This is a genomic window from Variovorax sp. TLI9-5A (assembly GCF_056867935.1).
The window spans coordinates 6,252,768-7,133,974 of sequence record NZ_CP200310.1; the positions used below are offsets into that span (position 1 = coordinate 6,252,768).

At 67.6% G+C, this 881,207-nt stretch carries 807 protein-coding genes, 5 tRNA genes, 1 other RNA gene, 6 pseudogenes and 2 riboswitches (1 of these 821 only partly in view); of the genes and pseudogenes, 352 read left to right on the plus strand and 467 right to left on the minus strand.

All coding sequences use genetic code 11. The features are described from left to right. Positions 1–430, plus strand: the 3' end of a protein-coding gene (locus AC1VNX_RS29695; RefSeq protein WP_483161129.1) for a YdgA family protein. 1,088 nt of this gene lie to the left of the window's left edge; the window shows 430 of its 1,518 coding nt (coding positions 1,089–1,518); its start codon lies beyond the left edge, outside the window; the stop codon is at positions 428–430. Positions 431–520: 90 nt separating this feature from the next. Here AC1VNX_RS29695 and AC1VNX_RS29700 read toward each other — a convergent pair whose 3' ends face one another. The 13 genes from AC1VNX_RS29700 to AC1VNX_RS29760 all read right to left on the minus strand — a co-directional run bounded on the left by AC1VNX_RS29700 (position 521) and on the right by AC1VNX_RS29760 (position 12,681). Next, entirely contained in the window at positions 521–1,576 is a 1,056-nt protein-coding gene (locus AC1VNX_RS29700; protein ID WP_081271346.1) for a CobW family GTP-binding protein, read from the minus strand. Between the two features lie 109 nt (positions 1,577–1,685). Next, on the minus strand, positions 1,686–2,900 hold the full coding sequence (locus tag AC1VNX_RS29705) for a class I SAM-dependent rRNA methyltransferase (RefSeq protein WP_483161130.1): 1,215 nt from the start codon (positions 2,898–2,900) through the stop codon (positions 1,686–1,688). Positions 2,901–2,913: 13 nt separating this feature from the next. Continuing rightward, positions 2,914–3,867 carry a tyrosine recombinase XerC gene (locus AC1VNX_RS29710; RefSeq protein WP_483161131.1) on the minus strand — a complete coding sequence of 318 codons (954 nt, stop codon included), beginning with the start codon at positions 3,865–3,867 and terminating at the stop codon, positions 2,914–2,916. Positions 3,868–3,986: 119 nt separating this feature from the next. Next, entirely contained in the window at positions 3,987–4,622 is a 636-nt protein-coding gene (locus AC1VNX_RS29715; protein WP_483161132.1) for a YdcF family protein, read from the minus strand. Further along, complete coding sequence (locus AC1VNX_RS29720; RefSeq protein ID WP_483161133.1) at positions 4,619–5,323, minus strand: DUF484 family protein; 705 nt, start codon at positions 5,321–5,323, stop codon at positions 4,619–4,621. The genes AC1VNX_RS29715 and AC1VNX_RS29720 overlap by 4 nt, the downstream gene beginning before the upstream one ends. Beyond that, positions 5,320–6,195 carry a diaminopimelate epimerase gene (gene dapF, locus AC1VNX_RS29725; protein WP_483161134.1) on the minus strand — a complete coding sequence of 292 codons (876 nt, stop codon included), beginning with the start codon at positions 6,193–6,195 and terminating at the stop codon, positions 5,320–5,322. The genes AC1VNX_RS29720 and dapF overlap by 4 nt, the downstream gene beginning before the upstream one ends. Positions 6,196–6,292: 97 nt before the next feature. Continuing rightward, entirely contained in the window at positions 6,293–6,607 is a 315-nt protein-coding gene (locus tag AC1VNX_RS29730; protein ID WP_483161135.1) for a GNAT family N-acetyltransferase, read from the minus strand. An 80-nt stretch (positions 6,608–6,687) separates the two neighbouring features. Beyond that, complete coding sequence (locus tag AC1VNX_RS29735; protein WP_483161136.1) at positions 6,688–7,509, minus strand: alpha/beta fold hydrolase; 822 nt, start codon at positions 7,507–7,509, stop codon at positions 6,688–6,690. Between the two features lie 59 nt (positions 7,510–7,568). Further along, positions 7,569–9,170: an MFS transporter gene (locus AC1VNX_RS29740; protein WP_483161137.1), complete on the minus strand. Its 1,602-nt coding sequence runs from the start codon at positions 9,168–9,170 to the stop codon at positions 7,569–7,571. After that, positions 9,163–9,561 (minus strand): DoxX family protein, encoded by a 399-nt coding sequence (locus tag AC1VNX_RS29745; protein ID WP_483155629.1) that lies wholly within the window; start codon positions 9,559–9,561, stop codon positions 9,163–9,165. The genes AC1VNX_RS29740 and AC1VNX_RS29745 overlap by 8 nt, the downstream gene beginning before the upstream one ends. Positions 9,562–9,572: 11 nt before the next feature. Then, the gene (locus AC1VNX_RS29750) at positions 9,573–11,468 is read right to left on the minus strand and encodes an amidohydrolase (protein ID WP_483155628.1); all 1,896 of its coding nucleotides are present in this window, start codon (positions 11,466–11,468) and stop codon (positions 9,573–9,575) included. Between the two features lie 104 nt (positions 11,469–11,572). Further along, positions 11,573–11,866 (minus strand): DUF1427 family protein, encoded by a 294-nt coding sequence (locus AC1VNX_RS29755; protein ID WP_483155627.1) that lies wholly within the window; start codon positions 11,864–11,866, stop codon positions 11,573–11,575. A 161-nt stretch (positions 11,867–12,027) separates the two neighbouring features. After that, on the minus strand, positions 12,028–12,681 hold the full coding sequence (locus AC1VNX_RS29760; protein WP_483155626.1) for a hydrolase: 654 nt from the start codon (positions 12,679–12,681) through the stop codon (positions 12,028–12,030). 199 nt (positions 12,682–12,880) lie between these two features. Between AC1VNX_RS29760 and AC1VNX_RS29765 the strand changes: the two genes are divergently transcribed. Further along, a complete protein-coding gene (locus tag AC1VNX_RS29765; protein ID WP_483161138.1) occupies positions 12,881–13,798 on the plus strand; it encodes a LysR family transcriptional regulator in 918 nt (305 codons plus the stop codon). Between the two features lie 15 nt (positions 13,799–13,813). On the opposite strand, the gene AC1VNX_RS29770 is transcribed toward AC1VNX_RS29765, so the two are convergent. Next, complete coding sequence (locus AC1VNX_RS29770) at positions 13,814–14,443, minus strand: DsbA family protein (protein WP_483161139.1); 630 nt, start codon at positions 14,441–14,443, stop codon at positions 13,814–13,816. Positions 14,444–14,547: 104 nt separating this feature from the next. Between AC1VNX_RS29770 and AC1VNX_RS29775 the strand changes: the two genes are divergently transcribed. Next, positions 14,548–15,735 (plus strand): MFS transporter, encoded by a 1,188-nt coding sequence (locus AC1VNX_RS29775; RefSeq protein ID WP_483161140.1) that lies wholly within the window; start codon positions 14,548–14,550, stop codon positions 15,733–15,735. Here AC1VNX_RS29775 and AC1VNX_RS29780 read toward each other — a convergent pair. From AC1VNX_RS29780 to AC1VNX_RS29790, 3 genes are all read right to left on the minus strand, one after another. Further along, complete coding sequence (locus AC1VNX_RS29780) at positions 15,722–16,462, minus strand: anti-sigma factor (RefSeq protein ID WP_483161141.1); 741 nt, start codon at positions 16,460–16,462, stop codon at positions 15,722–15,724. The two genes, AC1VNX_RS29775 and AC1VNX_RS29780, sit on opposite strands and share 14 nt — an antisense overlap. Beyond that, positions 16,459–16,983 carry a sigma-70 family RNA polymerase sigma factor gene (locus AC1VNX_RS29785; RefSeq protein ID WP_483162035.1) on the minus strand — a complete coding sequence of 175 codons (525 nt, stop codon included), beginning with the start codon at positions 16,981–16,983 and terminating at the stop codon, positions 16,459–16,461. Before AC1VNX_RS29785 ends, AC1VNX_RS29780 begins: the two co-directional genes overlap by 4 nt. Positions 16,984–17,080: 97 nt before the next feature. Next, positions 17,081–17,650: a DUF3455 domain-containing protein gene (locus tag AC1VNX_RS29790; protein WP_483161142.1), complete on the minus strand. Its 570-nt coding sequence runs from the start codon at positions 17,648–17,650 to the stop codon at positions 17,081–17,083. Between the two features lie 783 nt (positions 17,651–18,433). On the opposite strand from AC1VNX_RS29790, the gene AC1VNX_RS29795 reads away from it, so the two are divergent. Further along, positions 18,434–18,979 (plus strand): hypothetical protein, encoded by a 546-nt coding sequence (locus tag AC1VNX_RS29795; RefSeq protein WP_483161143.1) that lies wholly within the window; start codon positions 18,434–18,436, stop codon positions 18,977–18,979. 45 nt (positions 18,980–19,024) lie between these two features. Here the strand turns inward: AC1VNX_RS29795 and AC1VNX_RS29800 are convergent, their stop codons facing one another. Further along, positions 19,025–19,492, minus strand: a complete 468-nt coding sequence (locus AC1VNX_RS29800) for a lysozyme inhibitor LprI family protein (protein WP_483161144.1) — start codon at positions 19,490–19,492, stop codon at positions 19,025–19,027. 177 nt (positions 19,493–19,669) lie between these two features. Between AC1VNX_RS29800 and AC1VNX_RS29805 the strand changes: the two genes are divergently transcribed. The 4 genes from AC1VNX_RS29805 to AC1VNX_RS29820 all read left to right on the plus strand — a co-directional run bounded on the left by AC1VNX_RS29805 (position 19,670) and on the right by AC1VNX_RS29820 (position 22,102). Beyond that, a complete protein-coding gene (locus AC1VNX_RS29805) occupies positions 19,670–20,701 on the plus strand; it encodes a M35 family metalloendopeptidase (protein ID WP_483161145.1) in 1,032 nt (343 codons plus the stop codon). A 101-nt stretch (positions 20,702–20,802) separates the two neighbouring features. Further along, positions 20,803–21,177, plus strand: coding sequence for a hypothetical protein (locus AC1VNX_RS29810; protein WP_483161146.1), 375 nt, complete (start codon positions 20,803–20,805; stop codon positions 21,175–21,177). Beyond that, complete coding sequence (locus AC1VNX_RS29815; RefSeq protein WP_483161147.1) at positions 21,174–21,677, plus strand: hypothetical protein; 504 nt, start codon at positions 21,174–21,176, stop codon at positions 21,675–21,677. The genes AC1VNX_RS29810 and AC1VNX_RS29815 overlap by 4 nt, the downstream gene beginning before the upstream one ends. A gap of 116 nt (positions 21,678–21,793) precedes the next feature. Further along, entirely contained in the window at positions 21,794–22,102 is a 309-nt protein-coding gene (locus AC1VNX_RS29820) for a hypothetical protein (protein WP_483161148.1), read from the plus strand. A 143-nt stretch (positions 22,103–22,245) separates the two neighbouring features. Here the strand turns inward: AC1VNX_RS29820 and AC1VNX_RS29825 are convergent, their stop codons facing one another. Beyond that, a complete protein-coding gene (locus AC1VNX_RS29825; protein WP_483161149.1) occupies positions 22,246–22,557 on the minus strand; it encodes a hypothetical protein in 312 nt (103 codons plus the stop codon). A 328-nt stretch (positions 22,558–22,885) separates the two neighbouring features. On the opposite strand from AC1VNX_RS29825, the gene AC1VNX_RS29830 reads away from it, so the two are divergent. From AC1VNX_RS29830 to dkgB, 3 genes are all read left to right on the plus strand, one after another. Continuing rightward, entirely contained in the window at positions 22,886–23,866 is a 981-nt protein-coding gene (locus AC1VNX_RS29830; protein ID WP_483161150.1) for an HNH endonuclease, read from the plus strand. 120 nt (positions 23,867–23,986) lie between these two features. Then, positions 23,987–25,189, plus strand: coding sequence for an MFS transporter (locus AC1VNX_RS29835; RefSeq protein ID WP_483161151.1), 1,203 nt, complete (start codon positions 23,987–23,989; stop codon positions 25,187–25,189). Between the two features lie 41 nt (positions 25,190–25,230). Further along, a complete protein-coding gene (dkgB, locus tag AC1VNX_RS29840) occupies positions 25,231–26,049 on the plus strand; it encodes a 2,5-didehydrogluconate reductase DkgB (protein WP_483161152.1) in 819 nt (272 codons plus the stop codon). Between the two features lie 23 nt (positions 26,050–26,072). Here dkgB and AC1VNX_RS29845 read toward each other — a convergent pair whose 3' ends face one another. The 3 genes from AC1VNX_RS29845 to AC1VNX_RS29855 all read right to left on the minus strand — a co-directional run bounded on the left by AC1VNX_RS29845 (position 26,073) and on the right by AC1VNX_RS29855 (position 28,116). After that, complete coding sequence (locus AC1VNX_RS29845; RefSeq protein ID WP_483161153.1) at positions 26,073–26,627, minus strand: RICIN domain-containing protein; 555 nt, start codon at positions 26,625–26,627, stop codon at positions 26,073–26,075. Between the two features lie 55 nt (positions 26,628–26,682). Beyond that, positions 26,683–27,672: a patatin-like phospholipase family protein gene (locus AC1VNX_RS29850; RefSeq protein WP_483161155.1), complete on the minus strand. Its 990-nt coding sequence runs from the start codon at positions 27,670–27,672 to the stop codon at positions 26,683–26,685. Positions 27,673–27,861: 189 nt separating this feature from the next. Next, positions 27,862–28,116 (minus strand): hypothetical protein, encoded by a 255-nt coding sequence (locus AC1VNX_RS29855; RefSeq protein ID WP_483161156.1) that lies wholly within the window; start codon positions 28,114–28,116, stop codon positions 27,862–27,864. Positions 28,117–28,302: 186 nt separating this feature from the next. Between AC1VNX_RS29855 and AC1VNX_RS29860 the strand changes: the two genes are divergently transcribed. Continuing rightward, positions 28,303–29,628, plus strand: coding sequence for a serine hydrolase domain-containing protein (locus tag AC1VNX_RS29860; RefSeq protein ID WP_483161157.1), 1,326 nt, complete (start codon positions 28,303–28,305; stop codon positions 29,626–29,628). Positions 29,629–29,642: 14 nt separating this feature from the next. On the opposite strand, the gene AC1VNX_RS29865 is transcribed toward AC1VNX_RS29860, so the two are convergent. From AC1VNX_RS29865 to AC1VNX_RS29885, 5 genes are read right to left on the minus strand one after another with little or no spacing between them, the layout of a single operon-like run. Further along, positions 29,643–30,137, minus strand: coding sequence for a nucleoside deaminase (locus tag AC1VNX_RS29865; protein WP_483161158.1), 495 nt, complete (start codon positions 30,135–30,137; stop codon positions 29,643–29,645). A 5-nt stretch (positions 30,138–30,142) separates the two neighbouring features. Further along, the gene (locus AC1VNX_RS29870; RefSeq protein ID WP_483161159.1) at positions 30,143–31,423 is read right to left on the minus strand and encodes a cyanate transporter; all 1,281 of its coding nucleotides are present in this window, start codon (positions 31,421–31,423) and stop codon (positions 30,143–30,145) included. Then, entirely contained in the window at positions 31,420–32,622 is a 1,203-nt protein-coding gene (locus AC1VNX_RS29875) for an amidohydrolase family protein (RefSeq protein ID WP_483161160.1), read from the minus strand. Before AC1VNX_RS29875 ends, AC1VNX_RS29870 begins: the two co-directional genes overlap by 4 nt. 35 nt (positions 32,623–32,657) lie before the next feature. Further along, positions 32,658–34,133 carry a sodium:solute symporter family protein gene (locus tag AC1VNX_RS29880; RefSeq protein ID WP_483161161.1) on the minus strand — a complete coding sequence of 492 codons (1,476 nt, stop codon included), beginning with the start codon at positions 34,131–34,133 and terminating at the stop codon, positions 32,658–32,660. After that, the gene (locus AC1VNX_RS29885; RefSeq protein ID WP_483161162.1) at positions 34,130–34,345 is read right to left on the minus strand and encodes a DUF3311 domain-containing protein; all 216 of its coding nucleotides are present in this window, start codon (positions 34,343–34,345) and stop codon (positions 34,130–34,132) included. The genes AC1VNX_RS29880 and AC1VNX_RS29885 overlap by 4 nt, the downstream gene beginning before the upstream one ends. Positions 34,346–34,510: 165 nt before the next feature. On the opposite strand from AC1VNX_RS29885, the gene AC1VNX_RS29890 reads away from it, so the two are divergent. Both AC1VNX_RS29890 and AC1VNX_RS29895 read left to right on the plus strand, forming a co-directional pair. After that, on the plus strand, positions 34,511–35,281 hold the full coding sequence (locus tag AC1VNX_RS29890; RefSeq protein WP_483161163.1) for a GntR family transcriptional regulator: 771 nt from the start codon (positions 34,511–34,513) through the stop codon (positions 35,279–35,281). Between the two features lie 74 nt (positions 35,282–35,355). Further along, entirely contained in the window at positions 35,356–36,282 is a 927-nt protein-coding gene (locus tag AC1VNX_RS29895; protein WP_483161164.1) for a DMT family transporter, read from the plus strand. On the opposite strand, the gene AC1VNX_RS29900 is transcribed toward AC1VNX_RS29895, so the two are convergent. The 3 genes from AC1VNX_RS29900 to AC1VNX_RS29910 all read right to left on the minus strand — a co-directional run bounded on the left by AC1VNX_RS29900 (position 36,269) and on the right by AC1VNX_RS29910 (position 39,448). Then, positions 36,269–37,276, minus strand: coding sequence for a Bug family tripartite tricarboxylate transporter substrate binding protein (locus AC1VNX_RS29900; protein WP_483161165.1), 1,008 nt, complete (start codon positions 37,274–37,276; stop codon positions 36,269–36,271). The genes AC1VNX_RS29895 and AC1VNX_RS29900 overlap by 14 nt on opposite strands. Positions 37,277–37,315: 39 nt before the next feature. Then, complete coding sequence (gene add / locus AC1VNX_RS29905; protein ID WP_483161166.1) at positions 37,316–38,389, minus strand: adenosine deaminase; 1,074 nt, start codon at positions 38,387–38,389, stop codon at positions 37,316–37,318. A gap of 102 nt (positions 38,390–38,491) precedes the next feature. Beyond that, positions 38,492–39,448 (minus strand): LysR family transcriptional regulator, encoded by a 957-nt coding sequence (locus AC1VNX_RS29910; RefSeq protein ID WP_483161167.1) that lies wholly within the window; start codon positions 39,446–39,448, stop codon positions 38,492–38,494. A gap of 202 nt (positions 39,449–39,650) precedes the next feature. Here AC1VNX_RS29910 and AC1VNX_RS29915 point away from each other — a divergent pair, with 202 nt between their 5' ends. Beyond that, entirely contained in the window at positions 39,651–40,523 is an 873-nt protein-coding gene (locus AC1VNX_RS29915) for a TorF family putative porin (RefSeq protein WP_483161168.1), read from the plus strand. A 157-nt stretch (positions 40,524–40,680) separates the two neighbouring features. Here the strand turns inward: AC1VNX_RS29915 and AC1VNX_RS29920 are convergent, their stop codons facing one another. Then, a complete protein-coding gene (locus AC1VNX_RS29920) occupies positions 40,681–41,691 on the minus strand; it encodes a Bug family tripartite tricarboxylate transporter substrate binding protein (protein WP_483161169.1) in 1,011 nt (336 codons plus the stop codon). A gap of 138 nt (positions 41,692–41,829) precedes the next feature. Between AC1VNX_RS29920 and AC1VNX_RS29925 the strand changes: the two genes are divergently transcribed. The 3 genes from AC1VNX_RS29925 (at position 41,830) to AC1VNX_RS29935 (ending at position 44,896) form a co-directional block, all read left to right on the plus strand. Then, positions 41,830–43,497, plus strand: coding sequence for an MBL fold metallo-hydrolase (locus AC1VNX_RS29925; protein WP_483161170.1), 1,668 nt, complete (start codon positions 41,830–41,832; stop codon positions 43,495–43,497). Then, positions 43,494–44,213: an RNA pseudouridine synthase gene (locus AC1VNX_RS29930; protein WP_483161171.1), complete on the plus strand. Its 720-nt coding sequence runs from the start codon at positions 43,494–43,496 to the stop codon at positions 44,211–44,213. Before AC1VNX_RS29925 ends, AC1VNX_RS29930 begins: the two co-directional genes overlap by 4 nt. Before the next feature lie 140 nt (positions 44,214–44,353). Beyond that, a complete protein-coding gene (locus AC1VNX_RS29935) occupies positions 44,354–44,896 on the plus strand; it encodes a hypothetical protein (protein WP_483161172.1) in 543 nt (180 codons plus the stop codon). Here the strand turns inward: AC1VNX_RS29935 and AC1VNX_RS29940 are convergent. The 7 genes from AC1VNX_RS29940 to rnpB form a co-directional block, all read right to left on the minus strand. Beyond that, entirely contained in the window at positions 44,886–46,124 is a 1,239-nt protein-coding gene (locus AC1VNX_RS29940; protein WP_483161173.1) for a multidrug effflux MFS transporter, read from the minus strand. The two genes, AC1VNX_RS29935 and AC1VNX_RS29940, sit on opposite strands and share 11 nt — an antisense overlap. Continuing rightward, positions 46,121–47,596 carry an efflux transporter outer membrane subunit gene (locus AC1VNX_RS29945; RefSeq protein WP_483161174.1) on the minus strand — a complete coding sequence of 492 codons (1,476 nt, stop codon included), beginning with the start codon at positions 47,594–47,596 and terminating at the stop codon, positions 46,121–46,123. The genes AC1VNX_RS29940 and AC1VNX_RS29945 overlap by 4 nt, the downstream gene beginning before the upstream one ends. Beyond that, positions 47,593–48,534: an efflux RND transporter periplasmic adaptor subunit gene (locus tag AC1VNX_RS29950; protein WP_483161175.1), complete on the minus strand. Its 942-nt coding sequence runs from the start codon at positions 48,532–48,534 to the stop codon at positions 47,593–47,595. Before AC1VNX_RS29950 ends, AC1VNX_RS29945 begins: the two co-directional genes overlap by 4 nt. A gap of 16 nt (positions 48,535–48,550) precedes the next feature. Beyond that, entirely contained in the window at positions 48,551–48,757 is a 207-nt protein-coding gene (locus AC1VNX_RS29955; protein ID WP_019658367.1) for a DUF1656 domain-containing protein, read from the minus strand. Beyond that, on the minus strand, positions 48,754–50,880 hold the full coding sequence (locus AC1VNX_RS29960) for an FUSC family protein (protein ID WP_483161176.1): 2,127 nt from the start codon (positions 50,878–50,880) through the stop codon (positions 48,754–48,756). Before AC1VNX_RS29960 ends, AC1VNX_RS29955 begins: the two co-directional genes overlap by 4 nt. Further along, on the minus strand, positions 50,881–51,348 hold the full coding sequence (locus AC1VNX_RS29965; protein ID WP_483162036.1) for a MarR family winged helix-turn-helix transcriptional regulator: 468 nt from the start codon (positions 51,346–51,348) through the stop codon (positions 50,881–50,883). Between the two features lie 174 nt (positions 51,349–51,522). Continuing rightward, positions 51,523–51,851, minus strand: an RNA gene (gene rnpB / locus AC1VNX_RS29970) — RNase P RNA component class A. A 100-nt stretch (positions 51,852–51,951) separates the two neighbouring features. On the opposite strand from rnpB, the gene cysK reads away from it, so the two are divergent. From cysK to AC1VNX_RS30000, 6 genes are all read left to right on the plus strand, one after another. Next, positions 51,952–52,872: a cysteine synthase A gene (cysK, locus tag AC1VNX_RS29975; protein ID WP_483161177.1), complete on the plus strand. Its 921-nt coding sequence runs from the start codon at positions 51,952–51,954 to the stop codon at positions 52,870–52,872. Between the two features lie 72 nt (positions 52,873–52,944). Continuing rightward, positions 52,945–54,594 (plus strand): NAD(P)/FAD-dependent oxidoreductase, encoded by a 1,650-nt coding sequence (locus AC1VNX_RS29980; RefSeq protein ID WP_483161178.1) that lies wholly within the window; start codon positions 52,945–52,947, stop codon positions 54,592–54,594. Beyond that, positions 54,594–55,157: a VUT family protein gene (locus AC1VNX_RS29985; RefSeq protein WP_483161179.1), complete on the plus strand. Its 564-nt coding sequence runs from the start codon at positions 54,594–54,596 to the stop codon at positions 55,155–55,157. The genes AC1VNX_RS29980 and AC1VNX_RS29985 overlap by 1 nt, the downstream gene beginning before the upstream one ends. Positions 55,158–55,280: 123 nt before the next feature. After that, positions 55,281–56,249, plus strand: a complete 969-nt coding sequence (locus AC1VNX_RS29990) for a ProQ/FINO family protein (RefSeq protein WP_483161180.1) — start codon at positions 55,281–55,283, stop codon at positions 56,247–56,249. 96 nt (positions 56,250–56,345) lie between these two features. Next, the gene (locus AC1VNX_RS29995; protein WP_483161181.1) at positions 56,346–56,789 is read left to right on the plus strand and encodes a hypothetical protein; all 444 of its coding nucleotides are present in this window, start codon (positions 56,346–56,348) and stop codon (positions 56,787–56,789) included. Between the two features lie 92 nt (positions 56,790–56,881). Next, positions 56,882–57,328: a hypothetical protein gene (locus AC1VNX_RS30000; RefSeq protein ID WP_483161182.1), complete on the plus strand. Its 447-nt coding sequence runs from the start codon at positions 56,882–56,884 to the stop codon at positions 57,326–57,328. An 88-nt stretch (positions 57,329–57,416) separates the two neighbouring features. On the opposite strand, the gene htpX is transcribed toward AC1VNX_RS30000, so the two are convergent. From htpX to AC1VNX_RS30030, 6 genes are all read right to left on the minus strand, one after another. Beyond that, entirely contained in the window at positions 57,417–58,292 is an 876-nt protein-coding gene (gene htpX / locus AC1VNX_RS30005) for a protease HtpX (RefSeq protein ID WP_483161183.1), read from the minus strand. Between the two features lie 173 nt (positions 58,293–58,465). Continuing rightward, complete coding sequence (locus AC1VNX_RS30010; protein WP_483161184.1) at positions 58,466–59,227, minus strand: DUF3025 domain-containing protein; 762 nt, start codon at positions 59,225–59,227, stop codon at positions 58,466–58,468. Then, positions 59,224–60,039, minus strand: coding sequence for an NYN domain-containing protein (locus AC1VNX_RS30015; RefSeq protein ID WP_483161185.1), 816 nt, complete (start codon positions 60,037–60,039; stop codon positions 59,224–59,226). Before AC1VNX_RS30015 ends, AC1VNX_RS30010 begins: the two co-directional genes overlap by 4 nt. Next, positions 60,036–61,067 (minus strand): dihydroorotase, encoded by a 1,032-nt coding sequence (gene pyrC / locus AC1VNX_RS30020; RefSeq protein ID WP_483161186.1) that lies wholly within the window; start codon positions 61,065–61,067, stop codon positions 60,036–60,038. The genes AC1VNX_RS30015 and pyrC overlap by 4 nt, the downstream gene beginning before the upstream one ends. Beyond that, positions 61,064–61,606, minus strand: coding sequence for an RNA polymerase sigma factor (locus tag AC1VNX_RS30025; protein WP_483161187.1), 543 nt, complete (start codon positions 61,604–61,606; stop codon positions 61,064–61,066). Before AC1VNX_RS30025 ends, pyrC begins: the two co-directional genes overlap by 4 nt. 3 nt (positions 61,607–61,609) lie before the next feature. Further along, positions 61,610–61,828 (minus strand): YgaP family membrane protein, encoded by a 219-nt coding sequence (locus AC1VNX_RS30030; RefSeq protein WP_483161188.1) that lies wholly within the window; start codon positions 61,826–61,828, stop codon positions 61,610–61,612. 209 nt (positions 61,829–62,037) lie between these two features. Here AC1VNX_RS30030 and AC1VNX_RS30035 point away from each other — a divergent pair, with 209 nt between their 5' ends. Genes AC1VNX_RS30035 through AC1VNX_RS30060 form a run of 6 tightly spaced genes read left to right on the plus strand, consistent with a single transcriptional unit; the run spans position 62,038 to position 68,907 of the window. Further along, positions 62,038–63,699 carry an ABC transporter substrate-binding protein gene (locus AC1VNX_RS30035; RefSeq protein WP_483161189.1) on the plus strand — a complete coding sequence of 554 codons (1,662 nt, stop codon included), beginning with the start codon at positions 62,038–62,040 and terminating at the stop codon, positions 63,697–63,699. A 10-nt stretch (positions 63,700–63,709) separates the two neighbouring features. After that, entirely contained in the window at positions 63,710–64,663 is a 954-nt protein-coding gene (locus AC1VNX_RS30040) for an ABC transporter permease (RefSeq protein WP_483161190.1), read from the plus strand. A 53-nt stretch (positions 64,664–64,716) separates the two neighbouring features. Then, entirely contained in the window at positions 64,717–65,622 is a 906-nt protein-coding gene (locus AC1VNX_RS30045; RefSeq protein WP_483161191.1) for an ABC transporter permease, read from the plus strand. A 19-nt stretch (positions 65,623–65,641) separates the two neighbouring features. Continuing rightward, a complete protein-coding gene (locus AC1VNX_RS30050; RefSeq protein ID WP_483161192.1) occupies positions 65,642–66,682 on the plus strand; it encodes an ABC transporter ATP-binding protein in 1,041 nt (346 codons plus the stop codon). Between the two features lie 11 nt (positions 66,683–66,693). After that, the gene (locus AC1VNX_RS30055; protein ID WP_483162037.1) at positions 66,694–67,695 is read left to right on the plus strand and encodes an ABC transporter ATP-binding protein; all 1,002 of its coding nucleotides are present in this window, start codon (positions 66,694–66,696) and stop codon (positions 67,693–67,695) included. 33 nt (positions 67,696–67,728) lie between these two features. Then, positions 67,729–68,907 (plus strand): amidase, encoded by a 1,179-nt coding sequence (locus tag AC1VNX_RS30060; RefSeq protein WP_483161193.1) that lies wholly within the window; start codon positions 67,729–67,731, stop codon positions 68,905–68,907. A 10-nt stretch (positions 68,908–68,917) separates the two neighbouring features. On the opposite strand, the gene AC1VNX_RS30065 is transcribed toward AC1VNX_RS30060, so the two are convergent. Next, on the minus strand, positions 68,918–69,445 hold the full coding sequence (locus AC1VNX_RS30065; protein ID WP_483161194.1) for an ureidoglycolate lyase: 528 nt from the start codon (positions 69,443–69,445) through the stop codon (positions 68,918–68,920). Positions 69,446–69,536: 91 nt separating this feature from the next. On the opposite strand from AC1VNX_RS30065, the gene AC1VNX_RS30070 reads away from it, so the two are divergent. The 4 genes from AC1VNX_RS30070 to AC1VNX_RS30085 all read left to right on the plus strand — a co-directional run bounded on the left by AC1VNX_RS30070 (position 69,537) and on the right by AC1VNX_RS30085 (position 72,487). Continuing rightward, complete coding sequence (locus tag AC1VNX_RS30070; RefSeq protein WP_483161195.1) at positions 69,537–69,884, plus strand: Rieske (2Fe-2S) protein; 348 nt, start codon at positions 69,537–69,539, stop codon at positions 69,882–69,884. Positions 69,885–69,937: 53 nt separating this feature from the next. Further along, complete coding sequence (locus tag AC1VNX_RS30075) at positions 69,938–70,540, plus strand: YbhB/YbcL family Raf kinase inhibitor-like protein (RefSeq protein WP_483161196.1); 603 nt, start codon at positions 69,938–69,940, stop codon at positions 70,538–70,540. An 87-nt stretch (positions 70,541–70,627) separates the two neighbouring features. Further along, entirely contained in the window at positions 70,628–72,130 is a 1,503-nt protein-coding gene (locus AC1VNX_RS30080; protein ID WP_483161197.1) for a sensor domain-containing diguanylate cyclase, read from the plus strand. A gap of 45 nt (positions 72,131–72,175) precedes the next feature. Then, positions 72,176–72,487 carry a hypothetical protein gene (locus AC1VNX_RS30085; protein ID WP_483161198.1) on the plus strand — a complete coding sequence of 104 codons (312 nt, stop codon included), beginning with the start codon at positions 72,176–72,178 and terminating at the stop codon, positions 72,485–72,487. Here the strand turns inward: AC1VNX_RS30085 and AC1VNX_RS30090 are convergent. Then, positions 72,463–73,377 (minus strand): LysR family transcriptional regulator, encoded by a 915-nt coding sequence (locus AC1VNX_RS30090; RefSeq protein ID WP_483161199.1) that lies wholly within the window; start codon positions 73,375–73,377, stop codon positions 72,463–72,465. The two genes, AC1VNX_RS30085 and AC1VNX_RS30090, sit on opposite strands and share 25 nt — an antisense overlap. Before the next feature lie 143 nt (positions 73,378–73,520). Between AC1VNX_RS30090 and AC1VNX_RS30095 the strand changes: the two genes are divergently transcribed. From AC1VNX_RS30095 to AC1VNX_RS30150, 12 genes are all read left to right on the plus strand, one after another. Continuing rightward, entirely contained in the window at positions 73,521–75,656 is a 2,136-nt protein-coding gene (locus AC1VNX_RS30095) for a 3-hydroxyacyl-CoA dehydrogenase NAD-binding domain-containing protein (RefSeq protein WP_483161200.1), read from the plus strand. A 30-nt stretch (positions 75,657–75,686) separates the two neighbouring features. After that, the gene (locus AC1VNX_RS30100; RefSeq protein ID WP_483161201.1) at positions 75,687–76,877 is read left to right on the plus strand and encodes an acetyl-CoA C-acyltransferase; all 1,191 of its coding nucleotides are present in this window, start codon (positions 75,687–75,689) and stop codon (positions 76,875–76,877) included. 134 nt (positions 76,878–77,011) lie between these two features. Next, on the plus strand, positions 77,012–78,220 hold the full coding sequence (locus AC1VNX_RS30105; RefSeq protein ID WP_483161202.1) for an acyl-CoA dehydrogenase family protein: 1,209 nt from the start codon (positions 77,012–77,014) through the stop codon (positions 78,218–78,220). A 12-nt stretch (positions 78,221–78,232) separates the two neighbouring features. Next, complete coding sequence (locus AC1VNX_RS30110) at positions 78,233–79,387, plus strand: acyl-CoA dehydrogenase family protein (RefSeq protein WP_483161203.1); 1,155 nt, start codon at positions 78,233–78,235, stop codon at positions 79,385–79,387. Then, a complete protein-coding gene (locus AC1VNX_RS30115; protein WP_483161204.1) occupies positions 79,384–80,205 on the plus strand; it encodes an oxepin-CoA hydrolase, alternative type in 822 nt (273 codons plus the stop codon). The genes AC1VNX_RS30110 and AC1VNX_RS30115 overlap by 4 nt, the downstream gene beginning before the upstream one ends. A 72-nt stretch (positions 80,206–80,277) precedes the next feature. Then, on the plus strand, positions 80,278–81,486 hold the full coding sequence (locus AC1VNX_RS30120; RefSeq protein WP_483161205.1) for a CaiB/BaiF CoA transferase family protein: 1,209 nt from the start codon (positions 80,278–80,280) through the stop codon (positions 81,484–81,486). Between the two features lie 40 nt (positions 81,487–81,526). Then, complete coding sequence (locus AC1VNX_RS30125) at positions 81,527–82,528, plus strand: Bug family tripartite tricarboxylate transporter substrate binding protein (RefSeq protein ID WP_483161207.1); 1,002 nt, start codon at positions 81,527–81,529, stop codon at positions 82,526–82,528. Positions 82,529–82,571: 43 nt separating this feature from the next. After that, positions 82,572–84,524 carry an acyl-CoA synthetase gene (locus AC1VNX_RS30130; RefSeq protein WP_483161208.1) on the plus strand — a complete coding sequence of 651 codons (1,953 nt, stop codon included), beginning with the start codon at positions 82,572–82,574 and terminating at the stop codon, positions 84,522–84,524. Positions 84,525–84,556: 32 nt separating this feature from the next. After that, positions 84,557–85,558 (plus strand): Bug family tripartite tricarboxylate transporter substrate binding protein, encoded by a 1,002-nt coding sequence (locus AC1VNX_RS30135; protein ID WP_483161210.1) that lies wholly within the window; start codon positions 84,557–84,559, stop codon positions 85,556–85,558. Between the two features lie 57 nt (positions 85,559–85,615). Next, on the plus strand, positions 85,616–86,365 hold the full coding sequence (locus AC1VNX_RS30140) for an electron transfer flavoprotein subunit beta/FixA family protein (RefSeq protein ID WP_483161212.1): 750 nt from the start codon (positions 85,616–85,618) through the stop codon (positions 86,363–86,365). A gap of 2 nt (positions 86,366–86,367) precedes the next feature. Continuing rightward, positions 86,368–87,300 (plus strand): electron transfer flavoprotein subunit alpha/FixB family protein, encoded by a 933-nt coding sequence (locus AC1VNX_RS30145; RefSeq protein ID WP_483161213.1) that lies wholly within the window; start codon positions 86,368–86,370, stop codon positions 87,298–87,300. A gap of 16 nt (positions 87,301–87,316) precedes the next feature. Beyond that, positions 87,317–88,288, plus strand: a complete 972-nt coding sequence (locus AC1VNX_RS30150; RefSeq protein WP_483161214.1) for an NAD(P)H-dependent flavin oxidoreductase — start codon at positions 87,317–87,319, stop codon at positions 88,286–88,288. 406 nt (positions 88,289–88,694) lie between these two features. On the opposite strand, the gene AC1VNX_RS30155 is transcribed toward AC1VNX_RS30150, so the two are convergent. Continuing rightward, a complete protein-coding gene (locus AC1VNX_RS30155; protein WP_483161215.1) occupies positions 88,695–89,801 on the minus strand; it encodes an IS110 family RNA-guided transposase in 1,107 nt (368 codons plus the stop codon). Positions 89,802–90,845: 1,044 nt separating this feature from the next. Between AC1VNX_RS30155 and AC1VNX_RS30160 the strand changes: the two genes are divergently transcribed. Then, the gene (locus AC1VNX_RS30160; RefSeq protein WP_483161216.1) at positions 90,846–91,349 is read left to right on the plus strand and encodes a hypothetical protein; all 504 of its coding nucleotides are present in this window, start codon (positions 90,846–90,848) and stop codon (positions 91,347–91,349) included. 239 nt (positions 91,350–91,588) lie between these two features. Next, the gene (locus AC1VNX_RS30165) at positions 91,589–92,206 is read left to right on the plus strand and encodes a hypothetical protein (protein ID WP_483161217.1); all 618 of its coding nucleotides are present in this window, start codon (positions 91,589–91,591) and stop codon (positions 92,204–92,206) included. Here AC1VNX_RS30165 and AC1VNX_RS30170 read toward each other — a convergent pair. Both AC1VNX_RS30170 and AC1VNX_RS30175 read right to left on the minus strand, forming a co-directional pair. Then, positions 92,138–92,917, minus strand: a complete 780-nt coding sequence (locus AC1VNX_RS30170; protein WP_483161218.1) for an SDR family oxidoreductase — start codon at positions 92,915–92,917, stop codon at positions 92,138–92,140. The two genes, AC1VNX_RS30165 and AC1VNX_RS30170, sit on opposite strands and share 69 nt — an antisense overlap. Continuing rightward, on the minus strand, positions 92,914–93,240 hold the full coding sequence (locus AC1VNX_RS30175) for a nuclear transport factor 2 family protein (protein WP_483161219.1): 327 nt from the start codon (positions 93,238–93,240) through the stop codon (positions 92,914–92,916). The genes AC1VNX_RS30170 and AC1VNX_RS30175 overlap by 4 nt, the downstream gene beginning before the upstream one ends. Before the next feature lie 103 nt (positions 93,241–93,343). On the opposite strand from AC1VNX_RS30175, the gene AC1VNX_RS30180 reads away from it, so the two are divergent. The 4 genes from AC1VNX_RS30180 (at position 93,344) to AC1VNX_RS30195 (ending at position 97,466) form a co-directional block, all read left to right on the plus strand. Then, positions 93,344–94,285 (plus strand): LysR family transcriptional regulator, encoded by a 942-nt coding sequence (locus tag AC1VNX_RS30180; protein ID WP_483161220.1) that lies wholly within the window; start codon positions 93,344–93,346, stop codon positions 94,283–94,285. Between the two features lie 218 nt (positions 94,286–94,503). Next, complete coding sequence (locus tag AC1VNX_RS30185) at positions 94,504–95,076, plus strand: TRAP transporter small permease (protein ID WP_483161221.1); 573 nt, start codon at positions 94,504–94,506, stop codon at positions 95,074–95,076. Next, complete coding sequence (locus tag AC1VNX_RS30190; RefSeq protein ID WP_483161222.1) at positions 95,073–96,371, plus strand: TRAP transporter large permease; 1,299 nt, start codon at positions 95,073–95,075, stop codon at positions 96,369–96,371. Before AC1VNX_RS30185 ends, AC1VNX_RS30190 begins: the two co-directional genes overlap by 4 nt. Positions 96,372–96,428: 57 nt before the next feature. After that, positions 96,429–97,466: a DctP family TRAP transporter solute-binding subunit gene (locus AC1VNX_RS30195; RefSeq protein ID WP_483161223.1), complete on the plus strand. Its 1,038-nt coding sequence runs from the start codon at positions 96,429–96,431 to the stop codon at positions 97,464–97,466. Positions 97,467–97,497: 31 nt separating this feature from the next. Here the strand turns inward: AC1VNX_RS30195 and AC1VNX_RS30200 are convergent, their stop codons facing one another. After that, positions 97,498–98,463, minus strand: a complete 966-nt coding sequence (locus tag AC1VNX_RS30200; RefSeq protein ID WP_483161224.1) for a GlxA family transcriptional regulator — start codon at positions 98,461–98,463, stop codon at positions 97,498–97,500. 136 nt (positions 98,464–98,599) lie between these two features. On the opposite strand from AC1VNX_RS30200, the gene AC1VNX_RS30205 reads away from it, so the two are divergent. Further along, a complete protein-coding gene (locus AC1VNX_RS30205) occupies positions 98,600–99,418 on the plus strand; it encodes a dienelactone hydrolase family protein (protein ID WP_483161225.1) in 819 nt (272 codons plus the stop codon). Between the two features lie 283 nt (positions 99,419–99,701). Beyond that, positions 99,702–100,757: a nucleoside hydrolase gene (locus AC1VNX_RS30210; protein ID WP_483162038.1), complete on the plus strand. Its 1,056-nt coding sequence runs from the start codon at positions 99,702–99,704 to the stop codon at positions 100,755–100,757. A gap of 42 nt (positions 100,758–100,799) precedes the next feature. On the opposite strand, the gene AC1VNX_RS30215 is transcribed toward AC1VNX_RS30210, so the two are convergent. The 11 genes and pseudogenes from AC1VNX_RS30215 to AC1VNX_RS30265 all read right to left on the minus strand — a co-directional run bounded on the left by AC1VNX_RS30215 (position 100,800) and on the right by AC1VNX_RS30265 (position 112,106). Beyond that, a complete protein-coding gene (locus AC1VNX_RS30215; protein ID WP_483161226.1) occupies positions 100,800–101,246 on the minus strand; it encodes an SRPBCC family protein in 447 nt (148 codons plus the stop codon). Between the two features lie 159 nt (positions 101,247–101,405). Beyond that, entirely contained in the window at positions 101,406–102,380 is a 975-nt protein-coding gene (locus AC1VNX_RS30220) for a Bug family tripartite tricarboxylate transporter substrate binding protein (protein ID WP_483161227.1), read from the minus strand. A gap of 30 nt (positions 102,381–102,410) precedes the next feature. After that, the gene (gene tcuB, locus AC1VNX_RS30225; protein WP_483161228.1) at positions 102,411–103,595 is read right to left on the minus strand and encodes a tricarballylate utilization 4Fe-4S protein TcuB; all 1,185 of its coding nucleotides are present in this window, start codon (positions 103,593–103,595) and stop codon (positions 102,411–102,413) included. After that, positions 103,582–105,006, minus strand: a complete 1,425-nt coding sequence (tcuA, locus tag AC1VNX_RS30230; protein WP_483161229.1) for an FAD-dependent tricarballylate dehydrogenase TcuA — start codon at positions 105,004–105,006, stop codon at positions 103,582–103,584. The genes tcuB and tcuA overlap by 14 nt, the downstream gene beginning before the upstream one ends. A gap of 76 nt (positions 105,007–105,082) precedes the next feature. Next, complete coding sequence (locus AC1VNX_RS30235) at positions 105,083–106,009, minus strand: LysR substrate-binding domain-containing protein (RefSeq protein ID WP_483161230.1); 927 nt, start codon at positions 106,007–106,009, stop codon at positions 105,083–105,085. A 103-nt stretch (positions 106,010–106,112) separates the two neighbouring features. Beyond that, the gene (locus AC1VNX_RS30240) at positions 106,113–106,850 is read right to left on the minus strand and encodes an amino acid ABC transporter ATP-binding protein (protein ID WP_483162039.1); all 738 of its coding nucleotides are present in this window, start codon (positions 106,848–106,850) and stop codon (positions 106,113–106,115) included. Positions 106,851–106,890: 40 nt separating this feature from the next. Continuing rightward, entirely contained in the window at positions 106,891–107,580 is a 690-nt protein-coding gene (locus AC1VNX_RS30245) for an amino acid ABC transporter permease (protein ID WP_483161231.1), read from the minus strand. Position 107,581: 1 nt separating this feature from the next. Further along, a pseudogene (locus tag AC1VNX_RS30250) lies at positions 107,582–108,309 on the minus strand (amino acid ABC transporter permease). A gap of 98 nt (positions 108,310–108,407) precedes the next feature. Then, positions 108,408–109,307 carry an amino acid ABC transporter substrate-binding protein gene (locus AC1VNX_RS30255; RefSeq protein ID WP_483161232.1) on the minus strand — a complete coding sequence of 300 codons (900 nt, stop codon included), beginning with the start codon at positions 109,305–109,307 and terminating at the stop codon, positions 108,408–108,410. A gap of 168 nt (positions 109,308–109,475) precedes the next feature. Further along, positions 109,476–110,942 carry an aspartate ammonia-lyase gene (locus tag AC1VNX_RS30260; protein ID WP_483161233.1) on the minus strand — a complete coding sequence of 489 codons (1,467 nt, stop codon included), beginning with the start codon at positions 110,940–110,942 and terminating at the stop codon, positions 109,476–109,478. A 174-nt stretch (positions 110,943–111,116) separates the two neighbouring features. Then, a complete protein-coding gene (locus AC1VNX_RS30265) occupies positions 111,117–112,106 on the minus strand; it encodes a LysR substrate-binding domain-containing protein (protein WP_093057305.1) in 990 nt (329 codons plus the stop codon). Between the two features lie 61 nt (positions 112,107–112,167). Here AC1VNX_RS30265 and AC1VNX_RS30270 point away from each other — a divergent pair, with 61 nt between their 5' ends. Further along, a complete protein-coding gene (locus AC1VNX_RS30270; RefSeq protein ID WP_483161234.1) occupies positions 112,168–113,610 on the plus strand; it encodes an amidase in 1,443 nt (480 codons plus the stop codon). A 15-nt stretch (positions 113,611–113,625) separates the two neighbouring features. Here the strand turns inward: AC1VNX_RS30270 and AC1VNX_RS30275 are convergent, their stop codons facing one another. Beyond that, entirely contained in the window at positions 113,626–114,564 is a 939-nt protein-coding gene (locus AC1VNX_RS30275; RefSeq protein ID WP_483161235.1) for a 2-hydroxyacid dehydrogenase, read from the minus strand. Between the two features lie 42 nt (positions 114,565–114,606). Next, a complete protein-coding gene (locus tag AC1VNX_RS30280; protein ID WP_483161236.1) occupies positions 114,607–116,481 on the minus strand; it encodes an ABCB family ABC transporter ATP-binding protein/permease in 1,875 nt (624 codons plus the stop codon). On the opposite strand from AC1VNX_RS30280, the gene AC1VNX_RS30285 reads away from it, so the two are divergent. Then, positions 116,480–116,905, plus strand: coding sequence for an acyl-CoA thioesterase (locus AC1VNX_RS30285; protein ID WP_093057333.1), 426 nt, complete (start codon positions 116,480–116,482; stop codon positions 116,903–116,905). The genes AC1VNX_RS30280 and AC1VNX_RS30285 overlap by 2 nt on opposite strands. A gap of 16 nt (positions 116,906–116,921) precedes the next feature. On the opposite strand, the gene AC1VNX_RS30290 is transcribed toward AC1VNX_RS30285, so the two are convergent. The 13 genes from AC1VNX_RS30290 to AC1VNX_RS30350 all read right to left on the minus strand — a co-directional run bounded on the left by AC1VNX_RS30290 (position 116,922) and on the right by AC1VNX_RS30350 (position 130,328). Beyond that, positions 116,922–118,076 carry an ABC transporter substrate-binding protein gene (locus AC1VNX_RS30290; RefSeq protein WP_483161237.1) on the minus strand — a complete coding sequence of 385 codons (1,155 nt, stop codon included), beginning with the start codon at positions 118,074–118,076 and terminating at the stop codon, positions 116,922–116,924. Positions 118,077–118,228: 152 nt separating this feature from the next. Then, positions 118,229–118,993 carry an enoyl-CoA hydratase gene (locus AC1VNX_RS30295; protein ID WP_483161238.1) on the minus strand — a complete coding sequence of 255 codons (765 nt, stop codon included), beginning with the start codon at positions 118,991–118,993 and terminating at the stop codon, positions 118,229–118,231. Between the two features lie 35 nt (positions 118,994–119,028). Next, entirely contained in the window at positions 119,029–119,625 is a 597-nt protein-coding gene (locus tag AC1VNX_RS30300) for a DsbA family protein (RefSeq protein ID WP_483161239.1), read from the minus strand. Positions 119,626–119,641: 16 nt separating this feature from the next. Further along, positions 119,642–120,391 (minus strand): SDR family oxidoreductase, encoded by a 750-nt coding sequence (locus AC1VNX_RS30305; RefSeq protein WP_483161240.1) that lies wholly within the window; start codon positions 120,389–120,391, stop codon positions 119,642–119,644. Positions 120,392–120,395: 4 nt separating this feature from the next. Continuing rightward, on the minus strand, positions 120,396–121,232 hold the full coding sequence (locus AC1VNX_RS30310) for an acyl-CoA thioesterase (protein ID WP_483161241.1): 837 nt from the start codon (positions 121,230–121,232) through the stop codon (positions 120,396–120,398). 29 nt (positions 121,233–121,261) lie between these two features. After that, positions 121,262–122,164 carry an alpha/beta hydrolase family protein gene (locus AC1VNX_RS30315; protein WP_483161242.1) on the minus strand — a complete coding sequence of 301 codons (903 nt, stop codon included), beginning with the start codon at positions 122,162–122,164 and terminating at the stop codon, positions 121,262–121,264. A gap of 51 nt (positions 122,165–122,215) precedes the next feature. Then, complete coding sequence (locus tag AC1VNX_RS30320; protein ID WP_483161243.1) at positions 122,216–123,412, minus strand: acetyl-CoA C-acyltransferase; 1,197 nt, start codon at positions 123,410–123,412, stop codon at positions 122,216–122,218. Beyond that, positions 123,409–123,828, minus strand: a complete 420-nt coding sequence (locus AC1VNX_RS30325) for an endonuclease domain-containing protein (protein ID WP_483161244.1) — start codon at positions 123,826–123,828, stop codon at positions 123,409–123,411. The genes AC1VNX_RS30320 and AC1VNX_RS30325 overlap by 4 nt, the downstream gene beginning before the upstream one ends. 63 nt (positions 123,829–123,891) lie before the next feature. Continuing rightward, a complete protein-coding gene (locus AC1VNX_RS30330; protein WP_483161245.1) occupies positions 123,892–126,315 on the minus strand; it encodes a 3-hydroxyacyl-CoA dehydrogenase/enoyl-CoA hydratase family protein in 2,424 nt (807 codons plus the stop codon). A 39-nt stretch (positions 126,316–126,354) separates the two neighbouring features. Next, positions 126,355–126,789 (minus strand): DUF2147 domain-containing protein, encoded by a 435-nt coding sequence (locus AC1VNX_RS30335; RefSeq protein WP_483161246.1) that lies wholly within the window; start codon positions 126,787–126,789, stop codon positions 126,355–126,357. 46 nt (positions 126,790–126,835) lie between these two features. Continuing rightward, entirely contained in the window at positions 126,836–128,632 is a 1,797-nt protein-coding gene (locus tag AC1VNX_RS30340; RefSeq protein ID WP_483161247.1) for an acyl-CoA dehydrogenase C-terminal domain-containing protein, read from the minus strand. 75 nt (positions 128,633–128,707) lie between these two features. Then, positions 128,708–129,397: a TetR/AcrR family transcriptional regulator gene (locus AC1VNX_RS30345; RefSeq protein WP_483161248.1), complete on the minus strand. Its 690-nt coding sequence runs from the start codon at positions 129,395–129,397 to the stop codon at positions 128,708–128,710. 172 nt (positions 129,398–129,569) lie between these two features. Further along, complete coding sequence (locus AC1VNX_RS30350) at positions 129,570–130,328, minus strand: SDR family oxidoreductase (RefSeq protein ID WP_483161249.1); 759 nt, start codon at positions 130,326–130,328, stop codon at positions 129,570–129,572. A gap of 121 nt (positions 130,329–130,449) precedes the next feature. Here AC1VNX_RS30350 and AC1VNX_RS30355 point away from each other — a divergent pair, with 121 nt between their 5' ends. Beyond that, a complete protein-coding gene (locus tag AC1VNX_RS30355; RefSeq protein WP_483161250.1) occupies positions 130,450–131,337 on the plus strand; it encodes a LysR family transcriptional regulator in 888 nt (295 codons plus the stop codon). Here AC1VNX_RS30355 and AC1VNX_RS30360 read toward each other — a convergent pair whose 3' ends face one another. The 4 genes from AC1VNX_RS30360 to AC1VNX_RS30375 form a co-directional block, all read right to left on the minus strand. Beyond that, positions 131,338–132,168: a helix-turn-helix domain-containing protein gene (locus tag AC1VNX_RS30360; RefSeq protein ID WP_483161251.1), complete on the minus strand. Its 831-nt coding sequence runs from the start codon at positions 132,166–132,168 to the stop codon at positions 131,338–131,340. It lies immediately after the preceding gene. A gap of 68 nt (positions 132,169–132,236) precedes the next feature. Further along, positions 132,237–133,085, minus strand: coding sequence for a fumarylacetoacetate hydrolase family protein (locus tag AC1VNX_RS30365; RefSeq protein WP_483161252.1), 849 nt, complete (start codon positions 133,083–133,085; stop codon positions 132,237–132,239). Positions 133,086–133,158: 73 nt separating this feature from the next. Further along, entirely contained in the window at positions 133,159–133,920 is a 762-nt protein-coding gene (locus AC1VNX_RS30370) for an SDR family NAD(P)-dependent oxidoreductase (RefSeq protein ID WP_483161253.1), read from the minus strand. Further along, positions 133,917–134,651: an SDR family oxidoreductase gene (locus AC1VNX_RS30375; protein WP_483161254.1), complete on the minus strand. Its 735-nt coding sequence runs from the start codon at positions 134,649–134,651 to the stop codon at positions 133,917–133,919. Before AC1VNX_RS30375 ends, AC1VNX_RS30370 begins: the two co-directional genes overlap by 4 nt. A gap of 129 nt (positions 134,652–134,780) precedes the next feature. On the opposite strand from AC1VNX_RS30375, the gene AC1VNX_RS30380 reads away from it, so the two are divergent. From AC1VNX_RS30380 to AC1VNX_RS30395, 4 genes are read left to right on the plus strand one after another with little or no spacing between them, the layout of a single operon-like run. Next, a complete protein-coding gene (locus AC1VNX_RS30380) occupies positions 134,781–135,497 on the plus strand; it encodes a FadR/GntR family transcriptional regulator (protein WP_483161255.1) in 717 nt (238 codons plus the stop codon). A 20-nt stretch (positions 135,498–135,517) separates the two neighbouring features. After that, a complete protein-coding gene (locus AC1VNX_RS30385; RefSeq protein WP_483161256.1) occupies positions 135,518–137,044 on the plus strand; it encodes a UxaA family hydrolase in 1,527 nt (508 codons plus the stop codon). Positions 137,045–137,068: 24 nt separating this feature from the next. Beyond that, positions 137,069–138,001 carry an SMP-30/gluconolactonase/LRE family protein gene (locus AC1VNX_RS30390; protein ID WP_483161257.1) on the plus strand — a complete coding sequence of 311 codons (933 nt, stop codon included), beginning with the start codon at positions 137,069–137,071 and terminating at the stop codon, positions 137,999–138,001. 3 nt (positions 138,002–138,004) lie between these two features. Next, positions 138,005–139,063 carry a malate/lactate/ureidoglycolate dehydrogenase gene (locus tag AC1VNX_RS30395; protein ID WP_483161258.1) on the plus strand — a complete coding sequence of 353 codons (1,059 nt, stop codon included), beginning with the start codon at positions 138,005–138,007 and terminating at the stop codon, positions 139,061–139,063. Between the two features lie 13 nt (positions 139,064–139,076). Here the strand turns inward: AC1VNX_RS30395 and AC1VNX_RS30400 are convergent, their stop codons facing one another. The 4 genes from AC1VNX_RS30400 to AC1VNX_RS30415 all read right to left on the minus strand — a co-directional run bounded on the left by AC1VNX_RS30400 (position 139,077) and on the right by AC1VNX_RS30415 (position 143,036). Continuing rightward, the gene (locus AC1VNX_RS30400; protein WP_483161259.1) at positions 139,077–139,901 is read right to left on the minus strand and encodes a DMT family transporter; all 825 of its coding nucleotides are present in this window, start codon (positions 139,899–139,901) and stop codon (positions 139,077–139,079) included. A 242-nt stretch (positions 139,902–140,143) separates the two neighbouring features. Then, positions 140,144–140,794, minus strand: coding sequence for a nucleoid occlusion factor SlmA (gene slmA, locus AC1VNX_RS30405; RefSeq protein WP_483161260.1), 651 nt, complete (start codon positions 140,792–140,794; stop codon positions 140,144–140,146). A 68-nt stretch (positions 140,795–140,862) separates the two neighbouring features. Next, positions 140,863–141,756, minus strand: coding sequence for an acetylglutamate kinase (gene argB, locus AC1VNX_RS30410; RefSeq protein WP_019656864.1), 894 nt, complete (start codon positions 141,754–141,756; stop codon positions 140,863–140,865). Positions 141,757–141,938: 182 nt separating this feature from the next. Continuing rightward, positions 141,939–143,036 (minus strand): MraY family glycosyltransferase, encoded by a 1,098-nt coding sequence (locus AC1VNX_RS30415; RefSeq protein WP_483161261.1) that lies wholly within the window; start codon positions 143,034–143,036, stop codon positions 141,939–141,941. Between the two features lie 45 nt (positions 143,037–143,081). On the opposite strand from AC1VNX_RS30415, the gene AC1VNX_RS30420 reads away from it, so the two are divergent. Further along, complete coding sequence (locus AC1VNX_RS30420) at positions 143,082–143,831, plus strand: glycosyltransferase (RefSeq protein ID WP_483161262.1); 750 nt, start codon at positions 143,082–143,084, stop codon at positions 143,829–143,831. Positions 143,832–143,852: 21 nt separating this feature from the next. Here AC1VNX_RS30420 and AC1VNX_RS30425 read toward each other — a convergent pair whose 3' ends face one another. From AC1VNX_RS30425 to AC1VNX_RS30435, 3 genes are all read right to left on the minus strand, one after another. Then, complete coding sequence (locus AC1VNX_RS30425; protein ID WP_483161263.1) at positions 143,853–144,836, minus strand: glycosyltransferase family 2 protein; 984 nt, start codon at positions 144,834–144,836, stop codon at positions 143,853–143,855. 10 nt (positions 144,837–144,846) lie between these two features. Continuing rightward, on the minus strand, positions 144,847–146,622 hold the full coding sequence (locus tag AC1VNX_RS30430; protein WP_483161264.1) for a glycosyltransferase family 2 protein: 1,776 nt from the start codon (positions 146,620–146,622) through the stop codon (positions 144,847–144,849). Between the two features lie 444 nt (positions 146,623–147,066). Beyond that, a complete protein-coding gene (locus AC1VNX_RS30435; protein ID WP_483161265.1) occupies positions 147,067–147,339 on the minus strand; it encodes a hypothetical protein in 273 nt (90 codons plus the stop codon). Between the two features lie 265 nt (positions 147,340–147,604). On the opposite strand from AC1VNX_RS30435, the gene AC1VNX_RS30440 reads away from it, so the two are divergent. After that, positions 147,605–148,408, plus strand: coding sequence for an ABC transporter permease (locus AC1VNX_RS30440; RefSeq protein ID WP_483161266.1), 804 nt, complete (start codon positions 147,605–147,607; stop codon positions 148,406–148,408). Between the two features lie 3 nt (positions 148,409–148,411). Further along, positions 148,412–149,113 (plus strand): ABC transporter ATP-binding protein, encoded by a 702-nt coding sequence (locus tag AC1VNX_RS30445; RefSeq protein WP_483161267.1) that lies wholly within the window; start codon positions 148,412–148,414, stop codon positions 149,111–149,113. Positions 149,114–149,151: 38 nt separating this feature from the next. Here AC1VNX_RS30445 and AC1VNX_RS30450 read toward each other — a convergent pair whose 3' ends face one another. From AC1VNX_RS30450 to rfbB, 16 genes are all read right to left on the minus strand, one after another. Continuing rightward, the gene (locus tag AC1VNX_RS30450) at positions 149,152–150,198 is read right to left on the minus strand and encodes a lysylphosphatidylglycerol synthase transmembrane domain-containing protein (protein ID WP_483161268.1); all 1,047 of its coding nucleotides are present in this window, start codon (positions 150,196–150,198) and stop codon (positions 149,152–149,154) included. Next, positions 150,195–150,590, minus strand: coding sequence for a GtrA family protein (locus AC1VNX_RS30455; protein ID WP_483161269.1), 396 nt, complete (start codon positions 150,588–150,590; stop codon positions 150,195–150,197). Before AC1VNX_RS30455 ends, AC1VNX_RS30450 begins: the two co-directional genes overlap by 4 nt. Beyond that, complete coding sequence (locus AC1VNX_RS30460) at positions 150,584–151,906, minus strand: NAD(P)/FAD-dependent oxidoreductase (protein ID WP_483161270.1); 1,323 nt, start codon at positions 151,904–151,906, stop codon at positions 150,584–150,586. The genes AC1VNX_RS30455 and AC1VNX_RS30460 overlap by 7 nt, the downstream gene beginning before the upstream one ends. A 3-nt stretch (positions 151,907–151,909) precedes the next feature. Then, a complete protein-coding gene (locus tag AC1VNX_RS30465; protein WP_483162040.1) occupies positions 151,910–152,848 on the minus strand; it encodes an NAD-dependent epimerase/dehydratase family protein in 939 nt (312 codons plus the stop codon). Between the two features lie 155 nt (positions 152,849–153,003). Beyond that, a complete protein-coding gene (locus tag AC1VNX_RS30470) occupies positions 153,004–153,750 on the minus strand; it encodes an SDR family oxidoreductase (RefSeq protein WP_483161271.1) in 747 nt (248 codons plus the stop codon). Positions 153,751–153,761: 11 nt separating this feature from the next. Then, positions 153,762–155,078 (minus strand): FAD-binding protein, encoded by a 1,317-nt coding sequence (locus tag AC1VNX_RS30475; protein ID WP_483162041.1) that lies wholly within the window; start codon positions 155,076–155,078, stop codon positions 153,762–153,764. Further along, the gene (locus AC1VNX_RS30480; protein WP_483161272.1) at positions 155,078–156,514 is read right to left on the minus strand and encodes a UbiA family prenyltransferase; all 1,437 of its coding nucleotides are present in this window, start codon (positions 156,512–156,514) and stop codon (positions 155,078–155,080) included. The genes AC1VNX_RS30475 and AC1VNX_RS30480 overlap by 1 nt, the downstream gene beginning before the upstream one ends. Positions 156,515–156,560: 46 nt before the next feature. Continuing rightward, positions 156,561–158,180, minus strand: a complete 1,620-nt coding sequence (locus tag AC1VNX_RS30485; protein WP_483161273.1) for a hypothetical protein — start codon at positions 158,178–158,180, stop codon at positions 156,561–156,563. Positions 158,181–158,194: 14 nt separating this feature from the next. Then, the gene (locus AC1VNX_RS30490; RefSeq protein WP_483161274.1) at positions 158,195–159,169 is read right to left on the minus strand and encodes a CgeB family protein; all 975 of its coding nucleotides are present in this window, start codon (positions 159,167–159,169) and stop codon (positions 158,195–158,197) included. Then, positions 159,166–161,661 carry a glycosyltransferase family protein gene (locus AC1VNX_RS30495; RefSeq protein ID WP_483161275.1) on the minus strand — a complete coding sequence of 832 codons (2,496 nt, stop codon included), beginning with the start codon at positions 161,659–161,661 and terminating at the stop codon, positions 159,166–159,168. The genes AC1VNX_RS30490 and AC1VNX_RS30495 overlap by 4 nt, the downstream gene beginning before the upstream one ends. Then, positions 161,658–162,620: a class I SAM-dependent methyltransferase gene (locus AC1VNX_RS30500; RefSeq protein ID WP_483161276.1), complete on the minus strand. Its 963-nt coding sequence runs from the start codon at positions 162,618–162,620 to the stop codon at positions 161,658–161,660. The genes AC1VNX_RS30495 and AC1VNX_RS30500 overlap by 4 nt, the downstream gene beginning before the upstream one ends. Before the next feature lie 47 nt (positions 162,621–162,667). After that, the gene (locus AC1VNX_RS30505; protein ID WP_483161277.1) at positions 162,668–162,811 is read right to left on the minus strand and encodes a hypothetical protein; all 144 of its coding nucleotides are present in this window, start codon (positions 162,809–162,811) and stop codon (positions 162,668–162,670) included. Between the two features lie 29 nt (positions 162,812–162,840). Then, positions 162,841–163,386, minus strand: a complete 546-nt coding sequence (gene rfbC / locus AC1VNX_RS30510; RefSeq protein WP_483161278.1) for a dTDP-4-dehydrorhamnose 3,5-epimerase — start codon at positions 163,384–163,386, stop codon at positions 162,841–162,843. Continuing rightward, a complete protein-coding gene (gene rfbA, locus AC1VNX_RS30515; protein ID WP_483161279.1) occupies positions 163,383–164,279 on the minus strand; it encodes a glucose-1-phosphate thymidylyltransferase RfbA in 897 nt (298 codons plus the stop codon). Before rfbA ends, rfbC begins: the two co-directional genes overlap by 4 nt. Before the next feature lie 23 nt (positions 164,280–164,302). Further along, complete coding sequence (rfbD, locus tag AC1VNX_RS30520) at positions 164,303–165,193, minus strand: dTDP-4-dehydrorhamnose reductase (protein ID WP_483161280.1); 891 nt, start codon at positions 165,191–165,193, stop codon at positions 164,303–164,305. Further along, positions 165,190–166,266 (minus strand): dTDP-glucose 4,6-dehydratase, encoded by a 1,077-nt coding sequence (gene rfbB / locus AC1VNX_RS30525; protein WP_483161281.1) that lies wholly within the window; start codon positions 166,264–166,266, stop codon positions 165,190–165,192. The genes rfbD and rfbB overlap by 4 nt, the downstream gene beginning before the upstream one ends. 128 nt (positions 166,267–166,394) lie before the next feature. Next, a riboswitch (glycine riboswitch) is annotated at positions 166,395–166,484 on the plus strand. Between the two features lie 33 nt (positions 166,485–166,517). Beyond that, positions 166,518–166,625, plus strand: a riboswitch (glycine riboswitch). 94 nt (positions 166,626–166,719) lie between these two features. Between rfbB and AC1VNX_RS30530 the strand changes: the two genes are divergently transcribed. Further along, on the plus strand, positions 166,720–168,027 hold the full coding sequence (locus AC1VNX_RS30530; RefSeq protein ID WP_483161282.1) for a D-amino acid dehydrogenase: 1,308 nt from the start codon (positions 166,720–166,722) through the stop codon (positions 168,025–168,027). An 18-nt stretch (positions 168,028–168,045) separates the two neighbouring features. Here the strand turns inward: AC1VNX_RS30530 and AC1VNX_RS30535 are convergent, their stop codons facing one another. From AC1VNX_RS30535 to AC1VNX_RS30550, 4 genes are all read right to left on the minus strand, one after another. Beyond that, positions 168,046–169,452, minus strand: coding sequence for an RtcB family protein (locus tag AC1VNX_RS30535; protein WP_483161283.1), 1,407 nt, complete (start codon positions 169,450–169,452; stop codon positions 168,046–168,048). Positions 169,453–169,661: 209 nt separating this feature from the next. Beyond that, positions 169,662–170,942, minus strand: coding sequence for an FIST signal transduction protein (locus AC1VNX_RS30540; protein ID WP_483161284.1), 1,281 nt, complete (start codon positions 170,940–170,942; stop codon positions 169,662–169,664). 50 nt (positions 170,943–170,992) lie between these two features. Then, positions 170,993–171,742, minus strand: a complete 750-nt coding sequence (locus tag AC1VNX_RS30545) for a PhaM family polyhydroxyalkanoate granule multifunctional regulatory protein (RefSeq protein WP_483161285.1) — start codon at positions 171,740–171,742, stop codon at positions 170,993–170,995. Between the two features lie 79 nt (positions 171,743–171,821). Further along, entirely contained in the window at positions 171,822–173,267 is a 1,446-nt protein-coding gene (locus AC1VNX_RS30550) for an aminotransferase-like domain-containing protein (RefSeq protein WP_483161286.1), read from the minus strand. A gap of 122 nt (positions 173,268–173,389) precedes the next feature. On the opposite strand from AC1VNX_RS30550, the gene AC1VNX_RS30555 reads away from it, so the two are divergent. The 10 genes from AC1VNX_RS30555 to AC1VNX_RS30600 all read left to right on the plus strand — a co-directional run bounded on the left by AC1VNX_RS30555 (position 173,390) and on the right by AC1VNX_RS30600 (position 181,232). After that, on the plus strand, positions 173,390–173,989 hold the full coding sequence (locus AC1VNX_RS30555) for a LysE family translocator (RefSeq protein WP_483161287.1): 600 nt from the start codon (positions 173,390–173,392) through the stop codon (positions 173,987–173,989). Then, entirely contained in the window at positions 173,986–174,942 is a 957-nt protein-coding gene (locus AC1VNX_RS30560; protein WP_483161288.1) for a DMT family transporter, read from the plus strand. The genes AC1VNX_RS30555 and AC1VNX_RS30560 overlap by 4 nt, the downstream gene beginning before the upstream one ends. A gap of 2 nt (positions 174,943–174,944) precedes the next feature. Next, the gene (locus tag AC1VNX_RS30565; protein ID WP_483161289.1) at positions 174,945–175,352 is read left to right on the plus strand and encodes a VOC family protein; all 408 of its coding nucleotides are present in this window, start codon (positions 174,945–174,947) and stop codon (positions 175,350–175,352) included. A gap of 62 nt (positions 175,353–175,414) precedes the next feature. Beyond that, positions 175,415–176,617 (plus strand): aminotransferase-like domain-containing protein, encoded by a 1,203-nt coding sequence (locus AC1VNX_RS30570; protein WP_483161290.1) that lies wholly within the window; start codon positions 175,415–175,417, stop codon positions 176,615–176,617. A gap of 22 nt (positions 176,618–176,639) precedes the next feature. Continuing rightward, a complete protein-coding gene (locus AC1VNX_RS30575) occupies positions 176,640–177,278 on the plus strand; it encodes a LysE family translocator (protein WP_483161291.1) in 639 nt (212 codons plus the stop codon). A 44-nt stretch (positions 177,279–177,322) separates the two neighbouring features. After that, on the plus strand, positions 177,323–177,964 hold the full coding sequence (locus AC1VNX_RS30580) for a glutathione S-transferase family protein (protein ID WP_483161292.1): 642 nt from the start codon (positions 177,323–177,325) through the stop codon (positions 177,962–177,964). A gap of 5 nt (positions 177,965–177,969) precedes the next feature. Then, positions 177,970–178,893, plus strand: coding sequence for a PhzF family phenazine biosynthesis protein (locus AC1VNX_RS30585; RefSeq protein WP_483161293.1), 924 nt, complete (start codon positions 177,970–177,972; stop codon positions 178,891–178,893). Positions 178,894–178,920: 27 nt separating this feature from the next. After that, positions 178,921–179,613 (plus strand): VOC family protein, encoded by a 693-nt coding sequence (locus AC1VNX_RS30590; protein WP_483161294.1) that lies wholly within the window; start codon positions 178,921–178,923, stop codon positions 179,611–179,613. Between the two features lies 1 nt (position 179,614). Beyond that, positions 179,615–180,247 (plus strand): LysE family translocator, encoded by a 633-nt coding sequence (locus AC1VNX_RS30595; protein ID WP_301509368.1) that lies wholly within the window; start codon positions 179,615–179,617, stop codon positions 180,245–180,247. Positions 180,248–180,266: 19 nt separating this feature from the next. Next, positions 180,267–181,232, plus strand: a complete 966-nt coding sequence (locus tag AC1VNX_RS30600; protein WP_483161295.1) for a threonine dehydratase — start codon at positions 180,267–180,269, stop codon at positions 181,230–181,232. A 7-nt stretch (positions 181,233–181,239) separates the two neighbouring features. On the opposite strand, the gene AC1VNX_RS30605 is transcribed toward AC1VNX_RS30600, so the two are convergent. Beyond that, positions 181,240–182,076, minus strand: coding sequence for a creatininase family protein (locus AC1VNX_RS30605; protein WP_483161296.1), 837 nt, complete (start codon positions 182,074–182,076; stop codon positions 181,240–181,242). A 309-nt stretch (positions 182,077–182,385) separates the two neighbouring features. On the opposite strand from AC1VNX_RS30605, the gene pgaA reads away from it, so the two are divergent. The 5 genes from pgaA (at position 182,386) to AC1VNX_RS30630 (ending at position 189,818) form a co-directional block, all read left to right on the plus strand. Beyond that, complete coding sequence (gene pgaA, locus AC1VNX_RS30610; RefSeq protein WP_483161297.1) at positions 182,386–185,013, plus strand: poly-beta-1,6 N-acetyl-D-glucosamine export porin PgaA; 2,628 nt, start codon at positions 182,386–182,388, stop codon at positions 185,011–185,013. Further along, entirely contained in the window at positions 185,013–187,082 is a 2,070-nt protein-coding gene (gene pgaB, locus AC1VNX_RS30615) for a poly-beta-1,6-N-acetyl-D-glucosamine N-deacetylase PgaB (RefSeq protein WP_483161298.1), read from the plus strand. The genes pgaA and pgaB overlap by 1 nt, the downstream gene beginning before the upstream one ends. After that, positions 187,079–188,359 (plus strand): poly-beta-1,6-N-acetyl-D-glucosamine synthase, encoded by a 1,281-nt coding sequence (gene pgaC / locus AC1VNX_RS30620; protein ID WP_483161299.1) that lies wholly within the window; start codon positions 187,079–187,081, stop codon positions 188,357–188,359. Before pgaB ends, pgaC begins: the two co-directional genes overlap by 4 nt. Continuing rightward, the gene (gene pgaD / locus AC1VNX_RS30625; protein ID WP_483161300.1) at positions 188,349–188,933 is read left to right on the plus strand and encodes a poly-beta-1,6-N-acetyl-D-glucosamine biosynthesis protein PgaD; all 585 of its coding nucleotides are present in this window, start codon (positions 188,349–188,351) and stop codon (positions 188,931–188,933) included. Before pgaC ends, pgaD begins: the two co-directional genes overlap by 11 nt. 87 nt (positions 188,934–189,020) lie before the next feature. Further along, positions 189,021–189,818, plus strand: coding sequence for an SDR family oxidoreductase (locus AC1VNX_RS30630; protein ID WP_483161301.1), 798 nt, complete (start codon positions 189,021–189,023; stop codon positions 189,816–189,818). A gap of 350 nt (positions 189,819–190,168) precedes the next feature. Here AC1VNX_RS30630 and AC1VNX_RS30635 read toward each other — a convergent pair whose 3' ends face one another. Beyond that, positions 190,169–191,077, minus strand: coding sequence for a LysR family transcriptional regulator (locus AC1VNX_RS30635; RefSeq protein ID WP_483161302.1), 909 nt, complete (start codon positions 191,075–191,077; stop codon positions 190,169–190,171). A 90-nt stretch (positions 191,078–191,167) separates the two neighbouring features. Between AC1VNX_RS30635 and AC1VNX_RS30640 the strand changes: the two genes are divergently transcribed. Then, positions 191,168–192,178 (plus strand): zinc-binding alcohol dehydrogenase family protein, encoded by a 1,011-nt coding sequence (locus AC1VNX_RS30640; RefSeq protein WP_483162042.1) that lies wholly within the window; start codon positions 191,168–191,170, stop codon positions 192,176–192,178. An 18-nt stretch (positions 192,179–192,196) separates the two neighbouring features. Beyond that, positions 192,197–192,751, plus strand: coding sequence for a GNAT family N-acetyltransferase (locus AC1VNX_RS30645; protein WP_483161303.1), 555 nt, complete (start codon positions 192,197–192,199; stop codon positions 192,749–192,751). A 7-nt stretch (positions 192,752–192,758) separates the two neighbouring features. On the opposite strand, the gene AC1VNX_RS30650 is transcribed toward AC1VNX_RS30645, so the two are convergent. Continuing rightward, entirely contained in the window at positions 192,759–194,132 is a 1,374-nt protein-coding gene (locus tag AC1VNX_RS30650; RefSeq protein WP_483161304.1) for a PQQ-dependent sugar dehydrogenase, read from the minus strand. Between the two features lie 155 nt (positions 194,133–194,287). On the opposite strand from AC1VNX_RS30650, the gene AC1VNX_RS30655 reads away from it, so the two are divergent. The 4 genes from AC1VNX_RS30655 to tcuC all read left to right on the plus strand — a co-directional run bounded on the left by AC1VNX_RS30655 (position 194,288) and on the right by tcuC (position 199,603). Further along, a complete protein-coding gene (locus AC1VNX_RS30655) occupies positions 194,288–195,052 on the plus strand; it encodes an alanyl-tRNA editing protein (protein WP_483161305.1) in 765 nt (254 codons plus the stop codon). Between the two features lie 44 nt (positions 195,053–195,096). Next, the gene (locus AC1VNX_RS30660) at positions 195,097–197,337 is read left to right on the plus strand and encodes a protein-disulfide reductase DsbD family protein (protein WP_483162043.1); all 2,241 of its coding nucleotides are present in this window, start codon (positions 195,097–195,099) and stop codon (positions 197,335–197,337) included. Between the two features lie 94 nt (positions 197,338–197,431). Continuing rightward, positions 197,432–198,124 (plus strand): thioredoxin family protein, encoded by a 693-nt coding sequence (locus AC1VNX_RS30665; RefSeq protein ID WP_483161306.1) that lies wholly within the window; start codon positions 197,432–197,434, stop codon positions 198,122–198,124. A 141-nt stretch (positions 198,125–198,265) separates the two neighbouring features. Next, positions 198,266–199,603: a tricarballylate/proton symporter TcuC gene (gene tcuC, locus AC1VNX_RS30670; protein WP_483161307.1), complete on the plus strand. Its 1,338-nt coding sequence runs from the start codon at positions 198,266–198,268 to the stop codon at positions 199,601–199,603. Between the two features lie 7 nt (positions 199,604–199,610). Here the strand turns inward: tcuC and AC1VNX_RS30675 are convergent, their stop codons facing one another. The 4 genes from AC1VNX_RS30675 to AC1VNX_RS30690 form a co-directional block, all read right to left on the minus strand. Then, positions 199,611–201,014: a TPM domain-containing protein gene (locus AC1VNX_RS30675; protein ID WP_483161308.1), complete on the minus strand. Its 1,404-nt coding sequence runs from the start codon at positions 201,012–201,014 to the stop codon at positions 199,611–199,613. Between the two features lie 149 nt (positions 201,015–201,163). Beyond that, positions 201,164–202,591: an aldehyde dehydrogenase family protein gene (locus tag AC1VNX_RS30680; RefSeq protein ID WP_483161309.1), complete on the minus strand. Its 1,428-nt coding sequence runs from the start codon at positions 202,589–202,591 to the stop codon at positions 201,164–201,166. Positions 202,592–202,619: 28 nt separating this feature from the next. Further along, on the minus strand, positions 202,620–203,642 hold the full coding sequence (locus AC1VNX_RS30685; RefSeq protein WP_483161310.1) for an alpha/beta fold hydrolase: 1,023 nt from the start codon (positions 203,640–203,642) through the stop codon (positions 202,620–202,622). Positions 203,643–203,795: 153 nt separating this feature from the next. Further along, positions 203,796–204,518 carry an SDR family oxidoreductase gene (locus AC1VNX_RS30690; protein ID WP_483161311.1) on the minus strand — a complete coding sequence of 241 codons (723 nt, stop codon included), beginning with the start codon at positions 204,516–204,518 and terminating at the stop codon, positions 203,796–203,798. 93 nt (positions 204,519–204,611) lie between these two features. On the opposite strand from AC1VNX_RS30690, the gene AC1VNX_RS30695 reads away from it, so the two are divergent. Then, a complete protein-coding gene (locus AC1VNX_RS30695; protein ID WP_483161312.1) occupies positions 204,612–205,547 on the plus strand; it encodes a LysR family transcriptional regulator in 936 nt (311 codons plus the stop codon). A 199-nt stretch (positions 205,548–205,746) separates the two neighbouring features. Here AC1VNX_RS30695 and AC1VNX_RS30700 read toward each other — a convergent pair whose 3' ends face one another. Then, positions 205,747–206,712, minus strand: coding sequence for a LysR family transcriptional regulator (locus AC1VNX_RS30700; protein WP_483161313.1), 966 nt, complete (start codon positions 206,710–206,712; stop codon positions 205,747–205,749). Positions 206,713–206,814: 102 nt separating this feature from the next. Between AC1VNX_RS30700 and AC1VNX_RS30705 the strand changes: the two genes are divergently transcribed. The 8 genes from AC1VNX_RS30705 (at position 206,815) to AC1VNX_RS30740 (ending at position 214,840) form a co-directional block, all read left to right on the plus strand. Then, positions 206,815–207,744: a ketopantoate reductase family protein gene (locus tag AC1VNX_RS30705; protein WP_483161314.1), complete on the plus strand. Its 930-nt coding sequence runs from the start codon at positions 206,815–206,817 to the stop codon at positions 207,742–207,744. Beyond that, the gene (locus AC1VNX_RS30710) at positions 207,741–208,124 is read left to right on the plus strand and encodes a VOC family protein (protein ID WP_258352915.1); all 384 of its coding nucleotides are present in this window, start codon (positions 207,741–207,743) and stop codon (positions 208,122–208,124) included. Before AC1VNX_RS30705 ends, AC1VNX_RS30710 begins: the two co-directional genes overlap by 4 nt. A 48-nt stretch (positions 208,125–208,172) precedes the next feature. Next, positions 208,173–208,625, plus strand: coding sequence for a MaoC family dehydratase (locus tag AC1VNX_RS30715; protein ID WP_258355227.1), 453 nt, complete (start codon positions 208,173–208,175; stop codon positions 208,623–208,625). Next, positions 208,622–209,851 (plus strand): CaiB/BaiF CoA transferase family protein, encoded by a 1,230-nt coding sequence (locus tag AC1VNX_RS30720; RefSeq protein WP_483161315.1) that lies wholly within the window; start codon positions 208,622–208,624, stop codon positions 209,849–209,851. The genes AC1VNX_RS30715 and AC1VNX_RS30720 overlap by 4 nt, the downstream gene beginning before the upstream one ends. A gap of 10 nt (positions 209,852–209,861) precedes the next feature. Next, positions 209,862–210,683 carry a shikimate dehydrogenase gene (aroE, locus tag AC1VNX_RS30725; RefSeq protein ID WP_483161316.1) on the plus strand — a complete coding sequence of 274 codons (822 nt, stop codon included), beginning with the start codon at positions 209,862–209,864 and terminating at the stop codon, positions 210,681–210,683. A gap of 22 nt (positions 210,684–210,705) precedes the next feature. Beyond that, entirely contained in the window at positions 210,706–211,143 is a 438-nt protein-coding gene (gene aroQ, locus AC1VNX_RS30730; protein WP_483161317.1) for a type II 3-dehydroquinate dehydratase, read from the plus strand. Positions 211,144–211,177: 34 nt separating this feature from the next. Then, positions 211,178–212,287: a uroporphyrinogen decarboxylase gene (hemE, locus tag AC1VNX_RS30735; protein WP_483161318.1), complete on the plus strand. Its 1,110-nt coding sequence runs from the start codon at positions 211,178–211,180 to the stop codon at positions 212,285–212,287. Positions 212,288–212,740: 453 nt separating this feature from the next. After that, positions 212,741–214,840 (plus strand): primosomal protein N', encoded by a 2,100-nt coding sequence (locus AC1VNX_RS30740; RefSeq protein ID WP_483162044.1) that lies wholly within the window; start codon positions 212,741–212,743, stop codon positions 214,838–214,840. Positions 214,841–214,864: 24 nt separating this feature from the next. On the opposite strand, the gene AC1VNX_RS30745 is transcribed toward AC1VNX_RS30740, so the two are convergent. Further along, positions 214,865–215,074: a hypothetical protein gene (locus tag AC1VNX_RS30745; protein WP_483161319.1), complete on the minus strand. Its 210-nt coding sequence runs from the start codon at positions 215,072–215,074 to the stop codon at positions 214,865–214,867. A 238-nt stretch (positions 215,075–215,312) separates the two neighbouring features. On the opposite strand from AC1VNX_RS30745, the gene AC1VNX_RS30750 reads away from it, so the two are divergent. Next, positions 215,313–216,014 carry a hypothetical protein gene (locus tag AC1VNX_RS30750; RefSeq protein ID WP_483161320.1) on the plus strand — a complete coding sequence of 234 codons (702 nt, stop codon included), beginning with the start codon at positions 215,313–215,315 and terminating at the stop codon, positions 216,012–216,014. Here AC1VNX_RS30750 and AC1VNX_RS30755 read toward each other — a convergent pair. Then, on the minus strand, positions 216,003–217,046 hold the full coding sequence (locus tag AC1VNX_RS30755) for an AEC family transporter (RefSeq protein ID WP_483161321.1): 1,044 nt from the start codon (positions 217,044–217,046) through the stop codon (positions 216,003–216,005). The two genes, AC1VNX_RS30750 and AC1VNX_RS30755, sit on opposite strands and share 12 nt — an antisense overlap. A gap of 157 nt (positions 217,047–217,203) precedes the next feature. Between AC1VNX_RS30755 and AC1VNX_RS30760 the strand changes: the two genes are divergently transcribed. From AC1VNX_RS30760 to AC1VNX_RS30800, 9 genes are all read left to right on the plus strand, one after another. Then, a complete protein-coding gene (locus tag AC1VNX_RS30760) occupies positions 217,204–219,312 on the plus strand; it encodes an ATP-dependent helicase (RefSeq protein WP_483161322.1) in 2,109 nt (702 codons plus the stop codon). Further along, complete coding sequence (locus AC1VNX_RS30765) at positions 219,309–219,812, plus strand: hypothetical protein (RefSeq protein ID WP_483161323.1); 504 nt, start codon at positions 219,309–219,311, stop codon at positions 219,810–219,812. The genes AC1VNX_RS30760 and AC1VNX_RS30765 overlap by 4 nt, the downstream gene beginning before the upstream one ends. After that, complete coding sequence (locus tag AC1VNX_RS30770; RefSeq protein WP_483161324.1) at positions 219,809–220,993, plus strand: phospholipase A; 1,185 nt, start codon at positions 219,809–219,811, stop codon at positions 220,991–220,993. Before AC1VNX_RS30765 ends, AC1VNX_RS30770 begins: the two co-directional genes overlap by 4 nt. Positions 220,994–221,018: 25 nt before the next feature. Beyond that, positions 221,019–221,858 carry an ammonia-dependent NAD(+) synthetase gene (gene nadE / locus AC1VNX_RS30775; RefSeq protein ID WP_483161325.1) on the plus strand — a complete coding sequence of 280 codons (840 nt, stop codon included), beginning with the start codon at positions 221,019–221,021 and terminating at the stop codon, positions 221,856–221,858. Positions 221,859–222,119: 261 nt separating this feature from the next. Beyond that, complete coding sequence (locus AC1VNX_RS30780; RefSeq protein ID WP_483161326.1) at positions 222,120–223,319, plus strand: porin; 1,200 nt, start codon at positions 222,120–222,122, stop codon at positions 223,317–223,319. 23 nt (positions 223,320–223,342) lie between these two features. Beyond that, positions 223,343–223,726, plus strand: coding sequence for a c-type cytochrome (locus tag AC1VNX_RS30785; protein ID WP_483161327.1), 384 nt, complete (start codon positions 223,343–223,345; stop codon positions 223,724–223,726). Beyond that, positions 223,723–225,162, plus strand: coding sequence for a D-arabinono-1,4-lactone oxidase (locus AC1VNX_RS30790; RefSeq protein ID WP_483161328.1), 1,440 nt, complete (start codon positions 223,723–223,725; stop codon positions 225,160–225,162). Before AC1VNX_RS30785 ends, AC1VNX_RS30790 begins: the two co-directional genes overlap by 4 nt. Then, positions 225,159–226,454, plus strand: a complete 1,296-nt coding sequence (locus tag AC1VNX_RS30795; protein ID WP_483161329.1) for a DSD1 family PLP-dependent enzyme — start codon at positions 225,159–225,161, stop codon at positions 226,452–226,454. Before AC1VNX_RS30790 ends, AC1VNX_RS30795 begins: the two co-directional genes overlap by 4 nt. A 16-nt stretch (positions 226,455–226,470) precedes the next feature. Then, positions 226,471–227,871, plus strand: coding sequence for a coniferyl aldehyde dehydrogenase (locus AC1VNX_RS30800; RefSeq protein WP_483161330.1), 1,401 nt, complete (start codon positions 226,471–226,473; stop codon positions 227,869–227,871). Between the two features lie 12 nt (positions 227,872–227,883). Here AC1VNX_RS30800 and AC1VNX_RS30805 read toward each other — a convergent pair whose 3' ends face one another. Beyond that, positions 227,884–228,579 (minus strand): TetR/AcrR family transcriptional regulator, encoded by a 696-nt coding sequence (locus AC1VNX_RS30805; protein ID WP_483161331.1) that lies wholly within the window; start codon positions 228,577–228,579, stop codon positions 227,884–227,886. A 439-nt stretch (positions 228,580–229,018) separates the two neighbouring features. On the opposite strand from AC1VNX_RS30805, the gene AC1VNX_RS30810 reads away from it, so the two are divergent. Then, complete coding sequence (locus AC1VNX_RS30810) at positions 229,019–229,663, plus strand: hypothetical protein (RefSeq protein WP_483161332.1); 645 nt, start codon at positions 229,019–229,021, stop codon at positions 229,661–229,663. Between the two features lie 418 nt (positions 229,664–230,081). Continuing rightward, the gene (locus tag AC1VNX_RS30815; protein WP_483161333.1) at positions 230,082–230,975 is read left to right on the plus strand and encodes a hypothetical protein; all 894 of its coding nucleotides are present in this window, start codon (positions 230,082–230,084) and stop codon (positions 230,973–230,975) included. A 141-nt stretch (positions 230,976–231,116) separates the two neighbouring features. On the opposite strand, the gene AC1VNX_RS30820 is transcribed toward AC1VNX_RS30815, so the two are convergent. Next, a complete protein-coding gene (locus AC1VNX_RS30820) occupies positions 231,117–232,265 on the minus strand; it encodes a YagK/YfjJ domain-containing protein (protein WP_483161335.1) in 1,149 nt (382 codons plus the stop codon). An 899-nt stretch (positions 232,266–233,164) separates the two neighbouring features. Here AC1VNX_RS30820 and AC1VNX_RS30825 point away from each other — a divergent pair. Next, the gene (locus tag AC1VNX_RS30825; protein ID WP_483161336.1) at positions 233,165–234,619 is read left to right on the plus strand and encodes a DUF3987 domain-containing protein; all 1,455 of its coding nucleotides are present in this window, start codon (positions 233,165–233,167) and stop codon (positions 234,617–234,619) included. 384 nt (positions 234,620–235,003) lie between these two features. Here the strand turns inward: AC1VNX_RS30825 and AC1VNX_RS30830 are convergent, their stop codons facing one another. From AC1VNX_RS30830 to AC1VNX_RS30850, 5 genes are all read right to left on the minus strand, one after another. Beyond that, positions 235,004–235,195, minus strand: coding sequence for a hypothetical protein (locus tag AC1VNX_RS30830; RefSeq protein WP_483161337.1), 192 nt, complete (start codon positions 235,193–235,195; stop codon positions 235,004–235,006). Between the two features lie 41 nt (positions 235,196–235,236). Further along, entirely contained in the window at positions 235,237–235,983 is a 747-nt protein-coding gene (locus AC1VNX_RS30835; RefSeq protein WP_483161338.1) for a DUF7227 family protein, read from the minus strand. Between the two features lie 180 nt (positions 235,984–236,163). Next, the gene (locus AC1VNX_RS30840) at positions 236,164–236,394 is read right to left on the minus strand and encodes a hypothetical protein (RefSeq protein WP_483161339.1); all 231 of its coding nucleotides are present in this window, start codon (positions 236,392–236,394) and stop codon (positions 236,164–236,166) included. Then, complete coding sequence (locus AC1VNX_RS30845) at positions 236,391–236,948, minus strand: hypothetical protein (protein WP_483161340.1); 558 nt, start codon at positions 236,946–236,948, stop codon at positions 236,391–236,393. Before AC1VNX_RS30845 ends, AC1VNX_RS30840 begins: the two co-directional genes overlap by 4 nt. Positions 236,949–236,981: 33 nt before the next feature. Beyond that, a complete protein-coding gene (locus AC1VNX_RS30850; protein WP_483161341.1) occupies positions 236,982–237,431 on the minus strand; it encodes a hypothetical protein in 450 nt (149 codons plus the stop codon). Between the two features lie 98 nt (positions 237,432–237,529). Here AC1VNX_RS30850 and AC1VNX_RS30855 point away from each other — a divergent pair, with 98 nt between their 5' ends. After that, complete coding sequence (locus AC1VNX_RS30855) at positions 237,530–237,769, plus strand: hypothetical protein (RefSeq protein WP_483161342.1); 240 nt, start codon at positions 237,530–237,532, stop codon at positions 237,767–237,769. 10 nt (positions 237,770–237,779) lie between these two features. Here the strand turns inward: AC1VNX_RS30855 and AC1VNX_RS30860 are convergent, their stop codons facing one another. The 5 genes from AC1VNX_RS30860 to AC1VNX_RS30880 all read right to left on the minus strand — a co-directional run bounded on the left by AC1VNX_RS30860 (position 237,780) and on the right by AC1VNX_RS30880 (position 241,944). Then, positions 237,780–238,442: a YqaJ viral recombinase family nuclease gene (locus tag AC1VNX_RS30860; RefSeq protein ID WP_483161343.1), complete on the minus strand. Its 663-nt coding sequence runs from the start codon at positions 238,440–238,442 to the stop codon at positions 237,780–237,782. A gap of 117 nt (positions 238,443–238,559) precedes the next feature. Next, on the minus strand, positions 238,560–239,582 hold the full coding sequence (locus AC1VNX_RS30865) for a DUF932 domain-containing protein (protein ID WP_483161344.1): 1,023 nt from the start codon (positions 239,580–239,582) through the stop codon (positions 238,560–238,562). An 83-nt stretch (positions 239,583–239,665) separates the two neighbouring features. After that, a complete protein-coding gene (locus tag AC1VNX_RS30870; protein ID WP_483161345.1) occupies positions 239,666–240,115 on the minus strand; it encodes a hypothetical protein in 450 nt (149 codons plus the stop codon). A gap of 340 nt (positions 240,116–240,455) precedes the next feature. Then, entirely contained in the window at positions 240,456–241,499 is a 1,044-nt protein-coding gene (locus AC1VNX_RS30875; protein ID WP_483161346.1) for a toxin-antitoxin system YwqK family antitoxin, read from the minus strand. 37 nt (positions 241,500–241,536) lie between these two features. Continuing rightward, positions 241,537–241,944, minus strand: coding sequence for a hypothetical protein (locus tag AC1VNX_RS30880; protein ID WP_483161347.1), 408 nt, complete (start codon positions 241,942–241,944; stop codon positions 241,537–241,539). Positions 241,945–242,103: 159 nt separating this feature from the next. Here AC1VNX_RS30880 and AC1VNX_RS30885 point away from each other — a divergent pair, with 159 nt between their 5' ends. Then, positions 242,104–242,466, plus strand: a complete 363-nt coding sequence (locus tag AC1VNX_RS30885) for a helix-turn-helix domain-containing protein (RefSeq protein ID WP_483161348.1) — start codon at positions 242,104–242,106, stop codon at positions 242,464–242,466. A 599-nt stretch (positions 242,467–243,065) separates the two neighbouring features. After that, positions 243,066–243,308 (plus strand): helix-turn-helix domain-containing protein, encoded by a 243-nt coding sequence (locus AC1VNX_RS30890; RefSeq protein ID WP_483161349.1) that lies wholly within the window; start codon positions 243,066–243,068, stop codon positions 243,306–243,308. Positions 243,309–243,529: 221 nt separating this feature from the next. Here the strand turns inward: AC1VNX_RS30890 and AC1VNX_RS30895 are convergent, their stop codons facing one another. From AC1VNX_RS30895 to AC1VNX_RS30905, 3 genes are all read right to left on the minus strand, one after another. Next, complete coding sequence (locus tag AC1VNX_RS30895) at positions 243,530–244,900, minus strand: sigma-54-dependent transcriptional regulator (RefSeq protein WP_483161350.1); 1,371 nt, start codon at positions 244,898–244,900, stop codon at positions 243,530–243,532. 7 nt (positions 244,901–244,907) lie between these two features. Next, positions 244,908–246,770 carry a sensor histidine kinase gene (locus AC1VNX_RS30900; protein WP_483161351.1) on the minus strand — a complete coding sequence of 621 codons (1,863 nt, stop codon included), beginning with the start codon at positions 246,768–246,770 and terminating at the stop codon, positions 244,908–244,910. Between the two features lie 86 nt (positions 246,771–246,856). Then, positions 246,857–248,209, minus strand: a complete 1,353-nt coding sequence (locus AC1VNX_RS30905) for a dicarboxylate/amino acid:cation symporter (RefSeq protein ID WP_483162045.1) — start codon at positions 248,207–248,209, stop codon at positions 246,857–246,859. A gap of 261 nt (positions 248,210–248,470) precedes the next feature. Here AC1VNX_RS30905 and AC1VNX_RS30910 point away from each other — a divergent pair, with 261 nt between their 5' ends. From AC1VNX_RS30910 to AC1VNX_RS30920, 3 genes are read left to right on the plus strand one after another with little or no spacing between them, the layout of a single operon-like run. Continuing rightward, positions 248,471–249,889, plus strand: coding sequence for an MFS transporter (locus AC1VNX_RS30910; RefSeq protein ID WP_483161352.1), 1,419 nt, complete (start codon positions 248,471–248,473; stop codon positions 249,887–249,889). Between the two features lie 50 nt (positions 249,890–249,939). Further along, positions 249,940–250,638 carry an aspartate/glutamate racemase family protein gene (locus AC1VNX_RS30915; protein ID WP_483161353.1) on the plus strand — a complete coding sequence of 233 codons (699 nt, stop codon included), beginning with the start codon at positions 249,940–249,942 and terminating at the stop codon, positions 250,636–250,638. A gap of 41 nt (positions 250,639–250,679) precedes the next feature. Then, on the plus strand, positions 250,680–251,081 hold the full coding sequence (locus AC1VNX_RS30920) for a PaaI family thioesterase (protein ID WP_483161354.1): 402 nt from the start codon (positions 250,680–250,682) through the stop codon (positions 251,079–251,081). Positions 251,082–251,120: 39 nt separating this feature from the next. On the opposite strand, the gene AC1VNX_RS30925 is transcribed toward AC1VNX_RS30920, so the two are convergent. Beyond that, positions 251,121–251,477 (minus strand): hypothetical protein, encoded by a 357-nt coding sequence (locus AC1VNX_RS30925; RefSeq protein ID WP_483161355.1) that lies wholly within the window; start codon positions 251,475–251,477, stop codon positions 251,121–251,123. 399 nt (positions 251,478–251,876) lie between these two features. Here AC1VNX_RS30925 and AC1VNX_RS30930 point away from each other — a divergent pair, with 399 nt between their 5' ends. Beyond that, on the plus strand, positions 251,877–252,236 hold the full coding sequence (locus AC1VNX_RS30930) for a hypothetical protein (RefSeq protein WP_483161356.1): 360 nt from the start codon (positions 251,877–251,879) through the stop codon (positions 252,234–252,236). 328 nt (positions 252,237–252,564) lie between these two features. On the opposite strand, the gene AC1VNX_RS30935 is transcribed toward AC1VNX_RS30930, so the two are convergent. Together AC1VNX_RS30935 and AC1VNX_RS30940 are read right to left on the minus strand one after the other, a co-directional pair. Beyond that, the gene (locus AC1VNX_RS30935) at positions 252,565–253,581 is read right to left on the minus strand and encodes a TRAP transporter substrate-binding protein (protein WP_483161357.1); all 1,017 of its coding nucleotides are present in this window, start codon (positions 253,579–253,581) and stop codon (positions 252,565–252,567) included. A 25-nt stretch (positions 253,582–253,606) separates the two neighbouring features. Continuing rightward, complete coding sequence (locus tag AC1VNX_RS30940; protein ID WP_483161358.1) at positions 253,607–254,389, minus strand: IclR family transcriptional regulator; 783 nt, start codon at positions 254,387–254,389, stop codon at positions 253,607–253,609. Between the two features lie 150 nt (positions 254,390–254,539). On the opposite strand from AC1VNX_RS30940, the gene AC1VNX_RS30945 reads away from it, so the two are divergent. The 5 genes from AC1VNX_RS30945 to AC1VNX_RS30965 are packed head-to-tail and all read left to right on the plus strand — an operon-like array spanning position 254,540 to position 259,295. Then, entirely contained in the window at positions 254,540–255,541 is a 1,002-nt protein-coding gene (locus AC1VNX_RS30945; RefSeq protein WP_483161359.1) for a TRAP transporter substrate-binding protein, read from the plus strand. Positions 255,542–255,561: 20 nt separating this feature from the next. Then, positions 255,562–256,017, plus strand: a complete 456-nt coding sequence (locus AC1VNX_RS30950; RefSeq protein ID WP_483162046.1) for a type II 3-dehydroquinate dehydratase — start codon at positions 255,562–255,564, stop codon at positions 256,015–256,017. Beyond that, positions 256,014–256,577 carry a TRAP transporter small permease gene (locus tag AC1VNX_RS30955; protein WP_483161360.1) on the plus strand — a complete coding sequence of 188 codons (564 nt, stop codon included), beginning with the start codon at positions 256,014–256,016 and terminating at the stop codon, positions 256,575–256,577. Before AC1VNX_RS30950 ends, AC1VNX_RS30955 begins: the two co-directional genes overlap by 4 nt. Further along, positions 256,574–257,854, plus strand: a complete 1,281-nt coding sequence (locus tag AC1VNX_RS30960) for a TRAP transporter large permease (RefSeq protein WP_093178834.1) — start codon at positions 256,574–256,576, stop codon at positions 257,852–257,854. Before AC1VNX_RS30955 ends, AC1VNX_RS30960 begins: the two co-directional genes overlap by 4 nt. Positions 257,855–257,864: 10 nt before the next feature. Then, on the plus strand, positions 257,865–259,295 hold the full coding sequence (locus AC1VNX_RS30965) for an ELWxxDGT repeat protein (RefSeq protein ID WP_483161361.1): 1,431 nt from the start codon (positions 257,865–257,867) through the stop codon (positions 259,293–259,295). Here AC1VNX_RS30965 and AC1VNX_RS30970 read toward each other — a convergent pair. The 9 genes and pseudogenes from AC1VNX_RS30970 to AC1VNX_RS31010 form a co-directional block, all read right to left on the minus strand. Beyond that, positions 259,276–260,259, minus strand: a complete 984-nt coding sequence (locus AC1VNX_RS30970) for an alpha/beta fold hydrolase (RefSeq protein ID WP_483161362.1) — start codon at positions 260,257–260,259, stop codon at positions 259,276–259,278. The two genes, AC1VNX_RS30965 and AC1VNX_RS30970, sit on opposite strands and share 20 nt — an antisense overlap. Positions 260,260–260,271: 12 nt before the next feature. Beyond that, entirely contained in the window at positions 260,272–261,450 is a 1,179-nt protein-coding gene (gene pqqE / locus AC1VNX_RS30975) for a pyrroloquinoline quinone biosynthesis protein PqqE (RefSeq protein ID WP_483161363.1), read from the minus strand. Beyond that, positions 261,428–261,697 carry a pyrroloquinoline quinone biosynthesis peptide chaperone PqqD gene (gene pqqD, locus AC1VNX_RS30980; RefSeq protein WP_483161364.1) on the minus strand — a complete coding sequence of 90 codons (270 nt, stop codon included), beginning with the start codon at positions 261,695–261,697 and terminating at the stop codon, positions 261,428–261,430. Before pqqD ends, pqqE begins: the two co-directional genes overlap by 23 nt. Beyond that, positions 261,694–262,422 carry a pyrroloquinoline-quinone synthase PqqC gene (gene pqqC / locus AC1VNX_RS30985; RefSeq protein WP_483162047.1) on the minus strand — a complete coding sequence of 243 codons (729 nt, stop codon included), beginning with the start codon at positions 262,420–262,422 and terminating at the stop codon, positions 261,694–261,696. Before pqqC ends, pqqD begins: the two co-directional genes overlap by 4 nt. Before the next feature lie 24 nt (positions 262,423–262,446). Then, entirely contained in the window at positions 262,447–263,367 is a 921-nt protein-coding gene (gene pqqB, locus AC1VNX_RS30990; protein ID WP_483161365.1) for a pyrroloquinoline quinone biosynthesis protein PqqB, read from the minus strand. Between the two features lie 55 nt (positions 263,368–263,422). After that, on the minus strand, positions 263,423–263,497 hold the full coding sequence (gene pqqA, locus AC1VNX_RS30995; RefSeq protein ID WP_080898329.1) for a pyrroloquinoline quinone precursor peptide PqqA: 75 nt from the start codon (positions 263,495–263,497) through the stop codon (positions 263,423–263,425). Between the two features lie 39 nt (positions 263,498–263,536). Next, on the minus strand, positions 263,537–265,759 hold the full coding sequence (locus AC1VNX_RS31000) for an outer membrane protein assembly factor BamB family protein (protein ID WP_483161366.1): 2,223 nt from the start codon (positions 265,757–265,759) through the stop codon (positions 263,537–263,539). A 102-nt stretch (positions 265,760–265,861) separates the two neighbouring features. After that, positions 265,862–266,815 carry a ThuA domain-containing protein gene (locus tag AC1VNX_RS31005; RefSeq protein WP_483161367.1) on the minus strand — a complete coding sequence of 318 codons (954 nt, stop codon included), beginning with the start codon at positions 266,813–266,815 and terminating at the stop codon, positions 265,862–265,864. A 383-nt stretch (positions 266,816–267,198) separates the two neighbouring features. Next, positions 267,199–267,621 (minus strand): annotated as a pseudogene (locus tag AC1VNX_RS31010) (IS66 family transposase); the annotation flags it as partial. Positions 267,622–267,642: 21 nt separating this feature from the next. On the opposite strand from AC1VNX_RS31010, the gene AC1VNX_RS31015 reads away from it, so the two are divergent. The 3 genes from AC1VNX_RS31015 (at position 267,643) to AC1VNX_RS31025 (ending at position 271,740) form a co-directional block, all read left to right on the plus strand. Beyond that, entirely contained in the window at positions 267,643–267,972 is a 330-nt protein-coding gene (locus tag AC1VNX_RS31015) for a DUF4189 domain-containing protein (RefSeq protein WP_483162048.1), read from the plus strand. Between the two features lie 703 nt (positions 267,973–268,675). Next, entirely contained in the window at positions 268,676–269,635 is a 960-nt protein-coding gene (locus AC1VNX_RS31020) for a hypothetical protein (protein WP_483161368.1), read from the plus strand. A gap of 377 nt (positions 269,636–270,012) precedes the next feature. Continuing rightward, a complete protein-coding gene (locus tag AC1VNX_RS31025; protein WP_483161369.1) occupies positions 270,013–271,740 on the plus strand; it encodes a reverse transcriptase domain-containing protein in 1,728 nt (575 codons plus the stop codon). A 311-nt stretch (positions 271,741–272,051) separates the two neighbouring features. On the opposite strand, the gene AC1VNX_RS31030 is transcribed toward AC1VNX_RS31025, so the two are convergent. The 27 genes from AC1VNX_RS31030 to AC1VNX_RS31160 all read right to left on the minus strand — a co-directional run bounded on the left by AC1VNX_RS31030 (position 272,052) and on the right by AC1VNX_RS31160 (position 298,964). After that, the gene (locus AC1VNX_RS31030) at positions 272,052–272,405 is read right to left on the minus strand and encodes a hypothetical protein (protein WP_483161370.1); all 354 of its coding nucleotides are present in this window, start codon (positions 272,403–272,405) and stop codon (positions 272,052–272,054) included. Beyond that, complete coding sequence (locus tag AC1VNX_RS31035) at positions 272,402–272,986, minus strand: glycoside hydrolase family 19 protein (RefSeq protein WP_483161371.1); 585 nt, start codon at positions 272,984–272,986, stop codon at positions 272,402–272,404. The genes AC1VNX_RS31030 and AC1VNX_RS31035 overlap by 4 nt, the downstream gene beginning before the upstream one ends. Next, positions 272,983–273,375 (minus strand): hypothetical protein, encoded by a 393-nt coding sequence (locus AC1VNX_RS31040; RefSeq protein ID WP_483161372.1) that lies wholly within the window; start codon positions 273,373–273,375, stop codon positions 272,983–272,985. Before AC1VNX_RS31040 ends, AC1VNX_RS31035 begins: the two co-directional genes overlap by 4 nt. Next, positions 273,365–273,733, minus strand: a complete 369-nt coding sequence (locus tag AC1VNX_RS31045; RefSeq protein ID WP_483161373.1) for a hypothetical protein — start codon at positions 273,731–273,733, stop codon at positions 273,365–273,367. Before AC1VNX_RS31045 ends, AC1VNX_RS31040 begins: the two co-directional genes overlap by 11 nt. Positions 273,734–273,754: 21 nt before the next feature. Then, a complete protein-coding gene (locus AC1VNX_RS31050; protein WP_483161374.1) occupies positions 273,755–273,982 on the minus strand; it encodes a hypothetical protein in 228 nt (75 codons plus the stop codon). A gap of 2 nt (positions 273,983–273,984) precedes the next feature. Beyond that, on the minus strand, positions 273,985–275,877 hold the full coding sequence (locus AC1VNX_RS31055) for a hypothetical protein (protein WP_483161375.1): 1,893 nt from the start codon (positions 275,875–275,877) through the stop codon (positions 273,985–273,987). After that, positions 275,870–276,274: a hypothetical protein gene (locus AC1VNX_RS31060; RefSeq protein ID WP_483161376.1), complete on the minus strand. Its 405-nt coding sequence runs from the start codon at positions 276,272–276,274 to the stop codon at positions 275,870–275,872. The genes AC1VNX_RS31055 and AC1VNX_RS31060 overlap by 8 nt, the downstream gene beginning before the upstream one ends. After that, positions 276,271–277,278: a hypothetical protein gene (locus AC1VNX_RS31065; protein WP_483161377.1), complete on the minus strand. Its 1,008-nt coding sequence runs from the start codon at positions 277,276–277,278 to the stop codon at positions 276,271–276,273. The genes AC1VNX_RS31060 and AC1VNX_RS31065 overlap by 4 nt, the downstream gene beginning before the upstream one ends. Further along, entirely contained in the window at positions 277,275–278,486 is a 1,212-nt protein-coding gene (locus AC1VNX_RS31070; protein ID WP_483161378.1) for a hypothetical protein, read from the minus strand. The genes AC1VNX_RS31065 and AC1VNX_RS31070 overlap by 4 nt, the downstream gene beginning before the upstream one ends. A 47-nt stretch (positions 278,487–278,533) precedes the next feature. Further along, positions 278,534–282,115 (minus strand): hypothetical protein, encoded by a 3,582-nt coding sequence (locus AC1VNX_RS31075; protein WP_483161379.1) that lies wholly within the window; start codon positions 282,113–282,115, stop codon positions 278,534–278,536. 3 nt (positions 282,116–282,118) lie between these two features. Then, positions 282,119–282,514 carry a hypothetical protein gene (locus tag AC1VNX_RS31080; RefSeq protein ID WP_483161380.1) on the minus strand — a complete coding sequence of 132 codons (396 nt, stop codon included), beginning with the start codon at positions 282,512–282,514 and terminating at the stop codon, positions 282,119–282,121. A gap of 1 nt (position 282,515) precedes the next feature. Further along, the gene (locus AC1VNX_RS31085; protein WP_483161381.1) at positions 282,516–283,175 is read right to left on the minus strand and encodes a hypothetical protein; all 660 of its coding nucleotides are present in this window, start codon (positions 283,173–283,175) and stop codon (positions 282,516–282,518) included. A gap of 12 nt (positions 283,176–283,187) precedes the next feature. Continuing rightward, on the minus strand, positions 283,188–285,239 hold the full coding sequence (locus tag AC1VNX_RS31090) for a phage tail tape measure protein (RefSeq protein WP_483161382.1): 2,052 nt from the start codon (positions 285,237–285,239) through the stop codon (positions 283,188–283,190). 116 nt (positions 285,240–285,355) lie between these two features. Continuing rightward, positions 285,356–286,144 (minus strand): phage tail tube protein, encoded by a 789-nt coding sequence (locus AC1VNX_RS31095; protein WP_483161383.1) that lies wholly within the window; start codon positions 286,142–286,144, stop codon positions 285,356–285,358. A 20-nt stretch (positions 286,145–286,164) separates the two neighbouring features. Continuing rightward, positions 286,165–286,572, minus strand: a complete 408-nt coding sequence (locus tag AC1VNX_RS31100) for a hypothetical protein (RefSeq protein WP_483161384.1) — start codon at positions 286,570–286,572, stop codon at positions 286,165–286,167. Positions 286,573–286,574: 2 nt separating this feature from the next. Further along, positions 286,575–286,862: a head-tail joining protein gene (locus tag AC1VNX_RS31105; RefSeq protein WP_483161385.1), complete on the minus strand. Its 288-nt coding sequence runs from the start codon at positions 286,860–286,862 to the stop codon at positions 286,575–286,577. 3 nt (positions 286,863–286,865) lie between these two features. Then, the gene (locus tag AC1VNX_RS31110) at positions 286,866–288,632 is read right to left on the minus strand and encodes a phage major capsid protein (protein WP_483161387.1); all 1,767 of its coding nucleotides are present in this window, start codon (positions 288,630–288,632) and stop codon (positions 286,866–286,868) included. A 156-nt stretch (positions 288,633–288,788) separates the two neighbouring features. Next, a complete protein-coding gene (locus AC1VNX_RS31115; protein WP_483161388.1) occupies positions 288,789–290,342 on the minus strand; it encodes a phage portal protein in 1,554 nt (517 codons plus the stop codon). Beyond that, entirely contained in the window at positions 290,339–290,884 is a 546-nt protein-coding gene (locus AC1VNX_RS31120; protein ID WP_483161389.1) for a hypothetical protein, read from the minus strand. Before AC1VNX_RS31120 ends, AC1VNX_RS31115 begins: the two co-directional genes overlap by 4 nt. Positions 290,885–291,032: 148 nt before the next feature. Continuing rightward, positions 291,033–292,826, minus strand: a complete 1,794-nt coding sequence (locus AC1VNX_RS31125) for an ATP-dependent nuclease (protein ID WP_483161390.1) — start codon at positions 292,824–292,826, stop codon at positions 291,033–291,035. A gap of 187 nt (positions 292,827–293,013) precedes the next feature. After that, positions 293,014–293,316, minus strand: a complete 303-nt coding sequence (locus AC1VNX_RS31130) for a Mor transcription activator family protein (protein WP_483161391.1) — start codon at positions 293,314–293,316, stop codon at positions 293,014–293,016. Beyond that, positions 293,310–295,451 (minus strand): phage terminase large subunit family protein, encoded by a 2,142-nt coding sequence (locus AC1VNX_RS31135; RefSeq protein ID WP_483161392.1) that lies wholly within the window; start codon positions 295,449–295,451, stop codon positions 293,310–293,312. Before AC1VNX_RS31135 ends, AC1VNX_RS31130 begins: the two co-directional genes overlap by 7 nt. Next, positions 295,448–295,960, minus strand: coding sequence for a hypothetical protein (locus AC1VNX_RS31140; RefSeq protein ID WP_483161393.1), 513 nt, complete (start codon positions 295,958–295,960; stop codon positions 295,448–295,450). The genes AC1VNX_RS31135 and AC1VNX_RS31140 overlap by 4 nt, the downstream gene beginning before the upstream one ends. A 159-nt stretch (positions 295,961–296,119) precedes the next feature. Next, entirely contained in the window at positions 296,120–296,704 is a 585-nt protein-coding gene (locus tag AC1VNX_RS31145) for a hypothetical protein (protein WP_483161394.1), read from the minus strand. Further along, entirely contained in the window at positions 296,701–297,486 is a 786-nt protein-coding gene (locus AC1VNX_RS31150) for a hypothetical protein (protein WP_483161395.1), read from the minus strand. The genes AC1VNX_RS31145 and AC1VNX_RS31150 overlap by 4 nt, the downstream gene beginning before the upstream one ends. Before the next feature lie 346 nt (positions 297,487–297,832). After that, positions 297,833–298,393 carry a helix-turn-helix domain-containing protein gene (locus tag AC1VNX_RS31155; RefSeq protein WP_483161396.1) on the minus strand — a complete coding sequence of 187 codons (561 nt, stop codon included), beginning with the start codon at positions 298,391–298,393 and terminating at the stop codon, positions 297,833–297,835. A gap of 40 nt (positions 298,394–298,433) precedes the next feature. Beyond that, entirely contained in the window at positions 298,434–298,964 is a 531-nt protein-coding gene (locus AC1VNX_RS31160; protein ID WP_483161397.1) for a phage regulatory CII family protein, read from the minus strand. Between AC1VNX_RS31160 and AC1VNX_RS31165 the strand changes: the two genes are divergently transcribed. Continuing rightward, the gene (locus AC1VNX_RS31165) at positions 298,963–299,256 is read left to right on the plus strand and encodes a hypothetical protein (RefSeq protein WP_483161398.1); all 294 of its coding nucleotides are present in this window, start codon (positions 298,963–298,965) and stop codon (positions 299,254–299,256) included. The genes AC1VNX_RS31160 and AC1VNX_RS31165 overlap by 2 nt on opposite strands. A 35-nt stretch (positions 299,257–299,291) precedes the next feature. On the opposite strand, the gene AC1VNX_RS31170 is transcribed toward AC1VNX_RS31165, so the two are convergent. After that, entirely contained in the window at positions 299,292–299,555 is a 264-nt protein-coding gene (locus AC1VNX_RS31170; protein WP_483161399.1) for a YdaS family helix-turn-helix protein, read from the minus strand. Here AC1VNX_RS31170 and AC1VNX_RS31175 point away from each other — a divergent pair. Next, positions 299,554–300,273, plus strand: coding sequence for a LexA family protein (locus AC1VNX_RS31175; protein ID WP_483161400.1), 720 nt, complete (start codon positions 299,554–299,556; stop codon positions 300,271–300,273). The genes AC1VNX_RS31170 and AC1VNX_RS31175 overlap by 2 nt on opposite strands. 119 nt (positions 300,274–300,392) lie before the next feature. Here the strand turns inward: AC1VNX_RS31175 and AC1VNX_RS31180 are convergent, their stop codons facing one another. Then, the gene (locus tag AC1VNX_RS31180; RefSeq protein WP_483161401.1) at positions 300,393–301,220 is read right to left on the minus strand and encodes a hypothetical protein; all 828 of its coding nucleotides are present in this window, start codon (positions 301,218–301,220) and stop codon (positions 300,393–300,395) included. A 206-nt stretch (positions 301,221–301,426) separates the two neighbouring features. Between AC1VNX_RS31180 and AC1VNX_RS31185 the strand changes: the two genes are divergently transcribed. The 10 genes from AC1VNX_RS31185 to AC1VNX_RS31230 all read left to right on the plus strand — a co-directional run bounded on the left by AC1VNX_RS31185 (position 301,427) and on the right by AC1VNX_RS31230 (position 305,624). Continuing rightward, positions 301,427–301,669 (plus strand): hypothetical protein, encoded by a 243-nt coding sequence (locus AC1VNX_RS31185; protein ID WP_483161402.1) that lies wholly within the window; start codon positions 301,427–301,429, stop codon positions 301,667–301,669. Between the two features lie 4 nt (positions 301,670–301,673). Beyond that, on the plus strand, positions 301,674–302,024 hold the full coding sequence (locus AC1VNX_RS31190; RefSeq protein ID WP_483161403.1) for a hypothetical protein: 351 nt from the start codon (positions 301,674–301,676) through the stop codon (positions 302,022–302,024). After that, positions 302,021–302,512, plus strand: coding sequence for a hypothetical protein (locus tag AC1VNX_RS31195; RefSeq protein ID WP_483161404.1), 492 nt, complete (start codon positions 302,021–302,023; stop codon positions 302,510–302,512). Before AC1VNX_RS31190 ends, AC1VNX_RS31195 begins: the two co-directional genes overlap by 4 nt. Continuing rightward, positions 302,512–302,784 carry a hypothetical protein gene (locus AC1VNX_RS31200; RefSeq protein ID WP_157614383.1) on the plus strand — a complete coding sequence of 91 codons (273 nt, stop codon included), beginning with the start codon at positions 302,512–302,514 and terminating at the stop codon, positions 302,782–302,784. The genes AC1VNX_RS31195 and AC1VNX_RS31200 overlap by 1 nt, the downstream gene beginning before the upstream one ends. A 49-nt stretch (positions 302,785–302,833) precedes the next feature. Next, entirely contained in the window at positions 302,834–302,956 is a 123-nt protein-coding gene (locus AC1VNX_RS31205) for a hypothetical protein (RefSeq protein WP_483161405.1), read from the plus strand. Then, complete coding sequence (locus AC1VNX_RS31210; protein ID WP_483161406.1) at positions 302,953–303,123, plus strand: hypothetical protein; 171 nt, start codon at positions 302,953–302,955, stop codon at positions 303,121–303,123. Before AC1VNX_RS31205 ends, AC1VNX_RS31210 begins: the two co-directional genes overlap by 4 nt. Next, positions 303,120–303,461 carry a hypothetical protein gene (locus AC1VNX_RS31215; RefSeq protein ID WP_483161407.1) on the plus strand — a complete coding sequence of 114 codons (342 nt, stop codon included), beginning with the start codon at positions 303,120–303,122 and terminating at the stop codon, positions 303,459–303,461. Before AC1VNX_RS31210 ends, AC1VNX_RS31215 begins: the two co-directional genes overlap by 4 nt. Before the next feature lie 27 nt (positions 303,462–303,488). After that, complete coding sequence (locus tag AC1VNX_RS31220; RefSeq protein WP_483161408.1) at positions 303,489–303,686, plus strand: hypothetical protein; 198 nt, start codon at positions 303,489–303,491, stop codon at positions 303,684–303,686. Continuing rightward, complete coding sequence (locus AC1VNX_RS31225; RefSeq protein WP_483161409.1) at positions 303,683–304,366, plus strand: HD domain-containing protein; 684 nt, start codon at positions 303,683–303,685, stop codon at positions 304,364–304,366. The genes AC1VNX_RS31220 and AC1VNX_RS31225 overlap by 4 nt, the downstream gene beginning before the upstream one ends. Before the next feature lie 214 nt (positions 304,367–304,580). After that, positions 304,581–305,624, plus strand: a complete 1,044-nt coding sequence (locus AC1VNX_RS31230; RefSeq protein WP_483161410.1) for a tyrosine-type recombinase/integrase — start codon at positions 304,581–304,583, stop codon at positions 305,622–305,624. Here the strand turns inward: AC1VNX_RS31230 and AC1VNX_RS31235 are convergent. From AC1VNX_RS31235 to trpE, 29 genes are all read right to left on the minus strand, one after another. Beyond that, positions 305,621–305,971, minus strand: a complete 351-nt coding sequence (locus AC1VNX_RS31235) for an aspartyl protease family protein (RefSeq protein ID WP_483161411.1) — start codon at positions 305,969–305,971, stop codon at positions 305,621–305,623. The two genes, AC1VNX_RS31230 and AC1VNX_RS31235, sit on opposite strands and share 4 nt — an antisense overlap. A gap of 71 nt (positions 305,972–306,042) precedes the next feature. Beyond that, a complete protein-coding gene (locus AC1VNX_RS31240) occupies positions 306,043–306,285 on the minus strand; it encodes a hypothetical protein (RefSeq protein WP_483161412.1) in 243 nt (80 codons plus the stop codon). Between the two features lie 237 nt (positions 306,286–306,522). After that, a tRNA-Phe gene (locus AC1VNX_RS31245) sits at positions 306,523–306,598 on the minus strand. 21 nt (positions 306,599–306,619) lie between these two features. Then, positions 306,620–307,321 (minus strand): response regulator, encoded by a 702-nt coding sequence (locus AC1VNX_RS31250; protein ID WP_126021684.1) that lies wholly within the window; start codon positions 307,319–307,321, stop codon positions 306,620–306,622. A gap of 90 nt (positions 307,322–307,411) precedes the next feature. Next, positions 307,412–309,745: a sensor histidine kinase gene (locus tag AC1VNX_RS31255; RefSeq protein WP_483161413.1), complete on the minus strand. Its 2,334-nt coding sequence runs from the start codon at positions 309,743–309,745 to the stop codon at positions 307,412–307,414. Continuing rightward, positions 309,742–310,386: a DUF4390 domain-containing protein gene (locus AC1VNX_RS31260; protein WP_483161414.1), complete on the minus strand. Its 645-nt coding sequence runs from the start codon at positions 310,384–310,386 to the stop codon at positions 309,742–309,744. Before AC1VNX_RS31260 ends, AC1VNX_RS31255 begins: the two co-directional genes overlap by 4 nt. Next, complete coding sequence (gene rsmB, locus AC1VNX_RS31265; protein WP_483161415.1) at positions 310,367–311,755, minus strand: 16S rRNA (cytosine(967)-C(5))-methyltransferase RsmB; 1,389 nt, start codon at positions 311,753–311,755, stop codon at positions 310,367–310,369. Before rsmB ends, AC1VNX_RS31260 begins: the two co-directional genes overlap by 20 nt. An 89-nt stretch (positions 311,756–311,844) precedes the next feature. Next, complete coding sequence (locus tag AC1VNX_RS31270; RefSeq protein WP_483161416.1) at positions 311,845–312,453, minus strand: LemA family protein; 609 nt, start codon at positions 312,451–312,453, stop codon at positions 311,845–311,847. Between the two features lie 112 nt (positions 312,454–312,565). Then, positions 312,566–316,804, minus strand: coding sequence for a DNA-directed RNA polymerase subunit beta' (rpoC, locus tag AC1VNX_RS31275; RefSeq protein ID WP_483161417.1), 4,239 nt, complete (start codon positions 316,802–316,804; stop codon positions 312,566–312,568). A 21-nt stretch (positions 316,805–316,825) separates the two neighbouring features. Continuing rightward, the gene (gene rpoB / locus AC1VNX_RS31280; RefSeq protein WP_093207004.1) at positions 316,826–320,950 is read right to left on the minus strand and encodes a DNA-directed RNA polymerase subunit beta; all 4,125 of its coding nucleotides are present in this window, start codon (positions 320,948–320,950) and stop codon (positions 316,826–316,828) included. Between the two features lie 294 nt (positions 320,951–321,244). Beyond that, the gene (gene rplL, locus AC1VNX_RS31285; RefSeq protein ID WP_125952981.1) at positions 321,245–321,622 is read right to left on the minus strand and encodes a 50S ribosomal protein L7/L12; all 378 of its coding nucleotides are present in this window, start codon (positions 321,620–321,622) and stop codon (positions 321,245–321,247) included. A 45-nt stretch (positions 321,623–321,667) separates the two neighbouring features. Then, positions 321,668–322,201 carry a 50S ribosomal protein L10 gene (gene rplJ, locus AC1VNX_RS31290; RefSeq protein WP_483161418.1) on the minus strand — a complete coding sequence of 178 codons (534 nt, stop codon included), beginning with the start codon at positions 322,199–322,201 and terminating at the stop codon, positions 321,668–321,670. 255 nt (positions 322,202–322,456) lie between these two features. Then, positions 322,457–323,155: a 50S ribosomal protein L1 gene (gene rplA / locus AC1VNX_RS31295; RefSeq protein ID WP_483161419.1), complete on the minus strand. Its 699-nt coding sequence runs from the start codon at positions 323,153–323,155 to the stop codon at positions 322,457–322,459. Beyond that, positions 323,156–323,587 carry a 50S ribosomal protein L11 gene (rplK, locus tag AC1VNX_RS31300; RefSeq protein WP_093206996.1) on the minus strand — a complete coding sequence of 144 codons (432 nt, stop codon included), beginning with the start codon at positions 323,585–323,587 and terminating at the stop codon, positions 323,156–323,158. Between the two features lie 137 nt (positions 323,588–323,724). Beyond that, positions 323,725–324,345, minus strand: a complete 621-nt coding sequence (gene nusG, locus AC1VNX_RS31305) for a transcription termination/antitermination protein NusG (protein WP_483161420.1) — start codon at positions 324,343–324,345, stop codon at positions 323,725–323,727. After that, the gene (gene secE, locus AC1VNX_RS31310) at positions 324,346–324,729 is read right to left on the minus strand and encodes a preprotein translocase subunit SecE (protein WP_019658339.1); all 384 of its coding nucleotides are present in this window, start codon (positions 324,727–324,729) and stop codon (positions 324,346–324,348) included. Between the two features lie 103 nt (positions 324,730–324,832). After that, a tRNA-Trp gene (locus AC1VNX_RS31315) sits at positions 324,833–324,908 on the minus strand. Positions 324,909–324,932: 24 nt separating this feature from the next. Continuing rightward, complete coding sequence (tuf, locus tag AC1VNX_RS31320) at positions 324,933–326,126, minus strand: elongation factor Tu (RefSeq protein WP_483155525.1); 1,194 nt, start codon at positions 326,124–326,126, stop codon at positions 324,933–324,935. A gap of 73 nt (positions 326,127–326,199) precedes the next feature. Beyond that, positions 326,200–326,274, minus strand: a tRNA-Thr gene (locus AC1VNX_RS31325). A gap of 41 nt (positions 326,275–326,315) precedes the next feature. Further along, positions 326,316–326,389, minus strand: a tRNA-Gly gene (locus tag AC1VNX_RS31330). A 64-nt stretch (positions 326,390–326,453) separates the two neighbouring features. After that, positions 326,454–326,539 (minus strand) — tRNA-Tyr (locus AC1VNX_RS31335). Between the two features lie 107 nt (positions 326,540–326,646). Next, entirely contained in the window at positions 326,647–327,354 is a 708-nt protein-coding gene (locus tag AC1VNX_RS31340; protein ID WP_483161421.1) for a uracil-DNA glycosylase, read from the minus strand. Then, the gene (trpC, locus tag AC1VNX_RS31345; RefSeq protein WP_483161422.1) at positions 327,351–328,151 is read right to left on the minus strand and encodes an indole-3-glycerol phosphate synthase TrpC; all 801 of its coding nucleotides are present in this window, start codon (positions 328,149–328,151) and stop codon (positions 327,351–327,353) included. Before trpC ends, AC1VNX_RS31340 begins: the two co-directional genes overlap by 4 nt. Before the next feature lie 29 nt (positions 328,152–328,180). Next, positions 328,181–329,203, minus strand: coding sequence for an anthranilate phosphoribosyltransferase (gene trpD / locus AC1VNX_RS31350; protein ID WP_125949144.1), 1,023 nt, complete (start codon positions 329,201–329,203; stop codon positions 328,181–328,183). 21 nt (positions 329,204–329,224) lie between these two features. Continuing rightward, a complete protein-coding gene (locus AC1VNX_RS31355) occupies positions 329,225–329,884 on the minus strand; it encodes a LysE family translocator (RefSeq protein WP_483161423.1) in 660 nt (219 codons plus the stop codon). A gap of 16 nt (positions 329,885–329,900) precedes the next feature. Then, positions 329,901–330,962, minus strand: coding sequence for a low-specificity L-threonine aldolase (gene ltaE, locus AC1VNX_RS31360; RefSeq protein WP_483161424.1), 1,062 nt, complete (start codon positions 330,960–330,962; stop codon positions 329,901–329,903). Positions 330,963–330,970: 8 nt separating this feature from the next. Further along, complete coding sequence (locus tag AC1VNX_RS31365) at positions 330,971–331,555, minus strand: aminodeoxychorismate/anthranilate synthase component II (RefSeq protein WP_093208994.1); 585 nt, start codon at positions 331,553–331,555, stop codon at positions 330,971–330,973. After that, a complete protein-coding gene (locus AC1VNX_RS31370; protein WP_483161425.1) occupies positions 331,552–331,944 on the minus strand; it encodes a GxxExxY protein in 393 nt (130 codons plus the stop codon). Before AC1VNX_RS31370 ends, AC1VNX_RS31365 begins: the two co-directional genes overlap by 4 nt. After that, the gene (gene trpE / locus AC1VNX_RS31375) at positions 331,941–333,443 is read right to left on the minus strand and encodes an anthranilate synthase component I (RefSeq protein WP_483161427.1); all 1,503 of its coding nucleotides are present in this window, start codon (positions 333,441–333,443) and stop codon (positions 331,941–331,943) included. The genes AC1VNX_RS31370 and trpE overlap by 4 nt, the downstream gene beginning before the upstream one ends. Positions 333,444–333,815: 372 nt before the next feature. On the opposite strand from trpE, the gene AC1VNX_RS31380 reads away from it, so the two are divergent. Next, positions 333,816–334,394, plus strand: a complete 579-nt coding sequence (locus AC1VNX_RS31380; RefSeq protein ID WP_483162049.1) for a chalcone isomerase family protein — start codon at positions 333,816–333,818, stop codon at positions 334,392–334,394. Between the two features lie 16 nt (positions 334,395–334,410). Here AC1VNX_RS31380 and AC1VNX_RS31385 read toward each other — a convergent pair whose 3' ends face one another. Then, positions 334,411–335,127 carry a phosphoglycolate phosphatase gene (locus AC1VNX_RS31385; protein WP_483161428.1) on the minus strand — a complete coding sequence of 239 codons (717 nt, stop codon included), beginning with the start codon at positions 335,125–335,127 and terminating at the stop codon, positions 334,411–334,413. Between the two features lie 189 nt (positions 335,128–335,316). Between AC1VNX_RS31385 and AC1VNX_RS31390 the strand changes: the two genes are divergently transcribed. The 10 genes from AC1VNX_RS31390 (at position 335,317) to AC1VNX_RS31435 (ending at position 343,018) form a co-directional block, all read left to right on the plus strand. After that, on the plus strand, positions 335,317–335,862 hold the full coding sequence (locus tag AC1VNX_RS31390; RefSeq protein ID WP_483161429.1) for an Rrf2 family transcriptional regulator: 546 nt from the start codon (positions 335,317–335,319) through the stop codon (positions 335,860–335,862). Positions 335,863–335,891: 29 nt separating this feature from the next. Next, on the plus strand, positions 335,892–336,236 hold the full coding sequence (locus AC1VNX_RS31395; protein ID WP_483161430.1) for a hypothetical protein: 345 nt from the start codon (positions 335,892–335,894) through the stop codon (positions 336,234–336,236). Between the two features lie 168 nt (positions 336,237–336,404). Next, complete coding sequence (locus tag AC1VNX_RS31400; RefSeq protein ID WP_483161431.1) at positions 336,405–336,560, plus strand: hypothetical protein; 156 nt, start codon at positions 336,405–336,407, stop codon at positions 336,558–336,560. 8 nt (positions 336,561–336,568) lie between these two features. Continuing rightward, the gene (locus AC1VNX_RS31405; protein ID WP_483161432.1) at positions 336,569–337,006 is read left to right on the plus strand and encodes a hypothetical protein; all 438 of its coding nucleotides are present in this window, start codon (positions 336,569–336,571) and stop codon (positions 337,004–337,006) included. Positions 337,007–337,105: 99 nt separating this feature from the next. Then, positions 337,106–337,843 carry an SGNH/GDSL hydrolase family protein gene (locus AC1VNX_RS31410; RefSeq protein ID WP_483161433.1) on the plus strand — a complete coding sequence of 246 codons (738 nt, stop codon included), beginning with the start codon at positions 337,106–337,108 and terminating at the stop codon, positions 337,841–337,843. 169 nt (positions 337,844–338,012) lie between these two features. Beyond that, positions 338,013–338,612, plus strand: a complete 600-nt coding sequence (locus tag AC1VNX_RS31415; RefSeq protein ID WP_483161434.1) for a hypothetical protein — start codon at positions 338,013–338,015, stop codon at positions 338,610–338,612. Continuing rightward, positions 338,612–338,821 (plus strand): hypothetical protein, encoded by a 210-nt coding sequence (locus AC1VNX_RS31420; RefSeq protein WP_483161435.1) that lies wholly within the window; start codon positions 338,612–338,614, stop codon positions 338,819–338,821. Before AC1VNX_RS31415 ends, AC1VNX_RS31420 begins: the two co-directional genes overlap by 1 nt. Positions 338,822–338,881: 60 nt before the next feature. Next, on the plus strand, positions 338,882–339,385 hold the full coding sequence (locus tag AC1VNX_RS31425) for a sigma-70 family RNA polymerase sigma factor (RefSeq protein WP_483162050.1): 504 nt from the start codon (positions 338,882–338,884) through the stop codon (positions 339,383–339,385). A 160-nt stretch (positions 339,386–339,545) separates the two neighbouring features. Further along, positions 339,546–340,607, plus strand: a complete 1,062-nt coding sequence (locus AC1VNX_RS31430) for a FecR family protein (protein ID WP_483161437.1) — start codon at positions 339,546–339,548, stop codon at positions 340,605–340,607. Positions 340,608–340,714: 107 nt separating this feature from the next. Further along, the gene (locus AC1VNX_RS31435) at positions 340,715–343,018 is read left to right on the plus strand and encodes a TonB-dependent siderophore receptor (RefSeq protein WP_483161438.1); all 2,304 of its coding nucleotides are present in this window, start codon (positions 340,715–340,717) and stop codon (positions 343,016–343,018) included. 73 nt (positions 343,019–343,091) lie between these two features. Here AC1VNX_RS31435 and AC1VNX_RS31440 read toward each other — a convergent pair whose 3' ends face one another. Then, complete coding sequence (locus AC1VNX_RS31440) at positions 343,092–343,796, minus strand: response regulator (RefSeq protein ID WP_483161439.1); 705 nt, start codon at positions 343,794–343,796, stop codon at positions 343,092–343,094. Positions 343,797–344,039: 243 nt separating this feature from the next. Between AC1VNX_RS31440 and AC1VNX_RS31445 the strand changes: the two are divergent. The 3 genes and pseudogenes from AC1VNX_RS31445 to AC1VNX_RS31455 form a co-directional block, all read left to right on the plus strand. Next, positions 344,040–344,219 (plus strand): annotated as a pseudogene (locus tag AC1VNX_RS31445) (DotU family type IV/VI secretion system protein); the annotation flags it as partial. A gap of 92 nt (positions 344,220–344,311) precedes the next feature. Beyond that, positions 344,312–345,373 (plus strand): DotU family type IV/VI secretion system protein, encoded by a 1,062-nt coding sequence (locus tag AC1VNX_RS31450; RefSeq protein ID WP_483161440.1) that lies wholly within the window; start codon positions 344,312–344,314, stop codon positions 345,371–345,373. Further along, positions 345,370–346,470, plus strand: a complete 1,101-nt coding sequence (locus AC1VNX_RS31455; protein WP_483161441.1) for a type VI secretion system protein — start codon at positions 345,370–345,372, stop codon at positions 346,468–346,470. The genes AC1VNX_RS31450 and AC1VNX_RS31455 overlap by 4 nt, the downstream gene beginning before the upstream one ends. Before the next feature lie 15 nt (positions 346,471–346,485). Here AC1VNX_RS31455 and tssJ (AC1VNX_RS31460) read toward each other — a convergent pair whose 3' ends face one another. Further along, complete coding sequence (gene tssJ, locus AC1VNX_RS31460) at positions 346,486–346,998, minus strand: type VI secretion system lipoprotein TssJ (protein WP_483161442.1); 513 nt, start codon at positions 346,996–346,998, stop codon at positions 346,486–346,488. A gap of 71 nt (positions 346,999–347,069) precedes the next feature. On the opposite strand from tssJ (AC1VNX_RS31460), the gene tssA (AC1VNX_RS31465) reads away from it, so the two are divergent. The 5 genes from tssA (AC1VNX_RS31465) (at position 347,070) to AC1VNX_RS31485 (ending at position 351,520) form a co-directional block, all read left to right on the plus strand. Further along, positions 347,070–348,110 (plus strand): type VI secretion system protein TssA, encoded by a 1,041-nt coding sequence (tssA, locus tag AC1VNX_RS31465; protein ID WP_483161443.1) that lies wholly within the window; start codon positions 347,070–347,072, stop codon positions 348,108–348,110. A gap of 54 nt (positions 348,111–348,164) precedes the next feature. Next, positions 348,165–348,680, plus strand: a complete 516-nt coding sequence (gene tssB, locus AC1VNX_RS31470) for a type VI secretion system contractile sheath small subunit (RefSeq protein ID WP_108142618.1) — start codon at positions 348,165–348,167, stop codon at positions 348,678–348,680. 41 nt (positions 348,681–348,721) lie between these two features. Continuing rightward, the gene (tssC, locus tag AC1VNX_RS31475) at positions 348,722–350,215 is read left to right on the plus strand and encodes a type VI secretion system contractile sheath large subunit (RefSeq protein WP_483161444.1); all 1,494 of its coding nucleotides are present in this window, start codon (positions 348,722–348,724) and stop codon (positions 350,213–350,215) included. A 204-nt stretch (positions 350,216–350,419) separates the two neighbouring features. Next, complete coding sequence (locus AC1VNX_RS31480; protein ID WP_301511503.1) at positions 350,420–350,899, plus strand: Hcp family type VI secretion system effector; 480 nt, start codon at positions 350,420–350,422, stop codon at positions 350,897–350,899. 81 nt (positions 350,900–350,980) lie between these two features. After that, positions 350,981–351,520: a peptidoglycan-binding domain-containing protein gene (locus AC1VNX_RS31485; protein WP_483161446.1), complete on the plus strand. Its 540-nt coding sequence runs from the start codon at positions 350,981–350,983 to the stop codon at positions 351,518–351,520. Positions 351,521–351,621: 101 nt separating this feature from the next. On the opposite strand, the gene AC1VNX_RS31490 is transcribed toward AC1VNX_RS31485, so the two are convergent. The 32 genes from AC1VNX_RS31490 to phnD all read right to left on the minus strand — a co-directional run bounded on the left by AC1VNX_RS31490 (position 351,622) and on the right by phnD (position 396,142). Next, positions 351,622–352,416: a PP2C family protein-serine/threonine phosphatase gene (locus AC1VNX_RS31490; protein WP_483161447.1), complete on the minus strand. Its 795-nt coding sequence runs from the start codon at positions 352,414–352,416 to the stop codon at positions 351,622–351,624. Positions 352,417–352,505: 89 nt separating this feature from the next. Further along, positions 352,506–354,218 (minus strand): type VI secretion system-associated FHA domain protein TagH, encoded by a 1,713-nt coding sequence (gene tagH, locus AC1VNX_RS31495; protein ID WP_483161448.1) that lies wholly within the window; start codon positions 354,216–354,218, stop codon positions 352,506–352,508. 89 nt (positions 354,219–354,307) lie between these two features. Then, the gene (locus AC1VNX_RS31500) at positions 354,308–354,481 is read right to left on the minus strand and encodes a hypothetical protein (RefSeq protein WP_483161449.1); all 174 of its coding nucleotides are present in this window, start codon (positions 354,479–354,481) and stop codon (positions 354,308–354,310) included. 13 nt (positions 354,482–354,494) lie between these two features. Next, the gene (locus tag AC1VNX_RS31505) at positions 354,495–355,799 is read right to left on the minus strand and encodes a TIGR02270 family protein (protein WP_483161450.1); all 1,305 of its coding nucleotides are present in this window, start codon (positions 355,797–355,799) and stop codon (positions 354,495–354,497) included. Between the two features lie 16 nt (positions 355,800–355,815). Next, positions 355,816–356,697 carry a beta propeller repeat protein gene (locus AC1VNX_RS31510; protein WP_483161451.1) on the minus strand — a complete coding sequence of 294 codons (882 nt, stop codon included), beginning with the start codon at positions 356,695–356,697 and terminating at the stop codon, positions 355,816–355,818. Positions 356,698–356,714: 17 nt separating this feature from the next. Further along, positions 356,715–357,851 carry a PAAR-like domain-containing protein gene (locus AC1VNX_RS31515; protein WP_483161452.1) on the minus strand — a complete coding sequence of 379 codons (1,137 nt, stop codon included), beginning with the start codon at positions 357,849–357,851 and terminating at the stop codon, positions 356,715–356,717. 6 nt (positions 357,852–357,857) lie between these two features. Beyond that, positions 357,858–358,889, minus strand: coding sequence for a hypothetical protein (locus AC1VNX_RS31520; RefSeq protein ID WP_483161453.1), 1,032 nt, complete (start codon positions 358,887–358,889; stop codon positions 357,858–357,860). Between the two features lie 2 nt (positions 358,890–358,891). Next, positions 358,892–360,016: a DUF2169 family type VI secretion system accessory protein gene (locus AC1VNX_RS31525; RefSeq protein ID WP_483161454.1), complete on the minus strand. Its 1,125-nt coding sequence runs from the start codon at positions 360,014–360,016 to the stop codon at positions 358,892–358,894. 28 nt (positions 360,017–360,044) lie between these two features. After that, a complete protein-coding gene (locus AC1VNX_RS31530; protein WP_483161455.1) occupies positions 360,045–360,545 on the minus strand; it encodes a DUF6484 domain-containing protein in 501 nt (166 codons plus the stop codon). Between the two features lie 21 nt (positions 360,546–360,566). Continuing rightward, positions 360,567–362,945, minus strand: coding sequence for a type VI secretion system Vgr family protein (locus AC1VNX_RS31535; protein ID WP_483161456.1), 2,379 nt, complete (start codon positions 362,943–362,945; stop codon positions 360,567–360,569). Positions 362,946–363,014: 69 nt separating this feature from the next. Beyond that, on the minus strand, positions 363,015–363,410 hold the full coding sequence (locus tag AC1VNX_RS31540) for a DUF4150 domain-containing protein (RefSeq protein ID WP_093301714.1): 396 nt from the start codon (positions 363,408–363,410) through the stop codon (positions 363,015–363,017). Positions 363,411–363,447: 37 nt separating this feature from the next. Next, positions 363,448–364,092 carry a DUF3540 domain-containing protein gene (locus tag AC1VNX_RS31545; RefSeq protein ID WP_483161457.1) on the minus strand — a complete coding sequence of 215 codons (645 nt, stop codon included), beginning with the start codon at positions 364,090–364,092 and terminating at the stop codon, positions 363,448–363,450. 28 nt (positions 364,093–364,120) lie between these two features. Next, positions 364,121–365,173: a pentapeptide repeat-containing protein gene (locus AC1VNX_RS31550; protein WP_483161458.1), complete on the minus strand. Its 1,053-nt coding sequence runs from the start codon at positions 365,171–365,173 to the stop codon at positions 364,121–364,123. Then, a complete protein-coding gene (locus AC1VNX_RS31555) occupies positions 365,170–367,764 on the minus strand; it encodes a DUF2169 family type VI secretion system accessory protein (protein WP_483161459.1) in 2,595 nt (864 codons plus the stop codon). Before AC1VNX_RS31555 ends, AC1VNX_RS31550 begins: the two co-directional genes overlap by 4 nt. 19 nt (positions 367,765–367,783) lie before the next feature. Then, positions 367,784–370,834 (minus strand): type VI secretion system Vgr family protein, encoded by a 3,051-nt coding sequence (locus AC1VNX_RS31560; protein ID WP_483161460.1) that lies wholly within the window; start codon positions 370,832–370,834, stop codon positions 367,784–367,786. A gap of 22 nt (positions 370,835–370,856) precedes the next feature. Then, a complete protein-coding gene (tssH, locus tag AC1VNX_RS31565) occupies positions 370,857–373,571 on the minus strand; it encodes a type VI secretion system ATPase TssH (protein WP_483161461.1) in 2,715 nt (904 codons plus the stop codon). After that, positions 373,568–374,680, minus strand: a complete 1,113-nt coding sequence (gene tssG, locus AC1VNX_RS31570; RefSeq protein WP_483161462.1) for a type VI secretion system baseplate subunit TssG — start codon at positions 374,678–374,680, stop codon at positions 373,568–373,570. The genes tssH (AC1VNX_RS31565) and tssG (AC1VNX_RS31570) overlap by 4 nt, the downstream gene beginning before the upstream one ends. Further along, complete coding sequence (tssF, locus tag AC1VNX_RS31575; protein WP_483161463.1) at positions 374,677–376,569, minus strand: type VI secretion system baseplate subunit TssF; 1,893 nt, start codon at positions 376,567–376,569, stop codon at positions 374,677–374,679. The genes tssG (AC1VNX_RS31570) and tssF (AC1VNX_RS31575) overlap by 4 nt, the downstream gene beginning before the upstream one ends. A gap of 7 nt (positions 376,570–376,576) precedes the next feature. Continuing rightward, the gene (gene tssE, locus AC1VNX_RS31580) at positions 376,577–377,092 is read right to left on the minus strand and encodes a type VI secretion system baseplate subunit TssE (RefSeq protein WP_483161464.1); all 516 of its coding nucleotides are present in this window, start codon (positions 377,090–377,092) and stop codon (positions 376,577–376,579) included. Beyond that, positions 377,085–377,924, minus strand: a complete 840-nt coding sequence (locus AC1VNX_RS31585) for a type VI secretion system accessory protein TagJ (protein ID WP_483161465.1) — start codon at positions 377,922–377,924, stop codon at positions 377,085–377,087. Before AC1VNX_RS31585 ends, tssE (AC1VNX_RS31580) begins: the two co-directional genes overlap by 8 nt. A gap of 40 nt (positions 377,925–377,964) precedes the next feature. Further along, entirely contained in the window at positions 377,965–378,522 is a 558-nt protein-coding gene (locus tag AC1VNX_RS31590) for a type VI secretion system tube protein Hcp (protein ID WP_301511517.1), read from the minus strand. Between the two features lie 72 nt (positions 378,523–378,594). Continuing rightward, positions 378,595–380,658 (minus strand): caspase family protein, encoded by a 2,064-nt coding sequence (locus tag AC1VNX_RS31595; RefSeq protein ID WP_483161466.1) that lies wholly within the window; start codon positions 380,656–380,658, stop codon positions 378,595–378,597. Next, positions 380,655–381,824: a hypothetical protein gene (locus AC1VNX_RS31600; protein ID WP_483161467.1), complete on the minus strand. Its 1,170-nt coding sequence runs from the start codon at positions 381,822–381,824 to the stop codon at positions 380,655–380,657. Before AC1VNX_RS31600 ends, AC1VNX_RS31595 begins: the two co-directional genes overlap by 4 nt. Before the next feature lie 27 nt (positions 381,825–381,851). After that, positions 381,852–382,601 carry a hypothetical protein gene (locus tag AC1VNX_RS31605; protein ID WP_483161468.1) on the minus strand — a complete coding sequence of 250 codons (750 nt, stop codon included), beginning with the start codon at positions 382,599–382,601 and terminating at the stop codon, positions 381,852–381,854. A 27-nt stretch (positions 382,602–382,628) separates the two neighbouring features. Beyond that, positions 382,629–384,254 carry a murein transglycosylase A gene (gene mltA, locus AC1VNX_RS31610; RefSeq protein WP_483161469.1) on the minus strand — a complete coding sequence of 542 codons (1,626 nt, stop codon included), beginning with the start codon at positions 384,252–384,254 and terminating at the stop codon, positions 382,629–382,631. Positions 384,255–384,311: 57 nt separating this feature from the next. Further along, entirely contained in the window at positions 384,312–386,234 is a 1,923-nt protein-coding gene (locus AC1VNX_RS31615) for a protein kinase domain-containing protein (RefSeq protein WP_483161470.1), read from the minus strand. 682 nt (positions 386,235–386,916) lie between these two features. Further along, positions 386,917–387,570, minus strand: a complete 654-nt coding sequence (gene tagF / locus AC1VNX_RS31620; RefSeq protein ID WP_483161471.1) for a type VI secretion system-associated protein TagF — start codon at positions 387,568–387,570, stop codon at positions 386,917–386,919. Further along, the gene (tssM, locus tag AC1VNX_RS31625; protein WP_483161472.1) at positions 387,567–391,169 is read right to left on the minus strand and encodes a type VI secretion system membrane subunit TssM; all 3,603 of its coding nucleotides are present in this window, start codon (positions 391,167–391,169) and stop codon (positions 387,567–387,569) included. Before tssM (AC1VNX_RS31625) ends, tagF (AC1VNX_RS31620) begins: the two co-directional genes overlap by 4 nt. Beyond that, positions 391,166–392,539, minus strand: a complete 1,374-nt coding sequence (locus tag AC1VNX_RS31630; protein WP_483161473.1) for a DotU family type VI secretion system protein — start codon at positions 392,537–392,539, stop codon at positions 391,166–391,168. Before AC1VNX_RS31630 ends, tssM (AC1VNX_RS31625) begins: the two co-directional genes overlap by 4 nt. A 29-nt stretch (positions 392,540–392,568) precedes the next feature. Next, entirely contained in the window at positions 392,569–393,900 is a 1,332-nt protein-coding gene (gene tssK / locus AC1VNX_RS31635) for a type VI secretion system baseplate subunit TssK (RefSeq protein ID WP_483161474.1), read from the minus strand. A gap of 161 nt (positions 393,901–394,061) precedes the next feature. Beyond that, positions 394,062–395,102 (minus strand): phosphate/phosphite/phosphonate ABC transporter substrate-binding protein, encoded by a 1,041-nt coding sequence (locus AC1VNX_RS31640; protein WP_483162051.1) that lies wholly within the window; start codon positions 395,100–395,102, stop codon positions 394,062–394,064. 2 nt (positions 395,103–395,104) lie between these two features. After that, entirely contained in the window at positions 395,105–396,142 is a 1,038-nt protein-coding gene (gene phnD / locus AC1VNX_RS31645; RefSeq protein ID WP_483161475.1) for a phosphate/phosphite/phosphonate ABC transporter substrate-binding protein, read from the minus strand. A 162-nt stretch (positions 396,143–396,304) separates the two neighbouring features. On the opposite strand from phnD, the gene AC1VNX_RS31650 reads away from it, so the two are divergent. The 3 genes from AC1VNX_RS31650 (at position 396,305) to AC1VNX_RS31660 (ending at position 401,467) form a co-directional block, all read left to right on the plus strand. After that, a complete protein-coding gene (locus AC1VNX_RS31650) occupies positions 396,305–398,194 on the plus strand; it encodes an ATP-binding response regulator (protein WP_483161476.1) in 1,890 nt (629 codons plus the stop codon). A gap of 202 nt (positions 398,195–398,396) precedes the next feature. Next, positions 398,397–399,467, plus strand: coding sequence for an ABC transporter substrate binding protein (locus tag AC1VNX_RS31655; RefSeq protein WP_483161477.1), 1,071 nt, complete (start codon positions 398,397–398,399; stop codon positions 399,465–399,467). After that, positions 399,464–401,467 (plus strand): hybrid sensor histidine kinase/response regulator, encoded by a 2,004-nt coding sequence (locus tag AC1VNX_RS31660; protein ID WP_483161478.1) that lies wholly within the window; start codon positions 399,464–399,466, stop codon positions 401,465–401,467. Before AC1VNX_RS31655 ends, AC1VNX_RS31660 begins: the two co-directional genes overlap by 4 nt. Positions 401,468–401,482: 15 nt before the next feature. Here the strand turns inward: AC1VNX_RS31660 and AC1VNX_RS31665 are convergent, their stop codons facing one another. Further along, the gene (locus AC1VNX_RS31665; protein ID WP_483161479.1) at positions 401,483–402,457 is read right to left on the minus strand and encodes a GlxA family transcriptional regulator; all 975 of its coding nucleotides are present in this window, start codon (positions 402,455–402,457) and stop codon (positions 401,483–401,485) included. A 100-nt stretch (positions 402,458–402,557) separates the two neighbouring features. On the opposite strand from AC1VNX_RS31665, the gene AC1VNX_RS31670 reads away from it, so the two are divergent. Continuing rightward, the gene (locus tag AC1VNX_RS31670; protein WP_483161481.1) at positions 402,558–403,199 is read left to right on the plus strand and encodes a cysteine hydrolase family protein; all 642 of its coding nucleotides are present in this window, start codon (positions 402,558–402,560) and stop codon (positions 403,197–403,199) included. A 15-nt stretch (positions 403,200–403,214) separates the two neighbouring features. Here AC1VNX_RS31670 and AC1VNX_RS31675 read toward each other — a convergent pair whose 3' ends face one another. The 5 genes from AC1VNX_RS31675 to AC1VNX_RS31695 all read right to left on the minus strand — a co-directional run bounded on the left by AC1VNX_RS31675 (position 403,215) and on the right by AC1VNX_RS31695 (position 415,068). After that, positions 403,215–408,620 (minus strand): two-partner secretion domain-containing protein, encoded by a 5,406-nt coding sequence (locus AC1VNX_RS31675; RefSeq protein ID WP_483161482.1) that lies wholly within the window; start codon positions 408,618–408,620, stop codon positions 403,215–403,217. A gap of 2 nt (positions 408,621–408,622) precedes the next feature. Further along, on the minus strand, positions 408,623–410,353 hold the full coding sequence (locus AC1VNX_RS31680; RefSeq protein ID WP_483161483.1) for a ShlB/FhaC/HecB family hemolysin secretion/activation protein: 1,731 nt from the start codon (positions 410,351–410,353) through the stop codon (positions 408,623–408,625). Between the two features lies 1 nt (position 410,354). Then, positions 410,355–412,409: a CHAT domain-containing protein gene (locus AC1VNX_RS31685; RefSeq protein ID WP_483161484.1), complete on the minus strand. Its 2,055-nt coding sequence runs from the start codon at positions 412,407–412,409 to the stop codon at positions 410,355–410,357. A gap of 246 nt (positions 412,410–412,655) precedes the next feature. Then, complete coding sequence (gene katE, locus AC1VNX_RS31690; RefSeq protein WP_483162052.1) at positions 412,656–414,857, minus strand: catalase HPII; 2,202 nt, start codon at positions 414,855–414,857, stop codon at positions 412,656–412,658. Between the two features lie 61 nt (positions 414,858–414,918). After that, positions 414,919–415,068: a hypothetical protein gene (locus tag AC1VNX_RS31695; protein ID WP_483161485.1), complete on the minus strand. Its 150-nt coding sequence runs from the start codon at positions 415,066–415,068 to the stop codon at positions 414,919–414,921. Positions 415,069–415,292: 224 nt separating this feature from the next. On the opposite strand from AC1VNX_RS31695, the gene AC1VNX_RS31700 reads away from it, so the two are divergent. After that, the gene (locus tag AC1VNX_RS31700; RefSeq protein ID WP_483161486.1) at positions 415,293–416,111 is read left to right on the plus strand and encodes a transglutaminase-like domain-containing protein; all 819 of its coding nucleotides are present in this window, start codon (positions 415,293–415,295) and stop codon (positions 416,109–416,111) included. A gap of 19 nt (positions 416,112–416,130) precedes the next feature. Here AC1VNX_RS31700 and ligD read toward each other — a convergent pair whose 3' ends face one another. The 3 genes from ligD to AC1VNX_RS31715 form a co-directional block, all read right to left on the minus strand. Then, the gene (gene ligD / locus AC1VNX_RS31705) at positions 416,131–418,698 is read right to left on the minus strand and encodes a DNA ligase D (protein WP_483161487.1); all 2,568 of its coding nucleotides are present in this window, start codon (positions 418,696–418,698) and stop codon (positions 416,131–416,133) included. 24 nt (positions 418,699–418,722) lie between these two features. After that, positions 418,723–419,685: a non-homologous end joining protein Ku gene (gene ku / locus AC1VNX_RS31710; protein ID WP_483161488.1), complete on the minus strand. Its 963-nt coding sequence runs from the start codon at positions 419,683–419,685 to the stop codon at positions 418,723–418,725. A 75-nt stretch (positions 419,686–419,760) separates the two neighbouring features. Further along, complete coding sequence (locus AC1VNX_RS31715; protein ID WP_483161489.1) at positions 419,761–420,789, minus strand: succinylglutamate desuccinylase/aspartoacylase family protein; 1,029 nt, start codon at positions 420,787–420,789, stop codon at positions 419,761–419,763. Positions 420,790–420,958: 169 nt separating this feature from the next. Here AC1VNX_RS31715 and AC1VNX_RS31720 point away from each other — a divergent pair, with 169 nt between their 5' ends. Beyond that, positions 420,959–421,195 (plus strand): hypothetical protein, encoded by a 237-nt coding sequence (locus AC1VNX_RS31720; protein WP_483161490.1) that lies wholly within the window; start codon positions 420,959–420,961, stop codon positions 421,193–421,195. Here AC1VNX_RS31720 and rpe read toward each other — a convergent pair. Continuing rightward, positions 421,185–421,880: a ribulose-phosphate 3-epimerase gene (gene rpe / locus AC1VNX_RS31725; protein WP_483161491.1), complete on the minus strand. Its 696-nt coding sequence runs from the start codon at positions 421,878–421,880 to the stop codon at positions 421,185–421,187. The genes AC1VNX_RS31720 and rpe overlap by 11 nt on opposite strands. A gap of 60 nt (positions 421,881–421,940) precedes the next feature. Between rpe and apaG the strand changes: the two genes are divergently transcribed. The 5 genes from apaG (at position 421,941) to thiL (ending at position 427,846) form a co-directional block, all read left to right on the plus strand. Continuing rightward, the gene (apaG, locus tag AC1VNX_RS31730; RefSeq protein ID WP_483161492.1) at positions 421,941–422,336 is read left to right on the plus strand and encodes a Co2+/Mg2+ efflux protein ApaG; all 396 of its coding nucleotides are present in this window, start codon (positions 421,941–421,943) and stop codon (positions 422,334–422,336) included. A 64-nt stretch (positions 422,337–422,400) separates the two neighbouring features. Beyond that, the gene (locus tag AC1VNX_RS31735; protein ID WP_483161493.1) at positions 422,401–424,392 is read left to right on the plus strand and encodes a site-specific recombinase; all 1,992 of its coding nucleotides are present in this window, start codon (positions 422,401–422,403) and stop codon (positions 424,390–424,392) included. After that, positions 424,389–425,654 (plus strand): cation:proton antiporter, encoded by a 1,266-nt coding sequence (locus tag AC1VNX_RS31740; protein WP_483161494.1) that lies wholly within the window; start codon positions 424,389–424,391, stop codon positions 425,652–425,654. Before AC1VNX_RS31735 ends, AC1VNX_RS31740 begins: the two co-directional genes overlap by 4 nt. Continuing rightward, entirely contained in the window at positions 425,651–426,859 is a 1,209-nt protein-coding gene (locus AC1VNX_RS31745; protein WP_483161495.1) for a YbdK family carboxylate-amine ligase, read from the plus strand. The genes AC1VNX_RS31740 and AC1VNX_RS31745 overlap by 4 nt, the downstream gene beginning before the upstream one ends. Before the next feature lie 30 nt (positions 426,860–426,889). After that, positions 426,890–427,846 (plus strand): thiamine-phosphate kinase, encoded by a 957-nt coding sequence (gene thiL / locus AC1VNX_RS31750; protein WP_483161496.1) that lies wholly within the window; start codon positions 426,890–426,892, stop codon positions 427,844–427,846. A 24-nt stretch (positions 427,847–427,870) separates the two neighbouring features. Here thiL and AC1VNX_RS31755 read toward each other — a convergent pair whose 3' ends face one another. Both AC1VNX_RS31755 and AC1VNX_RS31760 read right to left on the minus strand, forming a co-directional pair. Further along, positions 427,871–428,581 (minus strand): DUF3053 domain-containing protein, encoded by a 711-nt coding sequence (locus AC1VNX_RS31755; RefSeq protein ID WP_483161497.1) that lies wholly within the window; start codon positions 428,579–428,581, stop codon positions 427,871–427,873. A gap of 31 nt (positions 428,582–428,612) precedes the next feature. Continuing rightward, a complete protein-coding gene (locus AC1VNX_RS31760; RefSeq protein ID WP_483161498.1) occupies positions 428,613–429,509 on the minus strand; it encodes a LysR family transcriptional regulator in 897 nt (298 codons plus the stop codon). A gap of 97 nt (positions 429,510–429,606) precedes the next feature. On the opposite strand from AC1VNX_RS31760, the gene AC1VNX_RS31765 reads away from it, so the two are divergent. Both AC1VNX_RS31765 and AC1VNX_RS31770 read left to right on the plus strand, forming a co-directional pair. Next, positions 429,607–430,647 (plus strand): tripartite tricarboxylate transporter substrate binding protein, encoded by a 1,041-nt coding sequence (locus tag AC1VNX_RS31765; protein ID WP_483161499.1) that lies wholly within the window; start codon positions 429,607–429,609, stop codon positions 430,645–430,647. 29 nt (positions 430,648–430,676) lie between these two features. Next, positions 430,677–432,413, plus strand: a complete 1,737-nt coding sequence (locus AC1VNX_RS31770; RefSeq protein ID WP_483161500.1) for an FAD-dependent oxidoreductase — start codon at positions 430,677–430,679, stop codon at positions 432,411–432,413. 21 nt (positions 432,414–432,434) lie between these two features. Here AC1VNX_RS31770 and AC1VNX_RS31775 read toward each other — a convergent pair whose 3' ends face one another. Continuing rightward, entirely contained in the window at positions 432,435–433,898 is a 1,464-nt protein-coding gene (locus tag AC1VNX_RS31775) for an MFS transporter (RefSeq protein ID WP_483161501.1), read from the minus strand. A 194-nt stretch (positions 433,899–434,092) separates the two neighbouring features. Between AC1VNX_RS31775 and AC1VNX_RS31780 the strand changes: the two genes are divergently transcribed. Both AC1VNX_RS31780 and AC1VNX_RS31785 read left to right on the plus strand, forming a co-directional pair. After that, on the plus strand, positions 434,093–434,620 hold the full coding sequence (locus AC1VNX_RS31780) for a phosphatidylglycerophosphatase A family protein (RefSeq protein WP_483162053.1): 528 nt from the start codon (positions 434,093–434,095) through the stop codon (positions 434,618–434,620). A gap of 37 nt (positions 434,621–434,657) precedes the next feature. Next, the gene (locus AC1VNX_RS31785; protein WP_483161502.1) at positions 434,658–435,170 is read left to right on the plus strand and encodes a CinA family protein; all 513 of its coding nucleotides are present in this window, start codon (positions 434,658–434,660) and stop codon (positions 435,168–435,170) included. Between the two features lie 31 nt (positions 435,171–435,201). Here the strand turns inward: AC1VNX_RS31785 and AC1VNX_RS31790 are convergent, their stop codons facing one another. Further along, positions 435,202–436,386 (minus strand): Acg family FMN-binding oxidoreductase, encoded by a 1,185-nt coding sequence (locus tag AC1VNX_RS31790; RefSeq protein ID WP_483161503.1) that lies wholly within the window; start codon positions 436,384–436,386, stop codon positions 435,202–435,204. An 88-nt stretch (positions 436,387–436,474) separates the two neighbouring features. On the opposite strand from AC1VNX_RS31790, the gene AC1VNX_RS31795 reads away from it, so the two are divergent. Beyond that, positions 436,475–436,972 carry a nuclear transport factor 2 family protein gene (locus AC1VNX_RS31795; protein ID WP_483161504.1) on the plus strand — a complete coding sequence of 166 codons (498 nt, stop codon included), beginning with the start codon at positions 436,475–436,477 and terminating at the stop codon, positions 436,970–436,972. Further along, positions 436,969–437,295, plus strand: a complete 327-nt coding sequence (locus AC1VNX_RS31800) for a GNAT family N-acetyltransferase (RefSeq protein ID WP_483161505.1) — start codon at positions 436,969–436,971, stop codon at positions 437,293–437,295. The genes AC1VNX_RS31795 and AC1VNX_RS31800 overlap by 4 nt, the downstream gene beginning before the upstream one ends. Before the next feature lie 104 nt (positions 437,296–437,399). On the opposite strand, the gene AC1VNX_RS31805 is transcribed toward AC1VNX_RS31800, so the two are convergent. Continuing rightward, positions 437,400–438,584 carry an MFS transporter gene (locus tag AC1VNX_RS31805; RefSeq protein ID WP_483162054.1) on the minus strand — a complete coding sequence of 395 codons (1,185 nt, stop codon included), beginning with the start codon at positions 438,582–438,584 and terminating at the stop codon, positions 437,400–437,402. A gap of 166 nt (positions 438,585–438,750) precedes the next feature. Next, positions 438,751–439,542, minus strand: a complete 792-nt coding sequence (locus AC1VNX_RS31810) for a UPF0149 family protein (protein WP_483161506.1) — start codon at positions 439,540–439,542, stop codon at positions 438,751–438,753. Positions 439,543–439,597: 55 nt separating this feature from the next. Between AC1VNX_RS31810 and AC1VNX_RS31815 the strand changes: the two genes are divergently transcribed. Together AC1VNX_RS31815 and AC1VNX_RS31820 are read left to right on the plus strand one after the other, a co-directional pair. Further along, entirely contained in the window at positions 439,598–441,295 is a 1,698-nt protein-coding gene (locus AC1VNX_RS31815; RefSeq protein ID WP_483161507.1) for an FMN-binding glutamate synthase family protein, read from the plus strand. Then, positions 441,292–442,215 (plus strand): BUD32 family EKC/KEOPS complex subunit, encoded by a 924-nt coding sequence (locus tag AC1VNX_RS31820; RefSeq protein ID WP_483161508.1) that lies wholly within the window; start codon positions 441,292–441,294, stop codon positions 442,213–442,215. Before AC1VNX_RS31815 ends, AC1VNX_RS31820 begins: the two co-directional genes overlap by 4 nt. On the opposite strand, the gene AC1VNX_RS31825 is transcribed toward AC1VNX_RS31820, so the two are convergent. From AC1VNX_RS31825 to AC1VNX_RS31840, 4 genes are all read right to left on the minus strand, one after another. Then, on the minus strand, positions 442,212–442,475 hold the full coding sequence (locus AC1VNX_RS31825; RefSeq protein WP_483161509.1) for a hypothetical protein: 264 nt from the start codon (positions 442,473–442,475) through the stop codon (positions 442,212–442,214). The genes AC1VNX_RS31820 and AC1VNX_RS31825 overlap by 4 nt on opposite strands. Next, entirely contained in the window at positions 442,472–442,717 is a 246-nt protein-coding gene (locus tag AC1VNX_RS31830) for a hypothetical protein (protein WP_483161510.1), read from the minus strand. Before AC1VNX_RS31830 ends, AC1VNX_RS31825 begins: the two co-directional genes overlap by 4 nt. A gap of 11 nt (positions 442,718–442,728) precedes the next feature. Further along, positions 442,729–442,992, minus strand: coding sequence for a hypothetical protein (locus AC1VNX_RS31835; protein WP_483161511.1), 264 nt, complete (start codon positions 442,990–442,992; stop codon positions 442,729–442,731). Between the two features lie 123 nt (positions 442,993–443,115). After that, positions 443,116–443,550, minus strand: coding sequence for a putative toxin-antitoxin system toxin component, PIN family (locus tag AC1VNX_RS31840; RefSeq protein ID WP_483161512.1), 435 nt, complete (start codon positions 443,548–443,550; stop codon positions 443,116–443,118). 123 nt (positions 443,551–443,673) lie between these two features. On the opposite strand from AC1VNX_RS31840, the gene AC1VNX_RS31845 reads away from it, so the two are divergent. Continuing rightward, on the plus strand, positions 443,674–444,156 hold the full coding sequence (locus AC1VNX_RS31845) for a surface-adhesin E family protein (protein WP_483161513.1): 483 nt from the start codon (positions 443,674–443,676) through the stop codon (positions 444,154–444,156). On the opposite strand, the gene AC1VNX_RS31850 is transcribed toward AC1VNX_RS31845, so the two are convergent. Then, positions 444,142–445,383 (minus strand): THUMP domain-containing class I SAM-dependent RNA methyltransferase, encoded by a 1,242-nt coding sequence (locus tag AC1VNX_RS31850; RefSeq protein WP_483161514.1) that lies wholly within the window; start codon positions 445,381–445,383, stop codon positions 444,142–444,144. The genes AC1VNX_RS31845 and AC1VNX_RS31850 overlap by 15 nt on opposite strands. A gap of 83 nt (positions 445,384–445,466) precedes the next feature. Here AC1VNX_RS31850 and AC1VNX_RS31855 point away from each other — a divergent pair, with 83 nt between their 5' ends. From AC1VNX_RS31855 to AC1VNX_RS31875, 5 genes are all read left to right on the plus strand, one after another. Further along, a complete protein-coding gene (locus AC1VNX_RS31855) occupies positions 445,467–447,275 on the plus strand; it encodes a sensor histidine kinase (RefSeq protein WP_483161515.1) in 1,809 nt (602 codons plus the stop codon). Between the two features lie 92 nt (positions 447,276–447,367). Further along, on the plus strand, positions 447,368–447,964 hold the full coding sequence (locus AC1VNX_RS31860) for a cytochrome b (protein WP_483161516.1): 597 nt from the start codon (positions 447,368–447,370) through the stop codon (positions 447,962–447,964). Next, positions 447,961–448,557, plus strand: a complete 597-nt coding sequence (locus AC1VNX_RS31865; protein ID WP_483161517.1) for a YceI family protein — start codon at positions 447,961–447,963, stop codon at positions 448,555–448,557. Before AC1VNX_RS31860 ends, AC1VNX_RS31865 begins: the two co-directional genes overlap by 4 nt. 58 nt (positions 448,558–448,615) lie before the next feature. Beyond that, positions 448,616–449,260 carry a YceI family protein gene (locus AC1VNX_RS31870; RefSeq protein WP_483161518.1) on the plus strand — a complete coding sequence of 215 codons (645 nt, stop codon included), beginning with the start codon at positions 448,616–448,618 and terminating at the stop codon, positions 449,258–449,260. A 16-nt stretch (positions 449,261–449,276) separates the two neighbouring features. Further along, a complete protein-coding gene (locus AC1VNX_RS31875) occupies positions 449,277–449,924 on the plus strand; it encodes a LysE family translocator (protein WP_483161519.1) in 648 nt (215 codons plus the stop codon). A 10-nt stretch (positions 449,925–449,934) separates the two neighbouring features. Here AC1VNX_RS31875 and AC1VNX_RS31880 read toward each other — a convergent pair whose 3' ends face one another. The 7 genes from AC1VNX_RS31880 to argS form a co-directional block, all read right to left on the minus strand. Continuing rightward, on the minus strand, positions 449,935–451,536 hold the full coding sequence (locus AC1VNX_RS31880; protein ID WP_483161520.1) for a phospholipase D family protein: 1,602 nt from the start codon (positions 451,534–451,536) through the stop codon (positions 449,935–449,937). Between the two features lie 10 nt (positions 451,537–451,546). Beyond that, positions 451,547–453,148, minus strand: coding sequence for an RNA polymerase factor sigma-54 (rpoN, locus tag AC1VNX_RS31885; RefSeq protein WP_483161521.1), 1,602 nt, complete (start codon positions 453,146–453,148; stop codon positions 451,547–451,549). Positions 453,149–453,165: 17 nt separating this feature from the next. Continuing rightward, on the minus strand, positions 453,166–453,960 hold the full coding sequence (gene lptB, locus AC1VNX_RS31890) for an LPS export ABC transporter ATP-binding protein (protein ID WP_418124071.1): 795 nt from the start codon (positions 453,958–453,960) through the stop codon (positions 453,166–453,168). Next, positions 453,957–454,673, minus strand: coding sequence for a lipopolysaccharide transport periplasmic protein LptA (gene lptA / locus AC1VNX_RS31895; RefSeq protein WP_483161522.1), 717 nt, complete (start codon positions 454,671–454,673; stop codon positions 453,957–453,959). Before lptA ends, lptB begins: the two co-directional genes overlap by 4 nt. 153 nt (positions 454,674–454,826) lie before the next feature. Beyond that, positions 454,827–455,474, minus strand: a complete 648-nt coding sequence (locus tag AC1VNX_RS31900; protein ID WP_369659843.1) for a thiol:disulfide interchange protein DsbA/DsbL — start codon at positions 455,472–455,474, stop codon at positions 454,827–454,829. 155 nt (positions 455,475–455,629) lie between these two features. Further along, complete coding sequence (locus tag AC1VNX_RS31905) at positions 455,630–456,397, minus strand: SPOR domain-containing protein (RefSeq protein WP_483161523.1); 768 nt, start codon at positions 456,395–456,397, stop codon at positions 455,630–455,632. A gap of 11 nt (positions 456,398–456,408) precedes the next feature. Next, the gene (gene argS / locus AC1VNX_RS31910) at positions 456,409–458,094 is read right to left on the minus strand and encodes an arginine--tRNA ligase (RefSeq protein ID WP_483161524.1); all 1,686 of its coding nucleotides are present in this window, start codon (positions 458,092–458,094) and stop codon (positions 456,409–456,411) included. Between the two features lie 131 nt (positions 458,095–458,225). On the opposite strand from argS, the gene AC1VNX_RS31915 reads away from it, so the two are divergent. After that, positions 458,226–458,570 (plus strand): hypothetical protein, encoded by a 345-nt coding sequence (locus tag AC1VNX_RS31915; RefSeq protein WP_483161525.1) that lies wholly within the window; start codon positions 458,226–458,228, stop codon positions 458,568–458,570. 83 nt (positions 458,571–458,653) lie between these two features. On the opposite strand, the gene AC1VNX_RS31920 is transcribed toward AC1VNX_RS31915, so the two are convergent. The 6 genes from AC1VNX_RS31920 to AC1VNX_RS31945 form a co-directional block, all read right to left on the minus strand. Next, complete coding sequence (locus AC1VNX_RS31920) at positions 458,654–460,696, minus strand: spermidine synthase (protein WP_483161526.1); 2,043 nt, start codon at positions 460,694–460,696, stop codon at positions 458,654–458,656. 7 nt (positions 460,697–460,703) lie between these two features. Then, entirely contained in the window at positions 460,704–461,156 is a 453-nt protein-coding gene (locus AC1VNX_RS31925; protein WP_093203932.1) for a DUF2214 family protein, read from the minus strand. A 195-nt stretch (positions 461,157–461,351) separates the two neighbouring features. After that, entirely contained in the window at positions 461,352–462,278 is a 927-nt protein-coding gene (locus AC1VNX_RS31930) for a LysR family transcriptional regulator (protein ID WP_483161527.1), read from the minus strand. 37 nt (positions 462,279–462,315) lie between these two features. Beyond that, positions 462,316–463,272 carry a Bug family tripartite tricarboxylate transporter substrate binding protein gene (locus tag AC1VNX_RS31935; protein WP_483161528.1) on the minus strand — a complete coding sequence of 319 codons (957 nt, stop codon included), beginning with the start codon at positions 463,270–463,272 and terminating at the stop codon, positions 462,316–462,318. Positions 463,273–463,300: 28 nt separating this feature from the next. Then, complete coding sequence (locus tag AC1VNX_RS31940) at positions 463,301–464,503, minus strand: CaiB/BaiF CoA transferase family protein (protein ID WP_483161529.1); 1,203 nt, start codon at positions 464,501–464,503, stop codon at positions 463,301–463,303. Next, positions 464,496–465,431, minus strand: coding sequence for a hydroxymethylglutaryl-CoA lyase (locus AC1VNX_RS31945; protein ID WP_301503635.1), 936 nt, complete (start codon positions 465,429–465,431; stop codon positions 464,496–464,498). Before AC1VNX_RS31945 ends, AC1VNX_RS31940 begins: the two co-directional genes overlap by 8 nt. 119 nt (positions 465,432–465,550) lie before the next feature. Between AC1VNX_RS31945 and AC1VNX_RS31950 the strand changes: the two genes are divergently transcribed. Further along, complete coding sequence (locus tag AC1VNX_RS31950) at positions 465,551–466,291, plus strand: IclR family transcriptional regulator (protein WP_483161530.1); 741 nt, start codon at positions 465,551–465,553, stop codon at positions 466,289–466,291. A 12-nt stretch (positions 466,292–466,303) separates the two neighbouring features. On the opposite strand, the pseudogene hisC reads toward AC1VNX_RS31950, so the two are convergent. After that, positions 466,304–467,287 (minus strand): annotated as a pseudogene (gene hisC / locus AC1VNX_RS31955) (histidinol-phosphate transaminase); the annotation flags it as partial. A 212-nt stretch (positions 467,288–467,499) separates the two neighbouring features. Here hisC and AC1VNX_RS31960 point away from each other — a divergent pair. Next, positions 467,500–469,674 (plus strand): malate synthase G, encoded by a 2,175-nt coding sequence (locus AC1VNX_RS31960; RefSeq protein ID WP_483161531.1) that lies wholly within the window; start codon positions 467,500–467,502, stop codon positions 469,672–469,674. 61 nt (positions 469,675–469,735) lie between these two features. Here the strand turns inward: AC1VNX_RS31960 and AC1VNX_RS31965 are convergent, their stop codons facing one another. Continuing rightward, on the minus strand, positions 469,736–470,863 hold the full coding sequence (locus tag AC1VNX_RS31965; RefSeq protein WP_483161532.1) for a PDDEXK nuclease domain-containing protein: 1,128 nt from the start codon (positions 470,861–470,863) through the stop codon (positions 469,736–469,738). Positions 470,864–471,090: 227 nt separating this feature from the next. On the opposite strand from AC1VNX_RS31965, the gene AC1VNX_RS31970 reads away from it, so the two are divergent. Then, the gene (locus tag AC1VNX_RS31970) at positions 471,091–472,407 is read left to right on the plus strand and encodes an MFS transporter (RefSeq protein WP_483161533.1); all 1,317 of its coding nucleotides are present in this window, start codon (positions 471,091–471,093) and stop codon (positions 472,405–472,407) included. On the opposite strand, the gene AC1VNX_RS31975 is transcribed toward AC1VNX_RS31970, so the two are convergent. The 3 genes from AC1VNX_RS31975 to AC1VNX_RS31985 are packed head-to-tail and all read right to left on the minus strand — an operon-like array spanning position 472,397 to position 473,891. After that, the gene (locus tag AC1VNX_RS31975; RefSeq protein WP_483161534.1) at positions 472,397–472,834 is read right to left on the minus strand and encodes an EamA family transporter; all 438 of its coding nucleotides are present in this window, start codon (positions 472,832–472,834) and stop codon (positions 472,397–472,399) included. The genes AC1VNX_RS31970 and AC1VNX_RS31975 overlap by 11 nt on opposite strands. Before the next feature lie 60 nt (positions 472,835–472,894). Then, positions 472,895–473,671, minus strand: a complete 777-nt coding sequence (locus tag AC1VNX_RS31980) for a hypothetical protein (RefSeq protein ID WP_483161535.1) — start codon at positions 473,669–473,671, stop codon at positions 472,895–472,897. Beyond that, a complete protein-coding gene (locus AC1VNX_RS31985) occupies positions 473,664–473,891 on the minus strand; it encodes a hypothetical protein (RefSeq protein WP_483161536.1) in 228 nt (75 codons plus the stop codon). Before AC1VNX_RS31985 ends, AC1VNX_RS31980 begins: the two co-directional genes overlap by 8 nt. Positions 473,892–474,295: 404 nt before the next feature. Here AC1VNX_RS31985 and AC1VNX_RS31990 point away from each other — a divergent pair, with 404 nt between their 5' ends. Then, on the plus strand, positions 474,296–474,868 hold the full coding sequence (locus tag AC1VNX_RS31990; protein ID WP_483161537.1) for a fasciclin domain-containing protein: 573 nt from the start codon (positions 474,296–474,298) through the stop codon (positions 474,866–474,868). Between the two features lie 9 nt (positions 474,869–474,877). Here AC1VNX_RS31990 and AC1VNX_RS31995 read toward each other — a convergent pair whose 3' ends face one another. After that, positions 474,878–475,819, minus strand: coding sequence for a LysR substrate-binding domain-containing protein (locus AC1VNX_RS31995; protein ID WP_483161538.1), 942 nt, complete (start codon positions 475,817–475,819; stop codon positions 474,878–474,880). A 78-nt stretch (positions 475,820–475,897) separates the two neighbouring features. On the opposite strand from AC1VNX_RS31995, the gene AC1VNX_RS32000 reads away from it, so the two are divergent. The 4 genes from AC1VNX_RS32000 to AC1VNX_RS32015 are packed head-to-tail and all read left to right on the plus strand — an operon-like array spanning position 475,898 to position 478,673. Next, positions 475,898–476,272 carry a DUF2917 domain-containing protein gene (locus tag AC1VNX_RS32000; protein ID WP_483161539.1) on the plus strand — a complete coding sequence of 125 codons (375 nt, stop codon included), beginning with the start codon at positions 475,898–475,900 and terminating at the stop codon, positions 476,270–476,272. A 32-nt stretch (positions 476,273–476,304) separates the two neighbouring features. Further along, positions 476,305–477,120, plus strand: coding sequence for an enoyl-CoA hydratase-related protein (locus AC1VNX_RS32005; protein WP_483161540.1), 816 nt, complete (start codon positions 476,305–476,307; stop codon positions 477,118–477,120). 57 nt (positions 477,121–477,177) lie between these two features. Continuing rightward, complete coding sequence (locus AC1VNX_RS32010; RefSeq protein WP_483161541.1) at positions 477,178–478,434, plus strand: 6-phosphofructokinase; 1,257 nt, start codon at positions 477,178–477,180, stop codon at positions 478,432–478,434. Further along, positions 478,431–478,673 (plus strand): cysteine-rich CWC family protein, encoded by a 243-nt coding sequence (locus AC1VNX_RS32015; protein WP_483161542.1) that lies wholly within the window; start codon positions 478,431–478,433, stop codon positions 478,671–478,673. Before AC1VNX_RS32010 ends, AC1VNX_RS32015 begins: the two co-directional genes overlap by 4 nt. Here AC1VNX_RS32015 and AC1VNX_RS32020 read toward each other — a convergent pair. Then, entirely contained in the window at positions 478,664–479,980 is a 1,317-nt protein-coding gene (locus AC1VNX_RS32020) for a zinc-binding metallopeptidase family protein (RefSeq protein WP_483161543.1), read from the minus strand. The two genes, AC1VNX_RS32015 and AC1VNX_RS32020, sit on opposite strands and share 10 nt — an antisense overlap. Before the next feature lie 140 nt (positions 479,981–480,120). Here AC1VNX_RS32020 and AC1VNX_RS32025 point away from each other — a divergent pair, with 140 nt between their 5' ends. From AC1VNX_RS32025 to AC1VNX_RS32040, 4 genes are all read left to right on the plus strand, one after another. Continuing rightward, on the plus strand, positions 480,121–481,608 hold the full coding sequence (locus AC1VNX_RS32025) for a DHA2 family efflux MFS transporter permease subunit (RefSeq protein ID WP_483161544.1): 1,488 nt from the start codon (positions 480,121–480,123) through the stop codon (positions 481,606–481,608). Positions 481,609–481,681: 73 nt separating this feature from the next. Beyond that, entirely contained in the window at positions 481,682–482,821 is a 1,140-nt protein-coding gene (locus AC1VNX_RS32030) for an ABC transporter substrate-binding protein (protein ID WP_483161545.1), read from the plus strand. Positions 482,822–482,874: 53 nt separating this feature from the next. Further along, the gene (locus AC1VNX_RS32035) at positions 482,875–483,642 is read left to right on the plus strand and encodes a class II glutamine amidotransferase (RefSeq protein ID WP_483161546.1); all 768 of its coding nucleotides are present in this window, start codon (positions 482,875–482,877) and stop codon (positions 483,640–483,642) included. 113 nt (positions 483,643–483,755) lie between these two features. Then, positions 483,756–485,972, plus strand: a complete 2,217-nt coding sequence (locus AC1VNX_RS32040; RefSeq protein WP_483161547.1) for a TonB-dependent receptor — start codon at positions 483,756–483,758, stop codon at positions 485,970–485,972. Between the two features lie 21 nt (positions 485,973–485,993). Here the strand turns inward: AC1VNX_RS32040 and gshB are convergent, their stop codons facing one another. Further along, the gene (gene gshB / locus AC1VNX_RS32045; protein ID WP_483161548.1) at positions 485,994–486,953 is read right to left on the minus strand and encodes a glutathione synthase; all 960 of its coding nucleotides are present in this window, start codon (positions 486,951–486,953) and stop codon (positions 485,994–485,996) included. Positions 486,954–487,227: 274 nt separating this feature from the next. Here gshB and AC1VNX_RS32050 point away from each other — a divergent pair, with 274 nt between their 5' ends. Beyond that, a complete protein-coding gene (locus AC1VNX_RS32050; RefSeq protein ID WP_483161549.1) occupies positions 487,228–487,656 on the plus strand; it encodes a nuclear transport factor 2 family protein in 429 nt (142 codons plus the stop codon). A gap of 10 nt (positions 487,657–487,666) precedes the next feature. Further along, positions 487,667–488,590: a polysaccharide deacetylase family protein gene (locus AC1VNX_RS32055; protein WP_483161550.1), complete on the plus strand. Its 924-nt coding sequence runs from the start codon at positions 487,667–487,669 to the stop codon at positions 488,588–488,590. Positions 488,591–488,603: 13 nt separating this feature from the next. Here the strand turns inward: AC1VNX_RS32055 and AC1VNX_RS32060 are convergent, their stop codons facing one another. The 6 genes from AC1VNX_RS32060 to leuS all read right to left on the minus strand — a co-directional run bounded on the left by AC1VNX_RS32060 (position 488,604) and on the right by leuS (position 497,727). After that, the gene (locus tag AC1VNX_RS32060) at positions 488,604–490,472 is read right to left on the minus strand and encodes a potassium transporter Kup (protein WP_483161551.1); all 1,869 of its coding nucleotides are present in this window, start codon (positions 490,470–490,472) and stop codon (positions 488,604–488,606) included. A 180-nt stretch (positions 490,473–490,652) separates the two neighbouring features. After that, the gene (gshA, locus tag AC1VNX_RS32065; protein WP_483161552.1) at positions 490,653–491,978 is read right to left on the minus strand and encodes a glutamate--cysteine ligase; all 1,326 of its coding nucleotides are present in this window, start codon (positions 491,976–491,978) and stop codon (positions 490,653–490,655) included. 110 nt (positions 491,979–492,088) lie between these two features. After that, on the minus strand, positions 492,089–493,390 hold the full coding sequence (locus tag AC1VNX_RS32070; RefSeq protein WP_483161553.1) for a glutamate-5-semialdehyde dehydrogenase: 1,302 nt from the start codon (positions 493,388–493,390) through the stop codon (positions 492,089–492,091). An 80-nt stretch (positions 493,391–493,470) separates the two neighbouring features. Next, on the minus strand, positions 493,471–494,544 hold the full coding sequence (gene holA, locus AC1VNX_RS32075) for a DNA polymerase III subunit delta (RefSeq protein WP_483161554.1): 1,074 nt from the start codon (positions 494,542–494,544) through the stop codon (positions 493,471–493,473). Between the two features lie 19 nt (positions 494,545–494,563). Then, positions 494,564–495,085, minus strand: a complete 522-nt coding sequence (locus AC1VNX_RS32080) for an LPS-assembly lipoprotein LptE (protein WP_483161555.1) — start codon at positions 495,083–495,085, stop codon at positions 494,564–494,566. A gap of 11 nt (positions 495,086–495,096) precedes the next feature. Further along, entirely contained in the window at positions 495,097–497,727 is a 2,631-nt protein-coding gene (leuS, locus tag AC1VNX_RS32085) for a leucine--tRNA ligase (RefSeq protein ID WP_483161556.1), read from the minus strand. Positions 497,728–497,888: 161 nt separating this feature from the next. On the opposite strand from leuS, the gene AC1VNX_RS32090 reads away from it, so the two are divergent. Together AC1VNX_RS32090 and AC1VNX_RS32095 are read left to right on the plus strand one after the other, a co-directional pair. Further along, entirely contained in the window at positions 497,889–498,866 is a 978-nt protein-coding gene (locus AC1VNX_RS32090; protein WP_483161557.1) for a Bug family tripartite tricarboxylate transporter substrate binding protein, read from the plus strand. 117 nt (positions 498,867–498,983) lie between these two features. Continuing rightward, positions 498,984–500,063, plus strand: a complete 1,080-nt coding sequence (locus AC1VNX_RS32095) for an NAD/NADP octopine/nopaline dehydrogenase family protein (RefSeq protein ID WP_483161558.1) — start codon at positions 498,984–498,986, stop codon at positions 500,061–500,063. Here the strand turns inward: AC1VNX_RS32095 and AC1VNX_RS32100 are convergent. The 3 genes from AC1VNX_RS32100 to AC1VNX_RS32110 are packed head-to-tail and all read right to left on the minus strand — an operon-like array spanning position 500,058 to position 502,656. Then, positions 500,058–500,663 (minus strand): peroxidase-related enzyme, encoded by a 606-nt coding sequence (locus AC1VNX_RS32100; RefSeq protein ID WP_483161559.1) that lies wholly within the window; start codon positions 500,661–500,663, stop codon positions 500,058–500,060. The genes AC1VNX_RS32095 and AC1VNX_RS32100 overlap by 6 nt on opposite strands. Beyond that, positions 500,660–501,169, minus strand: a complete 510-nt coding sequence (locus AC1VNX_RS32105) for a CMD domain-containing protein (RefSeq protein ID WP_483161560.1) — start codon at positions 501,167–501,169, stop codon at positions 500,660–500,662. Before AC1VNX_RS32105 ends, AC1VNX_RS32100 begins: the two co-directional genes overlap by 4 nt. Before the next feature lie 11 nt (positions 501,170–501,180). Beyond that, complete coding sequence (locus AC1VNX_RS32110; protein WP_483161561.1) at positions 501,181–502,656, minus strand: SidA/IucD/PvdA family monooxygenase; 1,476 nt, start codon at positions 502,654–502,656, stop codon at positions 501,181–501,183. A 141-nt stretch (positions 502,657–502,797) separates the two neighbouring features. Here AC1VNX_RS32110 and AC1VNX_RS32115 point away from each other — a divergent pair, with 141 nt between their 5' ends. From AC1VNX_RS32115 to AC1VNX_RS32140, 6 genes are all read left to right on the plus strand, one after another. After that, positions 502,798–504,480 carry an alpha-amylase family glycosyl hydrolase gene (locus tag AC1VNX_RS32115; protein ID WP_483161562.1) on the plus strand — a complete coding sequence of 561 codons (1,683 nt, stop codon included), beginning with the start codon at positions 502,798–502,800 and terminating at the stop codon, positions 504,478–504,480. Positions 504,481–504,491: 11 nt separating this feature from the next. Continuing rightward, entirely contained in the window at positions 504,492–506,663 is a 2,172-nt protein-coding gene (gene glgB, locus AC1VNX_RS32120; protein ID WP_483161563.1) for a 1,4-alpha-glucan branching protein GlgB, read from the plus strand. A gap of 700 nt (positions 506,664–507,363) precedes the next feature. Next, on the plus strand, positions 507,364–509,445 hold the full coding sequence (glgX, locus tag AC1VNX_RS32125) for a glycogen debranching protein GlgX (RefSeq protein WP_483161564.1): 2,082 nt from the start codon (positions 507,364–507,366) through the stop codon (positions 509,443–509,445). 92 nt (positions 509,446–509,537) lie between these two features. Beyond that, positions 509,538–510,851: a glucose-1-phosphate adenylyltransferase gene (gene glgC / locus AC1VNX_RS32130; RefSeq protein ID WP_483161565.1), complete on the plus strand. Its 1,314-nt coding sequence runs from the start codon at positions 509,538–509,540 to the stop codon at positions 510,849–510,851. Positions 510,852–510,861: 10 nt separating this feature from the next. Further along, positions 510,862–512,331 carry a glycogen synthase GlgA gene (gene glgA / locus AC1VNX_RS32135; RefSeq protein ID WP_483161566.1) on the plus strand — a complete coding sequence of 490 codons (1,470 nt, stop codon included), beginning with the start codon at positions 510,862–510,864 and terminating at the stop codon, positions 512,329–512,331. Between the two features lie 20 nt (positions 512,332–512,351). Then, complete coding sequence (locus tag AC1VNX_RS32140) at positions 512,352–514,835, plus strand: glycogen/starch/alpha-glucan phosphorylase (RefSeq protein WP_483161567.1); 2,484 nt, start codon at positions 512,352–512,354, stop codon at positions 514,833–514,835. A gap of 141 nt (positions 514,836–514,976) precedes the next feature. Here the strand turns inward: AC1VNX_RS32140 and AC1VNX_RS32145 are convergent, their stop codons facing one another. The 4 genes from AC1VNX_RS32145 to AC1VNX_RS32160 all read right to left on the minus strand — a co-directional run bounded on the left by AC1VNX_RS32145 (position 514,977) and on the right by AC1VNX_RS32160 (position 517,728). Beyond that, a complete protein-coding gene (locus tag AC1VNX_RS32145; RefSeq protein ID WP_483161568.1) occupies positions 514,977–515,450 on the minus strand; it encodes an ExbD/TolR family protein in 474 nt (157 codons plus the stop codon). Positions 515,451–515,472: 22 nt separating this feature from the next. Then, entirely contained in the window at positions 515,473–516,168 is a 696-nt protein-coding gene (locus AC1VNX_RS32150; protein WP_483161569.1) for a MotA/TolQ/ExbB proton channel family protein, read from the minus strand. Positions 516,169–516,192: 24 nt separating this feature from the next. Beyond that, complete coding sequence (dapB, locus tag AC1VNX_RS32155) at positions 516,193–517,038, minus strand: 4-hydroxy-tetrahydrodipicolinate reductase (protein ID WP_483161570.1); 846 nt, start codon at positions 517,036–517,038, stop codon at positions 516,193–516,195. 123 nt (positions 517,039–517,161) lie between these two features. Then, entirely contained in the window at positions 517,162–517,728 is a 567-nt protein-coding gene (locus tag AC1VNX_RS32160; RefSeq protein WP_483161571.1) for an outer membrane protein assembly factor BamE, read from the minus strand. Positions 517,729–517,823: 95 nt separating this feature from the next. On the opposite strand from AC1VNX_RS32160, the gene fur reads away from it, so the two are divergent. Beyond that, entirely contained in the window at positions 517,824–518,243 is a 420-nt protein-coding gene (gene fur / locus AC1VNX_RS32165; protein ID WP_019655576.1) for a ferric iron uptake transcriptional regulator, read from the plus strand. Between the two features lie 55 nt (positions 518,244–518,298). Here the strand turns inward: fur and hprK are convergent, their stop codons facing one another. From hprK to AC1VNX_RS32185, 4 genes are all read right to left on the minus strand, one after another. Next, positions 518,299–519,258: an HPr(Ser) kinase/phosphatase gene (hprK, locus tag AC1VNX_RS32170; RefSeq protein WP_126022249.1), complete on the minus strand. Its 960-nt coding sequence runs from the start codon at positions 519,256–519,258 to the stop codon at positions 518,299–518,301. A 98-nt stretch (positions 519,259–519,356) separates the two neighbouring features. Next, on the minus strand, positions 519,357–519,824 hold the full coding sequence (locus tag AC1VNX_RS32175; RefSeq protein ID WP_483161572.1) for a PTS sugar transporter subunit IIA: 468 nt from the start codon (positions 519,822–519,824) through the stop codon (positions 519,357–519,359). A gap of 188 nt (positions 519,825–520,012) precedes the next feature. Continuing rightward, positions 520,013–520,342, minus strand: a complete 330-nt coding sequence (hpf, locus tag AC1VNX_RS32180; RefSeq protein ID WP_125948955.1) for a ribosome hibernation-promoting factor, HPF/YfiA family — start codon at positions 520,340–520,342, stop codon at positions 520,013–520,015. 352 nt (positions 520,343–520,694) lie between these two features. Continuing rightward, positions 520,695–522,815: an ATP-dependent helicase gene (locus AC1VNX_RS32185; RefSeq protein WP_483161573.1), complete on the minus strand. Its 2,121-nt coding sequence runs from the start codon at positions 522,813–522,815 to the stop codon at positions 520,695–520,697. A 238-nt stretch (positions 522,816–523,053) separates the two neighbouring features. On the opposite strand from AC1VNX_RS32185, the gene corA reads away from it, so the two are divergent. Next, the gene (gene corA / locus AC1VNX_RS32190) at positions 523,054–524,040 is read left to right on the plus strand and encodes a magnesium/cobalt transporter CorA (RefSeq protein WP_057593823.1); all 987 of its coding nucleotides are present in this window, start codon (positions 523,054–523,056) and stop codon (positions 524,038–524,040) included. 67 nt (positions 524,041–524,107) lie between these two features. Then, positions 524,108–524,872, plus strand: coding sequence for a YoaK family protein (locus tag AC1VNX_RS32195; protein WP_483161574.1), 765 nt, complete (start codon positions 524,108–524,110; stop codon positions 524,870–524,872). Here AC1VNX_RS32195 and AC1VNX_RS32200 read toward each other — a convergent pair. The 10 genes from AC1VNX_RS32200 to AC1VNX_RS32245 form a co-directional block, all read right to left on the minus strand. Then, complete coding sequence (locus AC1VNX_RS32200) at positions 524,865–525,605, minus strand: 5'-methylthioadenosine/adenosylhomocysteine nucleosidase (protein WP_483162055.1); 741 nt, start codon at positions 525,603–525,605, stop codon at positions 524,865–524,867. The genes AC1VNX_RS32195 and AC1VNX_RS32200 overlap by 8 nt on opposite strands. Positions 525,606–525,755: 150 nt before the next feature. Next, positions 525,756–527,387 carry an ABC transporter substrate-binding protein gene (locus AC1VNX_RS32205; protein ID WP_483161575.1) on the minus strand — a complete coding sequence of 544 codons (1,632 nt, stop codon included), beginning with the start codon at positions 527,385–527,387 and terminating at the stop codon, positions 525,756–525,758. 60 nt (positions 527,388–527,447) lie between these two features. After that, positions 527,448–528,497, minus strand: a complete 1,050-nt coding sequence (locus tag AC1VNX_RS32210) for a dipeptide ABC transporter ATP-binding protein (RefSeq protein ID WP_483161576.1) — start codon at positions 528,495–528,497, stop codon at positions 527,448–527,450. Beyond that, complete coding sequence (locus AC1VNX_RS32215) at positions 528,494–529,519, minus strand: ABC transporter ATP-binding protein (protein ID WP_483161578.1); 1,026 nt, start codon at positions 529,517–529,519, stop codon at positions 528,494–528,496. The genes AC1VNX_RS32210 and AC1VNX_RS32215 overlap by 4 nt, the downstream gene beginning before the upstream one ends. Before the next feature lie 20 nt (positions 529,520–529,539). Further along, entirely contained in the window at positions 529,540–530,454 is a 915-nt protein-coding gene (locus AC1VNX_RS32220) for an ABC transporter permease subunit (protein WP_483161579.1), read from the minus strand. Between the two features lie 8 nt (positions 530,455–530,462). Then, complete coding sequence (locus tag AC1VNX_RS32225) at positions 530,463–531,467, minus strand: ABC transporter permease subunit (protein ID WP_483161580.1); 1,005 nt, start codon at positions 531,465–531,467, stop codon at positions 530,463–530,465. Positions 531,468–531,530: 63 nt separating this feature from the next. Next, positions 531,531–533,210, minus strand: a complete 1,680-nt coding sequence (locus tag AC1VNX_RS32230; RefSeq protein WP_483161581.1) for a long-chain-fatty-acid--CoA ligase — start codon at positions 533,208–533,210, stop codon at positions 531,531–531,533. 100 nt (positions 533,211–533,310) lie between these two features. Next, positions 533,311–534,738 (minus strand): NAD(P)(+) transhydrogenase (Re/Si-specific) subunit beta, encoded by a 1,428-nt coding sequence (locus AC1VNX_RS32235; protein ID WP_483161582.1) that lies wholly within the window; start codon positions 534,736–534,738, stop codon positions 533,311–533,313. Beyond that, positions 534,735–535,064 (minus strand): NAD(P) transhydrogenase subunit alpha part 2, encoded by a 330-nt coding sequence (locus AC1VNX_RS32240; RefSeq protein ID WP_483161583.1) that lies wholly within the window; start codon positions 535,062–535,064, stop codon positions 534,735–534,737. The genes AC1VNX_RS32235 and AC1VNX_RS32240 overlap by 4 nt, the downstream gene beginning before the upstream one ends. A gap of 24 nt (positions 535,065–535,088) precedes the next feature. Beyond that, entirely contained in the window at positions 535,089–536,219 is a 1,131-nt protein-coding gene (locus tag AC1VNX_RS32245) for a Re/Si-specific NAD(P)(+) transhydrogenase subunit alpha (protein WP_483161584.1), read from the minus strand. A 444-nt stretch (positions 536,220–536,663) separates the two neighbouring features. On the opposite strand from AC1VNX_RS32245, the gene AC1VNX_RS32250 reads away from it, so the two are divergent. From AC1VNX_RS32250 to AC1VNX_RS32260, 3 genes are all read left to right on the plus strand, one after another. Next, the gene (locus AC1VNX_RS32250; protein WP_483161585.1) at positions 536,664–537,380 is read left to right on the plus strand and encodes a response regulator transcription factor; all 717 of its coding nucleotides are present in this window, start codon (positions 536,664–536,666) and stop codon (positions 537,378–537,380) included. 78 nt (positions 537,381–537,458) lie between these two features. Beyond that, positions 537,459–537,896 (plus strand): DUF4019 domain-containing protein, encoded by a 438-nt coding sequence (locus AC1VNX_RS32255; RefSeq protein WP_483161586.1) that lies wholly within the window; start codon positions 537,459–537,461, stop codon positions 537,894–537,896. A gap of 12 nt (positions 537,897–537,908) precedes the next feature. Next, positions 537,909–538,397, plus strand: coding sequence for an NUDIX hydrolase (locus AC1VNX_RS32260; RefSeq protein ID WP_483161587.1), 489 nt, complete (start codon positions 537,909–537,911; stop codon positions 538,395–538,397). Between the two features lie 14 nt (positions 538,398–538,411). Here the strand turns inward: AC1VNX_RS32260 and mnmA are convergent, their stop codons facing one another. Continuing rightward, positions 538,412–539,524, minus strand: a complete 1,113-nt coding sequence (gene mnmA, locus AC1VNX_RS32265) for a tRNA 2-thiouridine(34) synthase MnmA (protein ID WP_483161588.1) — start codon at positions 539,522–539,524, stop codon at positions 538,412–538,414. A 188-nt stretch (positions 539,525–539,712) separates the two neighbouring features. Between mnmA and AC1VNX_RS32270 the strand changes: the two genes are divergently transcribed. Then, positions 539,713–541,443: a long-chain-fatty-acid--CoA ligase gene (locus AC1VNX_RS32270; protein WP_483161589.1), complete on the plus strand. Its 1,731-nt coding sequence runs from the start codon at positions 539,713–539,715 to the stop codon at positions 541,441–541,443. Between the two features lie 6 nt (positions 541,444–541,449). Here the strand turns inward: AC1VNX_RS32270 and AC1VNX_RS32275 are convergent, their stop codons facing one another. Genes AC1VNX_RS32275 through AC1VNX_RS32295 form a run of 5 tightly spaced genes read right to left on the minus strand, consistent with a single transcriptional unit; the run spans position 541,450 to position 547,232 of the window. Then, complete coding sequence (locus AC1VNX_RS32275; protein ID WP_483162056.1) at positions 541,450–542,442, minus strand: LLM class flavin-dependent oxidoreductase; 993 nt, start codon at positions 542,440–542,442, stop codon at positions 541,450–541,452. Between the two features lie 45 nt (positions 542,443–542,487). After that, positions 542,488–544,173, minus strand: a complete 1,686-nt coding sequence (locus AC1VNX_RS32280; RefSeq protein WP_483161590.1) for an FxLYD domain-containing protein — start codon at positions 544,171–544,173, stop codon at positions 542,488–542,490. A gap of 54 nt (positions 544,174–544,227) precedes the next feature. Beyond that, positions 544,228–544,824 (minus strand): hypothetical protein, encoded by a 597-nt coding sequence (locus AC1VNX_RS32285; protein WP_483161591.1) that lies wholly within the window; start codon positions 544,822–544,824, stop codon positions 544,228–544,230. 15 nt (positions 544,825–544,839) lie between these two features. Beyond that, positions 544,840–546,630 (minus strand): VanW family protein, encoded by a 1,791-nt coding sequence (locus AC1VNX_RS32290; protein WP_483161592.1) that lies wholly within the window; start codon positions 546,628–546,630, stop codon positions 544,840–544,842. Beyond that, positions 546,627–547,232 carry a DUF6891 domain-containing protein gene (locus AC1VNX_RS32295; RefSeq protein ID WP_483161593.1) on the minus strand — a complete coding sequence of 202 codons (606 nt, stop codon included), beginning with the start codon at positions 547,230–547,232 and terminating at the stop codon, positions 546,627–546,629. Before AC1VNX_RS32295 ends, AC1VNX_RS32290 begins: the two co-directional genes overlap by 4 nt. Before the next feature lie 244 nt (positions 547,233–547,476). On the opposite strand from AC1VNX_RS32295, the gene AC1VNX_RS32300 reads away from it, so the two are divergent. Further along, complete coding sequence (locus AC1VNX_RS32300; protein ID WP_483161594.1) at positions 547,477–548,133, plus strand: hypothetical protein; 657 nt, start codon at positions 547,477–547,479, stop codon at positions 548,131–548,133. A gap of 77 nt (positions 548,134–548,210) precedes the next feature. Here AC1VNX_RS32300 and AC1VNX_RS32305 read toward each other — a convergent pair whose 3' ends face one another. Further along, positions 548,211–548,591 (minus strand): helicase SNF2, encoded by a 381-nt coding sequence (locus tag AC1VNX_RS32305; RefSeq protein ID WP_184640134.1) that lies wholly within the window; start codon positions 548,589–548,591, stop codon positions 548,211–548,213. 187 nt (positions 548,592–548,778) lie between these two features. Between AC1VNX_RS32305 and AC1VNX_RS32310 the strand changes: the two genes are divergently transcribed. Next, a complete protein-coding gene (locus tag AC1VNX_RS32310; protein WP_483161595.1) occupies positions 548,779–549,264 on the plus strand; it encodes a DUF6314 family protein in 486 nt (161 codons plus the stop codon). An 8-nt stretch (positions 549,265–549,272) separates the two neighbouring features. Here the strand turns inward: AC1VNX_RS32310 and AC1VNX_RS32315 are convergent, their stop codons facing one another. From AC1VNX_RS32315 to AC1VNX_RS32330, 4 genes are read right to left on the minus strand one after another with little or no spacing between them, the layout of a single operon-like run. Beyond that, positions 549,273–549,866: a biotin transporter BioY gene (locus AC1VNX_RS32315; RefSeq protein ID WP_126022274.1), complete on the minus strand. Its 594-nt coding sequence runs from the start codon at positions 549,864–549,866 to the stop codon at positions 549,273–549,275. Positions 549,867–549,901: 35 nt separating this feature from the next. Next, on the minus strand, positions 549,902–550,495 hold the full coding sequence (locus AC1VNX_RS32320; protein ID WP_483161596.1) for a CbiQ family ECF transporter T component: 594 nt from the start codon (positions 550,493–550,495) through the stop codon (positions 549,902–549,904). After that, a complete protein-coding gene (locus tag AC1VNX_RS32325; protein WP_483161597.1) occupies positions 550,488–551,237 on the minus strand; it encodes an energy-coupling factor ABC transporter ATP-binding protein in 750 nt (249 codons plus the stop codon). The genes AC1VNX_RS32320 and AC1VNX_RS32325 overlap by 8 nt, the downstream gene beginning before the upstream one ends. A 42-nt stretch (positions 551,238–551,279) precedes the next feature. Then, positions 551,280–552,071 carry an isocitrate lyase/PEP mutase family protein gene (locus AC1VNX_RS32330; RefSeq protein ID WP_483161598.1) on the minus strand — a complete coding sequence of 264 codons (792 nt, stop codon included), beginning with the start codon at positions 552,069–552,071 and terminating at the stop codon, positions 551,280–551,282. A gap of 129 nt (positions 552,072–552,200) precedes the next feature. On the opposite strand from AC1VNX_RS32330, the gene AC1VNX_RS32335 reads away from it, so the two are divergent. After that, positions 552,201–552,497 carry a LysR substrate-binding domain-containing protein gene (locus AC1VNX_RS32335; RefSeq protein WP_483162057.1) on the plus strand — a complete coding sequence of 99 codons (297 nt, stop codon included), beginning with the start codon at positions 552,201–552,203 and terminating at the stop codon, positions 552,495–552,497. Between the two features lie 7 nt (positions 552,498–552,504). Here AC1VNX_RS32335 and AC1VNX_RS32340 read toward each other — a convergent pair whose 3' ends face one another. Continuing rightward, positions 552,505–554,211: a M14 family zinc carboxypeptidase gene (locus tag AC1VNX_RS32340; RefSeq protein ID WP_483161599.1), complete on the minus strand. Its 1,707-nt coding sequence runs from the start codon at positions 554,209–554,211 to the stop codon at positions 552,505–552,507. A 132-nt stretch (positions 554,212–554,343) separates the two neighbouring features. Here AC1VNX_RS32340 and AC1VNX_RS32345 point away from each other — a divergent pair, with 132 nt between their 5' ends. Both AC1VNX_RS32345 and AC1VNX_RS32350 read left to right on the plus strand, forming a co-directional pair. After that, positions 554,344–555,057, plus strand: a complete 714-nt coding sequence (locus tag AC1VNX_RS32345) for a YebC/PmpR family DNA-binding transcriptional regulator (RefSeq protein WP_483161600.1) — start codon at positions 554,344–554,346, stop codon at positions 555,055–555,057. A 14-nt stretch (positions 555,058–555,071) separates the two neighbouring features. Next, positions 555,072–555,470 (plus strand): GFA family protein, encoded by a 399-nt coding sequence (locus tag AC1VNX_RS32350; RefSeq protein WP_483161601.1) that lies wholly within the window; start codon positions 555,072–555,074, stop codon positions 555,468–555,470. A 27-nt stretch (positions 555,471–555,497) separates the two neighbouring features. Here AC1VNX_RS32350 and AC1VNX_RS32355 read toward each other — a convergent pair whose 3' ends face one another. From AC1VNX_RS32355 to AC1VNX_RS32365, 3 genes are read right to left on the minus strand one after another with little or no spacing between them, the layout of a single operon-like run. Next, positions 555,498–556,529: a helix-turn-helix domain-containing protein gene (locus AC1VNX_RS32355; RefSeq protein ID WP_483161602.1), complete on the minus strand. Its 1,032-nt coding sequence runs from the start codon at positions 556,527–556,529 to the stop codon at positions 555,498–555,500. 52 nt (positions 556,530–556,581) lie between these two features. After that, on the minus strand, positions 556,582–558,141 hold the full coding sequence (gene gntK / locus AC1VNX_RS32360) for a gluconokinase (protein ID WP_483161603.1): 1,560 nt from the start codon (positions 558,139–558,141) through the stop codon (positions 556,582–556,584). Positions 558,142–558,152: 11 nt separating this feature from the next. Next, positions 558,153–559,505 (minus strand): GntP family permease, encoded by a 1,353-nt coding sequence (locus AC1VNX_RS32365; RefSeq protein WP_483161604.1) that lies wholly within the window; start codon positions 559,503–559,505, stop codon positions 558,153–558,155. A gap of 218 nt (positions 559,506–559,723) precedes the next feature. Between AC1VNX_RS32365 and gntR the strand changes: the two genes are divergently transcribed. Then, entirely contained in the window at positions 559,724–560,755 is a 1,032-nt protein-coding gene (gene gntR / locus AC1VNX_RS32370; RefSeq protein WP_483161605.1) for an HTH-type transcriptional regulator GntR, read from the plus strand. A 61-nt stretch (positions 560,756–560,816) separates the two neighbouring features. Here gntR and AC1VNX_RS32375 read toward each other — a convergent pair whose 3' ends face one another. The 6 genes from AC1VNX_RS32375 to AC1VNX_RS32400 form a co-directional block, all read right to left on the minus strand. Next, complete coding sequence (locus AC1VNX_RS32375; protein ID WP_483161606.1) at positions 560,817–562,646, minus strand: ATP-binding response regulator; 1,830 nt, start codon at positions 562,644–562,646, stop codon at positions 560,817–560,819. A 61-nt stretch (positions 562,647–562,707) separates the two neighbouring features. Beyond that, entirely contained in the window at positions 562,708–563,415 is a 708-nt protein-coding gene (locus tag AC1VNX_RS32380; protein ID WP_483161607.1) for a response regulator transcription factor, read from the minus strand. A 67-nt stretch (positions 563,416–563,482) separates the two neighbouring features. Continuing rightward, complete coding sequence (locus tag AC1VNX_RS32385; RefSeq protein ID WP_483161608.1) at positions 563,483–564,469, minus strand: Bug family tripartite tricarboxylate transporter substrate binding protein; 987 nt, start codon at positions 564,467–564,469, stop codon at positions 563,483–563,485. A gap of 63 nt (positions 564,470–564,532) precedes the next feature. After that, positions 564,533–565,756 carry an acyl-CoA dehydrogenase family protein gene (locus AC1VNX_RS32390; RefSeq protein WP_483161609.1) on the minus strand — a complete coding sequence of 408 codons (1,224 nt, stop codon included), beginning with the start codon at positions 565,754–565,756 and terminating at the stop codon, positions 564,533–564,535. 1 nt (position 565,757) lies between these two features. Further along, complete coding sequence (locus AC1VNX_RS32395) at positions 565,758–567,305, minus strand: AMP-binding protein (RefSeq protein WP_483161610.1); 1,548 nt, start codon at positions 567,303–567,305, stop codon at positions 565,758–565,760. A gap of 158 nt (positions 567,306–567,463) precedes the next feature. After that, positions 567,464–568,471 (minus strand): LysR family transcriptional regulator, encoded by a 1,008-nt coding sequence (locus AC1VNX_RS32400; RefSeq protein WP_483161611.1) that lies wholly within the window; start codon positions 568,469–568,471, stop codon positions 567,464–567,466. Positions 568,472–568,743: 272 nt separating this feature from the next. Between AC1VNX_RS32400 and AC1VNX_RS32405 the strand changes: the two genes are divergently transcribed. Beyond that, positions 568,744–569,049, plus strand: coding sequence for a phage integrase family protein (locus tag AC1VNX_RS32405; RefSeq protein WP_483161612.1), 306 nt, complete (start codon positions 568,744–568,746; stop codon positions 569,047–569,049). Positions 569,050–569,108: 59 nt separating this feature from the next. Beyond that, positions 569,109–569,759 carry a hypothetical protein gene (locus tag AC1VNX_RS32410; RefSeq protein WP_483161613.1) on the plus strand — a complete coding sequence of 217 codons (651 nt, stop codon included), beginning with the start codon at positions 569,109–569,111 and terminating at the stop codon, positions 569,757–569,759. Positions 569,760–569,819: 60 nt separating this feature from the next. On the opposite strand, the gene ssb is transcribed toward AC1VNX_RS32410, so the two are convergent. Continuing rightward, complete coding sequence (gene ssb / locus AC1VNX_RS32415; RefSeq protein WP_301503724.1) at positions 569,820–570,365, minus strand: single-stranded DNA-binding protein; 546 nt, start codon at positions 570,363–570,365, stop codon at positions 569,820–569,822. A gap of 108 nt (positions 570,366–570,473) precedes the next feature. On the opposite strand from ssb, the gene AC1VNX_RS32420 reads away from it, so the two are divergent. From AC1VNX_RS32420 to AC1VNX_RS32430, 3 genes are all read left to right on the plus strand, one after another. Further along, entirely contained in the window at positions 570,474–571,865 is a 1,392-nt protein-coding gene (locus tag AC1VNX_RS32420) for a chloride channel protein (protein ID WP_483161614.1), read from the plus strand. A gap of 154 nt (positions 571,866–572,019) precedes the next feature. Next, entirely contained in the window at positions 572,020–575,043 is a 3,024-nt protein-coding gene (uvrA, locus tag AC1VNX_RS32425) for an excinuclease ABC subunit UvrA (RefSeq protein WP_483162058.1), read from the plus strand. A 49-nt stretch (positions 575,044–575,092) separates the two neighbouring features. Continuing rightward, positions 575,093–575,983 carry a DMT family transporter gene (locus tag AC1VNX_RS32430; protein WP_483161615.1) on the plus strand — a complete coding sequence of 297 codons (891 nt, stop codon included), beginning with the start codon at positions 575,093–575,095 and terminating at the stop codon, positions 575,981–575,983. A 16-nt stretch (positions 575,984–575,999) separates the two neighbouring features. Here the strand turns inward: AC1VNX_RS32430 and AC1VNX_RS32435 are convergent, their stop codons facing one another. Genes AC1VNX_RS32435 through AC1VNX_RS32445 form a run of 3 tightly spaced genes read right to left on the minus strand, consistent with a single transcriptional unit; the run spans position 576,000 to position 580,005 of the window. Further along, positions 576,000–576,755 carry a GntR family transcriptional regulator gene (locus AC1VNX_RS32435; RefSeq protein WP_126022303.1) on the minus strand — a complete coding sequence of 252 codons (756 nt, stop codon included), beginning with the start codon at positions 576,753–576,755 and terminating at the stop codon, positions 576,000–576,002. Further along, on the minus strand, positions 576,752–578,521 hold the full coding sequence (locus AC1VNX_RS32440) for a glycerol-3-phosphate dehydrogenase/oxidase (protein WP_483161616.1): 1,770 nt from the start codon (positions 578,519–578,521) through the stop codon (positions 576,752–576,754). Before AC1VNX_RS32440 ends, AC1VNX_RS32435 begins: the two co-directional genes overlap by 4 nt. Further along, positions 578,518–580,005, minus strand: coding sequence for an FGGY family carbohydrate kinase (locus tag AC1VNX_RS32445; RefSeq protein ID WP_483161617.1), 1,488 nt, complete (start codon positions 580,003–580,005; stop codon positions 578,518–578,520). The genes AC1VNX_RS32440 and AC1VNX_RS32445 overlap by 4 nt, the downstream gene beginning before the upstream one ends. A 180-nt stretch (positions 580,006–580,185) precedes the next feature. On the opposite strand from AC1VNX_RS32445, the gene AC1VNX_RS32450 reads away from it, so the two are divergent. The 12 genes and pseudogenes from AC1VNX_RS32450 to AC1VNX_RS32505 form a co-directional block, all read left to right on the plus strand. Next, positions 580,186–581,232 (plus strand): substrate-binding domain-containing protein, encoded by a 1,047-nt coding sequence (locus AC1VNX_RS32450; protein WP_483161618.1) that lies wholly within the window; start codon positions 580,186–580,188, stop codon positions 581,230–581,232. After that, positions 581,229–582,752: a sugar ABC transporter ATP-binding protein gene (locus AC1VNX_RS32455; RefSeq protein ID WP_483161619.1), complete on the plus strand. Its 1,524-nt coding sequence runs from the start codon at positions 581,229–581,231 to the stop codon at positions 582,750–582,752. Before AC1VNX_RS32450 ends, AC1VNX_RS32455 begins: the two co-directional genes overlap by 4 nt. After that, the gene (locus tag AC1VNX_RS32460; RefSeq protein WP_301503733.1) at positions 582,749–583,789 is read left to right on the plus strand and encodes an ABC transporter permease; all 1,041 of its coding nucleotides are present in this window, start codon (positions 582,749–582,751) and stop codon (positions 583,787–583,789) included. Before AC1VNX_RS32455 ends, AC1VNX_RS32460 begins: the two co-directional genes overlap by 4 nt. Further along, the gene (locus AC1VNX_RS32465) at positions 583,786–584,799 is read left to right on the plus strand and encodes an aldo/keto reductase (protein WP_483161620.1); all 1,014 of its coding nucleotides are present in this window, start codon (positions 583,786–583,788) and stop codon (positions 584,797–584,799) included. The genes AC1VNX_RS32460 and AC1VNX_RS32465 overlap by 4 nt, the downstream gene beginning before the upstream one ends. 46 nt (positions 584,800–584,845) lie before the next feature. Beyond that, a complete protein-coding gene (locus AC1VNX_RS32470) occupies positions 584,846–585,697 on the plus strand; it encodes a class I fructose-bisphosphate aldolase (RefSeq protein WP_483161621.1) in 852 nt (283 codons plus the stop codon). Between the two features lie 226 nt (positions 585,698–585,923). Further along, positions 585,924–590,630 carry a ricin-type beta-trefoil lectin domain protein gene (locus AC1VNX_RS32475; protein WP_483161622.1) on the plus strand — a complete coding sequence of 1,569 codons (4,707 nt, stop codon included), beginning with the start codon at positions 585,924–585,926 and terminating at the stop codon, positions 590,628–590,630. Between the two features lie 266 nt (positions 590,631–590,896). Then, positions 590,897–591,136 (plus strand): F0F1 ATP synthase subunit C, encoded by a 240-nt coding sequence (atpE, locus tag AC1VNX_RS32480; RefSeq protein ID WP_012745530.1) that lies wholly within the window; start codon positions 590,897–590,899, stop codon positions 591,134–591,136. A 230-nt stretch (positions 591,137–591,366) separates the two neighbouring features. Then, positions 591,367–592,572, plus strand: a complete 1,206-nt coding sequence (locus AC1VNX_RS32485) for an ABC transporter substrate-binding protein (protein WP_483161623.1) — start codon at positions 591,367–591,369, stop codon at positions 592,570–592,572. A 129-nt stretch (positions 592,573–592,701) separates the two neighbouring features. Beyond that, positions 592,702–593,622 carry a branched-chain amino acid ABC transporter permease gene (locus AC1VNX_RS32490; RefSeq protein WP_483161624.1) on the plus strand — a complete coding sequence of 307 codons (921 nt, stop codon included), beginning with the start codon at positions 592,702–592,704 and terminating at the stop codon, positions 593,620–593,622. After that, the gene (locus AC1VNX_RS32495; protein ID WP_483161625.1) at positions 593,619–594,599 is read left to right on the plus strand and encodes a branched-chain amino acid ABC transporter permease; all 981 of its coding nucleotides are present in this window, start codon (positions 593,619–593,621) and stop codon (positions 594,597–594,599) included. The genes AC1VNX_RS32490 and AC1VNX_RS32495 overlap by 4 nt, the downstream gene beginning before the upstream one ends. After that, positions 594,596–595,351 (plus strand): ABC transporter ATP-binding protein, encoded by a 756-nt coding sequence (locus AC1VNX_RS32500; protein ID WP_483161626.1) that lies wholly within the window; start codon positions 594,596–594,598, stop codon positions 595,349–595,351. The genes AC1VNX_RS32495 and AC1VNX_RS32500 overlap by 4 nt, the downstream gene beginning before the upstream one ends. A gap of 210 nt (positions 595,352–595,561) precedes the next feature. Next, a pseudogene (locus AC1VNX_RS32505) lies at positions 595,562–596,200 on the plus strand (ABC transporter ATP-binding protein); the annotation flags it as partial. A 205-nt stretch (positions 596,201–596,405) separates the two neighbouring features. Here the strand turns inward: AC1VNX_RS32505 and AC1VNX_RS32510 are convergent. Next, on the minus strand, positions 596,406–597,626 hold the full coding sequence (locus AC1VNX_RS32510) for a multidrug effflux MFS transporter (protein ID WP_483161627.1): 1,221 nt from the start codon (positions 597,624–597,626) through the stop codon (positions 596,406–596,408). A gap of 79 nt (positions 597,627–597,705) precedes the next feature. On the opposite strand from AC1VNX_RS32510, the gene AC1VNX_RS32515 reads away from it, so the two are divergent. Then, entirely contained in the window at positions 597,706–598,656 is a 951-nt protein-coding gene (locus tag AC1VNX_RS32515) for an AraC family transcriptional regulator (protein WP_483161628.1), read from the plus strand. Here AC1VNX_RS32515 and AC1VNX_RS32520 read toward each other — a convergent pair. From AC1VNX_RS32520 to gtdA, 10 genes are all read right to left on the minus strand, one after another. Further along, complete coding sequence (locus AC1VNX_RS32520) at positions 598,640–599,353, minus strand: SDR family oxidoreductase (RefSeq protein WP_483161629.1); 714 nt, start codon at positions 599,351–599,353, stop codon at positions 598,640–598,642. The two genes, AC1VNX_RS32515 and AC1VNX_RS32520, sit on opposite strands and share 17 nt — an antisense overlap. Positions 599,354–599,488: 135 nt before the next feature. After that, positions 599,489–600,097, minus strand: a complete 609-nt coding sequence (locus tag AC1VNX_RS32525) for a glutathione S-transferase (protein ID WP_483161630.1) — start codon at positions 600,095–600,097, stop codon at positions 599,489–599,491. A 37-nt stretch (positions 600,098–600,134) separates the two neighbouring features. Further along, positions 600,135–601,034: an acyl-CoA thioesterase gene (locus tag AC1VNX_RS32530; RefSeq protein ID WP_483161631.1), complete on the minus strand. Its 900-nt coding sequence runs from the start codon at positions 601,032–601,034 to the stop codon at positions 600,135–600,137. An 82-nt stretch (positions 601,035–601,116) separates the two neighbouring features. After that, positions 601,117–601,779: a hypothetical protein gene (locus AC1VNX_RS32535; protein WP_483161632.1), complete on the minus strand. Its 663-nt coding sequence runs from the start codon at positions 601,777–601,779 to the stop codon at positions 601,117–601,119. Between the two features lie 95 nt (positions 601,780–601,874). Further along, on the minus strand, positions 601,875–603,224 hold the full coding sequence (locus tag AC1VNX_RS32540; protein ID WP_483161633.1) for an FAD-dependent oxidoreductase: 1,350 nt from the start codon (positions 603,222–603,224) through the stop codon (positions 601,875–601,877). After that, positions 603,224–604,201, minus strand: a complete 978-nt coding sequence (locus tag AC1VNX_RS32545) for a Bug family tripartite tricarboxylate transporter substrate binding protein (protein WP_483161634.1) — start codon at positions 604,199–604,201, stop codon at positions 603,224–603,226. The genes AC1VNX_RS32540 and AC1VNX_RS32545 overlap by 1 nt, the downstream gene beginning before the upstream one ends. 96 nt (positions 604,202–604,297) lie before the next feature. Continuing rightward, positions 604,298–605,275: a Bug family tripartite tricarboxylate transporter substrate binding protein gene (locus AC1VNX_RS32550; protein ID WP_483161635.1), complete on the minus strand. Its 978-nt coding sequence runs from the start codon at positions 605,273–605,275 to the stop codon at positions 604,298–604,300. A gap of 65 nt (positions 605,276–605,340) precedes the next feature. Continuing rightward, positions 605,341–606,609 (minus strand): 3-hydroxybenzoate 6-monooxygenase, encoded by a 1,269-nt coding sequence (locus tag AC1VNX_RS32555; protein WP_483161636.1) that lies wholly within the window; start codon positions 606,607–606,609, stop codon positions 605,341–605,343. Positions 606,610–606,638: 29 nt separating this feature from the next. Beyond that, positions 606,639–607,343, minus strand: coding sequence for a fumarylacetoacetate hydrolase family protein (locus tag AC1VNX_RS32560; RefSeq protein ID WP_483161637.1), 705 nt, complete (start codon positions 607,341–607,343; stop codon positions 606,639–606,641). Positions 607,344–607,408: 65 nt separating this feature from the next. Continuing rightward, positions 607,409–608,470: a gentisate 1,2-dioxygenase gene (gene gtdA, locus AC1VNX_RS32565; protein WP_483161638.1), complete on the minus strand. Its 1,062-nt coding sequence runs from the start codon at positions 608,468–608,470 to the stop codon at positions 607,409–607,411. A 122-nt stretch (positions 608,471–608,592) separates the two neighbouring features. On the opposite strand from gtdA, the gene AC1VNX_RS32570 reads away from it, so the two are divergent. The 6 genes from AC1VNX_RS32570 (at position 608,593) to AC1VNX_RS32595 (ending at position 612,668) form a co-directional block, all read left to right on the plus strand. Next, positions 608,593–609,489 carry a LysR family transcriptional regulator gene (locus AC1VNX_RS32570; protein WP_483161639.1) on the plus strand — a complete coding sequence of 299 codons (897 nt, stop codon included), beginning with the start codon at positions 608,593–608,595 and terminating at the stop codon, positions 609,487–609,489. 110 nt (positions 609,490–609,599) lie between these two features. Further along, entirely contained in the window at positions 609,600–610,049 is a 450-nt protein-coding gene (locus AC1VNX_RS32575) for an acyl-CoA thioesterase (protein ID WP_301503748.1), read from the plus strand. A 100-nt stretch (positions 610,050–610,149) separates the two neighbouring features. Beyond that, positions 610,150–610,632: a phasin family protein gene (locus AC1VNX_RS32580; RefSeq protein WP_483161640.1), complete on the plus strand. Its 483-nt coding sequence runs from the start codon at positions 610,150–610,152 to the stop codon at positions 610,630–610,632. A 150-nt stretch (positions 610,633–610,782) separates the two neighbouring features. Then, positions 610,783–611,493, plus strand: coding sequence for a TetR/AcrR family transcriptional regulator (locus tag AC1VNX_RS32585; RefSeq protein WP_483161641.1), 711 nt, complete (start codon positions 610,783–610,785; stop codon positions 611,491–611,493). Positions 611,494–611,496: 3 nt separating this feature from the next. Next, on the plus strand, positions 611,497–612,339 hold the full coding sequence (locus tag AC1VNX_RS32590) for a hypothetical protein (protein ID WP_483161642.1): 843 nt from the start codon (positions 611,497–611,499) through the stop codon (positions 612,337–612,339). A 71-nt stretch (positions 612,340–612,410) separates the two neighbouring features. Continuing rightward, a complete protein-coding gene (locus AC1VNX_RS32595; RefSeq protein ID WP_184640215.1) occupies positions 612,411–612,668 on the plus strand; it encodes an acyl-CoA-binding protein in 258 nt (85 codons plus the stop codon). Between the two features lie 12 nt (positions 612,669–612,680). Here AC1VNX_RS32595 and AC1VNX_RS32600 read toward each other — a convergent pair whose 3' ends face one another. The 4 genes from AC1VNX_RS32600 to AC1VNX_RS32615 form a co-directional block, all read right to left on the minus strand. Beyond that, positions 612,681–613,595, minus strand: a complete 915-nt coding sequence (locus tag AC1VNX_RS32600) for a DNA/RNA non-specific endonuclease (protein WP_483161643.1) — start codon at positions 613,593–613,595, stop codon at positions 612,681–612,683. A gap of 71 nt (positions 613,596–613,666) precedes the next feature. Further along, entirely contained in the window at positions 613,667–613,918 is a 252-nt protein-coding gene (locus tag AC1VNX_RS32605) for a hypothetical protein (protein ID WP_483161644.1), read from the minus strand. Beyond that, a complete protein-coding gene (locus AC1VNX_RS32610) occupies positions 613,915–615,555 on the minus strand; it encodes a S8 family peptidase (RefSeq protein ID WP_483161645.1) in 1,641 nt (546 codons plus the stop codon). The genes AC1VNX_RS32605 and AC1VNX_RS32610 overlap by 4 nt, the downstream gene beginning before the upstream one ends. 57 nt (positions 615,556–615,612) lie before the next feature. Further along, positions 615,613–616,863, minus strand: a complete 1,251-nt coding sequence (locus AC1VNX_RS32615) for a CaiB/BaiF CoA transferase family protein (protein WP_483161646.1) — start codon at positions 616,861–616,863, stop codon at positions 615,613–615,615. 263 nt (positions 616,864–617,126) lie between these two features. Between AC1VNX_RS32615 and AC1VNX_RS32620 the strand changes: the two genes are divergently transcribed. From AC1VNX_RS32620 to AC1VNX_RS32650, 7 genes are all read left to right on the plus strand, one after another. Continuing rightward, the gene (locus AC1VNX_RS32620) at positions 617,127–618,017 is read left to right on the plus strand and encodes a helix-turn-helix domain-containing protein (protein WP_483161647.1); all 891 of its coding nucleotides are present in this window, start codon (positions 617,127–617,129) and stop codon (positions 618,015–618,017) included. A 130-nt stretch (positions 618,018–618,147) separates the two neighbouring features. After that, positions 618,148–619,077: a substrate-binding domain-containing protein gene (locus AC1VNX_RS32625; RefSeq protein WP_483161648.1), complete on the plus strand. Its 930-nt coding sequence runs from the start codon at positions 618,148–618,150 to the stop codon at positions 619,075–619,077. A 25-nt stretch (positions 619,078–619,102) separates the two neighbouring features. After that, the gene (locus tag AC1VNX_RS32630) at positions 619,103–620,611 is read left to right on the plus strand and encodes a sugar ABC transporter ATP-binding protein (protein WP_483161649.1); all 1,509 of its coding nucleotides are present in this window, start codon (positions 619,103–619,105) and stop codon (positions 620,609–620,611) included. Then, positions 620,608–621,591, plus strand: coding sequence for an ABC transporter permease (locus tag AC1VNX_RS32635; RefSeq protein ID WP_483161650.1), 984 nt, complete (start codon positions 620,608–620,610; stop codon positions 621,589–621,591). Before AC1VNX_RS32630 ends, AC1VNX_RS32635 begins: the two co-directional genes overlap by 4 nt. 131 nt (positions 621,592–621,722) lie before the next feature. Then, the gene (locus AC1VNX_RS32640) at positions 621,723–622,853 is read left to right on the plus strand and encodes an alcohol dehydrogenase catalytic domain-containing protein (RefSeq protein WP_483161651.1); all 1,131 of its coding nucleotides are present in this window, start codon (positions 621,723–621,725) and stop codon (positions 622,851–622,853) included. Positions 622,854–622,877: 24 nt separating this feature from the next. Further along, complete coding sequence (locus AC1VNX_RS32645) at positions 622,878–624,404, plus strand: FGGY-family carbohydrate kinase (RefSeq protein WP_483161652.1); 1,527 nt, start codon at positions 622,878–622,880, stop codon at positions 624,402–624,404. After that, positions 624,401–625,138 (plus strand): SDR family oxidoreductase, encoded by a 738-nt coding sequence (locus AC1VNX_RS32650; protein WP_483161653.1) that lies wholly within the window; start codon positions 624,401–624,403, stop codon positions 625,136–625,138. The genes AC1VNX_RS32645 and AC1VNX_RS32650 overlap by 4 nt, the downstream gene beginning before the upstream one ends. 3 nt (positions 625,139–625,141) lie before the next feature. Here AC1VNX_RS32650 and AC1VNX_RS32655 read toward each other — a convergent pair whose 3' ends face one another. Genes AC1VNX_RS32655 through AC1VNX_RS32665 form a run of 3 tightly spaced genes read right to left on the minus strand, consistent with a single transcriptional unit; the run spans position 625,142 to position 628,660 of the window. Further along, positions 625,142–625,459 carry a polyhydroxyalkanoic acid system family protein gene (locus tag AC1VNX_RS32655; protein WP_483161654.1) on the minus strand — a complete coding sequence of 106 codons (318 nt, stop codon included), beginning with the start codon at positions 625,457–625,459 and terminating at the stop codon, positions 625,142–625,144. Next, complete coding sequence (locus AC1VNX_RS32660; protein ID WP_483161655.1) at positions 625,452–626,546, minus strand: aminopeptidase; 1,095 nt, start codon at positions 626,544–626,546, stop codon at positions 625,452–625,454. The genes AC1VNX_RS32655 and AC1VNX_RS32660 overlap by 8 nt, the downstream gene beginning before the upstream one ends. A gap of 50 nt (positions 626,547–626,596) precedes the next feature. Continuing rightward, on the minus strand, positions 626,597–628,660 hold the full coding sequence (locus tag AC1VNX_RS32665; protein ID WP_483161656.1) for a molybdopterin-containing oxidoreductase family protein: 2,064 nt from the start codon (positions 628,658–628,660) through the stop codon (positions 626,597–626,599). A 51-nt stretch (positions 628,661–628,711) separates the two neighbouring features. Here AC1VNX_RS32665 and AC1VNX_RS32670 point away from each other — a divergent pair, with 51 nt between their 5' ends. Next, positions 628,712–629,836 carry an ABC transporter substrate-binding protein gene (locus AC1VNX_RS32670; RefSeq protein WP_483161657.1) on the plus strand — a complete coding sequence of 375 codons (1,125 nt, stop codon included), beginning with the start codon at positions 628,712–628,714 and terminating at the stop codon, positions 629,834–629,836. A 104-nt stretch (positions 629,837–629,940) separates the two neighbouring features. On the opposite strand, the gene AC1VNX_RS32675 is transcribed toward AC1VNX_RS32670, so the two are convergent. From AC1VNX_RS32675 to AC1VNX_RS32690, 4 genes are all read right to left on the minus strand, one after another. Continuing rightward, on the minus strand, positions 629,941–631,035 hold the full coding sequence (locus AC1VNX_RS32675) for a M14 family metallopeptidase (protein WP_483161658.1): 1,095 nt from the start codon (positions 631,033–631,035) through the stop codon (positions 629,941–629,943). Positions 631,036–631,080: 45 nt separating this feature from the next. Next, positions 631,081–632,283: a M20 aminoacylase family protein gene (locus AC1VNX_RS32680; protein WP_483161659.1), complete on the minus strand. Its 1,203-nt coding sequence runs from the start codon at positions 632,281–632,283 to the stop codon at positions 631,081–631,083. Positions 632,284–632,377: 94 nt separating this feature from the next. After that, positions 632,378–632,893, minus strand: coding sequence for a nucleoside deaminase (locus AC1VNX_RS32685; protein ID WP_483161660.1), 516 nt, complete (start codon positions 632,891–632,893; stop codon positions 632,378–632,380). 22 nt (positions 632,894–632,915) lie between these two features. Further along, a complete protein-coding gene (locus AC1VNX_RS32690) occupies positions 632,916–634,115 on the minus strand; it encodes a glycerophosphodiester phosphodiesterase (protein WP_483161661.1) in 1,200 nt (399 codons plus the stop codon). Between the two features lie 138 nt (positions 634,116–634,253). On the opposite strand from AC1VNX_RS32690, the gene argE reads away from it, so the two are divergent. The 11 genes from argE (at position 634,254) to AC1VNX_RS32745 (ending at position 647,568) form a co-directional block, all read left to right on the plus strand. After that, complete coding sequence (argE, locus tag AC1VNX_RS32695) at positions 634,254–635,387, plus strand: acetylornithine deacetylase (RefSeq protein ID WP_483161662.1); 1,134 nt, start codon at positions 634,254–634,256, stop codon at positions 635,385–635,387. After that, positions 635,380–636,642, plus strand: a complete 1,263-nt coding sequence (locus AC1VNX_RS32700; RefSeq protein ID WP_483161663.1) for a DUF445 domain-containing protein — start codon at positions 635,380–635,382, stop codon at positions 636,640–636,642. Before argE ends, AC1VNX_RS32700 begins: the two co-directional genes overlap by 8 nt. 125 nt (positions 636,643–636,767) lie before the next feature. Then, positions 636,768–638,426, plus strand: coding sequence for a Vgb family protein (locus AC1VNX_RS32705; protein WP_483161664.1), 1,659 nt, complete (start codon positions 636,768–636,770; stop codon positions 638,424–638,426). Between the two features lie 136 nt (positions 638,427–638,562). Next, entirely contained in the window at positions 638,563–639,336 is a 774-nt protein-coding gene (locus AC1VNX_RS32710) for an MHYT domain-containing protein (RefSeq protein WP_483161665.1), read from the plus strand. 74 nt (positions 639,337–639,410) lie between these two features. After that, positions 639,411–641,021 carry an acyl-CoA carboxylase subunit beta gene (locus AC1VNX_RS32715; RefSeq protein ID WP_483161666.1) on the plus strand — a complete coding sequence of 537 codons (1,611 nt, stop codon included), beginning with the start codon at positions 639,411–639,413 and terminating at the stop codon, positions 641,019–641,021. Next, complete coding sequence (locus AC1VNX_RS32720; protein ID WP_483161667.1) at positions 641,018–642,985, plus strand: acetyl/propionyl/methylcrotonyl-CoA carboxylase subunit alpha; 1,968 nt, start codon at positions 641,018–641,020, stop codon at positions 642,983–642,985. The genes AC1VNX_RS32715 and AC1VNX_RS32720 overlap by 4 nt, the downstream gene beginning before the upstream one ends. 37 nt (positions 642,986–643,022) lie before the next feature. After that, a complete protein-coding gene (locus AC1VNX_RS32725; protein ID WP_483161668.1) occupies positions 643,023–643,928 on the plus strand; it encodes an SDR family oxidoreductase in 906 nt (301 codons plus the stop codon). 37 nt (positions 643,929–643,965) lie between these two features. After that, the gene (locus AC1VNX_RS32730) at positions 643,966–645,126 is read left to right on the plus strand and encodes an acyl-CoA dehydrogenase family protein (protein ID WP_483161669.1); all 1,161 of its coding nucleotides are present in this window, start codon (positions 643,966–643,968) and stop codon (positions 645,124–645,126) included. Positions 645,127–645,142: 16 nt separating this feature from the next. Continuing rightward, complete coding sequence (locus AC1VNX_RS32735; protein ID WP_483161670.1) at positions 645,143–646,306, plus strand: acyl-CoA dehydrogenase family protein; 1,164 nt, start codon at positions 645,143–645,145, stop codon at positions 646,304–646,306. 96 nt (positions 646,307–646,402) lie between these two features. Continuing rightward, entirely contained in the window at positions 646,403–647,164 is a 762-nt protein-coding gene (locus AC1VNX_RS32740) for a slipin family protein (RefSeq protein ID WP_483161671.1), read from the plus strand. Positions 647,165–647,265: 101 nt separating this feature from the next. Continuing rightward, complete coding sequence (locus AC1VNX_RS32745; protein WP_483161672.1) at positions 647,266–647,568, plus strand: Dabb family protein; 303 nt, start codon at positions 647,266–647,268, stop codon at positions 647,566–647,568. A 10-nt stretch (positions 647,569–647,578) separates the two neighbouring features. Here AC1VNX_RS32745 and AC1VNX_RS32750 read toward each other — a convergent pair whose 3' ends face one another. Beyond that, positions 647,579–648,856 carry a DEAD/DEAH box helicase gene (locus tag AC1VNX_RS32750; protein WP_483161673.1) on the minus strand — a complete coding sequence of 426 codons (1,278 nt, stop codon included), beginning with the start codon at positions 648,854–648,856 and terminating at the stop codon, positions 647,579–647,581. Positions 648,857–648,914: 58 nt separating this feature from the next. On the opposite strand from AC1VNX_RS32750, the gene AC1VNX_RS32755 reads away from it, so the two are divergent. From AC1VNX_RS32755 to AC1VNX_RS32775, 5 genes and pseudogenes are all read left to right on the plus strand, one after another. After that, complete coding sequence (locus AC1VNX_RS32755; RefSeq protein WP_483161674.1) at positions 648,915–649,310, plus strand: translation initiation factor Sui1; 396 nt, start codon at positions 648,915–648,917, stop codon at positions 649,308–649,310. Between the two features lie 7 nt (positions 649,311–649,317). Further along, complete coding sequence (locus tag AC1VNX_RS32760) at positions 649,318–649,554, plus strand: DUF3820 family protein (protein WP_483161675.1); 237 nt, start codon at positions 649,318–649,320, stop codon at positions 649,552–649,554. Between the two features lie 183 nt (positions 649,555–649,737). Then, positions 649,738–650,156 (plus strand): annotated as a pseudogene (locus AC1VNX_RS32765) (RNA recognition motif domain-containing protein). Between the two features lie 210 nt (positions 650,157–650,366). Then, entirely contained in the window at positions 650,367–650,855 is a 489-nt protein-coding gene (locus AC1VNX_RS32770) for a tripartite tricarboxylate transporter TctB family protein (protein ID WP_483161676.1), read from the plus strand. A gap of 13 nt (positions 650,856–650,868) precedes the next feature. After that, on the plus strand, positions 650,869–652,380 hold the full coding sequence (locus tag AC1VNX_RS32775) for a tripartite tricarboxylate transporter permease (RefSeq protein WP_301503778.1): 1,512 nt from the start codon (positions 650,869–650,871) through the stop codon (positions 652,378–652,380). A 103-nt stretch (positions 652,381–652,483) separates the two neighbouring features. On the opposite strand, the gene chrA is transcribed toward AC1VNX_RS32775, so the two are convergent. Together chrA and AC1VNX_RS32785 are read right to left on the minus strand one after the other, a co-directional pair. Continuing rightward, positions 652,484–653,863 (minus strand): chromate efflux transporter, encoded by a 1,380-nt coding sequence (gene chrA, locus AC1VNX_RS32780; RefSeq protein WP_483162059.1) that lies wholly within the window; start codon positions 653,861–653,863, stop codon positions 652,484–652,486. A gap of 4 nt (positions 653,864–653,867) precedes the next feature. Next, on the minus strand, positions 653,868–654,626 hold the full coding sequence (locus AC1VNX_RS32785; protein WP_483161677.1) for a sulfite exporter TauE/SafE family protein: 759 nt from the start codon (positions 654,624–654,626) through the stop codon (positions 653,868–653,870). Positions 654,627–655,000: 374 nt separating this feature from the next. On the opposite strand from AC1VNX_RS32785, the gene AC1VNX_RS32790 reads away from it, so the two are divergent. Beyond that, positions 655,001–656,236, plus strand: a complete 1,236-nt coding sequence (locus AC1VNX_RS32790; RefSeq protein ID WP_483161678.1) for an ammonium transporter — start codon at positions 655,001–655,003, stop codon at positions 656,234–656,236. Between the two features lie 24 nt (positions 656,237–656,260). Next, positions 656,261–656,566, plus strand: coding sequence for a hypothetical protein (locus AC1VNX_RS32795; protein WP_019655447.1), 306 nt, complete (start codon positions 656,261–656,263; stop codon positions 656,564–656,566). Positions 656,567–656,774: 208 nt separating this feature from the next. Here AC1VNX_RS32795 and AC1VNX_RS32800 read toward each other — a convergent pair whose 3' ends face one another. The 6 genes from AC1VNX_RS32800 to AC1VNX_RS32825 all read right to left on the minus strand — a co-directional run bounded on the left by AC1VNX_RS32800 (position 656,775) and on the right by AC1VNX_RS32825 (position 663,919). After that, complete coding sequence (locus AC1VNX_RS32800; RefSeq protein WP_483161679.1) at positions 656,775–658,445, minus strand: thiamine pyrophosphate-binding protein; 1,671 nt, start codon at positions 658,443–658,445, stop codon at positions 656,775–656,777. Between the two features lie 156 nt (positions 658,446–658,601). Then, positions 658,602–659,831, minus strand: coding sequence for a pyridoxal phosphate-dependent aminotransferase (locus AC1VNX_RS32805; RefSeq protein WP_483161680.1), 1,230 nt, complete (start codon positions 659,829–659,831; stop codon positions 658,602–658,604). Further along, positions 659,828–660,727, minus strand: a complete 900-nt coding sequence (locus AC1VNX_RS32810) for an amino acid ABC transporter substrate-binding protein (RefSeq protein WP_483161681.1) — start codon at positions 660,725–660,727, stop codon at positions 659,828–659,830. Before AC1VNX_RS32810 ends, AC1VNX_RS32805 begins: the two co-directional genes overlap by 4 nt. Positions 660,728–660,899: 172 nt before the next feature. Further along, complete coding sequence (gene amaB / locus AC1VNX_RS32815) at positions 660,900–662,438, minus strand: L-piperidine-6-carboxylate dehydrogenase (protein WP_483161682.1); 1,539 nt, start codon at positions 662,436–662,438, stop codon at positions 660,900–660,902. A gap of 156 nt (positions 662,439–662,594) precedes the next feature. Next, positions 662,595–663,014 (minus strand): MAPEG family protein, encoded by a 420-nt coding sequence (locus tag AC1VNX_RS32820; RefSeq protein ID WP_483161683.1) that lies wholly within the window; start codon positions 663,012–663,014, stop codon positions 662,595–662,597. 14 nt (positions 663,015–663,028) lie between these two features. Continuing rightward, positions 663,029–663,919: an IclR family transcriptional regulator gene (locus tag AC1VNX_RS32825; protein WP_483161684.1), complete on the minus strand. Its 891-nt coding sequence runs from the start codon at positions 663,917–663,919 to the stop codon at positions 663,029–663,031. Positions 663,920–664,136: 217 nt separating this feature from the next. On the opposite strand from AC1VNX_RS32825, the gene AC1VNX_RS32830 reads away from it, so the two are divergent. From AC1VNX_RS32830 to AC1VNX_RS32860, 7 genes are read left to right on the plus strand one after another with little or no spacing between them, the layout of a single operon-like run. Further along, positions 664,137–665,210: an ABC transporter ATP-binding protein gene (locus AC1VNX_RS32830; protein WP_483161685.1), complete on the plus strand. Its 1,074-nt coding sequence runs from the start codon at positions 664,137–664,139 to the stop codon at positions 665,208–665,210. Next, a complete protein-coding gene (locus AC1VNX_RS32835) occupies positions 665,207–666,067 on the plus strand; it encodes an ABC transporter permease (protein WP_483161686.1) in 861 nt (286 codons plus the stop codon). The genes AC1VNX_RS32830 and AC1VNX_RS32835 overlap by 4 nt, the downstream gene beginning before the upstream one ends. Before the next feature lie 4 nt (positions 666,068–666,071). Beyond that, on the plus strand, positions 666,072–666,866 hold the full coding sequence (locus AC1VNX_RS32840) for an ABC transporter permease (RefSeq protein ID WP_483161687.1): 795 nt from the start codon (positions 666,072–666,074) through the stop codon (positions 666,864–666,866). Continuing rightward, positions 666,867–667,172, plus strand: coding sequence for a (2Fe-2S)-binding protein (locus AC1VNX_RS32845; protein WP_301503790.1), 306 nt, complete (start codon positions 666,867–666,869; stop codon positions 667,170–667,172). Further along, positions 667,169–668,596, plus strand: coding sequence for an FAD/NAD(P)-dependent oxidoreductase (locus AC1VNX_RS32850; protein WP_483161688.1), 1,428 nt, complete (start codon positions 667,169–667,171; stop codon positions 668,594–668,596). The genes AC1VNX_RS32845 and AC1VNX_RS32850 overlap by 4 nt, the downstream gene beginning before the upstream one ends. Next, positions 668,593–669,753, plus strand: a complete 1,161-nt coding sequence (locus AC1VNX_RS32855; protein WP_483161689.1) for an NAD(P)/FAD-dependent oxidoreductase — start codon at positions 668,593–668,595, stop codon at positions 669,751–669,753. The genes AC1VNX_RS32850 and AC1VNX_RS32855 overlap by 4 nt, the downstream gene beginning before the upstream one ends. Before the next feature lie 21 nt (positions 669,754–669,774). Then, a complete protein-coding gene (locus AC1VNX_RS32860) occupies positions 669,775–670,824 on the plus strand; it encodes an ABC transporter substrate-binding protein (protein ID WP_483161690.1) in 1,050 nt (349 codons plus the stop codon). 10 nt (positions 670,825–670,834) lie between these two features. Here AC1VNX_RS32860 and tet read toward each other — a convergent pair whose 3' ends face one another. Beyond that, positions 670,835–672,061, minus strand: a complete 1,227-nt coding sequence (gene tet / locus AC1VNX_RS32865; protein WP_483161691.1) for a Tet(A)/Tet(B)/Tet(C) family tetracycline efflux MFS transporter — start codon at positions 672,059–672,061, stop codon at positions 670,835–670,837. An 85-nt stretch (positions 672,062–672,146) separates the two neighbouring features. On the opposite strand from tet, the gene tetR reads away from it, so the two are divergent. Continuing rightward, positions 672,147–672,818: a tetracycline resistance transcriptional repressor TetR gene (tetR, locus tag AC1VNX_RS32870; RefSeq protein ID WP_301503795.1), complete on the plus strand. Its 672-nt coding sequence runs from the start codon at positions 672,147–672,149 to the stop codon at positions 672,816–672,818. A gap of 12 nt (positions 672,819–672,830) precedes the next feature. On the opposite strand, the gene AC1VNX_RS32875 is transcribed toward tetR, so the two are convergent. Together AC1VNX_RS32875 and AC1VNX_RS32880 are read right to left on the minus strand one after the other, a co-directional pair. Next, a complete protein-coding gene (locus AC1VNX_RS32875; protein WP_483161692.1) occupies positions 672,831–674,459 on the minus strand; it encodes a GMC family oxidoreductase in 1,629 nt (542 codons plus the stop codon). Positions 674,460–674,541: 82 nt separating this feature from the next. Continuing rightward, the gene (locus AC1VNX_RS32880) at positions 674,542–676,059 is read right to left on the minus strand and encodes a CoA-acylating methylmalonate-semialdehyde dehydrogenase (protein WP_301503797.1); all 1,518 of its coding nucleotides are present in this window, start codon (positions 676,057–676,059) and stop codon (positions 674,542–674,544) included. A 121-nt stretch (positions 676,060–676,180) separates the two neighbouring features. Here AC1VNX_RS32880 and AC1VNX_RS32885 point away from each other — a divergent pair, with 121 nt between their 5' ends. The 6 genes from AC1VNX_RS32885 to AC1VNX_RS32910 all read left to right on the plus strand — a co-directional run bounded on the left by AC1VNX_RS32885 (position 676,181) and on the right by AC1VNX_RS32910 (position 681,214). Further along, complete coding sequence (locus AC1VNX_RS32885; protein ID WP_483161693.1) at positions 676,181–677,110, plus strand: LysR family transcriptional regulator; 930 nt, start codon at positions 676,181–676,183, stop codon at positions 677,108–677,110. A gap of 148 nt (positions 677,111–677,258) precedes the next feature. Further along, entirely contained in the window at positions 677,259–678,425 is a 1,167-nt protein-coding gene (locus AC1VNX_RS32890) for an MlaE family ABC transporter permease (protein ID WP_483161694.1), read from the plus strand. Between the two features lie 4 nt (positions 678,426–678,429). After that, positions 678,430–679,281, plus strand: a complete 852-nt coding sequence (locus AC1VNX_RS32895) for an ABC transporter ATP-binding protein (protein ID WP_483161695.1) — start codon at positions 678,430–678,432, stop codon at positions 679,279–679,281. A gap of 5 nt (positions 679,282–679,286) precedes the next feature. Beyond that, positions 679,287–680,246, plus strand: coding sequence for an MlaD family protein (locus AC1VNX_RS32900; protein WP_483161696.1), 960 nt, complete (start codon positions 679,287–679,289; stop codon positions 680,244–680,246). A gap of 26 nt (positions 680,247–680,272) precedes the next feature. Beyond that, the gene (locus tag AC1VNX_RS32905; protein WP_483161697.1) at positions 680,273–680,965 is read left to right on the plus strand and encodes an ABC-type transport auxiliary lipoprotein family protein; all 693 of its coding nucleotides are present in this window, start codon (positions 680,273–680,275) and stop codon (positions 680,963–680,965) included. A 27-nt stretch (positions 680,966–680,992) separates the two neighbouring features. After that, positions 680,993–681,214: a hypothetical protein gene (locus AC1VNX_RS32910; protein WP_454902289.1), complete on the plus strand. Its 222-nt coding sequence runs from the start codon at positions 680,993–680,995 to the stop codon at positions 681,212–681,214. 3 nt (positions 681,215–681,217) lie between these two features. On the opposite strand, the gene AC1VNX_RS32915 is transcribed toward AC1VNX_RS32910, so the two are convergent. Both AC1VNX_RS32915 and AC1VNX_RS32920 read right to left on the minus strand, forming a co-directional pair. Further along, on the minus strand, positions 681,218–681,988 hold the full coding sequence (locus AC1VNX_RS32915; protein ID WP_483161698.1) for an SIR2 family NAD-dependent protein deacylase: 771 nt from the start codon (positions 681,986–681,988) through the stop codon (positions 681,218–681,220). After that, positions 681,985–682,836 (minus strand): IclR family transcriptional regulator, encoded by an 852-nt coding sequence (locus AC1VNX_RS32920; protein WP_483161699.1) that lies wholly within the window; start codon positions 682,834–682,836, stop codon positions 681,985–681,987. Before AC1VNX_RS32920 ends, AC1VNX_RS32915 begins: the two co-directional genes overlap by 4 nt. A 146-nt stretch (positions 682,837–682,982) precedes the next feature. Between AC1VNX_RS32920 and AC1VNX_RS32925 the strand changes: the two genes are divergently transcribed. The 6 genes from AC1VNX_RS32925 (at position 682,983) to fahA (ending at position 689,654) form a co-directional block, all read left to right on the plus strand. Then, entirely contained in the window at positions 682,983–683,942 is a 960-nt protein-coding gene (locus tag AC1VNX_RS32925; protein ID WP_483161700.1) for an MBL fold metallo-hydrolase, read from the plus strand. 141 nt (positions 683,943–684,083) lie between these two features. Beyond that, positions 684,084–685,721 (plus strand): FAD-dependent oxidoreductase, encoded by a 1,638-nt coding sequence (locus AC1VNX_RS32930; RefSeq protein WP_483161701.1) that lies wholly within the window; start codon positions 684,084–684,086, stop codon positions 685,719–685,721. A gap of 13 nt (positions 685,722–685,734) precedes the next feature. Continuing rightward, on the plus strand, positions 685,735–685,932 hold the full coding sequence (locus tag AC1VNX_RS32935) for a DUF2783 domain-containing protein (protein ID WP_483161702.1): 198 nt from the start codon (positions 685,735–685,737) through the stop codon (positions 685,930–685,932). Positions 685,933–685,962: 30 nt separating this feature from the next. Continuing rightward, a complete protein-coding gene (gene hmgA / locus AC1VNX_RS32940; protein WP_301503807.1) occupies positions 685,963–687,276 on the plus strand; it encodes a homogentisate 1,2-dioxygenase in 1,314 nt (437 codons plus the stop codon). Beyond that, positions 687,273–688,247, plus strand: coding sequence for a Bug family tripartite tricarboxylate transporter substrate binding protein (locus AC1VNX_RS32945; protein ID WP_483161703.1), 975 nt, complete (start codon positions 687,273–687,275; stop codon positions 688,245–688,247). The genes hmgA and AC1VNX_RS32945 overlap by 4 nt, the downstream gene beginning before the upstream one ends. Positions 688,248–688,388: 141 nt before the next feature. After that, entirely contained in the window at positions 688,389–689,654 is a 1,266-nt protein-coding gene (gene fahA / locus AC1VNX_RS32950; protein WP_483161704.1) for a fumarylacetoacetase, read from the plus strand. Between the two features lie 135 nt (positions 689,655–689,789). Here the strand turns inward: fahA and mrdA are convergent, their stop codons facing one another. The 4 genes from mrdA to AC1VNX_RS32970 form a co-directional block, all read right to left on the minus strand. Then, entirely contained in the window at positions 689,790–691,760 is a 1,971-nt protein-coding gene (mrdA, locus tag AC1VNX_RS32955) for a penicillin-binding protein 2 (RefSeq protein ID WP_483161705.1), read from the minus strand. A gap of 54 nt (positions 691,761–691,814) precedes the next feature. After that, positions 691,815–692,336, minus strand: a complete 522-nt coding sequence (gene mreD / locus AC1VNX_RS32960) for a rod shape-determining protein MreD (protein ID WP_295977517.1) — start codon at positions 692,334–692,336, stop codon at positions 691,815–691,817. Next, entirely contained in the window at positions 692,333–693,292 is a 960-nt protein-coding gene (gene mreC / locus AC1VNX_RS32965; protein ID WP_483161706.1) for a rod shape-determining protein MreC, read from the minus strand. The genes mreD and mreC overlap by 4 nt, the downstream gene beginning before the upstream one ends. Positions 693,293–693,461: 169 nt before the next feature. Continuing rightward, the gene (locus AC1VNX_RS32970) at positions 693,462–694,505 is read right to left on the minus strand and encodes a rod shape-determining protein (protein ID WP_007833435.1); all 1,044 of its coding nucleotides are present in this window, start codon (positions 694,503–694,505) and stop codon (positions 693,462–693,464) included. A gap of 215 nt (positions 694,506–694,720) precedes the next feature. Between AC1VNX_RS32970 and gatC the strand changes: the two genes are divergently transcribed. The 3 genes from gatC to gatB are packed head-to-tail and all read left to right on the plus strand — an operon-like array spanning position 694,721 to position 698,026. Next, positions 694,721–695,020 carry an Asp-tRNA(Asn)/Glu-tRNA(Gln) amidotransferase subunit GatC gene (gene gatC, locus AC1VNX_RS32975; protein ID WP_301503813.1) on the plus strand — a complete coding sequence of 100 codons (300 nt, stop codon included), beginning with the start codon at positions 694,721–694,723 and terminating at the stop codon, positions 695,018–695,020. Then, on the plus strand, positions 695,020–696,534 hold the full coding sequence (gene gatA, locus AC1VNX_RS32980; protein ID WP_483162060.1) for an Asp-tRNA(Asn)/Glu-tRNA(Gln) amidotransferase subunit GatA: 1,515 nt from the start codon (positions 695,020–695,022) through the stop codon (positions 696,532–696,534). Before gatC ends, gatA begins: the two co-directional genes overlap by 1 nt. 1 nt (position 696,535) lies before the next feature. Continuing rightward, the gene (gene gatB / locus AC1VNX_RS32985) at positions 696,536–698,026 is read left to right on the plus strand and encodes an Asp-tRNA(Asn)/Glu-tRNA(Gln) amidotransferase subunit GatB (RefSeq protein WP_483161707.1); all 1,491 of its coding nucleotides are present in this window, start codon (positions 696,536–696,538) and stop codon (positions 698,024–698,026) included. Between the two features lie 117 nt (positions 698,027–698,143). Here gatB and AC1VNX_RS32990 read toward each other — a convergent pair whose 3' ends face one another. Together AC1VNX_RS32990 and pyrE are read right to left on the minus strand one after the other, a co-directional pair. Next, entirely contained in the window at positions 698,144–698,839 is a 696-nt protein-coding gene (locus AC1VNX_RS32990) for a DUF4124 domain-containing protein (protein WP_483161708.1), read from the minus strand. Between the two features lie 17 nt (positions 698,840–698,856). Next, on the minus strand, positions 698,857–699,546 hold the full coding sequence (gene pyrE, locus AC1VNX_RS32995; protein WP_483161709.1) for an orotate phosphoribosyltransferase: 690 nt from the start codon (positions 699,544–699,546) through the stop codon (positions 698,857–698,859). A gap of 12 nt (positions 699,547–699,558) precedes the next feature. Here pyrE and AC1VNX_RS33000 point away from each other — a divergent pair, with 12 nt between their 5' ends. From AC1VNX_RS33000 to AC1VNX_RS33015, 4 genes are read left to right on the plus strand one after another with little or no spacing between them, the layout of a single operon-like run. Then, positions 699,559–700,362 carry an exodeoxyribonuclease III gene (locus AC1VNX_RS33000; protein ID WP_301503818.1) on the plus strand — a complete coding sequence of 268 codons (804 nt, stop codon included), beginning with the start codon at positions 699,559–699,561 and terminating at the stop codon, positions 700,360–700,362. Positions 700,363–700,379: 17 nt separating this feature from the next. Beyond that, a complete protein-coding gene (locus AC1VNX_RS33005; protein WP_483161710.1) occupies positions 700,380–701,615 on the plus strand; it encodes a hypothetical protein in 1,236 nt (411 codons plus the stop codon). Then, complete coding sequence (locus AC1VNX_RS33010; RefSeq protein ID WP_483161711.1) at positions 701,609–702,385, plus strand: DUF1266 domain-containing protein; 777 nt, start codon at positions 701,609–701,611, stop codon at positions 702,383–702,385. Before AC1VNX_RS33005 ends, AC1VNX_RS33010 begins: the two co-directional genes overlap by 7 nt. 39 nt (positions 702,386–702,424) lie before the next feature. After that, positions 702,425–704,404: a DUF4034 domain-containing protein gene (locus AC1VNX_RS33015; protein ID WP_483161712.1), complete on the plus strand. Its 1,980-nt coding sequence runs from the start codon at positions 702,425–702,427 to the stop codon at positions 704,402–704,404. A 3-nt stretch (positions 704,405–704,407) separates the two neighbouring features. Here the strand turns inward: AC1VNX_RS33015 and AC1VNX_RS33020 are convergent, their stop codons facing one another. Then, complete coding sequence (locus AC1VNX_RS33020; protein WP_483161713.1) at positions 704,408–705,301, minus strand: LysR family transcriptional regulator; 894 nt, start codon at positions 705,299–705,301, stop codon at positions 704,408–704,410. A 106-nt stretch (positions 705,302–705,407) separates the two neighbouring features. Between AC1VNX_RS33020 and AC1VNX_RS33025 the strand changes: the two genes are divergently transcribed. After that, positions 705,408–706,649, plus strand: a complete 1,242-nt coding sequence (locus AC1VNX_RS33025; protein WP_483161714.1) for a flavin-dependent oxidoreductase — start codon at positions 705,408–705,410, stop codon at positions 706,647–706,649. Positions 706,650–706,693: 44 nt separating this feature from the next. Next, the gene (locus AC1VNX_RS33030) at positions 706,694–707,659 is read left to right on the plus strand and encodes a tripartite tricarboxylate transporter substrate binding protein (protein WP_483161715.1); all 966 of its coding nucleotides are present in this window, start codon (positions 706,694–706,696) and stop codon (positions 707,657–707,659) included. A gap of 130 nt (positions 707,660–707,789) precedes the next feature. On the opposite strand, the gene AC1VNX_RS33035 is transcribed toward AC1VNX_RS33030, so the two are convergent. From AC1VNX_RS33035 to AC1VNX_RS33095, 13 genes are all read right to left on the minus strand, one after another. Next, complete coding sequence (locus AC1VNX_RS33035; protein ID WP_483161716.1) at positions 707,790–708,578, minus strand: GntR family transcriptional regulator; 789 nt, start codon at positions 708,576–708,578, stop codon at positions 707,790–707,792. Further along, the gene (locus tag AC1VNX_RS33040; protein WP_483161717.1) at positions 708,562–709,239 is read right to left on the minus strand and encodes a cysteine hydrolase family protein; all 678 of its coding nucleotides are present in this window, start codon (positions 709,237–709,239) and stop codon (positions 708,562–708,564) included. Before AC1VNX_RS33040 ends, AC1VNX_RS33035 begins: the two co-directional genes overlap by 17 nt. Positions 709,240–709,330: 91 nt before the next feature. Beyond that, the gene (locus AC1VNX_RS33045; protein WP_483161718.1) at positions 709,331–710,920 is read right to left on the minus strand and encodes an ABC transporter ATP-binding protein; all 1,590 of its coding nucleotides are present in this window, start codon (positions 710,918–710,920) and stop codon (positions 709,331–709,333) included. Between the two features lie 5 nt (positions 710,921–710,925). Next, complete coding sequence (biuH, locus tag AC1VNX_RS33050; protein ID WP_483161719.1) at positions 710,926–711,633, minus strand: biuret amidohydrolase; 708 nt, start codon at positions 711,631–711,633, stop codon at positions 710,926–710,928. A gap of 5 nt (positions 711,634–711,638) precedes the next feature. After that, positions 711,639–712,562, minus strand: a complete 924-nt coding sequence (locus AC1VNX_RS33055) for an ABC transporter permease (RefSeq protein ID WP_483161720.1) — start codon at positions 712,560–712,562, stop codon at positions 711,639–711,641. Beyond that, complete coding sequence (locus AC1VNX_RS33060; RefSeq protein WP_483161721.1) at positions 712,559–713,626, minus strand: ABC transporter permease; 1,068 nt, start codon at positions 713,624–713,626, stop codon at positions 712,559–712,561. Before AC1VNX_RS33060 ends, AC1VNX_RS33055 begins: the two co-directional genes overlap by 4 nt. A 19-nt stretch (positions 713,627–713,645) precedes the next feature. After that, entirely contained in the window at positions 713,646–714,770 is a 1,125-nt protein-coding gene (locus tag AC1VNX_RS33065) for a BMP family ABC transporter substrate-binding protein (protein WP_483161722.1), read from the minus strand. 48 nt (positions 714,771–714,818) lie between these two features. Continuing rightward, positions 714,819–715,199 carry an oxalurate catabolism protein HpxZ gene (gene hpxZ / locus AC1VNX_RS33070; protein WP_413312249.1) on the minus strand — a complete coding sequence of 127 codons (381 nt, stop codon included), beginning with the start codon at positions 715,197–715,199 and terminating at the stop codon, positions 714,819–714,821. Further along, complete coding sequence (locus AC1VNX_RS33075; RefSeq protein WP_483161723.1) at positions 715,196–716,029, minus strand: ABC transporter ATP-binding protein; 834 nt, start codon at positions 716,027–716,029, stop codon at positions 715,196–715,198. Before AC1VNX_RS33075 ends, hpxZ begins: the two co-directional genes overlap by 4 nt. Positions 716,030–716,152: 123 nt before the next feature. Next, positions 716,153–716,980, minus strand: coding sequence for an ABC transporter permease (locus tag AC1VNX_RS33080; RefSeq protein WP_483161724.1), 828 nt, complete (start codon positions 716,978–716,980; stop codon positions 716,153–716,155). 5 nt (positions 716,981–716,985) lie between these two features. Beyond that, on the minus strand, positions 716,986–717,990 hold the full coding sequence (locus tag AC1VNX_RS33085) for an ABC transporter substrate-binding protein (RefSeq protein WP_483161725.1): 1,005 nt from the start codon (positions 717,988–717,990) through the stop codon (positions 716,986–716,988). Between the two features lie 21 nt (positions 717,991–718,011). Continuing rightward, positions 718,012–719,742 (minus strand): allophanate hydrolase, encoded by a 1,731-nt coding sequence (gene atzF / locus AC1VNX_RS33090; protein WP_483161726.1) that lies wholly within the window; start codon positions 719,740–719,742, stop codon positions 718,012–718,014. Between the two features lie 254 nt (positions 719,743–719,996). Next, positions 719,997–720,860 carry a M48 family metallopeptidase gene (locus tag AC1VNX_RS33095; protein WP_483161727.1) on the minus strand — a complete coding sequence of 288 codons (864 nt, stop codon included), beginning with the start codon at positions 720,858–720,860 and terminating at the stop codon, positions 719,997–719,999. Positions 720,861–720,919: 59 nt separating this feature from the next. Here AC1VNX_RS33095 and AC1VNX_RS33100 point away from each other — a divergent pair, with 59 nt between their 5' ends. The 6 genes from AC1VNX_RS33100 to AC1VNX_RS33125 all read left to right on the plus strand — a co-directional run bounded on the left by AC1VNX_RS33100 (position 720,920) and on the right by AC1VNX_RS33125 (position 728,179). Beyond that, positions 720,920–722,542 carry an AmpG family muropeptide MFS transporter gene (locus AC1VNX_RS33100; RefSeq protein WP_483161729.1) on the plus strand — a complete coding sequence of 541 codons (1,623 nt, stop codon included), beginning with the start codon at positions 720,920–720,922 and terminating at the stop codon, positions 722,540–722,542. Positions 722,543–722,705: 163 nt separating this feature from the next. Further along, on the plus strand, positions 722,706–723,908 hold the full coding sequence (locus AC1VNX_RS33105; RefSeq protein WP_483161730.1) for a beta-ketoacyl-[acyl-carrier-protein] synthase family protein: 1,203 nt from the start codon (positions 722,706–722,708) through the stop codon (positions 723,906–723,908). Continuing rightward, positions 723,905–724,774, plus strand: a complete 870-nt coding sequence (locus AC1VNX_RS33110) for a beta-ketoacyl synthase chain length factor (protein WP_483161731.1) — start codon at positions 723,905–723,907, stop codon at positions 724,772–724,774. Before AC1VNX_RS33105 ends, AC1VNX_RS33110 begins: the two co-directional genes overlap by 4 nt. Positions 724,775–724,891: 117 nt before the next feature. Then, positions 724,892–725,614 (plus strand): response regulator, encoded by a 723-nt coding sequence (locus AC1VNX_RS33115; protein WP_301503841.1) that lies wholly within the window; start codon positions 724,892–724,894, stop codon positions 725,612–725,614. An 11-nt stretch (positions 725,615–725,625) separates the two neighbouring features. Further along, on the plus strand, positions 725,626–726,825 hold the full coding sequence (locus AC1VNX_RS33120) for an ATP-binding protein (protein ID WP_483161732.1): 1,200 nt from the start codon (positions 725,626–725,628) through the stop codon (positions 726,823–726,825). A gap of 82 nt (positions 726,826–726,907) precedes the next feature. Then, positions 726,908–728,179, plus strand: a complete 1,272-nt coding sequence (locus AC1VNX_RS33125) for an O-antigen ligase family protein (RefSeq protein WP_483161733.1) — start codon at positions 726,908–726,910, stop codon at positions 728,177–728,179. Between the two features lie 50 nt (positions 728,180–728,229). On the opposite strand, the gene AC1VNX_RS33130 is transcribed toward AC1VNX_RS33125, so the two are convergent. Together AC1VNX_RS33130 and AC1VNX_RS33135 are read right to left on the minus strand one after the other, a co-directional pair. Next, a complete protein-coding gene (locus tag AC1VNX_RS33130) occupies positions 728,230–728,439 on the minus strand; it encodes a zinc-finger domain-containing protein (protein WP_013538728.1) in 210 nt (69 codons plus the stop codon). Between the two features lie 8 nt (positions 728,440–728,447). Then, positions 728,448–729,401 carry a branched-chain amino acid transaminase gene (locus tag AC1VNX_RS33135; protein WP_483161734.1) on the minus strand — a complete coding sequence of 318 codons (954 nt, stop codon included), beginning with the start codon at positions 729,399–729,401 and terminating at the stop codon, positions 728,448–728,450. A 134-nt stretch (positions 729,402–729,535) separates the two neighbouring features. On the opposite strand from AC1VNX_RS33135, the gene AC1VNX_RS33140 reads away from it, so the two are divergent. Beyond that, positions 729,536–730,537, plus strand: a complete 1,002-nt coding sequence (locus tag AC1VNX_RS33140; RefSeq protein ID WP_483161735.1) for a recombination-associated protein RdgC — start codon at positions 729,536–729,538, stop codon at positions 730,535–730,537. Positions 730,538–730,549: 12 nt separating this feature from the next. Here AC1VNX_RS33140 and AC1VNX_RS33145 read toward each other — a convergent pair whose 3' ends face one another. Beyond that, positions 730,550–731,761, minus strand: coding sequence for a M20 aminoacylase family protein (locus tag AC1VNX_RS33145; RefSeq protein ID WP_483161736.1), 1,212 nt, complete (start codon positions 731,759–731,761; stop codon positions 730,550–730,552). Between the two features lie 48 nt (positions 731,762–731,809). Next, complete coding sequence (locus tag AC1VNX_RS33150) at positions 731,810–733,129, minus strand: MFS transporter (RefSeq protein WP_483161737.1); 1,320 nt, start codon at positions 733,127–733,129, stop codon at positions 731,810–731,812. A 201-nt stretch (positions 733,130–733,330) separates the two neighbouring features. Here AC1VNX_RS33150 and AC1VNX_RS33155 point away from each other — a divergent pair, with 201 nt between their 5' ends. Then, complete coding sequence (locus tag AC1VNX_RS33155) at positions 733,331–734,275, plus strand: LysR family transcriptional regulator (RefSeq protein ID WP_483161738.1); 945 nt, start codon at positions 733,331–733,333, stop codon at positions 734,273–734,275. Here AC1VNX_RS33155 and AC1VNX_RS33160 read toward each other — a convergent pair. Next, a complete protein-coding gene (locus tag AC1VNX_RS33160; RefSeq protein ID WP_483161739.1) occupies positions 734,272–734,706 on the minus strand; it encodes a glycerate kinase in 435 nt (144 codons plus the stop codon). The two genes, AC1VNX_RS33155 and AC1VNX_RS33160, sit on opposite strands and share 4 nt — an antisense overlap. A 148-nt stretch (positions 734,707–734,854) precedes the next feature. Here AC1VNX_RS33160 and AC1VNX_RS33165 point away from each other — a divergent pair, with 148 nt between their 5' ends. Continuing rightward, a complete protein-coding gene (locus AC1VNX_RS33165) occupies positions 734,855–735,310 on the plus strand; it encodes a hypothetical protein (protein ID WP_369660009.1) in 456 nt (151 codons plus the stop codon). 53 nt (positions 735,311–735,363) lie between these two features. Here the strand turns inward: AC1VNX_RS33165 and radA are convergent, their stop codons facing one another. After that, the gene (gene radA, locus AC1VNX_RS33170; RefSeq protein WP_483161740.1) at positions 735,364–736,755 is read right to left on the minus strand and encodes a DNA repair protein RadA; all 1,392 of its coding nucleotides are present in this window, start codon (positions 736,753–736,755) and stop codon (positions 735,364–735,366) included. A gap of 34 nt (positions 736,756–736,789) precedes the next feature. Further along, the gene (locus AC1VNX_RS33175; RefSeq protein WP_483161741.1) at positions 736,790–737,815 is read right to left on the minus strand and encodes a Bug family tripartite tricarboxylate transporter substrate binding protein; all 1,026 of its coding nucleotides are present in this window, start codon (positions 737,813–737,815) and stop codon (positions 736,790–736,792) included. Between the two features lie 110 nt (positions 737,816–737,925). On the opposite strand from AC1VNX_RS33175, the gene AC1VNX_RS33180 reads away from it, so the two are divergent. The 28 genes from AC1VNX_RS33180 to AC1VNX_RS33315 all read left to right on the plus strand — a co-directional run bounded on the left by AC1VNX_RS33180 (position 737,926) and on the right by AC1VNX_RS33315 (position 765,422). Next, entirely contained in the window at positions 737,926–738,435 is a 510-nt protein-coding gene (locus tag AC1VNX_RS33180) for a MarR family winged helix-turn-helix transcriptional regulator (protein ID WP_483161742.1), read from the plus strand. A gap of 116 nt (positions 738,436–738,551) precedes the next feature. Further along, positions 738,552–738,989 carry a homoprotocatechuate degradation operon regulator HpaR gene (hpaR, locus tag AC1VNX_RS33185; protein WP_483161743.1) on the plus strand — a complete coding sequence of 146 codons (438 nt, stop codon included), beginning with the start codon at positions 738,552–738,554 and terminating at the stop codon, positions 738,987–738,989. Continuing rightward, positions 738,986–739,624 carry a fumarylacetoacetate hydrolase family protein gene (locus AC1VNX_RS33190; RefSeq protein ID WP_483161744.1) on the plus strand — a complete coding sequence of 213 codons (639 nt, stop codon included), beginning with the start codon at positions 738,986–738,988 and terminating at the stop codon, positions 739,622–739,624. Before hpaR ends, AC1VNX_RS33190 begins: the two co-directional genes overlap by 4 nt. Continuing rightward, a complete protein-coding gene (locus AC1VNX_RS33195; RefSeq protein WP_483161745.1) occupies positions 739,621–740,391 on the plus strand; it encodes a fumarylacetoacetate hydrolase family protein in 771 nt (256 codons plus the stop codon). The genes AC1VNX_RS33190 and AC1VNX_RS33195 overlap by 4 nt, the downstream gene beginning before the upstream one ends. Positions 740,392–740,479: 88 nt before the next feature. After that, the gene (locus AC1VNX_RS33200) at positions 740,480–741,460 is read left to right on the plus strand and encodes a Bug family tripartite tricarboxylate transporter substrate binding protein (protein ID WP_483161746.1); all 981 of its coding nucleotides are present in this window, start codon (positions 740,480–740,482) and stop codon (positions 741,458–741,460) included. Positions 741,461–741,490: 30 nt separating this feature from the next. Beyond that, entirely contained in the window at positions 741,491–742,957 is a 1,467-nt protein-coding gene (gene hpaE, locus AC1VNX_RS33205; RefSeq protein WP_483161747.1) for a 5-carboxymethyl-2-hydroxymuconate semialdehyde dehydrogenase, read from the plus strand. Between the two features lie 14 nt (positions 742,958–742,971). Continuing rightward, positions 742,972–743,928 carry a tripartite tricarboxylate transporter substrate binding protein gene (locus AC1VNX_RS33210; protein WP_483162061.1) on the plus strand — a complete coding sequence of 319 codons (957 nt, stop codon included), beginning with the start codon at positions 742,972–742,974 and terminating at the stop codon, positions 743,926–743,928. Between the two features lie 3 nt (positions 743,929–743,931). Beyond that, entirely contained in the window at positions 743,932–744,267 is a 336-nt protein-coding gene (locus tag AC1VNX_RS33215; protein ID WP_483161748.1) for an aromatic ring-opening dioxygenase subunit LigA, read from the plus strand. A gap of 85 nt (positions 744,268–744,352) precedes the next feature. Then, positions 744,353–745,180 (plus strand): DODA-type extradiol aromatic ring-opening family dioxygenase, encoded by an 828-nt coding sequence (locus AC1VNX_RS33220; RefSeq protein ID WP_483161749.1) that lies wholly within the window; start codon positions 744,353–744,355, stop codon positions 745,178–745,180. Positions 745,181–745,196: 16 nt separating this feature from the next. Further along, entirely contained in the window at positions 745,197–745,604 is a 408-nt protein-coding gene (locus AC1VNX_RS33225; RefSeq protein ID WP_483161750.1) for a 5-carboxymethyl-2-hydroxymuconate isomerase, read from the plus strand. A gap of 14 nt (positions 745,605–745,618) precedes the next feature. Further along, entirely contained in the window at positions 745,619–746,422 is an 804-nt protein-coding gene (gene hpaH / locus AC1VNX_RS33230) for a 2-oxo-hept-4-ene-1,7-dioate hydratase (protein ID WP_483161751.1), read from the plus strand. A gap of 12 nt (positions 746,423–746,434) precedes the next feature. Then, positions 746,435–747,256 (plus strand): 4-hydroxy-2-oxoheptanedioate aldolase, encoded by an 822-nt coding sequence (hpaI, locus tag AC1VNX_RS33235; protein WP_483161752.1) that lies wholly within the window; start codon positions 746,435–746,437, stop codon positions 747,254–747,256. Positions 747,257–747,283: 27 nt separating this feature from the next. Further along, positions 747,284–747,754 carry a nuclear transport factor 2 family protein gene (locus AC1VNX_RS33240; RefSeq protein WP_483161753.1) on the plus strand — a complete coding sequence of 157 codons (471 nt, stop codon included), beginning with the start codon at positions 747,284–747,286 and terminating at the stop codon, positions 747,752–747,754. 43 nt (positions 747,755–747,797) lie between these two features. Beyond that, positions 747,798–749,540, plus strand: a complete 1,743-nt coding sequence (ilvD, locus tag AC1VNX_RS33245) for a dihydroxy-acid dehydratase (RefSeq protein ID WP_483161754.1) — start codon at positions 747,798–747,800, stop codon at positions 749,538–749,540. 37 nt (positions 749,541–749,577) lie between these two features. Then, positions 749,578–750,573 carry a Bug family tripartite tricarboxylate transporter substrate binding protein gene (locus tag AC1VNX_RS33250; RefSeq protein WP_483161755.1) on the plus strand — a complete coding sequence of 332 codons (996 nt, stop codon included), beginning with the start codon at positions 749,578–749,580 and terminating at the stop codon, positions 750,571–750,573. A 19-nt stretch (positions 750,574–750,592) separates the two neighbouring features. After that, positions 750,593–751,384, plus strand: a complete 792-nt coding sequence (locus AC1VNX_RS33255) for a class II aldolase/adducin family protein (protein WP_301503866.1) — start codon at positions 750,593–750,595, stop codon at positions 751,382–751,384. Positions 751,385–751,402: 18 nt separating this feature from the next. Continuing rightward, positions 751,403–752,392 (plus strand): 2-dehydropantoate 2-reductase, encoded by a 990-nt coding sequence (locus AC1VNX_RS33260; protein ID WP_483161756.1) that lies wholly within the window; start codon positions 751,403–751,405, stop codon positions 752,390–752,392. Positions 752,393–752,613: 221 nt separating this feature from the next. Continuing rightward, on the plus strand, positions 752,614–752,817 hold the full coding sequence (locus tag AC1VNX_RS33265) for a hypothetical protein (protein ID WP_301503868.1): 204 nt from the start codon (positions 752,614–752,616) through the stop codon (positions 752,815–752,817). Positions 752,818–753,763: 946 nt separating this feature from the next. After that, positions 753,764–754,948, plus strand: a complete 1,185-nt coding sequence (locus AC1VNX_RS33270) for a polysaccharide biosynthesis/export family protein (protein WP_483161757.1) — start codon at positions 753,764–753,766, stop codon at positions 754,946–754,948. Next, on the plus strand, positions 754,945–755,400 hold the full coding sequence (locus tag AC1VNX_RS33275; protein WP_483161758.1) for a low molecular weight protein-tyrosine-phosphatase: 456 nt from the start codon (positions 754,945–754,947) through the stop codon (positions 755,398–755,400). The genes AC1VNX_RS33270 and AC1VNX_RS33275 overlap by 4 nt, the downstream gene beginning before the upstream one ends. After that, a complete protein-coding gene (locus AC1VNX_RS33280) occupies positions 755,397–757,658 on the plus strand; it encodes a polysaccharide biosynthesis tyrosine autokinase (protein ID WP_483161759.1) in 2,262 nt (753 codons plus the stop codon). Before AC1VNX_RS33275 ends, AC1VNX_RS33280 begins: the two co-directional genes overlap by 4 nt. Positions 757,659–758,054: 396 nt before the next feature. Continuing rightward, positions 758,055–758,708 carry a sugar transferase gene (locus tag AC1VNX_RS33285; protein WP_483162062.1) on the plus strand — a complete coding sequence of 218 codons (654 nt, stop codon included), beginning with the start codon at positions 758,055–758,057 and terminating at the stop codon, positions 758,706–758,708. Between the two features lie 131 nt (positions 758,709–758,839). Next, a complete protein-coding gene (locus AC1VNX_RS33290; RefSeq protein ID WP_483161760.1) occupies positions 758,840–759,928 on the plus strand; it encodes a hypothetical protein in 1,089 nt (362 codons plus the stop codon). Beyond that, a complete protein-coding gene (locus tag AC1VNX_RS33295; RefSeq protein ID WP_483161761.1) occupies positions 759,925–761,073 on the plus strand; it encodes a polysaccharide pyruvyl transferase family protein in 1,149 nt (382 codons plus the stop codon). The genes AC1VNX_RS33290 and AC1VNX_RS33295 overlap by 4 nt, the downstream gene beginning before the upstream one ends. 21 nt (positions 761,074–761,094) lie before the next feature. Next, on the plus strand, positions 761,095–762,180 hold the full coding sequence (locus AC1VNX_RS33300; RefSeq protein ID WP_483161762.1) for a glycosyltransferase: 1,086 nt from the start codon (positions 761,095–761,097) through the stop codon (positions 762,178–762,180). Then, entirely contained in the window at positions 762,177–763,442 is a 1,266-nt protein-coding gene (locus AC1VNX_RS33305; protein ID WP_483161763.1) for a glycoside hydrolase 5 family protein, read from the plus strand. The genes AC1VNX_RS33300 and AC1VNX_RS33305 overlap by 4 nt, the downstream gene beginning before the upstream one ends. Positions 763,443–763,446: 4 nt before the next feature. After that, on the plus strand, positions 763,447–764,703 hold the full coding sequence (locus AC1VNX_RS33310; RefSeq protein ID WP_483161764.1) for a lipopolysaccharide biosynthesis protein: 1,257 nt from the start codon (positions 763,447–763,449) through the stop codon (positions 764,701–764,703). A 35-nt stretch (positions 764,704–764,738) separates the two neighbouring features. Continuing rightward, positions 764,739–765,422 carry a phytanoyl-CoA dioxygenase family protein gene (locus AC1VNX_RS33315; RefSeq protein ID WP_483161765.1) on the plus strand — a complete coding sequence of 228 codons (684 nt, stop codon included), beginning with the start codon at positions 764,739–764,741 and terminating at the stop codon, positions 765,420–765,422. Between the two features lie 7 nt (positions 765,423–765,429). On the opposite strand, the gene AC1VNX_RS33320 is transcribed toward AC1VNX_RS33315, so the two are convergent. Together AC1VNX_RS33320 and AC1VNX_RS33325 are read right to left on the minus strand one after the other, a co-directional pair. Continuing rightward, positions 765,430–766,251, minus strand: coding sequence for a hypothetical protein (locus AC1VNX_RS33320; protein ID WP_483161766.1), 822 nt, complete (start codon positions 766,249–766,251; stop codon positions 765,430–765,432). A gap of 38 nt (positions 766,252–766,289) precedes the next feature. After that, positions 766,290–766,991: an alpha/beta hydrolase gene (locus AC1VNX_RS33325; protein ID WP_483161767.1), complete on the minus strand. Its 702-nt coding sequence runs from the start codon at positions 766,989–766,991 to the stop codon at positions 766,290–766,292. A gap of 41 nt (positions 766,992–767,032) precedes the next feature. On the opposite strand from AC1VNX_RS33325, the gene AC1VNX_RS33330 reads away from it, so the two are divergent. Then, positions 767,033–767,521, plus strand: coding sequence for a LysR substrate-binding domain-containing protein (locus tag AC1VNX_RS33330; protein WP_483161768.1), 489 nt, complete (start codon positions 767,033–767,035; stop codon positions 767,519–767,521). On the opposite strand, the gene AC1VNX_RS33335 is transcribed toward AC1VNX_RS33330, so the two are convergent. Continuing rightward, a complete protein-coding gene (locus AC1VNX_RS33335) occupies positions 767,475–768,230 on the minus strand; it encodes a hypothetical protein (protein ID WP_483161769.1) in 756 nt (251 codons plus the stop codon). The genes AC1VNX_RS33330 and AC1VNX_RS33335 overlap by 47 nt on opposite strands. Before the next feature lie 22 nt (positions 768,231–768,252). Further along, positions 768,253–769,356 carry an alanine racemase gene (gene alr / locus AC1VNX_RS33340; protein ID WP_483161770.1) on the minus strand — a complete coding sequence of 368 codons (1,104 nt, stop codon included), beginning with the start codon at positions 769,354–769,356 and terminating at the stop codon, positions 768,253–768,255. 204 nt (positions 769,357–769,560) lie between these two features. Here alr and lplT point away from each other — a divergent pair, with 204 nt between their 5' ends. The 3 genes from lplT to AC1VNX_RS33355 all read left to right on the plus strand — a co-directional run bounded on the left by lplT (position 769,561) and on the right by AC1VNX_RS33355 (position 772,369). Next, positions 769,561–770,865: a lysophospholipid transporter LplT gene (gene lplT / locus AC1VNX_RS33345; protein WP_483161771.1), complete on the plus strand. Its 1,305-nt coding sequence runs from the start codon at positions 769,561–769,563 to the stop codon at positions 770,863–770,865. 112 nt (positions 770,866–770,977) lie between these two features. Then, on the plus strand, positions 770,978–771,868 hold the full coding sequence (locus tag AC1VNX_RS33350; protein ID WP_483161772.1) for a DMT family transporter: 891 nt from the start codon (positions 770,978–770,980) through the stop codon (positions 771,866–771,868). Between the two features lie 12 nt (positions 771,869–771,880). After that, complete coding sequence (locus AC1VNX_RS33355; RefSeq protein ID WP_483161773.1) at positions 771,881–772,369, plus strand: glutathione peroxidase; 489 nt, start codon at positions 771,881–771,883, stop codon at positions 772,367–772,369. Positions 772,370–772,392: 23 nt separating this feature from the next. Here AC1VNX_RS33355 and AC1VNX_RS33360 read toward each other — a convergent pair whose 3' ends face one another. The 9 genes from AC1VNX_RS33360 to AC1VNX_RS33400 all read right to left on the minus strand — a co-directional run bounded on the left by AC1VNX_RS33360 (position 772,393) and on the right by AC1VNX_RS33400 (position 781,747). Next, a complete protein-coding gene (locus AC1VNX_RS33360) occupies positions 772,393–772,839 on the minus strand; it encodes a carboxypeptidase-like regulatory domain-containing protein (protein ID WP_483161774.1) in 447 nt (148 codons plus the stop codon). A 101-nt stretch (positions 772,840–772,940) separates the two neighbouring features. Continuing rightward, entirely contained in the window at positions 772,941–774,176 is a 1,236-nt protein-coding gene (glcF, locus tag AC1VNX_RS33365) for a glycolate oxidase subunit GlcF (protein WP_483161775.1), read from the minus strand. A gap of 23 nt (positions 774,177–774,199) precedes the next feature. Continuing rightward, complete coding sequence (gene glcE / locus AC1VNX_RS33370) at positions 774,200–775,306, minus strand: glycolate oxidase subunit GlcE (RefSeq protein ID WP_483161776.1); 1,107 nt, start codon at positions 775,304–775,306, stop codon at positions 774,200–774,202. Between the two features lie 5 nt (positions 775,307–775,311). After that, positions 775,312–776,814 (minus strand): FAD-linked oxidase C-terminal domain-containing protein, encoded by a 1,503-nt coding sequence (locus AC1VNX_RS33375; RefSeq protein WP_483161777.1) that lies wholly within the window; start codon positions 776,812–776,814, stop codon positions 775,312–775,314. A 136-nt stretch (positions 776,815–776,950) separates the two neighbouring features. Beyond that, positions 776,951–777,835 carry a LysR substrate-binding domain-containing protein gene (locus tag AC1VNX_RS33380; RefSeq protein ID WP_301503889.1) on the minus strand — a complete coding sequence of 295 codons (885 nt, stop codon included), beginning with the start codon at positions 777,833–777,835 and terminating at the stop codon, positions 776,951–776,953. Positions 777,836–777,866: 31 nt separating this feature from the next. After that, positions 777,867–778,799 (minus strand): SMP-30/gluconolactonase/LRE family protein, encoded by a 933-nt coding sequence (locus tag AC1VNX_RS33385; RefSeq protein WP_483161778.1) that lies wholly within the window; start codon positions 778,797–778,799, stop codon positions 777,867–777,869. A 194-nt stretch (positions 778,800–778,993) separates the two neighbouring features. Next, entirely contained in the window at positions 778,994–780,433 is a 1,440-nt protein-coding gene (locus tag AC1VNX_RS33390; protein WP_483161779.1) for an ammonium transporter, read from the minus strand. 29 nt (positions 780,434–780,462) lie between these two features. Continuing rightward, positions 780,463–780,801 (minus strand): P-II family nitrogen regulator, encoded by a 339-nt coding sequence (glnK, locus tag AC1VNX_RS33395; RefSeq protein ID WP_007833403.1) that lies wholly within the window; start codon positions 780,799–780,801, stop codon positions 780,463–780,465. A 67-nt stretch (positions 780,802–780,868) separates the two neighbouring features. Continuing rightward, positions 780,869–781,747, minus strand: a complete 879-nt coding sequence (locus AC1VNX_RS33400; RefSeq protein WP_483161780.1) for a TorF family putative porin — start codon at positions 781,745–781,747, stop codon at positions 780,869–780,871. A 214-nt stretch (positions 781,748–781,961) separates the two neighbouring features. Here AC1VNX_RS33400 and AC1VNX_RS33405 point away from each other — a divergent pair, with 214 nt between their 5' ends. Continuing rightward, positions 781,962–783,506, plus strand: coding sequence for a YifB family Mg chelatase-like AAA ATPase (locus tag AC1VNX_RS33405; protein WP_483161781.1), 1,545 nt, complete (start codon positions 781,962–781,964; stop codon positions 783,504–783,506). 68 nt (positions 783,507–783,574) lie between these two features. Here the strand turns inward: AC1VNX_RS33405 and AC1VNX_RS33410 are convergent, their stop codons facing one another. The 7 genes from AC1VNX_RS33410 to tssJ (AC1VNX_RS33440) form a co-directional block, all read right to left on the minus strand. Next, the gene (locus AC1VNX_RS33410) at positions 783,575–786,184 is read right to left on the minus strand and encodes a hypothetical protein (protein WP_483161782.1); all 2,610 of its coding nucleotides are present in this window, start codon (positions 786,182–786,184) and stop codon (positions 783,575–783,577) included. Between the two features lie 188 nt (positions 786,185–786,372). Continuing rightward, entirely contained in the window at positions 786,373–788,442 is a 2,070-nt protein-coding gene (locus AC1VNX_RS33415; RefSeq protein WP_483161783.1) for a serine/threonine protein kinase, read from the minus strand. An 82-nt stretch (positions 788,443–788,524) separates the two neighbouring features. Next, the gene (gene tagF / locus AC1VNX_RS33420; RefSeq protein ID WP_483161784.1) at positions 788,525–789,238 is read right to left on the minus strand and encodes a type VI secretion system-associated protein TagF; all 714 of its coding nucleotides are present in this window, start codon (positions 789,236–789,238) and stop codon (positions 788,525–788,527) included. 130 nt (positions 789,239–789,368) lie between these two features. Then, the gene (tssM, locus tag AC1VNX_RS33425; protein WP_483161785.1) at positions 789,369–793,031 is read right to left on the minus strand and encodes a type VI secretion system membrane subunit TssM; all 3,663 of its coding nucleotides are present in this window, start codon (positions 793,029–793,031) and stop codon (positions 789,369–789,371) included. Continuing rightward, the gene (locus tag AC1VNX_RS33430; protein ID WP_483161786.1) at positions 793,031–794,437 is read right to left on the minus strand and encodes a DotU family type VI secretion system protein; all 1,407 of its coding nucleotides are present in this window, start codon (positions 794,435–794,437) and stop codon (positions 793,031–793,033) included. The genes tssM (AC1VNX_RS33425) and AC1VNX_RS33430 overlap by 1 nt, the downstream gene beginning before the upstream one ends. Before the next feature lie 8 nt (positions 794,438–794,445). Continuing rightward, entirely contained in the window at positions 794,446–795,741 is a 1,296-nt protein-coding gene (gene tssK, locus AC1VNX_RS33435; RefSeq protein WP_240652263.1) for a type VI secretion system baseplate subunit TssK, read from the minus strand. 256 nt (positions 795,742–795,997) lie between these two features. Further along, entirely contained in the window at positions 795,998–796,516 is a 519-nt protein-coding gene (tssJ, locus tag AC1VNX_RS33440) for a type VI secretion system lipoprotein TssJ (RefSeq protein WP_483161787.1), read from the minus strand. A 248-nt stretch (positions 796,517–796,764) separates the two neighbouring features. Between tssJ (AC1VNX_RS33440) and AC1VNX_RS33445 the strand changes: the two genes are divergently transcribed. Genes AC1VNX_RS33445 through AC1VNX_RS33455 form a run of 3 tightly spaced genes read left to right on the plus strand, consistent with a single transcriptional unit; the run spans position 796,765 to position 799,967 of the window. Next, positions 796,765–797,064, plus strand: coding sequence for a TssQ family T6SS-associated lipoprotein (locus tag AC1VNX_RS33445; RefSeq protein WP_483161788.1), 300 nt, complete (start codon positions 796,765–796,767; stop codon positions 797,062–797,064). Positions 797,065–797,122: 58 nt separating this feature from the next. Then, complete coding sequence (tagH, locus tag AC1VNX_RS33450) at positions 797,123–799,141, plus strand: type VI secretion system-associated FHA domain protein TagH (protein WP_483161789.1); 2,019 nt, start codon at positions 797,123–797,125, stop codon at positions 799,139–799,141. Further along, positions 799,134–799,967, plus strand: coding sequence for a PP2C family protein-serine/threonine phosphatase (locus tag AC1VNX_RS33455; RefSeq protein WP_483161790.1), 834 nt, complete (start codon positions 799,134–799,136; stop codon positions 799,965–799,967). Before tagH (AC1VNX_RS33450) ends, AC1VNX_RS33455 begins: the two co-directional genes overlap by 8 nt. Before the next feature lie 36 nt (positions 799,968–800,003). On the opposite strand, the gene AC1VNX_RS33460 is transcribed toward AC1VNX_RS33455, so the two are convergent. From AC1VNX_RS33460 to AC1VNX_RS33605, 30 genes are all read right to left on the minus strand, one after another. Next, positions 800,004–800,387 carry a DUF4150 domain-containing protein gene (locus AC1VNX_RS33460; protein WP_483161791.1) on the minus strand — a complete coding sequence of 128 codons (384 nt, stop codon included), beginning with the start codon at positions 800,385–800,387 and terminating at the stop codon, positions 800,004–800,006. A 37-nt stretch (positions 800,388–800,424) separates the two neighbouring features. Then, complete coding sequence (locus AC1VNX_RS33465; protein ID WP_483161792.1) at positions 800,425–801,117, minus strand: DUF3540 domain-containing protein; 693 nt, start codon at positions 801,115–801,117, stop codon at positions 800,425–800,427. Positions 801,118–801,137: 20 nt separating this feature from the next. After that, positions 801,138–802,193 (minus strand): pentapeptide repeat-containing protein, encoded by a 1,056-nt coding sequence (locus AC1VNX_RS33470; RefSeq protein WP_483161793.1) that lies wholly within the window; start codon positions 802,191–802,193, stop codon positions 801,138–801,140. Further along, a complete protein-coding gene (locus AC1VNX_RS33475; RefSeq protein ID WP_483161794.1) occupies positions 802,190–804,865 on the minus strand; it encodes a DUF2169 family type VI secretion system accessory protein in 2,676 nt (891 codons plus the stop codon). The genes AC1VNX_RS33470 and AC1VNX_RS33475 overlap by 4 nt, the downstream gene beginning before the upstream one ends. Beyond that, entirely contained in the window at positions 804,862–805,302 is a 441-nt protein-coding gene (locus AC1VNX_RS33480) for a hypothetical protein (protein ID WP_483161795.1), read from the minus strand. The genes AC1VNX_RS33475 and AC1VNX_RS33480 overlap by 4 nt, the downstream gene beginning before the upstream one ends. Positions 805,303–805,332: 30 nt before the next feature. Then, positions 805,333–807,672 (minus strand): type VI secretion system Vgr family protein, encoded by a 2,340-nt coding sequence (locus tag AC1VNX_RS33485; protein ID WP_483161796.1) that lies wholly within the window; start codon positions 807,670–807,672, stop codon positions 805,333–805,335. Positions 807,673–807,703: 31 nt separating this feature from the next. Further along, on the minus strand, positions 807,704–810,034 hold the full coding sequence (locus AC1VNX_RS33490; protein ID WP_483161797.1) for a type VI secretion system Vgr family protein: 2,331 nt from the start codon (positions 810,032–810,034) through the stop codon (positions 807,704–807,706). Positions 810,035–810,063: 29 nt separating this feature from the next. Further along, on the minus strand, positions 810,064–812,403 hold the full coding sequence (locus AC1VNX_RS33495; protein WP_483161798.1) for a type VI secretion system Vgr family protein: 2,340 nt from the start codon (positions 812,401–812,403) through the stop codon (positions 810,064–810,066). 21 nt (positions 812,404–812,424) lie between these two features. Beyond that, the gene (gene tssH / locus AC1VNX_RS33500) at positions 812,425–815,172 is read right to left on the minus strand and encodes a type VI secretion system ATPase TssH (RefSeq protein WP_483161799.1); all 2,748 of its coding nucleotides are present in this window, start codon (positions 815,170–815,172) and stop codon (positions 812,425–812,427) included. After that, the gene (gene tssG, locus AC1VNX_RS33505; RefSeq protein ID WP_483161800.1) at positions 815,169–816,413 is read right to left on the minus strand and encodes a type VI secretion system baseplate subunit TssG; all 1,245 of its coding nucleotides are present in this window, start codon (positions 816,411–816,413) and stop codon (positions 815,169–815,171) included. Before tssG (AC1VNX_RS33505) ends, tssH (AC1VNX_RS33500) begins: the two co-directional genes overlap by 4 nt. Then, positions 816,410–818,281 (minus strand): type VI secretion system baseplate subunit TssF, encoded by a 1,872-nt coding sequence (gene tssF, locus AC1VNX_RS33510; RefSeq protein ID WP_483161801.1) that lies wholly within the window; start codon positions 818,279–818,281, stop codon positions 816,410–816,412. Before tssF (AC1VNX_RS33510) ends, tssG (AC1VNX_RS33505) begins: the two co-directional genes overlap by 4 nt. Beyond that, the gene (tssE, locus tag AC1VNX_RS33515; protein ID WP_483162063.1) at positions 818,281–818,808 is read right to left on the minus strand and encodes a type VI secretion system baseplate subunit TssE; all 528 of its coding nucleotides are present in this window, start codon (positions 818,806–818,808) and stop codon (positions 818,281–818,283) included. The genes tssF (AC1VNX_RS33510) and tssE (AC1VNX_RS33515) overlap by 1 nt, the downstream gene beginning before the upstream one ends. Positions 818,809–818,816: 8 nt before the next feature. Then, positions 818,817–819,680 carry a type VI secretion system accessory protein TagJ gene (locus AC1VNX_RS33520; RefSeq protein ID WP_483161802.1) on the minus strand — a complete coding sequence of 288 codons (864 nt, stop codon included), beginning with the start codon at positions 819,678–819,680 and terminating at the stop codon, positions 818,817–818,819. A 137-nt stretch (positions 819,681–819,817) separates the two neighbouring features. Next, entirely contained in the window at positions 819,818–820,300 is a 483-nt protein-coding gene (locus tag AC1VNX_RS33525; RefSeq protein WP_483161803.1) for an Hcp family type VI secretion system effector, read from the minus strand. A 49-nt stretch (positions 820,301–820,349) separates the two neighbouring features. Continuing rightward, entirely contained in the window at positions 820,350–821,858 is a 1,509-nt protein-coding gene (gene tssC, locus AC1VNX_RS33530) for a type VI secretion system contractile sheath large subunit (protein ID WP_019658415.1), read from the minus strand. A 30-nt stretch (positions 821,859–821,888) separates the two neighbouring features. Continuing rightward, positions 821,889–822,458 (minus strand): type VI secretion system contractile sheath small subunit, encoded by a 570-nt coding sequence (gene tssB, locus AC1VNX_RS33535; RefSeq protein WP_184640478.1) that lies wholly within the window; start codon positions 822,456–822,458, stop codon positions 821,889–821,891. An 84-nt stretch (positions 822,459–822,542) separates the two neighbouring features. After that, a complete protein-coding gene (tssA, locus tag AC1VNX_RS33540) occupies positions 822,543–823,640 on the minus strand; it encodes a type VI secretion system protein TssA (RefSeq protein WP_483161804.1) in 1,098 nt (365 codons plus the stop codon). Between the two features lie 152 nt (positions 823,641–823,792). Continuing rightward, complete coding sequence (locus AC1VNX_RS33545; protein ID WP_483161805.1) at positions 823,793–824,974, minus strand: fumarylacetoacetate hydrolase family protein; 1,182 nt, start codon at positions 824,972–824,974, stop codon at positions 823,793–823,795. A 91-nt stretch (positions 824,975–825,065) separates the two neighbouring features. Next, a complete protein-coding gene (locus tag AC1VNX_RS33550) occupies positions 825,066–828,815 on the minus strand; it encodes a molybdopterin cofactor-binding domain-containing protein (protein ID WP_483161806.1) in 3,750 nt (1,249 codons plus the stop codon). A gap of 139 nt (positions 828,816–828,954) precedes the next feature. Next, entirely contained in the window at positions 828,955–829,455 is a 501-nt protein-coding gene (locus AC1VNX_RS33555) for a (2Fe-2S)-binding protein (protein ID WP_483161807.1), read from the minus strand. Next, positions 829,433–830,593 (minus strand): ABC transporter substrate-binding protein, encoded by a 1,161-nt coding sequence (locus tag AC1VNX_RS33560; RefSeq protein WP_483161808.1) that lies wholly within the window; start codon positions 830,591–830,593, stop codon positions 829,433–829,435. The genes AC1VNX_RS33555 and AC1VNX_RS33560 overlap by 23 nt, the downstream gene beginning before the upstream one ends. Before the next feature lie 55 nt (positions 830,594–830,648). Then, entirely contained in the window at positions 830,649–831,374 is a 726-nt protein-coding gene (gene pncA / locus AC1VNX_RS33565) for a bifunctional nicotinamidase/pyrazinamidase (RefSeq protein ID WP_483161809.1), read from the minus strand. A gap of 34 nt (positions 831,375–831,408) precedes the next feature. Continuing rightward, positions 831,409–832,143 (minus strand): ABC transporter ATP-binding protein, encoded by a 735-nt coding sequence (locus tag AC1VNX_RS33570; protein WP_483161810.1) that lies wholly within the window; start codon positions 832,141–832,143, stop codon positions 831,409–831,411. After that, positions 832,140–832,940, minus strand: coding sequence for an ABC transporter ATP-binding protein (locus AC1VNX_RS33575; protein WP_483161811.1), 801 nt, complete (start codon positions 832,938–832,940; stop codon positions 832,140–832,142). The genes AC1VNX_RS33570 and AC1VNX_RS33575 overlap by 4 nt, the downstream gene beginning before the upstream one ends. Beyond that, a complete protein-coding gene (locus AC1VNX_RS33580) occupies positions 832,937–834,877 on the minus strand; it encodes an ABC transporter permease (RefSeq protein ID WP_483161812.1) in 1,941 nt (646 codons plus the stop codon). The genes AC1VNX_RS33575 and AC1VNX_RS33580 overlap by 4 nt, the downstream gene beginning before the upstream one ends. 81 nt (positions 834,878–834,958) lie before the next feature. Further along, positions 834,959–836,164 carry an ABC transporter substrate-binding protein gene (locus AC1VNX_RS33585; protein ID WP_483161813.1) on the minus strand — a complete coding sequence of 402 codons (1,206 nt, stop codon included), beginning with the start codon at positions 836,162–836,164 and terminating at the stop codon, positions 834,959–834,961. A gap of 79 nt (positions 836,165–836,243) precedes the next feature. After that, complete coding sequence (locus AC1VNX_RS33590; RefSeq protein WP_093206762.1) at positions 836,244–836,828, minus strand: amino acid synthesis family protein; 585 nt, start codon at positions 836,826–836,828, stop codon at positions 836,244–836,246. Between the two features lie 44 nt (positions 836,829–836,872). Continuing rightward, entirely contained in the window at positions 836,873–837,514 is a 642-nt protein-coding gene (locus AC1VNX_RS33595) for an amino acid synthesis family protein (protein ID WP_483161814.1), read from the minus strand. Between the two features lie 21 nt (positions 837,515–837,535). Beyond that, complete coding sequence (locus AC1VNX_RS33600) at positions 837,536–838,453, minus strand: UPF0280 family protein (RefSeq protein WP_483161815.1); 918 nt, start codon at positions 838,451–838,453, stop codon at positions 837,536–837,538. Positions 838,454–838,455: 2 nt separating this feature from the next. Then, entirely contained in the window at positions 838,456–840,069 is a 1,614-nt protein-coding gene (locus tag AC1VNX_RS33605) for a 6-hydroxynicotinate reductase (RefSeq protein ID WP_483161816.1), read from the minus strand. A gap of 323 nt (positions 840,070–840,392) precedes the next feature. Here AC1VNX_RS33605 and AC1VNX_RS33610 point away from each other — a divergent pair, with 323 nt between their 5' ends. The 3 genes from AC1VNX_RS33610 to AC1VNX_RS33620 all read left to right on the plus strand — a co-directional run bounded on the left by AC1VNX_RS33610 (position 840,393) and on the right by AC1VNX_RS33620 (position 843,170). After that, positions 840,393–841,166 carry a ferredoxin--NADP reductase gene (locus tag AC1VNX_RS33610; RefSeq protein ID WP_395318866.1) on the plus strand — a complete coding sequence of 258 codons (774 nt, stop codon included), beginning with the start codon at positions 840,393–840,395 and terminating at the stop codon, positions 841,164–841,166. A gap of 100 nt (positions 841,167–841,266) precedes the next feature. After that, positions 841,267–842,016: a TetR/AcrR family transcriptional regulator gene (locus AC1VNX_RS33615; protein ID WP_483161817.1), complete on the plus strand. Its 750-nt coding sequence runs from the start codon at positions 841,267–841,269 to the stop codon at positions 842,014–842,016. Further along, positions 841,971–843,170 carry an amidohydrolase family protein gene (locus AC1VNX_RS33620; RefSeq protein ID WP_483161818.1) on the plus strand — a complete coding sequence of 400 codons (1,200 nt, stop codon included), beginning with the start codon at positions 841,971–841,973 and terminating at the stop codon, positions 843,168–843,170. Before AC1VNX_RS33615 ends, AC1VNX_RS33620 begins: the two co-directional genes overlap by 46 nt. A 24-nt stretch (positions 843,171–843,194) precedes the next feature. Here AC1VNX_RS33620 and AC1VNX_RS33625 read toward each other — a convergent pair whose 3' ends face one another. The 4 genes from AC1VNX_RS33625 to metH all read right to left on the minus strand — a co-directional run bounded on the left by AC1VNX_RS33625 (position 843,195) and on the right by metH (position 849,199). Further along, positions 843,195–843,596 carry a GtrA family protein gene (locus AC1VNX_RS33625; protein ID WP_483161819.1) on the minus strand — a complete coding sequence of 134 codons (402 nt, stop codon included), beginning with the start codon at positions 843,594–843,596 and terminating at the stop codon, positions 843,195–843,197. Then, a complete protein-coding gene (locus AC1VNX_RS33630) occupies positions 843,593–844,591 on the minus strand; it encodes a glycosyltransferase family 2 protein (RefSeq protein WP_483161820.1) in 999 nt (332 codons plus the stop codon). The genes AC1VNX_RS33625 and AC1VNX_RS33630 overlap by 4 nt, the downstream gene beginning before the upstream one ends. Further along, a complete protein-coding gene (locus AC1VNX_RS33635; RefSeq protein WP_483161821.1) occupies positions 844,588–846,399 on the minus strand; it encodes an ArnT family glycosyltransferase in 1,812 nt (603 codons plus the stop codon). The genes AC1VNX_RS33630 and AC1VNX_RS33635 overlap by 4 nt, the downstream gene beginning before the upstream one ends. Positions 846,400–846,460: 61 nt before the next feature. After that, positions 846,461–849,199 (minus strand): methionine synthase, encoded by a 2,739-nt coding sequence (gene metH, locus AC1VNX_RS33640; RefSeq protein WP_483161822.1) that lies wholly within the window; start codon positions 849,197–849,199, stop codon positions 846,461–846,463. Between the two features lie 283 nt (positions 849,200–849,482). Here metH and AC1VNX_RS33645 point away from each other — a divergent pair, with 283 nt between their 5' ends. Both AC1VNX_RS33645 and AC1VNX_RS33650 read left to right on the plus strand, forming a co-directional pair. Continuing rightward, positions 849,483–850,400 carry an esterase/lipase family protein gene (locus tag AC1VNX_RS33645; RefSeq protein WP_483161823.1) on the plus strand — a complete coding sequence of 306 codons (918 nt, stop codon included), beginning with the start codon at positions 849,483–849,485 and terminating at the stop codon, positions 850,398–850,400. Between the two features lie 7 nt (positions 850,401–850,407). Beyond that, positions 850,408–851,454, plus strand: coding sequence for a lipase secretion chaperone (locus AC1VNX_RS33650; RefSeq protein ID WP_483161824.1), 1,047 nt, complete (start codon positions 850,408–850,410; stop codon positions 851,452–851,454). Here the strand turns inward: AC1VNX_RS33650 and AC1VNX_RS33655 are convergent. Next, positions 851,370–851,810 (minus strand): PACE efflux transporter, encoded by a 441-nt coding sequence (locus AC1VNX_RS33655; protein ID WP_483161825.1) that lies wholly within the window; start codon positions 851,808–851,810, stop codon positions 851,370–851,372. The two genes, AC1VNX_RS33650 and AC1VNX_RS33655, sit on opposite strands and share 85 nt — an antisense overlap. Positions 851,811–851,910: 100 nt before the next feature. Here AC1VNX_RS33655 and AC1VNX_RS33660 point away from each other — a divergent pair, with 100 nt between their 5' ends. The 3 genes from AC1VNX_RS33660 to AC1VNX_RS33670 all read left to right on the plus strand — a co-directional run bounded on the left by AC1VNX_RS33660 (position 851,911) and on the right by AC1VNX_RS33670 (position 854,625). Continuing rightward, the gene (locus AC1VNX_RS33660) at positions 851,911–852,852 is read left to right on the plus strand and encodes a LysR family transcriptional regulator (protein ID WP_483161826.1); all 942 of its coding nucleotides are present in this window, start codon (positions 851,911–851,913) and stop codon (positions 852,850–852,852) included. Between the two features lie 33 nt (positions 852,853–852,885). Beyond that, entirely contained in the window at positions 852,886–853,500 is a 615-nt protein-coding gene (locus AC1VNX_RS33665; RefSeq protein ID WP_483161827.1) for a TetR/AcrR family transcriptional regulator, read from the plus strand. 87 nt (positions 853,501–853,587) lie between these two features. Then, positions 853,588–854,625, plus strand: a complete 1,038-nt coding sequence (locus tag AC1VNX_RS33670; RefSeq protein ID WP_483161828.1) for an NADP-dependent oxidoreductase — start codon at positions 853,588–853,590, stop codon at positions 854,623–854,625. An 18-nt stretch (positions 854,626–854,643) separates the two neighbouring features. Here the strand turns inward: AC1VNX_RS33670 and AC1VNX_RS33675 are convergent, their stop codons facing one another. The 15 genes from AC1VNX_RS33675 to AC1VNX_RS33745 form a co-directional block, all read right to left on the minus strand. Then, positions 854,644–855,348 (minus strand): SH3 domain-containing protein, encoded by a 705-nt coding sequence (locus AC1VNX_RS33675; protein ID WP_483161829.1) that lies wholly within the window; start codon positions 855,346–855,348, stop codon positions 854,644–854,646. Between the two features lie 168 nt (positions 855,349–855,516). Beyond that, entirely contained in the window at positions 855,517–856,569 is a 1,053-nt protein-coding gene (locus tag AC1VNX_RS33680) for a homocysteine S-methyltransferase family protein (protein ID WP_483161830.1), read from the minus strand. Positions 856,570–856,610: 41 nt separating this feature from the next. Next, complete coding sequence (gene hutG, locus AC1VNX_RS33685; protein ID WP_301506533.1) at positions 856,611–857,435, minus strand: N-formylglutamate deformylase; 825 nt, start codon at positions 857,433–857,435, stop codon at positions 856,611–856,613. A gap of 11 nt (positions 857,436–857,446) precedes the next feature. Then, the gene (locus AC1VNX_RS33690) at positions 857,447–858,829 is read right to left on the minus strand and encodes a formimidoylglutamate deiminase (RefSeq protein WP_483161831.1); all 1,383 of its coding nucleotides are present in this window, start codon (positions 858,827–858,829) and stop codon (positions 857,447–857,449) included. Then, entirely contained in the window at positions 858,826–860,052 is a 1,227-nt protein-coding gene (gene hutI / locus AC1VNX_RS33695) for an imidazolonepropionase (protein WP_483161832.1), read from the minus strand. Before hutI ends, AC1VNX_RS33690 begins: the two co-directional genes overlap by 4 nt. A 27-nt stretch (positions 860,053–860,079) precedes the next feature. Further along, positions 860,080–860,655 carry a HutD/Ves family protein gene (locus AC1VNX_RS33700; RefSeq protein ID WP_483161833.1) on the minus strand — a complete coding sequence of 192 codons (576 nt, stop codon included), beginning with the start codon at positions 860,653–860,655 and terminating at the stop codon, positions 860,080–860,082. Further along, positions 860,652–861,320, minus strand: a complete 669-nt coding sequence (locus tag AC1VNX_RS33705; RefSeq protein WP_295984844.1) for an amino acid ABC transporter permease — start codon at positions 861,318–861,320, stop codon at positions 860,652–860,654. The genes AC1VNX_RS33700 and AC1VNX_RS33705 overlap by 4 nt, the downstream gene beginning before the upstream one ends. 7 nt (positions 861,321–861,327) lie before the next feature. Further along, positions 861,328–862,080, minus strand: coding sequence for a transporter substrate-binding domain-containing protein (locus AC1VNX_RS33710; protein ID WP_483161834.1), 753 nt, complete (start codon positions 862,078–862,080; stop codon positions 861,328–861,330). Positions 862,081–862,131: 51 nt separating this feature from the next. Continuing rightward, the gene (locus AC1VNX_RS33715) at positions 862,132–862,863 is read right to left on the minus strand and encodes an IclR family transcriptional regulator (protein ID WP_483161835.1); all 732 of its coding nucleotides are present in this window, start codon (positions 862,861–862,863) and stop codon (positions 862,132–862,134) included. A gap of 148 nt (positions 862,864–863,011) precedes the next feature. Beyond that, on the minus strand, positions 863,012–864,733 hold the full coding sequence (hutU, locus tag AC1VNX_RS33720; RefSeq protein ID WP_483161836.1) for a urocanate hydratase: 1,722 nt from the start codon (positions 864,731–864,733) through the stop codon (positions 863,012–863,014). A gap of 28 nt (positions 864,734–864,761) precedes the next feature. After that, on the minus strand, positions 864,762–866,321 hold the full coding sequence (gene hutH / locus AC1VNX_RS33725) for a histidine ammonia-lyase (RefSeq protein ID WP_483161837.1): 1,560 nt from the start codon (positions 866,319–866,321) through the stop codon (positions 864,762–864,764). A gap of 59 nt (positions 866,322–866,380) precedes the next feature. Next, complete coding sequence (gene hutC / locus AC1VNX_RS33730) at positions 866,381–867,118, minus strand: histidine utilization repressor (RefSeq protein ID WP_301510972.1); 738 nt, start codon at positions 867,116–867,118, stop codon at positions 866,381–866,383. A gap of 9 nt (positions 867,119–867,127) precedes the next feature. Beyond that, positions 867,128–867,928, minus strand: coding sequence for an ABC transporter ATP-binding protein (locus AC1VNX_RS33735; protein WP_301510971.1), 801 nt, complete (start codon positions 867,926–867,928; stop codon positions 867,128–867,130). After that, positions 867,913–868,788, minus strand: coding sequence for an ABC transporter permease (locus tag AC1VNX_RS33740; RefSeq protein ID WP_483161838.1), 876 nt, complete (start codon positions 868,786–868,788; stop codon positions 867,913–867,915). Before AC1VNX_RS33740 ends, AC1VNX_RS33735 begins: the two co-directional genes overlap by 16 nt. Positions 868,789–868,792: 4 nt before the next feature. Further along, positions 868,793–869,764 (minus strand): ABC transporter substrate-binding protein, encoded by a 972-nt coding sequence (locus AC1VNX_RS33745; RefSeq protein ID WP_483161839.1) that lies wholly within the window; start codon positions 869,762–869,764, stop codon positions 868,793–868,795. A gap of 291 nt (positions 869,765–870,055) precedes the next feature. Between AC1VNX_RS33745 and recQ the strand changes: the two genes are divergently transcribed. Next, positions 870,056–871,948, plus strand: coding sequence for a DNA helicase RecQ (gene recQ, locus AC1VNX_RS33750; protein ID WP_483161840.1), 1,893 nt, complete (start codon positions 870,056–870,058; stop codon positions 871,946–871,948). Between the two features lie 24 nt (positions 871,949–871,972). Here the strand turns inward: recQ and AC1VNX_RS33755 are convergent, their stop codons facing one another. The 3 genes from AC1VNX_RS33755 to AC1VNX_RS33765 form a co-directional block, all read right to left on the minus strand. Beyond that, complete coding sequence (locus AC1VNX_RS33755) at positions 871,973–873,181, minus strand: nucleoside hydrolase (protein WP_483161841.1); 1,209 nt, start codon at positions 873,179–873,181, stop codon at positions 871,973–871,975. Positions 873,182–873,375: 194 nt separating this feature from the next. Next, positions 873,376–874,995 carry a S41 family peptidase gene (locus AC1VNX_RS33760; RefSeq protein WP_483161842.1) on the minus strand — a complete coding sequence of 540 codons (1,620 nt, stop codon included), beginning with the start codon at positions 874,993–874,995 and terminating at the stop codon, positions 873,376–873,378. 116 nt (positions 874,996–875,111) lie between these two features. After that, a complete protein-coding gene (locus AC1VNX_RS33765; RefSeq protein ID WP_483161843.1) occupies positions 875,112–877,436 on the minus strand; it encodes an ATP-binding protein in 2,325 nt (774 codons plus the stop codon). A gap of 116 nt (positions 877,437–877,552) precedes the next feature. Between AC1VNX_RS33765 and AC1VNX_RS33770 the strand changes: the two genes are divergently transcribed. The 4 genes from AC1VNX_RS33770 to AC1VNX_RS33785 form a co-directional block, all read left to right on the plus strand. Then, positions 877,553–878,752 carry a threonine ammonia-lyase gene (locus AC1VNX_RS33770; RefSeq protein WP_483161844.1) on the plus strand — a complete coding sequence of 400 codons (1,200 nt, stop codon included), beginning with the start codon at positions 877,553–877,555 and terminating at the stop codon, positions 878,750–878,752. A gap of 119 nt (positions 878,753–878,871) precedes the next feature. Next, positions 878,872–879,024: a hypothetical protein gene (locus AC1VNX_RS33775; protein WP_483161845.1), complete on the plus strand. Its 153-nt coding sequence runs from the start codon at positions 878,872–878,874 to the stop codon at positions 879,022–879,024. Positions 879,025–879,177: 153 nt separating this feature from the next. Further along, a complete protein-coding gene (locus tag AC1VNX_RS33780) occupies positions 879,178–881,043 on the plus strand; it encodes a phosphoenolpyruvate carboxykinase (GTP) (RefSeq protein WP_483161846.1) in 1,866 nt (621 codons plus the stop codon). Then, positions 881,021–881,207, plus strand: a 187-nt coding sequence (locus AC1VNX_RS33785) for a hypothetical protein (RefSeq protein ID WP_483161847.1), incomplete at its 3' end; no start/stop codon positions are given. The genes AC1VNX_RS33780 and AC1VNX_RS33785, both read left to right, overlap by 23 nt.

Below are 881,207 nucleotides of genomic sequence, written 5' to 3' on the forward strand. Positions count from 1 at the left end.
GCTGGCCGAACAGCTCGCGCCCGACCTCAAGGCCATGGCCAAGTACGCGCCCGAGGCCGGCATCGACAAGCTGCTGGTCGAAATCGACGGCAAGCGCGCCGAACTCGGCTACTCGGCCGGCATGGCCGGCGTGACCGACGAAGACCTGCAGCTGCCGGGCACGGCACTGATGATGAAGCGCGGCGTTCTCAAGGCCCACGCGCGGCTGCCCATGAAGTGGCTCGAGAAGCTGGCCGAGACCGGCGCCGAGAGCGGCCAGACGCCCCCGCCCGAAATGGTGGCCGGCCTGGTCGAACAGGGCGAGCAAAGCGGCTTCGTGAAGCGCGACGGCGACGACGTCACCGCCCAGGTGGAGTTCAGCGAAGGCAACCTGAAGGTCAATGGCAAGCCGCTGGGCGCTGCGCCCGGCATGGACGGCTCGGGCAAGTAAGCCGCCCTGCCCCAACGAAAAACGGCGCTGGCCTCGCGGGTCAGCGCCGTTTTTGTTCTTGCTTCAGGAAGCCTTCAGCGGCTCTTCAGGTCAGACCAGGCACTGCTCGAGACCTTGTTCCAGGATCTCGCGCGGCAGCTCGATGCCAATGAACACCATGCGGCTCTGGCGCGCCTCGTCCTTGCCCCATTCCGGGCCCAGGTCGCTGCCCATGAGCTGGTGCACACCCTGGAAGATCACCTTGCGCTCGGTGCCCTTCATGTTCAGCACGCCCTTGTAGCGCAGCATGCGCGGGCCGTAGATGTTGACGATCGCGCCCAGGAAGTCTTCCAGCTTGGCCGGGTCGAAGGCGCGGTCGGCCTTGTAGACGAAGCTCTTGACGTCGTCGTCCGTGTGGTGATGGTGGCCGTGGCCTCCCTCGTGCTTGTGCGAGGGATGGTCGCAGTGCTCGCCATGCGCGTGGTCATGGTCGTGATGATCGTGGTCGTCTTCCTTGAGGAAGTCGGGGTCGATGTCGAGCTTGGCGTTCAGGTTGAAGCCGCGCAGGTCGAAGATGTCCTTCAGCGGCACGTCGCCGAAATGCGCCTTCTGCTGCGGCGCGCGCGGATTCATGTGCTTCAGGCGGTGAATCAGCGCCTCGGTTTCCTCGGCCGACACCAGTTCGCTCTTGCTGATGAAGATCTGATCGGCAAAACCCACCTGGCGGCGCGCTTCCTGGCGGTCGTTGAGCTGCTGCGGCGCATGCTTGGCGTCGACCAGCGTGAGGATCGAGTCGAGCAGGTAGCTCTCGGCGATCTCGTCGTCCATGAAGAAGGTCTGGGCCACGGGGCCGGGGTCGGCCAGGCCGGTGGTCTCGATCACCACGCGGTCGAAATCGAGCAGGCCCTGGCGCTTCTTGGCGGCCAGCAGCTGCAGCGCCTCGCGCAGGTCTTCGCGGATGGTGCAGCAGACGCAGCCGTTGCTCATCTGCACGATCTGCTCCTTCGACTCGGTCACGAGGATGTCGCTGTCGATGTTCTCCTCGCCGAACTCGTTCTCGATGACCGCGATCTTCTGGCCATGGGCCTCGGTCAGGATGCGTTTGAGCAGCGTGGTCTTGCCCGAGCCGAGAAAGCCGGTGAGGATGGTCGCGGGAATGAGGGCCATGGGGAAAGTGCTCCGGAAGCGGAAAACAGGAAATGGGGGCCGTGAAAGGCGCGGCCCGGCAGTTTAGCCAATGCCACTGAGTTGCGTTGGCGGCAGGGTCAAGCCCGCTTCAGGCGGGCTTCCTGACCACCACCAGCCCCTTCAGGTACTCGCCTTCCGGGAACTCGATGGTCATCGGATGGTCTGGCGCCGCGCCAAGCCGCTCGGCGATGTAGCCGTCCACGCCCGCGTCGAGCCCCGCCGAGGCCACGATCTTGTGGAACAGGTCGGCGCTGATGCCGCCGGAGCACGAGAAGGTCAGCAGCACCCCGCCCGGCTCCAGGATCTTGAGCGCAAGGCGGTTGATGTCCTTGTAGGCCCGCGCGGCGCGCTCGGCATGCGCCACCGTGGGAGCGAACTTGGGCGGGTCGAGCACGATGGCGTCGAAGGTGCGGCCCTGGTCGATGAACTCGCGCAGCACGGTGTTGACGTTGGCGTCGAGGAACTCGGTCTCGATGCCCTGCCCCTCGAAGCCGTTGAGCGCCAGGTGCCCGCGCGCCCGCTCCAGCGCCGGCAGCGAGGAATCGACCGACACCAGCTGCGCACCCTCGAGCGCGCCCGCGGCCTTGAGCCCCGCCAGCGCCGCCACCGTGAATCCGCCCGTGTAGCAGAAGCAGTTCAGCACGCGCCTGAAGCGCCGGTGCTGCGCCAGTTCGGCAAAACGCTGGCGGCTGTCGCGCTGGTCGAGGTAGAAGCCGGTCTTGTGGCCGGTGGCGATGTCCAGCGACAGCTTCCAGCCATGCTCGCGGATGACGATCTCGGTCGGTCCTTCGCCGCGCAGCCAGCCCGTGACCGGCTTCAGCCCCTCGCGCTCGCGGCCGCTGGCGTCGGAGCGCTCGTAGAGCTTCGTGAGGCCCGTGGCCTCGAGCAGCGCATCGGCCAGCGCGCCCTTCCAGCGCTCCACGCCGGCCGAGAGGAACTGCGCCACCAGCGTGTCGCCATAGCGGTCGACGATCAGCCCCGGCAGGCCGTCGGCCTCGCCATGGATCAGCCGCACGCCGTCGCTCTGCAGATCGAACAGGCCGCGCGCATTCACGGCACGTGCACACAGCGAAGCGAGGAACGCCGCGTCGATGCGCTGCGTCTCGACGAAGCTCCAGGCCCGCGCGCGGATCTTGGAAGCGGGGCTGAACGCAGCCCACGCGAGGAAGGCGCCATCGTGCGACTCGACGCGCACCGTTTCGCCGGAATCGGCGCCGCCGCGCGCGATGGCGGATTCGAACACCCAGGGATGGCGGCGCTGCAGCGAGCGCTCCTTGCCGGGTTTGAGGCGAAGAGTTTTCATTGTTTCTTGTTGCTTACTTGTCTTTGTCTTCGCGGGCCTTGGCGCGCGGATGCGCCGCGTCGTACACCTTGGCCAGGTGCTGGAAATCCAGCCGCGTGTAGACCTGCGTGGTCGCGATGTTGGCGTGGCCCAGCAGTTCCTGCACCGCGCGCAGGTCGCTGCTGGACTGCAGCACGTGGCTCGCGAAGGAATGGCGCAGCATGTGCGGATGCACAGGCGCCGCAAGGCCTGCCTTGCGGCTGCGCTCGCGCAGCAGCTTCCACACCGCCTGCGACGACATCCGCATGCCCTTGGCGCTGATGAAGAGCGCGGCCGCCGCCTGCGGGTCGCGCAGCCGGGCCGTCGTCAGCCCGGGGCAGTCGCCGCGCACCGCGAGCCAGTCGCGCAGCGCCTCGGCCGCCTTGCTGCCCATAGGAACGATGCGCCGCTTGCTGCCCTTGCCGAGCACGCTGGCCTCCATGGCGTCCAGGTCGACCCAGCCGCGCGCCGTGCCGCTGGCCTGCGCGTCAAGGCCGGTCAGCTCGCTCACGCGCAGGCCGCAGCCGTAGAGCACTTCGACGATGGCGCCGTCGCGCGCCTCGGTCCACGGGTCGGCCTCGGGGTCGTACAGCTCGGCGAGCCGCACCGCGTCGTCCACGCCCAGCGCCTTGGGCAGCGGCCGGCCGGCCTTGGGCGCGTGCACGTCCTGCACCGGGTTGAAGCCGACCAGCCCTTCGTGCCCCAGCCAGCGGTAGAAGCTGCGCCAGCACGACAGCACCAGCGCGATGCCGCGCGGCTCGCGCCCAGCGCTGTGCAGCTGCGCCATCCAGCGGCGGATGTGGGCGGTCTGCACCCGGTCCAGCGGCAGCTTCGCCTCGGCGGCGTGCTCGCGCAGGGACTGCAGGTGGAAAGCATAGAGCTCGACTGTGCGCGCCGCGAGCTGGCGCTCGACGCGCACATGCTCCAGGTATTTCTCGATCCAGTCCATTTGCTCAGCGCAGGGTATGGCTCAGGAATACCGCGGAACCGGCTTTGCCGGGCTGCAGGTATTGCCCCCGGCGAGGGGGTTGGCGAAGCGACACGAAGTGCGCGAAGCCTGGGGGCGCACTAGAACAAGTAGCCATGGGCGGCATTGTTGATGATGGCCGCGGGCTCGCGCAATGCGCCCTTGGAGAAGGGGCCGAGCGCCTGCCAGCACGAGGTCGGCGCCGCCGCGTACTGCACGTCGAAGCTCCGGTCGAAGCCGCTCATCTTCACGAGACGCTCGACGCGCCACAGATGGAAAGGCTCCGACACGATGACCACCCTGCGCACACCGGCCGCCAGCAGCAGCGGGCGCGACAGCGACAGGTTCAGCCGCGTGGAAGTCGACGCGGGCTCCAGCAGCATCGGCCCCGAGAAGCCCGAGGCGAACGCGTGTTCCCCCATCGTGATGGCTTCGATGCGGCTGTCCTCGGAATCCACGCCGCCCGAGAAAGCCAGTTGCCTGACCAGCCCGGCCTTCGCCAGCGCCAGGGCCGTATCGACCCGCCCGGTCAGGCACGGGTGCGGCTTGCCGTCGAGGTAGGCGCGACTGCCGAGCACCAGCGCCGCATCGGCCTGCTGCCGCGGCGGATTCGCGAGCAAGTCTTCGGAATGCCGCCAGATGAACGTGCCGATGGCCGCATAAGCCAGCGCAACAACCACCAGCCCGAAGGCCAGCACGACCTGCCAGGGCCGCCTCAACCAGCGCGGACGTTTCAAGGACGCAGCCGCGAAAGCGCGCCCGAGGCCAGCTCGGCGATGCGCTCCAGGAAGTCGGTGCCCATCTCGGCGTTGAAGCGCTGCGCGTCGGGCGAGGCCAGCACCAGCAGGCCGAAGGCCGGCGACTCCGGGCCGGGGCGCAGCGGAATCAGCGCGATCGACATCGCGGCTTGCGGCTCGGGCAGCCAGCTGGAGGCCTCGAAGCCCGAATTGAGCCCGCAGTAGGGCGAGGTCAGCGAGGTGGCCAGCGCCTTCACGTCGTCGCTCACCCACTGGGCGTAGGCCTCGTTGAGGTATTCGCTGCCGCAGTCCCACACCTTGATGGCCGTCTGCGGCACCAGGAAGAGCGACTGCAGGTCGACCGCGATGCGGTACGGCAGGCTGCGCGGGTCGCGCGTGGTCAGCAGGCCCGTGGTCCAGCGCTGCAGGCGGTCGGCGATCACGACGTTCTCGGTGCCGTGGCGCATCATGTCCATCAGGCGATGCTCCAGCGCCTTGATCTTCTCGCGCAGCATCTCGGCCTGCCGCTCCTGCAGGCTCACGGCGCGGTTGCCGTGCGGGCTGGTGAGCTGCACCTGCGCCAGCAGCTGGGCATGGCGCTCGAAGAAGTCGGGCGTGTTCGCCAGGTAGTTGGCGATGTCGTCTTCGGTGATCGGGTTCATGGCGTTGGCGTCGTTGTTGTTGCTCGTGAAGTTGGTCATGGCAGCTCCGGCACCTCGATGTCTCCCTCGAAGACCGTGACGGCCGGCCCGGTCATCAGCACCGGCTGGCCCTCCCCCTGCCACTCGATCGTGAGAACGCCGCCGTGCGTCTGCACGTCCACGCGGCGCTCCAGCAGCCCGAGGCGGATGCCCGCCACCACCGCCGCGCAGGCGCCGGTGCCGCAGGCCAGCGTTTCGCCGGCGCCGCGCTCGAACACCCGCAGCCTGATGTTGGATCGGTCGACCACCTGCATGAACCCGGCATTCACCCGCTGCGGAAAGCGCGGGTGGTGCTCGATCTGCGGGCCCTGCTCGGCCACCGGGGCGGTGTCGACGTTGTCGACCACCTGCACCGCGTGCGGATTGCCCATCGACAGCACCGCTACCGAAACAATAGCACTGCCGGCGCGGGTGCCGAGGGCCAGGTGCCACTTGTGCCACGCGCCCTCGGGCTGCGGGTCGAGCCCGGCGGGGTCGAAGGGCACGCGGGCGGGTTCGAAGACGGGAGCGCCCATGTCGACCGTCACGCGGCCGTCGGCGCCCATGCGGGGTTCGATGACGCCGGAGAGGGTCTGGACGCGCACCTGCCTCTTCTCGGTCAGGTGGTGTTCGCTGACGAAGCGCATGAAGCAGCGCGCGCCGTTGCCGCACTGCTCCACCTCGCCGCCGTCGGAGTTGTGGATGACGTACTGGAAATCGATGCCTTCACCCGGCGAGGGCCGCACGGTGAGGATCTGGTCGGCGCCGACGCCGAAGTGGCGGTCGGCCAGGAAGCGGTATTGAGCGGCGCTGAGGCCCAGCGTGCCGCGCGTTTCGTCCAGCACGACGAAATCGTTGCCGGCTCCCTGCATCTTGGTAAAGCGGATTCGCATCCGGGGATTATCGCCACGGGCATCGCCCCTGGCGACCGGAGGCCAAAGCCCTGCCCTGCAGCGCCGCGAAGTGGCTCGCCCCCAGGCGCCGCCTGCTTCAGAGACCGAGCAGTGTGCGGCCTTCGTCGGCCAGCAGGTCGTGCGTCTCGGGGTGCGTGCGCATGTAGGCGGCGAACACGGGGCACTGCGGAATGACGCGCAGGCCACGCTCGCGCGCGGACGCCAGGCCAGCGAGCACCAGTTGCCTGGCGACGCCCTGGCCTTGCAGCGCCTCGGGCACCAGGGTGTGCACGAAAGTGATGACGTCGCCCGCAAGGGTGTAGATCGCGACCGCGCGTTCGCCTTGCGATGCGAATTCGAAACGGTGCTTCGATGGATTGTCTTGAACGACGGGTAGCGCAGGCGTGGTCATGAAGATGGTCTCGGGTGGGGCAAGAGGCGTCAGTGCATGCGCCGCAGACGCCATGGACGCCACAGGCGTCCTACGAACGATCAGGCCCGGATGAACGCCAGCAGATCGGCATTCACCTGGTCGGCGTGCGTGGTGCAGGTAGCGTGCGGCGCACCCGCGTAGACCTTGAGCTGGCTGCCCTTGATCATCTCGGCCGCAAGCTTGCCGGTGGCCTCGAAGGGCACGACCTGGTCGTCGTCGCCGTGGATCACGAGCGTGGGCACGTCGATCTTCGCCATGTCGGGGCGGAAGTCGGTTTCCGAGAACGCGGTCACGCAGTCGATGGTGGCCTTGATCGAGGCCTGCAGCGCGATCTGCAGCGTCTGCTTGAAGACGCCCTGCGATACCTTGGCGCCGGGTCGGTTGGTGCCGTAGAAGAGCGTGCTGAAGTCGTCGAGGAACTGCGGGCGGTCGGCGGCCAGTCCGGCACGGATGCCTGCGAACAGCGAGGCGTCGGGGCCCACGGGGTGGTCGGCCGTCTTCATGAACAGCGGCGTCACGGCGCTGATGAGCGCCAGCCTGGCCACGCGCGCGCTGCCCTTGCGCGCGATGTAGCGTGTCACGTCGCCGCCGCCCATAGAGAAGCCAGCGAGGATCACGTCCTTCAGGTCGAGCTTCTCGATCAGCTCCGCGATGTCGTCGGCGAAGGTGTCGTAGTCATAGCCCGTCCACGGCTGGCTCGAGCGGCCGAAGCCGCGGCGGTCGAACGCGATCACGCGGTAGCCGCGTTCCGCGAAGAACAGCATCTGGGCGTCCCACATGTCGGCGCTGAGCGGCCAACCGTGGCTGAAGAGAATGGGCTGGCCCGAGCCCCAGTCCTTGTAGTAGAGCTCGGTGCCGTCGCGCAGTGTGAGAGTGGTCATGGTTTTCCAGTGGAATGAAAGAAAGAAAAAAGAAGGAGGGAAGGAAGGGAAGAAAAAAATCAGATCGCGAGAAAGTGATGCACCTCGGGCTTGCCCGGCCCGATGTGGAAGCGCAGCGCCTCGCTCTGCAGGTCCGCGTCGGCGTGCGATACGCGGTGGTGCTGGCGCAGATGCTCAGCCCACGACTCGACGAGGAACCACTCCATCACCCGCTGCGCGTCGGCCGTGTGCTCGTGCACGCCCCAGGCATAGGCGCCGTCGCGGCGGCGCTCCAGCGACAGGCGCTTCATCACGGCCAGGAACGCGGGGCGGTCTTCCTTGCGGATGCGGTACTCGACCTGGATCATCACCGGCCCGCGGTCGTGCGCCACCGGCTCGGCCAGCAAGGGCTCCGGCCAGTGGTTCGATGCCTGCAGATCGGCCTCGCCGGCCGGCAGCCGCACGCGGTGGAAGACCAGGCCAGCCACCACCAGCCCCACGGCACCGGCCACCAGCGTCATGGGCACGCCGATCTGGTGCGCCACCAGGCCCCAGCCCAGGCTGCCGGCCGCCATCGCGCCGTTGAACACCGTCAGGTACACGGCCAGTCCGCGTCCACGCACCCAGTTCGGCAGGATCGACTGCGCCACGCCGTTGAGCGTGGTCAGCGCCACGATCCAGCCCAGGCCCAGCACCAGCAGCAGCACGATCGCCAGCCACTTCGGCGGGGCGAAGACCAGGCTGCCCATCACGGCAGCCGTGAGCAGCGAGGCCAGCAGCATCATTCCGTCGGCGTCGAGCCGGGCGCGCAGCCTCGGCATCACCAGCGCGCCGCCGATGGCGCCCGCGCCCACCGCGCCGAGCAGCACGCCGTAGAAGCCGGCCGAGCCGCCGAGCATCTGCCGCGCCACCAGCGGCAGCAGCGCCCATACCGAGCTTGCGAACAGGAAGAACACCGCCGCGCGCAGCAGCACCACGTGCAGCTCCTTGCTGGCGCGGGTGTAGCGCAGGCCGGCACGGAAGGCGCCGAGGAAGTTCTCCGTGAGCGCCGTGTCTTCCGCCGGCGGGCGCTTCCACCACAGCAGCGCCGCGATCACGAACACGTAGCTCAGCACGTCGACGCCGTAGGTGGCCGCCGCGCCGAAGCTCGCAAGAATGAGCCCGCCCGCCGCCGGCCCGATGGAACGCGCGATGTTGATGCCCAGCGAGTTCAGCGCCACGGCGCCCTTCAGGTCGGAACGCGGCACCAGCTCGGGCACGATCGATTGCCAGGTCGGCCCCATCAGCGCCGCGCCGATGCCGCCCACGAAGGTCAGCGCGATCAGGTACTCCACCGTGAGCGAGCCGGTGTGCGAGAGCACCAGCAGCGCGCCGCTGACCGCCGCGAGCACCAGCTGCACGAAGATCAGGAAGCGCCGCCGGTCGAGGATGTCCGACAGCACGCCGGCCGGAATCGCCAGCAGGAAGATCGGCAGCGTGGCCGCCGTCTGGATCAGCGCCACCGCCGTCGGGCTGGCCGACAGGTCGGTCACCAGCCACGAGCTGGCCACGTCGCGCATGAAGCTGCCGATGTTGCCGAGCACGGTGGCGGCCCAGAGCACCGCGAAGACCGGCTGGCGCAGCGGCGCGAAGGCGCCGGGTTGCGCCGCAGGCGCGGTCGTGCCTTGCGAGGTTTCAGACATGTGCACGCTCCTTCAGGTCGTGCCAGGCGACGAGCAGGAAGCCGCCGACCAGGCCCAGATGCTCGAAGAAGGAGTTTGCCGCCATGAAGCGCTCCTGCCCCACTGGCATCTGCCAGAAGCGCAGCGCCACGAAAGTCGCCATCAGCGTGAAGCCGCCGAGCGCCAGCGCGCCGAGCCAGCGCAGGCGGCCGGTGAGGATGAGCGCCGAGGCGCCCAGCTCCAGCACGATGACAGCCACGGCCAGCGGGCCGGCGGGCGAAAGGCCGAAGTGGTTCATCTCGGCCAGGGCCGCGTCGAAGTCCATCGCCTTGTTCAGGCCGCCCTGCAGGTAGGCGGCGCACAGCAGCAGCAAGGCGATCCAGCGCAGCAGGGGTGCGGTTGTCCAGCGCATCGTCATCCTCCTCACACCGCCCAGCAGGCGCAGCCGAGAGCGCCCCAGAAGCTCTTCAGGTCGCCAACGGGCAGCTTGCTGCTCCAGGCCGTGGCGTGGCTGTGGCCGTGCACGTTGCAGTTGTTGGCGCAGGCGCAGGACATGGCTGCATTGCGCATGACCTTCTGCAGCGGCGCCCCCTCCTTCTTGTCGGCCCAGCCGGCGTAGCCGCCGAAGGTGCGCGCGGGCGACCAGTCGGGCATGGCCGGGGGCACCGAGCCCTCGTCGTGCGCGGCGAAGGCGCCGGCGCCCCAGACCACCTTGCCGCCCACCATGGTCAGCAGCGCGGTCGTGTCTGCAATGTCCGATTCGGGGCAGGCGAAGAAGTCGCGGTCGGGCACCACCAGGTCGGCGAGCTGGCCGGCCTGGATGCGGCCCTTCTTGCCCTCCTCGTTCGAGAACCAGGTGACGTTCTCGGTCCACATGCGCAGCGCCTGCTCGCGGTCGAGCAGGTTGCGCTGCGGCGTGATCTGCAGGCCGCCCACCGTCTTGCCAGTGACCAGCCACGACAGCGACACCCACGGGTTGTACGAGGCCACGCGGGTCGCATCGGTGCCGGCCGAAACCTTCAGGCCGCGCTCCAGCATGCGCTTGACCGGCGGCGTGGCCTCGGCCGCGGCGGCGCCGTAGCGCTCCACGAAATACTCGCCCTGGTAGGCCATGCGGTGCTGCACCGCCACGCCGCCGCCCAGCGCGGCAATGCGGTCCATCGACTTCTCCGAGATGGTCTCGGCATGGTCGAAGAACCAGTTCAGGCCGGCCAGCGGCGTGTCCTTGTCGACCTTCTCGAACACGTCGAGCGAGCGGCTGATGGTCTCGTCGTAAGTGGCGTGCATGCGCCACGGCCAGCGGTTCTGCGCCAGGATGCGCACCACGCCTTCGAGCTCGCCTTCCATCTCGGGCGCCATCTCGGGGCGCGGCTGGCGGAAGTCCTCGAAGTCGGCGGCCGAGAACACCAGCATCTCGCCCGCGCCGTTGTGGCGGAAGTAGTCGTCGCCCTGCTTGTACCTGGAGTTGGCGGTCCAGTTCAGGAAGTCTTCCTTCTCCTGCTTGGGCTTCTGCGTGAACAGGTTGTAGGCCAGGCGGATGGTGAGCTGGCCGTCGTCGGCGAGCTTGCGGATGACTTCGTAGTCGTCGGGGTAGTTCTGGTTGCCGCCGCCCGCGTCGATGGCGCCGGTCACGCCCAGGCGGTTGAGCTCGCGCATGAAGTGGCGCGTGGAATTGAGCTGGTAGTCGAAGGGCAGCTTCGGGCCCTTGGCCAGCGTGGCGTAGAGGATGGCCGCGTTCGGCTTGGCCAGCAGCAGGCCGGTGGGGTTGCCGGCGCTGTCGCGCACGATCTCGCCGCCGGGCGGCGCGGGCGTGTCCTTGGTGTAGCCCACGGCGCGCAGCGCGGCGCCGTTGAGCAGCGCACGGTCGTACAGGTGCAGGATGAAGACCGGCGTGTCCGGCGCCACCGCGTTCAGTTCCTCGATGGTCGGCAGGCGCTTCTCGGCGAACTGGTGCTCGGTGAAGCCGCCCACCACGCGCACCCACTGCGGCGCGGGCGTGACCGCCACCTGGCGCCTGAGCATGCCCATGGCATCGGCCAGGCTGCGCACGCCGTCCCAGCGCAGCTCCATGTTGTAGTTCAGGCCGCCGCGGATGATGTGCAGGTGGTTGTCTATCAGCCCCGGCAGCACGCGCTTGCCCTGCAGGTCGATCACGCGGGTGGCGCCGCCGGCCAGCGGCAGCACGTCTTCGGCGCGGCCCACGCGGGTGAAGCGGCCATCCTTGATGGCCACTGCATCGGCCACCGGGTTGGCGCGGTCCAGCGTGGTGAAGCGGCCGTTGTGCAGGATCAGGTCTGGGGTTTCGGTGTGGGTGGACATGGTGTCGGAGAAGGAAGCGACCGCAAGGCCGGGAGCTGCGAGGGTGGCGCCGAGCGCTCCGAGAGAGCCAAGGAGGCGCCGGCGGCTGGGGTCTGCGGACGGCTTCATGCGTCGCGCCTGCCGGAAGACCGGGCTTCGGCGGTGTTCACCGCCGTCGGCTGCGCGCACTTCGGCAGTTCGCCGAACACGTGCGGCTTGACCTGGTGGTGCAGCCACGAGGTGGCCACCGCATCGGGCTTGATCACGCTCTTGATGAGCGGCGGGATCTGCTCGCCGAGCAGGATCCCGAGAAGCCCCACCAGGGCGATGACCGGCGGCGCCGGCGAGCGCACCTGGAAGAGTGCGTAGATCACGCCGACCAGCAGGCCGAGCGCGAGGGAAACAACGTAGGTCTTCATGGTCAGCTTGTCCTTGACGAAGTTATCGAAAGCGCGACGCGAGGCGCGAAGAAACCGTAGCGAGCGCTCCGAGGTCGCGCCGAGGACCGCAGCCGTACCCAGGTACGGCGAGGACCGCAGGTGCGAGATCGGGGCGCGCAGTAGGTTTATTCGTGCCTCGATCAGCCTTCGTGGGCGCCGAACATGGTCTTGGCGTAGGTCACGCCCAGGCCGTAGGCGCCGCCCACCTTCTTCGCGATGCCGGTCGTCAGCTCGTAGGTCTCGCCACGGGCCCAGTCGCGCTGCAGCTCCAGCAGGTATTGCAGCGAGGTCATCGGCTGCGCGCCGGCCTGCACCATGCGCTCCATCGCGCGGTTGTGCGCCTCGGTCGACACGTCGCCGCAGGCGTCGGCGATCACGTACACCTCGAAGCCCTGGTCGAGTGCCGAGAGCGCCGGGCCAACGATGCACACGCTGGTCCACAGGCCCGACAGCACGATGCGCGGCTTGCCGATCTGGTTCACGCGCTCGATCACGGCGGCGTCTTCCCAGGTGTTCATCGAGGTGCGGTCCAGCATCTTCTGGCCCGGGAAGGCGTCGGTGATCTCGCTGAACATCGGGCCCGAAAAACTCTTCTCGGCCACAGTCGTGAGGATGGTCGACACGCCGAAGCCGGCCGCCGCCTGCGCCACCAGCGCGGCGTTGTTGCGCAGGTTCACGGCGTCGATCGAATGCGTGGCGAAGGCCATCTGCGACTGGAAGTCGATCATCACCAGCGTGTGATCGGTGGGGGTCAGCAGCTTGGAACCGGCGGTGGGGGTGGCTTTGATGGACATGTGAAAAACTCCTACGGGTTGGTTGAATGTTCGATCTGATTCACAATCGCCTCCGGAGAGAAATCTCCTTGGCACGGAACGAATCATCGAGGCCCCAATGGTCGTCATCGACGAAACTTTTCATCGCCAATGATCGAATTTTTCGAACATTCCTTTTCCACCCCTTCTTCACCTTCTCCACCCTCTTGAGGGCCACCACATGCTCAAGCTCAGCCTGGAAGCCATCGAGATCGTCGACGCCATCGCGCGCCACGGCTCCTTCGCCGCAGCCGCCTCGCATCTCAACAAGGTGCCCTCCACCATCTCCTACGCCGTGGGCAAGCTGGAAGAGCAGTTGGGCATGCTCCTCTTCGAGCGCAACGGCCCGCGCGTGAGCCTCACCGCCGCCGGAGAGGAAATGCTCAAGGAAGGCCGCTGGCTTCTCGGCGCCGCGAGCGATCTCGAATCGCGCATGCGCCAGATCGCCACCGGCTACGAGTCGGAAATCCGGCTGGTGCACGACTCGCTCATTCCCACACAGGCCCTCATCGACGACATCCGTGCTTTCGAAGACCTGCGCTGCGGCACGCGGCTGCGCATCGGCTGCGAGGCGCTCACCGGCAGCTGGGAGGCGCTGCGCGAGGGCCGCGCCGACATCGTCATCGCCGCCGGCGACGGTCCGGCCGGCGGCGGCTACCAGGCCGTGACCGTGGGCAGCCTCGACTTCGCCTTCTGCGTCGCGCCTTCGCACCCGCTCACGCGACTGGGCCGGCCGCTGCAGCGCGGCGACCTGCTGGAGTGCAACGCCATCGTGGTGGGCGACAGCGCACGCACGCTCTCGGAGCGCACCGTCGGCCTGCTGGCCGGACAGCCGCGCATCACCGTGCCCTCGATGCCCGCGAAGATCGCCTGCCAGGTGGCCGGCCTGGGCCACGGCTTCCTGCCGCGCGCCTGCATCGTGAACGAGCTCAAGCGAGGCACGCTGGTCGAGCTGCCGACAGAAGAGCCACGCCCGCCCGAGGCCTTCTGGCTGGCGTGGAAGACCGGCGCGCAGGGGCAGGCGCTGCGCTGGTGGCGCGAGCGGATGAACCGCAAGCTGATACCGGCGCTGCTGCCGCGGTCGTCAGTCGGGCTGTAGCGGCAAAGGTGGGCCTCAGCCCGCCGCGCGCAGCTTGTCCAGCGCCCGGTCGAGGAACGCGAGCCGGTCCTGTCCCCAGAAGCGTTCGCCATTCAGGATGAAAGTCGGCGCGCCGAACACGCCCGCTTCCACCGCTTCGGCACTGTTGGCGCGGTACACCGCCAGCACTTCCGCCGACTGCTCCATCGCCTGCAGCGAGGCGCCGTCGTAGCCGTTCTCATCGGCCACGGCGATGCGCACCTCGGCCTTCGACGTGTCGCGCTCCTCGGCCCACAGCGCGCGCAGCAGCGCGTGCGACAGCGGCTGGGCATCGAGGCCCTTGAGTTGCGCGGCGATCACCATCCAGCCCGGGTACTTGTTCCAGTTGGGGTCGGTCGGCGCGCCCTTCGGGTAGTGCGCGGGCTCCAGGTTCATGGGCATGCCGAGGTAGTCGCTCCAGCGCGCGAGCTCGAGCGCGTGGTACGTGCGGCGCGGCTCGGGCCGGGTCTTCAGCGGAATGCCGCCGGTCTGCGGCACCACGGCCTGGAAGTCGTAGGGTTTGAGCACGAGCCGCACGTGGTGGCGGCGCACGATGTCTTGAAGTTGCGGGCCGCCGAGGTAGGCCCAGGGGGAGGAGAGGCTGTAGTAGCAGTCGAGTGCGATCATGGTTTCGATTATCTTCAGCGCATGCCCGCCAGTGCAGCGTTCCTCGCGCCCCTCACCCTTCTCCCCTCGGGGTCTGCGCAGGCTCGCGCCGTGACTGCGGCGCGATGAAGTTCCCGGCCTTTCTCTTCTCGCTCTTCCTCTCCAGGCTCGCCGACCAGATCCTGCTGTTCCTCGTGCCACTGGTCGTGTTCCAGGTGACGCAGGACGTGGCGTGGTCGGGCTATGCCTTCGCGGCGGAGACGCTGCCGCGGTTTCTCTCGTTTCCCATCTGCGGCGCGCTGTGCGACCGGGTGTCGCCGCTGAAGCTGCTGCGCGGCAGCCAGATTCTTCGCGCGCTGGTCTGCGTGCTCGGCGTGCTGGCCAACGAAGCCATGGGCGGCATCGGCTGGCTGGTGGGCCTCTCGGCGGTGTGCGGCGTGCTCACCACGCAGGGCGTGATGGCGCGCGAGGTGATCCTGCCGCAGATCGCCAACGGCAACCGCTTCGACAAGGTGCTGGCCTACGCCCAGACCGCCGAACAGACCGGCACCGTGCTCGGCCCGCTGGTGGCGGCTGCGCTGTTCGCGCTGTGGCCGTGGCAGGCGGTGGTCGGCGCGGCGGCCGGCTTCTTCCTGCTGGCCGACGTCGCGACCTCGTACTGGCGCCGCGGTAACCCCATGCAGCTGCACGAACCGCAGGGCGAGCCGGGCCACATCCTGCGGCCCATCGCGACCGCGCTCGGCCACGTGCTGAGACTGCCGGGCCTGCTTCGGCTGACCATGCTCACCTCGGGCGTGAACCTGATGCTCGGCACCACCCTCGCCTCATCCGCCGCGATGGTCACCGGGCTGCACCAGCGCTCGGCCACCTACTACGCGACGCTGCAGCCCCTCGGGGCCGTCGCCACCATCGCGATCCTGCTGGCGATCATCCGCGGGTCGATCCCGCTCAGGCGCATGGGCGTCACCGCCTACGCGCTGATCTTCTGCGGCGGCCTGCTCACCGCCGCCAGCGCCAGCCATTGGGGCTACGCGGCCGGCTTCCTGCTCGTGGTCGGGTTCGACAAGATGTTCAGCATCTACATCCGCATCCACAGGCAGCGGATCATTCCGGCGCACGACTACGGCAAGACCACCGGGGTGATCGTGCTGCTGAACAACCTGACGCAGCCGCTGGCGGGGCTGGTCGTGGGGGCGTTTGCGGATTCGGTGCACGCGCGTGGGGTGATCTTTGCGCTGTGCATGGTGGTGGGAAGCATCGGCCTTGCTGCTGCCGTGGCGGCCAGCAGGAAGACCGACGCTACAACACCTTGACCGCGCGCCCGATGAACTGGATCGGCCCGGTCGGCCTGTCGATGGGTGAGCCGTTCTCGGGCTCCAGCGTGAGTTCGAACAGCTGGTTCGGCTCCAGCGGCGGCAGCTTGTCGATCGGAATGCGCAGCGTCTGGCCCTGCTTGACCAGCCCCAGCGACACCGGGCCGCGCCATTGATCGGCCTTGGTCCAGAACTGCAGCGTCTTCTGCGGCGGCACCTCGATCGTGCCCAGCGGCACCAGGCTCAGCTGGCGCGACGACGTGGTCTGGATCACCCAGCCGGGCGACTTGTCCTGCGGGGCGACCAGCACCACCATGTACTGCGGCGTGGGCAACGGCCGGGTGACGAGTACCGCCACCATCAGCGCGGCGGCCGCAAAGCCGCCCGCAGCCAGGCCGCGCCAGAGCTGCAGGTTGTTCCACCAGCTCGCGAAGCCCGATGCACGCGCCGGCTGCCCGGCCTTCGGTGCGGCGGCAGCAGCGCTGCCCAGCGTGCGCTCGATGCGCGACCACAGCGCGGGTGAAGGATCGACCGGCGCCGCGAGCGAAGCCAGCGGCAGCAGCCGTGCCTCCCATGCCTGCACCGCCTCTCGCAGCGCGGGCTCGTCGCGCATGCGGGCTTCGACCGCCGCGCGCGCGTTGGCCGACAGCGTGCCCAGCACGTACTCGCCGGCCAGCGCGTCGATGTCATCGAAGTTGCCGAGGCTGGAGGAAGCGGTGCCGCTCATGCCATGCACTCCCGCAGCGCGCGCATGCCGCGCTGGATCCAGGCCTTGACAGTGCCCAGCGGCGTCTGCAGCCGCTCGGCGATCTCGCCATGCGAGCAGCCCTCCACATACGCATAGAGGATGCAGTCGCGCCGCGCCGGCTCCAGCCCGCCCAGGCAGCCCTCGAGCCTGCCGAGGTCGGCGCGCAGCTCGAACGGATCGGCGGACGAGGCGTAAGCCGCAAGCGCGGTCTGGTCGTCGATGGCCTCCGCCACGTCTTCGCTCACGTCCACCTGGCGTGCGCTGCTGCGCACCATGTTCAGGGCTGCATTGCGCACCACGCTGTAGATCCAGCCCCGGCCCTCGCCGCGCGCCGGGTTGAAGGTTTCCGCGCGCTGCCAGATGCTGATGAAGGCGTCGTGCAGTACGTCTTCGGCCTGCTGGCGCTGGCGAACGATGCGCAGCGCCACGCCCAGCAGGTAGCGGCTCTCGCGCTGGTAGAGCTGCTGCAGGGCCTGACGGTCACCGCGTGCGCAGGCCATGAGAGCAGCGTCGTAGTCGAAGGGCGAAATGGGTGGCGGGTTCTGCACGGCCCGATGGTAGTGGAGCCCGCGGCCCCGCCGCCGAATCGCCCCCCGGTCAGGACGCCTTCCAGAAGATGTAGTCGGCCTGGTACTGCACGATCTGCTTCTGGCCCTTGGTGGCCGGCGTGCAGGCCACCGTCGTGGGCGCCACGCCGCCTTGCAGCGCCACGCGCTGGATGTAGGTGACGCCCGTCATCGCGCCGCTGCCCGTGGCCGGGTTGGCCTTCACCAGCTGGTACGGCAGGCTGGTCGGGCCCGAGGGCGCGACCGCCAGCTGCGTGGCCGTGAGCTTCGAACCGTCGTTCGATTCCCAGGTGGCCGGCGGGCCGTAGTACTTGCCCACCTGCTTGCCGCTGCGGTCCATCAGCTTGGCGTCGGGGCCGACGAACACCCACTCGGTCTGGCCCGGGGCATTGGCCTTGTCGCGGCATTCGTAGGTGATGTCGCCCTTGCCCACGGTTTCCATCGCGACCTTGTTGCCGGCCGGCACCTGGATGGTGGGGGGCAGGCTGGACTGGTTGAAGGCGGGGGTCATCGACATCGAGCCGCAGGCGGTGAGCACCGCAGCGGTGGCGCTGACGGCGCCGAGAACGGCGAGCGAACGGGCGGGACGAGAGGTGTGCATGGAATTTCTCCTGGGTTGTAGAAGGTCAGCAGCTCCTCGCTGCTGAGGGGTCTACACGGCAGGGGCGGGTTTGGATGCAGGGGGTGCGAAATTTTTCTGAGGCGCACGTCTTTCCATCGAATCCGAGCCGGATCGTGAAATACGAGTCGTCGATTGACGATAGACAACAGTGGTTTCGGCCATGCCCACGTACACCTCCGGGGTCATCAACTCAGGGGTATTGAATGGATCGAGAAATTCGCAGCCTGCATCCAAGGCACCGCACGGGAAGGCGCCGGCCAAACGGCTGGCAGACCGCCTGGCAACTGGGTGCAGCCCTCGCAATGTTGGCTCCCACCTTCGCCAGCGCATGCAGTCCGATCAAGGTTGCTTACGTGTACTTCGACCGAAATTCCGCCGCCGTGTCTGCCGCGCAGGTGTCGCGCGTTGCGAACTGGATCGCCGATCTTCGTGTGAGGTATCCGAATCACGGGTCCATCACACTCCATGCGTCTACCGAGCCCGGAGAGCATTCGCCCGACGGCCTGGGCATGGAACGTGCGCACAACATCGCTCGCGTTCTCCGGGACAACCTTGGGCTCGAAGAGGCAAAGGTGCGCCTCCCGGAACGAGCTCATGTACTTGCTCCTTCCTCGGTAACGAATCTGAGAGGAGAGAGGCCGCCAGGCGTTCTTGGCGTGGACATCGAATTCTTGCCTGCATGTCCCCACGAATGCCCTTGTCAAAGAGAGGATCCACTTTACAAACCACCGGCACCGCGGTGACGAAGCTCTTTGGGACCGCATGACTTCCCTCGATCGCGAGCTGACCAGCCGTAGTTCATCGGGAGCATTGCTGCGCGAACTCAGGTCCGGGGTGAAGTTTTCTATCCGAGCCAAGCGGCTTCTCATACTGACCCTGCTCACCGCTTGCGGCCACGTCGCTGCATGCCAGCGAATCATTCAGATCACTTTGACGTTTGCAGATGGTTCTGCCGAGCTCGACCAAGCCCAGATCGAGCGGCTGGCGGATTGGGTCAGTCGTGCCGACGCGATGTTTGCAGTTTATGAAAGCGCCGGCGTAGAAGCAGGCGCGACTGTCAAGTTGCCGGGCAGAACTTCGGAAGACGCGATGCGGCTCGCAAGAATGCGAGCGGACAACACGACGCGTGCGTTGAAGGCACTCTTTCCCGTGCCCATCGAAGTCGAGCAGCGTTCACATAGCGACCAAGAGAGAAAAAGTGCAGACCTTGTAGCCAACGACTTTGCGGCCATACAGCTATATCCGAACTTGAAGACCTCGAAACTACCGGGCTGCAATCCCGGTCGGCCCGATGGTTTGGAGCGTTGATGCGAGGGCTTTAGCCTACCCCTGCGTGAAGGGCCTCAGAAGTACTTAGCGATCGCAGCTGCGCTGGCGCTCGATCTTCATCGCCATCCGCTCGTTCTCGTGCTGAACGCACATGGACATGGCCATCGGCTCGAGCGATCCGCCACCGTAGGTCTTGGCGGCACTGCGTTTGCAGCCTCGATCACGCTCGGTCACCCAACGGGCAATCCTGGCTCCGAGCCAGTCCTTGCAGCCTGGCAACTGCTCTGCCTTGTTGGAGACAGCGTGCTGGAGAGCCAGGTCCGCCGCTACAGCATCGCGGTACGCACAGATGTTCATCGCATACTGGCTGGCATCGCAGTTGGAGAGGCGACCGCGCAGAGCGTCTTCGGTCAACCCGGAGCGATGCGCCAATGCAGCAAGCACCTCATCGGAGCCGGGCTGGTACTTCGCTGGCGAAGAAGACAAGGCCGCGTCCGCAACGGCGGCCGACAAGGCGAAGAACAGGAAAAAGATCGAAATCCCAGATCGCATAGCTCGCTCAAAGCGCGATAGCTTGCACTGCCGTCGGTGTTATCCGGTGCAAGCGACGCATCTTCGGATTCAAAAACTTTATCCAGCGTGAAAAATCTGGAGCCGGTTGACTTTGGTCCACAGTGTCAACACGCGCATCGCTCTACAACTCCCCGACTCAACAAGGGAGGTTTCAGGATGATGCGCAGAGTTGTCTTGGTCGGTGATCCGCCGGCCGCTGGTGGGAGGGTGCTGCCCTACGACGGCCCGATGGTCGATTTCTTCGGGCATCGGCCCGCGCTGATTGGTGGCAGGGCGTACTGCGAAGGATGCAATAGCGTTGGCATCATCGCCAAGGCGGGAGGGCCGCGGCGGCCGCAGTTCATATCGGAGATAGCGCTGGAGGGAGACGTGGTGGTATGCCACTGCCCGATACCGCAACCGCTGCTTTCCGTATCCCAGCAGTCGGCGGAGTGTGACGATGACGACTGGATTGCGGACGGAACCATGCGCAGCTTGGCGGTCATGGCTCCTGCGGAGCGCACCACAGCGGGTTTAGAAATGGCAGCCTTCAAGAAAGTTGTTGATGAGGGTGTCACGCATCCGCCGGAGGCCGAACAGACAGAGAGAATCTGCCCAAACATGACCAACAAGACCTTCGCCACCTTGATGATGAAGTTGCGAGATATGGCGGTCGACTACATCGCGAAGCAACGCCTGCCCGAACTGGAGCGCTGGGACGAGCAAGCCCAAGCCCGCGTGATGACGTGGTTTGGAATCGCCGACCAGAGCACACGCGAACATCTTCACAAAGGCTTGATTGCATGCGTTCGCGTACTTAGAGGATTGGAGCCTAAGAACTTTGTTCGCTTCACGGCAGGCGGCAAGCTACTCACCTGTGTCATGGACAACGGGGTGGGTACCGTGGCCGCGGTATGCAAGCCAGACGTCGCGACTCACACCATTGCGATTGCGCTGCCGTTTTGCGAGTTCGAGAACGACAACCGAATCATTTTCGGCACAGACAAAGTCCGCGATGGCGACTCCCGACTCCTGACCCTGATTCATGAGGTCACGCACTTCGACGACACCTTCAGCTCGAACGACACTTGGTACGGAACCGCCAAATCGAGAGGACAGGTCAACAGCCAGAATCTGCAAGCGCTTCGAGTAAATGCGGACAGCATTGCCGCTTACATACTTGGAGTCGATCCGAAAGCTTCGAAATGAAAAGACGGTGGCAAACCTTTCCGAGATACCTCTTGGCATCTCTTGCTGTTCTGCTTGCGCCAGCCACATGGGCTTGCAGCCCGAGCAGAAGCATCGGCGTCGTGTTCGAGCGGAACTCGGCGACTGTTCCGGCGAAGGAGGTTCTCAAGCTCGCCAATTGGACGGCCATGCTCCGATTGCAGTATCCGAATCGCGAGTCGCTTTTTCTTTCTACGCAAGCGGCATTCGGCGAGCACGACGCAAGCAATCTAGGTGTGAAACGCGCCAGGAATGTCGCAAGGGTGCTCAGGGAAGACTTGCAATTCGACGTGCGCGAAGTCCACTTGCCCACCAAAGGGTATGTCGCCGCCATCCCGGCCCCAGAAGGAAGCGACCTGGTGAAGCGCGTCGATATCGATTTCCTTCCAGCCTGCCCACACGAATGCCCGTGCCAAAAGGGTGACCCTCTCTACAAACCTACGGCCTCGCAAAGATGAAAGAGCAACTCGAGTCCACGCTGCCTCGCGGAAGATGGTTGTGTGCGAGCGTCGCTCTCATCTGCACTATCGCCTTCAAAGGGGCCATCGCATGTTCTTTTGGTGGGCTCGAACGCGAAGTGCAGTTCGCGCCGACCAGCACGCGCCTGGGGTCGGAACAGGTCATCTCTCTGACAAACTGGTTCATCGAGCAGAAGGACACACGCAGAGCGACGCACGGCATATACCGCGCCGACATCCTTGCGTACACGATCAAGGGCGATGCCGATTCGTCGAGAAAAGCACATCTCCGCCTTGCCGAAATCGCCGGTCTTCTGAAAACGCTCAGCGACGGGACTTCTTTTGAAGTGGAAACCCATGTCGATGAACTCGAAAACCCGCCGACAAGACGCCTCGAGCGCCTGGACAAGCTGCAAGCCACGGTTCAACCAGCTTGCGCCAAGACACGCTCATGCTGTAAGTGGATTGAAGGCCCTGCGGCATCGCTCAAGCAGCAGTGAGCGTTGCGCATTTGAAGCAGCCCAGGCTGCGCGCTCTCGATCTCAATGCGTCCGCATCAAGCTCCGAGCCGGGACACACCAGTGCCGGAGCATTTCTTCAAGGGAGGAGCAATTCGATGATCAAGGTCTGGGCACGTCTTCTGCTCAACGTGCTGATATGGTTCCTCGCGATGCCTGCAATGTTCGTGGCTGTGGGGGCGCTGAACGAACGCAAGTTCCATCTACTCTTCGAGAACATCGCTCCGATCACCGCCGCGATCCTGTTTGCCTGGGCGGTCTGGATCTATTGGCGCTTCGTTCCGAGCACCCCTCGAATCTGGCAACGCATCGGCTATCTGGCGGCCTTTCTGCTGGGCATGTATCTGCTTGGAGCCGGCGCGCTGTGGGTGACCTTCTGGATCATGCTGGTGATCCACGGCGCTTAACGGCCGCAGCCTCTGGCGCGGCATCGGGAACGACTTCGATGGGCCCGCGCACATCCGAGCTTCACCGCGCAGTCCGAGCGGGAAGAGGCAGCCGGCCAGACCGGCCGCCCGAATGAACGACGGACTCCTCGCCGCCAGCTACCTCACGCGAGGCCCGGCTTGCGCCCTTGCAGCGCTTCGCGCACCGCGCCGGCCGCGAGGTTGATGGCGTCAATGCGCGCCGTCAGCGCGTCGTTGAGCACACCGAGCAAGGCGCTCAGTTCGGTGCGGCTGGGGGTGAGCTCCTCGCTGTCGTTCAGGGCGCTGGTGTCGACGAGCTTCCTGAGCGCGGCGTAGGCGCGCATCACGTCGTTGAGGTTGTCGGCGTCGTCGCAGGCTTGTAGGGCGAGGTCGTCGAGGTTGGGGGATGTGGGGCAATCGCGAGATTGCGCCGGTGCGGGAGCAGCTTGAGCCATGAGAGGCCTCCAAGAATTTCGGTTTGCTACAACCGCCGCACCCGCTTCCAAACGAGGGCGGCAGCTCGAACGGGTTGGAAGACCGGGAAACTCTTGCAAGAAACCGGCAGGGCTCGCGCCCTCCCGTCCGAGCCGCCAAAAACTGGCGCGCGAACGAAAAAGCCGCAGACCATGTGCGGTGCGGCTTTCGTCGCAGAGTTTCAGCGGGCTTCCAAACCCGGTCGCACTTGTCAGTGCGACTGCGCGCAGTATATCGATGCCAAGCCACACGGGTCCGCGCGAGCGGATGCACAATCGTCAACAAACATTTCTCTCCGAGGAGGTGGAGATGATCTATTTGGAGATGTCTCGCGTCGCAGCTCACGGTGGCGGAGCCTGGGGTTTTCCGAATTGCGTCTGGGCTCCAACCGAAAAAACAAACGGCGGGCGATGGCCGTTTTGGGAGAAGGTGAAAGCAATCCGAGAGGGCGACATCGTTGTTCACCTGCGCGGCACGAGTCCCCAAGCCTTCTTCGTTGGCTACTCAAGAGCGAGTAGTAGCGGCTTTGAAACCACAGAACGCCCACCTGAAGCCGGCGATTGGTCTTACGCCAGCTCGTTCTACCGGGCGGACCTCGCGGACTACACGCGATTTCACAGGCCCATCAACTTGTCCTCGCTTTTTACTGAACGGCGAGAGCAGCTAGAGGCGTACTTCACAGCAAATCGATTACTTGGAAACGCAAAAAAGAAGCATCTTTTCTTCGTGAAGCAATCAGGACGCTTGCAATGCCTCAATGGTGCGTACCTTTCCGAAATTGATTCTCAACTTTTCGAAGCACTCTTCGACAACCCCGCACCGGATCAAATAGTCCAGGAGTCAACTGCAAACATCACTGTTGAGACAGGTTGGCAGTTGTCAGTTATCAAAAGCCGAATCGGCCAAGCGGAGTTCTCCAGACAATTAAAGAAACTCTACGGATATCGCTGTTGCTTTCCAGGGTGCTACGTGTCAGATCAGCGTTTTCTTGTAGCGTCTCACATCGCTCGCTGGTCAGACAATGAGATGCTGCGGGGGCACCTAGGTAATGGACTCTGCCTTTGCTTAATGCACGACAAAGCCTTTGAGCTAGGCATCTTCACCTTAGACAGCAGCCACCGCGTCCACGTCAATCCGAGAGATGTTGATATGCAGTCCGAAATTGCGGCCGAGCTATCGAAGGCAGCTGGGCAAAGCATCAACAAGGGGAATATCACCCCTTTGAGCGAAGCCCTGTTAGAGCACCAGGCTCGAGTGAATTTCAAACTCGCGATCAATGAGCCGCTCTAGGACATAAGGGAAGGGCGAATTCGATCCTTGCTTTCGAAGCAACTATTTTCTGATCTATCTGCTGTTTATCCGCAAAGATAACCGCAAGACACTCCTTCCCATCCCAGAAGGAGTGCCCTCATGCCCATCGCCCTACTGGCGCTAACCCTCAGCGCCTTCGCCATCGGAACGACAGAGTTCGTCATCGTTGGCCTCATCCCCACAGTCGCAGCCGACCTCCACATCGGCCTCCCCTCCGCCGGCCTGCTGGTCAGCCTCTACGCACTGGGCGTCGCCATCGGCGCGCCGGTGCTCACCGCGCTCACAGGCAAGCTGCCGCGCAAGGCGCTGCTGCTCGGACTGATGGCGCTATTCACGGTCGGCAATCTGCTGGCGTGGAAGGCCCCGAGCTATGAGTCGCTGATTGCCGCCCGCGTGCTCACGGGGCTGGCGCACGGGGTGTTCTTCTCCATCGGCTCGACGATTGCCACCGGCCTGGTGCCGAAGGAAAAGGCAGCGAGCGCCATCGCGATCATGTTCACGGGCCTCACGGTGGCGCTGGTCACTGGCGTGCCGCTGGGCACGTTCATCGGGCAGCACTTCGGCTGGCGCGAGACTTTCCTGGCCGTGTCGGCGCTGGGCGTTATCGCCTTCATCGGCAGTTGGGTCTTCGTGCCCTCCAACATCCGCCACACACCGCCGGCCTCGTTGGCGCAGCAGGCCAAGGTGCTGGCCGAGCCGCGCCTGTTGCTGGTGTATGCGAAGACGGCCATCGGCTATGGCGGCTCGTTCATTCCGTTCACGTTTCTCGCGCCGATCCTTACCGACGTGTCTGGCTTCAGCGCCGGCGCTGTGGGCTGGGTGATGCTGGTGTACGGCATCTCGGTGGCGGTGGGCAACATCTGGGGCGGCAAGCTGGCCGACCGCATGGGCCCGATTCCGGCGCTGAAGGTCATCTTCGCGCTGCTGGCCGCGGTGCTGCTGGTGTTCAACTTCGCGGCGCCGCACAAGTGGCTGGCCCTGCTGGCGGTGCTGATGTGGGGCGCGGTGGCTTTCGGCAACGTGCCGGGGCTGCAGGTGTATGTGGTGAAGCAGGCCGAACGCTTCACGCCGCAGGCGGTGGACGTGGCCTCGGGCCTGAACATCGCGGCTTTCAACCTGGGCATTGCCGGCGCGGCATGGGCCGGGGGGCTGATCGTGACGCACCTTGGGCTGATGCACACGCCGTGGATTGGCGCACTGGTGGTGCTTGTCTCTCTGGCCCTCACGCAGTGGAGCGGCACGCTTGATCGGCGTGCAGGCATTCCGGTTCGCGCTTCAGGGCCGGTGCCGGTCGGCCACTGAACCTCCCCTCTTTTTTTCAACGCACAAGGACAACACACATCATGAACACGAACAACAACACCATTCCCGCCTTCGGCCTCGGCACCTTCCGCCTGAAGGGCCAGGTGGTGATCGACTCGGTGAAGAACGGCCTCGACGTGGGCTACCGCGCCATCGACACGGCGCAGATCTACGGCAACGAAGCCGAGGTGGGCCAGGCCATTGCCGAAAGCGGCGTGGCCCGCAGCAGCCTCTTCATCACCACCAAGATCTGGACCGACAACTACGCCAAAGACAAGCTGGTGCCCAGCCTGAAAGACAGCCTCGCCAAGCTGCGCACAGACCATGTCGACCTCACGCTCATCCACTGGCCCTCACCCGGCAACGCAGTGCCAGTAGCCGAGTTCATGGGCGCGCTGGCCGAGGCCAAGGCACAGGGGCTCACGAAGCACATTGGCGTGTCTAACTTCAACATCGCGCTGATGAAGGAAGCCATTGCGGCCGTGGGCGCGGAGCAGATCGCAACCAACCAGATCGAGCTGCACCCGTATCTGCAGAACCGCAAGGTGGCCGAGTTCGCGAAGAGCCAGGGCATTCACATCACGTCTTACATGACGCTGGCTTACGGCAAGGTGCTGAGCGACCCGGTTGTCGAAGCGATTGCCAAGGCGCACGGCGCGACCACGGCGCAGGTGGTACTGGCGTGGGCGATGCAGCTGGGCTACGCGGTGATTCCGTCGTCCACCAAGCGCGCGAACCTCGAGGGCAACCTGAAGGCGCTGCAGCTGAAGCTGTCGGACGCCGAGATGGCGCAGATCGCGGCGCTCGAGCGCAATGAGCGCCTGACAGACCCGGCCGGTCTGTCGCCGGCCTGGGACTGAGCTCCCTTCACGCTTGCTTCCCTTCAGCCCGCGTTGCCCACGGGCCTGAACCCCCAGGCCTGCGCGCGGAACCCGGTGAAGCTGATGGGGCCGGCCACGGCGCTGGATTCCACCTTGTTGTCGGTGAGCCCGATGACCAGCGGCGCGTGCGAGTTGCTCGCCCCGAGCTTGCTCTGGATGTACCAGTAGCCAGGCTCCTCGGTGGAGAGCAGGCTCCAGAGCTGCCTGTCTGCACTGGCCAGGTCGACGGGCATCATCACGACGGGCGTGGGCACAACCGTGGAACCAGGCTGCAGCGTGAGGACGAACCCGGTGCCCATCTGCGTCTGCAGATACCACCAGCCCGGCGCCTGGGGCGAGGGAACGAACAGCCATTGCTGGTTGCCGGCCTGCGGCAGCTTGAGCGTGTAGCCGATGACCCCTGCGCCCTTGGCGGGGCTGTTGCCGTTCACGTCCAGCACGTAGTGGCCATCGGGCAGGTACTGGATGTTGTACGGACCGAGGTCCAGCTTCTCGATGGGAATCGCGGGTGAGGATACGGGTGCTGGCGCTGCAGCACCTGTTGCGGTGATCGACATCGTCGTTTCTCCTTTCCTGGAATGCGTTTTCCTGCTTGCAGGTGGTGCTCAGTGCTCAGCCGAGCGCGTGTTCGACCCAGTACTTCCGCACCAGGGCCTCGGCATACGCGGTGTCCGCGTTGGCGCCCTTGTCCTGCAGCAGCTGCAGGGCCTGCGGGTAGACCGTGTTCTCCGGCACGAAAAAGGGCAGCGTCGGGTTGATGTTGGTGTAGCGATCGCCCAGCAGCATCTTGGCCAGCATCGGCATGAGCTCGGTCGAAGTGCCATTCAGGCTCATGTCGAGCACAGGCGACGACTTCGTCTGGTTCATGAGGAACGGCGGCGAATTGTTGAAGGGGTTCGCCACGCCGTTCATCCACTGGTCGGCGCCCCACTCGTGGGTGTCGCTGGCGATCCAGTCGGGCATGTAGCCGGTGCCGATGGTGATGGCCGCGATGTCTTCAAGCGCATGGCCCGCCTTCACCGCCAGCGCAATCGCCGCGACCGTCGGGTCGTGGTTGAAGAAGCAGCCGTCGACGTTGCCTTCGAACGAGCCCAGCTGCCCCGGCATCGCACCGCTGGATGTGGCCGCCTTGGCGATCTCCACGTCGCCATGGTCGGGGATCATGTTGGTGTACATGACCGGCTGCCAGGGTATGGCCGTCTGCACCGAGTTCTTCACCTCGAGCCCGCCGACGTTGAAGGTGACGAACAGCACTTTCCTCGTGACGATGTCCTGGACCTTCGTGGTGCCATGCAGCGCGACCTGCGAGGCGTAGACCTCGTCGATGGGGTACGCGGGCCGCTTCGGGTCGGTGTTCATCTTTTCGTAGAACCCGATCTCGCCGTTCTGGCTGGTGAAGAGATCGATGAGGTCCTGCGGCGACTTGCCCGCCAACAGCTCGCTCGTGATGATCGAGCCGGTGGAGCACCCCGCGATGAGGTCGCTGTTGGCGATGATCTGCGGGTACTTCTGGTAAATCTTGTTCAGTACCGACACCGACATCAGCCCTCGTATGCCACCGCCTACGAACGAGAGGATGGTGAATTTCTGCGTTTCCGCCATAGCCAACTCCTTTCAAGAGAAATGATTTCCATGAAATGACTTCCCGGCCGGGGAAGCGGAGTCTGGGCGCCTCGGGCGTTTGCCGCTACGAGTGGAATCCCGTTCAATCCAACTCTGTAATTCCGCAAACCGCGCAAGCTTTCGCAATGAAACCTTGCGCGGCAAAACTTGCTGCGAAGGTAGTCGTCTTCACGCCGCGGTCTCGCAAATCGAATCGAGCGCGTACCTTAGTTCGCGCTCTTCTTCCGGGGTCATCGCGAGCGCGAGGTTGCGGAATTCGGACTGGTAGCAAGGCAGCATCAATACGGCGGTAAGTGTGTGAACGCCGCTGCCACACGCGATGTGGTCGTGGCATGCGATGACGCTGCGATAGGTTTCGAGTGCGCGTGCGACGCGGGGTGAGGTTTGGCTTTCGGTGCCTTCTTCGCTTCTCGTGAAGATCATTGCCAGCTCCTTGCTGCGGCGCGCTTCGCGTGGCGCCGTGGGAGCACTCTATTCAGAGGAGCGCACAGCGGGGAGTAACAACATCGTCGTGAATCCTGAAGACCGTGATTTGGCTGCAAGGCGCATGAGTGCGATCATGCGCGGCACACAAACGAGGAGGTTCGCGTGGATCAAGGAGTCCGGAGGGTGTTCGTGCTTGCGCGCCCGGTGCGCGCTGCGTTGTCGGTTCCCCTGCTTGCGGCCGCGGTGCTGCTCGCGGCCTGCGGTGGTGGCGGCGGAGGTGGTGGTGGAGGCGGTGCGGTCCTGCCCATCGTCGTGGCACCTCCTCCTGCCAGTGGCGGCGGCAACCCGGGCAGCGGCAGCGGCTATCCGCATGCGTCCGAGGCCATCGGCACGGTCCGCCAGATCTACGACGGAACCCTGTCTCCAGAACTCGCCGTCAACACATACCGCAACACCGACCGGCTGTTCCCGACACGGACGATCGAGCCCGGCGGCACACCCTTCGCGCTGCCTGCGGCCGCCTCCCAGTTGACCCAGCTGAGCTTCTCGACTGGCGGCGCGACCTACAGCATGGCCGACTTCATGGCCGCCAACCGCGTGGCCGGCTTGCTGATCCTGAAGGACGGCAAGATCGCCAATGAAACCTACCAGTACGGCAACACGCAGAAGACCCGCTGGATGTCCATGTCGGTGGCCAAGTCGATCACGTCGACACTGGTCGGCCTGGCGGTAAAGGACGGCTACATCGCCAGCCTCGACGACCAGGTGGTCAAGTACGTGCCCCGGTTGGCGGGGACCGCCTACGATGGCGTCACGGTACGCAATGTGCTGATGATGGCCTCGGGCGTGAAATGGAACGAGACCTACACCGACCCTGCATCCGATCGCCGTCAGTTGCTGGAGGCACAGCTCAGCCAGAAGCCGGGTTCGGCCATGGACCTCATGAGCAAACTGCCTCGCGTGGCCACACCGGGCTCCGTGTACAACTACAGCACCGGTGAAGCGCGGGTGACCGGCGAGATCGTCTACAACGCGGTCAAGAAGCCGCTGGCGCAGTACCTGTCCGAGAAGGTCTGGTCGAAGTTCGGCATGGAAGCACAGGCCAACTGGTGGCTGGACTCGCCGGACGGCATCGAGTTCGCGGCCGGCGGCATCAGCGCGACCTTGCGCGACTACGGGCGCTTCGGCATGTTCGTCATGAACGACGGCTTTGCCGCCGGGCAGCAACTGCTGCCCACGGGATGGGTCTCGGAAGCGGGCTCTCCCAAGGTGCTGAGCACCGGCACCGCGTCGGACTACGGCTACATGTGGTGGATACCCACCAACAAGAGCAGCCAGTCCGCGGTGGACGGCGCATTCTTCGCGGTCGGGATCATGGGTCAGCAGATCTACATCAACCGCAAGGAAAAGGTCGTGATCGTCGTCTGGGGAGCACAAACCAACCCGACGGCGACCGGCATTCCAGCGGTTCCGTTCTTCGATGCGGTCGTGAACGCGCTCAAGACATAGGCGCCGCAGGTACGTCAGGCAGCCCTGCGCGGCGCGGCCCACGCCGCCAGGATTCGCACGGCTTCGCCATCCATCTTCTGCTCGGCGGGCAGCCGGCGCCGCTCGAACGGCGCGCCTGCCTCGATGCGCAGCGCCTCCACATCGATCGGATGCCGCGCTGCCACGGTCACTCCTTCAAACGCCTCGCCGGACTGCGCGAGCGAAGCCGCGTAGTAAAGCTTCGCAATACCCGCGATGTGCATCGCCGCCACGCACATCGCACAGGGCTCGCACGAGGTGTAGAGCTCGCAGCCCGACAGGTTCACGGTGCCTAGCTTGCGGCAAGCATCGCGGATGGCCTCGACCTCGCCGTGCGAGGTAGGGTCATGGTGCGCGACGGAGTGGTTGAAGCCTTCGCCGACGATCACGCCGTCCTTCACGACGACGGCGCCGAAGGGCTCGGTGCCGGGCTCCTGCAGAGCCTGGGCAGAAAGGGCCAGCGCCCGCTGCATGAAGTGTTCCTGGTACATCCTGTTCAGACCTTTCTGGTGGCCGCGCCGTCCAGCGCGGTGAGAGATGGTGCACCGGAATGCGCGGCGCGCGAATCGAACAGGCCCGCGGTAGCGGCGGCATAGCGACGCGGATCGAAACGCAGCATGAGCGGCAGCAGCGCCACCACCACCGCTGCGAGGTAGGCCCATGCGAGCGTGAAGCCGCCGATGTGCTCGCGCACCCAGCCGGTGACGAAGGGCGCGAGCGCGGCGATCATGAAGCCGACGCCTTGCATGAAGCCCGCAAGCGCGCCGGCCTGCGCCGGGTCGGGCAGGTGATCGAGCGCGAGCACCATGCACAGCGAGAACGCGCCGCCGAGGCCGAAGCCCAGCACGACAGCCACGGCTACGGCTGGCACTGGCAGTTCGAAGCTCAACGCGCAGAAGCCTGCGAGCTGCGCGACCAACATGAGCACCAGCCAGGGGCGCAGATCACGGCCGCGACTGCGGGCGATGGTTGGCATCGCGAGTGCTGAAACCACCTGCGCGGCGGTCATCAGCGCGAGCACCGATCCGCCCTGCTGCGCGGTCCATCCTTGTTGTGCATAGAAGTGCGGCAGCCACGCGACGAGGCTGGTGTAGCCGCCGTTGATGAGGCCGAAGCACGCGGCCAGCAGCCATGCACGGCGGCTGGCGAAGCAGCGCAGCCACGAGAGGCCCTGCCTTGGCGCGTCGGCAGTGAATTCCATGCGCCGCATGTTAAGCCAGTACAGCAGCGCGAAGACGGCGAGCAGCGACCAGATCGACAGGCCCGCATGCCAGTCGGGCTGCGCGCCGCCGAATGCGTGCGCCACCCACGGGCTGGCCATGGCGCCGAGGCCGCCGCCGCCCATGATGGCGGCGGAGTACAGCCCCGTCATCACGCCGATGCGCGCCGGATACGCCTGCTTCACCACGCCGGGCATCAGCGCCTGCACCAGGCCCACGCCGGCGCCGGCGAGCGCGGCGCTCCACAGCAGAGCTGCCGCGCCACCAGCCACGTATCGGCTTGCGCAAGCCAGGGCGATGGCCGCCAGCCCGAGCGCGACGCCGCCGCGGGCGCCGATGCGCTGGCCGACCGCCGCGCCCAAGAGCGAAGTGGCGCCCATCGCGAACATCGGCAGCACGGTGAGCAGCGCCACCGCATGGAAGCCGATGCCGGTCGCGAGGCGGATGGGTTCGAGCAGCGGGCTGCTCGAAGTGAGAAAGGCGCGCAGGTTCAGCGCCACCAGCACGATGACGATCGCGAAGGCGATGCCTCCGTCACGACTGCGCCCAGCCCTCACAGAGACGCCACATCCGCCAGCAGCACGCCGTTGCGCGCCACGATGCAACCGCCTGCCACCACCAGCTTGCGCACGGGGCGCGAGACCACGGCGTGCGCGACGGTCTGCGCGTCGACCAGCACCAGGTCGGCGCGGCAGCCCGCTTCGAGCCCGTAGGCTTCGAAGCCGCAGCCGCGCGCGCCCGAGTGGGTGACGGTGTCGAGCGCCACGGCGATCTCGTCGTCGCGGCGCAGGTTGTAGCGCAGGCCGATGATCATGGCGCGCTCCAGCATGTCGGGGTTGCCGTAGGGCGACCAGGTATCGCGGATGCCGTCGTTGCCGCCGAGCACGGTCACGCCGGCCTGCCTGCAGGCGATGAGCGGCGGCACGGTGCGCGAAGGCGGCGCGCTGGTGACGAGCACCACGCCGAGCTTGGCCATTCGCGCGAGCAGCGTCTCGCGCTCGCGTTCGCTCACGTCGCCGAGGCAGAAGCCATGGCTGATGGCCACCTTGCCCTGCATGCCCAGCGCTTCTGTGCGCTGCAGGATCAGGTCGAGCGAGAAGGCGCCCATGGCGCCAGGCTCGTGCAGGTGGATGTCGATCGGGCGCTGGTGCCTGTGGGCGATGCCGAACAGCACGTCGAGCGACTTGACCGGGTCGCCGTCGATGGCGCAGGGGTCGAGGCCGCCGAGCACGTCGGCGCCCATCGCCAGCGACTGGTCGAGCAGCTCGGCCGTGCCGCGCCGGCCAAGCAGGCCCGACTGCGGGAACGCGACGATCTGGATCTGCTGCAGCTTGCGCAGCGCCTCGCGCGTGCGGATGGTGCCTTCGAGATGGCGCAGGCCGGCCTGGGTGTCGACGTCGACGTGCGTGCGCAGCCGCGTGGTGCCGAGCGCGAGGAATGCCTTGGCCAGCACCAACGACTGCGCGGCCGCGTCGTGCCCGCTGGCGTGGCGGAAGGCGCGCTCGTTCTCGATCTTGTCGATGAGGTTCGTGCCGACTTCGTTGCGGTACCAGTCCATGCCCCACATGGTCTTGTCGAGGTGGGTGTGGCCTTCGACGAGGCCGGGCAGCAGCAAGGCGCCGTGGCCTTCCTCGACGGCCGCGCCGGCCGGAGCGGCAAGCTCCGGGCCGATCGCGGCGATGCGGTCGTCCTGCACCAGCACGTCGACGGGGGAGGCGCCCAAGGGGCGCACGTTGCGGATCAGGAGCGATGGCATGTGGGGCGGTCCGTTTCTCTATCTTTGTCTGGGCATCAAGCCGGTTGGGCGGCGATGGCGCGGCGGGTCGTGTTCGGGGTGAGCAGCGCCACCACGACGAACACCAGCGCATTCGTCGCCAGCGCCACGAGCCCGGTGTTGAGCGACTTGAACACGACCGGCGCGGCCGGGAACAGCGTACCCAGGTTGGAGCCGGTGGTCATCATGAAGCCGAGCACCGCGCCACCCGCCAGGATGCCGGCGAAGGCCGCATGCCTGTTGCCGAAGGGCTTCTTCATGAGGCTGAAAAGCAGCGAGGGCAGCAACTGCGTGAGCAGGCTCGAAGCGAAGATGGCCACCGACACGATGGTGGTGCCGCCGCGCAGCACGAAGTAGACCGCCACCAGCGCGAACACCGGCAGCACGCCGCGCGCCACGCGCGACACCTGCCTGTCGGTGGCGTTGGGCGCGAAGCCTTCCTTGTAGACGTTCTTGCCGATCACGGTGGATGCTGTGAGCAAAATCATCGAGCCCGGCACGAGCGCGGTGAGCACGCCGGTGCCGCCGATCACGCCGACGAACCACGGGTCGAAGGTGTGCTTCACCAGGCCGAAGAGGGCCAGGTCGACGTCGGAGCCCTTGAGCCCCGGCACCTGCAGGATGGCCGCGAAGCCCACGAGGAACAGGAAGGCGATGACCACCTGGTAAAGCGGCATCAGGATGGTGTTGCGGCGCACCGCGCTCGCGCTCTTGGCGGCGTACACCGAGGTGAGGTTGAACGGGTAGAGGTAATAGCCCAGCGCCGTCAGCAGGATGGTCGAGTTGTACCAGGTGAGGTTCAGGCCCTCTTTCGGGAACTCGAAGAAGCTGGGGTTCGCCGCCTGGATGGCGGTGAACATCGGCGTGACGCCGCCGTAGTAGTGCCACGGCAGGTAGATGCCGAGGAACACGGCGAGCGCGAGGATGAGGATGTCCTTCACGATGGCGATGCTGGCCGAGCCGTGGATGCCCGAGAACAGGATGTAGCTGACCATGACCAGCGTGCCGATCCAGATCGCCACCTGCGGCGCGATGGAGCCGTACGAGGCCTCCGACACGATGATGCCGAGCCCGCGCAGCTGGATGGTGAGCAGCGCGACCATGCCCATGAGCGCCACGATGGACACCAGCACGCCCAGCGCGCGGCTGTCGTACTTGTGAGCGAAGAAGTCCGAGAACGACACCAGCTTGTTCGCCGTGGCGTAGCGCCAGATGGCCGGCAGCATCCAGAAGGCCATCAGGTAGGCCAGGCCGCCGTAGGCCAGGATGTAGAAGGCCGGCGTGCCCTTGCTGTAAGACCAGCCGCTCGCGCCCAGGAAGGTGAAGGTGGAGAACGACTCGCCTGCCATCAGCAGGAACACCATGATGGCGCCCAGCCCGCGCCCGCCGAGCGCCCATTGCTCCAGGCTCATGGTGCGGCCGCGCCGCGCGAGCACGGCGAGCGCCAGCGCGCCGACGACGAACAGGGCAATGATGCCGAGTGCCGCGTTCATCGCGCGTCTCCAGTGGAAGAAGAAGGCGCGTCGATGTCGCCTTCGGCGCGGTCGATGACCACCATGATCAGCGAGGTCAGCACCAGCCAGCTGACGTTCCACACCATCAGGAAGGGCATGCCGAGCACGAAGGTGGGGGCGACGGAGGACAGCCATCCTCCGCTGAAGAAGGCGGCGACCGGCAGTGCGGCAAGCCATTTGGCGGATTTCATGGAGGCCTCGATTCTTGTCTCGGGTTGGGATTTTCTGTGATTTTGGTTAACCATAAAAATTAATTTGGTTAACCAAACGGAGGCGGATGGTACGGAGCACACGGGGCCGAGTCAATCCGGGGGCTTTCCCTGAGGGGTGGCACGCAGGCAATAATCCGGCTGCCTATGCCCTCCGCCGCCCGCAAATCCCCAGCGACCGCCCCCTCCCCCGAACTCACGGAAGCCGACGACGCGAACGTGGACGAACGCGTCTACGGCGCCGTCTCCAAGGCCTTGCTCAGCGGCAAGCTGCGCCCCGGCACGCCGCTGCGCGAACGCGCGCTGGCCGAGGCGCTGGGCTGCACGCGCGGCGCGGTGCGCAAGGCGCTGGCGCGGCTGGGCTCGGAAAAGCGGCTGGTGCTGGAACACAACCGTGGCGCCTTCGTGCCCAACCCCTCCATCGACGACATGCGCGGCATCTACCGCGCGCGCCGCATCGTGGAAGCGGGGCTGGTGACCACGCTCTTCGGCAATCTCTCGCGCGAGCAGGTGGCCTCGCTGCGCAAGCACGTGCAGGCGGAGCAGAAGGCCTTCAAGGAAGGCCGGCGCGAGGACGCGGTCCGGCTGGCGGGCGACTTCCACCTGCTGCTTGCGGAGATGGCGCGGAGCGAGGAGCTGCTGTCGTACATCAGGCGGCTGATTTCGAACACCGAGCTCTACAAGGCGCTGTACGACTCCGCCGAGGCAGCGAGCTGCGCACCGCGCGAGCATGAGCAGATCATCGAGGCGCTGGCCACGGGCAAGTCGCTCGACAAGGCATTGGAAGTGGCGCTGGAGCACCTCGACGAGCTGGAGCAGCGCGTGATCGCGGGCGCTGCGGCCGAGCAGGAAGTGGACCTGGCGACGCTGCTGAACGGCGGCACGAGCGGCAGCAAGCCGCACGCGCACGAGCACTGACAGCGCGCTGGGGCATCCACGCTTCGCCCGCGGCCGAAGTGTGGCGGCGCCGGCGGGGGAATGATCGGCGCACCATGCACGCATCCACACCCTCCTGCATCGACAAGCCCCGCGCCAACCCGGCCTTCGAATGGGCGCTGCTCGCGGTGCTCGCCACCTGCTGGGGCGCTTCGTACACCTTCATCAAGATCGGCGTGGCGACGATCCCGCCCGTCACGCTGATCGCGGCGCGCACGCTCATTGCCGGCTTGCTGCTGCTCGCGGTGCTTCGCATGCGCGGCGTGAAGCTGCCGAAGGAGCCCGCGACGTGGGGCCGCTTCGTGCTGCAGGCCTGCCTGAACAGCGTGCTGCCGTTCACGCTCATCGCGTGGGCGGAGCGCAGCGTCGATGCAGGCTTGGCGACCATCCTCAACTCGACATCGCCGATCTTCATCTTCCTGCTGGGGCTGGGCCTCGGCGGCTCCGACAGGCCCACGCTGCGCCGCCTGTTCGGCGTGGGTGCGGGCCTCGCGGGTATCTGCCTGATCGTGGGCTTCGAGGCGCTGAACGGGCTCGGGCATTCGCTGCTCGCGCAACTCGCCCTGGTGGCGGCCTCCGTCTGCTACGGTTGCGCCGCGATGTTCGGCCGCGTGTTCAAGGGCCTGGACCCGATGGTGCCAGCCGCCGGTTCGCTGCTGAGTGGCGCGGCCATGCTGCTGCCCGTGAGCATCCTTGTCGACAGGCCGTGGACGCTTGCGCCATCGGCCGCGTCGATGGCAGCGGTGCTGGCGCTCGCGGTGCTCTCCACGGCGCTGGCCTTCACGATCTACTTCCGGCTCATCAGGACGCTGGGGCCGATGTCGACCGCCGCGCAGGCCTATCTGCGCGTGCCCGTCGGGGTGCTGATCGGCGTGGCGTTCCTGGGCGAGCGGCTGGCGCCCACGGCGTGGGCCGGGCTGGCGTGCGTGGTGGCGGGAGTCGTCGCGATGACGATGCCCGCGCGCCGCCTCATTCGGCCTTGATGCCTCCCTTCGTGACGATCGCGCCGAACTTTGTCTCCTCGGTCTTCAGGAACGCGGCGAATTCCTTCGGGCCGATACCGATGGGGGTGACGCCGCCGTCCTCGAAATTCTTTCGCACGCCGGGGTTCGCCAGAACCTGAACCAGCGCGGCGTTCACCTGCTCGACGATTTGCGGCGGTGTTCCCCTGGGCGCGAAGATGCCCTGCCACACGGACACGTTCGCACCGCGCCATGCCGGCACGCTCGCCAGCGGCAGTGCCTCGGGCATGGCTGCCGAGGGCTTGTCCGACATCACGCCGTACACGCGCAGCTTTCCCGCCCGTGCGTGCTGCATCACCATGGACAGGGGCAGCACGGCAAGATCCAGCTGGTTGCCGCTGAGGTCGCTGATGATCTGCACGCCTGTGCGGTAGGGCACATGCACGACGTCGACGCCACCCTGCTGCTTGAGCAGCTCGCCGCCCAGGTGCAGCGAGGTGCCGACGCCGGAGCTGGCGTAGCTGTACTTGCCGGGCGCCGACTTCAGCTCAGCGTACAGCGCTTCGGTCGTCTTCGGCTGCATCGCCGGCTTGCCCACCAGCGCCAGAGGCTGGGAGCCCAGCAGGGTGACGGGCACCAGGTCAGCCAGGCCGTCGTAGCGCACGGTGGAGGGCGTGACCATCTTCGCGATGACGACGGTGCTCTCGACCGACAGAAGCAGGGTGTAGCCGTCAGGCCTGGCGCGCACCGCCTTCTCGGTGCCGATGACGCCTCCGGCGCCAGAGACGTTTTCGATGATCACCGGCTGGCCGAGGCGCGTGGACAGCTCGGGTCCGATCCACCGTGCCATGACGTCCACATTGCCGCCGGCGCTGTAGGGCACGATGAGGGTGATGGCGTGCGCGGGCCATGCGCCCTCGGCCGTGGCCGGCGGTGCCGAGGCCACGAATGCGGCGAGTGCGAGTGCCGCGAGCAGTCTGCGGCGGCGGGTTCGTTCAGCTGTTGCGGGTCGCATCACGGTTCCTTGCTTTCGGCTTCGATTGATTTCGGGGGCTCATTGCGTTGCGGCCGGCGTGCCTTCGAGCACGGCGATCTCCCGCTCGAACTCGGCGCGCAGCGCCCGCCTGGCCGGTTCGTCGAGCCAGCAGGCGTCCACCCCCGCAAGGCTGAAGGCGCGCGCCTGCTCCCATCCCCAGCCGCAGCCTTCCAGCACGGTGGCGTAGGAGTGCGCGAGGTCGGTGTGGAACATGGCGGGGTCGTCGGTGTTGAGGGTGACGGGCAGGCCGGCATCGACCATGCGCTTCACCCCCTCGATGCGCTGGCGCTGGCGCCGCACCACGCTGGTGACGCCGCAGACGCAGAAGTACACGCCACGCCCGCGGGCGCGCCGCAGGGCGTCGTCGCTGGCCAGAAGGTTGTAGCCATGGTCGAGCCGGTCGCAGCCCAGGAGCTCGATGCATGCGTCCACGTTGGAGGGCGGCGCCTCCTCCAGCGTCTGGTTGTCTTCGCAGACATGGGCTGTGCGCCGCAGGCCGGCGCGGCCGGCACGCTGGAACAGGGCCGCGAACTTCGCCGGAGGACCTTCGCGTTCGGGGCCGTCCAGGCCCACGCCGACGACCGTGTCGGAACGAAGGCCGACGATGTCGTCCATCGCGCGCTCGGCGCTGTCCAGCGGCAGGCCGCGGTCGAGAGAGGCGATCAGCAGGCCGGAGCAGCCGAAGTCGCGCTGCGCCGCCTGCAGCCCGGCGGCCAGGCCCTCGACCTGCACCCGGTACGTCACCCCGGTGGGCATGAAGTACTGCGGGTTGAAAGACATCTCGACATGGCGCGCGTTGCTGCTGCGCGCCGCGTCCTCCACGGCTTCGTAGGCCACGCATTCGAAGTCCTCGCTGGTGCGCACCGCCTGCGCGGCGATGCGCAGCACATCGATGAAGTCGTAGAAGTCGCGGTAGGTGTAGAGCGTCTCGACCGGTCTCGGCAGGGGCAGGTCGTACTTGCTCGCGAGCCGGGCGAGGGTTGCCGGGCGCAGGGTGCCGGCCATGTGGAAGTGCAGGTCGACCTTGGGAAGCCGGGCGACCCGGGCAAGCAGCCCGGGCGAGAGCGGCGCGGAGGAAACGGCGTGGGACATGGGCGGCGCGGTGTCGGTTGGATTGGAATGTGTGCCGCCACCTTATCCACGGCCGCCGGTGCCGCCCAGCGCCGCGATGTGCAGCAGGTTATGACGCCGCTGTCATGACCTGGGGCGCTGGGCCAGTTCGCGGGCGGCTGCAATCAGCTCGCCGCGCATCCACGCCATGGCCCGGTTCTTGTGCGTTCGTTCGTGCCAGACCAGGCGGTAGCGGTGCGGCTTGATCCTGGCGGGGAACGGCACGAGCGCCAGCGGGTACTGCTCCGCAAAGTCTTCGGCCAGCAGCCGCCCGGTCGAGAAGATGAGGTCGGAGCGCGCGAGGATCGCGGGCGCCATGCCGAGAAACTGGGTACGCATCGCCGTGTGCACCGAAACGCCGAGTTCCGCGAGCTGCACATCCACGATGGAGCCCTGTCCCGGGACGTGCTCCAGCGAGGACAGGTGCCGCGCGCGGCGGTAGTCGTCCAGCGTCATCGGCCGGCCCGCCAGCGGATGGTCCCTGCGCATCAGGCACACCATGGGTTCGGTCAGCAGGCTCGCCGCGCGCAGGTGGCCCGGCAGTTCGGGCCAGATGGAGATGACCATGTCGACCTCGCCGTCCGCGAGTTGCCGGTAGTGCTCGAAGTGGGACCCCAGCCCGCGCACGACCACATCGCATTCGGGCGCCTGCCGGCCCACGCGTTCGACGATGTCCGCGAAGAAGCGCCGCGGCAGGAAGTCGTAGGTTGCGATGCGAAAGCTCTGGCGAAGCTCGCGGGGTTCGACGGGCCCGGCCTCCGAAGTGAGCAGCGACATGTCGGCCAGGATGCGCCGGGTGGGCGCGACGAGAGCCTGCGCCCGCTCGGTGAGCACCATGCGGTTGCCCACCCGTATCAACAGTTCGTCGCCCGTCAGCTGGCGCAGCACCTTGAGGTGGCGGCTCAGCGCGGATTGCGCGACGCCCAACTTCGCCGCCGCCTGCGAGACGCTGGCCTCGGCCAGCAGGGCATGGAGCGAACGCAACAGCGGTTCGTCCAGCCGACGGTCATGTTCGCCAGTTTCCAGGGACACGGTGTTCACGCTGAAGAGGTGATTGGAGGGCGCCGGTTCGACGTGCCAGGCGCGGCGCGTCCGATTCTGCCCGCAAGCGGCGGCAACGCCAGGCCACGGCACTTTGCGAATTTTTTGCACCGCACCGTGCGTTCTTTATACGGCCTTGAGATGCTGCCTTCTACGCTCGCGGTCTCCTCAATTCGCGAGCTTCTTTCGAAGCCTCTTCCCGATGAACAGATCGATCCGCGCCGTGTCGACGGCGCTCGCCCTCCCTGCCCTGGCTGCCACCGTCATTGCATCGCCCGGTGCCGCGTTCGCGCAAGCGAGCCCGGACGCAGCGGCGGCACCGGCCCTCACGGGCAACGTCTCGCTCACCACGAACTACAAGTTCCGCGGCCAGGACCAGGACATGATCGGCAAGAACGACTACGCCAAGACCAAGGGCTTCAAGCCGGCCATCCAGGGCGGCCTGGACTACGCCTTCGGCGACAGCGGCTTCTACGTGGGCAACTGGAACTCCAGCGTCAACTGGCTCAAGGGCAACAGCATCGAGATGGACGTGTACGGCGGCTACAAGTTCAAGGCCGGCCCGCTGGACATGGACGTCGGTGCGCTCACCTACATCTATCCGGGCAACTCGTCGGGCAACACCACCGAGCTGTACGTCGGCGCCACCTACGCGAACGACAGCTTCGGCTCCTTCACCGCCAAGTACTCGCACACCGTGTCGAAGGACTACTTCGGCTACGCGGGCAACAAGGCCGGCTCGGGCCTGAAGGGCACGAACACGGGCTACCTGAACCTGTCGTACAGCAAGGAGATCGTGCCCAAGGTCACGCTGAAGGCCGCCGTGGGCTTCACCAACATGTCCAGCGACATCCGCAGCCTGGGCTACAAGAGCTACGTCGACTACAACATCGGCGCGAGCTACGACTTCGGCAACGGCCTGTCGCTGACCGGCTCGGTCCAGGGCGCCAACAAGAAGAACTCGTACCTCGCCGTGAGCAACCCGGGCGTGGACTACGGCTTCGGCACCTTCGGCACGACCTACTACTCGCCGAACAAGGCGCGCTTCATCCTCACGCTGACGAAGACGCTCTGATCGGCAGCGCACTCGTGCCGGCACCGACCCGACAGCGTGCTCCGTGCGCAGGGCGTCGGGTGCTCCCCGCAGCGAAATAAAGGAGGAGGCCGCAGGCCGGGGGACATTCGCGGAGGGGAGTACCCGGCGGCCTGTGCACGCGCCCTGAACGCAACCGTCAATCGATGCTGATGTTCGCCGCCTTCGCAACCTCGGCCCACTTCACACGGTTGTCGTGCACGGTCTTCTTGAACTGTGCCGGCGACTCGATGCGCACGGTGTTGCCCTGGCTCTCGAAGCGCTCGCGGATCTCGGGGGTCTCCAGCACGGCCTTCACGGCGGCGTTGAGCTTGTCGACGATCTGCGGGTCGGTGCCCTTGGGCGCGAAGATGCCGAACCAGATCGAGCTGTCGAAGCCCTTGGTACCGGGCAGGCCGCTCGACGCGATGGTGGGCACCTCCTTCACCGCGGGCACTGCCGCCGCGGTGGTCACGCCCAGCAGGCGCACCTTGCCGGCCTTGTAGTGCGGCAGCACGGTCTGCACCTGGTTCATGATGCAGCAGGTCTCGCCGCGCACCACCGAGGTGATGGCCTCGGGGCCGCCCTTGTACGGCACGTGCACCATCGTCAGGCCCAGGCGCGAGTTGAACTCGGCAAAGGCCATGTGCGTGCCGGCGCCGTTGCCTGTAGACGCATAGTTGTACTTGCCGGGGTTGGCCTTGACCAGCTCGACGAATTCCTTCAAGGTCTTGACGTTGATCACGTCGGGATTGATGGTGAGCACGTTCGACACGTCGAGCACCGGGGCCACCGGCACGAAGTCGGCCTCCACGTCGAAGGGCAGCTTCTTGTAGAGCGCGGCGTTGCTGCCGTGGGTGGCGGCGGTGCCGAACGAGAGTGTGTAGCCGTCGGGCTTCGAATGGGCCACGTAGTCGCTGGCGATGTTGCCGGCAGCGCCCGACTTGTAGTCGATGATCACCGGCTTGCCCAATTGCCTGGCCAGCGGCTCCTGGATGGCGCGGGCCACCACGTCCACGCCCGAGCCGGCCGGGAATCCCATGATCAGCGTGACGGGTTGCTGCGGCCAGTCGTGCGCGGCGTGCTGGGCGAAGGCGGCGGGCGCCGCAAACGAAGCCGCTGCCAGCAGCAACGTGTGGCGAGCGAATCGGGTGAATGGAGAATGAGCCATGGCAGTCTTTCGGTCGTTCAGTCTTTTGTCTTCAATGCAGACGGTGCAGCCGCGCATTGTGGCGCGCGGCTGATGTCCGATTCCATATGAGCTTATGCGCGACATGCAGGTATCGCGCCTGCTCCCGATAATCGACCCATGGTCCGTTCCACCCAACAACTACACGCCCCACGCGAGCCCGCGCCCCTGCGCCCGGCCGCCACGGTGCTGCTGCTGCGCGACAGCGCCGCCGGCATCGAAGTGCTCATGACCCGCCGTTCCGCCACCGCCAGCTTCGCGCCCGGTGCCTACGTGTTTCCCGGCGGCCACATCGACGAAGCCGACGAGGCCGCCAAGCGCATCGCCACGCGCCGCCCCACGCAAAGCCGCGTGCAGCGCACGCAGGCCATCGCCGCCATCCGCGAGGCCTTCGAGGAGCTGGGCATCCTGCTCGCGCACCGCCAGGCCGACGGGCTGCCCGTGAGTGCCGACGAGGTGGCAGCGATGGACCGCCGCGACACCGCCGGCACCGCCTTCGCCGACCAGTGCGCCGCGCGCGGCCTGGTGCTCGACTCCGACCGCGTCTTCACCTTCGCGCACTGGATGACCGACCGCGACCTGCCCCGCCGCTTCGACGTGCCCTTTCTGGTGGCGCGCATGCCCGAGGGACAGGTGCCCACGGCCGACGAGAGCGAGCAGTTCGAGCCCTGCTGGGTGCGCCCCGCCGATGCGCTCGCGCGCCACGAGGCCGGCAGCTTCTTCATGATCTTCCCGACCGTGCGCACGCTGCAGCGCATGGCCACCTATGCCACCGTCGACGCATTGCTCGCCGCCTGCGCCGGCGAGGCGCCGCTGTGGACCAGTTGCCCGCGCGCCGGCCTGCTCAAGGGCGAGGACGCGCGCTACATGGAGCACGAATCGCCGTACGGCGAGCTCGCCCTGGTGTGCCCCGACGGCCAGGTGCTGCACGCGCTCGACTGGCAGAGCGCAACCCCGGTGCCATTGCTGAAGAACGTGATGCGCCTGACAGCGCCCAACGCCAGCATCATGACCGGCCCCGGCACCAACAGCTACATCGTGGGCGATGCGGCCACGGGCTACATCGTGATCGACCCGGGCCCGAACGACTTCGACCACATCGGCCGGCTGTGGCGCGCCACGCATGGCGACATCCGCATGATCGTCTGCACGCACTCGCATGCCGACCACTCGCCGGGCGCGGCACCGCTGCAGGCGCTGTGCAAGAACGGCAGCAAGCCGCCGATCCTCGGGCTGGCATCGAAGCCCACGGCGCGCGCCACCGCCCGCTTCGCGCCCGAGCGTGAGCTGGCCGACGGCGAACGCCTCGTGCTCTCGGGCACCACCGAATCGGGAGAGGCCGTCACGCACACGCTGCGCGTGATCCACACGCCCGGCCATGCGGCCAACCATCTGTGCCTGGTGCTGGAGGAAGACGGCCTGCTGCTTTCCGGCGATCACATCCTCAACGGCAGCACCACCGTGATCGATCCGCCCGATGGCGACATGACGGCCTACCTCGATTCGCTGGACATGCTCGATGCGGCCTGCGAGGCCGGCGGCATCGGGTTCATCCTGCCCGCGCACGGCTACGTGATCGGCTTCGCGCGCACCGCCATCGGCATGCTGAAGGCGCACCGCCTGAAGCGCGAGGCCAAGATCGCCGCCGCGATGCGGAAGCTGCCCGAAGGCACGCCCGACGACTGGCTGCCGCTGGCCTACGACGACGTGCCGGAGCGCATGTGGCCGGTGGCTGCGCGTTCGCTGGCCGCGCACGTGGCGCGTATCCGTCAACTGGCGGCCCGATGAACGCGAGCGCTCCCGCCGAAGACGAAGGCATCCGCCTCGCCAAGCGCGTGGCCGCGCTCGCCGGCGTATCCCGCCGCGAAGCCGAGCTGCTGATAGAGAACGGCGCGGTGCGCGTGGATGGCGTGCCGCAGATGCTGCCCCAGTCGCGCGTGCTGCCGCACCAGCAGGTCGAGATCGAGGCCGGCGCCAGGCCCGAGCCCGTGGTGCCCGTCACACTTCTTCTGTACAAGCCTGCCGGCATGGCTACCGACACCGCGCACCGCCTGCTGATCGCCGGAAACCACCACGAACCCGAGCGCGCCGGACTGCGCTTCCTGCCGGCGCATGCGAAAGGCCAGCGCTGCATGACGCCGCTGGAAACAGGCGCCAGCGGGCTGGTCGCGTTCACGCAGGAATTCCGCATCGAACGCAAGCTGCAGGAAGACGCCGCCATCCTCGAGCACGAAGTGATGGTGGACGTGGCCGGCCCGGTGAGCCCAGAGGTGCTGGCGCGGCTCGAACGCTCGCCGGCGCGCGTGAGCATCGGCCGGCAGACCGACGAGCAGACCGGCCTGCGCTTCGCGCTCAAGGGCGCGCGGCCGGGGCAGATCGCCCACATCTGCGACGGCGTGAACCTGCGCATCCTGGCGATGCGGCGCATCCGCATCGGCCGCGTGCCGCTGGCGGGGCTTCAGCCGGGCCAGTGGCGCTACCTTGCACCCCACGAACGCTTCTGAAAACAACAGCAAGAACGAAGAAGAAGAAAAGCCGTCGAGAAGAGAAGACAGAGGACGACAACGACGATGCACCGCATTCATGCGGCCCGCAATTTTCAGCCCGCGGCCTCCAGGGGCCGCCCTCAGGGAGAGACTGAGTCATGAAGTTCGGAACACCGGGCGCCGCCCTCGCCTGCACCGTGCCGCTGGCACTGGTGACGGGTTGCACCTACCTCACGCCCGCGCCGCCGGCACCACCGCCGGCACCGCCACCGGCCGTGGTGTCGAAGGACGGCCTCGCACCCATCACCGAGGAGCAGGTCGAGCGCATCCGCGAGGCCATCGCCAGCAAGCCGCCGAGCCCGGCCGTGGGCAAGGTGGTGCGCAGCGCGTCGCCTACCATCGAATCCTTCGTGCGCACCGAAGGCTGCATCACCGCGCGCAACGGCGCGGTGCTCAACCCCTTTGCAGCGCCCGGGCGTCTGTTCGACGGCACCGGCTTTCAGGGCGGCCCGATGGCGGAGATGCAGTACCACGACAAGACCGCCTGCGTGACGGTGAAGCGCATCCAGAATTGGAAGATGGTCACGCCCAAGCTGCTGCGCTTCGAGGTGGTCTACGTGGGCGACGACGGCGAGGAGCGCGCCGTCAAGCGCCACGAGCTGGTGCGCCAGCCCAAGGGCGGGTGGCTGTTCACGCGCTGAGGCTTGTTGCAGCAGCTGCAGCAGCAGCCGCGCGCTTCTGCGTGCGCAGCGCGATCGCGAAAGACAGCTGCGCCACGATGCCAGCCCCCGCCAGCACGATGGCCGAGGCCAGCGCCGGGTTGCTGTGCCCCATGCCCGCGAGCGCGGTGCACAGCGCGCCCACGGCCATCTGCGTGAAGCCGTAGAGGCCCGAGGCCGAGCCGATGACCTGCGGGTTGACGCTGATCGCCTGTGTGAGCGCGGGCGGCGAGGCCATGCCCACGCCGACAGTGAAGAGGAACATGCAGGCGACGATCAGCGGCACCGAGAGACGGCCGGCGAGCGCCGCGCCGAGCAGCACGAAGGCCGCGGCCACGCTCAGCGCGTTCGAGCGGATCATGAGCCGGTCGACGCGCACGCGCGAGATCAGGTGGCTGGTGAGGAAGCTGCCGAGCCACACGCCCGACACCAGGATCGCGAGGTAGATGCCCGCCTCGTGCGCCGGCCGGTGCAGCTGGTCGACGAAGATGAAGGGCGCCGAGGCGATGAAGGCGTACATCGACGTGGTGGCGCAGCCGCCGCCGACGGAGAAGCCGAGGAAGGCCGGCGAGGCCAGCAGCTTGCGGTAGTTGCGCCCGAGTTCGCGCGCGTTCACGGCGGCGCCAGGCGCGCCGGTCTCGGGCAGCATGCGCCAGGTGAAGAGGAAGCCCACCACGCCCAGGCCGAAGAGCGCGTAGAAGATGGAGCGCCAGCCCAGTGCCGTGGCAAGCGCACCGCCGATCAGCGGCGCGAGGCTGGGGCCAACGGTGACCATCAGGTTCATCAGCGCGAGGCGGCGCGTGGCCTCCTGCGGCTCGGCCGTGTCGCGCACGATGCTGCGGCCCAGCACGAGCCCCGCGCAGCCGCCCACCGCCTGGAACAGCCGCGCCGCGATGAGCGAATGCACCTCGGGCGCGAGCGCGGCGGCAAGGCCCGCCACGCAGTAGATGCCCAGCCCGCACAGCAGCACGGGCCGCCGCCCGAAGCGGTCGGCCAGCGGGCCGTACACCAGCTGGCCCAGTGCGAGGCCGAGGATGTAGAGGCTCACCGTCATCTGCATCTGCCCGATGCCGGCACCGAGGCTCTTCGCGGCGATGGGTAGCGCGGGCACGAAGATGTGCATGGCCAGCGTGCCGCTGAAAGTGACCAGCGCGAGCAGCCACAGCGGCGCGTGCGGACGGCGTGGTGATTGCGCGGATGTCGGTGTCATTGCCTGATGCTGGCCGGCGTCGAGCCCTGCGCGAGATGGGTTTCGTCAGGCTCCCAGCCGCCGCCGAGCGCCATGAACAGCACCACCTGGTCGTCGGCCAGTTGCGCCTCGCTGGCCGCGAGCGCGGCTTCGCTGGCGGCCAGCGAGCGCTCGGCGTCGAGCGCGTCGAGGTATGCGGTGCGGCCGTTCTGGTAGAGCTGGCGCGCCTGCGCGGCGACCTTGGCGCTCTCGTCGCGCGAGGCCTGCAGCGCGGCGCGGCGGTCGAGCTCGCGTGCGTAGGTGGCGAGCGCGGTCTCGGTCTCGCGCAGCGCGGTGAGCACGGTGCCGTCGAACTTCGCGAGCGCTGCGCGCGTGCCGGCCTCGGCCTGCGCGATGCGGGCCTGCGCGACGCCGGTGTTGGGAATGGTCCAGGAGATCAGCGGGCCCAGGCTCCAGGCGAAGGTGTCCTTGCGGCCGAAGCCGTCGGCATGGCCCACCGACGAGCCAGAGAGCCCCAGCGTGACCTTCGGATAGAGCTCCGCCGTGGCCACGCCGATGCGCGCGGTCGATGCGGCGAGGCTGCGTTCGGCCTGGCGGATGTCGGGGCGGCGGCGCAGCAGCGCGGCACCGTCGCCCACCGGCAGCACGCCGGCCACGCGCGGCGGCACGGTGCAGTCGGCCACCTCGCGCGGAAAGTCCTGCGGCAGCGCGCCCGTGAGCGTGGCGAGGCGGTAGAGCGCGCCCTGGCGCTCGGCCTTCAGCGGCGGCAGCGCCGCGTTGAGCTGCTGCAGCTGCGCGCGTGCGCGGTTCGCGTCGATGGCGCCGGCGCGGCCCGCATGCTGCAGGCGGTCGGTGACGTTGACGGCGTCCTGCTGCAGCGAGACGGACTTCTGCGCGATCTGCAGCCGCAGGCCGGTGGAGCAGGCCTCGGCGTAAGCGCGCGCGGTGCCGGCCGCGACATTCACGCGAACCAGGTCGAGCGCGGCTTCAGCGGACTGCGTGCTGGCCTGCGAGGCCTCGATGGCGCGGCGAATCTGGCCGAACAGGTCGACCTGGTAGGACAGCGATGCACCCGCGCTGTAGTTGAAGGTGCTCGGCGGCTCGTAGCCCTTCTGCAGCAGCGACAGGCCCGAGACGTGGCCGAACGAAGGGCCGCCGTTGACGCCGATGGTGGGGTACTTGGCGCCGGAGGTTTCGTCCTCGATGGCGCGCTCGCGCTCCAGGTTGGCAACGGCCTGGCGCAGGTCGGTGTTGTGGGCCAGCGCCTGCTCGACCAGCTTGTCGAGCAGCGGGTCGTGATACAGGCGCCACCAGTGCGCGGGCAGCGGCGCGGCGTTGGCGGGTGCCTCGGCGAAGGGCTTGCCGGCGGCGGCCTGGCTGGCCAGCGCCTCGGGCGGCTGGTGGTAGTCGGGGCCGACCGCCGAGCAGGCCGCGAGCGCGGCGGCAGCGGCCAGCGAGGCAATGCGGAATGCGAAGCCGGTCATGTGGTTCATCCCTTCTGCGGCGCGGCGGTGGCGGCCGCTGTTTTCTGGGCCGGCTTGTTCTCCAGCACCTGAACCGTGACCGTCTGGCCCGCGACGAGGCGCGCACCCTGCGGCAGCGGGTCGAGCTTCACGCGCACCGGAATGCGCTGTGCCAGCCGCACCCAGTTGAAGGTCGGGTTCACGCTGGGCAGCAGGTTGGCGCTGGTGGAGCGGTCGTGGTCGGCGATGCCGGCGGCCACGCTCTCGACCGAGCCTTCGAGCACCGCGCCGCCGCCCATGGGGGTGACGCGCACGCGGTCGCCGAGGTGGATGCGCGGCAGCTTGGTTTCCTCGAAATAGCCTTCGACGTAGAAGGACTGCGCATCGACCAGCGCAAGCACCGGCCGGCCCGCCGCAGCGTAGCTGCCCTGGCGCAGGTCGAGGTTGGTGACGAGGCCATCGGCCGGCGCGCGCACCTGGGCGCGCTGCAGGTTGAGGCGGGCCGAGTCGAGCGCCACTTCGGCCTGCGCGACCGCCGCCTGCATCTGCTCGACGCGCGAGCGGGCCTGTTCGCGGGACTCCTTCGACACCAGCTCGTCGAGGCCGGTGTTGCGCGCGTTCTCGCGCTGGGCCTGCGCGCTCACGGCGCGCTGCGCGGCGAGCGCGGCCTGGGCCTGGCGCACGGCGAGGTCGTAGCGCGCGCGATCCACTTCGAAGAGCAGCGTGCCGGCCGCCACCGGTTGGTTGTCGTGGATGGGCACGGCGGTGACCAGGCCCGACACGTCGGGCGCGATCTGCACGACGTTGGCGCGCACGCGGCCGTCGCGCGTCCACGGCGCGAGTTCGTAGTGGTCCCACAGGCGCAGGCCGGCCCACACGGCGGCGGCCACCACGGCCAGGGTGATGAGGACGCGGCCCAGGCGCTGGGCCCACGGATTGCTGTCGTCGGGAGTTCGGGCGGCTTTCATTGGAATCTCGTTGTTGTCATTGGAGGTAGGCGCTGGCGCGGCTGAGCGCGTAGAGCAGCAGCAGGTAGAGCGCCATGTCGAAGAGGGCCGGATGCCACACCCAGCGGTAGGCGCCGGTGGCCGCGAGCAGGCGGCGCACGCCCCACAGCACGAGCAGTGCCGCGAGCGCGAGCACCATGATCCAGGGCAGGTACAGGCCGTAGAAGCTGGCTTCGCCGATCATGCGGAAGCTCCTTGTCGGGTGATGGGTGTCGCGCTCGCAAGCATCGGCGGCGCGTCGGGAAAGAGGTTGCGGCGCAGCCCCACCAGCGCGGTGACGGCCGAGCGCGATGCGGCGGAAGAAGCGGTGTCACGCGCGGCGAGCACCGCGTCGAGCGCCTCGTCGATCTGCGGCAGCAGGCCCGGCGGGCGCGGGTTCATGCGGCCCTCCGCGCGCTGACGGAAGAAGCGCGAGATGCCGCCCAGCAGCGCGGCCGAAGTGGCCAGCGGCAGTTGGGCGCGCACGCGCTGCAGCACGGCGATGTCGGCGCCCATGCGCAGGTCGCGCAGCGCGTCGTTGGCGGCCACGCCCTCGACGGTGCCGCCGGCCTGCGCGATGCGCGGCGCGAGCAGGCCGATGCGGTCGAGCATGCGCACGGCGTAGGCGTCGCTCTGCGCGTACTGCGGTTGCGAAGACGCGGCCATGTCGCCCAGCTCGCGCCAGGTGGCGCGCTGGATGCGCCGCGCGCTCCAGTCGGCGCCCACCGAACGCACCAGCCGCGTGACGCGCGCCGCGACGACCACGCCGACGATCTGGCCGACCATGCTGTTGAGAAAGCTCACGAGATCGGCACTGGCGGTGTCGTGCATCGCGAGCGTGCCGGCCACGCCGAAGATCAGCGCCATCGCGGGCATGAAATGCGTGGGGCGCGGCAGGTAAAAGCCCAGCACCAGGAAGAGCGGCGCGCAGATGAGCACCAGCATGCCGAAGTCCTGCACCGTGGGCATGAGCACCAGCACGTAGACAGCCGAGATCGGGATGGACCACAGCGTCCACTTCAGGAAGCCGTGGATCGCCGGCACCGGGTCGTCCATGGTGGCGAAGAAGCAGCAGAAGACGGCGGCCATCATGGTCGCGGCCGAGCCCATGGGCCAGCCGGTGACGATCCAGAACGCGCCGCACAGGCAGATGGCGATGACGGCGGCAAGCGCCGACAGCAGCGCCATGCCGTAGTCGCGGTGCAGCACGCGGCTGCCGAGCGCGGCCGTGCGGCGCAGCGGCGCCCCCTTCAGGCCTTCGTCGATGTCCTGGCGCAACTGGGCGCAGGCGGTCCAGCCGTCGACGAGCTCTTCGAGGCGGCCTGCGAGGCCGATGCGCAGGGCGCGGCCCCAGCGGGTCTGCGGCTCGGCGGTCGGCGGCGTGGCGCTCAATGCGTCGATGGCGCGGCGCAGGTCCTGCAGGCGGCCGCCGCGGGTCGCCGCATTGCCGGAGGCATCGGCTTCTTCGCGCAGCCACTGCGCGGCCTTGGCGAGCACTGCGGCCACGTCGGGAGCGATGGCGCCTTCGGCCTGTTCCAGCGCCAGCAGGCGGTCTTCGACAGCCGAAAGCGCGGGCGTGAGCGCGGCGACGCGGTCCTGCATCGCGCGGATGGCACCGGCGGTCCAGCGCAGGTGCGTGGTGTCGAAGGGCACGTGGGTGGAGAGCAGGCGCAGCTGGGTGATGTCGCCGGCGAGGCGGCGGCGGTCGTCGTCCAGGCGCCTGGGGTCGGCACCGTTACCGCCGCTGCGGCCGGCGGGCTGGAAGAGATCGCCCAGCCACTTGCGCGCGTCCTGCAGCGTGCGGTCGAGCAGGCCCAGCACGGTCGGCGCGAGCCCCGCAGGCAGCACGAGGCTGTGGACCAGCGTGGCGCAGAAGATGCCCAGGCCGATTTCTTCCACGCGGGCCACGGCGGTGTCGAACAGCGCGAGCGGCGTCTGCACCGACGGAAAGCCGATCAGCGCCGCCGTGTAGCCCGCGAGCATGAAGACGTAGGAGCGCGGCGTGCGGTCGAAGAGCGAGATGCACAGGCAAAGCCCCACCCACAGCGCGAGCACCAGCGTGAGCAGCTCGGGCGCGTTGGACAGCGCCGGCACCAGCAGCACGGTGGCGGTGCTGCCGATGAGCGTGCCGAGGAAACGGTAGACCGCCTTGGAACGCACCGCGCCGGCCAGCGGATGGGCGACGATGTAGGTGGTCATGAGCGCCCAGAACGGACGCGGCAGGCCGGCGCGGCTGGCGAGGTACATCGCCAGCATGGCGGCCGCGAAGCTCTTGCCGGAAAAGAGAAGCTCCGCGCGGCTGAAGCGCGGAAGAGAGAACGCGGACATCTACCCCCGCCCTTCCTGTGCCGGCGCGGAAGACGGCGGGGGGCTCTGCATCGAGCGCACGCCCATGCGCTCCTCCAGCACGGCGAACACGCGCAGGCAGGCGGCGACGTCTTCGTCGGAAACGCCCTCGAAGAGCGATGCGCGCATCAGCGTGAGCGCGGCCTCGATGGGTGCGCAGGCAGCCTTGCCGGCTTCGGTGAGATGGAGTGTCTTGGCACGGCGGTCGGCCGGGTCTTCGCGGCGTTCGACAAGGCCGGCTTCCACCAGCTGGTCGACCGAACGCACCAGCGACGGCCCCTCGATGCCCAGTGCCTCGGCCAGCACGCCCTGGCGCACGTCGCCGTTCATGCGCCCGAGCATCACGATCGGGTAGGCCAGCGTCTGCGACACGCCCACATGGGCCACCGCCTTGTCCGCCGAGGCGCGGTAGCCGCGCTGCAGCACCGCCAGCGACGTGCCGAGCCGCATCAGCGCCTGTTCGCGCGTCGGTTGGGGGGTGGTTGGGTTGCTCACGATAGCCTGCTATTAATTAGCATGCTATCAATTATACGGGTAATTACCAATCCCTGCTGGCGGCAAGGCTTGCGCCCGCCCGGGCCGGGGCCGAAGGCGCAAAAACGCGAAAAAGGGGAAGGAAGAAAAGTGTGAAGCTCGCCGATAAGCCGGATTCTGTGCACCGCAGGCCCCTTGCGGAACCTGCGGCGTGACCGCCATTACTCTGGGCCGCCTGTCACCAGACGGCTCGATGCCACCTACCCGCCAGCTCAGCGGAACCACCTCGATACTGGCCTACTTGGTGTTGCTGCGCGCAGAGATTGCCCGTTTCACCCGAACTCAATCGGCTCGTCTCTGTTGCTCTGATCCTCACCTCACGGTGGAGAGTCGTTAACTCCTGCGCTGTCCTGTGCAGTCCGGACGTTCCTCCAGTGCGGCCTTTCGGCACTTGCACCAGCGGCGGTCTGGCGTGCTTCACGGGGTGGATTATCGCCTGTGCCCGGGCGCGCTTTCGGGCTGGTCTCACAATGCGCGCTGTCCGTCCGACAAACGCATCGATCCAAGGAGATTGCATCCATGAAGGCCCAGAACATCCTCCAGACCATCGGCAACACGCCGCACATCCGCATCAACCGCCTGTTCGGCAATGCGAAGCAGCAGGTCTGGATCAAGTCCGAGCGCGCCAACCCCGGCGGCTCGATCAAGGACCGCATCGCGCTCTCGATGGTGGAAGACGCCGAGAAGAGCGGCGCGCTCAAGCCCGGCGGCACCATCGTCGAGCCCACCTCGGGCAACACCGGCATCGGCCTGGCCATGGTGGCGGCCGTCAAGGGCTACAAGCTGATCCTGGTGATGCCCGACAGCATGTCGGTGGAGCGCCGCCGCCTGATGCTGGCCTACGGCGCCACCTTCGACCTCACGCCGCGCGCCAACGGCATGAAGGGCTCCATTGCCCGCGCCGAGGAAATCGTGGCCGGCACGCCCGGCGCGTGGATGCCGCAGCAGTTCAACAACCCCGCAAACGTCGACGTGCACGTGCGCACCACGGCCGAGGAAATCGCGGCCGATTTTCCTGACGGCATCGACGTGCTCATCACCGGCGTGGGCACGGGCGGCCACATCACCGGCGTGGCGAAGGTGCTGAAGAAGAAGTGGCCGAAGCTGCAGGTGTTTGCCGTGGAGCCTGTGGCTTCGCCGGTCATCTCGGGCGGCCAGCCTTCGCCGCACCCGATCCAGGGCATCGGCGCGGGCTTCATCCCGAAGAACCTCGACACCTCGCTGCTCGACGGCGTGCTGCAGGTGGACGCGGAGCCCGCCCGCGAAATGGCGCGCCGCTGCGCTCGCGAGGAAGGCATCCTGGTCGGCATCTCCTCGGGCGCGACGCTCGCGGCCATCGCGCAGAAGCTGCCCTCGCTGGCGCCCGATGCGGTGGTGCTGGGCTTTAACTACGACACGGGGGAGCGCTATCTGTCGGTCGAAGGCTTCCTTCCCGCCTGACCCGCTATCCCTTTCATAGCACCCCTGGCGCTTAAAATCCGTGGTCTGCTTGATAACTACAAGCCCCACGCCATGCTGAGAATCTCCGAACTCAAACTCCCGCTCGACCACGCGCCCGAGGCGCTGGCCGCGCTGATCGCCAGGACGCTCGGCGTCCCGACCGAGGCGATCGCCTCCCACAACGTCTACAAGCGCAGCTTCGACGCCCGCAAGGTCGAGCTGCTCACCGTCTACATCTGCGACGTGCAACTGTCGGACGCGAAGCTCGAAGCCGCCCTGCTCGCGAAGCACGCGGGCCATCCGCACATCCAGAGCGCGCCCGACATGCGCTACACGCCGCCTGCCAGCGCGCCCGAAGGCCTGCCGACGCGGCCCGTGGTGATCGGCTTCGGCCCCTGCGGCATCTTCGCGGCGCTGATGCTCGCGAAGATGGGCTTCAGGCCCATCGTGCTCGAACGCGGCAAGACCGTGCGCCAGCGCACCCGCGACACCTGGGGCCTGTGGCGCAAGAGCGTGCTCAACCCCGAGTCGAACGTGCAGTTCGGCGAAGGCGGCGCCGGCACCTTCTCGGACGGCAAGCTCTACAGCCAGATCAAGGACCCGCGCTTCCTCGGCCGCAAGGTGATGGAAGAGTTCGTGAAGGCCGGCGCGCCGCCAGAAATTCTTTACGTCGCGCATCCGCACATCGGCACCTTCAAGCTGGTGAAGGTGGTGGAGAACATCCGCGAGCAGATCGTGGCGCTGGGCGGCGAGATCCGCTTCGAGCAGCGCGTGACCGACGTGCACATCGAGGACGGCCATCTGCGTGGGCTCACCGTGCTCGACCAGGCCACCGGCCAGAGCAGCGAACTGCGCGCCGACCACGTGGTGATGGCGCTGGGCCACAGCTCGCGCGATACCTTCGAGATGCTGCACAAGCGCGGCGTGCACATCGAGGCCAAGCCCTTCTCCATCGGCTTCCGCGTGGAGCATCCGCAAGGCCTGATCGACCGCGCGCGCTGGGGCCGCCATGCCGGCCACCCGCTGCTGGGCGCGGCCGACTACAAGCTGGTGCATCACGCGAGCAACGGCCGCTCGGTCTACAGCTTCTGCATGTGCCCCGGCGGCACCGTGGTCGCAGCCACCAGCGAACCGGGCCGCGTGGTCACCAACGGCATGAGCCAGTACTCGCGCAACGAGCGCAACGCCAACGCGGGCATCGTGGTGGGCATCGACCCGCGCGACTACCCGGGCGACGCGCTCGCCGGCATCGCCCTGCAGCGAGAGCTCGAAAGCAACGCCTTCGTGCTCGGCGGCGGCGACTACCGCGCGCCCGGCCAGCTGGTGGGCGACTTCATCGCCGGCAAGCCCTCCACCGAGCTCGGCAGCGTGATCCCCTCGTACAAGCCGGGTGTGACGCCGACCGACCTGCACAAGGCCCTGCCCGCCTACGCCATCGAGGCGATGCGCGAGGCCTTCCCCGCCTTCGGCCGCAAGATCAAGGGCTTCGACACGCACGACGCGGTGCTCACCGGCGTCGAGACGCGCACCTCGTCGCCCATCAAGATCACGCGCGGCGACGACTTCCAGAGCCTCAACGTGCGCGGCCTGTACCCCGCCGGTGAAGGCGCGAGCTACGCGGGCGGCATCCTGTCGGCCGGCGTGGACGGCATCAAGGTGGCCGAGGCCGTGGCGCGCAGCGTGCTGGCCGAGTCGGAGCGCGAACGCACCGCGAGCGTCTGATGCAGCAGTCGTCCTTCCGCTTCGAGCGCCCCACGCCCGGCCACCTGATCGCCGCCACGCTGGCGATGGCCGCCGTGGTGCTCGCCTCCAACATCCTCGTGCAGTTCGCCATCAACGACTGGCTGACCTGGGGCGCCTTCACCTATCCGGTGGCCTACCTCGTGAGCGATCTCGTCAACCGGCGCTTCGGCCCCGGCATGGCGCGGCGCGTGGCGTGGGTGGGCTTCGCGGTGGCGGTGGGCGTGTCGCTGCTGTTGGCGCCGGTGCGCATCGCGGCCGCCTCGGGGCTGGCCTTCATCGCATCGCAGCTGCTCGACATCGGCGTCTTCGACCGCCTGCGCCGCGGCCTCTGGTGGCGCGCGCCGCTGGTCGCCACGGTGATCGCCGCGGTGCTCGACAGCATCGTGTTCTGGGGCATCGCCTTCGCGGGCACCGAAGGCCCGTGGTTCACCTGGGCGCTGGGCGACCTCGCGGTGAAGCTGGCCGTGGGCGTACTCATGCTGCTGCCTTTCCGGCTGCTGATCGGCCGCCAGGCCGCACGCGCTTCGGCGGCGGCAGGCTGACGACGACGACGACCACAGAAACGACAATGCGCCCAGCACCCCATTCCGTCCGCCGCGCCGCATGCGCGAGCGCATTTCACTGAATTCCTTCCTGCTTTCGCGCCCTCGCGCCGAATCTCCAGAATGACCGAAGCAACCACCGCCAACCCGAACAACAAGTCGCGCCGCCCCCGTGGCGAGCGCCTCGACATGGCACAACAGCTGCAGGCCCTGCGCGCCGGCACGGACGGCGCGACGACCGCGCCTGACGAAGCTGCCGCCGGCGCCTCCTCCGCTCCCGCGCAGGCAAGGCAGCGCCCGCAGCAACGGCATCAGCAGCAACAGCGCAAGCCGAAGAAGCCGCAGCAGGCGCAGCAGGCGCAGGGCCAGCAGCAACAGTCGACGCAACAGAAGCAGCAACAACCGGCGCGCCCGCAACGCAAGGTGCACCCGGCGCTCGAACGCCTGTTCGAGCTGTACCCGAACCTCTTCGGCGCGCGCTTCCTCCCGCTCAAGCTCGGCGTGTACGAGGAACTGATCGCCCGCCACCCCGACGACTTCAAGGCCGAAGACCTGAAGGTCGCGATGGGCCTGCACGCGCGCTCCACCCGCTATCTCGAAAGCGTGGCCGCCGGCCATCCGCGCCACGACCTCGACGGCAACGTCGCCGAGCCCGTTGCGCCCGAGCACGTGCACCACGCCATCCTCGAACTGCACCGCCGCCGCTCGCAGCGCACCGGCGAAGACCTGCGCCCGCAGCTCGTGGCCCGGCTGGCCCGCGCCGTCGAAGCCTCGGGCCTCGACCGCGAGGCTTACGCCGTGCTGGTGCGCTCGCGCGACGCGAACAACAACGCCGTGCTCGACGAAGCCCTCGCCCTGCTCGCGGAACAGGCCGCCAAACGCGAGGCCCTGCTGCGCGCCTTCGAGGCCAGCGGGCGCAGCGAGAAGGAGTTCGCGGACATGTATGGCATGAACCCTGGCGAAGTGACGCGCACGCTGCAGCGTGCGCGCAGCGAGCAGGCAGCGGCAGCGCAAGCCGCCACCGCCGCACAGGCTACGGCTGCCGACGAAACCGCGGCCCCGACGCCGGACAGCACCAGCGCACAGGACTGATTTCACGGTTCGGCCGCCGGCACCAGCGCTCCCGAAACTTTTTCATACATTTCAGTTACATTCCTCCGGCCCAATTTCGGGCGGAGGAGAAAAAAATTGAAAAGAGTCATCCGGCTGCTGTTCGCAGCCGTGGCCGTTTCGATCTTCGCGAGCGGATGCGCGGTCAATCGCGCAACTGCCACCGTCGATCCCTCGGCAAACCTCGACAAGCTGCGCGTTGTGCAGGTCAAGAAGCTCGGAGGTGAGGACGGCACGGTCCAGGAACTCATCACCGGCAACCTGCGCAAGCGCGGGCTTGAGGTTGTCGACGACAGCAAGCCATCCGAACAGGTCGACGCCGTCGTGACCTACGTCGACAAATGGTGGTGGGACATCACCATGTACCTGATGGAGCTCACCGTCACGGTACGGGATCCGAAGTCCGACTTCCCGCTGGCCACCGGCAATTCGCTCCACACCTCGCTGACCCGCCTTTCGCCACCGGAAATGGTGGACGAAGTGGTCGGCAACATCTTCAAAGCATCGGAAAAGCAGAAATGATCAATCAAGCCTTTCGCCGCGCCGCTGCGCTGGCCACCCTCGCCGTTGTCGTCGTCCTCGCAGGTTGCGCCTCCCCGGCCAATCGCGATGCCATGACGGCTCCCCCCACCGCATCGAGCAAGAAGCTGCCTTATTCGCTCTCGGTCAAGACCGGTGGCGGCAACGAGACGAATCCCATGTGGAGTTCGGACATCGCCGATGACGACCTGCGCGCCGCCATCGAGAAATCGATCACCCAGTCGGCCCTGTTCAAGGAGATCGTCAAAGGCAAGAGCGGGGACTACGAGCTGTCGGTCGCGATCTCCAAGCTGACCAAGCCCTCTTTCGGCGCCGCGTTCACGGTCGACATGGAAGCGGGCTGGACGCTCATCAAGACCTCCGACAAATCGGTGGCGATGCGCCAGGTCATCAAGTCGACCTACACGGGTGGCGCGTTCGATTCGCTCGTGGGCACGACCCGCCTGCGCATGTCGGTGGAAGGTGCCGCGCGCAACAACATCAAGCAAGGCATGGCGGCCATCTCGACACTCAACCTCTGAGCGCACACCACTCACTCGCGTCGTCGAACGAAAAAGGGGCTGGTCAATCGACCAGCCCCTTTTTGTTTTTCAGTGCCTTGCGGACCGTTCAACGCTGCGCGTTCTGCAGCGCCGCAATGCGCTCTTCGATCGGCGGGTGCGTGGCGAACAGCTTGCCGATGCTGCCCGTGATGCCCATGGCTTCCACCGCCTTCGGCAGTTCGCCGGCCGGCAGGCCGCCCAGTCGGGCGAGCGCGTTGATCATCGGCTGCTTCTGGCCCATGAGCGCGGCGGCGCCGGCGTCGGCGCGGAACTCGCGGTGGCGCGAGAACCAGGCCACTACCATCGCGGCGGCGAAGCCGAGCACGATGTCGAGCACGATGGTGCTCACGTAGTAGCCGATGCCGGGCCCCGAGGAACGGTCGTCGCCGCGGCGCAGGAAGCTGTCGACGGCATAGCCGATCACGCGCGACAGGAACACGACGAAGGTGTTCATCACACCCTGGATCAGCGTCATGGTGACCATGTCGCCGTTTGCGATGTGCGCCACCTCGTGGCCGATGACGGCCTCGACCTCTTCGCGCGTCATGTTCTGCAGCAGGCCGGTGGACACCGCCACCAGCGAGGAGTTCTTGAACGCGCCAGTCGCGAAGGCATTGGGCTCGCCTTCGAAGATGCCGACCTCGGGCATGCCGATGCCGGCCTTGTCGGCGAACTTGCGCACGGTGCCGACGATCCAGGCCTCGTCGGGCGACTGGGGGTTGTCGATCATGTGCAGCCCGGTGGTCCACTTTGCCATGGGCTTGCTGATGAGCAGCGAGATGATCGCGCCGCCGAAACCCATCACCAGCGCGAAGCCGAGCAACGCGCCCAGGTTGAGCCCGTTGGCCGTGAGGAAGCGATTGACGCCGAGCAGGCTGGCGACCACGCCGAGCACCGCGACGACCATCACGTTGGTCAGGACAAACAGAAGGATACGTTTCAAGTTGAATTCTCCGTGGGGAAATCTGCCACCCAGATGAGGGCCCCGAGGCCCCCTTCAAGCCGTGTCCAAGCCGTTTTTCAGGCGGTTCGCGGCATGGAAGCCCTGGGTGTTGTGTGTGTTCTGGGAGCTCCGGTCGGCGGCAGCCGGGTGGAGCCATGATAGGAGCAAAAGTTCTAGGCTCCCGGTATTCCCCGACCGGCCAAGGGCCTGAACACCTGCGGATCGTCATAGAACCGCGCTACCTCGTTGTCCGCGCACCAGCCGGGCACGCCGAGCACCGGCAGCGGCACGAAGGGCTTGTGTTGGAGCCGAAGCGGATCGAGCATGCCCGCCACCGAGGCATCGTCGAGCGGCGCAGAGCCGCTTTCGCCGTCCGCCGGCAGCAGAACGTGCGCGGTGATCGGCTTGCGCGGCGTAACCAGCTTTTCGAGCAGCGCATGGCCGAAGAGCACCAGCCGCGCCTCGCTCCATAGCCCGCGCCGGCTGATGAACAGCGCGTGCCAGTCGCGCGCGGCCAGCGCCCGCCACAGCGCCGGCGGCGCGTCGAGCAGTGCACCGTTCTCGTCGAACAGCGTCAGCGCGTCGCGCAGCGCACCACGCGTGGCACCGACACCGTCTCGGGCGATCTCGCCGGCCTGCAGTTCGTTCAGGCGGCGCTTCGCCTGGGGAAAGGCGAGCCAAACCAGGCCGTTGAAGAAGTCGTGCAGGTTGTCACGGGTCGGGACCGTGCGGGTCCGGAAGATGTGGGCCTCGTAGGCCTGCCCGGCGGGCAGCTCGTGCTGCCTCACGAAGTCGGGTGCCGATCCGGACCTGATGCCCCGCAGCGCGGCCGCCACGCAGCCATCGTTGCGCGCAACGGTCTGCGCCGCAGCCTCGCCATCGGCGCGATAGGGCGCGAGCCAGGGCTGCGCCCAGTCGATCGCCGGCAGGGTCAAGGCGCGGGGGCGCCGGTCCAGCGGATGCGGTCCGGGTGCTGCATCAGCGCGAACTCGGCCGGAAGCTTCTCGAAGAGCTTGAGCGAGCTGCTGTTCTTGCCGAGCAGGCCGGCGGTGCGCAGGGCCTTGGCCACGTCGTTGAGCGGCACGTCCTTGCCGCTGCGCAGCGCGGGAGCTGCCTGGAGGATGAACTCGGCTGCCTCCGATGGCTGCGGCTGTTGTCGCAGTTCCTGCGGAGGCTCGGCCTTGCTGGCGGCCTTCGCCGCGGTCTTGCGCGCCGTCTTCGCCGGAGTCTTCTTCGCTGCGGGCGCTGCCTTGGCGCGCGTGGTCTTGGCAGCGGCCGTCTTCTTCGCGGGCACCGTGCGCGCTGCCGGCTTGGCGACCGCGTTGTGCGCGATGTCGGTGAAGGCGTCGTAGATGCCGATGGTTTCCTCGCCCGTCTTGCCCTGCTGGCCGATGCCGCAGACGCGGCAGCCCTTCTCGCGCAGGCGGATCACCAGCGGCGCGAAGTCGGAGTCGGAAGACACCAGCACCGCCACGTCGGGACGCTCGGCGATGGCGAGGTCGATGGCATCGACCGACAGCGCGATGTCGGTGCTGTTCTTGCCGGCCGACAGGTTCACCATCGGCCGCACCGAGAGGCGCTTGAAGAGCGCCTGCCGGTTCACCGCCATCTCGGCGTTGCAGTACGCCCGGCGCACGTGGATGGCGCCGTATTCGTCCATGGTGCGCTGCACCGCCTGCTCGATGACTTCGGCCGACACGTTGTCGGCATCGATCAGCAGCATCACGCGCAGCGTGGGGACCGTCATGCCAGCTTCCAGTTGACGGTCTCGCCGCCGCGCAGCGGCTTGAGCGTGGCGTCGCCGTAGGGCACGGTCTCGGGCACGGTCCAGCTCTCGCGCTTGAGGGTGATGGTGTCGGTGTGGCGCGGCAGATCGTAGAAATCTGGGCCGTGGAAGCTCGCGAAACCTTCGAGCTTGTCGAGCGCGCCAGCGTTGTCGAAGGCCTCTGCGTAGAGCTCGATGGCGGTGAGCGCGGTGTAGCAGCCCGCGCAGCCCAGCGCGTGCTCCTTCAGGTGCGCTGGGTGCGGCGCGCTGTCGGTGCCCAGGAAGAAGCGGTCGCTGCCGCTGGTGGCCGCCTCGACCAGCGCCACGCGGTGCGTCTCGCGCTTGAGCACGGGCAGGCAGTAGTAGTGCGGGCGGATGCCGCCGGTGAAGATGGCGTTGCGGTTGTACAGCAGGTGGTGCGCCGTGATGGTGGCGGCCGTGAAGCGGCCGGCGTCGCGCACGTAGTGGGCGCCTTCCTTCGTGGTCAGGTGCTCGAACACCACCTTGAGCTCGGGGAAGTCGCGGCGCAGCGGGATCATCACGCGGTCGACGAACACGGCCTCGCGGTCGAACAGGTCGATGGCCGGGTCGGTCACCTCGCCGTGCACCAGCAGCAGCAGGCCGTGCTTCTGCATGGCTTCCAGCGTCTTGTAGGTCTTGCGGATGTCGGTCACGCCGGCATCGCTGTTGGTGGTGGCGCCGGCCGGGTAGAGCTTGAGCGCGCGCACGCCGGCAACGGCTGCCAGCGCGATTTCCTCGGCGGGCAGGTTGTCGGTGAGATAGAGCGACATCACCGGCTCGAAGCCGGTGCCTTCGGGGACGGCGGCGCGGATGCGGTCGCGGTAGGCCACGGCCTGCGCGGCGGTGGTCACGGGGGGGCGCAGGTTCGGCATGATCAGTGCGCGGCCGAACTGGCGGGCGCTGTGGGGAACGACGGCTTCGAGGGCGGCGCCATCGCGCACGTGCAGGTGCCAGTCGTCGGGGCGGGTGATCGTGAGGGTGTCTGTCATTGCGGGCCGATTGTCGCATCGGCCCCCAGAAGGTACTCCCGCACCAGCGAACGGGCGCGGTGCAGCCGGCTCTTCACGGCGCTCGCCGGTTCGCCGAGCCGCTCGGCGATTTCCGCGATGGTCAGCTCCTCGAAATCGCGCAGCAGCACCACTTCGAGATAGTGCGCGGGCAGCGATTCCAGCGCGTGGGTCAGGTCCAGCCGCAGCGCGGCATCGCCCCGGCTGGCCAGCTGCCGCTCGGCGACCTCATCGTCGTGCGGGTCGTGGCGGAACATCGCACGCTGCAGCCTCAGGCATTCGCGCCGGATCACGGTGAAGAGCCACGACGAGAACGCCGCCGCGGCCTTCAGCCCCCGGACCTTGCGCACGATGACCAGCAGCGACTCCTGCACCGCGTCGTCGACGTCGCTGGCCTGGCAGTGCCGCCAGGCGTAGCGGCGCGCGTCGGCCTGGCAGACCGCGAGCAGGCTGGCGATGGCGGCCGGGTCGCCGGTCTGCGCGGCGTGGATCAGGCCGGTGCGGTCGGTGCCGGAGGCCATGGTTCAGCGCCCTTTTCCGTCGAGCTTGCGCCCGGCCATGGCGCACATCGGGCAGAAGCCGAACAGGCCGGTCAGCGCGAGCATGGCGCCCATGAGGGCGATGGCCACCGCGAGCCCGAAGCCGGCGGTGCTCCAGCCGATGGCGGCGAAAGCGAGGCCGGCGAGGCCCATGACGATGCGCAGCGCGCGTTCCCAGCCGGGCAGATTCTTTGCGTAGAGCATGGTGGTTCCTTCGATCCTTCTTGAGTGTTGAGGAAGACCCTCGGACATGAAGAGGCATCGAGCCCGCCAAACGGTTCGCGGGAATGCAGGAATTTTTCCATGCGAGGCAAAAGGTGCGCACGAGCGGCTACCCGTGCCGGCTGGCACATGTCGTGCTTGACCGGTTCTCCCGGACGAATCTCTCGTCCATCCATTCACCGGAGTTCCATGTGAAGCGTGCCGCCCCCGCCCTGTTCCTGAAACCCCTGGCCGCCTGCGCGGCGCTCGCCGCCACGATGCTTGCCGCGCCCCACGCGATGGCACAGGAGAAAACGCTGCGCATCGCCATGACGGCGGCCGACATTCCGCGCACGCTGGGCCAGCCCGACCAGGGCTTCGAGGGCAACCGCTTCACCGGCATCCCGATCTACGACTCGCTCACGCAGTGGGACCTGTCGAAGGCCGACGCGCCCAGCGTGCTGATTCCAGGCCTGGCCGTCTCCTGGGCGGTCGATGCCAAGGACAAGACCAAGTGGGTCTTCAAGCTGCGCCCCGGCGTGAAGTTCCACGACGGCTCGGCCTTCAACGCCGATGCGGTCGTCTGGAACGTGCAGAAGGTGCTCGACAAGGAGGCCGTGCAATTCGACCCCAGCCAGGTCGGCGTGACGGCCTCGCGCATGCCCACGCTCAGGTCGGCGCGCAAGGTCGACGACACGACGGTCGAATTCACCACCAGCGAGCCCGACGCCTTCCTGCCGATCAACCTCACGAACCTGTTCATGGCCTCGCCCGCCCACTGGCAGAAGAAGTTCGACGCGGCCGCCGGCGCCACGCCCGCCGACAAGGCCAAGGCCGCCTGGACCGCCTTCGCCGCCGACCCCGCCGGCTCGGGCCCGTTCAAGGTCACGCGCTTCGTGGCGCGCGAACGGCTGGAGCTGGCCGCCAACAAGGCGTACTGGGACGCCAGGCGCGTGCCGAAGATCGACAAGGTCGTGCTGCTGCCCATGCCCGAGGCCAATGCGCGCACCGCTGCGCTGCTGGGCGGCCAGGTCGACTGGATCGAGGCGCCCGCGCCCGACGCCATGGCGCAGATCACGCAGCGCGGCTTCAAGATCTATTCGAACGCGCAGCCCCACGTGTGGCCCTGGCAGCTCTCGTTCGCCGAAGGCTCGCCCTGGCTCGACAAGCGCGTGCGCCAGGCCGCCAACCTGTGCATCGACCGCGGCGGCATGAAGCAGCTGCTGGGCGGCATGATGGCCGAGCCCAAGGGCACGGTGCCGCCGGGCCACCCGTGGTTCGGCAAGCCCACCTTCGACATCAAGTACGACGTGAAGGCCGCGCAGGCGCTGATGACGCAGGCCGGCTACTCGGCCGCCAAGCCGATCAAGGTGAAGGTGCAGATCTCGGCATCGGGCTCGGGCCAGATGCAGCCGCTGCCGATGAACGAGTTCGCGCAGCAGTCGCTCAAGCAGTGCTACTTCGACGTGCAGTTCGACGTGATCGAATGGAACACGCTCTTCACCAACTGGCGCAAGGGCGCGAAGGACCCCTCGGCCAACGGCGCCAACGCGGTCAACATCAGCTTCGCGGCCATGGACCCGTTCTTCGCGATGGTGCGCTTCGTGAGCACCAAGGCCTTCCCGCCGGTGTCGAACAACTGGGGCTACTACGGCAGCCCCGAGGTCGACAAGCTGGTGGCCGACGCGCGCACCAGCTTCGACGAGAAGGCGCGCGATGCCGCGCTGGCGAAGCTGCACGCCCACATCGTGGACGACGCGCCCTTCTTGTGGATCGCGCACGACGTGGGCCCGCGCGCCATCTCCGCCAAGGTGAAGAACGTGGTGCAGCCCAGGAGCTGGTTCATCGACATCGCCACGATGAGCATGGACTGACGAGCCCCCGATGCTCGCCTACCTGCTGCGCCGCGTGCTCTACGCCTTGCCGATCATGATCGGCGTGGCGCTCGTGTGCTTCCTGCTCGTGCACATCGCGCCGGGCGATCCGCTGGTGTCGATACTGCCGCCCGACGCCTCCGCCGAGCTGCAGGCGCAGCTGCGCGAGCTGTACGGCTTCAACCGCTCGCTGCCCGAGCAGTTCGCCATGTGGCTGTGGCGCGCGCTGCACGGCGACCTGGGCGTGTCGATCGCCAGCAACCGCGCGGTGGCCGGCGAGGTGTTCACCGCCGTGGGCAACACGCTGCGGCTCGCGGTGGTGGCCACCTTCATCGGCTTCGTGCTGGGCTGCCTCTTCGGCTTCGTGGCGGGCTACTTCCGCGGCTCCTGGGTCGACCGGGCGGCATCGGTGTTCTCGGTGCTGGGCGTGAGCGTGCCTCACTACTGGCTGGGCATGGTGATGGTGATCGTGTTCTCGTCTCAGCTCATGTGGCTGCCGGCCACGGGAGCAGGGCCCAGCGGCTCGGACGACTGGGCCTGGGACTGGGCGCACCTGCAGTTCCTGCTGCTTCCGGCGCTCACCATGTCGGTGATTCCCATGGGCATCGTCGCGCGAACGGTGCGCGCGCTGGTGGCCGACATCCTCGAGCAGGAATTCATCACGGGCCTGCGCGCCAAGGGACTCACGCACGCCGGCGTGTTCCGCCACGTGGTGAAGAACGCGGCGCCCACGGCGCTGGCGGTGATGGGGCTGCAGCTGGGCTACCTGCTGGGCGGCTCGATCCTGATCGAGACGGTGTTCTCCTGGCCCGGCACCGGCTTCCTGCTGAACTCCGCCATCTTCCAGCGCGACCTGCCGCTGCTGCAAGGCACGATCCTGGTGCTGGCGCTGTTCTTCGTCGTGCTGAACCTGCTGGTCGACGTGCTGCAGACCCTGCTCGATCCGCGCATCGCGCGGGCCTGAAGAGCCACAGGAAAAGAGAAGAAGAGAAGAGAAAAAGAAAAGAGCCCCACACCATGTCCTCCGTGCTTCCCGCCTCTTCCGCCATCGCGGCCGAGCCCCTGCCGGCGCAGCAGCGCTCGCGCGGCTACTGGGCCTCGGTCTGGCTGCGCCTGCGGCGCGACCCCGTGGCCGTCGGTGCCGCCGTCGTCGTGCTGCTGCTGATCGCGCTCGCCATCTTCGGCCCCTGGCTCGCGCCGTCGGACCCTTATCAGTCGTCGATGCTCAAGCGCCTCAAGCCCATCGGCACCGAAGGCCTGCCGCTGGGCAGCGACGAGCTGGGCCGCAACATGCTCTCGCGCCTGATCGTCGGTGCGCGGCTGTCGCTCTTCATCGGCATCACGCCGGTGCTTTGCGCCTTCGTGCTGGGCACGGTGATCGGCATCGTCGCGGGCTACGCGGGCGGCCTGACCAACACGCTCGTCATGCGCACCATCGACGTGTTCTATGCCTTTCCCTCGGTGCTGCTGGCCATCGCGCTGTCGGGCACCCTGGGCGCGGGGGTGGTCAATTCGCTGATCTCGCTGACCATCGTTTTCATTCCGCAGATCGCGCGGGTGGCCGAGAGCGTGACCACGCAGGTGCGCACGCGCGACTACGTGGAGGCGGCGCGGGCCTCGGGCGCCGGGGCCTTCACCATCGTGCGGGTGCACGTGCTGGGCAACGTGCTCGGGCCGATCTTCGTGTACGCCACCAGCCTGATCGCGGTATCGATGATCCTGGCCTCGGGCCTGTCGTTCCTGGGCCTGGGCGTGAAGCCGCCGGAGCCCGAGTGGGGCCTGATGCTCAACACGCTGCGCACTGCCATCTACGTGCAGCCCTGGGTGGCCGCGCTGCCGGGCGTGATGATCTTCGTCACCTCGATCTCCTTCAACCTCCTCTCCGACGGGCTGCGCTCGGCGATGGACAACAAGGGCGGCTAGGGGAAAAAGAATGGGAAGAATGGAAAAACCCATCGACATCGGCGGCCCCGGTCAGCCGCTGCTCACCGTCACCGGCCTGGTCAAGCACTTCCCGCTCAAGAAAGACCCGCTGGGCCGCGGTGGCGGCATGGTGCGCGCCGTGGACGGCGTCGACTTCGAAGTGCTCAAGGGCGAGACGCTGGGCGTGGTCGGCGAATCGGGCTGCGGCAAGTCGACCACCGCGCGCCTGCTGATGCAGCTGATGGAGCCCACGCGCGGCGAGGTGGTGTTCGACGGCCGCGAGGTGGGCGGGCGCGACCTGCCGCTGAAGGAGTTCCGCCGCCAGGTGCAGATGGTCTTCCAGGACAGCTACGCCTCGCTGAACCCGCGCCTCACCGTCGAGGACTCGATCGCCTTCGGGCCCCGCGTGCACGGCGTGCCCCGGCGCGAATCGGTGGAGCGCGCGCGCGACCTGCTCGCGCGCGTCGGGCTGGCGCCGCAGCGCTTTGCCGAGCGCTATCCGCACGAGCTCTCCGGCGGCCAGCGGCAGCGCGTGAACATCGCGCGGGCGCTGGCGCTGCAGCCGCGCATGGTGATCCTCGACGAGGCGGTCTCCGCGCTCGACAAGTCGGTGGAGGCGCAGGTCATCAACCTGCTGCTCGACCTGAAGGCCGAGTTCGGCCTGACCTACGTCTTCATCAGCCACGACCTCAACGTGGTGCGCTACGTGAGCGACCGCGTGATGGTGATGTACCTGGGCCAGGTGGCCGAGATCGGTCCGGCCGACGCGCTCTACGAAGCGCCCGCGCATCCGTACACGCGTGCGCTGCTGTCCTCCATGCCGTCGATGGACCCCGACCATCGCACGGAAGAAGCGGCGCTCGCGGGCGATCCGCCCAACCCCATCGATCCGCCATCGGGTTGCCGCTTTCATCCGCGCTGCGCGCTGGCCGCGCCGGTGTGCGCCAGCGTGGTGCCCGAGCGCATCGCCATCGGCTCGCGGCACGCGGCGAGCTGCCTGGTCCACGAGGCGGGCAGCGGGCATCCGATGGCCATCCAACCCCGGAGGCAGGCAGCATGAGCAACGAACCGATGGTGCGCCTGCGCGACCTCAGCGTCAGCTTCGACGGCGGCCGCAAGCCGGTGCAGGCCGTCAGCGGCGTGAGCCTCGAAGTGCAGCGCGGCGAGGTCGTCGCGCTGATCGGCGAATCGGGCTCGGGCAAGAGCGTGACCCTGCGCACCCTGCTGCGCCTGCACCCCGAGCGCCGCACCCGCATGGGCGGCACGGTGCAGGTGGACGGGCGCGACGTGCTCGCGATGTCGCAGCGCGAGCTGGCGGGCTTTCGCGGCAAGGTCGCGTCGATGATCTTCCAGGAGCCGCTGCTGGCGCTCGACCCGGTGTACCCGGTGGGCGCGCAGATCGCCGAGTCGATCCGCCGGCACGAGCCGGTCACGCAGGCCGAGGCATGGCGGCGCGCCCTGGCGCTCTTCGAGCGCGTGCGCATTCCGAGCCCCGAGCGGCGCCTGCAGGCCTATCCGCACGAGATGTCGGGCGGCATGCGCCAGCGCGCCATGATCGCGCTGGCGCTGGCCTGCAACCCCCAGCTGCTGCTGGCCGACGAGCCCACCACCGCGCTCGACGCCACGGTGCAGATCCAGATCCTGCTGCTGCTGCGCGAACTGCAGCGCGACCTGGGCCTGTCGGTGATCTTCGTCACGCACGACATCGGCGCCGCCGTCGAGGTGGCCGACCGCATCGCCGTGATGTACGCGGGGCGCATCGTCGAGGAAGGCACGGCGCGCGAGTTGATCCGCTCGCCGCGCCATCCGTACACCATCGCGCTGCTCAAGAGCCGCGCGCATGGCGCGCTGGCGCGCGGCACGCGGCTGGAAACCATCGGCGGCGCGCCGCCCGACCTCTCCGCGCTGCCGCCCGGCTGCGCCTTCGCCGAGCGATGCGCGCTGGCCGACGAGGCCTGCCGTGCCGCCCAGCCTCCAGCGGCAGAGCTCGCGCCGGGCCATCGCGTGCGCTGCATCCGCACCGATGCGGCAGCGGCCATGGCCCCCGTGCTCTCGCCGGTGCCCGCCTCCTGACAGCCAGCCTCCTCATCGACATCATTCATCGCCATGCCCCTGCACGACCCCGCCCACGCCTTCGTCCCCTACCCCGACGCCCCCGTACCGCGCGCCGCCACCGGCCCTCTCGCCGACCTGAGCTTCGCCGCGAAGGACCTGTTCGACGTTGCCGGCTATCCCACGGGCGGCGGCAACCCCATCGTGCTGGCGATGTCTGGCATCAAGACGCGCACCGCGCCGACCGTGCAGAAGCTGCTCGATGCCGGCGCGCGCTTTGCCGGCAAGACGGTGACGGACGAGCTCGCGTTCTCGATGAACGGCAACAACGCGCACTTCGGCGCGCCCGTCAACGGCGCCGCACCGCTGCGCATCACGGGCGGCTCGTCTTCGGGCTCGGCCTCTGCCGTGTCGTCCCGCCTGTGCGACTTCGCGCTGGGCACCGACACCGGCGGCTCGGTGCGCGCGCCGGCCAACCACTGCGGCCTGTACGGCCTGCGCCCCACGCACGGCCGCGTGAGCCTCGAAGGCGCGCTCGACCTCGCGCCCAGCTTCGACACCTGCGGCTGGTTCGCGCGCGACATCGGCACCTTCGCGCGCGTGGCCGACGTGCTGCTCGAAGCCGACGCCGCGCCGCTGCCCGAGCGCGTGCGGCTGCTGCGGCCCGACGACGTCTGGGCGCTGGCCGAGCCGGTGGCCGCCGACGCGCTGCAGGCCGCGGCCGACCGCGTGCAGGCCCTCCTCGGCCCCGCCACGGGCACCACGGCGGCGCTGGAATCCTTCGACACGATGTACTGGAACTTCCGCTACCTGCAGTCGCGCGAAGCCTGGCTCACCGACGGCCCGCTCATCGAACGCTACGCACCACCGCTGGGGCCGGGCGTGGCCGAGCGCTTCGCCTGGTCGCGCGAGGTCACCGACGCGCAGGTCGCCACCGCCCGCGTCTTCCGCGCCGCGTTCCGCGAGCACCTGGCCGCGCTGCTCGGCACCGACGGCGTGCTGCTGATGCCGACCATGCCCGACATCGCACCGCTGCGCAGCGACAGCGAGGCCGCGCTGGAGGACTACCGCAACCGCGCGATCCGCATGCTGTGCATCGCGGGGCTGGCGGGCTTTCCGCAGCTGTCGATGCCGCTGGCCTCGCGCGAGGGCGCGCCGCTGGGCGTTTCGCTGCTCGGGCCTGCGGGGTCGGACCGGTCGCTGATCGCGCTGGCGCAGCGGATCGCGGGCTGAAACCGGGGCTTCAGAGCCGCACGCTGCCGGCCTGGCGAAGGTGGCAGATGTCGCAATCGACACCGCTTGCGGCGCGCTCGATGACCACGAAGTCGCCCCCGTCCACCGCCAGCAGCGCGTGATGCCAGGTGCCCGGCGCGAGCACGATGCCCTGGCGCCCGTCGGTGACGAAAGCGGAGAGCTGCTGTGCCGACACAGGCGCTTCCCCCGCGCGGGCGACCACGATCACGAAGCGCCTTTCGCCCAGCGGCACGAAGGTCTGGCTGCCGAGAGCGTGGCGCTCCATCTCCGAGACCTCGTGCGGAAAGTGCCGCGACTGCGCGCGGAACAGCGCCAGCATCGGGCGGCCGCCTTCGGCGTCCAGCCGCATGTCGTCGAGCAGGTCGAAGCGACGCGCGTTGCCTGCGTTGATCGGCCGGCCCTCGCCCGCACTGTCGGCTGCAGGCGCCGCGATCACGGTACCGAAGGGCGCGAAGGCCTCGGGCGTCAGCGGCTGCGCCACGAGTGCCGCGGCGCCGTTCTGGGGAGCATCGTTCATGGGGCGATTGCAGCAGAAAGTGTGCCGTGGGCCTACGCGGGGTCGGGCATGCGGACTGCCCTGCCCCGCCGTGCAGGAGATACTGTCCGGCATGAGCATCACAGAGCAGCAGCAACCCTTGCCCATAGCCCCGGCGCTCGCCGAAGGCGGCCTCGCCGCGCTGTTCACCGCGCCCGATGGCGCCAGGGCCTTCGCCGTGCGGTGGCAAGGCGAGGTGTACGGCTATCTCAACCAGTGCCCCCATGCGGGAGGCCCGCTTGATTTCGAAGGCCAGGTGCTGGAAAGTTCAGGCCGCTTTCTGATGTGCGCGCGGCACGGCGCCATCTTCGAGCCCGACACCGGCAAGTGCGTGGGCGGCCCCTGCCGCGGCGCGCGGCTCGCGCCGGTGGCCGTGCACGCGAAGGCCGACGGCAGCGTGTGGCCTGGCGCGGCCGGTTGAAGACAAGAGAAGAGAACAGAAGACAGACAGGACAACGTTCAGGAGAAAAAGACATGCGCAACTGCAACACCCGATTCCGCACTCTCCCGCATCTGGCCCTGCCCGCCGCGGCGCTCGCGCTGGCCGGCCTCCTGGCGGGCTGCGCGGGCATGTCCTCGCCCGTCGGCAAGGGCTCCACGGGCATGAAGGTCACCTCCAGCGCCTTCGCCGACAACGGCACCATCCCGGCCGAGCACGCGGGCGCGGGCGACTGCGGCGGCAAGAACGTCTCGCCGCCGGTGGCCTGGAGCAACCTGCCGGCCAAGACCAAGTCGGTCGCCGTGCTGGTGTTCGACCCCGACGGCGCGGCCGGCCTGGGCGTGTCGCACTGGGTGGCCTACAACATCGCGGCCGAGCGGGGCGAGCTCAAGGCGGGCGAGGGTCAGGCCGGCTCCAACTTCGACTTCACCATGGGCCCGAACGTGGCCGGCGCCGCCGCCTACCGCGGCATGTGCCCGCCGGTGGGCGACCGCCCGCACCACTACGTCATGACCGTGATCGCCACCGAGCTCGCGCCGGGCAGCCTGCCCGCAGGCCTCGGCCGTGACGCGCTGCTGGCCGCGCTCAAGGGCCGCGCGCTGGGCGGCCAGAGCGTGGTGGGCCTCTACAGCCGCTGAGCCGGGTCGGCTGCGGTTAATAATTAAGAACTCAGTCCGTCGGCGCCCGTCAGCCATGACCGCGCCGCTTCCCTGAAAGCTTCATCGATGGCCCTGCCCGCCGCCACCTCCGGCTCCACGCCGGCATCACCTTCCGCCGCCGGCGACCTCGACGCCATGTTCGACCTGGCGCCGGTCTCCCTCTGGATCGAGGACTACGGCGACCTCAAGCGCAAGCTCGACGGCTGGCGCGCCGAGGGCGTCACCGACCTGGTGGCGCACCTGTCGGCCGATCCGGGCCGGGTGAGCGAATGCATGGCGCTGCTGAAGGTGCTGCGGGTCAACCAGCACACGCTCAAGCTCTTCGGCGCCGACAGCGAACAGACGCTGCTCGGCGCGCTCGACCGCGTGTTTCGCGGCGACATGTCGGCCACCGTGGTGCACGAGCTCGACCAGCTCTGGCGCGGCCAGCTCAGCTTCGAGAGCGAGACCGTCAACTACGCGCTCGACGGCCGCCGGCTCGACGTGCGCGTGCGCGCCCGCGTGCTGCCGGGCTACGAAGACAGCTGGAGCCGCGTGCTGGTGGCGCTGGACGACGTCACCGAGCGCGTGGCCGCGCAGCGCCTGCGCGACGAGAGCGCGACATACGCGCGCAGCCTCTTCGACCGCTCGCCGGTGTCGTTGTGGGTGGAAGACTTCAGCGCCGTGCGCGCGCTGCTGGAGACCATCCGCTCGCGCGGCATCACCGACTTCGCCACCTTCATCAAGGTGCACCCCGACTTCGTGACGCGCTGCATGCAGGAGATCCGCGTCATCGACGTGAACCACGAGACGCTGCGCATGTTCGGCGCGCCCGACCTGCAGACCCTGCTGGGCAACCTCTCGCGCATCTTCCGCGACGAGATGCGCGAGTCCTTCGCCGAGCAGCTGCAGGACCTGTGGAACGGCAAGACCGTGCAGCACCGCGAGGTGCTCAACTACTCGCTGTCGGGCGAGGTGCTCAACATCCACATGCAGTTCGCGGTGCAGGACGACCGCCTCGACACCTGGGACCTCGTGCTGGTGTCGCTGGTCGACATCACTGCGCGCAAGAAGGCGGAGGCCTACCTCGAATACCTCGGCAAGCACGACGTGCTCACGCAGCTGTGCAACCGCACCTACTACACCGAGGAGCTCAACCGCCTCTCGCGCAAGGGCCCGTGGCCGGTGTCGATCGTGGCCATCGACCTCAACGGCCTGAAGCAAGTCAACGACCAGGAAGGCCACGCGGCGGGCGACTCGCTGCTGCGGCGCATGGGCGAGGTGCTGGACAAGGCCGTCGACCTCCCCGCCTGGCCCGCGCGCATCGGAGGCGACGAATTCGCCGTGCTGCTGCCCATGACCGACGAGCGCGGCGCCGAGGCGATGCGCGAGCGCATCCTCACGCTGCTGGAGATGAACAACCAGTTCCACGCCGGCCAGAGCGGCCACGCCCTGAGCCTGGCCATCGGGCTGGCGACCTGCCATGGCGACGAGGCGCTGGAGGCTGCGATGCAGCGGGCGGACCGGGCTATGTATGTGGACAAGGCTCGGTATTACGAGAGCGAGCAGGCCGACCGGCGGCAGCCATAGCCATCTACAAGACCAGCCCAACCACCAGCAGTCCGTAAAGAACCGATGCCCCTTGAAGGTCTTGCCGAAGCTCTGATCCGGCCGGTGGTCGAACTGGTGCTGCAGCCCGTCGCGGAGGCCGCGATGCACCTGATCGGCTACCTCACCGGACTCGTCGTCGTTCCGGTCGCCACGCTGGGGCGCGTGGTCGTCGAGCAGCACGAGGAAGGCGTCGAAGCGATGACAGCCAAGTGGGTGCAGGCGCCCAGCGGACGCATCGTCATCAACGCGGATCTGGGCAGCATCGTGGGCTTCCTCACCTGGCTTCTGATCGGCGTGGCAGCCCTCCTGATCTACTGCGCCTCCGGGCCCTCATAGCCCGGCCCCCTCACGCGCTCCAGCACGAAGTCGATGAACGTCCGGATCGCCCGCGTGTGCTGGCGGTTGGGCATGTAGAGCATGAACATCTGCGTGCCGAAGATGGAGAGGCGCCAGTCGTCGAGCGTGGTCACCACGTCGCCCCGGCGCACGTCTTCCTGTACCACGTAGTCGGGCACGAGGCCGATGCCCAGGCCGGCGAGGATGGCCTGGCGCAGGAACAGGAAGTTCTCGGAGATGAGCGTCGGCTCCAGGATCACCTCGCGTCGCGTCTCCCCCTGGTAGGCCGACACGCGCAGCTGCCGGCCGATGACGGCGGCCGTGACCACCGGCGCGCCCTGCAGCGCGTCGAGCTGCACCGGCAGCGGGTTCTTCGCGGCGTATTCAGTGGAAGCGCAGGCCACGTAGCGCACGGGGCCCATGCCGCGCGCCACCAGGTTCTGCGGCGGCTCGGGAATCACGCGGATGGCGATGTCGACCTCGTCGCGCAGCAGGTCCTCGATGCGGTTCTCGAACACCACGTCGAGCACGATGCCGGGGTACTGGCGCTTGAAGTCGATCAGCCAGTCGGCCATGACCAGCTGCCCGTAGCCGCTGGGCACGCTCAGGCGCACGCGGCCCTGCAGGCCCTGGCCCAGCGTGGTGACCGATTCGCGCGCCGCCAGCAGCTCGGCCTGGATGGCGATGCCGTGCTGGTACAGGCGCAGGCCGATCTCGGTCGGCTCGGCGCGCCGGGTGGTGCGCCGCACCAGTTGGGCGCCCACCGAGCGTTCGAGCTGGTTCAGGTGGTAGCTGACGTTGGCGCGGGTCATCTTGAGCCGGCGCGCCGCCGCGCTCAGGTTGCCGGCATCGAGGATTTCCACCAACAGGGTGAGCGACTGGAGGTCCATGGGCCGATTGTGTCAAAAATCCTTTGACAGTCTGTCAACCGGCTATGCAATTGTCAAAGCAGTGATGCGGACCAAGAATGCGGGGTTCACCCCAGAGCCTCGGACCCGACCGGTCCGCAACGCAAGAGACAAGCGACACGCACATGGCCACCCCAACTCCCAGCCCCTCCACGTCCACCGGTCCCGTCACCTTCGAACGTCTTGGCGACGTGTTCGTGGTGACCATCGACAACCCGCCCGTCAACGCCCTGGGCGTGGACGTGCGCCGCGGCCTCGCGGCCGCCATCGACGCCGCGGAAGCCGACAGCGGCGCGCAGGCCGTGCTGCTCGTCGGCGCAGGCCGCAACTTCATCGCCGGCGCGGACATCCGCAAGTTCGGCAAGACGCCTCAGCCGCCCTCGCTGCCCGAGGTGTGCCTGAAGATCGAGAACTGCACCAAGCCGGTCGTCGCCGCCATCCACGGCGCCGCGCTCGGCGGCGGGCTGGAAGTGGCGCTGTCGGCGCACTACCGCATCGCCTCGCCCACCGCGAAGCTGGGCCTGCCCGAAGTGGCGCTGGGCCTCCTGCCCGGCTCGGGCGGCACGCAGCGCGCGCCGCGCCTGATCGGCGTGAAGCCCGCCATCGAACTCATGCTCAGCGGCCGCCATGCCGGCGCGAAGGAAGCGCTGTCGCTCGGCCTCGTCGACCGCCTGGCCACGGACGCCGACGCGCGCGCCGAAGGCATCTCCTACGCGCAGGAACTGGTCGCCGCCAAGTCCCCGGTGCGCCGCACGCGCGAGGCCGGCGCGCTGGCCGACAAGGAAGCCAGCCGCGCCGCGCTCGAGGCCGCGCGCGCCGACACCGCCAGGAAGAGCCGCGGCCTGTTCTCGCCGATGAAGATCGTGGAGGCCGTCGAAGCCGCGCTCACCCTGCCCTTCGACGAAGGCATGGCGCTGGAGCGCAAGCTGTTCCTGCAGTGCATCGACAGCCCGCAGCGCGCCGGCCTGATCCACGCTTTCTTCGCAGAGCGCGAAGTGCTGAAGGCGCCCGAGACCAAGGCCGCCAGGCCCCGCACGCTCGACTCCGCCGGCATCGTCGGCGGCGGCACCATGGGCGCGGGCATCGCGGTGGCCATGCTCGACGCGGGCCTGCCCGTGACCATGATCGAGCGCGACGACACGCAGCTCGCGCGCGGCCGCGCCAACGTCGAGAAGGTGTACGACGGCCTCATCGCCAAGGGCCGCATGACGGCCGAGGCCAAGGCGGCCGTCATGGCGCGCTTCTCCGGCTCCACGAGCTACGACGCGCTCGCCAAGGTCGACATCGTGGTGGAAGCCGTGTTCGAGGAAATGGGCGTGAAGAAGGCCGTGTTCGCCGAACTCGACCGCGTGTGCAAGCGCGGCGCGGTGATCGCCACCAACACTTCGTACCTCGACATCGACGAGATCGCCGCCAGCATCTCGCGCCCGCAGGACGTGGTGGGCCTGCACTTCTTCTCGCCCGCCAACATCATGAAGCTGCTGGAGATCGTGGTGCCCGCCAAGGTGAGCGCCGACGTGGTCGCCACCGGTTTCGAACTGGCCAAGAAGCTCAAGAAGGTGCCGGTGCGCGCCGGCGTGTGCGACGGCTTCATCGGCAACCGCATCCTGGCCGTGTACCGCCAGGCCGCCGACCACATGATGGAAGACGGCGCGTCTCCGTACCAGATCGACGAGGCGGTGCGCAACTTCGGCTACCCGATGGGCCCCTTCCAGGTGTCGGACCTCGCGGGCGGCGACATCGGCTGGGCCACGCGCAAGCGCAAGGCCGCCACGCGCGATCCGCAGGCGCGCTACGTGCAGGTGGCCGACCGCATCTGCGAGCGCGGCTGGTTCGGCCAGAAGACGCAGCGCGGCTACTACCTGTACCCCGAAGGCGCCCGCACCGGCCAGCCCGACCCCGAAGTGCTGGCCATCATCGACGCCGAGCGCGAGCGCGCCGGCATCAAGCCGCGCACCTTCACGGAAGAGGAAATCATGCGCCGCTACATGGCCGCGATGATCAACGAAGGCGCCAACGTCGTGCTCCAGCGCATCGCGCTGCGCCCGCTCGACGTGGACGTGACCTTCCTCTACGGCTACGGCTTCCCGCGCCATCGCGGCGGCCCGATGAAGTACGCCGACACCGTGGGCCTGCCCAAGGTGCTCGCAGACATCCGCGAATTCGCGAAGGAAGACCCGATCTTCTGGAAGCCCTCGCCGCTGCTGGTGCAGCTGGTGGAGCGCGGCGCCGATTTCGCCAGCCTCAATCAATCCGAGTAATCACAGAGTCAGCCGTCCAGGAGACACCCCATGCGTGAAGCCGTCATCGTTTCCACCGCCCGCACCCCGCTCACCAAGGCGCACCGCGGCGAATTCAACATCACCCCCGGCCCCACGCTGGCTGCCTTCGCCGTAAAGGCGGCGGTGGAGCGCTCCGGGCTCGACCCCGCGCTGATCGAGGACGCGATCCTCGGCTGCGGCTACCCCGAGGGCACCACCGGCCGCAACGTGGCGCGCCAGGCCATCATCCGCGCGGGCCTGCCGATCTCCATCGCCGGCACCACGGTGAACCGCTTCTGCGCCTCCGGCCTGCAGGCGATTGCCATGGCCGCGGGCCGCATCGTGGTGGACGGCGCGCCGGCCATGATCGCGGGCGGCGTCGAAAGCATCTCGCAGATCCGCTCGCGCAGCGCCACCGACTCCGGCGACAGCGGCATGGACCCGTGGATCGTCGAGCACAAGCCCGAGCTGTACATGGCGATGATCGAAACGGCCGACATCGTCGCCAAGCGCTACAACATCAGCCGCGAGGCGCAGGACCGCTTCTCCGCCGAGAGCCAGCGCCGAACCGAAGAAGCGCAGATCGCCGGCCGCTACAAGGACGAGATCGTCTCGTGCACCACCACGATGGCCGTCACCGACAAGGAGACGAAGGAAGTCAGCTACCGCGAAGTGACGGCCACCGAAGACAACTGCAACCGCCGCGGCACCACCTACGAAGCGCTCGCCAAGCTGAAGCCCGTGATGGGCGAAGACAAGTTCATCACCGCCGGCAACGCCTCGCAGCTGTCGGACGGCGCATCGGCCTGCGTGCTGATGGAAGCCAAGGACGCCGAGCGCGCCAACCTCAAGCCGCTGGGCGCCTTCCGTGGCCTCGCGCTGGCCGGCTGCGAGCCCGACGAGATGGGCATCGGCCCGGTCTTCGCCGTGCCCAAGCTGCTCGCGCGCCACGGCCTGAAGGTGCAGGACATCGACCTGTGGGAGCTCAACGAAGCCTTCGCCTCGCAGTCCATCTACTGCCAGGAGCGGCTGGGCATTCCGTCGGAGCGCCTGAACGTGAACGGCGGCGCGATCTCCATCGGCCACCCCTTCGGCATGACCGGCGCGCGCCTCGCGGGCCACGTGCTCATCGAAGGCAAGCGCCGCGGCGCGAAGTACGCGGTGGTCACGATGTGCATCGCCGGCGGCATGGGCGCTGCCGGCCTGTTCGAAATCTACTGAACGACTCTCCCCCAGGCTGCGCGCACTTCGTGTCGCTTCGCCAACCCCCTTCCGGGGGCAACACCTGCGGCCCGGCAAAGCCGGTTCCGCGGTGTTCCCGATGAATACGTCCAAACGAAACCGAGAGATACAACATGGACCTGAACTTCACGACCGAAGAAGAAGCCTTCCGCAGCGAGGTGCGCGCCTTCCTGGCGGCCAAGCTGCCGGTGCGGCTGTCCGAGAAAGTGCGCGGCGGCAAGATCCTCGAAAAGGCCGACATGCAGGAATGGCACGCCATCCTCAACGAGCGCGGCTGGCTCGCCAACCACTGGCCCGAGCAGTACGGCGGCCCGGGCTGGACGGCGGTGGAGAAGTTCATCTTCGAGAACGAATGCGCCCTGGCCTTCGCGCCGCGCATCGTTCCATTCGGCGTGAACATGCTCGGCCCGGTGCTGATCAAGTACGGCAACGAGGCGCAGAAGAAGCACTGGCTGCCGCGCATCCTCAACGGCGCCGACTGGTGGTGCCAGGGCTATTCGGAACCCGGCGCGGGCTCCGACCTCGCCGCCGTGAAGACCACCGCCGTGCGCGGCATCGACGCGCAGGGCGACCACTTCATCGTGAACGGCCAGAAGACCTGGACCACGCTGGGCCAGCACGCCAACATGATCTTCTGCCTGGTGCGCACCAACCGCGAGGCGAAGAAGCAGGAAGGCATCAGCTTCCTGCTGATCGACATGACCTCGCCCGGCGTGGAAGTGCGCCCCATCATCACGCTCGACGGCGAGCATGAAGTCAACGAAGTGTTCTTCTCCGACGTGCGCGTGCCCGCCGAGAACCTCGTGGGCGAGGAGAACAAGGGCTGGACCTGCGCCAAATACCTGCTGACCTACGAGCGCACCAACATCGCGGGCGTGGGCTTCTCGGTGGCAGCCCTGGAGCAGCTCAAGGGCATCGCGGCCACGCAAACGAAGAACGGCAAGCCGCTGGCGGAAGACCCTGCCTTCGCCGCGCGCATGGCGCGTGTCGAGATCGACCTGGAGAACATGAAGACCACCAACCTGCGCGTGATCGCGGCGGTGGCAGGCGGCGGCGTGCCCGGCGCGGAAAGCTCGATGCTGAAGATCCGCGGCACAGAGATCCGCCAGGAGATTTCTTCGCTGGCCCGCCGCGCGATGGGCGTCTATGGCCGCCCCTTCATCGCCGAGGCGCTGAAGGACGGCTACACCGGCGAGACCTTCGGCCCCGACTACGCATCGGCCGCCGCCTCGCGCTACTTCAACAACCGCAAGCTGTCGATCTTCGGTGGCTCGAACGAAATCCAGAAGAACATCATCAGCAAGATGATTCTTGGTCTGTAAAGGAGACATGCCATGAACTTCGAACACACCGAAGACCGGCGCATGCTCGCCGACAGCCTGAACCGCTTCATCAGCGAGCAGTACGCCTTCGATGCGCGCGACCGTATCGCCAAGTCGGAGCACGGTTTCAGCAAGGAAATCTTCCAGCAGTTCGCCGAACTGGGCGTGATCGGCGCGCTGTTCAGCGAGGCCGATGGCGGCTTCGGCGGCGGCGGCTTCGACATCGCCGTGGTCTTCGAGGCACTGGGTCGCGGCCTCGTGGTCGAGCCGCTGCTGGGCGCGGTGATGGTCGGCGAGGCGATCAGCGCCGCCGGCAGCGATGCGCAGAAGGAAAAGCTCGGCGACATCATCAACGGCGTGACCGTGGCGGCCTTCGCGCACGACGAGGCCGACACGCACTACGAACGCACGCGCGTGGCCACCAAGGCAGAACGCTCCGGCGACGGCTGGGTGCTGCACGGCGCCAAGGCCGTGGTGCCGCAGGGCGAGCAGGCCGACCTGTTCCTGGTCTCGGCACGCACCTCGGGCAACGTGGACGACGAGGCCGGCATCTCGCTGTTCCTCGTGCCCGCGAAGACGGCCGGCCTCACGGTGCGCGGCTGCCCCGCCATCGACGGCGGCCGCGTCGCCGAACTCGCATTCGACGGCGTGAAGCTGGGCGCCGACGCGCTGCTCGGCGCCGAAGGCCAGGGCCATGCCACGCTGGAGCGCGCCATCGGCCGCGGCGTGCTCGCGCTGTGCGCCGAGGCACTGGGCGCGATGGAAGCCGCCAAGGCCGCCACGCTGGAATACCTGCGCACCCGCAAGCAGTTCGGCATGCTGATCGGCAGCTTCCAGGCGCTGCAGCACCGCATGGCCGACCTGCTGCTGGAGATCGAACAGGCCCGCTCGGCCGTCATCAACGCGGCGGCCGCCATCGACACCGGCGACCGCCTCACGCGCGAGCGCGCGCTGTCGGCCGCCAAGTTCAGCATCGGCCGCATCGGTGCGCTGGTGGCGGAAGAAAGCATCCAGATGCACGGTGGCATTGGCATGACCTGGGAGCTGCCCCTGCCCCACTACGCCAAGCGCCTGGTGATGATCGACCACCAGCTCGGCGACGAAGACCACCACCTGCAGCGTTACATCGCCCTGGGCAAAGAGTCCGGCAAGGAGGTTGCGGCATGAGCACCGAGAACAGCAAGACGGTACTGATCTCGCAGGAAGGCGCGGTCCGCATCCTGACCAACAGCAACCCCGCCTCGCGCAACGCGATCACGCCGACGCTGTACGCCGAGCTCTCGGCCGCGCTGGCCGACGCGCAGAACGACCCCGAAGTGGGCGCCATCGTCTTCACCGGCGCGGGCGACTTCTTCTGCTCGGGCGGCGACCTCAACCTGCTGGCCAGGCGCCGAGAGCTGCCCGCGTCGGAGCGCCGCGAGAAGCTCGAAGGCCTGCACGGTCTGATCCGCGCCATTCGCGACTGCGGCAAGCCGGTGATCGCGGCCGTCGAGGGCGGCGCTGCCGGCGCGGGCCTGTCGATGGCGCTGGCCTGCGACATGCTGGTGTCGGCGCGCGACGCCTTCTTCACCGTGGCCTACGTCAAGGTCGGCCTCACGCCCGATGGCGGCGCCACCGCCTTCCTCGCGGAGTTCGTCTCGCGCCAGCTGCTGACCGAGCTGTGCCTCACCGGCGACCGCATGACGGCCGAGCGACTGAACGCGCTGGGTGCGGTCAACCGCCTCACCGACAAGGGCGCCGCGCTGGCCGAGGCCATCGCACTCGCTGCGAAGGTGGCGAACGGACCCGAGCGCGCCAGTGCCCGAATCAAGTCGCTGTGCCGCCAGGCGCACCGCGCCACGCTGGAAGAGCAACTCGACGCCGAGGCCGTGTTCATGGTCGAGTCGCAGGCGGACGCCGAAGCCGCCGAAGGCATCGGCGCCTTCCTCGGCAAGCGCAAGGCCGACTTCGCGGCGCTGCGCGGCCGGAAGCAGGACGCATCCTGACGCGGGCTGCCCGACCCGCCTTTGCGCCTCGCACGCCGTGCGGGGCTTTCTCGTTTCCAGGGAGCTGATTTCATGCCTTTGCCCAATTCATCGCTGCCGCTTGCCGGCGTGCGCGTTCTCGATCTGTCCCGCATCCTCGCGGGCCCCTGGTGCGGCATGGTGCTGGCCGACATGGGCGCCGAAGTCATCAAGGTGGAGCACCCGGGCCGTGGCGACGACACGCGCGACTGGGGCCTGCGCGTGGGCAAGACCGAAACCGCCTACTTCAACAGCGTGAACCGCAACAAGCGCTCCGTCACGCTCGACCTGCAGACGCCCGAGGGCCAGCAGCTCGCGCGCGATCTCGCCAAGCAGTGCGACGTGGTGATCCAGAACTTCAAGTACGGCGGCATCGACAAGCTGGGCCTGGGCTACGAGCAGCTCAGCAAGGAACAGCCGGGCCTCATCTACTGCTCGATCTCGGGCTACGACCGCACCGGCCCCGAGGCCGTGCGCCCCGGCTACGACCTCGTGGTGCAGGGCGAGGCCGGCCTGATGGCGCTCAACGGCGAGGCGAACCAGCCGCCGCTGAAGTTCGGTGTGGCCGCCGTCGACCTGTTCACCGGCATGTATTCGGCGCAGGCCATCCTGGCGGCGCTCTACCAGCGCGAAAAGACAGGCAAGGGCCGCCACGTGGAGATGGCGCTCTTCGACTGCGGCCTGATGATCACCGCCTATTACGGCCTCGAAGCGCTGCTCATGGGCGAAGACCCGCCGCGCTACGGCAACTCGCATCCGTCGATCGTGCCCTACGGCGTGTTCGACGCGGCCGACGGCCCGCTGGTCATCACCGTGGGCAACAACTCGCAGTTCGCGCGCTTCTGCACCGAGGTGATCGAGCGGCCCGACCTCGCGGCCGACGAGCGCTTCAAGACCAACATCCTGCGCTCGGCCAACCGCGCCGCGCTGCTGCCCGAGCTGCACGCCGAGCTGGCCAAGCGCCAGCGCGCCGACCTGCTCGCGAAGCTCACCGCAGCGGGCATTCCGTGCGGCGAGGTGCTGGGGCTGCTGGAGGCGCTGCAATCGAAGCGCGCCACCGAAGCCGGCCTGGTGACCACGCAGCCGCACCCGGTGGCCGGCACCGTCAACGTGCTCGCGCCGCCCTACCGCTTCGACGGCGAACGCCTGCCGGTGCGCAGCGCGCCGCCCACGCTGGGCGAAGGCACGCACGACGTGCTGCAGTCCCTGCTCGGCCTGTCGGATGAAAAGCTGGCGGCGCTGAAAACGAGTGGCGTCGTCTGAAGAAGACAGGCGTCCGAATTTCCAAAGTAGACAAGACTCAATGGCATCCCTCTCTCTTCGCAGCTCCCTTCGCAGTCCCGTTCGCCGCGCGCTCCTCGCACTCGCCCTGCCCCTCGTCACCGGCGCAGCCTTCGCCCAGGCCTGGCCCGCCAAGCCGATCACGCTGATCGTGCCCTTCCCGCCCGGCGGCCCCACCGACGTGGCCTCGCGCATCGTGGCGCAGAAGATGTCGGCCTCGCTCGGCCAGAGCATCGTCATCGACAACCGCAGTGGCGCCTCGGGCACCGTGGGCGCGGCCACCGCGGCACGCGCTCCGGCCGACGGCTATACCTTCGTGACGCTGGCCACGCCGACGCTGCTGGCCTCGCACCTGTACGGCCCCACCGGCTACGACATCTTCAAGAACTTCACGCCGGTGGGCAGCATCTACGACCTGCCGATCGTGCTGGTGGTCAACCCGAAGTCGCTGCCCGATGTGACCGGCGTGCAGGGCCTGATCGCCAAGGCCAAGGCCGAGGGCGGCAAGCTCAACTACACCAGCGCGGGCGCCGGCAGCTTCGGCCACCTGACGACCGAGCAGCTCAAGACCATCGGCAAGTTCGACATGCAGCACGTGCCCTATCGCGGCAGCGCGCCGGCCGTGACCGACCTGATCGGCGGCCAGGTGCCCGCGATGTTCTCCGACCTCGTGGGCGTGCTGCCGCACGTCAAGGCCGGCAAGCTGCGCGCCATCGCGGTCGGCTCCGGCCAGCGCGTGAGCCTGCTGCCCGACGTGAAGACGGTGGCCGAGCAGGGCTTTCCCGGCTTCGACGCCACCTCGTGGGGCGGCCTGCTGGCACCGGCCGGCACGCCCAAGGACATCGTCGAGCGCATGAGCGCCGAGCTGAAGAAGGCGCTGGCCGACAAGGCAGTGCAGGAGAAGCTGCAGAGCGTCGGCACCTTCGCGGCCTACCGCACGCCCGAGCAGACGGGCGTGCGCATGCGCGAGGATTTCGAGCGCTGGGGCAAGGTCATTCGCGACAACCACATCACGAACCAGTAGAACAACCGGGCCGGCAGGGCGACAGCATCAAGGAGACAAAGACATGACGCAGAAATACGAAAACAACTACAGCACCCCGGTCGGCGCACCGTTCCACCCCGCCCTTCCCGTTCGCAGCCTCGCCGACATCCACAAGCTCGAAGAGACGCCGCTGGAGCAGGCGCTCACGGCGCGCAGCACCTACGAAATCTTCCGCAACGCGGGCCATGCCTTCGGCGACAAGACCGCGCTGACCTTCCTGCGCACCGGCAACCCGGCCGACGAGCCCATTCGCTGGTCGTACGCCGAACTGCTCGCGCGCCTCCACCAGACCGCGAACATGCTGCACACGCTGGGCGTGGGCCCCGACGACGCGGTGGCGGTGCTGCTGCCTGGCTGCCTGGAGTACCACCTGGCGCTCTGGGGCGGCGAGGCGGCCGGCATCGTGCAGCCGCTGAACCCGCTGCTCACCGACGAGAAGCTGGTCGCGCTCATGACCGCCGGCCGCGCCAAGGTGCTGATCGCCTACGGCTCCGACGCCGAATCGGGCATGTGGTCGAAGGCAATGCGCCTGCGCGGCCAGGTGCCCACGCTCACTACCGTGCTGCGCGTGGCACCGCATGACGAGACGCCGGGTACTGCGGGTGTACTGCCCGAAGGCGTCGCCGAGTTCGACGTGCTGCGCGCCGCGCAACCCGACGACCGCCTCGTGAGCGGCCGCGACATCGCACCCACCGACATCGCCGCCTACTTCCACACCGGCGGCACCACGGGCGCGCCCAAGCTCGCGCGCCACAGCCACGGCGCGCAGGTGTTCACCGCATGGGCCAGCGTGCAGGTGGCGGGCATGAACGAGAACGGCATTTCCATCAACGGCTATCCGCTGTTCCACGTGGCGGGCGTGCTGCCGGCCTCGCTGTCGTCGCTGTCGGCGGGCGTGGAAGTGATCATTCCCACGCCCTCGCTGCTGCGCAACAAGGAGGTGCTGGCCAACTACTGGAAGCTGGTGGCCAAGTACCGCCCGACCTCGCTGTCGGCCGTGCCCACCGTGCTCGCGGCGCTGGCCAACGTGCCGCTGGACGGCGCGGACATTTCCTCCATCACCTACTGCCGCACCGGCGCCGCCGTGCTCGCGCCCGAGCTGGCCGCGCGCTTCGAGCGCCTCTTCGGCCTGCACGTGCACGAGAGCCTGGGCATGACGGAGATGGCCGGCATCTCGACCATCACGCCGCCGGGCGTCGACGGGCCCGCCGGCTGCGTGGGCTTTCGCCTGCCCTACATGCAGATGCGCGTGGTGGCGCTCGACGAGAACGGCAACGCCAGCGACCGCGAGATGCCGCGCGGCGAGCAGGGCATGGTGCTCTTCAAGTCGCCCAACGTGTTCTCGGGCTTCGTCGACCCGGCCGACAACGCCAAGGCCTTCACCGCCGACGGCTGGCTCGCCACCGGCGACCTGGGCTGGATCGACGACCAGGAGCGTCTCAACCTCACCGGCCGCTCGAAGGACCTGATCATCCGCAGCGGCCACAACATCGACCCCAAGACCATCGAAGACGCGCTGGGCGCGCACCCTGCCGTGCAGCTGTGCGCCGCAGTGGGCGCGCCCGACGCCTACGCGGGCGAACTGCCCGTGATCTTCGCGACGCTGGTGCCCGGCGCATCGGCGACCGAAGAAGAGCTGCTGGCCTTCACCTCGGCGCGCGTGGACGAGGCCCCGGCGCGGCCCAAGTGGGTGTCGGTGATCGGCACCATGCCGATGACCAACGTCGGGAAGATCTACAAGCCCGAGCTGCGCGCGATGGCCGCGCTGCACGTGGTGAACGCGGCCGTCGCCGAGGCCTGCGCCGAGCTGGGCGTGCCAGAAGCTGCCCTGCCCGTCGTAAAGACCGAAGGCGAGAGCCTCGTGCGCGTGCAGATCGACAGCGCTGCGGCGGGCGCGCTGGCCGCGCCGCTGCAGGAGCGGCTGCGCAAGGCGCTGGAGCCCCTGCCCTTCAAGACGCGCATCGCCGCGCAGTGACCTTTTTCAGAAACCATAGACAGAGACAAGCCATGACGACCTTCCGCCTTCCGACCCGCCGCGCGCTGCTGCTGCTGTGCGCCACCGCTTCCGTCGCCCTGCTAGGCACGCAGGCGCAGGCACAGGCCAGCTACCCGAACAAGCCCATCCGCATGGTCGTGCCCTTCGCCGCCGGCGGCGCCACCGACGTGCTCGCACGCGTGATCGGCCAGAAGATGTCGGCCGGCATGGGCCAGCCCGTCATCATCGACAACAAGCCCGGCGCGGCCGGCATCATCGGCACCGATGCGGTCGCCAAGGCCGCGCCCGACGGCTACACCATCGTGCTGGGGCTGAGCAATTCGCTCATGACCAACGAGTTCCTCTACGAGAAGCTGCCCTACGACACGGCGCGCGACCTCACGCTGGTCTACCAGATCGCGTCGGCGCCGCTGGTGCTGGTGGTGCACCCCAGCGTGCCGGCGAAGACCGGACCGGAGCTGCTGAAGTACGTCATCGCCAACAAGGGCAAGGTGGCTTATGGCTCCTACGGCGTGGGCGCCTATCCGCACCTGGCCGGCGCGCACATGAGCCTGTCGACGCAGTCGGACATGAGCCACGTCGCCTACAAGGGCGAGGCACCGATGATGCAGGACCTGATCGGCGGCCAGATCCAGATGGCCTACGCCAGCGCGCTGGTGGCCAAGCCGCACATCGATTCCGGAAAGATCCGCGCCATCGGCGTGAGCGGCGAGCGCCGCATGAGCACCCTGCCCAACGTACCCACGCTGGCCGAGCAGGGCCTGAAGGACGAGGCCTACCGCGTGACCGGCTGGCTCGCCATCGCGGCGCCCACAAAGACGCCCAAGCCCATCGTGGACCGCATCGCCGAGGAAGTGCGCAAGGCCACGCAGCAGCCCGACGTGCGCGAGCGCGTGGCGGCCATGGGCTTCGAGATCAAGGAAAGCTCGCCCGAGCTCTTCGCCACCGCCTGGAAGGCCGAGCGCCCGGTGTGGGAGCGCCTGATCAAGCAGTCGGGCGCGAAGCTCGAGTAAGCCCTCCGCTCATCCATTCATTTCTTCTTCTCTTCTTCGTCATTCAAAGGAACAGCCATGAAGGTTCTGGTGCCCGTGAAAAGGGTCGTCGATTACAACGTGAAGGTGCGCGTGAAGAGCGACGGCACCGGAGTGGACATTGCCAACGTCAAGATGAGCATGAACCCCTTCGACGAGATCGCCGTTGAAGAAGCGGTGCGGCTGAAGGAAAAGGGCGTGGTCACCGAAGTGATCGCCGTTTCGTGCGGCGATGCCAAGTGCCAGGAAACCCTGCGCACCGCCATGGCCATCGGCGCCGATCGTGGCATCCTGGTGGAGACCGCTGAAGAACTGCAGCCCCTGGCCGTGGCCAAGCTGCTGAAGGCGCTGGTCGACAAGGAACAGCCGTCTCTCATCATCCTCGGCAAGCAGGCCATCGACGACGATGCCAACCAGACCGGCCAGATGCTGGCTGCCCTGGCTGATCTTCCCCAAGCCACCTTCGCCTCCAAGGTCGAAGTCGCCGGTGACAAAGCAACGGTCACCCGTGAAGTCGACGGCGGCCTGGAAACGGTCTCCCTCACGCTGCCTGCGGTCATCACCACCGACCTGCGCCTGAACGAGCCGCGCTATGTGACGCTGCCGAACATCATGAAGGCCAAGAAGAAGCAGCTGGACACGGTCAAGCCCGAGGACCTGGGCGTGGACGTGAAGCCGCGCCTGAAGACCCTGAAGGTCGCCGAGCCGCCGAAGCGTGGCGCCGGCATCAAGGTGCCCGACGTTGCAACGCTGGTGGACAAACTGAAGAACGAAGCGAAGGTGATCTGAACATGACCGCACTTGTTATTGCCGAACACGACCACGCCAGCATCAAGCCGGCCACCCTCAACACCGTGACCGCAGCGCTGGCCTGCGGCGGCGACGTCCACGTGCTTGTGGCCGGTGCCAATGCTGCCGAAGCAGCCAAGGCAGCCGCCCAGATCGCAGGCGTTTCCAAGGTCATCGCCGCAGACAGCCCGAGCCTCGCTGAAAACCTCGCCGAAAACGTCGCCGCCCAAGTGCTCGCGATTGCAGGCAACTACAGCCACATCCTGTTCCCCTCGACCGCCAACGGCAAGAACGTCGCACCGCGCGTGGCTGCGAAACTGGACGTGGCCCAGATCAGCGACATCACCGCCGTGGTGAGCGCGGACACCTTCGAGCGTCCGATCTACGCGGGCAACGCGATTGCCACCGTGCAGAGCAGTGATGCGACCAAGGTGATCACCGTTCGCACGACCGGCTTCGATGCGGCTGCAGCCACCGGTGGCAGCGCAGCCGTGGAAACGGCTGCAGGCGTGGCTGACAGCGGCAAGAGCAGCTTCGTGGGCCGCGAGGTGACCAAGAGCGAGCGTCCCGAACTGACTGCCGCCAAGATCATCGTCTCGGGCGGCCGTGCACTGGGCAGCGCGGAGAAGTTCACCGAGGTGATGGCACCTCTGGCGGACAAGCTGAACGCGGGCCTCGGCGCCAGCCGTGCAGCCGTCGATGCGGGCTATGCCCCCAACGACTGGCAGGTGGGCCAGACGGGCAAGATCGTTGCGCCGCAGCTCTACATCGCAGCCGGTATCTCGGGCGCGATCCAGCATCTGGCCGGCATGAAGGATTCCAAGGTGATCGTGGCGATCAACAAGGACGAAGAGGCGCCGATCTTCTCGGTGGCCGACTACGGCCTCGTGGCCGACCTGTTCACGGCTGTGCCGGAACTGGTGAAGGCCGTGTAAGGGAGAGGCCGCGACGATGAAGACCCGCATCACCGAACTGCTGGGCATCCGCTACCCGATCATCCAGGGCGGCATGCAATGGGTGGGCCGCGCCGAGCTGGCGTCGGCCGTGTCGAACGCCGGGGGCCTCGGCATTCTTACCGCGCTGACGCAGCCCACGCCCGACGACCTGCGCCGCGAGATCGAGCGCACGCGCACGATGACCGACAAGCCCTTCGGCGTGAACCTCACGATCCTGCCGGCGGTGAAGCCGCCGCCTTATGCGGAGTACGTGCAGGCCATCATCGACAGCGGCGTGAAGATCGTCGAGACCGCGGGCAACAGCCCGAAGGACTTCATCGCGGCGCTGAAGGAGCACGGCGTGAAGATCGTCCACAAGTGCACCTCGGTGCGCCATGCGCTCTCGGCCGAGCGCAATGGCGTCGACGCGGTGTCGGTCGACGGCTTCGAATGCGCGGGCCATCCGGGCGAGGACGACGTGCCCGGCCTCGTGCTGCTGCCGGTGGCGGCGCGCAAGCTGCGCATTCCGATCATCGCCTCGGGCGGCATCGCCGACGGGCGCGGCATGGCCGCCGCGCTGGCGCTGGGCGCCGAGGGCATCAATATGGGCACGCGCTTCTGCGTGACGAAGGAAGCGCCGATTCACGACAACATCAAGCAGGCGCTGGTCGAGGCGACCGAGCGCGACACGAAACTGATGTTCCGCACCCTGCACAACACGGCGCGCGTGTTCCGCAACGCGATCTCCGAAGAGGTCGTGGCGACCGAGAACCGCCCGGGTGGCTGCGAGTTCGAGGACGTGCGCCCGCTGGTGGCCGGTGCGCGTGGGCGTGCTGCGCTGGAGTCGGGCGAGGTGCAGGGCGGCGTGGTCTCGGCCGGGCAGTGCATCGGGCTGATCGACGACATTCCGACTTGCGCGGAACTGCTGGAACGCATGGTGCGCGAGTGCCGGGAGCATCTGGACCGGGCTCGGGCCTGGATGGACTGAGCCTCCCGTTCGTATCCGGGGGGCGCTCAGGCCGACGGGGTACCTTGCTCCGCGAATGTCCCCCGGCCTTCGGCCTCCTCCTTTATTTCTACAGGGACTTCCCGCGACGTCAACAACTGTTCATGGGTTTTTCTGTTCCTGCCAAGCGGTCTTCGTCGTCGTTCAAAGCAGGCGTGCGGTGAGAGAAGAGGTCGCCATGAATGGACAGACTGCACATCTACAGACGGGCTTGTGTCGGCTGATGGCCGAGGCCCCAGATACGAGCCGCTCAGCAGGACTCCATTCGCTGCACGTGGTCAAGTGCCACACGAAATAAAACGAGTTCCCCTGCTGCCGGTCTGACCTGTGGAACATCTTCGAGCGCACGTCCTGGTTGAACAACTGGAAAGAGCGAATGAGTAAATGGCTACAACGCGGGCACCACCACGGCTTTGGCGGGTGCTTGTCGCGCACAGGGCATCTGCGACACATGGTGCGCATCGAACGTGGTGCCGCGCGTGAACATGGCCCACAGGATGCGCGCGTTCTTGTTGGCCAGTGCGACGGCAGCCTTCTGCCAGCCCGAGCGCGCCGTGAGCGCCAGCAACCATCGGCTGATGGGGTCGCTGCGTTTGGCCGCGCTGAACACGGCCGACTTGGCGCCCTGGATCAGCAACGTTCGCAAGTACTCGTCACCGCGTTTGGTGATGCGCCCCAGATTGGCTTTGCCGCCGCTGGAATGCTGACTGGGCGTCAGCCCCAACCAGGCGCCGAACTGGTGCGCGTTGTCGAACTGCTTGAAGTCGACCACGCTGGCCACCAACGCACTGGCAGTGATCGGCCCGATGCCGATCAACGTTGCCGCCTTCTGGGCGTTGTCGTCGTTTTGCACGTGCGCGGCGATACGCTCGTCACACCACTGCAGCTGCTTGTCCAGCGCGATCCAGTGCTCGTGCGCGCGCTGCACAGCCAGGCGCACGACGCCGGGCAGCTCGTTGCTCGCATCCTCCAGGACTTGGGGCAGAACTGCACGCAGCTTCTCGGGGCTTTGCGCAAATACCAAGCCGAACTCGGTGAGCAAGCCACGGATCTGGTTGATGCAGGCGGTGCGCTCCTTCTTGTAGCCTTCACGCAACCGGTGCACCACCAGGTGAGCCTGCTGCTCGGCGCTCTTGACCGCAACGAAGCGCATGTGTGGTCGGCTGGCGGCCTCGCAGATCGCGGCAGCGTCGTTGGCGTCGTTCTTGCCGCTCTTGCCGGCCATGCGGTATGGCGTGACCAGATGGCACGCGATGAGCCGGGCATCCAGCCCCAGCAGTCTCAGCCTGCGGGCCACGTGATGCGCACCGCCGCACGCCTCCATTGCCACCGTGCAGCCCGCAAGCAAGCTGGCGCACCACGCGAAGAAGCGATCTGGCGACATCGCTTTGGCCAGTACTCGCGTGCCCGCTTGATCCACCGCATGCACCTGATAGACACGCTTGGACAGATCAACCCCTACCCGGGTGATCGAGGCTTGTGTAATCTCCGTCATGACTTCCCCTTTCCGTATAGGTTGACGACTTCCGCAACGTCAATCTTGGTGCCTCGACACCGTCTCAGGATTGGGGAAGTCCCTTCGCATTCGCTGCGCAAGGCACCCCATCGGCCTGAGCGGTGAGCGCCGTTGCTGACTGGCACGGCGCGGCTCCCGAGGTCTGCGCTCGGCGCATTGCGGAAGCTGCATTTGTTGGCAGTCTCCGCGACTTCGTGCTGTAGCAGCAGCTACTTTGCCGGGTTCTTCTCTAGAGTGAATGCCCCTGTCACTCGATACCCCGCCAAGGGGAGCAGAAAGGCCCACGCACCAAGCCACCACCGAGATGTTTGAAGGCTGCTTGCCTCGCGGCAGGTTGTCGGTGCGAAAGCAGCGATGCAGATGCGAGGTATCAAAAGGCGACGGCCGAGGTGTAGCGAGCACCCCAGCCGTCTAACCAAGTTCGTGCACACCCCTTGGAGGAACCGCACAAAAATGGCTACCAAGACTATAGCCCGGCCAACTACGCCGGTAGCTTCCGCAGAAACCGCCCAACAAGACCCGGCGGATCTTCTTGAAAACACACTCTCTCAGCTTGAAGCTCTACTGTGGGTCTGTCACGGGGAAGAGATCGACTGGTGCAGTGGGGATGGGCCTCGGCAACTGAACAATCTGCTTTGGCTTGCGGCTGAGATGGCTCGGAAGGCGGGGGAGTTGTTTCAGATGAGTGAGAAGGCGCGGCGTGAGGCGCCTGAGGCTGGCGGGTAGGAGCTGGTCTGCGGGCCGCGTTTCGCGGCCCGCTCTGGGAAACGAGGGCTTTAAGGTTGAACAGCCGAAGCCTTCTCGATGGTGGGATCTCGGCTTGGTTGAGGTTTGTGGGGAGTCGGCCTCGGCGGTTGCCATGTGTTCCATGCTGAGCAAATCGCTCAAGCGCTGCAGCAAAATGCGGTTAATGCTGTCGGTCGCCGTAATCGGCCAAGATTCGACGGATGTAGAAGCCAACCATCTCTGACGCAAGCGGCTTGCTTGCCTACAACATCAAACACAACGCGCAGGAGGAACTTGATGGGTCTGGATATCGAACTGGTCATAGAGTCGTCTGATTCCGACTCGTTCTCTAGTCCGAGCGGGATTGCGTACTTTTCCCCACCACGTGACACCGAGACGTTCATTGCGTTAGCGGGGATGTGGGAGAAACCCTGCTTTATCCCTGCAAGAGGTTTCCCGGACCCGGCTTCATCGATGGCGGTGGCGCACTATGGACGAGTCATTGTGGATACCGTCGAGGAAGCCGACGGTTGGGGCACGGCGACGATTTCACGAGAGCTGGCCACTGAATGCCTAGAGTCAAAGCGAAGCCATGCATTGGATTACACCGGGGAATGGATATCAGCGCCACAGTACGCATATCCTGGCTGGCTTCGGCTCCATGAGTTGAAGAGTGCTCTCGAATTCTCGGGGATTCAAACGTCCCACTTATCCACCGACTTTCAACTTGCAATGGACATGATGAAAAGCATCGAGATGCATGGAAGCTTTTCGCGAATGGTATTTTGGTTTGACTACTGAGCCAGCCATCTAGGCGCTTCAGTTGTCGACGAGCGGCTTGTGAGCTCTGCCTCGGTCGCAGACATGTTTTTCCACGCCGAACTGATCGCAAGCGCAAAGGGAAATGCAGCCAGTGGCGATCTCTCACGACTGATAGTTGCCATCGCATTCAGTGCAGCAACAATAGAGCACAGTGCTTGCGGTCTCTGAGCCAAGGTGGCGAAGTGAAGCCTGGACCTAAGAACAAACGTGAGAACCCGATGTCCTTGTCGTCTTCAATGAAGTACCTCTCCGAACGTGGCGTCGTCGTCACGGAGATATCACCAGATCGGTTCTCGCTCCATGTCGAGGGCAACCACCACTCCACCTTGGCAGAAAGCTCCGAAGGCATTCTCTTTAGTTGCTGGGACTGCGCCCCTGGTCCCGGCAAGGACGACTTTCTCGTCACATTTGGCGAGCTTGATGGCGCGCTGCTGGCCGTGTGGTACTTCTACTTTGGTGAACCTGTCCGGCTGGGCGAATGGCACGTGCCCATTCATCGACATCCGTATTGGTCCTTGGGCAAGCTCGCATATCGCATCGCCAATGCTATCCATGTCACCTCAAGGCAGTTTGAGACAACTGAAGAACAGCGGCGAGGCGACCTGCTTGGGTTCGGATCATCCGCAGGGGGTCGACCTCTGTCGGAGGATAGATATGCGACAGCGCTGCGCTCGCAATTCATTGCTGGTTTGTTAGAAGCCGAGCGGCAGTTGTGCAGCGATCACTCGCCGTTCACGACCGCAAGTCATCTCTTGTCGCGCGACGTATCACGTCGTAGGAATCGTGCCGCCGTCGATCACATGCTCAGTCCCGGTGATGGACGCTGCCCGGTCTGATGCCAGGAAGGCGATCAGGTCGGCCACCTCTTTCGGGTCGGCCGGTCGTCCCAACGGTATCCCGCCAAGCGACTTCATGATGACCTGCACCGCTTCCTCGTAGCCAATGCCGGCCTCCTCGGCGATGCGCTGCGCGAGACCATTGGCAATCGGACTGGCAATCCAGCCGGGTGACACTCGAACCACTCTCACCCCTTTCGGAGAGACCTCCTTGGAGATACTCTTGCTGTAGGTATTGAGCGCGGCCTTGGCTGAAGCGTAGGCCGTGGTCGCCTCCGGTAGCGGCAGGCGGTTCTGGATCGACGTGACGTGGATGACGACGCCGCTGCCCTGAGCGACCATGCCGGGGATCAACGCACGGTCGAGCCTGACCGCCGGAAAGAGATTCAGCCCGAACTCCTTGCCCCATTCCGTGTCATCGAGCGCAGCGAACCCACCCGAGGGTGCGGAAGAGCCGCCTAGAACGTTCACAAGAATGTCGAGCCCACCGAGTTTTTGGTGCACGGCATCGACGACGGCATGAACCCCCTTCTCGGTGGTCAGGTCGGCTTCGACAAATGCGTCACTGGAAAAGTTTGAGGGCTTGGTGCGAGCCGTTGTCAGCACGCGCGCGCCCAATTCCTGGAAGAGCGCCACGGTCGCTGCGCCGGCACCTAACGTACCTCCGGTGATGAGCGCCCGCCGGCCCTGCAGTGTGAGAAACGGGGTCATGCGGACACCTCCAGCGATGTGATCAGACCGCGTGCCAGTTGAAAACGGTAGGACAGAACGACGGGGCTGCCCGGAAAGTTGCCCGTGACGTTGGCGCGCACGACATTGGAGCCGTCCTCTTGCTGGAGGTCGAACGGGACGGTCGTCGCGCCGTATTTGGCGGAAGCCTCGGCCATGAACGTCTTGATGGCGTCGATGCCGGTGTAGGTGTGACCGTCATCTTTCATGACGGCATGCGTCGTGAAGCATTTCGCCAACGCTTCGGGGTTGTGTTCGGCCGCAAAGTACGCGGCAATCGGTTCGGGAAGGTTCAAGGTGTTCATGTGTCCTCATCTCCGGCAGTTGGTGAAGGCCCAAGGATGCGCGGCGTGGCACCTATAGTGAATACCTTAGAATCCAGATTCACTGTGAAGAAAGAAATACATAATGCGTGGCTTCGAGTTCGCCGAGCTAAAAGCCTTCGTTGCAGTTGTCGAGCGGGCGAGCTTTGCCCGGGCAGCAGAGCATCTGGGCTTGTCACCTTCCGCACTCAGCCAGACCATTCGACAACTCGAGGGCCGGATCGGAGCCCGGCTTCTGAATCGCACCACGCGAAGCGTCGCGCCCTCGGCCAGCGGCGAGTTGCTCTACAAGCGCATCGCCCCGTTGTTCCGAGAGATGGATGCCGCAGTCTCCGAAGCCACCGAGGCTGCAGGCCAGACCTCTGGCACGCTTCGAATCAACACGCTGGGAATTGCAGCGAGGACCATCATCGCGCCCAGGCTTTCACGCTTTCATCAGATCTACCCCGACGTGGTGCTCGACATCGTGGTTGATGACGCGCTGGCAGATATCGTCGGTGGCCGCTTCGATGCGGGTATCCGCGTGGGTGGACGGCTCGAGAAAGACATGGTCGCTATTCGCCTCACGCCGGACTTGCACATGGTTGCCGTGGCATCTCCCGAATACCTTGCGCGCCGGGGAATGCCCAAGACGCCTTCTGATCTGCATGAACACGCATGCATCAACTGGCGGCTCCAGATGGACGGCAGGCACTATCGCTGGGAATTCGAGAAAAGGGGTAAGCGACTCGAAGTCGCGGTCGACGGCCCAGTCGTCACCAACCATGCTGACATCGGCGTGGCTGCTGCGGTGAATGGGCTGGGCATTGCCTATCACTTCGAGAGGGATGGCGTGGGCGAGCACCTGGCCCAGGGGCGCCTGGTTCAAGTCCTCGCGGACTGGTCGATTTCACGCCCCGGCCTGTTTATCTACTACCCGAGCAGGCAGCATCGACCGGCACTCCTCGGCGCGTTTATTGACTGTTTGCTCGATCGGGAACCTTCGACAGGTCCAGTTAAAACCATTCGCACAGATCGCGCATTCTGATTTCTCAAGCTAACGACTGCTATGGCGCCAATGCGCACACGCCCCGAAAGCCGCTCCAGGAGCCAGCTCCAAGCCCACCGGCTAAGGAAACCCCCGATACATGAATGGTCATGGACCCCCTAGCATCGGTAACAGTTTCCCTGTCGAGGTGTACGGAACGCGTCCCGGCGTCCGCCCGGTGACATGGCGTTCGTGCGTGCCTCACTGACCATCCTGCGATGACAACTCCACCCGAGTCCGGCCCCACGCTGGACGCCGCCAGCCCCCTTCCCCCCGACATCGAAGCCGCAGACGAACCGACCAAGGTTCCCCTTGCCATCGAGGACTGGCTCACGGTCATCATCATGGGCGCACTAGCGCTCATCACCTTTGCCAACGTCATCGTCCGCTACTTCACCGATTCTTCCTTCGCCTGGACGGAAGAGTTCTCGGTGTTCCTGATGATCATGCTGGCGCTGGTGGCCGGCTCGGCCGCCGTGGCGCGCGACCGGCACATCCGCATCGAGTACTTCTCCGAGAGCGGCTCGATGGCGCGGCGCAAGCGGCTGGCGCAGTTCGGCGCGCTGATGATCGCCGTGCTCTTCACGCTCATCGGCGCGCTCAGCATCCGCATGGTGTGGGACGACTACCGCTTCGAGGAGACGACACCCGGCATTGGCCTGCCTGCCTGGTGGTATTCGATCTGGCTGCCCATCGTGTCCTTCGCCATCGCGCTGCGGGCCGTGGGCCTCATGATCCGGCGCGGGCGCGAGACGAACTACGACTCGGACAGCAAGGGCAACGCATCGTGATAGCCACCCTGCTCTTCGTCGCCTTCGTCGTGATGATGCTGGTGGGCGTGCCCATCGGCGCCGCGCTGGGCCTGGCGGGCGCCGCCTGCATCGCGCTCGCCAACAGCGACGCCCAGTGGTTCGGCCTGCTGGCCGTGCCGCAGAACTTCTATGCGGGCCTTGGCAAATATCCGCTGTTGGCCATTCCGATGTTCGTGCTGGTCGGTTCCATCTTCGACCGCTCGGGCGTGGCGCTGCGCCTGGTCAACTTTGCCATTGCCATCGTGGGGCGCGGCCCCGGCATGCTGCCGCTGGTGGCGATTGCGGTGGCGATGTTCCTCGGCGGCATCTCGGGCTCGGGCCCGGCCAATGCGGCGGCAGTGGGCGCTGTGATGATCGCGGCCATGTCGCGCGCTGGCTACCCGGCCGCGTTCTCCGCGAGCGTGGTGGGTGCTGCGGCGGCCACCGACATCTTGATTCCGCCTTCGGTCGCCTTCATCGTCTACTCGGTGCTGGTGCCCGGCGCCTCGGTGCCGGCGCTGTTCGCGGCCGGCATGGTGCCCGGTGTGCTGGCCGGCCTGGCGCTGATGATTCCGGCCGTGCTGCTGGCACGCAAGCACAAGATGGGCGCACTCGAAGCCACGCTGCCGCGCCCGCCCTTCTGGAAGAGCTTTCGCGAAGCGACCTGGGGGCTGGCGGCGCCGGTGCTCATCCTGGGCGGCATGCGCGCGGGCTGGTTCACGCCCACCGAGGCGGCTGTGGTCGCGGTGTTCTACGGCCTCTTCGTGGGCATGTTCATCCACCGGACCATCAAGGTGCGCGACCTGTTCGTCATCTTGCGCGAGTCGGGCGAGCTCTCGGCGGTGATCTTGCTGGTGGTGTCGCTGGCGGGCATCTTCGCGTATTCGCTGTCGACGCTGGGGGTGATCGATCCGGTGACGCGCGCCATCGTGAACTCGGGGCTGGGCGAGTACGGCATCCTGGCGCTGCTGATCTTGCTGCTCATCACCGTGGGCATGTTCCTCGACGGCGTGTCGATCTTCCTGATCTTCGTGCCGCTGCTGCTGCCCATCGTGCAGTACTACAAGTGGGACCCGGTGTGGTTCGGCGTGATCCTCACGCTGAAGGTGGCGCTGGGCCAGTTCACGCCACCGCTGGCGGTCAACCTCATGGTGTCGTGCCGCATCGCGAAGGTGCGCATGGAGGAGACCGTGCGCTGGGTGGGCTGGATGCTGTTCTCGATGTTCGTGGTGATGGTGCTGGTCATCATCTTCCCCGAACTCGCGCTCTGGCTGCCGCGCAAGCTCGGCTACTGATTTGCTTCTTTGTTTCGTCCGTCCCGTCGCAGAACCATTATTAGGAGAGCCTTGATCATGAAATTCCGCCGCACCCTGCTGGGCCTTGCCGCCGCAGCCACTGCCCTGGGCATGTTCTCGTCCGGCGCCATGGCGCAGGCCGCCTACAAGCCCGAGTACAAGATGTCGCTGGTGCTGGGCCCGCCCACGCCGTGGGGCCAGGCCGGGAAGATCTGGGCCGACCTCGTCAAGGAGCGCACGCAGGGCCGCATCAACATCAAGCTGTACCCGGGCGTGTCGCTCATTCAGGGCGACCAGACGCGCGAGTTCAGCGCGCTGCGCCAGGGCGTGATCGACATGGCCGTGGGCTCGACCATCAACTGGTCGCCGCAGGTCAAGCAGCTCAACCTGTTCTCCATGCCCTTCCTGATGCCCGACTACGCGGCCATCGACGCGCTCACGCAGGGCGAGGTCGGCAAGGACATGTTCAAGACCCTCGACAAGGCCGGCGTGGTGCCGCTGGCCTGGGGCGAGAACGGCTTCCGCGAGATCACCAACTCGAAGAAGCCGATCAAGTCGCCGGCCGACATCAAGGGCATGAAGATCCGCGTGGTGGGCTCGCCCATCTACTCCGACATGTTTACCGCGCTGGGCGCCAACCCCACGCAGATGAGCTGGGCCGACGCGCAGCCCGCGCTGGCCAGCGGCGCGGTCGACGGCCAGGAGAACCCGCTCTTCCTGTTCACGGTGCTCAAGATGCAGACCGTGGGCCAGAAGTTCGTGACCACCTGGGGCTACGTGGCCGACCCGCTGGTGTTCGTGGTCAACAAGGAAATCTGGGCTTCGTGGACGCCGGCCGACCAGGCCATCGTGCGCCAGGCCGCCATCGACGCGGGCAAGGAAGAGATCGTCATCGCGCGCAAGGGCCTGGTGGAAGCCGACAAGCCCGTGCTCAAGGACATCGCCGGCATGGGCGTGACCGTGACCAGCCTCACGCCCGCCGAGCGCGCCGAGTTCGTGAAGGCGACGCGGCCGGTGTACGACAAGTGGAAGTCGACCATCGGCGCGGACCTGGTGGCGAAGGCCGAGCAGGCCATCGCCGCGCGCAAGAAGTAACGACCTCGGCCAGGACTGCCGCGCCTGCTGCTCAGGCGCGGTAGCGGCTGGGGTTCGCGCCAGCCACCTTCTTCATCAGGCGCCGCAATGCCGTGGCGTCTTGATAGCCCACTGCCCCCGCCACTTGCTCGACCGTCATGCGGCTGGATTCGAGCAGCGCGCGGGCACGCCGCAGCCTCACGCTCTGCACCAGCGCCTGCGTGCTCTTGCCGGTGGCCTTGTGGATGTGCCGCGAGAGCGTGCGCTCCGACATGCAGAACTCGCGCGCCAGCTCGCTCACTGCGGGCGCATCGGGCAAGGCTGATTCGACCCGCGCCGCGAGCCGCGCCACCAGATCGTTGCCGCTGGCCAGCACCTCCGCCGCGATGAACGGCGCCTGCGCCTGGCGGCCGTCGATCAGCAGCATGCGCGAGACCAGATCGGTGAGCGCGCTGCCGCAGCGCTCGCGCAGCAGGTGCAGCATCAGGTCGGTCTGCGCGAAGGCGGCGCCTGCGGTGACGACGGGGCCGTCGGAGCACACCATGCGGTCGGCATCGACGGTGCAGCCTGGCGCCATGCGTGCGAGCAGCGGTGCGTACCACCATGAAACCGTCGCGCGGCGGCCCTGGAGCAGGCCGGCGGCGTTCAGCAGGAACACGGCCGAGCACGAGGCCGCGACCTGCCCGCCTGCCTTGGCGTGGCGTGCGAGGCCTGTGATGGCCTTGGCTGCGTCATCGCTCTCGAGGCACTGGCGGATTTCGCCGGGTGTGTTGAGGCCGAGCCCCGGCACCACCCAGGTGGAGCGATCGTCGCGGGGGCGCACGGGCAGGCGCGTGGTGTCCAGGCTCATGCCGGCGCGCAGCTGCACGGGGCCGCCGTGCACCGAGCAAACCCGCCAACGGGGTGGTGCAACACCTGCGCGCGGGGCCATCGCTTCTGCAGCGCCGAGGATGTCCATCGTGACTGCCACGCTGGAATTGAAGGCGCCGGGCAGCACCAGCACGGTGAAGTCATGCATCGGGGTGGTTGGCCGATAAGGCCTCAAAGGAGTCGAATTGGACACTGCCATTCTGGCGAGGCCGAATGTCCAATACAAGCTTCCCGGCTTTCGCACAGCCTGAACGGCAAAGGACCCCATGACCCAGCAACGCTCCATGACTGAAGACGATCCGCTCGACGACTTCGCCCCGCGCCAGATCACGCTCGACGGCATCGAGAAGAAGGTCTACGTCATGGGCACGGGCCCGGCCGTGATCGTGATGACCGAGATGCCCGGCATCAGCCCGCATGTGGCGCGCTTCGCCCGCTGGGTGCGCGATGCGGGTTTCACCGTCTACATGCCCTCGCTCTTCGGTCGAGACGGCGCGGTGCCCGGCGCGGAAGAAGGCATCGCGGTCTTCAAGCGCGCCTGCGTCAGCGCGGAGTTCCGCGCCTTCGCGGCCAACGAGTCGAGCCCTGTCACGCAGTGGCTGCGCGCGCTCGCGCGGCTCGCGCATGCCGAGTGCGGCGGGCCCGGCACGGGCGCCATCGGCATGTGCTTCACCGGCAACTTCGCGCTTTCGATGATGCTGGAGCCCGCGATGCTCGCGCCGGTGATGTGCCAACCTTCGCTGCCGATGGACAAGCCGGACGCGATGAACATGGCGCCCGAGGAGCTGGCCTCTGTGCGCGAGCGGCTGGAGCGCGACGACCTGACTGTGATGGCCTACCGCTTCGAGGGCGACAAGCACTGCAGGGCACAACGCTTCGCGGCCTTCTCGCAGGCACTGGGCGACCGTTTCGTTGCGCGTGTGCTGCCCGACAGCGCGGCCAGCACCGACACGCCGCCCTTCTTCGCGCAGGTGGTGGCGAGCCCGCACAGTGTGGTGACGGCGCACCTGATCGACGAGGCGGGGCAGCCGACGCTGGCGGCGCGCGACGAGATACTGGGCTTCTTCGCGCGGCGGCTGCTACCTGATTCGAACAAGGGCTGAGCAAAGCGGCGTTTTCGCAACACGCGGCGCGCGGCCTCGCGCACGGCGAGTGAAACCTCCACGCCGTGCTTTGCGCACTTTCCGTTTCGGCCATGCGCAGGCGCTAACGCCTTGGTATGCGCGCCGTTGCGGGTGCTCGCGCGGCAGTCGAAAATGCCCTCGCGATCAGGTGTCCGTGCCGCGTGTTGCTCTGGCAGACTGACTTGAAAGGCGCGCTCTTCTTCAGCGCCTTCAAGGAGGTTTCTTCATGCATTCCAGGGCTGCCGCAGCAACACCATCGTCTCTGTCATCGCGCATCGCCGCGACAATCTTCCCGATTCTTCTTCTCGGACTTGTTGCCCTCTTGACTGCCAGCCTCATCACCCCGAAGGCCCACGCCGCCGACGCCACGCCGGCAACGACGCACACGCTCATCATCGACACCGATCCCGGTGCCGACGACGTGATCGCGCTGCTCTTCGCCATGGCCTCGCCCGAGCAGCTGAAGATTCAAGCGCTGACCACCGTGGCCGGCAACGTGCAGCTTGCCAAGACCTCGCGCAACGCGCGGCTGGCGCGCGAGTGGGCCAAGCGGCCCGACATCGCCATCTACGCAGGCGCGCCGCGCCCGCTGCTGCGCACACCGATCTACGCGGCTGACATCCACGGCAGCGAAGGCATCACCGGCGTGAAGGTGCATGAGCCCAGCCAGCCGCTGGCCGATGGCAACGCGGTCGACTACCTCATCCGCACTCTGCGCGCCGCGCCCGAGAAGAGCGTGACACTCGCAATGCTCGGCCCCGAGACCAACCTCGCGCTGGCGCTGACGCAGGCGCCCGACATCACGCGCGGCCTGCGCGAGCTGGTGCTCATGGGCGGTGCGCATTTCAACGGCGGCAACATCACGCCCACGGCGGAGTTCAACGTGTTCGCCGATCCGCACGCGGCCGAGATCGTGCTGAAGAGCGGCGTGCCCATCACCATGCTGCCGCTGGACCTCACGCACAAGGTGCTCACGAGCCCCGAGCGCATCGCTAGGTTGCGCGGCCTGGGCAACCAGGCCGGACGGACCGTGGCCGACATCCTCGACGCCTACGTGCAGCACGACATGCAGTACTACGGCCTGCCGGGCGGCCCGGTGCACGACGCCACCGTCGTTGCGTATCTGCTGCAGCCTTCGCTCTTCAGGGGCCGCAAGGTGAACGTGGAGGTCGACAGCCGCGAAGGGCTCGGCTTCGGGCAGACGGTGGTCGACTGGTATGGCGGGCTGAAGAAGCCTGCGAACGTGAACTGGATCGCGGAGGGCGACGCGCAGGGGTTCTTCGATCTGTTGACGCAGAGGATTTCGCGGTTGCCTTGAGGGCCCCGTTCCAGATCGCCCCTGCTCCGCCGCACGGAGCCTTCAGCCCGGAATGTTCGGCTCCACCAGTTGAGCCAGCGACACGAGCGACTCCTGCCACCCCAGGTAGCACATCTCGGTCGGGATCATTTCGGGAATGCCTTCCTGCACGATCGAGACGTCGGTGCCGCAGGACACTTCGGTCAGGACCACGGTCGTCTTCATCGTGCCCGGAAGGTTCGCGTCGTCGAAGGCCGCGTCGTAGGCGATGCGCTTGCCGGGAACGAGCTCGAGGTATTTGCCGCCGAACGAATGGCCGTTGCCAGTGCCGAAGTTGGTGAAAGACATGCGCCACGCGCCGCCCACCACCGGCTCCATCGCGTGGACCTTGCCGACGAATCCGAACGGCGGCAGCCAGCGCTCGAAGGCGCCGGGCTGGACGAATGCGCGATAGACCTTGTCGGGCGTGGTGCGAAGGACGCGGTGCAGACGGACTGTGTTGGTAGCCATGATTGATTGCTCCTGAAGGAAATCGAGGACGACCCTCGATAGCACGTCGGATGAGCCTGCAGAAAATCGACAGGCTCAAAGATCAGGGAAAACCCGCAATCAGGAGACATCGCCCGGCCGAAAGAAAGAAGCCTGCTTTCAGTGAGCCGGTGCCGGCGTTCAGTTCGCGGTGATCTTGCGGTCCTTCACGATGGCACTCCATTTGGCATCCTCTTTTCTCATGAAGTCGCTGAGCTCGGCACGGGTGGTCGGCTGCGGCGTCAAGCCATGCTTGTTCAGTGCCTCCTTCACACCGGGATCGGCCAACACCTTGACGATGGCATGGTTCCAGCGCTCCAGGAGGGCCGCCGGTGTCTTGCCTGGCGCCACGAAGGCGTACCAATTCAGGGCTTCGAAGCCCGGGTAGCCCGACTCCGCCACCGTCGGGATATTGGGCATGTAGGCCGGACGGGTCAGGCCCGTGCTGGCCAGCGGAATCAGATTGCCGGCCTCGATCTGGGGCAATGCAGTCGGCGGCGCCGAAAAATACGAGGCGATGCGCTGGCCCAGCAAGTCCTGCAGGGCCGGGGCGCCGCCTTTGTAGGGCACATGCACCATGTCGATGCCGGCTCGCTGGTTGAACAATTCTCCGGCCAGATGCGATGCGGAGCCGGCACCGGTGGAGGCGAAGTCGATGCTGCCGGGTTTCTTTTTCGACAGGGCCACGAACTCGGCCAGGGTCTTCGCGCCCACGCCCTTGTGCACCACCAACACGTTGGGGAAGTTGACGCCGCCGGAAACCGCGGCCAGATCCTTGAACGGGTCGTAGCTCACCTTCATCACGTGCGGTGCGATGGTCAGCGGTCCGACGGAACCGAGCAGCAGCATCGATCCGTCGGCTGGCCCGTTGGCAACGTACTGGTGCGCGATGTTGCCGCCGGCGCCCGCCTTGTTGTCGACGATCACCGTCTGGCCGATGTCTTCGCCGAGCTTCCTGGCGATCAAGCGCGCGGCGGCGTCCGCCGCGCCGCCAGGGGCGAAGCCGACCACCAGGGTGACGGGCTTTTTCGGCGGAAAGTCCTGGGCATGCGCATGCCCTGCCAGGAAAAAAGTGGTGGCCAGGGCCGTGGCTTGCAGAAGTTGTCGCTTGTTCATCGGGGTCTCCTTGGGTTTTTGTGTGAGTGATCAGTCCGCGCCGAGGCCGACGGGATTCGGCAGGCGCTTCTCGACGGCATGGCGCAGCAGTGCGGCGCACCGGAAGATGCCGTGGCCGAACTTGCCGTAGGGCATGGTGGCGAACAGCGCCATCACGGCACCCAGGTGCAGGCACAGCAGCAGCGCCAGCGCGGGGGTGCCGCGGCCGAGCCACAGCGCCAGGCCGCTGGCGCTCGTAAGGAACAGCAGCGCGATGAAGCCCAGGTCCATCGGCTTCTGAGCGAGGTCGCCGTGCAGCGGATGCCGCTTGCGGTTCAGGTGCCACAGGCCGGCGGTGCCGAGCATCAGGCTGATGCCGCCGGCCACGCCAAGCAGTTTCGGCAGGCTGGGCAAGGCGTAGGGCGCGGCCCAGCCGAATGCGTAGTGATAGACCGTGGCCACGCCGGTCGCCGCAAAGCACAGCATGAAGCCGTAGAAGGTGAGATGGTGAAAGCGCCGGCGTGCCAGCGTGTAGGCGTCGTCTTCGTTGTGGCAACCGTCGCCATGGCCGCCGTCCAGATACTTGAGGCGCAGCGCGGCGTCGGCGGCTTCCGCCGCGGCGGGCCCGTTCAGGGGGGCGCCGCTGGTGGCGGGCGTGACGTCGCGCCAGAAACGCCGCACGCCCAGGGCCAGCGCGAGCATCGCAAACAGGAACACCGGGGCGAACAGGCCCACCAGCAGGTTGTGCGGAAACACGCTGTAGAAGTTTTCGCCTGGCGCCGATCCCCACAGCCGGCCATTCATCGCCACGGCGAGCACCAGGAACAGCGCCAGCGCGCCGGCCAGGGCCAGCGAAAGCGTGAGCCCGTTGCGCTTGTAGAGCACGCCGAGCGCGGGCGGCCAGGCGTAGTCCAGATAGGTCTGGCCGCGCACCTCCGCCATGGCCTGCGGCACGTTGACCGCAAACTCGTGCGGCGGCGCGTACTGGCAGGCATGCAGGCAGGCACCGCAGTTGTGGCAAAGATTGGCCAGGTAGTGGATGTCGGCCTTGCCGAATTCGAGCCGGCGCGTCATTGCAGGGAACACGGCACAGAAGCCTTCGCAGTAGCGGCAGGCATTGCAGATCTGCATCTGCCGGCCGACCTCCGTCTCGGCGCCCGAAAGAATGGGGATGACGCGGCGCGGACCGTCCGCGAGCGATTCCGCCTCGCGAGCCAAGGCTTCAAGCGTTTGCATGGCGGGACTCCTTCTGCTTCAGGACGGCGGCCGCGGCCCGCGTGCCGGCGATGCGGCCGAAGGCGGTCCCGATGCTCATGCCGACGCCGGCGGTGTAGCCCTTGCCGAGCACGTTGCCGGCCATCATTTCGCCAGCCACGAAGAGATTGGGGCTGGGCTTGTCGCCGAAACGCACGGCGCTGGTGTCGTCCACCTTCAAGCCGAGGTAGGTGAAGGTGATGCCCGGGCGCAGCGGGTAGCCATGGAACGGCGCGGTGTCGATGGGCCGCGCCCAGTGGGTCTTGGCGGGCAACAGTCCTTCGGTGTGGCAGTCGTCGAGAGCCGTGTGGTCGAAGCGGCCGACACGGCAGGCGGCGTTGTAGTCGGCGATGGTGCGCAGAAAGGTCGCCTCGTCCAGGCCCAACCGGCGTGCCAGCTCAGGCAGCGTGTCGGCGACCGTGCCCGGAAACACCGGCGGCATGAAGCGGCCCACCGCCTTCTGGTCGATGATGGAATAGGCCATCTGTCCAGGCTGCTGGGCGACCAGCCGTCCCCAGATGGCATAGCGCTTGGGCCAGAAGTCTTCGCCCTCGTCGTAGAAGCGCCGAGCCTCGCGATTGACGACCACGCCGAGCGACACGCAATCGATGCGCGTGCAGATGCCGCCGTCGTAGAGCGGCGCGCGGGCATCGATGGCCACCATGTGGCCCTGCGAAGGATCGCCGATGGCGTCCGCACCGGCATCGATCAATTGCCTGAGCAGCACGCCCTGGTTGAAACGGGTTCCGCGGATCAGGAAGTTGTCCGCCGGCCATTCGCCGCGTTCGTTTCGGCCCCACGCTTCGCGTAGCCATTCACGGTTCGACTCGAACCCGCCGGCTGCGAGCACGCAGCTTCTTGCGGCAATCCGTTCGCCGCTTTCGGTGCGTACCGCAGCGAAGCGCCGGCCGTCGAGTTCCACCGAGGCCACGGGCGTCTCGTAGCGAATCCGCACGCCAAGGCGCTCGGCACTGCGGTAGTAGGCATTCACCAGCGCCTTGCCGCCGCCCATGAAAAAGGCGTTGGTTCGCGCCACGTGCAACGCGCCCGACAGCGGCGGCTGAAAATGCACGCCGTGGCTGCGCATCCAGTCGCGGCAATTCGACGAAGCACGGATCACCAGCCGGGCCAGGTGTTCGTCGGTCAGGCCGCCGGTCACCTTGAGCAGGTCCTGCCAGTATTCCTCCTCGGGGTAGGCATCCACAAGCACGTCCTGCGGCGCGTCGTGCATGCAGCGCAGGTTGCGCGTGTGCTGCGAATTGCCGCCGCGCCATGCCTTGGGCGCAGCTTCGAGCAGCAGCACGCTGGCGCCGGCCTCGCGCGCCATCAGCGCGGCGCATAGCGCGGCATTGCCGCCGCCTACGACCAGGACATCGACCTGTTCATCGCTCACTTCTTGTCTCCTTGTGGGTCAGGAGACTTTAGGCAGCCGGCCCTTCAGGCGACAGGCCCGATCGGGCAACAGGTGTTCAGTTTTCGAGAAGACTCGCGCCGGCCCAGCGGCCCTCGCGCACCAGCGTGCGCGCGGTGTCGGCCATCACCACCCGGGTCGCGAGCGCGGCCGGCGACAGTTCGTCGTCCGACAGGCTGACCAGCAGGCTTCGCCGGCCCACGTGGTTGTCGGCGATCTGGCTGCTGAGCACATCGTCCGCCGGCTGCCGCGCGATGGCGGCACCGGGCTGGATGGTGGCGCCCAGGCCGGCGCGCACGGCATCCATCAGCAGCGCCAGGCCGTCGATCTCGGCAACCACCGAGGGCACGATGCGTGCACGGGCAAATGCAGCCGTGAGGGTGGCGCGCAGGCCATGGCCGGCGCTGGGCATGATCAGCGGCACACCGGCAAGCTGGGCCAGCCGCACCTTGGGGCCCACGGGGCGCTGCGCCAGGCCGGCGGCGGCGAGGACGAACAGCTTTTCATCGAGCAGCGGCTCGATGCTCCAGCGGCGCGGTGTGGTGGTCTCGAACAGCACGGCCAGATCGAGCTGGCGGGCCTGCAACATGCTGGCCAAGTTGCCCGAAAGCGACTCCACCAGATGCAGTCGCACGTCGGGGTAGCGCGCGCGCATTTCCCGGATCAGCGGCAACCCGAGCACGGAGGCCGTGGTCGGCGCCAGACCCACGCTCACATGGCCGGACAGGCGTGCCTGCTGCGCCGCGCGCACCGCCTCGTCGGCATGGCGCAGCGTCAGCTGCGCCTGCTGCAGGAAGGCCACGCCAGCGTCGGTGGGAATGACGCCGGTGCTGCTGCGCTGAAGCAACCGGGTGCTGAGCTCGCTCTCCAGGCGGCTGATCTGTTGACTCAGCGCCGACGTCACCACGCCGAGCTCGATGGCTGCACGGCCCATGCTGCGCAGCTCGCAGACTTTCACGAAATAGCGGAGTTGGCGAAGTTCCATCGGAAGCAGCCAGCAGTCGAAGGCTGGGAATCGAAAAAGTTATGACGCAATGAAAAAAGCCACGCTGCAAAACAACGTGGCTCTGTCTTTCTTGCACAGAAGTTCAGTGCTGCAGGATCTTGTTCAGGAAGTCCTTGGTGCGCGGCTGGCGGTTTTCCGGATGGCCGAAGAACTCGTCCTTCGGGCAGTCTTCCAGGATGCGGCCGCCCACGTCGATGAAGATCACGCGGCTGGCGACCTTGCGGGCGAAGGCCATTTCGTGCGTGACCACCATCATGGTCATGCCTTCCTTGGCCAGGCTCACCATCACGTCGAGCACTTCGCCGACCATCTCGGGGTCGAGCGCCGAGGTGGGTTCGTCGAACAGCATGACGATGGGGTCCATCGACAGCGCACGGGCGATGGCCACGCGCTGCTGCTGGCCACCGGAGAGCTGGCCCGGGAACTTGTCCTTGTGCGCCATCAGGCCCACGCGGTCGAGCATCTTCAGGCCGCGGGTCTTGGCTTCGTCGGGCGTGCGGCCCAGTACCTTGATCTGGGCGATCGTGAGGTTCTCGGTCACCGACAGGTGCGGGAACAGCTCGAAGTGCTGGAACACCATGCCGACCTTGGAGCGCAGCTTGGGCAGGTTGGTCTTGGGGTCGTGCAGCGGAATGCCGTTGACGGTGATCTCGCCCTTCTGGAAGGGCTCGAGCGCGTTCACGGTCTTGATGAGCGTGGACTTGCCGGAACCCGACGGGCCGCACACCACGACCACGTCACCCTTGGAGATGTTGACGGAGCAGTCGTTGAGCACCTGCACCGGGCCGTACCACTTCGATACGTTCTTGATTTCGATCATTTTTTCGGACATTTCTTTCTCCGGTTAGCCACTCAAACTGTCAGCGGATGATGGCGATTTTCTTGTGCAGGCGTTTCACCAGCCAAGAAAGGGCGTAGCACATGACGAAGTAGACGACGGCCGCGAGCAGGTAGGCCTCGATCGGACGGCCGAAGTTCTTGCCGGCGGTCTCGAAGCCCTTGAGCATGTCGTAGGCGCCGATGGCGTAGACCAGCGAGGTGTCCTGAAACAGGATGATGGTCTGCGTGAGCAGCACGGGCAGCATGTTGCGAAAGGCCTGCGGCAGCACCACCAGGCGCATGTTCTGGCCGTAGGTCATGCCCACGGCCTGGCCGGCGTTGATCTGGCCGCGCGGGATCGACTGGATGCCCGCGCGCATGATCTCGCTGAAGTAGGCGGCCTCGAACGCGACGAAGGTGATCACGGCCGAGATCTCGGAGCGGTAGTTGGAGCCCACCGAGCCGAACAGCGAATAGAACGACGCCGGCACCAGCAGGAAGAACCACAGGATCACCATCACCAGCGGGATGCTTCGCATGCCGTTGACGTACAGGGCTGCGGGCGCATCGAGCCACTTCTTGCCCGACAGGCGCATGAGCGCCAGGATCGTGCCGAAGACCACGCCGCCGATGGTGGCCACCACCGTCAGCGTGACGCTGAAGTAGAAGCCCTTGACGACGAAGTTGCTGATGACGTCCCAGTTGTAGAAGGACAGGTCGAGATTCATCATTTCAGTGTCCTCCGCCACCGCCGGCCGAGACGATGAAGCCCGGCACGCGGGTCTTCTTCTCGATGAACGCCATGAGGCGGTTGATGATGAGGGCCGAGACTACGTAGCACGCCGTCACCGCGAGGTAGACCTCGATGCCGCGCGAGGTTTCTTCCTGCGCCTGCATGGCGAACATGGTGAGTTCGGCGACCGACACGGCGAACGCGACGGACGAGTTCTTGAAGATGTTCATCGTCTCGCTCGTGAGCGGCGGGATGATGATGCGGTAGGCCATGGGCAGGATCACGTAGCGGTAGTACTGCGCAGTGGTGAAGCCCACCGCCATGCCCGCGTAGCGCTGGCCCTTGGGCAGCGCCTGGATGCCCGAGCGCACCTGCTCGGCGATACGCGCCGAGGTGAAGAAGCCCAGCGCGAGCACCACGAGGATGAAGCTCGGCACGCCCTTCATGACGGGGATGAGCGCCGGGATCACGTGGTACCAGAGGAAGATCTGCACCAGCAGCGGGATGTTGCGGAAGAGCTCGACCCATGCATTGCCCAGCCGCACCAGCCACGGGCTGTCGGGCAGCGTGCGGATGATGCCGACCAGCGAGCCCAGCACCAGTGCCACTATCAGCGCCAGCAGCGCGACCGACACGGTCCAGCCCCACGCCGAGAGCATCCATTGCAGGTAGCTCGGATATTCCCCCCGGGGTCCTGCAGGAAAACCTGCCAATCCCAGTTGCCCATTTGTGTTTACTCCTTCTTCACCGTCTCTACGAAAACCAGTCCCTTGAAAAGAAACGCCCACCGCGAAAGGTGGGCGTCATCACGCAGCGACGCGGCGTTTATTCCTTGGTGACGTAGTCTTCGGCGGGCTTGTCGTTCGGGTTGGCCCAGGCGTTCTTGGTGGCTTCACCCAGCGGCAGGCCGATGGTCACGCCAGCCGGGGGAATCGGCTTCAGGAACCACTTGTCGTACAGCTTGGCGAGCTCGCCCGACTTGGCCTGTGCCTTGATGCTGTCGTCCACGGCCTTCTTGAAGGCGGGGTCGTCCTTGCGGATCATGATGGCGATGGGTTCCACGGCCAGCACGTCGGGCAGGATCTTGTAGTCCTTGGGCGACTTCGACTTGGCGGCCAGGGCAGCCAGAATCGAGCCGTCCATCACGAAGGCGTCGGCACGGCCGGTTTCGAGCAGCAGGAAGCTGTCGGAGTGGTCCTTGCCGTAGACCTCCTTGAAGGTCAGGTTCTCGGCGCGCTTCTGCTTGCGCACGGTCTGCAGCGGCGTGGTGCCGGTGGTGGTGGCGACCGTCTTGTCCTTCAGGTCGGCCAGCGAGTTGATGCCCGAGTTGGCCTTGACGACGATCTTGGTTTCTTCGACGTAGGTGGTCACGCCGAAAGCCACGTCCTTCTGGCGGGTGGCGTTGTTGGTGGTGGAGCCGCACTCGATGTCCACGGTGCCGTTCTGCACGAGCGGAATGCGGTTCTGCGAGGTCACGGGCTGGTACTTGACTTCGAGCTTCTTGCCGGCGGCCTTCTCGAGGTCCTTGATGATGTTTGCGCAGACGTCGTAATGGAAGCCCGTGTATTGGCCATTGCCCAGCGTGTACGACAGGCCGGAAGATTCACGCACGCCTTCGGTGATGACGCCGGAAGCCTTGATCTTGGCCAGCGTGTCGTTGGCTTGCGCCATCGCGCCGCCAGCGGCCAGTGCCGCAACCGCCAATGCCAATACTTGTTTTTTCATACGGAAAACTCCTGAGGGTGACTGAAACAGATACAACTAAATTCTAGACATTCGCATTTTGCGTGATACCCGGACCAACCCGGTGCATACACACACACCTTGCACCGGCCATGCGCACAGCGGCGCCAGCATGGTGCGATCCTGCCTCCTGGCATTGTCCGACTTTCACTAAGCAGCCTTTGTGCCCGAAGCTGCGCCGCTCGGCTCGGCAGCCGCCGGCACCGGCGCGGCCGACAGACGCACGGGCTGCGTGAGGTTCTCGGGCACCAGCAGCGCGTCCATCTCGGCGCGGGTCATGATGCCCAGCGACTCGGCCACCAGGTCGATGGGCCCGCCGGTGGCGAGCGCCGTCTTCGCGATGAGCGCGGCCTTCTCATAGCCGATGAGCGGGTTGAGCGCGGTGACCAGCGTGACCGACTCGCGCACCCTCTTCGCCAGGAATTCGCGATTCGCCTCGATGCCCTCGACGCAGTTGTGTTGCAGCGTGGTGCAGGCCCGGCTCAGGTGCTGGATGCTCTTGAAGAGGCTCCAACCCATGATCGGCTCGAAGGCGTTGAGCTGCAGCTGGCCCGCTTCGGATGCCAGCGTGACGGTGATGTCGTTGCCGATGACCTCGAAGGCCACCTGGTTCATGACTTCCGGGATCACCGGGTTGACCTTGCCCGGCATGATCGACGAGCCCGCCTGCCGAGCCGGCAGCCGGATCTCGCCGAAGCCGGCCTGCGGGCCGCTGGACAGCAGGCGCAGGTCGTTGCAGGTCTTGCTGAGCTTGGTCGCCACGCGCTTGAGCACGCCCGACAGCTGCACGAAGGCGCCCGTGTCCTGCGTGGCCTCGATGAGGTTGGCGGCCTGCTTGAGCGGCACGCCGGTCTGCTCTGCGAGGTACTGGCAGGCGAGGTTCGCGTAGCCGTGGGGCGCGTTGATGCCGGTGCCGATGGCGGTGGCGCCGAGATTGATTTCCTCGATGAGCGCGCGCGCCTCGCCCAGGCGGGCTTCGTCTTCCCCGATCATGATCGCGTAGGTCAGGAACTCCTGGCCCAGCGTCATGGGCACCGCGTCCTGCAGCTGGGTGCGGCCGATCTTGAGGATGTCCTTGAATTCGAGCGCCTTGGCCTCGAAGGCGCGGCGCAGCGATGCCATCGATTCGAGCAGCCGGCCGATGGCGAACCACAGCGCCAGGCGCACCGCGGTGGGGTACACGTCGTTGGTGCTCTGCGAAGCGTTGACGTGGTCGTTGGGGTGAAGCACGTCGTAGCGCGCCTTCTCGTGGCCCAGCTTCTCGAGCGCGAGGTTGCAGATGACCTCGTTGGCATTCATGTTGGTCGAGGTGCCCGCGCCGCCCTGGATGACGTCGACCACGAACTCGTCGAGCAGCTTGCCGTCCACGATGTCGTCGCAGGCCAGGATGATGGCCGCCGCGCGATCGCGGTCGATAGCGCCGAGGTCGGCATTGGCGCGGGTTGCGGCCTTCTTCACGTAGGCCAGCGCTCGCACCAGGTCGGGCATGGCCGAGATGCGCGTGCCGGAAATGGGAAAGTTCTCGACCGCGCGCGCCGTGTGCACGCCCCAGTAGGCGGCGGCGGGAATCTGCTTGTCGCCGAGGAAGTCGTGTTCAGTCCTGAAATTGGAGCTCATACAGGTTCCTCGGCTTAAAAAAAAGCACGCGTAGGGCGCGTGCCGGAGATGTTGCTGTGACAGCGACTAAAAGCAGCCGCGACTGTAGAGGCGCCGGGTTCGGGGCGCCAATGCCGTTTGCGGGGAGTCCTATGCGCGGCATTTATAGATTGTGCGGTGCACAAATCTCCGTTGTCAGCGGTGCGGCTGGGTGCCGACCAGGTAAGACCATAGCGCATCGGCGGTGCGTTTGGGTTGCAGGCTGTCAGCGGCCGCGGCCTTGCTGGCGGCACGGCTGGCGCCGGCCTTGACCGGCACCGGCGCACCGGGCCGCTCGCGGTAGGCGCGGATTTCCATGGTCGCTTCCAGGCTGTCGATCTCTGGCGGCAGCGCGCTCACCAGCTTGCGCGCCTTGATCTCCTTGCGCACCGCGCTCTGCGGCAGGAAGGCGATGCCATGGCCTTCGAGCGCCATGACCTTCAGGCCCTCGGCCATGTCGGTCTCGTAGACCCGGTCGAGGTGGATGGCGGTGCCCGATTCCTTCAGCAGCTGGTCGACCACGCGGCCCAGGTAGGCGCCCGGCGCATAGCCCAGGTAGGGCAGCGGCTGGCCGGGCCGGCCCGGCAGGCGGTAGCGCGGCGCGCCCTCGGCATCGGCCTTGACCCAGGGGGCCACGGTTTCCTCGCCGAGGCTGACCATCTCGTACTTGTTGGCGTCGAGCTGCAGCGGCTGCGAAGGGTGGTGGTAGGCGATCAGCAGGTCGCAGCTGCCTTCGACGAGCCGCAGCACCGCGTCATGCACGTTGAGCGCGATCAGCCGGCTCTTGATGGGCCCGAAGTGCTCCCGCAGGCTGGTCACCCACGAGGGAAAGAAGGTGAATGCCAGTGTGTGCGGCACCGCGATCTCGATCACGTCCTGCCCGGCGGCCGAGTGCCCGCGCAGCATGGCCCGGGTGCTCTGCAGTGATTGCAGCATCTCGATGGCCTGGCTGTAGAGCGTCTGGCCCGCGGGCGTGAGCCGCGTGGGGTACGAACTGCGGTCGACCAGGTCGGTGCCGGCCCAGCCTTCGAGCGCCTGGATGCGGCGGGAAAACGCCGGCTGCGTCACATGCCTCAATTGCGCCGAGCGGCTGAAGCTGCGGGTTTCCGCCAAACTGATGAAGTCTTCGAGCCACTTGGTTTCCATACGCGGCGATTATGCGAGCGCCGCGCCATACTGGGCGCCCCCTCCTTTTCCCGCACTCGCCATGCCTTCAGCCGACCTGCTCGAACTCAGCGCCACCGAACTCTCCCGCCGCATCGCCGCGCGCGACGTGTCCTGCCGAGAGCTGATGCAGGCCTCGCTGGCCCGCATCGAGGCACTGAACCCGCGCTTCAATGCCATCGTGTCGCCGCGCGATCCGGCGCAGTCGCTGGCCGAGGCCGACGAGCGCGACGCAGAGCTGGCACGCGGCGAACGGCGCGGCTGGATGCACGGTTTTCCGCTCGCGGTGAAGGACCTGAGCCACGCCGCCGGCCTGCCGACTTCCATGGGCTCCCCGCTGTCGCCGCGCTCGCCGGCCCGCAGCGACAGCCTGCACGTGGCGCGCGCCAGGGCGGCCGGCGCCGTCGTCATCGGCAAGACCAACACGCCCGAGTTCGGCCTCGGCTCGCACACCTACAACACGGTGTTCGGCATCACCCGCAATGCCTACGCCCCCGAGCGCAGCGCGGGCGGCAGCAGCGGCGGCGCCGCGGTGGCGCTGGCCCTGGGCATGCTGCCCGTGGCGGACGGCAGCGACATGATGGGCTCGCTGCGCAACCCGGCCGCCTTCAACAACGTGATCGGCATGCGCCCCTCGCGCGGACGCGTGCCGGGCAACCCCGACGAGGAACTCTTCTTCCAGCAGCTGGGCTGCGAAGGCCCGATGGCGCGCACGGTGGAAGACGCGGCGCGGCTGCTGGCCGTGCAGGCGGGCTTCGACGCACGCGTGCCGCTGTCGTCGCCGCACGCACTGCCCCCGGCCGATGAGCTGAAACTCGAAGGCGACGGCAAGGGACTGCGCATCGGCTGGCTCGGCAGCATCTGGCCCGACCTGCCGCTGGAGCCCGGCATCCGCGAGCTCGGCGAGAAGGCGCTGGGCACCTTCCGCGACATCGGCTGCGAGGTGGAGCCCTGCACGCTCGACGTGCCGCGCGAGCACAACTGGAGCGCGTGGCTGCGCCTGCGGCAGCTGCTGGTGGGCGGCAAGCTGGGCGCCTACCTGAGCGATCCGAAGCTGTTCGCGCAGCTCAAGCCCGAGGCGCAATGGGAGATCGAGCAAAGCCGCCATCTCGACGCGGCCTCGCTGTACCAGGCTTCCGTGTACCGCTCGAACGTGTACCGCGCCTTCCTCAAGCTCTTCGAGCGCTTCGACTTCGTGCTGGCGCCGACCGCGCAGGTCTTTCCCTTCGATGCCGAACTGCACTGGCCGGCCGGCGTGGGCGACGTGAAGAGCGACACCTATCACCGCTGGATGGAGATCGTCACGCCCTTCACGCTGGCGGGTCTGCCGACACTGAACGTGCGTGCGGGCTTCGGCGAAGGCGGGCTGCCGATGGGGCTGCAACTCGCGGGGCCGATCCATTCGGATCTCGACGTGCTGCGGCTGGGGCATGCCTACGACCAGGCATGCGGCTGGGCGGCGCACCGGCCGCCAGCACTGGGCTGACGACGAGCCGAAGCTTCAGATCGGCGTGACCACGCCCCGCCCCGCGAAGTGCCCCTCGGCATTCGCGAGGAAGTGGTCCACCGACTTCTGCGTCGCCTCGGGCGACCAGCCGGCCATGTGCGGCGTCAGCAGTACGTTGTCGAGGCCGATCAGTTGCTCGGGCCGCTTCGGCTCGCTCTCGTACACGTCGAGGCCGGCACCGGCGATGCGGTTCTCCCGCAGCGCGGCCGCCAGAGCCTCGGTATCGACCACGCTGCCGCGCCCGATGCTCACCAGGTAGCCCTGCGGCCCCAGCGCGTCGAGCACTTCGGCATTGACCAGGTGCTTCGTGGCCGGGCCGCCCGGCGCGGCCAGCACGAGAAAGTCGGCCCACGAGGCCAGCGACTTCAGGTCGTCGAAGTAGCGCTGCGTCACGCCCTCCTTCGGCTTGCGGTTGTGATAGCCGACCTCCATGTCGAAGGCCGCGGCGCGCTTCGCGATCTTCTGCCCGATGGTGCCCATCCCGAGGATGCCCAGCTTCTTGCCCGACACGTTCGGCGGCTGCGGAATGGCCTCGCGCCACACGCCTTCGCGGCACAGCCGGTCGAGCTTGCGGAATTCGCGAACAATGCCGATCAGCAGGCCGAAGGCATGGTCGGCCACGCAGTCGTCGTTGGTGCCCGCGCCGTTGGCCGTCGCGATGCCGCGAGCGCGCGTCACTTCGAGCGGCACGCCCTCGTAGCCCGCGCCCATGCAGCAGATCAGCTCCAGCGCCGGCATCGCCGCGATTTCCTCGGGCGTGATGCCGATCACGCCGATGGTCAGCACCGCGCGGAACTTCTTGCCGTGCTCGGCGATGGCGGCCGCGCGCAGGGCGGGGTCGAAGGCGTAGGTCATGTCATAGACCTCGGCAATCTGGGCCTGGTGGGCACTCGAGAGGCCGCTGAGCACCAGCAGGGGAATCTTGGTCGACACGTCTGAACTCCTGAGATCGATAAAAGGGAATGGATGATCGCGCTACATCAATGGAGTTGCTTCGCTCTTCTGCAAAGCCCACATCTGGGCGTAGCGGCCCTGCTTCGCAAGCAGCTGGGCATGCGTGCCGCGCTCGACGATCACGCCCGACTCCAGCACCAGGATCTCGTGCGCATCGACCACCGTCGACAGGCGGTGCGCGATGACCAGCGTGGTCTTGTCCTGCGCGGCGCTCTTGAGCTCCGACTGGATGGCGCGCTCGTTGGCCGAGTCCAGCGCCGAGGTGGCCTCGTCGAAGATCACGATCGGCGGGTTCTTCAGCAGCGTGCGCGCAATGGCCACTCGCTGCTTCTCCCCGCCCGAGAGTTTCAGGCCGCGCTCGCCTACGGTCGTGTCGTAGCCCTTGGGCGTGGCCACGATGAAGTCGTGGATGCGCGCGGCGCGCGCAGCGGCTTCCACCTCTTCGCGCGTGGCGCCGGGGCGGCCGTAGGCGATGTTGTATTCGACCGTGTCGTTGAAGAGCACCGTGTCCTGCGGAACGATGCCGATGGCGTGGCGCACGCTCGATTGCGTCACTTCGCGGATGTCCTCGCCGCCGATGGTGATGCGGCCCTGCTGCACGTCATAGAAGCGGTAGAGCAGCCGCGCGAGCGTCGACTTGCCCGAGCCCGAGGGGCCGACCACGGCCACCGTCTTGCCGGCGGGAATCTCGAAGCTCACGTGCTTCAGGATGGGCCGTGCGGGCTCGTAGGCGAAGCTCACGTCCTCGAAGCGCACGGTGGCGTCGGCGCCGGCCAGCGGCTGCGAGCCGGGTGCATCGCGCACCTCGCGCTCCTTTTCCATCAGCACGAACATCTTGTCGAGGTCGGTCAGGCTCTGCTTGATCTCGCGGTAGATCACGCCCAGGAAATTGAGCGGAATGTAGAGCTGGATCATGAAGGCGTTGACCATCACCAGGTCGCCCAGCGTCATGCGCCCATCGACCACGCCCGAGGTGGCGCGCCACAGCATCAGCACCAGGCTGATGGCGATGAGCGCCTGCTGGCCGGTGTTGAGCATGCTCAGCGTGCGCTGGCTCTTGATGGCGGCCTTGCGGTAGCGGTCGAGGCTGGCGTCGTAGCGGCCGGCCTCGAACTCTTCGTTGTTGAAGTACTTGACGGTCTCGTAGTTCAGCAGCGAATCGACCGCGCGGCTCTGCGCCACCGAATCGAGCTCGTTCATGGTCTTGCGGAACTGCGTGCGCCACTCGGTCACCGTGACAGTGAAGACGATGTACAGCACCAGCGCCGCCGCCGTGATCCAGACGAAGAGCGAATCGAACTTCACGCCCAGGATGGTGAGCACCAGCACCAGCTCGATGATGGTGGGCACGATGCTGTAGAGCGACATCGATATGAGTGAATGCACGCCGCGCGTGCCGCGCTCGATGTCGCGCGTCATGCCGCCGGTCTGGCGCTCCAGGTGGAAGCGCAGGCTCAGCGAATGCAGGTGGCGGAACACCTCCAGCGCGATCTGCCGGGCCGTGCCCTCGGTGGCCTTGGCGAAGATCAGCTCGCGCAGCTCGCCGAAGAGCGAGGTCGAGAAGCGCAGCAGCCCGTAGGCCAGCAGCAGCCCGATGGGCACGATGAGCAGCGCCTGTGCCATGTCGGGCTTGGGCGTCATCGTGTCGACCAGGTTCTTCAGCAGCACCGGCACGCCGACGTTGGCCACCTTGGCGCCCACCATGAAGGCCAGCGCGGCGGCCACCCGCCACTTGTACTGCCAGAGGTAGGGAAGCAGGCGGCGCAGCGTCGCCCAGTCGGAACGGTCGCTGCGCTCCGGCGGGTGGCCGGAGACGGAGTGGGAGGGGGAAGGGCTTCGCCGCTGCGGCGCATGGGAGACAATCGTGGTTGCTTGTTTGTTCCAGATTGTGCCCATGTCAGATACTTCCAGCGCTGCCGCTGCCGCCATCCTCAAGAGCCTGCCCACCGACATGGAGCTGGTGCTCAAGGTCATTCCGATGCCGGCCGACTGCAACGCCAACGGCGACATCTTCGGCGGCTGGGTCATGGCGCAGTGCGACCTGGCCGGCTCGGTGATCCCCGCGCGCTACGCCAAGGGCCGGCAGGCCACGGTGGCGGTCAACGAGTTCATCTTCAAGCAGCCGGTGCGCCTGGGCGACATCCTGTCGTTCTATTCGAAGCTGGTGCGCATCGGGCGTACCTCGGTCACGGTGACCGTCGAAGTGTTTGCCGAGCGCTTCCGGGCGCAGGGCGAGTACATCAAGGTGACGCAGGCCACCTTCACCTACGTGGCCATCGACGACAACGGTCGCCCACGGCCCATCGAACAGCAGCCCTGAGCAACGCCCCCGGGGCTCAGACGCCCGGGTCGCGCACCCGCTCGAAGCGCTCGAACTCGCGGTTGACCCAGCGCCCGTCGCGCCGCTCGACGCGGCGGATGTAAACGGTCTGCACGATGTCGCGGGTGTGGGCGTCGATCTCGATCGGGCCTCGCGGGCTCTCCAGCTTCACCCCCCGGAAGGCATCCACCAGCCGTTCCCCGCTGGGGTTGCCGCGCCCGGAAGACGCAGCCGTCATGGCCGCGTCGATGGCCGCGAGCGCGTCGTGGGCCGCGACCGCGAAGTAGCCCGGCCGCAGGTGGCTGCCGTATTCCGTCTCGAAGATGCCCGTGAACTTGCGGTTGACCGGCGAATCGTGGGCGAACGAATAGTGGTGGCTGGTGACGAGGCCATCGGCCAGTTCGCCGATGCCTTCCAGGTAGTGGTCGTCGGTGGCGTCGCCGGTGGCCAGCAGGCGGATGCCGGTGTCGGCCATGCCCCTGTCGCGCCAGAACTTGAGGAAGGTAGCCGGCATCTGCCCCGAGGGCAGGAAGAAGAACACCGCCTGCGGCTTGAGTTCGCGCAGCCGCAGCATGTAGGCCGAGTAGTCCAGCGTGGCCAGCGGCACCCTCAGCATCGCGCCGATCCGGCCGCCGCCCGCGGTGAAGCCCGAGACGAAGGCGCTTTCGGCATCGACGCCCGAGGCGTAGTCGGCCACCACCGTGCAGACGTCGCGCAGCCCCTGCTGCAGCGCCCATCGCGCCAGCGGCAGCGTGACCTGCCCGATGGTGAAGGACACCCGCACCGCATACGGGCAGCGCGCGGTGATGCCCGACGACGCCGCGTTCATCACCACCAGCGGCAGCCTGGCCTGTGCGGCGACGTTGCCGACGGCGTAGGCGTTGGAGCTGAAGTCCAGGCCCGCGAGCAGGTCGACGCGCTCGCTTTCGACGAGGTCGAGCGCGTGGCGGCGCGCCTGGTCGGGTGCGCTGCCGGGCACGTCGCGCCGCAGGAGCTCGACCGGCCGGCCCGCGACGTGCTGGTTGCGGTCGGCCAGCCAGACGGACATGCCGGCATCGAACTGCCGCCCGCCGCCCGCATAGGGGCCCGACCATGAACCGATGATGCCGATGCGCAGCGGCCTGACGCGCGCCAGCACCAGCGACGGCGCCGCCAGGGCGCCCGCCAGCAAACCGAAAGTACGCCTGCGCGAGATGCCGGATGCTACTTTTTCAGTAGCATCATCCGCCCATTGGCTGGGCGTTGCGAGCGTTCTTGTCCCCGTATCTTGCACGCCCGACAGTGTACGCGCGCAAGCCCCGGAAGACGCCTCACAGACCCTTGTCAGACCTTGGAGAAATCCGGCTTGCGTTTCTCCATGAACGCGCCAAAAGCCTCCTTCGCAGCCGGCTCGCGCAGCATGCGCCCGAAGCTCGCGCCCTCCTCGCCCATGCGTTCGAGCACGGCGGGCATCTGGCCCTTCTTCAGCAGGCGCTTGGTTTCCACCAGCGCGCTCAGCGGCTTGGCCGCGAGCTTGCGCGCCTGCGCCTGAGCGATGGCGTTGGCCTCGGTCGGCGGCACCACGCGGTTGACCAGGCCCACCTCGAGCGCGGCCTCGGCCATGAAGGGCTCGCCCAGCAGCAGCGCCTCGGCCGCGCGGTGGTAGCCCAGCATCTGGGGCACCAGCAGGCTCGAGGCCGCCTCGGGGCACAGGCCCAGGTTCACGAAGGGCATCGAGAAGGCGGCGTTGTCGCCCGCGTAGACCAGGTCGCAGTGGAACAGCATCGTGGTGCCGATGCCCACGGCCGGGCCGCACACCGACGCGACCAGCGGCTTCGGAAAGGTAGCGATGCCGCGCAGGAAGCGGAAAACCGGCGACTCCTGCGTGGCGGGCGGCGCATTGAGGAAGTCGCCGATGTCGTTGCCCGCGCTGAAGATCGTCGGGTCGCCCTGGATCAGCACGCAGCGCACCGCCGCATCGGTCTCGGCCGCAGCCAGCGCGTCGGCCAGCTCGGCATACATGCCGCTGGTGATCGAGTTCTTCTTGTCGACGCGGTTGAAGGTGATGGTCATCACACCGGCTTCGGTGTGGACGAGGATGTCGCTCATAGAAAGATCCTTGAATGAAACGGGTGGTGCCGCCCTCAGGCGGCGTCGAGTGCTTCGCGTACGAAATCGAGCCGGTCCTGGCCCCAGAACATTTCGTCGCCGACGAACATGGTGGGCGCGCCGAACACGCCGCGCTCCACCGCTTCCTGCGTGACGGCCTTGAGCCGGTCCTTGGTTTCCTGCGCACCGGCCAGCGCGAGCAGCGCGGGCGCGTCGAAGCCCGCATTCTGCAAGACGGCGCCGACGGTCGCCGGGTCGTTCATGTTCCGGGGCTCCACCCACATCGCGTGGTAGACCGCGTCGACATATGCGCCGAAGCGGTCGGGCTCCTTCATCTGGATGCCGGTGGCGCCGCGCATCAGCAGCAGCGTGTTGATCGGAAAGTGCGGGTTGTGCGCGAAGGGCACACCGTAGCGCCGTGCAAAGCGCTGGAGGTCCGCCGTCATGTACGGGCCCTTGGGCTTGATCTCGGCCGGCGAGTGGTTGCCCGTGGCCTGAAACACGCCGCCGAGCAGCATGGGCTTCCACACCAGCTGCGCGCCGGTGTCGGCGCACACGTGCGGCAGCTGCGTCGCGGCCAGGTAGGCGGCGGGGCTGCCGAAATCGAAATAGAAGTCGACGGATTTCGTCATGGCGCTTGTCTCCTTCTCAGAATTTCTCGGACCATGGGCGCAAGTCGAGCTCGTGCGTCCAGGCATCGCGAGGCTGCGAGTGAAGCATCCAGTAGGTGTCGGCGATGTGGTCGGGATTCAGGATGCCGTCGCTTTCCTTCAGCGCATAGCGCTCGGGGAAGTTGCTGCGGATGAACTCGGTGTCGATGGCACCGTCGACCACCACGTGCGCCACGTGGATGCCCAGCGGCCCGAGCTCGCGCGCCATCGACTGGGCCAGTGCGCGCAGCGCCATCTTCGCGCCCGAGAAGGCGCCGAAGTTCGCCGCGCCGCGCAGCGAGGCCGTGGCGCCGGTGAAGATGATCGTGCCGCGATGGCCGCCCTCGGGAACCTCGCGCGCCACCATGCGCTTCGCAACTTCACGGCCATTGAGAAAGCCCGAGAAGCAGGCCATCTCCCACACCTTGAAGTACTTGCGCGCGGTTTCGCTGAGGATGCTCTCGGGCACGTTGGCGCCAATGTTGAACACCATCACCCCGATGGGCCCGATGGTCGATTCGATCTGCTCGACGAGCGCGACCACTTCCTCTTCCTTGCGCGCGTCGCATGCGAAGGCATGGGCGCGGCCACCCTCGGCCTCGATCTGCGCCACCAGCGGCTGCAGCTTGTCGAGACTGCGCCGCGTGACGCAGGTGGCGAAGCCTTCGCGCGCAAAGCGGCGGGCGATGGCGCCGCCGGTGGCGTCGCCGGCGCCGACGATGAGAGCGGCTTTCTGCAGGGCGGCCATGGTGCTATTCCTTGTAGTAGACGATCTGGTTCGAGGTGGCCAGCAGCACGCCCTTCTCGCTCCACAGATGCGCCGTCTGGTCGAAGAAGCCGTTGAAGAACTGCTGCCCCGCGGCACGGCCCAGCAGGTAGCCCGTGCCGACCTCGGCGAGTTGCTGCGGTCCGGCGTGGAAGTAGGTGGTGATCGACACCGTGCCAGCGGGCACGTGCTTCGCGCGGCGCAGCCAGACACGCGGGTAGAACATGTCGCTCATCGCCGCGAGCGAAGCGAAGTCCAGCGGCCTGGGCTCGGCGTCGCGCAGCCAGATGCGGGTCTCGCTGTGCTTCAGGCTCTCGTCCCACTTCGCGGGAATGCCGCCGCTGAAGGGGCGCATCTCGTACTGGTTGATCCATGCCACGCCCGAGGGGCCGATGCTCATGCGCTCGACCGTCTCGGGCCTTGGCGACTCGGGCATCGGCATGTCGCTCTCGCCCCAGGTCTCGCGGCGCGCGGCCGTCACCACCGTGGCGGTGGTCGTCATGTTGGGCGCGCCGCCGGCACCGGCCTGCGTGATCTGCACCGTCCAGTGCTGCGTCGAGCGATTGGTGCGCACGGCCGTGGCCTGGATGTCGAACGCGCCGGCTTCGAGCGCCGCCGCGTAGTTGACCGTGATCGCGATCGGCGTGCCCAGCACGTCGGGGTGCTGCATCACCGACTGCAGCGCGAGCGCCGCAGTGGTGCCGCCGAAGGGCCCGACCATGTTCCAGTAGTCGGGGCTGGTGGTGCCCGTGAAGTGCCCCACGCGGATGTCGCTGTGGTGGATCTTCAGGGCCTTGTCGAAGGGGTGCGTGCTCGTCGTCATGATCGGCAGTGTGCCTCCGGTGGCACGCGTCACGCAGTCGTGTGCGGGACGTTGGCGTGCTGCACCGCAGTAAGCGATGCGAGCCGGTGCAGCTTGTCCACTGTGCTCGGCCAGAGGCTCTGGCTGAACTGCTCGCGGAAGAAGCCGAAGTGGCCGATGCGACGCGCCTGCACATCGGCCGGAGCGATGCGCTCGACCGCGCTCGGCGCGCCGGCATAGAGGCTCACGAGGCTCTTCGTGCCTGCGAGCGTCATGAGTTCGTCGTCGGTCATCGACAGCGCGAGCACCGGGAAGCGCACGCGGCTGTAGCTGCGCGCCGCGAGCTCGCCTTCGGCTCCGACGCTGTAGCGAGGATTGAGGCACCAGCGCCGCCATTGCAGGATCACGCCGCGCGGCAGGTCGCCCACCTTCCTGAGCTTGCGGCCCGGGAAGTAGCCGAAAAGCCGCGTGACCAGCGGCACCAGCACGAACCAGAAGTAGAGGATGGTGCGCTTGAGCTTCGGCGCGTTCTCGCGCCAGTAGCCGCTGCCGGCCGCGATACTCACGAGCCCGTCGACCTGCTCGGGCCGCTGCAGGAAGCCCGGCAGCTGCGCGCCGAGGCTGTGGCCCAGCAGGTAGAGCGGCTCGTCGGGCAATGCGGCCTTGGCGGCATCGATCACCGTTTCGTAGTCGCGCGCCCAGTCGAACAGGTCGGCATCGACCTCGCGCAGCGGCACATTGCCGCGCGAGTCGCCCGAGCCCCGGTAGTCGAAGGTCCAGACGCGCAGGCCCTGCTGCGAGAGCCATTGCGCGAAGGGTTCGTAGAAGGACTGGCGCACCCCCATCGCGCCGCCGATCACCACGCTCGCGCGCGGCGTGCCGGCGGATTCATAGCGGCGCACCGCCAGTTGCTGTGCGCCGCCGGCGACCGGAAGCTGCTGCTGCGTCTGCATGAAGCTGTCTCCTTCGTTGTGCCGGCACTCGGGACGGTACCTTGCTGTAGGTCAGACCCTTTCGAAGATCCCTGCGGCGCCCTGGCCCATGCCAACGCACATCGTGACCATGCCGTACTTCAGGTTCTCGCGGCGCAGCGCATGCACCACGGTGGCCGAGCGGATGGCGCCGGTGGCGCCCAGCGGGTGGCCCAGCGCGATCGCGCCGCCCATCGGGTTGACCTTCGACGGATCGAGCCCCAGCGTGTTGATGACGGCCAGCGATTGCGCGGCGAAGGCTTCGTTGAGCTCGAACCAGTCGATGTCCTCGTGCTTCAGGCCGGCATAGCGCAGCGCGGCGGGAATGGCCTCGATCGGGCCGATGCCCATGATGTGCGGGGGCACGCCCTTGCTGGCGAAGCTCACGAAGCGTGCGAGTGGCGTGAGGCCGTACTGCTTCACGGCCTTTTCGCTGGCCAGGATCAGCGCGCCGGCGCCGTCCGAGGTCTGCGAGCTGTTGCCGGCCGTGACCGTGCCGCGCGCGGCGAACACGGTGCGCAGCTTGGCGAGGCCTTCGATGCTGGTGTCGGGGCGCGCGCCTTCGTCGAGGTCGACGGTGCGGGTCTTGGCAATCGACTCGCCGGTCTCCAGGTTCGGCGTGCGATCGGTCACCTCGATGGGCGTGATCTCGTCGGCGAACTTGCCGGCCTTCTGCGCGGCCAGCGCCTTCTGGTGCGAGGCGAGCGCGAACTCGTCCTGCGCCTCGCGGCTCACCTTCCACTGCTGCGCAACCTTCTCGGCCGTGAGGCCCATGCCATAGGCAATGCCCACGTCGCCTTCGCGCTCGAAGATCGAGGGCGACAGCGAGGGCGAGTTGCCCATCATCGGCACCATGCTCATGCTTTCGACACCGGCTGCGATCATCACATCGGCCTCGCCGACGCGGATGCGATCGGCCGCCATCTGCACGGCCGACAGGCCCGAGGCGCAGAAGCGGTTGACGGTGATGCCGCCCACGCTGGTCGGCAGGCCCGCCAGCACCGCGCCGATGCGCGCGACGTTCAGGCCCTGCTGCGACTCGGGAATCGCGCAGCCGCAGATGATGTCTTCGATGGCCTTCGGGTCGAGGCTGGGCACGGCGGCCAGCGCGGCGCGCAGCGTGGTGGCCAGCAGGTCGTCGGGACGGTAGTTGCGGAAGTAGCCGCGGTGCGACTTGCCGATGGGGGTGCGGGTGGCGGAGACGATGTAGGCGTCTTGGACTTGTTTCATGGCTTTGGATTCCTGATGTCTTGTCTTGCTCCCTCTCCCGCTTGCGGGAGAGGGTTGGGGTGAGGGCTGTCTTCCTGCAGCGCCTGCAGGATTCGCTGGCGCACGGCATCGGTCTGGGTCAGCACTTCGTGATTCCAGAAGCGAAGCACGCGATAACCCTGAGCTTCGATGAAGCGTGTGCGCTTCTCGTCGTATGCGACAGCTTCGGCGTGCTGCCCGCCGTCCAACTCGACGATCAGCTTTGCTTCGAGACATGCGAAGTCTGCGAAGTACGGGCCGATCGGACGTTGGCGGCGGAACTTCACTCCCAGTTGCTCGCTGCGCAGGCCGCTCCAGAGCTTGCGCTCGGAATCCGTCATCTCGCGTCGCAGAGCGCGGGCGTTCTGCTGTGATTTGGGAGTAGATTGGTTTTGCATAGGCTGCTTGCCCCCATCCCGGCCTTCCCCAGAGGGGGAAGGAGAAGAGGGGCATCGCTCGCGTCAGTTGCGCACCGGCTTCCCCGTGCTCAGCATTCCCATGATCCGCTCCTGCGTCTTGGGATGCACGATGAGCGAGCAGAACGCCTTGCGTTCCAGCGTCATCAGGTATTCCTCGGTCACGAGCGAACCCGCGTCCACGTCGCCGCCGGTGACCACGTTCGCGATCAGGCTGGCGATGTGGAAGTCGTGCGCGCTGATGAAGCCGCCGTCGCGCATGTTCACCAGCTGGCCCTTGATGGTCGCGGCGCCGCTGCGGCCCGCCACGCGGAAAGTGCGGCGCAGCGGTGGGCGGTAGCCGGCGTCGGCCATGGCCTTGGCCTGCTGCAGCGCCACGTACAGCAGCTCGTCCTTGTTCGGCACGATCACGTCGCTGTCGAGCAGGTAGCCCAGCTTCTTCGAATCGAGCGCACCGGTGCCGACCTTCGCCATCGCCGCAGCAGTGAAGCCTTCGGTGAGGAACGGCAGCAGGTCGCTACCCGTGGAGGCCGCTGCGTTCTCCGCGGCACGACGCGCGATGTAGGTCAGGCCGCCCGCGCCGGGGATCAGGCCCACGCCGACTTCGACAAGGCCGATGTAGCTTTCCATCGCGGCCACGCGCCTGGCCGAGTGGATGGCCAGCTCGCAGCCGCCGCCCAGCGCCATGCCGCGCACGGCCGAGATCACCGGCACGTTGGCGTAGCGGATCTTGAGCATCACGTTCTGCAGCTCTTCCTCGGCACCTTCGACCGCGCCGATACCCGCGACCACGAAGGCCGGCAGCATCGCCTGCAGGTCGGCGCCGACCGAGAACACCTCGTCGGGCGACCAGATCACCAGGCCCTTGTATTCGGCCTCGGCCAGTTCGACCGCCGCACCCAGCGCCTCGGCCACGTCGGGACTGATGGCGTGCATCTTCGAATGGATGCTGGCGATGAGCACTTCGCCATCGAGCGTCCAGACGCGCACGTCGCCTTCGTCGCTGATGGTGGTGCCGGCGGTATTGGCATCGGCCGCGTTGGCGCCGAGCACGCTCTCGGGGAACAGCTGGCGGTCATGCACCGGCAGCCTGCGCTGCGGCACGAACTTGTTCTGCGATGCGCTCCACGAGCCCTCGGGCGTGTGCACGCCGCCGGCCTCGGCCACCGGGCCTTCGAACACCCACTTGGGCAGCGGTGCGCTGCTCAGCGCCTTGCCGGCGTCGATGTCTTCCTGCACCCACTTGGCGACCTGCGCCCAGCCGGCTTCCTGCCACAGCTCGAACGGGCCCTGCTTCATGCCGAAGCCCCAGCGCATGGCGAAGTCGATGTCGCGCGCGCTCTCGGCGATGTCGCCCAGGTGCACGGCGGCGTAGTGGAAGCCGTCGCGCAGGATGGCCCAGAGGAACTGGCCTTGCGGCCCTTCGCTCTCGCGCAGCAGCTTCAGGCGTTCGCCCGCGGGCTTCTTCAGCATGCGGCCATACACCTCGTCGGCCTTGGCGCCGGCGGGCACGTACTCGCCGCTTTTCAGGTCGAAGCGCAGGATGTCGCGGCCGACCTTCTTGAAGAAGCCGGCCTTGGTCTTCTGGCCCAGGTTGCCCAGCTCCAGCAGCTTGGCAAGCACGGGCGGCGTCGCGAAGTTGGCGTAGAACGGATCGGTCTCTGCGTTGAGGTTGTCCTGCAGCGTCTTCACGACGTGGGCCATCGTGTCGAGGCCCACCACGTCGGCGGTGCGGAAGGTGCCCGAGCTTGCGCGGCCCAGCTTCTTGCCGGTGAGGTCGTCCACCACGTCGGGCGTCAAGCCGAACTTCTCGACTTCCTTCAACGTGGCCAGCATGCCGGCGATGCCGACACGGTTGGCGATGAAGTTGGGCGTGTCGTGCGCGCGCACCACACCCTTGCCCAGCGTGCTGGTGACGAAGGCTTCGAGGTCGTCGAGCACCTGCGGCTGCGTGGTGGGCGTGTTGATCAGCTCCACCAGGAACATGTAGCGCGGCGGGTTGAAGAAGTGAATGCCGCAGAAGCGCGGCTTCAGCGCTTCAGGCAGTGCCTCGCTGAGCTTGGTGATCGACAGGCCCGAGGTGTTCGAGGCCAGGATCGAATGCTTGGCAACGTGGGGCGCGATCTTCTTGTAGAGATCGAGCTTCCAGTCCATGCGCTCGGCAATGGCTTCGATGACGAGGTCGCACTCGCCGAGCTTGGCAAGGTCGTCTTCGTAGTTGGCCTGTTCGATCAGGCCGGCATCGGCCACGTCGCCGAGCGGCGCGGGCTTGAGCTTCTTGAGGTTGTCGATGGCGCGCGTGACGATGCCGTTCTTCGCCGCACCTTGAGCGACAGCTCCGGTCGCGTCTTTTGCGGCCAGGTCGAACAGCACGACAGGCACGCGCACGTTGACGAGGTGGGCCGCAATCTGCGCGCCCATCACGCCGGCGCCGAGCACGGCGACCTTCTTCACTTGAAATCGGGACATGTTGCTTGGTATTTCTTGGATTGGTTGCGCGCAGGCTTGTTACTGCACACGGTTCCAGGTTTGAGTGCGCCAGAAGGGGCCCAGGTAGCCGCGCACTTCGAGCTTCTTGCCGCCATCGACGGGCGTGTAGCTCGCGCGGTATTCCTTGCCGTTCTCGGGGTCGAGGATCTTGCCGCCTTCCCAGACTTCCTTGCCTTCGGCCTTCTTGCCGCCGCGGATGATGTCCAGGCCCACCATGGGCTTGCCCTTGCGGTCGTCGCTGCATTCGTCGCAGGTGGCGCCGGGCTTGGCGTCCTTGCCCAGTGCCTTTTCGATGCGGCCGAGCAGCGCGCCGTTCGATTCGTCGATGCGAATCTCCGCTTTGACCTCACCGGTCTTGTCGTCAACGTTGCGCCACAGGCCGACCGGCGTGACCTGGGCCATGGCCGAGACTGCGGTGACGGCGAACAGAACGGCGGCGAATGTTTTCTTCATGCGTGTCTCCCGGCGAAGTGAAGGAAAAGGCAAAGGGCTTGTTGCTTCAGGCCAGTGCCGCGTCGGTGTCCATCAGCACCTTGCTGCCGGCGCGCGCGGTGCGCATCAGCGTCGCGGTCTCGGGGAACAGCTTGGCGAAGTAGAAGCGCGCGGTCTGCAGCTTGGCGACGTAGAACGGGTCGGTGTTGCCGGCGGCGATCTCGCGCAGCGCGACCTGCGCCATGCGGGCGAACAGGTAGCCGAACACGAAGTGGCCGGCCACGCGCAGGTAGTCGACAGCAGCGGCGCCCACTTCGTCGGGGTTCTGGAAGCCCTTGAAGCCGATCTCGGTCGTGAACTTGGTGAGCTGATCGCCCAGGCCCGCGATGGGGTTGATGAACTCGGCCATCTTCTCGTTGACGCCCTCTTCTTCCACCAGCTTCGCAACCAGCTTGCCGAACTTCTTCAGCGAGGCGCCGTTGTTGCCCAGCACCTTACGGCCCAGCAGGTCCAGCGACTGGATGGTGTTGGTGCCTTCATAGATCATGTTGATGCGGTTGTCGCGCACGAACTGCTCCATGCCCCATTCCTTGATGAAGCCGTGGCCGCCGAACACCTGCATGCAGGCGTTGGTGGAAATGTGGCCGTTGTCGGTGATGAAGGCCTTGACGATGGGGGTCAGCAGCGCGACCAACTCACCCGAGTCCTTGCGCACCTTCTCGTCGGGGTGGTTGTGCTCCTTGTCGAGCAGCAGCGTGCAGAAAATTTGCAGCGCGCGGCCGCCTTCGGCATAGGCCTTGGCGGTGAGCAGCATCTTGCGCACGTCGGGGTGCACGATGATGGGGTCGGCTTCCTTGTCCTTGGCCTTCACGCCGGAGAGCGAACGCATCTGGATGCGGTCCTTGGCATAGGCCAGTGCGTTCTGGTAGGCCACTTCGGTCAGGCCCAGCGACTGGTTGCCCACGCCCAGGCGCGCGGCGTTCATCATCACGAACATCGCGGCCAGGCCCTTGTTGGGCTCGCCCACCAGCGTGCCGGTGGCGCCTTCGATCACGATCTGCGCGGTGGCGTTGCCGTGGATGCCCATCTTGTGCTCGAGGCCGGCGCAGAAGATCGGGTTGCGCTCGCCCAGCGATCCGTCGGCCTTGACCTTGAACTTCGGCACCACGAACAGGCTGATGCCCTTGCTGCCCTTGGGCGCGTCCGGCAGGCGGGCCAGCACCAGGTGAATGATGTTGCTGGTCATGTCGTGCTCGCCGGCCGAGATGAAGATCTTGTTGCCGGTGATGCGGTAGGTGCCGTCGGGCTGCGGCTCGGCCTTGGTGCGCAGCAGGCCGAGGTCGGTGCCGCAATGGGGTTCGGTCAGGCACATGGTGCCGGTCCACTCGCCGCTGGTGAGCTTGGGCAGGTAGGTCTTCTTCTGCTCGTCGGTGCCGTGCGCGGCGAGCGCCTCGTAGGCACCGTGCGAGAGGCCGGGGTACATGGTCCAGGCCTGGTTGGCGCTGTTGAGCATCTCGAACAGGCACTGGTTCACCACGAAGGGCAGGCCCTGGCCACCGAAGGCCGGGTCGCAGGACAGCGCGGGCCAGCCGCCTTCGACGTACTTGGCGTAGGCGTCCTTGAAGCCCTTGGGCGTCTTGACTTCATGCGTGGTCTTGTCGAGCGTGCAGCCTTCCTCGTCGCCGCTGATGTTCAGCGGGAAGGTCACTTCGGCGGCGAACTTGCCGGCTTCTTCGATCACCGCGTTGATGGTGTCGGCGTCGGTCTCGGCATGGGCCGGAAGCGCCTTGAGCTCCTCGGCGACGTTGAGCACTTCGTGCAGCACGAACTGCATGTCGCGTACGGGGGGGTTGTAGGTAGGCATCCGGAACTCTCCTGGTCGAAGCTAGATAGAAAAAGAAAAAGGAAAACGAAATTCGGGAACGGGCCGCGCGCCGGGTCAGCGCACGGTCTTGAGTCGGCGGCCCGCCGGCGCGGCGGCCGCTTCGGGCTTGGGCGCGTCGGGCGTGGCGGCGCGCGCGAGGATGTTGTCGAAGCCGACGTTGGCGCGGCCGATGGAGCCGGGCACCTGCAGGAAGCGGGCTTCGTAGTGCAGCGCGAGGATGAGGCCGTGGATCTCGAACGCCACCTGGCGCTCGTCGGCGTCCGCGCGCAGGTGGCCTTCGCTCTGCGACTGCACGATGACGCGCAGCACTGCCGCCTGCCAGATGCTGACCGACTCGACCAGCGCGTCGCGCACCGGGCCCGGGCGGTCGTCGAATTCGGAGGCGCCGCTGATGTAGATGCAGCCCGAGTCGATCTCGGTCGAGGTGCGCTTCATCCAGTTGGCGAACATGGCGCGCAGGCGCGGCAGGCCGCGCGGCGCCTTCAGTGCGGGGAAGAACACCTCCTGCTCGAAGCGGGCGTGGTATTCGCGCACCACCGAGATCTGGAGCTCTTCGCGCGAGCCGAAGTGGGCGAAGACGCCCGACTTGCTCATCTTGGTGATTTCGGCCACGGCGCCGATCGACAGCCCTTCGAGCCCGATCTGCGCGGCCAGGGCCAGCGCGGCGTCGACGATGACGGCCTTGGTCTGCTGCCCCTTCTGGGCGGCGCGCGCGGGCTTGGCGGGAACGGCTGTTGCGGTCATCGTGGAATTTCCATGCAAAAACGAACGGTCGTTCTATTTTGCAGGTCTTTGCACCTTCGTCCGCAAATTGACCTTCAGTTGTTGAAGGTTAATTGAGGCGGAACGGACCGCCATAGGGTCCGTCCCGCATCTGTCTTCTCTTTCCTTCAGGGGCCGGTCTGCGGCCCCGGGCTCAGAACTCCTGCGACACCGGCCGCAGCACGACCTCATTGATGTCCACGTCGGCCGGCTGTTCCACCGCGTAAACGACGGCGCGCGCCACCGAGTCAGCCGGGATCTGGTTGGCCTCGTAGAACGCCTTCACGCCGGCGGCGCTCTCGGCGTCGGTACTGCCGAGCTTGAGTTCCGACTCGACCGCGCCGGGCGACACGATGGTCACTCGCACGCCGCTGTTGCCCACTTCCACGCGCAGGCCCTCGGAGATGGCGCGCACCGCGTGCTTGGTTGCGCTGTAGACGGTGCCGATGGGCGTGAACACCTTCAGCCCGGCGATGGACGCGACATTGACGATGTGCCCGCTGCCCTGCGCCTGCATGCGCGGCAGCACCGCGGCAATGCCGTAGAGCACGCCCTTGATGTTGACGTCGATGGTGCGGTCCCACTCGTCGACCTTGAGCTTGTGCAGCGGCGACAGCGGCATCACGCCCGCGTTGTTGACCAGCACGTCGATGCGGCCGAAGGCCTCGACGGTGGCGGCGGCGAGCTTCTCGAGGTCGGCGCGCTTCGCCACGTCGGTGGCCACGGCGATGGCCTCGCCGCCGGCTTCGCGGATCTCGGCGACGAGCTTGTCGAGCCGGTCGGTGCGGCGTGCCGCCAGCACCACCTTCGCGCCGCGCGCCGCCAGGTGGCGGGCGGTCGATTCGCCGAGGCCGCTGCTCGCGCCGGTGACGATGGCGACCTTGCCCTTGATGTTGTCTTGAACGGATGTCATGAGAGTTCCTTTCGGTTGGCTTGAACGGGAGGTTTGAAGAAGTGCATGCAGTGTGGAAAATCCACGCGTTCCCGTAAATGAAACTCTCGCGACTTCAGAATTCCCAGAAAAGGAATACCCAGTGTCCAACCGCCTCGAAGCCCTGCGCGTGTTCTGCGCCGCCGCCGATGCCGCCAACTTCCGCGATGCGGCCGCGCGGCTGTCGGTGTCGCCGCAGGTGGTGACGCGCGCGGTGCGCGAGCTGGAGGACGAGCTGGGCGAGCCGCTCTTTCACCGCAGCACGCGCGGCGTGCAGCTCACCGACTTCGGCCGGCAGCTGCTGGAGCGGGCCCGCCCCGCGCTGAGCGGCGTCGACGAGCTGTTCCATCGCACCGACCGCCGCGCGCTCTCGCAGCACGAGGGCACGGTGCGCGTCACGGCGCCGGGCATCTTCGGGCGCCAGCTCATTCCGCGCGCGCTGGCACCGATGCTCGCCGCGCACCCGGGCCTCGTGCTGGACCTGCGCGTCTCGGAAGCGCATGCCGACGTGGTCGGCGAGCAGATCGACATCGGCGTGCGCGTGGGGCCGTTGCGCGACGCGCGCTTCATCGCGCGGCCGGTCGGGAAGATGGCGCTGCACGTAGTGGCGGCCCCCTCGCTGATCGCGCGCACCGGCGTGCCGAAGACCATCGACGCGCTCGCCGCGATGCCGCTCACCGCGCTGATCGACCGCAAGTCGGGCCGGCCGTGGTCGATGATCTTCCGCAAGGACCGGCAGCTGGCCGTGACCTCGCCGGCCTTCGTCACCGACGACTTCGACACCGAATGCGCGGCGGTGCTCGCGGGCCTGGGCTTCGCGCAGCTGATCGGCTCGCTGGCCGAGCCCGCCATCGAAAGCGGCGCTCTGGTACCGGTGCTGCAGGCCGAGGCGCCCGAGCCGTGGCCGATCTACGTCTACCGCGCGCAGCGCGCGCCGGTGCCGGCACGTGTGCGGCTGGTGTACGACGAGCTGATCCGCGTACTGCGCTGATCAGCCCCGGCGGCAGGCCCGCTGCCACGCGCCGGGCGTGAAGCCGAAGTGGCGCGCGAAGATGCGGGTCATGTGGCTCTGGTCGGCGAAGCCGCTGGCGACGGCGGCGTCGGCCAGGTTCTCGCCCCGGCGGATCAGGCCACGCGCACGCTCGGCGCGCTGCAGCAGCAGCCAGGCATGCGGCGGCACGCCATAGGTTTTCTCGAAGCGGCGCAGCACCTGGTAGCGGCTGAGACCGGCCATCTCGGCGAGGTTGGAAAGTTTCGGCGCCTCGTGCAGGTTGTCGGCCAGACGTTCGCGCAGGCGGCGCATGTCGCCGCCGGCTGCAGGCCCCGACGACGGCGCTGTCGTGGAATGCGCTTCGAGCAGCAGGCCGCAGACCTCGACCAGCGACTCCTCGCAAGCCAGCGTCTCCACATCGGCAGCATTGGCACGCCATGCATCGAGCCGCGCGAACAGGCGCCGCAGCGTGTGGCGCAGCCGCGCGTCCTTGAGCACGGGCCGCGTGAACTCGACCTCCGGCCCGGCATCGCCCTTGATGCTCGCCATCACGCCCGGGTCCAGGTACACCATGCGCCATTGCCGCGAAGGCCCGCCCAGCGGCTGCCCGTCGTGCACCTCGCCGGGGTTGGTGGTGATGAGGTCGCCCGCGTAGGCGTCGACCTTGCCGCGTCCGCTGGCCGAGCTCTGTGCGCCCTGTTCCAGCAGGCCCAACCCGTAGGTCGCGTGCCAGTGGCGGCCGTAGTGCATCGCGCTGTCGATCGACGTGCCGTACACACCCTCCCACGGGGAGCCGAAGACCTGGCAGCGATGGACGGGAGGCACCTGCATGCGCCGGATGATCGCAGACAGGCGCGGCTCACGCGAATGAGCGCGCCACGGTCTGGAGCCGGCGGGGCTCAGAGCTTGAAGGGGATCACTTCCTGGCGCTGGTCGCCCAGGCCTTCGATGCCCAGCGTCATCACGTCGCCCTTCTTCAGGAAGAGCGGCGGCTTCATGCCCATGCCCACGCCGGGGGGCGTGCCGGTGGTGATGATGTCGCCCGGCATCAGCGTCATGAACTGGCTCACGTAGCTCACGATCTTCGCCACGGTGAAGATCATGGTCTTGGTGCTGCCGGTCTGCACGCGCTGGCCGTTCAGGTCGAGCCACATCGCCAGCTTCTGCGGGTTGGGCACGTCGTCGCGCGTCACCAGCCAGGGGCCGATGGGGCCGAAGGTGTCGCAGCCCTTGCCCTTGTCCCAAGTGCCGCCGCGCTCGATCTGGTATTCGCGCTCGCTGATGTCGTTGATGGTGCAGTAGCCGGCCACGTAGTCGAGCGCGCTCTTCTGCGATACGTAGCGCGCGCGGGTGCCGATGACCACGCCGAGCTCGACTTCCCAGTCGGTCTTGACCGAGCCCTTGGGCAGCATCACCGGGTCGTTCGGGCCCTGCACGCAGCTGTTGGCCTTGGTGAACACCACCGGCTCCTTGGGCACCGGCAGGCCGGATTCGGCCGCGTGATCCGCGTAGTTCAGGCCGATGGCGATGAACTTGCCCACGTTCGCCACCGGGCAGCCGAAGCGCGGCTTGCCCTTGACCAGCGGCAGCTTGTCGACCTTCTGCTTGCGCAGCTTGGCCAGCGCGGCGTCGCCGAGCTGGTCGGGGCCGATGTCCTTGACGATGGCGCTCAGGTCGCGCAGCTGGCCGTTGTCATCGATGAGGCCGGGTTTTTCCTTGCCGGGGTTGCCGTAGCGGACGAGTTTCATGTTTTCCTTTCAGTGCGTTGGAATCCGGAAATCGGTGGGGTGAGATGAGATGAGATGAACCGGTCTTGCCCGGTCAGTAGGTGGAGCGGCCGCCCGACAGGTCGAACACGGCACCGGTGGAGAACGAGCAGTCTTCCGTGCAGAGCCAGCCGACCATCGCGGCCACCTCTTCCACGGTGCCGAAGCGGCCCATGGGAATCTTCGAGAGCATGAAGGCGATGTGCTCGGGCGTCATCTGGTCGAAGATGGCCGTCTTCACCGCCGCGGGCGTCACGCAGTTCACGCGGATGCCGGTGTCGGCCAGTTCCTTGCCGAGCGACTTGGTGATGCCGATGACGGCCGCCTTGCTCGCGCTGTAGGCACTGGCGTTGGGGTTGCCGTCCTTGCCAGCCACCGAGGCGATGTTGACGATGCGGCCGTAGCCCCGGTCGCCCTGCCTGCGCATCTGCGCGACCACCTCGCGGCAGCACAGGAACACGCCGTTGATGTTGACTTCCATCACCTGGCGCCAGTCGTCCACCGGATAGTCCCACAGCTTGGTGTTGGGCCCGGTGATGCCGGCGCTGTTGACCAGCGCGTCGATGCGCGGCGCATGCGCCAGCGTGGCGGCCACGCCCTTGGCGACCGAGGGCTGCTGCGACACGTCGACCTTCAGCGCGAAGGCCTTGCCGCTGCCACCGAGCGACTGGGCGGCCTTCCGGGCGGCTTCCTCGTCGCGGTCCCACAGCGTGACGCTGCCGCCCGAGGCGACCAGCCGCTGCGCGATGCCGAAGCCCAGCCCCGTGGCCCCACCGGTGACGACCGCGTGGCGGCCCTTGAAGTCGAGCTGGTTCATATCGTGATGCCCCCGTCGACGGTGAAGGCCTGGCCTGTGGCGAAGACCGATTCGTCGCTGGCGAGGAACACGACCACCGGCGCGATTTCCCCGGCCTGCGCGAGCCGCCCCATGGGCTGTCGCGCGATGAAGGCGCGGCGCGCGGCCTCGGGGTCGGCATTGGCATTGATGCGGTCGCCGAGCGAGGGCGTGTCGACCGTGCCGGGGCACACCGCATTGCAGCGGATGCCACGGGCCACGTAGTCGGCCGCCACGCTCTTGGTGAGGCCCAGCACCGCCGCCTTGGTGGTGCCGTAGACAAAACGGTTGGGCAGCCCCTTCATGCTGGAGCAGACGCTGGCCATGTTGATGATGCTGCCGCGCCCGGCCTCCAGCATGCCGGGCAGCACGGCCTGGATGGTCCACATCTGGGCACGCACGTTGAGGCTGCAGGCGAAGAGCAGCTCGTCGTCGGTGGCCTGCTCGATGGTGCCGTTGTGCACCACGCCCGCGCAGTTGAAGAGGATGTCGAGCGCCGGCAGCTTCGCCACCAGCGCGCCGATGGCGGCCTTGTCGAGCACGTCGAGCTTCAGCGCGGTGACGTTGGGCACGCCCGCGTAGCGTTCGAGGAGCTTCTCGTTGACGTCGGTGGCCCAGACCCGCGCGCCCTCGGCGGCCATGGCCAGTACGCTGGCGTGGCCTATGCCCTGGCCGGCCGCCGTGACCAGCGCGGTCTTCCCCTTCAGTCTCATCGAGCTCTCCTCGGGTTTGGCCCGATGATGGTGCGGGCGATCTGGCGTATTCTGAATTGGCCTTACCACTTGGCCAATTCAGGACAACCCTTAACTCCTTTCGCCTCCCCTTCTCTCCCCGCCCCTCCCGTGCCGATCCAGACCCTCGAACCCCAGCGCCTCTACCGCCAGATAGCCGAACAGTTGCGCGAGCTCATCGGCAAGGGCGAATTCGCGGTGGGCGCGCGCATTCCCGCCGAGCGCGACCTGGCCCGGCAGCTGGGCGTGAGCCGGCCGTCGGTGCGCGAGGCGCTGATCGCGCTGGAAGTGGAAGGCTGGGTCGAGGTGCGCACGGGCTCGGGCGTTTACGTGCTCGACCGATCGGGCCGCACGCCCCCGCCGCCCAACGGTGCGGCCGGCATCGAATGGGGCCCGCTGGAGATCATCCGCGCGCGCCGCATGGTGGAGGGCGAGACCGCCGCCACCGCGGCCCAGTACGGCAAGCGCAAGGACGTGGACGCCATGCGCCGCGCCATCCGGATGATGCGCGAGCTGGCCGCGCGCAACGAGGTGCCGCACGAGGGCGACCGCGCCTTCCACCTGGCCATCGTCAACGCCTGCGACAACGTGGTGCTGACCGAGACGGTGCAGGGCTTCTGGGAGTCGCGGCACGGGCCGATCTTCGCCCGGATGATCGATTACTTCGAGACCATGGAGTCGTGGCAGGTCGCCATCGGCGAGCACGAGCTGATCCTCGAAGCGATCGCCGCGCGCGACCCCGCCGCCGCGCGCAGCGCCATGCACGAGCACATGGACAAGTTCCATCAGCGGTTCAGCGCGAGCTGGCGCCGCACCAAGGCCTCCTGAACAGATACAGAACGACCACGATGACACCCTACATCCGACTCCATCCCGCCGACGACGTCGTCATCGCGCGCTCCCAATTGCTCGGCGGCACCGCCATCGAAGGCGTGGCCGTGCGCGGCCTGATCCCGCCGGGCCACAAGATCGCGATGCGCGACATCGCGCAGGGCGAGCCGGTGCGCCGCTACAACCAGATCATCGGCTTCGCGAGCAAGCCCATCGCCGCCGGCGAGCACGTGCACACGCAGAACCTCGACATGGGGCCCGACAAGGGAGATTTCGAACGCGACTACGCCTTCGGCGCCGACGTGAAGCCCGCGCCCGCGAAGCGCGAAGCCACCTTCATGGGCATCAAGCGTGCAGACGGCCGCGTGGCAACGCGCAACTACATCGGCGTGCTGACCAGCGTGAACTGCTCGGCCACGGCCGCGCGCGCCATCGCCGACCACTTCTCGCGCAAGACCAATCCGCAGGCGCTGGCGGCATTCCCCAACGTGGACGGCGTGGTCGCGCTCACGCACGGCACCGGCTGCGGCATGGACACGCAGGGCATGGGCATGCAGATCCTGGAGCGCACGCTCACGGGCTACGCCACGCACCCGAACTTCGCGGGCGTGCTGGTGGTCGGCCTGGGCTGCGAGGCGAACCAGATCAACGCCTGGCTCGCGACCGGGCACCTGGCCGAGGGCGAGAACTTCCGCACCTTCAACATCCAGGACACGGGCGGCACGCGCAAGACGGTCGAGAAGGGCGTGGCGCTCATCAACGAGATGCTGCCGCGCGCCAACGCGGTGAAGCGCGAGCCCTGCAGCGCGGCGCACATCACCATCGGGCTGCAGTGCGGTGGCTCCGACGGCTACTCGGGCATCAGCGCCAACCCGGCGCTGGGCGCGGCGGTCGACTTGCTGGTGGCGCATGGCGGCACCGCCATCCTCAGCGAAACGCCCGAGGTGTACGGCGCCGAGCACCTGCTGACGCGCCGCGCGGTGAAGCGCGAAGTGGGCCAGAAGCTGGTGGACCGCATCAAGTGGTGGGAGCACTACACCGCCATCAACGAAGGCGAGATGAACAACAACCCCTCGCCCGGCAACAAGGCGGGCGGCCTCACCACCATCCTCGAGAAGTCGCTGGGCGCGGTCGCCAAGGGCGGCACCAGCAACCTGGAGGCTGTGTACGAGTATGCGGAGCCCGTCACCGCGCGCGGCTTCGTCTACATGGATACGCCGGGCTACGACCCTGTGAGCGCCACGGGCCAGGTGGCCGGCGGCGCCAACCTGATCTGCTTCACCACGGGGCGCGGCTCGGCGTATGGCTGCGCGCCCTCGCCCTCGCTCAAGCTCGCCACCAACTCGGCGCTGTGGCAGCGGCAGGAGGAAGACATGGACATCAACTGCGGCGAGATCGTGGACGGCACGGCGTCGATCCAGGAGATGGGCCAGCGCATCTTCGAACTGGTGCTCGCGACCGCCTCGGGCGCGCACTCGAAGAGCGAGCAGCACGGCTACGGCCAGAACGAGTTCGTGCCGTGGCAGGTCGGCGCGGTGATGTGAACTGAACCATCGACGAGGAACGGCATGGTGACTCTCCCCTTCGGCTTCCTGGAAGGCACAGGCTTCGAGCAGCTGGACCCGCGCTTCAAGGGCTGCATTCCCGGCCCCGAGCGCGTGCAGCGCCTGTGGACCGGCGCGCGCTGGTGCGAGGGCCCCGCCTGGTTCGCGGCGCACCGCACGCTGGTGTGGTCGGACATTCCGAACAACCGCATGCTGCGCTTCGACGAGGTCAACGGCACCGTGGGCACCTTCCGCGAGCCGTCGAACAACACGAACGGCAACACGGTCGACCGCCAGGGCCAGCTGGTGAGCTGCGAGCACCTCACGCGGCGCGTCACGCGCACCGAGCACGACGGCACGACCACCGTGCTGGCGTCGCATTGGAAGGGCAAGCGGCTGAACTCGCCCAACGACGTGGTGGTGCACTCGGACGGTGCCGTGTGGTTCACCGACCCGAGCTACGGCATTCTTTCCGACTACGAGGGCCTGAAGGCCGACAGCGAGATCGGCGCGTGCCATGTCTACCGCGTCGATCCGGCTGGCGGCGAGGTCGAGCTCATGGCGGACGACTTCGTGAAGCCCAACGGGCTTGCGTTCTCGCCCGACGAGTCGCTGCTGTACATCGCCGACACCGGCGCGAGCCACGCGGCGGACGGCCCCAGGCACATCCGCAAGTTCAAGCTCGGAGCCGACGGCCGCACCTTGAGCGGCGGAGAAGTCTTCGCCGAATGCACCAGCGGCCTCTTCGACGGCTTCCGCCTCGACACCGAAGGCCGCATCTGGACCAGCGCGCTCGACGGCGTGCACGCCTACCACCCCGACGGCACGCTGCTGGGCAAGATCCTGCTGCCCGAGCGCGTGGCCAACGTGTGCTTCGGCGGTCCCAAGCGCAACCGCCTCTTCATCTGCGCGACCACGTCGCTCTACGCCATCACGCTGAACGCGAAAGGAGCCTGATCCATGTCCCACACGCTCAAGGCCGACCACCTGCAGGCCACCGTCGCCCGCATCCTCGAAGCCGCTGGAAGCTCGCCCGCCGAGGCGCAGCAGGTGGCCGCCAACCTCGTGCTGGCCAACCTGAGCGGCCACGACTCGCACGGCGTGGGCATGCTGCCCCGATATGTCGACGCCGTGGCCGAGGGCGGCCTGAAGCCGAACGCAGCGGTGCGCGTGAACCTCGACATCGGCACGCTGATGGGCCTGGACGGCCAGCACGGCTACGGCCAGATCGTCGGCGTGCAGGCGATGGAGCTGGGCATCGCGCGGGCGAAGCAGCACGGCAGCTGCATCTTCACGCTGGCGCATGCGCACCACCTGGGGCGCATCGGACACTTCGCGGAGATGGCGACGGCGCAGGGGCTGGTTTCGATGCACTTCGTCAACGTGCTCTCGCGGCCGGTGGTCGCGCCCTGGGGCGGCGGCGACGGGCGCTTCGGCACCAACCCGTGCTGCATCGGCATTCCGCTTTCGGGCGCCGAGCCCTTCGTGCTCGACTACGCGACCAGCCGCGTGGCGCAGGGGAAAATGCGCGTGGCGCACAACAAGGGCGAACGCGTGCCCGACGGCTACCTGATCGACGAGAACGGCGCGCCCACCAACGACCCAGGCGTGGTGGTGGTGCCGCAGGGCAACGGCCTCTTCGGCGCGCTCATGACCTTCGGCGAGCACAAGGGCTACGGCATGGCGGTGGCCTGCGAGCTGCTGGGCGGCGCGCTCACCGGCGGCGGCACCTGGCACCGGCCGGCGGACACGGCACGCACGGTGCTCAACGGCATGCTCACGGTGCTGATCGACCCTGCGCGGCTGGGCACGCAGAAATCCTTCGACGAGGAAGCCCGTGAGTTCGTCGGCTGGCTGCGGCAGAGCCCGCCCGGGCAGGGCTTCGACGAAGTGCAGATCGCGGGTGAGCCGGAGCGCAAGGCGCGCGCGGCGCGGCGCAAGGACGGGATCTGGGTGGACGACGCGACGTGGGGGGAGATCGTCGCGGCGGGAGCCAAGGTCGGCGTGGCCGTCGCGTAGACGCTGACGCCGGCTACCGGCGAGCGCCTGCCCGAGACTTCTGGCTCAGCACGAGCGCGATGCCGCCCAGGATCGCGACGGAGGCCGCGGCAAGGCGCGGCGTTATCGCCTCCGACAGGAACAACACGCCGCCGAAGGCCGCCAGCAGCGGCACCGACAGCTGCACGGTGGCCGCGCGCATGGCGCCAAGACGGCCCAGCGCCGCGTACCAGATCACATAGCCGAACCCCGAGGTCAGTGCGCCGGAAGCGACGGCGAGCGCGAGGCCGGTCGCATCCGCGTGGGCGCTGGCCGCGAACACCAAGCTCAGCGCGAGTGCCAGCGGCACCGCCCGCGTGAAGTTGCGCGCGGTGGCGGCCAGCGGGTCGGCCACGCCGCGGCCGCGCAGCGAATACACGCCCCATGCCACGCCCGCGACGGCCATCAGCACGGCACCCAACGGCGGCGGCGCGGCGATCCCCGGCGACACCAGGTAGACGAGCCCGCCCACCGCCAGGGCAAAGCCGCACCATGCGAGCACCCCGAAGCGCTCGCTGCCTGAACGCAGGCCCACGCCAAGCATCGTCAGCTGGACCGCGCCGAACAGGATCAGCGCGCCAGTGCCCGCAGGCAGGCTGAGGTAGGCGAAGGAAAAGAAGGCGACGTAGCCGAACAGCATGACGGCGGCCAGCCAGTCGGCACGAGCCGGCGAAGCTGGCGGCTGAGCCCTGAATCGCACGATGAGCCCCAGCATGAGCGCACCCGCCACGAGCCTGACGCTGCCGAAGCTCGCCGGGTCGATGCCCTTGTGCTGCAACGCGAGCCGGCACAGCAAGGAGTTGGCGGCGAATGCGAGCATGGCTAGCGCCGTCAGGAGGATGGTCCGCAGGCCGTGGCTGTGCGCCGCGTCAGGCACGTGCGGACACCCGCGGCAAGCGAGGCTCCAGCAGACGATCGACTGCGCCATGGCTCATGCGCCCTCCATGGAGGCAACCGCGCAACATTGGCTTGCCGCCAAGGGGCGGCAGCAAGGGACTGGCAGATGCTACGCCGCTCGAAGGCCCAAGGCGAGCCGGCCGGCCCGCTGCAGGGTACCCCGCGTCAGACGATCAGCGCGATCGTCGCTTCGAGGTGCTCGGAAGGCGCGCGGCGGAAGCCCGAGCGCGCGAAGCGCTGCAGCTGCCCCACCACGAAGGCCGTGAGTGCCGCGGCGCGCACCTGGGCGTCGACGCTGGGCGTGGCCGAGCCGTCGGCCGCGGCGGCACCGCGCAGCACCTGGCGCAGCGTGGCTTCGATCTTGTCGAAGAACTGGTTCATGCGCTGCTGCAGGCGCTCGTTTTCGTAGACCAGCGCATCGCCCACCATGACGCGGGTCATGCCAGGGTTGCGCTCGGCGAACTGCACCAGCAGCGTGAGGATCTTGGCGGCCTGCTGTGCGCCGGTGGCGCCCTCGCGCTCGAGGATCTGGTTGACCAGCGTGAAGACGCTCTGCTCGATGAAGTCGATCAGGCCCTCGAACATCTGGGCCTTGCTCGCGAAATGGCGATACAGCGCGGCTTCGCTCACTTCGAGCCGCGCGGCCAGCGCGGCGGTGGTGACCCGCTCGGCACCCGGCTGCTCCAGCATGGAGGCGAGCGCCTGCAGGATCTGCACGCGCCGCTCACCCGGCTTCGGGCGCTTGCGCGCCGGGGGAGTGGTCGTTTCCGCAGGAGTCTCTACGCCGGAAGCACTGGTCGTCTCTTCGTTCTGCATGGGAGCGCGTGCAAAGATGTAATCAATTGATTCTCGCACAGCGCAGTTAGCACGCGCCCACGCCCGGCTCAACGGGCGCGGATCATCGTGCCGTAGGCCTGGTCCGTCAGAATCTCCAGCAGCATCGCATGCGGCACGCGGCCGTCGATGATGTGCACCGCGTTCACGCCGCTCTTGGCCGCATCGAGCGCGCCTTCGATCTTGGGCAGCATGCCGCCCGAGATGGTGCCGTCGGCGAACAGGTCGTCGATTTCGCGGGCGCTAAGGTTGGTGAGCAGCTTGCCGTCCTTGTCGAGCACGCCGGGCGTGTTGGTCAGGAGCATGAGCTTCTCTGCCTTGAGCACGGTGGCGAGCTTGCCGGCGACGACGTCGGCGTTGATGTTGTAGCTCTCGTTCTCCTCGCCGAAGCCGATGGGGCTGACCACCGGGATGAAGGCGTCGTCCTGCAGCGCCTTCACCACGCTGGGGTCGATGGAGACGATGTCGCCGACCTGGCCGACGTCGTGGTGCACGTTGGGGTCGTTGCGGTCGGCCATCTTGAGCTTCTGCGCGCGGATCAGACCGCCGTCGCGCCCCGTGAGACCCACGGCCTTGCCGCCGGCCTGGTTGATCAGGCCCACGATGTCCTGCTGCACCTCGCCGGCCAGCACCCATTCGACGACTTCCATGGTCTCGGCGTCGGTCACGCGCATGCCCTGGATGAAGCTGCCCTTCTTGCCCAGGCGGTTGAGCGCCGCCTCGATCTGCGGGCCGCCGCCGTGCACCACCACCGGGTTCATGCCCACCAGCTTGAGCAGCACCACGTCTTCGGCGAAGTCGGCCTGCAGCGCCGGGTCGGTCATGGCATTGCCGCCGTACTTGATGACGATGGTCTTGCCATGGAACTTGCGGATGTACGGCAGCGCCTGGGCCAGGATCTCGGCCTTGTCGCGCGGGGGGATGTTGAGGACGGGGTCGGTCATGGGCGGTCAGGCTCCGAAGCGGTGGACGATCAGGTGAAGCTCAAATTCTCGCGCAATCCCGGTGACAGCCGGCTGACTGCGCGGGAGCACCGTGGAACCGGCTTTGCCGGGCCACCGGTGTTGCCCCTGCAAGGGGGTTGGCGCAGCGACACGAAGTGCGCGAAGCCTGGGGGTGTGCCTGTTCACGGCCGCAGCCAGCGCGGGACCTTGAAGCGCACGATCATCAGGTACGCACCCACGTAGGTAGTGACGAACAGCAGGCAGAAGAACATCAGCACGATGGTGTTGTTCCAGAACAGCACCGCCGGCACCACCGACAGGGCGGCGAACATCCACAGGTAGGGCGAGGTGCGGTTGTTTCGCGCCAGGAGCTGCCGGGCCTCGTCGTCCGCGAAGGCCACGCGCACGATGCGGCGGAAGATCAGCTGGTGGAAGTGCAGCGCGTCGGCCGTGCCGGGCGACTGGCCGCGCGCCAGCTTGCGGTAGATGGAGAACAGTGTCTCCCACACCGGGTAGATCAGCAGCAGCATCGGGAACCAGGGCGACACCACGCGGTGCCGCTGCACCAGCGTCACGCAGGCCACGGCGATGACCATGCCCCAGACGTAGGCCCCGCCATCGCCGGCGAAGATCTTGCCGCGCGGGTAGTTCCAAACCAGGAAGCCGAAGGTGGCGCCGACCAGGCAGATCACCATGGCCGCCAGTTGCCGGTCGCCGACCTGCAGCGCCACGTGGGAGATCGCCAGGCAGACCAGCACGGCGACCGTGCCCGCGAGCCCGTTGTAGCCGTCGATGATGTTGAAGGCATGCGGCAGGCCGCCGATGGCCAGGGCCGCGAATATCACGGTGGCAAAGGGAACCATCGCGAGCCAGCCGTCGACCGTCTCGAAGCCGGTGCGCGCCACGCCCAGCCCCAGCAGCCAGCACACCAGCAGCGCCGAGCCGATGGTCAGCCCCAGCCGGTAGCGCACCTTCACGCGCTGGGTGACGTCTTCGACGATGCCGCCCAGCACCGCCGGCAGGATGCACACCAGCGTGAGCATCGAAGTCGTGACGGGCCACGAGACGTTGAACGGATCGGTGCCGGTGATGCCGGCGGCCAGCCAGGCCGCGCCCATGCCCAGCAGGATGCCCGCACCGCCCAGGCGTGGCACATGGCCCTTGTGGAAGCGCTGGGGCATGTCGGCGCCATAGAGGCGGGCGTGCCGCCGCGCACGTCGCATGAACACCTGGACCGAGAAGGCGGCGACGAAGAAACTGATGACGATCAGAGCAATCATGTGTGGGGGTTGGGGAACCCTAGAATTCCCGGGCGAAATTAGACCATGCCCACGCTCCCCTCCCCCCGCCTCCCCATCACCATTTCGATCGTGAGCCACGGCCAGCTCGCGCTGGTGCTGCCGCTGCTCGAGCAGCTGGATGCGCACAGCCGCGCCGTCATCGACAAGGTTTTGCTCACATTGAACATTCCCGAGGCCGACGTGCTTGCCGGCCGCAGCTGGGGCTTCGAGGTGGAGCGGATCGAGAACGCGAGCCCCAAGGGCTTCGGCGCCAATCACAACCAGGCCTTCGAGCGGTGCGACACGGAGTGGTTCCTGGTGCTCAACCCCGACATCCGCTTCGACAACGACGTGCTGTCGCCGCTGCTCGCACAGGCTTCAGCCGACGCCGGCCTGCTCACGCCGCGCATCCTGGAGCCCGGCAAGACCGAGCCGGAACCCCATCGGGCGCTGCTCACGCCGCTGGAAATCGTAGGAAGAAAGAAGCCCGGCTATGTTCGCCCGACGGTGCCGGCGTGGATTCCGGGGCTGTTCATGCTGTTTCGCAGCAAGGCCTACCGGCAGGTCGGCGGCTTCGACGAGAAGTTCTTCATGTACGGCGAGGACTTCGACATCTGCGCCCGCACCCGGCTGGCGGGCTGGAAGCTGCAGGTCGGCGAGAACCTGCTAGCCCGGCACGACGCGCAGCGCGAGAGCCACCGCAGCAGGAAGTACCTGTACTGGCACGTGACCAGCCTGCTGAAGGTGTGGCTGTCGGCCTCGTTCTGGCGATACCTGCGACTGCAGGGCCGCTAGCCGGCCCTTCAGCCGGGACGGTCAGCCGCGCTCGAAAACGTCCTGCACGATGGCCTGCTTGCCACGGCCGAAACGCGCATAGCGGCCGCGTGCCGCCTCGACGAGGATCGGCAGCAGGCGCAGCGGGCGCGCCGCCGGCAGCCCGGCACGGAAACGCTGGTGCGCGACCTTGTCGCGCTGCGCATCCAGGCAGCCCGGCCTCACCTTGTCGCCGAGTTGCTGCAGCCGCCGCAGCAGCGCCTCGGCCCGGCGCAGCCGCGCCACGTGCTTGTCGCCTCGCTCCACGAAGGCCTTGGCGATCTTCTCGGACAGCGTCAGCCGCCGCGCGCCGATCTGGTTGTTGCCGTGCTGGCGGTAGTCGATGGTCGGCTCGGGCAGCACGTCCATGCGGCCGGTGGCCGCGGCCACCGCGGCGAGCCACTCGTCGTGCACCCACTCGGGCGCGAACGGCAGCGCCGCCTCGAGCAAGGTCCTGCGGAACATCGTCGTCGCGCCCGTCACCAGGTTGCGCCTCAGCAGCACGCCGAAGGCCTCGCCGCTCGCGATGGCCTCCAGTTCGGACGGCTGCACCTCAAGCGCATGGAAGAGCGTTGAGCCCAGCGGCTTCAGATCGCCGTCGACCAGGCGCGCGTCGGTATGGAGCAGCAGCAGATCGGGCCGAGCCTCGAACTGCGCGACCATGCGCGCCAGCCGCCCCGGGTGCCAGACGTCGTCCTGGTCGCACAGCGCGATGAGCTCGTGGCTGCAGGCGCGCACCGCCTGCTCGAAATTGCGGGTGACGCCCAGCGGCGGCGAGTTGCTGAACACGCGCAGCGCGATGCGGTCGGCCATGCCGCACTGCGCGAGGGTGTCGCGCACCACGGCCAGCGTGTCGTCGGTGGATGCGTCGTCGGACAGCACGATTTCACGCGGCGGGGGCTCCTGCGCGCAGATGCTGCGGACCTGTTCGGGAAGGTAGCGCGCGCCGTTGCGGGTGCAGAGGGCGACGGAGACTTCGAGCGTCATCAGACCTCGATCAGACCGGCGCCACGCGGGGCGGCCAGGCGTAGCTGAAGTCCTCCCGGGCCAGCATGAGGTTGGGGCTGTAGGCGGGGTCGTTCTGGATCAGGTCGCCCCAGCGCTGGTGCATGTAGGCGGCCTCTTCCTGGAACTGGGCTTGTTTCTGAGGCGAAACGTCCTTGGCGCGGGTGGCGGACTCATGGTGGAACAGCTCTGCGTAAGGCGTCCACACGTTGCGCAGGCCCGCTTCGCGCAGACGCAGGCAGAAGTCGATGTCGTTGAAGGACTCCTTCAGATGCACTTCGTCGAGCCCGCCGACCTCCAGGTAGTGGCTCTTGCGAATCACGAGGCAGGCCGCGGTGACCGCCGAGAGCGTCTGGATCAGCGCCGCGCGGCCGGCATAGCCTTCGCGGCCCATCGGCATGCGGCGGTGCGAATGGGCGGCGATGCCGCCCACGCCGAGGATCACGCCCGCATGCTGCAGCGTCCTGTTCGGGAACCACAGCCGCGCGCCCACCGCTCCCACACCCGGCTGCAGCGCGAGGCTCGCCATCTCGCTGAGCCAGTCTGGCGTGATGACTTCGATGTCGTTGTTGACCAGCGCCACGATCTCGCCGTTGGCCACCGCCACCGCGCCATTGTTCAGCGCCGCGTAGTTGAAGTCGCGGTCGTCGCGCAGCACGCGGACCTTCGGCGTCTCCGCGGCGATGCGCTTGAACCAGGCCAGGGTGTCTGCGTCGTCGGAGCCGTTGTCGACGATGATGATTTCGTAGTTCGGATAACTGGTCTTCTCCAGGATCGACTGGACGCACTGCCGCGTGAGCTGCAAGGCGTTGCGCGTCGGAATGATCACGGAAACCAACGGTAAGACATCGGGCAAGGCGTAATGCACGCGGTAGCCGAAATCGAGATGCTCGGCGGTGGCCCGCACTCCCGTGCGCTCGAAATGCTCGTTCAGCGCCCGCTCGCCCGCGATGGCGGCGTAAGGCTTGGCGTTCATCGATTTGGCAGTGCTTTCGACGTGAACGCGCCAGTGGTACAGCACGCGCGGAATGTGGCGGATCTGGCTGGGCTCGACCCGCTCCATGCAGCGCAGCACCAGGTCCCAGTCCTGCGAGCCCTCCATGCCCACGCGGAAGCCGCCAACCGAGCGCATGAGCTCGGTCGAGAGCACGCCCAGATGGCTGAACATGTTCTGCGAACGGAAGAGATCGACGTTCCAGTCGGACTTGAAATACGGCCCGAAACGGTGGCCGCCCTCGTCGGCCTTGTCTTCGTCCGAATAGATCAGCTTCACGTCAGGATGGGCCGCGATGCAATCGGCCACCCAAAAAAGCGCATGGGCTGGCAGCAGATCGTCGTGATCCATGAGCGCGACCCAGGGACCAGAAACCAGTTCGAGCGCGCTGTTGGAGGCGGCCGAAATATGGCCGTTCTTCGGACGGAACACGACCTTGATGCGCGGGTCGCTCTCGCTGTAAGACTTGAGGATCTCGCGCACCTCTGCCGAAGGGGATGCGTCGTCAGCGATGCAGAGCTCCCAGTTCGGGTAGATCTGGCCGCGCACCGACTCGATGGCTTCGCGCAGCCAGGCCGGGTTGGGGTTGTAGGTGGGCATCACGACCGAGATCAGCGGCCGGTCTTTCATGGCTGCCACCCGTTGAACGATCTTCTCGCGCAACTCGGGCGTCAGGGTGTCGTAGCGCTGCACCCACTTCGTGTAGTCGTTGTAGCCCCCGAAACGCCGGCCCAGCTCCCACCGGATGCCCGGCCAGCCCGACTTCTTGAACATTCGCCATGCCCGCTGCACACGCCCCATCATTCCGGGGCCTTGCCAGAGTCCGGCCAAGCCGAGGAAGAATCGATAGACAGATTTCATAGATTGCGAAGTCGCGAGGCGAATGAAGCGTGGCCTGTTGGGGGATCCCAGGAAAACGTGGCGGCACCGAAGCAATGCGCCGGCAGTCGCGTGGGAGGGGATTATCTTCGCACCCCCCACGAAGATCGACGGCGGTTGTTTCACCAGGCGTCGGGGGTGACCCGAGGGCTGCCCGCAAATTGAGCAATTGGCCTTTCTAAGCCATTCATGAAATTGGTGACTCCCGTTGCTGCAACGGGCCGTCGAACGCGGTCAGGCATGCGGAACCGGCGACCTGATAGTCGTGACCAACAAGGACCACTTGTTCCTGACCCAGGATGTGCTCCAACAGATGGTTGACCCGCCAGGAACAAGCTTTCAGCTTGAGCTCAAAGGACGCAATAGATCAGCAGTATCGGGAACCGCGGCGACACCACACGATGGCGCTGCACCAGCTTGACCTCCGCCACCGCGATGACCATAGGCCCCGCCGTCGCCGGCAAAGGTGTTGCCGTGCGGATGGTTCCACACCAGGAAGCCGAAGGTGGCGCCGATCAGGCACACCAGCACAGCTACCGTGCCCGCGAACCCGTTGCAGCCGTCGATGATGTTGAAGGCATGCGGCAGGCCGCCGATATATGCCCTGTACATGCGGCTCGAAGGAGGAGCGAGGGCTCGGTGCCGTCCAGCGGGCGATCATCTTCGCGCCCCCTTTCAACCTGGTGCGGCGCCTCCCGCAGGTCATCGACACACCCTGTTAACCTCCCCCGGTAAAATCGCACGGTTCACACAAAGGATAGAAAATGAGGCCGCCCTCCGGCGCCCCCGGCAAGACGCTCGTGCTTGTCCAGTGGCAGCCTGGAGTTGTCCGGGCGAAGACGCCGCTGTCCGCCCCCAAGGTCTCGTATCGACGCACATGAGCCAAGTTCATTCCAACCTTCACCGCAGCGCGCTGGCCGACTGGTGGGAAGGCACACGCCGCACGGACATCTGGTGGACCCTCGCATGGTTCGATATCGTCCTGCGTTATCGACGCTCGATGCTGGGGCCGCTGTGGCTTACGCTGAGTATGGGCGTCATGATTGGCGGTATGGGGCCGCTGTATGCCTCGCTCTTCGGCACGCATCTCGACAAGTTCTTCCCCCATCTGGCACTCGGCGTGATCTTCTGGGGCCTGTTCTCCACCATAGTCACTGACGCCTGCAATGCCTTCGTAGGGTCGTCCAACTACCTGAAGCAGGGCTACTTTCCGATCAGCCTCTTCGTGTGGCGGGCTCTTGCCCGCAACCTGATCCAGTTCGCCCATCAGATCGTTCTTTACATCCCCGTGGCACTCTGGGCCGGCATCTCGCTTTCTTGGTCGGTCCTTCTGGTCATTCCCGCTTTCCTCATCCTGGTGGTCAACGCGCACGCACTCGGGCTGTTGCTGGGACTCATCTGCACCCGCTACCGCGACGTGACCCAGATCGTCACCAGCGTCATGCAGATGCTGATGTTCCTGACCCCCGTGTTCTGGCTGCCCGAGAACCTTCCTGGTCGCGCCAAATACGTCCTGTGGAATCCTTTCGCACAGATGCTCGACCTTCTACGCACTCCACTCATGGGTGGCGAAGCCCATCTCCACAGCTGGATCGGCATCGGCTTCTGGACCGTGCTGTGCCTCTCCGTGGCGAGCACGCTGTTCGTCAAATACCGCCGCCGCGTCGTCTACTGGCTCTGATCCATGGCATTCATTTCACTCAAGAACGTTTCGGTCAGCTTCCCGATCTATGGCGCAGGCTCGGCGTCGCTCAAGAAGACGATCGCGGCTTCGGTCACCGGCGGACGCTTCGGCAAGGAAACCGGGGTCACTGTGGTGCAGGCGCTCAGCGGCCTGAACATCGAATTGAAAAGCGGCGACCGGCTCGGCCTGATCGGCCACAACGGTGCCGGCAAGTCCACGCTGCTGCGTACGCTGGCGGGCGTCTATGAACCGTCTTCGGGCGAGCTGACCCGCCAGGGCACGGTGGCCAGCCTGATCGACCCCGCCCTCGGCATCGAAATGGACGCGACCGGCGTCGAGAACATCATGCTTCGCGGTCTCGTGATGGGCATGAGCAAGAAAGAGATCGATCGGCTTACACCCGAGATCTGCGAGTTCAGCGGCCTGGGCGAGTACGTCAACATGCCCGTTCGCACCTACTCGACCGGCATGATGATGCGCCTCGCATTCTCGATCTCGACCAGCGTCGAAGCCGACATCCTGCTGATGGACGAATGGCTCTCCGTGGGTGATGCGGCCTTCACGGAAAAGGCCGAGCAGCGCATGCGGGACGTGGTGTCGAAGTCCGGCATTTTGGTGTTGGCATCTCATTCGCCTGAACTGATTGCGAAGGAATGCAACCGGGTGCTCCATCTCGAGCACGGACGGATCGTAGAGCGCTGAGCGCCCAGCCCCTGCTCCGGCGAATCACAAGACTTCGCTCAAGTCATATGGTTTTGGTCTGGCGCCGTCCGGTCCATCGCCAGTTTTAGGGTCGAAGGAGGATCCTTCGGCCCCGCGCGCAGGCAAACACCCGCGAAGGCGATCAGGCCGATGAAAACGCCGCACCAAAGCGTGACGCATCGGGTTGCTATCGCTATGGCGACCGCATCGGCTTTTTGTATGCCATGACCCATCAATTGCAAAACAAGTGATGCCTCCATGGTGCCAAGCCCTCCCGGCACCATGGTCGCAGCACCGAAGAGTGTGGCATTAACAAAGATCTCCAAGGCGACCGACGGCTGCAACGGCAACCGCAATGAGTTGCTGAGGGCAAAGAACACTGCCGCTTGGATCCCATAGGCCAACGACGCCATAACTGCAAACAATGTTGCGTTGCGGAATGTCCAGATCTGTGCCCAGGATGCAAGCGCCTCTACAGCAGCACGACCAGGCGCAAGCCCCCATCTGCCGGCAATCGCCATTGCGCGGTCAAACAGCGGCGGCGTTCGAACGAGGCAACGAAATGCAAAGCTCCCCGCAAGGACGCCTCCCAAGACGAAGCCAGCAACATTCAGCGTGCCTCGTGCAAGTAAGCCCGCAACAGCCCCAAGCAGGCACACACCAACAACGTCGGACAAGCGATCTGCAAGGAAAGCCCCTAGGCTCTTGGTCACCGGCACACCCAACGGCCGCAGAAACAAGGACCGAATGGTCTCCCCCAGCTTGCCCGGGGACGTGGTGAGAGCCAAACCCGAGAGGTAGATTGCAAAATTGATTCGCCGCGGAACACGATGCCCCAAGCACCGAAGGGCCACGTGCCATCGCAAGAATCGAATCACATATGCAAGGCTGGCAATGACCGCCGTGCCAACCAGCAAGAGAATGCCCAGGCGCGCAAGCGCGTGCGTAACCTCATTCCAGCCGCTCCAGATCATGCCGCCCAGGCTCAAGGTGGCGCCCAGGAGCACAAACAGGATCATCCAACGCAGCAGCCGGGACATCGTCTTGCCCGGCAACGCCTTCGACTCGACGTCCGGTGTGCTCACGTTTTCCTGAATGTCAGCATTCGATGGCCGAAATAGCTGGTCACCACAGGAACGAGGACTCCCGCCAGATGAGCGATGGCCTCGGCATGGGCCACGATGCCGAGGCTCGGCAGCACCCAGCGCGCAAGGACCAGGCTGATGACCAGTGTCTGCACAACCGCCAAAAGGTTGACTGCGACAAACTTGACGACCTGCGGCCCCAATGCGGTGCCCGTGGCGGAGAACACATGCTGGCGCATGAGGACGAACGCCACCCCCATTCCAACCAGATACGCCAGCACGATCGCCGGACCATAGCTCAGCCAGGTGCTGAACAGGAAGCGCGATCCATAGTTCGCAGCGGCGGCAATCCCGCCCGCGACCAGGAATCGGATGAACTGTCTATTCAGCATGCCGGCATGTCGGCCCCGGCGACGGCAGCCTTGGCAAGCTTCCGCCCGAAGCCGATGCTTTCCGAAATGCCGCGGTCTTCGGGGTAATAGTAGGACGTATCCGCGACCCACAGGCCCTTGACCGGCAGCTTCGCAGGGGGCAGGCGATCAAGATAGCCAGGATCGCAAATCGGCTGCGCGTAGCGATAGCGACTGGCCCGCATGTCGACGAAATCCTCCGGCGCGAGGTCCGGATTGATCTTCATGCAGTACTTCCTGACCTTGTCGAGGAAGACTTCATCGGCGTCCTTGAACTTCGGATGCTCTCCAGGCATATAGAACGGCACATACAGCACATGGGGATCGAGCGGCCGAAGGTTGCTGTACTCCACCAGGCCCGGGATGTCCATATCCGGGTCGTTGATGTTGAGCCAGAAGTTTTCGGTGAGCGGCTTTTTCAGCTTTGCGATCACACAAACCACCGCAATGTTCTTGAGCGCGGCAAATGCCTCGGCGGTCGATGCCGGAAGGCCGGGGATCAACCGTGGCACATAAGGCAGGGGAACCGTGCTTACGACCTTGTCGAAGGCTTCGAAGCCCGCCGCGGTTTTGACGCCTTTGACCTCGCCCTGCTCGACGACCACCTCGGACGCCGGGGTCGACAGCCGAAGCTCCCCGCCACGGGTCACGATCGCCGACTTCAGTGCGTCGAGCAAGGTTTGCGACCCTCCCTCCAGATAGCCCAGCTTCTCCTTGAACAAGTTGTAGCGCGAACGTCCGATGCGACGGATGCGGCTCCAGATCCATGCCGCCGACAGGTTGGAGGTGTAGTCGTAGAACTTGTAGTCGAACAACCGCCGCCAAAGCACTTCGTACGCTTCCTTGCCGACCCAGCGCTTGATCCAGCCCGTTGCCTCCACATGATCCAACGGCTTCCAGTCATTCCGCTTCGTCGAGAGGAACGCATGCAATCCGTAGCGGAACTTCGCAATCCATCCGAGCCCCTTGAATGTCAGCAAGGCCATCGGATTGCCCCAAGGCTGCAACCGGTTCTGATACCAGTAGCCCATCTTGGTCGCGACCCAGTTCATTTTTCCGGACAGCCCCAGTTCGTCGAGAACTTGCAGGAACGCACTGTCCGAAATGCAGTGGAAGTGGTAGTAGCGCTCGATCTGCAACCCGCTGAAATCGAAGGCTGCAGTCATCCCGCCCACCCGATCATCGGCTTCGAATATCACCGGGCGATGGCCGTCGAGCACGAGTTGGTAGGCCACTGCCAGCCCCATGGGCCCGGCGCCGAGCACGGCGATACGTTGTGGTTTTTGTGGCTCTGTCATGGCCTAGAAGTCCAGAACGACGTTGCTGTAGACGGGATCGTTGAAGGTTTCATTGATCGCTTCGGCGAACGGCGTGCTTCGCACACCGAACATCCCGGGCCAGTCGATGACCTCGAATTCGTCCTTGGCAACCAGTGCCTGCAACTGCTGCGTCGTGAAAGGAGGATTTCTGTCGAACAAAGCCCAGACCCACAGCAAGCTGTAGAACAGCCCGTAGGGAATCTTGACGATCTTCGCCTTGGCCTTGGTGGCTCGCTTGATCTCGCGAATGATGTCGATGTAGTCGACCTTTTCATGCCCCGAGATATTGAAGATGCCTTGCCGGACGTTGTTCTCGATGCAACTGATGATCACGTTGCAGAAGTCACCGACGTAAAGCGGTTGCCGCATAAAACGCCCGTCGCCCGGCACGGGAAACACCGGTTGCTTGGCCATGAAGCGCGACAGCCAGCCAAGATGCTTGCGGTCGAACCAGCCGAACATCAGCGTAGGCCGAAGGACGGGGCATTCGATACCGCTCGCGAGGACCATTTCTTCCTGCTCTTTTTTCGACCTCGTGTAGAAATCGTCGGCCACCGACTCGACTACAGAGGAACTGATGTGGATCAGTTGAGGGACCTTGTTCTTGCGGACTTCCTCCAGGATGAGGCGAGTGGAAGTCACGTTGTTATCGACGAATTCCTGGTAGTGGATGCCACCGATCTGGGCCTGCAACATCACCACCACCGAGGTATCTTCGAAGTGGCGTTGCCAATCGCCGGGTTTCGACAGGTCTGCAAACTCGACCACAACGTCGGGCTGCACGCTCTTGAGCGTTGCCAGATTCTCTTTGTGCTTGTCCACTACAACGATGTTCGAGTAGCCCTTTGCGCGCAAACGGGCGACAAGATTTTGACCGACCAGGCCAGCGCCGCCAGGTAAAACAATCTTATTCATGGAAATATTTCTATGGAGACGCAAGAAAAAACGGTTCAGCGCAGACCTCGAAGGCATGCGAACTCAAGGCTGGCTGAGTGCGCACAAGCTCTCGACGAAAGCGCCATCCAGTTCTAACGGGCAAATCGTCATGCGTCATGCGTCATGCGTCATCGCCACGGCTACAGGCTCAAGCGCTTGAATATCGCAGTCGGCACGAGCCGGATGATCAGCATGATCAAAGCCCAGAACCACGGTGTGTAGAGAACATTGCGACGCGAGTTGACTGCCTTCTCGATGTCGGCCGCCACGCGATCGGGCGTTGCAGTGAGTGCTGCCGGCAAGTCGAGTTCGGCTGTCATAGGCGTGGCAACGAAACCGGGCTTGATCGTCAACACATGCACGCCCTTCTTGAAGAGTTGCGCGCGCAGACCCGAAGCGAAAGCGTCCACTGCCGCCTTTGCAGCGCCATAGACGTAGTTGCTTTGACGGCCACGATCGCCCGCGACCGAGCCGATAACGGCCAGCACGCCATTGCCTTGCGCCTCGAAATGCCCTGCCACGGCGAGCATACAGGCCACGGCACTTTCGCCGTTGGTGCGAAACTGCTCCACCGCATAGGGCAGATCGCGTTGAGCCCGGGCCTGATCCGGCAAGGTGCCGTGCGCAACGAGTGCGAGGTCAACGGTGCCCAGCGTGCGCCAGGCAAAGCTTGCGATCTCGGGCAACGACGCGGTGTCGTGTCCTTGCCAAACCCTCGTCTGCACTCCGGTCGCGCCGCGTGCGATCAGATCGGCGGCGATGACATCCAGCTTTGCCTGATTGCGCGCAACCAGCACGAAGTTGCTGCCCTGCCCCGCGTAGCGCCGCGCCACCGCTTCGGCAATGCCGGAGCTGGCGCCGATGATAAGTACGTTTTTTTTCTTCATGATCAAGCCATTCAAGAAGTCACACGTCGCCAGAAACGCGACATGAGCATGGGGTCGCGCAGCGATTCCAGCCGGGTCCATGCGGGATACGCCTGCTGAAAATGATGGGCACTCATGTGCGCATCCTTCGCCGGATAAAGCCGCCCCCTCGCCTCGTGCACGAGAGCGTCGAGCCGAGCAAACAAGCGGATGTTGAGCGCGTCATGCTGGGCGAAATCCAGCGCCAGCGAAACGCCTGCCTTGGGAAACGACAGCAAGCCCGGAGACCTAATGTCTGCGCACTGCTTGAGCACCGCGAGAAACGACCCCGCGCCATTGAGCGATGTCTCCCGAAGAATGGCGGCGACCGCATCGCGTCCGGATTCGGGGGGAATCACGCACTGGTACTGCTGGAAACCAGCCTTGCCGTACATCCGATTCCACTGCAGCAGCTTGTCCAACGGATAGAAAAAAGGGTCGTAGTCGACCCGTGTTTCCACGACCTTGCGCACTTGACGCTGGTAGTACAGGGTGTTGAACGCCTTCAAGGTCAAGGTATTGACCAGCGAGAAAGGAGGGTCGACGGGCATGCGCTTGGCCTTGTGGCGCGCCACTTCGAGCTCGCCTTCGGTCGCATGATTTCCGCCGATGTAGTGACCGCGGCCGGCACTCTTGCCGCCGGCCAGGCAATCGACCCACGACACGGTGTACTCGTACTTGGAATCGTGCTGCGCAGACAACGCAAAAAACTCGTCGAGATTGCCGAACTTGATGCATGTCTGCGAGATGTCGCTGGAGCGCACAGCGCGCAGTTGAAGCTCCACCTCAAGGATGATGCCGGTCAAGCCTAACCCACCGACGGTCGCATTGAACAGCTCTGTATTGATCGTGGGAGAGCATTCGCACACACCGGTGTCGGACCGGTACAGAACAATCCGGCGCACATGCCGCCCGAAGGTCCCCATCACATGGTGGTTCTTGCCATGTACGTCGTTCGCCACGGCGCCGCCCAAAGTCACGAACTTGGTCCCGGGCGTGACCGGCAAGAACCAGCCATTCGGCAAGCCGACCTGGATGAGTCCGTCCAGCGTGACCCCGGCTTGCGCCGTCACGACGCCGGACTGCCAGTCGGCGGCGATCAGACGGTCCATTCCCGCCAAGGCAACCACATGATCGGACTGGGCGAGGCAGGAGTCTCCATAGCTGCGCCCGCAACCATAGCCGAGGGTCGACTCGACCCCTTGGCTTCGCAGATGCGAGAGGGCACTTTCGATCTCGAAAGGCCAGGCGACAGGATGTGGGGTCTGGGGGTGGCGAGGATATCGCCCCCATGAGCCAAGCGTCGGCATCAAAGCGCCGAGATTCCGAAAATCGCGATGAAGCAGACGCAGACCCATCGGCTCATGCGGTCGCGCAAGGCAAACACGATGGGGTCATCGTGCATCTCGCCGCGATGGGCAATGATCCAGACGCGGCTCAGCCAGAACAGCAGCAGCGGACACGCGGCCCAAAGCCAGTGCGGGTGTCGATAGAGTATGTGCGACTGGGGATCGTTGATATAGAGCGCCAGCACCAGCACCGACAGGTACCCGGCCGAACCACCCAATGACGCCAGCAATTCAAAGTCCGATGCGACGTAGCCCCTGCCAGGAGCCTTTTGCTGTATGCCCTTTTCGCGAGCCTCGTACAGCTCGGTATAGCGCTTGACCAAGGCCAGGCTGAGAAAAATAAACATGCAGAACGCCAGGATCCAGAAGGTCGGCTTAAGCGACATAGCTACGGTGCCCGCCACCACCCGCGTCGTGTAGAGCATCGCCAGCACGACCACGTCGATCATCACTGCCCGCTTCAGCACCAACGAGTAGGCCAGAGTCAACACGTAGTAGCCCAGCAGCACCAGCGAAAACTTGATTGGCAGCAAGACAAGTGCGGCGCCAAAGGAAATGAAGAGCAGCGCGGGAATCCAGAGCATGGCATGGAACATCGGGAATGTTCCAGCCGCCAACGGACGGTTGCGCTTGGTTCGGTGCTGCCGGTCGTCCTGCAGGTCGAGCATGTCGTTCAGCAGATAAACGCTGGACGCGCATGCGCAAAAGCACAGGAAAGCCACGGCGCACTGGCCCAACAGGCGCAGGTCAAACAAGTGGTGACCGGCAATCAAAGGCACGAAGATCAGCAGATTTTTAGCCCACTGGTGCAGTCGCATGGCCTTGGCCATGCTGCGCGCGTAGGGCTTGCGGTCATCAAAGATTTCGCCGAAATGAGGCAGGGCCTGCACTCGCCGCATTACGCCGATCTCGGGATCCGCCACATGCGCCAGCCGGGCCTGGCGCCACACCGCCATGTCGGCCTTGGAGTTGCCAACATACTCGAAACTGCCCGCGCCGAAGCGTTGGACCAAGGCGTCGCGCTTATGGTCAGAAGCCAAGTTGCGGCCGTCTGTGCCCATCACTACCTCGAAGATGCCCAAGTGGGCAGCGATTTTGTCGGCGATGCGGTGGTCGGAGGCGGTGGCCAGCACCAGCATGGAACCCTCCTCGCGTTGCAGCCGGAGCCAGTGCACCAGGGCTTGGTTGTAGGGCAAGCTGCTGGCATCGGGCAGTACAGCGTCAGCCAAGCGTCGCTTGAATGCAGCCTTGCCGCCGAACAGCCAAGTCAGCATTTCGAAGAGACGCAGCGGATGAGTACGCAGGAACAGGAACACACTCTCCACCAACATGTCCGACCTTACTAAGGTCCCGTCCAAATCCACGGCGATGACCCTGGGGAAAACTTTTTCAGTCATGGCAATGGTGTTGAAATTTGATGGCGAAGCAAAGGCATATATCAGCTCACAGCGCGGGCAGCGAGAGCACGCTTTGGAAGTAGCAGCCCCACATCAGCAGATTGATCAAGATCTGGGCCCACAGCAGCCAGACCGCCCAGCGCAGGCCGGTGCCGCATACAGCATGCACGGCGGCGCACAGCATCAGCGCGGCCAGCGGTTGCGCGCCATGGATGGCGGGCACGGCCGGCATGCTGAAGACCATGGCCAGCATGGCCGAGGCGATGGCGAACACCACCAACATGGAGACCGGCGCCGGCGGGCTACCGGCTGCCGGCCCTGCAGGACGGCTCACGCGGGCCATCAGCCAAGCGGCGACGGCCAGCGTACCCACCGCGCCGGTGACATTGCGGGCGCTTTGAACGAAGCTCTCGGTAAAGAGCGCGCTGGGATTCGTCAGGTGCACAGGCAGCAGCGCATTGGCGATGTTAGACACCCGCATCCAGGCGATGGCGAAGGGATCGGTTTGACCGACCAGCATGTTTTGCGTCACGAGATCCGAGGGCAGGTCAGTGACGACGTAGGTCCACACCCACCAGGGCAACACCACGGCGGCAAAAGCTGCGGCCAGTAAAACCGCAGCCTTGAAGCGCTGGGCGAAACGGCCGGGGCCGCACAACGCCATAGCAGCCACGCCGATCGCCGCGTAGCCGATGGCATAGGGATGCGACAAATAGGCCAGCCCGACCAAGGCGCCGGCCAAGGCCGGCCGCCGGTGCCACCACCAGGCGGTGGCAGCCAGCAAGACAAAAAAGCCCGCTAGGGCCTTGGGCCAGGTGAAGAGCGTCTGGATCAGGAAGTATGGGCTGCTGCAGTAGAGCAGCACGCACAGCCAGCGCGCCTGCGTGCTGGCGCCGCAGGCGCGGCTGACCAAAGCGCCAGCTCCCAGCAGCATCAGTCCGTTGAGTAGTACTAGCACACCCAGGTAGACCGCGAACAGGCGCTCATCGCGCACCAACACGCGGAAATCCGGCCACCGATCGTCCACATAGTCGAAGCGTGGCAGTTCTGGCAGCGCGCGCGTTGGCCGCAAAACCAGTCGTATAGGAAGCGCGACCAGGGCCGCCAGCACCGGACGGTTGGTCACCTGCTGGCCGGGGAGTATCGGCGCGTTGCCGACAAAGGAGATGTTGCGCGCCATGTACTCCATGGCGACAAAGGACACTACGTTGTCAGCCGGCAGGTTGCCGGTAAAGCGCTGGATGCGCACCGAGCTTACGTTTTCTTTGTTCACGTACGCGCCGTCGGGCAACTTGGTGGGCAGGGGCCAGTTGAAGCTGGCGATGCCCAATAGCAGTACGGTGAAGAACAGCACCGCGCGCAAGTAGAAGCCCTGCCCGTCGGCGGCGCTGTGGCTCGCCGGACGCCGGCCAGCGCGCCATGCCGCGATGAAGGGCAAGATCAGGGCCAGCCACGCCACCGTCCGCTTAGCCGGCACCGGCAGCAGCGCGATCACCACGCCGGCCAAACCGAGATAGACGACTGTGACCACGGCCCCATAACACTGCAGCTCGATCAAGCCAGGGGCCGTGCGCAAACGCGGCAGCAACTGGCCGCGCAGCAACGGCATAGCCGCCAGCAACATAAGCGCAGTGAACAGGCCCATGCCCATCAGGCCATAGGCCATATTCCAAAGATTCATCAACCTGCCTGTTCCAGCAATGCCGTATAGAGGGCGCAGATCGTGCTGGCCCGGGAGGCATAGGTGTGGTCGCGCATGGCGCGGGCCTGCGCTGCAGCGGATATGCTTTCGCGGCGGGCCGGCACATCGCGCAACTCTTCGATCAGCAGGCGCAGTTCATCCGGCGTGTCGAACAGCAGGATTTCCTGGCCTGGCACGAAGTAGTCTTCGATCTCCGCCCCCTCGACGAACAGGCACTGGACAGCGCCGGCCATGGCGGCTTCAAAGGTACGCGGGCCGGGCGTGCTGGCGTCGAGCTGGTACTTGGCGTTGGCTAGGTTGAAGCGCCGGCCAACATTCAGGGTGACGAGCGACGCTGCGTAATAGGCGGGCAAGGCCTCATTGGCCAGCCGGCCAGCCTGAGCGAAGGAAAGATCGGCCGGCCAGTCGGGGCCGAACACCTCCACATGCATGCCGCCCAAGGGCGTCTGCAGGTCGCGCAGCAGTTGCACGCGGTTGGGGAAAGCGGCGCCGCAGAAGAACAGGTCGCGCGCGCGCTGCGCGCCCAAGGGGCAGAAATGTGCGAGACGATCGGCCGCCAGCGGCAGGTGCAGGGCATGAGGATGGTCGATATGCGACACGGCCCAGCGGTCATTGGAGAAGACCGCGTCGGCATAGGGCAGGATCTTGTAGTTGAAGTCGAATTCGTAGGGGTCGTCATGCAGCCAGAAGAAAAGGGCCGCGCCGCGCTGATCACAGTAGCGGCGCAAGCGCGTGTAGTCACAGACGCCGGGCATGCATGAACCGAAGACCAGTACAACATCGGGCGAGAATTCGCGTGCTGCGGCTTCCGAACGGTCGAAGGATGACTCGATCACCTGCGACGGACCGAGCACCTCCATGAAGCCGCGCGCCACGTACTGGCGGAGCACAGCGTTGTGGTTGACCCGATCGGGCGAAGCGCTAGCGACCAAGACTTTGGGCGGATGGCTCATAGCTTCCTCCGGATCAAGCGAACCGCGGCACCAATGGCCGAGACGGCGCCTTTGCGCCGGAAATGCTCGACCGCCCGGCGGCCTAGCCCGCGCAGGCGCCGATAGAAAGATGGTGGGGGTGGCGGCGATGGTAGGTCCGGCGCTGGGGGTGCCTCGACGAGCGCCCAAGTACGGTGCAGAAGCGGCTTCACAGGCGGTTGGTAGCCGTCGGCCAGCGGGACAACCGGCTTATCCAGCGCCATCGGTGCCATCGCCAGCATGTCCTGATAGAGCGCGTGGAGTTGCTCCGCGTGAGTGGCCATTCGGGCGATGGGCGCGTTGGCCGCGCCTTGGCGCAGCCGGTGCAGCAAGCCAGGAGTTTCCATCAGTCGGCGGATGGCCTGCACCAGGTCGCCTTCCGAATCGACCGGCACCTTCAGGCCGTTGACGTCATGGGTGACACGTTCGGCCAGCGCACCGATGTCCGACACGATGGGCACCAGACCCAGGTCCCAGGCTTCAGACAGCGTGAGACAGTAGGTCTCGGGCCAGATGGACAAGTGCAAAGACACGTGGCAGTCGCGCGCGGCTTCCGGCAGTTCGCCCGGTTGGTAGCCGCCATGCACATGCACGTAGGGAAAACGTTCACGGTCAAGCATCCACCCGTGCCTTGGTTCGACCCGGCCGAACACATGGAACTCCACGCCGATGTTCTCGAATAGAGGTATCACGCGGGTGATGACGTCGCTGCCCTTGTGGCCGGCGAAGTTGCCGATAACGGCAACCCGGAAAGTGGTGTCTGCCGCGCTGGAGCGCTCAGACGGCGGCGCCGGCTCATCCTCCACCGGCACCGGCACGATGTGCGTGCCGCGGTGCCGCGCGACGGCCGGGAAAATGTCGCCCGCCAGCGCCAGGGCGCCGGCAGTATTGAAGACCAGCATGTCGACCAGGCCGAGCATCCGGTCCCAGAAGGCGCGCCGCACCGACTGGCCGCCGGGCAGCACATGGTGGCCGTTCCAAAGGCAAACGTCGCAATGCTCGGGCGCAATAGTGTCGGGCGCGCAGTAGCGGCCCTTAAAGGACACCAGGGTGAAGTTATGGCAAACGGTGTAGTAATCGTGGAACGTCAGTGCGCTGGGCACGCCCACGGCACGAGCCACCTCGATCATGCTGGGCACATGGCCCAGCAGATGGTGGAAGTGCACGACCTCGATCCGCAAGTTGACCAAGGCCCGCGCGAACGCGGACTCGCGTTCGGGGCAGGACAACATCCAAGCGGTGATGGGCTGGCTGAAGCGGTAATCCTCGATTAGGTTGCCGGCGGCATCGGTAACGACGGCGCCGGGCGGCTCGCCTACCACGCTGGGCAACCAGAAGAGGGCTTCGTAGCGGTCATCGAGTTCGTGGGCGAGCTGGCGCAGGTAGACCTCGACGCCGCCAAAGTTGCCGCGCAAAGTGACGTTGTGAGCCACCAGCAGCATCCGGGGCAGCGTCGCGGGCACCATGGCTGCGGCCACCTCGATGGGCGCGGCGGGGGCCATCTCGGATCGCAACGTGTCGAGCTCTTTCAGGACGGTCGCGACCCGGTTCTCGTAGCGGTGAAGCCGCGCGGCGCGCTGCTGCGCACTCGATGCAACGGAATGGCGATAGTCTGGCTCGGCCTTGAGCCGGTCGATCTGCTCACGCAACTGGACGACATCGTCGAAGTAGAGGAAGTCCTCGCCCAAGGCGAAATACTCGGCGGCTTCGGCGATCTTGGAGTGCACCAGCTGCACGGTCCCAGCCAAGGCGGCCTCGAACAAGCGCGGCGGCGGTGTCTCCGCGAATTCGTTCTCGCCGGAAGATGAGAAGACGCGCGGCAGCACCAGAGTGGCCACGCTCATGTTCGCCATGCGAGCAAAGTCCACAGGCGAGGTGCGCCAATCCATCTGGCTAAGAGGTATGGGCAACTCGAATTTGGGCAGATGCGCATTAGTAGGCAATGCGATCTTGGTTCGGAGCGGCGCGTTCTCGCAGCTGGTCAGCAGGTCGCGCACTAGCTCCACGCGATTGGGCCAAGCCGTGCCGGCGAAGAAGACGTCGTAGCGCATGTCAGCCTCGGCCGGCAGCACATCGCGCCAGTGGAATTCGGTGGAAGCGGCCAAGGGCAGATGCCGACCTTTGGCGCCATAGGCGGCGACGCTGCCGGAGTCGTTGGTGAAGACCAAGTCGAACAGCGCTGCGTTGGCGACGTTGACGACGATCTCGTAGGGATCTTCCGTGACCCAGAGCACCGAGCTACCACACTGGGCGGCGAGGCGGGCGCAGATCAGCGGATCAAGCTCCTCGCCGTCAAAGGCAAAGAACAAGTTACAACGGTTTTCACGCGCCAAGGCGATGGCGTCGCCCGGATCAGCCTTGAAGACCGATTCCACGGACGGTGACTGGCGCAGCGCCTGGGCCAAGCCCAGGCAGATGTAATGGTTGGGATTGCTGCGCTTGGTATCGAGCAAAAGTACGCGATAGCCGCTCACATCTTTCCTCGCGATCTCAGCAGGGAACGGATGCGGCGCAGAGGGCTGGTGATCTTCCAGCTAACGGTCGACCGGATTTGCTGCAGCTCGTGCTGCTGCAGGCGCAGGTCGTGCTGCTGCTGAAGCAGGTCCGCGCGCGCCTGCTGGAGTTCGACCGCCAGCCGGCTGGATTGGTCAAGCGCCTCGGCGTGGGCTCGCCGGGCAGTGTCAAGCTCGCCCTGGATCTGCTGCCTCGACTGGGCGGCGCGCTCTTGCTCGGCGGCATGCTCGCCCATTCGCGTGACGAGCGCGCTACGCAGCTCGGTGATGATGCGTTGGTCTTGGCTGCGTTCGAAAGGATTGATGAACTCCTCCGAGCCGGCGCGTAATCCATTGCTGAAGGCCTTGCTCAGCTCCATCATGCGCCGGGGATACAGCTGCTGATTGGTGGCCGACTTGAGGAAGACGGCCACGAAGTCGTTCCAGCCCTCGCCCTCTTCCGTCGTGCCGGCCATGTCGCCGATGAAGGACTCCAGGAGCATAGGATCGAAGCCGCTGCGTTGGCCCCAAGTGACCAATGCGCGCCCAGAGTCGGGGTAGAAGCGCCAGGCGTCTACCGGGTACCGATGCACGTAACCATTGCTAGGAACGTTAAGGTAGAGCAGCCCGGTGGGCTTGAGGATGCGCAGGATCTCGAGATAGAGCAGCCAGAACATCTCAGAATGCTCGAAGCAGGAACTGCAGACCACTATGTCGACGCTGCCGTCCTCGAACGGTAGGTGATAGGGATCGGTGATGACGATATCAACCCCCTTGGCCGCGACGAAATCCACGCCGCAGTAGTCGAGCTGTGGTGGACATACGTCCTTCAAGCTGCCGTTGACATCCTGGGCACCAATATCAACGACTAGGCCTTGGTCGAGACCAGCGGCGTATACATCGAAGAACAACTTTCCATAACTCAGCGCTGACTTGTGCATTGCAATATCTATTCGGGACGCGCGGGCACGCGCCCGCGCTGGTGTTATCAGAGGCTGTTGCGCTCGATGACCTGCATCGGAAGGCCGGCAAGACCCGCGATGAGCGCGTAGCCCACCCAGCGGCCGATGATTACCTCGCGCTGGACCCAAGCCGCGACCAGCGGCCGCTTACGCCACCCGCCGACGATCATTTGGGGTAGGGAGACGCTGCATTGATCCATCAGAAAGTCTCAGCCTCGCTAAGACAGACGCCGCCCCTGTCCTTGGCGGACAGCTGCGGCGCGAGACCCAAGTCTGGCCAGACGATACCCAGCGCCGGATCGTTCCAGGCGATGCAGCGCTCGTGGGCGGGCGCGTAGAACTCAGTGGTCTTATAAAGAAAGTCTGCCGATTCGCTGGTTACCACGAAGCCATGCGCAAAACCAGGCGGCACCCACAATTGCCTATGGTTGTCCTCGCTAAGCTCCACGCCCACCCATTCCCCGAAGGTCGGCGACGACTTGCGGATGTCCACAGCCACGTCGAACACCGCGCCACGCGCCACGCGCACCAGCTTGCCTTGCGGCTGCTGGATCTGGTAATGCAATCCCCGCAGCACGCCCCTGGTCGAGCGGGAATGGTTGTCCTGAACGAACTCCACATGCCGCCCGACAGCCTCGTCGAAGGCTTTGCCGTTGAAGCTCTCGTAGAAAAAGCCACGTGCGTCGCCGAAGACCTTCGGCTCGATGATCAGCACCTCAGGAATCGCAGTCGGTGTCACTTTCACGAGCGCACCTCCTCAGCCAGCAGGTGATTCAGGTACTTGCCATAGCCGTTCTTCTGCAACGGCGCAGCCAGCTTTGCCAATTGCTCCCGATCGATGAAACCGTTGCGCCACGCGATCTCTTCTGGGCAAGCAATCTTCAAGCCTTGGCGATGTTCCAGGGTTGCAATGAACTGCCCGGCTTCGAGCAAGCTCTCATGCGTCCCGGTATCCAGCCACGCATAGCCGCGCTGCATGATCTGCACATTGAGTTGGCCTAGGTCGAGGTAGGCTTGGTTCACCGCAGTGATCTCCAGCTCGCCACGCGCGCTCGGTTTCACCGACTTGGCAATGTCGACGACCTGGTTGTCGTAGAAGTACAGGCCTGTCACCGCATAGCTGCTCTTGGGCTTCGCCGGTTTTTCCTCGATGCTGCTGGCTTTTCCTGCCGCATCGAATGCGACCACGCCGTAACGCTCCGGGTCATGCACGTGGTAGGCAAAGACGGTCGCGCCGTTCTGCTGCGAATCGGCGCCTGACAGCAGGTGAGCAAGGTCATGGCCGTAGAAGATGTTGTCGCCCAGCACCAGCGCGCTCGACGAATTTCCTACGAATTTGTCCCCGATGATGAACGCCTGCGCGAGCCCGTCCGGACTCGGCTGCACCGCATACTGCAGGTTGATGCCCCACTGGCTGCCGTCGCCAAGCAACTGCTGAAAGCGAGGCGTGTCCTGCGGCGTGCTGATGATCAGGATGTCGCGCATGCCACCCAGCATGAGGGTGCTGAGCGGGTAATAGATCATCGGCTTGTCGTACACGGGCAGGAGCTGCTTGCTCATTGCCAGCGTGGCCGGATGCAGGCGCGTGCCCGAACCACCGGCCAGGATGATGCCCTTGCGTTGCGTCGTCTTGGTCATGCTTTCTCTTCTCGTGGGATTCTTCAAAGGATCTCGCGCAGCATGCGCGCGACGCCTTCCTGCCATGGCGGCAGGCGCAGCCCGAACGTCGTCTGCAGCTTGCTGGTATTAAGGCGCGAGTTGTGCGGGCGCTTCGCAGGCGTCGGGAATGCGCTGGTCGGCACGGGCTCGACGGCGCCGGGCCCAGCCTTGAGTTCGACACCGGCCTGCTGCGCCATTTCGAGCACGAAGCGCGCGTAGCCGTACCACGTCGTCTCGCCACCGGCGATCGCGTGATAGAGGCCGACCTTGGAGGGATCCTGCAGCGTCGCCCTAATGGCGTGCGCCGTCACGTCAGCCAGCAGCTCCGCACCCGTGGGCGCACCGAACTGGTCGTCGATGACAGTCAGCTTCTCGCGCTCCTTCGCCAGCCGGAGCATGGTCTTGGCGAAGTTGCCGCCACGGGCCGCATACACCCAGCTCGTGCGAAAGATCAGGTGCTTCGCGCAGTGCTGCGCCACTAGCTGCTCACCTTCGAGCTTGGTCTGTCCGTACACGCTGAGGGGGCCGGTCGCATCGACTTCCTTCCACGGCGTGGTGCCGCTGCCGTCGAAGACGTAGTCGGTCGAGTAGTGGACCATCAGCGCGCCGATCTTCTGCGCCGCTTCGGCTACGACGCCGGGCGAGGTGGCATTGAGCTTTCGCGCGAACTCGGGCTCGCTCTCGGCCTTGTCGACGGCGGTGTGCGCCGCTGCATTGACGATCACGTCGGGGCGCACCTTGAGCACGGTGTCGGCGAGCTCCTCGGGCCGGCTGAAGTCCGCGTGGAAATCGGTGCTGTCGAAATCGAGCGCGACCAGTTCACCGAGCGGCGCCAGGCTACGCTGCAACTCCCAGCCGACCTGTCCGCCCTTGCCCAGCAGCAGCAGCTTCATTCGGCGGCCTTCGCGTTGCTGTCGTACTGCTTCTCGACCCACTCGCGGTACGCACCGCTTTGCACGTTGCGCACCCACTCGCTGTTCGCGAGATACCACTCGACGGTCTTGCGGATGCCGGTGTCGAAGGTTTCGGCGGGCTTCCAGCCAAGCTCGGCCTCGAGCTTGCGCGCGTCGATGGCGTAGCGGCGGTCGTGGCCGGGGCGGTCGGTGACGTAGGTGATCTGTTCCTTGTACGGCTTGCCGTCGGCGCGGGGGCGCAGTTCGTCGAGCAGGGCGCACACGGTGTTGACGATCTCGATGTTGGGCTTCTCGTTCCAGCCGCCCACGTTGTAGGTCTCGCCGAGCTTGCCGGCCTCGAGCACGCGGCGAAGGGCGCTGCAGTGATCCTTCACGTAGAGCCAGTCGCGCACCTGCATGCCGTCACCGTACACGGGCAGGTTCTTGCCGGCCAGCGCGTTGACGATCATCAGGGGGATGAGCTTCTCGGGGAAGTGGAACGGGCCGTAGTTGTTCGAGCAGTTGGTGGTCAGCACCGGCAGGCCGTAGGTGTGGTGCCAGGCGCGCACAAGGTGGTCGCTGGCGGCCTTGCTGGCCGAGTAGGGGCTGTTGGGCTCGTACTTGTTCTCTTCGGTGAAGGCCGGGTCGGTCTTGGAGAGCGAGCCGTAGACCTCGTCGGTCGAGACGTGCAGGAAGCGGAAGGCCGACTTCTGATCGGCCGGCAGCGCGCTCCAGAAGCCGCGTACCGATTCGAGCAGGCGGAAGGTTCCGAGCACGTTGGTCTGCACGAAATCTTCGGGGCCGTGGATCGAGCGGTCCACGTGCGATTCGGCGGCGAAGTTCACCACGGCGCGCGGCTTGTGCTCAGCCAGGAGGCGGTCGATCAGGGCGCTGTCGCCGATGTCGCCCTGCACGAAGATGTGCTTCGGGTTGCCCTTGAGCGATGCGAGGGTCTCGAGGTTGCCGGCGTAGGTCAGCTTGTCGAGATTGACGACGGGCTCGTCGCTGTTCGCGATCCAGTCGAGTACGAAATTGGCGCCAATGAAGCCAGCGCCGCCGGTAACCAAGATCATGGGATCCCCTGAATGTTAGAAAGTCATCGCCTTCCGGCAATGAACCTTAACCAGTGATTATCCCATTGGGCCAACGAGCAAAGACACAGGACGTTACCGCTAACCCGCCAGCGTGTTTACAATGAGTCTCGATACTGCAGGAGAGCGGGCCACTCTCGGTGGCCCTACCGAAGGCGCAAACTCCCATAAACGCTCAGGTCGGCCCGACGAAGTCTTGGTATTTCGGCAAGGGGTCAGTACTGCATCAGATCAGAACGCCGTCTGGAGAGTCGTCACCAAGCGTGGCGCGCCGAAGGAGCAAATTCGTTGCAAAGGCGCAACGAATGAATCTCTCAGGTACCGAGGACAGGGGGAGCGGCAACTTGGACAGCGGTCGTCCGGCTGCCTACTATTAATCCAATAGTATTCACCCTCGCCCGCCGTTCAAGCGCTGCAACCTCAAAGGTACTTGAAATGCGCGTGATCGTTCTCGGCGCCGGCCTGCTCGGCGTGACTTCGGCTTACTACCTCCAGCAACTCGGCCACGAAGTGACCGTGATCGACCGGCAGGCCACCCCGGCCGCCGAAACCAGCTTCGCCAACGGCGGGCAGATCTCCGTCAGCCACGCAGAACCCTGGGCCAACCCCAGCGCGCCGCTTAAGGTGCTGCAATGGCTGGGCAAGGAAGACGCCCCGCTGCTCTTCCGCATGCGCGCCGACATGCGCCAGTGGCTCTGGGGCCTGCAGTTCCTGCGCGAATGCACGCCGGCGCGTACGCGTCATAACATCGAACAGATCGTTCGTCTGGGCACATACAGCCGCTCGATGTTGCAACAGTTGCGCCGCGACACCGGCCTCAGCTACGACCAGCGCACCCAGGGCATCCTGCACTTCTATACGACGCAAAAAGAGTTCGACGGCGCCCTCGCCCCCGCCGAGCAGATGCGCGCCCTAGGCTGCGAGCGCCAGGTCATCTCGGCCGACGAGGCCGTGAAGATCGAGCCCGCCCTCGCCCACATCCGCCCGAAGCTGGCCGGTGCCACCTACACGGCCGAGGACGAATCCGGCGACGCCAACCGATTCGCGCGCGAACTCGTGGGCTTGGCCGCCGCCGCGGGCGTGAAGTTCCTGATGAGCCATACCGTGACTGCGCTGCGCGAGGCCGGCGGCAGCATCGACCACGTCGAGGCCACCGACAGCGAAGGCCGCTTCCAGCGCATCCGCGGCGACGCCTTCGTGCTGGCCATGGGTTCGCTGAGCCCGCTGTACGCCGCGCCGCTAGGTATCCGCCTGCCGATCTACCCGGCCAAGGGCTACTCGGTGACGCTGCCCGTCAAGGACGCCTCGAAGGCGCACCAGGTCTCGCTGACCGACGACGAGTTCAAGCTCGTGTTCTCGCGCTACACCTCGGCCTCGGGCGACCGCCTGCGCATCGCCGGCACGGCCGAACTCAACGGCTACGACCGTGACCTGAACCGCGTGCGCTGCGAGGCCATCGTGCGCCGCGTCGAGGAGCTCTTCCCGGGCGCCGGCGACACCACGCAAGCCCAGTTCTGGACCGGCCTGCGCCCCGCCACGCCGAGCAACGTGCCGCTGATCGGCAAGACCAAGCTGCCGAATCTGTTCCTCAACACCGGCCACGGCACCCTGGGCTGGACGCACGCCTGCGGCTCGGGCAAGTCGATCGCGCGGATCGTGAGCGGGCTGGCGCCGGAGGTGGATTTCGCGTTCACGGGGATGCCGGCGCCCAAGCCCAGCATCCCGCAGCCTGCACTGGGCTGACGAACCGGCAAACCCCGATCATGCCTTGAACGTGATCCAGGGCCTGAGCCGCACCGCGCAGCGGATCAGCCCCGCACGTTCCTGTGCGTCAATCACCGCGCCGATCGGCTTGTAGGCCTGCGGCGCCTCCTCGATCCGGCGCTCCTCGCGCAAGGTCACGCATTGCCAGCTGGCCTTGTTGTCGGCGGGCGCGGGCCGCATCGCGCGAACCTCCTGCCGGCGCATCCGCCGGCCTGCGCCGTGGCTGCACGACCAGAGCCAGTCTTCATGCCCCAGCCCGGACGCCAGATACGAGTAGTCGCCCATCGAGCCGGGAATCAACGCCAGATCGCCCGCGTTCGCCGGTGTCGCTCCCTTGCGGTGGATGTTCATGCCATGCTCGCGCAGCACCACGTTGTGCGGCACGTCCACCACCAGCCTCGACGACGTGGCGCCGAGCAGTTCCGCGAAGTCCTTGCGCACCAGTTCGGCCAGCACGACCCGGTTGACCCACGCATAGCGGGCCGCGACGCCCATGGCCTCCAGATATTCGTCGGCCAGCGGTCCCGCCAAGCCATACAGGCCGCTCTTCGGATGACGCAGGCCCTTGGGCCATTCGTTGCGGGCACGGTCCATCCAGCGGCCGCCCACATGGAACCCGATGTCGCGCGAGCCGCTGTGGATCATCACGACTACGTCGCCCGCCTTGAGGCCCGCGCGATAGGCCTCATGCCGGTCCAGGACATGGTCGACCACCTGCAGCTCCACGAAATGATTGCCGCTGCCCGGCGTGCCGAGACAGGGATCACGGAAAACCTCGTGGCGGACCCCGGTGTAGGCCTCGGGCGCGTGCCGAGCGCTGCCGCCGAAGGTAGCAAGGCCGATGCAGGCATCGAGCTCGTCCTGCATCCGTTCGCGGTCGCACGAAGACCACAGCCCTCCGTCCCGCACTGCCTCGAGAAAGGCCGACGGCCCCACGTCGAACAGCGCCTTGAACGCCGCCGTGTGCACCGGCACATCGCGCCCGTTGTCGAGCAGGCTGCGCGTGAGCCGCGCGACCAGCCGCGTCTTGTGCGGCGCCATCTGGTCGAGCGTGAGCCCGGTGGTCAGCAGCCGCATGCCGCAGTTGATGTCGGTGCCCACGGCTGCGGGAATGACGAAGTCCGCATCGGTCGCGACAACGCTGCCGACCGGAGCAACGGAGCCCGGATGAAAGTCGGGCGTCGCACAGGCCTTGCACACGCCCTTCTCGCCATCGGGCGAACGCACGCTGGCGAATGCCAGCAATTGATTCACCGCTTTTTCTTCCAGCGGAAGGCTGGGCGGCAGGAGTACCGTCGCCTCGGAGGCTTCGTGGTGCAGGTGATAGACGCCGTCGCGGTAGTCGACGGCAATGCCAGCGCGCGAGAAGGCACGCTGGAGTCTCGAGAAACGAGGATCGCTCATGGCTGCTGTTCCATTTCGGAAACCAGGTCGGTTTCCTGCCTCGTCGCACTTTGCGTGGCGAGGCGAAAAAGATCGACCGCGCTCGCAAACGATGCAATGCGCGGTTGGCTCTTTCTTGCAGCAGCAGAGATTCAAGAAAGCGGGCGGATTCTAGCGACGCATCCTTCCGCCGGAAACTCGCCCGTCGCTTTTTCGCGTCGGGCGCCGAGTCAGTCGGGTGCGGTAAACACCGTCAAAACCCCGGTATAGCCGTACAGGTGATGGCGAGCGATCTCCCCCGCGGCGAAAAAACCCACCAGCGGCACATCGCCCAACGCATGCCGCACGATCTGCAGCTCAGCCCCAGGCGCGCCGAAATGCGGACCGCCGCGACCGGAGCAGCTCACGTACACGGCCCCCGCGATGCGCCGAGCCGGGTGCGGCGCCGCCTCGGCCTCGCCGGCAGCCACCGCGCGCGCGGTGGCCAGCGTCTGCTCCTCGGGCTCCAGCTCCTCGCGAATTTCCGCGCAGATGCGCATCAGGTCGGCGCGCGCGGCCTGGGCGTTGCGGCGGCAGAAGGTCAGGCGCATGCCGGCTTCCGCTGTGTCGGCGATGGCGATGCCGCGGCGCGTGGGGTCGAGCCCGATGATGTGGCGCACGAGCACGTCGGCGCCCAGGTCGCCGGTGCGGCGGATGCCGTCGCTGCCGGCGTCGGCCAGGCCGACCAGCGTGTTGCGCACCGCGTCGATGGCTTCCTGCGGGCGTTCGAGCGACACCTGCAGGTCGGCCAGCAGAACGTCGAGCGCCGGCTCGCCGTCGAGCTTCAGCAGCAGGTTGCCGTCGGCCTCGGTGATCTCGCGTTCGCGGACCGCGCCCGAGCGCAGCGGCTGGCAGCCCTGGGTGACGCGCGACACCAGCCGCACGCCCTCGCCGAACACCACGCCCGAGAGCCCGCCCGAGAACACGCCGCCTGCGGCGCCGTGCCCGCGGATGTTGCCGTTGCCGCCGATGGCGAACTGCAGCGCGCCGCCGCGCCCGGAAGACAGGCCGCCGAACAGGTAGCCGGTGTCGGTGCGCCCGGCCATCTCGCCGATCAGCTCGGCGAGGTCGGGCGTGGCCGGGTCTGCGTGCACCAGCGCCGTGTGCGCCTCGAAACCGCTCATTTCCGAATTGCCCAGCGGCGCGACGCCGGAGAACACGCGGTACTGGTCGCTCGGCAGGGCGCAGAGCATCAGCGTCATGCCGGGCTCGTCGAAGTACTCGGCGTTGTTGGCCGAGACGCCGATGCCGACCGTGCCCGACCAATCGGTCACTTCGGGCAACTCGGCGCTCAGGTGGTCGAGGATGTCCTGCGCGTCGCTCGCGTAGTGATCGGTGATGTAGAGCAGCCCCAGCGTCGGCGCGGAGGCGTAGTCGGGCAGCGCCATCTGCGCCCGCAGCTGGGCGAGCACGAGGCCCGCCGCCATTCGCCATTGCGGATGGGTGGCATGTCCGGAGGGAAACAACTTCATGATGCGTGCCAACCCGTTCTGTTCAACAAATGGATGTGTGTCGTAAGACGTCAGCGCCGGCCGGAGGTTCGCTTCCGGGCGGCGGTGGACGTCTTTTTCTTCGCGGCCGGGGCCGTCGTCTTCTTTGCAGTTGCGGCTGTCTTGCGAGACGCCGCCGGCTTGCCGATGACCGAGCCGACCGCGTCTGCCAGCGGCTGGGCCATGGCCGGCACCTTCAGCTGGGCCGCGTCCTGCAGCGCCGTGCTGGCAATCTGCTGGAACTGTTCGGTGAGCGAGCCCCACCACTGCATCGGGTCGACCACGCCCGCGCCATCGGCCGCCGCGGCTTTCGCTTTGGAGGCGGCCGGCTTGCGGCTTGGTTTCTTCGGCGCCGGAGCTTCTTCAACTTCCTCCTCGAGCGCCTCTTCGTCCTCGATTTCCTCGGGTTCGGGCTCCGGCGCGGCCTGGACAGGCGCGGGAGCCGCCGCCGCGGTCGCCTGCCGGGTGAACGCGCTGGCGATGTCTTCCATGCGCACGTTCATGCCGCGCAGCGTCGACAGCGTCATCTTCTGCACTTCCAGCGCCTGGATGGTGGCCTTGAGGGCATGGCCGTTCTGTTCGAGCCAGTACTGCACCGTCTTGAGTTCCTGGATGCGCTTGTCGACCTCCTCCACGCTCAGCGTGGGCGCCACCCAGCTCGCGAGACTCGGGATGCCCGGCACCGAACCGGCGCCCGACGCCGCGCCGCCGGCGAGGTTCTTCAGGAAGTCGAATCCGGGAACGAACTGGCTGAAGTCGAAGGGCTTGCTGGCGTTGCTCATGCGGGAGGTCTCCTGGGTGCTGGGTATGGGTTTTCTTGTGTTGCCAGCTTACTCCAAGCCTCCGGGCTTTTAGCGTCCGTCAGAGCTCGCTTCTAACCTTGCCGAAGACTTTCCAGAAGGCCGCGTCCTGCGAGGTCGCGAAGTTGATCCGCATCATGGTGCTCGGCGGCCGGCGCGCGTGGAAGAGCGAGCCCGGCGCCAGCAGGTAGCCCTGGTCGAGCATGCGCTGGGTGAGCGCGTCGGTGTCCACGCCGGTGTCGACCCAGCCGAACAGCCCCGCCGGTTCCGAGGCGAAGGTACAGCCGTGCGCCATGGCCAGCTTCACTGCCCGGCCCCGGGCGCCGTCGAGCCGGATGCGCACGCGCTCCGAGTGCCGGCGCAGCTGCCCCTGGTCGATGCACCACGACAAGGCCCGCTCGAACAGCGTGGGCGAGGTGAGCGTGGCCAGCAGCTTGGTTTCGAGCAGCCGCTCCTTCAGGTCGGGCGGCGCGGCCAGGAAGCCGATGCGCCAGTTGGGCGCCAGGATCTTCGCGAAGCCGCTGACGTAGATGGTGCGCTGCAGCCCGTCGAGCGCGCTCAGCCGGGTGGCGTGCTCGGGCGCGAGGTGGCTGTAGGTGTCGTCCTCGACGATGTGGAAGCCGTGCTCGTTGGCCAGCTTGAGCACGCGGTGCGCGCTGCCCGGCGTGAGGCTGTAGCCGGTGGGGTTGTGCAGCACGCTCACGCTGACGAAGAGCTTGGGGCTGTGCAGCTTGCAGTACTGCGCCATCACTTCCAGGTCGGGCCCGTCGGCGCGGCGCGGCACCGGCAGGATGCGCATGCCCAGCGCCTCCAGCCGCGCGAATTCCAGCGCCCAGCCCGGCTCCTCGACCATCACCGGATCGCCCGCGCGCAGCAGGGTGCGGCTCACGATATCCAGCGCGTGGGTGGCGCCGACGGTGGTCACGATCTGCTCCGGCGAGGCCGGCACGTTGATGCCCACCAGCTTCTGCGAGAGGCTGCGCCGCAGGCTCATGTCGCCGGCGGGCTCGCCGTACTGCAGCGACAGCTCCTGCAGCGCGGCTGTATTGGTCATGCGCCGCACGGCCGTGGGCATGAAGGTGGAGGCCATCCAGTCGGGCGGGAACACGCCCATGCCCGGCTGCGGCTTGTCGCTCGGGCGGTGGAACATGCTGCGGATCAGCGAGCTGGCATCGGCCGGCACGCGCGAGGCCATCATCTGCACCGCGATCGCCGCGGGCACGCCCATCGCGCCGTTGGCGTCCGCGCCGTTCGTCGAACGGCCGTCCTGTGCCGGGGCGGAGTCGCGCACATAGAAGCCGCGCTGGCGCCGGGCCTCGACCAGCCCCTGTGCCAGCAGCTGGTCATAGGCCGCGACCACGGTGTACGGGCTCACGCCCTGCTGCCGCGCGCATTCGCGCACCGAGGGCAGCCGCGCGCCGGGCGGCAGCAGCCGGGTGCGAATGCGCTCGGCCAGGCGGTCGGCGAGCTGCCCCGTCAGCGACTGTGTGGAGGTGCGTGTGAGCATGCGTCGTCCGGGCTGTGCCGGATTCCCTGGCTTCTGTGTCGAAGGGGTGACCAATACAGATTGCCTGATTGTTCGATCATCTGTACTGGAACTGTAATGGTCGCAAGTTTAGAGTGTGTGTCATGAACTGGCAAGAATTCACCGCGCTGCTGGTGCTGGCCACGGCGATGAGCTTCTCGCCCGGCCCCAACACCACGCTTTCCACCGCCCTGGCGGCCAACGGCGGCCTGCCGCGCGCCATGCGCTTCGTGGTCGCGGTGCCCGTGGGCTGGACCCTGCTGCTGGCGCTGTGCGCCGCGGGCATCGGCGCGCTGGTGGTGGCAATGCCCTCGCTGAGGCTGGCCATCAAGGCGCTGGGCATCGGCTACCTGCTGTGGCTGGCATGGAAGCTCAGCGGCAGCGCCACGCTCGGCAAGGCCGACGGCAAGAGCCTCTCGGTGGGCTTCGGCCAGGGCGTGATGCTGCAGTTCGTGAACATCAAGGCCTGGCTGCTGGCGCTCACGCTGGTGGCCGGCTGGATCGCCGGGCAGCCCGACGCGCTGCACCGCTTCGCCATCGTGGCGCCCGTGATGCTGGCCTACGCCTTCGCCAGCAACTTCGCCTATGCGCTGGTCGGTGCGTTGCTGCGCGAATGGCTGGCCAAGGGCTCGCGGCTGCTGTGGTTCAACCGCGCAATGGGACTCGTGCTCGTGCTCACCGCCTGGTGGATGGTGGGCGTATGAGGAGCATCAAGGACGAAACGCTCGGCATGTGGCTGGGCGTGCTGGGCGTGGCGATGTTCGCCATCACGCTGCCGATGACGCGCCTGGCCACCGGATCGCAGGATGCGCCGCAGTTGTCGCCGTGGTTCGTCACCGTCGGGCGCGCGGCGCTGGCGGGCGTGCTGTCGGCCGTCTTCCTGCTGGTGACGCGCTCGCCGCGCCCGGCCGCGCACCAATGGAAGCCGCTGGGCATGGCGGTGCTGGGCAACGCCATCGGTTTCCCGCTGCTGCTGGCCTTCGCGCTGCGCGTGGTCACGGCCAGCCATGCGGCGGTGGTGACGGCCCTGCTGCCGCTGGTCACGGCCGCCGTCGCGGCCTGGGTGCTGCACCAGCGCGCGCGGCTGGGCTTCTGGCTCTGCGCCATCGCGGGCAGCCTGCTGGTGGTGGTGTTCTCGGTGCTGCGCGCCAGCCAGAGCGGACACGGCTTCGGCTTCGAATGGGCCGACCTGCTGCTTGTGGGCGCGGTCGTCGCCGCCTCGCTGGGCTACATCTACGGCGCGCAGGTCACGCCCTCGCTGGGCGCCGAGCGCGTGATCTGCTGGGTGTGCGTGATGGCGCTGCCCGTCACCCTGCCGGCCACGCTGATGCTGTGGCCCACGCAGCCGATCGCCACCGCCTCCTGGCTGGGCTTCGTCTACGTCGGCATGTTCTCGATGTGGATCGGCTTCTTCGCCTGGTATCGCGGCCTGGCCCTGGGCGGCGCTCTGCGGGTGAGCCAGACGCAGCTGCTGCAGCCCTTCCTGTCGATCCTCGCGTCGATCCCGATCCTGGGCGAGCCGCTGGACGTGGTCACGCTGGCCTTCGCGGCCGCAGTGGTGGCCACGGTGCTCATCGGCAAGCGGCTGTCGCAACCGGCGGCCGCGCCCGCAGCCGCCCCGCTGCCCGCCGGCGCCGTCGGTCGCGCAAGGAGCTGACGATGTTCAGCCACGTCACCGTCGGCTGCACGGACCTGCCGCGCGCCGCCGCCTTCTACGACGCGCTGCTCGCCCCGCTCGGGCTGAAGCGCCGCCCCGTCACGCCCGACGGCGGCCCCGAAGCGGCCTGCTGGGTCGTGCCCGGCCAGGCGCTGCCGCGCTTCTATGTGTACATCCCGCTGGACGGCGAACCCGCCAGCGTCGGCAACGGCAGCATGGTCGCGTTCCGCGCGGCCTCGGCCGAAGCCGTGAATGCCGCCCACGAGGCGGCCCTGCGCCACGGCGGCCGCGACGAAGGCGCGCCGGGCCCCCGCCCACGCTATGGCCATGGCTATTACGGCGCCTACCTGCGCGACCCGGACGGCAACAAAATCCATGTCGTATACCGTGGCGACATGCAGCCGGACTGAGCCACCGCCCCCCGCTTTACCCTTCAACCGAATCTCACCTCACCGCCTGAAAGAAGAAAGCCATGAACTGGAAACTCGCCGCCCGCGCCGCCAAGATGAATCCCTCGGTGCTGCGTGAAATCCTCAAGGTCACCGAGCGCCCCGGCATCATCAGCCTGGCCGGCGGCCTGCCCTCGCCCAAGACCTTCCCGATCCAGGCCTTCGGCGACGCCTGCGCCGAGGTGCTGCACAACGACGGCCAGGCCGCACTGCAGTACGCGGCCAGCGAAGGCTATGCGCCGCTGCGCCAGGCGGTGGCCGACATGCTGCCGTGGGACGTCGATGCCTCGCAGGTGCTAATCACCACCGGCTCGCAGCAGGGCCTGGACCTCGTGGCCAAGGTGCTGATCGATCCGGGCAGCAAGGTGCTGGTGGAGACGCCCACCTACCTCGGCGCGCTGCAGGCCTTCGGCCCGATGGAGCCGCACCCGGTGGGCGTGGCCAGCGACGACGAGGGCGTGATCGTCGACGATCTCGTGCAGAAGGCGAAAGACGCGCGCTTCATCTACCTGCTGCCCAACTTCCAGAACCCCACCGGCCGCACCATGACGGAAGAGCGCCGCGCCGCCGTGTCGGCCGCCGCTGCCGCCGCCGGCCTGCCCATCGTGGAAGACAACCCCTACGGCGAACTCTGGTTCGACGAAGCCCCGCCGCTGCCGCTGGCCGCGCGCAACCCCGAGGGCGTGATCTACCTGGGCTCGTTCTCGAAGGTGCTGGCGCCCGGCCTGCGCCTGGGCTTCCTGGTGGCGCCCAAGTCCATCTACCCGAAGCTGCTGCAGGCCAAGCAGGCGGTCGACCTGCACACGCCGATCTTCACGCAGCGCATGGTCTCGGCCGTGATGAAGGACAAGTTCCTCGACACCCACGTGCCCACCATCCGCGCCCTCTACAAGCGCCAGCGCGACGCGATGATCGCCGCGCTCAAGCGCGAGATGGCCGGCCTGGACGTGAAGTTCAACGCGCCCAAGGGCGGCATGTTCCTGTGGGCGCGCCTGCCCGAGGGCGTGGACACCGTGAAGCTGCTGCCCAAGGCGGTGGAGCGCAACGTGGCCTTCGTGCCCGGTGCGCCCTTCTACGCCGGCGAAGGCGATCCGCGCACGCTGCGCCTGTCGTTCGTGACGGCCAGCGTGGAAGAGATCGACACCGCCATCGCCGCGCTGGCGCAGACGCTGCGCGAAGAGCTGGTGCTGCTCGGCGACAAGAAGCTGGCCGCCGCACAGGTCTGAAAGCACAAACCAGGAGCCTCCCTTGATCGGCCTTGCAACGCTGTCGCTCTTCCTGCTCGCGGTTCTGGCGCTGTTCCTGTCGCCCGGCCCGAACATGGCTTTCGTGCTCTCGCACGGGGTGGCCCATGGCCCGCGCGGCGGTTTTGCGGCGGCGATCGGAATCTCTGCGGCCGACCTGGTGCACACGCTGTTCGCGGCCACCGGCGTCACCGCGCTGGTGGCGGCGTGGCCGCCCTCGTTCGACGTGCTGCGCTATGCGGGCGCGCTGTACCTGGTGTGGCTCGCGGTGCAGGCGCTGCGCAGCGGCGGCGGCTTTCGAATGGGCGCGCAGGCCAGGCCCGCGGGCTTCGGCCGCATCGTGCGCATGGCGCTGCTGAACAACCTCGTCAACCCGAAGGCGCTGCTGTTCTTCATGGTGTTCCTGCCGCAGTTCGTCGACCCGGCGCGCGGCAGCGTGCCGCTGCAGCTCGTGCAGCTCGGCGTGGTGCTGTCGATGGCCGCGCTGGCATTCAACACGCTGCTGGGCGCGTGCAGCGGCCAGGTCGGGCGCTGGCTGAACAGCCGGCCCGGCGCGGCAAGGTTCCAGAGCGGCCTGCTGGCGGCCGTGATGCTGGGGCTGGCGGTGCGCCTGCTCTTCCTCGACCGCCCGGCGCCGCGCTGAGGCAGGCCGGGGCCAAGAAACGACAAACAAGAAAGAAACCGACCATGCTCAACATCTGGGGCCGCATCAGCTCGATCAACGTCCGCAAGGTCGTGTGGTGCGCGCAGGAGCTCGGGCTCGATTTCCAGCGCACCGAGGCCGGCGGCAAGTTCGGCGTGGTGCAGACGCCCGAATACCTCGCGCTCAATCCGAACGCGATGGTGCCCACCATCGACGACGGCGAGGGCGCCGAGCGCGTCACGCTGTGGGAATCGAACGTGATCGTGCGCTACCTCTGCGCGAAGCATTCGCACGGCAGCCTCTATCCGGCCGAGCTGTCTGCGCGCTTCGACGCCGAGCGCTGGATGGACTGGCAGCAGACCACGCTCAACCGCGCGAGCCGCGACGCCTTCATCCAGTGGGTGCGCACGCCGCCGTCGGAGCGCCAGAGCGCGCTCATCGAGGCGTCCGTCCGCGACAGCGAAGCGCTGTTCTCGATGCTCGACGCGCATCTTGCGAGCCAGCCGTACATGGCCGGCCAGCGCTTCACCATGGCCGACATCCCGGTCGGCTGCGAGGCGCACCGCTGGTTCAACCTGCCGGCTGCCGAATACCGCAGGCCGAACTGGCCGAACGTCGAACGCTGGTATTCAGAGTTGCTTTCCCGCCCGGGCACGCGCGGCGTGCTCGACCTCCCCCTCGAATGAATCCGATGAAATCCCGCCCCTTCAAGCAAGTCGACGTCTTCACAGCCACCGCCTACTACGGCAATCCGCTCGCGGTGGTGATCGACGGCCAGGACCTCGACGACGCCGCCATGCAGCGCTTTGCGCAATGGACCAACCTGTCCGAGACGACCTTCCTGCTGCCGCCCACCGATCCGGCCGCCGACTACCGCGTGCGCATCTTCACGCCCGGCGGCGAGCTGCCCTTTGCCGGCCACCCGACCATCGGCAGTTGCCATGCGTGGCTGCAGGCCGGCGGCAAGCCCAAGGCGGCGGGCATGGTGGTGCAGCAATGCGGCGCGGGCCTGGTGCCGCTGCGCCGTGACGGCAGCCGCCTGGCCTTTGCCGCGCCGCCGCTCAAGCGCAGCTCGCCCAGCCCCGCGCTGCTGGCCAAGGTGGCGGGCGCGCTGGGCCTGAAGGCGCAGCAGGTGATCGCGGCGCAGGTGCTGGACAACGGCCCGGTCTGGTTCGGCCTGCTGGTGAACGACGCCGACGCGGTGCTGGCGCTGCAGCCCGACCACCGCGCGCTGAAGGAGCTGGGCGTGAAGGCCGGCGTGGCGGGCGTGCCCGCGGCGCACGACACCTCGCTGCTCATCGGCCGCTCGAACCGCGAGGCGCGCGCCTTCGGCAACCGGCCCGCGGTTCCGAACGAGGACGGCACCCGCATCGACCTGGAAGTGCGCGCCTTCGCCGAGCCCATCGGCGTGCAGGAAGACCCGGTCACCGGCAGTCTCAACGCGAGCCTGGCCGAGTGGCTGATCGCCGACGGCCACATGCCCGAGCGCTACCTTGCGGCGCAAGGCCAGTGCCTGGGCCGCGCGGGCCGCGTCTACATCGAGCGCGACGCCGAAGGCAGGATCTGGGTCGGCGGCGACGCCGTGACCTGCGTGGACGGCAGCGTCACGCTCTGAGCGACCGAAGAAAAGGAAGCCCCCGCCATGCACGCGCAGCTCGACCACCTGGTGATCGCCGCAGCCTCGCTCGCCGAGGGCGTGGCGTGGTGCGAGGCCACGCTCGGCGTCACGCCCGCGCCCGGCGGCTCGCATCCGCTGATGGGCACGCACAACCGGCTGCTGAACGTTTCGGGCGACGCCTTTCCGGCGGCGTACGCGGAGATCATCGCGATCGAGCCGGGCAAGCATCCCTCTCGGCCCAAGACACGCCGCTGGTTCGACCTGGACGACGCGGCGCTGCAGGCCGGGCTCGAGCGCCACGGCCCGAGGCTGATCCACTTCGCGGCGCGCGTGCCCGACGCGCATGCGGCGACGCGCGCGCTCGCGCGGGAGGAGCACGCGCACATCGACCGCGGCCAGCTTCTCGAAGCCTCGCGCGACACGCCCGCCGGCCGGCTCGAATGGCAGATCACGGTGCGCGACGACGGCCAGCGGCTCTTCTACGGCACGCTGCCCACGCTGATCCAGTGGGGCGCGGTGCATCCCACCGACGCCATGCCGGCATCGGGCCTCGTGCTGCGCTCGCTGCGCGCCGTGCATCCGCGCGCGCCGGCCTTGGCGGCCGCGCTGTCGGCCATCGGCATGACGGGCATGGACATCGATGCCGGCCCGCCCAACCTCATTGCCGTGCTCGACACGCCGCGCGGCAGCGTCACCCTCGAATCCCAAGGACTCTGACATGCTGAGCCTCGCCGAAATCGCCCTCTTCGCCCTCGCCTCGCTGCTGCTGGCGCTCACGCCGGGGCCGAACATGATCTATTGCGTCTCGCGCACGCTGGTGCAGGGCCGGCGCGCCGGGCTGATCTCGCTGGGCGGTGTGCTGCTGGCGTTCCTTGTTCACCTGTTCGCGGCGGCGCTCGGCCTCACCGCGCTGCTGCTGGCGGTGCCGCTGGCCTTCGACGCGATCCGCATCGCGGGCGCGGCCTACCTGCTGTGGCTCGCATGGCAGGCGGTGAAGCCTGGCGGCAGCGCGCCCTTCGAGGCACGCGCGCTGCCGGCCGATCCGCCGGGCAAGCTGTTCCGCATGGGCTTTCTCACGAACCTGCTGAACCCGAAGGTGGCGATGTTCTATCTCTCGTTCTTCCCGCAGTTCATCCACCCCGAGCGCGGCTCGGTGCTGCTGCAGAGCATGCAGCTGGGCATTGCGCAGATGACGGCCAGCGCGGCGGTCAACACCGTGATGATCGTCTGCGCGGCTGGCATCACCGCCGTGCTGTCGCAAAGCGCCGGCTGGCTGCGCGCGCAGCGCTACATCATGGGCAGCGTGCTCGCTGCCCTGGCCGTGCGCGTGGCACTGACCGAGCGCAAATGAAGAGGAGCCAGGAGGCCCGATGAGATTCACCCGCGAAGAGATCGAAACCGCGCAGCGCACCGTGCGCGCGGCCATGCCGCCCACGCCGCAGTACGCCTGGCCGCTGCTCTCGCAGCGCCTGGGCGCCACCGTGTGGGCCAAGCACGAGAACCACACGCCGGCCGGCGCCTTCAAGATCCGCGGCGGGCTGACCTACTTCGAGACCCTGGCGCGCGAGCAGCCGGGCGTGCGCCACGCCATCAGCGCCACGCGCGGCAACCACGGCCAGTCGGTCGGCTTCGCAGCAAGGCGCCACGGGCTGGGCGCGACCATCGTGGTGCCGCACGGCAACTCGACCGAGAAGAACGCCGCGATGCGTGCGCTGGGCGTCACGCTGGTGGAGCATGGCGACGACTTCCAGGCGGCTGCCGAACACGCGGCCGCACTCGCCGAGCGCGACGGCCTGCACCGCGTCCCCTCGTTCCATCGCGAGCTGGTGCGCGGCGTGTCGACGGCGTACGTCGAATTCTTCGAGGCGCTCTCGGCCACGCCGCCCGACGTGCTGTTCGTGCCCATCGGGCTGGGCTCTGGCTTCGCCGGGGCTGCGGCGGCACGCGCGCATTGCGGCGTGTCGACGAAGCTCATCGGCGTGGTCTCGGCGCATGCCACGGCGTACCGCGATTCCTTCCGCGCCGGCAAGCCGGTCGAGTCGCCCGTCACCACGCGGCTGGCCGACGGCATGGCGTGCCGCACGCCGGTGCCCGAATCGGTGGAAGTGATATTGCGCGAGGCCGACGACGTGGTGACGGTCACCGACGACGAGATCGCACAGGCCATGCGCATCCTCTTCAGCGACACGCACAACGTGGCCGAGGGTGCCGGCGCGGCCGCGCTGGCTGCGGCGCTTCAGCAGCAGGAACGCTGGCGCGGCAAGACAGTGGGCGTGTGCCTGAGCGGCGGCAATGTCGATTCGGGCATGTTCGCCGAAGTGCTGGCGGCCGCCTGACCGGCGATCAGGGCAGCGGCCCGGTATTGGCGGTTTCCAGCGGCAGCCGCGATACCTCTTCCAGCAGCAGCGCAAGCTGGCGCGCTGCCTCGTCGACCACCGCCTGGCCATGCGCCGCCGTGGCGGCGGCGGCGTTGCCGGCGGCGCCGTGGGGGTTGTAGTCCTCGATGGCCCACCCGAGCTTGGCGCTCTTGCCGTTGCCGAGGATCGCGTAGTCGGCCGCGCGCTGCCGCGAGGTGGAGTCGAAATCCTGCGCCTCGCCCATGCGCACCAGCTGCGGCGTCAGCGCCAGCATCATCGAAGTCTCGATCTCGCCCGCGTGCACGCCGAAGCGGTGCTCGTGCGCGCTGAACTGCGCACCCGCGTCGCCCAGCGGCAGATTGAACCAGCTCACGCTGTAGACGATGAGGCCGTGCTCGGCGCGCAACTCGCGCGCCACGATGTCCATCGCGCCCACGTGGCCGCCGTGCGCGTTGAAGAGCACCAGCTTCTTCACCCCTGCGCGCGCCACGCCCGCGCCGATTTCCTTCCACATGCGGATCAGCGTTTCGGCCGACAGCGTGAGCGTGCCAGCGAAGCGCGCGTGCTCCGGGCTCAGGCCGATCTGCTGGGTGGGCAGGAACAGCACCGGCAACCAGGCCGGCAGCAGCGGTAGCGACGCAGCCACGATGCCCTCGGCCAGCACCGTGTCCACGCCCAGCGGCAGGTGCGGGCCGTGCTGCTCGGTCGCGCCCAGCGGCAGCACCGCGACGGTGGCCGCCGCGTCGAGCGCGGCGAAGTCGCGCGTGGTGAGCTGCGACCAGAAGCGGGGGAGCGATGGCAAGGGGGCCTGGGGAGCGTTCATCACTCGATCTTAGGCCGGGCCAAGGCCGGACGAGCGCAAACGATTTGGGCGACTGTCCGACAAAAGCGATAGCCGCAGGCGCCCAAAACGCGAATCTGTTCACACATAGAACCGAATACTGAATCTTTCGTTTGCCCTTGTTAACAATGATATCTAAAGTGATTCCAGATTTGATTCTCTGAGCGGGGTTGCCGACCTGTCACATCGGCACCCCGGTCCTTTGTGGCGTCGTCATGGGTCGCCGGGGGGTCTCTTCAGGATTTCCAAGGGAGCAAGGTGTTCATCCAGAAAATAACTGGAGGCACGGGCATGGCCACGCGCACCACGGCGCCGGCCTGCTCGTTGCTTCGTCGATTCGCGCAGTCTGCGCAGAAGAAATTTCCCCCTCTTCCACTGGCGTGCACGCTGGCCTTCGGCGTGCCGGCCGCGCTCGCGCAACAAGCGTCGTCGCCCGCCTTGCCCGCGGCCGTCGACCGGAGTCCCGCATTCCATGGCGCGCCCTATGACGCGCGCCAGCACGACGCGCTGATCGTCGCGCACCGCGAAGGCCGCGTCAGCGGCGCCGAGGCGCTGCGCCAGCTGAAGGCATGGCTGGCCTTGCCCATCGACAGCGACGCGCGCCGCCGCGCGGCCTCCGACGCCATCGCCATCGCTTCCGCCGACGGCCAGTACGAAGAGGCCGTGGCGCTGGGCCGCGAGTTCACGCCATCGATGCTGCAGACCTATGCCCTCGGCCCGCTCGCAGTGGCCGCCAGACGCATCCATGACGCCGGGCTGCAGGGCGAAGCGATCGGCGTCTGGCGCGCGCGGCAGCCCGATGCGCGCGAGCCGCGCATCCACGAGGCCTGGTGGCGCCTCGGCACTGGCGACATCGCCGGCGCGCAGGCGCTGTACCGCGCGCTGTCGCAGCCGATGCCCACGCAGGTCGACGACCGCGTCGCGCTGCTGGAACTGCGCGGCGCGCTGGCGCGCGCGGACAAGAATCTGCTGCAAGCGCTCGGCGCCTACACCGAGGCCGCCGCGTTGCGGCCCGGCCGCCCCGACCTGCGCCGCGAGGCCGACTTCCTGCTCGCGGCCAGCGGCGCCGCATCGAGCGCCTTCGAGGACGCGCAGGCCGCCGAGCGCGCCACGCCCGGCAGCTTCTCGCCGCTGGCGCTCTCCACCCTGCAGCAGGAGGCGCTGGCGCAGCGACTGCGCTGGGCGATCAAGGCGCGCGACCAGCGCCTGGGCGCGGAACGCGTCGTCGAACTCGACCGCGTGCTCGCGGACCAGGAGGCCTCGCTGGCGCGGATCGACGAAGCGGCTCCGAAGGCCGTGGACGCGGGAGATGCCGAGGCATGGCGCAACCTGCGCGTGCACCTGCTGTCCGACCGGCTGCTCGCGCTGGTCGAGCGCGGCCGTCCGGCCGAGGCCATCGCGCTGTACGACGCGATGCGCGCCACGGGCACGCAGCTGCCGTTCCACGGCCTCGCGGCCGCGGCGCGCGCCTTCGCCCAGGAGCGCCGCTCGGCCGAAGCCGTGCCGCTGTACGAAGCGGCGGTGGCGCGCGCCGGTGCCGGCCTGCCGATGCCCGACCCGATCTACATCGGCCTGATCTACGCCTACCAGGACACGGGCCGCTTCGAGGAGGCCGAGGCGCTGCTGCAGCGGCTGGAGCGGCACACGCCCGCGCTGCTGCGCCTTGCTCCCGAGGCCGGCCGCCCCAACGGCGAGTACACCGAGCTGAGCGGCCTGCGCGGGCTGACTCAGCTCTACACCGACCGGCCGGCGCTCGCTCAGCGGAGCTTTTCGGTGCTGACGCGGGAAGCGCCGCTCAACGCCGGCTACGCCCACGGCGCGGCCCTCACCGAACGCCTGCGCGAGCACCCCGAGGCCGCGCTCGCGCGCTTCGAGGCACTGGCGGCCAACTCGCCCTACGACACCGACGGGCGCACCGGACTCGTCGAAGCACTGCTCGACGCCGGCGAATTCGGCGAAGCCCGCCGGCGCGCCGGGTCGCTCGCGGCCGACCTGCCCGACTCGGTGCAGGTGCGCGAGATGGAACGCCGGCGCCGCGCGCAGGTGGGCCCGCGCCTGGAGGTGGACGCCGAGGCCTCCTCCGGCGGCGCGGCCATCGCCAACCGCGAATGGCGCATCGACAGCCGGCTCAGCTCGGGCCTCATCGACGACCGGTGGCGCGTGTTCTACGACCAGACGCTGGGACGTGGCAGCACCGACATCGGCAACGCGAACTGGGCACGCGGCGGCCTCGGCCTGAGCTGGCAGCAAGGGCGCTGGCTGGCCGAAGGCATGCTGCAGCACGCGAACGCCGGCCCCTACCGCAACAGCGCGGCCGGCCGCCTCGACTACCGCGCGGGCGACGCATGGCGGCTGTCGGCCACCTACGACGGCGACAGCAAGGAGCTGCCGTGGAAGGCGCGCGTGGCCGGCATCGGCGCGCACGAGTTCGGCGCGAGCGTGGGCTACGTGGTGGACGAATCGCGCCGCTTCGACCTGAAGTGGCAGCGGCTGGACTTCAGCGACGGCAACCTGCGCGACGGCGTGGACATCGGCTGGCGCGAGCGCTGGATCAGCACGCCGCGCTTCCAGCTCGAGACGCGCCTGGGCGCCGACGCGAGCCACGGCCGCGCCGTCGCCAACGCGCCCTACTTCAATCCCTCGAGCGACAGCAGCGTGCAGCTTTCGGTGCGCGCGCAATGGCTCAACTGGAAGCGCGACGACCGCCAGTTCTTCCAGGCCGTCGAGCTCGCCGGCGGCAGCTACCGCCAGGCCGGCTTCGGCAGCGGCCCGATGTGGACGCTGCGCTACGAGCACCGCTGGAACCTGGGGCCCGCCCTCACGCTGCGCTACGGCCTGAGCATCTCCGGCCACCCCTACGACGGCGTGCGCGAGCGACAGCGCGGCGTCTTCCTCAACCTCTCGACGCCCCTGCCCTGATGCGAAGAACGACGAAGCCTCCATTCACACGCCTGCTGCACGCGGCCCTGTTCTGGCTGACGCTGGCGCTGTCGTGCGCCGCCGCCGCGCAGCCGCTGCCGGCCGCCGATCCCGACGACGGCCTGAGCTTTCGCGTGATCTCCTTCCACGACGTGCGCACCGACGTGCGCGCGAGCTTCGAGACATCGCCCGACGAAACGGCGGTGGACGAGCGCACCTTCGCCGAGTTCTTCGCCTGGCTGCAATACAGCGGCCATCACCCGGTGAGCCTGCAGCAGATCGTCGACGCGCGCGCCGGCGGCAAGCCGCTGCCGCCCAAGCCGGTGCTGCTGACCTTCGACGACGGCTACCGCAGCGCCTACACCAAGGTGTTTCCGCTGCTCAGGCGCTACAACTACCCGGCGGTGATGGCGCTGGTGACGAGCTGGCTCGAAGTGCCCGAGGGCCAGCTGGTGCAGTGGGGCGACAGGCCCGCGCCGCGCGAGAACTTCCTGCTGTGGCGCGAGGCCGCCGAGATGGCGCGCTCCGGCCTCGTCGAATTCGCGAGCCACAGCGACGCGATGCACACCGGCATCCTCGCCAACCCGCAGGGCAACCTGCTGCCGGCCGCGGCCACGCACCGCTACGACCCGAAGACCGGCCGCTACGAGGAGAACGCGGCCTACGTGCAGCGCATCGAGGCCGACCTGCGCCGCAGCCGCGAACTCATCGAGAAACACACCGGCGCCAGGGTGCGCGCCATGGTCTGGCCCTACGGCGCCTACAACGAGGCGGCGCTGAAGGCATCCGCGCGCGCGGGCATGCCCGTCACCCTCACGCTGGACGACGGCTCGAACACGCCCGGGGTACCGCTCGACCGCATCCGCCGCGCGCTCGCGGCCTATGACAACCAGGCGCCCGACTACGCGCAGATGCTGCGCAGCCCCGTGGGCGGCGAGGTGCGCCCGGTCAACCGCGTGATGCACGTGGACCTCGACTACGTGTACGACCCCGACCCAGCGCAGCAGGAGCGCAACCTCTCGGCGCTGATCGACCGCGTGGCCGCCGTGCGCCCGCGCGCGGTGTTCCTGCAGGCTTATGCCGACCCCGACGGCGACGGCGTGGCCGACGCGCTGTACTTTCCCACCCGCCACCTGCCGATGCGCGCCGACCTGTTCGGCCGCGCGGCCTGGCAGCTGCGCAGCCGCGCCGGCGTGAAGGTCTACGCCTGGATGCCGGTCACGGCCTTCCGGCTGCCGGCATCGAACCCGCTCGCCACGCACACCGTCGTGGCGCAGGGCGGCAAGATGCCCGCCGACCGCTACCACCGCCTCACGCCCTTCGACCCTGCGGTGCGCACGCTGGTCGGCGACATCTACGAAGACCTCGGCCGCCACTGCTTCTTCGAGGGCCTGCTGTTCCACGACGACGCGATGCTCTCCGACGACGAGGACGCGAGCCCCGCCGCGCTGGCCACCTATGCGCGATGGGGCCTGCCGGCCGACGTGGCGGCGATCCGCGCCGATCCGCAGCTGATGGCGCGCTGGACCACGGCCAAGACGCGCTACCTGATCGAGTTCACGCAGGAACTCGCCGCGCGCGTGGGCGCCTGGCGCCCGGCGCTGGAGACCGCGCGCAACCTCTACGCCCGGCCAGTGCTCGAGCCGCAGGCCGAGCAGTGGTTTGCGCAGAACTACGAAGCCTCGCTCGCCGCCTACGACTACGTCGCGCTCATGGCCATGCCGCGCATGGAGCGCGAGGCCGATGCGGACGGCTGGCTCGCACGGCTGGCCCGGCGCGCCGCCGACACGCCGCGTGGCCTCGACGGCACGGTGTTCGAGCTGCAGGCGCGCGACTGGCGCACCGGCAAGCCCGTGCCCGACGCGGAACTCACGCGCCAGTGGACGCTGTTGCAGCGCGCCGGCGTGCGCCACCTGGGCTACTACCCCGACGACTTCCTCAACGACCGGCCCGGGCTGGACACCGTGCGCCGCGCGATCTCGGTGCGCACCCTGCTGCCGCGCGCGCTGCGCACGCCGGCCGAGACCGAAACGCCACCGAGCCCGCCGCAAGGAGCAAGGCCGCAATGAGCCCCTCCCTGCAATTCCTCGCGCAGACGCTGCCCTCGCTGTTGTTCGGCTTCGTCTTCTACTACCCGTTCTTCATGGCCTACGTCTGGATGGCGGGCGGCCTCTCGCATGCGTGGGTGTTCGAGCGCAGCCGCGACGTGGACGTCAACCCGCTCGACCTGCTGCCCTCGCGTCCGCTGGTCACGGTGGTGGTGCCCTGCTTCAACGAGGCGCCGCACCTGCGCGAGGTGATCGAGCAGCTGATGCGCACGCGCTACCCGTACTGCGAGGTCATCGCGGTGAACGACGGCAGCACCGACGGCACCGGCGAGCTGCTCGACGAGATGACGAAGGAGTACGGGCGCCTGCGCGTGATCCACAACGCCAGCAACCAGGGCAAGGCCGTCGGCCTGAACACCGCCTGCCAGCTCGCGCGCGGCGAGTACATCCTCGGCATCGACGGCGATGCGCTGATCGACGAGGACGCCATCGCGTGGATGCTGCTGCCGATGCTGGCCTCCGAGCGCATCGGCGCGGTCACCGGCAACCCGCGCATCCGCACCCGCACCACGCTGCTGGGGCGCATGCAGGTGGGCGAGTTCTCCTCGATCATCGGCCTCATCAAGCGCTCGCAGCAGCTGGTGGGCACGCTCTTCACCGTGTCGGGCGTGCTCGCCATGTTCCGCCGCCGCGCGGTGATCGACGTCGGCTTCTGGAGCCCCGACGTGCTCACCGAGGACATCGACATGAGCTGGAAGCTGCAGATCGCCGGCTGGCAGCTGCGCTTCGAGCCGCGCGCGCTGTGCTGGATCTTGATGCCCGAGACCTTGCGCGGTCTCTGGAAGCAACGCCTGCGCTGGGCCATCGGCGGCATCCAGACCATGCTGCGCTGCACCTCGCACATCCTGCGGCCGCGCCACTGGCGCATGTGGCCCGTGTATTTCGAGTACATGACGAGCATCTTCTGGGCCTACGCGATGGCGCTGGTGCTGCTCATCAGCCTGGTGCGGCCCTTCCTGCCGCACGACTCGTCCTGGCATTCGGCGCTGCTGCCTCACTGGCAGGGCACGCTGCTGGCCATGACCTGCATCCTGCAGATGCTGCTGAGCCTGTGGATCGACCGCCGCTATGACCGCGACCTGATGCGCTACTTCGCCGGAACCATCTGGTATCCGATCGCCTTCTGGACCATCACGATGGCGACCACCGTCATCGCGGTTCCCAAAGCCCTGCTACGCCGCCGGGGCAAACGCGCGGTGTGGACCAGCCCCGACCGAGGAGTTTCCGATGTCCCATGAGTCCGTGTTCCCCTCCAGCCATCCGCCCGACACGCACAACGACGCCGCGCCGCCGGACCGTCGCCGCTCCTGGGGCCAGCCCGAGGTGGACGAGCCCATCATCGATGCCGCGCGCATCCCGCTGCGCGCCTTCGGCAGCGGCCGCTCGCCGCAGCGCGCGCTCGCCATGTACCTGTGGCTGCGCCTGCTGCGCCCCGCCATCACCATCGCGATCTGGTTCTGCGCCGTCTGGTACGCGTGGCCCTACGTGCTCGGCGCGCGCTCCCAACCCGAGGTGCTGCACCTGCTGAGCCTGTACGGCCTGATGATCTGCGCCATCCTGGCGTCGATGCTGGTGATGGCGCCATGGCGCCGCCGCCAGCAACGCCGCGAGGCGCCGCCCACGAGGGAGAAGTCATCTCTCTCCGCACTGGCCACCTACATCGAAGTGCCACCCGCGCGCCTGTCGAACTGGCAGCGCACGCGGCAGCTGCTCGTGCACCACGACAACAACGGCCACCTGCGCGACGCCATAGACACCACACCCGGCGCGCTCGAACCCGAACCGCAACAGCACGCGACGAAGAAGCGCTGAGAGCCCGAGGCCCATCCAGCCGGGCGCGTGCAGGGGTTTCGCGGCGGTGATTGAATCGCCACACCCCATCCACCAAGGACCCGCTTCATGGACCTCCAGCTCCAGGACCAGCACGTACTCATCACCGGCGGCAGCAAGGGCATCGGCCTCGCCTGCGCACTGGGCTTCCTGCGCGAAGGCGCCCGCGTCAGCCTCGTCTCGCGCGACCTCGCCAACCTCGAACAGGGCCGCAAGACCCTCGCCGAATCCTTCCCCCAAGCCGAAGCCCGCGTCTCCATCCATGCAGCCGACCTCAAGGCCCCCGCCAGCGCCGTAGCCGCCCTCGACGCCGCCGAAAAAGCCTTCGGCCCCGTCGACGTCCTCGTCAATTCCGCAGGCGCCGCCCGCCGCACCCCGCCCGACGACCTCACCGCTGCGTCGTGGCACGACGCCATGGACGCCAAGTACTTCACCTACATCCACATGATCGACCCGGTGGTCAAGCGCATGGGCCAGCGCGGCCGCGGCGCCATCGTCAACGTCATCGGCCAGGGCGGCAAAGTCGCAAGCCCCGTCCACATGGCCGGCGGAGCAGCCAACGCCGCCCTCATGCTCGTCAGCGCCGGCATGGCCGCCGCCTACGCCGCCAAGGGCGTGCGCGTGAACGCGGTGAACCCCGGCCTCACGCTCACCGAGCGCCTGCAGGAAGGCATGAAAGCCGACGCCAAGCTGCAGGGCATCGGCACCGACGAAGCGCTGGAGCGCGCCAAGGCACGGCTGCCGCTGGGCCGCATCGCGACTCCGGAGGAAGTGGCCAACACGGTGCTGTTCCTCGCGTCGCCGAAGGCGAGTTATGTGACGGGCGCCATCGTGGCGATGGATGGGGCGGTGACGCCGATGATTTGAGGAAGTAGAGGGCGCACGGCGACATCGAGCGCCGCCGCCCTCACCCCAACCCTCTCCCGCAAGCGGGAGAGGGAGCCAATCCGAAGGCCGAGCGAAGCAAAGGCCCGAGTGGGGCCCCCTCCCCTCTGGCTGCGCCGAGGAGCGCAGCGTTTCGCGGATCAGGGCTCGCCCTTGTCTGAGCGAAGCGAGTTTGGGCGAGACCCCGCGAAACGCGAGCACCGCAGGTTGCCCCGTAGCGCAGCGAAGGGGTCGCAGACAGTGGGGTCGCCTTTCTTTTGCCTACTTTTCTTTGGCGAAGCAAAGAAAAGTAGGTCGCCCGCCGGGGCGAGTCCCGGCCCCGGGAAACAACCTCACCCCGAAGCCAGCAAAGCCTCGAATTTGAGAGCAAGAAATTCGACGAAAGCCCGAACCCGAGCCGGCACAAACCTCCCACTCGGCAGCAAAGCATGCAACGGATAAGGCTCAGTCTCCCAATCAACAAGCAACCGCACGAGCCGCCCTTCCCGAATGTCGTCCCGCACATCCAACGCAGACTTCAACGAAATCCCATACCCCGCCACAGTCCACTCCCGAGCCAGCGAAGCATCGTCCACACTGCGATTCCCATTCACCCGCACCTCCGTCCACTGCCCGTTCTGGGCAAACCGCCACACCCGGTGCCTCCGACCCGACCGATTGAAGATCAGGCAGTTGTGATGCACCAGATCCTGCGGCACCCGAGGCGCCGGATGCCTCCGCAGATAGTCAGGTGAAGCAGTGAGCAGCGGATTGGTCAACGCAAACGGCCGAGCCACCAGTCGCGAATCCGCCAGCGCGCCATAACGCAGCGCCACGTCGACCTCGTCGCGCATCACGTCCAGCGGCCGATCCCCCACCGACAGCGACAGCTGCACCCCCGGATGCAGCGCCAGAAACTCGTCGAACCAAGGCAGCAGCGTGCTGCGCGTCAGGTCCGAAGGCGAAGCCACACGAAGGGTGCCGACCAGCTCCCCGCGATCGGCAGTGACCAGCGACTCCCCCTCGTCGAGCAACTCGAAAGCCCGCACCGCGTAGTCGAGCAGCGTCTGCCCTTGAGGAGTAAGCCGCATCGCCCGCGTAGACCGCTCGAACAACCGCGCCCCGAGCTGCGCCTCCAGCCGCTTGAGCGTGGCGCTGGCAGCCGCCGGCGTGATCCCCAGCGCATGCGCCGCCGCGGTGAGCGTGCCCGCCCGCGCCGTATGCACCAGCACCTGCAGATCGGAGATATTTTCAATTTTCATTTGAAACTGTTGCTTATTTCGGCCTACTTATCAAACCAGCCTTGCGATCCTACAGTTCAGTCATCGTTACTGAAAGGTGCATTCGCCATGATGAAAGCCGTCGGCTACTACCAGCCCCTCCCCATCGACAACCCCGAATCGCTGCAGGACCTTGAACTGCCCGCGCCCGTCCCCGGCGCGCGCGACCTGCTGGTGCGCGTGAAGGCGGTGTCGGTCAACCCCGTGGACACCAAGGTCCGCAAGAACGCCGCGCCCGAGGCCGGCCAGGCCAAGGTGCTGGGCTGGGACGCCGTGGGCACGGTCGAGGCCATCGGCGCCGGCGTGAAGAACTTCAAGCCCGGCGACCGCGTGTACTACTCGGGCTCGATCATCCGCCCCGGCACCAACGCCGAACTGCATGCGGTGGACGAGCGCATCGCCGCTGTCGCGCCCAGGAGCCTCGACGATTCGCAGGCCGCCGCGCTGCCGCTGACCACCATCACCGCCTACGAACTGCTGTTCGACCGCCTGCGCGTGCCCAAGGGCGGCGGCGAAGGCCAGACGCTGCTGGTCACCGGCGGTGCCGGCGGCGTGGGCTCCATCCTCATCCAGCTCGCGCGCCAGCTGACCAAGCTGCGCGTGATCGCCACCGCCTCGCGCGCCGAGACGCGTGCCTGGTGCCTGGAGCTGGGCGCGCACGCGGTCATCGACCACTCGAAGCCGCTGGCCGCCGAGCTGACGGCCGCCGGCATCGGCGAGGTCGACATGGTCGCCAGCCTCACGCAGACCGACCAGCACTACGCGCAGATCATCGAAAGCCTGAAGCCCCAGGGCCAACTCGCGGTGATCGACGACATGAAGGTGCTCGACGCGATGCCGCTGAAGACCAAGTGCATCTCGCTGCACTGGGAAATGATGTTCGCGCGCTCGCGCTTCGAGACGCCCGACATCGCCGAGCAGGGCGCGCTGCTGGCCGAGGTGGCCGCGCTGGTCGACGCCGGCCGCATCCGCACCACGGCGAACGCGAGCTTCGGCACCATCAACGCCGCGAACCTGCGCAAGGCCCACGCGCTCATCGAGAGCGGCAAGGCGCAGGGCAAGGTGGTGCTGGCCGGATTCTGAGCCAGCACAATCGGCGGCATGACCGCCGACATCATCGAATTCGACACGCCCCGCCTGCGTCTGCGCCAATGGCGCGACAGCGATCTCGCCCCCTTCTTCGAGCTCGCGGGCGACCCGCTGGTGATGGAGTTTCTGCTGCCGCTGCCCACGCGCGCCGACAGCGACGCGGCGGTCGCGCGCACGCGCTCGCGCATCGCCGGGAACGGCTGGGGCTTCTGGGCCGTGGAGCACAAGGAATCGGGCGAGTTCATGGGCTTCACCGGGCTCAACTCTCCGATGGCCGAGCTGCCCTTCTCGCCCTGCGTGGAGATCGGCTGGCGCTTCGCGCGCAAGTGGTGGGGCCACGGCTACGCGAGCGAGGCGGCGCGCGCCGCGCTGCAGGTGGGCTTCGGACGGCTCGGGCTGAACGAGATCGTCGCCTTCACCGCATGGAACAACACTCGCTCGGCGGCGGTGATGCAGCGCATCGGCATGACGGAAGACTTGGACGGCGCCTTCGACCACCCGCTGGTGCCCGAGGGCCACGCGCTGCGGCGGCACCGGCTCTACCGCATCGCCCGGCCGCGGCGCTGAAGGGAAACTACTTCGCCTTCGACACCCGCCACACGGTGTTGCCCACGTCGTCCGCCACGATCAGCGCGCCGCCCTTGTCGAGCGCCACGCCCACCGGGCGGCCCTGCGCCTTCTCGTCGGCGCTCAGGAAGCCGGTCAGCACGTCGATGGGCGGCCCGCTGGGCTTGCCGCCGATGAAGGGCACGAACACCACCTTGTAGCCCGACTTGGGCTTGCGGTTCCACGAGCCGTGCTCGCCGATGAAGACGCCGCTGGCGAACTGCTCCGGCATGCCGCCGGGGCGCGAGAACACCATGCCCAGCGGCGCGACGTGCGAGCCCAGCGCGTAGTCGGGCGCGATGGCCTTGGCCACCATCTGCGGGTTCTGCGGCGTGACGCGCGCGTCGACCACGCCGCCGTAGTAACTCCAGGGCCAGCCGTAGAAGGCGCCGTCCTTCACCGAAGTGAGGTAGTCGGGCACGAGGTCGCTGCCGATCTCGTCGCGCTCGTTCACCACGGTCCACAGCACCTGGGTGTCGGGCTCCCAGCCCATGCCGTTGGGGTTGCGCAGGCCGCTGGCGAAGAGGCGCTTCTCGCCGGTCTTCGTGTCGACCTCCCAGATGGCGGCGCGGCCCTCCTCGGCCGGCAGGCCGTTCTCGCCGATGTTGCTGTTGGAGCCGACGGTCACGTAGAGCTTGCTGCCGTCGGCGTTGGCGATCACGTTCTTGGTCCAGTGGTGGTTGATGCCGGCGGGCAGCTGCGTCACCAGCGTGGGGCTGGCGTCGATGGAGGTCTGGCCCTCGGTGTAAGGCACCTTCACCAGCGCGTCGGCGTTGGCGACGAAAAGCTCGTTGCCCACCAGCACCATGCCGTAGGGCGAGCGCAGCTTGCTCATGAACACCTGCTTCACATCGGCCTGTCCGTCGCCGTCGGCGTCGCGCAGCAAGGTGATGCGGTCGGCGCTGGGCACGCCCGCGCCGGCGCGGCCCATGACCTTGCCCATGACCCAGTTGCGAATCGCGGCGACGGGGCCGCTGCCGCCGTCGCTGCTGTCGGCGGGCTTGGGCGGCTTGTTGCTCTCGGCCACCAGGATGTCGCCGTTGGGCAGCGTGTAGACCCAGCGCGGGTGGTCGAGGCCGCGCGCCAGCGCCGTCACCTTCAGGCCCTCGGCGGGAACGGGCGTCGCGGTGTCGGTCCAGCCGATGGCGGGGGCGACGTTGACGGTGGGAATCAGGGTCTTGTTCGGCTCGGCCAGCTGCGGGCGCGGGCCGGTCGTCAGCTCGGGCGCGAGCTTGGCAGCCTCGCCGCAGCCGGCGGCGAGCAGCGCGGCGGCCAAGGTCACGGCGGTGACTTTGGGCCAGGAGGGCGCGATGCGGGTGAATGCTTGCTGCTGTCGTTCCATGCGTGTTCCTTCATGCGGCAGTGATGCGGCGCCGTGGAGGCGGCGTGCCGCCTGCGGCACATATCTTCCACAGGCCGGCCCACCGGGGAGTGTCGGCCGTGGGCGCTTTCTGGCGTGGGCGCACCTCATTCGCGCATCGCCGCTACCATCGCCGGATGACCGACGACCTGTTCCGCGCCGACGCCTACCTGCGCAGCTGCGACGCCCGCGTGCTGCGCATCGACGATGCCGGCATCGTGCTCGACCGCACGGTGTTCTACCCGCTGGGCGGCGGACAGGCTGGAGACAGCGGCGTGCTGGCCCTGGCCGACGGCCGCGAAGTCGTCATCGCCGACACCCGCAAGGCCAAGGACGCGGAAGGCCAGCCCACCGACGAGTTCATCCACGTGCCGGCCCCCGGGCAAGAGGAACTTTTGGCCGCGCTGAAGCCCGGCGACGCGCTCACCGCCCGCATCGACTGGGAGCGCCGCCACCGCCTGATGCGCTTCCATACCGCCACCCACCTCCTGTGCCACCTGGTGCCGCAGCCGGTGAACGGCTGCTCCATCACCCCCGAGTACGCACGGCTCGACTTCCACATGACCGAACCGCTGGACAAGGACTCGCTGACCGCCGGCCTCGCCCGGCTGGTCGAGGCGGCCCACCCGCTGACGGTGGGCGCCATCACCGACGAGGAGCTCGACGCCAACCCCGCGCTGGTCAAGAGCATGAGCGTGCAGCCGCCGCGCGGCACGGGCACGGTTCGCACCATCCGCATCGGCGGCACGGGCGAAGGCGAGGCAGCGATCGACTTCCAGCCCTGCGGCGGCACGCATGTTGCAAACACCGCCGAAATCGGGGCTGTGGTGATCACCAAGATAGAGAAGAAGAGCGCGAGCAGCCGGCGCGTGGTGCTGGGCTGGGCCTCCGCAGCCGCCTGAGCCGCCCTGGAACTTCGCCCCCATTGAATGCTCCGACTGACGGCATGATCTTCCCGCGCATCCAATTCGCTACGCTTCTGATAGCAACAGCCGCAGCCAGCATGCCGGCCATGGCGCAATCGACGCCCGAACTGGCATCCAGGCCGGGCGCCGTGGTCACCACCCCCCATGTGCGCGCCGAACTCATCGCCCACGCCCCCGACGGCGTGACGCCCGGCGCCCCGGTGTGGGTCGGCCTGCAGATCGCGCACCAGCCCGAGTGGCACACCTACTGGAAGAACGCCGGCGATTCCGGCCTGCCCACCGAGATGACGTGGACGCTGCCGGCGGGCGTCTCGACCGGCGAAATTGCATGGCCGGCGCCGAAGAAGATCCCGGTCGGCAGCCTCGCCAACTACGGCTACGAGAACATCGTGCTGCTGCCGGTGCCGCTGGAGGTGTCCACGCTCTACAAGCCGCCGGTGGCGCTGGGCGGCACGCCGGCGATGGACATCCAGCTCAAGGCCTCCTGGCTGGTCTGCCGCAAGGAATGCATTCCCGAGGAAGGCACCTTCACGCTGGCCCTGCCGCTGCAGGGCTCGACCGCGCTGCACAAGGCGGAGTTCGACACCGCCCTCGCCGCCCGGCCCCAGCCGCTGGCCAAGCCGGGCGCCGTCGAGGTCGACGGCCACAGCCTGAAGGTGCGGCTGGAGGGCCTGCCCGCCGCCGCACAGGGCAAGACGCTGGAGTTCTTCCCCGAGACCCCCGAGGTGATCCGCACCGCGGCCGTCTCCGGCAAGGACTGGACCCAATCCTGGCAGGGCGACACCTGGACCGCCACCGTGCCGCTGGCCGACCAGCGCAGCGCCAGCCCCACCGTCATGCCGTTGGTGGTGACGCTGCCCGAGGCCGACCGGCAGGCCGGCCAGCCGATGGCGTGGCGCGCCGAGGCGCCGGTGTCGGGCGCCTGGCCCACGGCCGCCGCGCCGCGCGCCGCCGAGGTGTCGCCGGCGCTGCAGGCCGCGCTCGCGGCCAATGCGGCCAACGCCGGTGCCGCCAAGGCGAGCGATCTGCCCGCTCCCTCCACCACCACCTTCCTGGCCGCGCTGCTGGGCGCCCTGCTCGGCGGCCTGCTGCTGAACCTGATGCCCTGCGTGTTCCCGATCCTCGCGATCAAGGTGCTGGGCTTCGCGCGGCAGGCGGGCAACGCCAGCGCGCACCGCAAGGCCGGGCTGGCCTACACGGGCGGCGTGATGCTGTCCTTCCTCGCGCTCGGCGGCGGCATGCTGGCGCTGCGCGCGGCGGGCGCCGGGCTGGGCTGGGGCTTCCAGCTGCAGTCGCCGGGGGTGGTGGCTGCTCTTGCCGCACTTTTCACGCTGATCGGGCTGAACCTCGCGGGAGTGTTCGAGTTCGGCCGCGCCGCGCCCTCTTCGGTGTGCAGCGCGCAGGCCAAGCATCCGCTGGCCAACGACTTCCTCTCGGGCGTGCTCGCCGTGGTGATCGCATCGCCCTGTTCCGCGCCGTTCATGGGCGCCTCGCTGGGCTTCGCCATCGGACTGCCGGCCGCGCAGGCGCTGCTGCTGTTCGCGGCGCTGGGCTTCGGCTTGGCGTTGCCGTATCTTGTGGCCGGCTTCGTGCCCGCCGTAGCCTACCTGCTGCCCAAGCCCGGCCCGTGGATGGGCACGCTGCGCCGCCTGCTGGCCTTCCCGATGTTCGCCACCGTGGCGTGGCTGGTGTGGGTGCTGGGCCAGCAAAGCGGCATCGACGGCGCGGGCACGCTGCTCGCGCTCCTGGTGTGCATGGCCGCCATCGTCTGGGCGTTCACGCTGCGCGGGCGCACGCGGCTCGTGATCGCGAGCGTGCTGATCGCGTTCACCGTGGTGCTCACCGCCGCCATCGGCCACAACGTGCTGCAGGTGGTGGAGCCGGCGAAGCTGGCCTCGGCCGGCACGAAGGACACGACCGGCCAGCGCTGGCAGCCCTGGTCCGCCGAACGCGTGGCGCAGCTGTCGGACGCGGGCCGGCCGGTGTTCATCGATTTCACCGCCGCATGGTGCGTGACCTGCCAGTACAACAAGAAGAGCACCCTGTCCGACGAGCAGGTGCTGGCCGACTTCGACGCCAAGAAGGTCGCGATGCTGCGCGCCGACTGGACCCGGCGCGACCCCGCCATCACCGCCGCGCTCACCGCGCTGGGCCGCAGCGGCGTGCCGGTGTACGTGCTGCAGGCACCGGGCAAGCCGCCGGTCGTGCTGACGGAGATACTGGGCAAGGACGAAGTCCGCGCCGCCATCGCCGCGCTTTGACCACCGGCGTGACATGGGTTGTCACAAGCACTTGAAGAAACCGTTCTAAGCTGCAGTTGTTGTTTGGAATTTTGTTTTGGAGTTCAAGCTGGCCATGTCTCTCTCGCCAACCGCCGACTCGCGTTCCTTCCGCGCCGCGCGCAACGCCCGCGCCGCCCTGAGCCGGGCCTCCCGCCGTGCCGTCGTCGCCGCAGCCGTGGCGCTGGGCGCCACCTTCCTGATGGGCAGCAACGCCGCCGCAGCCCCCATCGTGGGCCAGCAGGCGCCCGATTTCGTCGCCGTCGACACCACCGGCGCCAAGCACAAGCTCTCCGACTTCGCGGGCAAGTTCGTGGTGCTCGAATGGACCAACCCCGGCTGCCCCTTCGTGCGCAAGCACTACGGCAGCGGCAACATGCCCGCCACGCAGAAGGCCGCGACCGACAAGGGCGTGGTGTGGCTGGCCATAAATTCCACCGAGCGCGCCGCCACCGACTACCTGAAGCCCGACGCGCTCGACGCCTGGATGAAGTCGCAGAAGGCCGCGCCCACCGCCGTGCTGATGGACGAGGACGGCCTCATCGGCCAGGTCTACGGCGCGCGCACCACGCCGCACATCTTCATCATCGACCCCAAGGGCACGCTGGTGTACGCGGGCGGCATCGACAGCATCGCCTCGGCGCGGGTGGACGACATCAAGACCGCGACCAACTACGTGAACCAGGCCCTGGGCGAGGCCTTCGGCGGCAGGCCGATCTCGGCGGCCACCACGCGGCCCTACGGCTGCTCGATCAAATACAAGGCCTGAACGAGGCCTGGACGCGCGACCAGACGCGGCCACTGCGGCGGCGAGTGACAGCTACCTGACCGCCGTAGTCAGGTTGCGGTCGGGGAGCCGGTACTACCCTTGGGCGAGCACATCGCCAGTACTGCCCAAGGGGACAACAAGATGAATCCTGCGCCCAGCGCCGCGCAAAAGGGCACCGCTGCCCACGCCTCCACCGCTTCCTCCTCCAAGTTCGCCACCGTCCTGCGCGTGACCGGCGGCAACTTCATGGAGATGTTCGACTTCTTCCTGTTCGGCTTCTACGCCACGCAGATCTCGAAGGCCTTCTTCCCGTCGGGCAACGAGTTCGCATCGCTGATGCTGACCTTCATGACCTTCGGCGCCGGCTTCCTGATGCGGCCGCTGGGAGCGATCTTCCTGGGCGCATACGTCGACCGCGTGGGCCGCCGCCAGGGCCTGATCGTCACGCTCGCGCTGATGGCCGTCGGCACGCTGCTGATCGCCTGCGTGCCTTCGTACGCGACCATCGGCCTCGCGGCGCCGCTGCTGGTGCTCATCGGCCGGCTGCTGCAGGGCTTCTCGGCCGGCGTGGAGCTCGGCGGCGTGTCGGTGTACCTGTCGGAGATGGCAACGCCGGGCCACAAGGGCTTCTACGTGAGCTGGCAGTCGGCCAGCCAGCAGGTGGCCATCGTCGTGGCGGCGGCGCTGGGCTACTGGCTCAACGTGACCTTCACGCCGCAGGAGATCGGCGACTTCTACTGGCGCATTCCCTTCTTCGTGGGCTGCCTGATCGTGCCGGTGCTGTTCATCATCCGCCGCTCGCTGCAGGAGACCGAGGAGTTCATGGCGCGCAAGCACCGCCCCGACGCGCGCGAGATCTTCCGCTCGATGGTCGCCAACTGGGGCCTGGTGATCGCCGGGATGATGCTGGTGTCGATGACCACCGTGTCGTTCTACCTGATCACCGTCTACACGCCCACCTTCGGCAAGGCCGTGCTGCACCTGAGCACCACCGACGCGCTGATCGTCACGCTGTGCGTGGCCATCTCCAACTTCTTCTGGCTGCCGGTCATGGGCGCGCTGTCCGACCGCGTGGGCCGCAAGCCGCTGCTGATCCTGTTCACGGTGCTGACCATCCTCACCGCCTACCCGGCCCTCAAGTGGCTGGTGGGCGCGCCCAGCTTCGCGCGAATGCTCGAAGTGGAGCTGTGGCTGTCCTTCCTCTACGCGAGCTACAACGGCGCGATGGTGGTTGCGCTCACCGAGGTGATGCCGGTCAACGTGCGTACCGCCGGCTTCTCGCTGGCCTACAGCCTGGCCACCGCGATCTTCGGCGGCTTCACGCCGGCCATTGCCACCGGCCTGATCGAGATGACCGGCGACAAGGGCGCGCCGGGCCTGTGGATGACGGGCGCCGCCGTCTGCGGCCTGATCGCCACGCTGGTGCTTTACCGCCGCAACGTGAACCCGGCCGACGCCAGGCGCGTGCCGGTGGTCTGATCGGCCGCTACCAGCTGCCCGAGGCCCCGCCTCCGCTGCTGGAGCCGCCACCGCCGGACGAGGAGCTGTCCGACGACGAACTGCTGCTGCTCGACGAGCCGCTGCTCCAGCCGCTGTCCCCGTCGCCACTTCCCGTGGCGAAGGTCGGGAAGACGAACATGAACAGCAGCGCGAGGACGGTCGCGATCGCGGTCGGAATCCATGTCTCGTCGGGCAACGGGCCGGGCTCGGTGATCACCACCACCGTGCCGACCACCCCCAGCACGACGATCCACCGGATCACGAAGCCGAGCGCGCTGCCGTCCCGCCAGGTGTTGCGGATGCCGAAGACGATGACCGTGACCAGGAGGCCCACGCCGCCGATGCCCAGCGCCCACAGGAAGCCCGGCCAGAACACGTCGCCGCCGACCATGAAGGCGATGCACACCAGCGCCGCGATCACCGCGGCGATGCTGCCGAGCACATAGGCCACTTCCTTCACGCGTCCGCAGAGATACCCCAGGCCGTACAGGAAGAGCGCCGGAATCGCCAGGACCCCCGCCATGAAAGGGTTCAGCAGCATGGCGGCCCCGCCCACCGGACCCGCGCCGACCAGGCCGAGCACGAGCCGCCAGTCGCGCGGCCGGCGGGGCGCTTCAGGCTCGATCTCCTGCAGCGACTCGGCCCAGGGCTCGGGACGCTGGATGCGGCGCCCGCGCTTGCCCGAACGCTTGCCGCGCGAAGGAGGCCGCGCGTTGCGGCGCCGCGTGCCGACGAGGGGCCCCGCGCCGAGACCGTGCCATGCCCCCACGCCGATGCTCCACAGCATGACGCCGAGGAAGGCCTTTCCTTCTGGCGTGAGGCCTCCGCCGCCTGCAGCCGGTTCGCGCGCTGCCTCCTCATCCATCGGCTGCGGCGCGGACGCGGTGTCCGACGCGAGCGTGTCGGGCCATGCCGGCGCCGCCGGCGCGGCGATCAGCTCCGACAGCGCCCGCACCGCGGCTTGCATGCCGCCCGCGTAGTCGCCGCCACGAAAGCGCGGTGCCATCTGCTTGTCGATGATCGCAGCCGCCTGGATGTCGGTGATCGTGCCCTCCAGGCCCTTGCCGACCTCGATGCGCATCTTCCGGTCTTTCAGCGCAACGAGCACCAGCACGCCGTCGTCCTCGTCCTTGCGGCCCAGCTTCCAGCGCGCGAACACGCGCGTGGCGTACTGCTCGATCGCCTCCTGCCCCGTCGTCGGCACGATCAGCACCGCAAGCTGCGCCTGCGTGCTGCTCTCGAGCTCGGCGATTTCCTGGCGCAGCCCGTCGGCATCGCCCACGCTCAACGTGTTGGTGAGATCGATCACGCGCGTCTTCATCGGCGGCACGGGCACCAGACTGGCCTTGGCCTGCGCGAATGCAGGGCATGCGCAGATCGCGATGTACACGAAGAGAACGAAGCCGAGCCACGCCCAGGGCTTCGGCGGCCTCTTGCCAGCGCTCGCCTTTGCTGATCGGGGGAGCGCGGAGGGCACGGAGTCTGTCAGGAGCATGGGGCAGGATAACGCCTGCCCCATCCGCGCCATCGGGCGCGATCTCAGCCGGGCTGCGCCACGGCCACGGTCTTCGGCTCCAGGAAGGCCTCCATGCCGAAGAGCCCGAACTCCCTGCCGATGCCCGACTGCTTCACGCCGCCGAAGGGCGCACTCAGCTCGGGCGTGACGCGGTTGACCAGTACCGTGCCTGCGCGCAGCCTCGAAGCCACGCTCAACGCGCGCTGCTGCTGCGAGGAGAAGACATACGCCTGCAGGCCGTATGGCGAGTCGTTCGCGATCTCCACCGCTTCGTCCTCGCCGTCGTAGCCGATCACCGAGAGCACCGGCCCGAAGATCTCCTCGCGAGCGATGTCCATGTCGTTGCGCACGCCCGCGAACACGGTGGGGCGCACGAACCAGCCCCTGTCGAAGCCTTCCGGGCGCCCCTCGCCGCCAGTCACGAGCGTCGCGCCCTGCTCGATCCCCCGGCGGATGTAGTGCTGCACGCGCTCGAACTGCGCCTTGCTCGCCAGCGGCCCGACCGCGGTGGCGGGGTCGCGCGGATCGCCCACGCGCATGCCAGCCGCCGCCGCGCGCAGGCCCTCGATGGCCCGCGCCATCTGCGCGTTCGGAATCAGCAGGCGCGTGCCCGCCACGCAGGCCTGGCCGTTGTTCATGAAGGCCGCGCCCAGCGCCATGGGCAGCACCGTCGGCAGGTCGGCATCGTCCAGCACCACGGTGGCCGACTTGCCCGACAGCGCGAGACTCACGCGCTTGAGCGTGTCCAGGCCCGCGCGTGCGATGAGCTTGCCGGTGGCCGTGGAGCCGGTGAACGAGATCTTGGCGATGGCCGGATGAGTGGCGATCTCATCGCCCACGTCGCCGCCGCGCCCCAGCAGTACGTTGACCGCGCCCGCCGGCAGGCCAGCCTCGTGCAGCGCCTCGGTCACGACCCGCGCCTGCAGCGGACTGAACTCGCTGGGCTTGATCACCGACGCGCAGCCCGCGGCGATGGCCGAAGCCAGCTTGCTGCAGATGCTCCCGGCCGTGCTGTTCCAGGGCGCAATGAGGCCGGCGACGCCGACCGGCTCCATGCGCACGATGGCGTCGCCCATGCGGCGCTCGAACTCGTAGCCCTCCAGCATCCGCGCCGTGTCGGCAAAACATTGCGAGGCGTAGTTGCTGACCCATCGCGAACGGGCCAGCGGGCCGCCGTACTCCTCGATGGTGGCGTCGCAGATCTGCTCGGTGCGCGCCAGCATGGCGGCCTCGAGGCGCCTGAGCATGTCGATGCGCTGCGCCTTGGTACTGGCCGCCAACACTGGCTGCGCCCGGCTCGCGGCTTCGATGGCGCGCTTCGCGTCGTCTCGGTTCGCCAGCGTCACGGTGCCGATGGGCTGGCCGGTGGCCGGGTTGAGGATTTCCAGCTGCTCGCTGCCCCGCACGGGCACGAAAGCGCCGTCAATGTAGGCCTGATGGATGTTCCACATGGCGATTGCTCCTGAGCTCCAGGCTTCATCAGCCTCGCGCAGCGTCGATCACGGCCTTCGTGAAGGCCTTGGGCGCTTCCTGCGGCAGGTTGTGGCCGATGCCGCCGCTGACCAGCCGATGCTCGTAGCGCCCCGAGAACTTCTTCGCATAGGCGCTGGGCTCCGGATGCGGCGCGCCGTTGGCATCGCCTTCGAGCGTGATGGTGGGCACGGCGATCACCGGCGCCTTGGCGAGCCGGTTCTCGAGCGCCTGGTACTTCGCCTCGCCTTCGACGAGGCCAAGTCGCCAGCGGTAGTTGTGAACCGTGATCGCCACGTGGTCGGGGTTGTCGAGCGCCACCGCGCTGCGGTCGAAGGTGGCCGCGTCGAAGTTCCACCTGGGCGATGCCGTCTGCCAGATCAGCCTGGCGAAGTCGTGGCGGTTCTTCTCGTAGCCCGCACGACCGCGCTCGGTCGCGAAGTAATACTGGTACCACCACTGCAGCTCGGCCTGCGGCGGCAGCGGCACCTTGCCGGCCTCCTGGCTGCCGATGAGGTAGCCGCTCACCGAGACCAGCGCCTTCACGCGCTCCGGCCACAGCGCCGCCATGATGCAGGCCGTGCGCGCGCCCCAGTCGCAGCCGGCGACGGTCGCAACCTGGATCTTCAGCGCATCCATCAGCGCGATGATGTCGACGGCAACCACCGACTGCTGCCCGTTGCGCGGCGTGTCCGCCGACAGGAAGCGCGTAGTGCCGTAGCCGCGCAGGTACGGCACGATGACGCGGAAGCCCGCCGCCGCGAGCGCAGGCGCCACGTCGACGAACATGTGGATGTCGTAGGGCCAGCCATGCAGCAGGATCACCGGCGCGCCATCGGCCGGGCCCGCCTCGTAGTAGCCGATGCCGAGCGTGCCCGCATCGATGCTCTTGAGCGGCTCGAGGCGCCTGGAAGACGAGCCCGTCGCGGCCTGCGCGAAGGCCGGCGTGAGCGCTGCGAGCTGGGCGGCCGCGGCACCGAGGGCCGTTGCGGCGAGGAAGCTTCTGCGGGGCAGTTGGAACGACGTTGACATTGGATTTCCTGAGTGACTGAAGGTGGTGAAAGGGCTGACAGGTCCCAATGTCGCCCCTCGAACCGCCATTCACCCGGTCCTGCGTATCGCTCTGTATCTGCCGCTGTTTTTTCAACAAAACTTTTCGTTGTGCGAGCCGGCGCGCCCGTCACGTCACACCAGCCGCAGCCCCCCATCGCACTCGATGACGGTCCCCGTCGTATAGCCGTTCTCGATCAGGAACTGGATCGCATGCGCCACGTCCTGCGGCCGGCCCACGCGGCCGACGGGCAGCATCTCGACCTGCTGGCGGAACAGGTCGTCCTTCATCGCGGCGGGCACGCGGTTCCACCAGGGCGTGTCGACCAGCCCAGGCGACACGGCATTCACCCGGCTGGGCCTCAGCTCGCGCGCCAGGCTGCCCACCATCGCCTCGATCGCGCCGTTGATCGCCGCCAGCCCCGAAGTGCCGGGCAGCGAGTTGCGCGCGGAGATCGCCGTCACGAAAGTCAGGCTGCCGCCCTTGCGCAGCACGCGCGCGCCGGCCTGGGCCGCTTCGAGCTGCGGCCAGAACTTGGCCTCGAAGCCGCGGCGCAACGATTGAAGATCGAGCTGCGCGAACTCGCCCGCGCCCTCCCCGCCGCTGAGCGTCAGCACCAGGTGATCGACGGGGCCGGTGTTGTCGAAGAAGGCATCGAGCGCGCCGCGGTCGCAGGCGTCGAAGGCTGCGCCGCTCACGTTCGCGCCCATGCCGGCGATCGCTTCCTGCAGCTTGCCGTTGTCCCGGCCGGCCGCGATCACGCGCGCGCCGGTGGCCACCATGCGCCGCACGGTCTCGAGGCCCACGCCCGACGAGCCACCGACCACCACCACTGTCTGCTGCTGTTCCAAGGCCATGACGACTCCTTTGAATGTCCGATGAAAGAAGGAAAGAGAGAAAGAGCCTTCAGGTTAGGAACGCCGGGCCTATCATTCAAATCGTTTGGAACCATGGAATACATCAACGAAAGTGATTTCAGGCGGCTCGACCTGAACCTGCTGCTGGTGTTCCACGCGCTGCTGCACGAACGCAGCGTCACGCGCGCGGCGCAGCGGCTGTTCATCGGCCAGCCGGCACTGAGCGGCGCGCTCAAGCGCCTGCGCACCGCGCTGGGCGACGAGCTGTTCGTGCGCACCTCGCACGGCATGACGCCCACGCCGCGTGCGCTGGAGCTCGCGCGCGTCATCGAGCCGCTGCTGCTGTCGCTGCAGCAGGCGCTGCATGCCCGGCCGGCGTTCGACCCGGCGAAGGCCGAGCGCGTGTTCCGCATCGGCCTGAGCGATGCGCTCGAAGTGGCGCTGATGCCCCGGCTGATGCAGCGGCTTTCCGAAGAGGCACCGGGCGTGCGCCTGGTGGCGCGCGCGGCCGAGCGCACCAACGCGCCGGCGATGCTCGACGCGGCCGAGATCGAACTGGCGGTGGGCGTCTTCACCGACTGCGCCGCGTGGCACCGGCAGCGCGCGCTGTTCGGCTGGCACTTCGTCTGCGTCTACAACCCGGCGCTGGTGAAGGTGCGCGGCAAGCGCATCACGCTGCAGGAGTACCTGCGTCACCCGCACCTGCTGACCTCGTTCAGCGCCGACCTCAGAGGCCTAGTCGACGAACTGCTGCGCGAGCAAGGGCATGCGCGCAAGGTGGTCTTCTCCAGCCGCAACTTCGCGACCAGCCCCTTCATCGTGCGGCAGATGCCCGCCATTACCACCGTGCCCACCTTCGCCGCAGCCACGTGGCGCGACACGCTCGGGCTCGCGGTGAGGCCTCTGCCTTTCGAAACACCGGCCTACGAGGTGTCGCTGCTGTGGGCGGCGGCGCGCGACGGCGATCCAGGCCTGCGGTGGCTGATCGGCCTCATGGCCGAGGTGTTCGGCGAGAAGCCCGTGCGTTGATCCAGCGCGTACCGTGCGTGGACCGGGAGCGCAGCACCCACGGTGTCCCGGGTGGAGACACCGATGATGTCGCGCCCCCGCGTGCCTGTCCTGCGGAAGCGCTTGCGGGCGCCCTCCACGGCTCGAGCGCTGCAGCGAGGCCCCGCGCGTTCCAGCAGCGCGAGGCCAGGGGCGTAACGGCTCAGGCGATGCTTGCGCACTAGGCTCTGCGGCCTTCCTCTTGTTTGCGAACCTTGGACTTCCTGGCAAAGAGCCCCTCGCACAGGCCGCGAAGCCAGCGATTCGCGGGGTCCTGGTTGTAGCGCGCATGCCAGTGCTGCTTGACGGTGAAGGGAGGCACGGGAACAGGGCAGTCGAACACCGCGAGCCCGTTGGTGCGGGCCAGCGTCTCGCCGATCTGGCGGGGCACGGTGGCAATGAGGTCGGTGGTCGAGACGATGGCGGCCAGGCCCAGGAAGCCCGGCAGTTCCAGCAGGATGCGTCGTTCCACACGATGCCGCAGCAGCGCCGCCTCCAGCAACTGCACACCCGTGCCGCCGACGATGCCGATGTGCGCCTCGGCCTTGTAGTCGCGCAGGCCCATGCCCTTCGCGCCGACGCGCGGATGCCGTGCATTCACCAGGCACACCCAATCCTGCGGATACAGCACCTGTTGATAGAAGCCCGATTCGAGCCATGGCACCAGCCCGATCGCGAGGTCGGCCTGGCCGGACTGCAGCGCCTGCCCGGTCTGCTCGTCGATGCGCGCAGCCTCCAGGCGAATGCCGGGGCCCACGGCGCGTACGTGCGCCAGCAGTTGCGGCAGCAGCGTGATGTGGCTGGCATCCGTCATGCAGATGCGAAAGCGCCGTGTGGAGCTCGACGGATCGAACACTTCCGGCGGCGCGGTCACGCGGCGCAACGCTGCGAGCGCCTCACGCGCGGGAACGATCAGCTCTTGCGCGCGCGGTGTCGGCTGCATGCCTGCCGCGGTGCGCACGAACAGCTCGTCGCCCAGGTGCCTGCGCAGCCGGCCCAGCCAGTTGCTCACCGTGGGCTGGCTCTGGCCGAGCTGGTCGGCCGCGCGCGTCACGCTCTGCGTGGTGTAGATCAGGTCGAACAGGCGCAGCAGCTTGAGGCTGAGCAAGCCCGCGCTCGCATCGAGGTTGTCGTCGTCCGCATTCATTTCAAAACGGAATGTAGACCATTCAACCCATGTCATGGACGAAATGTTCCTCGAAACCTATCGTCAGGGCATCCCTTCGAGACAGCCCTTCGAAAGACAGGCATGAAAATCTATTTCCTGGGCGCTGGCGCCCTCGGCTGCGCCATCGGTGGCACGCTCGCCGCCGGCGGGTCGGACGTCACGCTCATCGACCCGTTCCAGGCGCACGTCGACGCCATCAATCGCGACGGCCTCCTGATGAAGGACGGCGACTCGGAGCGCCGCGTCAAGGTGCGCGCATCGACAAGCACCGAGGGCCTGCCGCCAGCCGACCTGATGATCGTGCTGGTCAAGTCGTTCCACACACGCTCGGCCATCGAAGGCGCGCGGTCGATCATCGGACCCGACACCGCGCTGATGTCGCTGCAGAACGGCCTGGGCCACGAAGAGATCCTGGCCGACGTCGCCGGCCGCGCGCATGTGCTGGCCGGCAAGACCTACGTCGGCGGCGTTCTGCTCGGCCCGGGCCACATCATTGCGGGCACACGCGGCAAGCGCACCGTGATCGGCGAGCTCGACGGCAGCGTGAGCGGACGCGCCCGGGCCATCGCAGCCGAGTTCGAGCGTGCCGGTCTGCCTTGCGAGGTCAGCGACAACATCATGGGCGTGATGTGGGACAAGCTGCTCATCAACGTCTCGACCGGCGCGCTGAGCGGCATCACGGGTCAGGTCTACGGCAGCCTCTACGCAGTGCCCGAGATCGAGGCCACGGCCATCGCCGCGGTGGCCGAAGCCATGGCCGTCGCGCAGGCCATCGGCGTGAAGCTGTCGATCAAATCGCCTCGCGATGCATGGGTGATGGCTGCCGAAGGCCTGCCCTACGAATTCAAGACCTCGATGCTGCAAAGCCTGGAGAAAGGCTCCATCACCGAGATCGATTTCATCAACGGCGCGGTGGTGCGCGGCGGTATCGAGCACAACGTGCCGACGCCTGTGAACCGGACGCTGGTTGCGGCCATCAAGGGCATCGAGCGCCGCATGGAGGCGAAATGAGCACGCCGCGCGCCTATGTGGAGCACGTCGCCATCTGGGTGAAGGACATCCACTGGCACATCAGGTTCTTCCACGACGTCTGCGGCATGACGATGCGCGAAGTGCAGGGCACGCTCGAAGAGCCGGTGCAGTACTGGACCCTCGGCGGCATGCAGTTCATGGCCAAGCCCGACTACGCAGGGCCTGAAGGCCGCCTCGGCCATCTCGGCGTGATGTGCGAAGACCTCGAGGCCGCACTCGCCGCCGCGCAGGCCTTCGGCGTGACCGAAATGCCGCAGGGCCGCAACTGGCTGCGCCTGCCGGACGGCCTGGCCGTCGAATTCATCCAGGCCAGCGCCGGCGCCGTGGCACGCGCGCTCGCCATCGATCCCCGCGCCTGAAGAACCGCCAACCCGATACATAGAGAGAGACATCCATCCATGACCGCCTTGACCATCGAAGACAAGTACTGGGACGACGCCGTCGTCGGCCAGGAGTGCATCAGTCCGCCCTATGAAGTGACGGAGGCGCGCGTGATGGCGTATGCCGACCTCACTGGCGACCACACCCCCGTTCACACCGACGAAGCCTATGCGCGCACCACGCCCTTCGGCACCCGCGTGGCGCACGGACTGTTCGGCCTGTCGGTGGCCGACGGGCTCAAGACGAAGAGCGACATGCGCTTCATGCCGGGCATGTCGCTCGGCTGGGAATGGAGCTTCGTGGCCCCCATCAAGCTCGGCGACACGGTGCGCGTGAAGTTCCACGTCGGCAGCAAGCGCGAGTCGAAGAGCAAGCCGGGCTGGGGCATCCTTGTGCTGCCGTCCGAACTCATCAACCAGCGCGACGAGGTCGTGCAAAAGGGCGAGCACCGCGTGATGGTGCCGAGGAAGCCGGCATGAGCGCGTCACCGAAACAGGCGCTGCCGCTGGCTGGCCTGCGCGTCATCGACTACAGCCACTTCCTGGCCGGCCCCTATGTCGGCCGCTGCCTTGCCGCGCTCGGTGCGGAAGTCATCAAGGTCGAGCGCCCCGGCACGGGCGACGCCGGGCGCCAGCACGCGTGGTTCGTCGGCGACCACAGCGGCTATTTCCTGCAGCAGAACATGGGCAAGAAGGGGCTCAGCGTGAACACGAAGGACCCACGCGGCCGGGCCTTGATGAAGAAACTGGTCGACAGCGCCGACGTGTTCGTCGAGAACTACCGCCCCGGCGCCCTAGACAAGCTGGGCCTGGGCTATGCCGAGCTCGCCGAGACCAACCCCGGCCTGGTGTACTGCTCGATCTCGGCCTACGGCCATACCGGCCCCGACTCGCACCGCGCCGGCTTCGGCCTCATCGCGGAAGCGAAGAGCGGCATCATGCAGATGGTCGGCAACCCGGGCGAAGCACCGCCGCTGCTGCGCATCTCGCTGGGCGACATGTACACCGGCATCCACGCGGTCGCCGCAATCAACGCGGCGCTGCTGGGGCGGGTGAAGTCCGGCCGCGGGCAGCACATCGACATGGCGCTGTACGACACGCTGGTGTCCATGCACGAGTACGCGGTGCAGTGCTACACGCTCTCCAATGGCCAGGAAGTGCCGGTGCAGACCGGGCACGACATGCCCAATTCCACGCTCTACGGCGTGTTCCGCGCGCAGGACGGCGACCTTGTGATCGCCGCGCAGGTGGACGACGCCTGGAAGCGCTTTGCCGCGCTGGTCGAGCAGAACGGCGGCCCCGCGGGTTTCGGCAGCGACATGCGGCTGCACGCTTCGGCCGGGCGCAATGCACATCGCGCCGAGATCCTCGAAGTGGTGAAGCCGTGGGTTGCTGCACGGCCGGTCGCGCAGGTGCTGAAGATGCTGGACGGCATCGACGTGCCGGCCGCCAAGGTCCAGCGCATCGACGAAGTGCTGGCCGATCCGCAGATCCGTGCGCGCGGCATGGTGGTCGAGCAGGAACATCCGGTGCTCGGAAAGATCCGCCTGCCGAACCTGCCCTTCCACATGTCGGGCTGCGACACCTCGGTCACGCAGGTGGCGCCCGAACTGGGCGAGCACAACGCGGAAATCGCCGCGAGCCTCGGCTTCGACGCCGCGCAGATCGCCGAGATGCAGGCCGACGGCGTGCTCTACAGCAAGTAAGGAAGCAGCCATGACCGACAAGTACGCCGTGATCGGCAACCCGATAGGACACACCAAGTCGCCGATGATCCATGGCAGCTTCGCGCAGGCGACCGGCCAGGACATCGAGTACAGCGCGATAGAAGGCTCGCTGGAGCGCTTCGCCGACGACGTGCACGCATTCCGCAAGGCGGGCGGACGCGGAATGAACGTCACCGCCCCGTTCAAGCTGCAGGCCTATGCACTGGCCACCGAGCGGCTCGAACGCGCCGAGCTCGCCGGCGCCACCAACGCGCTCAAGTTCGATGGCGAGCGCATCCTTGCCGACAACTTCGACGGCGTGGGCCTGACCAACGACATCCAGCGCAACCTCGGCTTCCCGCTCGAGGGCGCGCGCATGCTGGTGCTCGGCGCGGGCGGTGCGGTACGTGGCGCACTGCAGCCGTTTCTCGCGCAACAACCGGCCGTGGTGGTGCTGGCGAACCGCACGGAGGCCAAGGCCGTCGACCTGGCAAAGCAGTTTGCCGGGCACGGCCACGTGCAAGGCTGCGGCTACGGCGATCTGGCGGGCGAGCAATTCGACATCGTCATCAACGGCACGTCCGCGAGCCTCAGGGCCGAACTGCCGCCCCTGCCCGCGCAGGCGCTGCAGGGTGCGAGGCTGGCCTACGAACTCGCCTACGGCAAGGGCCTGACGCCCTTCCTGCGCCTGGCGCAGAACGCCGGCGTGCCGAAGCTGGCCGACGGCGTCGGCATGCTCGTGGAACAGGCGGCGGAAGCCTTCCTGTGGTGGCGCGGCGTGCGGCCCGACACGCGCAGCCTCATCGACCGCATGACCATCCCCCTGGTCTGACCCGACGACTGGAGACAGCCACATGAAGATCCTCATGCTGCACGGCATCAACCACAACATGTTCGGCAAGCGCGACGCCAAGCAATACGGCACGGTGACGCTGGCCGAGATCGACGCGCAATTGCAGGCACTCGGCAAGGAGCTGGGAGCCGAGGTCGAGAGCTTCCAGACCAACAGCGAGGGCGAGATGTGCGAGCGCATCCATCGCGCCTTCACCGACGGCGTGGACGCGGTGCTGATCAACGCCGGCGCATGGACGCACTACAGCTACGGCATCCGCGACGCGCTGGCGATCCTCACGGTGCCCGTCGTCGAACTGCACATGTCGAACATCCACGCGCGCGAGGCGTTCCGCCATCACTCGGTGTTCGCCGAGATCGTGAAAGGACAGATCTGCGGCTTTGGCGTGGACAGCTACCTGCTCGGCCTGCGCGCGGCGGTGACGGCGGCGCGAGGCTGAACCAGCGAGCCGGGGTGCCTGCGACAATGGGGGAATGCCTTTCGCCCCCCTGCAAAACGACACTTTCCTGCGTGCCTGCTGGCGCCAGGCCACCGACCACACGCCCGTCTGGCTGATGCGCCAGGCCGGCCGCTACCTGCCGGAGTACGTCGCCACCCGCGCCAAGGCGGGCAGCTTCATGGGGCTGGCCACCAACACCGACTACGCCACCGAAGTCACGCTGCAGCCGCTGGAGCGCTATCCGCTGGACGCGGCCATTCTTTTCTCCGACATCCTGACGGTGCCCGACGCGATGGGCCTGGGCCTGTCGTTCGAGGCCGGCGAAGGCCCGCGCTTCGCGCGCCCGGTGCGCGACGAGGCGGCGGTGGCGGCGCTCGAAGTGCCCGACATGGAAAAGCTGCGCTATGTGTTCGACGCCGTGGCATCCATCCGCAAGGCACTGAACGGCCGGGTGCCGCTGATCGGCTTCTCGGGCAGCCCGTGGACGCTGGCCTGCTACATGGTGGAAGGCGCCGGCTCGAGCGACTACCGGCTGGTGAAGAGCATGCTCTACGGCCGCCCCGACCTCATGCACCGCGTGCTGGCGGTGAATGCCGATTCGGTGGCCGCGTACCTCAACGCCCAGATCGACGCCGGCGCGCAGGCCGTGATGGTGTTCGACAGCTGGGGCGGCGTGCTGGCCGACGGAGCGTTCCAGGAATTCAGCCTCGCCTACACGGCCCGCGTGCTGGCCGGCCTCAAGCGCACCGGCGCCGACGGCCAGCCGGTGCCGCGCATCGTGTTCACCAAGGGCGGCGGCCTGTGGCTGGACGACATGCGCGCGCTCGACTGCGAGGTGCTGGGCGTCGACTGGACGGTGAACCTGGGCGCCGCGCGCCGCCGGGTCGCAGAGGGCACGGACGGCAAGGCCAAGGCGCTGCAGGGCAACATCGACCCGAACGTGCTGTTCGCGCCGCCCGCGCAGATCGAGGCCGAGGTGGCCAAGGTGCTGGAAGCCTTCGGCAAGCCGCACGCCGACCGCACGGCCCAGGGCCCGACGCACATCTTCAACCTGGGCCACGGCATCAGCCAGTTCACGCCGCCGGAGCACGTGGCGGCGCTGGTGGCCGCGGTGCACGCGAAGTCGCGGGCGATGCGTGGCTGAAATTGTTATCGGCCAGAACCGGTCGGGGCAGGCACGGCGGCCCTGAGAAGTTGGCCCGCAGCCGTTTGTCAAGCGCAAAAACAGTATATGCATCCGCACTTATGCACAAAACACGTGTTGCAGTGCGCAAGATTTCCGGGTTACCCATCTTCCTTGCTTCCAAAGAGATAGCAAAGCTAAGTCATTGATTTATATAGAGTTTGAACTTTGCTTTTTTTCCGGGCAATCCAGCCGGAGCCTTGATTTTCAAGGCTTGGCAGCGAGTCCAGCCCGCTTGTCAACAAAGTTATCCACAGGAACTCTGGATGAGGGCCAAAGCGCTGAAAAATCAACGACTTAAGCGCCCTTGCTCAAAGACTTTTTAACAACCCGCTCCAAGAAGGATCACCCATCTCCACAGCCGGCCTGCCCCTCGACGAGCCCATCCAGCCGACGAACGGCGCCCCGCCAGCGCTGCCGTGGCGGCTCGACATCGCCGTGCAGACGCCCGCGCACGCCGCGCTCGGCGACCTGCTGAGCTACGCCAGCGCCAAGCCGATGCCGCCCGGCACGCTGGTGCGTGTTCCGCTGGGCAAGCGCGAGGTGCTGGGCGTGGTCTGGAACGAGCCGGTGTCGCTGGTGGGCGCCGAGCCCGACATGGCGCTCAAGCCCGTGGGCGCGGCGCTCGATGCGCTGGCGCCGCTGGACGAAGGCTGGCGCGATCTCGTGGCCTTTGCCGCGCGCTATTACCAGCGCTCGATCGGCGAGATCGCGCTGGCCGCCCTGCCGCCGCAGCTGCGCGACCTGTCGACGACGCAGCTCGCGCGTCGGCTCAAGCGCAAGAGCGCTGCCGGGCCGGTGGCGCAGACGGCCGAGTCGTCGAACCCGGTGGCGCTGAGCGCCGAGCAGACCGCCGTGCTGGCGCGCATCGAGGAGGGAACAGGCACCTTCCTGCTGGCCGGCAGCACCGGCAGCGGCAAGACCGAGGTTTACCTGCGCTGCGTGGCCGACCTGCTCGCGCGCGAGCCCGAGGCGCAAGCGCTGGTGATGGTGCCCGAGATCAACCTCACGCCGCAGCTCGAAGCCCGCTTCAAGGCGCGCTTCGGCGACGAGGCGGTGGTGTCGCTGCACAGCGGCATGACCAACCCGCAGCGCCTGGCGAGCTGGCTGGCGGCGCACAGCGGCGCGGCGCGCATCGTGCTGGGCACGCGCATGGCGGTGTTCGCGTCGATACCGGCGTTGAAGCTGATCGTGGTCGACGAGGAGCACGACCCGAGCTACAAGCAGCAGGAAGGCGCGCGCTATTCGGCACGCGACCTCGCCGTGTGGCGCGGCCAGCGCGAGAAGGCCAAGGTGATCCTGGGCTCTGCCACGCCCTCGCTCGAGAGCTGGCACCAGAGCCGCCCCGCCGAGGGCGAAGACCCTGGCGGGCGCTATGTGCGGCTGGCCATGCCCTCGCGCATCGGCGCGGGCGAGCTGCCGGCGGTGCGGCTGGTCGACATGAACCTGCAGCCGCCGAAGACGGTGATCTCGGGCGCGCTGCTCGACGCCATCGGCCAGCGCATCGCGCGCGGCGAGCAGAGCATGATCTTTCTCAACCGGCGCGGCTATTCGCCGGTGCTGGCCTGCGGCGACTGCGGCTGGAAGAGCGAATGCCCGCACTGCAGCGCGTACCGCGTTTTCCACAAGATCGACCGCACGCTGCGCTGCCACCACTGCGGCTTTACCGAGCGCGTGCCGCGCGCCTGCCCGGCCTGCGGCAACCCCGACATCGCGCCGGTGGGCCGCGGCACCGAGCGGCTCGAGGAGCATCTGGCCGAACTGTTCTCGTCGGTGAAGCACCCCGATGGCAGCGCGGTGCGCATCGCGCGCATCGACGCCGACAGCACGAAGAAGCAGGGCGCGCTCGAATCGCAGCTCGCCGCCGTGCACGCGGGCGAGGTCGACGTGCTGGTGGGCACGCAGATGATCGCCAAGGGCCACGACTTCCGCCGCATCACGCTGGTAGCGGCGGTGAACCCCGATGGCGCGCTGTTCTCCAGCGACTTCCGCGCGCCTGAACGGCTCTTCAGCCTGCTGATGCAGTCGGCCGGCCGCGCGGGCCGCGACGCCGCGTACCTCGCGGCGCAGGGCGCGACGGCGGAGATGTGGATACAGACGCATCACGCGCAACACCCGCTTTTCATGGCGCTGCGCAAGCACGACTACACCGCCTTCGCCGCCCAGCAGCTCGACGAACGCCGCGCCGCCGGCATGCCGCCTTTCGCCTTCCAGGCGCTGCTGCGGGCCGACGCGCGCGAGCAGTCGGTGGCACAGGGCTTCCTGAACACGGCGGCCGACCAGGCCGAGGCGCTGCCGGGCGCCGACCTGGTCACGCGCTATCCGGCGGTGCCGCTGGCGATCCAGCGCGTGGCGAACGTGGAGCGGGCGCAGATGCTGATCGAGAGCCCCTCGCGGGCCGCGCTGCAGAAGCTGCTTGCGGCGTGGCAGCCGCTGCTGCACGAGCTGCGGCGAACGCCGGAGGGCAAGGGCGTGATCCGCTGGCTGATCGACGTCGACCCGCACAGCATCTGACGCCGCAGGCCTGAAACCGCGGTTTCAGTGGTAGCCGGTCGGTTCCTTGCCCATGTCGACATAGCGCAGCTCGTTGTGCCTGCGCCGCGCAACGCTCACGGGCCATGCGAACACCACGAGGCTGAGCGCCGCGAGTGCGATCGCGGTCGCGGTGCCGAACTTGCCGACGTGCCAGAACCAGCCCACGGCTGAAAGCCAGGCCAGCCACAGAAGGATGCGAACCAGAATTGCCATCGCGCGCCCCATTCACATCTTTGACTTGTGAACACTGTAGCAGCGCATCTGCAAACCCAAGCATTCATCTGAAGTGGTAGCCGATAGCTATGTCTTACGACATGCCCGGAACTACCGAAAATTTGTGAAAAATGTGTTGACGGCGCCCCCCGGTGCTGTTCAAGCTGTAAAGACGCGAACCCGCCGTGGAACGCGCACTCCAAACTGCCTCGCTCACTGGTCGCAAAGGTAGGTCGCCGTGAAACCGCCGTCCCGTTCTGGTTGGTCCCTCTCGCTGGCATCGAGCCTGACCGGCCTCGCCCTTGCCTTCGCCGTGCCCTGCGCCCCTGCCGCCGAGCTGGAGCTGCAGGGCAGCCGTCTCGTGGTGTCGGGCATGCTCGATGGCACCATGATCAAGGAGTTCACCGAGCAGCTCGGCAGCGGAGCAGTTCATACCGTGGTCTTCGAGGACTCGTTCGGCGGCACCGCCGAAGCGGCCGGCGCATTTGCCGACGCAATCCGCGCGAGCGGCGTGCAGACCGAGGTGCGCGGCCAGTGCATGGCGGCCTGCGCCTATGCCTTCCTGGCCGGCAAGACCCATCGCTTCGGCTACGGCCTGCAGGTCAACGGCATCTTGCTGCCAGTGGCGCAGCGCCCCACCGCCGCCGAGCTGGCAATACGCTGGCGCGGCGAGGAAACCCACAAGACGCTGGCCGAGTTCACGCCCACGTCGGCCTCTTCCGCCGCCAGGCCCGTGGAGACCAGCGCATTGCCCTCCGCTCCCAAGGACGCCAAGGACAACTGGCAGCCCGACCATGGCGTGCTCTTCACCGCGAGCCCCACGCTCTTCGGCCGCGTCTACAACACCTATTACTGCGACGGCACGCAGGGCCGCGACTTCTCGAAGTGCGAGCGCCTCGCCGATGCCGATCCGTTCAAGCTCGGAGTCCTAACCCCGTAGCGCGCTCACCGCGAGTGGAAAGCTCAGGAAGGCGATCACCGTCGTCCACAGGATGATGCGCGCGATGCGCCCGTTGTCCGCGCCGAAGCGCTCAGCAAGCATCGACACATTGCTCGCGCTCGGCAGCGCGGCGACCAGCACGATCGTGACGAGCGCCGCATGCGAGAGCGGCAACCCCAGCGCGATCGCGCCCAGCCCCAGGCCCCACACCAGCAGCGGGTGCGCGAGCAGCTTCACCGCTACCACCGGCAGCACGTCGCTCCACGGCGCCTTGGGCGCCCTGGACGCAGACATGCGGCCGGTGGCGCCCATGGCCTCGGCCACGGCCGCGCTGGCATCGTGCTCGCGCGCCAGCAGCGCCGAGCGGGCCAGCACCGCGCCGATGGTGAAGAGCGCCACCGGCGAGGCCGCGTCGGCCAGCATGGCGATGGTGCGCTCGACGGGCCCCGGCAGCGGCCAACGCGCGGCCGACAGCAGCACGCCCAGCAGGATCGACCACGGCATCGGGTTCACGAGAATCCCGCGCAGCGCCTTGCGCGCGGCCAGCATCGCGCCATGCCGCGCGGCGACGCCCGGCCCCACCGCGCCGTCGAGCCGCGAGAGCGCGATGCACAGCGACGAGGTCACCACCAGGTCGAAGGCGATCGTGATGATGATCGGCCCTGCCGCCTGAGCGCCAAGAATGGCCACCAGGAGCGGCACGCCCATGAAGCCGGTGTTCGGAAACGCCGCCACCAGCGCGCCGAAGGCCGCGTCGTTCCAGCCCACGCGCACGTTGCGCGTGAATGCCACCACGCCAGCCACCACGGCCAGCGCGCAGATGCCCCAAACCAGTGCAACGCTGCCGTCCAGCAGTTGCCCGATGGGTGTGCCCGCGCCGAAGCGCAGCAGCATGCACGGCAGCGCGAAATACAGCACGAAGGTGTTGAGGCCGGGAATGGCGTCCAGCGGCAGGATGCGGGCGCGCGCCGCGCCGTAGCCGGCCGCGATCAGCGCAAAGAAAGGGAAAGTAACAAGGAATACAGGCAGCACCGCCCCATTGTCGTTGCCCACCGCCGGTGGGCCGGATCGGCGTCCGTGGCCTACAACCCCGGGAAGGCCGGCCCCGTATCATTGGCCGCTTTGCGCCAGCCGTTCCCCACGGCGTTTCTCTTGGCTCTTCCGGTTCCTTCGGTTCTCTTTTTCTCCCATGTCTCACGGTCTCAATCCCGCACAGCTCGAAGCGGTCAACTACATGAGCGGTCCCTGCCTGGTGCTCGCAGGCGCGGGCTCGGGCAAGACGCGGGTCATCACCCACAAGATCGGGAGGCTCATCCAGTCGGGCATCGAGCCGCAGCGCATCGCGGCCATCACCTTCACCAACAAGGCCGCCGCCGAAATGCGCGAGCGCGCGAAGCACCTGATCGGCAAGGACGCGCGCAAGGTGGTGGTGTGCACCTTCCACGCGCTGGGCGTGCGCATGATGCGCGAGGACGGCGCCGTGCTCGGCCTGAAGAAGGCCTTCAGCATCCTCGACAGCGACGACGTCACCAAGATCCTGAAGGACGCAGGCGGCACCACCGACGCGGCCACCGCCCGCATCTGGCAGTGGACCATCAGCAAGTGGAAGAACATGGGCCTGAACGCGGCGCAGGCCGAGGCCCAGGCGGCCGACGACAACGAGCGCATCACCGCGAAGATCATGGCCCGCTACGAAGAGCGGCTGCTGGCCTACCAGAGCGTGGACTTCGACGACCTCATCGGCATGCCGCTGAAGCTGCTCTACGAGTTTCCCGAGGTGCGCGCCAAGTGGCAGGCGATGATGGGCCACATCCTGGTGGACGAATACCAGGACACCAACGCCACCCAGTACGACGTGCTCAAGGCGCTGGCCGGCGAGCGCGGCCACTTCACCGCCGTGGGCGACGATGACCAGTCCATCTACGGCTGGCGCGGCGCCACGCTGGACAACCTGCGCAAGCTGCCGGTCGACTACCCAAAGCTCAAGGTCATCAAGCTGGAGCAGAACTACCGCTCCACAAGCGCCATCCTGCGCGCGGCCAACAACGTGATCGGCCCGAATCCGAAGCTCTTTCCGAAGACGCTGTTCTCCGAGCTCGGCGAAGGCGAGCCGGTGCGCATTGTCGATGCCGACAGCGAGGTGCACGAGGCCGAGCGCGCGGTCGCGCGCATCGTGAGCATCCGCGCGGGAGAGGCCACCACGCAAGGCAAGCAGTACAAGGAGTACCGCGACTTCGCCATCCTCTACCGCGCCAACCACCAGGCGCGCGTGTTCGAGCAGGCGCTGCGCAAGGCGCAGATTCCGTACAAGGTCTCGGGCGGCCAGAGCTTCTTCGACCGCGCCGAGATCAAGGACCTGTGCGGCTGGTTCCGCCTGTGGGTCAACAACGACGACGACCCGGCGTTCCTGCGCGCCATCACCACGCCCAAGCGCGGCATCGGCCACACCACGCTCGCCAGCCTCGGCACCTTCGCAAGCCAGTACAAGCTGAGCCTGTTCGAGGCGCTGTTCAGCCCCTCGCTGCCCAGCGTGATGCCCAAGCGCACGCTCGAGGGCATCCACGAGTTCGGCCGCTACATCAACGACCTCGAATACCGCGCGCGCCGCACCATGGGCGCCGAGGACTCGCGCACCTTCATGCTCGACTGGCTGAAGGAGATCGACTACGAGAAGCACCTCTACGACGGCGAGGACAGCGAGGCCGCCGCGGCATCGCGCTGGACCAACGTGCTGGAGTTCGTCGACTGGATGTCGCAGCGCGCCGGCGGCACGCTCGACGACACCTCGGGCGCCGACAGCGGCGGCATCGAGAGCGAGCGCAAGAGCCTGCTCGAGGTGGCGCAGACCATCTCGCTGCTGTCCACCATCAGCGAGCGCGAGCAGGACCAGGACGTGGTCACGCTCTCCACGCTGCACGCCTCCAAGGGCCTCGAATGGCCGCACGTGATGCTGATCGGCGTGAGCGAGGGCCTGCTGCCCTTCAAGCTCGACGACGACAACGGCCGCCAGCAGCAGGTGAGCGAAGACACACTGCAGCGCCTGCAGGAAGAGCGCCGCCTGATGTACGTGGGCATCACGCGCGCGCAGCGCAGCCTGGCCGTGAGCTGGACCAAGAAGCGCAAGCAGGGCCGCGAGATGGTGCCCTGCGTGCCCAGCCGCTTCATCGCCGAGATGGGCCTGGACAAGACCACCACCAAGGAAGACCCGCGCGAGAAGCTCAAGGCGCTGCGCGCCGAGTTCGCGCGCAAGGCGCAGGACAGCGCGGCCAAGGCCGCTGCCGCCGCCGCGGGGTCATGACGACGACGAAGATGATGATGACGAAGAAGACCACCGCAACCGCCGCGCTGCTGGCCGGCGCGCTCGTCGTGCTGTCGGGCTGCGCCTCGATGCGCGGCGGCAGCGCCGACTGCCCCGCCGACGCGCGCGACCTGCCGCTGGAATCGCTCTACGGCAACTGGGAAGCGCGCTTCGACAACCTGCCCGCAGTGGCCGTCGTGCAGCTGGGCAAGCACCCCGACTACGACGGCGTGCGCGGCACCATCACGCGCAACGGCGCCAACGCCGCGAAGGCCACGGTCGCGCAGCTCGCGGGCGACGTGGACGACGAAGGCGCCCTCTCCATCGACGAGTCGCAGGACGGCCGCGCCATCAGCGGCGTGTGGTCGGGCAAGCTGCAGACCGGATCGTGCGGGCGCGAGTTCAGGGGCACGTGGCGCAATGCGGCCGACGAGAGCACGCACCCGTTCGTGCTCAGCAAGACGGCGCCACCGGCGTCACAGGAAGGAAGGAAGCAATGACGAAGAAGACCACCCTCTCGCGATCTCGCTTCAGATTCAACACGCTCGCGGCCGTGGCCGCATGCCTCGGCGGCGCGGCCGGCATGGCCCATGCGCAGGCCGTGGACAAGCCCGCGAGCCCGCTGGCCGACTCGCAACTCACCTGGCAGCAGTGCGCCGCGCTGGGCGCCAACAACGAGGCGCGCCTGGCCTGCTTCGACCGCTGGGCGCAGCAGCAGACGCTGCCCGCCGCGGCGGTGCCTCCTGCGCCACCGGTGCTCGCGAGCACGCAGCCGCCGGTCGACGGAACTGTTCCCGCCACGCGCGTGGTCTCGGTGGCCACCACCGAGGGCTGCCGCGACCGCCAGTACTCGGCGCTCTCGCGCTTCTGGGAACTGGAGAACGCCACCGACTGCGGCACCTTCGGCTTCCGCGGCTATCGCCCGCTCAACGTGTCGGTCTCGGCCGCCACCAGGAAGCCCGAGACGCCGACCTCGCCCTCGGCCGGCCACACCGCCGACCCGGTGGCCTACCAGGCCAACGAGATGCGCATCGGCCTGTCGGTGCGCACCAAGCTCGCGCAGGGCATGCTCACGCAGAACGACCCGGTCAAGAAAGACTCGCTGTGGTTCGCCTACAGCCAGCAGTCGACCTGGCAGTTGTTCAACGGCGCCATCTCGCGGCCCTTCCGCACCACCGACCACGAACCGGAGCTGATGTACGTCTACCCGACCGACTTCAAGCTGCCCGGCGGGTGGCGCTGGCGCTATTCGGGCCTGGGCATCGTGCACCAGTCGAACGGCCAGAGCCTGCCGCTGTCGCGCAGCTGGAACCGCGTGTACCTGATGGGCGGCGCCGAGCTGGATGACCGCTTCACCGTCACCGGCCGCATCTGGAAGCGCATCTCCGAAAGCGCCGCGAAGGACGACAACCCCGACATCGCCGACTACATCGGCCGCGCCGAGATCACCGGGCGCTGGAACCTCAACCGCGACAACCAGCTCGCCGTGACCGTGCGCAACAACCTGCGCGACAGCGGCCGTGGCTCGATCCGCCTCGAATGGCTCAAGGCCATCGGCGACCCGACCAAGAGCAACCTGCGCTTCCACACGCAGCTGTTCTCGGGCTACGGCGACACGCTGGTGGACTACAACCGCAAGCGCACGGTGCTGAGCATCGGTCTCAGCCTGGTCGATTTCTGATTCACTTCACACGTCCTTCCACACCATGAGTGCAGATCTGTCCCCCGTCGACGACACGCAGCGCGAAATCATCGCGGCGCTGCACGTCGCGCCCGTCTTCGATGCAGCCCGCGAGCTGGAGCGACGCGTCGACTTTCTCGCACGCTACCTGAAGCAGACCGGCCTGAAGACGCTGGTGCTGGGCATCAGCGGCGGCGTGGATTCGCTGACCGCCGGCTGCCTCGCCCAGCGCGCGGTCGAGAAGCTGCGCGCCACCGGTTACGACGCCACCTTCATCGCGATGCGCCTGCCCTATGGCGTGCAGAAGGACGAGGCCGAGGCGCAGGCCTCGCTCGCGGTGATGAAGCCCGACCGCACCATCACGGTGGACATCCGCCCCGCCGCCGACGGCATGCTCGCAGCGCTGAAGGCCGGCGACCTGACGTTCCGCGACGCGGCGCACGAAGACTTCGTGCTGGGCAACATCAAGGCGCGCCAGCGCATGATCGCGCAGTTCGCGGTGGCCGGCGCGCACGACGGCATCGTCATCGGCACCGACCACGCGGCCGAGGCGCTGATGGGCTTCTTCACCAAGTTCGGCGACGGCGCGGCCGACATCACGCCGCTGACCGGCCTCAACAAGCGCCGCGTGCGCGCGGTGGCCCAGCTGCTGGGCGCGCCCGACGCGCTGGTCTACAAGGTGCCCACCGCCGACCTCGAATCGCTGGTGCCCGGCAAGCCCGACGAGGACGCCTTCGGCGTGACCTACGAGCAGATCGACGACTTCCTCGAAGGCAAGCCGGTGTCGGCCGAGGCCCGCCGGATCATCCTCTCCACGCATCGCAAGAGCGCGCACAAGCGCGCGCTGCCGGTCGAGCCGTTCTGACGGCGGCGGCCGAAGCCGCTCTTTCCTTCCTCTTCTGAAAAGCATCGCGCCCCGAATCCGGGGCGCGATGCTTTTGTGCGCCTGCAGCATTCTTCCGCCAGCCCAAGCCACAAGAACGACGGTTCCAAATAAAACATTGGCTTTTTCAAGAACATCGTTCTAATATCCGCTCCGCGCCGGAAACACGGTGCACTTCCGGCGACGAGCCCGCCAACGAGCAGGCCGCGCCCCCACTCGGTCTGGGCAGATGAAGGAGACAACATGAAGAGACGAAGAACAGCCGCCGCGCTGGGCGCGGCGCTGGCCGTGCCGCTGTGCGCGGGCGGCGCATGGGCACAGAGCAGCCTCACGCTCTACGGCACCGTGGACGCGAGCCTGCGCTACGAAACCAACTCCACCGACTACGCACCCGACGGCACGCCGGCCAGCACCCGGTCGAGGCTGCGCATGACCCGCAGCGGCGGTGGCCTCTCGGACAGCTTCTGGGGCGTGAAGGGCGCCGAGGACCTCGGCGGCGGCCTGCAGGCACTGTTCCAGATGGAAAGCCGCTTCGACATCCGCGACGGCAAGCTCACGCCCGACGACACCACCTACTTCCAGATCTCGTACGTCGGCCTGCAGTCGTCCTCGTGGGGGCAGCTCACCTTCGGGCGCCAGTACAACGTGGCCATGGAGGCCGCCTCGCTGGCCTACGGCTCCAACCTCTGGGCCGACTACTTCAACGCCTTCAAGCCCGAGCACACGCTGCTGGCCGCGAGCAAGACCAACAACATGATCCACTACGGCGCGCAGCTCGGCGACGTGGTGCTGCTTGCGCAGTACGCCATCGGCGAGGGCGAGCGCCCCGGCGGCGGCGGACGGCGCGGCAGCCAGTACGGCGTGGGCGCGGCCTATGTACCGGAGAAGGGTCCGGTCAAGCTCAGTGGCGCGTGGATGCGCACCGTCGACGACAACTCGCGCGCGAAGTTCGACATCCACACGGCAGGCGCGCAGTTCGTGATCGGCGACTCGCTCTCGGTGCAGGCCGGCTACATCCAGAACCGGCGCGACAACGACTTCACCTCCTTCGCCAACGGGCCGTTCGGTCCGGTCGACCTCGCGGGCCTGGGCATCATCTCGCCTGCACAGGTGGTGGACCCGAGCATCCCCGGCGGCTTCAGCAAGCGCCGCATGATCCTCGGCGGCGTCACCTACAAGCCGACTCCCCTGCTCACGCTCGCTGCCAACGTGTGGTTCACGCGGCAGCGCGGCTACACCGCCGACTTCGACGGCTCGGCGCGGCAGTTCCAGCTGGTGGCGGGCTATGCGCTGTCGAAGCGCACGATGCTCTATGCGGAAATCGACCGCTCCGTCTATCGCGGCGGACTGGTGGGCGCGCAGCTCGTGGGCATCAATGGGCAGAGCCCCACGGTGGCCCACACGCAGACCGGCACCACCATCGGCATCCGCCACAGCTTCTGAAGAGCGAACAGGGAAACATCCACGTGAGAGTTGCCTTCTTCATCCGCCTCGGCCTCGCGGCCCTGCTGCTCATAGGTATCTCTGCCTGCAAGGAAGAGCAGGCGCGGGCATCCACCGGGTCCGACGCGCAGCGTGCCGAATCGCTGCTGCCGCCAGACCCGGCCCTGCGCGCGATCTACCAGCGCTCCTGCGCGGCCTGCCACACCTCCGTCGACGCCAAGGCGCCGCTGACCGGCTCCGTCGCGCAGTGGAAGCCACGGCTGGACAAGGGCATGGACCAGCTCGTGAAGCATGCGATGGAAGGCTTCAACGCCATGCCGCCGAAGGGCCTGTGCGCGGACTGCAGCACGGGCGACATGCGCGCGCTGATCGGATTCATGAGCCAGGGAAAGGACGAACGCCAATGAACGACGACGCATCCAGCGTGGACAGCGAAGGCCGCCGCACGGTGCTGAAGGCCGGCGCGGGCATCGCGGTGGCCACCGCACTCGCGAGCCACGGCCTGCAAGCCCGCGCGGCAACCGATGCGGCCGCGCCCGCGGCAGCTTCATCTCCCGCATCGCAGCCCATCGCCTGGACGAACTGGTCGGGCATCCAGCGCTGCGTGCCCCGCTCCATCGAGACACCGGGCAACGAAGCCGAGCTCGCCGACGTGCTGCGCAAGGCCGGCCCCGGCGGCGTGCGCTGCGTGGGCGCCGGCCATTCCTTCACGCCGCTGGTGCCCACCGATGCCACGATGGTCTCGCTCGATCGCATGTCGGAGCTGGTGTCGGTCGACGCGCAGGCGCAGACCGTCACGCTGCAGGCCGGTGCGCGCCTTGCGCTGCTGTCGCGCCAGCTCGATGCGCAGGGCTTCGGGCTGCGCAACCTGCCGGACATCGACACGCAGTCCTTCGCCGGCGCCATCGCCACCGCCACGCACGGCACCGGCCGCACGCTGCCCGCTCTGCATGCGGACGTGATCGCGCTGCGCCTGATGACGCCGCAGGGCGAGGTGCTCGAATGCAGCGAGCAGCGCAACCCCGAACTGCTCGCCGCCGCTCGCGTGTCGCTCGGCAGCCTGGGTGTGCTCACGCAGGCCACGGTGCGCGTGCTGCCGGCCTTCAACCTGCATCGCCGCGTGTTCCTGAAACCGCTGCAGGCCATGCTCGACGAGGCACCGGCATTGGCCGAGAAGCATCGCAACTTCGAGTTCTACGTGCTGCCGCACACGGGCTACGCGGCGGGCATCGTGAACGACCTCTACACCGGCGCCGACACCGTGCAGCCGCCTTCAGCCGACGAAGACATGCTGCGCGACCTGCGCCGGCTGCGCGACTGGCTGGGCTCGTTCCCCTCGCTGCGCCGCTGGGTGGCCAACAAGCTGATCGACGGCGAGCAGACCGAGGAAGCGAAGAACCGCTCGTGGAAGCTGCTGTCCACGCAGCGCCCGACGAAGTTCAACGAGACCGAATGCCACGTACCGCGCGAGGACGGCATCGCCTGCGTGCGCGAAGTCATCAGCGCGCTGGAGCGCCGTGACGACGTGTTCTTTCCGCTGGAGTTCCGCTTCGTGAAGGCCGACGACGCGTGGCTGAGCCCTTTCCACGAGCGCGACAGCTGCTCCATCGCCGTGCATGCGGCGCAGGGCGAGCCCTACGACTACCTGCTCTCCGAGATCGGCCCCATCTACCGCAAGTACCGGGGCCGTCCGCACTGGGGCAAGCTCCATGACCTGGGCCCCGCGCAGCTCGCTACCCTGTACCCGCGCTGGAACGACTTCCTGGCGCTGCGCGCGAAGCTCGATCCGCAGGGGCGCATGCTCAACCCCTACCTGCGTCAACTGTTCGGAGTCACGACATGAGCGGCAAGAGAAGAAGAAAGATTTTGCTGGGCACGGTGGGTGTGGCGGCCGTGGGCGCGGCGGGCACGCTGGCGCTGCGTCCACGCGACAACGGCGCGCCGCACGAGGGCTACTTCGCTGCGCTCAACGAGGAGCTGAAGAAGAACGGCCCGATGCGCCCCTGCATGGTCATCGACCTCGACCGCATGGACCGCAACATCGACCTGGTAACGCAGAGCCTGCGCCAGGGCGGCAAGCACTACCGCATCGTCGAGAAGTCGCTGCCATCGCAGGCGCTGATCGACTACGTGGCGAAGCGCTCGGGCACGAAGCGGCTGATGTCCTTCCACCAGCCCTTCTTGAACACCGACGCGCGGATCTTTCCGGACTTCGACATCCTCATGGGCAAGCCGCTGCCGGTGCGCTCTGCAGAGCTGTTCTACGCGCAGCACAAGGGGCCCTTCGACGCGTCGCGCCAGCTGCAGTGGCTGATCGACACGCCGGAGCGGCTGCAGCAGTACCTGGCGCTGGCCACGGGGCTGGGCACGCGGATGCGCATCAACATCGAGATCGACGTGGGCCTGCACCGCGGTGGCGTGGCCGACAACGCCACGCTGGGCCGCATGCTCGACATGATCGCGGCCAACCCGCGCCAGCTAGAGTTCGCCGGCTTCATGGGCTACGACGCGCACGTGGGCTTCGGCGTGCCGAAGGCGCTGGGCACGCCGCAGGAGCTGCTGGCGAAGGCGATGGCGATCTACCAGGGCTTCGTCGACCATGTACGCGGCCAATACCCCGCGCTCTGGAAAGACGGCCTCACGCTCAACACGGGCGGCAGCCCGAGCTACAAGCTGCACGAGGCCGAGAAGCTGAGCACCGAGGTCAGCACCGGCACCGCACTGCTCAAGCCCACGCACTACGACATCGAGACGCTGGCCGAACACGTGCCGGCCGCCTTCATCGCCACGCCGGTGGTCAAGGCCACGGGGCCGGTGGAGATTCCCGCGCTGGACGGCAAGTCGAAAGTCTTCTCGTGGTGGGACGTGAACCAGCGCCAGACTTACTACATCTACGGCGGCTGGTGGCTGGGCGAGTACGAGTCGCCCAGGGGGCTGCAATTCAACGGCATCCTCGGGCACAGTGCCAACCAGGAGAACGTGAACGGCTCGCCGGCCACCAGCCTGAAGGTGGACGACCAGGTGTTCCTGCGACCCGCCATCGCCGAGGGTGTGCTGCTGCAGTTCGGCGACCTGGTCACGCTGCGCGGCGGCAGGGTGCAGGACCACTGGCCGGTGTACCAGCAGGCGGGCTGAGGTTTAAGCAAAGAACATGACACACGAGCACATGCGACAGACCTTCGACACCATGCGCGCAGCGAGCCTGCGCGCGCAGACGCCGCCGTGGAGCGAGCGCGCCGACCGCCTCAAGCGCCTGCGTGCGCTGGTGAAGGACAACCGGCGCGAGATCGCGGCGGCCATCAGCGCCGACTTCCATCACCGCGCATCGCAGGAAACCGAGCTCGCCGAGGTGTTCCCCTCCATCGAGGGCCTGCAGCATGCGCTCGCGCACGGCAAGGGCTGGATGCGCGTACGCCGCCGTTCCACCGGCCTGTGGTTCAAGCCCGCCTCGTCGCGGCTCATGCCTCAGCCGCTGGGCGTGGTGGGCATCGTGGTGCCGTGGAACTATCCGTTGTACCTCGCGGTGGGGCCGATGACCGCGGCGCTGGCGGCCGGCAACCGGCTGATGGTGAAGCAGTCGGAGTTCACGCCCCGCTTCGCAGAGCTGTTCGCCGGACTGGTGCGCAAGGACTTCGCCGAAGACGAGATCGCGGTCGTCAACGGCGACGCCGAAACCGCGCGCGCCTTCTCCAGCCTGCCCTTCGACCACCTGCTGTTCACAGGCTCGACCGCAGTGGGCCACCATGTGATGCGCGCCGCGAGCGAGCACCTCACGCCGGTGACGCTGGAGCTGGGCGGCAAGTCGCCCGCGATCGTCGGGCCCGAGGCGAACTTCGACAAAGCGGTCGAGCGCATCCTGGTCGGCAAGACGCTGAACGCGGGCCAGACCTGCATCGCGCCCGACTACGTGCTGGTGCCCGAAGGCCAGCAGCAGCGCTTTGCCGAGAGCGCACGGCGCGTGTTCGCCTCGATGTATCCGGCGCTGGCCACCAACGTCGACTACACGAGCATCGTGAGCCCGCGCCACTTCGCGCGGCTGCAGGAGCTGGCGGCGCGGGCGCAGCAGTCGGGCGCGGCTGCGGTGCCGCTGTCGGACATGCCCGCCGACCCCGCGACCCGTCGCTTTCCGCCGGTGCTGCTGACCGGCGTGAACGACGGCATGCGCGTGATGCAGGAGGAAATCTTCGGCCCGCTGCTGCCGGTGCTGCCCTATCGCGACATCGACGAGGCCATCGCGTACGTCAACGCGCATCCGCGCCCGCTCGCGCTCTACCTGTTCGAGAAGAATCGGACGACCATCGAGCGGGTGATGCAGAACACGGTGACCGGCGGCGTGTCGATCAACGACACCCTTCTACACGTCGCGCAGGACGACCTGCCCTTCGGCGGCGTCGGCGCCAGCGGCATGGGCGCCTATCACGGGGAGGATGGCTTTCGCACCTTCTCGAAGATGAAGCCAATCTTTCATCAGTCGGCGCTGAACGGCCTGGGCCTGTTCAAGCCGCCCTACGGCAAGACCTTCGAGCGGATGATGAAGCTGCTGGTGCGCTGAAGCGCCTGTCGCTCAGCGCGTGCCCGGAGACGACAGCAACTTGATCGCAGCCGCCGACTTGCTGCCCGGAAAGCGCTGCACGATGCCCAACAGCAGGATGTCCAGCAGCAGGTCGAGGTGCGGCGCGGCGTCCAGCCGCTCGATCCACGGGTCGTCGCCGGTGGACACACGCAGCGAGGTCATGCCGTGCATACCTTCCCAGATGATCTGCGTGGCCACGGCGAGCTGCTTCTCGTCGGCCGCCACGTAGCCCTCTTCCACCAGCTGCGCGATGAGGCCGCAGACGAAGGCGTAGGGGTCATGCTCGGGATCGCCGAAAGTCAGCGTGGAAGTCTCGATGGGCGCGGCCGGACGGCGCTCCATGAACACCAGGAAATACTGGTCGGGATGCTTCAGCCCGTTCTCGACGTAGGCATGGCAGGCCAGGCGGATGCGCTCCAGCGCGGTGGCGGCGGTGGCCACCGCCGCCCGCATCAGCTTGTGCAGGCGGATCAGGTCGTCGTCAATCGCGCTGGTGATCATGGTGGCCTTGTCGCCGAAGAGCGCGTAGACCACGGTGTTGGAGAAGCCCGACTCTTCCGCCACCTTGCGCATGGTGATCTCGCGGGCACCGCTCTTGACGATCATTTTGCGCACCACCTTCAGAATGTCCTTGCGGCGTTGCTCCAGCTCTCGTTGCTTGCGTTCCTGAAGGCTGCTTGTGGCCATGGCGTCTGTGTGGTGCGGCGTCTGTCGTCTCTGTGGGGCGGATCTTAGCCGGGGCCGCCCGCCGGCCGTCCAGTGCACCCTGGCGGCGCGGGGTCGGCGGGCCGGCCCATCGGCTTTCGGCTCAGCGAGTGACGACCTTCCAGCGCCCGTCCCAGATCTCCGTCGCATAGGGCGCGGGAATGCTGGCACAGTAGCCAGTTGCAGGTGTCATGCACGCGATTTCCAAGGTCATCTCTTGCGGTCCATTACGATACTTAAGCTGGGTCAAGCAGGATCGCCAAACGCAGCCTCCTTTGAGATATCACTTCGCAGGAAGCCCGAGTCTGCTCGGCCATCGCAATCCACGAATAAAGCAAGAACATAAAGCCAAGAAATGTCTACTCAGATTTCGGACTATCCAGAGCACTTTCATCGCATTCTGAAGCGATACACATCGCACATGTCCATGCTGGAGGGGGAGTACAAGAAGAGCAAACCGGACGCCGCAGACAACGAGTTCAAAGAGCAGGTGTTCGAACCGGCCAAGAAGTTCTGCATTCAGCACGCGAATCTTCCCTCGCTACTGGACTTTCCCTCGGCGCTGTACGAGATCGTCAACGCCCTTTTCCAGGATCAACAGAAGGTAGAGTCCGACGTCGCGTTCATTCATCTGTCTTGCGTCTACGCAACCGCCGCCATGGCGGCACTGGAAGCGGAAGCCCAGGATCGCGACATGGCATGGGAGTTTCTGTGTCAAGCCAACTTCTATGCCGGCACGGTAGTAATCACTAACCGTAGTGACGAGGCGGTATTCTCAGATTCCATTGTGGCGATGTACAAGACATCGGTTGCGGCTGCAGCTGGTTCCAAGCGCCATACAAAAACCAACCAGCTAAAAGACAGAGCACACGCGATCGTCCGCGCCCAAGCGCCTTGGCCGAGTCAAGCGAGCGCGATACTCGCTGTGGAATCCGACCTCATGAAAGAATTCGGTGCTGACTGTCTCAAAGACGCCGAGAACACCATCAGAGGATGGATCAAGCTGATGCCTGATCGTCTTGAGCTCATCCCGTCCCTCGCAGGGCGGCTCAAGAAGACCAACTGAGCTCGGTATCAATTTTCCCCTAACGGGGTTGCGTGGGGAGTGGTCTACCGGCAGACCAAGGGGTGCGTGCTAGCTCACCCCTGAGAAAAACAGCCCCGTTTCGGAACAGTGCGTCCTGTGTTCAACAACAACCAGCGACGCACTTCATGTCCAATCCGATTCAGTTTTCACCGCGGCTTTTTCCGCACTCCCAGCGTACTCGCGGGCAGCGGGTTTTTCAGAAGAATTCCTTCTTCAAGAGTGTCCTTAACACCAAGCCGACCGCCGGCTTCCGCGATCACGACGCGGCTCCTCCATGCCCTATCTGCCTTCCTGGTAGCTGCATCCCGCACCCGAATGCGGGCAAGACTGCCGCGGATGCAGCACAGCTGCCCGGAACTCATGTTGGCTCGATCGAGGCCGCAAAGGAGGGCAGCAAGTGAAACACCCCAGCTTCGCTTCTTTCATGCCCGTAGCAGCTGTCGAGCAGGAGGTGTCTAGGCGCTACGCCGAGCTTGAACTCCCGCTGACCTATGAGCAACTTCGCGATCACGTCACGGCCAGGCTGGTTGACGCCGACGTGCGCTCGATTGCGACTGCCCTCGCAGGGGCTCCGAGTATTCCCCGCTGCTGCGCACAACGCACTTGGATCTTGGGTTCGCAAATGCGGATGAGCTCGAAGCACCTCACCGCCACGCCGCAAACGTGCGACGGCACCTCGAACGTGCGCCTCAACGCGCTCGGTTCGCCCTGTTCAGGCGAAGCGGCGATCATGAAGCCGAGCTTCTTTGAGCGCCATTTGCAGTGCCTTGCGACGTCCAAGTCGCGGAAGCAAAAAACCGTGGCCAAACGCATGCGCGATCTGACAGGCGTACTGGAACAAGCCGCGATCTATTGCGCCTTGGCAAGCGGCCCCTTCCCCAAGCCCCTCCGGACGATGCTTGAGGAAGCCACGGCGCACTGCCTTCGCTACGATGAGCTCAAGGTCCTGCACCAGCAATGCGATGAGGCATCGAAACTTTCCTGCGCTCGTGGTGGACGTATTCGCCATGCTCGCAACAAGCCCATGCGAATTGTTCGACGCCTGGCCATCATGCTTTTGCGCAGCAAGGCGCCTGCTGGCAAGTGGAAAAGCAGGTCGGAAGCGGCAGATACGATCGCAGTATGCTTGAGTAAGTTCGTGATCAAGCACAAGCTCAAGATCTCGTGTTCGATAGACGCTCGCTCGCAAGATATCCTCAGCCAGATAAAAGTCGATCCGCGAACGAACGAAGCATTTCGCCTCAACTCTTGTGCCAAACGCACTAACCGTTCGAAGCTCTCGAACCACTAGTCCTTCGGGGATGTGACGGCAGCCATCCCTTGCGTCGAAGTTCAAAGACCAAGCATTAAAGATCTGCCTTTCCAGCGGGCAGGTCTTGCCGTTCATCAGCATGAATGGGAGATCTCGCAACCTCTGAGCACTATCCCAAACTCAAAGCAGCTTCCTGAATGAACCCATCCCTTCGGCATCAGCCACACCCTTGCGCGACTCCCGTTTCGCGCCCCCAGGCGAGGGCTGACGGTAGCGCTGGCTGATCACGAATGTCTTGCCTGCAGCGTTGTAGCGCATCCAGAAGTCGGTCTTCGTCAAGTACCAAGCCACATCCTTCACCAGAGCCTCCATCTCGAGGGAATTGCGGGCATGGACCATGCCCAGTCCCGGTTTTCGGTACTCATTTGCATTGCAGTTGAAGTAACGCCCTCCATCCTCGGTGATCACGTTCTGCCAGTGCTCGCCCATCGTCTTGCAGACCCCGACCCCGTCCTGGACCAGGTGACCGTTGAGCAGCACCAGAACATGAAAATGAAAACCAGTCTGCGTGCCGTACTCCAGCGTCCACATGTATCGCACAACAGGGTGACGCTCGCGTAGGTAGCGCTCGAACTTCACCATACACGCGTATGCCTGCGCCTCAGACACCTGCGGCGCGAGGGGATACAGGTCCGTAGTCATATGGAAGTGCAGGTCGACCCGGACCGCCAGGAGCTTGGAGCAATCCTGAAAAGATTCGGTAATCGCCTCTCGCATGGATTTCCAACGCTTGTCCGAGCGGCGACGAGCCGACTCGAGAGTGCGCTTGACCTCCGCGCTCTTCCATCCAGTGCGCAAGTCCTCCACAAGGGCCGTCAACGCCCCGTGAAGCGCTTGTGCTTCACTATCGAACAACGACTTCCAGCTGGTCAAGCAAATCGCATCAGGCACGTGCTTGTCACGGCACTGGTACAGCAACGTGAACAACGGATTGATGCGGTGCTGCGGCAGCGTTGCCTCGATATCTTCAAAAGGCAGCTGCAAGGCACGCAAAAGGCGGCCTCCCTCCATGGAGGGACGAAGCACCACATGCGCCAGGCGCCCTTGCCCCAGAGCGAATACGGCCTTCTCGGACTGAACAACCTCGTGCACGGCGCGCACGGCATCCTTCACATCCTGCGCGTAGTCGTGCTCCTTGCTGAGGACGATCTGCTGCGTGCGTCGACCCTGTGCGTCATGGCCCGTGATGTACGCATAGCGCTTGGACACTGGGCTTTCGTAGATCTTGCTCGGATAAACCTTCTGCTCGGTCTCGTTCTTTTCCATCATCTTTCTCTCCATCTTCGACTCCCCAAAGGGAGCGATCACACCTACTGTCTTCCCGTCAGTCCCACTGCATGGGCTGACATCTTTCCTTCCTCTGCACCAGGACACGATGGCGCTCACACCATCTCCTTGCTTCGGTATTTTTTCTCCTGTCTTTGCTTCTCTCCTCTTTTTTCCTTCCTTACTCTTTGCCTTCTATCTCTCTTCTTTTCGCCTTTCGCAGGCGGCTTCATCTCTGTCTTGTTGATTGGTCTTTGCTTTCATTCAGAGCTACGTCGTAGCTTCATGTGTTCGTCTCTCCAGTTGATGCCTCCAATGCTTCTTGGATAGGTGAACTTTCTCAATAACATACAAACCTGATCTCTACTCCTCGATCAATGGCCGTCTTCCTTGGAAAGAAGACTCACAAGCGAATCGCACACGCGCGGTTTTCTTCGTCATCCTTTCGTTGACTTGGTAACGACACAGCGGCTGGTCGGCCATGCGCGACGACCGGTGCCCGCCTGACGGATCGCATTTTGGGATCGCTAGTCCCGACTTGGAACTGCATCAGCTCTCGCACACACCGTTTTGTGAGCTGATCACTCAAATCAAGGGATCCAGGAAGGGTTCATCGACCTTTGTTTGGAGGGCTGCAGCCTGTCGACTTGGTTCCTGGTGCGGGGGCATTTGACACAAGCCCTGCGCGAACGGCTTCTGACGGAGGCATCCGGCCAGAGTGAAGGCCAGACGCGCTCGCCAGATACGGGATTGGGTGATCAGCTATCGCTGGCTACTTTTTCTGAGCTGAGGGCGTAGGAACATTTTTCTCCAGCCCCTAAATTTCGCAGCCCGACAGCGGTCTCCCGCCTCGGAGCAGTCGCAAGACCGCTTGTTTTTTTACCTCAACCAGGAATTGATTGATGCACCCCTTTCTCCATGATCCCTACCCTGTCGACGTCACAGGCCCATTCATCGCTTCTTCCGCCTTGGAGCACAGCTTGAACACCGGCACGTCGGTCGAACTGACGACGATTGCAGCGCTGACTTGCGCAGCAGCGGTAGTGCAAGATGTCGCCGATGTGCAGCGCCCCGATCTTCCTCCCTCCTCCACCTCCGTGATCTGTGTGGGCGTCGCGGCATCGGGGGAAGGCAAGAGCACTGCAGCCAAGCCATTCCTGCATCCCCTGGAGAAGGTCCAGGAGAAGATGGATCTGGGAACTGAAGAGCAGCACCAATTCGAAGCCAAGACTTTCATCTGGAAGGAGAAATTGGCGCGTGCGCGTTCCCAGTTGCGTCGCCAGCTTGACGAGGGGCAGGAAACTGACGAGGTGGAGGCCGAGATTGCACGCTACCTGCGTGCTCGCCCGAAAGCGCAGCCGCGCATGAAGATGCTTTACGACAACGTCACTCCGACTGCACTGCGCCGCAACCTGGCTGCCTGGCCCTCGGGCTTGCTCGCTTCGATGGACGCCGGGCATATCTTGAACGGCTCGATTGGCCGGGATCTCGATCTGCTGAATTCGCTATGGGATGGCGACACGATGCGCTCGGACACGACGGACGATTCGACGACGGCGTATGGCCCGCGAATGAGTGCCCTGCTTCTGACCCAGCCCGCGCCTACTCTGCGCTATCTGGCCCGCCGTGGCCATGACGCTCAGGGAACGGGTTTCTTTGCGCGCATGGACTGGGCCTACCTGACGCCGGTCAAGGCAACGCATTCCCTCCATACTGGCCCGAAATCGTACGAGGCGATCGCGCGGTATCAGTCCCGCGCGACCGACCTTCTGGAAGAACGCATCCGCTCGAGAAAACAGGGGGACGGCTCACGACGTGCCCTCGGCTTCGCTGCTAGCGGGCAGGCGTTTTTCAATGACCTCTACAGGCGCGTCATTCCGATGGCGACCCCCGGTGGCGCTCTTCATGGCTTGGGAGGTTATGCCGCCAAGATCCCCGAGCGAGTGGCACGCTACGCCTGCATCATCCACATCTTCAACGACCTGCCGGGACTGATTGGCGCCGAGACGCTCTATCATGCGGAACTGATCGTGCAGTGGTACACACGCCAATTCACGAACATGCTCATTCTGACGTCGACGCAAACGCAGGCAATACACGACGGACAGTGGCTCGAACAAGTGATCTGGGAGGCGAACCAGCGCGGCGAGATCGTCCGACCTGCAGACCTGCCGCGGATTTGCCCGACCGATTGGGGACGCCCGCGCCGCCACAGTGCCCTGCAAATGCTCTGTGCGTCGGGACGCGCACGCATTGCGCGTTGGAAGCACGTCCAGTATGTGCAGCTGTCGTCGATGCCCCAACTGCCCATCGACGTTGGCCAGCACGACGCACGGATGCAAAAGAAATACGGATGAGCAAGGTTTGCGGGAAAGTTCGCTTCGACTGTTTCGACGGGGCGGCGATCACACGCTACAGGAACATGTGGTTGCCGCGGCCTGTCCGGGCTGCGACGCAACTCATGCCCTTTGCGGCGCTCGCCTCTGATTCAGGATGCATACCTCAGCAGATCCGCGCGGTGGAAGCGACCTTTTGGCGGGAAGTTATTCCATGAGTCTGTGGGAATCTTTGTGGATAACCCAGGGACAACATCGACGTCAGCCGTCATGCCGCGCCGCATCATCAGTCGCCCCTAACAGACGACTTCTCTCACCTGCTGCGAAGCTGGTAAAAAACAATGGACTGAAATCCTGGGCACTTCTCCAAGGATTCGCTCCTTGGAGAAGTGCCCATACTTGTTCTCAACCCGTTTGATTGCGACCCCGGTCACTCGACCGATCAATTCCGTACGCGTTCGTCAGGCTGGCCAAGCGGCTTTCTTCCTGCACGGCGCGCTCCACATCGTCCAGGCGATAGGGATCGGCTTGCTTTCGAGCGAACATCGCGCGATCCACTCGTTTGAGAAACTCCTCATCGCAAGCGGCCGCGTCCACCTCGGATTGCGCTCCTTCGGTTGGTTCTGCTTCCGCCCTTCTCATGAGGCTCTCCCCTCAAGAAGAATCCTCTCCACGCGCCTGGCCCTCGCCCCGTGCGCCGGAAACCCCACAATCACCGACCGATCGCACTGCTGACAGATCCCGCAGTTCAGACAGTCTGTGTTGCCCACACGGGCCGGGCACACGATGACCGGGCGTCCACCCGGCGTGCGAGTCGGCTTGGTGGCTCCCATGGGCAAGACCACCACCACGGGAGCCACTTCCAGCGCCGCATAACCATCCGCCTGCACCAACGTCTCCGCGCTCAGGTTCACGGTGAAGCCGAGCTCGTTGGCCCGACGAATCGCAGTGCGGTTCGCCCGCGTCGGCGGATAGTGCGTGTAGGTGAATCCACGCCGCCCCCGGTTGGCCATGGCCAATCCAGAAAGCAGGTTCGCGTCGATCACTCCCGGCGCACTGGGCGTCAGGTCGCCCGCCTGGTTGTGCCGCCACAGTGCATGGCGCCGCAGCGTCCGGATCTGCGCCAACAGTTCATCGAAGGTGCCGCCTCGCGCTCCTGCGGAGACAGCCCGCCAATGCAAGGCCAAGGGCCCGTTCTCCGCATAGCAGCCGCTGTGCCGAAGACTGCAGCCCGCAGGGCACGTGTTCGCACTCGTCGTGGTGACGGCCATCGGGCCCGTCTTGGCGTTGCGGCTGACGCGGGTGAAGTGATAGATAAAGGGTCCGGCGGGTGCTGCCGATGAGGCGCGCAGCATCGGCCCACCCCGAAACATCGTGGTGACCAAGGTGTTCTCCTTAGAGGAATGGGGCCGCGATCCCGATCGCGACCTGCCTGAGATGCGCGCGCCCTCCCCCGCCTCCCGTCCTCGTCGGCCCTGTCTCAAGGGCTCAGGAAAGACGGTGGCTCAGGGGGCGCGGGAGTTGGAAATGAATCGGCGTCGCAAGACGAAGGAGTGCCTTGAGGCTCACTCCTGGAGGTGGCGCTTGAGCTTTTGCTGCACCTCGATGGCGCAGCCGTGCCAGGCGTGGCCGTTGACCCAGCGGGTGTCCAGCACTTCGGGATCGGCCGCGGCCACCCGCTGGGCGTAGTAAGCCAGCGCCTGCAGCACGAAGACCTGGATCAACGCCCCGTGGGCGCTGAACTCCATCAGTTCCACCATGAACTCGACGTTGGTCTGAGAGTGTGATCGGCTCATGCGGGCGCCCTCGCCTCCGTCGCTTGACCCGGCTTCGAAGCCACCCCCGGTTCCGGCAACAGCGTCGCCTGCCACAGCTGCCTGGCCTTCATGCGCAGGATCACCCCGTCCTCGCTCAGGACCTCCCAGCCCCGGCGGCCCAGACTGCGGCATAGCTCGTAGACCTGCCCGTCGTACATGACGCGCAGTCCCTGGCGGATGGCTGCACGCCTGGCAGTACGGTTCGCGTGGAACGCCTTGACCTTCTCCCGCCACGGACCCGCATGGGGCCCCACAGGGGCATCGGCACGGTCGATGAAGGCCAAAGGACAGTCGAAGTAGTACGGACCGACGGTCTCGTCCATGCACTTGACGGCCACCTGGCCACGGCGGCTGTCGATCAGGGTCAGGCCAATCCATTTGCGCCCGGCGTGTTCACCGCTGCGCGTCTGCGCCAGGAACCACAGCCGATTGCCGATGGCGCGGTGCGCCAGCACGGTGGACGAAGCACCGACATTGGCCAGTTCGTCGTGCACCGCCTGGTCCCTGGTCGCCCGGTAGACGATGTATCCCATGTCAGGTTCTCCGATGGGTGTGAGCAATGAGGGTCAGGGCCATTCGAAGACCTCGAAGCCCAGTTCGCGCGGCAGCGCGGCATGGTCCGGACACAGCTCGAGCGCCTCGCAGGCCTGACGGCCAGCGAGCACCAGGAGGTCGCGCATGACGCCCCAACCCAGGGTTTGAGCAGCGGCGACATTGCTGTCGGTGACGTCCAGGCGCCAGCAGAACGCGTCGAGCTCGATGCTCGCGAGCGATGCTTCAGGTGCCTGCCCTGGCGTGCCTGGACCAGAAGCGCAAGAAGAAGAAGAAGAAGAAGAAGAAGAAGAAGAAGGAAAAACAGAAAGAGGAGCAATGTCCTGGTGCTGCGCGTGGATCTGGCGCGCCACCACCCAGGGCAGGTGACGGGCGGCGACCCGCAGCGTTCGGCCGATGTGAGGATCGAGGATCGGGGCGGCCTTGCCAGAGGAGGCTCCGATCAGCGAGAAAAGGTGGGTCATGATGAGAGGGATGTGATTCGTTGAAGTGAGGACTTCAGAAAAGGGAGGTCTGAGAGGGAGGACAGGCGGCAACGCGCGAACGCGGCACAATCACCGTCATGACAACAAGACAGATGCAAACGCTGTCGGACGAGGAGCTGGGAGCGCAGGCGCTCGAATGGCGGCGCAAGGCCCTGCAGGGCGAGCGGCATGCGCGCGGCATGGCCCACGAGTTCGAATCGGAGATGCGCCGGCGTGCAGGAGCGCCGGCATCCAACTACGACAACCTCGACCTGCGCCCGCTCGAACTGCGGGCCGCGACCCAACGCCGGTGGTGGAGGTTCTGGCAGGCCAGCTGAACGGGGATGCTTACAGGGCTTGCTGCTTGGCGGCTGGGGCCTGCTCCAGCTCGACACAACGCCAGAACTCGCGCTCGGCCTCGATGAGGCGGGCGATCTCCACCTCGTCGCGCTCGACCCGGTGAATGCGCAAGTCCTCTCCACCGATCAAGGCTGCGACGTCGATGGCCTGGGCACCGGTGACGCCCAGTTGATGCAGCATCTGGATGCGCACGTAGCCGGGAAGGCCCTGCTTCCAGTGATCCGCCTCCGCAAGGCCGACGCACCGGCATTCCAGCAGCTGGACACCCGGATGGCCAACGACCTCACGGCCGAGGTACGCGAGCATCCAGGTGTGTTCCAGATGCCTCAGCAGGCCCCGCATGCGGCGGACCTGATGCCCGCGGCGCAGCGTGTAGTGCGCGGCCACGATGGGTTCGAGCAGGCGGTGCCAGTAAGCGGCACTGTCGGGCTTCACCTGCCAAGACGGCTGCGGCTGCAGCAGATCCTGGCGCCCGGTCTTCTCCATCCAGAGCCGCACGGGGGATTTGAAGGGATCGCAACCCACGGCTGCAGCGGCCTCCAGGGTTGAGATGCCGGCTTCGGGCATGTTGGGCCAACGCTCCGGCGTGGGACTTGGCGCATGGAGGTGCGCTGTCGGGAGGCGTTGTGTGTTGGGGTGTAAAGAATGCATGGTTATCTCCGGTGGAGAGGTGTTCCAAAGCAAAGAGCCCTGCGCCCCACAGAGGTGGGAGGCAGGGCTCGATGCGTTGAGGTTGAGGAGTGAGATCGAGATCGGCTAACGGCTACTTCACCTGGCGAGTTCAAGCGCTTGCTCCAGAGCTCGCTGCTTCAAGGCTGCGCCTTGCCCGAACCAGGCGCTGTCGAGCCGGTACTCCTGGCTGCGGGCACGGCGCTCGTGATCGACGAATTCCGTCATCGCACTCAGCAGGCCCCAGGTCGTGCCCTTGGCTGCGCGCAGCTCGGCGCCGCGGCCCTTGCCCTCGTACAGCTCCAGGACCTTCCTGGCGGCCCAGCCACGTGGGGCAGGAGGCTCGGGAGGTTGATCGGCATGAGGTCCAGCCTGCGCGACAACGCCGTCGACCCGCTCCAGCTCTGCGGGCCCGTAGAGCACGCGCTCGATGTACTGCCGGGCCTCGAAGCTCTTGACCTTGCGCTCGGACAGTTGCTTCATGCGGTACATGAAGTCGTCCCACTGGCCGATGGCGATGTCCAATTGGCGCTTGACGGCATCCGCGTCGAAGCTGGTGCTGTGGGGCACGCGGATGACGTTGCTGGTGCCCTCCAGCGCCAGGGTCAGGGTGTTGCTGCAGACGACCCGCACGGTGGTCGGCGTCACGCTGGTGGCCAGGGTGCCGTCGCAGGAGGTCGCCAGCAGGAGATAGCCGTTGACGGTGTCGTTGCCTTTGAGCACGGCCTGCTGGCCGGTGCGCGCCAGGGCCCAGACCTTGCGCCCACCCTTGAGGACGCCAGCGGTCTCCATCTCGTAGCCACCGATCTCGGTGAGGTCGCGATAGAACTCCAGGACCTCGCGAGGCTGCACGACCTGGTAGCGGCTGGAGACGACCGACAGGGCTACACGGGTGTCGCTGCGGTAGAGCACCTTCTGCTCGGCGAAGGATTCCAGGGTCTGCAGAGACTCTTCGTCCGCTGTGCTCCCGGTCATGTAGCGCACGGGGGCCTCCTGGATGGTCCAGTCCATGCCGGCTTGTTGGGCCCAGACTTCGAGGGGTTGCCGGGAGGGGAGTCGGTGGCCCAGGCGATGCCAGGGGGTGTCGCCGACGTAGGCCATTTGTTCGATGAGGTGTGCCATGGGGAAGAAGACAAGAAGAGAGAGAAAGGAAATGAAGGGAGTGAAGGAAATGAAGGAAATGAAGGAGGAAAGATTCGAAGAAGTCAGTCCAGGTCATCGGGGTCGTCGTAGGGGTCACCCGTCGAGGACGGACCGGCGGGTCTGTACGGCGATGACGACATGGGGGATGAGTCCGGTGGTGACCAGGGACCTTCGGATGCGCCGCGTCGGCCACTGAAGGCATGGCCGCAGGCGGTGCACCGGCAGTTGTTCAGGACCCGGTCGTCGATGACGCGGCCGAAGATGGCGCCGACCTCGGTGCCCAGGGCACCACCGCCGAGGCCGCCGAGGACGACACCGATCACGGTGCCGAGGCTGCCGCCGACAGGACCAGCGGCCATGCCGACCGTGAAGCCGGTACGGGCACCTCGAAGTGCACCGACGATGCCGCCCGCGGCGCCGGTCAGGCCGCCGAGGGTGCCGCCGGTGCGTTGGGCGATGTCGCGGGCTTCGATGCGATCGGAGCCGCAGTTGGGACATTGAAGATAGGACAAGATGAAGAAGCTCCTTTGCGAGTGAGTGAGTGAGTGAGTGAATGAATGGGTGAATGAAGAGGAAGAAATCGACCGCGCGGAGATAGAGACGCAGAGGCAGCGACCAGATGGCAAAAAGCCCGGACGACCTGGAGGTCGTGCCGGGCTTGGTGTTGAGTTCGGGTAATCGAGCTGCGCTACACCTGGATGGACATCCGGCATAGCGCCCGGCCTGTCGGGGCCAGGCAAAGCAGAAGCGGGAATAAAAAAGCCGCTCGATGGCGGCTTAGCTTGAAATGGCTATCACGAGGTGAAACGCATCAACCACGTTTCATCCTCAGATCGCGCAGCAGGACCAAGGTCAGGACTTGATCGCGTGGTGGCACTGCGCCTGCAACTGACCGATTTCAGAATCGGTGATGACCTCCCTGCCCCCTCGGGCCAACTCCTCACGCTGCTCCTTGACGCAGGCTCGGATCTTCTCCTGCCGCGCCTCTTCCGCGATCCGCTCCACGTCGGGGATGTACTCTTCACCTGGACCCGCCGCGTAAACCGCCTTGCCGTTCTCGTAGCGCGCCGCAACGTACGGCTGATTCACCATCCTTTCGGTCTTGGGATCGCGCTTCAGGCGCACCACCTCGCCATGGAGTTGGCCCAGGGCCCAGTGCTGACGGGACTCGAGCAAACCCGTCTCGAATTCGTACCGCTCTTCGACGCCGTTCAACAAGCCCATCTGCACCTGTGCCCGGTAGGCGAGCTGGGTGCCATGCTTGACGTACTCGACGATCTCACCCGTGATGACCCCGTCTTCGACCGGGGTGCGGCGCACCAGCTTGCCGGACCGGTCATCGAAGATTTCTTCAGTCCTGGCGAGCTTGCCCTGCTTGAAGGTCACGTTGAGTACTTCCCGGCCGCTCTCCGGGCCGTAGACGATGGTCCGACCGTCCAGGACGCCGTGGTCGGTGTGCACCACGGCCTTGGGTTTGTTCGTGCCCGGGAAGTAGAACTTGAACTCCCCCGTGAGCACGCCGCGGTCGAACTCCATTTCGTGGGACAGGAATTTCCCGGCGTCCGTGGTGCAGGTCGCAGCACCGTCCGGGATGCCGTCGTCGATGCGGACATCGCAGACTTGGCCCATGGTGTTGTGCGGGAAGCCTGGAGCGGCAATTCCCAGCACGGCGGCAGGCACCTTGGAGACGACCTCGAACTCCTTGCGCACGAGAATCAGGTGGCTCGGGACGTTGGTGATCTTGCCGCTGAAGGGTTTGTTGGCACCGCTGCGATAGAACTTGCCCTGGACGAGCTCCGAGTTTCGGAACTCCAGGGTCGAGGAACCGCAAGCGGCCAGAAACAACGCGGCCAGGGCCATGCACGGCGCAGCAAGCGCCTTGAGTATTTTCTTCATGGTGACTCAGGAAATGGGGGTGAGAAGCGGCCTTTGGTCACTTCCTCAGCGACAGGCCGATGGCGCCGCCGACAAGCACCAGCCCCGCGAAGCCCTGGAAGGCTTCCTCGTCGGAGGCCAGAGCGATCAGGAGCAGCGCGGTCATGATGGTCATGACGACCTTGACGTTCTTGGGGAAGGTTTTGATGGTCGTGCCGACGAGGTAGTAGATCTCCCCGCTCCAGGCGATGACCACGGCAGCGGGTGGGAACACCAGGAACATGCAGACGAGTGCCCAGCGCTGGCGGAACCAGGGGATCGAACCGTAGGGGCCGGGGGCGGTGGCGGCAGCGCTCGGCGTCGCTGACGTGGCTGCCACGGACTGGGGCGCTCCGCATTTGGGGCACGAGGGTGCGGTTTCGTGGATCTGGTGGCCGCAGCCGCGGCAGTGGATGAAGTTGGTCATGCTGATCTCCTTGGTGAATGAATGGGGAAAGTTCGAGTTAAGCCGGGTGTCTGGCGTGCCTTAGGAATCTTCGGATTGCGTCTTATACGACACATACATTTTTACATGTGTCGTATAAGACGTTTCCTTGAGATGCACATTTCTCGACCCTCCTTGAGGATGAGAAATGCTGATCGAGCAAAGAAAGTCCAATCTGCTGCCCCCGTTGCGCCGCTACCGAATCCGATAACCCGCGCTCTCGGGAAAAACCTCAAGCAGCTCAGAGTCGCCGCGAACAAGACCCAAGTGGCGTTGGCTTACGACGCAGAAATCGAGCGGTCGCGAATCTCCAAGCTCGAGGGCGGCCATATCAACCCGTCGTTGATGACACTGGCGACGCTTTGCTACTGCCTTGGGACGACATTGCCAGTGCTCTTCGAAGGGATCACGGTCACGAATCCACCTACGTCGGAGGGCGGCGTCCCGCGACGCAAGAATCAAGCAGTGCTGAACAAGCCAGCAGGGCCGACTCGGAGGCGATAAACAGCTACTCGAGCAGGCAAAGCCAGTGCTCGATTCAGTCATATGTACCTGAAGAATTCTGGATTCGGGCCTGGCAGCCGCAAAGTGCACAGGAATTCCTCCTCGAGTTGAGCGCTGTCGGCTCGTGTCGCACTCTCAGGGCTCCAAGAGAGGGAAACAAGACCGCGCGACCAGGTTTTCGCGCTCCCTACCCTTGTCACATTGCTCTGCGGTGGGAGAGACCACGACTCGGCTCCTGATCACGTTCTCAGCAACGAGCCGATTGCATATAGCTCCTAAGCGCCCAGACTGCGACGTCTCCTGTGCCGCGGCCGCTGGAGACGCCGTATTTGGGGTAGTTGGGGCGGATTCGCAGTTCCGGCGCCCACGGACGAAGTTGGTCATGCTGATCTCTCCTCGGGTTGTTTCTCCAGGGGTGCGGACGCCGGCGGTGCTGAGCCGTCGACGCGCGTACGCCCACCAGCCGGAAGCAGTTGGCCTCTTCCAGGTCACAGAAGTCATATGTGGCTGAAGATTTTTGGAATCGTCCCTGGACAGGTCGAATCCTATCTTGAAAAGTCGATTTACGACTATTCCGAAATGGACTTGACGATGGATGGATGTCCATTTCCCTCTATCACGCTGAATACGAAGCGCTGCGCACCCTGATGCGCGACGTGAGGGAAAAGGCGGGGCTTACTCAGGCCCAATTGGCAGAGATGTTGGGCGTAGGACAGTCATACGTGTCAAAGCTCGAGCGAGGCGAGAACTTCGTTGATGTCCTGTTGTTTGCGCGATGGTGCAGCGCATGTGGCGTCAAGGCAGGAAAGATGCTGGACAGGCTCGTCTCCCCGCCACAATAGATAGCTCAGTGCTGTTATCAGTCTCGGAAGCAGAGCAATTCGTGGACTTTGATGCGTCTGCAGGGTGCGACAACGGAGCTACACCTGGATGCAGCCAGACAAGCACCGCAAGCACGCCTGGTGCATCAAGCAACAAGCCGACGGCAGCGGGCATTTCACTGCCGCTGCACGTCGTGAGGAGCACTAGCTACCAGTTCCGGGCCTGACGCACGCCTCTTCGCCTACTTGAACTCGTCAACCGTCAGGCCCAGCTTGCGCACCTTGTCGTGCAGCGTCTGGCGCGCGATGCCCAGCGCAGCGGCCGTCGCCGGCTGGTCGCCGCGCTGGCGCCGCAGTTCCTCGACGATCACCGCCCGCTCGAAGGATTCCACCTGCTGGGGCAGCCCCTGCGGCAATGCGGGCACGCCCTGCGCCCCGCCGGCGCCGCCGTGCGTCTGCGTCAGGCGCTCGCCCAGCAGCCCCAGCACGAAGCGGTCGGCCACGTTGCGCAGCTCGCGCACGTTGCCGGGCCACGCATAGGCCATCAGGTCGGCGAGCTGCGCGTTGCTCAGCAGCGGCGCGGGACGCTCGTAGCGGCTCGCGGCCTGCAGCGTGAAGTGCTCGAAGAGCAGCGGGATGTCTTCCCGCCGCTCGCGCAGGGGCGGCAGCTCGATGAAGGCCACGCCCAGGCGGTAGTACAGGTCGGCCCTGAACTTCTGCTGGTCGCTCATGGCCTTCAGGTCGTCCTTGCTCGCGGCCACCACGCGGCAATCGAAGGGAATGGTCTTGTTGGAGCCGATGCGCTCGATGCTGCGTTCCTGCAACGCGCGCAGCAGCTTGATCTGCACCGCCATCGGCATGCTTTCGATCTCGTCGAGGAAGAGCGTGCCGCCGCTGGCGTATTCGAACTTGCCCACGCGCATGCGGCTGGCGCCGGTAAAGGCGCCGGCCTCGTGGCCGAACAGCTCGCTCTCGGCCAGCGACTCGGGCAGGCCGCCGCAATTGAGCGGCACGAAATGCTGCCGGCGGCGCGCGCTGTGGTCGTGCAGGCAGCGCGCGACGAGCTCCTTGCCGGTGCCGGTCTCGCCGTACACCAGCACGTCGGCGGAGGTCTCGGCCAGCGTCTTCACCGTCTGGCGCACCTGCTGCATCTGCGCCGAGCGGCCGATCAGCACCGACTGGATGCCCTGCCAGTTCTCCAGCGCGTCGCGCAGCGCGCGCACCTGCAGGCTGAGCTGGCGGCGCTCGATGGCGTGGCGCACGATGGCCACCAGCCGCTCGGAGCTGAAGGGCTTCTCGATGAAGTCGTAGGCGCCCTCGCGCATGGCCTGCACGGCCATCGCGATGTGGCCATGGCCGGTGACCAGGATCACCGGCAGCTCGGGGTCGACGCCGCGCAGTTCGGGCAGCCACTCGGTGCCGCTGAGGCCCGGCAGGCGCACGTCGCTGATGACCACGGCCGGCACGCCGAGGGAGATGTGCGGGCGAGCACGCTCGGCGCTGGGAAAGGATTCGACTTCGAAACCGGCCAGGGTCAGCACCTGGGTGGTGCTGACGCGGACGTCTTCGTCGTCCTCGATCAGCATCACCCGGATGGCAGGGGCTTCGCTCACTTGGGGATCACTCCTGTTGTGCAATGGAAAGGGCGTCGGAAACCGGCGGGTTGCTGCTGCTGTCATGGATCACGGCAATGGCCGCCGGCAGGTCGATGACGAAGCATGCCCCGCCGCCGTCCAGGTTGGCCGCGCGCAGCGTGCCGTCCATGGACCGCACCAATTGTGCCGAGATCACGAGCCCCAGTCCCAGACCCGACCCCGCCGCCTTGCCGGTGACGAAGGGTTCGAACAGGCGCTGCAGGATGTCCGGGCGGATGCCGGGCCCGGTGTCGGTCACCGAAAGCAGCACGCGGCCCTCCTTCGGCCGCGCTTCCATGCGCAGCTTGCGCACCGGCGCGTCCTGCATCGCGTCGATGGCGTTGCGCATCAGGTTGGCGAGCACGCTGCCGAGCGCGGCCTCCTCGGCCATCACGCTCAGCGTGGCGGGCTTCACGTCGACCTCGATGGAAACGCGCTGCTTGCGCGAAGCCTCGGCCACGATCACCTGCGCGTCGGCGATCGCGTGCGACAGCAGCACGGGCGCCAGCGGCAGCTCGCTCTTGTAGGCGAAGGTGCGCAGCTGCGAAGTCAGCCGCGCGAGCCGGTCGACCATGCTTCGGATGCGCTCCAGGTTGCCGCGCACGTCGTCGAGGCGGTTCTTGTCGAGCAGGATGGCTGCGCTTTCCGAGAGCGTGCGCATGGCCGTGAGCGGCTGGTTGAGCTCGTGCACCACGCCGGCCGACATCTGGCCCAGCGCGGCCATCTTGCCGGCATGCACCAGCTCGCCCTGCGCCGCGCGCAGTTGCGCGGTGCGCGCGGCCACGGTCGATTCGAGCGTGTCGTGCGCCGCCTGCAGCGCGGCCTGGTTGGCCAGCTTCTGGCGCACCGCGCGGCGGCGCTGCCACAGCGCCACGGCCACCAGCAGCAGCACCGTCATCGCGAGGCTGGCGGTGATGGCCGCGTTGCGCGCCGCCACATGCAGCGGCGCGAGGTTGTCGAGCACCACCAGCTGCCACGGCGCGCCGCGCAGGGTTCGGGCGGAGGCGAGCTGGTCAACGCCGTCGAGCGAGATCACCTGCACGTCACGGTCCAGCGCCTCCTTCTGCGTCCATTGCAGCGGCTGCAGCGCGGCCTCGCCGTAGGGGCGCGAGCGCAGCACTTCGGCGCGCTGCAGGGCATCAAGCGGCAGCAGCGGCCTGAACTTGATGTCCTCGCGCGTCGAGAGAATGACCACGCCACGCTGGTCGATCAGCGCCACGTCGCCCGGCAGCTTGCGCCAGGCGCGCTCGGCCTCCTCGAGATTGATCTTCACGGCCACCACGCCGCGCGAAGCCTGCCCTCGTCGCAACGCATACGAAAGGTAGTAGCCCGGCTTCTTGCTGGTGATGCCCACGCCATAGAAGCGGCCCCGGCCCTGCCCCAGCGCGTCGATCACGTAGGGCCGGAACGACAGGTCCTGGCCCACGGTGGTGCCGGGCTTGTCCCAGTCGGAAGCGGCCAGCGAGGTGCCGGAGGCGTCGAGCACGTAGAGCATCTCCGCGCCAGCCGCGGCGTTGACGCCTTCGAGATAGCGGTTGACCGAGTCGCGCAGGCGCGTGTCCGTCGCCGTGCCGAGCAGCGCCGGCACCAGGGGCGTCATCTCCAGCAGCGCCGGCAGGTAGTCGAAGCGGGCCAGGTCGGCGTCGAGGCCCGTGGCGAGCATGTCGAGCCGGTGGTCGGCCGCTTCGCGCAGCCGGGTCAGGCCGGCCTGCATGGCGACCTGGTAGCCCGCGAAGGCGGCCACGGCCACCAGGGCCAGCGCGCCGCCCCAGCGGGGCAGGCCGCGCCACCCCCTCGTCGCCTGGTCGGGATGTGGGTCTAGACGCCGGGCCGGCTCCCTTGGATTCATGGGCCCGTTATTGCACAAGGCCGGGCCGCCCGCATTAGTGGCAGCCCGATGGCCCCGGGGCGGGGCCGGAGGGAGCGGAAAAAAGATCAGGAAGCCTGGCGCGCGCTACCGGCCGGCATGTGCGTCTCGGTGGCGTCGAGCACGCGCTCGGGCTCGTCGGCCTCGGCCGTGCTTTCCTGGTTCAGGTGCTGGTTCATGCGCACGGTGTCGAGGTCGCCGGTCCACTTGGCGACCACCAGGGTGGCGACGCCGTTGCCGATCAGGTTGGTGAGCGCGCGGGCTTCCGACATGAAGCGGTCGATGCCAAGAATGAGCGCCAGCCCCGCCACCGGCACATGTCCCACCGCCGACAGCGTGGCCGCCAGCACGATGAAGCCGCTGCCCGTCACGCCGGCCGCGCCCTTCGAGGTCAGCAGCAGCACCGCCAGCAGCGTGAGCTGCTGCGTCAGCGTCATGTCGGTGTTGGTCGCCTGCGCGATGAACACGGCCGCCATCGTCAGGTAGATGGAAGTGCCGTCAAGGTTGAACGAATAGCCGGTCGGAATCACGAGGCCGACCACCGACTTCTTCGCGCCCAGGTTCTCCATCTTGGCCATCATGCGCGGCAGCACCGATTCGCTGGACGACGTGCCCAGCACGATCAGCAGCTCTTCCTTGATGTACTTGATGAACTTCCAGATGCTGAAGCCGTGGAATCGCGCGATGAGCCCCAGCACCACGAAGATGAACAGCAGGCACGTGGCGTAGAAGGTGGCCATCAGCTGGCCGAGCTGCAGCAGCGAGCTCACGCCGTACTTGCCGATGGTGAAGGCCATCGCGCCGAAGGCGCCGATGGGCGCGACCTTCATGATGTAGCCGACGATCACGAAGAGCACGTGCGAGCCCTTCTCGATCACGTCGAACACCAGCGTGCCGCGGCCGCCGAAGCGGTGCAGCGCGAAGCCGAACAGCACCGCGATCAGCAGCACCTGCAGGATCTCGCCCTTGGCGAAGGCGTCGACCACCGTGTTCGGAATGATGTTGAGCAGGAAGTCGGTGGTGCTCTGCATCTTGCCCGGGCCGGTGTAGGCCGCGATGCTCTTGGTGTCGAGCAGGCTCACGTCGACGTTCATGCCCGCGCCGGGCTTGAGCACGTTCACCAGCACCAGGCCCACGATGAGCGCGATGCTGCTGACGATCTCGAAATACAGCAGCGCCATGCCGCCGGTCTTGCCGACCTTCTTCATGTCCTCCATGCCGGCGATGCCGACCACCACCGTGCAGAAGATGATCGGCGCGATGATCATCTTGATCAGCTTGATGAAGCCGTCGCCCAGCGGCTTCATCGAAGCGCCGGTGTCGGGATAGAAGTGGCCCAGGAGCACCCCGAGCACGATGGCCGTGATGACCTGGAAGTACAGGGATTTGTAGAAGGGCTTGGGGGCGGTCTGGTGTTCCATGGGGGTGCTCATTGGTTTGTCTCCAGGTTCGTGACCGGGCCCCACGTCGGGGGCGCGCGGCCGGCCGGTGGTTCAGCAATCAACATGCCACGGCCGGCAGGGGCCGGCGCGCACTCTAAGCCGTTGATTTCATGAGGCTTTTTATGACGGTGCGAAGTGCGGCACGCCGACGATCCGGATGCCGCCGACCGGCCGCGTCCGACCTTCCGGATCGTTAACTCCGGGTAAACCCTAGACGCCAGGCGGTGTCAGACTCGGCGCATGAACGACAACGCCCAGCCGGCCGCGGCCACGGAAAGCGCCTCCAGGCGCATCGCGCTCACCGTGGCGGCCGCCTTCTTCATGGAGACGCTGGACGCCACCGTCATCGTGACGGCGCTGCCGGCCATCGGCGCGGCCTTCGGCATCGGCGCGCTGGACGCGAGCCTGGGCGTGACGGTCTACCTGATCGCAATGGCGGCGCTGGTGCCCGCGGCCGGCTGGTGCGCGGAGCGCTTCGGCGCGCGGCGGGTGTTCGCGCTGGCGGTCGGCACCTTCACCCTCGCCTCGCTCGCCTGCGGGCTCGCGCCGAGCTTCGAATTCTTTGTCGTGGCGCGCGTGGTGCAGGGCGCGGCCGCCGCCTTCATGTCGCCTGTGGGCCGGCTGGTGGTGCTGCGCGAAACGCCGAAGCACCGGCTGATCGAGGCCATCGGCACCATCACCTGGCCAGGGCTCATCGCGCCGGTGATCGGGCCGCCGCTGGGCGGACTCATCGCCACGCATGCGTCGTGGCACTGGATCTTCTTGCTGAACGTGCCGCTGGGCCTCGCGGGCCTGTGGCTGATCATGCGGCTCTTTCCGCGTAGGGCCGACGCGGCGCCGGTGCGCTTCGACGCCACCGGCTTCGTGCTCACCGCCATCGCGCTGGCCGCGCTGGTCGAGGGCCTCACGCGGCTGGGCGGACCGCAGCCAGGCTCGGCCGTCACGCTCGGCCTGCTGGCCGCCGGCGTGGTGGCCACCATTGCCGCCGTGCACCATGCGCGCCGTGTGGCGGCGCCTTTGCTCGACCTGCGCGCGCTGGCGGTGCCGACCTACGCGCTGGCCACTGCGACGGCCGGCTTCATCTCGCGCGTCGCGATCAACGCATCGCCCTTCCTGCTGCCGTTGATGTTCCAGATCGGCTTCGGCATGAGCGCCTTCCAGGCCGGTTCGATGCTGCTGGTGTACATGGCCGGCAACCTCGTGATGAAGAGCGCGACGACGGCGGTGCTGCGGCGCTTCGGCTTTCGCCGCGTGCTGACGGTGAACGGCACGATCTGCGCCGCCACGCTGTTCGGCTGCGGGCTGCTGTCGCCCGGCGACCCGCTGCCGTGGATGTGCGTGCTGCTCTTCGTGGCGGGCATGGCGCGCTCAATGAACTTCACCGCCATCAACACGCTGGCCTTTGCCGACGTACCCGACGAAACCCGGGCTGGCGCCAGCACGCTCGGCACCATGCTGCAGCAGGTGTCGCTCGCGCTCGGCGTTGCGCTGGGCGCGATGGTGCTCGGCGCATCGCAGGCGCTGCGCGGCGCGCCGGCGGTGGAGCTGGTCGATTTCCACCACGCCTGGTACGTGGTCGGCCTGCTGATGGCCATCGCGACGCTGCTGACGCTGCGGCTCGACCGCCATGCGGGCGTGGCGGTGTCGCGCAGGGCGTGAGAACATCGTCCGCGTCGTTTGCTGCCACTTTCCTTCCGGAGACTTCTTCCATGCCACTGCACATCGGCATCGTCGGCTGTTCGGCCGAAGGCGCTGCACTCTGCTATCGCACGCTGTGCGTCGAAGGCGCCAGCCACATGGGCCAGGCTCATGCGCACCCCGAGGTTTCGATGCACACGCACTCGCTCGCCGCGTACGTGGATTGCCTGGACCGCGGCGACCTGGACGGCGTCGCGCAACTGATGCTGTCGTCGGCGGGCAAGCTCGCGGCCGCCGGCGCAGACTTCCTGATCTGCCCAGACAACACCATCCACCAGGCAATGCACCTGGTGCTTGCGCGGTCGCCGCGGCCCTGGCTGCACATTGCCGAGGTCGTTGCGGCAGAGGCCGTGTCACGCGGCTTCCGCAGTGTGGGCGTGCTGGGCACGCACTGGCTGGTGAACAGCGAGGTCTATCCGCAGGCGCTGTCAGCAGCCGGGCTCGAGGCCGTGCGGCCAAGCGCCGAGGAGCGCTCGGAGATGGGCCGCATCATCATGGACGAGCTGGTGCGCGGCGTGATCAGGCCCGAGTCCACCGACGTGCTGCGGCGGATGATCGACGGGCTGAAGGCACGCGGCTGCGATGCCGTGGTGCTGGGCTGCACCGAGCTGCCGCTGGTGCTGAACGACGGCAACTCATCGCTGCCGACGCTGGACTCGACACGTCTGCTGGCGCGCGCGGCGCTGCGGCGCGCGACGGCGGCGGGCTGAGCCGTCATCCCTCAGGACAGGCAGGAAGCAAGGAGACACTCATGCCCGACATCGCCGCGATGCAGAAGCTGCTGGACACCATCTTCCCCGGCCTCATGGGCGTGCGGCTCACCGAACTGGCGCCCGAGCGCGTGGTCGCGCAGATGGCGGTGCGGGCCGACCTGTGCACCGCCGGCGGCATCCTCCACGGCGGCGCCTACATGGCCTTCGCGGACACCCTGGGCGCGGTCGGCACCATCGTCAACCTGCCCGAGGGCAAGCGCACGACGACCACCGATTCGAGCACCAAGTTCATCGCGGGAGCGCGCGTGGGCACCACGGTCACCGGCACCAGCGTGGCGCTGCATCGCGGGCGCACGACCCAGGTGTGGCAGACCTCGATCACCAATGCGGACGGCAAGCTGTGCGCGGTCGTCACGCAGACGCAACTGGTGCTCGACTGAGGCGCATGGCCGCGTCGGCGGCCGCGCGCTCACTCAATCTCAATAGCGGTCTTCGTAGTAGCGGCGGTGCTGCTCGCGCTCCCACTGGCGGCGGCGCCACTCGCGGCGCTCTTCCCAGCGCTGCGCACGCCGTTCTTCCCAGCTGGGTCCGGACTCGTAGTAGACAGGCGCCGGAGCGGAATACACCGGGGCCGGCTGGTAGTAGGTCGGGGCCGGCCGCGAGTACACCGGCGCCGGCTCGTAGTAGACCGGTGCGGGCTCGCTCACGACCACGCCGGGTACGTTGATGCCGACAGACCAGCTCGTGCCCGCGTTGGCGGATGCGGCGGCGAACAAGGCGCCGGCGGCAAGGAAGCCTGCGGCAACCAGCTTGAGCGTGGATTGGGGGAAATTCATTTCTTTCATCTCCTGAAGGACAAGAAGCTGCCCTGATGCCCTTCCAACGCCTGGCTGCACGGTGTGGCGCACATCGCGATCGTGAAGAACGTTCCCAAATGTCACGCTGGGCCGTGATCGGCGGAGGCAAAAGGCCTGCTGGCTATACTGCGCCCGTCACATCACAAGAAGACGTGATCGGGATTGGTCTCCCGTTGAAGCTCTGCGACGAAAGCCGCAGTTTCCCCGCAGGGTCTGCGGCTTTGTCGTTCGTGCCTCCAGTTTTGGCGGCTCGATGGGCGGGCGCGAGCCCGGCCGGTTCTCGCAAGAGCTTCCCGGTAGACCAACCCGTCGAGTCGCCGCCCTCGATTGGTCTCGGGAGCGGCGGTTTTAGCAAACCGAAGCTCTTGGAGGCCATTCATGGCTAGATCCGCTCGCGCATTCACGCGCACATCCTCGCTCCCTCATTCCAACGAGGAACCCGCTGCGCCCTCCGGTGCATCGTCGAAGTCATTCCCTCCTCAAGACGGCCCCGAAGCATTCGCGCTGCAGGCAGGCGACGACATCACCAGCATCCGCGACGTGCACAGCGCATACGCATGCCTCGAGAAGCTCATCGCGCCGCTGCAGGTGAACGACTGCGAAGAGCTCTGCCCGACGCGCTCCGAACTCGGCGCGCTGGTCCGGCTGATCAACGAGGCGCTACATCGGCGCATCGAGGTTGCGGATGGCACGATCAGTTCTCTGCGTGGAGTTCTGCGGGAGAGTTTGGCGAACTAGATATGGACTGGCTGCGCGAGAGCTCCCGAGTCTTGGATATGCTCCCGCAATCACCGCTCTCGTCAGCGGCTTCATGAACGAACCCTGCGACCGCTGATGGACTATCTCGCCCATGCGCCTTCTGCGAAGTTACAAATTTCTCAGGGTACGGATCGGGGTACGGTCGTAGAAAGGCAACAGAAACGGGCGTTGGTTCGAGGATGGAGACTATCAATCAACACGATCGCACTCGTTAGATCGGCTGGGTTCCGCAGAGGGGGATCGCGGTAGGAACGGAGATTGCCCCTGGCAAGGACCAAATACGCACGTTCGCCATCTGTCGCGTCGGCTACTTCCGCACCTTCGCGATTTCCGCCATCAACTCCTGGACGGTGGCCTCGCCCACGGACGCCGAGTACTTGTCGATCACCGGCTTGACCTTGGCGCGCAGCTTTGCCATCTCATCGGGAGGCAATTCCGACACGGTCATTCCTGCTGTCCTCAACGCATCGAGCGCGCTGTCGGCAGCGCCGCGCGAAGCCTGGCGCTGGAACAGCGTCGCCTCGGCCGAGGCTTCGGCGAGGATCTTCTTTTCCTCGGCGCTCATGCCATCCCATGTTTTCTTGCTGACCAGCAGCGCCTGCGGGTTGTAGATGTGCCGGGTCTGGGTGATGTGCTTTTGCACCTCGGCGAACTTGGACGACAGGATGGTGGTGTTCGGGTTCTCCTGGCCGTCGACCGCCTTCTGCTCGAGGGCGGAATACAGCTCCGGGAACGGCAACGGCGTGGCGTTGGCGCCCAGCGCGGCGAACATGTCGATGTAGATCGGCGACTGGATCACGCGAATCTTCAGGCCTGCGATGTCGTCCGCCTTCGTGATCGGCCGCTTGCTGTTGGTGACGTTGCGAAACCCGAGGTCCCAATAGCCCAGCCCGTGCAGTCCCTTGTCCTCCAGCTTGGCCATGAGCTTCTGGCCGAAAGGACCGTCGGTGACCGCATCGGCTTCCTTGCCGCTGTTGAACAGGAACGGGAAATCGTAGGCCGCGAACTCCTTCACCTGCGCCGAGAGGATGCCCGCATTCAGCACCGTGAGCTCGACCGTGCCGCCCTGCAGCGCCGACACGGTCTGCAGGTCGCCGCCGAGCACGCCCCCCGCGAACAGCTTGACGGCGATCTTGCCGCCCGACTTGGCGGCCACCAGATCGGCGAACTTCTGCGCGCCCTGTGCCTGCGGATGGCCGGTCTGGTTCTGGAACGCGAACTTGAGCGTGCGCTCCTTGACCTGTGCGACCGCACCTGGCGCGGCAAGCACAGCCGTGGCGGCCACAGCGGCCAGGAACAGCTTGCGAATCGGATCCTTCTTCATGGCGGTTGTCTCCTCGTTGGGGTTGTCAGGCTCTCTTCTTGAACAGCGCCGATGCGCCACTGGCGCGTGCGACTTCCTCGGCCGTGCCGAGCAGCGCCGGCCCCAGCGCTTCCATCCGCTGCGGAGTCAGCCTGACGGCCGGCCCCGCGATGGTGACCACGCCGATCACCGCGCCGTTGACGGAGAAGACCGGGGCGGCCATGGCGGTCATTCCCGGCGCGAAGACCTCGTTGATCATGCTGAAGCCGCGCTGGCGGGCCGCCTTCACGTAGGCCATCACCGCCTTGAGCGTGGTGGGCGCCTTCGGGCCGAAGTCCTCCGGCTTGCCCAGCCCCTTCTTGGCCACCAGGGCCATCGCATCGTCCTCGCTCATCGTCGAGAGCCAGGCATGCCCCGCGGCGCTGCACGACAGCATCACCGACAGGCCCATGTCCGGGTCGTAGCGCAGCCCATGCGTGGCCCCTTGCGCCTTGGCCACGAAAGTCAGGTCTTCGCCGTCGACCACCGCCAGGCGCACCAGTTCGCCCGAGGCGGCCGCGAGCTGGTCCAGCAGCGGCTGGGCCACATCCACGATGCCCGAATTGCTCAGGAACGACAGGCCGACAGAGACGAGCTTGATGGTCAGCACATAGTGGCCATCGACCAGGTTCTGTCGCACGTAGCCACAACGAATCAGTTCCGTGAGCAGTCGGTGCGATGCGCTCAGGGGAATCTTCAATTCACTGGCCACCGTGGACAGTGCAACACCCTGCGGGTGTTCCGCCAGGTATTCCAACACTTTGAAGCTGCGTCCCAGCATCTCGCTCATTTGATGTCTCCCGGTTCAATCGCGGCCAGCCGCCTGTCTCGACGGCATCACTCTATCAGATCGCGGGAAGGGATTTCCATAATGGAAAGATTTTCCGGAAAACCCAGAATCGCCGCAATCAGTCCTTCTGCCTTCCTCTGGAGACCTTCCGTGAAACTTCTACGTACGCTTGCCGTCGCCGGCCTGTGCATCGGCCTTGTCGCCCCGACCTGGGCCCAACAGGAACGGGTGATCCGCTTCGGCCACCTCAACAATGCCGACCATCCGGTGAGCTTCGGCGTGAAGCGCTTCGCCGAACTGCTCGCGGCCAAGAGCGGCGGCAAGATGAAGGTGCAGGAGTTCCCGGCCTCCCAGCTCGGCAACGAAATGCAGCAGCAGTCCGCCCTGCAAGGCGGCGTCCAGCAGATGTCGGCGCCGGCCACCACGTCGCTCGCGGGCATCGTCAAGGAGTTCGGCCTGGTCGACTTCCCCTTTTCCGTCAGCAGCTTCGCCCAGGCCGACGCCCTGCTCGACGGTCCCCTGGGCCAGGCACTCATCGCCAAGCTGCCCGAGAAAGGCCTCGTGGCCCTCGGCTACTGGGACCTGGGGTTTCGCAACGTCACCAACAGCAAGCGGCCCATCGGCAGGCCCGAGGACCTCGAAGGCCTGAAGATCCGCGTCATTCCCAACCCCGTATTCCTGGAGACCTTCAAGTCCTTCAAGGCCAATCCGGTGCCGATGCCGTTCGCCGAACTCTATGGGGCTCTCGAATCGAAGGCGGTCGATGGCCAGGAGAACCCCTATTCGGTGATCCTGTCGAACAAGTTCTTCGAGGTGCAGAAGTTCGTCAGTGCGACGAATCACGTGTATGCCGCCAACATCGTCCTCGTCAGCAAGAAATTCTGGGACTCGCTCACCCCTGCCGAGCAGAAGATGATGCATGAGGCTGCCGATGAAGCGCGCGGCTACCAGCGCCAGGTCAGCCGCGCGGCGGCCCAGAAGGCCGTCGGCGAGCTGCAGGCCAAGGGCGCCCAGTTCAACGAGGTGAGTGCGGCTGAGCAGGTGCGCATGCGCGAGATCGCCAAGCCCGCGATCGACAAGTTCGCTGCCCAGTACGACCCCGCCATCGTCAAGCTCTACAACGACGAGCTCGCCCGCATCCGCAAACAATGACCGCTGCACGCGCCACCTCCATGAAGATCCTCGTCCTCCACGGCCCCAACCTGAACCTGTTCGGACGCCGCGAACCCCACATCTACGGCAAGACCACGCTCGCCGAGATCAACGCGCGGCTGCAGGCGCTGGCCGGCGAACTCGGCGTGACGCTGGAGACCCTCCAGTCGAACCACGAAGGCGACCTGATCGACTTCCTTCACGCGCACATCGACGACGCGCAGGGCGCGCTGGTCAACCCCGCCGGACTCACGCAGCACGGCGTGCCGCTGCACGATGCGATCAAGGCCATGCCGTTCCCGACCATCGAGGTGCACATGTCCAACATCGCCGCGCGCGAAACCTGGCGCGCCCACTCGATCATCTCGCCGGCGGTCAAGGGCACCATCCAGGGCTTGGGCCCCCAGTCGTACCTGGCCGCCCTGCGCGCGCTGGTGGAGATGCACAGGCAGACCGAAGCGCAGGCCGCCGCATGAGCCGCTGGATCGACCGGTGCTGCCGCGGCATCGAGGCGCTGATCGCGGCCGCGCTCGCGGTGATGGTCGTGCTCGTCTTCGGCAACGTCGTGCTGCGCTACGGCTTCAACTCGGGCATTACCGTGTCCGAAGAAGTGTCTCGCTGGCTCTTCATCTGGATGACCTTCCTGGGCGCCGTGGTCGCCCTGAAGGAGCACGGGCACCTGGGCGTGGACATGGTGGTGCAGAAGTTGCCGCCCCTGGGCAAGAAGGCCTGCCTGGCCGTCGGGCACGTCGTCATGCTCTACATCGTCTGGCTGCTGTTCCAGGGCAGCGTCGCGCAGGCGCGCATCAACTGGGACGTGACCGCGCCCGTCACCGGCGCGTCGATGGCCATCGTCTATGCCTCGGGCGTGGTCTTCTCGGTGCTCGCCGGCCTGATCCTGGCGCTCGACCTGCTGCGCCTGCTCACCGGGCGCATCGCCGAGAGCGACCTCGTGATGATCCAGGAGTCGGAGGAAGCCGTGCAGCTGCAGCAGATCCTCGGTGCGAAGGACGAAGCGCAGGGAGCGCGCCGATGACCATCCTCGTCTTCGTGGGCACCCTGCTGCTGGCCATGGCGATGGGCATTCCCATCGCGTTCTCGCTGCTCGCCAGCGGCGTGGCGCTGATGTGGCATCTCGACCTGTTCGATGCGCAGATCCTTGCGCAGAACGTGATCGGCGGCGCCGACAGCTTCCCATTGCTCGCCGTCCCCTTCTTCATGCTCGCCGGCGAGATCATGAACGTCGGCGGACTGTCCAAGCGCATCGTCGATTTCGCGCTCGCGCTGGTGGGCCATGTGAAGGGGGGCCTGGGCTACGTGACCATCATGGCCGGCTGCCTGCTCTCGGCGCTGTCCGGCTCGGCCGTGGCCGATGCCGCCGCGCTGACCGCGCTGCTGCTGCCGATGATGGTGAGCGCGGGGCACGACAAGGCACGCGCGGGTGGCCTCATCGCGGCCACCGGCGTGATCGGCCCGGTGATCCCCCCGAGCATCGGCCTCGTGATCTTCGGCGTGGCGGCCAACGTGTCGATCTCCAAGTTGTTCCTCGCGGCGATCGTGCCCGGCCTGCTCATCGGCGGTGCCCTGTGGATCACCTGGGCGTGGCTCGTGCGGCGCGAGAAGATCGTTCCGCCGCCGCGCAAGTCCTCGGCCGAGATCGTTTCGGCGTTCCGCAAGGCGCTGTGGGCGCTCATGCTGCCCGTGATCATCCTCGTGGGCCTGCGCATGGGCGTGTTCACGCCGACCGAAGCGGCCGTGGTGGCTGCCGCCTACGCGCTGTTCGTGTCGACGGTGGTGTACCGGGAAATCACGTGGAAGGATCTCTACGGCATCTTCGTGAGCGCGGCCAAGACCAGCGCCATCGTGATGTTCCTGATCGCCGCGGCCATGGTGAGCGCCTGGCTCATCACCGTGGCCGACCTGCCGTCGAAGGTCGTCGGCCTGCTGCAGCCCTTCATGGGCAATCCGGTCCTGCTGATGGCGGCGATCATGGTGCTCGTCATGGTCGTGGGCACGGCGATGGACATGACGCCGACCATCCTGATCCTCACGCCGGTGCTGATGCCGATCGTCAAGGCCGCGGGGATAGATCCCGTGTACTTCGGCGTGCTGTTCATCATCAACAACTCCATCGGACTGGTCACCCCGCCGGTGGGCACGGTGCTGAACGTGGTGGCCGGCGTCGGGAAGATCTCGATGGACGACGTCACGCGCGGCGTGGTGCCCTTCATGATTGCCGAGTTCGCGATCCTGTTCGTGATGGTCGCATTCCCGCAGCTGGTCATCGCACCCGCGCGATGGTTCGGGGGCTGAGGCGGTGGCAATGCCTGGTTCTCCCGGCTCGCTGCGGCATCGGTTCGTTGGTCTCTGGATGCTCGCGTTCCTGACGCAGCTGCCCGCGGCCGCGCAGGACCCCGAGCGCGAGGTGCTGCCCGAGCAGCGCCAGCCGCTGGCTTTCGTTTCGCCCACGGGGCTGACGCCGCTGGGCGGAAAAATGATCTTCAGCGCCTTCCATGCCGAAAGCGGGCAGGAGCTCTGGGTCACGGACGGCAGCCGCGCGGGCACCGCGATGCTCAAGGACCTCCGCCCGGGCTTTCGGGGCGCCTTCCCCGCCGGCCAGACGGCGTTCAAGGGCCATGTCTACACCGCCGCCACCGATGGCGTGCACGGGATCGAGCTCTGGCGCACCGACGGCACCGTCGCGGGCACCGCCCTGGTGATCGACCTCCAGCCGGGCGAAGAAGGCGCGCTGCCGAGCGAGCTGACGGTGTTTCGCGATGCGCTGTACTTCGTGGCCAACGACGGGCGTTCGGGGTTCCAGCTGTGGAAGACGTCGGGCACCGCGCCCACCACGGTGCGCGTGTCCTCGATCGAGGCCGGCCCGCGCGCGCTGGCGCGCCAGCTCACGGTGGCCGGCCAACGCCTGTTCTTCACCGCGACCACGCGCGAGCACGGTCACGAACTCTGGGTCAGCGAAGGCACGCCCGAGAGCACGCGCCTGGTGAAGGACATCCGCCCCGGCCCCGAGGACGCAGGCATCCAGAACCTGATGGCGGTGGGCGACGAACTGTATTTCACCGCCCACGACGGCCTGCACGGGATCGAGCTGTGGAAGAGCGACGGCACGGCACGCGGCACACGCATGGTGAAAGACATCCGGCCCGGTCCCGAGCCCTCCCGCCCGATGCACCTCAGGGCGCTCGGTCGCGCCCTGTACTTCGCCGCCGACGACGGCGTGCACGGCCTCGAGCTCTGGAAGACCGACGGCACCGAGGGCGGGACCACGCTGGTGAAGGACATCCGCCCGGGACCCTCCGGCGCCATTTCCAGCCCGATCACGGCCATGGGCGGCCGGCTCTACTTCGCCGCGACCGACGGCGCCTCGGGCGCGGAACTCTGGCGCAGCGACGGGACGGCCGCAGGGACCGTCCTGGTCAAGGACATCGCGGCGGGTGCGCAGAACGGATCGCCCGCGCGCTTCTCGGTCGTCGGCCCTCGCCTCTGGTTCTCCGCCAACGGCGGCAGCGCCAGCGGCGTCGAACCGTGGACCAGCGACGGCACGCCAGCGGGCACCCGCGCCGTGGCGGACATCGCGTCGGGCGCGCGCCATGCGATGCCGCAGGGTTTCCGCCGGCTGGGCGATTCGGTGCTCTTCGTTGCAGACGATGGCAACGGCAACGAACGGCTGTGGGCGCGGCGCAAGGACGCCCGGGTGGTCCTGATCGGCGATCCGCTCAGCCAGCGCTTGCGCTGACCCGCATGCCGGGCGTAGGGTCTCCCGCGCCGCTGAAGGCCTGCGTGATCGCATAGTCGTGCAACGCCCGCCGCATGGCTGCGGCGATGGCCGGGTTCGTGGGGTCGTGGCCGGCGCCCGCCGCCCACCGCAGGATGGCGCGCCCCTGCAACGCATGCGCCAGCGCCCGGGCGCCCTGCGGCGGGCACAGGCGGTCCTGCGTGCCATGCACGATCAGCGTAGGGACCGTGGGCAACGCGGCGCAGCGCTCGAGGAGCGGGGGCGCGCGCAGCCAGCATCCATGCCTCAGGTAATGAGCCTGCACGCGGTAGCGCGCCACCAGCCGCTGCAGCGTGGCATCGTCGGGCTGCGGCGCGGGCCTTCCCGTGGCCATGCGTTGCTCCCACCCGAACCAGAGCGCGGCGATCCGGTACTGGCGTTCCGGCGTTCCGTGCGCCAGGACCTGCGCGATCACGTCGGTGATTGGACACTGCCGCCGCCACGCCTCGTTCCACAACGCACGCCATTCGGGGTCACCGTGGCGTACCGCCTGCGCGAAGAAACCGTGGATGTCGCCGCCGCGCGCCAGGAACACGTTCCTCAGCAGCAGCCCCGCCACGGCGCCGGGCTGGTCCAGCGCATGGGCCAACGCGAGCGTGGCGCCCCAGGAGCCGCCCACCACGAGCCAGCGCTCGATGCGGAAGTGATCGCGCAGTCGCCGCAGATCGTCAAGCAGATCGGCGAGCGTGTTGGCCGTGATCGCGCCTGCCGGCGTGCTGCGACCCGACCCTCGCTGGTCGGGGCAGATGATGCGGTAGCGCCGCGCATCGAACTCGCGGCGCAACACCGGCGAGCTGCCCGAGCCCGGTCCGCCGTGGAGCACGAGCGCCGGCAGGCCCGCCGGATCGCCATGCTCCTCGACATGCATGACATGTCCGCCGTCCAGCGGCAGCCGGTGAACGATCGGGCGAGAACCCTCCGTCACACGGGGCTCCGCTCAGCCCTGCGCCCGTGCATTGGCGTCCGTGCGAAAGACCAGTTCGCCCGACCGCCTCGCGCCGGGCACGAAACGGATCGGCGTGCCGCCGTTGTCGCCCACGCCCGCCGCGGCCGTGACCATGGCCTCGACCTGCGCGTGGCGCGGACTCTTCGGGCAGACCGGGTCGGTGGCGGCCGCATCGCCGGTCAGGAGAAAGGCCTGGCAGCGGCAGCCGCCATGGTCCATTTCCCGGTCGTCGCAGCTTGCGCAGGTGCTGCTCATCCAGCCAGTGCCGCGGTAGGCGCCGAAGGCCGGACTGTCGTGCCAGATGCTGCGAATGGCGTGCTCGCGAATGTTGGGGAACTCCAGCCCGGGCAGCATCCGCGCGCTGTGGCACGGCAGGGCCACGCCGTCGGGCGCCACCACCAGGAACACGCTGCCCCAGCCGGCCATGCAGGGTTTGGGCTTTCCCTCGGCATAGTCGGGCACCACCCAGAGGATCTTCATGCGTCCCTCCAGACGCGGCCGGTGCGCCTCGACCACCGCTTCGGCGCCCGCCAGCGCCGAGCGGGAAGGCATCAGCATCTCGCGGTTGCGCCATGCCCAGCCGTAGTACTGCACGTTGGCCAGCTCCAGGAAATCCGCCCCCATGGACTCGGCCATCTCGATGATGCGACCGACATGCGGCAGGTTGTAGCGGTGCATCACGCAGTTCAGCACCATCGGATAGCCCAAGTCCTTGATCGTGCGGGCCACGCGCTGCTTCAGGTCGAAGGTGCGCGTGGAACTCAGGAAGTCGTTCAGCTCGCGGGTGGAGTCCTGGAACGACAGCTGGATGTGATCGAGGCCGGCCTTCTTCAGCGCCTCGGCGCGCTGCGGCACAAGGCCCACGCCCGAGGTGATCAGGTTGGTGTAGAAGCCGAGCTGGTGCGCGGCGGCGACGAGCTCCTCGAGGTCCTCGCGCACCAGCGGCTCGCCGCCCGAGAACCCCAGCTGGACGGCCCCCATGGCGCGCGCCTCGCGGAACACGCGAATCCATTCACCCGTGTCGAGTTCGTTGCCATAGCGCGTGTAGTCCACGGGATTCGAACAGAAGGCGCAGTGCAGCGGGCAGCGATAGGTCAGTTCCGCGAGCAGCCACAGCGGCGGTTTCACAGCGGCCGCACGGCCGCGCTCAACGGATCCAGTGGCGTCCACGGGCCTGCTCCAGGAACTCGATCACGTCGGCACGCAGATCGGGTTCGCCGAAGGTGCTTTCCAGGTCGGCCACGAGCGCCGCGATCGAGGTCTTGCCGTCGCAGCGCTTCAGGATCTGCGTCGCCGGCTGGTTCAGCCTGATCATGCCCTCGGGGAACAGCAGCACATGGCACTGCTGCGCCTCTTCCCATTGCATCCTGTACATCGTGCCGAGTGCCGGCTGCGCGCTGTCGGTCCATGCGCTCATGGCTGCTGCTCTTTCGCAAGGTCGTCGGGATAGGCCTTCTCGATGGCGTCGAGCATGGCCCAGAGGATGTCGAGCTTGAAGCCCAGGATCTGCAGGGCACGGGCCTGTCGTTCGCGCGTGGTGCACCACTGCATCGCCACTTCCAGGCCGTGCTCGACATCGCGGTCGGCCAGCGGGATGCGGCTGCGGAAATAGTCCAGGCCCGAGGTGTCGATCCATGGATAGTGCGTGGGCCAGCCCGCGAGCCGGTCCTTGTGGATGCGCGGCGCGAACATCTCCGTCAGCGAGGAGATCACGGCCTCCTGCCAGGGCGCCGTGCGCGCGAAGTTGACGTACGCATCCACGGCGAAGCGCACGCCCGGCAGGACGAGCACGTGCGACTCCAGCACATCGCGCCGAAGGCCGGTCGCGAGGCCCAGGCGTGTCCATATCTCGACGCCGCCGGCGTGGGGGCCTTCGTGGTCGCCGTGCCCGTCGTGGTCGAGCATCCTCACCACCCAGCGCCTGCGCGTTGCGCGGTCGTCGCAATTGGAGAGGATCGCCGCGTCCTTCACGGGAATGCGGCACTGGTAGTAGAACCGGTTCGCCACCCAGCCCCGGACCTGGAAGGGTTGCAGTTCGCCGGCGTTGAGCCGCCGGTTGAACGGATGATGGCTGTGATAGCGCAACTCCATCGCGCGCAGCTGCGACTCGAAGACCTGCGGCGGCCAAGGCTCCTGCTGCATCTGTTGTTGCTGGTGCGTCACGCGTCAGATCTCCAGTTCCATGCCGTCGAAGGCCACCTCGATGCCGCGGCGCACGAGCTCGGCGCGTTCCGGCCCGTCTTCGTCGAGGATCGGGTTGCTGTTGTTGATGTGGATGAGCACTTTCCTGCGCGCGGCGCAGGCGTCCAGCGCGCTCAGCATGCCCGGGCCGTGCGGTCCGTCGCACTGCGGCAGATGGCCCATGTCGGCGGCGTGCTTCTTGCCGAGGCCCGCCGCGACCATCTCGTCCTCGCGCCAGAAGGTGCCGTCGACCAGCACGGTGTCGCAGCCGTCGAGGCACCGGCGCTCGGCCTCGCCGACCCGTGCGAGGCCTGGTGCATAGAACACGCGCCTGCCGCTGGCCGGGTCTTCGATCAGCACGGCCGCGTTGTCGCTTCGCGCCTCGTCCTGCCGGCGCGGCGAGTAAGGGGGCGCCTTGCCGGGAACCGGCACCGCCTGCAGGCGCAGGCCGGCGATCTCGTGCCACGCACCGCCGCCGGGCTCGAGCGGCATCGGGTGCCAGCTCACGCCGCTGTAGCTTTCGAGTGCCTTCAACAATGGCAGGCTGCCGGTGAGGTCTTCATGGGACTCGGGCGTGCAGTAGAGCTGCAGCCGCGATCCCTCGCGCAGGCTCAGAAGCCCCGCGGCATGGTCGATCTGCGAATCCATCAGCACCACGGCCTCGATCGCGGAGTCGCGCAGGCCATGGCGAGGCCACAGCGCCGGCGAGGCGCGCAACTGTGCGCCGATGTCAGGCGACGCGTTCAGCAGCGCCCAGCGTTCGCCGTCGGCCGACACGGCAATCGAACTCTGCGTGCGAGGAAGGGCCCGGACCTGCCCGGTTCGCTGGCCGGCGCACAGGCGGCAGTTGCAATTCCATTGAGGGAAGCCACCGCCCGCTCCCGAGCCAAGAACCAGAATCTTCATGGGGCACAAGAAAAAGACGGCACGGGCGCGAAGCCGGTGCCGTCGGGGGCCGCGCTCAGCGCGCGGAGATGTACATCGTGATCTCGAAGCCGAAACGCAACTCTTCGAACTCAGGCTTGCACCATTTCATCGCATTGCTCCTTCAGTGGTTGGGGGTTAGGAAACGGGATCAGTACACGACGATCTTGCCCGTCGGGCGCGGGCTATGGCAGTCGTTGTAGAAGTATTCGCCCGGCGTGTCGAAGGTGTGGGTCGCGGACTGGCCCGGAGCCAGCCTGAAGTCGAACCTGCCTTCGAAGAACTGCGTGGCGCAGTGCGTGTTCGCATTGGTCCCCGGGTTGGTGAAGGTCACGGTGGTGTTCGCCGGCACGCGCATGAAGGTCGGCGTCATGGCATTCACGGCCGTCGATTCGGTGGTGCCCGGCTCGTTCGCGGCGGTCTGCACGCGCGCCAGGAACACCGTGTTCGGGGTCGGCAATACCGCGCCTTCCACCGCCGAACCCGACACCGGCCGGCGCACGACAGGCGGTACCGGCGTGGGCGCGGGCGCGACGGAGCCGCCGACCTTGAACGCCCACAGACGGTCGCCGCGCGGTGCCGAATCGCCGTACGGAATGCCTGTGCCGCCCGAGAACACCGCGATGTACTGCTCGCCATCGATCTCGTAGGAGACCGGGCTGGCACTGATCGCGGCACCGGTCTGGAAGCGCCACAGTTCGCTGCCGTCATGCGCATCCAGGGCCAGCAGGTTGCCGTCGGGCTGTCCGATGAACAGCAGGTCGGAGGCCGTGCTCAGGATGCCGTTGCCGTGCGCCAGCGAATACGGCATCTGCTTCTTCCACTTCACGAGGTTGGTGCTCGGATCGACCGCCACGACCGCACCGGTCATGTAGGTGCCCGGCGGACGCAGGCCGTTGCTCGATTCGGTGAGCGAGTGCGCCGCCGACACATAGCCCATGCCCGTGTAGACCAGGCCCGTGCGCTGGCTGAAGGACTGGTGGTTCCAGTTGGCACCGCCGCCGTGTCCCGGAATGGAGAGGATCGGCACGTCCCAGTGCGCGTCGTAGAGGCAGCCCTTCACGTAGTTCGGGACCGCGCGGTTGGGGTCGCCGGGGATCGCCGTGCCCAGCGGCTGGTCCACGATGCAGGTCTCGGTCCAGGCACCCTGGCGCGGGAAGGGCTGGGTCGGCCAGCTGGCCTGGCGGGGGTCCTGCTTCACGGGCACTTCATCGATGCCCAGCGGCGCGCTGCCGTCCTTGCGGTCGAGGATGTAGTACATGCCCGTCTTGCTGCCGTAGATCACGACCTTGCGGTCTTTCCCGTCGATCTTCACATCGGCAAGCACGGGGGACATCACGTTGTCCATGTCCCAGATGTCGTGGTGCACGGACTGGAAGTGCCACTTGTATTCGCCGGTCTTGAGGTCCAGCGCAACGATCGAATTGGCGAAGAGATTCAGGCCAGGGCGCGTGGAGCCGTTCTGCGACGAACCGCCGCGCACGTTGCCGAAGGTCCAGTAGACCAGGCCCAGTTCGGGATCCACCGCGGGATGGATCCACGGGGTCGCACCGGTGCGTTCCGATTCGGCAGCGCCGCCCCAGGTGTCGTAGCCGATCTCGCCGGCGCGCGGCACGCCCCAGAACGAGGTCAGCACCTTGCCCGTCAAGGCATCGGCGGAGAACGCGGCGCCGCGGTTGCCGTCGTTGGTGCCGAGGTAGAGCCGCTTGTCGTGATAGACGAGCGCCACCTTCTGCAGCGCGCCCTGGTAGTCGGGGTCGGTGCTGCTGCTCGGGTACTGCTTGATCCAGGCGATGGCGCCGGTGTCCGTTCGCAGCGCTACCAGGCGATTGCCGGTGGCGACGGTGAACACCAGGCCCAGGTCCTTGGCGACGGCCACCCCGCGGCGGGTGATGGCACCGTAGGGCGTGGTCCATTTCCACTTCGTGAGGCCGGTCTTGCCGTCCACCGCGATCACGTTGCCCAGCGCGGACTCGATGTAGATGACGCCGTCGACAGCCACCGTCGTGCTCTGGTTGGTGCCGGTGGTCATGCCGCCCTCGATCTGGTTGACCCAGGCGCCGCCCAGCTGACCGACGAGGCCTTTGTTGATCTTGCGCAGGCTGGAGTAGTTCTGGTTGCCAAGGTTGCCCCCGACCTTGGGAAAGTCCTTGTCGCCGGCCGTGCAGCAGTCCAACAGGTCGGCCGCGGGCGCGGCGGCCACCGGCGGCGACGCAGGTGGCGGCGCGCTCGATGCCGGTGGCGGCGCGGGGGCCGGGCTGATCGGCAGCACCGGCGCATTGCCGCCGCTCGAGCCGCCGCAGGCGCCGATCAACAAGGGGGAGGCGAGCACGCCGCAGGAGACCAGCAGCGTGACCAATGATCTTTGTTTCATGGATGTCTCTACTCTGTGGTTTTCGGGAAAGGACGGAAATGCGCGAGGCGGCAGGCACCGCGCGCAATGCACGCGGTGCGCGAAGCCGGCCTCGGGAGTTCGTTACTCAGTGCAGAAAGGCGTCAGGCCCATGGCCGACTTGACGCCCTGGACCACGAGCTTCTGGAACTCGATGGCACCCACGCCCGAGAGGTCGGCGGTGAACGAGTGGGCGTTGTGCCCCAGGGTCGTGAGCCATGCGCGGCCGCCGTCGTAGTACTGGCACCAGGCGACCGGATGGAAGTCCGCATGGCCCGGATGCGGCGCCGCCGTCAGCGGCTTCAGCGTCGAGGTGTCGACCTTGGCCAGAAACTTCACCTTCGTGGGGAAGGGCATGAGGTTGTACCACTCGTCCTGGAAGGAGAAGCGCTTGGGCACATCCTTCGTCGACGGGTCGTCCGAGACGATTTCGACATCACCGGCGCGGTTCGGCCCGTGGTTGTAGAAGTTCGCGTTGCCGAGCAGGCCTTCGTAGTAGGGCCAGTTGTATTCCGCGCCGAAAGCGTTGTGCAAGCCGACGAAGCCGCCGCCGCGGCGCATGTAGTTGCGCAGCGCGGTGCGTGCGGCGTCCTGGCTCGTGCTGACCGCGCCGTTCCACAGCGTGTCGCGGTTCGAGCTCGCGAAGATGATCGCCTTGTAGTTGTTGATGCGGCTGCCGAGGACCGCGACGTCTTCCGTCCAGTCGACCGTGATGCCCTCGGCCGACAGCATGCGAACCAGGCCCGCCTGCATCACGTTGTCCGGATTCATCACCGGGTTCAAACCCGCAGCCATCGGCGTGCCCAGCACGGCGTGACGCGGCCCCGCGGTGCGCGAATAGACCAGCACCCGGTCCGGCGTCGAAGCAAAGGCGCCCCAGTCGTTGTAGCACTTGGGATTCGTTCCCCTGCAGACGTTGTAGTAGGTGTCGAAGCTGTCGTCGGGGGCTTCGGCGACCGGGTCCGTCGGCTGAACCGGTGTCTCGCCCGCAGGCTGGGGCGGATTGCTCGGTGCCGCCGGCGACAGGGGAAGGGCCATGAGCGGCCCCCCTCCCCGCCTCCGCTTCCTCCGCCGCATGCAGTCACGGCCAGCGTCACGGCCGCCGCCAAGGCGAGCTTGAGAGTCAATGATTTGGCAAGTTCCAAGGGAGTCTCCTCGTTCTGATCGATGGCGCAGAGTGCGAGCGCTCTGCCGATGCTGGCCGGCCGCGTCCGCTGCGGCGGGGCTGACCGGGGGCGATCATAAGAAATTTATGGAAAATATTTCCATAATGGAAATCCCTTCCTATTTCATGAGACTGAATCAGATTCCCGCTTTGAACAATTTGTTGACGGAGCTGAGTCGGTCTCGCGGGTAGTTGGAGTGAACGTAAGCGCGCACGCCCTTGCGCGTGGTGCCGGAACCAATGTGCGCAGGGCGGTCTACAGTCCGCCGAGCTCGATGTTCCAGAGCAGTAGCGCCTCGTAGTCGTCGACGATCTGCGCCAGCGGCAGCTTCTTGAACAAGGCGACGAGGTGCCGATAGGGCTCGACGTTGTTGGCCTTGGCTGTCTCGATCACCGAGTACAGGTTGGCGCTGGCATTGGCACCGCCCACGGTGTCAGCGAACAACCAACTGCGCTTTCCGACAACGAAGGGCCGGATGGCGTTCTCCACCGGGTTGGAGTCCAGTGGCCAGGCTCCGTTGTCCAGGAACCTCACGAGCTTGGGCCACTGCCCGTGCAGGTAGTGCAGCGCTTCGCCCAGCAGGCTCGACGGCGCCACGCTGTGCAGGTGCGTGAGCAGCAGCCGCTCGATCTCACGCACAACGGCGGCGCTGTAGCGCGAGCGCAGCCGCAGCCGGCGCGGGTGAACTCAGCATCCAAGGTGCCTGGCATTGCCTGGGTCTCACGGTGGGGCGCAATCGCTATGAATACGCACGTCACGAAGTTCTCGGCTGCTTCACGCGACAGAGCCAGCAAGAAAGAAGCCGAGGAGGCGGCGATGAAGGGCTGCCTTGAACAGGGTGCAAAACAGTGCGAAATCATCTCCGCCTATGCGAATGGATGCGTCGCTCTGGCCTCAAGCAAGTCGCGATTTGGCGTGGCGGCGCGCAACACAGTGCCCGAAGCCGCAGGCGCGGCGACGGTGCAATGCCACGACGCGACGTGTCAGATCCTCTACAGCGGCTGCAGCCAACCCCGAGTTGTCAGATGACGGCGGGCACAAAAAAGCCCCAAGCTGTTGATTTACTTGGGGCTTTTTAGGTTGCGCCTTCGAGGGACGCAGAAATTTGGTGGCCTGGGGCGGAATCGAACCACCGACACGCGGATTTTCAATCCATGGCACAACGCAACAGCTATGCAGGCTCTCGTGCATCCATGGGAATATCCGGAGCATGCGGGCCTCGGCCCCACGCAGGCTCGCAGAACCCCGTTCCCACGCTCGGCAACCTCAACTGACTACGGACTTCACTGCAAGACGGGATGCCTGGAAAGGCCGTCCGGCCACGTTGCCTGAGGTCATTTGCGAGCCGCGCGACCTCAACACCTTTCGCAACTCCTCGCGCCTTTGATGCCCCGGGCAGGGTTCCGACGCAAAGCCGCATGGCCGCCCTCCTCACGAGCACTAATGACCTATAGGTCAGAAATACGCATGACATATCTGTACATAAGCACACCACTGGATGCATGAACAGCCGATAATCCCAAAGCCCATAAAAAAACCGCCTGCGCTTGCGGAGGCGGTTTATGGGCTTCGGGGTGATCACCGCGAATCTTGGCGGATGAGGTGAGCACCGATCTTGTTGAAGCGCCTGTGATTATATAAACCCCAGGTATCGGGGTCAACGGCTGTTACAAAGCCGCAGGCGCATGTTGAAAGGTCCAATATGCACCCACCGCCTCGCCCTAAAGCAGTCTTGGCAACCGGCCGCCCCCTCGAAGATCAACCTCTTGGTGAAATACGCCCCAAGTCGCCAGTGGCGGACGTTGTCATTCAGTTTGACTCCATTGATGCCTTCCAGCAGCGCCCTCGGTACAAAGCAAACTTAGAAATTAAATCACACGAGTTTGGCCAAATCTTGGGCAAGTATGAATTGCCTGAGTCCAAGCAGACATGGGCCACCTGCGGACTGAACCGATGCACTAGGGAACATCGCTTTGGTTACCTCATCACCAACACCGAGGGCGACGAAACCAACTGCGGGCACATGTGCGGTGAACGTGATTTCGGCGTCAAATTTAAAGAGGTGGTGGCACTACTGGAGCGGCGGTTCGACGAGCAAGCGCGGGAGCGCGTGCTAGTGGACCTACTCGCACAACGCGCAAGTCTCACCGAGCGCGCACAGCGCTTGCTCCCTGTGGTCAAAGAAGCCGCAGCAAGGATGCGCGAGTTCTATCAAGACTTTCAAAGCAAAGATCGCTTCTGGGCGCAGTTGACGGGCGTTGCCAGGCTAGACGGAGACATTCGAACATCCATTGACGCCGAAGCAAAGGGAGGTACTGGACGTGCAGCTGTGACTCTCATGACGATTGGCCGGCTTGAGGGTTCAGCGGTTCTCCTATCCTCGAACGTGCTTGCCCATGAACGACGAATCTTGCATAGCGTTCTGCCTTGGCTGAGAGACGTTTTGGGAGCCCCCGGGGTCGAACTGCAACGACAAGACGCGCTCGAAAGGCTACTGATGGAAGCGGGGCCAATGCGCCAGCATCTCACTGAAGCCGAACAGTTCTTGATCGACTCCGCCAAATTCTTGGCCCCCGCAAACCTCGCACAACTTGAGTTGATCCGAACTCACCTGATGCCCTCCCACGGGGAGCAAAAGGCGCTGAAGCGAGCTGTCAAACGATGGGCTGGGCAAGAAGCCTCCAGGATCTGAACAGGTTCGATTTCTGTTGAGGCGCCAACAAACCGTTGATCTTCAATGGCTTGTTGCTTGCGCGGGACAACGGGCTTCTCGCCACCTCCCAACGCCCAGTTACTAGTCGTCAAGCGAAACAACAATGCGCAGGGTTGTTGTTGAGCTTGCTGAAAGAGCACGCGACGATGATAGCCCGCACCCAAAAAAATTGGCTACGCCTTAGAATCAACTCGTCGCCTCGCTCCGAGACTTAAAGTTGCCAGCGTTAACGACTGGCATTGTGATACGGCAACCCTATATGCTCGCCGTACGTTCTATTAACCTTACGATATCGCTAGGGTATTGGGAAAAGCAGGCGAGGCGACACCTATATCTCTAAATTCTGGAAAGTTTTGATGCCAAAATCAGAAGGGCTTCTTGATTTTGATTTATCTAAAATTCTCCCGGACTCAATGGCTCAGGAGGTTTTCGGAAAATCCTACACAGAGATTCAGGCACTTCTCTATCCGGCCGTTAAATATCAGACATTCCTGATAAACAAAAAGAGTGGCGGACAACGGATTATTAGTGCTCCGAACAAAAAGCTCAAGCATCTTCAGAAAAAGCTACTTGACTACTTAGTCACCAAAGCGCCGGAATTTCGGTCTTGCGTGCATGGATTTGTTGCCGATCGAAGCATCGTAACCAATGCTAAAGAGCACTGCAGCCCTAAAACAACGTTTGTACTAAATATAGATTTAAAGGATTTCTTTCCATCAATCACGTTCAAAAGAGTGCGTGGCATGTGGATGAAATTTCCTTTCAACTATCACTTTTCGGTTGCAACCGTACTGGCTCAAATGACGTGCCTAGAGGGAACGCTTCCCCAGGGCGCTCCTACATCTCCGTTCATTTCCAATCTTATATGCAGAGGCTTGGATCGCCAATTAGTCGACCTGGCCAGACGGAATGGTGCGCGCTACAGCCGCTATTGCGACGACATCACCTTTTCCTTTAAAAAACCATCGCATAGCCGACTCCCTTCTGCCATTTGTGACTTCGATGGCGCAGAGCTTCAGCTTGGCGCCGAATTGAAGGCTGCCATCACAGAGCACGGCTTCACTATTAATGAGGAGAAAGTCCGTATTAGCGGCCCATCGCGTAGAAAAGAGGTCACCGGCCTAACAATCAACCAATTCCCGAACGTTCGGCGAAGGTTCGTTGATGAAATCAGAGGTGCCTTGAATGCTTGGAAAAAATACGGATACTCCGCCGCCGAAGAAGTTTGGAAGACAAAACCTTACCTTCGTCAGAGACGAGATGGGGGGCGCCCACCCCTTTACAACCTCTTGCGAGGAAAGCTTCTATATCTCAAATCGGTCCGCTCCAGTGACGATGTACTCTATAACCGGCTCGCCGAAAAATTCAATGAACTTTTAAAAGAATCTTCAATTCAGCCACCTCACTTTAAAGTTCACCCGCTTCCCGTGGTTTCTGTCGTCCGCACGGCAAAAGATGCCAATTCAGCGGTATTTGTCTTAGACCTCGAAGCAACAGATAAGGCCTCAGGCGAAATGCTTCACAGCAGAGGCACGGCCTTCTCATTTGGTGAATATGGAATAGTTACATGCGACCACGTCTTACGGTATGACGAAACGCTGGCGGCCCCTACCGACGAAGGCCCTTACTATCATTTACTCCCCGGCGCAAAACTCACCTTGAAGCATCCTCCCACAATGGGAGAATGGCCAATGAAAGTATTAGCATTTGACAAATACCGGGACATAGCCCTTCTGGATTTCGTAAAAGAAAAGCCCAAATTCCTCGAAAACTTCTCATCCTTTGGGGCGCAGGCACGAAAGCATGACGACGTCCACTTACTTGGATTTCCAAACTGGCATATTTCGAAACGCGAATATGCCTTCGATGAAGGCAAAGTAATCGGACATCTCAAGAGAAATACTTTTGAGCGCATTGAAATAAATACACTTATAAGGCAAGGCAATAGCGGAGGCCCGCTAGTTGATGACTTATATCGAGTAATCGGAATGGCACAAATGGGAGCGAAGCAGGACTCAGGAAATAATGAGTGTCTGTGCGTGACCGAAATGGAGAAATGGCTTCAAGCTACGATAGGCGAGTAGATGATCCGCGTGCGGCACGCTTGTTTTGTAGTAGAGCTACTTGCGACCGAAAGGGGTCGTGCAATGATTGACGATTGCCGTTAGCTCACCCTCATAACCTTCCCGAAGTTCAATTTCGGCCATTGCTGCGGCTACAAAGCGATCAAGGTCAACGCCGGGCGGCAGCGCTTCCGTGGGCATCGCCGGCCTTGCCGGCGCCTGCGCCCGGCACTCGACCGGGATTGGCACCTTTAGCGATTGCGGTGACGACGATCCGCAGGCTGTGAACACTACGCAAAGCCCTAGGAAGGTCGATAGAAGCACGCGCCGCATCATTGGCTCGCCCTCATCTTCAGCCATCCGTCGATCCGCACCTGCGCGCTCGCACAGGCGTCGCCTGGCACCGCCGCTGGTGTGATCAGGATTGTTTGAGCGCGCTTCTGGCGATCGAGAGCAGCCAGGCGAGCCGCAGCCTGCACGAGCTTTGCATCGGCCGCGAGCTTGTCAGCCAACGCGCGCAAATCGTCGGTCGCATCGCTGCACGCCGTAGCTGCGGCTCGCGCGTCGTCGCGCTGCAGGACCGAGGTAGCCGTTTTCTCGCGCGCACCCACCCACGCCCAGCCGAGCGCGGCATTGCCGGCCACGCTCAGCCCGAGCGCTACCAACAGGGCTTGCATCAGGTTCATTTCGTCAGCACCTTGTACGCGCGCGCGGTGGCCGCCTTGCGTTCGGCCAACTTCAGCCGCTTCGGACCGTTGACGCGCCCGGTGATGTCGTAGACATCGCCACGCTCAGCCGCCGGCAGACAGCCCTTGAACTCGGCAAAGAACCAGCACGCCGACAGCGCCGCATGCTGCGGCTGCAGCAGCAGCTCGGGCTTGCTGCGGTAGTCGAAGCCAAGCGCCCTCCCCGCCGCGACGTAGGCGTCTTCCCATGTGAGCTGAATCAGGCCACGCCCATGGAAGCCCTTGTAGCGCAGCATGCTCAGCCCTCGCGCGTTGCACACGTAGTCCTCCGCCCGATAGCCGCCCTTCACAAACAGGCTCGGGAAGATCTCGCGCAGCCGCGCCGGCGTCGTGTAGTAGAGGTCTTCTTCGACCTTCGCCAGATCGTCGGACTCAATCTGGAGCTGCCCCAGAAAGCCCGCCATAGCATTGACCGAGTGAATGCGAAAGCGGTTCATGCCATCGGCCAGGTGCACCACATAGCGCTCGGCATTGGCGCGCGTGGCTCCGGTGCAGTCGATAAGGGTCTGTATGTCAATCATGGTTTCTTCATTTCCTTTGCCGCAGTCTTCGCGGCCTGGTTGGCGGTCTGTGCGGCGGTCTGCGCAGTGCTGGCGGCTTCACCCGCCGTCTGCGCAGCGCTCGCCGCGGTGCCAGCCGCCTGATTCACGCGGCCAGCGAGGGATGTGAGGCGGTCGCCGAAGGCTTCACGCAGCCTGTCGATTTCCGCGAGGTGGTCTTCGCGCCGGCGCAGCACCTGCGCTTCGGCATTGCGCGTGGCCCAGAAGTAGCCCGAGCCGAAGCCGCCGAGGAACAGGCTGCCGACGACGCCCAAGGTCTCGAAGAGCCGGCGCCACTGGTGCGGCACGCGCACGCGCGGCTGTTCGTCGAGCGGCGCGCGATCTGAATCGGTGTGAAAGTCACTGCGCATTGCGTTGGTCCTTCAGTTGACGGACAAGCTCACGCAGCGAACCCAGCTCAAGGGCCTGCGCTGCGAGCGATTCGCTCATCACCTTGAACTGCCCTTTCATCTCCCACAGCTCCTGCAGCGCTTGATTGCGCTCGGCCGCGAACTTGTCGGCGCGCTCTTCGGCCTTCACGCGCGCGGCGCGCTCGCCTTCGAGAAGCTGCTGCCAGGTCGCGAGCGCGGCAATCTGCCCCTCGCTGTCGGCGCGCTCCTTCGCTTCGGTCGGCTGCTGTGCGCGCCAGACCTTGTATCCACCGGCGGCCGACAGGACCAGAAACGCAAGTTGCGCGATCGGATTGCCGGCGATGTCGCCCACGTCCATGAAATGCCTCTTTCTCTCTCGTTAGATTTCGACTTGAACGAAGGGCATCGAGGGCGCTTGCCCCTCGATGACGCCATCGCGCACAAAGACCTGGTCGCCCACAGCGCCGGTGCCGCGCGCCGTGAGCACGCCGCCGCCAGGCAGCACGAGCCGCGCAACATCGCCATCGATGGCGGTGATGGTTGCAATCTGCAGCGGGTAGCTCGGCAGCAGAGCCAGGAACGCGGCATAGGGATTCGTCGATGCCATGCTCACGCCTCCAGATGCGTTTCGAGGGTGACCGACTGACGCAGCACGGGCCGCTGCCAATCCACCGAGACGCCGCGTACGAGGCCGAGGAACGTCTCGGCGCCTTCTTCGTATTGCACGAGCGCACCGGGCTGGATGACGCCCGTTTCCGGCCGCACCTGAAGACTCAGCGTCACGTCGGCCTGCGCGCCGGTGTTCGAGAGGATCGGAAGTCCGCGCTGCGCCACACCGACGACATCCGTCATGAGTGCATGCGTCACCATGTCGGCCACGCTGTCGCCGGCGGTGCCACTGCGCGTGACCTGCCCGAGCACGCCGGCGCCCGTGGTGCCAGCCACGAAGACCCGGTTGTATTCCGGCTTCGTGAGCGGCTGGATGCCCTCGACGGCCACCGCTGCAGCAGGCAGTACGAAGTCGGGCGCGAGCGTTGACCAGTGCCACGGCGCGGCCGGGTAGCGCGGCAGCACGCGCAGCGTCGTATCGGTCGCATGCGGCTGCACGATGGCACCGGCGGCGCTCGCAATGTCGAGCACGGCGCCGATGTGGCTCCCCTGAAAGGCCCACGTCCCGCCGGGCACAGTCCAATCCACGAGGCCGAAGTCGATCCCCCACCCAATGCCCACGCCGTTGTAAGTCAGCGCCAGGTCGAGCAACTGTGCAATGCTGCGCGGGTCGGCCGCTGCATGGTTGAGGATCTGCGAATAGGGACTGTCGAGCATGGCCGCGCGGCCCTTGCCCGAAACCTGCACCTTGCTATCGGCAAAGCGCCGATCCCGATTGCAGCCGGTCGCGGTCAGCCTGTACGGCACGCCGTTGACGGTCGCGAGAATGTCTACGGGCGCCGTGTGAATGCCGCGCCGGACGACCGGCCACGCCGCGCCCGGCAGCGTCGCGCTCCATTGCCATGTCCACGAATCGGCATCGAGCCTCATCGAAAAAGCCAAAGCCTCAAGCGGCTCGCCGCTGTCGAGGCGCACGAGGCTGATGCTGTTCTGCACGGTGTAGACCTCCAAGACTGGCACCACGACGGTTTCGCCGGTGCCGGGCGGCGGACGGTGCCGCTCGCAAACAAAGATGAGCGTGGTGGCGTGCTGCTGCCGCTCGCGGAAGACGAGGGTTGTCGAGGGCTCGTAGCACGGGGTTTCAGCGGGCGGCACGACGACCGAGCGGCCCGGCTGCGGGTACATGGCCGCTTGCCAGCGCGAGACGAGGCCCACGTCGAGCTGCAGGGCGGCACCGAAGCGCGTGGCATGGCGCCCTTGTGCGCGCTGCGCCGCCTGCCAGCTCGCGCGCACACCACGGCGCATGCGCTCGGCCTCCTGATAGCGGATGCCGACCGGCGCCGGCGCCAGGCGCTGCGCCTCTTGCCAGCGCGCGGAGACCCCCGAGCGGGCGCGCACCGCTTCCTGATGGCGGGCGTCTGCGGCGGCTTCGATCTGGCGAGCTGCCTGATACCTTGCAGCCGCAGCAGCTCGCGCACGAAGCGAGTCCTGCCACACGGTTGCAGTGCTGGCCGAGGCTGGTTCGGCCTTCTGCCAGGTGGACACGCGCCCGACGCGCGCACGCTGGGCGCTTTGATGCCCCGCCACGGCGGTGCCCTCGATCTGCCTCGCGACCTGCCAGCCGCTCGACACCCTGCCCACCAGCGGGCGCGAGACGGCACTCGCGTACTTCGCCACCCCGCCGACCATGAAGACCGGCAGCGGGATGCGGCCGGCGGCCGTCGCACGAGGTGGCATCGTGACCACCACGCCACCGGCCACGAAGAAGCCCGGCAACGGGATGCGCCCGAGCGCATAGGCCGCACCGCCGGTGGGTTCGTCGGGTTCACCGAAGACGAGGATGTTCGGCGGCCCGTCGAGCGGCGCCTTCCGAAAAACGAGGTCGTCAACCACCGATGACCACCTCGCCGATGAAGAAGGTTCCGCCCTGATAAAGCTTCGCTTCGGGGTCGCCCTCGGGCGGGTTCTGCACCACGAGCTTGACCTGCCCAGCACCAGACGGGCCACTCATGCTGAAGTCGGCCACCCATGTGCCATCCGCCAGCTCCAGCCGGCCCCATGTCGCAACACCGGTCGCGACAGCCAGGTCGCCGGCGCTGTCGGCCTGCGCGAGCGCGAGCCGGCCATCCGCCACGGCACCGGCGGGCAGCGCGAGCACGGCCGCAGCCAGTAGCGTGCCGATGGCACCGCCCTCGCCCGGCTGCACACCTCCACACACGAGGAAGCGCGCGCCCGTTCCGAGGTACGCGACCAGCCCGGCCAACATGGCATTGATGGCGAGCACGTTCATGCCATCAGCTCCACCTTGCCATTCGCAAGGGTCAGACCGTCCGAAACGACGGCGCGCTTGCCGTGGTCGAGGTAGTACGCGAGCACCGAATAGCTCTGCAGCTCGTCGACGAACTGGAAGTCATAGCTTCCATCCGCCTTGCTCCACAGTTCGCGCACCAGCAGGCCATCGATGTCTCGCATCAGCCGCACGCGGCAGACATAGGGCTTGTTCTCCGGGTTGGCGTAGTCGAGCGTCTTGCCGCGCACCCGGCCGATGCCCTGCCCGAGCAGCCCGGTCAGGTGATCTTTACGGCCCCGCGCAATCTGCCGTATGGCCGTGCCGCTGTAGGGAGGCGCAGCGCCACTGGTTTCCACAATGGCGGGCGAACGAACCGCCATCTCCAGCGGCGCAGGCTGGATGCTCGACGGCACGAACGTGAACGACTTCACCGAGCCCACGGCCACGTCCTGCGAGTACATCTCCCACTGCGGAAGACCGAGAAACAACTTCACGGGCTGCACCACATCGACCGGTGCGACCACCAGCTCCCAACCCGAGGCATCCACGCGCAGTGCGAAGTCCAGCCGGTTGACCTCTTGCCCGAGGCGCTTGATGCGACCCTTGAAGATCGACGCCGCGCCGGCGCGTTGGAACAGCACGCCGGTGGATTGGCAATCGGCGCCGGGGTGGAATGTCATCAGGGCTTCCGAGCGGGTTCCAAAGCCATACATACGGTCAACACCGGTGAGCGTGTAGAGCGCAGCACTCGTGGTAGTCGGCGTCTTCTTGTAGGGCGCGAAGCCGCCTTCACTGCTGAACATCGCAGTCGTGGAACCTGTCGTGAAAGGCGACGCGCCCAACGTGACCACAAAGGGCGCATCGTCACCATCGAGCGGCTGCAGCGTCGTGGAATCCGAAACGCCCAGAGCCAGCGCCCAGGCCGAATAGCGCTGCGCCGGCGCGGCCGAGTCGGCCACGTCGATGGCGTAGCTGAAGCTCCCGAACGAGACAACCACGCTCACCGCCACGGCCCCGTGATGTCGATCAGGGTCACGCCTGCATTGCCCGTGACCGATGGGTCGGAGCTGTAGGCCGTGCCCACAGACAGCGCCATCAGCTTGCGGCCGGTCAGCTCGCCAGTGGCCGGCACGATGTCGCGGTGGTTGATCTGCCCGGCGACGGTGCTCTGAGGGATCGTGAGAACACCCGGCACCTCGCATCGCGGCTCCTGGAACGACGTATCGAACGACCGGAGATACCTGCGCGAAAGCCTCAGCCTTCCATCGATCCGGCTCGGAAACGAGCTGAACGTGCTGTCCAGTCCCGAGACCGACGTCGCCAATCCGGTGTACGGATAGGAGGCCATCGCATACGCGGAGCCGAGCCCGGAGTAATTCCGGGGCGTATAGAGCTGCGGCGAGGAAGCGTTGTCGAACACGCCCCCCGTGGGATAGCTCACCCAGCTGCCGGGATTCGACGGGTCGCAGTACGCGGAGAGCGCGCAGGCGTAGGGGTCACCGCTGGGCCGCAGTGCAATCATGTCGCCGAAGCCGCGCAGCGCACCCACGGTGAAGCGGTCGAAGCCGCTGACACCGTTGCCCTGATAGGCAGAGACGTGCAGAAAGAAGCTTCTGCCGTCACCGATGAGCAGCCACCCCACGGGATTCGAGTTGGCCACCGCCGACTTGCCCCATGCCCCACCGCCGGGGATCAAGGTGTTGAGCGGGAACGCACCCACGCCAGTGGCGATGTCGCTCATGGACTCGTAGCCGACCACGCGGCAGGTCTGCGTGCCGGTGTCATCCATGCGCAGAAACATGCCGGTGCTGGCCGGATCGGCGCTCTTGTAGGCGCCGAGGTTGGTTCCGCTGAAGGGCCGCAACCATCCGAGCGGCGCCATCTTCATGGTGATCGTGCCCGAGGCGACGCCATCGGGCGCCGCCGTGGCGAACTGCACCGAGCCGGCATTCGGCTTGGCGGTGATCCTCTGTTCACCGTTGAGCGCCGTCAGCGTTCCGGTCACGCCGGAGATCAGCACGACGCTCTCGGGCGTCGCGGAATGCGAGCCCGTATAGGCCGCCGTGGCAATGCCGCCCGATACCGTCAGGGACACGAGCGCCTTCGTGTCGATGCCGGTCACGAGGCACGCATAGACAAGCGCCTCCATCGAGCCCGCGACGCCGTTCAGCACCGGCATCGCCGCGCCCATGAAGCTGCCGAAGTGCTTCACGCTTGTGTCTACTACTGAAACCATGAATGTCCTCTTGCTGTCGTCGGTTAGGGGCGGTCCACGCCAATGAGGACCAGAATTTCGAAGCTGTCATCGAACACCGTCTCGGCGCCCATCTGCACGGTGCGAATCGGTACGAAGGGGAAAGTCGCGGCCACTGTGTTGAAACGGATGAGCTGGCCTGCCGCCCACCCTGCGCCGAAGCCGGCGGCCGGGATCGTCATGTAGGGCACGCCAGAGGGGCCGAGGGGCGCGCAATCGACGGCCATGCTCTGACCGGTCACGATCTGGCCGACGTGCTCGCCGATCAGGTTGTAGGTCGTGCCGCCGGTGTTGATCTGGATGCGCCACCGCTCAGTGACTGCGCCCTTGTTCGTGACCGTGATCGGGAAATCGATGTCGTTGAACGTCGCATCCGCAGGGCTGCCGATGAGGCTGTCGGACCACGCGCCGGACCAGCTTTGCTGATCGAACAGCAGCGACACGCGCGCCTTCACGTCGCCCATCGGGAGCGCGCTGCTCACGTAGCTGTCGCCGGCGGCGTAGTCGTGCGTCACGCGCCCGGCGAAGGTCAGGCGGCCGTCGATGCCTACATCGGAGACGGTCAGCAGGTCTTCGATGCGATGCTCGACAACGACCGGCTGCACGTAGCCCGACACGTCTGTGAAAGTCACCGTGCCCGCATCGAGGTTGCGCGTGTACCCCGTCTCGATGGTCGCGCCGTCCGCACCCACGATGCGCACGCGCGAGAGGCGCACGCGGCCGACATCGAGCGTCTGCCCGTTCGACACCACGGCCGCCGGCATACGCCTGGTGTTGTGAATGACGACGAGCTCACCCTTGCGGAAGATCGGCACGCGGCCATCGGCCGGCAGGCGCACCGGATCGAGGCCGAGCAGCGTCGCATCGACGGGCAACGTCGTGTAGGCCACGGCGTTGTATCGGATGGTGCTGGCGAACACCGGGACCGGCTTCCAGATCTTGCCGTCACTGCCCACGGCATCCGCCGAATACCAGATGGCGCCCTCGTTCCCGGCGGCTGTCACCCAGTCGCCGAAGCGCACCTTGCCCACGCCCGTGGCGTAGTCGTAGGTGCCATGCACGTTCGCGCCGTTGATGAAGCCCGAGGCGTCGGCCGTGACGTTGATCGTGCCGCCCGTGAGCTTCGTCGCCAGGAGCTGGAACGAGCCCGGACTGACCGGCGCCACGGGCGTGCGGAAGACGACGTACTCCACGGGCTGGCCGTCGAGCGTCGTCAGCAGGCTGTTCACGACGACCGAGGTCGAGCCCGACGCCGGCCAGGTCGTGAGCGAGGCGACATTCGTCGCGTAGTCGTAGGAGCCCGCCAGCGAGGCCGCGCCGGTGGCCGGGTCGAGGTCGGTGTAGAGACTGCCGGCGCGGTCGAAGTAGGTCTTGCCACCGAGCGTGAAGTTCACCGAGCCCGGCACGCCCGCTTCGCTGAAGTTGGGCAGCAGCTTGATCGACAGCTTGGGCTGATTGAACACCTGGCTCTTCGTGGTGCCGGCGCTCAGCACCCGGAAATCGACCGTCACGAGCGCCGTCGAGTCGAAGGGCAACGTGGAGGCCAGGCCCACGTACTGATAGCCCGTGAGCGTGTTGCGGTAAGCGCCGGGCAGGTTCGGCGAAAGGACCGTGCCGAGCACGCCGATCTGCGTCACGGCCCAGACTGGCACGGTGACGGTGGAGACGACCTCGGGGAAGAACTTGGCGAGGCCGGTCGCGTAGTCGATGGTCCCGAACTCGATGCCGAGCGCGTCGCGCAGCTTTCCCGCGCCGTCGTCGGTCACGCTCTTGATCGCGGCGAAGTTCTGCGGCACCCACTGCTCGGCAGGCACGCCGTTGGTGGACTGAAGCACGAGGTTCCAGCTCAGCGCGACCGACTTCGGCGCGATGTTGGTCTTGCCGAGGTTGACCGTGACCGAGCCGTCGAGGTCGCGCGCTGGCGCCTGAAAGCTCTTCGTCTCCGGCTCGCCGTGGCTGTAGCCGACCGTGAAGGCCACGGCCGACGCCGGCAGCACGTTGGGCCGGACCTCGATGGTGCTCAGCGCATAGGACACAGGGCCGGTTGCATCGCCCGCGAGCGCGCCGCTGCCGTTGTCGCTCGCATGGCGCGCGGCGCCGTCGTTCCAGTCCACTGACACCGTGCCGGCCTGCGCCGCTTGGTTGTCGAGCGCGAGCATGATCGACACGGCCGCAGCGAGGGTGCCGCTGCGGTCCTTGTAATTGACCTTCGCGGCCCAGGTGAAGATGACTTCACTGCCCACGTCGGGCAACGCGCCCAGCGTCGGCAAGGCCGTGCCCGTCACGAAATCCACCGTGCCGCTGCCGATGCTGGAGCTGGTGCCCGACAGGCGTCCGCCGCCGTCGTCGGCCAGCTCGTACCAGTTGCCGCCGGCACGATAGGCCACGCGCAACGAGCCGGGCGCCGGCGGAGGAAGGATGGTCAGCGGGTAGTTGATGCGGCGGCTCTCGGCCGTCACCACGATGGAGGCCGAATCCGCCAGCTCGATGGGCGCACCCGCCGGGCGGAAGGTGATCGTCTTGTTGCCGGTGATGGCTGGCGCATCGCTCGCGAGGGTCATCGAGCCGCCGGCATAGTTCACGCTGCCGATGGTCAGCGCGGCGAGCTTCAGGCGCCCGCCGTCATCCGTGAGCGTGCCCGCTGTGGTCGCCACGGCCAGCGAGCCGGGATAGACGGGGTTGCCCAAGGTGATGATCGAATTCGGGCCGAAGGCGACGCCCGTGTTCAGCGACACCGTGCCCGAGCCGGAGGCCACGAGCGTGGTCGAAGAGCCGGCGGCTGACATATCCACGAGCGGGATTTCGGTGGTCGCGCTCGGCACGAGCTGCGTGTTGATGGTGTTGACCCTGGCCGACAGGTCGCCCGTGTTCACATTGGCCGCGAGCTTCGCGATGCCGTAGAACTTCGAGGCATCCGCCACGAGCATCTTGTTGACCGCCGCCGCAGTCGCGGTGCGCTCGAAGAGCCGGCTTGCGGGCGAGCCGGTGTAGTCGTTCTTCAGCCCGTCCACCAGCTCGCAGATACAGACCTGCGCGGCGTAGTCCACGAACGCGCCGCCGGTGCCGTAGCTGTAGGTGCGCTGTTCGACCGACACATCGGACACGCGCACGTATTCGGTCTTGCCGCCGCCGCTGATCTGCAGCGTGCCGTTGATGGTCGGCGGCGTGGCGCCAGGGCGCTGGAAGATCTGCAGCGAGCGCTGCCCCTGCACATGGTTCGACAGCAGATAGCCGTTGAACTCTTCGCCGGGCGCCGTGTAGGCCTCGATGCGGTTCTGGATGCTCGCGCGGCGGTCGAAGAAGTCGCCGGTGTAGAACAGCGCCGGGCTCACATTCGGGTCGGCCGGCGGGCGCGAGATGATGACCAGACCGCCAAGGGCGGTATCAGTGTTCAGGGTCTGAATGGTCGCCGCGATCTTCATGATGGACACGTCGCCGCGCGCGCGGTCCACCGCGGAGATGTCTTTGAAGATGGCGTTGCTCTTACCGTCCTCGATGGCCTTCGAGGTCGGTGCACCGCCGCCTTCGGGCACGTCATCCATCACCTGCGTGGTGACGAGCTTGATATCGGATTCGAGAATGGTCATTACTCAAACAGTGATGAGGCGCACGGTGGCGATATAGGGGTAGTCCTCGGCCGGCAGCTCGGGGCGCGCCAGCGGCTTGCCCTCGACGGCGACGCCAGGCGCAAACTGCGCGCGGAAGGCGCGGCCATCGGCCAACACGAGCGCGTGTTCTCCGACCGGGTTCGATTCGTTGAGCGCCTGCAGGGCCTTGAGCGCTCCGCGCTTGATCCACCCGGCCTCGACCTCGCCCTGCAAGGTGATCGGCCGGCCCGCCAGGCGCACGGCGGCATCGATGAGCGCGGCGCCCGTGACGGAATAACCGAGGCTCTTCTCGACGGCGTTCCATGCGAACTCGTCGGACCAGACCATGCCGCGCGGGATCTGCAGGCCTGCAAGGGTGTGAAACTTCGCTACCGCCATGTCAGTTCCCCGGGCGGAGCGACGACGTGCCGCGCGCGGCGCCGAGCTGCGCAAGCAGCCCCTCGATGGCGTCGGCGCCGGCGGCATCGGTGCTCACGCGCCCATAGTCCCGGCCGTTGAGGTTGAGCTGCAGGTTCACCGTGCGATTCGATTCGGGCTTCGGGATCGAGGTCGGCGTGCCGCCGTCGCCGAAGAACGTCACCTTCTCGGCCGCCTTCAGCAGCGCCATGCTCAGTGTGCCGCCGTCGCCGCCGTACTTCTTCTGGCCCGGGTTGTTGAAGAACTGGACATTGCCCTTCTCGTCGGCGAACTCGCGTGCGATGCGCCGTGCGGTGTCGTCATCCTTGACGCCGGCGTTCTTCAGGAACGCAGCGATGCCGGTCAGGGTGCCAAGGTCACTGCCTGCGTTCACCGTCTTGCCGTTCTTGTCGGTCGAGAAGCCAGCCGCGTCGCGCCCAAGCCGCTTGTTCTCGAGTGCGACCTCGCGCTCCTGCAACTGGATGGCCTTCTCGCGCGTCTCGATGTCGCGCTCGCGAGCGTTGGTGACTTCGCGCAGCGCACCGGCCAGGCCGTAGGCGGCTTGCGTGGCGTCGGTCTGTGCGTCCTTGAGCTTCAGTGTGTTGCGCCCGGCGCTGTCGAGCGTCACCTCGAAGCCACGCATTGCGGCCTGCGCCTACACCCAGCCCGGGGCCACGCCGTTGCCGGCGGTGATGGCAGCCTCTGCGGCGCGCTTCCATGCCTCGCCGAGGCCGATGGCGGTCGCTTGCCCGCTGTCTCGGATCAATTCGTAGTCGCGCAGCGCGACCTTCGCCACGGTTTCAAGCTCGGTCTTCGTCTGGACGCCGGCGCGCTGGAAGGCCGCCGCAATTTCGGCCGCCGCATCGGCGTGAGCCTTCTTGTTAGCACCGGCCGCATCGGCTGCCGCGTTGTTGGCCTTCTTCAGCTCGTCAAGCTTCTGCACCGCCAGCTCGAAATTCTTCGTCTCGATAGCCTGCGCGTACTCGGCCCGCAGTCGCTCGACCGTGGCCCGGGCTTCCTCTGCCTTCACCTTCTGCGTTTCGGCGGCGCTGGCGGCCTTCTGGCCGGCTTCCTGCGCGCCGTCGCCGGCGGCCTTCATCTCGGCCGCCATGTTCGTGAAGGCCGCCGCGCCGCTCGCTGCTGCGGTCGTCGTCTTCTCCGCGTCGGCGGTCAGCCCTGCCCAGCCGGCGCGCGCCTGCTCGGCACCCTCGGCCGCGCGGTCGAAGGCTTCGCCCGCCTTCTCGCCGAAGGCATCCGCCACCGCACCGGTGGCCTCGGCCGAGACGCGCACCTCTTCGGCCGCCTGCTTGAACGCAGCCGACAGGTCGCCGAAGGTGATCTTCGCCAGGCCGGAAATGATGGTCGCAATGCCTTGCTGCACCGCGCCGACCACGTTCGCCATGCCCTCGGCAAGCTTGTAGATGGCGGCAAGAACGACATTCGCACCACCGGACATGACGCCCCAGACGGTCTGAACGATGTTGCCCGTGGCCTGCGCCTTCTGCCCGAAGCTGTCGAGGAACGCGCCGGCGCGGTCGGCCAGCGCCTGCGCCTTCGCCACGAGAGCCGGCACGTCCACACTCACGATGAACGCCTGCACCCACTTGATGCCGTTTTGGAAGGCCGTCGCCAGGGCGGTGCCGAAGCGGCCCACCGTGCCATCGGCCACGGCCGAGCGCAGCGCGCCGGACAACTGCTCGACGCCTTGCTTCAGCACCGGCAGGATGGGCGTGGTCAGCGCGTTGACGGTCGAATCCCACGCGGTGCGCAATCCGTTGAGCGCGCCATTGAGATTCGCCTGCATGATGCCGGCCGTCTCGGCGGCGCTGCCCTTGGCGTCCTGCAGCGCCTTGGTCAGCTCGTCGAGCTTGTCCACGCCCTGATTCAGCAGCGCGCGCAGCGCCGGGCCGGCCTCCTGCCCCACCGCCGCGATGGCGCGCTGTCCGGCCGGGCCGGCCGCAGCCAGCTCGTGCAGCATCTTCTCGAAGTTGTTCGTCGTGATGCCAGCGGCGGCCAGTTCCGTCCGGAACTTGCTGGCCGGGTCGGAGAACTGCGCGAGGATGCTGTTCAACGCCGTACCGGCGCGGCTCGCGTCGATGCCGGCGTCGGCGAACTTGCCGATGATCGCAACCGTGGATTCGAGGCTCAGCCCGAGGGTGTTCGCCAGCGGCGCCGCGTAGCTCAGTGCCTGCGCCAGGCCCGACACGCTGGTGTTCGTCGCGTTGGCGCCCTTGGCGAGCACATCGGCCACGCGGCCCGAATCGGCGAAGGACAGACCCAGCCCGTTGACGATCTTTGTCAGGTATTCGGCCGAGGTCGCCAGCTCGACATCGCCGGCACGGGCGAGCTGCATCGCGGCCGGCAGGGTGCCGATGGCATCCTTGACGCTGAGGCCGGCTTTTGCCAGGTTCTCCAACGCACCGGCCGACTCCAGCTCGGTGAAACCATAGCGGGCATCTGCGGCGGCTTCCTGTGCAGCCTTGCGCAGTTGGCGCATCTCGGCTGCGGTGGCGCCGGTGGCGGCCTGCACACGGCTGAGCGCCTGCTCGAAGTCCGCCCCGCCCTTCACCCAGCCCGCAAACGCCTGGATGCCGAAGTAGCCGAGCACGACCGCCGCGAAGGCGGCAAGGCGCGCTTGAATCCGGTCGAACACCTTGGACGCATCGTCCTTGGCGTTGATGACGATCTGAATCGGCTTGAAGCCCAACGGGGAACCTTTAGGGAAGTGGAGAGAAAAGAAGGCCAATGCGGCGACGTGTGGCGCCTCATGCGAAGCGCCAGGCGTCGCCGCCGCCGGGAGGCCGGCGACGGCGAAGGGAGGGGTTAGGCGACCACCGGACGGCCGTCCACGAAGATCGCCACGCCGTTGGGCGGGGTCAGCACCTCGACATCGAATTCCATCGCGGTGTAGGCGTCATCGCTGGTCACGAGCGACAGGTCGCCGGTGGGCGTGAGCGTCACGAGCGGCATGTAGGTGTCGCTCTGCTCGCCTTCGGTGATGTTGGAGATGACGCGCAGCGCACCGCGGCGCAGCGTCTTCTCGCTCGACTTGATCGTCTGCCAGGTCGCGGCGGGCTTCGTGTACGCGACCTTGATCGCGCCCGCCGGGATGCCGCCGTCTGCGAGGATCTGCAGGCGGCCGAGCGCCGCGTCGATGGTGTAGTCGGTGCCCAGCACGAAGGGATCGCCGCCGGCGCCGGGCGTCACGGCGACGGCCGACACGTTGCGCGCGCCGGCCGGGTTCGCGTCGGTGCGCCCGAGCTGATAGAAGCGCCCGGGGATCACAGTCAGCGCTTCCGCCGCCACCGAGCCGGCCTCTTGCGTGGTCGTGGACTTGTCGCCCGAGATGAACATCGCGCGGTTGTCGATGCTCATGTTGTCGCACGTCACCTTGCCCGTGCGGTCGATGCGCACGACGCGATCCGCGTCCTTTACGCCGGGGCCGACCTCGGCGCTGTAGTGGGGGGCCTTCTCGGTCGAGATGCTCAGCGTGACCGTGGGGCAGTTGCCGAAGTGGCGCTCGCCCGTGATCTGGTCGGCGTCGTCGATGGGGTCGAAGAACACGCGACCGCGCGGGATGACGTATTCACTCTTTTCGAATTTGTTTGCCATGGTGGTTCTGTGGGTTGCTTTCACTCTTGGCCGACGTAGCGGCCGGTCGTGGAGAAGAGAAGTTCGATGCCGATGAGCCCGCCGTCTGCGAAGTCCGGCGCAGTGAAGCGCGCGAGCTTCAGCGCGCCCCAGCTCCGGCCGCCGGCCTTGCCGGGCGCCCAGTTGTGCAGGCTCTCGACGACCGTCGAAACGCTGGTGTCGAGCAGCGCCGCCGCAGCGGGGCCACGCTTGACCGAAAGCAGGACACTCCAGCCAGGTGCCAGCGCGACGGCGCCCTCTTTGACATCGGCTATCGCGCCGGCGGCGAACATGACGGACACCAGCGCCCCGGCATCGCGGTTGCCCCTGCCGGTCGAGTAGCCCATCACTTCCCACGCGGGAAGCACCTCGCGCAGGCGGTCGCAGATGTTGATTTCGAGAAGGAACATGCTCAGACGCTGCGAAGGATGAGGTTCGTCACGCCGGTGCCGTCCGCTTCCGCGCGCTCCACCTCGAAGGGCTTGCCATCGACGGTGATCGCGTCATCGCGCTGCAAGCCGGCGAGCGCATCGCTCGCGCCCTGGCACGCAGGCGCATCCGCATCGACCTGCCCTCCGAAAGGCGACGCATAGGGACGGTCGAAGAGGACACGCGCGGTCTTGCGCACGCCTTCGACGGTGAACGAGGCGTCCACCGCGAAGTCGCTGAAGAAAACGGAGAGGTCTTCGGCGAAGCTCATGGCTTAAGCGGTTTCCGCGTCTTCCATGGTGGCGAAGCTCTCGACGTTGCGCACGCCGACATCCACGTCCTGCAGCGCGGTCACGCGCACCGTGCCCGTGGTGCTGTGCGTGTACGGATCGACCATCAGGTCGAGGCCACCCCACATGCCGATCACGAGGTCGGCGAAGTTGCCGAAGATGAGCGCCGAGAGGTTGTCGCCAGTGCCCTTCGTGATGTTGCTCGGCACGGCGTTGGTAACGGCGGCGCGGTAGCCGTTGAGCGGCTCGCTGCCCTTTTGCCACACGCGCTCGCCGGTGCCGGGGCCATCGACGAAGGTCTTCTTGAGCTTGCCGCGCACCTTGGCGTTCGTCAGGTAGGCCAGCGTGCCCACGTCGGCATTCGCGACCGAGACGGCGGTTTCGAGGTCCACGACGTGATCCCAGGTCGGCGCGCCGCCGTTGGCACCGCCAGCGATGCCCGCCGCGATCTTCGCGAGGATGCCGCTCGGCTCGTTCACAACACTGCCGCCCGCAATGGCCGCGCGCTGGATTGCCAGGCCGAGCACCATGGCGAGGTCGGCCGAGACGAAGCTCTCGACATCGATGCTCGACTGCAGCAGCAGCTTGCGGCTGATGTCGGTGAAGGCGCCGACGGTCTTCGGCGACATCGCCACCTGACCGATGGCCGCGCCACTCTCGTCCGGCGGCTGGCCCTCGGCCACCCAGTAGGCACTGCCGGAGCCGGTTTGCTTCGGGATCGCGATGTTTCCGACCAGACCCGACAGGAAGCGCACGCCCAGCGTGTTGAGCACCATTGCATCGCGCAGGATGGTGATGAAGTCGCCCGACATCAGGTCGGTGGCCACGAGGTTGCCACCGGCCGAGGGCGTGCCCACGTTCATGTCGCGCTTTTGCACTTCGAACGGAATCAGGATGCCGCGCGCCGACTTGCCAAGCTTGGCGGCGGTTGCGTTCGAGCATTCGAACTCGAAGGCCGCTGCATTGCGAGCAGCGACATCGCCGGGGTTCGCCAGCGCATGCAGCGCGCGGACCATGCTGAAGCGGCGCGTTTCCTTCGTGGTGAGGCCGATGTCGGCGGTGGGCACGGGCTTGGACGACAGCGACCGGATCGCCTCGGCCTGGAACTGCTCGACCGTGTGACCGGCTTGAATGGAGCGCATTGCCAGCTCGGCGCCGCCGGGCATGGCGGCGGCGATCTTGCTGATTTCGGCGGCGTGGTTGCGCTGCGCAGTGGTGTCGATGGTGGGGGCAGGCGTGGTGGTGCCTGCCGGCTTGACTTCGGGCGTCGTCATGGCGCGGTTCTCCGTGGAGGGTGTGGAAATGGAAGGAAGGGAAGGAACGGGCAGTGGCTCGGCGGCGAGACTGCGGCCGACACCGACAGTCACGTCCGCAGGGACGCTGACCAGAGACAGCTCGAAGGGCTCCCAGTCGGTCACGCGATAGGTGTCGTACCCGTCCTTGGTGCCGTCGAGGATTGCTTCGTGGATGAGATAGCCCACCGAGACGTTGACGCGGATGCCGTCGATCACGTCGCGGAAGACTTCTTCTGCGCGCACGCTTCGACCGAAGCGCACAACGGCACGGGCTACCTTGTCCGAACCGATTTCCACAGACTCGACGACCGCGACGACATCCCGTGTGTCGTGGTCGCAAAGGAGGTTGGCGCCGGCCGTGAGGCGGCCGGTGCGCATTGACTTGCGGCTAAGGTCGAGCACTTCGACGAAATAGCCGCGATCAACCGGTGTCTCGCTCGCGAATGCGAGCTTCACGGTGCGCGCTTCTTCGTCGATGGAAGAGCGGTCTACAACGAAGGCTCTCTTCAGTTGCCCGGTGGGCAGATGCTGGCGAAGTGCTTGAGGAAGACTTGAAGTCATGGCGCCTATTGCAACGGCGCAGCACTGACATTCATAAGGCGCGCGATGTCACTAGGCTGTGACTTCTTCGTCCTCCTCTTCTTCCTGTTCGGCTTCGGCGGGTCGGCTCTTCGGTGCGGACTTCGGCGCCGATGCGACGCTCTTCGCCGCGTAGGCAGGCAGCACGATGCCGAGCTGCTGCGCGAGGTCTTGCGCCTCCTTGATCTTCAGCATGGTGTCGTAGAAGTCGCGGCCCATCTGCGCGCTCAAGTCCTGCGGCGCCACCAGCCCCGCGCCCACGCCGGCAATGCGCGCGTTCATGTCCTTGAGCGGGTCTACCCATTCCCAACGACGGCCGAGCCAGTCATGCGGTGCGAACTTCGCGACCTTCGTCGCCGGCAATGGGCTGCCGTTGGGCATGGTGATCGCATTCGACAGCAGCGACATCACCAGCCATTCGGAGCGCACGCGCTTGAGCAGGATGTCGATGAACCATTGCTGATCCGAAGACCATCGGTCGCGCTCGTCGAGCGTGCCGCTGCGGATGCTGGAGAAGTTGACGCCTTCGAGGTCGTTCGCGAGCGCGTGATACGACACGCGCCAGCCGCTGGCGACGCGCTGCAGCGCGGTCTTCACAAAAGGCCCGAAGACCTCGTTCGGATACTTGCTCTCGTGCGGCTTGAAGTCGTAGCCAGGCGGCAATGTGTCGTAGACACCGGGTTGACTCGTGGTGATGACCTCGCCGCCCTCGCCCTCTTCATGCTGGCCCACAGGCAAGACGCCCGGCGTCGCATCGTTGTTCTGCGTGAAGAAGCCGAAGTGATTCGCGCCGTGCTCGGCCGCCAGCACTGCGGCGAGCATGAATCCGCCGAGGTGGTGCAGGCTCAGCATGCCCGGCGCCATCCACGGGATGCCGCGAACCTGTTCGGCGCGCTCGACCTTGAAGCCGTGAATCACGTCCTCAGCAGGCAGGCGCACACGCCGACGCGAAGTGCGCGGGCCATCGTTCGGGTGCGCCTCGAAGATATGAATCGCCACGGTGCGACGCCAGGCGTTGACCTCCACGCCCATGATGACGGTGTTGCCTGTCGATGGCTCGATGCCATTGAACGTGGTATCGATGCGATCCACGTCGATGAGCTGCAGCGCGAAGTTGAATTCGTTGCCGGCATCGGGCCCGCGCACGAGGCGCACCAGGAACTCGCCATCGCTCGGCAGACCTCCGACAAGGGTCTCGCACATGTCGCGCAGCGACTGGCGCCCGGTCACATCACACACGGCCTGCCAGCGCACGAACGCGGCCTCTATGGCGTCATTGGCGAGCTTGTCGGCCTTGCCGGGCGCGTTCTCGCTGCGCGCCTGCATCACGAAGCCGGCTGGCCCCACCATGTTGGTTTCGACCATTCCGCAGAACTTACGCGCATAGTCGTTGTTGTTGCGCAGCTCGCGACCTCGCGCGCGCAGCCGGTCGAGGTCGCCTCGCAGCTCTTCGTTGATGCTGGAGTAGGTTGCGATCCAGTCGGCCGAAAGCCGGTCGATGCGGGCGGCCTGGAAGCGGCGGACCTGTGTCTTCTTCGCTGCGGACTTGCCACCGAAGACGCGGCGCAGGAAGGCGGGCGTCTTCATTGGCCGAATCTCACCATGATGCGGCCCGACACGCCGCGCGGTCCGCTCTTGCCCTCTTCCGCCGCGACCTCGCGTTGATACTTCGTGCGCAGGGTATGCAACTCGGCGAGCGGGATGTACTTCAGGCGCCGGCCGTTGATTTCGTATTCGGCTGTCGCACTGGTGGCCCTGCCTTCGAGAACCGCCTCAATGGCCTCCAGAGTGCGCCGCGCGTGCGAGCGGATATCGGCCGCCGCGCCAAAGGAAGGTGTGACCGTCAGCCGCCCGGTGGCAACGGTGTAGACCTCATCGGCGTTCGTGACGCGGGCTCGCCAGTCATAGGAGCCCGGCGCATAGGTCTGCGTGGTCTGGGCAGAAACGACGACACGGTGTGCGTTGCCGTCAGCCGTTGCGGCGATTTCGTAGCGGTGCTGAGCGTTGAGCAGTTCGTAGTTCAACGCCCAGCCTTCGGAGGGCGGAAAGCCGGCGAAGGTTCGCGTCCATTTGACGGTATCGCCGGAGATGATGGATATGGGCTCGTTGTTGGATGCATCGATGGGCACGTTCGGACCTTTGGTCAGTGTTACCCGGACTATCGAAGGGGTTAGGTGACATCAGCAAGGCGAGACGTGTCAGGTGTCGGCAATAGCTAATAACAGCATAAGTCGCGAACAGACCTTTGCCGTGGATGAACTTACTCGAATGCCAATGCTATTTAATCCGCTCAGCTGGCGGCTTATCAGCATAGTTTTTAAGACGATCTTCAATTTCAAATACGAGCTTTGAAATACGATCTGCCGAGGCAGGCTGAAGCGCCTTCAAATCAACCGCCCCAGACTCAACGCTTTGCAGAAACTTGAGTGCATCAATTGCTTTTGCTGCTCCGTGCGCTTTAGCCCAGGCGGAATTTTTCTGCCCACTCTTCAGTGTGGCACCGTTGGCAACAAACTCTTTATAGTCGATCGGATCAAATACATCTTCGATACCATCGCAATCGGGGATTTTTAGAATCCGCCTCTTAGCCCAAACACCGTCATCGAGGAACAAATCTCGCTTCAATCGATTGAAAACGCTTCGAGCAGAAGGTTCGTCATCGATTACCACAATGTATTCGAGCCCCCAACCCAAAAACAGATTGCACAACATAGGGACATTCGAAACTCCCGTGGCGGCGAGGAAATTCACCTCGGTTGTGCAACCACTCAGAATCCAAAAAGATCGCAAAAAATACTGAGCACTCAACTCCTCAAGAATAACATTGCTCTTTTGTTTAATTGCTGTTTGTCGTGCAAGCGAAACCCCCATCGCAACATAAATTGGACTCAATGTATCCGTGTTTGCCGCCCCAAGTGCGTGAGCACCAATTAATTTTGTGGGATGCCCCTCTACCGAGGGATCCCGTTCCACTGCAATTATTCGATGCAATCGATCTTGTCGAATAAGATGTGGGCTATGAGTTGAGTACATAACTCCAATTCTTGGGCTAATTTTCTCAATTAGCTCCATCACATCAGACTGCGCGCGCTCATGCAAATTTGCCCCAGGTTCGTCGAGCAAATAGAAGTGATCGAAGCCCTCTTCCTCCGACGCTCGCAGCTGAAGGAAAAAGGAGATAAACCAACGGGTACCTCGGCTTCTTTGCTTCGGGTGCAGCATGTTGTCGCCGTCGCTTATCAGAAACTCCAGAAAGGACTGTCCTTGCTTCTCTTTTCCGGCTTGATATTGATGAATTGCGCAGCTCAATTCAATCCCACTTGTCTCGCCAATATTTTGCTTCCAAAACGCCCGAAAATCGTCAGTAATCTTCTTGTTGGCCCTTTTCAATAAAGCGGTTTGCGCCTTTGTCTCACTGCTCTTAAGCTTACTTAGATCAATGCCTGCAATTATCAAAAAGTTTTCAGCAGCACTTGATCCATCTCCTTTCATTTCGCCATCAAGCGATATGTCGATGCGATTCGGCAATAAACCCGTCTCTTCATCAAAGAGAACAAAAGTCGGCGAATTCGCGTGAATCGAACTCTTGAATTTCGCCAATTCTTTTCGCTGCCTTACTTCAGCATCCGAAGCTGACTCCTCGTCGGTATCTTCAGACTCGAATTCAAAATGATGAAGATCAAGATTTTCAAATATATAGCTTATTTTAGGTATTTTTGAATCATTAAGAAATCCAAAAAAACGCCAGTTCAACTTACCACCTACAGGCTTCAACCTTTTTAAAAGCTGAGCCTTTATGGATTCATCTTTTATTCCGAGAGCGAAGTTCTCCAATTCCCCTGCCTCGGACTGAGTTTCAATATTTATAACGGGAAGACTCTCCCCGTATCTGCAATCTTCATCGGTCAATACTCCTCCGGATGAAAAGGTGCAAGACAGAGCATCGAGTACGGCAGACTTACCAGACTCATTCTGCCCAACAAGTGCGGTCACACCGTCAGACGACAACTCAATTCGTCCTGTATCCACAATCGAACGAAAATTCTGAATTCGGAAGGAAAGTATTTTCATTTGGAGGCCAACAACGGTATGGACTATCCCAATCAGGTTTTAGCACAGCTTACATTCTGTATAAGTTCGGGTTCCGCGCTGGCGATTGGGAGTAACCCGGGGGCCACCTTTCCTCGATTCTTCAAATAGCCATTCGCAGGCTTGTTCCCACTGACACGTAGTACGCCAGGTCTTGCAGCGCTCCTCTCTACCTCGCCGGCGACTTGACGATTCGCAGAACCTGACGCTCTGAAAGCTCGTAGCGGCGCGAAAGCAGCTTCACCCGCTCGCCAGCTAAGTAGTCTCGAAAGATCCGGCTATTGCGATTGCTATGTCCCTCGCCGCAGCGCTTCGCGATGAAAACGCGATCACCGCCCCAGTCCGCCCGAATGTCTGCTTCGACGCCTTTCAAAAGCTCGGGCGTCAGCTCGCCCTTTGCTTCAGAGAGAGCATCTTGCAAGCGCGAGAGGATGTCGAGAACGATGTCGTTTCGGTTCGTGTTGTTCACCATGTTCGTGCGGAATAGGTCTTTCGGGTTGGACGCTGAACGGTTCGGCGCGGTGCCGGCTTCGAAGCATTCGCTGCAGGCGGTGGCGGTGGCGTCGGCGGGGGCAAGGCCATCTCGGGAGACGAGCAAGCTGGCGCAGCGCTCGGCTCTGCGGCAGCCCGCTGCACAAGCTCTGCCTGTCCTTGCGTTTCGCGTGAAACATCCGCCGGTGAAACCTCCTCCGCTTGTTCCACGCGAAACAGATCGCCATTCGGCGGCTGCACGATGGACTCCAACCGCTCCCACATCTTTCCGGTGTAGAGGTGCAGCCCGAGCATGTGCGTGCAGAAGAGTGCGTAGACGGTGCAGTCCAACGCTTCATTGCGCGCGCCTGGCGACTTCATCCACCGGTAGGCTTCGCCACCGGCCACGCGCTGCGGCACGCGCGCCTCAGAGGTGAGCTGCGTATAGAACTCCTGCGGCAAGTCCTTGCTGAAGTGCACGAAGCCGGCACCTCTCTTCTCGACGCACAGGCGCCCGTAGATCAAGTCCTTCGCCGTGTCCGTGCCCACGTACCAGAGCCGCACGCCCTTCTTGATGATCTTGCCGCCCCAATTCACGTCCTGCACTGTGGCCTTGCTCTTGACCATCTTGCTGGGCTGCGGATCGCCGCGCACCGCGAACACCCGTTCCCGCTCGCGCTGGCGGCAGTAGTTGTAGGCCTGGTGCGTGAAGTGGCCGCCGGTGTCCACGGCCATGGCTTCGATGCGCATCGCCTGCCCGCTGTCGTGCTGGAAGATGGTCTTGCGGTAGACATCGAGGTGCGACCAATCGCGCTCATCGGCGGGGTTCGCGTAGATCACGCTGTAATCGACGCACCACATTTCCTCGCCCCGACCGATGGCCCACGTCACCACCTCGAATCGGTTGTCCTGCACGTCCACGCCCGTGACCAGCACGAGGCCGCCGTACGGCACGGTGAAGCGGCGATAGTTCTCGGCGCGGCGCGACAGCGCATGTTCGTCGGCGCGCTCGACCACGGCCTCCCAATACTGCGCAAGCGTTTCGTTCACGAAGCCTTCGAGCGGCGCGGTGTCGCCCGCCTTCGCCTTGGTCTTGGCTTCCAGGAATTCGCGCACGATGTCGGACCATGCGCGCTGCGGGCTGTAGCCGCTCCACATCTCGACGAAGGCCACATGGCGCGGCGCGCGGATGACGACACCCTGCGCGTCAGTCCACACATGCAGATGGTGGTCGTAGCGATACCGGCCGCACTCGCTGACCCACATGGCGGCGCTGTCCCAGATGCGCAGGTAGTCGGCTTGGATAATCGACTCGTGGCAGTGCGGGCACACATGCCGCACCGTGTCATGGTCGTAGCCGTCCCATTTGAAGCCGTGCTGTACCTTCTTGCCACCCCACAGCAGCGGGTGCTCGGCGTCGCAGTGCGGGCAAACGATGTTGTATCGCATACGCGCGTCGGCGTTCTTCTCGCGGTATTCGATGTGGTCGAAGTCCTTGACGCGCACGGTGCTGCCGGCGACGAGCTTCGGGAACGGCGCGCCTTCGAGACGGCCGCGCGCAAGCGTGATCGGGTCCGACGATTTCTCGATCTTCTGATCGAAGGCCGAGGCTTCGTCGAGGATCGCCACGGCCACCGTGATGCGGCGATAGGCGCGCGCGGCCTTGCCGCCGAGCAGATGCAGCACCGATCCGAAGAAGCTCTTGAGCTTCATCGTGTCTTCCTTGCCGGGTACCGTCACCGCCTTGAGGGCGCCCACGTCGCGCAGCATGGGCTCGATCTCGGACTTTACGAAGCTGTCGCGGTCGTCGTCGGTCGGCATCCACAAGGCTTGCTTGCGCCGGCGGTGCGCTGCGTTGTAGGCCATGAAGGCGAGCAGGGTCTTCGTGTAGCCGACGCGCTTCGCCTTGCGGACGGTCACCTCTTCGATGTCGTCGTTGCTGAAGGCGTCCATCCAGCCGCGCTGAAACGGGTATGCCTTCCACTCGCCCTGCGTGTGGCTGGCTTCGGGCGACAGATAGAAGTTCGATTCGGCCCATGCGCTCAGCGGCTGGGGCCGCTCCATCTTGAGCGGCCCGAGGCCGGTCAAGGTCGCCTTGATGACGGCGCGCTGCGTCTCGGTGGGTGCCAGGCTCACTGGGGATCGTCCTCTTCTTCGAGGTCGTCATCGGGCGGCGTCACCGCTTCGGCCACGAGGCGGGCCGTTGCACGCACCCACTGGTTACGCGCATCGGCAATGGCGGTCATGACCTGATCGCGCGCCGCATCGGGCAGTTCGGGGCAGACCTTGCGCAGCAGGCCGGGCAGTTGCTCGAAGCGCTCGGAGACGGATTGGCTCGCGGTCGCCAGCACCTCGGCGAGCAGCGAGATGGGCGCGTACTCGCCGCGGGCGACAGCGTTCTTGATGGCAATGCCGAGTCGCTGCTCGCGCGCCAGGGCGGCGCGCTCCTGGACGAGATCTAGCCCGCCCGTCTCGGACGAGGCGCGGCCGGCGGCGATGTCGCGCATCCGCTCGCAGTACGCAACGAGCCATTCATGGCCGGACTCGCCGCGCTTGAGCACGCCCTCGGCCATGAGCTGACTCACGCGCGCTTCGCTGATGCCGACCCACGCGCCGAACTCGGCCTGCGAAATCGCCTGTCTCATCACTTCGACTGCCTTCACTTAACCCCCTTAGCAACACCGCCGAACAGTCCAAGTTCGCGGTTCGAATTACCCGTAACCAGCGCCTCTGCGGAAGGACCCGCGCCCCTTGCTACCGCACCCCCATGGGGCATGGGGCGCGAGGGTTCGCGGCTCGATGTCTTATGCGGCATGAGGTGCGACCTCGCTTGCTTCTGTCGCGTTGGACGTCCCCGCTTGTCGCAGTTGCATCAAGCGCTCGGCCGCCATGTACGATGCCGACTCCGGGCAATGGAACAGCGTGTCCGTATCCGCAAGCAGGCGCCCGTCTTTCGACCAGTACTGAAGCACGGAGCGCGTGGGGTTCGCAGGCGTACCGTCACCGCGAGACGTGCTGACAAAAATCACTTCCACCATCTCAACGGACGTAGGCGTAGACATGGATATCTCCGAATGGCAGCGGGTTCTCGCTCTATGCGATGAACTCGCCACATTGATGAAGGGGTATGGCCCTGGCGTGAATGCTTCGGGCTTGATGCAGGTGCGCAGCGTGTGTGCACGTATGCGCGGCTCGTCAACTACATCAACGACCGGTTGAACAAGATCGAGAAAGCAGCCGAAGCTCACTTCAGCGCGCGCCAGTGGGCAAGCCACAAGCGAGGACCGGAGGGCTACAAGCACGAGATCGTGCATAGCGGTTTGAGCCGCATTCGGGAAGAGGCACAGTCCCGCATGAAGACACAGCCGTGATGGAGCGTTGAGCTTCATTCGCCTGCCAGCTTTCTGACGCGGTAGCGGATGCGACGCTCGATGTACGGCTGCAGGCCTGCCCTCTCGGCCACGCGCTGACGGCTGATGCGCGACTCGTACGACCCATTGCGCACGAACATCAGCACGGGGCGCACGACGCCGCCCTGCGTGCCTGTCGCCGCCCAGATGCCAGGCGCGAGGTGCTGCGTCGGGCCACTGCGAAGACGGCCGTATGTGACGAAGAAGCGCACGCCCTCCCGGTCTTTGGTGCCCTTGTGCAGACGGGCCTTGCGCCTGTCCGTCATGTTGGCCTTGTAGCCCTGCTCTCCCAGCGCTTGGAAGTAGGACAACAGGCGCACGAGGAAGCCGCCGCGCACGTTGCCACGCCCGTCGTCACTGCCGGGGAACGGTGTCTCAGGGATGGCCGTCTGATAGCCCGCCGGCAAGATGCCGATGCGGCGCAGCGCTGACTCGCTGCGCTTGTCGTTGCGTGGCCCGCCGTACTCCTGCGCCTGCAGAATCCTCTGCGGGTCCACACCCTTGCCGCCGAAGTAGGTCGGTTCAATCTCAACGCTCAGGCGGTCAGGTGTGGCCTTGCGCACGTACACGCTCTTGAGGATGTACGGCGTGGGCCTGTCGAACTGGTCGCGCAATTCGCCCTGCCACTCGCGCCGCGCGCGGAAGCCGCCATCGTTCAGCCCCTCGGCATAGGCTTGCTTGGCCTGCTGGCCCGACAGCTTGGCAAGCTGGCCCTGCACGCTGGCAAGGCCGCGGCCATCGAAGCTCAACGTCATGCGCATGCGACCTCCCTTGCCCCTTGGGCGACGCGCTTCACTCGCGCTGTAAACACGATATAGCTTTCGCCTCGGCCCGTGGAGAAAGCCGCTTCATCCCATGGTTCGAGCCCAAGCGCGCGCGCCTTGGCATCAATGCCGCTGCGCGTCTCGTGCCACGCACTCCCCGCAGCACCTGGCACTTGAGGCTCGTCTCGCCAACGTTCATTGCGAAGCCAATTCGCAAAGTCGAGAACGTAGTGACCATCGTCCTTCGTCCACCTCTTGCTAAGCCTTTGGGCCTCGATGGCCGAGCGCATCGTTTGCTGTAGCGCGGCGCTCGGCGCCATCCGCCGATAGCGACGCTCGGCCTTCAGGCGGTTGGCGTGGTTCGGATAGATCGTCCAAAGCTCTTCAAACCCGTCCGCCCCCCGCCGGGGGGTAGGGGGGTATGGTTCATTGATGGTTCTGAAGATTCGGGTGTCACAGCTATGACACCCCTCTCGCCTCTGGTGACACCCCTCTCGTCCGTGGTGACACCCCTCTCGGGTTCGGGCAGGGGTGTCAGATTGACACCCGTGTGCATAACTTCAGGAGGGAGAGAGTCATCGAGGGGTGTCAAGTTGACACCCGTCGTCGGAATCGGCACCTCGCCGCCCTCGATCCACTCGGGGCAAATGCGGTACTCATTGGTGACGCCTGGCCGACCCGTGGCCGTCTTGACCTGAATCAACCAACCGGTCGCAACCATCCGGCGGATCTGCCGCTGCACGCTACTGCGGCTCTGCATGGTCTTGCGGGCCAGCTCGTCCACTGAGGGCCAAATGCGTCTGCCGTCGTCGCTGGCGTGGTCAGCCATCGCGAGCGCGAGCAATCGCTCCATGCCGCCTGATGGATACCGATCAAAAACCATCGACATGACCTTGATGCTCATTGCGTCGCGCGCCCTCCCCGGCCGACCTGTCCCCCAAGGCTCATACCTTCGGTACCTCCCGCATCAGGCCACGAAGCATCGCCAGCGCGTGCCCCACTGCGGCAACCGTCTCGGCCGCGTGGTATTCCGCCTTGCGCATCTGATTCTTGGAAACGCCGTTCTCACGTCGCGTCAACGCCTCGCCGAGTGCCTGCACGTAGTCGGCGAACTGCATCTGCAGGCGCATCATCGTGTCGATCGGATCGCCCTCGGAATAGGCGGGCGTGGCGAGCGAACAGGTGTGCCCCAGCTCGTCGGCCATCGCGTGCAGGATGGAGAAATTGCGGCTCTGCCACTGCATCTCGACCGCATCGCGCAGCGTGAGGTGATGCGTGGTGTTCTCCATGTTGACCTTGTGCGTCAGCGTGTTGGCGTTTACGCCCATTCGCTTCGCCAGCGCCTGGATGCCACCGTCGTAGCCGTGCGCGGTGTCGTACGCGGCAACAGCAACGTCGTGGCCCTTGGTCTTGTTGGGTACAGGTTCGTCGGCGCCATAGCCGTGCGCCGCGTCGATTGAGATATTTATCCTCATGCAGACCTCAGTGAAAAACAGCCGAAACCTCGCGGATGCGAGCCCTGCCCCGACGCTATCGGAACGGATAGACGCCATCGAGCAATTCCTGCAGCAGCTCGTGCAACTGCTGGAGGTCGAACCAGACCTGAACCGGGAGACGATTGCGGCGTGGATCGAGATAACGACTGCAAGCGCAGGCGCCCAAGGGCTGCAGGCGCTGCGTCAACGCGCCGCGATGGCGCAACTGTGCGAGCGCGTCCTTGCGCCCGCCGTAGACGTGATACGGCCGGCGTCGGGATGGTTTTCGTAGTTCGCGGCAGATTCGAGCCATCGAAGCGGAAGTGCCTAGACGACCACATAAAGCCCCTCTCGAGCAGATGCCGCTGTGCCTCGAAGGACACCCCACGGCACATCACGTCGCAGGCGTTCACACCGCACCCCGGTCTCGCGCTCAATGCCGGGACAATATTCGGCGGGGACACGCTTTCGCTTGCGCCACATGTAAGGGCCACTATCCGACGCCCCCACGCGCTGCGCCAAACGACGCTCACCGCCAGCAATTTCAACAGCCTCATTCAACGCGACGATCCCCTCAGGCAACGGTTCCATGCTCAACCTTCATTGTCACATTCGTGATTATGCGTTTACCACCAATGTGATGCAAGTCGGCGGCTTAATCACAAATGTGAAAACCATCGGCGAACGAATTAAGTGGGCCCGCCAGCAGCGCGGCATGACTCAGCAGCAGCTCGCTGCGGCCGCCGGCGTCTCCACAAGCACTATCGGTAATCTTGAATCAGGCCTGAGAGACAAGCCGCGCGAGCTGAATTCAATGGCGCGGGCGTTGCGCGCCTCCAGCTCTTGGCTCGAAACAGGCAAAGGGTCGTGGGGCAACGACCCAAACGTCGAGGACGGCCCGGAGGTCCGAGGCTTGGTCCCGTTGATTTCATGGGTCCGCGCCGGGTCTTGGGGAGAAGTTAGTGATTTGCTTCAGCCGGGTGATGCCGAGAAATGGCTTGCGTGTCCCTTGCCGCATAGCAGCAGTACCTACGTACTACGCGTCAAAGGGGACAGCATGACTGCCCCCCATGGCAATACTCGAACCTACCCAGAGGGATGCCTGATCTTCGTGGATCCAGAGAAGCGGTCCCCTATGAACGGGGATCGAATCATCGCCAAGCTTGAAGGCGAGAACGAAGCAACTTTCAAGGTTTATAAGAACGAGGATGGCAGGCAATGGCTACAACCACTGAATCCTTCGCACGAACCGATCCGCGAACCATTTCGTACGCTAGGCACAGTGATCGGAAAGTGGGAAGACGGCTGAGCAGCAGGCCTTATTGAACCGACCTGCGTCAAAGCGCCGCTCAGAAAAGGCTGATGCCTGCAAGATAGTTCAGATCCCCTCCAGGCGGCGCACAGTTGCTTCGCAAGCGGACGAGATAGTCAGCCCGTTCGCCTGAAGCGATCACCCAATTCAAGGCCTTTCCCATACTCGATGCCTGCTTCATGAGTTTGGCGTTGACGCTCAGCCCGCATTGCCTTCTCCTCCGCTTCACGCTGCTTCTCGCGCCGCTCATCTTCCGAGTCGATTAGTCCCTTGATAGCGAAAACAGCACCGACAACGCCGACGATCACACCAACAGCCGCACCGACCGGCCCGCCAATCAGCCCTCCTGCAGCCGCTGTGCCGATAATTCGAGCAGCACCAACGACCGCGCTGGTCGCCGCCGCTCCATCGTAGATAGCCTTCGCAGCATCTTTCGCCTCATCCGTCTTTGCATCGTCCACGGCTTTGGCTGCGACCTGCAACGCCTGAAGCTCGCTCACCGCAGTCGGAATCTCGCTCCGCGAAAGCGGAAAACGGATTGTTCGGCTTCCCCAATTGATGCTCACCTCGTAAGCAGGATAGCTGCCTGAAACGTAGCAGGTGATGCCGTTTCTCACCGAGGCACTGAAGTCATCAAGGATCTTTTCGGCGTACCTGAACGGCAACGCGCGCCAATCCGACTGCATTTCAAACAGCGCCCAATGTGGAACACCATCAATCTCATTGAAGAATGATGCCAAGCGTCGAATCTCCTCCAGCCATGCCTCAACGTCGCATTTGTCGAGCACGCTCTCGCCCTCGCGGCGCTTGTTGACGGCATGGTCTAGATCCTGAATCTGGTCATAGGCCAGCGTCACTTCGTGCTCCATTCGAAGGGTGAGCACTAGCAGTGGCACTCCGTTTTCACCCAGGCGGTGGGTGACTCGATATTCAGCACCAGACATTTAGACCTCCTAGGGGCGAAGAATCGCATTCTGCTCCTGACGTGTCGAAGTGAGATGCGCTCGCAGCAGTCAACAGGGCAGCACGCAGATAGATCGAGATCCCACGAACGCGATTCACGCTTCCTTGTGGGGCCCGTATTGTCACGTTCGTGTTGACACGATAAATCACATTCGTGAGAATTCGACCATCTGCTACGGAGATGGATATGGATTTCCCCGAAACTGATCAGCTTCGCCGAGCATTCAAGCAATTAACTCAAGCAACCGCGGCCTTTACAGCGGGCCGCCGCACTTACTCGCCAAGCGCCCCCCTCTGTCAACCAGCTCCGTCAGAAACAGGCGCCCTCCGCTTCGCGCAGTTCCGCATGACGAATGCGGCAGCGGCGTTCGACATTGCCCAGCGTACTGCCGATCAACGGGTGATCGAAGCGACCAGCTTCGAGGGCTGAAGACGTGGCCCGCGTTCAAATCAATCACGCCACCAACAACCGGGCGGCGCTGACCCGCTCCGTCTCCAGTTCCGCGCACGTAGACATCTGGATTCGAACCATTGGCCGACGCCGCCAAGCGTTCTATCGCTGCGGCACATTGGGCGTTTCGACATGGCAGGCCATGGGCGTGCCGCTCGCCGACAAGGCACTGAAGCTAGGCAGCATCAGCCTGCCAGGCATCTCCGACGCGACCGTCGAGGCCTACACCGAGGAAGTGCCTGCACACCCGATGGCCGTCGAATTCGCGGAGCGCGCCCGCGCGCTCAACGGGGAGATTGACGCCCTCAACCTCGGCGCAAGAGGTGCTGCGTGAGTGCGTCGGATAAAGAGATCCGCGCCCTCCTACGGCGAGCTGACGCGCTCAAGGATCAACACGGCATCTCTGAGTCGATGCGGGCGTTTTGGCGCGGCTATGCCAAGGGCCTGCGCGACCTGCAATCGGGCGGCGGAAGGAAGGCGGCCGCGAAAGATTCAGCCGCCAAGCATCCTGCGGGCGCGCTCAGCACTGCATGGACCACTCTGCCCATAGACGGAAAAGGTCTCATCGGTTCTGACGTGAAAGAAGTCTTCGCCGCCGAGAGCCTCCAAGTCACCGGCCACTTGATCGCCGATTTCGAGGTCGATGGAGTCCAGCAGCTCGAAAACGGCAAGTTGGCCGCCTCCGTCCTGAACTGCAAACATCCCGGTGCCGTGGTTGATACCAACGATGGTTCCGTGTGCCATGAGCCCTCCTGTGTTGCTGGCACGAGTATGGAGCAAGGGCCCACGGCAGGCGCTAGCAGCACGGGAGATGACGCGTAATGGCGTTCCTCTTCCGCTGCCCCGAGTGCCGCACTCGGCGCCGCAGCCATGGCTTGTTCACGCAGCATCTGCGCGAAACCGGCCATCGCCTGTGTCGGTGCGGCGGATACCACTACGAGCACCGCCCGGGTTCGCCCTACTGTGAGCGCAACCCAATGAGCGCGGCCCTGCTCGCGAGCCGACACGGTGCCTCCGACGAAGAGGTGTTCGACATCGCGCTCGAGATCGCCCTCACCACTCCAGGCCGCGCCGTCGCGGCCTGCCCCTTCTGAAAGGCCGGCCATGCGCTCGACCTCTCCCCACGAAACCGGCGATGGCCTCATGAGGACATCGCCAGTCGCGCCCAACCCGGGTTTCCTCGCGACCGCTGCAGCGCTGGCGGTCTTCATCGTCCTGCCCATCGTGCTCGCCGCGATGTGCGTCTACGGCTGGAGCACTCCATGATCGTGATTACCTCCCCTCGCCCGCGCCGGCCCAAGCAGCCGCAGCGCACCGGCCCGGTCGGCGGCCTCGCCGATGACCGCTTCCAATACACGCCGGCCGTCGCCACCGACATCCGCAAGACCTTCAAGCGCATTCGCGCCGAGATGCAGCGGGGTGCGCCGCAATGACGACCACCACCACGGGCCTCTTCTTCGTTGGCAAGGACCACCCCACACGACCCGCCGTCAGCGAGCACAAGAACGATGCCGGCACCTTCGTCCTGAAGATGCGCGTCGTAGACAACCAAGGCCCTCGCGCGGTCGAGGTCTACGTGGTGCGCTGGGTCGGCCAGGAGGCCGCCGCATGGCGCGAGAAGCACCGCAACTTAAGGGCAGGCGACGCTCTGCGCCTGGTGCTCGCGAACCCGCGCTCGATGCCAGGCGTGCACGCGCCCGAAATCCACGCCGTCATTAGCTCCTGCGAGCTGCTGCCTGCGCGCGCTCCCGCAACCGCCAGCGTCGCGTAGCACGCAAGGCACCACGCCCTCACCAACATGCCATTCCCCATCACCCCACTCGCGACCATCGAGCGCGAAGCCAAGGCAGCAGCCGAGAAAGGTCTGTCGCCGAACCACGCATGCCGCTTCCCTTTCGACGACCCGGCCGGCGAAGCCTTCGTTCGCACCTACAACGAGCACCGCGAGGCCCTGCAGGCCAGCGCAGCGCAACAGCATGAGGAGGACGCGCAATGACGTGGATGCTCACCGCCAGCGGCGCCGAATACCACCTCGCCAGCCCGACTGCATACGCCCCTTGCGGCCGCCCGGTAGACATCCGCGACGTGGCTCACCACCTCGCCATCGTCAACCAGTTCAACGGCGCCACCTCGCGCCCGTACAGCGTCGCCGAGCACAGCCTCTTGTGCTGCGACATCGCCCAGCGCGCCGGCGCCTCGGTATTTGTGCAGATGGCAGCGCTGCTGCATGACGCACACGAGGCATACACCAATGACCTCATCAGCCCAGCAAAGCAGGCCGTGGACAACTACAGCATGGCCGCCGGCATCGCCGCATGGCAAGCGTTCGAATCCGAGCATGCCAAGGGCGTACGCGAACACTTCAAGCTGCTTTCCGTATTCGGCGGGCATCGCGAACTCCTACGCTCCATCGACCTGCAGGCACTCGCCACCGCGCGCCGCGATCTGACGCCCTACGACTCCTCGCGGCATATGCCGTGGCCGCTGCTCGGCGACAACGCGCTGCAGCCTGTCGCGCCAGCTGACTGGGTTCGGCTGAACACACCGGAGCGCGAGGCTGCGACGTGGAAGGATTGGCGCGAGCAGTTCCACAACCGATTCATTGAGCTGCAGATCGCGCGCAACGGTTCGGAGGCCAGGAGCGGACTTGCGAGAGGGGTCATGACATCCAGATGAGCGCCCTCCCATTTCTTTCTGCGCAGGAGGTTGACGAACTCTGTGCGCCACTCACACAGCGCCACGCGCAGGCGCGCCGACTGTGCGCGCTACTCGGACTCACGTCCGTCCCGAGGCGACCGGACGGGCTACCGCTGATCGGTCGAAAGCTTGTGGAAGAGCGCTTGAACAACACCGGCAGCAGCAACAACAACGCCGGCTTCAACTGGAGTAAATGATGGGAAGAAAAAGAGAGAGGGCCTCAGGCTTCGGCTTGCTGCCTCGGATGGAGGCGCGCCCTCATGCAGGCAGCGACAAGGTGACATACCGGTATCACCCAGTCGGAGGCAGGCCGATCAACCTTGGCCAGGACAAACGAGCGGCCATTCAAAAAGTGCTCGACTTGAACGGCGCAAGCAATGACGCCGGCACGATAGAGGAGTTGTGGCGCACCTACCAAACAATGCCCCAATGGAAGCGGCTCGGCGAGCGCACGAAGGCTGACTACACCGAATACAGCGTCAAGCTACTGGAGGTGATGGGCAAGGCATCGGCTCGCATCGTTCGACCAGCCGACATCGCGCGTTACTTGCGCGTCGAGCGAGCCGATGCACCGGTGCGGGCCAATCGCGAAATCGCGCTGCTGTCCAATCTGATGACGGTCGCGGTAGAGCGCGGCGACATCGACGTGAACCCATGCAAGCAGGTGAAGCGCAACCTTGAACGGCCGCGCACCGAAGCACCAGAGCCGGAGACGTTTGCGGCATTCATCGCCTGGCTCAATGGGCAAGGGCCACAACGCAAGGTGATTGCCCTCATGGCCGAGTTCGCGGCAATGGCTGGATCACGTCGCATCGAGTTTTTGCACCTCACGCTGCCGCAGATCGACAGCGAGGCGAACACCATCCGCCTGATGCGAGCGAAGCAGCACGGCGGCGCGAAACGCATGGAGAGCATCACGATCACCCAAGGTATGGAAGATCTGGTGCAGCGACTGCGCGCTCTGCCGCGGCCAGAAGAGTGCTTTCACGTCTTCACGACGAGGGACGGCAATCCCTATACCGATGACGGCTTCGCATCGACCTGGCAGCGGGCCATGGCAAAGGCGCTGGAGGACAAGATCATTCCGCGCCGCTTCACCTTTCATGATTTGCGGGCGTACTACACGACACAGCACAAAGCCCAGTACGGCGGGCTCCCGGAATTGCATGCAGACGTGAAAACGACCGCAAAGATCTATGACCGCTCTCGTGTATCCGAGCGAAAGGGCCTTCGCTAAAAGTCCAGGCGGAACTGACCGCGCCCCATGGTGAGTTGCAGCCGGTCGAGTACGTCTCGACCAATCAAACCATCAATGGAGACGTTAAAGAAGGGCCGCGCGATGACTTCCAACGCGGGGAAGATCAGCGGATGCTCGCCAGGCGTGCGAATCTCAAACTGGACGTCATGGGTCATGCATGTGGTCGCGGCGATATGAGACGTTGAGCCAAGGATGTCACGAGAGCCGCGCGCAGGGATGTCCAGCCAACGCATCACATCGTCCTTCACCATCGTGGAGTCTGCACCAGTGTCGATAAGAAAAGAGAGCCGCATGGGCTCTCTAACGTCGAGTTTCTTGGCGCGCAACAGGCTTGCTCTCGGGGCGCTCACCCCGATCCATATGTCCAAAATCGCGCCACTTGAACTGTAGGTGCCAGTTAGGTGCGGCACGGTCCAAAGTCACGCATGAAATGAACCACGTCCTGGTCTTCGGCAACCTTCTTCACGAAGAAATGATCTAGACCGAACGTGTCGTATGCCCAGTCCAGCGCCTCCTGATAGGTACGCGAGAAGTGGACGGTGAGCGTGTCTTTAATAACCACATACTCGCCATCGTGCTCGGAGAGCATTGCCGGCAAGTTGTCACGGTAGGTGCGTAGCTCAGTCTGCATTTCAGACATCGCAAAACGCCTGATGAAGATTGGTCATTGGGCTATTCACAGGTTATTCGGGCTTATACACAAACTTATCCACAGCCCGGACTTCAAGACTACCGAATTCGGCTCACCGAATCAATAAGAGTTTTTCTCATCGAAGCGGAGAGCGATTTCAATGTCGCGATTTCGTTGAAATTCCCACGGTGGGAATAAAAAGCAAAAGGCGCTACAACCTTGATAGCTGTAGCGCCTTGCTGAATATGGTGGCCTGGGGCGGAATCGAACCACCGACACGCGGATTTTCAATCCGCTGCTCTACCAACTGAGCTACCGGGCCGTTGCTGTGTGCAGCCTTAAATTATACAGCGCTTCTGCGCCCTCTTGAAAGATCAACGCCAAGTTGTTTGAGCTTTCTGTAAAGATGGGTGCGCTCGAGGCCGGTTTTCTCGGCGACGCGGGTCATGGAGCCGTTCTCCATCGCCAGGTGGAACTCGAAGTACGCCTTCTCGAAGCCGTCGCGCGCATCACGCAGCGGGCGGTCGAGGTCGAAGCTCTGGGTCGACTGCGGGCCGGTGTCGGCCACGGGCACCGAAGCCAGCGAGGCCATCAGCAGGCTGTCGCCCGTGGTCGTGATGGCTGTCGCCTGGCTGCCGGTGATCGGCGCGGGCACCACGCCTGCTGCCGCGCGGCGCGCGCTTTCGCGGGCGAGCCCCTGCTCCACTGCCTTGAGCAGCTTCTGCATGGTGATGGGCTTTTCGAGAAAGGCGAACGCGCCGATGCGCGTGGCGTCGACTGCCGTGTCGATGGTGGCGTGGCCGCTCATCATGATGACGGGCATGCTCAGGAGGCCCGCGGTGGACCACTCCTTGAGCAGCGTGACGCCGTCGGTATCGGGCATCCAGATGTCGAGCAGCACGAGATCGGGGCGTGCGCGCTGGCGTGCAGCGCGGGCTTCGGCCGCGTTCTCCGCGAGTTCCACGTTGTGGCCCTCGTCATTGAGAATTTCGAAGAGCAGGTCCCGGATGCCCAGCTCGTCATCGACCACGAGAATGTTTGCCATGAGTGCTGCTTGTTGTGTGCGCTGGTGTCCGCAATGGTATGTTGAGTCCGCTGGCCCATCCATCGCCTGTGCGACGGACATTCGTGCGGCTCAGGCGGAAGACTTCGACGAATCTTCGGTGGTGTGAGCGACCGCTGCCCGCGGCTCGCTTGCCAGCGCGAATGATAGCGAGACTTGTGCCCCTGCTACAGCCCCGTCGACAACGCGATTCGAAAGCTCGATGCGCGCGCCATGCTCGTCGGCGATCTTCTTGACGACGGCGAGGCCCAAACCAGTACCTTTTGTTTTCGTGGTGACGTAGGGCTCGAAGGCACGCTTCAGAATATTCTCGGCAAAGCCGGGGCCACTGTCCTGCACGGTCAGGCGCACGCGCTGCCCCGAATCGCCGAGCCTCGTGCGGATGGTGACCTCGCCGACCTTGCCCGTTCCACTGGCGGCGGCTTCCGCTGCGTCCTGCGCGTTCTGCAACAGGTTGTGTATGACCTGGCGGATCTGCTGCGCGTCGCCCCTGATGGGCGGGCAGCGCTCGTCGAGCTCGGAGCGCAGCGTGATCGGCAGGTTCTCCGCGCTGTAGAGCTGCAGCACGTCGGTCAGCAGCGCGTTCAGGTCCACCGGCTTGAGGTCGGCCGCGGGCAGGCGCGCGTAGTCGCGGAATTCGTTGACCAGCCGCTTCATCGCGTCGACCTGGTCGACGATGGTCTTCACCGACTTCACGAGCACGGCTTGCTCGGGCGGCTGCACCTTGCCCGAGAGCTTCATCTCGAGCCGCTCGGCCGAAAGCTGGATCGGCGTGAGCGGGTTCTTGATCTCGTGCGCGAGCCGGCGCGCGACCTCGCCCCAGGCCTGCGCGCGCTGGGCCGAGACGATCTCGGAGATGTCGTCGAACACCAGCAGCCGCGCGGCGCCAGGCAGCTCCGCGCCGCGCGCGACGATGTTGATGGCGCCGTCCTGCTGCGGCAGATCGGTGCCGGAGGCATGCAGCTCGAAGGCGTGCTGCCAGTGGTCGAGGCCATGCTGCATGCGCTCGACGAGAAAGTCCTCGAACTGCTGCTGCACCTTTGTACCGAACTCGGCCAGCCCCGGCACCTCGACGAGCGGCCGGCCCTCGTAGGCCGCGAGCGGCGCGCGCAGCACGCGGGTCGCGCCGGGGTTGGTGGACAGCACGATGCCCTTGGCATCCAGCACGATCACGCCCGAGGTCAGGTTGTCGAGGATGGTCTGCAGGTTGGCGCGCGCGGCATCGAGCTGGCCCACGGTCTTCTCGACTGCGCCGCGGGCATCGGCCAGCTGCTGCGTCATGACGGCAAAGGAGCGCGTGAGTCCGCCCAGCTCGTCCTTGCCCTGCAGCACGGCGGTGGGCCGCAGGTCGCCGGCCGCCACCTGCCGCACGCCGTCGGCCAGCACGAGCAGCGGCCGCGCGAGCTGGTTGCCGAACAGCACGGCCAGCAGCACCGCACCGAACACGGCGAGGAACAGGCTCAGCGTGAGCGTGCCGATGTACATGCGGCGCAGGCCTTCGCGCGCGAGGGCCCTCTCCTGGTACTCGCGGTTGGCCTCCTGCACGGCCAGCGCATTGGCGACCACAGCCGGTGGCAGTGGCCGCGTGACCTGCAGATAGCGCGGCGCGGTGTCGAAGTCGAAGCCGGGCCTTTGCACCATGGCGAGCGCACGCACGCTCGCGGCCGGCGGGGTTGCCCCGGGCGCGGTGGTTTCGTCCAGCCCCTCGACGTGCGCGACGGCACGCTCGGGACGCACCTGTCGAAACTGCTGCTGGGTCGGCCGGTCGGGGTTGAGCTGGAAACGCGAGGTGCCGGCGCTGGCCACCAGTTGTCCGGAGCCGGTCCAGAGAATCACGTCGCTGGCTTCGAGCTGGTCGCGGATGCGCTCGAGCACCAGGCCCGCGCTCGCGTCGGGCACCTGCGCCAGTTGCGAGCTGGCGCCGCGCGTCTTGACCGCAAGATCGTCGGACAGCGAATCGAGCGTGGCCCGCCCGAGGTTCAGGCCGGCGTCGAGCGCGCCCTCGACCTTCACGTCGAACCAGCTCTCGATCGAGCGCGCGACGAACTGGTACGACACCACATACACCAGCGCGCCCGGCACCACACCCACCAGTGCGAAGATGGCCGCCAGCTTGATGAGCAGCCGACTGCCGAACTTGCCCTGCCTGAGGCGCCGCAGCAGCCGGAAGGCGACCCAGCCGATCACCAGCACCAGCAGCACCGCCACCACGACGTTGATGCCGAAAAGGCGCACGTAGTAGCGCTCGTACAGCGCGCGGTTGTTGGTGGCCTGCGCCAGCAGGAAGATCAGCACCAGGCCGATGGCGGTGACCAGCGCGGCGCCGACGCCGATGGCCCAGCGCCGGGCCCGCGCGCGGCTCGCGGCCTGCGAGGCCGCCGTGCCGCTGCGCGCCGGAGTGCTCACTTCTGCTTCTCCAGCGGGAGCTTGGCCGTGCGCTCGACGGCGATGTTCCAGTCGGCCTGGCCTACCACGCCGATCTGGAAGGGGCGCGGCAGCTGCGAGGTGTCGAGCCTGAAGCGGAAGGTGACCTGGTGCTGCGGGTCGTCGCCGATCTCGGCCAGGTCGCCCATGCGCAGGCGGCCGACGCGCTTGATGGCGTCGAGCGCGTCGCCGAGGGTGTCGAAATTCTGGTTCAGCGAGATGCCAAGACCCGCCGCGCCGGTCATGGGCGCCGCCGACACGTTGAGCCGCCAGCGCCGCGTGAGCGGCTGGTAAGCCAGCCGCATGTGGCGCGTGACCTGGGCGACCTTGCGGTCGGTCCAGTACCAGCGCTCCTGGAAGAGCTCGGCCTCGGCCACGAAATAGATGGCGATGCCCTTGTCGAGCACCTCCTCGACCAGCGAGGGCAGCTCGAACTGCACGCCGGCGGTGAAGTAGACGCCGTCGTCGGCCTGCTCCAGCCGCATCTGGGTGATCGTGGCGCCGCTGCGCCCCTGGGCGAATGCCGCAGCCGGCAGGAAGGCCATGCACATCGCCCAGATCCAGAGCAGGACGGGCAGCGACAGGACCAGCCAGCGCCGTCGCTCAACGCGGACGCTTTTCAAGCAGGGCGTAGAAAAAGCCGTCGTGGTCACCAGAGGCATTGTCCGGGACGCCACGGGCATTCGACCCGCTTTGGGGCAGCAAATGGCCCGGCGATGGCAGCAATCGTGCGTTGGTGTTGTGTACAAGAAACGCATCAATTTGTTGCGAGCCCTCTTCGCGAAACACGGAGCAAGTGCAGTAAAGAAGTCGTCCGCCGGGCCGCACCAGCGGCCACAAGGCAGCCAGGAGCGCGGCCTGCTGTGCGGCGAGCTGGGCGGTATCGCTCTCGCGGCGCAGCCAGCGCACGTCGGGGTGGCGCCTCACGATGCCCGAGGCCGTGCATGGCGCGTCGAGCAGGATGGCGTCGAAGGGCGTGCCGTCCCACCACTGGTCGGGCCGGCCTGCATCGGCAACGAGCACCTTGGCCTCGAGCCCGAGGCGCGCCAGGGTGTCATCGATGCGGCGGCTGCGGACGGCATCGACTTCCAGCGCGGTGACATCGATGGCGCCGGGGCTCGCCATTTCGAGCAGGTGCGCGGTCTTGCCGCCGGGAGCGGCGCAGGCGTCGAGCACGCGCAGCGGTGCAGCACCGGGGCTTGCCGGCAAGAACCCATCGAGGAGCAGCGGCGCCGCCATCTGCGCAGCCGCGTCCTGCACCGAGCAGGCACCGTCGCCAAAACCGGGCAACTGCTGCACAGGGCGGGCGCGCGCCAGCTGCAGGCCGCTGGGGCCCACGCGCGTCGCGCCCAGGCCCACGGCTTCGAGTTCGGTCAGATAGGAAGCAGCCGTCGTCTTGCGGAGGTTGACCCGCAGCGTCATCGGCGCGTGCGCGTTGTCGGCGGCCAGCACCCGCTGCCACTCGCGCGGATGGTCGCGCTTCAGCCGCTCGATCCACCAGCGCGGATGGTTCCACTGCGCGACGGGTTCGGAGTCGGTCGCGGCCACGAGCTCATCACGTTCGCGCAGAAAGCGCCGCAGGCAGGCGTTGATGAAGCTGGCCTGCGCCCGCGTGGCCGGGTTGCGCTTGGCGGCCTCGACGGCCTGGTCGACCAGCGTGAAAGGCTCGTAGGGCGCGTGCGAGGCGTCCCACGCGAGCGCCAGTGCGGTGCACAGCAGCGCATCAGGCAGGGGCGGCGGCGTGCGCTTGGCCAGATGGCGGCGAAGGGCTTCGGCGCGGCCGAGCCAGCGCAGCACCTGGAAGCCGAGCGACTGCACGCCGGGGCGCAGCGCGGGCTCGACGGCCTCGAAGGCCACGGAGCCCGACGTGCCGGCACGAATCGACGCCAGCGCCGCCGCAGTCAGCTGCAGTTGGCGCCAGAGCGGGGGTTGTTGCAGGGGTGGCGTGTCGCCATGGCCTCTGCGGGAGGGGTCGGAGGGTAGTTCTGACAAGTTGGGGGCGATGGTAACGGGCCGGCCAAAAGCCGGACTTCGCACATGGAAAGAGGAAATTGCCGGAGCAGCGCGCCGGGCGCGCCGCTTCAGAGCAGCGGCGCCGCCGGACGCAGACGCACGGCCCATGCCACCAGCAGCGCCGGAAACTGGGCGATGGCGGCGTTGTATTGCGCCACCGCCTGGTTGAACTGGCTGCGCGCGATCTCCGCCGCGGCGGAGGGTTCGGGCCAGCCGATGGGTTCCGCCGTGCCGGGCACCATGCTTGTCGCCCCAGGCAGCAGCTGCGCGGGCCGCGACAGCGTGCCGTCGGCGTCGAACACGGTCACCTGGTCGGGGTGCTGCCGCTGCCAGGCGCCGATCCAGACCTGCAGCGCGGTCGCCAGCGCCGCCATGCCGCCGACGTCGAGCGGGCGCAGCCGGGTCGCGCCCAGCAGGGTCGCGAGCTGCGCCGTTGCAGCCTGCAGCGGCGCGATGGACGACAGCGATTCGCCAGTCGGCGCCGCCTCGGGCTGCGGGCCGGCCGCGATGCTGGCCTGCACGAAGTCGAGCTGCTTGCCCAGCGCCGCATCGAGCTGGCCATAGGCCTGCAGCACGGCCGCGCGCAGGCGCACCAGCCGGTTGTAGGCACCGACAAACCAGAACAGCAGGACCGCGACCACGATCCAGCCGGCCAGCGATTCGGGCAACACGCTCATCGACGGCAAGGCCTCTTCATCATCATGCGAACACAGGGAACAAGAAAACGCCCCCCAACCGGGGGCGGTCGGGGGGCGTGGTGTACCGGTCATGGCCGGTGATGCTAACCAGTTATTCGGTCGCAGCGCCTTCGCTGGCGTCCACCGTCGTGCTGGCAGCCGCATCGCCTTCGCCGGAACCAGCCAGTTCGGCCGCTTCCGATTCGGCGATGGCGCGACGCTCGGCCTCGTCCATGGCGTCCTTGACCTTGCGTGCCTGGTGGTACGCCATGCCGGTGCCCGCGGGGATCAGGCGGCCGACGATGACGTTTTCCTTCAGGCCGCGCAGCTCGTCGCGCTTGCCCATGATCGCGGCTTCGGTCAGCACGCGCGTCGTTTCCTGGAACGAAGCGGCCGAGATGAACGAGTCGGTCGACAGCGACGCCTTCGTGATACCCAGCAGCAGGTTGGTGAACGTCGCGGGGATCTTGCCTTCGGCGCGCAGGGCGTCGTTGGTGTTGAGCATTTCGCTGCGTTCGACCTGTTCACCGGAGATGTAGCTCGTGTCGCCAGCGTTGTCGACCACGACGCGGCGCAGCATCTGGCGAACGATCACCTCGATGTGCTTGTCGTTGATCTTCACGCCCTGCAGGCGGTAAACGTCCTGCACTTCGTCCACGATGTAGCGCGCCAGCTCTTCCGAACCCAGCAGGCGCAGGATGTCCTGCGGGTCCGCCGGGCCGTCGACCACGGATTCGCCCTTGTTCACCACCTGGCCTTCGTGCACCAGGATGTTCTTTTCCTTCGGCACGAGGTCTTCCCAGACCGTGCCTTCCGGATCGGTGATCTGCAGGCGGATCTTGCCCTTCGTTTCCTTGCCGAACGACACGGTGCCGGTCATTTCGGCCAGCATGCCCTTGTCCTTCGGCGAACGGGCTTCGAACAGCTCGGCAACGCGCGGCAGACCGCCGGTGATGTCGCGGGTCTTCTGGCCTTCGACCGGAATGCGCGCCAGCACTTCGCCGGGGCCCACGTCCTGGCCGTCGCGCACCTGCACCAGCGCGCCGATCGGGAAGCCGATCGTCACCGAGTGGTCGGTGCCCGGGATCTTCACTTCGGCGCCGGAGGCGTCGATGAGCTTCACCTGCGGACGAACGACCTTGGCAGCGCCGCGGCGCTTCGGGTCGATCACGACCAGGGTCGACAGACCGGTCACTTCGTCCACCTGCTTGGCGACCGTGAGGCCTTCCTCGACGTTTTCGAACTGCGTCTTGCCGGCGAATTCCGTGATGATCGGGCGGGTCAGCGGGTCCCAGTTGGCCAGGACGTGGCCAGCCTTGATCTGCTGGTCGGCCTTGACCGTCAGGGTCGCGCCGTACGGCACCTTGTGGCGCTCGCGCTCGCGGCCGTGCTCGTCGTGGATGACGATTTCGCCCGAACGCGAGATCACGACCAGCTCGCCCTTGCTGTTGGTCACGTAGCGCATCGTGGCGTTGAAGCCGATCGAGCCGTTCGACTTGGCTTCCACGCTCGAGGCGATGGCGGCGCGCGAAGCGGCACCACCGATGTGGAAGGTACGCATCGTCAGCTGCGTGCCGGGTTCACCGATGGACTGGGCGGCGATCACACCGACGGCTTCGCCGATGTTGATCAGGCCGCCGCGGCCCAGGTCGCGGCCGTAGCAGGTCGAGCAGATGCCGAAGCGGGTCTCGCAGGTCAGCGCGGTGCGGACCTTGACCTCGTCGACGCCCTGCGCTTCCAGCGCCTCGATGGTGTCCTCGTCGAACATCTCGCCGGCCTTCAGCAGCACCGAGCGGTTTTCCGGGTGCAGCACGTCGTCGGCTGCGGTGCGGCCGAGGATACGGTCGCGCAGCGATTCGATGACTTCACCGCCTTCGACGATGGCGCGCATCAGGTAGCCGCCGTGCGTGCCGCAGTCCTGCTCGGTCACGACCAGGTCTTGCGTCACGTCGACCAGACGACGGGTCAGGTAGCCCGAGTTCGCCGTCTTCAGCGCCGTGTCGGCCAGACCCTTGCGGGCACCGTGGGTGGAGATGAAGTACTCCAGCACGTTCAGACCTTCGCGGAAGTTCGCGGTAATGGGCGTCTCGATGATCGAGCCGTCAGGCTTGGCCATCAGGCCGCGCATGCCGGCCACCTGGCGGATCTGGGCCGCGGAACCGCGGGCGCCGGAGTCGGCCATCATGTAGATCGAGTTGAAGGACTCCTGCTCGACTTCCTTGCCGTTGCGGTCGATGACCTTCTGCTTCGACAGCTTGGCCATCATCACCTTCGACACTTCGTCGCCGGCCTTGCCCCAGATGTCCACCACCTTGTTGTAGCGCTCGCCGGAGGTCACGAGACCGGAGACGTACTGCTGCTCGATCTCCTTCACTTCCTTGGCCGAGCGCTCGATGATGCCGTGCTTCTCCGAAGGCACCAGCATGTCGTCGATGGCGATCGAGATGCCGGCCTTGGTCGCCAGGCGGAAGCCGTTCTGCAGCAGCTTGTCTGCGAAGACGACGGTTTCCTTCAGGCCGCACTTGCGGAACGAGACGTTGATGAGCTTGGAGATCTCCTTCTTCTTCAGCGCCTTGTTGATGTTCGAGAACGGCAGGCCCTTCGGCAGGATCTCGGACAGCAGCGCGCGGCCCACGGTGGTGTCCACGAGCGAGGTCGACGGCACGAATTCGCCGGTTTCCTTGTTCTTGGTGTACTCCGTGATGCGCACAGCCACCTTGGCGGTGAGTTCGACTTCGTTGGCGTCGAGCGCGCGCTGGACTTCACCGATGTCGGAGAAGATCAGGCCTTCGCCCTTGCCGTTGATGCGGTCGCGGGTCGTGTAGTACAGACCCAGCACCACGTCCTGCGAGGGAACGATCGACGGTTCGCCAGAAGCCGGGAACAGCACGTTGTTGGAGGCCAGCATCAGCGTGCGGGCTTCCATCTGCGCTTCCACCGACAGCGGCACGTGGACGGCCATCTGGTCGCCGTCGAAGTCGGCGTTGAATGCCGCGCAGACGAGCGGGTGCAGCTGGATGGCCTTGCCTTCGATCAGGATCGGCTCGAAGGCCTGGATGCCCAGGCGGTGCAGCGTCGGAGCGCGGTTCAGCATGACCGGGTGCTCCTTGATGACCTCTTCCAGGATGTCCCAGACCACCGGCGTGCCCGATTCGACTTCCTTCTTGGCAGCCTTGATCGTGGTCGCGATGCCCATGGCTTCGAGGCGCGAGAAGATGAAGGGCTTGAACAGCTCGAGCGCCATCAGCTTCGGCAGGCCGCACTGGTGCAGCTTGAGCGTCGGGCCCACCACGATGACCGAACGGCCCGAGTAGTCGACGCGCTTGCCCAGCAGGTTCTGGCGGAAGCGGCCGCTCTTGCCCTTGATCATGTCGGCCAGCGACTTTAGCGCGCGCTTGTTGGCGCCCGTCATGGCCTTGCCACGGCGGCCGTTGTCCAGCAGCGAGTCGACGGCCTCCTGCAGCATCCGCTTCTCGTTGCGCGCGATGATTTCCGGAGCCTTCAGCTCCAGCAGGCGGCGCAGACGCGAATTGCGGTTGATGACGCGGCGGTACAGGTCGTTCAGGTCGGAGGTCGCGAAGCGGCCGCCGTCCAGCGGCACCAGCGGACGCAGGTCCGGCGGCAGCACGGGCAGCACGTCGAGCACCATCCACTCGGGCTTGATGCCCGACTTGCGGAAGGCTTCCAGCACCTTCAGGCGCTTGGAGTTCTTCTTGACCTTGACTTCGGAGCCGGTCAGGTCGCCGCGCAGGCGTTCGATCTCGCTGTCGAGTTCGATGCCTTCGAGCAGGTCCTTGATGCCTTCGGCGCCCATCTTGGCGACGAACTCGTCGCCGTATTCCTTGCGCTTCGCGTCATAGTCGTCCTCGGACATGATGCCGAACTTCTTCAGCGGGGTCATGCCGGGGTCGGTGATCACGTAGGCTTCGAAGTACAGCACGCGTTCGATGTCGCGCAGCGTCATGTCGAGCACGAGGCCCAGGCGCGACGGCAGCGACTTCAGGAACCAGATGTGGGCGCAGGGCGCGGCCAGGTCGATGTGACCCATGCGCTCGCGACGCACCTTGGTCTGCGTGACTTCGACGCCGCACTTCTCGCAGATAACACCGCGATGCTTCAGGCGCTTGTACTTGCCGCACAGGCACTCGTAGTCCTTGATGGGGCCGAAGATCTTCGCGCAGAACAGGCCGTCGCGCTCGGGCTTGAACGTGCGGTAGTTGATCGTCTCGGGCTTCTTCACCTCGCCGAAGGACCACGAACGGATCTTTTCGGGCGAAGCCATGCCGATCTTGATGGCATCGAAATGCTCATCGGGCGTGAATTGCTTGAACAGGTCGAGTAGCGATTTCATAAGACTCTTTCCCTTTTCAAATTAGGAACGCTCGAGCTCGATGTCGAGACCCAGCGAACGGATTTCCTTGACCAGCACGTTGAACGATTCCGGCATGCCGGCTTCGATCGAGTGCTCGCCCTTGACGATGCTCTCGTACACCTTGGTACGGCCTTGCACGTCGTCGGACTTCACGGTCAGCATTTCCTGCAGGACGTAGGAAGCGCCATAGGCTTCGAGCGCCCACACTTCCATTTCCCCGAAACGCTGGCCGCCGAACTGCGCCTTGCCGCCCAGAGGCTGCTGCGTGACCAGCGAGTACGGGCCGGTCGAGCGGGCGTGCATCTTGTCGTCCACCAGGTGATGCAGCTTCAGGAAGTGCATGTAGCCGACGGTGACGGGACGCTCGAACTGGTCGCCGGTGCGGCCGTCGAACAGGTAGGCCTGCGTGCGGCTGTCGGTCAGGCCCTTGGCCTTGGCGATGTCGTCCGGATAGGCCAGCTTCAGCATGCCGCGGATTTCCTCTTCCGAGGCACCGTCGAACACCGGCGTCGCGAAGGTCGCGCCGTTCTGCAGATTGCCCGCCATCTCGAGCAGTTCGGTGTCGCTCAGCGAGGCGATGTCTTCCTTGCGGCCCGAGCCGTTGTACAGCTGCTCCATGAACTTGCGCAGCTCGGCCACCTTGGCCTCCTGCTGCAGCAGGTCACCGATGCGCTGGCCCACGCCCTTGCCGGCCCAGCCCAGATGCACTTCGAGAACCTGGCCCACGTTCATCCGCGAGGGCACGCCCAGCGGGTTCAGGCAGATGTCGCACGGCGTGCCGTCGGCCATATGGGGCATGTCTTCGACCGGAACGATCTTCGACACCACACCCTTGTTGCCGTGGCGGCCGGCCATCTTGTCGCCGGGCTGCAGGCGGCGCTTGACGGCCAGGTAGACCTTGACCATCTTGAGCACGCCAGCGGGCAGCTCGTCGCCCTGCGTGAGCTTCTTGCGCTTTTCTTCGAACGCGAGGTCGAAGCTGTGGCGCGTCTGCTCCAGCGAGTTCTTGATCGACTCGAGCTGCGTCGCCACTTCGTCTTCCGCGGGGCGGATGTCGAACCAGTGGAACTTCTCGACCGACGACAGGTAGGCCTTGTCGAGCTTGGTGCCCTTGGCCAGCTTGTTCGGGCCGCCGTTGGCGACCTTGCCGGTCAGCAGCTTCTCGATACGGTCGAACGCGTCGGCTTCGACGATGCGAAGCTGGTCGTTCAGGTCGAGGCGGAAGCGCTTGAGCTCGTCGTCGATGATCTGCTGGGCGCGCTTGTCGCGCTGGATGCCTTCGCGGGTGAACACCTGCACGTCGATCACGGTGCCTTGCGAGCCCTGGTCCACGCGCAGCGAGGTGTCCTTCACGTCGGAAGCCTTCTCGCCGAAGATGGCGCGAAGCAGCTTCTCTTCAGGCGTCAGCGTGGTCTCGCCCTTCGGCGTGACCTTGCCCACCAGCGTGTCGCCCGGCTGCACTTCGGCGCCGACATAGATGATGCCGGACTCGTCGAGGCGGTTGAGCTGCTGCTCGGCCAGGTTCGGGATGTCGCGCGTGATTTCTTCGGCACCGAGCTTGGTGTCGCGAGCCATCACCACCAGTTCCTCGATGTGGATCGAGGTGTAGCGGTCTTCGGCGACGACGCGTTCCGAGATCAGGATCGAGTCTTCGAAGTTGTAGCCGTTCCAGGGCATGAACGCGATCAGCATGTTCTGGCCGAGGGCCAGTTCGCCGAGGTCGGTCGATGCGCCGTCGGCCACCACGTCGCCCTTGGCGATCTTGTCGCCGCGCTTGACGATGGGGCGCTGGTGGATGTTGGTGTTCTGGTTCGAACGCTGATACTTGATCAGGTTGTAGATGTCCACACCGACTTCACCTGCAGCCGCTTCGGCGTCGTTCACGCGCACCACGACACGGGTCGCGTCGACATAGTCGACGATACCGCCGCGGGTGGCCGTGACCACGGTGCCCGAGTCGACCGCGGAGACACGCTCGATACCGGTACCGACCATCGGCTTTTCGGGGCGCAGCACGGGCACGGCCTGACGCTGCATGTTGGCGCCCATCAGCGCGCGGTTCGCGTCGTCGTGCTCGAGGAACGGCACGAGCGATGCGGCCACCGACACGATCTGCGCGGGCGACACGTCCATGTACTGGATGCGTTCGGCACCGACCAGGATCGATTCGCCGGCTTCACGGGCCGAAACCAGGTCGCCGGTCAGCACGCCGTCCTTGTCCAGGGCCGCATTGGCCTGGGCGATGACGTACTTGCCTTCCTCGATGGCCGACAGGTAGTCGATCTCGTTGGTGACCTTGCTGTCGACCACGCGACGGTACGGCGTCTCGATGAAGCCGTATTCGTTCAGGCGGGCGTACAGGGCCAGCGAGTTGATCAGGCCGATGTTCGGGCCTTCAGGCGTTTCGATCGGGCACACGCGGCCGTAATGGGTCACGTGCACGTCGCGCACTTCGAAGCCAGCACGCTCACGCGTCAGACCGCCCGGGCCAAGGGCCGACACGCGGCGCTTGTGGGTGATTTCGGACAGCGGGTTCGTCTGGTCCATGAACTGCGACAGCTGCGAGGCGCCGAAGAATTCCTTCAGCGCGGCCGAGATCGGCTTGCTGTTGATCAGGTCATGCGGCATCAGCGGCTCTTGTTCCGCTTGACCCAGACGTTCCTTCACGGCCTTCTCGATGCGAGCCAGGCCGGTGCGGTACTGGTTCTCGGCCAGTTCGCCGACGCAGCGCACGCGGCGGTTGCCCAGGTGGTCGATGTCGTCGACTTCGCCGTTGCCGTTGCGCAGGTCCACGAGGATCTTGACCACGGCCAGGATGTCTTCGTTGGTCAGCACCATCGGGCCGGTCGATTCGTCGCGGCCGACCTTGGCGTTGAACTTCATGCGGCCGACGCGCGACAGGTCGTACGTGTCCGGGTTGTAGAACAGGCGCTGGAACAGCGCTTGCACGGCGTCTTCCGTCGGCGGCTCGCCGGGGCGCATCATGCGGTAGATGGCCACGCGGGCGGCGAATTCGTCCACGGTTTCGTCGATGCGCAGGGTCTGCGAGATGTACGCGCCCTGGTCGAGTTCGTTCGTGTAGATGACCTGCACGTCCTGCACGCCGGCGGTGCGCAGCTTCTTCAGCAGCGCTTCGGTCAGCTCGTCGTTGGCCTTGGCCAGGATTTCACCGGAGTCGGCGTCGACAATGTTGCGGGCGATCACGCGGCCGATCAGGAAGTCTTCCGGCACGCTGATGTGCGTGGTGCCGCCCTGCTCGAGTTCGCGCGTGTGGCGCGCGGTGACGCGCTTGTCCTTGGCGACCACGACCTTGCCCGACTTGTCGGTGATGTCGAAGCGCGCGACTTCGCCGCGCAGGCGCTCGGAGACGAACTCCATCTGCGCGCCGCTGTCCATCAGGCGGAAGTTGTCGTTCACGAAGAAGTTCGCGAGGATCGATTCCGGGTTCAGGCCGATGGCCTTCAGCAGGATCGTGACCGGCATCTTGCGGCGACGGTCCACGCGGAAGTACAGCATGTCCTTCGGGTCGAACTCGAAGTCGAGCCACGAGCCGCGGTAGGGAATCACGCGGGCCGAGAACAGCAGCTTGCCCGAGCTGTGCGTCTTGCCCTTGTCATGCTCGAAGAACACGCCGGGCGAGCGGTGCAGCTGCGACACGATCACGCGCTCGGTACCGTTGATGATGAACGACCCCTTGTCCGTCATGAGCGGCACTTCGCCCATGTAGACCTCTTGTTCCTTCACTTCCTTGACCACCTTCGACTGCGAGGTCGACGACTCGCGGTCATAGATGATGAGCTGAACCTTGGCGCGCACGGCCGACGCGAAGGTCAGGCCGCGCGTCTGGCATTCGCGCACGTCGAAAGCCGGCTTCGCCAGGTTGTACTCGAGGAACTTCATCTCGACGAAACCGTTGTGCGAGACGATCGGGAAGGCAGCGTCGAACGCGGCCTGCAGGCCTTCGACGGTGCGTTGCTTCGGGGGGATGCCGGCTTGCAGGAACGCGGTGTATGCGTCCTTCTGCATCTGCAGCAGGTAGGGGATTTCGACGACGCTGTCGCGATTGCCGAAACTTTTTCGGATGCGCTTGCGTTCGGTGTAACTGTACGCGGACGATTGGGCCATGAGAGCTCCGGTGCTTGAGATCTTCAGCGACTTGTCAGCAATGCCGAGGCACCACTGCTTGGCGGCTGGCCACTACCAGCCGTTGGCGGACAGCGATGCGTTGCACATCGCCCGAACCAAGGGGTCTTCTGCAGTCGGGGTCAGAAGACACTCAAAAAACGTCTCGTTCTGGCTTTTCCAGAGCCCTTCGGATCTCCGGGAAAGCCGGCAACAGGCCGGCTTTTGAGTGCGCTCTGAAAGCGGCAAAGGCTGGAGGGCCTTTTCAGGCACCTCCAGCCCTCCAGGGGGTCTGAATTACTTCAGTTCCACCTTGGCGCCGGCGTCTTCCAGCTTCTTCTTGGCGGCTTCAGCGTCAGCCTTCGACAGGCCTTCCTTGACAGCCTTGGGAGCGGCTTCCACCAGGTCCTTGGCTTCCTTGAGGCCCAGGCCGGTGATTTCGCGCACTGCCTTGATCGCCGAAACCTTGTTCGCGCCGGCGTCAACCAGCACGACGTTGAATTCGGTCTTCTCTTCGACCGCAGCAGCGGCGCCACCGCCACCACCAGCAGCCGGAGCGGCCATTGCAGCGGCGCTCACGCCGAACTTCTCTTCGATGGCTTTCACCAGGTCGTTGAGTTCCAGGACCGTCATGCTGTCGAGCGCGGTCAGAAATGCGTCTTTATCGAATGCCATTTTTGTTTCCTAACAATTGGGTTGAATGTTTCAAACGCAGGCTGCTCAGGCGGCCTGTGCTTCTGCCGGTGCATCGGCGGGTGCAGCTTCGCCACCACCGCGCTTCTCGGCCAGCGCCGCGAGCACGCGGGCGGTACGAGAGATCGGGGATTGCATCAAGCCCAGCAGTTGCGCCAGCAGCACTTCCTTCGAAGGGATGTTGGCCAGTTGCTTCACGCCCTCGACATCCAGGGCCTTGCCACCGAAGGCGCCGCCGCGAATGACCAGCTTGTCGTTGGTCTTCGCGAAATCGGCCACCACCTTGGCGGCGGCCACAGCGTCTTCGGAGAAGCCGTAGATCAGCGGACCGGTCATCTGGTCGCCGACGATCTCAAACGCGCTGCCAGCGACAGCACGGCGGGCCAGAGTGTTCTTCAGAACATTCAGGCTCACACCCTTGCTGCGCGCTTCGTTGCGCAGTTTGGTCATGTCGGCCACCGTGATGCCACGGTATTCCGCCATCACGAGCGTTTGAGCTTTTGCGGCGAGGCTGGTCACATCATTGATGACCGCTTCTTTCTCACTGCGATTCAGACTCAAGGTCTACTCCTTTAAATGCGATCTTCGGCCGGGGCCTGGGATCGCGCTTCATGCAGCGACCAACTGTCAGGAACAAAAAATCGACTTCCTTGATTCCTTGCAGCGGGATCGCCATCTGCGCTGGCTACCGGGCGGGAAGGCCCGGCGATTAGATGCAGCACCCTGCACACCAGCGGTCTTGGATGGCCCGCGGCAACCGAAGCCGCCGCGACCCACCACATCCGCCCCGCCCTTCCGGGCGAGGCAAATCTCTTCTTAGCTCGCCGAGATGGTTTGCGTGTCCACGCGGACACCCAGACCCATGGTCGACGAGACAGCCACCTTGCGCAGGTACACGCCCTTGCTGGTCGCGGGCTTGGCCTTGACCAGAGCGTCGATCAGCGCGGCGAGGTTGCCTTGCAGCTTGTCGTTGTCGAACGAGCGGCGGCCGATCGTGCCGTGCACGATGCCGGCCTTGTCGACGCGGAACTGGACCTGGCCGGCCTTGGCGTTCTTCACAGCCGTGGCGACGTCCGGGGTCACGGTGCCAACCTTCGGGTTCGGCATCAGGCCGCGCGGGCCGAGGATCTGGCCGAGCGTACCGACGACGCGCATGGCGTCCGGCGCGGCGATCACGACGTCGAAGGGCATGTCGCCAGCCTTGACCATGGCAGCCAGGTCGTCCATGCCGACGATGTCGGCGCCGGCGGCCTTGGCTTCTTCAGCCTTGGCGCCCTGGGCGAACACGGCGACGCGCTTGGTCTTGCCGGTGCCGTTGGGCAGCACGACGGCGCCACGCACGACCTGGTCCGACTTCTTGGCATCGATGCCGAGCTGTACGGCCACGTCGATCGACTCGTCGAACTTGGCGGTGGCGGCTTCCTTGACGATGTTGATCGCGTCAGCCAGCGGGTACAGCTTGGTGCTGTCGACCTTGCCTTCGAGCGACTTCTGCTTCTTGGTGATCTTGGCCATTTACACGCCCTCCACATTCACGCCCATCGAACGGGCCGTACCAGCGATGGTGCGAACCGCGGCGTCCATGTCGGCAGCGGTCAGGTCCTTCATCTTGGTCTTTGCGATCTCTTCGAGCTGTGCGCGCGTGATCTTGCCCACCTTGTCGGTGTGCGGACGTGCGGAGCCCTTCTCGAGCTTGATCGCCTTCTTGATCAGGACGCCAGCGGGCGGCGACTTGATGATGAAGGTGAAGCTCTTGTCGGCGAAAGCGGTGATGACCACCGGCAGCGCCAGGCCCGGCTCGTAGCTCTGCGTCTGCGCGTTGAACGCCTTGCAGAATTCCATGATGTTCAGACCGCGCTGACCGAGTGCGGGACCGATCGGCGGGGACGGGTTGGCCTTACCAGCTGGCACTTGCAGCTTGATGAAGCCGACGATTTTCTTCGCCATGCTTTTTGCTCCTTGCGGGTGATATCGCCTTGACTTGCGGCCGAGGCTCCCCGGGGTTAAACGACTCTTCGATCAAGGCCGCGCGCCGAGTCGGACAACGCGCAGCCGGGAATGGCTCGGACCTCGCGGTCCAGGGCTCAGGTCTTCTCGACCTGGCTGAATTCGAGCTCCACAGGCGTCGCGCGGCCGAAGATCATGACCGACACGCTGACCTTGCTCTTCTCGTAGTTGACTTCCTCGACGGTGCCGTTGAAGTCGGTGAACGGGCCTTCCTTGACGCGCACGAATTCACCCACGGTGAACTCGATCTTGTGACGCGGCTTTTCGGTGCCCTGCTGCATCTGGCTGACGATGTCCTCGACCTCTTTCTGCGAGATCGGAGCCGGGCGGTTCTTGGCGCCGCCCACGAAGCCCGTCACCTTGTTGGTGTGCTTCACGAGGTGCCAGCTCTCGTCGTCCATGATCATTTCGACCAGCACGTAGCCCGGGAAGAAGCGGCGCTCGGTGGTGCGCTTCTGGCCGTTCTTAATCTCGACCACTTCTTCGGTCGGAACCAGGATGCGGCCGAACTTGTCCTGCATGCCGGCGCGGTTGATGCGCTCGGTGATGTTGCGCTCGACGGCTTTTTCCATGCCCGAATAGGCATGCACCACGTACCAACGCAGATCGGGGTTGGCGGCAGGAGCCAGCACGGAAGTGTTTTCTTCCTCCGGTGCGCTCGGCGTGGTTTCAACTGCATTCACTGGATCAGCGGTCATTTACTTTCTCCAGCCCAGAATGAGGTCGAAAAACACCCATTCGAGCGTCTTGTCGGTCAGCCAGAGGAAGACGGACATGATCGCCACAAAGGCGAACACATAGGCCGTCATCTGCATTGCTTCCTTGCGGGTCGGCCAGACGACCTTCCTGACCTCGCGCCACGAATCGCGGCCGAACGCCCACAGCTGGCGACCATTCTCAGAACTGCCGAAGGCAGCCACCGCAGCGGCCAGGCCGACCAGCAGCGCAGCCCATTGCACCAGCGAGCCCTGGCGCGCCAGCAGGTAGAACGCCACGATGGCGCCCACCGCCAACACCACAGCCGCGGCCAGTTTGGCCTTGTCGGCGCCGGTGCTCACGGTTTCGATTTGAGAAGTGGCCATGTTCGGCTGATTTCCTGTGACCCTGAGGCCTTCAATTCAATGCGTCTCTTGAGACGCCGAAGCCCGTCGGGGCACGACGGGCTTTTCGGAGCGCCACCTTAAGTGGCAGGGGCAGTAGGAATCGAACCTACAACCTTCGGTTTTGGAGACCGACGCTCTGCCAATTGAGCTATACCCCTCCGGTACTCTTCGCGCTCGCCGTATTACAGGTCGAGGATCTTCGCCACGACGCCCGAACCCACGGTACGGCCGCCTTCGCGGATGGCGAAGCGCAGGCCTTCTTCCATCGCGATCGGGTTGATCAGCTTCACGGTGATGCTGACGTTGTCGCCGGGCATGACCATTTCCTTGTCCTTGGGCAGCTCGATCGCGCCGGTCACGTCCGTCGTGCGGAAGTAGAACTGCGGACGGTAGTTGTTGAAGAACGGCGTGTGACGGCCACCTTCGTCCTTCGACAGAACATACACCTCGGCGGTGAAGTGCGTGTGCGGCTTGATCGAGCCGGGCTTGCACAGCACCTGGCCGCGCTCGACTTCTTCACGCTTCGTGCCGCGCAGCAGCACGCCGACGTTGTCGCCAGCCTGGCCCTGGTCCAGCAGCTTGCGGAACATTTCCACGCCGGTGCAGGTGGTCTTGACCGTCGGGCGGATGCCCACGATTTCGATTTCTTCACCGACCTTGATCACGCCGCGCTCGACGGCGCCGGTCACCACCGTGCCGCGACCCGAGATCGAGAACACGTCTTCCACGGGCATCAGGAACGTGCCGTCCACGGCGCGCTCGGGCGTCGGGATGTACGTGTCCAGGGCTTCGGCCAGCTTCATGATGGCGCCTTCGCCCAGTTCACCCTTGTCGCCTTCCAGGGCCAGCTTGGCCGAGCCGTGGATGATCGGGGTGTCGTCGCCGGGGAATTCGTACTTGTCGAGGAGTTCGCGGACTTCCATTTCGACCAGCTCGAGCAGTTCCTTGTCGTCGACCATGTCGCACTTGTTCAGGAACACGATGATGTAGCCCACGCCCACCTGACGAGCCAGCAGGATGTGCTCACGGGTCTGGGGCATCGGGCCGTCGGCGGCCGAGCACACCAGGATGGCGCCGTCCATCTGGGCGGCGCCGGTGATCATGTTCTTCACGTAGTCGGCGTGGCCGGGGCAGTCGACGTGTGCGTAGTGGCGGTTGGCCGTTTCGTACTCGACGTGCGCGGTGTTGATCGTGATGCCGCGCGCCTTTTCTTCAGGAGCCGCGTCGATCTGGTCGTAAGCCTTGGCTTCGCCGCCGAACTTCGACGACAGCACCGTGGCGATCGCAGCCGTCAGCGTGGTCTTGCCGTGGTCGACGTGACCGATCGTGCCCACGTTCACGTGCGGCTTGGTGCGGGTGAATTTACCTTTTGCCATTTTTCGACTCCGAAAAAAACGTTTCCAACGTATGCAGATGGGTTGCAAAACGACCGTTGCAACCCCCAAAAACTGGTGCCCTTTGCGGGAATCGGACCCGCGACCTCTCCCTTACCAAGGGAGTGCTCTACCACTGAGCCAAAAGGGCTTTATCTAACCAATTCGCTTTCCGGCGCCGAACCGGGTCTCTGGAGCGGGAGACGGGAATCGAACCCGCGTCATCAGCTTGGAAGGCTGGGGTTCTACCATTGAACTACTCCCGCATCGGGGGCACCCAAGGCACCCAAAGCGCGAAATCCAATCGCTCTTAGAAACCAAATTCATCGCTGGTGGAGAGGGCTGGATTCGAACCAGCGTACTCGTAAGAGGGCAGATTTACAGTCTGCTGCCATTAACCACTCGGCCACCTCTCCGGCGAACCTCGAAATATAGCACGGTTTTGTGACTACCCGGAAACCCAAGCATCAACAAAGATGCTGGAGAACCGCTCGAGGCGTTAGCCCACGATTATCGCCTAAGTTCACCCCGCCGCCCGCTGCGCCTCCCGCCACGCACGCGCTTCGCCGAAATGTCCGCAGCCGATGAACGGCACCGGCGGCCTTTGGGCCGAAAGAGGCGAGGGATGATTCGACATCAGCACCTTATGGCGCTCAACGTCGATCAACGCCCGCTTACTTTGGGCGTGCGAGCCCCACAACATAAAAACAACAGGTTTGACGCCATTTGAAACATGCCGGATGACCGCATCCGTCAGCACTTCCCAGCCACGCCCGGAATGGCTGGCAGGCTGCGCCTCCTCGACCGTCAGGCAGGTGTTGAGCAGCAGCACGCCATGCGTAGCCCACTTCACCAGGCTGCCACCCGGATTCGGAAACGGCGGCGGCGCCGTCCCCAGGTCGCGCTGCAATTCCTTGAAGATGTTGCGCAGCGACGGCGGCAGCGCCACGCCGGGCGCCACGGAAAAGGCGAGCCCCTCGGCCTGGCCGCGCCCGTGGTACGGGTCCTGCCCCAGGATTACCACACGCACGTCTTCCGGTGGAGTGAGTTCCAGCGCCCTCAGCGGCTGCGGCGGAAAGATCACGGCGCCCGCATCGAGCCGCTCGCGCAAAAAACCCTGCAGCTTCTGCCCCACCGCGCTGCCGAAGAATTCGTCGACCAGCGGCTGCCAGCCCGGTGCAACCGGCCAGTCAGCCGGATCGCTGCTCGACAGCTGATCGGGCCGGCTCATTTGAACAATGCGGCGAGGGCTTCGCCGGGTTCCTTGGCGCGCATGAAGGCCTCGCCGACCAGGAAGGCGTTGACGCCCGCAGCGCGCAAGGTGGCCACGTCCTCTCGCGTCCCGATGCCCGACTCCGTCACCGGCAGGCGATCCGCGGGCAGCTTCGGCAGCAGGTCGATGGTCGCCTGGATCGACACCTCGAAGTTGCGCAGATTGCGGTTGTTGACCCCGATCAGCGCCGTCTTCAGCTTGAGCGCGCGATCGAGCTCGGCCGCGTCGTGCACCTCCACCAGCACGGCCATGCCCAGCCCGCGTGCGATGGCTTCGTAGTCCTTCATCTGCGCGTCGTCGAGGCAGGCGGCGATCAGCAGGATCGCGTCGGCGCCCATCGCGCGCGACTCGTACACCTGGTAGGCGTCGACGATGAAATCCTTGCGCAGCACCGGCAGGTCGCACGAGGCACGCGCCTGCTTGAGATAGTCCACGCCGCCCTGGAAGAACTGCTTGTCGGTCAGCACCGAAAGGCAGGCCGCGCTGATCTCACCGTCACCTTCGGCGTAGCTCTGCGCGATGTCGGCCGGAATGAAGTCCGCACGCAGCACGCCCTTGCTCGGACTGGCCTTCTTGACTTCGGCGATCACCGCGGCATGGCCAGCAGCAATCTTGGCGCGCAGCGCGCCTTCGAAGTCGCGCGTCAGCACGCGGCTCTCGGCGTCGAAGCGCACGGCTTCGAGCGGCGCGCGCTTCAGCGCCGCAGCCACCTCCTGGTGCTTGACGGCAACGATCTTGTCGAGGATGTCGGACATGGCTTCTGGGGTTCCTGTTCTCTTGAAGCTCAGACGGTGGCGGAGGCCTTGACCAGCTCGGCCAGCTTGGCCTTCGCCGCGCCCGAGGCGATGGCGGCGCGCGAGCGCTCCACGCCCGCCTGCACCGAGTCGACCACGTTCGCCGCATAGAGCGCCGCGCCGGCGTTCAGCAGCACGATGTCGAGCGCGGGGCCGGCCTGATTGTCTAGCACGCCCAGCAGCATCGCCTTCGACTGCTCGGGCGTCTCCACGCGCAGTGCGCGATTGCTCGACATCTGGAAGCCGAAGTCCTCGGGATGCAGTTCGTACTCGCGGATCTCGCCGTCCTTCAGCTCGCCCACCATGGTGGCGGCACCGAGCGAGATCTCGTCCATGCCGTCGCGCCCGTAGACCACCACCGCGTGCTCGGCACCGAGCCGCTGCAGCGCACGCACCTGGATGCCCACGAGGTCGGGGTGAAAAACGCCCATCAGGATGTTCGGCGCGCCAGCCGGATTGGTCAGCGGCCCGAGGATGTTGAAGATGGTCTTGATGCCCAGCTCCTTGCGCACGGGCGCGACGTTCTTCATCGCCGGATGGTGGTTCGGCGCGAACATGAAGCCGATGCCGCACTCCTCGATGGAGCGCGCGATCTGCTCGGGCTTGAGGTTGATGTTCACGCCCAGCGACTCCAGCACGTCGGCGCTGCCCGACTTGCTCGACACGCTGCGCCCGCCGTGTTTGCTCACCTTGGCGCCCGCTGCGGCCGCCACGAACATCGAGCAGGTCGAGATGTTGAAGGTATGCGAGCCATCGCCACCCGTGCCGACGATGTCCACGAGGTGCGTCGTGTCCGCGACCGGCACCTTGGTAGACACCTCGCGCATCACCTGCGCGGCGGCGGTGATCTCGCCGATGGTCTCCTTCTTCACGCGCAGGCCGGTGATCAGCGCGGCCATCATCACGGGCGAGCACTCACCGCTCATGATGAGGCGCACGATGTGGAGCATCTCGTCGTGGAAGACTTCGCGGTGTTCGATGGTGCGCTGCAGCGCTTCCTGGGGGGTGATCATGGAAAGTCTCCTCGGGGTGAATCAGCGGCCGACGCGAATGGCGGGCGCATCGGTGAACGCGAGCTTGAGGCCGAAGCCGATGAACAGCACGCCGGCGGCGCGGTCGAGCCAGTGCATGCCCTTCTGTACGGCGCCGCGGCGGGCCATCCAGCCCGCTGCGACGGCCCAGCCGACGTTCACGGGAATGGCGTTGACGTTGAAGAGCACGCCCAGCAGCACGAAGTAGAGCGCCGTGTTGCCGGCACCGGGCGCGATGAATTGCGGCACGAAGGCCAGGAAGAACAGCGCGACCTTGGGGTTGAGCACGTTGGTCCAGAAGCCGCCGAGGAAGATCGCCTTCAGACTTCGCTCTGCGCCAGCCGCGGCCTCGGCCCGCAGGTCGGCCGGCGGCTGAGCGCGCGACAGCACCATGCGCACGCCAAGGTACAGCAGGTACGCCGCGCCGATGTACTTCAGCACGGAGAAGGCCGCTGCCGACGTCGCCATCAGCGTGCCGACGCCCACGGCGGCCGCGAAGATGTGAACGAAGCAGCCTGCCGTGATGCCTAGCCCCGCCAGGATGCCGGCGCGCACGCCGGAGCGCAGCGAGTTGGTCACGACGTACAGCACGTCGGGCCCCGGTGTCAGGTTGAGCAGCCAGCCGGCGGCGATGAAGGCGAGCAGATGAGGAAGATCAGGCATCTTGCTCCCCTGGGGCTCAGGCGTTGAAGAATCCGCGGATCGCTGTGACCGCGCGGTCGACGCCGGCGGCATCGACATCGAGGTGTGTCACGAAGCGCAGCCGGTAGAGCCCCGTCGCAAGAATGCCTTGCTGGTTGAGGCTCGCGAGCAGTTCAGCGGAACGCGCCTGCGCGGCACCGGTGAGATCGACAAACACGATGTTGGTGTGCGGCGCCTCGACCTTCAGCCCCTCGATGCCTTCGAGCCCCTGTGCGAGCCGCTGCGCCAGCGCATGGTCGTCGGCCAGGCGGTCGATGTGATGGTCGAGTGCATGCGACGCCGCAGCCGCCAGCAGGCCGGCCTGCCGCATGCCGCCGCCGGCCATCTTGCGAACGCGATGCGCCCGCGCGATGAACTCGCGCGACCCCACCAGCGCCGAGCCGATGGGTGCGCCCAGGCCCTTGCTGAAGCACACCGACACACTGTCGAAGCACTGCGCGATGCGGCGGGCTTCCGCGCGGATGTCGCTGCGCTTGTTCAGCGCGGCCTGCGCGGTCGCGGCATTGAAGAGACGCGCGCCGTCCAGATGCCGCTGCAGCCCCTTGCTCTTCGCCAAGTCGGTCGCAGCCTGCACGTACTCGAAAGGCAGCAGCTTGCCGCCCAGCGTGTTTTCCAGTGCCAGCAGCCGCGTGCGCGCGAAGTGCGCGTCGTCGGGCTTGATGGCCGCCTCGAGCTGAGCGAGCGGCAGCGTGCCGTCGCTCGCGTGATCGAGCGGCTGCGGCTGCACGCTGCCGAACACCGCCGCGCCGCCGCCTTCCCAGCGGTAGCAGTGCGCCTGCTGGCCGACGATGTACTCGTCGCCCCGCCCGCAGTGCGACAGGATCGCGCACAGGTTGCTCTGCGTGCCCGTGGGCACGAACAGCGCCGCCTCGAAACCCAGCATGGCCGCGATCTTGTCCTGCAGCGCGTTCACGCTCGGATCGGTGCCGAAGACGTCGTCGCCCAAGGGCGCAGCCATCATGGCTTCGCGCATCGCGGGCGTGGGTTGGGTGACGGTGTCGCTGCGCAGGTCGACGACGGAAGTGCGATCGATGGTCATGGTGGCGGTCAATCCAGAAAGTTCTTGAGCATGGCGTGACCGTGCTCCGTCAGGATGGACTCCGGATGGAACTGCACGCCCTCGATGCGCACATCGTGCGCGAAGCCCGTGTGCCGCACGCCCATGATCTCGCCGTCGTCGGTCCAGGCGGTGACAGCCAGCGCCTTCGGGCAGCTCTCGCGCTCGATGGAAAGCGAGTGGTAGCGGTTGACGACGAACCTCTGGGGCAGCCCCGCGAACACGCCTTCCTGCGTGGTCGTGATCTCGCTGGTCTTGCCGTGCATGAGCTGCTGCGCGCGCACGATCTTGCCGCCGAAAGCCGCGCCGATCGCCTGATGGCCCAGGCACACGCCAAGAATGGGCAGCTTGCCCGCAAAGGCCTCGATGGCTGCAACGGACACGCCCGCCTCCGCCGGCGAGCAAGGCCCCGGCGACACCACCAGCCGCGTCACGCCCGAGGCGATCAGCTCGCCGATCTGCTCGACCGTGATCTCGTCGTTGCGGTGCACCTGCACGTCCGCACCCAACTCGCCGAAGTACTGGACGATGTTGTAGGTGAAGGAATCGTAGTTGTCGATCATCAGCAGTTTCATGGCTTGCTCACAATCCGGTGCACGCCCTTGACGACGGGGAACACGTTGAAGTTGATCAGAAGGCCCAGCTTGAGGCCCGAAAGACGCAGCGCGGCCAGCACCTGGGCGCGATGCAGGTCGGTCAGCACGTCGACCGCCCTGAGTTCGACGATGACCGACTGCTCGACCACGAAGCCCGCGCGGTACACCTCGCCGAGCGCGCGCCCCTTGTAGCTGGCGGACAGCGCCACGTCGCGCGCGAAGCCGATCTCGCGCTCGGCGAGCTCGATGGCCAGCGCCGCCGCATAGGCCCCTTCGTCGAGCCCCGTGCCGAGCACGCGCTGCACCTCGACGGCCGCACCGATGATCTCGTGCGAGAAGTCGTTCTGAATATCGGGTGCGGCGCTCATTCCAGCCCCTCCTCGACCAGCTCCGCCGCGCGCAGCAGCGCCCGCGCCTTGGCCTCGGTTTCCTTCCATTCCAGCTCGGGCACCGAGTCGGCCACCACGCCGGCCGCGGCCTGCACGTGCAGCATCTGGTCCTTCACGATGCCGGTGCGGATCGCGATGGCCACGTCCATGTCGCCCGCGTAGCTGATGTAGCCGCAGGCGCCGCCGTACAGGCCGCGCTTGGTGGGCTCCAGTTCGTCGATCAGCTCCATCGCGTGCACCTTCGGCGCACCGGTCAGCGTGCCGGCCGGGAAGGTCGCCTTGAGCACGTCGATGGCGGTCATGCCGTCCTTCAGCGTGCCTTCGACGTTGCTCACGATGTGCATCACGTGGCTGTAGCGCTCCACCGCGAAAGCTTCCGTCACCTTCACGGTGCCGGTCTTGGCGATGCGGCCGATGTCATTGCGCGCGAGGTCGATCAGCATCACGTGCTCGGCGCGTTCCTTCGGGTCGTTGATGAGCTCCACCTCGGCCGCCTTGTCGAGCTCCAGCGACGCGCCTCGCGGACGGGTGCCGGCCAGCGGGCGGATGGTGATCTTCTGTTCGCCCTCGCCGGTTTTCTCCTGGCGCACCAGGATCTCGGGCGAAGCACCCACCACATGGAAGTCGCCGAGGTTGTAGTAGTACATGTAGGGCGACGGGTTCAGCGATCGCAGCGCGCGGTACAGCGACAGCGGCGACTCGGTGTAGCGCTTGCTGATGCGCTGGCCCACCTGCACCTGCATGAAGTCGCCGGCGGCGATCATTTCCTTGGCGCGCTCCACGGCCGCGAGATAGTCGGCCTTGGCGAAGCTTCGCTCGGGGGGGTGCGGCTGCGTGGGCTTCACGATGGGCGCGCTCACCGAGTACTTGAGCTTTTCCTTCAGCTCGCGCAGGCGGCGCTTGCCCACAGCGTAGGCCTCAGGCTGCTTCGGGTCGGCATAGACGATGAGGTAAAGCTTGCCCGACAGGTTGTCGATGACGGCCAGCTCCTCGCACTGCAGCAGCAGGATGTCGGGGCAGCCCAGCGCGTCGGGCGGGCAGCTCTTTTCGAGCTTGCGCTCGATGTGGCGCACGGTGTCGTAGCCGAAGTAGCCGGCAAGGCCGCCACAGAAGCGCGGCAGGCCGGGCCGCAGCGCCACCTTGAAGCGCTTCTGGTACTCGGCCACGAAGTCGAGCGGGTTGCCGCGGACGGTCTCGACCACCTGCCCGTCGGTCACCACCTCGGTGACGGCATCGGCGCCGAAGCCGCTGGCACGCAGCAGAGTGCGGGCCGGCAGTCCGATGAAGCTGTAGCGCCCGAAGCGCTCGCCGCCCACCACCGATTCGAGCAGGAAGCTGTGCTTGCCGCCGCCTTGCGAATGGGCCAGCTTGAGGTAAAGGGAAAGGGGGGTCTCGAGGTCTGCAAAGGCCTCGGCCATCAGCGGAATGCGGTTGTAGCCCTGGGCGCTGAGGCTCTTGAATTCAAGTTCGGTGATCACGGATTCGTTCTCCAGTTGCCTGCGGCACTTCTTCGGCCGGGGGCAAGGTCATTCACGGGTGGCCCGGTGTCGGCGAGCGTGCCGGTCCGGAACCGCGGGCGCACGGCGTGCGCCGCGCAATCAAACAGTCAGCGAAGTATGGCGACGCCAGGGCCAGGCTCCCCGGCTGCCTTCACCTGTTTGAATGATGTGATGAACGAACATATGAGCTGCGGAGTTTAGCCCACGAAAACGCCCGGGCGTTCGATCGACCGCATCGGCAGTGCTTTCAGGGTTCCCCCGAGGCCGGGCGAGTAGAACAAAAAGATACATTCGAACGACCGTTCGCAAAAATCCAAGGAGACAGCGTTGACCGCCCTTCCGTTCACGACCATGTTCTCTCGCCTCGCCCTGGCCGCCTGCCTTGCCGCCGCCAGCCTCGGTGCCTCGGCCGCGCAGGTCGACGTAGGCGGCGTCAAGCTCGAAGACCAGATGGATCTGCGCGGCACGCCGCTCGTGCTCAACGGCGCAGGCATCCGCTACAAGGCCATCTTCAAGGTCTACACCGCAGGCCTGTACGTGGGCAAGAAGGTGTCGACCCCAGAAGAAGCGCTGGCCGCGCCCGGCCCCAAGCGCGTGGCCATCACGATGCTGCGCGACATCGACGCGAACGAGCTCGGCAAGCTCTTCACCAAGGGCGTGGAGGACAACTCGCCCAAGAGCGAAATGGTCAACCTCATTCCGGGCCTGCTGCGCATGGGCCAGATGTTCGCCGACCAGAAACAGCTGAAGACCGGCGACACCTTCACCATCGACTGGCTGCCCGGCACCGGCACGCTGATCACGGTGCGCGGCGTGCCCCAGCCCGATCCGATCAAGGAGCAGGCCTTCTTCAACGCGCTACTGCGCATCTGGCTGGGCCCGAACCCGGCCGACTGGAAGCTGAAGGACGCGCTGCTCGGCAAGCAGTAGCCAGTAGCCGCGGCGGCTACCTCGCGGCGGCCGGCACCAGCTCGGCCAGCGAATCGACGAAGCCGTCGGCATCCACGCCGCGCACCGGCTCGCCGTGGTTGTAGCCGTAGGTCACCAGCACCACGGGGCAGGCCGCCGCACGCGCGGCGCGCGCATCGTTGCTCGAGTCACCGATCATCAACGTTCGCGCGGGCGCCGTGCCCATCGCCTCGCAGGTCTTCAGCAACGGCAGCGGATCGGGCTTCTTGCGCTCGAAGGCATCGCCGCCGAACACCAGCTCGAAGAAGCCGTCGAGCCCCTTGTCGGCCAGCAGCGGCTTGGCGAACGAGGTCGGCTTGTTGGTGAGGCACGCCAGCCGCAGGCCCTGCGCACGCAGTGCCTTCAGCCCCTCGGCCACGCCGGGGTACACCGCCGAGTGCCGTCCGTTGATGGCGAGGTAGTGATGCTGGTAGCGCTCCCAGGCGCGGTCGAAAAGCGCACGGGCCTTCGCGCCGGCCTCATTGGCATCGGCAATGGCCGGCGCCATCACATGCACGAGCGCCGAATGGATCAGGTGCTCCGAGCCCTTGCCCACCATGGTCTCGATGGCGGAGGGCGCCACGTGCGGAAGCGAGAGGTCGTCGAGCATGCGGTTGAGCGAAGCGGCGAAGTCGCCCAATGTGTCGACCATGGTGCCGTCGAGGTCGACGATGGCCGCGTCGAAGCGGGTGTGGTCGAGGCGAAAAGAATTCAAGGCAGGCAGACGGGATGGTTGCGGAATCGCCCGACACTTTACAGAGCATCGGCACCCCCGCCCGCCTTGGACACAGGGCGCCCTTTCAAAGTGTTTCAAAACCGTAGTTGCCATGCCCCGGAAACTTTTCGGGGCCTTTCGGACACCTATGCACCATTGTTTGCAAAACCCAACACCGAGGAACACTCCATGCGTCTCACGACGAAGGGCGGCTTCGCCTTGACGGCCATGATCGATGTCGCGATGCGCGAGCAGGACGGCCCCGTGCCACTGGCATCGATCAGCAGGCGCCAGCACATTGCCCGCTCGTCGCTCGAACTGCTGTTCAGCAAGCTGCGCCAGCACGCGCTGATCAAGGCGACACGCGGACCGGGCGGCGGCTACACACTGACGCGCAGGGCGTCCGAAATCACGGTGGCGGACATCCTCGCCTCGGTCGACGGCCAACCGCTGTCCGACGCGGAAGACTCGTCGAAGAAGGGCGAGGCCGGCGGCAAGGGCTGCTATTCCACCGAGGCGCTGTGGGCCTCCGCCAAGCACCACGTGATGGAGTTCCTGGGCTCGGTGACGCTGCAGAGCCTGGTCGAAGACCAACTGGCCAAGGGCGTGCGCGTGGAGCACGAACCCTCGCAGCAGAAGAAGAAGGAAGCTCCGCTGAGCCCCGCCGCATTGCCGCTGCGCGTGAACGCACCCAACTCGGTGTTCGCGTGGAACGGCGTCTTCGCCAAGCGCTGAAGAAAAACAGACACATCCCCTCGCCGACGATGCCCCGCTGGCTCCTCGCTGTGCTGCTCGTGTTCGCACTGGGCTGCCAAAGCTTTGCCGCGCTGGCCAAGCCGCACGACGCGGCGATGGCGCCAGTCATCGCCGGGCTTCATCTGTCGAGCCCCAATTGCGAGGCACCGGCCGGGCCGTTCACCACGCTGGAAGAACGCTCGCCGGCCACCGAGCTAGCGCCGGACCTCTCCGAAATCTGCGGACTGCGCAACGCCACGCTGCGCCATGCCGCGTGGCGTGACGCGCCACCGCCGCAGGACATGCACACGCCGGCATCCCGCGTGCCACGGGTTCCCTTGAAGCCGCCGCGCATGCACGACATCGCCGCCTAGGCGATGGATGGCGCGGGCCAGCTCGCGTCATTCCCTCCTCTTCTTCCCACGATTCCTCGAAATCCGCGACGCGCGGGCCGCTGTGCCCGCACGTCGCGTTCGTCGTCGTCCCGCGCGGCCATGGCCGGCGCGGGGCATCCAACCACATTCACCCGATCGACTCCTGTCATGAACGAACTCACCTGGGCCATCTTCGGCGCCTGCCTTCTGCTGCTTTACCTGGCCTGGCGCGAACGCCTCGTCTCCAACCACCGCGATGCCGGCCTGCTCGCCGGCGTGGCGGCCTGCGCGGGCGTGGCCGGCATCGTCTCGCTGGTGGTGTGAAGGCGCCCGTGGCCACAAGGCGGCGGCGCTGGATCGCCGCCGGGCTCGCCGTCGCGGCGACAGCGGGCGCCTGCACCGACGGCTACCCCACCAAGGACGCGCCCGCCGCCCGTGACATGAGCGCTGCGGAGCACATCCATGCGCTCAACGGCATGCTGGGACACGAGACGCGCAGCGTGGATGCAAGGCTGACGCTCGCGACGCCCTGCATCCTGCGCCTCGCGACCACCGCGCCCGGCGAGCGCGAGGCCACCGCCTCGCTGCGGCTGGAGACGCTTCACATCGCGTTCTCCGTGGACGAGCGCTACCGGGTCAGCCTGGCCCCGGCCGCCAACCTGCCCGCCGCGCGCGACCACCGTTTCGTGGTGGACGGCTGGCAGGACGCGGTCGCCTTCCGCTCGCACCTGCAGCAGCTGCAGATGGCCTGCGTGGCGTCGAAAGACTGAGGCTCAGCTTTTTTCCACCGCGCATTGCGGGTTTCGGCCGCTCGTTCGGCAACCGGATGAACACCTTCGACTTGCCGGAGGTGCCATCCGGAGATTGCCTTGGTTTTTCTTCCCGCACACCACCGCGCGGCCTGCGTCCGCCTTTCAGACATCGCGCTCACGCTGCTCGCCATCCTTGCGATCGGCGCACTGGTTCCCGCCTGCGGGGGCAACAGGGACAGCGTCAGCAGCAAGAGCAACGCCGCCGCCCGGCAGCCGGCACAGGAGGTTCGGGAAGCCTCGCCGCCAGCCAGGCCGGCCCAGCGCGACTGCACCGTCACCTTCGAGGGCGACTCGATCCTCCACGGCGGCTATGCCGCCGACCAGCGCTTCGACGAACCGCCCGCCGCGATGCTCAAGCGCCTGCGCCCCGCCTACACGGTGATCGACAACAGCGAGTCGGGCTCCACTGCCACCCGGCGCGCGCCCGCGTTCTCCACGGCGCCGCTGACCACGCACTTCGTGGTGCTGCAGCACGGCATCAACGACGCGATGTCCGGCCAGCCCTACGAGCCAGCGCTGCGCCGGATGGTCGCGCACGTGCAGGCCGAGGGGCGCACACCGGTCATCACCGGCCTCAGCCGGCAGACGCACACCGCGACGGGCAGGGACGCGGCCGACGCCGTCGCCCGCAAGGTGGCCGCCGAGACCGGCGCGCTCTTCGCCGACTGGGGCGCCGTGTCCTTCAAGCCCGCCGAGATGGCCGACGTGCTGCACCCCGCGCCGGCCTACAGCGAGCGTCTGGTGGCGCGCATCGTGACCATGCTGGACAAGGCCGCGCCCGAGTGCAGGGGCTGACATCCGCTCTTTCTTCGGCTCGCCGTTGCGGGTTTTGCGGCCTCGTTCGGCAAGAAGGTGCATCCCCCCGGAACCGAAAGAGGAACCGCCTCCCCATGCTTCAGATCCAGAACATCCGTCACCGCCTCCACGCACCGTCGCCTGCATCGCGCAGCCGGGAGACCGCCCGATGAGCACCGGCAGCCTGGGCCTCGTGGTGGCCGCTTTCTTCGCGCTCGGCGCAGCATGGCTCACCGGCAAGGCGATCACGACGCGCACCGCGGGCTCGCCGACGGCCCAGCTCGCCGCCCGGCAGGAAGCCGCCGCCGCGCGCGAACGCATCGACCTGCGGCAGCCGCTGCGCGCGCTCGCCACCACCCACGGCACGACGCTGGCGCAGCGCGGCATCGGGCTCGATTTCGCCGTGCCGGACACCCCCTTGACGGTGGCCGCCATCCCCGGCGACCTGCCACGGCTCATGGCGCACATCGCCGACGCGGCCGCCACGGCCCTGCCGCAGGGCGCGACGCTGCATGTGCTGGCGCGCGCGCAGGGGCACCAGGCCGTGGTGAGCCTGCGCGAGGCCGACGCGGCTCCCCGTCTCTCGCAGGCCTTCGAGACCGGCATCGGCCGCCCCGCGTCGCCGCTGGCCCATGCCTGCCAGGCCATCGCCGCGCGCCACGGTGCGCGCATCTACACCGCGCCCTCGCCGCTTGGCGATGGCTGCCTCACGCTGCGGTTTCCGCTTTACGGCGTACGGGCCGCGCGGGCGCCGAAGGGGCTGCTTTGATGGCCACGCGGCGACTCGTCGACGGCTGCTGCCTCGGCGCGGCGGTGGCCGGCCTCGCGCTCTCGGTCGGCTTCGGCCGCTGCGAGCAGGGCCGCGCCGGCACGATGGCCCTGTCCACGCTCGCGCCCATCATGCAGACCCGGGGCCACGGGCTTCCGACCGGATGCCCCGCCAGGGCGGCGTGCCGTTCGCAAGCGCCTACGCAGTGAGATAGATTCATGCCTGCCGCACTCGCCGCGTTCCCGAACGACTTTTCCTCGCCCTCCTCCATGCCGGACGACCGTCCTCCCTCGCGCAGCGTGGAAAGCCTCTACGGCGACCATCACGGCTGGCTGCTCGGCTGGCTGCGCCGCAAGCTGGGCCACCCGGGCGACGCCGCCGACCTGGCGCAGGACACCTTCCTGCGCGTGCTGGGCCGCCCGCGCGAGATCGACGAAGTCCGCGAGCCCCGCGCCTGGCTCACCACCATCGCACACGGCCTTGTGGTCGACCATGTGCGCCGCCGCACGCTGGAGCGCGCCTGCCTGGAGGCGATCGCCGCGCTGCCCGAGCCGCAGGCGCCCTCACCCGAGGCGCAGATGCTGCTGGTCGAATCGCTGGTGCGCATCGACGCGATGCTCGACGGGCTGCCGTCGAAGGCGCGCAGCGCCTTTTTGCTCTCGCGGCTCGACGGCCTCGGCTATGCCGAGATCGCGCAGCGCCTCGATGTGAGCCTGAGCTCCGTAGAAAAATACATGGCCACCGCCATCCGTCACTGCCTGGCGCTGAAATGATGAAACTCCCCCAGGCTTCGCGCACTTCGTGTCGCTTCTCCTCCCCCATCACCGGGGGCAACACCGGCGGCCCGGCAAAGCCGGTTCCGCGGTGTTCCTGGCTTTGGCCGAGGCTATTTCGTGCGACCGGGATCACGGGAAGTGCGCAGAGCCATCCAGAATGAAAGCAGCATTTCCTTCCACCCCGCCAACCGGCGACGGCACGGCCACGGCCGCCGAGCTGCTCGACCAGGCCATCGCCTGGGCCGTGCGGCTGGGCTCCGGCAGCGCCGACGAGAAAACCCATGACGAATGCGGCGCATGGCGCGCCGCCCATCCCTCGCACGAACAGGCCTGGCAGCAGGTGCAGGCCGTGGAAGACACCTTCCGCCAGGTGCCGCGCATGGGCGAGGCCGGCGGTGCGCTGGCGCACGGCGCGCTGCAGGCGGCCACTCGCCTGCGGGCGCAGCAGGGCCGGCGCCGCGCGCTCGGGGTTCTCGGCGTGATGGGGCTGGCCGTCACGGGCGGCATGGTCGGCCTCTTCGTCTGGCGCGAGCAGCCGTGGGAGAGCCGCACCGGCTACGCCACCGCCGTGGGCGAGCGCAAGCGCGTGACGCTGGCCGACGGCACCGAGCTGAACCTCAACACCGGCTCCGAGGTGCAGGTGATCTTCTCGCCGCGCAACCGGCGCATCGTGCTGCGGCGCGGCGAGCTCTTCGTGCGCACCGGCGCGGACGACGGCTCGCTGCTCGGCCACCGCCCCTTCTGGGTCGAGACGCCGCATGCGCGCTTCGAGGCGCTGGGCACTCGCTTCGGCGTGCGCGAGCAGGACGACCAGACGCGGCTGTCGATGGCCGAGGGCCGCGTGGCCATCCACACCGCCGGCGACGCGCAGCAGCCGGTGGTCGCGCAGGCCGGCGAAGGCTACGTCGTGCGCCGCGGCAACGGCGGCACGGCACAACCGCCCCAGCGCATCGTGGACCGCAGCTTCGAGCCCGACGCCTGGACCGACGGCGCGCTGGTGGCCCGGCAGATGAGGCTCGATGCCTTCATCGCCGAGCTGGCGCGCTACCACGCCACACCGCTGCTCTGCGACGCGGATGCGGCATCGCTGCGCGTGTCGGGCGTCTTCCAGCTCAGCGGCCCCGATCCCGTCGGCCGCGCGCTCGAGGCGCTGGTACGCACACTGCCGGTCAGGCTCGACCGCGGCACTGGAGGCACATTGACTGTCGCGCGACGTTGAGACGCCTTTCTCCGGACCGCCATCCCGGGTTCTGGCGGTTCCGGCAGACCAGGCCCACCCTGCTTTCCGCGCTGCTGCTGGGCATCGCGGCGGGATGGGCTGCGCCCATGAATTCCGCGCGCGCGCAGGCGCAGCCGGCGGATGCCCCGACGCGCGCCAGTTTCCACGTTCCGGCCGGCGCGCTCGAGGACGCGCTCAGCAGCTTCGCGCGCCAGGCCGGCATCACGCTCTCCTTCGATCCGGCTCTGGTGCGCGGCAAGAACGTCGCCGCCATCCAGGGCCAGCGCACCGTGGCCGAAGGCCTGGCCGAGCTGCTTTCCCCGCACCGGCTGGAGGCCGTGCCCGGCGCCAGCGGCGCCTACGCGGTGCGACAGGCCGCCGCTGTCACCGGTGCCAATGCCATCCTGCCCATGCTCACCGTCACCGCGCCGGGCGAGCGCGCCGACGGCCAGGTCGACGGCTATGTGGCGCAGCGCAGCGCCACCGCCACGCGCACCGACACGCCGCTGCTGGAAACCCCGCGCGCCGTCACCGTGGTCACGCGCGCGCAGATGGACGACCAGGCCGTGCACACCGTGGAACAGTCGCTGCGCTATTCGGCCGGCGTGCTCACCGAGGTCGCCGGCTACGACACGCGTTTTGCCTCGCTCACGGTGCGCGGCTTCGCGCCGGCCGAGTACCTCGACGGCTTCAAGCTGCCCACCAACAGCTTCGCCACGCGCTGGCTGGTGGAGCCGCAGGCGCTGGAGCGCGTCGAGCTGCTGAAGGGGCCGGGGGCGGTGTACGACCCGTCGGCGCCGGGCGGCGCCATCAACATGGTGTCCAAGCGGCCCTCGGCGGAAGCAGTGCGCGAGGTGAGCGTCTCGGTGGGCAATCGCAACCGCCGCCAGGGCAGCTTCGACATCGGCGGTGCGATGAACGCCGACGGCAGCCTGCTTTTCAGGCTCAACGGCGTGCTGCGCAACAGCGACGGCCAGACCGACTACTCGCGTGACGACCGCAGCTTCATCGCGCCATCGCTGACGTGGATGCCATCCGCGCGCACCAAGGTCACGCTGATGGCGGAGGTCACGCGCGACCGCACCACGCCCAAGAGCATCTGGCCCCAGGGCGCGCTCATCACGCCCAACCCCTGGGGCAGCATTCCGCGCGAGCGCTACATCGGCGAGCCCGGCTACGACCGCTACAACCGCGACGCGTTCTCGCTCACCTACCTGTTCGAACACCAGCTGAGCGACAACTGGACGCTGCGGCAGAACGCGCGCCACGCCAGGCTCGACATCCACTACCGGCAGGTCTACGGCACCGGCTTCCAGAGTGACCAGCGCACGCTCGACCGCATGGTGATGCGGGTCGACGAAAAAAATCGCACCAGCACGCTCGACACCCAGGTGGAAGGCCGCTTCAGCACAGGCTCCGTGTCGCACACGCTGCTGATGGGCATGGAATACCAGCGGCAGGCCAGCTGGCAGCAAGGCGGCATCGGCCCGGCGCCCTCCATCGACGCCTTCGCGCCGGTGTATGGCCAGCCGGTGTCCGGCCCGCCCGTGAACGGGCTGGGCGACAACAGCATCACGCAGCGCGGCTTCTACGTTCAGGACCAGATGCGCAAGGGGCCGTGGTCGCTGGGACTCACGGTGCGGCAGGACCGCGCGCGCAGCAGCGTCAGCCGGCTGGTGACCTCCTCCTTCGGCATCGACACCAACACCAAGACCACCTACAACGCGGGCCTGCTGTACCTGGCGCCGAACGGGCTGGCGCCCTACTTCAGCTACGCGACCTCGTTCACGCCGCTGCCGGGCGCCATCCCCAACGGCACCCCGCTGAAGCCAGAGCTCGGCCGCCAGTTCGAGGCGGGCCTGAAGTACCGGCCACCCGGCATCGACGCGCTCTTCACCGTATCGGTCTTCGACCTGCGCAAGAACAACTCGCCCACCTTCGACCCCTTCGTGATCGGCCCGGTCTCGCAGATCGGAGAGGTGCGCACGCGCGGCCCCGAATTCGAGGCGCGCGCCGCGCTCACGAAACAGCTCAAGCTGGTGGCCAGCTACACGCTGCTCGACGCCAAGGTCACCCAAAGCCTGAACCCGGCGGAGATAGGCAAGCAGCCGCTGAACACGGCGCGCCAGACCGCCTCGCTGTGGCTCGACTACCGCTTCGGCAGCCCCGCGCTGCAGGGCTGGAGCGTGGGCGGCGGCATACGCCACGTCGGCAAGGTGCCGGCCAGCACCGACAACAGCAGCTACAACCCGCCCTACACGCTGGTGGACGCGGCGCTGCGCTACGAGCAGGGCCCCTACAGCTTCGCGCTGAACGCAACCAACCTCACCGACAGGAGCTACGTCGCGGGCAACGGGCAGTACTTCGGCCAGAGGCGCGCGGTGCAGGCGAAGTTCAGCTACCGCTGGTAGCAACGGCCGCGGCTCGCCGCTCCCTTGTTGCGTTCGCAACGCTGAATTGCTTGCGGGAAAGCACAGGCGCCGCTCAGGCCTGCTGCGCCTCGGTCAGCGCCTGGGCGGCCACCACCGCCTCGGTGCGGTTGCGCACGTTGAGCGCACGGAAGATTGCCGCCAGGTGGATCTTCACGGTGCCCTCGCTGATGCCCAGGCTGCGCCCGATCAGCTTGTTGGGCTTGCCCTGCGACAGCAGCTGCAGCACCTCGACCTGCCGCTCGGTGAGCACGCTGCGCAGGTGCTCCAGCGTCTGCGTGCCGCCACTGCCACCGTTGCCGCCGCCGCCGCGCACGAGCGTCTCGGTGCCGGCCTGCTGGGCCATGCCGGCCACGATGCCCGGAGGCACGGCCGTCAGCATCATCGGCGGCACGTACACGCCGCCAGCCAGCACCAGCCGCACGGCCGAGAGCATCACGTCGGGGGAGTAGGCCTTGGGTATGAATCCGAGCACGCCGCGCTCGAGCGCACTGCGCATGATGGCCGGGTCTTCGTAGCCCGACAGCACGATCACCGGCACGGCCGGGTGGCGCTGTCGGATCTTGTCGATGTGGGCCTGACCATCGGCACCGGGCATGTTGAGGTCGATCAGGGCCAGGTCGAGGTCGTCGGTGGCTCCGGCAAGCAATTCGTCGACGCTCATCGCCAGGACGAATTCGATGCCGGGCTCCAGCTCCGACAGCTTGGCTTTGACCGCCTCGATGACGAGCCGGTGGTCGTCGGCGATCAGTATTTTCATGATGTCTTTTCCCCGTATCCCAGCGTGCAAGGCACGGCAGACGCTGAAGATACCGGCGAAATCCCCGCGCAGCAAGGCCGGCGGCCCCACCAACGGCATAGACCCCAAGCGGTATGGCGCCCGTCGCAAGCCCTTTGAAAGAATGGCTGCCTACTCGAAGGAACCGGGGACATGGGCATGTGCCATCGCTGCAGACGCCGGTGCAAGGCATCCTTCGCAACGCATGAATGAGCGGGCCCGCCGATGGCCCGCCTTCTCGACTGTTTCTCCAGCTTCATCTCATCCGGCCTCGCGCTGGATGCGTCCGTCGCGTCCGGCGCGCCCCTGCTGCCGCACGATGCGGCGCAGCAACAGGCCCGCCAGCAGCTGGACGCGGCACGCGCCGCCGCCGAGGCCGCCGGCACGCCCGCCGCACAGATCGAGTCTGCCTCCTTCGCGATGGTGGCCTGGATCGACGAGATCCTCGCGCGCCACCCCGATGCCGCCGGTGCAACAGGCACCGCGTCCCCCTGCAGGTGCAGCTCTTCAACTCCAACAACGCGCACAGCGAGTTCTTCCACCACCTCTCGGCCCTGGGCGCGGGCGACGACGCGGTGCGCGAGGTGTACTGGCACGCGCTGGCGCTCGGCTTCAAGGGCCAGTACTACTTCGAGGAGGGCGACCAGGGCGAACTGGGCAAGCTGAAGGACCTGCACGGCCGCCAGCTGCTGCTGCGCCCGCTGTCGACGGGCAGCCTGCTGCAGGAACACATCACGCCGCAGCCCTACGAGGTGCCCGACCCGCGCGGCCCCAACGACACGCGCCGGCGCGACCGCACCCTGCTGCTGGGCGCCGCCGCCCTGGCCTTCGCCCTGCCGCTGCTGTACATGCTGTGGCTGTGGTCCAGCGGCCCGCCCGCGGCCGCCACCGGCCTGGCCCAGCGCATCGAGCAGCACCTGCAGACCTTCGCCTGCGCCGACCTCACGGCAAGTGTCGACCACGAGGGCCGCACGCGGGTCACCGGCTTCGTCTCGTTGCCCGGCGACCTGCCTCGCGTCGAGCACGAGGTGAGCGCACTGCCCGGCGTGAAGGCGCCGCGCTTCGACATCGGCCTGCGCGTATGGCCTCACTGCGAGGTGTTCGCCATTCTCAAGCCCTATCAGATGCGCAACGCCGAAAAGGCCTACGGGCTGGACGTGAGCGCACCCTCGGCCCGCGACGGCCGGCTGCGCGAGGGCGACAACGTGCGCGTGCAGATCACCGCGCCGCGCCACGACAGCTACATCTGGATCGACTACTACACGGTGGACGGCTCGGTCATGCATCTCAACGCCGGGCAGATGCCCACGCGACTGCACGCAGGCGAGCTCCTGGAGATAGGCCGCGACATCCCTTCGAGCTGGCTGGTGAGCCCGCCCTTCGGCAGCGTGCTGATCACGGTGCTTTCGTCGCCCACGCCCTTCACCGAAACCGCCGACAGGCCGCCCTTCGAGCTCGCCTCCGCCTACCTGCTGCGGCTGCGCGAGTCGCTCGCGGCCAGCAAGAACAGCGACCGGCTGATCGCCGACTTCGTCTTCCTGGAGACTGTCTCGCGATGACCGGCCTGCTGTTGTCGCCCGCCCACCGCTTCTGGCTGCTGCTGACGCTGTGCCTGCTGGGCTTCGGCCTGCTGTGCGCAGTGGTGCGCGACGCGGGCCGGGGCGCGCGACGGCGCGGGCTGCGCAAGCGCCTTGCCGCGCTGGACGAGCCGGCGGCCGGTGCCGGCGCAACCGCATTGGCCGTCGACACGCTGAAGGAAAGCATGGCTCAGGCGCAGCAGGCCATGCGCCGCGCACCATGGGCCAGGCCCTCGGTGCCGGTGCCGTGGTTTCTCTTCTTCGGCGATGCATCGGCCAACCTCGCGGGGCTGCTGGCGACCGCGCATGCCGAACGCGCGGACGCCGCATCCGGCGGCGCATGGTGGCACTGGTGGCTGACCCGCCGGCTGGTGGCCGTCGAGATCGATGCGGGCGCGGTCGGCGACATGGCGAACACGCCGCGGCTGCGCAGCCTGTGGCTGCATTCGCTGCTCGCGCTGGCCGAGCGGCGCGACCGCCTGCCGCTCAACGGCCTTGTAGTGGGCGTGGCGGCCAGCGACCTGCTGGATGCCGACCCCACGGAGCTGAAGTCGCTCGCCGCGCGAACGCGCCGCCTACTCGGTGAAGCCAGCGACGGCCTGCGGCTGCAGATGCCCACCTACCTCGTCGTGACCGGGCTCGAAAAGCTCGCAGGCTATGCCACCCTGCGCGGCGCGCTGCCGCCCGAAGTGCTTGCACAGGCGCTGGGACACAGGCTGACCGACCCTTCCGCCTTCATCGAGACACCGGCGGGCGAGCGGCTGGACGCCGTGTTCGAGCCCATCGCGCAGCAGCTGCACGCGCTGCGCATGTCGCTGCTGCGCGAGCAGCCCGGCCCCACCGGCCGGCTCGCCATTCATGAGTTCGTGGAGGCTGTGCGTGCCCTGCAGCCCGGGCTGCGCCAGTTCGCGCAGGTACTGTTCGAGAACCAGGGCAAGGGTCCGCGCGCGCCGCGCTGGCGCGGCTTCTATCTCACGGCATCCGCGTCGGACGCGGCCGGCGGCGCCTTCGTGCACGACCTGTTCGAGCACTTCCTTCCCGTCGACCAGCCTCTGGTGCGGCCGGGAAGGCCGTCATGAACAAGAGAGCACGGACTACTTGGCGTCCACGCGCATCGCGCGCGCGCCGAAGTTCACGTCCAGCGACTGCGCCTTGCCGGTGACCACCGGGCGCACCTCGCGCCAGCGTGCGCGGTCGAGGTCGCGATAGGCCGCCATCACGCCCATGGACTTCGCATCGGGCGGCAGGTTGAAGTCCAGCTTCTTCGTCTCGCCGGGCCGCAGCAGCACTTCTTCGCGCTGAACGAGCTCGGCGCCGAGCGTGGCCTGGTCCTTCTCGAACAGAGAGAAGAAGTCGGAGCCTTCGAAAGGGCCGGGCGACTTCAGTGCATACACGCGCACCGTGAGCGGAGATGCGCGGCCGCGTGCATCGGGGTTGGCGTCTGCGCCCGCCGTGAGCGTGACGGCCACCGTGGTGACCACCGGCTTCGCCGCGCAGCCCGCAAGCAGAAGACCCGCTCCAGCAAGGCCAAGGATCGCGATGCGGCGCCGCGTTGCCGCGCCGAGGAAGCCTTCATAGGACGAATGGTGTGTACCCAGCGTGCGCATGCTATTCCCTTCGTTGCATTGACCGGTCAAGACGCATCTTTGATTATCACCAGCGAACTCCGATAGGCAACATGCTGAACAACGAACTCGCTGCAACACTGCTCGCGCCCATCGGCGATGCATCGCCGTGCGGCGACGATCTCGAGTACGACGCGGACTTCATGGCGCTGGTCGCGCAAGCGCAGGGCAAGCCCGAGCAGCAGTTCGGCGACACGGTGATCCCCGCGGTCGAGCCCGAGTGGCGCGAGGTGGGCGAGAAGGCCGAGAACATCCTGCGGCGCAGCAAGGACGTGCGCGCCGCCGTGCTGCTGCTGCGCGCCTCCACCCGCCTGCAGGGCGTGGAAGGCTTCGCCGCCGGCCTGCGGCTGCTCAACGGATTGCTCGACACCTTCTGGGACGGCATACATCCAAAGCTGGATGCCGACGACGACAACGACCCGACGATGCGCCTGAACGCGCTCGCGCCGCTGACCGACGAGACCATGGGCCTGCGCGACCTCTACGAGGCGCAGGTCGGCATCGCGCGCGGCGTGGGGCCGATCCGCGTACGCGACATTGCCATCGCGCACAACGCGCTCACCGCCGTGGGCGGCGAAGCCGGCTACTCGATGGCGCAGGTGCAGGGCGGGCTGGAGGCCATCCAGTCCGAGCGGCCCGATGCCATCCAGGCCGCGCTGGGCGTGCCCGCGCTGGTGGAGCAGCTGAAGAAGCTCATCTCCGAGCGCACCGGCCGCGCCGACGCCTTCGACCTCGACCCGCTGCGCGCCATCGCGCGCGTGCTGCAGAAGGCCTGCGCCTCGGCCAGCGGCTCGCCGGCCGATGCGGCCGCCGCGCAGGACTCCGGCGACGCCGCCGACACGCAGGCCAGCGGCGCGGCAGCCGCCCGACCCGCCGCCGCGCGCGGCGAAATACAGAGCCGGCAGGACGCCGTGCAGATGCTCGACCGCGTGATCCGCTATCTGGAGCAGGCCGAGCCGGGCAACCCGGCGCCGCTGCTGATCGAGCGCGCCAAGAAGCTCATCGGCGTGAGCTTTCTCGAAATCATGGCCAACCTCGCGCCGAACGCGATGGACACCATCGAAACGGTCACGGGCCGCCGCCCGTCCGAATAAGCCCCGACCACCACACCGCATCCGTCCCCATTCACACCCGCAAGGAGCATCTCCATGGCCAAGAGCAGTCAGAAATTCATCGCCCGCAACCGGGCGCCCCGGGTCCAGATCGAGTACGACGTAGAGCTCTACGGGGCGGAGAAGAAGGTGCAGCTGCCCTTCGTCATGGGCGTGCTGGCGGACCTCTCCGGCAAGCCGGCCGACCCGCTCGCGCCGGTGGCCGATCGCAAGTTCCTGGAGATCGACGTCGACAACTTCGACTCGCGCATGAAGGCCATGAAGCCGCGCGCGGCCTTCGCGGTGGAGAACTCGCTCACCGGCGAAGGCGACCTGAAGGTGGAGCTCACCTTCGAGAACATGGAAGACTTTTCGCCCGCCGCGGTGGCGCGCAAGGTCGGCGCGCTCAACAAGCTGCTCGAGGCACGCACGCAGCTTTCGAACCTCGTCACCTACATGGACGGCAAGGGCGGCGCGGAAGAACTGCTGGCCAAGGTGCTGGAAGACCCGGCCCTGCTGCAGACGCTGGCCGCGAGCAAGAAACCCGAGGACGGCAGCGCACCCGCCGCCTGAGCCGCCCGACAACCATCCGAGCACACGAGGAGTAGATCACCATGGCCGAAGCACTCGAACAGAGCGCGCTGAAAGATGTCGCGTACGCGGGCAGCGACTTTTCATCGCTGCTGCAGAAGGAATTCAAGCCCCGCAGCGACGAAGCCAAGAGCGCCGTCGAAGCCGCCGTGCTCACGCTGGCGCAGCAGGCGCTGGCCAACAGCACCGTCATCGGCAAGGACGTGACCAAGTCGATCCAGGCCATGATCGCCGCGATCGACGCCAAGCTGACCGACCAGGTCAACAAGATCATCCATCACCCCGACTACCAGAAGCTCGAGAGTGCGTGGCGTGGCCTGCACTACATGGTGAACAACACCGAGACCGACGAGAACCTCAAGATCCGGGTGATGGACATCTCCAAGCAGGAGCTGGCCAAGAACCTGCGCAAGTTCAAGGGCGCGGCGTGGGACCAGAGCCCGATGTTCAAGAAGATCTACGAGCAGGAATACGGCCAGTTCGGCGGCGAGCCCTTCGGCGCGCTGGTGGGCGACTACCACTTCGACCAGAGCCCGCCCGACGTCGAGCTGCTCGGCGAGATGGCCAAGATCGCCGCATCGGCGCACGCGCCCTTCATCACCGGCGCCAGCCCCAACCTGATGCAGATGGAGTCGTGGCAGGAGCTCGCGAACCCGCGCGACCTGACCAAGATCTTCTCCACGCCCGAGTACGCAGGCTGGCGCAGCCTGCGCGAGTCGGACGACTCGAAGTACATCGGCCTGTGCATGCCGCGCTTCCTTGCGCGCACGCCCTACGGCGCCAACACCAACCCGGTGGAGGAGTTCGACTTCGAGGAAGACACCGCCGGTGCCGACCACAACAAGTACGCCTGGGCCAACGCGGCCTACGCGATGGCGACCAACATCAACCGCTCGTACAAGCTCTACGGCTGGGGCTCGCGCATCCGCGGCATCGAGTCGGGCGGCGCGGTGGAGAACCTGCCGCTGCACACCTTCCCGAGCGACGACGGCGGCGTGGACCAGAAGTGCCCCACCGAGATCGCCATCAGCGACCGCCGCGAGGCCGAGCTGTCGAAGGCGGGACTGCTGTCGATGATCCACCGCAAGAACTCCGACTTCGCGGCCTTCATCGGCGCCCAGTCGCTGAACAAGCCCGCCGAGTACGACGACCCCGACGCCACCGCCAACGCCAACCTGGCGGCTCGCCTGCCCTACCTCTTTGCCTGCAACCGCTTCGCGCACTACCTGAAGTGCATCGTGCGGGACAAGATCGGCAGCTTCAAGGAGCGCGAGGACATGCAGCGCTGGCTCAACAAGTGGATCATGAACTACGTGGACGGCGACCCCGCCAACTCCTCGGAGATCACCAAGGCCCAGAAGCCGCTGGCCGCCGCCGAGGTGGTCGTCGAGGAAGTGGAAGGCAACCCGGGCTACTACACCTCCAAGTTCTTCCTGCGCCCGCACTACCAGCTCGAAGGCCTCACGGTCTCGCTGCGCCTGGTGTCGAAGCTGCCTTCGACCAAGGGCGGCGCCTGAGGCGGTAACGCGGAAAGACGCGAAGAAAAAGAAGAAAAGAAAGCACGGGACGGGTCGGTTTTTTCTTGAAATTCCCGATCCCGTTTCGTTCTATCCACAGCTGCCGGGGACCGGCCCCGCCGACAAGCCACCGGCAGCACAGGCATCCATCTCGATCATCAACAGCAACTGCCCGAACGCAATCGGGTTCCAAGGAGTAGGAACATGTCTTCTGACTTTCACATCAAGCTCGACGGCGTCAAGGGCGAGTCTTCCCACAAGGACCACAAGGACGAGATCGAGATCTCGTCGTGGACCTGGAACGTGAGCAATGCCTCGGGCGCGGGCTCCGGCGGCGGCTCGGGCAAGGGCAAGGCCACGCCGGGCGAGTTCCACTTCACGCACGTCTACGACAAGGCCTCCCCGGTGCTGGCCAAGAACTGCGTGAGCGGCAAGCATTTCAAGGACCTGGTCCTGACCTGCCGCAAGTCGGGCGAGGGCCAGCAGGAGTACCTGAAAGTCACGCTCAAGGAAGTCTTCATCTCCATGGTCGGCCCCGGCGGCGCGCAGGGCGGCGACGTGCAGGAACAGGTGTCGTGCTCGTTCAAGGACATCGAGTTCGCCTACAAGGCCCAGGATGACAAGGGCGCGGCCGGCGGCGAAGTCAAGTTCGGCTGGAACGTCGCAACCACCGAGACCCGCTGACGGACGACGGACCCGCGGGGCACGGCATCGGGCGCGCCAGTGCCCGATGCGGTTTCCACGCGTCCTCACCGGAGCAATGCAATGGCATTCAGCACCCCACTCATCGGCACCAGCGGCGCGCTGCTCACCGCCTACAACATCGACTGGTCGGTCGGCCGGATCGGCTCCAACACACGTGAAGACGTGATGCTGGTGCAGGCGCTGTTCAAGATCTTCTACTACGAGCTGATGGGCTTCAACCACGACCTGGACCCGCCCCCGGGCCAGACCGAGGTGATCGTCGTGGACGGCTACTACGGGCCGGTCACGCAGAAGCACATCACGCACTTCCAGACGCAGGCGATCGCGCTGGGACAGAAAGTGCTGCCCGACGGCATCTTCGATCCCTTCCGCGAGCCCGGCGCCTCCAGCACGCTGAGCAAGACGCGCTACGCGCTCGACCTGCTCAACAACGGCTGCGCCAACTGCTGCAAGGAACAGGGCATCGACAACTACACCAACCTGCCCAATCGCAGCGACATGCCGGCGCAGCTGCGCAACGCGCTGAAGAAGGTGAAGAAGACGGCGAACAAGTACACCTACGTCGCGCCGCAGACCGTTCCGACCACGGGCGGAGCCTGAACGGACGGGCTGGTTCGGATCGAACGACAAGGGCCCGGAGCGATCGCTCCGGGCCCTTTCTCTTTCCCTTCTGCGTCTTTCCCTGCCCTGAGACGGGAGACTCAGGAATCCGTCGACGCGACGTTCTCAGGCATCAGCCGCGTCACGTCGTCGCCATCGTCCTCGATCACCCACAGCGTGAGCGCCGTGTAGTTGTCATGGCCCGGCTTGGCGTTGGCCTTGACCTGCAGGTCGATCAGCTCCGTCCACTGGCTGGGCGTGCGCGAGGCGTGCAGCGTGTCGATCAGGCACTCGTCGCCCAGCGGCTCCCACACGCCGTCGCTGCACAGCAGCAGCACGTCGCCCGGCAGCAGGCGCATGCGCTGCGACACCGCGATGTCGGGCGCCTCCTCGATCGAGCCCAGCGCCGACAGCAGCATGTTGCGCTGCGGATGCAGCCGCGCCCCCTCCTCGTCGAGCATGCCGCCGGCCACCATCTGCTGCACCAGGCTGTGATCGGTGGTGCGCGCAACGATGGCGCCGCCACGGAACAGGTAGGCGCGGCTGTCGCCGCTGTGCACCCAGGCGAGCGCCTGGCTTTCGAGGTCGATGGCCGCGAACACGATGGTCGAGCGCATGCCCGCGAGCTTGCCGCCCTCGGCCTGGCGCGCCACCACGTCGAGGTTGGCCTGCTCCACCAGGCTGCGCAGCGTGGTCTCGTCCAGTCCCGGCGCGGCCGAGAAGCCGCCCAGCATGCTGGCCCGCGCGGTGGCCGCCGCCACGTCGCCGCCGCCATGGCCGCCCGCGCCATCGGCCACCAGGCAGGCGACGTAGCGCTCGTCGTGCCAGTGGCCATGCACGTCCTCGTTGTAAGTGCGGCCTCCCTGCCGGGAGAGCGTGACGATTTCGATTTCCAAGCGGGGTGCCTCGCGATGGCTGATGTTGTTGTGGTGGCTTCGACCGAGGTCGTCGTTCTTCCTGTTCTTGCTTTTTTCTATCTACCTACCTACTGCCCGTCGGACTTCAGGCGCGCCATCTGCTCTTCGTAGGCCTCCAGGAAAGCCTTGCCGAAGAGGCTGTGGAAGTCGTCCTCCGCCTCGCTCGCGATGCCGCCGTAGAGCGACACGAACTGGTCCCACAGCTTGGCCTTGCGGTTGGCGCTGAAGAGCGCGTCGAGCGCCGTCTTCGCGCTGATCTTCTTCTCCAGCTCCGCCGGCTCGAAGCGCGCGATGACATGGGCCAGCGCGGCGCGCATGCCCACCATCACGCCGAACTGATGCGCGCGCAGGTCGTTGAAGGCATCGCGCATCGCGGCCTCGGGCGGCATGAAGCCGCGCACACCGGGGCCCAGCAGATGCGCCAGCGCCACCTCCACCGTGGGCGAGAACTTCAGCGGGTTGTTGGCCTGCGCCGCGATCATCGTCACCTCGGCACGCACCTCGCGCTTGAACTCCTGGCGCGTGAGCAGCAGCTGCAGCGTGCCCTCGGTGGCGCTGCGCAGCATCGAGCCGATGCGCTCCATCAGGCCCGGCGTGAGCATCTCGGGCGGCTGGTGCGTGCTCGCGAGGCCGCGCAGGAAGGCGGCGAGCAACTCGTCGTCGCTGGCCATGCGTTCCGGTGCGGATGCGGTAGGACGTGGAGCCGGTGCAGGCGCGGGAGGCCTCAACGGCTCCAGCGGCCTGCCCGGGCCTTCCGGCCCGCTGATGCGGATCGGCTGGCCGGTCATGTCGTCGAACTGCGCCAGTGCCGGCGGCGCGGGCACGGGTGCGGGCGCCGGGGCCATCACCGGCGCCGGCGGAGGCAGCGGTGCCGGCGGCTCGACGGCCTTCGGCGGCGTGAAGCCGAACTGGTCGATCGGCAGATGGTCAGGCCGCGGCGTGGGCGTGGCCGGCGCCGCCTGCTGCAGGGCCGCGAGCGGATCGGCATTCGACGCGGTGTTCGGCTGCAGCAGCGGATCGGCCAGCGGCGACAGCGCAAGCGGGTCTCCGCCGATGCCGCCACCACCACCGCCCATGCCACCGAACAGATCGTCGATGTTCGCCGCCTTGCCATGCGCGGGCGGCGCGCCCAGATCGGAGAAGTCGTCGAGCGCGCCCATGCCGGCCGAAGGCGTCGACGACGGCGAGGGCCCCAGCAGGTTGGCGAAAGGATCGACCTGCGCAGCCTGCACATTCCGCGAGCCGCTTTCCATCGGATCGGGGAAGAGCAGCGAATCGGGCAGCGCGGCCGCTGGCGACTGGACAGCAGGCTTGGGAGCGGCCGCGGGCGCAGGCGGCGGAGCGAGGCCCGCGAGCAGGTCGGCGAAAGGATCGTCGCTCGACGAAGCCGCCGCCGCGGCAGATGCTCCCGCAGGCGCCCCGAGCACCGTGTTGGGAATGGCCAGCGAAGGCGGCGGCGTTGCAGCAGCGGCCGTCACCCGCACCGTGAGCTCGAAGCTGCCCACCACCAGCCGCGCCCCATCGGTCAGCGCGGCCTCCTTGCCCGAGCCCAGCGACACGCCGTTGCACTGCATCGGGTTGCTGCCCCGGTCGATCACGAAGTACTGCCCGTCGCGGCACAGCACCTGCGCATGCACGCGAGAAACCGTGCGGTCGGGATCGTCGAGCACCAGCGTGTTGGTATCGGCCCGCCCGATGGTGCCGCCATTGGGGCCGAAGTCCGCCGCGATGGACTGCCCCGCCGGAGCGCCTTGCCGGGTGATGACAGCGATATGGATCATGAATCGGCCCCCGAAGGCTCTGTGCCTGAATGCGCCCGAACAAACTCGCAAGGAGTATTCATTCCGTGGGGCATGTTGGCAATCTCGCCTTAAGAGGTATGCCATTGCAGCCAGGCTGCGATGGCGGTGAAGATGAGGGCTATGAGGAGCCAGGTGCGGGTGGCGGGGTCCTTCGAGCCGCCGCGCAGATGTCGCACTTGCCGCGCGCCCGCCGCGATCAGAAAGACGACCGCCAGCGCCGCGAGGATGTATTTCGCCGCCATAGGCGTACTCGCCTCATTCCTCGGGCATCTGGGTCAACCACCGCTCCTGCCTCCAGGCAGGGGCACTGGTTGGAAACAGTTGCGTTCCGGGTCGCAGCAGGCAGAGATACGTCGCCGCTGCTGCCCGTTGGCGCTGGCAGCCTCCACGCAATACACGCAGGCAATGCGACCAGGAAGGCGCCGCCCCCATGAAGCTGCGCTCGCCGGCAACGGGATAGCGCGACGCATTGGCCTCCCACCAGCTCAGCAACCCGACAGGATCCGGCCAAGGCAGGCCTTCGTCTTCGTCCATGGCAACGTCGATGGCCTCTGGGTCGTCTGCGTCAGAAGCTTCCGCGCCTTGCATGGGCTTGATCTCCAGGTTGTTCCACGCCAGATCGATTCCGGTGATGGTCGTAAAGGCTTCACCCGCCAGCCGCGCGAGGAGGGGATCGGCCATCTGGGCGATGAGCCACGGCACGGCATGCGCGTCACCGACAACGCCCACAGCGCGGATCGCGTCACGCATGCCTTGCGGCTCCGCAATCAGCGATCGCAGCAACGGCGCTGCGCGTGCCGATCCGACTAGCTTCAACAGCAACGCTAGAGCAGGTGTCCGGTAGTGGCCGCCGGGCACGCGAACCGCGTCGAGCAGCACAGGGATCGACTTGTGGCGCTCCCCAAGCAGCACGGCCGATCGTGCGGCCCAGAACCGGCAAGCCATGTCCTCATCATCCAGCGCGCCCACGCAGTTCGGCAACAGATCGCTACGACCGCAGTCGCCTGCAGCCTGCAACGCCTGTGCCCTCAGCAATACGCTGGGATCGATCATGGCGCTGGCCAGCATGTTGCCGGGGTCGACCCGGTGAAAATCGCAAGCCGCAATGCCGACAGACCTGAGCAATGCTTGTGGCGACGCCAGCAGGTTGCCGACAATGCCGCGCAGCGACTGCGCCGACACCCAGCCGACAGCGAGCGCCACCGCCTCCCGCGCATCTGCGACAGCCTCGGCCAGGGCCAGAAGATGCGCAATGCGCCGGTCGTCGCGATTGTCGAGCGCCAGTGCAAAGGACGTGAACACCTCGCCGGGCCCGAGGTTGGCAAGCGCCTCGTCGGTGGCCCGGCCTCCAGCTTCGCCCGCCACGCCCAGACCGTCGAGATGCGCAGCCAGGCGATCGTCGAGCCTGCGCAGGTGGTGCAGCTTGACGTGGCCCGCGCGCACCATGAAGAAACGCTGCCCGCAGAGCAGCGCCGATTCCTCGGCATGGCGCGTCACGACGAGTGGAACAAGCTCGGGAACGAAGGCGTCGGCAATGGACGGAGAGGCGACCGCACTCATGGCATCGACTCCCGATTCAATCGTAGGTGCGCCAGACGGTGCCGTCGAACGATGCGACGTGGGCGCGCCCTACCGACCAAAGCACGCCTTCGGCCACTGAAAGGCTGTAGCAGGTGGCCGGTCCGCTGTCGCCGAAATCCACCGGCACTAGCGTGTCGCGGTCCAATGTGTAGAGCGCCGACATAGTGGCCACGTAGAGGCGGTCCTGAAACCAGCACAAGTCCCATAGGTCGGCCGTGACTTCGTCCTGCCATTGCACCAGCGACCACACGTCATGGCGACCGCGCAGCATCACCCCGCCTTGTCCCGCCGCATAGACCACGCCATCGCCCGCACAGCACACCGCGGTGAGGATCACGTTGGTGGGGCTCGCGCGCTGCACCCAGGCCGCGGCGTCGTACTGCCAGATCTCGCCACCCCAGCCGACGGCGTAGATCTCGTTCCTGGCGTAGCCGTCGATGGCCTCGAAACCGTACTTCTCGATGTCGTCGGCGCGCGGTGCACTGCGGTCGACCCACTGCCCGTCGAGCCGCTGGAACACCTGCCTCTTCATGCCGCAGGCATACACGCGCCCTGCGATGTCCTTCGCGTTGCGGATCATCACGGGCGGCGGCACGATCGCCTCTTCGCTCGAGTTGCCGCCGGCATATGTGACGACATCGCCGTCCTCTCCGACGAGCACCACGCATTCGTCCGGGCCGCGCGCGATCGCGACCCCACTCGCATCCCAGTCCGTATCGACGGCGTCGCTCCACAGCCCCTGGTCGACCGCCACCAGACTGCTGTGCGCGATCTCCTGGCCCACCAGCACGCGGCTCTTGCTGATGACGTAGACAAGATCGTGGAAGCGCGCCGCACCGCGCACGAATTCACGTGTATCGGAAGCTCGGGTGGTCATGGGAAAACTCCTTGGATTCAGCGAGCGGCTCGGCCGAACTTGGCCAGCGTGGCAGCGATGGTCTTCTTCAGTTCCGCGAATTTCGACATTTCGTTCTTTCCGGTGGGCGAATACTTGACGGCCTTGCGTTGATCGCCCATGCCCTTGTGGCCCTGCTTGAGTTGCGCCTCGATGCATTCCTTGCTGCACTGAGGTGCAACCTCCTTTGCTCCGGCGGCGCAGTGCGCGACCTCGGCGTTGAAAGAGCGGTGGTCGCCGGGCGACACCCCAGGCCCCGCCGTTGTCTTGTGGTGCGCGTGCCGCAGGCCGTGCGTGCCGGAGCAACTGCCGCCCTCGGTGCACATGCAGGGCGCCGTATCGATGTCGTACTTCTCCCAGCCGGGCATCTTCTTTCCGTTGCTCACCGAGCTCACGAAGAAGGAACTCTTCGGCACGATGTGGTCACCGGTCTGCGCAGGGCAACAGCCCGTGATGCCATCCCTTGGCTCCGCGTTGTACGGGGTAAGCCTGCAGCGGCGCGCGGCCGAACAAGGGTTTTCGCTGGCGTTGCGTGCGCGCGTGGTGGTCGCACCCTTGCTGCGCGTGAATGCGCTGCCGATACCCGCTTCCTCGCACACGTCCTTGCCGGGGCCGCCGGCCTTCTTCTTGTACCCCTTGCAGGCGGTCTTTTCCTGCTCGCGGTCCTTGTCGCACAGTGCTTTTATCTCGGCATCGGCCATCGAATCGACAAAGGGCCACGGAATTGATTCATTGGCAATCGGGCTGCCATGGTTGTTGGTGGTCTTGTCGAGGTGACGCACCGCGTTTTCGCCTTCGAACTTGACGTCCATCGACCAGTCGATGAAATACACCTTGCCCTTGTTCTTGCTGGACACCACGCCCTTCTTGGCGGCACAGCCGGCTTCGTCCCCCGTAGAGGTCTTGAAGTACGACTTGTTCTTCAGCATGACCTCCTGCCCCGAAATCTGCACCGTGCGGCTGCCGTCGGTGGTGTCGGAGGCCAGGCCGGTATTCGGATATGGCACGGGAACGCCTGGCGGCGTCGCGGGGTTCTCGGGTGGCGTCATGCAGACGTCCGGTGTGGCACAGATGGTCTTGCCCGCGCCAGCCTTGCAGGCGACCTCGCGGCCATTGGCGAAAACCTGGTTGGCCATGTCTGCTCAGCCTCCGCCCGCATGCCAGGAGAACACCATGGCTGCGCGCCGTCCGTCGTCGTTGCCCAGGTGCAGCAGCACGTTGTCGCCACGCGCATAGGCTTTCTCGCAAGCGACCTTCAGCACAGCGATCATCACTGCGCCGATGGGAGCACCGACCTCGCCGATGCAGTCGGCCGGATGCCAGACATCGAACTCGCTGCGCTTCGTGCGGTCGATGCGGCCAAACGCGAGTGTGGCCTCCTTGAACGCATACTGCCCGCCCGAGGCGTCGATGATCTTGAATTCGAGAATGCTCTCGCCGCAAGCGGCGTCCCGCAGCGACTGACGGATGGCCTCGGCAAGCCCTTCGGCGCGCAACGGCTCCTCGGAGTCGATGTGCGCGTGCTCCAGCGCAAAGCCCAGGCCACGGCACACCAGCTGCGGCCCGGCCTGCACGCCCATGGGCTCCACCAGCAGCGCCGCCGCACCCTCGCCCGGAATGAAGCCATCGGAGTTCTCGCTTGTCAGCAGCCTCTCACGTGCTTCGCAGTCGGCCAGCGTGGCGCCGCTCAGCATGCTGTCGGCCGCGGCTATCAACACTCTAGGGGCGTGTCCCTCGGCGATCATCCGACGGGCCTGCAACAGCGCCACGGCCACGGACACATGCCCCTGCGCAATCAGCGACGAGCGGACATGAAAGCGCAGCCCCAATTCGTCCTCCAGCAATTCGAAGAATCGGGCGTCGTCCGGCACTAGCCGACCTGGGCGGTCGATTTCGGGCAGGCACAGCAACAACGGAATGGCTTCGCAGTCCTCGCGGTCGAAGCCGGCGAGGCACTGCCCGATGGCACGCGCGGCCATCTTCAGCAGCTTCTTCTCGCCACGCCAGGCCAGAGCCAATGGCACCTCGCAGCCCATGATCCACTCGCCACTGGTGTCTCTGAAGCCGGTCTGCTGGAAGTTGTCGATCGCGCCGCGAATGGCCGCGCACGCGGCGGCAGTGTCCAACCCCACCCCGGTGACGAGGCCCGCGCGACCGATGACGATCGGGACCACGCTCACACCTCTTCTTCCGCCGCCTCGCGCCGGGTCCGCACCAGGTCGGCGAGCGACGGATGCCACTCCTTGCCCAGTTCGCGCGCACGCCACCAGCCGCTCGACATGCGGCCGGCAAGGATGTTGGAGATCTCGAAGATGCTCTTCTTCAATGGCAGCGTGGCCCGCCATGCGAGCGTCACGAAGCCCTGATCGGCATCGATTGCGATCGTGTCGAGCGTGGCCTTGATCTCCTCGCAACCTCCCTTGCGCCGGAAGAAAGTCACCGGTACTTCGCGGCGCGGCAGGCGGAAGCGGGTCTGTCCCTCGGGCCTGAGATTCATGAGCACGACCTCTTCGTCGCCCAGCGGAAACCCGATCTGCTGGTCGGCTGGCGCGGCTTGATAGTAGGCCTCGTCGAAGTCGGACGGCAGGAAGGGAAAGGTATGGTCGATCCACGCCTGGTCGTAGGTGCCCGCATGCGGCAAGCGCTCGGCCCAGCCGCGCCCCAACGGACCGAGTGCCATCGGCGCGAAGGTGCCGTCGGGCGCATCGACCGGACGATCGATCCCTTCCGTGTTCGGCAGCGGTGCGCCGTCGAGGTATCGGGCCTGCAGGTGACGGTGCCAGCCACGCCCCACGGGGTTGCGCATGTATGCCCCGTGCTGGTCGGGGTCTTCATGGCGCGCGTCGACGCCACCGAATGCCACGTCATAGGAAATGCGCTTCGTGACGAAGGGCTCCGGTGCCGAGGCATGCGCGCCCGACAGGCCACAGAACCATTGACGGTCACCTGTAACCGCAAAGGCCTTTCGCCAGCTGCCGATCCGAGCCCCGACCAGCACACGCTCGGCCGGCTCGCCATGCGGCGCGTGTGCGCTTCCGGAAACCAGCACATCGCAGCGGTGCTTGCGCGGCGCGAAGTCCACTTCTTCGGCCGGAGCCGAGTAGCCGGGCTCGCCCGTGAAGGTGTCGGCCACGATCAGCGGCCTCTGCACCATATGCGGCTGCAGAACGACTTCACCGTCGCGGGTCGATTCGGGAATGGCGAAGGTGCCTTTCACCACCACGACCAGCAGCTCTCGCCCGGAAGGCTCCACGCCCTGCGTGTAGCCCACCGTCATCCCGGTTGAATTGACGACTTCCATGGCCTGAGTCCCGCTTTCGTTCTCGCGATCAGTTGATCTGCACCGCCGCGCCCTTGACCCGATTGACACCCGTCGACCGGCTCAGCACATAGCTACCCTGAATCAGCACCTTCCCCGCACGCGTCAAGGTGATGCTCGCCTTGCCGCAGCGCAGCACCATCTGTGTCCGCGCGCTGACGAGAAGACGCTCACCGTCGGCATCCACTTCCACCTGCGCAAGCGCGGGCACCTCTGCCTGCGGCCAGCCGGCGGCACCGCGCAGCACGCCCATCACGATGGGCCTGGCCGGGTCGGCCTGCTCGAACATCAGCACCACGGCACGGCCGATGTGCGCGGCGTGCAGATCGACCACGCTGCGCGCGCGCAGTGCCGCCGTGCCGGGCTGCCCCTCGAACACGACAAGGGGCGTGCTTCCTTCATCTGCGATGGCTACCAGCTCGCCGACGACGGTTGCGTGCCACGGCCCCACGATCACCTCCTGGGCGACGTTCGCCGCCAACTGCGCCTCGATCAGGTCTCTGCCACTCATGGTTGCTCTCCTCGCATGAAATCAGTTCTGCAAAATCTTCGAGCCCTTCATCACGATGTCGCTGCTCGCCTTCGCGTTGATCTTTCCGGACGCATCGATCGTGATGTCCTTCCCCTTGATCACGATCGTCCCGTCCTTCTTCATCGTGATGCTTGCGCTGCCCGTGGTGATGGAGATGGAATCGCCCGCGTCGATCACCAGGTTCTTGCCCACGGAAAGAGAGTCGTCCTTGCTCACGCTGGTGGTCCGGCCCGAACTCACGCTGCGCGATTCGTCCGCCCCCACGTTGGTCGAAAGGTTCGCCCCCACGTCCACCGACCGGTTGGCGCCGATCGTGCTCGACTGGTTCGCGCCCACGCTGATCGTCTGGCTCGCGCCCACGGTCACGGCCTGCATCGCCCCCACCGTGATCTCCTGCGCCGCACCGACGGTGATGGTCTCGTTGATGCCCACCGTGTGCGTGCGCTGCAGCGCCACCGTCGCGCTCTCGCTCGCCCCCACCGTGATCGTTCGGTTCTGCCCGATGGAGATCGTCTCGTTCAGGTCCACGGTCTCCGTGCGGTTCTGGTGGATGGTGATGGTCTCGTTCTTGTCCACCGTTTCGGTGCGCTGGCCGTGCACGGTGATGGTTTCGTTGTTGTCGACCGTCTCGGTGCGGTCGTGCTTCACGTGCGTGGTCTCGTCGTGGTCGACGGTCTTGGTGCGGTCGTGGCCCACCCAGTGCGTCTCGTCGTTCTCGACTTCGATGTCCTGGTTCTTCTCGGCGTGCAGGTACACCTGCTCGGAGCCCTTCTTGTCCTCGAAGCGGAACTCGTTGCAGTTCGCCGCGCTGCCCTTTGGCGTGGAGCGTGTGCGAAAGCCGCTCTGCGTATGGGTGCCGAAGGGAATGGGCTGGTCGTCGTTGTAGACGCGCCCCACGATCAGCGGGCGATCGGGGTCGCCGTTGAGAAAGTCGACGATCACCTCCTGGCCGATGCGCGGGCAGAAGTACCCGCCCCAGCCCTTGCCGGCCCAGGGCTGCGACACGCGCACCCAGCAGGTCGACTTCTCGTTGCTCTTGTCATAGCGGTCCCAGTGGAAGTGCACCTTCACGCGGCCGAAGTCGTCGGCATGGATCTCCTCACCCGAGGGCCCGACGACGATGGCCGATTGCGGCCCCGGCATCACCACGCGCGGCGTGAGGCGCGGCGGGCGGAAAGGCATGTCGACCGGAAACACCGTCAGCAGGAAGGCGCTGGTGCCCGGGTGGCCCGCATCGAGCGAAGGCATGCGCGCGGCCATCGCCTCGAAGGCGGGCAGCGTGTCGGCCAGCACTGCATCGTCGGCAAGCGCCTCGCGCAGCAGCTGCGTGGGCGGCACGCGCGGCTCCTCGATGTCCGCGCCTTCATAGCCCGGATGGCTCGCGACGAAGGTGCATGCGGCGATCACGTAGTCGCTGTCGCGCGTGCCGTCGGGGTCGTTCTCGAACTTGAAGCTGCGGCCCGCAGCCACGTCGGGCCAGGGCGTGAGCGCCCAGTGGCGCTGGCGGCGCGCGCCGATCTCCTCGCCGCGCAGCTTTCCCTTGTCGTCGGCGTCGCCGCCGTTGAAGTAGCCGCCCGCGAACTCGAAGGCCTCGAACTCGGCCAGCTCGTGCTTGTCGGGCGTGCCGCCTGCCGCTTCCAGCTTCTTCTTGATCGCCTTGAAGTCGCTGTCGGTCGATGCGTACTTGCCGGTGTCGAACTGCCGCTCGCTGACCCAGCGCGAGATCTCGTTGAAGCGCGCCTCGGCCGCCTCGCTCGACACATAGCGCAGCGTGCCGGTGGCGGGCAGCTTGTCGTGCGCCATGTCGCTGGCGTCCGACATGTGCATGGTGCCGGGCGCGTCGTGCGCGTCGAACCAGTAATAGATACCTTCGTCTTCCAACAGCCGCGATAGAAACTGATAGTCGCTTTCCTGGTGCTGCACGCAGTAGCGGCGCGGCTTGTGGGTGCCGACCACGTTGTCGGTGCGGGTCTTCTTGAAGCGCTTGATCGGGCTGTCCTCGAACACCGCGTCGAGCACGTCGAGCACCGGCTTCTCCTGATGGATGCGCGAGTTGCTGCGCTTGGTGAGCAGCCAGAACCACGAGCGCAGCGTGAAGCGGTACTCGTGATAGCGCCCCGCGTGGCCCGCGCGCACGAAGCGCACCGCATGGCCCTGGCAGTGCCGCTCATGCCTGCCGCCGTCGGCGTCCTCGAAGCCGATGACGATGTCGAAGGCGCGCCCGAGAATGTCCTTGGCGTCGATGGCCTTGTTCTCCGACAGCACCGTGAGTTCGTAGGTCGAGGCGCGCGCCAGTGCCTCGTGACCCACGATGCGCCAGAACATGAGCTCGTCCTTGACGGGCGAGTCGCTCTCGATGCGGAACTCCTTGTCTGCCATGAATGGCTACTCCCCTTGTTCTGTACGAGCGGCGCTCTTTCCGCGCCGCCAGGACGTCGGCCGTGTGCGCTAGGGCGCCAGCAACAACACCAGCGGCTGGCTCGGCACTGTGCGCACACCCGGACAGTTGGTGCTGTTCTGCAGCGACACGCTGGTCAGCCGCGACGCGGGCATGCCCATCAGCAGCACCGTGAAGGCGCCGGTGAGGTGGCGGCTCGGCCCCATCACCGTGCCCGAGGCCACGCCCAGCAGCACGCCGGAGTTGTCGCCGTTGGTCATCGGGATGGTGGTGCCGAGGTTGTGGGCCGGACCGCCCATGATGAGGATCGTGGGGCAGTTCGGAATCGCCATGGGACCCATGGCGATGTTCGGGTACGGCACCGGAATCGGCGACGGCGCGGCGGGCGTGATGCAGACATCGGGAAAGCCCATGTCCGTGCCCATCAGCTGGCAGTTGGCGAACATCTTCTGTTTCTCCCTGCTCGTTCGTTCCTCCGGCGCCTCAGCCGAAGTGGATCTGCGCGCCGCGCGCCTTCACCAGCTCGCGGCCGTTGACCAGCGTGTGCTCGCCTTCGATCCGCATCAGCTGCTTCGCCTCGCACTCCACATGCGTGGCCGCCACGCGGTCGATGCCGTCGGTGGTGCGCAGGTAGTGCCTGCTGAAGTGCTGCACGCGGTCCATCACCGATGAGAGCACCGAGCCCACGAGCTTGAGGCTGGTGCCGACCACGCTGAGCTGGCGGCCGACCACGTCGGCGGTGTCGGTGGCCAGGCGCGTGCGCCGGGTGGCGATGTCGAGCTCTTCGGCTGCCAGTTCGATGCGTCCGCCCTCGGCGGCGATGCGCATGCCGGTGCCGCCCTCGCAGCTCACGACATTGGCCGTGCCCTCTTCCCGCTGCAGCACGGCCATGATCCAGACTTCATCGGGCGCGATGCGAAGGCACGCCACGCTGTCGCCCGCCGCCGGCTCCAGCAGGCAGCTCGCGGCGCGGCGTGCGCGCAGCTTCAGGGCGCCGCTGGCAACGACCTGCCGGCCCTTTGCATCGGTGCCGAGAATGCCCACGCACCATTCGCCGGGAATGGCCTTCGCGGCCTGGCTCTTCCTGCCGGTGCGCGCTTTCGTCAGCGTTGAGGTTTCGTTGTTCATGATGGCGGGTTCCTCCGTGTTCGTCATGTCAGGCGACCAGCGGCTGCCAGCGCTCGGCTTGCGCCAGCTCGGGGTCGGTCTCGAGCGCGCGGGCGCGGTCGCTCATCTGGGCGTTTTCGGTGATGGCGGCATGCAGCACGGTGCGCAGCATGGTGGCGCGGCGCAGGTCGGCCGTGCTGAGGTCGGCGTGGCGGAAGTCGGCGTACGTGAGCTCGGCGCCGCTGAAGTTGGCGCCCTGCACTTTCGCGCCCGCGAAATGGGTCTGGTACAGGTCGCAGCCGGCGAAGCTGGACTGCGGCAGCACGGCACCTGTGAAGAGCGCCTGCCGCAGCCGGGCTCCAGAGAAGTCGACGCCCTTGCCCGTCGCCGCGCAGAAGATCGCCGACGGCGCCACCGCGTTCGCGAACTTCGCGCCATCGAGCGTCGCGCCCTGGAAGTTGCACTGCTGCAGGGTGATGCCGCTGAAATCGGCGCCGCTCAGGTCGGTCGACGAGAACTGGCAGCCATTCAGGTCCAGCCCGGCGAACGACATGCCCTTCAGCGAGGTCTTGAAGAACACGTTGCGCAGCATCCGCGCGCCGGTCCACGTCAGGTGCGAGAGATCGCATTCATTGACGGTGGTGTATTGCCAGCTGGTGTCGTCGGCGCAGACGTCGAGCAGGACCGACTGGGTGATCACCGCGGAGTCGAGCGGCACGCCGCGCAGCACGGCATGGTCCAGCCTGCAGCGAGTGACGGTGGCCATCGTCATCGCCGACTGCGCCATCTGCGCATGCGTCAGGTCGCACTCCGTGAACACGGCGCCGTGCAGGTTGGCCTCGCGCAGGTCCACGTGATCGAGCTTGCAGCGGTTGAAGACGGCCTTGCGGAGATTGGCGCCAGACGCGATGGCGCCACGCAGGTCGCAGCAGTCGAATACGGCTTCGCGCAGATCGGCCCCCCGGAAATCCGCTTCGGCGAAATTGACGCGCGAGAAGATCCCGCCGCCGAGCGCAAGGCCTGCGTAGCGTCCCTTGCGCAGGTCGAGGCCTTCCAGCGCCTCGCCGACGCTGACTGCAATGGCCAGGAGGTTCGGGCTCATGCCGCCGCCTGCTGCTCCGGGGTGAGCCGGGGCCAGGTGCGCGCCCGCTTGAGCAACGCCCCGTCGAAGTTCGTCGAACCGTCGAGCCGCACCCGCCCGAGGTCTGCACCGAAGAGATTGCTGCGCCGCAGGTCGGCCCCCCGCAGATCCGCCGACTGGAAGATCGCGTCGCTGAAGTTCACGCCCGACAGCAGCGCGTTCGAGCAGACGGCCTTGCGCATCAGGGCGCCCTTGGCACTGGCGAGCCGCAAGTCCGCGCCTTCGAGCCGGGCTTCGCAGAGGTTGGCGCCATCGAGCACCGCACGGATCAGCCTGGCGTCCCGCGCATCGGAGGCACCGAAATTGAAGTTGCGCAGGTCGGCCTGGCTCATGTCCGCACCGGCCAGGCTGCTTCCCTTGACCGCCACGGTGCCGGCGCAGCGCGCCGCCATCAGCTTCGCGCCGTCGAGCTTGCTGGTCACGAAGGTCGCGTTCTCGATCTTCGCCGCATGCATGTCGACGCCCGAGAGATCGGACTCGATGAAGTTGCACACGGACAGGTTCGCCTCCGGCCACCTCATGCCCTTGAGGTCCAGCTTGTGGAAGACCTGCCCGCTCAGGTCTGCACCGGCCCAGTCGGCATCGCCCCATGTGGTCTGCAGCAGATTCGCCTTCGCGAAATTCGCGCGCCGCATCTGGGTACCGGCGAACGCGCAGTACATGAGCGTCGCCCCGCTGAAGTCGGCGTCGTCGAAGACACCGCGAGCCAGCCGCGCCTTGCCGAGGTTGGCCCTGGCGAATTTCGCGCCGATGGCGATCGCGCCTTCCAGGTTCGCATGCGCCAGCACTGCGCCCGCCAGGTTGGCGCCGGAGAGATTGGTATTGGAGAGGTTCGCGTTTTCCAGCCACGCGCCTTCCAGGTTCACTTCCCGCAGGTCGAGGCCCGAGAGATCGGCACCGGTGAGATCGATGCCCGCGAAGAACCTGATGCCCGCCGCGCCGGCGCATGCCATCTCGCCGCGCAGCTTCGCGGCATCGCCAGCCGGCATCGGGAAAGCCGGCGGCTGCATGTGCGCGGACTGCAGATAGCCTGCGCGATGCGCGTCCTCGATCTGGCACAGCTTCGGGTAGATCGGCGCCAGGTTGACGGGCCGAGTTCCCATGGCCGCCTGTGCCTGCATTTCCGCCATGTGCCTGTCGGGGTCGTACTTCGGCGGACCACGGTGCTGCAGCCGGGCGAGATCGATCTTCTGCTCCTGCGACATCGCCAGCGCCCGCTCGACGAGCGTGACCGCATCCTCGACCGCCGCCCACTGCTGGGCCTCGGCCTCCTTCATCTTCTTCTCCAGGTAGGGCGGAAGCTCGTCACCGACCGGAACCTTCTCCCGCGGCGGCATGCGGATTCCCAGCGCATCCGGGTCCTTGCCCATGGCAATGGCCTTCTCGCGCGCGAACGCCACATCCATCTCGGCACGACGCCGCTGGGCTTCGCCCTGCAGGCCTTCGGTGCCGAAGGGTGCCTTCGCGGCCTCCACGTCCGGATCGGCGGTGCTCACGCCTTCCGGGAGCAGGTCGCTGTCGACGATGGCATAGATCGGGCCCAGCTTCGGGTCGGCCCGCTTCGCCGCGGCGTCGAGATAGTGGGCGTCGGAGCGGATCTCGCCGATGCGCTCGACCGCGCCCATGAGGCTGACCACGTCCGAGCCGTCGTCGGTACCGACCTCTGCGAGCCCCTGGAAGATCGCGATGCAGCGTTCGGCATGCGGGAAGAACCACACGGTGGTCAGCCGTAGCGGCACCTCGCGCACCTTGGGCTCGCCCACGGCCATCCGGTAGCCGACGAACACCCGCGCCCGCATGCCCGGCAGGCGGCCTTCTATGAGGCGCTTGTGCGGGTGCATGTTCTCGAACGAGAACGGCTCGTCGCCGGCGAGCGCCGCGCCCATCCACTGGTCGGGCGGCGCCAGGTTGAAGTAGCGCCAGTCGGTGTCTGGCGCGAACCCCGGCGCATGCTGCTTCAGGTAGTCAGCGTCGTAGGTGCCGCGGTATTGCGCGCGCTGCGGATGCATCACGTCCAGCGCCCCCATGCCGGCCGGTGCGATGGCCTGGTCGGGGCGCAGCAGGCGGTCATGAGGCAGTTCGATGTTCGGCAGCCATGCCACGCCATCGATCTTCTGCCTGCCCCGCCCGCCGGGGTTGAGGGGAAAGTCCGCGCCGCCGTAGGCCCTGGACCAGTCCAGTGGCATCTCCGGGAAAGGCCGGGCCTTGCTCGGACCGGATCCGTCCCAATACCGGTCGCCGAGCACCAGCAGCGTCTTTTCCTGAGCGCCGAACCGGGCCCGCACGGCGCAACCGTCATTGCGGTCCGGCGGCGGGAATGCCTTGCCGTGCACCAGGAACTCCGGCGTGAGCTTGGCCACGCCCTCGTCGATGAGGGGTTGCGCCATTTCCTTCCCGAGGAAGGACCACATCGACTGCTCCGCCCACAGCGTTCCGCGCTCGCCCTGTGCGAACGGCAGGTGCAGGCAGGCGCTGATGCTGAGCCCGAAGCGCTTGCGGAATTCGATGGGGCGCGTCGACAGGCCGAGCGCCTGGGGTTTGAGGACTTGCATGGTCGCTTGGCGCCGATCCCTATTCCCAGTCGTCGTTCGGCGGCACCCCTCCGTCCAGCGGATCGGATGGCGGCGGCGGCGGCGGTGGCGGCGGCGGCGGCGGCGGCGGTGGCGGCGGCGGCGGCGGCGGCGGTGGTGGCGGTGGTGGCGGCGGTGGTGGCCGCGGCGCAGGGGGCGGCGCTGGGGGCGTCGGGCTCCACTCCTGTGTCGGCTCCGCGGGCGCGCCCACCCCGGGCGCCGGCGGAGGCGCGGGTGGCGCCGGCGGAGGCGGGGGCGGTGCGGCGGAACCGTCCGCATTGACCGATTCGTCGGCCGCCAGGCGTTCGCCGCCTGTACCGACACCGGCGGCGCCCAAGGCGCCGACGATCAGTTCGCCGCCAGCGATGGCGACAGTGCCGATCACCGGAATGCTGCCGATCACACCTTCCATGCGACGGTTGCGCGTGATCGCACCGAGAGAGCGCAAGCGGCCGGCAAGTCCAGGCAGGTGCGCGGCATCGGCTTCATTGGCGGCGTTGTCCAGCGCATTGGCAGCGTCTGCGTATTGCTTCAAGGTCGCCGCGACATCGGCATCCGCGCTGGCGAGGCCCGCAACAGCCCCGAGGAGGCCGGCGACGGCAGCCCCGCCGGCTCCACCGGCCCCGGCGCCCGGGGTGAACGTATGCAGCGCAGCCTGCTCCACATCGACCGGAAAGGCCTGAATCTCAGGCGCGAGGCCCGACGACAGCTTGACGCCCAGCGCGGTATCGATCGCCACGCCCCCGAAGTTGGAAATGGCGATGGCCAGCGCGTTGTCGATGCTCATGCCCATGAAGGTCGAGCGCGCTATACCCAGGTTGGCTTCGCTGTTCGTGCCGATGTAGCCACTGGTGTTCGGCCCGAGGATGGTGGTGTTGGAGCCGACCGAGGTCGCGTCGATGCTGCCCACCGCCATCATCTCGATGCCGGTGTTGCTCATCAGCTTGATCTTGTTGGCCATCAGGTGCAGCGGTCCGGTAGGCACCGTGATGTACTTCGAGCTCGAGCCCGTCACCATCCAGTCGATGTGCCCGGCCTCGAAGCTCATCTTCGCGGCCTTGTACGTGACGTTGCCGCTGACGGTGATGGTCTGGTTGCCGATCACGTTGCGGGTTTCGCCGGCACGCGAAGTGTCGGTGCGCGCGCCGGTCACGTCGCTCAGGCTGGTGCCGGTCACCATGGTCTTGTCGTTGCTGTCGACGAAGGTGGTGCGGTCGCCCACCACCTGGTTGTTCTGCTTGCCCTTGACCGTGTTCTTCTGGTCCACCACCACCATGTTCGTGTCGTTGCGCGTCACCGTGGTCTTGCGGTCGCGGTCCACGTGGTTGGTCTGGTCGCGCTTGACGGTGACGCTCTGGTCGCGGTCGATGGTGGTGGAGTCGTCGCGCTCCACGCTGCGGCTCATGTCCAGCTCGGCGTGGATGTTGATTTTTTCCTCGCCCTTCTTGTCCTCGAACATGATCTCGTTGTAGTTCGAGGAACCGCCGCCGGGGGTGGAGCGGGTCTTGAAGCCGCTCTGCGTGGGCGACTTGTAGGGAATGGGCTGCTCGTCGTTGTAGACGCGGCCCATGATGATGGGCCGGTCGGGGTCGCCGTTGAGAAAGTCGACGATCACCTCCTGGCCGATGCGCGGGATGAAGTAGCCGCCCCAGCCCTTGCCGCCCCATGGCTGCGATACGCGGATCCAGCAGGTGGACTTCTCGTTGCTCTCGTCGTAGCGGTCCCAGTGGAAGTGCACCTTCACGCGGCCGTGGTCGTCCACGTGCAGCTCGTCGCCCTTGGGGCCGACGACGATGGCAGTCTGCGGGCCCGGCATGGTCACGCGCGGCGTGAGGCGCGGCGTGCGGAACAGGCGCTCGACCGGCATCACGGTGAGCAGGAAGATGCTGCTGCCGGTCTGCGCGGCCGAGAGCGCGGGCGTGGCCGCGATGATCTCTTCCAGCACGGGCAGCGTGTCGGCGTTCACCGCGTCGTCGCGCAGCACGTCGGCCAGCGCGGCATGCACGGGCTGCGCGAGGGTGTTGCCGCTCACGCCCTCGTAGCCGCGATGGCTGGCGACGAAGGTGCAGGCGGCGATCACGTAGTCGCCATTGCGCGTGCCGTCGGGGTCGCCCTCGTACTTGAAGCCGCGCCCAGCCGTGACGTCGGGCCAGGGCGTCACGGCCCAGTGGCGGTCGCGGCGCGCGTTGAGTTCGTCGCCGCGCAGCTTGGCGCGGGTCTCGGCGTCGTCGCCGCTGAAGTAGCCGCCGGGGAACTCGAAGAGCTCCAGGCTCGCGAGCTCGTGGTCGTCCGATGCGTCGATGTCGGCGCCCAGCTTCTTCTTGATGGCCTTGAAGTCGCTGTCGCGCGAGGCGTGCTTGCCGGTGTCGAACTGGCGCCCGCTCACCCAGCGCGAGATCTCGTTGAATCGCGGCTCGGCGGCGTTGACGGCCATATGGCGCAGGGTGTCGGCCGCCGGCAGCTTCTCGTGTGCCATGTCGCTGGCGTCCGAAAGATGCATGGTGCCGGGCGCGTCGTGCGCGTCGAACCAGTAGTAGATGCCCTCGTCCTCCAGCAGGCGCGAGAGAAACCTGTAGTCGCTTTCCTGGTGCTGCACGCAATAGCGGCGCGGGTTGTGCGTGCCGACCACGTTGTCGGCCTTGGTCTTCTTGAAGCGCTTGATGGGACTGTCCTCGAACACCGCGTCGAGCACTTCGAGCACCTTCTTCTCCTGAAGGATGCGGGAGTTGGCGCGCTTGGTGAGCAGCCAGAACCACGAGCGCAGCGTGATGCGGTATTCGTAGTGCCGCCCCATGTGGCCGGCTCGCACGAAGCGCACCGCATGGCCCTGGCAGTGGCGCTCGTGCGTGCCGCCGTCGGCGTCCTTGAACCCGATCACCACGTCGAAGGCATGACCGAGGATGTCCTTGGCGTCGATGGCCTTGTTCGTCGAGATCACCGTGAGCTCGTAGGCCGACGGGCGCGCCAGCGCCTCGTGTCCCACGATGCGCCAGAACATCAGGTCGTCCTTGGCGGGGGAATCGCTCTCGATGCGGAACTCGTTGTCGGCCATCTTTTTCTCTTGGGGTGTGGTCTCAATCGAAGGCGTAGGTGAAGTCCGCGTCCTTCACGTCGAGCGCCACGCGGCGAATCTCGCCACCCGAGGCCAGCCGCTGCAGGTACTCGACCGAGATCGTCGGCAGCACGGTGTTGGTGAGGATCGCGTCGATCACGCGCCCGCCCGACTCCGGGTCCTGGCAGCGCGCGACCACCTGGTCGACCACCGCTTCGCTGTACTCGAAGGGCACGCCGTGGTTGGTTTCCACGCGCTTCTTGATGCGGCCCAGCTGCAGCCGCACGATCTTCTTCATCATCTCGGGCGACAGCGGGTAGTAGGGAATGGTGACGATGCGGCCCAGCAGCGCGGGCGGAAACACCTTCATCAGGGGTGCCTTCAGCGCATCGGCCAGGCTGTTGGGCTCGGGCAGCAGCTCGGGGTCGCGGCACATGCTCATGACCAGCTCGCTGCCGGCGTTGGTGGTCAGCAGGATGATCGTGTTCTTGAAGTCGATCATCCGGCCCTCGCCGTCTTCCATCCAGCCCTTGTCGAAGACCTGGAAGAAGATCTCGTGCACGTCCGGGTGCGCCTTCTCCACTTCGTCGAGCAGCACCACGCTGTAGGGACGGCGGCGCACCGCCTCGGTCAGGATGCCGCCCTCGCCGTAGCCCACGTAGCCCGGAGGCGCGCCCTTGAGCGTGGAGACGGTGTGCGCCTCCTGGAACTCGCTCATGTTGATGGTGATGATGTTCTGCTCGCCGCCGTACAGCGCCTCGGCCAGCGCGAGCGCGGTCTCGGTCTTGCCCACGCCCGAAGTGCCGCAGAGCATGAACACGCCGATGGGCTTCTGCGGGTTGTCCAGCCGCGCGCGCGAGGTCTGGATGCGCCGCGCGATCATCTCCAGGCCGTGCTTCTGTCCGATCACGCGCTGGTTGAGCGTGTCGGCGAGCTTGAGCACTGCCTCCACTTCGTTCTTGACCATGCGTCCGACGGGAATGCCGGTCCAGTCGGCGACCACCGAGGCCACGGCCTGCTCGTCGACCGAAGGCAGGATCAGCGGCGACTCACCCTGCACAGCGTGGATCCTGGCCTGCAGCTCGTGCAGTTCGGCCAGCAGCGCGGCGCGGTCGGGTGCGGCTTCGGCGGCGGCAGCGGGTGCGGCCGCATCGGCAGTGGCCGCAGCGGGTGTATCCACCGGCTTGTTGCCCGCGCGCAGCTTGCTGCGCAGCTCCAGCAGCCGGTCGACCAGCCCCTTCTCTTCCTGCCAGCGTGCGTTGAGCGCATCGAGCTGCACTTTCGATTCGGCCAGCAGCGCGGCCACCTGCGCGGCACGCTTGGTCACGTCGATGCCGATGGCCTCTTCGCGGCCGATGATCTCCTGCTCGACCGTCAGCCCCTCGATGCGGCGCATGCAGTCTTCCACCTCGGGCGGCGTCGCGTGCTGCGACACGGCCACGCGCGCGCAGGCGGTATCGAGCAGGCTCACGGCCTTGTCTGGCAACTGGCGCGCGGGAATGTAGCGGTGGCTCAGCTTCACGGCCGCCTCGATGGCCTCGTCGAGCAGCTGCACGCGGTGGTGCTTCTCCAGCACGCTGGCCACGCCGCGCAGCATCAGGATGGCCTTGGTCTCGTCGGGCTCCGGCACCTGCACCACCTGGAAGCGGCGGGTGAGCGCCGGGTCTTTCTCGATGTATTTCTTGTACTCGGCCCAGGTGGTGGCGCCGATGGTGCGCAGGTTGCCGCGCGCCAGCGCAGGCTTGAGCAGGTTGGCCGCGTCGCCGGTGCCGGCCGCACCGCCCGCGCCGACCAGCGTGTGGATCTCGTCGATGAAAAGGATGATGGGCGTGGGCGAGCTCTGCACCTCGTCGATCACCTGGCGCAGGCGCTGCTCGAACTCGCCCTTCATGCTCGCGCCGGCCTGCAGCAGGCCGATGTCCAATGTGAGCAGCTTCACGTCCTTCAGCTGCGGCGGCACGTCGCCGCGCGCCAGGCGCTGCGCGAAGCCCTCGACCACGGCCGTCTTGCCGACGCCGGCCTCGCCGGTGAGCAGAGGGTTGTTCTGGCGGCGGCGCATGAGGATGTCGACGATCTGGCGGATCTCCTCATCGCGGCCCGTCACCGGGTCCATCTCGCCCTTCTTGGCCTTCTCGGTGAGGTCGACCGCGAACTTCTTCAGCGCGTCGCCCTTGCCCATGGCGGGCGGCGCCATCGCGCCGGAGTCTTCGCCGGGCGCGCCGCTGCCCATGCCGGTGCCGTCCTGCGCGCGCATCTGCGATTCGGGCGAGGCGTCGCAGATCTTTGCGAAGTTGTCGGCCAGGTCCTCGACCTTGACCTTCTCGAACTGCTTCGACAGGCCGAACAGCGGGTTGCGCAGGCTCTGCGTCTTCAACATGCCCACCAGCAGGTAGCCGGTGCGCACCTGCGCCTCGCCGAACTGCAGCGTGGCGTAGGTCCATGCGCGCTCGATGGCGTTCTCGATGTGCGGCGAGAAGTCGCTGATGGCGGTGGCGCCGCGCGGCAGGCGGTCGAGCGCGGTGGTCATGTCTTTCGCGATGACCGACACGTCGAGGCCGTAGTGCTGGATCACGCGGTGCAGGTCGGAGTCCTGCGCCTGCAGCAGCTGCGCGAACCAGTGCTCCAGCTCCACATACGGATTGCCCCGCATCTTGCAGAACACGGTGGCGCCTTCGATGGCCTTGTAGGCCAGCGAGTTGAGCTTGCCGAAAAGGGCGGTGCGGCTGATTTCACTCATGAGGGACTCCGTATCTCTTCTGAACGAATGAAGATGGGCTTGTTGAAAGACTGGCTGCCGATGCGCACGTCGGCCGCGTCGCGCGAACGCGTGCGCTGGCCGAGCCACGACACCCAGCCGAGGCGCGGCGCGTTGCCCTTGGCGTCGCCAAGTCGCGTGAGCGGCACCTGCGCCTTCTCGAGCACGAGCTCGGCATCCCACTCGAGCTCGTCGCCGAGCAGCTGCTGCATCCAGCGCTGCAGCACCGGGCGCGCATCGCCGATGGGCAGGAACATGCGGTACTGCGCCAACGTGAGCGGCCCCATGTGCAGGCGCACGCGGTGCTGCCGGTCCCATGCACGGGTGCCGAGCATGGCGCCCATGCCCATGGAGCGCGAGCTCTCGCCCTGCCCCAGCCGCGTGAGTTCACCGGCCGGCAGGCTCATCCAGTGGCCGACCCAGCGCTCCAGCTTCACCGGCACGCCGAAGTAGCTGCACAGCACCGACTCCACGCTCTCCACGTTGTGCACGCGGCGCGCGAGCCAGCCCGAAAAATGCAGCCGCGCGTCGTCGTGGATCTCGTCGCGCTCCACACGACCCGGCGTGCCGATGCCGACCAACGCGCCAATCTGCAGGCGGAAGCGGTCCTCGCCGGGCCGGTCCAGCGCCACGGCCGGGCGCGATTGCGCCCATGCGCGGTAGAAGTGCAGCGAGAAGCGGTGCGAAAAACTGTCGAGGAAAGCCAGCCAGGTCGGGTCGCCGTGGTTCAGGCTGCGCTCGCGGATGAAGTCGCTCAGGTGCACCGGCAGCGGCCCGTTGGGTCCGATGTAGCCGAAGAACTGCTGGCGCAGGCGCGGCGGCGAGTGCGCGGTGGCGGGCTCGAAGCGGCTGAAGCTCGCGGGCGCGAACGAGAGCGAAGGCTCCTGCCCCACGCGCACCGGCTCGGCGCTCGGCAGTAATGCGCGGCCCCAGCGCGGCGTGGTCTTCGCGACCGACTCCAGCCGGCGCATCACCGCGAAGTAGTCGAAGGCCCAGGGCTCGGCGGACCAGCCGCGCAATGCGGCGTCGACGCGGGCCTGCACGGTGCCCGCGCCCTGCCCGGGCGCACGGCCAGCGTTGCTGCCGGTCACAGGATCTGCCGCGTCCCGCACAGCGGCCTCCAGCGCATGGTCTCGCCCTTGCCCGCGATGCGCAGCACGGTCTCGACGAAATGGTTCACCTCCACGTGGCGCGAGAGAAATCGCGCCAGCACGGCACCGAAGAGAAAGCTGCTGTGGCCGTGGAAGGCGTCCTTGTCGACCTCCAGCGTCACCTCCAGCCCGCGGCCGAAGGCGATCGGCCCCTTCAGCGGCAGGCGGCGCGCCACGGGCTTGCACTTCACCGACAGCAGCCCGCGCACCTGGCCCTGGCGCATCTCGTCGGCATGCACTGCGTAGAGCATCAGCGTCTCGCGCAGCGCGGCGGCGCCCTGCTCCGGCGTGCTGTCGGACAGCGACAGGTAGTTGAGCGCGAGATGGTCGACCACGCGCCAGCCCAGCCCCTGGCTCACCACCGGCGACACCGGCCGCGAGGGCCCGCGCACCATGCGCACGCGCTGCACGGGGAAGGAATCGACGCAGTCGAAGTCGTTCTCGCGGCCCAGCGGCATCAACAGCGGCAGGTCGCGGTTGGTGCACAGCGCGGTCACCGCCAGCTGCCGCAGCGTGGCCGCGTACGGCGCCTGCTGCGGATCGACGATCTGCATGTAGACCTCGGAGCCGATGTGGCTGCTGCGGTTGCCCTCGGTGCGCTGGCGCACCGACAGCATGCGCGGCTCGCGCGTAACCGTGAAGTAGGCCGGGTGGCTCATCCGGCTGCCGTGGAAGGCCGAATAGAAGGGCCTGAACGGCTGCTCCGCCGCGGCCGCGTCGGTGCCCGGCGTGCCGTGGCCGATGACCTCGGTGACGGTGTGCACCTCGAAGTCCTGCGGCCGCGTGCGGTCGGGCACCAGGTGGAACTGGCTCACGCCCTCGGTCAGCGGCACGCGGTCGAGCCGCTTGGTGAACAGGTTCACCGCGGGCACGCAGTGCAGCAGCACGTTGTCCGCGCTCACGAGCTTTTCGAGGGCCGCGTCGCCGCGCGAGAACAGCAGCACGATCTCGACCTCGGCAACCGGCATCTGCGCCAGCAGCGCCTTCAGCCCACCGATGCGCACGAACTGGAAGCGCTGGGGAAAAGCGAAGTACTCCTGCAGCAGCCTGAAGCCCGAGAAGCCGGTGGCGGTGACGGGCAGCAGCGCCTCGTCATCCTCGAAGCCTACCGCGCCGATGGCGCTCGGCGGCAGGCTGCGCGGCGTGCCCTGCAGGGCGCCGCCCGGCCCCAGCGGCCGCACCAGCACGCCGATGGGCTGGCCCAGCGCGCATTCGTGCAGTTGCCAGGCCACGTCTTCCGCGCCGCCGAAGTGCAGCACGAGGTCGTCGAGCGCGATCTGGCTGAAGTCCAGCCCGGCCGTGGCACGCAGCACGATGCGCAGGCCGCCGCGGATCGCGCGCGACTGCGGGTGCGTGTTCAGCGGCAGGTCGGGTGCGTAGGTGAAGTACTGCGCGCGCTGCACCTCGATGGGCCAGATGCGCAGGGCGCCGGCCGTGCGGAACTCGCAGTGCGTGTTCTGTCCCACCGCCTGCCGCGCGCGCAGGCCGCTGCCGCGCGGCAGGCTCGGGCCGGTGGCGAGGTTGGCGTCGTCGGGGTCGGGCGCGAACGAGACCACCACCATCGCCGGCGTCGGCGCGAGGAAGTGCGGATAGACGATGTCGAGCAGGTGCCCGGTGAAGCGCGGGTATTCGGCGTCGAGCTTCAGGCCCACGCGCGCCGAAAGGAAGGCGGTGGCCTCGATGAGCCGCTCCACGTACGGATCGGCGACCTCCTGGCCTTCGATGCCGAGCCGATGCGCAATCTTTGGAAACGCGCGCGCGAACTCCGAAGAGCTTTCTCGGAAGTAGCGCAGTTCCTGTTCGTACAGACTCAGCAGCCTGGGGTCCATGGCGGACTCATCTCGGGTTCTGCGCCATGTCCACGATCTCTATGCGGCCCTCTTCCAGGTCTACGCGGCTTCGCATGAGGAACTCGAGTGGCACAGGCTGCGCCCACAGCATGCCGCGGATCTGCAGGCCAATGCTGTTGTGCGAGTCCAGTGCGGGGCCTTCCATGATGAGTTCGACTTCGAGTGTTCGGGACAGGATGCGCGGCTCGAACTGCAGGATTGCGTTCTTCAAAGCCTGTTCCATGCTGACACGCTGCACCGACGAGGTGAACTGGCCAGACAGCATAGGCAATCCGTAGTTGATGACCGAGCGCGCCGCGTTCGGGTACTGCCTGTCGTCCATCGGCAGGCCGTAGCCGGTGGCGTTGAAGAGCCAGCCCAGGTCGCGCAGCACGGCCTGCCGCAGCGCCTGCTTGGTCAGCGTGCGCTTGTCGTCGCTCTCGCGCTTCTCGTCGGGCGCGTTGTCGACGAGGCGGTCGAGCAGCGAAGGCTGCAGCCGCTCTTGCGCGGTGAGCTCAGCCATCGACGGCCCCCTCGGCCGCTGTATCGGGCTCGACATCGCCCGGCGTGAACAGGATCTCGCGCACGTCCATCAGCGCGTGCTCGCTGCCGTCGCTGCTGCTCAGCACGCGCTGGCCATAGCCGGCCCAGACCTCGGGGCGCAGCTCGCGCCATTCGGTCTTGCGCGCCAGGCGCAGCTCGCCGTCTTCCACCTTCTCGGTGCCTTCGTAGCGCGTGGGGATGAGCGCGAGGGTCTCACCGCCGTTCTCGAACTGCAGGTGCGCGGGCATCCACACGCAGTCGCGCAGGTCTTCGGGCGGCTCGATCTTGATGTGAGCGAGGCGTGCGTACGGAATCCAGTAGTACTTCCCGTTGATGAAGGCCTCGAGCACCGGGCCCAGGCGCATGTCGGCGTCGGAGAGCCATTCGAAGGGCTTGCCGTCGATGCTGCCGCCGATGGCGGGCGCGCCGTCGAAGGCACGCTGGCGCAGGTCCTCGGCCAGTTCGCTCTCACCTCGGCCCTGGCGCAGCAGCGACTCGATGAGCAGCGCCAGCCACTCGTCGGGCTGGCCGAAGATCATCGGCGTGCGCGTGCCGGCGAACACTTCGGCGCGCAGGCCCTCGCAGCGCACGGCCTCGCCGTAGACCTGCTTCATGGGCACGGCCAGCGCGTCGAGCTCGGCCGCCACGGTGAGCTGGTTGAGCGCGCGCTCCCACTGCCCCAGCACGCACAGCAGCTGCGCCATGAACACGCGGTGCTTGCTGTCGGAAGGCTTGGCGCGCACGTCGTCGCTCAGGGCCTTGAGGGCGGCGGCGGGGTCGGCGGCCTTGAGGAATTCGGCGGCGGTGGTCATGGTGTGCGGCTCCTTGCGGCTGGACTGGCGGGCGTGCGGATCAGGCGCGGGTGAACTGGCATTCGCGCACCGCGCCGCGCAGGCCGGTGGTCTTCTGCGGCGCCGAGCGCACCTTCACCGTGCGATAGCTGATGGAGATCAGCTCCGAGGGCACGCCCCAGTGGCCGCCCGAACTCAGCACCAGCCGGCAGATGCGCGCGTTCTCCAGCACCAGCTCGAAGGTCGACTGCGCATCGGGCGCGCGCTCGTCGCCGCCGGACTTGAAGGCGCTGATCATCACCTTCAGGTCTTTCTCCTGCGCGCGCAGCAGGCTGGCGATGGTGGCGGTGGCCGCGTCGCTGCGGCGCGCGACGATCAGGTTGTTAGGCACCACCTGGTTCTGGCTGGAAGACTCGGGCACCTGCACCGACCAGTAGTAGCCGCCGATGTTCAGGCGCGCCTTGCCGTCGTCGAAGCTGCGCTCCAGCTCGCCTTCGACCGGCGCGCCCTTGTTCTCGATCAGCATGACCAGGTCGGTCTCGGCCGAGCCTGTGCCGATCAGCTCGTAGAACTGGCGGGCGTCTTCAGGGCTCCAGGAGCCGTCGTCTAGGAATGCCATATCACCTCCGGAAATCGAGAGAAGAAAAAAAAACACGAAAGGAAAGAAGGAGCAGAACGCCGCGCTTCGCCGTCATGGCCGGGTTCCTCCATCCGCCGCGCCGCCGCTCCTGCGCAGCAGTGCCGCGAACACCTGCCGCTCGCCGCTCTCGGCCGGCGGCTGCCCGCCGCGCACGCGCACTTCGGACACATCGGCCTGCGCATAGCCCACGCCGAAAAGGCGCGGCGCGCTGTAGGGCGTGGCAGGCACGGCCATAACCAGCAGGCGCGCGTCGCCCGCCGCGTCGAGCCATGGCAGGTCGAAGCGCTTCACCGAGGGCTGGTCGGGCGTGCCGCGCTTGAAGCGGTTGGTTTCGCCGGACTCGTCGGGATAGACCGGCTGCAGGTTGCCGCGCGCGTCGATGCCGGCGATGACCAGATCGAGAGAACGGCCGCTGGTGTTGCGCACGTTCAGGCGCACGCGCTCGCCGGCGCGCACGGCGGGCAGCGCGTTGGCCGCCTGTGACACGGGCACGCTGCTCAGCATGCGGTCGCCGCTCCACACCTCCAGCGCGGCATCGAAACCGTCGAGCTGCCCATCCTTGCCGTAGCCCTGCAGTCGAGAGAGCCACTTGAGCTGGGCCAGAGCCTGCAGCCGGCGGCGCAGCGCGGCGGTGTCGGGCAGCACCACGCTGGAAACGTTCGCGCCGAAGAGCGGCGCGAGCAATTCGAGGCGCTGGCCCGAGGCACCGAGGTCGGTCCAGCGCACATCGGCCGTGGCCGCGTCGTCCGCCGCGCGGATCGCGGCCGGGTAGTCCAGGCTCAGGCCAATTGGCAACGGCTTGTCGGCGCGCACGCGCAACGCGGTGGCGGCCGGCTCGGCCATGGGCGTGACGCTCCAGAAGGCACTGCCCGGCACGTCCTTCAGCGCTGCCGGCACGGCCAGCCATGCGTTGCCGAGCTTGATCTGCGACACGGCGGCCGGCGCGCCGCGCACGGTGCCGTCGTCCAGCGTCGCGAGTACACGCAGTTCCTGCTGCTGCGCAATGCCGTCGAGCAGGCCCGCCTTGATGGCAAGGCTGTCGCCGCTGCGCTGCGCGCGCCACACGGGGCGCGTGGATGCGGGAGCGCCGCTGTTGGCGAACAGCGGCGCATCGAGGTTGCCTTCGGCCACCGGGGACGGCAGCTCACGAGTCGGAAAACGCTGCGCAAGTTCGTCGATGACCGGCGGGTACAGCGCGAGCACGCCATCGAACAATTCCCGCCAGGTGGCGGGTTTTCGCGAGAGTGCTTCGACCATCGCCCAAGTCAGCAGGCCCTGCGGCCTTGCGTTGCGCGCCTTGCGCGGCAGCCGCAGCTCGGGCGTGATCTGGTGGCTTTCGGACGCGAAGAAGGCGACATAACGTGCGCGCGGCACAGCCTCGGCCGGCGCGGGCGGCACCGGCTGCCGGGCGGGTGGCGCGCCGCCCGTCAGTTGCGTCGCGCGCAGTCCGCGCCAGCGCACCTCGTCGTCGGGCGGGCCCTCGGCGGTGGCGGGCGCGTCTGCCGTGCCGCGCGTCATGGAGTTGGCGGAGCAGGTGTCGAACACCGAGGCCACGAACACGTTCTTCGCGAGGAAGGACTGGATCCACGCATCGAAGTCCACGTCGCGCAGGTCGCCCGCGAGCGCGTTGTCGCTGCCCAGCGTGCCGCGCACGTCGCGAGCGAGGAAGTTCTCGGAGAGGCCGTCGGGCTCCTGGTAGCGCTTGACGATGTCGCGCAGCCGCGTGCCGTGGCCTGAGAAGTACAGCAGCACGAAGTCGCCGCTCCTCGACTGCGCGAGCAGCTTCGTCAGCGCGTCGTGAATGGCCTGCGACTCGGGCAGCGCCGCACCGCTCACGCCGTCGGCGAGCACGGCGATGTCGGGGGCGGCAAAGCCCTGCTTGAGCAGCGCATCGCGCATCAGCATCACGTCGTTGCGCGGCGCCTGCAGCCACAGCGCCTGCGGCTGGTTGACGAGTTCGGAGACACCGACGAGCAACGCGCGCTGCGTGGCGAGGGCGAGGCTGCAGCAGGCCAGCAGCCACAACACCAGCAGCACCTGAAGAAAGCGCAGTTGCGTAAGGCCCCTGCCCTTCGGCCGCAGGTGCGGATACAGGCGGGCGGCATGCGCGGTCATGGCCGCTGCTCCCTGGCCGGCCCGGCCGATTCCACCAGCGGCGAGGCCGCGAGCACTGCCAGCGCCTCGACGGGCTCCGGCACACGCAGTCGCCACGCGCCATCGCCGCCCGGCCCGCCCACCACGTCGGCCGAGATCGACTGCAGCAGCCGGTCGGCCTCGTCCATGCGCACGCCGGACTTCCAGCGCACGACGAGGTCTGCGCGCGTGGGCGCGGGTGCGGTGGGCACGGCGCGGAAACGCACTTCGTCGTCCTCGGCCGCGCCACGGCCGCCGATGAGCCCGACGTTCTGGATCACCACGAACAGCGCCAGCACGGCAAAGGCCGGGCGAGCCCAGCCTTCGGCACCGAACCAGCGGCGGATGCTGCCCCACCAGCCGCCCTCGGGGCCGGACTGCGGCCGTGCGCGCGATGGAGATGAAGAAACAGAAGGAGCAGCCTCGTCGCTCTGCGGCCGCGTCAGCGCGGTGCCGAGTTCCAGACCCACGTCGCGGTACAGATCCTGGTAGTCGGTGCGCGGGTCTTCCGGCCCGAGCGGCGTACCCGACAGCACCGAGAAGACGCCGCCGCCCACGCCGCGCAGCGCGATGCGCCCCGGCTCCGGCACGATGGCCAGCGCGGTGTGCGCGGCCCATTCGTCGTGCACCGCGCGAATGGCCGCGAGCCGCGTGGCGGAGACTTCGCCCAGCACGCGCGCGCAGAGCTGGGGGCTGGGCTCGAGCGTGAGCACGTTCCACGTCTGGACGACGCCGAACATCGGCTCGAAGGGCTCGTCCTCGGGCTCCAGCAGCACGTCGAAGGCGCCAGCCCAGTCGGCCTCGCCGGCGGCCATCCAGCCCTGCCAGAGGTCGTCGTGGATGCAGCGGTCGAGCAGCACGCCGAGCAGCCGCCCCCGGTACAGCACGCTGACGAGGCGGCCCGGCGCCCAGCGGGCCGGGAAGGCTCGCTGGGCGACAGCCTCGCGGCGCCGGGCCAATTCGGTAAGGGGCATCAACAGGTCGGACGCGGCGGCGGGCGCGGCCGGCGCTCCTGGCGGTGATCCGGGCATGGCCACGGTGGCCGTGCCGGGCGCACCTTCGGGCCCGGCGTCCGGCATCGCGGCCGCGCCGGTCGTTTCCAGCGCGTGGCGTATCACGCTGAGCGGGGGCCAGAGGTCGTGGGTCATGGCGTCTGTTCCTGAATGGCTATGTCTTCAGGCGTAAGACGCTTCAGCACCGAGGATTTTGAAAACCTGCAGGATCGCCGCCATGTTGTCGGGCTCGATGGCGATGCCCAGCGTCTGCTGGAGCCAGCCGCCGAGCCGGGTTCTGGCGTAGTCCGCCGTAAGCCCTTCGCGCTTGTGCACCAGGCCCAGCCGGCCCGCGCGGTAGTGGTAGGAGGCGATCGCATGGCGCGAGGCGATGCCCGAGAGCCCGCCCTCGGCCTCCTTGCCGAAGCCCTCGCACAGCAGCAGGCGCTCGGGCTCGGGCAGCCCCGCGATGAACTCGCGCGCGGCCTGCTGCACCGCCTGCATGCTCAGGCCGTGCTCGGCCAGGCAGCCTTCGAGGTCCTCGTCGGCGCCGATCTCGTCCTCCAGTTGCGCCTCGGTGATCTGGTCGCCGATGGACAGCTTGCGGCGGAAGGCGCTGGCGCGCGTGCAGTCGATGAGATAGCGGCGGAAGTAGGCGCACAGCGCGAAGGCGGTGGACGGCGCGCTGTGGCCCGCGCGCTCGTCGGCCTCGTCGGGATCTGCATCGAGCCGCAGCACCTTCACGTAGATGAACTGCGCCACCAGCTCCTGCCGGCCCTCGCCCAGCACCTGCAGCTCGGGCGGATTGCAAGCCACCAGCGCGTCGCCGACGATGCGGTACATGGCGCCCATCTCGCCCGGGGACAGCGTCTGCCTGCCCCGCCAGAGGCGGACAAGCTCACTGCTCTCGGCGGACGACAGCGTTTCCTGCATGAAGGATCAAGGCGCCCGATCGATCGATCAATCGTCGACGCAGCTGTCTTCCGAGGGCACCAGGCACTGCGGCAGGTTCGCGCCCACCGGCCCGCCGCGCGTGCGGATGGCCGAGGACACGGCCGCCTGCGCCACGGCGAGGCCGCGCGGCAGCAATATCCAGAGCTGGCCGCGCTCCTTCATGCGGCGCGCATTGTTCGCGGCCTGCTGGCCGTTGCCGAAGAAATAGTCGGCCCGCACCGCGCCGCGGATGGCGCCGCCGGTGTCCTGCGCGATGGTCAGGCGCTGCATCGGCGCGCCGCTGCCGGGCGTGCGCGTGGAGACGAACACCGGGTAGCCCAGCGGCGTGCTGCGCGGATCGACGGCAATGGAGCGCCCCGCCGACAGCGGCACGCCGAAGGCACCCACCGGCCCGCCCACGGGCGACGGCGATTCCTTGAAGAACACGTAGCTCGGGTCCTTGATGCCCGAGCCCGTCACCGCGCCGGCCGCCGGGCGCCGCCCCGGCACCACCACCGGGCCGCTGGCCACCGGCCGCGCGAGCGTGAAGCCGCGGGTGCGGATGGTGCCGTCGGCCACCGAGCCTATGTCGCTGTCATCGTCGCCGTCGTCCAGCTGCAGCTCGATGGAAGAGCCGCGCACCTTCACCGGGCTGCGCGGCTTGCCGTTGGCGGCCTGCGCCAGCGTCGGGCGGAAGGGCTGGCCGTTCTGCTCGGCGTAGGCCACGCGCACGATGTCGCCGTTGGCCATGCGGATGCGGCCCGAACCCTGGATCTGCATCTCGTACAGCGCGGTGGCGCTGCTCACGAAGGCCAGCACCTTGGCGTTGGGCGCGCCCTTGGTCTCGATTTCTTCGCGCGTGTAGTACGGCAGCAGCTGCTTGCCCTCGATGCGCAGGCGCACCTTGCGGTCGAGCGTGTCGCGCGAGATGGCCGAGAGGTCCAGCGCGTAGAGGCCCGGCGCGCCCATGTCGCGCGTGCTCAGGCCGGTCTGCACCACCACGTTGCGGCCTTCCACGCGGGCCGCCACGGTGCCGGTGCCCGGCGGCAGCTTGCGCGCGTCGGCGAAGAGCATGTCCTCCGGCTGGCCGTACACCGGGTAGATGAAGGGCGCGCCGTACTGGCGCGCGCCCGCGATCTCGGGCTCGAAGTAGCCGGTGACCACGCCGTCGGGCCGGCGGTCGTCGTCGCGGATCTGGTAGGCAGAGAACTCACCCTCGAAGAAGCCCCGGATCGCGTTGGTGTTCTTGCCATCCACCTTCTGCGCGCGGTCGCACACCGACTTCCATTCGGCACCGCGCCCGTTCAGCACCTTGCAGCTGCCGAGGAAGGCGGGCCAGCTCTCGGAGAAGTCGTCGCGCGACCAGCCCGGCACCGAGTCGAAGCTCACCGAGGTGTAGGTGGCGAGCTGGGTCGAGAAGGTGCGGGCCTGGCCGGCCACGCTGGCGCCCGTGGGCGCCGGGCGCGAGGCTGCGGTGCTGCTCGCGCTGGTGTCAGTCCCGGCTGCACTGGTGTCCGTGGCCGCCGGCGGCGGCGTGGTGCAGCCTGCCAGCGCGGCGATGGCGGCGGCGGTTGCGAGAGCGCTCCAGCCCAGCCCCGGCCTTCTTTGTGCCTGGTGGTGATGCTGCCTGTGCGGTTGCGATGTGGTCATCATGAAAGCCTCCTTGTCCGGAAAGTGGTCGCGGCCCGGGGGCCGACGCTCTGCAGACGATTACTTCTCGACGATTTTGAAATTGCCGACGCCGTAGACGTCGTTGCACGGGGTGTTGGGCGCGCACACCGGCTTGCCCAGGAGCGGCGACGGACCGGTGCCGCGCGTGGCCTCCAGCGCGGCCAGCACGGGCAGCGGGAACACCGGAAACACGCCGTCGTTCTGCACGCCGGCGGCGCTGAAGTCGCGCTCGTGCTCGCTCACCAGCACCGCGAACTGGTCGGTGCCCGCCGGCCCGCCCGCGTCCATCGGCCACGAGGCGCGCGGCAGCGACAGCGTGCCGCCTGCGGTGATCTTGTTGTACTTGTCCAGCAGGTTCGGGAACAGCAGGAACATCTCGCCGCCGCTCGACAGCAGGAACACGTAGACGAATCCCTCGCGCTTGCTGCGGACCTCGAAGGCGAGCCGGTCCTTGCCGATGGCGACCTCGGCCTTCTTCGGCGTGGCCGTCACGTCGAAGCCGGGCGCCGCGCCTGTCGCGAGCGACTGCAGCGACTCGGCCGGCGTGCGCGGGGCCGGAGGGGGAGGCGGTGGTGGAGGCGCCGGGGGCGGTGGTGCCTCGGCGACCTTGGTGTCGGACGGCGGAGCCGGCGTGGTGCTGACGACCGGCTTGTCGTCGGCACCGCCTCGCCCCTGGAACCACCACCAGCCGCCGCCGGCCGCCGCCGCGAGCACGGCGATGGAAGCGAGGGCGATGGCGGTCTTGCTGCCGCCGCCCTTGTTGCCTGCAGGCGCGGGGGCGGGCGCAGACGCTTTCTTCGCACCGCCCGCCTTGCCGGCGATGACCGTGGCCGCATCCGCATTCGTGCCTGCCATCGACGTCCGCGCGCCGGACGACGAAGGCGGCTGCGTGCGAGGCACCGGCGCGATGCTGTGCCCCACTTCCAGGTCGAGCGCCGAGCGCAGTTCCGCCATCGACTGCGGCCGCTGCTCGGGCCGCACGCCCAGCCCCGCGTCGATCGCCTCCAGCAGGCGCGGGCTGTAGCGCTTGCGCAGGATCTCGTTGCCCGCGAGCGGCACGTAGCTGTCGGACAGCAGGCGCGCCACCGAAGGCGGCGGCGCGCGGCCGCACACCGCCACGTGCATCACCGCCGCGAGCGCGTACACGTCCGTCCACGCGCCCTGCGACATGTCGGGCATCTCGGCGTACTGCTCGATCGGCGCGTAGCCGGGCTTCAGGATCACCGTGATCGCCTGCGTCTTGTCGGTGATCACGCGGCGCGCGGCGCCGAAGTCCAGCACCACCGGGCGGCCCGATCCTTCGAGCAGGATGATGTTGTCGGGGGCGATGTCGCGGTGATAGCAGTTGGCGTTGTGCATCACCGCGAGTGCCTGGGTCACGCCGTCCATGATGCGGATCAGCCATGCCTCGTCTACGCCCGCCGGAATCGACACCAGGGCTTCACGCAGCGTCTCGCCCCTGTAGAAGGGCATGACCATGTAGGTGGTGCCCTTTTCCTGCCAGAAGCGGTAGACCTTGAGTAGCGACGGATGGTCGAACTGGGCCAGCAGGCGGGCTTCGTTGATGAAGCTGCGCATGCCGAGGTCGAAGGTTTCGCGATGTCTTTCCGACAGGGGGACTACGGTGCCGTCGTTCTGTCTTGTGGAGAGGGAGGTGGGGAGGTATTCCTTGATCGCGACCACGCGTTCGAGGGTGTGGTCCCACGCTTCGTAGACGACTCCGAAGCCGCCTTGGCCTATGACTCTTGTGATTTCGAATTCTGCGAGGCGGCTGCCTACTGGGAGCAGGCCTGCTTCCGTTGTGCCGGTGGCGGGGCTTGTTACCGGAGTTGTGCCGGACATGCTTGTGGGGGGGCCTGCCGTGATGACTGTGGCGGAGGTGTCGCCTGTTGTCGTGGGCTGCGACGGCGGTGTTGATTTGGGGACTACGCGGGTGCGGTCGTCTTCGTTGGAGTCGGTCATTGACTGGCTCCTTGTTTGGTTGTGCGTTGTGTTTGCTTCCCGGGGCCGGGACTCGCCCCGGCGGGCGACCTACTTTTCTTTGCTTCGCCAAAGAAAAGTAGGCAAAAGAAAGGCGACCCCACTGTCTGCGACCCCTTCGCTGCGCTACGGGGCAACCTGCGGTGCTCGCGTTTCGCGGGGTCTCGCCCAAACTCGCTTCGCTCAGACAAGGGCGAGCCCTGATCCGCGAAACGCTGCGCTCCTCGGCGCAGCCAGAGGGGATTGGGGACGTGCGGGCCATCGCTACGCTCGGCCGCAGATGCCCGGCAGGCGCTTCGCGCCTGCCGGGCTTGGGATGAGGGCGCGAGGTCGTTGAAGCCACTGAACCTGGATACGCCGCCGAGCGAAGCGAAGGCCCGCAGCGGCTGTTCAGCCGAGCGAAGCGATGGCACGTGCCGCTCCCTTCTGGCTGCGCCGAGGAGCGCAGGCGCAGGAGGGATCAGGGCCGCAGCTGTTTGAGCGAAGCGAGTTCTGCGGACCCCCTCCTGCGCCGAGCACCGCAGGTTGCCCGTAGCGAAGCGAAGGGACGCAGACAGTAGGGTCGCCTTTCTTTTGCCTACTTTTCTTTGGCGAAGCAAAGAAAAGTAGGTCGGCCGCCGGGCCGAGACCCGGCCCCGGAAAGCAAAACAAGAAGAGGCGTACATCACCCCTCCTCCGCAAACCCAAAAAACAAAGCATCGAACTGCTCATCCCGAGGCAACCCGGTACTCAGCATCCGAATCCCCAACTCAGCAGAGGGATCACTCAACCAAAGCGAAGCCCCCGCCACCGGCAGATCAAGAGACTCAACACCGCCCTCGCGAGCATCGGAGGCAACAACAACACCCCCGACAAACAACCGTTGCAGCACAGCATCAAACCGCACCGCATCCAGATCCCCATCAAGCCCCTCCAACGCAGCCTGCGTAGCATGAGCCCACCACCGCAACACAGCAGCCAGCGCTTCCCCTTGAAGGACCGCGGGAGAAGCCCCATCCAGCTCCACCGCAATGGCAAACGGAAAGTACCGCCCCACTCCATCAACGGAAGGCATCAACACCCCGATCCAGCCCTGCTCCCCAGCCACCTGCCTCCCCAGAGCAAAACACCAGACAGGCGCCTCCAGATACCGCTCGGTCCAATCCGCCCGGTCCCGCAGCCGCGACATCCCCCGCTGCAGCCACTGATCCCACACAGCCCGAAAAGCCTCCGGCAGCCGCCGATGCGCGAAGTCCCCCATGCCCGGCAGCTTCCCGAACCACCCCGGCAGCGCTGTCGATGCAAAAAGAGCAGAAGAAAAGGAGGACTCGACGCTCACAACCCCTCCGGACAGGAGAACTCACGCAGCTCGCGCAAGCGGATCGGGTGCTGCACGCTGTTGGTCGTCACCTCGAAGCGAGTCTTGCGCGCGCCGATCTGGAAGGTGATGAAGAACTTCTCGGGCGCGTCGCCCGCTTCGAGCTGCCCGTCGTCGAGCGCACGGAACAAGGCCCACGGCCCGTCCACGGCCGCGCCGGAGCTGCCGGTGGTCGAGGGCGGGCTGACCTGGATGCGCACCTGGTTGCTGCCCTTGGGGCCGGGCCACTGCACGGCCATGGGCACGACGGGGCCGTGCGCGTACTTCACGAGCTGGCCGTCGACGTCGAGGATGAACTGGGTGATGCCCGCGTCCATTTCCACGGGCTTGAAGTCCAGCCGCATCGACGGGCCCCGGCCGCCGCCGCGGAAGAAGATTTCCTTGATGCGCGCAGCGCGCTCGAACTGGGCGATGGCCTGGGTGGTGATGGCGCCGCGTTCGGCCACGGGCTTGTAGCGCCACGGGCGGGTGCTGGTGTCGACGATGGCGGCCAGGCGCTTCTGGAAGAAGTCGTCCATCAGGCCGCCGGGGCCGAACATCTGGCCGAAGTCCTCGGGCAGCACGTCGCGCTTGCTGCTCTGCACGAAGGGGTAGCGGCCGGCAATGGCGCGGGCACAGAACTCGGTGACGGGGCGCAGGTCCTGGCTGAGGTTGCCGCGTTCGGCCACCTGGGCCTGCGCGGCGCCGGCCTGGCTCAGGTTCTCGATCATGGAGCGCACGGGCTCGGGCAGGCGGCCGGCGTCGGACTTGAGCTTGCCGGCCACGTCGCCGGGCGGCGGCGAGGTGCGGCCCTTCACGGCCGTGTCGACGGCGTTGAGGTACACGTACACCTCGTTGAAAAGCTTCAGCGCGTCGTCGATGGGCGCGGGCTGGTTGGGGCCGCCGGCGGTCACGAGGCGGCGCAGCGACTCGAAGCGGTCGTCGACGATGCTCTCGATGCGCTTGCCCGGCGCCACCTGGCGGCCGGGATCGCTGCCGAACAGGTCTTCCAGGCCCTTGCGGGTGTTGCGCACCGTCTCGGTGGCCTTGCTGACCACGTCCTTGTTGGCGTCGGCGGCGGGGATCAAGGTGGTCTGCTTGACCACGGCGCGCAAAAAGTTGGCGAGCGGCGAATCGACGCCCGAGAGGATGCGCGCGGTCTCGATGTTCTTCTCCAGGCCGTTCACGCGGATCAGGCGCACGTCGGCGAGCAGCGCTTCCCACTGCTTGACGTATTCCTCCAGGTAGAGGCGGCGCACGCGGTCGGTCAGCGCGCCGAGGGCGGCCACGTCGCGCAAACGGTCGGCGGCGTTGCGGTCCTGGCCCAGCACCCACGGGTCTTCGTTGGCGAGCAGGCCGGTGAGCACGGTCACCTCGTTCTGGAAACGCTTGTGATAGCCGTCATAAGTGAACATGCCCGGCACGCCGTCGGACAGCGGCTTGCCGCTGATGCGCTCGAACACCAGCGGGCCCGAGGGGCCGGTGGCTGCCGCCACGCTGAAGGCCGGAATGTCCTTGCTGGCGCGCTGGCGCTTGAGGCGGCTGAACACGCGCTGCTCCAGCGGGTAGCTCGCGAGCACGGCGCGCACGCTGCGTACCAGGTTCTCGTCCATCTTCAGCGGCGAGCGCGGCGGGCCTTGGGCGATGAGCACGTCGAGCTGGTCTTCGAGCTGCTTGCGCTGGTCTTCTGGAATGCCGCGGTCGAGGTTGCGCGACCAGTCGAGCGTGATCCAGGCCTTCAGCGCCTCGGCGTCGAAGTGCTCGGGCTGGTAGAGCATCAGGTAGCTCTTGAGCGCCTCGTACGTGAATTCGAGGTTGTCCTTCTGCGCGGTGCGCAGCTGGTCCTCGATGCGCTTGGCGATCTGCGGCAGGAAGGCGTCGTTCAACGCGCGCTGGTGCGTGAGCATGGCGGCCGCGTCGAGCTTGTCGCCCTGGTAGAGGCCCAGCGTCATCGACAGCGGCTCGTCGCCCAGGCGGTTGTCGGGCGTCTTCCAGATGTCGCGCAGGCTCTGCAGCACGGGCGCCACTTCGACCAGGTTCTGCACGCGCGCGGGCAGCGCCGCGAGGTTCTGCCGGGCGGGCTCCACGCGGGCCTCGACCGACTTCAGGTAGTTCATGTTCTGCAGCGTGCTGTAGCCCCAGGCAGCGAGCAGGCCGACGGTGACGAGCGTCATGGCCGTCACGCCGATCACGCGCAGCGTGTGGCGGCGGCGCTCCAGCTTCACGTCGGCGCCAGCCAGGCGCTGCTCGGGGAACACCACCTCGCGCAGCAGCGAAGTGAGGAAGTAGCTGCGCCCGCTGGACTTCTGCGGCGCGAGCATCGCGCGCTCGATGCCGAAGCTGCGCGCCAGGCTGCCCATCACGCGGTCGATGGGGCTGCCCTCCTGCGTGCCGCTGGTGAAGTACACGCCGCGCACCCACGGCGGCTGCGCGAAGCGCGAGCCGGTGAACACCTGCTCCAGCAGGTCCGACAGCAGCGGGCCGATGGAGCCGAACTGCGCCGGGAAGCCGAAGATCGCCGCGCGGCGGTTGCCGTCGGTCTCGCGCTGCATGCGCGCGATGAGGCCGTCGTTCACGCGGTTGTGCAGCAGCGCGAACTCGCGGTTGAAGGCGGCGGAAAGCCCCTTTTCTTCCACCTGCAGGTTCTCGTCGGCCGGCAGCGTGAAGCCGAAGACCTGCGCGCGTTGCTCCTTGCCGAGGTCGTCGAAGTAGTCGGTGAAGCCATAGAGCAGGTCGCTCTTGGTGACGAGCACGTATACCGGCAGCCGCGTGGTGAGCTTGCCGTCGAGTTCCAGCAGGCGCGCGCGTATCGATGCCGCGAGCTGGGTGCGCGCCTCGGGGCCCTGGCTCAGCAGGTCGGCCACGCTGACGGTGAGGAACACGCCGTTCAGCGGACGGCGCGGGCGCACCTTCTTCAGCAGGCCCAGGAAGCCTTCCCACGCGCTCTTGTCTTCCGACTGGTGGCTGTCCTGCGTGGTGTAGCGCCCGGCGGTGTCGATGAGCACGGCCTCGTCGGTGAACCACCAATCGCAGTTGCGCGTGCCGCCCACGCCGCGAATCGCGCCGGGGCCGAACTTCTCGGCCAGCGGGAAGCTCAGGCCCGAGTTGACCAGCGCGGTGGTCTTGCCCGCGCCCGGTGCGCCGATGAAGACGTACCACGGCAGGTCGTAGAGATAGCTGCCGCCCGAGATGGAAAGCCAGTCGCGCCAGCCCGGCTTCTTGCCGGCGGCGTGCATGCGCATCTGTTTGAGGGTGGCGACGGCTTCGCTGAAGCGGGTGTCGAGGATCTTCTGCTCGCCGTTGACCGGTGCATCGACCTTGGCGGCCGGCGCTTTCATGAGGCCGTCGGTCAGATGCCGGCTCGCGCGGCGGGCGCGCCAGCGGCGGTACAACGCGCGCAGCACCACGATGAGCACGATCACGCCGATGACGATGGCGCGCGTGGTCTCGCTTTCCAGCGGGGCGAGCGAGCCGATCTTCACCAGCGGGCCGATCCACCAGATCAGCAGCGCGACGACGATCAGCGCCAGCAGCGTGAGCAGCAGCGGGCTGAAGAGGAAGCCGAAGATTTTCTTGATCATTTCGTCGCTCCCGTGGCTGGAGCAGGAACGGCGGCAGCGGCCGGTGCGGCGGGAGCGACGCCCGCGACGCCCTCTGGCCCGGTCAGCAGCACCACCTCCACGCGGCGGTTGCGCGCGCGGTTGGCAGGCGTGTCGTTGGGCGCCACCGGCTCGGCGTCAGCCTTGCCGTCGGAGCGCATGCGCGCCGGGTCGACCAGCGTGGAGAGCGCGCCCTTCACCGCGTCTGCGCGCGCGGCCGAGAGATGCCAGTTCGACGGATAGCGCAGCGAGCGGATCGGCTGGTTGTCAGAGTGGCCGGTAATCAGCACCTCGCCCTTCACCTCGGCCAGTGCCTGGCCGATGCGGCGCAGCACCGGCAGCGACTGCGGCATCGGCTCGGCGCTGCCGGAGCCGAAGAAGGAGTCGCCGCGCAGGCGCACCACGCTGCGGTCGGCCTCGTCGGTCACCGTCACCAGGCCCTGCTTAACCTCGGGCTCCAGGAAGCGCGCGAGGCGCGGCGTCTTCGCCGGCAGCGCGGGCGGCGCGATCTGGATGTTGGGCGCGCGCAGGCTGGACACCGCCGCATACGTGGTGTCGGAGCGGTAGTTCAGCGTGAGCCGCAGGCCGAACCATGCGAGCGCGAGCAGCAGCGCGAAGCCGGCCGCGAACACCCACAGCGGCAGCGACTCGCGCAGCCGCACCGTGCCCGCGCCCTGCCCGCGCCAGTGCGGCGAGAGTTCGGCTTCCACCGGCGGGCGATCTTTCGCAATCAGGTCCGCCAGGCGCTGGCGCACCGAATCGAGCTGCGCGCGGCCGTTGTCGATCACGCGATAGCGGCCCTCGAAGCCCAGCGCGAGCACGCTGTAGATCAGCTCCAGCAGCTGGCGGTGCGTGGGAACGTCCTGCGCGAGCTTGGCCAGCAGCTGGAAGACCTTCTCGCCGCCCCATGTCTCGTTGTGGAACTGCACCAGCAGGCTCTGCTTGTTCCAGCCGGCCTGCACGCCCCAGGGCGTGTTGGCGACAGCCTCGTCGAGCGCGGTGCACAGCACGTAGCGCGCGGCCAGCACCGATTCATTGCCGACGCCTGCGCGCCTCGCACTGGCGTCGAACTGGTTCACCGCGTCGGCAGTCGATGCGCGCAAGGCCGGCACATTGGGCGGCTGCGCGAGGTTGCGCAGCTTGCCGATCAGCACCAGCAGCTTGCCGGCGGCCGACACCAACGGATTGAGCAGGCCCAGCTCGCCGACATCGGCGGCCGGCGTCGGATCGGCTCCGCCGAAGAAAGGCGCGGGCGCCGGCGCGCTGGGCGTGCCACCCGGCGTGCGCGGCTTGGGCTTGATGACCGTGCGCTCCGACTCGAAAGCGGCGAAGGGATCGGGAGGTGTGCTCATGATGTGTTCCGTTTCCGTCTTGCGGATGGCTAGGAACGAATGGCCCAGAACTGGAGATCGAGGCCCGGAAAGTCGCCCGCGATGTGCATCGCGATGCCGCCCGACTGCTCGAGCTGCCGCCACAGGTCGCTGTTGCGCGTCTCCAGCTCGAAGTAGCTGGCGCCGGTGTGGAAGGGAATCTGCCTCGGCGCCACGGGCATCGGCGTGAGCGTGACGCCCGGCAGTGCGAGGTTCACGAGATCGCGGATGCGCTCGACCGGACCGATCTTGACCTGCGTGGGAAAGCGCGCGCGCAGCGCCTCGCTGGGCATGCTCGCGCTCACCGCGAGCACGAAGGTGGCCTTGCGCTGCAGCTCCACGTCGGTGACCACCGCCACGCGCACGCCGTGCTTGCGGTCGTGCAGGTCGATGCGGATCGCCGACTGCTCGAACACCATCGAGAGGCTGCGCCGCAGGTCGTCCATGAGCGGGCGGAAGCTCATGGCAAGGTCGTCGTGGACGTAGGGGCCGAAGCGCGACACGCGGCGCGAGTCGCGAAAGCTCGCGAGATCGCCGGCCAGGCCCAGCGCATGTTCGAAGAAATGCTGCGGATGCAGCATCGCGCTCCTGGCGAGGTGCGCGAAGACGGCCTCGTTGCGGTTGACGGCCTGCAGCAGCATGAAGTCGGCGATCTCGGCCACGCCGCCGGTGCCGCCCTGCGTCAGCCGGCCGGCCAGCGCCTCGCCGCGCTGGCGCAGCAGTCCGAGCAGTTCGTCGAGCCAGGCGCGGATGACGGCATGGCCGGCCACGTCGAGCAGCGGCGGCAGCATGGCGCGGTCGAGCTGCACCTGGTTGTCGACGCGGCGCTCGACCACGCGGGCCACGCCGATGGTGGTCCAGGCGTCGGTGGCTTCGCTGGCGCGCATCAGGCGCGTGTGGAGCTGGCCCAGCTGCAGCATCGCGGTGCGCTCGCCGGCGGTATTGGAGTCGGGCACTTCCGACTCGAGCACGCGGTGGCGCACCAGCTCTTCATATTCTTCGGCATCGGCTTCGCGCGCGCCGGCGCGGCGCAGCGGCAGCGCGAGCACCACGGCCTCGTCGCGCATGGTGGATGGAATGTCGACGGGCTCGGGCAGCGGGTCGACCGCCGGCATGTCGAAGACGGTGCCATCGCCGAACACGCCGACTGCGCGCACCAGCGCCAGCTTGCCCAGCGTGAGCGCGGCGGAGTCGATCTCCAGCTCGGCGAAGCCCCAGGCGTAGGGCGTGGTGGAACGCAGCAGCACGTGCCGCGCGTGATCGGCATGACGCTCGCTCTGCTGCAGGTGCTGAGGCTGCAACAGCATCCCCTCGCTCCAGACCACTTTTGTTCGCCAACTCATCCGCACTCCGTCAACGGCAAGGGTTGCCTGAAAGAAACACGAAGTTTCCGGCTCGGGGGGCTGGTGGCAAATCCGCCTTAAGGCCTAGCTAATGGCCTAGGCGAGGGCCTGGAGCTACGGCGAAGGGAGTAGAGATTTGCCCGGCGCGCGGGCTTGCCTGTTCAGCGCGCGGCGCCGCGCAGCGTCTCGACCTGCTCGGCGTAGGTCTTCTCGATGCGCTGCAGGCGCTGCTCGCGCGCGGCCTCGTTGACCCACGACGCGGCCATGGCGCGCTGCCTGCCGAGCTGGTGCTCCAGCCGCGCCTGCGGCAGCAGCGCGCTGTCGTCGGCCGCCGCGTAGCCGTAGGCCGCGCGCAGATTCTTGAGCACTTCGCGCTCGGCGTCGCCGCGCGCGCCCTTGGCCTTGCCGTAGCCGGTCAGGAAGTTCTGCAGCCGCGCCTGGAACTCGGGCGGGAAGTCGCGCCGCACCACCATCGGCGCGCCGGGCGGCGGCTCCGATTCCCACACCACCTGCAGCCGCTCGGCCTCGATGGGGAACTGCTTTCGGAAGCGCTCCAGGTCGGTGGTGTTGTTGGTGGCCACGTCGGCGTCGCCATTCGCCACGGCCAGCGCGGTGGCCTGGTGGGTGCCGACGAACTCGCTGAGAAAGCGCGTCTCCATCTCGATGTTGTGCGGCAGGAAGAGCTGGCTCTGCGGCACGATGAAGCCGGTGACCGAGCGGCTGTCGCCGCGCGCGAGCCGCCACTTCTCGGGCTGCGCGAGCAGGCCTTCGAGCGTGTTGAGCGGGCCGGCCTTGCGCACCAGCAGCACGGCGCGGTGCTCGGGCACGCCGGGCTGCCGCGCGATCTGCGCCACCACCTTCATGCGCCGCTGCATCACGGCGTCGAGCGCCATCTTTCCGGAGAGAAAGGCCATGTCGATCTCGTCGCGGCCAATGGCGCGGTCGAGCTCTTCATAGGTGGGCACCGAATACATGCTGACCGGCATGCCGAGGGCGCGGCCCAGGTCGGTCATGAGCGGGGTCCACAGCGCGCGCGATTCGACGGTGCCTCCCAGCGGCAGCACGCCGAAGCGGATCATGCGGATGGCCGCCGGCGGCGCACCCTTCTCGGCGGGCGAGACCACCGCCGCCTGCTGCGCCATCACTGGCAAGGCGATGAAGGCCAGCAGTGCGGCGGCCGCGCGCCAGAGCCTGGCCCGCATGCTCACGGCGACACGTCCTTCAGCACGCTGACCTGCTCGGCGTAGCTGCTCTCGATGCGCTGCAGGCGGGCTTCACGCGCGGCGTCGTTCACCCATTGCGCGGTCATGGCGTTCTGCTTTGCGAGCTGGTAGGCCAGCCTGGCTGCCGGCTGCAGCGAGCTGTTGTCGGCGGCCACGAAGCCGGCCAGGTCGTGCAGCGACTTCAGCACCAGGCGCTCGGCGTCGCCGCGCGGCCCCTTGGCGCGGCCGTAGCCGGTCAGGAAGGCCTGCACGCGCTTGCGCAGCTCGGGCGTGTATTCGCGGCGCACCACGATCTGCGCGTGCGGGATCAGGTCGGACTCCCACAGCACCTGCAGCCGCTCGGTCTCGGCCGGAAAGCGCGTCTTGAAGCGCTCGAAGTCGGCCGTGTTGTTGGTGGCCACGTCGGCCTCGTTGTTGGCCACGGCCAGCGCGGTGGCCTGGTGGGTGCCGACGATCTCGCTGCGAAAGCGCGTCTCCATCGCGATGTGGTTCGGCAGGAAGAGCTGCAGCTGCGGCACGATGAAGCCCGACACCGATTGCTTCTCGCCGCGCGCCAGCCGCCAGCGCTCGGGCTGCTCCAGCATGTTCTTCAGCGAGTTGAAGGGCGGCGCCTTGCGCGACAGCAGCAGCGCGCGGTAGCCGGGCAGGCCGTCGTGGCGCACCACCTGGGCCACCACCTTCATGCGGCGCTGGGTGACGGCGTCGAGCGCCATCTTTCCGGAGAGGAAGGCCATGTCGACCTCGTCGCGCTGGATGGCCTGCTCCAGCGCCTCGTACGAGTTGACCGACAGCACGCTCACCGGCCGGTTGATGGCGCGGCTGAGCTCGGCCAGCAGCGGGTCCCAGTCGCTGCGCGACTCGAAGGCGCCGCCCAGCGGCAGGATGCCGAAGCGCACCGGGCCCTCCGGCGGATTGCCCTGCGCCGGCGCCGCCAGGGGCAGCGCCGCCAGCAGCGCCAGGGCCGCCGCGCGGAGCCAGGCGGCTGGAAACTGGGCGAATCGGCGCATGGAAGCCTGCATTTCTGGAGCGAAAGACATAGGGCCGGCGCGCATCGGCGGGTCTAACATGGGCAGCGCGGACGCCATTAAATATCAATTGCAAACATTTTTTGTGATGTTTTTCCCAGCTTTCCCGTCCCGGATCGCTCTCATAAGCTCGGCGCCCATGCGTCCGATGCCTCCATGAACTGGAATTTCCGCTTCATCCGGGGCCTGGCCCGCCTGACCTTCGCCCAGCAGCTGATCCTGCTGGCGATGGTGCCGGCGGCCCTGGCCACGCTGGCGGCGATTGCCGTGCTGACGCGGCAGCACCTGGGCAACCTGACCGAGCTGATGCGCGCCAACGCGCAGACGGTGGCGCTGCAGGTGGCCACGGTGGCGCAGGCGCCGCTGGCGCGCATGGACCGCCGCGCGCTGGCGCGCACCGCCCAGTCGGGCACGTACCAGCCCAACGTGCAGCAGGTGCAGATCTGGACCGAGGACGGCGAGATCGTCGCCAACTCCGAGACCATGGACCGCGCCCGCGCCGAGGGCCTGCAGGTGGTGGTGCCCATCGTGAGCGACGACGGCCGCCACAACGGCAAGGTGATGGTCGAGATGAGCCTGGCGGCGGTGCAGAGCGCACGGCGCTCGGTGTGGCTCAACGTGGGGCTGGTGCTGGCGATCAGCCTGGTGGGCGTGGGCCTGGCCGGCTGGTGGGCGGCGCGGCGCATCAGCGAGCCCATCCGCGCGCTGGGCAAGGCGGTCGACCGGCTGGGTGCGGGCGAGGACGCGAGCGTGGCCATCGAGGGCACGGCCGAGGTGCGCCACCTGCAGCAGGGCTTCAACGAGGCCGCGCGCGCGCTCGCCGAGAGCCACAGGCTGCTGCAGAGCCGCATCAACGAGGCCACGGCCGAGCTGGCACGCAAGAACCAGCTGCTCGAAGTGGCCAGCCAGGCCAAGACCCGGCTGCTGGCCGCCGCCAGCCACGACCTGCGCCAGCCGCTGCACGCGCTCACGCTGTTCTCCGACGGGCTGGCCAACGGCGAGAGCGACCCGGTGAAGCTGCAGCGCATCGGCCACATCCGCGAGTGCGTGGATTCGCTGGACCGCCTCTTCTCCGAGCTGCTGAACCTGTCGCAGCTCGACGCGGGCGTGCTGCAGCCGCAGTGGATCGACTTTCCGCTCGACCGGCTCTTCGAGGAGATCAGCCGCAACTTCCGCCCGGTGGCCGAGCAGCAGGGCCTGCGGCTGGTGGTGCGCAAGACCGACGTGTGGGTGCGCTGCGACTACGTGATGCTCTCGCGCATCCTGAACAACCTGGTGTCGAACTCGCTGCGCCACACCATCGAAGGCGGCGTGCTCATCGGCGCCCGGCGGCGCGGCCGAGGCGTGCGCATCGACGTGGTCGACACCGGCGTGGGCATCGCCGCGCAGCACCAGGCGCGGGTGTTCGAGGAGTTCTACCAGGTGGAGCCCGCCGGCCGGCAGGCATCGCGCGGGGCGCGCGGCATGGGGCTGGGCCTGGCCACGGTGCAGCGGCTGGCCGAGCTGCTCAACACGCGCGTGGAGCTGAGCTCGAAGCTGCACAAGGGCACCTGCGTGCGGGTGCTGGTGCGCTCGGCGCCGGCCGCGCTGCCGGCGCCCGCGGCATCGCCCGCCGTCGCAGCCATCGAGGAGGAAGAGAGCCTGGCCGGCGTGCGCATTCTCGTGATCGACGACGAGCGCACCATCCTCGAAGGTCTGACGGTGGTGCTCTCCAACTGGGGCGCCGAGGTGCTGCCCGCGCAGACCCGCGCCGAGGCGCTGGTCATGGCCGACGGCTGGGCGCAGCCGCCCGACGTGGTCATCAGCGACCTGCTGCTGCAGGGCGGCGACAACGGCCTGGACGTGATCGCCGCGCTGGAGCGCCATCCGCGCGGCATCGGCGCCGGCACCGCGCGCCTGCTGGTGACCGGCGAGACCAAACCCGACCGCCTGCGCGAGGTGGCGAGCGCGGGCATCACGGTGCTCTACAAGCCGGTGTCGCCGCGCGTGCTGCGCCAGGCGATACAGGCGCAGCGCGCGGCGGCGGCGCAGGCGATGGGCGCCTGACATAGCCGGCAAGTACTTTCGGCGGTAAGTGCCTGGGTACGCCATCGGACATAGGCCGTGCGGCCATCGCCGCGTGGAATTCGTCACGCGGGCAGGCCACCGCCGGCACTGACATAAGCCCTCCGCCTTATCGCGCGAAGAGGGGGTCGTCCTTACATTGGATCATCGCCCCTCGCTGCGGAAGCAGTCCATGTTTGTTGCCGTGATTTCCGTTCTCCTGCCCTCTTCGAGAAGGCTGTGGCGCGCCGCCCGTACCGCGCTGGCGGCGGGGCTCGCGTGGGCCGCGGCGGGCAGCAGCGTCGCGGCCGCCAGCCTCACGGTGCTGATGGGCGACGACATGGCGGCGTCTTCCGAGTTCGTGCAGCAGTTGCGCGCCGACCAGGAGCCGGGTGGCAAGTTCGAGCTGGTGCGCGTCTCGCCCGGCGCACCCGGCGCAGTTGTCGCGGCACAGCCCGAGGCGGCCGCGCCCCCCGACACCGAGCGCGCCGCCAACGCCGGCGTGCGCACGCGCAGCCTGCGCCCCAGCGCCGCCGACACGCCGCTCACCGTGGCCGTGGGCCCCGCCGCCGCGCGCGCGGCAGTCGAGCGCCCGGGCCAGGAGCCGCTGGTGCTGGCGATGCTCAGCCGCCTCGAATACGAAACCCTGAAGGCCTCCAGCCCGGCGCTGCGGCGCGGCGACCGCCGCGTGGGCGTGCTGCTGCGCGACCCGGCCATGGCCGACCAGCTCGCGCTGGTCAACGCGGTGCTGCCGCAGAAGCACCGCCTTGGCGTGGTCGCCACGCCCGAGTCGGAACCGCTGGTGCGCGAGCTGCAGCGCGCCGCGCAGGGCGCGAACCCGGCGTGGGACCTGCGCGTGGAATACGCGCCCGACGCGCGATCGATAGCCTCCGCCCTGCGCCTGGTGGTGCCCGAGAGCGACGCGCTGATGGTGCTGCCCGACCTGATCGGCGACAACCAGGCGGCCACGCTCTCGGTGCTGCGCGCCGCCGCGACCGCCGGCCTGCCGGTGTTCGGCGCCAGCGAGGGGCTGGTGCGCTCGGGCGGCCTGGCTGCGGCGGTCTCCACGCCCTCGCAGCTCGCCCAGCAGGCGCGGCTGCTCGGCCAGAAGGTCGCGAGCGCCGGCACGGCCAGCGGCAACAGCAACAACAACGCACCGCTGGTGGAAGCTGCGACGCCCGCCACCGTGCGCGTCAACGCGACCGTGGCACGCGGACTCGGCCTGCGCCTGCCGGAGGAACGGGAACTGACCGACCGGCTCGCGGCCCCGCGATGAGCAGCATCCCGCCTTCCCACGGCCCGGCTGAGCCCTCGGGGACGGAGGGCGCGGGCTCACCATCGCAGTCGCCGCCGTCACCGTCTCCGCCGCCCGCCTCCTTCCAGTCGCCCCACACGCTGGTCGTGCGCGGCAACCTGCAGCGCGACCTGTTCCGCCTCGGCGTGGTGCCGTGCGCGGCGGTGGCGCTGGCGCTCACTGGCTGGTTCACCCACAACCGGCTGCAGACCCTCGAAGCCGCCTTCGACGCCGAGGGCCAGGCCGTGGCGCGGCAAGTGGCGGCCATGTCCGACCTGAGTCTCTATGCGGGCGACCTGCCAGCGCTGCAGAACGTGGCCAACGCCGCGCTGCGCGGCGGGCAGGTGACGCGGGTGGAGATCAGCAACAGCGCGGGCATCTACGTGACGGCCGGGCCCAAGACGCCGTCGCTGGCGCAGTTGCGCATGTTCACTTCGCCGGTCACGCTGCGCGAGGCCTCGCGCGCCAGCGCCTTCGCGCCCGCCGGCTCCACCGCGGCGGGCGACACGCCCATCGGCCTGGTGCAGACCTTTCGCGACACCACCGCCTACACGCGCGAGCGCAGCCGCTCGCTCATCGCCGGCATCGGCATCGCGCTGGTCGCGCTGATGGCGGCGTGGGCCTCGGTGCGCCACATGGCGCGCACGGTGGCGCGGCCGCTGCGGCGCGTGTCGCGCACGGTCGCGGCGCTGGAAGCCGGGCATTTCGAGGTGCGCTGCGACGTGGTGGAAGGCGGCACGCGCGGAACGCACGAACTCGCGGTGCTCGCGCATGACATCGACCGCCTCGCCGAGCGCCTGCAACGCAACCGCCAGATCAGCGAAGAGCGCGTGCGCGAGGCCACCGCCGTTGCGCTGCAGCGCATGGCCGAGGCCGAGCAGGCGGCCCTGTCGCGTGCGCGCTTTCTGGCGGCCGCGAGCCACGACCTGCGCCAGCCGCTGCATGCCATGGGCCTTTTCATCGACGGCCTGCTGCCCGGCGCCACGCCCGCGCAGCGCCCGGCCGTGCTGCGGCTGCAGGAAAGCACCGAGTTCATGGGCGTGCTGCTCGACGATCTTCTGGAGATCTCGCGGCTCGACGCGCAGGTGCTCACGCCGGCCATCGCGAAGGTGCCGCTGGCCGAACTGTTCGACCAGCTCGATGCGCAGCACGCCGCGGCCGCCGTCGAGGCCCGCGTGCGGCTGCGCTGGAGCGACCGGGGCCTGGCGGTGCGCACCGACGCGGCGATGCTGCGGCGCATCGTCGGCAACCTCGTCACCAATGCGCTGCGCCACGCGCCCGAGGGCGGCACGGTGCTGGTGGCGGCGCGGCGCAGCGCGCAGGGCGTGCGCATCGAGGTGCGTGACAACGGCGTGGGCATCGCGCCCATCCACCAGGGCCGCATCTTCGAAGAGTTCTATCAGGTGGCGAACACCGAGCGCGACCGGCGCCGCGGCTTCGGTCTGGGGCTGGCGATCTGCGCGCGCATCGCCGCGCTGCTGGGCACGCGCATCACGGTGCGCTCGGCGTTGCAGGCCGGCAGCACCTTCGCCTTCACGCTGCCGGCCGCGCGGCTGGCCGACGTGACGCCGCCCGAACCGCCGCCGCTGGCGCCCGCGCCGCTGGTGGGCCTGCGCTGCCTGGTGGTGGACGACGACCCCGCCATCCTCGACGGCAGCCGTGCGCTGCTGGAGCAGTGGGGCTGCCAGGTGGAGTGCGTGAGCACGGGCGCCGAGGCCATCGCGCGGCTGGGCACCGGCGACATCCACTACGACGCGGTGCTGTGCGACCTGCAGCTCGCGGGCGAAGGCGACGGCGTGGACGTGATCGACGCCGCCAAGCGGCTGCAGCCCGATGCGCTGGCGGTGCTGGTCTCGGGCGCCACCGGGCCCGAGGTGCTGCAGCGGCTGCGCCACGGCGGCGTGATGCTGCTGACCAAGCCGGTCGCGCCGGCCAAGCTGCGGGCACTGCTCACCACGCGGCGACAAGTGCCAGCGCACTGAGCTGCGAAGAGCCGGTCAGTCGATGCCGGCCCGCGAGAACTGCTGCCGGTACGCCGTCGGCGACACCTTGAAGGCCGACAGGAAATGCTTGCGCAGCGACACCGCCGAGCCGAAGCCCGCGCCGGTGGCCACGCGCTCGACCGGGTGGTCGGTGGTCTCGAGCAGCCGCTGCGCGAGCGCGAGGCGCTGGTTCTGCACCCACTGGCCGACCGTGGTGCCGGTGGATTCGCGAAAACGCCGCGTGAAATTGCGCCGGCTCATGAGCGCGCGCCGCGCGAGGTCGTCGAGCTCGTGCGGCCTGTCGAGGTGCCGGCCCAGCCATTCGAGCAGCGGCGCGAGCCGGTCGCGCTCGGCGGTGGCGGGCACAGGCTGCTCGATGTACTGCGCCTGCCCGCCCTGCCGGTGCGGCGCCACCACCATGCGCCGCGCGGCGCGGTTGGCCGTCTCTGCGCCGTAGCGCACGCGCAGCAGATGCAGGCAGCAGTCGATGCCGGCCGCGGTGCCGGCCGACGTGAGCACGTTGCCGTCGTCCACGTAGAGCACCTCGGGCTGCAGCTTCACCTTCGGGTACTGCTTCGCGAAGGCCGGCGCCAGCTTCCAGTGCGTGGTGGCCGGGCGGCCGTCGAGCAGGCCGGCCTCGGCCAGCACGAAGGCGCCCAGGCACAGCCCCATCACGGTGGCGCCGCGCCGGTGCGCCGCCTGCAGCGCGCGGATGAGCTCCGGCGGCGCGGCGCTGCAGTCGTCGCGCCATGAAGGCACCACCACGATGCGCGCGCGGCGTATGGCCTCCAGTCCGTGCGGCACCACCAGCGAGAAGCCCGCGTTGGTGCGCAGCTCGCCGGGCTCGGGCGCGCACACCTGCACGCGAAAGCGCGGCGCGCCGGCCTCGGTGCGGTCTTCGCCGAAGACCATGCAGGGCACGGACAGGTGGAAGGGGCTGATGCCGTCGAAGGCGACGACCGCGACGGTTTCGGTGGCAGCGGTGCTCATGGCCCGATCTTATCGATGAATGGCTTTCGGGCCACTTTCAGGGAACGATGCAGGAAGGAAGAATCAGGCCATCGGAACCACACAAGAGAAGGAGCCACCCATGAGCAGCAACAACACAGGCAAGCCGCGCCGCGCCCTCGTCGTGATCGACGTGCAGAACGAATATTTCGAAGGCGGCGGGCTGCCCATCGAGTACCCGCCCATCCTGGACACGCTGCCCAACGTGACCAAGGCCATGGACGCCGCCCACGCCGCCGGCACGCCGGTGGTGGTGGTGCGCCACCATGCGCCCAAGGGCGCGCCGGTGTTCCAGGCCGACGCGCACAACGGCCAGCTGCATCCCGAGATCGCGAAGCGGCCGCACGACCACCTCGTCACCAAGAGCTTTCCGAGCGTGTTCACCGGCACCGACTTCGCCGACTGGCTCGCGCGCCACGAGATCGACACGCTGAGCGTGGCCGGCTACATGACGCAGAACTGCGACGCCTCCACCGTGTACGAGGCCATGCACCGCGGCCTGAGCGTGGAGTTCCTCGCGGACGCCAGCGGCGCGCTGCCCTACGAGAACGCGGCGGGCAAGGTGACGGCGGAAGAGATCCACCGCGTCTTCAGCGTGGTGTTCCACAGCAACTTCGCGGCCGTGACCACGACGGACGCGTGGATCTCTGCGATGCGCGAGGGCCAGGTGATTCCGAAAGACAACGTCGTGATGTCGAACCGCCGCGCGCGCGGCGTCGCCTGAAGCCGGCGCGCTGCTTCAGAAATCGGCGCAGCCGTTGCGCTTCTCGGTGTCGACGCAGCTCGACAGGTTGGGCCGCGAGCGCACGCGCGACCATTCGCGCGCCAGCACGTCGCCGCCCTGCGCCGCGCGGTCGCCGTCGAGCGGGCCGGTGGCGAAGCAGATCGGCGGCGGGCCGATGTTGCGGTCGTACACCCAGGTGGCGGGCAGGTCGCGCAGCGAGTCGGGGCGCGGCAGGTTGGGCACGCCGCCGACGAACAGGTTGCCCGGCACCACGTTGACCCTGTAGCCCTCGGCGGATGTGAAGGCGCCGTTGATCGGGTACACGCCCGGCGGGCTGGCCTGCAGCGCGGGCGAGAACACGAAGCCCGCGAATCCCGCGCCCGTGTCGCCCAGGATCAGCCCCGTGACCAGATAGCTGAAGAGCGGGTTCGGATAGCCGAAGGGCCGGGTCGCGTTGCCGATGAGCACCGTGGCCACCGGCTGCTGCGCGTAGATGAAGTGGTTGGCACCCGCCGGGATGCTCACCGCGCACAGGCCCGAGTAGGCGCAGTGGTACAGGTTGGGATACAGCCCCGAGCCCGCGAGCCCGCCGCGCGTTTCGCCCACCCAGGTGTCGGCCCACACGCGCCACGGCGCGCCGGCGATGGTGTAGCCGCCGGTGTTCTGGAAGCGCGAAGCCGCCACGAGGTCTGTGCCGCTGGTGCTGCTCACGTTGGTGCCCAGCAGCAGGTCGCCGCTGAGCGTGCGCACGAACACGGTGTCGGCCGCCATCGAGCTGGCCGACACGATCTGCGGCGCATTGCCCGCGGCGTCGTAGCCGGTGACGCTGACCGAGCCGAGCTTGACCGTGTCGACGTCCACATAGCGGAAGGCACCGGCTGCGCTGCCGCCCAGGGTGTCGGCGCTGACGTTGTTCGCCGCCTGGTCGAGCAGCACGCTGCCGCCGGTGGAGCGCGCCAGCAGCGTGCCGGCAGTGATCGGCGCAGCGGCCGTCTGCGTGATGTTGCCGCCGGAGATCAGCCCCACGGTGGAGGCCGTGAGCGCGCCGCCGAGCTGGATGCCGCCGCCACCGCCGTTCTGCAGCGTCAGCGCGCCGGGCAGGGTGAGCGGGCCCACCACGTTGATGCTGCCCGCGTGCGCGTTGCTGCCGGCCACGATGGTCGGCGCGTCGAGGCGCGTGAACTCGTCGGCCGATACGGCGAAGCCGGTGGCCGCGGTACCGCCGAGCGTGATGGTGCTGGCCGTGCGGTCGACCGCGTTGCCGGCGATGTCGACGCCGCCGGGGCGCAGGTTGAGCACATTGCCGGCGCGCACCGTGCCGGCCATGACCAAGGCGTCGGTGGTGCCGTTGTTGGCTGCTCGCAGCGACACGCTGTTGTTGCCGTCGATGCGCGCGCCGGCGCCGACGGTGAGGCCGGCGCCAGCGGCCTGCGACTCGCCCGAGACGTCGATGCTGCCTGCGCCAAGCGTCGTGACTAGTGCGTTGTTGGCGAGCAGCACGCCGCCGGACTTGTCGCCAGCCGCAGCGGCAGTCGCAAGACCCCGGATGCTGATATTGCCGTCGACGCTGCGAACCTGCGAGCCGTCGAGCTGGACGCTCTGCACGGTCGTCGATCCGAAGCTGGTCGACAGCGTGCTGCCGACTCCGGCGATGCGGATGTTGCCGCTGGTGGTGAGGATCTGGCTCGGTGTGGCGGCCGAACCGATGCTCACGCCGGTTCCCTGCACCCCGATGCCCGAGATCGATACGTCGCCAGTACTGGTCTGGATGCTGACGCCGTTGAGCGCGACCGTCGCGCCGGTGGCCGAGAACGTCGGCGCCCCGCGCTTGCCCGTGATCTGCACGAAGCCGCCGGGGCCGGCGTCGCCCAGCGCGGTGGTGCGCGTGTCGATGGTGGCGTTGCTCAGTGCGATGGCCTGGACTCCCGAGTTGGCGCCATCGGCATTCATCGTGACGTTGCCGCCGTTGGTCAGGATCTGTCCGCTGTAGGCGATGTTGCCGGGGAAAGCTCCTCCGGCTGCGCCATTGGCATTGAATACGACGTCGAGCGGCCCGGTCGTGGAACGGATGATCGTCGGCACGAAGGTGCAGGGGAAGCTCGGGCAGGCCGTCGGCGGGTTCTGGCCGATGGCGTTGTTGGCATCGAGCCTGAACGTGACCGGCGCCGCTCCGCTGGTGCGCTCGATCACGACGCCGCTGTTGAAGTTGATGTTGCCCTGGCTCGTGCCCCCCGTTCCCGTGGTGATGGTCACGCTGGTGCCCTTGTCGAGCGCCGCGTTGATGTCGCCGTCCTGGATGGTGGAGTCCGTCAGCGGGTCGAAGGGATTGGTCGGCAGGGAGCCCGGACCGGTGCCGTGCGCGATGGTGACGTTGAAGGGATCGATGGTCCATTTGCCCGCGCCGCCCATTGGCGCCGAGGCATCGACCTTCACGCCCGACAGATCGAAGTTCTGCCCCGAAGTCTCGATCGACCCGCCGTTGCCGCCGGCGGCGCCGCCGCGTGCCGACAGGCTGCCGTAGGCGCGCACCGAGTCGCCCGCGACGACCTTCACGCTGCCACCGTTGCCCGTGCCGGTGGCATCGGCCTGCAGGCTGGCGGTGGAACTCAATGCGATCGAACCGGTGGCCGCGATGTCGATGCTGCCCCCGCCGGTGGCGCCGCTGGCATCGAGGCGGGCGATCAGCGGATCGCCTTCGGAAAATGCCACCCCGTCGACCAGCACGTTGCGGCCCTTGATCGAGATGCTGCCGCCCTTGCCGGTGTCGCTGGCGACGGAAACCAGGGCGTCGGTGGACGGCGCGGCGCTGGCGCCGAGCGACGCGCTCGCGAAATCGGAAAAGTTGGCCAGGCGCAGCGAGACATCGGTGCCCTGGCCGTCGATGGCGACGGTGCCGCCCGACGCGCGCAGCGCGTTGGACTGCCCCTGGACGCTCACATCCACGCCATACACCTGGTTGTTGTCCGGCGTCAGCACGATGCCGCCGCCGCTGTCGAGCGCGGCGCTGAAGCCCTCGCCGCCCGCGCGGCCGGTGATGTCGATGCGCCGTCCGTCGCCTGCCGTGATGACGGTGTCGGAGACGACCACCCCGCTCGATCCGCCCGCCGAACGCCCCTGCGCCGCGAAACCCACGCTCTGCCGCATCGCGTCGAGGCTGGCTCCGACGCCCGAGATCCGCACGTCGCCGCCGGCATCGACCGAGTTGCCGCCGATGAAGACGCCGGATTGGCTGAAGATGCTGCCGACCGGCATGTCGGAGGTCCAGTCGGTGCCGCGCCCCGTGAGCGCCACGTCGCCGCCGGACGAGGCGATGGAGGTCCCGAAGGCCACGTTGAGCCCTGTGGCGCCGACACCGCCGACGCCGTCGATGCCCACCATGCCGGTGCCGCCGGCCTTCACCGTGCTGTTCCAGAGCGAAACGCCTTCGCTGGACTCGAAGTTGGGATCCCCGCCATCGCTGGTCCTGACCCAGGAACGGCCCTGCCCTCGCAGGCCGATGCTGCCGCCGGCGTTGGTGGAAAGCGTGCTCTCGGTCAGGTAGATGCCCTCGCTCCACTGGCTGCCGCCGTCTCCGTTCGGGACCGCGCCGCCCACCGCGCGGCCGTTCAGCGCATCGCCCTGGCCGAAGAAGCGGATGTTGCCGCCGTTGGCGTCGATGGTGGCCTGCGTGAGCCGGATGGCGCCCGCATAGTCGGCCTCGCCGTTCTGCGACTCGCCAACGGAGATCTTGCTGGCATCGGCCGCGCGCGCCGCGATGGCGCCCGTCGAATCGGCATTGAAGTCCACGTTCAGCGCACCCTGCTTCGACGAAATGGCGGCGCCGCTGTTCATGGTGATGCTGCCCGCGGAATCCACCCTCAGCGTGGCGGTGCCGCCCTCCTGCTTCACCACCTGTACGTTCTCGCCGAAGTTCACGCCGGTGCCTGCGCCGATCGCGCCGCTGGCCAGCGTCACGTCGGTTCCGCGGCCCAGCGCGCCGCCGATGCTGCCCGCGTCGACGCTCGCGCCGGAGCTCAATGCGGGGTAGCTCGGCTGATATGCAGGAACGTCGGCCGCATTGGCGACGTCGAGGTTGCCCGCGGGCGTCTCGATGCGCCAGCTGCCGTTGGCACCGCCGGCCGCGCCGCCGCCGGCATCGACCCGCGCACCGCCTACCCGCAGGCCGTCGGCCACGGTCGTGATGGTGCCGCCCTGGCCGCCGCCTGCCCCACGCGCGGCCAGTTCGCCGTACACCTGCGCGTGCGATTCGCGCACTGGCGCAATGCTGCCGTCCGGCAGGGTCTGGCCCGCCGCCGTGCCCACCTCGACGGTGCCGCCCGCGCCTTCGCCGGCGGCACTGGCGCGCAGTGCGGAAGTCGATGCCAGTGCCACGTCGTAGCCGCGCACCGAGACCGTACCGCCGCCCGCCTGCCCACTGGCATCGAGCACGGCCTGCGGGCTTTGCACACCGCCGCCCTGCAACTGAACCTGCCCCGCCACGATGCGGATGGTGCCGCCACGCTCGCCGGCATTGGCGCCCGTTGCGTCGAGCGTGCCGCCGGTCATCTCGACCCGGTTGTCCGGGCCGCCGCCCAGGAAGATCTCGCCATTGCGCGTCCCCATGGTGCGTGCGCGCACGGTGCCGGTCTGGTTGACCACCAGCTCGCCCAAAGTGGCGGAGCTGCCCATCAGGGCCACGCGTCCGCCGTCGGCCTGCAGCGTGCCGCTGTTCTCGACGGACGCGCTCGAAGCCATCGCGTCCGGCGCGATGACGATGTTGGTGAGCCCGTCGCCCACGAGATCGAGCGTGATCTTGCGGCCAGAGGCCAGCGCGACCGTGCCGCCGTTGGCGGTGATGGTTCCGGTGTTGCCGACCGCAGCGCCCATCAGCACCACCGGGCCGCCGCCAGTGGCGGTGATGTTGCCGGCGTTGCGCACCGAGGCGGCGTTGCCCTCGGCGCGTTCGAACGTGAGTTTCGTGGCACCGTCCATGAAGCTCTGGTCGGAGGTCGTCAGCGCCAGCGTGGAGGCGATCAGGCCGCCCACGTTCACCGTCGCGCCCTGGCTGAACATCACGCCGCTCGGATTGACCAGGATGACGCGCCCGTTCGCGGTGAGCTGGCCCGCGATGGTGGAGAGCTCGCCGCCCGTGACCCGGTTGAGCAGCACGCTGCTCGCGTTCGGCTGCGTGATGCTGACGATGCCGCCGGCGCCGATCGAGAAGGTCTGCCAGTTGGCGATGCCGCGCTGGAATTGCTGGTTGATGCTCATCAGCGCGCCGGACTGCGTCATCGTGACGCCGCTGTTCGCCGGTGTGCTGAAGCCCGTGGGCAGGACCTGCGCCACGGCGGGGCCGAGGCCGGCGCAGACCAGCGACAGCGCGAGAGGCCGCAGCACGAGGCGATGCGACGGGCGCCGGCGGAAAAGATTGCGTTGCTTCATGGTCAGAACGCCTTGATGAGCTGCACGAAGAGGCGCGGGTTGCGCCCGCCGCCGTCCGTCTGCGCCGGCGGCGTACCCGCGCGCCAGGCCAGCGTCGCGTTAATCGAGAAATTGCCCGGGCGCGACCAGCTCAGGCCCACGCCGTAGCCGCGCAGGCTGTGGCTGTTGACGCCGTCGTAGGGCGTCGGGTTGCGCACGATCTTTCCGTGCGCGGCGTCGTAGAACAGGAAGGGCGTGAGCTCCTCGTTGAGCGACCAGCGCCATTCGACGGTGCCGATCACGCCCTGGTCGACCAGCAGTTCGCCCGAAGGGTAGGCGCGCACCGCGCGCGCGCCGCCGAGCGCGAGCTTCTCGGACGCGTCGAGGTTCTTGCTGGCCCACTGCCCGCCGATCGACAGGTACAGCGAATGGCGCGGCACGATGGCCTGCAGGCGCGAAAGCTGGAAGCTCAGCTTGGTGAAGCCGCCCTCGGTGTGGTGGCCGGTGACGCCGCGGTCGAAGTCGCGGCTCTCCGGATCGCGGATCGAGAGGTTGCCGTGGTAGAGCGTGCCGGAGCTGGCCCAGTAGCCGCCGCCGAGCAGCTCGTCGCGGCGCTCCCAGGTCCAGCCCAGGCTCAGGCCGTTGACGCGCTTCTTCGAATTGAAATCGGCCGCGCGCAGTTCGTCGGTGAGGTCCTTCACGTCCACGCCCAGGCGCAGGAACAGGTTCTGCTGGCGCTGGCGGATCAGCGGGTAGTTCAGCGAGAAGTCGAGCACGTTGGCGCGGCCGCGCGCATCGAGGTCGGCGAACTGCCCGCCCAGCTCGTAGCTCACGCGCGAGAGGCCCACGCCCGCGCGCAGCCCGCTGGTGCCGATGGGCGCCTCGTAGGCGATGCGGCCGAACTGCAGCGCGTTGCTGTTGGACACCATCAGCCGCATGTCGAGGTTGTCGCCGATGCCGAAGGGGCTGAGCCAGCGCGCGGTGCCGCCCACGCGGTAGCGGCCCGACTCCTTGGTGCCGTGGTTGTCGCCCTCGGCCGTGAAGGCCCAGCGCGGTGCGGCGGCCACCTCGACCGAGAGATCGGTGGTGCCGGGCTGCGTGCCTTCCTGCAGGCCCGACGACACCTTGATGCCCGGCTGGTCCGACAGCAGCAGCATCGCGCGCTCGTAGTCCGGCGCGCTCACTGCCGCGCCGGGCTGCAACGGCGCGAGGAAGCCGCGCACGCGCGACTCGGCGATCGGCGCATCGGGCGCGACCGTCACGTCGACCTTGCCGAGGCGGCCTTCGATCACGCTGATCTCGACGATCCCGTCGCGCACCGTCTGCACCGGCACCACGGCCTGCGCGAGGAAATACCCACGCTCCTTGTAGCGCGCGGTGATGGCCTTGGCGAGTTCCTCGAGGTCGCCGAGGGTGACATCGCGGCCGATGTAGGGGCCGGTGATGGCCTGCAGCTCCTCGTTGCTCAGCGCCTTCACGCCATTGAGGCGCAGGTCGTTGAGCTTGAAGGTCGCGCCGGTGGCGCCGCCCGTGTTGCGCGGCGGCGCGGGCAGGCTCTGCGGGGCGACGGCGCCCGTGGGTGCCTGCGCGATGGGGCGGTCGCAGCTGCCGCAGGGGTCCTTGGTCGGCAGCAGCTGGGTGTCGTTGCCGTCCGCTTCGGCGGCATGCGTGCGCTGGGCCGCGACGAGCAAGGTCGCGCTGACCAGGGCCGTGACCGCGAAGGCGATCGGCGTGGGGCGTTGGCAGGTTTTCATGTCAGTTGCCCACCGTGAGACGCCAGTTGCCGATCAGGTTGAACGGCGCCCAGAAGAAGGGATGGGACATCTTGGGGTCCTTCAACACCGCGAGCTGGCCGGCCTGCATGGCCTTCTGGATGTCGCGACCCTTGGAGAGTTCGCCGTAGAGCGTGCTCATGAGCACGGCGGTGGCGTCGTCCGACACCGGCCACAGCGATGCGATCAGGCTGGAGCTGCCGGCCGAGAGGAAGGAGCGCGTGAAGCCCAGCACCTCGTCGCCCTGCGCGATGCGCCCGAGGCCCGACTCGCAGGCCGAGAGCGTGACCAGCGCGGTGCCGTCCATCGGCAGCCCGAGGATCTCGTGCGCCTCCAGAAAATTCTGCTTGCCGCCCTCGTTGGCCAGCAGGATGCGCGAGTACAGCGGATCGACCGCGTCGGCTTCGGCATGCGCCGCCACGTGCATCAGCGGCGATCGCGCGGCCACGTCGCGAAACTGGGTCTTGGTGGCGGCCGCGCCCATGTAGACCGCGTTGCGTGGGAAGAGCCGAGCGAGCTGCTTCACCTCGGTCTCGGCGCCGGGCAGGTCGTACTTGTCCTCGATGCGCGGGTTGCCGAAGGCGGTGAGCGATGCGTTCACGCGCGGCGTGCGCTGCGCGAGCTGCACCGCGATGCTCATCGACGGCGCCACGGCGACCGGATGCGTCTCGATGATGTAGCGCCCGTCCAGCCGCAGCGCCTGGAACGGCAGGTAGTGCAGCGGCCCATGCGGCACCACGATGAGCCGCTGCCCCGGCGCGAGGCCCAGCGGCCCGAGTAGCGCGGCGCCCAGCTTGTCGGCGTTGGTGATGGCGGCGCGCCGGCCGCGCACGATGGAGTTGCGAAAGGTCTCGACCAGCTCGTTGAGCTCGTCGCGCTTCACCGCGACCGTCTTCTCCACGATGCTGCCCGGGCTCACCACCCACACCACGAGGCGGTCGGGCAGCGAGTGGAACTGCACCACGCGCTCGTCGGCCGCCAGCGTGCGCTGCAGCGTGGCGAGGTCGACGGTGTTGGCGGCCTGCTCGTTGATCTTCGCGCGCCCGCGCACCGCGTCGAGCAGCGCGCGCGAGCGGCTGTGCTCGCTCACCTCGAAGGCCTGCCGCGCATCGCCCGCGTCGCTGTAGATGGAAACGCCGCGCTCGAACACCGTCTGCAAGTCCGAGAACAGGCCCATCTTGAATTCCTCGCTGCGAAACCTGGCACGCACCTTGTCGACGTCGCCCAGCGCCCTGCCGACGGCCTCGGCCGCCGCCTGCTTCTGGCCCAGCGCGAGTTCGCTGCGTGCCACGCCGTCCCAGGCCCAGAGGCGGTAGTACTCGGTGTCGGCGCCCACCTGCCGCGCGGTGAGGGCGCGATACGCCTCGCGCGCCTCGGCGGGCTTGTTCTCGGCCAGCAGCAGCCTCGCGCGGGTGCGGTCGAGCTGCGCGGTGAGCGGTGCATCCTTGGGCGGCGCCATGGTGCCAAGCACCTCGCGCGCGCGGCCGGGGTCGCCCGACTCGATCAGCGCATTGACCAGCGAGGCCTGCACCAGCGGCGCATAGCGCTGCGAGCTGTTGGCCAGCGCCTCGTCATAGCTGAGCACCGCGCCGGCGTAGTCGCCGCGGCGCGAGCGCACGTCGCCGATCACCTTCTGCACCGGGCCGACCACCAGCTTGGGGTCGCGCGCCGGGTGCTTGAGCGCCTCGCGTGCGAACTCCTCGGCCTTTTCGAGCTGGCCCGAGTAGCTGTAGACGATGGCCAGATCGCGATTGGCCATGGCCATCAGGTTCGGATCGTTGGTGGCGTTGGCCAGGTGCAGCGCCTTGCTCGCGGCGCGCACGCTCTGGCGGAACTCGCCCGCCTCGGCCAGCGCCACGGCCTGGCTGCAGTACTGGTAGCCCGAGAGCTTGACCGAGTCCTGCCCGTAGAGCACGGCGCCTTCGCTGGTCAGCGCCAGCAGGGTGTCGGTGTCCGCAAGGCGGGCCTGTTCCATCTTGCTGGCGGCGGCCTCGGCGCTCGACGCCTGCTGCGCCGATGCCGGAAAACCGAAGCCCATCAGAAGAATGCCGGCCAGACCGAGCGCACCTGCGATGCCAGCACGACGACGTGCAGGGCGCCCCCATCCCCATCTCGAAAACCACGCCATTGGACCCCCGCGTCTGGCCCTGTGAGCCCGCCGCGGCGGGCCTTCGACGTCGCGGGAGTGCGCGCCGTTCAGGCCTCGGGGGAAAGTCTAGGAGCGGCCCTCGGGCGCGCCTATTCACAATACGGTCTAGCGCTAAAGGACTAGGGTCTGTTCACCCTAGGCAGGCACTGCGTCGACGTTCGCGCGGTCCCAGTGCCGGTGCTTCGCGATGGCAGCCGCGAAGCGCTGCGCGATGCCGGAAGCAGCCGTGCTGTCGCCCAGGTTGGTGACCGGCGTTTCGGCCACCACCACGCCGGCGGGCGCGTCGTCCGGCGGCGTGTTCTCGTCGATGCCCAGCGTGGACAGGAGCCGCGCGCCCTCGCCCACCGTGCAGATCGCCTTGCAGTGCTTGTAGGCCTCCAGCACGAAGTGCACCGCGTCGCCCATGCCCGCGAGCGCCGCGGCGCCGTCCGCACCGGCCGGCACCAGCACCGCGTCGAACATCACGGAGGGCGTGTTGACGAAGGTCGCGTCCACCTCGATCTGGCGCTTCGACGCGCTGGCGATGGTGCCCAGGCGCGGCCCCACCACCTTGCATTGCGCGCCGGCCTGTTCGAGCGCGTCGCGGATCGGCTTGAGCGAAGCCGAGTCGACGCCGTCGGCCACGAGGATCGCGATCTTGCGGGTGCGGATGGAGCCGTCGCCGGTGTCGGCCATGCTCAGCGCGGGCGACTCGTCGATGGGCAGCGCGATGCGGTGGTCGCGGAAGCCCGCGCGCCCCGCCGCGGCCTTGGCATCGGGCTCGCCGATGCCCAGCGGCTCGGCCACGCGGCGCGCGAGTTTCTCGTCGACGTGCGCGAGGTTGTCGACCACGCGCTGGCGGATGGCAGGCACCTCCAGTTTCGACAGCTCGAAGCGGAAGGCCGCGACGATGTGCTCCTTCTCGGCTGCGCTCTGGCTCTCGAAGAACAGGCGCGCCTGCGTGAAGTGGTCGTCGAAGGATGCACTGCGCCGCCGCACCTTGGGCGGGTCGATTTCCTCGGGGAAGGACTGGAAGCCGTGGCTGCCGCCGTCCACGCGGAACTCGGTGCCGCTGCCCAGCGTGTTGGGCTCGTAGGCCACCTGGCCGCGCGCGATGGTCTGGCGGTGCATGCCGTCGCGCTGGAAGTTGTGGAAGGGGCACACGCCCTTGTTGATGGGCAGCTCGTGGAAGTTGGCGCCGCCCAGGCGCGAGATCTGCGTGTCGGTGTACGAGAACAGGCGCCCCTGCAGCAGCGGGTCGTTGGTGAAGTCGATGCCGGGCACGAGGTGGCCGGGGTGGAAGGCGACCTGCTCGGTCTCGGCGAAGAAGTTGTCGGGGTTGCGGTTGAGCACCAGCCGGCCGATCTTCTGCACCGGCACCATCTCTTCGGGAATGAGCTTGGTGGGGTCGAGCAGGTCGAAGCCCAGCGAGTGTTCCTTGTCCTGCGGAATCAGCTGCACGCCGAGCTCCCACTCGGGGAAGTCGCCGTTCTCGATGGCTTCCCACAGGTCGCGGCGGTGGAAGTCGGGGTCCTTGCCGGCGATCTTCTGCGCCTCGTCCCATGCGAGGCCGTGGATGCCGAGCCTGGGCTTCCAGTGGAACTTCACGAAGTGGCTTTCGCCGCGGCTGTTGACGAAGCGGAAGGTGTGGACGCCGAAGCCTTCCATCATGCGCAGGCTGCGTGGAATGGCGCGGTCGCTCATGGCCCACATCAGCATGTGGGTGGTCTCGGGCATCAGCGAGGCGAAGTCCCAGAAGGTGTCGTGCGCGCTGGCGGCCTGCGGCATCTCGTGGTGCGGCTCGGGCTTGACGGCGTGGATGAGGTCGGGGAACTTGATCGCGTCCTGGATGAAGAACACCGGGATGTTGTTGCCCACGAGGTCGTAGTTGCCCTCGCGGGTGTAGAACTTGACGGCGAAGCCGCGCACGTCGCGCACGGTGTCGGCAGAGCCGCGCGAGCCGGCCACGGTGGAGAAGCGCACGAACACCGGCGTCTTCGCGTCCGGGTCCTGCAGGAAGTCGGCGCAGGTGAACTGCGACATCGACTTGTAGACCTGGAAGTAGCCGTGCGCCGCCGAGCCGCGCGCATGCACGGCGCGCTCGGGAATGCGCTCGTGGTCGAAGTGCGTGATCTTCTCGCGCAGGATGAAGTCTTCGAGCAGCGTGGGTCCGCGCACGCCCGCCTTCAGCGAGTTGTGGTTGTCCGGCAGCTGCAGGCCCTGGTTGGTGGTGAGGGTCGTGGGGTGCTCGACGGTGAAGCCTTCGAGCTGCTGCTGCTTGGGGTTTGCGGCATCGCCGGCGCCCGTCTTCACGGCGCTGGCGCGGCGGCCCGCGGCGGCCTTGTTCTGGGGTGACATCGTGGACTTGCCGGGATCTTTCTTCATTGGCGGAGTGTTCGTGAAAGGAAGACGGACTGGGTCAGCCCGCCTCGTTGTTGTCCAGGAACATGTCGAGCACATTGACCACGGCGATCAGGCAGATGCAGCCCGCCACCGCGGCCACGCCCCACACGAGAATCTCGTCGCCCCAAGAGTTGGCGAACGAGTCGAAAAGCGATGAAAACTCCATGATTTCCCCTCCGTATTTCGCCCCTCTGTGGCGAACTTGCTTGCAAGAATCCGAAGGTTATGTTTCGCCCGGCGCGCGCCCCGTAGTGGCGCCCCTTCCACCTCCGTGGGAGAAGATGCACGGGCTCGGTAGGAGCCCGCCGACACCACCTCGCGCCCGCCTACGAAGCTTCGCGAGTACCGCCCGTGGGACTCGCGGGCGCGGCTGCGTAGCATGGTGCAACCATGTTGATCAGAATCGGCTTTGACATCGAACTGGACGTGACCGCACCCACGGCGCTGATCCACATGCTGCAGGTTCACCCCTCCCGCGCGGGCGACCTGCAGGACGGCGAGAACATCGTGCTCAGCCCGCCGCTGCCCACCGACCACTACCTCGACGGCTTCGGCAACCGCTGCGCGCGCGTGCACATTCCGCAGGGCGTGGAAAGCGTGCGCCTGCGCAACCGCGCACTGATCTACGACACCGGCCTGCCCGACCCCGTGGACCTGGGCGCGCACGGCCACGCAGCCGCCGACCTGCCGGTGGAGACGCTTCCCTTCGTGCTGCCCAGCCGCTACTGCGAGGTCGACGGCGACCTGCTGGCCTTCGCCTGGGCCAGCTTCACGCATGTGGCGCCGGGCTGGCAGCGCGTGCAGGCGATCTGCGACTTCGTGCACCAGCACATGCGCTTCGACTACGCGAGCGCCCGGCCCACGCGCACCGCGCTCGAAGGCTTCCGCGAGGGCACGGGCGTGTGCCGCGACTTCACGCACCTGGCGATCACGCTGTGCCGCGCCATGAACATTCCGGCGCGCTACGTGACGGGCTATCTCGGCGACATCGGCGTGCCGCCCGCACCGTACCCGATGGACTTCAGCGCGTGGTTCGAGGCGTACCTGGGCGACCGCTGGCACACCTTCGACGCACGGCACAACACGCCGCGCATCGGCCGCGTGGTGATCGCGCGCGGGCGCGACGCGGCGGACGTGCCGATCACGATGGTGTTCGGCGCGAACACGCTCAAGCGCTTCGAAGTGACAACGGAAGAAGCGATCGCCTGAGGCGTCGTCGTCTGCGGCGTCAGCCTGGCTCGGAGCCGAGCAGCTTCATCGCGGCAGTGAGGCTCTTGCGGCTGCGCTCCATGCCGGCCCACGGCTTGTTGCCGGTCTCGAAGCGCTCGGCCGCGTTCGCGACGTTCCATTGCGCGGGCCCGGCGAGCGACGGCAGTTCGTCCCACGCGAGCGGCACCGACACGCCCAGCCCCGGGCGCGAGCGTGCCGACCATGCGCTCACGGTGGTCGCACCGAAGCCGTTGCGCAGGTAGTCGACGAAGATCTTGCCCACGCGGTTGCGCGGCCCGCTCTTGGCGACAAAGCGCGCCGGAATGGTCTGCGCGAGGTGCGCCACCACGGCCTGCGAGAAGCCCTTGACGGTGTCCCAGTCGTACTGCCGGCGCACCGGCACCAGCACGTGCAGGCCCTTGCCGCCGCTGGTCTTCAGGAAGGACGGCAGGCCCAGCTCGTCGAGCAGCGTGCGCACCAGCATCGCGGCCTCCTGCACCTGCGGCCATCCGACGCCTTCGCCGGGGTCGAGGTCGAAGGTCATGCGGTCGGGCCTGCCGATGTCGTCGGAGGTGGCGTTCCAGGTGTGCAGCTCAATGACGTTCATCTGCGCGGCGCCGAGCAGCCCTTCCTTGGTGTCGATCTGCAGCAGCGGCTCGTGGCCCGGATCGAGCGCGGGGTCGAGCTGGTTCACGCCGGGAATCTCGCGGGCCTGCAGATGCTTCTGGAAGAACAGCTCTCCGCCCACGCCCTCGGGCGCGCGCACCAGCGACACCGGCCGGCCGCGCAGGTGCGGCAGCATGAGCTTCGCCACGCTGTCGTAGTAGGCGGCGAGCTCGCCCTTGGTGATGCCGCTGTGCTTGTCGATCACGCGCTCGGCGTGGGTGATTTTCCGGGACATGGGCTTGCTCTTTCCTTCGCTGCGGCTTTTCGCGGGCGATGACCTGGTCGCCTCGGCCTCGATCTCGCGCACCCGTTGCGGCCGCTCGCGCCGTATCTCGCGCGCCGGCTTGTCGCTGCGCAGGCCCTGGAAGACGGCCTGGCGCACGCGGTGCTCGCGCGTCCATTCGCCGAACGCGATCTCGGCCACCAGCGACGGCTCGACCCACTGCGCCTTCACGCCGCGCGGCGCGGGTTCGAAGGGGCAGTCGTCGACGGCCAGCCTGTCGAGCTTCGCCTTGATGTCGGCCAGGCGGTTGGCATCGAAGCCGGTGCCCACGTTGCCGCAGTAGCGCAGCCTCCCGCTCGCCTCGTCATGCACGCCCAGCAGCAGCGAGCCGAATCCGGCGCGCGTGCCCTTGGGCGCGGTGTAGCCGCCGATCACGAACTCCTGCCGCTGCTGGTTCTTGAGCTTGATCCAGTCGGGCGAGCGGCGCGACACGTACGGCGAGCCCTTGCGCTTGGCGACGATGCCCTCGAAGCCGATGCGCGCGGAAGACGCGAGCAGGTCGCGCGGCGAGGCGTCGAAGGCCTCGCTCAGGCGCAGCGGCGCGGGCGGCTTGCCGCCGAGCAGCACGGCCAGCCTTGCGCGACGCTCCTCGACAGGAAGATCGCGCAGGTCTTCGCCGTCGATGAAGAGCGCGTCGAAGAGCCAGTAGACGATGGACGAGGTGGCGCCACGGTCGAAGGCGTTCTGCAGCGCCTGGAAGTCGGGTGCGCCGTTGGGGCCGTCGACGGTGATCTCGCCATCGAGCCAGGCCGAGTGGGTGGGCAGCCTGGAAAGCGCCTCGACGAGCTTGGGCAGCTTCGCGCTCCAGTCGTGGCCGTTGCGGGTGAAGCAGCGCACCTTGCCCTTGCCGTCGATGCGCGCGAGCAGGCGGTAGCCGTCGAACTTGAGTTCGTAGAGCCATTCGCCGGGCGACGAAGGCGGGGATGACGCGAGGGTGGCGAGCTGGGGTTCCAGGGTGGCGGGCAGCGCGGCTTTCTTCTTTTCGGGTTCCGCCTGCTTCGCCGCCGCGCTGCCTCCTGTCTTCGCCTTGGCTTTCTTCCTCGGCGCCTGCCCCACCTCGTCCACGCCCAGGCCGGTGATCACGCTCGCGGGCTCCTCCACCACCACGTCATAGTCATCGAGCGCGCGTGCCTCGCCATCGCGCTCCTTGATGAGCAGCCAGGGCTCGTGCGATTCGTCACCCTTGCCGTGCATGCGCACCAGCGTCCAGTGCCCATGCAGCTTCTCGCCGCGCAGCTCGAACTTGAGCTTGCCGGCCGCCAGCGCCTTGCGCGCGTCGCCGTCCGGCAGCCAGTCGCCGCGGTCCCAGACGATGACGGTGCCCGCGCCGTACTGCTTGGGCGGAATGGTTCCCTCGAAGTCGGCATACGAGATCGGGTGGTCCTCGACATGCACCGCCATGCGCTTCACGCCGGGGTCCAGGCACGGCCCCTTGGGCACGGCCCAACTTTTGAGCGTGCCGTCGAGCTCCAGCCTGAAGTCGTAGTGCAGATGGCTCGCGTGGTGCTTCTGGATGACGAAGCCCAACGTGCCCTTGCCGCGCCGGCCGCCGGACTTCGGCTCCGGCGTGCGGGAGAAATCGCGCTTGCCGTGGTAGCGCGCGAGTGCCTTGCGTGAAGTGGATGCGGTGCTTCCCATGATGGCGTGCGGCACTCCAAGGACTCAGGCGGCGCGCCGCTGGCGGGCCGGCGCCTTGCGCGCGGCGCTGCGCTTCTTCGCCGCGGGGCGCCTGGGTGGGGACTCTTCCTCCTCTTCTGCATCCTCGTCCTTGGCCTTGGCCTTGGCACCGCCACCGCCCTTGCGCAGGCTGCGCTTGAGCAGCTCGGTCAGGTCGATGACCTTGGCGCCGCGGCCTTCGGTGGCCTGTTCGCCTTCCTCCGGCTCAGGCTGCGTCACGGTCTCGGTCTGGCCGGCCTTCACCTTCCTGTCGACCAGCCGCAGGATCTCGTCCTTGAACTCGTCCCTGTATTCGTCGGGGTCCCAGTCGGCGCTCATGTCCTCGACCAGTTCCTTCGCCATCTCGAGTTCGCGCGGGCGCAGGCCGGCCTTCTTCGCATCCTCGGAGGGCAGCGGCAGGTCGGTCCAGGGGCGGATGTCGGCGCCCCAGCGCAGCAGGTTCAGCACGAGGCCGGGGCCCACGGGCACCAGCGCGGCCAGATGCTGCCTGGTCTGGATCACGACGCGGGCCACGCCCACGCGTGCGCTGCGCTGCAGGGTCTCGCGCAACAGCGCATAGACCTTGGCGCCTCGGTTGATGGGCGCCACGTAGTAGGGCCGCTCCAGGTACACGAAGGGAATGCCGTTGGCCGGCACGAAGCTCTCGATCTCGATGGTCTGCGTGGTCTTCGGGTAGGCGGCGGCGATCTCCTTGTCGCTGAGCACCACGTACTCGCCGCTCTCGTACTCGACGCCCTTCACGATCTGCTCGCGCGCGATTTCGCGGCCGGTCTTCTTGTTGACGCGCTTGTAGCCGACCGGGTCCATGGTCCTCTTGTCGAGCCAGTCGAAGTCGATGCCGTGATCGACGGTGGCCGAGTACAGCGCCACCGGTATGTGGACGAGGCCGAAGCTGATCGCGCCCTTCCACAGGACGCGCGGCGCGGGTGCTTTCTTCGAGACGGGCATGGGATGCGCACTCCTTCACCTTCGAATGTGCGCCGCCTGGGCGCGGGCGATGTAGGAGCGCGGCCCCAGGCGCCGTCAGGCCGCGCCGGTGTCGCCGGAGATGCTGGCCACGCTGGCGATAGGCCCGAGCTGGCGTTCGCTGGGTCGCGCGAAGTAGAACCACTCGGCGCCCGGCAGCGCCATCGCATTGGGGAACACGATGAAGCCGTCGTCGGGCGCGCTCAGCAGCGTGCCGTCGTGGCGCATGCCGATGGGCTCGCCGCGCTGCACCTCGTCGAAGGTGGCCCAGTCGCGCACGAAGCTGTCTTCGTCGTGCAGGCGGTCGGTCACGCTGGCCAGGCGCAGCAGCTTCGGCGGCTGCGCGGGGCCGCCCGACAGGCCCTCGGGCAGCTCGGCCATGCCCAGCAGCGCCAGGGTGCGGCGGATGGCGCGCCACGCCACCTCGGGCGCCTGCGGATCGAGATGCTGGCCGCATTCGAGCGTCACGCCGTAGCCGCCGCGGCTGCGGATGTATTCGTTGGTGCCTCGGCCGAAGTCGAGTTCGGCCTCGCTGGCCGGTGCGCCGCCAGCGCGCTGCGCGAGGCCGGCCGCGTAGATGTCGAGCCAGCCTTCCACCACGATGGGCGTGCCGATGTGCAGCGCGAGCTGGCCTTCCTCGAACGAACGGGCGAAGGGCTCCAGCGTGCCGGTGTTGTCGCGCGGGCCGATCATGGCGAAGGCCTCGCCCTCGCTCTGGAAGGAATGCAGGTCCAGCAGCACCTCGTGGCGCGCGATGAGCGGGGCCAGGACGTTGGTCACGCGGGCTTCGTAGTCGGCGGGGGCTTCGGAGGGGCGAAAGAGGCGGTTGAGGTTGCGCTCGCCCTCGCGCTGCAGGCGCCTGCGCGCGAGCGGATTGGCCACCGGCACCATGGTCAGCTCGCCGCGCAGCAGCTGCAGCGAGCCGGCCCCGAATTCGGCGAGCACGCGCTCGATGCCCAGAGTGCCGGAGATTTCATCGCCGTGAACGCCGCCCATCACGAGCAACCGGGGACCGGGGTTCAGCGAGGCGAAGGCGTGGATGCGCAGGCTGTCGGTGGCCACGCCGGCGAAAGGATCGGAAGACATCCGGAGATTATTGCGGAGCCCCATGTCAGCAGGCAAAAGCGCTATGCGTTTGATAGCAGCGCCGGGCATCGAGGGTGCCGAGGAGCCGCCTACAGGGCCTGCCTCGCCTGTCCTACCGGGCCCGCTGCAGACGCGGCGCAGGCTGGGTCCCCGTCAAAGGAGTCCACGCATGAACAGCAGCAAGAAAAGCCCCGGCAAGACCAAGGTTGCGCAGGACGGGGAACCGAAGCCGCGCCTGCCGCACGAGCACGACCAGTCGTCCGACAGCCAGCAGACCCGGGACGGCCGTCCGCCCGAGGTGGGCCGCCAGGCTCATGAAGACGTGGAGCGCGGCCTGGTCGACACCGACCGGGCGCTCGAAGCCGACAGCGTCGAGCGCGCGGGAAAGGGAAGGATCAGGCGCTGACGACGCCGGCGAGCTGCTTGCGCATGTCGGAGATGACGGCGCCGTAGTCCTTGGCGTTGAAGATCGCGCTGCCGGCCACGAAGGTGTCGGCGCCGGCGGAGGCCACGCGCGCGATGTTGTCGGCCTTGATGCCGCCGTCCACCTCCAGGCGGATGTCGCGCCCGCTCTGCTCGATGCGCTTGCGGGCCTGTTCGATCTTGCGCAGGGCCGAGTCGATGAAGCTCTGGCCGCCGAAGCCGGGGTTGACGCTCATGATGAGGATGAGGTCGATGTCGTCGATGGCCCAGTCCAGCGCCTCCAGGCCCAGCCCGGGGTTGAACACCAGCCCGGCCTTGCAGCCGGCCGCCTTGATGGCCTGGATGCTGCGGTGCGTGTGGGGCGAGGCGTCGGGGTGGAAGCTGATGTAGTCGGCGCCCGCTTGCGCGAAAGAGGCCGCCAGTGCGTCGACCGGCTGGATCATGAGGTGCACGTCGATGGGCACCGGGGTGCCGTCGGCGGTCCTGGCGTAGGGCTTGAGCGCCTGGCAGATCATCGGGCCGAAGGTCAGGTTCGGCACGTAGTGGTTGTCCATCACGTCGAAATGGATCCAGTCGGCGCCGGCCGCGATCACGTCGGTCAGTTCTTTGCCGAGGTGCGCGAAGTCGGCGGACAGGATGGAGGGCGCGATGCGGAACGGGGTGCTCATAACCCCTGATTCTCGCAGCCGGCGCAAGCCCGACCAAAGGCCTCCGTTACCATGCGCCCCATGTCACAGAGCCCCTTCAGCGTACAAGTAGAACCGCGCTACCTGGCCGACCAGTCCTCGGCCAAGGACAACATCTACACCTTCTCGTACACGGTCACCATCACGAACACGGGTTCGGTGTCCGCCCAGCTGATCGCGCGCCACTGGCTCATCAACGACGCCTCGGGGCATTCGCAGGAGGTGAAAGGACTGGGCGTGATCGGCCAGCAGCCGTTGCTGGCGCCCGGAGAATCCTTCCGCTACACCAGCGGCTGCCGCCTGCAGGCGGCCAGCGGCACGATGCACGGCAGCTACTTCGTGGTGACGGAGGAAGGCGACCGCTTCGACGTGCCCATTCCGATGTTCGTGCTGGAGGCAGACATAGGCGGAGCCCCCGTCTCCCGTGTCCTGCACTGATTTCCCCATGCGCTGAGGCCTCGAGCACAGCGCGCCCGCTCTCACTTTCTCCCCGCCCCCCGACATGGCTGCCGCATCGCGCGACTTGCAGGGGCTGCTTGCCGGCCTCGATCCCACGGCAGATGTGGCGCTGCGCCACATCTGGCTCATCAACATCTTCGACTGGGTGCGCGGCGACCGCGCCTCCCCGCAGGCGGCCATCGGCCGCGTGCAGCTGCTGCTGGACGCCATCGAGGCACGGCCCGAGCTGCGCGAGCGGCTGCGCGACTGGTGGCGCGTCTTCACGCAGACGGTCGACCTGACGACGCTGCTGGCCGACTACGGCTTCGCCCCGCGCACCGCCTTCGCGAGCGAGCTGAGCGAACGGCTGCGCCGCAAGATCCTGCCCGGCACGCCCGAGACCACCGACGCTTCGGACCTGTTCCGCATGGTGCTGCCCGGCGTGTTCGATGCGGGCTGGATCGCCCTGCTCGACGAGACGCAGTTGGGCCGCATCGGCGCCCTGCTGGCCGACGCCGCGCTCGACACCGACGGCGCGCCGCGCTGGCGCCACACCGTGATGGACGCCGTCACCTACTGCAGCAGCCAGGTGGTGGCCGCCGGCTTCTCGCCCGAGCTGCGCCTGCGCATGAGCGCCGACGCGGTGGGCGAAACGCGCCCCTTCCATGCGCTGATGGCCGACCTCGACGAGCTGCGCGAGCAGATGTTCGACCGCCCCGGCGAGCCGCGCGACGAAGACGCGCTGCAGGCCGCCTTCGTGGCCTTCCGGGACCGGCTCGACGCCTGCCGCGCCGGCGCGGCCTCGGTCTACACCCACCTGGAAGACAACGGCATCTCGGTCGGCCTGGTGTTCCGGCTGCGGCAGCTGCGCGAGCGGGTGCTGCGCATCCGCGAGCTGCTCGACTGCCTGATGGCACCCAACCCCGGGCCCAGCGTGGCGCGGCTGGTCGGCCGGCTGGTGCTGGCCGGCGGCGAGCGCAACAGCATCCGGGCGCTGATCGCCTCCAACTCGTCGATGCTGGCCGCCAAGGTGACCGAGCGCAGCGCCGAGACCGGCGAGCACTACATCACCCGCGACCGCGCCAGCTATGTGCAGATGGTGAAGAAGGCAGCCGGCGGCGGCGCACTCACTTCCATCACGGTGCTGCTGAAGTTCGGCATCTACGCGCTGGGCCTGTCGGCTTTCTGGAGCGGGCTGAGCGCGGGGCTGATGTACGCGGCCAGCTTCGTCGCGATCCAGCTGCTGCACCTGACGCTGGCCACCAAGCAGCCCGCGATGACCGCGCCGGCCATGGCGGCGCGGCTGCGCGACATCAAGTCGGACGCGGGCGTGGACGACTTCGTCGACGAGGTCGCCAACCTGGTGCGTTCGCAGGTCGCGGCGGTGCTGGGCAACGTGCTGGTGGTGGTGCCGGCGATGGCGGCGGTGGCCCTGCTGATCCAGTTCGCGCTGGGGCGGCCGCTGCTGGACGCCGCCCATGCGGCGGCCACGCTGAAATCGCTTTCACTGGCGGGGCCGACCGCGCTTTACGCGGCAATCACCGGCATCCTGCTGTTTTCGGCCAGCATCGTCGCCGGATGGACAGAAAACGCCTTTGTCCTGCATCGGATGGACTCTGCAATGCGTTACAACCCCCGCATCGGTGCCGTTCTTGGCGCCGCACGGGCTCGCCGCTGGGCCGATTTCATGCGCACGAACATTTCAGGCTTCGCCTCCAACATCTCGCTGGGACTCATGCTCGGGCTGCTGCCCGCGTTCGCGGGTTTCTTCGGGCTCGGGCTGGACGTGCGGCACGTGACACTGTCGGCCGGACAGATCGCCGCCGCGGCGGCATCCACCGGCCTGGCGGTGTTGCACCAGCCTGCGCTGTGGTGGGCGGTAGCGGCGATCCCGGTCATCGGCGCGCTCAATGTGAGCGTGAGTTTCTACTTCGCTTTCCGCCTGGCGCTGCGAGCGCACAGCGTGAGCCTCGGTGACCGCGCGCGCATCCGCAGCGCGATCTGGGCCCGCTGGCGCAGCCGGCCGGTGAGCTTTTTCCTGCCTGGACGAATTTGACGAGCTTCTTCAACGATCTGCTGGGTTTCTGGTCCGAGTGGGTGCGCCCCTCGGCCGGCCTGCCCACCGTGCTGTGGTCGCTGCTGCTGGCCGCGGCCGCCGCTTCCGGCCACCTGGTGCAACGCTACCTGGGGCTGCCCAAGGTGATCGGCTACTCGCTGGTGGGCGCCGTCGTCGGCTTCGCCGGCTTCGAGGGCGCGATCTGGCCGCTGCGCGGCATCAGCCTCTTCCTGCTCGAGCTTGGCGCGGCCGTGGTGCTGTTCGAGGCGGGCGGGCGGCTGCCGCTGCGCTGGTTCCGCCACAACCCGATGGTGCTGGTGCAAAGCCTGCTCGAAGCCACGCTCACCTACTTCGGCGTGTACTGGATGCTCACGCTGCTGGGCCTGCCAGAGCCGGTGGCCAACCCGATCGCGCTGATGGCCATCGTCGCCTCGCCGGCGGTGCTCAGCCGCGTGATCATCGACACCCGCGCCGCCGGCCCCGTGACCGAACGCGCCATGACGCTCGCCACGCTCAACACCTTCTATGCGCTGGCGCTGGGCTATGCGCAGGCCGGACTGATCGAGCGCGCGCCGCAGACCATGCTGCAGAAGCTCTACCCGATCGCGGTGGTGCTGGGCCTTTCCTTCGTGGTGGGCGCGATCATGGCGCTGGCGCTGCGCTCTGCCCTGCGGGTGATGAGCCCGTCGAGCGAGAACACCTCGATCCTGCTGCTGGCGATCATCGCGGCGGGTGCGGCGCTCACCGCGCACATCGGCGGCTCGGCGCCTTTGGCGGCGTTGATCGGCGGCGTGCTGCTCAAGACGCTCAACCCCAAGCCCTGGGCCTGGCAACGGCAGCTCGGCACAGCCTCCTCGCTGCTCACCATGCTGATGTTCGTGCTGGTGTCCATCGTGGCGGCGCAGGCCGACTGGACCTTGCCGGTGGCCAGCGTGGTGCTGGCCGTCATCGGTATCCGCCTGCTGACCAAGATCGCCGGCGTGGCCGTCGCCAACCCCGGCAGCGGCGCAAGCTGGAAGCAGGCCTTCTGGGTCGGCTGCGCCATGTCGCCGCTGTCGTCGATCGCGCTGCTCATCGCCTCCAACTTCGCCAGCGCCTCGCCGCTGCTGGGCACGATGATCACGCAGGTGGCGCTGCCGTCGATCCTGCTGATGGAAGTGGTGGGCGCGGTGCTCGCCACGCTGGCCATCCACGCGGTGGGAGAGAGTTCGGTACCGTGGGCGCCACGGGCCTTCAGCATCACGGAAGACACGCAGCGATGAGCACCACCGCAGCCACCCCCATCGATCCGGACAGCGACGACGTCCGCTCGGCCCCCCTGCCCGCCGACCCGGCCAGCCGCGCGGTCAAGCTGGAGCCCTTCAACAAGTCGGAGGCGCTCTCGCTCGGCGTGGAGCTCGAACTGCAGCTCGTGAACACGCACGACTACGACCTCGCGCCCTACGCCGAGGACATGCTGCGCCTGATGGCCCAGACCCCGCTGCCCGGCAGCGTGGTGCCCGAGATGACGTCGAGCATGATCGAGATCTCGACCGACATCTGCCACTCGGCGCAGGACGTGATCACGCAGCTATCGCCGATCCGCGAGGCGCTGATCCGCAATGCCGACAAGCTCAACATCGCGGTGGTGGGCGGCGGCACGCATGCCTTCCAGCAGTGGCACGAGCGCCGCATCTACGACAAGCCGCGCTTTCGCGAGCTGTCGGAGCTGTACGGCTACCTGAGCAAGCAGTTCACCATCTTCGGCCAGCACGTGCACATCGGCTGTCCCGACGCCGACGCGGCCCTGCTGATGCTGCACCGCATGTCGCGCTACATCCCGCACTTCATCGCGCTGTCGGCGTCGTCGCCCTTCGTGCAGGGGCAGGACACGCAGTTCGACTCGGCGCGGCTGAACTCGGTGTTCGCGTTCCCGCTCTCGGGCCGCGCGCCCTTCACGCTGAGCTGGAAGGAGTTCGAGGCCTACTTCGAGCGCATGACCCGCACCGGCGTCGTGCGCAGCATGAAGGACTTCTACTGGGACATCCGCCCCAAGCCCGAGTTCGGCACCATCGAGATCCGCGTGTTCGACACGCCGCTGACGGTGGAGCGCGCCGCCGCGCTCGCCGGCTACGTGCAGTCGCTCGCCGCCTGGTTCCTGCAGGAGCAACCCTTCGAGCCGACCGAGGACGACTACCTCGTCTACACCTACAACCGCTTCCAGGCCTGCCGCTTCGGCCTCGACGCCGTGTACGTCGACCCGGCCACCGGCCAGCACATGCCGCTGCGCGACCACATCCTGATGACGATGACCCAGCTCGAATGGCACAGCGAGGCGCTCAACGCCACGAAGGCGCTGGGCGAGCTGCGCACCAGCGTGGAAGCCAACCGCAACGATGCGCGCTGGCTGCGCGAGAAGCAGGGCAAGGAACGGCTGCTGGCCGAGGTGGTGCGGCAGGCGGCGCTGAGGTTCCGCGGGGCGGCTTGAGAGGGCCGCAGCCCTTATGCTCTCACCCCCATGGGTGAATTCGACCTGATCGCACGCTATTTCAAGCGCCCCGCCACGCGCTCCCCGCTGGGCGTGGGCGACGACTGCGCGCTGCTTGCGCCGGCTGCAGGCATGCAGCTCGCCGTTTCTTCCGACATGCTGGTCGAGGGGCGGCACTTTCTTTCAACCGTCGATCCGGCCCGGCTGGGCCACAAGGCGCTGGCGGTGAACCTCAGCGACCTGGCGGCCTGCGGCGCGAAGCCGCTGGCCTTCACGCTGGCGCTTGCGCTGCCCGGCGTGGACGAGCCCTGGCTCGAAGGCTTCTCGCGCGGCCTGCTCGCGCTGGCCGATGCCCACGGCTGCGAGCTGGTGGGCGGCGACACCACGCGCGGCCCGCTCAACATCTGCATCACGGTCTTCGGCGAAGTGCCGGCCGGCGCGGCGCTGCTGCGTTCGGGCGCGCGCGCGGGCGACGACATCTGGGTGAGCGGCACGCTGGGCGATGCGCGGCTGGCGCTCGAAGTGTTCCGCGGCACGGTCTCGCTGCGCGCCGAGGCCTTCGAATCGGCGCGCGAACGCATGGAACAGCCCACGCCGCGCGTGGCGCTCGGGCAGGCCCTGCGCGGCATCGCCACTTCGGCGGTGGACGTGAGCGACGGGCTGATCGGCGACCTGGGCCACATCCTCGCCTCCAGCGGCGTCGGCGCCACGCTCGACGCCGATGCGGCCACCGCGCTGATCTCCGTCGACACCGGCAGCCTGGGCCGCGAAGCGCTGCGCACCTGCGCGCTCTCGGGCGGCGACGACTACGAGCTGGTGTTCACCGCGCCCGCCCCGGCACGCGAGGCGGTCATGCAGGCCGGCCTGAGCAGCGCCACGCGCGTCACGCGCATCGGCCGCATCGAGGCCGACGCCGGCCTGCGCATCGTCGACGCGGCCGGCGCGCCGGTGTCACAGCGCTTCGGCTCGTTCGACCACTTCGTCTGAAGCCAGGCGGCCACGCGGCTGCGGTCAGGAGCCCCTGACCACCGCCTGCATCTTCTGCTGGGCGGCATTGATGGCGGCCGATTGGCCGTTGAGCTGCTGCAGCATCTTGTTGAGCTCGGCCTGCACCGCCGGATCGGTCACGGCGACGCTGCTGCCCGAGACCTGGATCTTCGACTTGTTCTTCTCCATGAAGTCGCCGATGGCCAGCGCGCTGTCGAACACGGTGTCGAGCGCGGGGAACACTTCCTTGAAGGTGGCGGATGGCGTGGTCACCGTCTTCTCGTAGGCCTTGTCGTAGACCTGCTTCAGGTCGTCGGGCTGCTTGAGCTGCGCGTGCGCGGCGTCGGCCTTGGCGGACTGCTGGTCGAGCGCGGTGCGCAGGCCGGTGAGGCCATCTTTTGCAGCCTTGAGGTCGTCGCGGCGAGCGGGCAAGTCGGCAATGGAACGCAGCGCGCCCTTGGCCATGATCTGCGTCATGGGCTGGCTCACGGACTTGTTCATGCCCTCGTTGAAATCGGTGATCACCGCGTAGTGCTGCGCGTAGTCGCCGAACGAAGCCTTCTCTTCGGCCGTGGGCACCGGCACGCGCAAGCCGGGCTTGTCGAGCACGCGGGTCTGCAGGAAGGAGATGAAGGCCTTGCGCTGCTCGGCCTCCTTGTTGCCGCAGGCCACCAGCGCGAGGCTGAAGGCGACGAGGAGCGACATGGCCCCGAGACGTTGAATGAAAGTTCTCATGGCCGAGGCCCTCCGTTGTTGTGCGGAAAAATTATAGGGAGCGCTTCAGCGCGTCGATGAAGGCGCGCGCCGCGGCCGAGAGCGAGTGGCCGCGCTTGGTGACGATGGAGATGTCGCGCGCCACGCGCGGCGAGCTCAGCACCTTGATGACCAGCGACGGGTCGGCCTCCGCGCGCGCGAAGGCCGAAGGCATGATCGACGCGCCCATGCCGGCTGCCGTCATCCATATGGCGGTGGAGAGGAACGACACCTCGTTCACCACGTCGAGCGCCACGCCCGCCTCGGCGGCGGTGCCGTCGATGAGCGGGCGCACGCCGTAGCCGGGGCGCACGGTGATGACCGGGTGGCCGTTCAGGTCGCTCCAGCGCACCACGCGGGCCTTGGCCAGCGGATGGTCTTCGCGGCACACCAGGGCGAGGTGGTCGCGCATGAGGCGCTGCACCTCCACCTCGGCGCCGGGCCGCTCGGGCGTGCCGATGCCGAAGTCCACATGCTCGCCGATGATGCGCGAGATGAACTGGTCGGGCGCGCAGTCGTTCACAAGCACACGCACGCCGGGATGCTGTTCGTTGAAGGCGCGCATCGCGTCGGGCAGCAGGAAGGCCGCGAGCGTGGGCGTGATCGCGAGCGTGACGCGGCCACGTTCGAGCGCGGCCAGTTCGCGGAAGTCGTTCGACAGCGAATCCACGTCGCGCAGGATGCGCTCGACCGTCATCATCATCTGCTCGGCCGCTGCCGTGGCCTTGAGCGAACGCGTGGTGCGGTCGAACAGGCGCGTGTCCAGCCCTTCCTCGAGCTGGCGGATCAGCATGCTCACCGCCGACTGCGTGACGAACAGCCGCTGCGCCGCCGCGCTGAGCTTTTTCAGCTGGTAGACGGCGAGGAACGCACGCAGCTGGCGGATCGTAGGACTGAAGTTCGCATTCATCAGCAAAGATGATATTTCATTAGAAATTTCTTGATTTACGAATGAATCCGGCCATCGTTCAATCGTCCGAAAGACGCATCACATTCAAGGAGACCCGATGGCCGCTGCACCTCTTGCCCGCAGGAAGAGCGCGCTTCGCCGGCAGCTGCTGCTCACCGCGGCGGGCGCGGCGCTGACCGGCGGCAGGAGCTTCGCGCAAACGCTTGCGCCGCCGCCTCAACCCACGGGCTCCACGGGCGACTTCCCGAACAAGCCCATCCGACTCGTCGTGACCTTCCCGCCCGGCGGCAGCGCCGACGCGGTGATGCGCCTGCTGGTGCCCCGGCTCAACGAGAAGCTGGGCCAGCCGGTGGTGATCGACAACAAGCCCGGCGCAGGCGGCAACGTCGGGCTCTCGCTGGTGGCCAAGACGCCCGCCGACGGCTACACGCTGGGGCTGGGCGCGGCGGGCGCGCTGACAGCCAACGTGAGCCTCTATCCGCAGATGCCCTTCGATCCGGTGAAAGACTTCAAGCCCGTGGGCATGGTCGCGGCCACGCCCTTCGTGATCGTGGGACACCCTTCCATCGCCGCGCGCACGCAGCGCGAGCTGATCGCGCTGGCCAAGGCGAGCCCCGGCACGCTGTCGATCGGCCATGGCGGCAACGGCACGGCCATGCATCTTTCGGCGGCGCTCTTCGCGCAGATGGCCGACGTGAAGTTCGTCGAGGTGCCCTACCGCGGCTCGGGCCCGGCGGCGCTCGATGCCATCGCGGGGCAGATTCCGCTCGCGCTGGTCGACCTGCCCGCCTCGCTGCAGCAGATCAAGGCCGGCAAGCTGGTCGCCTTCTCGGTGACCAGCGCGCAGCGCGTGCCGATGCTGCCCGAGGTGCCCACGGTGGCCGAGGCCGGCCTGCCCGGCTACGACTCCACCGGCTGGTTCGGCGTGGTCGCGCCCGCCGGTACGCCGGCGCCCATCGTCGCGCGGCTCAATGCCGAGATCAGCGCGGCGCTGGGCGACGAGCAGATCAAGGCCACGATGCGCAACCTCGGCGCCGAACCCGCGCCGACCTCGCCCGAAGCCTTCGAGGCGTACATCCGATCCGAGACGAAGAAGTGGGCGAAGGTGATCCAGACCGCCCGCATCCGGCTCGACTGACCTGCGACGACAGATTTCCCCGCCAGAACATGACCGCTCCCAGCCACACAGCAGCAGAAGCAGCAGCGACCGACGAATTGCAGGCCGACGTGATGATCGTCGGCGCCGGTCCCGTGGGCCTCACGCTGGCCATGGACCTCGCATCGCGCGGCGTCTCGGTCGTGATCTGCGAGACGCGCCGCTTCGCCGAGCCGCCGAACGTGAAGTGCAACCACGTGGCCTCGCGCACCATGGAGCAGTTCCGCCGCCTGGGCGTGGCGCAGAAGCTGCGCGACGCGGGGCTGCCGGCAGACCATCCGAACGACGTGGTGTTCCGCACCAGCGTCACGGGCACGGAGCTCACGCGCATTCCCATTCCTTGCCGGCGCGACCGCTACACCGAGACCGAGGGCCCCGACGCATGGTGGCCCACGCCGGAGCCGCCGCACCGCATCAACCAGATCTACCTGGAGCCCATCCTGCTGAAGCACACGGCCGCGCTGCCGGGCGTGCGGCTGCTCAACCGCACGCAGTTCGCGGGCTTCACGCAGGACGACACGGGCGTGACCGCGATCGCCACCGACATGGACAGCGGCGTCACCCGCAGCATCCGCTGCCGCTACATGGTGGGCTGCGACGGCGGCTCGTCGGCGGTGCGCAAGCAGATCGGCGCGAAGCTCGAGGGCACGGCGGTGATCCAGCGCGTGCAGTCGACCTTCATCCGCGCGCCGGGGCTGCGCGCACTCATTCCGGGCAAGCCGGCATGGTCGTACTACGCGATGAACCCGCGCCGCTGCGGCACGATGTTCGCCATCGACGGGCACGAGACCTGGCTGGTGCACAACCACCTGAACGCCGAGGAGCCAGAGTTCGATTCGGTGGACCGCGACCGCTCGCTGCGCGAGATTCTCGGCGTGGGCCCCGACTTCGAGTACGAGATCATCAGCAAGGAAGACTGGATCGGCCGCCGCCTCGTGGCCAACCGCTTCCGCGAGGGCCGCGTGTTCCTCGCGGGCGACGCGGCGCACCTGTGGGTGCCCTACGCGGGCTACGGCATGAACGCGGGCATCGCCGATGCGCTCAATCTCTCGTGGCTGCTGGGTGCGGTGGTGCAGGGCTGGGGCGACGAGGCCATGCTCGACGCCTACGAGGCCGAGCGCCTGCCGATCACCGAGCAGGTGTCGAACTTCGCGATGAACCATGCGCAGAAGATGATCCGCGCGCGCCGCGCCGTGCCGCAGAACATCGAGGAGCCCGGCCCCGCCGGCGACGCGCTGCGCGCCGAGATCGGTCACGAGGCCTACGAGCTGAACGTGCAGCAGTTCTGCTGCGGCGGACTGAACTTCGGCTACTTCTACAGCGGCTCGCCGATCATCGTGGCGGACGGCGAGCACACGGCGCCGCCCTACTCCATGGGCGAGTTCACGCCCTCCACCGTGCCCGGCTGCCGCGCGCCGCATTTCTGGCTCGCGGACGGCCGTTCGGTCTACGACGCATTCGGCCCCGGCTACACCATGCTGCGCTTCGACCGCAGCGTGGACGTACGTCCGCTGGAGCGTGCGGCGGCCGCCTACAACATGCCGCTCACCGTGCTCGACATCGAGACGGAAGACGTGCCCAAGGTCTACACCCACCGCCTCGTGCTGTGCCGCGCCGACCAGCACGTGGCCTGGCGCGGCGCGCACCTGCCGTCCGAGGTCTACGACCTAGTGGGCACGCTGCGCGGCGAGGGCCAGCGCATCCGGGCGCGCCGCAAGGCGCTGGCCTGGGAAGGCGTGGTGGCCTGAGCCTCCCGCCGGCTCGTCGGCTCACCAGCCGCGCCGTGCGACGACGCGGTACGCGAGCCACGCCGCGATGGCCGGCGCGAACGCGAATCCCGTGAACAGCCACACTGCCGCAGAACGCGCGCCCTCGGCACCGCCAGGCACGCTGAGCCCCGCCGCGTTCGCCACCAGCCCCGCCACCGCCGCGCCCACGGCCATGCCATAGAGCTGCACGGTGGTGATCGAGGCCGAGGCCAGCCCCTGCTCGCCCTTCGGCGCCAGCGACATCACGCGCGTGATGAGGTGCGGCCAGCCGATGCCCACGCCGAGCCCCACGGCCGCCAGCGCCAGGGCGATCAGCAAGGTCTCGAAGCCGGCGGCGTCCATCGCGCCTGGCGTAGGCAGCAGCCATGCGAGCGCCAACAGCCCCAGCGTGCAGGCCACCGGTCCGGCGCGCAGCATGCGGTCGGCGCCCGCGCCGATGCGGCCCGAGGACAGCAGCGAGCCTGCGCTCCAGCCGCCCGCCATCGCGGCCGTGAGATAGCCCGCCGCCAGCGGCGAGTGGCCGTGCAGCAGTTGCAGGAAGTACGGCACGAAGATTTCAGTGGTGCTGCCGATCAGCAGCAGCGCCACGCTGGCATAGATGGCGCCCAGCGGCGCGCTCAGGGCATAGGCGCCGCGCGGCAGCACGCGCACGGCGGCGCGGCTGTCGATGCGCGTGGCGGCGAAGCCGATGGCCAGCCCCGCCGCCACGCCGGCGGCCTGCCAGCGCAGGTCGGGCACGAGGCCGCTGGCCGCGATCGCCAGCACCGAGGCCGTGAGCAGGCCGATCTGCAATGCCGGCACGCGCGGTGCGGCGGCGGGCCGTTCGTGCTTCACGCCCATCGAGGGCCGCAGCTGCACGAGCACCAGCAGCGCCTGCGCCGCCGCCACCGGCAGCAGGAACCAGAAGGCCCAGCGCCAGTGCCCGGCCTGCGCGAAGAGCCCGCCCACCGCCGGCCCGCACAGCGTGGCCACGCCCCACATGCCCGACACCAGCGCCACCGCGCGCGGCCACAGCCGCTGCTCGAACACCAGCTGGATCAACCCGTAGCTCAGCGCCGCAAGCAGCCCGCCGCCCAGCCCCTGCACCGTGCGGCCCGCCAGCATCCACGGCATGGCCGGCGCCAGCGCGCAGCCCACCGAGCCCGCGCTGAACACCGCCAGCGCCGCCAGGCAGGCGCCGCGCGGGCCGAGCACCGCGAGCAGCCGCACCGACAGCGTGGCGCCGAGGATCGAGCCGACCACGAAGAGCGTGGTGCTCCAGGCGTACCAGTCGAGCCCGCCGATCTCGCGCACCACCGAGGGCAGCACGGTGGTCACGATGTGGACGTTGATCGCATGCAGCGCGACGCCGCCCGTGAGCGCCAGCGCACGCCAGCCGTTGCGGCCGCTGAAGAGCTCGCTCCAGGCGGCAGTGGAAGGTGGGGAAGGCAGGGCCGTGGAGGAGGAGGAAGACGCGGAAGACATTGCGCTGGCGGAAAGGTCGGGAAGGTCGGGAAGAGCCCGGATACTAGGCGCCGCGCACCAATTAAACAAGCTATTGCTTTGATAAATAAAACTGCGCCGGCCCCGTGCCGCCGCAGATGCGCGACACTCCTGCCCCGATGCAAGCCGCTTCCTCCATTTCCTCTTCCTCTTCTTCCACCACGACCGCCGGCGCCATGCCCCAACCCTCGATGCGCCGCGCCACGCTGCGCTTTCTGCTGTCGCACCCCGCGCACTTCATCGCGCTGGGCTTCGGCTCGGGCCTCTCGCGCCTGGCGCCCGGCACGGTGGGCACGCTGTGGGCCTGGGTGGCTTTCTCGGTGATGCAGCTGTGGTTCACGACGGCCACCATCGGCTGGATCATCGCGGCCTCCCTGCCCATCGGCTGGTGGGCCTGTACCGTGGCCGCGCGCGACATGAACGTGGCCGACCCCAGCCCGGTGGTGTGGGACGAGGTGATCGCCTTCTGGATCGTGCTGTGGCTGGTGACGCCCGCCGGCCTGCTCGCACAGACTGTCGCCTTCCTGCTCTTTCGCTATTTCGATGCCGCCAAGCCCGGCCCGGTGGCCTGGGCCGATGCGCTCTTCAAGCAGCGCAACGCCGTGCGGGTGAGCTGGTGGCGCGCGGGCTTCGGCATCATCCTCGACGACCTGGTGGCGGCCTTCTGCACGCTGCTGGTCATCGCGCTGTGGCGCGCGTGGTGAGCGCCATGAATTCCTCTTCCTTCCTTCCTCCTCTCCCATGCAACTGAAGAAAGCCCTCGCGGACCACGACACGCCCGAACTGGTCGTGGTGCTGGCCGAGCTGCTGCAGAAAAAGGGCTGGATGCTGTCCACCGCCGAGAGCTGCACGGGCGGGCTGATCGGCGCCGCCTGCACCGAGCTTGCGGGCTCGAGCGCGTGGTTCGAGCGCGGCTTCATCACCTACTCCAACGAGGCCAAGACCGAGCTGCTGGGCGTGGACGCGGGCGTGATCGCAGCGCACGGCGCCGTCAGCGAGCCGGTGGCGCGCGCCATGGCGACGGGCGCGATCGCGCATTCGCCGCCCTCGCGCGTGGCGCTGGCCGTGACCGGCGTGGCCGGCCCCACGGGCGGCACGCCCGACAAGCCGGTGGGCACGGTGTGGTTCGGCTGGTCGGTCGATGGCGCGGTGCGCACCGAGCGCCGCCGTTTCGACGGCGACCGGGCCACGGTGCGCGCGGCCACGGTGCATCACTCGCTGCAGACGCTGGTCGAGCTGCTGCTCGCGCACTGAGCACGTACCGAGCGCGTACCGGGCCCTCGGCTCAGACCGTCATGAAGTCGGCCAGCGGCCGGCGCGGCGCGGGCGGCACCGGCGCCATCGGATAGCCGAGGCGGCACATCATCTGCACCGTCGGGCTGCGCCTGTCGCGCGGCGGCGCGGTGCCCAGCAGCATGTCGTGCGCGGCGGCGTGGTGCGGCGCCATCTCGGCGAATTCCTCCAGCGGCTGGCTCATCGGATGCATGCCCAGGCCCAGGTCGGTGGCGCGCAGCTGCTGGCGCACGTAGGCGCGGCCGGCCGCGATCTGCTCGGTGCGGCTGTTGCCGCACGTGCTGAGCCAGATGAAGCCCATCGCGGTGTTGGCCTGGTCCTCGAAGAGCTGCAGGGTCTGACGGAACGACAGGCTCTCTTCCGGGGCCGGCGTGCGGCGGTCGAACTGGCCGAGCGCGACGGCGATGCGCAGCGCCGGATCGTTCAGCGAGAAGCCGTCCCGGTGCGCGAGGATTTCCTGCGGCCCGACGCGCAGCAGCCGCAGGTTCTCCATCGCGGTGCCGGGCGTGGTGAGCTCCACCCGCGCGGCTGCCGCGCAGAGCTTGCGCAGCGGCAGCACGCGCGCCGGGTCCACCGTGCCGGCCGAGCTCACCATGCCGCCCGCGGGCACCATCGAGGCCAGCCCCTGCAGGATGTCGGCCGACACCGGCCGCGTGAGGTCGAAGCGCTGCCTGGGCGTGCGCCGCCGCAGCACCTGCGCGAAGAGCGGATCGGGCACGCCGCCGCCCGCCAGCCGCAGCCGCGCCACCGGAATGTGCGGCCAGCGCTCCGGCTCGCCGGCCAGCTCGCCCTGCGGCCACAGCTGCACGGCAGCCTGCACGCCCTGCTGCGCGAGCGCCATCACCAGCAGCTCGATGAAGGCGCCGTGGCCGATGAGCACCTGGCGGCCGAAAGGGTCGGTCTCGGGCTGCACGCGCTCGCGGTCGCAATAGACAACGATGGCGTCGGGCTCGCGCAGGTCGACCAGCCAGGGCTGCCGGTTGTAGGCGGTGGGGGCGGTGACGGCATAGGCGACGGCGCGCCTGCGCACGTCGGTCTCGTCGCCGGGGCCGTTCCATATCTCCAGCGCGGCGGCCGGCACCTCCGAGTTCAGCCACCAGGTCGCCAGCGCGGCCGCTCCCGCCGCCACGACAACGCCGCCTCCCAGCAGCCGGACAAAGTTTCTGCGCTCATCCATTGCGCGGATTATCGAAAGCGCGCCGGCTGTTAACAATGGCTTAAGCTTCCGCAACCGCCACGCAGCGCCGAATAAAGACAAGCCACTCATGACCGCCGCCACCAACAAACAGACCATCGAGCGCTTCTACAGCGCCTTCGCCAGGCTCGACGCGCCCACCATGGAAGCCTGCTACGCGCCCGACGCCGTGTTCGACGACGAGGCCTTCTCGCTGCGCGGGCGCCGCGAGGTAGGCGGCATGTGGCGCATGCTGGCCGGCGGCACCAAGGCCAAGGGCGCCGACGTGTGGAAGCTGACCTGGCGCGACGTGAAGGCGAACGACGACGGCACCGGCAGCGCCCACTGGGACGCGCACTACCGATTCAGCGCCACCAACCGCATCGTCGACAACAGCATCGACTCGCGCTTCACCTTCACGCCCGAGGGGCTGATCGCCACGCACCGCGACAGCTTCCCGTTCTGGACCTGGTCGCGCCAGGCGCTCGGCGCGCCGGGCCTGCTGCTCGGCTGGTCGCCCATGCTGCGCAAGAAGGTGCGCGCCACCGCCGCAGCCAACCTCGCAACCTTTCTCGCACGACAGCCATGAGCACCACCGACAACACCACCGCCCTCGCCTTCTCCAACAACGAGGCGCAGCACCGCTACGAGGCCGCGCTCGACGGCAAGCTCGCCGGCTATGCCGAATACAACCTGCTGACCGACGCGATCATGTTCACCCACACCGAGGTGCTGCCCGAGTTCGAGGGCAAGGGCGTGGGCTCGGGCATCGCGAAGCACGTGCTCGGCGAGGCGCGCGCCAAGGGGCTGCATGTGATTCCGGTGTGCCAGTTCATCGCGGGCTACATCCGCAAGCACCGCGAGTACGCCGACCTGGTGCGGCCGGACATCCAGCGCGCCTTCAAGATCTGAACAGGGCTCGCCCCCCAGGCTGCGCGCACTTCGTGTCGCTACGCCAACCCCTGCCGGGGGCAACACCTGCGGCCCGGCAGAGCCGGTTCCGCGGTGTTCCCTGATCAGGCCGAAGAATTCTTCGGCGCGGGCAGCCATGCGAAGGCCGCGATGCCCGCAAGCAGCAGCACGGCGATCGTGCCCAGCACGGCCGTCAGCGGATCGGCGCCATGCGCCGCCGCAATCGAGGCGGCCACGCCCGTGCCCCACTGCATCAGCGCCACGCCGAGGAACATCGCCATCGTGAAGACCGCCATCGCGCGGCCGGTGAGCGTGGCGGGGTAGGCGCCACGCACGTCGGCGTACTGCCAGACGATGAAGCCCGAGAGCACGCCGATCAGCACCATGCCGGCGATGTCGAGCCAGGCCGAGTGCAGCACCGCGATGAGCGCGAAGAGGCCGGCGTAGCCCAGGCCGCAGACCACGATCCATCGGCGGCGCGAGACGGCGTCGCTGCGGTCGAGCCGGCCGAAGAGCGGCGCGCCGACGAGCGAGATCACCGACACCGCCAGCGCCACGTTGCCGCTCTGCACCAGCGAGTAGCCGTGGCGCTCCATCATCAGCGGGCCCAGCCAGAGGCCGCGCAGCGAGATGAAGGCGGCATAGGTGACGGCGCCCAGCACCATGATGCCCAGCGTGTGCGGCATGGCGAACAGCGCGCCGAACTGGCGGATCGCTTCGGGAATCGACTCGCGCTTGCCCGCCGAGGCCGTGGCGGGCTCGTGCACCCAGAACCAGATCGCGAGCCACGCCAGCGCCGCCGCCACGGCCAGCACCAGGAAGCCCGCGCGCCATGAATACGCCTGCACCAGCCACGCCAGCGGCGTGCCGGTGGCCAGCATGCCGATGCCGCCAACCGCCAGCACCATGCCCGACACGGTCGCGAAGCGCGCTGGCGGAAAGTGCCGCGCGATGAACACCGTGCACACCAGGAAAGCCGGCGCGCAGCCCACGCCGATCAGCGCCTGCCCAGCCACCAGCACCAGGTAGCTGGAGGACACCGCCGACAGCAGCGCGCCCGCGATCGCGACGGGAAAGGCCACCAGCACCGTGCGGCGCACGCCGTGCAGGTCGATGCCGATGCCCATGAGGAGCTGCATCGCGCCGAACGCAAAATGAAAAGCCCCCGAGAAGATCCCGAGGGCCTGTGCCGAAAGATGGAAATCGGCCTGGAGCGGACTCGCCATGATGGCGCCCACCGTGCGGAAGGCCTGGCTCAGCGCGACCCCGGCGCACAGCGCCAGGACCATCGCCCAGGCCGCGCGCGGCGCGAGCGGCTCGGCCGTGGGGCGCAGCGCCGGATCGGAGTTCATTCAGGAATACCGCGGAACCGGCTGTGCCGGGCCGCTGGTATTGCCCCCTGCAAGGGGGTTGGCGAAGCGACACGAAGTGCGCGAAGCCTGGGGGTGAGCCCAGTTACTCACCGTGGCACTTCTTGTATTTCTTGCCGCTGCCGCAGGGGCAGGGGTCGTTGCGGCCGGGGGTCGCTTCCTTGCGGATCGTCTCGACCTTCGGGCCCAGGCTCTTCCAGAGCTGGCGCAGGTCGTACACCGCCCAGATGGCGGCGCCGAAGTCGTCGAGCCGCTGCTGGCTCACGCTGGGCGGGGCCTCGTCGCTGTACATCGACAGCGTGGGCTTGCCGGTGTCGTCCTCGGTGAGGGCGACGATGTTGTCCAGCGCGTCGTTCAGCATGCGCGCGGCGTCCTTGTCGCGCGGCTCGGCCCAGTCCTCGGGCCAGTTCTCCACGGCGTACATGAAGCCCAGCGCCCAGACCTGGGCGAAGGAGGGAATGGCCTCGCCGGCCACTTCGGCGCGCTCTTCCTCGGGCAGCGAGGCGATGGCGCCTCGGGTGTCGAGCACCTCGGGCTGCCAGCTGCGTTCGTCGTCGAGCGTTTCGACGGGGGCGTCGAGGCCCTCCTCGATCTCGATCCAGCGGCGCTTCCAGTTCCAGACGAACTCCATGTGCTGGGCGGAAGAGAAGTTGTCGCCGAGCAGGACGGGCCAGTATTCGGAGGGCAGGATGGGCCGGCGGGTGCAGATCAGGGCGGCCATGAAGCCTTCGCAGAACTCCCACTGGGGGATTTCCTCGTCATGCTCGCGCATGGCGTCGAGGGCCTGGTCGAGGGCGTCGAAATCGTCGGGACCGAGGGGAGTGCGGGCTGCAGGGGTGCTGTCGGGAGGCGAAATGGGGTCGGGAATGGTCGTCATGGCAAGTTCGAGGCAGCCCTCTATGATGCAGCAGGCCACGGTCGAGACTATTTCTATGCCCACGATTATTTCGTTTCCGACGCGCTACAGCGCCTTCGCCCTGTGCGTGATCGGTCTGGTGGCAAGCCTGGCCTTCGTGCTGGTTTCGCCCCACCTGTGGCTGGCCTGGATCGGGGTGGCGGTTTTCGCGGTACTCACAGGTACCGGCGTACACGACCTTCGGCAAGCCCGCCACGCCATCCTGCGCAACTACCCGGTGATCGGCCATCTGCGCTTCCTGCTGGAGTTCATCCGCCCCGAGATGCGGCAGTACTTCATCGAGAGCGACTCCGAGGCCGCGCCCTTCTCGCGCGCCCAGCGCTCGCTGGTGTACCAGCGCGCCAAGGGCGAACCCGACAACCGCCCCTTCGGCACGCAGATGAACGTGACCATCGCGGGCTACGAGTGGATCAACCACTCGATGCGGCCGACCAAGCTGGCCGGCCACGATTTCCGCATCGTGATCGGCGGCACGCCGCAGCCGGCCGGCGCGAATGCTGCCCAGGTCTGCACGCAGCCGTACAGCGCCAGCGTCTTCAACATTTCCGCCATGAGCTTCGGCGCCCTGTCGGCCAACGCCATCCTCGCGCTCAACAAGGGCGCGAAGATGGGCGGCTTCGCGCACGACACCGGCGAAGGCTCGATCTCGCAGCACCACCGCGTGCACGGCGGCGACCTGATCTGGGAGATCGGCTCGGGCTACTTCGGCTGCCGCAACGACGACGGCAGCTTCAGCGAAGAGCGCTTCACCGCCAACGCGCGCGACCCGCAGGTGAAGATGATCGAGATCAAGCTGAGCCAGGGCGCCAAGCCCGGCCACGGCGGCGTGCTGCCTGCCCCCAAGGTCACGCCCGAGATCGCGGCCGCGCGCGGCGTGCCGGTGGGGGTGGACTGCATCTCGCCCGCCTCGCACAGCGCTTTTTCCACGCCCACCGAGATGATGCATTTCGTCGCCCGGCTGCGCGAACTGTCGGGCGGCAAGCCGACCGGCTTCAAGTTCTGCCTGGGCCATCCCTGGGAATGGTTCGGCATCGTCAAGGCGATGCAGGCCACCGGCATCACGCCCGACTTCATCGTGGTCGACGGCGCCGAGGGCGGCACCGGCGCGGCGCCGGTCGAGTTCAGCGACCACGTGGGCGCGCCGCTGCAGGAAGGCCTGCTGCTGGTGCACAACACGCTGGTGGGCGTGAACCTGCGCCACCGCATCAAGATCGGCTGCGCCGCCAAGGTGATCACCGCCTTCGACGTGGCCCGCATGATGGCGCTGGGCGCCGACTGGTGCAACGCCGCGCGCGGCTTCATGATGGCGCTGGGCTGCATCCAGGCCCAGAGCTGCCACACCGGCCACTGCCCCACGGGCGTGACCACCCAAGACCCGCTGCGCCAGAAGGCGCTGGTGGTGCCGACCAAGGCAGAGCGGGTTCAGAACTTCCACCGCAGCACGCTGCACGCGCTGCAGGAACTGGTGCAGGCCGCGGGCCTCGACCATCCGCAGCAGATCACCGCGCACCACATCGTGCGCCGCATTTCCGACACCGAGGTGCGCCTTCTGAGCAACCTGGTGATGCAGGTGCAGCCGGGCGCCTTGCTCGGCCCGCTCGACGAGCAGCACAATGTCTTCCGTACCTACTGGCCGCTGGCCAGTGCAGAGAGTTTCCAGCCCGTCACGCAGGGCCCGCAGGGGCTTGTGGCGGGCTTCGCAATGGCCGCATGAACCCACTGAGTAGAGGCGCCAGCCGGCGCCCGCAATCGCGCAAGGGCGCAGCTTCGGCGCCCGCGCCCCTTGACGCGATTTCCCCCAACCCGCCCGCGCCCGGCGACTACGCCGAGTTCCTGCGCGCGACCCTGCCGCAGCAACAGAAGAACGTGGCCAGCCACCGCTTCGGCAGCGAGCGCGTGTGGCTCAAGAAGGCCGGCCCCCGCCACGGCAAGTGGGGCTACCGCGTGATGGCGGCCGTCGCTCGCATGGCGCGGCTGGACATCATCAAGCCCGTGCCCAACCCGGGCGGCGAGGCTGCCATCGCCACCGAGGCGCGCCGGCTCAAGCAGCTCGCCGCGGCCGGCCTGCGCGTGCCGGTGGTGCTGGCGCAGCAGCCCGACGGCCTGCTGATTTCCGACCTCGGCGAAAGCGGCCGCGCGACCGTCGTGCTGCAGGAGCGACTCGACCAGGCCGCCGCCGCGGGCCCCGCCGCGCTGCTGTCGGTATGGCGCGAAGGCCTCGCCGCCATCGCCGCCGTGCACACGTGCGGCCAGCACCTGAGCCAGGCCTTCGACCGCAACCTCGTGCAGTGCCCCGACGGCGTGATCGGCTACATCGACTTCGAGGACGACCCGGCCGAGGTCATGACCCTGGCCGAATGCCAGGCGCGCGACTGGCTCAGCTACCTGCATTCGACCGCCATGATGCTGGAAGCCGCCGCGCCGCAAGCCGCAGGCCAGCACTGGCACGCCGCGCTGGCCGGCGTGAACGAAGAAGTCCGCGAGCGCATCGCCAATGCCGCGCGGCGCATGAAGTGGGCGCAGAAGCTCCCGGCCAGCCGGCGCTGGGGGCGGGACACGCAGCGCGTGCGGGCGGTGGCGCGGCTGCTGGGGCGGTGGCATCTGCAGACTGGCAATGGGGTGCAGCACTACTAGCGGCAGTCGGGGCGCTTTCGGCGCCATCTGCGGAACAGCCGGTTGCCGAGCCAGCCGCCGATGACTGCCCAAAGGGCCTGTACCGCAAGAGCGATGGCGAAAGCCTGCGATAGATCGCTCTCGCTGCGGGCCCCGTTCATCTCGTACCACTGCCCGATGGGGACGAGCACGCCTTTGGTCACGAGAAAGCTGAGTGCCAATGCTCCAGCCAAAATGCAGAACAACCGGCCGAGCAACCTCATCGGGCTGGCCGCCGTCACGGCAAACGCCGTTCATGCCGCCACTTGCGAAACAGCCAATCACCGAGCCAGCCGCCCGCGACAGCGGTAATCGCTTGCACAGCCAGGGGCAGAGCATAGGCATCGGATAGATCGTCCAAGCCTCGAGCCAGATTCGTTTCGTACCAGCGCGTGACGGGAATCAGCACACCTATGGCGACGAGAAAGCTGAGTGCCAGTGCCCCAGCCAGAATGCAGAGCAGTCGAGCGAGCAGCTGCGTCAAGCCAGACAGACTCATGCCCCGTTCCTCTTCCGGCGCCATCTGCGAAACACCAGGTCGCCCAACCAGCCTCCAGCAAACAGTGAAGCAAGCTGAACGGCGAGCGCGACCATGTACACGCGACTCAGGTCGTCGTCGTTCTCCGCAAAGTTGAGCTCATACCAGTGGCCCACGGGCCCGATGAGCTTGTAGAAGACAAGGCCGAGCACGATCGCACCGATGGCGATGGAGAGTGCGCGAGCGACGGGAAGAAGAATGGCTGGGAGGTTTCCGCTCATCACGAGATTGGGGGCATGGCTTGGCCAAGCCGGAAATCTAGTGCCGCGTCAAAACCTCTCGATGAAGGAAAAGTTGTCAATTGCTTCCTGACGCCGGGCACCCGCACCCGTCGTCAGCCACCGCTAAGCCTCGAACGCCGCCTGCACCACCACCCCGCGCAGCGCCAGCCGCTTCTTCATCGACAGCACCGCCCGGTCCTTGCTCAGCAGCAGTGCCTTGTGCGCCACGGCCAGGTCGATGAAGACCTGGTCGTCGGGGTCGCTGCACACGCAGGGCGCGCGCGGCGGCGTGCCTTCGAGCATGCGCACGCGCGCGTCGAAGTCGGCGAGCACCGCGGGCACCTGCAGTTCGCGCTGGGCCATGCGCCTGGCGATCAGCGGATAGCCCAGCACGCGCTGCAGCTCGGTGCGCATGGCGGCGGTGGCCAGCCAGCTCAGTTCGCCGGCGGCGAGCCGCTCGGTCAGCGCGCCCCAGGCGGGGTCTTCGAAGACCAGCAGGTCGAGCGCGATGTTGGTGTCGATGACGACGAGGCCGGTGGCGGGTTCTGTCAATGTCATGGAATGTGCGGGGAATTGCGCCGATGTTGCACCATGCAATGCCACGGTCAGGCCCCCGTTAGGCCGTCCGACGACAATCGGGCTTTTCGCCCCCTCCTGGCCCCTCCTCTCGCCCCTTCTTTCATGAAACGCCTTCCGCTGCTCTGCTTCGTCCTGCTCGCGTCCGTGGGCGTGCGGGCCGAGTGGCTGACGCTGGCGGGCACGCCCGGCGACGAGGCCGGCAGCTACGTGCAGGTCGATCCGACCAGCGTCGAGGCCGACGGGTCGAAGCGCCTGGTGAGCCTTCGCATGAGCCTGCCGCAGGACCGCACGGGCCGCGAGGGCATCAAGTACCGCTCGTTCCAGGCCCAGGCCAAGGTGGACTGCGAGACCCGCAGCGCGCGCTATGTGAGCGCCACCTACTACGGGCATCCGAACTTCGTGGGCGAACCGATCGCGGTGCGGCATTTCGAGGACGGTGACGTGCGGCCCGTGACCCTGGCCGGCGCGCTCGATCTCGTCACCCGGACGGTCAACGCGGCCTGCGCCGTGCGGCCGAAGGAGCCCAGGGAACCACAGCAGCAGCCCAGGCCCGAGGGCGAGCAGCCCGCGCTACCTGCGCGCTGAGCCCGCGACCATGTCGAAGCGGAACAGCCGGCATTCGATCGGCCCGTTCCACATCGGCACGCGGCGCGATTCCTTCAGGCGCATCTGCCTGGGCAGCTTCAGGTCGGGCGTGAGCACCCAGGCGGTCCAGCCGGCGTAGTTCTTCTTCCAGTGGGTGGCGAGCTGGGGGAAGAAATCGCTGCCATCCTCTTCGGAAGACTGCGCCGTCTCGCGCGCGCCAGGGCGGCCCGCGCCTGCCACGCCGCCCACGGCGATGCGCTCGCCGTACGGCGGGTTGAGCATGATCACGCCGCCGCCCTCGACCGGCGGCATGCGCTGCAGCGCGTCGCCCCCACGGAACTCCACGGCCTGCGCCACGCCCGCACGCTCGGCATTGCGCTGGGCGAAATCGACCATGCGGTGCGACACGTCGGAACCGAAGATGCGGACGGCGTCGCCCGCCACGGCCCCCTCGGCGTCCTCGGCCTCCTGCCTGATCGCCGACCACACGTGCGCCTGGAAGGGCAGCAGCTTCTCGAAGCCGAAGCGCCGCAGCGAACCGGCCGCGATGCCGCGCGCGATCTGCGCCGCCTCGATGGCGATGGTGCCGCTGCCGCAGCAGGGGTCGTAAAGCGGCTGGTCCGACACCTCGCCGGTCTCGGGGTTCCACCAGCCGCTGGCGGCGAGCATGGCGGCAGCCAGGGTTTCCTTCAGCGGGGCGTCGCCCTTGTCCTGGCGCCAGCCGCGCTTGAAGAGCGGCTCGCCGCTGGTGTCGATGTAGAGCGTGCAGGTGTCGGTGGTCAGGTGGGCGAACACGCGGCAGTCGGGCCACTGGGTCTCGATGCTCGGGCGCACGCCGTTGGCCTTCGCGCGGAAGCGGTCGGCAATGGCGTCCTTGATGCGCAGGGTGGCGAAGTTCAGGCTCTGCAGCGGACTGTGCTGGGCGGTGGTCTCGATCTTGAAAGTCTGCTTCGGGGTGAACCAGATCTCCCAAGCCACGCCGCTGGCAATGGCGTAGAGGTCGTTCTCGCTGCGGTAGGGAGCGTGGGCCAGCTCGACCAGCACGCGCTGCGCGAGGCGGCTGTGCAGGTTGAGCTTCAGGCCGTCGCGCCAGTCGGCGCGCACGCGCACGCCGCCGCGCAGGGTGAGCAGGTCTTGCCCGGCGCGGCCGGTCAGGGCGTGCACCTCCTGGGCAAGGAATTCCTCGACGCCAGCGGCGCAAGGCAGGAAAAAGGAGAGATCGTTCACGGAAAGTAGGCCATCGGGAAGCCCGACTAGGGGACTCCATTGTCGCCGCGACGCGAACCTTCCTCTATATAGTCGATTCGCCGATGACCCCCACCCCCGCATCACCGCCCGCACCGGCCGTTGCCGACAGCAGCGACCGCTTCGCGATCCAGTGCGAGGTGCTGCGGCTGTCGATCCGCCCCATCGGGCCGGTGCTGCTGGCGCAATACCTGCTGAACTGCGGCGTGGCGGCGCTCTTCGCCTGGCAGGTTTCGCTGCCGCGCGCGCTGGCGTGGATCGCGCTGATCACCGGGGTGACCGTGATGCGCGGCTTCTTCCCGCAGCGGCTGCCCGAGCCCTTCACGCCCGCCAGCCTGCGCGAGGCCCAGCGCAAGCACACGCTGCGCACCGCCATCTGGGAGCTGGCGCACGGGCTGGCCGGCGTGCTGCTGTTCGACCCGGCCCGGGCCGACCTGCAGCTGCTGCTGGGCCTGATCATCATGGGCATGACGCTGTCGTCGGCCTTCTCGGTGTCGTTCTACACGCCGGCCACGCAGCTCGCGATCACGCTGCTGCTGGCGCCGATCATCGTCGTCGGCCTCTGGCTGGGCGCGCCGGTGATGGCGGCGGTGGCCGTCATCGGCATCGGACTGACCGCGATGATGTGGAAGCTGGTGGCCGAACGCTCGCGCCAGCTGGAGGAAAACATCGGCCTGCGGCTCAACGAGCACCGCCTGCGCGAGCAGGCCCTGGCCGGCCTTCGTGCCTCCGAACAGGCACAGGCCGAGCGGCTGCGCTTCTTCTCGGCCGCCAACCACGACCTGCGCCAGCCGGTGATGGCCATCGGCCTGCAGGCCGAGGTGCTGCGCCAGCAGCTGAACGACGGCGCCAGCACGGAGGCGGTGCAGCACACGGTGGGCTCGCTGGCGCGCGCGCAGCAGGCACTGGAGGGGCTGACCAACCAGCTGCTGGAAATCGGCCGCATAGAGGCCGCCGTCGATCCGCTGCGCCCGACCAGCGTGGCGCTGGCGCCCCTGCTGCACGAACTGGCGCGGCAGGCGGGCAACGGCCGGGTGCTGGTGCGCTGCCCGCCGGACGCCATTGCCTGGAGCGACACCGTCTCGCTGCGCCGCGTGCTCGCCAACCTGGTCGACAACGCCGTCAAGTTCACGCCGCGCGGACGCGTGCTGCTGGCGGTGCGCTCACGCCGACGCAGCGCCGGCCGCGCCTGGCGCGTGGAAGTGCGCGACAGCGGCATCGGCATCGCGGCCGAGGCGCAGCAGCGCGTGTTCGACGACTTCGAGCAGATCGGCAACGTGGAGCGCAACCTGCAGCGCGGCCACGGGCTGGGGCTGGCGATCGTGCGGCGGCTGGCGGCGCAGCTCGGTATCGAGGTGTCGCTGCGTTCGGCGCCGGGGCGGGGATCGGTGTTCGCCTTCGAGCTGCCCGCCGCGCCCGAAGGGACGCCAGCGACTTCGCCGTCCGCCGCCCCGGCTGCCATGAAGGACGACGGAACCGACACGACGCGCAGGCTGCGCCCCGGCCTCGCCGTGCTGGTGGTGGAAGACAACGCGGTGGTGGCCGACAGCCTTTCCGCCCTGCTGCGGCAGTGGGAAGTGGAGCCGCGCGTCTACGCCAGCGCGGCCGAGGCGCTGGCGCTGGCCGACCTGCGCGCGCTCGACGCGGCGCTGTGCGACATCCGCCTGCCCGGCGCGCTCGACGGCATCGCGCTGGCCGAGAGGCTGCAGCGCCAGAAGCCTTCGCTGGCGATCGCGCTGATCTCGGCCGACATCAACGAGGCAACGCAACGGCTGGCCACCGAGCGCGGCTGGCATGCGCTGCGCAAGCCGGTCCAGCCGGAAGAACTGCGCCGGCTGCTGCTGGGCGCGCAGCAGCAACAGGCGCACGGCTGACACCGGCACCGGGGATCGATCGAGCTGGCACGGCCCGTGCTGCCATCGCTTCCGGGATATGCTCCGCGCACAGGCCGCCGCCCCTGCCTCCGATGTCCACCGACACGCCTTCCACCCTTCCTGCCGCCGGCTCGCGCGGCCTGCGCTACGACCTGTTCGCCATCGCGCTGCACTGGCTGCTCGCGGTGCTGATCGTCGGCTCCTTCGGCGTGGGGCTCTACATGACGGGGCTGCCGTTCTCGCCGCTGCGGCTGAAGGTCTACAACTGGCACAAGTGGGCGGGCGTGACCATCCTCGCGCTGTCGGCGCTGCGGCTGCTGTGGCGGCTGGGGCATCGGCCGCCGGCGCTGCCGCCGGGCACGTCGGGCCTGCAGGTGGCGGGCTCGCGTGTCAGCCACGCACTGATGTACCTGCTGTTCTTCGCGGTGCCGCTGTCCGGCTGGGCCTACAGCTCGGCCATGGGCATGCCGGTCTCGTGGTTCGGCATGCTGGCGCTGCCCGATTTCGTGCCCGCCGACCACGATTTCGCCGAGGCGGTGCTGCAGCCGCTGCACCGCAACTGCGCCTTCGCGCTGGCGGGCATCACGCTGCTGCACGTGGCGGCGGCGCTCAAGCACCACTGGATCGACCGCGACGGTCTGCTCAAACGCATGTGGCCCGGGCCACGCCAGGAATCTGCCGGATCATGAGTTCCCTACTTTTCCGCCTTCTTCCCGTTCTGCTGGTTCTTGCCGTGGCGGCGCCGGCCGGCGCCGGGCCATCGGCCGCATCCGCCGCGAAGCTCGTCCCCGACAAGAGCCAGATCGTGTTCGTCACCAAGCAGATGGGCGTGCCGGTTGAAGGCAGCTTCAGGAAGTTCGACGCGCAGGTGGCCTTCGACCCGAAGAAGCCCGAGGGCGGCAGCGTCGCGCTGCAGATCGACACGGCCAGCGCCGGCTTCGGCGTGCCGATGAGCGACGCCGAGCTGCCCAAGCAGCCATGGTTCGACGCCGCGCACTTTCCGCAGGCCAGCTTCCAGTCGGGTGCCATCAAGGCGCTGGGCGAAGGCAAATTCGAGATGGCGGGCAAGCTCACCATCAAGGGCACGACGAAGCAGGTGACGGTGCCCGTCAGCATCGCGCCGGCAGCCGGCGGTGGCAACTACTCGGTGGCCTCCGGAAGCTTTACGATCCAGCGGCTCGACTACAAGGTGGGCGACGGCGAGTGGACCGACACCTCGGTGGTCGGCAACGATGTGCAGGTGCGCTTCAAGTTCACGCTGGCGGGACTCGCCGCGCCGTAAGCCGCTTCTCGTGTTCCCCTACCCGGTTTTCTCTTTCATGCTCCATGCAGCCAACGCCATGAAAAAGCTTCTTCTCGCCGCGGCACTGTCGGCCGCCGCATTCACCGGCAGCGCCTCGGCGCAGCAACAGCAACTGCCATCGGAATTCGCGCCGGCCGTGGCCGCCAAGCCCGCGGGCGGGCCGGCCAGGAACGCCAACTACGTGATCGACCCGACCCACACCTTCGTGATGTACGAGATGGGCCATTACGGCACGACCACCAACCGCGGCCGCTTCAGCACCAAGGACGGCTCGGTGCAGATCGACGGCACAGGCGCCAGCGGCAAGGTCGACATCACGATGGACATCAGCTCCATCAACACCGGCGTCGACCTGCTCAACCGCCACGTGCAGAGCAAGGACTTCTTCAACGTGGCCGAGTTTCCGACCGGCCGCTTCGTGGCCGACCGCATCGACATCTCCGGCGACAAGGTGGTCGACGTGCCCGGCAAGCTCACGCTGATGGGCCAGACCCGCCCCGTGACGCTGAAGGCCGTGCGCTTCAACTGCTACCTGAGCCCGCTGATCAACCGCCAGGTGTGCGGCGGCGACTTCGAGACCACCGTGGAGCGCAGCGACTGGGGCATCACCTGGGGCCTGAACTTCGGCTTCGAGAACAAGGTGAGGCTGCTGGTGCAGGTCGAAGCGGTCAACGTGCAGTGACACCGAAGGCAACACCATGATCGACACCACCCTCGCCCTGCTCGGCATCGCCGGCGCCATGACCGTCGGCGCGATGAGCCCGGGCCCGAGCTTCGTCATGGTGGCGCGCACGGCCGTGACCTCGCGAGCCGACGGCCTGGCGGCCGCGCTGGGCATGGGGGCCGGCGGGCTGGTCTTCGCGATTGCCGCGCTGGCGGGGCTGCAGGCGGCATTCCTTGCGGTGCCGGCGCTGTACCTGGCGATCAAGGGGCTGGGCGGCGCGTACCTGGTGTACCTGGGTTTGCGCATCTGGCGCGGCGCGCGGCAGCCGCTGGCCGTGATGCAGGAGGCCGGTGATTCACCGCAACGTCTGCAAGGCCGGGGCAGGCGCACCTTCCTGCTGGGCCTTGCCACGCAGGTCAGCAACCCGAAGACGGCCGTGGTCTACGCGAGCATCTTCGCGGCCTTCCTTCCGCGCGAGGTGCCGCTGGTGCTCGCGCTGGCGGTGCCGGCGGTCATCTTCTGCATAGAGACAGGCTGGTATTCGATCGTGGCGCTGGCGCTGTCCTCGGCGGCGCCGCGCTCGGCCTACCTGCGCTACAAGGTCTGGATCGACCGTGCCGCCGGTGGCGTGATGGGGCTGCTGGGGCTGCGGCTCGTGTGGTCGGCCGTTCGCGGCACCTGAAGCTGCGAAGCTAGAGCAGGCTCTCTGGCGTCAGCGGCGCCAGCAGCTCGAGCATGGTCCGGTCCCAGAAGCCGGAGTCGGGCTCCTCGGTCAGCACGGTGATCTTGCCGGCGTCGTCGCTGATCCATTCGATGCGCGACTGGTCGCTGCCCTCGGCAAAGCGCAGCCTGTAGGCGCCCTGCTGCTTGAGCACGTCGATGAGCTTCAGCGCCTGCTGGGCCATCTCGGGGCTGCGGATGAAAAGGCCGATCTCGGTGTTGTGCGTTTCCGAGCGCGGGTCGAAATTCATCGAGCCGACGAAAAGAATGCGCTGGTCGATCACCGCCGACTTGGCGTGCAGCCGGCCCACCGAAGTGCCGAAAAGGCCCAGCCGCACGCTGCTGCGCGTGCGCTTGGTGCTCAGCTCGTAGAGGTCGGCGCCGAGCTTGAGCATGTCGGGCCGGTAGCGGCGGTAGGCGGTGTGCACCAGCGGCTCGTCGGTGGCGGCCAGCGAGTTGGTGACCACGCTGATCTTCACGTTGCGGCCGCGGATCTCGCGCATCACCTCCAAGCCCGAGGCGCCCGGGATCAGGTAGGGCGAGACGATGGTCACCTCCGAGCGTGCGCGGCGCATCTGCTCGACCACGTTGTAGCGCACGCTGTCGACGTCCAGCAGCGGCACGCCGCCGTAGGAGGCGGTCTTGCCGATCACACGCTCGGGCGAATCGGCGTAGGCCTCGGCGGTGGTCCAGATCAGGCCGAGCTTGCCGGCGTCAAGGTCTTCCGCCATCGGGCTGTAGCCGAGCAGGTCGTTGGGCGCGGGCTTCGGCGGCGGGGGCGTTGTGTCGGGGCCGGTGGCCAGCTCGAAGCGCCTGCGCAGCTCCTCGCGCGGCAGGTCGCTGGCCACCACGGACTGGATCGGCCGCACGTAGATGCTGTTCCAGTACTGGTCGAACAGGCTGCCCAGCCGGGGAACCAGCGCGCCGGTGACGAAGGTGTCGAGGTCGATGAAGTTCTCGCCCGAGGTGCGCCTGAAGTACTGGTTGCCGATGTTGCGCCCACCCGCCACCGCCATCGCGCCGTCGGCGATGAACAGCTTGTTGTGCATGCGGCGGTTGACGCGGCTGAAGTCGAGGAGCGAGGCGGTGAAGCGCTTCAGCAGGCTGCCGCGCCCGGCCGGGAAGGGGTTGAACAGGCGCAGCTCCACGTTGGGCGTGGCGGCCAGGCCCAGCAGCAGCTCGTCCTCGCCGGAGGTGTAGAGATCGTCCATCAGCAGCCGCACGCGCACGCCGCGCTGGGCAGCGTCGCGCAGGGTGCGCAGCAGGTAGCGGCCGGTCTCGTCGTTCTCGATCTGGTAGTACTGCACGTCGAGCGTGCGCTGCGCGCGGCGCGCGAGCTGGATGCGGGTGTCGAACGCGAAATCGCCGCCGGGCATCAGGCGAAAGCCGCTGAGGTCGGGGTCGGGCTGCGAGGCCAGGGCGATCTTGCCGAGGGCGGTGTCGGCCGAGACGGCGATGGTCCTGGTGGGTGGGCGCGGGGCCTCGTCGGGCAGGCTGGCGCAGCCGGCGAACAGCAGCACCGCCGCCATGGCGAAGACCCAATGCCCACAACGCGACATCAGGCCATGGCTCATCGGCTTCTTTCTAGAGTGCCTTGCGCAGGTTGGCGGGGGCGATGCGCAGCGCCTCGCGGTACTTGGCGACGGTGCGGCGCGCGCACTCGATGCCCTGCTCCTTCAGCATCTCGGAGATCTGGCTGTCCGACAGCGGCTTCTTCACGCTCTCCGAGCCGACGAACTGCTTGATCAGCGCGCGCACTGCGGTGCTCGACGCGTTGCCGCCGGTCTCGGTGCCCAGTGCCGAGCCGAAGAAGTACTTGAGCTCGACCGTGCCGAAGGGCGTGGCCATGTACTTGGCGGTGGTCACGCGCGAGATGGTGGATTCGTGCAGGCCCAGCTCGTCGGCGATCTCGCGCAGCACCAGCGGGCGCATGGCGAGCTCGCCGTGCACGAAGTAGCTCTTCTGCCGCTCGACGATCGCGTTGCTCACGCGCAGGATGGTGTCGAAGCGCTGCTGGATGTTCTTGATGAACCAGCGCGCCTCCTGCAGCCGCTGCGACAGCGCCTGGCTGCCCTCGCCCTTGTGCGACTTGAGCGCGCCGGCGTAGATGTCGTGCACGCGCAGGCGCGGCATGACCTCGGGGTTGAGCATGACGCGGAACTTCACGTTGGTGCCGCGCCCGGTCTTGGTGACGATGACGTCGGGAATGATGATGTTGCGTTCCACGTCGACGAAGCTGCGGCCCGGCTTGGGCTCCAGCCGCGCGATGACCTGCAGCGCCGAGCGCACCAGCTCCTCGCTGCTGCGGGTGAGCGTGGCCAGGCGCTTGAAGTCGCGGCGCGCGAGCAGCTCCATGGGCTGCTTGCAGATGGCGATGGCGGTCTTGCGGACCAGCGCTTCTTCCTCGGTCTCGTCGTCGCTGGCCATGGCGCGCAGCTGGATGCTCAGGCACTCGCCGAGGTCGCGCGCGCCGACGCCGGCGGGCTCCAGGCTCTGCAGCAGGCCGAGCGCCACCTGGAAGTGGTGCACGAGGTCGTCGAACTCGTCGTTGTCGTCGCCGGCCAGGCCCGAGGCCAGCGCGGGCAGCGAGTCTTCGAGGTAGCCGTCGTCGTTGAGCGATTCGATGAGAAAGCGCAGCGCGGCGCTGTCGCTCTCGTTGAGCCGCAGGCTCAGCGCCTGGCGGTGCAGGAAGGACTGCAGCGACTCCTGGCTGCGCGCGAGCTCGGTGGCGTCCGCGCGCTCGTCGTCGCCGGCGTTGTTCTGGCGCGCGGGCGCGTCGCTGCCCCACTCGCTGTCGTCGGGCGCCATTTCGACGGTGCCGTCGCCTTCCCAGTCGGGCTCGCGCTCGGAGATCTCGGCGGCGGGGCCGTCGGAGTCGGCCGTGGTGGTGGTGCCGGTTTCGGTGGCAGCAGTGGACGTGCCGGCAGCGGGCGAAGCGAAGTCGCTCTCGCCGTCACCACTATCGCCGCCGTCGTCGCGCGGCACCGGGGCATCGGCCGTGTCGAGCCCGAATTCCTCGCGCGCCGCTTCTTCAGCCGTGCGCTCGAGGAACGGGTTCTCGTCGAGCATCTGCTCCACCTCCTGGCTCAGTTCGAGCGTGGAGAGTTGAAGCAGCCTGATCGACTGCTGCAGCTGTGGCGTCAACGCCAGATGCTGCGAGACGCGAAGGGATAGCCCTTGCTTCATGGGAACCGCTCCCGCCCTTACATGCGGAAGTGCTCGCCCAGGTACACCCTGCGTACCTCGGCGTTGTCGACGATCTCCGAGGGTGTGCCTTGTGCCAGCACGTGCCCGTCGCTGATGATGAAAGCGTGATCGCAGATGCCCAGCGTTTCACGCACGTTGTGGTCGGTGATGAGCACGCCGATGCCGCGCTCCTTCAGGAAGCTGATGATGCGCTGGATCTCGATCACGGCGATCGGGTCGATGCCGGCGAAGGGCTCGTCCAGCAGGATGAAGCGCGGCTGCGTGGCCAGCGCGCGCGCGATCTCGACGCGGCGGCGCTCGCCGCCCGACAGCGCCAGCGCGGGCGAATCGCGCAGGTGGTCGACGCGCAGGTCGGCCAGCAGGTCGGTCAGGCGCTCCTCGATGTGCTCCTTCGACAGCGGCACCAGCTTGCCGTTCGCGTCGGGCTCGCTCTGCAGCTCGAGCACGGCGCGCACGTTTTCCTCGACCGTGAGCTTGCGGAAGATGGAGGCTTCCTGCGGCAGGTAGCTCAGGCCCATGCGGGCGCGGCGGTGGATCGGCATGTGGGCGATGGGCTCGCCGTCGATGGTGATGTCTCCGGCATCGGCGCGCACCAGCCCCACGATCATGTAGAACGAGGTGGTCTTGCCGGCGCCGTTCGGGCCGAGCAGCCCGACGACTTCGCCCTTCTGCACGTCGAGCGAGACGTCCTTCACGACCGTGCGGCTGCCATAGCTCTTCTTCAGGCCGCGCGCGACCAGGCGGCTGCCCGGCGCGCCGTTGGCGTCCTGAGTTCCTGCGGATTCGATCACTTGCGCGTGTCTCCCTGGTCACTGAGCGTTGTGCTCTGGCGCAGGCCCTTGCCGGGCGCCGGGGTGGGAGCCGGCGGGGGCGCCTTCGCGCCGCCGGCCGGGGCCGAGGCGCCGGCAGCCGGGGCGGTGGCGGCCTTGGGGGTGAGGATGGTCCTGACGCGTCCGCCCGGCGACGAGGCGTTGACGGCGGTGTTCGGCGGCACGGTGGAGCCGTTGACGGTGTAGGTGTCGTTGCTCTGGTCGTAGACGATCAGCGCGCCCTGGCTCTCGTCGTTCGGCGTGGCGCCCAGGAGGCGGCGCATGACGGCGTTGCGGATGAACTTGACGTTGTCGGCGCGGCTGTCGTACTCGATGACTTCCGACTCGCCCTCGATCCACTCGTCGGGCGCGTTGCGCTTCTGCTTGTAGTAAGCCCGCTTGCCCGGCGCCGCCGTGACCACGCCGTACTGGTAGCCCTCGGCGTCCTGGCGCACGTCCAGCCGTGCGCCACGGATGATGATCGTGCCTTTTGTCACCAAAACGTTGCCGGTGAACACGCTGGTCTGCTTCAGGTCGTCGTAGCGCATCGAGTCGGATTCGATGTTCATCGGCTTGGAGCGGTCGGCGGTTTCGGCCACCGCTCCCGAGGCAAGGCCTGCCAGCAACAGCGCGCCGGCGGCCAGGCGGCCCATGCGACGCAGGAAGGGGGTTGTGGGGTAAGAGTGCAATGTCATAGAGGCACGAAACTTGCTCGGCATTGTATGCGGCTGAGTGCTTCCGCCCCGCACGCACAGGTGAAAAAGCCCGCCTAAGCGGGCTTGACTTTCCTTCTGGTTTTCTACCAGAAACACCGCGCAACGGCACGGCACGGCTCGGGTTTTCGGGCTTCAGCCCTTCTTTGCCTCGCCGATCAGATAGTTGACTACCTGAAGTACTTTGGTCATGTTGCCGGCCGTCTCGCCGTCCACATACCAGCGGCCGGCCACGGCCATCGCGGGCACGCCGGCCACCTTGTAGGCATCGGTCAGCTGCGAGGCGCGCTTGGCCTTGCTGGCCACGCCGAACGAGGTGAAGGTTTCCTTGAACTTGGTGGCGTCCAGGCCGTTGGCGGTGGCCCAGGCAATGATGTTGGCGTCGCCGTTCACGTTCTGGCGCTGCGCGTGGATCGCGTTGAACACCTTGGGCTGGAACTCGTCGACCTTGCCCATGGCTTCGAGCGCGTAGTACAGGCGCTGCTTGGCCTCGACGTCGTTGCCCACGAAGGGAACGGGAATGCGGCGGAAGGAGACTTCCTTCGGGATGGTCTTGAGCCAGGCTTCCAACGTCGGCTCGAAGTCGTTGCAGTGCGGGCAGTTGTAAGAGAAGAACTCGACCACCTCGACCTTGCCGGCGGGTGCGTCGACCGGCACGCGCTTGTCGAGCACCAGGTACTCGGAGCCGGCCTTGGGCGCGCGCGCCTGGGCGTGGGCCGTATTGACACCCAGGGACATCAGCCCGAGCGAAGTGGCGGCCAGCGAAAAGTCACGACGTTTCATTTGAAAGGGTTCTCCAGTTGGTACGGCAGACTGAGCCGGCGCGCGGCGGGGAGTTCCACTCCCCTGCTCAACGGCGCGCCCGAAGCTATGAAAGGCGACGAATGGTGGCGGCAAACGCCGCCCGGCGGGGCTTAAGGGCTATTCCGGCTATGGGATCAGCGCTGAACGCGGACGAGCGCCGAATCCATGCCGCCGCCGTCCAGCCGTTCCTTCAGGCGGTCGGCGTCGTCCTTCTTGTTGAACGGGCCGGCGCGCACGCGGTAGACGGTACGGCCCGCCTGCTCGCGCTCGGTGACCTTGGCCTCGACGCCCATCAGCGACAGCTTGGCGCGCTGCGCCTCGGCGTCCTCGGTGGTGCGGAAGGCGCCGGCCTGCACGAAATACATGAAGGGATCGGGGCCCGAACTGCTGCCGGCGTTGCTGCTGCTCGGCGCGGCCGACGCGGTGGTCGTGCTGCCGGAGCCGGAAACCTGGCCCGAGCGCGCGCGGGCCAGGTCGCCCAGCGGATCGTTCGACGGCGGCAGGGCGTTGGCCTCGGCCGGCACCGGCGCGGTGCGCGGCTTGGGTGCCACCACCACGGGCACCGGCGGCGCGGTGTTGGGCGAAGCGGTGGCCGGGGCCGCGGCAGTGGTGCCGGTGGCGGGCTCGCCGGTGATGGGGTTGACCGGGCCCGTCGGGGCAGCGGGAGCCGCCGGCTTGGGAGCGCCGGCCTTGCCGGCCAGCGGCGCGTTCGGGTCCCAGTCGCGGTTCTTGCGGGCTTCGGCCTCGTCCTGCTCGGCACCGCCGCGCTGTGTCTTGGTCACGAACGGGATCGGCACCTTGGTCACGTAGACCGCGATACCCAGCGCGACGCCCAGGCCGAGCACCAGCCCGATGATCAGGCCGATGACGATGTTGCCGCGTTGACTTCTTGTCTTCTTCATGGTGAGGGAGTTCACATCTTGCTCGGCGCACTGACGCCGAGAATCGCGAGGCCATTGTGCAGCACCTGCGCGCAGGCGGCGACAAGAGCCAGACGAGCCTTCTTCAACGTCTCATCGTCGACCAGCACGCGCTCCGCGTCGTAGTAACTATGGAGATTCGCCGCGAGCTCACGCAGATAGAAAGTCACGTCGTGCGGCGCAAAATCCTTGGCTGCGGCCGTGAGCATCTCAGGGTACTTGGCCAGTTGCAGCATCAGCGTCTGAGCCTGTGGTGCTTCCAGCGACGACAGATCCACGGAACTCAGCGAGGCAACGTCGCCGCCCCAATCTCGAATCATCTTGCAGATACGCGCGTGCGCCATTTGCACGTAGTAGACCGGGTTGTCATTGTTCTGAGCTAGCGCCAGATCGATGTCAAACAGGAATTCGGTGTCAGGCTTGCGGCTCAGCAGGAAGAAGCGCACCGCGTCGGTGCTGGTCCACTCGATCAGGTCGCGCAGCGTGACGTAGCTGCCGGCGCGCTTGCTGATCTTGACCTCTTCCCCGCCTTTCATCACGCGCACCATGGTGTGCAGCACGTAGTCGGGATAGCCCTCGGGAATGCCTTCGCCCGCGGCCTGCAGGCCGGCGCGCACGCGCGCGATGGTGCCGTGGTGGTCGGTGCCCTGGATGTTGATGACCTTGTGGAAGCCGCGCTCCCACTTGGCGATGTGATAGGCGACGTCGGGCACGAAATACGTGTACGTGCCGTCCTGCTTCTTCATCACGCGGTCCTTGTCGTCGCCGTAGTCGGTCGACTTCAGCCACAGCGCGCCGTCCTGCTCGTAGGTCTTGCCGGCGGCCACGAGCTTGCGCACGGCGTCCTCGACGCGGCCGCTGGTGTAGAGGCTGGACTCCAGGTAGTACTGGTCGAAGCGCACGCGGAAGGCCTGCAGGTCCAGGTCCTGCTCGCGGCGCAGGTAGGCCACGGCGAACTCGCGGATGGCGTCGATGTCCTCGATGTCGCCGCTGGCGGTGACTTCGCGGTCCTCCGACTTGACGGTCTTCTTCGCCTTGAAGTCGGCCGCGATGTCGGCGATGTAGTCGCCGTTGTATGCAGGCGCCTTCTCGCCGCTGGGCCATTCGGCGTCGCCGGGCTTGAAGCCGCGCGCGCGCAGCTGCGTGCTGTTGGCCAGGGTCTGGATCTGCACGCCGGCGTCGTTGTAGTAGTACTCGCGCCACACGCTCTCGCCCTGCGAGGCGCGCAGGTTGCAGATGGCGTCGCCCAGCGCCGCCTGGCGGCCGTGGCCGACGTGCAGCGGGCCGGTCGGGTTGGCCGAGACGAACTCGACCAGCACCTTCTCGCCGGTGGCGGGCTGTTGGCCGAAAGTATTCCCGGCCGACAGCACCTCGCGCACGATCTGCTGCTTGGCGGCCGTCTTCAGGCGGATGTTGAGGAAGCCGGGCCCGGCGATCTCGATGGCGTCGACCCACTGGGCGAACGCGGGGGTGGCGAGCAGCGCGGCGCTCAGTTCCTCGCCCAGTTCGCGGGGCTTGCGCCCCAGCGGCTTGGCGAGCTGCATCGCTGCCGTGCAGGCGAAATCGCCGTGCGCGGCCACCTTGGGCGACTCGAACGCGGCTTTGGAGCCGGCGCCGGGCGAGAGGGATTCGAGCGTGTTCGCGAGCGCCGCGAGCAGCTCCTGTTTGACCAATAGCATCCGGAAATTTTACCGGGGGCAAACCCGGGCACAGTTGACGATCGTCATCCGATCATTGACTTGGCCCGTTACGATGGTCGGCCCCGAGGCGGGGAACCTGTCACAAATCAACCTAGCGAGGACATATCACCATGAAGAAGCTCCTTTCCCTGCTTGCACTCGGTGCCTGCCTTTCCTTCGGCGCAGCACAGGCTCAAGACAAGGCCCCCGCACCGGCCGCAGCCCCCGCCGCTGCCGCCCCCGCCGCAGCCCCCGCCGCCGGCGGCAGCTGCGAATCCAAGGCCGTGGACAAGAACGGCAAGGCCCTCGCCGGTGCCGCGAAGGCCAGCTCCATCAAGAAGTGCGAGAAGGAATCCAAGGCAGCCGCCGGTCCCGCATGCGCGGCCAAGGCCGTGGACAAGAACGGCAAGGCCCTCGCCGGCGCCGCCAAGAACAGCTTCATCAAGAAGTGCACCGCTGACGCAGCCAAGGCCTGAGACGGCACCGCGCTGAGCTCACAATTGTGAAAAAGGCCCGCACCGCGGGCCTTTTCTTTCCGGCCTCGTCCGCGTCGTTCCAGCTACTTCAGCGCCCCCAGCAGGTTGTTGAAATCGTCGGTCCAGGGCTTCTGCCCCGGCTCGGTTGCGATCGGCACGGCGGCCGAGCGTATCGGCTCGCGCGCCAGCGCCTGCGGATCGCGCGCGACCAGCACCCAGTCGGTGCGATGCAGCCAGTCGGACTGCTCCGCCAGGTCGTGCACCAGCACCGCGTGCAGGCCCCGCGCCTCGGCCACCCTGGCGATCACGGGCGCCAACGCCAGGAAGCGGTTGGTGACGTGGAAGGCGATCACGCCATCGGGCCGCATGTGGCGCAGGTACGCGTCCATCGCCTCGACCGTGAGCAGGTGCACCGGCACCGAATCCCCCGAGAAGGCATCGACCGCGAGCACGTCGAAGCCCTGCACCGGCTCGCGCTCCAGCGCCAGCCGGGCATCGCCCGAGACACGCTCGATGCGCGCGGCGCTGTCGCGCAGGAAGCTGAATTCCTTGTCCGCCAGCGCGAACACCTGCGGATTGATCTCGTAGAAGCGGTAGATGTCGCCGCTGCGTCCGTAGACCGCGAGCGTGCCGGCCCCCAGCCCGATCAGGCCCACGCGGCGCGGCCCGGCCGGCGCCGCGGCGATGGCGCGGCCGATGCCCGAGGTCTGGCCGTAGTAGGTGGTCGGCTCGCGCCGGCGCGCCGGGTCGATGAACTGCGAGCCGTGCTTGACCGAACCGTGCGCCAGCTGGCGCGTGCTGTCGGAGGGCGGATCGCGCTTCATGTCGTACACCTGCAGCGCCCCGTAGAAATTGCGCTGCAGGCTGCGCGCGCCCAGGTTGTCGCTGGCGATCTGCCGCAACAGGAAGAAGGTGCAGCAGGCGGCCAGCACCACGCAGCCCACCCGCAGCCAGGCCCGCTGGCGCAGCACGGCCGCCGCCGCCAGCGCGGTCAGCATCAGGCCGAGCCCCAGCTCGTAGTACGCCGCCAGCACATGCGGTGCGACCAGCCCCACCGTCACCCCGCCCAGCGCGCCGCCGAGCGACAGCATCAGATAGAAGCGCGTGAGATAGCGCGGCCCCGGCCGCAGCCTGGCGGTTTCGCCGTGCAGGAACATGCACAGCACGAAGAGCCCCGACACGTACAGCGGCAGCGCGATGCGCACGTCGGCGCCGATGGAGTGCTGCAGCCCGAAGGCGCACAGCAGCAGCACGACGGCAGCCAGCGGCAGGAACACGCCGCGCCGGTACCAGCGGTCGCTCTCGAAGCACAGCACGAAGGTCAGCAGGTACAGCGACAGCGGCAGCACCCACAGGAAAGGCACGGCCGCGACGTTCTGCGTGATGTGATTGGTCACGGCCAGCAGCAGCCACGACGCCAGCGCCGGCAGCGCGAGCCACAGGAAATAGTCGAGCGCGCGCGGCGGCCTGTCTTCCGTCGGCGCGGCGGTGTGCGCCGGCGCGGATTGCAGCCGAACGTCTTCCGGCCAGCGGCGCGCCATGTACAGCGTGGTGCCCGCGCAAAGCAGAACGAACGCGCCATAGCCCCACGACCACCCGTGCGCCTGCTGCAGCAGCGTGCTGCGCGGCTCGATCAGCACCGGATAGCTCAACAGCGACAGCAGCGAGGCCAGGTTCGACAGCGAGAAATACCGGTACACCTGCGCGCCCCAGGGCGTGCGCGCCACCCACGACTGCACCAGCGGCCCGGTGGTCGAGAGCAGGAAGTAAGGCAGGCCGATGGTTCCGGCCAGCAGTCCGAGGATGCGCCAGGCCGGGTCCTCGGTGCCCACCGGCTTCCATTGCGCGCCGACCACGATCGGCAGGAAGGCCAGGCTCGCGATCAGCAGCCCGACGTGCAGCACGGCCTGCGCGCGCATGCGCAGGTGGCGCGCGACCCAGTCGGAATACGCGTAGCCCGCGAGCAGCACGACCTGGAAGAACACCATGCAGATCGACCACACGGCGGCCGAGCCGCCGAACCACGGAAGGATCTGCTTCGCGATCAGCGGCTGGACAAGGAACAGCAGGAACGCGCTGCTGAAGATGGTTCCGGCAAACAGGAGCTGGATGCCGGCGCGCCCCATGCCGCGCCTACTTGCCGAAGCCGCGCGCGAGGAACACCGCCACCAGCGGGATCAGCGCGATCAGGTGCGCCTGGATCATCACCAGCTTGCGGGTCTTGAGGATCTCGGCCTCGGCCGGCAGCTTGCCGGTGGCGCGCAGCGTCTTGCGCCAGCGGAAGTAGGTCAGCGTCGGAAAGATCGACACCACGCCCACGATGATGAACAGCCCCAGCTTCACGTGCAGCAGCGGGTTGGTCCAGTACCAGGCCGTGCCCTTCACGCCCCACCAGGTGCGCGCGATGCCGGTGGCGAGCACCGCGATGGCGGCGATGCCGTAGACCATGTCGACCTTGGCCAGCCGCTCGACCACTGCCGCGTTGAGCCACTGCACGCGGCACAGCGCGGCCTCGCTGGAGATGAAGACGACCATCGTGAGGATGGCGAGCAGGTGAAGGTACGCAAGGATGGCTTCTAGCGTCATCGGTGGAGCTTTCAGGATGGCTCGCCCCCAGGCTGCGCGCACTTCGTGTCGCTTCGCCAACCCCCTGCCGGGGCAACACCTGAGGCCCGGCAAAGCCGGTTCCTCGGTGTTCGCGAAAGACCTCAGCGCTGTCGGCGTGGTGAGCGTATCAACGGAATTTCAAATGCAAACGCATTGTGACGCCACCGGTGCGCCTCAGGCCCTCCCACCCCAGAAATCCGGGTTGCCGTATTGCTCCTTGAGGAAATCAAGCCACAGTCGCACCCGCAGCGGCATGTGCTTGGCGCCCGCGAACACCGCGTAGATGCCGTTGGGCGGCGCGGCGAACTCGTCGAGCAGCGGCACCAGCAGGCCGGCGTCGATCTCGGCCTCGACCTCCCAGGTGCTGCGCCACGCGATGCCATGGCCCGCGAGGCACCAGTCGTGCAGCACCTGGCCGTCGGAACAGTCGAGCGGGCCGCTCGGGCGCAGGTGGATCAGCTCCTGGTTGCCCTCCTCGTTGGCGACGCGGAAGGCCCAGCCGCGCGTCTGCGAGGCGTCGCTCGACAGCGTGAGGCAGGCAAAGCGAGAGAGCTCGCCCGGGTGCCTGGGCTTGCCGTGGCGGCGCACGAACTCGGGCGTGGCCACGCAGCGGCGGCGGTTGTCGGCCAGCCGCACGCTCACCAGCGACGAATCGGGCAGGTCGCCCACGCGCACCGCGCAGTCGAAGCTCTCGCCGGTGACGTCGACCACGCGGTCGCTGAGGTTCAGCGAGATCGTCACCTCGGGGTGCAGCGCATGGAAGCGCGGCACCAGCGGCGCGACGTGGCGGCGGCCGAAGCCGGCCGGCGCCGTCACGCGCAGATGGCCGCTGGCCTTGAGGCCGCCGGCGCTCACGCTGGCCTCGGCGTTGGCGAACTCGGCAAGCAGGCGCTGGCAGTCTTCGAGGAAGGAGCTGCCTTCGTGCGTGAGGGTGATGCGCCGCGTGGTGCGAACCAGCAGCTTGACGCCCAGGCGCTCTTCCAGCGCGTCTAGCCGGCGCCCCATGATCGCGGGCGCCACGCCCTCGGCCTTGGCGGCGGCCGTGAGGCTGCCGCGGGTCGCGACCGAGACGAAGGATTCGAGTTGCTTCAGGCGGTCCATGGGGCGGGAACTATATCGCCCGCCACCCGGGCGGCACCTATTCGGGCCGCACGCCCGCGTCGCGCACCGCCGCGCCCCAGCGCGCGTGCTCGGCCTTGATGTACTGCGCCGCCTGCTCCGGCGTGCCGCCCACGGGCGTGCTGCCCTCGGCCAGCAACTGCGAGATGGTGGCGGGCCTGGCCAGCGCCTTCTCGACGGCGGCGCCGAGCTTCTTCACGATCTCGGGGCTGGTGCCGGCCGGCGCCACCAGCGCCTTCCAGTCCACCGCCTCGAAGCCCTTGTAGCTCTCAGCCACGGTGGGCACGTCGGGCATCACCGGCAGGCGCTTGGCCGAGGTGACGGCCAGCGCGCGCAGCCGGCCACCCTTCACCATCGACAGCGCGCCCTGCGGCGTGGCGAACATGTAGTCGGTCTGGCCGCCGAGCAGGTCGGTGATGGCGGGCGCCGCGCCCTTGTACGGCACGTTGAGCACCTTGAAGCCGGCGCGCTTGGCGAGCACCTCGCCGGCCATGTGGCCCAGCGTGCCGGTGCCCGCGAGCGCCTGGCGAATTTCGCCGGGCTTGGCCTTGGCGGCGGAGACCAGGTCGGCCAGCGTCTTGAAGGGCGCGTCGGCGCGCACCACCAGCACCACCGGCTGCGAGGCCACCACCGACACCGGCACCAGGTCCTTCAGTGCGTCGTACGGCATCTTGGGGAACAGCGTCGGGTTGATCGCGAGGTTGGCCGTCTGGCCCAGGCCGATGGTGTAGCCGTCGGGCCTGGCCTTGGCCACCACGTCCATGCCGATGTTGCCGTTGCCGCCCGCCCGGTTGTCGACGATGAAGGTCCACTTCGTGTCGTCGGCCAGCTTCTGCGCGACCAGCCGCGCCACGATGTCGGTGGCGCCGCCGGGCGTGTAGGGAACGATGAGCCGCACCGGCTTGTCGGGCCAGGCGGTGTCGGCGAAGGCGGGGGCGGCGTTCAGCCATGCGGCGGCCGCGGCGCACGCCAGCAAGGCGCGCCGTGCATTGGAAAACGTGAGGTCAGTCTCCGAGGGTGATGTGTTGTGTTTCGAGCGCGGCGATTTCCTCGTCGCTGTAGCCCACTTCTTTCAGCAGCTCGCGGCTGTGCTCGCCCGTGCGCGGCGGCTGCAGGCGGATGCCCGGGCGTTCGCCGTCGAGCGTGAACGGCATGAGCGGCACCTTCGCCATGCTGCCGTCGTTCATGCGCACCGGCGCGAGGCCGCCGGTGGCGTTGAGGTGCGGATCGTCGAACAGCGCCTGCGGCTTCGTGATGGGCGCGAAGGGCAGCTCGTTCTTCTCGAACACCGCGGCGAGTTCGGCCGCGCTGTGGTGGGCGAGGTGCGAGCGAAGGATGGGCATCATCCATTCGCGCGCCAGCACGCGGTCGTTGTTGGTCTTCAGGCGCGGGTCGGCCAGCATCTCGTCGAGGCCGAAGGCCTTGCAGAAGATGGCCCACTGCTTGTCGCTCACGGCCGCCAGGAAGATCTGCTCGCCGTCCTTCACGGTGAACACGTCGTACACCGCCCAGGCCGAGATGCGGCTGGGCATCGGGTCGGCCGCCTTGCCGGTGGCCGCGAACTGCATCATGTGCTGCGCGACCAGGAACACGTTGTTCTCGAACAGCGCCGACTGCACCTCGCAGCCCTTGCCGGTGATGTCGCGCTGGCGCAGCGCGGCCATCGCGCCGATGGCGCCGAACATGCCGCCCATGATGTCGTTCACGCTGGTGCCCGCGCGCAGCGGGTCGCCAGAGCGGCCTGTCATGTAGGCGAGGCCGCCCATCATCTGCACCACCTCGTCGAGCGCGGTGCGGTGGTCGTAGGGCCCGGGCAGGAAGCCCTTGTGGCTCACGTAGATGAGGCGCGGGTTGAGCTTGGCCAGCGTGTCGTAGTCGAGCCCCAGCTTCTTCATGGTGCCGGGCTTGAAGTTCTCGCTCACGATGTCGGCGGTGGCGATGAGGCGCAGCGCGGCCTCCACGCCCTCGGGCTTCTTGAGGTCGAGCGCGATGCTCTTCTTGTTGCGGTTGAAGGTCGGGAAGAAGCCCGAGCCCGACCCGAGCAGGCGGCGCGTGCTGTCGCCCTCGATGGGCTCGACCTTGATGACCTCGGCGCCGAGGTCGGCCAGCAGCAGGCCGCAGGTCGGGCCCATGACCATGTGGGTGAACTCGACGACGCGCACGCCCGCGTAGGGCAACGGATTCGACGATGGATTGGCTTCAGACATGAGCGATGGATTCCTGGACAAAGCCTTTCGGCAGACCGGCTTCGGGCGTCATGCCGTACACCGGTTCGCCGGGCAGGCCGGCCATGAGCGGCGCACGCGCCGCGATGAGTTTCTGGATGTCGATGCCGGTGCGCACGCCCATGGCCTCGAACATGAAGACCAGATCTTCGGTGACAGCGTTGCCCGAGGCGCCCGGCGCGTAGGGGCAGCCGCCGAGGCCGCCCAGCGACGCGTCGAAGGTACGCACGCCCTCGTCCCACGCGGCGAGGCAGTTGGCGAGGCCGAGGCCGCGCGTGTTGTGCATGTGGGCCGCGCCCGCATGCTTGCCGATCTCCGCGCGCAGGCGCTTGAAGAGGCGGCGCACCTGCGCGGGGTTGGCATAGCCCACGGTGTCGGACAGGCCCGATTCGTCGGCGCCGGCTTCGATGCACTGCGCGGCCAGGCGGATCACGTCGTCCTCGGGCACCAGGCCCTGCAGCGTGCAGCCGAAGGCGGTGGAGATGCCGGCTTCGAGCTTCGCCTGCGGCGCGATCTCGCGGCGCAGGTCGGAAATGGCGCGCACCTCCTCGACCATTTCGGTGGGCGTCTTGCGCACGTTGGCCAGCGAATGCGCCACGCTGGCCGACACCGGCATGGTGAGCTTGTGCGCGCCGGCCTCGAGCGCGGCCTGCGCGCCCTTGCGGTTGGGCACCAGCGCCATCACCGCCAGGCCCGGCAGCGTGATCGCGTGGCGCACCACCTCGGCGGCATCGGCCATCTGCGGCAGCAGCTTCGCGGGCACGAAGGAGGCGACCTCGATCTCGCGCACGCCGGCGGCGTAGAGCGCATCAATCCAGCGCAGCTTGTCGGCGGTAGGCATGGTGGCCTTGACCGACTGCAGGCCGTCGCGCGGGCCGACCTCGCTGATGAGGACGTCGGGGGTTGTCATCTGGTTTTGTCTCCTGGTACTTGACCGTTCTGTCTTACAGAACTATATTCCGTTAAACAGAATTAGACCGTCGATCCGCCCCGACTGTCAAGCCGAGCCATTCCCTGCGCCTTCCCGTCATGCCCCGCAAAGCCCAGACCGAATCCGTCTCCGACCTCAATGCCGCCCCCGGCGGCGCCGCCGCGGTCGACCGCGCGCTGAGCCTGCTCTCGGCCTTCCAGCCGGGCGACGAGGCGCTGTCGCTCGCGCAGTTCGCCGAGCGCACGCAGCTCTACAAGAGCACCGTGCTGCGGCTGCTGGCCTCGCTGGAGCATGCGCGGCTGATCCGCCGCCAGGACGATGGCCGCTACGCGCTGGGCATGGAGATCGCGCGGCTGCACGGCCTCTACGCGGCCTCGCAGTCGCTCGACCGCATCGTGCTGCCGGTGCTGCGCGCGCTGGTCGCAACCACCGGCGAGAGCGCGGCGTACCACGTGCGGCAGCCGCAGGGGGACAGCTGGGTGCGGCTGTGCCAGTTCCGCGTCGATTCTTCTCATGTGGTGCGCGACCACGTGCGCGCCGGCGACATCCTGCCCAACGACCGCGGCGTGGGCGCGCGCGTGCTGATCGCCTTCGGCCCCGAAGCCGAACTGCCGCGCGGCGCGAAGGAACGCAAGCTCTACGACACCATCCGCGCGCAGGGCTGGTGCGCGCTGGTAGGCGACCGCACTGCCGAGCTGGCCGGCATCTCGGCGCCGGTGTTCCATGCCGACGGCAGCCTCGCGGCCGCGGTGACGCTCACCATGCCCACGCACCGCTACGACGAGGGCTACATCGAGCCGGTGCGTGCGGCAGCGAAAGAGCTCAGCGGGCAGGTCTGAGCAAGCGACCGGTCAACGCAGCGCGGCCAGCACCGCGCGGTTCTGCTCGGGCAGGCCGACACTGACGCGCAGCCACTCGGGCAGGCCGTAGGGTCCGAGCAGCGAGACTTCGATGCCGGCGGCCAGCAGGCGTGCGTGCACGGCCTGCGCGTCGCCGACCCGCACCATCAGGAAGTTGCCGGACGAGGGAACGTGTTCGAGGCCCAGTTCCTTGAAGCCGGCCGCGAGCTGGTCGCGGCCTGCGGTATTGAGCTCGTAGGTGCGTGCGAGGAAATCCGCGTCGCCCAGCGCGGCCACGGCGGCGGCCTGCGCCGGGGTCGTCACGTTGAAGCGCGGGCGCTGCGCGTTCATGCGCGACGTGAGCGCCGGCTGCGACACGCCGTAGCCGATGCGCAGCCCCGCCAGCCCGAAGGCCTTGGAGAAAGTGCGCGCCACGATCAGGTTGGGCAGGCGCCGCACCCATTCGATGCTGCTGTAGCGCTGCGCGGGCGAGAGGTATTCGGTGTAGGCCTCGTCCAGCAGTACCGTGACGTGCGCGGGCACGGACTGCAGGAAGGCCAGCAGCGGCGCGGCGTCGATGAAGGTGCCGGTCGGGTTGTTCGGGTTGGCGACGAACACCAGCTTCGTGTCTTCGTCGATGGCGGCGCGCATGGCATCGAGGTCGTGGCCGAAGCCGCGCGAGGGCACGACAGTTGCGTGCGCATGGGCGTGCGCCGCGGCCTGCGCGTAGACGATGAAGCCGTACTGCGAATAGACGACGCCCTCGCCCGGCTTCAGACTCACCTGCGCCGCGAGTTCGAGGATTTCGCTGGATCCGCTGCCCAGCGTGAGCCAGTCGGCCGGCACGTCGAGCCGGGCGGCCAGCGCGTTCTTCAGCGCGGTGCCATTGCTGTCGGGGTAGTTGCCGGCGCCTTCGAGCGCGGCGGCGGCGGCGCGGCGGGCCGAGTCGGGCATGCCCAGGGGGTTTTCGTTGGAGGCCAGGAGGATCATGGGAGCGGACGTGCTGGAAATGGCGGATTTATTTAAGAAGTTAAATATATCCGGCGCTTTCGGCATTCTTATCAGTGCCTACCCTTTGCGCTCCTGGGTGCAGCCCGTCGATTACCTCTATTTTTGTCACGGATAAATCCCGCTTGCGGCTCTTACTCGCCAGCAAAGTATCGAATAAAGTTCGTCCCAGGATTGCATTTTTCTCAAGGAGAAACCCCATGACCGCCCGCACCACCGCCCACGGACTCCAGGTTGCGACCGAGCTGCATCGCTTCATCGAGGACAAGGTCCTCCCCGCCAGCGGCGTGGCCAGCGACGTCTTCTGGAAGGGCTTCGACGCCATCGTCCACGACCTCGCGCCGAAGAACATCGCCCTGCTCGCCGAACGCGACCGCCTGCAGAGCGAGCTCGACGCCTGGCACAAGAAGAACCCCGGCCCCATCGCCGACATGCCGGCGTACCGCGCCTTCCTCGAGAAGATCGGCTACCTGCTGCCCCAGCCCAAGGGCGTGAAGGCCACGACCGCGAACGTCGACTCCGAACTCGCGCTGCAGGCCGGCCCGCAGCTGGTGGTGCCGATCCTCAATGCGCGCTATGCGCTCAACGCCGCCAACGCGCGCTGGGGCTCGCTGTACGACGCGCTCTACGGCACCGACGCCATTCCCGAGACCGGCGGCGCTGAAAAAGGCAAGGGCTACAACCCGGTGCGCGGCGCCAAGGTCATCGAGTTCGCGCGCAACGTGCTCGACCAGGCCGCGCCGTTGGTCAACGGCTCGCACAAGAACGCCACCGGCTACAGCGTGAAGGACGGCAAGCTCGTCGTCGCGCTGCAAAGCAGCAGCACCGGCCTCGCCGATGCATCGCAGTTCATCGGCTACCAGGGCGACGCCGCCGCGCCGTCGTCGGTGCTGCTGAAGCACAACGGCATCCACCTCGACATCCGCATCGACCGCTCCACGCCCATCGGCAAGAGCGACGCCGCCGGCGTGAGCGACCTGGTGCTCGAAGCCGCGCTCTCCACCATCCTCGACCTGGAAGACTCGGTGGCCGTGGTCGATGCCGCCGACAAGGTGGTGGCGTACTCGAACTGGCTGGGCATCGTCGAAGGCACGCTCACGGAAGAAGTCGCCAAGGGCGGCAAGACCTTCACGCGCGGCCTGAACGCCGACCGCGAATACACCGGCGCCGACGGCAAGCCAGTGAAGCTGCACGGCCGCTCGCTGATGTTCCTGCGCAACGTGGGCCACCTGATGACCAACCCGGCCGTGCTGTACGAAGGCGGCAAGGAGATTCCGGAAGGCATCCTCGACGCGGTCGTCACCACCACCATCGCCACCATCGACCTGAAGCGCAAGGGCAACTCGCGCACCGGCAGCATCTACATCGTCAAGCCGAAGATGCACGGCCCGGCCGAAGTGGCTTTCGCCAGCGAGCTGTTCGGCCGCGTCGAGCAGCTGCTCGGCCTGCCCGCCAACACCGTGAAGCTGGGCATCATGGACGAGGAGCGCCGCACCAGCGTCAACCTGAAGGCCTGCATCGCCGAAGCGGCCGCGCGCGTGGCCTTCATCAACACCGGTTTTCTCGACCGCACCGGCGACGAGATGCACACCGCCATGCAGGGCGGCCCGATGATCCGCAAGGGCGACATGAAGTCCAGCGCGTGGATCGGCGCCTACGAAAAGAACAACGTGCTGGTCGGCCTGTCATGCGGCCTGCGCGGCAAGGCGCAGATCGGCAAGGGCATGTGGGCCATGCCCGACCTGATGGCTGCCATGCTCGAGCAGAAGATCGGCCACCCCAAGGCTGGCGCCAACACCGCCTGGGTGCCCTCGCCCACCGCCGCCACGCTGCACGCGCTGCACTACCACCAGGTCAGCGTGACCGCGGTGCAGCAGGAGCTGGAGAAGATCGACGCCGACGCCGAGCGCGACAACATCCTCAATGCCCTGCTGCAGGTGCCGATCGCGGCCGAAGCCAAGTGGAGCGCCGAAGAGCGCCAGCAGGAGATCGACAACAACGTGCAGGGCATCCTCGGCTACGTGGTGCGCTGGATCGACCAGGGCGTGGGCTGCTCCAAGGTGCCCGACATCCACAACGTCGGCCTGATGGAAGACCGCGCTACCCTGCGCATCTCCAGCCAGCACATCGCCAACTGGCTGCTGCACGGCGTGGTCACCAAGGCCCAGGTCGACGAGACCTTCCAGCGCATGGCCAAGGTGGTCGACGAGCAGAACGCCGGCGACCCGCTGTACCAGCCGATGGCCGGCAACTTCACCACCTCGGCGGCCTACAAGGCGGCGCAGGACCTTGTGTTCAAGGGCATCGAGCAGCCGAGCGGGTATACGGAGCCGCTGCTGCATGCTTGGCGGTTGAAGGTGAAGGGCGAGGCCTGATCGGCCCGCTGGAGGCAAGGCCTCAGCACCAGAAAAACGGCACCTTCGGGTGTCGTTTTTTTCATGCGCGCGGCTTGGTCTTCCTGGCAGCCGCCTTGAGCGGCACGTCGTCCATTGACAGCTGGCGGAGTTCGCGGCGCAGCTCGCGTTCAAGCTCCTTCTCGGTCGGCAGGTGCAGCTGATAGCGGCTGGTGAAGATGTTGCGCTCCTGCTGCTCGCCCAGGGTGTACTTCACCACGGCATCGTTCTTGTCCGGACAGAGGATGACGCCCAGTGTCGGGTTGTCGCCTTCAGTGCGGCGCTCGCGGTCGTAGTAGTTCACGTAGAACTGGATCTGGCCGAGGTCGCCATGGGTGAGCTTGCCGACCTTGAGATCGATGAGCACGTAGCACTTGAGCACCGTGTGATAGAAGACCAGGTCGATGTAGAAATGGTCGCCGTCGATGGTGATGCGCTCCTGGCGCGACACGAATGCAAAGCCCTTGCCCAGCTCCAGAAGGAAGGTCTGCAGGTTCTCGATGAGCGCTTGCTCCAGCCTCGATTCGACCAGCTTCGGCGACTCCGGCAAGCCCAGGAATTCGATGACCATCGGGTCCTTCAAGACATCGAGGGGCTGCATCACCTCCTGGCCATGCGTTGCCAGCCGCATCAGGCCCTTCTTGTCCTTGCTCTTGGCCAGGCGGTCATACAGCAGGCTGGACATCTGGCGTTGCAATTCGCGCACCGACCACGCGCTGCGGATGGCTTCGATCTCGTAGAAGGCTCGCGCCTCCGGGCGCGCCGCGCGCAAGAGCTGACGGTAATGGCTCCACGAAAGTGACGGGTGCAGCGTTCCCGGACGCCAGCCTGCAGGGGCATCCGATTTCCGAGACGCCGTCTCGGAATTGGGCTGAAGAGTCGGCGCCAACGCTGCGGACGATTTCCGATACGTCGTCTCGGAAATCAGCTGCGGATAGTCCAGATAGAACTGCCTGAACGCTTCGAGGTTGTCGGCGGAATAGCCGCGGCCGAACTCGGCCGTCAGTCGCGTCGACAGATCGGCGAGCAGCTTGGCGCCATAGCCCGCGCGCCGCCTCCCTCGCTGCTCTTCCTCGACGATCTCGCGCCCGGTCAGCCAATTGGCAGCCACCTGCGTGGTGTTGACCGTGCGGACCACGCTGGCGCGTGCGGCATCGAGGATCTCGCGCACGCGGCTGAAAAGCGGTCGGGCAGTTTTCTTGGGTTCCGGCTTGGCCGCACGGGTACGGGAAGTAGTGGAAGGCGTTGGCAATGCAGCGACTCTGAAGGGTTGTGCGGAAATTATGGAGGGCGCCGCCTTCGCGGGTCGAACCCGAACAGGGCGTCGCCACCGTGACCATGCACCTGATGATCAACTAGCATCATGACCGCACCAACCCTCCTGGCCTCTCGCCCTCAATGAATCCGAACGCGGCACCCAAGCCCGCGGAGCAATCCGGCAACTCCAGCCCAAGCTCACGCCTTTCCCGTTCCTCCTCCGCGGCCGCCATGCTCGTGGCCCTGGCCACCGCCTTCGCCCTGAGCCAGGCCTTCCGCACCGTCGGCGCCATGATGGCCACGCCGCTCACCAGTCACTTCGGGCTCACGCCGCAGCAGCTGGGCACCTGGGCGGGCACCTTCCACTTCATGTTCGGGATCATGCAGCTCGCGATGGGCGTTTCGATCGACATGTTCGGCGTGCGCCGCACGGTGCTGACGGCCTTTCCGCTGGCCATCGCGGGTGCGGCGCTGTGCGCGATGGCGCCGAACTTCCATGCGCTGCTGCTGGGGCAGGCGCTGATCGGCGTGGGCTGCGCGCCGGCCTTCCTGGCCTGCACGGTGTTCATCGCGCGGCACTTCGATGCCTCGCGCTTCACCGCGATGTCGGGGCTGGTGATGAGCCTGGCCGGGATGGGCATCCTTTTCACGGGCACGCCGCTGGCGCTGCTGATCGAGGCTTCGTCGTGGCGCGTGGGCTATGCGGTGCTGGGCGCGTTCGCGGTGCTGTCGTGGCTGATCATCTTCTGGCGTGTGCGCGAGCCCGCGCGCGCCGGGGATCATGCGGACCGCGCAAACACGGAGCCTACGGAGCGCCAGTCGCTGCGCAAGGCCGTGCGCGAGCTGCTGCCGCTGTTCGCAATGCCGCACACGCTGGGCTTGCTGTGCTTCGCCTGCGTGTCGTATGCCGCCTTCATCACGCTGCGCGGGCTGTGGCTCGGCCCGGTGCTGCATGACCGCCACGGCCTCTCGCTGGTGGCCAGCGGCAACGTCGCGCTGGTGATGACGGTCGCCGGCATGATCAGCCCCACGCTCTTCGGCCGCATGGACCCGGGCGGCGTGCGCCGCACGCGCTGGATGATGGGATGCGCCTTCGCCGGTGCGCTGATGTTCGGCGCGATGGCTTTCACGCATTCGCCTCTGGTGGACATAGGCCTGCCGATCATCTACGGCCTACTGTCGGGCTACAGCGTGCTGCAGTACGCGTACACCAAGAACGCCTACCCGGCAGCCATGACGGGGCGCGCGATGGCGCTGATGAACATGGCGATGTTCCTCGGCGTCTCGCTGATGCAGTGGACCACCGGCGTGGCCGCGTCGTGGGCCGTGGCGAACGGCGTGGAGCCGTTCCGCGCGGTGTTCCTCACGGTGGCGGGTATGCTGGCCGCGGGCAACCTGGCGTTCTTCCTGCTGCCGCGCGCGCCGGCGCGGGCCGCCTCGGCGCAGCTCAGCGCTTGATCGCCAGCATCAGCACGCCGCCCGCGATCATCGCCACGCCGGCCCACTCGCGGCCGGAAGGACGCTCGCCGAGGAACATCACCGCGAAGAGCACCACCAGCACCACGCTGAGCTTGTCGACCGGCGCGACGCGAGAGGCGTCGCCCACCTTGAGCGCACGGAAGTAGCAGACCCAGGACGCGCCCGTCGCGAGCCCCGAGAGCACGAGAAAGAGCCAGGTGCGCGGCGACAGCTGCAGCGGGTTCGTCCACTTGCCGGTGGCGTTCACGAAGACCAGCAGCACCGCGAAGATGACCACGGTGCGCACCAGCGTCGCCATGTCGGAATCGACGCCGGCCAGGCCCAGCTTGGCGAGGATGGCCGTCAGCGCGGCGAAGACGGCCGAGAGGGCGGCCCAGAGGAACCAGTTGGAGGCGGTGGTGCTCATGGCGGCTGCTTTCGTCGATGGCGAGGAAGTCGCCATCATCCGCGATCGGACGCCGCCGAGTCAGGCCTCTTCGCCCAGCCGTGCCCGGATCTCCTTGCGGCTGAGTTGGCGCTTGGTCGCGGCATAGACGTCGGGTCGCCCATACATGGCCTGGTTGCTCGATACGCCGAAAGCCGGCCGCCCCCAGGCACAGGAGGTCTTGACGAAGCAGCGTCGCAGAACGTCGAAACGCTTGTCCCAGACACCCGGCGCCGTCATCGGCGGCGTGGGCGCCAGCGTGATCTCGTACCAGTAGCCGTCCACGCGGTGCCATTGCGTGAGTTCGTCGATCACGATGAAGGACTCCTGCTGCTTGCCGACTCGCTGCGCGTGCTCGGTTCGGTCCCATTGGCGTGCCAGAGAAAGATGACGGTTAGGCAGCAAGATGCCGGTGGCTGGGTGCACAAACAATTCGACTTGCGAAGCCTGGCGTAGCGGAGCGAGGCTGCCGTCGCTCCACCAGCGCGATCGCACCCACACCTCGCCGTCGCGCATCTCGGCCCTGCGCTCCACGAAATTGTCGATGTGCTCGAAGATGTGCGCCTGCACGGTGCTGCGTCGATCGATGCCGCTGCACAGCTCCGAATACACCTTGTCCCAAGGCCGGTGCACCTGCTTGTGCAGCCAGCGCTTGAGCGGCGCGAGGTTTTCGTTGAGCCACTTCCGATGCTTGTAGCCGCGCTTCATGCCGATGCGCGATCCCGCTTCGTTGCTGTTGCGCCAATTGCGCCCATCGCCCTGCACGCGCCAACCCGTTCTGGGCCGCTCGACGATGACCTTGTCCATGTCGTCACGCATCGTCGCCCCTCCCCCTGAAGTCTCGCACTGCCTTCTGCAACGCCACCTTCTGCGCGCGCCGCTCGGCGCTGTGGGTGCGCAGGTGGCGCCCCGCCTTCTGGCTTGCTTCGCGGCGCGCCAGAGCGGCCACCACGGGATTGCGAGGTGCCGCGTTCGGCACCGAAAAATAGAACCGGCCCAGACGCTTGTCGTCGTCGCGAGCCCTTCGTTGAGCACTCATGTGCACACACTCCGAAAAACAGAAAGGCCCCGGCGAATGGCTGCGCGGGGCCTTTGTCGATAGGCCTCGGCGGATGCGTGGATGCACATCGGCCGGGGCGGTCGGTGTGCGGGTCAGGTGTTCAGGAAACGGTTCATTGGATTGGTGTGGCGCCCGGGAGGTTGATCGTCACCGGGCGCGGTGGGAGCAAAAACTGTTGCTGAAAAACGAAGGGCGGATTCTGTAGCCAGCGCCTTCGATGCGCAAGCGCCGCGCCTGCCTGGTGTGGTGCAAAGCCTACGTACGAGGCGAACGAATCCAATCGCGCGCCGGCGACGTATCAGTTGCAAGCGCATCGCGCCTCCGAGCTGTTGGCGGTTTCCACAGAGAGCCTCGAGAACCATCCATCTTTCCAGGAGACTTCCATGAAGAAACTCGTGATCGCAGCCAGTGTCTCTGTCCTTCTCGCAGCCTGCGCGGGCGGCATGGGCATGAGCGGCAGCGGCAGCGGCGCATCGAACCCGATGGTCGGCGGCGCGCCGATGTATCCGACGAAGGACATCGTCGACAACGCCGTCAACTCGAAGGACCACACCACGCTGGTCGCCGCAGTGAAGGCCGCGGACCTCGTCGGCACGCTGAAGAGCCCCGGCCCCTTCACCGTGTTCGCACCCACCAACGCCGCCTTCGCCGCGCTGCCCGCCGGCACTGTCGACACGCTGCTCAAGCCCGAGAACAAGCCCACGCTGACCAAGGTGCTGACCTACCACGTGGTGCCCGGCAAGCTCGACGGCGCGGCGCTGATGAGCGCCATCAATGCAGGCGGCGGCAAGGCCATGCTGAAGACCGCGAGCGGCGGCACGCTCACCGCGACGATGAGCGGCGGCAACGTGATGGTGACCGATGCCAAGGGCGGCACGGCGATGGTGACGATCGCCAACGTCTACCAGTCCAACGGCGTGATCCACGTCGTGAACAAGGTGCTGCTGCCGGGCTGATCGTCCGCGTCATCCGCTGCGCTGCGCGGCCTCGGCCTCGTCGCGCAGCCATTGCGCGAAGTCCTGCGCGTCGCGGTTGCCCGCGGCGCGCCTGGACATCTCGATGAAGTAGCCGCGATGCGAGGCAGCGCCCTCGCCCAGCGGCGCCACGAGCCGGCCATCGCGCACCAGTTCGCTCAGCAGCGGCAGCCGGCCGATCACCACGCCCTGCCCCGCCACAGCGGCGGACACGGCATCGGCGTACTGCGTGAAGCGCAGCGTGCTCTTCATGCGCAGGTCTTCCAGCCCCATCACCTTGAGCCAGGGCTCCCAGTCGGCGGTGGGCGCCTCGCTGTGGTCCGGGTACTCCACGGTCAGCAGTGTGAGCTTCGAGAAATCGGAAAGCTCGCGCAGCGATGCCGCTAGCCGCGGCGAGCACAGCGGAATCACCGACTCCTCGAACAGCGCCGGCCCCGCGCCACGGCCGATGGGCACGAAGCGCACCGCGAGGTCGATGCGGCTGCTTTCCAGGTCGAGCACGTCCAGCGTGGCCGACACGCGCACGTCGACCTGCGGATGGCTGCCGGTGAAGCGCGCCAGCTTCGGAATGAGCCAGATCGACGCGAAGCCCGGCGTGGTGGTGATCGCCACCTGGCGCGGCGCCGAGCTCGCGCGCACCCGCGCCGTGGCGTCACGCAGGCGTTCCAGGCTGTCGGTGACGGCGCGCTGCAGCACGCCGCCGGCCTCGGTGAGCGACAGCGCGCGGTGACGCCGCTCGAACAGCAGCACGCCCAGGCTGGCTTCCAGCTGCTGGATCTGCCGGCTCACGGCCGACTGCGTGAGGTGCAGCTCGCCGGCCGCCAGCGTGAAGCTCAGCCGGCGCGCGGCCGCCTCGAAGCTGCGCAGCAGTTCGAGCGGGGAAGCTCGCCGCCGGTCGTGCTGGCGGCTTTCGCATTCTCTGGGCGCATGCAATGAGTTCCGAATGACCGTGTGCAAGGAGGGCTTCGGCTCACTATATTCATTCGCATAGTGAATGCAATGGAGCTTGCCATGAGCACCTCTTCCGCCTCCTCGACCGCCACCTCGTCTTCTTCTCCCGCCGTGACCTTCTCGTCCAGCACTTCCCGCTTCCACGTCAGCCTGCCGAAGCGCTCGGTCTTCGCCGTGCCCGACGGCGCAGGCGTGGGCATCGAATGCCGCAGCGGCTCGGTGTGGGTGACGATCGACAGCGACACGCGCGACATCGTGCTGGAGCCCGGCGAACGCTTCGAGAGCACCGACCACCGGCGCGTGCTGGTGTCGGCGCTGGAGTCGTCGTGCATCACCGTGTCCGACGCGCAGCCGGCCGCGATGCCGCTGCGTTCGCGTGATGCCGGCGCATGGTCGCCATGGCGACTTCGCCTCCACGGGTTGTCCCCGGCTTGACCGGTCCCCATGCGCATCGAACCATCGATGCCATGAGTTCCGACACCACTGCACAACCCTTCATCCTCCAGGAGCAGGCCGACGGCATCGCGACGCTGACGCTGAACCTGCCCGCCAAGCTCAACCCCATTGCGCGCGATCTGCAGATCGAATTGCGCGACGCGCTGGAGCGCATCCGCGACGACCGGTCGGTGCGCGCCGTGATTCTCACCGGCGCCGGCAAGGCCTTCTGCGTGGGCGCCGACCTGAGCGCGATGGCGCCGCCCGAAGAGGGCAAGTCGCTCGGCACACAGACCGCCGAATGGATGCAGAGCCTGAGCAACCCGCTGATCGAGACGCTGCGCACGCTGCCGGTGCCGGTGGTCGCGGCGGTGAACGGCCCGGCTGCTGGCGCGGGCGTGGGCCTGGCGCTCGCGGCCGACGTGACCATCGCGGCGCGCAGCGCCTACTTCTACCTGCCCTTTTTGCCGAAGCTCGGCATCGTGCCGGACCTGGGCTGCACCTGGGCCATTCCACGCCGCGCGGGCCGTGCGCGCGCCATGGGCATGGCATTGCTCGACGAGCGCGTGGGCGCGGGCCGCGCGGTGCAGTGGGGTCTGATCTGGGCCTGCGTGGACGACGAGCAGCTGCTCGAAGAGGCAAAGAGCATCGCGCAGCGCCTGGCCCGCCTGCCGGCGCACGCGGTGCTCGAAGCACGCGAAGCCTTCGAGGCCTCGGAGCACCACACGCTGAAGGAACAGCTGCACTACGAGAGCGAGCGCCAGCGCGAGCTGATCGACCGGCCCAGCTTCCGCGAGGGCGTGAGCGCCTTCCTGCAGAAGCGCCCGCCAATCTTCGAGAGCCGCTGACATCCCGACACGCCGCGGTACTGGCGCCCGCCGGAGGGCTGCAGGACAATCCCGCGCATGTCCATCCCCAACGCCTTCTACGCCCAGTCGGGCGGCGTCACCTCGGTCATCAACGCCTCGGCGTGCGGCGTGATCGAGACGGCGCGCCGGCACCCCGAGCGCATCGGCAAGCTCTACGCCGGGCGCAACGGCATCATCGGCGCGCTGGCCGAGGAACTGATCGACACCGGCGCCGAATCGGCCGGGGCCATCGCGGCGCTGCGCACCACGCCCTCGGGCGCCTTCGGCTCATGCCGCTACAAGCTCAAGTCGCTGGAAAAGAACCGCCGCGAGTACGAGCGGCTGATCGAGGTGTTCAAGGCGCACGGCATCGGCTACTTCTTCTACAACGGCGGCGGCGATTCGGCCGACACCTGCTTCAAGGTGAGCCAGCTCTCGCAGTCGATGGGCTATGCGCTGCAGGCCATCCACGTGCCCAAGACCATCGACAACGACCTGCCGCTGACCGACTGCTGCCCGGGCTTCGGCTCGGTCGCGAAGTACGTGGCGGTGTCGACCATCGAGGCTTCGTTCGACGTGCGCTCGATGGCGGCCACCTCCACCAAGGTGTTCGTGCTCGAGGTGATGGGCCGGCACGCGGGCTGGATCGCGGCGGCCGGCGGACTCGCCGCTGACCAGGGCATTCCGGTGGTGGTGCTGTTTCCCGAGATCGAGTTCGACAAGCCGCGCTTTCTCGCGCGCGTCGACGAGCTGGTGAAGCAGCACGGCTACTGCTCGGTGGTGGTGTCCGAGGGCTGCCATCACCCCGACGGAACATTCCTTGCCGAACAGGGCACGCGCGACGCCTTCGGCCATGCGCAGCTCGGCGGTGCCGCGCCGGTGGTGGCGCAGATGGTCAAGGAAGCGCTGGGCCACAAGTTCCACTGGGCCGTGGCCGACTACCTGCAGCGTGCCGCGCGCCACATCGCATCGGCCACCGACGTGCGGCAGGCCTACGAACTGGGACAGCGCGCGGTCGAGCTCGCGCTGGAGGGCCGCAACGCGGTGATGCCGACCATCGAGCGCATCTCCGACGCGCCCTACACCTACCGCCTCGGCAGCGCGCCGCTCGAATCGGTCGCCAACGTCGAGAAGCCGATGCCGCGCGACTTCATCTCGGACGACGGCTACGGCATCACCGAGAAGTGCCGCCGCTACCTGCTGCCGCTGATCGAGGGCGAGGATTACCCCGCCTACAGCGGCGGCCTGCCGGTGTACGCGACGCTGCGCAACGGCATCGTCGCGAAGAAGCTGCCGCCTTTCGAGATTTCATGATGGCCACCACGGTGGAGGCCCCAGCTGGCCTGATCGACGCCACGCGCTGCCCGCTGTGCGGCGAGCCGAACCGCTGCGCGATGGAGATCGAGCGCGAGACAGGCCAGGCGCAGCCGCCCTGCTGGTGCATGCAGGTCGACTTCAGCAAGGCGCCTCTCACGAACCTGCCGGAAGAGATGCGCGGACTCGCATGCATCTGCTTGCGCTGCGCGACGGGCGAGTCGCCGCCTCAGGGCTGACCGGAGCTTTGCGATTGCGTCTGTGCTTGCACCTGCCCGGGTGCAGGGTCGGCCACATCGCCAGCCACCACCATCGTCGGCGCATCACCCGGCCGCTGCTGCGTGATCACGCGGTGGATGAACTGCAGCTTGCCCACCGCCACGCGCGGCAGCACGAAGGGGTAGTAATCGGGCTGGCCCATGCTGCGCGACAGTTCGTTGAGCACGTTGGTGAGCAGCACCCAGCCGTTGATGAAGTCCAGGAACTTGCCGGCATCGGGATCTTCCGGCTGCCACAGATCGTCGAGGGTGAACAGGTCGCTCGCGAGCTCGACGTTGCTCGCGTCCACGCCGAAGCTCATCGCGGTGTCGGCCGTGTCGGCCATGTGCAGGTAGTGGGCCCATGTCTCGGCCCAGTCTTCCCACGGGTGGGTGCTCGCGTAGCTGCTCACGAAGCGGTCGGCCCAGTCGGGCGGCGGGCCCTGCTCGTAGTGCGTCTGCAGCGCGGCGGCATAGTCGGCGCGCTCGTCGCCGAAGAGGGCGCGGAAGTCGTCGATCCACTGCGTGGGCTGCACCAGCAGGTCCCAGTAGTAGTGGCCGACCTCATGGCGGAAGTGGCCCAGGAGCGTGCGGTAGGGCTCGCGCATCTCGGCGCGGATGCGCTCGCGCACGGCGTCCTCGGCCTCCTCGGCGTTGAGGGTGATCACGCCGTCCTGGTGGCCGGTCATCACGTGCGGGCCGCCCGGCGTGTTGCTCAGGAAGTCGAAGGCCAGGCCGTGAATGGCATCGGCATGGCGGCTCACCACCGGCAGGCCCAGCGCGAGCAGCTGCGAGATCAGCCTGCGCTTGGCGGCCTCGAGCTTGCGCCACAGCTCGCCGTTGCCTTCCACCGAGAGATCGGGAATGGTGCGCGTGACGCTGCAGGCCAGGCAGTAGCCCGGTGCGAGGCCATGCGTGTCGGGCGGCAGTTGTTCGCCTTCGCGCGCGGCGGGCACCATCCAGTTGCAGCCGGCCGGCGTCATGAAGTTCGTGCAGCGGCGGTAGGTCTTGCCGTGCGGATCGCCGAACACGGTGAAGGTGTCGGGCTGCGCGCCTGCGCCTTCGGCGGGCGCGAGCGGCATCACGCCGAGCCGCTCGATCACGTAGCCCAGCGGCGTATGGCAGGCCAGGCATTCGCTGTTGCGCAGGAACACGGGGCGTTCGCACTGACAGCGGTAGGCACGGCTGACGGTGGGCGCGGCCAGCTCGGCTGCAAGCGTGGACGCGCCTTCCGGCTCGGCGGGAGCAACCGGCCGGGCGTTGGCTTGCTCGTCGGATGAAGCGTTCATGCCATTGTTGTCTTGATTCATCTTCTTGATCTTGACGCGGAGGGGACAGCGCCTGCATTTTGCGGCTCGCCCGTGCGATCCCCGCCGTGCAAAGCCCGATATGCTTGTAGGACGACGGACCCGAGACATTCCGCCGCCCCATGACCTCCCCACAGCCCCAAGAAGCCGCGAGCACGCCGGCCCCGCCCTCCATCGGCACGATGCGCCAGCGCTATGGCGAACGCTACCGCTGGTACCTGCTGCTGTCGGTGATGGTGGGAACGATGGCGTCGATCATGTCCTCGACCATCGTCAACGTGGCCATTCCCGGCATGAGCCACCACTTCTCGCTTGGCCAGGAGCGCGCCCAGTGGGTGAGCTCGGGCTTCATGGTGGCGATGACGGTGTCGATGCTCACCACGCCGTGGCTGCTGTCGCGCTACGGCTACCGGCGCACCTATGTGGGCACGATGCTTCTGCTGCTGGTTGGCGGCATCGTGGGCGGCCTGGCCAACGACTTCTCGCTGGTGCTCTTCGCGCGCGTGGCCGAGGGGCTGGCGGCGGGCGTGGTGCAGCCCATTCCGGCCATCATCATCCTGCGCGCCTTCGAGCCGCACGAGCAGGGGCGCGCGAGCGGCATCTTCGGCATGGGCGTGGTGCTGGCCCCAGCTGTGGGGCCGAGCATCGGCGGCGTGCTGGTCGACCTGTTCGGCTGGCGCTCGATCTTCTTCATGGTGGTGCCGTTCTGCCTCGCGTCGCTCTGGCTGGCCTACAAGTTCGTGCCCAAGACCGCGCCCGGCGGCGTGGCGGCCACGCGCGGCGACGGGCTCGACGCACGCGGACTGGCGCTGGGCACTGTCGGCACGCTGTGCCTGCTCAACGGGCTGGTGGCGCTGCGCGGCGATTCGCCGCTGCAGGCGGCGCTGCTGCTGGCGGGCGCGCTGGCCTCCTTCGGCGTCTTCGTGTGGTGGCAGCGACGGCTCGCGGCCTCGGGCGGCACGCCGCTGATGAACCTCGCGCTCTTCCGCTACCGGCAGTTCGCGATGGGCAGCGTGGTCGCCTTCATCTACGGCACGGCGCTGTTCGGCTCGACCTACCTGCTGCCGGTGTACATGCAGGTGGGGCTGCATCTTTCCGCATCGCATGTGGGCACCATCCTGCTGCCGGCGGGCATCGTGCTGGCGCTGACCATCGCCGGCGTGGGCCGGCTGGCCGACAAGCATCCGACCTGGGTGCTGGTGACGATCGGGCTCGTGCTGCTGGCAGCCTCGTTCGCGCTGATGATGGTGCTGCGGCTCGACAGCGCGCTGTGGCTGCTGGTGGCCTTCGCGATCATCGGGCGCATCGGGCTGGGCTTCATCCTGCCCTCGCTCAACCTGGGCTCGATGCGGCCGCTGGCCAAGCCGCTGATCCCGCAGGGCGCGAGCGCCATCAACTTCGTGCGCATGCTGGGCGGCGCGGCCGGCGTGAGCCTGTGCGCCATCGTGCTCGAGTGGCGGCTGGCGGCGCATGGTGATTCGCTGGCCAATCCGATGAGCAGCCCGGCGCGGCTGGCGGCCTTCGACGAGGTCTTCGCGATGCTCGCCGGCCTTTGCGCGCTGGCCATCTGCGCAGCGTGGCAATTGCGCCGCCCGCCACAGTCAGGGTAAGCACCAAGTAGTACGAAAGAACCCATCGTCTCTAATTGTGAGAATTTGTTAAATCAGTTGGGATGGGTCTTACATGCAACGCAGAAGTTTTATCGCCTCGACGGCCGTGGCGGCCGCCGGGCTCGCTCGGCTCTCTTCCGCGCAAGCCGCCGAAGCGGGGGTGAGCGACAGTGAAATCGTGCTCGGCAGTTCGGCCGTGCTGAGCGGGCCGCTCGGATCGCAGATCAAGGTCGTGCACAACGGTGCCGCGCTGGCGTTCGATGCCGTCAACGAACAGGGCGGCGTGAACGGGCGCAAGATCAAGATGGTGGCGCTGGACGACGAGCTGAAGGCCGACAAGGCGGTAGAGAACTACACCAAGCTGCTGAACGACCATCGCGTGTTCGCCTTCTTCGGCTGCGTGGGCTCGGGCACCACGGCCGCCGCGGCCAAGCTGCTGCAGCAGAGCGGCGCGCCCAGCGTGGGCGGCTACGGCGTGGGCGACAGCGCGCGCGAACGCGTCGCGGGATCGGCTTACTTCGTGCGTGCCAGCAACGCCCGTGAAGCGCAGGCCCTGGTCGAGCACTTGGCGACCATCGGTGTGAACAAGATCGCAATCGCTCACCTCGACAACCCCGGCGGCGCCGAGGCGGTCAAGCTGATCGAGGCGGCCATGGTCCCCCACAAGCTGGTGCCGACGGCCAAGGTGGTCGCCAAGGGCGACGGCTCCGACGCCGCCGCCGCCGGCAAGGCGCTGGCCGACAGCCAGTCGCAGGCCATCCTGATGTACCTGGCCGGCACCGTTGCCGGCGAGGTGATCAAGGCCACCTACGCCGCCGGCAGCAAGCCGATGTTCTACGGCATGTCGATCGTGCCGGGCGAAGTCACGGCCAAGGTGGTGGCCCTGCAGGCGGGCGGCCTCGCGATCTCGCAAGTCATGCCCTATCCCTGGGGCGAGGTGGAGACGGTGACGCGCGACTATCGCCGGCTGGCGGAGCGGGCACAGGTACCGGTGGGTTACGGCAGCTTCGAGGGCTACCTGAACGGGCTGGTGATGATCGAGGCACTCAAGCGCGCCGGCCGCGACCTGACGCGCGCCCGCCTGCATGCGACGCTGCGCGCGCTCAAGTTCCGCCTGGCCGGCATGGACATCGATTTCTCGACCGGCAACACCACCGGCTCGCGCTTCATAGAAATGGTGCGCGTCACGCCCGAGGGCCGCTTCGTGCGCTGAGCGGCGAGCGGATCCGCCGCACGGCCGGCCGGCACTCGCGCTCTAATAGCGCCATGTGCCAATTGCTAGGAATGAACTGCAACACGCCGACCGACGTGACCTTCAGCTTCACGGGGTTCGCGCAGCGCGGCGGCCGCACCGACCACCATGCCGACGGCTGGGGCATCGCGTTCTTCGAGGATCGCGGGCTGCGGCACTTCGTCGATCACCAGGCGGCGAGCGAATCGCCGGTGGCGGAGCTGATCCGGCGTTACCCCATACAGAGCCGCAACGTCATCGCGCACATCCGCAAGGCGACGCAGGGCGAAGTCAACCTGCAGAACTGCCACCCCTTCGTGCGCGAGCTGTGGGGGCGCTACTGGGTGTTCGCCCACAACGGCGACCTGAAGGAGTTCCGCCCTCGCCTGCACGGCAACTTCCATCCGGTGGGCAACACCGACAGCGAGCACGCCTTCTGCTGGATCATGCAGGAGCTGGCCAAGTCGCATGCGGGCGTGCCGAGCATCGAGGAGCTGACGCTCACGCTGCGCGAACTGGCGCCGCAGCTGGCCAGCCACGGCACCTTCAACTTCATGCTGTCCAACGGGCAGGCACTGTGGGCGCATGCCTCGACCAACCTCTGGTACGTGGAGCGCCGCCATCCCTTCGTGACGGCGCAGTTGTCGGACGAAGACCTGGAAATCGACTTCGCGCAGCACACCACGCCCAACGACCGAGTCGCCGTGGTCGTGACCGCGCCGCTGACCACCAACGAGGCGTGGACCCAGTTCGCCCCGGGCGAGCTGCAGGTGTTCGTGGACGGGCAGCACGTCGCGCGCTGAGGCCCGAGTCAGTCTTTTGGCTGACACTTTTTCGCAACATCGCAAGAAAGTATCGACTGATGGGCTTACGGGAGTAAACAATAACGGTTCTCATTTGCATATTTGGACCGTTCATGCCCGCTTCTTCCTTCCATCTTCGGCCGACCGTGGTCGCAACGCTGTTCGCGCTCAATGCCACAGCGGCCCTGGCCCAGACCAACGCAGCGCAGCCGGCGGCCCCGGTGGTTTCGAGCGGCGGCACGCTGTCCACCGTGACCGTCGAGGCCAGCGCCGACGCCTCGGCCGAGGGCCTGACCAAGCCCTACGCCGGCGGGCAGGTGTCGCGCGGCGGGCGGGTCGGCATCCTGGGCAACCAGGACATGATGAGCACGCCCTTTTCCAGCACCAACTACACCAACGAGCTGATCCAGGACCAGCAGGCCAAGAGCGTGGCCGACGTGCTGCTCAACGATCCGTCGGTGCGCCAGGCCCGCGGCTTCGGCAACTTCCAGGAGCTGTACGTGGTGCGCGGCTTCCCCGTGTATTCCGACGACGTGGCCTACAACGGCCTGTACGGCATGCTGCCGCGCCAGTACATCGCCTCTGAATTCTTCGAGCGCGTTGAAGTCTTCCGCGGCGCCAACACCTTCCTGAACGGCGCGGCTCCCGGCGGCAGCGGCATCGGCGGCGCGATCAACCTGCTGCCCAAGCGCGCGCCCAACGAGCCGCTCACCCGCGTCGGCTTCGGCGTGCAGAGCGGCGGCCAGGGCTACGTCAACCTCGACCTGGCGCGCCGCTTCGGCCCCGACGACAGCCTGGGCGTGCGCGTGAACGCGGTACGCCGCGAAGGCGGCACGGGCGTGAAGAACGAGAGCCAGCAGCTCAGCGCCTTCGCCGTCGGCCTCGACTGGCACAACCGCAACGTACGCCTGTCGGCCGACTTCGGCTACCAGGACTACGACCTGAAGGACGGCCGCCCGAGCCTGACGCCCTCGTCCACGCTGCCGATCCCCCGCGCGCCAGACGCCCGCACCAACTTCGCCCAGCCCTGGACCTATTCCAAGGAGAAGGACAAGTTCGCCACCTTCCGCGGCGAGGTCGACATCACCGACAACATCACGGCCTGGGCCGCCGGCGGCGTGCGCCGCAGCGACGAAGACAACGTGCTGTCGAACCCCACGCTCGCCGACGCCTTCGGCAACACCAGCAACACCCGCTTCAGCAACACCCGCAAGGACCGCATCGGCACGGCCGAGATCGGCGTGCGCGGCAACTTCGCCACTGGTCCGGTGAAGCACACCGTGGTGGTGTCGGCGGCCAAGTACAGCAACGACCGCGACAACGCTTACACGATCTCGCGCGGCACAGTCCGCAACAACATCTACGCGCCGTACGCTTCGCCGTACCCCGTCGCCAATTCCTTCACCGGCAACACGCTGGAAGATCCGCGCCTGACCGACAAGATCGACACCTCGAGCGTGGCTATCGCCGACACCATGTCCTTCATGGACGACCGCCTGCTCGTCACCCTCGGCGCGCGTCGCCAGACCATCGAGCAGACCAGCTTCGCCTACACCACGCTCAAGCAGACGAGCACTTACGACAAGAGCAAGACCACGCCGGTGGCCGGCGTCGTGTTCAAGATCACGCCCACCGTCTCGGCCTACGCCAACTACATCGAGGGCCTGGTCAAGGGCAACGTCGCAGGCACCACGGTGAACAACCGTCCCGTCACCAACGCTGGCGAAATCTTTGCGCCCTACCAGGCCAAGCAGAAGGAAGTCGGCGTCAAGTACGACGGCGGCACGCTCGGCGCGAGTGCCGCCTTCTTCACCACCGACCAGCCCACGTACTACTACTCGGGCCAGACCTACGGCCTCTACGGCAAGCAACGCAACCAGGGCCTCGAGTTCTCGGTGTTCGGCCAGCCCACCAAGGGCCTGCGCTTACTCGGTGGCCTGACGCTGCTCGACGCCAAGCAGAAGAACACGCAAGGCGGCGCGACCGACGGTCTCACTGCCATCGGCGTGGCCAGGCAGCAGGCCAACCTCGGCGCCGAATGGGACGTCCCCGGCGTGCGCAACCTGTCGCTGAACGCCCGCGTGCTCTACACCTCGAAGCAGTACGCCAACGCCACCAATACGCAGTCGGTGCCGTCGTGGACGCGCTTCGACGTGGGCGCGCGCTACCTGGTCGACCTGGGCAACGGCCGCCTGCTCACGCTGCGCGCGCGCATCGACAACCTGTTCAACAAGTCGTACTGGGCGTCGGTGGGCGGCACGCAGGGCAGCAACTACCTGGTGCTGGGTGCGCCGCGCACCTTCGCGGTGAGCGGCACGATCGACTTCTGACCTGAGCCGCCAGGCCGGCGGTCAGCGGCCCTGCGCGCGCAGGGTCGCTTCGAGCGCGTCGATGAACATCGCCGGCACGTCGAAGCCGGTCTGTTCGGTGATTTCCTGGAAGCAGGTCGGGCTGGTCACGTTGATCTCGGTGACCGAATCGCCGATCACGTCGAGCCCGATCAGCAGCAGCCCGCGCGGCGCCAGCGCGCGGCCCACGGTCTCGGCGATCTCGCGGTTGCGCGGCGTGAGCGGCTGGGCCACGCCCTTGCCGCCGGCCGCCAGGTTGCCGCGCACCTCGGTGCCTTGGGGAATGCGCGCCAGCACGAAGGGCGCGGGCTCGCCGGCGATGATGAGGATACGCTTGTCGCCTTGAACGATCTCGGGCACGAAGCGCTGCACCATGATGGTCTCGGCGCCGTCCTTGTTGAGCGTCTCGACGATGGAGCCGAGGTTCAGCGCGTCCTGCTTCACCCGGAAGATGCCCATGCCGCCCATGCCGTCGAGCGGCTTCAGGATGATGTCGCCGTGCTCGGCGTGGAAGTCGCGCACTGCCTGCGCGCTGCGCGTCACCAGCGTGGGCGTGACGAACTGCGGAAACTCCATGATCGCGAGCTTCTCGGGGTGGTCGCGCAGCGCGCGCGGCTTGTTGATCACCTGGGCCCCCTCGCGCTCGGCCTGCTCCAGCAGGTGCGTGGCGTAGATGTATTCGGCGTCGAAGGGCGGGTCCTTGCGCATCAGCACGGCGTCGAAATCCTTCAGCGCCTTGGCTTCGGTGATGTCGACGCTGTACCAGTCCTTCGCGTCGCCGGTCAGCGTGATCTGCTGAACCGTGGCCGTGACCACGCCGCCCGACTTCCACTGGATGTCCTGCGGCAGGCAGGCCGCGATGCGGTAACCGCGGCGCTGCGCCTCGCGCATCATCGAAAAGGTCGTGTCCTTGTAGATCTTGAAGTGGTCGAGCGGATCGGCGACGAAGAGGATGTTTTTCATCAGGCGTTCTTTCTTGCGTTGCCGGGGCGCGGCGGCCATTGGCGTTGGCATTGCGTTGGTACGGGGCGCGATGTTGCCGGAAGCGGCGATGTCCTTGCCGGCGGGGGCTTTTTTCTCTTCGGCCCGCTGCAGCCGGCCTGGCCGCGCAACGCGCGTCGGGGGATTGTGCCGGGAGCCCGCAGGCACAGAATGGTCAACAATTCTGGCTAAATAAAGTCAACCATCCGGCACAAGAATTGCGTGTCTCCATCTCCGACAACTCCCGGAGAACCTCGTGGACACATCCATTTCGCAGGACGGCCCTGCGCCCGATCCCGCCGCCGTGGTCGACGAATTCCTGCGCCTGGTGATGATTCCGGACCCGCAGTCGGCCTCGCGGTTCACCGCGCCCGACATCCGCATCCGCTTCACCGGCAACCGCCCGATGCAGGCGCCCGGCGACACCTCCGCCTTCAACGCAAAGCGCTATGCGTGGGTCAAGAAGAAGATCGAGCGCACCGAAACGGTGGCCGGCGGCACGCCCGAGGAAACGGTGGTCTACAGCCTGGGCACGCTCTACGGCGCGTGGCCGGACGGCACGGCCTTCGAGGGCAACCGCTATGTCGACCGCTATGTGGTGCGGCACGGCCTGATCGTGCAGATGGACGTCTGGAACGACAGCGCCGAATGGCTGCTGGTGCGCGCCGGCCTCGCCGTGCTGTGAGGCCGCCGGCATGAGCACGCGCTGGCCCGACCGGCTCCCCACGCACGACCGCTTCGACTACCGGCCCATCACGCGGCGCCCCGACTACGCGTGGCCGAACGGCGCGCGGCTGGCGGTGTACATCGGCTTCAACGTCGAGCATTTCGCCTTCGGCGACGGGCTGGGCGCGTGCATCGGCCCGGCCTCGCCGCAACCCGACGTGCTCAACCACGGCTGGCGCGAGTACGGCAACCGCGTCGGCGCGTGGCGTTGCCTGGAACTGTTCGACGCGCTCGCGCTGCCCACCGGGGCGCTCGTCAACACAGCGCTGTACGACCACTGCCCCGAGCTGGTCCAGGCGCTGGTGGCGCGCGGCGACGAGTTGATCGGCCACGGCCACAGCAATGCCGAACGCCAGGGCGTGCTCGACGAGGCGCACGAGCGCGCACTGCTGCAGCGCTGCCGTGAGCGCATGCTGCGCAAAAGCGGGCAGGCGCCCGCGGGCTGGCTGTCGCCGTGGATCTCCGAAAGCGCACTTACACCCGACCTGCTGGCCGAGACCGGCTACACCTACACCCTCAACTGGTGCCACGACGACCAGCCACTGCGCATGCGCACGCGCGGCGGCGGCTCGCTGTGGTCGGTGCCGTACCCGCAGGAGCTCAACGACATCCCGATGATCGTCGGCCGACTGATGGACGCGAAGGATTTCAGCGCCATGGTGATCGACAACTTCGAGGAAATGCTCGACCAGTCGCGCGCGCAGCCGCTGGTGATGGGGCTGGCGCTGCATCCGTACATCGTGGGGCAGCCCTATCGGCTGCGGCACCTGCGCACGGCGCTCGCACGGCTGGCGCAGGCGCGCGACCGGGGCGAGATCTGGTTCTCCACGCCCGGTGCGATCGCCTCGCACGTGGCCGGGCTCGAGAAGGAGCGGCCGGGGGAATTCGACTGAGCCGCGCCCGGGCTCAGATCTCGATCTTCGACCCCAGCTCCACCACCGCGTTGTTCGGCAGCCCCAGGAAGGCTGCCGCCCCGCTCGCGTTGTGGTGCATCTGCGCGAACAGCTTCTCGCGCCACGGCGCCATGCCGCTGCCGAGTGTGGGAATGACGACGTCGCGCGACAGGAAGTAGCTGGTCGTCATCTGCTCGAGCTGGCAGCCGCGCATGCGTGCGTTCTCGAGCGCGCGCGGCAAGTCGATGTCGTTCTTGAAGCCGTAGTGCACGATGATCTGCCAGCAGTGGTGGCCCAGCGCCTCGATCTCGATGCGCTTGTCCATCGGAATCCACGGCACCTCGTGGTTGCGCACGGTGACGAACATGTTCTGCTCGTGCAGCACCTTGTTGTGCTTCAGGTTGTGCAGCAACGCGTTCGGCACCACGCCCGGCTCGGCCGTGAGGAACACCGCCGTGCCGTCGACACGCGCGGGCGGGCTCACGAACACGGAATCGAGGAAAGACTTCAGGTCGATGGCATCGGCGTGCTGCGCCTCGCCCATCAGGCGGCGGCCTTCCTTCCAGGTGATCATCAGCGTGAAGACGAAGCCGCCGATCAGCAGCGGGAACCAGCCGCCCTCGAAGAGCTTGAGCAGGTTCGACGCGAAGAACAGGAAGTCGACCACGAAGAAGACCGCCGTCGATGCGATGCACAGCGCCAGCGGAAGCTTCCATGCATATCGGATCACGAAGAAGGTCAGCACCGTGGTGATCAGCATGTCGGTGGTCACGGCGATGCCGTAGGCCGCGGCAAGGCTGCTGGACGAGCGGAACATGACCACCGCCAGCACGATGGCCACGAACAGGCCCCAGTTGACCAGCGGAATGTAGATCTGGCCCGCCGTGCGCACGCTGGTGTGCTCGATGTTCAGGCGCGGCAGGTAGCCCAGCTGGATCACCTGTCGCGTGACGCTGAAGGCGCCGGTGATGAGGGCCTGCGACGCGATCACGGTGGCCGCCGTGGCCAGCAGCACCAGCGGAATGAGCGCCCACTCGGGCGCCATCATGAAGAAGGGGTTCTTCACCGCCTCGGGGTTCTCCAGCAGCAGCGCGCCCTGTCCGAAGTAGTTGAGCGTGAGCGCCGGCATCACCACCGAGAACCACGCGATGCGGATCGGGCTCTTGCCGAAGTGGCCGAGGTCGGCGTACAGCGCCTCGGCGCCGGTCACGCACAGCACGGTCGCGCCCAGCAGGATGAAGCTGGTGCCCGGGTTGTCCCACATGAACTTCAGCGCGTAGAACGGGTTCAGCGCCTTCAGGATCTCGGGGTGATGCAGGATCTGGGACACGCCGAGCACTGCGATCGCCGCGAACCAGGTCAGCGTGATCGGCCCGAAGAACTTGCCGATGCCCGCGGTGCCGCGCTTCTGCACCACGAAGAGGCAGAACAGCACGACCAGCGTGAGCGGAATGACGTAGTGCGTGAAGTGCGGCGAGACCACCTCCAGGCCCTCGACCGCCGAGAGCACCGAGATGGCGGGGGTGATGACCCCGTCGCCGTAGAAAAGCGAAGTGCCGAAGATGCCGACCACCAGCAGCAGGTGGCGCAGCCTGGGCTTGTCGTGCACGGCGCGCGACGCCAGCGCCAGCATGGCGACCAGGCCGCCCTCGCCTTCGTTGTCCGCCCGCAGCACGAGCACGACGTACTTGATGGAGACGATGACGGTGAGCGTCCAGAAGAACATCGACAGGATGCCGTAGACGTTCTCGACGGTGAATGGCACGTGGCCGTGGCCGAACACTTCCTTGACGGCGTACAGCACGCTGGTGCCGATGTCGCCATAGACGACGCCGATGGCGCCGACGATCAGGCCGGCTGAGAGATTTTTGGGGGCTGACACGAAGTCGATGGGAAAAAGGACAGGCTGCTGGTATCGACGCGTCAGACACGCCGGGCGCGACAGGGGCGAACTTTAGTACACCCGTGTCACCCTCCCGCCCTTTTGTTTCCGTTGCTGTGGGGCCGCTATTTTGCCGCCGCTTGCGACCGGTGCAAGCCGAGGCAGGCAGCCCCCGGCCAATCACTCGTAGATTTCGGCGTCCGGATCGGTTGCTTCCATCTCGTAGCTGGCGGCCACCATGGCCAGCCGGCCGACCACGCCATACATGTAGAAGCGGTTGGGCGCACTGGCGCCAGGCTTTGCGCCCGGCTGTGGCAAGTGCGCACTTTCAGAGAAGGCCAGGGGCACGAAGCTCGCGCCCGGCAGCTTCAGGTTCTCGTCGGCGGCGCGCTCGGCGTGCACCCGGTAGAAGCCGCCGACCACGTAGCGATCCATCATGTAGACCACGGGTTCGGCCACGCCGTTGTGCACGCGCTCGTTGGTGAGCACGCCTTCCTGGACGATCAGCTCCGTGGGCTCGCGCAGGTCGCGGCCGGCGGCGCTCCGCGCGGATGCCGCAGGAACGCTGGCGCCGCCACGCGGCTTGCCGATCAGCGCCTCCACGTCCTTGGCGTCGCGCACCGTCACCACGCCCGGGCTGCCGCTTCCGCTGTGGCCGCCCTTGACGACCACGAAGGGCTTCTCGTTGATGCCGTATTCCTTGTACTTGCGGCGCACCTTGGTCAGCACTGCGTCCACGTGGCTGGTGAGCACGTCGATGCCGCGGCCCTCGGCCACGTCGACGCCCTCGGCGCGCGCATAGATCGGGTTGATGAGCCATGGATCGATGCCCAGCAGCTTGCCGAAGCGCTTGGACAGCTCCTCATAGCTGTGCAGATGGTTGCTCTTGCGCCGCACCGACCACCCCGCATGCAGCGGAGGCAGCAGGTACTGCTCGTGCAAATCCTCGAGGATGCCGGGAGTTCCCGCAGAAAGCTCGTTGTTAAGGAGAATTGTGCACGGATCGAAGTTCTTGAGCCCCAGGCGCCGCTTGCTGCGCACCACCGGCTCCAGCGTCACGGTCTCGCCGTTGGGCAGTTCGATCTTCTTGGGCGACTTGATGGCCGGATCGATCGACCCGATGCGCACGTTGAGCCCCGCCATGTGGAAGATGCGCACGAGTTGCGCGACGTTGGCGAGGTAAAAGGTGTTTTTGGAATGATTTTCCGGAATGACGAGCAGGTTGCGCGCCTCCGGACAGATCTTCTCGATGGCCGCCTGCGCGGCCTGCACTGCCAGCGGCAGCATCTCCTTGGTGAGATTGTTCCAGCCGCCTGGAAAGAGGTTGGTGTCGACCGGGGCAAGCTTGAAGCCGGCGTTGCGGATGTCGACGGCGCTGTAGAAGGGCGGCGTGTGCTCCATCCACTCGAGCCGGAACCAGCGCTCGATGGCGGGCATCGAGTCGAGCACCCGCTGCTCCAGTTCGTTGATCGGGCCGGTCAGGGCAGTGACTAGATGCGGAACCATGCAGCGGCCTTGTTGGTTTTGTGCTTAAAGGTGGAGTGGAATTGTAGGATTTGGGGCTGGTCGCCCCGATGACAAGACCGCGCGCGGACGCATCGGACCGACCGATCGGATCAGGTCCGGACTTCGCCCTGCCCCAGCACCACGTACTTGAGCGAGGTCAGTCCTTCGATGCCCACCGGGCCGCGCGCATGGAACTTGTCGGTGCTGATGCCGATTTCGGCACCCAGCCCGAATTCGAAGCCATCCGCGAAACGTGTGCTCGCATTGACCATCACGCTGGCCGAATCGACCTCGCGCAGGAAGCGCTGCGCATGCACGTGGTCGCGCGTGACGATGGCGTCAGTGTGGTGGCTCGAGTAGCGGTTGATGTGCGCGATGGCCTCATCCACGCCGGCCACCACCTTGATGCTGATGACCGCGGCGAGGTATTCCTCGGACCAGTCGGACTCGACCGCATCGACGATCTTCGCCGCCGGACTGGCCGCGCCCAGCGCCTCGCTCTCGCGCAGGATGGCCGCTGCCGCTGGGTCGCAGCGCATTTCCACGCCCTTGGCCGCAAAGATGGCGGCGATCTCGGGCAGGAAGTCTTCGGCTACCGAGGCCGACACCAGCAGGCCTTCGGCGGCATTGCACGGGCTGTATTTCTGGGTCTTGGCGTTGTCGACGATGCGCAGGGCCATCTCGAACTCGGCCGTGTCGTCCACGTAGACATGGCAATTGCCGTCCAGGTGCTTGATGACCGGCACCTTGGCATCGCGGCTGATGCGCTCGATCAGGCCCTTGCCGCCGCGCGGAATGATCACGTCGACGAATTCGGGCATAGCGATCAGCTGGCCGACGGCCTCGCGGTCGGTGGTCTGCACCAGCTGCACCGCCTCGACCGGCAGGCCGGCCTCGCCGAGCGCCTCGCACACCAGCACCGCCAGCGCCTTGTTCGACTCGATGGCTTCCGAGCCGCCGCGCAGGATGGCGGCGTTGCCGCTCTTGATCGCCAGGCTCGCGGCTTCGATGGTCACGTTGGGCCGGCTCTCGTAGATCATGCCGAACACGCCGATCGGCACGCGCATCTGCCCCACGCGGATGCCGCTGGGCTGCTGCTTCATGCCGATGATCTCGCCGATCACGTCGGCCATGCCGGCGAGCTGCTCGCAACCCTGGGCGACGGTCTCGATGACCTTGGGCGTGAGCTTCAGGCGGTCGACCATCGGTGCCGGCAGGCCGGCGGCGGTGGCGCGCTCCAGGTCCTTCTGGTTGGCCACGGCGAGCGCCGGGCCGGCTTCGCGCAGGCGGCGCGCCAGTGCTTTCAGGGCCTTGTTCTTGCTGGCCGCATCGGCACGGGCCATGAGGAATGCGGCGGTCTTGGCTTGCAGACCCAGGGTCTGCATGTGTTCGCTTACGTTGAACGCGTTCATCGGGCTATTTTCCCATGCCGATCCGTGGCCCGGCTGACACAGGCCTTTTGGCGGCTGGAGCCGCCAGCAGTCCGGTCGGGTCAGGCGCGCCGAGGGGCGCCGCCCGCGCTGCCGCAGGCGCGGCACAGCATCAGCGCCAGCCGCTGCAGCGCCTGCCAGCCGCTGGCGGGCCAATCGGGCTGCTTCAAGCCCTTGACGATTCCGTCCACCACGTGCGCGGCGCGCAGCAGGCGGGTCAGCATGCGGTCGTCCAGGCGCGGCAGCACGCGCTCGAAGGCGCGCTCGCGCGGGCCCCAGATGCGGTTCTCGCGCAGCGCCATCGGCAGCGGGCGGCCGGCGGCCATGGCGTCCTTCACGCGCTTGAGGGCGCGGATGTCCTCGGCGATCGCGTAGTGCACCAGTACTTCGGCCTCGCCCTCGGCCTGCAGCCCGTCGAGCATGCGCGCCACGCGCTGCGGATTGCCGGCCAGCACCGCCTCGGAGAGCTTGAACACGTCGTAGCGCGCCACGTTGTTGACCGCGCCTTCCACCTGCTCCCAGCTCAGCTCGCCTGCCGGATGCAGCAGCGCGAGCTTCTGGATCTCCTGGTGCGCGGCAAGCAGGTTGCCTTCCACGCGGTCGGCGAAGAACTGCAGCGTGCGCTGGCCTTCGTCGCCGGGCATCACGCGCTGGCCCTGCTGGCCCAGGCGCTGCGCGATCCACTGCGGCAGCGCGTTGCGCTCGATCGGGTCGACCTGGATGCTCGCGCCGTTGTTCTCCAGCGCCGAGAACCAGGCACCGGTGCGCGTGGCCTTGTCCAGCCGCGGCAGCATCACCAGCGTGAGCGTGCTGTCGTTGCCCGGGGCGGACTCGGCCAGCTGCTGCAGGGCTGCGCTGCCGTCCTTGCCGGGCTTGCCCGATGGAATGCGGATCTCGACGATCTGCTTGTCGGCGAACAGCGAGAGCGAGCCGCCGGCCGCGAGCACCGCGCTCCAGTCGAAATGCGCGCCGGCCACGGTGTACGAGCTGCGCTCGGTGTAGCCCTGCGCGCGCGCGGCGGTGCGGATGGCGTCGGCCGCCTCCTGCGCGAGCAGCGGCTCGTCGCCGTGGATCGTGTAGAGCGGCTTCAGGCCCTTCTGCAGATGGGCCGCTAGCTGGGCGCTGGCAAGTTGCATGGAAGCGAAGGAACCGGCCTCAGATTTCCTTGACCGCCGCCAGCCGGCGCATCAGCTGCTGCGCGATGTCCGACTGCATGTCGCGGAACAGCAGGTCGGCTTCGCCTTCCTTGGCCAGCGCGTTGGTCTCATTGAAGCTCAGGTCGCGCGTCTGCGAGACGTCGCCGGCCGTCAGCAAGTCCTTGCCGGCCGGTGTGCGCAGCCGGAAGCGCACCTTCAACTGAAGCTGGAGCTCGCGCACGAGGCCGGCCGAGTTGGTCGAGATCACGATGCGGTTGCGGTCCTCGCCCAGGACCTCCAGGATGACGTCCGCCTTGGACGCATCCTCGGGCGGCAGCACGGTCACGGTGCCCGTGGCCCTCAACTCGCGCCGGATCTGGTTGATCATGGCCGAGTTGCCCGACACCGACAGCGACTTGAACGCGAAGACCGGCGCCTTGCGCAGCTCGAAGCCGCAGCCGGCCAGGCCGAGCGAAGCGCCCGCCGCCGTCAGCCCTAGAAGAAAGCCGCGGCGCGGCAGCGAGACATTGCGAGTGTTCATGCTTGAGTCGTTCAAAGGACCACGTTGACCAGACGGCCGGGAACCACGATCACGCGCTTGGGCGGCGCTCCTTCGGCGAAGGCGACGAAGTCGTCGCAGGCGAGCGCGAGCTTCTCTATCTCGTCCTTCGAGGCGCCGGCCGGCACGCTGAGCTTGCCGCGCAGCTTGCCGTTGACCTGCAGCATGAGCTCGATCTCGTCCTGCACCAGCGCCCCCACATCGACCGTGGGCCAGGGCGCATCGAGCAGGCCGCCCATGTCCTTGTCGTAGCCGAGTTCGCTCCACAGCTGCTGGGCGATGTGCGGCGTGGCCGGGTACAGGCAGCGCAGCAGGATGCCGAAGCCCTCGCGCACCGCGGCGGCGTCGCCCGCGCTGCCGTCGGGCTTGAAGCCTTCCAGCGCGTTGAGCAGCTTCATCGCGCCCGACACCACCGTGTTGTATTGCATGCGCTGGTAGTCGTAGTCGACCTGGCGCAGCACGGTATGCACCTCGCGGCGCAGCGCCTGGGCGTTCTTGCCGAAGGTCTGGCCGGCGAGTGCTACGGGCGCCACGTCGGCCTGCGACACGCCGAAGTTCCACACGCGACGCAGGAAGCGGTAGCTGCCCTCGACGGCCGCGTCGTTCCACTCGAGCGTGGCCTCGGGCGGCGCGGTGAACATGGTGTACAGGCGGGCGGTGTCGGCACCGTACTTCTCGATCAGGTCCTGCGGGTCGACGCCGTTGCGCTCGCTCTTGCCCATCTTGCCGACGCCGCCGTACTCGACCTTCGTGCCGTCGGCCATGGTGCCGCCGACGATGCGGCCCTGCGCGTCGAGCACGGGCGTGACTTCGGAAGGCGGGAAGTAGTCCTTGCCGCCCTTCTCGTTGCGCGAGTAGAAGATGTGGTTGAGCACCATCCCCTGCGTCAGCAGCTTGCTGAAGGGCTCGTCGGCCTTCAGCAGGCCGAGATCGCGCATCACCTTAGTCCAGAAGCGTGCGTACAGCAGGTGAAGAATGGCGTGCTCGATGCCGCCGATGTACTGGTCCATCGGCATCCAGTAGTCGGCGCCCTCGGCCACCATCGCCTGGTCGTTCTTCGGGTCGCAGTAGCGCATGAAGTACCACGACGAGTCGACGAAGGTGTCCATCGTGTCGGTCTCGCGCCGCGCGGGCTTGCCGCACACGGGGCAGACCACGCCGGCATGGAAGCCTTCGTGCTTGTGCAGCGGGTTGCCCGAGCCGTCGGGCACGCAGTCGGTGGGCAGCACCACCGGCAGGTCCTTCTCGGGGACCGGCACCGCGCCGTGCTCATCGCAATGGATGATCGGGATCGGCGTGCCCCAGTAGCGCTGGCGGCTCACGCCCCAGTCGCGCAGGCGCCAGGTGGTCTGCATCTCGCCCAGGCCCTTCTGGCCCAGCGCGTGCGCCACGGCGGCCACGGCCTCCTTGTAGGTCATGCCGCTGAAGTTGTCGGAGTTGATGGTCACGCCGCGCTGCTTGTCGGCGTACCAGTCCTGCCACTTGTGATAGTCGAAGTGCGGCTCGTCGTCGACCAGCACCACCTGGATGATCTCGATGCCGTACTTGTTGGCGAAGGCGAAGTCACGCTCGTCATGCGCGGGCACGCCCATCACGGCACCGTCGCCGTAGCCGATCAGCACGTAGTTGCCAACCCACACGGGTACCTGCTCCTCGGTGATCGGATGCCTCACCGTGAGGCCGGTGGGCACGCCCTTCTTCTCTTGCGTGGCGAGCTCGGCCTCGGTGGTGCCGCCGCTCTTGCATTCCTCGATGAAGGCAGCGACCTTGGGGTCGAGCGTGGCGGCGTGCGCGGCCAGCGGGTGCTCGGGCGCCACGGCGCAGAAGGTCACGCCCATGATGGTGTCGGCACGCGTGGTGAACACGTACGTGCGGCCGTCCTGGATCAGCTTGCCGTCGGCTCCCTTGATGTCGTGCGTGAAGGCGAAGCGAACGCCCTCGCTCTTGCCGATCCAGTTTTCCTGCATCAGCTTGACGCGCTCGGGCCAGCCCGGCAGCTTGTGCTGGGTGTGCTCGAGCAGTTCCTCGGCGTAGTCGCTGATCTTCAGGTAATAGCCCGGAATCTCGCGGCGCTCGACCGTGGCGCCGGTGCGCCAGCCCTTGCCGTCGATCACCTGCTCGTTGGCCAGCACGGTCTGGTCGACCGGGTCCCAGTTCACGACCTGGGTCTTGCGGTAGGCGATGCCCTTTTCGAGCATCTTCAGGAACAGCCACTGGTTCCATTTGTAGTAGCTCGGGTCGCAGGTGGCGATCTCGCGGCTCCAGTCGATGGCCAGGCCCATGGCCTGGAGCTGGCCCTTCATGTAGGCGATGTTCTCGTAGGTCCACTTGGCCGGCGGCACGCCGTTCTTCAGCGCCGCGTTCTCGGCCGGCAGGCCGAAGGCGTCCCAGCCCATGGGCATCAGCACGTTGTAGCCGCTCATGCGCAGGTAGCGCGTGAGCATGTCGTTGATCGTGTAGTTGCGCACGTGGCCCATGTGCAGCTTGCCGCTGGGGTACGGCAGCATCGAGCAGGCGTAGTACTTCTTGCGGCTCGCGTCCTCGGTGACGCGGTAGGCATCGGCGGCGCTCCATTGCGCCTGGGCAGCGGACTCGACGTCGCTGGGTTTGTAGCTGGGATTCATGGCGGTTCGGCAAGAGCCCGGCTCGGAAGCGGCCGGGAACGCGGGATTATCGCGCCCGGGCGAAGCCCGGGTCCGCAGACTCTAGACTCGGGGCACGTAACCTGCGTGTTGCGCGGGTAACGACTGCCGCCCGGCAGGCTCTTCGCACCGCCTGGAACACCATGAAACCGCGCCTGAAACACCTTGCCCTGGCCCTCGCGGCCGCCGCCGGCCTCGCCGCCACGCCGCTGCTGCGGGCCCAGCAGAACGACAAGCCCCTGCGCATCGTCGTGCCCTTCGCCACCGGCGGCGCACAGGACGTCATCGCCCGCTACCTGGGCGCCAAGCTCACCGACAAGCTCGGCCAGCCGGTCATCATCGACAACAAGGCCGGCGCCGGCGGCATCGTGGCCGCCGACGCGGTGGCCAAGGCAACCGACGGGGCCACCGTGCTCCTGGCCACCGGCGGCGCGATCACCATCGCCCCCCACCTGCAGGCCAAGCTCCCCTACGACCCGGTCCACGAGCTGGTACCGGTGGCCCTGGTGGCCGACACCCCCATGACGCTTTCGGTACGCGCCGAAAGCCCCTACAGGACGGTGGCCGACGTGCTGCGCGACGCCAAGGCCAGGCCCGGCCAGGTCACCTACGCCTCCACCGGCAACGGCACCGTCTCGCACCTGACCGGTGCGCTGCTGGCGCAGGCCGGCGGCGTGAACCTGCTGCACGTGCCCTACCGGGGCGCCGCGCCGGCCCTCACCGACCTGCTCGGCGGGCAGGTGGCGACCATCGTGACCAGCGTGGCATCGATCGAGCCCATGGTCGCCAGCGGCAAGGCCCGCGTGCTGGGCACCTTCTCGCGCGCGGCCCTGCCCAGCATGGGCTCGGCCCCGACCATCGGCGAGGCCACCGGCCTGCCGGGCATGGAAGTGCCGGTCTGGGTCGGCGTGATGGCGCCGGCGCGCATGCCGGCGGCGAGCGTCGAGAAGCTCTCGACCGCGCTGGTCGAGGTGTGCAATCTGCCGGAGACGAAGCAGCGCTTTGCCCAGCTGGGCGCGGTCAACACCTGCGGCGGCCCGGCGGCACTGGGCAAGGTGGTCACGGAAGACAGCCAGCGCTGGGCCAAGGTCATCAAGCAGGGCGGAATCAAGGTTGAATAGTCTGGCTCTCCCCCAGGCTTCGCGCACTTCGTGTCGCTTCGCCACCCCCTTCGCCGGGGGCAACACCGGTGGCCCGGCGAAGCCGGTTCCACGGTGTTCCCGAAAAGGGGTACGGCTTTGACGGTCGCGGCGAGGCGCTACCGCGTCGGCATCGCGGGCGCCGGAGCGATCGCGCTCGCGAGCGCGGCCTGGCTGCGGCGGGCCGGCCACGGCGTCACCGTCTGGTCGCCCGGCGGCCGGGGGGCGGATGCCTTGCGCAGCCAGCCGCTGGAAGCCGGCGGCATCGAGTCGTTCTCGGTGGGCGTCGAAGTCGCCGACGACGCGGCCGGGCTCTGCGCGGCCTCCGACGTGCTTCTGATCGCCCTTCCCGTCAACGGCCACAGGCGCGTGATGGACGCACTGCTGCCCTTCCTGCGCGACGGCCAGACGGTGATCGTCAGCTCGATGGCCTCGCTGTCCTCGCTCTACCTGCACGAGGCCGCGGTGCGCGCGGGCTTGCAGCAGCTCACCGTCGCCAGCTTCGGCACCACGGTGCTGACCGCGCGCCGCGAGTCCGGCACGCAGGTCCGCGTGATGACGCGGCGCAAGGCGGTCGGCGTCTCCGCCCTGCCCGCCGGCCGGATCGACGAGGCCCTCGCGCTGTGCGCCGATCTCTTCGGCGAAGGCTTCTCCGCCCAGGGCAGCGCGCTCGCCAGCGCCCTGGCCAACGTCAACCCGCAGTCGCACGGGCCGCTCGCGGTCTTCAACTGGACGCGCATCGAGCGCGCCGAGAACTGGCCGCAGTACCACTGCATGACACCCGGCGTGTCGCGCGCGATCGAGGCGCTCGATGCCGAGCGCCGCGCCGTGGCGGCCGCCTTCGGCATCGAGGTCGGCCCCATCGAGGCGCACTTCGCGCGCTCCTTCGGCACAACTTCCGAAAAGCTCGCCGACATCGCCGCCGAACTGCACGCCAAGCGCGGCGGCCCGCCAGGCCCCACGCAGACGGACACGCGCTATGTGAGCGAAGACATGCCCTACGGCCTGGCCTTCGTCGAGGCGCTGGGCGCCATCGCGGGCGTGCCGACACCCGCGACCCGCACCATCGTGGACGCGGCATCGCTGGTCAACGGCATCGACTACCGCCGCGAGAACGACCTGGTCGGGCCACTGGGCCTGGCCGGCGAAACCGTCGCAGGCCTGCTCTCCCGCCTATGAAGCGTCGGAGGTGTCGGCTTCGGGGAACACCGGTTCCCCGAGGTTGAGCATCAGCCGGTTGGCCCAGGCGAAGATGGCGACCGAGTGGATCAGGTCGAGGATTTCCAGCTCGCCCAGCCCCACGTCCTTGAGCTTGCGAACATCGTCGGCCGTGACCTTGTCGGGCTCGGCGCCCAGGCGGATCGAGAAATCGACGATCGCCTTCTCGCGTTCCGTGGTGCCGGCGCCCGCGGGCTCCTCGAACACCTGCGAGATCACGTCGTTGCGCTTGGCCAGCTGCTCGAAGCGCTGCGCGTGCACCGAGGCGCAATACACGCAGCCGTTGACGCGCGATTCCACCGTGGCACCCAGCTCGCGCTCGGCGCGCGGCATGCCGCCCGGCGCGAACATGATCGCGTTGAAGGCGATGGAGCGCTGCAGCAGTATCTCGGGCTGGTGCGCCAGCACCAGGAAGTAGGGCGAGGTGCGCGCCTGCGGGCTCATCTCGTCCAGCGCCGCCAGCTGCTCGGGCGTGGCGGTGTCGACGTCCACCGTGTCCAGCCACGGCTTCCACTTGAGCACTTCGTTGGTGAAGCCCTTGATGCGGATCGGGGCGCTCATGCTGCGGCCTCCAGCGCGGCCAGCGCCTTCAGGCCCGCGGCGACGCGGATCTGGTACGAGAGGAAGGCGATCAGCTGGCTCATCGCCACGATGGCGGGCGTCGACAGGCCGCTCGCGGCCAGCGACTGAACGGCAGCCTTGTCGCCCTCGATGGGGCGCTCGATCAGCTTGCCGGTGAAGGCCAGCATGGCCTGCAGGCGGGCGTCGGCGACGGGCTTGCCGGCATCCACCGCCGCGACCACGGCGCCGTCGGCTCCTTCGGCCGCGAGCCGGTCACGGTAGTGCACGGCCAGGCTGTCGGCCTTCGACACGCGGCAGGCATGCAGCGCCACCAGCAGCCGCTCGGTCACCGAGATGCCCTCGACGGAAGGGGAAAACATCGCGTCGTAGCTGCCCTGCGTCGCGGCGAGCACCTTTTCGCGCTGGCGGCGCAGCGCCCAGTTGGGTTGGTCCGGCGTCAGGGGGACGACGGCGTCGATCACATCGGAAACGGGTGTGCTTGTCATGGTTCGGTTTCTTATCGATTTCTCTCTTGGGGCGGCAGCGCAGGGGTCCATTCGTCGCCGAAAAGCTCCGGCTCGGCGAACTCCTGGAGGTAGGCCCAGTGCAGGTCGAAATCCTCGCGGTAGAACAGGCTGGCGATGCCGCTGGCCAGCCGCTTGGCGCCGTCACTGATGGCCGGAATGTCGCCCGACACCGTGCCGTGCGAGAGCGCCGCCGGGTAGCAGAAGCAATGGATGCGTGCGAGCCCCGGGCACTCGCCGGGCGCGCGCTCCTTGAACTCGAAGGCCGGGCCGAGGTCGGGCGAGTCGGCCAGTTCCTGGTCTTCGTCGCCGGGGGCCGGCGTGAAGCGGTCCTTCCAGGTGCGCACGTGGGGTGCAATGGCGGCGAACTCGGGGCGGGCGGGCCAGTCGACCTTGAAGCCGGTCGAGACGATCAGGAAGTCGAATTCGAAATCGCCCTTGGGCGTCGACACCACCATCGCGCCGCCCTTCGGCTCGACCGACAGCACCGGGCAGCCGAAGTTGAAGAACGCATTGGCGTGCCCCGACACCCGCAGCGTGCTGCCATGCGGCGGCGGCACGTTCAGCACGTTGATGTAGTGGCGGATACGCCACTTGAGCTCGTCCGGCAGGTCGTAGTGCCCCTGCGTGAGCCCCGGCACGCCCGCGCCCTTGCCCTTGTTGACGCGCGGCAGGTCGGTGCGGCGGATCAGCAGTTCGACGCTGTGCGCGCCGGCTTCCAGCGCGGTGGCGGCGCTGTCCATGGCCGAGGAACCCGCGCCGATCACGCCCACGCGCAGGCCCTTGAGCCTGCCGTAATCCATCTCGTCGGAGGAATGCGCCCACTTCGAACGCGGCAGGGCGTTCACGAAGGCCGGCACGGCCGGGCCGCCGAGGCCGTCGCGCCCGGTGGCCAGCACCAGGCGGCGCGCCAGCACGCTGCTGCGTTCGCCTTCGGGCGAGCGCAGGTCGAGGCGCACGCCGGTGGCGTCGGGCAGGGGGTGGATGGCCGTCACCGCCATGCCGTTGCGCACGTCCACGCCCATCACGCGGCGGTACCAGACGAGGTAGTCCATCCACTGCAGGCGCGGAATCTTGTCCATCGCCGCCCAGGCCTCCAGCCCGAACTGGGCCTCGAACCATGCTCGGAAGGTCAGCGCGGGCAGGCCCAGCGCGGGGCCGGTGAGTTCCTTGGGCGAGCGCAGCGTCTCCATGCGGGCCGTGGTGGCCCAGGGGCCCTCGCTGCCGGCGGGCGAGCGGTCGAACACCACGGCGCGGATGCCCAGCTGCGCCAGCGCCACCGAGGCGGCCAGCCCGGCCTGTCCGCCGCCGATGATGGCCACGTCGATCATGGCTTCGCCATCGGCGGCCTGCCGCGGCGGCATCCAGTTGCGGGCGGGCCAGCCGAGGTAGGAGAGGTCCTGGGCGAGCCGGGCCTCGAGCGCGGCCAGGGAGGAAGAAGGGGGAACGGTATCTGCTGGAGTCGTCATGTTGAAAACCGGGAACGGCGCCCAGTGTAGAAAGCTTCACGGTCCTTCGCGCCGTCAACCACTGCTCAGCACCGCCCCGCAAGCCCGTATCACTGGCCCGGATTTCGCATGCCACAATGATTTCAGACCACAGGGACCGGCATGGCCAGCAGCAAAACCGACGGCAGCGACAGCGAATGGTGGCGCGGCGCGGTGATCTACCAGATCTACCCGCGCAGCTTCATGGACAGCGACGGCGACGGCATCGGCGACCTGCCGGGCATCACGTCCCGGCTGGAGCACGTGGCCAGCCTCGGCGTCGACGCCATCTGGGTCTCCCCTTTCTTCCGCTCGCCGATGAAGGACTTCGGCTACGACGTGTCCGACTACCGCGCGGTCGATCCGCTCTTCGGCACGCTGGCCGACTTCGATGCCATGCTGGCGCGGATGCACGAGCTGGGCCTGAAGCTCATCATCGACCAGGTGCTTTCGCACACCTCCGACCGGCACGCCTGGTTCGCCGAAAGCCGGTCTTCGCGCGACAACGCCAAGGCCGACTGGTACGTGTGGGCCGACCCGAAGCCCGACGGCACGCCGCCGAACAACTGGCTGTCGGTGTTCGGCGGCCCGGCCTGGCAGTGGGACTCGCGCCGGCGCCAGTACTACCTGCACAGCTTCCTGGCCGAGCAGCCCGACCTGAACTTCCATTGCACCGAGGTGCAGGAAGCACTGTTGGGCGAGGTGCGCTTCTGGTGCGAGCGCGGCGTCGACGGCTTCCGATTCGACGCCTGCAACCACCAGTTCCACGACGCGCTGCTGCGCGACAACCCGCCAGCCTCGCTGGCCTCCATCGGCGAGGTCAGCACCGTGCGCGCCGACAACCCGTACGCGATGCAGCAGCACCTGTACGACAAGAGCCAGCACGAGAACCTCGCATTCCTCGAAAGCCTGCGCCGGCTGCTCGACGGCTACGGCGCGGTGGCGCTGGGCGAGGTCGGCGACGAGAACGCGCCGCCGGTCATGGCCCAGTACACCGAGCTCGGCAAGCGCCTGCACCTGGCCTACAGCTTCAGCCTGCTGACGGCCGACCACAGCCCCACGCACCTGCGCCACCAGGTCGAGGCGCTCGACGCCGCGCTCGCGCCCACGGGCGGCTGGGGCTGCTGGGCGGTGTCGAACCATGACGTGCCCCGCGTCGCCACCCGCTGGAGCGGCGGCGGCGCGCCCGACACCCGGCGCGACCGGCTCTGGCTCGCGCTGCTGCTCTCGCTGCGCGGCAGCGCCAGCATCTACCAGGGCGAGGAACTGGGCCTGCCAGAGGCCGAGGTGCCATTCGAGCTGCTGCAGGACCCGTACGGCCGCGCCTTCTGGCCCGAGTTCAAGGGCCGCGATGGCTGCCGCACGCCGATGCCGTGGACCGGCGAGGCCCCCAATGGCGGCTTCACCACCGGCATGCCCTGGCTGCCGATGTACGGCCCGCACCTGCCGCTGGCCGTCGAACGGCAGGCCGCCGACGCCGAGTCGATGCTGGCCTTCAGCCGCGCCCTGCTGAGCTGGCGGCGCACCCAGCCGCTGCTGCGCACCGGCGGCATCCGCTTCATCGACACGCCGGACCCGCAGTTGCTGCATTTCGAGCGGCACGGCGAAGGCGCCTCTTCGCTGCAGGCGATCTTCAACTTCGGCAGCGAGCCGGCATCGAGCCCACTGCCCCACGGCATTGCTCCTGTTGTCGGACAGCCGCTGACGGAGACCTCCGTCATCCACACCTTGGACGGAAAGCGCATGCTCCAGCTGGCGCCGTATGGCGTCTTCTTCGGCGCGCCCGCCGGCGAAGAACCCAGCTGAGCCCATCCAACATGCCCGTGAAGCCCCTTCCAGAGTCCGAAATCCACGCGCTGATGCGCGCCGAGCACGGTGACCCGTTCGCCGTGCTCGGCCCGCACGAGACGCCCGAGGGCCTGGTCGTACGCGCCCTGCTGCCCGGCGCCCAGCACGTGGCCGTGGTGCATTCGCGCACTGGCTGGCCGCTGTCGATACTCACGCGCCACCCCGAGTCCGACCTGTTCAGCGGACTCGTTCCGGCCGCCGAGGCGCGCATGGGCTACTCCTTCCAGGTCGACTGGGACACCCACACCTCGCGGCTGGAAGACCCCTACCGCTTTCCGTTCGTGCTCGGCGAAACCGACGTGTGGCTGCTGGCCGAGGGCACGCATCTGCGGCCATGGGAGCGGCTGGGCGCGCACCTGCGCGAGATCGATGGCGTGAAGGGCGTGGCCTTCGCGGTCTGGGCGCCGAATGCAAGGCGCGTGTCGGTGGTCGGCAGCTTCAACAACTGGGACGGCCGGCGCCACATGATGCGGCTGCGCCGCGAGTGCGGCGTGTGGGAAATCTTCGCGCCGCACGTCTCGGTAGGCGACAGCTACGAGTTCGAGATCTTGTCGGCGCAAGGCGAGGTGCTGCGCAAGGCCGACCCCTTCGCGTTTTCCGCGCAGCTGCGCCCCGACACCGCCTGCGTGGTGCAGCCCCTGCCTGCCCCGGTGAAGATGCCCGAAGGCCGCGCCGCCGCCAACGGCCGCGATGCCCCCATCAGCATCTACGAAGTGCACCTCGGCTCGTGGCGCCGCAAGAACGGCCACGAGTGGCTGGACTACCGCGAGCTGGCCGACACACTCGTGCCGTACGCGCGCGACATGGGCTTCACCCACATCGAGCTGCTGCCCGTCAGCGAGCACCCCTTCGACGGCTCGTGGGGCTACCAGCCCATCGGCCTTTACGCGCCCACCTCTCGCTTCGGCACGCCGGGCGACTTCCGCCATTTCGTCGAGGCCGCGCACGCGGCGGGGCTGGGCGTGATCCTCGACTGGGTGCCCGCGCACTTCCCTACCGATTCCCACGGCCTCGGCCGGTTCGACGGCACCGCGCTGTACGAATACGCCGACCCGCGCGAAGGCTTCCACAACGACTGGCAGACGCTGATCTTCAACTACGCGCGCACGGAGGTCCGCAACTACCTCGTGGGCAACGCGCTGTACTGGCTGGAGCGCTACGGCGTGGACGGCCTGCGCGTGGACGCCGTGGCCTCCATGCTCTACCGCGACTACAGCCGGAAGTCGGGTGAGTGGATTCCCAATTCGCTCGGCGGACGCGAGAACCTGGAAGCCATCGAATTCCTTCGCCGCATGAACCGCGTGGTCGGCGTCGAGCGGCCCGGCGCGGTGACCATCGCCGAGGAGTCGACCAGCTTTCCCGGCGTGACCCGGCCGCCCGAGGACGGCGGACTGGGCTTTCACTACAAGTGGAACATGGGCTGGATGAACGACACGCTGGCGTATGCCGGCACCGATCCGGTCTACCGCAAGCACCACCATCGTCAGATCACTTTTGGCCTGATGTACGCGCACAGCGAGAACTTCGTGCTGCCGCTGTCGCATGACGAAGTGGTGCATGGCAAGGGCTCGATGATCGGACGCATGCCCGGTGACGAATGGCAGAAGTTCGCGGGCTTGCGCAACCTGTACGGGTACCTCTGGGCTTATCCGGGGAAGAAGCTGCTCTTCATGGGTGGGGAGTTTGCGCAGTACGCGGAGTGGAATGCGGATCGCAGCCTGGATTGGCATCTGCTGGAGCATGCGTCGCATCAGGGGGTGCGCAGGCTGGTGCGGGATCTGAACAACGTGTACCGCCACTTTCCTGCGCTGCATGAGCTCGACCATGAGGCGCAGGGGTTCGAGTGGGTTGTGCATGACGACTTGGATCAGTCGGTGTTTGCTTTTGTGCGGCGGGGGCGGGGGCGGGAGTTTGTTGTGGTGGTTTGCAACTTCACGCCTGTGCCTCGGGTTGGGTATCGGTTGGGGGTGCCTTGTGCTGGGGCTTACCGGGAGATCATCAATACGGATGGGGTTGTGTACGGGGGGAGTGGTGTGGGGAACGGGGTGGTCGAGAGTTCGCCTGTGCCTTGGCATGGGAAGGCGGATTCGATTTCTATCGATGTGCCTCCTCTGGGGACCTTGATGTGGGTGCTGGTTTGATCTTTGGGTTGGGTTGCTGTCCGGGGCCGGGTCTCGGCCCGGCGGCCGACCTACTTTTCTTTGCTTCGCCAAAGAAAAGTAGGCAAAAGAAAGGCGACCCTACTGTCTGCGTCCCTCCGCTTCGCTACGGGCAACCTGCGGTGCTCGACATAGGAGGGGGTCCGCAGAACTCGCTTCGCTCAAACAGCTGCGGCCCTTATCCCTCCTACGTCTGCGCTCCTCGGCGCAGCCAGAAGGGATTTCGAACAGGCCATCGCTACGCTCGGCCCCTTGAACAGCCTGAACTGGCCTTCGCTTCGCTCGGCCGGGGATTCAAGGTCAGAACCAATTCCGACGACGCCAACAACGCACGCAACTCCAACACCCCCTCCGCCCCATTCCAAGCACAGCAGGCGCGAAGCGCCTGCTGTGCCTTGGTGGCCGAGCGAAGCAAAGGCCCGAGCGTCTCCCCTCCCCTCTGGCTGCGCCGAGGAGCGCAGCGTTTCGCGGACAAGGGCTCGCAGCTGTTTGAGCGAAGCGAGTTCTGCGAGACCCCGCGAAACGCGAGCACCGCAGGTTGCCCCGTAGCGCAGCGAAGGGGTCGCAGACAGTGGGGTCGCCTTTCTTTTGCCTACTTTTCTTTGGCGAAGCAAAGAAAAGTAGGTCGGCTGCCGGGCCGAGACCCGGCCCCGGGAAGCAACCCCCACAAAGAGCAAACAAGATGCTGAGCCCAGGCAAGCCCTTCCCCTTGGGTGCCACGCCTTCCCAGCAAGGCGTCAACTTCGCCCTCGCAGCCCCATCAGCAGAAGCAGTAGACCTCTGCATCTTCGACAGCACCGGCAAGAACGAACAACAACGCCTCCGCCTGCCAGCATGCACAGACGGCATCTGGCACGGCCACCTCCCAAGCGGCAAACCAGGCCTCGTCTACGCCTACCGAGTCCACGGCCCCTGGAACCCCAAAGCAGGCCAGCGCTTCAACCCGGCAAAGCTGCTGCTGGATCCCTACGCCCGCGAAATCGCAGGCACCTACGACGGCAGCGACCTCTTCCTCGGCCACGACCCAGCGAACCTGGACAAAAGAGACACCCGAGACAACGCAGCAGTCGCCCTCAAAGCCCGAGTCGCACCAACACCAGACCCTGCCCCTCCCGGCCACGCCCGCATCACAACAGGCGACCGCGTCCTCTACGAACTCCACGTCAAAGGCCAGACGAAACTCAACCCCGCAGTCCCCGCACCGCTGCGAGGCACCTACGCCGGCCTCGCCGAGCCCGCGGTGCTCGACCACCTCCAGCGCCTGGGCATCACCACCCTGAGCCTCATGCCCGTCCAGCACCGCGCCGACGAGCCCCGCCTGCTGCGCATGGGCCTGACCAACTACTGGGGCTACAACACCATCGGCTGGTTCGCCCCAGAAGCCCGCTACTGGAGCGGCCGCCCCGGCACCACGCCCGCCAGCGAGTTCCGCACGATGGCCGACGCGATCCACGCGCGCGGCATGGAGCTGGTGATCGACGTGGTCTACAACCACAGCGCCGAGAGCGACGAGCTCGGCCCGACGCTTTCGATGCGCGGCATCGACAACGCGCTCTACTACCACCTGCGCGCCGACGACCGCTCCCTCTACGAGAACTGGGCGGGCACGGGCAACTGCCTGAACCTCGGCGAGCCGCGCGTGCTGCAGCTGGTGATGGACAGCCTGCGCTTCTGGGCCTGCGAGATGGGCGTCGACGGCTTCCGCTTCGATCTCGCGCCTGTGCTCGGGCGCGCCGACGCGCAGCGCGGCTTCGATGCGCGCGCGCCCTTCTTCGCAGCGATCGCGCAAGACCCGGTGCTCTCGCGCACGCTGCTCATCGCCGAGCCCTGGGACATCGGCCCCGGCGGCTACCGGCTCGGCGAGTTCCCGCCCGGCTGGCTCGAATGGAACGACCGCTACCGCGACACGCAGCGCGGCTTCTGGCTTCGGCAGGGCCACGGCGACAAGGCCGGCCTTGGCGACTTCGCTCATCGCTTCGCGGCCTCCAGCACCCAGTTCGAGCACCATGGCCGCGCGCCGACGGCGAGCGTCAACTTCATCACCGCACACGACGGCTTCACGCTGCGCGACCTGGTGAGCTACGACGAGCGCCACAACATCGCCAACGGCGAGAACAACCGCGACGGCCACGGCCACAACCTCAGCAACAACTGCGGTGTCGAGGGTCCGAGCGACGACCCCGCCGTGCTGGCCCTGCGCACCCGGCTGCAGCGCGCGCTGCTCGCCACGCTGATGCTGTCCCAGGGCACGCCGATGCTGCTGGCGGGCGACGAGCTCGGCCACAGCCAGAGGGGCAACAACAACGCCTATTGCCAGGACAACGACACCACCTGGCTCGCATGGATAGGCACCTCCGCCCCCGGCAGCGACGCGGCGCGCCTGAGCGCCTTCATCGCGCGCCTCGCCGCGCTGCGCCGCGAAGCTCCTGCCCTGCGCAGCACGCGCTGGTGGCCGGCCGAATCGCCCCCGGGCGCATCGCCGGGCATCCACTGGCTGCGCCCCGACGGCCAGCCGATGACGCCCGCCGACTGGAACGGCACGGGCACGGCCCTTGCAATCCTCTTCGATCATGAAGAGGCGACGGAAAGCTCATGGCTGGTGATGGTGAACGCGGGCCCGCAAGCCGTGCCGTTCACGCTGCCGCCGGGCGCGTGGCGCCTCTGCCTGAGCACCGATCCGGCGGCGGACCCGGGCGATGGCCCCGAGGCGCTGGAAGCCACGGTGCAAGTGCCTTTTTCGAGCATCGGGATTGCAAGAACGTAGGAGCCAGCCGTGCAGCGCGGTGCTAGGCTCGATGCAGAAACTCTGACGGCGTATTCCGGCCAAGCGAACGACCAACAAAACGGAGACTCAGGATGGACAACCTCACACCGCAAGCGCAGCTACCGCAACAGGAGCTGCAGGCCCATCAACTGGTGCGCCGCACCATCGCCCTGGTGCTGGCCGGCGGACGCGGCTCCCGCCTCAAGCAGCTGACCGACCGGCGCGCCAAGCCGGCCGTGTACTTCGGCGGCAAGTTCCGCATCATCGACTTCGCGCTGTCGAACTGCCTGAACTCGGGCATCCGGCGCATGGCGGTGGTCACGCAGTACAAGTCGCACTCGCTCATGCGCCACCTGCAGCGCGGCTGGAGCTTCCTGCGCGCGGAGCTCAACGAGATGGTCGACGTGCTGCCCGCGCAGCAGCGCGTGGGCGACGAGCACTGGTACCGCGGCACGGCCGACGCGGTGTTCCAGAACCTGGACATCATCCAGACCCGCTCCACCAAGCACGACTACGTGGTGGTGCTGGCCGGCGACCACATCTACAAGATGGACTACTCGCTGATGGTGAAGGACCACGCCGAGCACGGCCTGGGCTGCACTGTCGGCTGCATCGAGGTGCCGCGCATGGAGGCCACGGCCTTCGGCGTGATGGCCGTGGACGACGGCCGCCAGATCACCGACTTCCTCGAGAAGCCCGCCGATCCGCCCGCGATGCCCGGCAAGCCCGACATCGCGCTGGCGAGCATGGGCATCTACGTGTTCGACTCCGAGTACCTCTACCAGCTGCTGGAGGAAGACAGCGTCAACCCCGATTCGAGCCACGACTTCGGCAAGGACATCATCCCCCGCGCCGTGGCCCAGGGCCGCGCGCTGGCCCACCCGTTCGGCATGTCGTGCGTCACGCGGGCCTCGCGCGGGCCCGAGGCCAAGACCTACTGGCGCGACGTGGGCACGATTGATGCATTCTGGGCAGCCAACCTCGACCTGGCCTCCATCACCCCGGAGCTCGACATCTATGACACGGACTGGCCCATCTGGACCTACCAGCGGCAGCTGCCGCCGGCCAAGTTCGTGCTCGACCGCAACGGCCAGCACGGCATGACGGTCAACACCATCGTCTCGGGCGGCTGCATCGTCTCGGGCTCCAAGGTCAGCAGCTCGGTGCTGTTCTCGGGCGTGCGCATCCACTCCTTCTGCGATATCAACGAGGCCGTGTTGCTGCCCGACGTGGAGGTCGGCCGGGGCGCGAGGCTGAACCGCGTGGTGGTCGACCGCGCCTGTGTCATACCGGAGGACATGGTGATCGGCGAAGATGCCGAGGCGGACGCCGCGCGCTTCGAGCGCACGGAAAGCGGCGTGGTGCTCGTCACGCGCGAGATGCTCAAACGCCTGGCTCCGGCCTGATCCACCCACGATGCGAATCCTCCAGGTCAGCGCCGAGCTCTTCCCCCTCCTCAAGACCGGCGGCCTGGCGGACATCGCCGGCGCCCTGCCCCTGGCGCTCATGGCGGCCGGCCAGGACGCGCGCGTGCTGCTGCCGGGTTTCCCGGCCATCGTGGCCGGCGTGCGCGACCTGGCGCCCGTGGCCGGCTTCGACGCCCCCTGGGGCGAGCGCTTCGGGCTGCGGCTGGGGCACATCGACATCGACGGCGCACCGGGCATCCCGGCCTACGTGATCGACGCGCCGGCGCTGTACGACCGGCCCGGCAACCCCTACGAGGACACCTCGCGCCAGCCCTACGGCGACAACCACCGCCGCTTCGCGCTGCTCGGCTGGGCCGCAGCACGGCTGGCGCAGGGGCTGGACCCGGCATGGCAGCCCGAGGTGGTGCACGCGCACGACTGGCATGCCGCGCTAGCGCCGGCCTACCTGCACTTCGCGCGGCAATCGGGCACCCCGCACGTGGGCAGCATCTTCACCGTGCACAACCTGGCCTACCAGGGCATCTTCGCGCCCTGGCACTTCACGGAACTCGGCCTGCCGGGCGCGGCGTTCCAGATGAACGGGCTCGAATACCACGGACAGGTCTCGTTCATGAAGGGCGGCCTGTACTTCGCCGACCGGCTCACCACCGTGAGTCCGACCTACGCGCTCGAAATCCAGACGCCCGAGCAGGGCTGCGGGCTCGACGGCCTGCTGCGCCAGCGCAGCGCGGCGTTGAGCGGCATCCTCAACGCGGTCGACGACCAGGTCTGGAACCCGGCCGGCGACGCCGCGCTGGTGCAGGGCTATCACACGCCCGAAGGCCGCCACATGGCCGGCAAGGCGCGCTGCAAGTCGGTGCTGCAGCACCAGCTGGGGCTGGCCGAACGGCCGGATGCGCCGCTTTTCATCATCGTGAGCCGGCTCACCGAGCAGAAGGGACTGCACCTGGTGCTCGGCGGGCTCGACGCGCTGCTCGCCCAGGGCGGCCAGCTCGCGCTGCTGGGCAGCGGCGAGGCCTGGCTGGAGGAAGCCTTCCGCCAGCGCGCGGCGGCCGCGCCGCAGTCGGTGGCCGTGACCATCGGCTACAACGAGACGCTGGCGCACCAGCTCTTCGGCGCGGGCGACGTGACGCTGGTGCCTTCGCTCTTCGAGCCCTGCGGCCTCACGCAGATGTATGGCCTCAAGTACGGCAGCCTGCCGCTGGTGCGCCGCGTCGGCGGGCTGGCCGACACGGTGGTCGACAGCTCGCTGGAAGACCTGGCCAGCGGCGAGGCCACCGGCTTCGTGTTCGACCGCTTCGAGGCCGCCGACTACGAACGCGCGCTGCGCCGCGCCTTCGCGCTCTACGAGCGCGCGCCCGACTGGCGCCGCGTGCGCGGCAACGCCATGCGCCGGCCGGCCGACTGGGCCACCGCCGCGGCGCAGTACATAGACGTGTACCGGCAAAGCATGAAATAACCACCTTCCGGGAGCGCCCCATGACCATCAAGGACTTCGCATACGACCACCCCGACCGCGACGTCGCGGCCTTCAAGCGCGCCGTGGCCAACAAGCTGATCTATGCGGTCGGCAAGGACCCGGTCGCGGCCAGCCAGGACGACTGGCTCAACGCCACCTCGCAGGCGGTGCGCGACCAGCTGGTCGAGCGCTGGATGATGACCACGCGCGCCAACTACGCGCAGGACCTCAAGCGCGTCTACTACCTGTCGATGGAGTTCCTGATCGGGCGCACCTTCACCAACGCGCTGCTGGCGGTCGACCTGTACGACACGGTGCGCGAGGCGCTGGCCGACTTCGGCGTGGACATGGCGGCCCTGTCGGAGCGCGAGCCCGACGCGGCGCTGGGCAACGGCGGCCTCGGGCGGCTCGCGGCCTGCTTTCTCGACTCGATGGCCACGCTCGGCGTGCCGGGCATGGGCTACGGCATCCGCTACGAATACGGCATGTTCCGCCAGCGCATCGTCGACGGCCAGCAGGTGGAAACGCCCGACTACTGGCTCACGCGCGGCAACCCGTGGGAGTTCCAGCGGCCCGAGGTGAACTACCGCGTGCGCTTCGGCGGCCATGTGCAGAAGCGCGAGGGCGCCAGCGTTCCGAGCGGCGCGGCCGACTGGGTCGACACGCACGACGTGCTGGCGGTGGCCTACGACACCATCATTCCGGGCTACGGCACGCAGGCCACCAACACGCTGCGGCTGTGGTCGGCGCGCGCCACCGAGGAGATCGACCTCTCGGCCTTCAACCGCGGCAACTACATGCAGGCGGTGGAGAGCAAGAACCACTCGGAGAACGTCTCGCGCGTGCTCTACCCCGACGACTCCACGCCCTCGGGCCGCGAACTGCGCCTGCACCAGGAGTACTTCTTCTGCAGCGCCAGCGTGCAGGACCTGCTGCGTCGCTACCTGCGCAACCACAAGACATTCGACCAGCTTTCGGAAAAAGTCAGCATCCACCTGAACGACACGCACCCGGTGCTGGCGGTGCCCGAGCTCATGCGCCTGCTGCTCGACGAACACGGCCTCTCGTGGGACGTGGCCTGGGCGCACACGCAGAAGGTGTTCAGCTACACCAACCACACGCTGATGCACGAGGCGCTGGAGACCTGGCCGGTGGAAATGCTCGGGCGCATCCTGCCGAGGCACCTGCAGATCATCTACGACATCAACGCGAAGTTCCTCGCCACGGTGACGCAGAAGGTGGGCAACGACGTGGAGCTGATGCGCCGCCTCTCGTTGGTCGACGAGGCCGGCGAGCGCCGCGTGCGCATGGCCTACGTGGCGGTGCTGGCGAGCCATTCGGTCAACGGCGTGTCGGGGCTGCACTCGGAGCTGATGAAGCAGTCGATCTTCTCGGACTTCGCGAAGATCTTTCCCGAGCGCTTCAACAACAAGACCAACGGCGTCACGCCCCGGCGCTGGCTCGCGCAGGCCAACCCGCCGCTGGCGGCGCTGCTCGACCAGCGCATCGGCAAGGGCTGGCGGCGCGACCTCTCTCAGCTGGAGGCGCTCAGGCCCATGGCCGCGCAGCCGGCCTTCGTGCGCGCCTTCCGCCACGCCAAGCGCGAGAACAAGCTGCGGCTGGCCAACTGGGTCGAGCAGCACCTGAAGATCGACATCGACACCGACGCGATGTTCGACGTGCAGGTCAAGCGCATCCACGAATACAAGCGGCAGCTGCTCAACGTGCTGCACGTGGTGACGCGCTATCACCGCATCCTCGACGCGCAGGCCGCGGGCACGCCGCTGGACATCGTTCCGCGCGTGGTGGTGTTCGCGGGCAAGGCGGCGTCGGCGTACGCGATGGCCAAGCTGGTGATCCGGCTCATCAACGACGTGGCCGCCACCATCAACGCCGACGCACGCGTGGGCAAGCTGCTGAAGGTGGTGTTCCTGCCGAACTACAGCGTGAGCCTGGCCGAGGTCATCATGCCGGCGGCCGACCTGTCGGAGCAGATATCCACGGCGGGCACCGAGGCATCGGGCACCGGCAACATGAAGTTCGCGCTCAACGGCGCGCTCACCATCGGCACGCTGGACGGCGCGAACGTCGAGATGCGCGAGAGCGTGGGGCCGGAGAACATCTTCATCTTCGGCAACACCACGCCCGAGGTGGCCGACATCCGCGCCCGGGGCTACCAGCCGCGCGAGATCTACGAGGAGAACGCCGAGCTCAAGCGCGTGCTCGACGCGATCCGCGACGGCGCCTTCTCCCCGGGCGAGCCCTCGCGCTACCAGGGCATCTATGACGCGCTGGTGAACTGGGGCGACCACTATCTGCTGCTGGCCGACTACGCGAGCTACGTGGCGAAGCAGGCGGAGGTCGATGCGCTGTACCGCGACTCGGACGCGTGGACGCGGATGGCCGTTCTCAACGTCGCGGGAATGGGGGTGTTCTCGTCGGACCGCACGATCGCGCAGTATGCGCACGAGATCTGGCACACCAAACCGGTAGTGCTGGGCTGAGCGTCCCCGCGTTTCTCCCTCCCCCGCTGGGGGAGGGCTGGGGTGGGGGCACGACGGCCTCGCCCACTCTCCAGCGCTCGTTGGGCGCGTGCCCCCATCCCCACCTTCCCCCAGAAGGGGAAGGAGCAAACCCAGGCCCCGTCAGCGCGGCTTCTTTTCGCCTGCCGGCTCAGCCTCCGTCACGAACCCGATGCGGCTGAGCCCGGCCTTGTTCGCGATACCCATGAGCGCCACCACCTTGCCGTAGGGCACGGTCTGGTCGGCGCGCAATTGCACCTCGGTGTCCTTGCTGTCGGCGGCGGCTTTTTCGAGCTGCTGCGCCAGTTCCTCGTCGGTCACGGCCTTGTCGTTGAGGAAGACCTTGCCCGCAGCGTCGACCGACAGGCTCACGAACTTGGGCGCGTCGTTGGGCTGGCCGGCGTCGGTCTGCGGCAGGTCGAGCTTGATCGAGCTGGCCATCAGCGGCGCGGTGATGATGAAGATCACCAGCAGCACCAGCATCACGTCGACCAGCGGCGTGACGTTGATGTCGGACAGCGGCCGCTGCGCGCCCCCGCCCATGGCGCGACCGCCGCCGCCGGTGGCGCTGCCCAGTGATGTGCGACCGAAGGCCATGGTCTGGCTCGCCGTATCGGGCCTAGACCGGCATCGGCCGCGCGGGCGGCGCAGCGACGGGTGCCGGCGGGGTGCCGAAGCTGCCCAGCAGGTCGTGCGCGAAGCCTTCGAGCTCGGCTTCGATGCGGCCGATGACGCGGCCGAAGACGTTGTAGGCCAGCACGGCCGGAATGGCCACGGCCAGGCCGAAGGCCGTCATGATGAGCGCCTCGCCGACCGGGCCCGCCACCTTGTCGATGGTGAAGCCGCCGGTCTGGCCGGCAACGCCGGTCAATGCGCCGTAGATGCCCCAGACCGTGCCCAGCAGCCCGACGAAGGGCGCAGTGGCGCCGACCGTGGCCAGCAGGATCTGCCCGGCCTGCAGCCGGCGCAGCGCACCGTGCAGGGCGTCGCGCAGCACGCGCGTGAGGCGCTGGTTGCGGTCGACCGTGGCGCCCAGCGTGCCCTGCGGCTCGCCAGCAGCCACGCTACGGATGGCCGAAACGGCGGGCGACACCAGCGCCGCGCGGTCGAAGGCCTTGAGCTTCTGCTCGGCATCGGCCAGCGTGGACGACTGCCAGAACGCCGCGATGCTGCGCAGCACGTCGCGCGTGCCGCCGCGCAGCAGCCATGCCTTCCAGAGGATGATGACCCAGCTCGCGATCGACATCGCGAGCAGCAGCGCGGCCACCGAACGGCTGACGCCGTCACCGTGGGCCAGCAGTTCGAGCACGCTCATCGGCGGTCCTTGCCTGTTGCGCGGTCAGCGAAGACCGAGCACGTCGTACATGTCGAACAGGCCCGCGCGCTGCCCGGCCAGGAAGCGCACCGCGCGCAGGCTGCCCTGCGCGTAGGTGACGCGGCTGGACGACTTGTGGGTGATCTCGATGCGCTCGCCGGTGCCGGCGAACAGCACGGTGTGGTCGCCCACGATGTCGCCGCCGCGGATGGCCGAGAAGCCGATGGTGGACGGGTCGCGCTCGCCGGTGATGCCTTCGCGGGCGTACACGGCGCAGTCCTTGAGGTCGCGGCCCAGCGCGTCGGCGATGACCTCGCCCATCTTGAGCGCGGTGCCCGAGGGAGCGTCGACCTTGTGGCGGTGGTGCGCCTCGATGATCTCGATGTCGTAGCCGGTCGCCATGGCCTTGGCCGCCATCTCCAGCAGCTTGAAGGTGACGTTGACGCCCACGCTCATGTTGGGCGCCATCATGATCGCGATGTCCTTCGCGATTTCGGCGATCTCGGCCTTCTGCGCGTCGCTGAAGCCGGTGGTGCCGATCACGGCCTGCACGCCCAGCTCGCGGCAGACCGCGAGGTGCGCCAGCGTGCCCTCGGGGCGGGTGAAGTCGATGAGCACCTGCGCGTCCTTCAGGCCTTCGCGCAGGTCGGACACGATGGACACGCCGCTGTCGAAGCCCAGGAAGGCGCCGGCATCGGAGCCCAGGGCCGGGCTGCCGGCGATGTCGAGGGCGCCGGCCAGGCGCAGGTCGGGCGCGTTGCGCACGGCCTCGATCAGCATGTGGCCCATGCGGCCCGAAGCCCCGGCGATGGCGACGCGGCGCGGCGCGGAGGCGGAATTGGTGGCGGGAGTGGAGGTGGGTTCGGTCACGCGGATTCAGTCAGTCTTCGAGGTTTTCGAAACGGCCATGGGCATGGATCGACACGCAATGGGCGCCGCCTGACCTGTCGGCCCGGCGGCACCGCCCGTTGCCGCCGATGCTCCAGCGAGCGCTCAGCGCGCGGCTTCGAGCGGGGGGTAGGCGGCCGGCAGCGGCGGCAGGGAGGCCGACGTTGCGCCCTTGGCGGCGTCGGCTTTCTTCTCGTCGTCCTTGGGCGCGTATTTCTTGAGGTCGTCTTCCGAGGCCTCGAGCGTGGGCACCTTGCCGGATTTCTTGCGGGTGTCGAGCGTGGCGACGAATTCTTCCTCGCTGGGCATCTCGTCGCCCTCGAAGCGGTCCAGCAGCTCGCCATTGAAGAACACGGTCAGGTGGCGTTCCTGCGGGTCGACGCCCTGGCGGCGGATGGTGAAGACGTAGTCCCAGCGGTTGGCGTGGAACACGTCGTTCAGCAGCGAGGTTCCGAGGATTTCACGCACCTGCTGGCGGGACATGCCCGGCTTGAGCGCCGCAACCTGTTCCTTCGACACGAAATTGCCCTGAACCACCTCGACTTTGTAGGGGGTTACGGCGGCCAGCGCGCCACGCGTGCGCTCGGTGAAGCCGCTGCAGGCACCGAGGCCGAGCGTTGCCGCGACGGCGGCGGCCAGCAGCCAGGGCCGGCGTTGGAAGATGGCAGGCATGGGAGGAAAAGGGGGTAGCGATATGATCGGCCATTGTAGCGGCTGGCCTTTTCGGGGCCTTTTGCCGCAGCCCCAGCAGGGGCGCAGGAACCAACATGGCCAACATCGACGAACTCAAGAACACCGGCCTCAAGGCCACCCTGCCGCGCCTGAAGATCCTGGAGATCTTCCAGACCGGCAGCCAGCGGCACATGACGGCGGAAGACGTGTTCCGCGTGCTGCTCAACGAGCACTCCGACATCGGCCTGGCGACGGTCTACCGGGTGCTCACCCAGTTCGAGCAGGCCGGCATCCTGGAGCGCAGCCACTTCGAGAGCGGCAAGGCAGTCTACGAGCTGAACGAGGGCACGCACCACGACCATCTGATCTGCACCTCCTGCGGCAAGGTCGAGGAGTTCTACGACGCCGAGATCGAGCGCCGCCAGCAGATGATCGCCAAGGACAAGGGCTGGATCCTGCAGGATCACGCCATGTCGCTCTACGGCTTGTGCGGAGACTGCGCGAAGAAGCGCTGATCCCGGCAATCCCCTTCCGTCCGCGCGGCTTCGGCCTTTCTTCGGCCGATCTCGCTCAATCCCCGTCGCGCGAGCTTTCCATCGCCTTGTGGTGCCGCGCCACGAAGTCGGCATAAGTGTCGATGCCGCGCAACTGCAGGATCGAATTGCGCACCGCGGCTTCCACCAGCACAGCGATGTTCCGGCCCGCCACCACCTGGATGATGACCTTGCGCACCGGGATGCCCAGCACATCCTGCGTGAGCGGCGCCGAGGGCATGCGCTCGTAGTCCCGCTCGAAGCTGTCGCGCCGCACCAGGTGCACGATGAGCTTGAGCCGCATCTTCCGGCGCACCGCCGTCTCGCCGAAGATGGCGCGGATGTCCAGCAGGCCGATGCCGCGCACTTCCAGCAGGTTCAGCAGCAGGTCGGGGCAGCGGCCCTCGATGGTGTTCTGGTTGATGCGGTAGAGGTCGACCGCGTCGTCGGCCACCAGGCCGTTGCCGCGAGAGATCAGCTCCAGCCCCAGCTCGCTCTTGCCCAGGCCCGACTCGCCCGTGATCATCACGCCCATGCCCAGGATGTCCATGAACACGCCGTGCATCGAGGTGCGCTCGGCGAAATGCTTGGACAGGTAGGCGCGCAGCAGGTCGATCACGAAGGCCGACGACTCGCGCGTGGCGAAGAGCGGCAGCTGGGCGCGCTCGCAGATCGACAGCAGTTCGTCGGGCGCGGCCTGGCCGTCGGCCAGCACCAGCATCGGCGGCTCCAGCGTGACGATTCGGGCGATGCGCCGGGCGCAGTCTTCCTCGCTGCCGCGCGTCAGGTAGGCCACCTCGCGGGCGCCGAGGATCTGCACGCGGTACGGGTGGATGTAGTTGAGATAGCCGACAAGGTCCGCCGCCGACTGCGCGCGGCTGATGACCTCCGCGTCGAACTGGCGCTCCGACGCGCCCAGCCCCGCGAGCCATTCCCAGCGGAGCGAGCCACGGAACTCCTCGAACATGGCATCGGCGCTGATGACGGTCGGCTTCATGCGTTCAGGAGACGGCGCGCGGGCGCCGGCATTGCGTTGGAATGAGGGAAGAAGGAGCCGCGCAGCTTATCAGCAGCCGCGCGCGCCGGCGCATGCGCTCAGGCGACCTGCGTGGACTGCCAGCTGGCGATCAGGTCGTGCAAGGCCGTGGCGTCCGTGCTGGACTTGATCTGTTCGCGCAGGCTGGCGTCGCTCAGCAGCTCGGCGATTTCGGAGAGGATTTCGAGATGCTTCTGCGTGGCCGCTTCGGGCACCAGCAGGAAGATCAGCAATGCGACGGGCTGCTCGTCGGGAGCGTCGAAGCCGATGGGGTTGGCCAGCTGGAACACGGCGGCCATCGGCGACTTGAGGCCCTTGATGCGGCCATGCGGAATGGCGACGCCGTGGCCCAGTCCGGTGGAGCCGAGGCGCTCACGCGCGAAGAGGCTGTCGGTGATGAGGGCACGGCCCAGACCGTGAAGGCTTTCGAACAGCAGGCCGGCTTCTTCGAAAGCACGTTTCTTGCTGGTAGCGTCAACGCTCACAAGCACTTGAGCGGGCGGCAGGATGGACGCGAGGCGATTCATGGTGGGTGCAGAGCGGGGGCGATTATGCACCCGCTTGGTAAAAACCCCCAGTCCCCCTATTTACTTTCTGTCTACATGTTGCCCAGAGGCCTCGCGCTCCCCTCTGGGAGCTTGCCAAAGCCCTACCGTGACAGTCGGGAAACAAAAAGCCGCCCGAAGGCGGCCTTGCGATGCGAGCCCGAGGGCTCCTACATCACGCGCTTGGGCGCCGCGTGATGGTGGTCCTGCAGGCGGTCCTTGTGGCGCACCACCTGGCGGTCGAGTTTGTCGACCAGTTCATCGACCGCAGCGTAGAGATCAGCGTGGCTCGACTCCGCGAACATGTCATTGCCCTTGACGTGGATGTTGCATTCCGCCCTTTGGCGGCGTTCCTTTTCCTTCTGCTTTTCCACCGTGAGGATCACCTTCACATCGACCACCTGGTCGAAGTGTCGGATGACCCGGTCCAGCTTGCTCGTGACGTAGGTGCGCAAGGCAGGTGTGACGTCGAGGTGATGACCGCTGATCGTCAAATTCATGAATGACCTCCTGGAATTGACGGTTGGGGAAATGACCGCCCCGCAGGATGCGGTTTGGCCGGCGAAACGAAACGGGAGTTCTCTGGGGTTCTGAGAGAGGGAAAGGTGGAGGGAGGGAGAGAAAGAAGAGGAGAAAGAGGGGAAGGTCGATTCACTATGCCCAAGCTGTCACGGTATTGCAATACCTGAGTTGCCCGGGGTTTTGCCACTTCGCGAGCAGCTTTTCACACGCTAGCGAATCGATAGCTGCAGCCGCGCGCGGGGCAGGCGATGCCGCGATTCGGGAACAAGTGTTTCAGCATCGGCCGGCTGGTGACCATGCCGGCGGAAGGGCCTGCGCCCGCCTGGCCGGTCAGCGCCAGGCCGCCCGCATCCTGTTGCGCAGGTCGATCACCGAGCTGGGCGGCGGCACGGCCGGCGGGCGCTCCGGCGGAGGCGGCCAGGTCTGCTGCTCGAAGCCTTCGAGGTCGGCATCGGCGATGAAGCGCGTGCGATTGGCATACAGGTGCCGGTCGCCGCGCGCCGCCTGCTGCGTGATGTGAAAGCGCTGCGGCACCAGCAGGTGCAGGTGGTCGCGCGCCCGGGTCATCGCCACGTAGAGCAGGCGGCGCTCTTCCTCCAGTTCGTGCGCACTCTGCGCCACGTCGGCCGGCAGGCAGCCGTCGACCACGTTGAGCACGTGCACCGAATTCCATTCCTGCCCCTTGGCCGAATGGATGGTCGAGAGGATCAGGTAGTCCTCGTCCAGCAGCGGCGGCCCCGGGCGGTCGCTGGTGGCTTCGGGCGGATCGAGCGTGAGCTCGGTGAGGAAGCGTTCGCGCGAGGCGTACCCGGCCGCGAGCCGCGCAAGCTGCTCCACGTCGGCGCGCCGCACGCCGGAGGTGTCCTCGTACAGGCGCTCCAGATGCGGCAGATACCAGTCCATCGCCAGCTCGACGTCGGCCGGCCACTTCAGCGCGGGCTCGCGCAGTGCCTCGTAGGCCTTCGCGAAGTCGGCCCATTGCGCGCGCGCGGCGGAAGGCGGCACGAAATCGCGCACCGCCTGGGCCGGGTCGGCCGCCTGCTCCATCGCATCGAGCAGGCGCGCGCTCGTGGCGGGCCCGATGCCGGGGATGAGCTGCGTCACGCGGAAGCCCGCCATGCGCCCGCGCGGGTTCTGCGCGAAGCGCAAAACCGCGAGCAGGTCCTTCACATGCGAGGCCTCCAGAAATTTGAGCCCGCCGAACTTCACGAACGGGATGTTGCGCCGCGCCAGCTCGAGTTCGAGCGCCGCGCTGTGCGTCGAGGTGCGGAACAGCACCGCCTGCGACTTCAGCGCCAGCCCGCCCTCGCGGTGCGCCAGAACCTTGTCGGCCACCCAGCGCGCCTGCCCCGCCTCGTCGGGCACGAGCACCAGGAGCGGCTTGCCCGCCGAGGGCTTGTCGGTCCACAGCGTCTTGGCATGCCGCTCGGCGGCCTGTGCGATGACACGGTTCGACACATCGAGGATCGGCTGCGTCGAGCGGTAGTTGCGCTCCAGCGTGACCACGCGCGCGGGCTGCGTGAACTGCGAGGGAAAGTCGAGGATGTTGCGCACCGTCGCGCCGCGGAAGGAATAGATCGACTGCGCGTCGTCTCCCACCACCGTCACGCCGCGCCCGTCGGGCTTGAGCGCCAGCAGGATCGCCGCCTGCAGCAGGTTGGTGTCCTGGTACTCGTCGACCAGCACGTGGTCGAAGCGCGCGCCGATGTGTGCGGCCAGCGAAGGCTCGGCAGCCATCTCGGCCCAGTAGAGCAGCAGGTCGTCGTAATCGAGGACGTTCTGCCGCTGCTTGGCCTCGACATACGCGCCGAACAGTTTCTTGAGCTCGGCCTCCCACTCGCCGCACCAGGGAAAGGCCTCCTTCAGCACGTCGGCCAGCGGCGCGCGGGTGTTCACGCAGCGCGAGTAGATCGACAGGCAGGTGCCCTTGCGCGGAAAGCGGTTGACGGTGGAGGAAAGCCCCAGCTCGTGCCGCACCAGCCCCATCAGGTCCTCGGCGTCGCCGCGGTCGTGGATGGTGAAGTTCTCGTCGAGCCCGATCTGCGGCGCGTACTCGCGCAGCAGCCGCGCACCGATACCGTGGAAGGTGCCGGCCCACGGCAGCGCGGGCGGCGCCTCCGACTTCAGCCCCAGCACTTGCGCCAGCACCCGGCCCGCGCGGCGCTCCATTTCCTGCGCGGCGCGGCGCGAGAAGGTCAGCAGCAGCAGGCGCTGCGGATCGACGCCGCCGGCGATGAGGTTCGCGACACGGTGGGCCAGCGTGCTGGTCTTGCCCGAGCCGGCGCCGGCGATGACGAGCAGCGGCCGCTCGTCCGCCACGGCAACTGCAGCACCCACGCCGTGCTCCACCGCCGCGCGCTGCGCCTCGTTGAGCGAGGCCAGCGCCTGCGCCAGGCGTTCGGCCTGGGTCTTCGGCGCGGCGGAAAAAGCGGGAAGCGCAGTGCTCTGCATGGTCCGTGACTTTACTGTATGCCCGTCCAGTCCAGCCACCTCGCCGACATGTGGCCGGTGACATAATCGCGCCTCGCTGCAACCGGAGATTTTTCCTATGGAAACCGCCCCGTCTCGGCAGCTTTCAACTCCCTTTCGCTGACGCCTTTTCGCGCTTCTTGCGCGCGTCGGGCAGGGAATTGAAAGCGCCCCTCTTCCTCGCCCCATCGTCCAGTCAGTCATACCCGGGAGTGAGCCCATGCTCAACATCTTCACGCTCGCCAACGGCCGCCTCGTCCAGGAAGAAATCGAGGCCCTCGAAGAGCTCTCCAGGTTCCAGCCGATCTGGGTCGACCTCGAGTCGCCCACGCTCGAAGAAAAGCGCTGGATCAAGCAGTACTACGGCCTGTCCATCCCCGAAGACGCGATGGACGAGGACATCGAGGAGTCGGCGCGCTTCTACGAGGAAGACAACGGCGAGCTGCACATCCGCTCCGACTTCCTGATCGACGACGACGAAGCCCCGCGCGCCGTGCGCGTGGCCTTCATCCTCAATCAGCACAACACCGACCTGCGCAGCCGCGGCGTACTGTTCTCGATCCACGACGAGGACGTGCCCGTGTTCCGCCTGCTGCGCATGCGTGCGCGCCGCGCGCCGGGGCTGATCGAGGACGCCAAGGAAGTCATGCTCAAGCTCTTCGACGCCGACGCCGAATACTCGGCCGACTCGCTGGAGAACATCTACGACGAACTCGAGGCAGCCAGCAAGAAGGTGCTCTCGGGCAACGTCAGCGACGAGCTGGCCGGCGAGGTGCTCGGCGCCATCGCGCGGCAGGAAGACCTGAACGGGCGCATCCGCCGCAACGTGATGGACACGCGCCGCGCCGTCAGCTTCATGATGCGCAGCAAGATGCTCAACGCCGAGCAGTTCGAGGAAGCCCGCCAGATCCTGCGAGACATCGAGTCGCTGGACAACCACACGGCTTTCCTGTTCGACAAGATCAACTTCCTGATGGATGCGACCGTCGGTTTCATCAACATCAACCAGAACAAGACCATCAAGATCTTCTCGGTGGCCAGCGTGGCGCTGCTGCCGCCGACGCTGATCGCCAGCATCTACGGCATGAACTTCAAGTTCATGCCCGAGCTCGACTGGGCCATGGGCTATCCCTACGCCATCGTGCTCATGGCGGCCAGCGCGCTGGTGCCGATGTGGTACTTCCGCCGGCGCGGCTGGCTCAAGTAGCAGAGCCTTCCGGGGCAGCCCCGGTGCTAGAGTGGCTCTGGCGCCAAGCGCCGACCGGAGAGCCACCTTGCGCAGAATTCGCTTTCTCACCAACCGCCACCGCGCGCCGTCGACCAACACCGCGCTGGGCCTCCTGCTGGCCTTCAATGCCGGCGCCGTCAACGCGGGCGGCTTCCTCGTGCTGCACATGTACACCTCGCACATGACCGGCTTCGCCTCGCAGCTGGCCGACGGCATGGTGCTGGGCAACGTCAAGCTGCTGCTGAACGCGCTGGGCGCGATCCTCGCTTTCCTCACCGGCGCCGCCGTGTGCGCAGTGCTCGTCAACTGGGCCCGCCAGCACCGCATGCATGGCGTGTACGCCCTGCCGCTGATGCTCGAGGCGGCGCTGATGTTTCCCTTCGGGCTCATGGGCGCGATCACGCTGACCTGGGCCACGCCGTTCGCGGTGCCGCTCACCGTGCTGCTGCTGTCCTTCATCATGGGCCTGCAGAACGCGGTGGCCTCCAAGACCTCGGGCGGCAGCATCCGCACCACGCACATGACCGGCAACATCACCGACATGGGCATCGAGATCGGCAAGATGCTCTACTGGAACCGCCGCTCGAAGTCGGCGCCGGCGAACGCCCTGCCCGTGCGGCACGACCGCAGCCGCATGCGCCGCGCCGGCGGGCTGGTCGGCATGTTCGTGCTCGGCGGTGCGGTGGGCGCGCTGGGCTTCAAGTACGTGGGCTTCGTCTGCGTGGTGCCGCTGGCGGCGCTGCTGCTGGCGCTGTCGATCCCGCCGCTGCTGCGCGACATTCCGCGCCGCCGAACGCCCTCGCTCAGCTGAGTTCCGTCGTCAGCGAAGCCAGCCAGGCATCGACGAGCGCGAAGCTGTAGCGGCTCGCCACCGCGGCGACGAAGCGCGAGAAGTCGCCGTGCGCGACATCGTCGGCGCGATCGGAGATCGTGCGCATGGCCGCGAAAGGCACGCCATAGTCGTGACACACCTGCGCCACGGAGGCGCCCTCCATCTCGACCGCGAGCGCATCGGGCAAGGCGCGCTGCAGCGCCGCGCTCTCGGCAGTGGTCGAGACAAAACGGTCGCCGCTCACCAGCAGGCCGCGATGCACCTTCGGCGAACGAAGACCGAACTCGGCGACGGCCTCCCGCCCCACAAGCGCCACCGGATCGCGCAGCGTCTCCCGCGCGACCATCGCAAGCGCATCGCCGATGGCCTCATCGGCCGCGAAGCGCGACAGGCCCATCAGCGGCACTTCGTATTTCGGAAAGATCGGCGAGGCATCGAGGTCGTGCTGCAGCAGATGCGTCGCCACCACCACGTCGCCGACGTTCACGCCAGGCGCCAGTCCGCCCGCGACGCCGGTGAACACGATGGCCCGCACGCCGAAGCGCTCCAGCAGCACCGTGGCCGTGATCGCCGCCGCGACCTTGCCGATGCGCGACAGCACCGCGACCACCGGCCGGCCATGCAGATGACCCACCCAGAAGTCGCGGCCCGCGACGCGCACGCGCTGCTCGTCGGGCATCAGCGCGAGGAGCGCGCCCAGCTCCTCGTGCATTGCAGCGACGATGGCAACAGGCGGACGCGACAGGGAACTCACTGTATTTCTCTTTCCAGGAACACCGCGGAACCGGCTTTGCCGGGCCGCGGGTGTTGCCCCCTGCAAGGGGGTTGGCGAAGCGACACGAAGTGCGCGAAGCCTGGGGGCTTACTTGATATCCACGCCGTAGAAGGTGTGGCGACCGAACGGGCTCAGCTTGAAGTCGACGACTTCCTTGCGCACCGGCTTCAGCTGCACCGCGTGCGCGATGGTGAACCACGGCGCCTGCTCCTTGAAGATCAGCTGGGCCTTCTTGTAGAGCGCGTCGCGGTCGGACTGCTTGGTGGCGCTCTTGGCCTTCACCACGAGGTCTTCATACGGCTGGTAGCAGAACTTCGAGATGTTGCTGCCGCTGGCCGACTTCGCCGAGGCGCAGCCCAGCAGCGTGTAGAGGAAGTTGTCCGGGTCGCCGTTGTCGCCGGTCCAGCCCAGCATGCCCATCTGGTGCTCGCCGGCCTGCAGGCGCTTGCGGTACTCGCCCCACTCGAAGCTCTTGATCTCGGCCTTGACGTTGATCTTGGCGAGATCGGCCTGCATCAGCTCCGCGATGCGCTTGGCATTCGGGTTGTAGGGGCGCTGCACCGGCATGGCCCACAGGTCGGTCGAGAAGCCGTCGGGGAAGCCGGCCTGCGCCAGCAGCTTCTTGGCGGCTTCGGGATCGTACGGGTCGTCCTTCACCGCGTCGTTGTAGGACCACATGGTCGGCGGAATCGGGTTCTTCGCGGCCACGCCGGTGGAGAGGTACACGCCGTCGATGATGGCCTTCTTGTTGATCGCCATGTTGATGGCCTTGCGCACGCGCACGTCGTCGAAGGGCTTCTTCGTGGTGTTGTACGAGAGGTAGCCGACGTTCAGGCCGGGCTGCTCCAGAAGCTGCACGTTCGGGTCCTTGCGGATCGCGTCGAGGTCGGCCGGGTTCGGGTACGGCATGACGTGGCATTCGCCCTTCTGCAGCTTGGCCCAGCGCACCGAGGCATCGGGCGTGATGGCGAACACGAGGTCGTCGATCTTCGCCTTGCCGCCCCAGTACTGCGGGAAGGCCTTGAAGCGGATGATCGCGTCCTTCTGGTACTGCACGAGGTAGAAGGGGCCGGTGCCGATCGGGTCCTGGTCGACCTTCTCGGGCGTGCCCGCCTTCAGCATGGCGATGGCATATTCCTTCGACTGGATGCCCGCGTACTGCATCGCCAGGTTCGCGAGGAACGGCGCCTCGGGCTGGTTCAGCACGATCTTCACTGTGTAGTCGTCGATGCGGTCCACCGTCTTCAGCAGCTTGGGCATGCCCATGTCGTTGAAGTAGGAGTGGTTCTGGCTCGTCACCTTGAAGAAGGGATCGCTCTCCTTCCACTGCCGCTCCAGCATGAAGATGAAGTCGTCGGCGTTGAAGTCGCGCGTGGGCTTGAAGCTCTTGCTCGTGGTGTGCCACTTCACGCCCTTGCGCAGGTGGAAGGTGTAGACCGTACCGTCGGGCGAGATGTCCCATTTCTCGGCGAGGCCGGGCACGACCTTGGTGCCGCCGCGCTCGAACTCGACGATGGTGTTGTAGACCTGCGTGGTCACGTCGAACGAGGTACCGGTGGTGTTCATCCCCGGATAGAAATTCTCGGGGCTGCCCTCCGAGCAATAAACCAGCGTCTTGGCGGACACCGCGCCGCAGGCCAGGGTAAGGGCTGCGAGCGCTGCAGGTGCCAGGAGCGCCAGGCTTCGTGAGCGGCGCGAAACGGTGGGCTGGGTCTTCATGTGGACTCCTTGATACACGGTTGAAAGAACTGCGAGAACGAAACGGAAACTGAGGGAACGCTAGGGATTCGTCGCCATCGCGATGGAGGCGGCGGGCGGAACGTCGGCGCGCACCAGCGGCGCGCCTTCGAGGAACTTCTCCGAGAAATGGCAGGCCACCTGCCGCTCGTCGAGCACGCGCAGCAGCGGCCGCTCCTCGCGGCAGCGCTGCTCCACGTGCGGGCAGCGCGTGCTGAACACGCAGCCCGAAGGCGGATTCAGCGGCGACGGCAGCTCGCCCTTGAGCACGATGCGCTGGCTGCTGAGCCCCGGCGTGGAAGCCAGGAGCGCCTGCGTGTACGGATGCAGCGGCCGCGAGAAGATGCGCGATTTCGGCCCCTGCTCCACCGCATGGCCGAGGTACATCACGAGCACGTCGTGCGCGATGTGCCGCACCACGCCGAGGTCGTGCGAGATGAAGAGATACGCCAGGCCCAGCTCGGCCTGCAGGTCGGCCAGCAGGTTCAGCACCTGCGCCTGTATCGACACGTCGAGCGCCGACACCGGCTCGTCGGCCACCAGCAGGCGCGGGCTCAACATCAGCGCGCGCGCGATGGCGATGCGCTGGCGCTGGCCGCCGGAGAACATGTGCGGATAGCGGTTGGCGTACTCGGGCCGCAGGCCCACGCGCGCGAGCATGTCGCGTGCCTTCGCGGCACGCTCCTGCTTGCTCAGTGTGGTGTTGATAGCCAATGGGTCTTCGAGCACCGTCGCGATCTTCTTGCGCGGATTGAGCGAGCCGTACGGGTTCTGGAACACCAGCTGCACGGCCTGGCGCAGCTCGCGCTTGCGCTCCGGCGGCGGGCTCACCGCGTCCGCGCCGACCAGCGTGAGCTGGCCCGCCGTCGGCTTCTCGATCAGCGCGACCATGCGCGCCAGCGTCGACTTGCCGCAGCCCGACTCGCCGACCACGGCCAGCGTGCGGCCGCGCTCGATGCGAAAGGAGATGTCGCCCACCGCGCGCAGCTGCGAAGGCGCGCGGAACAGCCCGCGGCGGATGTCGTAGGTGCGCTGGAGGTTCTTCGCTTCGACCACTACTTCGCCCGATGCATTTGCCGCTGCCTCGCTCATGCCGTGACCTCCACCGTTCGGTGCTTCGGCGGATCGCTCGCGATGGCTTGCGCGCGACCCGGATCGCCGAGCGGGAAGTGGCAACGCACCTCGGCACCATGCGAATCGCGCAGCGCCGGCCGCACCTGGCAGGCGCGCTCGGTGACGTAGCCGCAGCGCGGCGCGAACAGGCAGCCGGCGGGCCTGTCGTGCACGCCGGGCACCACGCCGCTGATGGTGGCAAGGCGCCCCTCGGGCGCAGCGCGCTCGGGCATCGCAGCAAGCAGCGCCTCGGTGTAGGGATGCTGCGGCTGAGCGAAGAGCCGGTCGACGCGCTGGTGCTCCATCACCTGCCCCGCGTACATCACGGCAATGCGCTGCGCCATTTCGCTGACCACGCCCATGTTGTGCGTGATGAGCACCAGCGCCATGCCGCGCTCTTTCTGCAGGTCGCGCAGCAGGTCGAGGATCTGCGCCTGGATGGTCACGTCGAGCGCGGTGGTGGGCTCGTCGGCGATCAGCAGGCGCGGGTTGCAGGCGATGGCCATCGCGATCATCACGCGCTGGTTCATGCCGCCCGAGAGCTGGTGCGGATAGCTGCCCAGGCGCGACGACGCGGCCGGGATGCCCACCTGCTCCAGCAACTCGGTCGCGCGCTTCTTCGCCTCGCGCTTGTCGAGCTTCAGGTGCAGCCGCAGCGTCTCCATGAGCTGGAAGCCGATGGTGAAGCAGGGGTTGAGGCTGGTGGTCGGCTCCTGGAAGATCATCGCGACTTCCTTGCCGACCAGCGCGCGGCGCGCCTTGTCGGAAATGCCGAGCAGGTCCTTGCCCGCGAAGCGCATGTGCTGTGCGCGCACGCGACCCGGAAAGCCGACGAGGCCCATCAGCGCCATCATCGTGACGCTCTTGCCCGAGCCCGATTCGCCGACGATGCCGAGCACCTCGCCTTCCTCGAGCGTGAGGCTCACGCCGTCTACCGCGTGCAGCACGCCACCCTGCGTGGGGAACTCGACGTGCAGATCCTTGATGTCAAGCAAAGGCATCTTTTCTTCCTTCCTTTGCTTCAGCGCTTGAGCTTCGGATCGAGCGCATCGCGCAGCCCGTCACCCAGAAGATTGAAAGCCAGCACCGCCGCGAGGATCGCCATGCCCGGGAAGGTGACGACCCACCACGCGCGCAGCACGAACTCGCGCGCATCGGCCAGCATGGTTCCCCACTCGGGCGACGGCGGCTGCGCGCCGAGCCCGAGGAAGCCGAGCGCCGCCGCGTCGAGGATGGCGGTGGAGATGCCGAGCGAGGCCTGCACGATCAGCGGCGCGGCGCAGTTGGGCAACACCTCGCGGAACATCAGCCGCAGCGTGCCGGCGCCGCTCACGCGCGCGGCGGTCACGTAGTCGCGCGAAACCTCGGCGATGACGGCGGCGCGCGTGATGCGCACGTAGTGCGGCAGCACCACGATGGCCACGGCGAGCATCGCATTGACGAGCCCCGGCCCGAGGATCGCGACGATCACGATGGCCAGCAGCAGGCTGGGCAGCGTGAGCACGATGTCCATCAGCCGCATGATCGCGATCTCGAGCACGCCGCGGAAGAAGCCCGCGATGAGCCCGAGCACCACGCCCGCGACCACAGAAAGCGCCACCACCGCGACGCCGATCGACAGCGACAACCTGGCGCCATACATGAGCCGCGAAAGAATGTCGCGGCCGATGGCGTCGGTGCCCAGCAGGTAGCTCATGGAGCCACCCTTCTGCCACGCCGGCGGCTGCAGGAAGACGGCGCTGTTGGTTTCGTTCGGTGCGTGCGGCGCGATCCACGGCGCGAACAGCGCGACCAGGAGCAGCAAGACGATGGTGGCGAGCCCGATGACCGCGCCCCGGTTGGCCGAGAAGGCCGTCCAGAATTCGCGCCAGGGGCCGGGGGGTGCGGTGCTCTTGCCCGCACCGTCGGAGACGGTGATTTGCGTGGTTGTCGCCATGGGGAAGCTCAGCGCCTGATGCGCGGGTTGATGACGCCGTACGCCACGTCTACGAGAAGGTTGACCAGCATCACGATGCCGCCGAGCAGCAGCATGCCGCCCTGCAGCACCGGGTAGTCGCGCCGGCCGATGGCCTCGATGAGCCACTTGCCGACGCCGGGCCAGGAGAAGATGGTTTCGGTGAGGATCGCGCCCGTGAACAGCACGCCCACCTGCAGCCCGATGACGGTCACGACCGGAATGAGCGCGTTGCGCAGCGCATGCAGCCCCACCACGCGAAAGCGCGACAGGCCCTTGGCGCGCGCGGTGCGGATGTAGTCCTCGCCCAGCACTTCGAGCATGGCCGAGCGCGTCATGCGCGCGATGACCGCGAGCGGCACGGTGCCGAGCACGATGGCCGGGAGCACGAGGTGATGCAGCGCCGACCAGAAGGCGCCGGTGTCGCCGGCGCGCAGCGCGTCGACGAGCAGGAAGCCTGTGTCGGGCTCCACGTAGTACTGCACCGCGATGCGGCCCGACACGGGCGTCCATCCGAGCTGCACCGAGAAGAACAGAATCAGCAGCAGCCCCCACCAGAAGATCGGCATCGAGTAGCCGGTGAGCGAGGTGGCCATCACGCCGTGGTCGAAGATGGAATTGCGCCGCACCGCCGCGAGGATGCCGGCCGGCAGGCCGAGCAGCAGCGCGAAAAGAATGGCGCACACCGCAAGCTCGACCGTGGCCGGAAAGAGCGAGAGGAACTCGCTCATCACCGTGTCCTGCGTGATGAGCGACTTGCCGAGATCGCCGTGCAGCACCCGGGCGATGTAGATGCCGTATTGCACGATCACCGGCTTGTCGAAGCCGTAGGCGGTGCGCAGTTCGGCATGGCGCGCGGGGTCGATTCCGCGCTCGCCGGCCATGGTTTCAATGGGGTCACCCGGCACGAGCCGGATGAGGAAGAAGGCGAGCAGTGTCATGCCGAAGAAGGTCGGCACCAACAGACTCAAACGGGTAAAGACAAACCTGAGCATCGACCCGCGAATATGCAAGATCGATGCCTCGGCCCCACCCGGGCCGAACCCTTACTTCAGCGCCTACTTCTTGGCGTCGCGCAGTTCGCGGCGAAGGATCTTGCCGACCGGCGTCTTCGGCATGTCGGTACGAAACTCTACGATGCGCGGCTGCTTGTAACCCGTAAGGTTTGCTCTGCAGTATTCGCGCACCTGCGCCTCCGTGAGCGAAGGGTCTTTCTTGACGATCACGAGCTTCACGGCCTCGCCGGTCTTGTCGTCGGGCACCCCGACCGCCGCGCATTCGAGCACGCCCGGAATCAGTGCAACCACGTCCTCGATCTCGTTCGGGTACACGTTGAAGCCCGACACCAGGATCATGTCCTTCTTGCGGTCGACCACCTTGAAGTAGCCGCGCTCGTCGACCACGCCGATGTCGCCGCTCTTGAAGTAACCGTCTGCCGTCATGACCTTCGCGGTCTCGTCGGGACGCTGCCAGTAGCCGGCCATCACCTGCGGGCCCTTGATGGCGATCTCGCCGCGCTCGCCGACGGGCACTTCGTTGCCGTCGTCGTCGAGCAGCTTGAGCCAGGTGCTTGGCAGCGGCAGGCCGATGGTGCCGGTGTAGGCCGTGCTGTTGGTCGGGTTGCAGGTGGCCGAGGGCGAGGTCTCGGACAGGCCGTAGCCCTCGCAGATCGGGCAGCCGGTCTTCTCGAGCCAGAGCTTCGCCACCGCGGCCTGCACCGCCATGCCGCCGCCGACCGAGACCTTCAGGTTCTTCCAGTTGACAGTGTTGAAGTCGGGGTGGTTCGCCAGCCCGTTGAAGAGCGTGTTGACGGCCGGGAAGCTGTGGATGGTGTGCTTCGACAGCTCCTTCAGCACGCCGGGAATGTCGCGCGGATTCGGGATCAGGATCAGCTTGCCGCCCGTGCGCATGCTCAGCATCATGCCGACCGTGAACGCGAAGATGTGATACAGCGGCAGCGCGCACACGCCGGTGGGCTGCTCGTTGGCCGGCACCTTGTTCATGACCGGCTCGTTCCACGCTTCGGACTGCAGCACGTTGGCGATCACGTTGCGATGCAGGAGCACCGCGCCCTTCGACACGCCGGTGGTGCCGCCGGTGTACTGCAGCACCGCCACGTCGTCGGGGCCGATGGCCACGGGCTTGAGCGCAACGCCCGCGCCCTTGTCGAGCGCGTCGTTGAAACGCACCGTGCCCGGCAGGCTGAAGGTGGGCACCATCTTCTTGACGTTGCGCACCACGTAGTTGACGAGCGCCCCCTTGAAAAAACCGAGGCGGTCGCCCATGGAGGCCAGCACGATGTGCTTGACCGGCGTGCTCGCGATGCATTGCTGCAGCGTGGTGCCGAAGTTCTCCATGATGACGATGGCCTTCGCGCCGGAGTCCTTGAGCTGGTGCTCCAGCTCGCGCGGCGTGTACAGCGGATTGACGTTGACCAGGATGAGGCCCGCGCGCAGGATGCCCGCGACCGCGATCGGGTACTGCGGGCAGTTGGGCATCATCACCGCGACGCGATCGCCCTTGGCGAGGCCCAGGCTCTGCAGGTAGCCCGCGAAGGACTTGCTCTGCCTGTCGGTCTCGCCGTAGCTGATGTCCTTGCCCATGAAGCTGTAGGCCGTGCGGTCGGCGTACTTGGTGAAGCTTTCCTCCATGAGCGCGACCAGCGAGGGGTACTGCGAGGCATCGACATCGGCAGGCACACCCTGCGGATAGCTGCTGAGCCAGGGACGATCGGTCATTGGATTTGTCTCCTCCGGGATTCGGACTGTTGAAAACGAAAACGGCGCACGAATCGGCGCCGCGAAGAACTCGTCCGCTGCGCGGACGGGGACCTTCAGCCTATTCGATGGCCTTGCCCATATCTTCCACTACTTTTTTAGCATCGCCAAAGACCATCATGGTCTTGTCCATGTAGAACAGCTCGTTGTCCAGGCCGGCGTAGCCCGCGGCCATGGAGCGCTTGTTGACGATGACGGTCTTGGCCTTGTAGGCCTCCAGGATCGGCATGCCGTAGATCGGGCTGCCCTTGGTGTGCGCGGCGGGGTTCACCACGTCGTTGGCGCCCAGGATGATCGCCACGTCGGCCTGGCCGAACTCGCCGTTGATGTCCTCCATCTCGAACACCTGGTCGTAGGGCACCTCGGCCTCGGCCAGCAGCACGTTCATGTGGCCGGGCATGCGGCCGGCCACCGGGTGGATGGCGTACTTGACGGTGATGCCCTTGTCGGTGAGCTTCTGCGCGAGCTCCTTCACCGCGTGCTGGGCGCGCGCCACCGCGAGGCCGTAGCCCGGCACGATCACCACCGTCTCGGCGTTGCCGAGCACGAAGGCCGCGTCGTCCGCGCTGCCGCTCTTGACCGGGCGCTGCTCCTTCGCGCCGCCGCCGGCCGTGACCGCCTCGCCGCCGAAGCCGCCCAGGATCACGTTGAAGAACGAGCGGTTCATGGCCTTGCACATGATGTAGCTCAGGATCGCACCCGAGGAGCCCACCAGCGAGCCGGCCACGATCAGCATCGCGTTGTTCAGGCTGAAGCCGATGCCCGCGGCCGCCCAGCCCGAGTAGCTGTTGAGCATCGACACCACCACCGGCATATCGGCCCCGCCGATCGGGATGATGATGAGCACGCCCATCACGAAGGCCAGCGCCAGCATCGCGAAGAAGGCCGGCCAGCTCTCGGTGAAGACGAACACCAGGCCCAGCCCGATCATGGCCAGGCCGAGCACAAGGTTCAGCATGTGCTGGCCCGCGAACTGCACCGGCGCGCCCTGGAACAGGCGGAACTTGTAGGTGCCCGAGAGCTTGCCGAAGGCGATGACCGAGCCGCTGAAGGTGATGGCACCGATGGCCGCACCCAGGAACAGCTCGAGCCGGTTGCCGGTGGGGATGGGCGCGCCCTTGGCGATGCCTTCGAGCATGGCCGCGGGTTCGACCACGGCCGCGATCGCGATGAACACCGCGGCCAGGCCGATCATGCTGTGGAAGAAGGCCACCAGTTCGGGCATCTTGGTCATCTCGACCGTCTTGGCACGGTAGGCGCCGTAGCCCCCGCCGACCACCAGCCCCAGCAGCACCCAGGCTAGGCCCATGAGGTGTCCACCGGCCATGTTGTAGATCAGCGCACCGGTGGTGACCACCGCAATGGCCATGCCGGCCATGCCGAAGATGTTGCCGCGGATCGAGGTGGTGGGATGGCTCAGGCCCTTCAAGGCCTGGATGAAGCAGACGCTGGCGATCAGGTACAGCAGCGTGACGACGTTCATGCTCATTGGGCTGCTCCTGCGTCAGCCTTCGGTGCGGCCTTCTTTTCCTTCTTCTTGAACATCTCGAGCATGCGCCGCGTGACGAGGAAGCCGCCGAAGATGTTCACCGCCGCAAGCGCCACGGCGAGCACGCCCATGGTCTTGCCCAGCGCGGTTTCGGTGAGCGCGGCCGCCAGCATGGCGCCCACGATCACGATCGCCGAGATGGCGTTGGTCACGGCCATCAGCGGCGTGTGCAGCGCGGGCGTGACAGTCCACACCACGTGGTAGCCCACGTAGATGGCCAGCACGAAGATGATCAGGTTGATGACGGTATGGGAAACGGGATCCATGGGTTCTTCTCCTCGCGTGTTCGCTTACTTCTTCGTGACCTGGCCGTCCTGCGTGACGCGGCAGGCGGCGACGATGTCGTCCTCGAGGTCGATCTTCAGCGCGCCTTCCTTGGTGACGATGAGCTTGAGGAAGTCGAGCACGTTGCGTGCATAAAGCGCCGAGGCGTCGGCCGCCACCAGCGCGGCGAGGTTGGTCTCGCCCACGATGGTCACGCCGTGCTTCACGACCGTCCTGTCGGCCTCCGACAGCGGGCAGTTGCCGCCCACCCCTTCGGGTCCCTTGCCGGCCGCGATGTCGACGATGACGGAGCCGGGCTTCATGGACTTGACCATGTCCTCGGTGATGAGGGTGGGCGCCGCGCGCCCCGGAATGAGCGCGGTGCTGATGACCACGTCGGCCAGCGCCACGCGCTTGGCGACTTCGGCCTGCTGGCGCGTGAGCCAGCTCGCGGGCATGGGCCGGGCATAGCCGCCGACGCCTTCGGCCGCGTCTTTCTCTTCCTGGGTCTCGTAGGGCACGTCGATGAACTTGCCGCCCAGCGACTCGATCTGCTCCTTGACGCTGGGGCGCACGTCGGACGCCTCGATGACCGCGCCCAGGCGCTTGGCGGTGGCGATGGCCTGCAGGCCCGCGACGCCCACGCCCAGGATGACGACGCGCGCGGCCTTCACGGTGCCGGCTGCGGTCATGAGCATGGGGAAGAAGCGCTGGTACTTGTCCGCCGCGATCATCACGGCCTTGTAGCCGGCGATGTTGGCCTGCGAGCTGAGCACGTCCATGCTCTGGGCGCGGGTGGTGCGGGGGGCTGCCTCGAGCGCGAAGCCGGTGACGCCAGCGGCGGCCAGGCGCTGCAGGCCGGCCGCGTCGAAGGGGTTGAGCATGCCGATGACGACGGCGCCGGATTTGAGCAGCGCGGTTTCCGCATCGGTGGGCGTGCGCACCTTGAGGACCATGTCGGCGGAGAAGGCGCCCGCCTGGTCGGTGATCTCGGCCCCCGCGGTCTGGTAGGCGCCATCGGTGACGCTGGCGGCCACGCCCGCCCCCGCCTGCACCCGTACGGTGTGCCCTGAGGCAACCAGTTTCTTCACCGTCTCAGGTGTAACAGCCACGCGGGTTTCGCCTGCCAGTGTCTCGGCGGGCACGCCTATCAGCATAGAGATCTCCTCAGAGCAAGGGGCACAGGGGGAATGCCGGCAGCTTACAGCAAGATTACAGCCGATCGCTGTTGCCGGAGTGCTCTGTCGTTTTCATCCCAAAGCGTTGAGGAGCTTATGGATACTATAACTTCAGCTATTCAATTGATAGCGAATTCGGGTATTCGATAGAGACCGGCAGGAAAGAATCGAATACCTTCGCCCGACATGCCGGGCGGCTTTCTCCGCCAAGGACATCGGCGACAGCCGGCGAAGACTCGCCCGAGCGAAATCCCCATTTGTATCCAACTGCATTCAACTTCGTTAACAAGCCCTCAGAAATCGATGAATTGCGTGCATTAGTTGCAATTCCAAAAACTTTACCTTAGTCGCAGATAGATACACTTCTCCTCAATCAATCGCCAGTTCACGGAAGCTGACGAAGGGAGGAAAAAGGGGGCTGGAATGCGAATCGCGGTACTCGACGACGGTGTTGATCAATTCAAGCAGATCAACCGGACCATGACGGCACTCGAACACGAGTGCCATCCTTACTCGGAAGGAAAGGCGCTGCTGCAGGCCATGCGCCGCCAGACCTTCGACCTGCTGATACTCGGCTGGAATCTGCCTGACATGAAGGGGCCCGAGGTGGTAGCGACCATCCGCCGGGACTTCAACAGCCGCCTCCCCATTCTTTTCGTCTCCGACAAGCCCGGCGAGGCCGACATGGTCGAGGGCCTCAACGCCGGCGCCGACGACTTCATGGCCAGGCCCGCCCGCGCCGGCGAGCTCGAAGCCCGCGTCAACGCGCTGCTGCGCCGCTCCTACCCGGCCCACCACGAGACCGAACTCATCTTCGGCCCCTATCACTTCTATCCGCCGTCGCGCGTGCTCAAGGTGCGCGGCGTACAGGTCGAACTGAAGAATCGTGAATACGAACTCGCGCTCTTCCTGTTCCAGAACCTCGGCCGGCTGCTTTCGCGCGAGCATCTGCACGAGGCAGTCTGGGGCCTCGGCATCGAGGCGCTGTCGCGCTCGCTCGACACCCATATCTCACGCCTGCGGACCAAGCTCGACCTGCGTCCGGCCAACGGCTTCCTCCTGCTGGCCATCTACGGCCTGGGCTACCGGCTCGAAACCATCGAGGCCGACGCGCTCCCCGGAGTGATCGGCGCGCGCTGAACCCGGAATTCCGGGCGAGCTACAGTAGTCTCTCCAACGGCTGGCGCCCTGCGCGCGCCGCACCAAGGAACGAGACGAATGAATCCGATGATCCGGCTGCTGCTCGCCACCGCATTGCTCTGGAGTTGGCTGGGCCCGGCCGCCGCCGCGGAGGAGGTCGAAGCCAGCGACATGGTTCGCGGCGGCATGATGGCGATCCAGATGATCGACCAGGGCCGCGCTGGCGAACTCTGGGACGGCGCCACTCCCGCCACCCGCAAGCGCTTGACTCGCGCCGACTTCACCAGCCAGGTCAGCCGAAGTCGGGCACCCATCGGTGCTCCCCAGATGCGCACCTGGGTCGCGGTCAACCGCCAGGTCGTCGCCGATGCCGACGCCGACACCGCCGGCCAGTACATCAGCGTCGAGTACGAAACCCGCTTCTCGAACAAGCCCGGCGGCACCGTGCGCGAACTCGTCAGCTTCCATCTGGACCAGGACCGCGTCTGGCGCTTCAGCGGCTATGTACTGAAATAAGAGACCCAAAAGATGACAACTCCGCGCTGGAAGCCCAATGTCACCGTCGCTGCGGTGATCGAGCGCGACGGGCGCTTCCTGCTGGTCGAGGAGCAGACTCCTGACGGCCTCCGCCTCAACACGCCGGCTGGCCATCTCGACCCGGGCGAGTCACCTGCCGAAGGCTGCGCGCGAGAGACTCTGGAAGAAACCGCCCATCATTTCACGCCAACTGCGCTCATCGGTATTTATATGGCCCGCTCGCGTCCACTCGCGGAGCGCGGCGAAGACACCACCTACATGCGCTTCGCCTTCACTGGCATGCTGGGCAAGTTCGAGGAAGGCCGCCCGCTCGACGAAGGCATCGTGCGCACCGTCTGGATGACGGTCGACGAGATCCGCGCGAGCGTGGCGCGGCACCGCAGCCCGCTGCTGCTCCAGTGCGTGGAAGACCACTTGGCCGGCAAGCGGCACCCGCTCGACGTGGTTTACGTCGACGACTCGGTGCGATCAGCGCCTTGAATTGAAAAGCTTCGTCAGACGATGACGCCGCCGCCCAGACAGCGCTCGCCGTCATAGAGCACCGCCGACTGCCCCGGCGTCACCGCCCATTGCGCGTCGCCGAAGCGCAGCCCGAAGACCGCGGGATTCGCCCCACCCTCCACCGCATCCATCTCGCAGGCCGCATCGGCCTGCCGATAACGTGCCTTCGAGCCATAGGCGCCCGGCACCGGCGCCTCACCGGCGATCCAGCTCGCGTCGTCCGCCTTCAGCTCCGACGACAGCAGCCACGGATGGTCATGCCCCTGCACCACCCACAGCGTGTTCTTCTCGACATCCTTGCGCGCCACGAACCACGGCGAATGGTCGCCGGAACCGCGCTGTGCGCCCTTTTCCTTCACGCCGCCGATGCCCAGCCCCTGCCGCTGTCCGAGCGTGTAGAAGCTCAGCCCCTGGTGCTCGCCCAGCTTGCGGCCGCGGTCGTCCTTGATCGGGCCCGGTTCCTTGGAGATGTAACGGTTCAGGAACTCACGGAACGGCCGCTCGCCGATGAAGCAGATGCCGGTCGAATCCTTCTTCTTGGCGTTGGGCAGGCCGATTTCCTCGGCGATGCGGCGCACCTCGGTCTTGTGCAGCTCGCCCACGGGGAACAGCGTCTTCGACAGCTGCGCCTGGTTCAGGCGGTGCAGAAAGTAGCTCTGGTCCTTCGACGGATCGAGTCCTTTGAGCAGTTCGTGCCTGCCGGTGGCCTCGTTCAGCCGCACCCGGGCGTAGTGCCCGGTGGCGATCTTCTCGGCGCCCAGCCGCATGGCGTGGTCGAGGAAGGCCTTGAACTTGATCTCGGCGTTGCACAGCACGTCGGGGTTGGGCGTGCGGCCGGCCTTGTATTCGCGCAGGAACTCGGCGAAGACGCGGTCCTTGTAGTCGGCCGCGAAGTTGACGTGCTCGATCTCGATGCCCAGCACGTCGGCCACGCTGGCGGCGTCCACGAAGTCGATGTTGGACGAGCAATATTCGCTGTCGTCGTCGTCTTCCCAGTTCTTCATGAAGATGCCGACCACCTCGTGCCCCTGCTGCTTGAGCAGGTGCGCCGTCACCGCGGAGTCCACTCCGCCGCTGAGTCCCACAACGATCCGATGCTTTGCCATAAGCCCCCTATTGTCCCAGCCCCGCGCAAGGGGCCTGCGGCGTGTGGGAAATCGGGAAAACCCGTGTCGCCGGTTTGTCAGCCCGAAGGCCATCGACGGGAGGGCCGGCGCTACAGTGATTCCGGACGAAGGCGGCAGCAAGACCCGCCACGCCATTCACGAGACAACCGCAAGCGGAGACAAGACGCATGGGCACACCTTCCACCGCCGCGAATGCTGGCGACACCCTCCCCTGGACACGCGCCTACCCCGAGGGCATGCGCTGGGACGCCGAACTGCCCGTGAAGCCGGTGCAGCAGATGCTCGACGAAGCCGTCGAGCGCTGGCCCGAGCGTTCCGCTGTCGAGTTCATGGGCCAAGTCATCACTTATCGCGAGCTCGGAGCCGCCGTCGAGCGCGCCGCCAAGGGCCTGCAGGACCTGGGCGTGAAGCCCGGCATGCACGTCGGCCTCTACCTGCCGAACACGCCGCACTACCCGATCGCCTTCTTCGCGGTGCTGAAGGCCGGCGGCACGGTGGTCAACTACTCGCCGCTGGACGCCGAGCGCGTGCTGGCCCACAAGATCGAGGACAGCCGGACCGACATCCTCGTCACGCTCGACCTCGTCAACCTCTACCCGCAGATGGCGCGCCTGCTCGACAACTCGCGCCTGAAGACACTGGTGGTCGGCAGCCTCAGCAACTACGGCGCCATGGGCGACAAGGTGCAGGCCCAGCTGCAGGGCGCCGGCCAGATCGCCGCCGTGCCCGTCGACGACCGTCATGTGCGCTTCACCGACCTGCTGAAGAGCGAAGGCACGCACAAGACCTATCCGCTGGGCGACCTCGCCGAAGAGATCGTGGTGCTGCAGTACACCGGTGGCACCACCGGCCTGCCCAAGGGGGCGATGCTCACCCACGCCAACCTGACTTCCGCCTCGGCGCAGTACTACGAATCGACCCGGGGCGAGCCGCCCATCCTGGAGGAAGGCAAGGAGCGCTTCCTGGTGGTGCTGCCGCTCTTCCACATCTTCGCGCTCAGCGCCGCGATGCTGCTTGGCGTGCGCCTGGGCGCGGCGCTGGTGCTGCACACGCGCTTCGACGTCGACGCGGTGATGAACGAGCTCGCCGCCAGCCGCATCAGCGTGTTCCCCGGCGTGCCGACGATGTACACCGCGATCCTCTCGCACCCCAAGGCGAAGGAGATGGACCTGCGCTCGCTCAAGTTCTGCGGCTCGGGCGGCGCACCGCTGCCGGTGGAGGTGGAGCAGCGCTTCTTCGAACTCACAGGCTGCCACCTCAACGAAGGCTGGGGCATGACCGAGACATCGCCCGTGGGCACCTTCACGCCCGCGCGCGGCCTACGCAAGGCGGGCTCCTGCGGCATGCCGCTGCCGCGGGTGCGCATCAAGCTCGTGAGCCTGGACGACCCCTCGAAGGACGTCGCCGCCTTCGGCGAAGCGGGCGAGCTCTGCATCAAGGGCCCGAACGTGATGAAGGGCTACTGGAACAATCCCAAGGCCACGGCCGATTCGATGACGCCCGACGGCTACTTCCGCAGCGGCGACGTCGCGAAGATGGATTCCGACGGCTACCTCTACATCGTCGACCGCACCAAGGACATGCTGCTTTGCGGCGGCTACAACGTCTATCCGCGCGTGCTGGAAGAGGCGGTGTACGAGCACCCCTCGGTGGCCGAGGTCTGCGTGATCGGCATTCCCGACGAGTACCGCGGCCAGTCGCCGAAGGCCTTCGTGAAGCTGAAGGAAGGCGCGCCCGAACTGACGCTCGACGAGCTCAAGTCATTCCTCAAGAACCGCCTGGGCAAGCACGAGATGATCGGCGCGCTGGAGATCCGCGCCGAGCTGCCCAAGACACCCGTGGGCAAGCTCTCGAAGAAAGACCTCGTCGACGAGGAAGCCCGCAAGCGGGCAGCTTGACCGCAGCTACCGCTTCGTCTGCCCGAACGCCTCGGCCAGCAGCTCGTAGGAGCGCAGCCGGGCGACATGGTCGAACACCTGCGAGGTGATCATGAGTTCGTCGGCGCCGGTGCGTGCGACGAAGGCTTCCACGCCCTTCTTCACCGTCTCGACCGAGCCGACCGCCGAGCACGACAGCACCGAGTCGAGCAGCGCGTTCTCCGCCGGGCCGACCTTCTGCCGATAGTTTTCCACTGGCGGCGGCAGGCGCCCCGGCCGCCCGCTGCGCAGGTTCACGAAGGCCTGCTGCCACGAGGTGGCGCGGAACTCGGCCTCTTCATCGGTATCGGCCGCGAACACGTTGAAGCCCAGCATCACGTACGGCTTGTGCAGCTGGGCAGATGGCTTGAAGGTCTCGCGGTAGATCTGGATGGCCTGCATGATCTGCTGCGGCGCGAAGTGCGAGGCGAAGGCATAGGGCAGCCCCAGGTGCGCCGCCAGCTGCGCGCCGAAGGTGCTGGAACCGAGGATCCACACCGGCACCTCGAGCCCCGCGCCGGGCACGGCTCGCACCGGCTGCTGCGGCGTCTTCGACATGAAGTCCATCAGCTCGATCACGTCCTGCGGGAACTGGTCGGCGTCCGACTCCAGGTTGCGCCGCAGCGCCCGCGCGGTGCGCTGGTCGGAGCCCGGCGCACGCCCCAGGCCGAGGTCCACACGCCCCGGGTAGAGCGATTCGAGCGTGCCGAACTGCTCGGCGATCACCAGCGGCGAGTGGTTCGGCAGCATCACGCCGCCGGCGCCGATGCGGATGGTGGATGTGCCCGCCCCCACGTAGGCCAGCAGCACGGCGGTGGCCGCGCTCGCGATGCCCGGCATTCCGTGGTGCTCGGCCAGCCAGTAGCGCGTGTAGCCCAGCTTCTCGCCGTGCTGCGCCAGCGAGAGCGAGTTGCGGAACGACTGCGCGGCGTCGCTGCCCTCGGTGATCGGGGAAAGGTCGAGGATGGAGAACGGAATCATGGGCGCGATCATGGCGCGAACCGCCCAATTCCGTCGCCCCAGGGGCTATTCGGTTTGGTATAGCGTGGTCACGCTCGCGAAGTCGCGGCCGTTCTGCTCCACGCTCGCCTGGAAGGGCACGCTCTCGCCCGGCGCGATGGCCGGCAGGTTGTCCACCAGCTTGAAGCCCGTGAGCTGCCCGTTCCGGTCGCGCAGGCTCACCCACAGCCGCACCTTGCCGACGATGCCCGTGCCCGGGTTCTTCACGCTGCCGCTGACCACCACGTACTTGTAGGCAAAGCGCTGGCTGAAGTTGAGCAGCACGCTGCCGATCTCGGCCTTGGTGCCCGTCACCTTCACCTCCAGCGGCTTGCGCGGGCCGGGCAAGGCGGCGCGGCGCATCGGCTTCCACTCGATGCGGGTGTCGGTGAAGCGCTCCATGTCCTGCGGCTCCAGGTAGATGGGGAAGCGCTCGCCCGGGTACAGGTACGCCAGCCCCGAAATGGTGGTCGTGCCATGCGCCTTGCTGCCGCTGAAGCGCGAGATCACGCCGCCCGGCGCGAGCACCACGGCATCGGCGCTGCGGTTAACCAGCTCGCCCAGGAAGAGCCGCTGCTGGATGTTGTTGCGCCCGTCCACCAGCGGCAGCAGCTCGAGCAGCCTGTCGTCGAAGCGCTCGCTGTCGTCGGCCAGCAGGTCATCGGTGCCAAGGCGCAGCTCGGGGTTGAAGGCCTCCGGGCCGCCCGCGGTGCGGATCACGCGGTCGGCGTTCAGCACCGGCGTGCGCCCGCCCGAGGCCTCGACCGTGCTGTAGCCGATGCGGTAGTCCCAAGCCGCGATGGCCGCCGCGCGGCCGAAGCGCGCGATGCTCACGTCCACCGAGGTCCGCGCGCCGGGCTGGATCTCGTTGGCCTGCCCGTAGCCATGGCCGAAGCCGATCACCTGCCCCGCGTCGTCGTACAGCGTGGCCAGCACCTCGAAGCCGCCGAGCACGGTGGCGTCCTTGCGGTCATTGACGATGCGGCCCACCAGCCGCACCCGGTCGCCCTGCTGCACCAGCCGCACGCGCGAGAACGCCATGCGCGGCCCCTTCACCGCGCTGTATGGCTCGGCCAGCTTCTGCACGCGCAGCTCCTGGCGCGTGACGTTCTTGCCGGTGGGCATGTCGATCAGCGCCGGCGCGCTCTCGCCGGGCTCCAGCACGGCCAGGGGCAGCATCTCGCTGCGCTCGTCGAGCTTGCTCTCGCCGTCGAAGTACACGGCGCGGATGCCCGCGCGCGACAGCGGCTTGCCTGTTTCGTTGCGCGCCACCACCAGCAGCTTGGGACTGGCGGAGCTGCCGCTGCCCACGAGCACCTGGCGCGGCTCGTCGAGCCTGAGTCCGTCGACGGGAATGGTGCGGTCGACCGCGGCCACCACACGCTGCGAACCCGACGCAGCGCGCGTGTCGGCATTGCGGCTGCCGAGGAACACGCCCACCAAGCTGAAAAGCACCACCGCGCCCACCGCGATGCCCACACCGATGCCGACCTTGCGCATCATGAGCGCCTGCCTGCGCGCCTCTTCGGCCGCGAGGCGTCGGCCGGCTTCGTTCTTCACCTGGTTGAGCACGCGCTCCAGCCGGTCGGACACGTTGTCCTCCACCAGCGTGACGGAGCCGCAGTGCTCGCAGGTGTATTCGTTGAGGCCGGTGCGCTTGAGCACGCTGCTGCCGCATTCGCCGCACTTGAGCGTCTGGAGATCGATGGTCATTGTCGAAGCACTGCTCCCTTGTTTTCTTGTTCGTCGTCGCCGCGCGTGCCCGCCCTACCAGGAGAACACGTCGGCCAGCTCGCCGGCCCGGGCCGCGCCGATCAGCGGTGCGAGCCTCTGGACAAGGCGCGCGCGGTGCACCGGGTTGACCGAGAAGTCGTCCATGAAGATGTCGTCGCCCGCCTCGTCCCAGACCTGGCCGATGGTGCCGAGGCACGCGGCCATCTCGAAGATGTCGGCGAACAGAGGCCCGTCGTCTTCCCACGCGCCCGCGCCATGCCGGGCGAACTGTATCGCGCCGCTGCGCAGGTCGAAGATGAAGGGGTCGGCGCCCTGGTCGGCCACCACCAGCCAGTGGTCGGGCCATGAAGCGAGGCGCTCGCCAGTGATGCCGTGCCAGCGGTAGCCGGCCTGCTGCGACCACAGGCGCGCCAGCGGAGGAATGCTGAACGGGTTGCCGGCGGTGGATACCGTGAGGCCCGCGTGGCCCACGCGCTCGTTGATCCAGTTGCCCAGCGGGCCGACCTGCTCGTAGAAGGCAGCGATGGCCTCGGGCAGCGGGATCTCGCCGTGCCAGTGCTCGGCGGCGAGCTGCGGCGCCAGCACGCCGTGCGGAGCAAGGGCTGCGCGAGCCTGTTCTATCGATGCCACTGTGTTGCTCTCCGTTCAGGAAGCGCAGGCCGCACGCAGCGCGATGCGAAGCGCTTCCACGTCGCCGGGCGCAATCTCGCGCACGCCGCTCGGAGCGCCAAGGCCGCATGCCGTCGATGCGACGACCGGCACACCGGCCGCCACGGCGCGCAACAGCGCGCGCGGTGCGTGCTCGACATGCGCAGGCAGCACGATCACATCGGCGCCGGCCAGCCAGTCGCCTTGCCAATTCATGTGCTCGACATGGCCGATACCCTGCCAGAGCCGCGCATCGTCCGAAGCCGAACCCAGCACGCGCAGCCGGCACGGCCAGCCTTGCAGCGCGGCAGCGAGTTCGCGTGCACCCTTGCGCGCCAGCGCGCTCGCAGCGAAGACGACGAGTGGAAGGTCGGAATTCTTGCGGGCAATGGACTTGGCTTGAGGCAGCGCCCATTCGAGCTTCTGTTGCACCGCCAGCGGAGCCAGCGCCGCCAGCCGCCGTGCGACTTCGGCATGCGGCGTGACGATGACCGAAGCGCGGGCCAGCGCCATCGACTCGGCACGCACCAGCAAGGAATCGGCGCGGAAGTCGCGCAGGGTGGCGTCATCGGGCCAGCGCCGGGAGGCTTCGTCCAGCCGCAGCTCGATATCGGCCATCGGCAGCGCGCTGGCCAGCACGACGACGCGGCGGCCATCGAGCGCACCAAGGCGCTCCAGATGCGGCAGCAGCGACTGCTCGACCACCAGCTGTGTGTGCTGCGGCTTGAGCCGCGCTGCGAAAGCCTGCGCGAGCCATCGCTGGCCGTCGATCAGGCTGGCTTGCCGCCGTCCCGCCTGCCGTGCCCACAGCCGCTGCCACAGCGCACGGCGCAGGCTGGCGATCCACGGCGCTTGCGGGGCCACGGCCGCCGGCTCGCGATGCCAGCCCGTCGCGGACCGGCGCCAGATGGCGAGGCGCATCGGCACCGGCTGCATGCGCTGCGCGCGCGGATGCGCCTCGCGCAGGTAGCGCGCGAACTCCGGCGTCCATGCGTCGAGCAATGCAACGGTGAGCCCCTGCGGCCCGGCATCGACCTGCGGGCGATGTCGGAAGCAGGCGGTCTGGTCGCAGCTGAGGCAGCCGCGCGCCACCAGCAACGGGGCGCTCGCGTCGTCATTCGCGCGGCGCATCGTGACCGGCACGAACGGCGCGGCCGATGCATCACGGCTGCGGATGCGCAGCACCAGCTCCGACCCGGTCAGCTCCACTTCGAGCCGCCATGCATGCCTGGCACGCACCTTCAGATCGATGTAGTTCCAGAACACGGTCGCATCGACGGCATCCGTGCCCGGCTCGCCGGCCTGCTCGATGCGCGCCGTGTGCCCGTGCCGCTCCACCAGCTCGAAGCCCGCGCGCGACGCCACTGTCGCCAGCGCATTCGACAGCTGGCAGAGCCCGCCAGCCAGCGTCGGCACCACGCAGCCGCCGCGCAGTTCGCGGCCCTGCACGAAGCCGCGCCATGCGCCCGGCCTGCCCAGCTGGCGCCAGAAGCTCAGCACCTCGCCGGCCGGCACTTCGACGGCATCGAAGGCTCGGCGGGCGACGCGCAGGTTCTGCACCTTGCCGGCCACGAGCGGGAATTCGTCCGCGCGGCCGTCGGTCCACAAGTGCGTGCGGTATTGGGCGAGCACGGGCGCGTCGGCCAGTGCTTGGCTGCCGGCGTTCCACCGGCGCGCCGATGGCCGCAGGGTCTCGCGCAGTGCGTGGGCCGTGGCCAGTAGCCGCGAGCGCAGCCAGAAATCGATCGCGTCGATGCGGCGCGGCGGCTGCCAGGCCTGCACGCTCACGCGGAGGGGCCTCGCTTGCGCCATTGCCCGAGGTCGGCCTCGATGCGCTCCTTGATGTCGCCGCTCCAGTTCACGCCGAAGCCGGCCGCGCGCAGCAGCTCGACGATGCGCTGGCCCACCGCCACGGTGTTGGCCTCGCGCTGCTCGATCTCGGGGATGGTGCCGCCGCTGAAAGCCAGGTGCAGCCGGCCGGTGCGCACCGCCCGTTCCAGATCCTGCGCGTGATAGAAGCAGCAGCCTCGGATGCCGGAGTCCATGCGGCCCGCGGCACGCCATTGCTCGCGCACGTCGTCGTGGCCGTCGGCCAGCGTGTTGCCCGCGCGGTGCAGCGCGATGATCTTCTCGCTGCGCAGCTGGGCGAACACGGCTTCGAGCCGGTCGTACTCGGTCTGCTCGGGCCAGCCGGCCTCGGCGGCGCGCTTGGCGGCGCATGCGCTCGCGGCCTCGGCCTTGACCCAGGCGCGGTCCTCATAGGTGATCTCGTCGGGATCGAGGTACTCGTCGGTGATCATCCACTCGACATCGGCATCGGGATAAAAGCCGCTCCACACCAGGTCGTGGATGCGTCCGCGCGTGTCTTCTGGGTCGAGAGTAAGTGCCATGCGTGTTGTGCTGCCGCCTCCGCGGCAACGGGTCATGCTTTCTTTTTTCCTGGCGGAAGCGTGCTGGTATTTTCACCCGGGCGCACCACCATGGCGCAGTAATGCGAAAGCATGATGTCCTGGGCCACCCTTTCGCACCGCACCATCATGAAGGATGCCTCAGGGCAAGGCAATGCGCCTTTAGGCGAAGGCTGCTCGGCCGGACGGCCTGCGCTGCGCGACTGGCTATGCTCTGCGGCTCTTCATGCCCCAGCACCACCCTCCAGCCCCGCAGTTCGACGCGCAGCTGCCCACCGTGTGGACCTCCGCCATGCCGCAGGCCACGGAGCGCGCGCCGAAGCCGGCGGCCGACTGGCTCGCATGGCTGGTCGCGCTCGCGGTGCTGGTCTTCATGGCGGTGTTCGGCCTGCAGGCGATGCGCTGGTCACTGGCCGGCGGCTGGCATTGGCTCTGGATGCTGGTGGGGCTGCCGTTCTTCGGCGTCTTCTCGGTGCTCGCCGTGATGGCCGTCGTCACGCGGCTGCGCGAGCGCCGCCGGGTGCGGGTGGCGCTGGAGAACATGTCGCTGGAGCGCGGGGAAGGCTTCCGCGTCGGCGAGCCGCTGGAGCTGCGCCTGCGCGCGACGGTGCCCGCTGCGCAGGAAGGCGAGCGCACGGTGGCGCCGGAGCGCATCGCCGCGCGCCTGATGCTGCACCGCACCGTCGATTCGGCCGGTGAATGCTGCTGCGAGGCCATCGCTTCGCGCGAGGAAACGCGTGACGGCCGGGTGCTCTACGCCTGCGAACTGCGCGCGAACGTCGGGTCCGATGCCCCACAGTGGTCGGTCGAGCTGCGCGACGCGACTGACGACACCGGCGTGCCCGTCCTTACCGCCGCGCTGCGGCTGCTGCCCGCGCGCTGATCCGGTTGGACGCAAAAAGGCCGGGCCATGCATTCCGCATGGCCCGGCCTTCTGTCTGTCTTCAGCTCTGCAGCGGATTACAGCGGCAGTGCGTCGCCGTGGGCGGCAGCGCGGGCTGCGGCGCGAACCGCGGCGCGATCCACCGAGCTGGCCACGATCGGGGCCACGCCGGACGAAGCGCCTTCGGCGTACGGGTCACCGCTGCGGGCGGCGGCCACGGCTTCGGCGCGAACGGCGGAGCGGCTGGCCGTCGAGACGATCGCTTGGGCCGGGCCGGCGTTGGCACCGGTGGCGTACGGGTTGGCGCTGTGCGCGGCGACCACGGCCTGGCCGGCGACATCGGCGCGGCTGGCGGCCGAGGTCAGCTGATGCACGCCTTCATAGGTTTCGGCGTGGGCAACGCCGGCGGCGGCCAGCAGGGCGAGGGAAACGGCGGAGAGAAGCTTCGAGGCGGTCATTTGGATTGGTCCTTCAATTGGTTCGGTTCTTGTTTCTTGGTCTGGATCAGCTGAAGGGCTGGTCCATGGGAAGAATTGTGCGCCGTTATCTAAGTAAAAACCCTTAGACAATGGAACCACGGTGTTCACACCATGGAAACAATCAACCGCCAGGAAGGCAGATCACCGCCTGTCGTAGAGTCCCCGCATGAGCGACCCGGCCCCCGCCCTTTCACCGATTGCGTCCCCCTGGGGCAGCCCCGAGACCGTGTTCGACGGGCTGGCGGGCGAATGGAGCCTGCAGCGCACCATCGAGGGCCAGGCCACCATGAGCGGCGTTGCCACCTTCACGCCGCTGGAAGCCGCGGGAATGCTGAAGTACCGCGAGGAAGGCCGCATCCGCCTGGCCGACGGCAAGGAGTTCGACGGGCACCGCGAATACATCTTCGAACGCGCTCCAGGCGGCTTCGAGGTGCATTTCGCCGAGACGCCGCCGCGCCTCTTCCATGCCATCGCCATCGTGCACGACGGCGATGCGCTCGCCGGTTCGGCCACGCACCTGTGCACGCCCGACACCTACGACAGCAGCTACCGCTTCCTGCCCGACGGCTCCTTCACCATCCGCCACGTGGTGCAGGGCCCGCGCAAGGACTACCTCTCGGCCACCGTCTTCACGCGCGGCGGCGGGGCCTGAAAAAAGGCTCAGTCGCGGTCCAGCCGCCAGCCCGGCATGCCACGCATCACCGTCTGCACGAGCATCGCGCAGATGCCGCACTTGATGAGGTCGCCCGGAATGAACACCAGCATCGCCAGCGCAGCCTGCGACAGCGACATGTGCGCGATCAGCGAGAGCCCGACGATGCCGAAGGCGTAGACCACGCCGATCCCGCCGACCAGCGCCGAGAGAAACGCCGCCGCCAGCAACGGAAGGCCCGTCGCGCCGCCGATGCGACGCACGGCCAGGCGCATCAGCAGGCCGCAGGCGAAGGCGCCGAACATCCAGCCGAACAGGAAGCCGCCGGCCGGCGCCACGAACACGCTCAAGCCGCCACGGCCGCCGGGCAGCAGCGGCAGGCCCAGCGCCACCGCCAGCAGGAACAGCGCGATGGCCAGGAAGCCCCGGCGCGGCCCGAGCAGGCAACCGGCGAGCATCACGCCCAGCGACTGCAGCGTGATCGGCACGCCGAAGGGCAGGTCGATCTTGGGGATCAGGCCGAACACTGCCATCAGCGCCGCGAACAGCGCGATGTACGCCAGCGAACGGGAGGAAGCGAGGGAGCCTGAAGTGGTGGTCATGGCGATGGCAATCGAGAAGAAGAAAACAAAAAAGGTCAGCGACCCAGCCGCGCGGCCAGCGCATCGGCCACGCGCTCCGCCGTCTGCAGCGTGCGGATGGTCAGCGGCGCCAGCAGCCGCAGCCCGCCGCCATGGCCCGAGCGCGCGCGGTAGGCGTCATCGAGGCGCTGCCACTGCACATAGAAATTTTCGGCGAAGCGCAGCATCAGGCCAAGGCCGAGCGCGATCCGCTCCGTGGGCACGCCCAGGCGCTGCAGCGGATGCAGCACCGCTTCGAGCACCGCCAGCAGGTCCTCGAAGCGCGTGGTCAGCGTGAGCATCAGCGCGAGCGTGGCCGCGCTGGCCAGACGCAGCGCACTCGCCACGCCAAGCAGGGTGGTGCCCATCGCCCAGTGGAAGCCGACGATCAGCCCGCCCGCGATGGCCACGCCGAGCAGCATCCGCACGCGCCGCCATGCCGGCCGCCCGAGCGAGGCAAATGCCAGCAGCACTGCCGCGCAGGCCACCGCCAGATAGGCAGGCCGCTCGACCAGCACCAGCAGCGTTCCGCACACCGAAAGCACCGCGAGCTTCACCCAGGCCGCGATCGCATGCAGCCAGGTCGGCTGTTCCGAGTAGAGGCTACGCATCGCGACGGCCCCGCTCCAGCGCCGCACGCTGGCGCACGTTCTCCGCATAGGCCTCGCAGATCTCGCGGCCCGGTCCGTCGGCGAGCACCTTGCCCTGTTCCAGCCACAGCACGCGCTCGAAGTCGTAGACATGCTCCAGCAGGTGCGTGGACACGAGGATCTGGTGGTCACTCTCTTCCAGCTGTGCGGCCAGGCGCGCCTGGCTCAGCAGGTCGAGGCTGGCGAAGGGCTCGTCGAGCAGCAGCGTGGCGGGCTCGCTGATCTGCAATGCCAGCAGGCACACCTGCTGGCGCTGGCCCTGGCTCAGCTCGCTCACCGCGCGCCCGGCCCAGGCTTCGAGCCCGCGCCGCGCGAGGAAATCGCGCGCCTGCCGGCGTGCCGCCTGACGCGTCTCGCCGCGCGCCGTGAGGCTGAAGGCCAGCTCCTCGGCCACGGTCGGAAAAATGATCTGGTCGTCGGGGTTCTGGAACATCAGCCCAACGTGCTTCGCGAGTTGGCCGCGGTCGGCCTGCGTGTCGCAGCCGTGCACCACCACTCGCCCCCGCTCGGGCTGGTCGAGCCCGCTGATGAGACGGAACAGGCTGCTCTTGCCCGCGCCGTTGTCACCGACAAGGCCGATGCGCGCCTCCTGAAGGCTGAGCGTCAGCCCCTCGAACACCTGGTGACTGCCGCGCACCAGCGTCACCGCATCGAGGCGGATGCTGTGCGAAGAAGCGGTTTCGGACGGGCTGGGCTGCGGCAAGGGGCGCCCACTGTACCCGAAGCCGCCCTGGCGGCACGGGGCTCAGGCCGCAGCGGGAAAGAGCGCGTTGAGCTCGCCGACCGACAGCATCCCTTCGCCCATCGTGCCGAAGCGGCCCTGCCCGAAGGCCTCGGCGGCGATGCGGCTCACCAGCCCCAGCGCCGACTGCAGCGGCCCGCAGCCAAGGCTGATGCGCCGCGCGCCGGCCTTCGCGAAGGCATCGGCCGACGGCGCATCCGCATAGCCCGCGTACACGTTCAGCGGCAGGCCCAGCGCGCCCGACAGCCGCGCGATCTCGTCAGGGTCGGACATGCCCGGCACGAAGATGCCGTCCGCGCCCGCAGCCGCGTACAGCTTCGCCCGGCGCAGCGCCTCCTCGAAGCGCGCGACAGGGTCGTCCCATGGCACGAAGTACACGTCGGTGCGCGCATTGACGAAGAAACGCGCATCCAGCTCGCGGACGGCGGCGATGCGCTCGCTGAGCACCTCGGGCGGCGCCAGCTCACGCGTGCCGGGCCGGGCGCCGTCCTCGATGTTGATGCCGGCCGCGCCCATGCCGATCAGTTCGGCCACAACTTCGCGCACCGCCTGCGCGCTGTCGCCGAAGCCGCTCTCGATGTCCACGCTCACCGGCACGCCCGCCACGCGGCAGATGCGCGCGCAGGCCGCGAGCAGTTCGCCAACCGGCATGCGCTCGCCGTCCGCGTAGCCCAGCGACCAGGCCATGCCCGCGCTGGTGGTGCCGATGGCCTTGGCCCCGGCGCGCTCCACGACTCGGGCGCTGACGGCGTCCCATGCGTTGACGAGCACCAGCGGCGCGGGGCCCTCGTGCAATTGGTGGAATGTCTCTGTTTTCTGCTGTGTGTCGCTGGCTCGCATGGTCATCCGTTCGGCAAGTTGATTGAGGAATGACTGCAGCTTAGGAACGGCGCGCCGCGCCGGCTTGGAAAAAACTGCTATTTCATTTCACGCCGTAGCCCACGTAGAACGCCGGCCACGCCCATCCGCACCGACAGCCTGCTCGCGAGCTACCGCGCGATCCTCAACGGCGCGGGCATCGGCGCGGCGGCGCCGTGGATGTGCCACGAGGACATGCAGGCCGGCCGCCTGAAGCGCGTGCTGCCCAACTGGTGGCTGGAGCCCATCGGCGTGCACGTCGCGCTGCCGCCGGGGCTGTACCGGCCGGCGCGTGTCACGGCCTTCGTCGAGGCGCTGCGGCGGCGCATGCATGCACTGCCGGGGTTCCGGCCTGCGGACTGAGCCGCTGCTATCGCATCAGCGCGACCACCGGATAGCGCCGCCACCCTGCCTCCGCATGGCGCCGCCCGTGCGTGAAGATGAAGCCCAGCACCGCCTTCGGGTCGGACAGCAGGGCGGGGTTCCCGGCCTTCCACTGCTCGAAGCGCTGCCTTAGCCCGGGCTCTTCCTCCAGCATGCGCGACGCCGTGTCTTCGAAGACGTAGTCCGAGAAGTTCTCCTTCTTCTCCAGCACGCTGTTGAAGAAGCCCCAGCGGAAGAAGCTGTCGTGCGCCAGCGGCTCCAGCGTCTCGACCACGTAGCGGGCGCGCGGCTGGTCCAGCGAAACGAGAACGTCGCCCGCGCGCGCCTGGAAGGGCTCGGTGCCTTCGGACAGCAGCACCTCGTCGTGGAACATGTGGCCTTCGTAGGCACCGGGGCGCGAAGTCACATCGCGGATGCGGTACACGCGCGCCGCGTCGAAGAGCTGGTCTTGCGCGAGCCGCTTCAGCTCGACGCCGTTCCACTCCAGCCGCTCTATCGCCTCGCGCCATGCCTGCGGCACGAGGTAGGCGCGGGGCGCGGCGACCGACGCCTCCTCGATGCAGCGGTCGAAATGGACGATGTCCTTTTCCCACGGCTGGCTGCGGTCGTAGGCCAGGCGCTCGTAGCTGCCCAGCAGGCTGGGCGTGCGCACTGCACGGTAACCCTTGAAGCGCAGGCTGGCGGGACGGCTGCGGTCGTTGCGCCATGTCAGCGGCCAGCGCGCCTGCCGTGCGGCTTCGGCCTTCGCTTCGCGGCGCAGCTCCTGGATGCGCGCCGCGTTCGCGATGCTGAACTCCAGCACCGTCTCGACCAGCGCCCGCATCGAGGCCACGCGGTCGGCGAAGGGCTTGAGCATGTGCGTCTCGGGCATGAAGCCGATGGTGTGGTGCAGCGCGGCGTAGCCGGTGGAAAAGCGCGGTGTGTCGAGGAAGTCCTCGATGCCGTCGTCGGGCGTTTCGGCCAGCAGGTTCATGTACGGGCAGGTGGGCCAGCCGCGCCGCTCCATGCCGGCGTAGACCGCGGGCAGCATGTTCTCGCGCAGGTAGGCGCCGAGCCCGCCGCCGAGCTTGTCGGGCTGGGTCGGGATCAGCGTCATGGTGTAGCTGTAGTCCGCGCCGTTGGAGGTGTGGGTGTCGACCATCACGTCCGGGTCCCAGGCGGTGAAGAAGCGGTTGAACACCTGCGCCGCGAGGCTGTCGCACTTGATGAAGTCGCGGTTCAGGTCCAGGTGCCGGCCGTTGCCTCGGAAGCCGAAGGATTCGGGCCCGAGCTGGTTGACGCGCGAAGTGCTCTGCCGGTCGATGCAGCCGTCCACGTTGTAGACCGGGATGAAGAGGAACACCGTGCTGCCCAGCGCCGCCAGCCGGTCGGGCTGCGTGCAGAAGTCGCGCACCAGCGCCATGCAGGTGTCGATGCCCTCCGGCTCGCCGGGATGGATGCCGTTGTTGTTGAAAAACACCGGCCGGCCCTGCCGCTTGAGCGTCTCGCGGTCGAACACGCCATCGGCGGTGACCACGCCTGCGTGGATCGGAACGCCGGTGTCCGAGATACCGATCTCGCCCCAGCGCAGCACGCCGGGAAAATCCCTGGCCAGCCGCTCGTAGAAGGCGATGCATTCGGCCCAGGTGGCGGTCTGGTTGCCGTTGCCCGCCTCGAAGGGTGTGACGCGGGAGGTGTCTTGTGGAGCGCTCATGGGAACAAGGCTACAGTAGTCGCCCCAATCGGTCATCCGGCCCTTCTCCCTGCGGGCAGCCGAGCGGCCTGAACGAGGCCGCAGGCGACAGACAACACACAAACACAAGTTCAATCATTCAAGGAAACGCACATGGGCGCCCAATGGAAAGCCAAGCACAAGGACATCGCGGCCAACGCCAAGGGCCGGCTGTTCGGCAAGCTCGTCAAGGAAATCCTGGTGGCCGCGCGCGGCGGCGCCGACCCGGCCTCCAACGCGCGACTGCGGCTGGTGGTGGAGCAGGCCCGCAAGGTCTCGATGCCCAAGGACACGCTCGACCGCGCCATCAAGAAAGGCGCCGGCCTGACGGGCGAGTCCGTCCACTACGAGCATGTCATCTATGAAGGCTTCGCGCCGCACCGCGTGGCTGTGATGGTCGAATGCCTCACCGACAACGTGAACCGCACCGCGCCTGAAATGCGGGTGCTGTTCCGCAAGGGCCAGCTCGGTACCTCGGGCTCGGTGTCGTGGGACTTCGACCACGTCGGCATGATCGAGGCCGAACCCGCGAGGCCCGACGCCGACCCCGAAGTGGCCGCCATCGAAGCCGGCGCGCAGGACTTCGAACCGGCCGGCGAGGAGCACCCCGCCGTCTTCCTCACCGACCCCACCGACCTCGACCTCGTGAGCCGCGCCCTGCCCGCGCAAGGCTTCACCGTGCTGTCGGCCAAGCTGGGCTACAAGCCCAAGAACCCCGTCGATCCGGCGAGCCTGAGCGCCGAAGCGCTGGAGGAAGTCGAAACCTTCCTCGCGGCCATCGACGCAAACGACGACGTGCAGAACGTGTACGTGGGGCTGGCGGGCTGAGCCCCATGCCGCACATGCTTTCCGGCAGGTGCCTGTGCGGCGCCGTTCACTACGCGGTGGCGGACGAATTCATCTATTCGCTCAACTGCCACTGCGCCGACTGCCGGCGCGCGACCGGCTCGGCCTTCAAGCCCTTCGCGGGCATCGAGCGAAGCAAGTTCGCCATCACGCAGGGCGGAGACGGCATCACGGTCTACGGCGAGCCCGACGCGGGCGACCTGCACTGCGCGAAATGCGGTTCGCTGCTGTGCTCGGTGGTGCGCGACGGGCAGTATGTGCACGTCACGCTGGGCACGCTGGTCGACGCGCCTTCCATCCGCCCGGGCGCGCACATCTTCGTGGGCTCCAAGGCGCCGTGGTTCACCATCACCGACGACCTGCCGCAGCACCAGGGCCACGCCGGCGAAAGCTGAGCGCGGCGAGAGGATGCCGGCCGGGCTTCAGCCGGCGGTTCGCGGCTGGCGGGCGCGGAATTCTCCCGGTGTCATTCCCTCGATCCGACGGAAGTGCCGGTTGAAGTTCGAGACGTTGTTGAAACCCACCTCGTAGCAGATGCTGCTCACATGCTGGCGCGTCGTTGCCAGCAGCCGGCAGGCCCTGGCCACGCGCAGGCCGATCACGAAGTCGGTGAAGGTCTGCCCGGTGGTGCGGCGGAAGCTGCGCGAGAAGGCGTTCTCGCGCATGCCCACGACCGCGCCCACCTCGGCCAGCGACATGTCTTCGGCGTAGTTGTCGCGGATGTGGTCGATCGCCTTGTGCATGCGCAGCGCGCGGGCATCTTCGCCCAGGCCTTCGCCGGCCAGGGCAACGCCGGAGAGCACGCGGTAGTCGCTCCACTGCGCGAGTTCGTTCAGCAGCGCGGCGAATTCGGCGAAGCGCGCGAGCCCGCTCGACGCCTCGATGCGGTGCAGGCGCGCGATCGTGCCGGCTTCCAGGCCGACGAACCGCACGCCCAACCGCGCCCGGGCCAGCAGCGGCCCGGCATCGGCGAGCTCCGGGAAGAGCGCCATGCCGCGCTTGAGCGGCTCGTCGCCGAAGCGCAGCACCAATCCGTCCGAGGTGCCACCGGCCGGCAGCGCGCGATGCTCGAACGCGAGGCTGCGCGGCAGCCGTGGACCAAGCAGCACGACGGTGCCGGGTGCGAAGCTGTGCACCTCTTCGTCCCCGCCGCTGCCGATGCGCAGGCGTGCGGGCGCGGCGCCGATCAGGTGCAGCTCGTGGTCGTGCATGCAGCGCGTTGCGCTCGCGTGGGACGCGGGCCCGGAGGCCGGCTCGCACCGGACCGTGGCGCAGATGTCGCCCGTTTCCCCGGCGCGGGCCGGCGCGGGGGACGCCGGCTTGCGCCATGCGCTCGCCTCGATGCCGCGCGAGCCATGCCGCCGCACTGGCGACGAGGGCCGCGCGGCTTTCGCACGCGGATGCGGATGCGGATACGCATGGGGAACGGAAGCGGGTGTCATCGTGTTCGGCAAGACCGGTTTTCCTTCAGCAAATCTCCGATGGACAACGACGACCGGCAGGCCGTCAGCTTCGCCGCTGCGGCGGTGGTACCGCCGTCTGCTGCTGGAACGCGGCAAGCAGCCTGTATTCCTCGCCGAGCTTGCGTGGCAGCGAGAGGTACACCGGCAGCAACTGCCGGTAGAGCGCGGCGTTCTTGGCATTGGGCGTGTGGCGATGTGTGGCGCCGACCATGCCCGCGACCGCGTCGAGCGAGTCGACATGGCCCAGCGCGTAGAGCCCGAGCACCGCGGCGCCGAGGCACGAGCTCTCGAAGCTCTCGGGCACGACCACCTCGCGCTCGAACACGTCGGCCATCATCTGGCGCCACATGCCCGAGCGCGCGAAGCCGCCGGTGGCCTTGATGCGAGCACTGCGCCCGGCGATGGATTCGACCGCCGGCAGGATGCTGTGCAGGTTGAAGATCACGCCCTCGAGCACCGCGCGGATCATGTGCTCCTTGCGATGGTGGATGCCCAGCCCGAAGAAGGAGCCGCGCAGGTCGGCGTTCCAGTAAGGGGCGCGCTCGCCGGTGAGGAAGGGATGGAACACCAGCCCTTCCGAGCCGGCCGAAACCCGCTCGGCGATGCGCGTGAGCACCTCGTAGGTGTCGATGCCCAGGCGCTTGGCGGTCTCGGCCTCGGCCGAGGCGAACTCGTCGCGCACCCAGCGCAGGATGATGCCGCCGTTGTTCACCGGACCGCCCACCACCCAGCGCCGCTCGGCGAGCGCGTAGCAGAAAGTGCGGCCCTCGGGGTCGGTCATGGGGTGGTCGACCACGGTGCGCATCGCGCCGCTGGTGCCGATGGTCACGGCCACCTCGCCGGGAGCCATTGCGTTCACGCCGAGGTTGGAGAGCACGCCGTCGTTCGCGCCGATGACGAAGGGCGTGTCGCGCGCCAGGCCCAGCCGCGCGGCCACGTCGGGGGCGAGACCCTCGACGTGCCAGGTGGTCGGCACAGGGCGCGAGAGCTGTTCGGCGCGCACGCCGGCAAGCGCGAGCGCGGCTTCGTCCCAGTCGAGCCGCTCGATGTCGAAGAGCCCGGTGGCGGAGGCGATCGAATGGTCGACCTGCCACTGGCCGAAGAGCCGGAAGAACACGTACTCCTTGATGCCGACGAAGCGCGCGGCACGCGCGAACAGGTCGGCGCGCTCATGGCGCAGCCACACCAGCTTGGCGAGCGGCGACATCGGATGGATCGGGGTGCCCGTGCGGCGGTAGATCGCGAGGCCGTCCCATTCGTCGCGGATTCGCACGGCCCACGCCGACGCCCGGTGGTCGGCCCAGGTGATGCTGTGCGTCAGCGGCGCGCCCGCGTCGTCGACCAGGATCAGGCTGTGCATCGCCGCGCTGAAGGACACCGCGAGCACGTCGGCGGGCGCGGCCTTGCTCTGCTTCACGCAGCTGGCGATGACCGAGAGCACGGCCTCGAAGATCTGCCCCGGGTCCTGCTCGGCGGCCCCGGCTTCGGGCTGCAGCAGCGGATATTCGACCGTGTCGTGCGCCAGCACGCGACCGGCGGGTGTGAAGGCAACGGCCTTCGTGCTGGTGGTTCCGATGTCGACGCCGATGACGATGCGGCCCATGTCTTTTCTCCTCAGACGACCATGTTCAGCAGCATGATGAAGACGATGGCCACGACCGAGATCAGCGTTTCCATCACTGTCCAGGTCTTGAAGGTCTCGGCCACGGTCATGTTGAAGTACTGCTTCACCAGCCAGAAGCCCGCGTCGTTGACGTGCGAGAGGATCAGCGATCCCGCGCCGGTGGCCAGCACCAGCAGCTCGCGGTTCACGCCCGGCACCATGGTCGCCAGCGGCGCGACGATGCCCGCGCCGGTGATGGTGGCGACCGTGGCCGAGCCGGTGGCGATGCGGATCAGCCCCGCCACCAGCCAGGCCAGCAGGATCGGCGAGACCTGCGCATGCAGCGCCATCTGCCCGATCGCGTTGCCCACGCCGCTGGCCACCAGCATCTGCTTGAAGCCGCCGCCCGCGCCGATGATCAGCACGATGGCCGCGGTGGGCGCGAGGCTGTCGTCGACGAACTTCATGATCTGCTTCGAGGTGAAGCCGCGCGCGGTGCCGAAGGTGTAGAGCGACAGCAGCAGCGCCGCCAGCAGCGCGGTGATCGGGTGGCCGATGAAGTCCATCCACTGGCGCACGATGTTCTTCTCGTCCAGCGCCACGTCGGCGAAGGTCTTCAGCAGCATCAGCGCCACCGGCAGCAGCACGGTGACGAGCGTGATGCCGAAGCCGGGCAGCTCGCGCGCCTCGGGCTCGCGCGCCAGCTGCTCCATCAGCTCGGGCGAGGCCTCGCCCGGCACGTACTTCGAGATGAACTTGCCGAAGATCGGGCCCGCGATCATCGCGGTGGGCAGGCCGACGATCAGGCCGTAGAAGATGGTCTTGCCGATGTCGGCGTTGAACACGCCGATGGCCAGCAGCGGCCCCGGATGCGGCGGCACCAGGCCGTGCACCACCGACAGGCCCGCAAGCAGCGGGATGCCGATGCGGATGAGCGACACGCCGGTGCGCCGCGCCACGATGAACACCAGCGGGATCAGCAGCACGAAGCCGATCTCGAAGAACAGCGGGATGCCGACCAGGAAGGCCGCGAACATCATCGCCCAGTGCACGCGCTCGCGGCCGAAGGCGTCGATCAGCGTGCGCGCGATGCGGTCGGCGCCGCCGGACTCCGCCATCATCTTGCCGAGCATGGTGCCCAGGCCGAGCACGATGCCCACGAAGCCCAGCACGCCGCCGAAGCCGTCCTGGAAGGACTTCATCACCTTGTCCACCGGCATGCCGGAGGTCAGGCCCAGGAAGCCCGCGGCCAGCGTCAGCGCGATGAAGGGGTGCACGCGCCAGCGCGTGATCAGAAGGATCAGCCCGAGGATCGCCACCAGGGCGTCGACGAGCAGGAAGATCTCTTGGCTCATTCCGAACATGGGTTGTCTCCTGAATCCGGGCCTTTGCGAAAAACAAGGCAAGGCGGTGGCCCGGTGGGCTGGACAGCTTTGGGATAGCGCTATCCTGCGCGATTCAAAAAAAGCCCGCTCTGGTGGGCGCTCGGGTTTTTCCGAATCGGCCAGGGGCTGGGATAGCGCTATCCTAGGACAGCGCTATCCAAATCCGGATTGGTATTAACCCTGAGACACGCCCGACCATGGCCGACACCCCCGACCGCCCGCGCTCCCGCTCTTCCAGCCAGGTCACCCTCGACGACGTGGCACGCGCCTGCGGGGTGAGTCCGATCACCGTGTCGCGGGCGCTGCGCGGCGCGCGCAACGTCGCGCCGGAGCTGCAGGCCCGCGTGCAGGCGGCAGTCGACCAGCTCGGCTACGTGCCCAACGTGGCGGCGCGCGCGCTGGCCTCGGCGCGCAGTTCCCACGTGGCGGTGCTGATTCCTTCGCTGACCAACCAGCTCTTCGTGGAGCTGCTCGAAGCGGTGCAGGACGCGCTGTCGCCGCACGGCTTCCAGTCGCTCATCGGCGTGACGCACTACGACCCGGCACAGGAAGAGGCGCTGCTGCGCAGCTACCTCTCGCAGCGGCCGGCGGGCGTGCTGCTGTCGGGCTTCGACCGCAGCGCGGCCGCCGCGCGGATGCTCGCGCAGAGCAAGGCGCCCTGCGTGTACCTGATGGAAACCTCCGACGCGCCCGGCGTGCACAGCGTGGGGTTCTCGCAGCAGGATGCGGGCCGCGCCATCGTCGAGCACCTGCTGCAGGGCGGCCGCCGGCGCATCGCGTACGCCGCCGGCCAGCTCGATCCGCGCGTGATGCTGCGCCTGGAAGGCTATCGCGAGGCGCTGCGCGCGGCGGGCTGCCACGACCCGGCACTCGAACTGCTGGTGCCGGGGCCGACTTCCATGGCGCTGGGCGGCCGCCAGTTCGAGGACCTGCTGGCACGCCACCCGGACGTGGACGCCATCTTCTATTGCAACGACGACCTCGCCCAGGGCGGGCTGCTCGCCGCGCTGCGCACCGGTGTCGAAGTGCCAGGGCGCGTGGCGATCGCAGGCTTCAACGATCTTGGCGGCAGCGACCAGATGCTGCCGCCGCTGACCACCGTGCGCACCCCGCGCCGCGAGATCGGCGAGCGCGCGGCCGCGATGCTGCTGGCGCTGATGCGCGGGGAGACGGTGGCCGAGCGGACGATGGACCTGGGCTTCGAGCTGGTCGTGCGCCAGAGCAGCTGAGGCAGCCAGAGGCGCACCCAGGAATGCCAGTGCCGGTCAGTCCGCCGGCTTCGTGGCGAACTCAGGCGCCTTCCACGTGCGCATCCACATGCACGAGCTCGACGATGGCCTGCATCAGCGTGGCCGCGCTGACCGGCTTGAACAGCACGGGCACGCCACACTCGCGCACGCGCTGCAGACGCTCCGGCGCGGTCTCGCCGGTGACCAGCAGCAGGGGCGCATCGAGCCGGAAGCGCTCGCGCAGCCGCAGCCCGACCTGCAGCCCGTCGGCGCCCTCGCCCAGGCGGTAGTCGCACATCAGCAATGCCACGGGGTTCACATCCGCATCGGGCTGCATGAGCACTTCCACCGCCTCGGCCTCGTCGGCCACCGCCACCACGTCGATGCCGTAGGCGCGCATGAGCTCGGTCATCGCCTCGCGGATGTCTTCCTCGTCGTCGATCAGCAGCACGCGCCCGCCGAGCTCCGGCACCTGGAAGAAGTGGCGCACGGGCGATTCGAGCTCCTGCAGCGGAAGGCTGTCCTGCGATGCCTCCGAGGGCTCGGCCAGCGGCACCGTGAGACGGAAGCGCGAGCCGCGTCCGGGGCGCGAGCGCAGCTCGACCTGGTGATCGAGCAGGCGGCCGAGGCGGCGCACGATCGACAGGCCGATGCCCAGGCCGCGCGAGCGATCGCGCCCCGGGTTGTTCACCTGGTAGAACTCTTCGAAGATCCGTTCCGCCTGTTCGGCGGCGATGCCGATGCCGGTGTCGCGCACCTCGATCCAAACCTGCTCTGCGCGCCTGCGCGCAACCACCGTCACGCCGCCCTGGCGGGTGTACTTCAGCGCGTTGTCGACGAGGTTGGAGAGCATTCGGTACAGCAGCTGCGGGTCGCTGCGCACCCACAGGCCGCTGGCGCGCACGCGCAGCTGCAGCCGCTTGCGTTCGGCCTGCACGGAGAAGGTGTTGTGCAGCGGCAGCAGCAGCTCGTCGAGCGCCAGCGCGTGCGGCACGGGCTGCACCACGCCGGCGTCCAGGCGGGAGATGTCGAGCATGGTGTCCAGCGAGGCGCCCAGCGCATTCACCGCGCGCATCAGCCGCTCGACGTTCCTCACCTCGGGCCGGTGGCGCAGCGTGTTGCCCAAAGCGGCGCCGAAGAGCGCGATGGCATGCATGGGCTGGCGCAGGTCGTGGCTGGCCGCAGCCAGGAAGTGGGTCTTCTCGGCGCTGGCGCGCTCGGTGGCGGCGATCTGCTCGCGCAGCTGGGCCGCGAGCGCTTCGTTCTCGAACTGCAGGATCAGCGTGGCCGTGAGCCGCTTGTTCTGCTTGACGCCCTCGCTCAGCGTCAGCACCAGGTTGACGAAGGCGAAGCCGGCCAAAAACCAGTTGAGCGCGCCACCGTACCAGGCCAGCGAGATGATGAGCCCGCTCATCATCGGAATGCCGTAGCCGAACATCGCGGGGCGCAGCGGCCAGCGGGCCTGCACGGCGCGGGTCCAGCTGCCCATGATGACCACCGTGACGAAGGTGGTCAGCATCGAATCCTGGATGCTCACGAGGAAGAGGCTGCTGGGCGCGGTCACGGTGCTGACGGCGGTGACGATGCGCGTGTACTTCCTCGCCCATGCCGGCGTTTCCGACAGAGGCGCCTGCGGCGTCCAGCGCGGCGTGACGATGGCGTAGAGGTCCACCAGCACGATAGCGGTGATCAGCGCCACGATCAGCAGCCTGAAGGCCGCATCGACGAAGAAGTAGCCGAAACACCCGATGCCGATGGCGAAGCCCATGTGCGCGACGATGGCCGTGGTGTGGCCCGCGTACAGCGAGGCGACGTGCTCGCGCAGCACCCGGAGTTCGAGCGCGGCGTCGACGGGCAGCCGCCCTGTGGCCGGATCGGTTTTCTTCTTCATTTCCCTTGTCTCCCTTCGGGGTCTTCATGGAGCCCCGTTGCCTGCCGCGGCAGGGCTCGGCTCAGCGCAGGCTGCTGATCAACTGCGCGCGTGAGCGCATGCCGAACTGCAGCAGGATGCCCGCGACATAGTTCTTGACCGTGCCCTCGCTGATCTCGGCCAGCAGGGCGATCTCGTGGTTGCTCTTTCCCTCCAGCAGCCAGTTGAGCATCTGCAGCTGCCGCTTCGTGAGCTTGTGCCGTGCGTTGCTGGACGATGGCGCCACGGGGTCGGCCGGCGCGGGCATGGCGGGGGGCTGGTAGTTCACCGCGTCGCCGCCCAGCAGGCCGCAGGCGCGGATGAAGCTCACGACTTCGCGCAGCGTGGCGGACTTCGGCAGGTACGCGAAGGCGCCCAGGGTCATCGCCCCCTGCGCGAGCGTGTCCTGTGCAAGCGAGGTGGTGCCGGTGCCCGAGAGCACCACGATGCGCGCCGCGGGATAGCGCGAGCGGAATTCCATGAGGCCGCTCAGGCCCTGCGTGTCGGGCAGGGCCAGGTCGAGCAGCACCAGCTCGACCGCGTCCTGGTTGTCTTCGTAGACGGCGATCGCTTCCGCGAGACTGCCGGCCTCGAGCACCTCGATGGGTGTCGCCGACACGTTGGCCTCCAGCAGCGCGCACACGCCCATGCGCACGAGGTCGTGATCGTCCACGACCAGGATGGCGCGTGGCCTTGCGGGGTTTTGCGGTGTCTCCTGCGTCGGGGATGCGGGCCTGCCGGTCTCTGTCATCCCCGGATGCTATGGGCCGCCTGCGGGGCACCGTAAGTGCCCAAAGTCATGGCCGCGCCCGGCAGGCTCAGAGCGGCTCCAGCCCCACCCTCTTCATCATGGCCTCGGTGAATACCATCTCTTTAGTGAAGCCGGTGGTGTAGGTCGAACCGTCCTGCATATCGACCCTGCCGCCCTGCTCCTGCAGCGCCGCGACCACCCTGGGCTGCGCCAGCGCCTTCTCGAAGGCCGAGCGGATGCGCTGCACGACGGCATCGGGCGTGCTCGCCGGAACAGAGATGCCGCCCCACGAGGTGAGCTCCACCCCCTTCACATCCAGCTCCGCCAGCGTGGGCACCTGCGGCAGCACGGGGTTGCGCTTCGCACCCGCCACAGCCAGCGCGCGCAGCTTGCCGGCAAGGATCTGCGGATAGGCCACGCTGAAGATCGGCATGCCGAACACGACCTGATCGCCCAGCACCGCGTTGACCAGCTCCGATGCGCCCTTGTAAGGTGCATGCAGCGCGGTGACGTTCTCGGCCGAGAGCAGCATCTCCACGCCCAGGTGCGAAGGCGTGCCCACGCCGCCAGAGGCATAGGCCAGCTGCCCGGGGCGCGCCTTGGCCTTTGCCACGAGGTCGGCCAGGCTGCGGATGTCGGAGCTGGCGTTCACCACCAGCACCACGTCGGAGCTGGCCAGCCGCATCACATGGCGGAAGTCCTTCAGCGCGTCGTAGCCCGGGTTGCGGTACATGCGCATGTTGGCGGCCATGGGCGCTGCCGAGTAGATCCAGGTGTAGCCGTCCGCCGGCGCCTTGGCGACGATGCGCGCGCCGATGTTGCCGGCCGCGCCGGCCTTGTTCTCGATCACCACCGGCTGGCCGATGACCGGCGCCACGGCCTCCGCGAGGATGCGCGCGGTGATGTCGGGGCCGGTGCCGGCCAGGTAGGGCAGCACCCACTTGATGGGACGCCCGGGGTAGGCCTCCTCGGCTCGCGCGAGGCCTGTGCCAAGGGGCAGCAGCAAGGCGGCCAAGGCTTGCCCCAGCACCTTGCGGCGATGCGGATCGGTCATTGTCTTGTCTCCTGTCTCTTGTCTCTTTGTCTGCTTCTTTGCTTCGGAACGCGGAAGGCGCTCTCAACCCGCCTCGGATGCCAGCAGTTCCTTGGCGATGGTGTTGCGCTGGATCTCGCTGGTGCCGGTGAGCACGCGGTACATGCGCAGCAGCCGGAAGAGGAACTCCACGCGGCGGCCCTGCACGATGCCTTCGCCGCCGTGGATCTGCACCGCGCGGTCGGCCACGCGGAAGGCGGTCTCGGAGCAGAACAGCTTGGCCATCGAGGCCTCGGCGCGTGCGTCCGAGCCGGCGTCGATCTGGCGCGCGGTGTTGATCATCAGCGCGCGCGCCGCCGCCAGTTCGGTCGCCATGTCGGCCAGCATGTGCTGGATGGCCTGGAACTGTCCGATGGCGCGGCCGAACTGCCTGCGCTGCAGCGCGTAGTCGCGCGCATCGCGCAGCGCCACCTGCGCCAGCCCCACCATCGCCGGGCAGTGCAGCAGCCGGTTGACGGTGATGCGGCCCAGCGCCAGCGCCAGGCCCCGGCCCTGCTCGCCGATCAGGTTGGCGGCCGGCACGCGGGCGTTCTCGAACACGATGTTGCCCGTGCCCGACTGCCCGGCCATGGTCTTGTAGCCCGACTCCACGCGCACGCCCGGCGCCTTCAGGTCGACGAAGAAGGCCGACACCTCGCGCTGCGCCGGATCGGCGGCGGTGGAAGCCACCAGCACAGCGAAGTCGGCAAAAGGCGCGCCGGAGATGAAGCGCTTGCGGCCGTTGACGATGTAATCGTCGCCGTCGCGCACCGCGTGGGTCTGCACGGCGCCAGCGTCGGAGCCGGCCTGCTCTTCGGTCAGCGCGAAGCAGATGGCCTTCTCGGCCTCGGCCACCGGCACGATGAAGTTCCGCATCTGCCACGGCGTCGCGAAGCGCGCGAGCGCGCCCACGCGCGGCGGGCCGCTCAGCTCGCCGAACACATGCGGCGCGAAGGGCGAGCCGGTGGCGTAGATCGCTTCCTTGATGAGCGCGTGGTCGAGCACCGACAGGCCCATGCCGCCCATCTTCTCGGGCAGCGTCATGCCGTAGAAGCCGAGTTCGCGCGAACGCTTCCACACGCGCTGCAGCAGCTCGCGGGGTGCGCCGCGCTCGCTGTCGACGTCGTGCTCGCGCGCGAGGTCGGCCAGCTCGCCGTCGAGAAAAGCCTGCACGCGCCCGATGACCTCGGCTGCGCGCTCCGAGCCCTCGAAGGGGCCCGCGAAGATCGGTGCCATGTGGGTGGTGGGTGTGGTCGTGGTCGCATCCATCTCAGTTCACCATCCTCTCCTGGCCTGCCCAGTACGGCGCCTGCACGGCCTTGCGCATCACCTTGCCGTTGGGGTTCTTCGGCAGCGCAGCCACGAACTCGATGTGGCGCGGGCGCTTGAATCCCGCCAGCCGCTCGCCGCAGAAGGCGTCGATGGCCGTGCCTTCCGCCGCGCGGCCGGGCTTGAGCACCACGTGCGCCGCCACCGACTCGCCCCACTTGTCGTCGGGAATCCCGAACACGCAGGCTTCCTGCACCGCGTCGTGCTGGAACAGCACCGCCTCGACCTCGGAGGGATAGACGTTGAAGCCGCCGCTGATGACCATGTCCTTCTTGCGGTCGACGATGTAGACGTAGCCCTCCTCGTCCATGCGCGCGAGGTCGCCCGTGTGGTAGCGGCCGTTCTTCAGCACCTCGGCCGTGAGCTCTGGCGCGCGCCAGTAGCCGGCGAAGATGTCCTCGCCGCCGACCACGATCTCGCCGATCTCGCCGGTGGCCACGGGCTGGCCCTCGTCGTCGAGGATGCGGACATCGCATTCGAGCAATGGACGCCCGCACGAAGCCAGGCGCTCGGGCCGCGCCGCGCGGGCATGGAGGTGGTCGTGCGTGGTCAGCGCGCACACGCCCGAGGTGGTCTCGCCCGCGCCGTAGCCCTGCGAGAGCACGGGGCCGAACACGTCCATGGCCTTGAGGATGCGCGCGGGCGCCATCGGCGCTGCGCCATAGCCCAGGCGCTGCAGGTCGGGCAGCGGGCGGTACTGTCCTTCGAGCTCGCCCAGCAGCATGTTGATCATGGTCGGGACCATGAAGGTGTGCGTCACGCGGTCGGCGCGCATGTCGGCGATGAAGCGCGCCGGCTCGAAGCCCGAGAACAGGCGGATCGTCACGCCGCTGCACAGCGCCGGCACGATCTGCATGCCCGAGGCGTGCGTGACCGGCCCCACCAGGCCGAGGATGTGCCCTTCGTGCATGCCCTCGGAGCGGATCAGGAACTTGCGCAGCTGCGCGAGCCGGTTGCCGAAAGTCTGCATCGCGGCCTTCAGCACGCCCGATGAGCCCGAGGTGTAGTGCAGCACCGCGAGCTCGTCGGCATGCACCTCCACCGGCGTGAAGGCGTCGCTGGCGCGGGCCAGCGCGGTCTCGTAGCCGGTGGCGGCGTCGCCGTCGAGCAGCAGCAGGCGGGGCATCTCGCCGCGGATGTGCGCGCGGAAGCTCTCGGCGCGCTCGCGGGTGGTGACGATGATTGCGGCCTCGCTGTTGGCGGCGATCTCGCCCACCTCGCTCGGCGAGAGGCGCGAGTTGAACGGCGCCTTCACCAGGCCGGCCTTGTAGCAGGCGAGCTCGATCTCGACGATCTCTGCGCAGTTGGCCAGGTAGATGCCCACGCGGTCGCCGCGCGACAGGCCGAGGCCCAGCAGCGCATTGGCGAGCCGGTTGCTGCGCCGTTCCAGCTCGGCGTAGCTGAGGGTGCGCGCGGGGCTCATCACCGCGACGCGCCGGCCGTTGGCACGCGCGCTGCGCGCCACGAGTGCACCGACATTGGCGACCACGCGCCTTGGGGAAATGGATGGGGGATTGATGCTTGTCTCCTGGGTGCCGCCCTTTGCGGTTCACGGCACTGTTCCAGAAGCGGTGCCGCAGGAGAAATACTGTTTGCTGATCCGCGGCCATCAACGGAATTGATGGCCCGGCGTGCTTTGGCGTGCGCTCAGCCGCGCATCATCCACTCGGCCATCCATTTGCGCTGCCTGATCAGGCTCTGCGCCTCGGATGTCAGCGCATCCACCACCACCTGCGTGACGGCATCGAGCGGCCGCTCGGCAGTGACCAGCGTGTATGCGCGCGAGAGCTCCGGGTTCACCACGCGCGCGACCAGCCAGCCTTCGCGCGGCGCCGGGCTGTCGTTCAGCGCGCAGGCCGGCACGAAGGTGAAGCCGGCGCCATTGAGATACAGCGAACGGATCACGCGCGCGGAGTCGTGCTCGTGGACGATGTTCAGCGGCACGCCGCGAGCGCTCGCCGCGCCCTCCACCGCCTGCCGGATTGCGAAGCGGCGCGACTGCAGCACCAGCGGCTGCGCCGCGGCATCGGCAAGGTCGATCAGCGGATAAGCAGACGCCACGGCCCCGGCGTCCGCCTTCGTCGCGGAACGCCGCCGGCCCGCGGGCGCCGGGCGCAGCAGCCGGGCGACGTGGCCATCGGCATCGCGTCCGCAGAAGTACATGCCCTCCTGCGCCATCGGCCGGCAGCGCAGGCCTTCGAGAGGCGGCGTGTCGACAAGGATGCCCACGTCGGCGCGCCGCTCGAGCACGGCCTTGCACACCGTCAGGCTCAGGCCGTCGAGCACGAAGACGCGCACGCGCGGGTGCGACTCCTTGAGCGCGGCCAGCACCGGCCCCATCAGCAGCGAGGCGAGCAGGAAGGGAATGGCCAGCGTGACCGAGCCCTCGGGCCCCTGCGGCAGGCGCTGGATGCGCTCGCGCATGGCGTCGGCGTCGCTCAGCAGGCGGCGGGCATCGTCGTAGAGCCGCAGCCCGGCCGAGGTGGGCGTGACGCCGGCATGCGAGCGCTCGAAGAGCTGCACGCCGAGCTCGCTTTCCAGCTTCTTGATCTGCGCCGTGAGTGCCGGCTGCGCCACGTAGAGCGCCCCGGCCGCGCGGGAAAGGCTGCCGGCTTCGAGCACGGCGATGAAATAGCGGAGGGTGCGCAGGTCCATGCTGGCTACTATGCCTCGCGCAGCCGCAACGGCTCGGGCAACGGGCTCGCGGGTCTGGCAAACCCTGATCGGTCGCCAGACATGTGTTTGAAAATCAGACACAGCATTTGTCTGGATCGACTACATCGCCCGATCGGCGGATCGGGAAATCTCTTGTGGATCAACGCGCAGGCGCACTGGCATGCCCCATGCAAAGCACAGCCGATCCGACCCACATCACGCGCGGAATCATCGCGGGCCACCGCTCTTTCCGTTTCGCGCCTGGAGACACCATGGACACCCTTCTTCAATCCCGCGCAGATGCGCCCCAGGCGCACGACAGCGTCGCCGCCTGGTTCGACCCGCTGCTGTCCGAAAGGCTCGCGCAAGCCGGCTTCGGCACGCTGGAACAGCTGACGCAACGCATCAACGATGCCGGCCTGACCTGGTGGTATCCGGTGCGGGGCATCGGCGTGAGGCGCGCCGAGCGCGTCGTGCAATGGCTGCACGAGCAGCAGCAGAGCACGGGCATGGAGGTGAACCTGCGCGGCCTGCGCGAACACGCGCGGGCGCGGTCGTCGTCGTGCGCCGACGCCTAGGCTGCGGCGGAGTGCGGCTCGGATAATGCGGGCTTCGTGTCAGCAGCAACAAGGCAAGGATGAGCGCCGCGGATTTTCTTTTTTCTCCCGAAGTACAGAAGCTGCTCACGGTCTTGTATGCGGCGCCAGCCGATGAGCAGTTCCCGACCGCCGAACTCGCGCGGCGCGCCAAGTTGGCGGAACCTGAAGCCACGGCCACCGTCGGGCATCTGGTCAGCAGCGGCATCGTGAAGCGTCAGGCCGCGAAGGCCGAGCAGCCCGAGACCATCCAGATCGACCGTTCCTTCGTCTTCCACGACCAGCTGCGCAGCATCGCGCTGCGATCCTTCGCCGCGGCGGAGCCGATCCGCTCCATGCTGCGCTCCAAGTTCAAGGACTCCGTCGTGCGCGCCTTCGTGCTTGGCGAGGACGCGCAAGGCACCATCGAGCTACTGGTCGCGCACGGCCAGCTGGTGCCCGACGAGGCCACCATGGCGGCGGCCTGCCAGAAGCTGTCGAAGTCCATGGGACGGCATCTGAAGGTGCACGTCATTCCGCTTGCCCGGCTCAACGGGATGTCGCCGCGCGATCCGCTGGCCCCGAAGCTTTCCGCAAGCACCGTGCACGAGATCGTCGCGCTCGGGGACACCAAGGCGGCACTGCCCGTCGAACGCGGCGGGCTTCTGCAGGCGGCCAGGAAGAGGCTGGCGACGCTGGGCAGGCCGCAATAAGTGCGAAGGGCCTGCCCTCGAAAGAGCAGGCCCTTCAATCACGAACCGGAAAGACCGGCTTCAGAAGGGAATGTCGTCATCCATGTCGTCGAAGCCAGACGACGACTTGGCTGGAGCCTGGCGCGGAGCCGGCGCCGGAGCACGCGGTGCGGCCGCGGGTGCGCGCGGGGCGTAGCCGCCACCGCCACCACCACCGCCGCCTTGCGAGTAGCCGCCGCCACCGCCGTAGCCGCCGTCGTCATCGCCGGGACCCGACGGACCACCCTGGCCCTGGCGGCTGCCCAGCATCTGCATCTGGTCGGCGCGGATCTCGGTGGTGTACTTTTCGATGCCGTCCTTGTCGGTCCACTTGCGCGTGCGCAGGCTTCCTTCGACATACACCTGCGAGCCCTTGCGCAGGTACTGGCCGGCGATTTCGGCCAGGCGGCCGTTGAAGACGATGCGGTGCCACTCGGTGGCCTCGCGCATTTCGCCGCTTTGCTTGTCCTTCCAGCGATCGGTGGTGGCCACGGTGACGTTCGCGACCTGGTCGCCGCTCGGGAATGTACGCATCTCGGGGTCGCGCCCCAGATTGCCGACGACGATGACTTTATTGACCGATGCCATATGCACTGCCCCTGATAAGTAGATGGAGGAGAAGGTTGAGAAGAACCCTCGATTGTGCCCCAAGGCGACCGGTCTCTTTCCCCCTCGGTGCCAGAATGGGCCCTTGCGATGAACCGGGAACCTGACTTTTTCGAGCATCTGCGCGCCGAGCTGTCCAGCGGGCGCGTCTGGCTCGACCGCGCGATCGTGCTGGGCTACGCCGTCGCGGCGGGCCTCTTCGTGGTGGGCTTCACGCTGGCCAGCGACTGGGTCTTCGGCCAGTTCAACCGCTTCTACCGCGCCTGGCCCTGGGCGGTGCTGCTGACCACGCCGCTGATCACGGCCGGCATCGTCTGGTTCACGCTGCGCTTCTTTCCGGGCGCGGGCGGCTCGGGCATTCCACAGATCAAGGCCGCGCTGCACCCTGCCCTGCCCGGCGAGCGGCGCTTCGTGTTCGCCTCGCTGCGGCTGACGGTCGCCAAGATCGGGCTGGGCGTGGCGGGCTTCGCGGCCGGCCTGTCGATCGGGCGCGAGGGGCCTTCGGTGCAGGTGGCGGCGGGCGTGATGCAGCACGCGCGGCGCTGGCTGTCGCCCAACACGTCCATCGACGGGCGCGCGCTGCTGGTGGCCGGCGGCGCGGCCGGAATCGCGGCGGCCTTCAATGCGCCGCTGGCGGGCGTGGTGTTCGCCATCGAGGAGCTGTCGGGCCGGCTCGAGGCGCGCTCCAGCGGACTGATCATCACGGCCATCGTGCTGGCGGGCCTGGTGGCGGTGTCCGCCTTCGGCAACGTCAGCTATTTCGGCGTGATCCGCGTGCCCCGTCTGGGCTGGGACGTGCTCGGACCCGGCCTGCTGGTCACGCTGCTGAGTGGTGCCGCGGGCGGCCTCTTCGCGCGGCTGCTGATCGCGTCTCTCACGAGCACCGCCGGGCGCTTCAACCGCTGGCGCGCGCGCTTCCCGGTGCGCTTCGCGGCCATCGGCGGACTGGCCGTGGCCGTCATCGGGCTGGCCACGGGCGGCGTCACCTTCGGCGCGGGCTCGGAGGCGGTCAAGCAGATGCTGCAGGGCCACGACGAGCTCACGCCGCTGTACACCGTGCTGAAGTTCATCGCCACCTGGCTCACGGCGTGGTGCGGTGTGCCGGGCGGGATCTTCGCGCCCTCGCTGTCGATCGGCGCGGGCATCGGCGACGCGGTGGCCCGGCTGGCCGCCAGCGAGCAGGGGCCGGCGCTCATCGCCATGGGCATGGCCGGCTTCCTCGCGGCGGTGACGCAGGCGCCGCTGACCGCCTTCATCATCGTGATGGAAATGGTCGACGGCCACTCGATGGTGCTGAGCCTGATGGCCGCCGCGATGCTGGCCAGCCTGGTCTCGCGCATGATCAGCCGGCCGCTGTACGACACGCTGGCCGAGCACATGGTGGGACGGGCGATCAGCACCTCCGCCAGCACCGAAGCGGTGCACCCGCCGGCGGCAGAACCCCCGAAGTCCGAACCGCCGGTTCCCTCCGGCTCGCCATGAAATCGTCGGCGGTCTATCATGTCCGGTTGCCCTCGGACGATCGCCTCCCTTGAATTCAAAAGCCACCGCCCAAACCGCACTCAGCGCACTCAGCGCAGCCGACGAGGAAAGCGCTCGCGACGCGGCTCTCGAACGCAACACCTACCTCGGCGCAGTGCTGGCGCAGCAGCGCATCAGCATCCGGGGTGCGCGCACGCACAACCTGAAGAACGTCGATCTCGACATTCCGCGCAACAAGCTGGTGGTCATCACCGGCCTGTCGGGCTCGGGCAAGTCGAGCCTGGCCTTCGACACGCTGTATGCCGAAGGGCAGCGGCGCTACGTCGAGAGCCTGTCGGCCTATGCACGGCAGTTCCTGCAGCTGATGGACAAGCCCGACGTCGACGTGATCGAGGGCCTCTCGCCCGCGATCAGCATCGAGCAGAAGGCCACCAGCCACAACCCGCGCTCCACCGTGGGCACGGTGACCGAGATCCACGACTACCTGCGCCTGCTGTACGCGCGCGCCGGCACGCCCTACTGCCCCGACCACCACCTGCCGCTGCAGGCGCAGACGGTGTCGCAGATGGTCGATGCGGTGCTGGCCATTCCCGACGAGCCGCGCCTGATGATCCTGGCGCCCGTGGCGCGCGAGAAGAAGGGCGAGTTCGTCGAGCTCTTCGCCGAGATGCAGGCCGCCGGCTACGTGCGCTTCCGCGTCGACGGGCAGATCTACGAGTACAACGACCTGCCCAAGCTCAAGAAGACGGAGAAGCACGACATCGACGTCGTCATCGACCGTCTCCGCGCGCGCCCCGACATGCAGCAGCGCCTGGCCGAGAGCTTCGAGGCCGCGCTGCGCCTGGCCGAGAGCCGCGCCATCGCGCTGGAGCTGGGCACAAGACCGGAAGGCAGCGCCGATGGCGCTGCGGGCGCTCCCGACAAGGAGCACCTGTTCAACGCCAAGTTCGCCTGCCCGATCTGCCACTACTCGCTGTCGGAGCTGGAGCCTCGCCTGTTCTCGTTCAACTCGCCCGTGGGTGCGTGCCCGACCTGCGACGGCCTGGGCAACCGCGAGGTGTTCGACCCGGCGCGCGTGGTGGCCTTTCCCTCGCTGTCGCTGGCCAGCGGCGCCATCAAGGGCTGGGACCGCCGCAACGGCTACTACTTCAGCATGATCGAGAGCGTCGCCAAGCACTACAAGTTCGACGTCGACGCGCCCTTCGAATCGCTGCCGGCCTCGGTGCAGCAGGTGCTGCTGCACGGCTCTGCGGCGGAAGAGATCAAGTTCAACTACACGATGGAGTCGGGCAACTTCGCAGGCAAGAAGCTCACGAAGAAGCATCCCTTCGAGGGGATCATCCCGAACATGACGCGGCGCTACCGCGAGACCGACTCGGTGATGGTGCGCGAGGACCTCGCGCGCTTCCGCAACCTGCAGCCCTGCCCCGACTGCGGCGGCTCGCGCCTTCGCCCCGAGGCGCGCAACGTGTTCCTGGTCGACGAGAGCGTGTCCGACAACGGCGCCGAGCGCCCCCGCATGGCGATCTTCGAACTCAGCCGCCTCACGCTGCGCGATTCGCTCGACTGGTTCCAGAAGCTCAAGCTGCGCGGCGCCAGGGCCGAGATCGCCGACAAGGTGGTGCGCGAGATCGGCCTGCGCCTGAAATTCCTCAACGACGTGGGCCTGAACTACCTGAGCCTGGACCGCAGCGCCGAGACGCTCTCGGGCGGCGAGGCGCAGCGCATCCGCCTCGCGTCGCAGATCGGCTCGGGCCTCACGGGCGTGATGTACGTGCTCGACGAGCCCAGCATCGGCCTGCACCAGCGCGACAACGACCGGCTCATCGGCACGCTGAAGCATCTGCGCGACATCGGCAACAGCGTGATCGTGGTCGAGCACGACGAGGACATGATCCACGCCGCCGACCACGTGATCGACATGGGCCCCGGCGCCGGCGTGCACGGCGGGCGCGTGATGGCGCAGGGCACCTACGCCGAGGTTTCGTCCAACCCCGATTCGCTCACCGGCCAGTACCTCTCGGGCGTCCGAAAAATCGAAGTGCCGAAACACCGCACCGCCTGGCTGCCGGCGACGAAACAGCCCGCCTTCCATGAAGGAAAGAAGCCCCCGCGCTTTCCGCCCAGCCCCGCCGCCGAGCGCCGCGCCGCGCGCGAAGCGGCGCATCTCGCCACGCAGACCGACCTGCAGGAGATCCGCGTGGTCGGCGCCACCGGCAACAACCTGAAGAACGTGAGCGTCGCCTTCCCCGTGGGCCTGCTGACCTGCGTGACGGGCGTGTCGGGCTCGGGCAAGTCCACGCTGGTGAACGACACGCTCTACTCGGCGGTGGCGCGCACGCTCTACCGCGCGCACGAGGAGCCGGCCGCGCACGAATCGGTGGAAGGCATCGAGTACTTCGACAAGGTCATCAACGTCGACCAGAGCCCCATCGGCCGCACGCCGCGCAGCAACCCGGCCACCTACACGGGCCTGTTCACGCCCATCCGCGAACTCATGGCCGAGACCAACACCGCGCGCGAGCGCGGCTACGGGCCGGGCCGCTTCAGCTTCAACGTGGCAGGCGGGCGCTGCGAGGCCTGCCAGGGCGACGGCGTGGTCAAGGTCGAGATGCACTTCCTGCCCGACGTGTACGTGCCCTGCGAGGTCTGCCACGGCCAACGCTACAACCGCGAGACGCTGGAAGTGCTCTACAAGGGCAAGAACATCGCGCAGATCCTGGAGATGACGGTCGAGGCCGCGCACGATTTCCTGAAGGCGGTGCCCACCATCGAGCGCAAGCTGCGCACCCTGCTCGACGTGGGCCTGAGCTACATCAAGCTGGGCCAGTCGGCCACCACGCTCTCCGGCGGCGAGGCGCAGCGCGTGAAGCTGGCGCTGGAGCTCAGCAAGCGCGACACCGGCCGCACGCTCTACATCCTCGACGAGCCGACCACCGGCCTGCACTTCGCCGACATCGAGCTGCTGCTGAAGGTGCTGCACCAGCTGCGCGACGCGGGCAACACCATCGTCGTCATCGAGCACAACCTCGACGTCATCAAGACCGCCGACTGGCTCATCGACATGGGCCCCGAAGGCGGCGCCGGCGGCGGCACGGTGGTGGGCCAGGGCACGCCGGAGGACATCGCGGCGAACGAGGCGAGCCATACGGGGCGGTATCTGAAGCGGCTGCTGTAGCCAGGCAGCTCCCTGCACGAATGCCCGGGCCGCGCCACAATCGCGGCCCATGCCTTCCTTCACGCCGCGCCAGTTCGTCATCCTCGTTCTTCTGACCCTCGCCTGGGGTTTCAACTGGCCGGTGATGAAGCTCGGCGTGGCCGACTATCCGCCGCTGGGCTTCCGCGCGATCTCGATCTGGCTGGGACTGCCGGTGCTGGCCGTCGCGCTGGTGTGGCTCAAGGTGCCGTTTCGCGTACCGCGCAGCGCCTGGCCCGAGCTGGTGTGGCTGGGCGCCACCAACATGTTCGTCTGGCACGCCTGCATCATCCTCGCGGTGAAGGCGCTCTCGGGCGGGCGCGCGGCGATCCTGGGCTACACGATGCCGGTGTTCTCCGCCGTCATCGGCGCCCTGCTGTTCTCCGCAGCGCTCACGCGGCGCGCGTGGCTGGGCGTGGGCGCCTGTGCGATCGGCGTGGGGCTCTTGCTGTGGCATGAGCTCACGAACCTCTCGGGCCGTCCGGGCTACGTGGCGCTGGCACTGGTGGCCGCCGCCACGTGGGCGCTGGGCACGCAACTGCTGCGCCACACGCGCATCGGCCTGCCGACGCTGACGCTCTCGTTCTGGATGACGGCGATGACCGCGGTGGTGATGACGGTGCTGTCGCTGCTGTTCGAGCGCGACCAGCTCTACTGGCCCAACGGCGTGACGTGGGCTTCCATCGGCTACAACGCGGTGCTGATCTTCGGCTTCGCGCACGCCGCGTGGTTCTACCTCGCGCGCGGCCTGCCGCCCATTGCGTCGACGCTGAGCGTGATGTTCATTCCGGTGCTCGGCGTGTTCAGCGGCGCGGTGTGGCTGGGCGAAGTCGTGCACTGGCAGGACTGGGTGGCGGTGGTGCTGATGGTGGTCGCCATCGCCTCGGTGCTCTGGCCCTCGCGCAACGCGGCGAAGGCCTGAGCAGGCCTTCTTCTTTTCAGGTCGTCGTCTGCACGTGCAGGCGGCTGGTCTTGCAGCGGTGCAGCGCGCGGTAGTGCTCCAGCGGCCTGCCATTGGCGCCGTAGGCAATCGACTCGATGCGCAGCAGCGGCTCCGGCTGCGGCAGGTTCAGCAGCTCGCAGGTATCGGCATCGGGCAGCACGGCGTCGATCCAGCGCTCGGCGCGCACGAGCCGCAGCCCGTACTGGCGGCGCAGCACGTCGTAGAGCGAACGGTCGTCCAGCCGCGTGCGGTGCAGGCCCGGCGCGAGATCGGCCGGCACCACGGTTTCCACCAGCAGGCGCAGCTCGCCGTCCACGCTGCGCAGGCGCTTGAGCGCCACCACCTGCGTGTCGTCGGTCAGGCCGAGCGACGCGGCCTCCTGCTCGGTGGGTGCGCGCAGCTCCTGCGTGAGGATCTGCGTGCGCACCGAGCGGCCCTTGCGCTCCATCTCGTCGGAGAAGCCGAGCACGGTGGAGACGAAGTCTTCATCGCGCTCTCGTGCCGACACGAAGGCGCCGCGGCCCTTGATCTTGTAGATGAGGTTGTTGCGCACCAGGTCGGCCAGCGCCTCGCGCACCACGATGCGCGAGATGCCGAACTGCTCGCCCAGCTCGGCCTCGGACGGCAGCTTGGCGCCGATGGGCAGCACGCCCTGCAGGATCTGCATGCGAAGCGCGTCGCGGAACTGGGCCCACAGCGGGGACTCGGAGTCGCGGTCGAGCACGGTCGAAATTTCGGTCGGAGAGTTCACGTCGAGGGTTGGCCCAGGGCCTGAGGAGTCATCAATGATGCATCGAAAGATGCAGGCGCATCCGCGGCCACCGGCGAAAGCCGCACGCCGTGGCGTTCGCGCAGGGCGGTGGCACAGGCGTGCAGCTCGGCGTGCTGCTGCGCGGCGTCCCAGCCCAGCGCCTCGGCCGCGATGCCCGCCATCTCGGCCAGCGCGGCATCGGTGACGAACCCGCGGATGGCCAGCAGCGTGCGGCGGATCACGAGGTCGTCGAGATGCACAACGCCGGTTTCAAGGCAAAGGTACGAAAGCTCGGCCACGGAGTAGCCGGGCGCATGGCGCAGCGGCATGTCGCCCGATGCGGCGAGGCGCTGCGCCAGCGGCAGCGCCTTCGATCCGTAGCGCTTCAGAAGCACCTGCGCGCGCGTGCGGCTCATGCCCGAGGCGCCGACCAGTCGATCGACAAAACGCTCCACCGCCTGTGCATCGGCCGGCAGCTCGGCACCGCCGCCGATGGGCAGCAGCTCGGTCGATGCGGTGCGCGGGCGGCCCAGCTGCCGCAGCACTTCGTTGGTGGCTTCTTCGGCAAGCGCGCGGAAGGTGGTCCACTTGCCGCCGACGAGGCCGACCACCGGAATGTCGCGCGTGGCGCTGGGCGGATCGAGCACCACCGAGTGGTCGCGCGAGATCTGCCCCGGCTTGTCGGCATCGGAGCGCGCGAGAGGCCGCACGCCGACGTAGGTGTAGACCACGTCGCCGCGCCCGAAGCGCAGGTTGGGGAACACCTCGGCCAGCACGTCGAGCAGGTAATCGACCTCCTCTGGCTCGGTCACGATCTTGTCGGGGTCGTCCACCGGGATGTCGGTGGAGCCCACGAGCACGCGGTCGAGGAAGGGATAGACGATGCACACGCGTCCGTCCACCGCCTCGAAGTACGCCATGCGGCCTTCGAGCGCGTCGCGCAGCGCGGGATGGTCGAGCACCAGGTGCGAGCCCTTGGTGCCCATCACGCGCGGGCCGGCGCCGCCGAGCACGGCGGTGCTGCGGTCCAGCCACGCGCCGCTGGCATTCACCACGGTGTCGGCCGTCACGCGCACCAGCGTACCGGTGATCTCGTCGCGCAGCGTGATGATGTTGCCCGCGCAGCCCATCACGCGGCAGTAGTTGGCGGCGGCCGAGCGCGGCTGGTCGCGGCAGGCATCGCCGATGAGTTCGAGGATGAGCCACTCGGGGTGGCTGATCCACGCATCGAAGAAGGTGGCCGTCCAGCGCACCGCCGCGCGGAACAGGCTGCGGTCATTCGGCGGCACGCGGCTGATGCGGTGGTTGGGCATCACGCGCTGGCGGCGGCCCAGCAGGTCGTACAGGCGAAGGCCCGCGGCCACCGCAAGCAGGCCGCGCGTTCGCTGCGGCGGCGTGCGGCCGAAGAACTTGAGCGCGCTGCTCATCAGGCCGCCGAAGAAGCTCGACAGCGGCACCACCGTCTTCAGCGGCTGCACCAGGTGCGGTGCGTTGCGCAGCAGCAGGTTGCGCTCGCGCGTGGCCTCGGCCACCAGCGAGAAGCTGCCGTTCTCCAGGTAGCGCAGGCCGCCGTGGATCATGCGCGAGGGCGCACTGCTGGCGCCCGCGCTGAAGTCGCCCTTGTCGACGATGAGGCAGTCCACGCGCTGCAGGCACAGGTCGCGGAACACGCCCACGCCGTTGATGCCGGCGCCGACGATGACGGTCGAGAAATGGCGATCCGCCAGCGAAGCCGGACGCACGAAAGGCAGTTGCCAGGCGCTCATTTCGCAGCTCCCGACAGATGGGAAAACACAGGAGACATGGTGTCGATCAGTTCGTTGAAGCCGGCATTGAAATCGGCATGGGCGCGTGCCTCGGCGGCATCGGGTTCGACCGTGTCGCAGGGCGCGAGCAAGGCGCTGCCCTGCGCGGCGTGGTCGATGCCTTGCGACATGGCGGCGTAGATGGCTGCGCCGCGCGCGCCGGTTTCGTCGTCGGCGCAGCGTTCGACCGGGTGAGCCAGGAAGCCGGCGAGCAGGCGCACGAGGCGCGTGTCGCTCGCACCACCGCCGAGCACGGTCGATGCGGACACGGGCAGGCCGCAGGCTGCAAGGCGCGCGGTGTGCCGCGCGTGCAGCGCGGCGACCGAATCGACCACCGCGCGCGCCATGTCGCCGCGCGTGTGGTGGCTCTTGAGCCCGACGAAGCCCGCCGTCACGCCGCCACCGCCGTTGACGAAAGGCAGGAAGCGCAGGCCGCCCGCACCCAGCGGCACCGACATCGCCAGGTCGACGACAGCGCGCGAATCGGGCAGCCCCAGCACGCCAGCCAGCCATGCGATGTTGGCCATCGACGACGGGCTGTTCTCCATGTAGAGCCGCTTGTCCTCGCGGCCGAAGTTCACGACGGCGGCAACATCGGGCTTGGGCTCGATCACAGGGCCGATCACCGCGTTCACGCACCAGGTGCCGAAGACCGACACCGCGCGGGCACGCTCTTGCGCGCAGATCGCGGTCATCGAGGCGAGCAGGTCGATGGCGCCCATCGCCACGGGGATGCCGGCGGGCAGGCCGCACAGCGCGGCTTCAGAAGGCCGCAGCTTGCCGACGACCTCGCCGCTCGGCACCAGCGGCCCGAAGACGTGCGGCCCGAGGTCCGCGATGCCCGATGCATCGAAGGCCGCCTGCGACCACGTGCCCGTTGCGATCGACACCAACCCGGCAGTGCTTGCATCGCTGGCATCGGTCGCGATCTCGCCTGTCAGCAGAAAGCCGAGATAGTCCTTCGCGAACAGCAGCCGGCGCACCGCCCCGCGCTGCACGGCATCGGTGCCCAGCAGCTCGGCCGCGATCACGGTGGGCTGCCCCGGCCACGGCCTGCAGCCGACATCCGCGAACAGAGCGTCGCCATGGCCCAGTGAGAGCGAACGTGCACGCGCATCGGCGCGCTGGTCGGTCGACGCCACGGCCCGCCCGCCGACGAGCTCGTTGCGCGCATCGAGCGCATAGAGCCCGGCGCCGTGGCCCGTGCAGCCGATGGCGCGGACCTCGGCCACGCGGGCGCCGAGCTGGTGGGCGACGTCGCGCAGCACGTGGGTCAGGGCCGCGCGGATCGCCGTCGCGGCCACTTCGCATCCCCCTCCAGGCAGCCGGTCGTGCGGCAGTGGCATTCGGGACAGGGCGACGCTGCGGCCGCTCCCGGCTTCGAGGGCCAGGGCTTTCAGGCTGCTCGACCCCATGTCGATGCCGATCAGTATGTTTGGCTTCATGTCATAACAGCTTCGGCGGAATAAAAGCGCGTTGCCAGTAGCGTTTCCCCTAGTTATCCCGTCAAACGGGCAGCGCGTACATTCTATCCTGTCATAACAACTGTCGTGACGCAGAGCATCAAAGCGCTGCCCTGAAAAGCAGCATCGCAAGCTGAGCCCACCCAACGTGAGGAGACAAAAATGAGGCGTAATTTCCTGAAGTCCGCCGCGGCAGCCGGCATCGGCCTGGCCGGCGCCAGCGCATTCGCGCAGCAGCAGGCAGCAGCCCCCGCGGCCGGCGGCGGGCTGCGCGGCAACCCCAGCGACGTCTACGTGATGAACGTGATGGTGTCGGGGGTCGAGTACTGGTTTCCGGTCTACGAAATGATGAAGCAGCTCGGCCGCACGCTGGGCGTTCGCACCCGCTACACCGGCACGCCCGAGTACGACGTGAACAAGCAGCTCGCGTCCTTCGAGCAGGAACTGGCGCGCAAGCCCGCGGGCATCCTGCTGCACCCGATGAACCCCGACCCGTTCATCGAGCCGATCAACCGCGCCGCGGCGATGGGCATCCCGGTCGTCACCTTCGCGGCCGACTCGCCCAACTCCAAGCGCACCTCCTTCGTCACCTCCGACAACGACCGCGAAGGCAACCAGGCGGCCGACGCCATCGCCGCCTCGCTGGGCGGCAAGGGCGAATACGCGGTGCTGGAAAACCCCGGCCAGGACAACCACGACCGCCGCATCACCGCCTTCGTCAACCGCATGAAGGCCAAGCACCCCGGCATGAAGCTGGTGGGCCGCGCGGCCAGCAACCAGGACCCGAACAAGGCCTACCAGGCGGTGCTGAGCCTCGCGCAGGCCAACCCGAACCTGGGCGCCCTCTTCATGCCAGAGGCCAACTCGGCCCTGGGCGCGGCGCAGGCCAAGGTGGAGACCAAGAAGAACATCAAGGTGATGTGCTGCGACGTGAACGCCAAGATCCTCGACATGATCAAGTCGGGCGACGTGTTCGGCGCCATCAACCCCAACCAGGGCATGCAGGGCTACATGGGCATGATGATGCTGTTCCTGGCCAAGAACCCCGGCCTCATCGACCCGATGAACGACGCCAAGCGCAACGGCACCAACCCGATGGCCGTGCCCTTCCTGGACAACGGCCTGTCGGTGGTCAGCAAGGCCAACGCCGACGACTTCTACTGGGACAAGTACCTCGCCCGCCGCGGCACCAAGGGAATCGGCGAGTGACCGCAGTGGGCGCATTGCTCGAACTGCGCGGCATCAGCAAGCGCTTCGGCGCTTCGCGCGCGCTCACGGGCGTGGACTTCTCGCTGCGCCGCGGCGAGATCCACGCCCTTTGCGGCGAGAACGGCGCGGGCAAGTCCACGCTGATGAACATCATCGACGGCATCCACCAGCCGGACGAGGGCACGATCGCGCTCGACGGCCAGGAGGTGACCATCGACGGCCCCGCGCATGCGATGCGCCTGGGCATCGGCCTGGTCCACCAGGAGATCGCCCTGTGCGGCGACGCCACGGTGGCCGAGAACATCTTCATGCCGGAGATCAACGCCGGCAAGAGCGCGTGGATGAACTACGCGAGCCTCAACGAACGCGCAGCCAAGGTGCTCCAGCGCCTGGGGCAGGACGTGGACCCCGCCGCGCTGGTGAAGGACCTGAGCATCTCCACGCAGCAGCTCATCGAGATCGCGAAGGCGCTCACGCTCGACTGCAAGGTGCTGATCCTCGACGAGCCCACCGCCGCGCTCACCGACAACGAATCGGCCGCGCTCTTCAGGGTGCTGCACGACCTCAAGGCGCAGGGCATCGGCATCATCTACATCAGCCACCGCATGGCGGAGATCTTCGCGCACTGCGACAGCGTCACCGTGCTGCGCGACGGCCGCCACGTGCACACAGGCCCGCTGGCCGAACTCGACGCCGACGGCCTGGTGCGCCGCATGGTCGGGCGCGACCTGGGCAACTACTACCCACCCAAGCAGGAAGAGCCGGCATCGGGCGAGCACGTGCTCGAGGTGACGGACATTTCCGACGGCGAGCGCGTGCACGGCGTGTCGTTCAGGCTGAAGCGCGGCGAAATCCTCGGCATCGCGGGCCTCATGGGCGCCGGCCGCAGTGAACTCGCCGAGACCATCTGCGGCCTGCGCACGGCGCGCGGCGGCAGCGTGCGCCTGCGCGGCAGGCCGCTCACCATCCGCAAGTACAGCGACGCGCTGCGCGAAGGCATCGCCTACCTCAGCGAAGACCGCAAGGCGGCGGGCGTGTACCTCGACCTGCCGATCGCGCAGAACATCGCCTCGATGGCGCTCGCGCGCGTCAGCTCGCGCTTCGGCCTGCTGCAGCGCGCGGCCGAACACAAGCTGGCGGTGAGCCTCGGGGCGCGGCTCAAGCTCAAGTCGGACGGCGTGGACATCGACGTGGCCAGCCTCTCGGGCGGCAACCAGCAGAAGGTGGCCATCGCCAAGCTGCTGGCCACCAACCCGTCGGTGCTGCTGATGGACGAGCCCACGCGCGGCGTGGACGTGGGCGCCAAGTCGGAGATCCACCACATCCTGCGCGACCTGGCCAGCCAGGGCGTGGGCGTGATCGTGATCTCCTCGGAGCTGCCCGAGATCATCGGCCTGTGCGACCGCGCGCTGGTGATCCGCGACGGCCGGCTCGCCGGCGAGGTGCAAGACAAGGACATGACGGAAGAGGCCCTGCTGCGGCTGGCCTCGGGACTTTGCGAAGAGGAAACGACAGCATGAACTACCCAGCACAACTGGACGCGGGAGCCGCCGGCCTTGCGCCCCGACAGACGACCGAGGGAGGAGGCAAAGGAGACCCAGTGAAACCCGCCAGCAGACTCGCCAGCATGCGCGAGCTGGGCCTGTTGATCATCATCGCCGCGCTGTGCGTGGGCATGAGCTTCGCGTCGCCCTACTTCCTCACATGGGACAACGTGCGCGCGATGCTGCTGTCGTTCTCCATCGAGGGCATCGTGGTGGTGGGCATGACCATCCTGCTGATCGTGGGCGGCATCGACCTGTCGGTGGGCTCGGTGGTGTGCTTCGCGATGGTGGTCACCGGCAAGCTCTTCCTCATGGGCTTCGACCCGTGGACGGCGGGGCTCATCGCCATTGCCGCAAGCGCCGGCATCGGCGCGATGATCGGCGGCTGCGTCACGCGCATCGGCCTGAACCACTTCATCGCCTCGCTGGCCTTCATGGTGATCGTGCGCGGCCTGTGCCTGGCGCTCACGCAGGGCACGCCGCAGTCGCTGTTCTCGCTGCCGGCCGAGTTCAAGTTCATCGGCCAGGGCACGCTCTTCGGCGTTCCGGCGGTGATCCTGATCTTCCTGGCCATCGTGGTGGTGAGCGACTTCGTGCTGCGCCGCTCCTCCCTGCTGCGCCGCGTGTTCTACACCGGCAGCAACGAGAAGGCGGCGCTCTATTCCGGCATCCGCGTGGGCCACGTCAAGTTCTGGGTCACGGTGCTGTGCGCGGCCTCGGCGGGCCTTGCGGGCGTGATCTACACCGCGCGCTTCGGTGCCGCCACGCCCACCTTCGGCGTGGGCATGGAGCTCAACGTGATCGCCGCCGCGGTGATCGGCGGCGCCAGCCTCAAGGGCGGCTCGGGCACGGTGCTCGGCGCGGTGCTGGGCCTGGCGCTGCTGTCGGTGGTGACCAGCTCGCTGATCCTGCTGGACGTGTCGCCTTACTGGCAGGACGTGATCAAGGGCCTGATCCTGCTCGCGGCCGTGACCATCGACCACCTCATGAACACGAGAAAGACCAAGCGATGAGCAACAGCAGCACCATCAACGCATCGGACATGAAGAAGACCGTTCTCGGCCCCTCGGGCATCGAGTGCTCGGCCATCGGCCTGGGCACCTGGGCCATGGGCGGATGGATGTGGGGCGGCGGCGACAACGCGGCCGCCGTGCTCGCGATCCAGGCCTCGCTGGACGCGGGCGTGAACCTGATCGACACCGCGCCGGCCTACGGGCTGGGCCGCTCCGAGAGCATCGTCGGCACCGCGCTCAAGGGCCGCCGCCACGAGGCGGTGATCGCCACCAAGTGCGGGCTGGTGTGGCACACCCGACAGGGAACGCACTTCTTCGAAGAAGACGGCCACCCGGTGTACCGCTACCTCGGGCGCGAGTCGATCATTCATGAAGCCGAAGAGAGCCTGAAGCGCCTGCAGACCGACTACATCGATCTCTACATCACGCACTGGCAGGACGCCACCACGCCCGTGGCCGAAACCATGGACGCGCTGCTCGAGCTCAAGAAGCAGGGAAAGATCCGCGCCATCGGCGTGAGCAACGTGAGCCCCGAGACGCTGGCCGAGTACCTGCGATACGGTCCTGTCGACGCGGCCCAGGAACGCTACAGCCTGATCGACCGCGAGATCGAGCAGACGCTGGTGCCGCTTTGCACCGAACACAACGTGGCGGTGCTGGGTTACTCCTCGCTCGCGCTGGGCCTGCTCGCCGGCCCCATCGACCCCGAGCGCAAGTTCACCGGCGACGACCAGCGCGCCGCCAACCCGCGCTTCAGCGCGCAGAACCGCGCGAAGCTCGAGGCCTTCTTCGAGGAGCTGGAGCCGCTGCGCCGGCAGCTCGAATGCTCCTTCGGCCAGCTGATGATCGCCTGGACGCTGGCGCGCGGCAGCGTGTCGGTCGCGCTGTGCGGCGCGCGCGCGAGCAAGCAGGCCATCGAGAACGCGGGCGCGGGTTCGGTGCGCCTGCACGACGAGGCGCTGCAGCTCATCGATGGCGCGGCAAGCAGGCACCTGGGCTCGCTGGCCTGATCCACCCTTTTTCTGTCACACACCAACAAGCAAGGATTTCTTTCGTATGTCGAAGGACAAGACCGCACGCCTGAACCGGTTGCTCAACAACGGGCGCTGCCTGGACATCGCGCTCGACCACGGCGTGTGCAACGAGCCCAGCTTCCTCGACGGGCTGGAAGACATGCCCTCGGTGATGGAACGCCTGCTGGCCGCCGGCCCCGACGCGATCCAGCTCAACTACGGCCAGTCCGACCTGCTGCAGGACCGCCCGGGCCGCGACAAGCCGGCCCTGGTGATGCGCATCGACATGGGCAACCCCTACAACGCCACGCGGCACCGCGTGATGTGGGCCGTGCTGCAGAACGAGCACGACCCGGTGCTGCCGGCCGTGCAGCGCGACGCCGCCTGCGTGGTGGTCAACCTCTTCATGCTGCCCGACGAGCCCGACCTGTTCCGCCAGTGCGTGCAGAACATCGCCCGCGTGCGCGCCGACTGCGACCGCTACGGCATGCCGCTGATGATCGAGCCGCTGGTGATGCAGGCGCCCTCCGCCGGCAGCCGCTACTCGGTGGACGGCGACGCCGAGAAGATCGTCACGCTGGTGCGCCTGGCGCGCGACATGGGCGCCGACATCATCAAGGCGGACCCCACCACCGACCCCGCGGACTTCCATCGCGTGGTGCAGGCCGCGCGCTGCCCCGTGCTCGTGCGCGGCGGCGGCCGCGAAGACCTGCAGCAGGTGTTCGCGCGCTCGCGCGTGCTGATGGACGAAGGCGCCGTCGGCATGGTGTACGGGCGCAACGTCTACCAGCACGGCAATCCGTCGGCGGTGGTGGACGCGCTGATGGCCATGATCCACCGCGGCGCCAGCGCCAAGGAAGCATGGGACATCTACGAATCGGGTGGCGCGAAATGACATGACGAAGACGCGCCCTCCCTAGGAGGAAGGAAGAAAGAAGGAAGGAAGAGAGCTCACGGCGGGCGACGGATGCGTCGCCCGCCGGGGTGCGTCCTGCGCGCGCGTTTTTCATCGCGCCTGCGCAGGCGGGCAAGGAAGAGACAAAGCGACAAGAGCAACACGGAGTTAGTTGGCCGAGAAGAAAACGGTTCCCCTGCGGACTTCAAACAACCTGGAGGCGACGATGAAAATCCGGTATTACTTGATGGCGTTCCTGCTGCCGTTCGTCACGCTGCTGACGCACGCGGCGATCACCGGGGTCAGTCCGATGACGACCCTGAACAACATGGCGACGGCAATGGCCGAAGCCGTGGCCGACCCGCTGCCGCTGCAAGGGCCGGGCCTGGGCAATCTCACCTACACATCGGCCGAGCTGTTCAAGCCCGTGTCGATTATCACCAGCGCCGCGCACCCGCTGGACCCGGCGCACAGCAGCGCCTACGAGTCGCGCGAGGTTCCCGCCACCTACCCGGGCCGCAAGGACTACGGCATGAACGCGGGCATCATGGTCAACGGCTACTTCCTGACCTCCTTCGCGCCGGACAGCGGCCTGGGCCCGGGCGGCTTCCTGGTGTACGACATCTCGAACCCCCGCCAGATCAAGCTGGTGAAGAAGATCTACGAGCCCGAGGGCCGCACGCAGGAGTTCCGCGAGACGCACTCCTTCGGCACCGCGAAGATCGGCGGCAAGACGTACGTGGTGCTGCCCAGCATCAACGGCGTGGAGTTCTGGGACTTCACCGACGTCAACGACATCAAGCAGGTCAAGAAGCTCGCGCTGCCCGGCGTCAACGGCGGCGACTACGAGAACGTGGCCTGGCAGCTCTGGTGGCAGGCACCCTACCTGTACGTGGCCTCGGCGGGCCGCGGCATCTTCATCGTCGATGCCACCGACCCCGCTAACGCCGTGGTGGCGAACCGCGGCGCCGGCAAGCCCAACCCGGTGCCCACCGGCGAGCTCGGCGGCTTCCGCATCGGACCGATCTTCACCATGGGCAACCACATGGTGCTGACCTCGATGGACAACACCGCGGGCTTCTCCAGCCTCGACATCTCCGACCCGCTGAACCCCAAGGTGCTGGACACCGTGGGTTCCAACCCCAACTACTACGCCACCTGCTTCGACGGCAAGACCCTGCACGCCTCGGCGCGCGGCGGCGGCGCGAAGATGTACAGCTACGACCTGAGCGACCGCTCGCATTTCCTGGCCGAGGACAACCGCCTCGTCATCGACGAGCAGCTCTATTGCGCCACGCAGGACAACTACGTCATCCAGGGCGCGCAGACGTACATCCACAAGGTCGACGTGAGCAATCCGCTGAACCACGTCGAGGTGGGCCGCGGCAGCATCCTGCGCGAGGACGACCCGAACTTCTCGCACTCCGACAACGGCCAGGTCGCGGCCTTCGGCAACCTGATCTTCGTGGGCAACGACCACGGCTCGGGCAGCGGCTTCGTCGTGCACCAGGTCGACCCCGACACCACCAAGCCTGAAGTGCGGCAGGTCTCGCCCGCCAGCAACGCGAAGCAGCAGGCGCTGACCTCGCGCATCGGCCTGGGCATGAGCGACAGCATCCGGCCCGAGAGCGTGAACTCCAACACCTTCATCGTGCGCCCCGTGGGCGGCAACACGCTGGCGGGCACCTACAGCGTGCAGCTGGGCATCATCAACTTCCACCCCGAGCAGCCGCTTCAGCCGGGCACCAGCTACGAGGTGTTCCTGCCGGCCAACGGCGTGAAGGACTATGCGGGCAACGCCATCGGCGCGGACTACAAGTCGGTGTTCCACACCGGCAACGCCGCCGAGATCGGCCTCATGCACTACTGGACGCTGGCGGGCAACCTCTCCGACCAGATCGGCGCCAACAACGGCACGCCCGCCGCCGGCGACGCATTCGAGAGCATCGGCCTGAACTTCGCCAACCGCACCGCAGGCGTGCCGCTGAAGAGCGACACCGTGGCCACCGTGCTGGGCGGCAGCGCCTCGGTGAGCTTCTACATGAAGACCACGCAGACCGGCGGCAGCAACTCCTGGACGGCGCCCGGCATCTTCGGCCGCGACCAGGCCTCCGGGACCGACGACGTGTTCTGGGGTTGGCTCGACAACGGCGGGCGCATCAAGCTCTCGGTGGGCAACGATGGCGGTACCACCTCCACGGCGGTGGTGAACGACGGCACCTGGCACCACGTCGTGATGACGCGCGACGCGGCCTCCGGCGCGCAGGCCGTGTACGTCGACGGAGCCAAGACCACCTCCACCGGCCCCACCGGCAACAAGGGTCTGTCGAACAAGTTCGCGCTGCTGGGCCAGATCCAGGGCAACGCGGCGCTCTTCAAGGGCACGCTGGCGGAAGTGCGCGTCTACGGCCGCGTGCTGAGCGACACCGACGTGAACACGCTGCGCGGCCAGGCCATCATCGGCGACCCCGGCATCGGCGGCGGGCCCAAGCTGGTCAACGGCCAGCTGGTGTTCAACCCGGCCACGCTGGGCAGCAGCGGCGCGCAGTACCGCTGGAACTTCGGCGACGGCACGCAGACGGCCTACTCGAACCAGCCCAACTACACCTACACCTACACGCGCCCCGGCCACTTCACGGTGACGCTGACGGTGAAGGACGCCAGCGGCCGCGAGACCTTCTACACCTACAACCTCACGGTGATCATGCCGGTGACGGCGAAGGCCCCGACGCACACCACCAACATCGCGGGCGACGCGAACTCGGTGTACTCGGTCAACCCCGACAGCGGCACGGTCGCCGCCCTCGACTCGCAGAGCCTGGTCAAGCGCTGGGAAGTGCGCGTGGGCGACGAGCCGAAGACGCTGGCCGTCGGCCCCGACGGACGCATCTGGGTCGCGGTGCAGGGCGAAGACAAGCTGGTGGTGCTCAACGCCGCCGACGGCAGCCTCTCGGCTACCGTGCCGCTGGCCTACGGCAGCGGCCCCTACGGCGTGGCCTTCACGCCCGACGGCACCAAGGGCCTGCTGACGATGGAGAGCAAGTCGGTGCTGATGAGCTTCAACCCGAGCAACGGCACGACCACGGGCGCGGTCGCGCTGGAGGGCGCGCTGCGCGGCATCGCGATCGAATCCGGCTCGCAGGTGGCCTACGTCACGCGCTTCAAGTCGAAGATGACGGGCGGCCAGCTGCACAAGGTGAACCTGCAGAGCATGAGCGCCATGAGCACGATCGCGCTGCCGGTGGACACCACCACGATCGATACCGAGAACCGCGCGCGCGGCGTGGCCAACTACCTGAGCCAGGTGGTGATCTCGCCCGACGGCGCCCGCGCCGTGCTGCCCTCGAAGAAGGACAACATCGTGCGCGGCAAATTCCGCGACGGCAACAACCTTGTGCACGACCAGACGGTGCGCTCCATCCTCTCGCAGGTCAACCTGCAGACGGCGGCGGAGGAGTTCGGCGAGCAGATCGACTTCGACGACCGGGCGCCGGCACGCGCGGCCCTGTTCTCTCCCTCGGGCGACTACCTGTTCGTCGCGCAGATGGAAGGCAACCGCGTCGCTATCGTCGATCCGTACAGCCGCGCGGTGCGCGGCGAGATCAACGCCAGCAGCGCGCCGCACGGCCTGTACCTCGACGCCGTGCGCAAGCGCCTCTTCGTCAACAACTTCCTGGCGCGCTCGGTGTCGGTGCACGACGTGGCCTCGGTGCTGTCGTCGGAGACCAATGTGCCGACCTTCCTGCAGACCGTGTCGACGGTGGCCGCCGAGCCCATGTCGCCGGCGGCGCTGCGCGGCAAGCAGGTGTTCTACAACGCGTCGGACCGCCGCATGAGCAAGGACAACTACATCTCCTGCGCGAGTTGCCACGCGGACGCCGGCGACGACGGCATGGTATGGGACTTCACCCAGCGCGGCGAAGGCCTGCGCCGCACCATCAGCCTGCAGGGCCGGCGCGGGCTGGGCCACGGCAAGCTGCACTGGACGGCCAACTTCGACGAGCTGCAGGACTTCGAGAACGACATCCGCAACGAGTTCGGCGGCACCGGCTTCCTGACCAACGCGGACTTCGCAGCCACCTCCGACCCGCTGGGCGCGCCCAAGGCCGGCAAGAGCGCGCAGCTCGACGATCTCGCGGCCTACCTGACTTCGCTGAACAAGTTCATGCGCAGTCCAGCACGCGCGGCGGACGGCAGCCTCAGCGTGGACGCGGCGCGCGGCCAGACCGTGTTCAACACGGCCCAGTGCGCAACCTGCCACACCGGCGCCACCTTCCGCGACGGCGTGCGGCACGACGTGGGCACGATCCAGGCCTCCTCCGGCAAGGGCATGAACCAGCCGCTGGCGGGCGTGGGCTTCGACACGCCGACGCTGCTGGGCACCTGGAACACCACCGCGTTCTTCCACAACGGCCAGGCGGCCACGCTGCAGGACGTTCTGACGAGCGGCCACGGCAATGCCTCCAGCCTGCCGGCCAACGACGTGGTGGCGCTGCGCGAGTACGTTCGCTCGCTCGACAACGACCCGACGCCGGTGGTCACGCGCATCCGCTCGAACCACAGCAACCTGTGCGTGAACGTGAAGGGCGCAGCCACCACGAGCGGCACGACGGTGGTGCAGTGGCCCTGCGGCAACGCGGGCAACGAGCGCTTCACCGTGACGCAGACGAACGACGGCTTCGTGCAGTTCAAGGCCGAGCACAGCGGCCTGTGCCTGGCGCAGAGCGGCACCGCGACGACCAATGCGGCGGTGGTGCAGCTGGCATGCTCGGCCGGCAACACGGCTCAGTGGAGCGTGGTCGGCGGCACCCTGCGCAACAGGGCTTCGGGCTCGTGCCTCGACGTGCCGAACAATGCGACGACGCAGGACACGGCGCTCATCACCTGGACCTGCAACGGCGGCAACAACCAGAACTGGACGCAGCTTCAGTAAACCCCCAGGCTTCGCGCACTTCGTGTCGCTTCGCCAACCCCCTTGCCGGGGGCAACACCTGCGGCCCGGCGGAGCCGGTTCCGCGGTGTTCCACGAAGAAGCCGCCCGTTTTCACGGGCGGCTTTTTCTTTGTGCGGCATTGACTGCGGCACCTGCTCCATGACCTCCCACGTCATGGACCGTGCGCAGCCTCTCTGGGAAAGTACGTCCATCGAGAAAGCAACCAGCCCATCGAACAATCGACCAACCACCAAGGAGAAAACACCATGACCGGCTTCAACATCCTTCCCCTCGCAGTGGCCCTGCTGATCGGCGTCGCCGCCCTCGGCTCCTGCCTCGGCATCGGACTGGTCGGCCAGAAGTTTCTGGAAAGCACCGCGCGCCAGCCCGAACTGGTCGACACGCTGCAGACCAAGTTCTTCCTGGTGGCGGGCGTGACCGACGGCGCGTTCATCATCGCAACCGGCATCGGCCTGTGGTTCGCTACGGCGAATCCCTTCGGCTGAGCCCTTGCAGGGAGGGGGCAACACCAGCGGCCCGGCAAAGCCGGTTGCGCGGTGTTTCCGGGACGGGCCCGCGCACCGGAAAGCAAGAGGCGCATTGGCACCATTCGTGCTAGCACCGTTGACACCAAATTGTTCACAGCTAAAGTATTTAGCCATCAACGGTTTGATGTCGCCGGTGCCGCATGGGGCGGTGCCGGTGCGTTGTCTGCATCCTTCCCGCCGGAGAATCCATGCGCCACCTGCCCCCGAAGTCGCCCGCGCTGCCGCGCACCCTGCTCTCGCTGCTGCTGTGCGGCTCGACCCTCGCCACCGCGGTGTCCGCCACCGCCGCCCCTGTCAAGGTGGGCCTGGCGCTCGACATCTCCGGACCTTTCGCGGCGCTGGGCGCCGAGGCGCGCGACGGCTTCGCGCTCGGCATCAAGCAGCTGGGCGGCAAGCTCGGCGGGCAGGACGTCGAGTTCGTGCAGGCCGACATGGCCGGCAGCCCCGACCAGGCCAAGCAGCTGGTCGACCGCATGATCCAGCGCGACAAGATCGACCTCTTCAGCGGCCCCATCGGCTCCAACGTGGCGCTGGCCGTGGGCCCGACCCTCTTCAACGCCAAGGTGCCGTATCTCTCGGCCAACGCCGGACCCAGCCAGTTCGCGGGCGCGCAGTGCAATGCCTACTTCTTCGGCACCGCCTACCAGAACGACCAGTTCCACGAGGCCGCCGGCAAGTTCGCGCAGGACCGGGCCTTCAAGAAGATCGTGCTGATCGCTCCCAACTACCCGGCCGGCAAGGACGCGCTGGGCGGCTTCAAGCGCCAGTTCAAGGGCCAGGTGGCCGACGAGCTCTACACCAAGCTCGGCCAGATCGACTACGCGGCCGAACTCGCGCAGCTGCGCGCGGCCAAGCCTGACTCGATCTACTTCTTCCTGCCCGGCGCGATGGGCATCAACTTCATCAAGCAATTCGTGGGCGCGGGGCTGTCGAAGGACATCACGCTCGTGACCAGCGGCTTCTCGGCCGACGAGGACGTGATCGGCGCCGTGGGCGAACCCATGCTCGGCCTGTTCAACACCTCGCACTGGGCGCACGACCTCGACAACCCCGCCAACAAGGCCTTCGTGGCCGCGTTCCGCAAGGAATACAACGGCCGCTATCCGTCGGTGTACGCGGCGCAGGCCTATGACGCCATCCTCGCGATGGACGCGGCGGTGAAGCAATCGGGCGGCAACGCGCAGAACCGCGAAGCCGTGGTGGCCGCGCTGAAGAAGGCCAACTACGCATCGACGCGCGGCAGCTTCAAGTACGCGAACAACCACTTCCCCATCGAGAACTTCTACCTGCGCGTGATCGGCAAGGATGCGCAGGGCAAGGTCACGAACAAGCTGATCAATACGGTTCTCACGAACTACGGCGACAGCTACGCAGACAAGTGCCCCCTGAAATAGGCTCGCCCCCAGGCTTCGCGCACTTCGTGTCGCTTCTCCTTCCCCCTACCGGGGGCGACACCTGAGGCCCGGCAAAGCCGGTTCCTCGGTGTCTCCCGAATGAATGCGGGCAACCCTCTTGATGATCCTATGAGTGGAATTCTTGTTCTGGAGCAGCTGCTCAACGGCCTCGGCTATGGGCTGATGCTGTTCCTGCTGGCTGCGGGGCTCACGCTGGTGTTCGGCATCATGGACGTGCTGAACCTCGCGCATGGCTCGCTCTTCATGGCCGGCGCATACGTGGCGGCCGAGGCGCACACGCGCACCGGTTCGTTCGCGGCGGCCATCGTCATCGCGGTGGCGGTCACGGTGGCGGTGGCGCTGCTGCTCGAGGTGCTGCTGATGCGGCGGCTCTACACGCGCGACCATCTCGCGCAGGTGCTCGCCACCTTCGGCGTGATCCTGGTGGCCGACGACATCGTGAAGATGGCCTGGGGCCCCTCGCCGGTGATGGCGCCGACGCCCGCCGCGCTCTCGGGCCCGATCGACCTGATGGAGGGCCTGCCCTACCCGGCCTATCGCCTCGTGATCCTCGTCGGCGGCCTGCTGGTGGCGCTGGCGCTGTACCTGCTGGTGAACCACACGCGCATCGGCATGCGGGTGCGCGCGGGCGCATCCGACCGGCCCATGGCCGAGTTGATGGGCGTGCGCGTGGGCCGCATCTTCAACGGCGTGTTCCTGCTCGGCGCGGCGCTGGCGGCGCTGGCGGGGGCGCTGATGGGGCCCATCGTCGCGGTGCAGGTCGGCATGGGCGAGGCCATCCTGATCCCGGCGCTGGTGGTGCTGGTGATCGGCGGCATCGGCTCGGTGCGCGGCGCCTTCGTGGCCGCACTGCTCGTGGGCGTGGTCGACACCGTGGGCCGTGCCTTCGTGCCGATGCTGCTGCGTGCCACGCTGCCGCCGGCTACTGCAGCCGACCTGGGGCCGCTGTTTGCCGAAGTCGCGATGTACGCGCTGATGGTGGTGGTCCTCATCTTCCGGCCCTCGGGCCTTTTCTCAGCACGCGCATGAAGTCTTCACGCTACATCGGACTCGGGCTGCTCTTCGTGCTGCTCGCGGCGTTTCCGCTGGTCGCGCCCGTCTTCGGGCTCGAGTTCTACATCGGCTTCGTGCGGCGCGTGCTCATCGTGGCGCTCGCGGCCGCGAGCCTCAACTTCGTCCTCGGCTTCGGCGGCATGGTGGCGCTGGGGCACGCGGGCTTCATCGGCGTGGGGGCGTACACGGTGGTCGCGCTCAGCGACGCGGGCGTGATGTCGGCGTGGGTGATGTGGCCGCTGGCCGCGCTCGTGGCCGGCCTCGTCGCGGCGCTGATCGGCACGGTGGCGCTGCGCACGCGCGGCGTGTACTTCATCATGACCACGCTGGCCTTCGCGCAGATGCTGTACTTCGTGGTGGTGTCGCTGCGCCGCTATGGCGGCGACGACGGCTACACGCTGATGTCGCGGCCAACGCTGCTGCCCGGGCTGGACCTGGGCAGCGAGGCGAACTTCTACTGGGTGGTGCTGGCCATCGTGGCGCTCGCGCTGTGGTGGCTGCACCGCGCGACGCTCTCACGCTTCGGCCATGCGCTGATAGGCATCCGCGACAACGAGACGCGCATGCGGGCGCTGGGCTATCCGGTGTTCCGGCTGCAGCTGGTGGCCTTCACCATCGCGGGTGCCATCGCGGGGCTGGCCGGCGCCTTGCTCGCGGGCGGCAACGGCTTCGTGAGCCCGGCGACGATGCACTGGACGCAGTCGGCCACGCTGCTGGTGATGGTGGTCATCGGCGGGCTCGGGCGCAGCTGGGGCGGGCCGGTGGGGGCCGTCGTGTGGCTGGTGCTCGAAGAGGTCCTGAAGCAGCACACGGAGCATTGGCACATGCCGCTGGGGTTGTTGCTGATTGCCGTTGCCCTGTGGGCGCCCAAAGGGTTGGCCGCATTGTACAAGCGCCGCTTGCCCCTCACCCCAACCCTCTCCCCAGAGGGGAGAGGGAGTAAAGCACCATGAGCCTTTTCAGAATCGAAGGGTTGGTCAAGCGCTTCGGCGGACTGCTGGCGACCGACCATGTGAACCTCACGGTGGACCACGGCGAAGTGCATGCGCTCATCGGGCCCAACGGCGCCGGCAAGACCACTCTGGTGAACCTGATCACCGGCCTGCTGAAGGCCGATGCCGGGCGCATCCTGCTCGACGAGATCGACATCACGAAGCTGAAGGACCACCAGCGCGTGGCCGCCGGCATGTCGCGCTGCTTCCAGGTGACTCGCGTGTTCCCGAAGGAGACCGTGCATGACAACCTGATGCTCGCGGCACAGGCTCATGCGGGCAGCAGCCTGCGCTTCATGGCGCCGCGCGCGAAGGAGCGCGACCTCGTCGATCGCGCCATGGCGCTGGCCGACCGCGTCGGCCTCGGCGCCGAGCGCGCACGCATCGCGGGGACGCTGCCGCACGGCGCGCAGCGCGCACTCGACGTTGCGCTGGCGCTCGCGGCCGAACCCAAGCTGCTGCTGCTCGACGAGCCGATGGCCGGCATGGGCCCCGACGAATCGGCGCGCATGGTGGAGCTGATCGAGTCGCTGCGCGCGTCGATGGCCATCCTGCTGATCGAACACGACATGGACGCGGTGTTCCGCCTGGCCAACCGCCTCACCGTGCTGGTGCAGGGCAAGGTGCTGATGAGCGGCACGGCCGACGAAGTGCGGGGCCATCCCGATGTGCAGGCCGTCTACCTCGGCACCGAAGCGGAAGGGCATACATGACTCGCCCCCAGGCTGCGCGCACTTCGTGTCGCTTCGCCAACCCCCTTGCGGGGGCAACACCTGCGGCCCGGCGGAGCCGGTTCCGCGGTGTTCCACGAATTGGAAACACCCACCTCGTACTTCATAGTGCGACGAGGTACTGAGATGCTGCTCGAAGCGAAATCCATCGAAGCCGGCTACGGCGCAAGCCAGGTGCTGTTCGGCATCGACCTCGACATTCGCCCCGGCGAAGTGCTCGCGCTGCTCGGTCGCAACGGCATGGGCAAGAGCACGCTGCTGAAGGTGCTGACCGGCACGCTCTCGCCGATGCGCGGCAGCGTTCACTTCGACGGCGCGGCCATCGGCGGACACAAACCCGACGCCATCGCGCGGCGCGGCGTAGCCATCGTGCCCGAGGGCCGGCATGTGTTTCCGAACCTCAGCGTCGACGAGCACCTGCGCGCCTTCGCAAGGCCGCGCCCCGGCAGCGCGCCGCGCTGGACCCTCGAGGCGCTCTACGGCCTGTTCCCGCGCCTGTCCGAACGCAAGGCCAACGCCGGCAACCAGCTCTCGGGCGGCGAGCAGCAGATGCTGGCCATCGCGCGAGCGCTGTCGACGCACCCGCGCCTGCTGATCCTCGACGAAGCCACCGAAGGCCTGGCCCCGGTGATCCGCGAGGAGATCTGGAACTGCATCGCCACGCTCAAGGCGGAGGGCGAAGCGATCCTGGTGGTCGACAAATACGTGCAGCGCCTGCTGCCGCTGGCCAACCGCCACGTGATCCTCGAACGCGGACGCGTGGTGTGGCAGGGCGACTCGGCGGCGCTGGATACCGACCGGTCGCTCTGGACGCGCTACCTGGGCGTGTAGAGGCTGCCTTGCCGCCGGTTCACGACTGCTGCGGCTACCGGCCCCGAGCGCGCCGAACGCCTTGTGCGGCACCGCAGCGGCCTGCGCGCGACCGCCATGGATCGGCACGCACATCGCGAAGACCGCGTCGCAGGGCCCACCCGGCGCATCGGTGACGAGGTCGAGCTGCTCGCCTGTCTTGCGCCGCTGTGCCTGCAAGTCCGTCTCATGGGTAAAGCTGCCCAGGCATCGAGCAGTGCCGCGGCGCGCGCAGCGCGCGCAAGCCAAGCATCAGCACGATCGCCGAACAGCACGCGATGCCCGCCACCATCGGCAGCGGCGTGCCATTGGCGAACGGCGACACCAGCGCGACCATCACCGCGCCGCCCGCGAAGTTCAGCGTGCCGAGCAGCGCCGAAGCGGTGCCGGCGCGCGCCGCATGACCTTCCATCGCGACCACGAAAGCCGACGGGACGATCACTCCGTTGAGTCCGTAGACGACCACCAGCAGGCCGACCAGCACGTCGAGCCGGTCGACGCCCGCCAACGTCAGCACCAGCAGCACCCCCGTGACGGCGGCATGCGCAATGACCGCCGTGCGCAGCACGCGCCGGATGCCGAAGCGCGCGGCGAGCCAGCCGTTGGCCTGCGAGACCGCGATCATCGACACCGCGTTCAACGCGAACAGCACGGCATACATGCGCGGCGAGATGCCGTAGTGCGTGCTCATCACGAACGACGAGTTCGCCACGTAGACGAAGAAGCCCGACAGCGTCAGAGAGGCCATGAAAGCCACGGCAAGGAAGTGCCTGTCGCGCAGCAGCGCGCCATAGGCGGCCATCGCGCCGCGCAGGCTGCTGTGCGCTCGCGCGGCCGGCGGCCGCGTCTCGGGCAGCAGCACCGCCACCATCGCCGCGGCGAGCACCGCCAGCGCACCGAGCACCCAGAACACGGCGCGCCAGCTCGCGGCGTCGGCCACGAAGCTGCCCACCAGCGGCGCCAGGATCGGCGACACGCTGTAGACCAGGATCAGCAGCGACATCAGCCGCGCCGCCTCGGTGCCGGTGTGCAGGTCGCGCACCACCGCGCGCGGCGTCACCATGCATGCGCAGGCGCCGAGTCCCTGCAGGAAGCGGAAGGCGATCAGCACGCCGATGCCCGGTGCCAGCGCACAGCCGATGCTCGCAGCGACGAACACGGCAAGGCCCGCGTACATCGGCCGCTTGCGCCCGAACATGTCGGACAGCGGACCAGCCACGAGCTGGCCCGCGCCGGTCGCAATGAAGAAAGCCATCAGGCTGGCCTGCACCGAATGCACATCGGCGCCAAGCGCATGGCCGATGGCAGGCAGCGCGGGCAGGTACATGTCGATGGCGGAAGGTCCGATCGCGGTGAGCAGGCCCAGCACGACGGCGTAGCGTGAAAGTTGAGCGTTCGAGGAGGACATGAGCCGATGGTCACGCTTCGAACTGAATGATTGAATAATCAACAAGCCACTTTTCTTATTCATTCGTACAGAAGAAAACATGGATCCGTTGTCCGATGTCCTGTCGATGCTCACGGTGAGCAGCACGCTCTCCTCGCGCTTCGAGGCACGCGGCCGCTGGGCATTCCGCTATCCCCACTACGACTCCCACATCAAGCTGGGCGGCGTGCTCACGGGGCGGCTGAGGCTGCAGATCGGGGACAAGGGCCCGGCGGTCCTGCTGGAGGCGGGCGACTTCTACCTGCTGACCAACGGCCAGCCTTTCACTTCCTCCAGCGATCCGCCGGGTCCGCTGCAGGACGGCATACGGGTCAGCCGCGACCACCGCGGGCCCGACGGCGTGCTGCGCTACGACGGCCGTGGTGCAGGGGATGCCGGGGCGGTCACCATGGCGAGCGGCCGCTTCACGCTCGACAGCGAAGCCGGCGAGCTGCTGCTGCGCCACCTGCCGCCGCTGATCCACCTGCGCGCGAGCGACCCCGGCGCGCGGCCGCTGGTGGGGCTGCTCGACCTGCTGGGCTGGGAGACGGCCGAGATGCGGCCGGGCGCGTCGATCGCCCGCACGAATCTCGCCTCGCTGGTGCTGGTCCAGGCCTTGCGCGTGTACCTGGCGAATGCGCCGCAGCCCGAGGGCTGGCTGGGCGCGATGGCAGATGCGCGCATCGGCGAAGCCCTCTCGCGCATGCATGGAGACATCGCGCATCCATGGACCGTGGAACGCCTCGCGCAGTCGGCGGGCATGTCGCGCACCGCCTTCGCGGTGCGCTTCAAATCGCTGACGGGATCGACGCCGCTCGACTACCTGGGCGGCTGGCGCATGACGGTGGCACGCAATGCGCTGCGGCACACCGACGAAGCCATCGCGCGCATCGCCGAGCGCATCGGCTATCAGTCGGAAACTGCCTTCAGTGCCGCCTTCCGGCGGATGGTGGGCGAGAGCCCCGGGCGCTTTCGCACGCTGAGCCGCAGCGCGGCTACACCGAGCGCGTGATACCGCCGTCCACCCGCAGGTTCTGGCCCGTGATGTAGCCCGCGCCTTCCGAGGCGAGAAAGCCGATGACGGCCGCGATCTCCGCGCTCTTGCCGTAGCGGCCCATCGGAATGCGCGAGCGGAACTCGGCCTTCTCCGGCAGGCTGTCGATGAAGCCGGGCAGCACGTTGTTCATGCGCACGTTCTTCGAGGCGTAGGTGTCGGCGAAGAGCTTGGTGAAAGCCGCGAGGCCCGCGCGGAACACGCCCGAGGTGGGGAACACCGGATCGGGCTCGAAGGCCGCGAAAGTGGAGATGTTGATGATGGCCCCACCGCCCTGCTGCACCATCAGCGGCGCGACCAGCCGCGCGGGACGCACCGCGCTCAGCAGGTACACGTCCATGCCGCGATGCCAGTCTTCGTCGGTGATGTCGAGGATGGGCGCGCGCGGCCCGTGGCCTGCGCTGTTGACCAGCACGTCGACGCGGCCCCACTGCGCCACGACCTTGTCGACCAGCCGCTTCAGGTCGTCGTTCGACTGGTTCGAGCCAGTCACGCCGATGCCGCCGAGCTCGGCGGCCAGCGCCTCGCCCTTGCCCGACGACGAGAGGATGGCCACGCGGAAGCCGTCGTCAGCGAGCTTGCGCGCCGCGGCGGCCCCCATGCCGCTGCCGCCGGCGGTGACGATGGCTACTCTTTTCTGGTCTTCAGAAGACATTTGTGATTCCTTTGTTCATGCGAGAGAACGCATTTAGCCAAGGAATCCAGTCTCCTGCCAGATGGGGACTTGCGGGTGCGCCGGGGGTGCGTACGAATGAGTCCGGATGCTCCACTCCCGCGATTGAAACGAAGATCAGGCTGTCGGCAAGGTCGCCTGCATCGAAGCCCGCTGGTTGAACACCTTGAACCACTTCGCGCTGTTCGGCGCCTCGGCGCGCCAGTCCACCGAGGGAAAGCGGAAATCCATGTAGCCCAGCGCGCAGCCGAAGGCGATGGTGCCGATGTCGACGCGGTCGCCGAACGAAGGCGCGGCGGTCTCCAGCCATTCGAGGCCGGTGCGTACCTTGGCGAGCTGACCGTCGGTCCAGTCGGACCAGCGCAACTCTTCGGGGCGCAGCACGGTCTCGTAGCGTGCGAGCAGCGCGGCGCCGGTCATGCCGTCAGCAAGGGCGAGTTCGGTGAGGCGGGCCCAGCGCTCCTTGCCATCGGCCGGAAACAGCTTGCCCGACTGCGCGGCGTCGAGGTACTCGCAGATCACGCGGCTGTCGAACAGAACCTGGCCGTCGTCGGTGATGAAGGTGGGCACCTGGCCGAGCGGGTTCTTCGGGATGATGGTGGCATCGCGCTTCACCGGGCCGGCCGCGCTGGGCAGCTTCTCGATGCGGTCGGCAACGCCGAGCTCGTGGGCCACGACCATGCACTTGCGCACGAAGGGGGAAGCGGGGGAGAAGAAGATTTTCATGATGGTGACCTTGTTTCGGCTGAGTCGCCAGAACGCACTATGCGCGAGCCGCCGGCTTCCTGATGCGCAGCATGCCCTCTTGCGCGGCCGAGGCCACGAGCCGGCCGTCGCGCGCGTAGAGGCTGCCGCGGCACAGGCCGCGCGCGCCGCCCGCGCTGGGCGAGTCGAGCACGTACAGCAGCCAGTCGTCCATGCGGAAATCGCGGTGGAACCACATCGCATGGTCGAGGCTGGCGGGGCGCACCTGGCCGCTCATGAAGCTCAGGCCGTGCGGCAGCATCGCGGCGCGCAGCAGGCCGTGGTCGGAGGCGTAGGCCAGCAGCGCGCGGTGCACCATCGGGTCGTCGGGCAGCGGCGCGATGGCGCGCATCCAGATGGCGCTCTGCGCCGAGGTCGGGCGCGGCAGCGGCGTCATCAGGTCCTCGGGGTCGACGCGGCGGTACTCGATGCCGTGCGGCTGGATCGCCTTGGTGCGCCAGGGCTCGGGCAGGCGGTCGCCGAGGGCGATGCGCTGGTCGAGCTCGCTGATGAGGCCCTCTGGGCCGGCCACCTCGGGCATGTCGAACTGGTGCTCGACGCCCTCGTCCACGGTCTGGAAGGAGGCCGACATCTCGAAAATGATGCGCTCCTGCTGGCGCGCCACCACGTGGCGGGTGGTGAAGCTGCGGCCGTCGCGCACGCGATCGACGCTGTACTCGATGGGCGCATGCTCGCCCGGCAGCAGGAAGTAGGCGTGCATCGAATGCACCGGGCGCTCGGCGCCCACCGTGAGGCTCGCGGCCATCAGCGACTGGCCCAGCACCTGGCCGCCGAACACGGCCGGCGTGCCGATGTCCTCGCTCTGGGCCCGGAAGCGGTCGCCGCCCAGAGGCTCGAGCTGCATGAGCGAGACGAGTTCGTCGACGAGGCGGGAGGCAGTGGCGGGATCGGTGGTCATCGGAGGGGAAAGCAGTCGGAAAGCAACCCTCGACCATAGCAAAGCCCGCGCCCGCCGGCTGTCGCGGGCCTGTCAGCGGCTGCTATTTGAAGAAGCAGACGTCCATGAGCCGCGCGCGGCAGCTGTAGTCCGTGCCGCCCTGCACCACGGCCAGCGGCGCCCCGCCCAGCACCAGCGAGCCGTCGGCGGCGCGGCCTACCGGCGTGGGCGCGGCCTTGTCGGCGGGGCCGCTTGCGGTTTCCTGCTCGACGTAGTTCAGGTAGCGGGTGCGCGAGAAGTCGACGCCCTCGCCTTCCTTCAGCACGCCGGCCTCGTAGCGCTTGCCCCTGACGGTGCCGAAGTAGCGCAGCGCCGGCCCGGTGCGGTCGCCGTACTTCACCTCGGTCTTCGCGAAGCCGGTCTGCGTGAGAAAGGCCTGGTCGTCGGCCGACAGGTCGGCGTCGAAGGCCAGCAGCACGTACTGCCCTTCGAAGTTCTGGTTGCGCTCCACCTTGAACTCGCCGACCAGCGCGGGCGTGATCCGCGTGCGCCCGTCCCAGCGCAGGATGGAGGCCACGGACGGGTCGCCGTCGAACACGTAGTGGTGCTTCTCGCCGACGATGACCAGCTTGCGGCCGTCCTTGCTCGCGAGGAAGCTCACCATCGCCTCCTTGCCGTGGACGGGCTCGCCCTCCGGAGTGCTGGCGCAGCCCAGGAGCACGAAGCCGGGAGCGGCGCAGGAAAGGGCCAGGAGGACGCGGCGCATGGCGACCGGCAACGAAATGGCCGGCAACGAAGGAAGGTTCACGTTTCGTCCGGGGTCGAGTTCATCCTGCCCCGGACTCTAGCGCGCCCCGGCGCTCAGCGGTCGAGGTCGACGCCGTCGGCTGCCAGCTTTTTCTGCAGCGCCGGGATGTCGACCGCCGCGAAGTTGCCCGCGCCCAGCGACGCCGCCGCCGTGCCCGCGGCCTGCCCCATGACGAAGCAGCCGCCGCTGGCGCGCGCGGCCGACTGGCCCTCGTGCGTCATCGACGCGCAGCGCCCGGCCACCAGCAGGTTGTCGAGCGTCCGCGGCACCAGCATGCGCCAGGGCAGGTGGTTGTAGGCGTTGTCCTCGTCGCGCGGGAAGGCCCACTCGATGCGACCGTCGGCGTGCATCTCCATCGGCCAGGCGTTCAGGCCGATGTTGTCGTCGAACTTCGCCGAGCCCAGGATGTCCTCGCGGCCGAGCGCATACAGGCCCTGGATGCGCCGCGTCTCGCGAATGCCGACCTGCGGCGCGATCTCGACGATGGCCGACTGCGCGAAGCCCGGCACCTCGGCCTTCAGGAACTCGAAGTACGCGGCGATCTGGCGGCGGCCCGTGAGCTCGCCCTGGCTGAGCTCGCGCGCGTCGACGCCGTTCATCGCGCGGCCCTCGGAGTTGCGGATCTGCGTGACGTTGGCGCGCCACTCGCGCGGGTCCTTGTTGGGCCGCAGGATCGCGCCCTCGCGCGGGAACTTGTAGACGCCCGGCTTCTGCTGCTCGGCGCGCGCCATGAAGTCGTTGATGGCCTTGAACTCGCCCACCGCCTCCAGCGCGGCCGGCGCATCCACCTGGCCGATGCGAAACATGGTGGTCGGAAAGAGGCCGCTGCCATGGCCGTCGCCCACCTCGAAGGGCACGCCCGCGAAGGCGGCCACGTCGGCGTCGCCGCTGGCGTCGATGAAGGCATTGGCGCGGATCGCCTGGCGGCCCGACTTGGTCTCGACCACCAGCGCCGCGATGCGCTTGCCGTCGAGCACGACCGCGGCGGCCAGCGCATGGAACAGCAGCTTCACGCCCGCTTCGTCCAGCATCTGGTCGGCGGCCAGCTTGTAGGCCGAGGTGTCGTACGAGCGCACGCAGATGCGCCCGCCCATGCCGTTCTGCGGCTGGTTCATGCCGTTGAAGCCGGCGATGCGGTCGATGAGTTCGTCGACCACGCCGCGCACCAGCTGCGTCATCTCGCCCTTGCGCTTGCCGTACAGGCCCGCGAAGTTGGTGACGCCGCCGGCCGTGCCCATGCCGCCGAGAAAGCCGTAGCGCTCCACCAGCAGCGTGTTCGCACCGTGGCGCGCGGCGCTCACGGCCGCCGCGATGCCGGCGGGGCCGCCGCCGACCACCACCACGTCGTATTCGCCGAACACCGGCAGCGCGCGCGCCGGTTCGTTCAATGTCTGGACTGTCATCACTGCAACTTGATGCCGCGGGCCGAGATGATCTTGGTCATGATCGCCGCCTCTTCGTTGACGCGCGTGCGCATGCCGTCCGGCGAGGTGCCCACGGCCTGCCAGCCCTGCTCGAAGAGCTTGCGGCGCACCTCGGGGCTCTTCATCACGATCTCGAGTTCGCGGCTGATGCGCGCCTGCGCCACCTTCGACAGGTTGGACGGGCCCAGCAGCGCCACCCACACTTCGAGGTTGAAGTCCTTCACGCCGGCGTCCGCGAGCGGCGGGATCTCGGGCACCAGCGCGCTGCGTCCGCCCGTGAGGCCGATGGCCTTGAGCTTGCCGGCCTTGATCTGCGGCATGGCCACGCCCGGCGGGATCAGGCCCATCTGCACCTGGTCGCCCAGCATCGCGGTGATGACCTGCGGGTTGCCCTGGTAGGGCACGTGCTCGGGCTTGAAGCCGGGCACGCGGGTCTTGAGCAGCTCCATGCCCAAATGGCCGACCGAGCCGATGCCCACCGAGCCGTAGTTCCACTTGTCGCCGGCCTTGCGGCCTGCGTCGAAGAAGGCGGCGCCCGAGGGCAGGTTGTTCTGCGCCACCAGCACCAGCGGGGCGGTCGCGATCAGCGAGAGGTACGTGAAGTCCTTGACCGGGTCGTACGGCAGCTTGGGGTACAGCATCTTCGACGACGTGAGGTTGCCGTTGATGACGATGCCCAGCGTGTGGTCGTCGGTGGCCTTGGCCACCTGGTCGGCCGCGATGTTGCCCGAGGCGCCCGCCTTGTTGTCGACCACGATCGGCTGGCCCAGCGCCTTCGACAGCGGCTCGGCGATGGTGCGCGCGGCGATGTCGGGCGTGGAGCCACCGGGGAAGCCCACGAGCAGGCGGATCGGCTTGGTCGGCCAGGCGGCGTTGTCGGCATTGGCGCTCAGGGGCAGCGCGGCGGCGGCGGCCAGACCGCAGGCAATCAAAAGGGCTCTCTTGGTAGCTTGCATGAAGGGAAAGTGTGAAAAAGTTGTCAAAAGACCAAAGAGGGCCAGCTTAACTGCCGGGCAAGACACCGGGCAAGGCCGAAGCCCGGCGCGCCCTCTCTATTCGAGGCTGATGTTGCCCCTTCGCACCAGCTCACCGTAAATCTTCGACTTGGCCTCGGCATTGCGCTCGATTTCCTCGGGCGACCATGCCAGCGGCTCGAAGGCGAAGGTGTCGAAGCGGGCGCGGATCTCGGGATCGGCGATGACCTTGGCCACGTCGGCATTGATCTTCGCCTTGATGGCCGCCGGCACGCCCTTGGGCGCGAGCAGCGACACGAATGAATTGACTTCCAGCGAAGCCGGTCCGCCCGCCTCGGCCATGGTCGGCACGTCGGGCATCTGCGGAATGCGCCTGGTCGCAGCCACAGCGATGTAGCGCAGCTTGCCGGCCTTGTAGATGCCCTGGCTCGACGGAATGCTCGCGAAGGCCCACGGCACCTCGCCGGTACCCACGTTGGAATACAGCTGCGACACCTCGCGGTACGGCGCGTGGCGCATGCGGATGCCGGTGAGCGCTTCGAGCTGCTGCGCGCCCAGATGACCCGGACTGCCCACGCCCCACGAGCCGTAGACGATGCCGTCGGGGTTCGCCTTGGCCGCGGCGATCAGGTCGCCCATGTTCTTCCACTTCGAGTCGGTGCCCACGGCCACGAAGAAGGGCGTGCGAAAGAGCGATGCCACCGGATCGAAATGCTGCAGCGTCACGAAGTTGCGCGACTTGTACAGGTGCGGCAGCGCGGCGATGTGCTCGCTGTCCAGCTGCAGCAGCGTGTAGCCGTCGGGTGCGCCGCGGCGGGCCTGGTCGATGGCGATGAAGCCGCCGCCTCCAGGCCGGTTGTCGATGACCACGCGCTGGTTCCACAGGCGCGATAGCTTGTCGGAGACGAGGCGCAGCACCGCGTCGGGGCCGCTGCCGGCGGCGAAGGGCGTGACCAGGGTCACCGGCTTGCTGGGGTAGTCGCCGGACTGGGCCAGCGCCGCCGTCGCAGCGCTGAGGGCCAGCATGCCTGTGAGCAGTGCGCGCGAAAAGTTCATCTCTCTTGTCTCCTGGGCCTTCGGCCTCGATGGTTGTGAACGTTGGGGAAAGAAGAAAACGGGATTCAGTGCGGCGAAAGCTCGACGGCGCCGGCTTCGACCCGGGCCGAGGGCGAAGGCCGCAGCGACTCGGGCGCGTCGTCCAGGCAGCGCTCGGGCCGCCAGGCATAGAGCCATTCGACCGCGTCGTAGAAGCGCTCGGGCGTGCGGCCCGGCCACAGGCTGTTGCGCACCAGGCGCTCCACGCCCTTGGCGTGATAGAGCCGCCCCATCTCGCGCACCGACAGCACCACGCGCGCCGTGCGGGCGACGCGCGCCGCCTCGTAGAGCTTGAAGGCGGCGGGCATGTCGAAGCCGCAGGCCTTCACCGCCTCGCTGAGCGTCACGGCGTCTTCCAGCGCCATGCACGCGCCCTGCGCGAGGTACTGCATCATGGGATGCGCCGCGTCGCCCAGCAGCGTGGCAGCGCCTTCGCTCCAGCGCTCGACCGGGTCGCGGTCGGCGGTGCTCCAGCGGCGCCAGGAGGTCGGGCGATCGAGCAGCTGGCGCGGGCGCGCATGCACGCCCTCGAAGTACGAGAGCACTTCTTCCTTGCTGCCGTCGGTGACGCCCCACTCTTCCTTCTCGCGGCTGTGGAAGGTGACGACCAGGTTGTACTGCTCACCGTGGCGCAGCGGGTAGTGCACCAGGTGGCAGTTCGGGCCGGCCCAGACCACGGGCGCGTTCCAGCGCAGGTCGGCGGGCATGTCGGCCGCCGGCACCACGGCGCGATACACCACGTGGCCCGACACGCGCGGCGCGTCGCCGATGAGCCTGCCGCGCACCACCGACTTCACGCCGTCGCAGCCGACGATGGCGTCGGCCTTGAAGCTGCGGCCGTCGCGAGTGACGGCGGTGACGCCCTGGCCGCCCAGATCGATGGACTCGACCTGCGCCGAGGTGTGGAAGCGGATCAGCGGATGCTGCTTCACCGCCTCGTGGATCGCGCCGTGCAGGTCGGCGCGATGGCTCACCGCGTAAGGATTCCTGAAGCGCGCGCGGAAGGCTTCGCCGACCGGCACCGAGGCCACTTCGCCGCAGTCGACGGCGTCCATCATCACCAGCCGGTCGGTGAAGACCGAGCCCCGTCGCACCGCCTCGCCCACGCCCAGCGCATCGAGCGCCGCGAAGGCATTGGGGCCGAGCTGCAGGCCGGCGCCGATCTCGCCGATGGTGGCGCTCTGTTCGAGCAGGTCGATGGAAACGCCCAGGCGCGCGAGCGCCAGCGCGGCGGCCATGCCGCCGATGCCGCCGCCGACCAGCAGCACGGTGGGAGAGTTCTTCGAAAGGGTCATGGCGGGCCTGCGCTTTCAGGTCGAGGCAATCACTCGATATGGACAGTGAGCGACGGCAGGCGCTCGATGCTCACCTTGATGGTCTGGCCCGGCTTCACCGCGCCCACGCCCTCGGGCGTGCCGGTGAAGATCAGGTCGCCGGGCTGCAGCGTGAACAGTGTCGAGAGGTTGGCGATGACTTCGTTCACCGACCAGATCAGGTGGGTGATGTCGCTCTTCTGGCGCACCTCGCCGTCGACCTCCAGCACGATGGCGCCGGCGTTGATCTCGCCCACGTCGGCCAGCGTGCGCAGCGGCGCGATGGGCGCGGAGAAGTCGAAAGCCTTGCCGATCTCCCAGGGACGGCCCTGCTCGCGCATCTTCATCTGCAGGTCGCGGCGGGTCATGTCCAGGCCCACGGCGTAGCTGTGGATGTGGCTCGCGGCCTGCTCGACCGGGATGTTGGCGCCGCCCTTGCCGATGGCGACCACCAGCTCGGCCTCGTAGTGGTAGTTGCTGGTGAGCGGCGGGTAGGGAATCGAGACACCCTTGCCGTCGGCCACCGGCACCACCGAGGCGTCGTCGTTGGGCTTGCAGAAGAAGAAAGGCGGCTCGCGGTCGGGGTCGAAGCCCATCTCGCGGGCATGGGCGGCGTAGTTGCGGCCCACGCAGTAGACGCGGCGCACCGGGAACTGCTGGTCGGAACCGACGACGGGAATGCCGACGATGGAGGGAGGCGTGAAGACGAAGGACATGGGGAACTCCTGCCGCTCAGGGCGGCACACGGTCAGACAAGAAGAAAGAAAAAGAGGAAACCGGATCAGGCGTCTTCGAGGAAGGCTTCGCGCAGGATGCCCATGGCCTGCTGCACGGGACGGTCGGAGAAGCTGAAGAGCACCGCGTCTTCGTTCGGCGACGAGAGCTTCAGCGTCGCCCACGAGGGCACGACGAAGGTGTCGCGCGGGCCGAAAGTGAAGCGCTGGCCCGCGATCTCGGCCGTGCCGTGGCCCTCGACCACGCTGTACACCGCGCCGTCGGTGGCGCGATGCGCCTTGCCTGCGAAACCCTTCGGAAGCAGCTGCAGGTTGGTGGCGATGGTCGGCATCGGCGAGCCGCCGGTCAGCGGGTTGATGTAGCGCAGCTTGTGGCCCAGCCAGGTGTCGGGCGCTTCCTGCTTCTGCAGCTGGGCCAGCGCCTCGCGGCTGCGCGCATAGGGGTAGTTGAAGATCGGCGAGGTGGCCGATGCGTGGTCGTGCCGAACCGGCACCATGTTGTGGCCGAAGCGCGCGAGGCTGTTGCCCTCGGGGCGCGAGACGTGCTGCACCTTGGAGTCGTCGTTCTCGGCGAAGCCTGCGTCGAAGAAGCGCAGCATCGGGATGTCGAGGCCGTCCAGCCACACCACCGGCTCCACGCTGCCGCCTATGCCTTCGTTGCCATGGTCGTGCCAGGCCCACGAGGGCGTGATGATGAAGTCGCCGGGGTACATGGTGGTGCGTTCGCCGCCCACTGTGGTGTAGGCGCCCTTGCCGTCGACGATGAAGCGCAGCGCCGACTGCACGTGGCGGTGCGAGGGCGCGACCTCGCCCGGCATGATGAGCTGCAGCCCGGCGTAGAGCGACTGCGTGATCGACGAATTGCCGGGCAGCGCCGGGTTCTCCAGCACCAGCACGCGGCGCACGGCCTCCTCGGCGGTGATGAGGTCGGCCGACTCCATCAGCAGCGGGCGGATCTCGTCGTAGCGCCACAGCGCGGGCACGCAAGGCGTCTGCGGCTCGCGCGGCACCAGGGCATGCAGCGACTCCCACAGCGGCGTGAGGTGCAGCGGGCGGATGCGGTCGTAGTAGTCGCGGCGCTCGGCCGCGTTCGAGGGGGCGGGTTTCATGGGGCGGGTGTCTCCGTTGGCGGCATTGTTGGCCCGCACCACTATTTCCTCAAGACCGGCAGCCAATACACGGAATTCGAAATTTCGATAATGGTGCCTTTCGCCGTAAGCAGGAGGCCCGCATGTCGAAACTCGATCTCGAATGGCTCGCCGTGTTCGACGAGGTCTACAAGACCGGCAACGTCTCGAAGGCGGCCGAGCGGCTGGGCATGGCGCAGGCCGCGGCCAGCACCGCGCTGAACAAGCTGCGCGCGCACTTCGACGATCGCCTGTTCACCCGCACCGCCCAGGGCATGCAGCCCACGCCGCATGCCGAGCGCATCTACCCGAACCTGCGCGAGGCGCTGGCCCAGATCGCGCAGGCGCAGGGCAACCGCAGCAGCTTCGATCCGGCGCAGGCGCAGCGGCGCTTCCGCATCTGCATGACCGACATCAGCGAGGTGGTGCTGCTGCCCGGCCTGCTCGACCACCTGCGCCAGGCGGCGCCGGGGGTGCACATCGAGACGGAAATCATCTCCACCATCAGCGGCCGCCGGCTGCAGGACGGCGAGGTCGACCTGGCCGTGGGCTTCATGCCGCAGCTGGACGCGGGCTTCTACCAGCAGACGCTCTTCATGCAGAACTTCGTCTGCCTGGCGGCACGCAACCATCCGCGCATCGGCACCAGGCTCACGCGCAAGCGCTTCGAGGCCGAGGCGCATGCGGTGGTGTCGACCTCGGGCACGGGGCACGCCATCGTCGACACCACGCTCGCGCGGCTGGGCCTCAAGCGCAACGTGGTGGTGCGGCTGTCGAGCTTCCTGAGCGTGGCGCGCATCGTGGCGCAGACCGAGCTGATCGTGGTGGTGCCGCGCATCCTGGGCAAGGTGCTGGCCACGCAGGAGCCGGTGAAGCTGCTGGAGCCGCCCTTCGTGCTATCTGATTACGCGGTGAAGCAGCACTGGCACGAGCGCTTCCATGCCGACCCGGGCAATGCCTGGCTGCGGCGCACGCTGGCGCAACTGTTCAGCGGGAGCTAGCCGAGCGTGCGTGCCGGGACGACCGGCGGCGTCCGCAAGCGGGTGCCCGCTCGCATAATCGCGGCTCCCCACTTCATAGTCACAGCCACATTCACCAAAGGCGGCCTCCCATGTCCTCGATCACCCTGCGTTTTCTCGCCGAGCCCAGCACCGTCAACTTCGGCGGCAAGGTCCACGGCGGCACCGTCATGAAGTGGATCGACGAGGCCGGCTATGCCTGCGCGACCAGCTGGGCCAAGCGCTACTGCGTCACCGCCTTCATCGGCAGCATCCGCTTCCACCGGCCGATCATGATCGGAGACCTCGTCGAGGTGGAGGCCCGCCTCGCCTACACCGGCAATACCAGCATGAACATCTCGGTCGAGGTGCGCAGCGGCGACATGAAGGGCGGCGCGATGGAAAAGACCACCGAATGCCTGATCGTGTTCGTCTCGGTCGATTCGCACGGCCGTCCGCTGCCGGTCGTGCCCTACGTGCCCGGCACCCCCGGCGAAATGGCGCTGGCCGAACGCGCCAAGACTCACCTGGACGCGAGCCGCGCGGCCGGCTCCTCGGTCTGAGCAACTGCGGGAGCTTCGCCCCATAGACGCGAAGCTCTAATGAAGAGTCCGCCGGGCGGCTAGAGTCAGGCGATTGTTTGCAAGCAAAGGAAGTAATCGCATGGCTACCCAGGACGACGACAGCAACGGCAAGGCCGCCGACCGCATCAAGGATTCCGCCCAGCAGATCTGGCTTGCCGGCCTCGGTGCCTTCGCCAAGATGCAGCAGGAAGGCAGCAAGGCCTTCGAGGCGCTGGTGCGCGACGGCGCCGGCATGCAGAAGAAGACCCAGCAGGCGGCCGAGGAAACCCTGGCCCAGGCCCAGCAGCGCATGGCCGGCTTCGCCAACGAATTCGGCACCAAGGCCGCCGGCCAGTGGGGCAAGCTGGAGAACATCTTCGAGGAGCGCGTGGCGCGCGCGCTGGAAAAGCTGGGCATGCCCAGCGCCGCCGACATGGCCGCGCTGCAGGCGCGCGTCGAGGCGCTCGAGGCCCAGCTGAAGAAGGCGCAGCAGGGCACCGCCTCCGCCGCGCGCAAGACCGCGGCCCGCAAGGCGGCCGCCCCCGCCGCCAAGAAGACCTTGCGCCGCAGCAAGGCCGGCTGACCCCGCGCAAGCCGCCGCGCCGGGCGGTGGCGATTGCGGCACCGCACAAGAAAACCGGCGCCGCAAAACATGTCCCGTACCTTCATGGTGCGGTGCACATACGCTAGAGTGTCCCCAAGAGATACGAACGAGACATCCGGGGGCACCAGCATGGCAAAGAAGGCGCCACGCCGCACAGCGCAACGCATCCTCGAAGCCGCATTGGATCTGTTCAACCGCTTCGGGGAGCCGAACGTCTCGACCACGCTGGTGGCGGGCGAACTCAACATCAGCCCCGGCAACCTCTACTACCACTACCCGGCCAAGGAAGAGCTGATCAACAAGCTCTACGAGGCCTACGAAACCGAGCTCGACGAGCTGCTGCACGCCAGCGAGGGAGTGCACGACGTGGAGGACGCCTGGTTCTTCATGCACAGCCTGTTCGAGCTGATCTGGCGCTACCGCTTCCTCTACCGCGACCTCAACGACCTGCTCAGCAAGAACCGGCGGCTGGAAACCCAGTTCCAGCTGGTGCTGAAGAACAAGGCGCGCGCCATCCGCCAGCTCATCGCCGGCCTGAGCCGCGCCGGCCACCTGGAGATCGACGTGCACGAGGTCGACACGCTCGCGCAAAGCATGGTGGTGGTGCTGACCTACTGGCTGAGCTACGAGTACGTGCGCAACCCGCGCGAGGCGCTCGAGCCCGCGCATGCGCAGGGCGCGCTGATGCGCGGCGGCCTGCACTCCCTGCACCTGCTCGCGCCCTACCTCGGACGCGAACAGCGGCTGCATCTGCTGGCGCTCGGCAATGCCTACAACGGCGAGGACCCCGGCAGCAACGGGACCGGCGCCGCGGCTTCCCCTGTCGATATGGCGGTCTAGAACATGCCCCACCACGATTTCAAACCGCTCTCGCTGATGTCCACCGGCGCAGCCAAGGCCAATGCCGGCACGGAACCCTGGACTCCCCTGCCCTGGGCCGACTCGCCCCGCTACGACGCGCGCAGCGTGCTGCTCCATTGGCCGCGCCTGCATGCCGGCCACGAGCTGCCGGTGCCCGCCGAGGGCTCGGCGCTGGCCGAGGGCTGGGCGCTGTACCACAGCGGCGAGTTCGAGCGCGCCGCCGCCATCGGGCTGCTGCAGGGCGCCGAAGGCATGGCGCTGGCCAACCAGGCGACCGCGATCTATGCCAACTACCTGGAGCCGCGCGAATCGGTGCGGCTCGCAATGTTCCGCCAGGTGATCGAGCGCGCGGGCGCGCAGGTCGACGCCGAGCCCGAGAACTGCCAGGCGCTCTACTGGCAGTCGTACGCGCTGGGCCGCTACAGCCAGGGCATCAGCGTGGCGCGCGCGCTGGCGCAGGGCTTGGGCAGCAAGCTCAAGGGCGCGCTGGAACGCGTGATCGAACTGCAGCCCCGGCATGCGGACGCGCACCTCGCGCTGGCCTCCTTCCATGCCGAGGTGATCGACAAGGTCGGCGCGCTGGTCGGTCGCATGACCTACGGCGTGCGCTCCGAAACCTCGGTCGAGCTGTTCGAGCGCGGCCTGGAGCTGCACCCCCATTCCGCCGCCGGGATGATGGAATACGCCCGCGCGCAGCTCATGCTGCACGGCGAATCGCGCACGGGCGAGGCGACGCGGCTCTACGAGAAGGCGGCCGCGCTCAAGCCGGCGGATGCGCGGGAGCGGCTGGAGGTGGAACTGGCGCGGGCCGGACTGCGGGACTGAGCAGCACCGGTACGGCCGTGTACCGCAAGATTTAAGATGCGGGTTTTCCGCTCTACATCCCCCAGACCGACATGTCCGACCTCAACGCCCTGTTCGAAGCTGCCCAGGCCAATTCCAAGCTGCTCGCCGAGCGCCCCGACAACCCGACGCTGCTGAAGATCTACGCTCTGTTCAAGCAGGCCACCGAAGGCGACAACACCGCCAAGAAGCCCAGCTTCAGCGACATCGTCGCCCGCGCCAAATGGGATGCGTGGACGGCCCAGAAGGGCCTGAGCGCCGACGAGGCGAAGCAGAAATACATCGACCTGATCGAATCGCTGCGCGGCTGATCGCGCGCTGGCTCAGCCCGGCAGCTTCGTATCGGCGAAGCGCCGGATGGGCTGCACGAAGGCGAGGTCCGCGCCGTCGAGCACGTCGCGGCCTGCCAGGCTCGCGAAGCTCAGCCCGGTCTCGGCCTCGATGAAGGCCAGCGGGCGCTGCGAGGTGCCGAAGTCTTCCAGGTCGCGCGCCACGCCCGAATCGAGATAGGTGCCCTGGCTCATCAGGTAGGCGATGGCGCTGAGTTCGCCGGTCGCCTCGCTGATGAAGGCGACCACTTTCCAGAAGTCGCGGGGAATCTGAATGCCGAATCTCTCCGCGTCGTCCGCCCGCAGGATCGGGCCGGTGAAGACGCTGATGCGCTTGTCATCGCCCTGGGCGTTGCCGAGGACGTAGTCCTCCAGGTCGCCCCACAGCCCGTCGTTGAAGGGCTGCCACTGGGGGCAGGCGTTGGTGGCGAAGAAGGTGTCGATGTTGGCCCTCTGCGCCGTCGCCAGCGAGCCCCAGTTCGGGTCCTGCCTGCGCGTCATGTGGCCGCGCGAGAACTTGCCTTCCTGCCCGGGGCCGTAGGCCTCGCGCAGCATCTGGTATTCCTTCCTGATGCGGCCGTCGTAGTTCCAGGTGTCGTGGCGCGGGACGTTCTTCGACTTCGAGCCGTCGATGTTGCAGGCCGAGTAGAGCGGCACGCGCCGCGAGATGCACTGCACCGTGCTGAAGTGCTGGTACTTGAGCTCGAAGGAGCCGTCCTCCAGCCTGGCGATGTCTTCCATGGAGATGGACTCGCCGATGGACGGCAGCGCGACGTGCGCGTCCTGCCCCAGAAAACCGGCCGAATAGCCCTGTCGGCCCTTGAAGAACTCCGGCGGCTTCGGCGTCGCGGCGACGCGCTGGATGCCGGCCCACGAACTGCTCACGACCTGGATGTCTGCATCGGACATGGAAAAGCTCCCTCCAGAAAAGCGCCGGGGCCATCTGCGGCCCCGGTGATTGCTTGCTGCGCGCTGCGCGACTACTTCGCGAGCTTGGCCCGTGCGTTTTTCAGGCTGAAGACAGGCTTGCGGATTTCCGCGAAGGTGGGCTGGGAGACAGCCCATTCCGGGTTCTGCTCGAGCGCGGCGAGCTGCTCCTCGTCGACCTGGGCTTCCATCAGCGTGCTGGTCTTGGCCGTGAGCACCACACCGGGCACGCAACGGCGCAGCCGTGCTTCCGCCGACAACTTCTTGCGCGGGCTGCCTGTGTAGGTCAACACGATGCTGGTCACTTCAGAACTCCAAAACCTTCGTACTCGGCCGGCCAACCCACCTTTTTGGCTGCCTTGGACAGCATCCTGACGATGGCGTCGGCCTTTTCAGGGCCTTTGGGCATGTTAAGCAGCTTCTTGTCCCCTGACAACAAACGGGCTGCCATCCCCGAGGAGTACGGCGTGGCCATCGAAGTTCCGGACATCATGGCGTACCTGTCGCCCGGAAAAGCCGACAGCACCGCCACGCCGGGGCCGATGAAATCGGTGGAAAGCCCGTAGTTCGAGAACTCCGCGACGAATTCCTTGCGGCGGCGGATCTCGCTTTCCTGGAAGCTCTCGGGGCAATCCGCCGGAAAGGTCCCGTCGCGCCCCAGCGCGCCCACGGCCAGGGTGTGGCTGTAGCGGGCGGGATAGCGCAGCAGCGGCTGGCCGTCGTTGCCGGTGGCGGCGAACACCACCACGCCCGCGTTGCGCGCCTTCTCGAGGATGTCGGGCATCTCCGGCATCGCCTCCAGGCTGCCCATGCTGATGTTGACGATGTGGCAGCCGTCGGCGATCGCCCTGTCGAGCGCGCTGGCGATGTCGGTCGACTTGGCCCGCCCGCGCTCGCCGCTCTTCGGGCAGACGCGGTAGGCCATCAGCCGGCAGGCGGGCGCGAGGCCGTAGATGCCGGAGCCTTGCGCCATCCGGCCCGCGATGATGCCGGCGACATGCGTGCCGTGCCCGATGCCGTTGTCCAGGAAATCCACCGGGTTCTCGCCGGTGACGAAGCAGCCGCCACCCGCCACGGCAATGGCCGCATGGGGCCCGACGCCGCTGTCGATCACGCCCACCGTCACGCCCTCGCCCGCGTGCGGGTCGTAGGGCGCGTAGTTCGCCAGCAGCTGGAAGCTGTCGGGCACCAGCGGCGCGGCCAGCACGTTCAGCCGCTTCGGCGCGTCGACCCGCTCGAAGCCCTTCACGAACACCGACCAGTGCGTGTGCTCCGGTTCGACCAGGATCATTTCCACGCGCGGATAGAGCACCGGAATCCCCAGGCTCGCGATACCGTCGCTGTCGGTCACGGCCAGCACGTGCGCGCCGTCCCAGTCCACCAGCGCCTTCACCCGCACGCCCGCCACCGGCTTGCCCTGCGGGTCGGCAAAGCGCATTTCGAAGCGCTTGACCTTGGTGCCCGCGGCGACCTGGATCGCGCTCGCTTCCAGCTCGTCGCCCAGCGGTCGGATGTACTGGAGATACGCCCAGGCAGCCGGTGCGATCCGCAGCCCCGGCGTGTTACGGCGCATGGCCAGCAGGGCCGACGAGTTGGCGCGCATCACCGACACGCCCTCGACCTGCTTGAGCAGCTTCATCCTCGGCGCGCCGCGGCCGCGCACGCCCTCGCCGATCACGTCTGCCGCGTTGCCGAGATTGATCGCGCTCAGCGTCGCCAGCTCCGCGCCGCCTGCCTCCGCACTGCGGGGCGGCCAGACGATCACGTCGTCGGAGAACTTGGGTTCCAGCGCCATGCGACGCAGGCGAAGCTCCTGCAGCAGGTGCTCCAGCTTCTTGCCGTCCGATTCCGAGAGCTCGCTCTTCGCGGGCGGAAGATTGCCGGTGCCGGTGCTGTTGTTGCGTTTCGGAACTTCCCGTCGCTCGTTCGCTGCTGCAGCCATGGACTCTCTCCTTTGCCGCTTTATCGCACGACGGCGGTTCCGCCCCGTGAATCGCCCCTAGCCCACGATGCCCCGCTCGTGCAGCGCCGCGATCTGCCCGGGGCTCAGCCCGATTTCCTTCAGCACCGCGTCGGTGTCCGCCCCCAGCGCAGGCGCGTTGCGCCGATGGCTGGCCGGCGTGAGCGACAGCTTGGGCACGAAGCCCGGCACCGCGAGATCGCTGCCGTCGGACATGCGCACCTGCTGCAGCATGCCGCGCGCGGCGTAGTGCGGATCGGCCGCGATGTCGGCGATGGTGTAGATGCGCCCGCCAGGCACATGCGCCGCGTCGAGCGCGGCCAGCACCTCGGCCACGGTGCGCTGCGCGGCCCAGTCGCCGATGGCGGCGTCCAGCATTTCCACCTGCGCCACGCGGCCGGTGTTGCCGGCCAGCGCCGGGTCGGCGGCCAGGTCGGGCCGGCCGATGCATTCCATGAGCCGGCGGAAGATGCTGTCGCCGTTGCCCGCGACGATGGCGTAGCCGCCGTCCGCGCAGCGGTAGGCGTTGGTCGGTGCGATGCCGGGCAAGGCACTGCCGGCCGCCTCGCGCACCGCACCGAAGGCGCCGTACTCGGGCAGCAGGCTTTCCATGCAGTTGAAGACCGCCTCGTACAGCGCCACGTCGACCACCTGCCCGCGCCCTTTCGGGAATTCCGCGCTCACCGTCGCATGCCGGTGCTGCATCGCCATCAGCACGCCGATCACGCCGTGCAGCGAGGCCAGCGTGTCGCCTATCGAAACGCCAACGCGCACCGGCACCCGGCCCGGCTCGCCCGTGAGGTGGCGCAGCCCGCCCATCGCCTCGGCCACCACGCCGAAGCCGGGGCGGTCGCGGTACGGGCCGGTCTGGCCGTAGCCGCTGATGCGCAGCATCACCAGCGCGGGGTTGGCGGCCAGCAGCGCGTCGGGGCCCAGGCCCCAGCCTTCCATCGCGCCGGGGCGGAAGTTCTCGATCAGCACGTCGGCCTCTGCCGCCAGCTGCCGCACGATGGCCTGCGCCTCGGCCTCGCGCAGGTCCAGCGCCAGCGAACGCTTGTTGCGCGACTGCACCTGCCACCAGACGGAGGTGCCGTCCTTCAGCAGCCGCCAGGTGCGCAGCGGATCGCCCGCGCCCGGCGGCTCGATCTTGATGACCTCGGCACCGAAGTCGGCCAGCGTGCGCGCGGCGAAAGGCCCGGCGATGAGCTGCCCGAGCTCGATGACCTTGAGGCCGGCCAGCGGGCCGGCCGGCGAGGCGGATGCGGTGTTGGTTGAAGCGGTCGTCGTCATGCGCCCGAGTGTGCCGCGCCGCCGCAACCACCCGGCCAGGGCGGGAAAACACCTATGAATTCTTGACACCGCAGGTCCCGCCGGTTCCGCAGTGCAGCAATGACTGCCTCCGCCCGGTCCGCTCCCGGGGAGAAAGGCCGTTGCTGCGGCGCAATGAGGGTCGGCAAGGCGGCCTTCGGCGGCTCCTCCAAGGTCAAGAAAGTATCAATTCCGGGCGCTATCTCTGGTTGTTGGCATCAGGAGCGATTCGTACAGTCCGCCCCATGCAACCCGACCTGGAAATCGTCGAAGTCCGAGGTGACGAATCGTTCACCTGCTGGGCCCACGGCTACCCGTACCGCACCGTGCGCTGGCACTTCCATCCGGAGTACGAGATCCAGCTGATCGTCGAGACCCAGGGCGTGTATTTCGTGGGAGACCACGTCGGCCACTTCGAGCCGGGCAACCTGGTGCTGATGGGCCCCGACCTGCCGCACAACTGGATCAGCGACGTGCCCGCCGGCCAGAGCGTGGAGCGGCGCGGCATCGTGATCCAGTTCCCGGCCGCGCTGGCGCAGGGCATGGCCGCGGCCTTCCCCGAGTTCGAGCGCATTGCGCCGCTGCTGGCCGAGTCGGGCTCGGGCCTGCTGTTCTCGGCCGAGACCGCCGCCGCGGCCAGGCCGATCATGGAATCGCTGCTGGAGGCGCGCGGCCTGCGCCGGGTGATCCTGCTGCTGTCGCTGCTCGAGCTGCTGGCCGACGGCCAGGACCGCCAGCGCCTCGCGAGCCCGGCCTTCAAGCCCGACCCGAAGGCCTTCATGTCGCACGCCATCAACAACGTGCTGGCGCACATCGCCGCCAACCTCGGCGACGAGCTGCGCGAGCCGATGCTGGCCGAGCTGGTGGGCCAGAGTCCGAGCGCGTTCTCGCGCTCCTTCCGCAAGCACACGGGCCAGTCCTTCGTGCGCTACGTGAACCGGCTGCGCATCAGCCGCGCCTGCGAGTTGCTCACCAACAGCGAGAAGCCCGTGCTCGACGTCTGCATGGACGTGGGCTTCAACAACGTGTCGAACTTCAACCGGCAGTTCCTGCTGCACAAGCGCATGCCGCCGACCAAGTTCCGCAAGTTCCACCGCATGCAGGCAGCCGCCTCGCGTGCCGCCAGTCCGCCGTAGCGCCACGGGGCACACCGCCCCACCGAGTTCCCCCGCGTCGTTTCCGGCGCGGCGCAAGAAGGCGCCGCGCGGGGCGGCCCTTTGCCAGCGTTTTTTCAAACAGCGAGACAACCTCAAGGAGACAGCCACCATGACGAAACTTCTCAAAGCCACCGCCCTCACCGCATGCATCGCCGCGCTGGTCTGCGGCACTTCGGCCGCGCAGGCCCAGTCGGCGAAGCAGCCGCTGCGCATCGGCATGACCTTCCAGGAGCTCAACAACCCCTACTTCGTGACCATGAAGCAGGCGCTGGAGGAAGCCGCCGCCAGCATCGGCGCAACGGTGGTCACCACCGACGCGCGGCACGACGTGGCCAAGCAGATCGGCGACGTGGAGGACATGATCCAGAAGAAGGTCGACATCCTGCTCCTGAACCCGACGGACTCCACCGGCGTGCAGTCGGCCGTGCGCTCGGCCAAGAAGGCGAACGTGGTGGTGGTGGCGGTGGACGCCAACGCGCAGGGCCCGGTCGATTCCTTCGTGGGCTCGAAGAACACCGACGCCGGCCGCCTGGCCTGCGACTACCTCGCGAAGAACATCGGCGAGAAGGGCGACGTGGCCATCCTCGACGGCATTCCGGTGGTGCCGATCCTGGAGCGCGTGAAGGGCTGCCGCGAGGCGCTTTCCAGGTACCCCGGCATCAAGGTGGTGAGCACGCAGAACGGCAAGCAGGAGCGCGCCACCGCGCTCACCGTGACCGAGAACATCCTGCAGGCCAACAAGGACCTGAAGGGCATCTTCAGCGTGAACGACGGCGGCTCCATGGGCGCGCTCGCGGCCATCGAGGCCAGCGGCAAGGACGTGAAGCTCGCCAGCGTGGACGGCGCGCCCGAGGCCATCAAGGCGATGCAGAAGCCGGGCTCGAAGTTCATCGCGACCACCGCGCAGTACCCGCGCGACCAGATCCGCCTGGCCATCGGCATCGCGCTGGCGAAGAAGTGGGGCGCCAACGTGCCCGCTGCGGTGCCGGTCGACGTGAAGCTGATCGACGCCGAAGGCGCGAAGACCTTCAGCTGGTGACCCGCGCCTCGAGGAGTTCCAGGCCATGAACGACACCGCCGAAATGCTGCGGCTCGAAGGCGTCTCGAAGAGCTTTCCCGGCGTGAAGGCGCTCTCGGGCATCGACCTCTCGATTCGCAAGGGCGAGGTGCACGCGCTGCTCGGCGAGAACGGCGCGGGCAAGTCGACGCTGATGAAAATCCTCGGCGGCATCCACCAGGCCGACGAGGGGCGCATCCTCATCGATGGCGGCGAGTGCAGGTTCGAGGGCTACAACGACGCGATCGCGGCGGGCATCGGCATCATCTTCCAGGAGTTCAGCCTCATCCCGTACCTGAACGCGGTGGAGAACATCTTCCTGGGCCGCTACCTCAAGAACCGCTTCGGGCTGATGGACAAGGCGGCGATGAAGCGCTCGGCGCGCGAGCTCTTCGACGAACTGGGCGTGCGGATCGACCTCGACGCGCCGATCTGCCGGCTCTCCGTGGCTCAGCAGCAGTTCGTGGAGATCGGCAAGGCGCTGTCGCTGAAGGCGCGCCTGCTGGTGCTCGACGAGCCGACCGCCACGCTCACGCCGAACGAGGCCGGACATCTGTTCAAGATCATGCGGGAGCTGCGCGCCAAGGGCGTGGCGATGATCTTCATCTCGCACCACCTCGACGAGATATTCGAGGTGTGCGACCGCATCAGCGTGCTGCGCGACGGCGCCAACGCGGGCCATGCCGAAGTGGGCGAGACGAACGTGGACGCGCTGGTCGAGATGATGGTGGGCCGCCGCATCGAGCACAGCTTTCCGCCGAAGCCGCAGCCCGCGCCGCGCGGGCGCAAGGTGCTGGAGGTACCGCACATCCAGCTCGCCAGGGGCGGGCCGGTCAACGCCTTCGAACTGCACGAGGGCGAGATCCTGGGCTTCGCCGGACTGGTCGGATCGGGCCGCACCGAGCTGGCGCTGGGCATGATGGGCGCCGACCGCGCCTACCGAAAGACGGTGCTGCGCAACGGCGTGCCCGTGCGACTGAACGACCCGACACAGGCGCTGGAGAACGGCATCGGCCTGCTGCCGGAGAGCCGCAAGGTCGAGGGGCTCATCACCGACTTCACGATCCGCTTCAACATCTCGCTGAACAACCTGGGCAGGCACCGCCGCGCGGGGCTGGTCGGCAGGGCCTCGGAGGAGCGCTCGGCGAACGAGCTGTCGCGCCGCGTCGGCGTGAAGGCGCCCGGCATCGAGACGCGCGTGGCCACGCTCTCGGGCGGCAACCAGCAGAAGGTGGTGATCGCGCGCTGGCTCGGTCATGACTGCGAAGTGCTGATCTTCGACGAGCCCACGCGCGGCATCGACGTGGGCGCCAAGGCCGAGATCTACGGGCTCATGCGCGAGCTCACCCGGCAGGGCAAGTCGATCGTGATGATTTCCAGCGAACTGCCCGAGATCGTCGGCATGTGCGACCGCGTCGCGGTGTTCTCGGGCGGCGCCATCGTGGCCATGCTCGAGGGCGACTCCATCAACTCCGGGGACATCATGCGCCACGCAACCAGAGGGGGCCTGCAATGAACGCCACCGCCAGCCACCACCCCGTGCCTGCGGTTCCCGCGGGCGGCCTCTTCAGCCGGCTGCGCCGCTCCACGGCCTTCCTGCCGCTGGTGGGGCTGGTCGCGATCTCGGTCTTCATGATCGTCGCAACCGACAACTTCCTCTCATGGAGCAACCTGCAGAACATCGCGCTGCAGTCGTCCATCAACGCGATCATCGCGGTCGGCATGACGGCGGCGATCCTCACCGGCGGCATCGATCTTTCGGTGGGCGCGGTGGTGGCGCTGTCGGGCACGCTGGCCTCGGGGCTGATGGTGCAGTTCGGCCTGCCGCCGATGCTGGCGGTTCCGCTGGGTCTGGGCGTGGGCGTGGTGATCGGCCTGTTCAACGGCTACTGCGTGGCCTGCCTGCGCATGCCGCCCATCATCGTGACGCTGGCCACCATGGGCATCGCACGCGGCATCGCGCTGATCTACACCGGCGGCTATCCCATCGACGGATTGCCCGACTCCTTCGCCTTTCTCGGCGGCGGCGTGCTGGGCGGCATCAAGGTGCCGATCCTCATCATGCTGGCGACCTACCTCGTGGCCTACGTGTTGCTGAACATGGCGCCCTTCGGCCGCTACGTGTACGCCATCGGCGGCAACGAGGAAGCCACGCGGCTGTCCGGCGTTCGCGTGTCGCGCTACAAGCTGCTGGTGTATGCGCTCAGCGGCTTCACCGCCGCGGTAGCCGGCATCGTGCAGGCCGCGCGCGTGACCAGCGGGCAGCCCGGCGTGGGCGTGGGCTTCGAACTCGACGCCATCGCGGCGGTGGTGATGGGCGGCACCTCCATCGCGGGCGGGCGCGGCGCCATCGTGGGCACGCTGGTCGGCGCGCTGCTGCTGGGCGTGCTGAACAACGGGCTGAACATGATCGGCGTGTCGCCGTACCTGCAGCTGATCATCAAGGGCGGCATCGTGCTGCTCGCCATCTTCATCAGCCGCGAGGCAAAACGATGAGCTCGCCCCCAGGCTTCGCGCACTTCGTGTCGCTACGCCACCCCCCTGCCGGGGGCAACACCAGCGGGCCGGCGAAGCCGGTTCCGCGGTGTTCCGCGAAAGAACCGCAACTCTTCTGAACAGAAAGAACCATGAGCTATCAGAAACTTCAGCCCGGCACTTCGGGCGCAATCTCCCAGCTCGCCTCGATGCAGGCCGTGGTCTGCCACGGCCCGAAGGACTACCGGCTGGAGACCGTCGACATGCCGGTCATCGGCGCCAACGAGCTGCTGATCTCCATCGCCGCCTGCGGCATCTGCGCCTCGGACTGCAAGTGCCACTCGGGCGCGAAGATGTTCTGGGGCGGCGACGGCCAGCCCTCGTGGGTGAAGGCGCCGGTGATCCCGGGCCACGAGTTCTTCGGCTACGTCGAGGCGCTGGGCGAAGGCGCGGCCGAGCACTTCGGCGTGGAGAAGGGCGACCGCGTGATCGCCGAGCAGATCGTGCCCTGCGGCAAGTGCCGCTTCTGCACCTCGGGCAAGTACTGGATGTGCGAGGTGCACAACATCTTCGGCTTCCAGCGCATCGTGGCCGACGGCGGCATGGCCGACTACATGCGGCTGCCGCCCACCGCGCGCGTGCACAGGATTCCCGACGGCATTTCGCTGGAGGACGCGGCCATCATCGAGCCGCTCTCGTGCGCGATCCACACGGTGAACCGCGGCGACATCCAGCTCGACGACGTGGTGGTGATCGCGGGCGCCGGCCCCCTGGGCCTGATGATGGTGCAGGTGGCGGCGCTGAAGACGCCGAAGAAGCTGATCGTGATCGACCTCGTGCCAGAGCGCCTCGCGCTCGCGAAGCAGTACGGCGCCGACATCGTCGTCAACCCGAAGACGGAGAACGCCGACGCCATCGTCAAGGGCCTGACCGAAGGCTACGGCTGCGACGTGTACATCGAGACCACCGGCGCGCCCATCGGCGTGACGCAGGGCCTGGAGATGATCCGCAAGCTCGGCCGCTTCGTGGAGTTCAGCGTGTTCGGCTCCGAGACCAGCGCCGACTGGTCGATCATCGGCGACCGCAAGGAGCTGGACGTGCGCGGCGCGCACCTGGGGCCGTACTGCTACCCCGTGGCCATCGACCTGCTGGCGCGCGGGCTGGTCACCTCGAAGGGCATCGTCACGCACGACTTTCCGCTGACCGAATGGGAGCGCGCCTTCGCGCTGGCAAACTCGCTGGATTCCATCAAGGTGCTGCTCAAGCCGCAGCCCCGATCCTGAGAGACAACCAAGCCAGAGGACATCATGAAATACGTGATCGGCGTCGACATCGGCACGCAAAGCACCAAGTGCCTGCTGGTCGGCATCGACGGCAAGGTGCATTCGCAGCACAGCGTGGCCTACCAGCCCGAGACGCCGAAACCGTTGTGGGCGCAGCAGGACTGCGAGGTGTGGTTCGACGCGGTGTGCGAGAGCGTGCGCGCCTGCGTGGCGAAAAGCGGCGTCGCGCCGGAGGACATCGCGGCGATGTGCGTGAGCAGCCTCTACGGCGGCGCGGGCATCCCGGTCGACGAAGCCATGCGCCCGCTGCACCCCTGCCTGATCTGGATGGACCGCCGCGCCACCGCCGAGGTCGACGCGGTGAACGCGAAGGTCGACGTGGCGCGGCTGCAGGCCATCACCGGCAACGGCGTGGACAGCTACTACGGCTTTACCAAGATCCTGTGGGTGCGCGAGCACCTGCCCGAGGTGTGGGCGAAGACGCGCCACTTCCTGCCGCCCAACAGCTACATCAACTGGCGGCTCACGGGCGAACTCGCCGTCGACCACAGCTCGGCCGGCAACATCGGCGGCGTGTACGACGCAGCGCGCCGGCAGTGGTCGCAAGAGGCGATGGAGATGCTCGGCATTCCGTCGCGCATGATGCCGCCGCGTCTGGTCGAGTCGAGCGACGCGGTCGGCGGGCTGGGCGCCGAATGGGCCGCGAAGCTGGGCCTCGCCGAGGGCATGCCGCTGATGGCGGGCGGCGTAGACGCGGCGGTGGCCACCTTCTGCGCGGGCGTCACCGGCAGCGGCGACCACGTCGCGATGATCGGCACCAGCATGTGCTGGGGCTTCGTGAGCCCCACGGTGGATGCTCGGCACCGGCTCATCACCATGCCGCACGTGTACCGCGGCGCGGACCGCAGCTATGTGTTCGGCGGCGCGATCACGGCGGGCGCCGCCGTCACCTGGTTCCGCGAGGCCTTCTGCCAGGCCGAGATCGCGGAAGCGGCGCGCACCGGCGAGGACGCGCATGCGCTGATCGAGCGCCAAGCGGTCGAGGTGCCGCCCGGCGCCGAGGGCCTGGTGTTCCTGCCCTACCTGATGGGCGAGCGCAGCCCGATCTGGGACGCGCAGGCCAAGGGCGCCTTCATCGGCCTTTCGCTCGCGCACAGTCGCGCGCATCTTTACCGCGCGGTGCTCGAGGGCGTGAGTTTCGCGCTGCAGCACAACATCGAGGCCGGGCGCCAGAGCGGCCAGCCGCTGGACGACCGCTTGATCGTGGTCGGCGGCGCTGCGCACTCCGACCTCTGGATGCAGATCGTGGCGGACATCACGGGCTACCCGGTGTTCACCATCGAGCAGGAAGTGGAAGCGGCGCTGGGCGCGGCCATGCTCGCGGCGCTCGGCGCCGGGCTGGTCGATGCGGCCACCGCCGAGCGCGGCTGGGTCACGCTGGTGGAGCGGGCGCGGCCCGAGCCCCGCGCGCAGGCCGTGTACCGCGAGCGCTTCGAAATCTACAAATCGCTTTACCCCGCGCTGCGCGATGCGATGCAGCGGCTGAAATGACCACTTCCTTCGATTTCTCCGGCCGCCGGGCCCTCGTGACCGGCGCGAGCAGCGGCATCGGCCGTGCGGTGGCGGCGCGGCTCGCGCAGGCGGGCGCGCAGGTCACGGCCATCGGGCGCAATGCCGCGGCACTGGCGGCGCTGCACACCGAAGCCGGCTGCACGCCGCTGGTGCTCGACGTGGCCGACGCACCCGCGCTGGAGCGCGCGCTCGCATCCCTGCCAGCCTTCGACCTGGTGGTGAACTGCGCCGGCATCGCGCTGCTCGAATCCGCCATCGACATGCAGGCCGACAGCTTCGACGCGGTGATGGCCGTCAACGCGCGCGCGGCGGCATTAGTGGCCTCGCGCTGCGGCAAGGCCATGATCGCGGCCGGCGTGCGCGGCAGCATCGTCAACGTGTCGAGCCAGGCCGCGCTGGTGGCGCTCGACGCACATCTTTGCTACTGCGCCTCGAAGGCCGCGATGGACGCCATCACCCGGTCGCTGTGCCTGGAGTTCGGGCCGCACGGCATCCGGGTGAACAGCGTGAACCCGACCGTCACGCTCACGCCGATGGCGCAGCAGGCCTGGTCCGATCCGGCCAAGAGCGCTGGCGCCCTGAAGAACATTCCGCTGGGCCGCTTCGCGCAGGTGGAGGAAGTGGTGGCGCCGATCCTCTTCCTGCTGAGCGATGGCGCGTCGATGGTGAGCGGCGCGGCGCTGCCGGTGGACGGCGGCTACACCATCGTCTGAATTTCAGGCCAGGCGAGTGCCGCCGCCTCGCGGCGTGTCGAGCATCGCGTCGAGGTTGCGCGTGATCTTGGCCTCGATCATTTCGCTGAAGCTGCTGAACAGGAAGCCCAGCGTCGCCTCGAGCTTGAAGGTGGTGTCTGTGACTTCGACGGTGCCGTCGATGCCGGCGCGCGTGAAGGTCGCGGTGTCGCAGCTTTCGCCCTGGGTGTAGACGCATTCGAGGCCGAACTCCTGCTCGGCCTGCTGGATCCACTTGCGCGCGACGACGCGCGCGCGTGCGATGCCCAGTGTGTGGTTGCGTTCGATGTGGATGTCAGGCACCGCGATCTCCGGTCTTGTCGTGTTCAGGGCTGGTGTGGGTCTGGAGGATACCCGTCGCTGCCTGCAGGGCGACGCGGCGTTCCTCGGTGGTCGGCAGCGCGGCGATGCGCCGCACCTCGGCATAGAAGCGCGGCCAGTCGCGGCCTTCGCGCTCGAAGAGTTTCTCGAAGCTCGGCACGAGGTCGTCGTAGGCGCCCTGCGCACCGAAGGCCGCGTTGTTGGCGCGCGCCACCCAGGCGTCGTAGGCGTTCTGGCGCGGGCCGGTCCAGCCCGCCTTCAACTTCGCGTAGCGCTCGCGGAAGTCGGCCATGGCGGCCTGCTTCATGGCTTCCACCTTGGTCCAGTCCTTGGCCTTGGCTTCGGGCGATTCGTACACCTTCGTCAAGGCGCGGCGGGTGTCGAGCGCCAGCGCGCGAAATTCCTGGCGTTGCGCGTCGAACTGCGCGTACTCGCGCCGCGCCGCATCGCCGGCCTCGCGCTGCAGCCACATCGCGCCGCCGATGCGCTCGACCGCCGTGGCGTAGGACTCGTTGAACACCGTGTCGCCCGCCACGTAGAGCACCTGGTGCGCAAGCTCGTGGAACACGATGCGCGCCAGCTCGCCCTCGGGGTAGCCGATGAACGTGGACAGGAGCGGATCGCCGCCGGCCCAGTTCATCCAGCCCAGCGTGGAATACGCGGGCACCGGGTACACGGCCACTTCCAGGTCCTGCTTCTTCTGTTCCTCGGCTTCGGCCTTGGCCGCTTCCTCGCTGTAGTAGCCGCGGTAGCCCACGCAGCCCGCCACGGGGAAGCACCAGCTCTTGAGCGTGAGCGAATAGTGCGGCGCCGCCACCACGTTCCACACGGCGGCGGGGCGGTGCAGGTCGGCGTACGACTTGTAGCTGGCGTTGTCGGGCAGGCCGAGTTCGGCCGAGGCGAAGCGGCGGATGCGCTGCGTGAGTTCGAGCTTGGTCTTCAGCGCCGCCGACACCGACGGGTCGGCCAGCCATTCGGGCACCGGCTTGGCGGCCCGCATGATGCCGATGTGGCCGCTGGCGGACTGCCAGTAGTAGCCGAGGTCGGCGCAGCCGGTGAGCAGGAGCATCGAGCCGGCCAGCGCGAGGACCGGAAGGCCCGGAAGAAAGCGAAAGCGCCTCACACTTTCTCGACTTCGACCAGGCAGTCGTAGAAGGTCGGCCCGCGGCCGATGTCGGTCAGGCGCTGGCTGGTGAGCTCGTTGACGTTGGTGCCGTCCATGCCGAGCTTGCGCCACCAGATGCCCATGCCGTGCACCACGCCCTGCCGCGCGCGGCGCGAGATCTCGGCGCGGCAGCGGTGCTCGCCGCGCTTGTTGAACACGCGCACCGTGGCGCCGTCCTCGATGCCGCGCGCCGCGGCGTCGGTCTCGTGGATTTCGAGCAGTGGCTCGACCTCGATGGCGCGAAGGCTCGTCACGTTGACGAAGGTCGAGTTGAGGAAGTTGCGCGCCGGCGGCGAGATCATGGCCAGCGGGAATTCGGTCGAGCTGCCGGCGGGCTCCCAGTTGGGCACGTGCTCGGGCAGGCCGTCCATGCCCATGGCCTGCAGGCGGTCGCTGAAGAATTCGCAGCGGCCCGAGGGCGTGGGGAAGCCGCCTTCGGCGAACGGCGCCTCGGGCAGCTTCAGGCTGCTGAAGCCCTGCGCCATCAGCTCGGAGAAGTCGATGTTGCGCTCGGGGAAGGCGGTGCGGCACAGCGTCTCGTCGGAATCGGAGAAGCAGGGCTCGTCGAAGCCCATGCGGCGCGCCAGCTCGCGGAACACCCAGGCGTTGCTGCGGGCCTCGCCGCGCGGCGCCACGGCCGGGCGGTTCAGCAGCACGTCGGTGTGGCCGTAACTGCAGTGGATGTCCCAGTGCTCAAGCTGCGTGGTGGCGGGCAGCAGGTAGTCGGCGTAGTCGGCGGTGTCGGTGCGGAACTGCTCCAGCACCACAGTGAACAGGTCTTCGCGCGCAAAGCCCGCCGCCACCTTGGCCGATTCGGGCGCCACCGCCACCGGGTTGCTGTTGTAGACCACGATGGCCTTCACCGGGTTGGCCGTGTCGAGCAGCGCGTCGCCAATGGTGCTCATGTTGATGGTGCGCGGCTTGCGTCCGGCCAGCAGGTCGGGGCGCTGCAGCGCTGCGCGGTCCACCGGGTAGTGGCCCGAGCTGCTCAGCAGCAGGCCGCCCGCGCGGTCGCGCCAGGCGCCCACCAGCGCCGGCAGGCAGGCGACGGCACGCGCCGCGTTGCCGCCGCCGCGCACGCGCTGCATGCCGTAGTTCAGGCGGATGGCGGCCGGCCTGGTGGTGCCGTAGGCCTTGGCCAGCGAGACGATCTGCTCCTCGGGAATGCCGCAGACCTGCGCCGCGCGCGACGGCGGCCATTGCAGCGCGCGCTCGCGCAGCTGCTCCCAGCCCAGCGTGTGGCTGGCGATGTAGTCGTGGTCGAGCCAGTCGTTCACGATCAGCTCGTGCATCAGCGCCAGCGCCAGCGCGGCGTCGGTGCCGGGCAGCAGCGCGATGTGCTCGTCGCACTTGTCGGCGGTCTCGGTCTTGCGCGGGTCGATGCACACCAGCCGCGCGCCGGCACGCTTGGCAGCCTGGGCATGGCGCCAGAAATGCAGGTTGCTGGCGATGGAATTGCTGCCCCAGATCAGGATGAGCTTCGCCTCGGCGAAGAACTCGATGCGCATGCCGACCTTGGCGCCCAGCGTATAGAGCATGGCCTCGCCGCCGGCCATGGAGCAGATCGTGCGGTCCAGCAGGCTGGCTCCCAGCTTGTGGAAGAAGCGCCGGTCCATCGACTCGCCCTGCACCAGGCCCATGGTGCCCGCATAGCTATAGGGGACAATAGCTTCGGGTTTTCCCTGTAATACTCGAAGATTCGCGGCGATGTCGTCCAGGGCGGCGTCCCAGCTCACCGGCTCGAACTGGCCGCTTCCCTTGGGGCCGACGCGCTTAAGGGGCTGCATCAGCCGCTCGGCATGGTCGTTTCGCTCGATGTAGCGCGACACCTTGGTGCACAGCACCCCGCCCGTGTGCGAATGGGCGGGGTTGCCCTGCAGCTTCACGGCAACGCCGTCCCTGACGGTGGTGACCAGCGCGCAGGTGTCCGGGCAGTCGTGCGGGCATGCGCCCAGCACGGTGGTCGTTGCGGGCTGGGAGGGCGCTTCTTCGAGCGAGGTATCCGGTGCGTGGGCCATCGGGCAAGTCTAATTTGTGCGCGATTCAGAGCGCTGGAGTGGGTTTTCATCATGTTGTTGAATCGACGTCATTTTTCTCTGGCTGCCGGCGCGGCAGCCACGCTGGGCGGCTTCGGCATCGCCCGGGCGCAGGACACGCCGCTGGTGCTGGGCCAGTCGGCGGCATTCACCGGCCCGGCTGCGCAGCTGGGCATCCAGTTCCACCAGGGCGCCAAGCTGTTCCTTGACCAGTACAACGCCCAGCCGGGCCGCCGCAACGTGGTCATCAAGAACCTGGACGACGGCTACGAGCCCGACCGCTGCGCGGCCAACACCCAGAAGCTGATCGAGGAAGACGTCTTCGCGCTCTTCGGCTACATCGGCACCCCGACCAGCCTGGCCGCGCTGCCGCTGGCAGTGAAGGACAAGGTGCCCTTCGTGGCCCCCTTCACCGGCGCGATGTCGCTGCGCGAGCCCTTCCAGAAGAACGTGTTCCACCTGCGCGCCTCGTACAACGACGAGACGGCGCTGATGGTGAAGCAGCTCACCCACCTGGGCCTGAAGAAGATCGCGGTCTTCTACCAGAACGATGCCTACGGCAAGGCCGGCCTCGACGGCGTGACGCTGGCGCTCGGCGAGCAGCAGCTCAAGCCGGTCGCGCTGGCCACGGTGGAGCGCAACTCGGCCGACGTGGCGCAGGCGGTCAAGACCATCGTCGCGGCGCGGCCCGACGCCGTGGTGCAGGTGGGCGCGTACAAGGCCTGCGCGGCGTTCATCCGCGAGGCTCGCAAGGCGGGCTACGGCGGCACCTTCTTCAACATGTCCTTCGTCGGCACGCAGGCGCTGGCGGACGAACTGGGCAAGGACGCGGCCGGCGTGATGGTCACGCAGGTGATGCCCTCGCCCTACAACCAGGCCAACGCGCTGGCGCGCGAGTTCACCGAAGCCGTGCGCAAGGTCAATGGCGCCAGCGCCAACTTCTCGAGCCTGGAGGGCTACCTCGCCGCGAAGGTGCTGGTGGAAGGCCTGCGCAAGGCGCCTGGCAAGCCCACGCGCGACAGCCTGATCGCGGGCCTGGAAAGCATCGACCGCCAGCAGTTCGGCGGCTTCGAGGTGTCGTTCTCGGCCAGGAACCACGTGGGCTCGAAGTTCGTCGAGCTGTCGATGCTGACGGGCGACGGCCGCGTCAGGACCTGAACTTCTTTCGTGGAATACCGCGGAACCGGCTTTGCCGGGCCGCAGGTATTGCCCCCTTGAGGGCGTTGGCGTAGCGACACGAAGTGCGCGAAGCCTGGGGTGGGTCAGGCCGTCAGGCCGTCCACGGCCTGGAACATGGCCTGGCGCGCCTGGCTGACGATCTGCCCGCGCCAGGCGTCGGTGTCCGTGTAGAACGCCTCCACCATGCGCGCGCGGATGCCGTCCGCCAGTTCGGCCGGCGCCTCGGGGTGCTTGTGCAGCCAGTGGTCGGCGCGCAGCGCGCCGGTCACTTCGAGGATGGGCAGCGTGCCGTATTCGAGCGCAATGCCGGTGTACTCGGCCTGCGGGCACTCCTGGTACACCGAATCCCACATCAGCCCGCGCAGCAGCGCCGAGGTGGAGGAGCCGTCGTAGATGGAGGTGACGGGCGCAGCGGGCGTGCCCCACCACGCATTGGCGCGCGCATAGGCGGCCTTGTCGTCGCGGCAGGCGAAGATGCGTTCGCCCAGGCCGTTGGGGCCCAGCCCGGTGTGCAGGTCGATCCACGCGATGCGCTTTGCGTGGCTCGCATGGCGGCGCAGCACCTCGCGGATGGTCTTGTTGCTCCAGGTCGGCGCCTTGCCGCCGTAGAACAGGCCGTCGTCGAACTGGTACTGCCCGCTGGTCACGGCAGCCTGGTAGGCGGTGGCGCCGTGCTTCTCGATCCATTTGCCGACAGCCGCCTGGTTCTCGGGCGTGGGCGGCCAGGTGTCGGGCAGCAGCAGCCCGTGCAGCTTGGCGTAGGGTTCGTTGACCGGCACCGGCTTGGAGAAGTCGATGAAGTTGCGGTTCAAGTCGACGTTCTCGTGCGTCACGCGCCGGCCGTGCGAAAAACCGTGCGGGTTGAGCGCATGCACGTACAGCACCGCCACGCCCTGCGCCTTCGCCTTCTCACGCCACTCGGCGTCGTGCAGCGCGAACACCTGCACGCCGCTGCCGCAATGGCCTTCGACGCCGTGGCAGGCGCTGCTGACGATCAGCAGGTTCGACGCATCGGCCTTGCCGTCGAGCGCCACGTCCATCGAGAGCTCCTCGCCCTCGCGCCCCTTGAGCGGGTGCGCATGCGGCTCGACCGTGAGGCCGGCGCCCACGCAGCCCTGCAGGAATTTCTGGCGCGCCTGTGCGTAGCGCGGCGAAAAGGCTTCGGCGATTCCGATCATGTGGCGCTGGACCTCTCTGGGTGAATCAGGCGACCGGCAAGGCGGTCAGGCGGCGCTTCCGCCGGGCTTGAGGAACTGCTCCGCGATCTGCACCCAGCAGGTGGCACCCAGCGGGATCAGATCGTCGTTGAAGTCGTAGCTCGCGTTGTGCAGCGTGCAGGGGCCCTCGCCGTGGTGCACGTCGCGGTGCGCGCCGTCGCCGTTGCCGATGAAGGCATAGGCGCCGGGCTTGGCCTGCAGCATGAAGGCGAAGTCTTCGGAGGTCATGGCGGCTTCCTGCTTCAGCACGTTCTCGGGGCCGACCACGCCACCCATCACGCGGCGGGCGAAGTCGGCCTCGGCCTCGGTGTTGACGGTGGGCGGGTAGTAGCGCTCGAAGCGGAACTCGCAGGTGGCGTCGTGCGCCGCGCAGATGTGGTCGCTGATCTGCTTCATGCGCTTCTCGATCATGTCGAGCACCTCGATGGAGAAGGTGCGCACCGTGCCCGACAGCTCGCAGTTGTCGGGAATCACGTTGTTGGTTTCGCCGGCATGGATGGTGGTGACGGAGATCACGGCCGAATCGGTCGGCTTCATCTTGCGCGTGAGGATGGTCTGGAAGGCCTGCACGATTTCGCAGGCGATCGGGACCGGGTCGACGCCGGTCTGCGGCAGCGCCGCGTGGCCGCCCTTGCCCACCACGTTGACGAAGAACTTGTTGCCCGAGGCCATCACCGGGCCGGGGCTCACCGCGAACTGGCCGGCCTTCATGCCGGGCCAGTTGTGCATGCCGAAGACGGCATCCATCGGGAATTTCTCGAAGAGTCCTTCCTTGATCATCTCGCGAGCGCCGCCGCCGCCTTCTTCGGCGGGCTGGAAGATCAGGTAGACGGTGCCGTCGAAGTTGCGGTGCTTCGCCAGGTGCTGCGCGGCCGCGAGCAGCATGGCCGTGTGGCCGTCGTGGCCGCAGGCGTGCATCTTGCCGTGGTGCTTGCTGGCGTGGGCGAAGGTGTTGAGCTCGGTGACGGGCAGCGCGTCCATGTCGGCGCGCAGGCCGACCGCGCGGCTGCTGGTGCCGTTCTTGACGATGCCCACCACGCCGGTGGTGCCCAGGCCGCGGTGGATGGGAATGCCCCATTCGGTGAGCTTGCCTGCCACCACGTCGGCGGTGCGGACTTCTTCGAAGCAGAGTTCGGGGTGGGCGTGGAGGTCACGTCGGACGGCGGCGATGCCGGCCGCCTGCGTGACGATCGAGTCGATGAGTTTCATGGGGATGGACCGTCTCAAAACGCCAGTCTATCCACTCTGGCACCGAGAGGCACCTCGGAAGACACGCAGCCCGAGTGGCTGCAGGGGCCGTTCCTCAGTGCCCGCCCGTCCAGAAGCCCACGTGCGGCACCGCGGCTTCCTGCTCGAGCAGCGGCCCCACCACCTCGACGCGCCGCTGACCGCGCGCGAAGACCTCGCGGCAGGGCAGCGAAAAGGTCGGGTTCTCGGGGTGGTCGCCGGTCAGGCCGAGCAGCGCATGCTCGGAAAGCGCATAGACCACGCGGCCGATGTTGGTCCAGTAGATCGCGCCCGCGCACATGCAGCAGGGCTCGGCGCTGGTGAAGAGCGTGCAGCGCGCGAGCTGCTCGGGCGTGAGCAGCCGCGCGGCCTGCGCCGCGGCCACCAGCTCGGCATGCTGGGTGGGGTCGCCCTCGGGCGGCATCGAGTTGTTGCCTGCGGTGACGACGACCTCGCCATGCTCGTTCGCCACCAGCGCGGCGAAGGGATGGCGCCCGCGCGCCTTCGATTCGTCCGAAAGGCGGATGGCCATGCGAAGCAGTTCGAGGTCGCGCGGGGACAGGTCGGGCGAGGAGGTGTCGTCGGTGGTCATGCGCGGACGATACCCCGATCGATCAACGGCCGATGCTCTTGAGGTAGTCGGCGCGCGCGGCCAGCGCGGTGTCGGTGAAGTCGGTGAACACGCCGTCCACGCCGAGCTTGTAGTACACGCCGTACTCGTTCTTGCCGTCCTTGTTGTAGTCGGAGGCCAGGCGGCGCGACTCGTTGCGGAAGGTGAAGGGGTGCACGAACAGGCCCGCCTTGTGGGCGTCGGCGATCAGCGAGGTGGGCGCCGTGGAGGTGGCGTCGGCGTCGTTGATCTTGCCGTCCTTGTTGACGTCCACCGGCTTGCCGTCGGCGCCGATGGTGCCCTTGATGCTCACGATGTAGCGCTTCCAGGGACCGATGCCGTCGGCGTACGTCTTGATCTCGGCCAGGCCCGCAGGCGTGACCATGGCGTCGAAGTTGCGCTTGTCGCCGGCCTTGGTCCAGTCGTAGGGGCGGTCGCTGGGCACGGCGAAGGTCACGGCGCCGGTCTTCAGGTCGACGCTGTCGCCGTCGATGAGCTGGATGAGCCTGGTGTTCAGGCCCTTGCTCTTCATGTACTTGAGGCTGCCCGGCTCGAAGGACTGCACGTAGATGGGCGCGGTCTTGCTGTTCCAGCCGGCGGCGTTGATGGCGGCGACGACCTTGTCTTCCAGGGGCAGGCCCAGGTCGCGGAAGTAGGTCGGGTTCTTGGTTTCGGGGTAGATGGCGATGGTGCGGCCGGTTTCCTTCGACTTGGCCTTGGCGAAGTCGATGATCTCCTGGAAGGTCGGCACCTTGTACTTGCCGTTGAATTCCTGCGGACGCTCGGCGTCGGTGGAGATGGCGCCCAGGGTCTTGATCTCGGCCAGCGTGAAGTCGTTGCTGAACCAGCCGGTCTGGGTTTCGCCGTCGACCTTGATGGTCTTCTTGCGCGAGGCGAAGCGGGGATGCTTGGCCACGTCGGTGCTGATGGCGAGGTTGGGGTCGTGGCGGGCAATGAGCACGCCATCCTTGGTGGAGATCAGGTCCATCTCGATCACGTCGGCGCCCAGTTCGATGGCGCGGGCATAGGCTTCGAGGGTCTCTTCCGGCAGATAGCCCGAGGCGCCGCGGTGGGCAATGACCAGCGGCGGGTTGCCATCCAGCGTGAGCAGCTTGCCGGTGCCGCCGGAAGGTCCGGTGCTGCTGCAGGCGGCCAGTGCGAGGGCTGCGGTGGCGGTCAGGGCGATCTGAAGAGAGGTGCGCATGGTCGAGGGTTCTCAGTCCGGAATGAAGAGGCGCAGGGTACTCGTTTCGCGTGACAGCTTCGACATCCGCGCACGCGCGGCGCCGACTTCCGGGAGAATGTGTTGCATGCTCCATACGCTTTCCCCCAAAGCCTGCTGATGGCCCAGACGCTGGTGCGCATGAACACCATCAGCGCCAACAGCAACCTCGAACTGATCGACTTCGCGCAGAGCCACCTCGCGGCGCTGGGCGTGAAAAGCCGCATCACCTACAACGCCGAACGCACCAAGGCGAACCTCTTCGCCACGCTGGGCGAAGGCAAGCCGGCCGGCGTGATCGTCTCGGGCCACACCGACACGGTGCCCTGGGACGGCCAGGACTGGAGCGTCGATCCGCTCTCCGCCGTGGTGCGCAACGAGCGCCTCTACGGGCGCGGCTCGGCCGACATGAAGAGCTTCATCGCCATCGCGCTGTCGAACGCGAAGCGCTTCCTGGAGAGCGACTCGCCCTTCGCGGTGCACTTCGCCTTCAGCTACGAGGAGGAGATCGGCTGCTTCGGCGTGAAGGAGCTCATCGCCGACATGCGCGACGCCGGCATCAAGCCTTTGGCCTGCATCGTGGGCGAACCTACCAGCATGGTGCCCGCCATCGCGCACAAGGGCGTGTACCGCTACAAGTGCTGCGTGCGCGGCAAGGAGGCGCACTCCTCGCTCACGCCGAAGTCGGTCAACGCCATCGAGATGGCGGCCCGCGTGATCGGCAAGGTGCGCGACATGGCCGAGGGCTTCGAGCGCAGCGAGCCCCGCTACGAGGGCTTCGACGTGCCCTTCAGCACCGCGAGCGTGGGCCAGTTCCACGGCGGCATCGCCGACAACGTGGTGCCGCGCGACGCCGAGTTCCGCTATGAATTCCGCGACCTGCCCACCGCCGACGCCGGGAAGATGCAGGCCGAGGTGGTCGCCTACGCGGGCAGCCTCGAACCCGGGATGAAGAAGGTGGCGCCCGACACGGGCTTCAGCTTCGAGACCATCTGCGAGATCCCGAGCTTCCTCGGCGCGGCCGACAACCCGATCACCAAGCTGGCGCAGCGCCTCTCGGGCGAGGAACGCACCACGCTGGTGGCATTCGGCACCGAAGCGGGTCTTTTCAAGAACGCCGGCATCCCCACCGTGGTGTGCGGCCCCGGCAGCATCGAGCAGGCGCACCAGCCCGACGAGTACGTGAGCCTCGAACAGCTCGCGCGCTGCGAGCTGTTCATGGAGCGCCTGGCCTCCACGCCGAGCATTGGCTGAGAGCGCCGGCAACATCGACTCGTCGCGGCGCATGAAGCGCGTCGCGCTCGGCCTGCTGTGCGGCGCCGCGCTGCTCTATGCGCTGGCGAGCGTGCTGCATGCGCGGCATCCGGCCTGGGGCTACGTGGCGGCCTTCGCCGAGGCCGCGATGGTGGGCGCCATCGCCGACTGGTTCGCGGTGGTGGCGCTGTTCCGCCATCCGCTGGGCCTGCCGATTCCCCACACGGCCATCATCCCGAGCAACAAGGACCGCATCGGCGCCAAGCTGGCGGGCTTCATCTGCGACAACTTCCTGAGCACCGCCCAGGTGCTCGGCAAGCTGCGCCAGTTCGACGCGGCCGGGCGCATCGCCGACTGGCTGGCGCGGCCCGCCAGCGGCGAGAAGCTCGGCGAATGGGGCGTGGCCGCCACGCGCTACGGGCTCTCGGCCTTCGACGACGAGCGCGTGCGCGACTTCATGGGCCGCGCCGCCGCATCCGGCCTCGGCAAGATCGACCTCTCGCGCCTGATGGGCCAGGCACTGGACGCGCTCACCGCCGGCGGACGCCACCAGGCGCTGCTCGACGACGTGCTGCAGCAGGTGGCCGGCCTGCTCGAAGGCGAGGAGGTGCAGGCGCACATCACCGACGCGATCGCGCGCGAGATCAAGACGCTGCGCTACGTGGGCCTCGACCAGGTGGCGGCCAAGCTGGCCACGCGCAAGATCGTCGCGGCGGTGGCGCGCACCATCGGTGAGCTCGCGGCCGAGCCCGACCACCCGATGCGCAAGCGCTTCGACCACTTCGTCGACGACTTCGTGGTGCGCCTGAAGCTGGACCCGGAGTTCCAGCAGCGAGGCGAGCAGATCCGCGCGGAGCTGGTCGCGCACCCTGCCCTGGGCGACTACCTGCACGGGCTGTGGGGCGAGCTGCTCGCGTGGCTGCACGACGACCTGGGCTGCAACGACTCGACCATCCGCCGGCGCATTGCATCGATGGCCGGCGCGCTGGGCGCGCGGCTGCAGGGCGACGAGGCCATCCGCCGCTGGATCAACGAGCAGATCGAGGCGGCCGCGCCGCTGGCCATCGAGCGCTACCGTGAGGACATCCGCCGCTACATCGAGGAGCGCGTGGGCGAATGGAACGCGCAGGAGATGACGGTCGAGCTCGAGCGCCACATCGGGCGCGACCTGCAGTTCATCCGCATCAACGGCACGCTGGTGGGCGGGCTGGTGGGGCTGCTGATCCACACGGCGACGCAGCTCCTGCGCGGTTGACACGCGGCTGAGCAAGCTCGGGTAATCCACAGCGGACGAAAGTCCGCATCGTGTCCCCGGCGGGACTCCACGGCCTCAGGGCGCTCCTAGACTGCTTCGCGCATCAACAAGAGGAGACACCCACCATGCACCGTCGAAGCAGTCTCGGCGCCCTCGCGCTGACCGCCACCCTCACCCTGCTGGGCGCCTGCGGCAGCCTCGCGCCGCCATCGGCCACGCGGCCCGCATCCTGGGGACCGCCCGAAGCGCTGGTCGCGCCGTCGGCCTTCGCCGGGGTGCACGGGCTGGCCATCGACGCCAAGGGCCGGCTGCTGGCGGGGTCGGTGCTCGGCAACACGATGTGGGAGGTCGACCGCAACACCGGCGCGGCCAAGGTGTTCATCGACGCGCCCGAAGGCCAGGCGGACGACATCGCCGTGGGCCCGAAGGGCGAGCTCGCCTGGACCAACTACCTGATGGGCATGCTGCGCTACCGCGAGAGCGACACGGCGCCGATGCGCGTGCTGGCCAAGGACCTGCCGGGCATCAACTCGCTGGACTTCGACCGCCGCAACGGCAAGCTCTACGCCTCGCAGGTGTTCCTGGGCGACGCGCTGTGGGAGATCGACCGCGAGGGCCAGAAGCCGCCGCGGCTCATCAAGAAGGACATGGGCGGCTTCAACGGCTTCGAGGCAGGGCCCGACGGCATGCTGTACGGGCCGCTCTGGTTCAAGGGCCAGGTGGTGAAGATCGACCCGGCCAACGGCAACATGACCGTGATCGCCGACGGCTTCAAGATTCCGGCGGCCGCCAACCTCGACGGCAAGGGCAACCTCTGGGTGGTCGACGCGCGCAGCGGCGAGCTGGTGCGGGTGGAGCTGGCCACAGGCCGCAAGACGGTCGCGAAGCAGCTGCGGCCCTCGCTCGACAACCTGGCCATCGCCAGGGACACGCCCGACGGAACGATCTACGTCTCGAACATGGCGAACAACGAGGTGCAGGCCTTCAACCCCGCCACCGGCGAGCTGCGCACGCTCACCAGCGGCAAGGTGGCGGCGCCGGCGGGCATGAAGATCGACGGCAACGACCTCTGGGTGGCCGACGTCTTCGGCTTCCGCCAGGTCGACGTGCGCACCGGCGAGGTGCGCGACGTGTTCCGCATGCAGCGCGACCCGGACCTGGACTACCCCTTCGCCGTCGGCCTGTCGCCGAAGCTCTTCGCGCTGAGTTCGTGGTTCACGGGCTCGGTGCAGCTGGTCGACCGCCAGACCCTGAAGACGGTCGAGACCATCCACGGCCTGAAGGCGCCGTTCGACGCCATCCCCATGCCGGACGGCAGCGTGATCTACGCCGAGATCGCCACCGGCAGCATCACGCGCGCCAGCGGGCCGAAGTTCGCGCAAAAGTCAGTGCTCGCCAGCGGCCTGAACGGCCCGGTGCAGATGATCGTCGGGCAGGACGGCGCGCTCTATGTAACCGAGGCGGCCGGCCGGCTGCTGCGCATTCCGCTGGACGCCAGCGCCCCGCTGCGCGCGGTGGCCGAGGGGCTGGCCCTGCCCGAGGGCCTGGCGCAGACGCCCTGGGGCAGCTTCATCGTGGCCGAGAGCGCGGCGCGCCGGCTGGTGGAAATCGCGCCAGACGGCAGCCGCCGCACCGTCGCCGAGAACCTGCCGATCGGCCTCGCGCCGGGGCCCGGGCTGCCTCCGCCCTACGTGGTGACGGGCGTCGCGGTGGGCCGCGACGGCACGGTCTACATGGCCGCCGACCGCAACAATGCGATCTATCGGATTCGTCCCGTAAGGTAGGGTAACAATAAGTGTAAATTTCAGTTTACTTTTACAAACAAACATTACAGACTGCGCGGGACGTCTTGTGGCGTCCCGTCCGCATCCGGCGGCGGGGGGTCCGCGAGGCGCTCTTTTGACCTGAAAGGGACATCGAATGACTCCGCTCGTCGTAGGCCAGATCCTGTCGCCCGAGTACTCCCTGGGCATGGTGGCGCTCTCCTTCCTCATTTCCTTCGCGGGCTCGCTGGTGGCCTTGATCTGCGCCGGGCGAATGGTCGGCGCGGACGGCAAGCCCAACCTCGCCGTCGTGACCTGCGCGGCGGTGGCGCTGGGCGGCATCGGCATCTGGTCGATGCACTTCATCGGCATGCTGGCGTACCGGCTGCCGGTGGCCATTTCGTACAACATGCCGCTCACGGTGGTGTCGCTGGTGGCGGCCATCCTGATTTCGGGCATCGCGCTGTACATGGCCGGCGGGCGGCGCAAGTTCAGCCGGTCGGGCTGGCTCGGCGGCAGCCTGCTGGCGGGCATCGGGGTGTGCGTGATGCACTACATGGGCATGTTCGCGATGAACATGCGCGCCTCGATGAACTTCGACCTGACGACGGTGGGGCTGTCGGTGCTGATCGCCGTTACCGCCGCCGCGGCGGCCCTGTGGCTGGCCTTCAACCTGCGCAAGTTCACGCACAAGGTCGCGGCCGCCGCCGTGATGGGCGTGGCGGTCTGCACCATGCACTACGTGGGCATGAGCGCGGCCAGCATGGTCTGCACCGCCGCTGCGCCGGTCGACGCGCTGGCCATCGGCGGCAGCTACATGGGCCTGACGGTGTTCGGCACGGCCGGCGCGGTGCTGATCTTCATCTACTGGGTGGTCACCGGCAGCAGCCTCGACGCACCGGTCGCCGCCCGCCGGGTCCGCGCCAGCTAGTAAGCGCAAGCGGGCGCGGCGCCCGCATCCTAGAGTCGGTGCAGAGCGAAAAAACGATCTGCACGGACTCTCACATGCCAGTCATCGAATCCCGGCTGCAAACGGCCGGCGACACCTTCCAGGCCAACCGGTCCAGCATGCTGGCGCTGCTCGGCCAGGTGCGCGAGCACGAGGCCCGCGCCGTCGCGGCATCCGGGGCCTCGGCCGAGCGTTTCGCCAGGCGCGGGCAGCTGCTGCCGCGCGAGCGCATCGCGCTGCTTCTGGACACCGGCGCTCCCTTCCTGCCGCTGGCCTCGCTGGCCGGCCTCGGGCAGGACAACCCCGATCTCTCGAAGAGCGTGCCCGGCGGCGGCCTGATCTCCGGCATCGGCTACGTCTCGGGCGTGCGCTGCATGGTCAACGCCTCCGACTCCGGCATCGACGCCGGCGCGCTGCAGCCCATGGGCCTCGACAAGCAGCTGCGCGTGCAGGAGATCGCGCTGGAGAACAGGCTGCCCTACGTGCAGCTGGTGGAAAGCGCCGGTGCCAACCTCATGCACTACCGCGTGCAGGACTTCGTGCGCGGCGGCAACATCTTCCGCAACCTCGCGCGGCTATCGGCCGCCGGGCTGCCCGTGGTGACGGTGACGCACGGCTCCTCGACCGCGGGCGGCGCCTACCAGACCGGGCTTTCCGACTACATCGTGATGGTGCGCGACCGCACGCGCGCCTTCCTCGCGGGGCCGCCGCTGCTGAAGGCCGCCACCGGCGAGATCGCCACGGAAGAAGAACTCGGCGGTGCCGTGATGCATACGCACATCTCGGGCCTGGGCGACTACCTCGCGGAGGACGACAGCGACGCCATCCGCATCGCGCGCACCATCCTCGGCGGCATCGACTGGGCGCGCGACGAGGCGCCGCGCCAATTCGCGCCGCCGCGCCATGACGCAGAGGAGCTTCTCGGCATCATGCCCAGCGACGGCAGGCGGCCGGTGGACATGCGCGAGGTCATCGCGCGCATCGCCGACGGCTCCGAGTTCCTGGAGTTCAGCGAGCACTACGGCAGCGCCACCGTCTGCGGCCACATCCGGCTCGAAGGGCATGCCGTGGGCATCATCACCAACAACGGCCCCATCGACTCCGACGGCGCCACCAAGGCCACGCACTTCATCCAGGCCTGCTGCCAGACGCGCACGCCCATCGTCTACCTGCAGAACATCACCGGCTACATGGTGGGCCGCGCGCACGAGGAGGCCGGCATCATCAAGCACGGCGCGAAGATGATCCAGGCGGTTTCCAACGCCACGGTGCCGCAGGTCACGCTGCTGTGCGGCGCCTCTTACGGCGCCGGCAACTACGGCATGTGCGGCCGCGGCTTCGCGCCGCGCTTCTGCTTCAGCTGGCCCAACGCGCGCACCGCCGTGATGGGCGGCGAGCAGGCGGCGAAGACCATGGCCATCGTGATGGAGGCCGGCATGGCGCGAAAGGGCGCGGTCGACCAGGCGAAGATCGACGCGATGCAGCAGCAGGTCATCGAGCGATTCGACCGGCAGATGAGCGTGTTCACCACCAGCGCCCTGCTGCTGGACGACGGCGTGATCGACCCGCGCGACACCCGCGCCGTGCTGGCCGAGGTTCTCTCGGTATGCCGCGACGCCGACGCCCGCGTGACCCAACCCATGCAGTTCGGGGTGGCACGGCCATGAGCAAAGGCAGCAACACCACCACCGGATTCCGCAAGGTCCTGGTCGCCAACCGCGGCGAGATCGCGGTGCGCGTGATGCGCACGGCGCGCGCCATGGGCTATCGCACCGTGGCCGTGTACTCCACCGCCGACGCCGGCTCGGAGCACGTGCGCTTCGCCGACGAGGCCGTGTGCATCGGCGAGCCCCTGCCCGCCCAGAGCTACCTGAACATCGCCGCGATCGTCGAGGCCGCGCGCGCCAGCGGCGCCGACGCGGTGCATCCGGGCTACGGTTTCCTCGCCGAGAACGCGGCCTTCGCGCAGGCCTGCCGCGACGCCGGGCTGGTCTTCATCGGCCCCTCGCCCGAAGCCATCCGCGCGATGGGCGACAAGGCCGGCGCCAAGCGGCTGATGCAGGCGGCGGGAGTGCCCTGCATTCCGGGCTACCAGGGCGAGGACCAGAGCGAAAGGACACTCGCAGCCGAAGCCGCGCGCATCGGATGGCCGGTGATGATCAAGGCCACGGCCGGCGGCGGCGGGCGCGGCATGCGGCTCGCGGCATCGGCCGCCGACTTCGCCGCGCAGCTGCGCAGCGCACAGTCGGAAGCGCTCAACGCATTCGGCGACGCCACCGTGATCCTGGAGCGCGCCATCGTTGCGCCGCGCCATGTCGAGGTGCAGGTTTTCGCCGACCGGCACGGCAACGCCATCCACCTCGGCGAGCGCGACTGCTCGGTGCAGCGCCGGCACCAGAAGGTGGTCGAGGAAGCACCCTCGCCCGCCGTCTCCGAAGCGCTGCGCGAACGCATGGGTGCCACGGCCGTGGCGGCGGCGAAAGCCATCGCCTATGAAGGCGCGGGCACGCTCGAATTCCTGCTCGATGCCGAGGGCCGGTACTGGTTCATGGAAATGAACACGCGCCTGCAGGTGGAGCACCCGGTGACCGAGATGGTGACGGGCCTCGACCTGGTCGAACTGCAGCTGCGCGTCGCGGCCGGAGAGCCCCTGCCGATCTCCCAGCAGGACGTGCGCATCGCCGGCCACGCGATCGAAGTGCGCCTGTGCGCCGAAGATCCGCAGCAAGGCTTCATGCCGCAGAGCGGCACGCTCGCGGCATGGCGTCCTTCCGCCGCGCTGCGCACCGAGCACGCCCTGCGCGACGGCGCCGAGGTGCCGCCCTTCTACGACTCGATGATCGCCAAGCTGGTGGCGAGCGGACGCACGCGCGAGGACGCAAGACAGCGGCTCCTTGCCGGACTGCAGGACACCGTCGCGCTCGGCATCCCGACCAACCAGCAGCTGCTGCAGCGCACGCTGTCGCACGAAGTCTTCGCGAAAGGTGCGGCGACGACCGCATTCGTGGCCGACCACGTCGACGAACTGCTCGCCGCCGACGAAGCGGGCCGCGACCGCGCAGCGCTGCTCGCCGCGCTGCTGCTGCAGCTCGGCGAACGCGGCTGGCCCTCGCCGCTGGCGCACACGCTTCCAAACTCCCTGCGCTTCGAGCTCGACGGCACGGTGCACGCCGCACGCGTGACGCCACGCGGCGCCGCCCGCTTCGACGTCGCGCTGGACGGCAGAGAGCCGGTGCAGCTCGCGCTGCTCGCATTGCCCGGCGACGGCAGCCTGCGCTTCTCGTGCAACGGACTGTCCGCGCAGGCATTCGTCGCGCGGCACGACGGCTGCGTGTTCTTCCACCACGACGGACAGGCCCACCGGCTCGACGACCTCACGCACGTCGCCGCTACCCGCGCCGATGCCGGTGGCGGCGATGGCCTGCTGCGCGCATCCATGAACGGCCGCGTGATCGCGCTGCTGGTGGCCGAGGGCGAGGCAGTCGCCGCGGGCCAGCCGCTGGTCACGCTCGAAGCGATGAAGATGGAGCACGTGCACTGCGCGCCGCGCGCAGGCAAGGTCGCCCTGCATGTCGCGGTGGGTGCGCAGGTGGCGGCGCGCCATGTGGTCGCACAGGTCGCCGATGCATGACAGAGACAGCGCTCACGTCTTCCCGAAAGCCATCCACATGAACGCACCTTCTTCCTCCCACTATCGCTCCGTCTTCGCCCCTGGGCTCTTCGACGGCCAGGTCGTCGTCGTCACCGGCGGAGGCTCCGGCATCGGCCGCTGCACCGCACACGAGCTCGCGGCGCTGGGCGCACAGGTGGTGCTGGTCGGCCGCAAGCCCGAGAAGCTCGACGCGGTGCGCGCCGAGATCGAGGCCGCCGGCGGCAAGGCGTCCACGCAGGCCTTCGACATCCGCGACGAAGACGCGGTGCGCACGGCAGTCGCGAGCATCGTCGCCGCGCACGGCCGCATCGACGGGCTGGTCAACAACGCCGGCGGCCAGTACATCACGCCGCTGCATGCGATCTCGGCCAAGGGCTGGGAGGCGGTGATCCACACCAACCTCACGGGCGGGTTCCTGGTCGCGCGCGAGTGCTACCTGCAGAGCATGCAGGCCAACGGCGGCGCCATCGTCAACATCGTGGCCGACATGTGGGGCTCCATGCCCAACATGGGCCACAGCGGCGCGGCGCGCGCGGGCATGGTGAGCTTCACCGAGACGGCCGCGCTCGAATGGGCCGCGAGCGGCGTGCGCGTGAACGCGGTGGCGCCGGGCTACATCGCCTCCAGCGGCATGGACCACTACCCGCCCGAGGCTGGCGACATGCTTCGCGCCATGCGCAAGACCGTGCCGGCCGGCCGCTTCGGCAACGAGGCCGAGACCTCCGCCGCCATCGTCTTCCTGCTGGGCCCGGCCGCGAGCTTCATCAGCGGCAGCGTGCTGCGCGTGGACGGCGCACGCCCGCAGGTGCGCATGGGCTGGCCGATGGCGATTCCCGACGCGCAGGCGCAGCAGCGCGCGGCGGTGAAACCCTTCGACGGCTTCCACCTCGCGCAGCAGCCGCGCGTGTTCCAGGACAAGTGAAGAAACGAGAAAAGAAAGAAAGACCGGAGACCACCTCATGCAGTACAGCCACGAACACCTCGAGATCCAGAAGACCCTGCGCCGCTTCATCGACGACGAGATCAACCCGCACGTGGACGAGTGGGAAGAGGCCGAGATCTTTCCCGCGCACGAGGTCTTCAAGAAGCTCGGCAACCTCGGCATGCTGGGCCTGAACAAACCCGAGGCCTTCGGCGGCGCGGGCCTGGACTACTCGTACGCGATGGCCATGGCCGAGGCGCTGGGCCACATCAGCTGCGGCGGCGTGCCGATGGCCATCGGCGTGCAGACCGACATGTGCACGCCCGCGCTCGCGCGCTTCGGCAGCGACGAGCTGCGCCGCGAGTTCCTGGCGCCGGCCATCGCGGGCGACATGGTCGGCTGCATCGGCGTGAGCGAGCCCGGCGCGGGCAGCGACGTGGCGGGCCTGAAGAGCTACGCGCGCAAGGACGGCGGCGACTACCTCATCAGCGGCCAGAAGATGTGGATCACCAACAGCCTGCAGGCCGACTGGATGTGCATGCTGGTCAACACCGGCGACGGCCCCGTGCACCGCAACAAGTCGCTGGTCATGGTGCCGATGGACAGCCCCGGCATCGAGAAGGCGAAGAAGCTGCGCAAGATCGGCATGAATTCGAGCGACACCGGCCTCATCTACTTCGACAACGTGCGCGTGCCGCAGCGCTACCGCATCGGCGAGGAGGGGCAGGGCTTCGTCTACCAGATGCAGCAGTTCCAGGAAGAGCGCCTCTGGGCTGCGGCGAGTTCGCTGGAGTCGATGGAAGACTGCATCGCGCAGACCATCGAATGGGCGCAGCAGCGCCAGATGTTCGGCTCCACGCTGGCCGACCAGCAGTGGGTGCAGTTCAAGCTGGCCGAACTCAAGACCGAGGTGGAGGCCTTGCGCGCCCTCACCTACCGCGCCTGCGACCTGCATGTGCAGGGCGAGGACGTGCTCGAACTCGCGTCGATGGCCAAGCTCAAGACCGGCCGCCTCACACGGCAGGTGGCAGACACCTGCCTGCAGTTCTGGGGCGGCATGGGCTTCACGCTGGAGAACCGTGTCTCGCGCCTGTACCGCGACGGCCGGCTGGGCTCCATCGGCGGCGGCGCGGACGAGGTGATGCTGGGCATCCTCGCCAAGACCATGGGCATCGCCAAGCGCCCTCCCCGCGGCTGAGCAGGAAGCCGATCGCATGGACGCCGGGCTGCAGGCAGACCGCATCGCGCTCGCCGACACGGTGCGGCGCTTCGCAGAAACCGAGATCGCGCCGAACGTACAGGCCTGGGACGACGCGGGCGAGTTTCCGCGCGCGCTCTACGCACGCGCCGCCGAGCTGGGGCTTCTGGGGCTGGGCTATCCGGAAGAACTCGGCGGCACCCCTGCCTCGTATTCGCTCAAGCTGCCGGCGTGGGTCGCGCTCGCGCGCCATGGCAAGAGCGGCGGCGTGCTCGCAAGCCTGTTCTCCCACAACATCGGCCTGCCGCCGGTGGTGCTGCACGCGAGCGACGCAGTGCGCCGCGAGGTGGTGCCGGCGGTGCTGCGCGGCGAGAAGATCGCGGCGCTGGCCATCACCGAGCCCGGCGGCGGCTCCGATGTGGCGGCGCTGCGCACCACGGCACGCCGCGATGCAGACCACTACGTCGTCAACGGCGAAAAGACCTTCATCACCTCGGGCATGCGCGCCGACTGGATCACCGTGGCCGTGCGCACCGGCGAGGGGCGTGGCGCGGGCGGCATCTCGATGCTGCTGGTGCCGGGCGAGGCGGTCGGCCTCACGCGCACGCGGCTGTCGAAGATGGGTTGGCTCTGCTCCGACACCGCCACCCTGCACTTCGACAACGTGCGCGTGCCCGCGCGCTACCTGCTGGGCGACGACGGCGCGGGCTTCCGCATGATCATGGGCAACTTCAACGGCGAGCGCATCGGCCTCGCCGCGGGCGCGCTGGGCTTTTCGCAGGCATGCCTCGACGAGGCGCTGGCCTGGGCACGCGAGCGAAAGGCCTTCGGCGCCGCGCTCATCGAGCACCAGGCGGTGCGCCACAAGCTGGTCGACATGCAGATGCGCATCGCCTCCACCGAGGCATGGATCGAGGCGGTGTCGGCGCAAGGCGATGCGCTGGAAGCGGCCGGCCAACACAACGCCCCAGAATGGGTGGCACAGATCTGCATGCTGAAGAACCACGCCACGCAGACCATGCAGTTCTGCGCCGACCAGGCGGTGCAGATCCTCGGCGGCATGGGCTTCATGCGCGGCACGGTCAGCGAGCGCATCTACCGGGAGGTCAAGGTGATGATGATCGGCGGCGGGGCCGAGGAGATCATGAAGGAGCTGGCAGCGAAACAGATGGGCTGGTAGGTAGCCTTCCGAGGGGCGTGGGGACGTGGGAGGGAACGCCGCCGCGCGCCCGGTGTCCAACCATCCAGCGCTTTCGCTGGGTCGCAGGAGACCGACATGCTCTCTCTCACCTCAGGTATCGGCGCCGTCATCCTGGTTCTGCTGGCGGTGCTGCTCTTTTCCGCGATATGGATCTTCCGGGAATACGAACGCGGCATCGTCTTCACCCTCGGGCGTTTCTCGAAGGTCGCGGGCCCCGGGCTGGTGTTCGTGATACCGGCCATCCAGCAGGTGGTGCGCGTCGACCTGCGCACCGTGGTGCTCGAAGTGCCCACGCAGGACGTGATCTCGCGCGACAACGTGTCGGTGAAGGTCAGCGCGGTCGTCTACTTCCGCATCGTGGACGCCGAGAAGGCCATCGTCCAGGTCAAGGATTTTTTCAACGCCACCAGCCAGCTCGCCCAGACCACCCTGCGCTCGGTGCTCGGCAAGCACCAGCTCGACGACATGCTGGCCGAGCGCGAGCAGCTCAACCTCGACGTGCGCGAGTCGCTCGACGTGCAGACGGCCTCGTGGGGCATCAAGGTGTCGAACGTGGAGATCAAGCAGATCGACCTCACCGAGTCGATGGTGCGCGCCATCGCGCGGCAGGCCGAGGCCGAGCGCGAGCGCCGCGCCAAGGTGATCCACGCCGAAGGCGAGCTGCAGGCCTCGCAGAAGCTCTTCCAGGCCGCGCGCGTGCTGGCGCAGGAGCCGCAGGCCATCCAGCTGCGCTACCTGGAAACGCTCACCGTCATCGGCGCGGACAAGAACACCACCATCGTGTTCCCGCTGCCGGTGGACCTGTTGGCGAGCTTCATGGGCAAGCAGGCTGCCTAGCGCTCTGCTGCACGCAAAGGCGGAAAGCGGAAAACTGTTCTCCACCTCCAGAGGCCTGCCGCGCATGGCCTTTCGCGGGGCGCCTGCTTATCATCGTCCGCATGTTCAAGCACATCGTGATGTGGGACCTGCGTGGCGACACGCCCGAAGAAAAAATGCAGGCCCGCGCGCTGCTCAAGCGCAAGTTCGAATCGCTGCGTGGGCAGATACCCGGCCTGTTGCACCTGGAGGTCGGCGTCGATTCGAGCCGCGTGGGCTACGCCTGCGATGTGGTGCTCTACAGCGAGTTCGACAGCCAGGCTTCGCTCGATGGCTATGCCACGCATCCGGCACACCTGCGCATTCGCGAGGAGCTGGGCGATCTGCGGATCGCGCGGCATCAGGTGGATTACGCGGTGGACTGATCGGCAGCGGTCAGTCGTTCGCTTCGGGGGCATCTCCCCGCGCGGCAGCAAGCGCAGCCGCCGCCCGCAGCTTGTCCTTCTTGCTCGGCCGCTTCCCCTTGATCCCCCCCGTGCCCGAGGCATCGACCACCGGCGGCGCGGTTTCCACCGGCTCGAAGCCTTCGACGCGCTCGCGCGGCAGCTTCAGCCCATTGCGCTTCTCGATCAGCCGGAAATGCGCCTCGGTGGCCGCGCTCACGAAGCTGATGGCGAGGCCGCTCTCGCCCGCGCGGCCGGTGCGGCCGATGCGGTGGATGTAGTCGGTCGGCGAGCGCGGCAGGTCGTAGTTGATGACCACGGGCAGCTGGGCGATGTCGAGGCCGCGCGCGGCGAGGTCGGTGGCGATCACCACGTCCCAGCGGCTCTGCTTGAACTGCGAAAGGATGTTGTTGCGGGTGCCCTGCGCGATGTCGCCGTGGAAGGGCACGGCGTAGATGCCGTTGCGGTAGAGCTTCTCGGCCACGGTCTGCGCCGCGTGCTGCGTCGCGACGAAGACCAGCACGCGGTCCCATTCGTTCTCGTGCTGCTCGAGCAGGTGGCGCAGCAGCTGGGTGCGGCGGCTGGCGTCGACCTCGATCACGCGCTGCACGATGTCGGGCGCGGTGCCCGGCTCGCCCTGCACGTCGACGATGGCGGGGTCGTGCAGCGTGCGGTCGGCCAGCGCCTGGATGGCCGGCGGGAACGTGGCCGAGAAGAACAGGTTCTGGCGTCGCTTCGGCAGCAGTTCGAGGATGCGGCCCAGCTCCTCGGCGAAGCCGAGATCGAACAGGCGGTCGGCCTCGTCGAGCACGAGCATGGCGACCGCACCGAGCCTCAGCGCGTTGTGCTCCACCAGGTCGAGCAGCCGGCCCGGCGTGGCGACGACGATGTCGGCGCCGCCGCGCAGGCTCATCATCTGCGGGTTGATCGACACGCCGCCGAAGGCGGTGACGATCTTCAGGCGCTCGGGCAGGTGCTGCGCCAGTTCGTGCATGGTGTCGCCGACCTGGGCCGCGAGCTCGCGCGTGGGCACCAGCACGAGCGCGCGCATGCGGCGCGGGCCTTGCTCTCGTGGCTCGGTCAGCCGTTGCAACAGGGGCAGGGAAAATGCGGCGGTCTTGCCGGAGCCGGTCTGCGCCGAGCCCCGCACGTCGCGGCCTTGCAGAATCGCGGGAATGGCCGCAGCCTGGATGGCGGTCGGCGTTGCGAAGCCGCTTCGGGCGGCAGCCTGCACGAGCGCGGGGGCCAGGCCCAGTGAGTCGAATGGCATGTGTGTGAGCGCGACGGGCAAGAGAGAGAAAGAAAGTAGAAAGAAAGAGGCGTATCGGATGTCGACGATGAAACAGCAGCGCGCCAGTCAGTCCGGCGGTGGCACCCTGGTGTATTCCACCGACGGTGGCGGGCGCATGTGTCCCGGTTGCGGCGAGCCCGTGGCCCGTTGCCGCTGCAAGGAGCTCGAAAAGGCACGCAGCACACCGGCCACCGACGGCATTGTGCGCGTGTCGCACGAGACCAAGGGGCGCAAGGGCAAGGGCGTGACGCTCATCAAGGGGGTGGCGCTCGACGCGGCGGCGCTGCTGGCACTGGGCAAGCAGCTCAAGGCGGCCTGCGGCACGGGCGGCACGGTGAAGGACGGCACGATCGAGATCCAGGGCGACCACCGCGAGACGGTGATCGCCGCGCTCTTCAAGCTGGGCCACACGGTCAAGCGGACGGGAGGCTGAGCGCGCAATGAACCCCGAAGACCTGCAACGACTGGTAACACTTGAAATGCCCTTCGGCAAATACAAGGGCACGCTGATCGCCGACCTGCCCGGCAATTACCTGAGCTGGTTCGCACGCGAGGGTTTTCCCTCGGGAGAGATCGGCAGGCTGCTCGCTTTGATGCATGAAATAGACCACAACGGGCTTTCCGACCTGCTGAAACCGTTGCGAAACCGCCCTTCGAGCCAGGGAGTTACCCGATAACGCACGATTTCGCCGAAATTTTTGCTATTCGGGCAGGATAATCCACGCTACGTGTCAGTGGGCCTCCCGGCTCCCGTGCACGTAATTCGGTGATCGGTCAGTTTCGCGCCACAGCGCATTTTGTTTGTTGTGATTCTGGGACTCCATCGCTTTGTCTTTTTGGTTTGAATTAGGAGTCCCTCAATGGGCAAGAAACTCTACGTAGGCAACCTCGCCTACTCCGTGCGTGACAACGACCTGGAACAAGCTTTCGGCGAATTCGGTTCGATCGTCAGCGCCAAGGTCATGATGGAACGTGACACCGGCCGTTCGAAGGGCTTCGGCTTCGTCGAAATGGGTACGGATGCCGAAGCACTCGCAGCCGTCGAAGCCATGAACGGCCACTCGCTGCAGGGCCGCGCCCTGACGGTGAACGAAGCCCGTCCGATGGAAGCCCGTCCCCCCGCACCGGTGGCGGCGGCTACGGCGGTGGTGGCGGCGGCGGCTACGGTGGCGGCGGCCGCAGCGGTGGCGGTGGCTACGGCGGCGGCGACCGCAGCGGCGGTGGCGGTTACGGCGGCGGCGGTGGTGGCTACGGCGGCGGTGGCCGCGGCGGCTACTGAGCCCTCCCCTCGGGGCCTTCGGGCCTTTGAACGAAAAAGCTCCTTCGGGAGCTTTTTTCGTTTCCGGAGCACGTCGGAATCCGACCGGCGCGGGCCCGGCCCCTGGGAGAACCCTTGCCCTGCGGTACGCACTTGTTCGTACCGCGCTGGTCAGCCAACGGTCAGGCGCACAGATCGACCCTCGTTTCCTCAAAACAAGAGGAGCGAGACATGCGGATGAAGAGCCAGGCGGACTTCTTTTCAGGAGTCATGTTCACCACCGTGGGAGGCGCCTTCGCCATAGGCGCGACCACCTACACCATCGGCGACGGCGCGCGCATGGGGCCGGGCTACTTCCCGCTCATGCTGGGCATCCTGCTGGCGGTGCTGGGCGCGATCATCATGTTCCAGGCGATGGTGGTCGAGACCACCGACGGCGACCCGATCGGCAAGTGGGCCTGGAAGCCGCTGGCCTTCGTGCTCGGCGCGAACCTGGCCTTCGGCGTGCTGCTGGGCGGGCTGCCCAGCATCGGTCTGCCGGCCATGGGCATGATCATCGCGATCTATGCGCTCACCATCATCTCCAGCATGGCGGGCGAGCAGTTCAGGCTGCGCGACGTGCTGATCCTCGCGACCATCCTGGCGGCCGGCAGCTACGTGGCGTTCATCTGGGCGCTCAAGCTGCAGATCCAGGTGTGGCCCACCTTCATCTCGGGCTGAGGAACACACCGCCATGGAACTCTTCAACAACCTCGCGACCGGCTTCGGCGTCGCGTTCACCTTCACCAACCTGCTGTATTGCCTGATCGGCTGCATCTTGGGCACGCTGATCGGCGTGCTGCCCGGCATCGGCCCGGTCGCGACCATCGCGATGCTGCTGCCCGCCACGTACGCGCTGCCGCCCGTGTCGGCGCTGATCATGCTGGCGGGCATCTACTACGGCGCGCAGTACGGCGGCTCCACCACGGCCATCCTGGTGAACCTGCCGGGTGAATCGTCCTCGGTGGTCACTTGCATCGACGGCTACCAGATGGCAAGGCAGGGCCGCGCGGGCCCGGCGCTCGCCGCCGCCGGCCTGGGCTCGTTCTTCGCGGGCTGCGTCGGCACGCTGATCCTGGCCGCCTTCGCGCCGCCGCTGACCGAGCTGGCCTTCAAGTTCGGCCCCGCCGAGTACTTCTCGCTGATGGTGCTGGGCCTGATCGGCGCGGTGGTGCTGGCCTCGGGCTCGCTGCTGAAGGCGGTGGCGATGATCGTGCTGGGCCTGCTGCTGGGCATCGTGGGCACGGACGTCAACTCGGGCGTGGCGCGCTACAGCTTCGACATTCCGGAGCTCACCGACGGCATCGGCTTCGTGGTCATCGCCATGGGCGTGTTCGGCTACGGCGAGATCATCGGCAACCTCTCGCAGCCCGACGACGAGCGCGAGGTGTTCACGCACAAGGTCAAGGGCCTGTGGCCCACCAAGGACGACTTCAAGCGCATGCTGCCCGCCGTGCTGCGCGGCACGGCCCTCGGCTCGGCGCTGGGCATCCTGCCCGGCGGCGGCGCGCTGCTGGCCTCGTTCGCCTCCTACGCGCTCGAGAAGAAGATCCGCATGCGCCCCGGCGAAGTGCCCTTCGGCAAGGGCAACATCCGCGGCGTGGCGTCGCCCGAGTCGGCCAACAACGCCGGCGCGCAGACCTCCTTCATCCCGCTGCTGACGCTGGGCATTCCGCCCAACGCGGTGATGGCGCTGATGGTGGGCGCGATGACGATCCACAACATCCAGCCCGGCCCGCAGGTGATGACCAGCAACCCCGAACTCTTCTGGGGCCTGATCGCCTCGATGTGGATCGGCAACGCGATGCTGATCATCCTGAACCTGCCGCTGATCGGCATGTGGATCAAGCTGCTGACGGTGCCCTACAGGTTCCTGTTTCCGGCGATCGTGCTGTTCTGCGCGATCGGCGTGTACTCGACCAACAACAACACCTTCGACGTGTGGATGGTGGCGGCCTTCGGCTTCATCGGCTACCTCTTCATCAAGCTGCGCACCGAGCCCGCGCCGCTGCTGCTGGGCTTCATCCTCGGGCCGATGATGGAAGAGAACCTGCGCCGGGCGCTGCTGCTGTCGCGCGGCGCGTGGAGCGTGTTCGTCACGCGGCCGCTGTCGGCGGGGCTGCTGGTCGCGGCGGTGCTGTTGCTGGGCATCGTGCTGCTGCCGGCCATCAAGGCCAAGCGCGAAGAGGCCTTTGTGGAGGATTGAGTTCGCCCCCAGGCTTCGCGCACTTCGTGTCGCTGCGCCAACCCCTTCCGGGGGCAACACCTGCGGCCCGGCAAAGCCGGTTCCGCGGTGTTCCACGAAAAGTTCAGTGTTGCAGCAAAGGCAGCAGCAACAGCTGCCACGCCAGCCCCAGCAGGGCCGCCCCGAGCACCACCGGAATCACCCCGGCCTTGAAGCGGAACAGCGCCACGGCGGCGATCAGCCCGATCGCCGCCGATGCCGCGTCGAAGCCGCCGCCGGCTCCCTTGGGCCACAGCACGTGCCAGGCGAAGAACACCGCCAGGTTGACGATCACGCCCACCACCGCCGCCGTGATGGCCGTGAGCGGCGCGGTGAGCTTCAGGTTGCCGTGCGTGGATTCGATGAACGGGCCGCCGAGCAGGATGAACAGGAAGGAAGGCAGGAAGGTGAAGAAGCTCACCACCGTCGCCGCCACCGCGCCCGCGACGAAGAGCGAATTGCCGCCGAAGAGCGCCTGGTTCCAGCCGCCGACGAAGCCCACGAAGGACACCACCATGATCAGCGGCCCCGGCGTGGTCTCGCCCAGCGCGAGGCCGTCGATCATCTGCGTGGCGCCCAGCCAGCCGTAGTGGTCGACCGCGCCCTGGAACACGTAGGGCAGCACCGCGTAGGCGCCGCCGAAGGTCAGCAGCGCGGCCTTGGTGAAGAACCAGCCCATCTGCGTGAGCGTGCCGTGCCAGCCGTAGAGCGCGGTGAGCGCGCCGATGGCGCCCAGCCACAGCGCGAGGAACACGCCCAGCACGCGCCAGAAGCGGCCCCAGCCGAAGCGCGCGTGCGCGGGTGCCGGCGTGTCGTCGTCGATCAGCGCCGGGCCGGCGGAAGCCGCTGCCGCGCCATGCCCGCCGCCGGGCGCGAAGCGCTCCGGCGCCACCCGGCTGCCGAAATAGCCGACGGCCCCGGCCACCAGCACGATCAGCGGAAAGGGCACGCCCAGCGCGAAGATCGCCACGAAGGCCGCCGCCGCGATCGTCCAGAGCCATGCGTTCTTCAGCACCCGCGAGCCGATGCGCCAGGCCGCGAACAGCACGATGGCCGTGACCGCCGGCTTCACGCCGTACAGCAGCCCCGCCACCGCCGGCACCTGCCCGTAGGCCATGTAGACCCACGACAGCGCGATCAGGATGAAGAGCGAAGGCAGCACGAACAGCACCCCCGCAGCGATGCCGCCCCAGGTGCGGTGCATGAGCCAGCCGATGTAGGTGGCGAGCTGCTGGGCCTCGGGGCCGGGCAGCAGCATGCAGTAGTTGAGCGCGTGGAGAAATCGCTTCTCCGATATCCAGCGCCTGCGCTCCACCAGTTCCTGGTGCATCAGCGCGATCTGCCCGGCCGGCCCGCCGAAGCTGATGAAGCCCAGCTTGAGCCAGTAGGCGAAAGCCTGCCAGAAGCTGACGGGAACGGGCCGCTCGACGGGATCTTGGGGGAGGGCATCGGGCGACTTTCGTATTGCGCTATTTCAGGAATGCGTCGTAGGCGGTCTTCAGTATGAGCGCGCTCACCACCACGATGAACACCACCCGCACGAAGCCCGCGCCGTGCTTCAGCGCAACCCGCGTGCCCAGCACGCTGCCGGCCACGTTGGCCACCGCCATCACCAGGCCGTAGTGCCACCAGACGTGGCCCTTGGCCGCCAGCAGGATCAGCGCGGCCGCGTTGGTCAGCGTGTTGATGATCTTGGCCGAGGCGGATGCGTTGAGGAAGTCGTAGCCCATCCAGCGCACGAAGAGGAACACGAGGAAGCTGCCCGCGCCCGGCCCGAAGAAGCCGTCGTACATGCCGATCGACAGGCCGATGGTGCAGGCCGCCAGCGTCTCGGCACGGCCGGTGAAGCGCGGCGCGTGCGTGCGGCCCATGTCCTTGCGCGCGAGCGTGTAGAGCAGCACGCCCAGCAGGATGAGCGGCAGCGCCTTGCGCAGGAAATCGCCCGGGAACATGGTGACGCCCCAGGCGCCCAGCATCGAGCCGGCAAAGCCGAGCAGCGCGGCCGGCCACAGGGCGCCCCAGCGCATCTGCACCCTCTGGCTGAACTGGGCCGCGGCGGCGGCCGTGCCCCAGATGGACGCACTCTTGTTGGTGCCCAGCAGGGTCGCGGGCGGTGCGCCCGGGAAAACGGCGAACAGCGCAGGCACCAGGATCAGCCCGCCTCCGCCCACGATCGAATCGACAAAACCCGCGAGCAAAGAGGCGCCCGTCACCACCAGCATTTCCATAGGGGGTGGATTGTCTCACCCCGGTGCTATCGAAAAAGTAGCTGCGGAGGCCGGCGCTTCAAGTGTTCGCACAAATAAAAAGGCGCCGACCAGCGGCGCCTTCCAAAGTCGAACCAGGCATCTCGTACGGAGCCTTTGAAGATTTTTATTGTTGCTAGGGGGGATTGTCTCCTCGGACCCTCGGCATACGAGCAGGGCCCGTTCGCGAGTGCGCAGACTTTAGGGGCACGCACCGCCTCAGTGCATAGGGAATTACCCGCTTTGCCTTACGCGGGAAGCCCGATTTGCAAACCAAAGTGTTTCTGATAGTTAACGACGTGGCACGACTTGTGCACGCGGCCCGGTGGTCCATCACTTGAAGAAGAAGAACAGCCATGGCCCTGGCACCACAAGCCTCCATCAGCGCGGCAGACACCGCCTGGATGATGACCTCGACCGCGCTGGTGCTGCTGATGACGCTGCCCGGCATCGCCCTCTTCTATGCCGGCATGGTGCGCCGCAAGAACGTGCTGGCCACCATGGCGGCGGTGGTGGCGATCGCCGCTGCCGTCTCGCTGACCTGGTTCACGGCCGGCTACTCGCTGGCCTTCACCGAGGGCTGGCCCTGGCTCGGTGGCACCGGCCGCCTCTGGTTCTCGGGCTTCGACTATCTGAAGGAGGCCGGCCAGCTCGCCGTGAGCCACGTGGCGCCCAACGTGCCCGAGACGGTCTACGCGATGTTCCAGCTGACCTTCGCGATCATCACCACCGCGCTGGTGCTCGGCGCCTTCGTCGAGCGCATGCGCTTCTCGGCGATCCTGTGGTTCGCGCTGCTGTGGAGCGTGCTGGTGTATGCGCCCATCGCGCACTGGGTGTGGGAGCCGGGCGGCTGGCTCGCCCAGATGGGCGCACTCGACTTCGCCGGCGGCTCGGTGGTGCACGTCAACGCCGGCATCGCCGGGCTCGTGTGCGCCTACGCCCTCGGCCCGCGCAAGGGCTACGGACGCGAGGCCTTCGAGCCCTACAGCCTGGCGCTCACCATGACCGGCGCGGGCCTGCTGTGGGTGGGCTGGTTCGGCTTCAATGCGGGCTCGGCGGTGGCGGCCGACGGGCGCGCGGGCCTGGCCATGCTGGTGACGCACATCGCGGCCGCCGCCGGCGCCATGAGCTGGATGGTCGGCGAATGGATCGTGCGGCGCAGCCCCTCGCTGCTGGGCCTGTGCTCGGGCCTGGTGGCCGGGCTGGTGGCCATCACGCCCGCGGCCGGCTTCGTCACGCCGCCGGCCGCGCTGGCCATCGGCGCCATCGCGGGGCTGGCCTGCTACTGGGGCGCCACCGGCCTGAAGCACCTGCTGGGTGCGGACGACTCGCTCGACGTGTTCGGCGTGCACGGCATCGGCGGCATCGTCGGCGCGCTGCTCACCGGCGTATTCGCCGACGCACGCATATCGGGCGCCACGGGCGACGTGCTGACGCAGGCGATCGCCGTCGGCAGCGTGGCGATCTTCAGTGCGACGGGAACGGCGGTGGTGCTGTTCCTGGTGCACGTCATGGTCGGCCTGCGCGTGGACGCCGACAGCGAGCTGCTGGGCCTCGATCTTGCACAGCACAAGGAACACATCGGGAGCTGACACCCACCGACGGAGGAATACGCCATGTCGCCATCCATGTCCGAAAGCGAACGCATCGCCCTTGCCGCCCGCCTTCACGTGGCACTGCGGCGAAAGCATGGGCGCGTGACCGACACCGAATGGATGGCGACCAACGCCGAGTACGCCGCCGAGATCGTGCGCATGACGCGCGCGCACGCGGCCGACACCAAGGACGAGGAGCTCTACCTGCTGGCCACCCGGCTGGAGCAGGCGATGGAACCGCTGGCGCGCGCCGCGCGGCTGGCGGCACGGCAGCCCGACGGCCAGCCGCCAACGCCCCCACCCCGATACGTCGGCGGCCTGCGCTGAAGGGCGTCCAGTTCGCGGGACACCGCGGAACCGGCTTCGCCGGGCCGCAGGTGTCGCCCCCGGAAGGGGGATGGCGAAGCGACACGAAGTGCGCGAAGCTTGGGGGAGAACCTGGTCGTCGCGGAACCGGCTTCGCCGGGCCGCAGGTGTCGCCCCCGGCGAGGGGGTTGGCGAAGCGACACGAAGTGCGCGCAGCCTGGGGGAGCGCTCAGTTCCCGAGTGCGGCCTTTCGGATCGACTGCAGCGTGCTGCCCGGCGTGATGGCCTCCGGGTCCAGCAGGCAGTGCAGGATCGCCGGCTTGCCGCTGGCGCGCGCGCGGGCCAGCGCGGGGCCGAACTCTCCGGTGCTCTCCACGCGCTCGCCGTGCCCGCCGAACACTTCGGCGTAACCGCGGAAGTCCGGATTCTTCAGCTGCGTGGCGCTGACGCGGCCGGGGTAGTGCCTTTCCTGGTGCATGCGGATGGTGCCGTACATGGCGTTGTCCAGCAGCACCACGATGATCGGCAGGCCGTACTGCACGGCGGTGGCGAACTCCTGGCCGTGCATCATGAAGTCGCCGTCGCCCGCGAACACCACCACCTCGCGCTGCGGCCACAGGCGCTTGGCGCCGACGCCGGCCGGCAGGCCGTAGCCCATCGAGCCGCTGGTGGGCGCAAGCTGGCTCGCGTACGCGCGGAACGGCCAGAAGCGGTGCACCCAGGTGGCGAAGTTGCCCGCGCCGTTGCAGAAGATGGTGTCGGCCGGCAGCACCTCGCGCAGGTGCTGCATGACCTCGCCCATCTGCAGCGCGCCCGGAATGCGGATGGGCGCCGGGTCGCTCCAGCGCAGGAAGTCTTCGCGCGCGGTCTTCGTTTCCGCCGCCCAGGCCGGAGCCTGCGTGGGGCGCAACGTGGACACGGCCTCGACGAATGCCTGGGGCGTGGCATGGATGCCCAGCGCCGGTCGATACAGCTTGCCGAGTTCGTCGGCGTCGGCATGCACGTGCACCAGCGCCTGCTTCGGCTGCGGAATGGACAGCAGCTCGTAGCCCTGCGAAGGCACCTCCGACAGGCGCCCGCCAACCAGCAGGATCAGGTCGGCATTGCGGATGCGCTCCAGCATCTTCGGATTGACGCCCAGCCCGAGGTCGCCCGCGTAGCAGGGGTGATCGGCCGACATCAGCATCTGGCGGCGGAACGAGCAGTACACGGGCAGCGAGAACGCCGCCGCGAAGTCCGCGACCTGCCGCGCCGCCTTCTCCGACCAGCGGCTGCCGCCCACGATGACCACCGGCCGCTGCGCCTGCGACAGGCGTTGCTGCAGCTCGGCGAGCTGCGCCGCGCCGGGATGGGTCTCGGTGACGGCGTAGGGCTGCGCATCGGCCACCGTCGCGGCCTCGGTCAGCATGTCTTCCGGCAGCGCGATCACCACCGGACCGGGGCGGCCCGAGGTCGCGACATGGAAGGCGCGCGACACCAGCTCGGGCACGCGCGCCGGGTCGTCGATCTGCACCACCCACTTGGCCATGGTGCCGAACACCGCGCCGTAATCCAGCTCCTGGAAGGCCTCGCGGCCCATCGCGTCGCGCGCGACCTGGCCGACGAAGAGCAGCAGCGGCGTCGAATCCTGGTGCGCGATGTGCACGCCTGCCGACGCATTGGTGGCGCCCGGCCCGCGCGTGACGAAGCACACGCCCGGCCTGCCGGTGAGCTTGCCCTGCGCCTCGGCCATCATCGTCGCGCCGCCTTCCTGGCGGCACACGGTCACGTCGATGGATGCGTCGTGCAGCGCGTCGAGCACGGCGAGAAAGCTCTCGCCGGGCACGCAGAAGAGCTGCTCGACGCCGTGGGTGACGAGCTGGTCGACCAGGATCTGGCCGCCGGTGCGGGGTGAAGTCATGCTGTTTCCTGGGAGATGAAGGTATCGGGTATCGCTCCTTCCCCTCTGGGGGAAGGCCGGGATGGGGGCAAGCGGCGCAGGTTGGGCCGACGGCAATGGATGCGCCGTCTGCCCCCACCCCTGCCCTCCCCCAGCGGGGGAGGGAGAAAGTCGAAGTCATTCGAGGGCTTGGCACGCGGCAGCGATGCGCTCGCAGGCCTCCTGCAGCTGCGCCATCGAAGTCGCGTACGAGATGCGGAAGTACGGCGCCAGCCCGAACACGCTGCCCGGCACCACCGCCACCTCGAAGTCCTGCAGCAGGTAGCGGCAGAAGTCGCTGTCGCTGCGCAGCAGCGCGCCGCCGCGCGTGCGCCTGCCGAGCACGTCCGCGCAGCTCGCGAATGTGTAGAACGCGCCCTCGGGCACGCGGCAGCGCAGCCCCGGCGCGCGGTTCAGCGCGGCGACCACGAAGTCGCGCCGCGCCTGGAAGTCGGCGCAGCGCTCGGCCACGATGTCCTGCGGCCCGGTCAGCGCCTCGATGGCTGCTGCCTGGCTGATCGACGAGGGGCACGACGTGGTCTGGCTCTGCACCACCGCCATTGCTGCAATCAGGGCACGCGGCCCCGCGCCGTAGCCCACGCGCCAGCCGGTCATCGCATAGGCCTTGGACACGCCGTTCACCGTCAGCGTGCGCTCGCGCAGGCGCGGCTCCACCGCCACCGGCGTGGCGAAGGCCAGTCCGTCGTAGAGGATGTGTTCGTAGATGTCGTCCGCCAGCACCCAGACCTGCGGATGGCGCAGCAGCACATCGCACAGCGGCTCGAGCTGCGCCGCGCCGTAGGCCGCGCCGCTCGGGTTCGAGGGCGAGTTCAGGAAGAGCCAGCGCGTGCGCGGCGTGATGGCCGCCTCCAGCTGCGCGGCGTCGAGCCTGAAGCCGTTCGCCTCGGTGCAGGCCACTGGCACCGGCACGCCGCCGCAGACCTGCACGATGTCGGCATACGAAGTCCAGTACGGCGCGGGCAGGATGACTTCGTCGCCCGCATCCAGGCTGGCCATCAGCGCGTTGAAGATCACCTGCTTGGCGCCGGCGCTCACGCTGATCTCGTCGAGCGCGAAGTCGAGCGCGTTGTCGCGCTTGAACTTGAGCTGCACCGCCGCCTTCATCGCCGGGCTGCCGTCGAGCACGGTGTAGCGCGTATCGCCCCGGCCGATGGCGCGCACGGCCGCATCGCGCACGTTCTGCGGCGTGTCGAAGTCGGGCTCGCCCGCGCCCAGCACGATCACCGGACGGCCAGCGCGCTTGAGCGCGTTGGCGTGGTCGGTGATGCGCAGGATCTCCGAGACGCCGATGGCGCGCACGCGCTGCGCGGGCTGGAACACGGTTGGGGCGGCGGTGTCTGCTGTCACTTGGCGTAGGCCTCCAGCGGCTTGTCGTTGGGCTCGGCGATGAGCTGCTTCAGCGTCGCGCTCATCGGCAGGTTCAGGCTGGTGTTCTTCGGCGGGATGGCCGCGACGAACCACTTGCCGTAGATCTTCTCGAGCTCGCCGCTCTTCATCATGCGGCGCAGCGAGTCGTCCACCGCCGCCTTGAAGGCGGGGTCGTCCTTGCGGAACAGCAGCGCGATCGGCTCCGAGCCCAGCGGCTCGCCCACGATGCGGTAAGCCGAGGGGTTCTTGGAGTTCGCGATGATCCCGGCCAGCAGGTTGTCGTCGAGCACGAAGGCATCGGCGCGGCCCGACTCCATCAGCAGGAAGCTCTCCAGGTGGTCCTTGCCGAGCATGGTGTTGTACGAGACGTTCTGCGCGCGCTCGCGCTTGCGCAGCAGCTGCACCGCGGTGGTGCCGGTGGAGGCCGACACGTTGCGGCCCGCGAGCTGGTCGAGATTGGTGATGCCCGAGTCGACCTTGGTGGCCATGCGCACCTCGCTCACGTAGGTGGTGAGCGCGAAGGCCACCTGCTGCTGACGCGCCGTGTTGTTGGTGGTGGGGCCGCAGCCGATGTCGAGCGTGCCGTTCTGCACCAGCGGGATGGTGTTCTGCGCGGTCACGGCCATGTATTCGAGCTTCGCCTGCGGCGCGATGTCCTTCAGCACGCGCTCGCACAGCTCGACGTGGTAGCCCACGTACTTCTCGCCCGCGCCCAGCATATAGGCCATGGGCGGCGAGGCTTCGCGCACGCCGAGCACCACCTTGCCGCTGGACTTGATCTTGTCGAGCGTGCCGCCGGCGGTGGTCTGCGCGGCGGCGCCGAAAGAAAGCGCGATCAGCGCGGCCGCGGCAATGGTCTTGAAGGCGATGTTCATGTTCTCTGTCTCCTGGTGGTTGTTCTTGATATGGAAGGCGAAGGCTGTCCTTGAACCTCCCACGGTCCTTTCGCGAGACATCGCGGAACCGGCTTTGCCGGGCCGCTGATGTCGCCCCCGGGTGAGGGGGTTGGCGTAGCGACACGAAGTGCGCGAAGCCTGGGGGAGAGTCCTAGTCCCCGATGTCGAAGGTCACGCCTTGCGCGAGCGGCAGGGCGGTCGAGTAGTTGATGGTGTTGGTGGCTCGGCGCATGTACGCCTTCCAGCTGTCGGAGCCGGCTTCGCGGCCGCCGCCGGTTTCCTTCTCGCCGCCGAAGGCGCCGCCGATCTCGGCACCGCTCGGGCCGATGTTGACGTTGGCGATGCCGCAGTCGGAGCCCGAGCTCGACATGAAGCGCTCGGCCTCGCGCATGTTCAGCGTGAAGATCGACGACGACAGCCCCGCGCCCACCGCGTTGTGCCACTCGATGGCCTCGTCGAGCGTGCTGTAGCGCACCACGTAGAGGATGGGCGCGAAAGTCTCGCGCAGCACCGGGCCGTCATGCGACTTCAGCTCGACCAGCGCCGGGCGCACGTAATACGCGTCCTTCGTGCCGATGCCGTCCACGCGCTGGCCGCCGTGCACCGTGGCACCGGCCTCGCGGCTTTCGCCGAGCGCCTTCTGCATGCCGTCGAAGGCGGCGCGGTCGATCAGCGGACCGACCAGCGTGCCGGCCTCGCGCGGATCGCCCACCTGCACGTTGCCGTAGACCCTCGCGAGCTTGGGCACCAGCGCGTCGTAGATGCTCTCGTGCACGAACAGGCGGCGCAGCGTGGTGCAGCGCTGGCCGGCCGTGCCCATGGCCGCGAAGGCGATGCCGCGCAGCGCGAGGTCGAGGTCGGCCGAGGGCGTGACGATGGCGGCGTTGTTGCCGCCGAGTTCGAGGATCGCGCGGGCGAAGCGCGCGGCCAGCTTCGGGCCCACCTGGCGGCCCATGGCGGTCGAGCCGGTGGCCGAGAGAACGGGCACGCGGTGATCGTCCACCAGCACCTCGCCGATGTCGCGCTGGCCCAGCAGCAGGCCCAGCAGGCCCTCGGGCGCGTCGCCGAAGCGCTCGATGGCGCGCTGCGCGATGGCATGCACGGCCAGCGCGGTCAGCGGCGTTTTTTCGGAAGGCTTCCACACCACCGGATCGCCGCACACCAGCGCCAGCGCCGCGTTCCACGACCACACGGCCACCGGGAAGTTGAAGGCCGAGATCACGCCGCACACGCCCAGCGGATGCCAGGTTTCCATCATGCGGTGCTCGGCGCGCTCGGTGGCCAGGGTGAGGCCGTAGATCTGGCGTGAGAGGCCGACCGCGAAGTCGCAGATGTCGATCATTTCCTGCACCTCGCCCGCGCCCTCGGACGGAATCTTGCCGGCCTCCAGCGTCACGAGGCGGCCCAGGTCGCCCTTGGCGGCACGCAGCTCCTCGCCCAGCAGCCGAACCAGCTCGCCGCGGCGCGGCGCCGGCACGTTGCGCCAGGCCTTGAAGGCTTCGTGCGCGCGGCCGATCACCGCCGTCGCCTCGGCCGGCGAGGTCTGCGGCACCTGCGCCACCACCTCGCCGCTGACGGGCGAACGCACCGTCAGCTCGCCGCCGGTGTGGGCCGCGCGGGGCACACCCAGGCGCTGCAGCAGCTGTTCGACTTCGGTGGCGACGGGAAGGGAGGTTTGGGCTTCGGACATGGACGCGCTCCGGGGGCAGATGAAGGACGGGAAGAAAACGGGAAGGCAACGGGAGGCCTGATCCGGCCAATATCAGCGAATCCCGCGCGATTGCCTAATGAAAATATGGAAGGACCTGATGCGTTTCAGGAAGGATCTGAGCGCTTCGACGTGCGGCTAACGCACAAGCCGGGTCGCCGCCAGGACCCACAGTGTTACCAGCACCACATTGCTCGCCGCGAACACGCCCAGCCGGTGCAGCACGTGGTTGTAGGTCAGGTGCACCACGCTGTGCAGAGCCCGCAGCCCCACATAGGCCCAGGCCAGCCAGACCGCCGCGGGCGTCGGCTGCGCCGCCACGTAGAAGACCAGGCACACCACGTAGAACAGCACCGGCAGCTCCAGCAGGTTCATGTAGTTGCGGTTGGGTATGCGCACCGCGTCCGGCACCGCAGCCGACTCGCCCAGCCTGAAATCCGCCGCCCGGATCTCGCGCCGCAGCACGGCGCGCACGCGCGTGAAGGGGATGAGCAGCAGCACCAGGCCGGTGAGAGCCGCGAGGGCGAAGACGGGGTAGAGGATCGAGGGGTTGTTCATGGTCGGCTCCTTGCTCAGCCCGGTCCGGGCGCTTCGGGCAACGGAATCTTCTGCCCCGCAGGCGACCCCGCCAGGCTCTGCGCCGGCCGCCTCAGCGTCGCATCGAAGGGATTGATCCTCGGCCCGATCGCCGCCGCCTCGCGTTTCAGCAGCTCCACCACCGTCGGCATGCGGTCGGCATTGAGCCGGTCGGCGATCGTGCCCACGCTCAGCGCCGCCACGGCGCGGCCTTCGCGGTCGAGGATGGGCACGGCCACGCCGGCCATGCCTTCGAGCAGGCCGGTGTTGCGGCCCGCGTAGCCGGCCTGACGCACGCGCTCGATCTCGGTGCGCAGGTAGACCTCGTCGTACACGCCGTATTCGCGCACGCGCGACAGGTTGAAGCGGATCACCTCCTCGCGCTCGGCCTCCGGCAGGAAGGCGAGGATCGCGAGCGCGCCCTGCCCCACGCCCAGGGCGATGCGCCCGCCGATATCGCCGGTGAAGGAGCGGATGGGAAAGGGGCCTTCGCTCCTGTCGAGGCACACGGCGTCGAAGCCGCTGCGCGCCAATAGAAAGATGCTGTCACCGAGGCTCGCGCACAGGCGCAGCAGCACGGGCCGGCAGATGGAGCGCAGGTCGCCGGGGTTGCCCGCGCTGGCCGCCAGCGCGAAGAAATCGATGCTCAGGCGGTAGAGCTTGCTGCGCTCGTCCTGCTCGACCATGCCTTCGGCCATGAGCGACTGCAGCAGCCGGTGCGTGGTGGCCTGGGTGAGGCCCACGGAACGTGCGATCTGGGTCACGCGGCCGCCCTCGGCCTGCACCGCTGCGAGCGCGCGGATCACCGAAAAGACGCGCGGCACGCCGCCGCTGGCCGCCGCGCCCGCCCCTGCGCCGGCCGGGGTGTTCGCCGAAGTGCTCGCCATACCTTCCTCCTGTGGAATCCGATTCATCAGTCGCGGCCATCATATTCCATTCAACGGAATAGTTTGAAGAAATATTCTGATTAATGGAATACCCGAGGCGATCTGGCGCAATCGTTGCAATAGAGTGAATTGAAAGCAGCAAGCTGTCCATGGCCTGCACCAAGCCGAAGCAAGGTGCCTAAAGCCATCTTTTCGCCCCCGAAGAAAGGCCCGCTCCATGTCATTCCTACGGCTCACCGACGTGACCAAGTTCTATGGCGCCACCCGCGCGGTGTCGGCCATGAATCTCTCGGTGGAAAAGGGCGAGTTCGTCTCGCTGCTCGGTCCCTCGGGCTGCGGCAAGACGACCACGCTGCAGATGATCGCGGGCTTCGAGGCGGTGAGCAGCGGCCGCATCGAACTCGCGGGCAAGGACATCACGCACGCCAAGGCCAACACGCGCGGGCTGGGCATCGTGTTCCAGACCTATGCCCTCTTCCCGCACATGACGGTGGCCGACAACGTGAGCTTCGGCCTGGAGATGCGCAAGATGCCGAAGGTCGAGCGCATCGAGCGCGTGAAGCAGGCGCTGGCGCTGGTGCATCTGGACCAGCACGCGGGGCGCTACCCGCGCGAGCTTTCGGGCGGCCAGCGGCAGCGCGTGGCGCTGGCGCGCGCGTTGGTGATCGAGCCGCCGGTGCTGCTGCTGGACGAGCCGCTGTCCAACCTCGACGCCAAGCTGCGCGAGGAGATGCAGTTCGAGCTGCGCCAGATCCAGCGCAAGGTCGGCACCACCACGGTGATGGTCACGCACGACCAGAGCGAGGCCATGTCGATCAGCGACCGCGTGGTGGTGATGGAAGCCGGCCGCGCCACGCAGATCGACCATCCGCAGCGCGTGTACGAGCACCCGAGCACGCGCTTCATCTCCACCTTCGTGGGCAAGGCCAACCTGCTGGACTGCCGCGTATCCGGCGGCGGTGCCGGGCGCACCTGCGTGGAAGTCGGCGCGCTCTCGCTCGACGTGGACGACACCGGCTTCAATGTCGACGCCGCCGCGCTGCTGAGCGTGCGGCCCGAGAAGCTGCAGCTGGTGCCGCCGGGCAGCGGCCGCATCGACGGCGAGGTGCAGGAGCGCTTCTTCCTCGGCAGCCAGTGGCTCTACCGCGTGGCGACCCCGGTGGGCGAGCTCATGGTGCTGAGCCCCAACGACGGGCGCGAGGCGCTCGCGGAAGGCAGCCGCACCGGCATCGACTGGCCGGCGCACTGCATGCGGCTGCTGCCGGCCGATGAAAAGGCTGTCGCGGCATGAGCAGCTCGAAGAGCAAGGCCACGCCATGGTGGCTCTCCGGCCCGGCGCTGCTGCTGTTCACGGTTCTTCTGGTGGTGCCGCTCGGGCTCACCGCCGTGCTGTCGTTCAACGTGTACGACCCGGCCACCGGCCCCAAGTCGGGCGAATTCACGCTCGAGCACTACGCGCTGGTGTTCTCCGATTCGTACTACCTCGGTATCTTCTGGCGCACCTTCTGGGTCTCGGCCCTGGTCACGCTGATCTGCGTGCTCGTCGGCGCGCCCGAGGCCTATGTGCTCAGCCGCATGCGCAACCCGTGGCGGTCGGTGCTGCTGCTGGTGGTGCTGGCGCCGCTGCTGGTGTCGGTGGTGGTGCGGGCCTTCGGCTGGAGCATGCTGCTGGGCCCCGAGGGCGCGGTGAACGCGCTGCTGCAGCTCGTGGGCATCGGGCCGGTGAAGATCCTCTACACCAGCGCTGCCGTGGTCATCGCGCTGGTGCACGTGATGCTGCCCTTCATGGTGATTCCGGTGTGGACCTCGCTGCAGAAGCTGGACCCGGGCGTGGAGAACGCGGCGCTGTCGCTCAACGCCACGCCCTTCACCACGCTGCGGCGCATCGTGCTGCCGCAGGTGATGCCGGGCATTCTCTCGGGCAGCCTGATCGTGTTCGGGCTGGCGGCGAGCTCCTTCGCCATTCCGGGGCTGCTGGGCGGACGCCGGCTGAAGATGGTCGCGACCATCGTCTACGACGAATACCTCAGCGAGCTCAACTGGCCGCTGGGTGCGGCGGTAGCGCTGGTGCTGCTGGTGGCCAATCTCGCGGTGATGCTCAGCTACAACCGCCTCGTCGAAGGCCGCTACAAGAAAGCGCTGGGGTGAACCGATGAGCAGAAACGGCCCCATCGCCCTCGCGTTCAACGCGCTGGTCATCGTCTTCATGCTGGCGCCGCTGGCGGTGGTGTGCATCGTGGCGTTCACGCCCGAGAACACGCTGACCATCCCGACCACGCATTTCTCGCTGCGCTGGTTCGAGGCGGTGTTCGCGCACCCCGACTTCATGCAGTCGTTCTGGAACAGCCTGTGGCTCGCGCTGAGCTCGGCCACCATTGCGACGCTGCTCGCGGTGCCGGCCGGCATGGCGATCACGCGCTACGAGTTTCCGGGGCGCGACTTCCTCAACGGCCTGTTCCTCTCGCCGCTGATCGTGCCGCACCTGGTGCTGGGCGTGGCGCTGCTTCGCCTCTTCTCGCTGGTGGGCGGCACGGGCAGCTTCGCCTGGCTGGTGCTGGCGCACGCGCTCATCGTCACGCCCTACACGCTGCGGCTGGTGGTGGCGGCGCTGGTGGGCTTCGACCGCAGCGCCGAGCAGGCCGCGCTCTCGCTGGGCGCGAGCCAGGCCACGGTGTTCCGGCGCATCACGCTGCCGATGATTCTGCCGGGCGTCACCGGCGGCTGGATGCTGTCCTTCATCAACAGCTTCGACGAAGTGACGATGTCCATCTTCGTCACCTCGCCGAGCACGGTGACGCTGCCGGTGCGCATGTACATGTATGCGACGGAGTCCATCGACCCGCTGATGGCCGCCGTGTCGGCGCTGATGGTGGCGGTGACGGCCTTCGCGATGGTGGTGCTCGACCGCGTCTACGGACTCGACCGCGTGCTGGTGGGACGCAGATAGATGACCATGAAGACTCCCGCATTGCTGCACCGCGTGGCCGAGACGGCCGGCCGCGAGAGCGTGCCTTTCACCCTCGACGGCGAACCCGCGAGCGCATTGGCCGGCGACACCGTGCTGACCGCCGTGCTCACGCAATGCGGCCAGCTGCGCCGCAACGAGTTCAGCGGCCTGCCGCGCGCGGGCTTCTGCATGATGGGCGCCTGCCAGGACTGCTGGATTTCCACCGACGAGGGCGAGCGCTTTCGCGCCTGCTCGACCTTCATCGCGCCGGGCATGGCGCTGGTCACCGGAAGGGACGGCGCATGACCGCAACACCGACAGCAACGAGCGAAGTCCGCCCGGTGATCGTCGGCGCGGGCCCGGCCGGCGTGCGCGCCGCGCAGACGCTGGCGGCGCACGGCCTGAGGCCGGTGGTGATCGACGAGGCCTCGCGCGCCGGCGGCCAGATCTACCGCCGCCCTCCTCCCACCCTGGCCGCTCGCGACAAGCAGACGCTCTACGGCTTCGAATCGAAGCGCGCCGACGCGGTGCACACGGCCTTCGACGCACTGCAGGGCCGCATCGAGCATCACGCCGACAGCCTCGCCTGGAACGCACAGGACCAGGCGCTCGACGTGATGCACAACCCCACGCACAGCAACCGCCGCGTGCCCTACAGCCACCTGATCGTCGCGACGGGCGCCACCGACCGCGTGCTGCCGCTGCCGGGCTGGACGCTGCCCGGCGTCTACACGCTGGGCGGCGCGCAGGTGGCGCTCAAGTACCAGGGCTGCGCCATCGGGCGGCGCGTGGTGTTCATGGGCACCGGGCCGCTGCTGTACCTGGTGGCCTATCAATATGCGAAGGCCGGCGTGGACGTGGTGGCGGTGCTCGACACGGCGCGCCTGGCCGACCAGATCGCCGCCGCACCCGCGATGCTGGCGCAGCCCGTCGTGCTCGCCAAGGGCATGTACTACGTGGGCTGGCTGCGCGCGCACGGCGTTGCACTGCATGGCGGCGTGCGTCCGCTGCGCGTGCTCGGCGACGAGGCGCAGGGCCGCGTCACCGGCGTGGCCTGGCATGACGGAAACAACGAGCGCACGCTGGACTGCGACGCAGTCGGCTTCGGCTACGCGCTGCGCTCCGAGACGCAGCTGGCCGACCTGCTCGGCTGCCGCTTCGACTACGCGCCGCTGCACCGCGCGCACCTGCCGGTGTGCGACGCGGCGGGGCGCTCCAGCGTGCAGGGCGTGTACCTTGCGGGCGACGGCGCCGGCATCATGGGCGCGGACGCGGCCGAGTGGGCGGGCGAGCGCGCGGCGCTGGCGCTGCTGCAAGACGCCGGCATCGCCATCGACACGGCGCGCGCATCCGGGCTTGAACGCAAGCTCGACAAGCTCGCCGGCTTCCGCCGCGGCCTCGAGCGCGCCTTTCCGGTGCCGCAGGACTGGGCGGAGAACGCGAGCGACGACCTTGTCATCTGCCGCTGCGAGAACGTCACCGCCGGCACGCTGCGCCAGACCATCGCCAACACCGGCGCCGACGAGATGAACCGCCTGAAGGCGCTGTCGCGTGTCGGCATGGGCCGCTGCCAGGGCCGCATGTGCGGCGCGGCGGCCGCCGAGATCCTTGCGCATGCGACGCGGCAGCCGCTGCAGCAGGTGGGCCGGCTGCGCGGGCAGGCGCCGATCAAGCCGATTCCGCTGCGGCTGGTGCCTGCTGCACCGGCAGAAGGGAGCGGCACGCCATGAGTTCGATCAGGAAGCTTCGCACCGACGTCGCCATCGTCGGCGGCGGCATCGTCGGCTCCTCGGCCGCGCTGGCCCTGCGCCGCATGGGCGTCGGCGTGGTGCTGCTGGAGCGCGACCTCTGCGGCTCGCGTTCCAGCGGCGTGAACTACGGCGGCGTGCGCCGCCAGGGACGCCCGGTGAGCCAGCTGCCGCTGGCGCAGCGCGCGCACCGCATCTGGGGCGGGCTCTCCGAACTGCTGGGCACGGACGGCGAATACATCCGCTCGGGCCATTTCAAGATCGCGCGCAGCGAATCGGACATGGCCTCGCTGGAGCGCTACCGCGCACTGAGCAGCGACTTCGACCTGGGCCTGGAGCTGATCTCCGGCGCGCGGCTTCGCGAGCAGTGCCCCTGGCTGGGCACGCGCGCAGTGGGCGGCTCGCTGTGCGCGGAAGACGGGCAGGCCAATCCTCGCCTGGTGTCGCCGGCCTTCGCGCTGGCGGCGCGGCGCGCGGGCGCGCAGGTCTTCGAGCGGCACAAGGTCGACGAGGTGGCGCACGACGGCGCCACGTTCATGGTGCGCAGCGGCAATGCGCTGGAAGTGCAGGCGCCGGTGCTGCTCAACTGCGCGGGCGCGTGGGCCGGCGCCATCGCCAGCCAGTTCGGCGAGACGCCGCCGATGTATGCGCGCAGCCCGCTGATGGCCGTGACCGAACCGGTGCCGCACTTCATGAAGTGGAGCCTTGGCGTGGAAGGCGGCGGCATCTACTGCCGGCAGGTGGCGCGCGGCAACCTCGTGCTGGGCGGCGGCTCGGGCATCACGCTCGATGCCGAACGCTCGCGCGCCGAGCGCGACGGCATCGCCGCGCTCGCGGTTCAGGCGGTGGAGCTGCTGCCGGTGCTGCGCCATGCGCACATCATCCGCACCTGGGGCGGCACCGAAGGCTATCTGCCCGACCGCGAACCGGTGCTCGGGCCCAGCCTCACCACGCCCGGCCTGTTCCACGGCTTCGGCTTCGCGGGCGCCGGCTTCCAGATCGGCCCGGCTGCCGGCGAAGTGCTGGCCGAGCTGGCGCGCGACGGGCGCACCGAAACGCCCATCGACGCCTTCGCCATCGGGCGCTTCGACGAAGAAAAAACGCAAGCGCAAGAGTCCCTCACCGTTTCCCCCACCTGAACCTGAATGGAGAGCATCGTCATGTCCCAGAAGTCATCGATCAGAACCCTTCCGCTCCTGGCCGCGCTGCTCGCGGCCGCCGGCATCGCCGGCGCGCAGACCAAGACCCTCTACATCGGCATGAACGGCGGCACGATGGAGAAGGCGTACACGCAGTACGTCTTCCCGGCCTTCGAGAAGGCCTACGGCGCGAAGGTGGTGGTGGTGCCGGGCACCTCCTCCGACATCCTCGCCAAGGCGCAGGCCAACAAGGACAAGCCGCAGATGCACGTGATGTTCCTCGACGACGGCGTGATGGTGCGCGCCATTGGCATGGGCCTGTGCCAGAAGCAGAAGCCCAGCCAGTCGCTCGGCGAGATCTACCCGGCCGCGCGCTTCAAGGACGACATGGCCAGCGGCGTGAGCCTGGGCATGACGGGCCTGGCCTACAACGCGAAGATGTTCAAGGAGAAGGGCTGGGCACCGCCCACGTCGTGGATGGACCTGGCCGATGCGAAGTACAAGGGCAAGGTGGTGTTCCAGTCGGTGTCGTCGTCTTCCTTCGGGCTGCACGGCTTCCTGATGTTCAACCGCATCCAGGGCGGCAACGACAAGAACGTGGAACCCGGCTTCAAGGCCTGGCCCACCACCATCGGGCCGAACGTGCTGGAGTACATCCCCAGTTCGGCCAAGCTCTCCGAGATGGTGCAGACCGGCGAGGCCGCGATCTTCCCGCTCACGCCCACGGCCGTGGCCGCGATGAAGAGCAAGGGCATCCCGGTGGAATACGCGCCGCCCAAGGAAGGCGCGGTGGTGCTCATGGTGGGCCAATGCGTGATCGCCAACAACAGCGAGCCCGAGCTGTCGCAGAAGCTCGCCGAGTTCCTGCTGAGCCCGCTGGCGCAGGCCAACGTGCTGCAGTACGGCGCGCAGATTCCCACCAACCCGAAGGCGCCGGTGGTGGGCGACGGCGTGGCCCAGGTGGCGGACATCAACAAGTGGATGAAGACCGCCGTGACCATCGACTGGGAGAGCATCAACGCGAACCGTCCCGCATGGAACGCGCGCTGGAACAAAACTATCGAGAAGTGACGCTTCCCGATCAGCCGCGCGCGTCGCTGCTCCTGCGCAGCAGCACCGGCATGCACAGCAGGTAGACCGCAGCGCCCAACAGCCACGCGATGCCGGGGAAGCGCAGGCGGAAGGCGAAGTAGAGCTGGCTGATGAGCAGCGGCCCGAACACCGAGGCCAGGCTCGAGAGGCTCGCGAGCACGCCCTGCAGCCGGCCCTGCTCGGACTCGCCCACGCGCGCCGAGAGCATCGACTGCAGCGCGGGCGCGCCGATGCCGCCCGTGCACAAGAGCGGCAGCAGCGCGAGTGCCATCCAGCCCTGGGTGGCGAAAGCCATCAGCGCATAGGCGATGCAGTCGGCCGCGGTGCCGATGGCGATGGCCGCGCGCTCGCCCCAGCGTTCGACCAGCGGGCCCGCCACGAAGCCCTGCATCAGCGCCTGGATCAGGCCGAAGACCGCGAGCGAGACGCCGACCATGGTGCCGTTCCACGAGAACTTGTCCTCGCCGTAGAGCACCCAGGTGGTGCCGGCGACCTCGCCCACCAGCATCAGCACCGTGAACACGCCGAGGATGGGCAGCAGCGCGGGAAAGCTCTTCGCCCAGCGCAGCGGCGCGAGCGGATGCAGCACGCCACGGTCGAACGGCTGCGTGGCGAGCTTGGCCGGGCGCGACTCACGCAGCAGCAGCAGGGCCGCGAGAAAAGTCAGGCCGTTGAGCACCGCGGCGGCGATGAAGGGCAGCCGCACGCCGTGGTCGCCGAGCACGCCGCCGAGCGCCGGCCCCGCGATGAAGCCGATGCCGAAGCAGGCACCCATGCGGCCGAACCAGCGCGCGCGCTGGCTCTCGGGCGTGAGGTCGGCGATGGCGGCGGAGGCCACCGCCATGTTCGCGCCCGTCATGCCGGCGATCGCGCGGCCGACGAACAGCATCCACAGCGAAGGCGCGAAGGCCATGAAGAGCGCGTCGATGGCGGCTCCAGCCACCGAGACCAGCAGCACCGGGCGGCGGCCGAAGCGGTCGCTGAGCGCACCGAGCACCGGCGCGCAGAGGAACTGCATCAGCGCGTAGAGCGAGAGGAAAGCGCCGAAGCGCCAGCCGAGGTCGCCGGTATGGCCGACCTCGCGCAGCAGGCTGGGCACGATCGGCATGACCAGGCTGATGCCGATCGCGTCGAGCGTGACGATCGCGAGGATCACGGCATGCGCATGGCGGCTGCCGCTCGCGAGCGGAGTTGGAAGGGTGTTTGAATTTATCATTGATAAGGAATTATCAGCGATAAATTCTGGACTGTGAAGTACCCTCGCCGGTCGGCATCGGCACGCAAGCACGCACATCGGAAGAATGAAACTGGACCGCGAAGTGATCCTCGAGACAGCGCTCGCGCTGCTCGACGAGGTTGGAATGGACAAGCTCAGCACACGGCTGCTGGCGGAGCGGCTGGGCGTGCAGCAGCCCGCGCTGTACTGGCACTTCAGGAACAAGCGCGCCCTGCTCGACGCGATGAACGGCGAGATCCTGCGCCGCGTCCACGAACGCAAGCTGCCTGAGCCCGGCGAGACCTGGGATGCCTTCCTGCGCGAGAACGCGCGCAGCTTCCGCCGCGCGCTGCTGGCGCGTCGCGACGGCGCGCGGCTGCACGCGGGCTCCGAGCCCGATCCGGCCGACCTCGACATGGTCGAGGAGCAGCTCGCTTCGGTGGTCCGCCTGGGCCTGCCCGCGCCGCAGGCGATGACGCTGCTGATCGCGCTGGGCCGCTACACCGTGGGCTGCGTGCTGGAACAGCAGGCGACACCGCCCGACGCGGCCGAGCAGCAGCAGGCGCTCGACGCCGCAGCGGCCTCGCGCCCGCTGCTGGCCGAGGCTTTCGCCAACTACCGCCGGGCCGGGCCCGACGCGCTGTTCGAGATCGGCGTCGATCTCATGCTGGAAGGCGCGAAGGCGCGCATGGCGGGCAATGCGCCGGCCGCACGCCGCCGTGCGATGGCGGACAAGCCGCCCGCGCCGCGCCGCTGAAACGCGCTCCGCTCAGCGGTTGTCTTCGACGATCCAGCCCGCGGCCTTCTCGGCCATCATGAGCGTCGGGCTGTTGGTGTTGCCGCTGGTGATGGTGGGCATCGCGCCCGCATCCACCACGCGCAGGCCCTGCACGCCGCGCACGCGCAGGCGCGAATCGAGCACCGCCGTCGGGTCGTTGTCGGCGCCCATCTTGGTGGTGCCCACCGGATGGAAGATGGTGGTGGCGATGTCGCCGGCCAGGCGAGCCAGGTCCTCGTCGGTCTGGTACTGCACGCCGGGCTTCCATTCCTCGGGCTTGTACTTGGCGAGCGCCGGTTGCTCGGCGATGCGGCGCGTGACGCGCAGCGACTCGGCGGCCACCTTGCGGTCCTCGTCGGTGCTCAGGTAGTTGGGCGCGATGGCCGGAGCGTCCTCGAAGCGGTTGCTGCGGATGCGCACCGAGCCCCGGCTCGTCGGGTTGAGGTTGCACACGCTCGCGGTGAAGGCCGGAAAGCTGTGCAGCGGATCGCCGAAGGCGTCCAGCGACAGAGGCTGCACGTGGTACTGCAGGTTGGGCCATTCGCGATCGGGCGAGCTGCGCGTGAAGGCGCCGAGCTGCGAGGGCGCCATGCTCATCGGGCCGCTGCGCTTGAGCACGTATTCGAGGCCGATCTTCGCCTTGCCGATCATCGACGAGGCCATCACGTTGAGCGTGGGCGCGCCCGAGATCTTGTAGACCGCGCGGATCTGCAGGTGGTCCTGCAGGTTGGCGCCGACGCCGGGCGCGTCGAGCACCACGTCGACGCCGTGCTGCCGCAGCAGTTCGGCCGGGCCCACGCCCGAGAGCTGCAGGATCTGTGGCGAGCCGATGGCGCCGGCGCTCAGCACCACCTCGCGCGTGGCGCGCGCGGTGACCTTCTCGGTGCCGTTCCACACCTCGACGCCGGTGCAGCGGCGCGTGCCGTCGGCCTGCGTCTCGAAGAGCAGGCGCGAGACCTGCGCACCGGTCCAGAGCTCGAAGTTGGGCCTGCCGTAGCAGGTCGGGCGCAGGAAGGCCTTGGCGGTGTTCCAGCGCCAGCCGTTCTTCTGGTTGACCTGGAAGTAGCCCACGCCCTCGTTGTTGCCGCGGTTGAAGTCGCTGGAGTGCGGCACGCCGGCCTGCACCGCCGCTTCGGCAAAGGCGTCGAGGATGTCCCAGCGCAGCCGCTGCTTCTCGACGCGCCACTCGCCGCCCGCGCCGTGCATCTCGTCGGCGCCCAGGTAGTGGTCCTCGTGCTTCCTGAAGGCAGGCAGTACGTTCTGCCAGCGCCAGCCGTCGTCCCCGGTGAGGTCGGCCCAGTGTTCGTAGTCGCGCGACTGGCCGCGCATGTAGATCATGCCGTTGATGCTGGAACAGCCGCCCAGCGTTTTGCCGCGCGGATAGCGCAGCACCCGGCCGTTGAGGCCCGCGTCGGGCTCGGTGCTGTAGAGCCAGTCGGTGCGCGGATTGCCGATGCAGTACAGGTAGCCGACCGGAATGTGGATCCAGTGGTAGTCGTCCTTGCGGCCCGCCTCGATGAGCAGCACGCGCCGGTTCTTGTCGGCGCTCAAGCGGTTCGCCATGAGCGAGCCGGCGGTGCCGGCGCCGATGACGATGTAGTCGAATTGGGTGTCGCTCATGGCGTGCTGCCTTGTCTCTCTTTGTTCTGTTCGACGGAGTTTTCGACGAGAAAAAGCGGCGCCCCTCGCGCCGCCCTGCATGCTACTTCGCGGTAGGCATGACGAACTCGGCCCCCTTGCCGATGCTCTCCGGCCAGCGCTGCATCACCGACTTCTGCTTGGTATAGAAGCGCACGCCCTCTTCGCCATAGGCATGCATGTCGCCGAAGAGCGAACGCTTCCAGCCGCCGAAGCCGTGCCAGGCCATCGGCACCGGGATCGGCACGTTGATGCCGACCATGCCCACCTGGATGCGGCGGCTGAATTCGCGCGCCACGTTGCCGTCGCGGGTGAAGCAGCTCACGCCGTTGCCGAACTCGTGCGCGTTGACGAGGTCGATCGCGTCCTTGAAGTTGGCCACGCGCACGCAGCTGAGCACCGGGCCGAAGATCTCTTCCTTGTAGATGCGCATCTCGGGCGTGACGTGGTCGAAGAGCGTGCCGCCCATCCAGAAGCCGTCGCCGCAGCCTTCGCCCGCCTTGTTGCCATCGAACTTGCGGCCGTCGACCAAGAGCTTCGCGCCTTCCTTCTCGCCCAGGTCGATGTAGCCGGTGATGCGCTCGTGCGCGGCACGGGTGACGATCGGGCCCATCTCGGCCGCGAGGTTCTCGCCGTTCAACACCTGCAGCGTCTTCGTGCGCTCGATGAGCTTGGGAATGATCTTGTCGGCCACGTCGCCCACCAGCACCGCCACGCTGATGGCCATGCAGCGCTCGCCGGCCGAGCCGTAGCCGGCGCCGATCAGCGCGTCCACGGTCTGATCGATGTCGGCGTCGGGCAGCACCACCATGTGGTTCTTCGCGCCGCCCAGGGCCTGCACGCGCTTGCCGTGGCGTGCGCCGGTCTCGTAGATGTAGTTGGCGATGGGCGTCGAGCCGACGAAGCTGATGGCCTTGACGTCGGGGTGCTCCAGCAGCGCGTCGACCGCGGCCTTGTCGCCCTGCACGACGTTGAACACGCCGTCGGGCAGGCCGGCTTCCTTCAGCAGCTCGGCGATGCGCAGCGAGGGCGTCGGGTCGGTCGGGCTGGGCTTGAGGATGAAGGTGTTGCCCGCGGCGATGGCCACCGGGAACATCCACATCGGCACCATCACCGGGAAGTTGAAGGGCGTGATGCCGGCGACCACGCCCAGGGGCTGGCGCAGCGTCCAGTTGTCGATGCCGGTGCTCACCTGGTCGGTGAAGTCGCCCTTGAGCAGCTGCGGAATGCCGCAGGCGAACTCGACGATGTCGATGCCGCGGCTGACTTCGCCCTGCGCGTCGGTGAAGACCTTGCCGTGCTCGGCGGTGATCATGTGAGCCAGCTCGTCCTTGTGCTCGTTGAGCAGCTGCAGGAACTTGAACATCACGCGCGCGCGGCGGATCGGCGGCGTGTCGGCCCAGGCCGGAAAGGCGGCCTGAGCGGCGGCGACGGCGGCCGAGACCTGGTCCGCATTGGCCAGGCCGACCTTGCCGGTGACGGCGCCGGTGGCGGGGTTGGTCACGTCCTGCGTGCGGCCGGAGGTGTTGGCTGCGGGCTTGCCGGCGATGAAGTGGTCGATGGAAGTAGCGGAAGTGGACATGGGGGAGAACCCTGAAAGAGGCTGGATCCGAAGGAAGAGTGCGGCCAGTTTAGGCAGCGCGTTGTTCCCCGCCTAGTCGCGATGCTTGAACTTATTGTTCACGTTGGCGAACAATGCAGGCATGAAACCCCAAAATATCGAGTCGCTCTGGACGCACCTGCACTGGCTCACGGTGCTGGCGCAGCAGGGCAGCTTCACCGCCGCCGCCTTGCGCCTGGGCGTGAGCAAGGCGGCCATGAGCCAGCGCATCGCCGAGCTCGAGCGCGCGGCCGGCGCGCCATTGGTGCAGCGCACCACGCGCAGCGTGCGGCTCACCGAGGCCGGCCAGCGGCTGGTGGAGGACATGCGCGGCCCCTTCGAGCAGATCGCCCACAGCTTCGCCGGCGTGCGCGACCTCGCGGGCGTGCCGCGCGGGCTGGTGCGGGTCACGGCGCCGGTGGCCTTCGCGCGCCAGCAGCTGGTGCCCCGGCTGGCCGACTTCCTGCGCGCGCAGCCCGAAGTGCGCATCGAGCTCGACCTGTCGGACCGGCTCAGCTCGCTGGCGATGGAAGGCTTCGACCTCGCGATCCGCCACACGGCCGCGCCGCCCGACACGCACGTGGCCTGGACGCTGTGCGAAACCCGCTCGGTGCTGGTGGCCAGCCGCGCCTACCTGCGCCGCCGCGGCACGCCGCGCGAGCCCCAGGCGCTGGCCGGCCACGACTGCCTGCACTACCCGCGCGCGCAGGAAACGCCGACCTGGCACTTCGAGGCGAAGGCATCGGCGCCGCGCATCACGGTGCCGGTCTCGGGGCCGCTGGTCGCCAACAACAGCGAGGCGCTGCGCGACGCGGCGCTGACCGGGCTGGGCATCGCGCTGGTGCCCGATTTCAGCGCGCAGGCGGCGCTGCAGTCGGGCAAGCTGCAGCAGGTGCTGCCGCAATGGCGCTCGGTGGGCGCCTTCGGCGAGCGCCTGTATGCAATACGCCCCTACGCCACGCACGTGCCGCAGGCGGTGACGGCCTTCGTGGGCTGGCTGCGCGAGGCACTGTCCGATGGCTTCGCGCCCTGAAGAAAACCTGAAGAAACGGCGTGGTGCCCTACGCGAACGAAGGGTCTGGCGCACCTTGACTCCGGATGCACGCGGTTACGATGCGCTCACCTGACCCGGGTTTTGTTAACTTTTCCCCTCACCCGCCTCACTTATTTCTCATCCAGCCATGTCTCCCGCTCCATCGCCTGCCGACGCCTCCGCCGCCGACAGCGCGTGGCCCCGCGTCGGGCAACGTGAGCAGGAGGGTCGCCAATGGACGGTGGCCAGCGGCCGGTGGACCACGCTGGCGATGTCGTCCAAGCCGGCCTGGCAGGCGCTGGACCAGAGCCTGAAGGCAGCCCCGCCCGCCGACGACCGCGCCTGGGACCTGCGGCCCATTGAGCAGCTCGACCACATCGGCGCGCAGCTCCTGTGGGAGCACTGGCGCCACGAGTGGCCCGCCACCATCGAGCTGTCGCCGCAGCACAAGGCCGTGCTCGACCAGGTGGCGCAATACACCGTCGCCACGCCCGACGAGCCCTCACCCACGCTGAACGACCGCATCCGCGAGTTCTCGCACAACGGGCCGCGCGTGATGTACGTGGTGCGCGACTTCACCGCGCTGATCGGCCAGCTCGCGCTCGACCTCGGCCGGCTGGCGCGCGCGCCGCATCGCGGGCCGTGGCGCGATTTTTCCGGGCACCTGTATCAGTTCGGCGCGACGGCGCTGCACATCACGGCGCTGGTCGGCCTGCTGATCGGCGTGGTGCTGGCCTACCTGATCTCGCAGCAGCTGCGCCAGTACGGCGCCGAGACCTTCGTGGTGAACATCCTCGGGCTCTCGCTGATCCGCGAACTGGGGCCGGTGCTGGCGGCCGTGCTGATCGCCGGGCGCTCGGGCTCGGCCATCACGGCGCAGATCGGCGTGATGCGCGTGACCGAGGAGCTCGACGCGATGCGCGTGATGGGCATCCCCCACGGCTTCCGCCTGGTGATGCCGCGCGTGCTGGCGCTGGCCATCGCGATGCCGCTGATCAGCCTGTGGACCTCGATGGCGGCGCTCGCCGGCGGCATGCTGGCGGCCGACGCGGCGCTTGACATTTCGCCGGCCTACTTCCTCTCGGCCCTGCCGCGCGCGGTGCCGATCTCGAACCTGTGGCTGGCCATGACCAAGTCGGCGGTGTTCGGCATCCTTATCGCGCTGATCGGCTGCCACTTCGGCATGAAGGTCAAGCCCAATACCGAGAGCCTCGGGCGCGGCACCACGCAGTCGGTCGTCACCTCGATCACCGCGGTGATCCTTGTAGACGCGCTCTTCGCAGTGCTCTTCAAGGGCATCGGATTCAGGGCCTGACACCATGAGCATGCCCGTGCGCCCCGACACCGACACTACCGTGGTGGACATCCGCGGCCTGTGGACCGTGTTCCAGAGCGCCGACGGCGAGCAGGTGGTGCATCGCGACCTGCGGCTGCACATCGACCGCGGCGAGGTGCTCTCGCTGGTCGGCGGCTCGGGCACGGGCAAGACGGTGCTGCTGCGGCAGATCCTCGGGCTGGAGAAGCCCACGCGCGGCCACGTGGAAGTGCTGGGCCAGGAGCCCGGCGAGCTCAGCGCCTCGGGCGCGGCCAACGTGGGCATGCTGTTCCAGCACGGCGCGCTGTTCTCGGCCTTCAGCGTGCTGGAGAACATCGCCTTTCCGCTGCGCGAGCTGAAGCTGCTGCCCGACGAGCTCATCCGCCACGCGGCGCTGGTGAAACTGCAGATGGTGGGCCTGGGCCCGCAGCATGCCAACAAGAGTCCGGCCGACCTGTCGGGCGGCATGATCAAGCGGGTGGCGCTGGCGCGCGCGCTCATCATGGACCCACCGCTGCTGCTGCTGGACGAACCCACCGCCGGCCTCGACCCCGAGGCGTCGGACAGCTTCTGCGACCTGCTGCGCGGCCTGCACCGCGAGCTGGGCCTCACGGTGGTGATGGTCACGCACGACCTGGACACGCTGTTCGACCTGAGCACCCGCATCGCAGTGCTGGCCGACCAGAAGGTGATCGTCACCGGCGCGGCGCGCGAGGTCATCGCGTATCCGCATCCCTTCATCCACGAATACTTCCTCGGCGGGCGCGGCCAGCGCGCCCTCGAAGCGCTGCACGACAAGCCAGCCGGACAATCCCCCGCAAAGCCTGCCCCGGGCAGGCCGCTGAAAGGTAGGTAGCCACCATGGAAAACAAGGCCCACGCCCTCGCCGCCGGCGCTTTCGTGCTCGGCCTGATCGCCGCGCTCGTCGCGCTGGTCGTCTGGTTCACGCGCGACAACACCGTGCGCAACATCTACGAGCTCTCCACCCGCGACGCGGTCAGCGGCCTGCAGCCGCAGGCCATGGTGCGCTACCGCGGCATCGCGGTGGGCAAGGTCGCGTCGATCGACTTCGACCCCAAGGTCAAGGGCAATGTGCGCGTGCGCATCTCGGTCGACGAGCGCGTGCCGCTCACCACCTCCAGCTTCGCCACGCTGAGCTACCAGGGCGTGACCGGCCTGGCCTTCATCGCGCTGGACGACAAGGGCGAATCGACCGTCGCGCTCAAGCCGAACAACGACGACCCGCCGCGCATTCCGCTCAAGCCCTCGATGCTGGCGCAGCTGCAGGACCGCGGCGAGGCCATCATCAACCAGGTCGAGGAAGTGACCAAGCGCGCCAACCAGCTGCTGAGCGACCCCAACCAGAAGCGCGCGGCCGACGCGCTGGAGAACATCGCGGCCGCCTCGGCCAGCGCCAACACGCTGCTGAAGACGCTCGACAACACGGTGAAGACCGGCCTGAACCCCGCGCTCACCAAGCTGCCCGACACGCTGGCCTCGGTGAAGAAGGCCGCCGGCGACGTCTCGCGCGTGGCCAACAACTTCAACACCACCGTGGGCCGGCTGAATGCGCCCGATGGCCCGATGGAAAGGCTGGGAGAAGGCACCCGGGCGCTGGCACAGGCGGTCGATTCGTTCAACGCCGCCACGCTGCCGCGCGTGAACCGCGTGGCCGACGACACCTCGCACGCCGTGCGCCGGCTGGGCCGCGCGGCGGACAGCATCAACGACAACCCGCAATCGCTGCTGTTCGGCAACGGCGGCGCGGCCGCCGGCCCTGGCGAGCCGGGCTTCCACGCGCCGGCCGCGGCGCGGCCCTGAACTCGAACGGGGGAGGATCACCGACCATGAACGCCATTCGCAAGACCCCTGCCGCCATCGCGCTGGGCTGCGCCCTGCTGATGATTGCCGGCTGCGGCGCGCTGCCCGACAAGCCCGCGCGCGCCACGCTCTACGACTTCGGCCCCGGCCCGGCGATGCCCGCCGCGACGGCCGCCCCGGCCACCCTGCCGACGCTGTCGCTGGCCGAGTTCGAGAGCAACTCCCGCCTCGAAGGCACGCAGATCCTCTACCGGCTGGGCTATGCCGATGCCAACGAGCTGCGGCCCTATGGCCAGTCGCGCTGGAGCCTGCCGCCTTCGCAGCTGCTGCGCCAGCGGCTGCGCGACACGCTCTCGGAGCGCCGCATGGTGCTCGGCCCGGAAGAGGCAGCCACCATCTCGCGCAGCCGGGGCGAGGCGCCCGACACGCTGCGCATCTCGCTCGACGAGTTCAGCCACTACTTCGAATCGGCGAGCGCCAGCGTGGGCCTGGTGCGCCTGCGCGCCACGCTGGTCCGCAGCTCGGCCGGCGGCGACCGCGTGCTGGGCCAGCGTACTTTCACCGTGCGCCGCCCCGCCCCCAGCGCCGATGCGCCCGGCGGCGTGAAGTCGCTGATCTCGGCCAGCGACGCAGTGGTCGCCGAAGTGGTGCAATGGGTGGACCAGCTGCAGCAGCAAGCCCCGCAGCAGCAGCAGCAACAGCAACAACCGCGGCGGTAGCCATTCAACGGACGGAGGATCGACACCATGAACGCAACACGCATCGTCGGCATCCTGCTGATCGTGGCCGGCATCGCTGCCCTGGGCCTCGGCAGCTTCAGCTTCACCAAGGAAACCCATGAGGCCAAGCTCGGCCCGCTGGAGTTCTCCATGAAGGAGAAGCAGACCGTCAACTTCCCCACCTGGGCCAGCGTGGCCGTGATCGTGGTGGGCGGGGCGCTGGTGCTGCTTGGGGGCCGGAAGGGCTGAGCTTCAGGCCCGCTGGCCCGACAGCCCGGCCAGCAGCTGCGGCAGCAGGTCTTCGGAAGTGCCGCACAGCACCACCGCCGCCGCGTCGTCCAGGTGCGGCAGCGGCTCCAGGTTCAGCGTGATGAGCCGCGCGCCGTGCGCGAGCGCCGTCTGCGGTAGCTCGGCCGCCGGGTAGACGATGGTGGTGCTGCCCACCACCACGAACAGATCGCACTCCTGCGCCGCCACCTGCGCGTCGAGCAGCACGCCGGCATTCAGCATCTCGCCGAACATCACCACGTCGGGCCGCGCGTGCGAGCCGCAGCGCAGGCAGCGGTGGAACGGCCAGGGGCCGCTGCGGTTGCCGCAGCGGTCGCAGCGCCAGCGGCGCAGCGAGCCGTGCAGCTCCAGCACATCCTGGCCGCCGGCCAGCGTGAGCAGCCCGTCGACGTTCTGCGTGACCAGCCGCGTGGCGGGGCGCAGCCGCTGCAGCAGCGCGAGCGCGGTGTGGCCCGGGTTGGGCTGGGCCGACTCGATCACCGACTGGCGCTGCGCCCAGAATTTCGTGAAGCCCGAAGGATCACGCTGAAGGTCTTCGGCATGCGAGAACTGCAGCGCGTTCTGGTTCTTCCACAGGCCGTCGGCGTCGCGGTAGGTCGGAATGCCCGAGGCGCGCGACAGGCCGGCGCCGGAGAAGACGACGATGCGCCGGGCGTTGGCCAGCAGTTCGGTGGCCGCGTGAACAGGGGAAGAAGAAGAGGAAGAAGAAATATCCGGTGTGACTGGCGTCGTCATCTCTCTGGTCTGGGGGAAGCTGGCGTGGCGGCGGCGCCAAGGCGCTGCGACACGGTATCGGCGCAGGCCTTGAGCGCGCGGGAAATCTCGCCGTCCCACGCGGTGTCGAAGATGCCGGCCGGGCCGATGGCGGTCACGGCCAGCACGATGGCGCCAGTGTGGTCGAAGACGGGCGCGGCCATGGCGCTCACGCCTTCGATGACCTCGCCGTCGGAGCGGCTGATGCCGTGCGCACGCACTTCCTGCAGCTGACGCTCGAAGTCGCTCCACGAGGGCAGCGGCTGCACCGGCGGCATGCCGGCCGGAACGGGCTCGGTGCCCTTGCGCTGTTTCTGGCGCTGGCGCTCGTCCTCGAGCAGATGGCGCACCACGTCAGCATCGAGGAAGGCTGCGAACACCCGGCCCGAGGCCGTGTTGGTCAGCGAGAACACCGTGCCGTGCCGCATGTTCACGTGCACCGGCGAGGGCGACTCGGCCGTGCGCACGATGGTCGCGCCGCGCGCGCCCCACACGGCCAGCGCCACGGTGTGGCCGGTCTGCTGGGCCAACTGGGCGATCAGCGGGGTGGCGATGTGCACCGGGTCGGCCTGCTGCAGGCTGATGAGGCCCAGTTGCAAGGCGAGCGGGCCAAGCAGATAGTGGCCGCTGGCGCGGTCCTGCTCGATGAGGCCCAGGCGCCCGAAGCTGACCATGTACGGGTGCGCCTTGGCGGCCGTCATGTCGGCCTCGCGCGCGAGGTCCTTCAGCGCCATGGGCCGGCCGTGATGCACCAGCGCGCGCAGCAGCTGGCCGCCGACTTCGATGCTCTGGATGCCGCGCTGGGCGCGGTCGCTGTCACTGGCTGCCATGGCCGGCCTCGCCTTCTGGTCGTTCGTTCATGAAGAAGGGATTAGACATTAACTGATCCGGCGCTTACACTGCGAAAATTCGTTAACCGCGAATTCGTTCGACTTAGACGAATCCCAAATTCCACCACACCGACGGAGACACCCCGATGAGCCAAGCCAAGAAATTCGCCAGCCAGGCCGACATGGAAGAGAAGAAGATCACCTTCAGCCAGATCTCCGAACATGCCTGGGCCTACACCGCCGAAGGCGACCCCAACACTGGCATCGTGATCGGCGACGACTGCGTGCTGGTGGCCGACACCCAGGCCACGCCCGCCATGGCGGCCGACGTGGTGCGCCGCATCCGCGAGGTGACCGACAAGCCCATCAAGTACGTGGTGCTCACCCACTACCACGCAGTGCGGGTGCTGGGCGCGGCCGGCTACGGCGCCGAGCACATCCTGGCCAGCCAGGACACGCGCGACCTGATCGTCGAGCGCGGCGAGCAGGACAAGGCCAGCGAGATCGGCCGCTTCCCGCGCCTGTTCCAGAACGTCGAGACGGTGCCGCCGGGCCTGACCTGGCCCACCATGACCTTCACCGGCAAGATGACGCTGTGGCTGGGCAAGCTGGAAGTGCAGCTGATCCAGCTCGGCCGCGGCCACACCAAGGGCGACACCGTCGTCTGGCTGCCGCAGGAGCGCACGCTGCTGTCGGGCGACCTGGTCGAGTTCGGCGCCACCCCGTACGCCGGCGACGCCTACTTCAAGGACTGGCCGCAGACGCTGGACAACATCGCCGCGCTCAAGCCCGTGGCGCTGGTGCCGGGCCGCGGCGCCGCGCTGACCACGCCGGCCGAAGTGGCCGAGGGCCTGACGGGAACGCGCGACTTCATCTCCGACGTCTACGCCAGCGTGCAGGAAGGCGTGAAGGCCGGGCGCGACCTGAACGCGGTCTACAAGGAGACCTACGCGAAGCTGCAGCCCAAGTACAGCCAGTGGGTGATCTTCGACCACTGCATGCCCTTCGACGTGAGCCGCGCGTACGACGAGGCCTCGGGCCATGCCGACCCGCGCATCTGGACGGCCGAGCGCGACGTCGAGATGTGGAAGGCCCTCGAGGGCTGATCCCGCATTGCTCCCTCCCCGCTGGGGGAGGGCTGGGGTGGGGGCAGGCAGAGCGCCCGGAGATAACGCCGCTTGCCCCCATCCCAACCTTCCCCCAAAGGGGGAAGGAGCAAGACAAAGACAAAGGCACGGAGACAACACGTGATCGACTATCAAAGCCTGCGCTTCGACTACAAACGCCACGCCGACCAGGACGCGGCGGCACCGGCGCAACACCCCGTCGTGATCGTCGGCGCCGGCCCGGTCGGGCTCACGCTGGCCATCGACCTCGCGCTGCGGCAGGTGCCCGTGGTGCTGCTGGACAACGACAACACCCTGTCCAGCGGCTCGCGCGCGATCTGCTTCGCCAAGCGCACGCTGGAAGTGTTCGACCGCCTGGGCTGCGGCGACCGCATGGTCGACAAGGGCGTGTCGTGGAACGTGGGCAAGGTGTTCTTCCACGACGAGCAGGTCTACCGCTTCGACCTGCTGCCCGAGCCCGGCCACGAGCGCCCGGCCTTCATCAACCTGCAGCAGTACTACGTCGAGGGCTACCTGGTCGAACGCGCGGCGGCGCTGCCGCTGATCGACCTGCGCTGGAACAACAAGGTCACCGGCATCGAGCAGGGCGACGACGGCGCGGTGCTGACGGTGGAAACGCCCGAGGGCAACTACCGGCTGCAGGCCGACCATGTCGCCGCCTGCGACGGCTCGCGCTCCAACATGCGCCAGATGCTGGGCCTGGAGGCCAAGGGCCGCGTGTTCCGCGACCGCTTCCTCATCGCCGACATCACGATGGACGCCGACCTGCCCACCGAGCGGCGCTTCTGGTTCGACCCCTCGTTCCACCCCGGCCAGAGCGTGCTGCTGCACAAGCAGGCCGACGGCATGTGGCGCGTGGACTTCCAGCTCGGCTGGGACGCCGATCCGGTGGAAGAGCGCAAGCCCGAGAACATCACGCCGCGCGTGCGCGCGCTGCTCGACAGCATCGGCTTCGAGGGCGTGCAGTTCCGGATCGGCTGGGCCAGCGTCTACACCTTCGCCTGCCAGCGCATGGAACGCTTCCGCCACGGCCGCGTGCTGTTCGCTGGCGACTCGGCGCACGGCGTGTCGCCCTTCGGCGCGCGCGGCGCCAACTCGGGCGTGCAGGACGCCGACAACCTCGCCTGGAAACTCGCGGCCGTGGTGCAGGGCAACGCGCCCGACACGCTGCTCGACAGCTACGCCAGCGAGCGCGAATACGCCGCCGACGAGAACATCCGCAACTCCACCCGTGCCACCGACTTCATCACGCCCAAGAGCGAGGTGAGCCGGCTCTTCCGCGACGCGGTGCTGGAGCTGACGAAGCGCCACGCCTTCGCGCGCACGCTGGTCAACAGCGGCCGACTCTCGGTGCCCTCGGTGCTGCGCGACTCGCCGCTGAACACGCCCGACACCGACGCCTTCTCGGGCGCGATGGTGCCGGGTGCCGCGGCGGCCGACGCGCCCGTGGTGCACGCCGACGGCAGCACCGGCTGGCTGCTGCGCGAATGCCATGTCGCGCAGTTCACCGCGCTGGTGTTCGGCCAGGGCGAGGCGGCCGAGCGCAGCCTGGCCGAGTTGCGGGCCAGCGACCGGCCGCTGCACGTGGTGCGCATGGAAGACGACGCCAGGGGCAGCGAGCTCGCCGCCCAGCGCTACGACGCCCGCCCCGGCACCGTGTACCTGCTGCGGCCCGACCAGCACGTGTGCGCGCGCTGGCGCGCCCCGTCGGCGGCGCAGGTGCGCGGCGCCGTCGATCGCGCGCTCGGCAAACACTGACGGGACCAACGCAATGACCGCATCCGCCCCAACGCTGATCACCGAAGCGCACCTCGAGGCGCCCGACGATTTCTACGAAGCGCTGATCGACGCGCACCAGGGCCTGAGCACCGACGAGAGCAACGCGTACAACGCGCGCCTCGTGCTGGTGCTGGCCAACCACATCGGCTCGCTCGCCGTGCTGCGCGAAGCGCTCGCGGCAGCGAAGTAGCGCCCCATTCAAGCCATCCATGAGGACCACATGACCGCCGCAACCTCTACCACCGAGCGCCGCTATCAAAGCGGCTTCGGCAACGAATACGCCTCCGAGGCCGTGCCCGGCGCGCTGCCGCAAGGTCGCAACAACCCGCAGCGCGGGCCCTTCGACCTCTACACCGAGCTGATCTCCGGCACCGCCTTCACCGCGCCGCGCCACGAGAACCGCCGCACCTGGCTGTATCGCCGCCAGCCGTCGGTGGTGTCGGGCCGCTACCAGCCCTATGCCCAGCCGCTGTGGAGCACCGGCGCCGACCGCGAGGTCGCGCTGCCGCCGGAGCCGCTGCGCTGGCACCCGCAGCCGCTGGACGAAGCGGCGGCCAAGGCCGACTTCGTCGATGGCATGCGCACCATCGCGGCCAACGGCGACGCCGAGTCGCAGGTCGGCATCGGTTCGCTGATGTACCTGGCCGGCCGCTCGATGGAGCGGCGCGCCTTCGTCAATGCCGACGGCGAGATGCTGGTGGTGCCGCAGCAGGGCCGCTTGGTCATCACCACCGAGCTGGGCGTGCTCGACGTGAAGCCCGGCGAGATCGCGGTGCTGCCGCGCGGCATGGCCTTCAAGGTGGCGCTGCCCGATGGGCTCTCGCGCGGCTACGTGTGCGAGAACTACGGCGCGCACTTCCGCCTGCCCGAGCTGGGCCCCATCGGCTCGAACGGTCTGGCCAACGCACGCGACTTCCAGGCGCCGGTGGCGGCCTTCGAGACCGAGGAAGGCGGCTACGAGATCGTCAAGAAATTCGGCGGCCGCTTCTGGCAGGCGCCGATGAAGCAGTCGCCCTTCAACGTGGTCGCCTGGCACGGCAACCTCTCGCCGGTGAAGTACGACACGGCGCACTTCATGGTGATCGGCTCGATCAGCTTCGACCATCCCGATCCGTCGATCTTCACCGTGCTGACCTCGCCCAGCGACACGCCCGGCACAGCCAACTGCGACTTCGTGATCTTCCCGCCGCGCTGGATGGTGATGGAGAACACCTTCCGTCCGCCGTGGTTCCACCGCAACCTGATGAGCGAGTTCATGGGCCTGGTGCTGGGCGAATACGACGCCAAGCCGGGCGGCTTCAAGCCCGGCGGCGCGAGCCTGCACAACTGCATGGTGCCGCACGGCCCCGACGAGGAAGCCTTCGACAAGGCCACGAACGCCGACCTCAAGCCGCACAAGCTGGACAACACGCTGGCCTTCATGTTCGAGAGCCGCTACCGCTTCGTGCCGACGAACTTCGCGCTGAAGAGCCCGGCGCTCGATACCGACTACGCGGATTGCTGGGCGGGCCTCAAGGATCAGTTCAAGGCATGAAGACCGTGTTCACCCTCACACGCCGCGCTGCGGCCATTGCCCTGCTCGCCGTGCACTTCCTCGCGCACGCGGCCGACTACCCCTCCAAGCCCATCCGCTTCATCGTGCCCTACACCCCCGGCGGCACCACCGACCTGGTGGCGCGCACCGTGGGCCAGAAGGTGTCGGAGAAGCTGGGCCAGCCGGTGCTCGTCGACAACCGCGGCGGCGCGGGCGGCAACATCGGCATGGATGCGGTGGCCAAGGCCGCGCCCGACGGCTACACCATCGGCTTCGGCGCGATCTCGACCAATGCGCTGAACCCGCACATCTACAAGTCGATGGCCTTCGATCCGCGCAAGGATTTCACCGCCATCAGCCTGCTGGGCACCTCGACCATCGTGCTCGAAGTGCCGGCTGCCTCGGCCGTGAAGTCGGTGCCCGAGCTGATCGCCGCGGCGAAGAAGAACCCCGGCCTGCCCTACGCCACCGCGGGCGCCGGCACCTCGATGAACCTGGCGGGCGTGATGTTCGCGCAGATGACGGGCACGGATCTCGTGCACGTGGCCTACAAGGGCAGCGGCCCGGCCATCACCGACATGCTGGGCAACAACATCGGCGTGATGTTCGACAACCTGCCGGCCTCGCTGCCGCACATCCAGGCCGGCAAGCTGCGCGCGCTGGCGGTGGCGGGCCCGACGCGCTCGCCCTCGCTGCCAGACGTGCCGACCATGGCCGAGGCGGGCCTGAAGGGCTACGCGCTGGAGCCGTGGTTCGGCGTGTACGGCCCGGCCAACCTGCCGGCGCCGGTCGTCAAGGCGCTGAACGAAGCCTTCGTCGAAGCGCTTGCCATGCCCGACGTGAAGGCCAAGCTGGCACAGGCCGGCTTCTCGCCGCGCGGCTCGACGCCGCAGGAGCTCGCGAAGCTGAGCGATACCGAATACAAGCGCCTGGGCGACGTCGCCAAGAAGGCTGGCATGTCCGCAGAGTAGAGCTCGCCCCCAGGCTTGCCCACTTCGTGTGGCCGCCAACCCCCTACCGGGGGCAACACCTGCGGCCCGGCAAAGCCGGTTCCGCGGTGTTCCTCGAAAGAGTCCGGACCCTTCAGAACATTTGCTTGAAAGACATCCTCCATGACCACACTGAACGCCACCCATGACCCGAAGCTGCGCAGCTGGGTCGCATCGGCCAACGAGGCCGGCATCGACTTCCCGATCCAGAACCTGCCCTTCGGCCGCTTCCGCGCCGCCGGCAGCAGCGAAGCCTTCCGCATCGGCGTCGCCATCGGCGACCAGGTGCTGGACCTGCGCGCGGCAGGCCTGGTCGACACCGATGACATGAACGCGCTGATGGAAGCCGGCACGAAGGAGCGGCAGGCACTGCGTGCCGCCATCTCCGCCGGCCTGGCCGAAGGCAGCGACAAGCAGGCCGCGTGGTCGAAGGCGCTGCTGCCGCAGGCCAGGGCCGAGATGACGGTGCCCTGCCGCATCGGCGACTACACCGACTTCTACACGGGCATCCACCACGCCACCACCATCGGCAAGCTGTTCCGCCCCGACCAGCCGCTGATGCCCAACTACAAGTGGGTGCCCATCGGCTACCACGGCCGTGCCTCGTCCATCGGGGTGAGCGGCGAGACGTTCAAGCGCCCGCACGGCCAGACCAAGGCGCCCGACGCGGCCGAGCCGAGCTTCGGCCCGTCGAAGCGGCTGGATTACGAGCTGGAGTTGGGCTTCTTCATCGGCCGTGGCAACGCGCAGGGCGAGCCCATCGCCATCGCCGACGCCGAGGAGCACCTGTTCGGCGTGACGCTGCTCAACGACTGGTCCGCGCGCGACCTGCAGGCCTGGGAATACCAGCCGCTCGGCCCCTTCCTGTCGAAGAACTTCGCCAGCACGCTGTCGCCCTGGCTCGTGACGATGGAGGCGCTGGCGCCCTTCCGCTCGAAGTTCGAGCGCCCCGCCGGCGACCCGCAGCCGCTGCCGTACCTCGACTCGGCATCGAACCGCGAAAGCGGCGCGCTCGACATCACCCTCGAAGTGCTGCTGCAGACCGCGAAGATGCGCGCCGAGGGCGTGGCGCCCGTGCGCCTGACGCGCGGCAACACCGCCGAGGCGGCCTACTGGACGGCCGCGCAGTTGGTCGCGCACCACACGGTGAATGGCTGCAACCTGCAGCCGGGCGACATGCTGGGTTCGGGCACCCTCTCGGGCCCCAAGCCCGACGAGGCCGGCTCGCTGATCGAGCTGACGCTGGGTGGCAAGCAGCCGATCACGCTGCCCAACGGCGAGAAGCGCACCTTCCTGGAAGACGGGGACACGCTGGTGATCCGTGGCTACTGCGAGCGCGCGGGTGCGGTGCGCATCGGGCTGGGCGAAGTCAGCGGAACGGTGGTCTGAGCCTGTCTTTTCCCCTCTCCCTCTGGGAGAGGGCCAGGGTGAGGGCTCTGTGCCTCTGACGAAGCGCGGCTTTGAGTTCGATGCCAATGCCCTCACCCCAACCCTCTCCCCAAGGGGAGAGGGGGTAATACCGGGTCAGGGAGCGGTAGCGGGCGTGGCCGCAGCCGCGGGCCAGGCCACCTCGGCGGCCACGCGCGGCTTGCCGATCGGCGCGGTCGCCTTGCCGATCTTGATGGCGGCCATGTCCGCCTCGCTCGGGTACTGGTTGGCGAGCCAGTAGTCGAACACCCGGCGCGCGATGGGAGCCGCGGCACCCGCGCCCCAGCCGGCGTTTTCCACGATCACCGCCACGGCGATCTTCGGGTCGTTCACCGGCGCGAAGGCCATGAAAAGGGCGTGGTCGCGCTGGTGCTCTTCGAGCGCGCGCGCGTTGTACTTGGTGTTCTGCGCCTGCGTCACCGCCTGTGCCGTGCCGGTCTTGCCGGCCGCCTGGTAGGCCGCGCCCGCGAACACGCCGCGCGCCGTGCCGCTCGTGACCACGCTGGTCAGGCCCTCGCGGATCACCGCGACGTTGGCGGCCGAGAAGCCGAGGTTTTCCGCCGGCGGCTGCGGCAGCGGCACCACCTGCCCGCTCACCGTGTTGCGCGTGGCCAGCACGAGGTGCGGCTTGTGCTTCAGGCCGCCGTCGGCCACGATGGCCGTGGCCTGCGCCAGCTGCAGCATGGTGAAGTTGTTGTAGCCCTGGCCGATGCCCAGCGAGATGGTCTCGCCCGCGTACCACTTCTTCTGCTCGGGCCGCTTGTAGGTGTTGCGCTTCCACTCGGTGCTGGGCAGCACGCCGCGCACCTCGCCGCCGAGGTCGACGCCGGTGATCTGGCCGAAGCCCAGCGGCTTCATGAAGTCGTGGATCAGGTCCACGCCCATCTCGTTGGCCAGCGAGTAGTAGTAGATGTTGCTCGACAGCTGGATCGAGCGGCGCATGTCGACGCCGCCCAGGTTGCCCTCGGGGCTGCCGAAGCGGTGGCCGCCGAAATTGAAGTAGCCGGGGTCGTTCACCACCACGCTGGGGCCGCGCTTGCCGGTCTGCAGCGCCGCCAGCGCCATGAAGGGCTTGTAGGTGGAGCCCGGCGGGTAGGTGCCACGCAGCGCGCGGTTCAGCAGCGGCTTGTCGATGGATTCGGTGAGCGCCGCCCAGCTTTCGTTGTCGATGCCTTCGACGAAGAGGTTCGGGTCGAAGGTGGGCTTGCTCACGAAAGCGAGGATCTCGCCGGTCTTGGGGTCGATGGCCACCAGTGCGCCGCGGCGGTCGCCGTACATGTCCTCCACCAGCTTCTGCAGCTTGATGTCGAGCGACAGCATCACCGTGTTGCCCGGCGTGGCCGGGTGGCTGGCCAGGCGGCGCACGGCGCGGCCGCCGGCGGAGGTTTCCATCTGCTCCACGCCGGTCTGGCCGTGCAGCGTTTTCTCGTAGCTCTGCTCGATGCCCAGCTTGCCGATGTAGTCCGTGCCCTTGTAGTTGGCCTGGTCTTCCTCGTCCCAGTCTTCCATCGCGGTCTTCTCGCGCTGGTTGATGCGGCCGATGTAGCCGAGCACGTGCGAGGCCAGCTCGCCCTGCGGGTAATTGCGGAAGAGGCGCGCCTTGATCTCCACGCCGGGGAAGCGGTAGCGCTGGGCCGCGAAGCGGGCGACTTCCTCGTCGCTCAGGCGGGTGCGGATCGGGATGGAGTCGAAGCTGCGCGAGTCCTCGCGCAGGCGCTTGAAGCGGCGGCGGTCGCGCGGCGAGACCTCGAGCACCTGCGTGAGGCTGTCGATGGTTTCCTCGACGTCGTTCACCTTGGAGGGCGTGATCTCCAGCGTGTAGGCCGAGTAGTTGGAGGCCAGCACGATGCCGTTGCGGTCGAGAATGAGCCCCCGGTTGGGCACCACCGGCACCACCGCCGTGCGGTTGCTCTCGGCCTGCTCGGCCAGGTCTTCGTGGCGCGTGACCTGCAGGTAGACCAGCCGCGCGCACAGCAGCCCGAACGCGAAGAGCACCGCCAGCCCGATGACGATCACGCGGCGCTTGAAGCGCGCAAGATCGGCTGCGACGTTGCGGATTTCGGTCATGGCGATGGGAGCTTAGGCGCGCGCAGGTGCGATGGCAAATGCCGCAGGCTGGGCTTAGAGGGGCCTGTTCTCGTCCGGTTCCGGCGTTCGGCGCTGGGGGGCCAGCAGCAGCGCGGTCGCCAGGGGCCACAGCGCCGCCTCGATGGCCGGCGATGCCAGCACCGTCCAGCCCGGGAACACGCCGCCGCCGATCATCCGCGTGACCACCTCGATCAGCTGCGAGAGCGCGAAGAGCGGCAGCACCTGCAGCGCCTGCGACGCCACCGGATACCAGAGCAGGCGCCGGTGGATGGTGATCGCGAAGAAGCCCAGCGTGGTGTAGGACAGCGCATGCTGGCCCAGCATCGACGACTGGTGCACGTCCATGCAAAGGCCGAACACGAAGGCCGCGCCGATGCCCACGCGCGCGGGCTGGTGCACGCCCCAGAACACGATGACCAGTGCCAGCAGGTCGGGCATCCAGACGGCGCGGCCGATCGGGAGCATGTTGATGAGCAGCGCCACCACGAGGCTGCTCCACATGAAGACCGGGCTGACGGGCAGCAGCAGCTGCTGCTGGCCTGGGCGCTTGATCATGGGCGCACCCCCGGTTTCTTCTCGTTCTTGCCGGCGCCGGGCTTGCCCTCGGGGCGCTTGCGCTGGGTGACGGCGGGCGCCGCGGGCGGCGGCGCGGCAGGCGTGCCGGTGGGTTCGAGCACCAGCACGTAGCGCGCGGCGGTCACATGGGCCAGCGGCACGCAGTAGATGCGGGCGAAGGCGGAGTCGGCGCGCCGCTCGATACGCTCGATCTTCGCCACCGGCAGGCCGGCGGGGTAGATGCCGTCGACGCCGCTGGTGGAGAGCAGGTCGCCCTCCTGCAGGTCGGCGTTGGCGGCCATGAAGCGCAGCTCCAGCCCGCCGCCGTGGGCCGAGGCGTCGCCGAAGGCCACGCTGCGCACGCCGGTGCGGGTGTTCTGCACGGGAATGGAAAGGTCGCGGTCGATCACCAGCGTGACCTCGCTCGTGAAGGGCAGCACCTGCGTGACCTGCCCGAGCACGCCGCGCGCGTCGATCACCGGCGAGCCGGGCTGCACGCCCTGGGCCATGCCCTGGTCGATGACGATCTTGCGGGTGTAGGGATCGGCCGCGTCGTAGAGCACCTCGGCCGCGCGGCCCGGCGTGGCGGTGGTCTGGCGCAGCTCGAGCAGCTCGCGCAGGCGGGCGTTGTCCTGGGCCAGCGTGTCGGCCTGGGCGGCCCGCTCGGCCTGCATCATCAGCGCCTTGCGGGCGTCGTCCTCGTTGCGCTGGGCGGTCTGCAGGTCTTCGAAATAGCGACCGCCGCCCAGCACCGCCTGCACCGGCTTCAGCGCCACCCATTGCACCGGATAGAGCACGGCCCCGATGGCCGCGCGGATCGGCTGCACGATGTGGAAGCGCGCGTCGGCCACCATGAGGAACAGGGCGAGCGCGCCGAAGAAGATCAGCTTGCTGAGTGCCGACTGGCCCTGGTTGAACAGGGGTGGCGCTGTGCGATCGAGCGTGCCCAGGGGCATGAATTCGGCCTAGTTTTCACCGCGCCTTGCGCGAGTTACGGCACAAGAAATTAACACATGACGATGCCAGGAATACCGCGGAACCGGCTTCGCCGGGCCGCTGGTATTGCCCCTGCAAGGGGGTTGGCGCAGCGACACGAAGTGCGCGAAGCCTGGGGGTGTACCTCGGTTATTCGCTCGTGAAGATGCTGCCCAGGCGGTCCATGCGTTCCAGCGCGATGCCGCAGCCTCGCACCACGCAGGTCAGCGGATCTTCGGCGACCAGCACCGGCAGACCGGTTTCCTCGGCCAGCAGGCGGTCGAGGTCGCGCAGCAGCGCGCCGCCGCCGGTCAGCATCATGCCGCGCTCGGCGATGTCGGCACCCAGTTCGGGCGGCGTCTGCTCCAGCGCGTTCTTCACGGCCGAGACGATGTTGTTGAGCGGGTCGGTCAGGGCTTCCAGCACTTCGTTGCTGCTGATGGTGAAGCTGCGCGGCACGCCTTCGGAAAGGTTGCGGCCCTTGACTTCCATTTCCTTGACTTCGGAGCCCGGGAAGGCCGAGCCGATGTTCTTCTTGATGACTTCGGCCGTCGGCTCGCCGATCAGCATGCCGTAATTGCGGCGGATGTAGTTGATGATGGCTTCGTCGAAGCGGTCGCCGCCCACGCGCACGGAGCCCTTGTAGACCATGCCGCCCAGGCTGATGACGCCCACTTCGGTGGTGCCGCCGCCGATGTCCACCACCATCGAGCCAGAGGCTTCGCTGACCGGCAGGCCGGCGCCGATGGCCGCGGCCATGGGTTCCTCGATGAGGTAGACGGAGGTGGCGCCTGCTGCCTCGGCCGCGTCCTTGATGGCGCGGCGCTCGACCTGGGTGGAGCCGCAGGGCACGCAGATGATGATGCGCGGGCTCGGCGTGAGCAGCGTGCGCGGGTGCACCATCTTGATGAACTGCTTGATCATCTGCTCGGTGATCACGAAGTCGGCGATCACGCCGTCCTTCATCGGGCGGATCGCCTCGATGTTGCCGGGCACCTTGCCCAGCATGGCCTTGGCCTCGCGGCCGACGGCCTGGATCACCTTCTTGCCATGCGGGCCGCCTTCGTGGCGGATGGCGACGACCGAGGGCTCGTCGAGCACGATGCCCTTGTTGCGGGCGAATATCAGGGTGTTGGCGGTGCCGAGGTCGATCGCAAGGTCGGTGGAAAAGTACCGACGGAAAGCTCCAAACATGTGCGGAATCCTCTGAGCACGGCCTGCGCATCGGCAGGTCGTCGCTCTATTTTTTGGGTCGTTTGACGGGGTGAATTGATCGTTTTTGGCGCAAAAGCCGGCGCGTTCGCGGGGGTTGCGGCAAAGGCGGGATAATACCCGAATCCCCTCTGATTCCCGTATTAGCACCGGCTCCGGCGTGCGAATACCTCCGCTTTTTTGGGCCGTTCCGACCTATGTCACTCTCCGCTTCCGATATTGAGCGCATCGCCTCGCTGGCGAGGCTCCAGCTGGCTCCCGATGAAAGCGAGCGCATGCTCAGCCAGATCAACGGCTTTTTCGATTTAGTCGAACGTATGCGTTCCGTCGACACCGCCGGCGTCGAGCCGCTGGCCCATCCGGTAGCCGCCCTCGAAGACATCACGCTGCGCCTGCGCGACGACGTGGTGAGCGAGCCGAACAACCGCGAAGCCAACCAGAAGAGCGCCCCGGCCGTCGAAGCCGGCCTGTTTCTCGTGCCCAAGGTAATCGAATGATGAGCAGCAGCGGTGAATTGCACCAATTGAGCGTTGTCGAGCTGGCGAAGGCGCTGGCCGAGCGCAAGGTTTCGGCCGTCGAGGCCTCGCAGGCCTTCCTGGGCCGCATGAAAGCGCATGAGTCGCTGGGCACCTTCGTCGACGTGAACGAGGAAGTCACGCTGGCCCAGGCCCGCGCCGCCGACGCGCTGATCGCCAAGGGCGACGCCCCCGCGCTGGCCGGCGTGCCCATTGCGCACAAGGACATCTTCGTCACCACCGACTTCGCCACCACCGCCGGCTCGAAGATGCTCGCGGGCTACCGCTCGCCCTTCGACGCCACCGTGGTTCGCCGCCTGGCCGAGGCCGGCGCGGTCACGCTGGGCAAGCTGAGCTGCGACGAGTTCGCCATGGGCTCGGCCAACGAGAACATCGCCGTGCCCGCCGTGGGCCACGACAAGGCCGTGCCGGTGCGCAACCCGTGGAACCTCGAGCGCATTCCGGGCGGCTCGTCCGGCGCCAGCGCGGCCGCCGTGGCGGCACGCCTCGCGCCCGCGGCCACCGGCACCGACACCGGCGGCTCGATCCGCCAGCCCGCTTCCTTCTGCGGCATCACCGGCATCAAGCCAACCTACGGCCGCGCCTCGCGCTACGGCATGGTGGCCTTCGCATCGAGCCTCGACCAGGCCGGCCCGATGGCCCGCTCGGCCGAAGACTGCGCCCTGCTGCTGTCGGCCTTCTGCGGCCCCGACCTCGACCGCGACTCCACCTCGCTCGACAAGCCCGCCGAGAACTTCGGCCGCTCGCTGAACGACTCCCTCGAAGGCCTGCGCATCGGCGTGCCGAAGGAATTCTTCGGCGAGGGCGTGGCGCCCGGCGTGCGTGCAGCCATCGACGCGGCGCTCGCGCAGTACGAGAAGCTCGGCGCGAAGCGCGTCGAGGTCACGCTGCCGCGCACCGAGCTGTCGATTCCCGTGTACTACATCCTTGCCGCGGCCGAGGCCTCGAGCAACCTGAGCCGCTTCGACGGCGTGAAGTTCGGCCACCGCGCCAAGGACTTCATCGACCCCGCGAGCAAGAAGAGCGCGCTCACGCAGATGTACGAACGCACCCGCGCCGAAGGCTTCGGCGACGAGGTCAAGCGCCGCATCATGATCGGCACCTACGTGCTCTCGCACGGCTACTACGACGCCTACTACCTGCAGGCACAGAAGGTGCGCCGCATGATCGCCGACGACTTCCAGCAGGCCTTCAGGCAGTGCGACGTGATCGCCGGCCCCGCCGCGCCCACCACCGCCTGGAAGATCGGCGAGCACGGCGACGACCCCGTGGCCGACTACCTCGCCGACATCTTCACGCTGCCCGCATCGCTGGCCGGCCTGCCCGGCATGAGCGTGCCCGCGGGCTTCGACGGCGGCATGCCCGTGGGCCTGCAGCTGATCGGCAACTACTTCGGCGAAGCGAAGCTGCTGAACGCGGCGCACCGCTTCCAGCAGGCCACCGACTGGCATTCGCGCACGCCGGAGGGCTTCTGAAATGAGCGAGACAGTGAACACCTTCGAAGCACAACAACAGGGCCGCCCGACCGGTCCACTGGTGCGCGGCTATGAAGTCATCATCGGCTTCGAGACGCACGCCCAGCTTTCCACCGCGAGCAAGATCTTCAGCCGCGCCTCCACCGCCTTCGGCGCCGAGCCCAACACCCAGGCCTGCGCGGTCGACCTCGCGCTGCCCGGCACGCTGCCCGTGATGAACAAGGGCGCGGTCGAACGCGCCATCAAGCTCGGCCTGGCGCTGGGCTCGCACATCGCGCCGCGCAGCGTGTTCGCGCGCAAGAACTACTTCTATCCCGACCTGCCCAAGGGCTACCAGATCAGCCAGTTCGAGATTCCGGTGGTGCAGGGCGGCGCGGTGTCATTCTTCGTGGGCGAAGAGCAGAAGACGGTGCGCCTGGTGCGCGCCCACCTCGAGGAAGACGCGGGCAAGTCGCTGCATGAAGATTTCATCGGCCAGAGCGGCATCGACCTGAACCGCGCCGGCACGCCGCTGCTGGAGATCGTGACCGAGCCCGACATGCGCTCCACAGCCGAGGCCGTGGCCTATGCGAAGGAGCTGCACAAGATCGTCACCTGGATCGGCATCTGCGACGGCAACATGCAGGAAGGCAGCTTCCGCTGCGACGCCAACGTGTCGGTGCGCCGCCCCGGCGAGAAGCTCGGCACGCGCCGCGAGATCAAGAACCTGAACAGCTTCAAGTTCATGCAGCAGGCGATCGACTACGAGATCCGCTGGCAGATCGACGAGATCGAGGACGGCCGCAAGATCGAGCAGGCCACGGTGCTGTTCGACCCCGACACCGGCGAGACGCGCGCCATGCGCGCCAAGGAAGACTCGGCCGACTACCGCTACTTTCCCGACCCCGACCTGCCGCCGCTGGTCATCGCCAGCGACTGGATCGAGCGCGTGAAGGCCGCAATGCCCGAGCTGCCGCGCGCGATGGCCGAGCGCTACGTGCGCGACCACGGCCTGTCGGAATACGACGCCGCCCAGCTCACGCAGAGCGCCGCGCTCGCCGGCTACTTCGACGAAGCCGTGAACGCGGGCGCCACGCCCAAGCTCGCGAGCAACTGGATCACCGGCGAGATGGCGCGCCGACTGAACGCCGCTGAAATCGGCATCGAGGCCGCGCCGGTGAAGGCGCAGCAGCTGGCGCAGCTGGTCAAGCGCATCGCCGACGGCACGCTGCCCAACAACGCCGCGCGCCAGGTGTTCGAAGCGCTATGGACCGGTGAAGGCAGCGATGTCGATGCCATCATCGAAGCCAAGGACCTGAAGCCGATGAACGACACCGGCGCGCTCGACAAGATCCTCGACGAAGTGATCGCGAAGAACGCGAAGAACGTCGAGGAATACCGCGGCGGCAAGGAAAAGGCGCTCAATGCCCTCGTGGGTCAGGTCATGAAGGCCAGCGGCGGCAAGGCGAACCCGGCGCAAGTCACCGAGCTGCTGAAGGCCAAGCTGGCCTGACCGGGGCCCTTCGTCTCCCCTTCGAGGAACACCGTGGAACCGGCTTTGCCGGGCCACCGGTGTTGCCCCCGGCAGGGGGTTGGCGAAGCGGCACGAAGTGCCGCGCAGCCTGGGGGGTTACTTTGGGTTTCCGCCGTTCTGCGGAGTCCAGAGCGTCTTCAGGCGCGTACGCTCCTCATCGAAGCGCGCATTCACCCGCTTCTTCTCGTCTTCCTGCTCCGCGATGAAGCGGTTCTGTACCGCCACGCTCTTCGCGTTCTCGTCGATCCTGCGGCGCAGCGCGGCCGGGGCCTTGGCGGGGTCCTGCTTGTAGAACTCCATCTCCTCGTCGATCTTCTTGCGGTCTTCGCTGAGCTCGGAGATGCGCTTGCGTGCCGCCTCCGACACGGCATCGATCTGCGACAGCGCCTCGACGCGTTCGCGGTCGTGCGTGGCGCTGTTGGGATAGCGCACCAGCAGCGCGCGCTCGCGGCGCCGCTCGTCGGTCTGGCGGGCGGCCACGATGGCGGCTTCGCGGGCGCGGTCTTCGCGCTCCTGCAGCTCGCGGGCGGTGTAGGTCGGCTCCAGCTTGCGGCGGGTGGAGCCGCTCGGATTGAGCTCTCGCTGCTCGCGGTCGCTGCACTCGGCGATGGGCCGGTCGGCCGTCAGCGTACGGCCCCGAGCATCGGTGCAGGTGTAGATGCCTGCGGAGGCGCCTTCCACTTTCTGCGGTTGCGCTTGCAGGGCGCCGCAGAACGAGAGCGCCACGATGAAAAGGGGTGCCGCCGCCAGCAGGCGGAACGGTCTGTCGTGATCGTCGCGTGCGTGGTGCATTCGGCGGCCTTGTTTCTTCAGCTGGCGCCGTAGCGTGCGCGGTAGGCCAGCACGCGTTCGCGGTGCGCGCCGAGGTCGGCGGCGGCACCGCCCGAGAGGTAGCTCAGCAGGTCGTCCAGCGTGGCGATGGCGATCACCGACAGGCCGAGCTGGTTGCGCACGTACTGCACGGCGCTGTGGTCCACGTCGACGCCGTTCTCGGTCGCCTTTTCCTGCCGGTCGAGCGCGATGGCCACGGCATGCGGCGTGGCGCCCGCGGCCTCGATGGCGGCGATCGACTCACGCACCGCGGTGCCGGCGGACATCACGTCATCGACGATCAGCACGCGGCCCTTGAGCGGCGCGCCCACGAGGTTGCCGCCTTCGCCGTGCGCCTTGGCTTCCTTGCGGTTGTAGGCAAAGGGATAGTTGCGGCCCCGGCGGGCCAGCTCGGCGGCCACCGTGGCGCCCAGCGGAATGCCCTTGTAGGCGGGGCCGAAGATCATGTCGAACTCGAGGCCGCTCTCGATCAGCCGGTCTGCATAGAATCCCGCGAGCCGGGCGATCTTGCCGCCGTCATCGAAGAGCCCAGAATTGAAGAAGTAAGGGCTCATTCGACCGGCTTTGGTCTTGAACTCCCCAAAACGCAGCACGCCGGCATCCAGTGCGAACTGGACGAAGTCCTGTGCGATTGCGCTGCTTTTGCTTTTCTCACCATCTACAGCCATCGGAAATTCCTTGTGTTCAAACTGACCAGTCTCAATCTCAATGGCCTGCGTTCGGCCGCTACCAAAGGCGTGGCCGACTGGGTGGCCGAACTTGCGCCGGATTGTATTTGCATGCAAGAGATCCGCGTCCAGGCCAGCGACATCGAGGGCCGGTTCGAGGAAATGGCCGGCCTCAAGGGGCATTTCCACTTCGCCGAGAAGAAAGGCTACGCCGGCACCGCCGTCTACACCAAGCACGCTCCGAGCCAGGTGGTGGTGGGCTGGGGCGACGCCGAGTTCGATGCCGAGGGCCGGTACCTCGAACTGCGCTTCGACACACCCAAGCGCAAGTTCTCCGTCATCAGCTGCTACTTCCCGAGCGGCAGCTCGGGCGAGGAACGCCAGGAGGCCAAGTTCCGCTTCCTCAAGGGCTTCTTCCCGCACCTCGTGGCACTGAAGAAAGAGCGCGAGTTCGTGCTGTGCGGCGACATCAACATCGCCCATAAAGAGATCGATTTGAAGAACTGGCGCGGCAACCAGAAGAACAGCGGCTTCCTCCCCGAGGAGCGCGCCTGGATGACGAAGCTGCTCGACGCCGGCGCCGAGGGCGCGGGCCTGGTGGACGTCTATCGCATGCTCAAGCCCGACACCACCGCCGAGGCCTACACCTGGTGGAGCAACCGCGGCCAGGCCTATGCGAACAACGTGGGGTGGCGGCTGGACTATCACCTGGCCACGCCGAAGTTCGCGGCGCTGGCGCGGAGCGAGCAAATCTACAAAACCGTGAAGTTTTCGGACCATGCGCCGATCACCGTGGACTACGACTTCAAGCTGTAGGTCATCATCCGGGTCCGATGCCGCTGCCAGCACCCGCTACCAATCCTTCGCCAGCCAACGCCTATCTGCCACGCGACGTGGTCAACGCGCCCGAGGTCAAGGCAGCGATCATCCGGCGCAGCACTGAACGGGGCGACGAGCCCGACATGGGAGCCTGGCTGCGCAACCATTTCTTCCGCTGGGCGATCGGCAGCTTCGAACATGTGCTGCCGCTGCGATCGATTGCCGACTTTCAAGCCGTGACCGGCACGGGCGATTCCGTGCCGGAGTGGTTGGTCAAGCTCTTGCAGCCGTCCGCTACCGGGACCGGCAAGGACTGCTGGTATCTCGACCCCGAGCATCTTCTACTGATCGAACGCGAGCGCGTGCTGGTCGAGTTTCTGCGCTCGCGGCGTGGCACACGGCTCGAACAGAAGCTGCAACGCATCAACTGCTTCATGGCGCTGACGATGTGGGAGCAGGAGCACCAGCGCATGCAGTCCCGCCGAAGCAAGGGCTGGGTCCCCAGCAGCGGCTTGGCCCTGCGCGAAGTACTGCGCACGCCCAACGGCGTGATCTTCGAATTTGACGGCCAGCATGCCGCGCTGCGCGAGGAAATGGCGTACGAGTCGTACCACATGCAGCACTGCCTTGGCCAGTTCGCCAGCCTCAAGAAGCTCAGCGGCGGCTATGGAGAGCAGTACGCACAGTCGGCGCAGGATGGCCGGCTGCGGCTGTTCACGCTGCGCAGCGCGGGCAACATGCCGCATGTGACCATCAGCCTTGCCGTGTATCCGGACGGCTTGCGCGTGGACCAGATCAAGGGCAAGCAGAACCGCCACCCGATCCGCAGGTATGCGGACGACGTGCTGCAGTTCCTGCGTACCGTTCCGCCACGGGGCGAACGGCATCCCGACTGCGAAGGCATGGGCCTGGTGTTCGAGCCCCAGGCAGCCGCCCAAGAGCCATCCGCCGGCCAATGGAAGTTCGTGACCGAGGTGGTCGACGCCAACTACCTGCTCAGCGTGATGAGCGCCAACTTCCACCTGGCCGAGCACTTCGAGCAACCGCCGGCCGCGTTGCAATGGTTGCTGCTGCGCATTGCGCCAGGCGAGCTGGCGCGGCTTCGGCAGATCGACCCGGGGGTGGCTGCAGCTGCGCGCCTCATGCTGCCGCAGGACGCGCTGCCGGCCGCACTGCGGGAGATGCCCGCCGGCGCCTGCGAGATCGAGGGCATTCCGCTCGATCTCGCCCGGAAAGGCGCCACATGTTGACGGCGCTCGCATGGCTCGCGGGTCTGGCAGTGCTTTTCATCGTGCTGCGTACGGCGGCCATCTTGTGGGGCTTGGCGCGCGATGGCGACCAGCAGGACGGCCGCGACACGGCCTTGCCCGCCAGGGGTGGTCTTGCGCTGCGAGCCGTCCGAGCCAAGGCCGACGCCGCGCCGCCCAACCGCCGCCGCTGGGCTCTCGCGCTCGGCGACATTCTGTCGATCCGCAATGGACTGCCATGCAATGGCGACACGCTGACGCTCGACCTTCCCGCAGACAGGCGTGAACAGCTCGGGCGTCAAGTGCTGCGCGAGATGAACATCGCTGCCGACCTGCCCGCCTCCGCCATCGGCGCACGCATGCAGGAAGCGCTCGACGGCTGGGTCGGAGGCCTGGGGCGCTCGCACGACGGCTTCTACGAGCAGCTCGCCGCGCAGGGCCGCGTACGCGACGCGCTGGCGTTCGATTGCGCACGCACGGCCTTTCTGGTGCGTTGCATCGCCCACCTCGGCTGGGTGCCGGAGACACGCGCCTGGCTGGTGCTCTTTCTCAACGCGCAGCGCGCGCAGGACAGTTTCGAGAGCTGGGAAGACTTCGGCCTGGCCTATGCCCGGGCACGCGAGCACTGGCTGCGCATGAGCAACCAGGACGGCCCCGCCTCGACACGCGCCATGATGGAAGTGCACGAGCACCTTCGCAACGCCGAAGGCAGCTGGCTCGCCCTGCCCTGGAAGCGCTATCGCATCTTCGACCCTCAGCCTGGACCCGCCTGACGAGGGCTGGAGTCTCATTTCTCTTTTTCACCTCACACCATGACTACAGCTGCACTCGTTCCTTCGCCGTGGAAAGTCTGCGACGCCAGCGCATTGCTGCGTGCGGGCGACTACGCCGCACTCGACCAGCTCTTCGATGAGGCGCTTGCCGCGAGTTTTCATGATCGTGCCAGCGAAGAGCGCTACTACGGCGCACTGCCCGCCGACCTGAAGGACTGCATCGACGCCGGCGCCGAAGGACTGGCGCTTCTGCGCGCCTGGCAGACGACCCGTCCGGAGTCGGCGCATGCATGGCTGAGCGAGGCGCACTACTGGTTCCACTGGGCCTACGAGTACCGAGGCTCCGGCTGGTCGAGCACGGTGACCGAGCTGGGATGGACCTGCGCCCACGCCTGCTGCACACACGCGGCGGTCTGTGCCATTCAGGCGCTGGAGCGAAGCCCCACGCTGTGGAGCGCTCCCGCACTGCTGATGCAGAGCGTGGCCGCGTTCAACGAGCCCGAGTGGCTTTCGGAACTGGTGCGCAGCGGCCGCAGTTCGATCGGCGAGCTGGCGCACGACCTGCCGGTCGAAGGCATGCCTGCCGACACTCGCGACGAATTGCTGGCCATGCTCGCACGCTCCGGCATCCGCGCCGACGAACGCATTGCCTGCCCTCAGACCGCACCCGAATCCCTGCCCCCACCGATGCAAGGCAAGAAACTGCTGAACGGCAGGCAGTACTGGATGCACGCCACGATCCATCTGCACCCACGGCTGTTCTTCTTTCTGCGCCAATGCATCTGGTTCATGCAGCCACGGTGGGGCGGCAGCCACGACCGGGTCCGAGCCTTCATCGCTTCGCCCACTTGCGCGCACCTGAACGAGATCGAGAAAGATCGACTGCGCCATGAGATCTGGCGCGACGACTATCTGGAGAACGAGGTGGACGAGGACGATGACCCGGAGGAAGTTCGCCACTGGATCGCGGCCACCCGCAAGCGCGCCGAAGAAGCCCTGTATCCCTATCACCGATGGGAGGCCCTGTACTGGATCTCCAGCGCCCACTACGGACGCAACGACCTGCCGCAAGCCCTCGCCTGCCTGAAGCAAGCAGAGGCGCACTGGCCCATCGACGACGACGAGGCCATGGCCAGGGCAGTCATGCTTTGCTGCAAACTCGAGCCGCAGGATCCGTCCTGGCTGGGACAAGCCATCGTGCGCAGCGCCAACGCCGGCGAATCCATTGCCGCGATGATCCTCCATGGATACTGCACCCTGAAGGGCCTGCTGGGCTTCGTGCAGAACGCGGCAACCGCGGAGGCTTGGTTCGATGCCGCTCGCCGGCAAGCCCCGGGCTCGCTCGCATGGAACAAGGTGGCCTACGCGTTCCGCAGGGGCAATCGCGAGGCGGATGCATTCGAACTGGCGACCATGGGCCTGGCGGCAGGCGGCGATTCCTGCGACTACCTGCTCGGTCTGTTCCACGAGGACGGAGTGCACGTAGCGCCCGACCTGGGGAAGGCCATTTCCTACTACCGCCAGACGGCCGAAAGTGGGGGCAACATGGGGGCATACAAGCTGGGTTACGCCAGCTACAACCTCGGCCACGCCACAAAGGAACCGACCGAGCGTTCACGTCTCCTGCGGCAGGCCGTGGAAGCCGCTCGCCAGGCACACGAGCTGGGCCATACCGAGGGCCTGGAGAGCATGCTGATGTTCATCGGCGCGCTGGAAAACATTCCAGCGCGCCATGAATACGTCGAGCTGGTACGCGAACACGCGCAACAAGGGGATGCCACCGCCATGGCCACGATGTCGGTGCTGCTGGCCGACAACGACGACAAGAAGCTCTACGACTACCGCGAAAGCGTGCGATGGATCATGGGCGCACAGGCTGTGGCCCCCGAAAGCGACTACGTCCGGAACGTGACGAAGAACTATCACCAGGACGGCTTCCTGTCGTCCACGCTCTACAAACTCACACGGCGCCAGATCAAGGCGCATGAGATCCCCGGCGCCGACAACGCAATGGTCTGACCTTCAGCGCGACAACTCCGGCAGCGCCTTCTCCAGCGTCGCGACGAAGGCCTGCATCGCCTCCGTCTCGTACGCCCCGCGCTTGGTGATGCGGTAGAAGTCCAGCCCCACCTTCGGCTTGATCAGCACGTCGGTGCGCACGCGATGCCGGCGGCAGGCGGCGAGCGCGAAGGTGGGCATCACGGCCGTGCCGAAGCCGGCTTCCACCATCGAGATCAGCGTGCCGAAGAAGTTGAAGACGGTGCGCTGCGCGTCGGCGCGGCCGATGGCGGCGAGGTGCTGGTCGATGACTTTCTGGATCGGGTTGCCGGGTGGCAGGCCGACGAGTTCGGTGCCGCGCAATGCCGACCAGGGGGCGGTGCCTACGGCCTGCGGCTCTCCAGCCTCCACGCGCATCAGGTGAAAGCGTCCCACCGGTTCGCGCGCCAGACCCGGCGCGGCCTTGAAGAAGAAGCCCAGGCCCACGTCGGCCTCGCCGGCCGCCACCATCGCCTCCACGTCGCGCAGGTCGGCGTCGAACAGGCGCAGGCTCACCTGCGGATGGGCCAGGCGGAAGCTGGCGAACACCTGCGGCAGCAGGTTCGACGACACCAGCGGCGTGGCCGCGATGCGCAGCGTCTGGCGTGCCGCGTCGCCCTCGGCGCCCAGCTCGGCCGCCACGTCGTCGAGGTCGGTCACCATGCGCTCCACCACCGGCAGCAGGCGCCGGCCCGCGGGCGTGAGGCTCACCACGCGCGTGGTGCGGTCGAAGAGGCGGCAGCCCAGCTGCTTCTCCATTTCGCGGATCAGGATGCTGAGCCCGGCCTGCGTGATGTGCGCCTGCTCGGCCGCGCGCGTGAAGTTGCCGACGCGCGCCACCTGCAGGAAGGCGCGCAGCTGGCGGGTCGATAGATTCATATGGATTGATGATAAATCCATATCACATCTAAATTTCTCAAATGATCCAGCCGGGTTCCTAATGCGGGCCGAGACAAGAACGCACGCAACGACCGATCAGATCATCATGAGCAACGAAGTCATCATCCTGGGCGCCGGCATCGGCGGCCTGACCCTCGCGCTGAGCCTGCACCAGGCCGGCATTCCCTGCCGCGTGTACGAAGCCGTGCCCGAGCTCAAGCCGCTGGGCGTGGGCATCAACCTGCTGCCGCACGCGGTGCGCGAGCTCACCGAGCTCGGCCTGCTGGAGGCCCTCGACAAGGCGGGCGTGCGCACGAAGGAAGCCGTGTTCTTCACCGAGCACGGCCAACTGGTCTTTCGTGAGGCGGCGGGCCGGCATGCGGGCTACGACTGGCCGCAGTTCTCCATCCACCGCGGCGACCTGCAGACCGTGCTGCACGAAGAGACGCTGAAGCGCCTGGGCCCAGACAGCGTGGTGTGCGGCCGCCGCTGCACGCACGTGGAGCAGGACGCGGAAGGCGTCACGGTGCATTTCGCCGACGGCGCGCCGCCGGTGCGCGGCGCAGTCGCGGTGGGCTGCGACGGCATCCACTCGGCGCTGCGCAAGCAGCTCTATCCGGGCGAAGGGGCACCGCGCTACTCGGGCGTGAACATGTGGCGCGGCACCGCGCGCTGGAAGCCTTTTCTCTCGGGCGGCAGCATGGTGCGCGCGGGCTGGCTGTCGGTCGGCAAGATGGTGATCTACCCGATCCGCGACAACATCGACGCCGAGGGCAACCAGCTGGTGAACTGGGTGGCCGAGATCCACGCGCCCCAACCCGCCATGCGCGACTGGAGCCGCGCGGGTCGCCTCGAAGACTTCCTGCCGGCCTTTGCCGACTGGCATTTCGACTGGCTTGACGTGCCGGCGCTGATCCTCGCCTCCGACACCATCCTCGAGTACCCGATGGTCGACCAGGACCCGCTGCCGCGCTGGACGCACGGCCGCCTCACGCTGCTGGGCGACGCCGCGCACCCGATGGTGCCGCGCGGCTCCAACGGCGCGGGCCAGGCGATCATCGACGCGCGCTTTCTCGCAGGCGCGCTGAAGAAGCAGGGCGTCGGCACTGCTGCGCTCGACGACTACGACCGCGTGCGCGTCAAGGCCACCACCGACGTGGTGCTGACCAACCGCAGCAATCCGCCCGACGCCATCCTGCGCGAGGTGTTCGAGCGCTCGGGCGGCAAGCGCTTCGACCGCATCGAAGAGGTCGTGCCGGTCGCCGAGCTGCAGGCCATCTCGGACAACTACAAGCGCGTGGCCGGCTACGACCCGGCGGCCCTGAAGGCGCGCGCTTCCTATCTTTGAACCTGAACTGGCAACCCACAGAAGAACACGGAGACAGACAGACCATGCGCTCGCTGATCAAGAAATCCCTCGCCGCCCTGCTCGTCGCGGCCAGTGCCACCACCGCCTTCGCCTGGCCCGACCAACCCATCACGCTGGTGGTGCCCTACACCCCCGGCACCGGCATCGACCTGATCGCCCGCCAGCTCTCGGCACGCCTGCCCGCGAAGCTGGGCCAGCCAGTGATCGTGGAGAACGTGGCCGGCGCCAGCGGCAACATCGGCAGCGAGCGCGTGGCGCGCGCCAAGCCCGACGGCTATACGCTGCTGGTGCAGGTCAACACGCTGGTGATGAACCGCAGCCTCTACCGCTCGTTGAGCTACGACCCGGTGGCCGACTTCGCGCCGGTGTCCCTCACCTCGTGGGGCACGCTGCTGCTGGTGACCAACCCGAACGTACAGAAGGTGTCGTCGGTGCAGCAGATGGTGAGCGCGGCCAAGGCGGCCCCCGGCAAGCTGACCTACGCCACGCCGGGCGTGGGCACGCCGCACCACCTGTCGATGGCGCTGCTCATGCAGGGCACCGGCACCGATCTGCTGCACGTGCCCTACAAGGGCACGGCCGGCGCGGTGACCGACCTGCTCGGCGGGCGCATCGACTACATGTTCCTGCCGGTGCACGTGGCGCTGCAGCACATCCAGGCCGGCAAGCTCAAGGCCATCGCCACCGGCAGCGGCAAGCGCCTGCCGCAACTGCCCGACGTACCGACGCTTGCAGAGGCCGGCGTGACTGCCGACAACGTCGACATGTGGTACGGCGTGCTCGCGCCCAAGGGCACGCCCGCGGACGTGGTGGCGCGGCTCAACAAGGAGATCGCGGCGGTGCTGAAGCAGCCCGAGGTGGCGAAGTCCTTCGAGTCGCAAGGCATGGTGCCGGCGAGCTCGACGCCAGCGGAGTTCGGCGCGCTGCTGAAGAAGGATGCGGATCGCTGGGCCACGGTGGTGAAGCGCGGCAATATCACCGCGGATTGATCGGCTCTCCCCCAGGCTGCGCGCACTTCGTGTCGCTACGCCCCCTTCCGGGGGCAACACCTGAGGCCCGGCAAGGCCGGTTCCTCGGTGTTCCTGGAATCTGATTTCGGGGCGCACGACCGTCAGTCAGTCAGCGCGTTGCCCCGACCTTCCCCGCGTGCCGCGCCAGATGCACCTGGTGCAGCGTGATCTTGCGCACCTCCGCCTGGCTGGTCTCGATATGCGCCCGCAGCAGCATCGCGGCCTGGTCGCCGCGGTTCGCGCGCACGGCTTTCAATATCTTGGCGTGCTCGTCGTAGGTGGCGTCGATGCGCGGCTGCTTGGTGAAGTCGAGGCGGCGGATGATGCGGATGCGGTCGGTCACGTCGCCGTGCACGCGGGCCATCTCGGCGTTGCCGGCGGCAGCCACCAGCGAGCAGTGGAATGCCTCGTCCCACTGTGCGACCTGCGCCATGTCGGTGCTGCGCTGTGCCGCGGGCACGAGCCAGATGTCGGCCAGCGTCTCCAGCAGGCGGCGGTCGATGTGGCGGTCGGTCTCGCACAGGCGGTGCACGGCGGTGGTCTCGAGCACCATGCGCAGGTCGTAGAGCTGCTCGAACTGGTCGAAGTCGAAGGGCAGCACGCGCCAGCCGCTGCGGAACAGCACCTCGACGAAACCCTCCTGCTGCAGCCTGAACAGCGCCTGCCGCACCGGCGTGCGCGACACGCCGAGCCGGTCGCTGATCTCGCTCTCGGTGAAGCGGTCGCCCGGCACGAGGATGAAATCGGCCACGTCGCGCTTGAGCTGCGCGTAGACCTCGTCGGCCCGCGTGCGGAAGACCGCCGCATCGGGAGCGGCAACAGAAGTTTCAGAGTGGGTGCGGGCAGTAGACACGTTGGAATGGTAGTCGCAGGCCGATGCGTCAAGAAGGGCGGCCATTCATCAGCGCCGCCAGCAGCGCCGCGCCCGGCGCCGTCCAGCCGACGATGCCGCCCTGCGCGCGCACCATGTCGAGCGTGGCCGCCTTGAACGCGGGAAAGTAGCTTTCTGTGCAGTCCTCCAGCAGCAGGCAGTCGTAGCCCCGGTCGTTGGCTTCGCGCATGCTGGTCTGCACGCAGACCTCGGTGGTGACGCCGCCGAACAGCAGGTGGGTGATGCCGCGCGCCTGCAGTAGTTCGTGCAGGCCGGTGGCGTAGAAGGCGCCCTTGCCCGGCTTGTCGATCACGATCTCGCCGTCGACGGGCGCGAGCGCATCGATGATCTGGTTGCCCGGCTCGCCGGCCACGAGGATGCGCCCCATCGGCCCTTCGTCGCCGATGCGCAGCGTGGGGTTGCCGCGATTGCGCTTGGCCGGTGGGCAATCTGAAAGATCGGCCTTGTGCGCCTCGCGTGTGTGCACGACAAGCCCGCCCGCCTGCCGCCATGCCTGCAGCACCGCCTTCGTCGCGGGCACGATGGCTTCGAGCAGGGACACATCGTTGCCGAGCGTCTCACCGAAGCCACCAGGCTCGATGAAGTCGCGCTGCATGTCGATGAGGACCAACGCGGTCTTCACCACGTCGAATTCGTACGGAAAGGGATTCGCTTCTTCTATGCGCATGCTGATTCTCAAGAATGTCCCCGACCAAGACGGCAGTCACCCCGCCACCGAGCCCGGCGGGCGGCCGGAGCCCAGACAACACAAGGAGCACTCATGCCACAACCTCATGATGCCCACCCCCCATGTGCGCCCCGATCACATGCCGCTCGGCCCCGGCGGCCGAAGTCTCGAACACGATCCGCCCTTCGCTCATCACCACGATGCGGTCCGCCAGCTCCAGCAGCTCGTCGAGGTCCTCGCTGATGAGCAGCACTGCCCCGCCCTTCTCGCGCACCTGCAAGATGCGCGAATGAATTTCAGCGACGGCCGCGAAGTCCAGCCCGAACACCGGGTTCGCCGCGATCAGCACATTGATGTCGCCCGCCAGCTCACGCGCCAGCACCGCGCGCTGCACATTGCCGCCCGAGAGACTGCGGATCGGCGCACCCTCGCCCCGCGTCTTCACGCCGTATTCGCCGATCCACTCGCGCGCCCGGCTGCGCCAGCGCGGAAAGTTCAGCACGCCGCCGCGCGACAGCGGCGGCCGGTCGAAGTCGCGCAGCGCCATGTTCTCCGCGACGCTGAGATCGCCGACGCATGCGTTGCGCAGCGGCTCCTCCGGCAGGCTGCGCACCTTGAGCTCGCGGTTCTCGGCGCGGCGCGCGGCGTAGGGCTGCCCCATCACCGCGACCTTGCCTGCAAGTCGCGGCCGTTGCCCCACCAGCGCCTCGACCAACTCGCGCTGCCCGTTGCCCGAGACACCGGCCACGCCGAGGATCTCCCCGGCGCGCACCGACAGGCTCAGCTCGTGCAGCGCCAGCGTTCCGCGATCGCCCTGCGCCTTCAGCCCTTCGACCTTCAAAGCAACAGGTGCACCAGCCGGTACGAGCTTCCTGGTCACGGCGGACTGCTGCGGCGAAACAGCCTGCTCACCACCCATCATGGCCTGCGCCAGTTGCGCCGGAGTGGTATCGGCCACGCGGCAATGGTGCACCGCCTTGCCGCGCCTGAGCACCGTCACGCTGTCCGCATACGCCATCACCTCGCGGAACTTGTGCGTGATGATGAGCACCGTGCACAGCCCGCTGCGCGCGAACTCGCGCACATGGCCCAGCACCTCGTCGGCCTCCTGCGGCGTGAGCACCGAGGTCGGCTCGTCGAGTATCAGCAGGCGCGGCTTCAGGTAGAGCTGCTTGAGCAGTTCGAGCTTCTGCTTCTCGCCCGCCGCGAGTTCGGCAGGCCGCGCGTCGAGGTCGAGGCTGAACGGCGTGGTCGCCAGGAAGCCCTGCAGCTCCGCGCGCTTGCTCTTCCAGTCGATCAACGCCGGCGTCTTTCCGCCCGCCAGCAGCAGGTTCTCGGCCACCGTCATGCCCGGCGCCAGCGTGAAATGCTGGTAGACCATGCCGATGCCCAGCGCGCGCGCCACGATCGGGTTGGCAATGTCCTGCTCGCGCCCGTCGATCAGGATGCTGCCCTCCTCCGCGCGCTGGAAGCCCGCCACGCACTTCACCAGCGTGCTCTTGCCCGCGCCGTTCTCGCCCAGCAGCGCATGCACCGTGCCGGGCTCGACGCGCATCGTCACGCAGTCCATCGCGGTGAAGTCGCCGAAGCGCTTGGTGAGTTGATACGTGTCCAGCGCGAGCGCGCCGCTGCCCGCCGGCAGGCCTCCGATGGCACGGGAGGAAGAAGACGCGGCGCCCATCGCGGTCAGTCCAGCGCGGCCAGCAGCGCCTGCGAGGTGGCGTGCGCGCCGAAGACGCCACCCTGCATCGTGATCATCTTCAGCGCTGCAAGGTGGTTGCCGTAGTCCGTGGCCGCGGTGCAATCCGACAGCAGCAGGCATTCGAAGCCACGGTCGTTGGCATCGCGCATCGTCGTGTGCACGCACACGTCGGTGGTGATGCCAGCAAGGATGATGTTCTCGATGCCGCGCGTGCGCAAAATCAGTTCGAGGTCGGTCGCATAGAACGAGCCCTTGCCGGGCTTGTCGATGATCACCTCGCCCGGCAGCGGCGCCAGCTCGGGAATGATCTCCCAGCCCGGCTCGCCGCGCACCAGGATGCGCCCGCAAGGCCCGTCGTCGCCAATGCCCACGCCGTTCGCGCCGATCTGCCGCGAGCGCCAGCGCTTGTTGGCCGGCAGGTCGCCGAGGTCGGGCCGGTGGCCCTCGCGCGTGTGGATGATGTGATAGCCCAGCGGACGCAGCGCCGCCAGCGTTCGCGCGATCGGCTGGATCGGCGCCTGCACCAGCGACAGGTCGTAGCCCATCACGTCGACATACCCGCCCTTGCCGCAGAAGTCGGTCTGCATGTCGATGACGATCAGCGCGGTGTTGTGGGGGCGCATGTTCGCGTTGTAGGGCCAGGCGTAGGGCTCGGCGGCGACGGTTTTCGTCGATGTCGTCGTTTCGGTCATGACGTTCAGTTCCTTGTCGATGAGAGTTCGCCGGGGCTGCCGGCGGCGGCGCTGCCCGGCCTGCAGGTGAACACCAGGATCACCAGCGTGAGCACATAAGGCACCGTGTTGAAGAGGTGGTAGCCCCAGCCGATGCCGATGGACTGCAGCGCCGGCCCGATGGCACCCGCGCCGCCGAAGAGCAGCGCCGCGCCCACGCAGCGCAGCGGACTCCAGCGCGCGAAGATCACCAGCGCGACCGCGATCAGGCCTTGTCCGCTGGAGATGCCTTCGTTCCAGCTGCCCGGATAGAAGAGCGTGAGCGACGCGCCACCCAGCCCCGCGATGAAGCCGCCCGCCGTGGTGGCCGCGATGCGCAGCCCCGAGACCGAATAGCCGAGCGCGCGCGTCGCCTGCGCCGAGTCGCCCGCCATGCGCACCAGCAACCCGGCGCGCATGCGCGCGAAGCCCCACCACAGCAGCACCGCGAGCGCCACGCCGATGGGCACCAGCGCATTGAGCTGCAGGGCCGAGCGCACCACGGTGTTGTCGCTCCAGAAGCCCAGCGGAATAGCCGGGATCTGCGGCGCCTGCGGCTGGATCAGCGGCTTGCCCAGGTAGAACGCGAGCCCCGTGCCGAGCAGCATCAGCGCGATGCCGGTCGCCACGTCGTTCACGCGATCGAGCGAGCACAGCAGCCCGTGCAGCAGCGCGAGCGCCGCACCGGCCAGCGCGCCGACCAGCACGCCGAGCCATGCGGAGTCGGTGAGGTAGGCGCCGCCGAAGGCAGCCATGGCCGACAGCACCAGCACGCCTTCGAGGCCGAGGTTGATGCGGCCCGATTTCTCGGTAAGGCACTCGCCCAGGCTCACGAAGAGGAACGGGGCGCCCACGCGCAATGCGCCGCCGACGATGCCGGCGACCAGCGCGATCCACTGGTCGGCCGTCATGTGTAGCTCCTTGCCTCCGGAAGCATACGGTCGCCGAACTTCTTCCAGTCGACCGTGCGCAGGCCTTCGCTCGCGAGGATCAGCACGAAGGCGATGCCCTGCAGCACCAGCACCGATGCATCGGGCAGGCCCAGCCGGCGCTGCAGCAGGCTGCCCGCCGCGCCGAAGCCGCCGAACAGGATGGCCACCGGCACGATGGCCACCGGGTTGTGCCGCGCGATGAAAGACACCAGGATGCCCGCGTAGCCATAGCCCGCGATCAGCGATGCGTTCGCATTCGTGTGCACCGCCGCCACCTCGATGGCGCCCGCGAGCCCCGCGCATGCGCCGCCGAGCCCGCAGGCCGAAAGAATGAGCCGCGTGGCCGGCAGGCCCACGAGCTGCGCGGTGCGCGGATTGCCGCCCACCACCCGCACCGAAAACCCCGAGGCCGTGGCGCGCAGCCACCAGCCGAGCCCCAGGCAAGCCACGATGCCGATCACCAGCCCCCAGTGCACGTCGGAACCGCCGATGCCGCCGATCAGCAGTCCGTCGCCCAGCGCGTAGGTCGATGGCTTGTTGAGGCTGGCCGGATCGCGCAGCGGCCCCTCGACCAGGTGCTTGAAGATGCCGATGGCGATGTAGGCCAGCAGCAGGCTGCTGATGGTCTCGTTGATGCCACGGTACTGGCGCAGCCAGCCAGCCAGCACGATCCACAACGCGCCGGCAAGCGCACCGGCGATGCAGACAGCCACGGTGCCGACAACGTTGCCCGGCAGCGGCACCGCATGCGCCAGCGCCGCGCAGGCCAGCCCGCCCAGCACCAGCGCCCCCTCTCCGCCTATGACGATCAGCCCCGCGCGCGCGGGCAGCGCCACGCACAGCGCGGTGAGCATCAGCGGCGCGGCGCGCTGCAGCGTGTTCTGCCACGAGAACCAGTCGCCGAACGCGCCCTTGAACAGCGTGGTCCACACCTCCACCGGGTCGATGCCGGCAAAGGCCACCACCAGCCCGAAAAGCAGCAGCGCCGCCGCGATGGCGAACACCGGCAGGGCCAGTTCCTTGAAGAGCGCGGGGCGCAGCATGGCGTTGACGGTGTGACGGTCAGACGCTGCCGACGACGCCTTCGACGAGGTAGTTCATCTTCTCGAGCTCCAGGTCGGTCTGCTTCAGGACCTTGCCCGCCGGCACCACGACCGCACCCTTGTTGTCCTTGATGCCGTCCTTGAAGATGTCGAAGCTGCCCGCGATCATCTTGGCCTTGATCTCGTCGGCCTGCTTCTTCGCGGCGTCCGGCACCATGGGGCCGTAGGCCGACATCTTCACGTAGCCCTCCTTCAGGCCTCCGCGCAGGAAGTTGGGATGCGGCTTGCCGGTCTGCGCGGCCTCGATGGCGGTCTTGTAGGCGGTGAGCCAGTTCCACTCGGCGCCGGTGAGGTACGCATTGGGCGCGAGCTTGGCCTGGCTCGCGTGATAGCCGCAAACCATCTTGCCGCGCTTGGCCGCCGTCTCGACCACCACCTTGGGGCCGTCCACGTGCATGGTGAACACGTCGCAGCCCTGGTCGGCCAGGCTGTTGGTTGCTTCGGCCTCCTTCACCGCCATCGACCAGTCGCCCGTGAAGATCACGCTGCAGGTGATGTTCGGTTTGACCGAGCGCGCGCCGAGCGTGAAGGCGTTGATGTTGCGCAGCACCTGCGGAATGGGCTTGGCGGCGACGAAGGCGATCTTGTTGCTCTTCGTCATGTGCGCGGCGATCACACCGTTGAGGTACTGGCACTCGTCGATGTAGCCGAAGAAGCTGCCGACGTTCTTGGGGTGCTTGCCCTCGGTCCAGAGGCCGCCGCAGTGCGAGAAGCGCACGTCGGGGTTCTTGGGCGCCACCGCGAGGATGTGCGGATCGAAGTAGCCGAACGAGGTGGGAAAGAGCAGGCCCGCGCCGTCCTGCGAGATCATGCCGGTCATGGTCTTCTGCACGGCCGCCGTCTCGGGCACGTTCTCTTCCTCCACCACCTTCACGCCGGGCAGCTTCTTGATCTCGGCGGCGGCCATCGCGTGCGCCTGGTTGTAGCCGTAGTCGTCGCGCGCGCCGACGTAGATCACGCCGACGGTGAGCGGCTTGGGCTTGGCCTGGGCGGCGGCGAGCGCGCTCCAGCTTCCGAGGCTGCCGGCGGTGCCCAGCGCGGCCAGTGTCTTGAGCGAATCGCGGCGATTGAGGTGGCGGGTCATGGCGTTCTTCTCCGTTACAGGTTGAGGTGCAAAAAATGTGCCCCGGACTCAGCCGAGCAGGCTCACGTGGGCGGCGACCACGCGCCAGCCCTCGGCCGTGCGCATCCAGGTCTGGCTCTGGCGGCCGGTCTGGCGACTGCCTTCGCGGCGGAACTCGACGTTCGCGGTCGCGAAGTCGCGACCGTAGGTGGTGATGACGGTGCGCAGCAGTTCGCGCGGCGGGCTCTGCACGGGCAGCGAGGCGCGGAAGGCGGCGATGTCGGCGTGGCCGTAGTGGTTCTCGGAAAAGCCGTAGCGCAGCGTGTGGGGGCTGTTCCAGAAGAGCTCGTCGAGCGTGGCGCGGTCGTTGCCGACCAGCGCGGCCTCGTAGCGGGCGAACACGGCCTGCACTTCGGCCAGTACCTCGGGGATGTTGATTTCCGGCGTCATCGGCGAACCTCGCGCTGGAAGATGTCGAGGCTGAGCTTCTTCATGGCCACGAAGCTCTCGGTGCTCAGCGTCTCGACGGTGCGCGGGCGCGCATCGCCATAGCGCAGGATCTCGGCCACTTTCGTGGGCCGCTTGGTCAGCAGCAGCACCTCGTCGGCGAGGTACACAGCCTCCTCGAGGTCGTGCGACACCAGCAGCATGGTGGTGCCGGTCTGCATGAACACTTCCTGCAGCTTCTCGCGGATGAAGAGCGTCATCTCGAAGTCGAGCGCCGAGAAGGGCTCGTCGAGGAACAGCACCTCGGGTTCCGGCGCGAGCGCGCGCATGATCGACGCCGTCTGCTGCTGGCCGCCCGAGAGCTCGTACGGAAAGCGCTTCAGGTCGAACTTCACGTCGAAGGACGCCACCAGTTCTTCCATGCGCCGGTCGACCTCGGCCTTGCTGCGGCCTTCGAGCTTCAGCGGATAGGCGATGTTGTCGATGGTGCGCATCCACGGGAACATCGCCTCGCGGTAGTTCTGGAACACGTAGCCGATCTTGGTGTCCAAGCGCCGCTTGCCGTCGAACAGGATCTCGCCCGAGTCGATGGGAATGAGCCCCGCGATCATGTTGATGAGCGTGGACTTGCCGCAGCCGTTCGGCCCGAACACCGAGACGATCGCGTGCTTGGGAATGTCGAGATCGAAGTTCTCGTACAGCGGCCAGCCCGCGAAATACTTGGTGAGACCGCGGATGGTGATGTGCGTGCCGGCCGGGCCAGGCCTGAACACGGGCTTGGGCACGTCGGCGTACACCGGGCCGTTGAGGACGATGTCAGTTGAAGCTCGCATGGAGGCGCTCCTGTCGGGGTCTTTGCGTGAGCTGCCACGGAACCGGCTTTGCCGGGCCGCAGGCAGCGCCCCCTCGCAGGGGGTTGGCGGCTACGCGAAGCGAGCAAGCCTGGGGGTGGTCCATCACCTTCCGCTCCAGTGCACGATGCGGCGTTCGGCGATCAGAAAAAGGATGTTCAGGGCATAGCCCAGCGCACCCGCCGCAAGAATCGCCGCGTACATGCTCTTCACGTTGAGCACCTGCTGCGCGTCGATGATGCGGTGGCCGAGCCCCGTGTCGGAGCCGATGAACATCTCGGCCACGATGACGATCACCAGCGCCATCGACACCGCCGAACGCAGGCCGACGAAGCTGGGCTGCAGGCTTTCCCACACCAGCACGTCCTTGAAGATCTGCCAACGCGAGGCGCCCATGACGCGCGCCGCCATCACGCGCTGCTTGCGTGCGTTCATCACGCCGTAGGCGCTGTTGAACACCACGATGAGCAGCGCGCCGAAGGCCGCGATGGCCACCTTGTTGACGTCGCTCACGCCGAAGATCAGCAGGAACAGCGGGATGAGCGCGGACGACGGCGTGGAGCGGAAGAAGTCGATCAGGAACTCCACGCTGCGGTAGGCCTTCTCGTTGCTGCCGAGCAGCACGCCCAGCGGCACGCCGATGGCCGCCGCGATGACGAAGGCCTGCACGGTGCGCCACACGGTCATGGCGAAGTCGGTGAGCAGCGGGCCGCCGGCCAGGCCGGTGATGAGCGCCGCGATGGTGTCGGCCGGCGTGGGCAGCAATATCGGCTTGATGAAGCCGAGCCGCACCACCAGGTCCCACACGATGAACAGTACCACCGGGCCGATGAAAGGCAGCAGGCGGTCGCGCAGCGGCGGCTTCGGCGCAGCGGTGGCCGTGCCGGCCGGCGGGGTCCACGGCGCGGCCGTGGTCGGGCTTGCGTCGGCCATGGTCGTCAAGCCTTGTAGAGCAGGCCGTCCACCGCGACCTTCTTCTCGAAGATGCCTTTCTCGGTGAACAGGTCGTAGAACTTCTGGAAGTACGCGACGTCGCTGGGCTTGAACTCGTTGTAGAGCATGTACGACGCGAGCGGCACTTCGGCCGTGAGCTTGCCTTCGATGGCGGTGTAGCCCTTCATGAACTGGCGTGCCTCGTCGGGCTTGGTGCGCACCAGCTCCACGCCGCGCGCGTAGGCGGCGATGTACTTCTTCGCGATCTCGGGGTTCTTCCTGATGAACTCGCTGGTGAGGCTGGCCGCGCCGCCATGCCACGGCGCCATCGGGTCGCCGAGGATGTACCTGGCCACCACGCCGGCTTCGACGACGCGCGTGGTGCCGTTCATGCGGCCCACGGTGCCGGTGGGCTCCAGCGTGTAGCAGGCGTCGACCTGGCCCGCGACCAGCGCGGCCACGTGCTGGCCGATGGGCAGTTCGCTCACGGTCGCGCCCTTGGCGCCGGCGCGCTCCAGCATGGTCTTGCACAACGTGACGTTCTGGATGCCGGGGCCCGAGGCGACCTTCTTGCCGGCGAGCTCGGCCACCGACTTGACGGGGCTGTCCTTGGCGACGATGAACTCGTCGAGCACGAACTTCGCGTTGCTCGGGTTGGTGCAGAAGATCTTGAACAGCCCGGGCTGCGCGATCTCGCCGATGGCGAGGTTGGCGGAGCCCGTGCCGTTGGCGCTGCCGTCGCAGCGGCCCGCGAGCATGCCCTCCATCACCTGCTGCGCGCCGGCGAACTTGAGCGGCTCGACGTCGAGGCCGGCCTCCTTGAAGTAGCCCTTGTCGACCGCCGCAAAGAACGGCAGGCCGGCGGCCACCGGCCAGAAGCCGATGCGCAGCTTGGCAGCCGCGCCCTGCGCACGCACGATGGCGGGCGCGGCCAGCACGGCCATGCCGGCGGCGGCGGTCTGCAGCAGCTGCCGGCGCGACGCGGAAGATTTCTTCTCTGGATTGCTCATCGATCGGAACTCCTGATCAGTTCAGTTGGAACTCGGGGTGGCGCGGCTCGCGACGTAGGCGCGCCAGCCGCCGTGATGGCTCACGTCCTGCGCGCCGGCCAGCGCGTGGCCCTCGCAGATGAAGCCTTTCACCCAGCTGCCGTCGGCCAGCTCGACGCTGCCCAGGCCGAGGGGTGGCGGAATGAGTGCGAGAAAGCTGCCGACCTGCGCCAGCGGCACGGCCCACACTTCGAGCGCGATGGCGGCGCCCTCCTCGCTTTCGGCCACGCGCCGCAGGCCGGGCTTGGGCGGCACGGTGCCGGGCAATGCGTGCAGCCTGTAGGCCGGCGACGTGGTGGTGGCGTGCATCAACGTGGCGCCGCGCTCGGTCAGCTGGCTGTTGAGCGGCATGCCCGAGAGGTGCGCGCCGACGACGGCGATGGGCAGCGTGCCGGCGCCCGGCGCCGCGAGTCCCGGGATGGCGCGCGGCGGCGGCAGCGGCTGGCCGGTCGCGCCTTGCGCGAGCCCGGTGGCGTGGTGAAAGCGCTGGCCCAGTTCCGCCAGCGCGAGGTCGCTGCCGCAGGGGCCGATCAACGTGATGCCGAAGGGCAGCCCGTCCGCGCGCAGGCTGCTGGGCACCGAGAGCGCGGCGTAGTCGAGCAGGTTGACGAAGTTGGTGTAGGCGCCGAGGTTGCGGTTGAGCACCACCGGGTCGGCGCGCATTTGCTCACGCGTGTAGTGCGTGGGCGCGGTGGGCACGAGCAGCAGGTCGATGTCGCGCCACATCGGCTCGACCTGCCGGGCGATGGCGCGCAGCTTCGTCTGTGCGTCGAACAGGTCGGCGGCGCTGTAGCCCTGGCCGCTCGCGAGGATGCCGCGCACGGGCTCGATCACTTCGTCGGCGTGCGCATCGAAGAACTCGCGCACGGCGGCGTAGCGCTCGGCGACGAGTGCGCTTTCGTAGAGCATGGCGGCCGCTTCGGCCAGCGGCGCGTAAGCGATGGTGACGGGCGTGCCGCCCATGGCGAGTAGCCGGGCGACCGCGTCGCCGAATGCCTGCTCGGCGGCGGCGTCGCCGAAGAAGCTCAGCCTGTCGGGCACGCCGAAGCGGAAGCGCGCTGGCAGCGGCTCGCGGCGCAGTTCGATGTCGCGGGAGTACGGGTCGCGCGCGTCGCGGCCGGCGGCGGCGAGCAGCACGTCGACCGCGGTGGCGACAGTGCGCGCGAAGATGGAGACGCAGTCGGCGCTCTGCGCGGCGGGCACCACGCCGAAGGCGCTCAGCAGGCCGCGCGAGGGCTTCAGACCGACGATGTTGTTGAGTCCGGCCGGCACGCGGCCGGAGCCGGCGGTGTCGGTGCCCAAGGCGAAGTCGGCCTCGCCCGTTGCCACCACGTAGGCCGAGCCCGAGCTGGAGCCGCCAGATACATAGCGTGCGTCGAAAGCGTTGGGCACCTCGCCATAAGGAGAGCGGGTGCCGTTCAGGCCGCAGGCGAACTGGTCGAGATTGGTCTTGCCGGCCAGCAATGCACCGGCTTCGAGCAGGCGCTGCACCACGGTCGCATGCACATCGGGCAGGCGCTCGAAGGCCGGGCAGGCGGCGGTGGTGGGCACGCCGGCAATGTCGATGTTGTCCTTGACCGCGAAGCGCAGCCCCGCGATCGGCAGGGCGAAACCCAGCGCTTCGCCGGCCTGCGCATGCGCCAGCGGAGATGCGAACCTGGCAATCCAGGCAGCTTCGGGCGTTCCGCTTTTCGGGTTTTCTTCATGCACCATCTTCAGGCATCCAAACATGTGTACAAGTTGAGATGCAAGCGGCATGCCAGCGCAAGCGCACCGTGGCGCAGATCGGAATCGTGCGGGGATTGGCCCTCTCCCTCGGGCTTTGGATCCCTCCCGGGCTTGGCTCCCTCTCCCCTCGGGGAGAGGGTTGGGGTGAGGGCAGGTGCGGAAGATGAAGCGCGGCTTCTATCTAGAGGCCGTCACCCTCACCCCCGCCCTCTCCCCAGGGGGAGAGGGAGTCATGCAAGTCAGCTCTTCTTTGCGTCGCGGTAGAGCTTCTCTACCTTCGGCAGGTTCGCTTCCAGCTTCGAGATGCGGTCCGGCCCGCTCGGGTGCGTCGAAAGGAAGCTCAGGCCGCCCTGGTTCTTCGACGCCGTCGCCATCTTCTGCCACAGCGACACAGACGCCTTCGGGTCATAGCCCGCGCGCGCCGCGAGTTCGAGCCCCACGAGATCGGCCTCGGTCTCGTCGCTGCGGCTGAACTTGAGCGTGATGAGCTGTGTGCCGGCACGCGCCGCCAGGTCGCCCACCTGCCCCCATCCGAGCAGTTGCGCACCGATGGAGAGCGCCGCACCGGTGCCCGCGCTCTTGGCCAGGCGGGCGCGTGCGTGCTCGCGCAGCGCATGGGCCATCTCGTGGCCCATCACCATCGCGACCTCGTCGTCGGTGAGCTTGAGCTGGTCGAGGATGCCGGTGAAGAAGGCGATCTTGCCGCCGGGCATGCAGAAGGCGTTGATCTGCTTGCTGCCGATCAGGTTGACTTCCCACTTCCAGTCGCGTGCGCGCGAGTTCCACGGCATGGCGAACGGAATGAGCCGCTTGGCAATGGCCCGCAGCCGCTGCAGCTGCGGGTTGTTCTCGCCCGCGAGCGCGCCCTTGGCGCGTGCCTGCTCGAGCAATTGGCCGTACTGCTGCACGCCGGCCGACTCGATCTGCTCGACCGGCACGATGTTCCGGGCCACCGAGGCCTTGCCCACGTCGACCTGCGCCAGGGCCGGCTTCGCGAGCACCGCGCCGGCCGCCGCCAGCAGGAAGGCGCGCCGCGGATTCCACGCGGAAGCGACGGAAGGAGCGGGAGCGCCGGAAAAGGGGTGATCGCATCGTGTGCACATAGGAGCCGGATGATAGGAACAAATGAAGACAAGAAGGCCGGGAAGCCAGGCCGCCGCTCATGGACAATCCGGGGCACATGTCCGCCTCGCCCGCAGAAACCCCCACGCCCCCCTCACCGCCCTGGCGCGACGCGCTGAAGGTCTACCTCGAACCCGCCACCCTGCGCATGCTGGCGCTGGGCTTCTCGGCGGGGCTGCCGCTGCTGCTGGTGCTCGGCACGCTGAGCTTCCGGCTGCGCGAAGCGGGCATCGACCGCACCACCATCGGCTACCTGAGCTGGGTCGGGCTGGCCTACGGCTTCAAGTGGGTCTGGGCGCCGCTGGTCGACCGGCTGCCGCTGCCGCCGCTGACCACCCTGCTGGGGCGCCGGCGCGGCTGGCTGCTGCTGGCGCAGTGCATGGTCATCGCGGGCCTCGCAGGCATGGCGGTCAACGATCCGCGCCACGGGCTCACGCCGCTGGTGTGGTGCGCGCTGCTGGTGGCCTTCGGCTCGGCCACGCAGGACATCGCGCTCGACGCCTTCCGCATCGAATCGGCCGAGGCGCGCAAGCAAGCCGCGCTGGCAGCCGCCTACCAGACGGGCTACCGCCTCGCGATGATCTGGGCCGGTGCCGGCGTGCTGTGGGTCGCGGCCTGGGCCGAGGTGGCGCCCGCCGCGGCGGCCACGGGCGCGGCGGCCTACCAGAACGGGGCATGGAAGACGGCTTATCTGGTGATGGCGGCTTCGATGGTCGTGGGTGTGCTGACGGTGCTACTGTCGCCCGAGCCAGTGCCGAAGGAGCGCCAGATTGAAACGGCCGAGATGGCCGCTACGCGTGAGCAGATCGCAACGACCGGAATTCCCGTCTACGGCGCGATGCTTGCCCTGGCCGTCGTCCTGCTCGTTCCAGCTGCCGTAGCGCTCCAGATTCACTTTGTGATTCTCGTCACGGCGCTGTTGATCTTTGTGTCGCCGGTCGTGCTCGCCTACGCAGCGCTAGTCATATGGGCTGCGCGCATGAAATGGCGCGTGCGCGTTCCCCAGCGGGCGCTCTCGCTAGTCGTCTGGTTCATTCACGCCTTCTACAAGCCCTTCGCCGACTTTGTCCGCCGCTACAAATGGCAGGCAGTACTGATCCTTTCGCTCATCGCCATCTACCGCATCAGCGACGTGGTGATGGGCATCATGGCCAACCCGTTCTACGTGGACATGGGCTTCACCAAGGACCAGGTGGCCTCGGTCAGCAAGATCTACGGCGTGATCATGACGCTGGCGGGCGCCTTCGTCGGCGGCGTGCTGTCGATGCGGCTGGGCGTGATGCGCGTGCTGATGCTGGGCGCCGTGCTCAGCGCCGCCAGCAACCTGCTCTTCGCCTGGCTGGCCACGCGCGGGCACGACCTCACGGCGCTGATCGCGGTGGTTTCCGCTGACAACCTCGCCGGCGGCATCGCCTCGGCGGCCTTCATCGCCTACCTGTCGAGCCTCACCAACATCAGCTACTCGGCCACGCAGTACGCCCTGTTCAGCTCGCTGATGCTGCTGCTGCCGAAGTTCATCGCCGGCTACTCGGGCGCCTTCGTGGACGCCTACGGCTACAGCAGCTTCTTCGTCGGCACCGCCCTGCTGGGCGCGCCGGTGCTGGTGCTGGTGGCGCTGGCCTCGCGGCTGACGGCGACCACAAGCCCCCGGGGGCGTCAATAGGGCCTGTGCCTTATAGGAAACGGCCGACGCTGCGCGGGCCCCGCAACTGGTAGGCTGTACCGGTATACATTCGTTTCCTTCAATTTGCTTTCCTCGCCGCGCCTTTTGCCTCCTGCCGCGCGCCCAACGTCTGCCTGACCGACAGCCCAACACCTACAAGATCGTGCCGTCCCGAATTTCTCCTCTTCAGATAAGTGCCTACACGGCCACAAGCGCCGTCGGTGTCGGCAAGGAAGCCCTGGCCGACGCGCTCGCGCAGTCGCGCAGCGGGCTGCGCGCCAACGACTTCGGCGACGCGCCGCTGCCCACCTGGATCGGCCGCGTCGACGGGGTCGAGGAGGTCCGGCTGCCCGAATCGCTCGCGCAGTGGGACTGCCGCAACAACCGGCTGGCCTGGATGGGCCTGCAGGCCGACGGCTTCATCGAGGCAGTGGCCGCCGCGCGCGAGAAATATGGCGCATCGCGCATCGCGCTCGTCCTGGGCACCTCCACCGCCAGCATCGGCGAGACCGAGCTGGCCTACACCCGGCTCGACGAGCAGGGCATGTTCCCACCCGAGCAGCGCCGCGCGGCGGTGCACACGCCGCACTCGCTGGCCATGTTCACGCAGCAGCTGCTGGGCATCACCGGCCCGAGCGAAACCATTTCCACCGCCTGTTCGTCCAGTGCCAAGGTGTTCGCCTCGGCCGAGCGGCTGATCCGCCTGGGCCTGGCCGACGCGGCCGTGGTCGGCGGGGCCGATACGCTGTGCGGCAGCGTGCTGTTCGGCTTCAACTCGCTCGAACTGGTGTCGAGCGAACCTTGCCGGCCCTTCGACGCCGCGCGCAAGGGCATCAGCCTCGGCGAGGCCGCGGGCTTCGCGCTGGTCGAGCGCGTGCAGACCGGCGCCGATGCCGCGCCGCTGCACCTGCTGGGCTACGGCGAGGCGAGCGACGCGCACCACATGTCGACGCCCCACCCCGAGGGCCTGGGCGCCGAACGCGCGCTCGACGAGGCGCTGGCGCGCGCCGGCCTCGCACCCGAGGCCATCGACTACATCAACATGCACGGCACCGCGAGCCAGAAGAACGACGAGGTCGAGGGCGCGCTGGTGGCACGCCGCTTCCCGGCACGCACGCACGCCAGCTCGACCAAGGGCTTCATGGGCCACACGCTGGGCGCCGCGGGCATCGTCGAGGCCGTCATCAGCCTGCTGGCCATCGAGCGCGGCCTGATGCCGGGCACGGTCAACACGCACACGCTGGACGAAGGCTTCGGCCCGCAGATCCGGCTGGAACCCGTGCGCGGCGAAGTGCGCTACGCGCTGAGCAATTCCTTCGGCTTCGGCGGCAACAACTGCTCGCTGGTCTTCGGCAAAGCGGCATGAACGACATGAACCAGGCCGCACCCAAGCCCCCCACCCTCTACATCGAAGGCCCGGCCTTCTGGACTCCCACGCTGCCCGGCTGGGACACCGCGCGCGCGGCCTTCCGCGGCGAAGGCGCGCTGGCCGATCCGCCCGCGAAGCGCCCGTCGCCGCAGGTGCTGGCCCCTGCCGAGCGCCGCCGCGCGCCCGACACCGTGGCGCTGGCGCTCGAAGTGGCCGCCGCCGCCCTGGCCGGCTCGGGCCGCAACGCGGCCGACGTGCCCTGCGTGTTCACCTCGGCGCACGGCGACCTGTCGATCAACGACTACATGTGCAGCACGCTGGCGGGCGATCCGAAGATGCTCTCGCCCACCAAGTTCCACAACTCGGTGCACAACGCGGCCGTGGGCTACTGGACCATCGGCACCGGCTGCATGGCGGCCAGCAACGCGGTCTCGGCCTACGAGCACAGCTTCGCCTCGGGCCTGCTGGAGGCGGCGGTGCAATCCGCCTGCGACCAGGAGCCCGTGCTGCTGGTAGGCTACGACGCGCCCACGGTGGGCGCGCTGACCTCCGTCACCGACAGCCGCGGCCTGCTCGCAGTGGCGATGGTGATCGCCAGCGAGCCCAGCGAGCGCACCGTGGCGGCGCTCGACTGGGCGCTGGCCAGCGAGGACGGCAAGGCCCCGGCGGCCACGCTGCCGCGCTCGGAGGCCGCGAAGTCGCTGGCCGAGATCAACCCCATGGCCCAGTCGCTGGGGCTGTTCGAATCGCTGGCACATCTGGATGACGGCAGTACTGTCGACGGCTCGGGCAAGCCGGTCGACCTGCCGCTTTCCCCCACCCTGTCGCTGCGGCTGCAGTTGCGGCCGTTCGCGCGGGGCTGAGCCCACGGCCACTGCAACCGGCGCTATGCTTTTCGCAGCATGGCCGGTTGACAGGGGTTGCCGAGGTTTACCCAACTTTACGGAGCGTTCAAGCCCTCTTGCTCCCGGTGGACGACCATGAAGCGCATGAGCACCCCCCAACTCCTGATGATCGAAGACGACGCCCGCCTGGCGCAGATGGTGGGCGAATACCTGACGCAGTCGGGCTTCGCGTTCAACCATGCCGGTGACGGCGCCGCCGGGCTCGAGCAGCTGCAGCAGCACGCGCCCGACCTGGTGATCCTCGACCTGATGCTGCCGGACACCGACGGGCTCGAAGTCTGCCGCCGCATCCGCGCGCTACCCGGTCCGCTGTCGAAGGTGTCGGTGCTGATGCTGACGGCCAAGGGCGACCCGATGGACCGCATCATCGGCCTGGAGATCGGTGCCGACGACTACCTGCCCAAGCCCTTCGAGCCGCGCGAACTGCTGGCGCGCATCCGCGCCGTGCTGCGCCGCCGCTCCGAGAACGCCACCGAGGCCGAGGCCTCCACGGTGATGCGCTTCGGCACGCTGGAGATCGACCGCAACGCGCGCACCGTGTCGGTGGGCGGCGCGGTGGCCGACCTCACCTCCTACCAGTTCGACCTGCTGACGGCGATGGCCGAGCGCGCGGGCCGCGTGCTCACGCGCGACCAGATCATGGAAGCCGTGCGCGGCCGCGAACTCGAGGCCTTCGACCGCTCCATCGACGTGCACATGGGCCGCATCCGCGCCGCCATCGAGGTCGACGCGAAGAATCCGAAGCGCATCCTCACCGTGCGCGGCGTGGGCTACGTCTTCGCCAAGCAGCAAGACTAGGCTGACCGCCGATGCTGCGCAGTCTCTATTCACGCCACCTCTACGTCCGCATCTGGCTCGCGGTGGTGGGCGGGGTCGTCATCCTCACGCTGATGGCCAACTGGATCGTGCGCGAAGCCGCCGAGGCCGAGCGCGAGCGGCTGGCGCCGGTGCCGCGCAACGTGGTGGTGCTGGACGCACAGGACAAGCCGATCGGCGCGGGCACCGCGCTGCGCGTGCCGGGCCAGGGCCTGGAGTTCGACGTGACGCTCAGCGACGGCAAGGCCATCACGCTGCGCGTGGCGCCGCGCGAGCGGCCCACGGGCTCGACCGGCTTCGCGCCGTGGCGCACGCCCTTCGGGCTGGGCTGGATGATCGCGCTGGTGGGCGTGGCAGTGGCGCTGGGCGTCTACCCGATCGTGCGGCGCATCACGCAGCGGCTGGAATCGCTGCAGCGCGGCGTGCAGCGATGGGGCGAGGGCGATCTCTCCGTGCGCGTGACAGAAGAAGGGCAGGACGAAGTGGCTGATCTATCCAAACGATTCAACGCGTCGGCCGAGCGCATCGAGCAGCTGGTGCGCTCGCACAAGTCGCTGCTGGCCAACGCCTCGCACGAGCTGCGCTCGCCGCTCACCCGCATCCGCATGGGCCTGGAGCTGATGGGCGAGCGCCCGAGCCAGTCGGCTCGCGAGGAGATTTCGCGCAACATCGGCGAGCTCGACCAGCTCATCGACGAGATCCTCCTGGCCAGCCGGCTCGACGCCAGCGAGGCCGACATGGGCACCATCGAGCCGGTCGACCTGACCGGCCTGGCGGCCGAGGAATGCTCGCAGGTCAACGCCGAACTCGACCTGGCCGACGGCACCGACAACGCCACCCTCACCGTGCCGGGCGTGTCGCGCCTGCTGCGCCGCGCGATCCGCAACCTGCTCGAGAACGCGCGCCGCTACGGCGCCGGCGAAATCGCGGTGGAACTCGGCAGCGCCAACGGCTACGCCACCGTGCGCGTCAACGACCGCGGCCCGGGCGTGCCGCCCGCGCTGCGCGAACGCATCTTCGAGCCCTTCTACCGGCTGCCCGGCGCCAGCGAGCGCAACGGCGGCGTGGGGCTGGGGCTGGCGCTGGTGAAGTCGATCGCCGAGCGCCACGGCGGCACCGTGCGCTGCGAAGACCGCCCGGGCGGCGGCGCGAGCTTCGTGATCCGCCTGCCGGCGGCCGCGCGCAGCCACTGAGCTGCACGCACAGGACCACCCTCGCCCGCGCGGGGCCGTGGTCAGGTTGGCTCCCGGGGCGCCAACCTAAAATCCCGCCCCTATGCAGAGATCGCACATCGTTCGGCCCGCGGCCATGTTCTGGGGGCTGGTGGTGTTCATGCCGGTCGGCGTCACCTATCTATCGGCCATCCTGCTGCTGCTCACCATGCTGGTGGCCGGCGGCCTGGGCGAGCGCTATGCGCGGCTGCGCGCCAACCCGCTGTGGTGGCCGGTGATGGCCTACCTGGCCTGGACCTTCATCGTGCTGGCCATCGGGCAGCACTATCCCGAGACCGGCTCCAACCTGTTCCACGGCATCCGCATCGGCCTCACGATGCTGATGGCGATGGCGCTCACGCGCGAGGAGGCCATCTGGGCGCTGCGCGGCTTCCTGCTGGTCGCGGCGCTCAACATCGTGCTGATCGTCGTCTTCTACGCGGTCGGCGGCTTCAACATCTGGTCGCCGCTGCGCGCGGTGGTGATGGAAGTGGGCAACAAGTCGATCAGCAACGCACTGCTGTTCAGCGTGGTGGCCTCCACCGCCGCCGTGTGGGGCATCGCGCAGATCGCCGCGCACAGGCCGCTGCGCGCCGTCCCGGCCTTCGTGCTGATGCTCGGGCTGGGCCTGGTGGTGGCGCTGCCGCTGACCTCGCGCACCTCGGTGCTCGCGCTGCTGCTGGTGATTCCCGTGGTGTGCATCCACCAGTGGCGCAACCACCTGAAGATGCTGGTGGGCGCGCTGGTGCTGGGCACCGTGGTGCTCGGCGCGGGCCTCTACCAGTTGCCGCAGCTGCAGCACAAGGTCGAAGTCGGCGTGCAGGAAATCGAGGAGGCGCAGGCAGGCGCGGTCTTCAAGGGCAGCTGGGCCATCCGCTACTACATGTACCGCGACACCGGCCTCATGATCGCCGACCGCCCGTTCACCGGCTGGGGCATCGGCGGCTGGACCGACCAGTGGCACAAGCGCGGCCCGGCGCTGCTGGCCGACTCGAACATGCCGCACAACGACTTCCTGTGGGTCGGCGCCCAGGGCGGCCTGCCGGCTCTGCTGAGCCTGCTCATCATCATGGTCGCCGCCGTCTGGCAGGCATGGAAGCGGCCCGACATCGCCGGGCGCTATGCACTGGCCGCGACGCTGATCGCGCTGATCGCATCGAGCGTGAATTCGGCCATGCGAGACGCGCAGATCGGCCTGGCGCTGCTCTTCATCTCGATGGTCTACCTGCGGCTCGCGCAGGAGAAGGACGACCCGGATCCGTGGCGCGGGCTGCTGCCTTCGCGCCTCAAGGGCCTGGAGAGCCTGGGAAAAGACCCCGCCCGCCCGACAGCCTGAAGAGGCATCGGACGGCCGGGGCCGGACGGTTCAGTTGCCGGGCCGGTGGCTCAGTGCCGCGCCGACACCGCCTCGCCGGCCTTCAGCCGGTACACCGTGCCGCAATACGGGCACTTGGCCTCGCCGGTACGCGCCACGTCGAGGTAGACCTTCGGGTGGCTGTTCCAGAGCTTCATGTCGGCCTTGGGGCTGGGGCAGAACACGCCGCCCTGATGATTGAGCTCCTTGGCCAGGAGTTCGACGACTGCATTGGTGGACATGGGTTCTCTCAGACTTTCGTGAGCCAGTGGGCGTACTTGGGGTTCTTGCCGTTCACGATGTCGAAGAAGGCAGACTGGATTTTCTCGGTGATCGGGCCACGCGCGCCGCCGTCGCCGCGGTTGCCGATCTCGACGCGGTCGAGTTCGCGGATGGGCGTGACTTCGGCTGCGGTGCCGGTGAAGAAGGCCTCGTCGGCGACGTAGACCTCGTCGCGCGTGATGCGCTTTTGCACCAGCTCCAGGCCCAGGTCCTTGCACACGTGCAGGATGGTGTTGCGGGTGATGCCGTTGAGCGCGCCGGCCGACAGGTCGGGCGTGTAGACCACGCCGCCCTTGACCACGAAGATGTTCTCGCCCGCGCCTTCCGACACGAAGCCGCTCGCGTCGAGCAGCAGCGCCTCGTCGTAGCCGTCGTCCAGCGCTTCCATGTTGGCCAGGATCGAGTTGGTGTAGTTGCTCACCGTCTTGGCCTGCGTCATCGTGATGTTGACGTGGTGGCGGGTGTAGCTCGAAGTCTTCACGCGGATGCCGCGCTTCATGCCCTCTTCGCCCAGGTAGGCGCCCCAGGACCAGGCCGCGACCATGGCGTGGATCTTGTTGCCCTTGGGGCTCACGCCCAGCTTCTCGGAGCCGATCCAGATCAGCGGGCGCAGGTAGCAGCTCTCGAGCTTGTTCTCGCGCACCACCTGCTTCTGGGCCTCGTTGAGCTGTTCCTGCGTGAAAGGGATTTTCATGCGCAGGATCTTGGCGCTGTTGAACAGGCGCTCGGTGTGCTCGGCCAGGCGGAAGATCGCGGTGCTGCCATCGGCCGTCTTGTAGGCGCGCACGCCCTCGAAGGCGCCGCAGCCGTAGTGCAGCGTGTGGCTCAGCACGTGGATCTTGGCATCGCGCCAGTCCACGAGTTCGCCGTCCATCCAGATCTTGCCGTCACGGTCGTCCAGCGAGGGGGGGATCGAGCTCATTTCCTGATTCCTTTGGGATCGGTGTGGGGGTGCGACAGGAAGGGAAGTCGCAAAAGCTTGCGATTTTACGGCCGCGCCCGGAACGGGGTGCCCGACAATGGCCGGCTGTCCAAACCGTTGGAAAAAGGGTTTCCGTGTCCGTATTCAAGAACGTCATCGTCTATCGCATCGAACCCGCCTGGTCCCAGACATTGGCCGAGGCGGAAGAAGGCCTGGGCAGGCAGCGCTTCGAGCCCTGCGGCCCCTCGCAGGAAAAGTCCGCCGGCTGGATCGAGCCCCGCGGCGAAGCCAACGGCCCGCTGGTGGAGTCCATCGACGGCCAGTGGCTGGTCGAATACATGATCGAGAGCAAGCAGGTGCCCGGCTCGGTGGTTCGCCGCAAGGTCGACGAGCGCTGCGCCCACATCGAGGCCACCACTGGCCGCAAGCCCGGCAAGAAGGAAAAGAAGGAGCTCAAGGAAGACATCACCCTGGAGCTGCTGCCCATGGCCTTCACCCGCAGCGCGCGCGTGACGGTGTGGATCGACAAGGCCGAGAACCGCCTGGTGATCAACACCGGCAACGCCTCGCGCGCCGACGAAGTGGTCACCAGCCTCGTGAAGTCGCTCGACGGCTTCGCGGTGGCGCTCATCAACACCCAGATCGAGCCCGCCGCCGCCATGGCCAACTGGCTGCTCACGCAGGAGCCGCCGGCGGGCTTCACCATCGACCGCGAGTGCGAGCTCAAGGCCAGCGACGACTCCAAGGCCGTGGTGCGCTACGCCAAGCACCCGCTGGACATCGACGAGGTGAAGCAGCACATCACCGACGGCAAGCGTCCCACCCGCCTCGCGCTGACCTGGGACGACCGCGTCTCCTTCGAGCTCACGCACGGCCTGCTGATCCGCAAGATCGCCTTCCTCGAAGGCACGGGCGACGGCGCGGCAGGCGGCAAGAAGGAAGACAACTTCGACGCCGACGTGGCCATCGCCACGGGCGAACTGGGACAGTTGGTGCCGGCGCTGCTCGATGCGCTGGGTGGCGAAGCTGCCTTCTCGGCGGCAGCGCCGGACGAAGCCCCGAAGCCTGCCGCTGCAGCCGCGCCCACGACGACGGTGTCTGCCGACGCACCCGAGGAAGAAGACGCGCCGTTCTGAGGCCGTGGTGGCTCAGGCGACCAAGTAGGTCTGGGCCAACCTCACCCAGCAAGCGGCTCCCAATGGCAGCACTTCGTCGTTGAAGTCGTAGCCGGGGTTGTGCACCATGCAGCCGCCGAACTCGCCCTCCCCGTTGCCCAGCAGCAGGTAGCAGCCGGGCAGTTCGGAGAGCATCCAGGCGAAGTCCTCGCTGCCCGCGAAGCCCTTGGGCGCCTGCGTGATGACGTTCTCCTCGCCCACCAGCTCGGCGCACACGCGCGCCGCCAGCTGCGTCTCGGCCGCGGTGTTGACCACCGGCGGCACCAGCGCCCGGTAGTCGATCTCGGCCTCCACGCCGTGCGCCTGCGCGGTGAGGCTCACGATCTCGCGGATGCGCTGCTCGACCAGCGCGCGAGTCTCGGGCCGTGCCGCGCGCACGTTCAGGCCCAGCGACACCGACTGCGGAATCACGTTGTGCGTGGCGCCGCCGCGGATGAAGCCCACCGACACCACCGCCGTGTCGTCCGGCGCCACGTTGCGCGCCACCACCGTCTGCAGGGCCGTCACCACCGCCGCCGCCGCCGCGACCGGGTCGCGCGCGCGATGCGGCATGGCGCCGTGCCCGCCCACGCCCTTGATGGTCACGTCGGCCACGTCGGAGGACAGCGTGAGCGGCCCCTCGACCGCCAGCATGGTGCCCACCGGCACGCCTGGCGCGTTGTGCAGCGCGTACACCGCATCGCAGGGGAAGCGCTCGAACAGGCCGTCCTCGATCATCGCGCGCGCGCCGCAGAGGTTCTCCTCGTCGGGCTGGAAGATCAGGTTCAGCGTGCCGTCGAAGTCGCGCGCCTTCGCCAGTGCCTTGGCCGCCGCCAGCAGGATGGCCGTGTGGCCGTCGTGCCCGCAGGCGTGCATGCGCCCCGCATTGCGGCTCGCGTACGGCAGGCCGGTGGCCTCGGTGATGGGCAGCGCGTCCATGTCGGCGCGAATGCCCAGGCGGCGCGTGCCGCTGCCTAGCCTGAGCTGCGCCACGATGCCGGTTCGGCCGATGCCGGTGTGCACCTCGTAGCCCCAGCTGCGCAGCAGGTTCGCGACGAGTTCGCTGGTGGCGTTGACCTCGAAGCCGAGCTCGGGGTTGGCGTGGATCTGCCTGCGGATGTCGACGAAGGCCTGGGTGTCGACGTCGGCCTGCGGCAGCAGGCGCGACAGGAGCTTCGTGGTCTGGGGGCTGAGTTGGCGGGTCATTCGGGGAGCTTCTTCCTTGTTCCTTGTTGCTGTCGTCGTCGACGGGGTTCAGGCCGCCTTGCGCTCGCGCAGGCTCAGCAGCGCGCCGAGGCTCAGCACGCCGCAGACCATCATGTAGAAAGCGGGCGACATCGGATTGCCGGTCTTCGCGAGCAGCCATGTCACGATGAACTGCGACGAGCCGCCGAACACCGTCACGCCCACGCTGTAGATCACCGAGATGCCGCTGGCGCGCACGCCGGCCGGCAGCATCTCCAGCAACATCAGGAACATGGGCGTGGTGCCGATGTTCACGCTCGCGGTGAGCAGCGCCGACAGGCACAGCACCAGCGGCACGCTCGGGTACTGGCCGATGAGCCAGAACACCGGATACACCGCGATCACGCTGAAGAGCAGCGAGCCGATCACCAGCGGCTTGCGGTCGGGCAGCCTGTCGGCCAGCCGCCCCGCCACCAGCGACACCACGAACAGCGTGATGCCCGTGACGCAGCCCGACAGCAGCGACAGCGACGGCGGCATGTGCAGCACGCGGATCATGTAGGTGGGCATGAAGAACACCACGAGGTACATCGTGGCCGTGCCGGCGGTGGTGGCCAGGATGCCCTTGAGCACCAGCCCGCCGTGCTCGCGCAGCAGCCGGCCGATGGGGCTGGACTCGTGGCTCTCGGCGACGTGGGTTTCTTCCAGGTGCGCGCGGATGTAGAGCCCCACCGGCGCGATCAGCAGCCCGAGCAGGAACGGCAGGCGCCAGCCCCAGCTCTCCAGCGAGGCCTGCGGCAGCGCGGCATACAGCGCGGCGCCGGTGAGCGCACCCAGCAGCGCCGAAACGCCCTGGCTCGCGAGCTGCCAGCTCACGCGGAAGCCCCGGCCCTTCACGCCGCCCGCCTCCATCAGCATCGACGTGGCGGCACCCACCTCGCCGCCGAGCGAGAAGCCCTGCAGCAGCCGGCCCAGCACGATCATCAGCGAGCCGAAGACGCCGGCCGACGCATAGGTGGGCGCGAAGGCAATGCACAGCGTGCCGAGCACCATGAGGCCGATGGTCAGCGTCATCGCCGCCTTGCGGCCCTTGCGGTCGGCGTAGTTGCCGATGATCACGCCGCCCAGCGGGCGCATCACGAAGCCGATGCCGAAGGTGGCCACCGCCAGCAGCAGCGAGCCGTAGGGGCTGTCGGAGGGAAAGAAGAGCTTGCCGATCAGCAGCGCGAAGAAGCTGTAGACGGTGAAGTCGTACATCTCCAGCGCATTGCCCAGCGAACAGGCGGCGATCAGGCGGAACTGGCTCTGCTTCCTTCCCTTGCCGTGCTGCACCACGGCAGTTGGTGAAGAGGCCCCGATCGGGCTTGCGGGCAATGCGGCTTCGCTCATCTAATGTCACTCCACGTACAGGTTGCGAGAGGGCGTGCATCGACTGCGGGCCCGTTCGCGGCGGAGTATTCAGGCAAAGCGCTGCGGCGAAGAATCACAAATTTTCATGCTGATAACCAAACGGCATCCCCGTCATAAACAGTCGCCGGAGGCCATCGGGACAACCCCCAAGAGGCCTCTTTCCGGGAGCGGCGCACCACGATGAAGCTGCAACAGTTGCGCGTACTGCTCGCCGTGGCGCAGCACGGCAGCATCCACGAGGCCTCGCGCAGCCTGCACACCACGCAGCCCGCGCTGTCGAAGACCATCTCGGAACTGGAGCGCGAGCTCGGCGTGACGCTGATGTCGCGCTCCACGCGCGGCGTAAGCCTCACGGCCTACGGCACGGCGCTGGTCAAGCGCGCGAGCGTGGTCGAGCAGGAGTTGCGGCACGCGCTGGAGGACATCGAGGCGATACGCGGGCACGACGAGGCGCAGCTCAACATCGGCTTCACCGCCGTGGCCTCGAGCGGGCCGCTGCCCGATGCGATGGCGTCGTTTCGCAGGCGCTTTCCCAACGTGGCGCTGCGCGGCTTCGAGCTGCGGCCGCAGCAGATCTTCGAAGGCCTGCGCGAGGGGCGGCTCGACCTGGGGCTGGTCTCCACCTGCAACGGGCCGGGCACCAACGCCTTCCAGTGGGAGCCGCTCTTCTCGGTGGCCATGCACCTGTCGGTGCGCGCCGGCCATCCGCTGCGGCGCGTGCGCAAGCTGCAGCCGCTGGTGGACGCCGACTGGCTGGTGCTCGATCCCATCGACGACGCGGGCAGCCCGCTGGTGAGCACGATGAACATGCACGGACTGGAGATGCCCAGGCGCATGGTGCAGAGCGCCTCGAACCTGCTGGGCCTGCAGCTGGCCACGCAGACCGACCTGATCAGCATGTGGTCGGACTTCGTGTTCCACGGGGCGGGGCCGCTGCGGCTGCAGCCCCATCTGCTGGAGAAATTGCCGATCACCGACGAGCTGCCGGACTTCGACGTGTTCCTGGTCTACCGCTCGGCCGACCTGATGACGCACGCATGCGCCGAATTCGCGAAGGAGGCGCGCCACCAGGCGAAGGCCAATCCGCCGTGGCGGCAGCCCCGGCGCAAGGGAAGCACGGCCTAGGCGGCCGTGTTGTTGCCCTCGTCGTCAGCCGGCGTTTCGGGGCGGGTGAGGGTCCAGCTCTGCAGCTTGCCGCCGTTGAACACGGCATCGACATACGAGCTGCCGCCGTCGGTCCAGCGGTAGTGCTCGGGCTGTTCGTCCTTGGGGGAGCGCAGTTCACCGAGGGCGCGGGTCATCGCGATCACGTGCATCAGCGTCACGCCCGGCTTGAGCTTGGCGTTGAGCATCACCGCGCTGGCCACGTAGCCCACCGGCCGCTCGGCCGCGCGCTTGAGCACCTGCATGGCGCGGTTGAAGTGGAGCAGCAGGAACATCACGATTGCGCCGCCGGCCAGGGCGACACCGCCCCATCCGGCCGCGCGCCAGGCCAGCGCCATGACGACGATGGCGCCAAGAGGCAGCAGAAAGTTCTTGAAATTCATGGCGCGCATTGTCGCCGCCCGTGCACGCTCTCCGAAGTAGCCACCCCGACTACCGCGAGGGGCGAAAAACGGTACTCGGCTTCAAAAGCGATCCGTACCGGCGCATCGGCAGGCACATTTCGCCGCACGGGCATCTGCCCGGGCCACCGAAAAGCGTATGACCATTCCGCGCTCCGTCACATTCGTTCGTCTCACCCTCGCCGCCACGCTCACGGCCGCCGCGCTCAGCGGTTGCTACGTCGTGCCGCTCGGGCAACCCGCTCCCTCGGCGCCGCCTTCGCAGGCTTACGCCGTCGCGCCGGGCCCGGTCGCACAGACCTTCAACGCGCGGCTGTACCCGTCGAATGCCGAGGCCTCGCGCTACGGCGTCGTCGCCGGCACGGTGACCAACGACATGAACGGCCGCGGCCACTTCAACGCACAGATCGGCGGCGAACAGTTTCAGGGAGAGGCAACCCGGGTCGCCGGCTCGCGTGCCAACGGTGTGGCGAATGCCACCGGCAGCCGCGGCGGCAACCTGAGTTGCCAGTATTCGATGAACTCGGCCACGCTGGGCAGCGGCCAATGCGTGCTCAACAGCGGACCGGCGTTCACGATGCACATCGGGGGATAGGGAGGGTAGGCCCGGCGCGCCACCGCGCGCGCCGGGTCATTTTTTCCCCAACTTCAGTCGAGGCGGCGGACCACCTCCATCGCCTCCTCGATGCGGTCCACCGCGTGGATCGTCAGCCCTTCGATTTCCTTCGCGCCCTTTTTGGGCGCGTTCGCCTTGGGCACCACCGCCACGCTGAAGCCCAGCTTGGCGGCCTCGCGCAGGCGCTCCTGCCCGCGCGGCGCGGGACGCACCTCGCCGGCCAGGCCCACTTCGCCGAAAGCGATGAAGCCCTTGGGCAACGGCTTGCCGCGCAGGCTGGAGGTGATGGCCAGCATCACGGCCAGGTCGGCCGCAGGCTCGCTGATGCGAACGCCGCCCACCGCGTTCACGAACACATCCTGGTCCATGCAGGCCACGCCGGCATGGCGGTGCAGCACCGCCAGCAGCATCGCGAGGCGGTCGCGGTCCAGGCCCACCGAGAGGCGGCGCGGGCTCGGGCCGCCGTTGTCGACCAGCGCCTGGATTTCCACCAGCATCGGCCGCGTGCCTTCCAGCGTGACGAGCACCACGCTGCCGGGCACGGGCTCGGCATGCTGGCTCAGGAAGATCGCGCTCGGGTTGGTCACGCCCTTCAGGCCGCGCTCGGTCATGGCGAACACGCCGATCTCGTTGACCGCGCCGAAGCGGTTCTTGATGGCGCGCACGAGGCGGAAGCTCGAATGCGTGTCGCCCTCGAAGTACAGCACCGTGTCGACCATGTGCTCCAGCACGCGAGGGCCGGCGAGCGCGCCCTCCTTCGTGACGTGGCCCACCAGCACCACCGCCGTGCCGCTGGTCTTGGCGAAGCGCGTGAGGTGCGCCGCGCATTCGCGCACCTGCGCCACCGAGCCCGGGGCCGAGGTGAGCTGGTCGGAATACACGGTCTGGATCGAGTCGATCACCGCGATGGCCGGGCGCGTGGCGTCCAGCGTGGCGATGATCTTCTCGAGCTGAATCTCGGCCAGCACCTGCACCTGCGAGTGGTCGAGGCCCAGCCGCCTGGAGCGCAGCGCCACCTGCGAGCCGCTTTCCTCGCCGGTGACGTAGAGCGCGTTCTGCCCGGCATGCTGCAGCGCGTCGACCGCCTGCAGCAGCAGCGTCGACTTGCCGATGCCCGGGTCGCCGCCGATGAGCGTGACGCCGCCGGAGACGATGCCGCCGCCCAGCACGCGGTCGAGCTCGTCGATGCCGGTGGGCGTGCGCGCGACGTCGGTCGCCTCGATCTCGGAGAGCGTCGCAAGCTCCGATGCCCCCGCGAGCGACGCGAACTGGGTGCCGAAGCGGTTGTTGGCGGGCCCGCTGCCCGCGCCCGCGACCTGCTCGACGAGCGTGTTCCATGCGCCGCAGCTGGGGCATTTGCCCAGCCACTTCGGGCTGGTGCCGCCGCATTCGCTGCAGACGAAAAGTGTTTTGTCCTTGGCCATCCTTCGAGTTTAGGTGGCCGGGCGCGACACCTCGTCAGTCGTTGGCCTGGAAGTTCACCGCCTTCATGATCGCCGCCCATCGCGCGGTGTCCTCGCGCATGGTCTTCAGCAGCGCCTCGGGGCCGTCGCCGACCGGGTACATGCCGTTCTGCAGCAGCTGCTGGCGCACCTCGCGCGAGTTCACCGCGCGCGTGAACTCGGCGCGCAGCTGGTCGACCACCGGCTTCGGCGTCTTCTGCGGCGCGTAGTAGGCGAACCAGGCGGTCGCCACCACATCCTTCAGGCCGCTCTCGACGAAGGTGGGCAGGCTGGGCATCAGCGGCGAGCGCTTCTCGCCGCTGGTGGCGATCACCTTCACGCGGCCGCTCGGCAGCAGCTGCAGCGCGCCGCCGACGGTGTCGAAGTAGGCGGGGACGATGCCGCCCATCACGTCCTGGCGCGCCGGTGTGGAGCCGCGGTAGGGCACGTGCACCATCGACAGCCCCGCCGATCGATTGAGCATCTCGCCGAGAAAGTGCGAGGGCGTGCCCGCGCCGTACGACGCGAAGCTCACGCCGCCCGGCTGCTTCCTGGCCCAGGCGATGAATTCGGCGACCGTGTTGGCCGGCACGTCCTTGTGCACCACCAGCGCAAGCTCGAAGCGGGCCGCGTTGATGAGGGGCTGGAAGTCCTTGATCGGGTCGTAGCTCAGGTTTTTGTAGGCGCTGGGGAACATGGTCATCATGCTCGCGGTGCCCAGCAGCAGCGTGTGGCCGTCGGGCGCGGCGGTCTTCACCACGTCGACCGCGATGCGCCCGGCGGCGCCGGAGCGGTTGTCGACGATGAGCGGGCCGAGCGACTCGCGCACTTCCTGCGCGATGGCGCGCGTGAGCACGTCCTGCGTGCCGCCGGCGGGCACGCCGATCAGCACGCGGATGGGCGTGCCGCGCGCGATCGCCTGCTGTGAAGTCTGCTGCTGGGCCTGCACCGTGGCGGCGAGCGGCGCAAGGGCCATGCCGCCGAGCGTGGCCAGTACGCGGCGGCGGCTCGATGGGTGCAGGGGCCGGGAATCTGTAGTCATCTGTCTTTTGTCTCCGTTCTTTCCCGCCTGCGCAGCGCACGGCAGGTCGCAGCCACTGTAGAGCGCCGACAATTGGTTCATCTAATCAATCATCGCCCGGGCAAACCCCTATGCCTCTGCACGCGCCGCCGCGCACGCTCGACGACCTGCTGCTCTACCGCACCAGCCGGCTGCTGTCGGTCGCGGGCAGCATGGTGATCAGGCTGTGCGAGGGGCGCTTCGGCATCACGCGGCGCGAATGGCGGCTCATCGCCACGCTCGCGGGGCATGGCGCACTGGGCTCGTCGCAGCTGGCGGAGCATGCGCAGCTCGACCGGGCGCGCACGTCGCGCGCGGTGAGTTCGCTGGTCGACAAGGGGCTGGTCTCGCGGGAGCAGCCCGCGGGCGACCGTCGCCATGTGCTCCTGCGCCTGACCGCAAGGGGCACGAAGCTGCATGCGGAGTTGTATCCGCTGGTCTGCGCGATCAACACCGAGCTGCTCGGCGCGCTGGACACCGCCGAGGCCGCGCTGCTCGACGACATGCTGCAGCGCCTGCACGCGCGCGGCGAGGCGATGGTGGCCGCGGCCGACCTGCCCAAGGCCGACCGGCGCCGCCGCGAAGCACCCGCCGCGCGCTGAAGCCCGCCGCACGGCTCATCCGTGCATACCCTAGGTTTGCGAATCGATCGAGCAATCGGCTAGGAAAGCCGCGACGATTCATTTAACATGTTAAGTAATTTCGGAAGAGACAAGCCTTGAGCACCACATTCACTCATCGCAACTTGCCGCGCCTTCTGCTGCAGGCACGCGAAGCCGTGATGGCCCACACCCGGCCCAGCCTGCGCGAGCACGCGCTGTCCGACCAGCAATGGCGCGTGCTGCGCGTGCTGGGCGAGCACGGCGCGGTCGACACCGGCCGCGTGGCGCGCGAGGCCTTCATCCTCGGGCCCAGCCTCACCGGCGTGCTCGCGCGCATGGAGCGTGACAACCTCATCACCCGTTCGCGCGATCCGGCCGACCAGCGCCGCACCGTGGTCGAGGCCACGCCGCACGGCATGAAGCTGGTGAAGCGGCTGGGCAGCAGCATCGAGGCCCACTACGACTGGATGGAAAAGTCCCTCGGCAAGGCCAAGCTCGCGCAGCTCTACGGGCTGCTCGACGAACTCATCGCACTGGAGCAACCTTCGCCATGAGCAGCACTCCCCATTTCCTGCCCACGGGCACGGTCTACGGCACCCTGCTGAACTTCCGCGCCGAAGCCGAAGCACTCGCACCGCAGATGACGCAGCCGCCCTACAAGGCACCGCCCAAGGCGCCTGTTCTCTACGTGAAGACGGCCAACACCTGGAGCCCGCATGGCAGCGCCATCACGGTGCCCGCAGATGTGCCCGAAGTGGAGGTCGGCGCGAGCATCGGCATGGTGATCGGCGCCGAGGGCGACATCGAAGGCTTCGTGCTGATGAACGACCTGTCGATCCCGCACGCCAGCTTCTTCCGCCCGCCGGTCAAGTTCAAGTGCGTCGACGGCTTCCTCGGCATCGGCCCCGTGCTGCGCGACGCGCAGGAGGTGGCCGACCCCGCGAACTTCCGCGCCGAGGTGCGCATCAACGGCGAGCTCAGGCAGTCGCTCGACTTCTCGCAGCTCGTGCGCCCGGCGCAGCAGCTGCTCGCCGACATCGGCGAATTCATGACGCTCGCGCACGGCGACGTGCTGATGCTCGGCTGCGGCGCCGGCCGGCCGCTGGCACGCGCGGGCGACCGCATCGACATCTCCGCGCCGGGCTTCGAAACCCTGAGCAACACGCTGGCGAAGGAAGCCACGGCATGAAGCACGCACGCGTCATCTTCGAAGGCCGCGAGCACACCGGCTCGAGCCACGAGTTCAACGGCCAGCCCGATGCGGCCGTGCGCCTGGACGACGGCCGCGTCGTGCCACAGGAGCAGCTGGTGTGGCTGCCGCCGCTCGCGCCGGTCGCGCGGCCGCGCACCATCCTCGCGCTGGGCCTGAACTACGCCGACCACGCCAAGGAACTCGAGTTCAAGGCGCCCGAGGAGCCGCTGGTGTTCGTCAAGGGCCAGAGCGCGCTCATCGGCCACCGCCAGCACACGCAGCGCCCGGCTGGCGTGCAGTTCATGCACTACGAATGCGAACTCGCCATCGTGGTCGGCAAGACCGCAAGGAACGTGAAGCGCGACGACGCCCACGACTTCATCGGCGGCTACACGGTGGCCAACGACTACGCCATCCGCGACTACCTCGAGAACTGGTACCGCCCCAACCTGCGCGTGAAGAACCGCGACACCTGCACGCCGCTGGGCCCGTGGTTCGTGGACGCCGTGGACATCGCCGACCCGATGGCGCTCGCGCTGCGCACCACGGTGAACGGCACCGTCACGCAGGAAGGCAACACGCGCGACATGATCTTCGACGCGCCCTTCCTCATCGAGTACTTCAGCCGCTTCATGACGCTCTCGCCGGGCGACCTGATCCTCACCGGCACGCCCGACGGCGTGGTCGACTGCAAGCCGGGCGACGAGGTCGTCACCGAGATCGAAGGCGTCGGCGCGCTGGTCAACACCATCGCGGCGGCCTGACCCTGGACCCTGCACGCGTCGCGGGCCCGCCGTCGCGACGCATTTTTCATTGCCACATCCATAACCAGATCAGCGGAGACAACACGACATGATCACCGGCAGAAAGCTCCTACAGTTCACCGCCGCCGCGCTCGCGCTGGCCGTCTCGGCCACTGCCGTCGCGCAGACCGCCTACCCCTCCAAGCCCGTGCGCTGGGTGGTCGGCTACCCGGCCGGCGGCGGCACCGACTTCCTCGCGCGCACCGTGGGCGCGCAGGTCTCGCAGCAGCTGAGCCAGCCGGTGCTGGTGGACAACCGCCCCGGCGCGGGCGCGATCATCGCGTCGGAGAACGTGGCGCGCTCGCCGGGCGACGGCTACACCGTGTTCTCGGCCGACAACGGCGTGCTGGTCTACAACCCCGCGCTCTACAAGAAGCTGCCCTACGACGCCGAGAAAGACTTCGCCCTCGTCGGCATGATGGGCCGCTCGCCGCTCATCATCACCGCCGCGCCCAATGCAGGCATCGCCGATGCAAAGGCGCTGCTGGCCGCGCTGAAGGCGTCGCCGGGCAAATACAGCATTGCCACGCCCGGCACCGGCAGCCCGCACCACCTGGCGCTGGAGCTGTTCCAGCGCGAGGCCGGCGTCTCGATGCTGCATGTGCCCTACAAGGGCGGCGCGCCCGCGCTGCAAGACCTCATGGGCGGACAGGTCGCGCTGATGATGCTCGACCTGCCCAGCGGCGTGAGCGCCGTCAAGGCCGGCAAGGTGATTCCGCTGCTGGCCATGTCGGGCGAGCGCGTGCCGCAGCTGCCCAACATTCCCACCGCCAAGGAACTGGGCTTCGCCAGCGTCGAGGCCTACACATGGCAGGGCCTCGTGGCACCCGCCGCCACGCCGAAGGAAGTGCAGGCGAAGCTGGGCGCCGAGCTGCAGAAGGCCATGGCCGATGCCGGCGTGAAGCAGAAGCTCTACGACGCCGGCTGGGAAGCACGCCCCGCCGACGCCACCGAAATGACGCGCTACACCGATTCGGAGCGCAAGAAATGGCATGCGCTCATCAAGGCGCGCGACATCAAACTGGACTGAGTGAACCGGACCTTTCTGGACTTTTTTTCCATGCAACAGATCGACCATCTCATCGGCGGCAAGTCCGTCAAGGGCTCGGACTACTTCGAGACCGTCAACCCCGCCACGCAGGAAGTGCTGGCCGAAGTCGCCTCGGGCGGCGAGGCCGAAGTCAACGCCGCCGTGGCCGCCGCGAAGGAAGCCTTTCCCAAGTGGGCCGGCATGCCCGCACCCGAGCGCGCGAAGCTGATCCGCAAGCTCGGCGACCTGATCGCCAAGCACGTGCCCGAGATCGCGCAGACCGAAACCAACGACTGCGGCCAGGTGATCGCGCAGACCGGCAAGCAGCTCATTCCACGCGCGGCCGACAACTTCTACTACTTCGCCGAGATGTGCACGCGCGTGGACGGCCACACCTACCCGACGCCCACGCACCTGAACTACACGCTGTTCCATCCGGTGGGCGTGTGCGCGCTCATCAGCCCGTGGAATGTGCCCTTCATGACGGCCACCTGGAAGGTCGCGCCCTGCCTGGCCTTCGGCAACACCGCGGTGCTGAAGATGAGCGAGCTCTCGCCGCTGACGGCCGCCCGCCTGGGCGAGCTGGCGCTGGAAGCCGACATTCCGCCGGGCGTGCTGAACCTGGTGCACGGCTACGGCAAGGAAGCCGGCGAGCCGCTGGTGGCGCACCCCGACGTGCGCGCCATTTCCTTCACCGGCTCCACCGCCACCGGCAACCGCATCGTGAAGAGCGCGGGCCTGAAGAAGTTCAGCATGGAGCTCGGCGGCAAGAGCCCCTTCGTGATCTTCGAGGACGCCGACCTCGACCGCGCGCTCGACGCGGCCGTGTTCATGATCTTCAGCAACAACGGCGAGCGCTGCACCGCCGGCTCGCGCATCCTGGTGCAGCAGTCGATCTACGCCGACTTCGCCGCGAAGTTCGCCGAGCGCGCAAAACGCATCACCGTGGGCGACCCGCTGGACGAGAAGACCATCGTCGGCCCGATGATCTCGCAAGCCCACCTGGCCAAGGTGCGCAGCTACATCGAGCTGGGCCCGAAGGAAGGCGCGACGCTGCTGTGCGGCGGGCTCGAAGCGCCCTCGAACCTGCCCGACCGGGTGAAGAAGGGCAACTACGTGGTGCCCACCGTGTTCGCCGAGGTGGACAACCGCATGAAGATCGCCCAGGACGAGATCTTCGGCCCGGTGGCCTGCCTCATTCCGTTCAGGGACGAGGCCCACGCCATCGAGCTGGCCAACGACATCCAGTACGGCCTGAGCAGCTACGTGTGGACCGAGAACATCGGCAAGGCACACCGCGTGGCCGCCGCCGTCGAGGCCGGCATGTGCTTCGTCAACAGCCAGAACGTGCGCGACCTGCGCCAGCCCTTCGGCGGCACCAAGGCCTCGGGCACCGGCCGCGAAGGCGGCACCTGGAGCTACGAGGTGTTCTGCGAGCCGAAGAACGTGGCGGTGTCGCTGGGCTCGCACCACATTCCGCACTGGGGCGTGGCGTGAGCACACGCCGCCGCATGCTGCTGCAAGGCGCGGCCGCATTCGCGACCCTGCCCTTGCTGGCGCGTGCACAGGGCACATGGCCCAACAAGCCGATCCGCGTGATCGTGCCCTTCACGCCAGGCGGCACCACCGACTTCGTCGCGCGCCTCGTCGGCACGGAGCTGTCGAAAACGCTGGGCCAGCCGCTGATCGTCGACAACAAGCCCGGCGCGGGCACGGTGATCGGCGTCGACGCCGCCGCCAAGGCCGCGCCCGACGGCTACACCTTCGTCTGCGTGGCCAACAGCTTCACGGCCAACCAGACGCTGATCCGCAAGCTTCCCTACGACACGCAGAAAGACCTGCGCCCGGTCGCGCTCATGGGCATGTCGGAGCACGTGCTCGCCACCCACCCCAACAGCGGCCTGAAGACGCTGGCCGACCTGCGCAACGCCGCCAAGGCCAAGCCCGGCACGCTGAGCTTCGCCTCCTTCGGCAACGGCACCTCGGCGCATCTCTCCGGCGAGATGCTCAAGCTGCAGATGGGCCTGGACATCGTGCACGTGCCCTACAAGGGCCAGGGCCCGGCGCTCACCGACCTGCTGGGCGGGCAGGTGACGATGATGTTCGGCAACTGGCCCGAGTTCCGCGGCCACATCCAGAGCGGCAAGCTGCTGGCGCTGGGCATGGCGACCGCGCAGCGCTCGCAGTACGCGCCCGCCATACCCACACTGGCCGAACAGGGCGTTCCCATCGAGTCCAATTCGTGGAACGGCCTGCTGGCGCCCGCCGGCACGCCCGACGCCATCGTTGCGCGCATGAACGCCGAGGTGAACCGCGCGCTCGCGGGCCCCGCGGTGACCGAGGCCTTCCAGAAGGGAGGCATCGCGTCACTGTCGGGCACGCCGGAGCGCTTCGCGGCCTTCATCCAGAGCGAGATCGCGAAGTACGGCGAGGTGATCCGCAAGGCCAACATCCAGATCGAGGGCTGAACCATGAGCCTCTATGCGATGCAGAAATTCCTCTTCGCGCTCAACCGCGAGCCCGAGGTGCAGCGCCGCTATGCCGAAGGCGGCGAGACGCGCGCTGCGCTGCTGGGGGCCTGCGACTTCACCGAAGAGGAACGCGAAGCCATCGACAGCGGCGACATCGGCAAGCTCTACGTGCTGGGATGCAACGGGCAGCTGCTGATGCACTTCGCGCCGCTGCTGGGCATTCCTTGGGCCGACTACCTCGAAGCCATGCGCGAAGGCGTGCGCAAGTACGGTCCCGTGCGCGCCGGCATCTACGCAATGACAACCGGAACCGACGAGAAAGTGGCTGGAATATGAAGACCCCCACGCTCCCCACTTTGTGTGGTTCGCTGCCCCCCGAGGGGGCGCTCGATGCCCTTCGGGCGGCCGGGCGGGCATCGAGATGAGTCTCGTATTCGCAGGCGTGTGCAGCCACGCCCCCGGCATCACCGGCCGCGCGCACCTGGCCGACCCTGCCGTGAAGGACGAGTTCCACGCGCAGTTCCATCGCTTCGGCGAGGCGATGCGCGCGACGAAGCCCGACGCAGTGATCGTGATCGCCGCCGAGCACTTCGCGAACTTCTTCATGAACAACATGCCGGCCTACGCGATCGGCATGGCCGACAGCTACGAGGGTCCGATCGAAGACCCGAAGTGGCTGGGCATCGAGAAGCACCGCGTTCCCGGCGACGCCGCGCTATCGCAGCGGCTGATCCGCGAGGTGATGCAGACGGTGGATGTGGCCTACGCGGAGGAGTGGAAGTTCGACCACGGCATCATGGTGCCGCTGAACTTCCTCACGCCGGAGTTCGACACCAAGGTCATCCCCGTGAACATCAACTGCCAGGGCCCACCGCTCACACCGCTGCACCGCGCCTGGGCCTTCGGCGAGGCATTGCGCCGCGCCTGCGACAAGGTGCCCGAGCGCATCGCGCTGGTGGGCACGGGCGGCATCTCGCACTGGCCGGCCACGCCCGATTCGGGCAAGGTCAACGCCGAGTGGGACGCCGAGTTCATGCGCCGCTGGTGCGCCAACGACCGCGACGCACTGCTCTCGCAGACCGACTACGGCGACGAGGCCACCTACCGCGAGGCAGGCCAGGGCGGCTTCGAGATCCGCACCTTCATCAGCGTGGCGGCCGCTGCACGCGGCAAGGGCGAGATCTTCCACATGAAGGCGATCCCGATCTTCGCGGTGACGTGCACGGCCGCGACGATGTCGGTCGAATGAAAAGGAGCGAGCGACGATGCCCCACCTGGTGATCCTCTACACGCCGAACATCGAGGCCGAGACCGACATGCAGGCGCTGTGCCGCTCGCTGGCCGACACCATGCTCGCGCAGCGCGATGAATCGGACAAACCGGTGTACCCCACCGGCGGCACGCGCGTGCTGGCCTACCCCGCCGCGCACTACGCGGTGGCCGACGGCAAGGCCGACTACGCCTTCGTGTACCTCAACCTGCGCATGGCCGCGGGGCGCTCCGAGGCCGTGAAGAAGAAGGCCGGCGACGACCTGCTGGCGGCCGTGCGTGCGCATTTCGCGCCGATCTTCGACAAGCGCCACATCGGCATCACGCTGCAGATCGACGAAAGCCCGGGGCAGGTGTACGACGGCAAGCACAGCAACCTTCACCCACTGTTCAACAAGACCTGAGACGACCACCGCCCATGCTGTCCCCAGCCACCATCGCCCAACTGGCCGCCGAACTGCACGAAAGCGAGAAGTCGCGCGTGCAGGTCGAGCACTTCTCCAAGCGCTTTCCCGAGATGACGATTGAAGACGGCTACGCCATCTCGCGCGAGTGGGTGAAGACCAAGATCGCCGAGGGCCGCACCGTCAAGGGCCACAAGATCGGCCTGACCTCGCGCGCGATGCAGCAGTCCAGCCAGATCGACGAGCCCGACTACGGCACGCTGCTGGACGACATGTTCTTCGAGCAGGGCGGCGACATCCCGTTCAAGCGTTTCATCGCGCCGCGCATCGAGGTGGAGCTGGCCTTCGTTCTGGGCAGGAAGCTGCAGGGCCCGAACGCGACCATGTTCGACGTGCTGGCCGCCACCGACTACGTGGTGCCCGCCATCGAGATCATCGATGCGCGCATCGAGCAGTTCGACCGCCACACCAAGGCGCCGCGCAAGGTGTTCGACACCATCTCCGACAACGCGGCCAACGCCGGCATCGTGATGGGCGGCCGGCCGGTGAAGCCCGACGCGGTGGACCTGCGCTGGGTGAGCGCGCTGCTCTTCAAGAATGGCGTGATCGAGGAATCGGGCGTGGCCGCCGCCGTGCTCAATCACCCCGCCAACGGCGTGGCCTGGCTCGCCAACAAGCTCGCGCCCTGGGACGAATGCCTGGAGGCTGGCGAAGTGGTACTGGGCGGCTCGTTCACGCGGCCGACGACGGCCGTGCCCGGCGACACTTTCCACGCCGACTACGGACCTCTCGGCTCCATCTCGTTTCGCCTTGCCTGAAAGAAAGACGCAATGCACACACCCATCAACACCTTCAAGCAGGCTCTTGCGGCCGGCAAGCCCCAGATCGGCCTGTGGGTCGGGCTGGCCGACGGCTACGCGGCCGAGATCCTGGCCGGCACCGGCTACGACTGGCTGCTGGTCGACGGCGAGCACGCGCCCAACGACGTGCGCTCGGTGCTCGCGCAGTTGCAGGGCATCTCCAGCGCATGGTCGGCGCAGGCCGAAGCCGACCGCTCGCACCCGATCGTGCGCATTCCGGTGGGCGACACCACGCTGATCAAGCAGTACCTGGACATCGGCGCGCAGACGCTGCTGGTGCCCATGGTCGACACCGCCGAGCAGGCCGCGCGGCTGGTGCAGGGCATGCGCTATCCGCCCGAGGGCATCCGCGGCATGGGCAGCGCGCTGGCGCGTGCCTCGCGCTGGCAGGCCTACCCCAACTACCTGCACGAGGCCAACGCGCAGACCTGCCTGCTGGTGCAGGCCGAGACGGTGGAAGCGATGAAGAACCTCGACGCCATCGCGGCCACGCCGGGCGTGGACGGCGTGTTCATCGGACCGGCCGACCTGTCTGCCTCGATGGGCTTCGTGGGCCAGCCCAACCACCCCGAAGTGCAGGCGGTGATCGCCGACGCCATCGCGCGCATCCTCAAGGCCGGCAAGGCGCCGGGCATCCTCTCGACCACCGAGGAGCAGGCACGCAAGTGGCTCGCGGCCGGCGCGCTGTTCGTGGCGGTGGGCGTGGACACCATCGTGCTGGCGGCGGCGGCGAAGCAGTTGCTGGCCAAGTACAAGGCCGCACCGGGCGCGGCCTCGCCCAACGGCTACTGATTTCCTTCACTCACAGGAGCACCCTTGATGCAACGCATGACTTTGGCGGCCGTGGCCGCGGCAACCACCCTGTTCCTCGCCGCCTGCGCACCGATGGGCGCCGGCAAGCAGGGCCCTACCGCCCAGCAGGAAGCCAACCGCCAGGCCGTGCTCGCCTTCTACGAGAAGGGCCTGAACCAGAAGGACGCCGACGCGGCCCTGCAATACGTAGGCAACCGCTACGTGCAGCACAACCCGACGGCGGCCGACGGCCCCGAGGGTTTCCGCAAGTTCATCGCCTTCCTGCGCGAGAAGTTCCCGAACTCGAAGAGCGAGATCAAACGCAGCTTCGTCGACGGCGACTACGTGATCCTGCACGTCAATGCGATCCGCGAGCCGGGCACACGCGGCAGCGCCATCGTCGACATCTTCAAGCTGGAGAACGGAAAGATCGTCGAGCACTGGGACGTGGTGCAGCCGGTGCCCGAGACCGCCGCGAACAAGAACGGCATGTTCTGACCGCACTCCTTCTTCCACGACCAGCCAGCCCCGACGCCAGCCGATGACCAAACCCGACGATCCGAACAGCAGCAGCAAGCGCTTCCGCTCCGCCACCATCCGCGAGGGCACGATCCGCGCGACCACGCGCAGCTTCCTGCATGCGCTGGGCCAGGACGACGAGGACATCGCGCGCCCGCACGTCGGCGTGTTCCACACGGGCGGCGAGATGAGCCCCTGCAACCTCAACCTGCGCGAGCAGGCGCAGCACGCCAAGACCGGCATCTACGCCGGCGGCGGCACGCCGCACGAATGCCCGGTGGTGTCGATCAGCGACGGGCTGACGATGGCGCATTCGGGCATGCGCTTCTCGCTGATCTCGCGCGAGCTCATCGCCGACAGCGTGGAAGCCTCCACGCGCGGCCACCAGTGGGACGGCATCTTCGCCATCGGCGCCTGCGACAAGAACCTGCCGGGACTGATGATGGGCATGGTCCGCTGCAACGTGCCCAGCGTGTTCGTGCACGGCGGCTCGGCGCTGCCGGGCCAGATGCCGGGGCCCGACGGGCAGGACCTGAACGTGGTCGACACCTACGAGACCATCGGCAAGGTGCTGGCCGGCACCGCCACGCACGACGAACTCGACGCCATGAGCCGCGCCTGCCTGCCCACGGCCGGCGCCTGTGCGGGGCAGTTCACGGCCAACACCATGGGCATGGTGTCGGAGGCGCTGGGCCTCGCACCGATCGGCTCCAGCATGGTGCCGGCCGTGTTCAGCGAGCGGGCGCCGCTGATGCGCCGCGCCGCGAAGACGCTGATGAAGGCGGTGCTTGGCGACGGCCCGCTGCCGCGCGACATCGTCACGCGCAAGGCGCTGGAAAACGCCTGCGCCGTGGTCTCGGCCACGGGCGGTTCGACCAACGCCGCGCTGCACCTGCCGGCCATCGCGCACGAGGCGGGCATCAGGTTCCACCTCGACGACGTGGCCGAAATCTTCGCCCGCACGCCGCTCATCGCCGACCTGCGCCCGGGCGGCAAGTACCTGGCGCGCGACGTGTTCTACATCGGCGGCGCGGGCGTCATCCTGCGCACGCTGCTGGAGCAGGGCTTCCTGCACGGCGACGCGCTCACCTTCACCGGCCGCACCATGGCCGAGGAACTGGCCGGCGCGCTGGCGCCCGACGGCCGCGTGGTGCGCGAGGCGGGCAACCCGATCACGCGCGACGGCGGGCTGGCGGTGCTCAAGGGCAACCTGTGCCCCGACGGCGCGCTGCTCAAGACGGCGGGTCTCAAGGGCCTGGTGTTCCGCGGTCCGGCGCGCGTCTTCAATTCGGAAGAAGAAGCCCAGACCGCCGTGCAGAACCGCCTGTACGAGGCGGGCGACGTGATCGTGATCCGCAACGAAGGCCCCAAGGGCAGCCCCGGCATGCGCGAGATGCTGGGCATCACCGCACTGCTCTACGGCCAGGGCATGGGCGACAAGGTGGCGCTGCTGACCGATGGGCGTTTCTCGGGCGCGACGCGCGGCCTGTGCATCGGCTATGCGGGGCCCGAGGCGGCGGACGGCGGACCGATCGCGGCGCTGCGCGACGGCGACGTGATCGCCATCGACGCGCGGGCCGAGGTCCGCTCGATTTCGGTCGAACTGAGCGCGGAGGAAATCAACGCCCGGCTGGCCGGACGTGAGGTAAACGCGGGGGTCGGCAGAGGCGGTGTACTGGAAAAATACGCGCTCACCGTGCGCCCTGCCCACCAGGGCGCCGTGACCCACTCGGGCGCGGTCACCTGGCTGCGCGACGCGTCTTGATCGACCCCTCCATAACCACCGTCCGGAGAGAGACACCATGAGCTTCACGCGCCGCCAGATCCTGCAGACCACCAGCGCATCCGCCTTGCTGGCCAGCATTGGCCAGAACGTCTTCGCGCAGGCGACGACGAACCTCGAGACCGCCACCATCGTCACCGGCTTCGCAGCCGGCGGCACCTCCGACACCACCTGCCGCCGCCTTGCGACGAAGCTCGGCGGCGACTACGCGAAGACCGTGGTGGTGGAGAACCGCACCGGCGCGGGCGGCCAGATCGCCGTGGGCTACGTGAAGGGCCGTCCGGCCGACGGCGGCACCATCCTGCAGACGCCGACCTCGATCCTCACGATCTACCCGCACATCTACAAGAAGCTGCCGTACGACCCGATGACCGACCTCACGCCGGTCAGCATCGCCTGCATCTTCGATTTCGGCTTTGCCGTCGGCCCGGCGGTGCCGGCCAGCGTGAAGACCGTGCCCGAGTTCCTGGCCTGGGCCAAGGCGAACCCGGCCGGCGCCAACTACGGCTCGCCGGCCGCGGGCTCCACGCCGCACTTCATCGGCGCGCTGCTGGGCAAGAAGGGCGGCGTCGAGCTCAAGCACGCTGCCTACCGCGGCACGCAGCCGGCCATGCTCGACCTGCTGGGCGGCAATATCTCGGCGGTGTCGGGGCCCATCGGCGACATCACGCAGCACCTGCCCACGGGCAAGGTGCGCATCCTGGGCGTGTCGGGTGCCAAGCGCAGCCGCTTCGCGCCCGACGTGCCCACCTTCGGCGAACAGGGCCTGAAGGACATGGCGCACAGCGAGTGGTTCGCCTTCTTCCTGCCGGCCAAGGCCTCGCCCGAACTAGTGGCGAAGCTGAACACCGCGATGAAGAACGCGCTCGCGCAGAAGGACGTGATCGACGGCCTCGGCACCTTCGGGCTGGAAGCGATGTCTTCCACGCCGGCCGAGCTGACGGAACTGCTGAAGAAGGACACCGCCAAGTGGGCGCCGATCGTCAAGGAAGTCGGCTTCACTGCTGAAGGTTGAAACACATGAAGGAACTGCCATGAACACACTCGCCACTCCGGCCGCTTCGGCGCTGGTCCATCCCTCGATCCATCCCGACGAGCGCGCCGCGCGCGAACAGCTCGCGGCCTGCTACCGCGTGTTCGCGATGCTGGGCTGGACGGAGATGATCTACAACCACATCACGGTGCGGCTGCCCGACAGCGTGACGGGCGGCGAGAAGCAGTTCCTCATCAATCCCTTCGGCCTGCACTACAGCGAGGTCACGGCCAGCAACCTGGTGAAGATCGACCTGCAGGGCAAGGTGCTCGACGGTTCGTCGTACCCGGTGAACCCGGCCGGTTTCACGGTGCATGCCGCGATTCACGACGGCCTGGAAGGCGCGCACTGCGTGATGCACACGCACACCACGGCCGGCGTGGCCGTGGCCTGCCTGCAGGGCGGCCTGCAGCAGACCAATTTCTATACGGCGCAGCTGCACGGCATGGTGGCGTACCACGACTTCGAGGGCATCACCATCCATGCCGACGAGGGCCCGCGCCTGCTGAAGAGCATCGGCGAGCGCAACGCGGTGATCCTGCGCAACCACGGCCTGCTGGCCTGGGGACAGACGCTGCCGCAGACCTTCGCGATTTTGTGGACGCTGCAGCGCGCCTGCGAGATCCAGATGGCGACCTTCTCCATGGGCCAGGCCATTCCGGTGAGCGAGGAGATCGCCCGGCGCTGCACGCGCGACGCGCTGCAGTTCAGCCCCGAGCATGGCGCGGGGCAGGACGTGTTCAACGCGCTGGTGCGGCAGGTGGACCGCATCGATCCCTCCTACCGCAACTGAAGCGAAGCGACCGAACCCATGAAGATCTGCATTTACGGCGCCGGCGCGATCGGCGGATGGATCGGCGTCGGCCTCGCGCAGGCGGGCGAGCGCCTGAATGTGGTGGCGCGCGGCGCCACGCTGGAAGCACTGCAGCGCGACGGGCTGTCGCTGATGCGAGGCAGCACGGGCGCAGAGGTGCGCACGCGCGTGCCGGTCAATGCGGTGGCCGACCCCGAGGCGCTCGGCGTGCAGGACCTGGTGGTCATCGCGGTGAAGGCGCCCGCGCTGGCCGGCGTGGCCGAGCGCATCGGGCCGCTGATCGGCGCCGACACCATCGTGCTGGTGGCGATGAACGGCGTGCCGTGGTGGTTCCTGGAAGGCGGCTTCGGCGGCGAGATCACCGGCCACCGGCTCGCCGCGGTGGACCCCGATGGCGCCATCGCGCGCGCGATTCCGTCGCGCAACGTGATCGGCTGCGTGGTGCACGCGAGCTGCTCGCTCGACGGGCCGGGCGTGGTGCGGCACCACTTCGGCAACGGGCTGATCATCGGCGAGCCCTCGGGCGAGGCCACGCCGCGCGTGCAGAAGCTGCTGGCGCTGCTCAAGAGCACCGGCATCGACACCACGCTGTCGCCGCAGATCCAGAAGGACGTGTGGTTCAAGCTGTGGGGCAACATGACGGTGAACCCGATCAGCGCGCTCACCGGCTGCACCACCGACCTGATCATGGGCGACGACTACGTGCGCGGCTTCATCTCGGCGGTGATGCTGGAGGCCAAGGAGATCGGCCGGCGCATCGGCATCGAGATCACGCAGAGCCCGGAAGACCGGCACGAGATCACGAAGAAGCTGGGTGCTTTCAAGACTTCCATGCTGCAGGACGTGGAAGCCGGGCGCTCGGTGGAACTGGACGCGCTGGTGACGGTGGTGCGCGAGCTGGGCGAGCTGACGGCGGTGGCCACGCCCTTCACCGATGCGCTGCTGGGCCTGGCGCGGCTGCGCACGCGCAAGCTCGGGCTGTACTGATCCGGCCGCCGCCGGTCCATCGGGCGCGCGGCCGCCAGTCAGGCCGCGCACAGGTTCGGCCCGCAGACTGAAGAGGACATCGGGGGTGGGGATTGCGGGGGGCCGCAAACCCTGTACCCCCGGTTTTCTTCTTGGGCTATCCTCTCGCCACTCAAAATGCACGTAGCGATTTATTACACACCACCAAGGCTGCCTGCATGTCCGAGAACAAGGGGAGACGGATGCGTTTGATCTTCATCGAGCTGCTGGTGGCGCTGGTGTTGCTGCCCATCAGCGGCCTGTTCTGGTGGTGGGCCTTCGGCATGGGCGGCCTCGCGGTGGCCGGCTTCGTGGTGGTTGCCGGCGGCGCTCTCTATCTGGTGGTGCGGGGCGTGCGCTCCGCCAAGAAGCAGCTCGGCCACCCGGGCGACGACCGCGAGCAATAAGCCAGCCGCGGGCCTGCAACGGGCCCGCCGTGCCCCACGGCACAGAAACATTCGCATTCAATTCGCCGGCGTTCGGCACAATATTCCCCCCGGATTCGCGCCTCAATCAGCTGTGGCTGGCCGCTGCTGAATTCTTTTTTCTGCTTTATTCCGGCTTCGCAGCAAATCGCGGGCTGTTTCAATGCTCGAAATATGCAACATATTCCGGGCGGTTGAATTGAATAAATAAAAAGGCACTACAAGCGAGTGCTTCGTGCCGCACAGATCACAAACCCGCACGGAATACCGGGCCAATTAGCCTGAAATCATTCCTTGGCTTTCTGGAACACCATTGCACGCGCTTGGTGCTTCCGGCCCCGGCGCGGGGCGTTCAAATCCCGGACTAATCAGAAAAACCTACCGCGAGGCCGCTTTGGCGCCACTCGCGACAGCGACGCCTTGCGGTCGCCGTCCGATGCCTCCAGAAGGCGGACTGACGCTCCCAGCCCACGGCTTGTCAGCCGGCTCCTACCAAGACACATTTTTTAACAAAATTAGATGCAATATCAAAAACCCTATGGAACCTGACTTTGTGGACCGGAAACCACAATCTCCCATCTGTTTGACGTAATTAATAAGTTGCATTTTTTGTTTCGCGGCAAAGCCTGCGAAATGGGCATTCCAACCCTGTTTTCCCAATGAAGAGTGCCCCTCCGGGCACGCGCCGGACCATACCCCTGTGGCGGACGTGGTCGAGGCACGAAAAGACACGACTATTTCGTCTACTCCACCAAAAAGTGGGCTCGCGAAGGCAGCGACAATTTCTTTTCCGCAGGCCTGCCGATAAAGCGCCGACTGCCTGGAATAAGCCTTTTGTCAATAAAAGGAATTAACCGGCGCAATCGGCCAGAAATCGGGCTCGGGGTTTGCATATGCAATCGCTGTTTTTGAAATTACCAAGTTCGCAATGGAGTTCCATTTGTCACGCTACCTGTACCTGACGGGTTGGAGTGCCGCCCTCGCCGGGGCGTTGGCGCTTCAGGGCTGCGCGCCGGGCTTCGGCTCGGTGGCGGCCTACGAGCCCGACCAGAGTCCGCCGCCTGCCCTGTCCGCCGACGGCATGCCGGCCGAGGGCGGGCTGGTGCCGATCTCGCCGAGCCTGATCCGGGCGATGGCCGACGCGCGGCCGACGGCGGTGCCGCCGGAAGTGAAGGCGCTGTTCGGCGAGGCGCCGGTCTACACGATCGGGCCCGGCGACGTGGTGGGTGTCGTCGTCTACGACCATCCGGAGTTGCTGCCCCACGCCGGAGCCGTGATCTCGCAGCAGGTGGACCCCACCGGCATCAGCGTGGCGCCAGGCTTCATCGTGGACGCCTCGGGGCAGATCAGCTTTCCGTACATCGGGCGCGTGAAGATGCAGGGCCTGACCGAGATCGAGGCCTCCGACCTGATCGCCAGGCAGATCGCCAGGTACATCAAGGACCCGCAGGTGACGGTGCGCATCCAGTCCTTCAGAAGCCGCCGTGCCTTCGTGGAAGGCGAGGTGAATTCGCCGGGGCTGCAGATCTTCACCGACGTGCCGATGACGCTGGCCGAAGCGCTCAACCGCGCGGGCGGCATCACGGCCGCGGGCGACCGCTCTTTCATCACGCTCACGCGCGGCGACAGGACCACGCTCATCGACCTGCCGAAGCTGCAGGACATCGGCGTGGGCGCCAGCCGCATCCCCCTGCGCAACGGCGACGTGGTGCAGGTGCGCAACCGCGACGAGAGCAAGGTGTTCGTGATGGGCGAAGTGCTCAAGCCCTCGGCGCTGACCATGCACAACGGCAAGCTCAGCCTCAACGAGGCGCTGGGCGAGGCCGGCAGCGCGAACCTGGGCACCGCGAACACGGGGCAGATCTACGTCGTGCGCAACAGCGGCGGCAGCAGCAATGACGCCGGTAGCGCCAAGAGCACGCCGGCCATCTTCCATCTCAACGCGAAGAACCCCGCCGCGTTCGCACTGGCCGACCGCTTTCCGCTGCAGCCGCGCGACGTGGTCTACATCGACTCCGTGCCGCTGGTCACCTGGAACCGGGTGGCCAGCCTGATCCTTCCGGCGACCCAGGCGCTCTACAACAGCGACCAGGTCTACATGAACCACCGATGAGATCCGTGCTGACAGTCTGCATCGGCAACATCTGCCGAAGCCCGATGGCGGAAGGCCTGCTCGCAGCGGGACTGCCGCAGCTGCGCGTGTTCTCCGCGGGCACCGGCGCGCTCATCGGCCGGCCGGCGGACGCCACCGCGCGCAAGCTCATGCAGGACCGCGGCGTCGACATCTCGGGCCACGTCGCGCAACAGGTGAACCAGCTGCTGTGCCGGCAGGCCGACCTGATCCTGGTGATGGACCGCGAGCAGCGCCGCTACCTCGAGTCGACCTATCCCTTCGTGCGCGGCAAGGTGTTCCGCATCGCCGAGTTCGAGGGGCAGGACGTGCCCGACCCCTACGGAAAAGACGAGGCTGCGTTCGAACACGCCCTGGCGCTGATCGATGCCGGCGCGCGCGCGTGGATCGACCGCATTCTGAAAATCACAAAACCCGAGCAGCAACCGACATGAACGCAACCCAGCAAGCCGCGCTGCCGCTGCAAGCCATGGAAGAGGATGGCGATGGCATCAACCTCGCCGAGTACCTGGACATCCTGATCGACAACCGCTGGCTCGTCGCGGTCATCGCGGCCGTGGCCGTGCTGCTGGGCGCGGCGTATGCCTTTCTCGGCAAGCCTGTCTACGAGGCCAACGTCGCGGTGCAGGTGGAAGACACCGGCAACTCCGCCGGCAGCTTCCTCGGCGACGCGGCCTCCTCGCTGCTGAGCGTGAAGACGCCGGCCGCGGGCGAGATCGAAATCCTGCGCTCGCGCGCCATCCTCGGCAAGGCGGTGGAGAACACCAGGCTCTACATCAGCGCGCGGCCGCGCTACGCGCCCTTCGTGGGCAGCTGGCTCGCGCGCCGCGCCACCGAGCTGTCGGACCCCGGCTTCATGGGCCTGTCGGGCTACGTGACGGGCACCGAGAAGATCCTCGTGCCCAGGTTCGACGTGCCAGCCGACTTCGAGGACAAGCAGTTCACGCTGACGCTGGGCACCGACGGCCAGTACGAGCTGAGCAACCCCGACATCGACACGCCGATGAAGGGCGCCATCGGCACGCTGATGGAAGCGAAGGTGCCCGGCGTTCCCAACGGCAGCCTGAGCCTGATGGTCAGCATGATCGACGCCAAGCCCGGCGCGCAGTTCGTGCTCGTGCGCTCTTCCACGCAGCTCACGCTGCTGGCGCTGCAGGACGCGCTCAAGGTCGTCGAGAAGGGCAAGCAGTCGGGCGTGCTCGACGTGAGCTGGAAGAGCCCCGACGCCGAGAAGCTGACGCAGCTGCTCAACGAGATCGGCCGGCTCTACGTGCGCCAGAACATGGAGCGCAAGGCGGCCGAGGCAGAGAAGACGCTGGGCTTCCTCGACGGCGCGCTGCCCCAGTTCAAGAAGCAGCTGGAGCAGTCGGAGGACATCTACAACCGCTACCGCAACCAGAACGGCACCGTCAGCCTCGACGACGAGGCGAAGAACGCGCTGACCCAGACGGTGGACCTGCAGTCCAAGCTGCTGGAGGCCGAGCAGAAGCGGCGCGAGCTCACGTCGCGCTTCACGAACGAGCATCCCAACGTGCAGACGCTCGATGCACAGGTCGCCGCGTGGAAGAGCGCGCTCGCCAGCGTCGACGCGCGCATCCGCAAGATGCCGGAGCTGCAGCAGAACACGGTGCGCATGCAGCGCGACATCAAGGTGAACACCGACCTCTACGTGTCGCTGCTCAACAGCTCGCTGCAGATGCGGCTGGCCAAGGAGGGCAAGGTGGGCAACGTGCGCCTGCTCGACGAGGCCATCGTTCCGGAAGAGCCGGTGTGGCCCAAGAAACCGCTGATCATCGTGCTGGCGGCGGTCCTCGGGCTGGCGGCCGGCTTCGGCGCCGCGATCGCGCGGAGTTCCTTCTTCGGCGGCATCCGCAATCCGGGCGAGATCGAGAGCCACACCGGCCTCAACGTCTACAGCAGCGTTCCACTGAGCGCCGCGCAGCGCACCATCGACAGGAACATCGAGAACAAGGCGGTCGGCAAGCACGTGCTCGCGCACCTGCAGCCCGAAGACCCGGCGGTGGAAAGCCTGCGCAGCCTGCGCACCGCGCTGCAGTTCGCGATGCTGGAGGCAACCAACAACCGCCTGCTCATCTCGGGTGCGACACCCGGCGTGGGCAAGACCTTCATCTCGGTCAACTTCGCGGCGATCACCGCGGCGACCGGAAAGCGCGTGCTGCTGATCGACGCCGACCTGCGCAAGGGCCGGGTCAGCCAGTTCTTCTCGATCCCGCGCGCCTGCGGGCTGTCGGAGCTGATCGCGGGCACGCTGGACTTCGACCGGGCCATCCGCACCGCCGTGCTGCCCAACCTGGACATCATCACCACGGGGGTGCTGCCGCCGAACCCGGCGGAGCTGCTCACCAGCGAGTCCTTCGTGCAGGTGCTGGAAAAGCTCTCGCCGCTGTACGACCTGGTGGTCATCGACACCGCCCCGGTGCTGGTGGCCGCCGACACCGCCTCGGTGGCGCCGCTCGCAAGCACCCTGCTGCTGGTGGCGCGCGCCGAGAAAACCCAGCTCGGCGAATTGAACGAAACCGTCAGAAGGCTCGCCCATGCGGGCAGAAGCGTAAATGGCGTAATTCTGAATGCTATTGATTTAACCCGCCGCCACGCCGGCAGCGGGGGCTACAAATACGGCGCTTACAAGCAGTTGCAATACACATACAATACCAACAGGGATTCAACTTAGACCGTCTGAATTGGAGTTAAATTCAAAATCATGCGGTGGGCTTTCAACTTCCCGCATCGATTTAAATACTCAGATAGTATTCAGAATGAAAAGGCACTACAAATGACATTTAATTCATTGGTATTGCCTTCATCAAGTCATTTGGCCGCGCAATAGTTTCTGCACCGCAGACACTAAAGAGGCATTTGTGCGGGTAGTGTCGGCCAAAAACACAAGGCCATAACCGAGGATCTGCGGGCATTTGCCCGCATGAGGAAAGGTGCGTCAAAAATGAAAGCATTTCGACGGGAAATCTTGTCGCGCTTCAAATCCGGATGGAAAACCCCGATGGGAAATCTCCACCCCGAAGAATCGCTCGTATCGCAAGGCTGGGATATTTCGGACGCAGGCGGCGATATGTCCCGCGGCGGCTCGCAATCCGGAATCAATCATTCGCCATTGCTGAAGGCCGCGAAAAGATCGGTGGACATAAGTGCCGCGCTTTTCTTCTTCATCGCCTTCGGCTGGCTTTTCGTGCTGCTTGGACTCTGCGTCTTCGCGAGTTCGGGCGCGCCAGTGCTTTACTACCAGCCGCGCTACGGAAAGAACGGACGCGTATTCCGCTTCTACAAGTTCCGCTCGATGATCGCCAATTCGGCCCAGGTGCTGGAAGAGCACCTGAAGAACAACCCCGAGGCACGCCGGCAGTGGGACGAATACCAGAAACTGGACCACGACCCCCGCATCACCCGTTTCGGCAAATTCATCCGCAAGACCAGCCTCGACGAATTGCCGCAATTCTGGAACGTGCTGATGGGCGACATGAGCCTGATCGGCCCCCGCCCCTGCATGCTGGAGCAGAAGGAGCTCTACGGCCATAGCTGGTCGCACTACTGCGCCGTGCGGCCCGGCATCACCGGCCTCTGGCAGGTCAGCGGGCGCAACCAGCTGACCTACAACGCACGCGTCGCGCTCGACGTGAGGTATGTCGAAACCCTTTCCGTCGGGAAGGACGTGGACATCTTCTTCAGAACCATCTGGGTGGTTGCCGCCGGTCACGGGTCGCGGTGAACCCCGCCGGTCCCGGGTGATCGGCTCCGGCCGCATTGGCCGGGGTACGCCTTTCACATAGTCCACGCCGCAGGGCCGGACAGACCTTTCTTCGCTTTGGAAATGATCGGATTGGAATCCACATCATGCGGATGAGCCACGCCATTCCAGCTCCGGCCGCGCCCGCACGGGCCCCCATGGCAACAACAGGAAGAAGAGGCACGCGCCGCTTCAACCAGTACTCCATTGCCGGAGTGCTGATCGTGTTCGTGTACGTGATCATCTATGCGTATTTCCGGGAAATGCTTCCCGAGAAATGGAGCGTGGACTCGGCGAAGATCCTCGAGATCCTGAATTACGGCGGCACGGACGAAATGGACAATTCGTTCGCCGTCACGGCCGCGCTTTTCAGCATCATCGGCTCGGACAATCTCGACGTATTCACCTGCATCAGCAGCGCGATCTTTCTTTTCTTCGCGACGCGCAATATCCGCCGGGCCGGCGATTTCTTCTCCAGGCTGCTGCTGATCGCGCCCTGCATCATGCTGAACATGTTCGCGCCGTCGAAGGAAACGGTGGTGCTCATCATGACCATGTGCATCACGGTGACGACGATCTATTTCCGCACATCGAAATTCCTCACCGTCGGAGCATTTCTCGGGCTTTACGCAATCTATGGCGTTTTCGTCCGGAATTATTATTTGCTGATCGTCGGCGCGTTCTTCGCCGTCCATTATCTCTGGCGGCGGCCGCTCAAATATCATTTCCTGGCCGCAATTCTGGCCGCTGGCGCAATCATGGCGGCGCCCTCGAATATCCTGCAGACGCTGCAATCGCCGCGCGACACGTCCAATGCCTATGCGGAGCAGATCGGCAGTGACAACCGCACGGCCTTCACCAATATCGCCTCACCCGCTACCGGCCCCGGTTTTCTGGTGAATTACGTGTACGCGGCAACGGTGCTGATCACGCCCGTGCTCTATTTCCAGACACCGAGCGACGCGTTCATGCAATTGATGATCGCGGCAATGCTGCTCATTCTCTACAAGGCGCGGCGATGGTCGAAGCGCGATCCGACGCAATTCGAGCCCCGTTTCTTCGGCAGCCTTTTCGTCGCGCACATCCTCGTTCAATTGATTTTCGAACCGGACCTCGGCAGTTTCACCCGGCATCTGACCTCCGTGATGCTTTATCTGATCGCCATCAAGGTTGCGGGAAATAAAAGGCTGATTCAAAAATGAAAAAAATCCTGATCTGCGCCGTGCCGTTCAGCGACAACCTGGGCGACGGCGTCATCGCGGCCTCGCTGGCCCATATCGCGACCATGAAGTACCCCGACGCGAAGGTCGAGTTCCTCGACATCGCGGGGCGCGTGGCCTTCGACGAGTCCAACCTGCGCGGCGGCGGCGCCTTCGGCGTCTTCCAGAAGCTGCCTTCGCTGCTGCGTTCGGCAATCGTTTTCGCCTACTGCCTGAAGAACTACCTGCTGAGCTGGCGCAGGCAATGGCAGGCGGCGGTGGCCGATGCCGACCTGGTCCTGATCGGCGGCGGCCAGCTCTTCTGCGACGTGGCGCTGAACTTCCCGTCGAAGCTCTTCTTCCTCGGCAGGCTGCTGCGCGGAAAGAGAGTGGCCGTGGTGTCGGTCGGCGTCACCGGCAAATGGTCTTACTGGGGGCAGTGGCTCGTCGGCAGGTTCCTCCAGAACGCCGCGCCGGTTTTCTACGCCACGCGCGACGTGGACTCGGCGAACAACCTGCACGCCTTCTTCCGCATTCCGCGCAGCCGCATCAACGTGGTGCCCGATCCGGCGCTGGTCTGCGCGAGCGCCTTCTCGGAAGAGCTTTCGCCCGAGAAGAAGTGGGACGTGGGCATCTGCGTCAGCAGCCTCGACGCGCTGGTGATGAACTCCGAATACGGAGGCAAGCGAGCCGGCGGTTCGGCCGAATTCTTCTCCGGCCTCGCGCAGGCATTGCGGGCCGAGGGCGCGCGGGTGCTGTACTTCACGAACGGCGCGGCGGAGGACAACCGGGTGCTCGCCGAGATCTCCGAGCGCACCGCGGCCGCCGACGACTTCTCCTTCGCCGTTCCGAAGCGCCCCGACGACCTGGTCACGCTGATCAGCGCCTGCTCCTGCATCGCGGCGCACCGGCTGCACGCGAACATCGTGGCCTACAGCCTGAGCATCCCGTCCATCGGCATGAACTGGGACAAGAAGGTCGAGTCCTTCTTCCGGCTCACGAACCGCACCGAGTTCCTGTTCGGCCTCTCGCCGCGCCATGACGAGCTGAAGGCCTCCGTCCTGAACCTGCTTCGGGAGCGCAACGACCCGCGCCGGCTGGACGAGCTTCAAGCCGAAGTCATCGCCGGCACCCACGCAATGATCTGAGCAGCGAGGAGCGAAGAAGCCATGAAAGTCCTGCACGTCGCGGAAACGCTCAAGGGCGGGCTGGAGACCTATCTCCGGATCGTCTCGAACTTCCAGCGCAACTCGCCGGAGATCAGCCAGGTGAAGTTCATCCTGCCAGGGCAGGTCGACTGGCTGAACCCCGAGAGCGCGCACGTGGTGCCCACCGCGCGCAGCCCGCTCTCGCTGGTGGGCTATGCGAAGCGGGTGAAGAAGATCATCGAGTCGGAGCGGCCCTCGGTGCTGCACCTGCACAGCTCGATCGCCGGCGGCATCGTGCGCTCGATGGCGCTGCTGGGCCAGATACCGCGCGAGGTGAAGATCGTCTACTGCTCGCACGGCTGGGCCTTCGACCAGGCGGCGTCGAGCTACAAGAAGTCGGCCTACCGCTGGATCGAACGGCTGCTGTCCTCGCGCAGCGACGCCATCATCTGCATCAGCCGCCACGAGGTGCGGATCGCGGCCGAATCGGGCATCAGGCGCTGCACCTGCATTCCCAACGGCATCGATTCCGTGAACCCGGCGCCAGCCCCCGCGCCCGAGCCGCCGCCGCCCGCGGACGCCGGCAAGCCCGCGCCGCGGACCATCCTGTTCGTCGGCCGGCTCGACCGGCAGAAGGGCATCGACCTGCTGCTCGACGCCTACGCCCGCGTGCGGCCCGACTTCAGGCTGATCGTGGTCGGCGACGCGGTGCGCAAGGACCTGCAGCTCGCGCAGCCCCAGCGCGTCGAGTTCAAGGGCTGGCTCGAGAAGGACGCGCTCGACGCGGTCTACCAGTCCTGCGACGCCATCGTCGTTCCCTCGCGCTGGGAAGGCTTCGGGCTGGTCGCGGTCGAGGCCATGGCCAGGAGCAAGGCGGTGTTCGCATCGGCCGTCGGCGGCCTGGTCGACATCGTCGAGAACGACCGCAGCGGCCGGCTCTTCGCGCTGGAGGACATCGACCAGATGCTGCGCGAGATCGACCGCATGCCCATCGAGACCCTGCGCCAGATGGGCCAGACCGGGCGAAGGATCTTCGAGGAGAAGTTCACTTCGCAACGCATGAACACCGCCATCGTCGATCTGTACAAGGAGTCGGTACTGCCATGAGGAAGACCATCACCAGCCTGCTGGGCGCCCTGCTCTTCGCGGCCGCGTCGATCGGCCCGGCCCACGCGCGAGGCATCGGCACCCTGAGTTCCGAATACCCGGTCTCGCTGAGCGTGCAGATCGACCCCGCGACCATCACCGACGACGACCTGCACGAGATCCGCGCCGCCGGCTTCGAGTTCGTACGCTTCGGCGTGCGGCCGCCGATCAAGAGCGTGAACCCGGCGCTCACCGACTATCCGAAGCTGATCCAGCGCGTGCGCAAGGCCAGGCTCAACGCCATCGTCACGCTGTTCGGCGGCAAGGAGATCTGGGGTCACGAGCCCGCAGACATGCGCGGCGGCGACAAGAGCAGCAGCAAGGAGGACCGCTTCGCCGACTTCGCGGCCGACTTCATCAAGGCGCACTCGGCCGACGTCGCCGTCTGGGAAGTGTGGAACGAGCCCGACAACAAGACCTTCCTGCAGCCCGCGCTGGTGCCGGACTTCGGCGCCGCCTCCTCGGCGCTGTGCGAGAGGCTCGCGCAGCGGCAGATCCGGCCGGACATCATCGTCGGCTTCGGCTTCGCGAAGCTGCCCTTCGTCGGCGGTGGCGCGGGCAAGGTGCCCTCCGAACTGGAAGACGCCTTCGTCTCGGCCGCACGCAGCGACTGCCTGACGGACATCTCCATCCACCCCTACCGTTCCGTGCCCGAGACGGCGCTGGCCGACTACCAGAAGCTGCGCGCGCAGCTCGACAAGCGCCAGCTGAACAAGACCGGCATCGTCGCCTCCGAATGGGGCTATGCCTCTTACATGCCCGTGCGCAACCAGGGCGCGCAGGCCTCGCTGATCTTCAGGGAGTACCTGATCAACGCGGCGGCCGGCATCAAGCTGCTCAACCTTTATTCGTGGCGCGACCGTGGCCAGTCGTACTTCTCGAAGGAAGACAACTTCGGCATCAAGTCGAAGGCCGGCGAGAAGAAGGAGGCCTACTCGGCGCTCACCGAGTTCCTGAAGATCGCGCGGCACTCGCAGAAGGTGTCCTACGACGACGCGCGCGGCGCGAGCCAGCTGGTGCTGCGCCGCGGCGAATCGATGCTGCACGTGGTCTGGACGCAGGGCGCGGAGCAGAGCGTGTCGGTGCCCGCGGGTGCCGGCGCGAAGTGCACGCGCGTCGACTTCTTCCCTCAGATGCGCGAAGGCAGCTGCGGCAGCCGTTCGGGCGAGGGCTTCACCGTGAAGGCGACCTCCAGTCCGGTCCTGCTTTCCATCTCGGGCTAGGTGGATGAAGCAGCGACTGTCAGGACTCAGGAAACGCCTCGGCGGTCCCATCTATGCCGTTGCCGACCAGTGCATCTACAGCGCGAGCCAGTTGCTGCTCAGCTTCGCGCTGGCCCGCGTGCTCTCGCCCACCGACTTCGGCGTGGCATCCGCGTTTCTCGCGGTGATCAGCTTCCAGTACATCCTGCACATGGCCATGGTGCACGAGCCCCTGCTCATCCGGCGCTACTACGCCGACCGCTCCACCGCATGGCTGACGTGGGCGCTGGTGGTGCTGTTCTCGCTGCTGGGCTTCCTCGCGTGGCAGATCGTCGCGTTCCCGGGGCAGCTGCAGTGGGTGGGCGTGGCGCTGATCGTGGGCTACGAGATCTTCTGGATCTCGCGCAGCCTGTTGCTCGCGGGGCGGCGTTATGGCGTGCTCTGCGTCTCGGGCGCGCTGATCGCAGTGGGCTACGTCGTCGTGCTGAATGCCGGGCGGCCCGCGAGCTGGAAGGAAGCCCTGCTTCTGGTTTCCGTGCTGCAGCTTCCGTTTCTCTATCTGGTGCTCGCGAACACGCGCCACACGGTTCTCCCGCTGCCGGCCGCGAAGGACGATCAGGGCCTGACGACGCGCGAATCGATGGCCTACGGCTGGAAGGCCAGTCTCTCGCAGTTCATGAGCTGGATCATGACCGGCGGCGCCATCCTGCTGCTGGGCTCCTCGGCCGATGCCGAGCAGGGCGGCCTGCTCAAGATCTACATCACCTTCCTGCTGCCGATGCAGTACGTGCTGTCGGCGCTGGGCTACTACCTGCTGCCGCAGCTGGCGGCCAGCTGGAAGTCGGCGGACGCAGCACGCAGGAGGAAGTCGTTGCGCGACTTCACCGGCTTCGTGCTGCTCGGCTTCGCGGTCGCCGAGGCCGTGGGCGTGGCGCTGGGCCTGCTGGGGCCGCACCTCGTGGTGCTGGCCTTCGGCGCGAACTACAGGGGCATGGACTTCTCGCCCTTCTTCTACGCGCCCGCGATCTTCGGCCTCACCATGTGCCTGCGCACCGGCTTCAGGGCCGCCTCGAAGCCCGGCGCCCTGCTGCTGTGCTCGGTGGTCGGCGCGGTGGTGTTCGCCATCGCGATGCTCGCGGCCGGACGGCCCGTCTCCTATATCCAGACCATCCACGCCATGACCTGGGGCTTCGCCTGCATGGCCGCGCTGATGGTCGGCTGGCTGTTCTTCCTGATGCGGGCAAATGGGGCAGGCGGGGAAAACGGGGAGCAACGCGCCTGAAGCCCGCAGGGCCGGCGCCGGACGAGGAGATCCTTATGAGCAACCCACTGCTTCGCGGCGTGAGCTTCGACGAGCGCCTCCGGTTCCTGCGGGATGGCGTCGTGTGCCTGCGCGGGATCGTCTCGCCCGATTGGATAGAGCTGGCGCGCGACGGCATCGAGCAGGGGCGCGACGGCCTGCTGCAGCGCGTGGTGTCCGAATCGGGCGCCAGCGAGATCGCCGGCCAGCTGACCGTGACCCGGCGGCTGCGCTGGATCTGCGACCAGCTGCTCTTCGACAAGGACGTGAGCGCCGCGACCGCGACACCCTGGCACCAGGACATGTCGTGTGGCCTGGCCGACAGCCACCGCATCGTCCACCTGTGGATGCCCGTGGACCACATGCCGCGCGAGACCGCGCCGGAAGTGGTGCGCGGCTCCCACCTGTGGAAGACCGGCTACCGGCACGGCGGCTGGATCGGCCCCACGGACGACGAAGCACTGGCGCCCGAGCTGCCCGACATCGAATCCAACCGCGGCGCTTTCGACATCGTGGGCTACGAGGTCGACCCGGGCGACGTGGTGGCCTTCAACCACCGTGCGCTGCATCACGCAGGCCCCGTCATGAGCTTCGGGGAGAAGCACCGGGCCTTCGCCATCCTCTGCGCCGACGACGAGCTGCTGGCGATGGGGCAATTGAACCGGCAGCCGGCGGCCGCGCAGGCGTTCCGCGCGGCCTAGGGTCTGTTCACCAGAACTTTTCGGGCGTGGCCGACAGCGTCTCGGTGCAGCGCGCGACGGCCTTCGCGCGTTCCTCGCGCAGCCGCTGCCAGTTGTCGGCCTGCCATTGCTCCCAGACCACCGGCTCCGACTGATAAAAGCACGCGGCCGGCGGGCGCATGAAGCCCGCGCGGCCGAGCTCGGCGCCGAACTTCAGGCGGAACAGCTCGTCCGAACCCGTCAGGTTCTCGTAGACCAGATGCCAGGGGCCGGGGAGCAGCGGCGTGTCGGCCTCCGCCTGCACCTTGCGCGCCTCCTCGATCTCCTCGGGCGTGGAGCCGTCGGTCAGCGCCGTCGCGTACGCGGCCTCGGCGCGCTTGCGGTAGATGTCGGTGGCGACCTTGCCGAGCGCATCCTTCAGCTCGTTCATGGCGGGGTTGGCGCCCAGCGGGTCGTCCTTGAGCGCATCGAGCGTGGTGCCGCCGAGATCGTCCTTCGAAAAACCCTGCGCGCCGACACTCACGCCGCCGGCGATGACCGACAGCGCAATGTTCAGGGCGACCTGCCCCGCGATGTTGTTCATCGTGTTCTCGCGGCGAACCACGCGAAGCCGTTCGATGCCGGGCTTGTACGTGCCCAGCCTGAAGCGCAGGCGTGTCTGCGGTTGCGCCGGCACGGCCGCCGCGACGGATGCTGCAGGTACGGCAGGCGCATCGGCGGCGGCCTCCGTGGGTTGTTGCATCGCCGATGCCGGCGCGTCGGGTTCGGCGTGTGCCGAGAAGCCGGCAACCGCCAGCGCGATGCCGCATGCGCGCAAGGCTGCGCGCCGTTGTTGTTTCTTCGAGATCATGTGAACGGAAATTCCTCCCGGCGCGGATTGTCTCCGGCTCAGGGGGCCAGCGTTCGCAGTGCGGCGCCGAGCACGCGTTCATGGTCGTCCGGGTGCGACTGCAGCCAGTCGTGCAGCTTGTGCCCCGCGCCTTCGAGGCGCACCACCTCGACGGACTTCGCCCTGCGGGCGCGGCGTTCGTACTGGTCGAGAACCTGCGCGGGAATCACCGCGTCCGCCGTCCCATACACCAGCAGCAGGCGGCCTTCGAACCGGTCGAGCGCAGCGAACGCCGGTGAACTCGCGTAGTCCACGGTCGAGCGCAGGATGGCCTGGAAGCGCGGGCCGAAAGGCGCGTCCTGCGCCTCGGCCACATAGGCTGCCGGACAGAAGAGCATCAGCGCGGGCGGCTGCAGCCACTCCATCAACGAGCATGCGACATGCCCGCCCATGCTGGTGCCGATCAAGGAGAGCGGACGCCCCGGCGCCACATGCCCGGCCACCGCCATCGCCTGCGCCACGCGCTCGTTCAGGCTGGAGCCTTCGACCTGACCGGTGCTTTCTCCATGGCCGGAGAAATCGAAGGCAGCGCTGGCCACGCCTGCGCGCGCGAGCCCCGCAAGAAGGTACTGGATGCCGCGCCGCGAGGATTGGCCGCCCCCGTGCAGCGCGAGCAGCCGGGGTGCGTCGCCTGCGGCGTTGCCGGTGATCGTGCCGCGCAGCGTGTGAGCGCCCGAGGGCACGGAGAAGTCGTCGTTCATCGGCACGAGCATGACACGGCCGACAGGCGCCGCCTCAGGCGGTGTCGCCGACGACGGCGCGGCCCGCGCCCTCCCTCGCCGGCATCGTCACCCACAACGCCGCGCAGACGATCAGCAAGCCCCCTGCCCACCCCCACGGCCCGATGCGCTCGCCGAAGCCGTATGCCGCGATCAGTGCGCCGAACACCGGCTCGCTGCCCATCAGCAGCGACACCCGGCCGAGCAGGCCGCCCGCCGCGAGGCGCGGCCGCTACGTCTCCAACCACAGCGAAGTGCGGCTCGAAGGCGCGCTGGCGGACCTGGGCGTGGCCGTGGTGCCGGCCTTCGTCGCGCGCGAGGCGCTGGATGCGGGCAGCCTGGTGCGCGTGCTGCCCGGCTGGGAGTACCGGGGCAACTACCAGGGGCACGCCTATGTCCTGTACCCGCCCAACCGCTTCATGGCGCCCAAGTGCAGGGCGCTGGTCGATCACCTGCTGGGCGCGCTCAGTGTTTCTTCATCAGGACGCGCACCGCCTCGGGCAAGGAGTTGACCTGCGGCATGAAGTGATCGAGCAGCGCGCCCAGCGCCACCGCGCAGATCACCGCGCCCAGCAGCGGCTTCCAGGTGAGCCGCACGGCGGCCATGAGCCAGCCCTCGCGCGCCACGCGCACTGCGGCGCGGGCGGACACGTAGGAGAAGGCGATCTCGATGGCCACGGCCAGCAGCGCGTCCCAGCTGAAGTACAGCAGCACCAGCGAACCCGCGCCGAACAGGACGGCGGCGCAGATCAGGAAGATGGCGATCACCGGAACGACGACGACCGCGCCCTCGTCGGCGCCGCCGGCCACGTCGAGCGCGCCGCTGGCGATGTCGGATAGGCCGCTGCCGCCGCCACCGTCGCCTGGGGCCTCGCCGAGGCTCGTGTGGCCGTGCGAGCCGCCGCCTCGTCCGCCGCCGAACTCGAAGTCCGGTGCGTCGACGTCGAGGTCGAGCCCGCGTTCCTCGACCAGCCGCTTCGCCCACCAGCGCAGCACCAGCAGATAGCCCAGATACCCCGCGCCCAGCGTGAGGAAATAGCGCACCGCCAGCGAATCGACGTGCAGCAGGTGCATCTGCAGCGCCGACACGCCCCACATGAGCAGCAGCGTGAAGCTGCCGATCAGGATGCCGTGCGTGCGCAGGCTGTATTTGCGGTGCAGCTCGCGCTCGACCTGCGTTTCCCAAAGGCGCACGGAGCGCCAGTTGGAAAGGATCTTCACGGCTTCGGGCTGTTCAGGCGGTTCAGGCGGCGTCCGCCATGTCGGCGAAGGGCACGCGCTGCGCCACCGCGCACATCAGCTCGTAGCCGATGGTGCCGCCGGCCCGCGCGACCTCGTCGATGGGCAGCACGGCGCCGGTCTTCGCGGACTTGCCCCACAGCGTGACCTCGCTGCCGAACTTCGCGTCGGGCACGTTGCTGAGGTCGACGGTGATCATGTCCATGCTCACGCGCCCGACCACGCGGGTGCGCACGCCGTTCACCAGCACCGGCGTGCCGGTGCCGCAGTGGCGCGGATAGCCGTCGGCATAGCCGACCGCCGCCACGCCGATGGTGATCGGCCCCTCGGCGGTGAAGTTGGAGCCGTAGCCGACGGTGTCGCCGGCCTGCAGCGTCTGCACCGACAGGAGCTGGGTCGACAGCGTCATGGTGGACTGCAGCTGCCAGTGCGCCGCGTCGTGCTGGGGAAAGTCGGGCGCGCCGCCATACAGCATGACGCCGGGACGCACCCAGTCGCCGCGGGTGAGGTCGGCGTGGCGCAGCGTGGCCGCGCTGTTGGCGATGGAGCGCTCGCCCGGCAGGTCGCGGGTGGCGCGCTCGAAGGCTTCGAGCTGGTGGGCAATGCCGCGTTCGCCGTCGGCGTCGCTGAAGTGGGTCATGAGCGATATCTCGTCGACCTGGGTGAGCGCATTGAGGCGGGTCCAGGCGGAGCCGAAGCGCTCGGGCGTGAAGCCCAGGCGGTTCATGCCCGAGTTCATCTTGAGGAACACACGTTGCGGCTTCAGGGTCTTGTGGGCGGCGAGCATGTCGATCTGCTCGTCGCAGTGCACGGTGTGCCAGATGTCGAGGCGCGAGCACAGCTCCAGGTCGCGGGCCTCGAACACGCCCTCCAGCAGCAGCATCGGGCCGCGCCAGCCGAGGGCGCGCACGCGCTCGGCCTCGGCCAGGTCGAGCATCGCGAAGCCGTCGGCACCTCGCAGGCCCTCGTAAACCCGCTCGATGCCATGGCCATAGGCATTGGCCTTGACGACCGCCCAGACGCGGGCTTCGAGGGCCGAGCGGCGCGCCCGCTCGAGGTTGTGGCGCAGGGCTTCAGTGTGGACGGTGGCGAGGATCGGGCGCGGCATGAGGGTTTTCCGGAGAGGGCTCGGTGGGGGCTCGGGGAGAATGCAGGCCACGTTTTAGCATCTTCGGGAATGGGGTCGAACACGGTGGGGATGCGGGATTGCGCGTCGCACCCCCGTGCTATAACCGCCCATTCGCCCTCTACGCGACACTTTTTCACTACCGCCAGCAGACCGCACCCACGTCTCTGGCCAGCCAGCCCATCGATGAAGCGCGGTTTCTACACGATCATGTCGGCCCAGTTCTTTTCGTCACTGGCCGACCAAGCGCTTTTCGTTGTTGCGGTCGATCTCATGCGGAGTTCGGGCGCGCCCGAATGGCAGCGCGCGGCGCTGGTGCCGATCTTCGCCGTCTTCTATGTAGTGCTCGCGCCCCTGGTGGGCGCCTTTGCCGACGCCCTGCCCAAGGGCAAGGTGATGTTCATCAGCAATGCCATCAAGGTGCTGGGCTGCCTGATGATGCTCTTCGGCTCGCACCCGCTGCTGTCGTATTCGATCGTGGGGCTGGGCGCGGCGGCCTACTCGCCGGCCAAGTACGGCATCCTCACCGAGCTGCTGCCGGCGTCTCAGCTGGTCAAGGCCAACGGCTGGATCGAGGGGCTGACCATCGCATCGATCCTGCTGGGCATCGTGCTCGGTGGGGCTCTGGTGGGGCATGCGGTTTCCAGCAAGCTGCTGGCCTTCGACCTTCCGCTCATCGACACCGGCATCGACACGCCGGCCGAAGCAGCCCTCTCGGTGCTGATCTTCGTCTACATGCTGGCGGCCTGGTTCAACACGCGCATTCCGCACACCGGCGTCGAGATGCGCCCGCTGCGCAGCAACCCCGAGCACGGCCTGATGCGCAACGTCGCGGCGCTGCTGCCCGACTTCTGGCACTGCAACTCCCGCCTGTGGCGCGACCGCCTGGGCCAGATCTCGCTGGCCACCACCACCCTCTTCTGGGGCGCGGGCGGCAACCTCAAGTACATCGTGCTGGCCTGGGCCTCGCTGGCGCTGGGCTACAACACCACGCAGGCCTCGGCGCTGACGGGCGTGGTGACCATCGGCACCGCCGTGGGCGCCATCGTCGCCTCGATGCGCATGCGGCTGGACATGGCCACGCGCGTGATCCCCATGGGCATCGCGATGGGCCTGATGGTCATCTGCATGAACTTCATCGGCAACGTGTGGCTGGCGGTGCCCTTCCTCATCCTGCTGGGCGGCCTGGGCGGCTTTCTGGTGGTGCCGATGAACGCGCTGCTGCAGCACCGCGGCCACAACCTGATGGGCGCGGGCCGCTCCATCGCGGTGCAGAACTTCAACGAGCAGGCCTGCATTCTTCTGCTGGGCGGCTTCTACAGCGTGTGCACGGGCCTCGGACTCTCGGCCTACGGCGCCATCAGCGCCTTCGGCCTCGTGGTGGCTGGCTGCATGTGGATCATCAAGCGCTGGCACGAGAACAACCTGAAGAAGTATCCCGAGGAAGTCGAGCACCTGCTGGCCATCGCCCGCAGCGACAAGCACCACTGACTCCCCCAGGCTTCGCGCACTTCGTGTCGCTGCGCCAACCCCCTCGCCGGGGGCGACACCGGAGGCCCGGCAAAGCCGGTTCCTCGGTGTCCCTTGAAGAACTCGTGTCCCAATGCCAGCACTCGCCCTGCTACTGAACGCCTTCGTCTGGGGCGTCTCCTGGTTCCCCTTCCGCCAGATCGCGGGCCACGGGCTGCATCCGCTGTGGACCACCTGCCTCATCTACCTGGCCATCGCCGTCGTGATGGGCCTGCTGCGCCGGCATGCGTGGAAGGGCTTCGCGGCCTTTCCGATGCTGGTGGTGCTGGGCCTGGCGGCCGGCTTCACCAACGTGGGCTTCAACTGGGCCGTGACGCAGGGCGACGTGGTGCGCGTGGTGCTGCTTTTCTACCTGATGCCGCTGTGGAGCGTGCTGCTGGCCTGGCTGCTGCTCGGCGAGCGGCCCACCGGCGGCGCGCTGGCACGGGTGGCGCTCGCACTCACCGGCGTGGCGGTGGTACTGAAGGCGCCCGGCACCGACTGGCCCGTGCCTTCAAGCTTGCCCGACTGGCTGGGCGTGGCCGCGGGCTTCGGCTTCGCCGTCACCAACATCGCGCTGCGCCACCTGCGCGATGCACCGGGCGAATCGCGCGCATTGGCGATGTTCTGCGGCTGCACCTTCGTGGCCGGCGTCGCGGCGCTGATCGGCACCGCGCTGGGCGTGTTCGATTCGCCGCTGCGTGCCTCGCCGGGCTGGCTCGGCTGGGCCGCGCTGCTGGGCACGGCCTTCGTCTTCGCCAACGTGTGCCTGCAGTACGGCGCGGCGCGGCTCACGACCTCCGCGACCTCGGTGATCATGCTGTCGGAAGTGCTGTTCGCAAGCGTGTCGTCGGTGACGCTGGGCGCGGCCGGGATGGACTCGCGCATCCTCATCGGCGGCGCGCTGATCGTGCTGGGCGCCATCTGGGCGGCGTTTGCGCGAACGCCCGCGCGGGGCGATGATCGCGCCTCTTCTCCTTCTTGATGAGGACACAGCATGACCAGCGTCTACGACTTCGAAGCCAACCTGATCGACGGCAAGCCGGTGAAGCTCTCCACCTTCAGGGGCAAGGTGCTGCTGATCGTCAACACCGCCAGCAAATGCGGCTTCACGCCGCAGTTCGCGGGGCTGGAGGCGCTGCACGAGAAGTACGCCGGCCGGGGCCTCGCCGTGCTGGGCTTTCCCTCGAACCAGTTCGGCGCGCAGGACCCGGGCACCAACGAGGAGATCGGCGCCTTCTGCACGAAGAACTACGGCGTGAGCTTTCCGATGATGGAGAAGATCGACGTAAACGGCAGCAACGCGGCGCCGCTCTACCAGTGGCTCACGAAGGAAAAACCGGGCCTGCTTGGCAGCACGGCCATCAAGTGGAACTTCACGAAGTTCCTCATCGGGCGCGACGGCACGGTGCTCAAGCGCTACGCGCCGCTGGACACGCCGGCTTCGCTCGAACGCGACGTGGAGGCGGCACTGGCGGCCGCCTGAGCGCAGCTCTCTCTCCAGCCCGTTCAGAACCTGAAGTCGGCCGTCTTCGGCCCGCCGCCCACCGTCACCGTCTGGCTCTTGGTGGCGCCGCCGGGTGCTGCAACGTCGATCACATAGCGTCCGTTCGGCACGTCGACCAGGCAGACCGGACCGCTCGCGCGGAACGCCAGCGCGGCGGCATTGCCGGCGTCGCCGCCCTTGATCGTCACGTCGACGTTCGCCATGTAGGCGCCGTCGGCGCGCGCGAACAGCAGCGCGAGCGGGTGCTCCTTCATCGCTGCGCGCATGGCCGTCGATTCGTCGGAGCCTATGCCGCCGCACACATAGCGCGCCGGACCTGCGCCCTGCCAGGGCGGCATGGCACCTTGAGCCTGTGCGGCCGTGGCGCCGGCCGCGCAGGCACAGGCCAGCAGCGCGAGCCGCAGCGAGGCGGAAATGGAAGAAATTGAAGGTGCGAGAACACGGGGCATGGCACTGGCTCCTTGCAGATTGGATGCGGCCATGATGCGCCCCGAACCGGCTTGGCGCGAGTCGGACCAACCCCCTCCTGCTTGTCCGATGGCGCCTGCGTTCAGGCCTTTTGCCGCAGCGCGGCGTCCAGCAGCTCGACCCAATGCCGCACCGGCGTGTCGGCACTGCCGCTTTGCAGGTGGGTGATGCAGCCGATGTTGGCGGAGGCGATGATCGCCGGCTGCAGCTGCTTCAGATGGCCCAGCTTGCGGTCGCGCAGCGGGTAGGCCAGCTCGGGCTGCAGCACCGAGTAAGTGCCGGCCGAACCACAGCACAGGTGCGATTCGTTCATCGCCACGCGCATGTCGAAGCCCAGCGCGCGCAGGTGCGTCTCGACGCCGCCGCGCAGCTTCTGGCCATGCTGCAGCGTGCACGGCGGGTGGTAGGCCACCACGCCCTCGGGCGCCTTCACGCGGGCCTTGAGTGCGGGCACGAGGTCGGGCAGCAGCTCGCTCAGGTCGCGCGTGAGCTCGCTGATGCGCGCGGCCTTCAGCGCATAGGCCGCGTCGTGCTGCAGGATGTGGCCGTACTCGCGCACGGTGACGCCGCAGCCCGAGGCGTTCATGACGATGGCCTCGACCTCGTTGCGCTCCACGAGCGGCCACCACGCGTCGATGTTGGCGCGCATCTGCGCCTTGCCGCCCTCCTGGTCGTTCAGGTGGAACTTCACCGCGCCGCAGCAGCCGGCCTCGGGGGCAATCACCGCCTGGATGCCGGCCGCGTCGAGCACACGCGCGGTGGCGCTGTTGATGTTGGGCATCATCGACGGCTGCACGCAGCCCGCGAGCATCAGCACCCTGCGCGCATGCGTGGCGGTGGGCCATGCGCCGGCCTCCTGCTTCGCGGGCACCTTGGCTTTCAGGGCCTCGGGCAGCAGGCCGCGCACCGCCTGGCCCAGCTTCATCGCCGGGCCGAAGAGCGGCGACGGCAGCCCCTCCTTCAGCACCCAGCGCTGTGCCGACTCCATCGTGGGGCGCGGCACTTTTTCGTCGACGATCCTGCGGCCGATGTCGACCAGGTGGCCGTACTGCACGCCGCTCGGGCAGGTGCTTTCGCAGTTGCGGCAGGTGAGGCAGCGGTCCAGGTGCAGCTGCGTGCTGCGCGTGGGCTCCTTGCCCTCCAGCACCTGCTTGATGAGGTAGATGCGTCCGCGCGGACCATCGAGCTCGTCGCCGAGCAGCTGGTAGGTCGGGCAGGTGGCGGTGCAGAAGCCGCAGTGCACGCACTTGCGCAGGATGGCCTCGGCCTCGCGGCCTTCGTCGGTGCCTTTGAATTCGGGGGCGAGCTCGGTTTGCATGGCGTCGTGGGTTCTTGTTCTTGTCAGTTGGCTGCGAGCAGGCGGCCTCGATTGAAGATGCCGTGCGGATCGAACTCGCGCATCAGCGCGCGCTGGATGCGTTCGACGGGCTCGCTCAGCGCATCGAAGCGCGGCACCTCGGCGCCCTGAACACCCGAGCCCGGCAGGCGGAACAGCGTCGCATGGCCACCCGCCGCACGCGCGATCTCGCGGATGCGCGCGGCCTGCGATGGCGGCGCCTTGTACCAGCGCTGGCCGCCGTGCCATTCGATCAGCGGCGCCGCGCCGTCGATCGACAGCACGGGCGCGATCTGCGGCACCGACACACGCCAGAGCGCGTCGGGCCCCTCGCCGGCGGCGAACCAGGGCAATTGCTGGTCGCGCAGCGATTGCCAGTCGGCCGCGGCGCGCGCGTTGTCCTTGCGCTCACCGCCCAGGTGCTCGCAAGCGGCTTCCACGGCCGCGACGGCGCCGCGCAGCCGCAGGTAGAGCGCGCCCGCGCCGGCATATTCGAACCAGCAGCTCGCGTTCAACGGCAGCGGCCGGCCGCCCCATTCGTTGAGCAGCCGCAGCGCATCGGCCTGCTCGCAGGCGAATTCGAGCGTGGCTTCTGCGGGCGGCACCGGCAGCACCTTGAGGCTGACCTCGGCGATCACGCCCAACGTGCCGAGCGAGCCGGCGAGCACGCGCGAGACGTCGTAGCCCGCGACGTTCTTCATCACCTGGCCGCCGAAGGTCAGCAGTTCGCCACGGCCATTGACCAGCGTGGCGCCGAGCACGTAGTCGCGCACCGAGCCCACGCTGGCGCGCGCCGGGCCACTGAGGCCCGCTGCGACCATGCCGCCGACGGTGCCGTCGCTGCCGAAGCAAGGCGGCTCGAACGGCAGGCATTGGCCCTTCTCGGCGAGTGCCGCTTCGAGCTCGGCCAGCGGCGTGCCGGCGCGCACGGTGACGACCAGCTCGCTCGGCTCGTAGCTCGTGATGCCGGCGAGCGCTCGCATGTCGAGCAGCTCACCCTGCGGTGTCTCGCCATAGAAATCCTTGGTGCCGCCGCCGCGGATGCGCAGCGGCGTGGCGCCGGAGGCGGCGGCGCGGACGCGCTCGACGACTTGGTGAAGTGCGTTGTCCATCGTCATCAGAACCTCGGCAGATCCGGATGCGGCAGCCTGCCCCCGCGCACCACCTGCTTGCCGTACTCGGCGCAGCGCTGCAGCGTCGGGATCACCTTGCCGGGGTTCAGCATGCCCTCGGGATCGAAGGCGCGCTTCACGCCGAACATCTGCTCGTTCTCTGCGGCTGTGAACTGCACGCACATACTGTTGAGCTTTTCCACACCCACGCCGTGCTCTCCGGAGACGGTGCCGCCCATCGCGACGCTGGTCTCGAGGATGTCGGCGCCGAAGAGCTCGCAGCGGTGCAGCTCGTCGGGGTCGTTGGCGTCGAACAGCACCAGCGGATGCAGGTTGCCGTCACCTGCGTGAAAGACGTTGCAGCAGCGCAGGTTGTATTTCTTCTCCATCTCCTGGATGGCCAGCAGGATGTCGGCCAGGCGCTTGCGCGGAATGGTGGAGTCCAGGCACATGTAGTCGGGGCTGATGCGGCCCGAGGCGGGGAAGGCGTTCTTGCGCCCGCTCCAGAACTTCATGCGCTCTTCCTCGCTGCTGCTGCACGCAATGGCTGTGGCGCCGCAGCCGCGCAGCACGGCGGTCATGCGGCCGATTTCTTCTTCCACCTCCTCGGGCGTGCCATCGGATTCGCACAGCAGGATCGCGGCGGCGTCGAGGTCGTAGCCCGCGCGCACGAAGTCTTCGACCGCGGCCGTCATGGGCTTGTCCATCATCTCCAGCCCGGCCGGGATGATGCCGGCCGCGATCACCGCTGCCACCGCGTCGCCGGCTTTGCGCACATCGTCGAAGCTGGCCATGATGCAGCGCGCGAGCTGCGGCTTGGGCACCAGCTTGACGGTGACCTCGGTGGTCACGGCCAGCATGCCCTCGCTGCCGATGACCAGCGCGAGCAGGTCGAGCCCCGGCGCATCGAGCGCCTCGCCGCCGAATTCGACCGGCTCGCCCTCGGCGGTGAAGCCGCGCACGCGCAGCACGTTGTGCAGCGTGAGGCCGTACTTGAGGCAGTGCACGCCGCCCGAGTTCTCGGCGACGTTGCCACCGATGGTGCAGGCGATCTGGCTCGACGGATCGGGCGCGTAGTAGAGGTTGAAGGGCGCGGCAGCCTCGCTGATGGCCAGGTTGCGCACGCCGCACTGCACGATGGCCGTGCGGCTCACCGGGTCGATCTTCAGGATGCGGTTGAACCGGGCGAGCGACAGCGTCACGCCCATGGTGTGCGGCATGGCGCCGCCCGAGAGCCCGGTGCCCGCGCCGCGCGCCACCACCGGCACACCGAGCTGGTGGCAGGCCTTGAGCACGGCGGCCACCTGCGCCTCGGTCTCGGGCAGGGCCACCACCAGCGGGCGGGCGCGGTAGGCGGTGAGGCCGTCGCACTCGTAGGGGGTGGTGTCCTCGTCGTGCCAGATCAGCGCGTGAGCCGGCAGGTGAGCCTGCAGCGCGCGCACGACCTGCGACTGTCGCTGCGTTTTCTGTAGCGAATCGTGTTGCGTGGGGGTGAGCGGCGCATTCATGCGGCGACCTCTTCTCTTTCTTTGCTGCTCGCGGGATGTCTCGTGTTTACCGCACTCTACGGACATTCCGCCCGCCCGGGGTTGATGGTTTTTTGCCGGATGCTTGAAAGAACTTCGCGCGAAAGCGCGGTCCGGTTCAGCGCAGGCTCTGTTCCAGCCAGTCGGCGAAGGCCGCGCACTCCCAGCGCTCCAGCGTGCCGGGCTGCCAGCAGATGTAGTGCCGGTGCGGCGAAGTCACGGCCTGATCGGACAGCGCCACCAGCCGCCCCGATTCGAACCACTCCGCGCCCAGCTTCTGCCGCACCAGCGCCACGCCGAAGCCGCTGGCGGCCGCGTCGTACATGAGCCCGAGGTCATTGAACTGCGAACCGATGGCGGGTTCGGGCTGGTCGATGCCGCAGCTTGCGAACCAGGTGCCCCAGGGCTCGAGCGGGCTGCGGATCAGCCGCGCGGCGGCGATCTCGGCCGCGCTGCGGAAACCCGTGAAAGGGCCGAACTCGTTGAGGTAACTCGGGCTGCAGGCGGGCACCACCTGCTCGCCGATCAGCAGCCGGTGCTCGCAGTCGGCATACCCGCCGGGGCCGTAGCGCACTTCGAGGTCGGCCTGCTCGGCCGTCACGTCCAGCAGCGGGATCGACACCTGCAGCACCAGCTCGATGTCGGGGTAGATGTTGCGGAAGAGCTCCAGCCTCGGCATGAGGAACTGCCGGCTGAAGGTGGGCGTGACCGCGATACGCAGGCGCGTCGCACGCTGCGCCGCACTGCCGCCCAGCGGCGTGGCCTGCAGGGCAGCGAGCCCCGTGCGCACGTTCGCGAGATAGGCGGCACCGTCGGCCGTGAGGCTGAAGTCGCCGCGGCCGAACAGCTTGAAGCCGACGTGCGATTCGAGCTGCCGGATGCGGTGGCTCACCGCGCTGGGCGTGACGCACAGCTCGTCGGCCGCGCGGCCGGCATGGCGCAGGCGCGCGACCGCCTCGAAGGTCAGGAGGCACTGGATCGGCGGGATGTGCTGCAGGGCCATGCGTAGGTAGCGCCCGGTGCTCCGTTCCTGCTCAGTCTTCGAAGAAGTTGACCGGAAGGCCGGGCGTGTCGACGCGCATCGAGATCACCGTGCCCGATGCCGGCCGCTGCGCGATCTCGGCTGCGGGCCGGCCCTTGCGGCCGCTGGTGACGAACAGCGTCTTCAGGTCGTCGCCGCCGAAGCAGGGCATGGTCGGGCACTGCACGGGCACGGGCACCGAGGCCACGATCTCGCCCGAAGGCGCGAAGCGCAGCAACTGCGCGCCTTCGAACATGGCCACCCAGTAGTGGCCCTGCGCGTCGACGGTGGCGCCGTCGGGGCGGCCCTGGTAGCCCTGCGGCGCATCGACGGTCCAGCCCTCGGGCTTGGCGTCGAACTGGTGGAACACGCGGGCGTGCGAGAGCGAGTTGGCCTCGGCGTCCCAGTCCCAGGCGCACACCACGTGCGCGGCGGTGTCGGCCCAGTAGAGGGTGCGCGCATCGGGCGAGAAGGCCAGGCCGTTGGCGGTGGTGGACTCGTTGGCCATCTGCGAGAGCGTGGGCGAGACGCCGGTGTCGGGGCGCGCATCGAAGCAGTAGAGCGCGGCGTTGGCGCGGTCTTTGGCTTCGTTGAGCGAGCCGCCCCAGAAGCGGCCCAGCGGGTCGCACTTGCCGTCGTTGAAGCGCATGGTGCGCACGTCGTGCTCCACCCGCGCCATCGCGACAAGATCGCCGCCCCATTCGTGCGCGCGGTAGATGCCGTCGCGCAGCGCGATCACGAGGCCGCCGCTGCGCGCGGGCGCCATGCAGCCGGGCTCGGTGGGCAGGGGCCAGCGCTCGACCTTCGCATCTGGAGAGCCGATGTCGCCGCGGGTGCGCAGCACGGCGCGGCCGGGAATGTCGAGCCAGTAGAGCGATCGTTCTTCGGGGTGCCAGAACGGCGATTCGCCGAGCTCGCAGAGGCTGTCTTCGATGGAGGTCCACATGGTGGCGCGATTGTGCTCCCGCCACCATGGGCACAGACAAAAAAATGCCCGCTGGCGCGTGAGCGCTGGCGGGCTGAACATCCAAAGGAGACCTCGCTTGAAAAACTCGTTACGGAGAATTCTTCTTGTAGTAAGTGGTGGTGGTCATTCATTCAGTGGCGGGGGCTGCCCTAGGGCAGGCCCGCCAAAGCAGATCAACGGTTGTATGCGGTTTCGCCGTGCGACGAGATGTCGAGGCCTTCGCGCTCTTCTTCTTCCGACACACGCAGGCCGAGGGTCAGGTCGGCGATCTTGTAGGCGATGAAGGCAACCACGCCGGACCACACGACGGTGAGCGCCACGCTCTTGATCTGGATCCAGACCTGTGCGCCCATCGCGAAGGTGTCGGGGGTCGCGCCGCCGGTGCCGCCGAGGCCCTTGGCAGCGAACACGCCGGTCAGGATGGCACCCAGGATACCGCCCACGCCGTGCACGCCGAACACGTCGAACGCGTCATCGGCGCCGAGCATGCGCTTGAGGCCACCCACGCCCCACAGGCAGACCAGGCCGGCCAGCAGGCCCAGAACGATCGAACCCATCGGACCGACGAAGCCGGCGGCGGGCGTCACGGCCACGAGGCCTGCAACGGCGCCGGACGCAGCGCCCAGCATCGAGGCCTTGCCCTTGTGCAGGCTCTCGCCCAGGATCCACGACAGCGCGGCGGCAGCGGTGGCGAGCACCGTGTTGATGAAGGCCAGGCCGGCGACGGCGTTGGCTGCACCGGCCGAGCCGGCGTTGAAGCCGAACCAGCCGACCCACAGCAGCGAAGCGCCGACCATGGTGAGCGTGAGCGAGTGAGGCGTGAAAGCTTCCTTGCCGTAGCCGACGCGCTTGCCGACCATGTAGGCGCCGACCAGGCCGGCCACACCGGCGTTGATGTGCACCACGGTGCCGCCGGCGAAGTCCAGGGCGCCGTCCTTGCCCAGCAGGCCGCCGCCCCACACGATGTGGGCGATCGGCACGTAGCTGAAGGTGAACCACAGCACCGAGAACAGCAGCACGGCCGAGAACTTGGCGCGTTCGGCGAAGGCGCCGACGATCAGCGCCACGGTGATGGCCGCGAAGGTGCCCTGGAAGGCGACGAACACGTATTCGGGAATCGTGGTCAGCGCGCCGAAGGTTTCCTGCGTGATGCCCTTCATGAAGATCTTGTCGAAGGTGCCGAAGAAGTTTCCGTCACCCGAGAAGGCCAGGCTGTAGCCGTAGACGGCCCACAGGATGCTGATCAGCGAGAAGATCACGAAGACCTGCATCAGCACCGACAGCATGTTCTTCGAGCGGCCCAGGCCGCCATAGAACAGCGCAAGGCCGGGGATGGTCATCAGGATCACGAGAAGGGTCGAAGTCAGCATCCAGGCGGTGTCGCCGGAGTCGATCTTCGGAGCGGGGGCCGCGGCGGGCGCAGCCGGAGCTGCATCGGCGGCGGCCGGGGCTGCGGCAGCGGCGGGCGCAGCAGCCGGGGCGGGAGCGGCGGCAGCGGGTGCCGACGCAGCCGGAGCCTCGGCCGTGGCCGCGGCGGGGGTTTGCGCGAAGCCGGTGGTACCGGCGGCCAGCACGCTCAAACCGAGCGCAAGAGAGACAAGCAGTTTTTTCATAGTCGTTGTTCTTTCGGGCCAGGACTCGATCAGAGGGCTTCGCGGCCCGTTTCGCCGGTGCGGATGCGAACGACCTGTTCGAGGTTGTAGACGAAGATCTTGCCGTCGCCGATCTTGCCGGTGCGCGCCGCGCCTTCCACCGCCTCGATCACGCGATCGACGAGGTCGTCGGAGACGGCCGCTTCGATCTTGACCTTGGGCAGGAAGTCGACCACGTACTCCGCGCCGCGGTAGAGCTCCGTGTGGCCCTTCTGGCGGCCGAAGCCCTTCACCTCGGTGACGGTGATCCCCTGCACGCCGATGGCCGACAGCGCTTCGCGCACTTCGTCGAGCTTGAACGGTTTGATGATGGCTGTGACCAGCTTCATGAGTTTTCTCCTTCGGATGGAAATGGAATGGCGCGGCAGCTTGGGCCGCACCTCGTTGTTGTATGGCTTACAGCGTCTTCGTCAGCGTGAGGATGAAGCGCGCCTTGTTCGGCGAGTAGTAGGTCGTGCCGAAGGTGCCGAAGCCGTAGTCGACGCCCGGGTTGCTCACGGCGAGGTACGAGTTCTTCTTGTTGGCGCCCTGGACCGAGCCGGTCAGCGACAGGCCGTTGCCGAAGTCGTAGCTCGCGCCGATGTTGTAGTCGACGTAGCTCTTGTAGCCCAGGCTGCGGATGTCGCTGGACATGTTGGTGAAGCCCACGGCGGCCTTCAGCGTGACCTTGGGCACGATCTCCTTGCTGTACGACAGGTTCAGGTAGCCCGTGTTCGTGCCCTTCAGGCCCGAGCCGGCCTTGTTGCCCGCGTAGCCGAAGTAGTCCTTCGACACGGTGTGCGAGTACTTGGCGGTGAACGAGCCGAGGGTTTCGTTGGCGTAGGTGCCCGCAACGTACAGCTCGGTGGTGTTGCCCGCGGAGTTGCCCGGGTAGATGTAGGTGAGCGCACCGACGTCCATGTCCAGCGGGCCGGCCTTGAACTTGTAGCCGCCGTACACGTCCATCTCGATGCTGTTGCCCTTGAGCCAGTTGACGCTCGAATTCCAGTTGCCCACGTAGAAGCCGCTGTCGCCGAAGGCGTAGTCCAGGCCGCCCTGGATGGCCGGCTTGAAGCCCTTGGTCTTGGCGTAGTCGTTCTTGCCGATCATGTCCTGGTCCTGGCCACGGAACTTGTAGTTCGTGGTGATCGACACGTTGCCGGTCAGGTTCGGTGCGGGAGCTGCCGCAGGCGCTGCTGCGGCGTCGGTCGTTGCAGTCTGCGCCAGGGCCGCGCCGGATGCGGTCAATGCGGTGGCCAGAACGATCAGCGCCTGGGCGGCGGTACGGTGCGTCATCAGGGAACTCCTCGCAAGTGTGTTGTTGGACCGGAGGGTTCAAAGCAGGGAGCGTGCCAAAGTGCACGAATGCCGCCCCTTGCAGCCGCGTCCACGGCGCGGTTGAGAGCCAAATCGTTACAACAGCTGTTGCGAGTGGTTGCAGATGCACGGTGCGCCGCACCACCGCGGGATTGCCCAAAAAGTGCGCACCATCTTGGGGAGAGGGAGAGGAATGGGACTGTCTTTGGTGCAAAGCCGCGCCTTGCTGGGTCTTGAAGCGGCCAGTGTCACGGTAGAGGTGCATCTGGCGAACGGTTTGCCCAGCTTCACGCTGGTCGGCCTGGTCGAAACCGAGGTCAAGGAGGCGCGAGAGCGGGTGCGATCGGCGCTGCAGAACGCGGGGCTGGAGTTCCCCAATAACAAACGCATCACGGTGAACCTTGCCCCGGCCGACCTGCCGAAGGACTCCGGGCGCTTCGATCTGCCCATCGCACTGGGCATCCTGGCGGCCAGCGGCCAGATAGACAACGCCAGGCTCGCCGGCCATGAATTCGCCGGGGAGCTGTCGTTGTCGGGCGAGCTGCGGCCCGTTCGTGGTGCACTGGCCATGGCGCTGGCGCTGCACACGCGCGGCGTCGCGACGCGGCTGGTGCTGCCCCTGGAAAGTGCGCAGGAGGCCGCGCTGGTCCCGGGCGGCGAGGTGTACGGGGCCAGGCATCTGCTGGACGTGGTGCGCCAGTTCGTGTCCGTCGACGATGCCGCCTCCCTGCTGCCCGACACCGCCGACGACGGCTGGGCGCGCATCCGGGCCACACCGGATGCGGCCTCGCCCCGATACGCCGACCTGTGCGAAGTGAAGGGACACACGGGCGTCAAGCGCGTGCTCGAGATCGCGGCGGCGGGCGGGCACAGCCTGCTGATGGTGGGCGAGCCGGGCTCGGGCAAGTCGATGCTTGCTCAACGCTTCGCGGGGCTGCTGCCGTCGATGCATATCGACGAGGCACTCGAGAGCGCGGCCGTGGCCAGCCTGGGTGGGCGCTTCGCGACCGAGCGGTGGATGGCACGGCCTACATGTTCGCCTCATCACACCTGCAGTGCGGTGGCACTGGTTGGCGGAGGTTCTCCGCCCCGCCCCGGAGAGATTTCGCGCGCGCACCACGGCGTTCTCTTTCTGGACGAGTTCCCCGAATTCGCCAGATCCGCCCTCGAAGCGCTGCGCGAGCCGCTGGAGACCGGTACGATCACCATCGCCCGCGCCGCGCGGCGCGCCGAATTCCCGGCGCGCTTCCAGCTCGTCGCCGCCATGAACCCGTGCCCTTGCGGCTATCTCGGCTCTTCATTGAGGCCCTGCCGCTGCACGCCGGAGCAGGTCTCGCGATACCAGGGCAAGCTCAGCGGCCCGCTGCTGGACCGCATCGATCTGCACATCGAAGTGCCTCCAGTCTCGGCCCAGCTGCTGCTCGAAGCGCCCGCGGGCGAATCGACCGACAGCATCCGCGAACGCGTCGTCGCCGCTCGCGAGCGCGCGATGCAGCGACAGGGCCATGCAAACCAGTCGCTGCACGGCGCGGCCATCGACCGCCACGCGGCGCTCGACGACGCCGCCCGCGGGTTCATGTTCAACGCGGCCGCCAAGCTCGGCTGGTCCGCGCGCAGCACGCACCGGGCGCTGAAGGTGGCGCGGACGATCGCGGACCTGGCTGGTTCGGAAGCGGTGCAGGTCGGGCATCTGGCCGAGGCGGTGCAGTACCGCCGGGCGTTGCGCGGGGCGGCTTGAGCGCCTGAACTGCAGGTCGTCGAAACCACCATTACCGCGGGCTCTTCGCCTGAAAGCGCATCGTCACGTCAGCTCACCAGCGAATCGATCCACCGCGCCGCATAGGTCCCGCCCTGCTCGAAGTAGTGCGTGTGCGCGCCGATGCCCATGCACACGTCGTGCTCGGCACCGCGCGGCGCTGCCGTGAAGGCCGGCGCCGGATTCCACAGCGTCGCGTGACCGCCCACGGTGTCGATCGCCGGTGGCGGGTCGCACCACAGCCAGCGGCCCACGTAGTCGCCGGTGGTGTACAGGTTGATCCAGCGGTTGGCGCCCACGTCGGAGGCGAGCGGACCGCTGTTGCCCGGCAGCGTGGTCCGGCCCACCCATTCGTAGAGAAGAGGAAAGCGAGCCGCGTACAGCTGCCGCAGCGGACAACCCGCCGTCAGCAGGTGGACCTTGCCCTGCAGCTGCGGCCACAGCCGCGTGACGCGGTCGTCGATGCCGGCGTCGGCCTGCCATTGCGCTCGGTGCTGCAGGTAGCGCAGCAGTTCCGTCGAGATCACCGTGCCCTGGCTGTGCGCCACGATCACGATGCGGTCGTACTGCTGCGCCGCCACGTGTTCGAGCAGGGCCACGTAGCGCGAGAAGATCCGCGCGCGCGGAATGGCGTTGCGCGGGAACTCGCGGAAATGGTTGTCCACGTCCAGCGCCACGTCGAGTGGCAGCCGCAGCCACGGCACATAGCGCGACAGCACGCCGCCGAAGGCCGAGAGCGCCGCGGCCGCGGTGGCCGCGCTGAGCACCAGCGGCTTGAGCACGCTTTCCGACAGCGGCCCGAACCATTCGATGTACGCGCCGCCGATCAGGTCCTTCGGCAGGATGCCGCAGCGCGCCAGCAGCAGGACCACGCCGACAACGGCGGCGACCACCACGCTGGCTGCCGCGAGCCCGGTGACGACGGCTTCGAGCCGGCGATAGCCGCCGCTGAGCCAGCGCCCCAGGTTCTGCGCCGTGCCCACGCCGTTCCTGATTTCAGCGAGCACGCTGGGCACCAGCACCACGATCATGTACAGCAGCAGCGCCAGCGTCAGGCCCGCGGCGAGCACGAAGGTCTCGGTGCTGCGCAGGTAGCGCAGGTGCAGGAAGGTGGAGCCCTTGTCGAAGCAGCCCGAGGCCACGTCGAAGATGAGCGGGCAATAAGAGGTGCCCGCGGCGCCGAATTCCACCAAGGTGGTGAGCAGGGCCCAGATGGCCATCGAGAGCGCCACGAAGGAGGCCATCGACACCATCAGCCCCAGCCGCCCGGTCGCCACGCTGCCGCGCGCGGCATCGCCGTCGCGCGCCGCGGCCTGGCCGAAGACGAACCACAGCAGGAACGGCACGACCGCGGCGGCCCACCAGATCACGATGCCCAGCAGCATGAATTCGAACGCGCGCATGCCGGCGCGCACCCAGTCGTGCAGGTCGACCGGCTGAGCCCTTGGCACGACCGCATTCGCGATCAGGTGGCCCAGCATCAGAAGCGTCGTGGCGGCCAGGAAAGCGAGCCCTACGGCGCGCATCGCCGGAAAGCGCGCGGCCGCCACGCGCAGGACGTAGTCGAACAGCAGCCCGAGCAGCCCCAGGCAGCCCAGCCCGACCACCCAGGGCGCCGGCACCCAGTGCAGCAGCACCGTCGCGGCGATCGCGCAGGCGGCGGCAGCGAAGCGGTTCGCGGGCTGCGCGCCGTACCGGTAGCAGTACCACCACACCGCGAGCGCCGGTGCCGCCACGGCCAGCACGGTGCGCAACACGGCCGTGTGCGGCTGCGCCACGCCCCAGGCGACGATCAGCAACCCGATCAGCAGCAGCTGCGAGAACAGATTGGCCAGCAGGTTGGAAAAGGCCCAGTCCAGCCCGCGCTGCAGGTTCGCCAGCCAGTGCCAGCGGCGCGGCGGCTTGCCGTCCGGCTGCCGCAGGCCGGCCTCGGCACTGGCGCGGTCCACGGCGTCGCGCCCGAGCAGCGAAAGGCGGAACACCACGGTGAAGAGCTCTGTGACGATGCGCGGCAGCACGCCGGACAGCCGCGACAGGTCGGCCCAGTACATCTCGTGCACGTCCACCTGCTGCGGCGATGCGCCCGTGCCGGCTTCCGTGCGGGTCATGCGGATGCGGGTGGCTTCGTAGGCCTCGTTGTCGGCGCCTTTCCACTTCGCGAGCAGGTAGTCGCTGAAGGCGATGCCGGCGTCGGCCGAGATCATGGCCCTGGGCGTGGGGCCCCGGTTCGCGGCAGCGACGGCAGCGGCAGCAGCAGCGGCAGCGGCAGCGGGAACATCCGGCTTGCCGCCGCCGACGATCCATTCATCGCGCAGGAAGTCCGAACGCAGCGACTGCTCGAAAGCCTTGCCCAGCGAATCCGGCGCCTGCATGGACGGCTGGACGCGCCGGGTCGAGCCCGGAGGCAGCGGCTTCGACGAGCGGTTGCCCGCCATGGCCTTCAGCGGCGGTACCGCCACGATGAAGCTGTCGCAGTCGCCATGGCTGTAGCGGGCCTGCGGCGTGCCGGTGTTCACCATCAGCGAGGCGATGGCGCGTGCGGTGTCGCCGGATTTCTGGTCGGCGACGCCGTGGATGGCGATCACGGCCACGCGCTCGGTGCGGCGCGCGGCACCGGGCTCAGGCCGTTCTTCCTCTGCGATGCTTGTTGTCGCGCTCACGGTGGTCCTCCTGCGCGCCGATGACCGGCTGCGGTGACACCCACGGAAGGCGGACTGAACTGGAGAGGGAGAAAGAAGCCGGCTTCGCGCGGGAGAGACGCATTCTTCCCGCACGGACATGCGCCGCGCCATCCCGCAAAAGCAGGATGCGGACTATGGCCAAAGCCCTGCCGGCCCCCTGGATCGGGCTACTTGAACTCGTGGCTCACCACGGGCGCCGACTTGCTGTCCTGCACCGTCACGCGCTGCCGGAACACCTCGAGGTCGCCGTTGCGCACTTCGATGTTGTAGATGCCGGGGCGCAGCGACAGCGACTTCAGCGGCGGGCTCACGCCACGGTCCGCGCCATCGACGAACACCTGGCCCCAGGGCCGCACGTTGAACAGCACACGGCCCATGCCTGGCGCCGCTGCGGGCGTGGTGGCAGTGGCGCCCGGCGTGCCGGGCGTGGCGCCGGCCACGGTGGTGGTTCCGGGCGGCTGCGTGCCGGGAGCGACGGGCACCGAGGGCGGCGAGACCCGGTTGATCTCGGCGATGGCGTTGCGCGCCTCGCGCGCATGCAGGCCACGACGGTAGCGGCGCAGGTAGGCTTCGTAGCCTTCGCGCGTGTTCTCGCTCTGCGCAAGATTCCAGTCCTCGGCTTCGGCGGTGGCCAGCGCGGATTCGGGCGGCGTGGCCGGTGTCGTCGGCGTCGCTGGCGTAGCGGGTGTTGCCGGCGTGGTCGCGGGCGTGTTGACCGGGACGGTTTCGAGCGGTGCCAGTGGCGCGGTGGATGCGACGGGCGCACTGGCGACCGTGGCCGGGGGCTGCGCGGCGGCACCGCCGGCCGCGAACGGTGGCACGCCGTCGGTGGCGGACGGCGTGGCGCCACCGGAGCCCGCGGGCGGCATCACCGCCGGCGGCGCGGTGTTGCTCGACATCGGATCGGTCGGCGGCGGCACCGGCACCATCGCGGTCTTGGGCTCCTGCGGCTGCATGCCCGAGGTGAGGCGCAGGCCGATCCAGGCACCCACGGCGACGAGCGCGATCAGCAGCACGCCGACCATGCCCCATGGCGGACGCCTGGGCTTCTGTTTCTTAGCGGGTGCAACAGCCGCGGCCTTGTGGGCCGCCGCGGCTTGCGCCTTGGCACGGCTGCCGCGGTCTTCCTGCGGTGCGGGCGCCCGCACCGGTTCGGGTGCCGCCACCGGCATGGGCATCGGTTCCAGCGGCGCCGGCGCCGACACCGGCGAGAACTGCTGCGGCGTCAACTGCGGAGGCGGTGGCGTGGCCGACACGGGCGCGGCGGGAATGATCACCGTCGGTACGCCCATGCCGCTCACGTAGATGTCGCCCAGCTTCACCAGTCCCAGTTCGGCGGCGAAGGCGGCGACGGTCTGCGTGCGGTCCTTGCTGTGCACGGCCAGCGTGTGGTCGATGGCGGCGCAGAAGGCCGGGCTCAGGTCGTCACGCCCCATGGACGACAGCGGCACGTAGGCGTCCTGCACGCTGCGCACCACGGCCGAGGGCGGCGGATGGCCGGTGACCGCGCGGTACAGCACCGCGCCCAGCGCGTACAGGTCGGTCCATGCGCCCTGCAACAGCGTGTTGTCGTCGGCGTACTGTTCGATGGGCGAGTAGCCCGACTTCACCATCACCGCCACCTCGTCGACGAGGTCGGCGATGGACTTGCGCGCGGCGCCGAAGTCGAGCAGCACCGGCAGGTCGTCCTGCTGGATGAAGATGTTGTCAGGCGCGATGTCGCGATGGAAGCACTGGCTGCGGTGCAGCGTCTCCAGCGCGCCCAGCAGCGGCCCCAGCATGCCGAGCAGCCAGGGCTCGGTGATCCTGCCCGGCTCGTCCTCTGCCAGTCGGCGCAGCGTGCGGCCCTTGTAGAGCTGGATCGCCATGTAGGCGGTGGAGTTCGCCTCCCAGAAGCGATGCACCCGCACCAGCGCCGGGTGGCTGAACTGCGCGAGCGTGCGCGCCTCGTTGATGAAGCTGCGCAGGCCCGCCTCGAAGGTGGCCGTGAGCCGCTCGGAGCGCACGTGCACGCTGTTGTCGCCCACGCGGCGCGCGAGCATCGCGGGCATGTATTCCTTGATGGCGACCTCGCGCTGCAGCGAATGGTCGTAGGCGCGGTAGACGATGCCGAAGCCGCCCTCGCCGATCACCTCGAGCAGCTCGAACTCGTCGAGGCGGTGGTTCACGCCCAGCGGATGCGGGCGCTCGTCCTGCGTGTCGGCCGCCGGGCTTCCGATGCCGTGCGTGGTCGTCATGCTTCTTTTCCTCCTGCGGGACGGCCGCCCCCGTGGCCCTCACAGCCCCCCCGGGCCTGCCGGCCGATATGGCTCTTCTTGTTCATGCCCATGGCACATGTCCCTGCGAAAACAACTTGGAAAACAGCGGCGTGTTGAGCCCGCCGCCATGGGCTGCGGTGCGCAACGGCGACCCGTCGGCCTGGTTGGTCCACCAGTAGCTGGTGCTGCCGAAGGGGTCGAAGCACAGTGGAAGCTCCGGCCAGGCCAGGCGCTGCTGGGCGCTGGCGCCACCGGCCGTAGGCCCGAGGATCGAAAGAATGTCGTCCGAGCCGCCACTGGCGGTCTGGAAGCCCGCGCGGCCGGCCGCCAGCACCTGGCTGTCGAACTGGTCGGGCGCCACGCCATGGCGGATGGCCTGCAGCAACGCGCTGCCGCATTGCCAGTACCAGTCGGCCGAGCCTTCGAGCACCGAGGGGCGGTAGCTGCGCGCGGCCACCTGCAGCGTGATGCACACGGGGTAATAGCGGCCCACGCGGTCGCAGCTGGGTGCGATGCAGCCGAACTGCACCGCGTCGACGCCCTGCGTGGCGGGAATCGCGAAGTTCCAGACCGGCGCGACCGCGTAGTGGCGCGTCATCGCGTCGGGCCAGCGCTTGAAGCTGCCCAGGCCGTTCTGCATCCAGCGGTCCCACCAGGCCTGCAGCTCGCGCGGCATGCGGCGATAGAGGAAGTCGCCGGCGGAGGGCAGCTTGCCGTACCAGCCGATCTGCTCGTCGACGGGCACCCAGGCCTGCGGTGGAATGCTGCTGTTCATTGCATATGCCTCAAGACAACATCGCGGCATATGCCAGGAACACCGCGGAACCGGCTTTGCCGGGCCGCTGGTGTTGCCCCCTGCAAGGGGGTAGGAGAAGCGACACGAAGTGCGCGAAGCCTGGGGGTGTTCATGATTTCCCGGGGCAGGAGAAGCTGTTCATCTGCGGCAGGCGCAGCGGGTTGTAGACGCTGTTGGCCGTGACCGCGAGCACTACCTTCTTGCCCTGCAGGTCGAAGCTGGCGTTGAAGGACTCGGGCGAGCTGCCCGCGGAGATGGAAGCCTTGTCGAAGAGCCGGTGCAGCGCCCACGGCCCTTCGGTGACGATGCCGCCGGCCGGCGTGCCGTTGGCGGTGGTGACCTGCAGGCGCACCTGGTTGCTGTTGCGCGGGCCCGGCCACTTGATGGTGCTGGGCGCCTGCGGGCCGTGCGCGTAGCGCACCGTCTGGCCGTCGACGTCGAGCGTGAACTGCGTGAGCGCCGCGTCCATGTCCTCGGGCCGGATGTCGATGGTGAACGAGGGCGTGCGCCCGCCCGCCATGCCCGAGAAGAACACGTCGCGGATGGCCTGCGCCTTCTGGAAGGAATCGAGGTAGGCCGAGCGGCCGGCTGCGCTGCCGTCCACGCCGCGCTTGAAGGCCCATGGGTTGACCGAGGTGTCGACCTGCGTGATGAGGTTCTTCTGGAAGAAGTCGTCCATCATCCCGCCCGGCGCAAACAGCTGCGCGAAGTCGCCCGAGGCCACGTCGCGATTCGAACCTCGCGTGAACGGATAGCGCCCCGCGATGGCCTGGTTGCAGAACGAGCCGATGCTCGCGGCCGCGCTCTGCCCGATGTTCTGCCGCGTCACCGCCGCCGCCTTCGACGACGCGGTGGCCGAGAGGTCGTTCAGCATGCCCTGGAAGGGCACCGGCAGGCGCCCGGCCTCGGCCTGCACCTTGGTGACCGCGTCGCTGGTCGGCGGGATGTTGCCGCTGCGCAGCGCCGTGTCGGTGGCGGTGAGGAAGTTGTAGAGCTCGTTGATGAGCGCGGCGGTCGCGTCGATGGGCGCCTGCCCGCCCTGCTTGGGCGCCGTGACCATGCGGCGCAGCGGCTCGAAGTGGTTGTCCACCAGCGACTCGGGCCGGTCCACGCGCGTGTTGCGGCGCTGGCTGCCGTCAGGCTGGCCGATGAGCTGCTCGATGCGCTCGCGCGTGCTCTGCACGCGGTTCTGCGCCTGGTCGAGCAGGCTGCGCGCGGCCTCGTCGTGGTTGCGCAGCAGGTCGGTCTCGCGCGCGGCGCCGCGGATGATGCGCGACATCGGCGACTCGGCGGTCGAGAGCACGCGCGTCATCTGGATGCTCTGCAGCAGCGAGCGGCTGTCGGCCAGGCGGATGTCGACGAGGTAGTCGTCCCACACCTTGATGTAGTCGGTGAGGTAGAGCCGGCGCACTTCGCGCAGCAGCAGCTCGCGCGAAGTGATGTCGGCGATGCCCGGCGCGCGGATCTGCAGCACCCAGCGGTCTTCCTGCTCCAGCGACAGCGCCGTCTCGGCCATGCGCTTGTCGAAGATGTCCCAGTAGCCGCGGTAGGTGAAGAGCGTGGGAATGCCGTCGGTCAGCGGCTTGCCGCTCGCGCGCCGGATGACCAGCGCCGACTCGGCGCCGCCCGCCTCGGCGATGGTGAAGGCATTGGGCTGGCTGGTCTGCAGCAGGATGCGGCGCAGCCGCGCATACGAGCGCTGCGCCAGCGGCACGCCGGCCAGCCGCTCGCGGGTCTGCGTGATGAGCCTGTCGTCCTTCGCGAAGGGCGATGTCACCACGCGGCCCGAGAACAGCGCCTTCAGATGCGACTCGAGGTTGGCGCGCTGCTCGCGCGTGAGCGAGGCGCCGATCTTGCGGTCCACGTCGGTGAGCAGCCAGGCTTGCAGGAAGTCGGCATCGTAGCGCTCGGCGTCGTACAGCATGAGGTAGGCCTTGAGCGCCTCGTAGCTGTATTCGGCGTCGCTCTTGGCGGCTTCGCGCAGCGACTGCTCCACGCGCTGCGCGGCCTGCGGCAGCAGCACGGTCTCCAGCGCGCGCTGGTAGACGCCGTCGGTCGCCGCCTGCAGCTTCTCGCCCTGGTAGAGGCCGAAGCGGTAGGAGGTGGGCGGATCGCCGATGTCGAAATGGCTGGACTTCGGCAGGTCGCGCAGCCTGTCGAGGATGAGCAGCGAGCTGGCGATGTCGCCGCTGGTGTCGACCACCGTGGGCAGCTCGCCGCGCGCGGCGGCCTTGTTGAAGGCCTTGGCGTTGGTGTCGACCTCGGCCACGTAGTCCTTGTTGTTGCGCCAGCTGTTCACGCAGGCGCCGAGGAACAGCACCAGCAGCACGCCGATCACGCTGTAGCCCGCGATGTCGATGGCACGCTTGCGCCGGTACCAGCGCAGGTTGGTGCCGGCCACGCCCGCGTCGCGGAAGATCACCTGCTGCAGCAGTTCCTTCAGGAAGTAGCTCTTGCCCGGGCCCGGCGGCGGCGCCGGCGGCGCGTTGACCTGCAGGTAGCGCTTGATGGCGCCCATCACGCGGTCGAAGGCCGTGCCTTCCTGCGTGCCGCTGGTGAAGTACACGCCGCGCAGCATCGACGCGGCTTCGAACTTCGACGGATTGAACACGTCGGCCAGGAAGGTGCCGAGGATGTCCTCGAAGCTCGCGAACTGCTGCGGCAGCAGGTAGGCCTGCGCGCGGCGCATCGGGTCGGACTCGGCCGCCAGCAGCTCGGGCAGGCGCTCGTCCAGGCGCTGGTGCAGCAGCTTGTATTCCTGGTGGAAGCGCTCGCGCAGGTCGCCGCCCAAGGGCGCCGCGCCCTTGTTGCCCTTGCCGGCCCTGGCCGGGTTGCCCTGGATCGGGAAGGTGAAGCCCCACACCTGCTGCCGCTCGGCGCGACCCAGCGAGCCGAAGTATTCGTTGAAGCCGGCGAGCAGGTCGGTCTTTGTGACCAGCACGTACACCGGGAAGTCGATGCCCAGGTCATTGCGCAGTTCCAGCAGCCGCTTGCGCAGCGCCATCGCGTGGCGCGCGCGCTGCGCGTCGTCGGCCAGCGGAAGGTCGGCGATGCTGATGGTGAGGATCGCGCCGTTGATCGGCTGGCGCGGGCGGAACTTCTTCAGCAGCTCGATGAAGCCCTTCCACTCGCCCTCGTCGGTCTCGCGGTTGCTCTCGTGCGTGGTGTAGCGCCCGGCCGTGTCGATCAGCACCGCCTCGTTGGTGAACCACCAGTCGCAGTTGCGCGTGCCGCCGATGCCGCGCACCGCCGCCTTGCCGAGCTGGTCGGCCAGCGGGAAGTCGAGATCGGAATTGACCAGCGCGGTGGTCTTGCCCGAGCCCGGCGCGCCGATGAAGATGTACCAGGGCAGCTGGTAGAGGTACTGCCGGTCGAACAGCGAGAAGCGGCTCGCGGGCTTGCCGTCGGCATCCGCGCCGAAGCGCATGTTCTTCAGGATGTTGGTGGCATCGGTGAAGCCGCTTTGCAGCTCCTTGATCTCGGGCGCGTCCTCGGGCTTGGCCTCCTTCTCGCTTTTGGAAGGCGTGCGCAGCTGGTTGAGCAGCTGCGCGTTGAGCCGGCGCTCGCGCCACTTGCGATAGATGACGCGCACGAGCCAGATCGCGAACATCAGCACGATGACCACGATGCGCACGATCTCGTCTTCGAGCGGGCGATAGCGGCCCACCGCGATGGCCGGGCCGATGACCCAGATCAGGAAGGCGAGCGCGACCAGGCCCAGGAAGACCCACAGGTCGCGGCTGATGAGAAAACGGAAGATGGCGCGCAGCATCAGCGGGTGCCTCCGGGCTGCGGTGCGGGAGCGGGCGCCGCAAGCGGCGCGGGAGCCACCGGCGCCACCAGCAGCGTCACCTCGACGCGGCGGTTGCGCGCGCGGTTGGCGGCGGAGTCGTTGGGCACGATCGGGTCGGCGTCGCCGCGGCCTTCGGCGCGCAGCCGCTGGGGCCGCGCAAGGCGGGCGGCGATCATCTTCTGCACCGCGTCGGCGCGGGCCTGCGAGAGCTGCCAGTTGGAGGGAAAGCGCACGCTGCGGATCGGCTGGTCGTCGCTGAAGCCGCTGACCAGCACGTTGCCTTCCACCGAGTTGAGTGCATCGGCCACGCGCGCGAGCACCGGCGCATAGCGGTCGAGCACGCGATCGGAGCCCGAAGCGAAGAGGCCGTCGCCGCGCAGCACCACGACACTGCGATCCGCCTCGTCGCGCACGGTCAGCAGGCCTTCGCGGATTTCGGGTTCGAGAAAGCGCTGCAGTCGCGGCACCGGCGCCGGCATGACCACGGCACGCTCGGCCTGCGGCAGGCGCACCGCGTTGACGGCCGCGAAGGCGCCGTCGGAGTGGCCCGCGAGATTGAAGGTGAGAACCGCGAACACGGCCACCAGCAGCACCGCCGCCACCGCGCCCACCGCCCACACGGGCAGCCAGTTGCGCGAGCGACGCACCGGCGCGCTGCCGTCCTGCCAGTGCGGCGACAGCGGCACCGGGATTTCGCCGCGCGTCTGCCGGATGATCTGCAGCAGCCGCTGCTTGAGCGTCTCGAGCTGCGAGCGGCCGTTGTCGATGACGCGGAAGCGCCCTTCGAAGCCCATCGCCAGGCAGAAATAGATGAGTTCGATCAGATGCAGGTGCTGCTGCGGGTTCTGCACCAGGCGCGACAGGAGCTGGAAGAACTTCTCGCCGCCCCAGGTCTCGTTGTGGAACATCACCAGCAGGCTCTGCGACGACCAGATGCTGCCGCCCCATGGCGTGAGCGCGGCGGCCTCGTCGACCGCGGTGCACAGGCAGTAGCGCGCGCCGATGATCACTTCGGGCGAGATGCCCGCCTGCTGCGCGCGCGTCTCGAAGCGGCGCACCTCGTCGACGAGATGCTCGCGCAGTTGCGACGGCGCGGGATGGTGGCCGGTGGCACGGATCTGCGGGATCAGGTCGAGCAGCGGATTGGCCGCGGCCACGAGCGGGTTGTTGCCCGCGAGCGCCGTGTCGCCCGCATGCGGGCGCCGCGCGTCATGCCAGGCGGTGAAGGAATCGGGCTGCGCGCCCAGGCCGCCTCCCATGCCGGCACCGCGCGAGGCTGGCGGCATGCCGCCCATGCCGCCCATGTCGCCATTGGCGTTGCCGCCGCCGGGATTCGGCGGCACGAAGCCTCCCGGGCCGACGGCCATGTCGTTGACACCGTTCATAGAGTCCCTCACGGACGGATGGCCCAGAACTCCATGGCCAACCCGGGAAAGTCACCGGCCAGGTGCATCGCCACGCCGCCCGATTTCTCGAGCTGGCGCCACATGTCGCCGCTCTTGTCGAGTTCGAAATAGTGGTAGCCCGCGTTGTACGGGATCTGCCGCGGCGCCACCGGCAGCGGACGCACCACCACGCCCGGCAACTGCAGCTGCACGAGGTCGCGGATGCGCTCGACCGAGCCGATCTTCACCTGCGTGGGGAAGCGCTGCTGGATGGCGTCGGCCGGCAGGTCTGCATGCACCGCGAGCACGAAGCCCGCGTTGCGCACCAGCACCGGGTCGGGCATGCGGCCCACGCGCACGCCATGGCTGCGCTCCTCCAGCTCGATGGCGATCGCGCTCTGCTCGAGCACGGCCGAGAGCGAACGCCGCAACTCCTCGAGCAGCGGGCGGATGCATTCGTTGAGGTTGTCGTGGTCGTACACCGGCCACAGCACCGGACGGCGCGTGGGCGAGGTGTGCGTGGCCAGATGGCAGGCCAGCTTGAGCCAGTCGACGAAGAGTTCTTCAGGGTGCACCTGCACGGCCTGCTGCGCATGCCAAGTCAGCGCGAGATACCGATTGACCAGTTCGAGCAGCAGGAAGTCGGAGACCTCGCTCACGCCACCGCGCCCCGGTTGCGAGAGGCGCGAGGCCAGCGCCTCCGAGCGCTGCGTGAGAAGGCCGTGCAGCTCCGCGATCATGCTGCGCAGCATGGCGTGCGCGGATGCGTCGAGTACGGGCGGGATGTAGTTGGCGTCGACCACCAGCTTGTGGTCGGTGCGGCGCTCGATCACGCGCACCGCGCCGATGGCCTGCCATTCGGCGGTGAGCGAGGAAGCACGCGCCAGACGCAGGCGCGGTGCCGCCAGCTGCAGCACGGCCGGGCCCAGCGCGACGGCATTGCCGTCGTTCACCTCGCGCTCGATCACGCCGAAGCGCGCGGCGGAGCCTTCGTCTTCCGAGAAGATGACTTCCTCGCTGCCGGGCCTGCGTAAGGGCAACGCGAGAACTATGAGTTCGTCGGTGAGGTCGTTGGGCACTTCATAAGGTAGCGGTGCGTCTTCCGCGCCGAACGAGAAGGGCGTACCGTCGGGCATCACGCCCGCGCCGCCGAGCAGCGACACGCGGCCCAGCGCGTAAGCGTCGCGATCGATGTCCAGGTGCAGCCAGCCCCAGTAGGCGCCTTGCAGGCCCGCGGTGCGCCGCGTCACGTACTGCTCGACATAGCGTTCCATTTGCTGGAAGTGCTGCGGCCGCAGGTACATGCCCTCGGACCACACAACGCGATTCGCCAATGCCTGCGGATGGGCGCCGTTCTTTGCGGCGCCCGGATTGCGAACTGTCACCAAAAAGACCTCCTGGGGAGTGCTCACGCCGGAGCGGGAGATGCGCTGAAAGGCGGCCTCCCGGTCCACTTGTTTTGCTCTCGATGCTACACGTCGAGTCTTACGTTTTGCACCGCATTTCGCTTATGAATTTTTCGCACTTTGGTACTAGCTAATCAGTACCTTGCCCCCAAAGTTAACGACTTGGTAGCAGCTCTATGCCTGTCTTGCGCACGGCAACATGCACGGCCTGTTCACTCGGCGAGAACTGCCACACCTTGTACAGGTTGGTTTGCTTGGGTTCCTTCAGCGGCAGCACGATGCGCCATCGTGAGGCCTCCAGCTTGCGATAACCGGCGATGATGCCTATGGCGCGCGAGTCGAGAGCGGCCTCGCGCTTGAACACCCGCTCTTCGCCGCTGCGCATGATTGCCTGATCGGCATTGACCAGTTCCGTGCTGAGCGTCTCTCGGTCACGGTCTTGTAATGCAAAGTAGTCTGCAGTCTCGAAGTTACCGGAGGATTTCAATTCGAAGACTTTCACCAGGATGGGAGCAGCCTGGCCCCGTCCGTCGGGATTGACGCCATCGTCGATCCTGATCGTGATGGCGTAGGGCGTGGGCATTGACTTGGCCGTCGATGCGCATCCGCTGATGAGGCCCGCAAACAACGGTGTGGTTGCAAGTGCGCCTTGTAGCAAGCTTCGTCGATGCATTGAAATCTCCCGAGGGTTCGCGGCTTATATTATCGAAGTCACGCGCCCTTACGATGGCGCATAGGGTGCATGTCGCAACTGAGCGGCACACTGTCTCAAGCATTGCCTTTTCATTGCCTTCTGCAAAGTAGGAGAGAAGATTGAAGTCATGTCTGCCTGCTCTGGCGCTAGCTCTTCTTGCGGTCGCCGGTTGCACGACCACACCACCGCCGGAGCCCGCGCCCCAACCCGAACGACTGAGCCAGCAAGTGGCGCGCACCACGCTCGAGAAGGCGCAGCAGGCGTATGACGAAGGCGACTATGCCAAGGCACTCAGCACGCTCAAGAGCGGCGGCGTGTCGGTGTTCGAAGCCGCGGAGCCGGCCACGCGCCTCGACGCGATGAAGCTCGAAGCCTTCAGCTACTGCGTGGCCAACCAGATCGCCGAATGCCGCCTGCAGTTCCGCAAGATCCTCGATGCGTTCCCGACCTTCGAGCTCAACGTGGCGGAGCGCAAGCACCCGGTGTGGGGCCCCGCGTTCGAGGCCGCCAAGCGAATGAAGCGTTGATGAAGAACATCGCGGCCGCACAGGCACTGCGGCGCGAGAAGACCAACACGGAGAAGCCATGCGTTGGACAGTGATCGAACACGCAGGCAGGCCGGTGGCCACGGGCCCCTCGGCATTGCTCGCCGCGCCCGGAGGAACGATCGGACGCAGCCCCGACAACAACCTCGTGCTGCCCGACGAGCAGCGGCAGATCTCGCGCCTGCAGGCCACCGTGCGCTTCGACGACGACGGCGTGGCGGTGCTGCGCAACATGAGCGCGGTGCTGCCCATCAGCGTGAACGGACGCGCGCTTGCGCACGAGCAGGAATCGCGCGTGGCCGATGGCGACCGCGTGGCGATCGGCAGCTATGTGCTGGAGGCTTCGAGCGCGCAGCGCGCCGTGCGCCCTCCTCCTTCGCCACCCGTCTCACCGCCGCCTCCTTTTCCCCCATCTGCGGCGCCGGTCCAATACGTCCCGCCACCTGCGATGGCCGCGCCACCGATGCCGGCAGCGAGTCCCATCGACGCGCTGCTGCCGTCTTCCGGCGCATCCGACGTTTTCTCCGACCTGTTCGGCGAGGGTGCACTGCCCATCGGCGATACGCAGCCCACGGTGGCAATGCCGTCGCCGCCGCGCCAGGCGGCGCCCGTGCCACCGCCACCAGCTGCTTTCGCACCAGCGCCCAGCCCGGCTTTTGTTCCACCGCTGCAGCAGCAATACCAGCCGCCGCCAGCACCGGCGCCTCAACCCGATCCCTGGGCCACCCTTGCGCCATCAGCTCCATCGAAGCCGAGCCCGAGCCCGAACACCAGCTCGTCGCAGATGCCTTCCGCCGCGGACTGGGACGCCATCCTCGCCAACGCACCGCGCCGCGTCGACAGCGCGCCAGCGCCGATGCCCGACCCGATGGCGCACGAGCCCTTCGAGCTGCCGTCGCAGGCGCGCCGCAATCCGGTCGATCCGCTCGCCGAACTGAATCCCGACGCGACCAAGGACATGTCGGACGTGGCGCTCAAGCGCGGCGTCGATCCGCTGTCCTTCTTCGCGGCTGACGAGAGCGCGCATTCGCCGCTCTCCGATCCACGCCCTACTGCGCTGACCCACACCGATCCGCTGTTGCCTGGCGACACGCACCCGGCGGTCGACCTGCTGCAGAACAACCGGCCGGCCGCGCAGGGGTACAGCCAATCGAACCATGCGCGCGAGGTTGCGGCGCAGTTCCGGCCGCCGAATCCGGTGGCGATGCCGGCGCCAGTGCCGGCACGCGACCCCGTCGTCGAACCGCCGAAGGCGGAAGCGCCTCCGCCCTCACCGGTTCCGCCACCGCCACCGCCGCCTCCTCCTGCACCGCCGCCTCCACCCGTAATTCAGGAGGTCAAGCCCGAGCCGCCTCCCATCGTGGAGCAGCCTCCGGTGGCAGCGCCTGCCGCATCGCCGCAAGCCGCAGCGCCAACGCCGACACCTACCGAGGCAGCAGCGCTTTCATCGTCGTCCTCGGAAGCCCTCTTCAGAGCTTTCCTCGAAGGTGCCGGCGTTCCGGAAGTCGCCGGCCAGCAGCCGCTCGACATCGAGGCCATGCAGCGGCTCGGCCGCATCATGCGTGCCTTCACCGATGGCACCATCGAGCTGCTGTCATCGCGCGCCATGCTCAAGCGCGAGGTGCGCGCCGAGATCACGATGATCGTCGACGAGGAGAACAACCCGTTCAAGATCCTGCCGAACGGCCGCGCCGTGCTGATGCAGATGTTCGGCGCGCGCATGCCGGGCTTCCTGCCGCCCGAGGCCGCGGTGCACGACGCGCTCGGCGACCTGCAGTCGCACCAGCTCGGCATGGTCGCCGGCATGCGCGCCGCGCTGCTCACGCTGCTGAAGCGCTTCGACCCCGCCGCCCTCAGCCGCGAGACGCCGCACGACGGCAGCCTGGGCGAGAAGCTGCTGCCCGGCGGCCGCGAAGCACGCCTGTGGCGCGAGCTGCAGCAGTTGCACACCGAGACCACGGCAGCCGTCGAGGACGATTTCCAGGCCGTGTTCGGCCGCGCCTTCCAGCAGGCCTACGACAAGGAAATGGAACGGCTGAAGGAGATGCGCCGTGCTTGAAGCCACACGCTCTTCATCGTCTTCTTCCTCCTCCTCGATCGCCGTGCCGATCTCGACCTCGCAGTTCTCCTGCGTCGGCGAACGCAGCGGCAACCAGGACGCCATCGGCTACCACCTCGACGAACGCAACGGCTGCTTCGTGGTGAGCGACGGCGTCGGCGGCAACGCGGGCGGCGAGCTTGCTTCGCGCATCGCGGTCGACACAGCACTCAACACCTTCGTCGCCGCGCCTTCGCTGGCCGCCGACAACATCCAGCGCTGCGTGAAGGCGGCGAACGACGCCATCCTCGCGAAGCAGCGCGAGCTGACCGAGCAGAGCCGCATGAGCGCGACCTTCGTGTCGCTCTTCGTCGACCGCATCACCAACCAGGCCTGCTGGGCCCACGTGGGCGACAGCCGCCTCTATTGGTTCCGCCGCGGCGCGCTGATGCAGCGCACGGAGGACCACAGCCTGTCGGAGCGATCTGGCGATGCGGCTGCGAGCCATCAGAACGGTGGCGAGAGACTGGTGAAGACCAATCTGCTGTATCGGGCGCTCGGTGCGCGTGCTACGGCGGAGGCCACCATCACCGCGCCGCAGCGGCTGGCCGATGGCGATGCCTTTCTGCTTTGCACCGATGGGCTTTGGCAGCTGATATCGCAGCAGGTGATGGAGCGGTCTCTGCAGCTGGCCGACAGCGCGGAGGAATGGCTCGCGCTGATCCGCCGGGCGGCCGAGGCGAAGGCCGATGATTCGCAGGACAACTACTCGGCGCTGGCTGTATGGGTGGGGTTTCCGCAGCAGGTGACGCTGGCAGGGGCACCTGCGATTCCCAAGGCGGCCTGACGCTTCCTTTCGCCGCGCCGCCCTTTCTCTTCTCTCTCAGGCCATCAGCACAAGGATCTTGGGCTGGCTCGGCACGATGCGCATGCCCATTGCATTGCCGCGGTTCTGCCGCGTCATGCTCGTCACGCGCGTCTGGGCGGAACCTTTGATCAGCATCGTGAACGCGCCCAGCGTGTGCCGCGACTCGCCCATCACGCTCTGCACCGCCACGCCCAGGCCGATGCCCGCGTTGTCGCCGAAGGTGAGCGGCGTGCGCGTTGCCAGGTTATGTGCGGGGGTGCACAGGTAGAGGATGTTCCAGGCCTTCGGAATCGCGGTGGGGCCCAGCGCGAAGTTGGGGTACGGAATCGGAATGGCCGGCGACTTGCAGACGTCCGGGAAGGCCAGATCCATTCCCATCAATTGGCAATTGGCGAACATGGTGTCTCCTTGAATAGTTAGGGATGTGCGTTGCCGCTCAACCCATGTGAATCTGGCTGGCATCCGCCTTGATTAGGTCCTGCGCCGTGACCACGGTGTTCTTGCCATGCAGTCGGGCCATCTCGCTGGCCTGGTAGTCGATGTGGGAGGCACGCACCTGGTCGATGCCCTCGGTCATGCGAAATGCCGTCTTGCTCAGGTGCACCAGCCGCTCGACGATGGCTTCGTAGACACGGCCGATGACGCGCACGCTGAGCACCCTGGCCTCGGCCTCCTCGCCGCTGTAGGCGAGCCGCCCCACGCGGCAATCGGCCGTATTGGCATCGATCCGCAGCTGCGGCGCATCCATGCGCAAGCCTTCGCGACCTTGCAGCGAAAGCTGGGTCGCGCTTTCGATGTTGATCGCACCGCGCTCGGAGGCCAGGGTCACGTCCCCGCTCACGTCCAGGCGCGATGCACGCGCATCGGCTTGCTCGGCCACCGCGGTGAGATAGAGACGGTTCGAATCGGGCCCGCTCACGAGCACCAGGTCGCCTATTTCGGGACGCAGCAGGCAGCTGGCGGCGCGCTGGCAATGCAGCACGCGACCATCGCTTTCGACGCTGTAGAGGCCGCCGGGCAGTGCCGAGGCCACGGTTCCAAGCGCGTTGACTGCGCCGCCTTCCGGGCCCGCGCGATGCTCCGCCGCAGTTGGCTGGGTCGGAAGCGATCTCAGAGGAGTGGCGTTCATGGGCAACCTCGATGTACTCGTCAGGGTCTGGTTCCGCGCGCCGAGAACTCCTCGGCCGCGAACAGATCGGGATCGTTCGGCAGCAGGCCGCCGCGATCGGTAAACCGCGTGCCTTCGGTCAGCGCGCGGTGCATCTTCGTGCGCATGAACGTGGCACCGCTGAAATCGGCGTCGTGCAGGTCGGCATACGAGAAATCGGCATAGGTCAGCGCCGATTCGTTGAAGCTGGCCGTCCCGCAGCGCGCACGATGGAGCACGCATTGCTCGAGATCGGCGCCCGTGAAATCGGCGCCTTCCAGATCGGCGTCGATCCAGATGCTCTGGGTGAACACGCCGCCCGTGCACGCCACGCCCTTCATGCGCACCTGGGGAAACAGGCTTTGCTGCGCGCGCACGCGTCGCAGGCTGCCGCCTTCGAGCAGCGCGCCCTTGAAGTTGCAGCGCGCGAGCGTCGCGCCTTCGAAGTCGCAGGAGCGGAGATCGGCGTCGGTGAACTGGCAGTTCTCGAATGACTGGCCGCGAAAGACCTGTCCCTCGAGCTTCGATTCGATGAAGATGGTCTTGTCGTAGCTGCAGCCGGCGAACACCGCCGAGCGCAGATCGGTCCGATAGAAGGTGGCTCGCACCTGCACGCGCGAGAAATCGACACGCTGCAACGAACCTCCGTGAACGCTGAGCTTCTCCAGGCGAACGTCGGCGAACGACGCGCCGTCCAGGACGTCGTCGGCGAAGGATGCATGCCCCAGGTCGGCGCCCGAGAAGTCAACCCCGGCCAGATTGCAGCTTTCGAACATGACGTCGTCGAGCGACGCGCCGGGCATGCGCGCGCCGGGCGCCTCGCACCGGCTGAAGACGCATTCGACGAGCACCGCCGAGGCCAGGTTCGCATCGGCGAAGCAGCACTGGCTGAACATGCTGCCGTTGAGCTTCGCGCCCGACAGGTCGGCGCCGCTGAAATCGCACGACATGAAGACGCCGCCCGAGAGGTCGAAGCCGCGGAAGCTCAGCCCCTTCAGGTTCTTCTCGCGGACCTCGTCGCCGCGCTGGACCATGGCCTGGATGCGTGTGGGCGTCATGGCGTGTCCTTCTCCGGCACGCGCTTCGGCACGGTTTTGACCTGTTCGGTGTAGGCCTCGTCGAAGCGGGTGAATCTGTCGATCAGGCACTGGCCCAGGTCGGCCTGGAAGAGGTTCGCGCGTTGAAAGTTGGCGGATGCGAGCAAGGCCTTCTGCAGGTTCGCGCCGATCAGGTTCGCGCCGGCAAGCGTTGCGCCCGTGAGATCGGTGCGCACGAAGCTGGAATCCCGCGCATCGGCACCCGCCAGCGTGGCACGGCGCATCGAGGCGTTGGAGAAGTCGGTGCCGTCCATCCGGGCATTGGTGAAATCGGTGGCGTCCAGCATCGCGTCACGCAGGTTGCAGTCGATCAGCACGGCGCGCTGGAAGCTCGTCTCGCTCAGCTTGGTCGCGCCGACAAAGCAGGTGCTCTCCACGCGCGCATCCGAGAAATCGGCACCGCCACGGCATTCGCTGTCGGTCCAGTCGCAGGTGTCGAGCGCCGCGCCCGCAAAGACCATCCCGGAGACGACGCAGTTGTACCAGGAGACCTTGCGCAGGCGCGCATGGTCGAAGCGGACGCGGTGCAATTCGCTCTCGTCGAGAAAGTCCACCGAGACGAGCTGCGCGCGGTCGAACCTGCAGTCGCTCAGGCGGGCCTTGTCCAGCGTCAGGTCGTCGAGCTTCGCATCCGAGAAATCACAGCCCTCTGCACGCAGCTCGTCGAGCTGGGTCTGATCGAAGCGGGCTTCCGAGAAATCGGTGTTCTGGCAAACGGCCAGCACCATGTTGGCTTTTGTGAAACCGGCGCCACGCATCGAGGTGCGCGAGAAGCGGGCGCGCACCAGCAGCGCCTCGCTGAAATCGGCGCCGTCGAGAACGCACCCGCTGAAGTCGGCGCTCTCCAGCAGCGTGCGCTGCCAGCGCGTGCCATGCAGGTCCATGCCCGAGAAATCGGCGCCGGTAAGGTCGAGGTTGGAAAAATCTCGGTCACCGGCCAGGATGCGCTCGGCCTGCGCGCGGGCCTGCGCCGCCGCCTCGGGCGACATCGCATCGGCCGCATCCTGATGCTGCGCCGTGCGACGGTAATTGGCGATGAGCTGATCGCCCGCCGTGCTGGACAACCGCTTCAATTCATCGGCCGCCTGCTGCGACATGGGACGCGCGCCGGTCGCAGCGGCCGACTGCCGCTGCCTCTCGATGCGCGGCCAGACGTCAACCTTCGGCGGCCCCTTCGGCTTCGTCGAGACGCTCTGCTCCATGAGCTTCGAGGTGTCGAAGCCTGCCTTGCGCGATTCGACCGCATTGGCCTCGGCCGCCGCCGCCATCTCGGCACGTGCCTGCTCCATCTTCGCGCGTTGCTCCGCGACCAGGGCTCGCGTCTTCTCGATGTAGGCGGGCAGCTCGCGCATCGACGTCGGCGGCTTGTGCTGCGGCAGTTCGCCTTCCGGCGCTTCGAAGCGGCTCATGTCGACGCCGTCCGCCCTGGCCTTCTCCCGCACTTCCGAGCGCATGCGCTCGGCGCGAGCCTCCATGTTGCGCCGCATGGGTGACGGCGGCAGCGCGGACATGTCCAGTTCGGGCCATGGCCCCAGGATGTGTTCGGGCATCAGCTGCTCGTCATGCAGGAGGTAGAGCGCGCGATCCTCGGCCTCGCAGCGGATCACCAGCACCTCGCGGTACTCCTCGACCGGTCGCGGCGACGAGCTGCACTCCTCCATCGCCATCATCGCGTGGCTGATGTCGTCGGCATCGTCCTCGGCGATCTCGGTCACGCCGTGATAGATCAGGCCCAGACGCTCCAGGTGCGGGAAGAACCATGCGGTGCTCAGGTGCAACGGCAGGTCTTCGAGCACCGCCCCGTCGAGGCTGTTCAGGTGATGCTTGCCGCGCACCACGAAGCCGCGGGCGCGCCAGTCGGGAATGCGCCCCCGCTGCACCGGATGCCCGGGATGCATGTTCGTGATCTCGAACTCCGCGCCGGCCAGCTCGCCGTCGCCGGGCGCGAGCCACTGGTCCGGCGGCGCGGCATTGAAGTAGTTCCAGTCCATGTCGCGTGCATAGCCCGGAAAGAGATTCTGTTTCCAGTGCTCGTCGTACTGCTTGCCCAGGCGCTGGGCGCGCGAGGGCCGCTCGATGCCGACAAGACCGAACCCCGCGGGCTCGACCTGCTGATCGGGCCGGCGCAGCATGGCATTCGGCAGCTCGACGTTGGGCAGGCGGCGCGTTTGCAGGCCATTGACGAGCTCATCGGCATGGCCGATGCCCTCCGGGTTCTCGGCGAACCCGGGACCACCGAAGGCATGCTGCCAGTCGAGCCGCAGCGTGTCGAAGGATTGCGGCGCGCTCGCGCGGCCATCGACCCAGAAGCGGTCGCCAAACACATGCAGGGCCTTGGTGCGCCGGCCTACCCGTATCGCCACCGCGCTCTGCGTGCGGTCGGACTGATGGCATGTGTAGGCATTGCCCGTCACGAGGAACTCGGGGTTCGCCTTGGGCATGCCCAGGTCGAAGGAAAAATCGTCGCCCAGTTCGGCTGCGAAGGTTTTCCAGCAGTCGGGCTCGGGCACCAGCTTCGCATCGGGGCCGAAGCCGTCGGCCATGACGATCGCCGTCATCCCCAGCCAGTGGCGTCGGTCCTTGATGAAAGAGCGGGTGAGCATGCTCATGCGCAGCGGCTTGACTATCTTCATGCGGCGGTCGTGCTCGGGATTTCGACCTGGGTGCGATCGCGGTCGATAGCCACCATCGGCGGCACGGTGTCGGAATACAGCACATGCACCCTGCTGCCCCTGACGAAGGTCGAGAGCAGGTCTTCGTCGATGAAGGTCCTCACGGTGGCCTCGCGCAGTTCGCCCTTTTCGTCGCGCCAGGCCAGACGCAGCTCGGCCGCCGTCATGCCCGCGCCATGCCGGCTGCGCTTGGTGAGCTGCCCGGGCGGACGGGCGAGCCCGAGCACCTCGGCCTCGCCATGCCGTGCATGGCCCCGCAGTTGCGCCCAGTGCCGCTCCTCCTGCTTGTATTCGGAGTTGGTGGCCACGGTGCTCCACACCAGGAAGACGGACAGGACCACCGCCGCGACCATCGCGATCGCACCCACCGTGCCGAGCACTATGTCAGACCATGACATTCGATATTTTTCCTTCGCGAGATGCCGGGGTCATTCGGTGACGTTCAGGTCGCCGGACTGTGTTTCCTGCAGGGCCACATCGACCTCCACGGCCTTGGTCTTCTTCAGCTTGATGACGATGTTTTCCTTGCGCCAGACCCAGTCGATGAAGTTGACCGCCGACAGGTTGACGAAGACCCCCGAGTTGATCCAGTTCAGGCCGCATGTCAGGACCTTGAAGCCGTACAGGTCGTAGGACGCCAGGGTCGCAGTGGCCTGGAATCCGGTGCCTTCCTTCACGTTGCGCTGATACCAGGTCTGGTTGTCTGCGTTCACTTCCTGTCTCGGCGTGTTGTAGGTCGTCACCTTCGTGTTGATCGTGAAGTTGGTGGTGTTGACCGTGTGGTTCGTGCTTCTGTAGACGATGTCCGGCGCATTGACGGTCTTGGTGCCGGTGACCACGGTGTTGTCGGGGCCGAGCACCAGCTTGCCGTCGAAGGCGTTGATGATCTCGACCCGCCCGCTGCACGTGATGCGAATGTCCGATCCCGCGACGAGCCGCAGCACCGAGCCGTTGACGGTAACGACCACGTCGCCGTTCACGGTCTCGAAGATGCCGTCGTTGACGACCCGCTTCTCGCCGCCGCTGATGATCTCCGTCGCCCCGCCGGTGATGGTGCGGATCTCCCCGCCGGACACCGTCTCGGTGGCACCATCGTGCACGGTGCGGGTCTCGCCGCCGTCGATGGTCTCGACCGCGCCGGCGGTGATGTGGCGCTCCTCGCCCGATTCGAAGGTGGACGACTCGTGGCCCTTGATGAGCGTGGTCCGCGTCTTCTCGGTGGTGTGCGTCTCGTCGCCTTCCACCTCGGTGTCGAGGTTGCGCTCGGCGTGCAGCAGGATCTGCTCCGCGCCCATGCGGTCCTCGAACACGATCGCATTGGCGTTCGCCACGGAGCCGCCCTTGGTCGAGCGCGAGACGACGCCGCTTTTCGTGTCTTCCGCCGGCAGGTCGAAAGGCGGCATCTGGTCGGCGTTGTAGACGCGGCCGATCACGATGGGGCGGTCGACCCGTCCGGAGATGAAGTCGACGATCACCTCCTGCCCGATGCGCGGCACGTGCACGGTGCCGAAGGAGTCGCCCGCCCAGGCCTGTGAAACACGCACCCAGAACGAGCTGTCCTGGTTGTTCTGCCCGACGCGGTCCCAGTGGAACTGCACCTTCACGCGGCCGTATTCGTCGGTCCAGATCTCCTCGCCCTCCGGACCCACCACGGTGGCGGTCTGTGGACCGCAGGTGCGTGGCATCGGCGTGCGCCGGGGTGCGCGAAACGGCCTGTCCGCAGGTTGCACTACGAACCCGGAGCCGAAGGAGGAACCGCCCGGCGCACCCGCCGCGGTGGCATAGCCGCCTTCGCGCCAGTCGTAGCGCACCGACACCAGCAGGTATTCCTGGTTGTCATCGTCACGCGGCGACCCGCGCATGGTGAATCGGTACCCCGGTGCCATGCCCCGCACCGTGGCATGGCCCGCGCTGCGATCCGCGAGAGACTGCGCCTCCTCGAGCCGCACGCGCGCATAGTGCTCGCCGTCTCCGGCCGCGCCATAGTCGCCGATCCACTCGTACATGTCGTAGTCGGCGTTGTCGGTAGCCAGGGGCTGCATGCGCGTGTTCGACAGGTCTGCCTTGGGCGTGGTGAAGTTGAAGTCGTTGACCGTGTAGCTGCCCGAGCGCACCTCGGCCGTCACCTGCCAGTCGTCGATCACCTCGATGTCGTCCGTGATGGCGCGATCGCTCGCGAAGCAGTCGATGCACGCGTAGCCGGGAAGCTCGTCATGCGCCGAGGCATCGTCCGCCAGCACCAATGTGTGCTGGTTCTTCTCGTGCTTGAACCAGTAGTAGATGCCTTCGAGCTCCATCAGCCGGCTCACGAAGGCGAAGTCCGATTCCTCGTACTGGGCACAGAAGTCCCAGGCCCTGTAGCTGCCGCTGAGCTTCTTCTCGTAGGCATAGCCATAGGCGCCGAGCACTTCCTCGATCATCTCGACCGCGGTGCAGCCCTGGAAGGTGCGGCTGTGGCTCGAGCGCGTGAGGTACCACAGCCACGGACGCACGGTGGCCCGGTACACGGTGTGGCGCACCGTGCCGCCTTCGCGGCCCGTCTGGGCAAAGCGCGTGACCTCGCCATGAAGGAAGCGCGCATCGGCCGCGGTCTTCATTTCGAGTGCCATCGACTTGCCGAGCAGCGACCTGGCATCGATGGAGGGGTTCGGGCTCAGCAGCTCGACCTCGAACTCGAACAGTTCCGACAGCGTTTCGTGGCCGTGCATCCCGCGAAAGAACAGCTGGTCTTCAGCGAGCGGCGTGTGGGCACGGACTACTCTTTCCATGTCGTGCCTTTCCTTTCTGCCCGATCGGCGCTCATTTCTTGTTGCGCTTCAGATTGACGGTGACCACGAACGGCCCCTTTTTCTGGGTGGTGCTCGTGGCAAAGCGGCTCTTCACATTGACCTTGATGTTGATGAACGCATCGAGCCAGAACAGGTACGACCAGTTCGCGAAGACGGCGCTGAGCATGGTGTTCACTCCAGCCACCTGCAGCTTGATGCCGAACAGGTCGGTCGCGCCGATGAACAGCTTCACATGCCGGTTCGACACGACGTCGTTCTGCTGGTCGACCCAGCCCTGGTCAGCGGCATTGCCGGTGTAGCCCGGCGTGTTGAGGACGGCGACGTCCGCGTTGAGCGTGTAATTGGTGGTGTTGACTGTGTAGTTGGTGCTGTTGTAGACCATGGTCGGCGCCGACACCGTCTTGGTGCCGGTCACGGCCGTCGCATGCGGGCCCAGCACCAGCTTGCCGTCGAAGGCATTGACGATCTCCAGCCGCCCCGCCGCCGTGATGCGGACGTCGGCGCCGGTCACCAGGCGCATCGTGCTGCCGTTGACCACGAGCAGCACGTCGCCGTTGTCGGTCTCGACGATGCCGCCGTTGACCACCCGAGTCTCGCCGCCCGAGATCGTCTCCATCGCCCCGCCCGTGATCGTGCGCTTCTCCCCGTCCGTCACCGTCTCCTTCGCACCCCCCGTCACCGTGCGCTCCTCACCCCCGTCGATCGTCTCCACCGCACCCTGCGTGATGTGCCGCTCCTCGCCCGACTCATACGTCGCCGACTCGTGCCCCTTGATCAGCGTCGTGCGCGTCTTCTCGGTCGTGTGCGTCTCGTCGCCTTCCACCTCCACGTCCAGGTTGCGCTCCGCGTGCACAAGGATCTGCTCCGCGCCCATCTTGTCCTCGAACACGAAGGCATTGGCCGTGGCCTCCGAACCACCTTTGCTCGACCGCGTGACGATCCCGCTCTTGGTCGCCTCCCCCGGCAGGCTGAACGGCGGCATCTGGTCGGCGTTGTACACGCGCCCCACGATCACCGGCCGGTCGATCCGACCGCCGATGAAGTCCACGATCACCTCCTGCCCGATGCGCGGCGTGAACACGCCCCCGAACCTCTCGCCCGCCCAGATGTGCGACACCCGCACGAAGCGCGAGCTGTTCTCGTTGCGCTGGCCGTAGCGGTCCCAGTGGAACTGCACCTTCACCCGACCGTACTGGTCGGTCCAGATCTCCTCGCCCTCAGGCCCGACGACCGTGGCCGTCTGCGGTCCGCTGGTGCGCGGCACCGGCGTCTGCCGCGGCGCCCTGAACGCCAGCGCCGTGGGCTGCACCACGAAGTTGAAGTCGTAGCTGCCGGGCTCCGCGCCCGTGGCGTATCCGCCCTCGCGCAGCGCGTACGACACGGCCACCGCCAGGTACTCCTGGTTGTCGTCCGACCTCGGCGAGTTGCGCATCGTGAACTTGTAGCCCGGCGCCATGCCCCGCACGGTCGAGTGCCCGCTGCTGCGCTGCGCCAGCGACTGCGACTCCTCCAGCCTCACCTTCGCGTAGTGCTCGCCGTCTCCCGCGGCCGGGTAGTCGCCCAGCCACTCGTACATCTCGTAGTCGGCGTTGTCGTGCCCCCGGGGCTGGCTGCGCACGTTGATCAGCTCGCCCTTGGGCGTGGTGAAGTTGAAGTCGTCCACCGTGTAGCTGCCCGAGCGAACCTCCTCGCTGGGCTGCCACTCGCGGATGACTTCCATGTCTTCCGTGATGTCACGGTCGGATGCGAAGTAGTCGATGGTCTCGTAGCCGGGCATCGGATCGTGCGCGCCGATGTCGTCTGACAGCACCAGCGTGTGCTGGTTCTTCTCGTGCTTGAACCAGTAGTAGATGCCTTCGAGTTCCATCAGCCGGCTCACGAAGGCGAAGTCGCTCTCGTTGTACTGCACGCAGTATTCCCACTGCCGGTAGCTGCCGGAGAGCTGCTTCTCGAACGCAAAGCCGTAGTCGCCGAACACTTCCTCCAGGATCTCCACCACGCTCTTGTTCTGGAAGATCTTGTTGTCGCTCGAGCGCGTGAGGTACCACAGCCACGGGCGCACGGTGGCCCGGTACACGGTGTGGCGCTCGGTGCCGCCTTCGCGCCCGATCATCGAGAAGCGGATCACCTGGCCATTGAGGTATCTCGGCTGGCTGCCCGCCGTCTGGATCTCCAGCGTCAGTGGCTTGCCCAGCACCGACTTCAGGTCCAGCGACGCGCTCGGGCTCAGCAGGTCGACCTCGAAATCGAACAGCTGCGACAACCCCTCCGTGCCACGCATCGAGCGAAACAGCAGCTGGCTCTCGTCCAGTGGCGTGTGCGCCTTTACGACCCTCTGCATGAAGCAAGTCTCCTGTTGGTTTTGCCGGCTCAGGGAGCCCTGAGGAAGAACGCGCCCCTCGCTTCCTTGAACTTGAACTTCACGAGCTTGGAGACCACGAAGCCGAGATCGCCCACCGCCACGTTCTTCTTGATCCGGTTCTCGTTGTCGTTCAGCAGCGCGAGATTGATGAAGATGCCGTTGATCGAGGTGAAGGTCGAGGCGGTCACCATCACCTTCGCGGCGTAGAAATCGAAGGCAAGAGGCGTCCAGAGGTTCGCCTTGCCCCATGTCGCTGCGAAATTGGTCCAGCGCCAGTGCCCATGGTCGTCGGTGTTCACCGTCTGGCGCGGTGTGTTGTAGACGATCACATCCGCATTGAGCGTGTAGTTCGTGTTGTTGAGCGTGTAGTTGGTGGCGTTGTGCACGATGGTCGGCGCGCCTACCGTCTTCGGGCCGGTGACCACCGTGGTGTCCGGACCTATCACCAGCTTGGTATCGATGGCGTTGATGATCTCGATGCGGCCGCCGCCGACGATGCGGATGTCCGCACCGCTCACCAGGCGAACCACGGTGCCGTTCACGGTCAACGAAACACTGCCGTTGACGGTTTCATCGATCCCGCCGTTGACCACCCGAGTCTCGCCGCCCGAGATCGTCTCCATCGCCCCGCCCGTGATCGTGCGCTTCTCCCCGTCCGTCACCGTCTCCTTCGCACCCCCCGTCACCGTGCGCTCCTCACCCCCGTCGATCGTCTCCACCGCACCCTGCGTGATGTGCCGCTCCTCGCCCGACTCATACGTCGCCGACTCGTGCCCCTTGATCAGCGTCGTGCGCGTCTTCTCGGTCGTGTGCGTCTCGTCGCCTTCCACCTCCACGTCCAGGTTGCGCTCCGCGTGCACAAGGATCTGCTCCGCGCCCATCTTGTCCTCGAACACGAAGGCATTGGCCGTGGCCTCCGAACCACCTTTGCTCGACCGCGTGACGATCCCGCTCTTGGTCGCCTCCCCCGGCAGGCTGAACGGCGGCATCTGGTCGGCGTTGTACACGCGCCCCACGATCACCGGCCGGTCGATCCGACCGCCGATGAAGTCCACGATCACCTCCTGCCCGATGCGCGGCGTGAACACGCCCCCGAACCTCTCGCCCGCCCAGATGTGCGACACCCGCACGAAGCGCGAGCTGTTCTCGTTGCGCTGGCCGTAGCGGTCCCAGTGGAACTGCACCTTCACCCGACCGTACTGGTCGGTCCAGATCTCCTCGCCCTCAGGCCCGACGACCGTGGCCGTCTGCGGTCCGCTGGTGCGCGGCACCGGCGTCTGCCGCGGCGCCCTGAACGCCAGCGCCGTGGGCTGCACCACGAAGTTGAAGTCGTAGCTGCCGGGCTCCGCGCCCGTGGCGTATCCGCCCTCGCGCAGCGCGTACGACACGGCCACCGCCAGGTACTCCTGGTTGTCGTCCGACCTCGGCGAGTTGCGCATCGTGAACTTGTAGCCCGGCGCCATGCCCCGCACGGTCGAGTGCCCGCTGCTGCGCTGCGCCAGCGACTGCGACTCCTCCAGCCTCACCTTCGCGTAGTGCTCGCCGTCTCCCGCGGCCGGGTAGTCGCCCAGCCACTCGTACATCTCGTAGTCGGCGTTGTCGTGCCCCCGGGGCTGGCTGCGCACGTTGATCAGCTCGCCCTTGGGCGTGGTGAAGTTGAAGTCGTCCACCGTGTAGCTGCCCGAGCGAACCTCCTCGCTGGGCTGCCACTCGCGGATGACTTCCATGTCTTCCGTGATGTCACGGTCGGATGCGAAGTAGTCGATGGTCTCGTAGCCGGGCATCGGATCGTGCGCGCCGATGTCGTCTGACAGCACCAGCGTGTGCTGGTTCTTCTCGTGCTTGAACCAGTAGTAGATGCCTTCGAGTTCCATCAGCCGGCTCACGAAGGCGAAGTCGCTCTCGTTGTACTGCACGCAGTATTCCCACTGCCGGTAGCTGCCGGAGAGCTGCTTCTCGAACGCAAAGCCGTAGTCGCCGAACACTTCCTCCAGGATCTCCACCACGCTCTTGTTCTGGAAGATCTTGTTGTCGCTCGAGCGCGTGAGGTACCACAGCCACGGGCGCACGGTGGCCCGGTACACGGTGTGGCGCTCGGTGCCGCCTTCGCGCCCGATCATCGAGAAGCGGATCACCTGGCCATTGAGGTATCTCGGCTGGCTGCCCGCCGTCTGGATCTCCAGCGTCAGTGGCTTGCCCAGCACCGACTTCAGGTCCAGCGACGCGCTCGGGCTCAGCAGGTCGACCTCGAAATCGAACAGCTGCGACAACCCCTCCGTGCCACGCATCGAGCGAAACAGCAGCTGGCTCTCGTCCAGTGGCGTGTGGGCTCGAACGACTCTGGTCATGGGGGTTGTCTCCTTGTACTTTTACGCTTCGGAAAACTCGTAGCGGAAGTCGTCGTCCGCGGCGCTAAGCTGCACGCCAGTCAGCTTGCGCGCACTGACCGTGGCCCCGATGACTTCCTCGCTCAGCCTCGGAAGGATCGTGTGCGTGAGGATCGCGTCGATCATCCGGCCGCCCGATTCGATGGCGGTGCAACGGCGCGCTACGAGTTCGACGGCGCTGTCGTCGTAGGCCAGTGCGATGCCGTGGTTCGCCTGCAGGCGCGTCGCGATGCGATCGAGCTGGAGGCGGATGATGCGATGCAACGCCTCTGCGTGCAACGGGTAATAAGGCACTACAACGAGGCGACCGAGCAGCGCGGGCGCGAACACCTTGAGCAGCGGCTCGCGCAGGGCGGCGGCCAGCGGCTCGGGGTCGGGGCGCAGGGTCGGGTCTTCGCACAGCTGCATGACCAGGTCGGTGCCGACGTTGGAGGTCATGATGATCACGGTGTTGCGGAAGTCGATGTGGCGCCCTTCGCCGTCTTCCATCCAGCCCTTGTCGAAGACCTGGAAGAAAATCTCGTGCACGTCGGTATGCGCCTTCTCGATCTCGTCGAGCAGCACCACGCTGTAGGGCCTGCGGCGCACGGCCTCGGTGAGCACGCCGCCTTCGCCGTAGCCCACGTAGCCGGGCGGCGCGCCCTTCAGCGTGGAGACGGTGTGCGATTCCTGGAACTCGCTCATGTTGATGGTGACGAGGTTCTGCTCGCCGCCGTACAGCGCTTCCGAAAGCGCCAGCGCCGTCTCGGTCTTGCCCACGCCCGAAGGGCCGCACAGCAGGAACACGCCGACGGGCTTGTTGGGGTTGTCCAGCCGCGCGCGCGCGGTGCGGATGCGGCGCGAGATGGTCTCCAGCGCGTCGGGCTGCGCGACCACGCGGGCCGACAGGATCTCGCCGAGCTTCAACACCGACTGCGCATCGTCGCGCACCATGCGGCCGATGGGAATGCCGGTCCAGTCGGCCACCACGGTGGCGATGGCCTGCGCATCGACGGCCGCGAGGATCAGCGGCGATTCGCCTTGCAGCTGCGAGAGCTTGTCCTGGGCCTCGTTGAGCTCGGCGCGAATTTCCTCGGGCGTGCGCTGGGGTTCGGCCGGAGGCGTGTCGGGGTCCACGTCGACATTCGCCGCTTCTTCGGCAGCTTCTGCGTCCGTTGCATCGGCCTGCGTCTGCACCTGCGGCACGGCGGCCGGCGAGAGCAGCTTGCGCAGTGCGACGATGCGCTCGACCAGCGCGCTTTCTTCCACGCGCCGCTTCTCCAGCACTTCGAGCTCTGCCTTCGCCTGCTCGACCTGCGCCGCGATGTCCTCCACGCGCTGATGCTCGCCCACGCCGATGGCAGCCTCGCGCCCCGCGATGCCCGACTCGATGCCCAGCACCTCGATGCGGCGCTGCAGGTCTTCGATGGCGGCGGGCAGCGCGTGCTGGCTCAGCGCCACGCGCGCGCATGCGGTGTCGAGCAGGCTCACGGCCTTGTCGGGCAGTTGGCGCGCCGGGATGTAGCGGTGCGACAGGCTCACGGCCGCCTCGAGCGCAGCGTCGAGGATGAGCACGCCGTGGTGCTTCTCGAGTTCGGCCGAGATGCCGCGCAGCATCAGCACCGCCTTGGGCTCGGTGGGCTCGTGCACCTGGATGGTCTGGAAGCGCCGCGTGAGCGCCGGGTCTTTCTCGATGTACTTCTTGTACTCCGACCAGGTCGTCGCGCCGATGGTGCGTAGCCGGCCGCGCGCGAGCGCGGGCTTGAGCAGGTTGGCCGCGTCGCCGGTGCCGGCCTGGCCGCCCGCGCCCACCAGCGTGTGCACCTCGTCGACGAAGAGCACGATGGGCTTCGGGCTCTTCTCGACCTCATCGATCACCTGGCGCAGCCGCTGCTCGAACTCGCCCTTCACGCCCGCGCCGGCCTGCAGCAGCGTGGGGTCGAGCACCCACAGCGACACATCCTTCAGCGAAGGCGGCACGTCGCCCGCCGCGAGGCGCGAGGCCAGGCCTTCGACCACCGCCGTCTTGCCGACGCCGGCCTCGCCGGTCAGCAGCGGGTTGTTCTGTCGGCGGCGCATCAGGATGTCGATGATCTGGCGGATCTCGTCGTCGCGGCCGTAGACCGGATCGAGTTCGCCAGCGCGCGCCTTGGCGGTGAGGTCGCTCGCATACTTGGCGAGCGCGGAGCCGCCGGCGGCGGGGCCATCGCCCTGATGATGCGTGGCGGCAGGGGCAGCACCACCAGCGCCTGCGGGGGCGGCATCGAAGTCGTCCTCGGGCGAGCCTTCGGTCCAAGAGGCCAGCTGAGCCACCAGCACGTCGGGCACGATCTTGTCGAACTCGCGCGAGATGCCCGAGAGCACCTGCCGCAGCCCCGGCGTCTTGATGATGCCCGCGAGCAGGTAGGCGCCGCGGATCGAGGTGGCCTCGAAGCGCAGGCTCGCATAGACCCAAGCGCGTTCGACGGCGTTGTCGACGTGCTCGGAGATGTCGCTGATCGAGGTGGCGCCGTGCGGCAACCTGTCGAGCGCGCGCACCAGGTCCTGCTCGACTGCGTCGAGATTGAGCCCCGCGCGCCTGATGATGCGCAGCATGTCGCTGTCCTGCTGCTGCAGGATCTGGTGCAGCCAGTGCACCAGCTCGACGTAGGCGTTGCCGCGCAGCTTGGCGAAGGCAGTGGCGGTCTCCAATGCCTTGTAGAGCATCGGATTGAGTTTCGAAAAGAGAGAGACGCGGCGGATGTCGGTCATAGAGCCATGGAGGAAGATGCGGGCGCGGCAACGGGTGCCGCCGATGCGGAACGGGAAAACAATGCTTCGGGCTGGAACACCATGTCACCGGCGTCGGTGTCCGACAGGCGCGTGCCCAGCCAGCTGCCCCAGCCGAGCCGCTGGTTGCTGTTGAGCCGCATACCGTGCGCGTCCTGCTTCTTGAGCACGAGCCGCAGCTCCCACGCGAACTCGATGCCGACGTACTGGCGCACCCAGTCGACCACCTGCTGCAGGCGCTTGCTGCCCGGCAGGAACTCGCGGTACTCCTCCTGCGAGAGCGGCCCGAGTTCGAGGCGGAACTTGCTCTGCGCGTCGCGCACCGCGAGGCCGATGGTGGCGCCGCCGCCAAGTCGGTGGTTGCGGCCGAGCACGCCGATGCGGCTGACCTGGCGCTCGTCGATCATCACCCAGTCGCTCACGAACTCCTCGACGCGCACGGGCACGTCGAAGTAGAGCCTGAGGATCTGGATCAGCCCCTCGGGGTTGCGCGTCTGGCGCACCAGGTGGCCCGCCATGAAGGTGCGCGCATGGTCGGCGATGCGGTCGCGCTCCTTGAGGCCGGGCTGCCCCATGTTCATGAGGCTGGCGACGTAGTCGACGAAGCGGTGGCCGTCGGTGCGGTCCAGGCTGTTGACCGATTGCGCGTCGGCCCAGGCCCGGTAGAAGAGCAGGATGAGCCTGTGATGGAACAGGTCGGCAAACGCGCTGATGGTGTTGTCGGCGTGGTGCCGCTTGCGCTCGCGCGCGTACTCCGTCAGGTGCAGCGGCAGCGGGCCGTTGGGGCCGAACAGGCCGAAGCCGTAGATCGAGATGCGCGGCGGACCATCGCCGTCGGCCTCGACGCCCGACACGTTCGAGGGCGCGAAGGCCATCGAAGGCTCCTGCCCGAGGCGCAGCGGCTCGTCGATCGGGCGCGGTGCGCGGCCCAGCAGCGGGTGGTCGTCCTGTGCATCGAGGCGGCGCAACAGCATGAAAAGATCGTGCTCGAAGGGCTGCTCGAGCAGCTTGGCCCAGAGTTCCGGGTCGGCCTGCGGAATGCCCCGTGCCGGTGACGGGCTACCTTGCGCCGCCGGCTGCACAACTTCGCGATCGACGGTGATCTCCGCCGCGTCCAGCACCACGCCCTCAGCGTGCACGGCCGGCGCGGCTTCATGCTGCTCCTGGTGCTCCTGGTGCTCCTGGTGCTGCTGCACCGCATCGGTGAAGCCGGTTTCGCTCATACGGCGGGGCGGCGTCCCACGCGCGGGCTCCAGCGCGCGATTTCGCCGCGCTGCAGGCTGGCCAGCGCGAATTCGGTGAACGCGTTGAGCGACACGTGGCGGCTGAAGAACTGCTCCAGCACCGCGCCGAAGAGATATGGGCTCGCGCCCGAGAACGCGACCTCGTCAATCTTGAGCGCGATCTCCACGCCGCGTCCGAACACGATGGGGCCGGGCTCGGGCAGGCGGCGGAACACCGGTGCCAGCGCCATCGAGCGCACGCCCTGGATCTGGCGGCGCACCGAGGGGTCGGCGAGGTTGCCGTACAGGTCGAGCATCTCCCGCAGCGCGGCAGCGCCCTGCGTGGGGTCGACGTCGGTGAGGCTCAGGTAGTTGAGGCCCAGGTGGCTGATGAGGCGCCAGGTGAGCGCGCCCTCGGCCAGCGCCGGGTAGGGCCGCGAGGGGCCGCGCAGGATGCGGATGGAGCGCACGGGCGCGGACACGCGCAGCGTGAAGTCCGATTCGAGCCCGGTCGGCAACAGCAGCGGCAGGTCGCGGTTGGTGCACAGCGCGTCGAGCGTGATGTGGCGCAGGCTGTGTGGAAACGGCGCGTCGTGCTGGTCGACGAGCGACACGTAGACCTCGCTGCCGGTGTAGCTGGTGCGCGTGCCCTGGGCGCGCGCGCGGTCCGACACGAGGCGCGGTTCGCGGCGCAGCGAGAAGTAGGCGCCGAAGTCGCCGTCGTCGGCCGCGAAGGAGCCGAGGAAGGGCCGGAACTCGCGCTCTTCAGAGCCGTTGGCCATGTGGCCGGTGACGCGCTCCACCGTGAAGATCTCGAAGTCGCGCGGGCGCGTGCGGTCGATCACCGCATGGTGCTCATGCTGGCCCGGCCCCACCGGAATGCGGTCGCTGCGGCGCGGCACGAGATTGATGATGGGCGTGCAGAACAGCGAGAAGTGCTTGGCGTCGACCAGCCGTTCGAGGTCGGCATCCGCGCGATCGAGCAGGATCACGATTTCCATCGTGGTGCCGCCCATCGCTGCGGCCGCCGCGCGCAGCTTGTTCACGCTGAAGAACAGATAGCGGTCGGGGAACGCGAAGTACTCGTGCAGCAGGCGATAGCCCTGGAACGAGCGCGCGTCGTAGGGCAGCAGGGCCTGGTCGGGCTCGAAGCCTTCGTGCCGGATGGCCTCGTCGCCCAGCGGCACGATGCGCGCCGTGGTGCCCGGCCCGCTGCGGCACACCACGCCGACGCTGTGGTGCGTCACGAGTTCGAGCACGCGCAGCGCGTGCAGCTCCGCGCCCGAGAGGAAGAATTCGAGCCGGTCCAGCGGCATGTCGGCAAAGCGCGCGCCGCCCACCGCTTCGAGCTTTATGGTGATGGCGCTCTTCGCCTGCCGCGCGACCATGGGCATCGCATGCGCAATCTCGGCCGGCACCGGGCCGATGCCGGCCTCCGCGATGCGAATGGGCCACAGCGTGACGCCATGGCCGGTACGGAATTCGCAGGCCGTCTGCTCGCCCTTGATCATCCGGCCGCGCAGGATGGTGTGACGCGGCAGTTCGTAGCCGGCCTTCAGCGAGCCTTCGTTGAGGTTGCCGTCGATCTGCACCACCGCCATGGCGGGCAGCGGTGCGAGGAAGTTGGGGTACACCACTTCGAGCAGCCGCTGCGAGAAGCGCGGGAACTCGGCGTCCATCTTGAGCTGGATGCGCGCGGTGAGGAAGCTGAAGCCCTCGAGCAGGCGCTCCACGTACGGATCGCTGACCTCGATGCCGCGCATGCCGAGCCGGCCCGCGATCTTCGGGTAGCGCTGCGCGAACTCGGCCCCGAGTTCGTGCATGTAGGTGAGCTCGCGGTTGTAGTAGTCGAGCAGCCGCGCGTCCATCAGAGGCCTCCGGTGGGCCGCAGCACCATGTGCCCGCTTTCGAGGTCGAGCTCCGAGCGCAGGATGAATTCGATGGGGTACGGCACCGACCACAGGGTGCCGCGGATCTCCAGCGCGAGCAGGTTGTGGTGTTCGAGGTCGGTGGCGTCGGTCACGCAGCGCACGTCGATGCTGTCTTTCATGATGCGCGGCTCGAAGTCGATGATGGCCGCGCGGATGGCTGCCTCGACGTCGGCGAAGTCGACTTCCGACATGCGCCCGCCGGCCCAGCCGCGGACGCCGAAGTTCAGCACCGAACGGCGCGCACGCGGCATGGTGTTGATGTTGTGGTCGGCGCCGAAGTTGGTGGTGTTGAGCAGCCACTGCAGGTCGCGCAGCACCGAGTCGCGCAGCAGCCTGCCGCTCATGAGGAAGGCACCCGCGCGCTCCTGCCGGGTCTGCGGCGCCTTGTCGGTGAGGCGGTCGAGCAGTACCGGCTGCAGGCGGTCGCGCGCGACGCTTTCCTGTTGGTCGCCGTCGGTGTCCATCATTCCGCTCATCCAGCACTGCCCTCGCGCGAGAACTCGATGAGACGCAGGTCGAGCAGCGAATGGTCGCCGGCCTCGCTGATCAGCGTGCGCTGGCCCAGGCCGGCGTACTGCTCTTCGCCGGCCAGCGGCAGCCAGTCGGTGCGGCGGCCCAGCGCAGCCTCGTCGTCGAGGCCTTCGAGCTGGCCCGGATAGCGCACCGGCACCAGGCCGTTGAGCGCGCGGCCGTCATGCAGCTCGAATTCGGTGGGCGCCCACAGCAGGTCGACCAGATGCTGCGGCCGCGAGAACTTGACGCGGCGCACCTCGGTCAGCGGCAGCCATGCGTAGCCAGAGGGCGTGAGCAATTCGAACACGGTGCCGATGCGCACGTCGCCGTCGCAGAGCCATTCGAAATCGCTGCGCTGCACGGGCTCGCCGTCGAGCGCCTGCACGGCGCGCGAATCGGAGCGGTCCACGCTGGTGAGCCTGCCGCGCAATGCGGGCGCGGCTTGCCGCGCGTTCTCGCGCAGGGCCGCTGCTTCCTCGGCGCGGTCGGCCGGCAGGGCCGCGGCAGCGATCAGCTGCTCCACCCATTCGGCGTTGCCGCCGACGATGGCCGGAGCACGCCCGCCCGACCAGAATTCGCTGCGGTGGCGTTCGCCCGAAAGCGCCATCGAACAGGTGACGCTGGCGGGTGTGAAAGTAGGGTCCAGCTTGGTGGCGAGCTTGAGCTGGTCTTCAGCCCGCTGCCACTCGCCGCGCAACGCGAGGAAGTGGCACAAGGCAAGACGCAGGCCTGCATTCTGGGGATTGGAGCGGATCTGCCGCTGTACCCATTCGGTGTGCTCGTCCACTGAGCGCTCGCCCAGTACTGCAAACCCATCGCCCATGAAGCTTCCTCGCTGACTGGCTGGCACGCGGCGCGAACTTTGTCGAGAAGGCCGCTGTGCGAAGGACGGCCGTGGAGGCCGTCGGGAAAAACGTCGCGGCCGGCCCGAAAGGCCGGCCGCGCATCGGGAAAAGGAGATCAGGACTCCTTGTTTTCCTTGATGTTCCAGGCCAGGACCGTCTCGGCGCCCTTGCCGCCCTTGTCGGTCTGTTCCCAGTACTGCTGCTTCACCTTGGCGGCCTGGAAGGCGTACTGCACGAACACGGCGTCCGAACCCTGCTCGGCCGTGTACTGCACCGACGTGACCAGCACTTCCTCGAGCGTGACGCGCGTGTACTCGATCTGCGAGCCGCCGGCCTTGCACACCGACACTTCCACCTTGCTCAGGTGCTTGCCGCTCGCGCAGTTCTTCATCACCGAAGGCGCCGCCTTGTCGATGCGCGCCAGCACCTGCAGGTCGTTGAAGCTGGCCTTGCCGACGCCACCGCCACCACCGCTGACCATGTTGCCAGGCTGCGTTGCTCCCCACGCAAACGACTTGATGTCCGTCCACTCCTTGTGGTTCGAGTCCTTCGATTCGCCGTTTGCGCCCTCAACGCGCATGAACATGTCTACTGCCATGATTTAAACCCCCAGAGTTATTTGCGCCCGCTTCCGGGACGCCGTTGAATTAGCTGCTGTCCTTCTTGTTGGATGGCAGCTTCGAAACCAGCCGCAACGACACCGTCAGCCCTTCGAGCTGATAGTGCGGCCGGAGAAAAAACTTGGCGGCGTAGTAGCCGGGGTTGTCCTCGATGGCTTCCACCTGGACTTCCGCCGCCGCCAGCGGCTTCATTGCCTTCGTGTCCTGCGACGAGGTGCCGGGGCTGCCGTCGACGTAGTTCATGATCCAGTCGTTGAGCCAGCGCTCCATGTCCTCGCGCTCGCGGAACGAACCGATCTTGTCCCGCACGATGCACTTCAGGTAGTGCGCGAAGCGGCAGCATGCGAAGAGATACGGCAGGCGTGCCGCGAGGTTCGCGTTGGCCGTGGCGTCGGCGTCGTAGTACTCGGCCGGCAGCTGCAGCGACTGCGCGCCGATGAAGGCCGCGAAGTCGGAGTTCTTGCGGTGCACCAGCGGCATGAAGCCGTTCTTGGCGAGCTCGGCCTCGCGCCGGTCGCTGATGGCGATCTCGGTCGGGCACTTCATGTCCACGCCGCCGTCGTCTGTCGGGAAGGTGTGCGTGGGCAGGTTTTCCACCGCGCCGCCCGATTCCACCCCGCGGATCGACGTGCACCAGCCGTACTGCTTGAACGAGCGATTGATGTTCACGCCCATCGCATAGGCCGAGTTGGCCCAGGTGTAGCGGTTGTGCGCGGCCGAGTCGGTCTCTTCCTCGAACTCGAATTCGTCAACCGGGTTGGTGCGCGCGCCATACGGCAGGCGAGCCAGGAAGCGCGGCATGGCCAGGCCGATGTAGCGCGCGTCTTCCGAGTCGCGCAGCGAGCGCCACGCGGTGTGCTCGGTGTTCTGGAAGATCTTGGTCAGGTCGCGCGGATTCGACAGTTCCTGCCACGAGTCCATCTGCATCACCGTGGGCGACGCGCCCGCGATGAAGGGGCAGTGCGCGGCCGCGGCGATCTTGGCCATTTCGCCGAGCATCTCGACGTCGGGCGGGCTGTGGTCGAAATGGAAATCGCCGATCAGCGCGCCGAAAGGCTCGCCGCCGAACTGGCCGTACTCGGCTTCGTAGATCTTCTTGAACAGCGGGCTCTGGTCCCAGCCGATGCCCTTGTGGCGCTTGAGCGATCGAGCGACCTCGCGCTTCGATGCGCACATCACGCGGATCTTGAGCTGCTCGTCGGTCTCGGTGTTGTTCACCAGATAGTGCAGGCCGCGCCATGCACCTTCGAGCTGCTGGAACTCCTCATGGTGCAGGATCTGGTTGATCTGCTCGGAGAGCTTGCGGTCGATCTCGGTGATGATGGCCTGCACCGTGCGGTAGGCATCGTTGGAGACGGTGACGGTGCTTTCCAGCGCCTGCACGGCCAGCGTCTTGACGGCGTTTTCCACCGCCTCGCGGGCCTGGTCGGTCTTGGGCTTGAACTCGCGCTGCAGCAGGTTCGAGAACTCGTTCGGCTCCAGCGTCTCGACGGAGGCCGGTGCGCGCGCGGTGGTCTGTTTGGGGGCGGTGCTCATGATGATGGCGGTCCTTGCTGCTGCTCGCGCTTACTCGGAAGACGTGCCGGGCGTACCGGCCTTTTCGTTCGCGGCTTCCACCGCCTTGGCGACGGCCGGGTTCGGTGCCGATGCCAGCGACTTCAGCAGTGCCGGGTTCTGCAGTGCTTGAGCGATCAGCTGCTCGGCGCCGTTCTTGCCGTCCATATACGAAAGCAGGTTCGACAGCTCGGTGCGCGCTTCGAGCAGTTGCTGCAGCGCGCCGACCTGGCGGGCGATGCGCGCGGGCGAGAAGTCGTCCATGCTGTCGAAGGTGATGTCGACGTTCATCTGGCCATCGCCGGTGAGCGTGTTTGGCACCTGGAAGGCAACGCGCGGCTTGATGGCCTTCATGCGCTCGTCGAAGTTGTCGATGTCCACCGCCATGAACTCGCGCTCGGCGAGGTCGGGCATCGGGTCGATCTGCTTGCCCGCGAGATCGGCGATGACGCCCATCACGAAGGGCAGCTGGATCTTGCGTTCGCTGCCGTAGATCTCGACGTCGTATTCGATCTGCACACGCGGCGCGCGGTTGCGCGCAATGAACTTCTGACCACTGTTTCTGACACGGTTGTCTGCCATAAGCTTCCTCTTGAATCTGTAATGCGTGTGGGTACGACCCCGGCCGGCCTCTCGGCTCGCGGGGCCCGCGACGGCCTCCGCCTGCTACTCCGCGCTGCCCCCGTTCAACGGACGTCCTGCAAGGCTCTCTATCTTCTGCAATCCCTCTGGCACGAGCTCTTCGATGATCTGGAAGAAGTTGAGGTCCAGCAGCCGCTGCGCTCTGCGTATGAGCATGGGCGCCGGATGGCTGGGCTCCGTGCGTTCCATGAACTGGCAAGCCTTCTCGAGCAACACCTGGACATCTTCACGGCTCGATATTTCAATATCCTTAACAAGTACCTGACGTAGGCCGGTACCGCCATTTGCCGCAGTACCGCCGACCGCACCATTCGCCACGGCCCCGCCGACGCTCCCCCCTTGCGGATCGGCTCCGGACTGCGCCTCGCCTGCTACCGCCTCTTCAGCCTGTACTTGCTCCGGCAACAGTTGGGCAACAGTACGCAGCGAGCGTTCGAGCCGCGAGAAGTCGGGCGCCCAGCTCTGGCCGAGTGCGCGCTCGCTTGTCTCGCGAATGCGCTGCAGCAACTCCAGCGCCGTGCGCAATGCCACCACCGGAGGCGCCGCCTTTTCCTGCGCGCGCCGCACCGCGTCCTTCAGCCGGCCGATACCGCCCGGGTAATCGATCTGATGATCTGTCTTGCTCGAATCGAGCAAGGCCTCGACCTGGCGCAGGCTCATCGATGCGCCGCCTTCGTCGAGCAGCCGCGCATCGCGCACGCTGCGTCCGAGTCCTTCGGCCTCGGCCAATGCGGCCAGCGCATTCATGCGCGGCAGCGGGTCTTCGAAGCCGTCATCGACAACGCGCGGATGCACGTCGTCCCAGAATTTCCGAAGCACAACGTCGACGAGTTGCAGACCTTCGACGTAACCGGGCAAGCCGCGGCTCTCGGTCCAGGCCAGCGTGAGGGGCACCAGCACGCGAAGGTCGCGCGTACGCGTGCAAAGCTGCTTTGCGATGCGCTCTACGCGGGCCCAATCGGGCGGCTCCGCGGGAATGATCGTCGAGCCGAATTGCTGCTCGCGCTTGCCCGCCGTCGCCTGATGCAACGCCATGAAATCGGGGTCGTATTCCAGGTCTTCACCGCAAGCCAGCGGGCCTTCAACGGGCTCCTGCAATAGATCGATCTCACTCTGCGCCAACCTCTACTCCCCTCGTTCAAACGTTTCTTAACAGCAGCAATCTTGAGGGGAACAAGTGATGCGGTCAACAGCAACAGATTGCAACACGAAGCGTATGAATTACTAAGAAGTACAACCTCTTTTGAAATTCAAACGGAACGTCTACATGTCGATCACAGCAAACCACGCGCAGCCAGATTGCGCATCAACGCACTGATACCAAAAGTCCACATCGGTGCCTTGTCGGCATGTACTACGCGATTGAGCAGTGCACCGAGTTCCGGTGCAGCAATGCGCACCCGGTCTCCCACAACGTGCGTGAATCCTTGCCCAGGCCCATGACGATCTTGTGTCGGCGCGAACATGGTTCCGAGAAACAACATGAATCCGTCGGGATAAGCGTGATTTATTCCTACTGTTTGCGCCACGAGGTCGAGCGGATCGCGGCTGATCTTCGACAGCGAACTCGATCCCTCCAGCCTGAAGCCCTCAGGTCCCGTCACTTCCAGCCCGACGGTGATGCGCCGCACGTCCGCAATGCCGAAGTGTTCATCGAACAACCGGATGAACGGACCGATCGCGCACGAGGCGTTGTTGTCTTTCGCCTTGCCCAGCAGCAGTGCGCTGCGGCCTTCGAAGTCACGAAGGTTGACATCGTTGCCCAGTGCCGCGCCCAGCGTTTCGCCACGGCTGTTGACGGCGAGCACGACTTCCGGTTCGGGGTTGTTCCACACCGAGCCCGAATGGATGCCGACATCCGCGCCGGTACCGACGGCTGAAAGCACCGGCGCCTTTGTAAATATTTCCGCGTCGGGACCGATGCCGACCTCGAGGTACTGCGACCACGCGCCCTGCGCGATCAACACTTCCTTGACCTTCAGCGCCTCGGTCGATCCCGGCACGATGTCCGCGAGGTTGTCGCCGAGCACGCTGCCGATGGCCGCGCGCGTGGCTTCGGCCTTCGATGCATCGCCGCGCGCCTGTTCCTCGATCACGCGTTCGAGCAGGCTCGCAACAAATGTGACGCCGCTGGCCTTGATGGCCTGCAGATCACATGGCGCGAGCAGCCATGGCTTGCCCGTGTCGCGCGCGGTCTCGTCGCTGTTGGCAAGGGCTTCGTCGAGCGCGGCGATGCGCGGTGCGTTCTTCAATGCATTGCGAACCGCTTCCGCAGGCGGTTTGTTGCCTTCGAGCAGATCGCTCATGGTGGGCGCGAGCTTCGACAGGTCGTGCAGGCCACCTTCGTGAACTGCGACCAGTACGGGGCCCACGCCGGGTTGCCAGAGACGGCCGACGAGCGTGGCGCGTCCGGCATCGCGGGGCAAGCTGGAAGAGATGGAAAGATCGAGCGGCATGGCGTGGTGTCTCCGTGGTGAATGTGTGCGCTACGTTGCATCGTAGCGGCGCACGGGGGAGACGACGCGGCCGGCTCTTCTCTTGTGGCCTTCAGTGACCCGGCGCCGCGCGTACGCGCGCCACTTCGGCCGGCAGGTCGGTCCACGCGGGCTCCTGCGGCGCGAAGCGTGCGCGCATATAGCCTGCAAGCTCGGCGATCTGCCGGTCGTCGAGCACTTCGCGGAAGCCGGGCATGAAGCCGATGTCGCGGCTCGCCGGTTCGCGCACGCCATCGAGGATGGTGCGCAGCAGGTTATCCGGCCGCGCGCTGGTGAGATTGCTGTTCAGCGCGAGCGGCGTGTTGACACCGAGCAGCGTGGGGCCGTTGCCATCGTGATGGCAGGACGCGCAGGCGCTGTCGAACATGCGCTGCGCGGGGCCGAGCAGTTGCCCTTGCGTGCGCGCCGCGTTGCTTACAACCTGCTGCGCAACGACGGAGGGTTCCGCAGCCGGCACAGGATTGAACGAGCCTAGATATGTGGCCATCGCGCGGATGTCGTCATCCGGCACCTGCGCGAGTTCACGCACCACCTCGGCCATCGGCCCGCCCGCAATGCCGTGGTGCTGCGTGTGGCCGTTGCGCAGGTAGCGGTACAGCTCGTCGGCATCCCACGGCACCGCAGACTTCGACGCCAGCTGCGTGAGCGCGGGCGCCTCCCAGCCGTCGACCATCGCGCCCGACAGGAAGGCGCTGCCGCCTTGCTCCGCGCCCAGCGCATTGCGCGGCGTGTGGCAAGCGCCGCAATGCCCCAGGCCGTTGACCAGGTAGGCACCGCGATTCCATTGCGCGCTCTGCGTGGCCACGGGCTGCATCGGCGTCGGGTCATGAAAGAGCGCGTTCCAGCCAGCCATCAGTGGACGAACGCTGAACGGGAACTTGAGCTCGGACTTCGGCGTTTCCGCTCGCACCGCGGGCAGCGACATGAAGTACGCATACAGCGCCTGCAGATCGTCGTCGCTGGTCTTCGCGAAGGCGGTGTACGGGAACGCGGGATACAGATAGTGGCCGTCGCGCGAGACGCCCTCGCGCATCGCGCGCTGGAAGGCGCTGAAGGACCAGCGGCCGAGGCCCGTCTCTGCATCCGGCGTGAGATTGGTGGTGTAAAGCGTGCCGAAGGGTGTGTCCATGGCCCGGCCACCTGCGTTGGCCGTGCCGCCGGGAGCGGTATGGCACACCGCGCAGTCGCCGACTGCGGCGAGCGCGCGGCCACGCTCGATGGTGGCCTGGCTGTAGACCGGCGCGGTGAGCGACACCGGCGCGATGGCGGAGCGCCATCCGAGCAGTCCGGCAATGACGCCGATGCCGCCGACAACCAGCGCGGCACCAGTGGCCCACAGCCCCTTGCGCCGCGGCCAGACTGCGCCACTCACGCCCTTGCCGGGAGAAGGCCGGGATGGAGGCACTGCGGCGTCACCGTCCATGCGTCGCTCGCCCTCATCCGGGGGCGGCGGGAGCGAACCCCTGTTCAACTCCGCCAGCACCGTCTCCGGCGTGAACGGCGGCGCCCTGAACCGCACCCCCGTCGCATCGAAGATCGCATTCGCGATCGCCGCCGTGCCCGGCACCGACGACGACTCGCCCGCCCCCAGCGATGGCTCGCCCGGGCGCGGCATGTGCATCACCTCGATCACCGGCACTTCGCGGAAGTTGATGATCGGGTAGCCGCCCCACTCGCGGCTCGCGACCACACCGGAAGGCAGCACGCCCGGCAGCTGCGCACCCGTCGTCGCACCCTGCTGCTGCTGCTGTTGCTGCTGCGGCGCGAACTGCACGCGCTCCTTCAGCGCACGGCTCGTGGTCTGGATCACGTTGCCATGCACCTGGTGCTCGATGCCCGCCGGATTGACCAGCAGCCCCGCGTCGTGCCCCACCACCACGCGGCGCACATGCACCTCGCCGGTCTTGCGGTTGACCTCCACGTCGGCCACCCACGCGGCCCACGCCGCGCCGAAGCCCGGCCACTTGCTGTGGATGTAGCGCGCGTACGCGAAGCCCTGGCCGAAGAGGATGTCGCCGCCCTCGCCCAGCCCGCCATCGGCGTTCTCCTGCGGCCCGGTGCGCATGCGCCAGCCGGCCTTCTGCGCGGTGGCCTGCACGAGCTCGACTGCGCGCGGATCTTCCAGGTGCCGCAGCCTGAACTGCACCGGGTCGACACCCGCCGCCGTCGCCAGCTCGTCGATGTACGACTCGTGCGCGAACGAGCTGGGCAACGCCGACACGCCGCGCAGCCACGAGGCTCGCACGATCGGCGCCATGTCGTTGACCTTCACGCGCAGGTTGTCGTAGCTGTAGGGCGGGCGCGCCGTGCGGTCGCCCATCTCGAAGGCCTGCGCCACCGGCTCGATGGTGCGCGTGAGCAGCAGCGCCAGCGTGGGTGCGCCGTTCGACGGGTACGAGGTTTCGAAGTCGTAGGCGGCGACGCGTCCATCGGCCATGAGGCCGCCGTCGATTTCCATCAGCTGCGCTGCGCCCTTGGGCTCCCACGCATGCTCCTGCTCCCGCGTGAGCTGCACGCGCACCGGCGCGCCGACCGCACGCGCGAGCAGCGCGGCATCGGCTGCCACGTCGTCGGCACCGTTGCGGCCGTAGCAGCCCGCAGCCTCCATGCGGACCACGTCGACCTGCACGTCCTCTACGCCCATGAGCTTCGCGAGATCGGCACGCAGCACGTGCGGGTTCTGCGAACCGGTCCAGCAGCGCAGCTGCATGCCGCTGCCGTCGGCGGGCTGCCAATCGGCCAGCGCGCACGAGGGGCCTATGGACGCATGCATCTGGTAGGGCCACAAGTAGGTGCGGCGCATGGGCTGCGCAGCCGACGCGATGGCGCCGTCCACGTCGCCCTCGTCGACCAGCAGCCGCTGCGTCGAGGGGTTGTCGCGCAGGGCCTGGGCGAGGTCGCCGAGGTCGGGCATGCCGGGCCATGGCTTCCACTGCACGCGCAGTTCGCGCAGCGCCCGCTCGGCGTGCTCCTCGCGCTCGGCCACGATGCCGACGAAGTCGCGGATGACGACCACCGCGCGGATGCCGGGTATGTGCGCAATCGACGATTCGTCGACCGACTCCAGCGTGTTGCCGATGAACTCGCCATGGTCCGCCCCCGCATACGGCGGGCGCACGACGCGGCCATGCAGCATGCCGGGCACGCGCATGTCGTGCACGAACACGAGCTCGCCCGCGAGCTTGGCCGGGATGTCGACGCGCGCCTGCCGCGTGCCGACGACGCGGTAGTCGGCCGGGTCCTTGGGCTTCGCCTGCGGGTCGAGCCGGAGCACGGTGCGCTGGCCCGCCACGAGTTCGGCATAGCTGAGGTGCCGGTCCGGCGCTTCGGCGACGCGCACCACGCCATTTCGCATCTGCAGCGCATCCGCGGCCACGCCCAGACGCTCGGCCGCACGCGCCAGCAGCCATGCCCGCGCCTGCGCCGCCGCCAGCCGCAGCGGCTGCGCATGAATCTGGATCGACGCGCTGGCGATGGTCGCGCCCTGGTTGGGCGCGCGGGCGGTGTCGCCGAGCATCACGCGCACGCCGGGCATGCCGAGGTCGAGCTCCTCGGCCACGATCTGGCCGAGCGCGGTCTGTATGCCGGTGCCCAGGTCGACGTGGCCGTTGAGCGCCGAGGCGCTGCCGTCGTCCCACACCGCGAGCAGGACCTCGTCGCCTTCGGCGGGGTTGCTGGCGATGAAGGCCGGCTGGCCCTTGGCCGGCGGCGGCGGTGGCGGGGTCTCGCGCAGCACCAGCAGCACGCCGGTGGCAGCAAGGAACTCGGCGCGCGTCTGAGGCAGATCTGCGCGGCGCGTCATGGCATTTGCTCCCTCTCCCGCTTGCGGGAGAGGGTTGGGGTGAGGGCCGGCAGCGACGGTTGGAGCTGTGCTCTTGCGAAGGCCGATGCCCTCACCCTGGCCCTCTCCCGCAAGCGGGAGAGGGGACAAGACCAGCGGCTCATGGGTTCGGCTCCTCGCGCATGCGCACCGCCGCGCGCTGCACCGCGTCGAGGATCTCGATGTGCGTGCCGCAGCGGCACAGGTTGCCCGACAGTTCTGCGCGGATGCGCGCTTCGCTCGCCTGCGGATCGCGTGCGAGCAGCGCGGCGGCCTGCATCACCATGCCGTTGAGGCAGTAGCCGCACTGCGCGGCCTGCGCCTCTTCGAAGGCAGCCTGCACGGGGTGCCAGCTGCCGCGCGAGCCCAGACCTTCGAGCGTGGTGATGGCGCGCCCCGCCACGCCGTGCGCGGGAATCACGCACGAGCGCGCGGCCACGCCGTCGACGTGCACGGTGCATGCGCCGCACTGCCCCAGCCCGCAGCCGTACTTGGGGCCGTTCAGCCCCAGGTCGTTGCGCAGCAGGTGCAGCAGCGTCGCCTCGCGCGGCACGCCTGCCATCGATTGCGCCCGGCCGTTGACCAGCAGGCGCAGCGGCTCAGCGCCGCAGCTGGCCGTCACGGGCGTATATCTCCAGATCGACGAAGGTCGAGCCGTTGTGGTTCTTCGCGCTGTACTCGATGGGGAAGTCGCCGAAGCGCGTGCTGCCGATGCTCTCGAGCCCGGCGATGAAGCTGTCGCGCGTGGGCGTCTTGCCCGCACGGCGCAGGCCCTCGACCATCACCCGAGCGACGATGTAGCCCTCGAGCGCGGTGTAGCTGTCGATCTTCTCGCCGAACTCGGCGCGGTCGCGCTGGTAGTCGGCCACGATGGGCACGCGCAGCGCCTGCGGCGGCGGCACGATGCTGGCCGTGACCAGTCCCGCGAGCTTGCCTTCGAGCCGCTTGGCCGAGCCCGCCGCGTCGGTGATGCCGACCGAGAGCGTGTACAGCGGCGCACCCACAGCGTTCGCGCGGTAGTCGCGCATGAACACTTCCACCATGCGCCCTGCCATGATCATCACGACCGCGCCCGGCTTCGTTTCGGCCAGGCCGCTGACGACCTGCCTGGCGTCCTCGGCCGTGATGGCCAGCGGGAAGGTCTTGAGCACCTTCACCTTGTAGTCGGCCGCCAGTTCCTCGCAGGTGGCGAGGTTCGACTTACCGAAGGCGCTGTCCTGGTAGACCACCGCGATCGACTGGATGCCGATGGTCGAGAGGTGGCTGATGATCTTGCGCAGCTCCAGGTCGTAGCCCGCGCGCACGTGGAACAGGTAGCGGTTGACCTTGGTGCGGAAAGAGGTGGTGCCCACCAGCGGCGCGAACATCGGCACGCCGGCCTTCTCGGCCAGCGGCATCGCCGCCGCGAGGTTGCCGGTAGCCACGTAGCCGGTGAGCGCGAACACCTTGTCCTCGTCGATCAGCTTGGCGGTGTTGACGGCCGTCTTCGCGGGGTCGTACGCGTCGTCGTAGGTGACCAGCTCGATCTTGCGGCCGTTCACGCCGCCCGACTTGTTGACGCGGTCGAAGTACAGCTTGATGCCCGCGCGGTAGTCGATGCCGAAGTCCTTCGCCGGTCCGCTGAACACGGCCGACTGGCCGATGCGGATGGTGGTGTCGCTCACACCGTTGTCCGCGCGCGCCGTGCGCAGCAGGCCGGGGCCGAGTGCAAGGGCGGCGCCGCTCGCGACCATGGCGCGCCTGGTGATGGAAAGCTTCATGCGTCGTGGGTCCCAGTCTTGTTCGTTGTTGCCGTTCCTCTTCACGGCGGCGCGCTCAGGCGGTCTGGATGTCGGCGGACTGGATGCGCTTGACGCCCTTGGCCGTCATCTGCTTCCAGGCCGCGGCCAGCGAGCCGTTGAGGTCGATGCCGCGCGTGGCATCTTCGATCACGTAGGCCTCGAAGCCGGCCTTGCGCGCATCCATTGCGGTCCACGCCACGCAGAAGTCGGTGGCCAGGCCGGTGACGAACACGGTCTTGATGCCGCGCGCCTTCAGGTAGCCGGCGAGGCCCGTGGCCGTCTTGTGGTCGGCTTCCTCGAAGGCCGAGTAGCTGTCCATTTCCTTGTGGAAGCCCTTGCGGATGATGAGCTGCGCGGTCGGCACCTTCAGGTCCTTGCCGAGCGCGGCATCGTCGGTGCCCTGCACGCAGTGGTCGGGCCACAGCACCTGCGTGCCGTAGCTGAGCTTGGTGGTCTCGAAGGGCTTCTTGCCGCTGTAGGTGCTGGCAAACGATGCATGGCCCGCCGTGTGCCAGTCCTGCGTGACGACGATGTTCTCGAAGGCCGGCGCAAGCGCGTTGATCACCGGAATGACTTCGTTGCCGCCCTTCACCGCGAGCGTGCCGCCGTCGAGGAAGCAGTTCTGCACGTCGACCACGATCAGTGCCGCCTTGGCACCGGGCTTGATCTTGCCGGCCGCGAAGGCGTTGAAGCCGAGACTGCCGAGGCCGCTGGCCAGCCCGAGGGTGGCGGCGGATTTCACGAGGGTTCTGCGATGCATGGCGTGGACTCCGGTGGGTTGAAAGAGAGAAGGCTCAGACACTCAGGTAGGCGCGGCGGACTTCGTCGTTGGCCGCAAGCTCGGCCATGGTGGCGTGATAGCGGATCTGGCCCTTCTCGAGCACATAGGCGCGGTCGGACACCAGCTCGGCGAAGTGCATGTTCTGCTCCGACAGCAGGATGCTCACGCCCTGCGCCTTGAGCTCCAGGATCATGTTGGCCATCTGCTCGACGATCACCGGCGCCACGCCTTCGGAAGGCTCGTCGAGCAGCACGAGGTAGGGGTTGCCCATCAGCGTGCGCGCCACGGTCAGCATCTGCTGCTCGCCGCCGCTCATGCGGCCGCCCGGGCGGTTCGGCATTTCGCCCAGGTTGGGGAAGAGCTTGAACAGGCGCTCTGGAGTCCACAGCGGCGCGTCGCTGCCGTCGGCCCAGCGGCGCGCAGGCTGCTTTCCGACTTCGAGGTTTTCCATCACTGTGAGATCGGTGAAGACGCGCCTGTCTTCGGGCACGAAGCCCAGGCCCAGGCGCGCCGCGTGATGCGGCTCGCTCTTCGAGATGTCGTGGCCCAGGAAGCGCACCGCGCCACGGCGCTTGGTGAGCATGCCGATCAGCGCCTTGAGCGTGGTCGACTTGCCCGCCCCGTTGCGGCCCATGAGCGCGACCACTTCGCCGCGGCGCACTTCGAGATCGACGTCGTAGAGGATCTGCGCGGCGCCATACCAGGCGCACAAGGCCTTGGCCTGCAGCAAAGGTTCATGGGTGCTCATGCGGCTTCTCCAATGGCTGCGGCCTTCTCGGCGATCTTCTTCTCGAATGTCTTGCCGGTGCCGAAGTACACCTCCTGCACCTTGGGATGGTCGCGGATCTCCAGCGGCCTGCCCTGCGCGATGAGGCGACCGCGCGCGAGCACGATCATGCGGTCGGCGTACGCGAACACCACGTCCATGCTGTGCTCGGTGAAGAGCACGGCCATGCCGCGCTGGATGACGAGTTCCTTGGTCAGCGCCATGAGCGAGTTGCGCTCCTTGGGCGCCATGCCGGCGGTGGGCTCGTCCATCAGCAGCAGCTTGGGCGAGTTGGCCATCGCGATGGCAAGCTCGACGCGCTTCACGTCGCCGTAGGCCAGCACGCTGCAGGGCCGGTCGGCCTGCGACTTCATGCCGACCTGGTCGAGCAGCGACAGCGCTTCCTCGCGCTTGTGATCGGCGGCGCGGCGCCAGGTGGAAAAGAGCTTGCGGTCGTGCGACAGCAGCGCCATCTGCACGTTCTCGACCACGGTGAGCGAGGCGAAGGTCTCGGCGATCTGGAAGGTGCGGCCCACGCCCATGCGCCAGATCTCGCGCGGCTTGCGGCCCACGAGTTCCTGGCCGTCGAGCGTGATGGAGCCCTGGTCGGCCTTCAGCTGGCCGTTGACCATGTTGAAGGTGGTGGACTTGCCGGCGCCGTTGGGCCCGATGAGCGCGAGCAGCTCGCCGGGCGGCAGCTCGAAGCTGATGCCGTCCACCGCCTTCACGCCACCGAAGGACTTGCCGAGGTTCTCGACCTTGAGGAGCGTCGTGCTCATGCCTTCACCTCCTCGAGCTTGGCCTTGGCTTCGGCCTTTGCCTCGTCTTCGGCCTTGGGCCCTCGCCGGCGATCGGCAAGCTGCTTGATCGAGCCCGCGATGCCCTGCGGGAACAGCAGCACCAGGATCAGGATGATGGCGCCGAGCATCGCGCGCCAGTAGTCGGTGTTGCGCGCCACGGTGTCGTGCAGCCAGGTGAAGGTGACGGCGCCGACCACCGGGCCCGCGAGCGTCTGGATGCCGCCGAGCAGCACCATCACGAGGCCGTCGACCGACTTGCCGACCGATAGCGTCTCCGGCGAGATGCTGCCCTTCGAGAATGCGAAGAGCGCGCCCGCCAGGCCCGCCACGGTGCCGGCGATGATGAACGCCACCCACTGCATGCGCTTGACGTCGATGCCGATGGCGTCGGCGCGCAGAACCGAGTCGCGGCCCGCGCGCATCGCGTAGCCGAAGGGCGAGAACAGCACGCGCCGCAGCCACCACACGCCCGCGCCCACCAGCACCAGCGTGATCCAGTAGTAGGCCCGCTTGTCGGAAAGCCACTCGGAGGGCCAAACGCCCGTCAGGCCGTTGCTGCCGCCGGTGAAGCTGTCCCACTGGTAGGTGATGGCCCAGGTGATCTGCGCGAAGGCCAGCGTGAGCATTGCGAGGTACACGCCCGACAGCCGCACCGCGAACCAGCCGTAGACGAAGGCACCGAGCGCGGCCACCAGCGGCGCGACGATGAGCGCAAGCTCCATCGGCAGGTGCAGCGCGCGCACCAGCAGCGCGGCGCCGTAGGCCCCGAGGCCGAAGTAGGCGGCATGGCCGAAGGAGTGCATGCCGGCCGGGCCCATGATGAAGTGAAGGCTGGTGGCGAAGAGCGCCGCGATCATCAGGTCGATCATCAGCACCATGGTGTAGGGCGAGTTCACCGTCAGCAGGGGCAGCACGGCGAGCATCAGCGCCAGCACGGCAGCGGCCACGAGGTAGGCATTGCTCGGCCGGCGCAGCGGCTCTTCCTGCATGCCCACGTAGCGGCTGGGCGCCTGCGGCCGGCCGAACAGGCCCCAGGGGCGCCACACCAGCACGATGGCCATCACGAGGAAGTCGACCATCAGCGTGAGCTTGGAGAACGACACATCGATGCCGAAGATCTGCACCACGCCGAGCCAGATGCACACGGCCTTGATCTCGGCGATGAGCAGCGCGGCCATGTAGGCGCCGGGCAGCGAGCCCATGCCGCCCACCACCACGACCACGAAAGCGGCGCCGATGGTGTTCAGGTCCATCTCCAGCGTGGCGGGTTCGCGCGGCAGCTGCAGCGCGCCGCCGAGGCCAGCGAGCAGCGCGCCCAGCGCGAACACGGCCGTGAAGAGCCAGGCCTGGTTGACGCCCAGCGCGCTGACCATCTCGCGGTCCTGCGTGGCCGCGCGCACCAGCGTGCCGAAGCGCGTGCGGGTGAGCAGCAGCCACACGAGGCCGAGCACCACCGGGCCGATGACGATCAGGAACAGGTCATAGGAAGGAAACTGACGCCCGAGGATCTCGACCGAGCCCTTGAGGCCGGGCGCGCGCGGTCCGAGCAGTTCGTCGGGGCCCCAAAGCCACAGCACCGCGTCCTTGATGACGAGCACCAGCGCGAAGGTGGCCAGCAGCTGGAACAGCTCCGGCGCCTTGTAGATGCGGCGCAGCAGAAGCACCTCGATCAGCGCGCCGAGCACGCCTACTGCCAGCGCCGCGATCAGCAGCGCGGGCCAGAAGCCCAGGCTCGAGCCCAGCTTGTCGACGAGCGTGTACGCGAGATAGATGCCCACCATGAAGAACGAACCATGGGCGAAGTTGACGATGCGCGTCACGCCGAAGATCAACGAGAGACCGGCCGCCACGAAGAAGAGCGAGGACGCGCCGGCCAACCCGTTGAGCAACTGAACAACGAAGCCAGAGAAGCTCATAAGGACCCTGAGGAAACTGGAGACGTCCGCATCCGCGCCCTAATGCGAAAAGGCAGCGAATGCGGTGGAGGTGCCGTGCGGTCAGTCCGCAGGGCGCATCTTTTTCACTTCTTCGTCGCTCGGCTGGAACTTCGCGCCATCGAGGTAGACGTAGTCGACCATCACGCCCTTGCCGCCGTCGTTCTTGGTCTTGCCGACATAGGCGCCCATGGTGGACTGGTTGTCCTGCGCGCGGTAGCTGATCTTGCCGAAGGGCGTGTCGACCTGCAGGCCCTTGAAGGCGGCCACGAGCTTCTCGGTATCGGTGCCGCCGGCCTTCTTGATGCCGGCCGCGATCGAGTGGATGGCGCTGTAGCCGACCACCGAGCCCAGGCGCGGGTAGTCCTTGAACTTGGCCTGGTAGGCATCGAGGAAGGCCTTGTGCTCGGGCGTCTTCACGCCGTTCCACGGGTAGCCGGTGACGATCCAGCCGTTGGGTGCCTCGTCCTTCAGCGGATCGAGGTACTCGGGCTCGCCGGTCAGCACGCTCACCACCTCGCGGTCCTTGAAGAGGCCGCGCGTGTTGCCTTCGCGCACGAACTTGGAGAGGTCGGCGCCGAAGAGCACGTTGAAGATGGCATCGGGCTTGGCGTCGGCCAGCGCCTGCACGACGCTGCCGGAATCGACCTTGCCCAGCGGCGGAGCCTGCTCGGCGACGAACTCGACATCGGGCTGCGCGGCCTTCAGCAGCGTCTTGAAGGTGGCGACCGACGACTGCCCGTATTCGTAGTTGGGGTACACGAGCGCCCAGCGCTTCTTCTTGAGCTTGGCGGCCTCGGGCACCAGCATCGCGACCTGCATGTAGGTGGAGGGACGCAGGCGGTAGGTGTACTTGTTGCCGTTGCTCCAGACGATCTTGTCGGTGAGCGGCTCGGCGGCGAGATAGAAGAACTTCTTCTGCTTGGCGAAGTCGGTCAGCGCCAGGCCGGTGTTCGACAGGAAGGCGCCGGCCAGCACGTCGATCTTCTCGCGCGAGATGAGTTCTTCGGCCACGCGCACCGCGTCGCCGGGGTTGGCGTTGTCGTCGCGGCTGATGAGCTCGATCTTCTTGCCGTTGATGCCGCCTTTGCCGTTGATCTCGTCGACCGCGAGCTCCATGCCCTTCTTGTAGGGCTCGAGGAAGGCGGGCTGCGCCTTGTAACTGTTGATTTCTCCGATCTTGATCACGCCCTGCGCGTGCGCGGGAACGAGGGCCGTGGCCAGCGTGACGACGGAAGCGGCGCAGAAAACATGGCGCAATGGATTCATCGAGAAGCTCCTAGGGGTTAAGGCAGAAAGAATTCGAGTTGTATGGGCGCGAGGCTCTGGCTGGACGATGCGGTGCGTCTCAGCGCAGTCCGTCCTCGCCCTTGATCTCGCTAACCTGCAGGCCGCCGATGCGCGGCAGCGGACGGCCGCTGTCGGTGACGGCCACCGCCACCACGATCTCGTTGGCGCGCGGCGCGTCGCTCACGCGGGCCTCGACCGCGTCGAAGTGGCTGCGCACGAAGGCTGCGTCCTTGTGGCCCAGCGGCACGTCGATGGCGGTGCCCAGCGTGCCCTGCTTCTTGGCAGAGGGCACGAGCGCCGCGCCCTTCTCTACCGCCACGCGCAGCGGCGCGCCCAGCTTGGGATGCAGGATGGCGGCGGCATGCTCGAGCTCGCCGCGCTCGCCGACGATGGCGGCCTTGCCGTAGCTCTGCGCCTGGCCGGGCTCGATGCCCAGCGCCTTCACGGCCTTCTGGCCCAGCAGCGCACCGAGTTCTTCGCCGATGGCGATGAGTTCATCGAGGTTCTCGCTGTAGCGGCCGGCGTAGGGGTTCTCGATGACGGCGATGGCGACGGCACGGCGCGTGGGCGGCGTGATGTCCTTGCCCATTTCCTTGCGGGTTTCGTCAACTTGAATGACGAGCTTGCGGATGTTGGCGGTCATGGTCTCTTGATTCCTTGATTTGTCTCTGCGGGTGTCTTCGCGGGTCAGCGCAGGCCGTCCCACTTGCTGATGTCCTTGGCAAGCAGGCCGCCGACGCGGGCATGCACGCGGTAGCCGGTGCTCATCGCGAGGATGAAGACGATCTCGTCGGCCGCCGGCGCGCCGGGCACGCGCACCTCGATGGCATCGAACTGGCCGCGCACGTAGCTGGCGTTGATGTTGGTCAGCGGCACATCGAGCGCGGCGCTGGGCGGGCCGACCTTCTTGGTCGAAGGCACGATGGAGAGCGCATTGCCGGGCTGGCCGGTCTTTTCCTCGGCCTTGCCCGCGGTATAGGCGGCGCGGCTGCCTTTCCAGCCGAGCAGTTCGCGCATGGCGTAGCCACCCGGCACGTGCCACAGCGCGCCATGCTCCAGCTCGCCGTCGGCACCGACGATGGCGCCCTTGCCGTAGGTGGCGATCTGCTCGAGCGGCACGTCCATGGCGGCATGCAGCCGGTGCGCCATGTCGACGCCCACCGGGTCGAGCAGCGCCATCATCGGCAGGATGTCGGGCTCGTAGCGGCCGGCGAACGGATTGGTCAGCACCGCGCCGATGGCACCACGCACCAGCGGGGTGTCGGCGCGCGGTCCGAACTCGTGGTGGATGTGCTCGACCTGGGTGAAGACGCGGCGGATTTCGATCATGAAAAAGAACCTTGCTTTTCGTTAAGCAAATACTGAACCAACGGATCTGGGCAACGCTGTGCCGAGCGCCTTCGAGCATAAGGGCTCGACAAGTCTCCACTGCCCCTGGCAAACGAGTAGAGCGGCCCACACGAGCCCTCCTTTTTGCAGGACCTTGGCGCATATCGCGCCCGTATCGAGTGCGCTGCGCACCTGCGCGGGGGCCAGCGTGGGCACGTCGACGGTGACGAGGGTGTCGCCAAGGTCGCTGTCATCCTTGCATTCGTTCGCGGGGCGGCGCGCGATGGCCTCGTCTTCCACGTCGACGGCGTTGGCGATCACTGTCGCGGCGGCATCGGCCTGCGCTGCGGTGGCGGCCAGCACCGTCACGCTGTCGGCGATACCCAGCGAGAAACTGCGCCCGCGCCAGCCGCTCGTGGCGACGCCGCGCACGGGCTGGTCGGCGCGCAGTTCGAACTGGCCGTCGGTGGTGAGGATGCCGCCCTCGCCGGCCAGATGGCTGCGCAGGTCGAAGCGCGCGATGTCGGCGAACACGCCCACGCGCGCGGACTGGCCGGACGCGAGATGCAGCGCGATGTCGCCGCCATTGTTGATCCACGCGCGCTCGATGCCGGGGCGTTCGTAGAAGGCGATGAGCTCCTGTGCGACCGAGCCCGCCACCGCGGCCATCGGCGTGATGAACATCGGCGAGAAGGCCGCGCATGCGTCCCACATGCGGCGGGCCACCACGTTGCGCGGGCGCATCCTGTCGGTGACCGGCAGGCGCAGCAGCGGCAGCTCGCGCACCAGCTCGTCGAGCACGTGGACGAAGCGCGCCCACGCCGCGTCGTGCGCGGCTGCGACGGCGTACGGGTCGCCATGCGCCTCGGCCACGATGTCGATCGGGCCGTGGTTGAAATGCCAGCGGCTCTTGTCGAGCGCTGTGCGTTGGGCGGACATGATCAGCCCAGCATCGGGGCGTGGCCCAGGGGCCACGGGTTGGCGTCGTCCGCCGCGAGCCATTGGCGCGCAAGCGGTGCGCCGTCTTCCTGCCATGCACCGCGAGCGAGCGCCTGCTCGAGCGGGAAGATGTGCTCGACATGGCCGCCGAGCGCCTCGTAGTCGTCGCGCCGCATGCTGAACTCGATGGGCGCGACGATGGCGGGCGTGGGCACGGTACCGAAGCTGTTGTCGGGCATGCGCATGACGTCGGCCATAACCGTGATGCCGCCGCCGGGCCACACATAGGCCGGCGCGCCGCCGCAGGTGACATTGACCAGCGCACGCTTGATGGCACGCGTGAGCAGCACCGGGTTCTCGGTGACGCCCGCACGCAGGCTGCCGCCCGCACCGCCGAGGAACAGCACGGTGCACAGCGACGGTTCGCAGTTCTCGCCGATGCGGTCGACGATGCGCTTCACTTCCGGCGGCATGGCCTGTTCGACGGGCTTCAGTGCATCGTCGAGCACATACCACTGCGCGTGCTCGCCGGTGGTGGATGTCATGAGCAGGCGCAGGCCGGGGCGGGCGACGCCTTCTTCCCAGCCTTCGATGATCGCGAGCGGATCGGCGATGTCGGTGCCGCCCCAGCCGTTGCCCGGGTTCGCCACCTGGAAGTAGCGCCCCGGCGTGGACTTGCGGCCCAGCATCTGGATGCCCGAAGGCGCCATATCGAGGCAGCGGCCGGCCTGGTGCTCGGTGAGCACGCCGGTGATGTGGTCGTCGACCACCACCACCTCGTCGGCCACGCCGGCGAACTGGCGCGCGAAGATGCCGACCGCGGCCGAGCCGCATCCCACGCGCATGCGCTGCTCTTCCACACCGTTGACGATGGGCGCCTTGCCGGCCTGGACGACGAGGGTGGAGCCGCCGTCGATGGTGCACTCCACCGCCTTCTTGTTGCCCAGCAGCTGCATCAGCTCGGCCGTCATGCGGCCTTCCTTCTTGCTGCCGCCGGTGAGGTGGTGCACGCCGCCGAGCGAGAGCATCTGCGAGCCGTATTCGGCCGTGGTCACGTGGCCCACGACCTCGCCGCGGTAGCGCACATTCGCCTGCTCGGGGCCGAGGAAGCGGTCGGTGTCGATCTTCACCTTGAAGCTGCAGTAGCTGAAGATGCCTTCGGTGACGACGGTGACCATGTCGACGCCCTGGGCTTTGGAAGCCACGATGAAGGGCGCGGGCTTGTAGTCGGGGTAGGTGGTGGAGGAGCCCACGCCGGTGACGAAGACTTCGTCGGCGTGCAGCAGGTCGCCGTTCCAGTCGGGGCTGGCGGGGCCTTCTTCGGCGCCGGGGCGGTCGAAAGGAACCAGCGCGGGCTTCTCGCTTTCGACCGTGCGGCGCAGCAGCACGACGGGATCGACGCGCACCAGCACGCCTTCCTTGTTGGCGTAGCGGTCGCAGGCGCCGGTGCGGCCGTCGGAGATCTGGCACAGCACCGGGCAGGCGTTGCACTCGACCTTGGCCGTGCTCATGCGCTCGTTGCGCAGCGGCGCCTTGCCGAAGGCACTGCTGCCGGCTTCGGCCACCACGGGCATGTCCATGCCGGGGAGGCCATCTGTCTTGGTGTGTTCTGTCATCGGGGCGATCTCGTGGGCGTTCGGTGGTGTGCGAAGGGCAAATCCAGGCTGTCGGGGTTTGCAACAAACGTGCCGTCCACCCGCTTGTGCATCGACTTCCGTTTGTGTAGCATTCCCTACACTTTCATGTTGCATTCACTACATCAAAGGTCAATGTAGCAAACGGGCCCGATGCTTGCAATGGTGTTTTCTCGCGGTGTTCATCGGGGTTTCTCCGACCAACGACAATGGAGGGTTCGGAGCCGGCCGGCGGCTTTCGCCCCAAAGGCGTGCACGCGGGCTCAGCCAACCTCCCCTGTTACCAACCAACTCTTGAGTTCCGTATGAGTGCATTCAGCGAAGAACGCGTCCTGAGCGTCCACCACTGGACCGATCGCCTGTTCACCTTCACCACCACGCGCGACCCGGCCCTGCGCTTCTCGAACGGTCATTTCACGATGATCGGCCTGAAGGTCAACAACAAGCCGCTGCTGCGCGCCTACAGCATCGTGAGCCCGAACTACGAGGAGCACCTCGAGTTCCTGAGCATCAAGGTGGAAGACGGCCCGCTGACCTCGAAGCTGCAGCACATCCAGGTGGGCGACACCATCATCGTGGGCCGCAAGCCCACCGGCACGCTGCTGATCGACTACACGCTGCCGGCCAAGCGCCTGTACCTCTTCGGCACCGGCACCGGGCTCGCACCGTTCATGAGCATCATCCGCGACCCGGACACCTACGAGAAGTTCGAGCAGGTCATCCTGGTGCACGGCGTGCGACAGGTCGACGAGTTGGCCTACCACGACCTCGTGACCGACCACCTGCCCAAGCACGAGTTCCTGGGCGAGATGATCGAGAAGCAGTTGCTCTACTACCCCACGGTCACGCGCGAGGAGTTCCGCAACCAGGGCCGCATCACCGACCTGATCGAGAGCAACAAGCTCACCGACGACCTCGGCCTGCCGCCGCTCAATGTCGAGGAAGACCGCGTCATGCTGTGCGGCAGCCCTGGTCTGCTGGTCGACCTGAAGCACATCCTCGAGAAGCGCGGCTTCAAGGAAGGCAACACCTCCACGCCCGGCGACTACGTCGTCGAGCGCGCCTTTGCAGAGAAGTAATGTCGGCCCCCCGGCTTTTCACGCGCTTCGCGCGTGTAACTCCACCCCCCGAGGGGGAGGCGCGGTCCGCCTTGGGGCGGCCCGGCGGCGACCGCCTGTAATGGAACGCAAGGCTGCCGTCACCAAGCCGCAGCGCCGCATGGGCGTGCGCGAGGCGGCTGCCCAGGCCACGCGCGACAGCATCCTGAAGGCGGCGACCAAGGTCTTCGCCAAGTACGGCTACGACGGCGGCAGCGTTGAGAAGATCTCCAAGGCCGCGAAATCGTACGACCGGATGATCTACTACTACTTCGGCAGCAAGGAAGGCCTCTTCATTGCCGTGCTCGAAGGCATCTACCAGCGCATGGACGACGCCGAGGCCGCCATCGCGCTCGACGCCTCGCGGCCTGTGGATGCGCTCACCGAAGTCATCCGCTTCGTGCTGGGCTACTACCGCAAGAACCCCGAGTTCGTCACGCTGCTGAATACCGAGAACCTGCACAAGGGCCGGCACATTTCGAAGTCGCTGCGAGCGCGCGAGTACTCGTCGCGCGCGGTGGCGATCATCGCGGAGATCCTGGCCAGCGGCGCCTCGCAGGGCCTGTTCCGCAAAGACCTGGTGGCGCGCGACATCTACCTGCTGATCGCGTCCACCGGCTACTTCTACACCTCCAACCGGCACACGCTCACCGCCTTCCTCGGCGAGCCGCTGGAGTCGCCGGAGGCGATCACGCACTGGGAAGACTTCGTGATCGAGACCGTGCTGCGCACCGTTCGCGCGGACGACGCACAAGAGAACACCCCACCCCACGAGGAAAACACGAAATGGCAGAAATCGCAGCCGGCGGCAAGTCGGGCAAGGTCGTCATAAGGAACATCGGGCTGCTGCTCTCGGGCGACATCGACAAGCCCATCCTCGATGCCGACACCATCGTGGTGAACGACGGCCTGATCGTCGCGGTCGGCAAGGAGAAGGACTGCGACCTCGAAGGCGCGGTCACCGTCATCGACGCGAAGAAGACCTGCGTCGCGCCCGGCCTGATCGACAGCCATGTGCACCCCGTGTTCGGCGACTGGACCCCGCGCCAGGGCCAGCTCGGCTGGATCGACTCCACCATGCACGGCGGCGTGACGACGATGATTTCCGCCGGCGAGGTGCACCTGCCCGGCCGCCCCAAGGACATCGTGGGACTGAAGGCCCTGGCCATCACCGCGCAGCGCGCCTTCGACAACTTCCGCCCCGGCGGCGTGAAGGTGCTGGCGGGCGCACCCGTCATCGAGAAGGGCATGGTCGAGAGCGACTTCAAGGAACTCGCCGAGGCCGGCGTGGGGCTGCTGGGCGAAGTGGGCCTGGGCTCGGTGAAGGCCGGCTACGAGGCCAAGGAAATGGTGGCCTGGGCGCGCAAGTACGGCATCCAGAGCACCATCCACACGGGCGGGCCGTCGATCCCTGGCTCGGGCCTGATCGACAAGGACGTGGTGCTCGAGGCCGACGCCGACGTCATCGGCCACATCAACGGCGGCCACACCTCGCTGCCCGAGGCGCATGTGTGCGAGCTGTGCGAGAAGAGCTCGCGCGCCATCGAGATCGTGCACAACGGCAACGAGAAGGTCGCCATCGCCGCCGCGAAGGCCGCGCTGGAACTCAAGTGCCCGCACCGCGTGATCCTCGGCACCGACGGCCCCGCGGGTTCGGGCGTTCAGCCGCTGGGCATCCTGCGCATGGTAGCAATGCTGTCGTCCATCGCGAACATCCCGGCCGAGCTGGTGTTCTGCTTCGCGACCGGCAACACCGCGAAGATCCGCAAGCTCAACTGCGGCCTGATCGAGGTGGGCCGCGCCGCCGACTTCGTCTTCATGGACCGCGCGCAGCATTCACCCGCGCCGGGCCTGCTCGAGAGCGTGCAGCTCGGCGACATCCCGGGCGTGGGCATGGTGATGATCGACGGCATCGTGCGCTGCGGCCGCAGCCGCAATACGCCGCCGGCGACGGAGATTCCGGTCGTCGTCTCGGGCGCGCACTGAGCGCGCCACGCCGCACCGCCGGGCTCAGCCGTTGCGGTGCGAGCGGAAGACGAGATAGCGCGCCGACAGGAAGTTGGCGCTCATGCCCGCGAGGCTGCCGAGCGCCACGCCGAGCGCGGCGGCCCAGCGCCCTTCCACCCAGTGCAACGTGAGCACGTAGGCACCGTAGTTGAGCACCGCGCCCGCAGTCATGGTCGCCAGGTAGCCCAGGTACTCGCGCCAGATGGAGCCGCCCGCAGCCGCGCTGGCCGCGAAGGTGTAGCGGCGGTTGAAGGCCCACGTGGTGGTGGCCGCCGCGAGAAACGACACCACGCGCGCCACGTACCAGCCCAGCAGCGGCGCCAGCAGGTACAGCACCACGACATCGACCACGAGTCCGATCACGCCGACGATGGCGAAGGCGAGGAACTCGCGCCCGACCTTCATCGCGAAGCCTGCTCGCGCACGCTGGGAATCGCAAGGTAGCTCAGCCGCTTGGCCTCGCGTCGCCCCAGAGTGATGGCCTGCATGATGACGCCGCACACGAAGGACAGCATGGCCGCCAGCATCGCGCCGGTGGCCAGCACCGCCGTGGGCAGCCGGGGCACCAGGCCGGTGTGCAGGTAGGTCATGAGGACCGGCACGACCAGCGCGACCGACATCAGCGCCAGCAGCCCGCCGATGATCGAGAAGAACTGCAGCGGCCGCTCGCTCACGAACAGCTTGCAGATGGTCTTGAGGATGCGCCAGCCGTCTCGGTAGGTCGAGAGCTTGCTGACCGAGCCTTCGGGACGCGTGCTGTAGGCGGTGCTTTCCTCGGCGTAGGGCATGCGCAGCTCGAGCGCGTGCACGGTGAGCTCGGTCTCCGTCTCGAAGCCCCGCGACAGCGCCGGGAACGACTTCGCATAACGCCGCGAGAACACGCGGTAGCCCGAGAGCATGTCGGTGAGCCCGCCGCCGAAGAGCTGCGCCACCGCGCCCGTGAGCATGCGGTTGCCGAAGCGGTGGCCGGCGCGGTAGGTGTGCGCGTCCTGGCCATCGTCCACGCGGCTGCCGACCACCATGTCGAGGTTGTCGTTCACCAGCCGGTCGACGAGGCGGCGCGCGGCGCCGGCGTCATAGGTGGCGTCGCCGTCGGTCATCACGTACACGTCGGCATCGACGTCGGCGAACATGCGCCGCACCACGTTGCCCTTGCCGCGCAGGGCCACGTGGGTGACGGTGGCGCCGGCCGCGCGGGCCACGCCCGCCGTGTCGTCGCTGGAGTTGTTGTCGAAGACGTGGATCTCGGCCTCGGGCAGCGCGGCTCGAAAGCCCTCGACCACCTGGGCGATGGCGAGCGCCTCGTTGTAGCAGGGGATGACCACGGCGACGCGCAGGCCACCATTGCTGCTGCCACTGCGGCCCTGCCGGGTACTGGAGAAATCGACGGCGTCGTTCATGGTGCGACGGGAAGGATACGGTAGACCCGGCTGCCGTCCTTCTGGTATTCCACGGCGAAGTACTTGTCGAAGTCGATGCGCGCGGTGAACACCGGCACCACCGAGTCGGGCAGCACGATCGCGACGAAGCCCATGCCCGAGAGCTTGCGCGCGAGATCGCCGCCCGACAGGCGCCCGAAGTCGGTGTAGCGCCACGGCCCGAGGGTGTCGCCCCAGATGGGGTTGGGGCCGTAGTAGATCGCCTCGTTCAGCGCGATCTGGTAGACGCGGCCGGTGGCGTTGCGCCGCAGGTAGTCCATCACCGCGTAGCCCGGCACATGCTGGCGCAGCACGGCCTCGCGGGCCTCGGGCGTGGTCGATATCAGCGCGACCTTGACGGCCGTCTGGCGCACGGAAACGGCGGCCAGCACCGCCAGCAGCAGCACGATCACCCAATCGCCCACGCGGGCCGGCGTGCGCCCGGTGACGGCTGCCGGAGCCGCGTCCGTTGCCGCAGCCTTGGCCCCGAACATGCGACGAAAGCCCGCGGCGATCCAGCCGAACACCACCTGCCAGCCGATGGCCGCGATGGCCGCCAGCAGCGGAAACGAAGCCGTCAGGTAGCGCGGATAGCGCGAGGTCACGACCCAGACGACCACCGAGTAAAGGCAGAACCAGCCGGCCGCGCGCACCGCTGCGGAGCGCTTCCACAGCGGGCTGAACGGCGCGAAGAACACGGACCAGAGCAGCGCGTTGGGCAGCTCGGCATGCACGCGCACGTCCGCCACCTGCTGCACGTAGTCGGCCGGCGTCCACTCGGTGAATCCGAACACGCGCGCGCCGATGGGGTTGAAGGGGTCGCCCGTCATGATGGCGTTGCGCGCGTACCAGTACACGCACGGAACCAGGAAGCAGACGAACACGAGCGCCCAGGCTCTGAGGCTGCGCTCATGACGGAAGACGAAGGGTGCCACCAGCGGCAGGAAGATCAGCGCCTGGTACTTGGAGCCCGCGGCCACGCCCAGGCAGAACGCCGCCACGCCGAGCCAGCGGATGCCACCGTGCGCAGGCTTGCCGACCTCGGACTCGCGCCACCACCACAGCGCCACGCAGGCCGACAGCACGAAAAGCGCCACGCCCATGTCGATCAGCGCGTTGGAGTAATCGCCGAGCCCCAGCCAGATGGCCGCGCCGATGCAGGCGGTGAGCCGGTCTGCGTGCAGCGTGCCCAGCCGGTAGACCATGACCACCGACAGCGCCCCGGCCAGCCCGTTGAGGAAGTGCGGCAGCACGTCGTCGCCAAGCTGCAGCGCGGCGGCGTACAGCAGGTTGTAGTTGTACGGGAACCAGGGGTAGCGCAGCCAGTCGTGGATGCCCAGCGAGCCCTGCTGCGCGACCTGGCGGGCATAGGGCAGGTGGTACATCAGCTCGTCGAAGGCGATGGGCGGCGCGAGCGGCGCCGCCAGCGCGGGCAGTGCGACCAGGGCCAGCGCGATCGCCGCGATGCGCTCGACGTAGGTCCAGGGCGCGGCGGGCGAGTTCGCGAGCAGCATGCGCCGTTCGCGCAGCCAGGAGGGCAACTGGAGCGCTGCGGCCACCACGCCCACGGCGACGAACGCCACGGTGGCGCCGGTCTTGAAGGCCCCGAAGATGGCCAGCGCCTGGAAGGCGCAGATGAAGAACCCCACGCCCAAGGCAACGGCCATTGCTGCCTCGAGCCCCGCATCGCGGCGCGGCGCAGGCGCAAGGCGGCCCAGCAGCGCGCGCCCGTAGCCCCAGCAGCCCGTCACGAAAACCGCCAGGGCCGCGTAGTGCGCGGCAGCAAACATCAGCTTCTGAATAACAACTCCCGGTGCCGGACGGCCGCGCCGGCCGCGCCGGCCGGCAGGTTCAAAGGTTGGGCGCGAGCAGGCGTTCGAGGTCGGCTTCGCTTTCCTTGCGCCGCGCAGCCTGGTCCTGCAACTGGTCGTGTCCGATCTTGCCGACGTTGAAGTACGTCGAATCGGGGTGACTCAGGTAGAACCCGCTCACGCTGGCGGCGGGCATCATAGCGAGGCTTTCCGTCAGGCTCATGCCAATGTCCGCGCAGTTCAGAAGGTCGAACATGGGGCGCTTCACGCTGTGGTCGGGGCAAGCGGGGTAGCCCGGCGCGGGGCGGATGCCGCGGTACTTCTCCGCGATCATGTCGTCATTGCTCAGGCTCTCTTCGCTTGCGTAGCCCCAGAGGTCGGTGCGCACGCGATGGTGCAGCGCCTCGGCGAAGGCCTCGGCCAGCCGGTCGGCGAGGGCCTTGAGCATGATGGCGGAGTAGTCGTCGAGGTCGTCGACGAAATACTTTTCCTTCTTCTCCACGCCCAGGCCGGCGGTCACGGCGAACATGCCGACGTAGTCCTTCACACCGCTGTCCCTGGGCGCGACGAAGTCGGCCAGGCAGCGGCTCGGGCGCATCACGCCGTCGATCTCGTGCTTCTCGGTCTGCTGGCGCATGCCGTACCAGGTGAGCGCGACTTCGCTGCGCGACTCGTCGGTGTAGAGCTCGATGTCGTCGTCGTTCACCGTGTTGGCGGGCCAGAAGCCCACCACGCCGCTCGCGCTGAGCCAGCGGCCCTCGATGAGGCGCTTGAGCATGCGCTGGCCGTCGGCATACACGCGCACGGCCTCGGTGCCGACGATCTCGTCCTTCAGGATGGCCGGGAACGGGCCCGCCAGGTCCCAGGTCTGGAAGAACGGGCCCCAGTCGATGTACTTCGCGAGCTCGGTGAGGTCGAAATTCCGGAACACGCGCCGGCCGATGAACTTGGGGCAAGGCGGCAGGTAGTTCGCGAAGTCGATGGGCGTCTTGTTGGCGCGCGCCTTGGCCAGCGGCCACAGCGGCACCTGCTTCTTGTTGGCGTGCTGCTCGCGCACCTTCACGTAGTCGGCGTTGATCTCGTCGATGTACGCGCTGGCCTGGTCGCTCAGCAGACTTTGCGCCACGCTCACGCTGCGCGAGGCGTCCGGCACGTAGACCACGGGGCCTTCGTAGTGCGGCGCGATCTTCACCGCCGTGTGCACGCGGCTGGTGGTGGCGCCGCCGATCAGCAGCGGAATCTTGCGGATGCGGAAGTGGTCGTCCTTCTGCATCTCGCCGGCCACGTACTGCATTTCCTCCAGGCTCGGCGTGATGAGGCCGGAGAGGCCCACGATGTCCGCGCCCTCGACCTTCGCCTTCGCTAGGATCTCGTGGCAGGGCACCATCACGCCCATGTTCACCACTTCGAAGTTGTTGCACTGGAGCACGACGGTGACGATGTTCTTGCCGATGTCGTGCACGTCGCCCTTCACGGTGGCGATGATGATCTTGCCCTTGGTGCGCACGTCGCGGCCGGCGGCCTCGTCCTGGCGCTTTTCTTCCTCGATGTAGGGAATGAGGTGGGCCACGGCCGACTTCATCACGCGCGCCGACTTCACCACTTGCGGCAGGAACATCTTGCCCTGGCCGAACAGGTCGCCCACGATGTTCATGCCGTCCATCAGCGGACCTTCGATCACGTGCAGCGGACGCCCGCCCTTGGCGATGATGGCCTGGTAGGCCTCTTCCGTGTCTTCGACGATGAAGTCGGTGATGCCGTGCACCATGGCGTGCGAGAGGCGCTGGCTGACCGGCACCGGCTGCTCCGGCGTGCCGCGCCATTCGAGCTTCTTGCTGTCGTCTTTCGCGCCGCTCCTGGCGGTCTCGGCCACTTCGACGAGGCGCTCGCCGGCGTCGGAGCGGCGGTTGAGCACCACGTCTTCCACGCGCTCGCGCAGCTCGGGTTCGAGGTCGTCGTACACGCCCACCATGCCGGCGTTGACGATGCCCATGTCCATGCCCGCCTTGATCGCGTGGTACAGGAACACGGTGTGGATGGCCTCGCGCACCGGGTCGTTGCCGCGGAAGCTGAAGCTCACGTTCGACACGCCGCCCGACACCTTCGCGCCCGGCAGGTTCTGCTTGATCCAGCGCGTGGCCTCGATGAAGTCGACCGCGTAGTTGTCGTGCTCCTCGATGCCGGTGGCAATCGCGAAGATGTTCGGGTCGAAGATGATGTCCTCGGGCGGGAAGCCCACCTCGTCCACCAGGATGCGATAGGCGCGCTCGCAGATCTCGATCTTGCGCGCATAGGTGTCGGCCTGGCCCTTCTCGTCGAAGGCCATCACCACGGCGGCGGCGCCGTAGCGCTTCACCAGCTTGGCCTCGTGCTTGAACTTGTCGACGCCCTCCTTCATGGAGATGGAGTTGACGATGCCCTTGCCCTGGATGCAGCGCAGGCCCGCCTCGATGACCTCCCACTTCGAGCTGTCGACCATCACCGGCACGCGCGCGATGTCGGGCTCGCTGGCGATGAGATTGAGGAAGCGCACCATCGCGGCCTTGCTGTCGAGCATGGCCTCGTCCATGTTCACGTCGATCACCTGCGCGCCGTTCTCGACCTGCTGGCGGGCCACGGCCAGCGCTTCTTCGAACTGCCCGTTGAGGATCATGCGCGCGAAGGCCTTGGAGCCCGTGACGTTGGTGCGCTCGCCGATGTTGACGAACAGCGTGCCTTCACCGATGGAGACCGGCTCCAGGCCTGAAAGCTTCATGGGAGGCGGCATTGGGGAAGACATGGTTGGACTCGGGGGCAAAAGCGGTTATTCGTGCGCGGGTTGGCAGGAGTCTATCGCCCTCCCATGCGCCGCAGTGGCTGCAGGAGTAAGTCCGAATCATGAAAGGGAAAGTCCGGATCGATCCGGCCCGGTCGGTTTCGCAGAATAAAAAGTGCACGCTCGTTCGTTTTTGCGTGCCCCCAACCGATCAACCCACGAGGGAGTTCCGATGATTCGACTGGCGAAGAGGATTGCGGCTTCGAGGACAAGGACGACGGGCAGGAAGGACGGCACGGTCCGGCGGATGGCCGGCGCGCTCCTGGTGTGCGGCATGCTGGCGCTCGCCCCTCTGGCGCAGACGGCGCAGGCAGCCAACACCAATGCGCAGACGGCCTATCCGATCGTGCTGGTGCACGGCATGCTGGGCTTCGACACCATCGCCGGCATCGACTACTGGTACGGCATTCCGGGCGAGTTGCGCGCCCAGGGCGCGAAGGTCTTCGTCGCCGAGGTGGCGGCCACCAACAGCAGCGAGGTACGTGGCGAGCAGCTGCTCAAGCAGGTGAAGGACGTCCTGGCGCTGACCGGCGCGAGCAAGGTCAACCTGATCGGGCATTCGCACGGCGGCCCCACGGCGCGTTATGTCTCGGGCGTGGCGCCGCAGCTGGTGGCCTCGGTCACCACGGTGGGCAGCCCGCACAAGGGCAGCAAGGTGGCCGACCTGCTGGGCAACACGCTGCCAGAAGGCAGCCTGAGCCGCACGGTGGTGGTGGGCGCGGTGAACGCCTTCTCCAGCCTCATCGGCATTCTTTCGGGCAACAACACGCCACAGAGCGGCCTGGGCGCCCTCGATTCGCTCAATACCGCCGGCTCCGCGAAGTTCAATGCCAAGTTCCCCGACGGCGTGCCCATCACGGCCTGCGGCAACGGCACCGAGTTGGTCAACGGCGTGCGCTACTTCTCCTGGTCGGGCACGCAGCCGCTGACCAACGTGTTCGACGCCTCCGACTACCCGCTGTCGCTGCTGAGCCTGGTGCATGGCGAGGCCAACGACGGCTTGGCCTCGGCCTGCAGCTCGCACCTGGGCACCTACATCGGCAGCTACAGGCAGAACCACCTGGACGAGGTGAACCAGATGCTCGGGCTGCGCGACCTGTTCTCGGTGAGCCCGGTGACGCTGTACGTCAACCAGGCGGTGAAGCTGAAGCAGCTCGGCCTCTGAGGCGGCCATGCCCCGCAAGCTCCTGCGCCCGCTCGCGGCGGTCGCGGTGGTGCTGGCCGCGGGCGCCGCGTGGTGGTGGTTGCAGGCCGACGGCACGCGGGCGCCGGCACCCGCGGCCACCGCTTCGGCGTTGCCACCGGCCGCCATTGCCGACGCGTCGACCGGCTCCGGCGCGCCCTCAAGCGGAAGCGTCCATGCCCCCGATCCGCTCTTGACACCCAACCTGCTGCGCATCTTCGAGCAGATGCTCAACGACAGCCAGGCGCGCGACAAGGAAGGCCTGATGGCCGAGATGCGCGCAAAGATCGACAAGTACCTGCCGCCCGAGTGGCGGGTGCGCGCGCTGGGCCTGCTGGAGCGCTACATCGACTACCGCAATGCGCTCGAGGCGCTGCCGGCGGCCAGCATCGGCGATCCGGCAGGGCTGCGCAGAGTGCTCGATGCACGCGCCGGCATCCGCTCGCGCTACTTCGCGCCCGAGGAAGTCGAGGGCCTGTTCGGCGCCGAGGAGAAGTTCGACCGCTTCAGCGTCGAGAAGCTGGAGATCGAGCGCAACGCGAACCTCACCGCCGAGCAGAAGCGCCAGGCGCTCGCGAAGACCGAGGAGACATGGCTCACGCCCGAGCAGCGTGCCGACCGTGCCGCTTCCGTCGCGCAACTGGCCGTGGGCGAGCAGACCGCTGCGCTGGAAGCACGCGGCGCCAGCCCGCAGGAGCGTTTCGAGGAGCGCTCCAGGCAGTACGGCTACGAGGCGGCGCAGCGGCTCGCGACGCTCGACCAGCAGGAGCAGGACTGGCAGAGCCGCCTGTCGCGCTACGCCGCGGCCGACGAAGCCACGCGCGCGCAGCTGCAGGCCGAGCTCTTCACGCCGCAGGAGGCGCTGCGGCTGCAGGCCGCGCTCGAGATGCGGGCGGCCGGAGAAAGAAAAAGGCGGCCACGCCGCCTTGATCCTCTTTGTCCGGGCGGCCCTCAGGCCGCCACCGGCACCTTCGCGGCAGCCGAAGCCGGCAGGCCGAACACGCGGTCGAAGGCCCAGTTGAAGACGAAGGTGTAGACCAGGAAGAACACCACCAGCCCCAGGTCCATCACCAGCGCCTGCCAAAGCGTGACGCCCAGGCCCCAGGCGAACATCGGCACCAGGAAGGCGATCAGGCCGCCCTCGAAGCCGATGGCGTGCGCGATGCGGCGGCGCAGGCTGCGTCCGCGCACGGCCTGGCGCGACTCCCAGCGCTCGAAGAGCGAGTTGAAGACCAGGTTCCAGATCACCGCGATGACCGAGGCCGCCACCGCCAGCACGCCCGAATGGCCCAGGCCGGCGTCCGTCATCAGGGCCAGGCCCGCGCTGGCGGCCACGATGGCGATGCCTTCGTAGAGGCTGATGTAGACGATGCGGCGCTGAATCCCTTGCATGGCTTTCTCTCTGTGTTCGTTGATGCGATGACTGGACTTTATTTGTCATCTGCTGATATAAAAAGTTAACTTGTTTCAGTTTTATTGAAAGATCGGCGCCATGGCCTTTTCCAGCGACAACGTCGAAGTCTTCCTGGCCGTGATCGACCACGGCTCCTTCTCGGCCGCCGCGCGGGCGCTGCGCCGTGTGCCGTCGGCGGTGAGCATGGCCATCGCGAACCTGGAGGCCGAACTCGACCTGCAGCTCTTCGACCGCAGCGGCCGCGAGCCCCAGCCCACGGCCGCCGCGCGCTCGCTGGAACCACAGGCGCGGCTGCTGGCGGCCCAGCTGAAGCAACTGCAGGTGCAGGCGCTGGCGCTCACCCAGGGGCTGGAAGACCGGCTCACGCTGGCCATCGCGCCCGAGCTGCTGGCCGCGCCGTGGACCGGACCGCTGTCGGAGCTGGCGCGGGAGCATCCGCTGCTGCAGGTGGAAGTGCTGGCCGCGCCGCAGGCCGACGCGCTGGCGCTGCTGCACAGCGGGCGAGCGCAGCTGGCGCTGGTCTTCGAGCGACCCAGCCTCGACGGGCGCGAGGGCTTCCAGGAAGTGGGCAGCGAGCTCATGGTGGCGGTGATGGCGCCCGACCACCCCGTGCTCGCCGCCAACGGCGGCCGGCTGCGCGAGGACCACCTGACCAACACCCGCCAGATCGTGGTGGCCGGCCGCGACCTTGCCACCAGCGACCCGCGCTTCGTGTTCGCGCGCCACGTCTGGCGCTCCGACAACGCGCTGGCCGCGCTGAGCCTGATCACCGCCGGGCTGGGCTGGGGCTGGCTGCCGCGCAACTTCGCGCGACCGCATGTGGCGGCGGGCGCGCTGGTCGAGATTCCGTTCGAGAACCTCAGCAACGGGCTGGACCTGTGGGTGGACGTGGTGTGGTCACGTGAGCGCCCACTCGGCTTGGGAGCGCAGCATTTCGTGAATCTGATCGCGAAGGGCCGGGCTGCGGCGGGCGAATGCAGCCCGAAGGTGAGCGGCGATCCGGCTGCTCAGGCGAACTAGACGACTGGTCTAATTGCCGCTAGAGTGCGGCCCATGAACGCGATCGCCCCCACCCCCGACGTCCGCCAGCACATCCTCGACGTGGCCCATCCGCTGCTGCTGCGCAAGGGCTTCACCGGCGTCGGGCTGGCCGAGGTGCTGGCTGCGGCGAAGGTGCCGAAGGGGTCGTTCTATCACTACTTCGGCTCCAAGGAAGTCTTCGGCGAGGCCGTGCTGGAGGCCTACTTCAGCGAGTACCTGGGGCGCACCGACACCCTTCTGGCCGAAGGCGCCGGCACCGCCGCCCAGCGCCTGCTCGCCTACTTCGACGACTGGCTCGACTCCCAGACCGGCGACGAGGCGCAGAGCCGTTGCCTCGTCGTCAAGCTCGGCGCGGAGGTCTGCGACCTGTCCGAGAGCATGCGCGCTGCGCTGGCGCGCGGCACCCGAGGCATCACCGACCGGCTCGCAGGCTGCATCGAGGCCGGCCGGGCCGACGGCTCGCTGAAGGCGATGCCACAGGAACAGGACGCGCAGGGCGTCGCCGTCGCGCTCTACCAGCGCTGGCTCGGTGCCAGCCTGCTGGCCAAGATCACGCGCGACCGCGCATCGCTGGACGCAGCCATGCGCGACACCCGGCAGTTGCTGGGCCTGTCCACGGACCACTGACACCCACGAAGCGGGAGGCGAGCGCGCTCCCGCTTTTTTCGCCCATTCACTAGACGACTGGTCTATTCACCGAAGGAGCCACGCCCCATGCATCAAAGCGAAACCACCAACCGCCGCATCGTCCTCGCCGCCCGGCCGCGCGGCCTGCCGACGCCCGCCGACTTCCGCATCGAGGAAGGCGCCGTCCCCGCGCCCGGCGAGGGCCAGGTGCTGCTGCGCACGCTGCACCTGTCGCTCGATCCGTACATGCGCCAGTTGATGGACGAGGTTCCGCCGCTCTATGCGCCCGCCTCGGTGCAAGTAGGCGAGGCGATGCCGGGCGGCACGGTCAGCCGCGTCGTCGCCTCGCGCAATGCGCAGTTCAGCCCCGGCGATCTCGTGCTGGGCAACGCCGGCTGGCAGGACTACGCCCTGTCCGACGGCCAGGACCTGATGCCGCTGGGCCAGATGGCGCAGCCGTCGCTGGCGCTCGGCGGGCTCGGCATGCCGGCCTTCACCGCGCACGTGGGCCTGCTCGACATCGGCCAGCCCAAGCCAGGCGAGACCGTGGTGGTGGCGGCCGCGACCGGCGCAGTCGGCTCGGTGGTCGGGCAGATCGCCAGGCTCAAGGGCGCGCGCGTGGTGGGCATCGCAGGCGGCGCGGACAAGTGCCGCCACGCGGTCGAGGTGCTGGGCTTCGACGCCTGCATCGACCGCCACGATCCGGAGTTCGCATCGCGCCTCGCGGCCGCCTGCCCCCAGGGCATCGATGTGTACTTCGAGAACGTCGGCGGCGCGGTGTTCGACGCGGTGCTGCCGCTGCTCAACATCGGCGCGCGCGTGCCGGTGTGCGGGCACATCGCCGACTACAACAGCGAGACTCTGCCCACGGGCCCGAACCGGCTGCCGCTGCTGATGGCGGCGCTGCTGCAGAAGCGCATCCGCATGCAGGGCTTCGTCATCCTCGACCATTACGGCGAGCGCTTCGATGCATTCCGGCGCGAGATGGACGAGTGGGTCGAGGCCGGCAAGATCACGCTGCGCGAAGACCGCATCGACGGGCTGGAGAACGCGCCGGACGCGTTCATCGGCCTGCTTCAGGGCCGCAACTTCGGCAAGCGCGTGGTGCGCGTCGCGCAAGACTGAGGGCTGCAGCGCCGGCCTTCAGTGCCGGTGCCCGCCGCCGTGACCTCCACCATGGTCACCGCCACGGCCTCCCCCGCGATGCCCGCCCCCACCGGGATGCGGATGCGGCTTGCCCGGCGGCGGACCGGGACGAAAGCCCGGCTGCGGCCGTGGTGGCCTGATTCCCGGGTCCACCGGCGGACGGATGCCCGGCGCGGGCGGTGGCCTGAAGCCCGGTCCGGGTGGTCTGAACCCCGGACCCGGCCGCCAGGGATGCGGCTGCCATCCGGGCCGCACCGGCGGCGGTGGACGCCAGCCCGCCACGGGTGGCGGAGGCGGCCGGTTGCCCCACCAGCGCCGGTCGCCGTACCAGGGCCTGTCGCGGTAGTAGTCGGCCCAGTAGCTGCCGATTGCGAAGCCGATGATCGGCACGCCGATCAGCGCGCCGTAGGTGACCAGCGGCACGCGCTGCTCCTGGTAGGCGTAGTCGAGGTTGCGCGCCCAGATCCAGCCGCGCCCGCCATCGGGCAGCACCACGTCGCACCAGCCATAGCCGCTGGTGCAGCCGACCACTTCGAGCGGCTGGCCGGGCCCGAGCCGCGCCACCAGCGGATAGTCGCCCGAAGGCCCGGCGCGCAGATTGACCGCGCCGCGCGTGAAGGCCTGCTGCGCCTGCGCAGCGAGCGGCAGCGCAAGGGCAAGCGCACTGATGGCGGCCCAGCGCCAGGTGAGTGATGAGTTCATGGCACGGCTCCTTGCGCCCCAGCCTAGGCCGGGGGTGCCGGCCCGTCAATCAGCGCAGGTCCGATTTTCAGGAACACCGCGGAACCGGCTTTGCCGGGCCGCAGGTGTTGCCCCCGGAAGGGGGTTGGCGAAGCGACACGAAGTGCGCGCAGCCTGGGGGAGAGCCCGTTAGGCAGCCTCTTTGTAGAAGCCTGCGTTGTTGGTGCCCAGCACCCGCCCGGCCATTGGCGCGACCGCCTTGCCGATCGCCGCGATGTGGTCCGGCGTGGTGCCGCAGCAGCCGCCCACGATGTTCACCAGCCCTTCCGACGCAAACTCGTGCAGCAGCCGCGAGGTGACGTCGGGCGTTTCGTCGAAGCCGGTGTCGCTCATCGGGTTGGGCAGGCCGGCGTTCGGGTAGCAGCTGATGAAGGTGTCGCCGGCCACGCGCGCCAGCTCCTGGATGTAGGGGCGCATCAGCGCCGCGCCCAGCGCGCAGTTCAGGCCGATGGCCAGCGGCTGCGAATGCCGCACGCTGTGCCAGAAGGCGGTGACGGTCTGGCCGCTGAGGATGCGGCCCGAGGCGTCGGTCACCGTGCCGCTGATGATGAGCGGCAGGCGCTTGCCGCTGTTGTCGAAGTACTCGTCGACCGCGAACAGCGCGGCCTTGGCGTTGAGCGTGTCGAAGATGGTCTCGACCAGGATCACGTCGGCGCCGCCCTCGACCAGCGCCTCTGTCTGCTCGTAGTAGGCCGCGCGCAGCTCCTCGAAGCTCACGTTGCGCGCACCGGGGTCGTTCACGTCGGGGCTGATGCTCGCCGTCTTGGGCGTCGGGCCGAGGGCGCCGGCCACGAAGCGCGGCTTGTCGGGCGTGCTGAACTTGTCGCACGCCGCGCGCGCCAGCTTCGCGGATTCGAGGTTCATCTCGCGCGCGAGGTGCGCCATCTTGTAGTCCTCCTGCGCGATGGTGGTCGCGCCGAAGGTGTTGGTCTCGATCAGGTCGGCGCCCGCCGCGAGGTAGCCCTCGTGGATGTCGCGGATCACGTCGGGCCGGGTGAGCGACAGCAGCTCGTTGTTGCCCTTCACGTCGCGCTCGAAGTCCTTGAAGCGCTCGCCCCGGTACTGCTCTTCCGTCAGCTTGAAGCGCTGGATCATCGTGCCCATGGCGCCGTCGAGGATGACGATGCGCTTGGCGAGGATGCCGGGCAGGGCCTGGCCGTGGGTGTAGGTGACGGGCTTCATAGGGCTCCGATTGTAGGAAGAGCCCCTGCCCCTGCCCGCCGTCAGCCCTTTGCGCGGCCTTCCACGAAGGCCAGCACCGCCTCGATCATCCGCCGCACGTGCGGCTGCACGCCCGCCGCCACCTCGGGCAGGTAGTCGAAGGGCAGCTTCTCCTGCATGTAGCTCGACTGCGTCATCTCCAGCTGCACCGCGTGCACGTTCTGCGCGGGGTTGCCGTAGTTGCGCGTGATGTAGCCCCCGGTGAAGCGGCCGTTGAGCACGCCCGTGTAGCCGGTGGCGCTTTCGGCGATGCCCAGCAGCGTCTGCGCCAGCGCCGGGTCGCAGCTGATGCCCTTGCCGGTGCCCAGGTTCAGGTCGGGCAGCTTGCCTTCGAAGAAGCGCGGCAGCACCGAGCGGATCGAGTGCGCGTCCCACAGCGCCGCCACGCCGTGCTGCGCTCGGATGCGCGCGAGTTCCTCCGCCAGCTTGGCGTGATAGGGCTGCCAGATGGCGTCGCGGCGCTGCGCGGTCTCCTCGTCGCCCGGCACGTCGGCGGCGTCGGCGTACAGCGGCGTGTCGTCGAAGGTGTCGACCGGGCACAGGCCCGTCACGCTCTGGCCGGGGTAAAGGCTGGCGCCGTCCGGCGGACGGTTCAGGTCGATCACGTAGCGCGAATGCGTCGCCACCAGCACCGAGGCGCCCAGTTCGTCGGCGAAGTCGTAGAGCCGTTCGAGGTGCCAGTCGGTGTCGGGCACATGGCGCGCCTCTTCGGTGAGGCGCGCGGCCAGCGCGGGCGGCACGTGCGTGCCGACGTGCGGCATCGAGATCAGCAGCGGGCGGGTGCCCTGGCGGAAGCGGAAAGGCGGTTCGGCGGTGGTGAAGGCCATGGTGCGGTCGATCAATCCTGGAGTAGTTGAGTGCGCGCGGCCACGAAGGCGGCGGCGGCTTCGTCGTGCAGCGCGTGGCGCCCGGCCGAGACGCGCGGGCGGCCTGCCACCCAGACGCTGTCGATGGCCGAGGTGCGGTGGCTCGCGAAGACATGGGCCGAAAGCATATCGGGCGCGCCCAGTCCCTGCAGCGCGATGTGCGAGGCATCGAGCACGACGAAGTCGGCCTGCTGCCCCGCCGCGAGCCCGCCCGTGGCGCGGCCCGAGGCCCGCGCCCCGCCCTGCACCGCCTCCAGCGTCAGCGCGCTGGCCACATGCGGCTGCGCCGCGCTGGCGCCGACGTTGCGCTGGCGCCTGGCCAGGCGCTGGCTGTATTCGAGCATCAGCAGCTCTTCCGCCGCGTTCACGCTGGCGTGGCTGTCGGAGCCCACGCCCCATGCGCCGCCATGGCTGCGCCACTTGGCGAAGTCGAAGATGCCGTCGCCCAGATTGGCCTCGGTGGTCGGGCACAGGCCCGCGACCGCGCCGCTGCGGGCCGCGTATTCGTACTCGGCGTCGTTCATGTGCGTGGCATGCACCAGGCACCAGCGCTCGTCCACCGGCGCGTGGTCGAGCAGCCATTCGACCGGGCGCAGGCCGCTCCAGGCCACGCAGTCGTCCACTTCCTTGGTCTGCTCGGCGATGTGGATGTGGATGGGCGCGGTGCGGTCGATGGCTTCGAGCCCCGCGATGGCGTCGCGCAGCCCCTCGGGCGGCACGGCGCGCAGCGAGTGCGGCGCGAGGCCCAGCCGCGCACCCTGGGCATCGCACTGGGGCTTGAGCGCTTCGAGCAGGCGCAGCATCGAGTCGGTGGAGCGGACGAAGCGGCGCTGCCCCTCGGTGGGCGGCTGTTCGCCGAAGCCGCCGGTCTGGTAGAGCACCGGCAGCAGCGTGAAGCCGATGCCCACCTTCTTCGCCGCGCGCAGCAGCGCGAGGCTCAGCGTGGCGTCGTCGGCATACGGGCGGCCGTCCACGTCGTGGTGCACGTACTGGAACTCGCACACGCCGGTGTAGCCCGCTTCGAGCATCTCGGCATAGAGCCAGGTCGCGATGGCTTCCATGTGCTGCGGACCCAGGCGCGCGGCGAAGCGGTACATCAGCGTGCGCCAGCTCCAGAAGCTGTCCTGCTGCTCGGCGCGGTGCTCGGTGAGGCCCGCGAAGGCGCGCTGGAAGGCGTGCGAATGCAGGTTGGGCATGCCGGGGATCACCGGGCCGCCGGCAGCCGCCGTATCGACGGGCCGCTGCGCGCCAGCCTGCACCTGCGTGAGCCGGCCTTCGTCGTCCCAGGCCAGCAGGACGTTGCGGGCCCAGCCCTCGGGCAGCAGCGCATCGGCTGCGAAAAGTTTTTGCGTCATTGCTTGGCTCCGATTGCGATGCGCCCCTGGCGTACGACTGCACGTACTGGCTGCTGTCCGAACCAGTAGGCGAGCTCGGCCGCTTCGCGCACGTTCCACAGCACGAAGTTGGCGGGCATGCCGGGCGCGATGGCGCCGTGCGTGTCCTGCAGGCCCAGCGCGCGCGCGGCATGCACCGTGACGCCGTCGAGCGCCTCGGGCACCGTGAGGCGGAACAGCGTGCAGGCCATGTTCACCATCAGCAGCAGGCTCAGCGCGGGCGAGGTGCCGGGGTTGTGGTCGGTGGACACCGCCATCGGCACGCCCGCGGCGCGCAGCGCGGCGATGGGCGGCAGGTGCGTGTCGCGCAGCGTGTAGTAGGCACCCGGCAGCAGCACGGCCACCGTGCCGGACTTGCGCATCGCCTCGATGCCATCGGCCGACAGGTGCTCGATGTGGTCGCACGAGAGCGCGCCGTAGCGCGCGGCCAGCGCGGCGCCGCCCATGTCCGAGAGCTGCTCGGCATGCAGCTTCACCGGCAGGCCCAGCGCCTTCGCGGCCTTGAACACCTGCTCGGTCTCGGCGAGCGAGAAGGCGATGCGCTCGCAGAACACGTCCACCGCGTCGACCAGCCCTTCGGCCGCGAGCGCGGGCAGCATCTCGTTGCACACGAGGTCGATGTACTCACCGCTGCGGCCTGCGTACTCGGGCGGCAGCGCGTGTGCGCCGAGAAAAGTGGTGCGCACCGTCACGCCGTAGGCTTCGCCCAGGCGCCGCGCCACGCGCAACTGCTTGCGCTCGTGCTCCAGCGAAAGGCCGTAGCCCGACTTGATCTCGATGGCGCACACGCCGTCGGCCAGCAGCTGTTCGAGCCGCGCGGCGGCTTGCGCGAACAGCGCGTCCTTGTCGGCCTCGCGCGTGGCGCGCACCGACGAGACGATGCCGCCGCCGGCCTTCGCCACTTCTTCATACGTGGCGCCCGCCAGGCGCATCGCGAACTCGTTGGCGCGCTGGCCGCCGTAGACGAGGTGCGTGTGGCAGTCGACCAGCCCCGGCGTGACGAGTGCACCACCGCCATCGTGCGGCGCGAGCCCCGCGAACCCGGCCGGCAGCGCGCTTCGGGCGCCGACCCAGCGGACCACGCCCCGCTCCACCACGATGGCGGCTTCCGCGCCCGCATCGGCGGCAAGGCGGATGCCGGTCCAGAGGCCGTCGGCCGAGGGAAATTCGTTGACGGGTTTCATCGTTGTTCCTGTTGTTGCGTCGGCAGCTCAGGCCGGCAGGATGCGAACCGCGAGCAGCCGCGCTTCGGCGCCTTCAGGCATCGCCTGCCAGCCGCGTGCGGCATCGGCCCATTGCAGGCCTTCGCCCTCGCCGCAGGCTTCGTCGTCCAGGCGCCACGCGCCGCGCAGCACCAGCAGCACGCCGTGCGGCGCGGCCTCGATGGCCGTGGCACGGTCCAGCACGCGAACCTCGGCGCGCCACTGGCCGTGCCGGGTCATCACGTTGAAGTCGTTCGAGGCATTGCCCAGCAGCGTGCAGTCGATGGGCTCGTCGCCGCTGAAGGCGAAGGGCTGCAGCGCAACGTCGAGCCGGTGTTCGATGCGCCCGTCGTGCGTGAAGAGCCGCACGCCGTCGCCTTCCAGCAGGGTAATGCTGCGGTCCACGCCCGCGAATACCGAGAACGGCCCCGCCGCCGCGATGGTGGCGATGCTCACGCGCCAGCCGAAGCTGTCGAGCCCCGCGCCCGGCGGCCAGCTGGCGATCTCCTGTGTGGTGCCGCCGCCGTTCTTCCACGGCGTGGCGGGCAGCGAGGCGCGCGAGAAACGACGAAGCACGCCGGTCATCGCACCATTCCGCCCTGGCGCAGGCGCTGCTCGAAGTGCCGCAGCACCAGCGTCATCGTGCCGGTGAGCACGAAGTACACGACCGCGATGGCCAGGTACACCTCCAGCGAGCGGTACGACACGCTGATGATCTTCTGCCCCTCGTGCATCACGTCGTGGATGGTCAGAAGCGACACCAGCGCCGAGTTCTTGATGAGCGCGATGAACTCGTTGCCAAGCGGCGGGATCATGCGCACCACCGCCTGCGGCAGCACGATGTGGCGCATCGCGAGGCCGGGCGTCATGCCCAGTGACTGCGCCGCCATGGTCTGGCCCTTGTCGATGGACTGGATCGCGCCGCGCACGATCTCCGACACGTACGCGCCCGAATACACGCCGAGCCCCAGCACACCGCACACGAAGGCCGGCAGCAGGATGCCGAAGTGCGGCAGGCCGAAGAACAGGATGAACAGCTGCACCAGCAGCGGCGTGCCGCGAATGGCCGCCACGTAGGCCGTGCAGATGCCGTAGAGCCAGCGCCGCTTCGGGTTCAGCCGGCCGATGCCGACCAAGAGGCCCAGCACGCAGCCCAGCGCCAACGCGCAGGCGGTGATCTCCACCGTAACGAGCGCGCCGCGCAGCAGGTCGGGCCAGCCCTGCCAGACGGGCGAGAAATCGAGATCCATGGCGGGCTTACTTGGCGGCCGTGCTGAACCACTTCTTCACGATCTGGTCGTAGGTGCCGTCCGCCTTGAGCTTCTCGATGGCGCCGTTCACCGCCTTGGTCAGCTCGGGCGTGTCCTTGCGAATGGCCATGCCGTATTCCTCGGTGGTGATCTGCTCGGGCAGCACCTTCAGGCCGCCGCGCGTGCGCACGTACTGGTAGGCGGCGGGCTTGCCGGTCACGGCGGCGTCGGCGCGGCCGATGTCTACGAGGTTGAACATCTCCTGGTTCTTCTCGACTTCCATCAGCTGCACCTGCGGGAATTTCTCCTTCGTGTAGCTCACCGACTTGGTGCCCACCTGCACGCTGACCTTCTTGCCGTTGATGTCGGCCGGCGTCTTGATGGCGGTGTTGCCGTCCTTCACCATCACCACGAGGCCGCCCGCGTAGTACGGCACGGTGAAGTCGACGACCTTCTTGCGCTCGTCGGTGATGTAGATGCCCGAGACGGCCATGTCGAAGCGCTTGGAGATCAGGCCCGGCACGAGGCCCTTGAAGTCGATGTCGATCCATTCGATCTTGCGGCCCAGCGTCTTGCCGATGGCCTCGACCAGTTCCACGTCGAAGCCGGTGCGCTTGCCGTTCTCCACGAACTCCATCGGCGGGAAGGTGGCGTCGGTGGCCACGCGCAGCGGCTCGCCCTGGGCGTGCGCGGCACCCGCGAAACCGAGGATGGCAAGGCCGCAGAGTGCGGCGGCGACGAGAGAGCGGCGGGTGTTCATGGCAGGAGCTTTCGTGGTGAGGATGAAGGAGGAAGAAAAGGAGAGACGCGGCTACTGCAGCGCTCGCGAGATGCGCGCCGCCGTGACGACGGTCATGTGCAGCAATGCAGCTTCCATGCCCTCGACGCGCGTGAGCGGCGCCATCAGCGTGATCGCGCCGCGCAGGCGGCGGCCCGGGGCCAGCACCGGCGCGCTCGCGCCCCAGACGCCGGCATCGACCTCGCCGTGGGTGACGGCATGGCCGGCCTCGCGAATGGCGTCGAGCTCGGCCGCGCGCTCGGCGCGGCGCTCGGGGCTTTCGCCGAGGCCGTCGAGCAGGGCGTCGCGCTGGTCGACCGGCATGTGGGCCAGCAGGCACTTGGCGCTGGCGCCGTCGCGCGCGGGCACGCTGCGGCCGCGGTCGAAGGAGCAGCGCAGCGACTGCTCGCTGTCGATCATCTCCAGACACACGACGCGCTCGTTCACCGCCGTGACCAGCGCCACGCTCTCGTGCGACTGCTGCGCCAGCGCGCGCATGTCGGCGCGTGCCGCGATCACGAGGTCGGAGTTGCCGTCGAAGCCGGTGGCCAGCTGCACGCTCACCGGGCCCGGCGAATAGCGGCCGTCGGACTCCATCACGAAGCCCCAGCGGCGCAGCGTGGCGATCTGCCGGTACAGCGTGCTCTGCGACAGGCCGGTGGCCCGCACCAGCTCGGCGGCCGTCATCGCCGCCTTGCTCTGCGCCAGCACCGACAGCACGAAGAGCGCGCGGTCGTTGGCGGGGGCGTCGGTCGGGGTCGTCATGCGGTCGATCGGATGAATGGAACCGGCGTGCAGTATCTTGCCCACCGTTCCCACTTCCAAGCCTTCATTCCCAGGGAGTGGGAATGGGGCTGCTTTTTCTTCTACCTTCGGCTTAAGGTTCCGCCATTCTTCATGGCGGCACCCGCCATCACTTCACCATCGGCAGCTTCAGGCCCTGCTTCTTCGCGGTGGCCACGGCGATGTCGTAGCCCGCGTCGGCATGGCGCATCACGCCGGTGGCCGGATCGTTGAAGAGCACGCGCTCGATGCGCTTGGCCGCGGCATCGGTGCCGTCGCACACGATCACCACGCCCGAATGCTGCGAGTAGCCCATGCCCACGCCACCGCCGTGATGCAGGCTGACCCAGGTGGCGCCACCTGCCGTGTTGAGCAGCGCGTTCAGCAGCGGCCAATCGGACACGGCATCGGTGCCGTCCTTCATGGCTTCGGTCTCACGGTTGGGGCTGGCGACCGAGCCGGTGTCCAGGTGGTCGCGGCCGATGACGATGGGCGCTTTCAGCTCGCCGTTCTTCACCATCTCGTTGAAGGCCAGGCCCGCGATGTGGCGTTCGCCCAGGCCCAGCCAGCAGATGCGCGCCGGCAGGCCCTGGAAGGCGATGCGCTCGCGCGCCATGTCGAGCCAGCGGTGCGTGTGCTTGTTCTCGGGGAACAGCTCCTTGATCTTGGCGTCGGTCTTGTAGATGTCTTCCGGGTCGCCCGAGAGCGCCACCCAGCGGAACGGGCCCTTGCCCTCACAGAACAGCGGGCGGATGTAGGCCGGCACGAAGCCCGGGAAGTCGAAGGCGTTCTTCACGCCTTCGTCGAACGCGACCTGGCGGATGTTGTTGCCGTAGTCGACCGTGGGGATGCCCATGGCCTGGAAGTCGAGCATGGCCTGCACGTGCACGGCGCAAGACCTGGCGGCGGCCTTCTTCAGCGCGTCGTGCTGCGAGGCGTCCTTCATGGCGGCCTGCCATTGCGGCACGCTCCAGCCCGAAGGCAGGTAGCCGTTGATGAGGTCGTGCGCGGAGGTCTGGTCGGTCACGAGGTCGGGCTTCAGGCCGCCGGCCTTTGCTCGCTTCACCAGCTCGGGCAGGATGTCGGCCGCGTTGCCCAGCAGCGCGATCGACACGGCTTCCTTCGCGTCGCAGTGCTGCTTGATCAGCTCGAAGGCATGGTCGATGTCGCGCGCCTGCTTGTCGACGTAGCGCGTGCGCAGGCGGAAGTCGATGCTCGACTGCTGGCATTCGATGTTGAGCGACACGGCGCCGGCCAGCGTGGCCGCGAGAGGCTGCGCGCCGCCCATGCCGCCCAGGCCGGCCGTGAGGATCCACTTGCCCGCGAGGCTGTTGTCGTAGTGCTGGCGGCCGGCTTCGACGAAGGTCTCGAAGGTGCCCTGCACGATGCCCTGGCTGCCGATGTAGATCCAGCTGCCGGCCGTCATCTGGCCGTACATGAAAAGGCCCTGGCGGTCGAGCTCGTTGAAGTGCTCCCAGTTGGCCCACTTCGGCACCAGGTTCGAATTGGCCAGCAGCACGCGCGGCGCGTTCTCGTGCGTCTTGAACACGCCGACGGGCTTGCCCGACTGGATGAGCAGCGTCTCGTCGTCGTTCAGCTCTTTCAGCGACGCGAGGATCTGGTCGTAGCAGGCCCAGTTGCGCGCGGCGCGGCCGATGCCGCCGTACACCACGAGGTCCTGCGGGCGCTCGGCCACCTCGGCGTCGAGGTTGTTCTGCAGCATGCGGAAGGGGGCCTCGGTGAGCCAGCTCTTGCAGTTGAGCTCGCTGCCGCGCGGGGCGCGGATCACGCGGGTGGGGTCATGGCGCGGGTCGGTGGCGGTGTTCAGGGCAAATTTGTCGGGAGCGTTCATGGCGTGGTTCTCCTAATCGGGGTGTGTTTTACGAGTGACTGGGCAGGATGTCGAGCAGCGCGGCCGGCAGTTCGGCCTTCAGCGCCCACTGGCGCATGGCTTCGATGTCGGGGGCGAGGTAGCGGTCGCGTTCGAGGAAGGCGACCTTCTGGCGGATGGCGGCGAATTCGGCTTCGACCAGCGGCGAGCTCTTGAGCTTGCGCTTGAGTTCGATGCCTTGCGCGGCGGCCATGGCTTCGATGCCGACGACCACGGCCGTGTTGTTGACCATGTCAGCCAGGCGGCGGCCCGCGAAGGTGGCCATCGAGACGTGGTCTTCCTGGTTGGCCGAGGTGGGCAGGCTGTCGACGCTGGCGGGGTGCGCGAGCGACTTGTTCTCCGAGGCGAGCGCCGCGGCCGTGACCTGCGCGATCATGAAACCGGAGTTCAGGCCGCCGTCGCGCACGAGGAAGGGCGGCAGGCCCGACAGGCCGCTGTCGAGCAGCAGCGCGAGGCGGCGCTCGGAGATCGCGCCGACTTCGCTGACGGCCAGCGCCACGATGTCGGCCGCGAAGGCGACGGGCTCGGCGTGGAAGTTGCCGCCCGAGATGACCTCGCCCGTGTCCGTGAAGACCAGCGGGTTGTCCGACGCGGCATTGGCCTCGATGACCAGCACGCGCGCGGCGTGCGCGAGGTTGTCGAGGCAGGCGCCCATCACCTGCGGGATGCAGCGCACCGAATACGGGTCCTGCACGCGGCCGCAGTCGGCGTGCGAAGGAACGATTTCGCTGCCTTCGAGCAGCGTGCGCACCGCGCCCGCCACAGCGATCTGGCCGGGCTGGCCGCGCGCGGCGTGGATGCGCGCGTCGAAGGGCTTGATCGAGCCCTGGATGGCTTCGAGCGACAGCGCGCCCGACATCAGCGCGGCGGCGAACACGTCCTCCGCGCCGAACAGGCCGGCCAGCGCCAGCGCGGTCGACACCTGGGTGCCGTTGAGCAGCGCCAGGCCTTCCTTGGGGCCGAGCACGAAGGGCTCGAGGCCGATGCTCTTCATGGCTTGCGCGCCGCTGACCACGGTGCCGTCGGCCAGCGTCGCCTGGCCTTCGCCAATCAGCACGCAGGCCATGTGTGCGAGCGGCGCGAGATCGCCGGACGCGCCGACCGAGCCCTTGCACGGGATGCTCGGCGTGACGCCCGCGTTGAACAGGGCCAGCAGCGCATCGACCAGCGCGGGCCGCACGCCCGAGTGGCCACGCGCCAGGCTCACCGCCTTGGTCGCAAGCACCATGCGCACCACCGGCGCGGCCAGCGGCTCGCCCGTGCCCACGCTGTGCGAGAGCACCAGGTTGCGCTGCAGTTCGGCCAGGTGGTCGTTGCCGATGCGCGTGCTGGCGAGCTTGCCGAAGCCGGTGTTGATGCCGTAGACGACCTGGTCGTTCTCGACGATGTGGCGCACGGCGGCCTCGGCGCGCTGCATGCCTTCGCGCACCGACGCATCGAGCGCGAGCTTCACGCCGCCGGCCTGGATGCGGCGCAGCGTCGCGAGATCGACCTCGCCGGGCACGAGGGTCAGGGTGGCATCTGGATGGGCGGTGTTTTTGCTTGGCATGTGAGCCTGTCTATACAAGTAGTTGCGAGTGAAAGCGGAGGTCTCTGAGGACGAAAAAATCAGCCGAAGCTGGGGTTGCCGTCGGCTTTGAAGCGGCTACCGAGGCTGTAGCGCGAACCTGGGTGCAGGCAGCGCACCCACGTCACGGGAACATTGCGCGACCAGGTGCGGCGCGTGAGCAGGAGGCAGGGGTCGGTGGGCGTCATCGCCAGGCGCTCGGCCTGCTCGGCGTTGGGCAGCACGGCGTCGACCACATGCTCGATCTGGTCGAAGGGCACGTTGCGCACCAGGTATTCGCTGGGCGGCATCGCGGTGAAGTCCTGCTCCAGGTAGTCGGGCACCACCTGCGGATTGACGAAGCGCTCCTCCAGCTGCACCGGCGTGCCGTTCTCCAGGTGCAGGCACACGCTGTGGAACACCGAGTCGCCCGCGCGCTTGTCGAGCCAGGCGGCCACGTCGGGCGAGGCGGCGAGGCGCTCGACCGCGATCATCTCGCAGCGGTAGTCGTGGCCGCGCTGGCGGATCTCGCTGGCGATGTTGGCGATCTGAAGCAGCGTGGACTGCGGCTTGTTCTCGGCCACGAAGCTGCCGACGCCGGCCACGCGCACGATGCGGCCCTGCTCCACCAGCTCGCGCAGCGCGCGGTTCACCGTCATGCGCGCCATGCCGAACTGCGCGACCAGCTCGTGCTCCGACGGCAGGCGGTGGCCGGGCGGCCACGTCCCGTCCTGGATCTTGCGGGAGATGTGATCCATGACTTGCGCGTAGAGCGCGAGGGTCGGCAGGTCGCGTTTCATCGTGTCTTGTCAGTGCTCCGCCGCGGCCATCGATTCGGCGCGGATTTCTTCAGTCAGGCGCGCCTTGATTTCCATGAACTCCGGCGAGGTCTTGATGGTGTAGCTGCGCGGATGCGGGAAGTCGACCGCGATCTCGGTCTTGATGCGCCCCGGCCGCGCGCTGAACACCGCCACGCGGTTGGCCATGAAGATCGCCTCGTCGATGTCGTGTGTGACGAACAGCACCGTCTTCTGCGCCGACTCCCAGATGCCCAGCAGCAGCTCCTGCATGAGCACGCGGGTCTGGTTGTCGAGGGCGCCGAAGGGCTCGTCGAGCAGCAGCATCTTGGGGTCGTTGGCCAGCGCGCGCGCGATGGCCGTGCGCTGCTGCATGCCGCCGGAGAGCTGCTTCGGGAAGTGGTTCTCGAAGCCGCGCAGGCCGACCTTGGCGATGAAGAACTCGCTGCGCTCCTTCTGGTCGGCCTCGCTCATGCCGCGCTCGCGCAGGCCGAAGCGGATGTTCTGCGCCACCGTGAGCCACGGGAAGAGCGTGTAGCTCTGGAACACCACGCCGCGGTCGGCGCCCGGGCCGTCGATGCGCTCGCCGTCGAGCAGCACCTGGCCGCTGGTCGGGAAGTCGAGCCCCGCCACGATGCGCAGCAGCGTCGACTTGCCGCAGCCCGAGGGGCCGAGGATGGTGACGAAGTCGTTCTCCTTCACCTCGAAGTCGATCGGCTGCAGCGCCTGCGTGCGCTGGCCCTTGGTGCCGGTGAAGACGCGCGAGACGCCCTGGATGGAAAGTTGGTTCTGCGACATCACAGTGCTGCCCATGCAAACAAGCGGCGGTTGATTGCCTTGAAGGCGAAGTCGGACAAAAGGCCGATGACGCCGATCACGATGATCCCGAAGATGATCTGGCCGGTGTTCAGCAGCGCCTGGCTGTCGGTGATCATGTGGCCGATGCCCGAGGAGGAGCCGATGAGCTCCGCCACGATCACGTAGGTCCATGCCCAGCCGAGCACGAGGCGCAGCGTCTCGGCGATGCCCGGCGCGGCGCCCGGAATGAGCACGCGCGCCACGATGCCGCGGCTGTTGGCGCCCAGCGTGTAGGCGGCCTCCACGAGGTCGCGCCGCGCGCCGCCCACGGTGACGGCCACCATCAGCACGATCTGGAAGAAGGAGCCGATGAAGATCACCAGCAGCTTCTGCATCTCGCCCAGGCCTGCCCACAGGATGAGCAGCGGAATGAAGGCCGAGGCCGGCAGGTAGCGGCAGAAGGAGACGAAGGGCTCGAAGAAGGCCTCCACGGCCTTCCAGGTGCCCATGGCGATGCCCAGCGGCACCGCGAACACGGCCGCCAGCAGGAAGCCGCCGAACACGCGCCACACGGTCATGCCGATGTCGCCGATGAAGCCGTACTCGGTGAAGAGCAGCCAACCTTCCTTGACCATGGTCGGCGGGCTCGCGAGGAAGGTCGGCGGCACGAAGCCGCCGAGCGTGGCGATGGCCCACACGAGCACGAAGACGACGAAGAACCCGAGCCCCAGCAGCACGCGGGCGCGCGTGCCGATGGGTTCGAGCGGCGCGAGCGCGCGGCGGCGCGCGGGCGCGACGACGGGCGTTGCGGCCCTGGCGGCGGCCGGCTGAGGCGCGGGCGCCGCCACCGTTGCGGCGGAAGGCATCTGGGACATGCTCTTACTTCACGAAGCTTGCATCGAAGGTGACCGAGAAGTCCTCGGGCGCCTTGCGGATCACGCCGGCTTCCAGAAGGATGGGCGTGGCCTCCTTCATGAAGCTGGTGAGCTCGCCCGCGAAGAACTTCTGGTTGGCGGCCTTGTCCTGCCAGCGCAGGAAGGCCGACGACTTGGCGAACTGCTCGCCGCTCTGTTTCACGGCGGAGCCCATGAGCTCGTTGGACTTCTCGGGCTCGGCCTTGATCATGTCCAGCGCGTCGAAGTACGACTTGGTGAGCGCGGCGGCAGCCTTGGCGTTGGCCTTGAGCCAGGTGGGCGCGCAGCCGACGGTGTCCATCACCATCGGGTAGTCGAGCGTGGTGGCCAGGATCTTGCCGGCGGCGGGGTTGGCGCGCACGGTCGACAGATACGGCTCGTAGGTCATGGCGGCGTCGTTCTGGCCGGCCACGAAGGCCTGGGCCGAGGCCTGCGGCGACAGCGTGGTGGTCTTCACGTCCTTCAGCGACATGCCGTTCTTGCTGAGCATCCAGGCCAGGCCGAAGTAGGGCGCGGTGCCGGGCGCGTCCACGCCGATGGTCTTGCCCTTGAGGTCGGAGAACTTGCTCACGTCGCCGCGCACCGCGAGGCCGTCGGCGCCGTAGGACTTGTCCATCTGGAAGATCTGCACGATGGGCACGCCGTTGGCGTTCCAGGCCACGTGCGTCTCGACCGTGGTGGCCGCGCACTGGATCGCGCCGGAGGCCAGCGCGAGGTGGCGGTCCTTCTGCGGGATCATCTTGAGTTCGACGTCGAGCCCGTTCTTCTTGAAGATGCCGGCCTTGTCGGCCAGCGAGAGCGGCGCGAAGCCGGTCCAGCCGGACATGCCGAGCGAAATCTTCGTCACTTCCTGGGCGGCGGCCGTTCCGGCCATGCCCGCTGCACACGCACCTGCTGCAAGCAGCGAAGCGACTTTCACAACTACCGTCTTGACCATGGGTACTCCTGGGTCTGTTCTTTGAAGGAAAAAGGCTCGGCGCGGCGCCCGATGGCCGGGTCACGCACGCCTCGCATTGTTGCCAGGCGCCCCAACTTGTATATACAGGATAACCCGAAAGGTCATTTCTGGTGCATTTGCTTGGGAAATGCACCTTTTTGCTGTCTAGACAGGAAGGACGCAGGACGGCGGCAACCGTTGCAAAGCTCGTGCCACAGTCATATCCGGGCCGGTGGGGGACAATCGACGCCCGCCCCCTCCTGCCCCTTCCGACCTCCCCGCCCGCTGCCCGTGTCCTCCCTCGCACCCCAACCCATCGACGTCTCCGGCAGCAGCGCCCCCTCCGACATCCTCCACGAGGTCTTCGGCTACGCGCAGTTCCGGGGGGCCCAGCAGGACATCGTTGATCACGTGGTGGGCGGCGGCGACGCGCTGGTGCTGATGCCCACGGGCGGCGGCAAGTCGCTGTGCTACCAGATCCCGGCCATCGCCCGGCAGCGCGCGGACAAGGGCGTGGCGATCGTGGTGTCGCCGCTCATCGCGCTGATGCACGACCAGGTGGGCGCGCTGCACGAGGCCGGCGTGAGCGCGGCCTTCCTCAACTCCACGCTCGACTGGGAAGAGACGCAGGACGTGGAGCGCCGCATGCTGCGCGGCGAGATCACGCTGCTGTACGCGGCGCCCGAGCGGGTGAACACGCCGCGCTTCCTGTCGCAGCTCGATTCGCTGAAGGAGCGCGGCAAGCTCTCGCTCTTCGCCATCGACGAGGCGCACTGCGTGAGCCAGTGGGGCCACGACTTCCGCCCCGAGTACCGCGCGCTCACCGTGCTGCACGAGCGCTACGCTGGCGTGCCGCGCATCGCGCTCACAGCCACGGCCGACGCGCTCACGCGGGCCGACATCGTCGAGCGGCTGCAGCTGGAAGACGCGCGCCAGTTCGTCTCCAGCTTCGACCGGCCGAACATCCGCTACACCATCGTCGAGAAAAAAGACGCCACCACGCAGCTGCTGCGCTTCATCGAGCGCGAGCACGAGGGCGACGCGGGCGTGGTCTATTGCCAGTCGCGCAAGCGGGTGGAAGACGTGGCGGTGTCGCTGCGCGACGCGGGCATCAACGCCCTGCCCTACCACGCGGGCCTCGATGCGGCGGTGCGCCAGAAGCACCAGGACCGCTTCCTGCGCGAGGAAGGCATCGTGATGGTGGCCACCATCGCCTTCGGCATGGGCATCGACAAGCCCGACGTGCGCTTCGTCGGCCACCTCGACATGCCGAAGAACATCGAGGGCTACTACCAGGAAACCGGCCGCGCCGGCCGCGACGGCGGCCCCGCCGACGCCTGGATGGCCTACGGCCTGCAGGACGTGGTGAACCAGCGCCGCATGATCGACGAGAGCCCCGCCGGCGAGGAGTTCAAACAGGTGATGCGCGGCAAGCTCGACGCCCTGCTCTCGCTGGCCGAAGCCAGCGACTGCCGGCGCGTGCGCCTGCTGGGCTACTTCGGCGAGAAGAGCACGCCCTGCGGAAATTGCGACAACTGCCTGAACCCGCCGCAGGTGTGGGACGGCACCGATGCCGCGCGCAAGCTGCTGAGCACCATCTACCGCGTTCAGCAGTTGAGCGGCATCAGCTTCGGCGCCGGGCACATCATGGACATCCTGCGCGGCAAGCCGACCGAGAAGGTCAAGCAGTTCGGGCACGAGCGCATCAGCACCTTCGGCATCGGCGCGGAGTTCAGCGAAGTGGCGCTGCGCGGCGTGCTGCGCCAGTTGATCGCCACCGGCGCGCTGGCGGTGGATGCCGAGGCCTTCAACACGCTGAAGCTCACCGAGGGCTCGCGCTCGGTGCTCAGGGGTGAGACCAGCGTGACGCTGCGCGAGTCGGTGTCGTCGCCCGCCGAGCGCAAACCCCGGCGCGAGAAGACCGCCAAGGGCGCGCCGCCGCCTGCCGCCGCCAAGCTCGACGAGACGGGCCGCAAGCGCTTCGACGCGCTCAAGGCCTGGCGCGCCGAAGTCGCGAAGGAGCACAACCTGCCGGCCTACGTGATCTTCCACGACGCCACGCTGGCGGCCATCGCCGAGCGCGCGCCCGCCTCGCTGGAGGACCTGCAGGGCATCAGCGGCATCGGCACCAAGAAGCTCGAGGCCTACGGCAGCGAGGTGCTGCGCGTCTGCGAGAACTTCTGATGCCCAGCCGGCAGCTGCCGCCGCTCAGTTCGACGTCAGAGGCAACACAACGGGCACAGGCCGCGTGAGCAGGTCGACGTAGAGCTCGAAGAAGCGCGCGTTGTCGAACTTCTTCACCACCGTCATCTTCTGCAGCGTCGGCCCCGAGGGCTGCGAGGAATAGCCGATGGAGCGACCGTTGTCCGCCGCGCCCGGCTTGGCGATCACGTCGACATAGCGGTCCACCGTCTGCGTGGCGTAGCTCGGGTCGATCAGGTAGGCGAGCGTGAGCGTGTCCCAGATGTTCTGCGTGTAGTTCGGATTGGTCTCGAAGCCGTTCTTGCCGTCGAAGCCGTAGCCGTTGAGCTTCTGGAACACGTCGGTCACGGCCGTGGGCTTGGCCGGGTGCGCGATGCGGTCGTAGATGGGCTTGGTGAGGAACACGGTGTCGGTCACGTCCAGCGGCACCACCACCTGCGGGATGGGCAGCCGCACCACGAATTGCGCGGCATCGGGGTCGAACCACCAGTTGAACTCGGCGGCCTTGGTGGTGTTGCCCGGCACGTCGATGGCGCCGCCCATGTAGATGATCTTCTTGATGAGCGGCACGATCTCGGGGTTCTGCTTCACCGCGAGCGCGATGTTGGTGAGCGGGCCGATGGCCAGGATGGTGATCTCGTTGGGGTTGGCCTTCACGGTGTCGACGATGAAGTCGACCGCGGCCTTGCGCTGCAGCACCGTGTGCTTGGCAAAGCCGTCGGGCGAGGGCTTGAGGTCGGCATCGGTCTTGGGCTCGGGGCCGCCCCAGGCGCCGAGGTAGCCGTCGCCACCGGCACCGGCGGCCATCTCGGCCTCGACGTCGGCGAAGGTGTGGTTCAGCGCGTAGTTCGCACCCGAGTAGATGCCGATACGGTCGCCCACGCCCAGGCGCTCTACCGACATCAGCGCGTCGGCCACGCCCTGCTTCAGCCACTGGTTGCCCGAGACCACGCTGATGCCCATCACCCGCACCTTGCCCTCGGCCTGCAGCTGCGCGGCCATCACGCCGAGCTGGCCGTCGTCGCTCATGGTGTTGTAGTCGCTGTCGATGATGATCTTCTGGGGGCCCGCGCCGCCGCCTCCCGATCCACCGCCGCCACCGCCCCAGCCCGGACCGAGGCCGATGCCCCCGCCCCCGTTGCCGCCGCCTCCGCAGCCCGCCAATACCGTGATGACGGCGATGAACATCGCCCCGATCCATTTGCGCATCTGCATCTCTCTCTCCTGGTACTAGGAATTTGGTTTTCAGGCTCCGGCAAATCGGTCTGCTCTGAAATACAAACGTTTGCGCAAAGCTTTGCGCAAACGTTTTCTCACTCTAAGACGCGAGCGGCGGGGGTGGCAAGCGCCGCGGGCTAGGGGTTTTCCGCGAGCCCGGAGGAGGGCTCGGGCAGGCTCTCAGGCAGCCTTCAGGCCGGATCGGGCAGGCCGATCAGCCGGTTTTCGCGCAGCGGCGAACGCCCCGGGAGGTAGGGCTGTTCCGCTTCAGGCTCGGTGCTCCTCTCCAGGCCCTCGATGGCGGGCTTGGTGGAGACCGGGCAGGAGCCCGAGCTGCGCAGCGCGAGCGCGGCGGCGAGCCGCGCCTCGGCCTTGTCGCCCAGCTGGTGGTTGAAGTCGTCGGCCACGGTGCAGCCGGCGTTGGGCGCGAAGCCGTCGCTGTAGTCGCCCTCGCCCCGCTGGTTCGCGCCCTTGAACTGGATCGCGAAGTAGGTGGTGCCGCAGTTGTCCTGCGGATAGAAGCCATAGGGCTTGCCGCAGGTGGTGCCGCCCACGAGGTTGACGGTGACGCCCACGCCGCGCAGGCTGTTGATGACCGACTCGCTCGCCGAGCAGGTGTCCGGGCCGGTGAGCACCGTCACGCGCGACAGGCCCAACGTCGGCAGCGGCTGGCCGCTTCTGCTGGTACCGACAAAGGGCGTGAGCGTCTGTGCGGCCGTGAGGCGGAACGGGTTCTTGTCGTTGAAGACCAGCTGCTCGAAGGTCTTGCCGGCGGTCACCGACGGCGACGAGATCATGTAGGCCAGCCGGCTCGCGATGAGCAGCTGGCCGCCGCCGTTGTAGCGCATGTCGAGCACCAGGTCCTGGATGCCGGCGCCCTGCTTGAAGGTGTTGACCGCACTGATGAGCTGCGCCTCCGACGTGGTGATGTGGTCGTTGAACAGCAGGTAGCCCACGCGGCCGCTGCCGGTGTCGATGACCTGCACGTTCTGCACCGGCGTGCTGGTGATCTTCGCCGCCGTCAGCTGCACCGGCGACTGCGCGACGCCGTTCACTTCGAAGGTGAAAGTGTGCGATTCGCCGATGGCCTTGGGCGACAGGGCGGCATTGATCGCGTTGACGTTGGCGGTGCCCGTGCTGCTGACGACGTTGATGCCGTCGATGTTGAGGATCTTCGCGCCGCGCTGCAGGTTCGCATTGGTGGCGGGCGAGCCCGGCTCGACGAAGGCGATGCGGATGTCGCGCGGCGGCGAGCTGCGTATCGCGGCCGTCTCCATGCCGTAGCCGGCCGAGACGCCGCCCTGCGTGAGCTGTCGGTACACCTCGGTGTCGTAGGTGAAGTGGAAGCGGTCCTTGGCACGGCCCGAGGGCGTGGTGGCCGTTGTCTTCAGCACGTTGAACCAGGTGATGGGCGTTGCGTAGTCGGCGGCCTTGAGGGTGGTCGGCACCTCGCCGTACCAGAGATAGGTTTCGTCGATCCAGCCGCGCACCCAGCTCTTCTCGTTGTCGAGCGTGCCGCTGCGGTCGGGGTAGGCGCCGCCGGTGTCGGGGTTGATGCCGCTGCGCGGCGATGCGCACAGGCCGGCGACGGTGGCCGAGGCGACGATGCCGTCACCGCCGCCACTGGAGGCCGGCGGCGGCGTCGTGGTGCCGGGGATCAGGCCGATCGGCAGGCCTGCGCCGCCGCCCCCTCCACCACCACCCCCGCAGCCCGCGAGAAGAACCGCCACGGCGAGCACGGCGCCTGCGGCAGCCCATGCACCAGGACGCGGCAGCCGCCGCGCATCGTCGACCTTGCGAGAGCCCACCATGCCTTCCTCCTCGTGTCCGTGTCCGCGATGGCGGACGGATGTTTTTCGTTCTGCGAGACGGCGGTCGAAGCCGCAATTCGCCTTCGTTTGCCGTTGTTCGCCGTTATTTGCCGCTGCTACTGCACGAAGCCCATGCCGCGCGATTCGCGCACTTCAGGCTTGATGCGGTGCTCGGCTTCGAGCTGGTCCAGGAACTCGCTCGCGGAGAACTCCGTGGCGAGGATATCGGTCTGCCGTTTCACCGCCGCGAAATCCCCTGGGCACAACTGGGCCAGCGCCGCCAGCCGGGAGCGCATGGACGCCGTCATGAGCGCGGCGTCGCCCGCGAGCGCCTCGGTGACGAACATGCGCTCGCGCTGCGCCGCGGTGAGCGGCATGAACTTGATCTTGAAGGTGAAGCGCCGCAGCGCCGCCTGGTCGAGCCGGTCGAGCAGGTTGGTGGTGCAGACGAAGACGCCGTTGAAGCGCTCCATGCCCTGCAGCATTTCGTTGACCTCGGTGACCTCGTAGGTGCGCTGCGCGCCGCGCCGGTCCTGCAGGAAGCTGTCGGCCTCGTCGAGCAGCAGCACGGCTTTCTCTGCCTCGGCCTCGCGGAACATGGCGGCCATGTTCTGCTCGGTCTCGCCGACGTACTTGCTCATGAGGTCGCTGGCCTGCTTGACGATGAGCGGGCGTCCGATCGAACGGGCGATGTGCTCGGCCAGCGCCGTCTTGCCGGTGCCGGGCGCGCCGTAGAAGCAGAGCGTGCCGTGGCCGCGCGCCTTCAGCGCCTCGACGATGCGCGGGATCTCGAAGCGGGTCTCGACATTGAGCATGTCGAGGTCGTAGGTAGTGACGCTGCGGCGTTCGCCACGCGAAGCATCGGCGGTGCCGAGGGCGAGGTCGGCGTTGCGCAGCTGGCGTTCGATGAGCGCTTCCATCGAGGCGCCTTCGGCGCCGGCCAGTCCGGCGAAGCGCACCGCCGTGCGGATCTGCGCGGGCGTGAGGCCCTTGCGCCCGGCCAGCTTGGCGGTGAAGGCCTCGGACACGACCACGCCGTCGAGCGTCTTCTTCACGAGCTGCTCGCGCGCGCCGGGCGGCGGCGACTTGAGTTCGAGGTGATAGGCGAAGCGACGGCGGAAAGCCGGGTCGATCTGCTCGATGCGGTTGGTGACCCATAGCGTGGGCACCGGGTTGGCCTCGAGGATCTGGTTGACCCAGGCCTTGCCGCTCACGCTGCCGCTGGTGGACGCAGGAATCTGCTCGGCGCGCGCCATGAACTGCGCGGCCTCGGTGCTGATGGGCGGGAACACGTCCTCGACCTCGTCGAACAGCAGCGCGGCCTGCGCGCTGCCCTTGAGAAACACCTGCGCGATCTGCAGCGATCGGTAGCGGTCGCGGCCGCTGAGCGAATTGCCGTCGCGGTCCGCGTACTCGACCTCGAAGAGCTCGAGCCCGGCGGCCTGCGCCACGACCTTCGCGAGCTCGGTCTTGCCGGTGCCTGGCGGGCCGTAGAGCAGCACGTTGACGCCCGGCTCCTTGCGCGCAACAGCGGCACGCAGCAGCGTGACGAGCATTTGCGCGTCTTCCTGCACGAAGGAGAAGTCCTGCGGCGTGAGCGCGCTCTTGGCCGAGGGACGCGTGAACACGGCCATCAGCTCGTTGTGGTCGCGGTACTCGCGCATGAGCACCGGCGGCAGCTTCTCGCTGACCTTCATCAGATCGGCGAGGTCGGTGATGTTGTGCTCCGAGATGAGGTTCTCGACGAGCCCGATGCGCTCGAGCCGCGAGCCCGCGCGCAGCGCCTCGCCCACGTCGCTTGCGTTCACGCCTGCGATGTCGGCGATGGCGGCATAAGCCTCGGGTGCGTTGTTGACCTTGAACTCGACCAGCAGCGAGCGCAGGTCGCGCTGGTAGCGCGCGAGCGTGCCGTACAACAGCAGCGCGCGCTCGGCCTTGTTGAGCTGCAGCAGGCCCGCAAGAGCGTCGATGTTCTTCTCTACGAGCGTCGATTGCTTGCGCAGCGCGTGCGTGAGCCAGTCGCGCGTGACGGCGAGCACCGAGAGCAGGTCCTTCGGCTGGTCCTTGGCGTATTCGTCGAGATAGAAGAAGAGCGTGCCTTCCTCATACGGACCGCGCCACACACCGTGGCGCTCCAGCAGCGTGCGGCCGTCGAAGTCTTCGACGCCCTTCCAGGCCTCGTTGCCGGCGCAGCGCCGGCCGAGAAATTCACGCAGCCGCTGCAGCACCGCGGCGGGCCACACGAGATGGCGGCCGGTCAGCGAGAGCAATCCGTTGATGTCGCGCCGCACGTTGAAGCGCGGCCCCTGCTTGGCAGCCAGCGTGAGCACGAAGTGCGAGCACATGAGCTCGAGCACCGGTGCTTCCTTGAGTCCGGGCGACGGCAATGCCTGCCCGCGTACCGCAGCAGCCACTACATCGACACCCGCACGCTTGGCCATCAGGCAACCTCCAACGAGGACAATTTCGGACAGACCATAACGCAGACTTTTGGCTTCGGGAAGACCGTGAAACGGGAAAAACCCTGATGGGTGCGATTCCAGCCACAATGCGCGCCATGGTCGGAATCCAGGAAATCGAACGCGCCGCGGCGCGGCTCCAGGGGCAGGTGCTCAACACGCCGTGCGTGGAATCACGCACCCTTTCGGAAATCGTCGGCGCACAGGTGTTCCTGAAATTCGAGAACCTGCAGTTCACATCCTCGTTCAAGGAGCGGGGGGCATGCAACAAGCTGGTGGATCTTTCGGAGAACGGTACACGCGGAGTGATCGCCATGTCTGCCGGCAACCATGCGCAGGGTGTGGCCTATCACGCGCAGCGCCTCGGGCTGCGGGCGCTGATCGTGATGCCGCGCTTCACGCCCGGCGTGAAGATCGAACGCACGCGCGGCTTCGGCGCCGAGGTGGTGCTGCACGGCGACACGCTGGAAGCGGCGCGCACCCATGCCTTCGAGCTTGCGCAGCGCGAAGGGCTGACCTTCGTGCACCCTTACGACGACGAGGCGATCATCGCCGGCCAGGGCACCGTGGCGCTGGAGATGCTCGACGCCGTGCCGGATCTCGACGCGCTGGTGGTCTCGGTGGGCGGCGGCGGGCTGATCGCGGGCATGGCGGTCGCGGCGCGCGAGCGCAAGCCGGACATCGAGATCGTCGGCGTGCAGACCACGCGCTTTCCGGCGATGGTCAACGCAGTAAAGGGCACGCACCATGCACAGGGCACGAGCACGATCGCCGAGGGCATCGCGGTCGGCACGCCCGGCGTGCTGACGCAGCAGATCATCGCGAGCAAGGTCGATGACCTGCTTCTGGTGGACGAAGGCGACATCGAGCAAGGCGTGCTGATGCTGCTCGAGATCGAGAAAACCCTGGTCGAAGGTGCGGGCGCCGCCGGACTGGCGGCGCTGATCCGGCATCCGGAGCGCTTCAGGGGCAAGCGCGTGGGGCTGGTGCTTTCGGGCGGCAACATCGATCCGCTTCTGCTGGCCGCCATCATCGAGCGCGGCATGGTGCGGGCGGGCCGGCTGGCGCGCATCAGGGTGAGCGCGCGCGACGTGCCGGGCTCGCTGGCCCATATTACGGCCACTGTGGCCGAAGCGGGCGCTAACGTCGACGAGGTTCATCATCAGCGCGCCTTCACTATGCTGGCGGCACAGAACGTCGATGTCGAGCTGGTCCTGCAGACCCGCGGGCGGGCGCACCTGGCGAGCGTGCTGGCCGCGCTGAAGGACGCCGGCTTCGAGGCCGAAGAGCAGCATTGAGCTGCAAGATCAAGCCCGGAAGGCCCCGTTCGGGGGCTCGCATCCCCCTAGAGCGCCTCCGGACGGCCCGCCGGTAAAATGCCAGCAGTTTGTCAATTGCGTATTCGAGGAATTTCCCGATGTCCAATCCCACCCCCGTCGAGCCGAGCCACAGCGCGGCCGTCGAACAAGACGCCGTCGAGTCGGTCGTTCACCTCATGCCTCTGGTGCTTCCGCTGGCCGGCGGCGTGCTGATGCTGCTGCTGGCATCCATCGCCGTCTACATGGCCTGAAGCTGACAGGCGTTAGCGCATTTGTCCGCGGGCGGTGTGGCCCGCGCTGACGCAATCTCCCGAAGCGAAACGTTTTCTCAAACGGACCTCCGTGCCTGAGCCGGCATGGCGTCCCGTTCGGAAAGACGATTTTTCAACTTAGGAGATTTTCCGATGAACGCACCCACGATGAAGGGCCTCACCATTCAGGCGCCCTCATACGTCAAGAACGCGAAGCTGATTGCCTGGGTGGCCGACATGGCCGCGCTGTGCAAACCCGAAGCCATCCATTGGTGCGACGGGAGCAAGGAAGAGTACGACCGCCTCTGCCAGCAGCTGGTCGACGCAGGTACTTTCAAGAAGCTCAACCCCGTCAAGCGCCCCAACTCCTTCCTCGCGGTGTCCGACCCGGGCGACGTCGCGCGCGTCGAAGACCGCACTTACATCTGCTCCGAGCAGAAGGAAAACGCCGGCCCCACCAACAACTGGATGGCCCCGGCCGAAATGCGCGCGACCCTGCAGCCGCTGTTCGACGGCTGCATGAAGGGCCGCACGATGTACGTCGTGCCGTTCAGCATGGGCCCGCTGGGTTCGCCGATCGCGCACATCGGCATCGAGCTGTCCGACTCGCCGTACGTGGCGGTCAACATGCGCATCATGACCCGCATGGGCAAGGCCGTTTACGAGGTGCTGGGCACCGACGGCGAGTTCGTGCCCTGCGTGCATACCGTGGGCGCGCCGCTCGAGCCTGGTCAGAAGGACGTCGTCTGGCCGTGCAACAAGACCAAGTACATCGTTCACTACCCCGAGACGCGCGAGATCTGGAGTTATGGCTCGGGCTACGGCGGCAACGCGCTGCTGGGCAAGAAGTGCTTCGCGCTGCGTATCGCCTCCAACATGGGCCGCGACGAAGGCTGGCTGGCCGAACACATGCTCATCCTGGGCGTGACGAGCCCTGAAGGCAAGAAGTACCACGTGGCAGCCGCTTTCCCTAGCGCCTGCGGCAAGACCAATTTCTCGATGCTGGTGCCGCCGGCAGGCTTCGAAGGCTGGAAGGTCACGACCATCGGCGACGACATCGCCTGGATCAAGCCTGGCAAGGACGGCCGCCTGTACGCGATCAATCCCGAAGCCGGTTACTTCGGCGTCGCGCCTGGCACCAATATGCTGACCAATCCGAACTGCATGGACAGCCTGCACCACGACGTGATCTTCACGAACGTGGCGCTGACCGACGACGGCGACGTGTGGTGGGAAGGCATGGAGCAGGACACCAAGACGCTGCCCGAGCACCTGACCGACTGGCAGGGCAAGGACTGGACGCCGCAGATCGCGAAGGAAACCGGAGCGAAGGCTGCGCATCCGAATTCGCGTTTCACGGTGGCTGCGACGAACAACCCGGCACTCGACGATGCCTGGGACGATCCGAAGGGTGTGGCGATCGACGCGTTCATCTTCGGCGGTCGCCGTTCGACCACCGTGCCGCTGGTGACCGAGGCCCGTAATTGGGTCGAGGGCGTCTACATGGCCGCGACCATGGGCTCGGAGACCACTGCAGCTGCGGCTGGCCAGCAAGGCGTGGTACGCCGCGACCCGTTTGCGATGCTGCCGTTCATGGGCTACAACATGAGCGACTACTTCCAGCATTGGCTCAATCTCGGCAAGAAGCTGGAAGCTGCCGGGGCCACGCTGCCGAAGATCTACACGACCAACTGGTTCCGCAAGGGTGCCGATGGCAAGTTCGTCTGGCCGGGCTATGGCGAGAATATGCGCGTGCTGAAGTGGATGATCGATCGTGTCGAAGGCAACAAGACCGAAGGCGTGGATCACATCACTGGCGTGAGCCCCCGGTATGAGGATCTGAACTGGACTGGCTTGAATTTCAGTGCCGAGCAGTTCGCTACGGTGACGAGCATCGACAAGGCTGCATGGGAGGCCGAATTGAAGCTGCATGCGGAGCTGTTCAAGCAGCTTGAGCATCACCTGCCGAAGGAGCTGCCGGAGACGAAGGCTGCGATTGAGCAGCGTCTGGCTGCCTGATAGCAGGCTGCTTCAAAAGCAAAAGCCCGATGGGATTTCCATCGGGCTTTTTTATTTCTGCGGACTCCTCGATCAAGTGGCACGAACTATCAAATCGAGTGATTTGGGGCCATTGCCGGTCATGGCGAGAGTAGTTCAGTTCTCGCAACCGCCACCTGACCGTC

Excerpts from the sequence above, each read along its gene's own strand:
- AC1VNX_RS31765 (WP_483161499.1), top strand. The coding sequence starts at position 429,607 with ATGGCCGCTGCACCTCTTGCCCGCAGGAAGAGCGCGCTTCGCCGGCAG.
- AC1VNX_RS31960 (WP_483161531.1), top strand. The coding sequence starts at position 467,500 with ATGACCGCCCGCACCACCGCCCACGGACTCCAGGTTGCGACCGAGCTG.
- AC1VNX_RS29960 (WP_483161176.1), bottom strand. The coding sequence starts at position 50,880 with ATGTCCGCGTTCTCTCTTCCGCGCTTCAGCCGCGCGGAGCTTCTCTTT.
- AC1VNX_RS31665 (WP_483161479.1), bottom strand. The coding sequence starts at position 402,457 with ATGAGCACCGCTGCCACCGAAACCGTCGCGGTCGTCGCCTTCGACGGC.
- tssA (WP_483161443.1), top strand. The coding sequence starts at position 347,070 with ATGCTGAACAACGAACTCGCTGCAACACTGCTCGCGCCCATCGGCGAT.
- phnD (WP_483161475.1), bottom strand. The coding sequence starts at position 396,142 with ATGCAGGCTTCCATGCGCCGATTCGCCCAGTTTCCAGCCGCCTGGCTC.
- AC1VNX_RS31630 (WP_483161473.1), bottom strand. The coding sequence starts at position 392,539 with ATGAGCACACCTCCCGATCCCTTCGCCGCTTTCGAGTCGGAGCGCACG.
- pgaA (WP_483161297.1), top strand. The coding sequence starts at position 182,386 with ATGGCCACGCGCACCACGGCGCCGGCCTGCTCGTTGCTTCGTCGATTC.
- AC1VNX_RS30565 (WP_483161289.1), top strand. The coding sequence starts at position 174,945 with ATGTTCAGCCACGTCACCGTCGGCTGCACGGACCTGCCGCGCGCCGCC.
- AC1VNX_RS30460 (WP_483161270.1), bottom strand. The coding sequence starts at position 151,906 with ATGACAGAGCCACAAAAACCACAACGTATCGCCGTGCTCGGCGCCGGG.
- AC1VNX_RS30665 (WP_483161306.1), top strand. The coding sequence starts at position 197,432 with ATGTCTCTCTCGCCAACCGCCGACTCGCGTTCCTTCCGCGCCGCGCGC.
- glgB (WP_483161563.1), top strand. The coding sequence starts at position 504,492 with ATGCCCGTGAAGCCCCTTCCAGAGTCCGAAATCCACGCGCTGATGCGC.
- AC1VNX_RS33310 (WP_483161764.1), top strand. The coding sequence starts at position 763,447 with ATGAAGCAGCGACTGTCAGGACTCAGGAAACGCCTCGGCGGTCCCATC.
- AC1VNX_RS29820 (WP_483161148.1), top strand. The coding sequence starts at position 21,794 with ATGATCAAGGTCTGGGCACGTCTTCTGCTCAACGTGCTGATATGGTTC.
- AC1VNX_RS30075 (WP_483161196.1), top strand. The coding sequence starts at position 69,938 with ATGCGCAACTGCAACACCCGATTCCGCACTCTCCCGCATCTGGCCCTG.
- AC1VNX_RS33545 (WP_483161805.1), bottom strand. The coding sequence starts at position 824,974 with ATGCCGCTCGATCTTTCCATCTCTTCCAGCTTGCCCCGCGATGCCGGA.
- AC1VNX_RS32830 (WP_483161685.1), top strand. The coding sequence starts at position 664,137 with ATGTCATTCCTACGGCTCACCGACGTGACCAAGTTCTATGGCGCCACC.
- AC1VNX_RS29775 (WP_483161140.1), top strand. The coding sequence starts at position 14,548 with ATGAAGTTCCCGGCCTTTCTCTTCTCGCTCTTCCTCTCCAGGCTCGCC.
- AC1VNX_RS32235 (WP_483161582.1), bottom strand. The coding sequence starts at position 534,738 with ATGAGCATGAACGTCGTCACGCTGCTGTACCTGATCGCCAGCGTCTGC.
- AC1VNX_RS33025 (WP_483161714.1), top strand. The coding sequence starts at position 705,408 with ATGAGCAACGAAGTCATCATCCTGGGCGCCGGCATCGGCGGCCTGACC.
- AC1VNX_RS32345 (WP_483161600.1), top strand. The coding sequence starts at position 554,344 with ATGGGCGCCCAATGGAAAGCCAAGCACAAGGACATCGCGGCCAACGCC.
- AC1VNX_RS30965 (WP_483161361.1), top strand. The coding sequence starts at position 257,865 with ATGCCTGGTTCTCCCGGCTCGCTGCGGCATCGGTTCGTTGGTCTCTGG.
- AC1VNX_RS31805 (WP_483162054.1), bottom strand. The coding sequence starts at position 438,584 with ATGGTCCTGGCGCTGTGCGCCGGGGTCGCGCTGAGCCAGGCCTTCCGC.
- AC1VNX_RS32535 (WP_483161632.1), bottom strand. The coding sequence starts at position 601,779 with ATGCGCCGCGTCCTCCTGGCCCTTTCCTGCGCCGCTCCCGGCTTCGTG.
- AC1VNX_RS32670 (WP_483161657.1), top strand. The coding sequence starts at position 628,712 with ATGTTGTTGAATCGACGTCATTTTTCTCTGGCTGCCGGCGCGGCAGCC.
- AC1VNX_RS30330 (WP_483161245.1), bottom strand. The coding sequence starts at position 126,315 with ATGTCCCGATTTCAAGTGAAGAAGGTCGCCGTGCTCGGCGCCGGCGTG.
- AC1VNX_RS32305 (WP_184640134.1), bottom strand. The coding sequence starts at position 548,591 with ATGACCGCCTCGAAGCTTCTCTCCGCCGTTTCCCTCGCCCTGCTGGCC.
- gatC (WP_301503813.1), top strand. The coding sequence starts at position 694,721 with ATGTCACTCTCCGCTTCCGATATTGAGCGCATCGCCTCGCTGGCGAGG.
- AC1VNX_RS32420 (WP_483161614.1), top strand. The coding sequence starts at position 570,474 with ATGAACCGGGAACCTGACTTTTTCGAGCATCTGCGCGCCGAGCTGTCC.
- AC1VNX_RS30435 (WP_483161265.1), bottom strand. The coding sequence starts at position 147,339 with ATGTACAGGGCATATATCGGCGGCCTGCCGCATGCCTTCAACATCATC.
- AC1VNX_RS30310 (WP_483161241.1), bottom strand. The coding sequence starts at position 121,232 with ATGACGACGAGCACGCACCCCTTCGACAAGGCCCTGAAGATCCACCAC.
- AC1VNX_RS31585 (WP_483161465.1), bottom strand. The coding sequence starts at position 377,924 with ATGACCACCGCCGCCGAATTCCTCAAGGCCGCCGACCCCGCCGCCGCC.
- AC1VNX_RS33210 (WP_483162061.1), top strand. The coding sequence starts at position 742,972 with ATGCTGCTGCAAGGCGCGGCCGCATTCGCGACCCTGCCCTTGCTGGCG.
- AC1VNX_RS30080 (WP_483161197.1), top strand. The coding sequence starts at position 70,628 with ATGGCCCTGCCCGCCGCCACCTCCGGCTCCACGCCGGCATCACCTTCC.
- AC1VNX_RS32010 (WP_483161541.1), top strand. The coding sequence starts at position 477,178 with ATGTCCATCCCCAACGCCTTCTACGCCCAGTCGGGCGGCGTCACCTCG.
- AC1VNX_RS32460 (WP_301503733.1), top strand. The coding sequence starts at position 582,749 with ATGAACTACCCAGCACAACTGGACGCGGGAGCCGCCGGCCTTGCGCCC.
- tssJ (WP_483161442.1), bottom strand. The coding sequence starts at position 346,998 with ATGCGCACGCTGGGTACACACCATTCGTCCTATGAAGGCTTCCTCGGC.
- AC1VNX_RS30200 (WP_483161224.1), bottom strand. The coding sequence starts at position 98,463 with ATGCATGACTTCACCGTGCTGGTGCTGCCCGGCGCCTTCAATTCCAGC.
- AC1VNX_RS33100 (WP_483161729.1), top strand. The coding sequence starts at position 720,920 with ATGGACAATCCGGGGCACATGTCCGCCTCGCCCGCAGAAACCCCCACG.
- AC1VNX_RS33350 (WP_483161772.1), top strand. The coding sequence starts at position 770,978 with ATGCCAGCACTCGCCCTGCTACTGAACGCCTTCGTCTGGGGCGTCTCC.
- AC1VNX_RS30340 (WP_483161247.1), bottom strand. The coding sequence starts at position 128,632 with ATGCCTACCTACAACCCCCCCGTACGCGACATGCAGTTCGTGCTGCAC.
- AC1VNX_RS33075 (WP_483161723.1), bottom strand. The coding sequence starts at position 716,029 with ATGCGAGCTTCAACTGACATCGTCCTCAACGGCCCGGTGTACGCCGAC.
- AC1VNX_RS31780 (WP_483162053.1), top strand. The coding sequence starts at position 434,093 with ATGCCCCAACCCTCGATGCGCCGCGCCACGCTGCGCTTTCTGCTGTCG.
- AC1VNX_RS30535 (WP_483161283.1), bottom strand. The coding sequence starts at position 169,452 with ATGAGCGATCCTCGTTTCTCGAGACTCCAGCGTGCCTTCTCGCGCGCT.
- AC1VNX_RS32585 (WP_483161641.1), top strand. The coding sequence starts at position 610,783 with ATGGCAAAGAAGGCGCCACGCCGCACAGCGCAACGCATCCTCGAAGCC.
- AC1VNX_RS30920 (WP_483161354.1), top strand. The coding sequence starts at position 250,680 with ATGCCCGACATCGCCGCGATGCAGAAGCTGCTGGACACCATCTTCCCC.
- AC1VNX_RS33590 (WP_093206762.1), bottom strand. The coding sequence starts at position 836,828 with ATGACCGCCAACATCCGCAAGCTCGTCATTCAAGTTGACGAAACCCGC.
- AC1VNX_RS32625 (WP_483161648.1), top strand. The coding sequence starts at position 618,148 with ATGACGAAACTTCTCAAAGCCACCGCCCTCACCGCATGCATCGCCGCG.
- AC1VNX_RS33715 (WP_483161835.1), bottom strand. The coding sequence starts at position 862,863 with ATGACGACCCCGACCGACGCCCCCGCCAACGACCGCGCGCTCTTCGTG.
- AC1VNX_RS32835 (WP_483161686.1), top strand. The coding sequence starts at position 665,207 with ATGAGCAGCTCGAAGAGCAAGGCCACGCCATGGTGGCTCTCCGGCCCG.
- AC1VNX_RS32520 (WP_483161629.1), bottom strand. The coding sequence starts at position 599,353 with ATGTCTTCTGAAGACCAGAAAAGAGTAGCCATCGTCACCGCCGGCGGC.
- AC1VNX_RS30395 (WP_483161258.1), top strand. The coding sequence starts at position 138,005 with ATGTCCCACACGCTCAAGGCCGACCACCTGCAGGCCACCGTCGCCCGC.
- glgA (WP_483161566.1), top strand. The coding sequence starts at position 510,862 with ATGCGAATCCTCCAGGTCAGCGCCGAGCTCTTCCCCCTCCTCAAGACC.
- AC1VNX_RS29785 (WP_483162035.1), bottom strand. The coding sequence starts at position 16,983 with ATGGCCTGCGCACGCGGTGACCGTCAGGCCCTGCAGCAGCTCTACCAG.
- AC1VNX_RS31040 (WP_483161372.1), bottom strand. The coding sequence starts at position 273,375 with ATGCGCAGTGACTTTCACACCGATTCAGATCGCGCGCCGCTCGACGAA.
- AC1VNX_RS31775 (WP_483161501.1), bottom strand. The coding sequence starts at position 433,898 with ATGTCTTCCGCGTCTTCCTCCTCCTCCACGGCCCTGCCTTCCCCACCT.
- AC1VNX_RS30850 (WP_483161341.1), bottom strand. The coding sequence starts at position 237,431 with ATGACCCACCTTTTCTCGCTGATCGGAGCCTCCTCTGGCAAGGCCGCC.
- AC1VNX_RS31660 (WP_483161478.1), top strand. The coding sequence starts at position 399,464 with ATGAGCAGCATCCCGCCTTCCCACGGCCCGGCTGAGCCCTCGGGGACG.
- AC1VNX_RS32500 (WP_483161626.1), top strand. The coding sequence starts at position 594,596 with ATGAGCCTTTTCAGAATCGAAGGGTTGGTCAAGCGCTTCGGCGGACTG.
- AC1VNX_RS33745 (WP_483161839.1), bottom strand. The coding sequence starts at position 869,764 with ATGGTCAAGACGGTAGTTGTGAAAGTCGCTTCGCTGCTTGCAGCAGGT.
- AC1VNX_RS30305 (WP_483161240.1), bottom strand. The coding sequence starts at position 120,391 with ATGGCCGCCCTGCAGAAAGCCGCTCTCATCGTCGGCGCCGGCGACGCC.
- AC1VNX_RS32550 (WP_483161635.1), bottom strand. The coding sequence starts at position 605,275 with ATGAACTTTTCGCGCGCACTGCTCACAGGCATGCTGGCCCTCAGCGCT.
- AC1VNX_RS30805 (WP_483161331.1), bottom strand. The coding sequence starts at position 228,579 with ATGGCCACAAGCAGCCTTCAGGAACGCAAGCAACGAGAGCTGGAGCAA.
- AC1VNX_RS30600 (WP_483161295.1), top strand. The coding sequence starts at position 180,267 with ATGAGATTCACCCGCGAAGAGATCGAAACCGCGCAGCGCACCGTGCGC.
- add (WP_483161166.1), bottom strand. The coding sequence starts at position 38,389 with ATGTCCCACGCCGTTTCCTCCGCGCCGCTCTCGCCCGGGCTGCTTGCC.
- AC1VNX_RS31855 (WP_483161515.1), top strand. The coding sequence starts at position 445,467 with ATGACCCCCACCCCCGCATCACCGCCCGCACCGGCCGTTGCCGACAGC.
- AC1VNX_RS33665 (WP_483161827.1), top strand. The coding sequence starts at position 852,886 with ATGAACGCGATCGCCCCCACCCCCGACGTCCGCCAGCACATCCTCGAC.
- AC1VNX_RS30335 (WP_483161246.1), bottom strand. The coding sequence starts at position 126,789 with ATGAAGAAAACATTCGCCGCCGTTCTGTTCGCCGTCACCGCAGTCTCG.
- AC1VNX_RS32005 (WP_483161540.1), top strand. The coding sequence starts at position 476,305 with ATGAGTTCCGACACCACTGCACAACCCTTCATCCTCCAGGAGCAGGCC.
- AC1VNX_RS33575 (WP_483161811.1), bottom strand. The coding sequence starts at position 832,940 with ATGAGCACGACGCTCCTCAAGGTCGAGAACCTCGGCAAGTCCTTCGGT.
- AC1VNX_RS33255 (WP_301503866.1), top strand. The coding sequence starts at position 750,593 with ATGAACACACTCGCCACTCCGGCCGCTTCGGCGCTGGTCCATCCCTCG.
- AC1VNX_RS30205 (WP_483161225.1), top strand. The coding sequence starts at position 98,600 with ATGACTGAAGACGATCCGCTCGACGACTTCGCCCCGCGCCAGATCACG.
- AC1VNX_RS31380 (WP_483162049.1), top strand. The coding sequence starts at position 333,816 with ATGTTCTCTCGCCTCGCCCTGGCCGCCTGCCTTGCCGCCGCCAGCCTC.
- AC1VNX_RS31170 (WP_483161399.1), bottom strand. The coding sequence starts at position 299,555 with ATGGAACCGTTGCCTGAGGGGATCGTCGCGTTGAATGAGGCTGTTGAA.
- AC1VNX_RS30045 (WP_483161191.1), top strand. The coding sequence starts at position 64,717 with ATGTCCTCCGTGCTTCCCGCCTCTTCCGCCATCGCGGCCGAGCCCCTG.
- AC1VNX_RS32160 (WP_483161571.1), bottom strand. The coding sequence starts at position 517,728 with ATGCCTGCCATCTTCCAACGCCGGCCCTGGCTGCTGGCCGCCGCCGTC.
- AC1VNX_RS31795 (WP_483161504.1), top strand. The coding sequence starts at position 436,475 with ATGACCGCCGCCACCAACAAACAGACCATCGAGCGCTTCTACAGCGCC.
- tcuB (WP_483161228.1), bottom strand. The coding sequence starts at position 103,595 with ATGCAAACGCTTGAAGCCTTGGCTCGCGAGGCGGAATCGCTCGCGGAC.
- slmA (WP_483161260.1), bottom strand. The coding sequence starts at position 140,794 with ATGCAGAACGAAGAGACGACCAGTGCTTCCGGCGTAGAGACTCCTGCG.
- AC1VNX_RS32015 (WP_483161542.1), top strand. The coding sequence starts at position 478,431 with ATGATGGCCACCACGGTGGAGGCCCCAGCTGGCCTGATCGACGCCACG.
- AC1VNX_RS33610 (WP_395318866.1), top strand. The coding sequence starts at position 840,393 with ATGAGTGCATTCAGCGAAGAACGCGTCCTGAGCGTCCACCACTGGACC.
- AC1VNX_RS31880 (WP_483161520.1), bottom strand. The coding sequence starts at position 451,536 with ATGAGCCATGGCCTGATGTCGCGTTGTGGGCATTGGGTCTTCGCCATG.
- AC1VNX_RS31125 (WP_483161390.1), bottom strand. The coding sequence starts at position 292,826 with ATGAAAATACTTTCCTTCCGAATTCAGAATTTTCGTTCGATTGTGGAT.
- AC1VNX_RS33080 (WP_483161724.1), bottom strand. The coding sequence starts at position 716,980 with ATGGCCGACGCAAGCCCGACCACGGCCGCGCCGTGGACCCCGCCGGCC.
- AC1VNX_RS31990 (WP_483161537.1), top strand. The coding sequence starts at position 474,296 with ATGAAGAAACTCGTGATCGCAGCCAGTGTCTCTGTCCTTCTCGCAGCC.
- AC1VNX_RS33475 (WP_483161794.1), bottom strand. The coding sequence starts at position 804,865 with ATGAAGATAGTCAAGCCGCTGCGCATGAGCATGCTCACCCGCTCTTTC.
- AC1VNX_RS32860 (WP_483161690.1), top strand. The coding sequence starts at position 669,775 with ATGTCCCAGAAGTCATCGATCAGAACCCTTCCGCTCCTGGCCGCGCTG.
- AC1VNX_RS30475 (WP_483162041.1), bottom strand. The coding sequence starts at position 155,078 with ATGCCGACGCTTGGCTCATGGGGGCGATATCCTCGCCACCCCCAGACC.
- AC1VNX_RS30345 (WP_483161248.1), bottom strand. The coding sequence starts at position 129,397 with ATGACCGCAACAGCCGTTCCCGCCAAGCCCGCGCGCGCCGCCCAGAAG.
- AC1VNX_RS32915 (WP_483161698.1), bottom strand. The coding sequence starts at position 681,988 with ATGACGACGCCAGTCACACCGGATATTTCTTCTTCCTCTTCTTCTTCC.
- AC1VNX_RS33760 (WP_483161842.1), bottom strand. The coding sequence starts at position 874,995 with ATGGTGGGCTCTCGCAAGGTCGACGATGCGCGGCGGCTGCCGCGTCCT.
- AC1VNX_RS29985 (WP_483161179.1), top strand. The coding sequence starts at position 54,594 with ATGCAGCAGTCGTCCTTCCGCTTCGAGCGCCCCACGCCCGGCCACCTG.
- AC1VNX_RS32250 (WP_483161585.1), top strand. The coding sequence starts at position 536,664 with ATGCGAATCGCGGTACTCGACGACGGTGTTGATCAATTCAAGCAGATC.
- AC1VNX_RS29755 (WP_483155627.1), bottom strand. The coding sequence starts at position 11,866 with ATGAAGACCTACGTTGTTTCCCTCGCGCTCGGCCTGCTGGTCGGCGTG.
- AC1VNX_RS30910 (WP_483161352.1), top strand. The coding sequence starts at position 248,471 with ATGAACGACAACGCCCAGCCGGCCGCGGCCACGGAAAGCGCCTCCAGG.
- AC1VNX_RS33355 (WP_483161773.1), top strand. The coding sequence starts at position 771,881 with ATGACCAGCGTCTACGACTTCGAAGCCAACCTGATCGACGGCAAGCCG.
- AC1VNX_RS31355 (WP_483161423.1), bottom strand. The coding sequence starts at position 329,884 with ATGCCTGATCTTCCTCATCTGCTCGCCTTCATCGCCGCCGGCTGGCTG.
- AC1VNX_RS32100 (WP_483161559.1), bottom strand. The coding sequence starts at position 500,663 with ATGAGCGCCCCGATCCGCATCAAGGGCTTCACCAACGAAGTGCTCAAG.
- tagH (WP_483161448.1), bottom strand. The coding sequence starts at position 354,218 with ATGATCCATATCGCTGTCATCACCCGGCAAGGCGCTCCGGCGGGGCAG.
- AC1VNX_RS30530 (WP_483161282.1), top strand. The coding sequence starts at position 166,720 with ATGCGCGTGATCGTTCTCGGCGCCGGCCTGCTCGGCGTGACTTCGGCT.
- AC1VNX_RS31510 (WP_483161451.1), bottom strand. The coding sequence starts at position 356,697 with ATGACCACCCGAGCTTCCGATACACGTGAATTCGTGCGCGGTGCGGCG.
- AC1VNX_RS33190 (WP_483161744.1), top strand. The coding sequence starts at position 738,986 with ATGAGCAGCACTCCCCATTTCCTGCCCACGGGCACGGTCTACGGCACC.
- AC1VNX_RS33020 (WP_483161713.1), bottom strand. The coding sequence starts at position 705,301 with ATGAATCTATCGACCCGCCAGCTGCGCGCCTTCCTGCAGGTGGCGCGC.
- AC1VNX_RS30570 (WP_483161290.1), top strand. The coding sequence starts at position 175,415 with ATGAACTGGAAACTCGCCGCCCGCGCCGCCAAGATGAATCCCTCGGTG.
- AC1VNX_RS30880 (WP_483161347.1), bottom strand. The coding sequence starts at position 241,944 with ATGACCAACTTCATCCACTGCCGCGGCTGCGGCCACCAGATCCACGAA.
- AC1VNX_RS33325 (WP_483161767.1), bottom strand. The coding sequence starts at position 766,991 with ATGAACGACGACTTCTCCGTGCCCTCGGGCGCTCACACGCTGCGCGGC.
- AC1VNX_RS32755 (WP_483161674.1), top strand. The coding sequence starts at position 648,915 with ATGTCGACGATGAAACAGCAGCGCGCCAGTCAGTCCGGCGGTGGCACC.
- AC1VNX_RS32795 (WP_019655447.1), top strand. The coding sequence starts at position 656,261 with ATGTCGCCATCCATGTCCGAAAGCGAACGCATCGCCCTTGCCGCCCGC.
- thiL (WP_483161496.1), top strand. The coding sequence starts at position 426,890 with ATGGGTGAATTCGACCTGATCGCACGCTATTTCAAGCGCCCCGCCACG.
- AC1VNX_RS30415 (WP_483161261.1), bottom strand. The coding sequence starts at position 143,036 with ATGATTGCTCTGATCGTCATCAGTTTCTTCGTCGCCGCCTTCTCGGTC.
- AC1VNX_RS32970 (WP_007833435.1), bottom strand. The coding sequence starts at position 694,505 with ATGTTTGGAGCTTTCCGTCGGTACTTTTCCACCGACCTTGCGATCGAC.
- AC1VNX_RS31395 (WP_483161430.1), top strand. The coding sequence starts at position 335,892 with ATGCCCCGCTGGCTCCTCGCTGTGCTGCTCGTGTTCGCACTGGGCTGC.
- AC1VNX_RS33115 (WP_301503841.1), top strand. The coding sequence starts at position 724,892 with ATGAAGCGCATGAGCACCCCCCAACTCCTGATGATCGAAGACGACGCC.
- AC1VNX_RS31970 (WP_483161533.1), top strand. The coding sequence starts at position 471,091 with ATGAATCCGAACGCGGCACCCAAGCCCGCGGAGCAATCCGGCAACTCC.
- AC1VNX_RS31685 (WP_483161484.1), bottom strand. The coding sequence starts at position 412,409 with ATGGGCTTCGGTTTTCCGGCATCGGCGCAGCAGGCGTCGAGCGCCGAG.
- AC1VNX_RS33400 (WP_483161780.1), bottom strand. The coding sequence starts at position 781,747 with ATGACGCACCGTACCGCCGCCCAGGCGCTGATCGTTCTGGCCACCGCA.
- tssH (WP_483161461.1), bottom strand. The coding sequence starts at position 373,571 with ATGAGTGAAATCAGCCGCACCGCCCTTTTCGGCAAGCTCAACTCGCTG.
- AC1VNX_RS33175 (WP_483161741.1), bottom strand. The coding sequence starts at position 737,815 with ATGACTACAGATTCCCGGCCCCTGCACCCATCGAGCCGCCGCCGCGTA.
- gatA (WP_483162060.1), top strand. The coding sequence starts at position 695,020 with ATGAGCAGCAGCGGTGAATTGCACCAATTGAGCGTTGTCGAGCTGGCG.
- AC1VNX_RS30270 (WP_483161234.1), top strand. The coding sequence starts at position 112,168 with ATGCCTTCAGCCGACCTGCTCGAACTCAGCGCCACCGAACTCTCCCGC.
- AC1VNX_RS33220 (WP_483161749.1), top strand. The coding sequence starts at position 744,353 with ATGAGTCTCGTATTCGCAGGCGTGTGCAGCCACGCCCCCGGCATCACC.
- AC1VNX_RS33470 (WP_483161793.1), bottom strand. The coding sequence starts at position 802,193 with ATGACGCCCACACGCATCCAGGCCATGGTCCAGCGCGGCGACGAGGTC.
- AC1VNX_RS32270 (WP_483161589.1), top strand. The coding sequence starts at position 539,713 with ATGGGCACACCTTCCACCGCCGCGAATGCTGGCGACACCCTCCCCTGG.
- AC1VNX_RS33030 (WP_483161715.1), top strand. The coding sequence starts at position 706,694 with ATGCGCTCGCTGATCAAGAAATCCCTCGCCGCCCTGCTCGTCGCGGCC.
- AC1VNX_RS30365 (WP_483161252.1), bottom strand. The coding sequence starts at position 133,085 with ATGAAACTCGTCCGCTACGGCAACCCCGGCAAGGAAAAACCCGGCCTC.
- AC1VNX_RS32770 (WP_483161676.1), top strand. The coding sequence starts at position 650,367 with ATGCGGATGAAGAGCCAGGCGGACTTCTTTTCAGGAGTCATGTTCACC.
- rpoB (WP_093207004.1), bottom strand. The coding sequence starts at position 320,950 with ATGGCCCAATCGTCCGCGTACAGTTACACCGAACGCAAGCGCATCCGA.
- AC1VNX_RS32025 (WP_483161544.1), top strand. The coding sequence starts at position 480,121 with ATGACCTCCCCACAGCCCCAAGAAGCCGCGAGCACGCCGGCCCCGCCC.
- AC1VNX_RS32410 (WP_483161613.1), top strand. The coding sequence starts at position 569,109 with ATGAGCGCCGCGGATTTTCTTTTTTCTCCCGAAGTACAGAAGCTGCTC.
- AC1VNX_RS33390 (WP_483161779.1), bottom strand. The coding sequence starts at position 780,433 with ATGAAAAAACTGCTTGTCTCTCTTGCGCTCGGTTTGAGCGTGCTGGCC.
- AC1VNX_RS32215 (WP_483161578.1), bottom strand. The coding sequence starts at position 529,519 with ATGCCTTTGCTTGACATCAAGGATCTGCACGTCGAGTTCCCCACGCAG.
- hmgA (WP_301503807.1), top strand. The coding sequence starts at position 685,963 with ATGACCGCCGCAACCTCTACCACCGAGCGCCGCTATCAAAGCGGCTTC.
- AC1VNX_RS30580 (WP_483161292.1), top strand. The coding sequence starts at position 177,323 with ATGCTCAACATCTGGGGCCGCATCAGCTCGATCAACGTCCGCAAGGTC.
- AC1VNX_RS33670 (WP_483161828.1), top strand. The coding sequence starts at position 853,588 with ATGCATCAAAGCGAAACCACCAACCGCCGCATCGTCCTCGCCGCCCGG.
- AC1VNX_RS29950 (WP_483161175.1), bottom strand. The coding sequence starts at position 48,534 with ATGAAAGCCGCCCGAACTCCCGACGACAGCAATCCGTGGGCCCAGCGC.
- AC1VNX_RS32875 (WP_483161692.1), bottom strand. The coding sequence starts at position 674,459 with ATGAGCGACACCCAATTCGACTACATCGTCATCGGCGCCGGCACCGCC.
- AC1VNX_RS33580 (WP_483161812.1), bottom strand. The coding sequence starts at position 834,877 with ATGAGCTTCTCTGGCTTCGTTGTTCAGTTGCTCAACGGGTTGGCCGGC.
- biuH (WP_483161719.1), bottom strand. The coding sequence starts at position 711,633 with ATGACCGAAACGACGACATCGACGAAAACCGTCGCCGCCGAGCCCTAC.
- AC1VNX_RS29920 (WP_483161169.1), bottom strand. The coding sequence starts at position 41,691 with ATGGCTCATTCTCCATTCACCCGATTCGCTCGCCACACGTTGCTGCTG.
- pyrC (WP_483161186.1), bottom strand. The coding sequence starts at position 61,067 with ATGACAGACACCCTCACGATCACCCGCCCCGACGACTGGCACCTGCAC.
- AC1VNX_RS32115 (WP_483161562.1), top strand. The coding sequence starts at position 502,798 with ATGGCCAGCAGCAAAACCGACGGCAGCGACAGCGAATGGTGGCGCGGC.
- AC1VNX_RS32890 (WP_483161694.1), top strand. The coding sequence starts at position 677,259 with ATGTCTCCCGCTCCATCGCCTGCCGACGCCTCCGCCGCCGACAGCGCG.
- mreD (WP_295977517.1), bottom strand. The coding sequence starts at position 692,336 with ATGATCAAGCGCCCAGGCCAGCAGCAGCTGCTGCTGCCCGTCAGCCCG.
- AC1VNX_RS31130 (WP_483161391.1), bottom strand. The coding sequence starts at position 293,316 with ATGGTGAACAACACGAACCGAAACGACATCGTTCTCGACATCCTCTCG.
- AC1VNX_RS29875 (WP_483161160.1), bottom strand. The coding sequence starts at position 32,622 with ATGCCATCGCTCCTGATCCGCAACGTGCGCCCCTTGGGCGCCTCCCCC.
- AC1VNX_RS33775 (WP_483161845.1), top strand. The coding sequence starts at position 878,872 with ATGTCCAATCCCACCCCCGTCGAGCCGAGCCACAGCGCGGCCGTCGAA.
- AC1VNX_RS31790 (WP_483161503.1), bottom strand. The coding sequence starts at position 436,386 with ATGGATGAGCGCAGAAACTTTGTCCGGCTGCTGGGAGGCGGCGTTGTC.
- AC1VNX_RS30505 (WP_483161277.1), bottom strand. The coding sequence starts at position 162,811 with ATGATCGTCGGCGGGTGGCGTAAGCGGCCGCTGGTCGCGGCTTGGGTC.
- AC1VNX_RS29770 (WP_483161139.1), bottom strand. The coding sequence starts at position 14,443 with ATGATCGCACTCGACTGCTACTACAGCCTCTCCTCCCCCTGGGCCTAC.
- AC1VNX_RS32620 (WP_483161647.1), top strand. The coding sequence starts at position 617,127 with ATGCAACCCGACCTGGAAATCGTCGAAGTCCGAGGTGACGAATCGTTC.
- AC1VNX_RS29930 (WP_483161171.1), top strand. The coding sequence starts at position 43,494 with ATGAACGCGAGCGCTCCCGCCGAAGACGAAGGCATCCGCCTCGCCAAG.
- AC1VNX_RS29780 (WP_483161141.1), bottom strand. The coding sequence starts at position 16,462 with ATGAGCGGCACCGCTTCCTCCAGCCTCGGCAACTTCGATGACATCGAC.
- AC1VNX_RS32705 (WP_483161664.1), top strand. The coding sequence starts at position 636,768 with ATGCACCGTCGAAGCAGTCTCGGCGCCCTCGCGCTGACCGCCACCCTC.
- alr (WP_483161770.1), bottom strand. The coding sequence starts at position 769,356 with ATGCCGCGCCCGATCCTCGCCACCGTCCACACTGAAGCCCTGCGCCAC.
- AC1VNX_RS32070 (WP_483161553.1), bottom strand. The coding sequence starts at position 493,390 with ATGAACGCGTTCAACGTAAGCGAACACATGCAGACCCTGGGTCTGCAA.
- AC1VNX_RS32110 (WP_483161561.1), bottom strand. The coding sequence starts at position 502,656 with ATGACGACTCCAGCAGATACCGTTCCCCCTTCTTCCTCCCTGGCCGCG.
- AC1VNX_RS30040 (WP_483161190.1), top strand. The coding sequence starts at position 63,710 with ATGCTCGCCTACCTGCTGCGCCGCGTGCTCTACGCCTTGCCGATCATG.
- AC1VNX_RS31715 (WP_483161489.1), bottom strand. The coding sequence starts at position 420,789 with ATGTCTTCCGATCCTTTCGCCGGCGTGGCCACCGACAGCCTGCGCATC.
- AC1VNX_RS29720 (WP_483161133.1), bottom strand. The coding sequence starts at position 5,323 with ATGACCAACTTCACGAGCAACAACAACGACGCCAACGCCATGAACCCG.
- AC1VNX_RS33735 (WP_301510971.1), bottom strand. The coding sequence starts at position 867,928 with ATGGGCAGCACTGTGATGTCGCAGAACCAACTTTCCATCCAGGGCGTC.
- AC1VNX_RS31150 (WP_483161395.1), bottom strand. The coding sequence starts at position 297,486 with ATGCGCATGACGTTGAGCTTCGATGGCCGCGGCCTTGCCAGCGTGCAG.
- AC1VNX_RS30440 (WP_483161266.1), top strand. The coding sequence starts at position 147,605 with ATGAGCCAAGTTCATTCCAACCTTCACCGCAGCGCGCTGGCCGACTGG.
- AC1VNX_RS31615 (WP_483161470.1), bottom strand. The coding sequence starts at position 386,234 with ATGACCGACTCCAACGAAGACGACCGCACCCGCGTAGTCCCCAAATCA.
- AC1VNX_RS33155 (WP_483161738.1), top strand. The coding sequence starts at position 733,331 with ATGAAGCTGCAACAGTTGCGCGTACTGCTCGCCGTGGCGCAGCACGGC.
- AC1VNX_RS33570 (WP_483161810.1), bottom strand. The coding sequence starts at position 832,143 with ATGAGCACCCATGAACCTTTGCTGCAGGCCAAGGCCTTGTGCGCCTGG.
- glnK (WP_007833403.1), bottom strand. The coding sequence starts at position 780,801 with ATGAAGCTGGTCACAGCCATCATCAAACCGTTCAAGCTCGACGAAGTG.
- pgaB (WP_483161298.1), top strand. The coding sequence starts at position 185,013 with ATGCGAAGAACGACGAAGCCTCCATTCACACGCCTGCTGCACGCGGCC.
- AC1VNX_RS30955 (WP_483161360.1), top strand. The coding sequence starts at position 256,014 with ATGAGCCGCTGGATCGACCGGTGCTGCCGCGGCATCGAGGCGCTGATC.
- AC1VNX_RS31560 (WP_483161460.1), bottom strand. The coding sequence starts at position 370,834 with ATGGCCGACAACGAGTTCCGCATCGAGAGCGATTCCCCCGCCAAGGAC.
- AC1VNX_RS30130 (WP_483161208.1), top strand. The coding sequence starts at position 82,572 with ATGACGCAGAAATACGAAAACAACTACAGCACCCCGGTCGGCGCACCG.
- AC1VNX_RS31240 (WP_483161412.1), bottom strand. The coding sequence starts at position 306,285 with ATGTCTGAAATGCAGACTGAGCTACGCACCTACCGTGACAACTTGCCG.
- AC1VNX_RS33595 (WP_483161814.1), bottom strand. The coding sequence starts at position 837,514 with ATGATCGAAATCCGCCGCGTCTTCACCCAGGTCGAGCACATCCACCAC.
- AC1VNX_RS29980 (WP_483161178.1), top strand. The coding sequence starts at position 52,945 with ATGCTGAGAATCTCCGAACTCAAACTCCCGCTCGACCACGCGCCCGAG.
- AC1VNX_RS33660 (WP_483161826.1), top strand. The coding sequence starts at position 851,911 with ATGGCCTTTTCCAGCGACAACGTCGAAGTCTTCCTGGCCGTGATCGAC.
- AC1VNX_RS32685 (WP_483161660.1), bottom strand. The coding sequence starts at position 632,893 with ATGACCACCGACGACACCTCCTCGCCCGACCTGTCCCCGCGCGACCTC.
- AC1VNX_RS32040 (WP_483161547.1), top strand. The coding sequence starts at position 483,756 with ATGCCCGCTTCTTCCTTCCATCTTCGGCCGACCGTGGTCGCAACGCTG.
- AC1VNX_RS33615 (WP_483161817.1), top strand. The coding sequence starts at position 841,267 with ATGGAACGCAAGGCTGCCGTCACCAAGCCGCAGCGCCGCATGGGCGTG.
- AC1VNX_RS30485 (WP_483161273.1), bottom strand. The coding sequence starts at position 158,180 with ATGGCCTATGGCCTGATGGGCATGGGCCTGTTCACTGCGCTTATGTTG.
- AC1VNX_RS32380 (WP_483161607.1), bottom strand. The coding sequence starts at position 563,415 with ATGACAGAGACCGGCAGGCCCGCATCCCCGACGCAGGAGACACCGCAA.
- AC1VNX_RS30500 (WP_483161276.1), bottom strand. The coding sequence starts at position 162,620 with ATGCACAAGTCAGCGCTGAGTTATGGAAAGTTGTTCTTCGATGTATAC.
- mnmA (WP_483161588.1), bottom strand. The coding sequence starts at position 539,524 with ATGGCAAAGCATCGGATCGTTGTGGGACTCAGCGGCGGAGTGGACTCC.
- AC1VNX_RS30315 (WP_483161242.1), bottom strand. The coding sequence starts at position 122,164 with ATGCAGACGCAGCAGCAGCTTCCGGTCGCCGGCGGCGCACAGCAACTG.
- tuf (WP_483155525.1), bottom strand. The coding sequence starts at position 326,126 with ATGGCAAAAGGTAAATTCACCCGCACCAAGCCGCACGTGAACGTGGGC.
- AC1VNX_RS33655 (WP_483161825.1), bottom strand. The coding sequence starts at position 851,810 with ATGCAAGGGATTCAGCGCCGCATCGTCTACATCAGCCTCTACGAAGGC.
- AC1VNX_RS30060 (WP_483161193.1), top strand. The coding sequence starts at position 67,729 with ATGCCCCTGCACGACCCCGCCCACGCCTTCGTCCCCTACCCCGACGCC.
- hutI (WP_483161832.1), bottom strand. The coding sequence starts at position 860,052 with ATGAAACCCGTCAACGAATTTCCCTCGGCCGACGGCCTCTGGACCGGC.
- glgC (WP_483161565.1), top strand. The coding sequence starts at position 509,538 with ATGGACAACCTCACACCGCAAGCGCAGCTACCGCAACAGGAGCTGCAG.
- AC1VNX_RS31700 (WP_483161486.1), top strand. The coding sequence starts at position 415,293 with ATGTTGATCAGAATCGGCTTTGACATCGAACTGGACGTGACCGCACCC.
- AC1VNX_RS31535 (WP_483161456.1), bottom strand. The coding sequence starts at position 362,945 with ATGGCAGACAAGGAGTTCCGCATCGAGAGCGACTCGCCCGTCAAGGAC.
- AC1VNX_RS30385 (WP_483161256.1), top strand. The coding sequence starts at position 135,518 with ATGACACCCTACATCCGACTCCATCCCGCCGACGACGTCGTCATCGCG.
- AC1VNX_RS31815 (WP_483161507.1), top strand. The coding sequence starts at position 439,598 with ATGCCCACGATTATTTCGTTTCCGACGCGCTACAGCGCCTTCGCCCTG.
- AC1VNX_RS30265 (WP_093057305.1), bottom strand. The coding sequence starts at position 112,106 with ATGGAAACCAAGTGGCTCGAAGACTTCATCAGTTTGGCGGAAACCCGC.
- AC1VNX_RS32615 (WP_483161646.1), bottom strand. The coding sequence starts at position 616,863 with ATGACGACGACCGCTTCAACCAACACCGCATCCGCCTCGCCGGCCGGC.
- AC1VNX_RS33215 (WP_483161748.1), top strand. The coding sequence starts at position 743,932 with ATGAGCCTCTATGCGATGCAGAAATTCCTCTTCGCGCTCAACCGCGAG.
- tssF (WP_483161463.1), bottom strand. The coding sequence starts at position 376,569 with ATGGACCCCAGGCTGCTGAGTCTGTACGAACAGGAACTGCGCTACTTC.
- AC1VNX_RS33480 (WP_483161795.1), bottom strand. The coding sequence starts at position 805,302 with ATGTCATGGTCTGACATAGTGCTCGGCACGGTGGGTGCGATCGCGATG.
- amaB (WP_483161682.1), bottom strand. The coding sequence starts at position 662,438 with ATGTCCGAAGCCCAAACCTCCCTTCCCGTCGCCACCGAAGTCGAACAG.
- AC1VNX_RS30935 (WP_483161357.1), bottom strand. The coding sequence starts at position 253,581 with ATGAAGAAGGATCCGATTCGCAAGCTGTTCCTGGCCGCTGTGGCCGCC.
- AC1VNX_RS33625 (WP_483161819.1), bottom strand. The coding sequence starts at position 843,596 with ATGAAGGTCGGGCGCGAGTTCCTCGCCTTCGCCATCGTCGGCGTGATC.
- AC1VNX_RS32465 (WP_483161620.1), top strand. The coding sequence starts at position 583,786 with ATGAGCAACAGCAGCACCATCAACGCATCGGACATGAAGAAGACCGTT.
- hemE (WP_483161318.1), top strand. The coding sequence starts at position 211,178 with ATGCCTTTCGCCCCCCTGCAAAACGACACTTTCCTGCGTGCCTGCTGG.
- AC1VNX_RS31030 (WP_483161370.1), bottom strand. The coding sequence starts at position 272,405 with ATGAACCTGATGCAAGCCCTGTTGGTAGCGCTCGGGCTGAGCGTGGCC.
- AC1VNX_RS32405 (WP_483161612.1), top strand. The coding sequence starts at position 568,744 with ATGGACACCCTTCTTCAATCCCGCGCAGATGCGCCCCAGGCGCACGAC.
- AC1VNX_RS32200 (WP_483162055.1), bottom strand. The coding sequence starts at position 525,605 with ATGCACGAGGAGCTGGGCGCGCTCCTCGCGCTGATGCCCGACGAGCAG.
- AC1VNX_RS32430 (WP_483161615.1), top strand. The coding sequence starts at position 575,093 with ATGCCTTCCTTCACGCCGCGCCAGTTCGTCATCCTCGTTCTTCTGACC.
- AC1VNX_RS32635 (WP_483161650.1), top strand. The coding sequence starts at position 620,608 with ATGAACGCCACCGCCAGCCACCACCCCGTGCCTGCGGTTCCCGCGGGC.
- AC1VNX_RS33430 (WP_483161786.1), bottom strand. The coding sequence starts at position 794,437 with ATGAACGGTGTCAACGACATGGCCGTCGGCCCGGGAGGCTTCGTGCCG.
- AC1VNX_RS32790 (WP_483161678.1), top strand. The coding sequence starts at position 655,001 with ATGGCCCTGGCACCACAAGCCTCCATCAGCGCGGCAGACACCGCCTGG.
- AC1VNX_RS33055 (WP_483161720.1), bottom strand. The coding sequence starts at position 712,562 with ATGACGGCCGACCAGTGGATCGCGCTGGTCGCCGGCATCGTCGGCGGC.
- AC1VNX_RS33085 (WP_483161725.1), bottom strand. The coding sequence starts at position 717,990 with ATGAGCAATCCAGAGAAGAAATCTTCCGCGTCGCGCCGGCAGCTGCTG.
- AC1VNX_RS32030 (WP_483161545.1), top strand. The coding sequence starts at position 481,682 with ATGCAACGCAGAAGTTTTATCGCCTCGACGGCCGTGGCGGCCGCCGGG.
- AC1VNX_RS32675 (WP_483161658.1), bottom strand. The coding sequence starts at position 631,035 with ATGATCGGAATCGCCGAAGCCTTTTCGCCGCGCTACGCACAGGCGCGC.
- AC1VNX_RS31205 (WP_483161405.1), top strand. The coding sequence starts at position 302,834 with ATGAGGACATCGCCAGTCGCGCCCAACCCGGGTTTCCTCGCGACCGCT.
- atzF (WP_483161726.1), bottom strand. The coding sequence starts at position 719,742 with ATGGTGCATGAAGAAAACCCGAAAAGCGGAACGCCCGAAGCTGCCTGG.
- AC1VNX_RS31175 (WP_483161400.1), top strand. The coding sequence starts at position 299,554 with ATGCTCAACCTTCATTGTCACATTCGTGATTATGCGTTTACCACCAAT.
- AC1VNX_RS31485 (WP_483161446.1), top strand. The coding sequence starts at position 350,981 with ATGGCATTCAGCACCCCACTCATCGGCACCAGCGGCGCGCTGCTCACC.
- AC1VNX_RS33305 (WP_483161763.1), top strand. The coding sequence starts at position 762,177 with ATGAGGAAGACCATCACCAGCCTGCTGGGCGCCCTGCTCTTCGCGGCC.
- AC1VNX_RS32715 (WP_483161666.1), top strand. The coding sequence starts at position 639,411 with ATGCCAGTCATCGAATCCCGGCTGCAAACGGCCGGCGACACCTTCCAG.
- AC1VNX_RS31745 (WP_483161495.1), top strand. The coding sequence starts at position 425,651 with ATGAGCACCACCGCAGCCACCCCCATCGATCCGGACAGCGACGACGTC.
- AC1VNX_RS31365 (WP_093208994.1), bottom strand. The coding sequence starts at position 331,555 with ATGAAACTGCTGATGATCGACAACTACGATTCCTTCACCTACAACATC.
- ltaE (WP_483161424.1), bottom strand. The coding sequence starts at position 330,962 with ATGACCATCGATCGCACTTCCGTCGTCGACCTGCGCAGCGACACCGTC.
- rfbA (WP_483161279.1), bottom strand. The coding sequence starts at position 164,279 with ATGACCAAGACGACGCAACGCAAGGGCATCATCCTGGCCGGTGGTTCG.
- AC1VNX_RS31770 (WP_483161500.1), top strand. The coding sequence starts at position 430,677 with ATGACCGCTCCCAGCCACACAGCAGCAGAAGCAGCAGCGACCGACGAA.
- AC1VNX_RS30940 (WP_483161358.1), bottom strand. The coding sequence starts at position 254,389 with ATGAGCGAGATGCTGGGACGCAGCTTCAAAGTGTTGGAATACCTGGCG.
- AC1VNX_RS33130 (WP_013538728.1), bottom strand. The coding sequence starts at position 728,439 with ATGTCCACCAATGCAGTCGTCGAACTCCTGGCCAAGGAGCTCAATCAT.
- gntK (WP_483161603.1), bottom strand. The coding sequence starts at position 558,141 with ATGGGCCGCATCGTCATCGGCGTCGACATCGGAACCACCAGCACGAAG.
- AC1VNX_RS30430 (WP_483161264.1), bottom strand. The coding sequence starts at position 146,622 with ATGTTCAAGAAGTCGGGCTGGCCGGGCATCCGGTGGGAGCTGGGCCGG.
- AC1VNX_RS31100 (WP_483161384.1), bottom strand. The coding sequence starts at position 286,572 with ATGTTCCTTCTCGAAATCAACATCTGCGACCGCCTGCGCGAGGTGCTT.
- AC1VNX_RS30645 (WP_483161303.1), top strand. The coding sequence starts at position 192,197 with ATGACCGCCGACATCATCGAATTCGACACGCCCCGCCTGCGTCTGCGC.
- AC1VNX_RS33415 (WP_483161783.1), bottom strand. The coding sequence starts at position 788,442 with ATGACGACCACGCACGGCATCGGAAGCCCGGCGGCCGACACGCAGGAC.
- AC1VNX_RS32470 (WP_483161621.1), top strand. The coding sequence starts at position 584,846 with ATGTCGAAGGACAAGACCGCACGCCTGAACCGGTTGCTCAACAACGGG.
- AC1VNX_RS31425 (WP_483162050.1), top strand. The coding sequence starts at position 338,882 with ATGCCGGACGACCGTCCTCCCTCGCGCAGCGTGGAAAGCCTCTACGGC.
- AC1VNX_RS30960 (WP_093178834.1), top strand. The coding sequence starts at position 256,574 with ATGACCATCCTCGTCTTCGTGGGCACCCTGCTGCTGGCCATGGCGATG.
- tssM (WP_483161785.1), bottom strand. The coding sequence starts at position 793,031 with ATGCTGCGCGCCATCTTCCGTTTTCTCATCAGCCGCGACCTGTGGGTC.
- AC1VNX_RS33525 (WP_483161803.1), bottom strand. The coding sequence starts at position 820,300 with ATGGCAGTAGACATGTTCATGCGCGTTGAGGGCGCAAACGGCGAATCG.
- AC1VNX_RS33605 (WP_483161816.1), bottom strand. The coding sequence starts at position 840,069 with ATGACAGAACACACCAAGACAGATGGCCTCCCCGGCATGGACATGCCC.
- AC1VNX_RS31095 (WP_483161383.1), bottom strand. The coding sequence starts at position 286,144 with ATGGCAAACAAATTCGAAAAGAGTGAATACGTCATCCCGCGCGGTCGC.
- AC1VNX_RS31900 (WP_369659843.1), bottom strand. The coding sequence starts at position 455,474 with ATGAAACGTCGTGACTTTTCGCTGGCCGCCACTTCGCTCGGGCTGATG.
- AC1VNX_RS30950 (WP_483162046.1), top strand. The coding sequence starts at position 255,562 with ATGAAGATCCTCGTCCTCCACGGCCCCAACCTGAACCTGTTCGGACGC.
- AC1VNX_RS32150 (WP_483161569.1), bottom strand. The coding sequence starts at position 516,168 with ATGAGCGTGCTCGAACTGCTGGCCCACGGTGACGGCGTCAGCCGTTCG.
- AC1VNX_RS31270 (WP_483161416.1), bottom strand. The coding sequence starts at position 312,453 with ATGAGCGTGTTGCCCGAATCGCTGGCCGGCTGGATCGTGGTCGCGGTC.
- AC1VNX_RS33680 (WP_483161830.1), bottom strand. The coding sequence starts at position 856,569 with ATGAAGCCCGTCACCTACACCCACGGCCAGGCCCTGCCCGGCATCCTC.
- AC1VNX_RS33285 (WP_483162062.1), top strand. The coding sequence starts at position 758,055 with ATGTCCCGCGGCGGCTCGCAATCCGGAATCAATCATTCGCCATTGCTG.
- AC1VNX_RS30795 (WP_483161329.1), top strand. The coding sequence starts at position 225,159 with ATGAGCGGCAAGAGAAGAAGAAAGATTTTGCTGGGCACGGTGGGTGTG.
- AC1VNX_RS32445 (WP_483161617.1), bottom strand. The coding sequence starts at position 580,005 with ATGAAGCCAAACATACTGATCGGCATCGACATGGGGTCGAGCAGCCTG.
- tssF (WP_483161801.1), bottom strand. The coding sequence starts at position 818,281 with ATGGACGCGCGGCTGCTCGACTACTACAACCGCGAGCTCACCTACATG.
- AC1VNX_RS30860 (WP_483161343.1), bottom strand. The coding sequence starts at position 238,442 with ATGCATTCTTTACACCCCAACACACAACGCCTCCCGACAGCGCACCTC.
- AC1VNX_RS32645 (WP_483161652.1), top strand. The coding sequence starts at position 622,878 with ATGAAATACGTGATCGGCGTCGACATCGGCACGCAAAGCACCAAGTGC.
- AC1VNX_RS33700 (WP_483161833.1), bottom strand. The coding sequence starts at position 860,655 with ATGACCGGCGTGCTTCGTCGTTTCTCGCGCGCCTCGCTGCCCGCCACG.
- AC1VNX_RS30280 (WP_483161236.1), bottom strand. The coding sequence starts at position 116,481 with ATGGGCACAATCTGGAACAAACAAGCAACCACGATTGTCTCCCATGCG.
- AC1VNX_RS29735 (WP_483161136.1), bottom strand. The coding sequence starts at position 7,509 with ATGACCACTCTCACACTGCGCGACGGCACCGAGCTCTACTACAAGGAC.
- pgaD (WP_483161300.1), top strand. The coding sequence starts at position 188,349 with ATGTCCCATGAGTCCGTGTTCCCCTCCAGCCATCCGCCCGACACGCAC.
- AC1VNX_RS31480 (WP_301511503.1), top strand. The coding sequence starts at position 350,420 with ATGTCTTCTGACTTTCACATCAAGCTCGACGGCGTCAAGGGCGAGTCT.
- AC1VNX_RS30690 (WP_483161311.1), bottom strand. The coding sequence starts at position 204,518 with ATGGCCTTGGAACAGCAGCAGACAGTGGTGGTGGTCGGTGGCTCGTCG.
- AC1VNX_RS32580 (WP_483161640.1), top strand. The coding sequence starts at position 610,150 with ATGGCTACCCAGGACGACGACAGCAACGGCAAGGCCGCCGACCGCATC.
- AC1VNX_RS31000 (WP_483161366.1), bottom strand. The coding sequence starts at position 265,759 with ATGAAACAAAGATCATTGGTCACGCTGCTGGTCTCCTGCGGCGTGCTC.
- AC1VNX_RS30255 (WP_483161232.1), bottom strand. The coding sequence starts at position 109,307 with ATGAAAAAACAAGTATTGGCATTGGCGGTTGCGGCACTGGCCGCTGGC.
- AC1VNX_RS31085 (WP_483161381.1), bottom strand. The coding sequence starts at position 283,175 with ATGCGTGGCTTCGAGGTGACGCTCGACAGCGCCGGGCGCAACACACTG.
- AC1VNX_RS30165 (WP_483161217.1), top strand. The coding sequence starts at position 91,589 with ATGTCCTTGTCGTCTTCAATGAAGTACCTCTCCGAACGTGGCGTCGTC.
- AC1VNX_RS30720 (WP_483161315.1), top strand. The coding sequence starts at position 208,622 with ATGAGCGCGTCACCGAAACAGGCGCTGCCGCTGGCTGGCCTGCGCGTC.
- AC1VNX_RS31075 (WP_483161379.1), bottom strand. The coding sequence starts at position 282,115 with ATGACCATTCTCGAATCCGATATCAAGCTCGTCACCACGCAGGTGATG.
- AC1VNX_RS31035 (WP_483161371.1), bottom strand. The coding sequence starts at position 272,986 with ATGATTGACATACAGACCCTTATCGACTGCACCGGAGCCACGCGCGCC.
- AC1VNX_RS32295 (WP_483161593.1), bottom strand. The coding sequence starts at position 547,232 with ATGGCACTTACTCTCGACCCAGAAGACACGCGCGGACGCATCCACGAC.
- AC1VNX_RS30640 (WP_483162042.1), top strand. The coding sequence starts at position 191,168 with ATGAAAGCCGTCGGCTACTACCAGCCCCTCCCCATCGACAACCCCGAA.
- AC1VNX_RS29965 (WP_483162036.1), bottom strand. The coding sequence starts at position 51,348 with ATGCGGCTCGGCACGTCGCTGGCGGTGCTGCAGCGCGGCTACCGCGCC.
- AC1VNX_RS32275 (WP_483162056.1), bottom strand. The coding sequence starts at position 542,442 with ATGATTCCGTTCTCCATCCTCGACCTTTCCCCGATCACCGAGGGCAGC.
- AC1VNX_RS31980 (WP_483161535.1), bottom strand. The coding sequence starts at position 473,671 with ATGCGTGACGACATGGACAAGGTCATCGTCGAGCGGCCCAGAACGGGT.
- AC1VNX_RS30780 (WP_483161326.1), top strand. The coding sequence starts at position 222,120 with ATGAAGAGACGAAGAACAGCCGCCGCGCTGGGCGCGGCGCTGGCCGTG.
- AC1VNX_RS31540 (WP_093301714.1), bottom strand. The coding sequence starts at position 363,410 with ATGTTCGCCAACTGCCAGCTGATGGGCACGGACATGGGCTTTCCCGAT.
- AC1VNX_RS33135 (WP_483161734.1), bottom strand. The coding sequence starts at position 729,401 with ATGAGCTCGATCCCCCCCTCGCTGGACGACCGTGACGGCAAGATCTGG.
- AC1VNX_RS32365 (WP_483161604.1), bottom strand. The coding sequence starts at position 559,505 with ATGTTCGGAATGAGCCAAGAGATCTTCCTGCTCGTCGACGCCCTGGTG.
- AC1VNX_RS29835 (WP_483161151.1), top strand. The coding sequence starts at position 23,987 with ATGCCCATCGCCCTACTGGCGCTAACCCTCAGCGCCTTCGCCATCGGA.
- katE (WP_483162052.1), bottom strand. The coding sequence starts at position 414,857 with ATGTCACCCCAGAACAAGGCCGCCGCGGGCCGCCGCGCCAGCGCCGTG.
- AC1VNX_RS31415 (WP_483161434.1), top strand. The coding sequence starts at position 338,013 with ATGAGCACCGGCAGCCTGGGCCTCGTGGTGGCCGCTTTCTTCGCGCTC.
- AC1VNX_RS33465 (WP_483161792.1), bottom strand. The coding sequence starts at position 801,117 with ATGAACGCCACTCCTCTGAGATCGCTTCCGACCCAGCCAACTGCGGCG.
- AC1VNX_RS32540 (WP_483161633.1), bottom strand. The coding sequence starts at position 603,224 with ATGACAGTCCAGACATTGAACGAACCGGCGCGCGCGCTGCCGGTGTTC.
- pgaC (WP_483161299.1), top strand. The coding sequence starts at position 187,079 with ATGAGCCCCTCCCTGCAATTCCTCGCGCAGACGCTGCCCTCGCTGTTG.
- AC1VNX_RS31230 (WP_483161410.1), top strand. The coding sequence starts at position 304,581 with ATGATGGGAAGAAAAAGAGAGAGGGCCTCAGGCTTCGGCTTGCTGCCT.
- AC1VNX_RS31080 (WP_483161380.1), bottom strand. The coding sequence starts at position 282,514 with ATGGCGGTAGCGAAGTTTCACACCCTTGCAGGCCTGCAGATCCCGCGC.
- AC1VNX_RS31945 (WP_301503635.1), bottom strand. The coding sequence starts at position 465,431 with ATGACAACCCCCGACGTCCTCATCAGCGAGGTCGGCCCGCGCGACGGC.
- tet (WP_483161691.1), bottom strand. The coding sequence starts at position 672,061 with ATGATAAATTCAAACACCCTTCCAACTCCGCTCGCGAGCGGCAGCCGC.
- dapF (WP_483161134.1), bottom strand. The coding sequence starts at position 6,195 with ATGCGAATCCGCTTTACCAAGATGCAGGGAGCCGGCAACGATTTCGTC.
- AC1VNX_RS33150 (WP_483161737.1), bottom strand. The coding sequence starts at position 733,129 with ATGAGCGAAGCCGCATTGCCCGCAAGCCCGATCGGGGCCTCTTCACCA.
- AC1VNX_RS30685 (WP_483161310.1), bottom strand. The coding sequence starts at position 203,642 with ATGTCAACGTCGTTCCAACTGCCCCGCAGAAGCTTCCTCGCCGCAACG.
- AC1VNX_RS33320 (WP_483161766.1), bottom strand. The coding sequence starts at position 766,251 with ATGATCTCGAAGAAACAACAACGGCGCGCAGCCTTGCGCGCATGCGGC.
- AC1VNX_RS29915 (WP_483161168.1), top strand. The coding sequence starts at position 39,651 with ATGAACAGATCGATCCGCGCCGTGTCGACGGCGCTCGCCCTCCCTGCC.
- lptA (WP_483161522.1), bottom strand. The coding sequence starts at position 454,673 with ATGACATTGCACTCTTACCCCACAACCCCCTTCCTGCGTCGCATGGGC.
- AC1VNX_RS29890 (WP_483161163.1), top strand. The coding sequence starts at position 34,511 with ATGCCCTCCGCCGCCCGCAAATCCCCAGCGACCGCCCCCTCCCCCGAA.
- AC1VNX_RS30745 (WP_483161319.1), bottom strand. The coding sequence starts at position 215,074 with ATGGCAATTCTGGTTCGCATCCTTCTGTGGCTGGCCTGGCTTTCAGCC.
- AC1VNX_RS32895 (WP_483161695.1), top strand. The coding sequence starts at position 678,430 with ATGAGCATGCCCGTGCGCCCCGACACCGACACTACCGTGGTGGACATC.
- AC1VNX_RS33260 (WP_483161756.1), top strand. The coding sequence starts at position 751,403 with ATGAAGATCTGCATTTACGGCGCCGGCGCGATCGGCGGATGGATCGGC.
- AC1VNX_RS32720 (WP_483161667.1), top strand. The coding sequence starts at position 641,018 with ATGAGCAAAGGCAGCAACACCACCACCGGATTCCGCAAGGTCCTGGTC.
- AC1VNX_RS32390 (WP_483161609.1), bottom strand. The coding sequence starts at position 565,756 with ATGGATGCGACCACGACCACACCCACCACCCACATGGCACCGATCTTC.
- AC1VNX_RS31985 (WP_483161536.1), bottom strand. The coding sequence starts at position 473,891 with ATGAGTGCTCAACGAAGGGCTCGCGACGACGACAAGCGTCTGGGCCGG.
- AC1VNX_RS30115 (WP_483161204.1), top strand. The coding sequence starts at position 79,384 with ATGAGCACCGAGAACAGCAAGACGGTACTGATCTCGCAGGAAGGCGCG.
- cysK (WP_483161177.1), top strand. The coding sequence starts at position 51,952 with ATGAAGGCCCAGAACATCCTCCAGACCATCGGCAACACGCCGCACATC.
- AC1VNX_RS32385 (WP_483161608.1), bottom strand. The coding sequence starts at position 564,469 with ATGACCGATCCGCATCGCCGCAAGGTGCTGGGGCAAGCCTTGGCCGCC.
- AC1VNX_RS30370 (WP_483161253.1), bottom strand. The coding sequence starts at position 133,920 with ATGAACCAGCTCGACTTCAAGGGCCGCCACGCGGTCGTCACCGGTGGG.
- tetR (WP_301503795.1), top strand. The coding sequence starts at position 672,147 with ATGAAACTGGACCGCGAAGTGATCCTCGAGACAGCGCTCGCGCTGCTC.
- AC1VNX_RS32920 (WP_483161699.1), bottom strand. The coding sequence starts at position 682,836 with ATGGCAGCCAGTGACAGCGACCGCGCCCAGCGCGGCATCCAGAGCATC.
- AC1VNX_RS31045 (WP_483161373.1), bottom strand. The coding sequence starts at position 273,733 with ATGGACGTGGGCGACATCGCCGGCAATCCGATCGCGCAACTTGCGTTT.
- AC1VNX_RS30590 (WP_483161294.1), top strand. The coding sequence starts at position 178,921 with ATGCACGCGCAGCTCGACCACCTGGTGATCGCCGCAGCCTCGCTCGCC.
- AC1VNX_RS31680 (WP_483161483.1), bottom strand. The coding sequence starts at position 410,353 with ATGAAAACCTGCCAACGCCCCACGCCGATCGCCTTCGCGGTCACGGCC.
- AC1VNX_RS30170 (WP_483161218.1), bottom strand. The coding sequence starts at position 92,917 with ATGACCCCGTTTCTCACACTGCAGGGCCGGCGGGCGCTCATCACCGGA.
- AC1VNX_RS31920 (WP_483161526.1), bottom strand. The coding sequence starts at position 460,696 with ATGGGGCGCGCCGGCATCCAGCTCCTGTTTGCCGGAACCATCTTCAGC.
- AC1VNX_RS30760 (WP_483161322.1), top strand. The coding sequence starts at position 217,204 with ATGTCTCACGGTCTCAATCCCGCACAGCTCGAAGCGGTCAACTACATG.
- AC1VNX_RS31820 (WP_483161508.1), top strand. The coding sequence starts at position 441,292 with ATGAACCCACTGAGTAGAGGCGCCAGCCGGCGCCCGCAATCGCGCAAG.
- AC1VNX_RS29940 (WP_483161173.1), bottom strand. The coding sequence starts at position 46,124 with ATGACACCGACATCCGCGCAATCACCACGCCGTCCGCACGCGCCGCTG.
- AC1VNX_RS30480 (WP_483161272.1), bottom strand. The coding sequence starts at position 156,514 with ATGACTGAAAAAGTTTTCCCCAGGGTCATCGCCGTGGATTTGGACGGG.
- AC1VNX_RS33195 (WP_483161745.1), top strand. The coding sequence starts at position 739,621 with ATGAAGCACGCACGCGTCATCTTCGAAGGCCGCGAGCACACCGGCTCG.
- AC1VNX_RS31250 (WP_126021684.1), bottom strand. The coding sequence starts at position 307,321 with ATGGCAAACATTCTCGTGGTCGATGACGAGCTGGGCATCCGGGACCTG.
- AC1VNX_RS32810 (WP_483161681.1), bottom strand. The coding sequence starts at position 660,727 with ATGAACATCGCCTTCAAGACCATTGCCGCGGCCGCGCTGATCGCGCTT.
- AC1VNX_RS31720 (WP_483161490.1), top strand. The coding sequence starts at position 420,959 with ATGAACAGCAGCAAGAAAAGCCCCGGCAAGACCAAGGTTGCGCAGGAC.
- AC1VNX_RS31550 (WP_483161458.1), bottom strand. The coding sequence starts at position 365,173 with ATGAGCCCGAACCTCCTGGCCATTGCAGTCAGCGTCGGCGAGGCGCTG.
- glcE (WP_483161776.1), bottom strand. The coding sequence starts at position 775,306 with ATGGACAACGCACTTCACCAAGTCGTCGAGCGCGTCCGCGCCGCCGCC.
- AC1VNX_RS30585 (WP_483161293.1), top strand. The coding sequence starts at position 177,970 with ATGAAATCCCGCCCCTTCAAGCAAGTCGACGTCTTCACAGCCACCGCC.
- AC1VNX_RS30875 (WP_483161346.1), bottom strand. The coding sequence starts at position 241,499 with ATGAAGAAAATACTCAAGGCGCTTGCTGCGCCGTGCATGGCCCTGGCC.
- AC1VNX_RS32680 (WP_483161659.1), bottom strand. The coding sequence starts at position 632,283 with ATGAAACTCATCGACTCGATCGTCACGCAGGCGGCCGGCATCGCCGCC.
- atpE (WP_012745530.1), top strand. The coding sequence starts at position 590,897 with ATGACCGGCTTCAACATCCTTCCCCTCGCAGTGGCCCTGCTGATCGGC.
- AC1VNX_RS30000 (WP_483161182.1), top strand. The coding sequence starts at position 56,882 with ATGACGGCTCCCCCCACCGCATCGAGCAAGAAGCTGCCTTATTCGCTC.
- AC1VNX_RS33635 (WP_483161821.1), bottom strand. The coding sequence starts at position 846,399 with ATGTTTGCTGCCGCGCACTACGCGGCCCTGGCGGTTTTCGTGACGGGC.
- AC1VNX_RS33275 (WP_483161758.1), top strand. The coding sequence starts at position 754,945 with ATGAGATCCGTGCTGACAGTCTGCATCGGCAACATCTGCCGAAGCCCG.
- AC1VNX_RS30175 (WP_483161219.1), bottom strand. The coding sequence starts at position 93,240 with ATGAACACCTTGAACCTTCCCGAACCGATTGCCGCGTACTTTGCGGCC.
- AC1VNX_RS30905 (WP_483162045.1), bottom strand. The coding sequence starts at position 248,209 with ATGGAACACCAGACCGCCCCCAAGCCCTTCTACAAATCCCTGTACTTC.
- AC1VNX_RS29745 (WP_483155629.1), bottom strand. The coding sequence starts at position 9,561 with ATGCGCTGGACAACCGCACCCCTGCTGCGCTGGATCGCCTTGCTGCTG.
- AC1VNX_RS33675 (WP_483161829.1), bottom strand. The coding sequence starts at position 855,348 with ATGAACTCATCACTCACCTGGCGCTGGGCCGCCATCAGTGCGCTTGCC.
- AC1VNX_RS31940 (WP_483161529.1), bottom strand. The coding sequence starts at position 464,503 with ATGTCTGAAGCCAATCCATCGTCGAATCCGTTGCCCTACGCGGGCGTG.
- AC1VNX_RS32400 (WP_483161611.1), bottom strand. The coding sequence starts at position 568,471 with ATGGACCTGCGCACCCTCCGCTATTTCATCGCCGTGCTCGAAGCCGGC.
- AC1VNX_RS29760 (WP_483155626.1), bottom strand. The coding sequence starts at position 12,681 with ATGTCCATCAAAGCCACCCCCACCGCCGGTTCCAAGCTGCTGACCCCC.
- AC1VNX_RS33460 (WP_483161791.1), bottom strand. The coding sequence starts at position 800,387 with ATGTTCGCCAATTGCCAATTGATGGGAATGGATCTGGCCTTCCCGGAC.
- AC1VNX_RS32260 (WP_483161587.1), top strand. The coding sequence starts at position 537,909 with ATGACAACTCCGCGCTGGAAGCCCAATGTCACCGTCGCTGCGGTGATC.
- dkgB (WP_483161152.1), top strand. The coding sequence starts at position 25,231 with ATGAACACGAACAACAACACCATTCCCGCCTTCGGCCTCGGCACCTTC.
- tssC (WP_483161444.1), top strand. The coding sequence starts at position 348,722 with ATGGCCGAAGCACTCGAACAGAGCGCGCTGAAAGATGTCGCGTACGCG.
- AC1VNX_RS30470 (WP_483161271.1), bottom strand. The coding sequence starts at position 153,750 with ATGAAGAAAAAAAACGTACTTATCATCGGCGCCAGCTCCGGCATTGCC.
- AC1VNX_RS31845 (WP_483161513.1), top strand. The coding sequence starts at position 443,674 with ATGAAACGCCTTCCGCTGCTCTGCTTCGTCCTGCTCGCGTCCGTGGGC.
- hutG (WP_301506533.1), bottom strand. The coding sequence starts at position 857,435 with ATGGCCTTCACCACCGCCGAACCGCCTTTCCGCTTCCGCCAGGGCACC.
- AC1VNX_RS32035 (WP_483161546.1), top strand. The coding sequence starts at position 482,875 with ATGTGCCAATTGCTAGGAATGAACTGCAACACGCCGACCGACGTGACC.
- AC1VNX_RS30855 (WP_483161342.1), top strand. The coding sequence starts at position 237,530 with ATGACAACAAGACAGATGCAAACGCTGTCGGACGAGGAGCTGGGAGCG.
- AC1VNX_RS30015 (WP_483161185.1), bottom strand. The coding sequence starts at position 60,039 with ATGACGGTCCCCACGCTGCGCGTGATGCTGCTGATCGATGCCGACAAC.
- AC1VNX_RS31755 (WP_483161497.1), bottom strand. The coding sequence starts at position 428,581 with ATGAGAACTTTCATTCAACGTCTCGGGGCCATGTCGCTCCTCGTCGCC.
- AC1VNX_RS33040 (WP_483161717.1), bottom strand. The coding sequence starts at position 709,239 with ATGCGCATAGAAGAAGCGAATCCCTTTCCGTACGAATTCGACGTGGTG.
- AC1VNX_RS30235 (WP_483161230.1), bottom strand. The coding sequence starts at position 106,009 with ATGGAACTTCGCCAACTCCGCTATTTCGTGAAAGTCTGCGAGCTGCGC.
- AC1VNX_RS30125 (WP_483161207.1), top strand. The coding sequence starts at position 81,527 with ATGGCATCCCTCTCTCTTCGCAGCTCCCTTCGCAGTCCCGTTCGCCGC.
- AC1VNX_RS32650 (WP_483161653.1), top strand. The coding sequence starts at position 624,401 with ATGACCACTTCCTTCGATTTCTCCGGCCGCCGGGCCCTCGTGACCGGC.
- AC1VNX_RS31505 (WP_483161450.1), bottom strand. The coding sequence starts at position 355,799 with ATGAGTGCGGTCGCCTCTCCGTCCATTGCCGACGCCTTCGTTCCCGAG.
- AC1VNX_RS29805 (WP_483161145.1), top strand. The coding sequence starts at position 19,670 with ATGATGCGCAGAGTTGTCTTGGTCGGTGATCCGCCGGCCGCTGGTGGG.
- AC1VNX_RS31390 (WP_483161429.1), top strand. The coding sequence starts at position 335,317 with ATGCGTCTCACGACGAAGGGCGGCTTCGCCTTGACGGCCATGATCGAT.
- AC1VNX_RS30885 (WP_483161348.1), top strand. The coding sequence starts at position 242,104 with ATGAGAAATGCTGATCGAGCAAAGAAAGTCCAATCTGCTGCCCCCGTT.
- AC1VNX_RS32660 (WP_483161655.1), bottom strand. The coding sequence starts at position 626,546 with ATGCTCCTGCTCACCGGCTGCGCCGACCTCGGCTACTACTGGCAGTCC.
- AC1VNX_RS29830 (WP_483161150.1), top strand. The coding sequence starts at position 22,886 with ATGATCTATTTGGAGATGTCTCGCGTCGCAGCTCACGGTGGCGGAGCC.
- AC1VNX_RS33765 (WP_483161843.1), bottom strand. The coding sequence starts at position 877,436 with ATGGCCAAGCGTGCGGGTGTCGATGTAGTGGCTGCTGCGGTACGCGGG.
- gntR (WP_483161605.1), top strand. The coding sequence starts at position 559,724 with ATGGCCGACACCCCCGACCGCCCGCGCTCCCGCTCTTCCAGCCAGGTC.
- argB (WP_019656864.1), bottom strand. The coding sequence starts at position 141,756 with ATGACCGACCCCGTCCTCAACATCCCCCCGCGCGACAAGGCCGAGATC.
- AC1VNX_RS32730 (WP_483161669.1), top strand. The coding sequence starts at position 643,966 with ATGCAGTACAGCCACGAACACCTCGAGATCCAGAAGACCCTGCGCCGC.
- AC1VNX_RS31555 (WP_483161459.1), bottom strand. The coding sequence starts at position 367,764 with ATGCAAGTCCTCAAACCCCAGGCGCTCGGCCTGTCGACGCGCCCCATC.
- apaG (WP_483161492.1), top strand. The coding sequence starts at position 421,941 with ATGTCACAGAGCCCCTTCAGCGTACAAGTAGAACCGCGCTACCTGGCC.
- AC1VNX_RS31595 (WP_483161466.1), bottom strand. The coding sequence starts at position 380,658 with ATGACCGCGCATGCCGCCCGCCTGTATCCGCACCTGCGGCCGAAGGGC.
- AC1VNX_RS33280 (WP_483161759.1), top strand. The coding sequence starts at position 755,397 with ATGAACGCAACCCAGCAAGCCGCGCTGCCGCTGCAAGCCATGGAAGAG.
- mltA (WP_483161469.1), bottom strand. The coding sequence starts at position 384,254 with ATGATGACCACATCGCAACCGCACAGGCAGCATCACCACCAGGCACAA.
- AC1VNX_RS33250 (WP_483161755.1), top strand. The coding sequence starts at position 749,578 with ATGAGCTTCACGCGCCGCCAGATCCTGCAGACCACCAGCGCATCCGCC.
- AC1VNX_RS29710 (WP_483161131.1), bottom strand. The coding sequence starts at position 3,867 with ATGGACTGGATCGAGAAATACCTGGAGCATGTGCGCGTCGAGCGCCAG.
- tssH (WP_483161799.1), bottom strand. The coding sequence starts at position 815,172 with ATGACCGACATCCGCCGCGTCTCTCTCTTTTCGAAACTCAATCCGATG.
- AC1VNX_RS30110 (WP_483161203.1), top strand. The coding sequence starts at position 78,233 with ATGAACTTCGAACACACCGAAGACCGGCGCATGCTCGCCGACAGCCTG.
- tssE (WP_483161464.1), bottom strand. The coding sequence starts at position 377,092 with ATGGCTGAGCTCACCGCGCAAGAGCGGCTGCAGCCTTCGCTGCTCGAC.
- AC1VNX_RS32725 (WP_483161668.1), top strand. The coding sequence starts at position 643,023 with ATGAACGCACCTTCTTCCTCCCACTATCGCTCCGTCTTCGCCCCTGGG.
- AC1VNX_RS31925 (WP_093203932.1), bottom strand. The coding sequence starts at position 461,156 with ATGACGCTAGAAGCCATCCTTGCGTACCTTCACCTGCTCGCCATCCTC.
- AC1VNX_RS30215 (WP_483161226.1), bottom strand. The coding sequence starts at position 101,246 with ATGGCTACCAACACAGTCCGTCTGCACCGCGTCCTTCGCACCACGCCC.
- AC1VNX_RS29795 (WP_483161143.1), top strand. The coding sequence starts at position 18,434 with ATGACTTCCCTCGATCGCGAGCTGACCAGCCGTAGTTCATCGGGAGCA.
- AC1VNX_RS31760 (WP_483161498.1), bottom strand. The coding sequence starts at position 429,509 with ATGAATGCGAACTTCAGTCCTACGATCCGCCAGCTGCGTGCGTTCCTC.
- AC1VNX_RS30145 (WP_483161213.1), top strand. The coding sequence starts at position 86,368 with ATGACCGCACTTGTTATTGCCGAACACGACCACGCCAGCATCAAGCCG.
- AC1VNX_RS29765 (WP_483161138.1), top strand. The coding sequence starts at position 12,881 with ATGCTCAAGCTCAGCCTGGAAGCCATCGAGATCGTCGACGCCATCGCG.
- AC1VNX_RS31905 (WP_483161523.1), bottom strand. The coding sequence starts at position 456,397 with ATGAAGAAGACAAGAAGTCAACGCGGCAACATCGTCATCGGCCTGATC.
- AC1VNX_RS29825 (WP_483161149.1), bottom strand. The coding sequence starts at position 22,557 with ATGGCTCAAGCTGCTCCCGCACCGGCGCAATCTCGCGATTGCCCCACA.
- AC1VNX_RS33045 (WP_483161718.1), bottom strand. The coding sequence starts at position 710,920 with ATGGGCGCCGCGTCTTCTTCCTCCCGTGCCATCGGAGGCCTGCCGGCG.
- AC1VNX_RS29850 (WP_483161155.1), bottom strand. The coding sequence starts at position 27,672 with ATGGCGGAAACGCAGAAATTCACCATCCTCTCGTTCGTAGGCGGTGGC.
- AC1VNX_RS33005 (WP_483161710.1), top strand. The coding sequence starts at position 700,380 with ATGCCGCTGCCAGCACCCGCTACCAATCCTTCGCCAGCCAACGCCTAT.
- AC1VNX_RS32485 (WP_483161623.1), top strand. The coding sequence starts at position 591,367 with ATGCGCCACCTGCCCCCGAAGTCGCCCGCGCTGCCGCGCACCCTGCTC.
- argE (WP_483161662.1), top strand. The coding sequence starts at position 634,254 with ATGGCCCAGACGCTGGTGCGCATGAACACCATCAGCGCCAACAGCAAC.
- glgX (WP_483161564.1), top strand. The coding sequence starts at position 507,364 with ATGCTGAGCCCAGGCAAGCCCTTCCCCTTGGGTGCCACGCCTTCCCAG.
- hutU (WP_483161836.1), bottom strand. The coding sequence starts at position 864,733 with ATGAACGCTCCCGACAAATTTGCCCTGAACACCGCCACCGACCCGCGC.
- AC1VNX_RS31160 (WP_483161397.1), bottom strand. The coding sequence starts at position 298,964 with ATGAGGATAAATATCTCAATCGACGCGGCGCACGGCTATGGCGCCGAC.
- AC1VNX_RS30070 (WP_483161195.1), top strand. The coding sequence starts at position 69,537 with ATGAGCATCACAGAGCAGCAGCAACCCTTGCCCATAGCCCCGGCGCTC.
- AC1VNX_RS32845 (WP_301503790.1), top strand. The coding sequence starts at position 666,867 with ATGACCATGAAGACTCCCGCATTGCTGCACCGCGTGGCCGAGACGGCC.
- AC1VNX_RS32185 (WP_483161573.1), bottom strand. The coding sequence starts at position 522,815 with ATGCAGAGCACTGCGCTTCCCGCTTTTTCCGCCGCGCCGAAGACCCAG.
- AC1VNX_RS30030 (WP_483161188.1), bottom strand. The coding sequence starts at position 61,828 with ATGCTCTACGCAAAGAATCTGCCCGGCTGGGAACGCGCGCTGCGCATC.
- AC1VNX_RS30560 (WP_483161288.1), top strand. The coding sequence starts at position 173,986 with ATGAGGAGCATCAAGGACGAAACGCTCGGCATGTGGCTGGGCGTGCTG.
- AC1VNX_RS33385 (WP_483161778.1), bottom strand. The coding sequence starts at position 778,799 with ATGTGGACCTCCATCGAAGACAGCCTCTGCGAGCTCGGCGAATCGCCG.
- AC1VNX_RS32495 (WP_483161625.1), top strand. The coding sequence starts at position 593,619 with ATGAAGTCTTCACGCTACATCGGACTCGGGCTGCTCTTCGTGCTGCTC.
- AC1VNX_RS30050 (WP_483161192.1), top strand. The coding sequence starts at position 65,642 with ATGGAAAAACCCATCGACATCGGCGGCCCCGGTCAGCCGCTGCTCACC.
- AC1VNX_RS30840 (WP_483161339.1), bottom strand. The coding sequence starts at position 236,394 with ATGAGCCGATCACACTCTCAGACCAACGTCGAGTTCATGGTGGAACTG.
- AC1VNX_RS32850 (WP_483161688.1), top strand. The coding sequence starts at position 667,169 with ATGACCGCAACACCGACAGCAACGAGCGAAGTCCGCCCGGTGATCGTC.
- nusG (WP_483161420.1), bottom strand. The coding sequence starts at position 324,345 with ATGACCGCTGATCCAGTGAATGCAGTTGAAACCACGCCGAGCGCACCG.
- AC1VNX_RS32450 (WP_483161618.1), top strand. The coding sequence starts at position 580,186 with ATGAGGCGTAATTTCCTGAAGTCCGCCGCGGCAGCCGGCATCGGCCTG.
- AC1VNX_RS30765 (WP_483161323.1), top strand. The coding sequence starts at position 219,309 with ATGACGACGACGAAGATGATGATGACGAAGAAGACCACCGCAACCGCC.
- ku (WP_483161488.1), bottom strand. The coding sequence starts at position 419,685 with ATGCCCGTCTCGAAGAAAGCACCCGCGCCGCGCGTCCTGTGGAAGGGC.
- AC1VNX_RS31675 (WP_483161482.1), bottom strand. The coding sequence starts at position 408,620 with ATGAAGCAACGCAATCTTTTCCGCCGGCGCCCGTCGCATCGCCTCGTG.
- AC1VNX_RS33560 (WP_483161808.1), bottom strand. The coding sequence starts at position 830,593 with ATGAAGCTTTCCATCACCAGGCGCGCCATGGTCGCGAGCGGCGCCGCC.
- AC1VNX_RS32600 (WP_483161643.1), bottom strand. The coding sequence starts at position 613,595 with ATGTCCGATGCAGACATCCAGGTCGTGAGCAGTTCGTGGGCCGGCATC.
- rpe (WP_483161491.1), bottom strand. The coding sequence starts at position 421,880 with ATGAGCACCCCGTTCCGCATCGCGCCCTCCATCCTGTCCGCCGACTTC.
- AC1VNX_RS31650 (WP_483161476.1), top strand. The coding sequence starts at position 396,305 with ATGAACTGGAATTTCCGCTTCATCCGGGGCCTGGCCCGCCTGACCTTC.
- AC1VNX_RS32775 (WP_301503778.1), top strand. The coding sequence starts at position 650,869 with ATGGAACTCTTCAACAACCTCGCGACCGGCTTCGGCGTCGCGTTCACC.
- AC1VNX_RS31640 (WP_483162051.1), bottom strand. The coding sequence starts at position 395,102 with ATGCGGGCCAGGCTCTGGCGCGCGGCCGCCGCACTGCTGGCCTTCATC.
- AC1VNX_RS33200 (WP_483161746.1), top strand. The coding sequence starts at position 740,480 with ATGATCACCGGCAGAAAGCTCCTACAGTTCACCGCCGCCGCGCTCGCG.
- rplA (WP_483161419.1), bottom strand. The coding sequence starts at position 323,155 with ATGGCCAAGATCACCAAGAAGCAGAAGTCGCTCGAAGGCAAGGTCGAC.
- AC1VNX_RS32820 (WP_483161683.1), bottom strand. The coding sequence starts at position 663,014 with ATGAACAACCCCTCGATCCTCTACCCCGTCTTCGCCCTCGCGGCTCTC.
- AC1VNX_RS32255 (WP_483161586.1), top strand. The coding sequence starts at position 537,459 with ATGAATCCGATGATCCGGCTGCTGCTCGCCACCGCATTGCTCTGGAGT.
- gshB (WP_483161548.1), bottom strand. The coding sequence starts at position 486,953 with ATGAAAAACATCCTCTTCGTCGCCGATCCGCTCGACCACTTCAAGATC.
- ligD (WP_483161487.1), bottom strand. The coding sequence starts at position 418,698 with ATGGGAAGCACCGCATCCACTTCACGCAAGGCACTCGCGCGCTACCAC.
- AC1VNX_RS33495 (WP_483161798.1), bottom strand. The coding sequence starts at position 812,403 with ATGACCAGAGTCGTTCGAGCCCACACGCCACTGGACGAGAGCCAGCTG.
- AC1VNX_RS30915 (WP_483161353.1), top strand. The coding sequence starts at position 249,940 with ATGCCACTGCACATCGGCATCGTCGGCTGTTCGGCCGAAGGCGCTGCA.
- AC1VNX_RS31545 (WP_483161457.1), bottom strand. The coding sequence starts at position 364,092 with ATGAACAACGAAACCTCAACGCTGACGAAAGCGCGCACCGGCAGGAAG.
- AC1VNX_RS31220 (WP_483161408.1), top strand. The coding sequence starts at position 303,489 with ATGCCATTCCCCATCACCCCACTCGCGACCATCGAGCGCGAAGCCAAG.
- AC1VNX_RS33035 (WP_483161716.1), bottom strand. The coding sequence starts at position 708,578 with ATGGCCGCCCTTCTTGACGCATCGGCCTGCGACTACCATTCCAACGTG.
- AC1VNX_RS31860 (WP_483161516.1), top strand. The coding sequence starts at position 447,368 with ATGTCCACCGACACGCCTTCCACCCTTCCTGCCGCCGGCTCGCGCGGC.
- AC1VNX_RS33110 (WP_483161731.1), top strand. The coding sequence starts at position 723,905 with ATGAACGACATGAACCAGGCCGCACCCAAGCCCCCCACCCTCTACATC.
- pyrE (WP_483161709.1), bottom strand. The coding sequence starts at position 699,546 with ATGGCTGTAGATGGTGAGAAAAGCAAAAGCAGCGCAATCGCACAGGAC.
- rplL (WP_125952981.1), bottom strand. The coding sequence starts at position 321,622 with ATGGCATTCGATAAAGACGCATTTCTGACCGCGCTCGACAGCATGACG.
- AC1VNX_RS30900 (WP_483161351.1), bottom strand. The coding sequence starts at position 246,770 with ATGAATCCAAGGGAGCCGGCCCGGCGTCTAGACCCACATCCCGACCAG.
- ilvD (WP_483161754.1), top strand. The coding sequence starts at position 747,798 with ATGACCAAACCCGACGATCCGAACAGCAGCAGCAAGCGCTTCCGCTCC.
- AC1VNX_RS29700 (WP_081271346.1), bottom strand. The coding sequence starts at position 1,576 with ATGGCCCTCATTCCCGCGACCATCCTCACCGGCTTTCTCGGCTCGGGC.
- AC1VNX_RS33295 (WP_483161761.1), top strand. The coding sequence starts at position 759,925 with ATGAAAAAAATCCTGATCTGCGCCGTGCCGTTCAGCGACAACCTGGGC.
- AC1VNX_RS33265 (WP_301503868.1), top strand. The coding sequence starts at position 752,614 with ATGCGTTTGATCTTCATCGAGCTGCTGGTGGCGCTGGTGTTGCTGCCC.
- AC1VNX_RS30350 (WP_483161249.1), bottom strand. The coding sequence starts at position 130,328 with ATGACATCCGTTCAAGACAACATCAAGGGCAAGGTCGCCATCGTCACC.
- AC1VNX_RS30160 (WP_483161216.1), top strand. The coding sequence starts at position 90,846 with ATGGGTCTGGATATCGAACTGGTCATAGAGTCGTCTGATTCCGACTCG.
- AC1VNX_RS30065 (WP_483161194.1), bottom strand. The coding sequence starts at position 69,445 with ATGAACGATGCTCCCCAGAACGGCGCCGCGGCACTCGTGGCGCAGCCG.
- AC1VNX_RS30930 (WP_483161356.1), top strand. The coding sequence starts at position 251,877 with ATGGCTAGATCCGCTCGCGCATTCACGCGCACATCCTCGCTCCCTCAT.
- AC1VNX_RS32490 (WP_483161624.1), top strand. The coding sequence starts at position 592,702 with ATGAGTGGAATTCTTGTTCTGGAGCAGCTGCTCAACGGCCTCGGCTAT.
- AC1VNX_RS33360 (WP_483161774.1), bottom strand. The coding sequence starts at position 772,839 with ATGCCCCGTGTTCTCGCACCTTCAATTTCTTCCATTTCCGCCTCGCTG.
- AC1VNX_RS31600 (WP_483161467.1), bottom strand. The coding sequence starts at position 381,824 with ATGACCCACGACCTCTGGCCCCCGCTCAGCGTGATACGCCACGCGCTG.
- AC1VNX_RS29885 (WP_483161162.1), bottom strand. The coding sequence starts at position 34,345 with ATGAAATCCGCCAAATGGCTTGCCGCACTGCCGGTCGCCGCCTTCTTC.
- AC1VNX_RS32240 (WP_483161583.1), bottom strand. The coding sequence starts at position 535,064 with ATGGATCCCGTTTCCCATACCGTCATCAACCTGATCATCTTCGTGCTG.
- AC1VNX_RS30800 (WP_483161330.1), top strand. The coding sequence starts at position 226,471 with ATGACACACGAGCACATGCGACAGACCTTCGACACCATGCGCGCAGCG.
- AC1VNX_RS32945 (WP_483161703.1), top strand. The coding sequence starts at position 687,273 with ATGAAGACCGTGTTCACCCTCACACGCCGCGCTGCGGCCATTGCCCTG.
- AC1VNX_RS30360 (WP_483161251.1), bottom strand. The coding sequence starts at position 132,168 with ATGCAGGTGCCTCCCGTCCATCGCTGCCAGGTCTTCGGCTCCCCGTGG.
- tssB (WP_184640478.1), bottom strand. The coding sequence starts at position 822,458 with ATGGCAGACAACCGTGTCAGAAACAGTGGTCAGAAGTTCATTGCGCGC.
- AC1VNX_RS30105 (WP_483161202.1), top strand. The coding sequence starts at position 77,012 with ATGGACCTGAACTTCACGACCGAAGAAGAAGCCTTCCGCAGCGAGGTG.
- AC1VNX_RS31060 (WP_483161376.1), bottom strand. The coding sequence starts at position 276,274 with ATGAACGTGCTCGCCATCAATGCCATGTTGGCCGGGCTGGTCGCGTAC.
- AC1VNX_RS33225 (WP_483161750.1), top strand. The coding sequence starts at position 745,197 with ATGCCCCACCTGGTGATCCTCTACACGCCGAACATCGAGGCCGAGACC.
- AC1VNX_RS29865 (WP_483161158.1), bottom strand. The coding sequence starts at position 30,137 with ATGTACCAGGAACACTTCATGCAGCGGGCGCTGGCCCTTTCTGCCCAG.
- glcF (WP_483161775.1), bottom strand. The coding sequence starts at position 774,176 with ATGCAAACCGAGCTCGCCCCCGAATTCAAAGGCACCGACGAAGGCCGC.
- argS (WP_483161524.1), bottom strand. The coding sequence starts at position 458,094 with ATGCTATTGGTCAAACAGGAGCTGCTCGCGGCGCTCGCGAACACGCTC.
- tssK (WP_240652263.1), bottom strand. The coding sequence starts at position 795,741 with ATGTACCTGCGGCCGCAGCACTTCCAGCAAATGGAACGCTATGTCGAG.
- AC1VNX_RS29955 (WP_019658367.1), bottom strand. The coding sequence starts at position 48,757 with ATGATCGGCGAAGCCAGCTTCTACGGCCTGTACCTGCCCTGGATCATG.
- AC1VNX_RS33300 (WP_483161762.1), top strand. The coding sequence starts at position 761,095 with ATGAAAGTCCTGCACGTCGCGGAAACGCTCAAGGGCGGGCTGGAGACC.
- AC1VNX_RS30925 (WP_483161355.1), bottom strand. The coding sequence starts at position 251,477 with ATGAATTTCCCCCAATCCACGCTCAAGCTGGTTGCCGCAGGCTTCCTT.
- AC1VNX_RS33160 (WP_483161739.1), bottom strand. The coding sequence starts at position 734,706 with ATGCGCGCCATGAATTTCAAGAACTTTCTGCTGCCTCTTGGCGCCATC.
- AC1VNX_RS29705 (WP_483161130.1), bottom strand. The coding sequence starts at position 2,900 with ATGAAAACTCTTCGCCTCAAACCCGGCAAGGAGCGCTCGCTGCAGCGC.
- AC1VNX_RS32080 (WP_483161555.1), bottom strand. The coding sequence starts at position 495,085 with ATGAACACTCGCAATGTCTCGCTGCCGCGCCGCGGCTTTCTTCTAGGG.
- AC1VNX_RS30220 (WP_483161227.1), bottom strand. The coding sequence starts at position 102,380 with ATGAACAAGCGACAACTTCTGCAAGCCACGGCCCTGGCCACCACTTTT.
- AC1VNX_RS30820 (WP_483161335.1), bottom strand. The coding sequence starts at position 232,265 with ATGATGGAAAAGAACGAGACCGAGCAGAAGGTTTATCCGAGCAAGATC.
- AC1VNX_RS30025 (WP_483161187.1), bottom strand. The coding sequence starts at position 61,606 with ATGGCCTCCGGCACCGACCGCACCGGCCTGATCCACGCCGCGCAGACC.
- AC1VNX_RS32885 (WP_483161693.1), top strand. The coding sequence starts at position 676,181 with ATGAAACCCCAAAATATCGAGTCGCTCTGGACGCACCTGCACTGGCTC.
- AC1VNX_RS30155 (WP_483161215.1), bottom strand. The coding sequence starts at position 89,801 with ATGACGGAGATTACACAAGCCTCGATCACCCGGGTAGGGGTTGATCTG.
- AC1VNX_RS30095 (WP_483161200.1), top strand. The coding sequence starts at position 73,521 with ATGGCCACCCCAACTCCCAGCCCCTCCACGTCCACCGGTCCCGTCACC.
- AC1VNX_RS32350 (WP_483161601.1), top strand. The coding sequence starts at position 555,072 with ATGCTTTCCGGCAGGTGCCTGTGCGGCGCCGTTCACTACGCGGTGGCG.
- pqqD (WP_483161364.1), bottom strand. The coding sequence starts at position 261,697 with ATGAGCGCATGGACCGACAGCGCGCAGCCGGCACTCGGCACGATGTAC.
- AC1VNX_RS33065 (WP_483161722.1), bottom strand. The coding sequence starts at position 714,770 with ATGACCCGCCACCTCAATCGCCGCGATTCGCTCAAGACACTGGCCGCG.
- pqqC (WP_483162047.1), bottom strand. The coding sequence starts at position 262,422 with ATGCAGCAGGAGCCTTGGCCGCCGCAGGTCTTCGAGTCGCAGCTGCGC.
- AC1VNX_RS30120 (WP_483161205.1), top strand. The coding sequence starts at position 80,278 with ATGCCTTTGCCCAATTCATCGCTGCCGCTTGCCGGCGTGCGCGTTCTC.
- AC1VNX_RS30445 (WP_483161267.1), top strand. The coding sequence starts at position 148,412 with ATGGCATTCATTTCACTCAAGAACGTTTCGGTCAGCTTCCCGATCTAT.
- AC1VNX_RS32880 (WP_301503797.1), bottom strand. The coding sequence starts at position 676,059 with ATGTCCACTTCCGCTACTTCCATCGACCACTTCATCGCCGGCAAGCCC.
- AC1VNX_RS29900 (WP_483161165.1), bottom strand. The coding sequence starts at position 37,276 with ATGCGACCCGCAACAGCTGAACGAACCCGCCGCCGCAGACTGCTCGCG.
- AC1VNX_RS30285 (WP_093057333.1), top strand. The coding sequence starts at position 116,480 with ATGTCAGATACTTCCAGCGCTGCCGCTGCCGCCATCCTCAAGAGCCTG.
- AC1VNX_RS30260 (WP_483161233.1), bottom strand. The coding sequence starts at position 110,942 with ATGAGCTCCAATTTCAGGACTGAACACGACTTCCTCGGCGACAAGCAG.
- AC1VNX_RS30825 (WP_483161336.1), top strand. The coding sequence starts at position 233,165 with ATGCACCCCTTTCTCCATGATCCCTACCCTGTCGACGTCACAGGCCCA.
- aroQ (WP_483161317.1), top strand. The coding sequence starts at position 210,706 with ATGAAGATCCTCATGCTGCACGGCATCAACCACAACATGTTCGGCAAG.
- tagF (WP_483161784.1), bottom strand. The coding sequence starts at position 789,238 with ATGAACAGCAGCATTCCACCGCAGGCCTGGGTGCCCGTCGACGAGCAG.
- AC1VNX_RS32760 (WP_483161675.1), top strand. The coding sequence starts at position 649,318 with ATGAACCCCGAAGACCTGCAACGACTGGTAACACTTGAAATGCCCTTC.
- AC1VNX_RS30635 (WP_483161302.1), bottom strand. The coding sequence starts at position 191,077 with ATGAAAATTGAAAATATCTCCGATCTGCAGGTGCTGGTGCATACGGCG.
- AC1VNX_RS32990 (WP_483161708.1), bottom strand. The coding sequence starts at position 698,839 with ATGCACCACGCACGCGACGATCACGACAGACCGTTCCGCCTGCTGGCG.
- AC1VNX_RS29935 (WP_483161172.1), top strand. The coding sequence starts at position 44,354 with ATGAAGTTCGGAACACCGGGCGCCGCCCTCGCCTGCACCGTGCCGCTG.
- AC1VNX_RS31695 (WP_483161485.1), bottom strand. The coding sequence starts at position 415,068 with ATGGAGTTTTCATCGCTTTTCGACTCGTTCGCCAACTCTTGGGGCGAC.
- AC1VNX_RS31670 (WP_483161481.1), top strand. The coding sequence starts at position 402,558 with ATGAGCAGCAACAACACAGGCAAGCCGCGCCGCGCCCTCGTCGTGATC.
- AC1VNX_RS30655 (WP_483161305.1), top strand. The coding sequence starts at position 194,288 with ATGACCGACGACCTGTTCCGCGCCGACGCCTACCTGCGCAGCTGCGAC.
- AC1VNX_RS30705 (WP_483161314.1), top strand. The coding sequence starts at position 206,815 with ATGAAAATCTATTTCCTGGGCGCTGGCGCCCTCGGCTGCGCCATCGGT.
- AC1VNX_RS29730 (WP_483161135.1), bottom strand. The coding sequence starts at position 6,607 with ATGACCACGCCTGCGCTACCCGTCGTTCAAGACAATCCATCGAAGCAC.
- AC1VNX_RS31145 (WP_483161394.1), bottom strand. The coding sequence starts at position 296,704 with ATGAAGCTCAACGCTCCATCACGGCTGTGTCTTCATGCGGGACTGTGC.
- AC1VNX_RS32560 (WP_483161637.1), bottom strand. The coding sequence starts at position 607,343 with ATGTCCTTCGTCTTCACGCCTCCCTCCATCGTCGGCATTCCCGTCGTC.
- AC1VNX_RS32475 (WP_483161622.1), top strand. The coding sequence starts at position 585,924 with ATGAAAATCCGGTATTACTTGATGGCGTTCCTGCTGCCGTTCGTCACG.
- rfbD (WP_483161280.1), bottom strand. The coding sequence starts at position 165,193 with ATGAAGCTGCTGCTGCTGGGCAAGGGCGGACAGGTCGGCTGGGAGTTG.
- rpoC (WP_483161417.1), bottom strand. The coding sequence starts at position 316,804 with ATGAAATCGCTACTCGACCTGTTCAAGCAATTCACGCCCGATGAGCAT.
- AC1VNX_RS31210 (WP_483161406.1), top strand. The coding sequence starts at position 302,953 with ATGATCGTGATTACCTCCCCTCGCCCGCGCCGGCCCAAGCAGCCGCAG.
- AC1VNX_RS31810 (WP_483161506.1), bottom strand. The coding sequence starts at position 439,542 with ATGACGACCATTCCCGACCCCATTTCGCCTCCCGACAGCACCCCTGCA.
- AC1VNX_RS30090 (WP_483161199.1), bottom strand. The coding sequence starts at position 73,377 with ATGGACCTCCAGTCGCTCACCCTGTTGGTGGAAATCCTCGATGCCGGC.
- AC1VNX_RS32230 (WP_483161581.1), bottom strand. The coding sequence starts at position 533,210 with ATGACCGATCGTCCCTGGCTCAGCAGCTATCCGCAGGGTGTGCCTGCC.
- AC1VNX_RS32690 (WP_483161661.1), bottom strand. The coding sequence starts at position 634,115 with ATGCGCACCTCTCTTCAGATCGCCCTGACCGCCACCGCAGCCCTCGCA.
- AC1VNX_RS32175 (WP_483161572.1), bottom strand. The coding sequence starts at position 519,824 with ATGAATCGCCTCGCGTCCATCCTGCCGCCCGCTCAAGTGCTTGTGAGC.
- AC1VNX_RS30300 (WP_483161239.1), bottom strand. The coding sequence starts at position 119,625 with ATGACGAAATCCGTCGACTTCTATTTCGATTTCGGCAGCCCCGCCGCC.
- AC1VNX_RS32910 (WP_454902289.1), top strand. The coding sequence starts at position 680,993 with ATGAACGCAACACGCATCGTCGGCATCCTGCTGATCGTGGCCGGCATC.
- AC1VNX_RS32145 (WP_483161568.1), bottom strand. The coding sequence starts at position 515,450 with ATGGCCTTCGGTCGCACATCACTGGGCAGCGCCACCGGCGGCGGCGGT.
- AC1VNX_RS32515 (WP_483161628.1), top strand. The coding sequence starts at position 597,706 with ATGGATCCGTTGTCCGATGTCCTGTCGATGCTCACGGTGAGCAGCACG.
- AC1VNX_RS29855 (WP_483161156.1), bottom strand. The coding sequence starts at position 28,116 with ATGATCTTCACGAGAAGCGAAGAAGGCACCGAAAGCCAAACCTCACCC.
- AC1VNX_RS30135 (WP_483161210.1), top strand. The coding sequence starts at position 84,557 with ATGACGACCTTCCGCCTTCCGACCCGCCGCGCGCTGCTGCTGCTGTGC.
- AC1VNX_RS30240 (WP_483162039.1), bottom strand. The coding sequence starts at position 106,850 with ATGATCGAAATCAAGAACGTATCGAAGTGGTACGGCCCGGTGCAGGTG.
- AC1VNX_RS32555 (WP_483161636.1), bottom strand. The coding sequence starts at position 606,609 with ATGACCCTTTCGAAGAACTCTCCCACCGTGCTGCTGGTCGGCGGCGGC.
- AC1VNX_RS32310 (WP_483161595.1), top strand. The coding sequence starts at position 548,779 with ATGAGCGACCCGGCCCCCGCCCTTTCACCGATTGCGTCCCCCTGGGGC.
- aroE (WP_483161316.1), top strand. The coding sequence starts at position 209,862 with ATGACCGACAAGTACGCCGTGATCGGCAACCCGATAGGACACACCAAG.
- AC1VNX_RS30320 (WP_483161243.1), bottom strand. The coding sequence starts at position 123,412 with ATGAAACAAGTCCAAGACGCCTACATCGTCTCCGCCACCCGCACCCCC.
- AC1VNX_RS31525 (WP_483161454.1), bottom strand. The coding sequence starts at position 360,016 with ATGGAAGTCGTCAATTCAACCGGGATGACGGTGGGCTACACGCAGGGC.
- AC1VNX_RS30810 (WP_483161332.1), top strand. The coding sequence starts at position 229,019 with ATGTCCATGCTGGAGGGGGAGTACAAGAAGAGCAAACCGGACGCCGCA.
- AC1VNX_RS33125 (WP_483161733.1), top strand. The coding sequence starts at position 726,908 with ATGCAGAGATCGCACATCGTTCGGCCCGCGGCCATGTTCTGGGGGCTG.
- AC1VNX_RS32745 (WP_483161672.1), top strand. The coding sequence starts at position 647,266 with ATGTTCAAGCACATCGTGATGTGGGACCTGCGTGGCGACACGCCCGAA.
- AC1VNX_RS33485 (WP_483161796.1), bottom strand. The coding sequence starts at position 807,672 with ATGGAAAGAGTAGTCCGTGCCCACACGCCGCTCGCTGAAGACCAGCTG.
- tagH (WP_483161789.1), top strand. The coding sequence starts at position 797,123 with ATGCGTTGGACAGTGATCGAACACGCAGGCAGGCCGGTGGCCACGGGC.
- AC1VNX_RS30295 (WP_483161238.1), bottom strand. The coding sequence starts at position 118,993 with ATGAGCGACATCCTCGTCCACACCGAAGCCGGTGTGATGACCATCACC.
- AC1VNX_RS29880 (WP_483161161.1), bottom strand. The coding sequence starts at position 34,133 with ATGAACGCGGCACTCGGCATCATTGCCCTGTTCGTCGTCGGCGCGCTG.
- AC1VNX_RS33015 (WP_483161712.1), top strand. The coding sequence starts at position 702,425 with ATGACTACAGCTGCACTCGTTCCTTCGCCGTGGAAAGTCTGCGACGCC.
- AC1VNX_RS30695 (WP_483161312.1), top strand. The coding sequence starts at position 204,612 with ATGGAATACATCAACGAAAGTGATTTCAGGCGGCTCGACCTGAACCTG.
- fur (WP_019655576.1), top strand. The coding sequence starts at position 517,824 with ATGGCCAACATCGACGAACTCAAGAACACCGGCCTCAAGGCCACCCTG.
- AC1VNX_RS33520 (WP_483161802.1), bottom strand. The coding sequence starts at position 819,680 with ATGGGCGATGGGTTTGCAGTACTGGGCGAGCGCTCAGTGGACGAGCAC.
- AC1VNX_RS30555 (WP_483161287.1), top strand. The coding sequence starts at position 173,390 with ATGAACTGGCAAGAATTCACCGCGCTGCTGGTGCTGGCCACGGCGATG.
- AC1VNX_RS31455 (WP_483161441.1), top strand. The coding sequence starts at position 345,370 with ATGACCGGCCTGCTGTTGTCGCCCGCCCACCGCTTCTGGCTGCTGCTG.
- AC1VNX_RS32055 (WP_483161550.1), top strand. The coding sequence starts at position 487,667 with ATGAGCACGCGCTGGCCCGACCGGCTCCCCACGCACGACCGCTTCGAC.
- AC1VNX_RS33780 (WP_483161846.1), top strand. The coding sequence starts at position 879,178 with ATGAACGCACCCACGATGAAGGGCCTCACCATTCAGGCGCCCTCATAC.
- hpf (WP_125948955.1), bottom strand. The coding sequence starts at position 520,342 with ATGAATTTGACGATCAGCGGTCATCACCTCGACGTCACACCTGCCTTG.
- tssJ (WP_483161787.1), bottom strand. The coding sequence starts at position 796,516 with ATGCATCGACGAAGCTTGCTACAAGGCGCACTTGCAACCACACCGTTG.
- AC1VNX_RS32530 (WP_483161631.1), bottom strand. The coding sequence starts at position 601,034 with ATGACCACCGATCCCGCCACTGCCTCCCGCCTCGTCGACGAACTCGTC.
- AC1VNX_RS31215 (WP_483161407.1), top strand. The coding sequence starts at position 303,120 with ATGACGACCACCACCACGGGCCTCTTCTTCGTTGGCAAGGACCACCCC.
- AC1VNX_RS31180 (WP_483161401.1), bottom strand. The coding sequence starts at position 301,220 with ATGTCTGGTGCTGAATATCGAGTCACCCACCGCCTGGGTGAAAACGGA.
- AC1VNX_RS32000 (WP_483161539.1), top strand. The coding sequence starts at position 475,898 with ATGAGCACCTCTTCCGCCTCCTCGACCGCCACCTCGTCTTCTTCTCCC.
- AC1VNX_RS33620 (WP_483161818.1), top strand. The coding sequence starts at position 841,971 with ATGGCAGAAATCGCAGCCGGCGGCAAGTCGGGCAAGGTCGTCATAAGG.
- AC1VNX_RS31185 (WP_483161402.1), top strand. The coding sequence starts at position 301,427 with ATGGATTTCCCCGAAACTGATCAGCTTCGCCGAGCATTCAAGCAATTA.
- AC1VNX_RS31785 (WP_483161502.1), top strand. The coding sequence starts at position 434,658 with ATGCAACTGAAGAAAGCCCTCGCGGACCACGACACGCCCGAACTGGTC.
- AC1VNX_RS33375 (WP_483161777.1), bottom strand. The coding sequence starts at position 776,814 with ATGAATGCGCCGCTCACCCCCACGCAACACGATTCGCTACAGAAAACG.
- AC1VNX_RS29925 (WP_483161170.1), top strand. The coding sequence starts at position 41,830 with ATGGTCCGTTCCACCCAACAACTACACGCCCCACGCGAGCCCGCGCCC.
- metH (WP_483161822.1), bottom strand. The coding sequence starts at position 849,199 with ATGTCTTCCCCAATGCCGCCTCCCATGAAGCTTTCAGGCCTGGAGCCG.
- rpoN (WP_483161521.1), bottom strand. The coding sequence starts at position 453,148 with ATGAAGCAAGGGCTATCCCTTCGCGTCTCGCAGCATCTGGCGTTGACG.
- rfbB (WP_483161281.1), bottom strand. The coding sequence starts at position 166,266 with ATGATCTTGGTTACCGGCGGCGCTGGCTTCATTGGCGCCAATTTCGTA.
- AC1VNX_RS32570 (WP_483161639.1), top strand. The coding sequence starts at position 608,593 with ATGTCGAAACTCGATCTCGAATGGCTCGCCGTGTTCGACGAGGTCTAC.
- nadE (WP_483161325.1), top strand. The coding sequence starts at position 221,019 with ATGAGTGCAGATCTGTCCCCCGTCGACGACACGCAGCGCGAAATCATC.
- AC1VNX_RS31590 (WP_301511517.1), bottom strand. The coding sequence starts at position 378,522 with ATGGCATTCCTAGACGACGGCTCCTGGAGCCCTGAAGACGCCCGCCAG.
- AC1VNX_RS31930 (WP_483161527.1), bottom strand. The coding sequence starts at position 462,278 with ATGGACCGCCTGAAGCAACTCGAATCCTTCGTCTCGGTCGCGACCCGC.
- AC1VNX_RS32640 (WP_483161651.1), top strand. The coding sequence starts at position 621,723 with ATGAGCTATCAGAAACTTCAGCCCGGCACTTCGGGCGCAATCTCCCAG.
- AC1VNX_RS31605 (WP_483161468.1), bottom strand. The coding sequence starts at position 382,601 with ATGCAGGAAACGCTGTCGTCCGCCGAGAGCAGTGAGCTTGTCCGCCTC.
- AC1VNX_RS30245 (WP_483161231.1), bottom strand. The coding sequence starts at position 107,580 with ATGATGAATCTCGACCTGTCCTTCTACAACTGGGACGTCATCAGCAAC.
- AC1VNX_RS32855 (WP_483161689.1), top strand. The coding sequence starts at position 668,593 with ATGAGTTCGATCAGGAAGCTTCGCACCGACGTCGCCATCGTCGGCGGC.
- AC1VNX_RS30390 (WP_483161257.1), top strand. The coding sequence starts at position 137,069 with ATGGTGACTCTCCCCTTCGGCTTCCTGGAAGGCACAGGCTTCGAGCAG.
- AC1VNX_RS33650 (WP_483161824.1), top strand. The coding sequence starts at position 850,408 with ATGCCCCGCAAGCTCCTGCGCCCGCTCGCGGCGGTCGCGGTGGTGCTG.
- hutC (WP_301510972.1), bottom strand. The coding sequence starts at position 867,118 with ATGAAACGCGACCTGCCGACCCTCGCGCTCTACGCGCAAGTCATGGAT.
- AC1VNX_RS31340 (WP_483161421.1), bottom strand. The coding sequence starts at position 327,354 with ATGAGCCGGCCCGATCAGCTGTCGAGCAGCGATCCGGCTGACTGGCCG.
- AC1VNX_RS32800 (WP_483161679.1), bottom strand. The coding sequence starts at position 658,445 with ATGACTTCACCCCGCACCGGCGGCCAGATCCTGGTCGACCAGCTCGTC.
- AC1VNX_RS31735 (WP_483161493.1), top strand. The coding sequence starts at position 422,401 with ATGGCTGCCGCATCGCGCGACTTGCAGGGGCTGCTTGCCGGCCTCGAT.
- AC1VNX_RS32140 (WP_483161567.1), top strand. The coding sequence starts at position 512,352 with ATGACCATCAAGGACTTCGCATACGACCACCCCGACCGCGACGTCGCG.
- AC1VNX_RS33240 (WP_483161753.1), top strand. The coding sequence starts at position 747,284 with ATGCAACGCATGACTTTGGCGGCCGTGGCCGCGGCAACCACCCTGTTC.
- secE (WP_019658339.1), bottom strand. The coding sequence starts at position 324,729 with ATGGCCACTTCTCAAATCGAAACCGTGAGCACCGGCGCCGACAAGGCC.
- AC1VNX_RS32750 (WP_483161673.1), bottom strand. The coding sequence starts at position 648,856 with ATGCCATTCGACTCACTGGGCCTGGCCCCCGCGCTCGTGCAGGCTGCC.
- AC1VNX_RS32545 (WP_483161634.1), bottom strand. The coding sequence starts at position 604,201 with ATGCAAGCTACCAAGAGAGCCCTTTTGATTGCCTGCGGTCTGGCCGCC.
- AC1VNX_RS32935 (WP_483161702.1), top strand. The coding sequence starts at position 685,735 with ATGACCGCATCCGCCCCAACGCTGATCACCGAAGCGCACCTCGAGGCG.
- mrdA (WP_483161705.1), bottom strand. The coding sequence starts at position 691,760 with ATGACCGAAATCCGCAACGTCGCAGCCGATCTTGCGCGCTTCAAGCGC.
- AC1VNX_RS32595 (WP_184640215.1), top strand. The coding sequence starts at position 612,411 with ATGTCCGACCTCAACGCCCTGTTCGAAGCTGCCCAGGCCAATTCCAAG.
- AC1VNX_RS32090 (WP_483161557.1), top strand. The coding sequence starts at position 497,889 with ATGAAACCGCGCCTGAAACACCTTGCCCTGGCCCTCGCGGCCGCCGCC.
- AC1VNX_RS33010 (WP_483161711.1), top strand. The coding sequence starts at position 701,609 with ATGTTGACGGCGCTCGCATGGCTCGCGGGTCTGGCAGTGCTTTTCATC.
- AC1VNX_RS32205 (WP_483161575.1), bottom strand. The coding sequence starts at position 527,387 with ATGAAGACCCAGCCCACCGTTTCGCGCCGCTCACGAAGCCTGGCGCTC.
- AC1VNX_RS33690 (WP_483161831.1), bottom strand. The coding sequence starts at position 858,829 with ATGACGCAAAAACTTTTCGCAGCCGATGCGCTGCTGCCCGAGGGCTGG.
- AC1VNX_RS30605 (WP_483161296.1), bottom strand. The coding sequence starts at position 182,076 with ATGAACGCTCCCCAGGCCCCCTTGCCATCGCTCCCCCGCTTCTGGTCG.
- AC1VNX_RS30630 (WP_483161301.1), top strand. The coding sequence starts at position 189,021 with ATGGACCTCCAGCTCCAGGACCAGCACGTACTCATCACCGGCGGCAGC.
- AC1VNX_RS31840 (WP_483161512.1), bottom strand. The coding sequence starts at position 443,550 with ATGACATTGACAGAACCCGCCACCGGCCTCGTCGTCATCGACACCAAC.
- lplT (WP_483161771.1), top strand. The coding sequence starts at position 769,561 with ATGAAGCGCGGTTTCTACACGATCATGTCGGCCCAGTTCTTTTCGTCA.
- AC1VNX_RS30420 (WP_483161262.1), top strand. The coding sequence starts at position 143,082 with ATGCCCACGCTCCCCTCCCCCCGCCTCCCCATCACCATTTCGATCGTG.
- AC1VNX_RS30710 (WP_258352915.1), top strand. The coding sequence starts at position 207,741 with ATGAGCACGCCGCGCGCCTATGTGGAGCACGTCGCCATCTGGGTGAAG.
- AC1VNX_RS33705 (WP_295984844.1), bottom strand. The coding sequence starts at position 861,320 with ATGGATCTCGATTTCTCGCCCGTCTGGCAGGGCTGGCCCGACCTGCTG.
- tssC (WP_019658415.1), bottom strand. The coding sequence starts at position 821,858 with ATGAGCACCGCCCCCAAACAGACCACCGCGCGCGCACCGGCCTCCGTC.
- AC1VNX_RS30325 (WP_483161244.1), bottom strand. The coding sequence starts at position 123,828 with ATGCAAAACCAATCTACTCCCAAATCACAGCAGAACGCCCGCGCTCTG.
- AC1VNX_RS32210 (WP_483161576.1), bottom strand. The coding sequence starts at position 528,497 with ATGAGCGAGGCAGCGGCAAATGCATCGGGCGAAGTAGTGGTCGAAGCG.
- AC1VNX_RS30425 (WP_483161263.1), bottom strand. The coding sequence starts at position 144,836 with ATGACGCTCGAAGTCTCCGTCGCCCTCTGCACCCGCAACGGCGCGCGC.
- AC1VNX_RS31915 (WP_483161525.1), top strand. The coding sequence starts at position 458,226 with ATGAAGAAGCTCCTTTCCCTGCTTGCACTCGGTGCCTGCCTTTCCTTC.
- AC1VNX_RS31870 (WP_483161518.1), top strand. The coding sequence starts at position 448,616 with ATGAAAAAGCTTCTTCTCGCCGCGGCACTGTCGGCCGCCGCATTCACC.
- trpD (WP_125949144.1), bottom strand. The coding sequence starts at position 329,203 with ATGATCACCCCCCAGGAAGCGCTGCAGCGCACCATCGAACACCGCGAA.
- AC1VNX_RS32575 (WP_301503748.1), top strand. The coding sequence starts at position 609,600 with ATGTCCTCGATCACCCTGCGTTTTCTCGCCGAGCCCAGCACCGTCAAC.
- AC1VNX_RS33180 (WP_483161742.1), top strand. The coding sequence starts at position 737,926 with ATGCCTCTGCACGCGCCGCCGCGCACGCTCGACGACCTGCTGCTCTAC.
- AC1VNX_RS31420 (WP_483161435.1), top strand. The coding sequence starts at position 338,612 with ATGGCCACGCGGCGACTCGTCGACGGCTGCTGCCTCGGCGCGGCGGTG.
- AC1VNX_RS32710 (WP_483161665.1), top strand. The coding sequence starts at position 638,563 with ATGACTCCGCTCGTCGTAGGCCAGATCCTGTCGCCCGAGTACTCCCTG.
- AC1VNX_RS31800 (WP_483161505.1), top strand. The coding sequence starts at position 436,969 with ATGAGCACCACCGACAACACCACCGCCCTCGCCTTCTCCAACAACGAG.
- AC1VNX_RS32630 (WP_483161649.1), top strand. The coding sequence starts at position 619,103 with ATGAACGACACCGCCGAAATGCTGCGGCTCGAAGGCGTCTCGAAGAGC.
- AC1VNX_RS32740 (WP_483161671.1), top strand. The coding sequence starts at position 646,403 with ATGCTCTCTCTCACCTCAGGTATCGGCGCCGTCATCCTGGTTCTGCTG.
- AC1VNX_RS33380 (WP_301503889.1), bottom strand. The coding sequence starts at position 777,835 with ATGGCCCTGCAGCACATCCCGCCGATCCAGTGCCTCCTGACCTTCGAG.
- AC1VNX_RS32900 (WP_483161696.1), top strand. The coding sequence starts at position 679,287 with ATGGAAAACAAGGCCCACGCCCTCGCCGCCGGCGCTTTCGTGCTCGGC.
- AC1VNX_RS32340 (WP_483161599.1), bottom strand. The coding sequence starts at position 554,211 with ATGAGCGCTCCACAAGACACCTCCCGCGTCACACCCTTCGAGGCGGGC.
- mreC (WP_483161706.1), bottom strand. The coding sequence starts at position 693,292 with ATGCCCCTGGGCACGCTCGATCGCACAGCGCCACCCCTGTTCAACCAG.
- AC1VNX_RS30770 (WP_483161324.1), top strand. The coding sequence starts at position 219,809 with ATGACGAAGAAGACCACCCTCTCGCGATCTCGCTTCAGATTCAACACG.
- AC1VNX_RS32440 (WP_483161616.1), bottom strand. The coding sequence starts at position 578,521 with ATGAGCGCCTGGCAACTGCCTTTCGTGCGTCCGGCTTCGCTGGCGGAT.
- AC1VNX_RS31005 (WP_483161367.1), bottom strand. The coding sequence starts at position 266,815 with ATGGCCCTTCCCCTGTCGCCGGCGGCACCGAGCAATCCGCCCCAGCCT.
- corA (WP_057593823.1), top strand. The coding sequence starts at position 523,054 with ATGCTCAACATCTTCACGCTCGCCAACGGCCGCCTCGTCCAGGAAGAA.
- AC1VNX_RS32825 (WP_483161684.1), bottom strand. The coding sequence starts at position 663,919 with ATGGCGAGCACTTCGGCGAACACCCCGGCCGGCGCAGGGGCGGGCGCG.
- AC1VNX_RS33710 (WP_483161834.1), bottom strand. The coding sequence starts at position 862,080 with ATGAACACCCGCCGCTCTCTCGTCGCCGCCGCACTCTGCGGCCTTGCC.
- AC1VNX_RS31025 (WP_483161369.1), top strand. The coding sequence starts at position 270,013 with ATGCCAAAATCAGAAGGGCTTCTTGATTTTGATTTATCTAAAATTCTC.
- AC1VNX_RS32610 (WP_483161645.1), bottom strand. The coding sequence starts at position 615,555 with ATGGCTGCAGCAGCGAACGAGCGACGGGAAGTTCCGAAACGCAACAAC.
- AC1VNX_RS31105 (WP_483161385.1), bottom strand. The coding sequence starts at position 286,862 with ATGAGCTTCGCCGAAGACCTCTCCGTTTTCTTCAGCGACTTCGCGGTG.
- AC1VNX_RS33095 (WP_483161727.1), bottom strand. The coding sequence starts at position 720,860 with ATGTGCACACGATGCGATCACCCCTTTTCCGGCGCTCCCGCTCCTTCC.
- holA (WP_483161554.1), bottom strand. The coding sequence starts at position 494,544 with ATGCAACTTGCCAGCGCCCAGCTAGCGGCCCATCTGCAGAAGGGCCTG.
- AC1VNX_RS32785 (WP_483161677.1), bottom strand. The coding sequence starts at position 654,626 with ATGGAAATGCTGGTGGTGACGGGCGCCTCTTTGCTCGCGGGTTTTGTC.
- tcuC (WP_483161307.1), top strand. The coding sequence starts at position 198,266 with ATGAATCCTGCGCCCAGCGCCGCGCAAAAGGGCACCGCTGCCCACGCC.
- AC1VNX_RS30865 (WP_483161344.1), bottom strand. The coding sequence starts at position 239,582 with ATGGCACACCTCATCGAACAAATGGCCTACGTCGGCGACACCCCCTGG.
- tssB (WP_108142618.1), top strand. The coding sequence starts at position 348,165 with ATGGCCAAGAGCAGTCAGAAATTCATCGCCCGCAACCGGGCGCCCCGG.
- AC1VNX_RS30890 (WP_483161349.1), top strand. The coding sequence starts at position 243,066 with ATGTCCATTTCCCTCTATCACGCTGAATACGAAGCGCTGCGCACCCTG.
- AC1VNX_RS31430 (WP_483161437.1), top strand. The coding sequence starts at position 339,546 with ATGAAAGCAGCATTTCCTTCCACCCCGCCAACCGGCGACGGCACGGCC.
- tssM (WP_483161472.1), bottom strand. The coding sequence starts at position 391,169 with ATGATCAAGAAAATCTTCGGCTTCCTCTTCAGCCCGCTGCTGCTCACG.
- ssb (WP_301503724.1), bottom strand. The coding sequence starts at position 570,365 with ATGGCATCGGTCAATAAAGTCATCGTCGTCGGCAATCTGGGGCGCGAC.
- gshA (WP_483161552.1), bottom strand. The coding sequence starts at position 491,978 with ATGGTTCCGCATCTAGTCACTGCCCTGACCGGCCCGATCAACGAACTG.
- AC1VNX_RS33630 (WP_483161820.1), bottom strand. The coding sequence starts at position 844,591 with ATGAACGACGCCGTCGATTTCTCCAGTACCCGGCAGGGCCGCAGTGGC.
- AC1VNX_RS33585 (WP_483161813.1), bottom strand. The coding sequence starts at position 836,164 with ATGAATCCATTGCGCCATGTTTTCTGCGCCGCTTCCGTCGTCACGCTG.
- AC1VNX_RS30195 (WP_483161223.1), top strand. The coding sequence starts at position 96,429 with ATGAAATTCCGCCGCACCCTGCTGGGCCTTGCCGCCGCAGCCACTGCC.
- AC1VNX_RS29790 (WP_483161142.1), bottom strand. The coding sequence starts at position 17,650 with ATGCACACCTCTCGTCCCGCCCGTTCGCTCGCCGTTCTCGGCGCCGTC.
- AC1VNX_RS33315 (WP_483161765.1), top strand. The coding sequence starts at position 764,739 with ATGAGCAACCCACTGCTTCGCGGCGTGAGCTTCGACGAGCGCCTCCGG.
- AC1VNX_RS30550 (WP_483161286.1), bottom strand. The coding sequence starts at position 173,267 with ATGCTCACACGCACCTCCACACAGTCGCTGACGGGGCAGCTCGCCGAC.
- AC1VNX_RS32220 (WP_483161579.1), bottom strand. The coding sequence starts at position 530,454 with ATGGCGACAACCACGCAAATCACCGTCTCCGACGGTGCGGGCAAGAGC.
- AC1VNX_RS31140 (WP_483161393.1), bottom strand. The coding sequence starts at position 295,960 with ATGAGACAGGCGATTTCGCAGGCCGAGTTCGGCGCGTGGGTCGGCATC.
- AC1VNX_RS30680 (WP_483161309.1), bottom strand. The coding sequence starts at position 202,591 with ATGTGGAACATCCATCAGGCCTACATTGACGGCGCTTTCGTGCCCGTG.
- trpC (WP_483161422.1), bottom strand. The coding sequence starts at position 328,151 with ATGTCCGACATCCTCGACAAGATCGTTGCCGTCAAGCACCAGGAGGTG.
- AC1VNX_RS31875 (WP_483161519.1), top strand. The coding sequence starts at position 449,277 with ATGATCGACACCACCCTCGCCCTGCTCGGCATCGCCGGCGCCATGACC.
- gtdA (WP_483161638.1), bottom strand. The coding sequence starts at position 608,470 with ATGAAACCCGCCCCCTCGAACGCGGCCGAGCGCCGCGACTACTACGAC.
- AC1VNX_RS33490 (WP_483161797.1), bottom strand. The coding sequence starts at position 810,034 with ATGCAGAGGGTCGTAAAGGCGCACACGCCACTGGACGAGAGCCAGCTG.
- AC1VNX_RS29895 (WP_483161164.1), top strand. The coding sequence starts at position 35,356 with ATGCACGCATCCACACCCTCCTGCATCGACAAGCCCCGCGCCAACCCG.
- hutH (WP_483161837.1), bottom strand. The coding sequence starts at position 866,321 with ATGCCAAGCAAAAACACCGCCCATCCAGATGCCACCCTGACCCTCGTG.
- gatB (WP_483161707.1), top strand. The coding sequence starts at position 696,536 with ATGAGCGAGACAGTGAACACCTTCGAAGCACAACAACAGGGCCGCCCG.
- AC1VNX_RS30100 (WP_483161201.1), top strand. The coding sequence starts at position 75,687 with ATGCGTGAAGCCGTCATCGTTTCCACCGCCCGCACCCCGCTCACCAAG.
- AC1VNX_RS31975 (WP_483161534.1), bottom strand. The coding sequence starts at position 472,834 with ATGAGCACCACCGCCTCCAACTGGTTCCTCTGGGCCGCCCTCTCGGCC.
- AC1VNX_RS30185 (WP_483161221.1), top strand. The coding sequence starts at position 94,504 with ATGACAACTCCACCCGAGTCCGGCCCCACGCTGGACGCCGCCAGCCCC.
- tssK (WP_483161474.1), bottom strand. The coding sequence starts at position 393,900 with ATGAGTTGGCGAACAAAAGTGGTCTGGAGCGAGGGGATGCTGTTGCAG.
- AC1VNX_RS29845 (WP_483161153.1), bottom strand. The coding sequence starts at position 26,627 with ATGTCGATCACCGCAACAGGTGCTGCAGCGCCAGCACCCGTATCCTCA.
- AC1VNX_RS32510 (WP_483161627.1), bottom strand. The coding sequence starts at position 597,626 with ATGTCCTCCTCGAACGCTCAACTTTCACGCTACGCCGTCGTGCTGGGC.
- AC1VNX_RS31115 (WP_483161388.1), bottom strand. The coding sequence starts at position 290,342 with ATGAAGACGCCCGCCTTCCTGCGCCGCGTCTTCGGTGGCAAGTCCGCA.
- AC1VNX_RS29800 (WP_483161144.1), bottom strand. The coding sequence starts at position 19,492 with ATGCGATCTGGGATTTCGATCTTTTTCCTGTTCTTCGCCTTGTCGGCC.
- AC1VNX_RS29815 (WP_483161147.1), top strand. The coding sequence starts at position 21,174 with ATGAAAGAGCAACTCGAGTCCACGCTGCCTCGCGGAAGATGGTTGTGT.
- AC1VNX_RS30845 (WP_483161340.1), bottom strand. The coding sequence starts at position 236,948 with ATGGGATACATCGTCTACCGGGCGACCAGGGACCAGGCGGTGCACGAC.
- tssE (WP_483162063.1), bottom strand. The coding sequence starts at position 818,808 with ATGGACACCGACGGCGACCAACAGGAAAGCGTCGCGCGCGACCGCCTG.
- AC1VNX_RS31500 (WP_483161449.1), bottom strand. The coding sequence starts at position 354,481 with ATGGCGGCGAAATACATCCTCGCGGCGCTGGCGGTCGTCTTTCTGATC.
- hpaE (WP_483161747.1), top strand. The coding sequence starts at position 741,491 with ATGCAACAGATCGACCATCTCATCGGCGGCAAGTCCGTCAAGGGCTCG.
- AC1VNX_RS29945 (WP_483161174.1), bottom strand. The coding sequence starts at position 47,596 with ATGAACCACATGACCGGCTTCGCATTCCGCATTGCCTCGCTGGCCGCT.
- AC1VNX_RS31865 (WP_483161517.1), top strand. The coding sequence starts at position 447,961 with ATGAGTTCCCTACTTTTCCGCCTTCTTCCCGTTCTGCTGGTTCTTGCC.
- AC1VNX_RS33770 (WP_483161844.1), top strand. The coding sequence starts at position 877,553 with ATGGTCGGAATCCAGGAAATCGAACGCGCCGCGGCGCGGCTCCAGGGG.
- AC1VNX_RS30400 (WP_483161259.1), bottom strand. The coding sequence starts at position 139,901 with ATGCTCGCATTCGCCGCCAACTCCTTGCTGTGCCGGCTCGCGTTGCAG.
- AC1VNX_RS30790 (WP_483161328.1), top strand. The coding sequence starts at position 223,723 with ATGAACGACGACGCATCCAGCGTGGACAGCGAAGGCCGCCGCACGGTG.
- AC1VNX_RS30660 (WP_483162043.1), top strand. The coding sequence starts at position 195,097 with ATGATCTTCCCGCGCATCCAATTCGCTACGCTTCTGATAGCAACAGCC.
- leuS (WP_483161556.1), bottom strand. The coding sequence starts at position 497,727 with ATGAATCCCAGCTACAAACCCAGCGACGTCGAGTCCGCTGCCCAGGCG.
- AC1VNX_RS32735 (WP_483161670.1), top strand. The coding sequence starts at position 645,143 with ATGGACGCCGGGCTGCAGGCAGACCGCATCGCGCTCGCCGACACGGTG.
- pncA (WP_483161809.1), bottom strand. The coding sequence starts at position 831,374 with ATGCATCGCAGAACCCTCGTGAAATCCGCCGCCACCCTCGGGCTGGCC.
- AC1VNX_RS31155 (WP_483161396.1), bottom strand. The coding sequence starts at position 298,393 with ATGAGCATCAAGGTCATGTCGATGGTTTTTGATCGGTATCCATCAGGC.
- tssG (WP_483161800.1), bottom strand. The coding sequence starts at position 816,413 with ATGAGCGAAACCGGCTTCACCGATGCGGTGCAGCAGCACCAGGAGCAC.
- AC1VNX_RS33120 (WP_483161732.1), top strand. The coding sequence starts at position 725,626 with ATGCTGCGCAGTCTCTATTCACGCCACCTCTACGTCCGCATCTGGCTC.
- AC1VNX_RS32590 (WP_483161642.1), top strand. The coding sequence starts at position 611,497 with ATGCCCCACCACGATTTCAAACCGCTCTCGCTGATGTCCACCGGCGCA.
- hprK (WP_126022249.1), bottom strand. The coding sequence starts at position 519,258 with ATGAAGCCGACCGTCATCAGCGCCGATGCCATGTTCGAGGAGTTCCGT.
- AC1VNX_RS30595 (WP_301509368.1), top strand. The coding sequence starts at position 179,615 with ATGCTGAGCCTCGCCGAAATCGCCCTCTTCGCCCTCGCCTCGCTGCTG.
- AC1VNX_RS31400 (WP_483161431.1), top strand. The coding sequence starts at position 336,405 with ATGAACGAACTCACCTGGGCCATCTTCGGCGCCTGCCTTCTGCTGCTT.
- AC1VNX_RS31950 (WP_483161530.1), top strand. The coding sequence starts at position 465,551 with ATGCCCCGCAAAGCCCAGACCGAATCCGTCTCCGACCTCAATGCCGCC.
- AC1VNX_RS33145 (WP_483161736.1), bottom strand. The coding sequence starts at position 731,761 with ATGACCCGCCAACTCAGCCCCCAGACCACGAAGCTCCTGTCGCGCCTG.
- AC1VNX_RS33270 (WP_483161757.1), top strand. The coding sequence starts at position 753,764 with ATGGAGTTCCATTTGTCACGCTACCTGTACCTGACGGGTTGGAGTGCC.
- AC1VNX_RS31835 (WP_483161511.1), bottom strand. The coding sequence starts at position 442,992 with ATGAGCGGAAACCTCCCAGCCATTCTTCTTCCCGTCGCTCGCGCACTC.
- AC1VNX_RS30545 (WP_483161285.1), bottom strand. The coding sequence starts at position 171,742 with ATGAGCAACGCCAGCAAGCCCTTCGACTTCAGCCAGTTCGTTCCCGGA.
- AC1VNX_RS32665 (WP_483161656.1), bottom strand. The coding sequence starts at position 628,660 with ATGGCCCACGCACCGGATACCTCGCTCGAAGAAGCGCCCTCCCAGCCC.
- AC1VNX_RS30055 (WP_483162037.1), top strand. The coding sequence starts at position 66,694 with ATGGTGCGCCTGCGCGACCTCAGCGTCAGCTTCGACGGCGGCCGCAAG.
- AC1VNX_RS31370 (WP_483161425.1), bottom strand. The coding sequence starts at position 331,944 with ATGAGCGCCGCACCCGATATTCAGAACGACTTCTCGCACGAGATCATC.
- AC1VNX_RS32280 (WP_483161590.1), bottom strand. The coding sequence starts at position 544,173 with ATGACCATCGATCTCCAGACGCTCAAGTGCGGCGAATGCGGCAGCAGC.
- AC1VNX_RS33645 (WP_483161823.1), top strand. The coding sequence starts at position 849,483 with ATGGCCGGCGCGCTCCTGGTGTGCGGCATGCTGGCGCTCGCCCCTCTG.
- AC1VNX_RS30375 (WP_483161254.1), bottom strand. The coding sequence starts at position 134,651 with ATGAGACTGAAGGGGAAGACCGCGCTGGTCACGGCGGCCGGCCAGGGC.
- AC1VNX_RS32245 (WP_483161584.1), bottom strand. The coding sequence starts at position 536,219 with ATGCTGATAGGCGTGCCCGCCGAGACACTGGCAGGCGAAACCCGCGTG.
- AC1VNX_RS32020 (WP_483161543.1), bottom strand. The coding sequence starts at position 479,980 with ATGAACGCTTCATCCGACGAGCAAGCCAACGCCCGGCCGGTTGCTCCC.
- hpaH (WP_483161751.1), top strand. The coding sequence starts at position 745,619 with ATGCTGTCCCCAGCCACCATCGCCCAACTGGCCGCCGAACTGCACGAA.
- AC1VNX_RS32225 (WP_483161580.1), bottom strand. The coding sequence starts at position 531,467 with ATGCTCAGGTTTGTCTTTACCCGTTTGAGTCTGTTGGTGCCGACCTTC.
- rplK (WP_093206996.1), bottom strand. The coding sequence starts at position 323,587 with ATGGCGAAGAAAATCGTCGGCTTCATCAAGCTGCAAGTGCCAGCTGGT.
- AC1VNX_RS33405 (WP_483161781.1), top strand. The coding sequence starts at position 781,962 with ATGGGACTGTCTTTGGTGCAAAGCCGCGCCTTGCTGGGTCTTGAAGCG.
- AC1VNX_RS30180 (WP_483161220.1), top strand. The coding sequence starts at position 93,344 with ATGCGTGGCTTCGAGTTCGCCGAGCTAAAAGCCTTCGTTGCAGTTGTC.
- AC1VNX_RS32105 (WP_483161560.1), bottom strand. The coding sequence starts at position 501,169 with ATGACAAGCACACCCGTTTCCGATGTGATCGACGCCGTCGTCCCCCTG.
- radA (WP_483161740.1), bottom strand. The coding sequence starts at position 736,755 with ATGGCCAAGGACAAAACACTTTTCGTCTGCAGCGAATGCGGCGGCACC.
- AC1VNX_RS31200 (WP_157614383.1), top strand. The coding sequence starts at position 302,512 with ATGGCGTTCCTCTTCCGCTGCCCCGAGTGCCGCACTCGGCGCCGCAGC.
- AC1VNX_RS32320 (WP_483161596.1), bottom strand. The coding sequence starts at position 550,495 with ATGCGTAGCCTCTACTCGGAACAGCCGACCTGGCTGCATGCGATCGCG.
- AC1VNX_RS30540 (WP_483161284.1), bottom strand. The coding sequence starts at position 170,942 with ATGAAGTTGTTTCCCTCCGGACATGCCACCCATCCGCAATGGCGAATG.
- AC1VNX_RS31050 (WP_483161374.1), bottom strand. The coding sequence starts at position 273,982 with ATGGCATCGACGAATCCCTATGCCGCGTTCCTGGCTCTGCTGCCGAGC.
- AC1VNX_RS31165 (WP_483161398.1), top strand. The coding sequence starts at position 298,963 with ATGCAGACCTCAGTGAAAAACAGCCGAAACCTCGCGGATGCGAGCCCT.
- AC1VNX_RS31435 (WP_483161438.1), top strand. The coding sequence starts at position 340,715 with ATGAATTCCGCGCGCGCGCAGGCGCAGCCGGCGGATGCCCCGACGCGC.
- AC1VNX_RS32840 (WP_483161687.1), top strand. The coding sequence starts at position 666,072 with ATGAGCAGAAACGGCCCCATCGCCCTCGCGTTCAACGCGCTGGTCATC.
- AC1VNX_RS33290 (WP_483161760.1), top strand. The coding sequence starts at position 758,840 with ATGAGCCACGCCATTCCAGCTCCGGCCGCGCCCGCACGGGCCCCCATG.
- AC1VNX_RS30140 (WP_483161212.1), top strand. The coding sequence starts at position 85,616 with ATGAAGGTTCTGGTGCCCGTGAAAAGGGTCGTCGATTACAACGTGAAG.
- AC1VNX_RS33165 (WP_369660009.1), top strand. The coding sequence starts at position 734,855 with ATGACCATTCCGCGCTCCGTCACATTCGTTCGTCTCACCCTCGCCGCC.
- AC1VNX_RS32925 (WP_483161700.1), top strand. The coding sequence starts at position 682,983 with ATGAGCCAAGCCAAGAAATTCGCCAGCCAGGCCGACATGGAAGAGAAG.
- AC1VNX_RS30490 (WP_483161274.1), bottom strand. The coding sequence starts at position 159,169 with ATGAGCCATCCGCCCAAAGTCTTGGTCGCTAGCGCTTCGCCCGATCGG.
- fahA (WP_483161704.1), top strand. The coding sequence starts at position 688,389 with ATGACCACACTGAACGCCACCCATGACCCGAAGCTGCGCAGCTGGGTC.
- AC1VNX_RS31515 (WP_483161452.1), bottom strand. The coding sequence starts at position 357,851 with ATGGCCAACCAGGTTTTCGCCAATGGCCGCGAGGTCGCCTGCAAGGCT.
- pqqB (WP_483161365.1), bottom strand. The coding sequence starts at position 263,367 with ATGAAGATTCTGGTTCTTGGCTCGGGAGCGGGCGGTGGCTTCCCTCAA.
- AC1VNX_RS31225 (WP_483161409.1), top strand. The coding sequence starts at position 303,683 with ATGACGTGGATGCTCACCGCCAGCGGCGCCGAATACCACCTCGCCAGC.
- AC1VNX_RS31440 (WP_483161439.1), bottom strand. The coding sequence starts at position 343,796 with ATGAAAATACTGATCGCCGACGACCACCGGCTCGTCATCGAGGCGGTC.
- AC1VNX_RS31530 (WP_483161455.1), bottom strand. The coding sequence starts at position 360,545 with ATGAGTGGCAGAGACCTGATCGAGGCGCAGTTGGCGGCGAACGTCGCC.
- AC1VNX_RS32315 (WP_126022274.1), bottom strand. The coding sequence starts at position 549,866 with ATGACCACCACTTCAGGCTCCCTCGCTTCCTCCCGTTCGCTGGCGTAC.
- AC1VNX_RS32375 (WP_483161606.1), bottom strand. The coding sequence starts at position 562,646 with ATGAAGAAGAAAACCGATCCGGCCACAGGGCGGCTGCCCGTCGACGCC.
- hpaI (WP_483161752.1), top strand. The coding sequence starts at position 746,435 with ATGCACACACCCATCAACACCTTCAAGCAGGCTCTTGCGGCCGGCAAG.
- AC1VNX_RS33600 (WP_483161815.1), bottom strand. The coding sequence starts at position 838,453 with ATGTCCGCCCAACGCACAGCGCTCGACAAGAGCCGCTGGCATTTCAAC.
- AC1VNX_RS32300 (WP_483161594.1), top strand. The coding sequence starts at position 547,477 with ATGCCCCAGCACCACCCTCCAGCCCCGCAGTTCGACGCGCAGCTGCCC.
- AC1VNX_RS30650 (WP_483161304.1), bottom strand. The coding sequence starts at position 194,132 with ATGGAACGACAGCAGCAAGCATTCACCCGCATCGCGCCCTCCTGGCCC.
- AC1VNX_RS29740 (WP_483161137.1), bottom strand. The coding sequence starts at position 9,170 with ATGTCTGAAACCTCGCAAGGCACGACCGCGCCTGCGGCGCAACCCGGC.
- AC1VNX_RS29750 (WP_483155628.1), bottom strand. The coding sequence starts at position 11,468 with ATGTCCACCCACACCGAAACCCCAGACCTGATCCTGCACAACGGCCGC.
- AC1VNX_RS30455 (WP_483161269.1), bottom strand. The coding sequence starts at position 150,590 with ATGCTGAATAGACAGTTCATCCGATTCCTGGTCGCGGGCGGGATTGCC.
- AC1VNX_RS30150 (WP_483161214.1), top strand. The coding sequence starts at position 87,317 with ATGAAGACCCGCATCACCGAACTGCTGGGCATCCGCTACCCGATCATC.
- AC1VNX_RS33550 (WP_483161806.1), bottom strand. The coding sequence starts at position 828,815 with ATGACGCGCCGCGCAGATCTGCCTCAGACGCGCGCCGAGTTCCTTGCT.
- hpxZ (WP_413312249.1), bottom strand. The coding sequence starts at position 715,199 with ATGACGCCGGAAATCAACATCCCCGAGGTACTGGCCGAAGTGCAGGCC.
- AC1VNX_RS30085 (WP_483161198.1), top strand. The coding sequence starts at position 72,176 with ATGCCCCTTGAAGGTCTTGCCGAAGCTCTGATCCGGCCGGTGGTCGAA.
- AC1VNX_RS33060 (WP_483161721.1), bottom strand. The coding sequence starts at position 713,626 with ATGCTGCGCCCCGCGCTCTTCAAGGAACTGGCCCTGCCGGTGTTCGCC.
- AC1VNX_RS33755 (WP_483161841.1), bottom strand. The coding sequence starts at position 873,181 with ATGCAGATGCGCAAATGGATCGGGGCGATGTTCATCGCCGTCATCACG.
- AC1VNX_RS30700 (WP_483161313.1), bottom strand. The coding sequence starts at position 206,712 with ATGAATGCGGACGACGACAACCTCGATGCGAGCGCGGGCTTGCTCAGC.
- AC1VNX_RS32525 (WP_483161630.1), bottom strand. The coding sequence starts at position 600,097 with ATGAAAATCTTCTTCTCCCCCGCTTCCCCCTTCGTGCGCAAGTGCATG.
- AC1VNX_RS33740 (WP_483161838.1), bottom strand. The coding sequence starts at position 868,788 with ATGTCCCAGATGCCTTCCGCCGCAACGGTGGCGGCGCCCGCGCCTCAG.
- AC1VNX_RS32905 (WP_483161697.1), top strand. The coding sequence starts at position 680,273 with ATGAACGCCATTCGCAAGACCCCTGCCGCCATCGCGCTGGGCTGCGCC.
- AC1VNX_RS29990 (WP_483161180.1), top strand. The coding sequence starts at position 55,281 with ATGACCGAAGCAACCACCGCCAACCCGAACAACAAGTCGCGCCGCCCC.